Source organism: Methylophilus sp. DMC16, from assembly GCF_056314045.1.
The window spans coordinates 228171-1150916 of sequence record NZ_JBQUZC010000001.1; the positions used below are offsets into that span (position 1 = coordinate 228171).

Sequence of the window (922746 nt, forward strand, 5' to 3'; positions counted from 1 at the left end):
CTGCACATTACTTGACGCAGGTCGGTCTGGCGCATCGTCTGCAACATACCCCTGGTGAGTTGTCAGGCGGTGAGCGTCAGCGCGCGGCCCTGGCCCGTGCATTAGTCACTCAGCCACGCTGCATATTGGCCGATGAACCAACCGGCAACCTGGACCGGCAAACGGCACAACAAGTGTTTGAGTTACTGTTGCAGATCCAGGCGCAACAGGGCACTGCGCTGGTGGTCGTGACTCATGATCTGTCGCTGGCGGCACGCATGCATCAGCAATATCGTTTGCAGGATGGGCGCTTGCAACCCCTGTTGCCGGACGCACAAGGACTGGCTGACGAGTAGCCGTGATGTTGCCGGGCGCCACACTGGGATTATTATTCGGTGTCTGGCTGTTTCAGCAACAAGCGCAATTATGGTCGCTCCCGGTTTGGCTGGGCTGGCTAGCAGCCTTGGGACTGGTCGCGCTACTGGCGAACAGTCGCCATATCGGGGGTGTCAGGCTAACCTCAGCGGTTCGCCTTTTTTGCCGTCGGCTTGGCTGTATTTTGCTGGTGGCTGCCATCGGCTTTGCCTGGGCGCAGGCGCGCGCGGCCTGGCGCTTGCAAACGGCTCTGTCTCAGGCGTGTGAACAACAGCCACTCAAGATTCAAGCTGTGATTGTGAGCGTGCCAGCGCGCGATGCACGAGGCCAGCATGTGGATGTTGCCGTTGAGCGCACCTTCAACGCACATTGCCCGTTGCCCCCCAGGCTGCGCTTGCATCTCTACGAGCAGTCATATCGTCATGCCCCGGCCACGTCGCGCAATGCTTTACCGTTATTACAAGCAGGAGAGCGCTGGCAATTCACCGTCAAGCTCAAACGACCCCATGCCACGCGCAATCCGCATGGTTTTGATTATGCTGCCTGGTGCCTGGCCAACCAAGTCGGCGCGGCAGGCTCTATAGTCTCCAAAGCACCGATGCGCAAGCTGCAAGCCATGGTCTGGCAACCCGCTGCCATGGTTGCGCACTGGCGAGCGCTGGTGGGGGAGCGAATCCAGCAGGTGCTGGGACCCAGCCCGGCCAGTGGCGTCCTGCGCGCTTTGGTTATCGGTGATGATAGCCAGATCTCGCGTGCGGACTGGCAATTGTTTGTCGATACCGGGATTAATCATTTAATCAGTATTTCTGGCCTGCATATTACGATGCTGGCTGGCCTCGGTTATTTATTGACGGGCTGGGTGTGGCGAAAGCAACCGCGCTGGGCGCTATATGTGCCCTCCACACTGGCGGCCCGGGTGGGTGGGGCGTTAGTGGCGGTGGTTTATTCCGCCCTGGCCGGATTTTCCATTCCGACACAGCGTACCTTATGGATGTTGCTGACCATGCTAGGCATGCTCAGTCTGCGCCGCCAACTCCCTTTTTCCTGGATACTCAGTGTGGCACTCTGGGTGGTCGTCGTGCTGGATCCCTGGGCGGTGCTGGCGCCGGGTTTCTGGTTGTCTTTTGGCGCAGTGGCCTTGCTCGCCTTTGGCATGGGCGGACGCTTGCGTCCACCGAGTGCCTGGCGGGCCGCGGTGCATACACAGAGCATGATTACGCTGGCCTTTGTGCCTATCCTGATCCTATTGTTTAACCAGGTGTCTCTGGTGTCCCCGTTTGCCAATGCTCTGGCGATTCCACTGGTTAGCCTGGGCGTGGTGCCACTGGCGATTGCCGGCGCTATGTTGCCGGTGGATGCCTTGTTAATGCTGGCAGCACAGCTGTGGCAGGGACTGGCCTGGCTATTACATTGGTTCAGCCAATTATCCTGGGCAGTCTGGTATCTGCCTACACCGTCACTGTCTGCCTGGCTGCTGGCAATGTTAGGCATGCTGGTGTTACTGTTACCCAAAGGTTGGCCATTACGCTGGTTTGGGCTGCTACTCTGGTTGCCTTTATGCTTGCCTGCCCCGTCAGTGCTCAAGCCAGGGGACATGCGCGTCACTGTGCTGGATATCGGCCAGGGCTTGAGTGTGCTGGTGCAAACGGCTAGCCATGCCATGCTCTACGATGCGGGGCCGGTCTATCATGAAGACAGTGATGCCGGTCAACGGATTGTGCTGCCTTATTTGCGCCACTTGGGCCTGTCCCGGCTGGATTTGGCGGTGGTCTCGCATGACGATAATGATCATGTCGGTGGCATGGCCTCGGTGCTGGCTGGCGTGCCAGCCACACACTTGTTAAGCTCACTCGGCACAGACGCGGCTTTTTTTGAGCAACTGCAGGCGATTCCGCAGGCGGCAAGCATGCCACATCTTGCTTGCCAGGCCGGACAGCATTGGCAATGGGACCAGGTCAGTTTCAAGGTGCTTTATCCTTTGGCACAATCAGAGATTCCCCTTAAAGATAACGATAAAAGCTGTGTGATTCAGGTGATCTCTGCCCATGGCAGTCTGTTATTGACAGGGGATATCGAACAATATGGTGAGCAACGTTTGCTGGAGCAGTCTGGGAAAAATCTGGCTTCTACGGTGATGACCATGCCGCATCATGGCAGCAAAACCTCCTCCAGTCCTGCGTTTGTCCAGGCGGTAAAACCCAGCATCGCGATTGCCACGGTGGGCTATCTTAACCGGTTCGGCCACCCCAAGCAGGCGGTGTTATCACGCTACGAAGCGATAGACAGTCAACGCTATCGCTCAGATCAACATGGCGCGGTGATGCTGGATTTTACACAGGGCAATCACCCAACGGTCTTAACCTGGCGCCAGGTTGAGCCGCATTATTGGGATTGACTGCCTCTGCGATCGCCCACATTGCGCAAAAGCGGCTTTGTAACCGCTTAGATACCGCACAAAACTTGCCCTCAGGGCAGGTTAACGCTAAAGTAGCGGAAGTTTAAAAAAACCATTGGAGTCATCACTGTGTGGGAAATTATTTTAGCGGCCGGTTGGCCAATCTGGCCTTTGGTTATCGCTTCTGTGATCTCGTTTGCCATTATTGTCGAGCGATTCTGGGCCTTGAGAGCTTCAGTTGTCACCCCGGACCAGTTGTTGCCTGAAGTGCAAAACTGGTTAAAGCAGGGCGGCGTGACACGTGAAACCTTAAGCCGTCTCGAAGCACACTCTTTACTTGGTCGCGTGTTTGCCAGTGCGTTGGCGAATATGGGGCACTCACGTGAGGTTACCAAAGAAGCGATTGAAGAAACCGGCCGTGCGGTTGCACACAAGCTGGAACAATACCTGCCCACCCTGGGGACCATTGCCACTGTAGCGCCTTTGCTGGGGCTGCTGGGGACGGTGATCGGCATGGTCGAGCTGTTTGGTTCATTCACGAATAGTGGTCACGATGTGGCACAGTTTGCGCGCGGCATTTCGGTGGCCTTGTACAACACGGCGGCCGGGATTGTGGTGGCGGTGCCTTCGATGATTGCCTATCGTTATTTCAAGAGCAAAGTGGACGGTTTTCTGGTGGATATGGAGCAGCAAGCCGTTAAACTGGTAGAAATTATCCACGGCGACCGCGGATAAGCATTTTGCGACAGGATAAAAAAAGGCAGTCTCATGAACTTTAAACGTGGTAGCCGCGACGAAGAGCTAGAAATCAACTTTATTCCGTTGATTGACGTGTTGCTGGTGATTATTATTTTCCTGATCGTGAGTGCAACCTTTTCACGTACCAGTGAGTTGCAGATTAACTTGCCGACCGCGGATGCCAATGCCCCTCAAGAAAAACCATTGACCATTACCGTGGAGGTCGATGCCAGCGGCCGTTGCCTGGTGAATGGCAAAGAAGCGAATGGCGCCGTGGTGTCTGATTTGTCAGCCGCCTTGATCGAAGCAGGCAAGGCCGGTCCGGCAGACAAAGAGCCGACCATTATCATTAATGCCGATGGCAAGGCCTCGCACCAGTCTGTGGTGAATATTATGGAAGCCTCCCGGATGGCGAATTACACACATATCACCTTTGCCACACAGGTAAACAGCCACTAATGTGTGGTGGCTGTTTGTGAGCTGTCCCGTTTAGTGCCAGGCAAGCCCGTTGTGACCGACGGGCTTGCTTGTTTTTAAGTAATCAGAGAACCCGCATGGCCCGCAAACAAAAAGTCGATTTACCTAAAATCGTCAATCCCAAACTGTTATATAAGCGCCTGTTTTTATATGCCTGGCGTTACAAGTTTTATTTTCTGGTCTCCATGGTGGCAACCACCGTGTTGTCGCTCAGTAACACCGCTTTTCTGGCCCTGATTAAAAAAGTCACCGATGAAGGCTTTGTCCAGCATTCGGTGCAGGAAGCATTTACTTTGCCGCTGATGCTGGTTGGCTTGATGGTCGTTCGTGCTGTGGCTTCATTCTTCTCGATTTACTGCTTGCGCGCTGTGACCAGGCTGGTGGTAGAAGTGATGCGCAAACAGGTGTTTGCCAAGCTGATGTTGTTGCCGGTGAGTTTTTTTGACATGCATTCCAATGGCTCGCTGGTATCCAAGATGACCTATGATGCCGAGCGGCTATCGATTGTCGTCACGCGTTCGGCCCATAACGTAGTACGGGATATCCTGACCGTGATAGGCCTGATTGCTTACATGCTGTATCTGGACTGGAAACTGACCCTGGTATTTGCATTGGTGACGCCGCTGATGGGGCTGTATTTATCCAAGACTACGCCCAAGCTACGCGCAAATGCCAAACGGGTACAGCAAGCCGTTGGCGAGATTACCAAAACGGCGGAAGAGGCGATTGCCGCGCAGCGTATTGTGAAAATTTTTGGCGCGCAAAATTTTGAGAACACGCGCTTTGGCGATGTGGTCGGTAAAAACCGCCAGCTCGAATTGCGCAGTGCGCGTATCTCGGGGCTGAACAGCTTTGTGATTGAGGTGTTGTCGGCGCTGGCTTTAGGGCTGGTGGTCTATTATGCCCTGGGACAATTTACGGTAGGCGAGTTTGCCGCGTTTATCGGCGCATTGATGATGCTGATTGCACCGATCAAACACATCACTTCGGCTAACGAGGACTTGCAAGTGGGCCTGGCGGCGGCGCAGAGTATTTTTGAGGTGCTGGATTTGGCATCCGAAGAGGATCATGGCCACCATCGGATTGGCCGCGCGCAGGGCTATCTGGTGTTTAAAGACGTGACCTTGCGTTATCCGCAGGCCAAACACAACGCACTGGACCACATTAACGCCACGATACGCGCTGGCGAGAAGGTGGCGCTGGTTGGTCGTTCCGGCAGTGGCAAAACCACACTGGTCAATTTGCTACCACGCTTCTATGGGCTGCAAGAAGGCAGTATTTTGCTGGATGGCGTGGATATCCGCGAGTATGGCCTGGAGAACTTGCGCGAACAGTTTTCACTGGTCAGCCAGGATATCGTCTTGTTTAACGACACCATTTACAACAATATTGCCTATGGTGCCTTGCGCGAGGCGACTGAGGAAGAGGTCATTGCCGCTGCCAAAGCGGCTAATGCCTGGGAGTTTATCGAGCACATGCCGCAAGGCCTGCAAAGCGAAATCGGTGACCGGGGTGTCCGTTTGTCCGGCGGGCAGCGCCAGCGCCTGGCGATTGCACGTGCCATTTTAAAGGATGCGCCGGTGTTACTGCTGGATGAGGCGACGTCTGCCTTGGACAGTGAGTCCGAGCTACATGTACAGATGGCGCTGGATCGCTTAATGCAAAACCGCACGACGATCGTGATTGCGCACCGCTTGAGTACCGTAGAGAACGCAGACCGGATTCTGGTCATGGATCAGGGCAGAATCATCGAAACTGGATCGCATACCAGCCTGCTGGCACAAAGCGGGTATTACAGCCGGCTGTATCACAAGCAGTTTCAAGACGACTGATGTTGCGGCATTGGTTTGAAAAACAGTGGCAGGGGATGGGATGGGCGCAAGCCTTGCTGCTGCCGTTGTCCATGCTGTTTGCGGTATTGTCTGGCTTGCGGCGCCTGTGTTACCAGGTGGGGTTGTTGAGCAGCCAGGCCTTGCCTGTGCCGGTGGTGGTGGTCGGCAACCTCTCTGTAGGTGGGGTCGGTAAAACGCCGGTGGTGATTTATTTGGCGCAGCAGCTGCTTGCCGCTGGCTACCATCCCGGGATTTTGAGCCGCGGCTATGGCGGACAACACACCGGCGAGGTGACGCCTGATAGCTTGCCGCAGTCACTGGGCGATGAGCCGGTGTTGATTGCCGGGCGTACTGGCTGTCCGATCTGGGTCGATGCCAACCGTGTGGCAGGCGGTCTAGCCTTGCTGCAGGCGCATCCTGAAGTCAATGTGATTCTGTGTGATGATGGCTTGCAGCACTATGCGCTTCAGCGGGATATCGAAATTGCCGTTGTGCAGCGGCCACTCAGTATCGGCAATGGTCACTTACTCCCTGCCGGGCCATTGCGTGAGCGATTGCGCCGTTTGCAAACCGTGGATATCATCGTAGAAAGTGGTCAGGTCCCTGCCGGCCCCTGGCCTGTGGCGCATTATGTCGTTGGCCTGGAAGTGGGCCGCTGGACCTCAGTCACAGACCTGAATACGCATCTGTCGAATGCCGAGTTGCAGCAGCGGGCATTGGTTGCAATTGCCGGCATCGGTCACCCACAACGGTTTTTTAATACCGTCTCCAATCTGGGCATTACCTGTGAAACCGTCGCCTTTGCCGACCACCATGCTTACCGCAAGGAAGACTTCCTGCCGTTTAAACAAAAAACCATACTGATGACAGAAAAAGATGCCGTAAAATGTCAGCATCTGGGATTAACCAACGCCTGGTATTTGCCAGTCAGTGCGCAAATCACGCCGCTTGGTGATCATCCTTCCCTGACGGAAAACGTTATCAGACGTTTGCAACAATGCAAAGGAAATAGGCATGAATCCTAAACTCTTGGAAATTCTGGTGTGTCCGGTAACCAAAGGACCGCTGGTGTATGACAAACAAAAGCAGGAGCTGGTGTCCAAAGGGGCTCGCCTGGCTTATCCGGTACGCGATGGCATCCCGGTCATGCTCGAAGACGAAGCCCGTCGCCTGGAAGAGCACGAATACGCTGAATAACCATGTTTAAAGTTGTTGTTCCAGCCCGTTTTGCCAGTACCCGGCTACCGGGCAAACCCTTGCTTGATCTTGCCGGTAAACCCATGGTGGTTCGCGTGGCTGAGCAGGCAGCCAAAAGCCTGGCCAATCAGGTGGTCGTGGCCACCGATCATGCGCAGATTCTGCAAGCTGTCGCGCAGCACCAGATCACTGCAGTGATGACGCGGGCCGATCATGTTTCTGGCACAGACCGCATTGCTGAAGTGGTGCAAACCATGCAATGGCCGGAGGACACCATCGTCGTCAATGTGCAGGGCGATGAGCCTTTGATTGATCCGGTGCTGATCAACGAGGTGGCCCAGACCTTGGCCAATGATGAACAGGCGGTGATGTCTACCGCTTGCCATGCCATTCATGACGAGACGGTTTTCACAAATCCGAATGTGGTCAAGGTGGTATTCAATGCCAAGCAGCGCGCGCTGTACTTTAGTCGCGCGGCGATTCCATTTGCACGGGACACGGCAGATCGCCAGCAGCCACTCACCGCATATCGCCACATTGGCATTTATGCTTATCGTGTCAGCTTTTTAAAGCAATATGCCAGCTTGCCAGTCACCACGCTGGAAAGCATTGAAAGTCTGGAACAATTGCGCGTGCTGTATCATGGTTACCAGATCGCCGTTAGCGTGACTGATCACGCGCCTGCCAGCGGCGTGGATACGCCCGAAGACCTGGCGGCAGTCAGGCAGATTTTTGCTAGCAACGGCTAAAAATAAAAAGCCTCACTTAAGTGAGGCTTTTTATTGCGTATCCGCTGTTTCTTAACCATCATTTCTCTGACAGTTTGAATCAAGTACGGAATATAAAGTAGACTGCCCCCATCATACATAAGCCTGCCCACAGGTAATCCCACTTGAGTGGCTGCTGCATGTACATGACGGCAAACGGGACGAATATCACCAGTGTGATGACTTCTTGCAGAATTTTGAGTTGCGCCAGATTGAGTTGGGTAAAGCCAATCCGGTTGGCGGGTACCTGAAAACAATATTCAATCAGGGCGATGCCCCAACTGACCAGAATGGCGATCCAAAGCGGTTTTTGATGCAGGTCTTTCAGGTGACCATACCAGGCAAACAACATGAACAAGTTGGCTGTGGAAAGAAGCAGGATGGTTTTAATCAGTGTGAAAGACATGCAACATCAGGCAAGAAAGGGTGACTTGGGAAAAGTCACCGGATCATTGAAAAAAGCTTAAATGGCGGCTTCGCCAGTTTCACCAGTACGGATACGGATCACTTGTTCGACGGAAGAGACAAAAATCTTGCCATCACCGATTTTACCGGTATGGGCGGCCTTGATAATGGCTTCGATCGCACTTTCTACCATGTCTGATCCTAGAATCACTTCAATTTTGATTTTTGGCAGAAAGTCGACGACATATTCTGCGCCACGATATAACTCGGTGTGACCTTTCTGGCGACCAAATCCCTTGACTTCGGTGACTGTCAGTCCATTGACGCCAATCGCAGATAACGCCTCACGCACTTCGTCCAGTTTAAAAGGCTTAATAACGGCTTCTACTTTTTTCATATGTGCTCCGTGGATAAATCTCTCAATGGCATTTTACGCAAGCAGTGCTTTTTATACAAATGTCCTGTGCATGCCTCACAAGGCCTCGCGTGTCGCGCACTTAAAATGACAGGTTACAGGTGATCGGGTAGCGACGGTCCTTGCCAAAGCCGCGCTCTGTAATCCTGACACCCACTGCCGCTTGCCGCCGTTTGTATTCATTGCGATCAATCAGGCGGGTCACGCGCTGCACATCACTGGCGGTATACCCCATTTCGATGATACGTGCGATGCTCAGGTCTTTTTCGACGTAGGCTTCCATGATGGCATCCAAGACCTCATAGGGCGGTAAGCTGTCCTGGTCGGTCTGGTTTTCTCTGAGCTCGGCGCTAGGGGCACGTGTGATAATCCGTTCAGGGATCACCCGGCTCAGGCCATTGCGGTAGGTTGCCAGCTTGTAAACCAGGGTTTTGGGTACATCCTTGATCAAGGCAAAGCCACCCGCCATATCACCGTATAAGGTGCTGTAGCCGACAGCGGTTTCTGACTTGTTGCCGGTGGTGAGCACCAGGCTGCCAAACTTGTTACTGATGGCCATCAGTAGCATGCCACGGATGCGGGCCTGCAGGTTTTCTTCGGTGGTATCAAAAGACTTGCCGGAAAACTCCTCAGACAAGGTCGCACAAAATCCTTCAAATAGCGGTTTGATGGGTAATACGCTGTACTCAACCTCAACCAGTTGTGCCATTTCAGCGGCATCTGCCACGCTGATGCCGGCGGTAAATTCAGAGGGCATCATCACTGCTTTGACGCGCGTTTTACCCAGTGCATCCACGGCGATGGCGAGTGTGAGGGCGGAATCTATGCCACCGGACAGTCCCAGCACCACCCCGGGGAATTTGTTTTTATTGACATAGTCACGCAGACCCAGTACTAGCGCTTTGTATACGGCGGCTTCGGTGCTCAACGGCGCCGTAATGTCGGTGGCCAAGGGGGTCGTGCCGTCTATAGTCAGGTAAGCCAGCCCGGCTTCAAACATGGGCAGCTCTTGCACCAGTTCTCCCAACCGGTTCATGCTAAAAGACGCGCCATCAAACACTAGTTCGTCCTGGCCGCCGACCATGTTGGCATAGACCATGGGTAGCCCGGTTTCACGGATGCGGTCGCGCAATACCTGGTAACGTGTCTGTTGTTTGTGCAAATGGTAAGGTGAGGCATTGATCGTCAGCAGCACTTGTGCCGAAGCTTGCAGGGCCTGCAGGGCAGGGCCTGACTCCCAGCTATCCGCACAGATCAGCACGCCATAGCGTACGCCATGCCATTCAAACACCACGGGCAATTGACCCGCCTCAAAATAGCGCTCTTCATCAAAGACGCTGTAGTTGGGCAAGTGATGTTTATGATAGGTCGCCTGTATCCTGCCAGAATGGATTACCGAAGCCGCGTTGTAGCGTTTGCCTGCCACTTCATCAGGATGTCCAACAATGACTGCCATGTCGTGAGGCAGACGCTGCACTAGCCAATTGAGTGCCTGCGTGTTGGCGTGATAAAAATCCTGCCTGAACAGCAAATCTTCTGGAGGATAGCCGCATAACGCCAGTTCTGGTGTCAGTAAGAGGCGTGCGCCCGCTCGATAAGCCTCTTCGGCTTGCGCCAGAATGTGTTCCGCATTTTGCTGCATGGCACCGACCATGCAGTTCATTTGAGCAATTGCAAGTTTCATCTGCTTTTCATTCAGGATGGGCTGCAGGGCTTAATACTTGCCACCCGCAGCTTTGATCAGTTCTACCATGGCCGGGTTTTGGCCTTTGAGGGCATAGACATAAGCGGTCAAACCGTATTGATCACGTGTTTTGACATTGGCCTCATGTTCAAGCAGCAAGCGCGCCATTTCCGGCGCATTGTTGCTCACCGCCAGGTGCAGCAAGGGCGTGCCTTCGCTGTCTTTCTGGTTGGCATCTGCTTCATGCTCAAGCAGTGTTTTGGCTGCTTCAAGCTGATTTTTCTTCACCGCCCAGGTCAGTGCTGTCCAGCCATGCTCATCTTCCTCATCCACTTTGGCACCATGTTCTGCCAAATAGGTCACGGCGGCGGCATGGCCCTCTCGGGCAGCAATCATGAGCGCAGTGGTGCCCAGCTTGTCTTTGAGATTGGCATCAGCGCCTTTGGTTAATACCGTGGTAATGGTGGGCACGTCACCGCTTTTGGCGGCATACATGAGCACAGTTTTCCCATCCGAGGACCGCACATTAGCATCAAAACCACGCGCGATAATCAGGCCCACCAGTTCGCTGTAGCCGGAGGTGGCCGCCAAGCCGAGGGCGCTCCAGCCGGCCGGGTCACGTGCTTTAACATCGGCGCCTTTTTCCATCAGCATTTTGGCGGCATCCAGATTATTTTTCTTGGCCGCAAACATGAGTGCTGTCCAGCCACCCTGATCTTTGGCATTAATGTCGGCGCCACCGGCTAACAACTCGCGGATCACTTCCGCCTGGTTTTTACGGGCGGCATACATGATGGGCGTCAGTTTGTCGCCATCGGTGACATTCGGGTTGGCGCCGCTTTTTAACAAGGCTTTGACCGTGGCCAGGTCGCCTTTGGCGGCGGCAATGAGCAGGTAAGACACTTCATCATCACGAAAAGGCGCGCTGTCCTCGGCCATCGGTTTTTTGCTGGCAGCCTCCGCAGACAGGCCAGGCCAGGTGAGGCCAATCAGCAGCATGCTGCCAACAATGATGCCTGTCCAGCGATGGTGAGCCTGTAAGCAACGATACATGCCAGTTCCTTTATGCGTTTGCGCGTTGAATGGCCGCGAGGACGGCCTCACCCAGACCAGCAGGGGAGGCTGCAACAACACAGCCAGCGGATTCCAATGCGGCAATCTTGTCTTCTGCACGGCCAGAACCACCGGAAATAATCGCCCCGGCATGGCCCATACGTTTGCCTTTGGGGGCGGTTAAGCCGGCAATATAAGCAGCTACCGGTTTGGTGACATGGTGTTTGATGTAGTCAGCCGCAGCCTCTTCATCGCTGCCACCGATTTCACCAACCATGATGATCGCCTCTGTTTCCGCGTCTTTCTGAAAGAGTTCCAGGCATTCAATAAAGTTCAAGCCTTTGATCGGGTCGCCACCAATGCCGACACAGGTGGTCTGGCCCAGGCCCAGGGCCGTGGTCTGATGGACAGCCTCGTAAGTCAGGGTGCCAGAGCGGGACACGACGCCGACCTTGCCACGTTTGTGGATGCTGCCCGGCATAATGCCGATTTTGCATTCATCCGGCGTGATCACGCCTGGGCAGTTAGGGCCGATCAGTTTGGTGCCATTGGCGCGCAGCGCCGCTTTGACATTGAGCATGTCCAGAGCCGGAATGCCTTCGGTGATACAGACAATGAGCTCAATGCCTGCATCTGCGGCTTCAAGGATGGAGTCAGCGGCAAACGGTGGCGGCACGTAAATCACGCTGGCATTGGCTTCGGTTTCCTTTACGGCTTCGCGCATGGTATTGAATACGGGCAGCTCCAGATGGCGCTGGCCGCCTTTGCCTGGCGTCACGCCACCCACCATTTTGGTGCCATAAGCCAGCGCTTGCTCGGAATGAAACGTTCCTTGTTTGCCGGTAAAGCCCTGGCACAATACTTTGGTATCTTTATTGACTAAAATCGCCATGACTACACACCCTTGTTCACTGCGTTGACTGCTTGCTGGGCGGCATCGGTCAGCCCTTCTGCAGAAATAATATTCAGGCCACTCTCACGCAGCATCTGCTTACCCAATTCGACATTGGTCCCTTCCAGCCGCACCACAACCGGAATGGTCATGCCCACCTCTCTGACTGCGGTGATAATGCCGGTGGCAATGATGTCGCAACGCATGATGCCGCCAAAAATATTGACCAGAATCGCTTTCACATTAGCGTCAGCCAGGATGATTTTGAAAGCCTTGGTCACGGTCTCAGCCGTGGCGCCGCCGCCGACATCCAGAAAGTTGGCAGGCATGCCGCCATGCAGCTTGATCAAGTCCATGGTCGCCATGGCCAGGCCAGCGCCGTTCACCATGCAACCAATGTTGCCATTTAAGGCAATGTAATTGAGGCCGCTATGGTGAGCCTCCGCTTCTTTGGCATCGTCTTGTGACCAGTCACGGATCTCTGCAAACGGTTTTTGACGGTAAAGTGCGTTGTCATCTACCGTCATTTTGCAATCTAGCGCCACCAGTTTTCCTTCAGCGGTTACAATCAGCGGGTTAATTTCGAGCAGTGACAAGTCATTGTCTTTAAACAATTTGTACAGGCCTTTGGCCAGCTTGGTAAACGCGCCAATCTGGTCACCACTCAGACCCAAGCCAAACGCCAGGTTGCGCGCCTGAAAGTCCACCAGGCCATTGAGCGGGTCACAGACTTCCTGCAGGATTTTTTCTGGCTGGGTAGCCGCAATCTCTTCAATATCCATGCCGCCTGCGCTGGAAGCAACCATGACCACGCGTTCCAGCGTGCGGTCTACCAGCATCGAAAGATAAAGCTCACGTGCAATCGGCAGGGTTTGCTCCACCAGCACCTGATGCACGGGTTGGCCATCCGGCGCATTCTGGTAAGTCACCAAATGCTTGCCAAGCAGGCTACCTGCCACGGTTTGCGCTTCTAATGCAGATTTAACCACTTTGACGCCACCCGCTTTGCCGCGACCGCCGGCATGCACCTGGGCCTTGACCACCCAGGCTTCACCGCCCAGTTCTTTGGTGGCTGCCGCAGCGGCTTCTTCGGATTGAACGACCAGGCCAGCCGGTGTGGCCAAACCATATTTTTGCAGGAGTTGTTTGGCTTGGTATTCGTGCAGATTCATGAAAATTCAGAGGTTTTGATAGTTAAGCATCTATTTTCGCGCAAATACCCTATCAAGGCTAGACTGCAAATAAAAAAACCGCACAACTGTGCGGTTTTTAAACGTATTTAACGCGATAGCGTTAACGAATGCGTCGTCGCTTATAAGTCCTGCGCCCAGGCATTGCCGTAGACTTTGCCATTGCGGGACAGTACCAGCATTTGATACATGCTGATCACCCACATGTAACTGGAGGCCAGGCTGTAGCCAATGCCACCGATAATCGTCAACCAGGCAAAGTGTGGTGACAACTTGGTCAGCCACCACGACATCACGTCCATAATCAGAAAAGCAAACGGGAAGGCGATGGCAATGATTTTGGCAGGTTTGGGCACATTCACGGCAAAACTGAAAATCAGGCCGATAAAAAAGAAAATGAAACTGATGCCAAACAGGTGTATATGCGACACCCGCGTCAGGCCGCTGATCGTTGCGCCCTCATTCACCTCTGCGCGCGCCTTAACTTCATCATAGTTGTTAAAGTTGGGGATGCCGGGGATGTTGCTGTGGCACATGACGCAATGCTGCGCAAACACCTGCTTGAAGTGTGATTCCCACTGGTCTTGTGGCGCGCCTTGTTGCGCCCATTTGATAATGTCCTGGCGGACCTCCAGGGGTGCCTTGTCAGACATGGAGCCATTAAGTTTGCTCGCCAGTTTGGTGCCACTGCGGTCACCGTAATAACTGTAAACAATATCGTTCACGGACAAGCCGAATTTGCCATCGGCCATGCCGTGAGTGAGCATTATTTGCAGGCCAGCCATACACAGGCCGACGCCAATCACGAGCAGATAACCAATAAACAGGGCTTTAAGCGGTAAGGGCAGGTTAGGCAGGTTCAGCCATGGCAGCGTTTGTGCGTCTTGTTTCATTGTAATCCCTAGGGTGTTGAGTTTAACCAGTTTTAATTTTTGCCAAGCATATCATTGCCGGGGGCAATCCAAAAACAGAAATACTCCCAAAAAAGCACGCTTATCAATGCGATGCACGGGCAACTGCTATAATCCAGTCTTTTAATCGACGGTAGTGATCATGCGTTTAGTGGTTCAAGGGCCGGCCATCACCATGGCTCATCTTTCCCATCTTCATGGCCTGGTGGGCGGGCATGCGCAGTTTATGCAAGTGGGCGAACATGCCTACTATTTGCCGGTGCCAGAAGCGGATTATCTGGAAGTGAAGGCTTTTTGCGCCAGTCAGCAGATAGACTGCACGCTGGTGCAAGACACTCATAGGCTGCAACACATGGGCTTGTGCGTCATGGATATGGACTCCACCCTGATCTCCATTGAATGCATTGATGAAATTGCCGACATGATGAACCTCAAACCGCAGGTCGCCGAGATCACCGAAGCCGCCATGCGTGGCGAGCTGGATTTTTCTGCCAGCTTGCGCAAGCGTGTGGCCTTGCTCAAAGGTTTGCCAGCGACGGCATTGCAACGCGTGATTGATGAGCGCCTTCGTTTTAATCCCGGCGCGCAAGCCTGGATCAATACCTGCAAGCAACATGGCATCAAAACCATGGTCGTCTCTGGCGGCTTTACCTTTTTTGCCAACCACGTCCAACAGACCTTGGGGCTGGATTACGCCGTCTCTAACACGCTGGAAATCATAGACGGCAAACTCACCGGCCAGGTCCTGGGTGAGATCGTCGATGCCCAGCGCAAAGCCGATGAGCTCACTAAACTGCGTGATCAGTTGGGCCTGTCGGCCGCACAAACGATTGCGATTGGTGACGGTGCCAACGACCTCAAAATGATGGCGGTTGCCGCGGTGGGCGTGGCTTATCACGCCAAACCAGTGGTGCAACAGCAAGCCATGTATGCGCTCAATGTGGTGGGGCTGGATGGCGTAGCGAGCTTGCTATCGGTCTAATTCATCTGCACGGTTGCTCAATGATTCCAGAATTCTGCTATCGAGTCATCGCCACCTACATAAAGCGTTCAAGGGTGGCTTGGGCGCTTTTTATTTAGCAGAATGAGGCCTGCGCTCGCCCACAGGCGATTCCTTGAGTTTTTTGATGATGCGATTTGTCGCGGATTGAATGCTTTTCGGGGTAAATGCTTAAATAAATATTTGATTTATTTTGGTTTTTTTGAAAATAACATTTGCTATTGTGGTGCATAAAGCGCATAGTGGTTGCACGCGACGTTCAAGCATTGTTGTTTTCTCTGGTGGTATCTTCTGGTTCTCTCGTTAATCCCGCTTACTTGTGCCTCGCCCTCCAAGGGGTTTCCCTTTCATTTTTTACAAAGGATTTAGATATGGCTACAGGTATTGTCAAATGGTTTAACGATGCAAAAGGGTTTGGTTTTATTACTCCAGATCAGGGTGGCGATGATTTGTTCGCTCACTTTTCCGAGATTCAATCAGCAGGTTTTAAAAGCCTGGCGGATAACCAGCGCGTTTCATACAACGAAACGACTGGCCCTAAAGGCAAACAAGCTTCTGCGATTCAGGTGATTGCATAGTCACGCCTGACTAAGTGGCGCAGTAAAAAGCCCGGTTTCGGGCTTTTTTCATTATTGAAAAAGGAATCGCATGGCTAAAGAAGAATTGATTGAAATGCAGGGCGCAGTGACTGAAGTGTTGCCGGATGCGCGTTATCGCGTGACGCTGGACAATGGGCATCAGTTGACTGCCTACACCGGCGGCAAAATGCGCAAGCACAAAATACGTATTTTGGCGGGCGATAAAATCACCATCGAAATGTCGCCGTACGACATGGGCAAGGGACGCATTACGTTCAGACATCTGCCGCCCAGAAGACCTGCTTGAGTCCACCTGCCGCTCTTTTCGGCGTGCAGTTGATCTTGCTCAGCTAGAAAAAAAGCCCCTTGCGGGGCTTTTATCGTTGATGGCATCACGCTGATCGCGCTTAGTAGTCCATCTCAGGCATCGCAGGCGTTTTTTTGTCCTCTTTGGGCAATTCGGCCACGGTCGCATCGGTGGTCAAAATCAGCCCGGCAATCGAGGCGGCATTTTGCAGCGCGGTGCGAGTCACTTTGGTGGGGTCGACCACACCGGTTTCCACCATATCCACATATTCACCTGTCGCGGCGTTGTAGCCGGTGTTACCCGTTGCCTCAAGCACTTTGGTGATGACCACAGAAGGCTCTTCTCCGGCATTTTTCACAATCGCGCGCAAGGGCTCTTCGATTGCGCGCAACACGATGCGGATACCAGCATCCTGATCATCATTATCCCCCTTGAGGGCACCGATACGGCTGCGAGCCCGCAGTAAAGCCACACCGCCGCCAGGGACGATGCCTTCTTCCACCGCAGCGCGGGTGGCATGCAGGGCGTCATCGACACGGTCTTTTTTCTCTTTCATTTCGACTTCGGTGGCCGCACCGATTTTAATCACGGCGACACCACCGGCCAGCTTGGCCACGCGCTCTTGCAGTTTTTCCTTGTCGTAGTCAGAAGTGGTCTCCTGAATTTGGGTTTGAATAGACTGCACACGGGCTTTAATCTTGGCTTGGTCGCCAGCGCCATCAATGATAACGGTGTTTTCTTTGTGTATCTCAACCCGTTTTGCACGGCCCAAATGCTCGATGCTGACTTTCTCCAGTTGCATTCCGGTTTCTTCTGAGACGACGGTGGCCCCGGTCAGGATGGCAATGTCTTCTAGCATGGCTTTGCGACGATCACCAAAGCCTGGCGCTTTGACGGCAGCTACTTTGAGGATGCCACGCATGCTGTTGACGACCAGTGTCGCCAGCGCTTCGCCTTCCACGTCCTCGGCAATGATCAGCAAAGGCTTGTTGGTTTTGGCTACGTTTTCCAGCGTCGGCAACAAGTCGCGGATATTGCTGATTTTCTTGTCATACAACAAAATCATCGGCTCATCCAGCGCCGCCACCTGTTTGTCCGGATTGTTCACAAAATAGGGGCTGATGTAGCCGCGGTCAAATTGCATGCCTTCCACCACATCCAACTCATTTTGCAGTGACTTGCCTTCTTCTACCGTAATCACCCCCTCCTTGCCAACTTTTTCCATAGCATCGGCGATGATCTGTCCAATGGCGGTATCCGAGTTGGCAGAAATAGAGCCTACCTGGGCAATCTCTCTATTGGTGGTGATGGCTTTAGACATGACTTTGAGCTCATCCACCAACGCAGCCACCGCTTTATCTATGCCGCGTTTGAGGTCCATCGGGTTCATGCCTGAGGCGACCGACTTCATGCCTTCTTGCACTATCGCCTGCGCCAGTACGGTGGCGGTAGTCGTACCGTCACCTGCGACATCCGCGGTTTTAGACGCGACTTGTTTCACCATTTGCGCGCCCATATTCTCCAACTTGTCTTGCAACTCGATTTCTTTGGCGACCGAAACACCATCTTTGGTAATCACCGGGGCGCCAAAACTGCGTTCCAGCACCACATTGCGGCCTTTGGGGCCCAGGGTGACCTTGACCGCATCGGCCAGGATATTCACGCCTTTTACAATTTTTTGACGGGCGTGGTCATGAAACTTCACATCTTTTGCTGCCATGGTTCAATTCTCCTTTCTCTCTTAGCAACAAAGTGATTAAGCGACTTTTTTGAGATCGGCAGAGGCGGGTTCAATCACACCGAGAATGTCTTCTTCGCGCATGACTAATACCTCTTCGCCATTGAGTTTGACTGTTTGTCCGGCATATTTGCCAAATAAGACATGGTCACCGACCTTCACTGCCAGGGCTCTCAGGCTGCCGTCTTGAAGGGACTTGCCGCTCCCGACAGCGATGACTTCGCCTTGCTCGGGTTTTTCTGCAGCCGTGTCTGGGATCACAATGCCGGAAGCGGTCGTACGTTGTTGTTCGACTCGCTTGACTATGACGCGGTCATACAGGGGACGAATATTCATGTTCAATTCTCCTTAGCGAATAAGTTCAACAAAAACCACCACTGGAGACGTTTGCAGACGCAACTGGCAATCATGCCTCCAGTGGCGAAAAGGTATCAGCAGAGTTGCTGATACCGTGAAAATAGGGATGCGCAAAAAAATTTCAAGAGGGCTAGAGCGCTCTTTTTTTGACTAGAAACTGATTCACCAATTGGCTGATTTCAAACTTGCGGAAATGTTTTTTGATCGTGACTGCATAGAAATTCTCAAAAATCCCTTCCAGTTGCGTGAAGGATTTGAGCACACCATTTTTTAACTCGTCTTTAACCACCACCTCCGGCATGACGGTGAGTGCCCGGCTGTCACGCGCTAACAGCCGCAACATCGCCATGTCATTCGCTTCGGCCACGATGTGAGGTTCTAGGTGATGCAAGGCGCACAAGCCATCAAAGGCCGCCCGAATCGGGCTGTCCTGATTGGGCAAAATCCAGTTGTACTCCGCATATTTGGCCGAAAATCCGTGTTTGATCTCAATCTCTGCCGGGCCGATCACACTGATGGGTTGCCGGTCTAGCAGAATACACTCCCATAACTGGTCAGTATTGCCTCTCACCTCGATATTGGTGAGCGCAAGGTCTATCTGGTGATTCGAAAGCGCATTGAGCAAGTTGGTTTGCCCGCTGGCAGAAATTTCGAGTTTGATCTCCGAGTGATTCAGTAATGGCTCCACAAAGCTCTCGATGAAGTTTCTGGACATGGTAGAGAGCACACCAATCCGCAACGTTTGACTCTCAGACGCAATGCCTTTTCTCAGCAGGTTTTCGAGTTCTATGCCTTTGGTAAAAATCGAATCTGCATAGGAAAACGCCAAATTACCGAACTCCGTCAACACCAGTTTACGCCCTTGTCGTAAAAACAATGCGCAGTCCAGGCTTTCTTCCAGTTGTCTGATCTGTGAAGACAGCGCGGATTGCGAGATATGCAATTTTTCTGCTGCCTTGGTCAAGCTACCCACTTTCACGATATGCCAAAAATATTGCAAGTGATGATAATTGAGTCTCGCCATATATAAATAAAATAGAACATAAAATTAATATTTATATATTTTACCTAATTAAAATCATCGGTCAAAATCTGCATCACCCGCTATTTAGTTTTTTAATATTGTTAGATAGGTGAAATGGTGATGATGAAGCGGCTTGAAATTGATGGTCGAACAGTGACGGTTTATACCAAGAACGTAGAAATAAATGGTGAGGAGGTGGTCACCCAGGGCGAAATTCTAATTGAATTACTGCCTGAAGTCTGGGCGCCAATAGAGGGTGAGCCGAAGACAAGCGCGTCGGTGCAAGAGATGGTCACCCAACAATCTGTGGCGATTGATGGGCCCACCTCCGGTTAATCTTTATCTTCTATTAAAGTGTATTTTATGTTCTGTTTTGTCAATGTATTTTTTGGTCATGAAAGGCCGTGTTAATGGACGTTGTCATATATTTTGCACTGGTACCCGGGGCCATCATGTGGCTGGCTGGGCTGCTGAGTGGAGTGCTGCCCTGGCAACATGACCGTGGCTGGCAACTGTTTAAGCGTCTGCTCAGCGTAGCGCTTGTGGCGGCGGGCATTTCCGCGGCCATCGTGTGTCTGCATGTCCAGTCGTTGCCTGGCAATTTTTTCAGTGCGTTTGGCATTGCTGTTTCCCCGCTGCAGGCGCTGATGGCTTGTTTGGTGCAATTGCTGGGGTGGGCGATCGGACATTTTTCTGCCAGATACCTCGAAGGTGAGGCCAATCAGAAAAGCTTTGTCACCGCTTTAAGTCTGGTTCTTGCCAGTGTGCATGTGCTGCTGATTGCTGATCACTGGTTGTTGTTTGTCGCGGCATGGTCAGCCATTGGCGTGTGTTTAAAGCACTTGCTGTGTTTTTATGCAGACCGGCCGTTTGCATTGTTGGCTTCGCACAAAAAGACCGTGGCGGATGTGTTGGCGGATAGTCTGTTGCTGCTGACGGCCATGATCGCCTATGTTGAAACCGGAAGCGTACAGATTTCAGTCTTTCTTTCACATGTTAGCGTGCATGGCTTGTCTCAGCTCAGTAGCTGGTGTGCCATGCTGCTGGTGGCGGTGGTCATTTTAAAAACGGCATTACTGCCGGTGCATGGCTGGTTAATCCAGGTGATGGAAGCACCGACGCCTGTTTCTGCCTTGTTACATGCCGGTGTGGTGAACCTGTCTGGTTATGTTTTGATCCGCTTTGCCCCCTTGTTCGAACAGGCAACACTGGCCAGACATGTATTGTTAGCGGTTGGGCTGGTGACATGCCTGTTTGCCTCGCTGGTCATGTTTACCCGGGTCAGTATCAAGGTCAGGCTGGCATGGTCCACCGTGGCACAAATGAGCTTCATGATAGTGGAATGCGCGCTGGGGCTATACACCTTTGCGGCGCTGCACCTGATCGGACACTCGATTTACAAGACTTATGCCTTTTTGTCCGCCGCCGACATTGTCACACACACGCGCTTGCAGCAGATGGCGGGTAAAGCGGCCTTTGCCAAGTTGAGCATGTTGCTTGCCCCGGTGTTGACCATGTTGATTGTGTTCGGGGTACAGGCGGTCTCGGGGACCCAGCTGTGGCCAGCCTGGTGGAGCCTGATACTGGCGCTGGCCTGGGCTCCAGTGTTGTGGCAGCAGGTCGGGCAGGCAGTGACTCTGCGCCTGCAACTGCAAGCCTTGCTATTTGGCAGTGTGCTTGCCATGGGGTTGACCGCCGTTAGTGTGGTATTTCACCTGCTTCCCCTCGGGATACACGATCAGCCTTCCCCTACGGGCGGATGGATAAGTGTGCTGGCCATGCTCATGCTGTACCTTGCCACGACCATGATCCAGCAGATGCCTGCGCGGTTGGCTGTGCTGCATCGCTCAGTCTATGCCGGGTTTTATCTGGATGAGTTTTACACGCGATGGGTCTTGCGTTTATGGCCGGTTAGTTGGGGCAAAAGCACGCATGCCAATGACTAGGCGCGCTTCTGAAATGAATGGATAAGGAACCAAAAGATGTTTTTTATTGAAGACCAAGTATTCCCAGGGCGTCACCATGGGCAAACACAGTCTATCCGTAAGCAGGTGATAGACCAGGCCTGCCAGCGTGCGTGCGACAGTATTGCGCCTACCTGGCCGCTGGATCAGTCGATTGCAGTCAACCCGCATTGGAAAAGAGTCCACTTGCCAGTGAGAACTGTAGCGGCACGCATGGCTGTGCTAGGCGATCTGCAAGTGTTCCCAGCCAGAAGTCATCTGTTACATGCCTGGCAGCAAGGACGCATGTCTGCACAGGACTTAACCCAGGCCATGACACAACTCGGGCTCAGGCAGACCACTATTGCAGAGGCAGTGGCCCTGTTATCGACGCCGCTTGCCATTACCCAATTACCGCTATTGATAGATGTGCTCGATGACGATGCCCAGCGGTTTCAGCGCTTGACCTGGCGCGATGCGATTACGCATCAGGTCAGCCAGACTTGTGCCGCGTATTTTGACCGGGACCAGTCAGACTGGCAGCCTGAGCGTGCAGGTGGCTTGTATCAGTTCTGGCGTGACATGATCGTGCATGACCATGGCATCGGTGTGTTGATGGGCTTGCCCAACATCCACCAGTTTCTGGATTATTTGCCACGCAATCGCCAACAGGCTGAGCGCTGGGTGGTCGAGGCGCTGGGCCTGGATGAAGCCGTACTGGCCGATTATTTTGAGGCGGTATTGCTCACGGTGAATGGCTGGGCATCCTGGTGTGCTTATCTGGATTGGCAAGCCAGATTACAAGGCCAGAGTGATGACAGCTTGCGTGATTTGCTGGCGATTCGGTTGGCATGGGGCGTGATTTTAATGCAATGTAAAGGCCTCAATGCAACCAACAGCGCCATTAGGGTCATCCAGCAAAAATGGCAGCATGTGGCTGAAAAAATTCAAGCTGCAGAACAGGCATTGCAAGTGGATGAGGTCTGGCAGCTGGCACTGGAAATCGGTTATCAGCGCCAGCTGGCGCAACAACTGAGCCAGGTGCCAGAGGCTGCAACACCGACTCCCACGCCACTGATTCAGGCCGCATTTTGTATTGATGTACGCAGTGAACCGATCCGGCGGGCAATAGAATCATTGTCACCCAATATACAAACGCTGGGCGCGGCGGGCTTTTTTGGCTTGCCGATTGCCTATCAGCCTTTTGCTTCCGACTATCAGCGTCCACAGTTGCCAGGTCTGCTGGCCCCTAGCTTAACTGTCCGTGATCAAGTCCTTGTCGGTTCAGAGGCGGTAAGCGAAGTGGCACAGGCCGGTAGCAAAGCGCTACAGCTAAAAGTCGGCCAAAAGCGGCTCAGCAATTTTATGCTGTCTGGCCAGGTCAGCCGACTGAGCAAATATCCTGGAGCGGCCTTTTCGCTGGTAGAGAGCGCGGGCCCCCTGTTTTTGAAACCCTTGTTAGCCATGATCAAGCCGCAATTGCATGCCCGCAGTTCGCTTGATCAACATGGCTTGCCGAAAAAATACCGCGCATTGACCCGGCCTCAGTTACAAGCGGTGAGCGTGGTCGAAAAAGCCGAGCTTGCCGCGCGGGTACTCAACAGTTTAGGCCTGACCAGCGGATTGGCGCCGCTGGTATTACTGGTGGGGCATGCCAGCCAGAGCAAAAACAATGCGCATGCCTCCAGCCTCGATTGCGGCGCATGTTGCGGACAGTCTGGTGAGGTAAACACGCGTGCCTTGGCTGCCGTGCTCAATGATGCCGAGGTGAGGGCACAGCTGGCAAGTATGGGTATGACGATCCCCGCCGAAACCTGGTTTGTTGCCGCCTTGCACAACACTACCACACAAGCGTTGCAAGGCTTTGATCTTGATCTGCTGCCAGCCGCAACGCACACTCGCTGGCAGCAAGCGGCTGAGCTGTTTACCGATGCCGGTGAAGTTGTACGGGGACAGTTAGCCTCTACCTCAATGCAGTCAACACAAGCCATCGATGCCGGTCGTTTGTTCAAAGCTTTTCGCCAGCGTGCCAATGACGCTGCGCAGACCCGGCCGGAATGGGGCTTGGCCAACAATGCGGCATTTATTTTGGCTCCCCGGGCGCGTACCAGACATTTGAATTTGGCCGGGCGGGCATTTTTGCATGAGTATGATGCGGCGGCGGATATTGAAGGGGCGTTATTGGAACAACTGATGACGGCTCCCATGCTGGTGACGCACTGGATCAACTGGCAGTACCATGCCTCGACCTGCGAGCCAGTCAAGCTTGGGAGCGGAAACAAGCTGTTACACAACGTTGTTGGTGGCCGCATCGGCGTGTTTGAGGGCAACGGCGGTGACCTCAGAATCGGTCTCTCCAAACAGTCATTGCATGATGGCCAGCAGTGGATGCATGAACCGCTCCGCTTGACGGTGGTCATTGTGGCAAGCCGCAGACAGATTGACCAGATTATCGGCAGGCATGCGGTCATTAGCCACCTGGTCAACCATGGCTGGTTACATCTCTGGTGTGAAGAGGATGGGCAGCGTTGGCGGTATGTTGCCGGGCAATGGCAGGCACTGGATTTTGCTGAAATGACGCAGCCCGTTTGAGTCTGTCATCATCTTGTCAGTGTGCATGCCTGAGGTCGTTTACTAAAGACCGGTCATGGATGCATGCTGGCAAGTGAGTGGCTTTTTAGCTATCTTGGGTCAGGTGAGCTAGCCAGGCTAAAACAGTCTTCAGCCACGGTTGGCAGTCCTTCAAACAAGGGCTTGGCAAAATAATAGCCTTGAAACAGGTCGATGCCAAAATCGACCAGTACCGTGAGTTCAGCGCGGGTCTCGACGCCCTCTGAAATCACCTCGATATTGAGTCCGCGACACACATCCAGGATGCTTTTCACAATCAGTTGTTTGGTTTTATTCTGGTCTATGTCGCGGATCAGGTTCATGTCCAGCTTGATAATGTCTGGCTGCCATTCAGCCAGTAAGTTCAGGCCAGAATAACCCGCGCCAAAATCATCAATCGCGGTCAGAAATTGATGTTTTTTGTATTCGGTAAAAATGTTTTTTAAATGCGCATGATCGGTGATTTTCTCTGCCTCGGTCACCTCAAACATGATGCGCTTTTTATCAAAACCGAGTTCATCACACACGGCGAGCGTGGATTGAATACAGTTTTCAGGGTTGTAGACTGCGTTTGGTAAAAAATTGATGGACAGAATCTGGTCAAAATGTAACTGATTGGCGAGCCTGATGGCTTTTGAGCGGATGGTTTGATCAAAGCGATGAATACTGGAGGCGTCAATTTGATCCAGAATGAACGCCGCTGGCTGGTTTTCCAGGCCACGTACCAGTGTTTCATATCCCCAAATCTGTTTGTGCTCGAAGGCAATAATGGGTTGAAACGCCATTGAAAAGTCTATCCCCAGGTGTTGAGGATTACATTTTCCACATTGCATTTAGGGTTCTCCTGTACGCAGTCACCAGCTTCTTGCTACCTGATGGGATGCGGTCATGCCAGCTAGGCGATGAAACTCAAAAATAAATTTAATACTTTAGGGATAGTAATACGCACCGTTGCAGCTTGATCAGTTGAAAAGCATTATATTTGATGCTCATATAATTCAACAAAGCATGTTCATGTATGCTGTGTTGATCCACTCACGATAATTCCTACGCACTGCAATCCCCATTCAAATAGGCGAGCTCAATATCGGTGAAGCCGGCAAGCTTGCGTGCTGCAAGATTGAAGGGTGGGCGCAGTTTGGGCGCATGGTATTGTTGGCGTAATTGCTCAAAGGTATCCACCAGGTCGAGCTGGCGTTGATCACACAAATAGCCAAACCAGCGATTGCCTATCGCGACATGGCCGATTTCATCGCGCAGGATAATATCGAGGATGGCGGCGGCGGCCTGGTCGCCAGCTTGTAACAGTTTTTGTTTGAGCGGTGGGGTGGCATCCAGGCCACGGGCTTCCATGGTGCGTGGAACGAGCGCCATGCGGGCCAGGACATCGACCTGGGTTTTTTCGACCATCTCCCACAGGCTGTTGTGACCATCAAAGTCGCCGTAATCAAAGCCCAGCTGCTGCAGATGTTGGCGCAGTAGCGAAAAATGATAAGCCTCTTCTTTGGCCACTTGCAGCCAGTCGCGGTAATACGCTTCAGGCATGTCGGCAAATCGCCAGACCGCATCCAGGGCCAGGTTGATGGCATTAAATTCGATATGCGCCAATGCATGAATCAAGGCGGCGCGGCCTTCGGCCGTGTTCATGGCTCGGCGCTGCACTTTGGCCGGCGCCACCAGCGCCGGGCGTTCAGGCCGGCCGGGAATACTCTGGTCGTCTGCGGATAATGCTTGCTGTGGCCGGATTTTCAGCGCGCCAGTGAGGCAGGCTTGCCACAGGGCAGCGACCTCAAGACATTTTTGTTGCGGGTCCCTTAGGGTCAGGGTTTGCAGGGCGCGGGTTCTCAGGCAGTCGTTCGTCATAGCGTTCGAATTTTACCGTGAATTGGCTGCCAATGTGACCACTGACAGGATGTGCCAGCCCCGGAGTGACTGTGATGCTGGCGTTATGATGTTCGGCAATTTCGGCCACGATAGCGAGCCCCAGGCCGCAGCCATTGCCCTGATTCGGGTCCAGCCGGTGAAAACGCTCAAAAACCAGGGTGGTTTGATCGGCAGGAATGCCGATGCCACTGTCTGCCACTTCCAGCACCAGAGATTTGCCCGCTTGCGATAATCGGATCTGCAACAGGCCTTGTTTGGGGGTGTATTGAATGGCGTTTTCCAGCAGATTGTTTAAGAGTTCAGAGAGCATGAGCGCATCGCCCAGCACTTGATCCTGCTGGGTTTCAATCATGACATCGAGCTCTAACTGTTTGTTGCTGGCTGGCCCAATCCAGCGCGCGCATTCATCTGAAATGATTTTGGTGAGTGACACCGGCTGAAATTGCAGTTGCGAAACAGCGGCATCGGTTCTGGCCATGGTCAGTAGCCGCTGTATCAGGTGTGACAAGCGGGTGGTGCTGCGCAGCATGTAATTAAGCGGCTCTTGAATGGCCTCAGGCGGCTGGCTGCGCAAGGCCAGTTCAGCCTGGGTTTGCAGCCCGGCAATCGGTGTGCGCAACTGGTGAGAGGCATCGGCAATAAATTGCTGCTGCTGTTGCAAGCCTGCCTTGACCCGTGCGAGCAGCGCATTCATCGCTTGCAGCAAGGGTTGCAGTTCGTTTGGCGTCGCTTGCGTATCCAGCGCGCTCAGGTCACGGTAAGAGCGTTGGTGCAAAGATTCCCTGAGGTCTTGCAAGGGTTTGAGGGCAAAATAAATACCCAATTCAATCACAATGGCAGCCAACAACATCATAAGCACTTGCGGCAACAGCATTTCTTCGACCATTTCGGCCACCATGGCGTCCCGTTTGCCCGTGGTCTCGGCCATGCTGATCAGAATGTTGCGCGCATTGGCCGCCTCGCTCTCTGGCAGGCCAAAGGTTACGGCGCGGATCGCTTCGCCCTTGTAGTGGCTGTTATAGTAAACCTGCTGGTTGCCCGCAGGCAGTTGCTTGGGTAAGGGTAAATGCGCTTCGCCAAACACCAGTTTACCCTTGGGGTCGCTGATTTTGATGTAAATGTGATCGCCTTCGTTATAGCTGAGCAAATGGCTGGCGACCTCGGGGATCTCAATTTTGACTTGATTGTGGCTATCAATAATCACCTCATCTGCCAGCGCGAGCACGGTCCGCAACAAGGCCTGGTCGTAGGCCTGTGTGGCATAGAGCAGGGCGCGTGAGTAAGACAAGGCGGCAGAAACGCCCAGCACAACCAGCATGGGCAGCAACAGCCACAAGCGCAGCTGGCTTTTGAGCGAAAGCGGGGGCATCATGGTCTGCTCACCCTTTAGGACTGCGCATGTTGTTCGGCTTCCAGCATATAGCCCAAGCCGCGCACTGTGCGAATATTGGCGCCACTGGGCTCAATTTTTTTGCGCAGGCGATGGATATACACTTCAATGGCATTATCGCCCAGTGTCTCATCCCAGTTGCATAACGATTCCATGATCTGCTCTTTGGCAATGATCTTACCCATGCGCATCATCAACGTTTCTAGCAAATGCAGTTCGCGTGCAGACAGGGTGACTGGTTGGTCATTGATGGTCGCCAGTTTGTTGGCGACATCCAGTTTCAAGTTACCGCATTGCAGTGGCAGGTTATTGCCCAGCTTGCTGCGGCGGATCAGGGCACGCACCCGCGCTTCAAGTTCTTCAAGGTGGAACGGCTTGGTGAGAAAATCATCGGCGCCGATATCGAGCGCTTGTACGCGTGTCGCGACATCTTCTCGCGCGGTTAAAATGAGGACGGCAATCGGGTTGGCTTGCTGGCGCAGGTGCGACAATATCGTCATCCCGTCCATGGTGGGCAAGCCTAAATCCAGAATCACCAAATCATATACATCATCATTAATTGCCCGTAAGGCTTGCTTGCCGTCTGTCACATGGTCCACGGCATATTCCGCTTGCGTCAATGCACGTACCAGACCGTTTGCAATCACCAAATCATCTTCCACTATTAATAGACGCATCGCTTTCACCTGCTGGTTTGAATACGCTCAGTTTACCTCAATGCAAGCCGGATTGACGGGTTGTAAGCTTGGTGCAAGGCGCGCGTAAGTTAGCTGTAAGGCCCGAGGCGTATCGTGTGAATCGTTGACAGCGCAGAAGTAAAGACGCTGACCAAGAAACACTAAGGATCAACGGGTTGGAACCTGATAAGGAGTGATCATGAAAAAACGCATGTTGCTGATCATAGGAATGACAGGATATTTACTTTCGATGCCCGTGTGGGCGGGGACAAATCCCTCACCACATGATCAGGTAGAAATGCAAAGGCATCTGAAAGTCGCCAAACACGCTGGTGCGCAGCCAGCGGTCAGTTCCCAAAAGGAGATTGACAAAAAAACTGCGCAAACCAAGTAACTGTGAAGTTGCCTAAGCGCGCTGAATTCCCTGCAGCGTCGTTTAGGCAATCAGCGGTTTCGTGTGTATCCTCTCACTTTAACCACGCTCTGCGTGGTTTTTTTTGCCTGTTACAAGCCACAAAAATGCCAGGCCACGGCCTGGCATCCGTGCTGATTAGCGCAAAGGCAGAATATCCAGTTCGCCTGCTTTCATATCCGGCACTAGCAGATGATGGTCATCCTGGCTAAGCGCGATATCGGCTGCAGATTGGTAACCTTGTTTGATCAAGGTAACTTTATGTTGTGCATCCACCTTGAAAATCTTGCCGGATTTCCAGTCGCTGACATAAATCGTACCATTGGCCTGCCTGACCAGGCCATCGCCGCCGCCAAATCCGCGTGCCATCTCTTGCAGTGATTTGCCTGCCAGATCGTAGCTGTATAGCACCCCAGAGGTAAAGTCGACCAACAGCAGGTGTTCGCCCTTGGCATCGGCCAGCAAACCATTTGGCGCCAAAATGCGCTCATCGATCTTGCCATCCAGCAGCAGAGTCACCTGGCGTTGCGGGGTCACTTTGTAAACGGCACCACCTTTTCCTGTGCCCAAAATGTCGCCGCTATCGCTGATATACAGATTGCCATTGGCATCTGCCGCCAGATCGTTGAGGAATTGTGGCGGTTTGGTGAACTCGTTGGCAGATAAAAACACTTCTGCAACCGCGCCTGGCTGATTGAGCGCGACGCGCAGTACCCGCGTTTTGTCCGCAATATACAAGTCATTGGCAATGATCACCAGGCCTTTGGGGTCATCCAGCCCTTGCACCAGGACGGAGGACTGACCATGGTCCAGTACACGGATTTGCCCGTCGCCATCCTGGCCAAAGCCATTGATTTCTGACACATAAATTTTGCCATCGGCCGCTTGTACGACGGACTCGGGCGTCAGCAGACCTTTGACCGGCTCCAGGGGGTGCGCATGGCTGGCCAGGCTGGTCAGGGTTAGGCTGCTGGCCAACAGCCATTGTATCCATGACGGTGTGTTCGAGATGAATGATTGCATATTTTCTTTCTAGAACAGCGCCTTAGGTTGTGACAGCGTATCAATGCTGTTGCACAAGGCTTGGTAGGTTTGAACGGGCGCGGCTACGACAGAGGGCTCATAAGCCGGGTTTTGCTGGATTTTCTGGATCACTTGCTCAAATGCCTGCTGGTAGGACTGTCGGGCAAAATTCTCTACATTGTAGGTCAGCCAGCCACGCGACTGGCCTTCGCCTTTCACCGTCATCAGTGGTTTGCCTAGCGCGCTATCCGCAGCCGGGGTGTTATAAACTCTGGCCGTAATCTCGCTATAAAACACCCCAGTTTGCGGGTTGTAAAACATATTCGGTTCGATCACGACCAATGCCTGGCCTTGTGCTTCGGCTTGGCAGCTGGATGTGGTGTAATGTTGTGCCTGAAAGCTGTTCAAGCCAACCGACTCTGCAATTTCAGCGCGATTGTGCCAGTAAACTAAATAGGGGTTGAGCAAACGCACCGGATGCTGGTAAAAAGACTCTGGCACCTGAATGACCAATGAAGGCTGGGCACCTGCCTGGGTAACAGGCGTCAAAGCCAGGCACAGGGCGCCGCTTAAGTACGTTAAAAGACGTTTCATTTCAATCTCCTCAAACAATTCACCCAGACCAGAACGGGTCTGTGGCATAAATCTTTTATTACAGCGTTTTCTCACGGATACGGTAAATCCAGCCGGTCAGGTCATCACTCACATAGAGCCAGCCATCCGTGCCGACGATCACGTCTACCGGTCGGCCCCAGGCCTGATTGTCTTGTAGCCAACCCTCAATGAATGGGACGGTTGCGACAGGTTGTTGGTTCCTGAATTGTACACGCAGCAAGGCGTAGCCGCTGGGCTGTTTGCGGTTCCATGAACCGTGCAGCGCGACAATGGCATCCTCACGCATTTCTGCGGGAAGCTGGCTGTGCTGCAAAAAAGTGATGCCTATCGGTGTGCTGTGGGCGGGGAGTAGCAGGGCGGGCGCCTGCGATTGTTGGCAGGTTCCTGCGGCGCCTGGCATATTTGGGTCTGCAAACAGCTTGCCTGGTTGTGCCGGATCGCCCCAGCAATAGGGCCAGCCATAGGATTTTCCGCCTTCAATCTGGTTCAAGTGCTCAGGTGGCAGGTCATCATCAACGGCGCCATGAGCCTGGCTGCTGCGATTGTCGGCACCATTGTTGGTGGCAAACAGCGCACCTGTTTGTGGATGCCAGGTGAACCCCTGTGTGTTACGCAGTCCCGTCGCCCAGACCGCGCTTTGGGCATGCCAGCCCAGCGTGACCAGCGTGCCGGCAGGGCGGCCATCTGCGGTAAAGCGCAGTAATGTTGCGCGTAGCGGGTTGTCTTCCACACAGACATTACAGCTGGAGCCCACGTTGACAAAGACATAGCCATCTGGCGACACCTTGACCGTTTTGAGGGGGTGGCCGCCACTGGGCAAGTGGCGGATAAACGGCTGTGGCGGCCCCCAATGGCTGTCTTGCCAGGGCAATTTCACCACGCCGGTTTGCTCCGCAACCAGCAGGTCTTTTCCTAGCAGGGTGAGGCCTTGCGGAGCATTGAGTCCTTGTGCAATCACCTCGGCATGACCCGTTTGGTCTAGCCTCAGAATACGGCCAGTGTCCGCCAGACTCACCAGTAACTGACCTTGCGGATCCAGCGCCAGCATGCGAGGCATGCCCCAGGCGCTCACATCACTAAAGCGCTCAATTTGCAGTCCGGCAGGCGCCTTGAGATTGCGCAGGGCGTCTGTCGCCAGAGGTTGCGCGGTGGCAGTATGCAAACCGGTTGCCATGCCCAGGCCGATCAGCATCAGGCCAGCCAATAGTGACTGCTGTTCTCTGACAGCACTGAGCACGGCAGTCATCATGTCAACGTATCTGCCCAGATATTCTGCGCCCAGGCCTGGGCATATTCCCCTTCCTGAACGCTGGCCTTGGCTGAAACGCCGCCGCCCTCTGCAGACACCATGCTTTTCTTAACAGGGTCATAACGATAAACATTGGCGACATGCATGGCCTGCTGGTCATCGACAAAGCTGTAGCAGGTATTGGCAAACACCGGCAGTGGATTGGGCGCGTGACCGGTTTGCATGGCGATGATGGCTGCGGCACACACCTTTGCATGTGAGGTCGCCATATGGGCGGATTTGGGCAAGCCAGCAGAAATACTGTCACCGATAATATGCACGTCCGGTTGCAGCGTAGAGGCATAGGTGACAAAGTCCACCTCACACCAGCGCTGATCCACATTGACCAGCCCAGCCACTTGCGTAACCTTGCCTGCCAGCTGCGGCGGGATGACATTCAGGACATCGGCCTTGACCGATTCAAAGTCAGTTTTGACTGTTTTGCTCACCGGATCCAGCTGCAGAATGGTACTGTTGTTGTGGTATTCAATCAGGTCTTTGTATGCGCCCTGAAAACTCTGCAAAAACAAGCCTTTTTTCGACACGATATCGGCATTGGCATCCAGAATAACGACTTTGCTACGCGGTTTTTGTTGTTTGAAGTAATGCGCCACCTGGCAAGCGCGCTCATAGGGGCCGGGCGGGCAGCGATAAGGGCCGGGCGGGATGGTCATCACAAATACGCCGCCATCCGGCATCTGCTCCAGTTGCTGCCGTAATTGCAAAGTTTGCAGGCCAGCTTTCCAGGCATGAGGGATGTCGGTCACTGGCGTGGTCATGCCGGTGATGCTTGCGTAATTGAAGTCAACGCCGGGGGCCAGAACCAGGCGGTCATAATGCAGATGACCGCGCGTCAGCTGTACTTGTTTGTTGGTTAGATCAACACTGGTGACCGTGTCTTGTACCCAGTCGATGCCATGCTGTTTGCGTGACAACGCATAGCTAAAACTCAAGTCGTCCAGTGTGCGGCTGCCGCCCAAGACCAGATTGCTTTGCGGGCAAGAAATGAACTGTGGATTCGGTTCGATCACAGTGACTTTAAGATTGCCCATGCTCCAGTCGCGTAAATATTTGGCGGCCGTGAGCCCTGCAAAGCCTGCACCAACCACGACGACATGGCCAAGCGGTGGTTTGCTCGCGCGTGCAAACGCAGGCAGACCATAAAAGGCCAGACCGCCATAGACGATGGAACGTACAAATTGTCTGCGGCCATTGGGCGTCAGGGGGGGGTGTTCAAATGCGGCGGTCATCACTGTCTCCCCAAAAAAGATTGCTTGGGCAAGGCGGGAGGCGTCTGTCTGGGTTGTTGTGCAAAATAGGCCGCCAAGTCCGCAATCTCTTCTGTTGTGAGTCCTTTGGCATGATGGTGCATCACCGTCGCGCTGACAGAGCCGTCTTTAAAGCCCTGCATGCGCTGGATAAAATAGGCTTGATTGAGCGCAGCCAGTGTCGCTGTGCCGCCCAGGCTGTTGCCGGCCGGGCCATGGCAGGCGGCACAAGATGCTGCCAGCGTTCGAATCGCCTGCGGGTCTTGCGCATGCGCGCAGAGGCCGGCGCAGGCAAGATAAATGAAAAACACACTGCTGAATAATGACTTCATGCTACCCCCGTCACACATGATGAATTTGAGCTCACATTATTCTGAATGGGCATGGTGATGTGAGTGACTGCGGTTACACAGTGGATGCAACGATCACCCATACTGGCACCTGACCCGCAAACAAAAAAACGGCCATGAAACTCATGACCGTTTTTATCAACACCCCCTCGCCAGTTCGAGGATTAGAAGCATTTTTCTTCCTGGCAGCCATCATCTTTGGTGCCTAACTGGGTCAGTAAATCTACCATTTTCTGGTTATTTTCTTCTCTGAAGTAACGAATCAACGAAACATCGCCTTTGAGTTTCTTGTTTACATCTGCGCCTGCAGAGGCCAGATATTTCATGGTTTCAGTATCGCCAATAAATGCGGCCATATGAAACGCGGTATTGCGGCTGGCCGGATGCACATAGTTCAGATCCGCCCCTTTGGAAACCAGGTATTTCACCACATCCAGCTTGCCTTTGGATGCGGACATTTGCAGGGGTTCCCAGGCAAAGAACTTCTGGTTGACCAATGAAGGGTCAGCTTCGACAAACTTTTTCACGACTTTGATATTGCCACCCGTCAGCGCCTCGGTAAACTCCATATATTCATCATCGGTCAATGCAAACGCTTGCAAGGCAAATGACAGTGAACACAAGGCCAGTAAAAACTTAATTGATTTCATAATCTCTCCAAACACCTGATTTTCATTTTTTAAAAATAACCACTTTTTGGGCCTTGTGAAGTCGCCGGTAAGGGCCGGTCGACTCCGCTTAACCTACAAACTTGCGTGCGTTTCTGAACATGCGCATCCAGGGACCATCTTCCTGCCAGCCATCTGGCCGCCAGGAATGCTGTACCGCTCTAAACACACGTTCAGGATGTGGCATCATGATGCTGAAACGACCATCTTGCGTAGTAAACCCGGTCAAGCCCTGAGGCGAACCATTCGGGTTAAACGGGTAAACTTCGGTCGCTTGCGCAGCATGGTCCACATAACGCACGGTTGCCAGTTGCTGTTGTAGCACACTTGTGACCGCGCCCGCATCAGTAAATTCCGTAAACCCTTCGCCATGTGCCACAGCAATCGGCATGCGGCTGCCTGCCATGCCGTCAAAGAAGATAGACGGCGAGGCCAGAATCTCGACCAGGGCAACGCGTGCTTCAAACTGTTCGGACTTGTTGCGCACAAAGTGCGGCCAGTGCGCGGCGCCTGGAATAATGCTGTGCAGGTTACTCATCATCTGGCAACCATTACAGACGCCCAGTGCAAAGGTGTCTGCACGGTTAAAGAAGGCGCTAAATTCATCGCGTGCACGCGCGTTGAACAGGATGGACTTGGCCCAGCCTTCGCCTGCACCAAGTACGTCCCCATAAGAGAAGCCGCCGCAAGCCACCAAGCCTGCGAAATCCTTGAGTGCCACACGGCCGCTGATGATGTCGCTCATATGCACATCGACGCTGTTAAAACCTGCGCGGTCAAACGCAGCCGCCATTTCGGTTTGGCCGTTGACACCTTGCTCACGCAAAATCGCCATGTTGGGGCGTTTGCCGGTGTTGATATACGGTGCTGCAATATTGTCATTGAGGTCAAAAGTCAGCTGCGCATGCAAGCCGGCATCGTCGGCATTCAGGATGCGGTCATATTCCTGCTGGGCACAGACCGGGTTATCACGCAGGCTCTGCATGCGGTAAGTGGTTTCAGACCACATGCGGTGCAGGTCGATGCGTGATGCCTGGTAGCGTGCCTGTTTAAGCGCGATGACAATGTCCTGGCCGGCAGTGACGTGGCCGATGGCGTGCACACAGTCACCCAACTGCTGTTGCAATTGCTGGACGATGGTTGCCGTATCGCTGGCACGCACTTGCAGTACTGCCCCCAATTCTTCGTTAAACAGCAGGGCAATGTTGTCGCCAGCCAGGGCGCTGAGGTCAAGATTGAGGCCACAATGACCGGCAAACGCCATTTCTGCCAGTGTGACAAACAGGCCACCATCTGAGCGGTCATGATAAGCCAGTAGTTTGCCTTCGTGATTCAGTTGCTGGATCGCGGCAAAAAATGCTTTCAGTTGTGCTGGTTGGTCGACATCGGGCACGCTGTTGCCTAACTGTTGATAGACTTGAGCCAAAGCCGAGCCGCCCATGCGGTTTTTGCCATTGCCCAGGTCGATCAGGATCAGCTGACTGTCGCCGAGATCAGTGCGCAGTTGCGGCGTCAGGGTTTTACGCACATCTGGCGTGTTGGCAAAGGCAGAGATTACCAGTGAGATGGGGGCTGTGACTGCTTTGTTTTCACCTTGATCTTGCCAGACCGTTTTCATACTCATGGAGTCTTTGCCGACCGGGATGCTGATGCCGAGCGCCGGACATAATTCCATGCCCACGGTTTTCACGGTGGCATACAGCGCGGCATCTTCACCGGCATGACCGGCAGGTGCCATCCAGTTAGCGGACAGTTTGAGGTTGCCAATGTCACTGATTGCGGCGGCGGCAATGTTGGTGATGGCTTCACCAATGGCCATGCGGCCGGAAGCCGGTGCGTCGATCAGCGCTAAGGGCGCCTTTTCACCGATGGCAAATGCTTCGCCGATATTGGTTTCAAACCCGGCACAGGTCACCGCCACGTTGCTGACGGGCACTTGCCACGGGCCGACCATTTGGTCGCGGGCGATGAGGCCGGTCACGCTACGGTCACCAATGGTAATCAGGAAGGTTTTATCTGCCACACCTGGTAAGCGCAGTACACGTGACACGGCATCATGCAATACCACGTTGCCGGTATCAAACGCTGGCAGCGTCTTATTCACGGATTTGACATCACGCAGCATTTTTGGGGGTTTGCCCAGCAGAACAGACAGATCCATATCCACCGGCTTGTTGTCAAAATGACGGTCTTCCACCGTCAGATGACGTTCTTCCGTGGTGACGCCGACGACGGCAAACGGACAACGTTCGCGTTCACAAATTGCTTCAAATAAGGGCAACTGGTCTTGCGTAACGGCGAGAACATAGCGCTCTTGCGCTTCGTTGCTCCACAGTTCGCGCGGACTCATGCCAGGCTCTTCATTATGTACATCACGCAACTGGAACACGGCGCCGACTTTGGCATCATTGACCAACTCAGGGAAGGCGTTGGAAATACCACCGGCACCCACGTCGTGTATGCTCAAAATCGGGTTGTTATCGCCCATTTGCCAGCAACGATCAATCACCTCTTGCGCACGGCGTTGCAACTCCGGGTTGCCGCGTTGCACAGAGTCAAAGTCCAGATTTTCCGTGTTGGCGCCAGTATCCATACTAGAGGCCGCGCCGCCGCCAAGGCCAATCAACATGGCCGGGCCGCCCAGCTGAATCAGGGCTGAGCCAGGGGGAATGCTGTTTTTATGGCTGTGGCTGTCAGAGATATTGCCGACCCCACCCGCCAGCATGATCGGTTTGTGATAGCCACGCATTTCGCGCTTGCCATCGGCAGTAGGCGTTTCGAGTTCAAAGGTACGGAAGTAACCGGCAATATTGGGGCGGCCAAATTCGTTGTTATAAGCGGCCCCGCCTAAAGGACCGTCTATCATGATTTGCAACGGGCTAGCGATACGGCCAGGTTTGCCGTAATTGGTTTCCCAAGGCTGTTTAAAGTCAGGCAGGTTCAAGTTAGAGACCGAGAAGCCGGTCAAGCCTGCTTTCGGCTTAGAGCCTATGCCGGTGGCACCTTCATCACGGATTTCACCGCCTGCCCCAGTCGCAGCCCCGGCAAAGGGTGAAATGGCAGTGGGGTGGTTATGCGTTTCCACCTTCATCAGATAATGCATGTCGTCTTCGACAAACTGGTAGCTGTGATCGGCTGCCGGATAAAAACGCTTGGTTTTCTGGCCTTGTACAATTGAGCTGTTGTCAGAGTAGGCAACCACGGTGTTGCCAGGATTGAGTTTGTGCGTGTTGCGGATCATGTTGAACAGCGACAGCTCTTGCTGTACGCCATCAATCACCCAGTCGGCATTGAAAATCTTGTGGCGACAATGCTCGGAGTTGGCTTGGGCAAACATCATGAGTTCGACATCGGTCGGGTTGCGGCCCATTTTGCGGTAGTTTTCCAGCAGGTAGTCCACCTCATCTGGCGACAGGGCTAAGCCCATCTCGCTGTTGGCCGCCTCAAGCGCCGCTTTGCCGCCAGCTAAAATATCCACACTGGATAAAGGTTTAGGATCGGCATGGTGGTAGAGTTTTTCTGCATCCGCCAGCTGGTAGACCACCGTTTCTGTCATGCGGTCCTGGATGGCGGTGCGCAAGGCTTGCTTCTCGGCTTCGGTCAAGGCTTGGCCGTTCGCAGTTGTCACGTAATAGGCAATGCCGCGCTCCAGACGCAGCAGATGACCCAGGCCACAGTTATGTGCAATATCCGTCGCGCGTGAGGCCCAGGGCGAAATCGTGCCTATCCTCGGAATCACCAGCAGCAACTCGCCTGTCGGGGACTCGATATCCGTGTGCGGACCGTAAGTCAGAATCTGGCGCAGGGTGTCTTGCTCGCTCACGCTCAAGGCGGACTCGCTAAACGCAAAGTGCACGAATTCGGTGTAAATATGGGCGATATTCGGTGCGCTGGCTTTGAGGGCGCGATACAGTTTATCGAGACGGAATTGAGAGAGGGCGGCGCTGCCGCGCAGGCTAAGGAATTGCGCTTGACTAGACATGAGGCGGTTGGATTTTTCAATGAAAATTCAAACCGCCATTTTAACAGAAAGCGCGTCTGATATCGAATGCGCCAAAGCGCCTGCCCAAATAAAAACAGCAACCATGCGGTTGCTGTTTGACTGACTGCGGGGACGATAAAAAATTAGTCTTTGCCGATTTCGTAGACTTCTTCTTCGGTTTCCCCAATTTTGCCGGTCACTGCATCGACTTCGACTTCGATTTCCTTGCCGTTGGCTTGCTTGATATCAAATTCGTAGACAGGATTGCCGTTTTCCAGCTCATATTCGATGCTTTCCACGTCACCTGGATATTTGTCCAGCGCAGTTTTTTTGGCTTGTTCCATCGTCACTTTGGCTTTGGATTTGAATTCGTCGCTGTTAGGGTCAACATCCACTTCTTCTTCAAATACCTTGCCAGTTTTGGCTTCACATTCTACTTCCCATTCTTTGCCATCTGTGCCGACAATGTCGAACTCATAAATGGCACCACGGCCTTTTTCAATCTCGGCTTCCAGTGAGACGACTTTGCCCGGATGTTTGGCCAATGCGGCTTTCATGCATTTTTCCATCGGGCCATTATGGCTGTGGTTGTTAGCCTGTGCAGACAAGCTGAATAAAGCGGCAACGGCTGCAATCACTAAAGACTTGTTCATGGGTAGAGTCTCCTTATTTTTAAGTGGAAGATTCACTTTAACATAGATTATATTTTCCTGTTTCTGTTTGAAATCAAGAAATTTCAATAGCCAAGTGCACGAGCCGTTTGGTAAAAGGCAAAGCTGACCAGCCAGGCCAGCATCAGGGACCACGCCAAAGACAGCCACATAAAACCGCTGCTTTTACTTTCGGATTTAAGTGTGGCGATGGTCGACAGGCAGGGCGTATAAATCAGTGTAAACAGCATAAAGCTCATGCCTTGTACCCAGTCGATATTGCTGGCAATTTGTTGGCTGAGCGCATCCCCTTGCAGGCCATAAATCACGGCCAGCGAGCCGACCACGATTTCTTTGGCAACAAAACCAAAAATCAGGGCAATCGCCAGTTGGGTGTCAATGCCAATGGGGTCCAGCACGGGCGCGAAAAAACGGCCTATGCTCCCGGCCCAGGTTTCAGGGCTGGCTGGCGTGGCAGAAAAAGGTAAATGCGTGAGTAGCCAGACCAGCACCACACCAATCACAATAAACTTGGTGGCGCGTGCCAAAAAGTGTTTCACCTCTTGCCAGCCACGCATCCAGATTTGTTGTGGGGTAGGGAAGCGATAAGGCGGCAGCTCAAGCACAAACGGCTCGCGGCTTTGAAAGCTGCGTTTGAATAGGACCGCCGTGATAAAAATGGTGGCAAAACTGACCAGATACAGCGAAAACAAGACCAGTGCAGCTTGTGAGGGCGGGAACAGAATGGCGATGATAAATAAAAATACCTGTAGTCTGGCTGAGCACAGTGACAGCGGTATCGTCAGCATGGTCAGTAAACGCATGGGGCGGCTGCGCATGACGCGAGTGCCCATGAGTGCGGGCACATTGCAGCCAAACCCCATCAGCATCATGACAAAGCCGCGGCCATCCAGTCCCATTTTGGCCATCAGCGTATCCATCAGAAAAGCCGCGCGTGAGAGATAGCCGCTGTCTTCTACCATGCTCATGACCAGGAAAAACAGCACAATGATGGGCACAAAGGCGGCCACCGTACTAAACCCGGTATACAAGCCGTCCAGCAACAGTCCGTTGAGCCAGCCCGGCAAGAAGGCCAAAGCTGGTTCCAGCGCCTCGCTACGCAGCGTGTCAAACAGCCAGCCCATGCCTTCTTGCAAGGGCGCGCCTACGCTGAAAATAAACTGGAACAGCAAAAATACGGACAGCAAAAACAGCGGCAGCCCAAACCAGGGATGGAGCAATATCTTATCCAGGCGGTCGGTGAGTGTGTGGTTCAGTTGAATAGGAAACTGCACGCTCTGATCGATAATCTGGTGCATTTCCTGCTCAATGGCATTTTCGAGTTCGAGCTTGCGGGCAATACTGTCAGGCGAGGTCAGATTAGGGTGCTGCAGCATGGTCTCTGCCGCCAGCTGTAGCGCTTCTGGGCAGCCTTGCCCGTACTTGGCGCTAATGGTACGCACCGGCATGCCTAACTGTTTGCTCATGGCCTGGGTGTTGATGGTGATGCCGGCCCGTTTGGCCTCATCCTCCATATTGAGCAACAGGACTGCAGGCAAGCCCAAGGCGCGGATTTGCAAGGCCAGTGAAAGCTGTCGGTCGATTTGCGCACTGTTGAGGATAATCATCACCAGGTCAATCTGGTGATGGCTCAGGAAATGCCTGACCACGTGTTCATCATCAGAAAAGCCGTGCAAATCATACAGGCCGGGTAAATCGATGAGCTCGGCAATATGCCCACCCAGTAGTAGCTTGGCGCTCATCAGGTCGACCGTGATGCCAGGCCAGTTGCCGACGCGCGCAGACGCACCACTCAGGCGGTTAAACAGGGTGGATTTGCCGGTATTCGGCATCCCAAGTAAGGCGACACGTTTCATACGGCAGGGGAGTCTAACAGGTCAACGGGGTGTAAATGAATGGCACTGGCATCGTGCAGACGAATGATCACATCCGTGGAGCCGATACGGACATGTAACGGCCCATTAAACGAGGCCTGTCTGATCACCTCTATGCGCTTACCGCTACGAAATCCAAGGGCATTCAGGCGTTGGGCCAATGCTTGCTCTGCATGAATGCGGTCTACGATGGCAGTCTGCCCTGGTTTCAGTGCGTCTAGATGCATGGTTGCGTTCAAATGAGAATAATTCTTGATTGTAGCTTAGAATGACAATGAAAGAAATTGTTCATTCAATCTTTTCTCAAGTTGCGCGCTCAATCGCGACATCCATCACACACAACAAAAAAGCCAGCAATGGCTGGCTTTTTGCAGACTCAAAACAAATCCGGCTTATTTTTTCTCAAGGCCGCTCACGTCAATTTTGGCTTTGTCTTTGAGGCTCAACATGTATTTTTCGAGTTTACGTTGTTGAATGGTGCGCTCAAGACCTTCCTGAACTTTATCATAAGCAGGAGCTTGCAGAGCTCGGGTGTCTACCAGCTTGATCACATGCCAGCCAAACTGCGACTGCACTGGCTCAGGCGTTGTTTCCCCTTTCTTGAGGGAAACCAGCGCGTCGGCAAAAGGTTTGACCATGCCAGCTGGTGAGAACCAGCCCAGATCGCCCCCTTTGTCTTTGGAGCCTGGGTCCAGAGATTTTTCCTTGGCCACTTTGGCAAAGTCAGTCCCTTTTTTCAGGTCAGCAATAATGGCTTTGGCTTCGGCTTCTGTTTTCACCAAGATGTGGCGGGCGTTGTACTCTTTGTCACCCAGTTCTTTTTTGTATTGCTCGTAAGCTTCTTTTTTCTCGGCATCGGTCACAGGATTTTTCTTGATGAAATCTCCCAGGAAAGCATTCACCAGTAACTTGCGACGAGCCAATTCTTCACTGACCACAAAGTCAGGTAATTTATCGATGCCGGCTTTTTGCGCTTCCTGATAGGCCAATTCAGAGCCAACCAGTTCATTCACCACGGCTGCTTTCATGCCATCGTTGGCTTTTTGGCCTGTACGCGCTTCAGCATCCTTGAGGATAAACTCCACCCAGGACTTCTTGATCGGTTTGCCATTGACGGTGGCTACCGCGTCGGCATCCGCCGCATACACATGTGGCATTGCGCTTAAGCAAGCAATTGCCAACAATACTTTCAAAAATTTCATGCAATATCCTTAAAATAACGTTTTGAATTAGGTGCGATATTAAAAAACAGGATTGTTTCAAATAAATGACTCATCGGTCGATAAGGCCGTAATACTGAGCGCGTGGATGCGATGAGGCATTAAATCTTGCAAACATTGATATACCATGCGATGGCGCATTATCTGTGATTTTCCTGAAAATAGCGAGCTTTTTACCGTGATGGTAAAGTGTCCGCCGCCAGTATTTCCTGCATGTCCGCGATGCAAATCACTGTCATCCTGAATCTCGATGTGTTCCGGTGTCAGGCTTTGCAACCGCTGCTCTATTTCAGCGCGCAGCATCACGGCAAAGTCTTTCTAAACGGTTTGACGGTCACTTGGCTATAGACGCCTGCATGCATAAACGGATCGTCATTGGCCCAGTCTGTGGCCGCCTGTAATGAGTCAAATTCAGCGACAATCAGGCTACCACTAAAGCCCGCTTCACCAGGGTCTGCGCTGTCTATGGCTGGCAACGGGCCTGCTAAAACCAGGCGGCCCTCGTTTTGCAATTGTTGCAATCTGGCCAGATGCGGCGGGCGATGTTGCAGCCGCAATGGCAAGCTGTTCAGGGTGTCCTGTGCGTAAATCATGTAAAGCATGGTGGCATTCTTTCGCTGCGGCAGTCGATAAAGTCTGACTAAACGTTTAGTCAGGCGGGCGGCTGATTTTGTTCAACCCAATGCGCTCTTAGCGCAAAGACTTGCACGATCATAAAGATAAACATGAGGCTGGTGGCCCCAAACAACTTGAAGTTGACCCAGTCGTCTTCGCTGTAGTGAAAGGCAACGTAGAGGTTCAATATGCCCATGCCGATTAAAAAGGCAATCCAGTAGAGATTTAGCTTGTCCCAGGTGGCAGCAGGCGGCGACATCATTTTGCCCAGCATGCGCTCAATCAGGTTGCGCTTGAAGGCATAGCGACTGAAAAGCAGGGCCAGTGCCCCAATCCAATAGATGGCAGTCGGCTTCCACATGATGTAGGTTTTGTCATGCAGCAGCAAAGTGATACCACCGAGAACGGTAATCACGGCGCCGTTGATGGCCAGCATCTTGTCTATTTTGCCGCGTTTGAGCCAGATCACGCCGATCAGCAAGAGCGTACTGATCATGGCGACCGCGGTGGCTGCAAAGATGCCTGCTTTTTTATAAGCGATAAAGAACAGGATGACGGGGAGTAAATCGGTGATGATTTGCATGCTTGGCTTCAGTACGCTGAATTCTTGCTATCTGTGAGGGCACTATTTTGCTATGATTCTTGTCATAAAGTAAAGTTTATATGTAGACAATCCTGTCCCCGCACAACAGCGGGGTCTCTCTCATTCAATATGTCCGTTCCGATAGATTTGCATTGCCACTCCACACTCTCAGATGGCCTGCTCTCGCCAGAGGAGCTGGTTGCCCACGCCGCGAGCAAAGGCGTGCGTGTGCTGGCGCTGACGGACCATGACGAAGTCGGCGGCCTGGCGCGCGCACGGATTGCCGCTGAGCAGCATGGCATTACACTGGTGAATGGTGTCGAAATCTCGGTGACCTGGAAAAAACGCACCTTGCATATCGTTGGCTTGCGCATTGATGCGAGCGACCCGCAATTAATCACCACCTTTCAGCAAGTACATGCGGCGCGCGATACGCGTGCCCGGCAAATGGCCGAAGGCCTGGCCAAGGCTGGTATTGTTGGCGCCTACGAAGGTGCGAAGCAGATTGCGGGCAATAGTGTAATGACGCGCAGTCATTTTGCCCAGTTTATTGTCAAGCAAGGGCATGCTAAAAACATCAAGTCTGTCTTTAAAAAATATATGGTCAAAGGCAAGCCAGGGTTCGTCAACCATGAGTGGATGAGTCTGGAACAAGCAGTGACCTTGATTCGCCAGGCTGGCGGTGTCGCCGTGCTGGCACACCCTGGCCGTTATGACCTGGGCTTCGTCAATATGCATTTGCTATTGCACGAGTTCAGGGGCTACGGCGGACAGGCCATAGAAGTCGTGACTGGTAGCCATCAGCCGCCGCAGTTCGATCAGTTCGCAAAACTGGCCCATCGCTTTGACTTGAAGGCATCTCAAGGCTCTGACTATCATGGCCCAGGACTTTCGTTCATGGAAATGGGCCGCTTGCCCGCCTTACCGGCCAATTGTGTCCCCCTCTGGCAGGATTGGCCAGAGGCCAGTCTGCTGCAGTAGTGCTTTATGGCCCAGTACTTTATTATTCATGCGCAAAACCCGCAGGCGCGGTTGATTCAACAAGCGGTACAGCTGTTGAAGCAGGGCGGTATTCTGGCTTGTCCGACTGATTCCAGTTATGCCTTGGTGTGCCTGATGGAGTTCAAGGACGCGCAAACACGCATTCGCCGGTTGCGTGGTGTGGATGATGATCACCCCTTTACGCTGATCTGCCGTGATCTAGCCGAGATTGGCACCTATGCCAAAGTGAACAATAGCCAGTTTCGGCTACTTAAAGCCTTGACCCCAGGCGCTTATACCTTTTTGCTTGAGGCTAGCAGAGAGGTGCCGCGCCGCCTGCATCACCCCAAACGTAGCACCATCGGTTTGCGCGTGCCCAAGCATATTGTCACGCAAACCTTGCTGGAAGCGCTGGATTCGCCCATGCTTAGCATGACCTTGCAATTACCCGGTGACGAGGCGCCCCTCTCGGTCGGATGGGAGATTCGGGAAGCGCTGGAACACCAGATTGATGCGGTGATTGACAGTGATATCGTGCACGTGGGGCCCACCACGGTGCTGGATTTGACCGAAGATCCGCCGTCGCTGGTCCGGGCAGGTGTCGCACCCTGGCCTTAATGTTGTCTGAAAGCTATTTGCATGGAAGAACTGACCGTCGTACAAAAAATTGCTGCCTACGCACTGCCTATCCTGTTTGCGATTACCGTGCATGAAGCTGCCCATGGTTACGCTGCCAAATATTTTGGCGACTTGACCGCTGAGCGCATGGGCAGAATTACGCTTAATCCCTTCAAACATATTGACCCTCTCGGCACCATTTTATTGCCCGCCATCAGCATTATATTTGGCGGTATCCTGTTTGGCTGGGCAAAACCGGTGCCCGTGAATTTTGGCCAGTTACGCCGTCCCAAGCAGGATATGCTATGGGTGGCCCTAGCCGGCCCCGCGTCCAATTTTGTCATGGCATTGCTTTGGGGCTTGGTGTTGGCGAGAGTGGGACAATTTCCAGACGCTGCCCAGGCATATGTGTCGCAAATGAGTCTTGCAGGTGTACAGATCAATCTGGTATTGCTGGTGCTTAACCTGTTTCCACTGCCACCGCTGGACGGTGGGCGCATTGCAGTGAGCTTATTGCCCATGTCCGCGGCCATCAAATTTGCCCAGCTCGAGCGTTACGGCATGCTGATACTGATTGCACTCCTGTTTACCGGTATTTTGGGGATAGTGCTGTCGCCGGTACTGCGCTTTTTTCAGCATTTACTCACTGTGCTGGTGTTCTAACAGCGAGCCCAACTTGGTTGATTCGTTGCGGCTTGAGTCGCTGCCTCTGCCTTTCAAGCCTGAGGTAAATCAGGTATTGATCATTAATCTTGGCTATATTTTAAGCCACAGTGGACTCAGAGGACACAATAGCCAAATCGACTCGCTTTGGGAGTAAATTCAACGTTTCAGCCGTCATGACACCGCTCACATTAATGTTTGATCGCCTCTAGCGTTAGCTTGGTTGGTACCAAAGCGCGTTCTGCTTTTGCGGCCACTGGCGGTGCGAGGGCGATGCGATCCTGGCTCAGGCCCGCGGCCAGCAATTGCTGCTGAATTGCGTTTGCCCGTGATTTGGCTAAGGCCTGTAAGTCCGCTTCTGAAACCGGGATACTGGTCGTCAAGGTCTCTTGTGCCTGTTCATAAAATCCGGCCGGTGTTTTTTCCAGCTTTGAAGCAAGCCGCTTTAGCAGGCCTTTGTTGGTTAAGCGGTCATGCAAGGCCTTGAGCGCAGATTGCACCTTGGGATTGTTGAGGTCTATCGGTCCCGGTGTCTGGTCTGCCTTCAGGACGATGCCCATTTCCGCAGCCACTTGCTTACGCAGGCTGCTTTCCTGCAGGGCGCGCGTATCTGCAGCGATATCGTAAGCAGGCACCACACCCAGCTTCAATTGCTGGCGTTTGTTAAGTGCGCTGCTCACTGCCTGCAGTTTTTCCTGCTCAGGCGGGGATAAAGCCGCCGTTCCGGGATCAAACACAATGGCCTCCAGCTTTTCACTGCTGCCAAACAGCTTGCCCAAGGCGCTAAATGGCGCTGTTACGATTTTGGTCAGGATATTGGTAAAGGCTTTCCAGACAATCCCGCCTATGCTGAACTTGGGGTCATCCAGGCTGCCACTGACTGGCAGGTCGAGGTCAATGACGCCATTGCTGTCTTCAAGAATGGCAATCGCCAGATCCAGGGGCAGGTTGGCGGCATCCTTGCTGTCTACGCGCTCGCCCAAGGTCAGTTTGTGAATAACGAATTTGTTTTCTCCGGCCAGCTTGCGCTGCTTGATCTTGTATTCGAGATCGACAGACAGCTTGCCTGAGGTGATCTTGCGCCCGGCAAATTTGCCGGAATAGGGGGTTAGCCGGTTCATTTCTAGATTGGTGAACGCCAGTTTAAGGTCGGTAAATTCGCCGGTGTTAAATGGCTGCAAGCTGCCACGGATGCGGGCAGCGCCATAGTCATCCACCTTGCCATCCATCTCCACCTGAGCTGTAGAGGAAGGATTGCTCGAAATGCCGTTAATCACTCCGCTCAGATTGTTAATATGCGTGCCAAACGGTTGCGGCAATGACAAATCGGCAAAGTCCAGTTCGGCATTGTTGATTCGCACACTGTCTATATTGACCGGAAAATCACTCTGTTTACTTGCGTTTGCCACCGTGGGTGCTGCGCTTGTACTGGTCGATGTTGTTGCATTGCTTGCAGGCGGATGGTCAGAAGCGGGCGCAGTACGCATGAGCTTGCTTACGTTCAGGCTGCGATCGGCAGCAATCATAAACTTGGTCTGCGGTTGGTTCACACTCAAGGTGTCGATTTGCAATTTGTTCGGTGCCACTGATAGCGATACACCGTCTGCCTGTAAGGTTTGCCAGCGCAAGAATGGTTGCTGGCTTTCTTCCTCAATAATCGAGAGCTGGTTGACGGTGAAGCCGCCATCAAAGCGGGTTGAGCCTTGCGTGGATTGTTGTAACCTGCCTTCTAAACCGACTGCGCCATCTTCCAGTTTGAGTAAGGCGACTTGTGCTAGGTAGGGCGCAAAGGGTTTTAAAGATAACTGACCGAGCTGTGTTTGCAGGTCTGCTTTAAACGGGGCCGCCGCGATCTTGCCTTGCAGATTCAATTGGCCGCCTTGTTTGACCTTGAAGCCAGCCTTGACCGGGAGCCAGCGTGTCAGATTCTGGGTCAAGTCAGTCAGCGAGAGTTGACCATCGGTCACATCCAGGATCATGGGGCTTGAGGTCGATTGATCCTCAATATGCACCTCAGCCTGCTGCAAGGCTAGCTGTTTGAGACTATAGGTCCATACAGTTTTCTGCGTTGTCGCGGTATGTGAAGTCGCCGTATTCTTGGGGGCTTCTGCCGAGGGTATTGCAAGCAGGGTTTGCCAGTTCAAGCGCTGGTCGGCCTGGCGAATCACCGAGGTTTTCAGACCGCTTAACTGGATCGCCGCGACCTCAGCTTTTTGTTGCGCCAGCGCCAGATGTACTTTGCCTACCGATAGCTTGCCGAGTTGTGCCAGCGTTTGTTTATCCGATTGCAGCGCGAGTTGGCTGGCATCCAGTTGCATGTTGCTGAGCGTCAGGTCTTCAGCATGATCCAAGGCCAATTGCAGATTCATGTCGCCTACCGTTGCCTGCAGCGGTTTGGCAAACTGGTGGCTGGTATAGGTCAGGTGCCAGTGCGCGAGAGCTATTTCGTCAATGCTCAAATGGAACGGCTTGCTTTCAGTTGTTTGAGCTGTTTGCTCGGCTGTGGGTTGGGTGGTTGACGTATTTTTTGCGACGGCTGGTTCGAAGCTCTGTTGCCAATCCAGCAAGCCAGAGGCCAGCTGCGTGGCGGATAATTGTCCCTGATTGAGATGGACGAGCCCGATCTTCGCACGACGGTCAGCCAGGTTGAAACTGGCGTGTTCCAGTGCCAGTTCGGGCAGGCTGAGCAAGGTTTGCTGGCCATGCTGTACCTGCGCCTGTTGCAGATGAACATCCAGATTTTCAAACTGAAGCTGTGCTTGTTTATCCAGCGTGAAACTGAGACTGGGCAGTGACAGCTGGCTGCTGGCCATTGAGACGACCGCTTGCGGCTTTTGTAGCTTGAGCTGATTCAGGGTCATGTCGATACCATGACCCTGCAGGCTGAGTTGCGCAGCAGGGAGTAGCGTCAGCTGTTTGGTGGTAACCGTGAATGAGGCCCAGGTAAGTTTGTCCGCTGGCGCCATTGTCGCCCCCAAGTCCTCAATGCGTAGCTGGACATCACTGAGCTGCAGTTTTGGTTGTTGCTGATGCATGGAAAATGCATAGTTCAACTGACCAGAAAAAGCGCCGGTCTCAACTTTAACGGGCAGCGCCGCTGTGTTGACCCACTGCATCACCTTGGCAATTTGTAACGCCTCAATCGCCAGTTGCCCTTGCGATGCGAGGGGATTGACGCCGAAATTACCTTTCCACTTCACGGTGCCGCCCTGATAGGGCAGTTTTGCCGCGATCAGGTAGTCGCCGCGGTCTTGGGGCAGGGTAGAAAAGCCTTCCAGTTCAAAATCCAGCGGCTTGAGGGAGGCGCGCAAAGGCTGGTCGTGCTGTGCATCCAGGTATTCAATATTGCCCTGGCTCAGGATGATTTTTTCAATGATGACTCGGGGCAGGTCCTGATCTGGCGGCGAGGGATTTTCATTGAGTTTGGCGATCAGGTCTGCCCAGTTGAGTTTACCTTGTTTGGAGACCATCACATTCACATGCGGGCCTGTCAACTGGATCTGCTTGAGCTTCCATGCCCATTTAAACAGCCCGCTGGCGTCAAGATCGACTACCAGTCGGTCAAACGCAGCCAGGGGCGCGCCTTGCTGATCAGTCAGTGAGAGTTTTTCGATGGTGGTGGTCAGGCTGAAGGGGTCAAACGTGACCTTGTCGACGCTAGCTTTGCTGGCCAGCTGTGTTTCGGCAACCCAGGGCAACAGCCATTTGGCCAGCGGGTTCACAGCCAGCCAGGCAAACAGCAGGTAAAAAACCACCAGTCCGGCGACGATCCTCAACGGTACTGATAATGCGATTTGCGCCAGTCGGCCCGAATGAGACAGGCGAAAACGAGAAGAATAGGAACGCAAGCGATTGAGCATAGACGATAATTTAGCAGAATTTAAATGTTTATAGCGTGATCGCGACTGGCCTGGGCAAATCTTGAGCCAAATCAGAGGGCTGGTGAGGTGAAGGTGACATGGTCATCTGTTTTCATGTATGCTTAAGTCATCTCGTTATACAGGATGCTGTTTTCAGCAGTAAATATGGCTTCGGAGCCGGATAAGTTATCTCATAAACCCTCTCTTTTAGAACGATTAAGTCATTTTCTGCTGCGTGAGCCAGAAGATCGAGAGCAGCTTGTTGAATTGCTGCACGGCGCTTATGAAAACCACCTGATGGATGGCGATTCACTGGCCATGATCGAAGGTGTTTTGCAAGTCAGTGAAATGCAAGTCCGTGACATCATGATTCCGCGCTCGCAAATGGATGTGATTGATATCGCTCAACCACCAGACAGCTTCCTGCCGTTTGTGATTGAAACGGCACACTCCCGCTTCCCCGTGATTGAAGACAACAAAAATGATGTGATCGGTATCCTGCTGGCCAAAGACCTGCTTCGTTACTATGCAAATGAGTCGTTTGAACTGCGCGACATGTTGCGTCCGGCCGTGTTTATCCCCGAATCCAAGCGCCTGAATGTATTGCTCAAGGAGTTTCGCAGCAACCGCAATCATATTGCCATTGTGGTGGATGAATACGGCGGTGTGGCGGGCATGGTGACCATTGAAGACGTGCTGGAGCAGATCGTTGGGGATATTGAAGACGAATATGATGATGACGAAGGCGAGGGCAATATTATCCAGCAAGCGCCGGGTAAATACCGTGTCAAAGCCTTGACTGAAATCCCAGAGTTTAATGAAGCCATTGGCACCACGTTTAGTGACGAAGAGTTTTCAACCGTGGGTGGGCTGGTGGTCAACCATTTTGGTCATTTGCCCAAGCGCGGCGAGCATATCCGCATTCAAAACCTGAGTGTGACCGTGGTGCATGCTGACAGCCGTCGTGTCCATGTGTTATTGGTAGAGCTATTGCCAGAAGAAGCCTATCCTATTGAGTCGGTCTAGGCCACAGCGCCGCCGCCAGCCTATGCGTAGCGGCTGCAAATGGAACCTAATGATCGTTTTGATTGCCTGAGTGTTTGAACATAAGGAGAGTGATGATGAGAGCACAAACTTGGTTGCACGGGGTGTTGGCAGTTGGATTGTTATCAGTGAGCAGTGCATTATGGGCAGGGGCGACGCCAGGGACCGCTACGACGGGAGCGATTCCAGAAGACGAGCAGGCCTTTGTGGATAAAGTCGGCAAGATGAGCCGGGCCGAATTGATTGCATTGCTGGGCGAACCTGCCCGCGCAGAAGATGTGAAACTCAAGGATAGTGGACGGGTGGTTGCCTCTATCTGGCATTATCACAACATCAACAAGGATGCGAAGGGGGCTTACTACCCAACGACCGAGCTGGATATTGTGGAAGACCAGGTCAGTGTGGTGGTGTTTTTGAATAATGATGGGTCTGACGCCAGCAGTGGTCAAACCTACGAAGTGCCCAATCCCAATCCGGCAGGCATTTAATTCTTTATTGCGGTATCAAACACAAAGGGCGCTCAGGCGCCCTTTGTGTTTTAACCCCGATAAACCCTGATTTAATTGATTATTTTTTCAGGCTATCACGGATTTCGCGCAGTAGCACAATATCTTCCGGGGTCGGCGCAGGTGCGGCAGGGGCCGGTTCATCCGCGGTTTTCAGGCGGTTCATGAATTTCACCATCTGGAAAATAATAAATGCCAGGATAATAAAGTTGAGCACGATGGTCAGAAAGTTGCCGTAGGCCAGCACTGCACCCAGTTTTTTGGCTTCTGCCAATGCCAGGTCAGCCGATTGGCCGTTAAGGGGCACATATAAATTGCTGAAATCAAAGCCGCCAAAAATCTTGCCGACCACGGGCATAATGACATCATCTACCAGCGAGGCCACAATTTTGCCAAAGGCCCCACCAATAATGACACCGACTGCCAGGTCCATGACATTGCCTTTAAGGGCGAACTGCTTGAATTCTGAAATGACGCTCATGACTTCTCCCACCATTGTTTTTAAAGATTAAGATTGTAAAGGGCACTTTTATAAATTCAAGTCGCAAAGCAAGACGAGGTGCGATTAAAAAAGGAGATGCAGTCTCTGGTTGCGAGGGCAGGAAGTTTTGATCAACAACACCGTATGACGATGTTAGTGGTTTCAAGAGGCCCTGCGTGAAACGCAGGCTCGCAAACTGAGTTTATAGAAGTGCCCTAAAGCGACTATAGGCAATGAGGGATGTGCTTGTCAATGCTTGGGTTAAACGCCAGGTGATGGGCCGCTGGTGCGAGAGGCCTGTGATATATTGCCGGAATTGTGTTTTTGTTGGATGAATGATTGATGCAAGTGTGTCACAGTGTGCGCGAGTTACGCGCCTTTTTAGCCGGTCATCCGCAAGCAAAGGTGGGCTTTGTCCCGACGATGGGCAATTTGCATGCAGGACATTGCCAATTGGTGACGCAGGCCAAGCAGCTCGCGGAGATTGTGGTGGTGAGTATCTTTGTCAATCCCTTGCAGTTTGGGGTGAACGAAGATTTTGGTAGCTATCCACGCACCTTGGCGGCCGACTGTGAACAGTTGGAAGCGGTAGGGGCGGACGTGGTATTTGCGCCTACCGTCACTGAAATGTACCCGGATTTTGATGGGCAGGATTTGCGGCAAGCCGTTGTGATACAACCGCCCGCACTGGCCAATGAATTATGCGGGGCCAGCCGGCCCGGGCATTTTGTCGGCGTGGCAACGGTGGTCGCCAAGCTGTTTAATATGGTGCAGCCGCAGGTGGCCGTGTTCGGCAAAAAAGATTACCAGCAATTGATGGTGATCCGCGCGCTGGTGCGGCAACTCAATTTTAACGTCGAGATTGTGGCGGGCGAGACTGTGCGCGAGCCTTCTGGCCTGGCCATGAGTTCTCGCAATGGCTATCTTTCTGCCACAGAAAAAACACAGGCAGCGCAACTTTATCAGCAACTGCAGCGCATTAAACAGGCGTTGCTGGCAGGCCAGCGGGATTATGCAAGCTTGTGTAAACAGGCGGTGGCTGGGTTAAACCAGCAAGGCTGGCAGGTCGATTATGTAGACATTCGCAGGCAAACAGACCTGACCTTGCCCGATGCGAATGACCAGGCCTGGGTGGTTCTGGCGGCTGCCAGGCTTGGTGGTACGCGCCTGATTGATAATTGCGAAGTGAGTCTGTAGACCAAATGCGCCACTTCTAACCATAAATTTATTTTGCGCTAAGCCCTTGATAACTTTATAATTACGTCCTTTTCCGCGCGAGCGGGTGTTCGAGTTAAGGAACGCAATGCAAAGAACCATGTTGAAATCAAAGCTGCATCGGGTACGTGTGACGCATAGTGAGTTGCACTATGAAGGCAGCTGTGCGATTGATGAGGCCTTGCTGGAAGCGGCCAATATTCATGAGTATGAGCAAATCCAGATTTACAACATCAACAATGGTGAGCGTTTTACCACCTATGCGATTCGTGCTGAGCGCCATTCCGGCGTGATCTCTGTCAATGGCGCGGCGGCCCACAAAGCCGATCCTGACGACTTGATTATTATTGCCAGCTACTCGCAATATACAGAAGCTGAATTGGCAAATTACCATCCACAACTGGTTTATGTCGATGCGCAGAACCGCATCGTCCAACAGAAAAACCATATTCCAGCGCAAGCTGCCTGAATTTGAAACCCTCTATGCAACCAAATACTTCATTAATGTCTCTTGAAGACATGAAACTGGCCGTTGTTGACGCGCTGGAAGACATCAAAGCCTTTGATATTACGGTGATGGACGTGCGCGACATGACCGCCATGACCAGTTACATGATCGTTGCCAGCGGTAATTCCACCCGCCAATGCAAAGCCATTGCGGACAATGTGCGCGAAAAGCTCAAAGAAAAAGGCATGGATGCGCGTGGCATTGAAGGCGAAAAAGAAGGCGAATGGGTGCTGGTCGACTTGGGCGACATTGTCGTGCATGTGATGGTGCCTGCCACACGTGCCTATTACAATATCGAGCAGCTGTGGAGCGAATCACAGTCGCGCCGCGCTGCCTCGGCCGCCTGATTCTGACACAAGGTCATTCTTTTTTATCCCGCATGAAACTCAATATCATCTCGGTCGGCCACAAGATGCCCGACTGGGTGGAGTCTGCCTGCGCGGAATACCTTAAGCGCATGCCGCGCGAACTTGAGACGCGCATCATTGAAATTAAGCCTGACAAGCGCGCTTCGGGCAAAAACAGTGAAGTGGTCCAAGAAGCTGAAGCCAAGCGCATTCTCGAGGTGGTCGGTAAAGACTATCTGGTGGCACTGGATGAGCGTGGGCAGGCTGTCACCACCTTGCAACTGGCAGATAAACTCAAATCCTGGCAGGAAATGGGACGTGATGTGGCTTTGGTCATAGGGGGCGCTGACGGCTTGCATCCGCAACTGAAAACTCAGGCGCAATGGTTGTTTAGTCTATCCAAGCTCACGATGCCGCATGGCATGGTCAGAGTGATGCTGACCGAGCAACTTTATCGTGCGCATACGGTTCTAAGCAATCATCCTTACCACCGAGAATAAGAATGTCCAATGCCCTGGTCTGGCTGCGTCGCGATTTGCGCGACCATGATCATGCTGCCCTCTACCACGCACTCAAACAACATGCGCAAGTCTATCTCGCATTTGTTTTTGATACTGAAATCCTGGATGCCCTTACCGATAAAGCCGACCGCCGGGTCGAGTTTATCTGGGAAAGCGCACGTGAACTCAAGCAGGCGCTGCAAGCAAGAGGTGCGGATCTGATTGTGTTGCATGGCGCTGCCAGGGAAGAGATCCCTGCCTTGGCAGCACGCCTGAAAGTCTCAGCCGTCTATGCAAATCGTGATTATGAGCCCACCGCGATCGCGCGTGATGAGGCCGTCAGACAATCCCTGGCGGCTTTAGGTCAGTCACTGTTTTTGTTTAAAGATCAGGTCTTGTTTGAACAAGACGAGATCCTGACACAGGCTGGTAAGCCTTATGGCGTCTTTACACCCTACAAGAATGCCCACCTGGCAAAACTCAGCCCTTTTTATTTGCAAGCGTATCCAACTGAAAAGTATCTCGGTCAACTGGCGCCACTGCCGCCGCAAGCAATGCCCGCTTTGACCTCACTGGGGTTTGAGGAGACTAATCTGAAAGCCATGCGTTTGCCGACCGGGATGGCTGGTGCGCAGCAGCTGTTTAATGACTTTCTGCAGCGGATCAGCCAGTATCACGATGCGCGCAATTTTCCTGCCATCAAGGGCGTGTCTTACCTGTCGGTACATTTGCGTTTTGGCACCATTTCAATCCGCCAATTGGCGCATGCGGCCTGGCAATTGACGCAGACCGGCAATGAAGGCGCGGCCATCTGGCTCAATGAGCTCATCTGGCGCGATTTTTATTTCCAGGTTTTGTATCATCGGCCAGACTTGCAGCAGGGCACGGCTTTTAAGGCTGAATATGAGGGGTTGGCTTTCCTCAATCACCAGCCCTGGTTTGAGGCCTGGTGCGCTGGCCAAACCGGTTTCCCGATCGTGGATGCGGCCATGCGGCAGTTGAACCAGACCGGCTATATGCATAACCGGTTACGCATGATTGTCGCCAGTTTTCTGGTCAAGGATTTGCTCATCGACTGGCGATGGGGTGAGCAATATTTCGCACAAAAGCTGATCGATTTTGATTTTGCGGCCAACAACGGTGGCTGGCAGTGGGCGGCCTCCACCGGTTGCGATGCGCAACCGTATTTCAGGATCTTCAATCCACAGTCGCAATCTGAAAAGTTTGATCCGCAAGGCAAATTTATCCGCAAATATGTGCCAGAATTGGCACACCTGAATGATGATCAAATTCATGCGCCATGGGCAGCGAAATATCACAAGCAAAGCTTATTTAATCAAGGCGTTGCATTGAATTATCCTCGGCCTGTTGTAGATCACGCAATACAGCGGGAACAGGCGTTGCGCCTATACAAAAATAATGTGAAGCCCAAATGACATTTGAGGTAGAATGAAGAACATTTTAATCGGGATTGGGGCGGAGTCTGGATCAAGGCAAAACACAGCCAAGTGGTGGCTGTATCTCAGATATCTTTGTCAAACGCGCTTTAGTTTTTAAAAAGTGATTCCGTTAAGAGTAAGCATTGCTTGGTGATTAAATGCTATTGCAAGATAAAAAACATGCAGTGTTGGGGATACAAAAAATTTAATACGCCTGAACAGCTTCTGAAATAATGACGAATATGAAAAAATTAAGAGCGATAGTACTGATTGCAACACTGGCAAGTGTGTCTGGCTGTGCAACAACCAATAAAGATCCGCTTGAAGGCCTCAACCGTGGCATCTACAAATTTAATGATGTTGCGGATCGCTATGCGATGAAGCCGGTAGCAAAAGCCTACAAAGCCGTCGCCCCTTCGCCGGTACGTACTGGCATCAGCAACTTCTTCAGTAACCTGGGCACCTTGACCACGGTGGTCAATGATCTGTTGCAATTGAAGTTTGCCCAGGCATTCAGTGATGCAGGTCGCTTTGTGATCAATACCACCTTTGGGGTGGTTGGCTTGATTGATGTGGCCAGTATGGACAATATTCCCAAACACCAGGAAGATTTTGGTCAAACCCTGGGCTATTGGGGCATGGGGTCGGGTGCCTATCTGGTGCTGCCAATTTTGGGGCCAAGTACGGTGCGGGATGCCAGCGGGTTGGCGATTGATACCGTGACTTCTGACCCGATTCAATATTTGCACAATATTGGCCAGGTTCGTACTTATTATCAGGTGCGTGCGGTGCAGTTGCTGGATAAGCGTACACAATTGCTTGATGCGACTGATCTCGTCGATAATGCGTCGATTGATCCTTATGCCTTCATGCGTGATGCTTATTTGCAGCGCCGTGCCAGCTTGATTCAGGATGGCTTGGTGCCTCAGGAATTGCTGCAAGACGAGTTTGAGCCCGCTGACGAAGATGTGCCGGCCAAACCAGCGGCGTCTTCCTCTAACAATGGTGAAACCGTATTGCTGCAGTCAGTGACCTCTGTGGATCAGGCTGAGCCCGGCAATATGGCTGCGGTCGTCGTGTCTGAGAGTCAAGCCGTAGAATCAATCGCTGCACCGACATTGGATGAGGTCGACGCCTTAGCCTTTGAGGCGACTGCGCAACCTGAAGAGGTTTTGCCGCCATTACTCGAGCAAACGAGCGAAACTGGCGACGAAATGCCTGTGGTTGAAAAAGAGGCGGCAGAGGTCGTGGCTGCCATAGATGAAACGCTGATGGCATTACCGGCTGAGACTGCACCACAGTAATCCTGTCTGGAAATATAAAAAAGGCTTTGCATTTGCAAAGCCTTTTTTATTGGTGACAACTTGTTTACTGATGGTAATTGGGATGAGCGAACAAGTTTATTCGGATGAGGCGACGGTCATGCGCTCTATCAAAATAGAACCCGTCAGTTTTGAACTGTTGGGAATCACGTCATTACCAATGGCGACGATACTTTTCAGCATGTCTTTCATGTTGCTGGCGATGGTGATTTCTTCGACCGGGTGCACAATGACGCCGTTCTCAACCCAATAGCCAGACGCACCGCGTGAGTAGTCGCCAGTCACCATATTCAGGCCATGCCCCAGTAACTCCGTCACCAGCAGCCCCGTGCCCAGTGTTTGCAGCAGCTGTTCAAAGGACTGACCAGTGGATCGGACCAGAATATTGTGTGCGCCACCGGCATTGCCTGTGGTTTTGAGTCCCAGCTTGCGGGCGGAGTAGCTGCCCAATAAATAGCCTTGCAGGACGCCATTCTCGACCAGTGTTCTGGTTTGGCAAGCGACGCCTTCACTATCAAAGGCACTACTGGCCGCCCCTTTGAGCAGAAATGGATGATCTTCAATCTGTAACAGCGGGCTGGCGATGGTTTGGCCCAGGCTATCAAGCAGGAAAGAGGATTTTCGATACAGGTTGCCACCAGAAATGGCACTCATGAGGGTACCAATCAGGCCACTGGCCAGCGGTGCTTCAAACAGTACCGGGTATTGCCCGGTTTTGATCGGGCGCGCACCCAGTCGCCTGGCGGTACGTTCACCAGCGATCTGGCCCACCTGTTCAGGGCTGGCCAGGTCTAGTGCATCGCGGGCACTGCTATACCAGTAGTCGCGTTGCATTAGGCCATCGGCCTCGGCAATCACCGAGCAACTGATACTATGACGTGAACTGGCATAGCCCCCGATAAACCCGTGACTGTTGGCATAGGCGAAGGCGCCGCTTTGCGTATAGACACTGGCTCCCTCGCTGTTACTGATTCTGTGATCTACTGCCAGTGCCGCGCTTTCGCAACGTTTGGCCAGCGCCAGCGCTGCATCGACATCGACTTGCCAGGGATGATGCAGAGACAGGTCAGGAAACGAGGTTGCCATCAAGTCAGCGTCAGCCAGGCCACAGAAGGGGTCCTGCGCCGTATACTTGGCGATATTGCAGGCCGCTTCAACCGTATCACGTAAGGCTTGCGGACTCAGGTCTGAGGTGCTGGCATAGCCTTTTTGCTGACCAAAGTAGACCGTGACCGAGCAGCCCTTATCGCGGTTATACTCAATATTTTCAGTCTCGCCCTGGCGCACAGACACACTCTGACCCATGCCAAAACTGACTTCGGTTTCGGCGCTGCTGGCACCGGCTGTTTGCGTCAAACGAATAATGTCTTGCGCGATTTGTTGTAGTTGGTCTGCTTGCATGCTGGCTTGCTTGTTTTTAGCTTGACGATTAAAGCTGTTATCATACCGTGATTTGGCAGAGATTGCTTTTAACATGACATCTGAAACCTTTGATGATTCCCAACCCAGTAAAACCCGCCTCAAGGCTGAGGCGGATGCCGCGCAGGACATTGGCCGACAACTGGTGGCGCTCCCCAAGGATAAATTGAAAAAACTGGCGCTGGAAGAATCCCTGATGGATGCGATTGCCGAAGCCAAGCGCATTACCTCGAATGGTGCCATCCGTCGTCAAATGCAGTATATCGGGCGCCTGATGCGTGAAACAGATTTGGCCCCGATTGTTGAACAATTGCAAAAATGGGAAGGCAAGCATCAGGAAGAAAATGCCCGCTTTCACCAAATGGAACGGTGGCGGTCACGCTTGCTCGAAGACAGCAAGGCCATCGAATTATTTATTGCTGAATATCCGCAGACCCCTGTGCAGCAAATGCGTACCTTGATCCGTAATGCGAATAAGGAGCATGCTGCCGGCAAGCCGCCTAAAAGCAGCCGCGAATTATTTAAAATAATCCGCGAATTGATGGAAGGTGTAGCGGTAGAGGATGACTTGCAGGCGATAGCGGGTACTGAGGAAGACGAGTTGGATGAAGATTGAACGTGATTGGCGGTCGCCAACACAGCTTGATCATGCTGACATCAGCAGCTTTTGAAAAGGGGGACAAGTATGCACACCACACCAATAGATATCGAACTCGACCTGATGGGCCTGGACAGTCCATTGCCCATGCTGAAAACCATCGAAAAACTGGAGGAGTTGTTGCCCGGTCAGGTGTTGTCCGTGAAAACGACCTCTGCGGGCAGCGAACAGAATATCCGCAACGTGATTAATCATCACCCGGTCAAGTTGTTGTCTGTGCACAAAGAAGGCGGTGTCTTTCACTTTTTGATCCAGAAAGAAACCACTCTGGCGGCTGACTAGTCACTGAGCGGGTGTGGCCTTGGGCTCCGGCCTTCGGCTGACCCGCTCCAACACACTGCGCGCGCCGTGTGTTTAATGATCTGTATTGGTTTTCTTAGGAGGTAACAAGAACTTGCCTGGCTGGCGATACAGTGCACTTAACAATTCTAGCCAAAAAGCCTTCCAGTGGCGATAGCGCACTTTTCGTGACTTCATTGCAACGTAGATTGCCAGGCCGAAACTGGTAATGAGGTTGATGGTGCCGACCAGGGCAATCCCCAGAATGGTGGTGCCCACAATGTATTGGCTGACCTGAAAATCAAGCGCCGGGAACGAGTAACCGGCAAAAGCCGCAACAAAGGTCACGTGACGGATGTCGAGCGGCAATCCCAGCATGACCCCCAGCCCTGAGGCAAATCCCAACAGGCAACCAAAGTAAAAATTCCCCGCCAGTGCGCCCAGGTTATGACGGATATAGTCGGTAATGCGCCCCAGACGTTCTTTGCCCAGCAAGGACTGCAACCAGCCCAAATGTTGCAGGCGTTCTGGAATCCGGTTGTAGGCGGCCAGGTTGTCGTGGTAGCCGGCAATCAGACCTGACAAAAACAAACATACCCCGGCGACTGCCGCATAAAGTGCGGTCAGGCTGATCAGCGGGTTATTGTTGTCCAGCAGGCTATGTGCTTTTTCGCTGCCAATAAAGTGATGGCCAGTGCTTTGCATAAACAGCCAGTCAATCAGTATGGCCACCGGAATCACCACCACCACGTTGCCTAAAATCGCAATCGTCTGGCTGCTCGTGGTTTGTGCCACAATATTGATCAGATTGTGTATGTTTTTACTGTCATGGCCATGGTCATCTATGGTTGAAGCAATGGTCGCAGCGGTCATCGCCGGCTGCTTGGTGGCCACCGTGAAGTGCAACAGGTGAATGATGACAAAGCCCAGGCCATAATTGAGGCTAAACAAAATGGCCTCGGTCAGCGGTGGCAGGTGATAGCTGGCAATCATGATTTTAAACATCGCCATAAAGGCAATGATGAGGCCCGCGCCCATGGCTGAGCCCATGAGCTTGAAATATTCACCGCGATGTTGCGCAATGTAATGCTCGCCGGTATGGCTGGCATTTTCAGTGACGCGCAAGGCCAGCAATTCCGTATTTTGGCGCCAGTAATCCGACAGGTTGTTTTTCTTGCATTCGGCATCCACCAGCTGTTTCAGCAAGCTGGTGATTGCCTGGCTCACATCATGCTTGAGAATGAGCCCATGCAGAATGTCTACCACCAGTTGCATGCGCTGAATCTGTTGCAAAATTCTTTGCATCAGCGCCGTCAGCGAGATGCTGGTCCCGGTTTTGGCATTCGCCTTGCGGATTTCATAGGTCAGTTGCTCGCAACGCTTGAGCACACTGTAGAGATGTTGCACATCTTCAGCTTGGATGCTACCCAGCGCCAAAAACTTTTGAATTTCAATATTTTGCGTGATAAAGGGCGAGCTGTTTGATTCGAGATCTTCATGCTGCAAAATCAGCTCGGGATCCAAGCCAGATGCCGAGAGCCTGAAAGACAGCACTTGCAGGGCATCCTTGAGCTCCTGGATGCAGTTTTGCTGCAATTGCCAGTCGCCTCGGCTGATGTCCAATGTCTGCATAAAGTCTCGCCAGACCTGGTCGGGCATGCCGGTGACCCAGTCAGCATCATCGTTTTGATGAAAAATCTGGCCAAACACATCCTTGAGATATTTAGGGTCGGGTACGTCTGGCAGGATTTTATGCGAAAGCCGACGATAAATTTCGGTAAAAAAGCCGAGGTCTGATTGAATGCCGTGGTCTGAATACAGCGATATCACGCTCTTTTCATTGAGCAGTCTCAGCACGCTGTTGCGCAATAACAAGGCAAACTGTGGATGCTGTTGCAGCAGGAAGCACAAGGCCTGCAAGGCATTGCTCGCACTTTCAATATCCGAGGAGTCCTTGGGCCGGATATTGTCGAACAACGCTCGAATAAACTGAATATCGTCAATATCACCGGCCGCTTCGCGTGCGGCCTGGTGGTCAAAAATCGGTTGAAACATGTAAAGCGCTTTCTTGGATGCTTGATTTGGCAAGGATAACACGCCAAACGTTTAGAGTTGGGCCTCTAGCGAGAGGGGCTCACTTTGACGTTCCATCTCTAACTTAACTGCTTTGCCTCGGTATTTGCGTACGAGAGTGGAGAGCGTGGCTGCATCTTCTACTTTTTCCTGGTTGATGCTGAGTAGCTGGTCGCCGCGTTGCATGCCTGCTTTTTCGGCAGACGAGCCATGAATCACGGCAATCACGCGCACGCCGGGGGTAGGCAGGCGTTCGCCCTCACCACCAGATTGTTTTTGCACCAGTTTGATCACATGGATGCCTAGTAAAGGAGGCGGCAGTTTTGCCCAGAAACTTGCGTAATAGCGATATTTGCCCGGGCTGGCAGCCATGTCTTTTTCAGTCAGCGACTGACCTTTTTTCACGGCTTCCTTGATCATCTCCATCTTGGAGGCTGGCGAAGTGTTGCCCGCTTTTTTTACATAGACCAGAATGCTGTCGGCTTGGAGGCTACGGCCATGGTCTAGTGCCAGTTCTGGCGGGACTTCCCCAGCTTCAAAACTGCTAAAGCCCATCAAGTCATAACCATCTTCGAGCATTCTGATGTTGTCGTCATCCCGGCGCACGCCACTGAGCAACTGCGGCTCAGGATTGGCTTGCAAGGAGTGCAGGTTCCCCTGGTTTTGTGCCTGGTAATGTGTGACGTAGGGGTTTTCTTCGGCAGAGACGCGTTGACTCGTGAGCATACAGGCGAGGGCCAAACACATGGACAACCACATGAGCCCGCCTAGGATGAGCGGACGTTTTAAGGGGGGGGAATGCCTGCTTGCATGCGCTTGGTTCATCTCGTTCTCCATGATCGATTGTCACATTGTAATGTTATGATGTATTGGTACATTAACACAGACCAACTTCTGATAGACCACGTTATGCAACAACAATTCACGCGTGTTGGACTTGTTTCCATCAGTGATCGCGCTTCACAGGGCATTTATGAGGATAAGGGCATTCCATCGCTGACTGCGTGGTTGCAACAGGCGCTCACTTCGCCTTACCACGTCATCCCCCGGCTGATTGCCGATGAGCAGGCCACCATTGCCGAGACGCTCAGGCAATTGGTGGATGAAGAGGCCTGCCATCTGATTTTGACTACCGGTGGCACGGGTCCGGCCTTGCGCGATGTCACACCTGAAGCTACCTTATCGGTCGCTGATCGTGAGATGCCGGGCTTTGGCGAACAAATGCGCCAGATCAGTCTGAGGTTTGTGCCTACGGCGATTTTGTCGCGGCAAGTGGCAGTGATCCGTAAGCAATGCCTGATTATCAATTTGCCCGGGCAGCCAAAGTCTATACAGGAAACGCTGGAAGGCCTCAAAGATGGCGAAGGTAAAACGGTAGTGCCGGGCATCTTTGCGGCGGTGCCATATTGCCTGGACTTGCTGGCAACCCCTGATGCGCCCATGCCTTATCTGGAAACAGATGCACGCGTGGTTCAGGCGTTCCGGCCCAAGTCGGCGCTCAAGCCCCAGGCTTGATCTCTTCATCTTCATTCAGGATACCCATGCGTTTTTCTCTGATTGCCAAAATCATCTTTATTGCCTGCTTGGCACTACTGACTTACCTGTTGCTGATAGAAATGGCGCCTGCCGAGCAGCGCTTTCCTTATCTGGACAAGATACAGCACATCGTCGCGTTTGGCGGTGTCACTTTTTGGGCAGGATTGGCCTATCCGGCCCGGCAACAATGGCTGATGCTCGGCTTGTTGATTTATGGAGGTCTCATGGAGGTGCTACAGGGGCTGCTCACCGTGACCCGTCAGCCCAGCGTCTATGACTGGCTGGCTGATAGCGTGGGTATCTTGCTGGCATGGGGCGTTGTCATCTTGTGTCTACGCTGGTGGCAGCATCGCCGTGGCTGAATTTGATCTAATTGCCCAATATTTCACCAGGCAAGCAGCGGTTGATCTGGGGGTAGGGGATGACGCTGCGCTGGTTAGCGTGCGTCCAGGCTATCAATTGGCGGTTTCGGCCGATATGTCGGTTTCAGGCACACATTTTTTTGCCGAGGCACAGCCCTTTGCCATTGGCTGGAAGTCGATGGCAGTGAATATCAGTGATATGGCGGCGATGGGAGCCGAGCCTAAATGGGCCACGCTGTCCATCGCATTGCCCGGGGTGGATCATCCGTGGTTACGCCAATTCAGTGACGGCCTATTTGCCTGTGCGGATGCCTTTGAGGTTGCCTTGATCGGCGGCGATACCACCCGCGGCCCACTCAATATCGCCATTAACATCCTGGGTGAAGTGCCTCGTGGCCAGGCCTTGCAACGTAATGGCGCCAGGGCGGGGGAGGATATCTGGGTCAGTGGTTGTTTAGGGCAGGCGGCACTATGGCTACAAAACCGTTTAGGGCATCTGCCTCTGCATGCCGATGATATTGCGATGCTCGCCACTGCCATGCATCATCCGCAGCCAAGAGTGCGTCTGGGCTTGGCCTTGCGTGGCATGGCAAGCGCTGCACTCGATATTTCGGATGGTTTGCTGGCCGATTTGGACCATATTTTGCAGGCCTCCAGGGTTGGCGCTGAACTGGATTGGCGCGCGTTGCCGTTGCCACGACTGCAAACGCCAATAGAAGAAGAGACAATGCAGAAAGCCGTGCTGGCAGGCGGGGATGATTATGAATTATGTTTTACTGCCGCTCCCCAGCACCGGGAGGCGCTGCTGGCCCTGTCGCAGCAATTGAATCTGCCGCTGAGTCGCATTGGTAAAACCACTGCGAGCCCTGGTTTAACCGTGATGAACGGCAACGTGGCTCTGGATATTGCAAAGAAAGGATATCAGCATTTTGGCTAAGCATAGTCAGTCATCGTTACCGAGTTGGCGGCTGCTGTGGTCACACCCGCTGCATTGTCTGAGTTTGGGTCTGGGCACGGGTTTGTCACCCAAAGCACCTGGTACCGTGGGCACGCTGCTGGGCTTTCCCTTGTACTGGCTGTTGATGCATTTACCTTTAACCCAGCAATGGCTTGCTTTGGCCGCACTTTTCTTGCTGGGCGTCTGGTGCTGCGCGTTTACCGGACGTGCGCTCGGGGTCAGTGACCACGGTGCGATTGTCTGGGATGAAGTTGTGGCTATGGCTGCGGTTTTGGTCACAGTCCCCTCGGGGTTCGGCTGGGGAGCGGCTGCATTTGCACTGTTTCGACTGTTTGATATCTGGAAGCCGTTTCCGATCAGCTGGGTGGATCAGCGCGTGAAAGGCGGCCTGGGGGTCATGCTGGATGATGTGCTGGCCGCGTTCATGGCAATAGTGGTACTGCAATGGTTAAAAGGGATAATGTAATGCCATCCCTGCTGGAACTCAGCGCAAGCCTGGGGCCTGCCTTGCAGGCCAGAGGGTGGCAATTGGCGCTGGCCGAGTCTTGTACTGGTGGCCTGATTGCACAATCGATAACGGCAATTGCCGGAAGCTCAGCCTGGTTTGACCGCGGTTTTGTTACCTACAGCAACGCTGCCAAAACCGACATGTTGGGCGTCCCGGCTGAATTGATAGACGAACATGGTGCTGTCAGCGAAGCGGTGGCACAGGCCATGGCCGTCGGCGCGTTAGAACACAGTTTGGCCAATATCAGTGGTGCGGTAACTGGCATTGCCGGGCCGGGCGGTGGGTCTGCTTACAAGCCGGTGGGGATGGTATGTTTTGCCTGGGGCACCCGGCAACCGGGACCGCCTCATGTGCTGGTGCACACCCAGTATTTTACCGGCGATCGCCAGCAGATACGTGAACAGGCCGCCAGTTATCTATTGACGGCCCTGTTACGTAGCGTGACGTCAGAACTGTGATCAATTAATCGTCGTGGTGGTGATGGTGGTGGTGACCACGTCCCCATCCGCCACCATAGTAGTTGCGCGGGCCATAGTTGTAACCGCCGTAGCCACCATTGCCATAAGAGAACTGAATAAACCCGGGACCTGGTGGCGGTACTGGTGCGGAATAGGTCACTGCAGGGGGGCTGTAGTAGTAACGGCTTTGTGGATGTGGGTAAATGACCACTGGCGGCGGTGCATAAACTACGGCAGGCGGCGCGTAGTAAGCGGGTGGGTAAGGGTTGCCTACCACCACGCCCACCGACCAGTTATCTTGTGCTTGCGCGCTGACTGCCGCGATACTCGCCAGCGCCAACGTCAGAATCAGTTTAAAGACTTTCATAAATGCTCCTCTAGCGGAAAACAAATGCATGCTCCCTGATCTATTTAACGCAGTTGCCGGGCCGCGGTTGACAGCACCATTCACGCATGCAGCTACGCAATTGCCTCAGGCCAGAATGGCTGGGCATTTATTCATGGCAACGCCATTTCACTGATGGTCGATTTATGAAATAATTAGAGGTTATTGTTTGGATTATATCGCGTTTGTGCAAGCAACGCATTTTATCGCTAAAAGAAGGTAATCAGCATGGATGACAACAAAAGCAAAGCGCTCGCCGCCGCACTCTCTCAAATTGAAAAGCAGTTCGGCAAAGGTTCCATTATGCGCATGGGCGATGCTGATATCGGCGAAGACCTGCAAGTCGTTTCCACCGGTTCATTGGGTCTGGATATCGCACTCGGCGTAGGCGGATTGCCACGCGGCCGCATTGTGGAGATTTATGGCCCGGAGTCTTCCGGTAAAACCACCTTGACCCTGCAAGTGATTGCCGAAATGCAAAAATTAGGCGGCACCGCTGCTTTTATTGATGCGGAGCATGCGCTAGACCCGCAATACGCCTCTAAATTAGGCGTGAATGTCCCTGATTTGCTGATTTCGCAACCCGATACTGGCGAACAAGCCTTGGAAATTGCCGACATGCTGGTACGTTCCGGCTCAGTGGATATTGTAGTGGTCGACTCGGTGGCAGCGTTGACGCCACGCGCTGAGATTGAAGGTGAAATGGGCGACAGCCACATGGGCTTGCAGGCGCGCTTGATGTCACAAGCCTTGCGTAAACTCACCGGCAATATCAAACGTACCAATACGCTGGTTATCTTCATTAACCAGATTCGGATGAAAATTGGTGTCATGTTTGGCAACCCGGAAACGACCACCGGCGGTAACGCGCTTAAATTCTACGCCTCTGTGCGACTGGATATCCGCCGCACAGGCGCGATCAAGAAAGGTGACGAAGTCATTGGCTCCGAAACCAAAGTCAAAGTGATTAAAAACAAAGTCGCGCCACCATTTAAACAAGCCGAGTTTGACATTATGTATGGCGAAGGCATCTCGCGGTTGGGTGAGATTATTGAGTTGGGCGTCAATCTGAAAATGGTGGAAAAAGCCGGTGCATGGTTTAGCTATAACGGCGAAAAAATCGGCCAAGGCAAAGAAAACGCCAAAGAGTTCTTGCGTGAGCATCCAGAAATCGCAGCGGAAATTGAAGCGAAAATTCGCGCCAATGCCAAAGTGCTGGCAGATATTCTGCCTTCAGCGCGCGGCGAGGATGATTAAGGTTTTTGCGAGCCTGAGTGAGGCGCGCTTTTGACGTTTGGTTTTTCTCTTTGAGCGCTGTACGCACTGTGGCCTAAAATTCAATGGCTAATCTGGAAAAAACCTTACGCCAACGCGCTTTAGAATACTTGGCCAAGCGTGAGTATTCATACACGGAGTTGGGGCAAAAGCTAAAGGCCTATGCCGAAGAAGCGGACGACCTCCCGGTTTTGTTGGATGATTTTAAACAGCGCGGCTGGTTGAGTGACGCCAGATTCACCGAGCAATTGGTCCATGCCCGTAAAGCCAAATTTGGCAGTGCGCGTGTCGCCAACGAGCTACGTGAAAAAGGGGTAGACGATACCTTGATAGCAGAAGCCGTTGCAGGCTTGCAGGACAATGAGGTTGAACGCGCCAGCGAAGTCTGGCGCAAAAAATTTAAAGCGGCCCCGACAACACGCGAGGAATGGGCAAAACAGGCCCGCTTCTTACAGAGTCGGGGTTTTACGTTTGATGTAATTAAACACATTTTGAATAGACACGCAGAAGATGACAGTTAAGTACGGGCAAAAACCTTCCAGCAAACAAATCCGCCAGGCGTTCCTGGATTTCTTTGCTTCCAAAGGCCACCAAGTGGTAGCTTCCAGTTCACTGGTGCCGCATGGTGACCCCACCTTGCTGTTTACCAACGCAGGCATGAACCAGTTTAAAGATGTGTTCCTCGGCTTTGACAAGCGTGCCTATACGCGTGCGGCGACCGCACAAAAATGTGTACGCGCCGGTGGTAAGCATAACGATCTTGAGAATGTGGGCTATACCGCGCGTCACCATACCTTTTTCGAGATGCTGGGTAACTTCAGTTTTGGGGATTACTTCAAGCGCGATGCCATTACCTTTGCCTGGGAGCTGTTGACTGAAGTCTACGCTTTACCCAAAGAACGCCTGATGGTCACCGTGTATGCGGAGGATGATGAAGCCTACGATATCTGGAACAAAGAGGTGGGCGTCCCTGCTGACAAGATTGTCCGTATTGGGGACAACAAAGGTGCGCGTTATGCCTCAGATAACTTTTGGATGATGGGCGACACCGGTCCTTGCGGCCCCTGTACAGAAATTTTCTATGACCACGGTGCGCATATTCCAGGCGGCCCTCCAGGCTCGCCCGATGAAGATGGTGATCGCTTTATTGAAATCTGGAATAACGTGTTCATGCAGTTCAACCGCGACGAAGCGGGCGTCATGCATCCGTTGCCTAAGCCATCGGTCGATACCGGAATGGGCTTGGAGCGTATTTCTGCGGTACTGCAAGGCGTGCATGCCAACTACGAAATTGATCTATTCCAGGCGTTGATTAAAGCCGCCGCGAGAGAAACAATTTCTGGCGATATGAATAATCCGAGTCTGAAAGTCTTGGCTGATCATATTCGAGCCTGCTCGTTCTTGATATCTGATGGTGTTATCCCTGGTAACGAAGGGCGTGGCTATGTATTGCGTCGTATCATTCGCAGAGCCATTCGACATGGATATAAGTTGTCTGCGCGGCAACCATTCTTTTATAAAATGGTTCCTGATTTGGTTAATGAGATGGGCGAAGCTTATCCAGAGTTAAAAACAAATCAGAACCGAGTAATGGATATCCTCAAACAAGAGGAAGAAAGATTCTTTGAAACTATCGAGAATGGTATGAATATTCTCGAAAGTAGCTTAGAAGACTCTTTGATTGCTTATCACAAGTCAGGAGAAAAGGTTCCTAGAGTATTGAGTGGTGAGTTAGCCTTCAAACTGCACGATACCTTTGGTTTCCCGCTGGACCTCACCGCCGACATCTGCCGCGAACGTGGCGTGACGGTGGATACCGCTGGCTTTGATGCGGCCATGGCGCGCCAAAAAGAACAAGCACGTGCGGCGGGCAAGTTCAAAATGGCGCTCAATCTTGAATATGACGGCGCTGCGACCACATTCCACGGTTATGACGAGCTGGAAACCGCTGCCAAAGTCCTGGCGTTATATAAAGATGGCAGTGCTGTACAAACACTGAATGAAGGTGACCTCGGCGTGGTTGTGCTTGACCATACACCGTTCTATGCTGAATCCGGTGGCCAGATTGGCGATAGCGGAGAGCTCAAGTCTGCCAACGGTATTTTTGCCGTAGAAGATACACAAAAAATTCAGGCAGCCGTGTTCGGCCATCATGGCGTACTCAAAACCGGGTCTTTGTCTGTGGGAGATGCGTTGGCGGCTAAAGTCAATCTGCAGGCGCGCGCCAGCACCATGCGTAATCACTCGGCAACGCATCTGATGCATAAGGCCTTGCGTGAAGTGCTGGGTGAGCATGTGCAGCAAAAAGGCAGCCTGGTCGATACGGAAAAAACCCGTTTTGACTTTGTGCATAATGCGCCGATGACTGATGCCGAGATTGACAGGGTAGAAGCGTTGGTCAATGCCGAGATTTTGGCCAATGCGGCGACACAAGCGCGCTTGATGGATATTGAGTCTGCGCAAAAAACGGGCGCCATGATGCTGTTTGGCGAGAAATATGGCGATGAAGTACGCGTGCTGGATATCGGATCTTCGCGCGAGTTGTGTGGCGGTACCCATGTCAGCCGCACTGGCGATATTGGACTGTTTAAAATTACCTCCGAGAGTGGCGTGGCGGCAGGCGTACGCCGTGTCGAAGCCACCACGGGCGAGGGCGCGTTGAAGCTGGTGCAATCCCAGCAAGCGCTGATTAATCAGGTGGCAGGTGAGCTCAAAGCCCCTGCGCATGAAGTCCCAGCCAAAATTGCGCAAGTGATGGATCACGTCAAGTCGCTCGAAAAAGAGTTGGCGCGCTTGAAGTCCAAACTCGCCTCTTCACAAGGCGACGATCTGGCGACGCAAGCCCTGGAAGTCAATGGCGTTAAAGTATTGGCTGCTGCCTTGGACGGTGCAGATGCTAATGCCTTGCGCGAGACCATGGATAAACTCAAGGATAAACTCAAATCTGCCGTCATTGTTTTGGCGAGCGTGGCAGAGGGCAAGGTCAGTCTGGCTGCGGGCGTGACTGCTGACTTGACTGGCAAAGTCAAGGCGGGCGAGCTGGTGAATCATGTTGCAGGCCAGGTGGGTGGTAAGGGCGGTGGCAAGCCAGACATGGCGATGGCTGGCGGCACTGAGCCCGCAAATCTGCCGCAGGCACTGGCGAGTGTCAAAGCCTGGGCAGAAGCTAAACTAAATTAACTCAATTGATTAACAGAGCAAAATAATGGCATTAATCGTACAAAAATATGGTGGCACCTCAGTCGCCAATCCCGAGCGTATCCGCAATGTGGCGCGTCGTGTGGCACGTTACAAGGCCATGGGCCATCAAGTGGTGGTCGTGGTGTCAGCCATGTCAGGTGAAACCAATCGCCTGATTTCACTGGCCAAGGAAATCATGCCGGATCCAGATCCGCGTGAGCTGGATGTGATGGTGTCTACCGGTGAGCAGGTCACCATAGGTATGACCGCTCTGGCACTGATGGAGCTTGGCATCAAGGCCAAGAGCTATACCGGCACCCAGGTGAAAATCCTCACGGATGATGCGTTTACCAAAGCGCGTATTCTGGACATTGACCAGCATAACCTGAAACAAGACCTCGATGACGGCTATGTCTGTGTGGTCGCCGGTTTTCAGGGCGTGGATGCCCATGGCAATATCACCACGCTGGGCCGTGGCGGCTCCGATACGACAGGTGTAGCGTTGGCAGCAGCGCTCAAGGCCGATGAATGCCAGATTTATACCGATGTGGATGGTGTGTATACCACTGACCCGCGTGTGGTGCCAGAAGCGCGCCGGCTGGAAAAAATCACCTTTGAAGAAATGCTCGAACTGGCCTCGCAAGGCTCCAAAGTACTGCAAATCCGCTCGGTTGAGTTTGCTGGCAAATACAAGGTTAAGTTACGTGTGCTCTCCAGCTTTGAAGAAGAGGGTGACGGCACGCTGATTACATTCGAAGAAAATGAGGAAAACATGGAAGATCCAATTATCTCCGGCATCGCTTTTAACCGCGATGAGGCGAAAATTACCGTAGCAGGCGTGCCTGACAAGCCAGGGATTGCTTATCAGATTCTTGGTCCTGTCGCCGATGCCAACATTGATGTGGATATGATTATCCAGAACGTGGGCGCAGACGGCACGACAGACTTCACGTTTACCGTACACAAAAACGAAATGAACAAGGCGCTGACAATTCTGCGCGATAAGGTTCAAGGCCATATCCAGGCACGTGAAGTGACTGGCGATGACAAGATTGCAAAAGTGTCTGTAGTCGGTGTGGGCATGCGTTCGCATGTGGGTATCGCCAGCCAGATGTTCCGCACATTGGCCGAAGAGGGCATCAATATTCAAATGATCTCTACCAGTGAAATCAAGATCGCAGTGGTGATCGAAGAGAAGTATATGGAACTGGCTGTGCGCGTGTTACATAAGGCGTTTGGCCTGGAAAACGCATAATCGCAAACGCACGAATAAAGAAATAAAACATTCTTCTTTTTTGCGTTGATTTTTGAAGGGTTTTCACGTAGTATGGCGGCCTTCAATGCAGTAGCAATACTGCAAAGAAAACAGCATCAGCTGTGTTGGTATTATTAAGGCGTCATTGTTTTAATAAGGTGAGCTGGCCGAGTGGTCGAAGGCACTTCCCTGCTAAGGAAGCATACGGGCTTAAACCTGTATCGAGGGTTCGAATCCCTCGCTCACCGCCAAATACCTGGGTTTAACGATTCAAGGGTTTGGTAAATTAGGGTGTCATCGTTACTTGGACCCCTCCACAAAGCTGAAACTTATGTTATAATGCTGTTTTTGTTGCAAAGCAACAAACCTTGGCGCCCGTAGCTCAGTTGGATAGAGTATTTGGCTACGAACCAAAGGGTCGGGCGTTCGAATCGCTCCGGGCGCGCCAAAAATAAAAGCCTTGTTTCTTTCCGAGAAACAGGGCTTTTTTCTTTTAGTGATCCCCGTCCAACATTACATTTCTTAAAGCTCATCAGTGCGTTGATACATCGCTGATACGCGCTGAACATAGCGATGATGTTGGCGGTATGATATGCTTCAGCTTTTCATTTAATTGGTGTTTCAGTGTCTCTTCAGGCTTGTTTGGCGCGGATTACAGGCGATATGCAGCAGGTGGATGCCGTTATTCGCCAGTCTTTGTCATCCCAAGTTCCGCTGATTAATCAAATTTCGGAATACATCATTCATAGTGGTGGCAAACGCTTGCGTCCGACATTGGTGTTGATGGCCGCTGATCTGGCCGGGCGTGTAACACCGGACCACCATGCTCTGGCTGCCATTGTCGAATTTATTCATACAGCCACTTTATTGCATGATGATGTGGTTGATGCTTCCGAACTGCGTCGAGGCAAATCTACCGCCAATCATGTGTATGGCAATCCTGCCAGTGTGCTGGTCGGCGATTTTCTATATTCACGTTCCTTTCAGATGATGGTCAGGCTGCAAAACATGCGTGTGATGGAAATCCTGGCCGATGCCACCAATGTGATTTCCGAAGGCGAAGTGCTACAGCTGCTCAATGTGCGCAATATCGGCGTTAGCGAGCAGGATTACTTGCAGGTCATCCACTTTAAAACTGCCAAGCTGTTTGAAGCGGCGACCCGTCTGGGAGCGGTGCAGTGTCAGGCCAGCGTCGCGCAAGAAGAGGGGCTGGCCAAGTATGGCATGCACTTGGGCACGGCCTTTCAGCTCATAGATGATGTGCTGGATTTAACCGGTGACAGTGAAAAAATAGGCAAAACCCTGGGCAATGATCTGGCCGAGGGAAAAGTGACCTTACCGATGTTGTATGCCATCCAGCAAGCGCCAACCGCGCAAGCGGACTTGGTCAAGCAGGCCTTGTTAGAAGGGCAGGTCACGCAGCTAGATGCCGTGCTGGAGATTTTGCATGCCGTGAAGGCATTTGATTATGTGCGCGCCGTGGCGCAAAAAGAAGCAGAACAGGCCTGTGAAGCACTGGCCATTTTTGAACTGACGCCCGCCAAACAGGCTTTGCTGGATTTGGCCCAGTTTTCGGTCAACCGGCAACATTAAGGTGTCGCCTGCTTGTACGCAGGCGACAACACCTAAAAGATACCGGCTGAACCAAACACCGGGTTAATTCAGGGCGATAGGCTCGCCACTCATGTGGTAGTAGCTGAGTCGCGCGCAGTCGTTGGTTGCATGGGTCAATGCGCCATCAAACAAGGATTTTCCGTTGACATCGACGACGGCATAGCCGTTGTGATACAAGGTCACCTCTGCCTGCAGGTCGCTCTCTGCTGACGCCATCGCTTTTTGCAAACGATCATGATTCGAAGAGCGCATCGCAAAGCTTACGCAGTTTTCCTCTTCTTCTTCACTGTAGACTTCCCAGTGTGATTGTCCGGTCAGTTTGGTGAGCCATCCAGGTAAATCGACTTCTACTCGACAAATCACTGGCTCATCCCAGGCAGGATGCTCAACCTCGTTCAACTCAACTTCGGTTGGCGATGTAAATTTGATTTGATCAGACATAGGCAACTTCCTTCTATAGATAACAGATGCCACTTCACACAGACGCAAACCACTCAAGTTGCTGTGTCATGACCATCTTACACATAAATGGTGACTTGCAAACAGTTTTCAAGCCAGAAGAATGCGCTTTTAAAGCAGTTTTGCACTTTGTCAGCCTTGCCTATGGGCATCAACGATGAGATGATGCAGCAACCTTATCTTTGTTATCGGCATCATGCACGAAATCCTTGAACCTGTTTTAAGTCTGCTGCGCACGCAGCCTCATGCCCTGCAAGCCGCCTGTCTGGTCTTTGGTTTGCTAGTTGGCAGCTTTCTCAATGTAGTGATTCATCGTCTGCCCAAAATGATGGAGCGTGAATGGCAGGCAAGCTGTCTCGATTTGCAGGGGCAAGAGGTGCCTGATCAACCCAAATACAATCTTGTGGTGCCGCGTTCGACCTGCCCGCATTGCGGACACCAGATTACGGCACTTGAGAATATCCCTGTGATCAGCTATCTATTCTTACGCGGACGCTGTAAATCCTGTCATGCGCCGATTTCAATGCGTTATCCATTGGTTGAATTGCTGACCGGCGGTCTGTCGGTTGCGGTGGCTGTGCAATATGGCTATAGCTATTTGACCTTGTTTGCACTTGCATTTGTATTTGCGCTGGTCGCATTGACCTTTATTGATTTTGATACACAACTGTTGCCCGATGACATTACCTTGCCGCTGTTGTGGCTGGGGCTGTTGCTTAACCTTAAAGATGGGTTTACCGATCTCTCGTCAGCCGTGATCGGTGCCATGGCGGGTTATCTGGTGTTATGGGCGGTCTACTGGCTGTTTAAGCTCGTGACAGGCAAGGAGGGCATGGGGTACGGTGATTTCAAGCTGCTGGCTGCGATCGGTGCCTGGTTCGGCTGGCAACTGCTGCCCGCGGTCATTTTATTGAGCTCGGTGGTCGGTAGTGTGATCGGCATCGGCTTGATTCTGCTCAAAGGCAAAACCCGACAAACTGCGATTCCTTTTGGTCCTTTTTTAGCCCTGGGCGGCATCGCCGCCCTGTTTTATGGGCAAACTCTGGCCGCTTATTATTTAGTGCCTTAACGGGAGCAGCACATGGCAAAAGTGGTGGCTGTGACCGGCGGTATCGGCAGTGGTAAAAGCGAGGCGTGTGCAGCATTTTCTGCCTTAGGCGTGCCTGTGGTGGATCTGGACCACATTGCGCACGCAATGAGTGAACCCGGCAGTCCGGCCATGCAAGAGGTGAGGGTGGCTTTTGGCGACCACATGTTTGAGGCAGATGGACGTCTCAGCCGGGCAACACTGCGCGCGCAGGTGTTTGAGCACCCAGAAGCCCTCGAACAACTGAATCAGATCATGCACCCGGCGATCCGTGCTGAGGCCGTACAGCAAATTGCCCAGTATGCCAGTCATCCATATGTGATTCTGGCGATCCCATTACTGGTCGAGAGCCGCGAGGATTGGTCCATGATAGATCATGTGCTGGTGATCGATTGCGATGAGCAGACGCAATTGCAGCGGGTCATGCAACGCAGTCAGCTCTCTGCCGAAATGGCACAAGCCATCATGGCGTCGCAAAGTCCGCGAGAGGCGCGGCTGGCGATTGCGGATACCGTGATTGAAAACCAGCTGACACTCGCCGATTTACAGCAAAAAGTGCTGCAATTTCACAAAAATTTCTCTAAAACTTGCCTCTGAGTTAAAAGGGTTTCATAATCAAACTTTTATTGCATACTTTTCAAGTATCAGCTGACAGAAAAGGCTGCCGTGTCGAGCTACGAATTTCCATTTAACGAGCGCATTAGAACCTATCTTCGTCTTGAAGACCTGTTCAACAAGATGCTGCATCACATTGCCATTGGTCACGAGGTCAGTCATCATGTGGCGCTGATTTCCATGCTGCAAGTGTTGGATGTCATTGATCGTGGTGATCTCAAGGTAGATTTGCTGCAAGAGCTGGACCGTCATAAAGTCCAGCTTTCCCTGCTGCAACATAATCCCAATATCGACCAAGAGGCGCTCGAAAGCACCGTAAACAATCTGGACCGTTGCGCAACTACCTTGAGAGCCGATCATCAAAAGCTCGGCCAAACCTTGCGCGACAATGACTGGCTCATGAGCGTCAAGCAGCGGACCAGTATTCCAGGCGGTGTCTGCGAGTTTGACTTGCCCTCATACCGCCACTGGCTCTACCTGAGTGTAGAGCGCCGCAAGCAAGATTTTACGCAATGGTTATCCCGCTTGATGCCGATGTACGAAGCCATCAGCCTGATTATGCAATTGTTGCGTGGCAGTGGCCAGGTGTTATCCCTGGTTGCCCACCATGGCGCCTATCAGCAACAGCTTTCCGGACACAAACCTGCCCAGTTATTGCGCATTGAAATTGACCATGAAGAATGCTTCCCGGAAGTCAGTGCCAACAAATATGCGATCAACATCCGCTTTCAAAAGCTGGACTTTGTGCAACGCCCCAAAGGCTGTGAACAGGATATCCCGTTCAAGATGATCGTCTGCAACTTTACCGGAGCCAGTCACAATTGACGCAAGCAGTAGTCAAACCGCGCAAGGTGGCCTGTCCCGCCTGCGGAGAAACCACCGAGTATTCCCCTAAAAATCCATTCCGGCCTTTTTGTAGCGAACGCTGCAAACTGATGGATCTGGGCGATTGGGCTTCGGAAAAGTTTCGCATCCCCGATAGCACGCCGCCAGACTTATACGAGCCAGAATAATCTGAGACTGGATTTAAGTATGCAAACAAAACACCTCTGCCTGAAATTGCTCGCGAGCTTGTGCCTGTTAGCGTCCTCGGCCTTTGCACATGCAGAAGTCAAACTCACCGATGCCTGGGTGCGCGCCTCCAATCCCGGCCAGTCCGTCGGCGCCGCCTACCTCACGCTCACCAGCCCGCAAGACGTCACTCTGGTCTACATTGAAACCGAGCGTGCAGAGAGCGTAGAAATGCACAGCATGACCATGCAAAACGGTGTCATGAAAATGCGCAGTATGGAAGCGTTGCCTGTCCCGGCGGGCACGCCAGTCAAACTGGCGCCAGGCGGGCTGCATTTGATGCTGTTTGAGTTGTCCAGCCCGTTTAAAGCCGGTGAGCAGGTCAAGTTCAGGCTGTGCTTTAAAGATAAACAAGGCAAGATCACCGATCAGTTTGTCACCATGCCCGTGAAGGCAGCGCCCTAAACATACTTATCTGTGATATGACAGAGTCACCAGCAAAAAAGCCAGCGTTTGCTGGCTTTTTTATAATGGGAACATCGTCAGTAACAAACTGCCAATTCGGGCAGGTGTAAGAATCGTTTATTTTGAAAACGTCCGCAAAAACAACGCCTCCACCTCAGCCCGTGCCCAAGGCGTTCTGCGCAAAAACTTCAGGCTAGATTTAACTGAAGGGTCATTTTTAAAACAGTTGATACTAACCCTTGTCGCCAGCGCCTCCCAGCCGTAATGCGCCACTAATTGCTCAACCACTTCTGCAAGCGTGATACCGTGCAATGGATTGTTCGGTTGTTCTGTGTTCATTTGATAAAAGCCATATCAAGGTCATTCGATAGTTCGATGGTAGCACTTTATATGTTTAAAGCCTCAAGAACCTTATTTTGAATGCAATGGTTGCATCACAGCTTAACTGCCAGCGTTGATAAGCAGCGGGTTGGACCCGCACCGGGCGTACCTGATTAATTCTAGGGGAGCTGAGTACCCGACTAACGAATGAGGCTCGGACGCGCGTCTTTCATCAGGGTCCGGGCCAATCATGCCCAATATGACCGGTTGTAGTACCGCAGTCCTTCACCTTCTCGCTTAACACTGGCTACAGTAAAGGATACTCATGCACTGAAAAACTTAAACACACAAAAACATTGCAGATAGCTATTACTTAAAATGGGGAAGCCCTTGTAGTTTGAATTAAGGGGCGCCGTTAGGCGTCCCGCTTGAATGATGGGTTAGGCTACGTGCATTTTTATATGCAAGAACGCAAATTACTAATGCCAATAAATTAATGTTAGTGCGGCTTGGTGGCGAAACTGAACCCCAACCAAACTTTAGAGATAATGCCCGATAAATGAGAAGAAAAAGCTTGATGAAAAATACTCTGCAATTTGAATGAGGAATAATACGAACCATAGCCAGAAAGCCCAAGTTTTAGCACCTAAGCTATAGTAGCCCGCAACAACACCAATAACACCAAGTACAACAAAAGAGATTGCAGCAAATAGGGGAAGTGGTTGTTTGAACACAAAATTAAGAAGCAATGGTGTGGCTTTGGTAAGGAGGCCGTTTATTAGCGAGAACCAAGCTAAGAACTTTCCACTGCGAGACAAATTTTGATTTGCTTTGAGCATATTTAAGCCTAAACGCCCAAGGTAAGCGGCGCCGGAAGGAGCGCAGCGAGTGGAGGGCACCAACAAAGTCCATGAAAATGGCGAAGCCATGGGCTTTGTTGGCGTCCGCTTGACCGACCAGTTAGGCCAAATTGGTGAAGGCACGGGTTACCTCTCGCGCTGTGGTAAGTCGGGATGGACGATGGATTCGGAGCCTTGCAAGAGGTCGCTATTCTCCGTCTCCGTTCGAGACGTGAAAGGGCCGACACGAGACTCAAGAAAGTCGAACCATTTTCTGCCAAGAGAGTTTATAAATTCCACCAGTTCATCTGATGCTCTATCGCTATACATCGGTACCCATAGCAACTTTGGCTCGTCCGAGCCGCCGATTTCGACATAGCAATTGACCGTTAAATAGATGCAGCAGTCAATAGAGGAATAGGAATGCGTCAGGATGCTTCCTGCCAAGCCGCGAACTAATGCAGGGCTGATGGAGGTGAAGCCATCGTTAACTAGCAACAGTGTGCCTGATTGTGAACTTATCCTAAAGTGCTCCTTGGTTTCGCGAATTTGCTTGTTTGCCTTCTTAAGGATTCTTTGCAGAGGCGGACGAAAGATACGTACAAATTCGCTGTGAAACCACTCTGGATAACCGCCATCACCTCCAAAGAGCGCGGGTTTCCAATCAGGTTGCTCGGCAACTAGCCGCTGCATCAAAAGACTAAATCCCTTTGCAAATGCAGGGGTTGATGAAAACTCCGTTTCAATCTCCTTAAGCTCGGCCACTACCGATTCACTAAGGAAGACAAAGTCAGCGTTTTCGAAGGTTCGTGGGTGAGAAAGTACATCTTCCACCACTGTTCCTCCGATGGAGCGCACAAAGTCTCGCCATGCGTCCTCAACGTGAATAGGCTCATGTGGGCCGCCTTGCCAAAATCCGGGAATTTCTTGATGCATAGGCCTAACGCCCAGGTTAACCGGCGCCGGAGCGCGAAGCGCGCAGGGCACCAACACTGGCCATAAAAATGGCGAAGCCATGGCCAGTGTTGGCGTCCGCGTTGAACCGCCAGTTAGAAATCACCTTGCTCATCTGTATGAGGCCTTAGATCTGCTAACTTTTAGATTGGCCAATCCATTCTCTGTGAGAAGGAGCGAAAGATCGAAGCTTGATACTTCCGACTTTGGGCCTAAAACAATTTCTGAGAAGATGTCGGTTGCGTCGAGGCCTGTGAAATCGTACTCAAAGTAACTGATGAGCTTTCCGCCTGAGGTTCTGTATTTTGGCTTGGAAATGCTGACATGGATCTTGGACTCATTGCTGCCTTCTTTTCCCATAATTATTGGCTTGTGGACTATTCTCCACTCTTTTTCTTCAGCGAAAGCAGGGTTTTTGAAGATGCTTGAAAGCCCTGCTAATTGATATGCGGCTGTTGACATTGCCCGGTGAGCCTGATCGTCTACCTCGGCTCCTTCAAACGCAGGCGCAAGAATTGAGTCAATTAGCTTATTTTGAGCATTCTCGTTGTATACGACCTGATGCAGGGATACGCTATCTTTCTTGCCGTAAGTGAGCATCGGGAGTCGCTCCGAGCCAGGCAGTGCCGTACGCTTAAATCCAATTGCGACGCCAGATCCATTTTGCCCGTACGCACGCCATTGACTAAGTAGATCTGACTCAGATGACAGCGAGCAGATGTATGGAACCCCGGAGTTCGCATGAAGCAATGCCCATATTTCGTCCGGCCTTTCTCTTCCATGCTTTGAAGATAATTCGTTGAGCCGGCTACCGATTTTTCGGTGTGTCCAACTAATTTCTTGATGATCGTTAAGATTGTATGCGCCTGTCAGCCACAACTTTTTGTTCTGAATAATGCTCAAGAATGCATTTAGATCGGTGTAGTGAAACAATGTTTCCATGTGAGTTCTAACGTTTGAGGTAAGCGGGCTGCCGCTTGCGGCAGGTCCGCTTGACAGAAGGGTTAGCCGTTTGCTGCAGCATGCATAGCATTTACCAACTCCTTGGCAAGTTGGACATATTTAATAACCGCATCAGGTGGCGGGGAAAAATCTGTTGAATGCGCTGCTTCATTCCGTAGTGTACGCAGGTCATGAAACAGAGCTACCCAATTTGAGTCCAATGCTTGGACTTTTTGGACGGCACGGATAGCCGAGATGGTGTTCTTAGGCTGTCGTGAAGTTGGCATTGCTTGTGGCAAATCGCGACTTCTCACAAGGTTGAATAGCGCATCCTCCACCTCTACCCACGCACTGACGATTGCACCGCGCGGGTCTGTACTTGCGCGCGCTGCGGCAGCTGGGCTGATGCTTTCCTCCTCAGGTACTCTCGGGATATCTGCTTCGGCATCAACTTCTCGAACATAGTTCTCAAACTCGAACTCAGCATCACCCCACTTACCTTTCTTAAGGCGAGCTAACAGAGCGGCAAATTCTTTCTTGAAAAAGGAGGCGATCAATACCGCTGCAATTGGCCAAGCAAGGTTACCGATGAGCTTGAATATCTCTTCGATAAATCGCATCCAGAGATTGGGCGGTTGATCGTTGTCCTGCGCCTTCGGTGTTGCTACCGGAATGGATTGATTTGCCGTTTGGTTTCCGCAAGTGATCGAAATTTCTTGAACTAATGGTTCTTTGATGCGGACGGTCGGCGGTTTCTTGGGGACGGCTTCTTTACACGTAACTTCCGGCTCGGCTGCCCTTGCGCCAACGCACACAGCCAGAATTAGGGGCATCACAACAAGCTTAGGGATTTTCATATGCGTGGGAAGAAACGGCTAACGTAATGTAGACACCGAAATCGGTGTATAACTCAATATTAACATTTGTTTACTTTTGTTGATTATTCAAATAAATTATTGTTTATCTTAGTTTTTTCTTGGTCAATTTACATGACTGGTTCAGAACTGCAACAGTAAACACACCCGCCGTTAGTTACTAACGTTAATGCGTGAAAAGATACGTATTAATCATCACAGTATTCGTACGGAAACGCAATATTTACAATGGGCAAAGCGGTACATTTTGTTTCATCACAAGCGGCATCCAAAAGGGATGGGTGGCAAAGAAGTTGAAGCTTTTTTATCTCATCTGGCGGTTGAGGGGAATGTTTCTGCCAGTACACAAAATCAGGCACTATCTGCTTTGTTGTTTTGTATCAGGGTGTTCTAGCACTTTGGATGCCATGCCTTGTTAAATATCTATCTTTTTTGCCAAATCGCACGTTGCATGGCAATGCCGCGCGCACCACAGGATTGCGCATGCGATACATGTTCAAAAAGCATCCCACCCAGGGCATACACTGGAATCTCAAGCCCGTTTAACATTTCACCAAATTGCTCCCAGCCTAGTCCAGTTGCTTCAGGGTGACTTTTTGTCGGTAGCACAGGGGAGAGCATTGCAAAGTCTAGTTGTAATGATTGTGCTTGCGCTAACTCTACGCGGTTATGGCAAGAGGCAGCTACTAACAAGTTATCCGGTTTTTGTGTGAGCGCCATCAGGCGCTGGCTATTTAAATGCACGCCGTGGTAGCCGAGTTGTAATGCTTGTTCTGGGCTGCCATTGAGCAGGCAGCGGCAGTCATAAGGCGCACATAGCTGTAATACTTCCTCGCTCAATTTGGCGAGGGCTGCGTCATCAAGCTGCGATTCGCGGATTTGCAGCAATTGCAGGCCTTGGTCGAGCTGCTGCTTTAACGCTTGCAAGAATGCATGTTCACCCATTTCCTGGAGATTGCTGATGGCATACACAGGCGGCAGGCTGAGGGCTTGCATGATGGGCGCATTGGCAGGTAGCACGGGGCTGACGTTGAGTGTGCGTGGATGCTGCCAGGCAAACTGTTGGCCTTCGCGCGCTTGTAATTCGCCTTGCCAGGCATGCACAAAGAAAAAGTGCAGCAACACGGTTTTGGCTTCGGCGTCATGCGTGGCCGGGTAGTCGTAGCGGCGTTTGATCCAGGGTTGAATCTGGGTGGGCGTAATGCCGAGTTCTTCCTGTGATTCACGGATCAGTGCCTGTTCCGGGCTTTCACCAGATTCGATTTTTCCGCCGGGGAATTCCCACCAGCCAGCCCAGCCTTTGCCGTTGGGACGGCTGGCGAGCAAGTATTCGCCATTGGGGCGGATCAGGATAGCGACGGCGACTTGGACGAGTTTTGTCATGGCTCAGGATTTCAGTTGCAGTTTGCCGGCGTAGTCTTTGGCAAACTGATAGGCGACACGGCCGCTGCGGGCACCGCGCGTATGGTAAAACTGCAGGGCGGCATGACGGGCTGTCTCATCCATCGTGATGCCAAAAGTCTGCAGCCAGTGGGCGGCAATATTGAGATATTCGTCCTGGTCAAAACTGTAAAACGAGAGCCATAAACCAAAGCGCTCTGCCAGCGAGGTTTTTTCGTCTATGGTGTCGTTCTGGCGGATTTCGCCGTTATCTACAATCGGTTGATTGTCAGACATATATTCCGGCATCAGGTTTTTGCGGTTAGACGTGGCGTAGACCAGCAGGTTGGACGAGGCGTTTTCAATCGACCCATCGAGGATGACTTTAAGGGCTTTATAGCCGGTGTCGTTGGCTTCAAAGGTGAGGTCATCACAAAAAATAATAAACTTTTCCGGGCGTTGGCGTATCAATTGAGTGATTTGTGGCAAGTCTGTGAGGTCTTGTTTTTCGACTTCTATCAGACGTAAGCCTTGGCTGGCGTAAGCGTTGAGCACGGCCTTTACAAGCGACGATTTACCGGTGCCGCGTGCGCCTGTCAGCAACACGTGGTTGGCGGGCAGGCCTTGTAAAAACTGGCGCGTATTGCGTACCACCTCATTTTTTTGCCGGTCTATAAATCGGATATCGTCCAGCAGAATCTGGTGTGGATACCCGACGGCCTGTAACTGGCCTTGTCCGTTGTGCTTGACCCAGCGCCAGGCCACGGCTTGCCAGTCTGGCTCAGCAGGTGGGGTGGGCAACAGGTGCTCAAGTCTTGTAATCAGTTGGTCGGCGCGCTGTATCAGCTGTTCGATGGCATTCATAGGCGAGGCTGCAAGTGTGAAACGAGGGGGTATTGTACACAAAGCGGCCGGGGCTAGCGAAACTTGCAAAGTCTCGCTAAACCGGGGTTGGAATAAGCCATAATAGCGTTTTAATGATTGGCAGCCCAAGCTGGTGCTCAGCGCTGGATGTTTTGCATTTGATAAAGACAGAGAATGATGAACAATCGCAAGATTATTTTGGCCTCGCGTAGCCCACGCCGCGTCGAGTTACTGGCGCAATTGGGCGTAAGCTGCGACATCATGCCCGCGGATATTGATGAGTCGTGTTGGTCGGGTGAAGATCCTGCCCGTTATGTGCAGCGGCTGGCGCTAGCCAAGGCGCAAGCGATCCATGCAGAGCATGGTCACCGCGGGTTGCCGATTCTGGCGGCAGATACTACGGTCGCGCTGGGCAACGAAATATTGGGCAAGCCGGCGCATGCGGCGGAAGCGCTGGCTATGCTGACGCGGCTAAGTGGCAGCTTGCATGAGGTACACACGGCGGTAGCGGTGATGCACGAGGGTAAAGCGCAGTGTTTGTTGAGTACCACGCGGGTGCATATGATGCCTGTGCCATTGGCGGTGCTACAAGACTATGTGGCTTCGGGGGAGCCCATGGACAAGGCCGGGGCGTATGGCATTCAGGGCCGTGCCGGGGCCTGGATTGCGCGCATTGAGGGCAGTTATAGCGGGGTGATGGGTTTGCCGCTGCATGAAACGGCGCAGCTGCTGAACGCATGGTAAACTGCTATCAAAAAAATAGATTCGGGATTGGATAAGCACTATGTCGTTGGCACAGGAAGTATTGATTAACGTCACGCCGCAGGAAACGCGCGTGGCGATTCTGGAGCAGGGCATCGTCCAGGAGTTGCACATTGAACGCGCCTCTTCGCTGGGGATTGTCGGTAATATTTATCGTGGCACTGTTGTGCGCGTGTTGCCTGGCATGCAATCTGCCTTTGTCGAGATCGGCCTGCCGCGTGCGGCCTTTTTGCATGCGGCCGATATCATGGAATGTCATACCGAGGAGGGCGCGGTGAAAACCGACCGCCCGATTCAGGAGGTGTTGCATGAAGGCCAGTCGATTATCGTCCAGGTGATTAAAGAGGCGATAGGCACCAAAGGCGCACGCCTGACCACTGAAATCAGCATTGCCGGCCGTTTTTTGGTCTATCTGCCTTACCAGAAGCATATCGGCGTATCGCAGCGCATTGATCACGAAGAAGAACGCGAGTTTTTGCGCAATCGTTTGCTCGGCTTGTTGCCAGAAGCGCGCGAAGGTGGCTATATCATCCGCACCATGTCAGAAAACGCCACCGATCAGGAGTTGTTGGCCGACATCGAGTATTTGCGCAAAGTGTGGCAAAAAATCCAGACCGAGAGCACCAAGGTCGGTGAACGCTCGCTGATTTTTTATGACCTGAGTTTGCCGCGACGCATTTTGCGCGATGTGGTGTGTACCGAAACCACCAGCATTCGTGTCGATTCGCGCGAAATGTTTGAGCGGCTAAAAGAGTTTGCCGAACTCTACGTCTCGCATGCGGTAAAACCGCTGACGCACTACAAAGGCGAACGCTCGCTGTTTGAGTTTTACGACATTGAAAACGAGATTGAGAAAGCGCTGGCGCGCAAGGTGGAGCTCAAATCGGGTGGCTACCTGATCTTTGACCAGACTGAAGCGCTGACCACGGTGGATGTGAACACCGGTAGTTTTGTCAGTGGTAAAAACCTGTCCGATACCATTTTCAAAACCAATCTGGAGGCGGCGCAAGCGATTGCCCGTCAGCTACGCCTGCGCAACCTGGGCGGCATCATTATCATCGACTTTATTGATATGGATGAGGATGCACAACGTGCGGCAGTGCTGGAAGAGTTGCGCAGTGCTGTGACGCTGGACCGTGCGCGGATTAATGTGAACGGGTTTTCTGCCCTTGGGCTGGTGGAGCTCACGCGCAAACGCACGCGCGAGAGCCTGGCGCATTTGCTGTGTGAATCATGTCAGGTTTGCCAGGGGCGTGGTGAGCTCAAAACCGCCCAGACCATTTGCTATGAAATCATGCGTGAGTTATTGCGTGAGTCCAAGCAGTTTAAAAATGCCAAAGAGTTCAAGATTCTGGCCTCGCCTGAGGTGATCAATATGCTGGGCGATGAAGAGTCACAAAGCCTGGCCAATCTGTCAGACTTTATCAAACGGCCGGTGTCGCTGCACTCGGATACGCAATACGGCCGCGAAGAGTTTGATATCGTTTGGGTCTAGAAAATTGTTGTTCTGAAGAGGACGGCCAGAGGTAAGGCCGTCCCCGCGATGCGCAGCACTGCGTATGCGTGTTACAGCATGCCGCCAGCCAACCCTGGCAGCACGATACGGCTGATCATTTGCAACAACAGCAAGGCAACCAGTGCGGAAAAATCGAATCCCTGAATCGAAGGCAAGACATTACGCAACGGATTGAGGATAGGCGCTGATAACTGGGTCAGCACGCCATAAATCGGGCTGTATGGATTGATCCAGCTTAAAATGGCCATGAGCAAAATGGCGTAAAAAAACACATCCAGCATTTGCCCCAGGACGGCGACAAAGGCCTGCCAGAACCAAAACACCGGGGACACAGGAGCGGCTGCAAGCAAGGTCAGCAAGGCGAACAGAATTACTTGTACCAGCCAGGCCAGCAACAGGGTTGATAAATCCAGCTGGCGGGCAGGGGGAATCAGTTTGCGGGCCGGCTTCACCATAAAGTCAGTCAGCGCCATGGCCATTTGCCCCAGCGGATTCTGGAACGAGGTTCGGGTCCACTGCATTAAAAAACGCAATACCAGTAAAAAAGTCAGAATGCCAAATACTGCATTCAGTAAAAAAGTTGTCATGTTTTGCAACATTATTGTGCTCCCAATTGATCGCCGAGTTCCTTGGCGCGGCGTGCTGCTTGTGCCGCGGCATGTTGCATCATGCCATGAATATCGTGCTCGCGCATACTGAGCAGGCCTTGTTCGGTAGTGCCGCCCTTGGAGGTCACTTGCTCACGCAGCGTCGCCACTGGGGTAGGGCTCGAGGCTGCGAGCAAGCTGGCGCCTTTGAATGTGGCCAGGCTGAGTTGTTGTGACTGGGCTTCGCTGAGTCCTAAAGCGACCCCTGCCGCGGTGAGTGCTTCTATCATCAAAAAGACATAAGCCGGGCCACTGCCTGAAATCGCGGTCACCGCATCCAGCTGGTCTTCAGCTTCTAGCCAAACCACTTCACCCGCCGCTTGCAACAACTGGTCGGCAACGTCACGCTGGCCCGCTGAGACGGCTGGCAGGGCATAAGCGCCAGTAATGCCCGCCTGAATTTGCGCAGGCGTATTGGGCATGGTGCGAATCAGCGTCTGGTAGCCGCCTAACCAGCGGCACAAGTCGCCGGTGCGGATGCCGGCGGCAACCGAGATCACCAATTGTGATTGTAAGTAGGGAGCCAGCGAGTGTGCCACTGCCTGCAATTGCTGTGGTTTGACCGCCAGCACCACAACCTCAGCCGCCAGTGAGGCTGCCGACAGCGCCTCGCTGGTTTGCACGCCTAATTTGGCTTGTAGCGAAGCATGTTTGCTGGTGTCCGGGTCAATCACGGTAATGTGCGACATGGCAAAGCCTCGTTGTTGCAGGCCTATCATCAGGGCTTGTGCCATATTGCCGCCGCCAATAAAGGCGATGCGGGTGGCTGACAGTGATTGCATGGTATTCAAGTTCCTTCTTTAAACTGAGTCGTTATCGGGTTTGCGCGGGCGGGCGCCAAAAATGGCTGTGCCGATGCGCGCCAGCGTCGCGCCTTCGGCAATGGCTGCGGCAAAGTCACCACTCATGCCAATGGAGAGGGTATCCAGCTGCAAGCCATGCGCATTCAGGTGATCAAACAGGGCCCGTACCTGCCGAAATTGGTCACGTTGCTGGTCGAAATCTTCCACTGGGGCCGGAATCGCCATCAGGCCACGCAAATGCAAGCGCGGTAACTGCCTGATATTTAAAGCCAGATCCAACACCTCTTGAGCGCTGGCACCACTTTTGCTTGATTCCTGGCTAATATTGACTTGCAGGCAAATATTCAAAGGCGCCATGTCTGCAGGGCGCGCGTCAGACAAGCGTTGTGCAATTTTAAGGCGGTCCACCGAATGCACCCAATCGAAATGACAGGCAATTGGCTGTGTTTTGTTGCTTTGAATCGGGCCAATAAAATGCCATGCTATCGCACAGTCCTGCAGTTGCTGTTGTTTGGCGAGCGCTTCTTGCAGGTAGTTTTCACCAAACACCGATTGACCGGCCTGATAGGCCTCCCTGAGAGCCGAGGCAGGTTGTGCTTTACTTACCGCACATAAAGTGACCGATTGTGTGGCCTGGTAGCTTGCACGTGCCTGGGCCAGTTGTTGGCGGATGAGTGCCAGATTGTCAGCGATATCAGTCATGGGAAGCAACACGGTGCCGGGTAGCGGTAAAAAATAACATTATATAAATAATCACTGGAGTGGATTGTGGATATTTCAGATTTATTGGCGTTTTCAGTTAAAAACAAAGCCTCAGACTTGCATTTGTCAGCCGGTTTGCCACCGATGATACGCGTGCATGGCGATGTGCGTAAAATCAACTTGCCCGCCATGGATCATGCTGAAGTGCATAGCATGTTGTACGACATCATGAATGACAGCCAGCGCAAAGTGTATGAAGAAAAGCTGGAATGCGATTTTTCATTCGAGATCCCTGACCTGGCGCGTTTCCGGGTCAATGCATTTAACCACCAGCGTGGCGCCGGTGCGGTATTCCGTACCATTCCGAGCAAGGTGCTGACGCTGGAAGAGCTTAACGCCCCACGCGTGTTCAAGGACCTGGCCGATACGCCGCGTGGTATTGTGCTGGTGACCGGGCCGACCGGTTCCGGTAAATCGACCACACTGGCGGCGATGATTGATTACATTAATGAATCCCAGATGTCGCATATCCTGACCGTGGAAGACCCGATCGAATTTGTGCATACCTCGAAAAAGTCATTGATTAACCAGCGTGAAGTCGGGCCGCATACCATGTCGTTTGAAAATGCGCTGCGGTCAGCCTTGCGTGAAGACCCGGATGTGATTCTGGTGGGTGAAATGCGTGACCTGGAAACCATCCGCCTGGCGCTGACTGCGGCCGAAACCGGTCACCTGGTATTTGGGACCCTGCATACCAGCTCTGCGGCCAAGACCATAGACCGGGTAGTCGATGTGTTCCCGGCGGCAGAAAAGGAAATGGTGCGCTCCATGCTCTCAGAGTCTTTACGCGCCGTGATCTCGCAAACCCTGTGTAAAACCAAAGACGAGCAGGGCCGGGTGGCTGCCCATGAAATCATGATCGGAACCCCCGCCATCCGTAACCTGATTCGCGAAAACAAGATCGCGCAGATGTATTCGGCAATTCAGACGGGCCAAAGTGTGGGCATGCAAACGCTGGACCAGAATCTGCAAGATCTGGTGCGACGCAACGTCATCAGCGCCGATGAAGCGCGTACCAAAGCGGCTAACCGTGATGGCATTATCGGATAAATATTAAAGATGGATAGCAGCATGCAGACCGGCGCCGATCACGCGCAAACCGAGAAATTTATTAATGACCTGTTGAAGCTCATGGTCACGCGTAAAGCCTCGGATTTGTTTATTACCGCAGGCTTTCCGCCGGCCATGAAGATTGATGGCAAGCTCACACCGATTACCTCACAAACTTTGAGTACCCAGCAAACGGCCGAAATTGCGCGTACTGTCATGAATGACAAGCAAGCGCAAGAGTTTAAAGAAACCATGGAGTGCAATTTTGCGATCAGCATGCCATCGGTGGGCCGTTTCCGCGTCAATGCCTTTGTGCAGCGCAGTGCCGTAGGTCTGGTGATTCGGGTGATCAATACCAATATCCCCAAATTTGATGATTTGAACTTGCCGCACGTACTCAAGGATGTGGTGATGGCAAAGCGCGGCCTGATTATTTTTGTTGGCGGCACGGGCTCAGGTAAGTCGACCTCGATGGCCGCCATGCTGGGTCACCGCAATGAGAGCAGCTATGGCCACATTATCACCATTGAAGACCCGGTAGAGTTTGTGCATAGCCACCGAAACTGCATTGTCACCCAGCGAGAAGTGGGCGTGGATACGGACAACTGGCATGCCGCCCTCAAAAACACGTTACGCCAGGCACCTGATGTGATCATGATCGGTGAAATCCGCGACCGTGAAACCATGGATTACGCGATTGCCTTTTCTGAAACCGGCCACTTGTGTCTGGCCACCTTGCACGCCAACAGCACCAACCAGGCGCTGGACCGCATTATCAACTTTTTTCCCGAAGAACGCCGGCAGCAATTGCTGATGGACTTGTCACTCAACCTGCGCTGTATTGCCTCACAACGGTTGATTCCTAAAGTGGATGGTTCTGGCCGGGTGGCTGCAGTGGAAGTGTTACTGCATTCCCCCCTGCTTTCAGACCTGATTTACAAAGGCGATGTCCATGGCATTAAAGAAGTCATGGCCAAATCCCGTGAGTTAGGGATGCAAACCTTTGACCAGGCTTTGTTTGACCTGTTTGAAACCGGTCAGATCAGTTACGAAGACGCCTTGCGCAACGCCGACTCGGTCAATGACCTGCGCCTCAAATTTAAACTCAACAGCAAAGTTGCCAACCCGGAAAATCAGGAACGCAGCAAGATTTCGGATCTGGATATTTTGTAGGCACTCACGCTTTCTACAAATGCGCCCAAGTGCATTACCGCTGCGTTGCATGGCATGCTAGTGGTTTAAATAATCTATCTTGGCCGCTGGTAGCGTTAATAATAATTTAATGAGCTGCGACTGATTACTCGTGTTGGTTTTTTTATAAATGCCGTGCAGATTTTTTCTAATGGTGTCGTGCTTGATGCCTAACTTGAACGCGATCTCTTTTTGCGACAGGCCTTCAGAGAGATAGCTGGTTATCTGTTGTTCTGTCCGTGTTAGCTCATACTTTTCCGTCAGGATCCCACTATGCTGGATAGAGGAGGAGAGGGGCGGATGTTGAACTTTAAACATAAACCCTTGCAATCCTAACGGTTGCTGATGCTCGTCTCGAATGACGTGTACAACATCCCTGATCCACAGGTAGTGTCCATCAGCAGTGAGTGCTCTGTAGGTCGCTTCATGATCCAATCCCGCCAGGATTTGAGACACACAAAAATCCGTAATTAACTGCCGGTCATCCGGGTGGATTTTTTTTACCCAATCCTCCACCGTTTGCCAATCTTCTCGAGCCCATCCCAATAATGGTTCAATTTGGGGTCCAATGTAAACAAAACGTTGGGATGCCCAGTCAATTTTCCACGGAATGGCCAAGGTGGTTTCTAGTAGTGACTTATATAAGTCATCATCATTTGCCATGTTTGATATCACATTTACTGATCTGTGAATCATCATATAACGGTCAAGTTATGACATCAAAGTGTAAATCGTCAGTCGGCTAAAAAATAAAAAAAATCCACATTTGTGTAGTATTTTAAAAAAAAGCACTCATGTAAGATTTTTTAATTCGCTTTAATCTTTTGAAATCCTGACCCTAATGTTGAATACATCAAGCGCAATCGAAGAGCTGGTTGATCTGATTTATGAAACTTTGGAGCGCCCTGCGCTATGGGACGCTGTATTTGATCGTATATCGAACTGTTTTGGCTTGAATGTCATTGCGAGTTCTTCAATACTTTCCACCATCGGGAATGATATGACCTCGTCTGAACGCTTTTCGCTAAGCAGTCATCAACCTTTGTTCAATATAGAGGGAAGCAGTTCCAGCGATCACGCTCTCCTACAAAATCTAGATGCGCATATCCGTCGCGTTGTTTATTTAAAGCAATTAATCACTAAACGCAAACAGCAAGCAGAAACGAGTGTCCGTATGCTTGATCTAGTCAGGCCTTGTGTGGTGATGTTGCGGGAGGAGGGTGAAATTGTACATATCAATCCTGCTGCACGCGGGCTGCTTAGAGCCAACAATTTACTGTCGATACGCGCGAACCGTATTTGGTCACCCAATCCAAAAAAATACCAGCAACTCAAATCGACAATCAACAGAATGATTGCGTTAAAAGATGCCACTCACTCAGGGAAAACTGATAGCCATCTGGTCATCCGTCATCATAAAGATGCACTTTATATGTATCTCTCTATCATTTCAAATCAGTCCAATACGGTGCCATCAATCCAGAAATTACTGGAAGCCCAAGCCATTGTGATGATGCAGATTACAGACCTCAATCAAGGGCTTTCAAGCCATGCCAAGGAGCAATTGTTGTCTGCTTACCAGTTGAGCAAGGCGGAGCTGAATATTGCAGGATTGGTCGCAGAGGGGCTGCAAGTAAATGAAATCGCGGACCTGTTGCAATTGAGTGCCAATACCATCCGCGCCCAACTCAAAGCTATTTATAAAAAAACCAACACCAGCAGGCAAGCCGAGTTAATGCAATTGCTGTTGCGCTTTGATTAATCCGTTTTGTATATCCTTATGAAAGTAATTTATGCAAACAACCACAGATGCGCATTATCTCGAACTTGTAGGCGAGATTTATGACGCTGCTTTGAATCCTGAAAAATGGCCTGATATTCTGCAAAAAGTTGGTCAGTTCACGCAATCAAGTAAAGTCGTCTTATTTACGAATCTACATCTGCCTTCGCAAGGTGGATTTTATTTTACCTGGGGTATCCCGCAAGCAGTGACGCAGCAATATGTAGATCACTACCAGCCCTATGATGTCTGGACACAAGTGGGTATACAAAAAGGCATTTTTTGTGAAGGCGTTGTCACCCTCGGGACTGAGTTGGTGCCGCATCAACAGTTTCTGGAGTCAAAAATCTGGCGAGAGCTGTTGGTGCAGGCAGATATGGCAAGGCTATGCACAGGCATAGTATTTGGCATGGATAATCAATATGCAATGCCGGTAGGGGTATCATTATTTCGTGGAGTAGATGAACCACCCTTTGATGAACAAGACCGGCAAAAGCTACAGCGCTTGCTCAGGCATTTTTCGCGAGCACTGGGGGTGATGTTCCAATTGCGGGATGCAGATCTTCAAATCGCAGCCTCACGCACCGCGCTGGATGGTCTGCGGAGTGGCGTGTTATTACTCAATGCACAGGCTGAAATTCTTTTAGCTAATCGGACTGCACAGCGTATTTTGCAAAGTCAGGACGGACTGACCGCCAGCGAAAATAATACGCTCATCACCCAATGTGCAGAGACTCAATTTGCGCTTCAACAGATTCTGCAAACCTGTCTTCAACATGACCTGATGGAGGTCCCGCATTTTTCGCAATCTATCGCCATTGACAGGCCTTCTGGCAAAGCTGCCTACAAGTTGTTCTTTTCCAGGCTACCTGAGCACAATGACTTTGTTGCACAGCCTAGTTCTGCACATGCCATGCTGTTTATCACCGATACCGAGCAGCCACTTAAAGTTTCTGCCGAGTTATTGAAAACCACCTATGGTCTGACAGAGGCCGAAGTCAAACTTGCCCAGCAATGCCTCGTCAACGACAGCATGCCCGCCATCACCACTGCACTCAACCTCAGCGAAAACACCATCAAAACCCAGCTCGCCAGCATCTACCAAAAATGCGGCATCCACCATCGGGCAGAGCTGATGAAGGTTCTCATGGCATTAGCCACGGACTAGTTCCAATCATGCCCCATCCCTGCTTTAAGCGATGGGGCATTTCATCAAGCTCACATACTGCAGTTCCCCCCATTACTCAGGCGCAAGATAGTAAGAGCCATCTTTGTCTATTTCGTTACCACGCACATTATTTTTATCCAATAAGTTGGTTTTTAACCCATTTGGGTGATGTGTGATGTTTTAACCCTCACTACCATAGCTCACATAACACGCGACCAGTCACTGCTGCCGTGAAAACTAAATAAAAACGACTGGCGCCCGCTTTACAGGCTTCTTATCCTAAGGGTACACACCATGCAATTGATTACAACAACCAAACCGCTACTTGCGGGCGTGATGTTGCTGGTCGCCACACATGCACACGCCACGCTCACTAACTATACCGCCAGTGGTCAAGAGGTCGTCTACAGCTCGGTGAGTAATGTCACTTGGACCAAAGATGCAAATTTATTAGGCAGTATGTTCGCCAGCCAAGGCTTTAATGCAGTGGTGAACGCCATTATTGCTGCTAATCCGACCATCAATACACCACATTATGCTAACCCCAGCGGCATCTATACTCTTAGCGATAATGACTTTGTTGACAATGGCAGGGTTACTTGGTTTGGTGCTCTGGCATTTGTAAATTACCTCAACAAAATAAGCTATGCAGGTAACAATCAATGGCGTTTACCATCGGTCATCGTTGAGACTGAAGGTGTAATCCGTGGAAATAATATTGCATTCGGCAATGAGTATTTTGAACTTTTTTATGAAGAGTTAAATGGTGCCACTGGCAATAATATTCCAGACTCCGTGTTTTTTGACAATGAGCAAATGCGAGGTTACTGGACAGGAAAAGAGCATAACTTAAATCCAAACACTGCGTGGATGTTTTATTCACAGTTGGGTGAGCAGAATAACCGTGGTAAACAGCTCCAAGGTTTTGTGTGGGCAATAACTCAAGGACAAATCACGTCAGTGCCTGAGCCTGATTCGTTGGCAATGCTGTTGTTGGGTTTAGGTGTGATGGGTAACGTCGTGCGCCGCCGTCGCGGTTGATATCTTGGTTGTTTGAGTCATTAGATATTGATAGGTGGGGACACTCATGTTGTGCGCATATAGCCCTTGCACAAACCAATAATTAAAGCCCATTAACTTATCGATCGTCTGCGTAAGCAAAAGAACAAAAAGAGGCGCAGACAAGTTTTAATCAATCGTTTTTTAAAGACTTTTCTATTTTAAATCCTCTGAAAGGGAAAACATATGAAGCAGACCAAGCAATACCAGCCATTAGCGGCCAGTATGCTGTTTTTAGCATGCTCGCAGGCACACGCGATTGCAGTGACAAATGTGGTGGTGTCAACGCCAATTGCATCCAATTTGACTAATCTTAGCCTGTGGTCTGAGAGCAAAACACCTTTTGCGACGGATGCCTACAGCGATTTGTACACGTATGATACTGGTAAACCTTATTTAAAAATCACTGATGACAAAAAAGGGACGATTAAGTCTGAAATCTTGCAAAATCAGTTAACAAGAACAACTAGTTATAAAACCGACGATGCAAGCGGTATATTTTATATGAATGCCACTGCGCCTGGCTCAAGCGTATTTAGACTAAACACCACGGTCACTTTTGATCCAGCACTTGCCAAGCTAAATGAGTATGGTTATTCAACGGGTAGTTTTTCGATGAGTATTGGGGGCAGCGTGGTTGGGGCTGGATCGTCACTGAGTGAAGTACCTGGTTTAACTTCTTATCAAGCACCCGTTTGGGCGTTTTCTATTAATGGCGGGGCTTATCAACAATTAGCTACCTCGTTAAGTCTCAGTGCTAATTCCTTCAGTTCGGGGGCTAGCATCGATTTATATTCTCTGGTTGGCAATTTATTACCTGACTCAACGGCAAATGTTTCGTTTTTGGTTTATACAAACCAGGACTTTCAAATGAGTCGATTTGACTACTCATACACCTCATACGCTTACGATCGCAAGTCTGAAATAACCCCCGCTGCGCCTAAAGTGTTAGACAGTGTCATCACTACCTATGAGGTTACACCCGTGCCAGAGGCTGATAGCTACGCCATGTTAATCGCTGGCTTGGGCTTGCTAGGCGCTGTGATTCGTCGTCGTCAAACAGCCGTTTAAATGTTTGTTTCACGGGGATGGTCATCATTCCCCTCACTTTTATCAATCGAGGAGAATTTTATGCAAATCACAAAAACGTTACGTGCATTGCTTGCCATTGCCAGCTTGTCAGTATGCAGTGTATTCGCCATGAGTGCACAAGCGGCAACCTATCAAGTTGAGCAAAGCTACAGCGGTACATTAGTGCAAACCGAAACGCTGATACCCAATGGGCAGGGCGGTAACAATATTTTCTATCAAAGCACAGTTGATTTCACGCCTACAAATCTCATCAGTGGTGATGCCAGCTTGTTTTCAAGCTCGCTAAGTACGATCACTGAGATTTTATACAATGTAGCGACAGATAAAGCGAGTTGTGCTGGTGAGTGCACATTTGTTGAGACCCTGAAAAATGGTGATACTTTTTTTGGCACATTAATATCCAACGGGGCCAGTTTTCTTGTCCCGAGCACAGATCCATCATCTAGAGCATTTGACCAAATAGGGTTTACTGGAAGTTTTTTGATTAAAGGCGGTACTGGCTTGTTTGCAGGTGCAACTGGTTTTGGCACTTATAGCGGCGTAGATGATTACACCACCATGACGGAAACCTTGACTTCTAAATTTACGGTCACCACGGTGCCGGAACCAAAGAGTGCCGCTTTGTTGCTGGTTGGCTTGGGCTTGATGGGCGTAATAACGCGTCGTAAACCTGCTGCTTAATATTTGTCTCCCAAGGCAGTGCAGAAAAAGTTTAATTGTGCTGCCTCGGATCTGTGCTCACAAATTGGAGATGATGTTGAAAAGCTTTAAAAGTGTATGCAGTGTTTTTCTGTGGTTGGTGATTTCGATTGCAAATGCGGGCACGAATGGTGTGTATGTTTTACAGGGTAGTAGTTATTCGCTCAAGGTTGAGTTTGGTGAGAATACTTTGACCACCATAGAGCCAAACCGAACCAGTGTTTATCGGCAAGTGAAGCCAGACACTTATGAGTTTATCAATCAAAATAATCGCAATATTCGTTACTGGATGACGGTGATTGATGACCGTACCTTGGAAGCCTCGAAGCCCGATACCGATGCTGCGCCAACGCGCTTGGTTTTGCAACAGGGTAGGGCGCTGGAGCGGGTGGTTGATATCAACAAACAATGGGCAGGATTGGCGGATAAGTATATGCATCTCGCTGAGAGTGATCCTGCCAATACGCAGGCATGGACAATGTGTGCAACCACCGCGTATTCACGCAGCACCATGAGTCAGGCTGACGGCGATGCGTATGCGGCTAAAACTGCGGCTTTACTCAAGCAAATGGGCGTGTCAAACGCCTCGCCTTGTCCGGATGTGCTGCCGTTTTAAAGGGATTTGTTTGAAATGCAGAGGCTTATAACAAGAATGGCACAGGCAATCATCCCTGATGTATTGATCATCGCGCTCTCACTGATGTTATGCAGTTGTGCACAAATGCCGCAAGTCATCCCGAATCACCAGGATCAGGTCGGTGATTCTGTAAAGTCCATGCAGGATGATGATCCGGTCGCTGCCCTGGCGCAACTGGAGCAAAAAGAGGCAACACAGAATTTCAAGCCAGATGTTTTATTTTTGCTGGAAAAAGGTGAATTAAATTTCATCAATAGTAAGTATGAAGCCGCGATACAAAGTATAGAAGCGGCTGATGCCTTGATTCGAAATAATGAAGACAGTCAGCAAACGAAAAATAAAATCAAGAGTATGGCCGCTGCCACTTTAATCAGCGAAAAACTCAAGGATTATCCCGTTAAGGATTACGAAAAGGTGATGACCAATGTCAGGCTGGCACAAGCCAAGATAGCCCTGCAACAGGTCGATGAGGCGCGAGTGGATATCAAGCGCTCTCATGAGCGGGAAGCATTGATTGAAGCAGGCATTTCCAAGAAAGAAGAAGAACTTCAGGCACTCAAAAAAGAAGCAAAAACAGAGGAGTCACCTAAGGTCTTGGATGGTTATCCTGTCGATACGATCAATTCACCAGAGGTGCTTGCCCTAAAAAACGGTTATCAAAACGCCTTTAGTCATTATTTGTCCGGGTATTTGTATGAGGCGATGGGTGAGCCAGGGTTGGCCGCTGCGGGATACAGAAAGTCAATTGAGTTGGGCGGTCTCAAAAATGATCTGGACGATGCCCTGGCTGGGTTGGATCGCCGGATGGCGAATCGCGGGCGGGCGGATACCACCGATGTACTCATTGTTTTTGAGTCAGGAAATGCGCCGCAAATCAATGATAAAACTTTCACTGTGCCTGTACCCACGCCAACCGGCTTGAACACGATCACCATTTCTTACCCTGTTATTTATCCTTCAGAGCCTGGACAAATGCCAAAAGTGAAGTTGGCTGGTACTGAGGCAATGCTGGTTCCTCTCACCAATTTTAATGCCATGGCCAGACGCACACTTAAGGATGAAATGCCTGGCGTCATCACCAGAATCATCACGCGCGGCGCCGTGAAGGGGTTGGTGCAAGATCAGCTAGCCAGTCAGCTTGGCATTGCTGGATCATTGGTAGGCGCAGCCGGTGCCATGCTGAGCGAGGGGGTGGATGACCGCAGTTGGCAAACGTTACCTGAGCAGATTTCCATTGCCAGGCTGCGTCTGCCACCTGGGGGGTATGACCTATTGATTGACGGCAACCTCGCGCAGAAAGGACCTGAAAAAGTGGAGGTGAAGGGTGCTTACATGATTCTTCCTGTTCGATTGCTAAAAAACAGTTTTCGCGTTGGCAACGTCACCTATATTGGCCAGCTTCTCCTTAAGCCGAGTGAGCAGAAGACTAAACCAGGCAAGAAAAACAGCCAGCCTAGAAAGCCCGCTAAGAAAAAGAAACCGTTAAATGACTGATAAGGATTTTGAATGAGCAAAAAGACTTTTTTATTGGGCGCCTTGATCTTGATGGGATGCCAAAAAGAAATGATTAAAGAGGTGACCGTGCCTGTGGAGAATCAACGCTTTATTTACCAAAGCCCACGTCATGGCGTCGTGTTGAATGGCCTCAGAAGCCAAACGAGAAATGGGCTGTTACATGTGCAGGCCGAGGTCCAGAATAAGCTCAATCAAAACGCGAATGTGTTCTGGCGCGTACGTTGGCTCAATGACGGCGGGTTTCAGATTGGTGACGGTGAGGTGTGGAAGCCAGTGAACGTTGGCCCCGGACAATTAAAGTTGCTTGAGTCAGTCGCTACCAGCCCGCAGGCGGTCGATTTCAAGTATGAAATTAAAGTGACCCCAGAATAACAGGATTAAATACATGAACAGGTTATTGATAGGTGTTTTTTTACTGGTGTTGAGTTCGAGCTGGTGTTTTGCAGAGAAGATTAATTATGAGGATAGCAAAGACATTGAAGTGGTGACCATTGATTTTGGTTCAACAGATTTGTTGATGATTACCGAGAAAATGGTTTCTTCTTTACTCACTGAGCAGGAGTTGTTAGCCAATAAACCGGTGATCAAGCTGGGATATATCAAAAACAAAACTAGCGAGTATATAGATACCAACAACATTTTAAGCTCGATTTCCACGCATCTGACTAAGAGTAAAAAAGTCCGGATTGCCGCCTCTAATGAAGATAACCAGCAGATTGTTGAAGAGCTGGCACACCAAAACCAGAATGGTTTGTATAAAAAGAATACTGCGCCCAAGATTGGCGGCATGTTGGGCGCCAAATATCTGTTGGATGGTGAATTAACCTCTATCGTTAAAAAGAACAGCAGTGAAAAAGATGTTTACTACAAATTCACGCTTAAATTGCGCGACCTGGAGCAAAACATCATTGAATGGCAAGAAGAAAAAGACATCCGTAAAACTGCCAAGAGGTAATCATGAAAAAACACATACCCATATTGCTGCTGAGCCTTGCAGTGATGCTGTTTACTTCTGCAGTTTTCAGTATGGACGGTGAACCTAGACTGCCAAAAATAGCAGTTTCAAATCTCGCTTACAAAAGAGAAGTGAAGGATTATTTCTTTGAGAGCCAAAGTGACTTTCAGGCTAAAACACAAGCTAGAAAGAATGCAAATCGTTTGCGGCAGTCAGAGAGCTATAAAAATGAAGTGGAGTTTTCTACAAGATCAAAAAGCAGCATCAAAACCAAAACCGAGTTTAAAGAACTCAAGCAGTTCATGGCTGACATCAAGGGCGAGTTAATCAAGTCAGGCAATTTTACTGTCATCGAATCACCGCCTTATACCGCCAATAACGAGAAAATTTATGATGTGATTCAACGCATCAAAATGAAAAACTTTAAAGGTGCAGATTATGTATTATTTGGTGTGTTGAATAGCGTGCAGGCCGATGAAAATGTGGTTGAAATAAAAAGTACGACGACCAATAGTCTCCAGTATTTTGTCAATTTGCAAGCGGATTTTTCTTTGATTGACACCAGGACATTCAAAGTGATTGCCGCATTTTCATCGGTGGGCAATGCCCAGCAGACCATTTTGTCTGACGAAGAAAAGCATGATGTTGTGCGGGTTAATCATGCAAGATTAATTTCTGATTTATCCAAGGATTTTGCAGCAGATGTCATCCGGCAAATCCATCAGCAACTTGGCCCCGTTGAGCCTGGCAAGCGTTCAGATGAGGACTCAAAAGCCAAACCAAGCAAAAACAGCGAGGTTACTGTTTATTATTAATGATCAGGCTTACCACTTGATACGGGCGAAACTTTAATGCAAGTCGGTAAGCAATTTAATACTCGCGTTATGCTAGTGCCAAGGTTTCCTGCTGAAACACCAGATTGCCCTGCGTAATGGTGGCAGTGACCTTGCCGGTCAGGCTGTGATTCACAAATGGCGTATTCTTGCCCTGGCTGAGCAGGGCGCGACCATCTACGCGCCATTCCATTTCCGGGTCGTAAATCACCACGTCGGCCGTGGCACCCGTTTGCAAAGTGCCTGCATTAACACCTAGAATCCGCGCGGGGATTTGCGTGACTTTGGCCAGGGCTTGCAAGGGGGCCAGTTTGGCCTGCGCAGACCATTTCAAGGTCAGTGGCAGCAAGAGCTCAAGCGCTGAGGCACCAGGGTGCGACTCGGCAAACGGTAATGCTTTGGCGTCATCATCGACTGGCGTATGATCCGAACAAATTGCATCTAGCGTACCGTCCAGCAAGCCAGCACGTAGTGCGTCACGGTCGCGTTGGGTGCGTACAGGCGGTTTCAGATGCACCATGCTGTCAAAAAAGCCGATATCCATATCGGTCAGGTGCAGGTGCTGGATGCTGACATCAGCTGTCACTGCCATGCCAGTCTGTTTGGCTTGCCTGATCAATTCAACCGATTCAGCCGTGGAGACCCGGGCGATATGCAATTTGGCGCCTGTGGCCTGGGCGATCCGCAGCATGGTTTGCAGCGCAATGCTTTCTGCCGCCGCCGGGATGCCTTTGAGCCCCAGTCTGGAGGCGACTTCGCCATCATGGGCGACCCCGTTTTTTGCCAGGTACGGATCTTCGGCACGCATGAACAGTGTATAGCCGAAGGTTGCGGCATATTCAAATGCCCGCCACAAAACCTGGGTATCAACAATCGCTGTATCCGCCTGTGAAAAGCCCACACAACCGGCAGCGGTCAGGGCGAACATTTCTGTGAGTAAATGGCCTTCAAGTTGCCGTGTGACTGCGCCCAGTGGATAGACATGGGCGAGGGCATGCGATTTCGCTCGGTGCTTGAGCATCTCGACCAGGCCAGGCTCGTCCAGTACCGGGTCAGTGTCTGGCGGGCAGGCCAGACTGGTGACGCCACCCGCCATGGCGGCGCGTAACTCACTTAGTAAGGTTGCTTTGTATTCGCTGCCCGGTTCCCGCAGGCGCGCACACAAATCCACCAGGCCAGGTAACACCCATTTGCCTTCGGCATCCAATGTCTGGTCTGGTTGGAAACCTTGGGGCGCTGCACCCATGCCAACAATCTTACCTGCGCTGATATAAAGATCTTGCACCTGATCCAGCTGCTGGCTGGCATCCATCAAGCGGCCCTGTGTAATCAGGATATTCATGCGGCGTTGCCTCCTCCAAGAATTGCCATCACCGCCATGCGTACTGCAATTCCATACGTAACCTGTGGCAGGATCACGGATTGTTTGCCGTCCGCCACTGCCGAATCAATTTCCACACCCCGGTTCATCGGGCCTGGGTGCATGACAATGGCATCCGGCTTGGCCAGTGCCAGGCGCTCAGGGGTCAAACCAAAGGTCTGGAAAAACTCCTGTGAGCTGGGTAACAAGGCGCCGGACATGCGCTCGTTTTGCAGGCGCAGCATCATGACGACGTCTACGTCTTTGAGGCCTTGCTCCATATTGTGGAACACTTGCACGCCCAGCTTTTCCACATCGGCAGGCAACAGGGTGCGCGGTGCGATCACCCGGATTTCTGGGACGCCCAGCGTGGTCAGCGCATGGATTTCACTGCGGGCGACGCGTGAATGCAAGACGTCACCCACAATCGCCACGCGCAGGTTGTGCATCTCTGGCTTGTATTTGCGGATGGTGAATACATCCAGCAAGCCTTGGGTCGGGTGCGCATGGCGGCCATCGCCGGCATTGATCACGCTGATGTGTGGCGGCACGTGTTGCGCAATGAAATGCGCGGCACCGCTTTGCTGGTGACGGACCACAAACATATCCGCATGCATGGCAATCAGGTTGTTCACCGTATCAAGAATGGTCTCGCCTTTGGATTGTGACGAGGTGCTGACATTGAGGTTGAGCACATCGGCCGACAGGCGTTTGGCGGCGATTTCAAACGTGGTGCGCGTACGCGTACTATTTTCAAAAAAGATATTGCAGACGGTTTTGCCACGCAGCAGCGGCACTTTTTTCACTTCGCGTTCAGCAACGCCGACAAAGTTTTCGGCGGTGTCCAGAATATCGGTCAGAATGCGCTTGGGCAGACCTTCGATGCTTAGCAAGTGTTGCAGCTGGCCCTGGGCGTTGAGTTGCGGGTTATACATTGGCATCCACTCCATTCGCTGCCGAGGTGGCAATGCTCAGGTGCAGTTTGCCCTGAGTATTGATTGCCAGTTCAAACGATTGATTGGCCTGCAATGGCAGATCGGCGCCAGTCATATCGGGGCGGATCGGTAGTTGGGCGCCACCACGGTTAATCAGTACCGCCAATTGCACCGAAGCCGGACGGCCATAATCAAATAATTCATTCATGACGGCACGTGTGGTGCGGCCGGTATAAAAAATGTCATCAATCAGGATGATGTGCTTGCCGTTTACATCAAACGGAATTTGCGCGGGCTGCGCAGTGGTTTTGAGGCCACGTTGCGCATAATCATCGCGATACATGGCTGCATCCAGTTTGCCATGCACAATGTCTTGCCCCAGCTCGGCCTGCAAGCGCTGCAACAATTTTTGCATGAGCCAGACGCCGCCCGTATAAATGCCAACCAGAGCCGTTTCCGCCTGAATACGCGGTTTGAGTTGAGCGTACAGATGATCAAGTAATTGTTCGGGATCAGGTAAAGTCATGAGAATCCTGTGCTACTTACGTGCATGATAAGCATCAAAATAAGATTGTAATATAGTTTGGGCGGCAACTTGATCCAGCATCTGCTTTTGCGCACGGCCACGAATGCCTGCTTCGCGCAGGGATTGTGAGGCCTCCGCCGACGACAGGCGTTCATCCACCATCACCACCGGCAAGTTAAAGCGGCCCTCGAGACGCTGGGCAAACTTTTGCGCCAAGGCCGTCATGGCATGCGCCTCGCCATCCAGGGACATGGGTAGCCCAACCACCAGCAGCGCCGGTTGCCATTCTTTTAGCAAGGATTCAATTTGCGCAAACTTGGCGGCGTTTTCTTCAGCCTCTATGGTCAGCAGTGGGTGTGCCAGTTTGAGCAGGGTGTCACCGACGGCCACCCCGATGCGTTTTTCACCAAAATCAAATGCCAGCAGGGTGCCTGTGATATCGGGATAGCGACGCTGGGTGATCGGTAAATGGCTTTGGTTAAGTGGCTGTTTGCCAAGCCTGGTTGCATCAGGCATGCCCGGCAACCTCGGACAAGGTGGCAAAGTCCACCCCTAATTGCTGCATGGCCCAGAGCAGCTTGTCATCGCTGGGTAATTTAAAAATCAACTTGTGCAGCTGGTGGTGATCTGCCAATGGCAAGGTTAGCCAGGCGTTGGCCTGGATTTCCTGTTCCAGCTGACCGGCTGCCCAGCCAGTGTAGCCGAGCGCAATAAACATGTCTTGTGGCGCTTCATCACGGGCGGCGGCTTCGAGGATATCCTTGGATGAGGTCATGGCCAGCCTATCGGACAAGCCCATGGTAGTATTAAATTCAGTGGCTGGCGCATGCAGGACAAAGCCACGCTCTACTTGAACGGGCCCGCCAAAATGCACCGGGCGCGCCTGTTGTTGCGCAACATGGCACTCCATCTCCAGCTGTTCAAACAGGTCGCCCACATTCAGTTGCAAGGGATGGTTGAGGATCATGCCCATGGCGCCATCTTCGTCGTGATTGCAGATCAGAATCACGCTTTTGCTGAAGTAGGGGTCCTGCATGGCTGGCATGGCAATCAGGATTTGGCCGGTCAGGTCCAGACGGCTTGTCTGGTCATTCAAAGTCAGTTGCTCACTCATTGGGGATAGGCTTTATGGCTGCGTTTCATGCATGCGCTTCCTCAGCGCTCAAATATCCGGTAATTTCAAAACCAAAGCCATCCATGCTCGGCATTTTGCGCGGGGCAGCCATCAGGCGCATTTTTTTCACGCCAAGGTCGAGCAAGATTTGTGAGCCGATACCGTAATTACGTAATTCCTGATTGAGGACCAGTTTTTGGTCTGCCCGCAAAATACGGTCAGTCAGGCCGAGGCCATCTTCATCATGGTTGATGAGTACGATGACGCCGCACGCGGCCGTGCTGATGGTACGCATGGCCTGGAGCAGATTCCAGCTATGTGATTGGTGGCTGCTATCTAGCAGGTCTATCATCGACAGCGGCTCATGGACCCGCACCAGCACTTCATCGCTTTGCTCGGGCTGGCCCTTGATCAGCACCAAATGGGTTTCCTGGGCAATGTGGTCGCGATAGGCGATAAGTCGCATCGTGCCAAACACGGTTTCTATTTCGCGTTCTGCGCTACGTTCTATCAGTCTTTCGTGTGCAGCACGATAGTGGATCAAGTCGGCAATGGTGCCGATTTTGATATTGTGCTCGGCGGCGACCTGCATCAGGTCTGGTAACCTTGCCATCTCGCCATCGTCTTTGAGGATTTCGCAGATGACGCTGGCGGGCTCACAGCCTGCCAGTTGCGCCAGGTCGCAGCCTGCCTCGGTATGGCCTGCGCGTACCAGCACGCCGCCATTCATCGCCGATAACGGGAAAATATGCCCGGGGCTAACAATGCTGCTTGCATTGGCCTGCTTGGCAATGGCGGCACGGATGGTGGTGGCGCGGTCTGCGGCCGAAATACCCGTGGTGACGCCCTCAGCAGCCTCAATCGAGACGGTAAAGTTGGTGCCCAGGCGCGTGCCATTTTTTTGCACCATAGGAGGCAGGTTTAATTGACGGCAACGCTGTTCGGTCAACGTCAGGCAGATCAGGCCACGGCCATATTTGGCCATAAAATTGATATGCTCAGCGGTGACAAATTCTGCGGCGATGACAAAATCACCTTCGTTTTCACGGTGTTCATCATCGACCAGAATCACCATTTTGCCAGCACGGATATCGGCAATAATGGCCTCGATAGGACTGATTTGCGCCGACATTACTCCTGCTCCCAAGCTTGCATCCGCTCGACATAGCGCGCAATCACGTCAATTTCAAGGTTCACCGGGTCGCCCGCTTTGGCATGCTGCATCATGGTGTGCTGCATGGTATGCGGGATCAAATTGATACTGACCTCATCCTGCTGAATCTCATTGACGGTGAGGCTGATGCCATTCACGCAGAGTGAGCCTTTTTTGGCAATGTATTTGCTGATGGCATGAGGCGCGCGCACTTTGAGTAGCCAGCATTCGCCGACGGACTCCAGTGCCGTGATGCTGCCTATACCATCCACATGCCCGGTCACCAGATGGCCGCCCAGGCGATCAGCCAGTCGCATGGCTTTTTCCAGGTTGACAGGCCCAGGTTGGCTTAGGCCGGTGGTGACCTCTAGCGTGACTTTGGATACCATGACCTGAAAGCTGCGTGAATTAAAGTCAGTGACGGTGAGGCAGACACCGTTGACGGCGATGCTGTCTCCCAACTGCACATCTTCCATGCCCAAAGACGGCGCTTCTATGCGTAATGCACAATCTTCGCCATGTGGAACGACTTCGGCAATCCTGCCGACGGTTTGAATAATCCCAGTAAACATGGTGTGATTTTATCAGTGCTGCATGCTAAAGTAATCACATTCCCGCAACATTTTTCATTCATACGGATAGAGGGTTTCTGTGCGCCTGGACGATTTGGAAGAAAGTCAGCATGTTGAAGACCGCCGCGGTGGCGGCTTTGGTGGGCGCAGTATCGGCATAGGTTCCATTGCACTGGTGCTGGTCGCCATGTATTTTGGCGTCGATCCCCAGCTGGTGTTAAATCTGGCGCAGCAAGCCCAACCTGTGGCCGAGTCGCCGCAGCGTCCTGAGCAAAGCCAGGACCCCAAGGTGAAGTTTGTTTCTCAGGTGCTGTGGAGTACCGAGAAAATCTGGCAGCAACAGTTCTCCGCCAGTAGACGGCAATATATGGCGCCAAATCTGCAACTGTTTAGTGGCATGACCAGCACTGCGTGTGGTCAGGGGCAGTCGGCCATGGGGCCGTTTTATTGCCCGGCAGACCAAAAAGTCTATATTGATTTGAGTTTTTACCAGGAACTGCAAGACCGATTTAAAGCGCCTGGAGATTTCGCACAGGCGTATGTGATTGCGCATGAGGTGGGGCACCACGTGCAAAATCTGCTGGGGACTTCAGCCAAGGTACAACAAGCCAGGCAACAGGCCGGGTCTGAGGCCGCATCCAACGCCTATTCGGTCAAACTAGAGCTACAGGCGGATTGCTATGCGGGCGTCTGGGCCTATTATGCTGATCAACAGTATCATGTGCTGGAAGCCGGGGATGTGGAAGAAGCGCTGCAGGCGGCAACGGCTATTGGCGATGATGCCTTGCAAAAGCAGGCGCAAGGCTATGTGGTGCCAGATAGTTTCACCCATGGCAGTTCTGCACAGCGGGTATATTGGTTCAAGCAAGGCTTGCAGTCTGGCGACCTTAATCAGTGCAATACCTTCAACAGTTAAGCATTCAATCAACCTTGAATATAAAAATAGTGTTAATTAGTAAAGAGAAATATGACAGAAGCAAGAGTACTCAATGAGGATGCACATTTAATTGAAACAACGGTTTCCAGTGCGGTGATGGCGCAGGGGAAAATGCTCACCGTCCGCTACGATGAAGCACGCTTGCCAAATGGTCGGGTAAGTAGTCGGGAGTATGTTACCCATCCCGGTGCCGTCGCCATTGTGGCGCTGACACAGTCAGGTGAGGTTGTACTAGAGCGCCAATTCCGCTATCCACTCAAGCAGGTGTTTATAGAGTTACCCGCTGGCAAGATCGATGCAGGCGAGCCGGTATTGACCACAGGCCAGCGTGAGTTGCTTGAAGAAACCGGTTATGCGGCCAAAAACTGGATCAAGCTGGGGATACAGCATCCTTGCATCGGCTATTCCAATGAGGTGATCCATATTTATCTGGCGACAGACCTCTCACTGGGCGATCATGCCAGAGATATCGACGAAGCGATGGATGTGATGGTCTGGCCGTTTGAACGCATTATGCAAGCGATTGAAGACGGTGAAATTACCGATAGCAAGACGATGTCCGCCATGCTGATGGCCGAGCGTTACTTGCGCAAGCATCCTTTGCCTGGCCTGGCGCTGTAAAGGGCCACGATGCGTGTTTTGCAGATAGGCTGTGGTGCATTGGGCAAGCTGATTGCACAGGCGACCCTGGCCCAAGGGCATGCATTGACAATCGTCAGGCGCTCTCAGCAGTCTGTGCCTGACGGCGCAGCCGCCCTCTACCTGGATGTCGTCTCTGCAAATGGCCTGTCTGCCCTGGCAGACCAGGCCCCGGAAATCCTGCTGTATTGCCTGGCGCCCGTGGCAGGGCAGAGCTATCGGCAAACTTATGTCGATGGCTTGCGGCATGTGCTGGCCAATGTGGATCAGCGCGCGTTAAAGCATGTGTTTTTTATTTCGAGTACCAGTGTGTATGGCGAGCAGCAAGGGCAGTGGGTTGATGATGATACGCCTGCCATGCCGGCTGAAGAAAATGGCCAGACGATCCTGGCCGCCGAGCAATTGCTGGATGATTTGCCTTGCTCGCATACTGCGTTACGCGTGTCTGGCATTTACGGCCCGCAACGGCTTTACCTGCTCAAGTTGCTGCAAACCCCTGAGCGCTGGCCACAACATATCCAATGGACCAACCGTATTCATGAGTTGGACGTTGCGGGTGCGGTGGTGCATTTTTACTGCCAAATTGAACACGCACTGCCGTTGCCAGCGCATATTATTTTGACGGATGGTGCGCCAGTGCCACAACATGAGGTGTTGCAATGGCTGGCGCAGCAACTGCAGCGGCCAGGGCCTGTGACCCCGACCGGTGACTTGCAGCGCGGTAAACGGATTCGCAACCCGTTTTTGCAGCAATCTGGTTACCCGTTTTTATTTGCTGATTATCAGGCAGGCTATGCAGCCATACTCTCTAAAATGGATCATGTATAAAAAAAATATTCTCACACTGTTTCTTGGCTTGCTGCTGACAGCGCTTGGCCTGTCTGCACAGGCAGGTACGTCGCAAGAGGCGTCGCCGGAAGGCTTTCAGCCCTGGTTAACGGCATTGCGCCAGGAAGCATTAACGATGCAGATTGCGCCGGCCGCGGTTGACGCGACGCTAACAGGCGTCGTCTATTTGCCACGCGTGATTGAGCTTGACCGCAAGCAACCAGAATTCGTCACCAGTTTTTCTGCCTATGTGAACCGCCGCATTAATCCGCGTGTGGTGAGCAAGGGCAAACTCATGATGCAGGACTATGGTGGCGTTCTCTATGTGGTAGAAGAGTTGTATCAGGTGCCCAGGGAGGTGCTGGTGGCCTTCTGGGGGTTGGAAACCAATTTTGGCGGATTTACCGGGGATATCCCGTTAGCGTCTGCCTTGGCGACCCTGTCATTTGAAGGGCGCCGCGCTGCGTTCTTTAAAAAAGAACTGCTGAACCTGATGCGTGTGGTCGAGCGTGATCAACGCTATGATAGTCCGGTGGTGGGATCATGGGCGGGCGCGACCGGGCATATGCAATTTATGCCATCCACTTTGCTCAAATATGGGGTGGATGCCGACGCGGATGGCAAGATTGATATCTGGGACTCTTATCCAGATATCTTCAGTTCTGCCGCCAATTATTTATTGCAGGCGGGCTGGCAGCCTGGCCAGCCGGTGAGCTTTCAGGTCGCCTTGCCTGCGGGCTTTGATTATAGCCAGGCGCAATGGCAACAGACCAAAGCTGTCAGTGAGTGGGTGAAAGCCGGAGTGGCGGGCGTTCCAGCCAGCGCACTGGCCTTGCCAAAAGCGTCGATTGTATTGCCTCAGGGCTTTGATGGTCCGGCATATATGGTATTCCCCAATTTTGACGTCATTATGCAATGGAACCGTTCCATTAATTATGCGCTGGCCGTGAGTTTGCTCAGCCAGCAGTTGCGTCAGGACAGTTATACCTTACAGCTGCCGCCTGAGCCACCTGCGCTAAGCTATCAGCAAATGTGGCTGTTGCAGGAGTCATTAAACGCGCAAGGGTTTGATTGTGGGGCCCCTGATGGCTTTCCAGGTGCCAAAACCCAGGCCGCGATCCGTCGATATCAAGCGAGCAAAGGGTTGCCACAAGATGGCTATGCAGGCGCCGAATTGTTTAGCCGTTTAACGACACCCGTGCAAACGGCACAGTAATTTAGCGTGTTTTAAACCAGCCCGTCACGCTCACTCTTGGCTGGGTGGCGGGCAATACCTGGTGCCAGAATCTGGCGGATAAAAACAGCACGAGTCGGCCGCCTAGCGGCAAGATATCCAGATGTCTGGCATCTTGCTCCGGGGTCTGGTGATGTTCATCCAGATACAGGCGCAAGGCGCCCCCTGCTTGTTCTGGCCAATCCTCACTGAGATAGATAATTGCGGTCAAGCTGCGGACGCCGCTTGGTATTTGGGTGGCGTGCTTGCGGAACTGGTCGATGTGCGTGGCGTAGCCGATGGAGCCGGCAGGGTAGAGGGCAAAATGGGTTTCGTAAGTGGCCAGTCCCATCATCAGGTGACGATTTGCCATCTGTTGCACCTCAGCCATCAGGCTAAAGTAGGCTTGCAAGGCAGGATCCGGGTCGTCGGCTTCCAGCCAGGCAATGCGGTCAGCACGAAGGTTGGGATTGGTAATGGCGGCTTTACTCGTGCCCGCCTGATGCATCTGCCCTTGCTTGTCGCGCGCCAATGCCAGCGTGCGCAATGCGGCGATGGTGTCGGACGGCAAGCATTGATCGATCAGGCAATATTGGTGTTCACTGAGAGACTCTACGAGCATGTCAGTCAATGTGGTGATCGGTGCGCCCATGGGCAACTGAAAAATCTGCATGGCAATATTATAAGCGTGATCCCATTGCCTAACGACTGGCTTTCGGATAGAATGCGCAACCTTAATTGATTGCAGTCCATGTGATCAATCTTAAAATAGTCGCGTAGCTCAGCTGGTTAGAGCACCACCTTGACATGGTGGGGGTCGATGGTTCGAGTCCATTCGCGACTACCAAAATTCAAAAAGCCGTTATAATTAACGGCTTTTGTTGTTTTTATCAAATGCTTTGTATAGGCCTTGTTTCAAGGTTGTTCGCTAAAATTTTGACGGATCTGGCATGCCAAATATTCGATTACCCGATGGTTCTGTAAGACAGTTTGAACACGCTGTAACGGTGGCGGAGGTGGCTGCCAATATCGGCACCGGTTTGGCAAAAGCCGCGCTGGCTGGCAAGGTGACTTATCCCGGCCAGGAAGCAAAGCTGGTAGATACCAGTCATCAGATTGCGCAAGATGTTGAGCTGGCGATTATCACGGACAAGAACGAAGAGGGGCTGGAAATTATCCGCCACTCAACCGCACACTTGTTGGCCTATGCGGTAAAAGAGCTGTTCCCGGATGCTCAGGTGACGATAGGTCCTGTCATTGAAAATGGCTTCTATTACGACTTTAGCTATAAGCGCCCATTTACGCCGGATGATCTGGTGGCCATTGAGAAGAAAATGGCAGAGTTGGCAAAGAAAGACGAAAAGGTCGAGCGCAAAGTGCTGCCGCGTGATGAAGCGGTGGCTTACTTCAAAAGCATTAACGAGCACTACAAAGCCGAGATCATTGCCAGCATTCCCAGCAATGAGGATGTTTCGCTGTATTCAGAAGGCGCGTTTACCGACTTGTGCCGTGGCCCGCACGTGCCGAATACCGGCAAGCTCAAGGCATTTAAATTGATGAAGCTGGCCGGCGCCTACTGGCGCGGTGACAGCAATAACGAAATGCTGCAACGTGTGTATGGCACTGCCTGGCGCAATAAAGAAGAGTTGGAAGCTTATCTGCATATGCTGGAAGAGGCTGAGAAGCGCGATCACCGCAAGCTCGGCAAGCAGCTCGATTTTTACCATATGCAGGAGGATGCGCCGGGGATGGTGTTCTGGCATCCGCGAGGCTGGGTCATCTGGCAAGAAGTCGAGCAGTACATGCGTGCCAAATTCAGGGAGTACGATTACCAGGAAGTACGTACGCCGACAGTACTGGACAAAACCCTGTGGGAAAAATCCGGCCACTGGCAAAACTACCGTGACAATATGTTTGTCACCCAGTCGGAAAACCGTGATTATGCCGTGAAGCCGATGAACTGCCCCGGTCATATCCAGATTTTCAACAGCAGTTTGCATAGCTACCGCGATTTACCTTTGCGGCTGGCAGAGTTTGGTTCTTGCCACCGTAACGAGCCGTCTGGTTCTTTGCATGGCTTGATGCGCGTGCGTGGCTTCACCCAAGATGATGCCCATATTTTCTGTATGGAATCGCAAGTTGAAGCCGAAGTGGCGGACTTTATCAAAATGTTGTACGAAGTCTATAAAGACTTTGGGTTTGACGATGTGATCGTTAAATTGTCTACTCGCCCAGAAAAGCGTGTGGGTACGGAAGAGGCATGGGACATGGCAGAAAATGCCTTGGCTAACGCGATTAAGGCGAATGGCCTTGAGTTCGAGTATCAGCCGGGCGAAGGCGCTTTTTACGGCCCGAAAATTGAATTCACCCTCAAAGACTCGCTCGGTCGTATGTGGCAATGCGGCACCATCCAGCTAGACCCAAACCTGCCAGAGCGCCTGGGCGCCGAGTATGTGGCTGAAGATAATACGCGCCAGCGGCCTATCATGCTGCACCGTGCGATTGTCGGTTCCATGGAGCGTTTTTTAGGCATCTTGATCGAAAACTTTGCGGGTGCCATGCCGGTCTGGCTGTCGCCTGTGCAGGTGATGGTGCTTAATATTTCCGACAATCAGGCCGATTACGTGCGCCAAGTAGTTGAAAAATTGAAGAAAAATGGCATTCGATGCGATTTTGACTTGAGAAACGAGAAGATTACCTATAAAATACGCGAACATAGTTTGCAAAAATTGCCTTATCTGATTGTTGTTGGCGATAAGGAAATGCAAAATGGTCATGTGGCCGTACGTACCAGAAAAGGTGAAGATCTGGGTGCGATGTCGGTAGATGCGTTTGTTGCGCGTGTACAGCAAGACATCCAAAACCGGGTCTAATTTTTTAGGTGCCGTGCGGCTTTGTTTATTGTTAGGGGATTGTTATAGCTCAGGATAAAGATACACGCATTAATGGCGATATTACCGCGCCACAAGTGCGTCTGATTGGTGTAGATGGCGAACCGTTAGGCATTATGAGTCTCAAAGAGGCCTTTGCCAAAGCGGAAGAAGCTGATATTGATATTGTTGAAATTGCACCAAATGCTGCACCGCCCGTGTGCCGTTTGATGGATTATGGCAAATTCAAATACGCCGAGAGCAAGCGTCTACACGAGCAAAAACTCAAACAAAAACAGGTGCAGATCAAAGAGGTCAAATTTAGACCTGGCACCGATGATGGCGATTACAACATCAAGTTGCGTAACATTATTCGCTTTTTGGGCGATGGTGACAAAGCCAAGATTACTTTGCGCTTCCGTGGCCGTGAAATTACGCATCAGGAGTTCGGTTTGGCGCTGTTGAAGCGTCTGGAAGCGGATCTGGCTGAGCATGCAGCGGTCGAGCAGTATCCGAAAATGGAAGGCCGTCAAATGGTGATGGTACTGGCGCCCGCTAAAAAGGTGCCACCGAAAAAAGCGGACAAGTCCGCAGAAGAATAAGTTTTTTGGAGTGATATGGCTAAATTGGCTGCCTACTCACTCTTTACTCAACCTCTAAGGAGACCAAAATGCCAAAGATGAAAACAAAGAGCAGCGCCAAAAAGCGCTTCAAGTTCTTGGGTAACGGCAAAGTGAAGCGTACACACTCTCACTTGCGCCACATCCTGACCAAGAAAACAACCAAGCAAAAACGTAAACTGCGCGGTACCGCAATTATTTCTGCGACCGACGTGAAACGCGTTCGCGCAATGATGCCAACACAATAAGGAGACCGACATGCCTAGAGTAAAACGTGGTGTCATCGCACGCGCAAAACACAAAAAAGTATTAAATGCTGCTAAAGGTTACCGTGGTCGTCGTAAGAACGTCTACCGTGTTGCCAAACAGGCGGTCATGAAAGCCGGTCAATATGCATACCGTGACCGTCGTCAGAAAAAACGTCAATTCCGCGCATTGTGGATTGCCCGTATTAACGCGGCAGCCCGTGAAGCTGGTTTGACCTACAGCCGTTTCATGAATGGCTTGAAAAAAGCTGCGGTTGAAGTTGACCGTAAAGTGCTGGCTGATCTGGCCGTGTTCGATAAAGCTGCTTTTGCCAAGTTTGTAGAATTGGCTAAAACAGGTTTAAGCGCCTAATCAGACCTACCAAAAAAAGAGGCTGCGGCCTCTTTTTTTATTTTAATGTTACTTAAACCCTAAAAGAATACCGACGATGGCTGATCTTAATCACTTAATCGCAGAAGCAGCACAGGACTTTGCCGCTTGTCATGATATCCCTGCACTGGAAAACGCCAAGGCCAAATTTTTGGGCAAGTCAGGCGCTATTACTGATGCACTGAAGGGCTTGGGCAAGTTGAGTGCCGAAGAACGTCCTGCAGCCGGGGCAGCGATTAATGTGGTCAAGCAGGCGGTCGAGCAAGCCTTGAATGACCGCCGTGACAGTATTTTGGCCGCAGCCCAGGCCAAGCAGCTGGCGAGCGAAACCATTGATGTGACTTTGCCTGCGCGTGCGCAGTCCAAAGGGGGCCTGCATCCTGTGACGCTGACTTTGCGTCGTGTGGAAGAGCTGTTTCACTCTATCGGTTTTAGTGTGGCCGATGGCCCTGAAATTGAAACCGATTTTTATAATTTCACCGCTTTGAATATCCCTGACAACCACCCGGCGCGTGCGATGCACGATACGTTTTATGTGGAAACCGGTGGGGATAACATGGAATACGTGCTGCGCACACATACCTCGCCAGTGCAGGTCCATTACATGCAAGACAATACGCCGCCTTTAAAAATTATTGCGCCAGGGCGTGTGTATCGCGTGGACTCGGATGCGACACACTCACCGATGTTTCATCAGGTGGAAGGCTTGTGGGTAGATGAGCAGATCAGTTTTGCTAACCTAAAAGGCGTTGTGCAGGATTTCCTGCAAAAATTCTTTGAGCGTGACGATTTAACCGTCCGTTTCCGTCCGTCTTTCTTTCCGTTTACCGAGCCGTCAGCCGAGATGGACATGAGCTGGAATGGCGGTTGGCTGGAAATCGGTGGTTGCGGTATGGTGCATCCCGAAGTACTCAAGCACGTCAATATCGATAGCAGCAAATACCGTGGTTTTGCTTTTGGTTTGGGTGTCGAGCGCCTGGCCATGTTGCGTTATGGCGTCAATGATTTACGCCATTTCTTTAATAATGATCTGCGTTTTTTGCAGCAGTTCATCAAGTAATTTCAGCGCCCGCGCACTTTAAACAGCAGAATTAAGACAAGGTAAGACAGATATGCAGTTCTCCGAACAATGGTTACGATCCATGGTGAATCCAGCGATGGATACCGAGCAGCTTGGTCATGCGCTGACGATGGCAGGCCTGGAGGTTGAAGCGCTCACGCCTGTTGCGCCAGCGTTTAGCCGCGTCGTTGTGGCCGAGATTTTGGAGGCGGCCAAACATCCAGACGCTGATCGCCTGCAAGTGTGCAAGGTGAAAGTCGGCGAGGAGACTTTGCAAATTGTCTGTGGTGCCCCTAATGCGCGTGCCGGTTTGAAAGCCCCATGTGCGCTGGTTGGCGCACAGTTACCAGAAAACAATGGGCAACCAGGCATTCAAATCAAGCAAGCCAAAGTACGTGGGGTTGAGTCTTTTGGCATGATGTGTTCTGCCAAAGAACTGGGCATTGCCACAGAAGCCAACGGCATTCTGGAGCTGCCAGCAGACGCGCCGGTTGGTCAGGATATTCGTGAGTATCTGGATTTGAACGACCATGCCTACACGTTAAAGCTCACGCCTAACCGTGCGGATTGCCTGAGCATCGTCGGTATTGCACGCGATGTGGTTGCGATGACCGGCGCGCCAATGACTGCACCAATTGTTGCCCCTGCTGCGGTGACAGGGACACTGACCAAAAACGTGACGCTGCAAGCCAGTACGGCTTGCCTGGCCTATTATGGCCGGGTGATCGAAGGCGTGAATGCACAAGCTAAAACGCCAGACTGGATGGTCCGTCGCCTTGAGCGTAGTGGTATTCGTAGCATCAGTGCGCTGGTGGATATCACCAATTATATTTTGCTGGAGCAAGGGCAACCGTTGCATGCCTTTGACCTGAACCTGCTGCAAGGCGATATTCAGGTACGTTTTGCCCAGGCAGGCGAAAAACTGATATTGCTTAATGACACAGAAGTCAACCTCAAAGGCGATGATTTGGTCATTGCCGACAGTAACGGCCCCGTGGCGTTGGCAGGCATCATGGGGGGTAACCCCAGCGCAGTCAGCGATACTACGCAAGCGATCTTTTTAGAAAGCGCATTCTTCACGCCAGATGTGATGGCTGGTAAAGCCCGTCGTTTGGGGTTGAGCACCGACTCCTCTTACCGTTTTGAGCGTGGCGTGGATTTTGGTAACACACTGAATGCGCTTGAACGTGCGACGGCATTGGTGCTCGAAATTTGTGGTGGCCAGGCCGCCGCCGTCACCGCAGTGACTGCCGACTTGCCGGTACGCAAGCAAGTCAGCTTGCGGTATGCCTACCTGCTGTCAGTGTTAGGCATAGAAATCAGCCTGGCGCGTGTAGGGCAGTTGCTCACACAATTAGGTTTCAGTTACACCGAAAGCAATGGTGTGTTCCAGGTCAATGCGCCCAGCTTCCGGTTTGATATCGCACGTGAAGAAGACCTGATTGAAGAAGTTGCCCGTTTGCATGGCTACGAGCATATCCCGGCACTGACCCCTGTGGCACCGCAAGGCATGCTGGCCTCGCCAGAAGCGCAGCGCAGCAAGCATTGGTTGCGCGATGTCATGGTTAATCAAGGCTATCAGGAAGTCGTCACCTACAGCTTTGTTGACGCAAGCTGGGAGCGTGATTTGTATGGGAATGAAGCACCGATTGCACTTAAAAACCCGATTGCCAGCAATCTGAGCGTGATGCGCTCCGGTTTGTGGGGCGGTCTGCTGGATGCTCTGGACTACAACCTCAAGCGTCAGCAAACCCGTGCCATGCTGTTTGAGCTCGGTGCGCGCTATGAACAAGGTAACCAGGGCTTTATCGAAACATTGACATTGTCTGGCCTGATCTATGGCAGCGTCCAGCCAGAACAATGGGCGACAGAAGCCCGCGCTTTTGATTTTTATGATGCCAAGGCCCACGTCGAGTCGCTGTTCGCACAAACCGTGCGTTTTGTGGTTGAGCAGCATCCCGCCTTACATCCAGGCCAGTCAGCACGCATTTATCTGGGCGATCAAGCTGTAGGCTGGCTAGGTAAATTGCATCCGCAATGGCAACAACAGTATGGCCTGACCAGCGCCTGTTATCTGTTTGAGCTTGATGCCGCCGCTGCGCTGGCGACGCAAGTGCCGGCGTATAGCGAGGTAAGCAAGTTCTTACCTGTACGCCGTGACCTTGCCGTGATTGTTGATCAAAATGTGTCAGCACAAACCATGATTGATGCCATTATTGCCGAGCAAATTCCGCAATTACAAACCCTAAAATTGTTTGATGTTTATCAAGGCAAAGGGGTGCCAGAAAACAAAAAAAGCCTTGCATTTCTTGTACTTATGCAAGATACTTGCAAGACAATGGTCGATGAGGAAGTCGATACCATCGTGGCGCGAATCCTCAATAACTGGTCATCCAATTTTGCTGCATCACTAAGATAGTATCACTTAGGGATAACATCATTTAGGTAATTCATCAGGATAATGCCATTTAAATCATCATTGCATTACTCCAAGGATTAACAGTTGATACAACTCAAGCGTCATCTCGCATAATAAGAAGGTTCAGGGGATCGTTAATGACACTCACAAAAGCTGATTTAGCCGATTTGTTGTTCGAACAAGTCGGGCTGAACAAGCGCGAAGCCAAGGATATGGTCGAAGCGTTTTTTGAAGAAGTCCGGAATGCGCTAGAAGAAGGGGACAGCGTCAAACTATCCGGTTTCGGTAATTTTGAACTGCGTACCAAATCCGAGCGCCCAGGTCGTAACCCAAAAACCGGTGAAGAAATCCCGATTTCTGCACGCCGTGTGGTGACCTTTCATGCCAGCCAAAAATTGAAATTACGCGTAGAAGAACACTACGCAGAACATCCATTGCAAGCACAAGCCTGATCTGATTACACCCTATGCTAGAAACGCAAAAAGTGTCGTTGCCCCCCATTCCCGCCAAGCGCTACTTCACTATTGGTGAAGTGAGCGAACTATGCGGGGTGAAGCCGCACGTCTTGCGTTACTGGGAACAAGAGTTCACTCAGCTCAAGCCTGTCAAACGCCGCGGCAATCGTCGCTATTACCAGCATCACGAAGTCCTGCTGATCCGTAAAATTCGCGAACTCCTATACGAGCAAGGCTTTACCATCAGTGGCGCCCGCAATCGCCTAGATGGTGTGGAAGAAAAAGCAGATAAACCGCGCAGCAGCACCGAATCAGCGGTTTCAAGCAGTCCACAACCTCAGGGCTTGATGGCAGAAGAAATATCGCAATCCGCTATTGATGTGGCGGCGCTTAGAGAACAAATTCAACAAGTACTGCAATTGCTCAAAGTGCCTGCATAAGCGCACAACGTAGCCATAAAAACCGCATATTCTGCTTAGCGAATATGCGGTTTTGCTTTATAATGCCACCTTCTTTTTCAAACGGTTTTATCGTTTGATTTTGAATATTCGGGGCGTAGCGCAGCCTGGTAGCGCACTTGCATGGGGTGCAAGGGGTCGCGAGTTCGAATCCCGCCGTCCCGACCAAACACATATCCAAGGTGGTTCAATACCATCCAAAGAATAGCCTTGAAACGACCTTTCAAGGCTATTTTTACGTATCAGCCATCCAAAGTAGTTCATTGATATCCACGAGTAAAGTGGGGTAAGTGACGGGGTAACAACACTTGGCCCCAGTGTGAGTTACCTCAACATTAGCAAGTGGTGGCGGCTCTAGTATCGCTTTGCAGCAAAAGAAAAGCTGCTTTCCCTAGGTACTTATCCAGATATCTCCCTATAGCAAGCCAATCAAGAGCGTGAAGAAGCCATAAAGCTAGTGGCTGAGGGCATGGATCCCAGCTTGGAGCAGCAGCGGAGCTGAGGCTTTTTATTGGGTTCAATCCAAGGGTCAGTTTAATTCGACAGTGTTGGTGGGGGAGTACTTTTTAAATAGTGATTCTGATTGCATCCAATCATCATTTGCAGTTCATCCTGGCTTGTTTCTGCATGCCTCAAGTCTTAAGAGTACTGCAGCACCTAATACTGAAGATTTACGTCATTTCAAGCTGTCAACAAGGTTGATCATGTGAGGAGATCAAACTCTCTGAGGCTGCGAAGATTGCGGCTTTAAGTCTGATCCAGATCGTCTTGGTTGTGCAATTAAACTGCGAGATCGGGGGTAATGGTTACGGGTACTTGAAGTTGTTGGCTGATGGTCCCAATATGGCGGGCCAGGGCTTCGTTGAGTGGCATCGGGCGGTTTAAGTAGAAGCCTTGTGCATAGGCGACGCCCATTTCTTTGAGGCAGTCCAAGGTGGCTTGGTCTTCAACATATTCTGCAATGGTCTTGATTTCCATGGATTGGGCAACGCTTTGAATGGCTTTGGCCATGGCTAAGTCTACCTTGTTGCTGGTGATGTCTTTGACATAGGCACCATCCATTTTGAGGAAGTTGACGGGCAGGTGCTTGAGGTAGCTGAACGAGGACATGCCGCTGCCAAAGTCATCCAGCATAAAACGTGTGCCCATTTTTTGTAGTTCTTTGATCAGTTTGATCGTGTTGTCGATATTGATAATTGCCGAGGTTTCAGTAATTTCAAAGCAGACATGGCCGGGCGAAATCTCGTAGGTTTCAAAGCAGTTTTTGATGTAGGGCAGTAGCTGTGGATCTCCAAGAGACATGCCCGAGAGGTTAATGCTGACAATAAACGGTTTGATGCTGGATTGCAGTTTGAACAGGGGTTGTAATGCCATAAAGGCATGTTGAATGACCCAGCGATCAATTTTGGTCATGAGATTGTAACGCTCTGCCGATGGCAGAAACTCGGCAGGCGGGATAATGCCGCCGTTTTCGTCACGCTTGCGGATCAGGATTTCATAGAAGGGGGGCAGTTCTTTTTGCTGTAGCGGAAAAATACCTTGGCAATACAATACAAATTCGTTGTGTTCGATGGCTTCGTTGATGCGCAGTACCCACTCCATTTCTGCATGGCGCTTGAGCATCACGTCATCTTCATTATGGAACAGGTGAATCTGGTTGCGGCCGTTGTCTTTGGCAACGTAGCAGGCGGCATCCGCATGGCGCGTAATCTGGCCAACATCCTTGAGGTCTGCGGTGATTTCAACGATGCCTATGCTAATGCCTGTTTGAAATAGCCGACCTTCGTGCATGAAACGAAAGGCCTCGACCATTTGCCGCAGTTGTGCGGCGATTTCAATGGCTTTTTCAACCTGGCAATAACTCAGTAACAAGCCAAATTCATCGCCACCCAGGCGGGCAAAGGTGTCTTCGGCACGAATGCGTTGGCTCAGGATCATGCTGATCTGCCGTAGCATTTCGTCGCCCGCCAGGTGACCGCAGGTGTCGTTAATGACGCGGAACTGGTCGAGGTCCATGTAGCAGAAGACATGATTGGCACGATGCTGTTTGACGTCTTGCAAGGCTTGCTGCAACCTTCTTTCGAGTTCCTGTCGATTGACCAGTCCGGTTAGGGCGTCGTGCCGCGCCTGATAACGCAATTGCGCCTGTGCATCTTGAATGCGGTGACGCATGTCTGCCTCGACGTGCTGCATCTCACGCGAGATCTGGTTGATCGTACTTTGTAAGGATTTGATCTCTGGCAGGGTATTTTTAACCTGGCTGACCTGCTGGCTACCGATCACAAAGCGCTTGAGTGCCGCGGTCATATCGCGAATTGGCTGACTGATGGAGCGGCTGACCCAGCTGACAAGGATGGAACACAAGATCAGGGTCAGCGTGATATAGCCGACATTTTTAATAAATGCCTGTCTATGGTCTTCGATCAGGGCGGCTTTGTCTACGGATACAAATACATATCCCAAAAGCTGATGTGCGGGCGTGGTGGAAAACACTTTCACCATGGTGATGTCGTGCGTGGCTTGCTGCATCACCATCGTGTCTTGCTGGAGCAGGCCGTCTTGCATAGTGAAGACTGCACCTACATTGGCGATCGGTTGTTTATTGGCGTCTGCAATGATCAGTGAAAGATAGGGCTCGCGGTTCAGCTGGCTTGCCTTGAGCAAGCGATCAATATAAGGCTTGCCATGTAATTGATCTTGATTATGGATGACCGCAGACAAGAATTTTGCAGTGGTCAAGGCATGCTGACTGAGTTTTTCTTCTTCATGTTGCAGTTGTTCTTTAAAGTCGAACAACAGAAAAATGCAGGAAAGCGCGAAGACGGGGCCGATGACTAGAAGCAGTAGTCTGGACTGTATACTCAGGTTTTGGAAGAATTGCATGGATTCCAGGTCAAATACTAAATAACATCAGCACAAATACAAATGGGTTGCACTGCCGTCGCCGGTGATTCATGACATCCCCCCCAATTTCGTGTATAAGTTTAATGTTTGTCACTGCAAAAATTGCTTACTCACGCGTGTTCAGCCTAGGTTTGACTCGTTCCGGTGACATCCGCAAGCATTCAAGTTTTCGATTCGTTCTAGTGTATTGGTTTTCTCATGATTCAGCAAATTTATATCACAGATTACTTGTCTGGAGCGGCTGCGCAGCCTGTTGCGCAAGTTGAATCACTCTTGAATCAGTGTCCGTCGTTGCAATATGCAAGCTGGCAAACAGTTGCACAGCCACCCTTAAATGCCTTATTTACGCAGTTGGTCGCGCCTGATTCCCGCGCACCACACGCTCCAGTCAGTCGCGTATTGTCGTCAAGAGTGGAGGAGACTGTCCTGCCGGCCTTTTGTCTGCTGCCTGTCCATTTGGCAATGCGACGTGATACGTTTAGTTTGCAGTCAATTGTGCCCTTGTCGTCAGCGATTTATCAAGCGCTCACAACGCGGCTACAAGCCCATTTTGCAGCAGATTTTGAGCTGCATATTGATGCAGGTCAGCGGTACTGGTGGGTACAACCTTTGCGACAGGTTCAGGCACAGTGCCGCTGGCCACAGGATTGTTTGTTTCAGCAAGCCATGCACTGGCAGCCGCAAGGGCCTGATGCCGGCCTGATCCGGCAATGGGCCAACGAGATGCAAATGCTGCTGCATCAACTGGCCACCGAGCCATCCATGGCTGACTGGCCAGGAGCGCTCAACAGCCTTTGGTTTGCCAGCGTGGGCCCTGTGCCAGATTGGCAGCATGGGTTTGATTTGGTTGCCGGGCAAGGCGAGGTCTTTGCTGGGTTGAGTGCCTTGCAATTACCCAGATGCAAAGCGACCACGCTGGCTGAGGTGATGCAACTGCCGCGTACACAACAGGCGCTGTGGATCACCGATGAACTTGAAACGCTGGATTGGCCTGCGCTCAACCAGGCCTTGCAAGCTGGCACGCTTCAAGCACTTCACATCGTGCTCCCGTTTGCTGAACGTAGTGTACAGATTCATTACCAGAAACGTCCGCGCTGGCAGTTCTGGCGCAAGCCCACCACGTTAAACAAGCTATTGCAGCAACTCGAGCAATCGCTATCTTCCGCCACTGAGCAAGCGGGATTCAACCCATGAAGATTCAACAGAGAACTTATGACATCGCTGCGCTGGAAGGCTTGCAAGCGCAGGGCTTGCCGCCATTGATGGCGAGATTGCTCGCAGCGAGAGGCGTGACAAGCGCTGACTGGGGCTTGCAAGACATGCCGCATCTGCTTAAACCGGAGGCCTTGACCGGCGCAGCGGAAATGGCAAGGCAATTGGCTGATGCGATTGCGCAACAACAGCGCATTTTAATCATCGGCGATTATGACGCGGATGGTGCAACAGCGACCAGTGTCGCCATGCGCGGCTTGCGCATGATGGGCGCCGAGGTCGATTTTCTGGTGCCTAACCGGTTTGAATATGGCTATGGACTCACGCCGGAAATTGTCGCGCTGGCAGCCACGCGGCAGCCGCAGGTGCTGCTGACTGTGGATAACGGCATCGCCAGTATAGAGGGCGTGGCCGCGGCCAAGGCACTGGGCCTACGCGTTCTGATTACCGATCATCATTTGCCCGCCGAGCAAACGCCTGCTGCAGATTGCATCGTGAATCCCAACCAGCGTGGCTGCGGTTTCCCGAGCAAGCATCTGGCTGGCGTCGGCGTGATGTTTTATGTACTGATTGCCTTGCGTGCCGAGCTCAAGCAGCGCGGCCAGTTGGCTGAAGACCAAGTCCACTTGGGGCGCTTGCTCGATCTGGTCGCGCTGGGCACCGTCGCAGACCTGGTGCGGCTGGATGCCAATAACCGTATTCTGGTTAGGCAAGGCCTCAAGCGTATCCGTCAGGGCCAAGCCTGCCCTGGCATTCAGGCCATTCTTAAGCTCGCCGGGCGCGATCCGCAACAAGTGAGTGCGCAAGATTTGGGCTTTTATGTCGGCCCACGTCTGAATGCTGCTGGTCGCCTGGATGATATGACCATCGGCATTCGCTGTTTGCTGGCCGAGACGCCGCAAGAAGCCATGCAATATGCGCAGCAGTTGCATCGCCTCAATGCCGAGCGCAAGCAGATTGAAGCTGAGATGCAATTCGACGCCATGGCCGATTTGAATCAGGATTTTCGTCCAGAGCAGTACACGATTAGCGTATTCCAGCCAGACTGGCATCAGGGGGTCATCGGTATTCTGGCATCACGCATCAAAGAGCGTTTTCACCGCCCCGTCATTGTCTTTGCCGATGCCGGAGACGGCTTGATTAAAGGCTCAGGCCGCTCTATCGCCGGCTTGCATTTGCGCGATGCGCTCGATTTGGTCACCAAACAGCAACCCGATCTCATCGTCAAATTTGGCGGCCATGCCATGGCGGCCGGCTTGAGTGTCCGCGCTGAAGATTTTTCACGTTTTCAGCAGGCATTTGAGCAGGTCGTGCAAAGCCTGATCAGCGCAGAAGTCTTGCAAGAGATGCTGGAAACCGATGGCGGCCTTGCGCCAAATGAGATGTCTTTGCAAACGGCAGAATTACTGACCCAGCATGTCTGGGGCCAAGGCTTTCCACAACCGGTGTTTTATGATCAGTTTGACGTCTTGTCACAAAAATTATTGGCCGAAAAGCACTTAAAACTGCGCCTGCAAAAACACAACCAGCAATTTGATGCCATTTATTTTCAGCACGCTGAACCGTTGCCAGAACAAGTCGAACTTGCCTACTCGTTACAAGTGAATGAGTACAACGGTAACCGTAGCTTGCAATTACAAGTGGTGCATGCAGTTGTTTGAAAAGCTTGCTGATTGATGACTTTAAAAATTACAAAGCGTTATGTGATCAACTTGTTGCATCCCCTTGGCTGTTAGTTTTCATACGGCGGGCTGTAAACGAGTCCGCCCTACGCGGGCTCACCCCATCAACCAATGCAGCTTTTGCATGACCCTTATATAATGCGTAACGGATTTATTGTTGAAGGTGTTTTGGCTGGTAAGACTATGCCAAAAGGTTGGGTGTACCCACCCACAAATATCAACTATAAAAAGGCAGGCCCACAGTAAAGGTTAAAAATGAATAAAACAGAACTTGAGATAAGTAAGCTTATAAAGCCAACTTTAGAGGCTGCGGGATTCGCGCTTAAGAAAGACTGGAATAGTTTCGTCAGATACACGGATTATGGATTTGATGATTTTATGATAGTTGATCAAGGACACTTGGGGTCTGGTTATAAAACTATAGGTTGTGCATTTGGTGTGCGTCATGACGTCATCCAAAATTTGTTTAACTCAATGGGTCTTATCTATGGTGAAGAGGCACAAAAACAGAATGTCACACTTGCTCTTTCTTTTCCCTTTATACCTTGGCAAAGCAGAGAGTCAGAGTTGAAAATTTATCCAGAAACCCGCGCTGAAGATATACAGAAAGTCGCGCAGATAATCACAAATGCTTTTAAGCAGCACGCTTTGCCCTTTTATGCAAAATATGCTGATTTGAGGGCAGTTGAAGCAAAAATAAATGACTCACCAATGGCTAACCTTTGGCCCTACACAGCCGGTGGAGTAGACCCTACCATTCAGGTCATCATTAGTTTGCTCTGTGCAAAAGCAGTGAATCCGAATCGTTATGATTTGATAAAAGAAGTGTTCACCGATAAATATATCGAAAATGATACTGTGCCAGATGCATATTCAGAAAGATGGATAGCCATGCTGTACAAAATAGATGCAATAAATCTCTCATTTGGTGAGAAGGTTTGAAAACCTATTGGTGAAGGGGAATAATTGGGGTCAGAGTAAAAATAAAAAAGTCAGGCCCCGTAGGGCGTACCCGCCTGCGGTTCGCCGTATAAATGGCTAGCTACGCCCAGTACGCAATTTCAAATTTGCTTGTCTGAATCAATGGGGTCAGACTCGATTGATTTAGTCGGATTAATTTACTATCGTGCATCTATCTGTGTTTTTTAAGAGCGGTATCTGCCATGGCCCGACTCCCTCGTTTTGTTTTGCTTGGTCACCCACAACACGTTATTATCCGAGGCAATAACCGCGCCGCAGTCTTTGCTGCGGAAGAGGATTATCAATTCTTCTTAGATAAATTGGCAGACGCGGCCAAAAAGCATCAATGCGATATTCACGCCTATGTATTAATGACCAATCACATACATCTGTTAGCCACACCCCACAAAGAAGATGGGCTTTCCAAAATGATGCAAATGTTGGGGCGTTACTATGTGCAGTACTATAACTACACCTACAAGCGCAGTGGCACTTTATGGGAAGGTCGTTACAAAGCCAGCCTGATCGACAGCGAACAATATGCGCTGCTTTGTTATCGCTATATAGAGCTGAATCCAGTAAGAGCCAATATGGTCGGCCATCCTGCTGAATATCCCTGGAGCAGTTATTGTGTAAATGCCTTGGGGCAGCATGACCCAATCGTGACGCCGCATGCGATGTATTGGGCCTTGGGCAATGATGATGGACAAAGGCAATCACACTATCGAAGCCTGTTTGATGGGCAGGTAGACGAGATCAGTCTGGAGCAAATACGTGAAGCGACCAATAAGGCGTGGGTGTTGGGCAGTGACTATTTCAAACAAAGTATCGCTAGCCAATTAAATCGACGGTCGTATAAGATGGCTAAAGGCGGGGACAGGAAATCTAGTGAGTTTCAAAAGTTAAAGAGTGGAATCAATCGAGTCTGACCCCATTGATTTTGATTATTCTTGCTTAATCTGTAGATAGCTTTTTTAAATAAAGCCCATCAGGTGAGTATGCTGACATCAGCATAAAACTACGCTGATTATTTTGACCAAATGGCGGGTTTGGACTGTGACTACAATTAACCAGCTTTAGGCCCTTTACCCTAAATCAGTTAAAATATAGCCTTCATTCAAGAGGTTGAAGTATGGCCCGTCCGTTTAAAGCTCCCAAAAGTCCGATTCGTCCGCCTCGTGCGCCCAAAGTGACGCCGCCCACTGTAGAGGCTGGCGAAGAAGCCCTGCCTGCGCCGCGTGAAGGTCAACGCTTGCATAAACTGCTGGCGATGGCGGGGTTTGGCTCACGTCGCGACATGGAGGCTTTGATCGAAACCGGCCGCATTACCATTAATGGCCAGGTGGCGCAGGTGGGCGCGGTGGTTGATGAGCATGATATGGTGCGCATGGATAGCAGGATTCTGCATCTGCCGTTTGAGGCGGAGTTACCGCAAGTATTGCTGTACCACAAGCCGGAAGGCGAGATTGTGAGTCAGGATGACCCGGAAGGGCGTGCCACGGTATTTGACAAGCTGCCACGCATCAAACAGGGCAAGTGGATTGCCGTGGGGCGTCTGGATATGAATACCAGCGGTTTGCTGATGTTTACTAACTCCGGCGAGTTGGCCAACCGGTTTATGCATCCACGCTATGAGGTGGAGCGCGAATATGCGGTGCGTATTCTGGGGGAACTGACTGAAGAGCAGATGGCGCAACTCAAGCACGGCATTGAGCTCGAAGACGGCCCAGCCAACTTTGAAAGTATTTTCCCTAACGGGGGCGAAGGCGCCAACAAGTGGTATCAGGTGGTGATTAAAGAGGGCCGTAACCGTGAAGTCCGTCGCCTGTTTGAAGCATTTCACCTGCCGGTGAGCCGCTTGATGCGTGTGCGCTTCGGGCCAATTGCGTTGCCGCCCCGCCTCAAGCGCGGCACCATGCTCAAGCTGGAACAAAAACAGGTGGTGGCTTTGCTGGAGTGGGCAGGCTTGCCTGTGCCGCGCAAGCCGCTCAAGCAAATGAGCCCGCATGACCGTGACCGTGCGACGCGCGTGTTTACGCCTAAAGTACGCAAGCAGCGCCGTAGCTTGCTGGATACTGTGAATAATCCCGTTGATACGCAGCAAGAGCGTCCGACACGCGCGCCAACTGGCAACCGTCGTATTCGTCAGGATTCAGACTTGAAGCAGGCCTCCATGCAAAATGCGCGTATCAATAGCGGTGCTAAAAAACGCACTGACCGTAATCGGGGGCGTGGTTAATCTGCGCGTCGTGTGTTGACGGAAAAGCCGATCGCATGACTGACAGTCGTATGCAAGAATCTCTGGTCACGCATCGATATCCGCGTGTGCTGTCTATCGCTGGCTCTGATAGTAGTGGTGGTGCCGGGATTCAGGCCGACCTCAAAACATTCTCTGCCCTTGGTTGCTATGGCATGACGGCCATTACCGCGCTGACGGCGCAAAATACGCAAGGGGTGCGCGCCATTCATAGCGTGCCGGTCAGCATGTTGCGTGACCAGATTGATGCGGTGGTCGAAGATATTGGTGTCGATGCCGTCAAGATCGGCATGCTGCATTCTCCTGAAGTGGTAGAGGCGGTGGCACAGGCGCTGGATGCTCATGGTCTCAAGCAAGTGGTGCTGGACCCGGTGATGGTGGCAGCCAATGGTGCCAAACTGATTTCTGATGAGGCGATTGCCGTGCTGGTATCCGAGTTGTTTCCACGGGCATTGGTGGTGACCCCGAATTTGGATGAGGCGTCGTTGCTGCTGGGCCGTCCGCTCACGCAAAGCGATGCACTTGCCGAGGCCGCGCAAGCCTTACTTGCACAAGGCGCGCACGCCATTTTGCTCAAAGGGGGGCATCTGTCTGGCCATGACGTGCTGGATATTCTGGTGCAAGCCCATGCCAATGGGCAGGACAATGTAATGCAGCGCTTGCATTCAGTGCGCATTTCTACCCATAACTTGCATGGCACCGGATGTACGCTTTCATCCGCGATCGCTGCCTATCTTGCCTTGGGCTGTAACCTGTCAGAGGCTGTGTTGGCGGCCAGAACCTATGTGCGCGGAGCCTTATATGCGGGCTCGCATGTGCGCACAGGCGAGGGCGTCGGGCCACTCAATCATGGCTTTGCACCCGAAGCAATGAAGGTTTACGGCGAATAGCGTTTAATGCTACCAAGCCAAGAAGAGCAGCGTAGGCCTCAGTATTGCTGTGTGCCTGCGCGGATAACACGTTATTCAGTGTGTAGCCCGGCTTCCAGCAAGTCTTCTTTAGTGAGCATGAACACAAACTGGTCGCCGCCACTGGTATCCAGCCAGGTAAAGGGTAAGTCTGGATAGGCTTCATGCAAGGCGTCACGGTTGTGGCCGATTTCTACCACAAGCACGCCGCCATCATTCAAGTATTCAGCTGCCTGCGTCAGCAGGACGTGGGTATGGTCCAGCCCGGCAACGCCGCTGCCCAAAGCCAGTTGCGGCTCTTTGCGGTACTCTTCTGGTAACTCAGCCATGCTAGGGGCATCTACATAAGGCGGATTGCTGATAATCACGTCATATTTACGGCCTTTGAGTGCGGTAAACATATCGGATTGCACCGCTTGCACCTGATGTTCAAGGCCGTAGCGCTGGATGTTGATATTACAGACCTCAATGGCATCCGGGGAGATATCCACCACATCAATATGCGCATTGGGGAAGGCCTCGGCCAGTAACACGCCCAGGCAGCCCGAGCCGGTACAAATATCCGCTGCGGATTCCACCATTTCCGGAAACTCAACCCAAGGCTGCAAGCCATCTTCAAGCAATTCGGCAATAAATGAGCGTGGCACGATGACGCGTTCATCGACGTAAAACTTGAACCCGCGCAGCCAGGCTTCATTCACAAGGTAGGCGGTTGGCGTATGTTCTGTGACCCGCTTGTCGATCAAGGTTGCCAGGTGCTGGCTTTCCTCTGTGGTTAAACGCGCATCCAGAAAGTTATTCAGGGTGTCATGCGGCAAATGCAGTGCGCTCATGATCAGCCAGACAGCTTCGTCATAGCTGTTATCGGTGCCATGACCATAAAAAATGTCAGAGTTTTCAAAACGGCTCACAGCGTAGCGCAGCCAGTCGCGGATGGTATGTAGGTTAGTTGTCATGGTTTTAATTTACCGCCGATAAACGCAGATAAACGCCGATACGAAGAGGTGTCGATTCAGAACTGATTGACGATTCTCTTGATATCCACTTTTGCTCTGCCAAAATTAATAAGTAGGCATACTTTCAAATGGGTCGCTTTAAGGTAATTCATGCATTGTGACTGGTGTTCTGGTGAGAGTGCATTGCATGCTTTCAATTCTAAAATGATGCATTCATTCACCAAGATGTCGACAAAATACTCACCAACCATAGTATTTTTGTAATAAACCGCGACCGGATATTGAGCTTTTGCAGTCAGGCCTGCACTCCTCAATTCCAATAGCAGAGCATTTTCATACACTTTTTCTAAAAAACCACACCCAAGATAGTTACTGACTGCATATACACAACCGATAACTCTACCGGTGAGTGCGTCAAGTGCCAGTCTTTCTTGATCGGCGTTCATTAGCGTTTATCGGCGGTTAAATCAACCCAGCAACAATAATTCCATGGTGCGCTTATAGGTTTCTTTGAGTGGCTCAATATCGGCCACGGCGACGCATTCGTTCAATTTATGGATGGTGGCATTTAACGGCCCGAATTCAATCACTTCTTTGCAGATATCGGCAATAAAGCGCCCATCGGAGGTACCGCCAGTGGTAGACAGCTCGGGCGTGACCCCGTAACTCTGCACAATCGCGTTGCTGATAGCTTCTACCAGCTTGCCGCGTGGCGTGATATAGGACTGGTTATGTTCCCAGTCCAGGCTGTATTCAAAGCCGTGGCTGTCGAGAATCGCGTGGACGCGCGTACGCAAACTTTGCTCTGAGCTGCCTTGCCCATCGACTTCAGGGCAGTAGCGGAAGTTAAACAATATCTCGACATGCCCAGGCACCACATTGGTCGCGCCGGTGCCGCCGTTGATGTTAGAAATCTGCCAGGAAGTCGGCGGAAAATATTCGTTGCCGTTGTCCCATACGGTTTCAACCATGTCTTTAATGGCCGGAGCTGCCAGATGAATCGGGTTTTTCACCAGATGCGGATAGGCAATATGGCCCTGAATGCCTTTGACGATGAGTTTGCCGGACAGGGAGCCGCGTCTGCCATTTTTAATCATGTCACCGACCACTTTGTTGCTGGTAGGCTCACCCACAATGCAGTAATCAAAGCTTTCGCCGCGGGCTTGCAACGCCTCCACCACTTTGACGGTGCCCTCAATCGCAATACCTTCTTCATCTGAGGTGATCAGCAGGCCAATCGAACCAGGATGGTCAGGATGTTCGGCGATAAATTCTTCGATGCTGGTGATAAACGCAGCGAGCGAGGTTTTCATGTCTGCCGCGCCGCGTGCATACAGCATACCGTCTTTAATCGTAGGCTCAAACGGTGGCGTATGCCATTGGTCCAACGGGCCAGTGGGGACGACATCGGTATGGCCGGCAAACACGATCAGTGGACCGGTGGTGCCACGTCTGGCATAAAAGTTATCGACCTCGCCAAAACGCATGCGCTCAATCTTGAACCCCAGTGGCGCCAGGCGGGCAATCATGGCCTCCTGACAGCCGGCATCTTCTGGCGTCAGCGAGCGGCGTTTAAGCAAATCAATGGCAAGATCCAGTGTTTTTGACATAGTGGTTATTCTTGAGTAAACAGTTGGCGGTAATCGGCTTCATTAAAACCGAGGGCGATGATTTTATCGGCGTTGACCAATACCGGGCGTTTAATCACCGAGGTTTTGGACTGCATCAGGGCAAGTGCAGAGGCAGCATCTACTACGCTATTTTTTTCCGGTTCGGCCAAGTTGCGCCAGGTCATCCCGCTGCGGTTCACCAGTTTTTCCCAAGGATATTGTTGCAGCCAGGCTTGGCCGGTGACGCTATCCAGGCCCTGTTTCTTGAAGTCGTGAAATTCGTATGCAATGGCGTGTTGGTCCAGCCAGTCACGCGCTTTTTTGACGGTATTGCAATTGGGGATGCCGTATAGTTTCATGGCTGATCATCAAGCTAAAAAACTTATTTTACCAGCCACGGCAGATGGCGTCGCCATTTATTGCGGTGTTCACATAACCTCAGAACAGGTTTTGGGTTGCTGACTGCGATTGCAGTTTGCTGAATACATCAAACAGGTATTGTTGCTCTACCGGTTTTGAGAACAGGAAACCCTGCATTTGGTCACAGCCGATGTTGACCAGCGCTTTGCGCTGTTCCTCGTCTTCCACGCCTTCGGCGACGACGTTCAGATTGAGTGCATGCGCCAGTTTGACGATAGCCTCAACAATCGAGAGCGAGGTGTGCGAAACTGCCACATTTTTGGTCAGGGAGCGGTCCAGTTTGACTTCGCTGACTTCCAGGTCCTCTAAATGTGTGAGGCTGAACGGATGCAAGCCAAAATCATCCAGCGAGATTTTAAGGCCCTGCTGTTTAAATTGGCGCAAGGTGTCCTTGAACTGGCCCTGATGATGAATGGCGTTAGTTTCAGACACTTCCAGAATGAGGTTGCGGGATTCTACGGCATGCGCTTCAAGAATCGATTGAATCAACGCGCCCAACTGTTTGTTGCGGAACTGCTGGTTGGACATGTTGACTGAAATGCTTAGGTCTATGCCGCGATCGCGCGCCTGGCTAATCGTGCGGCAGGCCTGGGAGATGACCCAGGCGTTGATTTCTTCAATCATGCCAAAGCGCTCCGCTGCCTCAATGAAACTATTGGGGGAGAGCAGTCCGCGGGCCGGATGCTGCCAGCGTAACAGCGCTTCGGCACCATGGACCATGCGCGTGATGGCATCCACTTTGGGCTGAAACAGTAGCCTGAACTCTTGCTCGCTAATGGCTTGCTTGAGCTCAATACGGGTTTGTTGCATCTCGTCAGAGGCTTGCTCGATCTCGGCATCAAAGAATCGATACTGGTTTTTGCCGTTTTCCTTAGCCTTGTACATGGCGGCGTCTGCATTCAGTTTGAGTTTTTGCAGGTTGCCGTCTTGTGGATACATCGATACGCCCACCGAGCACGAAATCTCAATCACGTGATCTTCAATCACAAAGGTTTCGCGTAACGCATCCACCACACGCTGAATCACGGTGACCACGCTCTGGTGATTTTCAATCTCACTCAATACGGCAATAAATTCGTCGCCACCGGCACGTGCCACATAATCACAATTGCGGATGGCATTGCTGATACGCTTGGAGACTTCAATCAGCAGCAAATCGCCAATATGGTGACCAAACTGGTCATTGACCGGTTTGAAGTGATCCAGGTCGATATAAGCCAGGGCCAGCGATTCCCCGTTACGGTCACAGCGCTTGGCACTCAGGATCAGGTGCTGGTTTAAAGCATCCCGGTTGGGCAGGTGTGTGAGCGGATCATAGGCCAGGAATTTTTTATTGACGGTTTGCGTATTGCGGAAGGTCAGTTTGCTTTGCGCTAGATCGATATTGCGCTCATAAAAAATCACCAGAATAAACGAGGTGATAAATAAAAAGACCGGGACCAGAACCAGCAGTAGCATTAAATAATTATCGGCTTGATCGCTGGGCTGCCCAATCAGCATATTGTTATGCACAATACTGAGGTTGATGGCCGTGTGCGAGGCCAAAAAGCCCAGTGCAATTTCTATCGAAAACATCCACTTCAAACGTTTTTCGAGTTTGCCGCTATAGCCTTTGAGCCAGAGGATGGTGACAATTGCCAGGGCGGCGGTCAGGCAGGCCAGGAACAGGGAAAACAGGGCGGTCCAGGTGTCTATGCGGATATTGATGGCCCCGGCACTGATCTGATAAAAATAAGACAGCAGGTAGCCACTGATGCCGGTGGCCGCAGAAGCGGAGAGCAGATCACGTAAGGGCAGTCTTTTTTTATGGACCGTTTTGAGGATAGCGGCCGCCAACAGATAGCTGCACAGCATGCAGCCAATCAGGTCGATAGGATGTTGGCTAACCTTAGGGATATTATCTGCGAGAAACTGGTAGCCAGCATGCAGGCTGAAGATACCAGCTGCCATGACGACGGCATATTTTTTGAGCATGAAGTCATGCTCTTTGGGAGTGGCAACACGCAAACGATCAACCAGTTTGAACGCAAAAAAGCATCCAACGACGCTGGATGTAAAGAGTGCGACCAATAGCATTTGCGTTGTTATCATAAGTAATTGCACGTTTATTTTGATTGTTTAATGTGTGGCACGACTACTTGTTCTTTGTGCTTGCTCTGTATTGCTCATTGCTTTACTGCTGGGATTGCTCGGACTACTGACTCTCCAACGGGTTAACACTCAACTATTCAAGAATGCTCACGCTGTCTTGCTTGCGGGACATCTTTACGGTATTGAGAGTCACTCCTTTATCGGAACCGGCGCGCAATAACTTGAGCAGGCCGGTTGAAGTGACTCTTTATTTTATTTCGACAGGCGTATTAAATGCCGCGCAACAACTCGTTGATGCCAACTTTACCCAAGGTTTTGGCATCCACTTTTTTGACGATGACGGCGCAATACAGGCTGTACTTGCCATCGCTGGAAGGCAGGTTGCCTGAAACGACCACAGAACCTGCAGGCACGCGACCATAATGCACTTCGCCGGTTTCGCGGTCATAGATTTTAGTGGATTGGCCGATGTAAACGCCCATGGAAATCACGCAGTTGTCTTCAACCACCACGCCTTCAACCACTTCTGAGCGCGCGCCGACGAAGCAGTTATCGCCAATGATTGTTGGACCGGCTTGTACAGGTTCCAGTACGCCACCAATGCCAACACCACCGGACAAGTGCACATTTTTACCGATTTGTGCGCAGGAACCTACGGTTGCCCAGGTGTCTACCATGGTGCCTTCACCAACGTAGGCGCCAATGTTGACGTAAGACGGCATCAAGACAGCATTTTTTGCAATGAAAGAGCCTTTGCGCACTATGGCGTTAGGCACCACGCGGAAGCCACCTGCCTTGAAGTCTTCTTCGGTGTAGTTGGCAAATTTTGGATCCACTTTGTCGAAGTAGCGGGTGACGCCATCATCCATCAAATAGTTGTCTTTGAGGCGGAAGGACAGCAAGACCGCTTTTTTGATCCACTGATGCGTTTCCCATTGCTGGCTATCGCCAATCCGGGTAGCCACACGCAGTTTGCCTGCATCCAGATCATCCAGAATAGAAGCCACGGTGGCTTTGACGTCTGCCGGTGCATTGGCAGGGTTGATGTTGGCGCGGTCTTCAAAGGCCGCTTCAATAATGCTTTGACGTGGATCCATAATCTTCTCTTGTTCGATTGAAAAACAGTAAACCCGAAATTTTAACCTAATTTTGAAAGGGCAGGGGCCGTCGATGAAAGACGGCCCTTTACGCCAGCACTTACTTGCCTTTGGCAGCTAAGTAGAGCGGCATGACCTTGGGCACCAGTGCCTGCAGGTCTTTAATACGGTTTTCACTGGAAGGGTGCGTACTTAAGAATTCCGGGGGCGCTTCCTTGTTGGCCGCCATCATTTTCTTCCATAAGCTGACTGCGGCTTCCGGGTTGTAACCGGCGCGCGCCGCCAGCTCCAGCCCTATGCGATCCGCTTCACGCTCCTGTTCACGGCCATTGGGCAAGGAGAAGAACAGCTGGCTGCCCATACTGGCGCCTTGTGCCGCCATATTGCCCGCGGTGCCGCCTATGTAGGCAGCGAGTGCCTGTAAACCGAACTGCTGAACATAGGCTTGTGACATACGCTCACGGCCATGCTCACGCAAGGCATGCGAGATTTCGTGACCAATCACCGCGGCTAACTCATCATCGGTGGCATTGAGTTTTTCGGCCAGACCGGAAAACACCATGATCTTGCCGCCAGGCATGCAATAGGCATTGAGCTGGTCATTTTTTTCGACATTGATTTCCCATTTCCATTTGGTGGCATCTGGCCGGAACACGCCGACCTGGGCGATCAGGCGGTGAGAAATGGTAGTCACGCGATTCAGCAAGGCCTTATCCGCGTTAAGGGTATGGTTCTTTTGCGCATCTTGCAGGGTTTGCGTATACGATTGCGCAGACATTTTATCCACGGTCGCTGAGGGCAACAGCAAGAGTTGACTACGCTGTACGCCCGAGACGCTATTGTTGGTGGTGCTGGCGCAGGCAGACAACAAGGCGCACAGGCAGGCGATTCCCAGGGTTTTAATGGTCGGCATGTGTTTCTCCTCTTGTTTCTAGGTCACGTATTGGCAGTGACCATTCATTTTTATGATCATTCCATTCAGGTGCTGCGATCAGTCTACCCATTCAGTGCGGAATGCATGTCGTTGCTGATCGCTGAATGCTTGACTCTTAAGTATGAGTCATTCTGGTTAAATTTTGACTTGCGAGCCTAGCTCTACCACCCGGTTAGGTGGTAATTTGAACTGGTTGGTAATCGACTCTGCCGTTCTAAATAAGCCAATAAAGATTTTTTTACGCCAGAACGCCATGCCGGGTTTATCCGAGGCCAGCAGGATTTCCTTGCCGATAAAGAACGAGGTATCCATGGTGTCCAGCGTAAGGCCGAATGGTTCGGTCAATGGTAGATCTCGAGGCAAGTCTGGTTCGTCCATATAACCATAACGCAAGGTCACGCGGTAAAAACCGTAAGGTAGCACCTCCATCGAGGCGCGCTCTTCCAGCGTGGTGTAGGGGTAATCAACAAAACGCACCGTCAGGATCACCACTTTGTCATGCAGTACCTTGTTGTGTTTGAGATTATGCAGTAGCGCATGTGGTACGCCATCCGGGTTGGGGGTCATAAACACGCCTGCACCATTGACGCGGGCGGGCGGGTGCGCCCCAATCGCTTGCACAAACGGGATCAGCTCCATGGATTCGGACTTGAGAATTTGGTAAAGCAGTCTGCGCCCGGTTTTCCAGGTACGCATCAGCGTGAAGATGATGATGCCGATCAATAAAGGCACCCAGCCACCATCTGGGATTTTGAGAATGTTGGCCGCAAAAAACGAGAGGTCAATGACAAGAAATAGCGAAATCAGGCAGGCCGTTTTGAGTTTGCTCCAGCCCCACAGGTGGTGGAACACCACGGCTGCCAGCAAGGTCGTGATGACCATATCGCCGGTGACGGCAATACCGTAGGCTGCCGCCAGGTCACCAGAGCTGCCAAAAATCAGCACCAGGCCCATGACTGCGACCATCAGGCCCCAGTTGACGCGCGGCATGTAGACCTGGCCCTCTGTTTGCTCTGAGGTGTGCGAAACATGCATGCGCGGAATAAAGCCAAGTTGCAAGGCCTGGCGCGAGACAGAGAACGCGCCGGTAATCACGGCCTGAGAGGCAATCACGGTCGCCAGGGTGGCCAGGATAATCAGCGGGAACAAGGCCCAGTCTGGGGCCAGGTGGTAAAACGGGTTTTGAATGGACTCTGGCTCGGCCAGAATAAGTGCGCCTTGCCCAAAGTAGTTGCAAATCAGTGCAGGCAACACGAACAAAAACCAAGCCAGGCGAATCGGTTTACGGCCAAAGTGACCCATGTCGGCATATAAGGCTTCGGCACCGGTCACGGCCAGCACCACCGCACCGAGCGCAATAAACGCAATTTTGGGCTGGGTGGCAAAAAACTGATAAGCGTAGAAGGGGCTTAAAGCCTTGAGAATTTCGGGATGATGACTGATATTGAGGATGCCCAAAATGCCTAATACCGAGAACCAGGTCAGCATGATAGGACCAAAAAAAGCACCGACGACAGCGGTGCCTTTGCTTTGTGCCCAGAACAGTACAAACAGGACGCACAAAGTAATGGGGACGATCCAGCTATCCAGTTGCGGTGCTGCCACCTCTAGGCCCTCAACCGCTGAGAGCACGGAAATGGCGGGGGTGATCATGCCGTCGGCATAAAACATGCAGGCCCCGATAATACCTAGTAGCATGATGCGTTTGCGCTGGTCGGGTTCGCCGCCAGCATAACGGCTGGCCAAAGACAGCATCGCCATGATACCGCCTTCGCCACGGTTATCTGCCCGCATGATAAAGGCCACATATTTGAACGACACAATCAGCAGCAGTGCCCAGGTGATCAGCGACAAGATGCCGTAGACATTGGCTTGTGTCAGTAACAGCGGGTGGTGCCCGACTGCAAAGACTTCTTTCATGGTGTAAAGCGGGCTGGTGCCAATGTCACCGAAAACGACGCCTAGCGCGGCGAGAGCCATGGTATGGAGCGCCGTTTGCTGATTTTTTGTATGGTCCATTGTGTGAACAGCTAAAGACAAACGATTATTATCGGGTAATTTTAGAGCTTCACCAAAGATTTTGACGCAAATTATCTTGAAGACCTAAATGCATGTGGACGATTACACGAAAAGTGGAGCGCCTAGTCGGGGCTGATTTGCGTCACCACCACCTCTGCCTGACCTTGATGCAAGGTCAGTTTCAAGGGCGTCTGCAGACTCAGTTCACTGGCAGTGGTCACTGCGCGGCCATCGGCTTGTTGCACAATGGCATAGCCCCTGGCCAACACCTGATGCGGGTTGAGTTGTTGCAGGCTGGCGGACAAGTATTGCAGTTTGCGTTGTTGCGTTTGTAAACCTTGCTGCATAGCCAGTTGCAGTCTGTGTTGCCATTGCTGCAGACCGCGGCGCTGTTGTTGCAGATGCTGGGTGGGGGAGATCAGGCGTCTGGACAAGTAGTCCAGGGTCTGGCTTTGCTGGCGCAAGCAAGATTGCATGGCCCGGCCCAGCCTTAATTGTAATTGCCTGAGTTGATCGCGAAGCTGCGCCTGATCCGGGCAGGCCAATTCGGCTGCCGCTGTCGGTGTGGCCGCGCGCAAGTCAGCGACAAAATCGGCAATGGTGAAATCTGTTTCATGGCCCACCCCGCTAATGGTCGGCAGGCGACAAGCGGCGATTGCGCGTGCAACCACCTCTTCATTAAATGACCATAAGTCTTCTATGCTGCCACCACCGCGGCAAATCAGCAGCGTATCAACCTCTTGCCGCTGATCAGCCAGATGAATGGCTTGCGCAATCAGTTCGGCAGCGCCTTTGCCTTGCACCGGCGTCGGGTAGATGATGACAGACATGGCCGGCGCACGGCGGCGGATGGCGGTTAACACATCGCGCAAGGCGGCGGCATCCGCTGAGGTCACCACGCCTATGCGTTGCGGATTGGCTGGAATGGCTTGTTTACGCTCGGCAGCAAACAGCCCTTCGTTTTGTAAGCGTTGCTTGAGTTGTTCATAAGCTTCATACAATTTGCCCAGGCCAGCGGGCTGCATAAATTCCACTGTCAGTTGCACATCGCCTCTGGCTTCATACAGCGTTACCGTGGCACGCGCCTCAATCAGGTCCCCTTCGCGCGGCACCATGCCTAATACGCTATTGCGCCCTTTAAACATCACACAACGGATTTGTGCACGTTCATCCTTGAGCGAAAAATACCAGTGGCCACTGGCGGCACGGGTGAAGTTTGAGAGCTCGCCCGTGATCCAAAAGAGGGGGAAACTGGTTTCCAGCAATTCTTTTGTGAGTCGGGTGAGGTCGCTGACACTCAAGATTTGTTTGAATGATGTCGATAACAAGCTAGCCATAGCTGCACATTATCCCTCAGCCCCGCTGGATTTGGCTATGTCTTTCATCGAATGGCCGGTGTCTGAGCAGAGGCGCTCTGTGGGGATGCTGAACACTGATTCAAGATAGAGGGGCACTTTTGGGTAAAAGCGGCGTCTTGATATGAGCAGCATGGGAATGGTTGATGACTGTCTGACCTTAAAACAAGGTCATTTCCCTCAGGATTGTATGCGAATGAAAAAATATTTATTTTTTGCGCGATCATTTTTTATGTGTTGTCTGTACACAAGTGCTGTGCATGGCTTGGGACTGGTCGCGCTGGCGCAGGCGGATGAAACGTCTGATAAATCGCCGCCCGAGACGGAAGTAGCCGTGGTCGAGACCGCGAATCCTGTCATGGCCAGCTACAAGCGCGAGCAGGCGGTAATGCAGAATGACGCTTACAAGCAATTCATTAAATTACAGGTGAGTCTGGCGACGGGCACAAAAAATGCGCTTGGGATCAGCAGTTATGCCGAGGCGCACGCCCATTACTGTGCGTTGGCTGCAGAAACCCGTGATCCTGATGCGCAATTTGCCATGGGCTGGTTTTACAGCATGGGCAAAGGTGTGGAGGTCAATCATGATATTGCCGCGCGTTTTTTCAGCCTGGCTGCGATTCAAGGCCATCGCGATGCCCGGATCTGGTTGGACCAGGGCGCTGGTGATGCCTCCGTGGCCAAGCTGCCCGCCTGCATGCAAAATCAGGGGCAGTCAGCGGCTGAAGTGTTGTTCCGTAAACGCGGCCCCATTTACACGCTGGTCAAAAAACATGCGCCTGTTTATGGAGTAGACATTGATTTGGCGATGGCTGTGATTGCGGTGGAGTCCGGCTTTAATCCCAAAGCAACATCACGCAAAAAGGCCCAGGGCCTGATGCAATTGCTACCCGAGACGCAGGCCAGGTTTCACGTCAAGGATGCTTATGATCCCGAGCAAAATATTAAAGGGGGCTTGTCCTACCTGCGCTGGTTGATCAATTACTTTGATGGCGATGTCGAGCGCGTCGTAGCGGCTTACAATGCCGGGGAACATGCGGTGTCCAGGCATCAGGGCATCCCGCCGTACCCGGAGACACGCGACTATGTGAAGCGCGTGGCGCGTTACTACAAGAAAAAACATCACGAAATCAGGCAAACTGCGGCCATGCGTGACTGGCAGAGCCCGGCGGCCAACTCCTGAATCTTTCTGCTGACTGTTTGTGCTGTTTGACCGGGAGATCCCGGCCAACTTAAAAAACCGGGAACCACCCACACCCAGACTGCCTCTTAGCTGCGTTATCCATTACAATTTGCATTTAATCATTAGGTAGGAGCGGGCAATGGCAGCATGGTTTAAAGGACGTGGCGGCTATGTATTGGGATTTTTGGCCGGATTTGGCATTGTGGCACTCGCCTTGTATATTCAAGTACAAAACCAGCTTGAACCCTGCCCCTTGTGTATCTCGCAACGCATCATTTTCATGAGTCTGGGCTTGTTGTTTTTGCTGCACGCCTTTGTCTCACCCAAATCTTGGCTACATGCCGGATTGGCCCTGATTGAGGTGTTGACGGCGCTTGGCGGCGCGGGGGTGGCGATACGCCACTGGTGGCTACAGGCACACAAAGAAGAAATCTTTGCCGATTGTGGTGTCGGCTTTGATTACATGTTTGAAAACTTCCCGCTGAAAAAAGCACTTACCCTGGTATTTCGTGGTACGGGCGATTGTGCCGCCATAGACTGGACGTTTCTGGGCTTAACCTTGCCCCAATTGGGTCTGATCAGTTTTATTCTGTTTGCGGTGTATGCTGGCTGGTTATTTCGTAGCCGTCGCGCTGGATAGCAAAAGTCTCGATCTCAACTTCGGGTGTGCTTTCATCCAGCATGGCCGCTTGTTTTTCAATCGCGTCATGCCAGGCTTTAAAATGCGCTTCGCATGACTGCTCTGCTTGTTGCGAGATGCTCTCTGCTGGCACGCTGGCGGCCTTAAGCTTGGCAGTCTCGCGCTTGAGGCAACCCAGATATTTGGCTTTGGCATACACCTCTTCGGTTTGCAGGCTGGCGATTGCCTGATCAGCCTGATTCAGCGATTGGCACAAGGGGACGGGTTCGCTGGGGATGGTCCAGGGCTTGCCCGAGGTCTTTTGCATATGGATCACACTGGCAATATCGCGGCCACGCTGGTTAATCCAGTATTCCAGAATTTCGTTGCCACAGCGTTCATCCTGACAGCGCATCACGCTTTTCAATAACCAGGCCGCCTGCTTGGTCATGCGTTCGTCAGAAATGCCACAGTTATGGATGACGTCGTGCGAGCGGGATAGATACAATTTGTAATTGGCCCGCCAATTGGGATGGCTGGCACAGGCGACTTTATACAGCGGGTTAGAGACGCTGCACTGGTCTTGCTGCATGCTTTGCAGACGTTCCGGTGCGCGATTGCCCGTCATGCGGCATGCCAGCGAAATGGCCTGGCCGTAGGCTTGCGTCACCCCCCAGAACGACAGTCTGGCAGAGGCATAATCTGGCCGTTGCTTGAGTGTCTGATCGTTTTTCCAGTCCAGCGTCTCTGAGGCAAGCTCGGACTTGTGAAATACCACTTCGCGTTCAACCTCCATTGAAAACTCACTGCAGGAGGCTTGTACCAATTTGGTCGCAATCGTATCGTCATGATCGTCTGTACGCAGCTTGAAAAGGATAATGTCTTCGTGCTGGCCGACTTGCATGGAGTCTAAATCAACCGACACCGTCAGAAACTTTTCCCGTCCTTGCACCGTATGCCATTGTTCGGCATGCAGGGGTGGGCTGGTAAACAGGCAGCTTGTAAACAGCGTCAGACAGGCGGGAAGTGCGTTTTTGAATAGCATAAAATCAATGGTCATAAATAGAAAGCAGCGGCAAGTGGCCGCCATTGTAATGATTATTCTGCGGCGGAGATAGCGACCTGATTGCGTCCGGCCTGCTTGGCCTCATATAGTGCCTGGTCTGCTCGATGCAGCAATTGTGTCAAGCTGTCCCCCATCCGCAACATTGCCACGCCGCAACTGATGCTGATCTGGCCAATGTCGGGCAAAGATCTGGCGTGTACCTGCTGCCGGATTTTTTCGGCCAGCTTTGCCGCCTGAGCAAGGGTGATGCGGGGCGCATAAATCATCATTTCATCGCCTCCCCAGCGCACGGCAATGTCAGACAGGCGCGTATTTTTCTTGATGCATTCGGCGACGGTTTTAATGACCTGGTCACCGATGACATGGCCGTGCGTGTCATTGATGGATTTAAAACGGTCTATATCTATCAGAATCAGCGCATCCGAGATTTTCCTGCCGACCGTGTGGGTATGCTCAGCAAACACTGTTTCAAAGTGCTGACGATTGCTCAAACCAGTTAAAAAGTCGGTGCTGGACAGCGTTTTTAAGTTTTCTTTTTCAACTTGCAGGGCGGTATTGGCCGCAGCCAGTTGTTCGGTCCGCTGTTTGACCAGTGCTTCGAGATCGGTATTCAGGGCTTTTAAATGATTGGTCTGGCTTTCACGCAGGCATTCGTAATTGCGGATGATGAAAAACTGTCCAAGCAGGTAGAGGCACAAGCTCAGAATATCCAGATGACCATATTCTGAGGGGAAGAGATGCGTTAAGTGATTGCCCACCACCAGCAACAGTAAAATCGCCAGCATCTGGTAGCCCATCTGCCTGCCTTTGAGGTAAAACGCTCCAGCAAGAATAAGGAGCAATAATCCGCTCCGGGTACTGTTGCCAGTCGCCAGAAAATAGACCGTCAAAAACTGGAGAAAGCATAACCAGAGTGCAATGCCAGAGATCAGTTCGACGCGTTGTTTGTTGCGGCGCAAGGCCCATAGCAAGGCAAACGCAATCAGACCAAACACAATATCCACGATGCCGATGAGCGGATGCACGCGCCAACGGATGATGCCCATGCTAAAAGACACGATGCCAAAGAAGGTGAACACGTTGTTTAGGAAAACCACCTTGTAACGCATGTGGTCCGCATCGCCGGACGCTGGAAAAAGCTTGATGGGATGCAACATCATGACAAGCGCTTGGCTAAACCACTTTTTCAACATCCGGTATCCTAAAGAATAATTGTTTTTGTGATGCGATCAGATTATGTAAAATTGAGACTTTGTCGTTAGCTGTACATTACCGCTGAATTTTACATATATTAAGCTGCTGCGTGTCATCGTACGCGCGCATTCACAAATTTTTATGTTTCGGAGTGGTCTTACTTCAACCCCGAAAACAGATTATCGGTCCCTATGAAACCTTACCTGACCCTGGACAATTTTGTTGGAAACACGCCGCTGGTGGCTTTGCAGCGTATGAACCCGAATCCGAGCAATACGATCTTGCTCAAGCTGGAAGGCAATAATCCGGCCGGGTCAGTTAAAGACCGGCCTGCCTACAGCATGATAGTGCGGGCAGAGCAACGCGGGCAAATCAAGCCAGGCGATACGCTGATTGAAGCGACCAGTGGCAATACCGGCATTGCACTGGCCATGGTGGCGGCCATGCGCGGTTACAAAATGGTGTTGGTGATGCCGGAAAACCAGTCCGTTGAACGCCGTCAAAGCATGAAGGCCTATGGTGCTGAGCTGATCTTGACACCCAAAGACGGCAGTATGGAGTTGGCACGCGATGTGGCACTGAAGTTGCAAGCAGAGGGCGAGGGCATTGTGCTGGATCAGTTTGGCAATCTGGATAACCCGCAAGCGCATTATGAAGGGACCGGGCCGGAAATCTGGCGTGATACCGCCGGAGCGGTGACACACTTTGTATCCAGCATGGGCACCACTGGCACGATTATGGGCACTTCGCGCTTTCTCAAGGAGCAAAATCCTGCCATTCAGATCATCGGCGTGCAGCCGGAGGAGGGGGCGCAAATCCCGGGGATCCGCAAATGGCCAGAAGCCTATCTGCCTAAAATTTATGACCCCAAACGCATAGACGGGTTGCGGTATGTGAGCCAGAAGCATGCGGAAGAGACCACGCGCAAACTGGCAACCAAAGAAGGCGTTTTTGCCGGGATTTCCAGCGGCGGTGCCTTGTATACGGCGATGCAACTCTCCAAAGAAGTGAACAATGCGGTGATTGTCACCATTGTGTGCGATCGTGGCGACCGCTACTTGTCTACAGGCGTGTTTCCCGATTGATGCGCCTGTGGGCACTGCTGCTGTGCTGTTGGTCTATGCCGCTTTGGGCCATGACCGAGCTTAGCCTCAGTGCCGAGAGCATCCAAGGCGATTTCTTTCAACTCGACCACCCGCATGCGGTGGTCAACTTGCAGCGCAAACAGCATGTACAAATTCATGCCGAGCGCTTGCAGTTGGGCAATGCCAGCATTGATCACCCGGATATGACACTGGAGATCAGTACGCGCCCCAGCCTGCTGATTACCTCCGAGCAGTTAAAAATGCCTGATTACCAGGTACGCCGCCCGCGCATCTATCTGGATTACCGTCTGCAAACTCGGCAACCGTTGATGACGGTTGATGCTGAAGTCAAAGCGATGCAAGATGCGGTCTGGGGCAAATTCCACGTGTATTGCCAATTGCCGACACAAGCCAGTCAGGAGACTTGGCTGTGTAATGATGGCTTGTATCATGATGTCCGTTCACATATCCCGTTTAATCTGACGGTGATGCCGACCTGGCACACTGCATCGAACACAAAGTCCAGCAGAGGGCTTGAGCTGCAACTGGCGGTGAAAGACGCCAAATTCAGTGATGCCGCAGGCTTGCATGCGGCGGAGAGACTGACCGGGGTGATGCATATTGCTGCGCATGAGGTTGCGAATGGCTGGCGCTGGCAAGGCGTATTTGAATGGCAACAAGGCGAGTTGTTCTGGCAACCATTTTATTTTGCCGAGGGCAACAAGCGATTTGAAATCCGTGGCCTGTATGCATCGCCCATCCTGGAGATTGATGCAGCGACCTTGTCCTTGCAAGGCGTAGGCACTTTACACAGTCAGAGCCGGTTTAATCTGGATAGCCAGCGCTTTGAGTTTTTAAAGCTGGATGCCAAAGACGTCGATTTTAACGGCCTTTACCAGTCGTTTATCCAGCCTTTGCTGCCTGATTCCGTGTTCGGACAGCTCAAGGTGAATGGCAAAGCCGACTGGTCTTTTGAGGCCAAAGGCCTGCAGCCGGTGAAGTTTCAGCTGGATGTTGCGGATGCCACGGTTGAAGATCAACGTGGCAAGTTTGGCTTTGCCCATCTGAATGCGCATATTCCCTGGGATTACGATCAGCCGCAGCAGATCAGCATGGGCTATGCCTCAGGCCATGTGCTTAAGATTCCGCTCGGAAAAACGCAATGGCAGGCAAACGTGAATCGGTTCTCGATTACCAGTCCAGCCCTGAGCCTGCCTGTGCTGGATGGCGCCTTGATCTTTGAAGACGTGTCTGCCGCCTGGATACATCAGAGCATGGTCTGGCACCTGAAGATGGACATGCAGCCCATCAGCATGCGCACCTTTAGCCAGGCGCTCGGCTGGCCTGTCATGCGTGGTGAGATCAAAGGCCAGATTCCACTCGTAACTTATGCCAACCATGCCTTGCGCATGGATGGGGAGATGCAGCTGAGCTTGTTTAAAGGGCAAGTCGCGCTCTCTGATCTGGAAGTCGATGATCCGCTGGGGGCTGTCCCCAAGCTGCATGCCAATCTGCGCATGCGAGAGATTGATATGGGTGAGATCACGCGGACGTTTAATTTTGGTTCGATTACCGGCAAACTAGAAGGTGATGTCCAGCATTTGCGTTTACAAAACTGGAAGCCTGTCTCTATGAATGCTGTCATACAGACTGCGGATGGCCCTTTTGAGAAAAAAGTGTCTCAACGCGCGGTTGAAAACATCACTGCCTTGGGTGGTGAGGGCACGGCGGCGGCCCTGCAACGGACGTTTTTGCGTTTTTTCAAACAGTTTGGCTATGAAAAAATGGGCTTAAGCTGCGAGCTGCGTGGGGATGTTTGTAAAATGGGCGGCGTTGAGCAGATTCCGGGCGGATTCGTCATCGTCAAAGGTGAGGGGATTCCCTCAGTCAACGTGAATGGCTATACCGAATATGTCAGCTGGAAAGATATGCTGGCCCGCATGCGGCGGATCACTGATAGCAATAGCAAAATGATCGTCAAATAAGCGCACTCAATGGCGATAGTTTTAAAGAAAGGAATTCGCGTGATGAGTAGGCAACAACAAAACACGGTTCAAAGGCACAGTGTCGTCTTCAAGCGTTTGATACTCAGCCTGACCATGCTGCTCAGTGCATGTGTCACCATTAATATTTACTTTCCCGCCGCTGCCGCTGAAAAAGCGGCCGACAAGGTGATTGATGAGGTCTGGCAACTGCCAGCCAGCTCGACCGCACCGACCCCGCCTGCGACGACTCAAGACCCTGTGTCCCCCTCTGTTCAGGAGATCAAACCATGATCCATGCACTGTTTAACCTGTTGTGCCGCTATCGTCAGTCTGCAATCGCTATGCTAACTGTCATCTTGCTGGTTGCCGCACCGCCTGCCGCATTGGCGGCCGCAGATTTGGATATCAACACGCCTGCACTGGCCGCAGTTAAAGCCAGCATGCAAGCGCGCCATCCGCAATTACTGCCTTACTACCAGTCAGGCGCAATTGGCTTTACGGCGGATGGCTATATTGCCATCAAAGAGGCCAGCGGAGTGCCATTATCACAACGTAACATGGTCACCAGCTTGGTCAATCAGGAGAACAACGATCGCACCCAGCTCTACCAGGGCATTGCTGCCGCCAATGGGCATCCAGAGTGGACAGGCGAGATTCAGCGCACCTTTGCCCAACGCTGGATGGATAAAGCGCAAGCGGGCTGGTTTGTGCAGAAGGATGGACAGTGGCTTAAGAAATAAGCGGTCTGAACATGCAAAAGCCGAAATGGAAAGCTCCATTTCGGCTTGATTGTTTTGCGCAGACGATGTTAGCCGCCTGCCAGCAGAAGCTTAAAAGTGATACTGGAAGCCCAGAGACAACAGGTTCATGTGTGAGTCACTGTCGCCAGCCACTCTGCCATAGTAGGCATAGGTCGCTTTAATATCGACCACTTGATTGATCGGATACTTGTAGCCAAAGCCGGCGACATAGCCCCAGCCTTTATCGTTTACTGAGCTAGTTCCTACATTGTTACCCGCCGATGCGCTAATACGTGCATCCAACTCTGAGTAAATGGCACCCGCTTTAACAAAAAAATTGGGGAATTGGCTAGGGCTGAATAAGCCTGATAACTCAACGCCTTTGGCATCGTATTTGATGCTCGCTGATCTGATGTTATCAGAGGCGTCGATTTTTTCTTTAGTGGTCTTGAAGTACGCAAGTTCCAGGGAAAGATTTTCATTGACGCTATAGCCCGCAAATATCCGTCCTGCGCCTGCATTTCTATCCTGTTTTACCGAGGGGGTTGTGCCAAACTCATCAAACCACGCTTCCTTGAAGTCACGTGTTTGATTTTTTTGTCGAAGGTAAGCGACATCCAAACCAAAATAAAACGGTGTTTGTTGCAAGCCATGCTGACTTTCTGGCTCAGCGGCACTCACAGCGCTGGCGGTTGACATCAGCAATAGTCCCAAGAGAGAAGTTGTACGCAATAGTTTCATAGAAGTGCCTTTACGGTCTGATTGAGGAATGATTTGTTTTTTTGTTACTTTAGCAGAAAAGGTTAAATTACGTAACTTTTGGTATGACTATGTTTGTAGGTGTGGGCTGTCACAAATCGGTCATCTAAGACCAAAGAGAGATAAAGTGTCAGGATGGTGCATAAAGCCGCGCTAAATGACTAAAAAGGCAACTTATCTACTGCCATAGATGGTCACAGTGGTGCTGTGGCTGCACAGGCCGGCTCAAAATGACCACGATGCTTATTTTTGGCTTTCCTCCCGGTAAACGGTAGGTATGTCATCAATCAAATCAATTGCTTAAAGCAAATCACCACTGCCAATAGCGACCCCAAAGTGTGCCGCATTGAACAATTCCGGCCGGTTGCTTCTCTCATCTAGATTGAGAACAAACAGGTAAAAGTCATTGATTTCAGTTTCAGGCATGTTCATTGCATACAATCAAAGTGCGTGTCCCAATGAAAGGAGTTTGTTGTGCCAACTAATCTTTTCGTTCTACCCCGTCTGGGTGAAAGCATTCATCAGCAAGACCTGGGGATTTACTACATTCTGAATCATCACACCGGTCGGGTGCGATCATTGATCCAATTGGCGCGCGAAAACGTGCACTGGTATTTGATGCAGCTGCAACCAATTGCGGATGGACTGGATTATCGCTGGTCGGTGCTGTCGCGTGAGCAAGACTGTGCGCTCAAGGCCGCCACCGACAAGCAAATTGCACATTACTTTTCCAAGCCTGAATACACTGAACCCTCTGGTGCATGGCAAGTCATGCGCAATGCGCACTTTGGCTTTGGTAAATTCACGCCGATGGCCGCGCCCCAGGAAGTCAGTTACGCGATTCTGACGTTTGACGGTGAAGAAATGCAAACGCCTATCCGATTGCATAAAGCGCCTGCGGAATGGCTGGAGGAAGATTCTGAGACGGATATTATGCAACTGGAATTTGCCTGACCGCGCTTTAATCAGGGGGCAAGCTTGATTCCAAATTATCGGAATCAAGCGACAACTACCACCATTACAGAGTCGCTCACAGTGGTAGTTGCGGTGGATCTGGGGCCAGATGCTGTTATCTCTAAGCCTCAGTGCTGACGACGTTCCCTGCTGGACCACGATTTTGCATGTTGGAGGATAAGGCCTGCAAAAAGCCACTCAAGCTGGCATTGCTGCTACTGCCACCGAGTGCGCTAACCAATGACTGAAAACTACTCTCCAGCGCACTGTTCTGGTTTGTTGATCCACTGGTGGTCGTGTTACTGGCCGTTGTGTTGCTCGAATCACTACTTGTATTTAAAGCGCTAATCAAGCTTTGTAGTTTTGCTTCCATATCTTGTTTGCCATGGCCGCCGAAATGACGGTGTACGCCTGCTGTTGTGGTGGCATCAACACTCGTCTTGTCTGTACTGTCACTCGTACTTTCTGTATTGGTGCCAGCCGTCCCCTGTGATTGCAGGGCGCCCATCAGGTTTTGTAAAAAACTGCTCAATGCATCACTGGCATCTGTACTCGTGCTTGTTGTGCTACTTGTATCTGTGCTCTCTGTGCTGGTACTTGCACTGTTAGTCCCCTGACTGCCGAAGAGAGATTCCAGATCGCCTGAAATGCCTGCACTTTTCAGCGCTGCGTCTATCGCCCCCAAAAATCCGCCGCCATCCTTGCCTTGTTTGTCGCCATCTGGGGGCGGAGGCGGCGGTTGCATGCCATTACGCTGCCCCACTTGCGAAAGCGATTGAATGTAATTGTTACTGCCGATTGAACTGATAGATGTCATGATGAGTACTCCGTAAGTTTTTAAAGGTTCAGGGCTGAAGCAATTGCTCCCTGGCAATGCTCTTGTTGACTGAACGGATACAGAGTAATACGGCATCTCTAGGTTTGATAGACTAAAAAAACATAAAAAACCTTTATAAATCATATATTTAAATGTATCAATTGATACAAAAGTGCACTGATTGTATCTTTTGATACAAACGCAGTCTTTTTTCTACAAGCTGACTGCATAGATTGCTGTCAGCACTGGCGCTGTGCTATTTTAAAAGCGACTCTTTAACAGGAAATCCGATGCTTAGTTTGGTGTTTGATATTGAAACGATTCCCGATGTTGCGGGGATCCGCCAGTTACATGATCTGCCAGCCAGTTTGAGCGACGACGAGGCGGCGAATATCGCTTTTCATCAGCGGCGCCAGCAAAATGGCACGGAGTTTCTGCCGCATCATTTGCAGCGCGTGTGTGCGATTTCTTGCGCCTTGCGTGAAGGGAACCAATTTCGCGTCTGGACGCTTGGCGATGAGCAAGCCAGTGAAGCTGAAATTATCCAGCGCTTTTTTGACGGGATTGAAAAATACACCCCTAACCTGGTGAGCTGGAATGGGAGTGGTTTTGATTTGCCGGTGCTGCATTACCGCGCCATGGTGCATGGCATTGCTGCGCCACGCTATTGGGATCTGGGCGAAGACGACAAGGATTTTAAATGGAATAACTATATCAGCCGTTATCACATGCGCCATCTGGATTTAATGGATGTACTAGCCATGTATAGCGGACGTGCCAATGCCCCACTGGATGACATGGCCCAGCTGTGTGGCTTCCCAGGCAAGCTTGGCATGGATGGCAGCAAGGTCTGGCAGGCCTATCTTAACGGTGAAGTCAAGGCGATCCGCGATTATTGCGAAACGGATGTTGCCAATACGCATTTGGTGTACCTGCGCTTTTTAAAAATGCGTGGGCATTTGAATGAGGCCGGTTACCAGTCAGAAATCCAGCTGGTGCGGGATACGCTGGCAGCCTATCCTGGCGAACACTGGCAGCAGTTTATGGCTGCCTGGGACGCAATGGATTCCACTGTTTAAGGCGTCGCTGTCGGTGCAGGTTCCTCAGCGCTTTGATCGTCAGTCACCGGCTCGACAGTATCCTCATCAATCTTGTTTTTCCAATTAAGAATGATGCGTTTAGATTTTTTTGCGTCGTGCACAAAACGGTAGCGCTGCTCGCTACCCAGGTAGCTGGCAACCGCCTGGTATTTGCCACTCGGCAAGTTGAGCAACAGTCTCGGTGCGGCATGGTCTAGCGCAAATACTTCCTGATTTTTACTGTCCAGAATGGCCAGCTGGATATCATCAATGACGCGACCCGCCTTGCCCTCGGAAAACAGGAAATACAAATTGAATTGTTTTTTAAAGGCTTCCATGGCCTCCACTTCTTCTGAGCCTATGCCGCCAGTGACGTATTGAACCCCATGCGCATCCTGCTGGATGGAAATGTCATCGGCATGGCACACCCCGGTCGCGAATAGCGAGAGGCAGATGGCGAGTGAAAGGCAATATTTTTTTAACATGGTGACCTCCTCATTTTGATTAGACCTTGAAACGATTGTATGCCCAAATCAGGTAAAATAACAGGTTATGAGAAATAGCCGTCAACGATCATCCAATTTATCCCCCGCTGCCAAGGCAGCGCAAACTCCGCGCCGTGCCAGCATTGAATCACTCGACCAGGAAGGACGGGGCGTTGCCCATGTCGATGGTAAGGTGATTTTTATCGAAGGGGCCCTGCCATTTGAAGAAGTCCTGTTTGTTTCGCACCATGTCAAATCGACCTATGAGCTGGCGACCGCGACTGAGGTGCTGAAAGCTTCGAGCCAGCGCGTAACCCCTGGCTGTGCTTATTTTGGCATTTGCGGTGGCTGTGCCATGCAACATCTGGAGTTTTCGGCACAGGTCGCAGCCAAGCAACGTATGCTGGAAAATGATTTGTGGCATATTGGCCGCGTCAAACCTGCCAAGATTTTACCGCCTATTCAGGGCACGCCTTGGCACTACCGGCACAAAGCCCGTTTACGCGTGCGCTATGTCGAGAAAAAGGGTGGGGTGCTGGTGGGCTTTAATGAAAAGGGCAGCAGCTATGTCACTTTTATGGACAGCTGTGAAGTCCTGACCCAACCGGTGTCCGATTTGATCTTGCCGTTGAAAGCGTTGATTGGACAGCTCTCAGTTAAACAGTCGCTGCCACAGATTGAACTGGCGGTAGGTGAAGATGCTACGGTACTGGTGCTACGCATTCTGGAAGCGCTGACCGAGGACGATGTGGCCTTGCTGAAAACCTTTGAAGAGGCGCATGGTGTGCAAATGTGGACGCAAACCAAAGGTCCCGACACGGTCAAGCCTTTGTTTGATCATGGCGATAAATTGCACTACAGCCTGCCTGAGTTTGGTTTGGAGTATCCCTTTAATCCGACGGAGTTTACGCAGGTCAACCCTGCCATCAACCGCGTCATGATTCGTCGTGCCATGCAGTTGTTGCAGCCGCAGGCGGGTGAGCGTATCGCCGATTTTTTCTGTGGGCTCGGTAATTTTACCTTGCCGATTGCGCGTAGTGGCGCCACGGTGTATGGGGTGGAAGGTGCGCAGGCGCTGGTGAAGCGGGCGATTGAAAACGCAGGCCTTAATGGCGTGACCAATGTCGAGTTTGCCGAGTCTGATCTGTTTGATATGACGCCTGAGTCATTATTGGCCTTGGGCGCGTTTGACAAATGGCTGATTGATCCCCCGCGTGATGGTGCGATTGAACTGATCAAGGCATTGCCCGAGGCTGAAGATCCGAATGACAGTCACGCGCCCTCACGCATTGTTTATGTCTCTTGTAACCCTTCCACGCTGGCACGCGATGCTGCCATTCTGACTCAGGTCAAGGGTTACCGCTTAGAGGCGGCCGGGGTGATGAATATGTTCCCGCATACGGCGCACGTTGAATCGATTGCTGTGTTTGAGAAGGATTGATGTGCTAGCTGTTCCTCTGCGCTGGCTCAAGCTGGCGCACCTTTTGGCGTTGATCTGTTTAGGGGGAGGGGTGGCCGGCTGTCATTCTTCCAATGCACCGAATACACTGGTGTTTGCAGTGGCGCAGGCGCCACTCAATCTGGATCCGCGCTATGCTACCGATGCGGCTTCAGAGCGGGTCAATCGCCTGGTTTATCAGCGACTGGTCGAGTTTGATGCCGCATCACACGAGGTCGCCGGGTTGGCTTCGTGGCAGCAACTGGATCCCCTGCATTACCGTTTTCACTTGCTGCGGGCCCCAGTATTTCATGATGGCCAGCCTTTGACGGCCACCGATGTGAAAGCGACGTACGATAGCCTGCTCACACTCAAAGACTCGCCCCATACTGCCGAATTCAGGCATATTCGCAACATTAGCACCCCGGATGCAAAGACCATAGACTTTACGTTGGCGCATGCCGATCCCCATTTTGCGGCGCGTATGATTGTCGGCATCCTCCCCGCACGATTAATTGCGGCTGCGCATGACTTTAGCCATGCGCCAGTGGGCAGTGGGCCGTTCAAGTTCGATGGCTGGTCATCTTCGCTGGTGCTGGAGCGATTGGGAGATGGACTCAAGGTGCGCTTTGAAGAAGTCAAAGACCCGAATGTGCGCGTGCTCAAGCTCAAGCGTGGTGAGGCCGATTTGATTCAGGGCGATTTGCCGCCTGAGCTGGTCAAGTATCTGCAAACACAGGCGAATATCACGGTGAATACCGGGGTGGGCGCCAATTATTCTTATCTGGGCATTAATGCCCAGGCAGATTTTTTAAAGGATGCGCGCGTGCGGCAAGCGATTGCGTATGCGATTGATCCTCAGGCCATCATCGATAAAGTCATGGTCAGTCAAAGTCGGCAAGCCAGTGCCATCCTGCCGCCCGAGCATTATGCGGGCAATGCGCAATTGCAGCCATATCATTACGATCCTGCTCGCGCCAGGGAGTTATTAGCAGCTGCCGGGGTCAAGCTGCCATTGACGCTGATCTATAAAACCAGCACAGACCCGCAACGGGTGCGGCTGGCGACGATTTTGCAGGCACAGATGCAAGCCGCAGGCATAGACTTGCAAATCAAGAGCCTGGATTGGGGCACTTTTTTTGCCGATGTGCAAAAAGGCAATTTTCAACTTTACGGCTTAACCTGGGTGGGCATTAAAACCCCGGAAATCTACGGCAAAGTCTTTGGCTCCAAGAGTATCCCGCCCACAGGTTTTAACCGAGGGCGGTATCAGGATGCCCAACTGGATGCCTTGCTGGAGAAAGAAGACTGGCCTGCCGTCACGCAACGTGTCCACCAGCAGTTGCCCGTGATTCCACTCTGGTATGAAGGCCAGTTTGCCGCCTATCGAGGATCAATTAAACGCTATACCCCGGCGCCAGATGGCAATTGGGATGGGTTGACCAAAGTGGCTTTTCACGCTGTGCCACATTAAGCTTGCTTAAACCGGGGCCTGAACACCAAACCAGTGGCCAATCAGCGCCGTGGCGACCATCGCCAGCGCGCCCCAGATCACCACGCGGATGACGCTTTTGCTGACACTGGCCCCGCCAGTGCGTGCGGCCACCATGCCTAGCAAGGCCAAAAATGGCAAGGTGCTGAACATCAGCCACGACTGCACTTGTGCATGCGGGGCGAGTAGCGTGGTCAGCAATGGCAATAGCGCGCCGCTAGAAAAGGCTAATGCCGAGGCAAATGCGGCTTGCAGTGGTTTAGCTTGGTTGATGTCATGCAAACCTAATTCGTCACGCGCATGTGCCCCTAAAGAATCATGTTGTGACAGCTCTTGCGCGACATGTTTTGCCAGCGCAGGCGACAAACCGCGCTGGATATAAATGCCTGTGAGTTCGCGTAACTCGCTTTCAGGGTTTTGTGTGAGCTCTTGCGCCTCACGCGCCAGGTCGGCCTGTTCAATATCGGTTTGCGAGCTCACCGAGACATATTCGCCGGCAGCCATGGATAGCGCCCCCGCGACCAGCCCGGCAATGCCTGTCATTATTAATGCCTGTTGCGCAGTTCCTGCTGCTGCCACACCCATCAGCAAACTGGCGGTAGAGATAATGCCATCATTGGCGCCTAATACGGCTGCACGTAACCAGCCACTGCGCTGTAAAAAATGTTTTTCATGATGTTGCATGGCGCACCTGTAGTATTGAGGGATTGCGATAGAGGGCCGAGTTTAAAAGCATTGGTGCAACGATTGTAATGCAATTTATATTGCCCCAGACGCTCGACTTGCAAATCTGCGGTCAACGGCCATGCAATTGCGATTAAATGGCTTAGAATAATAACTATGCATATTGATATTTCAATTCCGGCGCAAACGCTGACCTTGTTTGATGACCAAGGCCAGCCGCGCAAACAGTACGCAGTGTCAACGGCGGCGAATGGGGTAGGCTGTGTCAAAAACAGCGGTTGTACACCGCTAGGTACCCATATTGTTCGCGCCAAAATTGGCGAGGGCGCGCCGGAAAACACCGTATTCGTTGGCCGCCGGCCCACGGGAGAGATTTTTACACCAGCCTTGAAACAGGCGTTTCCTGAACGTGACTGGATTCTGACCCGCATTTTATGGCTCAGTGGTACCGAGCCAGGTAAAAACCGCCTCGGAGAAGTAGACACCATGCAGCGGTATATTTACATTCATGGCACGCCTGACAGCACCGAGCTCGGCAAGCCCGGTTCGCACGGCTGTGTACGCATGCGTAATACTGACCTGATTGAGTTATTTGATCTGGTGCCTGTGGGTACCCCAGTCCATCTGCACGAGGCGGATGATTAAGCGTTTATTGACATTGCTGCCTGTGGTACTCGGGGTGCTCTGCCTGACATTCCTGCTACTACATCTGGTGCCGGGCGATCCGGTGGATGTCATGCTGGGCGAGTCTGCCAGTGTGGCCGACCGCGAGGCACTCAAAGCAGAACTCGGCCTGAATCAGCCAATGCGGCAGCAGTTTTTGCAATATACCGCCCATCTCTTGCACGGTGACTTTGGTGTCTCCATACACACGCATACCGATATTTCAACCTTGTTGCTGCAAACCTATCCAGCGACCATGCTATTGGCGGTGTCGGCCTTGTGCATAGGCATCAGCATTGGTGTTCCGCTGGGCGTTTGGTCTGCACTCAAGGCAGGACATTGGCAAGACATGATGATCACCTTGTTCAGTATCCGTGTGGCGGCCATGCCGGCATTTTGGCTAGGACCGTTACTCATGCTGGTGTTTGCCGTCTGGCTGGGCTGGTTGCCCGTGAGCGGGATGGAAAGCGCGGCAAGTGTAGTGTTGCCCGCGCTGACTCTGGGCTTGGGCTTAAGTGCCATTCTCACGCGCATGACACGCACCAGCTTGCTCGAGGTCTTGCATGAAGACTATATCCGCACGGCGCGCGCCAAAGGCTTAAGTGAGCAACAAGTGATCCTTAAACATGCCCTGCGGGCGGCCTTGTTGCCGCTGGTGACCATTGTTGGTCTGCAAATGGGCAGTTTGCTGGCCGGGGCGGTGATCACAGAAACCATTTTTGGCTGGAATGGCGTCGGCCGCCTGCTGGTGGATAGCATAGAAAAACGCGACTACCCGGTGACGCAAGCCTGTGTGCTGGTGATTGCCTTGAGCTATGTACTGATTAACCAGGGCACAGATTTGGCCTATCGATGGCTGGATCCACGCACGCGAGGTCAGGCATGAAGACCTTTTCGCTGCTGACCCTGGCGTTTTGGCTGCTGGCGGTACTACTTGGTCGCCTAGTCGAGATGAACCCCAACCAGATTGATCTGGATGCGATTTTACAATGGCCAAGTGCACAACACTGGCTGGGGACTGATGATCTGGGCCGTGACATTCTGGCGCGCGTATTACATGGTGTAGAAGTGTCATTCATGGTGACGGTGATCGTGACGACCATGACCATGGCGATAGGGCTGACGATAGGTTTGCTGGCCGGGTATCATGGCGGCAGACTGGATGATGTACTCATGCAAATCACCAGTATTTTTCTGGCGTTTCCCGGGATCTTGCTGGCGATTGCGTTTGCCGCCGTGCTGGGTGCGGGTCTCAATAACCTGATCCTGGCCTTATGTCTGACCGGCTGGGTGACCTACGCCAGACTATCGCGCGGGCAAGCTCTGGCACTACGCCAGCGCCTGCATGTACTGGCGGCCGAGTCATTGGGCGCTGGCGCATGGCGTATCATGTTGCGCCACATCCTGCCGCTATTGCTGTCGATTTTAATGGTTGAGGCCGCCTACAGCATGGCCAGTGTCATGATTGCCGAAGCTTCGCTGTCCTTTCTTGGCCTGGGGATTCAGGCCCCGGAAGCCTCCTGGGGTGCTATGTTGCGTGATGCGGTGCGCTTTATGCTGGTCGCCCCCCATTATGTGTTGACCGTAGGCCTGTGCATGATGAGCCTGATCCTGGCAATTAACTTGGGGGGGGATGTCTTGCGGGACAAGCTGGATGTGCGTCAGGGAGTGCAAGCATGAAAAAACAATACCGTTATTACGACCTCATTATGGCCGCATTTGCGGTTGTGCTGGTTTGTTCCAACCTGATCGGTCCCGGCAAAATCACCGAAGTCCATGCGCCGTTGCTGGGTGCGCTTACATTCGGCGCGGGCATCATGTTTTTCCCCATCAGTTTTATTTTTGGCGATATCCTCACTGAGGTGTATGGCTATGCCGCCTCGCGCCGCGTCATTTGGACCGGTTTTATCTGCCTGGCTTTTGCCAGCCTCATGGCCTGGGTGATTGTGGCCTTGCCACCCGCCCCGGACTGGCATGATCAGGCGGCCTATCAATCTGTGTTTGGTTCGACTGCCCGCATTGCGCTGGCCTCGCTGGTGTCTTTTGTGGCTGGTGAGTTTGTGAATTCCTTTGTCCTGGCCAAAATGAAAGTGTTGACCAGTGGCCGCTGGTTATGGAGCCGCACCATAGGCTCGACCATTTTTGGCGAGGCGGTTGATACCATGTTATTTTTTCCGCTGGCCTTTTATGGCTCAGGCGAATTCCCAGATGCCATGATGCCGCAAATTGTGCTGGCGCAATTTACGGCCAAAGTGCTGGTAGAAGTCGCTTTTACGCCCGTCACCTATAAAATCGTCGCTTTTCTCAAACGGGCAGAAAAAGAAGACTATTACGATACCCATACCGACTTTAGCCCGTTTAAGCTTTAAACTGGCTACCTTTGACAACTTCTGATTATCGGAACCCCATTGACCCTGATTAACTGGTACGAAAAAAACAAAACACAAGCCGCTGACTGGCAGTCAGAAGCGGGTAACCCTGCGCCCAAAGCCGTGGTGATTGCAGACGACACCACCAAAGCGGATGAAGCCTACCGTCTGGCGTGTGAGGGCACCGCCTTGCTATATCGCGGTGACTTTCAAAATGCCAAGCAATTGCTGCAAGCGATTACGCGGCGTGTAGACCGAAAACCAGTCAAACCGGCGGCTAGCCTGCTGGAAGCGTTTCACCAGCATCGCGCGCGCCAGATCGGTCGTGCCAATATTACGAATAAAGTATTAATCGAGCTTAAATATGGTGCCTGCGATTTACCGCGTGCGCCAGACGTTAAAGCGGCTGTGCAGGCGGCTTTGATTGTGGATGACAACACAGGCAAACTGCCTGCAAGACTTGTGCTCTCATTGCGTGAGTTGCTAGGCATGGTGGGCGCGCATGAATGGCGTAAAAAAGGCGTGCCGATTCATGCGCTGAATGCCAATATACATGCGCATTACGGGGTGTATTCGCCCGTACGTGGTGAGTATCTCGACCTCATTGACCAGGCGCCGCTTAGTAGTCCGCAGGTGGCCTGGGATATTGGTACCGGCACGGGGGTGATTGCCGCCATTTTAGTAGCGCGGGGCGTCAAGCAAGTCGTCGCAACGGACAACCAGCCGCGAGCATTGACGTGTGCCACCGAAAACATCCAGCGGTTGAATATGCAAAGCCATATTCAAGTCATGCAGGCAGACTTGTTTCCAGCGGGTAGTGCGGACCTGATTGTCTGTAATCCTCCCTGGCTACCTGCCAAAGCGAATGCGCCGATTGAGCATGCCGTGTATGACCCCGAAAGCAAGATGCTGAAAGGCTTTTTAAGTGGCTTGAAAGCGCATTTAAATCCTGAGGGCGAGGGGTGGCTGATAATGTCTAATTTGGCTGAGCAGATTGGCTTGCGCCAGCCTGAGGCCTTAAATACATGGATCCATGAAGCAGGGTTGCAGGTGGTCGACAAGCTGGATATTGCGCCAACACATGCCAAGGCCAGCGATCAATCGGATCCGTTATATGCTGCCCGTGCCAAAGAAGTAACCAGTCTTTATCGGTTAAAATGCGTTTGAATTTTGAATAATAGGAATTTGTTATGTCTTTAGGTCCCGTCATGCTGGATGTGGTCGGCAAGGAACTCACCGCCGACGATATCCGCCGCTTGCAACATCCGCTAGTCGGCGGGGTGATTCTGTTTGCGCGTAACTTTGAGAGTTGCGCGCAGCTCAAGGCGCTCACAGCCAGTATACATGCGGTGCGTCAGCCGCCGCTGCTGATTGCCGTGGATCATGAAGGCGGTCGCGTGCAGCGCTTCCGAGAAGGCTTTACCAAAATCCCGCCCATGCGCGAGTTTGGCCATATTTGGGACAAAAACCCACGCAAAGCGAAAGAGCTGGCGGTAGAGGCCGGGTATGTGCTGGGCGCAGAGCTAAGGGCGCATGGCGTGGATTTCAGCTTTACGCCAGTGTTGGATATGGACTATGGCGACAGCCTGGTGATTGGGGATCGCGCGTTTCACCGTGATCCGCAGGCGATTAATGAGTTGGCGTTTAGCCTGATGCAAGGCCTTAAAAAGGCTGGCATGGCTGCGGTAGGCAAACATTTCCCCGGGCATGGTTTTGTGGTGGCAGATTCGCATGTGAGCATTCCGGTGGATGATCGCGAGTTTGACCAGATTGCACAAAACGACATGCAGCCGTTTGTACGCATGATAGACGAGGGCTTGCATGCGGTGATGCCCGCACATGTGATTTATCCCAAGGTCGATGATAAACCGGCCGGCTTCTCGTCCCGCTGGCTGCAAAAAGTGCTGCGTGAGCGCTTGGGCTTTAATGGTGTCATTTTCAGTGATGACTTGAGTATGGAAGGCGCCACCGTGGCAGGTGACGTCACTGCACGAACCATGGCTGCCTTGAACGCCGGGTGCGATATGGTGTTGTTATGCAACCGCCCGGACTTGGCCGATGAATTGTTAAGCAAGCTAGCGTGGAAGATTTCTGCACAAAGTATTGCACGCCTGGCACGTATGCATGGCGGTCATCATCCGCAGGATATGGTGGCATTACGAGAGTCTGCGGCCTATGTAGAAGCGGTCAAGCGTGTGGCCATGGTCGGTCAAAAAGAGGCGGATTTGTTTGCTTGAAGCCGGACGGTTGCGGTAAGCTAGACAATTATTGATGACAATCTAATCACGGCGTAAACATCGGTATCAATTATGAAATGGATCATTCTTGGCATTTTCTTGGCTTCGGTCAGTTATGTGCACTTCAGGGGCAAGGTCAGGCACCGCTTTTATCGCCAGATATTTGACCATTCCGGCATTGTTTCGCCATTCAATGTATTTTTATATCTGTTCTCCAAAGCGCCGACCACGCCGTATTTGCCGGTGCATGACTTCCCGGAACTGAAAGCGATCACCGACCGCTGGCAGGAGATCCGTGAAGAAGCGTTGTATGTACGCGAACAGGAGCGTATTGCTGCGGCCAAAACCAATAACGATGCAGGATTTAACTCATTCTTTAAAACCGGCTGGAAGCGTTTTTACCTCAAGTGGTATGACGCACATCATCCCTCGGCCAGTATTTATTGCCCGAAAACTGTTGCCTTGCTACAAAGCATTCCCAGCGTCAAAGCCGCCATGTTTGCCGAGCTACCACCCGGCGCGCATTTGCGTCCGCACCGTGACCCCTATGCCGGTTCTTTGCGCTTTCACCTTGGCTTGGCAACGCCCAATAATGATCAATGTTTTATCCGTGTTGACGGCGAAGACTACAGCTGGCGCGATGGCCAGGCTGTCATGTTTGATGAAACCTATATTCATGAAGCTTATAACAAGACAGACGAAACACGCGTCATCCTGTTTTGCGACATTGAGCGCCCGATGCGCTACCGCTGGGCGCAAGCCGTGAACCGGTTTCTGGCCAACACCATCGTCACTGCCGCCAGCTCGCCAAACGAAGCCGGGGACCAGACCGGGGTCATTAACCGGCTGTTTCACTATGCCTGGGTGATTGGGCAATACCGCCGCCGTTTTAAAAAGTGGAATAAAACTGTTTATCAAATCACGCGTATCGTGTTGATCGCGTTGGTCATTTACGGGCTATGGAAGCTGTAAAACCGGGCGTTTGTTCACACAAATGTCATGCTAAGCCTTGAAACTTTAGGTGTTTGCCATTATCTTAGCTACAGAAGTTGTTTTTAGTTTTAATTGAAAAGAGGAAATACACTATGTCAGATATGCAAGTTTTAGGTCGTGACGGTCAATTATCCGAAACGCAAAATCGCGTACTGCGCAATACATACGCCTTGCTGGGTTTGAGCATGGTGCCCACTGTGATTGGTGCCTATGTCGGCCTGCAAATGAACTTTGGCTGGATGGCAGCTCACCCATTCATGTTTTTTATCGGTTTTATGGCGGTGATGTTCGGCATGTTCAAGCTGATTGCGGTTAATCAGAACAGTGGCGTAGGCGTATGGTTGTTGTTAGGCTTAACCTTCGTCTTTGGCGTGATGCTTGGCCCAATCCTGCAATTTGCATTGCACCTGCGTAATGGTGCCGAGATTGTAGGCTTGGCTGCTGCCGGGACTGGGATCACTTTCTTAAGCTTGGCTGGCATTGGTTCTTCCCCAGCCCGTGACTTCAGCGGTATTGGCAAGTTCTTGATGATAGGCCTGATTCTGGCGATTGTCGCTGGTTTGGCGAATATGTACTTCCAAATTCCAGCCCTGTCATTGGCGATCTCTGGCGTCTCAGTACTGATTTTCTCCGGTTACATTCTGTATGACGTGAACCAGATTGTACGTGGCGGCCAGACCAACTATGTGATGGCAACATTGAATCTGTATCTGGACATCTACAACCTGTTTGTTAACTTGTTGAATATCTTGCTTGCTGTATTAGGCAACCGCGACTAAAAGCCAAATCGTTCCACCTTAAAAACCCGCCATTCGCATGGCGGGTTTTTTATTTGTATTAATTTGGTTTATACGAAAAATATGTTTGTAGTTGGTTGTTTTTAGCCAGCGTGGTTTATTTCAGCCATGTACGGTGTTTTTTTGAATATTTATATACGTAACACATTGTTTTTGTTGTGGAAAAAATATGCGTTTAAGTGGCCTGTTTTTTGCATAGAAGCATCCCTGGAGAGAGGGGGATGCTTTGAGATATACAATAAAAACAATGCTTTTATTAGCTGTATTTTCGGGTGGTGCATATGCAGCTGATTCTGATAAACCTATGGATGGAAATAACAGCAAACAGGATGATCAGAAGATCAATCTTGATGAAATCGAAGTTACTGCACCTAAAGTAGTCCCTGATCTGGGAGTAACTCAGGAGGAAAGTGTTTCGAATGTGAAGTCCAAAACTGCGAAAGATATACAGCGGGCACAGTCATCTAGTTTGAGTGAGTATTTAGGTGATCGCATGCAATCAGTCAATGTGAATGACTATGGCGGCAATGTTTTTCAGATGGATGTGAATTTTCGTGGTTTTAGTGCCTCCCCATTGCTTGGAACTGCACAAGGGATGTCGGTATACCTTGATGGGGCACGCATGAATGACCCCTTTGGGGATACGGTGACATGGGATACTTTTCCTATGAATGCGATTGAGCGCTTGGATCTTGTCCCCGGCTCAAATCCATTGTTTGGCCTAAACACTATTGGTGGTGCAATCACCATGAGGACTAAAAGTGGTTTCTCGCGCGACGTCAATGAGATTAAAGCTTCAACTGGTTCTTGGGGCCGCAAGCAAGTTCAGATGTCGGTTGGTGGTTCAGCTAATGAGCATCTGGCTGCATTTTTGGCAGTCAATCGTTTTGAAGAAACCGGATGGAGACAGTTAACCCCCACGGAAGTGCGGCAAGCCTTTCTTAAGTTGGAGGGTAGGGTAGGGAATCTCGATACTTCGCTGAGTGTTTTGAATGCTGATAATAGTTTGTTTGGTAACGGATTAACGCCGTTGTCTATGCTACAAAAAGACTGGTCGAGTATTTTTACAGCTCCCGATATTACGAATAATAAAACTAATCACTATAACTTTAGTAGTAGTTGGCAGGTCAGTGATGAGCATCGTTTCGAATTCATGACTTTTTCACGAAAAACCAAACGCGATACAGAAAATGGCGATTGGAATGATGACTTTAATGACAGTGATTATGATGGCAAGAAAGGAGGGTTAGGTGATCTTGGCGGTCAAGTTGATGGTGCGCCAATTGCGTTGCTTAATAAAACCAAATCGGACTTGTCTGCAAACGGGGTGACTTTCAGCTATCGTTTTGAGGGGGAGAAAAACAATTTCCTTCTCGGTGTCTCAAAAGACACTAAGGATGTCCGATATCAAAGCAGCTCACGGTTGGCGACACTTGATAGTGATCGTGTAGTGCAAACAGTTTCTTTACCAGATTATCCGGTGAATTCTGGTGAGGATATTTTAATCAACCGACTCCGTGGTGATGAGGTGATTAAGGCCACCTTTTTTAGTGATACCTATTCCCCACGCCCTAACATACATTTCACATTTTCAGGACGTTGGACGCGTGCAACCGTGTCAAATAACCTCATTAGCAGTCGTAATGGTCTCTCGTCTGCGGATGACAGTATTTTTTACAGGCCGGAGCAATTCGAATCTTTTGATTACAAATCGTTTACTCCCTCAATTGGAGGTTCATGGTCAATCACTCCACGGCTAAATGTATTTGGGAGTGTTAGTCGCGGGAATCGTTTGCCATCTGCCCTGGAGCTGGCTTGTGCAAATCCTAATGCGCCCTGTCGAGTACCCTCTGCTTTAACGGATGACCCTTATTTAAAGCAAGTTATGTCAACGACCACTGAAATCGGTGCACGGGGGATGTGGGGTAAAAAATCTACTTGGAATTTTGCAATATTCAATACTGATCTAAAAAATGACATCTTGTTTGTTGGTTCCCCGGTCAGTAATCAAATGGGCTACTTCACAAACTTTGGCGAGACGCGTCGCCAAGGTATAGAGTTGGGCACAAGTATTATCGAAGAAAAGTTCAAGTTTGACATTAATTACACCTACCTGATGGCGACTTACCAGACCGCAGCCAGGTTGAGAAATAATGCAAATAGCACATCACAATTTGATGTTAGCAATTTTGGCAAGCTGAGTGAGCGTTTTAGTTATCAAGTGGAACCAGGTGATCAACTTCCAGGGGTACCTAATCATCAATTGAAGTTAGGGCTTGAGTATTATTTTTCACCAAAATTTGATCTTGATATCAATGCGAATATTTTTAGTTCAGCTTATGTTCGCGGCAATGAAAATAACGAACATAAAGCTGGCACTGTGGTGAGTGTGATTGATAATGCAGGAACAACAGAGTCGCGTACTTTTCAAAACTCAGGCCAAATTCCGGGCTATGCGGTTTTTCACCTACAGCTGAGGTACAAGCCTCGCAAAGATGTAACGCTCTTCGTTAAGGTAAACAATATTTTTGATCGCCATTATTACACTGCAGGCAGTTTGGTAACGAATCCATTTGTCAGTTCTGGCAGTGCTCCTGGGAATCTTGGGGTTAGTGGATTTAATCACAACTCATCTAATTGGGAGCGTGTTACCTCTTATGCTCCTGGCGCTCCTAGAGCTGCGTGGCTAGGAGTTGGTTGGGATTTCTAATAGGTGGTGGTTGATTTTAGCCTGCCTGCGGTTGTTTGCAGCCATGATTTAAAGCGAGAAATATTTTTCCTTATAAATTTATTTTATTTTCAATGGCTTGCACTATTTTTTTCATTGGCATCAGATTTGCATTATAGCTTTTGGAAGCTGTAATGATTCCAGAGTTAACTAGTCTTTGATGCTCGCATGATGGCTAGTAGCTGTTAATTGTTTATAGACATTTGGAGGAGTATGTATGATTAATAAAAAAGTGATGAAATTGGCTGTGAGTGTTGCGTTTTCTGCTGTTAGCTTATGCTCACAAGCGGCCGTAGTTGATGCCACAACCTTGCGTGTCTTTGGGTCTGCAACACTTGGTAATGATAAGTTGTATACATTAGATCCACGCAGCAATATGACGATGTTGGCTTCCTCTAGCCAGACTTTAAGCTTCCTTGGAGACTCTGTAGGCTCAGTCTTGGATCAAGTATGGAAGAACAATACAACTGGTCAGCTTTCATTCTTTACACGTGTCGTCATGGATACGGCAGGGTATGAAGTTAATGATATTGTTCGTTCCGGCTATACAGGTTTTACTACCGATGTGACTTGGTTTAAGGATGCTGGTAGCAACGTAGCGAGTCAAGGATTCAGATTGAAAAGCGCTGGGCATACCGATTCGATTGGTACTGCTACAGATGTTTATAAATCAGACTTCATCAATTTGCGTTCAGACATTTCTGTAGAAGAGGGTAAACCTACATCAGGTTGGTATGTGATTAATACTAATGCAACTGCTTTTACAACGATTACTGGAACATCTGCCTCAGCATACGGTATGTTCCTCAGATCAACCGGTGAAGATGTAGGTGCCCCAGCTTCACTATACATCTCCGCGTTTGCTCCAACTGTTGCGGTTCCAGTACCTGAGCCAGAAAATATTGCTTTGTTGATGGCTGGTTTGGGCTTGATTGGCATAGCTGCTAGGCGTCAGAACAAGCAAGCTTAATACTAATAATACTTGCTTTTAACTTGAAAAATAATTTATAACCAAGGGTGGCACAGTCCACCCTTATTGAGGGGACTCTAAAATGAATGGTTTAATAAAAGCTTTGATTATCGGAGGAATGTTTACATTTTCTGCGCATGGTTTTGCGCAGTCAGTGTTATTGAATTTTGATTACATTGCTCAAGCGAATGCAGCAGCAAACTTAACTCCCGGTGCATCAGTATCCAGTCTGGGCGGTCAAAGTGCAGGTTGGTTAAAAGTTACAGATTTAGCTGACTTGAACTTGGGAGATGGTAAAACTGGTGTGCGTATTCAAGCGCAGTTACAAAATCTCTCTCAGTTTGGGAACTACGGCTCGAATACTCTTGAGCTGAATTTCCTTGGTACGGGTATTTCCAGTGGTGGCAAGGATTGGGTTGATACTGTTGAGAGTTACAGAAACATTTCTGGGAACTATACCTTGAATGGTGGGGATGAAGGTGGTATCGAATGGGCTGAGCATGGTTCCGTTGGTAATGGAACGGCAGGAACCGCTACAAGTCACAAATGGGCATTCTTCCAGCAACAATTTAATGTTCAATTGGGATCTTGGACGGATGGAGAGACTATTACATTTGATTTTGTCAATGGTAGCACTCTTAGCGATGGCCCGAATAAGGGGCAAGCATACAATGGATTTAGCGTCGCTAGCCTGCTAAGTAGTCCAGTAGCTAACCAAGATGGCGTTCAGCCTAGTGCCTATGCTTGGTTGCGATTACAACCAATTGCCGGTAACTCCGGCATTCCTAGTGATACCAGTGCTTGGTATCGGCCCTTTATGAATGCTACGAATGGACGATTGAACTTCTTGGCAACATCAGTGACCGCAGTGCCTGAAGCTGAAACTTATTCAATGCTCCTGGCGGGTTTAGGTCTGATTGGTGGCATCGTTCGCCGTCGTAAATCTGCTTAATTAGTTGATTTTGCATTAAACAAACCCGCCTTTGGCGGGTTTGTTTTTTGTATGACTAAATGAGCGCTCTTGATCTGGTCGTTATCCATTTGATTTGGCTAAGCGACGCTGCCTGAAGAAATCACTTAATAACGCGCCACACTCATCGGCTAAAATGCCTTGATTGACTTCGCAATGATGATTCAGTTTCTGCTCGGCCATTAAGTTCACGACGCTGCCGCAGCAGCCCGTTTTAGGGTCACTGGCACCGTAAACCAGACGGGCAATCCTGGCGTGTTGTATGGCGCCGCTACACATGGCACAGGGCTCTAGGGTGACGTATAAGGTGCAGCCAACCAGTCTGTAGTTGCCTAAGTGCTGCGCGGCTTCACGCATGGCCTGGATTTCCGCATGGGCGGTGGGGTCATTGAGGCTGATGGGGGCGTTGCGGCCTTGGCCGATAATTTGGCCATCTTTGACTACAATGGCACCGACCGGGACTTCCCCCTGGCTCACTGCTTCATTTGCCAGTGCGATGGCAATGCGCATAAATGCTTCGTCTTGCATGCTTATCTACTACTATTTTTATCGGCGAGGCGGATCAGTATGTACACCAGCCCCATGACAAATGCGCCGGCCAGCCAGATGGCGATTTCTTCATAAGTCGGTGTGGCATCTTGTACAGGGAGCACAATCAGTTTGCGCAAAAACATGACCAGCACCACCTCGACAAAGGTTTCTACCAGTAATTTGTGGCCGCGGAGGTAGCGAATTTCTGCCGAGATGAGGGCAGAGATTGACCACAGCAACATCAAGGTGCCCAAGGCGCGCAAAAAGCCATGAACCAGATTGTGTGCGTAAGCGGCTTCCTTCACGTCGAGGAAAAATAGCCAGGTAAACATCAGCACAGAGGTAGCCAGAGCCAGGCCAATAATAATATGCGCGAACCCATTGAGCCAAAGCATGGCCTTGATGGCGATGCGGTTGAGTGGTGCAAATTCTTCAGGTAGTTGTTCTTGCGACATATTGGATCCAATCAATGCGACAGCAAGGATGATAAATCATTTGCTCAGCAATTGCTCCAGTGGAATCTCGCAACAGGCTTTGAGCAGCCATTGCATGGCCTTGCCCATTTCGCTGGGCCGCTGTTGGCGCCAGGCAATAAAAGTGGGTCCCACCGGTTTCGGTTCTGATACCTGTTTTAGCACAAGTTTGCCCTGCGCAGCGGCCGCTTGTGCCATAAATTTGGGTAGATAGCCGATGGCAATTCCTGCCATTTGCGCCTTTAATTTTGTCTGCATGTCAGGCACGGTGAGTACATCCTGGCCAGAAAGAATGCCTGAGGTCCTTGGGGGCAGGTTGCGTGAACTGTCTGCGGCCGCTACAACGCGATACTGCACAATATCACTGGCGCTGAGCGGCTCTGGTAATGCGGCAAGCGGATGATGCGGGGCCACAGAAAACACAAATTCCAGTTGTCCGAGCAAATGCGTAGAGAAGCCGCCGCCAGGCGGCGCATCTCCTGGAGCGCCGATAGAGATATCAGCCCGCCCCGACTGTAATGCATCCCAACTCCCACCATAGACCTCACGGACTAACTTCACACGGGTGCCAAAACCCTGCTGGTAAAAGGCTTGTAGCAGATTGAGTACCGGGTCGAAATCAAATAAATCGCTAATCGCAATGGCAATATCAGTTTCAATACCGGTCGCAACGCGTTGTACGCGGCGCTCCAGCGCATGGGCGGCATCGAGCAAATAACGGCCTTCTTTGAGCAGTTCGGCACCGGCTTCGGTCAGCATGGCGCGGTGGCCACTGCGGTCAAAAAGCTCCAGCCCCAAATCTTCTTCCAGTCTGCGGATGGTGTAGGTGAGTGCCGAGGGGACGCGGTATAGCGACTCTGCCGCGGCGGCAAAACTGCCTTTGCGGTCAATCGCATCAATGACTTCAAGGGCTTCGAGACTCAGTTTAATGGCCATAGCTGAAGGGATAAGGTTGAAAAAGGGCGGGGTGGTTCATCGCAGTTTAAGTGCTAACAGCTTCATCAAAAAATCTGAACAAGTGATGCAAAATGTTTTGCTATCTAAAGATTAAGTGTTTTTTTATCATACATTTAAACTTTCAAATGGAGTGAATAAATGTTGCATGTTCGCCCTTCAAATAGTCGTGGTTATGCTAATCATGGCTGGTTACAAAGCTTTCACAGTTTTTCTTTCGCCAGTTATTACGACCCTGAGCATATGAGCTACTCGGTGTTGCGGGTGATCAATGACGACAAAATCGCCCCTGACACGGGATTTGGTATGCATGGCCATCAGGACATGGAAATTATTACCTACATGTTGGCGGGGGAGTTGCGCCATACTGACAGCATGGGCCACAGCGCAGTGATTCGCGCGGGGGATGTGCAGCGCATGAGTGCGGGCACGGGTATCCGTCATAGTGAGATGAACGCCTCCTCGCAGACCACGGCCCATTTGCTACAAATCTGGATCACACCTGATACGCAAGGCTTGGCACCGGCGTATGAAGATAAAACCATCCCGCTGGCTGACAAGCAAAACCGCTGGGCCTTGATTGCTTCGTCTGATGCCCGAGCAGGGTCATTAAAAGTACATCAGGATCTGTCATTGTATGCCACGGTACTGACAGCAGAGACTGCTTTGCCGGTTGAGGTCAATACGGGACGTTGTGCTTACCTCCATATTGCATCCGGCGCAGTGATGATCGATGGTCAACAGTTGCAGACAGGGGATGCTCTCAAGGTAGATGCCCCGGTTTCTCTCTCGATACTTGCTGCGCAAGACAGCGAAATATTATGGTTTGATCTGCCTGAAATAGTCGAATAATCGTTTTACATTTTTTAAAGGAGCAATAACATGACTCAAGTTTCAATTGTTTATCACAGTGGGTATGGTCATACCGCTGAGCAAGCTAAAGCCGTGGCCCGTGGCGCGCAAAAGGTTGCGGGTGTGACTGTCAATCTGTTAACTGTGGATGAGGCGCAGCAGCAGTGGGATCTGCTCAAGGCCAGCGACGCCATTATCTTTGGCAGCCCAACCTATATGGGTTCGGCTTCAGGCCAGTTTAAAACCTTTATGGATGCCAGCTCCAAGGCCTGGTATACCCGTGACTGGAAAGACAAGATTGCGGCTGGCTTTACCACTTCTGCCAGCCAGAGTGGTGACAAGCTTAGTACCTTGATCCAGTTGGCTGTGTTTGCCGCGCAGCATGGCATGATTTGGGTAGGCCAGGATTTGCTGCCGGGGAACAATAACAGTAATGGTTCGGTCAACGACTTAAACCGTTTGGGCAGCTTTTTAGGTGCGATGGCGCAGGCGAATGCTGACCAGGGCCCCGACTTGGCGCCGATTCAGAGTGACCTGCTCACGGCAGAGCACCTGGGTGAGCGCGTGGCCAGTGTTGCGTTACGTTTTGCGAAAGCCGCTTAACCACGGTCTCATTAAAAACCTATCCTATTTCACGATCTAACAAGGAGAACTCAGTGAAAAAGTTAATTTTGTCGCTTGGCTTGATGATGGCTACTCAGGCCTGGGCGGTGACCGATACCTACAATATCGATGGCACCCACAGTTTTGCCAATTTCAGTATCCGTCATGTTGTTTCCAAAACTTCAGGGACTTTTAACGATGTCAGTGGCGTTATTACCCTGGATCCCACCAATCTGAATACGGCGACCGTACGCGCTGCGATCAATGTCAGCAGTGTGAATACCGGGTTTGGCAAACGTGATGAACATATCAAGGCGGATAAGTATCTGGATGTGGGTAAATACACCCAGATTTTGTTTGAGAGCACCAAGATCACGGCCAGCAACCAGACGCAGGCAGTGATGCAGGGTAAGCTGACCATGCATGGCGTGACCAAACTGGTGGATATTCCCGTGAAAGTGTTGGGCTATGGCGCCGATCCATGGGGTGGCCAGCGCGCAGGTTTTGAGGGGCATTTGACCATCAAAGCTTCTGATTATGGTTTTGGCTGGGCGACGGGCGCCAATGCGCCGGTCGGTGACGACATTGAAATCACCTTGTTGGTTGAAGGTGTGAAAGCAAAATAATTTTAAATCCATGCGCGGACGTTTTGTCCGCGCAGTGTTTATTGTATGCAGGGAATGAGGAGCGAGTATGGCATTGGATTTATTTTCCCCGGGCAAACTGGGCAGCATTGAGATCAAAAACCGTATGGCGATGGCCCCACTGACACGTAACCGTGCAGGTGAGGGCGGTGTACCGCAAGCAATGAATGTCACCTATTATGAGCAACGGGCGACTGCCGGGCTGATTATTACCGAAGCGACTCCGATCTCGCCGATGGCGCATGGCTATCCTGCCTTGCCAGGCATTTATACTGATGCGCAGGTGGCTGGTTGGAAAAAAGTGACTGATGCTGTGCATGCCAAGGGCGGAAAAATCGTCATTCAGTTGTGGCATGTAGGCCGTATTTCACACCCCAGCTTGTTACCCAATCAGGCCTTGCCAGTGGCGCCATCAGCAATTAAGCCTGCCGGCCAGGCATTTACCTACCAGGGTTTGCAAGATTACGTGACCCCGCGCGCACTGGAGGTGTCCGAATTGGCTGGCATCGTGCAGGATTATATTCATGCCACAAAATGTGCCATTGCAGCGGGTTTTGATGGTGTAGAAGTGCATGCAGCCAATGGTTATCTGCTAGATCAGTTTTTGCGCGACGGTAGCAATCAGCGCCAGGATCAATATGGCGGTCCGGTAGAAAACCGTACGCGATTACTGCTCGAGGTGGTGCAGGCGGTGGTAGATACAATAGGCGCAGACAAAGTGGGGGTGCGCTTGTCACCGGTGAACCCGTTTAATGATATGCATGACAGCCAGGCGCAGCAAACATTCAATCATGTCACGGATGCCTTGAATGGATTCAAGCTGGCCTATCTGCATGTGGTGGAAGGGGGCATTCATGGCGATGGCAAAGCTGAGCCATTTGATTTTGCGGCGATGCGTAAATTGTTTAAGGGCGGTTATATCGCAAACCTGAGTTATGACAAGACGCGCGGGAATGCGGCGATTGCCAGTGGCCATGCAGATGCAGTCGCTTATGGTGTCCCGTTTATTGCCAACCCGGATCTGGTTGAGCGGTTTGCAAAAAATGCCCCACTCAATGAGGCTGACTCCAAAACGTTTTACGGCGGTACCGAGCATGGCTACACCGACTATCCTTTCTTAAGTGCCTGATTGTACTCGTGTCTACCTTGTGTTGACGGGGTAGACACGCTCTACTTGGCGACTAATGCTTGCTGCTCAGGAGGCGCGAGCGTAAAATCCGCACAACCGAATATTTGCGGGCCTCTCTGGCTCGTTATATATGCATCCACATCATGCCTCTGCGAGCTTAATTCTGCATGTCTAGCACCAGCACTGTTTCATCTACTCCAATATCCCTGGCCTCAAGAAAGCTGGTGGTTGCCAACTGGAAAATGCATGGCAATCTCATGCGTAACCAGCAATTGATTCAGGCCTACCTGCCAGCTTTGGCCGCTTGTACGCGCACTGAGGTCGTGGTCTGCGTGCCTTATCCCTATCTTGCGCAAATTCAAACCCTGTTGACGGGAACTTCTGTCGCTTGGGGCGCACAAAATGTTGCGAAATATGAGGAAGGTGCCTACACCGGTGAAGTAGGGGCGCAAATGCTGACTGATTTTGGCGCCAGGTATGTGATTATTGGCCACTCGGAGCGCAGTACGGCTTATTGTGAGTCCGATGAAAATATCGCTGAAAAATTCATGATGGCCAAACGGCATGGCTTAACACCTATTTTATGTGTGGGTGAAACGCTGCTGGAGCGTGAAGCGGGCGTCATGGAACGCGTGGTTGGCAAGCAGCTGGAAACCATCATCCGCTTATTTGGCGGTAAGGCCTTTGCGGGCAGCATTGTTTCTTATGAGCCGATATGGGCGATTGGCACCGGGTTGGCGGCCACTTCGGAGCAGGCAGTCGCCATGCACCAGTTTATTCGAGAGACGGTTGCCGCCTCCGATAAAACGGCGGCTGACACGTTAAAAATCCTCTACGGGGGCAGCGTAAACCCGCAAAATGCGGTACAATTGTTGAATCAGAAGGAAATTGATGGCGCGCTGGTCGGTCGTTGCTCGCTAGATGCAGAGCAATTTATAAAAATATGTCAGGCCGTCCCTGAAAATAGCGTCATCTAGATAGCGAAAGAGCCAAAAGCCAAATCGTTATTACTTAATGGATTAAAGAAATATGGAAAACGTCATTCTCGTCATTCATGTGCTGGCAGCTGCTGCCGTGATTGGCCTGGTCTTATTGCAGCATGGTAAGGGTGCCGATATGGGCGCCGCTTTTGGCAGTGGAGCCTCCGGAAGTCTATTCGGCGTGTCTGGGTCCTCTAACTTGCTGAGCAAGCTGACATCGATTTTTATTTCAGTGTTTTTTGCAACTAGCTTGACGCTGGCCTTTATGTCCAGCCATAAAGCAAGTTCTGGCAGTGTGGTTAAATCCACAGTGACCCAACAGGCTCCGGCCAAAGGTGAGGCTACAGAAGTGGCCAAGCCGGTTGAAAATACACCCAAAGATATTCCTAACTAAACATTGGCCGTCGTGGTGAAATTGGTAGACACGCTATCTTGAGGGGGTAGTGACGAAAGTCGTGCGAGTTCGAGTCTCGCCGACGGCACCAGATAGAGTTGCTTGCAACTTTGCTCTGGCAGGGAATAGATGGTTTGGGAGTGTTTTAATGGGCGGCTAGCTGCATTGAAATAACTTGTTAACATGATCGATGAAGGCAAATCAGTGTTAGAAAACTATTTCCCGATTTTGATGTTTATCCTGGTGGGGCTGGGCGTTGGTCTTGGTCCGTTGCTTGCCGGTAAAATTCTCTCTCCGCACAAACCTGATGCGGAAAAAAATTCTCCATACGAATGTGGCTTTGAAGCCTTTGAAGATGCGCGCATGAAGTTTGACGTGCGCTACTATCTGGTCGCTATTCTATTTATCCTGTTTGATCTCGAAATCGCGTTTCTTTTCCCTTGGGCCGTAGTGATTCAAGAAATTGGGTCTGCCGGTTTTTGGGCAATGATGGTCTTTTTGTTTGTATTGGTGGTCGGCTTCATCTTTGAATGGATGAAGGGCGCCCTTGAATGGGATTGATGCAAAATGAGCATTGAAGGCGTATTAGAAAAAGGCTTTGTTACCACCACGCTGGATACGGTGATTAATTACACTCGTACTGGTTCATTGTGGCCGATGACGTTCGGTCTGGCTTGCTGTGCGGTTGAAATGATGCATGCTGGCGCTTCGCGTTACGATCTGGACCGTTTCGGGATTGTGTTCAGGCCCAGCCCTCGTCAGTCAGACGTGATGATTGTGGCAGGTACGCTGGTGAACAAAATGGCCCCTGCGCTACGCAAGGTCTATGACCAAATGGCAGAGCCGCGCTGGGTAATTTCCATGGGTAGTTGTGCTAACGGTGGCGGCTACTATCACTACTCTTATGCAGTCGTGCGCGGCTGTGACCGGATTGTGCCGGTGGATGTATATGTGCCTGGGTGTCCTCCCACTGCCGAGGCCTTGTTGTACGGCATCATCCAGTTGCAAAAGAAAATCAAGCGTACCAATACGATTGCCAGAACCTGATGGTGACGCGCTCTGACAACATACTAAGCCCTAGAAATTAACTATGTCTGCAAAACTCGAACATTTGTCTGCACAGCTCAAGTTGGCCTTGGGTGAGGGTGTGGTCAGGCTGGAGCAACAGTTGGGTGAACTCACGGTGGAAGTCCATGTGAAACACCTGCTGGCCGTGGCTGAAAAATTGAAAACCCATGCGGAGCTCAAATTTGAGCAACTGATTGACTTGTGTGGGGTGGATTATCTGGAGTATGGCGATGGCCGCTGGGAAGGTCAGCGCTTTGCTGTGGTGCTGCATTTGCTTTCGGTCAGTTTGAATCAGCGTGTGCGTATCCGTGTGTTTGCAGCTGACGATGACTTTCCTGTGTTTCCGACCTTGGTCGATATCTGGCCTGTCGCCAACTGGTTTGAGCGTGAAGCCTTTGACCTCTACGGCATTATGTTTGAAAATCACCCCGATTTGCGTCGTTTGCTGACAGATTACGGTTTTGTCGGTCATCCTTTCCGTAAAGATTTCCCCATGATTGGTAACGTTGAAATGCGTTATGACCCTGTTCAGCAGCGCGTCATCTACCAGCCAGTATCGGTAGAGTTGCGCAATAATGTGCCAAGGATTATTCGTGATGAAGGTGCTCACCATGGCTAATCACTTGCAAGCTTCAATCCAATGCGGCGTTGTCATTGCTTGCCGTATTGACTCATACAGTCTGTGCAATTCCGCCTTGTTTTGGGCTGAATCTTGCAAGCTGAGGAATGGTTAGTATGGCTGAAATTAAGAACTATACGATGAACTTCGGCCCGCAGCACCCTGCGGCACACGGTGTGTTGCGTTTGGTGCTGGAGCTGGATGGTGAAGTGATCCAGCGCGCCGATCCACACATTGGCCTGCTGCACCGTGCCACTGAAAAACTGGCTGAGAACCGTACTTATTTGCAAAGTGTGCCTTACATGGACAGGCTGGATTATGTCTCCATGATGGCCAATGAGCACGCCTATGTCATGGCGATTGAAAAAATGCTCGGCATTGAGGTGCCAGTGCGCGCGCAGTATATCCGCGTCATGTTCGACGAAATTACCCGTATTCTCAACCACTTGCTGTGGCTGGGTGCACATGCGCTGGACGTCGGCGCCATGACGGTTTTCCTGTACGCGTTCCGCGAGCGTGAAGATTTGTTTGATGTGTATGAGGCCGTGTCTGGCGCCCGTATGCATGCGGCATATTACCGCCCGGGTGGCGTATATCGTGACCTGCCGGAAAAAATGCCGCAACACGAAACCACCAAATTCCGTAGTGCAGAAGAAATTAACAAGCTCAATGAAAACCGTCAGGGTTCCATGCTGGACTTCATTGAAGATTTTACCAAGCGTTTCCCGACCTATGTCGATGAATATGAAACACTCTTGACCGATAACCGTATCTGGAAGCAGCGGACAGTGGGTATTGGCGTGGTGACACCGGAGCGCGCATTGGCATTGGGCATGACCGGTGCCATGTTGCGTGGTTCTGGCATTGCCTGGGATTTACGCAAGAAACAGCCTTATGAAGTCTATGACAAGATGGACTTTGATATCCCGATTGGCGTCAATGGCGACTGTTATGACCGGTATCTGGTGCGTGTGGAAGAAATGCGTCAATCCAACCGTATCATCAAACAATGCATAGACTGGTTGCGCAAGAACCCAGGGCCAGTCATTACAGATGATAATAAGATTGCCCCGCCAAACCGCGAAGGGATGAAAACCAATATGGAAGACTTGATCCACCACTTCAAGTTATTTACCGAGGGTTTCCATGTCCCAGCAGGGGAGGCCTATGCCGCGGTTGAGCATCCCAAAGGCGAGTTCGGGATTTATATGGTGTCAGATGGTGCCAATAAACCTTACCGCCTGAAAATCCGTGCGCCGGGTTTTGCCCATTTGGCTGCATTGGATGAGATGACCAAAGGTCACATGATTGCCGACCTGGTAGCCATCATTGGGACACAAGATATTGTGTTCGGTGAGATCGACAGATAATCCGAACAACGTGATAGCGCGGATCGAAAAGATAGTAAGGTAAAAGCATGCTCAGTGCAGAATCGATTGAAAAGATTGAATACGAACTGTCCAAATATCCAGCTGACAGGCGTCAGGCAGCGGTGATGTCTGCATTACGCATCGTCCAGATGGAGCGTGGCTGGTTATCCAAGGAAAGTATTTCCGAAGTAGCCAAGTACTTACGCATTCCGGAAATCGCGGCGTTAGAAGTCGCTACCTTCTACAATATGTATGATCTCGAGCCAGTCGGAAAATACAAAATTACGGTCTGTACTAATATTTCTTGCATGTTGCGTGGCTCAGATGAGATTGTCGAGCACTTGCAGCACAAGTTGGGTGTGGGCTTCAACGAAGTTACAGCGGATGGTAAATTCTGCCTGAAAGAAGGCGAGTGTATGGGCTGTTGCGGTGGCGCACCGTTACTGCATGTGAATAACAGTGAAATGCACGAATTTCTGACCACCGAAAAAGTGGATGCCCTCATTAACGAGCTAAACAAGGGCTAGGATACGGAATATGGCTAAGACTTCAAATGCTTCCTTGAATAGTAAACCAGTGATCAAAACTGATTTGGCCGGCCAGACTTTGGTGACTTTGCGTACACTTAGCGAAGACAATCCTGCCGCCTTGGCAACGTATGAGAAATTAGGCGGCTATGCCCAGCTCAAGCGCTTGGTGACCGAAAAAGTGAAGGCCCCGGATATCATCAGCCAGGTCAAGGTGTCCAATTTGCGTGGTCGAGGTGGTGCAGGCTTTCCGACCGGCCTCAAATGGAGCTTTATGCCGCGTTATTACGACGGCACCAAATATCTGGTTTGCAACACAGACGAAGGCGAGCCAGGCACATTTAAAGACCGTGACATTATCCGTTATAACCCGCACCAGTTAATCGAAGGCATGGCGATTGCCGCTTACACGCTGGGTGCACGCGTGGGGTATAACTATATCCACGGTGAAATCTGGCAGGATTATGAGATTTTTGAGGCTGCGTTAGCTGAGGCGCGTGAAGCTGGCTACCTGGGTGAAAATCTGTTCGGCACCGAATTTAGCTTTGATCTCTATGCCGTCCATGGTTACGGGGCTTATATTTGTGGCGAAGAAACGGCCCTGATTGAGTCGATTGAAGGCAAAAAAGGCCAGCCTCGTTTCAAACCGCCTTTCCCTGCCAGCTATGGTGTATTTGGCAAGCCGACCAACGTCAACAATACCGAGAGCTATGCCTCTATCCCCTGGATCATGCAGCATGGCGGACAGGCATTTGCTGATTTAGGCGTGCCTAATTCTGGTGGCAGTAAGTTATTCTCGGTGTCTGGTCATGTTGAAAAACCAGGAAACTACGAGATCAAAATGGGCACGCCATTTAAGGACTTGCTGGCCATGGCCGGTGGTGTTTGGAAAGGTCGCAAGTTAAAAGCGGTGATTCCTGGCGGCCCTTCCACTGCGGTCATGCCAGCGAGCGCCATTGAAAATGCCACCATGGACTATGATGGCTTGAGCAAAGCCGGCTCCAGCCTGGGTGCGGGTTCCATGATTGTGATGGACGAAACCACCTGCATGGTGAAAACACTCAAGCGCTTGAGCTATTTCTTTTATGAAGAAAGCTGTGGGCAATGCACGCCTTGCCGCGAAGGCACCGGTTGGGTGTACCGCATTATCGAGCGTATTGTCGATGGCAAAGGCAAGATGGAAGATCTCGACTTGCTGACTGATTTAAGTAACAACATTTCTGGCCGAACCATCTGTGCTTTGGGTGATGCTGCAGCAACGCCTGTGTTGAGTTTCATCAAGCACTTCCGTCCCGAATTTGAGTATTACATCCAGCATGGCAAATCCATGGTAGATGGTAAATAAACGGTTTTAAGCTTAACGGTAATCACATGCTAAACATCGAAATTGACGGCAAACCTCTAGAAGTCGAACATGGCAGCACCATTATTGATGCGGCCGATGCGGCAGGGATCGCCATCCCGCGTTTTTGTTACCACAAAAAGCTGTCGGTGGCCGCCAACTGTCGTATGTGTCTGGTGCAGGTAGAAAAATTCAATAAGCCATTGCCTGCCTGTGCAACCCCGGTGGCGGACGGCATGAAGATTTACACCCGCAGTAAGTCTGCCGTGGAAGCCCAGCAAAGCGTGATGGAGTTTTTGCTGATTAACCACCCGCTGGATTGCCCAATTTGCGACCAGGGCGGTGAATGTGACTTGCAGGATATTGCCGTCGCTTATGGCGCGTCTGGCTCACGCTATACCGAAGAAAAACGAGTGGTCTTCAATAAAAACATTGGTCCGCTGGTCAGCACTGATATGACCCGTTGTATCCAGTGTACACGCTGTGTGCGCTTCCTGAAAGAAGTAGGCGGCATGCAGGAGCTAGGCTTGGTCAATCGTGGCGAGCATGCCGAGATTACCGCGTATGTTGACCAGTCTGTGAACTCTGAGCTCAGCGGCAATATTATTGATTTGTGCCCGGTGGGCGCGCTGACCAGCAAACCTTTCCGTTACTCCGCACGTAGCTGGGAGCTGGTGCGCAGACCTTCGATTGCGCCGCACGATGGCTTGGGTTCGCACATTGAAGTCCACGTCAAAGATCATAAAGTGATGCGTGTGTTACCGCGTGAAAAAGAGTCGATTAACGAGTGCTGGCTGTCTGACCGCGACCGTTTCTCCTACGAGGGCTTGAACAGTCCGGACCGCCTCAAGGTGCCCATGATCAAGCACAACGGGCAATGGCAGGAAACTGACTGGAAAACAGCCATTGAGTTTGCAGCGGGTCAGCTCAAAGACATTACCAAACAATATGGCGGTGATGCCTTGGGCGTGCTGGTTTCTCCGAATAGCACCATGGAAGAAGGGTACCTGATCAAGCAGCTGGCAGATGGCCTGGGCTGTGGCAACGTGGATTACCGCCTGCGGCAGACAGACTTCCGCCTGGATGGTAAACGCACCGGCACCCCATGGATGGGCTGCAATATTCAGGAAGTCGAAGAGCTGGATCGCATCCTGCTGATTGGTTCGAATATCCGCAACGAGCATCCTTTGCTGGCTCAACGTATCCGCAAGGCCGTTTCCAGAGGCGCTGAACTATGTATTGTCAGCCCGCTCGATAACGATCCATTGATGGACATCGCGCACAAAGTTATCGTGCGCCCGAATGACATGGTGAATGTGTTGGGGCAGATCCTCAAAGCCATGTCCGGTTTGCAAAAACTGTCCCTTTGCTTGCCACCCACACTGAACAAGTTACTCGAAGAAATCCAGGTACGTCCCAATACGCAAAAAATTGCAGAGTGCCTGGCGGGTATCAGCGACGACTTGATCCTGATTGCACCCAAGGTTGGTATTTTTCTAGGCAATATGGCCTTGAGTGATCCCCGTTTTACCGAGATGTACAGTATGGCTGAAGCCATTGGCGGCATCAGTGGTGCGAAAGGCGGTATTTTGCCACCTGCGGCAAACAGCACCGGCATGCATTTGATGGGTGTCATGCCTACAGCCACTGGCATGCACGCGCGCGCCATGCTGGAAGTCCCACGCAAAGCGTATCTATTGCTCAATATCGAGCCTGAGCTGGATTGTCAGCATGCCGCACTGGCAGCCGATGCCATCGCTAAAGCCGAGTGCGTGATTGCCTTGACGGCTTACAAGTCTGCAGCACTCGACAACGCCGATATCCTGCTACCGATCACGCCATTCACCGAGACCTCAGGCAGCTTTATGAGCATGGAAGGGCGTGTACAGAGCTTCCAGGCCGTGACGCGTCCTCTCGGCGAAGCGCGCCCAGGCTGGAAAGTCCTGCGTGTGCTGGCAAATACGCTGGACTTGCCTGGCTTCGAATACAACAGTTCCGACGAAGTGAAAAATGCCATCTTTAATGGTGAGAAGCCCTCGGCCGTGGTCTGGCGCAGTCTCAACAACAACCTCAAAGAGCTGGTAGAAATTCAGGTGAATATCAAGAAACAAGGCCTGCAGCGAATTGGTGAAGTGCCACAATACGAGTCTGACCCCATCGTGCGCCGTTCTGCGCCCTTGCAAAAAACCAAATACAACATCCGTCCGATGGCACGGATGCATGCTGACCAATTGGCCGAGCTTGGCTTGCAAGATGGCGACATCGTTGTCGCCCGTCAGGATAAAGGCAGTGCTGTGCTTAAAGCGCGTCTGGATAACCACGTTGCCAAAGGCTGTGTGCGTGTGGCTGCAGCGCATCCACTCACTGCGGGTCTGGGCGATTTGATGGGGGACATCACCATTGAAAAAGCGTCTGCCGAGCAAGTGGCAATTTACGAAAAACAACTGACCGAGATGGCATAACATGCATTTCTTTGCTGAATTATTTGGTTCCTACTGGACAGACGTACAACTGGTCGTGTGGACACTGATTAAAATTGTGGCGATTGTGCTGCCATTGATGATAGGCGTTGCCTACCTTACATTGGCCGAGCGTAAAGTGATTGGTTACATGCAGGTGCGTATCGGTCCCAACCGTGTGGGCTACTGGGGCTTGTTACAACCATTGGCAGATGGCCTCAAATTGCTGTTTAAAGAAATTATCCTGCCGACTGCGTCTAATAAAGCATTGTTTTTTATTGGCCCAGTGCTGGCAATTGCTCCGGCGTTTGCAGCTTGGGCCGTGGTGCCTTTTGATGCCACACTGGTGTTGGCCAATGTCGATGCAGGCTTACTCTATATACTGGCCATGACCTCAGTTGCTGTCTATGGCGTGATTATCGCCGGGTGGGCGTCCAACTCAAAATATGCGTTTCTGGGGTCCTTGCGTTCCGCAGCACAAATTGTCTCGTATGAGATTGCCATGGGTTTTACACTGGTCGGAGTCTTGATGTGTGCCAACTCACTGAATTTGGGCAAGATCGTGATGGGACAAGAAGGAGGCTTCTGGCACTGGTACTTCCTGCCGTTGTTCCCGCTGTTCGTCGTCTATTTTATTAGTGCGGTGGCTGAAACCAACCGTGCACCGTTTGACGTCGCCGAAGGTGAATCTGAAATCGTGGCAGGTTTCCATGTAGAGTACTCTGGCATGGCCTTTGCGGTGTTCTTCCTGGCTGAGTATGCCAATATGATGCTGGTGTCCATGCTGGCCGCATTGATGTTCTTGGGCGGTTGGTTATCCCCGGTGCCGTTCTTGCCTGATAGTATTTTATGGTTGCTGGCAAAAGTCGCTTTCCTGTTGTTCCTGTTCTTGTGGTTCCGCGCTACCTTTCCACGTTATCGCTATGACCAGATCATGCGTTTGGGTTGGAAAGTATTTATTCCCATCACGCTGGTCTGGATTATTGTGGTCGGTGGCATGATGCAAACCCAGTGGGCTTATTTATTCCACTAACTGGACAATCGCACGGACAACGTATTTGGAAACCTTACCATGTTGAACGCAATTAAAAATACATTAGGCAGTTTGATGTTATGGGAGATGCTCAAAGGCATGGCCCTGACCGGACGCTATTTCTTCGCCAAGAAAATTACTATTCAATACCCGGAAGAACGTACGCCGCAGTCCAACCGTTTTCGTGGCTTGCACGCGTTGCGCCGCTACCCGAACGGTGAAGAGCGCTGCATTGCCTGCAAGCTGTGTGAAGCAGTCTGTCCGGCGATGGCGATTACGATTGAATCCGAGCAGCGTGATGATGGCACCCGCCGTACCACGCGTTATGACATTGACCTGACCAAGTGCATTTTTTGCGGTTTTTGTGAAGAATCCTGCCCAGTGGATAGCATCGTGGAAACCCGGATTTTTGACTACCACGGCGAGCAGCGCGGCGACCTGCTCTATACAAAAAAAATGTTGCTCGAAGTGGGTGACAAATACGAGGCGCAAATTGCAGCAGACCGCGCCCAGGATAAAGCTTATCGATAAGCGCGGACAGGAATCCTAAATGTTATTTACCGATATTGTTTTTTATGTGCTGGCAGCGATTCTGCTGTTCTCTGGCATCCGCGTGATTACTACGCGTAACCCCGTGCATGCTGCACTGTTTCTGGTGCTGGCATTTTTTACGGCGGCAGGCATCTGGTTGTTGCTTGAAGCCGAGTTTCTCGCCATTGCCCTGATTCTGGTGTACGTGGGGGCGGTGATGGTGCTGTTCCTGTTTGTGGTGATGATGCTGGACATCAATATCGACAAATTGCGTGAAGGCTTCTGGTCTAACCTGCCATTGGCGTTGACCTTTGGCGTGGTCATGATGGCCGAAATGGTGATGGTGCTTTCCGCCAAAAACCTCAATCCCAGTCAGGCGGTGTCTGCACCGGCAGGCTTCAGTAATACGGCTGCGTTGGGCAAGGTATTGTATACCGACTACTTGCTGCCGTTTGAACTAGCGGCGGTCGTGTTGCTGGTGGCGATGATTGCCGCCATTGTGTTGACCTTGCGCGAGCGTAAAGACAACAAATCCATGAATCCGGCCGAGCAGGTCAAAGTGAAGCGTAACGACAGATTGCGTATTATCTCTATGCCTGCTGAAGTTGAAGTGCCAGCACCGTCTGCAGAGGAGAGTAAATAATCATGGTCGGTTTGTCTCACTACCTGATTTTGGGGGCGCTGATGTTTGCCATCAGTGTGATTGGCATATTCCTCAACCGCAAAAACGTCATTATTTTGCTCATGGCAATTGAATTGATGTTGTTGGCCGTTAACCTGAATTTTGTGGCTTTTTCGCATTACCTCAATGATATTGGTGGTCAGGTATTCGTCTTTTTCATCTTGACGGTGGCTGCTGCGGAGTCTGCAATTGGTCTCGCGATTCTGGTCGTATTGTTCCGCAACCTGCGTACCATCAACGTCGATGATCTGGATCAATTAAAAGGTTAAGCGTCATGACAATAAAACAAATCCTGATCTTGATTCCGATGTTGCCTTTGCTGGCTGCGGCCGCTGTTGGCCTCTTCAGGAATTACTTACCGCGCTGGGCCGCACATGTGTTGACCATCGCTGGCGTCGGCGCGGCATTCGCCTTGTCTGCCTACATTTTTAACCAGACCCTGAATGGCTTCACGCTCAACGAAGCGGTGTATACCTGGCTCAACTCGGGTGACGTACATTTTGAAGTGGGCTTCCTGATTGATAACCTGAGTGCCATGATGATGGTCGTGGTGACTTTTGTGTCACTCATGGTGCATATTTATACCATCGGCTACATGGAAGAAGACCCAGGCTATAGCCGCTTCTTCAGCTACATTTCGCTGTTTACCTTCTCCATGCTGATGCTGGTCATGAGCAACAACTTCATGCAGTTGTTCTTTGGCTGGGAGGCGGTCGGTCTGGTGTCATATCTGCTGATTGGTTTCTGGTTTACACGTCCCACCGCCATTTACGCCAATTTGAAAGCCTTTCTGGTTAACCGGGTAGGGGACTTCGGTTTCCTGTTGGGTATAGGCATGGTGCTGTATTACTTTGGTAGCCTGGATTACGCCACCGTGTTTCAGCGCGCCCCTGAGTTTGCCAATACACAAGTTAACTTGATTGGTAGTTGCAACTGGTCCCTGATGACAGTCACTTGCCTGTTATTGTTTGTCGGCGCCATGGGTAAATCTGCACAAGTTCCGCTGCATGTCTGGCTGCCAGACTCCATGGAAGGTCCAACACCAATTTCTGCGCTGATTCACGCGGCGACCATGGTGACCGCCGGTATCTTTATGGTGGCACGCATGTCACCTTTATATGAATTGTCTACCACGGCCTTGTCGACCGTGATGGTGATCGGTGCGATTACTGCCTTGTTTATGGGCTTCCTGGGTATTATCCAGAACGATATCAAGCGCGTGGTGGCCTATTCGACCTTGTCGCAACTCGGGTATATGACTGTTGCATTGGGTGCATCAGCCTATTCCGTGGCCATTTTCCACCTGATGACCCATGCATTCTTTAAGGCGTTGTTATTCCTGGGTGCCGGTTCTGTGATTATGGGTATGCACCACGACCAGGATATCCGCAACATGGGTAACCTCAAGAAATACCTGCCGGTCACCTGGATCACCTCTTTGATCGGTTCTCTGGCCTTGATTGGCACGCCGTTCTTTGCCGGTTTTTATTCCAAAGACAGCATCATCGAAGCGGTTGAGTTGTCACATATCCCTGGGAGTGGTTTTGCCTATTTTGCGGTGATTGTCGGTGTGTTTGTGACCGCATTCTATTCATTCCGTTTGTACTTCCTGGTATTCCACGGTGAGGAAAAGTGGCGCCACGCCAAACATGATGACCATGCACATGTCGCACATGCAGACGCACACCATGACGATGCGCATCATGATGATCATGCACACGACGAAGGGCATCATCATGGCCTGGGACCAAACGATGATCCGCATGAGCCAGGCTGGGTTGTTACCTTGCCATTGGCGTTGCTGGCAATCCCCTCACTGGTGATTGGTTACATTGCACTGGAACCGATGCTGTACGGTGATTTCTTCAAAAATGTGATTTTTGTGAATCCTGAAGCACATCCTGCCATGGAGCACCTCGCCCATCACTACCATGAGTTCATGCATAGTCCGGCAGGCATGGCGATTCATGGCTTTACCAGTCTGCCATTTTTCCTGGCGGCCTCCGGGGTGGCACTGTCATGGTTCTTCTATATGAAGCGTCCGGATATCCCTGCTGCAATCAAAGCCCGCTTTATCGTGATTTACAACATCCTTGAAAACAAATACGGTTTTGACAGCTTTAACGAGAAGTTTTTTGCCGGAGGTTCACGCTGTCTGGGCGGCTTGTTGTGGAAGTTTGGTGACATCACGTTGATTGATGGCGCCATGGTCAACGGCACCGCCAATACCATGGGCAAGATTGCTGCCAAAATACGCACGTTGCAATCCGGTTTAATTTATCACTACGCCTTTGCCATGATTATTGGCGTATTCCTTCTTATGACTTTCTTTATCAAAATTAACTAATGATGCAAGCCGACCTCACAAGTATTTCCTGGTTAAGTCTGGCCGTCTGGCTGCCGGTATTGTCTGGCGTGCTAGTGTTGTTGCTAGGCGGTGACCAAAAGGCCACATTGACTCGATGGCTGGCATTGGTAGGTAGCCTGGTCAGTTTTTTGGTGACTGTGCCGCTGTACACGCAGTTTGATATTCACGACGGCTTCTTCCAGTTTGAAGAATTGCTGCCCTGGGTACCGGCCTTCAATATGCATTACCACCTGGGGGTGGACGGCTTCTCAATGCCGTTGGTGCTGTTAACCAGTTTTACCACGGTGATTGTGGTACTGGCAGGTTGGGAAGTGATTACCAAACATGTGGCACAGTACATGGCGGCCTTCCTGATCATGAGCGGGATCATGATTGGTGTGTTCACCGCGCTTGATGCGATTCTGTATTACGTCTTCTGGGAAGCGATGCTGATTCCGATGTTCCTGGTGATTGGCATCTGGGGCGGGCCTAACCGCGTCTACGCTACCATCAAGTTTTTCCTGTATACCTTGCTGGGCTCCTTGTTGATGCTGGTCGCTTTTATTTACCTGTATCACCAGACTGGCAGTTTCGAGTTAGCTGATTACTATTTGTTACCGCTCAGCCTGCAAGCGCAAATCTACATTTTCATTGCCTTCTTCATGGCGTTTGCGGTGAAAATCCCGATGTGGCCAGTGCATACCTGGTTGCCGGATGCGCACGTTGAGGCACCTACGGGTGGTTCTGTGGTGCTGGCGGCCATTGCACTGAAACTTGGCGGCTACAGCTTTCTGAGATTTGCCATGCCGATTGCTCCGGATGCAGCCCATTACTTCACTTCAGCCATGGTCACGCTGTCGCTGATTGCAGTGGTCTACATCGCACTGGTCGCGCTGGTGCAAAAAGACATGAAGAAGCTGATTGCTTATTCTTCGATCTCGCACATGGGCTTTGTCACTTTGGGCTTCTTCATGTTTAGCCAGTTGGCGCTTGAGGGGGCCTTGGTGCAAATGATTTCACATGGCTTTATTTCTTCTGCGATGTTCCTGAGCGTAGGTGTGTTATATGATCGCGTCCATAGCCGTGAAATTTCCGCGTATGGTGGCGTGGTTAACAAGATGCCTGTGTTTGCCGCCTTTGCCGTGTTGTTTGCCATGGCCAACAGTGGCTTGCCTGGCACCTCCGGCTTTGTGGGCGAGTTTATGGTGATTCTGGCCGCAGTCAAATTCAATTTCTGGGTGGCTTTCTTTGCTGCGACGACCTTGATATTTGGTGCCGCCTATACGCTGTGGATGACCAAGCGTGTGTTCTTTGGCAATGTGACGAATCATCACGTGGCCGAACTGAGCGACCTCAGCAAACGTGAGTTCCTGATCTTGGGTATTCTGGCCATCTTGGTGATTGGTTTCGGCGTCTATCCACAAGCACTGACCGAAGTGATGCAGGCAACCAGCACAGAGTTCCTGAAACATATGGCGATTTCCAAATTGCCCGTCACAGGCTATTAAAAGCAGGATTTTAAAAATGGATAATATGCAATTTGACTTGCTCGCCCTGTTGCCGGAAATGGTTGTATTGGGCATGGCCATGCTTATTTTGTTGCTGGATTTGTTCATCCTGCCACAAAACCGCTTCATGATTTATGGTTTAAGCCAACTGACCTTGCTTGCGGCCGCCTTCCTGACTTTTAAAACACATACACCAGCGGTGGGCTTTGCCTTCTCGCATATGTTTATCGACGATACGCTGTCAGACGTCATCAAAATGATGATGTATCTGGGCACCTCGTTGATCCTGGTATATACGCGCAAATACCTGCAAGACCGTAACCTCTATCGTGGTGAGTTTTATGCCATGGTCCTGTTTGGCTTGCTCGGTATGATGATCATGGTGTCAGGCCACAACCTGCTGACCATTTATATGGGCCTGGAATTGCTGTCACTGTGCCTCTACTCTCTGGTAGCCTTTGATCGAGATAATCCAAGAGCGTCCGAGTCGGCCATGAAATACTTTGTGTTAGGTGCACTCGCTTCAGGGATGCTGCTATATGGCATGAGTATGCTGTATGGCATGACTGGCAGCTTGGATGTCAGTGATATTGCCAACAGTATTAGTCAGCAGCCTAAGAGCCCCGTGCTCATCATGGGCCTGGTGTTTCTGGTCGCCGGTATTGCCTTCAAGTTTGGCGCTGTCCCGTTCCAGATGTGGGTGCCCGATGTCTATCAGGGGTCGCCAACTCCGATGACACTGTTAATTGGCTCCGTGCCAAAATTGGCGGCTTATGCGATGACCGTGCGTCTGTTGGTGCAAGGCCTGCACCCGCTAGCCATGGACTGGCAGGATATGCTGATGTTAATGGCGGTGTTGTCCATCATCATCGGTAATTTTAGCGCGATTGTGCAGACCAACCTCAAGCGTATGTTGGCATATTCCACCATTTCGCATGTCGGTTTCATCCTGTTCGGCATGATGAGTGCCAATGCCAATGGTTTTGCTTCCAGCTTCTTTTACATCAGTGCCTACGTCCTGATGTCAATTGCCGGCTTCGGTATCATTCTGCTATTGAGCCGTCAGGGCTTTGAAGCCGAAGAGATCAATGATCTCAAAGGGCTTAACCAGCGCCATCCATGGTTTGCTTTCCTCATGTTGATCATTATGTTCAGCATGGCCGGTATCCCGCCTACAATTGGTTTTTATGCCAAATTCACCGTATTGCAGGCCGCCTGGCAAGCCGGGTTCACCTGGCAGGTGGTGTTTGCCGTGCTGATGGCGACCATTGGTGCGTTTTACTACCTCAACATCGTGCGTAAAATGTATTTCGATGCACCGGAAGACCATACACCGCTGTCCGCACCGATGGATATGCGCTTTATCCTCAGTGTGCATACCCTGGCGTTGCTGGGCTTGGGCTTGTTCCCTGAAATTCTATTAGGCGTCTGCGGGCATAGCTTGCTGATGAGTCTGCAATAAAATGGCTACCAAACTCATTTTTTTGTTGCTGATGTTGTTTTTGGCAAACCTGGCCTGGATTTCGGATAAGTGGCTGGGTTTGATCGGCAATATTCAGCAGCTATGGCAGCGTTTTGCCGCCATGTTGCCTGCCTACTTCATCACGCTGCTGATTGGCTATCTGGTTGAGCGTTATGTGATGGGACAAGTCTGGCCGCAAGGCTGGGAGTTTTACAGTGTCACGCTATGCCTGTTTCTGGTGTTGTCATTCCCGGGCTTTGTCTATCGGGTACTCTGGAAATAAAGCCTGCGTGAATGTACAAGGGCTACTCCTTGGCATGCGCTCATCGCATAAGCACCCGTCATATTTAATTCATCAATCTTTCACGCTAATTTAAAGCATCCGGTTCAGACTATGCTTACCCAACAAGCATAGTCGGGGGAAGCCCCGGAAAGGACCTGCGATGCTGAAACTACAACAAACACTGGGATGGGTGCAGTCGGTCGATAGTCGACTGTGTGTCAAAGTCAGCCATACCGGACAATATCGCCTGATACGCAACCTGTTTCGCGCCATTTCGCGTATGGGCGATGGCATGTTCTGGTATTTGCTCATGTTGGTGATTGCCATCAGCCAGGGCCAGCACGGTCTTTACGTCTGCCTGCATATGTTGACCGTAGGACTGAGCGGTACACTGGTCTATAAATGGTTGAAACATCGCACCAGCCGTCCACGACCCTTTCAGGTGCGTCAGGATGTCTTGTTGAGCGGCACACCGCTGGATTACTTCAGTTTTCCTTCAGGGCATACCTTGCACGCGGTGGCGTTTGGCATGGTGGCCGTGCATTATTACCCGCAACTGTTTCCTGTCGTTTATCCGTTTGTCGTGTTAGTCGGCATCTCACGTGTGGTACTGGGTTTACATTATCCGAGTGATGTCTTGGCAGGAGGATTGATTGGGTACACGCTGGTCGCTTTGTATGCACCGCTGTTTTAATCGCCATGCACATGCTGCGGCATGCGTGAAAACGGATACCTTGGTATCCGTTTTTGTTTGTGGCATCTCACGCCATCAATGGGTGTCGACCAACTGATTCACCAAATGCATGACAATAGGCCGCACAATCAGCACACAACAGAAAGCGACAGGCATCGCGAGTGTATAAGCGTGGATGACACGCGTCACATAACCGGCTTGTAAGCCACTGTTGGCGGCCACAATGACCATAGACATTAAAAAGGCCATGATGCCTGCCATAAAAAAGGCAAACACATAAGGCGTAAATTGCTTTGGGATCTTGCGGAAAGTCGTTCTGGTTTGATTCATGGTGGTTCTCCTAATGTGTGGTGACACTATAAAAGCTCACACAGTTGCCGGGTAGAGGCTTGAAGATTTAATCACTATAAAGTTAAACTATCGAATCAATCATACTATTCGATAGTTTATGGATACCTTAAGAAGCATAGAAAGCTTTGTAAAAGCGGTACAGGCCAGCAGTATTGCGGCGGGTGCGCGTTTGCAAGGCATTACAGCGGCAGCGGCCAGCCAGAATATCCAGCGGCTGGAAAAGTCATTGGGGACGCGCTTGTTGATGCGAACCACGCGCAAGCTGGCGCTGACAGAAAGTGGTGCGCTTTATTATGCAGAGGTCCAGCATCTGGTAGACGTGCTGGCCAGGGCACAATCGGCCATTACCGAGTTTCACGGGCAACCGCAGGGGCGCTTACGGATTGGTTCCTCGGTGGCTTTTGGCCGTCATGTCTTAATGCCGTTGATCCCGGCATTTAGCCGCCGTTTCCCGCAAGTGTCTCTGGAGCTGATTCTGTCTGATCGTAGCCTGGATCATGTGGCAGAGGATATCGATATCAGCATCCGTTTCAAACAGCAGCTAGAGCCAGGACTGATTGCCAGGAAAATCGCGACCGTCCCCGTACTGTTTTGTGCTGCACCGGACTATCTGCAACGCAAAGGCCTGCCTCAGACCCCAGAAGACTTATCGCAACATGATTGCCTGTTGTTCCGCATCCCGGTGGATGGACGCTTGTTGAACTGGAGTTTTAACCGCAATGGCATGTTATACGAGCCTGAAATCATCCCTAGCATCGTTTGCAATGATATCGACTCCATTTTTCAACTTGCTTTGGCGGGGGCGGGAATTGCGCGCCTGGCCGCATTCGTCGTCAATCACGCGATTAAAAAGGGAACGCTGATCCCGCTGTTTCAGCCTTCCGCCCAACAGCCGGAGGCGATGGCAGCCGAGAGCGTCCCCTTAGAGTTTTATGCCTGTTATCGCGACAAGTACGCCATGACCAACAAGGTACGCGCATTTATGGATTATCTGGTGAGCGCGATCCCGCAGTCTTGGGAATGAGGCCCAATGCGGCACGCCAAGCCTGAGCCTTGATCAAGGCAATATGCTGTTTTTGACGAAGATTGTCGCGGCATCTTTCAATTTGTCAAATACTTGTTGCTAATATTTGATATTACGTGCATAGTACCAACTCACGAAGTTCAAGTAGTGTTGTTGTTCCCCGGTTCTATCTTTTGGTTCTATCGTTACTTCTCGCCATCTTGATCCTCGTTTTAATGGGCAACCGCCCGCATTTTTATTTTTTGTACAAGGATTTATTATGGTGACAGGTTCTGTTAAATGGTTTAACGACTCTAAAGGTTTTGGTTTTATTACTCCGGATAACGGCGGCGAAGATTTGTTCGCGCACTTCTCTGCAATTCAATCTGCTGGCTTCAAAACACTCAAAGAAAACCAACGCGTGAGCTTTGAAGTGGCAACAGGCCCTAAAGGCAAACAAGCGGCAAACATTCAAATCATTGAGTAATTCAATGGTTTTCGGCAAGGCTGTGTATGCAGCCTCCGAGAAAAGCCCGGAGTTTCCGGGCTTTTTTATTTTGAAACGACTTACTTTTTAGGGGGATAGCGATGGCTAAAGAAGAATTAATCGAAATGCAGGGTGCAGTGACGGAAATTTTGCCTGATGCCCGTTATCGGGTGAAGCTGGATAATGGTCACGAGTTGATCGCTTATACCGGCGGCAAGATGCGCAAACACAAAATCCGTATTTTGGCTGGCGATAAAATCACCATTGAAATGTCCCCTTATGACATGGACAAAGGCCGGATTATTTTCCGCCACCTTGAGCCGCGTAAACCTTTTTAAGCGCTGTCACCTAGCATACGCGCTACTTAACTGAGTTGACCTATCTGCTGCAAGACGGTCTGTAGCGCTACTCTGTCCTGATATATTGTGCTTTCCAACTGAAGGAAGGCTTCAATACGCGTGCGCAGAATCCGGTAGGCTTGCTCAAAGCTGGCCGCAATCTCAGCCTCGGTGCCAGTCGCCTTGGCTGGATCATCCACCCCCCAATGTGCACGGAGCACATTGCCTAGATAGGCAGGGCAGGTTTCACCGGCTGCGTTGCTGCAGACGGTGATGACAATGTCAGGTGTTTCCCCTATCTCGTCCCAGGACTTGCTGAAATAGCCTGTTGTGGCAATGCCTTTGGCCTGTAGTAGGGCAATTGAGCGAGGATGCACCTCACCCGTAGGATGGCTGCCGGCACTTTGTGCCCGCATGCCTGCCGGCGCAAGGTGATTAAAGGTGGCTTCGGCAATGATGGAGCGGCAGGAGTTACCGGTACATAAAAACAGGATGCGCATATTACACACTTTCATACCAATGTTTGGAACGGTTCACGATGGCGACGATAGACAGCATGACCGGCACTTCTATCAACACACCGACCACTGTTGCAAGTGCGGCGCCCGAGTCAAACCCGAACAAAGCAATCGCTGTCGCCACTGCCAGCTCAAAAAAGTTAGATGCGCCAATCAGTGCAGAGGGGCCCGCCACACAATGGGCGACCTTGAATTGTTTATTCAGCCAGTAGGCCAGCAGGGCGTTGAAATAGACCTGGATCAAAATCGGCACCGCCAGCAAGGCAATCACCAACGGCTGCGACAGGATTTGCCCACCTTGAAAAGCAAACAGCAACACCAGCGTCAACAATAATGCCGCCATGGAAAAGGGTTGGATGGTTTGCAAGGTGGCTGCGAATCGATGAGGCCCTTTTGCCAGCAGCCAACGCCGTAGCAGTTGGCTCAATATCAGTGGCACAACGATAAACAGGCTCACTGACACCAGCAACGTTTGCCAGGGGATGATAATGCTGGATAGCCCCAGCAAGAGTGCCACCAGTGGGGCAAACGCGACCAGCATGATCGCATCATTGATGGCCACCTGCGACAAGGTGAATTTGGGCTCGCCCTGACATAAATTGCTCCAGACAAATACCATCGCTGTACAGGGTGCGGCGGCCAGTAAAATCAGCCCGGCAATATAACTGTCAATCTGTTCGGCGGGTAACCAGTCGGCAAACAGGTGACGAATGAACAGCCAGGCGAGCAAGGCCATGGAAAACGGCTTCACCAGCCAGTTAATCACCAGGGTGACCGTGATGCCCTTGGCATGCCCCAGTACCTCGCGCATGGCGCCAAAATCCACCTTGAGCAGCATGGGGATAATCATGAGCCAGATCAGGGCGGCCACAGGCAGGTTCACCTCTGCCCATTTCAACGCTCCCAGCGCCTGAAAAAAATCTGGGGCAAGTTTGCCCAGCGCGATGCCGTTGATAATGCACGCCAGTACCCACCAGGTCAGATGGCGCTCAAAATTTCCAATACCTGAAGCTTGATTTGTCATCGGCTTAAACATCCTTCTTGTTGATTTGAATACTGACTGGCTGTGCCATCGGGGTACAGCAGGGGGCTGAAGCCGCTGTTTTCCCTGCATCGTTAAACGTAGGTGCACTTTCCAGCGTCAAATAGCTTTCCCAGGCCAGGCCAGAGGGGTCCTGCACCCAATGTTTATCCGATTTGGCATAACAACAAGTGGTGTCGGTTTGTGATAACACCGCCATGTCTGCCGCTTGCAATCGTGCCTGAATCACTTCCAGTTCGGCGGCGGTTTCTACTTGGATGCCAACGTGATCCAGCCCCGGTGCCTGGCCGCGGGCACTGATGGCAAAATTCACGCGCGGATCTTCAAGCATCCATTTGGCATAGTCTGCCTTTTCAACGCTAGGACCAATCCCAAATAGCGTCGAATAAAAGCGGATGCTCTGTGGCAGATCGGTCACGCGGACATGCAGGTGCATACGTTTCATCGGGTTTCCTTGGAGGTTGGTAAACATTGCAGCTCAGGGCAACAGGTGCTATCGCCACCACAGCAGTTTTCGGTGAGATAAGCCAGCAAGCCATTCATCTGTGCATAGTTGGCCGTGTAATAAATAAAACGGCTTTCCTGGCGGGCGCAAATCAGGTTGGCATGGGTCAGCGCCTTCAAATGAAAAGACAGCGTGCTGTTCGCAATCTGTAATGAGTCTGACAACGCGCCGGCCGCCAGGCCTTCCGGCCCTGCCTGGACCAGGCATCTAAAAATGTCTAGTCGTGCTGATTGGGCAATGGCAGACAGTGCAATGAGCGCTTGTTCTTTATTCATGTTTCTATATTTCCATAAATATGGAAATATATCAAGGGCTGTGTCTGCTGAAAAAAATACAGCAGGGATTGCAGCGAAGAAAAAGCCCTGCAAGGCAGGGCGGGTGTGTTTATTCAGGCGAGGGCAAGAGCCATTGGGTTAAGCTTAGCTGCCAAGCTGTGATCAACAAGATGCTGACAGAGTTGGCAATTTTCTAGTGTCAGTTCGAATGACATTGGCTGTAAAAAGAACGCTAGCCAAGGTTTGCGGTAAGGCGGGCAGCTCGGTAGTCATGTATATATTCTATGTCAACGCTTTTTTCAGTGCGGCCTCCTGAGTGCTCCCCCTTGCTGGCATCTCTGCCAACATGTTTATGAATATGGCCGTAAGAGTACGCTGATGGAAGCGATGTACCAGAAGGCCGTCGAGCGATACGTGCAGGGGCCTGCCGCCTTTCTGGTAGCGGCGCTGAGCCAGCCGACCGCGGGACAGGTGATAGAAGCGCATCCTTACGCAAGCCGCCAATATGCTGGCTGAAACCCACCATCCTGCCGGGTGTCTGGTTACACAAGGTGCACTGGCTTGTGGCACCGAAGCCCAAGCCATAAAAACCTTATTGAATGGCTATCGCATTACCATGGAGCAGAAGTTAGGCGAGCGCTTTGCGATTGCGGTACAAGCGGGAGAAATTGCGGCTAGTGTAGAGGTGGGCTTGCTGGCCAAACTGGTAATGACTGTCCATCAGGGCATGACCATACAAGCCGTACATGGGGCGAGTCAGGAGGCGCTTGCGTCGATAGCCAGTACCATGAGCCGGTTATTGACGCAAGACTTCATGCCGACCTAAACAACGACTGAGCATGGTTAAACGGCATTGCGTACCAAGGTCATTGCCGCCAGTTTGGCGCGGTTGGCGGCACCGGTATTGGGCGTAAGGCGCTCCACCAGGGCGGCACCTTCAAACAGAATGGTCAACTGCTGGCCGAGCGCCTCTGGGTCTTTGGCCCCTGCGTCGCGGGCAATCTTGCATAAAAAGCCTTGCAGCTCCTTGGATAGCACCACTGAGTATTGATTGATAGGATGATCTTGCTCAGGAAATTCGACGGCGGCAATGTGAAAGGGCAGGCCGCGAAACGCGGGCTGGCTGATCCATTGCTCCATCAATTCACACAATAACAGCAATAACTCCAGCGACTCTGCCTTGCGTGAGGTGAGTTGAGCGGTAAGCCAGGCATAAAACTTGTCCGATTTGTCACGCAAATAGGCGGTAATCAGCAGATTTTTGCTCGGAAAGTGTTTGTATAGCGTCGCCTTGGCGACCCCGGCTTCGAGGATAATGGTATCCACGCCAGAAGCCTGGATACCGCGGCTGTCAAACAGTGTGCTTGCAATGTTCAGAATTTTATCTCGCATGTTCATCTGGTATATCCCTTTTTTCCCGATTCAGGGCTAGTATTTTTATTCTCTTGGTAAACGATCCCGTCCCTGCGGACGCATCAACTCTTGCGGATACAAGCAGCTGACATAGCCCAGGGCTTGTCTTAAATGCTCCACTTGGTCCACATCCACCTTGCCTTCAGTCACAAACATCAAAAAGGCCTGACGCTGGGCCTCTGGTAACATCGCTGCCTGCGGTAACTGGCAACTGCCACTTTGCATTTTCTGGTAGGCCAGATTGAGTAAACTCAATGTCACCGGGTCCGCCGTGCCGCCGCCAGCATGGCTGACTGCGGTCTCTAATGGGGAGGCCTCTTCTGTGACAGGCTTGTGTGGGGCCGTACTCAAGCTCATCCAGATCACGCAGAGGCTGACCAGCGCGCCAAATGACCAGCTGCGCTGCCATGTTGTGCTGCCCAATTGGCTATGCACAGACTGCTCAAACAATTGCCATGCACGCGCCGAGCCAGTTTGCGTATGCACCTGTATGGCGCCAACGGCCAGGAAGAACCACTGGTCGAGCAGGGCGGCTGGCAGGGCTGCACTGGATTGCTGTTGCGCCTGCTCCAGTAATTGCCGCAATGCCGCAATATCCTGCGCATTTAACGCAACCGCCTTGCCGCTGCGTTGAATGCGTTGCTGGTTCCAATCCATCAGTGCATCACGCAACTGGTAAAACGGGGCATGTTTTGCCCATTGCCGCAGCCCCAAGCGCCACAGCGCCTGGCTGGCATAGGTCATGCCCCTGCGCGTCATGGACTGCCTGGTCTGATTCACAATCGCTAAAAAATTCACCCGGTGACCCCTAAAATTCGCTTGCTTTTTTTTTGTTGGCTGAAGTAGACTGGAAAAAAGTGAACAGACCTGTCTGCATATTATCGTGTGACTGGCTAAAATGCAAGCAGGGGTTCATTCATCTTTTCAGCGGCCCGATTGGCATCATAGCCCTGGCTGCATTGCTTAACAAGGGATAGACAATGACATCTGCATCTGTAGCAAGCCAACTGGCGGACTGGCGCGATCATGCGCTGACGCTGGAGCATGAAGTGAAAAAAGTTGTGGTGGGTCAGGACCAGGCCATCCGCGCCATTAATATTGCCATTTTTGCCCGCGGTCATGTCTTGCTCGAAGGTGGCGTGGGGGTGGGTAAAACCACCTTGCTGCAATCGATTGCGCGGGGGCTGGGCGGCGCTTATGAGCGGATTGAGGGCACGGTAGACCTGATGCCCAATGACCTCATTTACCATACTTTTCTCGGTGAAGATGGTCGCCCCAAGGTCGAAGAGGGGCCATTGCTGCGCGCCGGTGAGCAACTGTCGGTCTTTTTCTTCAACGAAATCAACCGTGCACGCCCGCAAGTTCATGCCTTGATGTTGCGAGTCATGGCCGAGCGTCATGTCACCGCCTTCAAAAAAGAATACCGCTTGCCGCATATGCTGGTCTTTGCGGACCGTAACCAGGTCGAGAAAAATGAAACCTTCGAGATTCCTTCCGCGGCGCGCGACCGGTTCATGATGGAAATCCCGATTGATATTCCAGACGATCGCGATTTGCGCAAGGCCTTGATGTTTGATGTCAAATTCCAGCATGCAGAGCGCCTCACGCAGCAAGTCCAGTCCGGCGTGCTGGCCTATGATCAGCTGAATGCGTTTTCAGATGTGCTGCAAAGCCATATTCAGGCCAGTGACGTGTTACAGGAGTATGCGCTGGATTTATGGCAGGCGACGCAATCCCCGGCAGCGTTTGGCGTGCGTCTGGAGAGTGTGGATGTTAACCGCCTGATTCATACCGGCGCCAGCCCGCGCGGCATGGGGATGCTGCTCAAGGCCGCGCGCGTGCATGCCTGGCTCATGCAGCGCGAGCATTTGTATCCAGAGGATATCCATGCTGTCTTTCATGAAATCATCGCGCACCGTTTGGTATTGAATCCGATGTTCGAGAGCCGCCGTACGCAACTGTCCCGTGAGCTGACCCAGCAGATTCTTGCCACGGTCAGCGTCCCGGAACGGGCCAAAGCCGCATGATGCCAGACCATGATGCCCGATAAAGTACAGTCCTTTTTTTACCAGGTGCCGTGGCGTTCAGCCAGTGTGCATAGCGGAGCGCATCAGGGGGTTCAGCGCGGCATTGGTGATGAGTTCAGCAAGCATGTCTCGCTGGTGGATTATCCAGATGCCAGACGGCTGGATTTGCGGCAAACCTTGCGTGACCCTTATGAACAGATCCAGATCCGGGTTTTCAAGCAAGAGGCTTCCACGCCGCTGTATGCCTTGTGTGATTTGTCCAGTTCCATGCAGTTCAAGGGGCACGTCAGCAAATATGAAACCTTGCAGGCGATAGCGGCTGCGGTTGCTTGCTCTGCCCATGAAAACAGCGATTTGTTCGGCATGGTCTGCTACCAGCATCGTGTGCTGCCAGAGCTTAGCCTGGCACCCGGGCACCACGCGCAACAATCCTTTGACACCATTGCGCAACTGACAGAAGTTGAGGCGGGGCCTCAGGATGGACAAGGGATTGTAGAGGCGACGGCCTGGCTGGGGCAGCAAAAAGGACTGGTGTTCTGGATCTCGGATTTTCACCTGCCCTTGTCGCTGATTGAGCAAAGTCTGAACAGTCTGTCTAACCATCAGGTGATCCCGCTGGTGTTATGGGATCCGCAGGAATATGAGCGCTTGCCACGGTTGGGCTTTGGCAATTTGCAAGATCCCGAGACCGGGCAGCAAAAAACCATTTTTTTCCGGCCCGCTTTGCGTGCCCGCTTTGTGGCGCAGTTTGAGCAGCGCAAGCAAGCGCTGGATCAATTATTCGCCAGGTTTGAGATTCGCCCGTTGTATGTCACAGGCGCGTTTGAAACGGCGATGCTTTCCGATTATTTTGAACAACTTATTCAATAGCGTGTGGCGATGAATCCATTTTTGATAGTTTGCTTAACCGGCTTGATCTGGATGGCACCAGTCAAGGCCGAATCCCTCGCCAAAGAGGATGCAGCTGCCCCTCAAGCGGTCGCCTCCTCTGCAGCCCAGGCCATCCAGGTGTTGCATCTGCAAAATCCTGCGCACTATGCAGGCATTCAGATTGGCGATGTCCTGCAACGGCGCATCACGCTGTCTGTCCCTGAGTCGCTGCAACTGCAGCCAGACAAGCTCCCAATCAAGGGCGTGCAGCGTAACGGTATCGAGTTAAGGCAGGTGCAAGAGACGCATGCCAGACAAGCGGGCAAAACGGTGTATACGCTGACGTTTGAGTATCAGGTGTTTGCCAGCAGCGGCCAGCCCGTGCAATTAGCCTTACCGCCCGAACCGATTGTGTTTACGAGTGGCGCCAGCGTGACGCTACCCGCCTGGCGCTTTTGGCTGATGGCGCAACTGCCTGACCGGATGCAACCGGCCAAACCTACCTTGCTGGGCCAGCACCGCGCAGCCTTACTGGACACACCCCCCTTAAGCCTAGGCTTGCTGGTCAGTGGGGGGCTGGCTTTGCTGGGCAGTTTCATTTTGCTATACCGCAATGCCAGCTGGGCCTGGTTGCCCATGCTGAATGGCCCGTTCGCTCAGGCGTATCGGCGCCTGCAACGCTTGCCTGCTACACATGAGGGCGCAACCCTGGCGGCACTGGCGATGCAGCAAGCTTTTAACCAGCATTTTGGCCAGCAGATGCTGGCCAGTCAGGTGCCCATGTTTGTCGCCAAACAGCCTGTATTTGCGGCGTATACCGACCAGATTCAGCAGTTTTATGCGCAATCCAATACACTGCTTTATGGTAACCAGCTGCCTGCGGCAGCCGATTATCTGCAGCAATGCAAGATGTTGACACGTCAGTTGCGCAGTTGTGAGCGGGGCGTCTGATGCACAGCCTGAGTCCCTGGTTTTTACTCCTGTTGCCGGTGATTGCCGTCCCGTTTTTGCTGACCAGCCGCCATGCGCAAGCTTACTCGTGGCTTGAGATGGTGCCGGACGATCCGTTCTCCGAGCGCATTCATCTATTGGTTAAGGCCGCAACGAGTCTGATGTTATTGTGTCTGGTGCTAGCCCTGGCCGGATTGCAGGGCGATAGCCATCAGGAAAAGAAAATCGGCAAGGGCGCACAAAGCGTGTTTGTGATTGACCGCAGCGTTAGCATGGACCATCCATTTGCCGGGCAAAGCGTGGGCGGGCGCGCCGCTGAAATCAAGTCTGCGGCGGCCAGACGGCTGATTACCGCCTTTATTGACTCACGGCCTGATGACATGATGGGGGTGGTGGGGTTTACCAATTCAGCGTTGTATGGCATGAAAATCACCACCAACCGTGACGGCATTCACGCTGCGATCCAGGCAGCGACGGGGCCAGCCATTAACCAGACCAATATCGGGGCGGGTATTACGCATGCCGTGACCCTGTTCGAGCAGATTCCCAGTACCGGCTCACGCGCGATTGTGCTGCTGTCCGACGGCGCCGGTAAGTTAAGCCCGCGCGTCAAATACCAGATCCGCAAACAGCTGGTGGGTAAAAAGCTCAATTTGTACTGGATTGTGTTGCGTGAGCCGGACGACATCAGCATTTTTACGCAAAACAGCTATGACGATGACCATCTGCCCGAGGCGATTGCGCTTGACCGTTTTTTTCAGTCGCTAAATATCAAATACAAGGCATTTGAAGCGGATAACGCCACCGCACTCGAGTCCGCCTTGCGTGAGATTGACGCCAAGGAAAAGAACCTGATTCAGTACGACATCATGATTCCGGGCCATGATTACGCCAGGGATTTGATCATCGTAGCGTTATTGCTGGGGCTGGCCCTGTTGTTGATTAAACAGATAAAGGTATACGAATGAGCATCTATCGCAAACATGCCAATACACTCTGGCTGGGCCTGACGCTGGCAGGCCTGGCAGGAACACTGTATTTTGGCTGGCAATTACACGCTACACGCGTACTCAACGCCCAGATCGCCGCTGGCGAGGTGATTAAAACGGGCGGCCAGGCTTATCTGCAGAAATTTACTGCGGCGTATGACCAGGGTCAACATGGCGACTATAAACATGCGGTGCAAACCTATGGTCAGGCCCTTGAGGCATCGCCACCTGCCAATGCACTGCCGCATATCCACTTTAATATCGGCAACAACCTGTTTTTGTCCGGCCTCGTACGCACGGTCAACGAAGATGGCTCGTTTCAGGATGAAGCCCGCTATGCGTTTAGCCAGGCCAAAATTGCTTATGAGCAGGCCTTGCGTTTGCAACCGGATGACCAGACGGCAAAATTCAACTTGTCGCTGCTGCATTCGGTCATGGCACGTGGCATGCAAGCCGGTAGCAAGGAGCAATCGCATATGGAACTCAGTAACTTACCGATAGGATTACCCTGATGCGTGGATGGGCGTGGTTAAGCAAACATTATGAGCCGGTCTGCTACGGTTTGGCCCTCGGCCTGCTCGGCTTGGCGCTGCTCAAGCCTGAGGTCCAGCTCAAGCAGCAGGTGCAGCATTATTTGATGATTGCCGATGTGTCACAAAGCATGAATGCAGAGGATGTGCTGCTGAATCAGCAGACTGTGAGTCGCCTGGCCTATAGCCAGCATTTAATGAAGCAGTTGGTGCAGCGATCTCCTTGTGGCACATACTTTAGCCTGGGCATTTTTGCCTCGGATAATATCGCCATGCTGCAAACCCCGCTGGAGGTATGCAAAAACCTGGATGTGATTACCGACGGCATCGACCACCTGGAATGGCGCATGGCCTGGAAAGGCAACAGTCGCCTGAGCTTTGCCGTGCATGCGGCGACCCATGTCTATGATGCGCTCAATCAACCGGCGCAAATGCTGTTTTTTACGGATGGCGATGAAGCGCCGCGCGTCAATGTGACGATCAAACAGGACTTGAGCGGGGTACAGATTGGTGAGTTTTTCACCTTTGTCGGTGTAGGCGGTGCAGAAAAAGTGGCGATTCCGCGCTACAACTCTGCCAATAAACGCGTCGGGGACTGGCCGGTGAGTGACAACAATAACGCGGGGGCTGTTGGCGTGACCTATGCCGACCCCAGCCAGGATGAGCCAGATCCACCTGTGGCTTACGCCGAGTATGACCGCATGTTGTCGCAGTTGGAGGAAGACTATTTAAAATCACTGGCGGCCGAGTTTAAAGGCAGTTATGTCAAAGGCGTAGACCAGCCAGCTTTTTACCAGGCATTGGCGGCCAAGCCAGCCACCGCCAGCTTTGTCACCGATTACCCTTTACGCAGCTTTTATTTGCTGTCTGCCCTGGTGCTGATACTGGCGACTTATGTGCCCGATTTGCGCATGCGGCGAACGGCAGGGGCGCGCAGTTAATCCTGTGCTGGCATCAAGGTCAGGCAGGTAATTTCAGAAGGGGAACCAAAGCGGTTGGGGGGTCCCCAATAGCCGGTGCCGCGACTGACATAAATCCATAAGTCTTGCAGGCGGTGAAGCCCGGCAACATAGGGTTGTTGCAAGGGCACAAAGTATTTCCAGGGCCAGAACTGACCACCATGTGTATGCCCGGATAGCTGCAAATCAAAGCCGGCCGCCTGGGCGGCTTCGGCAGAGCGTGGCTGATGCGCGAGCAGGATTTTAGGCGCCGCGGCAGGCGCACCGGCAATGGCGGCCTGAGGGTCGCTGTGGTGATCCTCGTAAAAGCTGCCAGCCGTATAGTCTGTCACACCCGCCACCACCAAGGTGGCTTCTCCGTGCAGCAGTTGCACATGCTCATTGAGCAAAACGCGTATACCAAGACGTTCCAGTTCATGAATCCAGGCCAAGGCACCGGAATAGTACTCATGATTGCCGGTGACAAAAAAGCTGCCATGGCGCGCTGATAACTGCGCCAGTGGGCGCGTGTGTTCCGCCAGTTCATGCACACGCCCATCCACCAGGTCGCCGGTAATCGCGATCAAATCCGCTTCCAGCGCATTGACTGCTTGCACGATGCGTGACAAATAGGGCTGCTTGATGGTCGGGCCGACATGAATATCACTGATTTGTGCAATCTTGAAGCCATGCAGGGCGGCCGGCAAGTTGCGTAACGGCACGCTGACATGGATGACGCGAGCCAGTTTACGTGCGTGAAAAAATCCAATCAGGCTGATAATGCAGGCAATCAGCAAGGTAGCGAACGCGGTTTGCCGTTCCAGCCATAAAAAGTCCACCTTAACGACTCCTGTCGCATGTAAGCCGGCGACGGCCAACAGCAATCCATCCCGAAGCACAGTGAATACAAGCAAAGACGAAAATAGCCCCATCACCGTCATGGCGATCCAGCTCACTCGGTCTCGGAGGGTTTCGCTACGTAAGCCCCGTGCCAGGAAAGCGACAGGTTGTAGCAAGGCGGAGAGTGCCAGTGCCAGCCATCCCAGCCATAACACTGTGCTTGACCAGTCCAGGCCAGACAACAAGCGGCTGCCAATGTAGTAATGCAGTAACCCGACCAGGGTTGTGGTGATGATTAAAAAACGCAGGGGAGGCATGGTTAAGCTGGAATCTTTTATGAGGAGGTCTTAGCTTAGATGGCGTTTAAACGTTAAGTTTCAAGCCATGCGGTGTGGATGACCGCTTGAGCGGCCTGATTGCGTGGCGTCAGCAATCAGGCTGGTTAAACCATTGGTGCTGATATTGCTCAAAGGCCTGGATCGCCCTCGTAGGCCTTAAACGGGCATCTTGCAGGCATTTGCGGCGCCAGTCATCCAGCTGCTCCATGCTCAGGTGAATATGTTCAGCATGCAAAGACGGAAAGTGGCCATTGAGCAGCTGCGGCATATCGTGCAGGGCGAGCGAGACCTGGCTGCGGTAATACGCCAGTTTGTGTTCAAACTCGTTATCCAGCCTGCGATAACGTTGTAACAGGTAATTCGGGATGCGAGAAAAACGCAAGGCCTGGTCGGCACTGGCCAGGCGGCTAACGGCGCGCTGGACGATGCTGGCATCACAATGCAGGCCCTGGCTCAGGGTGTCGACAATGGTATTACGATGTATGCGCAACAGTTTGCCTGGGGTCGGAATCTCGGGCTGGTGCAAATAGGCATCCATGGCCCACTCGGCCGCGGCGTGCGTGAGCAGGCTGTGGTGTTGCCACTTGGCCTCAAACGTCGGCACAAAGTGCTGGTGGGCCACTACGTCTGTGAGCAGATGCAGGTTATAGCCCACGCCCAATGCACGCTGGCGCTCATTTTTGCTTTGCAGGAGCTGCTGGCCGATGCCCCAGCCATGGCTATGGCTGAATGAGCGTGAAACCACAGCCAGGTCGGGCAGACAGGCACCAGCCATCACCAGTGAAGGGTAACGCTGGATCACGCCCAGCCAGGACAAAGGAAGCAAGGGCAGTGTTTGTAGCGGCAGGCTTTGTAACCACTGGTGAGTGTAAGCCACATGCGAATACAATCCCCATGCATGCGCTTCACCAGGCAGGGCGAATAACAGGCAACAGGTGATCAGTAAGGCTCGCAGTAACATGGGCGCACTTTGCGCCTGCTAAGTGACAGTTGCATGAAGTCTGTATGACATTGATATGAAAGTGATTTTGGTCATAAAACCATCATGAAGCGTTGTTAGACTCTGTAAAGTTTTTAATATGGAATCTGTGCAATACAGCATTTGTCATGAAAATATTAATGATTTCAGATGTCTACTTTCCACGCGTCAATGGCGTATCCACCAGCATCCGCACATTTGCGCAAAGCTTGCGCCAGCAAGGCCATGTGGTGCATCTGATTGCGCCCAAATATCCGGTGGCGATTGAGCAGTCTCAAACAGAAGACGAGCAGTGGATTACGCGCATCGATGCCCGCAAGATCGTATTTGATCCCGAAGATTATTTGATGAAATGGTCCGCCTTGATGGACTATGCCGGCCATTTGCATACGGGTGACTACGACCTGGTCCATATTCATACGCCGTTTATTGCGCATTATGCGGGGCTTAAAATTGCCAAACAATTGCAGGTGCCTGCGGTAGAGACCTACCACACCTTTTTTGAGGACTACATGCACCACTATTTGCCCTGGGTGCCTCGCAGTCTGGCGGTGCGGATTGCACAATCGGTCTCGCGCAAGCAATGCCAGCAGGTGGATACCGTGGTATCGCCTTCGGCGCAAATGCGTGATGTGTTGCAACAATACGGGGTGACGACACCGATTACCGTGATCCCGACCGGGCTGGATGCCTCACGTTTTATTCCCGGTGATGGTGCCGCTTTCCGTGAGAAGTATGGCATTCCCGCTCAGCGTCCGTTGTTGCTGTTTGTTGGCCGCGTTGCACATGAAAAAAACATCCAGTTCCTGCTCGAAATGCTTTCTCTGGTGATTCAGGATCATCCTGAAGTCTTGCTGGTGATCACGGGTGAAGGCCCGGCAGAAGCCATGCTGAAGAAAATGAGCCGCGACAAGGGCTTGCAACAGCATGTCATGTTCCTGGGCTACCTGGACCGTGCTATTGGGCTCAATGCGGCCTATCAGGCGGCAGATATTTTTGTATTTGCCTCCAAGAGCGAGACACAAGGCCTGGTGCTGCTTGAAGCCATGGCGCAGGCCACGCCCGTGGTCGCGATTGCCGAGCTGGGCACGGCTTCTATCCTGCGTCAGGAGCAGGGCGCCCTGATTGCCAAAGATGACGAACTGCATTTCGCCGAACAAGTCCAAACCTTGCTCATTGATCGTCAGTTGCGCGAACGCATCGGTAAACAAGGCAAGCGCTATGTGGAGCAAGTCTGGTCCAGCGATGCGCAGGCGACCAAGTTGATTGAGTGTTACCAGCGCCTGGTGCTCTCACATTTGAGTCTGGCCGCTTCCGCAACGGCTTAATACGCCGATGCGCGCCTTTGTCTGCGATCGGGAAGATTGACGCTTGACGCTCGGGCATTGCCCAGCCAAGATGTGTGCAAGTTTGTGTTTAACAAACTCAATATAAAACACATCAGGAGAATCAAACATGTTTACAACCGATCAATGCTGCACGCTGGTGCCTTATTTTGAGGTACAAGCCGAACATCTGGCAGCATTCAAAGCACTGGGCGCAACATTCGTGGAAAAAACACGACAGGAAGCAGGTTGCCTGCACTATGCTTTTTCGTTCAATGGTAATATCGCGCATTGCCGTGAAGGCTACCGGGACGCTGAATCATTGCTTGCACATCTTGAAAATGTGGCCGCCCCCTTAGCCGAGGCACTGAAACTGGCCAAAATTATCCGTCTCGAAGTGCACGCGCCTGCCGCCGAGATTGAAAAACTGAAACAGCCGCTGGCAGCGTTGAATCCTGATTTTTTTGTCCTTGAACCAGGGTTGCGTCGTACCGCCTGAACCAAGATCATCATCTGATCCTGGTTAAGCGTCTGATCAAAGCGCCACGAGTTTCGTGGCGCTTTTTATTGGACGGTCTTCACGCAGACCAAGCGTTGTTTTGACAAGAGTGTTGTTAGGAAAAGGGATGTCGCATGACGTTGCAAGCGATGCAAAATATTAATCTGGTGTCGTTGCTCGACTCATTGTTAAGCTTGTCGACGGCTTTTGTTTGCGGCGCTATTATCGGTTTTGAGCGGCAATACCGCCAACGCACCGCCGGTTTGCGCACCAATGTGCTGGTGGCCATTGGCGCCGCCATTTTTGTGGATATGGCCAACCGGCTCATGTCGCATGATGGTGCGGTGCACGTGGTAGCCTATGTGGTCTCCGGTATCGGGTTTCTGGGCGCGGGCGTGATCATGCGTGAAGAGGGCAATGTGCGAGGCTTGAATACGGCGGCTACGCTATGGGGTTCTGCGGCCGTGGGGGCGTGTGCCGGTGCTGACCTGTTGCTGGAGGCCTTGTTGGGTACCTTGTTTGTGCTGGCGACCAATACCTTGTTACGCCCGGTCGTCAATCAGATCAACCGCAAACCCATCAATACCTTGCATGTGGAGGCGACAACGACGGTGTATGTGATTGCTGCGCGCCGTTACCAGAAAGAGGCGATGAGCTTGCTTGAAAGCACGCTGGAGCAAGCCAAATATCCGACCAAGCATTTGCAGATGCATGCGTTTGGTAACGATTGTGTTGAAATTGAGGCCATGTTGCTGGCCAGTGCCATCCGTGAAGCCGAGCTGGAAGCGGTGATTCAGCAATTGTTGACCTCACCTTATGTCTCGCAGGCGTTCTGGAGTCCAAGCATGCTGGATTAGCCGTTGGGCTGAAGGCGGCTCACTGCGCAACACGTGTTATGAAAGCGCATGATTAACGCGCATAAAAAAACGCCGCAATCTGCGGCGTTTTTTATAGCACGGGCAATTAACCAAACTTGCCGGTGATGTAGTCTTCGGTTTCCTTGCGGCTGGGGTTGGTGAAGATCTTGTCAGTATCATCGTACTCGATCAACTCACCCAGATACATGTAAGCGGTGTAGTCGGACACACGAGCTGCCTGCTGCATGTTGTGCGTCACCACCAGAATGGTCAGTTTGCTTCGCAGTTCGACCATCAGCTCTTCAATGTTGGCTGTTGCGATTGGGTCCAGCGCAGAGGTGGGCTCGTCAAACAGCATGATTTCTGGATCAGTGGCCAAGGCACGGGCGATACATAACCGTTGTTGCTGACCACCAGACAGGTTAAAAGCGAGGTCATGCAAGCGGTCTTTGACTTCGTTCCACAACGCCGCGCCTTTTAAAGCTTCTTCAACCTTGTCATCCATAATGCGTTTGTTGTTTTCACCACGCACACGCAGGCCATAAGCCACGTTTTCATAGATGGATTTTGGGAAGGGGTTAGGCTTCTGAAACACCATGCTGATGCGCATACGCACTTCAATGGGGTCTACGCCTGAATCCAGCACATTGGTGTTGTCTGGATGCATCACGATTTGGCCCTGGTATTTGTTGCCAGGATACAAATCATGCATACGGTTGAAGCAGCGCAGGAAAGTGGACTTTCCGCAGCCTGAAGGGCCAATCAGCGCGGTGATTTTATTCTCGTACAAAGGCATGGAGATACCTTTGAGTGCGCGTGCGCCGTTGCTATAAAAAAAGTTTAAATCGCGTGCTTCGGCTTTAATTGCAGTAGTGACAGTGGCCATGAAGTTTCCTAATTCTTGTGTGGCATTACCATTTAATATTTTTACGGATTTTATAGCGCAACCAGATGGCTGTACCATTCATTAACAGTGTGACGATGATGATCAGCGCCCCGGTGGCTGCCGCATTGACATGGAACGCATGGTCAGGGCGGGACAACCAGTTAAACATTTGAATCGGCATCACAGTAAAGCCTGAAGATAACCATTCGAAATTCAGGAAAGGCGGCTCCAGCGTGATCGGGCTGGGTGGCAGGAAGGCAATAAAGGTCAGCGCACCAATGGTAATGATGGGGGCTGTTTCACCCAACGCACGTGCCATGCCAATAATAATACCGGTCAGGATACCGCCATAAGAGTATTTAAACACGTGGTCATAGACGACTTGCCATTTGGTTGCGCCAACGCCGTAGGCCGCCTCACGGATAGACAGTGGGATAGAGCGGATCGCTTCTCGGGTTGAGACAATGACAATCGGTAAAATCAGCAACCCCAGGGTAAGGCCTGCGGTCAGGATGCTTTGACCAAAGTCCAGCATGTAGACAAACAGACCCAGCGCCAGCAGGCCGTAGATAATCGAAGGCACACCGGCCAGGTTGGACACGTTAATTTCAATCAGGTCGGTAAACCAGTTTTTCGGCGCATATTCTTCGAGATAAAGGCCAGCAGCAACCCCGACAGGGACTGCGGTCAGGAAAGTGACGGACATGACGAGCAAAGAACCTACCCAGGCAGACAGCAGGCCGGCTCTGGCCGCACGGCGTGACGGGAATTCAGTCAAAAAGTCCAGATTGAATTTTGGATAGCCATCCGCAATCAGTTGCCAGAACAGCAGCATCAGCGTAATCAGGCCCAGCATGAGGCAGATCAGGCCGATGGCGGCAAACAGGGCGTCATTACGCTTATGACGTTTAATCATGGCGCGGACTTCGGCCAGATTTTCGAGGACTGAGGCTTTATGTTCCATTTGGTATAACTTCCGCAAGTGCCGGTAAGCAAGGGTTACCGGCAGTGTATGGTGGTGATATTTCAGTAATAAGACAACGGGCAGACTTTACGGGTCTTTGTTTAGTAATTCTCGCGGTATTTCTTGCGTACCCAGTGACCCACGATATTGAAAGACAGTGTCATGATCATGAGTACCAGGCCGGCGGCAAAAATACTCTGGTAGCCTATGCTGCCATGCGGCAAGTCACCCATGGCCACTTGTACGATGTAGGCGGTAATCGTGGCAGCGCTGTCTAGCGGATTAAAGGTCAGGTTAGGCTGTTGGCCTGCTGCAATGGCAACCACCATGGTTTCACCCACTGCACGAGAAATCGCCAGAATATAGGCCGCCACAATACCTGAGACTGCGGCGGGTGTGACCACTTTAATCGCGGTCTGGAAACGGGTTGCACCCATGGCATAAGAACCTTCACGCATGCTCATGGGCACGGCGCGCATGGCATCTTCGGACATGGAAGCAATGTAAGGAATAATCATGACGCCCATGACAATCCCGGCGCCCAGCATGTTAAAACTGGGTAGCTGAGGGTAAATGGCTTGCAGCATGGGGGTGACAAAAAACAAGGCAAAGTAACCAAAGACAACGGTAGGCACACCCACCAGCAATTCCAGAATCGGCTTGATGGTTTCACGGGTTTTATGTGAAGCAAATTCAGACAGGAAAATTGCCGAAACGGTGCCAATTGGCACAGCCACGGCCAGCGCAATCGCGGAGGTGGTCAAAGTGCCGGAAACCAGCGGCATGATGCCGTAGTGCGCATCTTCAAACAGTGGCGTCCATTGACTATCGGTTAAAAAATCGACGACAGACACTGTTTTAAAAAAACTCAATGATTCAAACAGCAAAACCCCCACAATTGCAAACGTGGTTGCCACTGCGACCAGCGCGGCGGTCATCAGGATGAATTCAATAATACGTTCTTTGACGTTACGACGAATGTTCTTCGCCAGTCGTGGGCTGATAGTCAGTTGCGCAGGTACTTGCATTGCTTGAGTCGCCATAGTGTGATCTGTCAGGGGTGGATTTTAGCGGATAATCGGTTGTTCAGGCCGGCTTGTCAGTAAAAAAGGGGCATTTAAGCCCCTTTGTCATCATTACTTGATTCGGGACAACAAATCAGTAATTTTGATACCGACTTCTGCTGTGCCGTTAAACCCTGTGCCTGGTTTCATGGCTTTGAAGTGTGTTTTCACTGCTTCGTAATCTTCTTTTGGCAGTGGCACGTATTTCACTTCTTTCACCAGCAGTGGCGCATTTTCCAGGTAGTAATTCACAAAGGCTTTCACTTCTGGTTTAAACGCAGCAGCTGTCGCGTTCACGTAAATGAACAGTGGACGTGACAATGGCTGGTAAGTCCCGTCCATCACAGTCGTTTCAGAAGGCAACACTGGTTTAGCCCCTTCTTTGGCAACCACTGGCACCGCTTTCAACTTGTCAGTGTTTTCCTGATAGTAGGCCATGCCGAAGTAGGCCATGCCACCCACGTTACCGGCAACGCCTTGCACCAGTACGTTGTCGTCTTCTGACGGTGTGTAATCTGTGCGGCTAGCTTTTGCCTTGCCGTTAACTGCTTCGGTAAAGTAGTCAAACGTACCGGAAGCCGTGCCTGGACCGTACAGGTTGATGGCTTTGTCCGGGTAAGTGGCGTTCACTTCTTTCCAATTTTTCACTTTGGAACCTGGTTCCCAGATTTTTTTCAGTTCGGCGACGGTGATTTGTTTCACCCAGTCGTTTTTGCTGTTCACAACCACAGTCAGTGCATCATAAGCGATAGGCAGTTCGATGAATTGAACGCCACCTTCTTTACAGGCGTCGATTTCTTTTTGTGAGATCGGGCGGGAAGCATCGGAAATATCGGTTTCGCCGCGGCAGAATTTTTTGAAGCCGCCACCAGTGCCAGATTCGCCAACAGTGACTTTCACGCCTTTGCTGCGTTGAAACTCTTCGGCAACGGCTTCGGTGATTGGGTAAACCGTGCTGGAACCATCAATTTTGATGATTTTGTCCGCAGCCGCTGCGGTGTGCGCGAAGGTAAAGGCCTGTGCGACCAGTGCGGCTATCATGGTATTGCGGAACAAACGGGTTTTCATCTAAGGACTCCTGTATTTGAGTGTGGTTTGTATGTGATGACGGAATCATAAAAACTTAATATGACAGAAATGTGACAAAAGCCAAAAAAGACCTTGGGCAGGTCCTTTTTAGCTTACGTCAGGCTTACAGCACATTTTCGCCAATATGGTAGGCGATGGCTGCCATGATGGCGGCACAAGGAATCGTCAGCACCCACGCCCAGACAATGCGTGACGCCAGGCCCCAGCGCACCGCGGTCATGCGGCGCGAGAGGCCGACGCCGACAATGGCGCCGGTAATGGTGTGCGTGGTCGACACCGGGATGCCCAGGCTGGTGGCCAGGAACAGCGCAATCGAGCCTGAGGTCTGGGCCGCAAAGCCGCCAGTGGGGCGGATTTTGGTAATGCCCATGCCCATGGTGCGCACTATGCGCCAGCCCCCAAACAGAGTGCCCAGCCCCATAGCCAGCTGACAGGCAATCACCACCCAGAAGGGCACATGAAAGTCACCTTGCAGATAGCCATTGGCAAACAGCAGCACGGTAATGATGCCCATGGTTTTTTGCGCATCGTTGGCGCCATGGCCAAGGCTGAATAAAGAAGAAGAGATAAATTGCAGCTTGTTAAAGCGGCTTTCGATTTTATAGGGCGAGGATTTCTGGAACGCCCACATGATGCCGATAGAGAGCAACAGCGCCAGCAACATGCCAAATAACGGCGACAAGATAATGGCAATGCCGGTGCTGATGAGCTTACTGCCGAAAATGACGCCTTGGGTGCCGGAGTGGGCCATGCCTGCGCCAATCAGGCCGCCGATCAATGCATGCGAGGACGAGGAGGGGATGCCGAACCACCAGGTAATGACATTCCAGGCAATCGCCCCGAACAAGGCACCAAACACCACGGTATTATTGACGATGTTGGGGTCTATGATGCCTTTGCCAACCGTGTCGGCCACATGCAGGCCAAAAAACAGAAAGGCAACAAAGTTAAAAAACGCGGCCCAGATCACGGCCGCCTGTGGCGTCAGTAAACGGGTAGACACCATGAGCGCAATCGAATTGGCGGCATCGTGAAAGCCGTTCATAAAGTCAAAGATCAGCGCCACGATGACCAGCACTGCCATGACCACAATCACATGATCCATGGTCGTGTCCTAGATGCGTTCTAGCACGACACCGTGAATCACGTCAGCGACGTCTTCGCAGCTGTCGACTGCTTCTTCAAACAGGTCGTACAGTTTTTGTGAGCGGATCAAACTGCGTGCGTCACTGTCTTCGGCAAACAGCCTGTGCATGCCTGAGCGCATGATGTGATCGGCTTCGCCTTCGATCTGGCTGATCTCTTCACAGGTGCGCAGAATGCGTTCGGCATTTTTCATGTCTGACAGCATATGCACCGCATCCCTTACCTTTTCTGCTGCCCTTAATAAGATCTGTGCCAGGGCGACCATTTCGGGGGTGAACTTGCTGTGACCATAAATCTCGGCGCTTTGCGGAATCGCTTCCATAAAGTCAATGATGTCATCTAGCGCCATCGCCAGTTCACGGATTTCGCGGCGGTCAAACGGGGTAATAAAGGTTTTATGCAGTGAAAGCAGAATTTCCTTGGTGTATTCATCTGCCTCAGATTCGATTTTGCGGATTTCGGCAAAATGCGTTTCAAAGCCTGCCTGATCAACAACGGCCGCCATCAGCGCAAGGACTTTGGAGCCACGGACTGCACAATCAGCCAAACGGTTAAACAGGACAAAATAGTTATCGTTTCTGGGGCTGATCGCGGCCATGATGCGGCCGAAAGTGGCATTCGCCATTGAGGACTCCCTATACGTTCAAAAGTTTTGTGACAGTAATTTTACTATTTTGTGACAATCATTGTGACAAAAATATGGGGCTGTCTGAGTGTGGGCAGCGTAAGTTACGCCTGAACCAAGGGCATAGCTGCGTTATAATGTTGGTTTTTACATTTTTATACTCACAGAAAATGGAAGCCGAACACCTTAATAGTATTGCCAATGCACTGAGCGACCTGACCCAACGCCACGAAGCGCTTCGGGGGTATCTTTGACTACGAGAACAAGCAGCAACGCTTAGCCGAAGTTAACGGCCTGCTCGAGGATCCTAAAGTCTGGGATAACGCCGAAAAAGCGCAAAATCTGGGCAAGGAAAAACGCATGCTTGAAAGCGTGGTCATGACGCTGGATGATGTGTCTCAGTCATTGTCCGATAGCCGTGAATTGTTTGACATGGCGCGTGAAGAAGGTGATGACGACACATTGCTGAGTGTGGAGGCTGATGCCCAGAAGATAGAAAAAATCGTTGCCGAGATGGAATTCAAGCGCATGTTCTCGCAGCCGATGGATGCCAACAATTGCTTTATTGAGTTTCAGTCCGGCAGCGGTGGCACTGAAGCACAGGACTGGGCCGGCATGTTACTGCGCATGTACTTGCGTTATGTAGAGCGCAAAGGTTTCAAAGTCGAAGTGCTTGAGGAATCAGAAGGCGACATTGCCGGGATTAAAGGCGCCTCGATTAAAGTGACTGGGGATTATGCGTTTGGCACCTTGCGCACCGAAAGCGGCGTGCATCGCCTGGTCCGTAAGTCGCCCTTCGATGCCAACTCCAAGCGTCATACCAGCTTTGCCAGCGTGCAAATCTTTCCGGAAGTGGACGATTCGATTGAAATTGAAATCAATCCTGCAGATTTGCGCATTGATACTTACCGCGCCAGTGGTGCCGGTGGTCAGCATATTAACAAAACCGATTCTGCTGTGCGGATTACCCACTTGCCAACGGGGGTGGTCGTGCAATGCCAGAATGACCGTTCACAGCATAGAAACAAAGAAGAAGCGATGAATATGCTGAAAGGCGCCTTGTATAACCTGGAACTCAGCAAGCGTAATGAAGAAAAGCAGGCGCTGGAAGATGCCAAAACCGATATTGGTTGGGGTCACCAGATTCGTAGCTATGTGCTGGATCAAGGACGGATCAAAGACTTGCGTACCAATGTTGAAATCGGCAATACGCAAGGCGTGCTCGATGGTGATCTCGATCCGTTTATCATGGAAAGCTTGAAGCAGGGCCTGTAATAGATGTCAGAAGTCAGTGATGTAAACGCGTTTGAGGAGTTCCTCAAACCGGGAGTCTATGTTCAGGATATTGATGCATTGTTTCCCCTGTTGCAGTCCTCACACATCATCGATGTGCTGATCGGGCTGTTCCGCGGCGGCCGAGATGAAGTCATGATTCGCCTCGCCGTGATGCGTGAAATTGCAGCGCGGGCAGAGTTGCCCGAGTGGACGCCAGCCCAGTTGCAAAATCACCTTTCTTTTATTGATGCTACCAAGCTGGAAACCGTGTTGCACCGCTTGCGCAGCCACGACTTGCTGCAATGGGACGCAGACCGCCGCGTATACCAGATTTCTGCCGCGGGCCGCATGGTGTTGTCTGCCATCAGTGGCTTGTTGCGGTTTGGCGAGGCCGATGACGAGTTGGGCTACCTGATGTCGCAGGCGGCAGGCGGCAGTGCCGTCGGTGAACTGAGTGCCGAGCATCTGAGTCACGTACTGGCCAAACTCACCGAATACGAACATTTCTTCCAGGAAGCGATTGCCTCAGGTTCCGAGTTCAGGCTGAAGTCGGCGCAGGCCAGATTGAGCAAGGCGCAACCCTGGATTGAAAAAGCCACGGCACTGATCAATACCATTTCAGAAAACGGCATGGATGATGCCGGTTGGCAAATTGTGCATAAAATTGCTAGCCAGCAGTCGCGTTTACTCAATATGGCCTCGGTCTTTCAGCGTGAACTGGCCAAAGTGGCCAGGCAGCGGGTCATGCTGTCGCAAGGCGGCCTGAGTTCCACCGAGTTATCCGCCTGGTTGCAGCAACGCAGCGTTGAGTCGCTGGCGCAAATGGGCGCGCGGATGGCAGTGACACCAGAACCACTGTTTGTGCTGCCCGACGTGATGCTGGATATTGCCGATGACGTGCTAGAACGTGAAGTGGCAGTGCCTAAAGTCTCTGTCATGCCCCCGGATGTGGAAGTCACCCCTGCGCAAACCGAAGCCTTTTCTTACCCGCCACAACTCACCGACCTTACGCGTGTGCTGGCACAACTCGAGGACGATAGCGCATTGCCAGACGTGGTCGTTGGTGGTGGCTTTGCCCAGGCGTCTTACCGCTATTCCCTGCTGACCTTTTTAGGTGAAAAACATGAGGATGCCGACTTGAATGCGCTGGCAGAACAACCGTTCCGCCTAACGCACGCACTGGATGCGCCACTGCAAGCCGTACATCGAAACGAGGTGGCCGCCATGACCGCCGGTCAATTAATTAAACATACGCCAGCCAAGGAGGGTTAACCGCATGCAACAAACAAGCGAACAACTGGCCGCCAGACTGATTGCTCATCGTTATTTACCGCGTTCTGATGAAGTCATCAGGCGCGTGCTGTTCGACCTGGATTTTCGGGTCTCGCTCGAAAACAACCTCAAGGCTTGCGGTTTGCGCTTGCTGGACAACCCTTATGCCAGCCACGTGGCGGTAGGGCTGCACCAGGACGCAGAGCGTGCCGTGATGGATGATGGTCAGCAATGGCTGAGTAACAATATTGGGTTGCCCAAAGATACACTGGCCCTGACCGTGGTGCTGTGGGCCTTGATTATCCTGCCCAAGCGCGAACGTCAGTTGGGGCGGGAAGCCGCACAGGAGTCACAAGGCGAGTTGTTTGGCACGCTGGTTAAAGCCGAGCCGTCAGAGGAGTTGTCACGCGGCATCCCGGAAAACGTGTTGCTTGAGGATTTTGGCAAGTTGCTGGGTGGCAAAGGCCGTATCAGTAATTTTGCCTTGCCACAGTTATCGCGCCTGGGACTCATAGAACGCCGTAACAAGATTATTTATGAAGGTCCTTTACTCGACCTGGTGTTTGACTATGCCGAAATGGCCCCGCGCATCATCCAGGGCGCCCTGGGTGATTTGATCCGCGAACAGTCGCAGAGCGCTGGCGCGGGTCAGGCAACTTCTTAAATCAATGAACACACAGAAAGACGATCAATAAGATGTTCAGGTTAAATCGACTGGAAGTCGTACATTGGGATTACTGGCAACGTTTTGTGGTGCCGCTGGATGCTTCCATTATTACCATTGTCGGGCCCAATGGCTCGGGCAAAACCACGCTGCTGGATGCCATGCGTACCCTGCTGGCGCTGGAATGCTCAGGCTCTGGTTCAGGGAAACGGGATTACAAGCGCTATGTGCGTCGCAACGGCGAAGATTTTTGCTGGTTGCTGGGCGTGGTAGACAACAGTCGCCCTGTCGGGAGCAGCAAGCGCCCATTCGGCATTCCGTTTATGCAGGACAAAATCACACTGGCTTGCCATATCGAGAAAAAAGGCGGTGACTGGGTACGGCATTACTGGGTGGCCGATGGTGAAGTGGCACTCAAGGACATGGCGCAACAGGGCCAGGAATTTGGGGTACGTGACTATCAGCGTCTGCTGCATGAGGCCGGATTGTCGCCCGCCATTGCCCGTGTGCTATCACTCGAGCAAGGCCAGACCGACAAGTTATGCGAATACAAGCCGCGCGAGTTGCTCGATTTGGTGTTTGATGTGTTTGGTGACAAAGAGATTCTGACCCGCTATCAGGAGGCCAGGCAGCATCAGCGGGCCACCGAACAGGAGTTGCAATACACACAAAATAACCTGAAGGCGCTGGAACACAGCCTGCAAACTCAGGAGCAGCGTGTGAACCGCTATCTGGAATGGCAACAGTTGACCCAGGAGCAGGCCTTGCTGGTGGATGAGGTGAAACCCCGGCTGGAGTTTTACCAGTTGCAGGAAGAAGCGGAGCGTGCAGCCCGCAGTCTGGATGCCAACCGTAAAGAGCGTGAAGGTCTGCAGGCAGACCTGACGGCCAAGACCAGTGAACTGGACTATCACAAAACCCAGGCCGAGCATTTGCAGAGCCAGCAGCAAGCCACGCGTCTGCATGAAGCCGACTTGAGCCAGCAGGTTAACCAGCTCAACAAGGAGGAGGGCAAGCTGGAAGCGGTCCTCGAGCAGAAGAAGCAGCTTGAAGCACAAGCGGCATTGAGTGCCGACGTGGTGCAAGCAACGACCGAGCTGGGGCAGCTTGAGCAGCAGCGTAGTGCCTTGCAAAACCGGTTGTGGGCCAAACAGCAACAGCAGCAGCAATGGCAACATACCCTGGAAAACCTGAGCAGCGGGCGCCGGGCAGATCCACACGAAGTGACGGAGTTCAGGCAGGCGCTGAGTAAGGCTAATATTGCGCATGACACACTGGCCGATATTCTGGAAGTGACGGATGCCGGTTGGCAAACAGCCGTTGAGGCGGTATTGGCACCGTTTGCGCATGTCATCATGCTGCACAGTGAAAAACAGGCCGAGACGGCCTTTGCGCTGGGTGAAAGTCTGAAGTATCGTCACCTGATTGTGCCGGAAAGACAGTTGGCCGGTTTGCCGCCCAAAGGCTCCTTGCTGGAAGTGATTAAACTCAAACAACCGGTGGCGCCCTGGATGCTGGCGATGCTGGAACGTACGCAACGGGTGGAAGATACTGCCGCCGGCGTTGCCTTGCCACGCGGTGAGGACTGGGTGACACGTCAGGGCTACTTGCGCGAGCGTCGTGGTGGCCGGCATGCGGCCCCGAATGAACCCAGGTTTGGTAAAGCCAGGCTGGACAGTTTGCGCCAGAACCTGCAACAGATCGAAACCGAGATCAATGTCTTGCAGGATGAACTGCATCCGTTGCGACAGCAGATTCAAACCCTCAAAAATGCGCTGGCCGGGGTCGATGCAGCCGCACAACTGGCGGCACGTGCCGAGCAGTTTGCCAGCGTTGAGCGGCAGTATGCGGACGTCAAGGCACAACGGCAGGCGGTCGGCGAGAAGTTGTATGAAGTGTCGCAACTGAATACACAGCTGGAGGAACGTATCCGCGAGTCTATCCGTGCTCAGGAAAGCATACGCAACAAGATTGCCCAGTTGCAAAAAGACATTGTCGATAAAGAAAACCGCGAAGGCTGGGCTGAGCAAGAGCGTCGGCTGGAGCGTATTCGTCACGACCAGCAGAAATTGCCCGCAGACTGGCAGGAAACTGCGGCCAACAAGCAGCTGCTCGAAAAGTGGGAGAGCCCACGCTTGGTGGATATTCAAATTGAACAGATAGCCAAGCGACTGGAAACGCAAAGTTGGGAGACCGACCCTTATGTAATCGCCATGCGCGACAAAATGCAGGCGGATTACCTGACGCAAAAAGAGGATGTTGAAAGCCGCGAACGTGACAACCGCGCTGCACAAACGCAAACCGAACATGCCCGTGAAGCCTATATTGGCCGCTTGCGTTACTCGGTGAGCAAGTACAGCAAAAACCTTAAAGAGCTGGCCAAAATGGCCGATGTCGACGTCGATTGTGCGCCGGTCGCGCTGGAGGCAGATGATCTGACCTTGTCACAAGCTGGGCTCGAAGTGCGGTTTGGCTTTGACGACAAAGGCTTGTCTGGCATGAATGATGGGGATGCTTCTGGCGGTCAGCAGGTCATGAAGTCACTGATTTTGCTGGTGGCGCTGATGATGGAAGAAACCCGGCCAGGTGGGTTTGTCTTTATTGACGAGCCGTTTGCACACCTGGATATTTTCAACATCAAGCGCGTGGCCAGGTTCCTGCAGGCGACCAAGGCACAATACCTGCTCACGACGCCGGTGACCCATAACGTCGATGTGTATGACCCTTCGATGTTGACGCTGGTCACCGCCAAGAAGCAGGCGAATGCCGGCTGGGCGCCGCGGGTTGGCGTGCTGGTGCGCGAGCATTAGTCTCCGATTGTCCGGTCATGCCCGGGCCGGACAATCGCCATTCGATACAAACCGCTACATTACGATACACCGTAGCCGTTTTGCCGCGCTTACAATGGCCTGGTGATGATGACATCAAGCAGGAGGTGGCGACATGGCGAGTATTCTTTGTACTGTGAGTGCGCAAATCACACAAAACATTTTTTCGCGCATCGATTTGGAACACTGCGGCTTTTTGGATCAGCGTGCCTTGCAGCGCGCGTTGAAAGACCTCAGTCAAGCAGAGGTGCGCAGTCTGCTCCACAGGTTAGACCAGGATGGGGATGACCGCATTTCCCCTTATGAACTCAATCTGGCGATTATCGACTGGTTGAGTCAGACGCAACTGCAGTCCAAGCAGGCACCGGTCAGTCCCCTGTTTGCCCGATTGGTCAGTGATTACGGTCCTGCGCACTAATCTGTTTGCAGCAGGCGCATAGCAGCCGTTTTTAAGCCTCTACCTGGCCGCAATACAGCCAGCGCCCGTCTAGATATTCAAAACGGCTGTGTTCAGTCATGGTCGCCTTCTTTTGCTGACCACTTTGATAAGTCGCCACAAAAGTGACTTCAGCATGGGTGGCATCCTGTTGGTGATGCGCAAGCACCTCGAGTTTTAACCATTTAATTCCCTGCAAATCTGCTTGTGTCAGGCTATTCGGCCGTGTCTCAGTGTGCCAGGTTTGTAAAATATAGTCAGGCAATCTGAGGGCATAAGCGCTGTAGCGAGAGCGCATCAGGCGCTCGGCATCGGGGGCGGGTAAGCCTTGGTGTAAAGGCTGGCAGCAGGCTGCATAAGCATTTCCGCTGTAACAAGGGCAGGCGTGTTTCAAATTTGGGTATCCCGGTAAGTAAAATACATTCAGCCGTGATCAGCACTGAATGCTGTTTTAAAATGTTTAAATCTGTTTACTCGTTTGAGAGAAGATTCTAAACTATCGCCCACTCAGGTGTCCTATGCATATTTTTAATTTTCTCCCCGCAAACCGCCGACCATGTTTATGTCGCTGCAATCCTCTACATGGACACGCTTTCAATCTATCCCCGCTGGTTGCCCCTGTTCTTCAGCATCCTTGAACATCCCTTTAGGTTATTTATGCACAAAAAACGGATTGATTGGATGAAGCACGTGAGGTATACGCGGCGTGGCTCTATCTGGTTATCCTTGAGGGTTGTTGTGTAATGGGGCTGGATGCGCTGATGCACGGCGTGCGTTTGATCCGTCAGTCAGATCGACTGGTGCGACTTCTGGCACGCTGGCAGATGGCCAGGCCGGCTAGAGTTTCAACGCTAGTCTCAGGCATGCGCACAACGACGGTGAGTGTGCTTGTGGCGGTCAGCTTGAGTGCGTGCCTTCATACAGAGATGCCTGCGCTGGATACGCCAGCACCGGCTCAGTGGCGTCAGGCGCACACCACATCGGCCACGCAACTGTCAGCGGCCGAAACAGCGTGGTGGCTTGCATTCAAGGATCCGCTGCTAAACCAGCTCATGCAAACCGCCCTCAAGCAAAATCTTACGCTACAGCAAGCCAGTGAGCGGATCAGCTATGCCCGTTCTTTGCAGGCACATGAGCTGGCGACCGAAAAACCGCAGCTCAGTTTATATGCCGGTCCGAATAGCCTTTCGCGCATGCTTGCAGTGGGGAATAGCTCCTCCGGTCAATCGCGCCATGCCGCTTCCGGGGCATTTCTGGCTGGCTTTGACCTGATTTGGGAGCTGCCTATCTTTGGCCAGGGCGCCGGTCAGCGGCAAATTACGCAGGCTGATTTACAAATTGCAGAGGCAGACGTCTCCAGCAGGCAATTGTCATTAGCGGCTGAATTGGTCCGCGTTTACGCTGAGCTGGATGCAGCTGTCCAGCGTGAAAAACAGCTGGCACTCGCCGAAGCGGGATATGCCAACTTGCGGACACTGTCGAATAAAGGCGTGAGCGGTGGGTTTACTTCTCCAGAAACTGCTGAGTCGTTTATGACGGAAGTTCAGGGTGCCCAGCGCATGCGCAGGCAAAACCGCCTTAACCAGGAAATGGCCTTGCAAAGACTGGCTGTGCTCTGTGGCCAGGCGGAACCAGCTGAGGCTTGGTTGACAGAATTACAGTCACGTCCGGCTGGCAAGCTTGCCGAGGATGTGCAATCCATCTCGTTACCAATGCGCGTCCCTGCAGAAATTATCCGCCAGCGTCCAGATATCAAGATGGCAGAGTCACAGGTGTTGAAAGCAAGCGGGGCGTTGGGTATCGCCAAATCTGACCTGTATCCAAAATTATCTATTGAGGGCGCTCTGATGGTTGCCGGGCGGGTGACGGGTGAAAGCTTGAGGCACACTGGATCATTGACCTATATTGCCCCTTCTATCAATATCCCCCTGCTGGATTGGGGGTTAAGACGGGAAGTGGTAAATCAGCGTGAGTCGCAACTGCGGGAGGCATTGCTGGCTTACAAGGAGGCTGTATTACTGGCGATTGAAGAAACTGAAAATGCGCTGGTGAATTTTAATGAAAGCCGAGCACAGCTACTGGCGGAAGAGCAAGCTTTGAGCCGGTGGCAGATACAGTCTGCCAAGTTACAACGTGCGGTGGATGTTGGCTATCTGAGCAAGATGGATGTATTCAAGCAGGATATGCGAAACCAGCAGACCTTATTACAATATATAGACGCCAAACAGGCCTGGATGAGGGGGTATGCTTTTGCAAATAAAGCGCTCTCCGGGACTGTCAGTCTGAATCCTGATCAACAGGCTACGGAAAATACACAATAAGGTACGAATGAACAATCGGCTCATCGATCAATTGCCCCTGTTTTTGCGCACACGTATGGCTTTAGCCATTGTGGTGCTGACCTCGATCTTGATGGTCTGGCACTTTAGCACGCACTCAGAATCTGCCAGACCCAGCAATGCAGGACTGACGGTGACAGCCATCACCGTGGAAAACAAACCGCTCAATTCGACATTGGAGTTGTTTGGTAAAGTGGTTGCGCAGGAGCAGGTGCCGGTGTACGCGGACATGATGCAAGGCCGGATTACCAAAGTGTTAGTTGACGAGGGCGATCACGTCAAGGCCGGTCAGCAACTGGCGGTGGTGGATACCCAATTGGCCAAAGTGCAACGGGTACAATCGCTTGCCAGCAAGCAGCGGGCGATTGTGGCGTTTAGTGAAGCGGAAGCGGCGCTCGATGATGCCAAGAAAACGCTTGACCAGGCGCGGACTGAACGCGTCCGCGGTGAAAAAGTCGCAGAGGATGGGCTGATTTCAAAAGAGTTACTGGAGCAACGTATCCAGACCGAACAGGCCGCAGAGAGCAAGCTTAACACGGCCCGCAACCGTTTAAGGATGGCCTTATCCGATCTGTTGTCAGCCAATGCGCAGGTGGATGAAGCGGATCTCAAAATCAAACAGGCAGAGTTGGTGGCCCCGGTGTCAGGGCTGGTGATTCAAAGAAATGCGGTCGTTGGCCAATTGCTCAGTCAAACCAATCAATCCCAGTTTTTACTGGCCAAAGATGGCACGCTCGAGGTCGACATCGAAACCAGCGTTGAGGTGGCTGCGTCCTTAACGCATGGCATGCCAGTGCAGGTGAAAATCAAGGATGCAGAACGAAGCTATGCTGGCCATATCCGTAAAAAAGGCATCATGGTGCACGATGAAAACCAGATGTTGCATCTCAAAGTTGCTTTTTCCAAAGCCCCGGCGCTGAGCCCAGGACAAGCCGCCACCGTGCTGGTCACCCTGCCGCAACGCAATGCCATCCGTGTGCCAGATAGCGCCATTGCCGTAGAAGGCGACCAGTATTATGTCTACAGCGTCGAGCAAGGACATGCCAAGCGCATTGCCGTTACTATCGGGCAGCGTTTGGATGGGGAAGTGGAGATACTGTCCGGGGTCAGCCCTGGCATGCGCCTCATTGATAAATTTGCCGGGTTTATCCGCGAAGGTGAACCAGTCAACGTCATTGCGGCAGTACACTAAGTGAAATTAAAGCTTTCTTCCTGGGCGATCGCCAACCCTTTGCTGATTGCCTTGGCGACCTTCATCCTGCTTGTTTGGGGCGCGGATTGTTTCCATCGTTTGCCGGTAAACGGCATGCCCACGGTCAGAATTCCAGTGGTCTCGGTATCGATTGCGTTGCCGGGCGCCTCCTCCTCAACCATTGAGCGGCAGGTGACCATCCCGGTAGAAAATGCCGTGGCCAATATCCCGAATATCAAGCATGTCACGTCCTATATCGAAAACGGCGTCTCGGTCACGCAGATTGAGTTTCGATATGGCACCAATATCCGTACTGTGTTGTCACTGGTGCGCGAGAAAGTTGCCAGCCTACGCCGTCAATGGTCCAGCGATGTTGGAGAACCCCTGATCCAGCAGTCCGAAGATGACAATACGCCATTAATGACCTATGCCTTTCAATCCGGCACGCTTTCACTGCCCTCGCTGACGCAACAGGTAGACAAAGGCCTGGTCAGCGCTTTAATGGCGGTGGAGGGCGTGGAGAAAATTGAACGTCAGGGCGGCTATGACCGTGAAATTCACATTGAGCTGTTACCGGAGAAGCTATATGCACTCGGTGTCAGTGCCGCCACGGTGAATAAGCAAATACAGGCCTATATTGCGCAGGCTCCGGCAGGGCAGTTTAGCCTGGGCAGCAAACAGACATCGCTACGCGTGCAAGGTGATCCGCAGTCCGTGGATGCCCTGGCGCATCTGGAAATTGCTGTGGGAGAGCATCGCTATGTCACCTTGTCCAGCCTCGGCAATCTGCTTGATACCTTCAAACCCGCCCAGCAATTAACGCGGCTTAATCGTCAGCCGGCCATTGGCATTGCCATTTACAGAACGGCAAAAGCAGATGAATTAAAAGTCGCAGAGGCGATTGAGCAGGCCATACAGCGCTGGCAACAGACGCAGCCGCATATCCAGGCCGAGCGGGTGCAGACGCAGATCGACTTTACCAAAAAAACGTACTTTTCTGCCATGATGTCCTTTTTGGAAGGCGTGTTGTTGGCAGGTTTGGTGGTCTACGCCTTTTTGCGCTCCACCCGTGCCACCCTGATTGCCGCCATTGCCATTCCCCTCTCTGTGATCCCGACGTTTATTGTCATGCACTGGCTGGGGTTTTCCTTGAACTTGGTCAGCATGCTGGCCCTGTCACTGGTCTCCGGGGTCTTGGTCGATGATGCGATTGTCGAGATTGAAAACATTATCCGCCATATGGAAAACGGCCAAGCGCCTTATCCCGCCGCCATGCGCGCGGCGGATGAAATTGGCCTGGCCGTGATTGCCACCAGTTTTGCCATTATTGCCGTGTTTGTCCCGGTCAGTTTTATGGGCGGGCTGGTTGGCCAGTATTTCATTCAATTTGGCATCACGGTCGCAACGGCGACTTTTTTCTCCTTATTGGTCGCACGTTTCATCACACCGGTGATGGCCGCCTACTTTCTAAAGTCGACTCCGCCAGTGGCACAGCAAGGCCGCTGGTATCACTTTTATCAAGGATGGTTGGAACAGTCGCTCAAGCATAGACGGATCAGCCTGTTGCTAGTGGGGCTGTTGCTTCTGCTTTCGGCCAGTCTGTTATTGATCTTGCCAGCAGACTTTATGCCGCAAGAAGATAAAGCCTTTTTCATGTTGCAGGTGGAGCTGCCTGCGGAAGCACAGTTAAAACAAACCGATGCTGCGATTGAGCAGGTGACTGAAGCCTTGCTAAGCAAGCCTGAGGTTAGCAGCGTCTATTCCTGGATTGGGGGACGTGACGCCGAGACCATGGTTGCAGGACAAGTCAATCGCGCGACCCTGATAGTCAAGCTGGTGGCGCGGTCACAGCGCAACATCAGTGTCGATCAGTTCAAGCTGCAAGCGTTATATGAGTTGCGCCGCGTACCCAATGTGAGATTGAGTGCCTTAAATGAAAATGGCAGCAAGGCTTTTGGTCTGGTATTAACCGGGCATGACTCGCAACGTTTGTACCGCACTGCGCTGGCACTGGAACATGACATGCGCAAACTGCCGGCGTTTTCTAACGTGTTGTCCACGGTGCCGGCCATGAAAAGCAATCTGGTGGTGACGCCCAAGCCGCATGAAGCGGCGCGTCTGGGCGTCACCACCAGTGCGATTGCCGAGGAGCTGCAGATCGCCTTGAAAGGCGGCAGTGAAGAGCAACTGGCACATGTGTTGCTGGATAATCAGTCCGTCCCGGTCCGCTGTGCTGTCAGAGTGCCTGAACAGTCTGCGCTGGCATTCTTGCGTCAGCTGCCGGTGACGACCAATACCCAGCAGATTGTCGCGCTGGATGCTGTGGCCAATTTGGCATTGATGCATGACTATGCCAGCATCACGCGCTATGACCGTATGCCGCAAATCGTCATTTCTGCCGACCTGAATGGCATTTCCTTGGGCGATGCGATGCAGACGGTGCGGCAATTGCCGACCCTGCAGCAGTTGCCTGCGGGCATCAGCCTCAGTGAAACTGGCGATTCCGAAATGCTGAGTGAAATGTTCAGTACCTTTAGCATGGCCATGCTGAGCGGCTTGTTCCTGGTATGGATGGTGCTGGTACTGCTGTTCAGAAAGCTCTTGCAGCCCTTTACCATCATGATGGCCTTGCCCTTATCCATCTGTGGCGCGCTATTGGCGCTGGCGCTCACTCATCAGGCGCTTTCTCTGCCTGCAGTGATCGGCATCCTCATGTTGATGGGCATCGTCGGCAAAAATGGCATCCTCATTGTCGACGCCATCATTGAATGTCGCTCCGCAGGCTTGTCCAGAGTTGAGGCGATCATTGCCGCCTGCCAGCAGCGCAGCCGACCGATTATCATGACCACGATTGCCATGATTGCGGGCATGCTGCCAGTGATCATCGGCGCCGGGGCGGGGACTGGATTCCGTACGCCCATGGCTTATGCGCTGATAGGGGGGCTGGTGACCTCCACCTTGTTAAGCCTGATTGTCGTACCGCTGATTTATACGCTGATGGATGACCTTGAGCAACGCGTCAAAAGTCGTCTAAACACTGCGCACGAGTAAAAGAAAAACGCCCCGCAAGCGGTGCTTAACGGGGCGACGACAGAGGCTATACGGATAATAAAGCGATTCGCTAGGCGATTTCGCGCGTTTCCATAAACTGAATATCCGGGTAACGTTCCTGCGCCATTTGCAGGTTGACGCGGTTGGGTGCCAGGTAGACATAATCATCCGCGCTATCCAGGCCAACGTTAAAGCCATATTTATCTGCAATGGCTTTCAAATCCGCATCCGAGCCTTTGAGCCAGCGCGCGGTATAGCAGTCATAGGGCTCAAATACCATATCGACGCCGTATTCATGCTCCAGACGGTGTGCTACCACGTCAAACTGCAGCATCCCCACTGCGCCCAAAATCAGGTCATTCGACAGCAGCGGACGGAATAATTGCGCCGCGCCTTCTTCGGATAACTGTTTGAGGCCGATTTGTAACTGCTTCATTTTCATCGGATTTTTAATCCGTGCACGCCGGAAAAATTCAGGCGCAAATGACGGAATGCCAATGAACTTGAGAGCCTCATTTTCGGTAAAGGTATCGCCCAGTTTGATGGTGCCGTGGTTGGGAATACCAATAATGTCACCAGAATAGGCTTCATCCATGATGGTGCGGTCTTGCGCCATAAAGGTGATGGCGTTGTTAACGTTGAGCATCTTGCCAGTGGCGACTTGCTTGATTTTCATACCACGTTCAAAGCGGCCAGAGCACACGCGCAAGAAGGCAATGCGGTCACGGTGTTTGGGATCCATATTGGCCTGAATTTTGAAGACAAAGCCGGCAAACTTGTCTTCGTTGGCGGCGACTGCGCGTGTCGCCGTGTTGCGTGCCTGTGGCGGTGGCGATAAATCTACTACTGCATCCAGCAAGGATTGCACGCCAAAGTTGTTCACCGCGGAGCCAAAAAACACAGGCGTTTGCTTGCCGCTCAGATAGCGCTCTTTGTTGAATTCGTTGGAAGCACCGCGGACCAGCTCAATATCAACGCGCAATTCTTGCGCCTGGTAGCCAATCAGCTCGTCCAGACGTGGATTATCCAGGCCTTGAATTGTTTCAGAAGTCCCTTTTTCAGCACGGGGATCAAAGAACAGGATGCTGTCATTCACCAGGCTGTAGACGCCGCGGAAGGTCTTGCCCATGCCGATCGGCCAGGTCATGGGCGCGCATTCCATCCCCAAGGTGGTCTCGATTTCATCGAGTAACTCTATCGGTGCGCGGCTTTCACGGTCCAGCTTGTTGATAAAAGTGATGATGGGCGTGTCGCGCATGCGGCAGACATTGAGCAGCTTGATGGTTTGCGCTTCGACGCCGTTGACCGAGTCAATGACCATGACGGCCGAGTCCACGGCGGTCAGGGTGCGGTAAGTATCTTCGGAGAAGTCATCGTGGCCGGGGGTATCCAGCAAATTCACCATATGTTCACGATAGGGAAACTGCATCACAGATGAGGTAACGGAAATGCCGCGTTGTTTTTCCAGTTCCATCCAGTCCGAGGTGGCATGACGGGCGGCTTTACGACCACGCACTTCACCTGCAACCTGAATCGCGCCACCAAACCACAGCAGTTTTTCGGTGAGGGTGGTTTTACCCGCATCCGGGTGCGAAATAATGGCAAAGGTACGGCGGCGTTCAACTTCTTGCTGCAAACTGGACATGAAAAAATAGCACTTTGGAAAAAAGTGCTATTTTAACCCAGATTTTATATTGGGACTTGAAAAGGCAACGACGTGCAGTTTGATGGGTTTTTGTGCAATTTTTTTGGCAATAGTCATTCTATTGCCAAAAAAATTAAGCAGAAAAGACGCGAACTGCGCAAGTTGACATTCAAGTAGGTCTGCCGCCCAGATATAAAATCTGGGTTGGCTAATCAAACACTTAGCCGGATTATTTTCGCATGAGGAAGATCGCCACCGCTGCGAAAATAATCAGAATAATTAACCCTTCCATCGTCAGTAGACGGTTAATTCACGGCCTGTTTCAACTGTTCTAGGATGGCCGGGTTATCCAGGGTCGAAATGTCAGAGGTAATCTCTTCCCCCTTGGCCAGGCTACGCAACAAACGGCGCATGATTTTGCCCGAGCGAGTCTTGGGCAGGTTGTCGCCAAAGCGGATTTCATCCGGCTTGGCAATCGGGCCAATTTCTTTTCCTACCCAGTCACGCAATTCGGCCACGATCTTCTTGGCTTCTTCGCCTTCTGGGCGCTTGCCTTTCAGTACGACGTAAGCCACCACAGACTCACCTTTGATCGGATGTGGTTTGCCGACCACGGCAGACTCGGCGACCAAATGGTTGGCGACCAGTGCAGACTCGATTTCCATGGTACCCAGGCGGTGGCCGGACACGTTCAATACGTCATCAATGCGGCCCATGATGGTGAAATTACCAGTGTCAGCGTCACGCACGGCGCCATCCCCCGCCAGGTACAGGTTGCCACCCAGTTCAGCCGGGAAATAGCTGGCTTTATAACGTTCGGGATCGTTGTAAATGGTGCGGATCATGGAGGGCCACGGCTTTTTAATCACCAGTAGACCGCCATTGCCCCAGGCAATGGCTTTGCCGGTTTCATCTACAACGTCGATATCAATGCCAGGGAAGGGCAGGGTGCAGGAGCCTGGCACCAGTGGGGTCGCGCCTGGTAGCGGGGTTATCACATGGCCGCCGGTTTCGGTTTGCCAGAAGGTATCGACAATTGGGCAGCGATTGCCGCCCACTTGTTCGTAATACCACATCCAAGCTTCGGGGTTGATGGGCTCGCCGACGGTGCCCAGCAAACGCAGGCTGGCTAAATCGAAATGGTTGGGGTGCGTGGTAAAGTCGGTTTCACCGGCTTTGATCAGGGAGCGGATCGCGGTGGGCGCGGTGTAGAACACGCTGACTTTGTGGCGCTGAATCATTTCCCAGAAACGCCCTGCATTCGGATAGGTCGGAATACCTTCAAACACAATCTGGGTCGCCCCCATGGCAAGCGGGCCGTAAGCGACATAGCTGTGACCGGTGATCCAGCCCACATCGGCCGTACACCAGTAAATATCGTTGGGCTTAATATCAAAGGTCCAGCGCATGGTGTTCATGGCGTGCAGCAGATAGCCCGCCGAGCTATGTTGTACGCCTTTGGGTTTACCGGTCGAACCTGAGGTGTAGAGCAGGAACAACGGATGTTCTGCGTCCACCATCACCGGCTCACAAGTATCGGCTTGGCCTGCAATCAGGTCATGCCACCAGACACAGGTGCTATCCCAGGCGACGTCCATGCCGGTTTTCTTGAACACCACCATATGGCGGATGCTGTCACAGCCGCCCATGGCAATGCCCTCGTCGACTGCTTGTTTGAGCGGCAGCGTTTTACCGCCACGGTATTGGCCGTCTGAGGTAATCACCGCCACCGCGCCAGCATCGATAATCCGCTCATTCAGGCTTTTGGCAGAAAAGCCGCCAAACACCACTGAGTGAATAATGCCCAGACGGGCACAGGCCTGCATGGCGACCACGGCTTCAATGCCCATGGGCAGATAGATAATGACGCGGTCACCCTTGACCAGCTTGAGTGACTTGAGGCCATTCGCAAACTGGCAGACCTGGTGGTAGAGTTCTTTGTAGCTCACACTGCGCACATCGCCGTTATCCGCCTCAAAAATAATGGCGGTTTTGTTGGGGATGGTTTGCAGGTGCTTGTCCAGGCAGTTGGCGGACACATTTAACTCGCCATCTTCAAACCATTTGTAGAAGGGGGCATGGTCCTGATTAAGTGTCTTGGTAAACGGTTTGTGCCAGATTAATAGCTCGCGAGCCAGTTTGGCCCAGAATCCTTCGTAATCCTGTGCCGCTTCCTGGCACAGGCGTTGGTATTCCTCCATGCTGCCGATCGCGGCCTGGCTTGAAAACTCTTTGCCCGGCGCGAATACGCGGTGTTCATGAAGTACAGATTCGATAGACATAGCGTCCCCCAAAAATCAATGTCAAAAAATGAAAGTGTGAGCGAACCTCAGGTGTTATTATTTTGGTTCTGATTGACAAACTCTCCGAGCACACATCCCGTTACTAGAGCCACAGCCCATGCAACAGCTTGCCCAAATTCTAACAGAAAAGCAGGTCGCGTCTACAGAGGCCGCCTATTTGCTGCATGCGGCTGCTTGTAGCCCCTTTTTTGCCAGATTCGTTACAAAACATCCAGATTTTGTAACTGATCTGTTAGATAACTTATATAAGACATATAAGACTCAAGATGTCAAAGATCTGTTTTTAATTGAAAAAAATAGTGAAGAATCTGTTTTTCTGCAACAAATCCGCTTGATCAGGCAGCGCTTGATGGCACATTTGATCGTGCGTGACCTGAATGGTCTGGCGGATTTTGCCGAGGTGGTGGAAATCACAAGCGCGCTGGCCGAGTCGGCAATTGCTGCGGCTATCACCTTCTACCACGCCCGCCTGGCTGATATCTATGGTCAGCCTTGCTCAGCCAAGGGCGCGCCGCAGCAACTGATCGTGGTCGGCATGGGCAAACTGGGCGGGCGTGAATTGAATGTCTCCTCTGATATAGACCTGATTTTTGCCTATGAAGAAGAGGGTAACACCAACGGAGAAAAGTCCATCAGTAACCAGGACTTTTTTACGCGGCTGGGTAAAAAGGTCATTGTGGCGCTGGATGAAGTCAGGGCGGAAGGCTTTGTCTTTCGCGTGGATATGCGCTTGCGCCCGTTTGGCTCGGAAGGCGCGCTGGTTTGCAACCTCGATGCGCTGGAGGATTACTACCAGAATTATGGGCGGGAGTGGGAGCGTTACGCCTGGATTAAAGGCCGGGTTGTCCATGGGCCAGACGCTGCACTGACCAGGCTGATCAAGCCGTTTGTGTTCCGCAAATATCTGGATTTTAACGCTTATGCCTCCATGCGCGACCTCAAGCTGCAAATTCAGCGCGATGTGCTGCAGCGCAAGCTCTCGGACAATATCAAGCTGGGGCGGGGCGGCATCCGCGAGGTCGAGTTTATCGCGCAGTTGTTCCAGCTGATCCGTGGTGGTCAAGTGCCGGATTTGCAAATCAAGCCGACGCTGGCGGTGCTCGATTGTTTGGCGATGCGCGGCATGTTGCCCGCAGACGAAGTCTCTGCGCTCAAGCAAAGTTACGTCTATCTGCGCAACCTAGAGCATAGACTCATGTACATCGACGATCAGCAAACTCAGGATTTGCCTGAGTCTGAGACCTACCGTGGTTACTTGCTGCAGATGCTCAAGCAGCCGGACTGGTCCAGTTTTATAGTCGAACTCAATTTGCATAGAGACCGCATACAACGTTTTTTTGATGAAACCTTTAAGGACGAACAGCAACAGGATTTACAACAGGAAACGGCTGTTTGGCAAGGGACGCTGAGTGCCGCTGACAGTGAGCAATGGCTGGCTGCGCAAGGCTATACGCGTGGCAGCGATATCGTGCATTTGTTGCAGCAGACGCGGGCGAGCCAACGCATCCAGCAATTGCCCGAACAAAGCCGTCGCCGGCTGGATCAACTGATGCCCTTACTGTTGCGGGAAGCTGCACAGCAACAGAGTACCTCGCCGGATACCGCACTCATTCGTACGCTGGACTTGCTGGAAAGTATTTGCCGCCGTGCCAGCTATCTGGCCTTGTTGGCAGAGTTTCCTGATGCCCTGTCGCTGATCGTCAAACTGTGTGCCGCCAGCCCTTGGATTGCACAGTATGTCTCTGCCCACCCCATTTTGCTGGATGAGTTGCTCAATAAGCAGACCTTGTTCAAGCGATTGGATGCCGCCCAATTGAAAACCGAGCTGCTAAGCCAGATGCAAGCCTTGCACGGCGATGTGGAAGCGCAAATGGATGCGATGCGACATTTCAAGCATGCCAGCGTGCTTAAAATTGCGGCACAGGATGTGATGACAGCGTTGTCGCTGGAGGCGATTTCGGACGACTTAAGCGCACTGGCCGACGTGATCTTGCAGGTCAGTGTACAGACCGTGTGGCAAAACCTGGCGATCAAACACCGCGATACGCCCCAGTTCGCCGTGATCGGCTACGGCAAGCTGGGCGGCAAAGAATTAGGCTATCTCTCGGATCTGGATATTATTTTTCTATATGAAGATGACGCGGAGCAGGCCCCGGAGGTCTATGCGCGCTTTGCTCAGCGCCTGAATACCTGGTTTAACACGCTGACCAATGCCGGCTTGCTGTATGAGACCGACTTGCAGTTACGCCCAGATGGCAATAGTGGTTTGCTGGTCAGTACGGTGGCCGCGTTCAGGGAGTATCAGCATCATAAAGCCTGGGTATGGGAGCATCAGGCACTGACGCGTGCACGTTTTGTGGCGGGCTTGGATCACATCGGCGCGGCCTTTGAACAGATCCGCCGTGAGATCATCGTGCAGCCACGAGATGCAACTGCGCTCAAGCAAGATATTGTGCACATGCGCGAGAAAATGCGCGAAGCCCACAAGTCCAAGCTTGGCCGCTTTGATCTCAAGCAAGGGCCAGGCGGCATTATTGATGTCGAGTTTATGGTGCAATATCTGGTGTTATTGCACGGGGCTAAGCATCCCGGCCTAGCCGAAAATATTGGCAATATCGGCTTGCTGGAGCGCTGTGCCGAATTGGGACTGATTGACTCTGCAACCATGGCAGAAGCGGTTGCCGCAGCCTACCGTGAATACCGGAGACTGATCCATCACACCAAGTTGCAAGGGCAAGATGCCATTGTTGAAGATGCGGAATTACTGCCGCAGAGAACCGTGGTCAAGGCACTTTGGCAGAAGTTACTGGGGCAGCAGTTACTGGGCCAAGTCTGACTGAGAAACGCGTTATTCGCCTGCATTCCAGGCTTGCGCATCTGTGACGGGTGGTTGCCATTGGCTGTTGTAGCAAATTACCCGGTTACGTCCGGTTTGCTTGGCCTGATAAAGGGCCAGGTCGGCATGCTTATAAAGCAATTCATAGGCATAAATCGTTTTATTCGCGCACGAAATGCCTATGCTGATCGTCGTGCTGAATTCATGGCCGCCCTGTGGGGTAAAAAAGCGTAACTCTGCGATCGAGGTACGGATGCGTTCAGCAATCACGCGCGCCTCTTCAGCTGTTGTGGCGGGTAAGACCACGGCAAACTCTTCACCGCCCAGTCTACCCAGCAAGTCCTTGTCGCGGATGGCATTTTCAATCGTCCGTGAACAGGCAATCAGCACCTGGTCGCCTTGCGGATGGCCGTAAGAGTCATTGATCACTTTGAAGAAATCAATATCCAGCATTAGGAAGCACAGTGGTGCACCGATATGGTCTGCTTGTTGCAGTATGGCTTTGGCACGGTTATAAAAAGAGTGGCGGTTGGGGATTTGCGTCAGGCTGTCTATGGTAGCCTCTTTTTCCGCTTTGTCTTTTGCCTGCTGCAACGCCCGGGTTCTGATTTTTACTTGATCTTCCAGCGAATGGTTCAGGCGTTGCATCTCATTGCGGTATTGTTGCAAGCTGCCAGACATGCTTTTGAACATCCTCGCCAGCTTGCCAATCTCGTTTTGCAACTTAAAGGGCAAGGGTAGGGTGTGGTTGGTGATTTTTTCATACTGCTGCGCTTCAATGGCGCTGGAGGCCGCCATAAACGTCTCCAGCGGTTGAATGACTTTTTTCTTCATCACCAGATACAGCATGATCAGCTCTATCACCAATGCCAGTACACTGACAATCAGGATAAATCTGGCGGCACTCATGGACGGTGCAGACAATAAAGATTTTGGGTAGACCGTGACAAACCACCAGCCAGGGCCTTCTATTTGTGTGGCTGCCAGAAATGCGTCATCATCCTCAACAATAAAATAAGCCTGCTGCCTGTTTTTGATGGATTGCGTCAGCACCTGAAACTGCTGGCTCAAATGCCCGTCTTTGAGGTCAGGGATCATCAGCATGCCCCGTGTACGGTTCATTTCTGTCTCTTTGGCCGGGTGCGCAATCAAGCGCCCATCTTCGCGGAAGATAAAATTGTAGGTCCCTGACAGATGGTCATTAAACACGCGGTCAAACAGGGCATTGAGCAAAATGTCATGCCCCACATTAAGCGTGTTTGTCTCAGTAATATCAATAGGGGTCTCCAGTGACACCATCCATTCATTGGCGGTCGGGTCAAAGTAGAGGCCAGTCCAGACACTCTTGCGCTCAGGATTGCGCTGCCGGGTGGTGATGTAAACCCACTCTTCAGTGAGAACATCCAGTTTGCTGCTGGCGTTGTCAGCCCAACGCATGCCTGGCCAGTACACAATATTGACATTTTCTGGCATGGAGACATACAAGTTGGCAAACTGCTTGGTCCACGACGTGCCAAAGTGATCGACCATGACATACGACAACAGTAATTTCTTCCTGAAATCCTCATTGGCAATCGGGGCCTTGGCGCCGATATATGCGGTGACGTCTTTGCTGATCAGGCCGGATTGATTATAAAAGCCATCGTAGGCTTTTTTTTGCAGGTGTATGGTGTGGTCTGGCATGCGCTGGAAGACTTGCCAGAAGAAGCGGTCATTGTAGAAAAAATCTTGTTGCCAGTGCGCGAGAAAGGTGGCCCTGAAAATCTGGTGATTGGACTCGGCCAACTTGAAAATGGCACTTTCACGCTGGCCGCGTTCATGGATGTAATGTTCGAGGCCATCAATGGTGGAGGCCACCAGCGTTTTGTAGATGTGCCAGTAAGTGAGCGCACTGACCGCGACGATGACGATGCTGACCCTGATCGCCATTTGCAACATGACATCCAGCGTCAGCGATTGTTTGTGGTTGAGCAGGCGCTTCATCAGGCGGTCCAGTCTGATTTGCTGAAAAATGAAGCTGAGACTGAATCTGAATTCAGGAAGTCCGCCACAGGTTTGTTGCTGCCATGCATCATCACTCAAATATACTGCTTTTGTTTATTGTTATGTCCACACTGATATGAACAGTGGATTTGCATCCCTTGGATTAACATACACCTGCCGCAAGCAGGAAGCAATCATAATGTGCGAGAAAATGGCGATTTAAAATAAATTAATGCAGTTGCCTTTGCTGCCTGTGAGCGGACTGACTATGGTCAGCGTTTAAGGTAGCTAATCGGGTTAGCAGCCCCAGCGCAAGCCAGCGGTATGCACTGGGCTGTCCCAGTGCTTTAGGATTTCCTGATCCAGCAGGCAGACAGTGATTGAGGCGCCTGCCATGTCAATGGCGGTGGTGTAGTTGCCAACCAGGCTGCGGGTGACTTGATAACCTTTGGCTCTCAGTTGTTCTGCGGCTGCGTGATAAATCAGGTATAACTCCATTAGCGGTGTCGCGCCCAGGCCATTCACCAAAAGCAGGATATCGCCCGCACCAGGCAGTTGCTTGGCTTCAATATCATGCACAATCGCGGCGACCATGTCCGTGACGATGGCGTCTGCTGCACGCATGGCTTCACGGCGGCGACCTGGTTCACCATGGATGCCTACCCCCATTTCAATTTCAGCTTCAGTGATATCGAAAGTGGGTCTCCCTGCCGCAGGAACCGTGCAGCTGGTCAGGGCGACGCCTATGCTGGAAGTGCGTAGATTGATTTTATCGCCAAGCGCCTTGCAGGCGGCGAGGTCAGCGCCGCTTTCCGCCAGGCTGCCGACGCATTTTTCGACAATGACGGTGCCTGCCACGCCGCGGCGACCTGAGGTATAGGTGCTATTGACGACGGCACAGTCATCCGAAGTCAGCACCGTGGCATGCTCAAACGGCAGCATTTCAGCCGCCATTTCAAAATTCATGACATCCCCGGCGTAGTTTTTCACGATAAACAGCACGCCTTTATCCGCATGCACCGCGTCGGCTGCCGCCAGCATCTGATCTGGGGTAGGTGAGGTGAATACCTGGCCTGGACAGGCGGCATCCAGCATGCCTTTGCCCACATAGCCCGCGTGCAAAGGTTCATGGCCTGAACCGCCACCGGAAATCAGCACGACCTTGTTTTGTGCTTTTTGTTTGCGGCTGACAAAGGTCGGCTCAAATTGCACTTGCACCAGCTCGCGATGTGCAGTAGCAAAGCCAGCCAGACTTTCAGTCAGCATCTGGTCAACCTGATTTAAAAATTTTTTCATTTTTCGCTCCGTGATTAAAACCGTGCACAGCTGGCTAAGCTAAGCCTGATACCCAGTGCCGCGTAGAGGGGTGAGTGGGGCAAACTTGATCTGTAATGCCCTTAACCGGCAAGCACGAGATCGCACACTGCATGAATCATGACTTGGCAGCTTTTTGCCCCCGCATCGAGATGACCAATGGCGCGCTCACCCAATCCAGCCGCGCGACCTTTGGTGGCCAGCATATTGCGCGTGGACTCAAGACCTTCACTGGCTGTCTTTTTCAGGGCGGCTGCAATTTCCGGGCGGGTGTGGCCTTGTTCTGCCATGTGTTTAAAGGTCTGGGCGACGGGTACCAGCACATCCAGCATGGTTTTTTCACCGGCCTGGGCTTTGCCCCGTTGCATAATGGCTTGTACACCAGCGTCAAATGCGGCGGCAAGGTGGTTGATGCTGATTGCTTCACTGGTTTTAAGCGATTTGCCCATGGCCATAAAAAAGCTTGCAAATAACGGCCCAGATGCCCCGCCTATGGTGCTCAGTAATTTCATGCCAATTTTATTCAGGGCATCAGATGCGTCTAGGCCATTGAGTTCGTTTGCCAGTCCTGCAATCGCTTCACAGCCACGCTTCATATTAATGTAGTGATCACCATCGCCTATTTCGCGGTCCAGGCATTCGATATCCGCTTCATGCGCAACAATTGCCTCGCGTATCGCCGAGGCATAACGATTGATAGAGTTAGTATCCATATCTCTGTCTGTCAGTTAGAAAGTTTGTAGGTGCATGTTACTCACAGCCATCGGGCTCGGCAAGCTGGCTGAGAGAGGCGTCAGCGATTTTGAATAACAGGGTGGTCGTTTTGCAGACAAGCGTTTAAAATAGCGCCGCTGTCCTCGTGGTGAAACAGGATATCACCAGCCCCTCCTAAGGGCTAGTTTCAGGTTCGAGTCCTGACGGGGACGCCCAGCACTCTATAAGTCTTTGTTTCTCAAAGTATTATCCAATAAATCAATCACTTAAGTCTTAAAACTGTTACGCATAACTGCTACACATTGCATCGCTTTGTGATGGTCTGATGCGTTAAAATTAAGGGTTATGAGTGAAGAAATGAAACCTAAAACAAATGTAGTGCGCCGTGGTAAATCCAGCGTTTTCTATTATCGAGCAAGACTTCCAACAGATTTAAAACTGTTATATGGGAAAGAAGAACGCTGGATATCTTTACGGACAAAGGAAGTGGAAACTGCCAATCAGAGGGCGACTTTAGAAGAGCTAAAGCTTCAGCAAGAGTACGCAAGCGTAAGGGCATCGCGTGGATTATCGCCAGTCTATGATGTCTCTGATGAGGAGTTGGAGCGTATCGCATTGCTGTATCTTGTAGAGCAACTGGAAGAGGAGAAACATGACCGCCTTCTTGAAGGGTTTTACATGGATGACACGTTCTTTGCAGAGCAGGCTGCTGCTTCAGAAGACTTCTTTAAATCAGCAAGTGAATGGCTAGCAAGGGGTAACTTTGCAGTTATCAAACCGCTTGTAATTGCCAAGCTTGAACAACACGGTATCAAATTGGATGAAGACAGCATGACCTTCCGCAAGGCTTGCTATCAGTTTGCTAAAGTCACAAGACAATTGGCTGAGATGTTTAAGCGCCTTGACAGAGGTGAAATCGTAGACACTCCTCATGTTGAAAGGGTCGCGCCTAAGCAGTGTACTGAGGACACGTTGCAATATCTGCTTGAATACTGGAAAGAACAGCGCAAGCCTGCTGATAAAACCTACTCTGAGGCTGGAACCTACATCAGGCTATTAGCTAAGCTAACTAACAACAAGCCTGCCTCAAAGATTACTAAATCAGATATTGTCTTGTACAAAGATACACGCTCGAAAGAAGTTAGCCCAGCTACAGTTGAGAAAGCACTGAGTGTTATTAAGGGCATCTTTAGCAATGCCGTAGAGAATGACAAACTGCCCAGTAATCCTGTTGCTGGTGTAAAAATACCACCAGTCAAAGGACAAGCTAAAGCACGTCTGCCATTCGACACGGGGCATTTAAAGACCATATTCAATTCCGATATATACACAGAAGGTTTAAGGCCTAAGGGTGGCGCTGGTGAGGCCTCCTTCTGGTTGCCACTTATAGCGCTATTTACAGGTGCTAGGCTGACTGAGATAGGGCAGTTACTTGTTGAGGATATACGCGAAGAGCAGGGCATTAACTATTTCTTCATCACCACAGACTCAGAGGATGATGAGACAGACAAGACACTGAAAACTCAATCGTCTCACAGGAGGGTGCCAATACACCCTGAGCTGGTGCGCTGTGGGTTCATGGAATACCTTGGCCTAATGCGTAAAGCTAAAGAGAAAAGACTGTTTCCTGACATCAAATCTAAATCAGGCAGGCTTACAGACCCATTTTCCAAGTGGTTCAATGGTCAGTGGCTTCGCAAAAAGCTAGGCATCACAGATAGTCGTAGAGTGTTTCACTCATTCAGGCACACATTTAAAGATGCATGTCGAGTGTCTGAGATAGCTACAGAGCTACACGACAAGCTTACAGGTCATGCCAGTGGCACTGTAGGGGATAGCTACGGTGGTGAGTTCTACCCACTCAAGCCCCTTGCAAATGCAATCTCTAAGCTTTCCTATGAGGGCTTGGACTTATCCCATTTACATCTTGCAACTGACTAGGAAGAACCCTTCCCTCAACCATTTGTAACCAAAGGAAACACAATGCATCAAGCTAGAAAACAACTAGAACAAACAATCATCAACGAATTCAAGACATACACCAGCGTGTTTAAGCATACCCCTAAGGAACTCATGACGATGGCTGTAGGGTTGTCTGCTGGTTTGGCTCTGGGTGGCCTGAAGTGTCCTATGCTCGATTTGGCTATCACTACAGACAACATAGCGTTGATGATTGAGGGTGGCTTAAAGCGCGATAGCTAAACATACATAGATACAGACATTAATACCTTAGTAATTCAGTCAACTATTAACAAAAACAGGTAGCGAGAGAGTCCCTTTAACGGTCTGCTTTCACTACCTGTTCTTGTTTCTACTGCTGCGCCGTTGAGAGTTTCTCTAGGTCAATCTTACCGCCATATAGCTGCATGAGAAGTGGCTCTGTAAAAGTCTTCCATTCCTTATTTGCCTTGTACATTTCAATTGCTACCGCTAATGCTTTGCAGTAGATGTCGAGTTGTTCAGGGTGGTTTCTTAAAACATCCCGTATGCCCATCCCATATTTAAGTTGAACCTCACTGGCTCGCAGGCCAGTTAAGACCTTACAAACATAACTCTTCATCATCCGTTCATGGTCGGGGGCGCGCTCAGGCTTGCGCTTGTAGGCTGCATGAGTCATCTCATTGTCTAGCTTGATGGGAGCATGTACACGGCTAAAGTTATATTCGGTGAGCCTGAAGACAATGCTTTCCATGTCAATGTAATATTGCCGTATTTCCTTCCCCTCCAAAGTATTTGCTTGCATAGCTAATTCCATAGCTTGGCTTCTACCAAGCAAATACTTTGTGGTTGGAGAGCCTGATTTGCTCTTAACAACAAGCGCACAAATTTCTGCGCTTATGTCCTCTTTTGCCAGTAATGGTTTTATGTAATGGTTAGCCCATGCACGGTATCGCCCATATGGCTTACCAATCTTTTCCCAAAGCTTTGACGCATCAATGCAAGGGGCTCTAGGGTCTTCCATGTAAGGAAACGCTTTACGGATGCGTATAGCCCGCTTAGCTGCTGCTTCAGACAATCCAAAGTCCATGAGCTGCTTCTCCGGCACGTTAGCGTGACTCAGGATTAATGAACGCCCATTGCGGACAGGTTTTCTTTTAGTGTTGCTCATGTTGATATTTCCTTTTGTTGTACCTCTCCTGATTGTCCCTTCCTCCAAAGCTCAATCACCAGCCATCAACAAGGGCTAGCTTTAGAAGCAATCAAGAAAGGTACGACAGAAAGAAGGTGATTAATTAATGATGAATAGCCAAGGGTTGGCTGTAAGGGACTGCTTGAGGTGTTGCTAGGGTTCGAGTCCTCTTCTGGGCACCAAGGTAAATGCGTGAAGGGGACTTGAAAGGGTGCTTCAAGGTGTTTCTTGGTTATGAATTACTAATGAAATGATGGTTATGGGTGATGACACATTGAGTGAATGTCTAACCATTGTTTAAAGCTCACTCCTAACCAGAGCTAGGAGGACACTTAAAGGGACAACTTAGAGTTATTGCAGGGGAGGGGTTGTCTGCATAATCGCAGAGGAACACTTAGAGTATACACTTAGAGATAGACTTTGAGTGTTACCCTACCACTAGTGCGGGGAATTAATTATGAGTCTATCCACGTAAGTGAGTTGCCCTCATAGCCTTCTCCCGCGATACCAAAGACATGCTCTTGGAACTTCTCTAGCTCGGCTAAGAGCTTCTCTTCGTAGTCCTCAGAGTAAGCTTTATCCATATCTCTAGCCATCGACTCTACCCAATATGCGTATGAAGCTCGCTGAACCTAGCACAGCTCCGGCGAGAGCATCCTTGCGTGTAACAGGGTGCGCGTATAACAGGTGGGGTTTGCTACCTTATTCAGCAACTGAACATTAGATACTCAAGTAATCGCATGGAAATGAAGTCGTGATGGTTAACTTGTTGAGTATCTGGAGATTGCTTCAGGGATTGTATAAGGAGACAACGTATGCAGACAAATCTGTTAAAGGATAAAGCTATAAAGGCACTGAGTATCACCAGCAACTTAGTCAGAGTCATAGACTTTGTTATTAAGTATGCTAGGCCAATAAAGGATTTTCTTGGCGGCTTGTTGTAACAAAGAGCAAAACCCAACCCCCGCAAAGGGGGCTAGGGTCTTTCTTTAATTACCGCTCAAGATGTCGCTAAGCTCCTCCATTGGGTCAAGCTGGTCATACCTGCTAAAGCGCTTCTTAGACAGCCCTGCATCCTCAATGACGGACTCAAGCTGACGCCTTACGCCCATTACTTGAATGAAGGGCATTAGCCCAATGACCCGCTTAGCGTCCCTTTCGGTGAGCTGGAAGTCATCTACAAGGGTAGACATCCATAATGCAGGTACGGTCTGTGTGAGCGTGTTTAACAGGTCGTAGGTAGGTGAGCCTGTGATGACGTTAGTTTGTTGGCCTGAAGCCCTCGCATTGGAGAATAAGGGCTTAGCATAGCCATTCGTCAGCAAAGGAACAGTAGAGTCCACTGCTGAAGGAATCAGCGAGGCCCAGCCAGCTCTAGCAAAGCTTGCAGCCCCAATCTTTTCAGTTGTGAGAAGCTCGTCTAGCTTGTCATCATCACCATAGTGAGTCACATTGGTCTGAGCGACATAAGCCACCCCGCCCACAAAGGAACTCACAGCCCACGCCATGAATGTCCTCATGTCATGCAAAGCCACACCCGCTAAGGTCTGCTTAGTCCACGCATTGATGACAAAGCTCTTGAACTGCATGAGTATCTTGCCAGTCTCCGTGTGCATCAACGGGAAGGAGCCGCCATAGGAGTTCTCTTGAATCATCCTACGGGAAGCCCTTTGCAATGCTAAGCCGAAGTTAGCGCGTTCTTGAGCGCCCCATTTCTCCATGTTAAAGGATTGCACACGCTTTCCTTTAAGGGTTGCATGAGTCTTCACCATGCCCAATACGCGGTTCATCATGTCGTCATCAAGGCCTAGCTGTCTAAGCTCTCGCATGTGCGCTGCTGTCAGTTTCGGTTTAATGGCCAACTTTGCGAATCGGTGTGCCATGACGCCTGCCGCCATACGTTGCATAGACGGAGCTAGGTACGCCATGCCGGACAAGTGGGAGGTAATCCTTTTGCCGTTGTGCAAGGTTTTATCCATTGAAGAGAACTGTCCCTCCATGGAATCCCAGCCGAGGTAATGTCTACCCAAGAGGTCAGTAGTGCCGACCCCTGAGAGCGCTTCCAGCTCCTCATACAACCCTTTATCCAGCTTGCGACCAAACTTACCACGGTCACGGACAATCTGCTTAAAGGACGGCATAAGCTCCATCATTGAGTCAACCCCGCCACGGCCTAAGATGTTCCCGAACTCTGCCAACTGAGCAAAGCCGGTATTGTTCATCAAGCGCATGACGTTGAAGCTTCGGATGTGCCTTAGCGCCGCTTTAGTACCACGGTCAAGGGTCGAGTCCATCTGCCTGCGAGTTATCGCGTTGTAGAGGAACTGTGCGCGTTTAATCTGCCTATCGAATGCCCCTTGGTCAGCATTTAGTTTGTTCTCTCGCTGCCATACCTGAGCGCCCTCTAGGAGTTTCTCGAAGTCAGCTTGAGACTTAATGCCTACCTTCGCCAGTCCGATATGGCCCGATACCTGCTCGGAGTATCCCCTAATCAAGCGAGTGAGGTCTGTCTCAAACAAGTCACGGATTCTCAGCTCCCCGTCAGGCGTAGTGCGTGAGGTCATCATGTCCAAGTCAACACGGCGCTTAGTCCGTGCAGGGCCTGAGTTCTCATTGCTACGCTTAAGCAACCCATCAAGGACTTCCTGAATCTCTCCTTTACCGAGTCCTTGAGCTTCCAGCAGGGGACGGAGTGCATCTGCATCATTTAAATCTATGCCATGCAAGGCCCCTGTAGAGCCGAATACGCCACGATTGTTCACATTGGCTACATACCCCTTAGCCAGCTTTGTAGCAAGCTCCTGAGCCTCTGCTGTAGCTGCATCGTCAAGGTTTCTCAGGAAGGCATCACGGATAACCGCAACCACCTCTGAGTCACCGTACTTGGCAATCATTGAGTCCCACTTCTCGGGGTTGATAATGCGGGGCAAGTAGTTGGCATTAGAGGAGAATCCTTCAAAATACTTAGAGCCGGAGCTAAAGCCCTCGTCAGCGTATCGCTTGAAGAACGCTCTAGTCTGTGCCGCTGCTGCATTCACTGCCTTGCTTTCATGGGAGACACCAGTCAGGACTGATTCCATAACAGCATCATTGAACTGGTCTAGCTTAGCCTGCTTGCTGAGCGCCGGAGTGTTGGCTGAGAACTCGTCAAAGGCCTCACCATAGCCACGCAACCAGCCAGCCTGTGATGTGTGCATGAGTTGGTTTGTGTATTCCTCAGCGGAGAACTGAGCTGCTGAGCCGTCACGGTTAAGACCTACGTTGTCTTCCCCCATGATACCGAGTTGCCGGAAGTAAGGGTTCTCGTCAGACTTCAGCTTACCTACAGCGTCGAATCGAGCGCCACCAAAGAGAGCGTAAGGAGCGTCTTCAACTGCTGAAGCGTCCTGCCCTGTGAGAATGTAGGTGTCCTTCGCCTGAGCTGCACCAGCATTAGAACCGCCGAAGTGTTGCTCCTGCTGAGACCAGAACTCCTTGACTGAATCAACTTCTTTACGCGCCGCTTGAGCACGGACATTGACACCGCGCAAGTAACCCTTAGTCTCGTCAGGGAGATACTCTCGCCAGTCCTCGGGGTGTTTCTTCATGAGCTTGGCTAGATTACCTTCACCATGATTGTAAGCAGCTAGAGCCTTGTCGTAGTCGTTGTCGTACTTCTTCAGCAGTGAGCCTAACAACTGGACACCACCCTTGATATTCTGCTCAAGGTCATTGGCATCCACGCCTAGCCCCTTGGCTGTCTTAGGCATCAACTGCATGACACCTACAGCCCCTCTAGGAGAGACTGCGGCTTGGTTAAAGCGGGACTCTTGCGAGGCTATAGCGTACACAAGGTCAGGAGGTACGGCATACTCAGTAGCGTATTTATCCAGCAGGGTAGATACCTCACGCGGCGCTGACACCATCTGGCGTTTAACCTGATTGAATAGACCAGCCTGAGCCTCGCCTATCTTCCTGTCCATCCATGCACCATAGGCACCCTTAGCGGCCCCTCCAAGGGAACCCAATAGACCTCCTCCAGCGACCTCTAAGGCCACCTCTGAGCCAGTCTTGGTCTCCATTAGGCCATATTGAGGAACAGCTACAGCAGCACTTGCAGCGCCCCATGAAGCAAGTCCTCTAGCGGCCCCTTGAGCAATCTTAGCTGCTCCTACAGTCTTCGCTGGGATGGCTATCTCCGGCGCTACCAGACCGACCCCAATTGCTACAGGGTCAGCCAGTAATGCGCCAGTCTCTAGGCCAAAGCGTGTCAGGCCATGCTGAGCGTCCAGCCTTGTGCGAGCCTCAGACTCCTCCTTAATCTTACTCATGATTGCGTCATAGCGTTGCTGGGAGCCAGCTTCAGTCAGTCGCTTGATGTAAGTTAAAGGGAGCTGGGAGTCCTCTAGGTCTTTCTTAATGTCCATGGTGGACTTGAGGAAGTTAGGGTCATCGTTACCTGCCCAGCGTGAGCCGTCTTCATTGGCTAACTGGTAGGTGAAGTTATTGATTGAGAAAGCGTCCTGAACCACTTGAGAGAAAGGCGTTGCTTCTCGGGTTGCTTTACGTTGTTCTTCAGCTATCGCTTCCTGACTCGCCCTCTCCTGTTCTATTTGAGCAGAGTTATTCTCTTGCTCTTGGACGGAGAAGGCTTGTCCTAGTTTTAAAGGGGTGTCATTGGATTGCGGTAAGGTTTGCATAGGGTGTGCTCCATGGGTTGGATAAGAAAAAACTCAAGGGAGCCAGCGCATCTAGCACTGAGAAAGCCGCGACTTGATTGGTCTGTGCGGATAAGCACGCAAACTTGTCGTCGTTCATAAAGTCTCCTTGAGAAATTTTTTGTGGGTTTGCCACTAGTGCGGGGAATAAAAAAGGGACAGCGCCGGTTAGGCAACTGTCCCGCATTGGCAACTATTTAGGCAAAGAAATACTTTATAACAATTACTTATTGTTAATACTTGAAGTTATACATTAAAAAAACAGCCCTAGGAACGCCTCAAAATCCAGCCAATACCGAAGCCTAGGCCGACCCAAAATAACGCGCTGTAGGTCGATTCTGAGGGTCGCTTTTCGGGCATAATTGTTTAGACTGTTTGTCTTTGGAGTGGATGAGCGATGAAGGGTACATGCAAGCTATGTAAGCAAGAGACTATATTAAAAGAGAGTCACATCATTCCTAGATTCATTGGCAAATGGCTGAAGAGTACATCCATCACTGGTTATCTGCGGATGAATACTCAAATGGATAAACGCGCTCAAGATACTGCAAAGGAATACTGGCTTTGCGGCGATTGCGAGCAGTTATTTTCTGGATGGGAAAGGGAGTTCGCCAACAATATCTTCTACCCTCATGTTGAGAAGAATACCCCAAAGCTTAACTATGATAGTTGGCTGTCCAAATTCTGTGCCTCAATGAGCTGGAGATGTCTTAATTATATTCAGAGCCTGAATCCAAATCATCGAGATGAGGCAGAAGTAGCCCTTAAAGACTCTGCTGAAAGGCATTTAAGAGCATATCTCTTGGGAGAGGCTGATAATTTGCTTCAATATGAACAACACCTGATACCGTTGGAAGCTATTGAGTCAACTACTATGACTGATATGCCTCCGAGCATGAACCGTTATTTATTAAGAGCAATCGCTCTAGATATCATAGGCAACAGTACGTCGAAATTCATTTACACAAAGCTGCCTTCATTCATTCTTCTGGGTGTGCTTAATGTCGAAAATATCAAAGATATGCGCTCAAGCAGAGTTGCGCTTAAATCTGGGCAGATTACACCAAGACAGTACATATTGCCTGCGGGGTTTCAGGGATACCTTTACGACAAAGCTAATCAAATGACCGAATTGCATCGGACTATTCCACAAAAACACTTAGATAGCTTCGACAAACATATCAGAGCAAATCCAGAAAAGACCGTAAATTCTAAACAGTTTCAGGCTTTTCTACATGACTATAATAGGTTTGGAGCTGATGTTTTTGACCGTGCTGAGGACATCGACGCAAGCATTGTAAAACCAACAAAAGACGTCTAAATTTTCTAGCAGCTCCTGACACATAGCTGTATCATCCTGATTATTGTAACGATAATCAAATGGTATGCAGATAGACACCTCTAGCCCCGCTCAAGCCTTCCTTAAAGCGCACCCTTTGCCATCCCTCATGCCTCGCCCAATCTACAGCGAGAGCGTGTCTTGTGGTCACTCTGGCTTCGCTTCTCCAGCCCAAGGCTATGAGCAAAAGACCTTAGACCTCAATCAGCATTTAGTGACTAATCCTCCGGCAACCTTTTACTTTAAAGTTAAAGGTAACTCCATGGTGAAGGCTGGAATACATGACGGCGATATGGTGATTGTAGACAGGTCTCAGGCGCCGAAGTCATCAAGTATCATTGTGGCCGCTTTGGATGGTGAGTGGATGGTCAAGAGGCTCTATAAGCGTGGCGGTGTGGTCAAGCTATTGTCCGACTCAGACGACCCCTCACACAAGCCTGTGGTGTTCTCTGAGGGGCAAGAGCTAGAAGTGTTTGGGGTGGTTACCTATGTCATCCATAAGCCAACATGACCGCATATTTGCCCTGATTGATGGCAACACATTCTATGCCTCCTGCGAGAGAATCTATAGACCGGACTTAAAGGGCAAGCCAGTCGTAGTGCTATCCAACAATGACGGCTGTGTGATAGCCCAAAGCAAAGAGGCTAAAGACCTCCTTGAGCTGTATATGTGTCGCCCTTGGTTTGAAGTGAAGGAGGAGGCTGAGCGCCACGGTGTTGTAGCGTTCTCGTCTAATTATGAACTCTATGCCGACATAAGCAACCGCTTCATGGAGACCCTTAAGCAGTTTGCTCCACGGCAGGAGGTCTATTCCATTGATGAATCGTTCCTTGACCTGACAGGGTACAGAGGCGACCTGCTCAAACATGGCCGGACAATCAAAGACACCGTTATGCAGTGGGTGGGGTTGCCTGTATGTGTCGGCTTCGGTAGCTCTAAGACACTCGCCAAGCTGGCTAATCACCTCGCTAAGAAGCGCCCTCAATACAATGGCGTCTGTGACCTCGTTAATATGCCAGCCGCTGAGCTAGACAGCATCATGGAGTCCCTTGAGGTGTCCAAGGTGTGGGGCGTCGGCAATCGCCTTGAGAAACGTTTAAACAAGCGAGGCATACACAATGTACTCAAGCTGAAGAACGCCTGTCCTAAGCGCATCCGTGACGAATTTGGGGTGGTTGTAGAGCGTACAGTCAGAGAGCTAAACGGTGAGGCATGGCATGAGTTAAACGTAGTGGAAGAAGACGCTAAGCAGGTCATGAGTTCGCGTTCATTCGGGGCTAGAGTTAGTGACCTGGCTAATCTAGAGCAAGCCATCAGCTTTCACGCCAGCACTGCCTCAGCGCGTATGAGGGACAAGGGCTTGTATGCCAATGCCGTGATGGTCTTTATTCAGAATAGCCCCTTTGATGAAGCTGAGTACTACGGCGCTAGCCATGTGGTTGCATTCCCTGCACCGACAGATAACACCATGCAGATAAACAGGGTCGCGCTATGGATTCTCAAGAAACTCTTTAAGTCCGGCATCTACTATCAGAAGTGCGGCGTGATGCTTACTGAGCTAGTCCCAGCTGGAGGCAAGCAGGCGGATATGTTCGGGTTTGTTGAAGGTGACGCTAAGGGTGACGCTTTGATGGCCGTCATGGACGCAATTAACAGCAAGTATTCAAGAGGGACAATTAAGCTGGCCTCTGAGGGTGTTCATAAGGCATGGGCCATGAAGCGGGGCATGAAGAGTCCCAACTTTGCTAGCTGGGAGGAGTTACCTGAGGTGAGGGCTTAGGTGCGCTTAGAGACACTTTAAGCTTCCGGCAATGGAGTTCTTTGGTTGACCTGAGATTGTGGCTTGTAGCGCGTTTCTGAGCGTTTCTTCCGGTATGATGCGTTTTATTACATGACGTATTGAGACACCAAGAATGACATCACAGAAGCCTGCCACTGCCTTAGAAAAAGTAGCTGGACACACGTTAACTGAAGCTACGATGACGGCTATTGCTACACTCTCAGGCACTCCTCTTGCAGCCGTACTGCCTGTGTTGTCCAACACGTTAGCAAGTAGCCGCCATAAAGCACGTATTGAAGCGGCTTTGGTAGAGATTGATGCGACACTCAATAAGCACGCTGAGGCTTTGGCAAAGTTATCAGACTCACAGTACAAGCTCATTAATGAGATAGTCCTTGCACTGCTGCACACAACTCACTCTGAGAAGATTGAATATCTGAAAAGAGCAATAGGCAACAGTCTTACTCAAGACGTCTTCCAGCCACAAGAGTCGGTGGTGCTTTCGCGTGTACTGCGCGATATATCTGCTGAAGAGGCTGACTTCTTGGTTAAGAACTTCAACCACTACAGCATATTGTTTGGAGAAGTCACGGGAGACAACCCAACCAACTCCCTTAGGGTTAACGTTGACTCAAGAGAAGGGGTGATTGTATCTGGCTTATTGGCACTTGGTTTGTTAGCCGCTACACAGACTACTCATGGCGCGGGCAATTATTTACGCTTCACGCCTATCGTTGCCAAGTTGCTGGTATTGCTCAAGTGAGTTCAAGACCAGGACACCCAATGCCAGATAGTGCGCTATCGCTTACAGAACTTGCCAGCAAGCATCGCGACAATAAACACCCCGCCGACCATCAAGACACCGATTAAAACGTACTTCATGCCTGTGCCTCCTGATTGTCTCTAATGCTTATGACTGAGGCTCTGCTAATCTTGTAATCCCTTGAAAGTTGACTCACAGAGACACCCTCAGCTAAGCGCTCAAGAATCACCTTACGCTCTTCGCTAGTGGTCTTTGCTGGTCGGCCCTTCGTCTTGCCTGCCTGCCATGCTTTAGCCTGTCCTATAAGGGTTCTCTCACGGATTAGGCCCCGTTCAAAGTCAGCCACGGCAGCGAGTATCTTTAACGTGAACGCTCCAGCCTCCGAGGTAAGGTCAAGGTTGCCAAGCTGCAAGACAATCAAGCGGACATTGTTTGCCTTGAACCATTCCACCTGTTGCTGTACGTCTATTGAGTCACGGCCAAGGCGGTCAAGTTTGGTCACTATCAGGGTGTCTCCCTTGTCCAGCTTGTCCTTAAGCTTGCTGAAGCCTTCCCTTGAGTCTGCTGGGGTTGCCCCTGAAACCTTCTCAAGAATGGCCCTGTGAGGCTCAGGTTTGTACCCAGCTTGCTCAATCTCTAATAGCTGATTCTCTGGGTCTTGCTCTGCTGTAGACACACGGCCATATACAAACAATCGAGACATGTAGGAAACTCCGTAAACTGGTAGAAAGTGCTGTCAGTTTATATGGGTGTGTTATTAAATGCAACAGGGTACTTTATAACGGGTGTGATTTAGACTGTTAGAATATGACCACTTTCTGACAGTGGTACAAAAACTATTGCATTAGCCACGCAAAACGCCTCAGAGTTGCAAGATTTGTAGAATTGTAATTATCCCAATCAACGCAAAGAAGACCTTCCTTGTCATGAAAGTCTTTAACTCCTAAAGTGGCCTCATGAATAATATCTACTTCAGCAGTAGTTTTGTTCAGAGTTGAGGCCACCACTTTGCGGGGAAGGGAGTTGTAATATCCAGAGGAAATTATCTCTCTGAATCCAAGGCGTTGTACGTTTAAAGGGTCGAATCCAAAGCCCAAGAAACAAACGTTATAAGCCCAGCGAAAGGCATCTTTTGCTTTTGCAAAGATTGCATCATCGGAGCGCGCTTCAGGAATAACTTTTATATGTTTTGCAGCGACTGCTATGGAGTCCTTTGAGAACAATGGCGAGTAGGCTCTAATACCATTAGAAAGGTCATCGGAGTTGCTGTATTCACCCAGAGAGCCGTACACATGACTGATATTGAAACTTTTTAAGGCATCCCAAGCTTCCTCTGGGCTTACTCTGAAAGTATTGAGGATTGCATTATGTAGATAACTTTCGAGAGACCTGTCATAGTTGAATGTGAAAATTCTAATCTGGTTATTTTTTAGCTCAGTGATGTTAGATACATTGGAAACCAGTGCATTCCATAGTGCGAAGTACCAATCATCCTCCACAGACAAGTTAAACTGTTCCTCTCGCTCAAGCGGTACTAAAAGCGAAGCTATGATTAACTTTCCAATATCCCAGCAATCATCTCTGCGACTCAGAAAAGCATCAATTGAGGCGATTCTTGAGTCTCTGAAGTCACGAGTGAATGCATATAGCTCATCTAAATTAATGTTTAAATGCTTAACCAAGCCCCGTACCAAGGGCACATTGGGATTATCAGCCAGATTACATATGCTCTGCCTCAATTCCCATCCTGAAGGGAAACCATAAGGGATGCTTGCACCAGCCCCAAGGATGAACAATGTAGGTTTAGTTATCATGTTTTGTCTTCTTATTTGTAACGACAATCACAGGGATTACTAGCAGTCTGGCGCATGTTTGGGGAAAAGGGAAGGGCGATGCTCTCAGGCCCACCTCAAGACCGCCACGGGGGGTACTTCGCGTTCCTTAAACTATCAATATCCCCTCACAAATTTGTGGTGAATTTTAAAGCCTCAATGCGCGGTCGACTTAGACAACAGGTTAATAACTGCGACACCAGCCACAATCAAGCCAATCCCAACGAGTGCCCATAGGTCGAGCTTTTGCCCGTGCATTAGCCACGCTATGGCTGCCACCAGCACAATGCCGACACCTGCCCATATTGCATAAACGATACCGACAGGAATGGTCTTTAATGCCAAAGACATGAAGTAGAAAGAGACACCATAGCCTAGGACAACAACGACTGAAGGAGCTACTCTGGTGAACCCTTCGCTGGACTTGAGTGTGGATGTGGCAATAACCTCGCCAATGATTGCAGCAGCCAAATATAACCAGTTGTTCACGCTAAGCCCCCGTTGAGTTGAGCAGTGATGATAACCATTGATGCTTTGCTTGAGTAGTCTTGAAGTTTGGCTTTAGCTGTGCGCAAAGTGAAGCCCCACAACCGCCGGAAAGAAAACAATTAAACGTAGGGATTCGTAAAGGGATTGCTGCTGCTACAGCTCGAAGGGTGGCACGGGGGAATCGGCCTGAGCCTAAATCTATTAATAACCTCAAACAAATTTGCTGTGAAATTTTTTAGCTCAGCTAAGGGGCGGGGAATTTAAATCAACAATTTTAAATATATTTTATAGGCTGCTACACGCAACTGCTACACATAAGCTATAATACCCCCTCGTTAAGTAATTGATTATATTGGAGTCTGTCTGTAAATCTGTCCCTCCTGACGGGGACGCCAGCTTAGCTGAAAATGCTTAAGTGCTTGATAGTATTCGGATTAAGCGCTATAATTTTGGATTGACTTTTTTGTCAAACACTTGCTTGCAATCACATTGGGTGCCGTTAAATGCGGTGTTTTTGATTGCAAGTTTATGAATAACCCTTTGAATGGAAAGATAAAATCATGTCCGTGACTATGCGTCAAATGTTGGAGGCCGGTGTTCACTTTGGTCACCAAACTCGTTACTGGAACCCGAAAATGGCAGAGTTCATTTTTGGCGATCGTAACAAAATTCATATTGTTAACCTGGAAAAAACCCTGCCACTGTTTGAAGAAGCACAGAAATATGTGCGCACTTTGGCAGCAAACAAGGGCCGTATTCTGTTTGTGGGCACCAAGCGTCAAGCCCGCGATATCGTGAAAGAAGAAGCACAGCGCGCTGGTTGTTCATACGTGAACCATCGCTGGTTGGGCGGTATGCTGACCAACTTCAAAACCGTGAAGCAATCTATCAAGCGTTTGCAAGACTTTGAAGCCATGATGATTGATGGCAGCATCGACAAGTTCGGTAAAAAAGAAGCTTTGGGCATCAAGCGTGAAATCGAAAAGCTGGAGCGTTCCATCGGTGGTATTAAAGAGATGGGTGGCTTGCCAGATGCGATTTTTGTGATCGACGTTGGTCATGAAAGCGGCGCGATTACTGAAGCACGTAAACTGGGGATTCCAGTGATTGGTATCGTGGATACCAATAACTCACCAGATGGCATCACTTATGTCATCCCTGGTAACGATGACTCTTCACGCGCAATCCGCTTGTACGCACGTGGCATGGCTGATGCCGTGTTGGAAGGTCGTGCAAACGCGATTTCTGAAATCGTGAAGGCTGCACAGGAAGAAGCTGCACCTGCTGAGGCAGTGGCTGAGTAATTCCCGGTAGCATGAAAAGGGGCGCATCGCCCCTTTTTCTATTGTGTCTTCTGTTGCATAGGCTGACAGAATGGGCACGTAAATGCGCTGCTGTCTGGCGCAATCTGGCTGTCACACAGCCCCTGTATAGTGAAAAGAATATTGATGGCGACCGCTCAGGTCGTTGAATAAAAGGAGCAAATAAATGGCTGAAATTACCGCAAGCATGGTGAAAGACTTACGTGAGCGCACCGATGCCCCAATGATGGACTGTAAAAAGGCTTTGACAGAAGCTGAAGGCGATATGGCCCGTGCGGAAGAAATTCTGCGTGTACGCTTTGGTAACAAGGCAAGCAAAGCGGCTGGCCGTGTGGCTGCAGAAGGCACCGTAGGCATCAGCATTACCGCTGATGGCAAACTGGGTACACTGATCGAAGTGAACTCTGAAACTGACTTCTGCGCCAAGAACGAAGAATTCCTCAAGTTTGTGAGCGAATTGGCGCAAACTGTGAACGAAAACAATCCTGCTGACATTGACGCGGTAGGCGCTTTACCATTGCGTGGCGAAACAGCGGAGTCTGTGCGTGCGCAACTGGTTGGTAAAATTGGTGAAAACATCACCCCACGTCGTTTTGTGCGTACACAAGCAAAAGGCCAATTGTTCAGCTATGTGCATGGTAGCAAAATTGGTGTGCTGGTTGATCTGGTGGGTGGTGACGAAGCGCTGGGTAAAGACATTGCAATGCATATTGCTGCAGCCAAACCAAAATCGCTGGATGCCAGTGGTGTGGATGCTGCGCTGATTGAAGCCGAGCGTCGTGTGGCTATCGAAAAAGCCAAAGAAGCTGGCAAGCCAGAAGCCATGCTTGAAAAAATTGCAGAAGGTACGGTGCAGAAGTTCTTGAAAGAAGTGACTTTGCTGAGCCAGGCCTTTGTGAAAGATGACAAGCTGAGCATTGAGCAATTGCTGAAATCCAAAGGGGCAAGCGTGGCTTCTTTCAGCATGTACATCGTGGGTGAAGGCATTGAAAAAGCCGTAGTCGATTACGCGGCTGAAGTGGCTGCTGCTGCAAAAGTCTAATTGACTGGCTAGTAGCGTCTCACAAAAAGTGGAATCTTAGGATTCCACTTTTTTTATGGCTGAATTTTGTTTTATGGCTGAATTTTGGTTTTTATGATCAGCCTTGTGGTTTTACCGCGAATCACTAGTTTTATTTCTAATTGCGCCTGCAACATCCAAAAAATGACGTTTTTGTGATTAAATAGGCACATTTTTGAGTTTGGGAAAATAATTATGGCACAACCTGTTTTCAAGCGCATATTACTCAAGTTATCAGGTGAAGCGCTGATGGGCGATGACGCATATGGCATTAATCGCGAAACAGTGACGGCTATTGTTGCGCAAGTCAAAGAAATCGTCAGTATGGGCGTACAGGTAGGCATAGTCATCGGCGGTGGCAATATTTTTCGCGGTGTTGCCCCTGCCGCAGAGGGTATGGACCGGGCAACTGCGGATTACATGGGTATGCTGGCCACGGTGATGAACGCGATGGCCTTGCAGGATGCCATGAAGCACGCAGGCTTGCCAGCACGTGTGCAGAGTGCATTGAATATTGAGGCGGTCGCTGAGCCTTATATTCGCGGTAAAGCCATTCGTTACCTGGAAGAAGGTAAGGTGGTGATTTTTGGCGCGGGTACCGGGAATCCGTTTTTTACCACGGACACGGCAGCTGCTTTGCGCGGCGTCGAGATTGATGCCGAAATTGTATTGAAGGCGACCAAGGTCGATGGCATTTACACGGCAGATCCGAAAAAAGACCCGACAGCGACCCGTTATGATATGGTGACCTACGACGAGGCGATCAATAAAAACCTCAAAGTGATGGATGCAACTGCATTTACGCTGTGCCGAGATCAGAAAATGCCGATTGCGGTGTTCAGTATCTTTAAAGAAGGCGCGTTGAAGCGTGTCATTCTGGGTGAAAATGAAGGTACACGCGTGATGGCTTAAGCCCCGCGTGTCGATTGGAGAATCAAATGGTTGAAGACATTAAAAAATCTGCCGAGCAGAAAATGCATAAATCGCTGGAGTCCCTGAAAGTGGATCTGGCAAAAATCCGTACTGGCCGTGCACACACCGGCTTGCTGGATCATGTGATGGTGGAGTATTACGGCTCTATGGTGGCAGTCAATCAGGTTGCAAATGTCAATTTGGGCGATGCACGTACCTTGAATGTGCAGCCTTACGAAAAAAACATGATTGCCAAAGTTGAAAAAGCGATTAGAGACTGTGATTTAGGCCTGAACCCTGCCACCAATGGTGATTTGATTCGCGTACCTATGCCTATGTTGACCGAAGAGCGTCGCCGCGACCTCGCCAAAATTGTGCGTCAGGAAGGCGAGGGCGCCAAAGTGGCGATCCGTAATGTGCGCCGTGACGCAAACGATGCGCTGAAAAAACTGATTAAAGACAAAGCCATTTCTGAAGATGATGAGCGCCGCGCACAAGATGAAGTGCAAAAAATGACAGACAAAGCCGTGGCGGAAGTCGATAAAATTCTGCAACAAAAAGAAGCGGACCTGATGGCTGTTTAACAGCCAATTGCGCGAACGGAAACTGTTTTGGGTTTTTTCTCCAGCTCTACCAAAGAAGTCCCGCCTGTTCAGGAAGTGCCCCAGCACGTCGCCGTCATTATGGATGGCAATGGGCGCTGGGCCAAAAAACGTTTTTTGCCCCGTGTCGCCGGGCATCAACGTGGCCTGGAATCTGTGCGCGCCATGGTCAAGGCCTGTGTCCGGCTGCAAATCAACTACCTCACCCTGTTTGCCTTTAGCAGTGAAAACTGGCGTCGCCCGCAGGAGGAAGTGACTTTTCTGATGAGCCTGTTTCTGGAGGCTCTGGATCGCGAAGTCAAGAAACTGCATGACGCCAACGTGATCCTGAAACTGATTGGTGATCGTAGTGCCTTTAACGCGGCATTACAGCAAAAAATGATCGAGGCTGAAGCGAAAACGGCTGCCAATACCGGATTGGTGTTGACGATTGCTGTCAATTACGGTGGGCGCTGGGATGTGGTCAATGCCATGAACCAGTTAATGCAGGCACAACCTGACCTCAAGCAGATCGAGGAGTGTGATCTGCTGCCTTACCTTTCCATGCCATATGCGCCAGAGCCGGATTTGTTTATCCGCACCGGCGGTGAAACCCGTATCAGTAACTTTTTACTCTGGCAGTTGGCTTACACTGAATTGTATTTTACGCCCACCTTGTGGCCCGATTTTGATGATGACGCCTTTGAAGCCGCACTCTCTTCATACCGTCAACGTGAACGCCGCTTTGGCCGCACCAGTGAGCAACTGGTTGATGGTAGCGACGCCTAGAGAGACTAAAAGCAAGGATATGCTAAAAACAAGAATTGTGACCGCGGTTGTCTTGCTGGGATTGTTTTTGCCAGCCTTATTTTTGCTGCCATTGCTGGCTTGGGCCCTGATTATGTTGGGATTGTCGCTGGTCTGCCTGCGTGAATGGTCTGGCTTTTTGCAGTTTAATCGTGTGCAAACCACGGTGTATCTGGCAATTTCTAGTCTGGCGGGCGTGGTCCTGTTGTTTGGCCTGCTTAACTTGGGCTTTCACTGGTTTTTTTATCAATCGTTACAGGTATTTGCACTTGCCAGCCTATTCTGGCTATTGATTGTGCCAGTGGCCTTGTACTTCAATACTTTTTTCAACAGTGCCTTTGTGAATGCATGGGTGGGTGCCGGACTGATGCTGTCGTTATGGATGGCGCTGGTTGTCGCAAAAGCGGTGAATCCCTATGTGCTGCTGGTGATTATTTCCACCATTTGGCTGGCTGACAGTGCGGCTTATTTTGCGGGTAAACAATTTGGCCGTCACAAACTGGCGCCAGCGATTAGTCCAGGCAAAACCTGGGAGGGCGTGCTTGGGGCGTTAATCGCCGTCACAGGCTATGCGGGGATTTTGTATGGCAGCGGCTGGGTGGCTACAGGCTGGATTTTCCCAGGCTTGTGGCTGGTGACGGTGGTGGGTATTTATGGCGATTTGTTTGAGTCATTTTTCAAGCGCCGGGCCAACCTCAAGGATAGTGGACAGTTTTTGCCTGGGCATGGCGGCTTGCTGGATCGGGTCGATGGCGTTGTGCCAGCGTTGCCGGTCGGGCTGTGCCTGCTGTTCTGGTTTCACTTCTGCGCGCAAGCTCATTCATTTTAAGAGGTTGATTTGCAATACGTCACCATACTAGGCAGCACTGGCACCATCGGTCAGCAGACGCTGGATGTGATTGCCCAGCATCCTGAGCGCTATGGCGTGTTCGCGCTGGCAGCACACAGTCGGGTCGACCTCATGTTGCAACAGTGTGTCCAATACCAGCCCAGATTTGCTGTGATGCAGGATGCGGAAGCCGCGCGACAACTAAAACAATGCCTGGCTGCCGAGCAACTGCCGGTGGAGGTATTGTCTGGCGTAGATGGCTTGAGTGAAGTCGCTGCGCATGAAGACGTCAGCATCGTGATGGCAGCCGTGGTTGGGGCTGCCGGATTGTTGCCTGCCTTGGCCGCGGCCCGTGCGGGTAAGAAAATCCTGCTGGCAAATAAAGAAACTCTGGTGATGGCTGGCCAATTGTTTATGGATGCTGTCAAGCAAGGTCAGGCCACTTTGTTGCCGATTGACAGCGAGCATAACGCGATCTTTCAGGCCATGCCGCGTCAGAGCTATCAAGCGCTGGCAGATGTCGGTGTGAATCAGATTATTCTCACCGCGTCAGGCGGCCCGTTCCGCGGGTATACACAGACACAATTGCAGGAAGTGACGCCTGCCTTGGCGCTCAAGCACCCGAACTGGGTGATGGGTGCAAAAATTACGATAGACTCCTCCACCTTGATGAACAAGGGGCTGGAAGTGATCGAGGCGCGCTGGTTGTTTGATGCGCGTCCAGATCAGATAGAAGTCGTTGTGCATCCACAAAGTGTGATTCACTCTATGGTCTCTTATGTGGATGGCAGCATTCTGGCGCAACTGGGTAATCCAGACATGCGCACGCCGATTGCCTATGGCTTGGGCTATCCAGAGCGTATTGCCTCTGGCGTCAAACCCTTGAGTTTGATTGACGTCGCCAAGCTGGAGTTCGAGGCGCCTGATACGCAACGTTTCCCCTGTTTGCGTCTGGCTTATGAGGCCTTGGCTGCAGGCGGCACGGCGCCAGCAATCCTGAATGCCGCCAACGAAGTGGCGGTCGCTGCCTTTTTGCAGGAAAAAATCCATTATCTGGATATTCCATGCCTGATAGAACGTACCTTGCAATCGCTGCCGGTCGAAACAGTCAGCTCGATTGAGCAATTGCTGGCGGTTGATCAGCAGGCCAGACAGTTTGTCGAGCATGCGCTGGCTGCGCAGGCGGTCAGCCCCTTGCGCAAGGTGGCGAGTGTATGACTTCAGTCTGGGCTTTTATTGTCGCCATAGGCGTGCTGGTGACTATCCATGAGTTTGGCCACTATTTGGCCGCCCGCAGTTGTGGCGTGCGTGTCCTGAAATTTTCCATCGGCTTCGGTCGGCCGATTTTCAAGTTTCAAGCCCATCCCCAGGCCACAGAATGGGTGCTTTCCTGGATCCCGCTCGGCGGCTACGTCAAAATGCTGGATAGCCGTGAAGCGACTGAAATGCCTTCTCGTCCCGATGTGGATTGGTCACAGGCTTTTGATCGTCAGTCCATTGCGGCCAAAATGTGGATCGTATTTGCCGGCCCGCTGGCCAATCTGCTCCTGGCATTCGTGTGTTATTGGGGATTGATTGCGCAAGGCGAGACTGGCCTGAAACCCTTGATTGGTCCGGTGGAGCCTGGCTCATTGGCAGCGGCCGCCAAACTGCGCCAAGGCGACCTGATTGTATCGCTGGATGGTCAAGCGGTGGCGACCTGGCAAGAGGTGCAGTGGCAAATGCTGGATCAATGGATGGCACACCGTAGCCTGCGTGTCGTGACCAAAACCCCGCAAGGCGAGCTGCATCAGCATCAGTTGCCGTTGCAACGGTTAGCAGGCGAGCCAGATGGCGAGGTGATGCAGAAAGTGGGATTGGCCGTCTTGATGCCGACGGTGCCAGCAGTGATTGGCGAAGTCTTGCCTGGCTCGGTGGCTGAGAAAAGTGGCTTGCAGCCTAGGGATCGTATCCTCAAGGTGAATCAAAAGCCGATTGCAGACTGGCAGCAATTCGTCAAACTGGTCCGTGCGAGTCCCGAGCAAGCGCTCAAGTTGGAATACCAGCGGGCTGAAAGGTCCTATGAAGTCAAACTGTTGCCAGAATTGACCCTGCAAGGCGGTCAGAAAATTGGCCGTCTGGGAGCGGCTGTGGATATGGCAGCAGTGGATTTGACGCCTTATCAAGTAGTCAGGCACTTTAGTTTGATGCAGGCGGCGGGCCGGGCGTTGGAAAAAATGCAGGAGACCATTGCCTTCACCCTCAAAATGCTGGGAAAAATGGTCACGGGTCAGGCATCACTCAAGGCGATCAGTGGCCCGGTCAGTATTGCCGATGCGGCTGGTGAGTCGGCCGATATGGGCATTAAACCCTACATCGGCTTTATTGCTTTGCTCAGTATCAGTATTGCGGTCATGAATCTGCTACCGATTCCAGTATTGGATGGCGGTCATTTGTTGTATCATATGGCGGAGTTGATACGAGGAGAACCGTTACCTGAACGTGTGCTGGCGATTGGTCAGCGACTGGGTTTGGGTATATTGGGCGCGTTAATGTTAATTGCTTTTTTTAACGACATTAATCGCTACCTGATTGGTTGAAAGCATAGTTAATGAGAATAAAATCAAGTTCCAAATTGTGGTTGGGTTTGTTAGCTGGGGTGATGCATTTCAGCGCTTACGCCACAGAACCGTTTGTCATTTCAGATATCCGCGTTGAAGGTTTGCAACGCACTGAGGCGGGGACTGTATTTAACTACCTGCCCATGCAGGTGGGCGATGTCATGAGTGATGAAAAAGCTGCGCAAGCGATTAAATCCCTCTATGCCACCGGATTTTTCAAGGATGTGCGTATTGAAAATGAAGGCGATGTTCTGGTTGTCACCGTTCAGGAACGCCCCTCTATCTCACAAATTGATTTTAGCGGAAACAAATCGTTTCAAACGGACAAAATCAAAGAGGGCCTGAAGCAGATCGGCATTGCCGAAGGGCAGATTTTTGATAAAGCCCAGTTAGATCGCGCCGAACAGGAAATCAAGCGCCAGTATCTGTCACAAGGCAAGTACAGCGCAGAGGTTAAAGCCACGGCAAGTCCGCTGGAGCGTAACCGCGTCGCTATCCGCTTTGAGATTACCGAAGGCCCTGCAGCCAAAATCCGCGATATCAATATCGTGGGTAATCATTTGTTTACCACGCAGGATTTGCGTGCAAACTTTCAACTGACGACCCCAAACTGGATGAGCTGGTGGAACAAGGATGACCAGTATTCCAAGCAAAAGCTGACGGCGGACCTGGAAGCCTTACGTTCGTTTTACATGAATCAGGGCTATCTGGAGTTTGCGATTGATTCCACCCAAGTTTCCATTTCGCCAGACAAGAGGGACGTGTATATCACCATCAATATCACCGAGGGTGATAAATACAATATCAGCAAAACCAAGCTGGCTGGCGAGACATTGCTGCCAGAAGACGATCTGCGCAAACTGATTAATATTCAGGATGGCGAAGTATTCAATCGCCAAAAAGTCACCGACGCCAGCAAAAACATCAATGACAAGCTGGGCGAAGAAGGCTATGCCTTTGCTAATGTCAATGCTGTGCCCGAGATCAACAAGCAAGAGCATACTGTTGCATTTACCTTCTTTGTTGATCCCGGCCGTAAAGTTTATGTCAGACGGATTAACGTACAAGGCAACACACGTACGCGTGACGCGGTGGTCAGACGCGAGATGCGTCAACTAGAGTCTGCCTGGTATGCAGGCGATAAAATCAAGCGTTCAAAAGAGCGTATCCAGCGCTTGAACTTCTTTGACACGGTCGAGCTGGAGACGCCTTCTGTCCCTGGCATCAATGATCAGGTCGATATGAACGTGACGGTTGCAGAAAAGGCCACCGGTAGTGTCCAGTTCGGTGCTGGTTTGTCCAGTAGCAGTGGCGTGATTCTGGGCTTCAACGTCAACCAGCCGAACTTCCTCGGCACCGGTAACCGTGTCGCGTTGGTGGTTAATACCAGTAACTACAATAAAACCTACTCGTTATCCTATACCAACCCATACTTCACCCCAGACGGGATCAGTCGTGGTTTTGATATTTACCGGCGTGATGTCAACACTGGTAATACCAATAGTAGTTTGTTAAATGTGGGTACCTATAGCAGCCGTTCTTATGGCGTGGGTGTTAACTTTGGTATGCCGCTGTCAGAAAGGGACTTTGTCAATGCCGGGCTGACGCTAGACTTTACCAATGTCAGCTTGAGTAGCAGCAGTCCGATCCAATACATTAACTTCTGCGGTAATACCAGTGGCTGTGACAGCAACTCCTTAGTGGCCAATGCCAGCTGGACCTTTGACTCCAGGGACAGCATTCTTTTCCCACATCGCGGTGTGTTACAAAGACTCTCTGGCGAGGTCAGTGTGCCGGGGCTCAATCTGCAGTATTACAAAACCACTTACCAGCATGCCTGGTATAAAGAGTTAAATGATAACTTTACCTTCATGCTAAACGGGCAAGTTGGCTATGCGAACAGTTATGGTGGTAAAAACTATCCTTTCTTTAAAAACTTTTATCTGGGTGGTGTAAACAGTGTCCGCGGTTTTGTGAACTCTTCATTAGGCCCTAGAGGTATAAACCCAACGTCAGGTTCAACGTATGCGCTGGGCGGCACCAAAGAGGTTTTAGGCAATGCGGAATTGTTTATGCCAGTGCCGTTTGTCACCCAGTCTAGTCAGTTCCGACTGAGCGTGTTCTTGGATGCGGGGGGAGTTTACGGGCAAGATGATCCGATTAACTCGGAATATTTGCGGTTCTCAACCGGTGCAGGCGTGACCTGGGTGTCGCCATTTGGACCGTTGAAATTGGTACTGGCCAAGCCTTTGAATAGTAAAAGTTATGACAACACACAAGTGCTGCAATTCCAGTTTGGACAGCAGTTCTAACGCATGCTGTGTCAAATCACTCATCATGCTGGCGCGGAAAGGAGGACTCTCATGAGAAGCATCTGGTTTAGCGTGCTAGCGATTGTATTGTGTTGTGCTCATGCACAAGCCGCCGATTATTACAAAGTCGGGTATGTACAGGTGGACAAGCTTCTGCAAGAGGCACCGCAAACCGCCGAGACGGGTAAAAAGCTTGAAAAAGAGTTTAGTCCGCGCTCACTCGAGCTTGATAAGCTGCAAAAACAGATTCGTGAGTTGGAAACGCAGCTCGATCATGATCGTTCAAATTTGACTGAGTCAGATCGCCGCCTGAAAGAGCGTCAATTGAACAATTCACGCCTTGAATTTCAGAGCAAGCAGCGTGAATTGCGTGAAGATATTAATTTGCGCAAAAATGAAGAGCTGGCCTTGTTGCAAGAACGTATCAATAAAGCGGTGCAGACTGTGGCTGAGAACGAAGGCTATGATCTAGTCGCCTACAGTGGAGTTGCTTATGCCAGCAAGCGTATTGATATCACGGATAAAGTGCTGAAATTGCTAGGTAAAAAATAGAGATTTTGCCTGGCTTTGGGTTGTCCGCTGCTTAGTCATGTTGTTTTCGAGTTATTTTTCTAAAGTTGTTTTCTAGGGTTGTTTTTTTATGGCGCAACACTATACATTACAAGAGATTGTTGCGTCTCTGGGCGGTGAGCTATGGCTAGGCGAGCAGTCACAACATGCGAGCGCCCTGACCGTGTCTCGCATGGCTTCCTTGTCGCAGGCGCAGCCAGGCAGCATTGCTTTTTTTAACGATACCAAATATACACAATCCTTACAGGCCACCCAGGCATCTGCCATCATTTTACGGCCTGAGCATCAGCATTTAACGGCTCTGCCGTGTATTCTGACGGATAATCCTTATGCCTACTTCGCAAGGCTGTCCGCGCTATTGAATCCGCCGCGTACTTACCAGAACCAGATTCATGCAACCGCCGTGCTTGGGCAAGGGGTGCAGCATGGGTCCGAGTTAACCGTTGAGGCGCAGGTCTATATTGGTGACCGCGTTGTGCTGGGCGAAGGGGTCAGAATTGGTGCCGGTTGCGTGATCGAAGACGATGTAAGCATTGGTGCGCATACCGTGCTGGAACCGCGTGTGGTGGTCAAGCATGGCAGTAAGATTGGTAGCCATTGCCATTTGTTTTCTGGCTGTATTATTGGAAATGATGGCTTTGGTTACGCAGAAGCGCAGGGCGAATGGGTTAAAATACCGCAGATAGGCCGGGTAGTGATCGGAAATCACGTGGATGTCGGTGCAAATACCACAGTCGATCGCGGCGCTTTGGATGACACTGTGATTGCAGACGGTGTGAAGTTGGACAATTTAATACAGGTCGCCCATAATGTCCGCATTGGCGCGCATACGGTGATTGCTGGCTGCGTGGGCATCGCAGGAAGTGCAGTGATCGGTGAACATTGCAAAATCGGTGGCGCGGCCATGATTTTGGGCCATCTGCAGATTGCAGATGGTGTCACCATCTCGCCTGGTTCCATGATTATGCGCTCTATCCAGCAGGCAGGCACTTATACGGCGCTCATGCCATTCCAAAAACATGCAGACTGGTTGCGGACCGCGGCCAATATCCGGCATCTGGAACAATATCAGCTCAAGCTCAAGCAGCTTGAGCAAGCAATTAGCAATATACAGAGACATTCAAAAGATTGAGAGAGACTATGGCTGAGAACCCAATGAATAGCATGGATATTCATGAGATACTAGAACATTTACCGCACCGTTATCCGTTTGTGCTGGTTGACCGCGTACTGTCTATGGAGTTGGGTAAAGAGATCACCGCCGTCAAAAATGTTTCGGTCAACGAGCCTTATTTTCCAGGCCATTTTCCATACCACCCTGTGATGCCGGGCGTGTTGATTGTTGAGGCCATGGCACAGGCGGCAGCCATCCTGTCTTTTAAAACGATGGGTACCAAGCCGACCAATGACTCTGTGTATTATTTTGCTGGTATAGACAATGTGCGCTTTAAAAAGCCGGTGTCCCCAGGCGATCAGATCGTGCTCAATGTCAAAATTGACCGTATCCTGAAGGGCATCTGGAAATATGTCGCCGTGGCCAAAGTAGGAGACGAAGTGGTGGCCGAGGCCAACATGATGTGTATCCTGAAAGCCATTGAAAAATAACGATATGATACTGCGCTCATGAGGGCGTAGCAGGCGAAACATGCAAAGTTTGATTCATCCTACCGCAATTATTGATCCCAAAGCCGAGCTGGATAGCTCGGTCGAAGTGGGCGCGTATAGCACCATAGGTGCGGGTGTCCGTATTGATGCGGGTACCAAAGTCGCCTCACATGTGGTGATTGAAGGCCCCACCACCATTGGAAAGCATAACGAGATTTTTCAATTCTCGTCGCTAGGGGCAAAGCCACAAGACAAAAAATTCAAGGATGAGCCTACGCTGCTTGAAATCGGTGATCACAATGTCATCCGTGAGTTTTGTACCTTTAATCGTGGCACGGTTCAGGATAAAGGCACGACCAAAATCGGCAGCCATAACTGGATTATGGCCTATGTGCATATCGCCCATGATTGCATCGTTGGCAACCATACCATCATGGCGAATAACTCCTCGCTGGCAGGGCATGTCACTATTTATGATCATGCCATTCTTGGCGGCTTTACCTTAATCCACCAATATTGCCAGATCGGTGAGCATATTATTACCGCGGTTGGGTCTGTGGTGTTCAAGGATATTCCGCCCTATGTGACGGCAGCGGGGTATGACGCGCAGCCGCATGGGATTAATGCCGAGGGCCTCAAGCGAAGAGGCTTTAGTGCTGAGACCATACAGCAAATCAAGCGCGCCTATAAAGTGCTTTATCGTCAAGGCTTGTCGTTAGAAGAAGCAAAAGCGGCCTTGGCTGACATGGAAACATCCTGCCCGGAAATTGGCTTGATGACCCGTTTTCTCGCGCAGACCACGCGCGGCATTGTCCGTTAATTCACACACATTATGGCTAAGATTGCAATGGTGGCGGGAGAGGCCTCCGGAGACTTGCTGGGCTATCACTTGATTCAGGAGCTGAAAGCAGCGCAACCTGACGTCGAGATTTTTGGCATTGCGGGTCCTAAAATGATGAGCCTGGGTGCCAAATCCTTATTTCCGATCGAACGTTTATCGGTACGTGGCTATCTTGAAGTGCTCAAGCATCTGTGGGGCCTGCTCAAATTACGCCGCCAGTTGTACAAGCAGATTCTCACTGAAAAGCCCGATGTATTCATCGGTATTGATGCCCCAGACTTTAACTTTTGGCTGGAGCGTAAGCTCAAAGCCAAGGGCATCGCGACTGTGCATTATGTCAGCCCCTCTATCTGGGCGTGGCGTAAAAACCGGATTCACAAAATCAAGCGGGCGGTTTCACATATGCTGGCCTTGTTTCCGTTTGAGCCTGCGCTTTACCAGCAGGTTGGCGTGCCTGTCACCTATATCGGCCATCCTCTGGCGGATGCGCTACCGATGGAGCCGCCTGTTGAGCAAGCCCGCGAGAAACTCAAACTCAAAAAAGACACAGTGGTCATTGCGATGCTGCCTGGTAGTCGCCAGTCTGAGGTGACGTTTCATGCAGAACTTGTTCTGGAAACTGCGATTGTATTTGATCGCCTGATGCGTGAAAACGGCCAGCAAGCGCAGTTTCTGGTGCCATTGGTGACGCGAGAAACCCGTGATATTTTTACCAGTGCCTGGCACCAGTTATTAACGCAAAAACCTGAGACCAGCATAGATCTGCAAATCATGTTTGGTCACGCACATGATGCGATGACAGCCGCAGATGCGGTGCTGGTCGCCTCTGGCACGGCAACACTGGAAGCTGCGTTGCTCAAGAAGCCGATGGTCATTACCTACAAGATGTCTAATATGAGCTGGCAATTGCTTAAACGTATGCGTCTGCAGCCTTATGTTGGCTTGCCTAACATCCTGGCTGGTGAGTTTATTGTGCCTGAATTGCTGCAGGATGATGCGACTCCGGAGCGCATTGCGCAAACACTCTACAATCTGCTGGCTGATAAAGTTGGCTTGAGTGCGCTACAAGAAAAGTATCGCCATATTCACGCGCAGCTCAAGCAAAACAGCGCGCAAAAAGCAGCGGCTGTGATTAGACAATTTCTACAGGCTTAACTGCGATGCACATCCTGTGTGGTATTGATGAAGCAGGTAGGGGGCCTTTGGCTGGCGCAGTGTATGCCGCCGCAGTCATTCTGGATCCGTCCAGACCTATCGCAGGTCTGGCAGACTCGAAAAAGTTATCTGAGGCCAAGCGTGACGCACTGGCGATCACCATCAAACAACAGGCTTTGGCCTGGGGCATTGCCAGCGTCAGCGCGCAAGATATTGATCGGATCAATATCTTGCAGGCCAGTCTGCTCGCCATGCAACGCGCTTACCAGGCCATGTGCGACCAGTTTCATATACAGGCCACACTGATCCAGGTGGACGGTAATCGTAAACCTGTATTCCAGATCCCTTGTGAAGCCATTGTCAAAGGCGATAGCAAAGTGGCTGAAATTTCGGCAGCCTCTATTTTGGCCAAGACGGCCAGAGATGCTTCATTGCTGGAATTAGACGCGCAATATCCAGAGTATGGCTTTGCCCAGCATAAAGGCTATCCCACCGCGTTGCATCTTGAGCGCCTGGCCTTACATGGCGTCACGCCTGAGCACAGGCGTAGTTATGCACCGGTTAAAAAACTGCTCATAGCCATGGACATTTAAACACTTGGATGCCAGTCGCAATAAAAAAGCCGCTTTTTAAAAAGCGGCTTTTTTGTGACCTCAAGGCCAGAAAAGCTTATTCGACCAGCAGTTCAGTCTTGCCGGATTTGCCATTCATTTCATCGGCATTCGGCAAGGGTTCTTTGCGTGCGGTAATGGTCGGCCAGACTTTTGCCAGACGGGCATTGAGTTCGATAAAGTGCTGCTGGTTGGCTGGCACATCATCTTCAGAGAAAATCGCTTCTGCCGGGCATTCGGCCACACACAGCGTGCAGTCAATGCACTCATCCGGGTTGATTGCCAGAAAGTTAGGGCCTTCAACAAAACAGTCTACCGGGCACACATCTACGCAGTCGGTATATTTGCACTGAATACAATTTTCGGTTACTACATAAGTCATGTTTTAAATCCTTTGTGGGCTTTTAGGGCCAAAACGATATTTTATTGCAATTTAGCCAAATTGACGATGGATGGCTTTGTGGTACATCTGCTTGCGCTGGTTTAGACAATCATGCCTGCGCCAACCGTGTTGTTGGTGCTCTCGTCAATGACGATAAACGCGCCGGTGGCACGGTTTTTATCATAGCTGTCTACCATCAGCGGCTGCGCCAGCTTAAAGCTTACGCGGGCGATATCATTCATTTTGAGGTCAGTAGTCGCCTGTTGCTCCAGCGTGTTGACGTCCACCTTGTATTGAATGCTGCCGATTTTCGCTTTGGATTCGCGTGTGGTGTGACGCACTATGTAAGTCCGTGCCGGCGACAATGGGGTTTCTGACAGCCAGCAGACATGTGCTTCAATGTGTTTGACGGCTTCAGGCGCTTGACTGGTTTTCACGATCATATCGCCGCGTGAGGTATCAATCTCATCTTCAAGCAGCAGGGTTACGCTTTGCTCCGTTTGCGCACGTTGCAGTTGCTCGGCACCCAGTTGAATTGCCTTGACTTTAGACTGGTAACCGTTCGGCAATACTGTGACCGCATCACCGACGGCGATTTCACCGGACTCAACGCGCCCCATAAAGCCACGAAAATCATGCAGGTCGGGATTGGCTGAGTCATGTGGGCGGCAGACAAACTGTACCGGGAAGCGGAAGGCTTCTGATGCCTCACTATTTGAAGCCGGGGCCGCTTCCAGCAGCTCCAGCAAGGTTTCGCCCTGGTACCAGTTCAGATTCTCCAGACGGTCCACCAGCATGTCACCATTGAGTGCAGACATGGGGATGAATTTGATGTCACGCGCTTGCGCCAGACCGATCTCGGTGGCGAATGCCGTGTAATCCGCCTTGATCTTGTCAAAGATGGCTTGGTCATAATTGACCAGATCCATCTTGTTCACTGCCACGACAATATGGGGAATGCCGACCAGATGCGCCAGATAACTGTGGCGGCGGGTTTGGGTCAGTACGCCTTTACGCGCATCGATCAGGATAATGGCCAGGTTAGCCGTTGATGCGGCGGTTACCATGTTGCGGGTGTATTGTTCGTGACCAGGGGCATCGGCGATGATGTATTTGCGGGTACCGGTGCTGAAATAGCGGTAAGCCACATCAATGGTAATACCTTGTTCGCGCTCGGCTTGCAAACCATCGGTCAGCAAGGAGAGATCCACGGCTTCCATACCGCGTTTTTTCGAAGTACGTTCAATGTTGTTGAGCGTATCTGCCAGGATGGTTTTAGTGTCATACAGCAAGCGGCCAATCAGCGTGCTTTTGCCATCATCCACGCTGCCGCAGGTCATGAAGCGCAGCAAAGAGTCGTTGTGTTGTGTTGTCATATTAGAAATAACCTTCTTTCTTACGCTGCTCCATCGAAGCCTCGGAAGTTTGATCGTCCAGACGCGTTGCGCCACGCTCGGTAATGGTGGTGGTGGCGGTTTCTACCACGATTTTGCTCACATCATCGGCATCAGAAATGACGGGCGCTGTACAGGTGACGTCACCGACGGTACGGAAACGTACCTGCATGTTGATGACTTCTTCACCGGCCTTGGGCTGGTTGATCAATTCGCCAGAAGTCAGCGGCACGTTGACCGGGAAAATCGCACCATGACGCATCACCACATCGCGCTGGTGGGCAAAGTAGATGCTAGGCAGCTCCAGTTTTTCACGCTCGATATATTGCCAGACATCCATTTCCGTCCAGTTCGAGATCGGGAAGGCGCGGATGTTTTCCCCTTTGTGCACACGGGCGTTGTACAGGTTCCATAATTCCGGGCGCTGGTTTTTCGGATCCCATTGGCCAAACTCGTCACGGAAGCTCATGATCCGTTCCTTGGCGCGCGCTTTTTCTTCATCACGGCGGGCGCCGCCAATGCAGCAGTCAAAACCGAACTCTTCAATGGCTTCCAGCAGGGTCACCGACTGATGTTTGTTGCGTGGCTCATCCGGCGTTTTCAGCACCACAGTGCCACGCTTCATGGAGTCTTCCACTGAACGCACAATCAGGCGCTCGCCTAGCTCGGCAGCGCGCTGGTCACGGAAATTGACCACTTCCTGATAGTTGTGACCGGTGTCGATATGCATGAGCGGGAAAGGGAAGCGACCTGGGCGGAAGGCTTTTTCTGCCAGACGCAAAATGCACAACGAATCCTTGCCGCCGGAGAACAGCAACACAGGGTTGGCGCACTGACCAGCCACTTCACGCAGGATATGAATGGCTTCAGCTTCGAGCCAGTCGAGATGTGATAAAGGTTGTTTCGTTGTCATCTTAATTTATTACCAATCAAATTTTTACCGCCGATCAACGTAGATACACGCTCATTACTGCTTTAACGTTTACCGGCAGTTAACTATTTCTTTACGTGCAAACCGCACTCTTTGCTGGTCGGATCTTCCCACCACCAGCGACCGGCACGGATATCTTCACCCATGGCGACGGCACGCGTACAAGGTGCACAGCCAATGCTGGGGTAAAACTGGTCATGCAGGGCGTTGTAAGGCACTTCATGCAACCGGATATAGGCCCAGACTTCTTTTTCTGTCCAGTCACTAAGCGGGTTGAATTTTTCCAGTTTGTTGCCTGCGTCAAATTCACGGACAGGCAAATTGCTGCGGGTGGTGGCTTGTTCAGCACGCATGCCGGTGATCCAGGCTTGTTTGCCAGCCAGTGCACGTTGCAGCGGCTCCACTTTGCGCATATGGCAGCAGGCCTTACGCAGTTCTATGCTGTCATAGAAAGCATTGATGCCCTGGGTACGCACATACTGTTCTACGGCTTCATGCTTGGGGAAAAACACCACCGGTTTGGTGGCATAGGTGTGCTCAACTTCGCCCATCAGGGTGTAGGTTTCTGCGGGCAGTCGACCTGTGTCCAGTGAAAAAATCTCGATGGGCAGGGCCTCTTTGGCGATCAGGTCAGTCAACACCATGTCTTCAGCGCCATAGCTATTGGCAAAAGTGATGGCCGCAAACTCTGCCGCAGCAGACTGAAGCAGGGCTACTACTTGGGCGCGCTTGGCCTGGACAGAAGCAACCAGGGCTTCTGTCAGCTCAGGGCGTGTCGCAGGATTGCTGGCTGCCGGTTTGAGCATGCTGACGCCGAAACTCATGCGCGCTGTATCCTTCTCCACACTGGCACATCACCTACCGCACCCTGATAGGGCTGGCTGAAGTCATTCAGGCTGGCCAGTGCATCTTCGGCCGAGCGGTCAGCACGAATTAAAAAGCTGGTGAAGCCTGCGCGCTTGTGAAAGAACAATTGATCACGCAATACATCGCCAATCGCGCGCAATTCGTTTTTAAACCCATAACGCGTGCGTAGCCAGTTGCCCAAGGTGAAAATGCGGCCATCGGCAAAGCGTTCCACATAAATCGCAATGATTGGCAAGGTATTCAAATCTGCAAATTCGGCTTGCAGTGTCTCGGCGGTTTCGTTGGTGGCCAGCACAATGCCGAGCTCACCAGCTGCCAGGCGCGCTTGCAACTCTGTCTTGCGGGCCTGCCAGACAGCGAGCGGCACCAGAATTTTGCCGGTGGCTGGTATCTGCGTATTGGCAATTTGTTCAGGACTATAGGTTTGCTCGCCAGTCAGTTTGAACAGCACGACTTTACCGGCCTGCTTGCGGACAGACTCTTCAGCCGGGGCCGGTGGGACCACGCGGGTCCAGGTATCTGCCACAATGCTGGCCTGGCCGTTGCTGCCCAGTTGAATTAATTGACTCATTATGCAGACTCCTTCTCAGCGTAGACGTGGGCCTTGAACGGCGCTACGCCCAAACGACGTACCGTGTCGATAAAACGCTCTTCGTCGCTACGCTCACGCACATAGACCTCAATCAGGCGTTTGACTACGCCTGGCATTTCTTCTGCCGAGAATGAAGGGCCGATCACGGTACCGATGCTGGCATCATTACCTTGCTTGCCACCAATGGTGACCTGGTACCACTCCGAACCATCCTTATCCACACCCAGAATGCCGATATGGCCGACATGGTGATGGCCGCAGGCATTCATGCAACCAGAGATATTGAGCTCAAGGTCACCGATTTCATACAGGTAGTCCAGATTGTCGAACTGCATCTGAATGGCTTCGGCAATCGGAATCGATTTGGCATTGGCCAGGCTGCAGAAGTCACCGCCAGGGCAGCAGATAATGTCCGTCAGCAAGCCGATGTTAGGCGTGGCCAGACCGGCTGCGCGGGCTTTTTCCCACACGGCAAACAGGTCGGACAATTGCACGTCGGCCAGGATCAGGTTTTGCTCGTGGGAGGAGCGCAGCTCGCCAAAACTGTAGGCATCGGCCAAGTCAGCCACCACGTGCATTTGCTCGCTGGTAATGTCCCCAGGCGCTTTGCCGTGTGGTTTCAGTGACAAGGTCACGGCGCGATAGCCTGTGACACGGTGCGCATGAACACAACGTTTGACCCAGGCAGCAAATGCCGGATTGCTGGCTACGGCAGCATCAAAAGAGGCATCATGCGCTGGTAATGTTTTGTATGGCATGGGCTCAAAGTAATGCGCCACTCGGTCTAGTTCGGCTTGAGTGATGGTGAGTGGACCGTCTTTGAGGTGGGCCCATTCCTCATCTACCTGGCGTCTGAATTCATCAATGCCCAGCGCCTTCACCAGAATCTTGATGCGGGCTTTGTAGATGTTGTCACGACGGCCGTGAATGTTATACACACGGATCACTGCTTCGCAGTAAGACAACACATGTTGCCATTCCAGATGTTCGCGAATCACGGTGCCCAGGATCGGTGTACGGCCCAAGCCACCACCCACCCAGACTTTGATCGCCATCTGGCCTTGTGCGTCTTTGTAAAATTCGAGGCCAATGTCATGCGCCTGCACAATCGCACGGTCTTGTTCAGTGCCTGAGACGGCAATCTTGAATTTACGTGGCAACAGGGCGAATTCAGGGTGGAAGGTACTCCACTGGCGCATGATTTCAGCAATGGCGCGCGGATCAATGATCTCGTCGGGCGCAATGCCGGCAAACTGGTCGGTCGTGATATTACGGATGCAGTTGCCTGAGGTTTGAATGGCGTGCATTTCTACCGTCGCCAGCTCAGCCAGAATCTCCGGGGTGTCTTCCAGTTTGGGCCAATTGAGCTGCAAGTTCTGACGGGTACTAAAGTGACCATAGCCACGGTCATAGCGCTTGGCAATGTCTGCCAGTTTGCGTAATTGTTTGCTGGACATGAGTCCGTAAGGTACGGCAATCCGCAGCATCGGTGCATGGCGCTGAATATACAGGCCGTTTTGCAGACGCAGCGGGCGGAACTCTTCATCCGTGAGTTCGCCTGCCAAATAGCGGCGGGTCTGGTCGCGGTACTGGGCGACACGTTCATTGACAATTTGTTGGTCTATAGGATCGTATTTGTACATGCTTGAGTCACTTTGTTCGCAAAAAGCGAAGAGGCAGTATTTTAATGGAAAACTAGCTTAAAGCCTACATAAATCAATATCATAGCCAAGGCAATACGTACCCAGTGTTCTGCAACACGTGAGCTCATATGGCTACCCAGGTAAATGCCCGGTATGGAACCGATCAGCAAGGTGCCGAGTAACTGGTAGTCTATGGTGCCCAGGGAGGCATGGCCTAGACCAGCCACCAGCGTTAGCGGGACGGCATGCGCAATATCACTGCCGACAATCGTGGTGATTTTCTCCTTGGGATATAACAGAATCAGCGCTGTTACCCCAAGCGCGCCCGCACCGACCGAGGTCAGCGTGACAAGTGCGCCCAGTACCACCCCGAGTAATACGGTGGCCGGGGGCACGTAATGGGCTGGAATCCATTCGTCTTTGGAGACTAAAGCGATTAATTTGTTGCGTAACAGCACGGCCGCTGAGGTCACCATCAAGGCAATGCCTAACCAGAATTTGATTGTGGATACCACTTCGCCTGACTGTAAATCCATGCTGTGCAAGGCCCAAAGGGTTAATAGAGACGCTGGAACGCTACCCATGGCCAAGCGTTTGACGATACGCCAGTCAATATTCCCCAGTTTGCCATGCGCAAAAATCCCCACAGATTTTGTGATCGAGGCATAGAGCAGGTCTGTCCCTACGGCGACGGCGGGCTTGATGTTATAAATAAGCAACAGAATCGGCGTCATTAATGAGCCGCCGCCAACGCCCGTCAGACCAACCAAAAAGCCCACGACAAAGCCTGCCAATATGTATCCGAATTCCATGAGGAGTATCTTGAAAAGTTAAGCGCGGCATCATAACAAGTTTTTAAGTGTTGATTTAATAATAAATTCTTCTATGATATAGCTTTTGGTTATAAAGGGTGATCTATGAAGTTTCACCAGTTACGGTATGTGCATGAGGTGGTGCGGCAGCATTTGAATATTTCTGCTGCCTCTGAGGCATTGCATACCTCCCAACCTGGGGTCAGCAAGCAAATCCAGCTGTTAGAAGAAGAGTTGGGATTGCAGATTTTTCAGCGTAATGGCAAACGCCTCATCGGCGTGACTGAGCCTGGCCGTAAAATTGTCGAGCTGGCCGCGCGTGTCATGCTGGACATGCAGAATATCAAACGGGTGGGCGACGAATACAGCCGCGAAGACAGTGGTGAACTGACCATTGCCACTACCCATACGCAAGCGCGTTATCGCCTGCCTGCTGCGGTCAAGCAGTTCATGGCGCAGTATCCCAATGTGAAATTGACGATTCATCAGGGCAACCCGTCGCAAGTCACCGAACAGGTTGCTGCCGGAGAAGCCGATATCGGCATTGCGACCGAGAACATCAGCAAGGATGACCGTTTGTCGTGCTTGCCATGCTACAGCTGGAACCGGTGCCTGGTCGTGCCGCCGCAACATCCCTTGCTGGAAAAGAAAACCATCAGCCTGAAAGATCTGGTCAACTATCCGCTGATCACCTATGACTTTGCCTTTACTGGCGGCACACTGGTGTCTAAAGTCTTTCACGATGCCGGTCTGCAGCCCAATGTGGTGTTTACGGCGATTGATGCCGACGTGATCAAAACCTATGTCAATCTGGGGCTGGGTATTGGGTTGATTGCCAATATGGCTTATGAGGAAACCCGCGATGCACCGCTAAAAAGCCTGGACTGCAGCCATCTATTTCCTGACAGTACCACCTATCTGGGCGTGCGCAGGGATGCTTTTTTGCGTGATTACATGCTTAACTTTATTACCATGCTGTCACCGCAATATGACAAGCGCAGTGTGCAACGGGCCTTGCATCAGGACTTGTGATGCGCGTCACATTGGTCTGCGTAGCGGCATGCTGTAATGCTGCATAGTCTTCACAGATAGAGAGGTCTTTCATGCGTTTTAGTCACCTCAAGGGGTGGTGTTGCCTCTGTTTTTTGATCCATTGCTCGGTTTGGGCCGCACCGGCGCATGTCCGTGTCATTGGTCATGGCATGCCAGATGTGGATCTCGATAACGCCATTTATGAAGTGCCGGTGCAGCCTGGCGTGAGTTATCAGGATCTGGTAGATAGCCTTAAATCGCTCTCTGAGGGCATGAATTTTGTAAACCCTGCCAACTTCCCGATTGGTGACCATATGAAACAGCGCGGCCAGGATCCGCAAGGCATCAAAGAAGTCCGCACCTTTTGTAACCTGAGCATGGGCACCGAAATTATCCTCGATCACCCCGAATTTCTGGTGTTTGCGCCTTGCCGCCTGGCCATTTATGAAAAGCCGGATGCGCACGGCAAGCGGCAACTTTATCTGGGGCTGGACAGACCCACGCATGACTTGAAAAATATCAAGCATCCCACTGCCAGGGCGCAAGCCTCGGCACAACAGCTTGAAAATGCCTTGATTGAGTTGATGGAAAAAGCCAGACGTGGGGATTTTTGATAGTTCTTACAAAAACATTTTTAAACACAGAGAACACAGAAGCCACAGAGGGAACAACATCAATCCGCTATGTTCTGATTTACTGTGGTGCACACTCATCGCTTTTCTCGGTGTTTTCTGTGGTTAAAAGTTTTTTAAACGATTTCTCATGTAAGGCAAAACAACAATCTTCCCCTTTTTAGAGCCATCCCCTATACTCAACTTAACTTTAATTGTTAAGAGTGCATTCCATGGTTCAACCTATGCTCATCGCAAAAAATAATGACATCGAAAGTGTGATGCTGCCCAAAATGGCCAACCGTCATGGCCTGATCGCCGGGGCTACCGGGACAGGTAAAACGGTCACTTTACAAAGCCTGGCGGAGCAGTTTTCGCGTATTGGTGTGCCGGTATTTATGGCTGATGTGAAGGGCGATTTGTCTGGCATGAGTCAGGTTGGCGGTGGCAACGCCAAGGTGGAGGCGCGTGTGCAGCAGCTGGCGCTGACTGGCTATGCGAATAAAGCATATCCAGTCATGTTCTGGGATATGTTTGGTGAAAAAGGCCATCCGGTGCGCACCACCTTGAGTGAGATGGGGCCGTTGCTGCTGGCACGCATGCTGAACCTTAATGAGGTGCAGGGCGGTGTCTTGAATGCGATTTTCAAAATCGCCGATGACAATGGCATGCTGCTACTGGATTTAAAGGATTTGCGCGCCATGGCGCAACATTGTGCCGAAAATGCCGCCACCTATCAGACCCAGTACGGCAATATTTCTACCGCCAGTGTTGGTGCCATTCAGCGTGCCTTGTTGCAACTGGAGACCGAAGGCGGCGATGTGCTGTTTGGTGAGCCGGCCTTGAATCTCGAAGACATGATGCAAACCGATGGCAAAGGATTGGGATTTATCAATATCCTCGCCGCTGACAAGCTGCTGAATTCGCCACGCGTGTATGCGACGCTTTTGCTGTGGTTGCTCTCCGAGTTGTTTGAAAAACTGCCTGAAGTCGGTGACCTGGAAAAGCCAAAACTGGTGTTTTTCTTTGATGAGGCGCATTTGCTGTTTAATGATGCGCCGACCATTCTGATGCAAAAAATCGAGCAGGTAGTGCGCCTGGTGCGCTCCAAAGGCGTGGGCGTCTACTTTGTGTCGCAAAACCCGCTGGATATTCCGGATGTGGTGTTGGGTCAATTGGGTAATCGGGTGCAGCATGCCTTGCGCGCGTTTACCCCGCGCGACCAGAAAGCGGTACAAGTGGCGGCTCAAACCTTTCGTGCCAATCCCAAGCTGGATGTTGCCACAGCGATTACCGAGTTAGGCGTGGGCGAGGCGCTGGTATCATTTTTGGATGAAAAAGGCGCGCCGACGCCGGTTGAGCGCGTGTTTGTCTGTCCACCCGAGAGCCGTGTGGGACCGGCGACCGATGTGGAGCGCAAGCAGGTGATGGCGCAGTCTCTGGTGGCGGGCGTATACGACAAGCTGGTGGATCGTGAATCTGCGTATGAGATTCTCAAACAGCGGGCAGAGCAGGCCAGTGCTGCGACGCAGGCACAACAACAGGAAGAAAGTTCAGGCTTTGATTTGGGCGGCATTCTGGGCGGTAAAACCAGCCGCTCAGACTCGGTGCTGGAGTCTGCGGCCAAATCAGCCGCGCGCGCCATCGGCTCACAACTGGGGCGGGCGATTATCCGTGGCGTGCTAGGCTCCATCATGGGGAATGGCAAAAGCAAGCGTTAACCGTGAAGTCAGTCAGGAAGAGACATGCTCAGTGATATCGCGATCGCCCAGGCCGCCACGCTAACGCCCATCGTTAACATAGCCAGCAAACTTGGGCTGGTGGCGGACGATGTGCATGCCTATGGTCAGCATATGGCCAAACTGACGCAGGCCACCGTCAACCGCTTGCAGGCGCAACCTGCCAAAGCCAAACTGATCCTGGTCACGGCGATCAATCCGACCCCGGCAGGCGAAGGCAAAACCACGACCACGATAGGATTGACCGATGCCTTGAATCAGGCCGGGTATCAGGCAATGGCCTGTTTGCGTGAACCCTCTTTGGGCCCGGTGTTTGGGATGAAAGGCGGGGCGACCGGCGGCGGCTACGCGCAGGTGGTGCCAATGGAAAATATTAACCTGCATTTTACCGGTGATTTTCATGCCATCAGTGCCGCCAATAATTTGCTGGCTGCCCTTGTAGATAACCATATATATCAGGGCAATGCGCTGCAGTTTGACACCGTCAGCTGGCGCCGCTGTATAGATATGAATGATCGCGCCTTAAGACGGCTCACGCTGGAAAATAATACCCATACCGGCTTTGATATCACCGTCGCCAGTGAGGTGATGGCCATTTTTTGCCTGGCGACCGATCTGGCCGATTTGACGTCTAGACTGGGAAGGATTCAGGTCGGCTTGAGTGCAGCAGGCAGCCCGATTCTGGCGAGTGACTTGCAGGCTGAGGGCGCCATGGCTGCCTTGCTTAAAGATGCTTTTCAACCCAATCTGGTACAGACCCTGGAAGGGTCGCCGGCGCTGGTACATGGGGGACCGTTTGCCAATATTGCCCATGGATGTAATTCTCTGGTGGCGACAAAGACCGCCTTGCGCCTGGCGGATTATGTGGTGACTGAAGCTGGCTTCGGTGCCGACCTCGGTGCAGAAAAATTCATGGATATCAAATGCCGCCAGTCTGGCCTGCGGCCGGATGTGGCGGTGATCGTTGCCACGGTGCGCGCCTTGAAATATCACGGGGGGGTGGATGTGGCGGACTTGAACCGCGAAAACCTTGCCGCTCTACAGGTAGGCGTGGCCAACCTTCGCAAGCATGTGACGAATTTACGCCAGCATTTCAATTTGCCGGTGGTGGTGGCGCTGAATCATTTTACCGCGGATACCGAGGCCGAAATCGCGTTAGTACAGGCAGCCGTGCAAGCCTTGGGCGCCAGTCTGCATGTCTGCCATCACTGGGCACAGGGCGGCGCCGGGGCGATTGCGCTGGCGCACGCGGTGGCTGACCAGGCCCAACAAGCATCGACGCCTTGGTTACTGTATGCAGACGATTTGTCCCTGACTGAAAAGCTAGACACCATTGCGCAAAAACTCTATGGCGCCAGCGGGGTGACCTTTAGTGCGCTGGCACAACAGCAACTTGCCCGTCTGGCAGAAGTCAGCCAGGGCTTGCAGGTGTGTGTCGCCAAAACGCAGTATTCGTTCTCGTGTGATCCCAAGTTGCGCAATGTGCCCGCGGATCATGCATTGCATGTGCGAGAGCTGCGTTTGTCGCGTGGTGCAGGCTTTGTCGTCGCTATCTGTGGAGACGTGATGACCATGCCCGGCTTGCCCAAACAGCCCGCCAGCAGCCGGATTAGCGTCGATGCAGATGGTAGAATACAGGGGTTATCCTGAAGTCTGTGTCATGCAAACGTTTAGCCAACTCGGTCAAGCCGATCAAACCATCAATAAATCCCGCTTTATCGCACGGGCCAAGCGCTGTGAAAACGAGCGCGAACTGGCCCTGTTTTTACGTCAGTTTGCCAGCGAACATCAAACTGCCGGCCACTTGGCGTATGCATTTCGCATGAAAACTCCTGAGGGCATGGTCGCGCGTTTTTCAGATGCCGGTGAGCCGGCAGGCACGGCGGGTAAACCCATCATGCAAATGCTGGATGGGCAGAATTATGTCAATTGCTGTGTGGCGGTGGTGCGCTATTATGGTGGCATCAATTTAGGCACTGGCGGTTTGGTGCGGGCCTATGGCGGCACGGCCAAACAGGCCATGGACCAAGCCGGAAGCATGCCTTTCGTCGAGATGGTGCAACTGAAGATCTCAACCAGTTATAAACGGGTAGATGAACTGACCCGCGAAGTACAAAAGTGCCAGGGCGAAATTCTGGACAAGCAGTTTGATGAGGCTGTGCATTTCCTGCTCAAGCTGCCCATGGATGCCGCCCAACAAATACGCGCCAAGTTTTAGTCGCGCAATAGACTGAACAACTGAGGAACCGGAGTTCGACGTGAACCAAACCCAACGACTGGATACTGCCACCTGTTTGCTCATGGTAGGGTTAATGTGGCTGGTATTGCAGGTGCAATTATTGCCCGCGTTACTGGTTGGCATGCTGGTGTTTGAGCTGATACATGTCATTTCGCCGCTCATTGCACGCAAATTGCCGGGTAAATATGCCAAATGGCTGGCAGTCATGCTGATTGCCACGCTAGTGATCGGCCTGCTGGTTGCCTTGGGCATGGGGATTGTAACGCTGATCCGCAGTGACAGCGGCGGTTTGGCCATGTTGTTTGATCAACTGGCTAAAATCATTGAAGACTCGCGCAAAGTGTTGCCGCCCTGGCTCAACGAGCGTTTGCCGGATGATGCGATTACCTTGCAGCAAACCGTGATTGAGTGGTTACGTTCACATTCGGCAGATTGGCAATTGCTGGGCAAGGAGGCCGGGCATCATCTGGCGCATATTCTGATCGGCATGGTGATCGGGGCCATGGTCGCCTTGCATGATGTGCAAACACACGGTAACCATAAACCGCTTGCGCAAAGCCTGCTCAATCGCATCACGCTGTTTGCGCTGGCGTTTAAAAATATCGTGTTTGCGCAGGTGAAAATTTCCGCGGTCAACGCCAGCCTCACCGCGATTTACCTGATCGTGATTTTGCCGTTGTGCGGTGTACATCTACCATTCACCAAGACCATGATTGCGATTACCTTTTTGGTTGGCTTGCTGCCAGTGGTGGGCAACCTGATGTCCAATACCGTGATTGTCATAGTCAGTACCAGTCATTCCTTTGTGATCGCCATGGGCTCGCTGGCTTTTCTCATCGTCATTCACAAGCTGGAATACTTTTTAAACGCGCGTATTGTTGGCGGGCAAATCCGCGCGCACGCCTGGGAGTTGCTGGTCGCCATGTTACTGATGGAGGCCACCTTTGGGCTGCCGGGCATCGTCGCTGCGCCGGTTTACTATGCCTACCTTAAAAGCGAGTGTCGGGCACGGGAGTGGGTTTAAGGACTGCAATGTCTGGATATTCGGTAAAAACATTAATCAGCCATGGCGGTCATGCTCACATTTGCCAGTCTGGCCTGGCGTGGTCGGAGGTTGAAACAGATGACCCGAACGGGCCATTGTGGCGGCTTAGTCAGGCAAGTATTCTACACACATCGCAAGGACACAAGAAATGACAGGGTTTAATCTAAAAGTATTATGGTTTGGATTGCTCATCCTGCTCATTGTCAGCATTTTGGATGCTTTTGTGTAATTGTGGCGTGTTTTTCAAGTTTAAAGTCTCTTTGGCCCCGACCCGTCGGGGCTTTTTCTTTTTGGGGATAGCGCGCTGCGATTATGGTGCTCTGGCCAGGCGGCTGCCAGTGCGCGCTTCATCGTTGAGCGTTTTTAAAAAGGCCACAATCGCGTCGATCTCCTTTGCATCCAGCGGGGCAGGGTCACCGGGCTGTTGGCCAAACGGGGCTTTCATCTCGATATTGTCTTGATACTTTTCTGGCAGGTCATTGAATTTGAGGCGCTTGCCGGTACGGTCATGCGGATACCATTTTTCTGGCGCGGTATCGCGTTCGGCATAAAAGCGCACGGCATCTCTGAGGGTGTGTACCACGCCATTATGAAAAAAGCTTTTTTTGCGCGCCACATTGCGCAGCGTCGGCACCTTAAACAAGCCACAGTACTCTGCATTCAAATCCTGTCTGGCCGGGCCGCACAAGCCGAGGTCGTAATAGTGCCGGTCATGATTTTGCGCGATGTGTGGATTGCGTGGCAGACCCAGCGCAGCATAGCCATGATCGGTAAATTGCGGCAGGGCACCATGGACGACTGCTGCCTGGTGGCAACTGGCACAGTTGCCTTTGTTGGGATCCATAAATAAACGCAGGCCTTTTTCTTCCAATGGGGTAAAGCGGGCCTGGCCTTGCATGACGTGATCAAACTTGCTGGAATAGGGCGCAAATTCTGTCGCGTCTTGCTGGTAGGTTTGCAGCGCCAATAAAACCGCATCCGTGATGGCGGCGTCGGATTGCAAGCTGGCCGTGCCAAACAACTGGCTGAACGTCTGGGGATAAGCCTTGCGTATTCTTTTGGCCAGCAGGGTCGGTGTCGAGGCCATTTCATTGCATGAAAACAAAGGGATTTTTGCTTGCTCGGCCAGTGTATTAACGCGGCCATCCCAGGTAAAACCGCCTGCCGGACCATTATCCAGGCCAGGCTGTAAGCCCTCATCTTCCGTGTAGTGTTCTGTGAAAGGCGGGGTGGATTGCAAGTACATTAGGGTAGGCACTGCCCGCGTCCCCATTAACTGCATATGGTCACCGCCCTTTTGAACCGGCTGCGGGTTGCCTGGCGTAAACGCGTGCTGGGCCTGATGGCAGCTGGCGCAGGATAATTTGTCCGAAGCCGATAGTTGCGCATCATGAAACAGACGTTTACCCAGCGCCGTCAATGCCTGTGTGCGTGAGGCGGGTGACAGCGTATTGGCCGTCTGGGGTTCTTGCGTTTGAGAAGGTACTAAGGCTTCATCTTCCTGAGCTGTCAATTGCAAAGAAGAGAAGCAAAGCACGGTCAGCAATAATGTTTTCAAGTTGAGCATGGCTGTGAATGAGGTGAGTAAAAAAGCGGATAAACAGGCTGCTCATCCGCTTTGTTGGGCACAAAAATGTGATTATTTGGACTGGCGTCTGCGCAGCATCAGGCCAGTCAAGCCCAGGCCGGCCAGCATCATCGCAGTGTTGCTGGCTTCTGGGACTGCAGCGGCGGTTACGCGTACAGCCGTGCCGGACAGCGCGCTGATGGTCACACCTGCATCGGTACTTTGGAACATATTGCTGGTACTGGCGGCATCTTGTGTGTCAACCAGTGCACTGTAGCCAGTCGCGCCAAATTGACCGGAACCAAAGATGATGTCATAGCTGCCTGCGGCCAGATGAACGGTGCTGCCCAGTGAAGCGAGTTGATCGCCACCGGTCGCTGCAAAGACGGTATGTGCCAGGCTGTTGGCGGCCAGGGTGCTGCTATTCCAGTCACCGGCTTTGACGATCGCCCCAAAGATATTGCCATCGGAGAATTGGCTGAAGTTACCGCCAATGTAGGAAATATCCATGCTGCTGCTCAAGGTGAGGCGTACACCCAGATAATCCGTGTTATCGATGATGTAATTACCGAAAGCGGCAGATTCGCTCACATAGTCAGCACTTGAAAACACGATGGTAGGGGTGGCCGCAACACTGTTGTTGGATGCGAAGGTGAAGGCCAGCAGGGTGGCAAAGCCCAAAGATTTGATCATGATTCTTCTCCAGAAGTTAAGATTCAGTCAGCGCAATTGGGATACCCAACTGCGCCGTATGTTGTAATGATTAGAATGCCAGGGCGTTGGTCAGGTCGCCCATGATGTTGGCACCATGGCTTTGCAAGCTTTCATCACGCTTTTTCAGGCCGTCCAATGGCGGCAGTGAGTAGCGGTGTGTGATAAAACGCAAGGCAGAACCGGTGTCATACTGGGTATGATCGACGGCGCCTTTTTTGGCAAAAGGTGAAATGATCAAGGCCGGAATACGTGTGCCTGGCCCGATCAAATCGCCTTTTGGGGGCACGGCATGGTCAAACTGGCCGCCAAATTCATCATAGGTAATCAATACCAGGGTGTTATTCCATTGCGGGCTGTTTTGCAACTGGGTGATGATGGTCATCACTTCATCATCCGCATTGCTGACGTTGGTATAGCCTGGGTGCTGGTTCAGGTTGCCAATCGGTTTATAGAACGACACGGCTGGCAAGGTGCCTTGTGTAATGTCATTCAACAAATCTGCACGGTCTTGCAAGTGGCTGTTACGGTAGGTGCCATGGACCACTGGGTCAAAATTTGCATAGTAGTTAAATGGCTGGTGATGAGCCTGGAAGTCGCCATGGGTCGCATCTGCCACGCCAAAGCTGTTTGACTTGTAGACATTGCTGCGATCATTGACCGCATCGCTCCAGCCGCCTGAGTACCATTTCCAGCTGATTTGTTTGCTATCCAGCAGGTCTGCAATGGTGGTGATGGTTTGTGCTGGCAAGGTGGTCGAAGCCGATGGGTTGGCGTACAGCAACTGGTTACCTGAGGCACTGGTCACCGGCGCATTGCCACTGGGTTGGAACGGTGGCTGCATGGTGTTCACGGCGCGATAGCCGTCACCCGCACCAAAGTAGTCCAATGGAGCAATATTGCCGCTCTTGAATGAGGTGTTGGTCGCGTTGGTGCCAATCGCAGAGGCGCTCATGGAGCTGTTGCGGGCCAATTGTGGCACGCCGTTGACTGGGGTAGTCAAGACGTTGAGAGAAGCTTTGTTATTGGCGACGGTATCAGCGGAAATTGCCGGTGCGCAAGCGCAGACCAGATACTGGTGGTTCAAGAATGAACCGCCGTATGCGGCCTGGTAAAAGTTATCTGCCAGGGTGTACTTTTTCGCCAGCCCCCACAGTTGCATTTTGCTACCATCAAAATAACCCATGGATAAACCACCGGCATCACTAAAGGCCGCATAAAGGTTATTCTGGCCGCCATTGATTTGCATGGCGTTCTCAAAAAAGCGGTGATACAGATCGCGGGTGATGTTGTTACCAGTCACCATGCCATAGCCAAACTGGTCACTCGTGGCATCGACCTGAAAGGGCGCATTGGGCCACACCCCAGTGGTTTGTGCCTGGGTGATGGTCTGGCCAGCGGTGTTTTTCTGGCCATTGGCCAGCATGCCACCCCAAGCCGGTGGCAAGGTGGTCAGCGTCGTGGTGTAGTCTCGGTCTACCTGTTTGATCGCTTTAGCTTGCGGTGTATTCAGGCCGTTGGCGCCTGGATATTTGCCAAACAGATTGTCAAAACTGCGGTTTTCGAGGTAGATCACGACAAAATGCTCGATTTTGTCCAGATTTAGACGGTTGCTCAGCGCTTTATTCAGATTGCCTTTGCTGCCAGCCTCACGCACCGCTTCGGCAAGGCGATTTTGCAGCTCATCGTTTTCGGTCATCAGGCTGTCAAGGTCGGCGCCAGTGCTCGTTTGTGTGAAGTCAGCTTCGAGCTGTGATCCGCTGACGTGTAGTCTGGCGGCCAGACGATCGCGTGCGGTCATGTAATCAAGATTGCTGCCTTCCATGAGCGCCAGGATTTCGGTGCTCAACGCACTGACAACGGTCGTGTTTTCGGCAGCTGCGCGGTACACAGACTTCCCTGCTTGCGCCACCAGAGCACCATGGCCTGCCAGGTTAAACTCGCCGTTGGCATTGGTCTGTGTGCTGACTTCACCGCTGTCACAGCGAGCATTCAGGTTGGCGTCAATGCAAACCAGGGTATTGGCAAGCTTGGCGCCATGCAAGCCGATCACAACACCAGAGGTGCTGGCCGCGGCGAAAGCTGGTCCGCTTAAGGCCATCCATACTGCAGCAGAAATTGGTAACAAACGAAAAAAATTCATAAATCATCCCCATATCAAGAGCACAAGAACAATTCTTGAGCCCGGAAATCGTAACCTGGCTGTGTAACAGGCATTCAGTGGTCCTGCGCCCGAAACGTAGCTCATCATGACTAGTGGGCGTGATGGTTTTATGAAGGTTGCGTGAACCCAACACTGGCTTACATTTTTTAATGTTTTAGGGGGTGTTGAACAGCTTAAAACTAGTCAGGCATGTCACATAAATTTCATGTTTCCGTAACCTGTCTGACACAGAGTTTTTCAAGAATGCATGGGCTAACACAAGCAAATGACTTGTGACATGACAAGCACTTAACCGTGTACAAAAACGTAATATAACCATCTGCGAGAGGATGAATGATGACATTGAAACCTTGGCTCATGGCTGGGTTGATGGGAGCGACTTTGCTCTCTCAAGCACACGCCGCTGAATTAATCCAAAATGGTGGCTTCGAGGTGCAGGGCGCAGACGCCTATGACATCGTCGGCTGGCAAGTGGCTGAAGCTGGCATCCTTGGTAGCGTACTGGCACAGCAAGGCACCACGACTGAAGTCACCGGAAACACCACCGTTGGCGCTTATCACGGCACACATTACGGTTTGCTTGATAATAACGGCCTGGCCAGCAACATCTTGTATCAAAACTTTACGACGTCGGCGGTCAGCCAGGCGACCTTGACCTTCCAAATGTTTGTCAACAATCAGTCAGCCAGCAGTGCTGTCGATGCAGGTGGCCTTGATTACACCGTTGACGCAACCGATCATCCAAACCAGCATGTCCGTGTGGATATCTTAAAGGCGGGCAGTGATCCTTTTTCTACCAGCCAGGGCGATGTCCTGCAGAGCCTGTATCTGGGCGGTGCCAATGGCACGCTGGCTGCCAACAACTACCTGAGCTACCAGTTTGACCTGACCTCCATCCTGTCTGGCGGTGGCCAATTCATGTTGCGCTTCGCCAGTGTCGCCAACCAGGGTTCTCTTCAACTGGGCGTAGACAATATTAGCTTGCAAACGGCTTCTGCAGTCCCTGAAGCGGATACCAATGCCTTGATGCTGGTGGGGCTTGGTTTGATTGCCGCCATTATGCGTAGACGCGCACAATAACTTATAACGAATATCTTTGAGGAAACAATCATGCAACTGTTTAACTTAAAACGTACTGCTCTGTTGGCCATGCTGCTGGGGACACAAGTCTCCCTGACACAACCTTTGATGGCTGAGGAAAACGCCCAGTTCTGGCTCAACGATGGCGCAGCAAGCCTGAGCGACAGTAAAAAACTGGTACCGAATGCACGCAAAGCCAAAAACGTGATTTTGTTTGTCGGCGACGGTATGGGGATTTCGACGGTCACTGGCGCGCGTATTTTTGAAGGTCAGCTCAAAGGCAAGGATGGTGAGCGCAACAAACTGTCTTTTGAAGAGTTCCCTTATGTGGCCCTGTCCAAAACTTATTCGACCAACCAGCAGACCTCTGACTCTGCACCGACCATGACCGCCATCATTTCTGGCGTGAAAACCAATGACGGCATCATTTCATTGAACCAGTCTGTTCCGCGCAATGAGGCTAACCCTGCCGTGATCAATGCGAATAAAGTAACCACCCTGCTGGAACAGGCCGAGCAAGCTGGCAAAGCCACCGGTGTGGTGTCGACTGCCCGTATCACGCATGCCACCCCGGCAGCCACCTATGCACATATTTCCAACCGTGACTGGGAAGCCAATGCTAACCTGTCAGCGGCGGCGGCTAGCAATGGCGTCAAGGATATTGCTGCACAACTGATTGATAACTTTGGTAATGGCAAGCTTGGCGATGGCGTTGATGTCGTCTTTGGCGGTGGCCGTAGCTACTTTTTGCCTAACAGTATTAAAGATATCGAAGGCGCCAAAGGCCGCCGTACCGATGGCCGTAACCTGACGCAAGAATATGTGAACAAGTTTGGTGGCGTCTATATCGAAAATCAATCGGCATTCAATGCCTTGAATCCAGCCACGACCAATAAAGTCTTGGGCTTGTTCAACCCCTCCCACATGGAATACGAGCAAGACCGTCCTAACGATATCGCTGGTGAGCCTTCTTTGGCAGAGATGACGGGCAAGGCCATCGACATTTTGAAGAAAAACCAGAATGGCTTTTTCCTGATGGTGGAAGGTGGCCGGATTGACCATGCTTCTCATGCAGGCAATGCTTACCGTACCTTTAAAGATGCGGTGGCGCTGTCAGATGCGGTGCGTGAAGCGGCTTCCAAAGTGAATCTGAACGACACCTTGATTATTGTCACAGCTGACCATAGCCACACCCTGACCATAGGCGGCTATCCAAAACGTGGTAACCCGATTTTGGGTAAAGTGGTTGAGCCAGGTAAAACCACGCCAACGCTGGCGGCTGATGGCAAGCCTTACACCACCGTGAGCTTTGCCAACGGCCCAGGCTATCACACTAACTCACCAGGTGATGCGGTTTACAATGAGGCGATTGCTGCAGGCCGCGTGGTCGACATGTCAGGCGTGGATACTGAGGACCCAGATTTCCACCAGGAGGCACTGGTGCCACTGAGCTCTGAAACGCATGCTGGTGAAGAGGTTGCGATTTATGCCGTCGGCCCTAAAGCCTATCTGGTCCATGGGGTACAAGAGCAAAGCTACATTTATCAAGTCATGAAAGATGCATTCGGTTTTTAATCGACTGTCTTTAGAATAGACCTGAACATCAATTGGTTTAACAGTGGGGCAGCGCAAGCTGCCCTCTGCCTTTAGTAAGAAATGGAATCATCATGAGATTGAAACAAACCGCTGGCTGTTTTGCGCTGGTGATGGCGATGATAAGCGCTGGTGCGCAGGCCGAAGAAATCGTCAATGCACGCTATGACACCGTGCAGTGCGCCTTGCCATGCCAGGCCGATGCCGCCAAGCACTTGCAATGGTGGCTGATGCGTGACCAGGATGAGGTGGAAATTCGTCAGTTGTATCAAAATGGCGAGCCAGCACACCACAGCAGCTTGTGGCAGAAAAAACCGGGTGGGCAATTCAGCTATATTTACCTGATGCATGACGAGCAGCGCACCATCGATTACAGCGATGTGGATTTGAAGCTGCTGGCGATCAAAATGGATGAAGCCACATGGCAACTGAAGACGCAATTGGTCACCGATAGCGAGTTGGCCAGCCTGCAAAAAGTGGCAGACGAAGCCAGCGAACAGTATGGCTATGCTATTGAGAAGTATAGTGGTACCTTGGGCAATGGTATTCGTAGTCAGGTCTGGTGGATTCCGGCCTTAAAATTGCCCTACAAGGTCGAATATACCTATCCACAACACACGGTCAGCATACAGTTGCAGGCGCTGCAACCGGCAGCCAAGCCTGGTCAGCCCGTCGAAGTCGCGCCCAAAACCTCTTTGACGGCGTTGAGCCAGTACCAGCATGTGGATTATGCCGATTTGGGCGATATGGAACACAACCCTTCCGAAATGCAATGGCTGGCCAAAGCGCACGATGCGCCTGGCTTGCAGTCGCATCATCATTAGTCGCGTCGGCCTGATCGCTAGCGATGTCTGGACTGCATGCCCAGGCATCGCAAAGAATACGTGTTGATTACTCTGATCGCATGGCGCATGCGATGGGCTTGCCGCCCGGCGGCCGAATTTGCAGCCGGACAGTGTGGCCCTCCCAGTCATCGGCTATAATGCCTGCATGACGTTTCAAATTATTCAGCTTCTTTTATTAGTGGTGATTATTGCCATGCTGGTGTGGCAATCTCGCAGGCAACAACAGGCTGCGCAGCAGGCGCTGGCACAGTTACTGGCGCAGCAGCTCGAAGAGAAACACCGCATGATGATGCAGGAGATGCACCAGTCACTCAATCATCTGGCTGATCGCTTGCAAAGCCTGAATACCGACCAGCAAGACCGTTTGCGGGCGCAATTGTCGCAAGAGCTGACCGCGACGCGTGAAGCGATGCAGGCGTTACAGGTTGCCCAGCGCGATCACTTGAGCCAGAGCAGTGAACAACTCAGCCTGAGCTTGCGTAATGGCTTGTCCGAGCAGGGCATTGCTCAGCAAAACTTGCTTAAAACCGCCTTGCAAACGACGACTCAAAGCCTGACGCAAAGCATTGAAGCACTGACCAAAGTCGTCGATGGCCGCCTGGAGGAGATGAGTGGCAAGGTGTCTATTCGCCTGGAAGAAGGGTTCAAAAAAACCAATGAGACCTTTGTGAGTGTGATGGAGCGACTGGCCACCATTGATGAGGCCCAAAAGAAAATTGATGGTCTCAGTGTGAATGTGGTCAGTTTGCAGGAACTGTTGGGGGATAAGCGCAGCCGCGGTGCTTATGGGGAAGTGCAACTGGAAGGGCTGATCCGCAATGTGTTGCCCAATAGCAGTTTTGCCATGCAACATACGCTGAGTAACGGTGCACGCGTGGATTGTGCTTTATTTTTGCCCGAGCCAACTGGCACAGTGGCCGTTGACAGTAAATTTCCGCTGGAAAACTACCATCGCATGATAGATAGCAGCCAGGGCGATCTGGTGCAGGCGCAAGCCGCCAAGCTATTCAAGGCTGACATCAGAAAACACATTGATGATATCAGCAGCAAATACATCATCGCCAACGAGACCTCCGATGGCGCGGTCATGTTTATCCCGGCTGAAGCGGTGTTTGCCGAGATTCATGCCTATCATAGGGATGTGGTCGATTACGCGATGCAGAAACGCGTGTGGCTGGTGTCGCCGACCACCCTGATGGCTGTGCTCAATACGGCACGCGCAGTGCTCAAAGATGTGGAGATGCGCAAACAGGTGCATATCATCAAAGACGAGCTGGGCAAATTAAGTAAAGATTTTGACCGCTTTGATACCCGCATGAAAAAACTGGCTGATAATATCCGGCAGGCGCATGAAAATGCGCAAGACGTGCATATCAGCAGCCAGAAGATTTCCAGACGCTTCGCCCAGATTGAAAAAGTCGAGCTGGCAGAGGCTGGTCTGGAAACGCTGGAGTTGCTGGATGAATTAGACGAGGTTGGAAAGAGCACCCCTACATGAAGATCACCATTTTATATTTTGCACGCATCAAAGAGGTGGTGAATTACTCCTCTGAAGACGTAGAGCTGCCGGATGAGATAGAAACCATCGTCGCACTCAAGTCCTGGTTGTCTGGCCGCGGCGAGACCTGGCAAAAACTGTTTAACGGCAGCGGGGTAGTGCGTGCGGCCATCAATCATGAACTGGTCGACGATATGGCAACCTTTGATGAAGGTGATGAGGTGGCGTTTTTTCCACCTGTGACCGGAGGCTGATTTGAGCAAGCCACCATTTCTGGATATTTCTGTTCAGCCTGAGGATTTTGACCTGGCCAGCGAGTTGCAGCGCTTGCGTCTAGCCTCGCCAGAGGCCGGTGCGCTGGTGAATTTTGTCGGCTGGGTAAGAGAGCACGCCAGTGAAGGTCAGTTAATAAGCCAGATGTTAATCGAACATTATCCTGGCATGACCGAAAAGGCCTTGCAGGGTATTGCGCAACAGGCGGCCAGTCGCTGGCCATTGCTTGGGGTGCGTATCATCCACCGTGTCGGCCTATTGGCTGCTCAGGCGCAGATTGTGCTGGTGGCTGCTACCAGCTTGCACCGCCAGGCAGCCTTTGAAGCCTGTGCTTTTATGATGGACTATTTAAAGACCGATGCGCCGTTCTGGAAAAAAGAAATCGGCGCGTTTGGCGAACACTGGGTAGAAGCCCGTGCCTCTGATGAACAAGCAAAACAACAATGGAAACAGCCCTAAATGATGCAAGTCCTCAGTCCTGAAGAAATGACCGTTTCCTACAAACTGTCACCCATGTCATTTGAGTCCACCGCAGACCTGCTGGATGCGAGTGAGCTTAGCCTGACCGACTACGGCTGGAAACTACAGCCAGAAGCACAGAAAACACTGATGATGGGCCTGTCGCTGCAACAGGATGGCTGTAATGTGCTGGTGCTGGGGACGCCTGGTTCTGGTCGAGCTGGACTCACACTGGCGGCGATGAAAGCCTCTGCCATGACCGGGATTGATACCACGCTGACCGACCTGGTGGCGCTGTATGATTTTAGCCAGCAATCCTGCGCCAACTACATCAAGCTGCCGGCCGGGCTGGGCGCCCAGTTGCGGACTGTGATGGAGTCGTTTATCAAGTCGCTGGTGGCAGAGATGCAGCAATGGGTGGATGCCAATGGCCAGGTCAATTTTTCGCAGGCCGAAACCTGGCTTGAGGAGCGCGTCGATGGTTTGCGCTCGCAATTAAGCAGCGCCAAGTTATCGCCATTTTTTAATCTGATCAAACCCGAGGTGCTGGGGTATCTGCAAGCCTGGCAGCAAGTCGGCAGTGAGGGCGACAGCGGCACTGACGGCTTGGTCAATGACGGCTTCTTATCGCGTTTTCGGGTAAATCTGCTGGTCGATCAGCGCGCTAACCTCACCTCCGGCATCAAGCAGCCTGTGGTGGAAGACAAAGATCCCGGCTTTGCCGCCTTGTTTGGCATGCTGGAAACCGCTGCAGGAGAGTCGGCGCAATGGCCGGAGTTCTTACGCTTGCGTGCCGGCAGTGTGCACCAGGCCGATGGAGGCATGTTGCTGCTGCATTTGCGTGATCTGATGCAAGACGAAGGCAACGGCAGTGCCTTGCTCGAAAAGCTTTACCGTCTCATGCGTAACCGCGAGGTGCAGATTGAAGACTGGGCCAACCATGCACAGCAAGGGGCTGGCGGCAATCGCCATGGCGCCTTGCCGGTCCATGTCAAAATTGTCATGATTGCCAGCCGCGAAGATTATTACGACTGCCTTGAAGCGCAGCCCGATTTCTTTGACTTCTTTCCGGTAAAAGTCGAGTTTGAAGACCGCGTTGCCGCCACACTAGACAATTATGCCTGGGTGGCCGGCTATATTGCGCGTAAATGCCAGCAACAGGTGATGCCACATTTTACGAGCGCGGCGGTGAATGTGCTGTTGCAGTTCATGCACAGGCTGGAAGAGGACCAAGGCCGTATCAGTACGCGCTTTGTGCATTTGGATCAGCTCATGCATGAGAGTGCTGCAGTGGCTGCTGAAGCACGTCTGGTGACCGATGCGCATGTCAAGCAGGCCCTGTCTGCGCGCTTGTTGCGTCAGCAGTTTTTTGAAACACAGATTCGTGACTCGATTATTGATAATGAGTTATTGATTCAGGTGCATGGCAGTGTGGTCGGGCAGGTCAATGGCCTCACGCATATCGAGTTGGGCGATGCCAGTTTTGGTTCGCCTATCCGGATTACCGCCCGTTGTTATCCAGGCCGCAGTGGCGTGATCAATATTGACCGCGAAGTGAATATGAGCGGCCCCACGCATGACAAAGGCATTTATATTCTGCAAAACTGGCTAAGTGCCAGTTTTTGGGCGTTGGCACCGTTGAGCCTGAACGCTTCGCTGGTGTTTGAGCAAGAATATAATGGCGTAGAAGGCGACTCTGCCTCCTGTGCCGAATTGTTTGCGCTGTTATCTGCGCTGACCGGCTTGCCGATCAAGCAAGGCATGGCCGTCACCGGCGCCCTCAATCAGTTTGGTGAAGTGATGCCGATTGGTGGCGTCAATGAAAAAATCGAGGGCTATTTCCGCGTCTGTCAGGCCTTGGGCTTGAACGGCGAGCAGGGTGTTATTATCCCCAAACGTAACCAGCGTCACCTGTTGCTGGATGAGACCGTCGTCACTGCCGTGAATAATGGCATGTTCAAAATTATTGCCATTGACCATGTGCTGGAAGGCATTGCCCATCTGACCGACTGCGAAGCCGGCGTGCAAGAGGCGGATGGCACCTATCAGGGTGATACGCTCATGGCACGCGCACAAGCTGCACTCGCCAGCTACCGGCAAACGCTGGAACGTAATCAGGCGCGTATGGCCTATATCCAGCAACAACAAGACCATCAACATTTCTGATTTATGCCACGCACGCATCACCGCAAGCAAGAAGCGCCGCCAGAAAAAGACGACGGTTGCCGTCTGGACAAATGGCTATGGGCCGCCCGTTTTTTTAAAACACGCAGTTTGGCAGCCGACGCCGTCGATGCCGGCAAGGTGCGCATTGATGGCGACCGCGCCAAAAATGCACGCGAAATGAAGCCTGGTATGCGCGTGAGTATTAAAAACAAGGATATGCAGATAGAAGTGGAAGTGCTGGCGCTCAGCAATGTGCGGCGCGGCGCGCCCGAAGCCGCCTTGCTATACCGCGAGACTGAAGAAAGCCAACGAATACGCCAGCAGATGAAAGAGAGCGGGGCGGAGCATTTTGCCGAGCGCGACCGTGGCATGGGGCGTCCGACCAAGCGTCAAATGCGCGAGATTCAGCGCTTTACTGGACGCGGTTAGTCTAGCTTGGCCTGCGGGCGCCATTGCTCAGCCCGGTTTTGGCTACCGCTTGTGCCCGGCAAGAAACATCCAGTTTCTGGAAAATGCGTTTGAGATGGTTTTTGACCGTATTGGCACTGATATTCAGAATCATGCCTATCTCCAGATTGGTTTTGCCACTGCGCACCCAATGCAGAATCTCCTGCTCTCGGTCTGATAACCCGCCTTGCGCCATGCTGTCCAGCAGGTCCTCGTCTTTAATCACCGGTTTCAGGTGTCCAATACGGCGGATCGCCGCATCCAGGTGCGGCATGATCATGCCCAGCATCTGGTCTGGGACATGAAATTCTTTGGTACGGTCAAAAAACACATAAATACAGTCTGACTTGCCACGGGTATCGCGTACGCCGTATACCATGAGCGAATGCATTTTTATCAACTGTTGCGTGAACGGGTTGGGTGACTGTGCATGAATGCCCGTGGCATCAAAACGGTTAATCACAAACCATTTTTCATCGTTTTCTACCCAGCGTTTGTACAGGTTGCACATCAGGTAGTTCACAATGGCAGAGTCTTCCAGCAAGCGTTGGGTGGACATTTCCGGGAGGGCAGAAGAGACATCAAAATGCAGTTCACCGGTGCTGAAGTCGCCCCACGCTGCCAATAGTGCATCATGTCGCATCAGCGGATGAATATCTTGTTTCAGCCATTGAAAGAATTCAATATGCCGTTTAATCGCATATGATTTCTGTATGGCTTGCAAAATGCCTTCCCAGTGGGTTTGTTTTTTTTGTACCAGCATGCAATGACCTCAAACGGTAATGAGCAGGGCAGCATTGCCCGATGTTTCATGGTTTAAGGGTTTTACGGCATAGGCTGGCAATTCTTTAACCATGCATGGGGGAATCCTTGCAAAATGGGCACTTGATATGGCGCAAGGGTTGAACGATTTGGCCACATCGTTTTCCTAATACTTGCGGCCTTAAGGTAAAATAAGGCTGGTGTGATGAGATGGCTTTAAGGTCCAGACATTCATGGGTATTTTGAAAAAACTTCCTGGTGGCGTGCGTTACCCTAGCTATAAAGAATGGCAGCTGCTCAAGAAACTGCCTAAATGGTGGCTATTGGGGAGTGTGGTGTTTGCTGCCCCCATTGTTTATGACTGGTGGCAGTCAGGCGATTTGCTGGCTCATGATCTGGAACGCAACTCGATGTTTTTGGGCTTGCTGTTTACCTTCTGGTTCTTTATCGGTGCCGCCATGATAGGCCTGATCGTGATCATTATCATGAAAGGGCCTGGCTACGTCGCTGACCCTTATTACCTGCCAAAAGAAGACAAATCCCTAGAGAATCCGCCTAAAACATAATCGGTTCTTGATCAATCCTTCAAAAAGGGTTTATAATCGCGTGCTTTGCAACCTTGCCACACTTTGATCAGGCATTCTTAAGTTTGATCCGAAGGTGGCTTTAACCATAAGGAAATCTCATGCGACACTATGAAATCGTGTTTATTGTTCACCCTGACCAGAGTGAACAAGTGCCTGCGATGATTGAGCGTTACCGCGCACAAATCACAGGTAATGGCGGCAACATCCACCGTCTGGAAGACTGGGGCCGTCGTCAACTTGCCTATCCAATCCAAAAAGTACACAAAGCACACTACGTGTTGATGAACATCGAGTGCAGCCAAGAAGTGCTGGAAGAGTTGGAGCATGGCTTCAAATTTAATGATGCTGTATTACGTCACCTGACCATCGCGACGAAAACAGCGGTCACCGCACCAAGCCCAATGATGAAAGAGGAAAAATCCAAAACCATCGTTGGTGACGCACCTGCTGCTAGCACAGAGGCGGCTGCTTAAGTGTTGTGAATACGCTGGTGATTGCAGCGACGGTTCAAGCAGTTGAAACGTTGCGATACACACCGGCAGGCTTGCCCTTGTTGCGATTGCAATTGCAACATGATTCAGAGCAGCTAGAGGCTGGGATGAATCGGAAGGTGCAGTGTCAGTTACCCGCAGTGATTATTGGTGAAAAAGCCAATCTGCCATTGCAAAGCGGCGATCAGATCAAAGTGAAGGGTTTTCTGGCACAGCGCAGTGCAAAAAGCACACAAGTGGTACTGCACATACAAGAGTTACAGCGAATACAGTATTAAAGAATTTAAGGAGTTTCACATGGCAAGAGATATGTACAAACGTCGCCGTTACTGCCGTTTTAGCGCAGAAGGCATCAAAGAAGTTGACTACAAAGACGTAGATCTGTTGAAAGATTTCGTTTCTGAAAACTTCAAAATCATCCCAGCCCGTATGACTGGTACCAAGGCTAAATACCAACGTCAATTGACAACCGCGGTAAAACGCGCACGTTTCCTGGCGCTGATGCCTTACACAGACAAACACCCAGGTTAATCGGCGGCTTAGGAGAACAACATGCAAGTAATCTTATTGGAAAAAGTAGCAAACCTGGGTTCCCTGGGTGACGTGGTTAAAGTGAAAGACGGTTACGGCCGTAACTTCCTGATCCCACAAGGTAAAGCAAAACGTGCCACTGAAGCAAACAAAGCAGTGTTTGCCGCACAACGTGCCGAGTTGGAAAAACAACAAGCTGACCTGTTGGCCGCTTCACAAGCGCGTGGCGAAAAACTGGCTGGTTTCGTACTGACAGTGTCACAAAAAGCAGGTGTAGACGGTCGTCTGTTCGGTTCTGTCACCAACATTGACATCGCTGAAGGCTTGCAAGCACAAGGCCACGAAGTGAAAAAAGCTGAAGTGCGCCTGCCTAACGGCCCACTGAAGACCATTGGTGATTTCGCTGTGAGCGTGGCATTGCACCACGACGTAGTGGTTGATATCACTGTGACTGTGACGCCAGAAGCCTAATCAGGCATCTGCATGCATGACAAGAAAAGGCTACTTCGGTAGCCTTTTTGCTTTTTTGCCACAAAGCGTTATTTGATAACGTACCAATAAAGTACATGAGGTTTTTCTCTGTCTCCTCTGCGATCTCTGTGGCTAAAGTATTTTTAATCTTTCATCTGTTCTGAAACCCAAAAATGCCAGTCAGCTTTTCGGTATAATCGCCAGATGGCTGATGAACAACTCGAATTCTTAAAACTCCCTCCACATTCCATTGAAGCTGAGCAGTCCGTGCTGGGCGGCCTGTTGCTGGATAACGAAGCGCTGGACAAGATTGCCGATATTCTGGCGCCGCAGGATTTCTACCAGCATGACCATAAACTGATTTATGAACATATCGCACGGCTGATTGAGCGCAACCAGCCAGCCGATATTGTGACGGTTGCTGAATCGCTTGAAAACAGTGGTGAGTTGACCACGGTTGGTGGTGTGGCTTATCTGGGTGCGCTGGCGCAAAATACGCCCACTGCTGCCAATATCCGCCGCTATGCCGAAATTGTGCATGAGCGCTTTGTCATGCGCCAACTGGTCGCAGTGGGCACTGATATTGCCGAAAGTGCTTACCAACCGAATGGTCGCGATGCACAGCAGTTACTGGATGAAGCCGAAGCCAAGATTTTCCAGATTGCCGAGGGTGGTAACCGCAAGAGCCAGGGCTTTTTGGGCATGCAAGTGCTTTTACCACAAGTGGCTGACCGCATTGACTACCTGTACTCACGCGAAAATCATTCTGATGTGACAGGGATCCCCACCGGCTTTACCGATCTTGACTCGATGACTTCAGGCCTGCAAGGCGGCGACATGGTGATTATTGCCGGTCGTCCATCCATGGGTAAAACCGCGTTTGCAATTAATATTGCTGAGAATGTCGCGCTTGAGACCAATAAAGCGGTCGCTATTTTCTCGATGGAGATGGGGGCAACACAGCTGACCACGCGTATGATCGGCTCAATTGGCCGCCTCGACCAGCACAAAATGCGTAACGGTAACCTTGAGGATGAGGACTGGGAAAAGCTCACCACTGCGCTGGGTAAATTGAACGAGGCGCCGATTTATATTGATGAAGGGGCCGGTTTAAGCAGCTTTGACGTGCGGGCCCGTGCCCGTCGCTTGCATCGGCAAACAGGCGAACTTGGTCTGATTGTGATCGACTATTTGCAATTGATGAGCTCGCCAGCCGGCCGTCAGGGCGAAAACCGTGCAACCGAGATTTCAGAAATTTCACGTTCGCTGAAGGCGCTGGCCAAAGAACTCAATGTGCCATTGATTGCAATTTCGCAGCTTAACCGTAGCGTGGACCAACGGCCAGACAAGCGCCCGGTGATGAGTGACTTGCGAGAATCCGGCGCGATTGAGCAGGATGCTGACTTGATCATGTTCGTGTATCGCGATGAGTATTACAACCCGGACAGTGCTGAAAAAGGTACGGCGGAGATTATTATTGCCAAACAGCGTAACGGCCCGATTGGCCGGGTGCGCCTGACCTTTATGGGTGCACATACGCGCTTTGCCGACTATGCCAATGCGGCTTACATGCCGGACGAGTATTAATGCGTCCGATTGTTGCTCATCTGTCTTTGGCTGCGCTGAGGCATAACCTGGCGCAGGTCAAACGTTACGCACCAGCTGCGAAGATCATCTCCGTTGTCAAAGCCAATGCTTATGGTCATGGTTTGCTCAATGCAGCACAAGGGCTCAGCGAAACAGATGCTTTCGCTGTGCTCAATCCTAGTGAAGCCATCGCTTTGCGTGAAGCGGGTTATACGCAGCCCATATTGTTACTTGAAGGGGTGTTTGCGCCCGAGCAATTGCTTGAAGTCGACAGATACCGGCTGGATATTGTCGTGCACCAGGTGCAGCAGATTGCCTGGTTGCAGCAGGCCGCGTTGAGTGCCCCCATTCGAGTGTTTCTCAAGCTGGATAGCGGCATGCACAGGCTTGGCTTGTCGCCAGTAGAGTATCCGCAGGCGTTAGCTGCTCTTGCTGCATGCGCCAATGTGCGCGAGATCGTCATGATGACGCATTTTGCCAATGCGGATATTGTAGATGGCGTTGAGCAGGCCATGACCACCGTGGAGGCGGTCATGGCCAATCAGCCTTATGCGCGCTCCCTGGCGAATTCGGCTGCCGTGATTCAGCAGCCGCAAACCCATGCCGAGTGGGTGCGCCCAGGGATCATGTTGTATGGTGCCTCGCCGATTGCCGACCAGCATGCTTCCATGCTGGGCCTGAAACCTGTCATGACCTTGCAGTCCGCTATTATCGCCTTGCAGTCAATTCAGGCCGGCGAGAGTGTCGGCTATGGCAGCTTGTTTACCGCAGATCAGCCGACCAAGGTCGGCATTGTCGCTTGTGGTTACGCCGACGGCTATCCCCGGCATGCGCCAACAGGGACGCCGATTGCCGTTAATGGTCAATTGACTCGTACGCTGGGGCGCGTGTCTATGGATATGCTGGCGGTAGATGTCACCGGTATCCCTGACGCAACCGTTGGCAGCATTGTGGAGTTATGGGGTGAGCAAGTCCCTGTAGATGAGGTTGCGCAAGCAGCGGGGACCATAGGCTACGAATTATTGTGTGCGGTCACCGCCAGGGTCCCGTTCAAGCACTATGGCTAAAGCAAAAACGCAATACAGCTGTACCGAGTGCGGTGCGGTAGAACCTAAATGGCAAGGCCAGTGCCCGAGCTGCCATGCCTGGAACACGCTGGTAGAGACGGTGCCAGAAGCGGCAACCACAAGCCGCTTTGCAAGCCTGGCACCCACTGCGCAGTTGCAAAAATTAGCAGATGTTGAAGCGCAGGATGTGTCCCGTCAGGCGACCGGCAGTACCGAGTTTGATCGGGTGCTGGGTGGCGGGCTGGTGGCGGGCGGTGTAGTGCTCATCGGTGGCGATCCTGGCATTGGTAAATCGACCTTGTTGCTGCAAACCGTGTGCAAGGTTTCGCAATCGCTCAAAGCGTTTTATATCAGCGGTGAGGAGTCTGCGCAGCAGATTGCCATGCGGGCACATCGCCTGGGGCTGGATGCGAGCCAGGTCGATGTGCTGGCGGAAATCAATCTCGAAAAAATCAGCCAGGTATTGCAGCAGCATCAGCCGGATGTGGTGGTGATAGACTCGATTCAGACCGTGTATTCCGAGGCTTTGCAGTCTGCACCAGGCTCGGTGGCGCAAGTGCGTGAATGTTCTGCGCAACTCACTCGGGTGGCCAAGCAACTTGGGATCAGCATGATTCTGGTCGGCCATGTGACCAAAGAAGGCTCGCTGGCGGGCCCACGTGTGCTGGAGCACATTGTCGACAGCGTGCTGTACTTCGAGGGCGACCAGAATTCGAGTTTCAGGCTGATTCGCGCGTTTAAAAACCGGTTTGGTGCGGTCAATGAACTCGGTGTGTTTGCCATGACCGAAAAGGGTCTGCGCGAAGTCAGCAATCCTTCCGCCTTGTTTTTATCGCACCATGAATCGCCGGTGCCTGGCTCCTGTATCACGGTCACGCAAGAAGGCACACGGCCTTTGCTGGTTGAAATCCAGGCGCTGGTGGATACGGCACATGCGCCCAATCCCAAGCGCTTGTGCGTGGGTCTGGAGCAGAACCGGCTGGCTATGTTGCTGGCAGTGTTACATCGGCATGCAGGCGTGGCCTGTTATGACCAGGATGTGTTTATCAATGCCGTCGGTGGTGTCAAAATCAGTGAGCCTGCGGTGGATCTGGCAGTGTTACTGGCGATTGTTTCATCGTTGAAAAACAAACCGTTGCCAAACAAGCTGATTGTCTTTGGTGAAGTGGGGTTGGCTGGCGAAGTGCGACCCGTGCAGCGGGGCCAGGAACGTCTTAAGGAAGCTGCCAAACTGGGCTTTACCCATGCCATTATCCCCAAAGCAAATGCGCCCAAAGGCGGCATTGCCGGTATGCAGGTTGAGGCTGTGGATAGGCTGGAACAGGCCATAGACGTCATGCGCGCATAAAAAAAATGGCAACGATAGATGGGAGTCCTATCGTTGCCTAAGGATGAGGTTGCCCAGAAGAGGGTAGGCAACCACAGGGAAGTCGGTTCACTCAAGCGGCTTGATGGCCGTGTCAAAAAAACTCGTTTTGATTCGGGTTATCTGTCTTTAATTTTTCTATATTTCTGGCTGTTCTTTGTTTTACAGACGGGTCACGCGCGAGTGGATCCTGGGTGAGTTGGTGTTGGCTCAGTTTCTCCTGGCAATCGCGCAAAGCCTGCTCGTTATCAGCCAAACGGATGCACTCTGCATGTTCGCCCAGTTGTTTGAGGATGCGTACTTTTTCCCCTGTCAGGTTTGCGTAATCTTCTGTCGGTAATATATCTGAAGCGAAGATTGACATGTGGACGAATAAGCCGGTGGCCATGACGGTCGCATATTTCATGCTTAACTCCTTTCAATCAATGACATTGAAAACAGTATAAAAAACCCACTGGGTTATGTCAGTTACAAAGGCCGCGTATTTTGTAGGCATTTGTAGCGAGTTCGATACAGAACAAGTATCGCGTGCATCACCAATAATTTTAATTTATATAAAAGTAATTGTCATAAAAATTTAATGCAACTATTCCTACAAAATGTAGGCCGAAATAAAGTCAGATTCACAAAAATATGACAATAAGATGACGATATGTATTAAAGGAGAAAAAATAATGAAAAAAATCATTTTTCTTTTGCCACTGTTAATGACGGCTTGTGCCAGTGTCAGCCCGCAGCAATATACAGGCAACAATGGTAAAACGGGCTATACCTTGACATGCAGTGAATTCAACACGACCTGGGAGCAATGCCAGCGCAAGGCGGGTGAACAGTGTGCCGGGGGGTATGAGCTAGACAAACGTTTGTCTTACACCGAAACCTTCCCTGATAGCGGTGATGGGATTTACAGACCAGCGAATAATCACCTGGCGGTGGTGTGTAAAGGCTAATCGCCTGTCTTGGCGCTGCTAGCCCAGTAATCGCGCAATTGCTTGCGCAGCGGCCTCGCCGCTACGGATCGCACTTTCTATGGTGGCCGGATAAGGGCTCGCGACATAGTCTCCGGCTAAAAAGATGCGGGCATGTGCGGTTTGAGGGCCAGGCCGCTTTAAAGCCGGGCTGCAACTGAAGGTGGCGCGTTTTTCTGTGATGATTTTTGTCCACAGAGGCGTTTGCTGCAATGCCATGTCGTAGTTGCCGAGCGCAGCATTAATCTCATTAAGGCAATGTGTGACCAGGACGGCCTTGTCCATCTCAAAGGGCGCATGCGCACTGATGACTACGGCGAGCAATCCGGCCTGGTCACAACACTGCCCGCGGTCAAACACCCATTGTGCCCAGCCGCCGCATAAGCCCATGATGGGGTGCGGCAAGCGCATCTGCTCGCTGAATTGCAGGTAAATGGTGGTAATGGGTTGATACTCGCGCCAGGGCAACGTAGGTGCGCCTGCGATGGTTTTCAGTTGGTGTGGTCCGACCGCAAGCACCACCGCATCAAACACTTCTTGTTGCTGATGTGTCAGTTTGCAACCATGTTCAAAAGCCTCGATGGCGGTGACAGTGGTCCCTAGCCTGACTGTAACCCCCCGTGTTTGTAGCTGCGTTAACAGCGGCTGAATGAGGGCGGTGGACAAATCAGATCTAGCCACTAGAAAGTCACTGTCCTGACGACGATGCTGAAAACTATCCCTGAGTACATTTAAAAATACCTGTGCACTGGCAAGCGCTAGCGGCGTGTTCAGTGCAGCCAGGCATAAGGGCTCCCACAAGTACTTGATCGCCAGTGGCGTTTGTTGTGCTTGAGCCAGTAAGCCGGATACCGGCATATCCTGCGCAAGCGTAAAAGCGGTTTTTTGTAACTGCCGCATCCAGCAGATGGCGCGCCATTTACTTTGCCAGTCCAGTCCCGTCGCGGTGATTAAGCCCCACAGCAGATGCAGCGGGGCGGGTAGCCATTCTGGGGTGACCAGCGAAATACGATGCTGGCCATCGTGCATGTGCAATGCCAGCGCCAAGCGCTTGAACACATGCCTGTGATCCAGGCCGGCATCGCGTAGCAAGGCCAGCGTGGCATGATAGGCGCCCAGGCAGAGATGTTGGCCGTTATCCAGCGTGGTTGAAGAGTGCAATACCCCACGTGCACGGCCACCTGCCTGCGGGGCGGCCTCAAAGACGCATACTTGATAGCCTTGCTGACCTAAGCGCAACGCCGTAGACAACCCGGCCAGACCGGCGCCAATCACCGCTACTCTGCGAAGCTTCGCGGTGGCGCTAACGGTTTGGGATGTTTTCTGATTAGCCCTGGATAACACTGCACTCATGAACGGCGGGATTTAAACCAGGCGCCCAGCGCCAAGGTGAGCTTTCTAAATGGCGGCAACGCAATTTTATGGTTAAGTACCAGGTTGGGATCTTGTTTGATTTCCTGCAGCAGTGTTCGGTAAATGGCCGCCATCATCAATCCTGGTAATTGGGCTTTCCGATCTTCTGGCGGGAGCTGCTGCAGGGCTTTGTCATAAAACAGTTCCGCGCGGGCAATCTGCTTGAGCAGCAAGGCCTGCGTTTGCGGCGTGGCTTCGCTATTAAGCAGTTGTTGCTCGGTGACACTGTCACGCTCCAGCTCATCCAGTGGAATATAAATGCGTCCGCGCCGCGCATCTTCGCCGACATCGCGGATGATATTGGTCAGTTGAAACGCCATGCCCAAGTCATGCGCGTATTGCAAGGTTGCCGGATTTTTATAGCCAAAAATTTGCGCTGACAGCAAGCCGACCACACTTGCCACACGGTAACAGTACAGGCCCAGCTGTTCAAAATCCGCATAGCGATTGTATTGCGTATCCATTTGCATGCCATCGATGATTTCAATGAAATGGCTTTCTTGCAAACCATAGGTTTTGATGACGGGCTCTAAGGCTTTCGTCACCGGATGTTGCGGCGTGGCATGAAACAGCCGCTCAACTTCCTGTTTCCACCAGCCAAGCTTGGTTTGGGCGATCTGGTAGTCGGTACACTCATCCACCACATCATCCACTTCGCGGCAAAAGGCATACAGCGCCGTCATCGCCTCGCGCTTGGCTTTGGGTAAAAAAGCAAAACTCAGCGTGAAGCTGGAACCGCTTTCACGGGTTTTTTGCAGGCAATATTGTTGCGGCGTCATCGTTTAAACAGGGCTTTCAGCAAAATCAGTGGCCAATCATAGGCTTTCAAGGTCGGGCGGTGATGGTAAATATCGCCACGACAGGATTTTAATTTATGCACGATACGTTCGCCACCGGCAATCATCATGCGCAACTCAAAACCGATCCGTCCAGGTAGGGCGCGACCTAACGGTTTGCCAGCCTTTAACATGGCCTCAGCACGCCCCACTTGTGACAAAAAGAACTGTTGCCAGTGTCTGTCCAGCCGTTGAGCTCGCAAATCCTGCTCACTGATGCCTGCCGCCAGCATGTCCTCCTGACTCAGGTAAATCCGTCCGACGGCCCCATGCTTTTGCAGGTCTAGCGCAATGTCCTGATAAAAGTTAATCAGTTGCAGCGCGCTGCATATTTGATCGGACCACAGCCGATGTTGCGTGCTGTCACTGCCATACAGTTGCAGCATCAGGCGGCCAACCGGATTTGCCGAGCGGCGGCAATAATCCAGTACTTCCTCAAAGTTAGCATAACGGGTTTTCACCACATCCTGTTTGAAAGCATCGATGAGGTCGATTAACAGTTGAACATCGAGAGTGTGAGTCCGGATCACCGCTTGCAACGATTGAAACAATGGCTGTGAGGGCTGTATATAGGCCTGGATCAATAATAACTCATCTTCATAAGCCTGCAGGGCTTGCAGGCGCTCGATTTCGCTCGCGTTGCCTTCGTCTGCAATATCGTCTGCCTCGCGCGCAAACTGGTAAATGACCGTCACTGCATGACGTAAATGGGCCGGTAACAGCAAGGATGCAACCGGAAAGTTTTCGTAATGCGTGTGCGCCAGTGTCAGGCTAGGTTGGGGCTGGGCGGGCTTGGAAAAGGCATGCATGGCTTAAGTATGCCATAAATCCATGATACGCTTACGCCTTGCAGATGAACAATCATAAAGAGAACTTATGTTAGGCATTATTGGGGGCACTGGGCTCACCGCACTGGATAATTTGAACATTTCTAAGCGCTTGATCGTGCGCACGCCATATGGGGAACCTTCGCAGCCCTTAGTCTTTGGCGAAATCAATGGCAAAGAGGTGGTGTTTTTAGCCCGTCATGGTGGTGGGCATACGATTCCGCCACATGCGATCAATTACCGGGCCAATGTCTGGGCCCTGCATTCGGTCGGCGTCTGTGATTTGCTGGCAGTGGCCACGGTGGGCGGCATTACGCGTAATCTGATCCCGGGAGATATCGTCTTGCCTAACCAGATACTCGATTACACTTATGGCCGCAATAACACCTATCACGATGGCATAGAGCTGCCTGTGCGGCATGTAGACTTCACACAACCTTATTCACAAGCCATGCGTGAACGCTGTCTCAAAGCCGCTGCCGATGTGGGCTGCAGCGTGGTGGATGGTGGTGTGTATGCTTGCGTGCAAGGGCCGCGGCTGGAGACCGCCGCAGAGATAGACCGCTATGAGCGGGATGGTGCCACCCTTGTCGGCATGACCGGCATGCCGGAAGCGGTATTGGCGCGTGAATTGGGCGTGTCTTATGCGGCCATCTGCCCGGTAGCCAATTTTGCGGCTGGTCGCGGCGATAGTACACAATCTATCCAGTTTGAGCAGGTCATGCCTTTGCTGCAGCAAACCATGGATAAAGTCCGTGCCGTCATTGCGCAATACCTGTCAGATAATGATTGTTCTGTGGCTTAAACGGCAGTCAGAGGAGCAGAAATGGCAGTCAAACCTGTGCTGAGAATGGGCGAGCCTTTACTTTATCGGGTAGCAGACAAGATCACCGAGTTTGATACGCCCGAGTTGCATGCCTTGATTCAGGATATGCACGACACGATGACGCATATGCAGGGCGCAGGCATTGCCGCGCCACAAATTGGTGTCAGTTTGCAGGTGGTGATGTTCGGCGTCGGTGCCAATCCGCGTTATCCGGATGCCGAAGCCGTGCCTTTTACGATTTTGATCAACCCCGAACTCACACCTGTGGATGAGGCAGAAGAAGAGGGTTGGGAAGGGTGTCTGTCTGTGCCTGGCATGCGCGGCCTGGTGCCACGTTATCAGCACCTGCATTACCGTGGCTTTGACCCGCAAGGCAACGTGATTGACCGCACGGTGAGCGGCTTTCATGCGCGGGTGGTCCAGCATGAATGTGACCACTTATTTGGCGTGCTTTACCCCATGCGTATCCGTGATCTGACAAAATTTGGCTTTAATGATGTACTTTTTCCTGGAATAACGCTTCCAGATGACTGATTGTTTGCTATAATGCGCGCTTTCGGGAAGAGTGGCAGAGCGGTTTAATGCAACAGTCTTGAAAACTGTCGAGGGTTCACGCCCTCCGTGAGTTCGAATCTCACCTCTTCCGCCAGACATGAAATGCCGCAGTTTTGCGGCATTTCTATTTGCAGTTTTTTATATTTACATGAAGGAACCGTCATGGCTCAAATCATTATCGATAGCAACCCATCCCAAGAGAAATTGAACGAGCTGGGCGTGTCCAGCTGGAACATTTGGGATTGCCCTCCATCAAAATTCCCACTCGACTTCACCATGACTGAAAAAGCCTATGTGTTGGAAGGTGAATTCAAAGTGACGCCAGCTGGTGGCGAAACTGTTACCATCAAAGCGGGTGACTACGTAGAGTTTCCAAAAGGCCTGAAATCCCAGTGGGAAGTGGTCAAGCAATTGAAAAAACACTACAAACACTTTTAATTGAAGTGGGCGTATGATGAAAACCCTGTCAATCCGGCAGGGTTTTTTGTTGATGGGCCTCCGTTATCCTAAGCAAGAAAGGAATACACATGAGTCATCATCCTGTGAATCAAATTAAGGTCGAGCGTCCCAGCGCCGAGACACTCGCCGCACTTGGTGTGGATCAGTGGCCAACCTGGTCAAAAGAAGTCTCTATTTTCCCATGGCAATATAGCAATAGCGAGATTGCTTACATCTTGCAAGGGGAGGTGACCGTGACACCTAAAGATGGCGAGCCGGTAAGTTTTGGGGCGGGTGACTTAGTCACCTTTGCCAGTGGGCTGGATTGTGTGTGGGAAGTCAAACAGCCGTTGAAAAAGCATTACCATTTTGAGTGAGCCGGCTATATTTGATGGAGTGCTTGCGTCAAGTTGGTGATGGATGTTGCATCAAGCAGGCCGTTATTACACGCAGAGATCAAGAAACTATCTTCTACCCGGTTGCCCAAGGTGTTGATCTTGGCATTATGTAATGCAATGCCATGTTGCTGAAAAATCAGCGCCATACTGGCCAATAATCCTGGGCGGTCATTGGCGATGATATCCAGCTGTTGAAAAGGCTGGTCTGCGTCCTGTGGATTGGGCACGGCTTTAAAACTCACTTGCGTGCTAATCGGCATATGTTTGACTTGCCTGCTGACCCGGCCGCGAATTGGCGCGGGAATCGCCTCATGGCTGATCAATTGCGTATTCAACCCTTGTTCAATATGCTTCAATAAGCCGTTATAGCTGATCTGCCGTGTTTCAGGTTCCAGCACAATAAAGTTATCCAGGGCATAGCCGTGAGCGGTGGTGTAAATCTTGGCCTGTACAATGTTGTATTGCATGCTGTCAAAAAAATGGCAGATACGGGCAAAAATCTCTTTTTGATCTCGGCTGTAGATCATCACCTGAATGCCGTCGCCTTTAGGGCTGAGCCGGGCACGCACAATGGCTTGTTCGGTATTGAGATGCGGAATCAGTAATCGGCTTTGCCAGGCGATTTCATCACTGTCAAAACGACTGAAATAGCCATTGCCAAAGGCTTGCCACAGGGCTGCCACGGAAGACTCTTTAAGGTTGAAACTGCTAAGTTTCTGCAACACTTCCTGCTTGCGTAAGCTGAGCTGGGCTTCGGTATTCAGTGATTGTTGCAGCACTCGCCGCGTTTGCAAAAACAGGCTCTCGAGCAGTTTGGCCTTCCACGCATTCCACACATTCGGGCTGGTGCCGCGAATGTCGGCCACCGTCAGTAAGTACAACGCTGTCAGGCGATATTCTGTCCCCACCAGATGCGCAAAGGCTTCAATCACATCGGGGTCGGATAAATCACTTTTTTGTGCCGTGCTGGATAGTTTTAGGTGTGCCTCAACCAGCCAAGCGACTAGCTCTGTATCCGTTTTGCTTAAGCCATGTTGTTTGCAGAATCGGCGCGCGTCCAGGGTGCCCAGCAGCGAATGATCGCCGCCACGGCCTTTGGCAATGTCGTGAAAAATGGCCGCCAGATAGAGCAAATGTGGCTGGCTGAATGCATTAAATAGTTGGCTGCACAGCGGAAATTCGTGTCTCAAATCGGGTTTGGCAAAGCGTCTGAGGTTGCGTAAGACATTCAGCGTGTGCTCATCTACCGTATAGACATGAAACAGATCATGCTGCATTTGTGCGATGACGCGGCCAAATACCGGGATATAGCGGCCGAGGATGCCATAACGGTTCATGCGCCGCAGGCTGCGGTGCACACCTTCGCGGCTGTGCAAAATTTGCAGGAACAAGGCTTTGTGATTGGCGCGTTGTCTGAATTGATGGTTGATCAGCGGCTGTGCCGCCTGCAATGCACGTACGAGCGGCGCACTAAAGCCGGTAATTTCCGGGTATTGCTGCAGGAGTTGAAAACATTGCAAGATGGTTTCGGGCTTGCGTTGAAACAGGTCTGGCGCATTTGCACTCAGCAAGCCCTGAGACAGGCTAAAGTCTTCTGTTAATGCTTGCGGCGGCTTGGTTTCTGGCTGAATGCGTGCATGCAGTAATTTCAGCAGGACTTCATTTTCTATGATGACCGCTTTGGCACTCCGGTAAAAGCCTTGCATTAACTGTTCGCTGGCACGTTTTTGCGGATTGGTCTCATAGCCCATCTGCTCCGCCAGCGTGTTTTGAAAGTCGAATACCAGGCGGTCTTCCCGGCGCTTGGCCATCAAGTGCAGGCGGATGCGCAGGTTTTGCAGCAAACGTTCGTGTTTTTTGAGTTGAATGGCTTCATGCCGACTTAATAACCCCGCCTGGGCAAGCGCGTTCCAATCACTGCCCAAGCCCTGGCTTTGCGCGACCCAAAGAACCATATGCAAATCCCTGAGGCCGCCTGGACTCTCTTTGACATTGGGTTCTAGGTTGTAAGCCGTGTCATGAAATTTGGCATGACGGATTTGTTGCTCACGCAGTTTTTCAGCAAAAAAACGGGCTTGGTCCAGCTGTGTATGCAGTAACTGCGTCAGGGACTGGAAAGTTTTTTTGTCTCCGCTCAGCCAGCGGGCTTCCAGCAGGTTGGTCATGATGGTCACATCCAGCTGCGCTTCGTCCAGGCACTCTTTGAGGCTGCGCACGCTATGACCGATATTGAGACCAATATCCCACAAGGTGCCAATCAGCGATTCAACCAGCGTCTGTAGCGCAGCATCGCTGTTTTCCGGCATCAGGATCAGCAAATCAATGTCCGAGTAGGGAAACATATCGCCACGGCCATAGCCGCCGACCGCAACCAGGCAAGCACTCTCTGGCAGGGCATAAGCCTGCCAAATCTGTTTAAGCAGTAGATCGAGTGAGCGCGTATGTTGTTGTAGCAGGCGTTTGGCTTGCGGCTTGGCCAGATAAGCATCGGCCAGTTGTTGACGTGTCAGTTGTACTGACGCTCGCCAATGCTTGAGATGTTCCTTGCCAATGACTGTCATGCGGGACTGACCATCGACATGCGTGCCTTAGAGCGTGGGCCGGGCTGGCGTACCCGCTGAGACGGTCATGATTTCAAAGCCCTCTTCAGTGACGAGTACGGTATGCTCCCATTGTGCCGACAGGCTACGGTCCTTGGTGACCACGGTCCAGCCATCCGGCATGAATTTGATGTCGCGGCGTCCAGCATTGATCATGGGTTCGATGGTAAAAATCATGCCAGGCTTGAGCGTCAAACCTGCCCCGGGTTTGCCATAATGCAACACTTGGGGCTCGCAATGAAATTTTTTGCCGATGCCATGTCCGCAAAATTCACGCACAATGCTGTAACCATTTTTTTCTGCAAATGACTGAATCGCATAGCCAATATCGCCCAAGGTGTTGCCAGGTTTGACCTTTTCTATGCCGCGCCACATGGCCTGGTAGGTGAGGTCGCACAGCCGCTTTGCCTGTGGTGAGACACTGCCGACCATAAACATGCGTGACGTATCGCCATGATAGCCGTCTTTGATGACTGTGATGTCCAGGTTGACGATATCACCATTTTTAAGCTCTTTTTCGCTAGGGACCCCATGACAGATTTGCTGGTTAATCGAGGTGCAAATAGACTTGGGGTAGGGTGCATGGCCATCTGGTGCATAGTTTAATGGGGCCGGGATCGCTTGTTGTTCATTGACGATGTAATCATGGCAAAGCTGGTCCAGTTTGTTGGTGGTCACCCCCGCCACGACAAACGGTGTGATGTAATCCAGCACTTCTGAGGCCAGACGACCTGCGATGCGCATTTTTTCAATTTCTTCGGGGGTATGCAGAACAATTGCCATAAACGAGTGACCGCTCTTACGTTAATCCGTTTCCCAGACAGGCTTTCGGAATCATTAACTAAAACAACATTCTAACATAGACACATAGCAGTCATGATGTTTGGCCTACTTCGCTCAAGGAATGCGCAAGAACGCCGTTAATAGAGTTGAGTCATAAAAGAAACTGACTGGCATTAGTGTAATTGATCCCGACATGGCACTTGATGGCAATGATTTATACTCGGGCATGATTTTAGCTGGAGCACACTTATGGTGACACTCACCGAAGCAAGAGCCAACCGCACCGTTAAAGATTGGGTGGCTTTTTTTAAGGCGGCAGAGATTCCGGTCTTGCGGCAGACGGCCAGAGAGATCGCTCAATTACAGGCGCGTGAAGATGAAACGGGCGCCCGTGACATTACCCGTGTGGTCATTAATGATCCGCTCATGATGTTCAAGGTGTTGGCGTACGCCAATAATCATCGCAGCCGTCATCAGTTACAGGACCTGGTACAGGTCGAGCAGGCAATTATCATGATGGGCACTGGCACGTTTTTCGCGCAGATTCCTACCGTTCCGCATGTGGAGGATGTGTTGCATGAGCATATGTCCGCCTTGATCGATTTGCTCAAGCTCATGATACGGGCTCACCGTGCCGGTTATTTTTCCGCAGAGTTTGCCTCGCATTTGATGGATTTGCACGCAGAAGAGGTGAGGGTGGCAGCCTCGCTGCATGATTTTGCCGAAATGCTCATGTGGTGCTTTAACCCGGATGCGATGGGCGAAATCAGCCAGCGCCAGGACGCAGATAAAACGTTGCGTAGCCGGGTCGTTCAACAAGAGGTGCTGGGTTTCAGATTGCTGGAGTTACAGGCCGAGCTGGTGCAGGTCTTTAACTTGCCGCCATTGCTCAGTGACCTGATGGACGAAGCGCGCGCAGACCTGCCCAGGGTGCGCAATGTGCAGTTAGCCGTGAATCTGGCCAGACATTCTGCCGACGGCTGGGATAATGCTGCCTTGCCCGATGACTACAAAGATATTGCCGAGTTGCTGCATGTTGATGTTGAGCGCGTCAAACATATCGTCGGCGTGCCACAACATTAGTCTTGTGCGGCTTGTTCGCTTGCGATCAGGCGCTCATGACGCTGGGCCAGCACATCGGTGACGGCCTGATGTATCCGGTCAATCACTTGCTCCCAAGCTTCGTCATCCCCCTGTCTGAACAGGCGCATGCCTGGATACCACGGACTGTCTTCGCGCTGTTGTAACCAGCGGAAATGCGCATGTTGCGGCAGTAATAACCAGACCTCTTTGCCTAAGGCCGCAGCCAAATGCGCGACGGCGGTGTCAACTGATATCACCAGATCCATTTGCATGATCAGCCCCGCAGTGGCGGTAAAGTTTATTAATTCCGGGTGATGACATTCCAGCATGGGAAACCGTTTGAGCATGATATGGTCTTCGCGCCTGAACTCTTTTTGCAAGCTGTGCCATTCGACTTCCATATTCAGCAGAGGCGCCATCAGAAAGAGCGGAATACTGCGCCACTGATCATATTTGTTCGTCGCCTCGCCACACCAGTTGAGCCCGATGCGCAACCGACGGCCAGGCCCCAGTAATTGTTGCCAGGGTTCACTGTGGCGTGCCTCTACCCCCAGATAAGGCAAGCCGGCCGGTATCGTATCCAGTTGCGTGTTAAACACCGCTGGCAAGCTCAGCATGGGGCAGAATACGTCAAAATGCGGCAGGCTACGTCCATCCTGGCAAACGACCAGAATCGTTGCATCATGCGCCCAATACTCATTAAACAGGTCAAATAAAGCCTCAGGGACGGCTAATACCAGATGGTTAGGTTTGCAGGCTTGAACCATAGGCAGATAACGGCAATATTGCAGGGTGTCGCTCAACGTCTGCTCGGCCCAGATCAGAATGGTTTTGCCGACCAGAGCGCCTGCTGATGACCATAACAAGTTTAAATCTGGCCGGTGTTTGTCCGCAAGCACTTGAAAACGCGCCGCATACAGCGGCCAGCCGGTTTCGAATTCTCCGCGTGCCAATCGCAGCATACTCATGGTATATCTGGCTTGTGCATGATTCGGCGCCAATTTAAGCGCCGTCTCCAGGCAGGCGTAAGCCTCATCGTGCTGCCTGTTTTCATACAGCGCCAAGCCCAGGTGGCATTGGGCAGCCGCATACCCAGGGTTCAACTGCAAGGCCAGGCGGAAATCGGCAATCGCTTCAGTGTACTTCCCCAGCTGGCATAACACTACGCCACGGTTGTTGTAGGGTAAATGCAAATTCGGTTGATAGCGGATGGCTTCATCAAAATTTAGCACGGCCTCTTGTGGCTTGCCCTGTGATTGCAGAATCAAGGCGCGCTGATGATAGGCATCGGCAAAGTCAGGCTGTATGCGGATCGCCTCATTCATACATAGCAGCGCATCGCCTGTCTGTTGCAGTTGCATGCATAACACCCCCAGACGATAGTGAAAATGGGCATGCTCCGGATGTGCCGCCACTGCCTGTCGTAAAACATTGGCTGCCTGGTCGACTTGCTGCAGTTGCAGCATCAGGTCAGTACATTCGGTAAAAGCGGGTAGTCGTTGCGGGTCAAGTTTGATGGCGGTACGCAAGCGCAAAATGGCTTCTTGTGTTCTGCCCAGGTTTTTCAGTGCACGTGCATCCAGGTAATAAAGCTGTGCCTGTTTGGCATCCAGGGCAATGGCTTGTTTGTAGCACTCATGCGCCGCCTTGAACTGTTGCGTGCGCATATGCAGGTTGCCTAGCTGCACCCGCAGTTCCAGCAGGTCAGGCCGCAGACTGATCGCTTGCAGTAAATATTGCTCAGCCGCATGAAACTCCTGGTTTTGCAGCATTAGGCCTGCCAGCTTCTGATAGGCATCCCACTTTTGCGGATCGGCAGCAATCAGTTTCAGCAGTTTTGCAATGGCTTCATTGTTCATGGGATAACTGGCAACACTTCAAGCGATTGCGGGCGACCTTAAATGGATGGATGGCGGATTAAGGTACAATAAGCAGCTGTCAGCGTCAACGACCTGAATGTCATTTACCCAAAGAAAGGAAACTCAATGCTGATCAAACTGATCATGTACGGCCTGTTGTTCTGGTTAGCCGTCTGGGGCTATCGCCAATATCAGCAGCCTTCTACACGTGTCAGCGTCGGCATGAAAGCACCCGCATTCAGTCTGCCCGATGCCCAAGGAAACCTGAGGCAACTCTCCGAATGGCAGGGTAAATGGCTGGTGCTTTATTTTTATCCCAAAGATGATACGCCTGGTTGTACACGCGAAGCCTGCCAGTTCAGGGATGATATCCAGCAGATCCATGCCCTGGGTGCCGAGGTGGTAGGGATCAGTGTCGATACCGTTGCCAGCCATGCCGCATTTGCGCAAAAACACCGCTTGTCTTTTCCGTTGCTGGCGGACAGCAATGGTCAGGTGGCTGATGCCTATGGCGCCTTGTTTAACCTTGTCGTCTTCCAGGCCGCCAAGCGCATGACCTTTATTGTTGACCCGCAAGGCGTCGTTGCCGAGTCCTACAGCAACGTCAACCCTGACGGGCATAGCGAGGCCATCATTCGTGACCTCAAGCGCCTGTCGGCTTTTTAGTGAGTATCACCATGCAAGCCCTTTCCCTGATCGTCGCCCATGCAGACAACCGTGTCATTGGTCACAATAATCAGTTGCCCTGGCACCTGCCCGAAGACCTCAAGCGCTTCAAACAACTGACCATGGGCCATCACATTATTATGGGCCGCAAAACCTATGAGTCGCTGGGTCGCTTGTTGCCCGGACGCACCACGGTAGTCGTCACTCGCGATACTGAATACGCGGTTGAAGGGGCCAAGGTTGTACATTCACTGCCACAAGCGCTTGCAGCCTGTGCCGGTGATGAAGAACCCTTTCTGATTGGCGGCGCGGAGTTGTATGCACAGGGCCTGCCTTATGTCACGCGGCTATACATTACGCGGGTATATGCTCATGTCGGCGGGGATGCATTTTTCCCGGAAATCGAGATGCATGAGTGGGAATTGGTGAGTGAGGAAGGGCATACCTCGGAGAATGGCTTGCATTATAGTGATATGGTTTATCAGCGGCGATGATAGAAGCCTTTGGCTTGATGCATCGAAAAAAGAATAAGGTTATTCTTTTTTCGATGCTTAATCTCAATCCAAGTTAGTCCAGTTTTTCGTCATTCCGGCTTAGGCCGAATTCATGCAAGGTTAATACTAATCTGATTAAAATTGAAGAGCGCGTATTGAATTTGCTGCAAGTCTTCTTAGATATTTACGGAATTCCACCTTTCTTTTTCGCCTGTAGGCGAGTTACTTTCTGTTGCTTGTCCCACAGAAAGTAACCACAACTAACGGAGTGTTGCGGCGTAGGCTAACCTTTAGGTTAAGCCACAAAGTGGCGGCCGTAGCCAAAGAAGAGGGCACCCAGCCATCACGGCCTACGGCTTCCTTGTGTTGTTGGCTACGGCCGCTACGCTTAACATTGCTGCGCAAGTTAGCCTACGCCGTAACAGACTGCGCTGCAGTCTTAGTTATCAACAAAGTGGGCGTCCATCGAAACTCGCCCTAGCAGCTTGCACACCCCGCAAGCTGCCACGGAGCTCGCACAGTCGCTCCCTTGTTTCTTACTTTGTTTCCGCTACTCAGCGTGATGGGATGGGATTTGTCGCGTCAAACTCACAGCCTAAAAATTTGGACCGTTCAAAAACTCAAATTCTTTTCTTTTTAGCCCACAAACGGTGGCGCTGATGGGTTTTCGGGCCCCTATCTGCCGCGCCGAGTAGCGCAGCCAAAACAAGGAAGAAGGGAGCGACTGTTCGAGTCCCGCAGCAGCTCACGTATTTTGTGAGCTGCCAGGTCGAGTTTCTTGACCGCTTGTTTTGGCGAGCAACGCAGGAAACAAGCGGAAGCTAGGGTGTCTTGTTCTTTGCCTTCTTTCTTATGGACAAGCACAAGAAAGAATGGTCGCCTAAAAGGCGAAATAAATCATTCACCCATCCTGTTAATGCCTAATACAACCTTGTTCAATGTACGCAAAGAAAGGTGACTAGCTCACAGGCGAAACAGAGGTCTCGGTAAAATAGCAAAGGCAACCATTAAGTTGCCTTTGCTGAAGCTCACAAAAAAGAAAGCTCAGTAAAAAACAGCTGAGTGAAGCTAAAGAGCTAATCTTCCTGCTGCACACAATCCACGTAATACACGGCTTTACCATCCACGACTTGCTTCACCAAACCATGGTTATCGGTCTCAAAGCCCGGGAATTTCTCGTTGAATTCGCGTGCAAATTTGAGGTAGTTCACAATGACCTTGTTAAAGCGTTCACCTGGAATCAGCAGTGGAATACCTGGCGGGTAGGGGGTTAAGAGCACAGCAGTCACGCGGCCTTCGAGTTCATCAATGGCCACGCGCTCAATTTTGCGGTGCGCCATTTTTGAGAAGGCGTCCGTCGGTTTCATGGCTGGCACCATGTCAGACAGATACATTTCTGTAGTCAGGCGGGCGACGTCATTGGCTTTGTAGACTTCGTGAATTTGTGTACACAAATCTTTGAGGCCGACGCGTTCATAGCGTGGATGCTTCTGCACAAATTCCGGCAGCACTTTCCATAATGGCTGGTTTTTGTCGTAGTCGTCTTTAAACTGTTGTAATGCGGCGACCATGGTGTTCCAGCGGCCTTTGGTAATGCCGATGGTAAACATGATAAAGAACGAGTAGAGACCGGTTTTTTCGACGATCACGCCGTGTTCAGCCAGGTACTTGGTCACAATCGCCGCCGGGATGCCAAATTCTTCTGAGAATTCACCATCTACATCCAGCCCGGGCGTGATGATGGTGGCTTTGATCGGGTCCAGCATGTTAAAGCCTTCGGCCAGGTTGCCAAAGCCGTGCCAGCGCTCGTTGGCTTTCAGCATCCAGGCGTCTCGTTCTTCCAGGCCGTCTTCTGACAAATCGGTCGGGCCCCAGACTTTAAACCACCAGTCGGTGCCCCATTCTTCGTCAACCTTACGCATGGCGCGGCGGAAGTCCAGGGCTTCTTTGAGGGATTCTTCTACCAGGGCGGTACCGCCTGGGGCTTCCATCATGGCGGCAGCCACGTCACAGCTGGCAATAATCGAGTATTGCGGACTGGTAGAGGTATGCATCAGATAGGCTTCGTTGAACACATCGCGGTCCAGGCGGTTCTGGTCAGCATCCTGTACCAGAATTTGCGAGGCCTGGCTTAGGCCAGCCAGCAGTTTGTGCGTAGACTGTGTGGAGAACACCATGGATTCTTTACAGCGTGGGCGGTCTGCGCCAATCGCGTGGTAGTCACCATAAAAGTCATGAAAGGTCGCGTGTGGCAGCCAGGCTTCATCGAAGTGCAGGGTGTCGATCTTGCCATCCAGCATTTCCTTGATTTCTTCGACGTTGTATAGCACGCCGTCATAGGTAGATTGCGTGATGGTTAGTACGCGTGGCTTGGCGTTCTTGTCGGTGGCAAACGGGTTGCGTTCGATTTTCTTCTGGATATTTTCCCAGGCAAACTCGCTTTTCGGAATCGGGCCGATAATGCCAAAGTGGTTACGCGTTGGCATCAGGAATACCGGCACCGCCCCGGTCATGATGATGGAGTGCAATACGGATTTATGGCAGTTACGGTCAACCACCACGATGTCACCAGGCGCGACGGTGGAGTTCCAGACGATCTTGTTCGAGGTCGAGGTGCCGTTAGTGACAAAATAGAGGTGATCGCAGTTGTAAATGCGCGCAGCGTTACGCTCAGAGGCGGCCACCGGGCCGGTATGATCTAGCAATTGGCCGAGCTCATCTACTGCGTTACAAACGTCTGCACGTAGCATGTTCTCGCCAAAAAACTGGTGGAACATCTGGCCGACCGGTGATTTCAGAAACGCGACGCCACCGGAGTGACCGGGGCAGTGCCAGGAGTAGGAACCATCAGCCGCGTAATGCGTCAGTGCCTTGAAGAAAGGCGGTGGCAGGCTGTCCAGGTAGGCCTTGGCTTCGCGGATAATCAGGCGTGCCACAAACTCTGGCGTATCCTCGTTCATATGGATAAAGCCATGCAACTCACGCAGCACATCGTTTGGAATGTGGCGGCTGGTGCGGGTCTCGCCATGCAAAAAGATCGGAATCTCTTCGTTACGGTAACGGATCTCCTGTACAAAATTACGCAGTTGCTCGATGGCTTCTGGTTTCTCTTCAACGATTTCCTCATCGTCAATTGACAGGATAAACGCCGAGGCACGGCTTTGCTGCTGCGCGAAAGAGGTGAGGTCGCCGTAGCTGGTCACACCAAGCACCTCCAGACCTTCATCTTCGATCGCTTTGGCCAACACCCGGATGCCCAGGCCAGACGAGTTTTCTGAGCGAAAATCTTCGTCAATAATCACAATGGGAAATCTAAATTTCATAAAGGAATCCTTTTACCGCTTAAGACACAGAGGCACAGGAAAAGTCAGCGCTTAACCCTGTGCCTCTGTGGTGAAATGTTCTGATTGTGTTCAAGAGTGTGATTATATCTTTGGTAATGTGACACCAATTTGACCTTGGTATTTGCCACCACGGTCTTTATAACTGGTTTCACAGACTTCATCAGACTCCAGGAACAGCACTTGTGCACAGCCTTCACCTGCATAAATCTTGGCTGGCAACGGCGTCGTGTTACTAAACTCCAGCGTCACATAGCCTTCCCACTCAGGTTCAAACGGTGTCACGTTGACAATAATGCCGCAGCGCGCATACGTGGACTTGCCCAGGCAAATCGTTAACACGGAACGCGGGATGCGGAAATATTCGACCGTACGTGCCAACGCAAATGAGTTGGGAGGAATGACGCAATAGCCTTTGCCTGAGACCTCGACAAAAGACTGTGGGTCAAATGCCTTGGGGTCGACTATGGTGCTATTGATGTTGGTGAACACGCGGAATTCGTCCGCACAACGGATATCGTAGCCGTAAGAGGAGGTGCCGTAAGACACGATTTTTTGACCATTCACCTCGCGGACCAGTGTGGGCTCGAACGGCTCGATCATGCCGTGTTGTTCAGCCATCCTGCGTATCCATTTATCAGACTTAATGCTCATTACGATATCCAGTCATTTGCGTCATCAACGCATGCAATAAAGAGAAAAAAGCGGAGTTTAAACTCCGCTTTTAGTGAGTGCAAATAATAACAACAATTACAGTTAAATTTGCAAATTTTTTTGGCTTTGAGGCGAATTAATCTACCGAGGAGGCATGAGCCCCCAAGGTTTACTTATCGCCACCTAATTCAATGCTGTAGCGCCAGAATTGATCTTCCGCTTCAAAAATCACTTTGGACTCGATTGGATCGCGGCTACCAGCAGGGTACTGATGGACCGGACGCTTGTCTTCTGCCCAGGCTTTCACCACTGGATCCACCAAGCGCCATTGTGCTTCGGCTTCAGAAATATGCAGGTAGTTGGAGTTGTCACCTTGCATCAGGTTCAGCAGCAAGGCCTCGTAAGCATCTACAGAGTCGTCTGCGTCCCAACGGTTGGCTGCATCCAGCTGGATGGTACGGGTTTGTACATCCAGGCCAGGAATCTTGGACTGGATTTCGAGCTTGATGCACTCACGTGGCTGGATGCCGATGATGAGCCAGTTTTGGTCCTGGTCATTGATTTGCAATGGCGCTTTTTTGAAACGGATAGCAATACGGGTATCGGCTTCGTGCAGGCGCTTGGCGGTGCGGATGTAGAAAGGCACCCCTTTCCAGCGTGGGTTGTCAATAAACAGTTTCAAGGCAGCATAGGTTTCTACCACGCTGTCATTGTTGCCCAGCTCTTCGAGGTAGCCAGGCACTTTTTCGCCATTGATTTCACCGGCACTGTATTGCGCGCGGAAAGCATGCTTTTCCAGTTCGTTGACTGGGATAGGACGAATCTGCTCCAGCAACTTGATTTTAGCGTCGCGTACGCCTTCCGGTGACAGGTCTTTTGGCAGCTCCATGGCGGTCAGTGCCAAGGTTTGCAGAATATGACTTTGCAACATGTCGCGCAGGGCACCTGTGCTGTCGTAGAACTGCGTACGGTCGCCTACACCCAGCATTTCGGTGTTGGTGATTTGCACGTGGTCAATGTACTGGTTATTCCAGATCGGTTCTAACACGGTATTGGTAAAGCGTTGCAGCAAGATGTTTTGCAGCGCGGATTTGCCCAGGTAGTGGTCGATACGGTAAATCTGGCTTTCTTTCAGGTGCTTGGTGATGGCAGCCTGCAGTTCTTTGGCAGATGGCAGATCGGTACCGAATGGTTTTTCGATCACTACGCGGCGCCAGTATTTGTCTTCCTGAGTCAGACCGACATTGGCCAGTGATTCAACGACTGGTGCAAAGTCTACCGGACGTACTGAGAGGAAGTAAGCCAGGTTCTGCGGAAATACTTTTTCGTCGCTCAGCGTGGCTTTCAGTTTGTTGAACGCGTCTGGGTCAGTCGGTGGGTTGGCATGGTAGAAGTTACGGGCGATAAAGCGCTCGAAGACTTTCTGGTCATACCCTTTTTTGAATTTGGTATCCAGCATGGATTTGATGTCTGCACGCCAGGCATCCAGATCAACCACTTGACGGCCAACGCCGATAATTTTCATGTCATCAGGCAGGCGGCCCAGCAGGTCTAGCCTGAACAAACCAGGATACAATTTTACGCGGGCAAGGTTGCCACTCGCGCCAAATAATACCAGGGTGCATGGATCAATTTTATTCGTCATTTCTAACCTTAAGATAAAAATGTAAACGGGAAAGGGCAGGCCTTTCCCATATGTTTATGACTAGCGCTAATAAGTTCTTAAACTTAGTCGTGTCAGCATGTGGCTATGAACAAATAAGCAAAAGCCTCTCATGATGAGAGGCTTATATCACTTACTTGGTTTTCACTGAGTGGCCACCGAATGCATTACGCATCAGTGACAGCAGCTTGTAGCTGTAGCCTTCTGAGTCTTGGCTTCTGAAACGTGCTTGCAATGCAGTGGTCAACACTGGCGCTGCCACACCTTGCTCAACCGCTTCAACCACGGTCCAGCGGCCTTCACCGGAGTCAGCAACGTATGGTGCAATCTCTTGCAGGCTTTGGTCTTGTTTGAGTGCTTCAGCCGTCAAGTCGAGCAACCAGCTGCGTACCACGGAACCATGACGCCACAGTTCAGTGATTTGTGCCAAGTCCAGGTTGAACTCCTCTTTACCTTTGATCAGGTCCAAACCTTCAGCAAAGGCTTGCATCATGCCGTATTCGATCCCGTTGTGGATCATTTTGGTGAAGTGACCAGAACCAACAGGACCAACGTGTGCCCAGCCGCGATCCGCGTGGGTCAATGCCTGTGCATATGGAGCCAATACATCAGCATATTGTTTTTCACCGCCGTACATCAGGCAGTAGCCGTTATCCAGGCCCCAAACACCGCCGGAAGTACCACAGTCGATAAAGCCGATACCATGTTCGGCCAACATTGCGCCACGGCGCTGACTATGTTTGTAGTTTGAGTTGCCGCCATCGACGATGATGTCGCCTTTGTTCAGCATTGGGATCAAATCTTTGATTTGATTTTCGGTGATTTCGCCAGCGGGCAACATCAACCAAACAATTTTTTGGCCTTCGAGTTTGCTAACTGCATCCGCAACGGAGGTCGCTGCTTCCAGGCCTTCTTCTTTAACCAGTCTGTTAACGAATTCGGTGTTAAAGTCAAAACCAACCACGTTAATTTTGTGACGCAGCAAGCGAGCAGCCATGTTACCGCCCATTTTGCCCAAGCCAATCATTGCTAATTTCATTCGGATTTTCCTATGGTGTGAGGATAGTTTAAGAGACACCCATCTTTTGGATGGCATGAACCCGATCAGTGCTTCGGATAATTTTGCAGAATTATCATGTCGAGTCAGCTATAATTATAACAAATGCAGTCACGGTCTAAAAGGCTGCGCAAGCTTTTTTGTATTGTTTTTTACAGGTTTTCTATGTCTTTGAATGCTCAAACCCGTTGGCACACGTTTCAATCCCAGGAAGAAATCAACCAGGCAGCACTTAACAGAATTCTGGCGGCTGCCGACGCCGCCATTGCCAAACATGGCAGTTTTCTGATTGTGCTGGCAGGCGGCAGTACGCCCAAAGCGGTGTATCAGTTATTGGCAAAAGCTGATGCCGACTGGTCCAAATGGCATGTCTATCATAATGATGACCGTTGTTTGCCAGTCGATCATGTGGAGCGCAACAGCAAAATGGCCCGCGATGCCTGGTTAAGCCATGTGGCGATTCCTGAAAGTCAGATTCATGATATTCCGGCCGAGCTTGGCAATGTGGCTGGCGCGCTGGCTTATAGCGAGATCCTTAAAGGCGTGCGCACCTTTGATCTGGTGATTTTGGGGCTGGGTGAAGATGGGCATACTGCTAGTTTATTCCCAGGCCAGGCGGTTGATAACAGTGCCGATGCCGTGCCAGTGTTTAACTCGCCCAAACCGCCCGCGGATCGTATTACGATTAGCCAAAAGCGGCTGAACGATACGCATGAGGTCATGTTTCTGGTGACGGGCGCGGGCAAGCAGGAGGCGGTGGATAACTGGCGTAAAGGTGTAGCGATTCCGGCGACATTAATCCAGTCACCGAATGGCGTGGATGTGTATTGCTTTGGTGTGGTTTTGAGCTAAATCGTTTTAAGCCACCGAGAACACAAAGGCCACGGAGAGAACGCTTTGTGGCTTTTTTCTCACCCTGTGCGTGCTGCCGCTAAGATGGTTTTTTATTTTGCTCGGCCAGTAACTGCTCGAGCAAGCCAATCTGCTGTTGCTGCAAGTCTATGAGTTCCTGCCACTGTTGCTCGCGCAAACCATCCATTTTTTCATGCAGCAGCAAAATCTCCAGTTCTGCTTTCAAGTTCACTTCATAGTCATGCTCTGCATGTTTGCGGTCTATTTCTGCTTGCCGGTTCTGTGACATCAGGATGATGGGGGCTTGTATCGAGGCCAGCATAGACAAAAACAGGTTGAGCAGAATATAAGGATAGGGGTCAAACGCACGGTCATATTTGAGCAAAATGACCGAGTTCAGCACGACCCAGGCGATCAGCACCAGGGCAAACACAAAAATAAACGTCCAGGAGCCGCCAAAACGAGCCACTGCATCGGCGGCCCGTTGAGCGGTGGTCATGCTACCGTCACTCTCATCTGCCGTATTGCGAGACACATGCCTGCGCTCGGTCAGGTGCCGGGCGACGCGCTGGGTGTGCGCGTCCATGGCGTCATAATCCTTGCCGATCAGCGTTTCTGCAATCTCATGTTCACTGGCGGTCATTGCAGTCTGTCGGCTTGATTGATTATGTATTTTGAATGACGATGTTGGGGAACTTGGCACTGTGGTCCAGGCTGGCAATGGCGATTTTGCTTGCTGCTTTGCGTGCAATTTCTTTATACGTTTTTGCAATGGCGCCATCCGGCATGGCGACTACGGTAGGCTGGCCACCGTCTGCTTGCATGCGGATATTGATATCCAGCGGCAAACTGCCGAGCAACTCCACGTTGTAGTCTTTAGCCATCAAGGCGCCGCCGCCTGCGCCAAAAATATGCTCTTCATGGCCGCAGTTGGAGCAGATATGCGTACTCATGTTCTCTACAATGCCTAAAATCGGGATGCCGACTTTTTCGAACATTTTCAGGCCCTTGCGCGCGTCGAGCAGGGCGATGTCTTGCGGGGTGGTGACGATAATCGCGCCGGTGACCGGAATTTTTTGTGCCAGAGTCAGCTGGATGTCGCCGGTGCCAGGAGGCAGGTCAATCACCAAATAATCCAGATCCTGCCAACGTGTATCGCGCAGCAATTGCTCCAGAGCGCCGGTCACCATCGGACCGCGCCACACCATGGGTGTGTCGGTATCGACCAGAAAGCCGATGCTCATCGCCTGGATGCCATGCGCACGCATCGGTTCTATGCTCTTGCCATCGGCGCTATCCGGGCGGCCGGAAATACCTAGCATCTGTGGCTGGCTAGGCCCGTAAATATCCGCATCGAGCAAGCCGACGGTGGCGCCTTCAGCAGCCAAGGCCAGCGCCAGGTTGACTGACGTGGTGGATTTGCCCACGCCGCCTTTACCAGACGCCACGGCAATCACGTTTTTCACGTTAGGCAGCAAGTTGACGCCACGTTGCACGCTATGCGCCACAATGCGGCTGCCAACATTGACGGTGATTTTGCCAATGTCGGCAATGCTTTTTAATGCCTCGGTAATTTGTGCGCGAATCAGGTCCAGTTGTGTCGCTGCAGGGTAGCCTAGCACCACATCCAGGCTGACATCGTTGCCATTGACTTGTATATTTTTGATTGATTTGCTGCTGACAAAATCCTTGCCAGTATTAGGGTCTATGCTCAACTTGAGCGTGCTTTGAATCACAATATCGCTGATGGCCATGCCTTGAATTCCCGCAGAAATGCCTGACTAATTAAATCAGGAATTCTACTCCATCCCCCCTGATTCGTCATGCAATCTCTGCGTTGGTCGTGGCGGGCTGTGAGCGCGCACAGGAGCTATGGTCAGGATAGTGTTTTTGAAACGTCTCAAAGCAATGCGCCCAGCTCCACTGGCTGCGGGCCTGCTCGCGTATCGCCGCCTTATCCAGCGATGAACACTGCACAATAGCTTGCGCAATATCTTGCGTAAAATCTTCGGCCAACATGCCTGAAAAACCATGCTTGATCACATCTCTGGGCCCCGTCACATCAAATGCTGCCACGGGCAGGCCGTTGCACATCGCCTCTATCATCACAATGCCAAACGTATCGGTACGGGAGGGGAAGGCAAACACATCATGCTGTGCATACAACGCCGCCAGCGCCTTGCCATATTGATAGCCGACAAAATTGACGCGCGGGTATTTTTGCTTAAGCTGGCTTAAATAAGGACCATCGCCAGCGATAGTAATATCAAACTGATCTTGATGCTCACATAGCGCATCCAGGTTTTTTTCACGGCTCACCCGGCCGACGTTCAACACGCGCAATTTTTGTCCGGCCACTGGCGGCTGCGCAACGCTCAATAACTGTTCTGAGACGCCCCGCGACCAAATCACCAGATGCTTGAATCCATGCGTCTGCAAGGTCTGGCGCATACTTTCGGTGGTGACAAAGGTGGCATGTGCGCCTTGGTGAAACCAGCGTAAATAAGCATAGGTCCAGCGTGCGGGGATCCGCCACATTAATTCGAGGTATTCAGGAAAGCGCGTGTGATAGGAGGTCGTAAACGCAATCCCGCGCGATTTGCACCAGTGGCGTGCCACCAGGCCCATGACGCCCTCGGTGGCAATATGCAATTGTTTAGGCTGGATGCGATTGAGTGTGCGCCACAGGCGCAAGGGTTGGATATTGAGCTGGATTTCAGGATAAAACGGCAACGGTATCCAGCGATACAGGCTAGGGTGCAAAACACGAAAACGCAAGTTGCGTGATTTGGCCACCCGCCGCAGGTTTTTATAGGTCGTAGAGACGCCATTGGTTTGCTGAAAAGTGTCCGTCACAATCAACATCGTCATCATGCAAGCTCCGCAACAAGGTGCCATGATCTTGCCAAGCCAGCATGACGAGTTTATGAACATCTCACTTTAAATCTGCGATAACCATTGCCCAACTGATCATCCCTGCGCACATGCTTCACGGGTGTTCAGCTCGCTGTAAGTTTTGACCATGCCCCGGTAAGTTAAGCGTAAGGCTGGCTTGCTAAGGTAAGCACATCGACGACAGCAGCACGCAAGCCGCTAAAAGTCTCGGTAATACACGCTTTAGTTTCAGTTAAACAATAATTCTGGAGAACACGCATGAACAAACTACTTGCACTCACCTTGTTAGCCATCAGCTATACCCATCACGCCAATGCAGATACATTGCTGCAAACTGCTGATCAGGAAGGCAACTTCAAAACCTTTTTACAAGCCGTCAAAACTGCCGGCCTGGAAAGTACGCTGAACGAAAAAGGCCCGATCACCCTGTTTGCCCCTAACGATGCCGCCTTTGCCAAGTTGCCTAAAGCAAAACTTAAAGCGTTAATGGCTAACCCCACTGAGCTCAAAAAAGTGCTCAGCTACCATATCTATCCAGGCAAAATTACCTCGGCAGACGTGAGCGCTGGCAAGGTTAAATCGCTAGAAGGCGCAGACTTGAAACTCACTGTGACTGATGGTGTAAAAGTGGACAATGTCAAAGTCATTGGTGATGAAATCAATGCTGATAACGGTGTGATCCATACCATGAGCGCGGTTCTGATTCCTAAGGGTTAGAGCATGTAGATTTTAAGCTTCATTTGCAGAATGCTTGTTGGATCAAGGACTCTGCAAATGCAATGCCTTTTTATTTAACCAAACTATCCAGCTTTTTAGGCTGAAACTCATAACTTAAGGTCACGAATGCTGACCTCGGTGCCCCAATACCTAAGAAACTAGTACCTTGCCAATCAGCACTGTTGTAGTTAAAGCCACTTTCACCAATCACCCCTCGAATAGAAGGCGAGAATGCGTTTAAACCCAATCGGCCTGCGCTTGCATACTGTTCGTTAAATAAATTATTGACACGCAAACCTAGCGTCCATTCAGGGCTGATTTTGTAGGTGGTGTTGAGATTAAATACCGCATAACCATCTGTCTTACCTTCACCAAAGTCAGCACGCTGGACCGTACAGACGGTATTACCGTTATTACAAAATGGCCCGGTGATGGGTGATGCAGGTCCGGCGCGGTGTTTATTATTTTCATTACCACGAATAAATGCCTCAGAATGCACAACCGCATTCAGGCCTACGCGCCAGTTACTGGTAATGTCGTAAGCGAAATTTGCGTTAAGGTTATGTAATGCAACACCTGGCATGCGATCGCCAGGACTCACAGTGATTTGTTGATAAGTCCCTACACCTGTCTGGCTATTAATATCGTAAACATTGCCAGCACTACTGTTATGCGCACTTGCAAGCTTAAATCTAGACTGAAAGGTTGCATCTGTCAGCGCATAGTTCACCCCCCAAGTGGCCTTACCCCATTTACCCTTGAGACCCATTTCAAGACCTTGTCGGCGGGTATCGCCAATATTCTGGAAATAACTGGCGGTCGCATTCACCGCAACAAAATAAATATCATCTGTGAGATCGGTACGATAAAGCGCAGCGTTCCATTCAATATTGTCAGTTAATTGACCACGGGCACCAATTTCGAAACTGGTTGATCGAACCTGCTTGAGATAAGGGTCGCCAGAGAGGGCTCCAGGTAGATTACATACCCGCTGTTCGGCCAAAGAACGTGGGCGACCATCTGAGAGAGGTGTGGGGTCATAAGCACAACCCAATTCGATAACGGTAGGTGTGCGGGCACCGCGCCCCATGTTGGCATAAACATTCAAATCATCGCGCGCTTGCCATGTCACACCGATTGAAGGGTTAAAAGAACGATATTTAAACTTCTCTACTTCTGGCGGACGCAATGCAGCTGTATTTTGTCCAAATTGATCTATATTTGCCAATGATTCATTGAATAAAACAATATAGTCATCCAACCCGTTGGGGCATTCATTTGCATCTACAATGCCATCATTGTCAGTATCTGGGCAAAGCGCTGGAAGATTTAGGATATTAAGAATACGGTTGATATCACCGAACGAACTTAATCGATTAACCGCTAAGGCATTATTCACATACGTACGGTTGTAACGTGCAGAGAAAGTAAAGTTAAGTTTTTCTGTGGGAGACCATGTTTCACTTAAATACAAACTTTTAGTAAGCGAGTCGCCCGTAAAATCATTGAGAGGAAAACCACGTTCTGGACTATTCGCAAAATACTCCCAACCCAATAAATTAGGTGCCACATAGCCACGCCGATTTGCGTCTAGCAGCCCCAGATACTGCTTGCTGTAGTAATCACTATCAGATTTATCTAGAGAAGCACCCACCATAAACTTATGCTTGTCTAGATTCCAGTTAAACTGTAATGAAGCCCCTTTACCCAGCTGCTCTACTTCTGTATCAGTAAAAATGGCGGTAGGGGTGCCCTCAATGTACCCGGTTTCGGTTCCGCCTCCAGCGCCGAATTTGCCATCACGAGTAATACCCTGCGCATTGGCACCTACTACAACAGGGGAGTATGTAGGAAATTGCCCCACTCCGATAATACCCGAAATAGGCGTCCCGGCTACATTGGCAGCATTAACTGGGGTTAGCTCCCAATAATCATGATAAAAGCCATCTGCATCCGTGTAGGCACCCAATATTATCCCGCCCACATCCCTGTTTACTCCAGTGTATTGGAATGAAGGGCTCCCGGTACCAGCATGCACACCGCTTGAGACTGTCCCCGTTGAGTTATTTGTAGCAACAATCACACCTCTATTTTCAAATTGCTCTCTAACTAGTGCGGCATACTCTGGTGTCACGGCAGCATTAAAAGCCCCTGGAACATTTGACTTTTCACCAAAGTTATCCGAGTCTTTTCGGGGGTCAACAATCCAGTTCCACACCTGATTGCCAGAACCATCTGATGCATTAACTTGCACTTGATCTGTCACTACTTGTGTATTGCCATTAGCATCCGTATACGTTGCTTGTTGTGCAAAGCTTGTTCCGCGAACAAGGTCATCAGCACATCCTGTAGATAAATCAGTACATTCTGCTGTACCAATAATATTGTTTGAACCATCCCTAACATAAGCCAATGCTATGTTATTAGCACTTGCTGCGATGTTATAGGCATAGTTATTGTAATCAGGCAGACCATCATTATTCACGTCAGGAAGACCCGGAAGTATTTGCCGGTTGTTGTCACGAACAGTTGCTTTTGCCGGCCCCTGAGATGCGCCGCCAAAGTTCTCGTTAATGTCCGACATGTGACTAATACGTTTACTTTTGCGGTTATAAATTTGGGCAGAAATATTGAATGTGTCGGTGACATCCCAAATACCACTTAACTGAAACTGGAACAGATCATTTTTACTTTCATCGGGCGAGGTATACACCTGCTTAGGATTTTGATCGACCATTTGTTGCGGCAAAAGACCATTACCGGTTAATTTATTACCCGCGTATAGCCCAGAAAAACTTATTTTTGCCCGCTCACTTTGCCATTCAGCCTTACCAAACACCTGATTAACCTTACTTGGTGAATTATCTCGCCAACCATCTTCGAGAAAGAAGTTACCAGAAACAAAGCCAGCGACTACGCCATTATTATTACCGGCTGAAATCTGTAATTGTTTGCGACCAAATGACCCTGTCAGCACTTCGGCGTCCAGCGTTTTGCCATCAAACCCGCTCTTTGTACGCATCGTTAATGCGCCACCTAGTGTCCCCAATCCATAAATTGGGTTTGAGCCTGGAATCATTTCCAAAGATGACAAAGCATTCATGGGAATCATGTCCCAGTTCACCACATCTCCAAACGGCTCGTTGACACGGATGCCATCCAAAAATACTGAAATCCCTTGAGCAGTGCCTATTTGCGGTGAGGCCGTAAAACCACGGTACTGCAAGTCCATCTGAAATGGATTGCTTTGATAGTCATTGACTGTGACGGATTGCAGCTTTTGGTTCATCAAGTCAGTGATTGTTAGGGTATGCGCCTCTTTAATATCTTTGGCTGTCAGAGATTGCACATTGCCAGGAATTTCCTCTTTCGTCAGTGCCAAACCAGGCATGGGGCCAATTTCGTAGAACTTCTTGGCGCGCACTTCAACTTTATCTAAATCAAGGCTGGTTTTTTCGTCTTTTAGCTCTTTGGCTGTTTTAGCTGCGGGTTGAATATAAAGGGTTGATTGGTTAAGTTTGGCTTCAAGATTGCTGTTCGCCAGCAATTTTTTAAATAGCTCTTTTGTCAACATGGTACCGCTGATGGCGGGCGCTTTTTTACCATTGACTAAGGCATCATTGAATGTGATGTTAATGCCAAGTTTTGTGCTGATGGCTTTTAAAGAGGTTGCTAGTGGCTGGCTAGGCAGGTCTATGGAGATTGTGCGCGTAAAAAGTATCTCTTCTTCCGGTTGCGGCAACTTGGTATTAAGCTCTGCCGCCCATAAAGGGTTGAGCCAGGTCGGCTGGCTGCTAAAGCAGGCGGCGATGGCTGCGCCCAGAATCAATTTTTTTGGTGTGTGCATCTGACTTCCCCGTTACTTTTTGGCTTGTTATTGCCTTAATGCACGGGGCGTCAAAACCCTGATATGTTGATTGAAAAAAATGTAATGATGTGCGATTGGCTTATTTGGCTGCGGGGTAAGTTTCTAGTTGAATACCTTCTGGGCTGCGGTGCACACTCACATTGGCGATGCGGGGCAGGGTGGCGATAAAGCTGTTGCTGTCTTTAATGGCGACCACGGCGCTGATTTTTTCGCTGGAACGCTCATCGCTGGTGACGGGTTGGGGCTGATAGCGGGAGAGGGTTTCGGCGATTTCTGACAGAGAGGCCTGATTAAATACCAAGGTGCCGCTAATAAAGCGGAAGTAGTCTTGGCCGCTCACTTGTGGGCGAGCTTGCAGGCCGTGCTGGTTGATTTCAGCGACCTGGTTATTTTGCAGGATGAGGCCTTGCTGATCTTGCTTGTTGAGCACTTGTACCTTGCCGTGATCGACGCTGACACGTTCAAGCTGTTTGAGTTTGTTGACGGCAAAGCGTGTGCCCAGTACGGTGACTTTCAGGCGCTGGGTTTCTACTACAAACGGGCGGTCACGGTCTGGTTGCACTTCAAACACGGCTTCACCTTGCAGCAGGTCAATGTGACGCTGGTTGCGGTAGTACTTGATCTCAATACGCGAGTTGGCATTGAGTGTGACACGGCTGCCGTCGTCCAGCGTTTGTGTGCTGAGTTGGGCGGTGGTGGTTTGCGCGGCGAGTTGTAGCGTGGGCGTGCTTTGCCAAACCTGATATTGGTGCAAGCCTGCCCAGCCTATGCACAGCGCCGCGACCACGCTGGCCACCGTGCCAGCCAGTTTTTGCCGCGATTTTTTGCGCTCGCTCTGTTTGAAGAAAGCATCAGCCTGTTTGGCCTGAGCCAGCGATTGCAGTTCGGTAACCGAGTCTATGCCTTGCCAGGCTTCGCTGATGCTACGGTATTCTTGTTGATGCAATGGGCTTTGCATGAGCCAGGCTTCAAACTGGCTGCGTTCCGGCGCGTCTGGTGCCGCTTCTTGCATGCGGATAAACCAGCGGGCAGCTGTCTCAGCGATTTTTTGATGGGCCGACATGCGCTTATTTGAGAAACTGCTCGCGCGCCGCACGCAGGTCTAGCAAGGCGCGGATCAGGTGGCGTTCGACCATGTTGAGGCTAATGTTGAGTTGCGTTGCAATGTCTTTTTGCGCATGGCCTTCAATGCGGTACATGACAAACACCTGGCGGCATTTGGGCGGTAGGTCCTGAATGATTTGGGTGACCAGTTCCAGCCGTTGTTTGATGTCTGCCAGATGTTCGACGGAAATCGTGACGGGTTCTTCCAAGTCTGCCTGTTGCTGATACTCGGCAAAATAACGTTCTTTACGGTAATGCTCAAGCAGCAGATTTTGTACGATGGTGCGCAAATAGGCATGCGGTTCTTGCCCGCGGTTGGGGCTGGTGGTCAGGGCAAAGCGCAGAAAGCCATCATGCAAAATATCCTTGGCATGATGCTGGCATTGCGTTTTACGGCGGATGCCGGGTAGCAACGTGCTATATGCCCAATGAAGATTAATGCCATGCCATAACATGCGAATTTGCCAGTAAGGTGAACTTGTTTGGCATCAGGCAAGGATTGTACCGTGTAGCCAGCATGGGCTAACTTGTTGTTTTTGATGAATTTTATAAATTCAAGCTGTGACTTTGGCTGTGAAGATATGGTTGATATCAACCATGTTGGTTTAAATGAGCCAGGGAGTGATGACCGGTTTGCTCACAAACATTATCTGCCGCTGGCATCGCTGAAATGCTGCATGGTTTGCTAAAATAGTCGTTTTATTTTGATCTGGCTGACATGACACGCAAACTTCTGGTGACCTCCGCCTTGCCTTATGCCAATGGCAGTATCCATCTGGGCCATTTGGTTGAATACATTCAAACCGATATCTGGGTGCGTTTTCACAAGATGCAGGGGCATACCGTGCATTATGTTTGCGCGGATGATACGCATGGCACGCCGATTATGTTGCGTGCTGAAAAAGAGGGCATTACCCCTGAGGCGTTGATTGAGAAAGTCCACGCTGAGCACAGCCAGGATTTTGCCGAATTTTTGGTGCAGTTTGATAACTACTATTCCACCAACTCGCAAGAAAACCGCGAACTGGCCTCTGGCATTTACAAGGCGCTCAAGGCCAACGGCAAAATCGCCAGCAAAACCATAGAGCAATATTTTGACCCGGTGAAAAGTATGTTTTTGCCGGATCGCTTTATCAAAGGCGAGTGCCCCAAGTGCCACGCCAAAGACCAGTATGGCGATAACTGTGAAGTGTGCGGTGCGACCTACAGCCCGACCGATTTGCTGAATCCCTATTCTGCCGTTTCTGGTGCGACGCCAGTACGCAAAGAGACCGAACACTACTTCTTCAAGCTTAGTGAATGTGCAGACTTTTTGCGTGACTGGACACGATCTGGCACTTTGCAGGCCGAAGCGGCTAACAAGATGAGCGAGTGGGTAGGCGAGGCGGGCGAGAATAAGCTCTCCGATTGGGATATTTCGCGCGATGCGCCTTATTTTGGCTTTGAAATCCCGGATGCGCCAGGCAAGTATTTTTATGTCTGGCTGGATGCGCCAATTGGCTACATGGCCAGCTTCAAAAATCTGTGTGCCAAAGCTGGTTTGGACTTTGATGAGTACTGGAAAAAGGATTCTTCGACCGAGCTGTATCACTTTATCGGCAAGGATATCCTGTATTTTCATGCCTTGTTCTGGCCAGCCACGCTGGAATATTCCGGTCACCGCACGCCTACGCAGGTGTTTGCGCATGGCTTTTTGACTGTGAACGGCGAAAAAATGTCCAAGTCGCGCGGCACGTTTATCACGGCTCGCAGCTACCTCGAACATGTCAAAAATCCTGAATACTTGCGCTACTACTATGCCGCTAAACTGAATGGCAGCATGGAAGATATCGATCTCAACCTGGAAGATTTTGTTGCCCGGGTGAATAGTGATCTGGTGGGTAAATATATCAATATCGCCAGCCGCACGGCCGGCTTTATTGCCAAAAAATTCGATCACCAAGTGATTGCAGCGCAGCATGCTGTGATTGATGAAATGCGCGCCGCCGCGCCTGTGATTGCCGAAGCCTATGCCGCGCGTGATTTTGCGCGTGCTTTGCGTGAAATCATGAAGCTGACCGATGCCGCGAATGGCTATGTCGCCGAAGCGGCGCCGTGGGTGGTGGCTAAAGACGAAAACAAGGCGGCTGAGCTGCATACCATTTGCAGTAATGCGCTGGAAATGTTCCGCCTGTTGACCATTTATCTGAAGCCGGTGTTACCAAATATCGCCAGTGCGGTGGAGGCTTTCTTGAACGTGCCAGCCTTGCAATGGTCACATGTGAACCAAGGCCTGGCTGCGCAAACAATCCAGGCATATAGTCATATGGTGACGCGTTTGGAGGCCAAGCAAATTGAAGCCATGGTGGAAGCCAATAAAGAAAGCCTGCAAGCGGCAGCGCCTGCCAAAGCTGAAGTAAAGGTAGAAGCGAAAGCCGAAGCCAAGGCGGCAGAAGAGGGTGCGTATATCTCGATTGATGACTTTGGCAAGGTGGATTTGCGGATTGCAAAAATTGTCAACGCCGAGCACGTAGAGGGTGCAGAGAAGTTACTCAAGCTGCAACTCGATATTGGCGAAGAGAAGCCGCGTCAGGTGTTTGCCGGTATCAAGTCTGCTTATGACCCGGCGACGCTGGTGGGGCGGTTGACTGTGATGGTGGCTAACCTGGCACCACGCAAAATGAAGTTTGGCATGAGTGAGGGCATGGTGCTGGCCGCCAGCGATGAGCGGGGTGGGCCTTATATCCTCTCACCTGACAGTGGTGCGCAAGCGGGGATGCGTGTGAAATAATGGTTGCATGCGCATCAGGCGGTTTTCTTGGGCTGTCATGGACGCGATGTTTGCGCCAAATCAACAAAGAGAAGATCGTTTGCTGCTTTAATGACGGCTTGAAAAGTTCGCTAACACATTGATTTATATTATATTCAATCATATAATATAAAGTTATAGATTGTTTCACGGATGCTCCATCACCCAATGGCAACCCCTTTAGCAGTGAGCAGTGCAAATCCCTGGCAGGGGCTGGATGTCCAGTCCGAGTGGGAGCGGTTTAGTCAGCGTGATGCTTCTGCCAACGAGGTGTGGACCTCGCATGTCTGGGTTGATAGCATGCATTGTGCCGCCTGCAGCGGCCGCATTGAGCAGACATTGAAACAAATGCGTGGTGTGCTGGCTGTGCATGCCAGTGCCGCTTCCAAGCGCGTCCGTGTGGTATGGGATGCGCATCAAACCTCCCCCTCGCAATGGTTTGCCGGTCTTAACGAGATTGGCTACCCAGCGCTTCCGCTTAACGAATACAACGCCATCAGCGACAGAACCGTGCAGCAGCGCAAGATGCTGTGGCGGCTGGTGGTCGCCGTCTTCTGCATGATGCAGGTCATGATGTATGCCTATCCGACTTATTGGACCGGCAGTAATGACATGGCGCCTGACATGGTGCAGTTGATGAAGTGGGCGTCCTGGGTGCTGACACTGCCCGTGATGCTGTTTTCTGCGACGCCGTTTCTCTCCCAAGCCTGGAACAGTCTCAAGCAACGCCAGTTAGGTATGGATGTGCCGGTGTCACTGGGCATATTGGCTGCCTTTATCATGAGTACGCTGGCCACATTTGTGCCGGGTGGCTGGTGGGGCGATGTGGTCTATTACGATTCTCTGACCATGTTTGTCAGCTTTTTGCTGGTTGGCCGCTGGCTGGATGTGAAGCTGCGCAACCGCACGGCAGGCGCGCTGGAAAACATGATGCGTCGCTTGCCACATGCGGTTCTCAAGAAGAATGAAGCAGGCGAGTGGGTGCAAATCGCCGCCAGCAATATCAATGTGGGTGATGTGCTATATGTGCGCCCTGGTGAAGTGTTTGCCGCCGACGGCAAGGTGCTGGTAGGCAATACCAGTGCCGATGAATCCATGCTGACTGGCGAGTCAGATCCAGTATTGAAACCTGCCGGTGCGACTGTGATTGCCGGTTCGGGTAACCTGACTTCGGCGATTGAAATGCAGGTGGAGCAGGTGGGGGAGGGTACGCAGTATCATGCGCTGGTGAACCTGATGGCCTCTGCTTCAACCGAGAAACCTGGCATCGCCTTGCTGGCTGATAAAGTGGCGCAACCCTTCTTGTGGGGCGTGCTGCTGGCCGCGCTGTATGCCTTGGTTTTCTGGTGGACCACCGATCCGGCCAAAGCGATTATGTCAGCAGTGGCGGTGCTGGTAGTGACTTGCCCTTGTGCCTTGTCGCTGGCAACGCCTGCGGCCATGCTGGCCAGTGCGGGTACCTTTGCCAAAGGCGGGGTGCTGATCCGCCGTCTGCAGGCGATTCAGGCCCTCAGCGAAATTGACACCATTGTATTTGATAAAACCGGAACCCTGACCGAGAGCTTGCAAGAGGTCAGCGCGGTCGAAATGGCCGCCGGACAAGACCATCAGTGGTTGCTGGATGTGATTGCCAGCATGAGCCGTGATTCCCTGCATCCGGTGGCGCAGGCCTTGCATGTATTTGCCACCCGGCAAGACGCGAGTGACCAGCTGGAGATGCAGGACTGGCAAGAAATTGTGGGGGGTGGCATGTCTGCGACCTTGATCACACAGTCTGGTGATTCCATGCCATTAAAATTGGGCAATGCTGAATTTTGCGGGATCACGGTCAAGCCGGAACACGAGGCGTTGCGAGTGGTCTATCTGGCTAGCAATGGCCAAATGTTGGCGACATTAGCGTTGTCTGAGCAAGTGAAGCCACACGCCAAGGCGGCTGTTTCACAATTAATTGCATCCGGGCTTGATATTCAACTGTTATCTGGTGATAGAATAGCGGCCGTTAAAAACCTTGCATCACAACTGGGTATCCAGCGAGCCGCAGGGTTACAAAAAGCAGAAGATAAGCTGCAGCATGTCAAGCAGCTGCAACAACAGGGGCGGAAAGTGTTGATGGTAGGTGATGGTTTGAATGACGGCCCTGTCATTGCAGCAGCGCATACTTCTATTGCAATGGGTTCCGGCGTCCCTTTGACGCAGGCACAGGCCGATATGGTAGTGTTGGGCAATGATATCGGCGTGCTGGTTTCGCTCATTTCACACTGCAAAAAAACCATCCTCATCGTAAAACAGAATTTGTTGTGGGCGGCGTTGTATAACGCGGCCGGTGTGCCTTTGGCGATTATGGGGCTGTTGCCTGCCTGGTTAGCCGGGTTGGGGATGGCGGCCAGTTCGTTACTGGTACTGTTAAATGCATTGCGATTGACCGACTGGGATAAGTCGGCCTGGCAGAAAGGTTAGGCATCGCTCAATGGAAATTGCATACTTACTGATTCCACTGGCAGTGTTGCTGGTGTTTGTGATTTTGGGTGGCTTGTGGTGGGCCATTCAAACCGGGCAATTTGAAGACCTTGAGGAAGAGGGGTCCAGAATTCTCGAGCAGGATTAGGAATTCTCAAGCAAGAACGGGGATTCTTAAGCAGTATTGATGTGAGTCAAATCAAATTTGTGACATCTCTGAGAATATCAGGGTGAACAACTAGAAGTTTTTTTAGTGTTGGGTGTTTGTTTTAATCATTGGGAGAAATCCATGCAAAATGCAACCGTGAAGGCTGCGACCTACAACGATAGTGTAGTCCGCCAGTTCGCAATCATGGCAGTGGTTTGGGGTGTTGTGGGTACACTGATGGGCGTGATTATTGCGTCCCAGCTGGTGTGGCCAGAGCTGAACCTGGGCCTGCCGTTTACCTCTTTTGGCCGTTTGAGACCACTGCATACCAATGCAGTGATTTTCGCGTTTGGTGGCTGTGCTTTATTTGCTACCTCGTACTATGTTGTTCAGCGTACCTGTCAGACACGTTTGTTCAGCGACAAGTTGTCCAGCTTCACCTTCTGGGGCTGGCAGGCTGTTATCGTGGCTGCTGCCATTTCTCTGCCTTTGGGTTACACCCAAGGTAAGGAGTACGGCGAGCTGGAGTGGCCAATCGATATCCTGATTGCCTTGGTATGGATTGCTTATGCAGTCAACTTCTTCGGTACTATCGGTATCCGTAAAGTAAAGCATATCTATGTAGCTAACTGGTTCTACGGTGCATTTATTCTGGCAGTGGCTTTGTTGCACATCGTTGAAAGTGCTGCGATTCCTGCTGGTTTCATGAAGTCCTACTCTGCTTACGCCGGGGTACAGGATGCGATGGTGCAGTGGTGGTATGGTCACAACGCGGTAGGTTTCTTCCTGACTGCGGGCTTCCTGGGCATGATGTACTACTTTGTGCCTAAACAAGCCGAGCGTCCTGTCTACTCTTACAGCTTGTCTATCGTTCACTTCTGGGCACTGATCTTCACTTACATGTGGGCGGGTCCTCACCACCTGCATTACACTGCCTTGCCTGACTGGACACAGTCCTTGGGTATGGTGTTGTCTCTGATCCTGTTTGCACCAAGCTGGGGTGGCATGATCAACGGTATCATGACCTTGTCTGGCGCATGGCACAAACTGCGCACAGACCCAATCTTGCGTTTCCTGATCGTTTCCCTGTCTTTCTACGGTATGAGTACCTTTGAAGGTCCGATGATGGCGATCAAGACTGTGAACGCCTTGTCTCACTACACTGACTGGACCGTGGGTCACGTGCACTCTGGTGCGCTGGGCTGGGTTGGTTTCGTGTCTATCGGTTCCCTGTACTTCCTGATTCCACGTTTGTTTGGTCAAAAACAAATGTACAGCGTGAAAGCGATTGAAGTGCACTTCTGGATGGCAACCATCGGCGTGGTGTTGTACATCGCTGCATTGTGGATTTCCGGTGTGATGGAAGGTTTGATGTGGCGTGCCATGAACGCTGACGGTACATTGGCGTACACCTTCGTTGAAAGTGTGAAAGCCAAGTTCCCATACTACTTCACACGTGCATTGGGTGGTTTCCTGTACATGAGCGGTTTGATCATCATGTTGTGGAATACATATAAAACAGCAACTAACGGCAAAGCAGTCACTGTAGAAGTGCCAGCTGTGGTTGCTCACGCTTAAGGAATTCACTATGGCTACGCATCAAAACAATAGTGGCAATTTTCACGAAAAGATTGAAACCAGCAACTTCCTGCTGATCGTGCTGACCTTCATCACGATCTCGTTTGGTGGTCTGGTCGAAATCGTGCCTTTGTTCTTCCAGAAGTCAACCACAGAGCCTATCCGTGGTCTGGAGCCTTACAACGCGTTGCAACTGGCTGGCCGTGACATTTATCTGCGTGAAGGTTGCTACAACTGCCACTCACAGATGATTCGTCCTTTCCACGCTGAAACGCTGCGTTATGGTCATTACTCGGTTGCTGGTGAGTATGTTTATGATCACCCGTTCCAGTGGGGCAGTAAGCGTACGGGTCCTGACTTGCACCGTGTAGGGGGCAAGTATAGTGATGACTGGCACCGTGTGCACCTGCACAACCCACGTGATGTCGTTCCTGAGTCCATCATGCCAGCCTATCCATGGTTGGAAGAAAACCTGGTTGACGACAAAACCATTGGTGACCATATGGCTGCACTGCGTAAAGTTGGCGTGCCATACACCGACGCGCAGATCAAGGCTGCTGGGGATGAAATCAAAGGCAAAACCGAGCAGGACGCACTGGTGGCTTACCTGCAAGTGTTGGGTACACACCTGAAATAAGGAGACGCGCCATGGATATCAACATACTACGCATATTTTTTACAGTACTGAGTTTCGTCCTGTTTGTGGCAATTTTGATTTGGGCATGGCGCAATCGCAACTCCGCGCAATTCAAGGACGCGCAAAATCTGCCGTTCGACCAAGACTAAACACTGCGCGGAAAGGTTAAGGAAAACATCATGAATGATTTTGTAAATGGTTTTTGGCCGATCTGGATTTCGACCATTACCTTGGGCGGGATTGCTTTCTGTGTCGGTTTGCTGATTTTCGCAAGCCGTGTCAAAGTGCCTTTGGATAGCGATAACACCAATGGTCACGAATGGGATGGCATCAAGGAGATGAACAATCCGCTGCCAATGTGGTGGGTAGGGTTATTTATCATTACCGTAATTTTTGGCCTGACCTATCTGTACCTGTTCCCAGGCTTGGGGACTTACAATGGCAAGTTCGGCTGGTCGGAAGTCAAGCAGTACGAAGCTGAAGTGGCAAAGAACAATGCCAAGATCGCCCCGCTGTATGCCAAATATGCAGCCATGCCGGTAGAAGAAGTGGCCAAGATTCCTGAAGCCCGCGACATTGGTAAGCGTATTTTCTTGAACAACTGTGCTGCTTGTCATGGTTCTGACGCCAAAGGGAGCCGTGGCTTTCCTAACCTGACCGACAATGACTGGTTGTATGGTGGTTCACCTGATACGATCAAGTTGACTATCAACAATGGTCGTAATGGCATCATGCCTCCAATGGCTGCTGCTGTTGGTTCTGAAGAAGATGTGAAAAACGTCGCCAACTACGTATTGAGCTTGTCTGGCAGTATTCATGACTCTGGTCGTGCCAATGCCGGTAAAGAAAAATTTGTGGTGTGTGCTGCTTGCCATGGTCCAGAAGGTAAGGGCAACCAGGCGATTGGTGCACCTAACCTGACAGACAACATCTGGTTGCATGGTCAAGGTGAAGCCGCGATCATCAAGCGTATTCATGAAGGTAAAAACAACGTGATGCCAGCCTGGAAAGAAAAATTCAGCCCAGAGCAAATTCATCTGCTGACTGCTTATGTTTGGGGTCTTTCCAACAAATAGGCGAATGCAGATAACCCATGAGCGATATTAAACAAAACGCTGTGAACAAAACCACCATCCCTGAACAGGAGGTGGTTTTGTCACTTTATAAATCCGCAGATAAGATCTATGCCCGTAGCGTCTCCGGTATGTTCAATAACTGGCGCTGGGTCATGGTGTGGGCCACGCAACTGTTTTTTTATGGCGTACCCTGGTTACAATGGGATGGTCGTCAGGCCATGCTGTTTGACCTTGATGCCAAACGCTTTTATATCTTCGGCCTGATTTTTCATCCGCAGGACTTGATCTATCTGTCGTTTTTGCTGATTGTGTCTGCGCTGTCGCTGTTTCTGTTTACGGCCATTGCCGGTCGCTTGTGGTGTGGCTACACCTGTCCGCAAACGGTGTATACCGAGATTTACATGTGGATGGAAAATAAAATCGAAGGCGATCGTATCGCACGTATGCGCCTCGATGATAGCAAATGGAATCTGAACAAGCTCACGCGCAAATCGCTCAAGCAGTTTGCCTGGATCGCCTTTGGCTTGTGGACAGGCGTGACGTTTGTCGGTTATTTCTCCTCCATCCGCGAGCTGGTGCCCAACATTGTGAACTGGCAATTGGGTGGCTGGGAAACGTTCTGGATTTGCTTTTACGGCTTTGCCACCTATGGCAATGCAGGCTATATGCGTGAGCAAGTCTGTAAATATATGTGCCCCTATGCCCGCTTTCAGAGTGCCATGTTTGATGATGACACCATGATTGTGACCTATGACGAGGCACGCGGTGAACCGCGTGGTGCACGCTCTAAAAAAGCTGGCGAGAATGCCAATGGCCTGGGCAGTTGTATTGATTGCAGTATCTGTGTGCAAGTGTGTCCGACCGGAATTGATATCCGTAAAGGCTTGCAGTACGAGTGTATTGGTTGCGGTGCCTGTATTGATGCGTGCGACGATGTAATGGACAAAATGGGCTATGCCAAGGGCTTGATCAAATACTCCACGCAGAACGGCATCACCAACCGTTGGAGCCGTCAGCAAATGCTGCAACGTTTGCTACGCCCACGCGTGATTATTTATACAACGATTTTGTTGGCGCTCACCATCGGTATGGTGGTCAGTCTCTACTTCAAGCCTGATTTCAGGCTGGATGTGTTACGTGATCGTGCAGTCATGTCTCGCTACACTGATGAAGGCATGATTGAGAACGTGTATAACCTCAAGCTTGAAAATGATACCGAAGCCGTGCATGACTACGCATTGAAGGTCACGGGGCTCGAAGGCTTGGTGGTGCATTTTGCTGACGAGAATAGCCAGGACTTCAAAGGCTTGCGGCCGTTTGAGACACGCAATGTGGTGATTGAGCTAGAGTTGCCTGATGGGGTCACCAGAGCTGGTTCGCATAAAATCTTTTTCGAAATGACGGATTTACAAACCAGCGAAGCGGTCAAAGAAAAGTCGGTCTTTATTGTGCCGAGCAACTAATGGAGCAAAGATTGTCACAACACCAAGCACAGCAGAAACCGGCCGCTAAAGCGGTTGACCAGAAAAAATGGTATCACAACCCTTATGTCTGGATGATTATAGGCGGCCCTTCTGCCGTGATTGTGGCTTCATTCATCACCTTGTATCTGGCGATTACGCATCCTGATCCAGCGATTGATGATTACTACCGCAAGGGCATAGAAATCAACAAGACGCTGGATGCACAAGCGCAAGACGGCCAGACAGATGCCATGGCGCCCGCCATCCAGGCGCGTAACCATGCGCAGACCGGCCTGAAGCCTGCTGAACAGTAAACTGTCTGCCTGTCTCTCAGCGCTGACGCGCGTCTAAGACCTGATTCAGGCGCGAGCATTGCGGGTAGGAGATCAGCGTTTAGGCAAATAGGCGCACGTTGAAACCCTGCGTGCGCAAAGCCTCAGCATACTGCTGTAACAGCCGGATGTCTGGTGCTTGAATGCTGGCCAGCGTGTCTTGCTGGCTAGGTCTGGCGATGCCATACAACAAAATGCCTTCAATGTTCTCTTTAAGTGGTAGCAACGCCTGCACATAGCCGGCCAATGCGGGGGTGGTGACCAGTTGGTCCGCGATACGTCGCTGCATCACAGCGGTTTGCACCCAAGTCCGGCAAGCCATGCTGCAAGCCTGCAGCCGTTGCAGATGCAGGCTAAGTGGCAAACGCGCATCATTCACTGCCAGCATTTCTGCATCGTTGCCTGCGTCCAGCTTAAACCAGACTTCTCCCCCCATCTGTTGCAGTACCTTTAAGGCTTGCTGTGTCGTGGCCAGATGCATTTGGCTGCCATTGGTAATGAGCCTGACCCGTGCCGGACGGTCTGTTTGCGCTCTGTGGCTCAACAACCGCTCAACCAGTGCCAAGGCTTCAGGAAATTGCGGCGAGGTGGTCGGTTCGCCGTCTCCGGCAAAGGCAATATCCTGCACATCTTCCGTCAATATACGCTTTGCTGCGTGTAAGTGCTGGCTTAGCCAGTGCAGGCAGGCGCTTAATTCTTGTTGCAGTTGGTCCAAGTCAATGGCAGGGGAGGGGCCGCGATGCAGCCCCGGCACCTGGCAATAAATGCAATGCCAGTTGCAGCATTGATTCGGGTGCAGGTTGATGCCGATGGAAAGGCCCTGCGCACGGCGGGACCAGACAGGATAAATATATTGCCAGGCTTGTTGCGCGGCCATACGCTGTAAGGCCTCAAATAGAGACGAAGGCAGTGGCATCCCTCAGCGCTTACAGACGTCAGCAACCGCCTAGCAGGTGCTGGCGTTGAAGATGGTTTTAAGCTTTTCGTGGTCTAGAATACGGATATTCTTTTGCTTGACCTCGATAATGCCTTCATCACTAAATTTGGAGAAAGTGCGGCTCACTGTTTCCAGTTTCATGCCCAGGTAGCTGCCGATCTCTTCACGCGTCATGCGTAAAATCAATTCACTTTTGGAGTAGCCACGTGCATGCAGGCGCTGCAGCAAATTGAGCAGAAACGCCGCCAGGCGTTCTTCGGCGCGCATATTGGCCAACAACATCATGACGCCGTTTTCGCGCACGATCTCGCGGCTCATGATTTTGTGCACATGGCGTTGCAAGACAGGAATCTCACGCGACAGGTCTTCGACATGATTGAAGGGCATGACACAGACCTCAGCGTCCTCGAGGGCAATGGCGTTACAGTTGTGCTTGTCACTGACAATGCCATCCAAGCCCATGATTTCACCGGCCATCTGAAAGCCGGTGACTTGTTCACGGCCATCTTCCGAAACGACGCAAGTCTTGAAAAACCCAGTGCGGATCGCATAAAGCGTGGTGAAAGCATCGCCACTGCTATACAAGTGACCGCCTTGCTTGATCTTTTTACGGGTGGCAACCATGCCATCCAGTTTAGTCATTTCATCTGTGCTCAAGCCTACCGGCAGGCACAGTTCACGCAAGTTACAATTGGAGCAGGCAACCTTGAAACTGGATTCTGCTTGCATGGAGGGCGTCCTTGACTGACGTTGAACATGCGGCAAATTATACGCCTCTTCGGTTGCGATTTCATTGAACATGGTGTGACCTCTTCCTTTTGTATTTAGGCGCATTATGCAGCAGGCGACGCAAGCTGCATTTGACGTGTGTCAAAAAGCCCTGCATTGGTTTATGGCACAGTAGCGCCAGATGAACCCGTAAAGTCCAGTTTCGGGATACTGATAGGAAAGAATTTGCCAGAAACCATGAACTCCCCGTTGCTGATTACTCAAGAGCATATTGAGCGCTATGACGTCTCCGGGCCTCGTTATACCTCTTATCCGACAGCAGACCGCTTTGTTGAGGCGTTTGACGCCGCTGCTTATCTCAAGGCGGCCGAGCAGCGCAATATCAGCAACTGGACGCAGCCGCTCTCGTTGTATGTGCATATCCCGTTTTGTGCCTCGCTGTGTTTTTATTGTGCATGCAACAAGATAGTCACCAAGCGCTATGAGCAAGGCGCGGTTTACCTCAACTACCTGCAACGCGAGCTTGATTTGCACTTGGACAAGTTTGCCAAAAAGCAAACCGTCAACCAGTTGCATCTGGGCGGGGGCACGCCGACGTTTCTCAATGATGCCGAGTTGACCCAACTCATGCAGATGTTCAAGCAGGCGTTTGCCTTTGCCAAAGACGGTGAATACTCGATTGAAATTGATCCACGTACCGTCAATCAGCAACGCTTGCAACACTTGCGCGAGCTGGGCTTTAACCGCCTGAGTTTTGGCGTGCAAGACTTTGATGCCGAGGTACAGCAGGCCGTGCACCGGGTGCAGTCTTATGCGCAGGTTGAAAGCCTAATGCAACATGCGCGAGATCTGGGGTTTGCGTCTATTAATACCGACTTGATTTACGGCTTGCCCAAACAAACCCCGGCGACCTTCCGCCAGACCATCGCCCAGATCATTCAATTGCGGCCAGACCGTATCGCGTTATATGGCTACGCGCACTTGCCGTCACGTTTCAAGCCGCAACGCCGGATTTTGCAAGCAGACTTGCCGCATGCCGTAGATAAAATCCAAATGCTGTCAGAGGCGATTCAGCAGCTGATGCTGGCAGGCTATGTCTTTATCGGCATGGATCATTTTGCCTTGCCGGACGACCCGCTGGCGATTGCCAAGCAACAGGGCAGGTTGCACCGCAACTTTCAGGGTTACAGCACCATGGCTGATCAGGATATCCTGGCTTTGGGTGTCTCCGCGATTGGCAAGATCGGTGCTACCTACAGCCAGAATGCCAAAACCCTCGAAGAGTATTACGACTTTCTTGACCAAGGCCAGTTACCGATTGTGCGTGGGCTGGCATTAAGCCGCGATGACCTGATCCGCCGTGCCGTGATCATGGCGGTCATGTGCCATGGTGAACTGAGTTACGAATCCATTGAGTTGTCTTACATGGTCAATTTCAAGCAATATTTTCAGGCAGAAATTGCGCAATTGGCCGAGAAAGAGAAACAAGGCCTGGTCGTACTCGAAGACGATGGCCTGAAAGTCACCGAAATGGGCTGGTATTTTGTGCGCGCCATTGCCATGGTGTTTGACCGTTATTTGCAGCACGATGCCAACCGTGCAAGGTTTTCCAAAATCCTTTAAACTGCTGGCATGTTAGCCAGTTTACTCTTGACTGCTTTTGTCATGGGGCTGGCAGGCGGCCCGCACTGTGTGCTGATGTGTGGCGCTGCTTGCGGCGCCATGCAAACGCCGCCGAATCTTTCCAGTCCCCCGCGTTCCATCCCTCTGCGTGTCGTACAGACCATCCCCTGGAGTTTTTACCTGGGCCGTATGCTCGGCTATGGCTTGCTGGGCGCGATTGCTGCCGAAACCTTGCGCGGTTTGGCCTGGTTATCCAATCAGAGCCATCTGTTTCAACCATTGTGGACGTTCTCGCATACGCTGATCTTCGCCTGGGGCGTGTTGCTGCTTATCCTCGGCCGACAGCCACAATGGGCGGTGCAGCGGGCACAATTGGTCTGGGCATGGATCAAGCAACATACCAGGCATGCCAGGTCGGGCTATTTTGTGACCGGCATCGTCTGGGCCTTGCTACCTTGCGGCTTGCTGTACTCGGCGGTGATGCTGGCCTCCCTCCAGTCGCAATGGCTGCAAGGCGCACTGGTCATGATTGCCTTCGCGACCGGTTCCGCCACCATCCTCGCTTTGGCCCCCTTTTTCTGGCGCGCAGGCCAGCAAAGCCTGCCGCGCTGGTTCAGTGAAGCGGCAGGCATGCGCCTGAGTGGCGGCTTGCTGGTCGCCCTCAGCCTGGTGGCGCTGTGGATGGACGTCATGCATCACGACAAACTGTGGTGCCAGTTGTTATAGCCGTGTCTGATTGTTTGCACCAGCAGCCTCCAGAATGCTCGTTTTCGCCATCCGTGTATTGCCTACCTAGTTAAATTCCGCTAACTTACGATTGTTAAATTAAATTAACAATTGGGGCGGTGATGATGATATGGATGCGCATCTGTTTTTTACTGTGGCTGATCAGTCAGCCTAGCATGCCAGCCTATGCGCAGGTACCAGAAATCCTGCTGGCACAGGTTTACCACGAAGGCATCGCTGTCAACGACTACTTGGTCAGCGAAAAGCTGGACGGCATACGCGCCGTGTGGGATGGCAAAGAACTGATCAGTCGACAGGGCCATCCCATCCACGCGCCGGCCTGGTTTGTGCAAAAATTCCCCCAACAGCCCCTGGATGGTGAACTTTGGATCGCCCGTGCGCAATTTGAACGACTCTCTGCCACCGTGCGCCGCGCCCAGCCTGATGACGCGGAGTGGCGTCATGTGGCCTATTATGTGTTTGAACTGCCAATGGCCCCAGGCACTTTCACTCAACGTGCCCAGCACATCGAGCAACTGGTTACACGTCAGCAGAGCCCGTATCTCAAAGCCATCAAACAGTTTCGCGTGGCAGATGCCGCCGCCCTCAAACGCACGCTGGACTGGGTGGTGGCCCGCAAAGGCGAGGGCCTCATGTTGCATCAAGCCGATGCACCTTATCTGACCGGCCGCAGCCATGTGCTACTCAAACTCAAGCCACAGCTGGATGCCGAAGCCAAAGTCATCGCCTACGTGCCCGGCAAAGGTAAATACCAAGGTAAAATGGGCGCGTTACTGGTCGAAACCGCGCAAGGGATACGTTTTAAACTTGGCACCGGCTTTAAAGAGAGCGATCGCGCAAACCCGCCGCCGATCGGCAGCCAGGTGACCTATACCTACCGCGACCTCACCAAAAACGGCAAACCCAAATTTGCGCGCTTTGTGCGGGTACGGCCACCGGAATAATTGACACAGAAAGGATCACACAATGAAATGGATGCTTGGATTGGTCGGCGTTTTTGTTGCAATCAACGCCTATGCGCTGGATTTAAGTGGTGTTTACAGCTGCACTGGCGATGATGCGCATGAAGGCAAATACACTGGCACCGTCACCATGAAGTTACGCCCGGAACACAGCAAGGGTAAAGATGCCAGCTATGATTTTGAACTGGCTGTGCCGGACTATGGCACCTATAAAGGCCACGCTGCCGTGCACGGCATGCATGCGGCGATGCATTTTGCCTTGCCGATGGAAAATGGCGAATATGGCGGCAAGACGCATGATTATGGAACCGGGATTGCCGAGTTTAAGAAAAATGCCAAGGGGCAGTTGAGTTTTAGGAAGTTTTATTTTGAGCCTGGGTTTAAAGGTGGCAATACGGGAGTGGAGGAGTGTGTGAGGAAGTAATTTTTAGAATTTTAATTAGAGGTTTATGAATGTTGGATAGGTCATTTTCCTCTGTCGGCGAGTTAATTTCTTTGCCCTGCATCCCGTTCAATCTTAGGTGAAAAGTAGAAGTTGTAGGGTGGGCATGAATGCCCACGCGGATTGGTGTGTGTTGTATGTGATGTTCTGTTTCGCCTGTAGGCGAGTTACTTTTCTTTGCTTGCACAAAGATAAAGTAACCAAAAGAAAGTGCACCCCAACTTCCGCTTGTTTCCTGCGTTGCTCGGTTTAGGACTATCGTCCGTTGCTTTGCCGGACTTAGGCATAAGCGCTCGCAGAACTCATCCTAGCGGCCTGCACAAAACGCAGGCCACCGCGGGATTCGGACAGCCGCTCGCTCCATCTTATTTTGCCTGCGCTACTCGGCGCGGCAGATAGGGGCCCGAAAACCCATGAGCACCATCGATTGTGCATTGAATAAAAAGAATTTTGTTTTTGTACCCTCCAAATTTCTACTATGTGAGTTTGGCGAGTCAAATCCCATTCATCACGCTGAGTAGCGGAGACAAAGTAAGAAATAAGGGAGCGACTGTCTGAGCTCCGCGGCAGCTTGCGGTGTGTGCAAGCTGCTAGGGCGAGTTTCGTGACCGCTTACTTTGTTGATAACTAAGACTGCTAAGCAGTCTGTTACGGCGTAGGCTAACTCGCGTAGCGATGTTAAGCGTAGCGGCCGTAGCCAACAACGCAAGGCAGCCGAAGGCCGGGATGGCTGGGTGCCCTCTTTTTGGTTACTTTTTTGGGGCAAGCAAAAAAAGTAACTCGCCATTAAGGCGAAAAAACATACATTAAACTAGAGAAACTTAAGTTATATGTAAGCAGCTAGGCTGCATGCCAATTCGCATGCCATGATAAAATCACCTCCCTATGACTGCCGTCTCTCCCATCCAACTCATCAGCCAACTCGAAAAACAACTCCCCCAGTGCATGCTGGCTGATCGCTTTCCGCTCAAGCGTCGTTTGCAGCAGCTACGTGATGCTTTAAAACAAAATAAACCCGTGGATAAAGCGCTGGTGGAACTTGCACACAAGGTGCAGGCTTCCCAGCAGCGTTTGCAGGCACGTCAGGCGGCGTTACCCCGGCCTGATTACCCGCCAGAGTTGCCAGTGAGTGGCAAAAAGGATGAGATTGCGGCGGCGATTGCCAAGCATCAGGTGGTGATCGTTTGTGGTGAAACCGGTTCGGGTAAGACCACACAATTACCCAAAATCTGCCTCGAGCTCGGTCGCGGGGTGAGTGGCTTGATTGGCCATACCCAGCCACGCCGGATTGCTGCGCGCTCGGTGGCGTCGCGCATTGCGCAGGAGCTGCAAAGTCCGCTCGGTGAGGTGGTCGGTTACAAGGTGCGCTTTAACGACAAGTTGTCCGAGCGCAGTTACGTCAAGTTGATGACGGACGGGATTTTGCTGGCGGAGACGCAGAGCGATAAATTCCTTAACGGCTATGACACCATCATTATCGACGAGGCGCACGAGCGCAGCCTGAATATTGATTTTCTGTTGGGCTATCTCAAACAGTTACTCCCCAAGCGGCCAGATTTGAAAATCATCGTCACCTCGGCGACGATTGATGCAGACCGCTTCTCGAACCACTTTGATGGCGCGCCAGTGATTGAAGTGTCTGGCCGGACTTATCCGGTGGAAATCCGTTACCGGCCGCTGGGCAACAAAACCACCATGGTGGCCGTGGAAGTGCCGATTGATGACGGGCTGGATGACATAGACCGTTTTGCGCAGGACCTGATGGGCATCAAGCGCAAGCCGCCGCGTACCGAGACGCGCTGGCTGGAAGAGGATGACGAAGAGGAAGTCATGGAAGATGCCATCCTCGATACCGCCGAGGATTTGTTGCGTCTGGGGGATGGCGATATTCTGGTGTTTTTGCCGGGTGAGCGTGAAATCCGTGATACCGCCGAGCATCTGCGTAAATACCAGGGCCGCTCGCCCAAGCTGAAGTCGATTGAGATTTTGCCGCTATTCGCGCGCTTGAGCATAGAGGACCAGCAAAAGATTTTCCGGCCCAGCGGCCAGCGCCGCATTGTGCTGGCGACCAACGTGGCGGAAACCTCGCTAACCGTGCCTGGTATCAAGTATGTGATTGATACCGGACTGGCCCGAGTCAACCGCTATAGCCCACGCGCCAAGGTCGAGCAATTGCAGATTGAAAAAATTTCGCAAGCGGCGGCCAAGCAGCGGGCAGGGCGCTGCGGGCGTGTGTCTAACGGCATTTGCGTGCGCTTGTACGGCGAGGATGATTTTAACCAGCGTCCGGCGTTTACCGATCCCGAGATTCTGCGTAGCTCGCTGGCCAGTGTAATTTTGCGCATGGCGGATTTACGGCTGGGGGATGTCGGTGAATTCCCGTTTATTGAGGCGCCTTCTTCACGCCTGATCAGCGATGGCTATCAGTTGCTGCAGGAGCTGGGGGCGGTGACCGAGCGTCGGGAGATTACCGAGCTGGGTCGGCAGATGGCGCGCTTGCCGCTGGATCCGCGTGTGGCGCGCATGATTCTGACCGCAAAAAAAGAAGGCTGTGTGCGTGAGATTCTGATTATTGCCAGCGTACTCAGCATCCAGGATCCGCGTGAGCGGCCCATGGATAAACGCGAGGCCGCCGACAATGCGCATGCCAAATTCAAGGCGGATGATTCTGATTTTATGAGTTATCTCAAGCTATGGGACTGGTATGAGCAGGCGCTCAAAAGCAAAAAGTCCAACCGTGATTTGCTCAATCAGTGCCATCAGAACTTTCTCTCCTTTTTGCGCCTGAAGGAATGGCGTGAGCTGCATGCGCAGTTGCTGGAAATGGTGGATGAGCTTGATATCAAGCCCAATCAGCAAGAAGCGAATTATGCGCAAATCCATCGTGCGTTACTGTCCGGCTTGCTTGGCAATATCGGCTTTAAAGATGGCGATAGCGAGACCTATGCCGGCGCGCGCGGGATCCGCTTTACCGTTGCACCGGGCTCGGTGCTCAAGAAAAACCGCCCCAAGTGGGTGATGGCCGCCGAGTTAGTCGACACCACCAAGCTGTATGCCCGTTGCGTTGCAAAAATTGACCCGGACTGGATAGAACCAATTGCGCATGAAGGCGGCGGCCGTGGCATTACACAAAGCCATTACAGCGACCCGCGCTGGGACCGCAAAACCGCGCAAGTGGTGGCTTGGGAGCGCGTGAGCTTGTACGGGCTGACCATTGTGCCCAAACGCCGCGTACATTATGGGCCGATTGCGCCGACCGAAGCGCGTGAAATTTTTATCCGTGAAGCCCTGGCCAATATGGAGTTTGACACGCGGGCCCCGTTTTTTGAAGCTAACCGTCGCCTGATCGCCGAAGTGGAGGCGCTGGAACATAAAGCCAGACGTCAGGACGTGCTGGTCGACGAACACCAGTTGTTTGTATTTTATGACCAGGTGGTGCCGTCGATTGCAGACCCTTACCGTGTCTATAATGGCGCTGCGTTTGAAAAGTGGCGGCAGGACGCTGAAAAAGCCAATCCCAAGGTGTTGTACCTGACGCGCGAATCGCTGATGCGCCATGGCGCCAGTGCCATTACCGAGATACAGTTTCCCGAGACCATGGTGGTAGACGGCGAAGTCGTGCCACTTAAATACCGCTTTGAACCCGGGCATGTGCTGGATGGGGTGACGGCGACGATACCGCTGGCCTTGCTCAATCAGCTTGATGCTACCGTCACTGAATGGCTGGTGCCGGGCATGGTGCGTGACAAGGTGACGGCACTGATAAAAGCCTTGCCCAAAACCCTGCGCCGCGTCTGTGTCCCAGTGCCGGAGTTTGTGACCGGCTTCCTCGAAGCCAAACAGACTGCGCAGCCATTACTGCCCGCTCTGGCTGAGTTTATCCAGCAAAAAACCGGGCTTAAGCTCAAGCCGGAAGAGTTTGACCTGGCGGGCCTGGAACCGCATCACCGCATGAACTTTAGCGTGGTTGACGAAAAAGGCCGTGAGCTAGGCATGGGCCGCGACTGGAACCAGCTCAAAAAACAACTGGGCTCGGCCGCGCAACTGACGTTTAGAACCGGCTCGCCCGGCATTGAAAAATCCGGGCTCAAGCAGTGGGATTTTGGCGACTTGCCAGCCACCCTTACCTTTAGCAAAGATGGTCGCCAACTGACCGGCTATCCGGGCCTGGAAGACAATGGTGACAGCGTGGCCATCAAACTGTTTGATACGCCAGAAGCTGCCTTGGCCGCTCACCGTAAAGGCGTCTGCCGCCTGATGCGTTTTGAGCTCAAGGAGCAGGTCAAACAACTGGAAAAAGGCCTGCCAGGCTTTAACCAGTATGCCTTGCTGTTGCGCGCCATCATGAATCCTGACCAGTTGCGTGAAGACATGCTGCAATGTATTGCTGACCGCGCCTTTATTGCCGAGGACGACTTGCCGCGCAGCAATGCCGAGTTTATGCAACTGAAAACACGGGCGCGTACGCGTTTGCCAGCGGTGACCGAGGCGCTGACCCGGCAGGCGCAACTGATTGCCAATGAGTATCAGGTGCTGGTTGCCCAGTTACAGAAAATGACGCCGGTGACGCAGAAAATCAAACGCGAGTGCGAGCAACAATTACAGGGTTTGTTGTATCCCGGTTTTTTTAGCCAGACCCCGTGGGAGCAATTGCCGCACTTGCCGCGTTATCTCAAGGCGATCAAGCTGCGCATAGACAAATATCCGACCAGCATAGAGCGTGATGGCCGCCATGCGCAGGCGCTGGTACAACTGGAGCAGCGCTGGCAGCAAAAAATTGAGCAATTGCGCAAGGCGCATCTGCCTGTAACCAACCAGTTACAAGACTTTGCGTGGCAATTACAGGAGTTGCGTGTATCATTATTTGCGCAGGAATTAAGGACGCCTTATCCTGTCTCAATCAAACGTCTTGAAAAACTCTGGCAAGAAATGCAATAGTATCGCGTGACCACTGCTAACCTGTGACCAACCCTGTTCATGCAGCCTTCTCCCTTTGAACCATTTAGTACGCCTAACTGGCTAAAGCCCAAGCAACGCGAGCGCGTGTTGCGCATCCCGGCACGCCTGATGTGGGCGATTTTGGTGTCGCTGCTGATACACGCCATCCTGTTCTGGGGCTTTTTACTCGATTTGCTCAAGCCGCTTGAGGAGCCCGCGCAAGCGCCGCTGAATATTGTGCTCGACTTGGGTGTGCCGGCGCCGACCAAACCCAAAGTGGTCTCGCCGCCACCTGAGATTCCGCCCACTCCGCAACCGCGGCCCGAGCCTAAACCAAAGCCACCGCCCAAATCTGAGCTCAAGCTGCCTAAAAAGATTATTCAGTCACAGCGGCCGGATAGCGCCTTTAAATTGCCGGAGCCCAAGCCGCAACCCAGGCCAGAGCCTACGCCAAACTTGCCGCCACCGCCGGTGGAAGACTTTTCAAGTTTTATCAAGCGCAAGCAGACCGACCGTTATGCGGATGAAATCTCAGCCAAACAGGCCAATGATGCTGCTGCAGCGGCCGAGCGTGGTCCTTCCGAGGATGAGCGCCGCACCAAAAACATCATGAACAATCTCAAGTTCGGTACCAACGGCTTGTTCCAGATCCGCCGCATGGATCCCTTGAATGCAACCTTCAGCTTCAAGGGCTGGGTCAATGATTACACCTCGGCCAATACGCAGTACTACGAGGTGGAAGCGCGCAGTGGTGAAGATATCCGCCTGGTGATGGTCAGACGAATGATCAGTATCATCCGTGAGCACTATAACGGTGATTTTGACTGGATATCCAACCGCCTGGGCCGTACTGTCACGCTTTCAGCGCGGCCTGCTGACAGCGCGGGTCTCGAAGACTTTTTGATGAAAGAGTTCTTTGGGCCCAATTATAAAAATCAGGATATTTACGGCCGCTAGCGCCCGGAGCAGCAGATGGCAGACGGCTTTGTTAACCCCACAACGTCGCATCGGCCAGACTGGCAATATCAGCTGGTGTTGTGGTCGGGCATGGCCCTCACCACCTGGGTGGGTGTCTGGCATTTTGCCAGCCTGGGTGTCACGCTGCTCACCTTGCTGTATATGCTATGGGTGTTGTGGGCGGCCTATTTCCTGCACTTTGCCACCGCCATGCTGACGGCGATTGCCGCTGTCCTGCTGATCAATTACTGTTTTATTGAACCGCTGTACACCTTGCGCGTGGCTAGCCTGCAATCGTGGGTGATGCTCATGGTGTTTGCCGTGCTGGCATTGACGGTGAGCCGGGCCATGCAACAGCTCAAGCGGCAAAGGCAACAGGCACAATTGGCCGCACAACAATCCCGTTTTTTTCAATCACTGGCTGAAGTGTTATCCAGCCACTTGAGCGTTGCAGCGTTGTTGCAGGCCGCTTGCCAGCATGTGCAACAGGGATTTGGCTGGCAGGTTTGTGTGGTGCAATTGGCGCCCGACATGCAATTGCAGCGACTGGCCGGTGAGTCCACGCTGCTTGTACAGCCTTCCAGTGTGCAATGGGCACTCGATTACCAGCGTGCCATCGGCGCAGGCACTCAGGATTGGCCAGCGCTGGGTCAATGTTTATTACCGTTTGGTTTCCCGCAGCACGAAGTGCTGGTGGTGGCTGTGCCTGTCGGTCACGCGCCAGACCTGCATTTTTTACAGCGGTTGGTACAACAATGTGCTGACGCCACGCTCAAGCTCAGGCAGCAGATTGCCCTGGCAGACGCCGCCCGCGAGACCACTGAGGCCCAGTTCAAAAAATCGCTGCTGACCGCCTTGTCGCATGACATGCGTACGCCACTGACGGCGATTTTAGGCGCGGCCAATGTGCTGGCCGACCAGCAGATTACGCTGGCACCCGCACAGTCCACACAGTTACTGCAAAGCATCCTGGCAGAAGCCGGTTATTTAAGCCAGGCCACAGAAAATATCCTGACTCTGGTCAAGCTGGAAGCGGGCGAGCGCGCCTTGCATCGCGAATGGCAATCGTTGCAAGAGGTGGTACAACATGTGATGCACCGCTACTTGCAGCGCACGCCCCCCGTATCACTGGCGTTTGCCGCTGTTGCAGAGGGCGAAGAATGGCTGGTGCATATGGATGCGGTGCTGGTGGCGCATGCGCTCTCTAATCTGGTGGATAACGCCTTGCAATGGCGCAGCACTGAGACGCCCGTGGCATTGCAGCTGGCAAGGGAAGCGGATTGGCTGGTACTGTCGGTGATCAACGAAGGTCCCGGCTTTGCACCAGATTTTGAGATTGCCTCGTTTCACTCGCGCCGTCCTGCGGGCAGTGGTAGCCGTGGCTTTGGCCTTGGCCTGAGTATCGTCAATACCATCATGCAGTTGCATCAAGGGCAATTGCAACTGACGCAGCAGTCAGATCAGCCCCCATTAAATGCAGGCCCGTTAGATAAAACGGCAGTCGCCCGGCGCACCTGTGTGCGTATGTTGTTTCCATTTGTGCCCGCTACCAGCTTGAGTGCAGGGGAAGCCGGATGAGCCAACCAGTCGATCATTCTACGCACCCACATCTGTTGCTGGTCGAAGATGATCCGGGTGTTTACCAGTTTCTGCTGCCCGCGCTGTCTGCGCATGGCTATCACGTGCAGCATGCACGTGACCTGGCTCAGGCCAGGCAGGCCAGCGGCTTTGCCATGGTGATACTCGACCTTGGCTTGCCAGACGGGCAGGGCGAACAACTGATTCCGCATCTGCGCAGTTATTCCGATGTGCCGATACTGGTGCTGTCCGCACGGCAGGATGAGGCAGACAAAGTGCAATGTCTTAATCTGGGCGCAGATGACTATCTGATGAAGCCTTTTGGCTTGCAGGAGTTGCTGGCCAGATTACAGGCGGCCCTGAGGCGTTCTGCCATGATGCAAATGCGCGACCATGTGTATCAGCACGCCGGGGTCAGCGTCAACCGTGCCACCGGAATTGTGACCAAGGCTGGTGCGCCCTTGCACCTGACGCCCATCGAGCACGCCTTGCTCATGCAACTGGCCAGCAAACCTGGCAGCATTTTTACCCATGCGCAATTGCTGCAAGCGGTGTGGGGGCCAGAATATCTCAACGATACGCAATACCTGCGTATTCACATCGGCCGTTTACGCGCCAAGCTCGAAGATCAGCCCGCTGAGCCTAAAGTGGTGTTAACCGAGCTGGGGATCGGCTACCGGCTGGCTTAATCATTGTCGCCATGACCATAGGCGTTGTAAACATTGCATCATGTATATGCGATTGATATACGCCTGATTGCACACTTGCGCCATCAATCAACCATAAGGGGATGTGATGGAAACGTTTTCCACCAAAAAAAGCAGTCTGGCCGCCTTGGCCTTAGGGGCGATCGGTGTCGTCTATGGCGATATCGGAACCAGTCCGCTCTATACCGTACAGGTCATTTTTAGCGAGAGCACCGGTGTGCCGCTCAACCAGCCCAATATCCTTGGCGCGATTTCGTCTATTTTCTGGTTACTCATGTTTGTGGTGACGTTTAAATACGTCCTGCTCGTGCTGCGGGCTCATAACAAAGGCGAGGGCGGCGTCATGGCCTTGCTGTCGCTGGCGGTCTCCAGCTTGCGTCCACAAGACAAGCGTAGCACTGTGCTGTTATTACTCGGCGTCCTCGGGGCGGCGCTGTTTTATGGCGACAGTGTCCTGACGCCGGCCATTTCGGTGCTGTCTGCCGTAGAAGGCCTGCAAGTGGCGTCGCCCACCCTGGCTGCGCAGGTGCTGCCGATCTCAATCGGCATCCTGATCGGCTTGTTCTGGGTTCAGCGCCATGGCACGCATGCCGTCGGGCGTTTTTTTGGCCCGGTGGTCATTAGCTGGTTTCTGGCGCTGGCCTGTATCGGTGTCTGGCAAATTAGCCAGGCGCCAGAAGTATTGCAGGCCATTCATCCGCAGTATGCCTGGCAGTTTCTGCAATCACGCGGGGCTGGTGTGTTTATCGCCATTGGCGCCATCTTGCTGGCCGTGACCGGGGCCGAGGCCTTGTATGCAGACATGGGTCACTTTGGCCGTCCGGCCATTCAGTTGGCCTGGCTGGGCTTGGTATTTCCGTGCCTGATTTTAAATTATCTGGGCCAGGGCGCCTTGCTGCTGCATCATCCTGAAGCCGTCAACAATCCGTTTTACCTGTCGTTTCCCGAGCCCTTGCTGATTCCCGCCGTGATTTTGGCCACTCTGGCCACCATTATTGCCTCGCAAGCAGTGATTTCTGGCGCTTTCTCCATGACACGTCAGGCGATTCAATTAGGGTTTTTGCCTCGTATGCGCATTATTCACACTTCAGCCAGCGAGTCCGGCCAAATCTACATGCCCTCCGTCAACTGGGCGCTGCTGATCGCCGTCATCATTGTCTGTCTGGCTTTCCAAAGCTCATCGGCACTGGCCTCGGCCTATGGCATTGCCGTGACGGGCACCATGCTGATTACCACCATCCTGATGTTTATCGTTATGTGCAAGCGCTGGCAGTTTCCGCTGTGGCTGGCAGGCTTGTTGACGGCCGTATTGGCGAGCGTAGATGGTATTTTGCTCAGTTCTGCCTCCATGAAGTTTATGCAAGGTGGCTGGTTTCCGGTTGCGCTCAGTGTGGTGTTGATCCTGTTCATGACCACCTGGAAAAAAGGCCGTTTTAGCCTGCTCAACGGCATTGCGCAGTCTGACCCCAAATTGCTGCCTTTTATCGAGTCCCTGGCACACTGTACGCTGCCCCGCGTCCAGCGCACGGCCGTCTACATGGTCTCCAATCTTGAGACTGTGCCGCAAGCGCTGTTACACAACCTCAAGCATAACCAGGTGCTGCATCAGCATAACCTGTTTGTGAATGTCACGTTTGAGGAGGTGCCGTTTATGAGCGCAGAAGAGCGTGTAAGGGTGACGCGGCTGGCAGAAGGCTTCTGGCAAATCCAGTTACGGTATGGCTTTATGCAACATCCTGATATTCCGCAAGCCTTGCGCTCGGTGGCGCTGGATGGCAAGACGCTGGATCCGTTCACCAATTCTTATTTCTTGAGCCGCGAGATTATCGTGCCGGATGTAGGTGGTGCCATGCCACGCTGGCGTGACCAGTTATTCTCGGTGATGTCGCGCAATGCCAGCAGTGCGGTCGAGTTTTTCAATATCCCGGCCAATAGCGTGATTGAGCTGGGTAGCCGCGTGCAATTGTAGGGTGAGCCCCCTTGATCGCCAGCCAGAACAGGGCATCAAGGGGAAGCCAGCCGTTTATGCCTAAAAAGGATGCCCATACGCTCCGGGCATCCGTTTCATGACGGGTAGTGGCACTGATATGAGCCGCTACGCCCGTCTTTTTTGAGTGTTTTGTAGCGTGAACTGGTTTTGTTGTCCGGCAGTATTGCCACTGTGATTCAATTTGTAGTGACTGACTTTCTCGTTTAATTGCTCGGCCTGGTCTACCAGTGACATGGCCGCCGCGGCCGCTTCTTCGACCAGGGCGGCATTTTGTTGCGTGACTTCGTCCAGTTGCGTCACTGCAGTATTCACCTGTTCGATGCCTATGCTTTGCTCACGCGAAGCAGAAGTGATTTCAGTGATTAAGTCCGAAATTTGACGTATCGCGCCTATCATCTCGTCCATCGTACTGCCTGCCTGATTGACATACTGAGAGCCGCTCGAGACTTTTTCAGAAGAATCTACAATCAGTTGTTTAATCTCTTTGGCCGCACTGGCTGAGCGTTGGGCGAGGTTACGCACCTCACTGGCGACGACGGCAAAGCCACGGCCTTGCTCCCCCGCACGGGCGGCTTCCACGGCTGCATTCAAGGCCAGAATATTGGTCTGAAAAGCAATGCCATCAATCACTGAAATAATTTCCTCAATCCGTGACGAGCTCTCGGTAATTTCGGACATGGTGATGACCACCTTGCCAAATACCTCGCCACCGCGTGCAGCAATTTCGCTGGCTTGCGCGCTCATGCTGTTAGCCTGTTTGGCATTTTCAGCATTCTGTTTTACCGTAGAGGCAATCTGTTCCATACTGGCCGCGGTTTCTTCCAGCGAGCTGGCTTGCTCTTCTGTACGTTGAGACAAATCATTATTACCCACAGAAATCTCGCTGGCGGCGGTCTTGATGGTCTCTCCGGCAATTTTGATGGCAGCGAGGATCTCAGCCATGGTGTCGACAATACTGTTGACCCCCAGGCACAATTCCCTGATCTCTCCTTGTTTGTCATCTGTCTTGATGCGCTTGGTCAAGTCACCTGCTTTAGCTAACGCCACCACCTCTCCGGTTTCATCAACCGCCTGTTTCATGGCTTGTGCTTCTAGCATTTTGTCGGTGATGTCAGTCGCGTATTTCACCACCTTCAAGGGTTTGCCTTCCATATCCAATATCGGGTTATAACTCGCTTGTAGCCAGACCTGCTTGCCCCCTTTGCCTACACGCAGATATTGGCCGTTATCAGGTTCACCACGTGCCAGTTTTTGCCAGAACTGCTTATATTCCTGACTATTTTTATAAGCTGACTCCACAAACATACTGTGGTGGTTGCCGATGATTTCCTGCGGGCGGTAGCCAGTGACGGCTGCAAAGTTGTCATTGACATGGGTGATCGTGCCTTTTAAATCAAATTCAATCACCCCCATCACTTTGCTAATGGCCGCAATTTGTCCGTCAGAGTCTGCATTTTTAACGATTTCTGCCGTGATGTCGGTGGCGTATTTAATCACTTTCACCGGCTTGCCAGCGGCATCCAGAATCGGGTTGTAGTTGGCTTGCAACCAGATCTCTTTGCCGCCTTTGCCCAAGCGCTTGTATTGGCCGCTCAGGGCTTCGCCGCGCGCCAGTTTTTCCCAGAACTGTTTATATTCCTGACTATTTTTATAAGCCGGCTCGACAAACATACTGTGGTGATTGCCGATGATTTCCTGCGCGCTGTAACCGGTGACTGCGGCAAAAATGGGGTTTACATGTGTGATATTCCCTTTGAGGTCAAATTCAATCACGCCCATCACCTTGTTGATGGCCGAAATTTGGCCTTCAAACTGCGCATTTTTTCTTTTTTCAGCGGTGATGTCGGTGGCATATTTGACGACTTTGAACGGTTTGCCTGTCGCATCAAAAATGGGGTTGTAACTGGCTTGCAGCCAAACCTCTCGGCCGCCTTTGCCGATGCGTTTGTATTGCGCGTTATCGGCCTCACCCTTGGCCAGTTTGTCCCAAAACTGTTTATATTCCGCACTGTTTTTATAAGCGGTTTCAACAAACATGCTGTGGTGATTGCCAATGATTTCCTGCTTGCTATAGCCAGTGGCTGCGGCAAAGTTGTCATTCACGGCAATGATTCTCCCGTCCAGGTCAAACTCAATCACGCCCATCACCTTGTCGATTGCAGAAATCTGGCCTGCAAAGTCAGCGTTCTTGCGTTTTTCTGCCGAGATATCAGTGGCGTATTTGACTACCTTGAATGGTTTGCCCTGTTTATCGAGAATCGGGTTGTAGCTGGCTTGCAGCCAGATTTGTTTGCCGTCTTTGCCCTTGCGCAAATATAGGCCTTGATCTGGCTCGCCGCGCACAAGCTTTTGCCAGAGTGCCTGATATTCCGGGCTTGCCTGATCCGCGGCATCCACCAGCAGCCGATGGTGCTGGCCGACCAGCTCCTGCCTGCTATAACCCGTCAGCGCCGCAAAATTGTCGTTGACCGCAAGGATGTTTCCCTCCAGGTCAAACTCAATCACGCCCATGACTTTATCAATCGCGCGCAGTTGTCCTTCTTGATCCAGCTGCCGGAGCAGTGTTTCCTGAGAAGGTTGTTTGCCAAGCTTATTAAAAATATTCCAGTTCACTTTTACACCCTCATTGATATAAATTTATCTTGTAATTATTATCGCGATACCAATAGGATTAGAGACTAATCAGGTGTAAAGGCATGCTGGGATAAGAGACGGGTTAGTGTCTGTATTCAATAGATCAAACAAACACGCTATAGACGCTGATCCGCTGGCAGAAAGAATGCTTGAGATGGACTATCGTCGATGTATGAATCGCGACCAAGCCTGTGCTTAGTCTGATCAGGGGATTAGGCTTAAATGTTACTTTGAAGTATAATTGTTATCGTGGTAACTATATAAACAAATTGGGGATATAAATATGTTTTGGAAACTGACTTGTGCAGGGGTCATGTTTGCAGCTTTAAATGCAAATGCAGCTACGATTACAATCACAAATGGCTACGATGAGCCAGGAGCAGCTTCGGGTAAAACTGAAATCATTGACTTTGCTCCACAGAATACCGCTTTTAATCTGCTGGGCTCACTCGACCTAGACGGTGCCCTGCAGAAAAACGGTAACCAGGACTTTGTGTTTGGGCTTTACAAAAACGATACGCTGATTAAAGGCCTGGCAGATTTTACTGCTGCCAGCGGTGATGTCTATAGATTCAATTTTAGCAACCTGGCCTCAGGTACTTACAGCCTAAGATTCAACATCAATGGCGGTGGTAACTATAGCTTCAATGCGAACTTGACGCCATTTGCCTCAGTTGTCACCCCAGTGCCAGAGCCAGAAAGCATGGCTTTGATGCTCGTGGGTTTGGGCGCGATTGTCGCCCGCCGTTTTAAAAAGGCTTAATCAGCCGCATATAAAAAAGCCCCAGTGATGGGGCTTTTTTATTGGCTCAGGTTTTGTGGCTTCCCGCTGCACGCTTTTCATGCATGAGTTGATACACCTGCTCGATTTCCTTTTGCTCCGCCACATCCAGCACACCATCATGATTGGCATCCATATGCTCAAACATCTTTTTCTGATGCGTCGGGTCGCCTTGCAAATACTCTTGTAACGAAATCACACCATCGGTGTTTTCATCCAGATAGCTCAAACTGTAATTAGGCGGCAGCTTGTTGCAATCCGGTGTTGTCGCATGTTCGTCTGCATGCGTGTTTTGATACAGTGATGGAATCAAAAAAACAATAAAAGTGAAGACAGGAATTTTCATATTTAGCCACCCCAATAAAGTTGCTAATATGATTAACGCGATAGCTAACAGGTTCCTTAAACGCTGTTATTTTTGCAAGATTTAATAGGTTTCTAAGGCAACAAAAAACCCGCCGCAGCGGGTTTTGTAGTTTAGCCTTTTAAAGACAAGCAACGCTGTTCAGTCAAGCCGGGCAGGGCTTAGTGGTCATCCCCATGCCCGGCAATTTTATCCATCCAGGCAAACAACACGCCAGTGATGATAAAAGTCAGGTGGATGCCCACCAGCCAGGCCATTTGCTCGGTGCTAAACGTAGCCGTGCCCGAGCTTTGGTGTACAAAGGCCTTGAGCAGGTCGATGGCAGAAATCGCTACAATCGAGCCAATCAGTTTGAGTTTCAGGCCGGAGTAATCGACTTTACCCATCCATTCAGGGCGGTCTTCACTGTCAGCCGTATCAATGCGTGAGACAAAGTTTTCATAGCCGCTAAAAATCACCATAATCAACAAGTTACCTACCAGCGTGATATCCACCAGCGCCAGCAGCGAGAGCACGGTTTCCTGCTCGGTGAGCGAACCCAGATGCCCGGCAATATGCATAAACTCCTGGCCAAATTTAACCAATAAAATGACCAGCCCGCCGACCAGGCCGAGGTACATCGGCGCCATCAGCCAGCGGCTCTTAAAAATCAAACTCTCTAAAATTTTTTCCAAAAACTTCGCCATGAAAACTCCAAATAGAAACTACTAATTTTTCTCAATGAATGATTTTGCAGGATGAAGCGCAAGGCGCACAGAACACAGAAAATGCAGTGTACATTTCGTACATGAGGATTTCCTGAATTAATAAATGAGCCCGCGCAACACAGCGATTCGCCTGTTAAATCACTTCATTCCTAAAACTGTGTGAGCATGTCGCGCACAGCGTTTTCATCAATCCCCTTGCCAATAATCACCACGCGGCTAATTGGCTCATCTTCATCCCAGCCCTCAAGTAAGGTGGGCGGGTAGGGCGTAAAGTGCACGGCGTGAATCGCCAGCGGGGCAGGCGCATCTTCCACATGCAAAATGCCTTTCATGCGCAACAGCTTTTCACCATGCGTCTGGCACAACTTTAAAATCACACTTTTAAAATCCGCATAAGCCATCGGCTTGGGTAAATACACGGTAAACGTGCTCACCCCATCATGTGCGGGCGCCTTGGGCAAGGTGCCTTTTTTCGCCGCACTAAACCCACTGGCCGGGGCACGCAACCAACGCTGCGGGCTCGCCTGCTTGCTGGCAAAGTCGAATAAGCCTACATCAATAATCTGCATCGGGTCTATCTCACCATGCGACACAAATTGCTGGGTCGCATTCGGATTGATCTCGCTCAGCTTGGCCTGCAAGGCTTCAATCTGTTCCGGCGTGGCAGTATCGCGCTTGGTAATCAGCAACACATCCGCTACCGCCGCTTGTTTAAGCGCTTCTTTCTGCTCTGCAATCTGCTGCAAGCCATAAGCCGCATCAATCGTCACCACTACTGCATCTAACCTATAAACCGATTCAATCACCGGTTCATTCATCAGGTTGGCCAAAATCGGGCCAGGGTCAGCCATGCCAGTGGTTTCAATCACCAAGCGGTTAAACTCCGGCACTGCCTGCAAACTCCGCTTGAAAAACAAATCGCGCATGGTGTCAGCCAGCTCGTTTTTGAGTGAACAGCACAAACAGCCAGAACTCAACAACACCGTGTTATCAGCAATATGCTCGCTCTCAATGGTTTGCGAAATCTGGCTATTGGCAAAAATCTGGTCCAAACCTGCTTCGCCGAGTTCATTAATGATCACGGCTGTGTCTTTCATCGCCGGGTTATGCAGCAGTTTGTTAAGCAGGGTGGTTTTACCGCTACCCAAAAAACCAGTGAGCAGCGTGACGGGGATACGTTTATCCATAACAATTCTAATAAAACGAGTGTGGCGGTATTTTAACGCGGATGATTGTTGGTGATACTAAGTGTTTCGACTTATATGGTGATGTAGCCATAAATCACAAGAGGTTTAAAAACTATTGTCTTCTATTGGATTGGTACTCGACGAATAGTGCGAGCTCTGGCTGTGACAGGTTGCAGCATTTTTAAACGCCATTCAGTATCTGAAATAAGTGAAGATACCTTCTCGTCCGTCAGTAATCTTCTATAGTTGTTTAATGTCGTTATCTTCGTCAGTTCTTTACGTATTGTTTTTAAATGTCCTATCCTAATGCCATGAGGGTCTTTTGCGAATGACTCCAATGCTTTTTCAATAAGATCGCCAGGAATTTCTCGACAAGCAAGAATTTCCAAAGCAACGTCAGCTAGTGGGTCAGGCGGAAATAATTTCTCACCTCCAGAAAACATCTCAAGAAAGTATTCGCCGATATGTTTTTCATGATTAAAGTTCATCATTCTCACATTAGGCCAATCATCAAAAGCGTGGCAAAACGGAAGCTCTGTAACCCAAGCACATTGTTCTGTTGGTCTTGGTAAAGCCTGAGGGCCTAAAGGAAAGTAATTGCTAATCTCTAAGGGGTTTACTCTATAGATGACTCCCATTCCTGAAGTGACTGGTTGCCAGCCACTTTTAGTTTCATAGCAAGTGGCGAAAAAAGCGCTGACATTGAAGTCATCTGTAAGATCAAGGTATCCAGTTGGAATCCCATAATGTTGTGCAAGTGCAATTCGATCAAGTTTTAGTTTTTGATTAGCCGCATGGGATGTAATTGGATGATGATTAAGCTCTCGGGAAAACCACCACGATTGAGCAAGTCTAAGTACAATTCTAGCTTGATCAGAAATAGCGTATTTCCATAATTCTCCAGTGTTTTGAGAGATCATTCCCCGGGCAATAGAAGGTAACATTGGCAAGTAACGTTTATTTTGCCCACGATACAAGCTTTGTACAGCAAATGGGATTGCTCCTCCGTGATCCTCTTCCGAGTACCAGTACCAGCTTTGTTCTCGTCTGGACCTATGATCAACAAAGTCTTTTGAGATTTCAAGGAGTGTTGTAGCAGGCACTATTTGCATGAATTATTCCGATTTTAAAAAATAAAAACATTACCTACTTACAGCCCTTTGAATAATTGTGGGCAGAGTGGCCGAGCACGTATTTAAATCAACTCAGAATACTGCTTAAGCAATGAAACGGTTTGCGGTAATTGTTGTTTTTGCAAGCAGGTTAAAAACTCTTCAACAGCCATCGGTGGCTTTTTCAACGCGTTTCGTTGGTCTCTAAATGCCTTGCAGCAAATGGCGGGTGCCATGTCTATCTGGTAGTAAATAAAATCATCCGGATGAATGATTTCTATCTGAAAAGCTTTTAAGTCTTCTGCAGGAAAGTCTTTTTGGTTAAAGGTTACGATCGCATCGGCTTTGCATTTGATGGCTGCGGCCAGCACGTGGCGGTCATCTGGATCAGGCAGCGTTAAGCCTTCAATCAAGCATTCATAGCCTTCTACTTTTGCATCTGGCACGTGGCCATCCATCAGGTCGCGCACGCGCTCAAGGGTTTCACGTGGGTACTTTCCATCGCGCACAAGCGCATTTATCCACTCTTCGTGGATTGCATCTGTCCAATAGGCTTTAAATAAATCACAGTTTGCCAGACGCATTAAACTATCGCGTAGTGGCGCTGGGTAGAGCACGCAAGCGTCAAACAAGACGGCAAAGCGTGCCATCTGTTTAGTATCCCATCCCTAATTCTTGAGAGAGCTCGGTAAGTCCATCTAATGCTGTATTCCGTTGGGCAAGTAATGCTTCTTTATAAGCCAACACATCACTGGCTAATACTCTTCTGTGTGCGCCGACTTTGCGATGCGGCAGGGCACCTTTTTCTAGCAGGGTGACTAAATGCGGGCGGCTGACATTGAGCAGATTGGCTGCTTCTTGTGTGCTGAGTTCATGATGAATTGGCACTAGGCTGATGGCGTTGCCTTTGGCCATTTCAGAGACGATATCCAGCAACATCTGCATGACCTGGCCAGGTAATACAATGTCCTCTGCCACACCATTGTTAGCGCGCAAAGTCAGTTGCACACGGTCAGCATCAGCGTATTTGCTGAGCATGCGGCTGGAGTGCTTGGCGGCTTCAATTTCTGGCTTAGAGGGTAAATGCACCACATTTTGTAGTGTGTTCATTTTGAATGTCTCTTAATCAAATTTGATATAGTATTAGATTAAACGAAATAAACGAAAAAGACAATCAACCTAATGTGGGCACTATCGATACCATTTAAAAAATAAACCCCATGTAAAAAACATGGGGCGAGTTGGCACGCTGAATACTCCTTTTAAGGGGGGTATTATCAGCACATGAGGGTTAACGCTGCGTCCGTTTGCGTCGACTGATCATTGCACAGACCAATAGGCCCAAGCCAAGCATGGCATAAGTTTCAGGCTCTGGCACAGGTGTTGCTGTGATGTTAGCCAGTTGAAAATTCACACGTTGCGAGCCAAAGCCACTGCCCCCTTCATTGTAAAACACCGAGAAATTGACGGTTGTATTGCCATCAAATGGGTCTATGACTTTTTGCCGTGCAAACACGAATAAATCTTGCCCGCTGGTATTAATAAAAAAGCTGAGGGTTCCATTCAGGCCGAGTGCAGCGGTGCTGTGCAGTTGGCTGCTGATGAGTTGTGTATCAAAGTTGGCGTTAAATCCGTCTTTGGTTGAGGTGACACGGCAGTCAATGTCAAGAGTAAGGCACGGGTTGTTGCTCAAGGCAAGGCTGGTGTTGCCGATGACTGCGGTGGAGGTCACTGCGTTGCGCAGTTCGATTTGATTTACGGCAGGGTTGGTGTCTGCCACTGTGGTATCAACATCGACGGTAAACCCGGCATACTGGTTGGTGAGTGCGTCGCGGATGGTTTGACCTGTCAGCAGGCTGACGTTTGATCCGTTTGCGACAAACTCAATATTGCCAAATACTGAGTATACGACTGCCTTGGCTGGCAAAGCGATAGTGAATAAAGATAACACTAAGCCCTGACAGAATAGTTTGAATATGCCTTTTTGATGCATGCCTGACTCCTCTCAAATGGTATTTAAATGATTTTTTTAATCTTTTGGAGACTATGCTGGTCAGTGAGGCTGGTCAATCCCGAGTTCGGGGGGGGCTTGCAACGGTTAGCATGCGTTAGAAATCTCTCTAAATAGTGGATAAATTGTTGGATTTACGTTGTCACACGATCATGCAAACAAAACCATTGCGGCTTAATCCTAAAAAGCTGTTACATTCTAAGTGGACAGCGGTAAAGCCCGTGAATAAAGAAAAACACTTTATGGTGACCAAGCTCATCGTAAGCGATGAGAAGATGGGTGACGAGGAGACGCAAGTGATTGAAACCGTTGAGTTAGAAGCGGTCATGACTGGGCGCGTGCAGGTGATTGACTGGCATGCGTTGCAAGACCGCGCAGTGTGGAAACAGGGGTGGGTGGCGTGAAAAATATTGCGGTGATTGGTGCGGGGATGGCGGGCTTGTCTTGCAGCCAGGCGTTGCAACAGGCCGGTTATCTGGTGACGGTGTTTGAAAAGAGCCGTGGGCCTTCGGGGCGCGTGTCTACGCGATTGGGCGAGGGCTGGCAGTGTGACCATGGCGCACAGTATTTTACGGTAAGCCAGCAGCCGTTTGTGACACAGGTGCAAAAGTGGTTGCAGGCGGGCGTGGTAGCTGAGTGGCAAGGGCGCTTTCATGAGGCGAATGAGGTGAGTTTACGCGCCAAACAGTCTGAAAAGCAGCGTTATGTTGGTGTGCCACGCAATACGCGACCGGCGCGGCAGATGGCGCAGTCTTTAACCGTGGAGCTGGAGCAGACGGTGCAGCAGATTACCTTTGCCGAGGGTAAATGGCGCGTGCACAGCAAAGAGCACGGCGCGTATCCGCAGGTGTTTGACAAGGTTGTGCTGGCGATTCCGGCACCGCAGGCACAGGCGCTGCTAGGCTTTAATCTGGAGATGCAGGCGCTGGCGGCCAGTGTAAAAATGCGCGGTTGCTGGGCCTTGATGGGGCGCTATGCGCATACGCTGGATTTGCCGTTTGATGGCTTGTTTGTGAATGCGGGACCGCTGAGTTGGGTGGCAAGAGACAGTAGCAAGCCGGGGCGTGTGCCTGAGGGCAGTGCGGTCAAAGAGGTCTGGGTGTTACATGCCAGCGCTGAATGGTCCGAGGCCAATATTGAGCGTGCACCAGAGGAGGTTGCGGTGGCGTTGCTGGCGGCATTCCAAGCCTTGGGTGGTGAAGCGCCCATGGAACACAGTGTGCACCGCTGGCGCTATGCAGATTGTGCCAATTATCTGCACCAGGGCTTTGCCTGGGATGCCGCCCAGCAACTGGGTATGTGTGGCGACTGGCTCAATGGCGGCAAGGTAGAAGGCGCATGGATGAGCGGCTACCAGCTCGCGCAGGCGATGATAAAGACTTGTGAACCTTGTTATTGATTAAGGATTACTTGTATTCGTTGTCTTGGGGAGTTTTGGCATCACCCATTTGCGGAACATGAGCGGCGTGATCAGTGTTGTTACCACGCCCATCAACACCAGCACTGAGAACAAGTCCTGCCCGATAAAGCCGCGTTCGTAGGCGATGCTGGCGATGACCAGTTCCATCACGCCGCGGCCATTGAGGATAAAGCCGATGCCCAGTGCATCGCTTTTGCTCAGGCCGATGAGGCGACCCCCCAGCCAACCGGCCAGAATTTTAGTCACAATCGACACCACTAGCACCACAGCGACAAACCAGACTGAATCTATGACCTGGATTTTGAATTCCAGCCCGAGATAGGCAAAAAATACCGGGGCCAGAAAGCCGCCCGTGATGGAGCTTAAGGTGAGCTCTAGTTCTTTGTAGCGTTCGGGTGAAAAGAAGGTGCGGTCTATGAGCAGGGCACCAAAGAAGGCGCCGATGATAAAGTGAAACCCGAGCGCGGCACTGACTGAACCAAATACGAGTACCAATAGGAGCAGCAAGCCGAACAGGGCCTCGTTGCCGATGATGGTGACCAGCTTTTCTGACAGTTGGTCGATAAGAATGCCTCTTTGAATGACCTGCTTGATCAGCACACTAATGCTGACAATCAGCGTCATGAGCAAAATCAGCTTCCAGCTCGCGTTAAACGTGGCAGCGGCCACGGCCTGATAGGATTTTTGTTCGGGCAAGTTGAGAATCACCCCTAACACCAGCAGCGCGGCGATATCATTAAAAATCGCCGTAGCGACTGAATAGCGTGCGATGGTGGAATCCAGCAGTTTGAAGCTTTGCAGAATGCTTACGGTGACCGGCAGCGCTGTAATCGAGACACACAGGCCCAGAAATACCGTACGGCTGACATCGAGACCAAAGCCGACCCCGACCAGAATGCCGCCCGTGAGTGGCAGCAAAAAGCCCAGCAGCGCAATGACTGCGCCTTTGCCGCGCATGGAGTCTATGACCTCCTTGAAGTTCATCTCTAGCCCGGCCGACAGCACGATTAAGAACACGGCAAACTCAGAGATGCCAGACAGCGCTGGGCTGGGCGTGATCAGATTGAGCAGGCTGGGTCCAAGCAACACCCCGGCCAACATTTCGCCAATAATGGCGGGTTGGCTAAAGCGACTGAACACTTGCCCGAGCAGGCGGGCGGTGACGATCAGAATCAGTAGCGATGTCAGTAATGGCATTAGTTTCTCTTATGGTGGGCAGCGCGCCATAAGGCAAGATCAATGGGGTCGTTGCGCGAGGACTTCTTTTGGTTTGAACCATCAAGATTAAAGTCACGGACGGTGCAGGCTTAGCATAGCGCGCGTGCAGAATAGAGTGTAACGGATTTAGGCGCGGATGGCATGTATCAGGGCGCGCATTGGCGTTCAAGGCTGCATCTGTGTCAATGACGTCGCAAAAAAAACAACGGCGCTTTGTTGCGCAGGCTTAGTGCGTAAAGACCTGGACCATTTCTTTGCGATTTTTGCGTGCGCGCTTATCGGCATACATGCGTTTGTCAGCGATGCGCATCAGCGATTCGGTGTCTGTGGCTTCGTGGGCAAACACGATGCCTACGCTGGTGCCCGCGCCAACGATGCCTTCTTTTTGCAGGTGCAAGTGCGTGTATTCCAACTGGTGCTGGCACCATTCCACATCATCCTCATGGCAGACGATTGCAAATTCATCGCCCCCCAGGCGGTAAAGCTTGCCATGCGTATCCAGCTTGTTCGTCAGGATGCGGCTAAAACTCTTGAGCAGCTGATCCCCGGCCTCGTGGCCATATTGGTCGTTGACATGCTTGAGGTTGTCGATATCGAGGAACATCAGGCAACCATGCTCGGGGAAATGCAGCATTTGATTCTCTAACGCATGTCGGTTGGGCACGCCAGTCAGGCGGTCTGTCATGGCCAGCGAGCGCGTGGATTCGAGCTCGGCCAGCATGTGTTCTTTTTCTTTGTGCAGACGGTTGATCTGGTATGCCACCAGCAGTGACAGCGCGACGGCTTCCACGGTCACTGCGATGAGGCCGAGTTGCTCTACGGTCCAGGCGTTTGAGGTGAGGCGATCTGCGGTAATCGTCAAACCACCTAGCACGCCAAAAATGGAAATGGCCAGCAGGTATAACTGGGCCACGCGCTGACCTTGCAAGCTCAAACGGATGCCACACACCAGTCCAAAGACCAGGAAAATGGCCACGCCCAGCCTGTCCATTTCCAGCATCCAGTTGGGGTAGATCATGGCGAACACCATGAGTGCCAGTAGCGTCAGCCTGGCCGCAATCGAAACCTGATAAAGCCGGCTATGGCGAAACGGGCTGATGCCGAGTAAATGACAGACAAAGCTGATATAAGCGAGATTGGAAAACAGGATAGGCAGGCTGGTCAGGTAGAACCAGTGCCAGTCAAACAATTGCTTGAACAGGCCGAGCACCGCGCTTTGAAAAATCAGGTTGCCCAGAATAAACAAGGCATACATGCGCTCGGTGACGTGGCCGGGCATGATGCCGATGGCCATGTAGTAACTGAAAATCCCCAGCAAAATGCCGAGCAGCAACAGGCTCACGGCAGTGCTGACATTGGTTTGTTGCTGGTGGCTGGCGAGGTCAGTCACAAACACTTCTGGTTGCGCCAGATAATAAGGTGATTGCAGCCAGGTAATGAGCCGGTAGGTCCCCGGCTGCAGTGCTACGAGGCGGCCATGCCTGAGCAGAAGCTGGTCGGTATGCTCGCTACTGAGTCCGCCTGACAGCACATGCATGGTGTGGTGACCATCAGAAATTTCGTGCTGGAACTGGGCCAGGGTAGAGGTGTTTTTAAAGTCAATCACATACTGACCGGCCTGCGTGATTTTGAGCACGCCCTGACACACAAAGCGGCCGCCTTGCAGCGGAATATTACCTACGATTTCGCCTTCGCTGCTCATGCAGGTTGTGCCCGACAATTGTGCGTCTGCCTGGGCTTGCGTGGGCAGCCAGGTCAAGAGCAGCATCAGGGCACAGAGGAGAAAGCGTTGCAAGACTGTTATCCATCAAGAGTAAATCTAACAAGCCAGTTTACCTGAAAAGTTCCTGTCTCTCTTGTGGGGAAATGGATTAAGAAACGCAAAGAATTACTAACGAAGGTGTGGTTGCGGGCGATGCGTTTGAGGCTAACAGCGCGCTTGTCTGGCGCGCTGTTTGAGTGTAAGGGCGTGGGGTACAAATCATGTTTCAGGGTTGGCTTGGCATTGCTTTGATCTGGCTGGCGATCTGGTCAGATAATTTGTCCAAGTCTTGCCCCAGTGCGCGGACCAGCGCAGGGTAACCGTTTTCTGTGAGCGGGGTGGTAAATTGAAACGGCTGGATTTTGAGCGGGCGTTGATCGGCGGACAGCCATTGCCATTGGCCGCTCATGATCGCTTCGCCACGCATATGTCCTTGAAACTGATCTATGCGCAATTGCAGGCGGCTGGCTTGCAGTTTGGTGCCGGGCAAGGCATCGGTGACCAGGGTGTCAGGCAGGCGTTGGGCGAGTCGGCTGCGCAGGCCTTGCCGTAGTTCTTCAGACAGCGAAGCGCTCCATAAATGGTCGCGCGTGGGCTGAATGGTGATGTCATCGAGCTGGATCAGAATACGGTCGCTGTCCAGCGCATCGGCCAGCACCAGATTGCCCAGAATAAGGATGCGCGTAGGGGGTGTGGTGGTATTTGGCAGACTGACTTCTGGCAGGCTGTAGCGCTGGGTATTGACTGGCGGGCGGTTGCCAAGGCAAGCGGTCAGCGACAGGCTGCAGAGCAGGCAAACTGTCGTACGCAAGAAAGAAAAAGGCATATGCATGAAAACTGTCCTTATGGAGTTGCCGGTGCCAGTGGCAGCGGGTCGTTACCGGGTTTGCGGTCAAACAGGATGGCATTGGGCTGCTCATTTAGCGTACGCACCAGCGGCTGGACTTCGCGCAAGACCTTTTCCAGCCGTTGCAGGGTGCTGCTCAGCTCCTGGTAAGCCGGTGAGTCGGGCGACAGGCCTTTGATGGTGGTGCGCAGTTCTTGCATGGTCTGGTTCAGGTTGGCCGGCATTTGCTGGAACTCTGGTTGTGCCACAAACTGGTTCACTTGCTGGCTCAGCGCACGAATCTCCCGCAAGGTTTGCTCGGATTGTTGCAGGTTTTTATCGAGGCCGCTTAATACTGGCTCCACATTGAGCTTATTCAGTTTATCCAGCAGATCAGACAGTTTCTGTTCGATCTGTGCCAGGCTGGTCGCGCTAGTCGGCAACACAGGCAAGCCTTCAAAGGTTTGCGCTTTGTAGTTGACTTTGCGTGCGTGCTTGTCCATGTTTAAGTCGACAAACAATGAGCCTGTCAGCAGGTTGCCAGATTTGAGCGTAGCATGCAGGCCGTTTTTGAGCATGATGCCGAGGCGCGATTTCCACTCGTTGAGGTCCGCCTTGCCACTGTCTGCCAGACGGCCAGGTTCGAGATGAATCAGCACCGGAATCGCATAGTTGAAGTCCTGTTTGCGCGCGGGCGAGTTGAATTTCCACGGTACTTGCATCACCGTGCCTACACGCAAGCCGCGGAACTCGACCGGCGCGCCACTGGAGAGTCCGCGCACCGTATCATCCACCAGCAGCACATATTCCAGATATTGGTCGTAGGTTTGCTGGCGGGCAGCTTCTTCATTGGCATACAGCTCAAAGGTGGTTTCGGACGGCACCGGTTTACCCATGGGCCGGTTGTCGGCATGGCCAAAGCTTACCCCGCCCGCAATCAACGACTCCACGGTGGGGATGCTGGCCTTGAAGCCTTCGGAGTCCAGCTTGAGGTCTATGCCAACTGCAGTCCAGAAGCGCGTGTTTTCAGTGATCAACACATCGTAGGGCTGTTCGATAAACAACTCATGCTGCATTTTGCGTTGCTTGGGGTCAAAGGTGGCGCTTGCCACCCGGCCCACGCGCAGGCCCTGATAGGTGACCGGGTCACCAATGCGCAAGGCGTTGCCGACGGTACCGATCAAATTAATATGCACGCCGCCGGCGCCGTTCAGTGAAATCGGTGGCTGGTCGAGCACGGTAAATTCGTCTGTTTCTTCATGGCCCTTGCCCGGTTGCAACTGGATATAGGCGCCCGAGATCACGGTATTGAGGCCGCTGATGCCTTCGAGGCCGATTCGGGGTTTGACTACCCATAATTGCGTATCTTTGACCAGCAGCGGTTGCGCATCTGGCGCAATACGGGCGATGACCTGAATATGCCCGAGGTCTTCGGACAGTTTGACTTGCTCGACCAGACCGATATCGACGCTATGCACCTTGATTTTGGTTTTGCCGGCTTCTATGCCTTCGGCGTTGGACATTGAGAGCGTGATTTGCTTGCCAGCACGCGTATAGTTGTCATAGATGAGCCAGCAGCCTATCAGCAACGCGACAATGGGCACGATCCAGATCGGTGAAACCCTGGCCTGCTTGCCTACCCGGGCCAATAAATTGTCATCAGACGTATCAGTCATGTTGTTTTCCTTGAGTATCCCATAACAGGCGCGGATCAAACGCCATTGCGGCCAGCATGGTGGTAATCACCACGGCGCAAAAGGCCAGCGCGGCGGGGCCGGGCAATACCGACATCAGGTTGCCGGACTGGATCAGTGCCACCATGATGGCGACCACAAACACATCCACCATGGACCAGCGGCCGACAAACTCGGTTAGATGATAGAGCCGGGTTTTTTGCAGGGCATTGAGTGGCCCTGGGTGTTTGACCAGCCACGATAGCAGGATTAACACCAGCATTTTGAGGATGGGCACCAGTACACTGGCGACAAAAATTACGACCGCAATCGGTTGCGAGCCATGCTGCCAGAGCTCCATCATGCCGCCGATAATGGTGGCTGCATGGCTTTGCCCCAGCGCGGTGGTAATCATCATCGGGTAGGCATTGGCCGGGATATATAAAATGATGGCGGTGAGCAACAGCGCCCAGGTGAACTGCAGGCTGTGCGGCTTGCGCGCATGCAAGAGCGTGCCGCAACGGATGCAGCTGGCATGATGGCCTTCGTTATCAGGATGACTAGCCAGGTGGTTGATCAGCCCACAAGTCCGGCAGCCAGTGACATGCTGCTCGGCGGCGGTGATGCCGCAACGGATATCTTCCGGGGTTTCCGGTTCGCCTGCCAGCCGGTACCACAGCCAGTCTATATCCACCGAGCGTGTCGTCATCAGCAAGAGTAGCGCAAACACGCAATACGCCCAGAACGAGGCGCCCAGATGCACATCGGCCATGCCGGTCAGCTTCACCAGGCTGATCAGCGCGGCGACGATAAAAACATCCGCCATCATCCATGGGTGCAGTTGTGAAAACAGGCGTGCAATCACATCGCTGTAGGCTTTGGGCACCGTGCGCAATACATTGGCCTGCATGGCAATCACCCCGGTCAGGTACAAGCCGGGCAGCACAATTGCCGTGCACGCTACAATAAAAGCCACAATGGGTTGATGCGATTGCAACAAGGTGGAGGCGGTTTGTGACAGGGCGATCTGGTTATCCAGCCCGCCGGCATCGACGCGGATAAACGGGAACGCGACCGCAATCAATAGCGTGATGAGCGCGCTTGCCGCCAGCGCAATGCTGCGTTGCACCGGATGCAGGTAGCGTCGTGCCAGCACGTGTCCACAGCGCGGGCAACTGGCGTGCTGACCCGGCCGCAGTACCGGAATGGCACTGACCATGTCACAGGCTGGGCAGGCACGCAAGCGTCGCCATTTTGTCGGTTGCTGGGTCGTCATACAGGGGGTTGCAGGCAGCGGATTGTCAGTTTTTCAACAGGCTGGATACAAGCATAGTAATGGGATTGGATTTGATCAGGCAAGAAAAATTCCGTGCCCTAGACACTCATAAGAGGGACTGATGACAGGAATTGTCTCTAAGGGCGGTTTGATGCACACAATTTGTCACCGCATACGCGCTTTGAAATCCCTGTTGTCTCATCCTTTTTGCCATGGTGAAAGGAGTAGGGACGGGGCAAGAAGGATTTTCTGAGCGATGCGCGGCCGGGTGTGCGCAAGCCGACGTATTCAGCAGAGGAGGCGCGCCTGTTTTGATGAGATTCTTAAGTATGCAGGCCTGCCAGGCGCATGCAAAAGCGCAGCAATAAACTGACTACGCCCAATGCCGCAATGCTGGCGAGCCAGATCAGGCATAGCCAGCCTACACGCTTGCGCCAGTTGGGGCGTGGGGTGTCTGCCTGAACAGACTTTGTCCCTGTTGTGTGCTTAATGGTAGTGCTCATCTCTATTCACCTTGCCCCTGAAAATATAGTAGCCCCAGGCGGTGTAAATTAAAATAATCGGGATGATCACCAGTGCGCCTATCAATGCAAACATCTGGCTGATATGCGGCGCTGCAGCAGCTTGTATCGGCAAGTCGGGCGGAATGATGTTAGGCCAGATGCTGATGCCCAGCCCGGCATAGCCCAGCAGAACCAGTGCCAGGGTGTAAAGGAATGGGCGGGTTTCAGCGTGCTGGCTCAGGGCTCGCTGCAAGCGGTAAAAACACAATCCCACCAGTAACGGCACGGGAGACAGCCATAACAGATTCGGCATGCTGAACCAGCGCTCAGCAATGCGGCTATCCATCCATGGCGTCCACACGCTGATGATGACAATGATGGCAAACAAGGCGGTGGCGATGTGTTTTGACAGGCGGTAACAGCTGGCCTGTAGCGCGCCATCGGTTTTCATGATCAGCCAGGTGCTGCCGAGCAGGGCATAGGTGACCAGCAGCCCAAGGCCGGTAAACAGCGAAAACGGTGAAATCCAGTCGAGTGAGCCACCCGCATAGGCCTGGTTTGCCATGGGGATTCCTTGCAGGTAAGCCCCTAGCGTCATGCCCTGAAAGAAGGTCGCCGCAACCGATCCGCCGGTAAATGCCTTGTCCCAGAAGTGCCTTTCGCTGTCCTTGGCGCGAAACCTGAATTCAAACGCCACCCCTCTAAAGATCAGTGCCATCAGCATCAGCAGCAAAGGTAGCGCAAACGCACTCAAAATTACCGAATAGGCTAAGGGGAAGGCGGCGAGCAAGCCGGCACCCCCCAACACCAGCCAGGTTTCATTGCCATCCCACACCGGGGCCACCGTGTTCATCATGAGGTCACGGTCGCTTTTGTCTTTAAAAAAGGGATAAAGAATGCCTATGCCAAGATCAAAGCCATCCATGATGATGTACATCATGATGCCAAACAGAATGATCGCAGCCCATATGAGAGACAAGTCCATTTATTGATCCTTTGATTGATCGTCAGCTTGATCGCCAGCCTGGTGCTTTGCTGACGGTGCCGAAGCGAGGTTGGGCGTCTTAGTCTCCGGGTGAAACTCAGGGGCCAGCGTAAACGCAGTGGCGTGGTCAAGCTGCGGTGAAATGGCGTCGCCGTGCAGGGCCTCCCCGGTACTGGGGCCTGCTTTGAGCAGCCGGAGCATGAAGCGCGTGCCCATGCCAAACACTAACAGGTAAATGATGACAAACAGGCCCAAGGTCAGTGCCACCTCGCTGGCAGGGTGCGGCGTCACCGCCTCTGCAGTTCGCAACACGCCATACACTACCCAGGGCTGGCGGCCGATTTCGGTGGTGAACCAGCCTGCCAGGATGGCAATAATGCCTGCAGGCCCCATGGCCACTGCAAACTTGAGGAACAGCGGCTGTTGATACAGTTGTAGTTTCAAGCGTAGCCACACGGAGGAGAATGCCAGCAAGATCATGAGCAAGCCCAGTGCCACCATCACGCGGAAGGTCCAGAAAATAATGGTGGCATTGGGCCGATCCTGAGGGGCGAATTGCTTGAGTGCAGGAATCTGCTCGGTCAATGAGTGACGCAAAATCAGGCTGCCAAGCACCGGGATTTCAAGGACAAAATGATTCTTTTCCTGTTGCATGTCTGGCCAGGCAAACAGAATCAGCGGCGTCGGTTCATTGCCTTTGTTCTCCCAGTGCGCTTCAATCGCGGCGATTTTGGCGGGTTGGTATTTGAGGGTATTCAAGCCATGCATATCGCCAATAAACACTTGCAAGGGCGCAATCAGCAGAATCAGCCATAACCCCATGGACAACATTTTACGGATGCTGGCGTGATCCCGTTGCTTGAGCAAGTGCCAGGCCGCTGTCGCCACCACCAGCAAGGCTGTGGCCAGATAGGCACCGATGACCATGTGCATGAGCCGGTAAGGGAATGAGGGGTTGAATATGATCTGCCACCAGTCCACCGGCACTACTTTACCGGCGATTAACTCAAAGCCCTGTGGCGTTTGCATCCAGCTATTCGAAGCCAGAATCCAGGTGGCAGAGATCAAGGTGCCAACCGCGACCATCAAGGTTGACAGAAAGTGCAGGCCTGGCCCGACCTTGTTCCAGCCAAACAGCATCACGCCGAGAAAACCCGCCTCAAGGAAGAAGGCGGTAAGCACTTCATAAGCCAGTAAAGGACCGGTCACGCCGCCGGCGACATTGGAGAAGCCAGCCCAGTTGGTGCCAAACTGGTAGGCCATCACCAGGCCAGATACCACGCCCATGCCAAAACATAGCGAGAACACTTTAATCCAGAAGTGGTAGAGATCCAGATACACGCTTTGTTTGGTCATGAGCCAGCGTGCTTCGAGGACTGCCAGGTAACTGGCCAAACCTATGGTGATGGCCGGGAAGATGATGTGAAACGAAATCGTAAAACCAAACTGGATACGCGCCAGCGTCAGTGCCAAATCAGACATATTGATCTTTCTACCACCTTACCTTCCCGCCGCCGGAGAGGGATATCGCCTGCTGTTGCGGAAATCAACAATATAGACCTTGTCTACGCCCATTAAGTTTGCCACAGGGCCGTCTGCAAGTAAAAAAATCTATCCTCGGCGTTTGCCTGACAAAGAGACGCCGTTTGATGACTTGTTGGTAAGAGCGCAGGCCCGCATAAGTAAAAAGCCTTGCAACAATGCAAGGCTTTTAGCAGACATCACTCACAAGATTAGTGCTGATCCATGTCTTTTAATAGTTGCTGCTGCAGCGCGATCTCGCTAGGCAATGCGGTGGCAACCATCAACGCGACACTATCGTTAGGCGCTAAACTGGATGGACCATGTTCAGCGGCGGCTTGTTCAGGGATCAAGTCAGCGATATGCAAGGCATCCGCTTGTGGCGGATGATCCGCTGGGGCCGCAAAAGCGGCAAACTCCAGCGGTGATTGTAAGAGGGTAGAAATATCCAGTTCGGTATCGCCCGCCTGTAATGAGGAGAGGACATGTTGCAACAATTGTGCATCAATCGCATCATCACTGGCATGCGGCAGATAATCCGCCGTCAATTGCGCGCTCAGTGTCATGGTTTGCAGACCTTGCACCTGCAAGCGTTCACCAGTCGCAGTCTCCAGCGAAACCTGAGCGCCATCATGCGCCACAATACGCTCACCCTCGCGTAACCAGTCGCCGGCGATCAGTGGCCGGTGCTGGCCCATTGCGTTGACTGCCTCGACCTGACCATCCAGGTGTGAAATTTTTGCCACCATGCTATGCATCTTTATTCTCCTGGAAATATTATATCCTCATAACCTTACATGCCTAAGTCTGTCAAGCTTGGACAAGCTGAATATTACAAAAATTTGCCGAAAATTTGCAGCGTGAGTGGCATTTTGCAGGTGGCTGGCCTGTGGCCAAAAAAATATAAAATATTTCGCAAAAAGTGGTTGACCAAGGGGCGTGGTCTCAGTAATATAGCGCCTTCAAACGACGTACCGATTCCTCAATAGCTCAGTCGGTAGAGCGCCGGACTGTTAATCCGTAGGTCCCTGGTTCGAGCCCAGGTTGAGGAGCCAAATAGAAAAAGGCCTTGCAGAGATGCGAGGCCTTTTTGCTTTTCTGCAGCATTGCCTAGCGCTTCGCAATATCGGATCACCTTATCCTGATGCATTCTTTATCTCTCTCTTTGTTTATTTTGCAAACGCCTGATCATTGCTGTTTGCTTCCAAAGGCTTTCCTGCGCATGTCAAACAAGAATAACCTGTGTGAGGAGGAATCACTTGGAGCGTTGGTCGCTTGCTTGGTATGATGTGGTTTTTATATTTGCATAAATGTAATTGTGAATGTCTGTGCTGTTGTTTGTGCTTATGTGTGGCTGTTAACCAGCGCCTTTGTTTCGGAGGCTTCTGAAGAAGCGCTGTTTCTTGAGTCGGATGCTGCACATAGTGACCGTGTGTTGAGAGTGCCTGAGCCTATGGTCTATGATCTGGTGCGACCGTTGGGGGTGAAGCAGGGCGATCTGGAGGTAAATGCGCTGGTGGATGTGAGTGCGGCGACTGGGGATGTCAGCTGGGCGCCTGAGCTTGAATATGGCCTGGCGGACGACATTGGGGTGGAGTTGGAATTGCCTATCGAGAATACGCGGCACGAACGCTATAAATTGGCCATTCAGCAGACGCTGCAGGTTTCCTCTGCGCGAGGCATGGCCACCGGTTGGCAGGCTTTTGTTGATATGCATAAACATAGTAAAACTGTTTCTGTCGATGCAACCTATATTGTCGCCAAACGATGGACTGAGCCATGGTCGTCGCTGAGTATGCTGGGACTGCGTGTACAGGATGTCAATCGGCGTGCCAGGGCTGGCTATTTGCTTAATCACTCGGTGTTTTATGATGCATCGACGCGCGTGACCTTGGGCATGGAAATAAATCAGGAAATCAGCCGCGGCGGTACTTGGCGTTACCGATTGACGCCACAAGTACATTTCGATGCGAGCGAGCGTTATACCTTGCAGATGGGTATGGCAGTCTCGACCTTGAACCCTGCGCAAAGCGCAGAAAAACTATGGAGTTTTAGGCTGATACGCTTGTTTTGAGCGCTACACTGATTTTGTGACAGGTGTTGCGATGCAAAAGCAAAAAGCGCCCGCAGGCGCTTTTTGGTGAGTCTATTTGGGACGATCTTGTTAAACCTTAAGTGCGTGCTCGATGCGGTCTAATGCTTCGCGTAAGTTTTCCATGCTGGTGGCAAACGAGATGCGGAAGTAGCCTTCTGCGCCAAACGCAGAGCCTGGGACCACGGCGACATTGTGCTCTTCAAGCAGGTATTCTGCCAGCGCCATATCGGTGGTTTCCTTGATTTTGCCAGCCTGGTGCAGGTTGGCAATGGCTTGGCGTGCATCCGGGAAGGCGTAGAACGCACCGCCCGCCATCAGGCAGCTCAAGCCTGGCATTGCATTAAAACGGTTAACCACATATTTATGGCGTTCGCGGAAGGCCGCGACCATGGGCTTGATGCAGTCCTGAGAACCACTTAATGCTGCCTCGGCCGCATATTGCGAAATCGAGGTCGGGTTGCTGGTAGACTGGCTTTGCAGAATTTCCATCGCCTTGATGATGTAGGCCGGGCCTGCGGCATAACCGATACGCCAGCCGGTCATGGAGTAAGCTTTGGACACCCCATTGAGCACAATGCAGCGGTCTTTGAGGCCTGGCGCGGCATTGAGGATGTTGTGGAATTTTTCGCCGGTCAGGTTGACGTGTTCATACATGTCATCAGTTGCGACCAGCACATGTGGATGTTTGAGCAGCACCTCGCCCAGCGCCTTGAGCTCGTCCAGGCTATAGACTGCGCCGGTTGGGTTGGAAGGTGAGTTAAACATCACCAGTTTGGTTTTGCTGTTGATTGCTGCTTCGAGTTGCGCGGGCAGTAGTTTAAAGCCTTGCTCAATCCCGCATTCGATAATCACCGGTTTTGCCTCTGCGACCATGGCAATGTCGGCATAGCTGACCCAGTAGGGGGCAGGCACGATGACTTCGTCGCCTGGGTTTAAGACCGCCAGGCACAGGTTGAAAATGGTTTGCTTGCCACCGACGCCAACAATTACCTCATTGACTGCGTAATCAAAGCCATTTTCGTTTTTGAATTTGTTGACGATGGCTTTTTTGAGGGCGGGAATCCCGCTCACAGGGGTGTATTTGGTGTACCCGGCGTCAATCGCTGCCTTGGCTGCATCTTTAATATGTTGTGGCGTGTCAAAATCAGGTTCGCCTGCCGCCAGGCCTATGATAGGACGGCCCTCAGATTTGTATTTGGCCGCTTTGGCTGTAATGGCCAGGGTGGGCGATTCTTTAATGGATAACACGCGTGCGGACAGCACGTTGGCAGCAGCTTGGTTCAAGATCACTTCCTTGTTGGGTCGTATGCTTAATAAGCAGGCTGCATATGCAGCCTGCAAAAAAATGAAAAACGCAATATTTTACGCAAAAACAAGCTGATAGGGAAGTGAAAGGCGCGCGCGAGGCGCGCCAGTGGTTTTAAGCTGATCGTCCCGGGCGGGGCGGTGATGCGAAAATGATGACAGGAAGATTTAACATTGTTTGCCGCAGCCGAGATAAGCCTGGTAGACCGGCACCAGGGTGGGATCTATTTGTTGCAGCTGGCCCTCAATCTCATGCACGGTGTGCTGGTCGCCCAGTTTCTGGGCCATTTCACCGCGTCTAAACCAGGCCTCAACAAACTGTTTGTCCAGTTTGACGGCTTGGCTAAAGGCGGAGGCGGCGACATCAAAGTGCTTGAGTGACATTTCTGCCAGCCCCAGACTAAACCAGGCATCTGGACTACTTGTTTCTTGCTGGGTCCAAAGCTGGCTGACTTGCGCCAGTGCGGGCCAATCTTGACGGGATTCGGGCACGGCAGCACGCATATAGTAGGGTTTTTTGTCTTCGTCTTCCTCCCACAATGCTTTGCCTGAGACTGGAAAGACGTTACTGGCTGGCATTTTCTCCAGGGTCTCCAGCCACTCGACGGGTAATGCAAAGTGAATGCTGCCACCATTGCCTGCCGTTTTAAAGGTATTGATGCCCACCAGTTTGCCATCCATGTCAAACAAGCCGCTGCCGCTGGCTCCCATGAGGAACTTGGCGCTGCTGCGGATCATATTGCCGGCAGGCGTGGGATACAAGCCCTGAATTTCACCAATAGAGGTGATCGGTGCAGGCACACCATTTGAGTGTCCAATCGCGGTGATTTCCTGGCCGCGACTCAAGGCAAGGCTATTGCCACGCGGGACTGGCTTGAAGGGCATATTGCTAGTGGTCACCAGACACAAATCATGCCAGGCATCTGCGCGTACGCTGGTGATTGGGTAGCTGTCTTCGCCACGCGAGACCCAGGGCTGTTTGGTTGCGCGCAAGACATGGCAATTGGTGACCACTGAATTGTCGCTGACCACCACGCCGGAACCATAGGCCATGCCACCTTCCTGGTTATAGCCGCGGATCATGACCACGCCAAAGTAAGCTTCCATCAGGGCTTGCTGATTGTAGGCTTGCGCCGCTGGTGTACCGAGTGCCAGAATGGCTATTAAAAGGAATTTCACGCGACCCCCAAAAGAATATGATTCATTGTGGTTTAACTGACTGGTGCTTGCGATAAAAGTTCAGGCGCAAAGTAGTTGAGAAAATTGTAAATCATATGCCTGCCTGCGCAAAAGCAGTTAAAATAGAATCTATATTATTTATCCCATGCACAGACTGTTGTTGTGATCGTCACTTTCCCCGGTAGTAAATATGAATTACACCAGCCCTTTCCGCCGGCTGGGGATCAACCACAGGCAATTGAAAAATTGACGCAAGGGATTCATGACGGCCTCAAGTTTCAAACCTTGCTGGGGGTGACAGGCTCTGGCAAGACCTACACCATGGCGAACGTGATTGCGCGCACCGGCAAACCGGCGATTGTCATGGCACCGAATAAAACCTTGGCTGCACAGCTTTATAGCGAGTTCCGCGAGTTTTTCCCCAATAATGCCGTCGAGTATTTCGTCAGCTATTACGATTATTACCAGCCGGAAGCCTACGTGCCTTCGCGCGACTTGTTTATCGAAAAAGACTCCAGCATCAACGAACACATTGAGCAGATGCGTTTGTCAGCGACCAAAGCCTTGCTTGAGCGCGAAGATGCCGTGATTGTGGCCACTGTTTCGGCCATTTACGGTATTGGTGATCCCGGTGAGTACCATGGCATGGTGTTGCATATTCATCAGGGTAAAAAGATTGCACAAAAAGACATTGTTGCGCACCTGATTGCCATGCAGTATGACCGCAACGACTTTGACTTTAGCCGGGGCTGCTTCCGTGTCCGGGGCGACATTATTGACGTGTTCCCTTCAGAGAACAGTGAAACGGCGGTTAGAATCAGTCTGTTTGATGACGAGATTGATACCATTCAGTTGTTTGATCCGCTGACAGGCCAGATTTTTAACAAGATACACAATTTCCGTATTTTCCCGTCCAGCCATTATGTAACCGCGCGTGAGGCGACGGTACGCGCCATGGAAACCATCAAGGAAGAACTGCGTCAGCGCGTCAGTTTTTTCCTGAGTGAAAACAAACTGGTAGAAGCGCAGCGTATTGAGCAACGCACGCGTTTTGACCTCGAAATGCTTAACGAAATCGGCTTTTGCAAAGGCATTGAAAACTACAGCCGTCATTTGACGGGCCGTAACCCCGGCGACCCGCCGCCGACCTTGATTGATTACCTGCCCGCTGAAGCGCTGATGATCATAGATGAGAGTCATGTGACCGTGCCGCAAATTGGCGGTATGTATCTGGGCGATCGCTCACGCAAGGCTAACCTGGTGGATTATGGCTGGCGCCTGCCTTCGGCTATGGATAATCGTCCGCTCAAATTTGAAGAGTTTGAGCGTATTATGCGGCAATGCGTATTTGTCTCGGCCACGCCTGCCAATTACGAAAAAGAGCATCAGCAGCAAGTGGTGGAAATGATTGCTCGGCCAACCGGACTGGTAGACCCTGAAATTACTGTCAAACCTGCCGATACTCAGGTAGATGATCTGCTCGGCGAGATCAAACGCTGTGTCGCCGTGGGCGAACGCGTGCTAGCAACAACCCTGACCAAGCGCATGGCTGAAGACCTGACGGATTACCTGAGCGAACATGGCGTCAAGGTCCGCTATTTGCATAGCGATATTGATACGGTGGAACGCGTGGAGATCATCCGTGACTTGCGCCTGGGTGAGTTTGATGTGCTGGTCGGCATTAACCTGCTACGTGAGGGCTTGGACATCCCCGAGGTGTCGCTGGTGGCCGTGCTGGATGCCGATAAAGAGGGCTTTTTGCGCTCTGAGCGTTCATTGATTCAAACAGCGGGCCGTGCGGCGCGTAATTTGAATGGGCGCGTCATTTTTTATGCCAATAGCATCACACGCAGCATGAAGCTGGCGATGGATGAAGGGGACCGTCGCCGCAAGATTCAATTGGCGTTTAACGCGGAGCATGGCATTACGCCCAAAGGCGTCACCAAGCGCATTAAAGACATCATTGATGGCGTTTATGACAAGGATGAGGCTCAGCGTGAACGCAAGGCTGCGCAGGAACAGGCCAGCTATGAAAGCATGAGCGAAAAAATGCTGACCAAGGAAATCAAGCGCATTGAAAAAGCCATGCATGACGCGGCCAAAAACCTTGAGTTTGAAAAGGCGGCCCAATTCAGGGATCAACTCAAAAAACTCAAGTTACAGGCCTTTGGTGCCGAAGTAGAAGATTTGAAATGAGCATAGTAAACACCTGTATTGGATCAATCGCTGCCGTGTGCACCACGTTAGCCTTTATCCCACAAGTTTTGCAATCATGGCGTACCAGGGATTTAAGCGGCATCTCGTTGCCGATGTACACCATTTTCACTTCTGGCGTGGTGTTATGGCTGATTTATGGTCTCTTGATCGGAGATTGGCCGGTGATTATCGCCAATGCGGTGACGGCATTGCTGGCAGGGACTGTTCTTTGCTTAAAGTTGAAATCTATATTAAAAATTTGAGTCACACCTTTATTCTTTTGTTATAACTATTTTTATTTATTAGGATACGACCATGAAAAAAATTACAAAAGCAGTCTTCCCGGTGGCAGGGCTAGGGACCCGATTTTTGCCAGCGACCAAGGCTAGCCCTAAGGAAATGCTGCCTGTCGTCGATAAGCCGCTGATTCAATATGCAGCCGAAGAGGCGATTGCCGCTGGCGCAACCGAGTTAATTTTTATCACTGGTCGCAATAAACGTTCGATTGCGGATCATTTTGACAAGGCCTATGAACTGGAAGCCGAACTCGAGGCGGCTGGCAAGCAAAAACTGCTGGATATTGTGCACAGCATTCTGCCCAAAGGCGTCAGCTGCGTCTTTATCCGCCAGTCACAAGCATTGGGCCTGGGCCATGCCGTGCTTTGCGCCAAGCCTGTGGTCGGGGATGAGCCATTTTCAGTCTTACTTGCGGACGATTTGCTGGTTGGTGATGTATCCATCACCAAACAAATGGTAGACATGTATGAAGAGCAGCAATGCTCCATTTTGGGCATTGAAACGGTTGCACCGGAAGAAACCAGCAGCTATGGCGTGGTGGATGCCGTGGCAAAAACCGATGACTTGCTCGAAGTGAAAGGCATGGTAGAAAAACCAAAACCGGAAGAAGCGCCTTCCAACCTGGCCGTGGTCGGTCGTTATGTATTGAGCCCACGCATTTTTGAGTGCCTGGAGCACGTCAAGCCAGGCAAAGGCGGCGAAATTCAGCTGACAGACGGTATTTCTGCCTTGATGCAGTACGAGAAAGTCATGGCGTACCGCTACAAGGGCAAACGCTATGATTGCGGCAGCAAACTCGGCTTTATGCAGGCCAACGTTGAGTTGGGTCTCAAACATCCCGAAATCGCCGACAGCTTCAGAGCGTATCTGAAAACCCTGAGCCTCTAACGCGCATGGTTGCACCGCAGGATCAACCGCCGGCGCACTGGCTGGCGCAGTCGCAGGTGGTATTTACCGCAGAAGAGGTCAACGCCGCCATGGAGCGCGTTGCGTTACAGTTGCAGCAGCGCATGCAAGACCTTGCTAGCGAAAGCATCGTGTTGCTTTGCGTGATGCGTGGCGGCCTTTATCTGGCCGGTCAATTAATGGCGCGACTCAATCTGCCTGCACGAATAGACTACTTGCAAGCCAATCGCTATCACGGCACCGCTGGCCATGAAATTGTCTGGAGCAAGCAGCCCGAGTTAGACCTGCGTGACCAAACCGTGGTGATTGTGGACGATATTCTGGATGAGGGGATTACCTTGGCAGAAGTGGTGCGCTTTTGCCATGCGGCAGGTGCGCGCCACGTGCTCACCGCGGTGCTGACTGAAAAAGACAATGGCTTGCAAAAGCCATTGCAAGCCGATGTGGTCGGGTTGGTGGTGCCAAACCGCTACGTATTTGGCTGCGGCATGGACGTGTATGGCTGGTGGCGCAATTTGCCCGAGATTCGCGCTTTAATCTAGTCACTGCATGCCTTGCATGCGGCTTTGATCAATCCTGCTTTTCTCAAGAACGCTTCCATCTTCTTAAATAGATTTGCTAACGGAGAGGCGCGTTGCCTTTCCATTAGCAATTTATCAGGCTGATGCTCTGGCGCATGATCAATTTTTGCGCGGCGGGAAAATGCTTTTTTTCACCAACGCATGCACGCCCCAGTTGCCATCCACCACCTGCGTAATGCCAAAGTCAACCGCAATTGACATCAGTGAGATCGCCTCGTCTTCACTCAATCCTTGGGTAGTCATCAAGAAATCGCGCATTTTGCGGTAGGCATCGCGCAAGGCTAAATCGACCGAGGATTTGGCAAAAATACTATTCTGCGCATCTGGCCCCAAGTCCGCCAGGTAGTTTGGATAACTGAATCCATGAAGCAGCCATTCATCTTGCGTTTCCAGCAGTGGATATTTCAGGCTTTCCAGTGCCGTGCCGGGCAGGCTGGCTTTTTTATGCAAAATCAGCTGAAAAGTGCCGGTCAGAGAACACTCGATGGCCGTGCCACACAGCTCGGAATCGCCTTGTGACGCATGCGGATCGCCGACCGAAAATAAGCCGCCTGACACCGATACCGGGTAGTAGAGCGTGGCGCCTTTACCAATGCGCCAGTTATCTATGTTGCCGCCGGTGTAGTTGGGAGGAATCGAGTTGACCATGTCAGCTTCACTTGGCGCGACCCCCATAGTACCGAAGTGCGGACGGATAGGGATACGGACGTTTTTCAGTACATTATGATTTTCTTTGATGGTTTTATGGTCGACCGGGACGCCTGGGTAGTCAATGATGGGGTGCACAATTCCGAATGGATCGGTTTGTGGCGTCCAGCGGAAGTTATACACTGCGGACGCATAGTTTCTTTCGCCGGTCGCATCGACTTCATAAATGGTGATCACTTCACGTTTTTTCGGCTCCTCTATCGTGTCACCGTAATGAAATCCCCACCAGGCGGCAGCATTACTGCCAAAGGCCTTGCCCTTGTACAAGGGGTTAGCGCTAGGTCTGGGAGTGACATCCACAATGCGGACTTCCAGAATATCACCCGGCTCAGCGCCCTTAACTGCAATCGGCCCGGTACAAATATGGACACCTAAGCCACCCCCTGCGCCCACTTTGGCATTCATGGCGCCTATCCCGCGACGGTCTACTCCTTTGCGTTTGCTATCCCAGTAAAACACACTTTCTGCGCCCGCATCGCCTCTCACCATCCGTTCGGCATCATCATTGGCATGGTGGGTCAGGGTTTCCAGGGTCACATAGTCCCCAGACTCGACCTCAATTAACGGTTTGAGGGATTTACTGAAAAATCCCCAATGGACCGTTTTGTCATTGGCAGGGACATAAAAATGATTGGCGCGGCCCGTACCGACCTTGGGACTCTGGGCAAAGGCGTTTGACGACATGGTAATCCCCATCGCGCCAAGCGCGGCAGTGGTGCTGCCGACGGCAAAGGCATCTTTTAAAAAAGACCTCCTTGCCTCGTGAAACTCTTCTTTGATGTGTGCTTCATTACCTGGGGTAACGCCATGCTGACAACCGGGACTACAAGTATGCTCTGACATATTGAAAGACTCCACTGGGTTAAGAATGTGCAAGTGAGCCCGTTAACATGGCGCTGCTAGGCGTGATAGTCGTTGGCTCAAGGAACAAGGCTTGAGAGCGGCTGAATGACGGATAAGAGGTGTGCATGCCGCCTATTGGGGGCTGGCTGAATATGGGGAAGTGTGCTCTATGACCTGTTACTCTTACCACCGATCTCGCGGGCTTGAAGAAAAGAGAAACAGAAGCGCTGATCACCATTGCACGGTTTACTGCCAAGCTTGTTTGCTACTATGCTCGCACCGAAGTCATCGTTGATTAATACGTTAAACAACGTAGTCGAGCTTGATGCAGTACCAGGCAGTTATTGATGCCATGGGGCTGTAGGATCAGTCAGGACGGGTCTTGCGCGCTTGCTAGAACTGTTGCGACGATCAGACGAGATCAAACATGACGCTTTAAATATATATATTTATCAATTATTTATCGAATATCATTAAGTATCTCAAAACATGAGCACAGCCATGAAATTTGTTCTGTATACAAGCGTATTAAACCAAGAGCACTACGACGTATTGGTGGTGCCTGAGATCGTTAAAACTGCGCGTGCTGCAAACAGCCGTGATGGAATTACCGGTGTATTACTGTTTGATGGCTTAAATTTCACGCAATATTTTGAAGGAGAAGCGTCCAGTGTCGATGCGCTGCTAGCGAATATCCTGCGTGATCGGCGACACAAAAATATCGTGAAGATCCTAAGCGGTGATCTGCCAGGGAGGCTATATGGTGACTGGGGAATGGGCTATATTGATATCAGTGACAATCAATTTGATATGGCTGCATGTCTTGCTGCGGTTGATTTTTCTGTAGACAGCTTCAAGCAAAAAATGAGTCAACTGGATGTCGAGTAGTATGGTTGTTCTAAGCAAGTAGAATGAATGGGTGAACATTAAACAGGCGTGAATAAAATGTCATCGGAATCCAGCTACGGATTTCTCATGCCTGAGATGACTGGCGGAGAAGGGGGGATTCGAACCCCCGATACGCTTTCACGTATGCCTGATTTCGAGTCAGGTACATTCAACCAGCTCTGCCACTTCTCCGGGAGGTCTTGCGTAATCATTGCGACCAGCAAGCCTTGATAAGGGCGCTAGTCTACACTGTGGTGGCCTCGCGCTTCAACAAAAATATGCAAGCAGTGTTACGCAACGGCTGATTTAGTTCAGTGGTAGCACAATCTGCACGACCAGGCCGGTTTCAGGGGCTGTCTTGTTGTTCAATGCCATTTTTCCACCGTGTTTTTCAACAATCATTCGTGCAATGGCCAGGCCGAGGCCGGTGCCACCGGTCTGGCGGGAGCGGGAGTCCTCCAGGCGCCGGAACGGTTCCAGCACGCTGGTTAGGGCAGATTCAGGAATGCCTGGGCCATTGTCCGAGACGGTACAGATGACTTGTTTACCTTTGACTTGAATGGATAAGGCAGGCGTTTTTGCATAGGCAATGGTATTGTTGAGCAGGTTGGTGAGACAGCGTGTGAGCAAATGGGCTGAGCCCATGACGGTGATTGCCTGTTCGGGTAGTTTTTTTTGAATGGCTTGGCCTGCGTCTTCAAAGTCGTCGCAAACAGCCGTTGCCAGGGCGGTGAGATCCACTTTGTTTTTGTGGATGTTTTCACCGCAGAGGCGCGCAAAATCCAGTCCTTCCCGGACCATTTCCTGGGTGGCGGTCAGATCTTTGATCAGTCCCTGCTTGAGTTCTGGGTCTTTGACTTTTTCGAGGCGCAAGCGCAGACGGGTCAACGGTGTTTGCAGGTCATGCGCGATGGCCCCCAGAATAAAGCCACGCTCCTGAATATGCTTGAGGATGCTGCGTTGCATTTCATTAAAGGCTTTGGCGGCATGGCGGACCTCTGTCGAGCCTTTATTTTCTGGCAGCGGCGGGTGCTCGATATTATGGGCGAGCTGCAAGGCCGCATCGGCCAGTTTACGCAGTGGTCTGGTCGCCACGGAGGCTACGGTCCAAATGATCAGCAGTAAGCCGAGGAAGGCCAGTAAAATGGCTAACGGGTTGCGTTCGTGCGGTGGCGGTGGTCTATGGCCGCCATAGTGCAGAGTGATCAGTACCGGTGTCTGGTCTTCAAGGTGGGTATAAATGGCCAGGCATTGTCCATGGGGACGGGGAGGCGGTGAAAAACCCATCGTAGGCGGCGGGAGTGGCATGCGGCGTGGAGCACAATTACTGAGGGGCACCAGATCAATCATGTCTGCCACTTCTGGCACCAGCAAGGTATTCAAGTGCGCCAGTTCTGCGGGTAAGGCGGGCACCTGTGAAGGTTTGTTGGCGCCAATGGTGACGCGGCTGCCCATACGCTTAAACACATCTTGAATTTCGACGCGTTTTTCGGGGACGGTGGCTTCAAGTATGCGCACCATGCTCTCAATACGGTCAAAGGCAAATTGGTCGCGCATGCGAGATTCATTTTCTTTAAAGTCCCGCTGGCCCAGCATCCTGACCGTGGTGGCGGTCAATAGAATACCGATCACCGTGATCAGGAAAATACGAACCGACATGGTGCCTAGCCATTTTTTCATCATCTTGTGTATCCGGTCATTGAATGTCACACATCATTTAATGTAACGCACTTCGGCGGTGAGTAAATAGCCTTCGTTGCGTAGCGTTTTGATCATGGATGGATTCTTAGTATCCACTTCAAGTTTCTGTCTTAATCTACTGATTTGTAAGTCTATTGACCGGTCAAATGGACCCGCCTCTCGGCCATGCATTTCTTCCATGAGCTGATCACGGCTCAAGGTGCGGTTGGCATGCAGGAGCATGAAACGCAAGAACTTGAATTCGGCATTGGAGAGGGGAATCCGCGTATGCTGGCTGTCGACCAAGGTACGGTTTTGAATATCCAGAGTCCATTCGTTAAACTCAATGAAACGCAAAAGAGCGTGATCGGTCTGCCATTCGTGATCGGGTTTGCCTGCGCTCTCCAGCATCATGCGCGACCGTCTGACCACGCTACGGATACGCGACAGCAGTTCCAGCGGCTCAAACGGTTTGGCAACGTAGTCATCAGCCCCGGTTTCCAGGCCCATGATGGTATCCAGAGAGCTGGTTCTGGCTGTGAGCATGATGATGGGCAGGAGATGGTATTTGCCGGACTCGCGCAGTTCACGGCAGAGCTCAATACCACTCCGCTGCGGCATGTTGATGTCGAGGATAATGACATCAGGCATGCGCTGCTGCAACGCTTGCCACATTTGTGCATGATTGCTGGCTTGTTGTGTGCTGAGTTGATTATCCTGCAAAAAGTCGCACAATAAATCACGGATGGCATCGTCGTCATCTACGACAAGCACATGGGTATCAGGATGGCCGTCAGTCATAAAAGTGTCTCGGACTTGCAAGGGGAGTATTTGAGCACAAAAACCGGCCATTGGGGCCGGTGAGTCTGTGAAACGCGCTGAGATTATTCACGCACAGGTTTTTCGTGATGCGCATTGGCATGATGCGGATGTTGCGGTAAGGCATTTTCATCAAATGCTTTCTTCTGTGCATCATTCAGCTGGGCATAAAATGTACGGATGGCTTTGGCACGTTCAGCCTGACGTGCATCACGCGCTTTATCCCAGGCTTCCATTTTGTCCAGGCGTTGCAAGGTATTCAGTTTGCTTAACTCTGCAAAGTCCGGATGTTCCTTGTCTTGCGGTTTGATCTGTGCCTGATAGGTTTTCCAGGCATTTTCCTGTGCGCTTGTCAGTTGCAAAATGGTATGCAATTTTTCCTGATGCTGTTCAAAGTGCTCCAGGCGCTGTGCTTGCCAATTGGCAGGGTCAAATTTGCCTTTACCGCAATCATGGCCATGCTCGGCAAAGGCGGTTCCGCACACCAACACCAAAAGCCCCGCGAATACCAGTTTGTTCAGTTTCATGATGGATCCTTTCAATCACCATTGCGAATTTGCAATGATGATATTAAAACACCCGATTGTATCGGGTGTTTGTCAGGGGTGGTCAGCTGTGTAACGGAATGTATCGTCAGTTTTTAGGCAATCCCCTGGCTGGCTAAATAGTCTTCATAGTTGCCGGTAAAGTCGACAATGCCATCCGCCTTGATTTCGATAATACGGGTGGCAATCGAGCTGACAAACTCACGGTCATGGCTGACAAAAAACAAGGTGCCCTTGTATTTGTCCAGTGCCGTATTCAGCGCTTCAATCGACTCCATGTCCATATGGTTAGTCGGTTCGTCCATCAGCAAAACATTGGTTTTCGCCAGCATCAGTTTGCCGTAAAGCATGCGGCCTTTTTCACCCCCGGACAGCACTTTGACTGATTTTTTAGTGGCTTCGGTCGGGAACAGCAAACGGCCCAGCATGCTGCGCACGGTGTTGTCATCATCGCCTTGCTGGCGTTGCTTGGTCATCCATTCAAACAAGTCTTCACCTTCTGCAAACTCGTATTCATGGTCTTGCGCAAAATAGCCCAGCTTGGCTTTTTCTGCCCATTTGACTTCGCCATGCTTGGGCTGCAAATCCCCGGCCAGGCAACGCAAAAAGGTGGTTTTACCAATGCCGTTTTCACCAATGATGGCGACTTTTTCACCTGCTTCGAAGATCAATTCCACGTTGTTAAACAAGGGTTTGTCAAAGCCATGGCCGAGTTTCTTGAGCTCGACGGCATTGCGGTGCAGCTTCTCTTTGTCGTCAAATTCAAAGCGAATAAACGGATACTGGCGGCTAGAGGGTTTAAACTCTTCGACCTTGATTTTATCAATCTGTTTGGCGCGGCTGGTTGCCTGCTTGGCTTTAGACGCATTAGCAGAGAAGCGACGGACAAAGTCCTGCAAGTCTGCAATCTGCTGTTTGGCCTTGGCATTGTCCTTGGCTTGCTGATTACGTGCGGCAATGCTGGCTTCCATGTAATCATCATAGTTACCTGGATAAGAGGTAATCTTGCCGTAATCCATATCACAGGTATGGGTACAGACCTGGTTTAAAAAGTGGCGGTCGTGCGAAATAATGACCATGGTGCAGTCACGATTATTGACCACATCTTCCAGCCAGCGGATGGTGTTGATGTCCAGGTTGTTGGTCGGTTCGTCCAGCAATAACACATCCGGATTTGCAAACAGAGCTTGTACCAGCAGCACACGCAACTTCCAGCCTGGGGCTACGGCGCTCATCGGGCCATTATGTTGCTCCAGGGGAATGCCTACGCCTAACAGCAATTCGCCAGCACGTGCTTCGGCAGTATAGCCGTCATACTCTGCAAACACGCCTTCCAGTTCGGCGGCACGCATGTAGTCGTCCTCGGTGGCTTCGAGGTTGGCGTAAATCGCGTCACGCTCTTGCATGGCTTTCCACATTTGCTCGTGACCCATCATGACCACGTCCAGCACGCGCTGGTCTTCATAGGCAAATTGGTCCTGCTTCAAAAAGGCCATGCGTTCGTTCGGGTCCAGGCTGACGTTGCCACTGGTAGGCTCCAGCACCCCGGCCAGGATCTTCATAAACGTGGATTTACCACAGCCATTGGCGCCAATCAGACCATAACGGTTGCCATCACCAAATTTGACGGAAACATTTTCAAACAGTGGCTTGGAGCCAAACTGCATGGTGATATTGTTCGCAACTAACATGCAAGAACTCTCAATCAATAATTAAAAAGGTGCGCCTGCTTTCAGGCATCGTAATAGAGCTAAAAACGGTTATAAATGACGACTTCATCCATGGCCAATTGGCCGCCACGTGGCTTGGCTGCTTCGAGGGCTTTCCCTACCACGACAAACATCACGGGGACATGATCTTCAGGCAAGTTGATTAATTTGGACACAGCCTCAAAATCAAAACCATCCATCGGGCAGGTGTCATAGCCCATTTCTTTGGCGGCCAGCATCAAGGTCATGGCTGCCATGCCGCAAGAACGCATGCCTTCATCGCGTTGTGCCAGAGGTTGATCAGTGTAATAGCCGTGAATGGCCTTGACCAGATAGTCACTGACTGGCTGCGGCGCGTTCACCCAGTAGCGGGCAGGGTCTTTTTCCCAGGCCTTTAAATCCGCAGTCAGGATAATCAGCAATGAGGCATCGGTGACTTGTGCCTGGTTCCAGCTCACCGCGCGGATCTGATGACGTAACACCGGGTCAGTCACGACCACAAAACGCCAGTGCTGGATGTTAAAAGCGGTCGGGGAGAGCATGGCCAGCGACAAGAGTTGCTGGATTTCTGCCTCGGTCATGCGGTGTGCAGGGTCGTAGGCTTTAATAGAGCGGCGTTGTTCAATTGCTTGGGAAACGTTCATCGTGTTTTCAGTATTTAATGTCTAAAATATCCAGTGACAAGGGACCCGCAGGCCGTTGCCAGACCGTGGTGTCACCGACTTTACGGCCGAGCAGGGCTTTGGCCACGGGCGAAACATAGCTGACTTTGTGCTGCGCAATGTCTGCCTCGTCTTCTCCAACAATCTGGTAAGCCTGTTGCGCCCCCAGTTCGTCTTCTACGGTCACGGTCGCGCCGAAGAGCACCGTATGTTGCGGCTGTTGGACGGGATCCACCAGTTGTGCGGTTTCCAGCCGTGCGACAAAGTAGCGCAGGTCGCGGTCTATCTCGGCCAGCTTCTGTTGCGCGTTGGGATCTTCCTTGCGCGCACTAAAGTGCAAGCGGTCAGCTTCCAACGCTTTCACTGCCTGCTGCAATTGTTGCAAGCCTGCAGGCGTGACGTAATTGACATGCGCACTGATGGGGCGTTCCGGTAAATCGGTGCCCGCCAGTTCCAGATCGTCTTCTTTGACAAAGCCCCGGCTCATAGGTGAGGTGTGGATGCCTGCGCCATTTAAAAGTAATTCAGGCCTAGCGCCGCGCGCACTTCGCTCATGGTTTGAGCGGCGACTTCACGCGCTTGCTCGGTACCTTCGCGCAGCAACTGCAAAATGTAGCCTTTGTCATTGGCCAGTTCGGCCCGGCGGCTACGAATGGGTTCCAGCATTTCCTGCAATACGGCTTCCAGGCGTTTTTTTACAATGCTGTCTGCCAGTCCACCGCGTGTGTAGTGTGCTTTTAACTCGGCGACCGCCGCTTTATCCGGGTCAAACGCATCCAGATAGGTAAAGGCAATATTGCCCTCTACATGGCCAGGATCTTCAATCTTCAAATGCAAGGGATCGGTGTAGACGCGCTTGACGGCTTTGGTGACTTCGTCTGCGCTTGCACCCAGATTTATCACATTACCCAGGGATTTGCTCATCTTGGCTTTACCGTCAATGCCAGGCAAGCGGCCGAGTTCAGGCACCAGCGCCTTGGTTTCAACCAGAATCTCTTGCTTGGTTTGAATGTTTTTATAGGTGCGGTTAAAGCGGCGCACGATTTCATTGGTTTGCTCAATCATGGGAATCTGGTCTTCGCCCACTGGCACCAGCGTTGCTTTAAAGGCCGTAATATCGGCTGCCTGACTGACTGGGTAGGTGAGGAAACCGGCAGGAATGTCGCGCTCAAAATCACGCAGGCGTATCTCTTCTTTCACCGTCGGATTGCGCTCCAAACGCGCCACAGTGACCAGGTTGAGGTAGTAAAAGGCCAGCTCAGTCAGTTCAGGCACTTGCGACTGGATAAATATGGTCGACAGCTTGGGGTCTATACCGACTGCCAGATAATCCAGCGCGACTTCCACCACGTTGCGATGCACCTTGTCGATATCATCCATATTGTCGGTCAGCGCTTGCGCGTCGGCCAGCATGACATACTGTTTGTATTCATGTTGGTATTTGACACGGTTGCGCAAACTGCCGACAAAATGGCCCAAATGCAGCGGGCCAGTCGGGCGATCACCAGTAAGGATGATGGATTTAGTGCTCATTTTTTGTTCTCAGTGTAGGCCGTCAGAATAATGTTTAAAGCTTATTCCCACTCAATGGTTGCGGGAGGTTTGCCGGAAATATCATAAACCACGCGGTTAATGCCGCGCACTTCATTAATGATGCGGTTAGACACTTTGCCCAGCAGGCTATAGGGTAATTCCGCCCAATGTGCAGTCATGAAGTCGCTGGTGACCACGGCACGCAAGGCCACCACATAATCGTAAGTTCGGCCATCGCCCATCACGCCGACAGACTTGACCGGCAGAAACACGGTAAATGCCTGACTGGTGAGGTCGTACCAAGTCTTACCGCTGGCGGCATCTACGGTATTACGTAACTCTTCAATGAAGATGGCATCTGCACGTTGCAGTAACAAGGCATATTCCTGTTTGACCTCACCCAGAATGCGCACGCCCAAGCCCGGGCCAGGGAAGGGGTGGCGATAAACCATGTCGCGGGGTAAGCCGAGCGCGACGCCCAGTTCACGCACTTCATCCTTAAACAGGTCACGCAATGGCTCCAGCAGCTTGAGGCCTAATTGTTCTGGCAAGCCACCGACATTGTGGTGGCTCTTGATGGTGACCGCTTTTTTGGACTTGGCGCCGCCCGATTCAATCACATCCGGGTAAATGGTGCCCTGTGCCAGGAAGGTGGCGCCTTTGTGACCGGCACCGCTGGCCTTGAGCTTAGCGGCTTCGGCCTTAAACACTTCAACGAATTCTGCGCCTATGATCTTGCGCTTGGCCTCCGGGTCACTGACGCCAGCCAGTTTACCCATGAATTGTGCAGAGGCATCCACGCGGATGACTTTGGCGTGCAGACGACCAGCAAACATGTCCATCACCATATCGCCTTCATTCAGACGCAGCAGGCCGTGATCGACAAAGACGCAGGTGAGTTGGTCACCAATGGCACGGTGTATCAGTGCGGCTGCCACGGAGGAGTCTACGCCTCCAGATAAGCCGAGAATGACTTCTTCATCGCCAACTTGTGCCTTGATTTTTGCAACGGCTTCGGCGATATAGTCACCCATGATCCAGTCTGCCTTGGCCGCGCAGATATCCAGTACAAAGCGCTCAAGCATGGCCTGGCCTTGCTTGGTGTGGGTGACTTCAGGGTGAAATTGCACCGCGTAAAACTTGCGGCTTTCGTCAGCCATGGCGGCGATGGGCGTGGTGTCGTTGCTGGCGATCACTTTGAAACCGTCAGGCAGTTCGGTGACCTTGTCGCCGTGGCTCATCCAGACGTCGATCAGGCCGTGGCCTTCAGCGTTGGTGGCATCCTGAATGTCGCGAAACAGGGCAGAGTGGCCACGTGCACGCACTTGGGCGTAGCCAAATTCGCGTTTTGCACCTGCCTCAACCTTGCCGCCTAACTGCTGCGCCATGGTTTGCATGCCGTAGCAAATGCCCAGCACAGGTACGCCTTGTTCAAACACGGCTTGTGGGGCCTTGTCAGTTTCTTCTTCGTAAACGCTGGCGTGGCTGCCAGACAAAATGATGCCGTCAGCACCGAAATTGCGGACAAATTCATCGGACACATCACAAGGATGAATTTCGCAGTAGACATGCGCTTCGCGTACACGGCGTGCAATCAGTTGGGTGACCTGGGAGCCGAAATCTAGAATCAGGATTTTTGAATGAGACATTTGTTTAGCCACAGAGTGCACAGAGGACACAGAGTCTTAGAGAAGTCATTTCTCTGTGATCTCTGTGTCCTCTGTGGCTTTGATTAAATGGATGAATTCGCGTTTATCAATAAGGGTTAATCAATACGGTAATTCGGTGCTTCTTTGGTAATCTGCACATCATGCACATGCGACTCGCGCATACCGGCACTGGTGATTTGCACAAACTCTGCCTTGTTACGCATTTCTTCAATAGAAGCGCAGCCCACATAACCCATGGAGGCACGCAAGCCGCCCATCAACTGATGGATCACGGCAACGACACTGCCTTTATAAGGGACGCGGCCTTCGATGCCTTCAGGCACCAGCTTGTCGGCGTTGGCCGTGCTGTCCTGGAAGTAGCGGTCAGAAGAGCCTTTTTGCATGGCGCCTATCGAGCCCATGCCGCGGTAGGATTTGTAAGAGCGACCTTGGTACAACTCTACTTCGCCAGGCGCTTCTTCAGTGCCTGCAAACATCCCGCCCAGCATGACGTTGTACGCGCCTGCAGCAATGGCTTTGGAAATATCGCCAGAGAAGCGAATGCCGCCGTCTGCAATAAATGGCACGCCTGATTTTTCGAGGGCTTTAGCCACATTGCTGATGGCTGTGATTTGCGGCACGCCGACGCCAGCTACGATACGAGTGGTGCAGATAGAGCCAGGACCGATGCCCACTTTGACACAGTCAGCGCCATGATCCACCAAGGCCAGCGCGGCTTCTGCCGTGGCAATATTGCCACCAATCACTTGCAGTTTTGGATAGTGGGTTTTAGCCCATTTGACGCGATCCAGTACGCCTTGTGAGTGACCATGCGCGGTATCTACCACAATGGCATCGACACCGGCTTCAACCAGTGCGGCAATGCGTTCTTCAGTGCCGTCACCCACGCCCACTGCCGCGCCGACGCGCAAGCGGCCTTTTTCATCTTTACAGGCCAGGGGGTGATCTGACGATTTTTGAATGTCTTTAACGGTAATCAAGCCTTTGAGCTCGTAGTTTTCACCAATAACCAGCAAGCGCTCAAGACGGTGTTTATGCAGCAAGCCCATGATTTCTTCGCGACTGGCGCCTTCACGCACGGTGACCAGACGGTCTTGCGGGGTCATCACATTGCTGACGGCTTGATCGAGATTGGTTTCAAAGCGCAGGTCACGGTTGGTAACAATGCCGACCACCTTGCCATCTTGCAACACAGGCAAGCCTGAAATTTTTTGCTGTTGGGTGATATTCATCACCTCGCGCACACTCATGGCCGGGTGGATGGTGACCGGGTCAATGACGACGCCGGACTCGAAGCGTTTTACGCGGGAGACGCGAGAAGCTTGCATCTCTACCGACATGTTTTTGTGTATGATGCCCATGCCGCCCAGTTGCGCCAATGCAATGGCCATGCGTGCTTCAGTGACCGTGTCCATCGCAGCAGATAGCAGGGGAATATTTAAGGTGATGCTCTTGGTAAGCTTGGTGCTGAGATTGACCTCGCGCGGCATCACATTCGAATGTGCGGGAACGAGTAAAACGTCATCAAAGGTAAGAGCTTGTTGCAACAAACGCATGTGAATTCCTTATCTCCAAAATATAATTATACCGATTTCACTTTGCCTTGACAAAGCGTTTTGCGTTTTTGCAGTTCTGTTTGCTGATGTCTGGCATGGTTTGTGCATGAGGCCTTTACTTAACCTTTTTCTAAGCAAGTGTGGGTTTATCAAATGAGAATGACGTTGAGATGGATGTTGATGCTGGGCTTGTGCTGGGCCATGCAGGCGGCTGCCGAGATTTATAAATGGCGCGATGAAAAAGGCATTATGAATTATTCGGATACGCCTCCTGTCGCCGGTCCATCCACGCAAAAAATCAAGGCGACGACGGTGCCAGCGGATACGCCACTGACGCGATCCGACGCCTATTCGCGCGAGCAAATGAATCCGGCCAAACAGAAAATGCCCGAGAACTCAGCCGGGCAGAATGCGTCCCCAGAAGCTGAAGCGCTCAAGGCGATGGAAGCGCGTCAAAAAGCCCAAAATTGTGCAGCAGCCAGAAGCAACTATCGCAACTATGCCGTGGGCGGCCGCATGCAGAATGTGAACGAGAATGGTCAGCGCGAATATCTGTCAGATGAGCAAATTCGTCAGGGGCTGGCAGCCGCGCAGCAAGAAATCGACGAAAATTGTCCACCCGAGTAATGCATCTTGATGGTGTTGATCAGAAAGCCTGCAGTTTTGTCAGTGCGCTGAATGGTGCAATACGTAACTAACGGGAATTGGCCCGCTTGGCCGTGGCTGTTTTCAGTTTAGTGGCACGCTGACGGCGCATTTCTTTGGCGTTCGCAATCAGCGGGCGATAAATTTCTACCCTGTCCATCGCTTTTAGTGGCCTGTCGTGGCTGACTTTTTTGCCAAAAATGCCTAAGGGTAATTCTTTGCTTGCGGTCATCTGGTGTTGTTCCAGAATGCCGGACTGTCGCACGGCCGCGATTGCAGTGGTGCCTGGCGGCACCACGAGTGTGATCAGCGTTTGCGACGTTGGCAGCGCATAGACCACTTCTATATTAAGCATCCCAGTGTGTTCTTCAGGCATGGCTGGCGTGACCGGTTTGCTCATTACTTGAGTTGGAGCTTGCCAGCCTGTTTGACGAAGCTGTCGACGAAGGTGTTGGCAATATGGCTGAACACTGGCGCAATCATGCGTTCAATCAGGCCGTTGGCAAAGACATATTCAAGCTTGAATTCAATTTTGCAGGCATCTTCACGCAGTCTTATAAAGTGCCAGTGTCCACTCAGTTGTTTGAACGGGCCATCCACCAGCGTGATTTCCATGCGGTGAGGGAACTGTTTGTGGTTGCGTGTTGTAAAGTGCTGCTGTATGCCGTGGTAACGGATGTGAATGGTGGCCTGGGTCACGGTATCCGTGCGCTCGATGACTTGGCTACCGCCACACCAGGGTAAAAAGTCAGCATAGGTTTCAACGGCATCAACCAATTGAAACATCGCTTCACACGAATGCATGACCAGCACGGTTTTTTCTACTTGAGCCATTGCGTCAGAACGAAAGTCGGTTTTGAGTTAAAATGCTATTTTAAGTGATTTAAGCCCGCACAGCAGCGTTATGACTATCGCGCAAAACAAAAAAGCGTTTTTTGACTATTTTATTGAAGAAAAGTACGAAGCCGGCCTCGTGCTCGAGGGCTGGGAAGTCAAGGCGATACGCGATAACCGTACCAACCTCAAGGAATCCTACGTGGTGGTCATGCGTGGCGAGTTGTACCTGATCGGTTGCCACATTACGCCGCTAGGCTCGGCATCCACCCATGTGCGTCCCGATGCGATCCGTACACGCAAATTGCTGCTGCACCGCGAAGAGATCGACAAATTGATCGGTAAGGTCGAGCGTGCAGGGTACACCTTGGTGCCGCTGGACATGCATTTCACCCGCGGACGGGTAAAAGTGCAAATTGGGTTGGCTAAAGGTAAAAAACAACACGATAAGCGTGATGCTGAAAAAGAGCGCGACTGGAAGCGCGAGCAAAATGCGCTGATGAAAAACAAGATGAAGCGTTAAAAGTGACGCGAAATCAAGTGCGCTTAGCAAAGGCGAATCTTTAGAAAAGGGTTAAGTTTTTAAAAGCGCCTGCAACACGGCCGGAATCATCCCGGGCAAATCTTCTGCAATCAATCCCACTCCAAATAAACGCGCGGCTTGCGCATGCATCCAGGTGGCCGCCGCACATGCTTCGAATGCGGGCATGCCTTGTGCCAACAGACTGGCAATCATGCCCGCCAGCACATCGCCAGCGCCTGCAGTCGCCAAGGTCGGTGGTGCTTGTTCGTTGATCAACACCCGGCCTTCCGGCGTGGCAATAATAGTGTCGGCGCCTTTGAGTAAAACAATCGCCTCGCAGGTTTGTGCCGCCGTCATTACTTGTGTGATACGAGTGGGTCTATCATGCGCCGCACTCATTCCAAAAACGCTTTTGAACTCGCCTTCATGCGGGGTGAGCACGCAGCTTGCACCTATCGCTTGCTTGAGGGTGTCTGCCTGACCGGCAAAGTTCGTCAGGGCGTCGGCATCGATCACCACCGGTTTGCCTGTGGCTAACATGGCAAGGGTGGTGAGTCTGGTGTCTTGTGAGATGCCTGCGCCGGGGCCAATTAAATAGCTACTCACGCGGGTGTCTTCAAGCAGTGTCTGTAATTCTGCGGCATGCGCATAGGGTTTCACCATCACGCTCAATAGCGTGCTGGCATAAATTGGTAGCGAAACTTCTGGGGCTGCAATCGCCGTCATGCCTGCCCCGCATCTGGCCGCCGCCATTGCTGCGAGGCGGGCTGCGCCAGTGACCGGGTAGCCACCCTGGATCAGCACATAGCCACGGCTATATTTATGGCTTTGCGCATGCGGTTGCGGCAATAATGGTTGCCACAGGGCTGGAGCGTTTGTTTGAGCGTCATACATGATGGAATTGTATGCGTAAGCGCAGGCCTTGGCGAGTCGCTGCCAGATTTAATGCCTGACTTTCATTGTGGGAGAGGGGGCTTTACGGTAAAATGTTCTCCCGTCTGTAACAATCTCAAAGTACCTGATCCATGACCAAATATGTATTCGTAACCGGCGGTGTTGTTTCTTCTCTTGGAAAAGGTATCGCGGCCGCCAGCCTCGGCGCCATTCTCGAATCGCGTGGCATTAAAGTGACCATGCTGAAACTTGATCCCTATATCAACGTTGACCCCGGCACCATGTCGCCATTTCAGCACGGCGAAGTGTTTGTGACCGACGACGGCGCGGAAACCGATCTCGATCTTGGTCATTACGAGCGCTTTATCAGCAGCAAGATGTCCAAGCGTAACAACTTCACTACTGGCCAGATTTACGAAACGGTGATCAAGAAAGAACGCCGTGGCGAATATCTGGGTAAAACCGTACAGGTCATTCCACATATTACCGATGAAATCAAGGCACACGTGAAACGTGGTGCTGAAGGCGCGGATGTGGCGATTGTCGAAGTGGGCGGTACGGTCGGCGATATTGAGTCCTTGCCGTTTCTGGAAGCGATTCGTCAGATGGGGATTGAAGAAGGCAGAAACAACGCCTGTTATATCCATCTGACCCTGTTGCCATGGATTCCAACCGCAGGTGAGCTGAAAACCAAACCCACCCAGCACTCGGTGAAAGAATTGCGCGAAATCGGTATTCAGCCGGATATTTTGATGTGCCGCGCCGAGCGTGAAATCCCTGAAGACGAAAAACGCAAGATTGCTTTGTTCACCAATGTGGCTTTTGAGGCGGTGATTAGTGCCATTGATAGCGATTCGATTTATAAAATCCCCGGCCTGTTGCACGCGCAAATGCTGGATGAGATTGTTTGCCACAAACTGAATATTCTTGCCAAAGCAGCGGATTTGTCTGCCTGGCAAAAAATTACTCACGCGCAAGCCAATCCCAAAGAGATTGTCGATATCGCATTTGTCGGTAAGTATGTCGATTTGACCGAGTCATACAAGTCGCTGACCGAAGCGCTAATACACGCCGGTATTCACACCGAGTCCAAGGTCAAGATTCACTACATCGATAGCGAAGACATTGAGAAAAGTGGCACCGATAGTCTCAAAGGCATGGATGCGATCCTGATTCCTGGCGGCTTTGGCGTACGTGGTACCGAAGGCAAGATTGCGGCTATTCGGTATGCGCGTGAAAACAAAGTGCCTTACCTGGGTATCTGCCTGGGCATGCAATTGGCCGTGATTGAGTATGCGCGTAATGTCGCAGGGCTTAAGGATGCGAACAGCACTGAATTTAACCCTGGCACCGAGCATAAATTGATTGGTCTGATTGACGAGTGGCAAGATGCTTCCGGCAAGATCGAGAAGCGTGATGAACACTCCGATCTCGGTGGCACCATGCGTCTGGGTGCGCAAAGCTGTCCGATTGTGCCGAACACGTTGGCCGCCAGCATTTACGGCAGCGAAGTTAATGAGCGTCACCGTCACCGCTATGAAGTCAACAACCACTATGTGGACCAGTTGAAAGACGCCGGTCTGGTCATTTCTGCACGCACGCCGCGTGAAGAATTGTGTGAAATGATTGAGTTGCCACAGTCTGTGCATCCGTGGTTTGTCGCGTGCCAGTTCCACCCCGAGTTTACGTCTAACCCGCGTGCGGGTCATCCATTGTTTAAAGCCTATGTGCAGGCTGCGCTGGCACAAAAAGCATCCAAAAAATAAGGAATGTTGAATGAAATTATGTGGTTTTGACGTTGGTCTCGAACATCCTCTGTTTCTGATCGCGGGCCCCTGCGTCATTGAATCCAAACAAATGGCAATTGATACGGCTGGCCAGTTAAAAGAGATGGCTGCCCGCGTGGGGGTGCCATTTATTTATAAATCTTCTTACGACAAAGCCAACCGTAGTTCGACCAAGACTTTTCGTGGTTTTGGCATGGAAGAGGGCCTGAAAATTCTGGACGAAGTGCGTGCCCAGATCGGTGTACCGATCTTGACCGACGTGCATACCGAAGAACAGGTGCCTCATGTGGCCGCGGTGGTGGATGTGTTGCAAACCCCGGCTTTTCTGTGCCGTCAGACCGACTTTATCGTCGCTTGTGCCCAGTCTGGCAAGCCGGTCAATATCAAAAAAGGCCAGTTTTTAGCCCCTGGTGACATGAAACAAGTGGTCAACAAGGCTAAAGAAGCCAACGGTGGTGCCGACAATATTATGGTTTGCGAACGCGGTGCTTCGTTTGGCTATAACACGCTGGTTTCTGACATGCGTGGTTTGGCGATTATGCGTGAAACACAGTGTCCAGTGGTATTTGATGCCACCCATTCTGTCCAGCAACCAGGCGGGCAGGGCGAGAAGAGTGGCGGTCAGCGTGAGTTTGTGCCGGTGTTGGCACGTGCAGCAGTGGCAAGTGGTATTGCCGGCGTCTTTATGGAAACGCATCCTGACCCGAGCCAAGCTTTGTCTGATGGCCCGAACGCCTGGCCCTTGGGCAAAATGGAGGACTTGCTGCACTTGCTGGTCGATCTCGACAAGCTGGTCAAAAAAGCCGGTTTCGCAGAACAAACCCTATAATTTTTTTCATCTTAGATAAGGATAAATCATGAGCGCTATTGTAGATATTATCGCCCGCGAGATTATGGATTCCCGTGGCAACCCGACGGTTGAAGTCGACGTTTTGCTGGAAAGCGGGGTGATTGGTCGTGCGGCAGTGCCTTCAGGCGCATCTACCGGTACCAAAGAAGCCGTGGAACTGCGGGATGGCGATAAAAGCCGTTACCTGGGCAAAGGCGTATTGAACGCGATTGAGAACGTCAACACGGAAATTACCGAAGCGATCATTGGCCTGGATGCTGAAGAGCAAAGTTTTATCGACAAGACGCTGATTGAGCTGGATGGTACCGAGAACAAAGACCGTCTGGGTGCAAATGCGATTTTGGGCGTGTCCATGGCCTGTGCACGTGCGGCGGCTGAAGAAAGCGGTTTGCCACTGTATCGTTACCTGGGTGGTTCTGCGTTCATGCAATTGCCAACGCCTATGATGAACATCATCAACGGTGGTGCACACGCAGACAACTCTGTGGATATTCAGGAATTCATGATTGTGCCAGCAGGCTTGCCAAGCTTCCGTGAAGCCTTGCGTGCGGGTGCAGAAGTGTTCCATGCACTGAAGAAAACCTTGCATGCCAAAGGCTTGGCGACAACCGTGGGCGATGAAGGTGGTTTTGCACCTAACTTGCCTTCCAACGAGTCTGCCTTGCAGCTGATCATGGAGTCCATCGAAGCAGCTGGCTATGAGCCAGGCAAAGATATTTACCTGGGCCTGGATTGCGCCAGTACCGAATTCTATCGTGATGGTAAATACCACCTCGAGTCAGAAGGCGCTGCACTGACCTCTGCCCAGTTCTGTGACTACCTGGCTACCTTGGCCGACAAGTATCCTATCATCACCATTGAAGATGGTATGAGCGAGTTTGACTGGGAGGGCTGGGACCTGTTGACACAACGCTTGGGTAAATCCACACAGTTGGTCGGCGATGACCTGTTTGTGACCAACCCAAAAATCCTGCGTGAAGGCATCCAGAAAGGCGTGGCCAACTCTGTGCTGATCAAAGTCAACCAGATTGGTACCTTGACTGAAACTTTCCAGACTATCGAGATGGCAAAACGTGCCAACTACACGGCCGTAGTGTCACACCGCTCTGGCGAAACCGAAGATACCACGATTGCCGACATCTCTGTGGCGACCAATGCCTTGCAAATCAAGACGGGTTCCCTGTGCCGTTCAGAGCGCGTTGCCAAGTACAACCAGTTGCTGCGTATTGAAGAAGAGTTGGGCGATGCTACCAGCTACGCTGGCTTGTCTGCTTTCTATCAGTTGTTCAAATAACTGATTTTGGGCCACGGTGCGTAAACTGACAGTTGTATTAGTGGTCCTGATTGCCCTGCTGCAATATCCGTTGTGGCTGGGCAAGGGCAGTTGGTTGCGCGTATGGCAATATTCACAGCAGATTGAGGCGCACCAAAAGCGTAACGATTATTATCGGCAACGCAATGAAACCCTGCGCGCTGAAGTGCGCGATCTCAAGCAGGGTCAATCTGCGATTGAAGAGCGGGCACGCAGTGAGCTGGGCCTGGTGAAGCAGGACGAAGTATTTTTTCAGGTGATTCAGAACAAATCTTCAGCCAGCAAGAGCCATACCGATGCTGCTGCCAAGCCAACAGATGCAGCGCCTGTGATCCCGGCGCAACCGTCCCAATAAAAAAGGCGCTTCACAAGCGCCTTTTTTATTTTTATTGACCCTGTACATTAGGGCAAGGGATACGGTAATTCTTTAAACAGCAAGGGCTGACCTTGCCAGAGAATCTCTCCGGCCTCTTTGGCTTCCAGTCGGCATTCTGCCAATACCCACCAGCCGCCACTCAAGGCATCGGGCGCAACGCGCACCAGTTGACCCGCGTCTTGTGTCTGGGCATCCTGCAAGGTGTCGCCTGCCAGTGGTACTTGGGCGGTTTTAGGCAGCTGTGCCAGCAATGTGCGGCGCTTGACCTTGCCCAGATAGTGCGTGCGGGCAACGATCTCCTGGCCGGTATAGCAGCCTTTCTTAAAGTTGATGCCATTTAATGCATCCAGATTGACCATTTGTGGGACAAACTGTTCTTTAGTGGCTGGGTAAACTTGCGGAATCCCCGCCTGAATTTCAAGCGCTTCCCAGTGAGCCGTGCTGCTTGGGGTGAAGGTCGCGCGCAGCGATTGCCAAACGGTTTCAGCCTTGTCGGCAGCGACAATCAGCTGGGCGCGTTGTTGTGTGCCAGCGTCAGCGAGGCGGATCAGCGTCCCCAGCTCGGTTTGGGCCAGTTGATGCGGATCCGCGGGCAGGCCAGTCAATGTGCTCGCAAGCGCATCACTCGCCAATCCCAGGCTGTACAGGCGCTCACTGGCATCCTCTACCACCACCTTGCTGCGGAGCACATACATGCGCAAGCGTTTCACCAGGTCTGGCACCAAGGCACGCGGACATTGCAAGTAAATGACATCCTCAACAGTAAAGGTGTAGAACAGCGCCAGCAAGCGGCCTTTGGGCGTGCAATAACCATTGAATTGCGCACCTTGGGCGAGCAGTTTAATATCATTGGTGACCTGGCCCTGCAAAAAGGTCTGGCTGTCTGCACCGCTGATGGCGATCAGGCCATTGCCCGACAGGTCAAATAGTTGCGCAGAGGCCTTTTCTATGGGAAAGCTGGCTTCACCTTGTGAATTGAAGTGCGCCCCTTGCGAGATTAAAAACGTTTGCCATGCGGTGGCTGGATTGGACATAACTCGGTTTTCCTTCTGGGCCAGAGTCGCTTGCGCGGCTTTGCCCTGGTTCATGCAATGAAAAAAGCTATTTTATCAACTGAAATTGATCTGCGCTTACGACCATCATATCTTTTATGGGGCTGGTGGTGCTTATTTTCAATGCTGGTGATGGCCTGCCTGTGGTGGAAATTAGCGTTTGTCTGGGCGTTGAGTGCAACGGCTGTCTATGGACTGGCAAGTGGCTGGCACTGGACGCAACTGGCGGCAACTTTTGGGAAACACAGTATCCAGAGACTGCGTGTGGATGTGTATGGGCAGATGACTGTCGTGAACCGCACGGGACAGGTCTATCAGGTCAGCGTGCTCCCTGATAGCGTTGTGCATCCGTGGTGCCTGGTCTTGCATATGCAGCTGCAACCGCTGCATGAGGCAGCAACTGAACCCATCTTGCGCACGCAGCGTATGCTAGTGCTCCCTGACCAGGCCGACAGGGCAAGCTTGACGGCTTTGCGCGTCTGGTTGCGTTGGGGACAGGCTTGAATGGCCCATGCTTAAAAGTGATTGTCGTGTGCGACATCGTGTCTAGCTTTAAACAAGCGCGTCTGCCTCAACTTGGTAAATCGTTTGCGTAGTGTATGCGTGAGCTGTCGTTTGGAGTCCTGGTTGAGATAGGCGCTGACGATGCATACCGCAGACAAGGTGGCGAGTATCCAGTCTATCGGGTATGCCACAATTTCATAACGTGGCGAGCTGTGTTTTTGGATATGTTGCAATACATGGTGGGGGTCATCGCCATCCAGGTATTGCGCGCCAATTTCTTCAGACAGTTTTTTCAAATAGGCCGACGCCCGTCTGGAAATATAGCGGTCATAGTCCGAGACAGCCACGCTGTCATCACGTCCACTGCTTTTACTGGCGGTGACCTGCGCGATATTAGGCTGGACGGCGAAGCTTTCATTCGACCAGTAGCCTATCATCTGATTGTTTTCTGTCAGCTTGGGAATGCCAGCCCCTTGGTCTGTCCCGACGCCGACAAAGTAAAAGTCGTCCGAGCCCTGAAAGTCTTTGAGGTTACGCGTGTTAAAGGCATGCAACAGGGGCGCTTCATCGCCATCAGTAAAAATGACGGCTTTGGTTGCCTCAGGCATTTGCCGCAATAGTTTTGCTGCCATCGGCACGCTTTGGCGTAACTGACTGTTGCCGGTCCAGGCCATGCGCCAATCGAGATGGTCTATGGTCTGCTGTATAGCTGAAAAGTGTTTGCAGACATGCAGGGGCGTATAAAGGGCGGCTACCGCATCGCCTGCAAACAGGCCGATACTGATGCGGGTCTGACAGGGCAGTTGGGCGATGATGTCATGCATCATGCGTTTGGTGTAATCGAGACGGCTGGCAGGGGCATGATCGAGCGACATATCGACCACATTCATACTTTGCGTGATATCTGCTATCAGCAGGTAAGTATGGATATTCCGCTTAATCGGTATTGAAGGCCGCAAGGCCGCCCCGAGTAAAAGCATCAGGGCAATGCCTAGCAGCAGGGTGTCGCGATGTTTCAGGCAAAAGGGTAGCCATTTTTTGTGCATGGTCAGGTCTTCTGTTTGCCTGCATCGCTGGCCTAGGATGTCAGAGGGGCGAGGCGTTAACGGTTATTGAAAATGGTTGTCGTGGGCGACGGCCTCGCTTTTTACAAAAAATCTGGATTGAATCTCACGACGGTAAAGATGCAGATTCTGCTTGATTTGCCGCCAAGGGTGATGGCTCGCATAGGTCGCGAGTATACATAAGCCTGCTAGGCTGGCCAGTAGCCAATCCAATGGTAAGGGAGCAATATCGCGGCGGGCCGGTTTTTGCTCCTTCATGGCTTTGAGGACGGTATAGGTGCTGTCACCTTTGATGAATTTTGCGCCAATTTCTTTGGTCAGGTTTTCCAGATATTCGCTGGCCAGTTTGGAGACATAGCGGTCATGGTCACCAAATGCGACGTTATCGTCGCGCACGCCCAAAGTGCTTTCGGAGATCTGTGCGATACCAGGCTGCATGGCAAAACTTTCATTAGACCAGTAGCCAATGACCTGATTATCCTGGCTCAGCTTGGGAATCGCCACGCCTTCATCGGTACCGATGCCAACAAACAGCCAGTCATCACCGCCTTGAAATTCATCGAGGTTTTTGGTGTTGAAGGCGTGCAGTTTAGGGGCTTCTTCGCCATCGGTAAAATACAGCACTTGCGCCGGCTCAGGCATGGCACGCACCACTTTCGCGGTCACAAACAGGCTTTCACGCACCCGGCTGTTACCTGACCACGCCATACGCCAGTCCAGATGGGCAATGGTGTCCTGGATTGCGGCAAAATTACGGCATACCTCAATCGGTGCATACATGGCGGCGACCGAGTTACCTGCAAACATGCCGATGCTGACTTTGGTGCCACATGGCAATGAAGCCACCACTTCATGCATCATGTTTTGCATATAGGCCATGCGCGTGACTTTTTTGCCATGCAGCATCATGTCCTCTGCATTCATGCTTTGCGAAATATCTGCAACCAGAAAATAGGCATAGATATTATGTTTAAACGGGATGCTGGGTCGTAAAATTGCTCCCAGCAGAAAGAGCAGTGCCAAGGCGAGCAGCGCCGTGTCGCGATGTTTGATAAAGTGTCTTAGCCAGATTTTCATGCCATGCCAGTCAATATGTTCAGATCCAGAGCCAGAGAAAATCGCCGCCTGTTATGGCAATCCGTTGGGAATGTTGCCCATGATCAACCCGGGATTGTCAGATTCGCCTACACCTGGCGTGGGTTTTTCTGGCAGCAAGCCAAGAACGCGGTCATAGTTGCGGCGTGTGCCCCAGTTGCTGTTATCTGCTTTGAGCGCTGATTTATAAGAGGTGGCCGCTTGCGACAACAGGTATTCAATCTCATCACGTGTGCTGTTGTCATTGCCGCCCGTCATTTGGATTGCACGCATGAAAAACATATTACCCACATTGTGCAGAATGGCCGCGCGCTGACTGGCATTGGCTTGTTCGATGAGCTTGGTAAACAAAAGTGTGGACTCCTTGTAACGCTCATTTTTGCCTAACCAGTAGGCGACTGCATACTTGGCTTCGAAACTTTGCTGGTCCGTTTGTGGACTTTTAGCTGTCGCCACGGCTTGATTAAAGGCTTCGACTTGCTTGATGCGTTGCCAGCTATAAGTAATGGTACCTGCGGCCACGGTAGCGACCACGACCAGTCCAATCACAAGTTTATTTACGCTGAGCGCCATGTATGAATCTCCAAATATTTAACCGCCAGCAAGAGTGCAATCATGACGAAAGCCACCCAGTAACACACATTGGTGTAATCATGGCCGGGGATTTTTTCCAGATATTGAATCGGTTTTTTTTCTTTGCTGTTGATATCGGCAATCGCCGCTTCCAGTGACTTGGGATCTGCGGCTTCATAGGCGCTAAACGGGGTACGCAGCGTCTGGAAGAACTGATACAGCAACACTTCGGTTGGCATGGGGCCGTCGTAGCCACTGGCCGTATATTTGGGATCGAAGATGGTAATGCCACCTGGCTGGCGCAATACAATCCAGTACAAGCCGATGTTGTAGCGTTGCAGCCAGTCACGCAGCTTCTGTTGCACCATGTCACTGACGCGTCCTGCACCATCAGAAATCAGGATAATCACGCGAGAGCCGGAGTCCGGCATATCCTTGAACAATTCAACCGCACTGGTCAAACCGCCGCCAATATTGGTTTGAAACAGCGAGTTGCCGGCAGTCGCCTGAATGGCAGACAAAATCGCTTCTTTATTTTCAGTCAGGGGTAACACATACATGGCTGAGTTACTAAAGGTAATCAGACCCATCATGTCGTTCTGGCGGCTTTGCACAAATTTGGTCATGATACGTGCGGCTGCGACCGATTTGGTTTCACCGACATTGCCATCTTTGTCTCCGGCAAACGGGTCGTCCATACTCGCGCTGCGGTCCAGCACCAGGCCGATCTGCGCACCTATGCCGGTCCGCTCCACCTGTTGCTCCAGACTATGTGGGCCGGCCAGGCCCAAAATAATGAAGACGATGCTAATGACGGCCAAGACCTTGAGTAAAAAACCGATGGTTCTGGACAGCGGGTCCGGTGGCAACAGGCTCACCCAGGAGTAATGTTTACTATGGGAACGATCTAGCAATAATGGTAACAGCGCCAAGGGGAGTGCCCACAACAGCCAGGGATGGGTAAAAGCCATTATGCATGTACCTCTGGCTTCAAGCCGCGTTCGCAGTCGCGCATGTGCCTACAGAATTTTTTCAGCCATTCACGTGGTGGGATGCCCAGTTCTAGCGGAGTGCTGGCGTCAAAAAATACTTGGCGAGACAAGGCAAAAAAACGTTCAATTTCTGGCCTGGCAGGGGTAAAACCAGGTTTTTGCTGCAAAAAATGCTCGATACCATTACCAAATACGCTGTGCCCCGCCACCTGATGCAATGCTTCATGTACCGTGGAAATGGCCTGTTGCAGACCTTGCGCGTCGTCCGGCAGTTTGCCAAGCTTGCGGTAGGCTTTGGCAAAAGCACCGCCCATGCGCGGTAACCAGGTATTGGCCGCCAAAATGTAGACTAAGCCCAGCAAACAGACGGCCAGCACACCAGTCGCCACCTTTAGCGCCAGCCATTCTTTGTCTGCATGCAGTTTTAAGGGGGCGACAAACGGGCTCATTTCATTCTTCAGGTTGACTTCGCCATACACAGAGAGGGGCGAGGTCCTGAAGTTAAACGAGGGCATGCGGAATTGCTTGATGTCCTGACTGCCTTGCTGGCGAAGCTTGACGATTTCGCCTCTGAGAATGGCGGGCTTGACCACGCGACCAGATTTGAAGACCTGATATTCGAGATGTATCGTATACACGGTCTGTTGTCGCTCATGGGCTTCCTTCATGTCAATTGCCGTCAATTCAATGCCAGAAACCTGGCCACGATAACGGTGCTCATAACCGACAATCGGTAGCGACTCCTTGATCAATTCGTAAGGTTGCTTGACGGTCAGGATCATGGTCCGTTGCAGCTTGTCACCGACGAAAAAGCCGGCATCGCGGGTCGGGTTGATTTCCTGGACACTGACAAATTTATTGTCAACGGATGGCAAAATTACATCGGCAACACTGTTGAGTGAGGCAGACAACAGGCTGGCCGCTAACACTAAAGATAAAAGATGGTGGCGCGCTTTCATGGGTCGCTTTCCTCAGGCAGGCACGTATTGATGGAAGTATTCGGTCAGTAAATCGGCATCGAATTGGTCTTCCACAAAAAAGGGCTGCATATCAAATCTCATAAAAATATCTTCAATGGCCTGGCGACGGGCCGCGAACGCTTCCAGGATGCGTTGACGGTAGGAGGCACGTAAAAACAGCGTGCGCCGCTCGCCGGTTTCAGGGTCATTGATACTGGTGATGCCAAATTCCGGCAACTGCTTGTATTCAGTGCTATTCCATAACACGACTGGCACAATATGATGACGAAGCATGAGCACCAGCGCGGCTTCCAGTTGTTCCAGCGGCATATGGAAATCGGACACCATGAAAATCAGGGATCGCTCGCGTGGTAACAACCTGACGCTTTCCAGCAGGGCGGCGGCACCGACCTCATTGGGTAAATGGTTTTCAAGGCGGTCAGCCAGGTCAAACATGCTGTGTGGCCGTGAAGACAACGTAGACAGCCACGCGTCATGCAAATCATCATCAAAGCCGATAAAGCCAACAGGATCCGTATTGCGGCAAGCCGATTGGGCGACCGAGCGGGTAATTTCAGCCGCAGTCACCAGTTTGGTATGCGGTGTGCCGTATTGCATTGAGCCCGACATATCACACAGGACAAACACAGGCGTGGCGCTTTTCTGGTTAAAAATACGCACATAAACCTGCTCCATGGGGTCACGTATGGTTTGGCGGATGTCAATCCGGCGCGGGTCAGGATAGGACAGCAGCGTGGTATGACCGCGAAACTCCATCCCCATGCCACGCTGATTGCTCTTGTGGCGGCCAGGGCGACGTGCGCGCGAACGCCAGCCGATGTGGTAGCTGAATTCCTTAATTGTCTGCATCACTTTTCAGTACTCGTTATTTGTGAATTCGTACACCATCCGTTAAGGGGCAGCGATTGCGTGAACGATACCAGACAGCAATTCGCGGGCGATTTCAGTCCGGCGCATTTCGTAGACCGGGCTAAAGACCAGGCGGTGGGCAATGGTTTCATGGAACACGGCATGGATATCTTCCGGTATCACTGCAGCGCGGTTATTGAGCCAGGCATTGACGCGGGCGGCACGCAGCAGCATACCCATCCCGCGCGGGCTTGCGCCACTCAGTACCAGGCGCTTCATGTCTACGTTGGAGACCTTGACGCCATAGGCAACCGGATCTTTGGTGGCCAGCCACAGGTCAAGTGCATATTTGCGCAGGGCAGGGCTGGCCTGAATGTTTTCCTGGATTACCTTGGCAAAACTGTTTAGCTGGTCAAACTGGAGGATGTCGGCTGGCACATTTGAAATCAGTTGGTCTACATCATGAAAGCGCGTATCAAAAATCAGGGATTCCATAATGTCGTGTGCAGGCGGCACCACGATTGGAATTTCCATCATGAAACGGTCGCGCGCTGCTGAAGGAATATCAAAGGTTTCTTCACGCTCTACCTGGTTGCGGTCAGCAAACACCAGCATGTGCGGGAAGTGATGTTCTTTGTTAAACGCGGTCAGTGTCCGTTCCGCCATCACGCGCAACATGAGGGAGTGCACTTGTGGTCGCGCGCGGTTGATCTCGTTAAAGAAGAAGATCGACAAGTCCTGGCCTGACATCAGCAGCGGACCGGGGCTGACATGAGGTTTGCCATCTTCGCCCAAATAAGTGTGATACACCAAATCATTCGGCATCAGGTCGATGGTGCCTTCAATTCGCTGGTAGCCACCGCCAATGCCACGGGTGAATGCGCGCAGCAAGGTGGTTTTGCCAACGCCCACATCACCTTCCAGCAGCACATGGCCACGCGCAAACACGGCCGTGGTAATCAGGCGTACCGGGGTTTCCTGACCGACGACCACTTTGTTGACTTCTGACTCGAGTGTGAGCGCATGGGTACGCCAATCGTTGAGTTGTTGTTCTTGCATGCCTGATTTCCTGATGATTTGAATGTATTAAGTGATTCTGATTGTAACTAAATTGTAACTTTAACGGGGTGAAAAAATCACGAATCCTTTTTTAAACCCCGTCAGACAGCCGGTTTTTAATATGTAAAATTCAGTAACAATTTTGGGAATGTTACCTGTGTTTTGAAGAAAAGTATACAGGTCTGTATAGTCTTTGCGTGACAAAAAGCTTTCACTAAACGCAATTTCCGGCGAAAATATTGTTTTATACTAAAAATCTAAAAATACATGACTAGAAAAAGTAGTTTCAGTAAAGAGGAGTTGCTGTCTTGCGGTCGCGGCGAAATGTTTGGTGAAGGCAACGCGCAATTGCCACTGCCTCCTATGCTGATGTTTGACCGGATCGTAAAGATTTCTGATGAAGGTGGAAAATATGGCCAGGGCGAAATTATTGCTGAGCTGGATATCCGTCCTGACCTGTGGTTTTTTGAATGCCACTTCACCGGAGACCCTGTGATGCCAGGCTGTTTGGGTCTGGATGCGATGTGGCAGCTGGTAGGCTTTTTTCTGGGTTGGAAAGGTGGGCCTGGACGTGGCCGCGCGCTGGGTTCAGGCGAGGTGAAGTTTACCGGTCAAGTCCTGCCCAAGGCCAAGTTGGTGCGTTATCACATTGATTTAAAACGCGTGATCATGCGCAAACTTGTGATGGGGATTGCAGATGCACGGATGGAGGTGGATGGTCGTGAGATTTATTCTGCCAGCGATTTGCGTGTTGGGCTGTTTACCACCACAGACAATTTTTAGTACGGATCATTTTTAGTATTCGTGACCGTTTTTTGAAGTTTAAGGGAGGCGCAATGCGTCGCGTAGTGATTACAGGATTTGGTATCGTATCAAGTCTCGGTAATAACAAACAAGAAGTGCTGGAGAGCCTGAAAGCCGGGCGCTCTGGCATAAGCTATCAGCCGGAGTATGCCGAGCGCGGTTTGCGCTCGCACGTGGCGGGTTCGATTAAAAATTTGGATATCGAAGCCCTGATTGACCGTAAGTTGTTGCGTTTTATGGCCAAAGGCCATGCTTATGCCTGGTTGGCCATGCAGGAAGCGATTGCTGATGCGCAACTGCCAGCGGAACTGGTGTCCAATGTGCGTACCGGCCTTATTGTCGGTGCCGGGGGGACCTCCACCGAGAGTATGCTGGAAGGCACCAATACACTGGCTGAAAAAGGGATTCGTCGTGTGGGACCTTACATGGTCACCAAAACCATGAGCAGTGGCATTGCTGCCTGCTTGGCGACCGGGGCGAAAATCAAGGGCGTCAATTACGGCATCAGTTCTGCCTGTTCAACCAGTGCCCACTGTATCGGCGCCGGTGTAGAGCAAATTCAATTGGGTAAACAGGATATCGTGTTTGCTGGCGGCGGCGAAGAAGAGCACTGGACCATGAGTTATCTGTTTGATGCCATGGGCGCCTTGTCGAGCAAGTATAACGAGACGCCTGAAAAAGCTTCCCGTACTTACGATGTGGATAGGGATGGCTTTGTCATCTCCGGTGGAGGCGGCATTGTCGTGCTTGAAGAGTACGAACATGCCAAAGCCCGCGGTGCGCAGATTTATGCTGAAGTGATCGGTTATGGAGCAACCTCTGACGGCTACGACATGGTCGCCCCTAGTGGCGAAGGGGCGGTGCGCTGTATGCAGCAAGCCCTGCAAGGGATTAGTCCGGACGATATTGATTACATCAATACGCATGGGACTAGCACCCCGGTTGGTGATACCAAAGAGCTTGAAGCCATTCGCGCTGTTTTTGGCACGCAAAGCCGGGCAGCGATTGCCTCCACCAAATCACTGTCTGGTCATGCGCTTGGGGCCGCCGGTGTGAATGAAGCCATTTATACCTTGCTGATGATGCAGCACGGATTTATTGCGGCCTCTGCCAATATTGATCATCTGGACCCGGCGGCTGAGGGCTTGAATATTGTGCGTCAGGCCATTCCATCTGCCAAGGTGCAAACCGCACTTTCTAACAGCTTTGGTTTTGGTGGCACCAACGCCACATTGACCTTGTCAACCAAACATCTTTAAGCTTGGGTTGAGCTGTATATAGCCGTGTGTGATTTCAACACACGGCTTTTTTATTTTTGGCGCTTGTTGGAGGTGTTATTAGCAACCGCTACTGTCTGTCTGGATCGTCAGAGGCTGAGTGCTGTTTGCACCGGAGGCCAGGATATATTCCAGCTTGCAGTGTGCGCTGTTTCTGGCCCCTTGCAAATAATAGGTGGCATGCTCACGATCTGACAGGGATGGCTGGATAGCAAATTTCCCAGTGTCTAGTAACTGGTTGAGGGTGCCTGCACCATCACTATTGCCCAGCCAGCCGACAGGATAGCTTTGGCTGAAGTAAATAACATTGCCCTCTATCGTGGTTGACGGTGCCACTTGCTGGCTGTCACATTGCGGATCGGACATGCATACGCCTTTGGCCATGATGGCAGTCGCTTGTACGTTAGCTTTGAAGGCTGACAAGCTGGCTTGTCTGGCCTGTGAGTCGACCTGAGAAATACGTGCATAGGCAGTCACAGCCAGCGCTGATAGAATCAGCATGACCACAATCATTTCTACCAATGTAAATCCAGGCTGGAGGCGATGTTTAATTCCCATAGCGCACGATCTTATCGTATCCTCTGTGAAGTGTTTTCGATTTTTGTTGAATGTTACAAGTGTTAAATAGGGCTTACAAATGCGTCAATTAATCGGGCTTTGCCTCAGTGTTTTGCTAGTGTTACTCCTCTCGCACTGTGTGAGTCTGGGCGAGCGCACCTTGCATATTAATACGGCACAATTACAGCAAAAGTTGAATCGAAAACTGGAAAAACCGATCACGCTTATGCGTATATTTCATCTTCAGCTTTCTAATGCACTCGTGTCGGTCGAGCCTGGCTCTGGCCGCATACATGCCTTGATGGATGCGAATGTCCGTAGCGATTTGCTGGCTAACTCTGCGACCGGCAAACTCGGTCTCTCCGGTTTGTTGCGGTTTGATCAGGCGCAACAGGCGGTGGTGCTGGATCAGCCTGAGGTGGATTCGTTACAGCTGGATGGTGCCGGCAGTGAGTGGAGCAACCTCGCCCAGCAGTTGGCTAAAGACATAGGTCGGCAATGGTTTAAGCAGGTCGTGCTATATGAAGTGAAGCCGGAAGATTTGAGTTATGCCGGTAGAAAGTATCAACCCGATCAACTCAAAGTCACCCCTGAGGGGCTAAGCGTGACGCTCAAGCCGCAGTAAGCGGCTAACTTGCGTCCGACAGATGTTTTTCAAGAAGTAGGGCAGCCACGACTTTTCTGTTTTCTGCGCTCAAAATGTTGAAGGTACGGCAAGCGGCTGCAGTGGTCATGCATTCCACAGCGATCAGTTCAGATAAAAAGGGCTGCAGATGTTTGGGGTGAATAAAGCGCTGTTTGTCTCCCGTCCCCAATAACACGACTTCTGGTTTGAACTCTAGAATGAGTGATAAAGCTTGAGCGTCCAGCTTTTCCCATGGGCCATGAAACCAGTCAGTGCGCAGTGCTTGATCGCTGACAATGACTGGTTGTGGATAGCGCTGCTGATTGATGGTCACCGCATCGCTATCGACGCCATGAATCTGGTATTGCTGTTCACCGGTATGCAGATGTAGTTTCATAAGTTTGAAGCTCAATTGTGAGGTGGCTGAATGTGCAAGGACTATCCAATCCAGACCCGATGCCGCGTACTAGGTTCATTGATGTAGCAAGGGTTTGCAGGTAGAATGAAAGTTTTACTTTAAGAGCTTAACACACGCCAGATGTGTTTGTTAATCCGCTATGCAGCCAGTCAATAAATCCAGCAAACTCAGTAATGTCTGTTACGACATCCGCGGCCCTGTATTACAGCGCGCACGCCAGATGGAGGAAGACGGGCAGCGCATTATCAAGCTGAATATCGGTAACCCGATGCCGTTCGGTTTCAATGCACCAGAAGAAATTGTTCAGGACGTGATTCATAATATGGATCAGGCCTCTGGCTATACCGATTCCAAAGGGTTGTTTGCCGCGCGTAAAGCCATCATGCATTACACCCAGCAAAAGAATATTACTGGCGTGACCATAGACGACATTATTATTGGCAACGGCGTGTCCGAGCTGATTGTCATGGCTATGCAAGGCTTGCTCAATAATGGTGACCAGATTCTGGTACCCATGCCCGATTATCCACTGTGGACGGCGGCCGTCAATCTGGCTGGCGGCACCGCACGGCATTATGTGTGTGATGAGCAGTCTGGCTGGTTGCCTGACCTTGAGGATATTGAGAACAAAATCAATGCTAATACCAAAGGTATTGTGATTATCAACCCCAATAACCCCACCGGTGCCTTGTACCCTAAAGAGACGCTAGAAGGCATTATTGAGATCGCCCGCCATCACGGTCTGGTGATTTTTGCCGATGAAATTTACGACAAGGTCTTGTACGACGGCAATACACATACTTCTATTGCCTCTCTGGCCGATGATGTATTGTTTGTGACCTTCAATGGCTTGTCCAAGAACTACCGGGCTTGTGGTTACCGGTCTGGCTGGATGGTTATTTCAGGCGACAAAAAAGACGCCAAAGACTACATCGAAGGCCTGAATATGCTGGCCTCTATGCGCTTATGCGCCAATGTGCCCGGCCAACTGGCGATCCAGACTGCACTGGGTGGGTATCAGAGTATCAACGACCTGGTGGCCCCCGGTGGCCGGCTGTGCAAACAGCGTGATCTGGCCTATGACATGTTGACCGCGATGCCGGGGGTGACCTGTGTCAAACCCCAGGCTGCCATGTATTTGTTCCCCAAGCTGGATGCCAATATGTATCCGATTGCGGATGACCAGCAATTTATTCTCGACTTGCTGCTCGAAGAAAAAGTGCTGCTGGTACAGGGGACCGGTTTTAACTGGAAGTCGCCAGACCACTTCCGTGTAGTCTTCCTGCCTAATGTGGACGACCTGACCGAGGCCATGACACGTATCGGGCGTTACCTTGATGGGTATCGAAAGAAACATTCAAAATAAAAGGTGTGCCAGTGGGCATGCCATCAATGGTGAGTATTAAGTATGAAAGAATTAAAAGTTGGATTGTTGGGCATAGGCACAGTAGGCGGTGGTACTTATACCGTGCTCACCCGTAACCAGGCGGAAATCGCGCGCCGGATTGGGGGCAATATCCGTATTGTGCAAGTGGCTGACCGCAACCTGGAGCTCGCCAAACAGGTCACGAATGGGCAGGTTGCCTTGACTGACGACGCCTTTGCCGTGGTCAATAACCCGGAGATTGATGTGGTTGTCGAGTTGATCGGCGGCTACACCATTGCCAAGGAGTTGGTGCTACAAGCCATTGCCAATGGCAAGCACGTGGTCACGGCCAACAAGGCCTTGCTGGCCGTGCATGGTAACGAAATTTTTAAAGCTGCGTCTGATAAAGGCGTGATCGTAGCATTTGAGGCGGCGGTCGCAGGTGGTATCCCCATCATCAAGGCTTTACGTGAAGGCTTGAGTGCCAACAAAATCGAATGGGTGGCTGGCATTATCAACGGCACCACCAACTTTATCCTGAGCGAAATGCGTGACAAAGGCCTCGCCTTCGCAGATGTGCTCAAAGAAGCGCAGCGTCTGGGATATGCCGAGGCTGATCCGACGTTTGACGTCGAAGGCATTGATGCCGCACACAAGCTGACCATCATGGCCAGTATTGCGTTTGGCATGCCCATGCAGTTTGAACAAGCTTACACTGAGGGCATCACTCAACTCAGCATTCACGATATTAGCTATGCGGCAGAGTTGGGCTACCGCGTTAAATTGCTGGGCATCAGCAAGAAAACCAGTGAGGGCGTCGAGTTGCGTGTGCATCCGACTTTGATCCCGGAAAAACGCCTGATTGCCAATGTCGATGGCGCCATGAATGCCGTTGTGGTGAAAGGCGATGCCGTTGGGCCTACCTTGTACTACGGCGCCGGTGCGGGCGCTGAGCCTACCGCGAGTGCTGTGGTGGCTGATTTAGTCGATATCGCTCGCTTGCAGGGCACGCAGGCCGAACAACGCGTGGCCTATTTGGGCTACCAGTTAGATCAGCAGCAAGCTTTGCCCGTGTTGCCGATTGCAGAAGTGTATTCTGATTACTACTTGCGTTTGCGTGCATCGGATAAACCCGGTGTCATGGCCGATTTGACCAAGATTCTGGCTGATCTGCAAATTTCGATTGATGCCATGCTGCAGAAAGAGCCGGCAGATGGGGAGTCAGAAGCGGATATCGTCATTCTGACCCATACCACCCAGGAAAAAACCATGGATACCGCGATCGCCCGTATCGAGGCCTTGCCCGCCTTGACTGGTAAAGTGACAAAAATCCGTGTCGAATCCTTGTCGCGCTAAGTCAGTCTAATGTTGACCCGGCCAAATTCAGTGAGTGTCATACAATGAAATATATCAGTACCCGCGGGCAATCGCCTGCTTTGAGTTTTAGTGAGATTTTGCTGGGTGGCCTGGCGCCAGACGGCGGCTTGTATCTGCCTGAGCAGTATCCGCAATTCAGCGATGCTGACCTCAATGCCATGCGTGGCATGAGTTACCGTGAGCTGGCGTTTGCGGTTTTGTCACGCTTGGTTGATGACAGTGATATTCCACACGCAGATCTCAAAGCCATTATTGATAAAACCTACCGGGCTGAAGTCTATCAATATGCGCGTGCTGGCCAAAATGCCGAGGACATTACACCTACACTCAAGCTCGAGGATAATCTCTACCTGCTGAGTCTCTCAAATGGGCCAACGCTGGCGTTTAAAGACATGGCGATGCAGCTGCTGGGCAACCTGTTTGAATACGTGCTGGAAAAAACTGGTCAGACCACCAATATTTTGGGCGCCACGTCCGGTGATACAGGCTCAGCGGCCGAATACGCCATGCGTGGCAAAAAAGGCGTGCGTGTCTTCATGCTATCGCCTTACCAGAAAATGAGCCGCTTCCAGACGGCGCAGATGTTCAGCCTGCAAGATAAAAACATCTTCAATATTGCGGTTAAAGGGGTATTTGATGATGCACAGGATATGGTCAAAGCCGTCTCAAATGATCATGCATTCAAGGCGCAATACAAAATCGGCGCAGTCAACTCCATTAACTGGGGGCGCATTGCAGCCCAAATTGTGTATTACTTCAAAGGCTATTTGGCTGTGACCACAAACAACAGCCAGAAGGTCAGCTTCACCGTGCCAAGTGGCAACTTTGGTAATGTCTGTGCAGGGCATATTGCGCGCATGATGGGCTTGCCCATTGATCAATTGATCGTTGCTACCAACGAAAATGATGTGCTGGACGAATTTTTCAATACCGGCGTTTATGCGCCGCGTGGTTCAGCCAATACTTATCATACCTCCAGCCCGTCCATGGATATCAGCAAAGCCTCCAACTTTGAGCGCTTTGTCTATGACTTGGTGGGGCAAGACAGCGCAAGGGTTCGCGAGCTGTGGACCGCGGTGGATCATGGGGGCAAGTTTGACCTGAATGCAGATGGTTATTTTGAGAAAGTGGCTGACTTTGGGTTTGTTTCCGGTCATAGTAACCATGCCAACCGGATGCAAATCATACGCACTACCAAAGAAAAATATGGCGTGACTATTGATACGCATACTGCCGATGGCTTGAAAGTCGCTCTGGAACACCGTAAGCCAAATGTGCCCATGCTAGTATTGGAAACGGCATTGCCGGCCAAGTTTGAAGACGCCATCGTGGAAGCTCTAGGAGAAAAACCTGAGCGGCCAGCCAGCCTGCAAGGCCTGGAAGACTTGCCGCAAACCTCGACCGTCATGGAAGTCAGTGTCGATGCGATTAAAGCATTTATCGTCGCCAATACCTAAATTAGCGGGAGCCTGTCTATGCAACAGTATCATGATTTACTGAACCACGTACTTGCGCATGGTCATGTCAAAACTGACCGCACCGGTACAGGAACGATCTCGGTGTTTGGCTATCAGATGCGCTTTAATCTGGCAGAAGGTTTTCCATTATTAACGACCAAAAAGGTACACCTGAAGTCGATTATTCATGAGCTCCTCTGGTTTTTGCAAGGCAGTACCAATATTGCCTATCTCAAGGAACAAGGCGTCACCATTTGGGATGAGTGGGCAGACGAACAAGGCAATCTCGGCCCGGTCTATGGTTATCAATGGCGCAATTGGCCCAAGCCGGATGGCAGTCATATTGACCAGATTTCGCAGGTTATAGAGCAGATCAAAAAGACCCCTGACTCTCGTCGCTTAATTGTGTCTGCCTGGAATGTGGCCGATGTTGAGCGGATGAAGTTGCCGCCATGCCATGCTTTTTTCCAGTTTTATGTGGCAGATGGCAAACTGTCCTGCCAGCTCTATCAGCGAAGTGCGGATATTTTTCTCGGCGTGCCGTTTAACATTGCCTCATATGCTTTGTTGACCATGATGGTCGCGCAGGTGTGTGATTTGCAGCTGGGGGATTTTGTGCATACGCTGGGCGATGCCCACATATACAGCAACCATATGGAGCAAGTCAAAGAGCAGCTTGCACGCACACCACGTGCCTTGCCTAACATGCGAATTAACCCGGCAGTTAACGATATTTTTGCCTTTAAGTTTGAAGATTTCACACTGGAAAACTACGATCCTTATCCTGCTATCAAGGCGCCAGTTGCGGTCTAAAGAGGCTGGTGAAGGGCGTGAAATGGTTGATTTAAACCATTTTGTTAATAAGGTGTAATATTTGCAAAACCCCTGTTTGTTTTTGATATCCTTTGCATCGTTGTGAATGTGTCAAGATGCGTCCCTAGCGCAGTCTTGCACGATGAGTTCATGACTTAATCTTAGGAGATCATTATGCAAATCAAAGCGTCATTCATCATTGCCGCTGTATGCGGTGTATTGTCAGCGCCAGCATTCGCTGACCATGAAACTATCAAACCAAAAGCCTACGACAGCCTGGGTAAGTGCGTAAAAGCGGCCTTGTCTGTGCATGATGGCAAAATTGTAAAAGTCGAAGCCAAATCTGAGCGCAAGCAATTGGTATACGAGTTTGATGTGCAGTCCAAAGACGGCACTGCTTGGGATATCGAGTGTAGCGCCAAAACAGGTAAAGTCACAGAAGTAGAGCAAGAAGTGACCGCGGATGACGAGAAATTCAAAGCCTTGGCTAAAGTTTCAGAAGCCGATGCCAAAGCCACAGCTCTGGCGGCGCATGCCGGTAAAGTGGTTGAAGTGGAATATGAGCTTGAACCAGATGGCAAAGCCTCTTACGAATTTGATATCCTCGAAGCAGACAACGAAGAAGTCAAAGTTGAAGTTGATGCGACAACCGGTAAGATTGTGGAAACCAGCTACGAAGTGTACCAAATCGGTCAAGAGTAATTGGGTTGTGTCTGTCTCTCCGTGAGGCAGATCCAGTCTCAAAGGCAGAATAAAAAAGGCAGCGCAATTGCGTTGCCTTTTTTATTCTGACTAAGATCAATATGCAAGTTTGGGAGTGTCTACCCCGATACCGGCGGATATGCAGTCTGCTGGTATCGGTCCTAGTGATAGCTCACTCCCGGCTTGAACTTAGCATTTCTCATGCCAACTCTATAAATTCAATTTAACTCAATGTTTTAAAAATCTATTTTTAAAGTAAATAGGATTTTTTCCCGAAAATTTGGTGGTTATTAATAGCCGATTTTCGCCTTTGTTTGGTTCCTTTCAACCAATTTGGTGCGTGGCTGATTGCTTAGTGTGCGTTTTTGTTTAAGCCATGGTGCGATGTATTGTGGTCACCAGTTTTTTATACTCACCGCGTTTAATCAGGTCACTTTGCGCCAGCATATTCAAGAGCAGCGGAGATTGTGAATGGGCATCCATTTCATTCAAGAACTTGTCTGTGAATCCTAGATTGCTCGCCACATAGCAAATGTTGAACATCTCGCAAAAGGTACCATACAGGCTGCCGAGTAGCAGGCTGCGTGCGTACTTTGCTGCTAGTGGCGGTTGATGCTCAAGGCCCAGGGGGAGGCGGCTACGCTGGTCATCAATGAGCAGCAGGCCATAATCGGACAATTTTTGTGCAATCAGGGTGTGTTCGGCTTCCAGGTGGTCTGGTGACACAATCTTGCTGCTATCACACCACACTGCGGATACCGGAAAATTGATGCAGTATTTTTCAACCTGATCAATAAACTGCTGAGTCTGGTTACATGCCATTTCAGGCAGTTTCATGACTGGAATACCGTGCTTTTTCAACGCGCGCTCCAACCCGGTCCCGACTTCGGCATCAATTAATACATAACCATGGGCTGCATCCAGATTGCAGAGGATCGCCTGTTGCAGGCCATGCCGCGCGCCACAGGCAATATGTTCCGGCGGCACCAGATAGCGCCGTTCATGTGCTAGCAAATTTGCCAGCAAATGCTTGAGATGATGCAAGCCCGTGACATCGTAATCTGCTTGCCGCAATTTGTGCAGATGCAATGCTGCCCGGCGCAGATGATGAATACTACTTTTTTGGATCAGGCTTTCTATGTTGCTGGTTTCGGTGAGTGGTGCGGGAGATGGCTGGCTCTGGCCCGCCATCACTTTGTCTGCTGAGCTGGCACGCTTGGTGGTCTCGGCCACAAAAGTGCCGCGCTTGGGTTGAGTGTAGATCAGTCCTTGTGCAGAAAGCTCTTCGTACACGCGTGAAACCGTTTTTCGGTTGATCCCAAGGCGTTGCGCAATATCGCGTGAGCTGGGCAAGGGACTACCGCCTAACCAGTCACCTGCTTCTATCATAGACCTGAAGTGATCTATGAGTTGCTGATGTATGGAGGAAGGGGAGTCTTTATCTAATACCAGTGAGTAATACCAGGGTCTCAGCACGTCTGCGTTTGCCTTATGTTCAAGAAAAGGGTGCCTGCACATCACATTGGGCACGCTTACCTGAAGGGCACACTAGGACATGGCCTTCCGTTACCAGATGATACAAAAAAAAAGCAATTCAATAAAGTTTTCGGAAAAATTCCCGCTCTGGCCCATGAATAAAACCTTAAACTGGCTGGCTGTCATGGGCGGTTATTTATATTACAGTTACAAGCGCTTAATAAAGTGACATATATCCGTTACAGGATGTTTCAGCTCTGGAAATCCTAGTGCCAGTGGCAACTTAAGCACCGCGCAATTGATGTTAACAATTGCTACCTTGTGATTATCTCGGAGATATAACTATCATGAAAATCAAAACTGCTTTTGGTATTGCTGCCAGCGTTGCGCTTGCCATGCCAATGCTCGCATTCGCTGCTGCTGATCAAGAAGCTGCGATGAAAGATCCCAACAACTGGGCACATCCACGTGGTCAACATAATAACCAAGGCTACAGCGCTTTGGCACAAATCAACAAGGGCAACGTTAAAAACCTGAAAATGGCGTGGACATTCGCGACTGGTGTAAACCGTGGTCACGAAGGCTCTCCAGTCGTTGTTGGCAACATGATGTATATCGTGACTGCTTTCCCAAACAATGTCTATGCATTGGATCTGAACGACAACCAGAAAATCGTTTGGACCTATTTTCCTAAACAAGACCCAAGCGTACAAGCAGTATTGTGCTGTGACAACGTGACCCGTGGTCTGGGTTTTGGTGACGGTAAAATCTTCTTGCAACAAAACGACGGCATGCTGGTTGCTTTGGATGCAAAAACCGGTGCTAAAGTTTGGGATGTTAAAAACACTGATCCAAAAGTCGGTGCAACTAACACCAACGCACCACACGTAATCAAAGACAAAGTACTGACCGGTTGCTCAGGTGCTGAGTTCGGCGTACGTTGCTTTATCGCTGCATACAACCTGAAAGACGGTTCTCTGGCATGGAAAGCCTACTCTACAGGACCTGATGCTGAAACACTGCACGACGCTAACACTAACAAAGACAATCCGCTTTACAACGCACTGTCTGTTTATCAAGACGTGAATGGTGGTAACAAAGAAGGTGGTTCTTTCAAGCGCTTGTCAGCTGACCAAATCAAAGGTGGCGAAAAAGAGTTGGGTACTCGTACCTGGTTGAAACCACAAGCGATTAAAGACGGCTGGCAACATGGTGGCGGTTCCGTATGGGGCTGGTGGCCATATGACGCACGTACAAACCTGGTTTACTACGGTGCGGGTAACCCATCCGTTTGGAACCCAGATGTACGTCCAGGCGACAACAAATGGTCTATGACTGTGACTGCACGTGATCTGGATACTGGTGTTGCTAAGTGGGCAATGCAAATGACACCACACGATGAGTGGGACTACGACGGTGTGAACGAAGTGATCCTGTTCGACAAAGGTGGCAAAACATACGCATGGCACCATGACCGTAACGGTTTTGCTTACACCTGGAACGCACTGACAGGTACTTTAATTGCCGCTGAAAAAGTACATCCATTCGTTAACTGGGCAAATGATGTAGACCTGAAAACAGGTGTGCCAAGCAAAGATGGCCGTTACTCAACACACCAGGACTACAATGCTAAGGGTATCTGCCCAGCAGCTTTGGGGACTAAAGACCAACAGCCAGCAGCCTACTCACCAAAAACAGGTTTGATGTACTCTCCACTGAACCACGTATGTATGACATACGAGCCAGTTGAGTCCAAATACGTTGCTGGTCAACCATGGGTTGGTGCGACACTGACCATGTTTGCTGGTCCAGACGGCGTAATGGGTGGTTTCGGTGCTTACGACCCAATGACCAACAAAAAAGTTTGGTACAACAAAGAGAAGTTCTCTGCGTGGAGTGGTGCACTGACAACGGCTTCAGACATCGTGTTCTACGGTACATTGGATCGTTGGTTCAAGGCGGTTGACGCGAAAACCGGTAAAGAACTGTGGAAATTCCAAGTGGGTTCCGGCGCGATTGGTAACGCATTCACCTACGGTAACAAAGGCAAGCAATACGTGGGTATCTTGTCTGGTATCGGCGGTTGGGCTGGTGTTGCGATGAACTTGGGCATGACGACTGACACAGACGCACTGGGTGCTGCTGGTGGTTACAAAGAGTTGACCAAGTACAACGCTGCGCCTGGCGGCGGTGCATTGAGCGTGTTCGCACTGTAATCAAGCACAGCTTATAACCGATCAAGTCATTGATCGGTTAAACAGACTAAACACCCTGCTTCGGCAGGGTGTTTTTTTGTCTCTAAATACTGAAAAATGAATAAAAAACGGGGGGAGTTAACCGTAGACTTGTACGCTATTTTCGCTACGGATTTGCTGGAATATTTGTAAGCGTTCGGGGGGGATGCTGCCTGCTTGGACAGCCTTCAGAATTGCGCAGTCTGGTTCGTGCGTATGCGTGCAATTATTGAATTTGCAGTGACCAATAAAAGGCCTGAACTCGACAAATGCATATTCAAGCTCGGTCTCATTAATATGATACAGCCCAAACTCCTGCAGGCCTGGCGAGTCAATAATGGCACTGTCCTGATCAAGATGGTAGAGATGGGTGGCTGTCGTGGTGTGTTTACCACTATCCAGTGTGGTACTGATTTCCTGTGTTTTGCTGCGTGCTTCAGGGAGTAGGCTATTGATAATCGTAGATTTTCCCATGCCGGACTGCCCCACTAAGACACTGGTGTGACCCGCAAGTAGCGGTTTGAGCGCCTCTACCGATTGCCGTGCATTGAGTTGCAAAGTGAGGTAGCCAAGCGCTGCATATTGCTCCAGCTTTTGTAGGGCTTGCGGATTAGGCAAGTCACATTTGTTGAGGAGAATGACAGCCCGAATGCCAGCGGCTTCTGCAGCGACAAGGCAACGGTTAAGCAGGTCTTCATAAAAGCTTGGCTGCGTTGCCAGCACAATCAATATCTGGGTGACATTGGCTGCCAGCACTTTGCTTTTATAAGCATTGCTGCGATAGAGCAGGGTGGTCCGTTCTGCGGTTTTCTCAATGACGCCTTCATTGTTGGCAGTGAGGGTCACTGTGACGCGGTCACCTGCCGCATTATCGACTTTTTTGCCACGCGTGACACAGCTAAGAATACGCCCATCGGGCAATTCTACGTTATAGCGCTTGCCATAGGCAGCGACAATCAGGCCTGGATGCGACATGCTAGAAATGATAGTAGGTGTGATTCAAGTACTGTACCACTTGCTGCTCTTCATCATCGAACCATTTAAGGTTGAGCATGGTATTACAGTTGGTGACTTGAGCTTTTAAACCATTGAAAGAGCGCACTTTGCGGTAGTCACGTGTATAAATGCCGCTACCATCGCCGCCATAGCTGCTGGCATGACAACTGATGCAATGTGTGTCGACCAGTTTTTTTCCTGCTTGCAGCTGGGCTTCAGTTGCGCTTGCATCATGGCTGGCGAGCAATAAAGACCAACTGATCAGCAGGAGCGCTTTCATGCGTACGTTTGTAACTTGGCAATCCGCAGGCTCGCCGGTGGATGCGAGTCATAGAATGCAGAGTGGAGTGGATCCGGCGTCAACGTAGACGCATTGTCACGATACAGCTTGACCAGTGCATCAATCAGAAACTGTGGTCTGGATTGTTGTGCCGCGTAGTGGTCGGCTTCAAACTCATTGGTTCGGGAGTAAGCCGCCATGACTGGACGCAGAATAAACATGAAGACGGGCGAGACCAGCACGAACAGCAGCAAAGCCATGTGGTTACTCGGTGCCGAAATCCCAAGCCCTGTAAAGAACCATTCCTGTTTGATCAGGTAACCCAATAACGCCAGTCCTAACAGGCTTAATCCAAACATCATGATAATGCGTTTAATGACATGCTGGTGTTTGAAGTGACCAAGCTCATGGGCCAACACCGCTTCAATTTCATCGGCACTGAGCTTTTCCAGCAAGGTGTCAAAGAACACGACACGTTTGTTTTTGCCAAAACCGGTGAAGTAGGCATTGCCATGACCAGAGCGGGTGGATCCATCCATCACAAACAAGCCTTGGCTGGCAAAGCCGCATTTTTGCAACAGGGCCTCAATACGTGCCTTAAGGGATTGATCCTGCATGGGCGTAAATTTGTTAAACAGTGGCGCAATCCAGATGGGATACACTGCCAGCATAAACAGGTTAAATGCACTCCAGATCAGCCACAGGTAGAGCCACCATAAGTCGCCAGCACCTTGCATAAGCCAGAGCGCGACAAACAAGATTGGTCCGCCCAGCATTAAGCCAACAACGATGTGTTTAACCAGGTCACTAAAAAACATGCTGCGTGACATCTTGTTAAAGCCAAATTTCTCATCGACTTTAAAAGTCTGAATGTAATCAAACGGCAGGGTGGCTGCACCCGAGATCAACATGGCCGAGCAAATGACCAGTGCACCACGAATGATTTCATGGTCAGGCAGCCATTGTTGCCAGGCCTGATCCAGCAGTTGTAAAACGCCGCCTAGCGTGAGTGCCAGCAAAATCAATGACTCCATGACGGTTTCATTCAGGCGCAGTTTTACCTTGGCGGTCGTATAGTCTGCAGCGCGTTGATGTGCCTCCAGGCTGATTGTTTGACTAAAGGCAGCAGGCACTTGTGCACGATGTTGCTGGATATGGCGAATATGGCGCAAGCCCAGCCAGACACGTACTGCCAAGCTGATTACAATCACAGCGACAAAAATTTGAGTAAATAATCCGGACATAACAGTAATGATGATGAATGATTTCAGTTAGCTATTTTGATGGATTTAACTCCACCTTGTTCACTGAACTGAATATAATGTTTCATTTTAATGGAAATCATGACGAGAGGCACACAATTGGCAACTAATCAGGACAATTTAATCTGGCTGGATATGGAGATGAGCGGTTTACTGCCTGACACGGACCGCATTCTGGAATTAGCTGCCGTCGTCACCGATGCACAATTAAATGTGATTGCAGAGTCCCCTGTGCTGGTCATTCATCAGTCTGATGCGGTACTCGATGGCATGGATGCCTGGAATAAAGGCACGCATGGCCGGAGTGGCTTGATCGATAAGGTCAAGGCATCGATCCTGGATGAAGAAGCGGCAACAGATGCCATGCTGGCATTCTTGAAAGAGCATGTGCCTGCAGGCAAGTCGCCGATGTGTGGCAATTCCATCTGCCAGGACAGACGCTTTATGGCGCGTTACATGCCGCGTCTGGAGTCATTTTTCCATTACCGCAATCTTGATGTAAGCGTGTTTAAAGAGTTATCACGTCGCTGGCGCCCGGATATTTATGCGGGATTTAAAAAAGCCAGCCGTCATGAAGCCCTGGCGGATATTTATGAGTCGATTGATGAGCTTAAGTATTACCGCGAACACTTTTTGAATATGACACCACCTGCGGCCGCTGAATAAGCGACTGAGTCTGAATTCAGGCAAAAAAAAGACGCCTATTCGGCGTCTTGAGGGAGGAGAAGTTAGCTTTGGAGAAGCTTGATTAGTAATAAGCAGCTTCCGTGCCAACTTCTCCTTTTTGTCTCTCTGGCTTTAAAAATCAGGCTTTTGGGCTTGAAAGCACGTTTTGGTACAGTGTTTGATAGTGTTGGGCGCTGGTTTCCCAGCTCACATCCTGTTGCATCGCTTGCCGTTGCAGCTGTTGCCACTGACCAGAATTGGCATAAACCTGCATCGCAGTTTGTAATGTGACCAAAAGTGTCGATGCGTCATTGTCAGCCATGACCCATCCAGTCATCGTGCCGGGAACCCCTTGGGCATTGATTTCGCCGCCATGCACTGAGTCTGCCAGTCCACCAGTATTGGCGACTACGGGAATCGTGCCATATCGCAAGCCATACATCTGGTTCAGCCCGCAGGGCTCAAACCGCGAGGGCATGACGAAAATATCGGTACCGGCCATGATACGGTGCGAGAGTGGCTCGTTATAGCCGATGGTCACGGCCACTTGTCCAGGATAGCGTTGCATTAAACTCAGATACTGCCGTTGCATGCTGGCCTCACCACTGCCAAGCACGGCTAATTGACAGCCGCTGCCAAGCAGTACGTCAGCAATCTCGATCAGCATATCCAGCCCTTTTTGATAGGTGAGGCGACTAACGACCCCCAACAGTGGCGTATCTGCTTGCTGACGCAGTCCTAATTCTGCCTGCAAGGCTTGCTTGATCGCTTGCTTGCCGGATAACGCACTGGCAGTGTAGTGTGCTGGCAAATAAGGGTCTTGTGCGGGATTCCAGATTTCGGTATCGATGCCATTCAAAATCCCGGTTAAATCTGCCGCACGATGCTGCAGCAAGCCTTGAAAACCAAAACCAAACTGATCGGTTTGAATTTCTCGGGCATAGGTTGGGCTGACGGTTGATAAAGCATCGGCGTAAAACAGACCGGATTTCATGAATGAGACCTGGCCATAAAACTCGTAGCCTTCTGCCTGATAGTCCTCAAGGTTGAGGGTTAATCGATAGCGCCAGTCAGCATGAAAGTTGCCTTGGAAGGCCAGGTTGTGGATGCTGAACACGGACTTGGCCTGGCTGCCCATTTGCTTGAGGTAGTAGGGCGTTAATCCAGTTTGCCAGTCATTGCAATGGACGATCTCTGGCTGCCAGGCCTGCAGCATGTTAGGCATCGCCAACATGGCTGCCACTTTTGACAACACCCCAAACCGCAACGGGTTATCTTCCCACTCCCCATGGAGCGGGTGATGGTAAGGGCCGCCATCCCGGTCATAGAGCGCAGGGCAGTCTATGAGCAGCAAGGGGATATTGGTACCTGGTAATAAAGTTTTGTAGAGCTCGCAGCGGATATCATGGAAGGGCTGTAAGCTGCCCAAGTGTTTGGGTGAACTACATTGCGCCAGCATGCCACGATAAGCCGGTAACAGAATTTGAATCTCTGTGTCACTGCTAGCGAGGGCGGTGGGGAGTGCACCACTGACATCTGCCAAACCACCTGTTTTGATTAACGGGAAAACTTCTGAAGTAACGAATAGTAAACGCAAGGCAATCTCTTTAAATCAACGGGCGGTTGAAGCTGAATGTTTTTAAACTTATGATACATTGCCTGTTCACGTTTTAGAAGGATATTCAAATGAAATCATGGCTAGCAGTCGCATTCGGTGCCAGTGTTGGTGCATGGATCAGATGGGGCCTGGCATTGAGCTTGAATCAAGGTGGACTGATCCCGTTCGGCACTTTTCTCGCCAATGCCATTGGGGGCCTGTTAATGGGCATTGCGTTGGGTATCTTGCAGGTGATTCCAACCCTGTCTATGGAGTGGCGCTTGTTGATGACAACCGGTTTTTTGGGCGGGTTAACCACTTTCTCTACCTTTTCGGCAGAAGCTTTCAGCTTGTTACAAAAGCAAAATTACGGTGGAATGTTGCTTTATGTCACCTCGCATGTTGTGGTCTCTATCTTGCTGACAATAGTCGGCTATTGGAGTATCGTGCGTTGGCACTCCAGTTGGTAATGCGGTTGATGCCATAAAAAAAGAGGGCCTGACAGGCCCTCTTTTTTTATCAGACTCAGTTTGATTACTTCTGCGTCTCTACCATGACCAGTCCATCTTCACCGGTGCTGGCTTCGTCTTTTTTCCATTTAGCCGCATTACGTGGCTTTTTGGTTTTCTGGGTGGCTTCAACACCTGTATTCACCACTTCTGCTTTGGTTTCAACCAGTTGAATACCACTGTCCGCCTGGGTTTCTGTAGTTTTTGCCGCGGACGGTTTGCGTTTACGGGCCGGTTTCTTTTTCGCTTCCGCTGGGGCTTCTGTAGCCTCAGTCACGACAGGGGAGGACGTTGCAGCGGTTTCCACCAATTCAATCCCGCTGGTGTCTACTGCCTGATCAGCCTGTTTCGCTTTGGCTTTTCCTGCTGGCTTGCCTGCTCTTGAACGATTGCGCGCAGGTTTTTGTGCCTTGGGCGCTTCAGTCTGATTGTCATCTGCGCTTTGGATGGCGGTGTCTTCAACGGGCGTTTCCACTGTGGCAGCAGGGTTCTCTACGATTGGTGCGGCAGCCACTACTTCTACTGGGCTAACTGCGGCAGTTGTTTCTGTCACCGCAAACGTAGGCACTGTGTCAGCAACAACTGGTGCAGCGGCAAGATTGACGGATGCAGCAGTTTCAGTCACCACACTGTTTTCAGACTCTACAACGTTCTGGTTGGGCGCTTCATCACGGTTACGGCGATCACGGCGGCCATGACGGTTACGGCGGTTGCCGCGCTCACCACGTTCCTGCTTATTGTCGCCTGATTGCGCGGTCAATGCGGGCTGATTGGTCTCTGCTTTGACTTCTTGATTGGCTTGGCGCTCTTGACGTTCTCTCTGCGCAGGTTTTTCCTGTGCCGGACGCTCCTGGCGAGGTTTGCTACCATGCTGCGTTTCCTGTTGCTCTTTGCCTGCACGTTCATTGGCTGGACGCTCATTACGCTCTTGGCCGCGGTCACGCTGACGGTCACGACGGTTACGGTTTTTGTTCCGGTCACGGCCATGCTCTTTGCTTTCGCGCGCTGGTTTTTCAGGTTCTGAGGGCACCACTTCTTTTTCGTCCAGACCAAGCCAGGACTTGATCACGCCAAAGAATGACTTTTTCTGCTCAGTCACTTGTACCGGCGCAGGCGCAGGTTTCTCTTCTACAATCGGGGCCGATGTCGCAGGCGTAATGCCTTTGACTAAAGCTTCTGCTTTGGCAGGGGCTGCAGCCTGTTCCAGGCGATGCTGGTAATCAGACTCGCTTGGCAAGTCCACCATCTTGTAGCTGGCTTGCGTGGTTTCTTCGTTCACATCATCATGGCGGATACGCAAGATGTTGTAATTTGGCGTTTCCATATGGATGTTAGGAATCAGGATCACTTCCACGCCGGTGCGTTGCTCAATCTTGTGGATGTCGGCACGTTTTTCATTGAGCAGGAAAGTGGCGGCTTCAACCGGCAACTGTACCTGAATGATGGCGCTGTTGTCCTTCATGGCCTCTTCCTGCGTGATGCGCAGGATATGCAAGGCCGTGGATTCGATACCGCGGATATGACCGGTACCGTTACAACGAGGACAGGTCATGTGGTTGGTTTCGCCCAGGCTAGGACGCAGGCGCTGGCGGGACATTTCCAACAGGCCAAAGCGTGAAATCTTGCCCATTTGCACGCGTGCGCGGTCGTGATGCAAGGCGTCGCGCAGGGCGTTCTCGACATCACGCTGGTTGCGCTGGTTTTCCATGTCAATAAAGTCAATGACCACCAGGCCACCCAGGTCACGCAGACGCATCTGACGTGCCACTTCTTCGGCCGCTTCAAGGTTGGTATTAAACGCGGTTTGTTCAATATCTGCGCCTTTGATGGAGCGGCCAGAGTTGACGTCGATGGACACCAGTGCTTCGGTGTGGTCGATCACGATGGCGCCACCGGAAGGCAGACGTACTTCACGCGCAAACGCAGATTCGATCTGATGTTCGATCTGGAAGCGGGAGAACAGCGGAATTTCGTCCTGATACAGTTTGACGCGGGTCACATTGCCTGGCATCACGTGGTTCATGAACTGCAAGGCTTGCTCGTGTACGTCAGCGGTATCAATCAGGATCTCGCCGATATCAGCACTGAAGTAGTCACGGATGGCGCGGATCACCAGGCTGCTTTCCTGGTAAATCAGGTAAGCGCCAGGCTGGAAATTGGAGGCATCTTCAATCGCTTGCCACAATTGGGTCAGGTAATTCAAATCCCATTGCAGCTCTTCTGCATTGCGGCCAATGCCAGCGGTGCGGGCAATGATGCTCATGCCGTTAGGCACTTCCAGTTGCGCCATGGTGTCGCGCAACTCATTGCGATCTTCACCCTCCACGCGACGCGAGACACCGCCTCCGCGTGGATTGTTGGGCATCAAGACCAGGTAACGGCCAGCCAGCGAGATAAAGGTAGTCAGCGCAGCGCCTTTGCTGCCGCGCTCGTCTTTGTCTACCTGCACAATGACTTCCTGACCTTCTTTGATCACGTCCTGAATACGGGCGCGTCCTTGATCCGGTTTTTCCTGGAAGTAACTGCGGGCAATTTCCTTGAACGGCAAAAAGCCGTGTCTGTCAGTGCCGTAGTCGACAAATGCGGCTTCGAGAGACGGTTCAATACGGGTGATCACCCCTTTGTAGATATTACTTTTGCGCTGTTCTTTACCAGCGTGTTCAATATCCAGATCGATGAGTTTTTGTCCATCGACGATCGCAACGCGCAATTCTTCTGATTGCGTTGCGTTAAACAACATTCTTTTCATGCAGGGCTCCTAGACGAAGCCACAGAATAGAGATGTGCGCAGGGCGGGCCGTGGTCGTAAACAACCACCAGAACTTAACGAAGTGACCAAGATGTCACCGGGGATGTGCAATGGCTTTTGCGAGGTGCGCTACAAGATTGTCAGCGCAGCAGGCAGGCATCAATATGCACTTGAGTGCAGCCAACACTGAATGTGGCTGAAGACTCGGTTTCTGCAAGGGGCAGTGTGTGCGTGGCAGGAGTGTGTGACCTGTATTGTCCAGCGCGATAGACTGCAAAAATAAAACCCTAAACAGAGGGCAATTTCGTTAAAATTCGGGTTGGCTAACGCCGAGCTCATTTCTTTGGTTATTCTGCGTGAGCTTCGCGTTAAAACATTTCTAATTAATTATCGCTACTTGATGGCGAGCGGTATTCACCAAAATTTTTTTGATTCTGAATGCATTGACGAGACCCAAAATCTGGCGAGTCCGGATATCAGGGCTCTCAGGTCAGAGATGAAAACAGTTTGTCATCTCGAAATCGGCATGGCAATGTTGTCGCTTTTGCCGGTAAACCATTGATTCAGAATCTCGACAGTATATCCATAAGTCCTGATAAAGCAAAGCACGACCTGCAACTATGAGCTCACAATTACGATCATCCACATCCGCGACGGCCGCAATGGCTTCCAGCCTCGATTCCGAGCTCAGGCCCGCCAGTGATCGCGTCACATTCTTGATGGTGGACGAGGCGTCTGAAACACAGCGGGTAGATAACTTTCTGACCAAGGTGCTCAAAGGCGTGCCTAAAAGCCATATTTACCGGATTTTGCGCAGTGGCGAAGTCCGCGTCAATAAGAAGCGCGTTGATGCGGAATACCGATTGCAACTGGGCGATGAAGTGCGCGTGCCGCCCATTCGCCTTGCGGAAGCCGCAGCCAAGCCTGCCGCTCCAACGGTCAAGGCAAAGTTGGCCGAGCAAGTGATTTATGAGGATGATGCCATGCTGGCACTGAATAAACCGGCCGGGATGGCGGTCCATGGTGGCAGTGGTATCAGTCTGGGCGTGATTGAGCAATTGCGCCTGGAGCGGCCGCAAGCCAAATTTCTCGAGCTGGTGCACCGTCTGGACCGTGAAACCTCTGGCGTATTGATGATTGCCAAAAAACGCTCGGCTTTGACTGCCTTGCACGAAGCCATGCGCCATCATCATATGGATAAACGCTATTTAATCCTGGTGCAGGGGCAGTGGACAGAGGCGAAAAAGAAAGTCACCCTGGATTTGCAGAAATACGTGACAGAAAGTGGTGAGCGCAGGGTGCAAGTCGTGGATGAACCTTTGCTCAATCACGAAGCGGGCGGCAGAAAGTCACTCAAGGCAAGCGGCTTGACCGCCAAGCGACACGCGGCCAAAGGCAAGTTTGAGGTGGAAACGCAAATCTCTGAAACCTGGTTTTACCTGCAATCCGTGTTGGGACAGTACAGTTTTTTACAAGCCAAATTAATCACCGGACGTACGCACCAGTTGCGGGTGCAGTTGTCTCATTTGGGCTTCCCGATTCTGGGTGACGATAAATATGGTGACTTTGCCTTGAACAAGCAATTAAGCAAGCAGGGCTTGAAACGCATGTTTTTGCATTCCAGCGAGACGCGGATTGCCCATCCGCTGACGGGAGAGCCCTTGCATTTGGTGGCACCGTTGCCGGCAGAATTAGAAAGCTTTTTGCAACAACAACGTCAACTTCAGGCCGTAAAATAAAGTTGGTCGTGTGTTCTGGCCGCATCAATGTTGAGTTTTAAAGAAAGTTTGCTGAGTGAAGAAGTCTGATTTAGTGAAACAGTTTGATTTAATTGTCTGGGATTGGGATGGCACCATTGCAGATTCTACCGGTTTGATTTCTCAGGCGCTGATTAAGGCCGCAGAACAGGCAGGCCTACCCGGCCTGACCGAAGCACGTGCGCGTAGCATTATCGGCCTGGGACTGCGCGAATCCATAGAAGTACTGTTTGGTGATATTCCAGAGTTTCAGGCACAGGCCCTGGTCTCCAATTACAACCGTAACTATTACAACAATGAAAACAATATTGTATTGTTTGAAGGCATTGCCGAAACGATTATTGCCATCGACCGCAAAGGCTGCAAGCAGGCGGTTGCGACAGGCAAAGGGCGGCGCGGCTTAAATACCGCTTTGCAACAATCGGGCCTGGCCAAGTGCTTTAATGCCACTAAAACCGTGGATGAGTGTTTTTCGAAACCGCATCCGCAAATGCTGGATGCGCTCATGGACGAACTGGTGGTGATGCCAGAGCGTACCTTGATGATAGGCGACTCACAATATGATATGCAAATGGGCAAAAATGCAGGGGTGATCACGGCTGCGGTCAGTTATGGGTCGCAAACAGCCGAGCATTTACTGCAGTATTCCCCGGATTACCTGTTTCATGATGTGGCAACATTAAGCGCCTGGTTATTGGAGCAGACATGAGCCTGAACGCCGTCACTTTTGACAGTGCCGCCTTGCCTGAAAAAGGCGATGGGTTACGTTTTGACATCCCGGCGCTCGGTCCGCATGCCACCGGCTTTGTCGTCCGCTTTGAGGGCAAGCCCTATGCGTATGTTAATCGCTGTGCGCATGTGCCGGTGGAGCTGGACTGGGAGCATGGTAAATTTTTTAACATGACACAAGAGTGGTTGATCTGTGCGACGCATGGAGCCATGTACGCGCCAGAAACCGGCTATTGTGTGGTGGGGCCATGCCAGGGCAAGCGCCTGTCATCCATCCCTGTTACTGAAGCCGATGGCATGATCACGGTCCATCTCGATCAGTTTTAGTGATGAGGATTCGTCCGTGTGACAGCCTCTTAAATAGCCAACGGCGAGCACACAAATATTGCTAGAATAGCTAAAAATTAATAGACGAAAGTTGAATGATGCAAGAAAACCATACGCCATCCTCAGACACACAACCCAGCCCTGCCTCGCAGGATTGGGCTTTGCGCACGGTAGAAAAAATTGCACTGGCCGGATTGCAGGAGCAAAAAACAGCCAGACGCTGGTCTGTGTTGTTCAAGTCGCTGACGTTTATCTATCTGTTCTTCCTGCTCATGATGTTGTTGGGCTGGGTTGGGCAAAGCAAAAGCACCTCTATTGCCCACACTGCGCTGATCGACATTTCCGGCGTGATTGAGGCCGGTGGCCAAGTCAATGCCGATGCGGTGATCAGCAGCCTCAATGATGCTTACGACAACAAGGGCACCAAGGGTATTATCTTGCGTATCAACAGTCCAGGTGGCAGTCCGGTACAAGCAGGCATCATCAATGATGAAATCCACCGTCAGCGCAAATTGCACCCGGAAATTCCTGTCTATGCCGTGGTTGAAGATATCTGCGCTTCGGGAGGCTATTACATTGCTGTCGCAGCGGACAAAATATTTGTCGATAAAGCCAGTATCGTTGGCTCTATCGGCGTGCTGATGGATGGCTACGGTTTTACTGAAGCCATGAAAAAAGTGGGGGTAGAGCGCCGTTTGATGACTGCCGGCGAAAACAAAGGCATGCTGGATCCATTCTCACCGGTCAATCCAAAGCAGCAGGCGTTTGCGCAAAGCATGCTCAATCAAATCCACCAGCAATTTATCACCGTGGTGCGTGAAGGCCGCGGTAGCCGCCTCAAGGAAGATGCAGACACCTTTAGTGGCCTGTTCTGGAACGGCGAAGAAAGTATCAAGCTGGGTCTGGCGGATGCGCAAGGCAGCGCAGAATACGTCGCCCGTGAAGTGATCAAGCAGGCTGAAATCGTTGATTTCACCTACCAGGAGACGGTTGTGGATCGCTTTGCCAAGAAGTTGGGGGCCAGCATGGCACAAGAGCTGGGCGTGAGCGCAAAAAATCTGTTGCCCACCTTGCGATAAACCTTTGAAAGGGATGCAAAGGGACCGCAAGGTCCCTTTTTTTGTTTGCCGTATGACTGAAGAACTCCCATGACACAACCATCCCGTTTCCATATTCGTCCAATCGCTGGTGAAGATCATGCCGAGTGGTCAGCCTTGTATGCTGACTACGCCAGGTTTTATGCTGTGAATCAGTCTGTCGCCAAGCGGGAACAGGTCTGGCAGTGCTTACACCAGCCGTCTCCCGCCATGTTTGCTTTGGTGGCAGTGGATGCGCAGGGGCGCCTGATTGGATTTGCACGTTATCGTGCTTTTGTCAGACCTTTGGTATCAGACCTGTGGCGGCGAGCATGGGCGGTTATCTCGATGATTTGTTTGTAGCATCCGCGGTCAGAGAGCAGGGTGTTGGCACCGCTTTGATCAAGGCACTGGTGCAGATTGGACAACTGCAGGGATGGTCGGTGATCCGTTGGGTGGCTGCTGAGGATAACCAGCTGGCATGTGCCTGCGATGATAAGCTGGCAAGGCATACAAGGCTGGCAAACCTATGAAATCAGCTTGAAATAAGTCTGATTTCAAGTTGAGCACTCAAGAGGCGTGCTGCCTGTGCGTGTAAGCTTGACCGCGCAGGATGGAATAAAGCAAAAGCCCATCCTGAGCGCCCAAGCAATTATTTTTTGGTTTTATTTTGCTCGTTGCGCGCTTTCAGCTTGGCGCGCATTTCATTTTTACGTCTACGCATGGTGACCAGGCCTTCGCCTTTTTTGCGCTCGTCTTCTCTATCAAACGGGTTTTCACCCTGATGGTATTGCACGCGTAGCGGCGTGCCTACCAATTGAAAGGCTTTACGGAACACCCCTTCGAGAAAACGCGTATAGCTCGCTTTGACGCCATCAATGTGGTTGCCGTGTACCACCACAATTGGCGGGTTGCTGCCGCCCTGGTGTGCATAGCGCAGTTTGGGTCGAATACCACGGCTGATGGGTGGTTGATGCTGGGTGGTGGCCTCGCCAAGCACACGCGTCAGTTGTGGTGTGGCTAACTTGGCCATGGCCGCCTTAAAGGCAACATCAACTGAGTCCAGTAACTCATTCAGGCCTTTTTTACGCAGCGCCGAGATATAGTGGAATTTGGCAAAGTCGAGGAATTGCAGTTTACGGTCGATTTCGCGTTTGATCCATTCGCGCTCATCATCTTGCAAGCCATCCCATTTGTTAATGGCGACGACCAGAGCACGTCCGGCATCGACAATATAGGCCGCAACGTGTGCATCCTGCTCGGTAATGCCCTCTTGGGCATCCACCACCAAAATAGCCACGTTGGCGTCTTCAATCGCTTGCATGGTTTTGATCACGGAGAATTTTTCAACCGCTTCAAAGACCTTGCCGCGCTTGCGTACGCCCGCAGTGTCAATAATCGTATAGTGCTTGCCGTTCTTTTCGAGCGCGATTTCAATCGAGTCGCGAGTCGTGCCTGGCTGGTCAAAGGCAATCACGCGGTCTTCTCCCAGCAGCGCATTCACCAGTGTCGATTTGCCAACGTTAGGGCGGCCAACAATTGCAATGCGGGGATTGTCTGGATTCACAGGCTCGGAAGCTTCGATTTCCTTATCGGCGATGGTTTCCAGCGCCAGTTCAATCAAGTCTCTGACCCCTTCGCCATGCGCGGAAGAGATGGACAGAGGTTCACCCATGCCCAGTTCATGAAAGTCAGCGCTGACGATGGCTTTGCGCATGCCTTCGGTTTTGTTCACTGCCAGCAGTACCGGCCGCTGGGCCTTGCGCAAGGTTTGCGCAATGGTAAATTCTTGCGGTGTCAGGCCAGCACGGGCGTCGACCAGGAAAATAATGACATCGGCTTCATCAATGGCAAGCAAGGTTTGCTTGGCCATTTCTTTCAAGATACCCGTATCTGCGGTGGGCTCAAAGCCGCCGGTATCAATGACCAGATAGGGCTGGCTGGCGCCCAGGCCTCGGCCGTAATGCCGGTCACGCGTGAGACCAGGCAAGTCGGCGACCAGCGCATCTCGCGATTTGGTCAAACGATTGAATAATGTAGATTTGCCGACATTGGGTCGGCCAACAAGCACGATGGTAGGTAGCATTATTTATATGTCACTGCGTAAAGGTGACCGTCACGCGATTGTGCAAGAAACTGGTTGGCATTGGTGCCTGCGATCAATGCCATAAGGGGTTTGGAACCTAATTGCAGACGACCAACAAAACTGCCGTCATCCTGGCTCAGTAAATGGACATAGCCTTCCAGGTCACCAACAGCCACAATATTGCTGAGTGGTAGAGGCACAGTCAGGTTGCGGTAGCCCAGGTTGCCCTGGCGCCAAAAAGTTTTGCCATTGCTGGCATCCAGTGAGTAGACTGAGCCGATGGTGTGGCTCAGGTACACTTTGTTATTTTCTGCGGTCAGGCCGACATAGCTTGAAATATCGCGGCTCCACACCACTTGTCCACGCTGACGGTCAACGGCGGCGACTTTGCCCTGATAAGCTACCACATACACCAGCGGGCCATCGACAAACGGCAAGCTGGTGATGTCTGCAATGCGTTCGATTTCGGTCACGCCTTTGGGTTGGGCAACCGTTGCTTCCCAAATTAGTTTGCCATTGTCGGCACGAATCGCCACCAGTTTTCCACCTGGAAAGCCTGCATAAATCGCGCCGCCATCTACGACGATGCCGGCATGCGTTTTGAGCGAGAGGGAAGGGGTGGCACGTTCATAAGACCATTTGCGTCGGCCATCCGCCGCATCAATACCGTAAATGTGGTGATCGGTGGTACGCACAATTACCGTACCATCATAATAGCGCGGGGAGCCTTGTATTTCACTGGAGAGCACGGCGCTCCAGAGCTTTCTGCCATTCAGGTTGAGTGCATAGACGTGGCCTTTGCTGGTCCCGACCAACACCAGGCCACCGCCCAGTCCTGCACCACTGCTGATGGGCTCGCCTAATTCTGTTTGCCACAGCGTTTTGCCATTTTCTGCAGAAAGCTGCATCACGCTGCCTTCAGCATTGACGGCATATACCATGTTGTCAGCCAGGACAGGCACGTAGCTGAAACGGCCTGCCTCGCCCACATCGGTGGACCACTGTACGCGTGTCTCGTAAGAGGATTTGATATCCTCAAGCTCTACAGGCGGGTTGGCAGGCTCGGCACCAAAAATACTTTCACTTAAATTTGTTTTAACGTCGTTGAATGCCGTACACGCAGTCAAACTGCTCCCGATGACACACAGGGCAACCAGTGTCCATTGTTTGAGACGGTGAGACGGGACAGGCATGGCGGCAACATTCAACTTCATTAGCAATTATCCTAAAGCATCCAGCTTCTGCTGGGTCAGGTAAAACAATTTTCCTTCAGGATCAAGCGCTTGCAATGCTTTGGTATAGGCTTGTTTCGCTTCTTTTTCCTGTTTTTTCGCCATCAGGATATCGCCAAGCAAACTGTTTTTAATGCCATCAAAGCCTGGGTCATTGATGCCTTCCAGGGTTTTCTTGGCATCGTCGAGTGCATTGCGCTCAATTTGCAAGCCGGCAATTTCAATGGCGGCCATCTGTTTAATGGCGGGTTCTTTTGCTTCAGCCATCGCCCAGCGCAATTGCTTTTCAGCGGCTTCTGACTGCTTGGCTTCATGCAATGCGCGCGCTGCAAACAGGGCGGCACGGCCTGCATAAGGGGTCATGCTGTAGTCTTGCTCAATGGCTTGCGCTTCTTTGCTAATTTGCTCGGCTTTTTTGCTATCAACATCCAGCAATGAGCTGCTGATCAAGGTCTGATAGGCGGTAGAGGCGGCAGTGGCCTTGCTATTCATGTAAGACTGGTATCCTTGCCAGCCGCCATAGACGACGACCGCTGCAATCACCAGGCGGGTGACCAGTTTACCGTTTTTGTTCCACCAGGCTTTAAACTCGTCTAGTTGTTCCTGTTCTTCCAAATCGTATGCCATTGAATTTCCTGCGTATTCTTGTATTAGGATCTTAATTATGCGGCAGCCCCGCGCAGGCCTTGACCAGGAATTGCGCTGAGCAGCTGTTGGGTATATTTTTGTTGGGGAGCATTATAAATGGTTTCTACGCTTCCTTGCTCAATTACTTTGCCTTTTTGCATGACCAGAACCTCATCGGCAATATGCCTGACCACGCGTAAATCATGCGTGATAAACAGATAACTGAGCCCCATTTCTTGTTGCAGTTGCTTGAGTAATAACAGGATTTGCGCCTGCACTGATACATCTAGCGCCGACACCGGCTCATCGCAGATGACCAGCTTGGGCTGCAGAATCAGGGCACGCGCGATGCCGATACGCTGGCGTTGGCCGCCTGAAAACTGGTGCGGATATTTGCTGGCATCTTCAGCTTTTAGCCCGACTTTTTCCAGCATCTCAAAGACGCTGTTTTGTTGTTGTTTTTTATCGCCGATGCCATGGATCACCAGGCCCTCGGCAATGATTTCACCCACACGCATTCTAGGGTTGAGTGAAGCAAATGGGTCTTGAAACACCATTTGCATATGGCGCCGTGCATGACGCAGGCTGCTTTGGTCTAGCGCGAGAAAGTCCTGACCATCGAACAGCACCTGGCCTTGGTCTAGCGGCAACAGGCGTAAAATGCCGCGAGCCAGTGTGGATTTTCCGCTGCCAGATTCGCCGACCACAGCCAGCGTACTGCCGCGTTTGAGTTGCAGGCTGACATCGTCGAGGGCATGTATGGTCTGGGTATTCAGCCCGAGCGTGCCGGTCCGCTGACGATAACTTTTGCTTAGATGATGGGCTTGTAACAGGAAATCCGTCATATCGACCTCACGCAGGCGTCAGCCAGTCATAGCGCATGGGCTGCAACACTTTTTTGCCCTCAGCATCGGGCACGCAAGCGAGCAAGGCACGGGTATATGGATGCTGTGGCGCATCCAATACCTGGCTGACCGGGCCAGCTTCTACGATTTCACCTCTGAACATGACGATGACATCGTCGGCAATATCCGCAACCACACCGAAGTCATGGGTAATAAACAGCATCGCCATATTCAGCCGTTGCTTGAGTTCATCGAGCAATCGCAGCACCTGTGCTTGCACGGTGACATCAAGCGCAGTTGTCGGCTCATCGGCAATCAGCAGGGCAGGTTCACAGGCAATGCTCATGGCTATCATGACACGCTGACGTTGCCCGCCTGAAAGTTCGTCGGGATAACTGTTGGCGCGCGTGGGATCAATGCCCACTTGCGTTAGTAATTCAGCGACTTTTTGTTTAAGTGCGGCACCTTTAAGCGCTAAATGCGTTTGCAGTGGCTCACCGATCTGAAAGCCGATGGTGAGTACCGGGTTTAACGAGGTCATGGGCTCCTGAAAAATCATGCCGATTTTTCGACCACGGATGGCTTGCATTTCGCGCTCGCTTAATTGGCTGAGATCCTGGCCCTGAAATACCACGCGGCCTTGCATGCGCAATTGCGGGGAAAGTAGCTTCATGATACTGAGCGCAGTGAGGCTTTTGCCACTCCCAGACTCACCCACGATACAGGTTGTCTTGCCACGGGCGAGGCTGAGCGAGGCCTGTTTGACCAAGTAGCGCCCTGGCGCATTGGCCGGGTAAATATTGAGGTCCTGGATATTTAAGATTTCGCTCATGTTGATAGATCAATCACCAGATTCACAAAATTACGGATTTATCGCCATGCCAGCGACCGTTGTTGATATTTACCAGCCTTGCTATTCAGACCAGTCATTATTTAAACAGAACACTGCCGCCAATCAGCCCGCATTAACGATGGAGGCGACTTGATCAAAGCTGACACGTGCTTGTTCGCCTTGACCCAGCATGGGTTTTAAGGTGAGTTCGTCAACGGCTGCTTCATCATCCCCAAAAATGCCGGCAAAGCGCGCACCACTGCGGTCGGCCTTTTTCATTTGTGATTTGAAGCTACCGCCACCGGCGTGCAAGACCACCTTGAGTCCCATGCTACGCAGTCTTTCGGCCAGCGTAAAGGCTTTTTGTGTCGCCAACTCGCCCACATTGACCAGGTAAATATCGGGTTGGTTCTGGGCGGTGACGCCATATTCCTGCATCAACAGGAATACGCGTTCCAGACCAATGCCAAAGCCGCAAGCTGGCGTTTCGCTACCACCAATGCGTTCTACCAGCGTGTCGTAGCGTCCGCCGCCGGCAATGGTGCCTTGCGCGCCAAGTTTGGTGGTCACCCATTCAAAGACCGTGCGGTTGTAATAGTCCAGACCACGCACCAGTCTGTGGTTAATGGTATAAGCAATGCCAGCCTGATCAAGCAGGGTGCACAATTGGGCAAAATGCTGCTTGGATGTTTCACCCAGGCAATCCATCAGCTTGGGGGCCGCCTCACACATGGTCTGCATGCGTGGGTTTTTCGTATCCAGAATGCGCAGGGGATTGCTATGCAGACGACGTTTTGCGTCTTCATCCAGCAAGTCCATGTGTTGCTCAAAATAGGCAATCAAGGTTTGGCGATATTGCGCGCGCTCCTCGGCATCACCAATGCTATTTAACTGTAATTCAACGTCGGCAATGCCCAGCGCTTGCCACAGTCGGGCCAGCAAGACGATTTGCTCGGCATCCACATCGGGCCCTTCAAAGCCAAAGGCTTCCACGCCGATTTGGTGAAACTGGCGCTGACGGCCTTTTTGTACGTTTTCATGACGGAACATGGGGCCCATGTACCACAGGCGTTGCGGGCCATTGTAAGTGAGATTGTGTTCCACCACGGCACGTACGCAACCTGCCGTGCCTTCCGGGCGCAACGTCAGTTTGTCGCCATTGAGCTTGTCTTCCCAGGCGTACATTTCTTTTTCTACGATATCTGTATGCTCGCCTACGCTGCGCACAAACAACTCGGTCGGCTCGACCAGTGGCATGCGGATATTGTTGTAACCATACTGGCTCAAGATCCGGCGTGCCGTATCTTCAAGCTTGAACCACAAGGGCGTGGCTTCTGGCAGGATGTCGTAAAAACCTTTAATGGATTGAAATGTTTGACTCATCTTGTACGAATGGGGGAGGTGGATGGCTTATACGGCCACAATCGGGATCACGGGCGCTTTGTTTGTGCGCAATTTGCCACCTTCGGCATAATGTGTGCGCACATACTCATCCACGATCTGTTGAAACTCTTCAGCAATATGGTCGCCTTTAAGGGTGACGGTTTTTTCACCATCAACAAACACTGGCGCCACCGGCGTTTCGCCTGTGCCCGGCAGGCTAATGCCGATATTGGCTAATTTGGATTCGCCAGGGCCATTAACCACGCAGCCCATGACTGCCACATTGAGGGTTTCCACGCCGGGGTATTGGCTACGCCAGATTGGCATCTGATTGCGTAACCAGCTCTGGATTTGCATCGCCAGCTCCTGAAAATAGGTGCTGGTGGTCCGGCCGCAGCCAGGGCAGGCGGTCACCAAGGGGGTAAACGAGCGGATCCCCATGGTCTGCAGAATTTCTTGGGCGACCACGACTTCTTTGGTGCGGGACTCATTCGGCTCGGGGGTCAGTGAGACGCGGATGGTGTCGCCTATGCCTTGCTGTAACAGAATCGCCAGTGCGGCAGTGGAGGCAACAATGCCTTTGGAGCCCATGCCCGCTTCAGTCAGTCCCAAATGCAGGGGATAATCACAGCGTTGCGCCAGCGCCTGATAGACCAGTACCAGATCCTGCACGTTGCTGACTTTGCAAGAAATGATGATTTGATCGGGGTTTAAGCCTAAATCGACGGCTTGCTGGGCACTTTCGAGCGCGGATTGAATCAGGGCTTCGCGCATCAAGGCATCGGCCGAGAGCGGGTTGGCAGACTTGCCATTCTCATCCATCATTTGTGCCATTTTGGCTTGATCCAGGCTGCCCCAGTTCACGCCGATGCGGACGGGTTTTTTGTACTGGATGGCGGCTTCTATCATCGCCGCAAACTGTTCGTCACGCTTGCTGCCTTTGCCGACATTACCGGGGTTGATCCGATACTTGGCCAGTGCTTCGGCGCAATCGGGGTAAGCTTGCAACAGCTTGTGGCCGTTAAAGTGAAAGTCGCCCACCAGTGGCACAGAGCATCCCATGGCATCCAGGCCTTTGCGGATGGTAGCAACTTGCGCGGCAGCTTCGGCGCTGTTGACCGTGATCCTGACCACTTCAGAGCCGGCCTGCCATAAGGCATAGACCTGCGCGATGGTGGCAGCCGCATCGGCGGTATCGGTATTGGTCATGCTTTGCACGACCACAGGCGACACCTGTGTACCATATAAGCCACCGCCGACCGCAACGTGTCCGACCATGACCTGACGGGTATGTCTACGGGATATCATGATTATTTCAATTGAATACGCGCAACACGACCACGTGTGGCTTGGGTTAAATCGTAAGGCTGGTTATCAATTGTGAGCTGAGTACCGGCGGCATGCCCGACCGTGATATTGACCGGTTTGTCTGTCACTACCTGACGTTCTGAACCGGCCGGCAGTACCTCACTAAATAATTTTTTGCCTTGCATATCTTCAATGCGCACCCAGGAGTCTTCAGTCACTTTAAAGCTCAAGTTTGCCTTCTGCGGATCCACGGCTTTGAGCATGGTCGTTTCAAGCGACTGACCAGCCGCCGGTGTCGGTGTGCTAACGATGGTAGGCGTGCTGGCAACCGTATCAGCCGGGCTCGCTGGCGGCATGCCTGCGGCCGGTTGCATGGCTAGATTGGCTTCGGCGGGCGCCTCTACCGAGGCTGTACTCGCAGTATTGCCGGATTCTACGGGCGCACTGTTGCTTGCTTCGGGGGCGGTCGCAGTTGCCGGAGGCACTGGAATTTCGATTTGCTGACCCGTTGTTTCACTGATTTCTTCCACATCCAGCGCCAGTGAAGCATCTTTGAGTGTGTGCGGCTTGATATGGTTGATATAAAAATAGGCGGCAATCGCGGCTAATATCAAAAAGATCAGCAAGGTGAGCAAGCGTTGCGGACGCAAGACGCGCACCGGTTTATCAATCACCGAACGGCTGGCATTCGAGCGGACACTCAAGGGCAGCGGGGTCTTGTTAGGCACGATGCGTTGATAGGCCTCGATGATGGGTGCCACATCAATATTGAGCAAACGTGCGTAGTTACGGATAAAGCCGCGCACAATGCTTGGTTGTGGCAACTTATCAAAGTCATCCTGCTCAATGGCCTGGATTTGCTTGACGCCCAGGCGCAATTGGCCAGACACTTCGTGGATACTCAAGCCCTGCGCTTCTCGTGCCGCTTTGAGGACATTGCCGCAGCCAGAACCATAAGCGATCGACGGGTTCACTGCTTGCTGCGGGATGCTTTCCAAGCCCATGGCGGCACCGTACTCTTCAGGCGCATCGGTAGGCACTGGATTGAGACTGCTAGTATCGTCAGGTGTGGTATCCATGCGAGAAGCTTCTGCGGCCGCTGCTTGCGCAACCGAGACTGCTGCAGGCGTTTGCTCCAGGCTCACCGCAGTGTCTGTTGTGGGCGCCTGGCTGGCTGCCGTCTGTGTGGTGGCAGCATTCTTGGGCCGACGGCCACGTCTGGGTTTTTCTGCCGGTGCAGGATTGACGTTGGTGGTATCTTCTGACGTCACGTGCATTTACTCCGTTTTCAGCAATTGTTTGGTTTCATTGGCATTCGGGAACAGTTTGTGCAGTTGCACACTGTAATAATTTGCATCATCGGCCAATTGTAAGGACCGGCAAATTCGGACTGCCAAAAAGAGGGACTCTGGTGTCGGGGCAACGTTCACACTATTTTGCACGGTGTTGAGTGCCAGTTGTGCCTCGCCACGTGCAAATTGCAGGTTGGCCAATTGATAAGCACTGGCGTGGGCCAATGGGTCCACTTGCAGTGCCTGATAAAAATACTGCTCAGCCTGTGGTTTTTGCTGGGCACGCAAGGCACAGACGCCGGCGTTATACAGCGCAATTTGCGGTGTTTTATACAACGGATTCTTCACCGCCAGCAAAAATTCTTTTTGTGAGGCATCGTATTGGCCTTGGTCGCACAAAAAACGGCCATAGTTGTTGTGTGACTCCGAGTTAGCTGGTTGCAGTTGAATCGCCCGCTTGAATGCGGCTTCTGCCCGTGCTTTTTCACCGAGGGCCGCATAGACCAGGCCTAAACCGTTGTAGGCAAGGGCATAGGTCGCGCTGCGTTCAAGCGCGGTATTAAACTCCTCAAGCGCAACATCGTAGCGTTTGAGACGGAAATACTCCGCGCCAAGTTCGGTATGCACGCGGGCAGATTCCATATCGCCGCTTTCGCGTCCGATAGGCTGCTGGTCATAAGGTTGAGCTTGAGCGTTGGAAGAAGGGTTTTGCGCACACCCTGACAGCCACAGTAACAAGGTCACTGCAGAGATGACCACGAAAGGCTTGTAAAAGGGGGCTGTCATCACTTACTGTTCCGGATGTATCGCTATGGTTTTCTCAGTGCGGCGGGTTTTATCGAGCACTTTACCCGCCAGTTGCCCGCAGGCCGCATCAATGTCGTCTCCGCGGGTTTTACGCACGGTGACCACAAAGCCTGCCTGCATTAACATATCACGAAACGCACGCACCTGCATGGGCTTGGACGTCCCGTAACCACTGTTAGGGAACGGGTTGAATGGGATCAGGTTAAATTTGCAAGGGACATCGCGCACAATATTCATCAGTTGTTTGGCGTGTTCCAGGGTGTCATTGACGCCGTCCAGCATGACATATTCAAACGTCACAAAATCACGTGGCGCCTTGACCAGATAGCGCTCACATGCCGCCATCAGTTCCTTGATCGGGTATTTTTTATTGATGGGGACAATCTCGTCACGCAACGCATCATTCGGGGCATGCAATGACACCGCCAAGGCGACGGGACAATCTTCCTTGAGTCTGTCCATCGCAGGCACCATGCCGCTGGTTGACAAGGTGACGCGGCGGCGACTCAAGCCATAAGCGCTGTCATCCAGCATGATTTGCATCGCCGTGACGACATTGTCATAGTTGGCCAGTGGCTCACCCATGCCCATCATCACCACGTTGGAGATAATGCGCTCACCGGGTGGCAGCAAGTCATAGCCAGGCGCCTGGCGCAGGGCGTGATTGGCAATCCATAGTTGGCCGATAATTTCGGAGACGTTGAGATTGCGGTTGAAGCCCTGACGACCGGTGCTGCAGAATGTGCATTCGAGTGCACAGCCTACCTGGCTGGAGATACACAGCGTACCGCGGTCATCTTCAGGGATAAAGACGGTTTCCACACTGTTAGACGTGCCGTCTCTTAAGTTATTAGTGCCGATCAGCCATTTGCGGGTGCCATCATCTGACACTTGTTCCAACTGCACGTCTGGCAGCGCAAATTCGGTTTCCTGACGCAGTTTTTCGCGCAGGGTTTTGGCAATATCGGTCATCTGGTCGAGGTCAAGCACCCCGAAATGATGCATCCAGCGCATCAATTGTTTGGCGCGGAAAGGCTTCTCGCCGAGACTGGTGAAGTACTCGGCGAGTTGCGATTGGTTAAAATTCAGTAAGTTAACCAAGTTTATTCCTAGTTCGGTATCAATGTGATCGTCGTTAAGTGACGAAGGGTGAGATTAACCGAAGAAGTATTTGATTTCGATGGCCGCATTTTCCAAAGAGTCGGAACCGTGTACAGCGTTAGCATCAATGCTTTCAGCGAAGTCAGCACGAATGGTGCCAGGGGCTGCGTCTTTAGGGTTAGTTGCACCCATCAGTTCACGGTTTTTCAAAACCGCGTTTTCGCCTTCCAATGCCTGGATCATCACTGGACCAGAGATCATGAACTTAACCAGGTCATTGAAGAAAGGACGCTCTTTGTGCACAGCGTAGAAGCCTTCAGCTTCAGCTTGAGTCAGGTGGGTCATTTTAGCTGCAACAATTTTCAAACCGGCGTTTTCAAAACGGGTGTAGATTTGACCAATCACGTTTTTTGCAACGGCGTCTGGTTTGATGATGCTGAGTGTACGCTCTAAAGCCATGAGAACTCCAAATAAAGTAATGAACAAGAAAAACAAACGACTATTCTACTATTTTTACTGTGATTGATAAACCTTAGATACGGATGACAGGCTTTTATTGCGTTAAATAGCAGGCATTCATTGCTTTATTTTTTTTATCTATTGTCAGCAGATGTTTTATGATGTGATGGTTTCCCACGGTCAGGTGGATATTCAGGATTGAATACATAAAGATCAAAACGAGAGACTATAAAGCCATGACAAATCAACAAAACAGTATGCATGCATGCCCGGCTTGCGGCTTGCTATGTGACGACATTTCGGGGGAGGCCATTGCCAAACAGCAGTTTTCGTGTGGCAAAGCCGCAAAGTTCTATGCGCGAACGAGTAATGGTGCGCAACCTCGGGTGGCGGGGCAACCCGTGTCGCTGACCCAGGCCGTACATACCGCCGTCGAACTGCTCAAGCAAGCCAAAACACCATTGATCGCCGGCAGCAGTACCGATGTTCACGGTGCGCGTGCCCTGGTCAGTCTTTCGCATCATACGCATGCGGCGATGACGCATCTCAATGCCAGCAGCACGCTGCGCAACATGCAGGTATTACAGCATCGCGGCTGGCAGACCACCACCTTGACCGAAGTACGCAACCGCGCAGATGTCATCCTGATGATAGGCACTGATGTGGTGAGCCACAATACCCGTTTTTTTGAGCGCGTGGTGTGGGTGCCTGAGGCCATGTTTACCGCGCCTGCCGCCCGCAAGATCATCTACCTGGGCGGCGATGACCTGAATACCAAGCCTGGCGTCTCTCCCGATGGACGCGCACCTGAAGTGATTCCTTGTGCGAGCGAACAATTGCCGGAAGTGGTTGCCACGCTGCGTGCGTTGGTTATGGACAAGCCTGTGAAGGTGGACAAGGTGGCCGGCGTCGATGTGAGCCGTTTGAGAACCGTGGCTGAGACGCTGAAGGCAGCCAAGTACGCCACTTTGGTGTGGGTGTCCAAAGACCTGCATTATGCGCATGCCGAATTAACCATTGAAAATATCACTGAAACCGTGGTCGCCTTGAACCAGAAGAGCCGTGCCATGGGTTTGTCGCTTGGCGGCAGTGATGGCGATACCAGCGTCAACTACGCACATACCTGGCTCAATGGCGTGATTATTGATACACCAGACTGGGAAAGCCATGACGCGGTGGTATGGGTCAATAGTTACAGCCCGGATGCGATGCCGCCTGCAGGCACTCGCCCCGTGATTGTGCTGGGGGCTGCTGACAGCCAATTTGAAGAGTCGCCCGCGGTGTTTATCCCCGTTGCAACACCTGGGCTGGACTGCAACGGCCAGCAATTCCGTGTCGATGGCTCGGTTACCTTGCCGCTCAGCGCAGCCAAGCCTTCTGACCTGCCCACCTTGTCACAAGTGATCGCCATGATAGATAAAGAACTTAAAGGAGTGGCGGCATGATTACCGTACTCAAGAACGCTAAAGTGATTGACCCTGCGCACGGCAAGAATGGCGTGGTGCAGGATATTTATATCCGTGATGGCCGCATTATTGCCAAACCGGCCGACAGTGAAAAAGTTGCGCAGGTGTACGACCTGAATGGCAAGATCGTCATGGCAGGTGCGATTGATATGCATAGCCATATCGGTGGCGGCAAGGTCAATATTGCGCGCATGCTGTTGCCTGAATACCAAGCCATGCGCAAGCTGGAGGAGCCTGAAGCTCACATCTGCGGCGCCAACTGCAGCCACCATGCGACACCGAATACCACCGATACCGGCATGCGCTATATCGAGATGGGCTATACCGCTGCCTTTGAGCCGGCCGTGCTCGCCGTCAATGCGCGTCAGGCGCATATGGAAATGGGTGACACGCCGATGATTGATAAAGGCGGCTACGCCATGCTGGGTAACGATGATTACCTGCTGCGTTTGCTGAGCCAGAATGCTGACCAGAAAACCATTAATGACTATGTGGCGTGGACTCTGCATGCGACGCAAACCATAGGCATCAAAGTGGTCAATCCGGGCGGCATTTCCGCGTTTAAATTCAATGAGCGCCGCCAGGATCTGGATCAACTGCACAGTTATTACAACATCACGCCGCGCCGCATTTTGCAGGCCTTAAGCCGTGCCGTAAATGAGATAGGTATTGCCAAACCTTTGCATGTGCACTGTAATAACCTGGGCGTGGCTGGTAACTTTCAGACCACGCTGGATACCATGGGCGCCAGCGATGGCATCCCCATGCATTTGACCCATATCCAGTTTCACAGTTATGGCACTGAGGGCGACAAGAAATTTTCTTCTGCCGCCGCCAATATCGCCGAAGCGATCAACAACAACAAACATATCACTGCCGATGTTGGCCAGATCCTGTTTGGCCAGACCGTGACCGCGTCTGGCGACAACATGATGCAGCACTTAAACGCCAAAGTGGCCAACCCGAAAAAATCGGTGATCATGGACATTGAATGCGACGCAGGTTGTGGCGTGGTGCCGTTCAAATACCGCGACCAGAATTATGTCAACGCCTTGCAATGGGCGATTGGCCTCGAGGTATTCCTCAGTGTGGATGACCCCTGGCGCATTTTCCTGACTACAGATCACCCGAACGGTGCGCCGTTTACCAGCTATCCGCATTTGATCCGTTTGCTCATGGATAAAACCTTCCGTAATGATGCGTTTGACAAGCTCAACCTCGATGCGCAAGCCATGAGCAACCTCAAGTCATTGGAACGCGAATACAGCCTTTATGAAATCGCCACCATGACCCGTTCAGCGCCAGCGAAATTGATTGGCTTGCAAGACCGTGGCCATTTGGGTGTGGGCGCTGCGGCTGATATTACCGTCTATACCGATCAGGCTGACAAGGAGGCCATGTTCGCCAAGCCAGACCTGGTGTTTAAAGACGGTGAGCTGGTGGTGAAAGAGGGCAAAGTGGTCAAGGTGGTGTGGGGCGCAACACATACCGCCAAACCAGCCTTTGATCTGGGTGTGGAAAAAGACATCAAGCAGTATTTTGACCGCTACCACACCATGCAAATGCATAACTTTAAAATTTCGGATGACCAGATTGCGGAAGATGGCCGCAACCATGTCATTAACCATAGCCAGGGGTGAATATGCAGTTAAATGGCGTAGACATAGACGATACCTTTGCTGAAGCATTTAATATGCGCGGCACGCGTATCCTGATTACCGCGCAAAACTTGCGCTGGGCATATAACGCCGCCAATGCCATGACTGGTTTTGCCACCAGTGTGATTGGCTGTGGCGTCGAGGCGGGCATAGAGCGGGAGTTGTCCGAGGATGAAACCCCGGACGGTCGTCCGGGCGTTAGTGTGCTCATGTTTGCCATGGGCAGCAAAGTGCTTATGCAACAACTCGAAACGCGCATGGGCCAATGTATTCTCACTTGCCCAACCGCGGCCGCCTTTGCCGGGATTGAGTCAGAAGACATGATCAGCCTCGGTAAACATTTGCGCTTTTTTGGCGATGGTTATCAGGTTTCCAAACAAATCCCAGATGCCACGGGCAAGCTTAAGCGCTACTGGCGTATTCCGGTCATGGATGGCGAGTTTTTAACCGAAGAAACCACCGGTATGGTACGTGCCATTGGCGGCGGTAACTTTCTGGTCTTGGGAGCCAGTCAGGCACAAGTGCTGACGGCCTGTGAAGCCGCCATTGATGCCATGCGCAAACTGCCCAATGTGATTATGCCTTTCCCGGGCGGGGTGGTGCGCTCTGGTTCCAAGGTGGGCAGCAAGTACCCCAAAATGTTTGCCAGTACCAACGACGCATTCTGCCCAACCCTTAAAGGCGTGGTTAAGAGCGAGCTCGATCCACGGGTGGAAAGCGTGATGGAAATTGTGGTCAATGGCCTGACTTTTGAAGATATTGCTGTTTCGATGAAAGCTGGGATTGAAGCGGCCTGTAGCCTGGGTAAAGACAATGGCATCTTGCGTATTTCTGCCGGTAACTACGGCGGCAAGCTGGGCCAGCATCACTTTAAACTGCGTCCAATTTTAAGCGGGGAGGTGACCGCATGAGCCATATCGTATTAACCGCCAAGCCACTCTCGCGCAAGGTCGATTGCCGTGCCTTATTGCCGCTGGCTTTGCAAGGCAAAACCGAGACCGAGATCGGCGCCATCAAACTGGCCGCCAATTTATCTGTTGCCGACGCGTTTGAGGTGAGTGTGGACGCAGCCACAGAGGCAACTAAGCTGACTTTTAAAAACACAACTTTTTCGCACCAATACATCGGCTTCGGCATGACGGCTGGCCAGCTATTGGTTGAGGGGGATGCGGGTGACTTTTTAGGGGCGCAACTGCAAAACGGTATTCTGATTTGCAAAGGCAACGCTGGCGCACGTGCCGGCGACCGTATGCGTCGCGGCATGCTGTTGATTGAAGGTAATGCCGGTGACTATTGCGGCTCGGACATGATGGCGGGGACGCTGGGCGTACTGGGCAGCACAGGTGTCTATCTGGGTTACGGTATGAAACGCGGGACTTTATTATTGGCACAATCGCCAGCGCCGCAAGCCACTTGGATAGACTGCGGTTTTCACAAGCTACCTTTCCTCAATATTCTGTATAAATCATTTAAGTTGCTGGATAGCCGCTTTGCGCAAATCAGCAGTCAGCGCGTACAACGCTGGATGGGGGATATGGGTGGCCTCGGTAAAGCTGAGATACTGGTGATTCAGCCTTAAAGCCAATCAGTGTGCGTATGAAAACGGGCCGCGTGCCCGTTTTTCTTTTTGCATCAGTGGGTTAGAGTGGTAAAATCGCGCTTTTGCAATCAAGCCAGATTTCTCATGAGCCAATATCTCACCGCTGCCCTCTATAAATTTGTCACGCTGGATAATTACAAAGACCTGCAACAACCGATTTTAGAGACTTGCCAGCAACACCAGATTAAAGGCACCTTGCTGTTGGCCCATGAGGGGATTAATGGCACCATTGCTGGCAAGCCGGAAGATATCCGCGCCGTGCTCACCTACTTGCGCCAGGATCCGCGACTGGCCGATCTCGAGCACAAAGAATCCTGGGCAGATAGTCATCCGTTTTACCGCATGAAGGTCAAGCTCAAAAAAGAGATCGTCACCATGGGCGTGCCAGAGGTAGATCCGAATTTAGTGGTAGGCACCTATGTAAAACCGGAAGACTGGAACGCCATTATTTCTGATCCTGACGTGATCGTGCTCGATACCCGCAACGATTACGAAGTACACATTGGGACTTTTAAGGGCGCGGTTGATCCTAAAACCACCACCTTCCGCGAGTTTCCCAAATATGTTGCCGAAAACCTGGATAAAACCAAGCACAAAAAAGTCGCCATGTTCTGTACCGGTGGCATTCGCTGCGAAAAAGCGTCTTCTTTCATGAAGCAGCAAGGCTTTGAAGAGGTCTATCACTTACAAGGCGGCATTCTCAAATATCTCGAAACCGTCCCCAAGGAGCAAAGCCTGTGGGAAGGTGAGTGCTTTGTGTTTGACCAGCGTGTCGCTGTCAAGCATGGCCTGGAGGTCGGCGATCATGACCAATGCTATGCCTGCCGCATGCCACTGACCAAAGAGGAAATGCAAAGCGAACAATACGAAGCGGGGATTTCCTGCCCGTATTGCTTTGACAAATTGTCAGCCGAGAAAAAAGAATCGCTGCGTGAGCGGCAAAAACAGGTCAAATTAGCCAGGATGAGGGGTAAGCAGCATATTGGTGAACGAAATTAAACATGAATCAAAAGTAACTAAGAGCAAAAAGCCAATCCAAGAGATTGGCTTTTTGCTTTACATCACATCCAGCGGGCTCGAAACGCCGCGCCCACCCTTGTTGAGCACATGTGTGTAAATCATGGTCGTAGACACATCACTATGCCCCAACAACTCCTGCACCGTACGAATATCGTAACCCCCCTCAAGCAGGTGCGTGGCAAAACTGTGACGTAATGTGTGAGGCGTGGCTAGTTTAGTAATATTGCCGCCTTTGGCCGCTTTTTTAACCGCGCGCTGAATGGTTTTCTCATCTGCATGATGGCGCCTAATTTTGTTTGTTAGCGGGTCTATAGAGCGCTTAATAGAAGGGAACACATATTGCCAAGCCCACTCACGGCCGCCATTAGGATATTTTTTATCCAACGCCATTGGCATATACACCTCGCCAAATCCCGCCGCCAAATCTTCATCATGCAAGGCCTGCACTTTGATTAAATGTTGCTTTAGTGGCTCTACCAAGGCTCCAGGCAACATTGTCACCCGGTCTTTAAACCCTTTACCCTCACGCACCAAAATCTCGCGTTTCACAAAGTCAATGTCTTTTACCCGCAAGCGCAAACACTCCATCACCCTTAAGCCACTACCGTAAAGCAAGCTGCCTATTAACCACAGCGTCCCATCCAGACGGTTCAGCAAGGCTTGCACCTCATGTTTGTTAAGTACCACCGGCAAGCGTTTGGGAGCTTTAGCCTGTGTCACATTATCCAGCCAAGGCAACTCCATTTCGAGCACCTCTTTATACAAAAAGAGCAGGGCACTTTTGGCTTGATTTTGCGTACTAGCGGAGACATTTCGTTCAACCGCAAGGTGGGTTAAAAAACTCTCCACTTCAGCCACACCCATTTCGCGCGGGTGCCGCTTGCCATGATGCAAAATATAGCGTTTAATCCACTGAATATAAGCTTCTTCAGTGCGTTTGCTGTAATGCTTCACGCGTAACCGCTCGACGATTAAAGGGAACAACTTTGGCGGCGGTTTTACATCAGGTGTGTTTTCCATAACGGGATCCCTATTTAAGGTGTAATATAAAAACACTAAGCATTGATTTTATTATGATAAATCATTTTATTAAATTTATAGCCCCTCGACCAAATAAAAAATTAGGTTCGTTTTTGGGGTCTACTTTACGTTAGGCCTCATTCAACTATGCGCCTTTCCCTCAGCGTGGCAGCAAAGAGCAATAGTTTTTCGAAAGCTATTCGCCGCATTCGACCAAAATTCGAATCTCTGTTTTCGGAGTTCGAAGCAATGAAATTGGTGAACCCAATCCACGAAGCCATATTGCTTGGTATCACTGACTCGATGGGAAGCGACGAGCTTGAGGTTGTTCCCAACAAAGATGGATTCTTTCAAGTCATCTGCGGCTTTGATGTGCAAACCGAGCTCTCCCTTGCAGATGATGGTGAGCTTGAAGCAAGGCTATTCAAGAAGATCCAAAATACCGTTGAGCTGTGTCCATTTAGTCAGCCGGATAAGGTGGTGATACTAGACCTATTACATAGTTGGTCATCCAGAGAGCTGCGAGGCTCCTGTGAGGCCTAACCCGTCGTTGCAGCGGATCGCCTACGGCGCCCGCTGAACTCACACGTTAGGACGAAACGAATGGGATTCAACAAGAAGGTCGGACTGTTGCTTGGCACCCACGAGGCGCACGCTAAGCTGGCTGAAGCATGGTTCACGTTTCTTGGCTTTGTAGCAGTCACGGCTGTTTTTCATGCCGCTGCAATGAAAACTGGCGCTATTCCTTTGGTGGCGCTGAAATGGGTATGCTACTTCCTGCTATTCAATTGGGTTTACTATAAAATCTGCAAACTTATCTGGTTTGTCTACCCACCTGCTGACATCGTGAATGGCAAGCCAACCAATCTCGTTATTGGGTTGTCTGTTTGGCTCTCCTCAACAGTTATGCTTGGAGTCTATAAACTTTGCTTCTTATTGTTTGAGGTGTTCATCAATGCAGCGTCCTAACCCATCATTCAAGCGGGACGCCTAACGGCGCCCCTTAATTCAAACGTTAGAAATCAGGAGAAAGCAGCTTGGACTACGTTACTTTTTACAACCAATCTGGTCAACCTACAGCTTGGCTGGCCGATGACAACCAGTCAATTTACTTATTTGACGGAACGCCAGCCGCATGGATATCTGAGGATTCTGTTTACTCCTACTCAGGTCGCTATCTTGGCTGGTTACAAAATGGCTGGGTTTGGGATCGTGACGGTAAGGCTGCATTTTTTACTAACGATGCATCAGGCGGTCCCTCTCGTCCATCAAGGGCATCTAGACCATCAAGGTCTTCGAGACAATCTAGGCCTTCACGTGCCAGTCGTGAGTCACGTCCCTCTAGGCCATCTCGCTCTAGCTCATGGTCTGAACTTAGTAGTGAAGCATTTTTTAATCAATAAATTGCTTTCTAACCCATCATTCAAGCGGGACGCCTTGCGGCGCCCCTTAACTCAAACGTTAGGCATAATCTAAATTTTCTAAAACAAGGGGCAATTTGAATGCAAGTTACAACAACATTTACTATCGATGGTTATAAGATTTCAGAATATAAGGGCATGGTTCGTGGAATTATCGTAAGGTCACCGACTATCTCTCAAGGTATTTTGGGTGGGTTAAAAGGTTTTATTGGTGGAAAGATCGGCTCATACACGAAAATGTGTGAGCAAACCCGCGCACAAGCATACAACTCTATGCTAGAAAATGCTAAAGAACTGGGAGCTAATGCCATTGTTGGTGTGAGATATGATGCATCATCAGTTGAACCTCGTGGCGCAGCGGTAGAAGTTTTATGCTACGGTACAGCTGTAATAATCGCTAAAGAAAATGCCTAACCCCTCCATCAAGAGGGACTGGCGAAAGCGTTCTTCGATGAACCAATTTTCAATAACGAGGGTTGAGCCACCGATGTCGCCAGCCCCTTATGTCAAACGTTAGGCCCACACAAACAACCGCTTAGCTATTCGAATACAAGCGAGTACCAGCCACACATCATGGCCCGAAACATTGAAATCAAAGCGCATATCGAAAGCGTTGAGTCGTTGTTGCCTAAGGTTGCAGCGATTGCAAACGAAGGCCCAATCGAGATAATTCAAGACGACACGTTCTTCACTTGCGAGAACGGAAGAATGAAGTTGCGCGCCTTCTCAGAAGAGAAAGGTGAGCTCATTTTCTATCGGCGAGCGAACCAACAAGGACCCAAAGAGTCGTTCTATGTTCTTTCGCCAACATCTTCTCCCGGAACACTTCGCGAAGCTCTATCGCATGCCTATGGGCAAGTGGGGCGAGTAGGGAAGGTCCGTACATTATTCATAATCGGTCGCACACGAGTGCACCTCGATCAAGTAAAGCATTTGGGCCACTTTCTTGAGCTGGAAGTTATTCTCCAAGATGATGAGTCGCCAGAAATTGGCATTCAAGAGGCTCACGATCTTATGGCCAAGCTAGGTGTCAAGCCATCCCAGCTCATCGAGGGCGCCTATGTTGATTTGCTATCGCAACGAGGTTTATAGGTTCAAAATACCGGTGAAATACATGCAAAACCCCATTCGCACACACCGCTGGCCTAACTGGTTGTTCAAGCTGACGCCAACCTTGCGGTTGGTTCCCTCCAGTCGCTGCGCTCCTTACGGCGCAGCTTAACGAGGGCGTTAGGCCTCTGGCTGGCGCATCTATCTAGGCCCATTGCGCGTAGCTCCAGGTCGGGTGTAGTGGCTCAAGCCGCAGCACAAGCAGCCCGCAGTCATGGCGTTGCCATCACTGCTTGGCTTCTGGCAAACTCTCTGGCAATGCAATAACAAGGGTGGGGTGCTTCAATGCCAAGCATCTGTCTAGCAAACATGGTTTGTGGCGGCTCCACGCTCTTCCACTGCGCGCCGCAGCCTAACTGTGCGGTCAAGCGGACGCCAACACTGGCCATGGCCAGTGTTGGTGCCCTACGCACCTTCGGTGCTCCGGCGCCGCTTACCTTGAGCGTTAGCCTATTGTCATGCTTAACAACAATCCCCGCAAATTTGAGCGTGTATGGTATTTGTTAAACATGCTGGCTTTTATTGCATATTTTATTTTTGCTTTATCTTTAGAACCTGCGGATAGAGCCACGCCTGTATCCGGTGCAAATGCGGTTTATCTCGCCACATTGGTTTTTTCTTTTTTAGGGTTATTTATTTACTCTGAGCGAATCCCAAGAAGATACAAGTCTGGATATATTACGAGAGAGGAATATCCCTACGGGTATTGGTTTTTATTAATAGTACTATTTTCGGTAGGCTTTAGTTTGCTATTACGCTATTAGTAATAGTGGGCTAACCCAGCAGTCAAGCGGGACTGGCGATAAGATTCTTTTATGAGAAAATTATTAATAACGAGGGTTGAGCCACCATTGTCGCCAGCCCCTTACTTCAAACGTTAGGCTATAAATGACAGTCGCGCATCTCGGCTCGGATTCTGAATACGTGAAAATCAACTTTAAACCACCATTTTCATCAGAGGGTTGGTGTCAAGCTGAAGTAGAGATTGCTGTATCTGGCTTCCACGGTAAAATTCAACCGTGGCTCGATGGCACTGAAGTAGAACGTTTTGTAGAACAACTTGCATTGATGTATAAACTCCTAAAAGGGGGCGCTGAGCTTAAGCCCCTGGAAGAGCAAATTGTTCTTCGTCTAGAAGCTATATCAAACGGTCACATTCGAGCTAAGGGTGTTGCTTGGTCCGACGCGACTTACGGTAACAAGCTAGAATTTGAACTTGATCTTGACCAATCGTACCTACCAAGCTTTATTGACCAGCTTCAAACGGTTCTTAAAACAACTTGATGTCATATACTAGGCCTAACCCATCAGTCAAGTGGGACTGGCAAAAAGGTGCTTCTATGATATGTTTATTAATAACGAGAGGTGAGCAACCATTGTCGCCAGCCCCTTACTTCAAACGTTAGAGCTTATGAGAAAAATAATTACGCTAACCTTGCTATTAAGTTTTTCGCTATCAGCATTTGCAGATGATCCTAATTTTGCATCTGATAAGGGCACAATTACTGCATCCGATATTCCAAAAGATGCTCCAAAATTTGAAGATTATTTAGTTAAAGAAATCTTTCAAGGCAAACCTGCTTTACCAAAAGTGAATACAAGCCCTGAATTTAGAAATATGAGAACCAAAATCAGGGAAGGAGCAAAAGCAGGAGTAAATTTTGCGGGGCACTACAACCTGATCTTTGTTGGCTGCGGTGCTGGTGCCGTTTGTTTGTCTGCGATTGCCGACGTAAAAACAGGTGATTTATATAGCTCTGATCTATTAGGGTCTATTGAGAATTTCAATATCGCACCAGATGTTGAAGAGCATTTAATTGAATATCGAAAAGATAGTCGGTTAATAAGAGTAATTGGTTTAATTAACGAAGACCAAAACTTAAGAGGTGTGTCATATTTTGTTTGGGAAAATAACAAATTTAAGAGGGTTAAGTTTGTTCACCATCCAAGTGAACATGCTAAGCTCTAACCCATCATTCAAGCGGGACACGCTAAAGCGTGCCCCTTAATTCAAACTACAAAGGCTTCCCCATTTTAAGCAATAGCTATCTGCAATGTTTTTGTGTGTTTTAAGTTTTTCAACGCATAAGTACCTTTTGCTGTAGCCAGTGTTAAGCGAGAAGGTGAAGGACTGCGGTACTACAACCGGTCATATTGGGCATGATTGGCCCGGACCCTGGTGAAAGACGCGCGTCGGGGCCTCATTCGTTAGTCGGGTATATCAGCTCCCCTAGAATTAATCAGGCTCCCCGGCGCGGGCTCAACCCGCTACACATCAAGGCCTGGCAGTTCAGCTGCGATTCTGAACAGCTTCCCGTTTGCTCTATTAATTAAAAATTAGTAAAGTCCCTTACAATCACTTGTGAAACCAACACAACAATTATTGAGCACCTAAATATGAATCTGCCCGTAAAAACAAAACAATATATCGCCTTCGTCTCATTTTCTTTTTTAGTCATGGCAATTTCAGGTTGCACTTCCCAGTCTTGGTATGAAGGGGTAAAGCGCGGCGCTGAAAATAATTGCCGCAATCAGCCGCCGAGTGAGGTTGACCGTTGTTTAGAGAATTTGAACAAGAAAACCTATGAAGAGTATGAAAAAGAGCGCTCTAATCAAAAGTAGCTGCCTTGTCGCAGCTCTCCGTTTAGGTCCTGTCTAACTAACGGCACACTGGGTACACGTTAGAGTCCAGATTTTTTTCCAAGACGTTGTGAAGCTGTTCGTTAATTTGATGCGCCGGTTGGTAATGTGGCCGTTTCGTAGGAGAGGTTTATTAGCCATTGCCAATATCGGGCCTCAAGCGTTTGACTGTGTTTTGCCCCAGCTTGAGCAGATGGGGTGGAAAGTTTATGCGCGTTACGGTGGCTTTGATGCGGGGATTGATTACGACTGCATTCGCTTAAAGCGTGCTGGCATAAAGCTTAAATGTGAGTGGGATCCCTGTGATGAGTGGCGCATTGAGGGGCCGGTAGAGGTCATTGAAGCAATCGCAAGTCAGTTTGATCTCGCAATATCTCAGTGAGCCTGGGTAATATGCAATCAGGTTTCGGCAAAAGTCATCAACTAGTGGCTGCTGATCGCGCCAGAGTATGAGGGGGGAGTATGACGGTTTCAACTTTTCAAGCCGTGAAATTGGCGATTGTGAGTGTCACGGGCCTTTCAAAAGATGCATTGCATATTTATGTTGGGTTGATGGTGTTTTTTGCTTCGATGTGCATTTTTCGTAGGCAGGGGCATCGTTTTATGCCCTTGCTCACTGTGTTTATCATGGCCTGCTGCGGTGAAGTGCTAGATATGCGGGATGACCTGCATAGCTTGGGATATTGGCGCTGGAATGCCAGTTTGCATGATGTGATTAATACGCTCTTTTGGCCTTTTGTGATTGCTGTGTTAATGCGCAAAAGTTGGTTATTTAAACCGTAACCTTAGCCTGAAACTTACGTGGGTGTGGTCGTGAGTTCGGGAAATCCATGCTGGACGCGTGCAAGTATAGCCTTTACCATGAGCATCAATGTATTGCGTTAAGGCAGAAAGGATACACGTGGCCATTCAGTTTTTACCCATTCTTAAAGCCGTTGCGCCTTATCTGGCGCAGGTGGCAACGGCGGCCATTCCGGCGTTTACCGCCAAGCCTGAGGCGGAAAAGGTTGATCCTGTATTGACCAAGCAGATTGAGGAGTTACAGACAGCAACGGTTCAGAATGCCGAGTCTATTCACTTGCTGGCAGAAAAAATGCAGCAGGCGATCCTCGCTCTGGAAGACGCCGCTGAGGAGGCCAGAACACAGGTGGCAACATACAAGACCATGTTGTTTTTGTCGTTGGGGTTATCTGCGACAACAACCATCGCGATGATCTATTTACTAGTTAGATAGCGAAAGGAGCTGAGATGTCAACTCTCCAGGTCACTGAAATCAAGGCGTTTGTGCCTAGCAAAGACTTTGCGTTATCCAAGCAGTTTTATCTTGATTTAGGCTTCAAGATGGCTTCTGAGGGCGGCGGGGTAGCTTATTTCCACTTTGAGCATGTGAGTTTTTTGTTGCAGGATTTTTGTGCAGAAAATCTGGCAGAAAACTTTATGATGCATTTGCTGGTCCCGGATGTGGATGCCTGGTGGCAGCAGATTGAGCAAACGGGCATTGTGCAAAAATATGGCATCAAGCTCTGGCCGATACAGTTGCAGTCATGGGGGATGCGCGATTTTTGTCTGACAGATCCTTCTGGCGTGCTGTGGCGCATTGGCCAGAATGTGGATTAGGACATTTCTTTGATAAGCCGGGGAGGGCGTCAATGACGGGGGATTGGTTTTTCTGGGCGGCGCTGTCGGCCTGTTTTGCCGCCTTAACGGCAATTTTTGCCAAGGTCGGTATTCAGGGCATAGACTCAGACTTTGCAACGTTGATTCGTACCGTGCTGATTACGCTGGTGCTGGCGCCCTTTGTCTGGCTAGCAGGTAAGTGGAGTAATCCCTTGAGCTTGCCGGGACGTGCCTGGCTGTTTTTGAGCTTGTCAGCGCTGGCGACGGGCGCTTCCTGGCTGTGTTACTTCCGTGCCCTGCAATTGGGTGATGCGTCGAAAGTGGCCCCGGTGGATAAATTCAGTCTGGTGCTGGTTGCACTATTTGCCTGTCTGTTTTTGGGTGAGCGCTTGTCTTTGCGCGAGTGGTTGGGCTTGGCACTGGTTGCCGCAGGCGTGTTGCTGCTAGCCCTGAAGCGTTAGTTGTACCCAGGGTTGATAGCCCCAAATGGCTATTGCTTACGCTGTGAATTTATTGATAAATGCATGCGGTGATCACGGCGAATGAAGCTTTTTTATGCTTGATGACGTGATGCCTAGCCAACAAACCAGCGTTGAAAGTATTCAGCATGCCATCTTCACTGTCCTTTTACCGTGCTTTTGCCGTCACCCTGGCCTTAGGGTTGGCTGGATGTTGTACGCCCAAGTCGACCAGCATTACCCAGCCGATCCCCCTCAAATCTGCCGCGGAATCCAGCGTGGCTTTACATGTGGTTGGTGTTTACCAAGGCACATTGCCACCAGAGGCAGACCAGCGGCCCTGGTGGGCGCAATGTCAGGCAGCGAGGGCGGCAGCGGGCAAGCTGGGGCCGCTTGTGCCAGGCGAATGCGATGCGTTTTTACTGGCGGGTCGTGATCAGCGCATAGTCACTGTAAATATCACTGACGATAGCAAACCCATGATTCTCGGCCTGATGGCTTATGAGCCTGTCACCTGGCATATTCAGCTGGCGCCGGGCGTGGTGATTCAGAAAGTCATCATGGGGGCTTATCACACGCAACGTATCGTCGGGCTGGATGAGGTGCAGGTGGACGTATACAGCTATGACAATATTGCTTGCCCGCGCTGCATTCAAAAAGGGCACGCACTTTATTCCTACGAACATGTCCCGCTGGAAATGGAGTTAGTGGCAGGCATGCGGGCGACTTCGTTTCAGGGCAATTATACGGGCGGCACTTACCAGATTTTTAAAGGCATCCAGTAGTCTATCCGTGCAGCCCATTTTACAATGCTGGCTTTAAGTATTTGGGATTGGGTGACGCTGTGTTGCGAGGTTTAATTTACGGGTTAACCATTTTGCATTTAGGTCCAGGCTTTGCCTTTGCCGTGGTTGCATTTGGGTGCGATGCGTCTTTTGCCGCCTTGCAAGGGGTTTGCCAGCAGGACGCATTTGCCGCCTTTATTCAGCTCACCTTGATCGCTTGGGGCGTACTGATCGCCGGACTCTTGCTTAAAATTTATATCATAAATTACTTTAATAAAAATAAATAATATATTGTTTAAAAATAACTTTTAATTTTATTTTTAAACTTTTTTAGCAAAGGCTACTCGAAAAAATAAACTAATAGGGAGCCTTCATTGCATTATTCACTCACAAGCGCGAGCCGTGCCTCGCGCGTATCTTTGATTCATGTTGTCTTTGTTTTGTTGTTGTCCGGGTGGTTGGGCCAGGTGCAGGCAGAGGATGCGACAGTGCCCAAGTTATTGCTCTCCGGCAGTGATGCTGCCCAAGCCGACAAAGAGGCAAAGCAGGAGCCGGAGACACCAAAGATTGTGTCCGTGTTTGGGACGCAAGCCCTCAAAGAGTATAAATTACCATTTGAGGATCAATACCCGACTGGCCCGTTTGAGCGCCTGGATAAAAAACTATTCCTGTTTATCAGCAAGTGTGGCGAGGTTTATTTTGTTCGCCAGAATGAAACCATGGAGCTTGTGAAGCCGGGCAAGCCGCTGGCGAAGTTTATTCCGGGTGAAGAAACTTCTGCCGATGAAAGTAGCAGTAAATCGCTGGTGTATTGCCGTGAACTGTCGGGTGTCAAGGATTCATTACTGGTGGGTAAGACACTGTATGTGGCTTATACCGCCTGGGATCAGGCCAATAACGGCGTACGACTGGCTGTCAGCGAATTTGAGGTCGACGTAGAGAACAGCGAAGTCAGTTTTAACCGCGAAATTTATATTAGCCGGCCGGCGATGAAAGAGCCGATACTCGGACATCAGGTGGGTGGCAAACTGGCGCTGGGCGAAAACGAGCGCACCTTGTACCTGAGCATAGGCGATTTTTCCAAACCGGACCGTGTGCAGGACAAGACCACCTCGGTTGGCAAAGTGATTCGTATAGACTTGCAGCGCTTGAATGCAGAGGTGTATGCCAGTGGTTTCCGCTCCCCCTCTGGCGGCTTGTATTTTGACCGCGACAGTAACGAGTTATGGTTGACGGATCATGGCCCCAGGGGCGGCGACGAGATCAACCTGATCAAGCGCGGCAAAAATTATGGCTGGCCGATTGTCAGTTATGGCACTATTTACGAGCGCGACGGTATGAGTGGCTATTATGGCAACAAGTTTAATAGCCACGAAGGCTACGAAAAACCGGCCATGACGTTTGTGCCTTCCATAGGCATCGGCCCGCTAGTGAAGTATCCGGCCACTGGCCGCAATGATTTTTGGGACCATGATTTGTTTGTGGCTGGCATGGGTAATACTACGCTGTATCGCGTGCGCAAAGAGGGCACGACTCTGGTGTATGCCGAACCTGTGTTAAGTGGTTACCGGATTCGTGCCATCCAAATTGACCAGAATGGGACGTTTTATCTTAAAACCGACCACAATCAATTACTGATTTCCGAGCAGGAGCCGCCTGAGTCCAAATAGCACGGACCAGGGAAACCAGGAGGGGCGAAAATGATAGCGGTGACGAGCTATAAACATCGTGGGTGCTATGCAGTGGATGGTGAGGTGAGCGCATGTTCAAATCAGCGCTCATGATTACGGCCATGATAGGTGCCCTGTTGGCAGTTGGCTTTGAGCTATATGCTGCGCGCGGATTTGCTTTTTTGGAAAGCGCGAGCGGTTTGCTGATCACTTTATGGACGATAATCCCTTATCTGACGCTGCATGCAGGCTATTATTTTTTTGAGCATCCGCGCATACAAAAACAATGGTTGAGCTTTAGCGTGATTGAAGTGGCTGTCGTCGCCTGGCTATATTTCCAGACTGTGGTCATGTATCCCGATGCGCAGGGCGGCCTGATTTTCCTGTTTTTGCCCGTCTGGCAGGGGACACTAAATATGCTGGTTGGCATGCTGCTGTACTGGCGTCAATCGCGCTTAAATCGGCTCCCTTAACCCGGTATCTTTTCATTCTTTGCGCAATTTCCTGCCCTATGCCTAAATTTATCGTGGATTGTTTGCGCTATCTGTGGGCCGCACCTAATACCGTACTTGGATTGCTCTTTGCCAGCCTGCTCATGCTGACGGGCGCGCGAATGCAACAAGTGGAGGGCGTGCTGGAAGTCTCTGGCGGTTGGCTGGCCAGCCGCTTGGCCCGGTATAGCGGCTTTGCTGCGATAACATTCGGTCACGTGGTGCTTGGCTATTCCGCGCATGCTTTGCAGCAGTTGCGCGTACATGAGCATACGCATGTGCGGCAAGCTGAATGCTGGGGCCTGTTTTTTATTCCGGCCTATTTGCTGGCTGGACTGTGGCAGCTGTTACGCGGACGCCATGTCTATCACGATCATCCGTTTGAAAAGGCAGCCGTGGCCGCTGAATGCCGTCACTTTAAGCGCTTGCCGCAGGCGGTGATCACGAATGGGCAATAAAAAACGCCAGCAGACTGGCGTTTTTTTAGGGGATGGAAGGCGCTTAATACAAGCTTTCCCAGAATTTCCACCAGACTTTTTCTTCTTCCTGAACCTTACCGGCAATCATAGGATTATCAGGATAGTTGGTTTTTAAAACACGCAGCGCTTCATTTTTCAGATCTGTCATGTCCATGGCATCGTAAGCACTGATCTCCATGACCAGCGCATCTTCGATGGCGCTGGAATTGGGATAGGTCTCAAGCACATAGCGAGCACGGTTGAGTGCGGCCACATAGGCTTTGCGTTGCATGTAATAACGCGCGACATGCATTTCGTGCAGTGCCAGTGTGTTGACCAGGTAAATCATGCGCTGGGTGGCGTCGTTTTTATAGCGGCTGGTAGGGAACCGTTCAACCAGTTCTTTAAAGGCGTTAAACGAAATACGCAGAGTTTTAGGGTCGCGGTCGTTAATTTCTTGCTTGGTATATTTTTCAATGACGCCGCGCTCGTTAAAGGTGGCCAGGCCCTTGAGGTAGTAGGCGTAATCGAGGTTGGGGTGATTAGGGTGCAGCTTGATAAAGCGGTCTATCGCAGACAGGCAAAGAATCGGCTCTGATTTTTTGTAGTAGGCATAAGCAACTTCGAGTTGGGACTGCGTCGCATACGCACCATGCGGATAACGTGCCTCCAGCTTCTGGAAGTACTCAATCGCCTTGTCATAGTTACGGTCAACCATTTTTTCCTGGCCCGTGGCATAAAGGCGTTGTTCGCTCCAGCCTTTGGTTTCGTCAGGAGGATTCGGATTGCCGAAAATGGCACAGGCACTCAAGGCCAGCGCGCCAATCAAAATAAAAGCACGCGTGAACAGGGTGTTAAGCGGTAAAATGCGAAGCATGTTGATTTATGTTGTTTTATCAAGGGAACTCAAAGCATTATAACTGATGCTGTTTGAAAATATGAAAGAAAGCACCTCCTTACAGCTGGTCGTCCCCAGCAACCTTGGCGGGCAGCGCCTGGACCTGGCCTTGCAGCAGATGTTGCCAGACCATTCTCGCAGCCGCCTGCAGGCCTGGATAAAAGAAGGTCTGGTCTTGCTCGATGGTAAGGCGCCCACGGCCAAAACCAAGGTGTGGGGGGGCGAGCGACTGGTGGTGACTCCCCCTAAAAATGCGCAGGACAATGCGTTTGAGCCAGAAGACATTGCACTGGATGTTGTATACGAAGACGATGCACTGATCATTATTAACAAGCCTGCTGGTCTGGTAGTGCATCCGGCGGCCGGCAACTGGAGCGGCACCTTGCTCAATGCCTTGCTGTTTCACTGGCCAGCGCTCAAAGAGGTGCCACGTGCCGGTATTGTGCACCGGCTGGACAAGGATACCAGCGGTTTGCTGGTGGTTGCCAAAACGCTGGAAGCACAGACCAGCCTGGTGCGTCAGTTGCAGGCGCGCACGGTTAAACGTGAGTACCGGGCCATCGTCTGGGGCCAGTTGTGGCGTAATGGTAAGGTGGATCAGCCGATAGGCCGCCATCCGCACCACAGAACCAAAATGGCGGTGGTGCGACGAGGTAAACCCGCCATCACGCATTACGAGATCCTTGAGCGGTTTGGCACCAATACCTATTTGCGCTGCAACCTGGAAACCGGTCGTACCCACCAGATCCGCGTGCATTTGCAGCATCTGAAAGCGCCTATGGTCGGTGATCCGCTGTATGGCATAGGCAATATTATTCCGCACAAGATGATGACGCCGGAATTGCGTGAGGTCATCGGCAATTTCAAGCGTCAGGCCTTGCATGCGATCAAGCTCGGCTTGATTCATCCGGTGACGAATGCGCCCATGGAATGGCAGATTGAGCTTGCTGATGACATGCGTGAACTATTAGACGCTATGCGCACGACCGACTTGCCCGATGAGCCGCTGGCGCCTGTCGATTTCAATGTGGATGAAAACGGCTTGTTCATTGGTGAAGATGACGAAGATTGGGGCGATGAAGATTTTGACGAAGATCTCGATGCTGAGCTGGATGAGGATGCCTGGGATGAAGAAGGCGAAGAGGATGAGGCATAATGGCTGATTTGCCTGTTATTTTGCCTGATTGGCCCGCGCCTGCTTGCGTGAAGGCCTTGCAAACCACACGTCTTGGCGGTGTTAGTCAGGGCAGCTATGCCAGTCTGAACTTGGGGGATCATGTGAAGGATTTGCCTCAGCATGTGGCGGCCAACAGACAATTACTGAGTCCTTATTTGCCGAGTGAGCCGGTGTGGCTTAACCAGGTGCATGGGGTGCGCGTAATTGATGCTGCGTTATCTTCATGTCTGGAAAGCGCAGATGCCAGTTTTAGCACCCGCAAACAGGTGGTCTGCGTCACCATGACCGCCGATTGCCTGCCTGTATTACTCTGTGATCAGGCGGGGAGTGTGGTGGCGGCTGTGCATGCTGGCTGGCGCAGTTTGTGTGACGGGGTGATAGAGGCGACGGTAAAAACCATGCCGGTTGAGCCCGCCAGGCTCATGGCCTGGTTAGGTCCGGCCATTGGCCCGCAAGCGTTTGAAGTGGGGAGTGAAGTGCGCGCGCAATTTATGGCGCAAGATGAACAGGCAGAAGATGCATTTCAGGCGCATGGCGAAAAATGGCTGGGAGACTTGTATGCGATTGCGCGACAACGGCTTTCCAGGCTGGGAGTGACGCAGGTCTATGGCGGTGGACGCTGTACTTATCGTGAACCAGAGACGTTTTTCAGCTTTAGGCGTGATGGCGATACTGGGCGTATGGCCAGCTTGATTTGGCTGGAGTAGTGTATTTCGCCATAGTGGATGCAGCGTCAGGCACGAACGTATTGGATCTTCACGAGGATTCTACGCTTGAGTATGTCAATATTGCGCTATTGCAAGCTGGTTGATAGAGATTGATCTCTGAGTGCTCTGTGGCTCAACCCAATATATTATTTAAATAATGAAAAAACATCTGATTTTTGACCTCGATGGCACGCTCATCGATTCCGCACCCAGTATTCTGAATTGTTTTGAGTTGGCTTTCCGTTCGACCAATACGCCACTCAGGATTGCGTTGGGCAATGAGGTGATTGGCCCGCCGCTCATGGAAACGCTTAAACGGCTGTCTGGCAGCGAAGATGCGGCTGTGTTGAACGCCTTGGCCGCAGCTTTCAAGCAGCATTATGACAGCACGGGTTATCAGCAGTCGGTGGTGTTTGATGGTGTTACTGCCATGCTGCAGCAACTCAAGGCAGAGGGCTATACGCTGTATATTGCGACCAATAAACGCTTTGATCCGACTGAAAAAATTATGGCCTATCTGGGCTGGCAGGACTTTTTTGCGGGCGTCTATGCACTGGATTATTTCAGCCCGGCATTGAAGTCTAAAGCGCAGATGATAGGGCGCGTGGTCGCCGAGCATGATTTAAAAATCCAGGATTGCCTGTATATCGGTGACCGTCTTGAAGATGGCCAGTCGGCCGAGGCCAACCTGATGGACTTCGTGCTGGTGACCTGGGGCTATGCCGGCGATGTGGCCTTGCGTCAACCGCATTGGCAGTGCTGCGACGCTGTGCCTGACTTGCCTGCCTTGGTGGCCGGGCTATGTGCGGACAGTGTCTTATGATGAAAAGATTGCGCGCCAGACGGCACCCGGCAAATACACCAGGGGAGGTGAGCGCTACGCGTAGTACATTGCGCGCCTGGCCACAAATGGTGTTGTTCGCGGTGGCTTTGCTTTGCTTGTTTTTACTGGGGCAGCATTTCCATTGGGATACGCGGGTACTGGCGGCGGTCACGCTGTTGTTCGGCCTGTTGTCAGGGTTGCTGGTGTGGCTGATCGGCGTGATCGGCCTGGTGCCATTGATTGGCCCAATCATTGTCAAGGTGCTCAGCTTTGGCTTTATCTGGCTGCTCAATGCCGTAGGTTACCTGATGTCTTACATTGCCATTCGACGTGGTTACTCACGGGATGTGTTGACCTACCGCGGATTGACCATGGCCTTGCTGATCGGCATTGTGATTGGCTACATTATTGCGCAGTTTATTTGAGCCAGGTGACCTGGCATCTGCACGCGTTAACTAATTGTTTATGCTTTGTTTTTTTGATAACTCACGTATAATGCGCGGCTTCCTTTAATCACTCGGCATGCTTGCTTTGACCCCTTTGTTGACTGATATTTCGCCTTTTACCGGCATGATGCTGGCCTGTTTGCTAGGGGGCGTGCTCAGTGTGTGTGTCGCAGCCCTGTTTGCGCTCAATGCTCAAAAGCATTGGGTGCCTTTGCTGGTGAGTTATGCGATTGGCGCCTTGCTGGCCGCGGTGTTTCTTGAGATTTTGCCGCACGCGATTGAAAGCAGCCCCAATATCGAGGCGATGACCGGTACCATGCTGTTTGGTGTGCTACTGTTTTTTACGCTGGAAAAACTGGTGCTGTGGCGGCATTGTCATGGCGAGCACTGTGAAATACATGCCATGCATGACGAGGCCCATTGCCCCGAGTTGCATCCAGGCCAGCCTGTTACCAAAAAGCCGCAAGGCGCAATCAAGTTCAGATTGCCAGCGGCGCAGCCTAGCCAGATGATAGGGCATCCTCATTTACATGGTCACGCGCACGGCCATGATGGTGGCCGCAGTGGTTTGATGATCATGGTAGGCGATACCTTTCACAATTTTGTTGATGGCATCCTGATCTGCGCGGCATTTATGGTGGATATGCAGGTGGGCGTGGTGACTGCACTGGCGATTATCGCCCATGAGATTCCGCAGGAAGTCGGCGACTTTCTGATTTTGTTACATTCCGGCTACAGTAAACAAAAAGCCTTTTTGTTCAATATTGGCTCCAGCCTGGCCACCGTGCTTGGCGGTATCATTGCGTATTTTGCGCTGCATGCGGTGCAGCACTGGGTGCCCTATATCTTGAGTCTTGCCGCAGCCAGCATGCTCTATGTGGCGGTGGCGGATCTGATTCCAGGCTTGCACAAGCGTACTGCATTGCGCGATACCATGAATCAGTTATTGTTAATTGTGTTGGGGGTGGCTTCAGTTGCCCTGACCAAATGGTTGGTAGAAGGTTAAGAGGGAAGCATCATGCAAAGTTCACCTAAAGTTGGTTTCGTCTCATTGGGTTGCCCCAAAGCAGGCTCCGATTCCGAGCGTATCCTGACCCAATTGCGGGCCGAAGGCTATGAAATCAGCAACAGTTACGAGCAGTCTGACCTGGTGGTGGTGAATACCTGTGGTTTTATTGACTCTGCGGTGCAAGAGTCACTGGATGCGATTGGCGAGGCGCTCAACAAAAATGGCAAGGTGATTGTGACCGGTTGCCTGGGCGCGAAAAAAGACGTGGTCACGGACGCACATCCCAACGTGTTGGCCGTGACTGGCCCGCATGCCCTGGAAGAGGTGATGGGGCATGTACATACACACCTGCCCAAACCGCACGATCCCTACACCGACCTGGTGCCGCCGCAAGGCATCCGTCTCACGCCCAAGCACTATGCTTACCTTAAAATTTCAGAAGGTTGTAACCACCGTTGCAGCTTCTGCATTATCCCCAGCATGCGCGGCGATTTGGTCAGCCGTCCGATTGGTGACGTGCTCAATGAGGCTGAGAGCTTGGTGAATGCTGGTGTCTCCGAAATTTTGGTCATTTCGCAGGATACCTCTGCCTATGGCGTGGACATGAAATTCCGCAAAGGCTTCTGGAACGGCAGGCCAGTTAGAACGCACATGACCGAACTCAGTAAAGCCTTGGGCGAGCTGGGCGTTTGGGTGCGCTTGCACTATGTGTATCCCTATCCACATGTTGATGACGTGATCCCATTGATGGCCGAAGGGGCGATTTTGCCGTACCTGGATGTGCCGTTCCAACATGCCAGCCCGGCGGTGCTCAAAGCCATGAAGCGTCCGGCCAGCAGTGAAAACAACCTGGCCCGGATCAAGGCCTGGCGTGAGATTTGCCCGGAAATCGCTATCCGAAGCACCTTTATTGTCGGCTTCCCCGGCGAGACTGAAGATGACTTTAAAATGCTGCTCGACTTTATGGAAGAAGCGCAGCTGGACCGCGTCGGCTGCTTTGCCTATTCGGCCGTGGATGGGGCTACGGCCAACCATTTGCCTAATCCGGTGGCTGAAGAAATCAAACAAGAGCGCCTTAGCCGCTTTATGGAAGTGCAGGAACGCATTAGTGCCGCCAAGGTGGCGGCTAAAATCGGCAGCCTGCAAACCGTGCTAGTGGATGAACTCACTGAAGATGACGATGGAAACATCATCGGTATTGCCCGTACCAAGGCAGATGCGCCCGAAATTGATGGCATTGTTTATCTACAAGATGCAGATGGCTTGAACCCGGGTGATTTTGTGGATGTACAGATTATCGATGCGCAAGGCCATGATTTGATCGGGGCGCCACCGGAGTTTTAGGGCTGCTAGGCCAAGGCGTTAATTCAGGCCACTTTAAATCAGACAGGTTTTTAAGTGCATCGCTTTAATGGTGGTCAATCAGCGTTGAGAGAAAAAGGTTGACGCGTTTCAGCTTGGGCAGGCAACGGCCTAGCCTATCGTCTTTTTAAATGGCGAGCTGTGGCCGTTCGCTATCCGCGCGTTCAGCAAAAATATCCGTGGTAAACGGACAGCGTGTGAGCTTGGTGGCCGCATTTTTTTTGCGTTTGTTGGCCTGTTGCAAGTTGACGTAAGGTGTTTGACTCAGGCGGATGTAGCCGGATTGCAGCAGCTTGCCGGCTGTGGTCTCAAACTGACTGAGTGGATTGTCCATATTTTGCAAGGTGATGCCCTGTTGGTGAACAGCCAGCACGTGATACAAGACGGCAATGTGGCCATCGGCGTCTGGCTTGCCATAGAGCTCGCCTACATGAATTTCCAAGTTTGTATCTAATGGCGCAGTTTGCATACGCGCATCTTAGCGTGATTTTAAACCAGCTTCAATGCGTCCTCTGCGCCCACGGCTTCAATCTTAACCAGACTAAACACGGTGTTGACAGGCGGCATGTTAAAATGCACGCCTGTTTTAATTTCAAGAGTCATCATGCAAGCTGTTAAAACCCGTTTTGCCCCCAGTCCTACCGGTTATCTGCATATTGGCGGTGCGCGTACCGCCTTGTTCTCATGGGCGTATGCCAAGCGCCATGGCGGCAAGTTTATTTTGCGTATTGAAGATACGGATGTTGCACGCTCCACGCCGGAAGCCGTGCAGGCCATTCTGGATGGCATGGCCTGGTTGCAGCTGGATCATGACGAAGGCCCGTTTTACCAAATGCAGCGCATGGAGACTTACAAAAAAATGATCCAGCAGATGCTGGATGCTGGCCATGCTTATTATTGCTATTGCAGCAAAGAAGAGCTGGATGCCTTGCGTGAAAGCCAGATGCAGCAGGGTTTGAAGCCGCGTTACGATGGCCGCTGGCGGCCTGAGCCCGGTAAAGTGTTGCCTGAGCCGCCTAAGGATGTGCCACCGGTCGTGCGTTTCAAAAACCCGACCGAAGGCGTGGTGGCCTGGGAGGATATGGTCAAGGGTCGCATTGAGATTGCCAATGCCGAGCTGGATGACCTGATTATTGCGCGGGCTGACGGTACGCCAACCTATAACTTCTGTGTGGTGGTGGATGACTGGGAAATGGGCGTTACGCAAGTAATTCGCGGCGATGATCATGTCAACAACACTCCGCGCCAGATCAATATGCTCAAGGCACTGGGTGCACAGGTGCCGCAGTATGCGCACTTGTCCATGATTTTGGGCGATGATGGTCAGAAGCTGTCCAAGCGCCATGGTGCCGTGAGCGTCATGCAATACCATGAAGACGGTTATTTGCGTGAGGCGGTACTCAACTACCTGGCGCGCCTGGGCTGGTCGCATGGCGATGATGAAGTGTTCAGCATGGCGCAGTTCTGTGAGTGGTTTGATCTGGACCATATCACGCCGTCCGCCGCACAGTTCAATACTGAAAAACTCAACTGGCTCAATGCGCATTACATTAAAACCTTGCCCTTGGAGCGGATTGCCGATGAAGTCAAACCCCGTTTGACTGCATTAGGCGTCACAGAAACACAGTCGCCAGATTTGCTGGCAGTATTGAATTTATACCGTGAGCGTGCCAATAACCTCAATCAACTGGCTAGGGAAATTGCCTTCTTCTACCAGATGCCTGAAATCAACGAGGCGGATAAAACCAAACATGTGTTGCCGGAAACCGCCGGCTATATCGAACTTTTTTTAGAAAAAACTCAAGATTCTGACTGGACTGCCGATATGCTTCACGATGCGCTAAATCAGGTGGTCACTGAGCAGCAGATCAAGTTCCCCAAGCTGGCGATGCCTTTGCGGGTAGCTTTGATCGGCATAGCACAGTCGCCTAGTATTGATCAGGTGATGTCAATTCTGGGTAAAGAGGCTTGTCTGCAGCGCATCCGCGCTTTATTTCCAAAAAAGTAAAGCGCGGGGATTGAAAAAGGAACAAATTAGTACAATCATAGTCACTATGAGGGATTGGTGTTCAAGATAATAAAACTCCAATACGATTAAAACAAACAAGGAGCAATTCCATGAATAATAAAGGCCAAATGCTGCAAGATCCGTTTTTGAATGCACTCAGAAAAGAGCACGTTCAAGTGTCCATTTACCTGGTAAACGGCATTAAATTGCAAGGGCAGGTCGATTCTTTTGATCAATATGTCATTTTGTTAAAAAACACCGTGACACAAATGGTGTACAAGCACGCCATTTCCACCATCGTTCCTGCACGTCCAGTCAGCCTCGGATCGCACGACGCCGCTCAAGAATCTTAATGCATGTTTGATAGACCAAGCGGCGGAGATGCCGTCGTTCTGGTCAGCGTCAACTTTGGTGATGCTGACTACGCAGAAAGTTTGCAAGAACTCCGCCACCTGGCCGGGACTGCTGGCCTCAATATCTCAGCGACGCTGGAAGGCAAGCGTCATGCGCCTGACCCCAAATACTTTATCGGCTCTGGCAAGGCGGATGAGTTAAAGGCCTTGATGGCCGCCTATGACAGCAAAGTCGCTGCTTTCAATCACGACTTGAGCCCCTCGCAACAGCGCAACCTTGAAAAGTTGCTTGAAGCACGTGTGGTAGACCGCACCGGCCTGATTCTGGATATCTTTGCCCAACGTGCGCAATCGCACGAAGGTAAGCTGCAAGTCGAGCTTGCCCAACTGGAGCATTTGTCTACGCGGTTGGTGCGTGGCTGGACCCACCTTGAACGACAAAAGGGCGGGATTGGCGTGCGAGGCGGCCCTGGTGAAACCCAGCTCGAGCTGGACCGACGCATGCTGCGCGTGCGCGTCAAGCAGTTGCGTGAAAAACTGGATAAACTCAAGCAGCAACGTGGCATGCAACGCCGTGCGCGCAAACGCTCCAACCTGATGACCGTTTCTCTGGTCGGCTATACCAACGCGGGTAAATCCACCTTGTTTAATCGCCTGACACACTCGGGTGTCTATGCGGCGGATCAGCTGTTTGCCACACTGGATACCACCTCTCGTAAAATGCACCTGCCGGAAGGTTATCCGGTGGTGTTGTCAGATACGGTCGGCTTTATCAAGCATTTGCCTACGACTTTGATTGAAGCCTTTGGTGCGACGCTTGAAGAGGCCGCGCAGGCCGATTTATTACTGCATGTGGTTGATGTGGCCAGTCCGAACCGCGATGCGCAAATCGAACAAGTCAATATCGTATTGAACGAGATTGGTGCTGCCAGGGTCCCACAGATTCTGGTGCTCAACCAGATTGACCGCATGGGCATGCCGCCCGGAATCGACCGCGACGAGTATGGTAATATCCGAACTGTTCGTGTGTCAGCCAGGGATGGCATAGGCATAGAGGATTTACGCCAGGCGCTGTTAGAGCATCAGCAATACCTGAAAAAACTCAGCACCGAAGAAAGTGCTTACGTTTAAAAAGATCAAAACATACGGAGTACACGCATGAAAAAATTTCCAGGCTTTTGGAATAAAAACAATGAAGGCCCGCCCGATCTGGACGAGGTGTTCAAGGATTTGAATCAAAAGCTGAACCGGTTATTTGGCAACAATAAAGGCGGGCAGGGTGGTCCGCGTGGATCAGCACCTGCTCCACAATCCTTGCCAGTGGCCCCGATTTTAGGGTTGGTGGCGCTGATCTGGCTGGGCTCTGGCTTTTATATTGTTGACCAGGGCTCTCGCGGTGTGGTGTTACGTTTTGGCAAACATGTGGAAACCACCATGCCTGGCCCGCGTTGGCATTTGCCATTTCCGATTGAGACCGTGGAAAATGTGAACCTCGAGCAGGTGCGTACCATTGAAATGGGCTACCGTTCTTATGAGGGCGAATCTGGCCGTAGCAAAGAGCTGAAAGAGTCTTTAATGTTGACCGATGATGAAAACATTATTGATTTGCAGGTGGCTGTGCAATACAACCTTAAGTCGGTGGAAGATTATCAGTTTAGCAACCGCTCCACCGAAGAAAGCGTGCGTGGTGTGGCAGAAACAGCCATCCGCGAAGTGGTAGGCAAGAGCAAGATGGACTTCGTGCTGTATGAAGGCCGGGATGATGTGGCTGCCAAAGCGAAAAAACTCATGCAGGACATGCTGGACAGATATCAATCCGGCGTCAATATTGTTAACGTCACCATGCAGAATGCACAGCCCCCAGAACAGGTACAGGCGGCATTTGATGATGCAGTCAAGGCCAAGCAGGATCTGGAACGCCAGAAAAATGAAGGTCAGGCCTATGCCAATGATGTGATTCCTAAAGCACGCGGTACGGCGTCGCGGTTGGCAGAAGAGGCTGCGGGTTACAAGCTGCGGGTGGAGAACGAAGCCAAGGGTAATGCAGACCGTTTCGAGCAGATTCTGGCGCAGTACAACAAGGCGCCTGAAGTGACCCGCCAGCGTTTGTATCTCGATACGCAGGAACATATTTTGGCCAATACCAGCAAAGTGCTGGTTGATCAGAAAAATGGCAACAGCATGCTGTATTTGCCACTGGATAAACTCATGAGCATGAGTGGTGCAGGCAGTAATGCCGCAGCTGGGTCTGCCGTCTCGGCGGATAAGCCAGCCATAGAGCCACCGACTGACGCGAGTGTGCTAGACCGCTCCAGGGATGCCATGCGTAGTCGTGATCGCGAATATCGCTAGTCTGCCCCTCAAGGAAAATACATGATGAGAAATATTGGAAGTTTGTTAATTGGGGTGTTTGTCTTGCTGGTCTTGGTGACATCATCAGCATATACGGTCGATCAGCGTGAATATGCGCTGGTCTTCCGTCTGGGCGAAATTGTCTCGGTGAAAAAAGACCCTGGTCTTTATTTCAAGATGCCTATGGTGGAGAACATCCGCTATTACGACAAGCGTATTCTGACGCTGAACTGGGAAGAGCCAGACCGCTTTATCACCAGTGAAAAGAAAAACGTACTGGTGGATTCGTTTGTGAAATGGCGCATTATCGACCCGGCCAAATACTACGTTTCTGTGCGTGGCGATGAAGTGCAGGCCGAGCGTCGTTTGTCGCAGATGGTCAATGACGGCTTGCGCGCGGAATTTGGTAAACACACCATCCACGATGTCGTCTCTGGCGAGCGTTCGCAGATCATGGAAATCCTGCGTCAGCGTGCAGACAAGGAAAGCCGTCAAATGGGCATCCAGATTATGGACGTGCGCTTGCGCCGCGTAGACTTGCCGAAAGAAGTCAGCGAATCCGTGTATCAACGCATGGAGGCCGAGCGTAAATCGGTGGCCAATGAGTTGCGCTCACAAGGTGCAGCGGCGGCAGAAAAAATTCGTGCCGATGCTGACAAGCAGCGTGAAGTGATTATTGCTGAAGCCTATCGCGATGCGCAGAAAATTAAAGGCGAGGGCGATGCCAAGGCCTCAGAAGTCTATGCCCAGGCGTTTGGTAAAAATCCTGAGTTTTATGCCTTCTACCGCAGCCAGGAAGCTTACAAAAACAGCTTCAAGAGCAAGTCTGACGTGATGGTGATTGACCAAAGTTCAGACTTCTTTAAATACATGCGTAGCAGCGGTAAAAAGTAATACTTGCGCCATGAACTGGTGGTGGAGTGTGCTGGGCGGCGTGTTGCTGATTGAAGGCTTGATGCCGCTGTTATTAACCAAAGCCTGGCGCAATACTTTTGAGCGAATGCTACAACTGCGGGATGGTCAAATCCGTTTCATTGGTTTTATTTCCATGCTGTTTGGTTTGTTCATTCTCTGGTTAAATCGTTAACGGGTGAATGCCACCAAGCTGATATGGTTAAGCGTTTTAAAAAAAGCACACCTTGCGTGTGCTTTTTTGTTTGGATTTTAACGGAGTGCAAGGCTGACGCGACTTGCTGGCAGGTTGCTAAAGCCGTGCTTTCGGCAGGGGTTTGCAGGTATAATGGCGGGATGCATAATTGGTTACTCCCTGAATATATTGAAGATGTGCTGCCTGCTGAAGCAGCACGGCTTGAGTCCTACCGTCGGCAACTGCTGGATTTGTTCCGTGTCCATGGCTACCAGTATGTCATGCCGCCGATGATGGAATATGTTGAATCCCTGCTCACCGGGACCGGTCACGATCTGGATATCGCCACCTTTAAAGTGGTGGATCAGCTGACCGGGCGCTTGATGGGCTTGCGCGCTGATACGACGCCACAGGCTGCGCGCATTGATGCGCATATGCTCAATCATGCCGGTGTCTCGCGCTTGTGTTATGCCGGGACCGTTTTGAGAACCAAGCCGGATGGCCTGGCGCGCACCCGTGAGCCTTTGCAACTCGGTGCAGAATTGTATGGTCATGCCGGCATTGCCAGCGATATTGAAGTGCAGCGGCTGATGGTCAAAGCCTTGCAGTTGTTAGGCATGCAAACCTTGTTTGTGGACCTGAGTCATGCAGCGATTTTCGCCAGCCTGTCGCATACCGCGCAATTAGGCCTGCCGCAAGAACAAGCCCTGCAAGCGGCTTTGCAAGCCAAAGACATTTCATTGGTAGAGCAACTGGTGGTGAATTTGCCCGAAAAATCCAGGCAAGCTTTTATTGCCCTGGCCCAACTCAATGGTGGCATTGAGGTGTTGGATCAGGCGCGTGAAGTATTGCCTGACTCAGAAGAGATTGAACAGGCTTTGCTTGAGTTGGAGGCAGTCGCGAAAGCGCTGGGTGATCGTAATGTGACGGTGACCATTGATTTAAGTGAGTTGCGTGGATATCACTACCATAGCGGCATCGTCTTCGCTGCCTATGCCAAAGGCTATGCTGGCCCCATTGCCCTGGGTGGCCGCTATGATGAGGTGGGGGCTGCCTTTGGCCGGGCACGTCCGGCGACAGGCTTTAGCCTGGATCTGCGTGGTGCTTTACTCGCCTTGGGCCCTGCGACCATGGACAAAGGGATTTTGGCGCCTGCAACGCAGGATGCTGACTTGGTAGCCCTGATAGAGACCTTACGCGCGCAAGGTCAGGTGGTGGTTGAAGCCTTGCCTGATGCGCAGGTGGATTATTCTGAATTGGCCTGTGACCGTCTGCTGCAAAAGGTGGATGGTCGCTGGCAAGTGGTGGCTGTGTAATACGCCGCCTCTTTAATTTGTATAGACAAGATATTGATTGAACATGACACAATTTAAGCAAGCAAAGAACGTCGTTGTGATTGGCACCCAATGGGGCGACGAAGGTAAAGGTAAAATTGTTGACTGGCTGACCGACCATGCGCAAGGCGTGGTGCGTTTTCAGGGTGGTCACAATGCGGGTCACACCCTGGTCGTCGGCCAAGGGGATGCGCAAAAAGTCTACAAGTTAAACCTGGTGCCTTCTGGTATTGTGCGCGATGGCGTCAATTGCTATATCGGTAATGGCGTGGTGCTGGATACCACCCATTTGCTGCATGAGATTTCCACGCTGGAACAAGGCGGGCTGGATGTTAAAAACCGTCTCAAAGTCAGTCCTGGCTGTCCATTGATTTTGTCTCATCACGTTGCGGTTGATTTGGCACGTGAAGCCAAGCGCAGCGCCGAGAAAAAAATTGGTACTACAGGCAAGGGCATTGGCCCTGCCTATGAAGACAAGGTCGCACGCCGCGCCTTGCGTGTCTATGATTTGTTCCACCCTGAGCGCTTCGCCGAAAAGCTGCGCGAAGTCATGGATTATCACAATTTTGTATTGACCAATTATCTGGGTGCTGCTGCGGTAGATTTCCAGCAGCAATACGATGCCAGCATGCAGCACGCCGTGGCGTTGAAGCCGATGGTGGCTGATATTTCTGCGGCGTTATATGAAGCCAATGCCCGTGGCGAACACTTGCTGTTTGAAGGCGCACAAGGCACCTTGCTGGATGTGGACCATGGTACTTACCCCTATGTGACTTCCAGCAACTGTATCGCTGGTCAAGCCTCAGCAGGGACAGGTGTTGGTGCCAACATGCTGCACTATGTGCTTGGTATTACCAAAGCCTACACGACGCGTGTGGGTGGCGGCCCTTTCCCAAGCGAGCTGGATATTGAAACAGAAGGCGCACCAGGTTACCAGATGTCTCACAAGGGACAGGAAATCGGGACTGTGACCAAACGTAAACGCCGCTGTGGCTGGTTTGATGCTGCCGCCTTGCGTCGCTCTGCGCGAATCAATGGCTTGACGGGCTTGTGTATCACCAAGCTGGATGTGCTGGATGGCATTGAGTCACTGGATATTTGCACGGGTTACAAGCTGGATGGCAAAGTGGTTGATATGCTGCCGGTCGGTGCAGATGACGTCGCCCGTTGTGAGCCGATTTATGAAACCGTGCCAGGCTGGAGCGAAACCACCTTCGGTGTCAAAACCTGGGATGCATTACCCAAAAATGCGCAGCATTACCTCAAGCGACTGGAAGCGGTCTGTGGCGTGCCGATTGCCATTGTCTCGACTGGCCCGGAGCGGGATGAAACCATCGTGCTGCAACATCCTTTCGCCTGAGTAAGGTGACTTGATATGCGTGCACAACGATTGGCATGGGCAATTACCGGTTCCGGCCATTATCTGCGAGAGTCATTGGCCATTCTGCAAACCTTGCAGGAGGTCGATATTTACCTGAGCCGTGCGGCGGCAGAAATTATTCAGCAATACGGTTTTCAGGCTGCATTAGAGGCGACAGGGCATAAAGTCTATCAGGACAAGACTGCCAGCAGCGTGCCGGTGGAGCGATTTTACGAGGGCGTGTATCACACCTTGGTGATCTCGCCGGCGACTTCCAATACCATAGCCAAAATGGCGTATGGTTTTTCTGATAGCCTGGTGACCAATCTGTTCGCGCAAGCAGGTAAAACGCGGATCCAAAGCATTGTGTTTGCATGTGATACGGCGCCAGAGTTGGAGTCGGAAGCACCCAGAGACAATGTGGTTAAAGTCTATCCACGCCAGATCGACCTGGATAATGTGGCCCAGTTAAAACGCTTTGCGGACACCACGGTCGTTGAAGACATGGCTGGTTTGCAGCATGCGATCATGGCGCGTCTGGCAGCCGTGCATGATTTGCATTTGCACCAGGGCGTACAGGTAGAGCACACTCACGACTAACACCATGAATCGACTGCTGTTCCTTACCGGAAAACTGGCAGAACACAGTCTGCATCAGGTATTACAAGCGATACAGGCCGACAGTAAACAGTCTCCGTTTGAATATGAAGTGAAACAGATCGGGGTGTCTGTCGCGGCATTGATGACGCCACCCCTGATCGCCCGCCGCTTACCCAAAGTCGAGAATATTGATAAAGTCATTTTACCTGGTCTCTGTCAGGGCGATCTCGGCCTGCTGGAGTCGCAGTGGGGTGTGCCGGTAGAGCGAGGACCTAAAGACTTGAAGGATTTGCCACAATATTTTGGACAGCAAGGAAAAGTGCCCGATTTAAGCCAGCATAGTGTGCGGATTTTTGCTGAAATCGTCGATGCACCAGATCTGACGGTTGAGCAAATCATCGCCAAAGCGCAGCATTTCAAACAGCAGGGGGCCGATGTCATCGACCTCGGCTGCCTGCCGGGAAAAGCATTTGCGCACATGACAGAGAGCGTACGTGCGCTCAAGTCAGCAGGTTTTCAGGTAAGTGTAGATTCCATGCGTGAAGACGATCTGCTGGCAGCGGGTAAAGCCGGTGCCGATTACCTCTTAAGCCTGCATGAAAACAGTCTCTGGATTGCAGAAGAAGTCGCTTCTACCCCCGTGTTGATTCCAGCCAAGCCTGGCAGCATGCCCAGCTTGCAACGGGCCATCGAGTACTGCCTTAAACGGGAGCTTGCGTTTATTGCCGATCCTATTTTGGATCCCATCCATTTTGGTTTCACCGAATCGATTGTACGTTATCACAAGCTACGCAAAAAATATCCGGATATCGCGATCATGATGGGCGTGGGCAATCTGACCGAATTGACAGATGCCGACACCACCGGGATTAACGCTATGCTGTTCGGGATGATCAGTGAACTGAATATCAACGCTGTCTTGGCGACCTCGGTCAGCGCACATGCCTGCGAGGCTGTGGCTGAGGCTGATATCGCCCGCCGTGTCATGTACCGTGCCAAGCAGGACAAACGGTTGCCCCGTGGCTATGATGCGGGCTTGCTTGGCCTGCATGATCGCAAGCCGTTCCCTTACAGTGCGGCGGAAATTGGCGAGATGGCCAGGCAAATCAAGGATCCCAGTTTTCGCATCATGGTGAGCGAAGCGGGTGTACATGTCTATAATCGGGATGGTCTGCAGCAAGCGACGGATCCCTATGTATTTTATCCAGAACTGCAGGTACAAGACGATGCTTCGCATGCGTTTTATTTGGGGGTAGAGCTGGCCCGCGCGCAAATTGCCTGGCAACTTAAAAAGCGCTATGTGCAGGATGAAATGCTGGAGTGGGGCGTTGCCTCGGTCACCCAAAACAAGCAAGCTAAAGTCGCGCATCGTGAGGCGTCTATCAAAGAGCGTCAGGAAACGGCCAAACCTGATCAAGCCAGTGGTGCCAGGGTTCACGCATCAGCAAAAGAGGCCGACGGTAAATTAAACAGCCCGGAAAACAAAGAATGATTTACGAAACCATCATCACCACGTGCTCTCCTCAAGGTGAGGTGCACATTGCGCCGTTTGGGATCCAATGGCAGGCAGGGCGCGTGCTCATCATGCCTTACCAGCCCTCTACTACCTTACAGAATATTTTACAGACCCGGTCGGCCGTCTTAAATCTGACTGATGATGTTCGTGTTTTTGCTGCCGCTATTGCCAGAAAAAAAATGTTTTCCACCTTGCCAGTCGGGCATGGCCACAGCGTGCGGCTCAGTGACTGTCTGGCGCATCATGTATTAAGCCTCGATACAGTCGAACCGGATGAAAATCGACCAAAATTATGGATGCAAGTGGTCGAAAGTCAGACACATGCGCCATTTATGGGCTTTAACCGTGCCCAGGCGGCAGTGGTTGAATTGGCCGTACTTGTCAGCAGGCTGCATCTGTTGCCTGCTGAGAAAATTACACAAGAAATGCAGTATTTACAAATTGCGATTGATAAAACTGCTGGCCCCAACGAGCTTGAAGCCTGGCAATGGCTGGTGGATTGCGTTAACAACCACCAGGCACAGCAAACAGGCATGCAGCAGGCATAAGGATATCTATGCGCATATTAGTCAGTGTAAATTCGGTTGTCGAGGCGCAGTTGGTACTGGCCGCTGGAGTCAGCTTGATTGATTTGAAAGACACCAGTCATGGTGCGCTCTCTGCATTAAGTATGTCGCAGTCAGTTGCCATCATGCAGGCAGTGAATGGTTACAAAAAGCAGCATGCTCATGCGGACATTCTGGTCAGTGCCACCGTGGGCGATACTGCTGAATCCGTGGCTGCATTGCTGGAGTTGATCCAATCCCGTCTTGAGATTGGCGTGGACATTATTAAGCTGCCGGAAGCCATTTGGGATCATCCTTTGTTTACAGCGGCGATTAGCCAAGTGCTTGCGGCAGGCACGCGGATGGTTGCGGTGTTTAGCCCCGATAGTTTATTGCAAACATCTACGATTGAGTTGCGCTTGAACAAGCTCGCCACACAAGGGTATGTTGGGGTTATGGTCGACACGATAGACAAGTCTAGCTCAGTCTTGGACTGCGTTTCTATATTGCATATTCAGAAATTTACCGAGATGGCCAGACGCTTGCAGTTAATGGTCGGGGTGGCCGGCGGACTCAGACCGGCGTATTTGGCGCAATTGTGTTCGTTAGAGGCGGACTTTTTGGGTTTTCGTAGTGGTTTATGTGAAAAAGGGTTAAGGCAATCAAACCTGTTGGCTGAATCGATTGTGAGCGTTGTCAGGCAGCTGTCAGGAAACTGTTGCAAAATGAGCGCCTAAACCAATAAATACTTGGGCTTGTAGCTCTCTAGGCTTGCGCCTCTTGCACTGTTTGCGTATAGTTGGGTTTGTAAGTATTTTCAAAGATGTGGCGAAAATGCCCAATAACAAAGGAGTCAATGAATGAAAAAAAGTTTTTTAGGCTTGGCAATTGCTTCTGCATTTGTTTTTGCATCGCAAGCTGCGCAAGCTGAAGACATGTACCGCGGTGCTTGGTATGTTGTTCCAGGTGCCAGCTACATGCACACTGACAGTGATCTCGAAGCTGACAATGCCCGTGGTGGTTTCTTGTCCATTGGTAAAGAGCTGAGCGAGCACTGGGACATTCAAGGTCGTCTGGGTTATAACCGTGCTGATGAAGATACAGGCATTGCTGGCGCAGGTGGCAAGTACAAACAAACCACTTTGGGTTTGGACGCATTGTACATGTTTAGCCGCGAAAAATTCCGCCCATTCCTGCTGGCTGGGATTGGCGCAGCACGCAACAACGTTGACTACAGCAATGTTGGTCTGACTGACAAATCAAACACTTCTTGGATGGCAAACGTTGGTTTGGGTGCTCAATATTTGTTTAACGACAAATTTGGTGTTCAGGCAGATGTACGTCACCAGTGGAGCCGTGCTGATGCGCGTAACGCTGCTGGCACAGTGGATGCCGATGGTACAATCAACAACACCTTGGTTAATTTGGGTGGTATCTTCCGCTTTGGTGCACCAGCACCAGTGGTTGAAGAGCCAACACCAGAGCCAGCACCAGCACCTGTTGCTGCGGCTGAACCAGCTCCGGCACCAGCACCAGCTCCGGCACCAGCACCTGTTTGCAAGCCAGTGAATGAGACTGTGACTGTATCTGCTGAAGAGTTGTTTGGTTTTGACAAGGCAAACCTGAAAGAAAAAGGCCGCGTTACATTGGATGCGGTTGCCGCGAAGATTAAAGAAAACCCTGAAATCAAAGCTGTGATCGTCACTGGTCACACAGACCGTATCGGTTCAGATGCTTACAACCAGAAGTTGTCTGAGCGCCGTGCAAAACAAGTGGCGGACTACTTGGTTGCTCAAGGTGTAGACAGCAGCTTGATCACTGCTGAAGGTAAAGGTAAATCTGAGCCAGTGGTTCAGTGCGAAGGTAAAAAAGTAAGCAAGAAATTGATCTCTTGCCTGCAACCTAACCGCCGCGTTGAAATCCGTGCAGAAGGTACGAAACAAGAAGGTTGCCAATAAGCACTGACTTGTGAGTTTAAAAAAGCCACGCAATTGCGTGGCTTTTTTGTTGCTGCACGCAGGCGGACTTTCAATTTGCCAGCCTGCCTCAGTTATAATCCAAGCATGAGTGAATCCCAATTTATCATCAAACCACGCTGGCTCGTTACTATGGATGAAGGGCCACAAGTGCGGGAGCAGCATGCAATTCTTGTGGATGCTGGAAAAATCAAGGCGATTGTACCCAAATCCGATATCCCGGATTGGGCGGTTGACTGGCCCGCCGTGGATTGTTCACATCATGTCGTGATGCCCGGGCTGATCAATTTGCATGCTCATAGCAGTATGAACCTGTTAAAGGGATATGCAGATAATTATGCGTTGATGCCGTGGTTGAATGAGCATATCTGGCCTGCAGAAAAGAGATGGGTCTCACCCGCTTTCGTACAAGATGGTAGCCTGCTGGCTTGTGCAGAAATGCTGGCAGGCGGGATCACCACATTTAACGATATGTATTTTTTTCCGCAAGCAACCATAGAGGCTGCCAAACGCACAGGGATGCGTGCACATATTGGCTTAACTATCATGGAGTTTCCCACTAATTATGCGGCAACTGCCAGTGAATATATCCGCTTGGGCACAGAAGTACGCGATCAGTATAAATCCGAGTCCTCTATCAGTTTTTCTTTTGCGCCGCATGCCCCCTATACGGTGAGTGATCAAACCTTTACCGACGTTGTCACACTTGCCGAACAGTTGAATCTGGGGATTCATACGCATTTGCATGAAACCCAGGCGGAAATTGCGCAAAGTCAGGAGCAATTTGGTGTACGGCCGTTGCAGCGTTTGCAAGCGCTTGGGGTAATTGGTCCCAGCACCGTGTTGGCGCATGGAGTACACCTTGAAAAGTATGAACAGGAGACCCTAGCAACGCTAGGCGCGCATATCGCGCATTGTCCAAGTTCTAATCTGAAATTGGCGAGTGGGATTGCGCCGGTGGCATCTGCGCTGCGTTCGGGGATCAATATCGGTTTAGGCACTGATGGTGCCGCCAGCAATAACCGGCTCGATTTGTGGCAGGAAATGCGCACGGCAGCCTTGCTTGCCAAGGTAGCAGCGCAACAGGCAGAGGCTGTGCCAGCTTATCAGGCGCTACAGATGGCAACCATTAATGGAGCCACGGCACTGGGGTTGCAAGCACAGATTGGCAGCATTAGCGTCGGTAAGCAGGCTGATCTGATTGCGGTTCGTCTGGATGAGCTGAATAGCTTGCCTTGTTTTGACCCGATTTCTCATCTGGTGTATGTGGCTAGCCGCGAGCAGGTTACCCATACCTGGGTCAATGGACAATTACGTTATCAGCGCTTACCAGATGGCCAGCCAGAATTTGCAGGCATTGAGACCGAGGCATTACGGTCTATCGCTTTGCAGTGGCAGCTCAAGATGCAACAGCCCGCAGATTAATTTTGTTTAGGAAAACATCATGGCCAATGTCGAAATTGCAGAAGTAAACAAATTTGCTGAACTGGCACACCAGTGGTGGGACCAGCAAGGTGTCTTCAAACCTTTGCATCAGTTGAACCCAATACGTTTAAATTATATTGACAGTCGCGCATTGCTTAAGGGCAAACAGGTCCTCGATGTCGGCTGTGGTGGCGGTATTCTGAGCGAGTCCATGGCACAACGTGGTGCCCACGTGATGGGGATTGATATGGCAGAAAAGTCGCTGCAGGTGGCGCAATTACATGCGCTTGAAGCAGGGGCCCAGATTTCGTATCGCTGTATTGCCGTGGAAGCGCTCGCTGCAGAAATGCCGGAGCAGTTTGATGTGGTGACCTGCATGGAAATGCTGGAGCATGTTCCCGACCCATCCAGCGTGGTGCGTGCTTGCGCTGCACTGGTCAAGCCGGGGGGGCAATTGTTTTTTTCCACGCTTAATCGCAATGCCAAGGCATACCTGATGGCGGTGGTCGGGGCTGAGTATGTCCTTAATCTGCTTCCCAAAGGCACACATGATTACAGCAAGTTTATCAAGCCGTCTGAATTAGCGAGCTGGTTACGTCAATCTGGACTGGAGTTACAGCATCAGACAGGCGTCACTTATGACCCTTTCAGTAAACAATATAAATTGACAACAGATACCAGCGTCAACTACATGCTGCATGCGGTAAAAGAGGGTTGAGCACATGCAAGCCGTATTATTTGATCTGGATGGGACGTTGGTAGATACCGCTCCAGATTTGGCATATGCACTTAATTTGCAGCGTGAACGGCATGGATTGCCCTTTTTACCAGAAGCGACGATTCGCCCCTATGCCTCGCATGGGTCTCGAGGGCTGCTGGAAATTGGATTTGGTCTGTTACCGGATCATGCTGAGTTTGAACAGATGCGCACTGAATATCTGGAGTTATACACGCAAGTCATGACCCGTCAGCCACAATTGTTTGACGGCATGGCAGAGGTGTTACAGGAGATTGAGCAGCGGGGGCTGCGCTGGGGCATCGTCACCAATAAGCCACGCCGGTTTACCTTGCCTATGATTACACACATGGCGCTGGATAGCCGCGCGGGTGCGGTCATCAGCGGGGATGATGCGCCCCAGCCCAAGCCGGCGCCCCAAACACTGTTATTGGCCTGTGAACATATGCAGCTTGATCCTGAACAGGTGGTGTATGTTGGCGATGCCGAGCGAGATGTGCAGGCCGGTAATGCAGCGGGCATGACAACGCTGGTGGCTTTGTTTGGCTACCTGTCAGACATGGATCGGCCTGAGGCATGGGGTGCGGATGGCTGTATACAGCAGCCCCAGGACTTGCTGGCGTATTTATAACTGAGCAGATTCCGCGCCAATTTATCATTGCGCTTGCCGCTCAGCTAATTGCGCTTGCTGCTGAGTACCGCCATCGCCGCAATATTAATATCTGCGACTAAAATACTAGCCAGCTGGCCGTCCTCACCCAAAATTGGCAAAGAGACCGTGAGGCAGAAGTCTTCGGTTGCGGTAGACAGATAAATGCTTGAAATATAAGGCGCCTGAGTTTCTGCCACGCGACGATAATAGGCTTGTTGGCTCCGGTCTATGCCTGCACCGCCAGCCTTGATTTTTCCATACATGTTGGGATTTATCCAGTTGGCATAGCGCTGTACACCGTTTGGCTCTAACTCAAAGATCACCTCAAAGAAGGGGAATTCGGCAAAGCAGCTATCCAAATCATGGGCGCCTGTCGAGCGTTGCGTGTGTAGCAGCGACTGTAAGGCGGACAGTGCTTTTTGCTGCCAGTCTGAATAAAATTCTTTTTTCGGCAGGATGGTTTGTGGCGGCGTATCTTCTACAACCACAATGCTGCCGATATTGGCTTTGCCTATCTTTTTAAGCAGCGCTGCGCGTTCCGCGGCAATGACGCTGTTTTCGAGCTTGCCTTGTTTGCCATTCACCACCGCAATCGAGACACTGGCGACCGGGTGATCCTTACCGTCTTCAGTAGTAAAAAATCCTCGTTCCAGATCTGTCGCGTCATACAGATGCACGGCCAGGGCCTGAAACTGGCTAATGATATGCAATAAGGTGTCATTAAGGGTAGGCGCCTTATGATCATAGATCAGCACAAAGTCATCGCCACCAATATGGCCCACCATCACGCCCGCTTTATCCTGAAACTCCTGTCGGATGATTTCGGAGAGGAGTCGTATCATGGCATCGCCACGGATAAAACCGTAGCGGTCGTTATAGGCCTTGAAATGATCCAGATCTATGTAGATCAGTTGCGTATTGGGATTGTTACGCAAGCTGTTATCCAGGGTTTGCCGGAGTGTCGGGCCCGTGGTCAGATGGCTTAAGGGATGCAGATTGCCGGTAGCAGTTTTGCGGCTGATCAACTGAGCCATGATTTCCATCGGCTGCAAGATACCGACATAGCCGCCTTCGTCATTGACGGTGATCCAGATGTCGATATTGCCACGCTCCAGATAAAAAATGCGCGCCAACACCGAAGAGGGCAGTTTATGGTTGATGACCTTGGGCAAGGGGTCGCAACAAGCGCCCAGGCCTGTGGGTTTCTTGGAGAATACTTTGCCCCGCCGCAATACCCCCAGCGGTTTTTGTCCGTCCAGCACCACCGCCGTTGCAATATCGGCATGCGCGTTAAACAAGCGTCTGGCTTCAGCCAGCGTGCTGCTGACATCAATTGTCAAGCCGTGACTAATATATTCACCAATATGAAAATCATCAGGAATATGCGAACGGTGGGCTTCATCCCGTACGGGCAGTGCCGCCACCTTGTCGCTCGGCGTGCTTTGTGGCTGGGCAAAATAGTGGCCCTGGGCATAATGCAGGCCTAAATCCTGGCAATAGGTAATATCCTCTACGCGCTCCAGCCCTTCAGCGATAATGGTGCATCCCAGTCGTTGCGCCATCGAAATAATCGCCTCAAGTAACACTGTCCGCACACGGCTGCCTTGTGCTTCATGCACAATGGCACGGTCTATCTTGATAAAGTCAGCCCGTACCTCAGCCAGGATGCGCAAACCGTTAAAACCGGAACCCATGTCATCCAGTGCGATGCGCAGACCATGCATACGGATTTCATCGCAGTAACGCGCCAGTACTTCGGGATTGGTTTTTTCACTCTCAACAATTTCGATGACGATATCTCGTCGATCAATCTGCTGCTGGTTCAATAGGTTTAAAATAAAATTGAGCCAGCCTGGACTCATGATTGTTTGTGGCAGCACATTAATAAAGAGGGGCTTGTCCACAGAAATTGATTGTGACTTGCCCATCAGCGCCAACTGTTGGCAGGCCAGGTCTAACTCGTGGCTGCGTTTAACCTCAGCGGCAAGGGCGAAAGCCTCCATGCCGTTGAGCCACTTGCCTTCTGGTGTTTTCAGTCTGCACAAGGCTTCAAAGCCAAACACTTTGCCACTCTGGCCAAAGTCGACAATCGGTTGATAATGCATTTGCACATGTGGCGTCAGCTCAGACAGCAGCCACGGGTATTTATGCCGAGCATAAAAGGTATTGAATGGCATGGTGGCCTGCAAGGCTTCCATTGGATGCATGGCCTGCTTGTCCTGTGACACCAGCACCCAGGTATCTCTGAGCGTATGTGCAGGCTCTTCGGCAATGACACGGTCTAAAATCTGCAGTAGTTCTGCTTCAGTCTCATAACTGAAAGATGCGGTGTTAATGCCTGAAAAATGCGGACTTTCAGAGTTGGTATGACTATTGGCGTCAAAAGTATGCAGAAATAATTCCATGGAATACGACCTTGCTTTTATTTTTATTAGCTCACGATAATGACGTCTAACCTGATTAACAACCGGGAGGGCGTCATTTGTATAACGACAGGACAGAGTGTTTATGAAGAGAAAAAATGAAGATAAAAGACAAGTGTGCTTAAAAACTTGTTAAGGTCTTTGCACAAGGTCATCAAATCGGGCAGTTATCTTGACTGCTTGACGATTGCTTTGCAGTTAAGTGACGGCTTTTCTTTCCAGCAACGCGGTAGACAGCGTGCCACTGTCCACATACTCAATCTCACCACCCATCGGCAACCCACGCGCAATCCGGCTGACGCGAATGCCACGCGATTTGAGCATCTGCCCAATATAGTGTGCAGTGGCTTCACCCTCGGAGGTAAAGTTGGTGGCAATAATCACTTCGTGGATCGCGCTGTCCTGTGCACGTTTGAGCAGTTTATCCAGGTGAATGTCCTTGGGCCCAATGCCATCCATGGGCGAGAGTTTTCCCATTAATACAAAATATTGGCCCTGATAGCTACGCGTATTCTCCAGCATCATGAGGTCGGTCGGCATCTCCACAACACATAGCGTGGATTTGTCTCTGTGGGTATCCTGGCACACGCTGCATACGCGATGCTCGCTGAAGTTGTTGCAATAATCGCAATGCGCCAGCTTATCCAGCGCCTGTTGCAGACTGGCTGCCAGCTTTTGTGCACCTTCACGGTCACGTTGCAGCAAGTGATAGGCCATGCGCGTGGAGGATTTTGGCCCCACGCCCGGCAGACAGCGCAGGGCACTGATCAGCTGATCCAGAACTGCCGGGTGATTCACGCCTGGTCTCCGCGTCGACGATAATATGGGCGGGCGTCAGGCACTAGAACGGCAACTTGAAGCCTGGTGGCATCAGACCACTCATTTTCGCTGAACTGGTCGCTTCGGCTTTCGCTTTCGCATCTTTCAACGCAATCATAAGCAAGTCTTCCAGTGTTTCTTTGTCATCCATGGCCGCGTCATCAATCTGTACGCGTTTCACATCATTGCTACAGGTCATGGTCACTTTGACCATGCCATTGCTGGCAATACCTTCCACCTCAGTGTTTGCCAGTTCTGCCTGGGCTTTTTGCATATTGGCTTGCATCATTTGGGCCTGTTTCATCATATTGCCCATGCCACCTTTCATCATTGTCTGCTCCTGAAGTTACGTGTGGTTAATGTAAGGGTTTAATGGAATTGGGCACTATTGTTGCGCCCATTTCCTGCATCAGGCCTTGCACAAAGCGGTCACTCATAATCGCTTGTGTAGCCTGATCCTGTAATTCTGCTTTTTCGACGGCCAGCTGTCTGGCGGGCGTATTAGCTTCCTGGCTGGTGGTGATGATCAGTTGCAAGCGGCGGCCAAAGTGGCTGTTTAAAGCAGCATTGAGTTTTTCGAGATAATTGGCACTGGCCAGGTGTTTATGGGACTCGCTAATCCGCAATGTCATGGCATCGTCCTCAAACTGGACCAGCTCGCAATTTTGTGCCAGTGCGCGTACCAGGCCCAATTTGCTCAAATGGTTCTCTACCAGCGCGCGCCAGTTGCCATCCCAGTCCAATGCAGCGCTTGTTTCTTGCGTCTCAGGCATTGCAACATGCACTGCCTCACTGGCAACGGCTGTCGGTGCTGGGGCCGAAAGCGCTGGCTGCGACATTTCTGCCAGGGGGGCAGTGGTGAAAGATGCGCCTGGTTCAGTAGCACTTTCGGGAGCCTGTTCCACCGCCCGCTTGGGCATCGCATGATCCGCTGTTGCAGGGTTGGTTGTGCTGCTTGCTTGATAACTTTTCGCCAAGGCGGCGCGCGCGCTGCCAACACTCGGAGCGCTGCCACGGCCATGACCTTCTGTGCTTGACGGGGGCGCGGGTGTGGTGGCCGTTGCATCGGCTTTAAATGCCAGCATACGCAACAGCGTCATGGTAAAGCCTGCATAAGCATCCGGGGCCAGGCCAATATCGCGGTGACCTAAAATAGCAATCTGATAATACAGCTGCAGGGTTTCTGCGGGCAAGGCTGCGGCAAGTTCCAGCAAGTTCTGCCGCTCGGGGTGATCGTCTGCAATTGATTGGGGCGCGTATTGCGCGACAGCTAGCACATGCAACAAAGCTGCAAGATCGTTCAGGGCACTTTCAAAGCCGATGCTGCGCGACTCCATTTGCTGTGCGATATTGAGCAGGCTGGCTGCATCTTGTGCGATCAACGCCCGCAACAAATCATACAGGTAGCTTTGGTCAATCGCCCCCAGCATGCTACGCACATCGCTTTCACGGACGGATTGGTTGCCATAAGCAATTGCCTGGTCGGTCAGTGAGAGCGCGTCACGCATACTGCCATTGGCTGCACGCGCTATCAGCTGTAATGCGGGCGCCTCAAATGGAATTTGCTCCTGGCCCAGAATGTCTTGCAAGTGGGCGGTAATGGTACTGCTGGCCATTTGGCGCAGGTTGAATTGCAGGCAGCGCGACAAAATGGTGACCGGGACTTTTTGTGGATCTGTGGTCGCCAGAATGAATTTGACGTGGGCAGGCGGCTCCTCCAGCGTTTTCAGCATGGCATTAAACGCCTCTTTGGTCAGCATATGCACTTCGTCTATCATGTAGACCTTGAAGCGGCCGGAAGACGGCGCGTAGATCGCCTGCTCAAGCAAGCTCACCATGTCTGCAATACCGCGGTTAGAGGCCGCATCCATTTCCACGTAATCTACATACCGGCCGATATCAATGGCACGGCATGCTTCGCACTCGCCGCAAGGCGTTGCGTTGATCCCGGTCGCACAGTTCAGCGATTTTGCCAGAATACGGGAGAGGGTGGTCTTGCCAACGCCACGGGTGCCGGTAAACAGGTAAGCATGATGCAGGCGCTGTTGGCTCAGAGCATTGCTCAGGGCCTGGACCACATGGTCCTGGCCCACCAGACTGGCAAAAGATTTGGGGCGCCATTTACGCGCCAACACTTGGTAAGACATCGCGCACTCTACTGATTAAAAGCAATAAGGCAAACCTGTACTTTAGCCTATTTTGCCGACTCATGCTTGCCACAAACCATAACATTAAGATCAACGCTGGCATGACAAACAGAAGGGCTGGATAGAAGGGGCGAGCCCAACCCCCGGCACTTGCTTGATAGTTGTGGCTGCTTGCTTCCGCACCTGACCAGGTTGGCTACCTTACAATGCGGGGAGGCCCGCGGACGCTATTGTAACGCAAAAACGTTTTTTTACCGCCTTATTTTCGCCGTGACCCATTTCACCTGCAGAGGTAAAGCTTCTGAAATAAACAATTATTTACCTTCTTATACACCAATAAATTCCAATCATCGCCCTGCATAATAGTTGCATCTTATTCATTTTAGTGTGATTTGGCAGAAAACGATGGCAGCAAACGGATCATCCATGACAGCTTCAGAAGTTGCACGTGAAACCATCAAGCAAATGGCTGTCAGGCGTGTCGAACCAACACCGGACAATTACATGCAGATTTACTATGAGATTGCAGGTAAACCGGTGAAGGAGGATGCTGCCAGTGCGTTGCGCAAGGCACTGAAGCAGTTGCCCCACGACACGCTGGAGCAAACCAACTGGATTAACCGCTGGGAAAAAGTACTTAAACAGGATAACTGGCAAGGGCTGGGAGAATTGCTGACTGAGGCCATGCAACAGCAGCTTAGTCATTCCACCAAATGGCCCAAGGCGATTCGTGTCTTATTGCAAGCCTGGGACGACAAGCGCAGTGGCATAGATACTGCCAGAAAGCGTGAGACGCTGGAACGCGTGCTCATTAATTTTGGTGATGACGAGAGCCTGTCCGACAAGTTGATCGGCATGGCGAATATGTGGTTGCCTTCTGAAGCCCGGGTTGAGGGGATTGCCTTGACTGATGCGGCTGACGCGTCCACAGCTTCGACGTCGCAACCTGTCTTGGATATATCCAGTGAACAAGGTTTGCCCTCTGAAGTACAGCAGTTCCATGGCGCTTTTACCATTTTGCAGACCTTGTTGAAGCAAACACTTTACCTGGGCTTGATTCCCCGTTTGCAAGGGTATCCAGACTTGCAGGCGGAGGCGGTGGCCCTGCAGGAATCTGCCGAGCGCGCTAAAAAGCTTAAAGAGTGGGAGGCTTTGGCCAAGTCACTTAAAGCGTTATTGATGCGGGTCGAGGTGATGGGCGCGCAAGAGGATGACGTGCGTGGCGACATTATCGACTTGTTGCATTTGCTACTGGAAAATATCGGTGAACTGGTGGCTGAAGATAGCTGGCTGAGTGGTCAGGTCTATGCTGTACAGTCGATTATTACCGGTCCGCTGGATAGAACCAAGCTTAAACAAGCCGAAAAAAGCCTCAAAGAGGTTATTTACAAGCAAGGACTGGTCAAGCACAGTCTGATTGAGGCGAGGAACTCATTTAAAACCTTAATCAGTACTTTTATTGATAAGCTCAAATATATGGGTGAAGCCAGCGAACTCTACAGTGGCAAAATCGAGACCTATGCCAAAGAGCTCTCTCAAACTGATGATTTGATTAAAATTAATGAGCTGGTCAACCAGTTGATGCGCGATACTTCTGTCATGCAGACCGACATCCTGCGTTCGCGCGATGACTTGCTTATCCAACAGCGCAAGGCAACGGATACGCAAGACCGTATTGATCAATTGCAACTGGAGTTGCAGCAGTTGAGTGAGGTCGTCAGAATTGACCAACTCACCGGCGTGCTCAATCGCCGCGGTATGGACGATGCCTTCCAGGCCGAGATTGCGCGTTTTCAGCGTAGCGGTGAGTCATTTAGTGTGGCTTTGCTCGACATCGATAATTTTAAATCGCTCAATGACCAGCATGGGCATGCCGCCGGGGATGCTGCGCTCAAACATCTGGCTTCAGTGGTAAAACGTGCGGTGAGGCCGACGGATATTGTGACCAGAATGGGGGGCGAAGAGTTTGTTGTCATTCTGCCCAAGACCGACTTGCAAGAGGCGGTGATCATTATGTCGCGCTTGCAGCGATCACTGACCAAAGAGTACTTCATGGGTAATAACCAAAAGCTGCTGATCACCTTTAGTGCAGGTGTCGCCTTGTTCCAGAAAGAGGACGATGTCAGTGCCATCTTGTTGCGCGCAGATCAGGCCATGTACCTGGCCAAAAAACGCGGCAAAAACCGGGTGATGACTGAAACTGATCTAGTTGGCACCGTCAATCCCTAGCTTGTGCGCTTGGTCAGCACTTTGTTGATCGACAGCGGTTTTATCCGGGATCACTGACTGTCATATCCAGCCGTGGTTTGGCATGATATGCTAACTGGCATCTTGATTGAGGTGCCATGTGTCTACGCCAGCCAGCCATTTTCCTATTGATAGTGTCCAACATGCCTTGCATGAAAGCGAGCGCAGATTCTCCGCCATTGTTTCCAGCATTCCTGGGCTCGTGTTCCAGATGCATATGACCGCAGATGCTCAAGTGGTTTTTACTTATGTGAGTGAGGGCTGCGAAGCCTTGCTGGGTATCCCGGCCGCAGCATTGCTCAAGGATGCCAACACCCTGTTTGATGCCATGGATCAACCTTCCGCCCATCTGTTCAAGCAAAACTTGCAAAAATCCGCCCGGCAACACAAACGCCTGGATTGGGAAGGACAAATCTGGATTGCCGACTGGCAAGACATGAAGTGGGTCAATATCCGGGCTACCGTGCAAGACTTGGGGCAGGGCGCGGTGCAATGGGATGGCATTATGCTCAATATTAGCCAAAGCAAGCATGAAAAACAGGAGATCGAGCAAGCCAGGCAAGATCTGCAGGCACTGACGGCACACTTGAACCAGGTCAAAGAGCAGGAGCGCGTGTCGATTGCGCGTGAAATTCATGATGACCTCGGCGGCAACCTGACTGCGATGAAGCTGGGCTTGTCGACCATCATCCAGCAAATTGAGGCCGGTGAGCCGGTCAACCTCGAGCAAGCGCATTTGTTGCAAGGGATCATCAACCAGACGTTTGATTCCGTACATCGTATTTCTGGCAATTTGCGGCCCAACATTCTCGATCTGGGGCTGGTGGATGCGCTGGAGTGGCAGGTGAGCCAGTTCAAAAAGCAATTAGGCATCTCGGCAAAATTTATCACCAATTGTCATGATTTGGAGTGTGATCCCGATCAATCCATGGCGTTGTTCCGGATTTGTCAGGAGGCGCTCTCGAACATCGCCAAATATGCGCAGGCCAATGCGGTCGAAGTGGAGCTCAGCCTCAAGGATCAGCTGTTATTCATGAACATCACGGATAATGGCATCGGCATTGCCCCTGCCGACAAGATCAAATCGAACGCATTTGGCCTGAGAGGTATGCAGGAAAGAGCGGCGGCACTGGGGGGCGAGTGCCAGATTGAATCTTCCAGCGCCGCATCTGGCACTTGTATCCGGGTGCAAGCGCCGTTCAAGCCCGCAGAGTCGTGACAGAATGGCTGATCCGATTTACAATCAACAGCGCAGTTTCTGGATTAGCCATGGTGCAACCAGCAAAACAGAGGGATCAGGTTGGATATACAAAAAATAAAAGTCATTATCGTAGATGACCATGCCATCTTACGTTCTGGCATCAAGCAAATATTGCTTGCGAGTGGGGATATTGATGTCGTCGGTGAGGCGGAGAATGTTGCGCAGGCGATTAAATGTGTACGTGAAGTGGCTGCCGATGTCATGCTACTGGACATTTCGTTGCCGGATAAAACCGGCATAGAAGCCTTAAAGCTCATCAAGCGAGAAAATGCTGCGCTCAACATCTTGATGCTTTCCATGTACATGGAAGAGCAGTATGCCGTGCGCTCCATTCGTTCTGGCGCTTCTGGCTACCTGTGCAAGCATACGGCGTCAGAAGAGTTGCTCACCGCCATACACACGCTGGCCAAAGGCAAAAAATACATTACCCCCAACGTGGCAGAGATTCTGGCCGAGCAGGTGGGGAATGATTATGCGGTGGCCTTGCACGAAACCCTTTCAGATCGCGAGTTTCAGGTCATGCGCATGATTGCTTCCGGGCAGTCAGTGAGTGAGATTGCAGATAAACTCGCATTGTCGGTGAAAACGGTCAGCATGTACCGGACGCGGCTGCTCGAAAAAATGCATCTTAAACATAATGCCGATATCACCCATTACGCCATTAAAAACCAATTGGTTTAAGGGCGCTTGACGTAGCACCGCAGAATAAAAAAAGGCCTCAATCGAGGCCTTTTTTAATATTAATCAATATGCTATGAAATTTTCTTCGCGTAATTGATTAATCCGTTGGTTGAGCTATCAAAGCTGTTTACCGGCTCGTTGGTATTCAGCTGTGGCAGAATTTGGCTCGCAATCTGCTTACCATATTCCACACCCCACTGGTCATAGCTGTTAATGTCCCAGATCATGCCTTGCACAAAAATCTTGTGCTCATAAAGCGCAATCAGTTTACCCAAGGTAAAGGGTGTGAGCTGTTTAAACAGGATAGACGTGGTTGGGCGGTTGCCTTCAAACACTTTATGCGGCAGCAGATCTTCCAGTGCCTGGCCGCTCATGCCTTGTGCTTCCAGTTCGGCGCGTGCTTCTTCACGGGTTTTGCCCAACATCAAGGCTTGGGTTTGTGCCAGGAAGTTAGCCAGCAGGATTTTATGGTGCTGATCGTCTGGGCTACCCACTTTGTAATGGCTGTTGGCTGGCATCAAAAAGTCTGCCGGAACCATTTGTGTGCCCTGGTGAATCAACTGGTAAAACGCATGCTGGCCGTTGGTGCCAGCTTCGCCCCAGATGACCGGGCCCGTTTTGTAGCTGACGCGGCTACCGTCACGGCAAATAAATTTGCCATTACTTTCCATGTCTGCTTGTTGCAGATAGGCCGCAAAGCGAGACATGCCCTGGTCATAAGGCAAAATCGCGTGCGTATCAACATGGAAGAAATTGTTGTACCAGACACCCAGCAAGGCCATGATGACAGGCATGTTCTGTTCCAGTGGCGCCGACAAGAAGTGCTGATCCATGGCGTGACCGCCTGCCAGCAACTGTTCAAAGTTGTCCATGCCGACATAGAGCGCAATGGACAGACCGATGGCTGACCACAGGGAGTAACGACCACCTACCCAGTCCCAGAAAGCAAACATGTTGTTGGTGTCTATGCCAAATGCCTGCACGGCCTTGGCGTTGGTAGACAGCGCGACAAAATGCTTGGCCACATGTTGGTCTTGTTTAGCTGCTTGCAGGAACCAGCGGCGCGCTGAGTGCGCGTTGGTCATGGTTTCCTGGGTGGTAAAGGTTTTGGAGGCGACGATGAACAGAGTAGTTTCAGGGTCGCAGACTTCCAATACACGCATCAAGTGCGCGCCATCAATGTTGGAAACAAAGTGGGCTTTCAAGTTGGGGCTGGCGTAGGGTTTTAACGCATCACATGCCATGACTGGACCGAGGTCTGAGCCACCAATACCGATATTTACGATATCGGTAATCCGTTTGCCGGTAAATCCTGTCCATTGGCCGTTGCGTACTTGCTCGGTAAAGGCCCGCATTTGCGCCAGCACAGCATTCACTTCTGGCATCACATCCTTGCCATCCACATACACCGGTGTATTACTGCGGTTACGCAGGGCGGTGTGCAGCACTGCACGCTTTTCGGTAATGTTGATTTTTTCGCCGCTGAACATGCGGCTGCGCCATTGCTCAATATTTGAGTCGCGCGCTAACTGGAATAACTGGGACAGGGTTTCTTTAGTGATGCGGTGCTTGGAGTAGTCCAGCAGGATGTCGTCCACCGTTAAACTGAATTCTTCGAAGCGTTTGGGGTTTTGGTTAAACAGATCGCGCATTTGAACATCGCGCATTTCAATTTGATGCTGGTTCAGCGCATGCCAGCTCGGATGTGTGGTTAGTTTTGCCATGTCGTGTTGTTACTATCGTTTTTCAAGTCAATTAAATTTACGGGGCCAGACAAGGCAATCTCTGAATTTTCTTGTCTGGCCAAAAATCTTTACTGCCAGGCTACATCATATAGTCAGTGTAACCAGTTATTGTAACTGAAGTATGACACCCCCAAGTGGCGGCAAGTTTAGGCTGATGGAGGCTGGCTGGTTCATCCATGGCACGGGGTCACTAGGACAGCCGGAACCATTACCAACATTGCTGCCACCATAACAAGCGGCGTCACTGTTAAACAATTCCTGATAGTAACCCGATTGTGGTACGCCCAAACGGTATTGATGGCGCGGTACCGGTGTGAAATTAAGTAGGATTATAACAAAACTATGGTCTTTGCCGCGTCTGACGTAGCTTAATATTGATTGCGCGGCATCTTCGCAGTCTATCCATTGAAAGCCCTGTGCATCAAAGTCATGGGCATGGAGTGCGCTTTGTTGGCGATAGAGCCAGTTGAGGTCCTTGCAAACGCGCTGTATGCCGCGATGCATGTCATGTTCAGCGGCGGTGTCTTCAAGCAAATGCCAGTCCAGGCTTTGGTTGACGCGCCACTCACGGCGCTGGGCAATTTCATTGCCCATAAAGTTGAGTTTTTTGCCTGGCATGGTCATTTGCAAGGTCATCAATAGACGCAAGTTGGCGAATTTTTGCCAATCATCCCCAGGCATTTTTTCGAGCAAGGACTTTTTGCCGTGGACCACTTCGTCGTGCGAGAAAGGCAGGACAAAGTTCTCGGAATAAGCGTACATCTGACCAAAGGTCAGGCGATTATGGTGGTATTGGCGGTATACCGGATCCAGTTGCATGTAGGTCAGGACATCATTCATCCAGCCCATATTCCATTTCATGCTGAACCCCAGGCCCCCGGCATAGACCGGTCGCGAAACGGCGGGCCAGGCTGTTGATTCCTCGGCTATCGTCAATGCGCCGGGGAAGCGTTCGCCCACCATCATGTTCAATTGCTTGAGAAACTCGATCACGTCCAGGTTTTCACGTCCGCCATAGACATTAGGCAACCATTCTCCATCTTTGCGCGAGTAATCCAGGTAGAGCATGGACGCCACGGCATCCACACGCAAGCCGTCAATGTGAAACTCTTGCAACCAGTAATAAGCATTGCTGAGTAAAAAGCTGCGCACTTCATTGCGGCCATAATTGAAAATATAGGTGCCCCAGTCCATATGTTCACCCAGGCGGGGGTCGGCATGTTCATACAGCGCCGTGCCGTCAAAACGCGCCAGCGCCCAGTCATCTTTGGGGAAGTGACCAGGGACCCAGTCCAGAATGACGCCGATATTGGCGGCATGACAGCGGTCAATAAAATACTTAAGATCATCCGGACTGCCATAGCGCTGGGTGGGGGCAAAGTAGCCCGTCACCTGATAACCCCAGGATTCATTCAGCGGATGTTCGGCAATTGGTAACAGCTCGATATGGGTATAGCCCATCTCTAGCAAATGTGGAATCAGCGCCTCTGCCATGGCGCGATAGCCCATAAAGTGGCCGTTTGGGTCTCGTTGCCAACTGCCTAAATGCACTTCATAACAGTTAAAGGGGGCATGCAGCCAGTCATGCTGCTGGCGTTGCTGCAACCAGCCATCATCTTGCCAGGTATACTTGCTGTGGCAGATACGATTGGCCGTGCCGGGCCTAGGCTCAAAGGCTCTGCCATAGGGATCGGCCTTGAGCATGACATAGCCATGCTCGCGGTTGCGGATTTCGAATTTATATAGATCATGTTCGCTCAGGTGGGGAATAAATAACTCCCAAACGCCGGTGCTGCCAATGACACGCATGGCATGGATACGGCCATCCCACTGGTTAAAGTTGCCGACCACACTGACCCTTGACGCATTGGGCGCCCAGACAGCAAACCGGACGCCCGCCACCCCATTCACCTGCATGGGGACCGCGCCCAGGGTATTGTAGGCCTGGTAAAAACGACCTTCAGCAAACAGATACAGGTCATCGGCAGACACGGTGCTGTCAAAACCATAGACATCCAGGGTTTCGTAACGACTAGTTTGCCCCTTGGGCTGAACTTGCAGTGGGGCAGGGGTTGAAATCGGATTATCTGACTCGTAAATAAACAAGCCCTCGGCATGCGCCTGCTGCATGGGCTGCCAATTTTTGCCATTGTTGAGCCATACTTGTTCTGCCGTTGGTATGAACACACGCAACTGCCAGCGTTTGGTTTTCGCATCCTGATGCGACCCCAAATATTCAAAGGGATTATGATGGGTGGCGTCTAAAATCCGTTGCAAATGATGATTGTCGGTGGCAATTTGATGAGAAGCTTTGGCAGTCATGCTGTCGGTATCCGGTTAAGCAGATTCCATGCTATCAAAAAAAGTTAAGATTTACGTCATTCGCCCCCGGAATTTCGTTGTCTTTACCCCAATTATCATGCAGACTGTGGATGTCAGACCTGCAGATGCAAAGCCTTGTGTCGTCTCTGCTGAAACGCGCAACGCTGACAATAATGACTGTAGGCTGGTTCCCAGGATCAGGAAAAACAGGAATAGCATCATGTCTCAAGTAGCAGAGTTTGTTGAACGTCGTAAAGCCAACCGGCGGCAAGAACGTCCCTCCGACCGGTTTATCAGTAACCTGACGAAAAATACCGTTGCCATTATCCTGGCGGGTGGTCGTGGCAGCCGGTTAAAAAACCTCACCGACTGGCGGGCCAAACCTGCTGTACAGTTTGGTGGCAAATTCCGCATTATCGACTTCCCCTTGTCCAATTGCATTAACTCTGGCATCCGCCGCATTAATGTGGCGACCCAATACAAAGCGCAAAGCCTGATTCAGCATGTTCAGCGCGGCTGGGGCTTTTTGCGTGGGGAGTTTAACGAATACGTCAACATTATTCCTGCCCAGCAGCGTCTGGGCGAGGAGTGGTACAAAGGCACGGCTGATGCGGTCTATCAGAATATTGATTTGCTGCGAGAGAATGGCGGCGAATATATATTGGTCCTGGCCGGCGATCATATCTATAAAATGGACTACGGCAAAATGCTGGCGACGCATGCGCGCAGCAATGCCGATATGACCATTGCCTGCATCAATGTGCCGCTCGAAGACGCCAAAGGGTTTGGGGTATTGGAGGTGGACGCCACCGACCGCGTGATCGCCTTTGATGAAAAGCCAGCGCATCCCAAGCCTAGCCCGAACAATCCCGAGGTGGCTTTTGCCAGCATGGGTATTTATATCTTCAATGCCAAGTTTTTGTACGAACAATTGATCCGGGATGCTTATGACCGCAAGTCACACCACGACTTTGGGCAGGACATTATTCCTTACATCATCAAAAAATACCGGGTACAGGCGCACCGATTTACCGATAGTTGCGTCGGTGCACAAGGCAACAACTTTTACTGGCGGGATGTGGGAACCATAGATGCCTACTGGGAAGCCAATATGGAGCTTACCAAGGTGATTCCAGAGCTCAATCTGTATGACAGTGAATGGCCGATCTGGACGTATCAGGAACAACTGCCGCCGGCCAAATTTGTATTCAAGGATGAAGGCCGTACGGGCAAGGCGACAGACTCGCTGGTGTCAGGGGGCTGCCTGATCAGTGGTTCTTGCGTGTCTAACTCAGTGCTTTTTTCCGGCGTGCATGTAGCGGATTATTCCGATCTGGATGGCGCTGTAGTGCTGCCCAAGGTCAAAATTAACGAGGGGGTCATCATGCGCAACGCAGTGATAGACCGCGGCTGCGAGATTCCTGCTGGCATGCAGATCGGTGTCGATCTGGAGCGCGATAGAAAGCGCTTTCATGTCTCTGAAAAAGGCATCGTACTGGTCACACCCGACATGCTGGGCCAAGATTTATACCGTGTGAAGTAGTTTAAAAGTCTTTGAGTGAGTGAAAGAGGTTGAAGGATGTCCGATAAAAAGTTGCTCTTAAATTTATATTGGCACATGCACCAACCGGATTACCGTGATCTGGTGACAGGCGAGTTTGTGCTGCCATGGACGTATTTGCATGCGCTCAAGGATTACAGTGATATGGCCTTTCACCTGGAGCAAAATCCAAACGCCAGGGTAACCTTCAATTTTGTACCTATTCTGGTGGAGCAGCTCGAAGATTATGCTGAGCAGTCACGGTCCGGACAGTGGCGCGACCCATTACTGCGTTTGCTGGCAAATCCCAATCTGGAAAACATCACTGATGAAGAGTGTCGCCTGATTGTGGACAGCTGTTTTAAGGCACACCATGAAAAAATGTTGAGTCCTTTTCCGCATTATCAGCGCTTGCTTAAGCTGTATGAACTGGTGGCGCCTATTATGCAAAACGGCCAGTTTCATTATCTCTCGGCGCAATATAAAGCGGACTTGCTGGTCTGGTACCACCTGGCATGGACGGGGGAGAGCTTGCGCCGCAAAAACAAAACCGTGCAAACCCTGATGCAAAAAGGCGTGCTGTTTACCCTGGAAGACAGGCAAGCGCTGTTAGCCGTGATCAGCGAGACCTTGCAAGGCATTTTGCCGCGCTATCAGGCCTTGCTGAAAAAAGGCCGCATTGAAATGACCACCACGCCTTACTACCATCCCATCTTGCCATTGCTCATTGATTTGGAAAGTGCGCGTGACGCCATGCCCGATGCGCCGTTGCCGCAGTCAGCCACCTATCCAGACGGTTATCCGCGTGCGATCGCTCATGTGCAGGCGGCACAGCGCTATCATGAAAAAATATTTGGTCAGCCCGCCAATGGTATGTGGCCTGCTGAAGGCGCGGTCTCGCATCCTGCACTGTCGTTGCTGGCAGAGCAGGGCGTGGCCTGGGCAGCCACTGGCCAGGGTGTGCTTGCCAACAGCTTGCGTAAACTTGGGCTGCCGCACGACACGCCAGCGCAATACCTGTATCAGCCTTATAAGATCACCAATGGTCAGCAGGATATTGTGTGCTTTTTCCGTGACGACCATCTGTCTGACAAAATTGGTTTTGAGTATTCCAAGCAATACGCAAGCGAAGCGGTGCATGACTTTATTCAGTCGCTGGAGCATATCCTGGCCAACAGTGAAGAGACGCCGGTGGTTAGCGTGATTCTGGATGGCGAGAATGCCTGGGAATACTATCCATACAACGGTTATTATTTCTTGCACGAGCTCTATCAGGCGCTGGCGCAGCATCCGGATATCCAGATGACGACTTTTAGCGATATTCTCGCCTTGCAGCAGAAACAAGCATTGCCAGCGCCACGCTTGCTGGATGATATTTGCGCCGGGAGTTGGGTCTATGGCACCTTTAGTACCTGGATTGGGGAGCCGGCCAAAAACCGTGCCTGGGATCTGTTATGCGAAGCCAAGCGGCATTATGATCAACAGATACACCAACTTTCAGCCGAACAGAAACAAAAATGCCAGCAGCAATTGGCCCTGTGCGAAGGCTCGGACTGGTTCTGGTGGTTTGGCGATTACAACAGCGCCCAAAGCGTACAAAGTTTTGACCAACTCTATCGCCGTAATTTGAGCAACCTGTACAAATTACTTGGCCTGACAGCCCCTGCACATTTGTTACAACCCATCAGTCTGGGCGGTGGCGATGCCGAAAATGCAGGCACCATGCGCCGGGGCAACGCCTGATTCTTTCAACTGATTTGAATGCCAATCCATGACGCAACATAGACAAGCGGGTGTGCTGATGCACATCACTTCATTGCCTGAGGGCAATCTCGGCCCAGAGGCCTATCGTTTTGTAGACACCCTGGTCAAAATGGGCGTATCGGTGTGGCAGACCTTGCCGGTCAACCAGCCACATGGAGACCAGTCGCCCTATCAAAGTGTCTCCGCGCATGCAGGACATAGCGGCATGATCAGCGCGCAGCAATTACAGCTTGATGGCTGGTGTCTGCCCAATGAGCTCACGCTGAGTTTGCCTGCATTGATGGCTAAAGTCATGGCGCGCGTGCAGTCCGGCAGCGCCCCCACACATGGCGAAGGCCATGGCCTGTCCTGGTCCGGGTTTGCGAGATTCTGTCAGACGCAGCAATACTGGCTGGAAGATTTTGCCTTGTTTGGCTGCTTGCGTGAGCAGCACCATAATCAAAGCTGGCAGCAATGGCCACAAGCTTACCGCAAGCATGATCCACAAGCCTTGCAAGCTTATCGGGTCACGCACCAGGAGCCGTTGACGCTGATTAAATTTACGCAGTATGTGTTTTTTCAGCAATGGGCGCAGCTCAAGCGTTACGCCAATCAGCGCGGCATTCGCTTGTTTGGCGATATCCCGATTTTTGTCGCTTACGACAGTGCCGATGTCTGGGCGCATCCCGCATGGTTCAAGCTGGATGACACCCTGAACATGACCGTCGTAGCGGGTGTGCCGCCAGACTATTTCTCTGAAACCGGACAACGCTGGGGGAATCCGCATTACGACTGGCTGGCCATGCAAAAAGATGGGTTTTCATGGTGGCTGGGGCGTATCGATACGCAGGCACAGCTGTTTGATGTGCTACGGATTGATCACTTCAGGGGCTTGCAGGCCGCTTGGGAAATCCCCGCAGAAGAGCCCACTGCCATTAACGGGACTTGGCAAGAGGCGCCAGGTGAAGCGCTGTTAAACGCCATCACCGAGACCTTCCCGGAGCTGAGTCTGGTGGCTGAGGACTTGGGCATTATCACCGCAGAGGTGGATGCCTTGCGCCATGGATTCGACTTGCCTGGCATGAAAATTTTACAGTTTGCGTTTGGTGGCGGTGAAGACAATCCTTACTTGCCAGAAAACATAGAACAAAACAGCGTCGCTTATACCGGCACGCATGATAACGATACCACCCTGGGCTGGTACCTCACCGCGCCAGAGCATGTGCGTAATCATTTACATGATTACCTGAATCAACATCCTCCGCAAATGCCCGCCGCCCTGATTAAACTGACCCTGGAGAGCCAGGCCAAGCTGGCAATTATCCCCATGCAAGACATTCTCGCGCTGGATAGCCAGGCGCGCATGAACACGCCAGGCACCATAGAAGGCAACTGGTGCTGGCGCATGCAATGGTCGCAACTGAGTGAAGAGAAGTTATTGTCTTTTAGACACAGTGTTGAAGAAAGTGGCCGCTTCCATGCGTGATGTGACTCCGGTTTATCGTTTGGGTCTGGATGTGGGCGGGACCAATCTGCGTTTAGGTGTGTTTTCTGATCTGCGCCTGATTGAAGAAACGCGTTTTGAGGCAAACTATTCTGCCATTTGCAAGCAGCACTCGCCAGCACAGGCCTGGCAAAAGATTATTGCGGTTACGGCAGAAGCCATCCAGCCCTTGCTTGAAAAATATCCGACGATTCAGAGTATAGGCATTGGTTTTCCCGGCTTTATTGATCCGCACACGGGCATCCTGGCGCAATCGCCCAATTTACCGGGCTTGTTGAACGTGAATCTTGGCCACGATCTGGGTGCCCGGCTTGGTTTCAATATCCGGGTCGAGAACGATGCCAATGCTGCAGCCTTTGGGGAATTTAGCCTGCTTGGTCAGCCTGCTGGTGGCTTGCTGTATCTGGGCCTGGGCACCGGAGTGGGTGCCGGCTTGGTCGTGAATGGTCATGTTTGGGCCGGGCAGCATGGTTATGCGCTCGAGGCCGGGCATATTATTGTGGAGCATCAAGGCCGCTTGTGTGGCTGTGGTAACCGAGGTTGCGTCGAGCAATATGCTTCTGCCACCGGCATCAGCAAAGGCTATGCCGAGTTGACTGGCCAGACAAGGAGTGCTTTGGAGATTGCGCTGGCTGCGGAGCAGGGTGATGAACATGCGCGCGCAGTCTACGCGGATGCCGGACGCAAACTGGCGCAAATGCTGGCGAGTGTACTCAAGGTGGTTGATGTTGGCACCGTTTTGGTTGGCGGTGGCGTGGTTGCCGCATGGTCGCTGATGTCTGAGGCGTTTTATCAACGGCTAGAAGCTGACTTGATCCCGGTACTCAGAGGCAAGATCGTGGTTCATCTATCTCGTTCTGGCGATATTGCGGGCATGTTGGGTGCCGCCTTGCTGGCCGAGTCCACCACCCGCTCAGCATAACCCTTCATGCGCGTGCGCCTGGTGTTGCGCCAGTGCCCAGGCCACATGCTCCCGCACCAAGGCATTTTCATCCTGTGCCCGTGACTTCAGTGCTGCAATCACCGCCATCGACGTCGGCGCATTACCCAAGCCGACGGCAATATTGCGCAGCCACTGCGTGTAGCCTATGCGGTAGATCGCGCTCCCCGCCATTTTTTGCTGAAATTCAGCTTCGGTCCAGCCAAAACAGGTCACCAGGCTCAAGCTGTCGAGTCCATGCCGTACCGCAAAGTCGGGCTCTGAGGTCTTGACGGCAAATTTGTTCCACGGGCAGGTTAGCTGGCAATCGTCACAGCCATACACCCGGTTGCCCATCAGTGGCCTTAACTCCTCGGGAATGCTGCCTTGATGTTCTATGGTGAGGTAAGAGATACAGCGGCGGGCGTCTAGTTCGTAAGGTGCAACGATGGCAGCGGTCGGGCAGACATCAATACACGCAGTGCAACTGCCACAATGTGCTGAGATGGGCGGGTCCACGGGTAGCGGCAGGTTGGTATAAATTTCCCCCAGAAAAAACCATGATCCCTGCTGGCGATTGAGTAGCAGCGTATGTTTGCCGCGCCAGCCCACACCCGCTTTGGTCGCCAGTGCTACCTCCATCACCGGCGCACTGTCCGCAAATACACGGTATTCAAAACTGCCAAAGGTCTCGGTGATGCGGGTACACAATTGCTGCAATTTTTGCCGCATCACTTTATGGTAATCGCGCCCCATGGCATAGCGGGCGACATAAGCCTGCTCAGGGCTCTCCAGCACCTGCCAGCCGTCGGCTGCATCTGCGGGCAAATAATTGAGGTTGACCGAGATCACGCGCAAGGTGCCAGGCACCAATTCTGCCGGACGGGTTCGCTTGGTCCCATGTTTTGCCATATAATCCATGTCGCCGTGGTATTGTTTGTCCAGCCACTTTAAAAATTCAGGCTCCGCGGCAGACAAGTCGGTATCGGTAATGCCGATATTGCCAAACCCCAGTTCTCGCGCCCAGCCCTTGATGGTCGCTGCCATTTGCGCAGCGACATGAACATCAGGCAGTTGAAGCGGGACGGGATGTGATTGATGTGACATGACAGAAACGTATTCTACACAGATTTTAAAAGACGAAGCAGCGACCGTGCATGCCGCAAGCGTGCTGGCAAAGCAATTGCAGCCTGGGCAGGTCATTTACCTGCACGGTGATCTGGGGGCCGGTAAAACCACGCTGGTGCGCGGCATGCTGCATGCCTTGGGGCATGTCGGCAAAGTGAAAAGCCCCACCTATACGCTGGTTGAACCCTATATGCTGCCATTCGCCACGTGCTATCACTTTGATCTTTACCGCTTTCAGGATGCAGAAGAGTGGGAAGCTGCCGGCTTCCGCGATTATTTCAACCCTGCCAGTGTTTGTCTGGTCGAGTGGCCTGAGCGTGCAGCCGAGCTATTGCCTGTCGCAGACATCGAGATTCGCTTTGATATCCTGCCGCACGGCCGCGTGCTGCACATCACTAGTCAGCAGGCGCTGGCCTTGGAAACACTATGCCAGTAAAGCGTAAGCATTGCCTGGGCTGGCTATTGCCAGTCCTGTTATTCATTCTGAGTCAGGCCGCACATGCCGCTGAAGTCATCCTGGCCAATTTGCAGCAGCAAGGCGGTCAGGCGCATGTCGAGCTTTTGCTCGACCAGCAAGTCAAATACCGTGTCTTTACGCTGGATAATCCATTCCGCGTGGTGATTGATATGGACGGTGTTGCCATCAGTCCAACCCTGAAAGCGCTCGCGCTGCAGTTGGATGCCCAACATCCTTACCTGTCTAAAATCCGCATTGCGCCGTTTACCGAGAAAACGGCGCGTATCGTTTTTGACATCAAATCTGATATCAAACCGCAGGTCACCGATATGAATGCGGGCAGCTCGCAACAACGCTTGGCCATCAGCATAGGCCCTGCGAGTGGTCCTGTCGAGTCAGCCATGGCGAGCCCGGTACTGACACCTTCCCGGCAATTGCAAGAAGTGCCACGTCAAGACGACAAACCCGCTGAAAAAGCAGCCGAGCCCACACCAGACAATGCCAATGCAACGGTGGAAAAGTCTGCCGAAAAACCGGCGGACAAAGTGACTGACAAGCCGGTTGAAAAACCACTCAAACAGGCAAAACCTGGCCAAAAACTCATTACCATTGCCGTCGATGCCGGTCACGGCGGTGAAGATCCTGGTGCACGCGGTTCCAATGGCAGCCACGAAAAGAACATTACTCTGGCCATTGCGCGCAAGCTCAAGCAACAGATCGATGCCGAAGAAAACATGCAAGCGATCCTGATCCGCGATGGCGATTATTTCGTGCCACTGGGAGACCGTGTCAAAAAAGCACGCGCGGCCAAGGCCGACTTGTTTATTTCCATCCATGCCGACTCGTTTGTGAACAGCACCGCCAAAGGGTCTTCTGTGTTTGCCCTGTCTGAGCGTGGCGCCACCAGTGCCGGCGCCCGCTACCTGGCGAAAAAGGAAAACGCGGTAGACTTGATTGGTGGTGTGGCGATTGATACCCGCGATATGGACCTGGCAAGAACCTTACTCGATTTGTCGCAAACCGCCACTATTCACGACAGTATCCGCATGGGTAAAGCCGTGCTGGGCCGCATCGCTAAAATCAATACGCTCCATTCCAAGTATGTTGAACAAGCGGCGTTTGCAGTGCTTAAATCACCGGATATCCCTTCGATTCTGGTCGAGACGGCGTTTATCAGCAATCCTGAAGAAGAAGCCAGGTTGAATGATGATGCTTATCAGGATAAGTTGGTGAATGCGATTTTGTCTGGCGTGAAGTCATATATTGCGACCAATCCTTCCTTCGCTAAAAAATAAGTGTTATTTACTTGGTTCAAAAGTCATTCGATGATCGGACTTATTTTTGCCTACAGGCGAAAAGGACGCCGGAAGTGCGCTTGGTAAAAAATTTGTTAAAAGTATTGCCCTAATTCCGCCTCTCGCTGCGTCTTGCCATAGCCCGCCTGAACTCTCAACGCCCGACCAATAAAACCATTGAGCTTTTTCCTGGCGTCATCAATCAATGCGCTATCCGCAAAGATGCGTGGATATTGATACGATAACCAGCTATACAAGCTCAAATGCTGGCATATGAGTTCGGCCTGCTCCAGATATTGCGCCTGTTGGCCATTCAGCCATTCTGGCATTTGCGGCAATGACCTGGCTTGTTGCGTAGCGACGGCTTGTACGCATTGCAAAAAATAGTCCCGTGCAATCGGCACCTGGATCGCGAGCGGGGCGCACATCAAGCGGTATTTGTCCCGCATGCAGAGTTGCGGTGCGGTTTGGTCTATCAGCATGGCTTGCTGGTGTTGCAGGCTTGTCACTTGCCACTGCAAGACATGCTGGCCGGGTGACCTGGCATATTGCTTGTGCAGGTACTCCATGCATTCGGCCAGTCGCCAGGTAGGGATGCGTAAACTCAGCGCTTCAATATCCCCGCCACCAACCGCAATCGGCAGGGCAAACGGTGGCACCGTGTCATCGGCGTCTAACATGGCCTGTAAATGCCATTGCTCGTCGTCTTCCAGGACGGTGACATAGCCCGTGTCATACAAGCCATGGCGTCCGGCCCGACCGGCGATCTGGCGCATTTCGGTGGCGTTGAGCGGCCGCGAGGCGATGCCGTCAAATTTATGGATATTGGCAAAAATCACGCGGCGAATCGGCAGGTTGAGCCCCATGCCTATGGCATCTGTGGCGACCAGGATGTGCGCCTCGCCGCTGGCAAAACGTGCAGACTCGACGCGGCGGACTTCAGGTGAAAGACCGCCATAGATGGTGGCGACGGACAGCCCCCATTGGCGGATACGCGCAGCCAGTGTCAGCACATCTTTGCGGCTAAAGGCGATGATGGCATCACCGGTTTGCAGGGCTTTGCGTAGTTTGGCGGCGTGGTAGCGTGCACCGCAAATACTATGTTCTTCGATCAGCAACGGTGTCATGCGCTGTAAATGAGTGAGAGTGTAGGGCTCGTTGAGCGCATCTAGCACCCGGGTACAGCTGCTGGTGACGCTGTTGGCCCCGCAGATAAATACTTGTTTTGCCGGGACCCCGACCAGTGCCGCCGTCCATGCACTGCCACGGTCAGGGTCCATCAGCATCTGGATTTCATCAATCACTGCGACGTCTACGGCGCGGTCTGGCCGCAGCATTTCGATGGTGGAGGCGGTGTGTCTGGCACCGGGCACCATGACACGTTCTTCGCCAGTCACCAGATTGCAAGGGACGCCCGCCTGCATCAGCCGGTCGCGGACCTCCATTGCCAGCAGACGTAACGGCGCGAGATAAACGCCAGACTCAGCCTGGCGCAGGGTTTCGAGTGCCTGATAGGTTTTGCCTGAGTTGGTGGGCCCGACATAAAAATGATGTTGGCGACCCAGCTGGCGGGCGAGGGTAAAGCGAGATAAATACGCCTGAAATTCTTGTGAGAACATACAGTCATTCTACCAAACGGTTTAAAATGCCAAGATGCAAATTAAACTTCTCCCCGATCAACTGATTTCTCAAATTGCCGCCGGTGAGGTGGTTGAGCGCCCAGCCTCCGCCCTGAAAGAGCTGCTTGAAAACAGTGTGGATGCAGGCAGCACGCAGATTCAGGTAGCCTTGCAACAAGGCGGTATCAAGCTGTTGAAAGTCACCGACAATGGTCACGGGATTGCCAAGGATGAATTGGCCCTGGCGCTGACACGGCATGCCACTAGCAAGATTGAGAGCCTTGAAGATCTCGAACAAGTTGGCAGCCTGGGTTTCAGGGGCGAGGCATTGGCCAGTATCGCCTCTATCTCGCGTACTGTGCTCACCAGCCGTCAGCAAAGCGCCAGCCATGCCTGGCAAATCGCCACAGAAGGCACGCAAGCGCCGCAGCTGAGCCCGGCTGCGCTGGATGCAGGCACCATTGTTGAGGTGCATGATTTGTACTTTAATACCCCGGCGCGGCGCAAGTTTCTCAAAACCGAAAATACCGAGTTTGGCCATTGTGAAGATGCCTTTACCCGCGTCGCCCTGTCGCGTCCGAATATCGGGTTTTTGTTGCAACACAATGGCAAAGCCATTAGCCGCTTGGCGGCCAATACCCCGCAGCAACGCATCACAGATGTGTTAGGGAGCGAATTTGCTGCACAAAGTCTCTGGATAGAAGAGAATAGCGGTGGCTTGCGCCTGTGGGGGATGACCGCTTCGCCCACTTACCAGCGCCACAGCCGCGATAGCCAATATGTGTTTGTGAATGGCCGGTTTGTGCGCGACAAGCTGATTGCGCACGCCATCAAGCAAGCCTATCAGGATGTGTTGCACGGCGATAAACATCCGGCCTTTGTGCTGTTTCTTGAGCTGGATCCCTCCCTGGTCGATGTCAACGTGCATCCCGCCAAAACCGAAGTCCGCTTCCGCGAATCGCAAGCGGTACACCGCTTTATTTTTCATAGCCTGCACAAGGCCCTGGGTAAAACCTCCGCCGAGATACAAGCCAGCCAGCCCGTGCAAGCGCCTTTTAATCCCTTCCGCCCAGGCACGGATGCCTCTGTGTTTAGCATGCCACGCGAACAGGTGGAAATGCCACTGCACAATCGCCCGGTCTTTGGCGGCAGCTACCCCCCCAATATCAGCAACGGGGGTGACATGGCGCAGCAGTTTTATGGTCAACTTTACGGCGACTTAAAACCGGCCGCGATGGATCAAGCGACCATCCTTGAAAGTAATTCTTTAGAGGTGTTTGCTACGGTGGCGGCCTTGGATCAGCCGATACAACCCACGCCAGATCTGCCGCAACAATACCCGTTGGGGTTTGCGCTGGGGCAGTTGCATGGGATTTATATCCTTGCCCAAAACGCCCAAGGCATGGTGGTGGTCGATATGCACGCCGCGCATGAGCGCATCATGTACGAGCGCCTGAAAAATGCCCTGAGCGAGCAGGCCATCGCAACTCAGCCGTTGCTGATCCCCATCAGTTTTTATGCCGAAAAAGTTGAAGTTGCCACGCTGCAATCCTTGCAAGGCAGCGACACATTACAGCAACTGGGCTTTGAGTTGGCTACCTTGTCACCCACCACGATTGCCATTCGTGCCATCCCCACCATGCTGCAAGATGCCGATGCCGTCGCGTTGGCCCGTGCTGTATTACGCGACTTACACGAATATGGCGCCAGCCGCGTGCTGCTAGAACGCCAAAACGAAGTACTGGGTACCATGGCCTGCCACGCTGCCGTTCGTGCTAACCGGCAACTGACCATTACTGAAATGAACGCCTTGTTGCGTGATATGGAAGCGACTGAAAGAAGCGGGCAGTGCAATCACGGCAGACCCACCTGGTTTCAGGTGAGTTTGGCCGATTTGGACAAGATGTTTATGCGGGGGCAGTAGCCGTCTAGCCCCGAGTTTAAACGCGTGTGCGTCTTACTCGTCAAAGTCTAGGGTAAATTGCGCTGAATCTGTTTGGTCTATACGATCAGCACGCAGCAGACCGCTGACTTTAACGCCTAACAATCTTATCCTCTTGTCTAAATCTATCCTTTTCAGGCATTTTCCAGCAAAAAGCCGTAACGATTTCGCATCGCTGATCGCCGTGGACAATGTCAGGTCGCGCGTGACCGTTTTAAAGTCCTCAAAACGCAGCTTGATCCCGACCTTGCAGCAGGTATAGCCTTTCTTTTGCAGATCGTTGGCGACACGTTCACATAAGCGGGTAAATGCCTCGCTCAGTGCTGGTTTGTCTCTCACCGGATGCAAGTTGCGTTCGAAAGTGGTCTCCCTGCTCATGGAGACCGGGACGCTTTCTGTCACGACCGGTCTGTCGTCCTGCCCGCGAGAAACACGGTATAACCACCGGCCATAGCGATTGCCAAAATGTTGAACAAGCCAGGCTTCGCTCATAGCTGCGATTTGGCCTATGGTCTTAATCTGCAACGATTCGAGTTTTGCACTGGCTTTGGGACCAATGCCATTGATCTTTTTTGCCGCCATCGGCCAGATGCGGCTGGGGACATCTGACATCGTGATGACCGTGATGCCATCTGGCTTTTGCATTTCAGAGCATAACTTTGCCAATAGTTTATTGGGGGCGATCCCGACAGAACAGGTCAGGCCGGTGGCCGCAAATACGGCCGATTTCAGCTGTTGTGCAATCTCGGTGGCGTCTCCTGGCAGCGTTGAAACATCGGCGTAGACTTCATCGATCCCAATATTCTCCACCTGCGGGCTGATGCTACGAATCGCTGCTTTGAACAACTGCGAGTAATGGCGATAGAGTTCGAAGTTGACCGGTAGCAAGACCGCATCGGGCGCGAGTTTGGCTGCCTGCATGGTGGGCATGGCCGAGTTCAAGCCTAGCGCCCGCGCTTCGTAGGTGGCTGTGGTCAACACGCCGCGCCCTGCGTAATCACGCAAGCGCGAGAATTCGCGTGTACCATCTTCTCTGATCCTCGGCACATGTGAGGAGCCACCGGCCACCACCATGGGCAAGCCTTTCAACTCCGGGTAGCGTGACAATTCGCAAGATGCAAAAAAAGCATCCATATCAATATGTGCGATGCGTCTGTGCTCTTGATCTGACATGTCCGGCACTCACTAATTGATCAGCAGATTAACAATCAGAGATTTACGCATAAAATGAAGTATCAAGGATGGCAGCCAAAGAGATAGAGGAGATTGCAAAGCCGGATTATCCCACGAGAGTACTTAAAAACAATTCTTGTCCAAGAGTGCTTTTTTAAACGGCTTCTACAATCACCATCGCTTTATCCGCTATGAAAACCCCCATAAAAAATAGCCCACTTGTGCGGCCTATTCATTCCGTTTCTCGGTAATGATTGTGTTGCATGCGTTTTTTCAACAGCGATGTACTGATTGATTAATACCGCGGTTGGATCATATAGTTTAAATCGCTTTAAGCAGTGCGGTAGCGGATATTGCTGTAGGCGCAAAAAAGGCCTATCTTGGATAGGCCTTTTTAATCGGTGAAAGTTACTGAATAACGCCTAGTTGTTTGAACAAGCCATAAGCATCCAGCACATCCCAGTGCTCGGCCAGTTTACCGTTCTCGATCCTGAAAATATCCACGGCGTAAATACTGTAGTGCTTGCCTGTAGCCGGGATGCCTAACCAGTCGCCTTTTTGTGTCCCTGAATACACGCCATACGCCCAAACGGTATCCCCTTCGGCGACCAGCTTTTCCAGTTGATAGTGCCAGTCTGGTACAGCTTTAAACCAGGCACTAAAAAACTGCTCGAAGCCAGTCAGGCCTTGTGGCACGAGCGGGTTGTGTTGAATATAGCCTGGCTGCATGAAGTTGGGCAGTTGGCTAAGGTCTTTTTTCACAAAGACGGCAGTGGCAAAGTCTGCCAGCAGTTGTTTGTTTTGTTGCGTTTGGTCTTGTGCCATGGTGAGGGTTCCTTTGGTTAACAGGGTGGTGAATAGCAAGGTGGTGAGCAGCGATTTGAATAGATGCATATGGCTTCCTTAAGTGAGTTGAAAATGCTTGCGTGCTATAGGTGTTGCGCATCATAATTTCAATAGTTACTTTTAGTAAGTAGGCACCTTAAAGTAACTTATGCACTTGTCACTCACTTGAACGTCTTAGATACCGAGGGAAAGCCATGCTGGAAGAGATAGAACAACCGTTGCAGATTGTCAGTAGCTGGAATGCGTATCAGGCAGCGTGCCCGACACGTTTGATGTTGAACCGGATAGCAGATAAGTGGACGGTGCTGGTATTGGGGTTGCTGGAGAATGAAACCAAGCGGTTTAGCACCTTGCAGCGCGAGATTGGTGGAATTTCACAAAAGATGCTGACACAAACATTGCGTGGGTTGGAGCGGGACGGGCTGATTGCGCGTACGGTGTATCCTGAGGTGCCGCCAAGAGTGGAGTACAAGATGACCCCGCTGGGGAACACGCTGGTGGGCCTGCTAGCCGCATTGCGGGACTGGTCTGAGACGCATATGAATGAGGTGTTGCAAGCGCAACATGATTATGATCAGGCGCAGCAGGCAGCCTCCAATCCCGAGGGTGCCTCTGGTGTGAGGGTGGTACGTTTTTGATCCCTTAGGCTAGCAGCAAAAAAACGGTCGGTTTTTTATGCAAATCAGGCAGGGGTGCTTTCTTCCAGTCAGCCACTGTTTTTGTCACAATCAATTCTTCTTTGCCTGACACATTGCAGGCTACACATAATTTTGTTTGTGCTTGCAGGTTAGCAATCAGGTCTTCTAATACATGCTGATTGCGGTAGGGTGTTTCAATAAACAGCTGGGTAGCTTGCTGTTTTTTTGAGTCAAACTCAATGCCTTTGATGGTTCTGATACGTTCATTTTTATCGCTGGAAAGATAGCCTAAAAACGTAAATCTCTGGCCGTTCAAGCCGCTGGCCATCAGTGCCAGCAGCAAGCTGCTGGGGCCGATGAGCGGGGAGACGCGTATGCCTTTGTGATGAGCGACGGCGGCGAGCGCGGCCCCTGGATCGGCGATACCCGGACAACCGGCTTCACTCATCAAGCCAACATCCATGCCCTGTTGCACAGGTTGCAGTAACTTTTGCAGGTCTTTATTCGGTGTATCTTTAGTCAGCACCGTGAGCGTGATTTCACGCATAGGCACTGGGTGCCCGCTGGCGCCTAGAAAGTGACGGGCCGTTTTTTCGTTCTCGACGATAAAGTGACGCAAGCTGTGCATACGTTGTATGACTTCAGGCGGTACGACTTGTTGGGGCGTGGTGTCTTCCGTGAGGGGGACGGGAATAAAGTAGAGGGTTCCAGCAGTCATGGCAATCTTAATGAGTTAAACAGCGTGATTATCCCACGGCCAGACAGCAAAAAAGCATTCTTTTGCAAGAATGCTTTTGTTGACGCCCTTGAAGCATGTTGAGCGGGAGTGTGGCAGGCTAATATTTCACCTGCACACGATATTTCAGCGTGGTATCGCCATCGGCAGGCACATTGATTTTCCAGCTGGCCTGGTGGGCACTGGTTTTCTGGTGTGGCTGTGATTCGCTTAGTATTTTCCAGCTACCTGCAATCGGCTCTTGCACGGTGACGGTGACCGCTTCTTTTTTCGCGTTGTGCAAAGTGATGGTATAAGCGCTTTCATACACGGGTGGCTGGTTTTGCTTGCTCAGGTTTTTAAAATCGGTTTGCACACGGTCAGCCGTCACATCAAAGGCATTGCCAAGTTTGAGGCGCACCGTGTCGTTCTTTGGTGTATGGTCGATCTGGTCTTCGCCCACAAACTGTGCCGTGCCGTCGTGATCTTTTTTGTAAACGCGCATGGTGCCTTTAGGCAGAGGAATGCCCAACTGGCTACTTTCTTTGTTATCAAATTCTACAAAGACCTGTACTTTGAGTTTTTTGTCGATATCAGGATACTGACCCTGGAAATAATACTCCGAGCCATTCAGTACCAGTTCTTTATGCGCCGGGATATGTTGCGCAGAAAGCAAGGCCACTTGTTTGGTTTGGTTTTCTGCAATGGTCGTGGGGCGTGGCAGGGTGTATAAATGATATTCGAGTAATGCTTGCTCGGTGGGCATGGCGGCTTCGGCGACCATGGCATCCGCGCGCATCATCATGGTTTTGGGGTGGATCACTTCACGCACACGGTTGACATCCCCTGCCACCAGTTGCACTTTTGCGTTGGGATAGCTGGTGCCGCTGGTATTGGTGAGCGTGACCCAGCCAGACAGATCTATCGCATCCTCTTTGCTGCTGAGCTCAGCGACATAGTCGGTTTTCCACTGCAAGCCGCCTGTGAGGTAACTGAGCTCCAGAGTGGACTGTTCACCGCCTTTATATTGCAACTGCGTCGTCAGGGTTGGACGGTCTTTGAGCATGCCGGGGACGTTAGGATAGGCGATACGGCCCGGGATCACGGTTTCGATACGGTTACCTATTTTGAGCACCGGGCCATCCTGGGCAGAGAGTACGGTGGCTGTTTCTTCAGTTTCGGCACCTGTGGTCGGGTTGGTACGAATCACGGTGACTTGTTGTCCGACATATTTTTCCAGCAGTTTGTGCGGGGTGAGCAAGTCAAAGTCAAAGTTCTGCTCCAGCACCTGCAAGCTGGTGTTAGGGAGCAAGCTACGCAATAAGGCAGTTTCAGGCTTGATCTGCGCACTGACATCGCGGAAAGAAACGGCAGAAAGCCCGTTGCTTAACTTTAACTTGCGACTGTCTTTGACCAACGCAAGGTCTTCATTATAAATCGTCACCGCCACACTGGTCTGGTCAGATTGTGGGCTGGTGAGGGTGGTTTCCGCTTGTGCAGCGGCTGCGTACGTCAATGCAGCCGTCCCCATGGAGAAAAATAGCAGGGTGCTGAGTCGCATGTGTATCCTTTCGTTATAGGTTATTTGCGTTTTAAGCATGAGACTGCCTAAACGCATTGGCCGTTCAAAAGTTAACACACGACTTTGTTTTATGCTATCGAGTTGAAGCCGATAATACGTCTACACCCGCTTGTCGCAGCATCTCGACCAAGGCAATCAAGGGCAGTCCTATCAGCGCATTCGGGTCATCGCCCCGCATATAGTCCAGCAGCGCGATGCCCATGCCTTCAGATTTGGCACTGCCTGCACAATCATAAGGTTGTTCAAGGTGCAGGTAGGTCTCGATCTGGCTGGCACTTAAGGATTTGAATTTAACGAAATAGGGCACGATGGTGGCTTGAAGGTGCTGCCGTTGGCTGTCATACAGGCACAAGGCACTATGAAAAACCACCTCTTTGCCGCTGAGCATGGTGAGTTGCGTGACAGCATTGGCATGATTACCAGGTTTACCTATCTGCATACCATCCACGGTCGCGACCTGGTCGCAGCCAATAATCAGCGCATCAGGCTGGGTTTCTGCCACTTTGCGGGCTTTGGCCTCTGCCAAGCGCAAAGCAGTCTGTTCGGGGCTTTCATTTGGCCACGGGGTTTCATCAATCTCTGGTGACAAGCAGGTAAACGGTAAATGCAGCTTTTGCAGTACTTCACGACGGTAACGTGAAGAGGAGGCAAGAATCAGTGATTGTTTCATGGATCAGGCAGCTTAAAAGCAAAAATCCCTGAATTGCTTCAGGGATTTTTGTTGATTGTCATTATTCAGGTTGAATTTCAATCAGTGTTTCATCTGGCGTGACACTGTCGCCCTTGGTCACATGAATGGCAACCACGGTGCCCGATTTGCTGGCCTGGATCTCGTTTTCCATTTTCATGGCTTCGATCACCAACACGCCATCACCGGCATTGACTTTGTCACCCACATTCACTTTTACCGTCACTATCGTGCCTGGCATTGCCGTGGTGACGCAGCCTGGATGGTGAGGGCGTGGACGCCCACTCGCGGCGACTGCAGCGGCTTTTTTCTTGCTGCCGTTACTGCCGCCACCGCTGACTTCCATTTCGCTCAAGGTCTCAACAAACACTTCTTCAGAAATGCCGTCTACCTTGACATAGTAAGGTCTGCGTTCTTCACCCGCGTGACCGCTGCCGGTCAGCTTGATATGGTAGGTTTCACCATGCAGGGTAATGTTGAATTCATTCGGTGCATAACGGGCGGCTGCTGTTTGCTGGGTGACCGCATCTTTGCTCAACAAGGGCTCTGGATTCAATGAGCCTGCATTGCGTTCTTGCAAGAAGGTTTTACCGATGTCCGGGAACATGGCATAGGTCAATACATCTTGCTCGTTATTGGCAAAGCGCTCGGCCTCGGACTGCAGCTTGACCATTTCCGGTTGCAGCAAGTCTGCTGGACGGCAGGTAATGACTTCAGCATCGCCGACCGCTTGTTTACGCACCTCAGCATTCACTGCCGCAGGGGCTTTGCCATATTGGCCTAACAAGTAATTTTTGACTTCGTTGGTAATGGACTTGTAGCGGCCACCGGTCAATACGTTCAGTACAGCTTGTGTCCCGACGATTTGTGAGGTGGGCGTCACCAACGGAGGATAACCAAGATCTTGACGCACACGTGGAATCTCGGCAAGCACCTCGTCCATACGGTTAAGCGCACCTTGTTCCTTCAGCTGGTTGGACAGGTTGGAAATCATGCCTCCTGGTACCTGGTTGACCAGAACGCGGGTATCCACGCCGGTAAACTCGCTTTCAAATTGCCAGTATTTCTTGCGCACTTCTTTGAAGTAGGCGGTGATTTCCTGCAACTTGCCCAAATCGAGGCCTGTGTCGTATTCCGTGCCTTTCAATGCGGCCACTAGGCTTTCTGTGGTCGGATGGCTGGCACCTTCGGAGAATGAAGAGTTGCAGGTATCAATAATATCCACGCCGCTTTCCACGCTCTTGAGCAAGACCATACTGGCCAGACCGGAGGTGGCATGGCTGTGCATGTGTACGGGCACGCTGACCGCAGCCTTCAGACCTTTGACCAGTTCGGCAGCCATGGTGGGTGTCAGCAGGCCGGCCATGTCCTTGACGCCAATGCTGTCACAGCCCAGCGCCTCAAGCTCTTTGGCCATGCTCACAAAGTAGGCCACATCATGCACCGGGCTGGTCGTAAAGGACAGGGTACCGATGGCATGTTTCTTGACAGATTTAACGGCTTCAATCGCGGTTTTCAGGTTGCGGATGTCGTTCATCGCATCAAAGATACGGAACACATCGACACCGGCATCGGCTGCCTGTTTGACAAAGGCATGCACGACGTCATCAGAGTAATGGCGGTAGCCCAGCAAGTTCTGGCCACGCAACAGCATATTGATAGGCGTATTGGGCAAGGCTTTACGCAAGCTGCGCAGGCGTTCCCACGGATCTTCCTTCAAAAATCGGACGCAAGCGTCAAAGGTTGCACCGCCCCAGGCTTCGAGAGACCAGAACCCAATCTCATCCAGCTTGCTGCAGATCGGCAGCATGTCTTCGGTGCGCATGCGCGTTGCAATCAGGGATTGGTGACCATCTCTTAAAACGAGTTCGGTGACATGTATTTTGCTCATAGTCTTGTCGATCTAAATAAATATCTTGCAATGCGGGTTAATCAAATGCCTTCGTGGGCGGCAATCGCAGCCGCAATGGCGGCTGCCATCAACTCTTTGGGTAATCCTACGTCGTACTCAGTCAGCTCGGGGTGTTGCTCCACAAAGCTGGTGTTGAAATCAGCGGCGCGGAAGTCCGGATGCTGCATGATCTGCTGGTAGTATGGAATGGTCGTTTTGACGCCATAGACAATCATGTCATTCAAGGCACGGCGACCGCGTTCAATCACGCTTTCCCAATCCAGGGCCCAAACTGTCAGTTTGGCACACATGGAGTCGTAGTAAGGCGGGATGACATATCCGCTGTAAATCGCCGCATCCATACGCACACCCGGACCGCCGGGCGCATAGTAGCGGGTGATTTTACCAAAGCTGGGCAAAAAGTCTTTTTTCGGGTCTTCTGCGTTAATCCGGTACTCCATGGCAAAGCCACGGAAAGCAATTTCACTTTGCTTGTATTGCAGCGGTAAGCCGGCCGCAACACGAATCTGCTGTTGAACAATGTCAACGCCAGTAATGGTCTCGGTCACAGTATGCTCTACCTGTAAGCGAGTGTTCATTTCCATGAAGTAAAAGTTATTGTCTGAATCCAGCAAGAACTCAACCGTGCCTGCGTTCTCATAGCCAACAGCTTTAGCGGCTTTCACGCCCAGACCACCAATATATTCACGTTGAGCTTGAGTCAGTTGTGGAGAGGGGGCGATCTCGATCAGCTTCTGGTTACGACGCTGGATGGAACAATCGCGTTCAAACAAATGAATGACATTGCCATGTGAGTCGGCCAGCACTTGCACTTCGATATGGCGCGGATGCACCACGCACTTTTCGAGAAAGACTTCTGGCTTGCCAAAGGCTTTGCTGGCTTCTGAAATGACACGGTCATAGTTACTGAGCAGCTCTTTCTCGTTGTCGCAACGACGAATTCCGCGGCCACCGCCACCATTCGTCGCCTTGAGCATCACGGGATAGCCAATTTTATTGGCCAAAGTCACCGCGGCCTCTACCGATTCCAGATTGCCTTCACTGCCTGGCACGCAAGGAATACCTGCGTTAATCATGGCATTACGTGCCTGGATCTTGTCACCCATTTGACGGATGACGTCGGCATCAGGACCAATGAACTTGATGCCGCGACGTGCGCAGACTTCAGCAAGTTCCGGATTCTCTGACAGGAAGCCATAACCAGGATGCAAGGCGTCACAGCCTGCAGCCACAGCAATGTTGACTATATTGTGTGCGTTCAGATAGCCTGCGACAGGGTCTGAGCCAATGTTATAGGCTTCGTCTGCCTTTTTAACATGCAACGCATGGCGGTCAGCATCGGAGTAAATAGCTACCGATTTAATGCCCATTTCAGAGCAGGCACGCACGATGCGCACCGCAATTTCACCGCGATTCGCGACTAAAATTTTCTTAAACACACATTACCCTTAAAGCAAGAAAAAAGGACTAGAGTCTTTTAGTAACTCAACCGAGTTTTTCAATCTCCAGGAGACTGAATATAAAACGATTTGAGTTGATTTGGTTGTGGTTTGGAGTCGTCTTTGCTACAGCAACAAATGGCCGATCAGGCAAACCGGCACCATGGGTGCGCCCTTGAACAGAGCGCCGCGTGATGCGGTGTCATTATAACAACAAACCTTGCGCTTAAACAGAGGCCTGTCATTTTAGTGCTGGCCTTGTCCGTGTTTTAGTCGTCAATGATCATTGAGTTTGTTATAGTGCCGGCTTAATAGTTGATTGAATTGTTTGGTAAAGATCATGGCGCATTTTCAGGAGCTGGCAAAGCAGCAAAAAACCGTTGAGGGGGCGTTAGCGCTGAGCGCTATGCCCAGGTTACATGAGGCGTTGCAAGCGCTAGGAGTGACGGATGCGGCCGCCCTCGACGGCATACAGGTGCATTATCGGTTGCAAGGCTTGCCATCCCGCTATTTTGGTGAGGTGTCGCTGCCTATGCTGGCGCTGAGTTTGCAGACGACTTTGCCGCTGGTGTGCCAGCGCTGCTTTGAGCCCATGCCAGAGTCGCTAGAGATGACCTTTGAATTTGCGCTTTGTGATGAGCCGCCGGAAGCATTGCTAGAAGATGAAACGGTGGATTGGCTGGAATCTACGGATGAGTCGTCACTGGAAGTGTTGGTCGAGGATGAGTTGTTGATGGCGCTGCCTATCTCTGTCATGCATGAAGAGGCGTGTACACAATTAGAACAGTCTGCGGGTGAAAAGCCGAATCCATTTGCTGTGCTCAAGCAGTTGAAGCTGGACAAATAACCCCGTAAGCTGGGTGTTCATGCCGCGAATCATGGCAAATAAACCAATGAAAAGCGATATTTGCATGATTTATTTGCAGTTGTCCCTGAGTTATTTTATAATGCTGGATTAGGTAGCATTTTTAATTTATTAATAACCGAGTTTGTTTTATAAACTGTCATTGAGCTTCGATACATGAGGTGTGGCGGTTTGATATTGGAGTAACTTAAATGGCCGTTCAGCAAAACAAAAAGACACCTTCCAAGCGTGGTATGCACCGTTCCCACGACTTTTTGACTAACCCACCTTTGGCAATTGAGCCAACCACAGGTGAAGTGCATTTGCGTCATCACGTGAGTCCTAACGGTTTTTACCGTGGCCGCAAAGTGATGCCTGCAAAAGGCGAATAATCGCCACATTAAAGCCAACCGCTTTAAAACGCGCCGCGCAGTAAAATGCGCGGCGTTTGCGTATCTGACGTAAGCCGCTGTGATGGCTGCGCTTAAACGCGCAAAGTTAACAAACTTGGAAAATCACATGACAACTGGTCAACACGTGCATTCACATGAAGTAGTGATTGCCATTGATGCCATGGGAGGAGATCACGGTCCGCATGTGACTGTGCCCGCGGCAGTTCGAATTCTGAACGAAAATCCTGAATTAAACATTATCCTGGTCGGCCTGCAAGAGGCAATCGAATCCGAGCTTAAGGTCTTGAATGTCCAGCCGGGGCCGCGATTGCGTATCCGCCATGCCAGTGAAGTGGTGTTGATGGATGAGTCGCCACAAAGTGCGATGAAGAACAAAAAAGATTCTTCTATGCGGGTGGCCATTAATATGGTTAAAACGGGTGAAGCGCAGGCTTGCGTCAGTGCCGGTAACACTGGTGCGTTGATGGCGACTGCGCGCTTTGTCCTCAAAACCTTGCCCGGGATTGACCGGCCAGCGATTGCCTCGACTTTACCCTCTGAAAAAGGCAGTACGTTTATGCTGGATCTGGGGGCGAATGCCGACTGTACACCTGAGCATTTGTACCAGTTTGCCATTATGGGCGCGATGGTGGTGAGCTGCCTGACCAATAAGCCGAATCCAACCGTCGGTTTGCTCAATATCGGTTCTGAAGATATCAAGGGCAATGAGGTAGTCAAGCAGGCGGCGGAGTTGTTACGCGGCAGTCATTTGAATTTTTACGGCAATGTAGAAGGCGACGATATCTTCAAGGGCACGACAGACGTGGTCGTTTGTGACGGTTTCGTGGGCAACGTATCGTTGAAAACCACCGAAGGCCTTGCGCATATGATGGGTAAATTCCTCACCCAGGAATTTAAACGTAACTGGTTGACCAAGTTAATGGCGCTGGGCGCTTTTCCGGTGCTAAAAGCCTTTAAAAAGCGGGTAGATCCAAGACTTTATAATGGGGCAAGCTTTTTGGGCTTGCGTGGCATTGTGGTCAAGAGTCATGGTGGCGCAGACAGCGTGGGCTTTTACCATGCGATTCATGTCGCGATGGAAGAGGCGCAGAGCGGTGTCCTCAAGCGTATTCAGTCGCAGTTGGAGATTGAGCATCTGACGACCTCCGAGCAACCCTGAACCCCTTTTTGTTAGGTGTTTCAAACCAATTAAGGCATAATCGCACGAATGATTTACGCTCGCATTGCAGGTACTGGAAGCTACCTGCCACCCCATATTTTGACCAATGCCGATCTGGAAAAAATGGTGGATACCACCGATGAGTGGATTTACGCCCGAACTGGCATCAAGCAACGCCACCGCGTCACGGATGAACGTACTAGCGATCTGGCGACCCACGCGGCGCGTCAAGCGATTGACGCGGCCGGCATCGCGGCTGAACAGATCGACCTGATTATTGTGGCAACAACCACGCCTGACAAGATTTTCCCAAGTGTGGCGACCATGGTGCAACGCAAATTGGGCATCAGCGGCTGTCCCGCTTTTGATGTACAGGCGGTATGCAGTGGCTTTGTCTATGCGCTGACCACCGCCAACCAGTTCATCAAGTCTGGCCAGTCCCGCAATGTCCTGGTGATTGGGGCGGATACATTCACCCGTATTACTGATTACAGCGACCGCAGCAACTGCATTTTATGGGGCGACGGTGCCGGTGCGGTGATCCTGCAAGCCAGTGAGCAACCCGGTATTCTTTCTACCCACATCCACGCCGATGGCAACTACGAAACCTATTTACATGTGCCGCGCAATCCTGATGGGCCTGACACGGTGGTGATGGAAGGGAATCCGGTGTTCAAAATGGCGGTCAATACACTGGATCAGATCGTCGATGAGACGCTGGAAGCGAACCAGATGCAAAAGTCAGATATTGACTGGCTGGTGCCGCATCAGGCTAATATCCGTATTTTGCAGGCAACGGCCAAAAAACTGGAAATGCCGATGGATAAAGTCGTCGTGACGGTGGATCGCCATGGCAATACCTCCGCAGCCTCAATTCCGCTCGCACTGGATGTGGCTGTACGTGACGGGCGCATCCAGCGTGGACATACCTTGCTCATGGAGGCCTTTGGTGGTGGATTTACCTGGGGCTCAGTCCTGGTAAAGTACTAACCAGTACTAACAGTACCAAGGTTCAACAATGAAGCATGCCGTGCTTGCATGACCGTTTTAATTGAATAAATAACTGAATCAATATGTCTAAATTTGCTTTTTTCTTTCCTGGTCAAGGTTCACAGTCTGTGGGCATGATGCAAGGACTTGCAGCCCATGCCATCGTTAAACAAACCTTTGACGAAGCCTCGGCTGTGTTGGGGGTAGATTTCTGGAAAATGGCCACCGAGCCAAATGAAGAAATTAATCTGACGGAACACACACAACCCATCATGCTGACCGCGGGTATTGCTACCTGGCGTGTTTATCAGGCGCTGGGTGGCCAGTTGCCAACCGCGATGGCGGGGCATAGTCTCGGTGAGTACACTGCACTGGTTGCAGCCAATGCCATTTCGTTTGCGGATGCCTTGCCACTGGTAAAATTTCGCGCCCAGGTAATGCAGCAAGCCGTGCCGGAAGGCCAGGGGGCCATGGCAGCGATCTTGGGGCTGGATGATGATACCGTGCGTGCTGTTTGTACCGAGGCGGCACAAGGTCAAGTCTTGCAGCCCGTTAACTTCAACTCACCAGGCCAGGTTGTCATTGCCGGTGACAAAGCGGCGGTTGAGCGTGGCATGGAGTTAGCCAAGGCGAAAGGGGCCAAGCGTGCGCTAGCATTGCCTGTCAGCGTGCCTTCGCACTGCGACCTCATGCAGCCGGCGGCTGAAAAGCTGCGCGAATATCTCAATGGCGTGAATGTACAGGCGCCGGTTGTGCCTGTCTTGCATAACGCCGATGTCGCAGCCTACGCGGATGTCGTGCAGATTAAAGACGCGCTGGTTCGCCAGCTCTATAGCCCGGTCCGCTGGGTGGAGACCGTGCAACAGCTGGCTGCACAAGAGGTGCTGAGTGCCGCTGAATGTGGCCCCGGCAAGGTGCTGGCTGGTTTAGCAAAGCGCATTGTGGCCGAGGTGAGCTGTGTTGCGCTCGTCAATGACGAAGCCATGCAAACATTGATTACGCAATAAGGGAGAGACCATGTCTGACCAACAAATCGCATTAGTGACGGGCGCCAGCCGCGGCATAGGCGCAGCGATTGCACAAGCCCTGGGCAAGCAGGGAGCCACCGTGATTGGTACGGCGACCTCTGCCAGTGGCGCAGAAGCAATCACCGCCCATTTGAAAGCAGCTGGGGTCAACGGCGTCGGGATGTCGCTGGATGTGACACAGCCTGAACAAATTGAGGCGGTATTAAAGCAGATTGCCGAGCAGTATGGGGATGTCAGCATCCTGGTGAATAATGCCGGCATCACCAAAGATACCTTGCTCATGCGCATGAAAGACGAAGACTGGGATGCGGTCTTGACGACCAACCTGAAGTCCGTATTCCGCATGAGTCAGGCGGTATTGCGTCCAATGATGAAAGCGCGTCAGGGACGTATTATCAACATTTCCAGCGTGGTGGGTCATATGGGCAATGCCGGGCAGACCAACTACGCAGCGGCCAAGGCTGGGATGACTGGTTTTACCAAGTCTATGGCGCAAGAAGTCGGCAGTCGCGGTATTACCGTGAACTGTGTGGCGCCTGGCTTTATTGCCACGGATATGAGCGCTGAACTGCCTGACGATATCAAGACCAAAATGCTGGAGCGTATTGCGCTTGGGCGTTTGGGGGCTGTGGATGAAATCGCGGCGACAGTGGCTTTCCTGGCTTCGCCAGCGGCCGCTTATATCACGGGTGAAACCATCCATGTCAATGGCGGCATGTACTGCGCTTAATATTTAGTTTCTTTGGTATTCTGGGCAAGTTTTGCTAGAATACTGGTTTACTGTACACGACACTTATCAACAAAGGGGTATTTTAGATGTCCGACATCGAACAACGCGTAAAGAAAATCGTTTGTGAACAATTGGGTGCAAACGAAGCTGACGTAAAAAACACATCATCTTTCGTAGATGATCTGGGTGCAGATTCTCTGGACACCGTAGAATTAGTAATGGCTTTGGAAGAAGAGTTCGATTGCGAAATCCCTGACGAAGAAGCTGAAAAAATCACTACAGTGCAGCAAGCGATTGACTACGTCAACGCAAACCTCAAGTAATTCATTGACTTCATTCTTCAATCAGCCCTCGCAAGAGGGCTGATTTTCTATTATGACGAAACGCAGAGTAGTAGTAACTGGCTTGGGCGTGGTGTCTCCAGTAGGGATTGGTACCCAAACCGCTTGGAACAATCTGGTCGCTGGTCAATCAGGCATTACCCGTATCACTAAATTTGATCCTACCCCATTTGCCTCGCAAATCGCAGGTGAGGTTAAGGGATTCAACGCTGAAGACTTTATTCCAGCCAAGGATGCACGCCGCATGGATACTTTTATCCAGTACGGTCTGGCTGCTGGCTTGGAGGCTTTCCGTGATTCTGGCCTGGAAGTGACCGACGCAAATGCAGAACGCATTGGCGTGACCATTGGTTCCGGGATTGGTGGTTTGGGCTTGATTGAGTCCACTAACGACAGTTATGACGAAGGTGGCCCACGCAAGATCTCGCCATTCTTTATCCCTGGCACCATCATCAACATGATCTCGGGCAATTTGTCCATCATGTTGGGTCTCAAGGGGCCGAATATTGCGGTGGTGACTGCCTGTACCACAGGCACCCATAGCATTGGTGAAGCCGCACGTATGATTGAGTATGGTGACGCCGATGTCATGGTGGCAGGTGGGGCAGAAGCCGCCATTACCGAGCTCAGTGTCGGTGGCTTTGCCTCTGCGCGAGCCTTGTCTACACGCAATGACGATCCCGCGACGGCCAGCCGTCCCTGGGATAAAGACCGTGATGGGTTTGTCATCGGTGAAGGTGCAGGGGTGATGGTACTCGAAGAGTATGAGCATGCTAAAGCACGCGGTGCCAAAATTTATGCAGAGGTGGCAGGTTACGGCTTGAGTGCCGATGCCTATCACATGACCGCACCGAATATGGACGGTCCACGCCGCTCCATGGTGAACGCGCTCAAAAACGCAGGGGTGAACCCGGACCAAGTCCAGTTCATGAATGCGCACGGGACCTCGACGCCCCTGGGCGATACCAACGAAACCAATGCCATCAAGGCAACGTTTGGCGATCATGCCTACAAGCTGGTAGTCAATTCGACCAAATCGATGACTGGTCACTTGCTCGGTGGCGCAGGCGGTCTGGAGTCGGTCTTTACGGTGTTATCGATTTACCATCAGGTTTCACCACCGACCATCAATCTGTTGAATCCTGATCCGGATTGCGATCTGGATTACTGTGCTAACACGGCACGTGACTTGCAGATTGAATATGCCCTCAAAAACAATTTTGGTTTTGGTGGGACTAACGGCAGCTTGTTGTTCAAGCGCGTTTAAAAGTATTTAAGACGGGTCTTTAGCAATATAAAAGCAGTAATAAAAAAGCCAGCTTAATGCTGGCTTTTTTATTACTCAAATCTGCTGACTTATTTGAGGACTGCCAAGGCAGCAGCATAGTTTGGTTCGTCAGCAATTTCGCCAACTAGTTCGCTATGCAATACCTGATTGTTCTCATCTAGTACAACCACTGCACGTGCAGTCAGGCCTGCCAGGCTGCTATCGGTGATCAGGACGCCATAATCATTGCCAAATTTGGCTGTATCGCGGAAGGTAGACAGGGTTACAACATTCTCCAGACCTTCTGCACCGCAGAAACGGCTTTGTGCGAAAGGCAGGTCTGCAGACACGCACAGCACGACGGTGTTGCTGACGCTACTGGCTTCCTTGTTGAAGGTGCGCACTGAGGTGGCGCAGGTGGGCGTATCAATGCTAGGGAAAATGTTCAAGACTTTACGCTTGCCTGAAAACGCATCCAGACCAAGCAGGTTGCGTTTGGCATCTGCCAATTGAAAATCAGGAGCCTTGTCGCCTTTGGTTAAAAATTTACCGCCAACCGCGACCGGATTTCCTTTGAGCGTAACGCTAGACATAGTGTTCTCCAAAATGTGATGAATAAAACTTAAACAAGCACTTTAACGTGTCAGCGCAACGCAATCAACCACATAAAAAGTAAGGGAATCAGGCGGGCAGCACCGCAAGCACGGCTTCGTAGTCTGGTTCCATGACCAGGTCCTTGACCAATTCAACGTGGAGGACGCGGTCATTTTCGTCCGCGACGATGATGGCGCGTGCAGGTAGGCCTGCCAGTTTGCTGGTCATCATGAGCACGCCATAATTCTTGAGCATGTCGCGGCCACGCAAGGTGGATAAAGTCATGCATTGCGGCAGGCTTTCCATGGCGCAGAAGCGGGCCATGGTGAATGGTAAATCCGGTGAAATATGCAGGATGGCTGTGTTAGTCAGATCTAGCGCCATGCGCTCAAGAATACGCACGCTGTTAGCACTGGTGGGCGTATCAATGCCCGGGAAGAAATGCAGTATCTTGCGCTGACCTGCAAAGGCATCCAGCGCAACGTCCTCAAGCTCGCGGTTAACTAGCTGGAAATACGGCAGGGGCTGCCCCACGGCAGGCAGCTCGTCCTCCACCAGTATCGGGTCATCGAGCAGGGCAGTGGCATTGGGCATGTGATCTATCGCTTATGACAAAAACGCCTGCCATCATAGAACATAATCCCGGTTCGTTTCAATTTTTTACAACTATCAACAATCCATTTTTTACGAGGTTTGCATGGCTTTTTTGAGGCTGTCAATGACATTATTTGTCGTCGGCATGGGTACAAAAAAGCAGGTTGGCGGTTAAAATAAAGTGATGGAAGCGCCTGAAACACCCTCTCTCCAACCTGCATTTATTCACCTGCGTTGCCACAGTGAGTATTCCATTGTGGATGGCACGGTGCGCATTGATGATTACGTCAAGGCTGCAAAAAGTGATGCCATGCCAGCGATTGCGCTGACCGATCTGGCTAACCTGTTTGGGGCGATCAAGTTTTACAAGGCTGCCCGTGGCAAGGGGCTCAAACCGATTCTGGGCTGTGATGTCTGGATCGAGAATCCGCTCCAGCGCGACCAGCCTCACCGCTTGCTGTTACTGGTACAAACGCAGCAGGGCTATCGCAATCTGTGTGAATTACTCAGTCGCGCCTATCTGGAGAACCAGTACCGTGAACGGGCAGAAATCAAACCCGAGTGGTTACAGCAAAAAAACGGAGGGCTATTGCTGCTGTCGGGCTTTACTGCCGGTGACATTGGACTGGCACTGCAGGCTGGCAACCAGGCTCAAGCCTTGCAAGCGGCAGCACACTGGGCCGGGGTATTTGAAGGCCGCTACTACCTGGAAGTTCAGCGCGTACATGTGCCCGGCAATACCGAAGCCTATGCCCAAGAGCAATTGATCAGACAAACCATCGCCATTGCACAGCAGCTCGATTTACCTGTGGTGGCAACGCATCCGATCCAGTTCCAGACGCCGGATGACTTTATGGCGCACGAGGCGCGCACCTGTATCGCGGAAGGCTATGTGCTGGCCGATACCCGTAGACCCAAGCGTTTTGTCGCCACCCAGTATGTGAAAACCCAGGCAGAAATGCAGGCTTTGTTCGCCGATATGCCCATCGCCTTGCAAAACTCGGTGGAGATTGCCAAGCGCTGCAACCTGACGCTGACTTTGGGGAAAAATTATCTGCCAGATTTTCCGACGCCTAATGGTGAGAGTCTGGATCAATATCTGGTGGACCAGTCTAAAGCAGGCTTGGAGCACCGCCTGGCCTATTTGTACCCGGATGAACAGCTGCGGGAAGCCAAACGAGCTGAATACGAAGCGCGCTTGCAGTTTGAGTGCGGCATCATCATTCAGATGGGGTTTCCTGGCTACTTTTTGATCGTGGCCGATTTTATTAACTGGGCAAAAAACAACGGCGTGCCAGTCGGACCAGGCCGGGGCTCCGGTGCGGGGTCTTTGGTCGCTTACAGTTTGGGGATTACCGACCTCGACCCGCTCAAATACAACCTGCTGTTCGAGCGTTTCTTAAACCCGGAGCGGGTCTCCATGCCCGACTTTGATATTGACTTCTGTCAGGAAGGGCGAGATCGCGTCATCGATTACGTCAAGCACAAATATGGCTTGGCTTCGGTGTCTCAGATCGCCACCTTCGGGACCATGGCGGCCAAAGCGGTGATCCGCGATGTGGGCCGCGTGCTGGATTTGCCGTTCAACTTTGTCGATGGCATCGCCAAACTCATTCCGATGGAACTCGGCATCACGCTCGAATCCGCGCTGGAAAAAGAGCCGCAACTGCAAGAGCGCCGCGAAAAAGAAGAAGAGGTTGCAGAATTACTGTCTTTGGCACTGCGGCTGGAAGGCCTAGTGCGTAATATCGGTATGCATGCCGGGGGGGTGTTGATTGCGCCTGGCAAGATTTCAGATTTCTCGCCCGTCTATTGCCAGCCCAATGGCGATAGCCTGGTCAGTCAGTACGACAAAGATGATGTGGAGGCGGTCGGCCTAGTTAAGTTCGACTTTTTGGGCCTGCGCACGCTGACTATCCTGAATATGGCGCTTGAAAACGCCAATGCGCAGCGCGCGCAAGAAACGTTGCCACCACTGAGTTTTGAGACGATTCCGCTCGATGACAAGCGTAGCTACCATCTGCTGAAAACAGCCAATACGACAGCGGTGTTCCAGTTGGAATCGCGCGGCATGAAAGACATGCTTAAGCAAGCCAAGCCAGACTTGTTTGAAGACATTATTGCGCTGGTTGCCTTGTACCGTCCTGGCCCAATGGATCTGATTCCAGACTTCTGCCGCCGTAAACATGGCACGCAGCGCGTGGAATACCCGCACCCGTCGACCGAATCTATTCTCAAGGAAACCTACGGCATTGCCGTGTATCAGGAACAGGTGATGCAGATCGCCCAGGTGGTCGCCGGGTATAGTCTCGGCGGCGCCGACTTGCTGCGCCGCGCCATGGGTAAGAAAAAGCCGGAAGAGATGGTCAAACAGCGCGAAATCTTTAATGAAGGTGCGCTCAAAAATGGCCTGACCTTGCAGCAGTCCAACGATTTGTTTGACTTGCTGGAAAAGTTCGCGGGGTACGGCTTTAACAAGTCGCATGCGGCAGCGTATGCCTTGGTGGCTTATCATACCGCTTACCTCAAAGCGCATTACCCGGCGGCTTTTCTGGCGGCGACCATGTCTGCCGATATGAACAATACCGATAACGTGCATACGTTTTTTGATGACTGCGGCGCCAATCATATCGAAGTGTTGCCGCCAGACATCAATGCCAGTGTCTATCAGTTCAAGCCGCTCAATGCGCAGCAGGTGCTTTACGGCCTGGGCGCTATTAAAGGCACCGGCCTGGCGGCGATTGAGTTGATTATGGCGTCCCGTCAGTCTCAAGGCCCTTTCAAAGACTTATTCGATTTTTGTCAGCGCCTGGATTTGCGCAAGGTCAACCGTCGGGTGATTGAATCCCTGATCCGCGCCGGCGCTTTTGACAAGCTGGAACCTAACCGGGCTGCGTTGCTGGCGGGCCTGGATAGGGCGATCAGTGTCGCAGAGCAGGGCGCGGCACACGCCGGGCAAGATTGCCTGTTTGGCGGGGTGATCGAAACGCAGCATGCTTTACCGGATATTGCCGCCTGGAGCCCTGAGCAGGCCTTGCAAGAAGAAAAAACGGCGCTGGGTTTTTACTTGAGTGGTCACCCTTATTTAAGCTACAAAGCGCAGCTTGGCCCCTTTATCAAAGGCAATCTGGGTGAGCTTGCGCCACAAGAGCAGCCGAAACTGCTGGCCGGGGTGGTCATGGGTGTACGTGTCCGCATGACGCAGCGTGGGAAAATGGCGATTGTGACGCTGGATGATGCCGTCGGTCGCGTGGATGTGGTCGTCGGTAGCGAACTGTTGAATCAGCACGCACAGTGGATCAAGGAAGACCAGCTGCTGGTGGTAGAAGGGCGCATCAGTAATGATGAGTTCTCCGGTGGCATCCGCGTCAGCGCCCGTAAACTCTATGATCTGGCCGCCGTGCGTAACCGTTTTGCGCAAATGCTGACCTTGAGCTGCAATGGCACTTCGGATGTGCAGCGTCTCATGACAGTATTGACGCCTTATCGCTACGCCGGTGAGGAACAGAAGCGTTGTCCGATCAAAGTCGACTACCATAACCAGTCTGCTCAGGTGAGTTTGATGCTAGGCGATGACTGGCAAGTCGTGCTGCATGACGACCTGCTACACAATTTACAGGGCTGGTTGTCTAAAGAAAACGTCAAAATCCTTTATAATGCCTGAACTTTTTTCTAAAGAATTCATATTGGAATTCCAATGAGTGTAAAACGTTTAACGCCTAGTAAACTGACTTATCTTGATTTTGAACAACCGATTGCCGAACTGGAAAAGCGGATTGACGCGCTGCAAGTTTCGCATGACGAGCATGACTCTCTGGATATTTCCAAAGAGCTGGATTTGTTACAAAAGAAGAATACCAAGTTATTGCAGGATACCTTCCAGGCCTTGACTGCCTGGCAGATTTCCCAGGTGGCCCGCCATCCGCAGCGCCCCTATACTGCAGACTATATCAATGCCTTGTTTACTGATTTCCAGGAGTTGCATGGCGACCGTGCCTATGCAGATGACCCGGCCATTGTCGGCGGCATTGCGCGCTTTAAAGGCATTCCGGTCATGGTCATGGGCCATCAAAAAGGCCGCGATATCAAAGAACGCCAATACCGCAATTTCGGTATGCCGCGTCCTGAAGGCTACCGCAAGGCGCTGCGCCTGTTCCGTCTGGCCGAAAAGTTCAAGATGCCGATTATCACCTTTATTGATACGCCAGGCGCCTATCCCGGCATTGGGGCTGAAGAGCGCGGCCAGTCAGAAGCGATTGCACGCAATTTGTATGTCATGGCCGAACTGAAAACGCCGATTATTGGCGTGGTGATCGGTGAGGGCGGTTCTGGTGGTGCGCTGGCCTTGGGCGTGGTGGATCATTTGAATATGTTGCAATATTCCACTTACTCGGTGATTTCGCCTGAAGGGTGTGCGTCCATTTTGTGGAAGAGCGCCAGCAAGGCCCCGGAAGCCGCCGAAACCTTGGGCATTACCGCAGACAGGCTCAAGTCTTTGGGCTTGATTGATACCATTATCAACGAGCCGCTGGGTGGCGCACATCGTAATTATGAAGATGTGATGGAGAAGGTCTCGCAAGCGATCGGCCAACAGTTGAAAGCATTGCAAGCCAAAAAAATACCGCAGTTGCTGGAGACACGTTACCAGCGTCTGATGAGTTACGGTAAATTTAAAGCGGCCAGTGAAAAGTAATGCTTCTCTTATGACCAGCCTGGAAAGCCAGTTATCTGGTTTTCTGGCTGGGCTGTCAAATCCGGATGCCAACACACCACATCTGCTACTCGCACTGAGCGGTGGCGTAGATTCTATGGTGTTGTTACATCTGCTCGCAGAGCTCTGCCAGCGATTGCCATTTCGGCTGTCAGCCATGCATGTGCATCATGGCTTGAGTCCTAATGCCGATGCGTGGTTGCAACAATGCGAACACCGTTGCCAGACCTACAATGTCCCTTTTTTTACTGACAAGGTGCGCGTAGATTTGCAAAGCGGACAAGGCCTGGAGGCCACCGCCCGAGAAGCACGCTATCATGCCCTTGAGCAACAGCGTCAGCAGATCGGTGCAGATACGATTGTGACGGCTCATCATCTGCAAGACCAGTCAGAGACGTTGATGCTGCAACTGGTAAGAGGCGCTGGCGTCAAGGGCTTGAGTGCCATGGCCGCATGGGATGGGGCACGCCGCTTGTATCGGCCACTGTTAAGCGTGCCAAAAGCTGCACTTTTACAGTTTGCTACCGCACACCACTTGCAATGGGTAGAAGACGAAAGCAACGCAGATACGGTTTACGACCGCAATTTTATGCGTCATGCAGTGATGCCAGTGTTGCGCGAACGTTATCCGCAAGTGGATCAGTCGTTGTTGAGAACGGCGGGGCACATGGCAGACGCGCAGAGTTTGCTGGATGTACTGGCCAGCCAGGACTTGGCGCAATGTGATTTGCAAGCCGAATGGCTGGGGCAATCGATTGCGATGTCAAAGCTGTATGCATTGGGTGATGTCCGCGCCAAAAACTTGCTCCGCCATTGGTTTCAACAGTTGCAGTTACGGATGCCCAATCAGGATCAATTGCAAGAATATTGGCAGCAGCTTTCATCGGTCAAACCTAACCGTTATCTGCATTTGCCGTTACAAGGCCAAGCCTCGCATCAGTCAGCTTATTTGCACCATTACCAGCAACGCCTGTATTGCGTTACCAAACCAAGCGCATTGCCGCAAACACCGCTGGTGTGGCAAGGGCAAGCCTCGCAGCAATGGGGTGAATGGCAAGTGCAGTTTAAAGTCGTGAAAGCGCGCGGGATTGCTTTGGCCAGACTGGGGGTTTCCCCGGCAGCGATTACCCTTAACCGGCGGTATGGGCAGCCTTTGGTGCTTGCTGAAGGCACTTCGCTCAAGTTGATGCCTAGGGCAGGGGGTGAGAGTTTGCAGCCTGATGCCAAGCGTCCACGACGTGAATTGAAAGTCCTCTTTCAAATGCTGGGCATTCCGCCATGGCAACGTGCTTTTTATCCTTTGGTCCAAGTGGCCACCACCCATCCAGGTGCTTCTGAAACGCTGGTCTCACTGGCAGGGCTGGCGGTGGATGCCGCCTGGCAGCCTGGCCGCAATGCTTACGGTCTGGAAATCAGCCTGACGCCGTCTCCCTCTCTTCTGTAATTGGTTGTATATATCCAATGGTGGTTGTTAAATTGGTTGTAATAAACCAATTTTAAGATAAAATCTGGTTGTAATAAACCAGATTTATTTTTATCTCATTGATTAAAAAAAGATATTTTTTTAGCCTCCCAATGGAATGATTTTTGCTCAATACCTTGAGTGTTTTTTGCAGCCAAAAGACATTCATTTAAGTATTCTCGGGAAAAGGATCATTCGTTATGAATAAACAAGCAGTCAAACCATTGTTGATGGCCATTCTCTCTGCTTATGCGGCGCATGCGGTTGCTGTGCAAGCTGAAGAGGTGCAATTGGATAAAGTCGAGGTCATCAGCACCACGCCGCTGAATGGGGTTGGTGTGCCACTTGAGCACATTCCTGCCGGCGTGCAGCAAGTGAAACAAAAAGAGCTGGTCAAGCAAAAGAGCCTGACATTAGGCGACTACATGAACCAGAATATGCTTGGGGTGAATGTGAATGAAACACAGAACAACCCATTCCAGCCCGATGTGAACTATCACGGTTTTACCGCTTCCCCTTTGCTTGGCACGCCACAAGGATTGTCCGTGTATGTCGATGGCGTACGTGTGAACGAAGCCTTTGGTGACGTGGTGAACTGGGACCTGATTCCGATGAACGCCATTAATCAGATGACTTTGATTCCAGGCTCTAACCCATTGTTTGGTTTGAACACTTTAGGCGGGGCGATTTCAGTGCAGACCAAGAGTGGCCGTACCAACCAGGGCGGCGCTGTTGAGGCCTACACTGGTTCCTGGGGCCGTCATGTGTTGAGTGCAGAATATGGTGGCGTGTCCGAAGACGGTTCTAAAGATTTCTTTATCTCTGGCAATAGTTTTGAAGAGGATGGCTGGCGTAGTTTTTCAGCCTCCCGCGTCAAGCAGCTGTTTACCAAGGCCGGTTGGCAGAATGATAAAACGGCTGTCAATGTCAGCTTGTCGCTCGCAGATAACAAAATGCGTGGCAATGGTTTGCAAGCAGGCAGTTTGCTGGATTCTTTGGGCTACAAAAGCAATTTTACCGTGCCTGACCAAACCAAGAATAACATGGCTTTTGTAAACCTTAATTTGAGCCATTACTTTGCTGACGATATTCAGTTAAGTGGGAATGTTTATTACCGTGATGTGCGTACCAAAACCTTCAATGGTGACTTAAATGATGGTTTTGAGTTATCTGCTGCTGGTTTAGACGACAACAATGCTAATTGTAGTGGTCCAGATGCCGACGAGAACTGCTCAGGTGCGATTAACCGCAGCAGATTAACGCAGAAGAGTTATGGCTTTACCTCACAGTTAACCTTTTCTCAAGATTTGCTTGGCCTGAAAAACCAGTTTATCAGCGGCTTGGGCTACAACCGCGGTAAGACCAAGTTCTCGCAGAATACCGAGTTTGGCTTGTTAAACAGCTATCGTGGCGTGGATGGTAATGGCGAGTTTAATGCCTTGACCGACCAGGTGAATTTGAGCGGTGTGAACCGCACATGGAGCGTCTTTGCGACGGATACCTTGTCTTTGAATCCCTACTGGCATGTGACAGCCTCTGCCCGTTACAACACCACCAAAATTGATAATGATGACAAGATCACGCCCAGTGGTTCTGGCTCGCTGACTGGCACACACACTTTTAACCGTCTGAACCCATCATTAGGGATTAATTTTACGCCCAGCAATCAATTGACGGCATATGCGTCTTATAGTGAAAGCAGCCGCGCACCTACCTCTATCGAGCTGGGATGTGCGGATGAAAACAATCCTTGTAAATTGCCTAACGCAATGGCCGGTGACCCACCACTCAAACAAGTGGTTAGCAAAACCTATGATGCCGGGCTGCGTGGCTTCCTGACACCGACAATCACCTGGAGTCTGGGTGCCTATCATACGATCAACACCAATGACATTCAGTTTCTGACCTCTGCGACCGCCCTCAATAACGGCGCTGGTTTTTTCTCGAATATCAGTAAAACCAAGCGTCAGGGGCTCGATGCGAGTCTTGCAGGGCGTATGGATGCATTTTCATGGAATCTGGGCTATAGCTTTGTGCAGGCTACCTACGAGTCTTCCTTCCAGATTGCGAATCAGGTGAATACCAGCGCTACTGTAGATCCTGCGTCAGGCAACAGCTTTATTCAGGTGAACAAGGGAGATTACCTGGCAGGTATCCCAAAACATCAGTTTAAACTGGGCTTGGGCTATGACGTGACTTCTGCCTGGAATGTGGGCAGCAATATTGTGGCCTTCTCCAGCCAGTATTCACGTGGCAACGAAAACAACAAGGATACAAGTTCTGGCGCAAAAGTCCGTGGTTATACAGTAGTGAATCTGTTCACAAACTACCGGTTTGACAATGGCTGGAACATCTTCGCCCGTGTGAATAATGTGTTTGACCGCGAGTATTACAGCTTGGGCATGTTGGGTCAGAATCCGATTGACCCGACTACCGGCCAGTTTAGTGGCAATGAAACCAACGATACGTTTTATGCGCCTGGTGCGCCAAGAGCAGGCTGGATCGGTGCGCGTTACGATTTTGGCGTCAAAAAGTCCGTCGCTTCTTACGATAAAGACTAAATAAACGAGGAGGATGCGTGCTTTCACAACTTTCATCATCAGTGGATAAATCCAGCTTAATGCCTCTCAAGAAAAAAATCTTGCTGGTAGAGGATGAGGCGCTTTTTGCGCGCGCGGTGGTTAAGCGTTTGCAAAAAGCAGGATTTGAGTGCGAGCACGCAGAATCTTTAAGCGATGCAAGACTGCTAATCAAGCAGTTTGAACCGGATATGGCGCTGTTGGATATGCGCCTGCCCGATGGCAATGGTCTAGACCTGTTATCAGAGTTTATTGCCAGAAATATCAATACGATTGTCATGACTGCGTTTGGTGACGTGAGTGATGCGGTCAATGCCATCAAGCTGGGGGCCATTGATTACTTAAAAAAGCCCATTGATCTTGAAGAGTTATTGCTCATTATTCAGAAAAACGAGAAGACGACAGAATTGCAAACCAGCCTGGATTACTCGCGCCAGCGCAATGCCGTTGCTAATGACTCCGTTCAACTGATAGGCGAAAGTACGCCTATGCAAAGTGTGCGCCAACAGATCACGCGTATTGCCCAGTTAAGTGCGCTCAGTGATGCCGTGCAACCGACGGTGTTGATTACAGGAGAAACCGGCACGGGCAAAGACGTTGTTGCACGTTTTTTGCATGGCAGTTGTGCCAATCATGACAAACCTTTTGTGCATGTGGATTGTGCCTCTTTACCGGCTGAGTTGATTGAGAGCGAGCTGTTTGGGCATGAGAAAGGTGCATTTACCAATGCAGTTTCCTCGCGGCCAGGCCTGATCGAATCTGCAGAAGATGGTACCTTGTTCCTCGATGAAATTGGCGAGTTGCCGTTGGGTTTACAGGCAAAATTACTCAATGTACTTGAGCGCAGAATGGTGCGTCGCTTGGGTTCTACCAAGGAACGTCCCGTGAACGCGCGTATTATTGCCGCCACCAATCGTGATTTATACCAGATGTCGAATGAGGGGCGCTTCCGTTCGGATCTATATTATCGACTGAACGTGATCACCATGAAAATGCCTCCCTTGCGTGATCGTGGGGCAGATGTCTTGTTGCTGGCCAATTATTTCCGGCAACTGACTGAGAAGCGCTACGCCTTGCCGCATCACGAGTTTAGCGCCGCGGCATTGATGGCAATGCAAACCTATCACTGGCCGGGCAATGTCCGTGAGTTGCGTCATCAAATCAGCCGTGCGGTTTTGATGTGCACACAGACCATGATTTCCGAGCTTGACTTGGGCTTGCCTCAGGTTGGCATGAACCAGGTGGCGAGTGTCTTGCAAGGCGACAGCCAGGTGACGCTGGATGATGCAGAAAAAGCCATGCTGCTAAATGCCTTGGAGCAGTCGCGTAACAATGTCTCTAAGGCCGCAAGATTGCTGGGCATCACGAGAATGACCATGCGCTATCGTATGGATAAACATGGCATCTCTGTATAACGCGCTGAATCTCTGTCATCCTGAATAAAACGCCTCGCAACTGCGGGGCGTTTTGTTATGCCCGTGCGTGGTTGTTGCATGATGTAAATCAAGCGTACGGCCACTTGCACATAAATCGCGCATGGTATCATTACGTTTTTACAGTGGAGCTAAAAATGATTGGTACCCCGTTAAGCGCAAATGCGACCAAAGTCATGTTGTTGGGCAGTGGCGAACTTGGTAAAGAGGTGATTATTGCCTTGCAGCGTTTGGGGGTGGAAGTGATTGCGGTAGACCGTTATGAGCATGCGCCTGGTCACCAAGTTGCCCATCATGCTTATGCCATTGATATGACTGACGCAGATGCGCTTAAAGCTTTGGTGAGTCAGGTCAAACCCCATTACATCGTCCCTGAAATCGAGGCGTTGAATACGCAGGCACTGGCCGAGATTGAAGCCACAGGCGTCACGGTGGTCCCCACCGTCAAAGCCGTCCAATTGACCATGAATCGCGAAGGCATACGCCGGTTAGCGGCCGAAGCGCTCGGTTTGCCGACTTCCCCTTATGCGTTTGCGCGTTCAGAGGCAGAGTTACAGGCGGCCATTGATGCGGGCATCGGCTATCCCTGTTTTATCAAGCCCACCATGTCTTCGTCTGGTAAAGGTCAATCCCGCATTACACAAGCCTCAGAAGTGAAGGCCGCCTGGGAGTATGCCGCCAGTGCGGGGCGTGTCAATCAAGGGGTGGTGATTGTCGAAGGTCAGATTGATTTTGATTATGAAATCACCTTGTTAACCGTGCGTGCCAAAAATGCCGCTGGCGAGATTGAAACGCATTTTTGCGCGCCGATTGGCCATGTGCAAAAGCAGGGCGATTACGTTGAGAGCTGGCAGCCACAAGCGATGGATGCACAAGCCTTGAAAAATGCTCAGGACATTGCCAAAAAAGTGACGGATGCCTTGGGGGGGCAGGGCTTGTTTGGCGTCGAGCTGTTTGTCAAAGGTGAGCAGGTCTGGTTCTCTGAAGTCAGCCCTCGTCCGCACGACACTGGGATGGTCACCATGTGCACGCAGCGCCTGAATGAGTTTGAACTGCATGCGCGTGCGATTTTAGGCTTGCCTGTGGATGTGACCCAGCGTGAGACTGGCGCAAGCGCCGTTATTTATGGCGGTGCAGATACCAAAACACTGGCCTATCACGGTCTGGAAGCGGCCATGTCAGTACCTAACAGCGAGATTCGCTTGTTTGGCAAGCCGGAGTCTTTTGTGCGGCGTCGCATGGGCGTCGCCTTGGCGACCGCTGACAATACTGACCTCGCGCGTGCGCGTGCCAAAGAGGCGGCGGGTCTGGTCACGCCTAAAGTCGCAGGATAACTGGTGTGGCAATGACTGAAATTCAAGAGCCAAATGCCGCCAAACAATCGTTGTTTGACTGGCTGGGCGGCACAGAAAAAGGGACTGAGACCATCCGACAGCTGGTGGAAACCTTTTATGACATCATGGATAGCGACCCAAAAGCGGCGGGTTTACGCGCCATTCACCAGCCAGATCTCACCGAGGCACGCGAAAAGCTGTTTATGTTTTTAACTGGCTGGACGGGCGGGCCGCAGTTGTATATCGAACGCTATGGACATCCCAGATTACGGGCACGGCATTTGCCGTTTTCCATTGGTGAGTCCGAGCGCGATCAATGGATGTATTGCATGATTAAAGCCATGCATACCTTACAGTTTGACGAGTCGCTGATGAAGCATATTGCCAATCAATTGTATGGCGTGGCGGATTTTATGCGCAATCGCGAGGGTTAATCCCCTTAATATTCGCAAGCTCAAACTCTCATCCGCAGAAAGAAAAAGCCCCGAATCTCGGGGCTTTGTCATCATCGCGATCCCAGTTCTAGGACTTCAGTGTCGTCTCTGGGATTGCAGGCTTAGGACTCAATATTCGCGGTCTCCGCTGTATTTTCAGCAGGTTGCTGAGCAGGGAGATCTGATTTCTGCTTAGACCTGCCTGTTGTGCGCTTGGCTTGCGTGCGGTTTTGCGGCGTCGCTTTAAAGCCAAATCCGCCCAGCAGCGCGGCAACCACTTTGCGTTTTACGTTTGCTGCAGATTTTGCCGTGACCGCTTTGGGCGCGGCCGTGGCGGCGGCTGGCTGGTAAGGCTGCTCAAACCAGGCATCTTTGCCGCTGGAGGCTTTAGAGGGGCGTGAACGCGCAGGGGTCGTACTGCTGCTGACATTCGCTTTTTCTTTTGGAATCTGTTTTTTGATGAGCTTTTCAATCTCGTCAAAATACTTGGTTTCATCCTCGTCGATCAGCGAAATGGCAATGCCTTTAGCGCCTGCACGGCCTGTACGGCCAATACGGTGCACGTAATCTTCTGGCGCAGTAGAGATTTCGTAGTTAACCACCAATGGCAAGTCCGTGATGTCCAGACCGCGTGCGGCAACATCGGTTGCAACCAAGGCGTGAATAGTGCCCGCCTTAAACGCATCAAGCGCTTCGATCCGTTCTTTTTGTGACTTGTCACCATGAATCGCGCTACAAGGCACCTGATCACGTTCCAGTGCTCTGGCCAGTTTGCTGGCCGAAAGCTTGGTTTTGGTAAAAACAATCACTTGCTGATTGGGGTATTGCTTGAGCAGTTGTACCAAAAAACGTTGTTTCTGGTCAGTGTTCACCAAAAACGCTTTTTGTTCCACATTGTCGTTGGTGGCGTTGCTGCGTGCCACTTCAATCAATGTCGGATTATTTAAAAACGCATCTGCCAGTTTTTTGATTTCATCAGAAAACGTCGCCGAGAACATCAGATTTTGCCGCTGTTTTGGCAACAAGGCCAGAATGCGCTTCAAGTCAGGCATAAAGCCCATATCCAGCATGCGGTCGGCTTCGTCCAATACCAGAAACTGTACCTGGTTTAACGACAAGGTTTTTTGCTCGACATGGTCCAGCAGGCGGCCGGGTGTCGCGACCAGGATTTCAACGCCTGTCTTGAGGATAGGCGTTTGCGTCTTGATATCTACACCGCCATACACCACAGTACTACGCAAAGCCGTGTGTTTGGCATAGGTTTTGATGTTGTCGTATACCTGAATCGCCAGCTCACGTGTCGGCGCCAGCACCAAGGCCCGGATGGGATGCTTGGCTGGCGAGGTGCTGGTGCTGGCCAATGGCAGCAAGGTATGCAAAATTGGCAGCGAAAACGCCGCCGTTTTGCCCGTCCCTGTTTGCGCACCGGCCATCAAATCCATGTGCTGCAAGGCAAGAGGAATCGCCTGCGCCTGAATCGGCGTCGGCGTGGTATACCCGGATTCCTCAATCGCTTTCAACAGCGGCTCGGCCAGGCCGAGCGCACGAAAATCTACAATGGTTTGCTCAGTCATAGGCTAGGCTTAGGCAAATGAACGAGGACGTTTGGCGGCGCCACCACCATTGTCACCAAAGGATTTTCCCGCTGGACGTGGTTTTTGATTGCTACGGCTGGCGTTAGGGTTGCCAAAGCGTTCCTGGCTATTGGTTGGACGTGGGCGGCGCTGGCCAAACTCGTCCGCCAATGCGCGGGCAAACTGGAAGTCGGTATCCTTGTTGTAGCTCTTGCTGTTACCGTTGACTTCTTTGCTTTGTCCAGCTTCTGGGGTACGCGGTGCACGTGGCTTATTGTTTTGCGCATCGCGCTGGCCTTCACGTGCAACACGTTCACCAAATGATTTTGGCTGTGCTGAACGCTCGTCGCGACGGAAGCCACCTTTACCTTGTGGTTTGCCAGGGCGCTTGCCACGACGGCTATCGCCATCATCCATGCGTACCGCACGTTTTGGCTCAAAACCGGCAATCACTTCAGCCTGTAATTTCTGGCCAGTATATTGCTCGATTTTGCGCAGCAAATGACGATCGGCGTTTGAAGCAAACGAAATCGCAACGCCGGTATTGTTGGCGCGGCCAGTACGGCCAATGCGGTGTACATAGTCTTCAGCAAATTTAGGCAGGTCGTAGTTAATGACGTGTGAAATACCTTGTACATCAATGCCGCGCGCTGCAACATCCGTCGCTACCAGCACTTTTACATCGCCGTGGCGCAATTTTGTCAGCGTGCGGTTACGCGCACCTTGAGTCATGTCGCCGTGCAATGCGGCAGTGCTATGGCCGGCAGCATACAAGTCTTCAGCCAACAAATCGGCATGGCGCTTGGTGCTGGTGAAAATAATGGTTTGATTGACATCTGGTGCAATCAGCAAGTGCTCCAGCAGTTTGTTCTTGTGGTTCATGTCATCCACAAAGTGCAAACGTTGTTCAATGTTGGCATGTTTTTCTTTTTGACCAGCCACCTGAATAGTGAGTGGATTATTAAGGAAACGTTTGCCGATATCCATAATCCCGTCAAGAGTGGCAGAGAACAGTAAAGTTTGGCGCTCAGCAGGCAAGGCTTCGCAAATACGCTCTACATCCGGCATAAAGCCCATATCCAGCATGCGGTCAGCTTCATCCAGCACCAGCATCTGCAGGCGGCTCAGGTCAATGCGGCCACGCTCAAGGTGATCAATAAAACGGCCTGGCGTTGCTACCAGAATATCCAGTGGTTGCGACAGCAGCTTGTTTTGCAATGGGTAAGGCATGCCACCCACAATGCTGATGCAGCGTGCACGCAAGAATTTACCGTATTTACGTGCGGCTTCATTCACTTGTGCAGCCAGTTCACGGGTTGGTGTCAGTACCAGGATACGTGGGCCACGGCTGCGCACCGGGTGTGGTGTTGCCAGCAAGTTTAAAGCGGGCAGGGTAAATGCAGCGGTCTTGCCGGTGCCGGTTTGTGCAGAAGCCATAATGTCACGGCCTTGCAATGCTTCAGGAATAGATTGTGCCTGAATCGGTGTTGGGTTTTCATAGCCTGCGTCGGTCAATGCGCGCAAAATGGAGGGGTCGAGATTTAAATCTGCAAAAGACAAGGAATGTCCCTTTCATCAACAATTAAAAAGGGCGCTAGTAAAGCAAATGCAAAGCCAGTCAATTACATTGCACAAAGTGCGCATGTAGTACTTGCTGAGCGAAAGCAACATCAGGAATGGATTGCTTTTACCGGCGCTTGGGCATGGCCACTAACCGATAAAAGAAGATGGTGTCATCAAGACTTCATCTAAAGATGATAACCTCAAAAATTCGCGAGTTATCGACAGGTCAGGGCAATGAATTTAAAACGTATTGGGCTAGTAGAGCACCAGCAACGCTTTAAAGTTGCTCGCAGTATATCCATTTTATTTTAAAAGTCAATTATTTAGTTGATTTGTGATAAAATCGCGCCCTTTCCAAACAGATGGCAGTTCACATGGCACGCAATTTAAGAAATATCGCAATTATCGCCCACGTTGACCACGGTAAAACCACCATGGTCGATAAGCTACTTCAACAGTCAGGTACTTTTGCCTCACACCAAGCGGTGACTGAGCGTGTGATGGATAGCAATGATCTCGAAAAAGAGCGTGGCATTACCATTTTGGCCAAAAACACCGCCTTAACGTATGAAGGCACGCATATCAATATCGTTGATACCCCGGGCCACGCCGACTTTGGTGGTGAGGTAGAGCGTGTATTGGGTATGGTGGATGGCGTATTGCTGTTGGTGGATGCCGTTGACGGCCCCATGCCACAAACCCGTTTCGTGACGAAGAAAGCACTGGCACTAGGTTTGAAGCCTATTGTCGTGATTAACAAGGTAGACCGTCCAAGTGCCCGTCCGGATTGGGTGATCAACCACACTTTTGATTTGTTTGCCAATTTGGGTGCAACGGATGAGCAATTAGACTTCCCTGTGGTCTATGCCTCTGCCTTGAATGGTTTTGCAACGCTGGACCTGAAAAATCCTTCAGACAATATGCGTGCCTTGTTTGAAACGATTTTGAGTCACGTTGAGCCGCCAAAAGGCAACAGCGATGCTCCATTGCAATTGCAAATTTCAGCCTTGGACTATTCGACATATACAGGTCGTTTGGGCGTTGGTCGTATCACTAATGGTCGTATCAAGCCAGGCCAAGTCGTAGCAGTGATGCGCGAAGATGAACAGGTCGCACAAGGCCGTATTAACCAAGTGCTCGGTTTTAGAGGTTTGGAGCGTGTGCCGGTTGAAGAAGCCGAAGCAGGCGACATTGTGATCATTTCAGGGATCGAAGAAATCGGTATTGGTTTCACTATCTGTGATCGCGAAAAACCTGTTGGTTTGCCACATCTGGGCGTAGATGAGCCAACTTTGACCATGGACTTTATGGTCAACACCTCACCATTAGCTGGGACTGAAGGTAAATTCATCACCTCACGTCAAATTCGTGATCGTTTAACCAAAGAATTGTTGGTTAACGTGGCTTTGCGCGTTGAAGATACTGAAGACACCGATGTTTTCCGTGTGTCTGGTCGTGGCGAATTGCACCTGACCATTTTGCTGGAAAACATGCGTCGTGAAGGCTTTGAAATCGCCGTAGGTAAACCACGCGTCGTGTTCAGAGAAATCAATGGCGAAAAATGCGAGCCTTATGAAATCCTGACTGTAGACGTTGAAGATGAAAATCAGGGCGCGGTCATGGAGGAGTTAGGTCGTCGTCGCGGTGAAATGACTAACATGGAATCTGATGGTAACGGTCGCACACGTTTGGAATACCGCATTCCAGCACGTGGCCTGATTGGTTTCCAGGGTGAGTTCTTAACCTTAACCCGTGGTACAGGGTTGATGGCGCATATTTTTGACGAATATGCCCCGGTAAAAGCAGACATGCCAGGCCGTCGTAATGGCGTGCTTATTTCAGCTGAACAAGGTGAGGCCGTTGCCTATGCCTTATGGAAGCTGCAAGATCGCGGCAAAATGTTCTCTAGCCCAGGCGACCGACTGTATGAAGGCATGATCATCGGTATTCATAGCCGCGACAATGACCTAGTCGTTAACCCGATCAAGGGCAAACAACTCACAAACGTACGTGCTTCTGGTACAGACGAAGCGGTGCGTTTGATCCCGCCAGTCTCGCTAAGCCTGGAAAGTGCCGTAGAGTTTATTGACGATGACGAATTGGTCGAAATCACACCAAAAACCATCCGTCTGCGTAAACGCTACCTGTTAGAGCACGAGCGTAAACGTGCTTCTAAAGACTAAGCTCTGCTCAGTATAAAAAACGCCAGTGTTATGCTGGCGTTTTTTATTAGGAAGCACGCACAGCTTAAGCTTTAGAAGTGCTTTCGGATAACTAATCTACCTTTTGTATAAAAAGTTAAATTTTTTGTGAGTGCTAATAGATTTAACTATAAGTGTTTATACAAGCATATATAAATAAAATGTAATATTTGCTTTAAAGTATGCAAAAAATAGAAGCGTTATAGTTTTCATGGAGCACCGATTGTCTAAGACTATTACCACTCAAGAGCTTGCGAAACTAACAGCTGGTGGAGACGATTACATTCGAACTAAGCTGAATGTAGTGAAGGGTTTGGCACTTCGTATGGATTTGAATCCCGATGCTCCTGATGCAGTCGTATTTGGAAAAGGTCCTAGGGTTGAGGGAAGGGCGCGACTCTTTTTAGAGTCAGGAGCCGTTGTGCCCGCTTATGTTAAACGTGGTGTCAATAAGTGGGAGTATCTTGGTCTGTTTCGCGCCACCGAAATCAGATATGACAAAGAAACGATTGAATATCATCTTGGCAATCGAAAGCCTGAGGAGGTCGCAGGCGTTTTGTTCTTAGCGTCCGTTGAGGAGCCCAAAATTGCTATGATCGGCGGAGGTTTTCCTGATGCTGCAACTCGAAAAGAGATCGAGGATGCTGCCATTAAGCATGTAACTAACTCTCTCAAGAAAGATGGTTTTCAAGTAGATGACCGTCAAAACGAGAATCTAGGGTACGATCTTTTGGCAATAAAAGATACAGTTACTAGATTCATTGAAGTAAAGGGAACTGACAACCCAGAGCCCAGGTTTTTTATCACTAGAAATGAGTCAAAATTTGCTGATGAAAACTCCGAATGGTTTATTTACATTGTCTGTATGGCAAGACGCTCTCCCCAGCTTCACGTATTTACGGGACGTGAAATGCGTCAGAAATTTAGCTTTTCTCCGTTGGCATGGGAGTGTAATTTAGCCGAGTAGGGAGCAATGCGTTGTGATCCTAAGTTGTCTCTACCTTTTGCAACCCTCTCAGCTTGAGATACACTGCTTGTGATTTTGTCATCTTGGCAGGCCTCATGGAAAAGCTGGAAAAATACCGCGTCAACCCTAAAAAATTCTCCCTCAAGCAATATTCTCCCGATGACCGCTCAGCGCGGAGTGAAGATAAAGCGCAGGATTTGGCCGAGTTGGCAAAACTGACTGAGGCAATTAATGCGCGGCAGGATATTTTGCATGCTGAGGGCAAGCATAAGGTGATTTTGCTGTTGCAGGGCATGGATACCAGCGGCAAGGATGGCACAGTGAAGCATGTGTTCAGTGCTTGTGACCCGTTAGGCATTCGTCTGGCGAGTTTTAAAGCGCCTAGCGCTGATGAGCTGGCGCATGATTATTTATGGCGGGTGCATGCGCAGGTGCCGGCAAACGGTGAGTTGGTGATTTTTAACCGTAGTCATTATGAAGATGTGCTGATTGTGAAGGTGCATGGCTGGATTGATGAGGTGGAATGCAAGCGCCGTTATCAGCAAATCAACGATTTTGAGCGTATGTTGACCGAGACGGGCACGACACTGATCAAGTGTTTTTTACATATCTCGAAAGAAGAGCAAAAGGAGCGCCTGCAAGAGCGTCTGTATGAACCGACTAAGCATTGGAAATTTAATCCAAAAGACCTGGAGGAGCGCGCGCTTTGGGAGGATTATATGCAAGCGTATGAGTCTGCCTTGCAAGCCACTTCTACCGAACATGCGCCTTGGTACGTGATCCCGGCCAATTCTAAAACCAACCGCAATCTGCTGATTTCACGTTTGTTGCTGGAGACGCTGAATCAACTGCCATTGGCTTACCCGCCTAAACCCAAGGAATGGGATGCTTTGAAGATTAAAGACTAAGCGCCGGATTGGTTGAATTTAATGATTTTACGCTGTGAGAATGCGCGGTAGTTAAAGTCTAATAGGGCAATTGCGATTATCATCACTCTCCATGAGTTTACGTTTCAGGTTAAATCTTTTAGTCACCATGCTGTCGCTGGCTTTTTTGGTCGCGGCAGGCGTGGTGTTGGTGCGCGACACCAAAGACAGTATTCGTGAGCGGGTGGAGGCGGCTACGCGGGTAACGGTGCAATTGCTGGATACGGTGATTGTCAGTTCTGCTATGAATCCCAGCCTGGGGCCGACGCATTATGTGTTGCAGGACTTTTTGCGCTCTTTGGGCTATGTGCGCAGCAGCCGGATTGAGCTGTATGACTATGCCAATAACCCGTTGTATCTTTCTCCTGGCTCCACTTTTAAATCTGAGGTCATCCCGCCACAATGGTTTGTACGTCTGGTGGCCCCCAAGGTCGAAACCGTGACGCGCCGCGTGCGGTATGGGGTGCTGATTGTTCACTCCAGTGCAGAAGGCTCGATTCGGGAGGCTTGGTCCGGGTTTCGCCAATTGATGATTATGGGCATTGGTTTTTTTGTGCTGCTCAACTTGTTGGTGTATGGCTTGCTGAGTCATGCGTTGCGCCCGGTCAGGCATATTTTGCATGCGATTAACCGCATAGAGCAGGGTGATTTGACAACGCGCCTGGAGCGCTTCTCTTTGCCCGAGTTTGACCGTATTGGTCAAAGCTTGAATCAGATGGCTGTCTCGCTGGATGCCGAACGCCAGTTGGAGCAAAACCGCCAGCTTACGCAACTGATACAGCAGCATATTGAAGACGAGCGGCGCAGCCTGGCGCGTGAGCTGCATGATGAGCTCGGCCAGTATGTGACCGCGATCAAAACCTTTGCCGTGGCTATTGTGAACAAAACCAAGGCGACCACGCCTGATATCTCTGCCAATGCGCAGACCATCGTGGCGGCGGCCAACCATATTTACGACGGCATGCACAATATCATCCGCCAGTTACGTCCGGCCGCCATGGATAATATGGGCCTGGTGGAAACCTTGCGCGATATGATATCTGGTTACCAGGCGCAGCATCCAGAATTAAGCATACAGCTGCATGTCTCTGGCGAGTTTCAGCCCATGGGCGAGAATGTGAACATCAATCTTTACCGCATTGTGCAAGAGGCGGTGAATAACGCCATCAAGCACGCGCATGCACAATGTATCAATGTGCATTTGCTGCTGGATAAGGATGGCTTGCGCCTGATGATCTGTGATGATGGCGTGGGGATGCATATCGACAACGTGGACCAGACCAAGCATTTTGGCTTGCTGGGCATGCGTGAACGTGTACAAGCATTGCATGGGCAATTTAAAGTAGTTTCGCAGCCAGATGCTGGCCGTGGAACCACCCTGGAAGTTCGGTTGCCTATACAATCAGCATAAATAAAGGGGAGACAAGTGTGATTAGTGTAATGCTGGTGGATGACCATGCCGTGGTCAGGATGGGTTTTAAAATGTTGCTGGAGTCCGACCAGGATATCAAGGTGATTGCTGAGGCTGAAAGCGGCGAGGCAGCCATCAAGGCCTATCAGGAGCATCATCCGCAAGTGGTGGTGATGGATATCACCATGCCTGGTATCGGCGGCATGGAGGCGATTGAGCGGATTCTCGCCAAAGACAGCCACGCGCGTATCCTTGTACTGTCTGCACATGAAGACTCCGTGCATCCCAAGCGCGTGCTAAATGCCGGTGCGATGGGCTATGTCACCAAACGCAGTGCGGCGGAAGAGTTGATCAAAGCCATCCGCAGTGTGGCACAAGGCAAAAAGTATCTTGAAGCCAGCGTGGCCCAGCAAATGGCGATTCAGCAATTATCAGGTGAGCAAAATCCAGTCGATGTGCTCAGCGAACGTGAGTTTGAAGTGTTTATGTCGCTGGCGCGAGGCAAATCCACCAACGAGATTGCTGAAACCTTGTTTTTGAGTCCGCGTACCGTGGGCACGCACCTGTATAACATCAAACAAAAACTCAACGCACAAAACTCTGCCGAGATTGCGCTGATTGCCATGCGTTGTGGCTTGCTAGAGCCATAGGCGTTCAATTAAAACCAGCTTAGGTCTTTAATAAAAAGTCATTCTTAGCAATAAGAATGACTTTTTTATTGCACTTTGGGGGGGTAAGGCCTTGGGATTGCTTTAAGCGCGGCTGCGGGTACTTAAAACACCAAAGGCGATAATCAGCAGCATGCCAGCTATTTCAAGCAGACTCAGGGCCTCTCCCCAGACTATGATCCCAATCAGGGTGGCAAAGACGATGGTGCTATAAGCCAGGCTTGCCACCGTCAAGGTGTTGCCTGTGCGGTAAGCGCGGGTGAGCGCCAGTTGGCTCAGGGTTGCCGACAGGCCGAGACCGCACAGTAATGGCAGGTCTTGCCAGCGTAGGGGGGTGACATGGTCGATCAACATCCAGCCGCCACTTGCAATCGTGCACACCAGTGTGAAGTAAAAGACGGTACGCCAGTCGGGTTCGCCTTGTATCCCCAGTTGTTTGACGTGGACATAGGCGAGCGCTGCCCCAATGCCTGAGAGCAGACCCACGCCTCCGGCCAGCCATTGCTCGCGATGGAACGTGGGTTGCAAGAGCAGGCAAATGCCAATAAAGCCTCCCACGACGCATAGATTAAGCCTCAACCGCTGTTGGCGTGTCAGTGGCTGGTCGCCTGTGAGTAGCCAGGGAGAGAGCAGGGCGAGGAACATGGGCGAGGTGTAGTTGAGTGTGATGGCAGTGGCCAGCGGTAAATGCGCGATGGCATAGAAAAATAGCAGCAAGGCCGTGAACCCCACGCCAGCCCTGCGTAACTGCATATTGAGTCGTGGTGTTTTTATCTGCTTGCCTTGACCATAAACGATGGCGGCAATCATCACAAAGCCAAAGGCTGAGCGGTAAAACACCAGTTCACTGGTGGTGAAGCGTGCTGCGCCTGCTTTGACAAATGCGCCCATGATGGCAAACCCCAAGCCTGCCAGCAACATCCAGTAGCTACCCAGCTGCCAATGTTTGGGGTGCCAGGAGTATGGGGAAGGTGGTTTTTTCAAGCGGAAACAGTAAGGTGGGTGTTCGGTTAGCGTGGCAAGTGGTCAGGTAGATGCGTTTCCATCTGGCGGCGATACCATTGATGGAAGTGTTCCAGTCCTGTTTCCATCGGGTGCTGATAGGGGCCACGCTCATCTTTACCTAGCAGATACAAGCCTTTGCGGCCATCCTGCATACGCTGGCAGATTTCTTTGTCTTCTACTGCGGTCTCAAAATAAGCCGCTTGCTGCGCTTTGATGTATTCATGCTCAAACAGTGCAATATCTTCTGGATAGTAAAATTCGACCACGTTTTTGCAGGACTCGACGCCGGTCGGGATGATGTGGGAGACCACCAACACATTGGGGTACCACTCGATCATGAGGAAAGGATACATGACGAACCAGATGGCGCCGTATTTAGGCGCGGTGCCTTGCTGGTAATCGGTGACCGTTTGTTGCCAGTGCTTGTAGACTGGCGACAGGCTGTAATCTGGCAGTGGTTTGTAGCCCACGGTTTGTACGCTGTAGTGTTCGCCAAATTCCCAGTGCAGTTCACCACAATCAACAAACTGGTTCAGGCCAGGGTGGAAAGGGCCTACATGGTAGTCTTCCAGGTAGACTTCGATAAAAGTCTTCCAGTTGAAATCATAGTGATCCACAATCGCCGAATCAAAATAATAGCCGGTGAAGTCAAAGTCTTGCTTGCAACCAAGCGTTTTTAACACCTGGCTAATCTCCAGACCTTTTTGTTTGGCGGTGGTCTCGTTCGCTTTAAAAAGCAGGCCTTGCCATTCTGTCAGGGATTGTTTTTCAAGGTGCAGGCAAGGGGTTTGCTCAAAATGCGGGGCGCCGAGCAATTGTCCGCTCAGGTCGTATGTCCAGCGATGAAGCGGACAGACGATATGTTGCGTATTGCCTTGTCCATTGAGCATGACTGCTTGCCGGTGACGGCAAATATTGCTGATCAGTTGAGGCGTGCCTTGCTGGTTGACCAAGGCCACGGCGTCGTGCATCCAATCCAGCGCCCGGTAGTCTCCGGCGTTAGGCACCATTCGCGTATGCCCCATGTATTGTGGCAGCAAGGAAAACAAATGCGCCTGCTCCAGCGCATAGATTTCCGGGTTGAGATACCAGTCTACGGGTAATTGTGCGAAGCGAGTCTGATGGTGTTCTTTATTTAAAGAGGTGACAGAGCCCATATGCCCAACGGATAGATTACTTGCAAAAAAGGTGAATTGTGCCCGAAAAGGGGGTAAATGAAAAGTCAAAGCGCCTTTATTCACTGTAAAAATCCGGCTCAATCATTTGATTTTAATCAAAAAAATACGCGTTGTGTGTGAGGTAGACCTGGCCCCGGGGCTTATCCAAGGCCAAAACGAGGCTTAACCAACTCAAATAAATTCAGTTATAATGTTCGAGGTTTTTGTGTATAACAATACGTAAACGATAATTGCAATTTTTAGGAGCAATCGAATGGCAAATTTATTAGATCAGTTGAAAGCAATGACAACCATCGTGGCTGACACTGGTGATGTTGAGGCAATCAAAAGTGTTAAACCTGTGGATGCAACCACAAACCCATCTCTGGTGTTGAAGGCTAGCCAAATCCCTGAATACGCACCATTGATTGACACTGCCATTGCTTATGCTAAAGCACAAGGCGGCTCTAAAGAGCAACAAATTGAAAACGCAGCGGATAAATTGGCTGTGTTGATTGGCGCTGAAATCACGAAAGTGGTTCCAGGCCGTATTTCTACAGAAGTGGATGCACGTCTGTCTTTCAATATCGACGCGATGGTTGCTAAAGGTCGCAAATTGATCAGCCTGTACCAAGAGTCTGGCATCAGCAAAGATCGCGTATTGATCAAACTGGCTTCTACCTGGGAAGGTATTAAGGCCGGTGAGATTCTGGAAAAAGAAGGCATCCAATGTAACCTGACTTTGCTGTTTGGTTTTGGTCAAGCCCGTGCGTGTGCTGAAGCTGGCGTATTCCTGATCTCCCCATTCGTTGGCCGTATCCTCGACTGGTACAAAGCGAAAAACCCAGGCACTGAGTACACACAAGAAACTGACCCAGGTGTAGTTTCTGTGCGCGCAATCTACCAGTACTATAAAGAGCACGGTTACAAAACCGTGGTAATGGGTGCTTCTTTCCGTAACACTGGCGAGCTGATTGCCTTGGCTGGTTGTGACCGTTTGACCGTGTCTCCAAACCTGCTGCAAGAGTTGGCTGCAACTGAAGGTACATTGACTCAAGTGTTGAAAGATGGCGGAAAAACCAAAGAAGTGCCTGCCAAATTGACAGAAGAGCAGTTCCGCTTTGAATTGAATCAGGATCCAATGGCGACAGAAAAATTGGCTGAAGGTATCCGTGGTTTCGTGGCTGACCAGAACAAACTGGAAGCTGCATTAGCCGCAAAACTGTAATATCGCCATGCGATAATGCACACGGGCAGTGATCTGCCCGTGTGGCTTTTAAGTCAGGCATAAATTGGCCTGCAACATTGACTTATTTTGGCTGCGAGCTTACTATGGGCGACCAGCTTGAATTGGTAGTACGCTAGCAATAGCATTTAAATTTTAACTTTTGGAGAAAAACATGGCATTAACACAAATGGCATTAGACTCATTGGATTTCGACGCAACTATCGCTTTGGCAGAAAAAGTTGCTCCACACGTTGACATTCTGGAAATCGGTACACCATGCATCAAGCACAACGGTATCAAATTGCTGGAAACTCTGCGCGCTAAGTTCCCAAACAACAAGATCCTGGTTGACCTGAAAACTATGGACGCTGGTGAGTACGAGTCTGAGCCATTCTACAAAGCTGGTGCTGACATCTGCGTAGTTTTGGGCGTATCCGACATCGGTACAATCAAAGGCGTAATCAAAGCTGCTAACAAATACGGCAAAAAAGCTCAAGTTGACCTGATCAGCGTTGAAGACAAAGTTGCTAAAACTAAAGAAGTTGCTGCTGCTGGTGCACACATCATCGGTATCCACACTGGTTTGGACCAACAAGCTGCTGGTCAAACTCCATTTGCTGACCTGGCTGCTGTTGCCGGTTTGAACCTGGGTGTTGACATCTCTGTTGCTGGTGGCGTTAAAGCTGCTACAGCTGCTCAAGTACGTGACGCTGGCGCGACTATCATCGTTGCTGGTGCTGCTATCTACGGCGCTGCTGACCCAGCTGCTGCTGCTGCAGAAATCACTGCTATCGCTCACGCTTAATTCATTTAAGCATCAATAAGCAATTATTGATTAGCGATCATAAAAACCCGACCCAGTAATGTGTCGGGTTTTTTATTCAATTTTATGTTTACACAGGATTTAAAAATGGATCATCAACAATTTATTCTGGACAACCTGAAACGCATTCTTGACGTGACCGACAAATCAAAAGCAGCTGAGCTGCTCAAGTTGGTTGATGAGGCAGGTTCTACGTTCATTGGTGGCGCAGGTCGCTCACTGCTGGTCTCACGTTTCTTTGCCATGCGCCTGGTACACTCCGGTTACAGCGTTTACATGATCGGTGAAGTGGTGACTCCAGCCATCAAAAAAGGTGACTTGCTGGTATTGGTTTCTGGTTCCGGTGGTACAGCGACGTTGCTGCCATTTGTGAAAAAAGCCAAAGAAGTGGGCGCAAAACTGGTGGTTATCTCCATGAAGAAAACTTCTGCCATGGCAGATGTGGCTGACCTGGTGATTCAAATTGGTCAGGATGACAGCTTCCCACTGGTCAAAGGCATGCCTATGGGTGGTCAGTTCGAGCTGTCGACCTTGGTATTCCTTGAAGGCGCGATTTCTGAATTGATTCATGCTAAAGGCCTGACAGAAGAAGGCATGCGCGCATTGCATGCAAACCTTGAGTAAGTGTTTAGGCTTGGCCTATAAAAAACCGGTCGTATGACCGGTTTTTTTATGCGCCCCATTTGGATAAATCATGTGCTGTGAGTTGCTTTTGATGCAGCGCACTGGCGATCAATACGCCGCTGGCGCCTGCCTGCGATAAGGTTTCAATATCTTGCGCATCACGTACGCCACCAGCGGCATATAAAGCTTGTTGCGGATGCTGCGCTTTGAGCGTGGCCAGTTGTGTATGGTCTGGGCCGCGATTTGCCCCGACCTTGGGCAAGCTCATGACGATGGTGGGGTGTGTCCATTGCTGTGGCGCTGAGAGCAGTTGGGTGGGCCCATGAAAGCCATCTTGGAAAAAGTCCAGCGAGAGTAGGCTGTTTGGGCACGTTTGCCGCATTTGTGCATAGGTTTGATCATCTTGCATAGACTCACTGGCCAGAATAGGGGTGATGCGGGCAGATTGCCAAGGAATCAGCTGGTCGGCGGTTTGAAAACCTGCGTCTATCCACCAGGCTAATTGCGGGAACTCGACCATCGCCTGCTGGATCAAGGACAGGTGGTTCGGCAACGTGCCTTGGCCAGTGATGGCATTTAAATCTGCAATATACAGGCAGTCAAACGGATAAACTTGTAAAATAGCTGCCACGATATCGATCAGGGCATGGCTATCCGTCAGTTGCGATTGAATAGGACGGTAGTGCTGGCGCTGGCCTTGTATGGCCTGGACCACCTGGCCATGCATCAAATCGATGACGGGAATAATATGCAAAATACAACTCGTTTCAAAATCTGGGTTTGTGAATACATCAGCGCCGGCGGCTTGGTTGCAGAAGCCTTGCCTGCCAGTTTGCTGCAGGAAGGGCTGTTGATGCGAGACGCCCTATTGGCAGACCTGGCTGCGCTGGGCATGGATTGTATCACTAGCCATGACTACCGCGTGATGCCGCCTGCAATGGCGCAGAGTGTTGCCATACAGGCGCATGAAAATGCGCATTCGGTATGGCAACAGCAACTCGCTGAGCAGGACATTGATGCCTGTTGGGTGATCGCACCCGAAACGCAGGGGATTCTGCAAGCGTTGTGTCATCTGGTGCAAGACATGGGTATTCCATGGGTCGGATGCACGGCACAGGCTATTGCCGACACCACCAGCAAGGCATGCATGGCTGAGCTTTGTCACCAGGCCGGTGTGCCAGTGGTGCCACACGTGATGTTGGCTGAACTGACCACATTTGAATCGCTGTCCTGGTATGCTCAGGGGCAGTTGCATGGCTGGGTAGTGAAACCTGATGATGGCGCGGGTTGCACTGCAACATATTACTTTAAAAAAGATTCTGAACTGATTGAATTTAAAAATAATTTAATCAATAATTCCTTGCTGAGTCAGACGCAGTTTTTGCTACAGCCCTATGTGCCAGGCATCGCCTTGAGCATGTCAGTGGTGGCTACCGCTAACGAGGTAAAAGTGATCGCTGCGCATCGTCAGCAGGTGGAAATCGTCAACGGTGAATTTACTTTTAACGGGGCTGGCGTAAATGAAGCGACGGATCAGATCCTCGCCATGCAGCGACTGGCCGAGCAAGTCCATCGCGCGATCCCGGGCCTGATCGGTTATTGGGGGGCGGATATGATTTTGAATGCTGCGGGCGCCTTGGTGCTGGTTGAAATCAATCCACGATTAACCACTCCGTATATTGGATTGTCGAGGATAATGAACAGCAATCCGGCAGGTGTCATACTGCAGGCAGTATTAAACAATCAGTTACAAGCAGACGTGGCTAGCAGCTCGCTAAGACTCACGCTGAACACATTGCAAGAGGGGGGATATGACCAGGTCTAAACCTGTCATTGGATGGGATATTGGCGGTGCGCATGTCAAAGCGGTGATGCTGGATACACAATCGCAGGTACTCAACGTTTCACAGCAGGCATGCGCTTTATGGAAAGGCCTGCCGCGATTGGAGGAGGCCATCAAGCAGCTGTTGCATGACTGGCAATTGTCGGCGGACGAATGCGATCATGTCATTACCATGACCGGCGAGTTGGTGGATTTATTTGAAAATCGGGCACAAGGCGTACAAGCAATTGCGGAAACGGTCCATCGCTATTTGCCAGCCGCCAGATTTTATCAGGCCACAAAGCGTTCAGGCGTGACCTTTACCGACAATGTGACAGGCCAGGCGGAAACGATTGCATCGATGAATTGGCATGCCTCAGCACAATGTCTGGCCATGGCCTTGCCTGATGCCGCGATGGTTGTGGTTGATATCGGCAGTACGACTTGCGATCTGACACGATGTCAGCAGCAACAGGTCTTGCCCTCAGGCTGGACAGATGCCGAACGTATGCGGCAATCTGGGCTCTGTTATACCGGTGTCGTCCGCACGCCGCTGATGGCGCTTGGGCCATTTATTGAATGGCAAGGTGCACAGCGCCATATCGCTGCCGAGTATTTTGCCACCACGGCGGATGTCTACCGTATTTTGGGCGAGCTGCCGGCCAGCGATGACCTGGCAGACACGGCGGATGGTCAAGGCAAATCGCTGTTAGAAAGCATGCGGCGCATCGCTCGTATGGTTGGGCATGATGTCGAATCAGCCGAGGACAACCTCTGGCAGTCTCTGGCACAGGCGTTTAAAGCAGCGCAGCTCACCTTAATCAAGCACAGTATTCAGGCAGTGATCGCGCAGGGACAAGACCGACCGCAGACCTTGGTGGGTCTTGGTGCGGGCAGTTTTCTGGTCAGCCAATTGGCTGACGAATTGGGGATGAAGTACTACGCTGCTTCTACTGTGGTAGAGGCCGCTGAGGCAAGTTTAAAAAAGGATGCAGAGGTATGTTTTCCGGCCTATGCAGTGGCGAGGTTATGGCAGCAACGACATTGAATACGCTGACGCTCCCGTATGCTGAAGGCATGCATTGGTTCAAGCAGGTGAGAGACCTCACTTGGCCCATGTTGCTTGAAAGTGGGCAGATTGAGAAAACAGATGCAGTCGCGACCGTGGATGAAGAGATCAGCCTGGGGGCGCGCTTTGATATTGTGGTGGCTGCCCCTGTGGCGAGAATAATTCATCGGCATCCGCACACAGACGTGCTGGTTGATGAGCAGCGCACCCGCACGGAAGAAGATCCTTTCAAAGCCATTCAGCAATGGTTGCTCTCCCATCCTGTTGAACGTACCCCTGAGGTTCCGTTTGCAGGGGGCGCCCTCGGCTATTTTGCCTATGACTTGGGTCGCAGTATTGAAAACATTCCAGTGATGGCACAACAGGACGTGCCGTTGCCAGAGATGATGGTGGGCATTTATGACTGGGCGATCATCGTGGATCACCATGCACGGCAGTGCAAGCTGGTTTCGCATTTACGCTATCTGGATCAAGCAGGCCTTGAGCAACTGCATGCCAGGTTGCTATCCGTGGCGCCAGAATGCAATAGCGTACCATTTGAAGTCGTCGGCAACGTAGAGGCCAATCTGGATCAAGCCGCTTATGCTCAGGCCTTTACACGCGTCAAAGATTACATCCGTGCCGGGGATTGCTATCAGATTAACCTTGCGCAGCGTTTTGCCGTGGAGGTGCGCGGTGACGCCTGTCAGGCGTATGATCATTTCCGGCAATTGAGCCGTGCGCCTTTTATGGCGTTGATGCAAGTGGAGGACGGAGAGGGCTTGCCTGTTTCGGTTCTTTCCATGTCGCCTGAGCGTTTTTTGCAGGTGGTGGATCAACAGGTGGAAACGCGTCCGATCAAAGGCACTCGTCCGCGTCACCAAGATGCTGAGCAAGATGCGGCGATTGCTCAGGAGTTATCCGGCTGTATCAAGGACCGCGCCGAGAACCTCATGATTGTTGATCTGCTGCGCAACGACATTGGCAAAGTGTGTGCCGTCGGCTCGGTGAAGGTCGAAGCGTTATTCAAATTGCAGCGATTTACCAATGTGCATCATCTGGTCAGCATCGTTCGTGGTCAGCTGGCCAATGGGTTTCATGCGCTGGATTTGCTGCGCGGTTGCTTCCCTGGCGGCTCCATTACCGGTGCGCCCAAGTTGCGTGCGATGGAGATTATTGAGGAGTTGGAGCCGCATCGGCGTGGGATTTATTGCGGCAGTATCGGCTACATTGGCTTTGATGGTTGTATGGATACGAATATTGCGATTAGAACGGCGGTCATTGCCCAAGACCGCATGACGTTTTTTGCCGGCGGTGGCATTGTCGCTGATTCGGATTGCGCCAAAGAGTATCAGGAAACCTTTGACAAGGCGTCGCAGTTCTTCAAGCTGGTTGCGGCATTTAAAACAAAAAACGAATGGTCAGCAAAAAACTAATGTTCAGGAAGATGCGATGTGGGTGATCAAGCTAGGGGGTAGCGTGACCCACTATGATAGCCTGATGCAATGGCTAAAGCTGGTGGTGCGCTGGGGGGATGGTAAGGTGATCATCGTCCCCGGGGGCGGTGTGTATGCTGATGCGGTACGTGAGTTCCAGCGTTTGCGGGCGACGATGCCTGAGGGACATATCGATGACAGTCAGGCGCATGCGCTGGCAATTTACGCCATGGATCAAATGGCACGTAGCCTGGTAGCGATGATGCCCGCGCTAACTCTGGTGCGTAATCCCTTTGAAATTGCAGAGCGTGGCTGGCAACACCGTGGCCTGGTCTGGTTGCCGAGTGAAATGGCATTAAACCAGGCATTTGCCACGGAATATCCGCTGCCGCACAGCTGGGACGTGACCTCGGATAGCCTGGCCGCGTGGTTGGCTTTGCAACTGGATGCTTGCCAGTTGTTGCTGGTGAAGTCTGATGAACGCTTGCTGAGCCTAGACCAGGCGCTGACATTGCCGCAATTGCAGGAGATGGGCATGATAGACACTGGAGTTACTGCGCTCCTCAAGCTGGCGCGGTTTAAAACCCGGGTGGTGCATCAGAGTCAATACATGCTGTGCGAGCACGGCTTTGATGCCAGCCATTTTGATCGTTGTGGCGTGACGAGTATTTCAACTGCGTAATGCAGGTTTAGCCAGGCGCATTATTGAGGGGCTGTCTGCTCAAACTTGCCAAAATGCAGCATGATCGTGGGCAGAATCAGCAAATTAAGAATTGTTGAAGACACCAGCCCGCCGACAATAATGGTCGCCATCGGGCCCTCAATCTCCCGCCCGGGTTCGCCGCTGCCAATGGCGAGCGGGAGTAAGCCTAACGCTGTCACCAATGCGGTCATGAGTACCGAAGGCAGCCGTTCTGAGGCGCCACGAATGCAGGTTTCCAGATTCCATTCACAGCCTTCATGATCCACCAGATGCTGGAAGTGCGATACCATCATGATGGAGTTGCGCAACGTGATGCCAAACAAGGTGACGAACCCCACCAATGTGCCTACCGAGATCCAGCCGCCACTAAAAAAGGTCACCACTACGCCGCCAATCAAGGCAAAAGGCAGATTGGCAAAGGCTAGCAGCAGGTTACGCAGCCGGCCAAACGCCATGTATAGCATGAGAAAAATGGCGATGCCAGCGACCAGCGAATGAACAATTAGGTCCTGACGCGATTGCGCGTTAGCTTCAGCCTCACCCGAAAATTCAAGATAGTTGCCGGGATTGAGTGTCATCTTTTCATGTAAAGCGCTTTGTATCTGTTTAAGCAATAATGTCTGGTCACGCCCGGCCATATTGGCGGTGACAGTTTGGATGCGTTTGGCACCTGAATGCAGGATTTTTGACCGTCCACCTTCCTGCGCAACATAAGCGACATCAGACAGCTTGAGCATCTGGCCTTCGGGGTTGAAAATGGGCAGGTTGCGCATATCGGCAATATCGTCGCGTGCAGCATCATTGAGCAGCACGCTGACACCGACCGCGCGATTGCCAATGTAAACCTGGTTGACCGGCACCCCTTCATAGCAGGCTTTAACCGTCTCCAGGACGTCCATAGGCTGCAACCCCCACAATGCCAGTTTTTCCTGCTTGAGCCGAATCACAATCTCTGGCGTTTCAGGCGGGGATTGCACCATGACATCACGAATGCCGCGTATCCCGGCCAATACACTGGCGACTTTTTGCGCATCTCTGTCCAGGGCATCCAGGTCCTGGCCGTAAATATTAATCACCAGGCCGGCGGCGTAGCCCGAGATGGTTTCTTCAATCCGCTCGGTTAAAAACGTATTCATGGCAAAATTGGCGCCGACAAATCCCACTTCCACTTTACCGTCATCCTCTTCGTCCGTGGATTCGCCAGCCAGCTCCTCTCGGATGGCATGAAAAATACGCTCCTGCTCAGCGCCGGGCAAGGTGCCAGTCTCGACCTCAAACTCGCTGTAGTGTGTGCCAAACGTATCTGCTGCATTCGGGGCCCGGCCTACCCATTGGGCGACCGTTTTCACTCCGGGGATTTCCAGCAGCGTTTTAGTGACCTGATTGCCCAGCTTGAGTGACTGCAGCTCTGAGGTCCCTGGCACGGTAGTCATGTGCAATACGTAGTGCCCTTCGTGCAGGGAGGGAATAAATTGGCTCCTGAATAAAGGCAGCAGCGCCAGACCGAGAGCAATACACACAAAGCTGCTCAGCAGAATGAGCTGATAATGCTGTTCAATGCGGTGGAGCAGGGCGACATAACGGTGCTTGAGCCAGTGTAATAAAGGTGATTCTTCCGCATCTAAAGGCGCTTTCGCCAGCAACAGATAACAGAGTGCGGGGGTAAGGGTGAGCGCGACGAATAATGAGGCTAAGATGGCAGAAATATAAGCGTAGCCCAATGGCGCGAACAATTTGCCTGCCACCCCTGTCAAGGTCAGCAACGGTAAAAATACCAGCGCGACAATCATGGTGGCGTAGACCACCGAACTGCGCACCTCCATCGAAGCTTGAAAAACCACGGTTGTCACCGGTTGTGGCTGTGCAAGCTGGCGGTTTTCGCGCAGGCGGCGGAAAATATTTTCCGTATCAATAATGGCGTCATCCACCACTTCGCCCAGTGCAATCGCCAGCCCCCCCAGCACCATGATATTCAGACCTGCACCACACTGGTAGAGCACCACAATGGCGGTTAGCAGTGACAAGGGAATGGCGGTGGCAGAAATGACGGCCGTACGCACGTTGAACAAAAATACAAACAAGACGGCGATGACCAGTATGGAACCAATCAATATATCGGAGCGCAGGCTGTGAATCGCCGTTTCAATAAAGTTGGCCGGGCGGAACAGGCCGGTGTGCAAGGTTGCTTGCGCGCGTTGCAAGCTGGGCTGTATCTCTGCCAGTTTTTGCTCCAGCTGTTTGGTGAGGGCGTATACGTTGGCCCCTAATTGCCCTTGCACCGACAGATAGACGCCCACCTTGCCATTGATAGCCGCACTGCTAATGGAGGGTGCCGCACCTTCTGCGACTTCGGCCACATCGCTGATGCGAATGGTCCGGCCAAGTTTGCGGAGCAGGGTGATGTGTGCGAGTTGCTGTGGTGTCGTGGTTTGCCCTTGCGTATTCAGAATGAGGCGCTGATTGTCATTTTGGATAAACCCGGCCCCTCTGACTCCAGTTGCGCGGGAGGCAGCATTGACGACATCTTGCACATTCAGCTGGTATAGCATCAATTTGCGCGGATCAATCTTGATTTGAAACTGACGCACTTGTCCGCCATAGACATTGACGTCAGCCACACCAGGTATGCTCATCAAATGCGGAGTCAGTTGCCAATCGACCAGGGTCCGTAGCGCCATCAGCGACAGCGTCTCCGAGGTAATACCCAGCCCGAGAACGGTACTGGCGGACGAGGTCAGTGGGGTCATTTTGGGAATAATGCCTGCAGGTAGCAGATTGCCCAGCATATTCAGGTGTTCCGCAACCATTTGCCGATTGCGGTATATGTCTGACTTGTCCTGGAAAACGACGGTGACGATGGACAAGCCTGGAATCGACTGCGAACGTAAGCTTTTGATGCCTATCGATCCGGAGAGCACGTTTTCAATCGGTTGTGTCACCATTTTTTCTACCAGGCTGGCGGACAAGCCCGGCGATTCGGTTTGAATCACCACTTGTGTTGGCGCAAACTCTGGAAAAACATTCAGGTCGCTCTGTTGCAGGCTATAAACACCATACAGTACTACCAGCAGGGCCAGGCCGATGATGACACCGTAAAAGCGGATGGAAAATCTGACCAAGGCTGCCATCATGGTTTGAAATCTCTATTTTTTTCAAACAGTTGCAGATTAATCTTCATTTTCATTCTTGATCTGAAATTTGAACTCTTCCGACAGCAGCAACTGTGCACCATGGGTGACGACTTCTGTGCCGGGCGTTAAATGGGTATCGAACCAGCCGTGCTCAAGTTCAATGTCAGAAGCCACCGGTTTGCGCAAAAAGGTATCTGGCTGGGTCTTGATGTAAATCCAGGCGATGCCCCCGTGCCAGGCAATCGCCTGGTTAGGCACCAGTACGCCCTTGAGTGATTTTGACGAGGCCTCGGCCGGAACCACATTGACCCGCATGCCTACCCGCAAATAATCGGCGGGCGCACTGTAAAAATAGGTTTTTCCGATATTGCTGATATCAGTTTGGATCGATTGCGAAACAAACTCTGCCCGAATGGGGGTGACTTCATCTTGAATTGGGGTCAGATAAACAACGGAATCGGTGGCTGGTGCCTCATAATTCAACGGAAAACTGACTTGTACCAGTACTTTTTTTTGCTTGATCAAGTCATTGAGCGGGCCTTGCGAAGGTTGCTGGGTGATGAGGGTGGCCAGTGGTTTGCCCCATTGTGCCACGATGGTGTCTGTGAGCGCCCTGAGTTGCTCTTGTGTCGTTTTGATATGCGTCTGGTCGCTAATCATCACTGACTGTGCCTCTTGTAGTGCCTTGTCAGAGATATTTTTGTCATCTTCGTTCAGTTGCTTGTAACGCTGGTATTGCAGTTGATGGTTAGGCAACATGTTTTCAGCCAGTGCCAATTGTGACTTGAGTAGCTGATACTGGCTGTTGTAGTCCACCAGTGTCTGGATTGAGATCACTGAACCCAGCACCTTGATATTGCCATGATATTGATAGGCTTGAAGAGGCTGCACCTGGATGCCACTGTTTTTTTGCGTGGCTGCATTCAATTTGACCACTTGTAACCCATTTTGCTCGCTTACTCTTGAGGGGCCTTCAATGGTTTCATCACCGTCATTCTGGACGGATTCATACTCGTCGCGACCGACAATGGCAACGCACCATATCAGAACCACAATGAGTAAAACCTGAACCACAATAATCCACAGCGCTTTTTTATTCATTTGGCTGTTGCCTCTTGCTGTTGTTTTAGGGTGACCACCGGGCGCTGTGACAGCGCGATGGGTGTTTGCATTACGTTTTCAATCTCTTGCAACGCCCGCATGACATTGGCTTGCTGCAAAATGAGCCGTTGCTGCGCATTGTAAAATTGAATTTCGGCTTGCAAGTATTCCACTTTGTCGATCAGTCCTTGCCGCCACTGCTTTTCAAGCTGGGCCTTTCTCTGCATTTGCTGTTCATAGGTTTGTGTCAATGTGACCAGCAAATGCGCGCTATCGCGGTATTTGACATGCACCTGCTCTGAAGATTGAATCACCTGATGCTGTAAGGCATAAAATCGCGCAGCTTCATTCAGTCTCACTTGCTCGGCTTGTGCCCACAAATCCGAATTGCGGTTGAGCAGGTTCAGCATGGTGCTCAATCCCAATGACCAGATTTTATCGCCATATTCATACATGATGCCGGGGCTGAGCGAGAGGTTGGGGTAGCGCTTGGCCATCTCCAGTTTCAGTTGCGACTCAGCCTTGGCATATTGTGCTAAGCCGCGTTGAATGTCCATGCGGTTGGTCAGCGCATAATGTTGTATGGTGGTCGCATCGGCATATACCGCTGCATGCGCAAAGCGCTCCTTGAGAATTTGGGAAAGCTGGACTGGCGCCAGTTTAAACAGCGGGTTGTTTTGTGTGGTCAGTCCGGCATCATGCAAGATTTTCTGCTCGGTCTGTTTGATTTGAACACTGGTTTGCTGCAACTGCCAGGCTGACTGGTCACGCTGCAAACGAATCGGCAGCACGTCAGATTGCCCTGCGACTCCCACATCCAGCCGTTTCTGGTAAGCATCCAGCAATTGATCCTGTGCTGTTTGCAATTTGCTCAAGTTTGCCAGCATGGCTTGCTGCTCTGCCAGCAAAATCAAGTCTACGCTCAATTGCTGCCTGAGCATCCACGCCGTTTCCGCGATCTGTATTTTGGCGATGTCAGCCTGATATTGCGCGATTTCAATGCTGATTTGTCGCTTGTTAGCAGTAATCAGCGGGATACTCACTTGCAGGCTATAAGCCCAGGGGCTGATGTCACCATTGGCCTGGTTGCTATGCGCTAACTGGCTGTTCAAGCCGACTTGCGGCCGGAGTCCGGCACTGGTGATGCTGGCGAGCGCAACTGCGTAATCGGATTTTGCAACTTTAAGGGCTGGATGAAAATAAAGCGCAGATAAGGTCAGGCTATCCAAATCCCAGGTCTGGATAGGCCAGGCGGTCTGGGGTGCATTGCTTAGAACAAACGTCTTGAAGCCATCTTCATCCGGCACCGCTTCATGGATGGTGGTAATGTTTTCTTGTTGAGGAATCGGGTGTGGCTGAAAAGCAGTGCCGCAAGCAGTCAGTAACCATGGAAAAGCAAAAGCTAGCAGACGCATCACATCTCAAGCCCGCATGTCAGACATGCACTTCACCAGAACTTAGTTGACGATGGTCGCGTGAACAGCGTCCAGCGCGTCTTGTAACAGGTCTTCTGGCAGCTGATTAATGGTCGTGGCCAATAAATCAGCAGCTTCCACCGTGCGAATTGGCAAATCCGGTGTGTTGAGTTCTGCAATGAGTCCGGCAGCCACCCCGGTGATTTTGAGCAAAATTTCACGCTCTCGCATCAAGAGCTCAAGTTCCGCTCTAAGCATGTTTTCTTCGGCTGAATGCATATCCTGTCCTATAACAACGTTTTTATGATGATTAATCTGGCATCTTGCAGTTGAACGGCTGGCTTGTCAATCTGAACTCGGCAAGTTTGTGAAAGCTGATGCAATTAGGGTATACTATCGAATTGTCAGCGAACGATGGCAGTATGCGAAAGTGGCGAAATTGGTAGACGCACTGGATTTAGGTTCCAGCGCCTCGCGGCGTGAGAGTTCGAGTCTCTCCTTTCGCACCACCTCACCCGATGGGGGAGGATACAAATTAAAGGCTTCCTTTGCGGAGGCCTTTGTTGTTTTTGGTGGCCGTTCAATGGTCATGATAGAGCGGCCTAAGCAAATGATCTGGATTGATTTGAGCGAGTCATCTTTGAATGACGCTCTGAAAGGAACGAAAAATGAATATTGTACAAACAGCGAATGCACCAGCCGCGATCGGGCCTTACGCACAAGGTGTTGTCGTCGGGAATATGCTTTATACCTCAGGCCAAATCGCCTTGCGCCCGGATGGCACGCTCAATGATGGCGATATTGAGACCCAGACGCGTCAAGTACTATCCAATTTGCAGGCTATTATCGAGGCTGCAGGGGGCAGTTTGCAGCAAGTTGTGAAAACAACCGTGTTTCTCAAGAATCTGGATGATTTTGTGGCGATGAATCAGGTGTATGCCGAAGTGTTCGGCACGCATACCCCGGCACGCTCCACGGTACAAGTAGCCAAATTGCCGCGCGATGTGCTGGTTGAGATTGAGACGATTGTTGCGCTTGCTTAATATGGCGAGTAAACATTGCTAAGCTAGGTGGCTTGCAATTAAAGTGCTTAGCCCCATCTTCGATTCATGTAGTGAGTATTTCGCATTTTGATGGGGTTGTCGTTTAAAAGTACAGTGTCTTTAGCCATGTGTTGTGCGCAGTTGCGCTAAACTGGCTTTAAGTTTATTTCAATTCAGACTTGTGTTATATTTTTACGCTCTTTTTTCATCATTTGATCGCCGGCCTCTGCCTTTAGAGTGTGGTCAGGTTGTGTGAAAACATTATTAAATGCGCATTCAATGGCGCTCACTTACATAACCCATCGTTAAATAACGATTTTTACAGGAAGTTCAGCATGGCAGCAGTATCTGTTGAAACAGTCAGCAACTTGGAACGTCGCATGACAATCAAAGTCCCTTTGGCACCGCTGGAAGGGCAAATCAGACAACGTTTACAGCAAATTTCACGTACCGCCAAGTTTGCTGGTTTCCGTCCGGGCAAAGCGCCCATGGGTTTGGTCAACCAGCACTACGGCAATCAGGTCCGCGATGAAGTGTACTCCAAAGCGGTAGAAACCAGCTTTGGTGAAGCGGTAGAGCAGAATCAGCTGCGTGTGGCAGGCTTCCCGAATATCGAGCATATTCCGTTTAAGGATGCTGCAGAGGAATTTGAATACATTGCTACTTTCGAAATTTTCCCGGAAGTGAAACTGGGCGATCTGAGCAAAGTCAAAATTGAGCGTCCAGCCTTAGAGTTGACCGATGCCGATGTGGAAAAAACATTGGATGTGTTGGTGAAGCAGCGCGTGAGCTATGAGCCGGTCAAACGCATGTCGAAAAAGGGTGACCGCATTAACATTACTTTGACCGCTTCTATTGATGGTGAGCAGGTTGAAAGTACTGGCGACCGTGGTATTGATCTTGTGATCGGTGAACCAGGCCGTGTGAAAGAATTTGACGATGCGTTGATCGGTGGCAAAGCTGGTACCGAAAAAACATTTGAGATCACTTATCCGGAAGATCACAATCCGGCGCAGTTGGCAGGTAAAGCTGTGTCTTATGCGGTGAAGTTTGTTTCTGTGTCGCAGCCAGTCTACCCTGAAGTGGATGCTGAGTTTGCGAAAAGCCTCGGGGTGGAAGATGGCAACATCGACACCATGAAAGCTGAAATCAAGCAAAGCCTTGAGCAAGAAGTAGATAAACGTATCAAGGCACGGGTTAAAGAGTCTGTCTTCCAGGCCTTGGTCGATGAGAGCAGCTTTGAATTGCCTAAAGCAGTGATTGCGGCCGAGACTAATCGTTTGATGCAGGTTGCTGCACAAAACCTGCGTCAGCGCGGCGTGGATCCGGCACAAGTGCCTATGGAGCCTTCTGTGTTTGAAACGCAGGCACAGCGCAATGCCAAGTTGCGTTTGGTTTTAACTGAGTTGGTCAACACCAACAACTTGCAGGCCAATGCCGATCAGGTACGTGCGATGGTAGATACTTTCGCTCAAAGCTTTGAGAAACCTGAAGAGCTGGTCAACTGGTATTATGCAGATGTGAAACGTCTGGATGAGCCAGCGGCCTTGGCAACCGAAGAAAATGTTGTTGCCTGGGTGTTGGAAAAAGCCAAAGTAACAAACAAAAAAATTAAATTTGATGAATTGATGATGGCAGGTGCTTAAACCATGAATTATATGAACGCGAACGAAGGCATGATGCAACAACGTATGGAGCCACAAGGCCTGGGATATATCCCTATGGTTATTGAGCAGAGTGGCCGAGGAGAGCGTTCATATGACATCTATTCCAGGCTGCTCAAAGAACGCGTCATTTTTCTGGTGGGGCCGGTCAATGACATGACCGCCAATCTGGTGGTGGCGCAGTTGCTGTTCCTTGAGGCCGAGAATCCTGACAAGGACATTTCTCTCTACATTAACTCTCCCGGTGGCTCGGTCACTGCGGGGATGTCTATCTATGACACCATGCAGTTCATCAAGCCCGATGTCAGCACGCTGTGTATCGGTCAAGCGGCCAGCATGGGCGCGTTCCTGCTGACCGCTGGTGCGAAAGGCAAGCGTTTCTGCCTGCCTAACTCACGCGTGATGATTCACCAGCCGCTGGGTGGCTTCCAGGGCCAGGCGTCTGATATCGAGATCCATGCCAAAGAGATTTTGTACCTCAAGGACAAACTCAATGGCATCATGGCCCATCACACTGGCCAAAGTATTGAAACCATTGCCAACGATACCGATCGTGACAATTTTATGAGTGCTGACGCTGCCAAAGCTTATGGTTTGGTAGATCAGGTGATTGCCGCACGTAGCGCTGCTTAATCAGCGCGTAACTAGCAGGGGAATAGCATGGCAAACAAATCTGACAGCGAGAAGCTGTTATATTGCTCGTTTTGTGGCAAAAGTCAGCATGAAGTGAAAAAACTGATTGCAGGCCCCTCTGTGTTTATTTGTGATGAATGCGTTGATTTATGCAATGACATTATTCGTGAAGAAATCCAGAGCCTTAACGAAATCAAGTCCGCAGACAAAAAATTGCCGACGCCACAAGAAATCTGCTCTATTTTGGATCAGTATGTGATTGGCCAAATACAGGCGAAAAAAAATCTGTCTGTTGCGGTGTATAACCACTACAAACGTCTGGGGTATAACCCTTTGTCTGACGGCAACCAGTCTGGCAAAGATGATGTTGAGGTACAAAAAAGCAACATTTTGCTGATTGGACCAACCGGCTCTGGCAAAACATTGCTGGCGCAGACCTTGGCACGTTTGCTGGATGTGCCTTTTGTGATGGCGGATGCGACCACACTGACCGAAGCCGGTTATGTGGGTGAGGATGTTGAAAACATCATGCAGAAACTGCTGCAAAAGTGTGATTACGATGTAGAAAAAGCACAGCGCGGCATTGTTTATATTGATGAAGTCGACAAGATTTCCCGTAAGTCTGATAACCCGTCAATCACCCGTGACGTGTCTGGTGAAGGCGTGCAACAGGCCTTGTTGAAACTGATCGAAGGCACGATTGCCTCGGTGCCACCACAAGGTGGACGCAAGCATCCTAATCAGGAGTTTGTGCAGTTGGATACCACCAACATTCTGTTTATCTGCGGCGGCGCTTTTGACGGGCTGGAAAAAGTCATTCGTCACCGTTCAGAAAAAGGCGGTATTGGTTTTGGTGCCGAAGTGAAGAGCAAAGAAGATGTACGCGCGGTTGGCGAAGTTTTGCGTGAAGTGGAGCCGGAAGATCTGATCAAGTTTGGTTTGATTCCTGAGTTCATTGGACGTCTGCCAGTCGTGGCGACACTTGAGTCTCTTGATGAGGCTGCACTGATGACGATTCTGGTAGAACCCAAAAACGCGCTGACCAAGCAATACATGAAGCTGTTCAAAATGGAAGGCGTTGAGCTGGAGTTTGAAGAGTCTGCCTTGCGTCTAATTGCTAAAAAAGCGCTGGAACGTAAAACCGGTGCACGTGGCCTGCGTTCGATTCTCGAGCACGCTTTGCTAGACCTGATGTATGAGCTGCCATCTCTCAAAAACTTGTCTAAAGTGATTGTAGATGCTGGCGTGATTGAACACACCTCCGAACCAATTCTGATTTATCAGGATGCACAAAAACGCGTTGAAAACGCACATTAAATCCCGCTTGCAATAGCCGTCCGGCTATTGCAAGATAGCATCTAATAGCATGAGATGCTTGCTCTCTTGAATTCTCAAAGAATGTTCCCATCTATATGCAAAGGACTTGTTCCTTTGACACTTATTGAAAGACGCTATGACAGAACACACTTTGCTTGACTCCGAGACACCGGAAAACGCTTTAATCCCTTTATTGCCTTTGCGCGATGTCGTCGTCTATCCCCACCTGGTGATTCCATTGTTTGTTGGCCGGACTAAATCGGTCAAAGCGTTGGAGCGCGCTTCAGAGGGTGACAAAAAGATTTTGCTGGTTGCTCAAAAGTCAGCCAACAAAGACGATCCTGTGGCTGAAGATTTGTATGAAATCGGTACCCTGGCGACCGTGCTGCAAATGCTCAAGCTCCCGGATGGTACAGTGAAAGTCCTGGTAGAAGGCTTGCATCGCGTACGCGTTTCCGATTTTGTGGAGACTGACGAGTGCTTCATGGCCTTGGGTGAAGAAGTTGAGCAAACAGATCAGGATGACAAAGAGGCCGAAGCCTTGATGCGTACGGTCATGACCCAGTTTGATCAATACGTCAAACTGAATAAAAAGATTCCCCCCGAAATTCTGACTTCGCTGGCAACAATTAACGAGCCTGGTCGTTTGGCTGATACCATTTCAGCCCACTTGACGCTCAAGCTGGAAGAAAAGCAGAAAGTGCTTGAGATGCTCAGCGTGATTGAGCGTCTGGAGCATTTGCTCTACCTGATGGAGTCTGAAATCGACATCCTGCAGGTTGAAAAACGCATCCGTGGCCGTGTTAAACGGCAGATGGAAAAAAGTCAGCGCGAGTACTACCTCAATGAGCAGGTGAAAGCCATCCAGAAAGAACTCGGTGAGCAGGATGAAAATGCCGAGATGGAAGAGCTGGACCAGCGCATTAAAAACGCAGCCATGCCTAAAGAAGCATTAGCCAAAGTCACCGCCGAGTTCAAGAAGCTGAAACTGATGTCACCGATGTCAGCTGAAGCTTCTGTGGTACGTAACTACATTGATACTCTGTTAAATCTGCCATGGAAAAAGAAAACCAAAATCAGCAAAGACTTGCAGGCAGCAGAAGCGATTCTGGATGCGGATCACTATGGTCTTGATAAAGTCAAAGAGCGTATTGTGGAATATCTGGCAGTACAGCAGCGTGTTGGCAAGCTCAAAGCCCCAATTTTGTGCTTGGTGGGCCCTCCAGGGGTCGGTAAAACCTCGCTGGGACAGAGTATCGCCAAAGCGGTCAACCGTAAGTTTGTGCGCATGGCTTTAGGCGGTGTGCGTGATGAGGCGGAGATTCGCGGCCATCGCCGTACCTATATTGGCTCCATGCCAGGCAAAGTGCTGCAAAGCATGACTAAAGTTGGGGTGAAAAACCCGTTGTTCCTGCTTGATGAAGTCGACAAAATGGGCCAGGACATGCGCGGTGATCCGTCTTCAGCTTTGCTGGAGGTGTTGGATCCAGAACAAAACCATACCTTTGCTGACCACTATGTCGAGGTTGATTATGACCTGAGCGACGTCATGTTTGTCGCGACGGCTAACAGTATGAATATCCCCGAGCCGTTATTGGACCGGATGGAGATTATTCGTCTGTCAGGGTATACCGAAGATGAGAAGATCAATATTGCGCAACGCTACTTGTTACCCAAGCAGCTTAAAGCCCATGGCTTGAAGTCTACCGATATTTCGGTGGCGGAAAGTGTGCTGCGCGATATCGTGCGTTACTACACCCGTGAAGCGGGGGTGCGTCGCCTGGAGCAGGAAATTGCCAAGGTCTGCCGTAAAGCAGTCAAAGAGCAATTGCTGGCAAAAGGCAAAACCAAAACCGTTAAAAAGATTAACATCACCAGCAAGAATATTGAGCAATACCTGGGCGTCAAGCGCTATGACTTTGGTGTTGCCGCTAAAGATAACCAGGTAGGGCAGGTGACAGGCTTGGCATGGACCTCGGTAGGCGGTGAATTGTTGACCATTGAGGCGGTGACTTTGCCTGGTAAGGGTAAAACGATCACCACAGGTAAGTTAGGCGATGTGATGCAAGAGTCTGTCACTGCGGCCATGAGTGTGGTACGTAGCCGTTCAGAAGGATTGGGTATTCCGACCGACTTTTACGAGAAGAAGGATATTCATATCCACTTGCCAGAAGGTGCGACGCCTAAAGATGGTCCAAGTGCGGGTATTGCCTTAACCACTGCCTTTGTGTCTGTGCTGACGGGCATTCCAGCCCGAGCAGACGTGGCGATGACAGGCGAGATCACCTTGCGTGGGGAAGTGCTGGCGATTGGCGGCTTGAAAGAGAAATTGCTTGCCGCTCACCGTGGAGGGATTAAAACGGTATTGATTCCTTCAGCTAATGAAAAGGACCTGGTTGAAATCCCTGCCAACATCAAAAAGGATCTCGACATTCATTGCGTGAAGTGGATAGATCAGGTCCTGGATCTTGCGCTGGAAAGAGCACCGCAACCGTTGGCTGTGGAAGCGCCTGCAGTCGAGATTGTTGCCGCTGGCGAAGGGAATGCCGAGCAAGCTGTCACGCATTAGTAAAATTGATGCGAATTATTGTCAAAAGGCCGGAATACCGCTTGACAGCTCGTTTTGCGGCTTGATATAAAGACGGTACAGGATGTACCTGTCTTTTTAACTAGTTATTAGGGGAAACACGTGAATAAATCAGAATTGATAGATCATATTGCAAGTGCTGCTGGTATTTCTAAAGCCGCTGCGGCTCGTGCTCTGGATGCAACAACTGAGGCTATTTCCGGTGCATTGAAAAAAGGTGATATGGTGACCTTGATTGGTTTTGGTACATTCTATGTAGGTGAGCGTTCTGCCCGTTCTGGCCGTAATCCTCGTACCGGCGCAACAATTAACATCAAAGCTGCTAAATCTCCTAAATTTAGGGCTGGTAAAGGCCTTAAAGATGCTGTAAACTAGCATTCTTTGGTTGAGCAGCGTTTGTTGCTTAACTGCAGTAGCAACACCAGTGGTTGTTACGGGTGCTTAGCTCAGTTGGTAGAGCGTCGCCCTTACAAGGCGAATGTCAGCGGTTCGACCCCGTTAGCACCCACCAAACAATTTAAATTAAGAGTGCGAAGTTTGCGCTCTTAATTTTTTGAGTGACACGGTACTTAAGAAGTTACTTTAATTAGCAATGCTAAGTACCGAATAAGTAATTAAAAAAATTAGTTGATTTTATAAAAAACAATGTTATAATTTCAGCTTAACGATTACCGGGAGCGGTAGTTCAGTTGGTTAGAATACCGGCCTGTCACGCCGGGGGTCGCGGGTTCGAGCCCCGTCCGCTCCGCCAAATAAAAGCCCTGATTATTCAGGGCTTTTTTCTTTTTATTCGATTAAAACACTTCTCATTTGTTCACTTGATATTCCAAATTTGGAATCAGGTTTATCTTGTATGTTTGTCAGTATCGACTGCTGTTCTTTCCCATTCGTTTTAATCTCTCAGACCTCCAGCGCTTATTTGATCGAGTGCATTGGCTAACGTACGGTTTATTTTTGGATCAAATCTTTGGGTGTAATGCCTGAAGGGTGTTGCACTCAGGCGGTTTTAATCGCTTTATGGTATAGTTTGCTGTTGCAAAAAATCAGGTAATGGAAACGATAAAATGTTGGAAGCACTTAGAAAACATACACAAGGATGGATGGCAAAAATCATTCTGGCACTGATTGTGGTGCCGTTTGCATTGTTTGGCATCGACTCCTATTTGAATCAGGCGGGTGGGCAGGTTGCAGTGGCCAAAGTTGATGGCCAGAAGATATCCCTGCAGGAATATTCTAACGCCGTGGAAAATGCGCGTAACTATATGCAGTCCCAGGGACAAAAAGTCGATACGGCTTTGCTCGAAAGCCCGGCTTTCAAGCAATCTGTGCTGGAAGGCATCATTACACGTCGGCTGATTGAGGGTGCGATTCATGATTACCGCTTTAAAATCAGTGACGAGCAACTCAGCCAGCATATTCTTGGCATGCCCGAGTTTCAAAGCAACGGTAAGTTTTCTGAGGAAACCTACAACCAGTTGCTGACACAAAACAAGCTGACACCAGCCAAATTTGAGCAGAGCATACGCAAAGACCTCGCGGTCCAGCAGGTAAGAGAAGGCCTGAGCAATCTGGTCTTTATGCCAAAAAAAGTCGCTGAGAAATCGCTGATGTCCGAGTTTGAACAGCGTGAAGTCAGCGTGACCGATATTAAAGTAGCTGACTTTATGAATCAGGTGACGGTGACGCCTGAGCAGGTACAAGCGTATTACAACCAGCATAAAACTAAATTCATTGCACCAGCCAAGGTGAAGTTACAGTTTGCTTTGCTCTCTGCTGCAGGCCTGATGGGTCAAGTCAGCGTGACTGACCAAGAAGTTAAGCAATACTATGATGAAAATGCGGCTAAATTTCAGGGCAATGAACAACGTCAGGCCAGCCATATTTTGATCGGCTTTAATAGCACTGCCACGTCTGCTGAAAAAGCCGCTGCCAAAGAAAAGGCAGAGTCCATTCTCAAGCAGGTCAAGGCCAATCCTAAGAGTTTTGAAAAGCTGGCAATTGAGTTTTCACAAGACACAGGCTCAGCAGGCAAGGGCGGCGATTTAGGCAGTTTTGGCCGTGGTGCGATGGTCAAGTCTTTTGAGGATGCAGCTTTCTCGATGAAAGTTGGCGATATCAGCGATTTGGTGGAATCTGAGTTCGGCTACCATATCATCAAGCTGACAGGCATTACAGGCGAATCTTCTGATTTTGATTCGATGAAGCTCAAAATCAAAGCCGAATTGTTGTTCCAGAAAGCACAAGCTAAATATGCAGAATTGGCCGATGATTTTGGCAATACTGTGTATGAGCAATCTGGCAGCCTGGAGCCAGCGGTCAAGAAATTTAACCTGCAATTGCAGTCTTCTCCAGCCATGAGCAAAGATGAAGTCGCCAAGTTCTTCAAAAGCGATCGTTTTGCTTCCTTGGTGTTCTCCGATGACGTGCTTAAAGATAAACGCAATACCGAAGCCGTTGAGGTATCACCGAATAACCTGGTATCTGCACGAGTGGTTGAGTACAGCCCAGAAGCGCCTCGTAGCTTTGATGAAGTAAAAGCCGGTATTGAAGGCTTGCTCAAAGCTGAAGCCGCAGATAAATTGGTGCAGCAAAAAGGCGAGGCCTTGTTGGCTGAGCTGAAAGCCGGTAAAGCAAGCAATGCAGACTGGATTACGCCCGTGACGGTTGATCGCAGAAATGCGCAGGGCTTGAGCGATGGTGTGATGAGAAATGTGTTCAAGGTCAACACACATACACTGCCAGCATACTATGGCTTTAACGAGGCCAACAAAGGCTATACCGTGATTAAAGTGATTGCGGTGAACCAGAAGCTCAAAGACCAGCCAGATGTGGCTGACAGAGCCTTTAAAGTGTATCAGATTGCACTGGGGGCAGAGATGTCACATGCTTATGTGGCTTCACTCAAAGCCAAGAAAGATATTCAGTTCAATGCCAAAGTATTGTTATCCAAAGGTAACGAATAATTAGCTGAGTGAAGTGAAAAAAGGAGGGCATAGCCCTCCTTTTTTATTTCATGTCACTATGTTAATTAATACACCTGGCTAATTTAAAAATGTGCCAATCACGCGCTCTATAAAAGCAAATCCATCCATGGAAAGCAGCCACGCTAATGCCGCGCAGTTCAGAATAATAGTTACCCAAAAAATCACTTGAAAAGAAAGCTTCTTTGATTTGTGGCGAAACAGTTTCTGGCCAATAATGGCCCCAGGCCAGCCACCGATTAATGCCAATAGATGCAAGGTTTTTTCAGGGGTACGTCTATTGTTCTGCCTTGCAGCACTTTTATCCAGCTTGTAAGCAATGAGTGTGCAACTGCTCATCAGCAAATAGATCCCTAACACCCATAATGGCAGTTTTCCGGCGAAAACGGATATTGCCATGCAAACAAGAAAAATGATGGCAAATAGCAATAGAAACTGCCCATCCTTTGATCGCGATGGTGCATCAATGTATTGAACACACTCGGCTTTTAATTTCCCACTCGCATCTTTACTGACTTCATAACTCACAATCTCGTTGCCAATCGGCCGTCGCTGATGGTTTGAAAATGCAGTGATATGTACAAACACTTGCTTTCCGCTACTATTGGGCGTGATAAAGCCAAACCCTTGTTCGTCTTTCCAGGTGGTAACTCTGCCTTGATAACGAGTGCATTTCATAATTCATTTCTGTTAGATATCCGTTTGATCTGACTCGCTAGGTTTCGCCTTCATAGCGCATGAACTCTGCAACTCTTTGATAAGCTACCAAAGATAAGGAGACGAGAATGGCAGCAGCTTTTGCGAGCGTTCTCATAAACCCGCTAACGTTTGACCTAATCGGCGCCAGAGCGCAGCATTTTGGCATCCGGTTGACGGACTTGTTAGCAGTATTTCGCGTCATGAGTGTTCGATACCTCTCGACTGTATGCAGCTTTAAACTCAGTGAGTGTTCTGGCCTTGCCCCAAAGATCTGCGATATACTCGAACTCTTGTTCGAAGGGCTCGCGGAATGCATCGACGTCGGTAGCGTATTCACAGTTTCTGCTGAGCATAACTAGCCAATTTGGATACCCAAGACTGACAAAGAGTATGGTGAACTTGCCATTGAGCGACTCAATGGACTCTGCGCCAGACAAATACAAAGGCCGTAAACTCGCCACGTACTTTCCTGCAGCAAGTTGCTTGTCCAATGCCTCAGGGCCTTTGTAGCGCTCCAAAATCGTATGAGTCAACGGAGAAGCTTCTTCTAGTACTGTTGCTGCTGCAAGCAAGATAACGTCTAGATCATCACCTTCTTGATTGAGCTCCAATCGTTCAATTGCCCAGTCGATGCACGGTTGTATCTCACCTACACCAAGCGTAAGCATCATGTAGTGGCGCTGAAGTTGGTCGATGGCTTCCATGAGACTGCTAACGTTTGACATAAGGAGCTGGCGACATTGGTGGCTCCACCCTCGTTATTGAAAATTCCATCATCGAAGATTGCTTTCGCCAGTTCCTCTTGATGGGTTAGCGCTTGATTTAACGACCATCACACCCTCCTTTAGCTGTAGGTACATTTTGAAAATGTTGGTATTTAATACCATTCCAGCGCCATATAGCAGAACAGAAACTGATGCCACCAATAAGCATATCTGGAAAGCCTTTTGAACTATGTTTCATAACCTCATAGCCTGCAGCAGGAAAGACAAGATTGGGCTGATAGACACCTTTAACATCTTTGATGAATAGCCAAATTGAGCTGCCAGTAGCTCCTGAACTACATGTGTTACCACCCAAGATAACCACTTCAAAGGTTTTGTCTTTATTTAGATCAGTAATATCAATATCGAATTGAGCTTTTTCTTCACAGGTTGAGTCAACCAGTCTCTTTTTATCTGGAGCCACCTTGAAACCGAGACGTTGGAAAATTTGTTGTTTTTCGGAATTTGTTAAATCGCTCCCTTTTCCCTTGAAGAGTAGTGCCGTGTCATCAATTGCCGCCCCAGAAAGAGCGGGAATAAGAATACAGAGAAAAAGAAAAATGGCGGAGATGTATTTCATAAGCGCTAACGTTAATTAGACCCCAAAAACGAACCTAAGCTTTTATATAGGATGGGATATATAAATATTAAAAAATAAATTTATAGCTAAAACACAATTTTTTATAAATTTTTAGTACACCATAATTAAATGGTTGAATAAATTTTTAGTGCACCTTAAATTTTTTTATTTTTTAGATTGTTTTGAAGATACTGTGTAATTTAGTGCATTGTTATTAAGCAGTGCAAGTATTCGGCATTTGGCCATAAAAAAACGCCTGGCTTTTATCAGCGCAGGCGTTTTGTTTGACGAGTGGTCAGCCTTAGTCGATTTGACCAGCAGCAGTGATGTTCATGCCACCATCAACATAAGTGATTTCACCAGTCACTCCTGAGGCGAGGTCGCTGGTCAGAAAGGCGGCGACATTGCCAACTTCGTCGATGGTTACGTTACGGCGCAAGGCGGCGTGTTTTTCGTTAAAGCCGATCATTTTGTCAAAGTCAGCGATGCCTGAGGCAGCCAGCGTTTTGATTGGGCCGGCTGAGACAGCGTTAACACGGATTCCGCGTGGGCCAAGGCTTTGTGCCAGGTAGCGTACGTTGGCTTCCAGACTGGCTTTGGCGACCCCCATGACGTTGTAGTTAGGCATGGTGCGTTCTGCGCCCAGGTAGCTGATGGTCAACAGGCTGCCATTGCGGCCTTGCATCATCGGGTAGGCTGCTTTGGCCATCGCAGAGAAGCTGTAGGAGCTGATATCGTGTGCAATGCGGAAATATTCGCGGTCGATTCTTTCGAGGTAGTCACCATCAAGGGCGACTTTAGGGACGAAAGCAATCGAGTGCACCAGGCTATCCAGGCCATCCCAGACTTTAGCCAGCTCTACAAACAGGTTGTCGATTTGTGCATCTTCAGCAACGTCACAGGGGAGAACGATCTCGGATTCAAAGTCTGCGGCCAGGTCACGTACACGCTTTTCGTGCTTGTCGACTTGATAGGTAAATGCCAGTTCGGCACCTTCACGTTTCATTGCGGCTGCGATGCCATAAGCGATTGAACGGTTGCTCAGCAAACCGGCAATCAGGATTTTTTTTCCAGCAAGAAATGCCATGCTTGTTCCTGTGTGGTTGTTAGTTCGTTTGGTCAGTTGATTGAAGGGTTAGCGTACTGTGTTGGAACGTGGGTCGAACACATCCCGCAGGCCTTCGCCGAGCAGATTATACCCTAACACCGTGATTAAAATGGCAAGTCCGGGAAACACGGATAACCACCAGGCAAACTGGATATACTCTTTACCATCGGTGAGGATGTTGCCCCAGGAGGCTTGCGGCGGTTGCACGCCCAGGCCTAAAAAGCTGAGGCCAGACTCAAGGAGCACGGCGCTGGCGATGCCCAGCACGACACTGACCAGAATAGGGGTGAGGCTGTTAGGCAGGCAATGCTTGAAAATAATGCGACTGTCCAGAGCACCGAGTGCCGTGGAAGCTGTGACAAATTCACGTTGTGTTAGACTCAGGAATTCAGCGCGCACCAGCCGCGTGACGCCCATCCAGGAGGTGAGGCCGATGACCACCATGACGTTGGTGATCGAAGGACTTAAAAAGGCAATCACGGCTAAAATCAAGAAAAAACTGGGAATAGACAACATCAAATCAACCAGCCGCATGATCAGCGTATCTACCCAACCACGATAGTAGCCAGCTAAAGCACCGAGCACGACCCCGATGGCAGTCGAAATCCCCACTGCGACCAGGCCTACCAATAGCGAGACGCGGCCGCCAAACAGCATCCTGCTCCAGACATCCCGCCCCAGACCATCGGTGCCCATCCAGTGCTGGCCCGAAGGCCCCACCAGAATCTGCTTGACCTGGATTGCATCCGGGTCATAAGGGGCAATCCAGGGCGCGAGTAGCGCCAGCAGCAAGATGATGCTGATAATGATCAACCCGGTTAGGGCTAAGGGATTTTGCAGGACTTTTTTCATGTCTGGATAGCCTAGCGTTGTGGCATGACCCCTTTGCGTAAACGCGGATCCGCCCACGCGTAGGCAAGATCAGCCAATAAGTTGCCCACCAGCGTCAAGGCTGAGCCTATGGTGAGTATGCCCATGACGACCGGAAAATCACGCATCATCACCGCTTCATAAAACAGTTTACCCATGCCTGGAATGGCAAAAATGGTTTCAGCAATCACCGAGCCGCCAATCAAGCCGGGCAGTGACAGGCCGACCAAAGTAATCAGTGGTAGCAGGGCATTGCGCAGAGCATGTCTATAAGTCACGACCCGGTCACTCAAGCCCTTGGCGCGAGCGGTGATCACAAAGTCTTGACTCAATACGTCCAGCATGCCGTTTTTCACAAACATGGTGACACCTGCGAGGCCCGTCAATGCTGGAATGATCACAGGCAAACACAAATGCATGAACAGATCCTGTGCTTGCTGCCAGGCGTTGAGTTGGTCGTAGTTGAGGCTATGCAGGCCAGAAATCGGAAACCAGGGGTGAATTACGCCCAGCCAGTACATCAGCAACAGGGATAACCAGAAGCCGGGGATAGAAAAACCAATAAAATTAAATAAGGTAATGCTGCGATCTTGCCAATGACCATGTTTTTTGGCCGCCATGACGCCCAGCGGAATCGCAAGGCTCAGCGTCAACAATAAACCAACTAAATTCATGAGCAAGGTCACTGGCAAGGCTTCTTCAATCATGCCCTTGGTGGTATTGCCGTCTTTGTCGGTTTCTGACCAAAACACCGGTTTTTGATGGCTGGCAAACGAATGGCCGAAATCAAGGTGCACCATGCGCTCCAGCCATAAGCCATACTGCACAATAATGGGTTTATCCAGATGATAAAGCTCACGCAGTTTTTGCCGTGACTCTTCTGAGGATTTGGGGTCGAACGCAGATTCCGTACTGGTGATATCGCCAGGCGCCAGATGCATGATAAAAAACGAAATCAGACTGATGCCGATCAACATCGGGATCATCCATAACACACGTCTGATTAAATAACGTAGCATGTTTTATTCAGCCTGTATTTGCGCGCGGCGCAGCGGCGCCGGAATATACCATTTTTGTGAGTCGTAGCCGACACCTGCCGGAGGTATAGGATTCATAATCCCTTGCACACGTTTGTGGATGGCGGTCAGCCCGTAGCCGGCAGACAGGTAAACCAGAGGACTATCGTCATAGAGGGCCTTGGCGAATGCATGATAAATCTGCATGCGTTTTTCCGGGTCAAACTCAAGTCGCCCTTGCTCCAGCAGATGGTCTACTTGAGGATTGTGGTAGCCGATAAAGTTGAATTGTCCGGGATTCTGCTGACTGGAATGCCAGATATTGTACTGGTCAGGGTCCAGACCCAGTCCCCAGCCCATTACCACGGCATCAAAATTACCCGGTTTGATAAAATTGGTCAGTAAACTGGCCCATTCCAGCGTACGCAAGCGGGTATCAATCCCGACTTCCTTGAGTCTGCGCTGAATAATGACCGAGGTTTTCTCGCGCTGCTTGTTACCGAGGTTGGTCAGGATTTCAAATGACAATTTTTGACCATTTTTGTCTAGATAACCGTCGCCATCGCTGTCTGTGTAACCTGCCTCGGCTAGCAATTGTCTGGCTTTGGCCGGATCGAAGGCATAGGGGTGAAGATCAGGATTGCTCCAGCGCGTGCCCGGCTTGTACGGGGAGGCAATCGCAATGCCGAGGCCAAGATAGACGCCATCAATAATTTCCTGTTTATCAATGGCATAGTTGATCGCTTTACGCACACGCACATCATCAAATGGTTTGCGTTTGAGGTTAAAGCCCAGGTAGGTATAGCTGTTGCCTAGCTCTTTGTATTGGTTGAGCCTGGCTGCGAGTGCCGGACGCGAAGGAATAATGCGTGCATAGGTAATCGGATCCATGTTCATGCTATCAATATGGTCCGCCATGAGCTCGAGAAATTGGGCGGCTGGATCAGGGATCACGCGTTCGACCAGCGTTTCGATATTGGCGGGACCCATCACAGACTTGGGGTTGCGACTTAATTTGATGTATTCGCCGTGTCGCCATTCCTGAAGCTGGTAATAATGACTGCCTAACGGTTTTTGCGCAAAACTGGTGGTATGTATATCCTGTCCTGCCAGTTTGTGTTTAGGCAGCACTTGCAAACTGGCCCAGCTTTCGAGCGCGGGTGCAAAGGGCTGCGAATAGTGCACGATAAACGTTTGTGGATCTGGCGCTTCTGCCTGGGTAACGAGTTGATAATCAGAGGCATAAGGGCTATGCGTTTTTTCGTCTGTGATCAGCTGCCAGGTGAAAAGCACATCCGCACTGGTAAGCGGCTTGCCATCGGCCCATTGCAGATTGGGTTTGAGCTTGAAAGTGATGGTCTTATTGTCGTCTGCGACTTGCCAGGAAGCGGCTAATTCGCCGGCCAAATCCAGATTCTGGTCGTATTTGAGCAGTGAATTAAACAGGTAACTGCCAATTGCCAGCGAGGCGGATTCGCCAGCCACCATACCGATCATGCTGCTCGGATCTGAGGGCATGGCGCTCATCAGCGTGCCCCCGGCCTGTGGTGGGTAGGCCTGATCAAACGCCAGTGTCTCCTGGTTGGCCTGCTCTGGACTACAGGCTGACAGCATGGCCGCCAGAGCCATGGTCATCATGGCATGGCGCACATATCCTCGGCGCTTGCCTTGCGCATTCTGCGGATGAGACACAACGTGCAAATTGAGCGGTGAGTGTGCAGTGCGCATAATGAGCCGATTTAATGTTTGCTGGACTGACTTTTCTTATGATGCGATGTTGTGCTCTTTTTAGCTGAATCTGATGAAGAGGCACTATGTTTACTGTGGCTGCCTGCTTTCTTAGCACCAGATTTTACGCTTGTTTTCGAGTCATGCGATTTTCCAGAGTTCCCTTTACTTGATTTGCTGGCATGGCTTTCTTGTTTTTGCAGTTGCAATACCTGGCCAGCCGCCAGTTTTTTAGACTTGAGATGGTTTTGTTGCATGATTTGCTGGCTGCTGATGCCATAGCGCTTGGCCAGAGTGGACAAGGTCTCGCCAGCTTTCACTTTATGGGAAATAGTCGTTGGTTCGCTGGATGACTCTTTTTCAACCGGCACTTCTACGGAAAGTTTAGCCATCGCTGCAACATCAATCGGTTTGGTCAGACCGGCTGACTCCACGCTGGCGGGCACTAACAATGGTCGACGGACAATCAGATTGCGATTCGGCTTCAGGTTATTGGTTGCGCTCAATTCGTAAATACTGATATCAAACTTGCTGGCAATCACACCCAGGCGCTCACCACGCTTGGGCTGGTAGCTGTGCCAGTTGGAGAGGGGACGGTTGTACGCATTCAGATTTTGTGTAAAGTTGCTGGCCGCCCAGGTTGGTAACAGAAGTTTTTGATAACTGTTTTCCGTAATGAGGACCGGCCGCGTAAAACTTGGGTTGAGTGCGCTAAACTCCTCCAGCGTAATCCCTGCCAACTCTGCAGCCAGTTTTGCATCAATCTTGTTGGGGGCCTGGACGGTGGTAAAGTAAGGCCGGTTTGGAATTTCGTTTAGCGTCAATCCATATTGTTCAGGCCGGAAAATAATGTTTTTGATGGCCTGCAGCTTGGGCACGTAATTGCGAGTTTCATCCGGTAAGGACAAGTGCTGGTAATCGGTCGGCAAGCCCAGGCGCTCATTGCGCTCAATGGCGCGTGCAACCGTGCCTTCGCCCGCGTTGTAAGCGGCCAGTGCCAAGTCCCAGGCGCCAAACATGGTATAAAGCTTTTGCAGATAATTGAGCGCAGCCTGGGTGGCGGCAGTCACGTCTTTGCGTGAGTCTTTCCAGTAGTTCTGCTTGAGGCCAAAGTCTTTGCCGGTAGAGGGGATGAATTGCCAGATGCCTGACGCCTTGCTGGTAGACAGCGCTTTAGGATTAAAGCCGCTTTCTATCATGGGCAGTAGCGCAATCTCGGTGGGCATGCCTCTTTTTTCAACTTCAACAACGATGTGGTAAAGATACTTTTTACTCCGCTCCAGCATGCGTGAAACGTAGTCGGGGCGAGAGGCGTACCATTGTTCGTGTTTGTTGGTGTAGCTTGAGTCGATGTCCGGCATGTTAAAGCCATCGCGCACGCGGTCCCACAAGCTGTTTTGCAAGGTCAGGCTATCTTCAAACTGATAACTGGAGGTGTAGCCTTCTACGCCAGTCTCTCCATAGCTTTCGTCATAACTGCCATTGTCATCGGACAAGGTGGCTGGTTCCACGTATTCAGCCGATCCGCACCATGGCGAGGCTGACAGTGCAATGCAGACGATGAATCTTTTAAAACGCATGACGGTAATACTTTATCCTGAGAGTGTTGTGCATCCGGCAGGGCGGATACACATGGATTGCTAAATCCGGATGGCCGTAGCGGCCGCGCCGATCTGTTTGAGATAGGCCTAACGCACACAAGCGCTTTAAGGAGGACATCATTCTACGTTAAATTCGGGGGGAGACAAGCCCTTGCCAGCGAGCCCAGACTGTGCTTAAAGGTTGCGCGATCAGAAGTCATTGCGGCGGGTGCGGATCTCGGTAAACACTTCCAGCGCCGAGCGCGATTGAAATTCAGGGCGCAGACGCAACTGTTCACAGCGCAAAAACGGATTGGTGGCCAACTCTTGTGCCAAGGACGTTGGCAGACTGGGGCGTTGCTGATGGCGTAACTCGCGGGTGGTTGCGATACGTTGGAGTAATGCGCGGTTATCCGGCTCTATGGTCTGCGCAAAAGCAAGATTGTGCGCGGTATATTCATGCGCCGGGTAAACGAGTGTTTCTGGGGGAAGCGCGGCAATCTGTTGTAGCGAGGCGTACATTTGTGCAGGCGTGCCTTCAAACAGGCGGCCGCAGCCCGCACCAAACAGAACGTCGCCGCTAAACAAATGCTGCTGATTGACATAATAAGCCACATGATCAAGTGTATGGCCCGGCAGCGAAAGCACTTCGCAGCTTATTATGTCTTCTGGCAGCAGACTGATAGTGTCCCCGGCGTGGACGGGGGTAGTCTGCATGGCCTGATAAGACGGCTGTGAACTGTCCGGGCCATAGACAGGACAGCGCCAATGCTTTTGCAAGCTGGCAGCGCCGCCCACATGGTCTGCATGATGATGTGTGAGTAAAATCCCTTTTAAGCTCAGTTTTCTCTTGCTCAAAGCCTCTTCAACCACGTCCGCATCGCCCGGATCAACCAACCAGGCCAGTGAGCCAGACTGAATTAACCACAGATAATTGTCGCTAAAAGCGGGCAGGGGGATGATTTCTATACTTGCAGAACTTTTGTCCATCACGCATCATTGAAAAAATCATGATGCTTGTCAAGGGAGATGCCCTGGACGGTATTCAAGAGGTGTTTTAAGTGCGTGAGGGAATCTATCTTGCAATCAAGCCAGTCAGTGTTCTTTGAACAAATGCCTCTGGGTCAATATATTGTCGCGCGTGAAACGCCTTTGTACGCGCAAGCCGTGGCTGATGTGTTCGGCTTTCATGCTCTGCAGATCGGATGGTCTGCGCATGACCTGCTCGAGCAGTGCCGGATTCCTTACAAACACTCCCTACAGCTAACCGCCTCGGCCAATGCCTCGTTGTTATGCGAAAGCGAGTTTTTGCCATTTGCCGAAAATTCAGTTGACTTGGTCTGCATGCCCCATGTGCTGGAGCAGTGTGCGGATCCACAGCAGACGTTACGCGAAGTGTTTCGGGTACTGGTGCCTGAAGGTACTTTGGTGCTGACCGGGGTTAGCCCTGCCAGTTGTTTGGGCATGCGCGCCAGAGTCGGGCAATTCAGGCAGGCAGGCAGTTTCAGCAGATTGTTTACAGCCTGGCGCATTCGTGACTGGTTGAGTGTATTGGGATTTGAGGTCGTGCGTAGTGGTTATTTGATGCACGCTTTTCCATTCAATGATCCTGACTGGCTGGCGCGCCAGTCTTGCCTGGAACGGTGGGGGCCACGCTTGTGTGGCATGAGTGGTGGCATTTATTTCCTGATCGCCAAAAAAAGAGTGCTCAATATCCGTTTGTTAAAACCAGACTGGAAAATGTTGCCGCTGAATCCGGCGTTGCAGGTAAGAAAAGGCCGTTCCAGCATACAAAAAAACGGCCAAAAGCAGTTAGAATGCGCGGATGTCGAATCAACAATGGATAGAAATGTACGCTGATGGTGCTTGCAAGGGCAACCCTGGCGTCGGTGGCTGGGGGGTCTGGCTTAAAGCGGGCTCGCACGAAAAATCCCTCTACGGTGGCGAAGCGCTGACCACCAATAATCGTATGGAACTGACGGCGGTGATTCAAGGCTTGCAGGCGCTCAAGAAACCCTCGCATGTCAGGGTGTATACCGATTCCAGCTATGTGCAAAAAGGTATGACCGAGTGGTTGGCAGGCTGGAAGCTCAAGCAATGGCGTACGGCGGATAAAAAGCCGGTTAAAAATGCGGACTTATGGCAACAGTTGGACGTCATCGCCAAGCCTCACCAGATTGAATGGATTTGGGTGAAAGGGCATGCTGGCAACGAGGGCAACGAGCGTGCGGATGCCTTGGCAAATCAAGGTGTATTAACCGTGGCGATAGGATAGGAGCGTAGCTTAAATGAGACAGATTTTCCTCGATACCGAGACCACTGGCCTCTATCCCGATCAGGGACATCGAATTATTGAAATTGCGGCGGTCGAGATGTTAAACCGTCGACCAACCCAGCGTCACTTTCACTTGTATATCAATCCCGAGCGTGAGATTGATGCCGGTGCGCAGGAAGTACATGGAATTTCGCTGGAGTTCTTGCAGGATAAGCCGCTTTTTGCGCAAATTGCACAGGATTTCATTGCGTTTATTCGTGGTGCAGAGCTCATTATTCATAACGCTCCGTTTGATGTCGGCTTCCTCAATATGGAGTTGTCCAGGCTTAGCATGGACCCGCTGCCGTCATTCGTCAGTGGTATCGTTGATACCTTGAAAATGGCCAAGGAAATGCGTCCCGGCCAGCGTAACAATCTGGATGCCTTGTGCCGCCACTACGGTATCGATAACTCACAGCGGACCTTGCACGGCGCCTTGCTCGATGCGGAATTGCTCGCCGATGTCTACATTGCCATGACGCGCGGACAAGAGAGCCTGTTGATGGAACTCTCAACCTCCGAGCAACAAACCATGCAAAGCCATATTGAGGTCGACTTTTCTGCAATGAAGCGATTGCCGCCTAGCGAAGAGGAGTTGGCCAGCCATCAGCAATATATAGAAAGTCTTAGCAAGTCTGGCGCTTCACCCTGGTGACGACCGTCTTTTGTTGTGATTTGATGCGGCTCTGCTGCGCTTATTCACTCTTTACATGCCGGGTGCTTGCGGTAGTATCAAAAGATATTTCCAAGTTGTAATCACTATTAAGCAGAGATTTTATGCACACAGACACCATTGTAGTGACCGGGGGTGCCGGTTTTATCGGCAGCAATTTCGTCAATGCCTGGGTAAAGCTGAAGCTGGGTAAACTGGTCAATCTGGACAAGCTCACTTATGCCGGCAACATGGAGAATCTGGCGGAGATTAGCCATGACCCGGACCATGTCTTCATTCATGCGGATATCGGTGACCGTGTTGCGGTGAAGTCACTGCTAGAAACCCATAAACCCAGGGCAGTGCTTAATTTTGCTGCAGAAAGTCATGTAGACCGCTCTATCCACGGGCCGGATGCGTTTATCCAGACCAATGTGGTCGGTACGTTTAACCTGCTTGAAGAGGTCAGGGCCTATTGGCAAGCATTGCCGGTAGAGTCGCAGCAGTCGTTCCGTTTCCTGCATGTGTCTACCGATGAAGTCTATGGCTCACTGGAACCCAATGATCCTGCATTCAAGGAAACCAACCCTTATCAGCCCAACAGTCCATATTCAGCCTCAAAAGCGGCCTCAGATCATCTGGTGCGTGCCTATCATCACACCTATGGCCTGCCGACCCTCACCACCAATTGCTCCAACAATTATGGCCCTTACCACTTCCCGGAAAAACTGATTCCGTTAGTGATTCATAACGCCTTGTCTGGCAAACCCTTACCGATCTATGGTAACGGCAGCAATATCCGTGACTGGCTGTATGTCGAAGACCACTGCAATGCCATCCGTGAAGTGCTGGCCAAGGGCCTGCCTGGCGAGACATACAATATTGGTGGCTGGAATGAGAAAACCAATCTGGACGTTGTACATACGCTGTGCGACATCCTCGATCAGGAGCAGCCCAAAGCGCAAGGCAGCTACCGCGACCAGATTACGTTTGTCAAAGACCGTCCCGGTCATGACCTGCGTTACGCCATTGACGCCAGCAAGATCGAGCAGACCTTAGGCTGGAAACCTCAGGAAACCTTTGAAACCGGGATCCGTAAAACGGTGCGCTGGTATCTGGAGCATACCCAATGGGTGGCACGCGTCACCAGCGGTGAATACCAGCACTGGCTCAGTACAAACTACCATGAACGTGGCGAGGAGTTGGCATAATGGCAAGAAAAGGCATCGTATTGGCCGGTGGCTCCGGCACCCGCTTATATCCAGTGACGCAAGTCGTCTCCAAACAACTGTTGCCGGTGTATGACAAACCCATGATCTACTACCCCCTGTCGGCACTCATGCTGGCAGGCATCCGGGAAGTGTTGATTATTTCTACCCCGATGGACACGCCACGCTTTAAAGAACTGCTGGGCGATGGTAGCCAGTGGGGCATGCGCATTGAGTACCAGGTACAACCTTCACCCGATGGGCTGGCACAGGCCTTTATCCTCGGCGAGTCGTTCATTGGTAACGACAGCAGCGCCTTGGTGCTCGGTGACAATATTTTTTACGGGCATGAGCTCGGTGACATGGCCATGACTGCCGGTAAACGCGAGCAGGGCGCCACCGTGTTTGCCTACCCGGTCAACGACCCCGAGCGCTATGGCGTGGTCGAGTTTGATGCGCACGGCACGGCCATCAGCCTGGAAGAAAAGCCTACACAACCCAAATCGCGCTATGCGGTGACGGGGCTGTATTTTTACGATCAGCGCGTGGTTGAGATTGCCAAGAACCTCAAGCCCTCGGCCCGTGGCGAACTCGAGATCACTGACGTCAACAAGCATTATTTGGCCTCTGGGGACCTCAATGTCGAAGTCATGGGGCGTGGCATGGCCTGGCTGGATACTGGTACCCACGAATCACTGCTGGAAGCCAGTGGCTTTATTCAAACGATTGAAAAGCGCCAGGGCCTGAAGATTGCCTGTCTGGAAGAAATCGCCTATCGCCAGGGCTTTATCAATGCAGAGCAACTGGACAAACTGGCGGATAAATATGCCAAGAATGGGTACGGACAGTATTTGAAGATGATTTTAAAAGAGCGGGTATTTTAATGCTGGTGACTGCGACCAAAATTCCAGAGGTGTTGATTTTAGAACCCAAGGTATTCGGCGATGCACGAGGCTTCTTCATAGAGAGCTTCAATGCGCAAGCCTTTAAACAAGCCACGGGGCTCGATGTGACATTCGTGCAAGATAACCATTCCCGTTCGGCCAAAGGCGTATTACGCGGTCTGCATTATCAAGTCCAGCAAGCGCAGGGCAAGCTGGTGAGAGTGGTTGCCGGAGAAGTGTTTGATGTCGCGGTCGATCTGCGTCAGAGTTCTGCGACCTTTGGATTATGGGAAGGCGTGCATTTAAGCGCTGACAATCACCGTCAGCTATGGATTCCGCCTGGCTTCGCGCATGGCTTTGTCGTGCTCTCTGACACGGCTGACTTTCTGTATAAAACAACGGATTACTATGCGCCACAATATGAGGCCTGCCTTAAATGGGATGACCCGACGATTGGCATAGACTGGCCGTTGGACATGCCCCCCAGCCTGTCTGCCAAAGATCAGCAAGGGCTCCCCTGGGCACAGGCGCCCAAATTTGACTAATTATTAGCATATTCTTTGATTCGGACCTTGCTCACGCATATGAAAAAAATCCTGTTAACAGGCGTCAATGGTCAAGTGGGGCATGCACTTGCCGCACAGCTGCAACAACAGCCCATTGCTCAAGTACAGCTAATCAGCTGTACTCGCCAACAACTGGACCTCAGTCAGCCAGCGCACATCCGGCAAGTCATCCGCCAGGTCAAACCAGACCTGATTATTAACCCTGCCGCCTATACTGCGGTAGACCAGGCCGAAACCGAGCAAGAACTTGCCTTTGCCATCAACGCCACGGCCCCACAAATCATTGCAGAAGAAGCCGCACGACTGAATGCGGCGCTGATCCATTTCTCGACTGACTATGTATATGACGGCAGCAAAGCCACAGCTTACCTTGAAACTGACGCAGTTAATCCAGTCAGTGTTTATGGCGCCAGCAAACTTGCAGGCGAGCAGGTAATTGCTGCGGTTGGCCTCCCGCATCTCATCCTGCGTACCAGCTGGGTCTATGGCAGCTACGGCAAGAACTTCCTCAAAACCATCATTCGGTTAGCACAGAGTAGGGAACAACTACGCATTGTGGCAGACCAGCATGGTGCCCCCACGGCCGATATCGCGATTGCTGAAGCAGTCGCGCAATTAATTGAACGCTGGCATCCGCACAACGCTGAACAAACCGGGATTTATCATTTGGTGAATCGAGGTGAAACCACCTGGTATGGTTTTGCGAGTGAGATTGTGGCGCAGTATCAAGCGCTGGCGCTACAACAAGGCTGGCCCGCCTTGCTACTTAAAGAGCTGCAAGCCATATCATCCGCAGAATACCCAACGCCTGCCAGACGCCCCCAAAACTCAAGGCTGGTTAGTGATAAGCTGGAGCAGGTGTTTGGTGTGCGTTTGCCGGGATGGGACACATCACTTGCGCAAGTCATGCCAGCGTTGAGTGCGCTGGAAAATTAATTCTGATCGCAGACTATTTCTGATCGAATGCGTCCGTCCAGCTATTGGGCGTTTCGTAAAGGCGAACCCTCACCAGCTTGAGCTGATTGCCGAAGGTATCACGATATTGCGCCTTGAGCAGCGTAAAGGCTTCCGCAGCCATGTTTTCTGCCGTCGGGATGGTTGGAAACACCACAGTCTTGTGATTGGGCAGGCTGTTTAGAAAATCCAGCACCGCCGTATCGCCATGGTAGACCAGAAAAGCATGGTCCCAGCGATCGACAATGGTTTCACGGGCAATTCTTTTTACATCGGCAAAATCCATTACCATGCCATTTTCAGAGGCATGCTCTGCCTGAATCACCTCTCCAGACAGTGTAATTTCAATTGCGTAGCGATGACCGTGCAGATTACGGCATTGACTCTTGTGATCAGGAATGCGATGGCCTGCATCGAATTCCAAGCGTGTAGTAATTTCCATCACGCCATTATATCAGCAACCACGGCTCACGCTGATGCGCGATCACGGATTGCAAATGCAAGTGCATGCATCAATACAAATCATCAATATTCATCAATGCATCTTCATCGGCAGAGTAGTGCTTATGACTTTTTTCATAGCTGCCATAGCCACTGTCATAATCATCGACTTCATCGCCGGCAAAGTCTTCGAGCATTTGATCGATTTTCTTGAATTTATCGTTAGGTGCTGCTTTTTGTAACATGATGATCTCCCATGACGTTATTCTGTTAACAAAACCTGTCAGTATCAAATTGCTTTAGAACATCTTTAGCATAGACTGTGCCAAGCATGGCAAAGGTTCCTTACAAGAAGGTTAACGGCACCTATTAAAAAAAGTAAAATATGAAAACTTAATTGAGAACAATCAAGCTAACACATTGTCTACAAAGGCATAACACAATCATAACTATTTGGAGAGATGCAATGCGCAGTTTTATATTGATGTTTTTAACCCTGGGGGGGGTATCCATGGCTGAGGCAGAATGCCTACCGTTATACCAGCACCAGTTTAAGACACTGCAAGGTCAAACTGTCGATTTTTGTCAATTTCAGGACAAGCCAGTGCTCATTGTGAACACTGCCAGCAAATGCGGATTCACGCCACAGTTTGAAGCGCTGGAAGCCATGTATGAGCAATATAAGGATAAAGGGCTGGTGGTGATTGGCTTCCCCTCCAATGATTTCCGTCAGGAGCCTGGCAACAACAAGCAGATTGGCGACTTTTGCAAGCTGACTTATTCGGTCAAATTTCCTATGGTTGAAAAGTCCAGCGTGACCGGAAGTGGCGCCAATCCGCTTTATCAGCAACTGATCAAACAAACAGGGCAGGCACCACAATGGAATTTTTACAAATATCTGATTTTGCCAGGCGGGCAGAAGGTTTATTCTTTTAACAGTATGACACGTCCGGAAAGTGAAGAAATTCTCGGCAAGATCAAACCCCATCTCAAGTAAGTTTCTCAAGGTTTTTACGGCAGGCTCTGTAGCAAAACAAGGCAGGGCCTCATAAAACAAAACGATATAAAGTTTTTTTCATGTTTTCTTATCAAAGTCGTTGACAAGATATCTGGGCATCATTAATATGGCGCCTTCTTTGAATTGCACTGCAAAACAAAGAACTGCAATACCAGAGATTTGGGGGTATAGCTCAGCTGGGAGAGCGCTTGCATGGCATGCAAGAGGTCAGCGGTTCGATCCCGCTTATCTCCACCAAGTGATTGAAAATATTGAATTTTTTTAAAAATAAATATTTTAATTATTTGAAAAACTGGTATAATGCACGAGTTGTTAAATTTCTTAGGTCCCCATCGTCTAGAGGCCTAGGACACCTCCCTTTCACGGAGGCGACCGGGGTTCGAATCCCCGTGGGGACGCCAAAAATCACTCAGTGATTTCTAGCTTTAAATTTCATATTTATTTAAATCACCTGCTTATTAAAGCTTAAGTTTCTTTAAGGCTATGGTGTCAAGCTGCGTACAGGTTACGCAGTAAAAAACCCGGCATTGCCGGGCTTTTGTTTTTTTGCATGGTCAAATGGCTTATCCGCGTATATTACTTTGCGCAGAAAACTGAGAGAGCTCGACAAAAGGTTGTGGCTGCCAGCCTGGGGCACGATGTTCGGCCACCACATTGGTGAAAATGCCACCACGGACATAAAACTTGGCGGTTACGCGCATAAATTTCGGGTCTATGGCAGAGACTAGATCATCCAGAATCTGATTGGTGACCGCTTCATGGAAGCAGCCCTCATCACGGAATGACCACATGTAAAGTTTAAGACTCTTGAGCTCAACACATAATTTGTTGGGAATATAGTCCAGATATATGACCGCAAAGTCAGGTTGACCGGTTTTTGGACACAGGCAGGTAAACTCTGGAATTTCCATATGGATATGGAAGTCTCTCTGCGAATTGGGATTTTCAAAGGTTTCCAGTGTTTTAGTCGGTTGTGCAGTGGGTTTCCCACCAAGTAAATGTTCGTTCATTGTGCGCATGTTTCGTCTTAAAAATGGGTATTATAACGCTTAAGCGACCACTCAAATTCTTATAAGCAGTTTACTTACTTTGCGTCTGACACATTTAAAACTTGCGGGGTTCAAGTCTTTTGTTGATCCAACGACCATCCACCTGCATGGGCAGCGTGTGGGCGTGGTAGGGCCAAATGGCTGTGGCAAGTCTAACGTCATGGAGTCGGTCCGCTGGGTGCTGGGCGAATCCTCCGCCAAGGAAATGCGCGCCGATGCCATGGACGCAGTGATTTTTAACGGATCTTCGCATCGCAAACCTATTTCGCGGGCCAGTGTCGAGCTCATTTTTGATAACAGCCTGGGTGGTGCCAGTGGCGAGTGGAATCAATATGCCGAAATCTCGGTCAAGCGCGTAATCGAGCGCGATAAGGGCTCAAGCTACTATATTAATAACACTGCGGTACGCCGTCGGGATGTGGCAGATTTGTTTTTGGGCACCGGTCTTGGGGGGCGTGCTTACGCCATCATCGGTCAAAACACGATTTCACGTATTGTTGAAGCCCGGCCAGAAGAGCTGCGCGTATTTCTCGAAGAAGCGGCAGGGATCAGCAAATATAAAGAGCGCAGGCGTGAAACAGAGCTACGACTGCGTGATACACGTGAGAATCTTGCGCGCGTGGAAGATATTTCACGCGAGATGAACAAGCAGATTCTCAAGCTGGAGGCGCAAGCCGTGGTGACGCAGAAATATCAGTCACTGCAAGCGGCGTACCAACTGGCTGAGGCGCAATGGTGGTGGTTGCGCAAGCGAGATGCTGTGCTGGCTTACGAGGCCGCTTCACAAGCGGTAGCGCACGCAGTGAATGCGCTGGAGGAGAAAGTTGCGACGTTACGGCGTTGCGAGCTGGCTTTGGAGCAGGCTCGACAGCAGCATCAGGCCGCATCAGGCGAATTGCATACGGCACAGGCGGCCTTTTACGAGGCCAACGCGCAAGTTTCCAATCTGGATTTACAAGTCAAGCAATCGGAAGAGGCCCGCTTAAGACTGCTGCAACAGCAGCAACAGCTGCAGGGGCAGATTGAGCGTGGTAGCCAGCAGCAAGCGCAGTTACAACAGCAACTGGACGAAAAAACCACGGCACTCGCCTCCGCACAACAAGCGCTGACCGCACAAGCGCAGCAGTTGCAAGCCTTGCAACAGGCTTTGCCTGCACAGTCATTACAGTTGCAAGGCATACAGCAAGCCGCCAGTCAAGCACAGCAAGCCGTGCAGCAATGCCGCCAGCAGATGCAACTGGAGCAGAATAACGTACAGTTTTTGCAACGCAATCTTTCTGAATCCAGCCAGCGCTTGCAACAGTTACAAGATGAGCTATCAGCCTGGGCCTTGCCAGATATGCAGGCCTTGGAGGGGTATAAGCAGAAGCAAGCGCAACAGCAAGCCCAGTTGCAGCAAGAAGAACAGCAGCTACAACAATGGCGGGTAGATGAGCAGCAGCAACAGCAATGGTTGCTGCAAGCCAGGCAAGACTGGCAGCAGGCTCAACGCCAGCTGAACCAGCTTGAAGCCGAAATCCAGTCTTTGCAAAAGTTGCAGCAAAGCCTCAAGCAAGACCAGCAACTAGGGCCCTGGTTGCAACAAAGCGGTTTGCAATCAGCGGCGCGTTTGTGGCAGGCGGTACAGGTGGATGCCGCATGGCAGCCCGCGCTCGAAGCGGTCCTGGGCTATAAACTGAATGCCTTGCTCACTGATTCTTTGCCGACCTTGGCTAAATTACCGCATCCGCAAGCCGCTTTAGCCATAGCCATGCCTGGAACGGCACGCGATAGCTTGCCAGACCATTGGCAGGGATTACCCAGCTTATATAGTTTGCTCACGCTCAAGCAGCCGGAAATGGCTGGTGCCTTGCAGCACTGGCTCATGGGTATTTACGTGATTGAGGATGTTGCCGAAGTGGGCCAGTTTCAATCGCAACTCCCGGCAGGCGTGAGTCTGCTTAGCAAGCAAGGGGATCTCTATCAACGCTATAGCGTGGTTTATCATGGCCGCCAGAATGCCATGCAAGGCGTGTTGGAACGGCAGCAGCAACTGGACAAGTTACAGGCCGGTTTGGAAGCCGCGCAAGCTGCGGTTAATCACACCCAGCAGCAGGTGCAACTGATTGAACAGGCGCTGCAACAGTTGCGCTTGCAACAGCAGCAGGCACATCCACGGATCAAACAATATACCGCAGCCATGCATGAGGCGCAGATGCAACAGTCAAGCTTGCAGCAGGCCTATGACAACGCGTCGCGCAGGCAAACCGCCTTGCAACAGGACCTGTCTGCGCTGCAAGTACGGCAGCAGAGTCTCAATGACGAGATTTTGCAAGCGCAAGCCAGGATCGCGCAGTATCAGGCGCAGTTTGCCAGCCTGGAACAGGCGGCGCGCGAAGCGCAGGCCCTCAAGCATCATGTAGAGCAAGCCTATTTTGATGCGCGTGACAGCGTACAGCAGGCTGAAAAAGCGCATCAGTCACAAGTATTCGAGCAAACCCTGTTGCAAAATGCTGTCAATGATTTGCAGCACCGCTTGAGTCAGCTCAGCCAAGAGCGTGAGCATTTGCAATTACGCCTGCAAGAAACCGAGCAAACGCTGGCCGTCAGTGCCATGGAAACCTTGAAGGCACATTTGGCACAGGCCTTGGACAAGCAGCACACTTGTGAGCATGCGCTGGCGCATGTGCGTAACGATCTGGCGCAGAAAGAAGCCGTTTTGCAGTCAGAAGAGCGTCAGCGCATGCAAATCGAGCAGCAATTGCATCCCTTGCGCGACACCGTTGAGCAACAAAGACTTAAACAGCAGGCCTGTCAGCTGCAAGTCGAGCAATGCCAGCAGTCTTTGTCTGAAACGGGGCTGGATGAAGCCTTGCTTCAGCAAGGGCTAAATCATGACAGCAAAGCCGAAACACTGGCACAAACGACCCAAAGGTTACAACAGCAGATCCAGCAACTCGGCGCAGTCAACCTGGCTGCGATTGAAGAATTAGCCAGCGAGCAGGCGCGTAAAGGGTATCTGGACAGTCAACTGCAAGACCTGCTCACCGCCAGCGAAACGCTGGAAGAGGCGATCCAGAAAATAGACCGCGAAACCCGCGGAAAACTGCGCGCAACCTTTGATGAAGCCAACCGTCACTTTGGCGAATTATTTAATACCTTGTTTAATGGCGGCAATGCCAAGCTGGTGCTGTTGGGTGATGAAATTCTGGATACCGGCGTACAAGTCTTTGCGCAACCGCCAGGCAAAAAAAACACGACCATCCAGTTATTATCCGGGGGCGAAAAAGCGCTGACGGCCATGGCGCTGGTGTTTGCGCTGTTCAGGTTAAATCCGGCTCCGTTTTGCCTGATGGATGAGGTGGATGCACCATTAGATGACAGCAACACCGAGCGTTTCTGCCAACTGGTGCGCGTGATGTCAGAAAAAACCCAATTCTTGTTTGTTTCTCACAACAAAATCACCATGGAGATGTCTGAACAGCTAATTGGGGTCACCATGCAAGAGTCGGGCGTGTCACGGATTGTCGATGTGGATATCGAAGAGGCCATCCGCATGCATGCGGCTTAGCGCCAGTTTTGTTGTATCATAATGCAAGCGTTATAAAGGATTGTTAAGTCACATGTCTGATTTGTGGATGATATTGGTGTTGCTCGGGGTCAGCATCGTTCTGGCAGTGGTTGTATTTAACTGGTGGCAGGAAAAAAAATATCGTAGAGACGTTGAATACCGTTTTAGTCATACCCGTAGCGATTTGCTGGATGGCGAGCCTGCCGCCAAGGTCAAAGAGGCTGCCAAGAAAGCTGCCGTGGATACCGCGCCTGTGTCCGAGGAGGTAGAGGGCTGGATGTCTGAGCCCCGTGTCCGCCAAACTGGCGTGCGGCCTTCAGCTCAACCTTCTGTTAAAGTTGAGCCTGAATTTTCCAATCCGCCCCCGGAAAAAGCCGCAGAGCCTGCCAAGCTTAAACCAAAACCAGCGCCTGCCACTTCTCCGGTCAAAACAGCGCCTGTTCAACCTGCTCATGAGCCAATTGTCAATGTGACCAAGCCAGAACCGCTCACCCCACAGGTGTCGGCTTATCAACCGCCAGTCGCAGTGCCAGAGCCGGCTGTGGTAGCAGAACAACCGACTTTTACTTTTGAAGCACCGCCAGTCCAGGCCTTGGAAGAGATGCCATCGGCAGAATCGGCTTCCTTGTCCCCGACACTGCCGGACTTGCCTGCTGAAGTGCACCCCTCTATGGATTGGATCGGCTTGATTGATGCGCCGTTAGGCGTCATGTTGGTTGAGCTGGAAGATATGCAAGCTGAGGTACGTACGTTCCCACAACATGCCACCCTCTGGGCGCAGAGCGCAACAACGGGCGAGTGGCAGGATGTATTGGCTCTGGATGCTGCCGCCATGCAAACACAAACGCCCGCCAGTCAGGTTGCTTGCAGTTTGCAATTGGCAGACCGTGGCGGTCCGGTTGATCAGGAAACGCTCAAGCGCTTTCAGAAGTCCATGGAAACATTGGCCAGGGCCTTGGGCCTGACTGTGGTATGGCAGGGCGGATATGAGCCTGCATTACAAGCACAAGCGATAGATGCTTTCTGTATCGACGTTGATAAAGCCGTTGAATTTCATGTGTTAGCCAACCAGGGCATGTTTCATGCGACCAAGCTGCGTGGCTTGGCTGAAGCTTGCGGCATGCAGCTGAGTGCCGAAGGCCGCTTCGAGTTATTGAATGCTGACGGTCAATTAGTGTTTTCAGTACGTAATTACGAGGGCAAGCCATTTTCTGCAGATATGTTGAAATCCGCAGTGATGACTGGGGTGACTTTCCAGCTGGATATTCCTACTACGCCTGACAGTTTGCAGGTGTTTGACCAGATGGTCGAAATTGCACGTCATCTGGCGACTAGCCTCAATGCCGCCCTGATTGACGTCAACCGCAAAGCGATTGGTGATCCACAGCTGGATAAAATCCGCCAGCAACTCAAAAATATCTCTAATGCAATGGCGACGCAGGGGATTTTCCCCGGTAGTAGCCATGCCAAGCGCCTGTTCTCCTGATGATGTCCATGCAAGAGGCTGCGCTGGCGTTGCAGCAGCTTAAGCAACGTATTGCCGAGTATGACTATCACTATTATGTGCTGGACGCGCCCTTGGTCAGCGATAGTGAATATGATGGCCTCTACCGCCAGCTGGTCGGCATTGAGCAGCAATATCCAGAGCTGATTACTGCGGACTCCCCCAGCCAGCGGGTGGGGGGACAGGCATTGTCTGCTTTTGAAAGTGTGCAACACCGGCAAGCCATGCTTTCCCTGAATAATGCCTTTGCAGACGACGAGCTAGAAGCGTTTGATCGCCGAGTGCGTGAAGGTACCGGGGAGGCCGTTGTGGCCTATGCCGTCGAGCCAAAATTTGATGGCTTGGCGATTACCCTGACCTATGAGCACGGGCTATTTGTGCAGGGCGCGACCCGTGGTGATGGGTATACGGGGGAGAATGTCACCCACAACCTCAAAACCATACGCGCCATTCCCAGCCGCTTGAATATTGCGCAGCCACCAGCCTTACTTGAGGTGCGCGGCGAGGTCTTGATGTTGAAAAGAGACTTCGAGAAGCTCAATCAGCAACAGGCCGCTGCTAATGGCAAACTGTTTGCCAACCCGCGCAATGCCGCAGCAGGTAGCTTGCGCCAGCTGGATCCTCACATTACCGCCAAACGCCCTCTACATTTCTTTGCCTATGGTCTGGGCGCCAGCATAGGCGTGCCGGAATTACATACCCATTCTGAAGCCATGCAATACCTGGCTGACTTGCGTTTTCCTGTCAGTGATTTGCGCGCGGTGAAAATAGGCGCTCAGGGGTTGCGTGAATACTATGCCGAGATTGGCGAAAAACGGCACCAGTTACCGTTTGACATTGATGGCGTGGTCTACAAAGTGAATGACTTTGCCTTGCAGGCCAGCCTAGGCTTTGTTTCGCGTGCGCCGCGCTGGGCGGTGGCACACAAGTTTCCGGCCGAAGAGGCGACAACCATTGTTGAAGATATTTCTGTGCAGGTGGGTCGTACTGGTGCAATCACACCTGTTGCCAGATTGAAACCCGTATTTGTAGGCGGCGTGACGGTCACGAATGCCACCTTGCATAACGAGGATGAATTAAGGCGCAAGGATATCCAGATCGGCGACACCGTGATTGTCAGGCGGGCAGGGGATGTGATCCCAGAGGTTGTTTCGGTAAAAACAGAATTACGCCCGGCAGATGCGCGCCGCTTTGAAATGCCTGCCGTCTGCCCGGAATGTGGCTCGCATGTGGTCCGTCCGCAGGATGAAGCAGTGGCACGTTGCACTGGCGGATTGATCTGCCCGGCACAGCGTAAACAGGCCATTACACACTTTGCTTCTCGCCGTGCCATGGATATTGAGGGCCTGGGTGAGAAGCTGGTTGACCAGCTGGTTGCACGCGAACTCGTTCATCATCTGGATGATATTTACCGTTTGACCCTGCCCATGCTAAGCGACCTTGAACGCATGGCAGAAAAATCTGCACAAAATGTGCTGGTAGCCATTGAAAAAAGCAAGCAAACGACTTTGCCCAGATTTATTTATGCATTAGGGATTCGCAATGTGGGTGAGGCCACTGCAAAAGACCTGGCACAACATTTTGGTAATCTTGATGCCTTGATGCAGGCCGATGTAGCCGCACTCACGCAAGTCAAGGATGTCGGGCCGATTGTGGCGGAAGCTGTATATCAGTTCTTTCAGGAACCGCATAACCGCGAAGTGATCGCCTCCATGCGCAATTTAGGCGTGCATTGGGCCGACATTGAAAAAAAGGCTGCTTTGACCCAGTTTGCTGGCAAAACCTTTGTGCTGACTGGCACATTACCTACGCTCAAGCGTGACCAAGCCCAAGCGATGATTGAAGCCGCGGGCGGTAAGGTCAGCGGCAGTGTCTCGGCCAAAACCAGTTATGTGGTGGCCGGAGAAGAGGCGGGCAGCAAACTTGAAAAAGCGCAGCAACTGAATATCGCCATTCTGGATGAAGCTGCATTGCTCGCCATGTTACAGGCCGCTTCTGAAGATGACACGACAACGGAAACGCCCTCTGATTCAATCGAACCTCTCTCAAAACAATCGAGTTTATTCTGAATATGAACTTAAAATTAACTTTAATTTTGGCTGTTAATCTATTGATTATCAATGAATCAATGGCTAAGGATGCTGCATTGGATGCCTGCGATACTGCCGTCCAAAAACATCAATATGCTGAAGCTGTCAAACTTGCGGAGCAGCATGCAAAACAGGCTGAATTTTGGCTTTGCAAAGGCCGCGCGCAATCGGGTTTAGGGGATAACACCGCCGCCCAGCAGAGCTTTAAACAGGCACTCAGCCTCAAGCCGGAAGGGCTGGATCTGATTGCGGCGCATATGCTGTTGGGCAATGCGCAGCTGGAAGCCAAAGTGCATGCCGCAGCGCTGGAGAGTTATCAGCAAGCATTGAAATTTAGCGAGCAGCAAAACATGCGCCGCTATGCCCGCGTTGCCCACAACCTGATCGGCGAAGCATATTTTGAAATGGAGCAGTATGCTGACGCGCTCAAATCATTTGAAGCCGGCGAAAAGCTCTCCTTGAACGACGACGAGCGCGCGGATAGCTATATCCACGAAGCCATGACTTATCAGCAGTTAAAACAGGCTGAAAAAGCGATTGAATATCAGCTCAAAGGTGTCCTGATGCTGCGCAAATCAGGCACCCCTGACCAATATGCTGAAGCCAGCCTGACTTTGGGGCAATTGTTTACCGATAAAAAAGACTTTGTCGGGGCAGACAAAACCTACCAGCGCTTGATGGACTATGCGCATGATAATGGCGGCGAATTTTATGAAGCCAAGACCGCCATTAAATGGGCCGCTTCAAAAAAGGCACAAGGAGATCACGCGGCTGCGCAACAGTTACTACAGCAAGCCCGTACCATTGCCGCCAAATTAAAAGATGCTGAACTGGATGCCTTGTTGACACAGGCAAAGTAAAGCATCCCAATCAAACTGGATGATTTGCGCTTGAGGCCTATGCATAGCCTCAAGTGACGCATTTAGCCCTGTCAAACGTCCCTGGCAGTTAAAGATTTATTTTTATTTGGAATCCCCTGTAAGGTTTTCCTGTCATACGCGACAAACTTACAATTGTCACCACACAGGAAACAACATGCAATTTGACCCTCACCGCAGCAACCCCAGCGGAATCTTACCCTCAGAAATCACGCCGCAAGCGCTGTTTGAACAACGCCGGACCTTGATCAAGGCTGCTGGTATCGCCGCTGCCAGTTTGTGGTTGCCAACCACGGCACAGGCAGCGCAAACGCTGGAGTTTCAAAAAACCGCCTATGGCAAGGAGGAGACGCTGACCGCTTTGCAGGACGTGACCAATTACAATAATTATTATGAGTTTGGCACCGGCAAAGAAGACCCGGCGCGCGAGGCGGTGCTGTTCAAGCCGACGCCATGGACCATCAAGATAGAAGGTGCGGTCAAGCAAGCGAAAACCATAGGCATTGAGCAACTGATGAAGCTGGCACCGCTGGAAGAGCGGATTTATCGTATGCGCTGTGTCGAGGGGTGGTCTATGGTCATCCCATGGATAGGGTTGCCACTCAAGGCGCTGATTGACTGGGCGCAACCGACCGGCAATGCAAAGTATATTGAATTTGTGTCGTATAACGACCCCCGGCATATGCCTGGCGCGCGCATGCCGATACTGGACTGGCCCTATGTGGAGGGGTTGCGTATGGATGAGGCCATGCAACCACTGACGATTCTGGCGGTGGGACTGTATGGCAAGGTCTTGCCAAATCAGAACGGTGCACCAGTGCGTCTGGTGGTGCCATGGAAGTATGGGTTTAAAGGGGCCAAAGCCATTTCTACCATTCGCTTTGTAGAGCAGATGCCAACGACAACCTGGATGCGGGCGAGTCCGCGTGAATACGGGTTTTACGCCAACGTAAACCCGCAAGTCGATCATCCACGCTGGACGCAGTCCTCAGAGAAGCGTATCGGCGCAGGACTGTTTGCCGGGCGCGTGAAAACCAAGCTGTTTAATGGTTATGAAGAAGTCGCCAGCTTGTATGCAGGCATGGACTTGAAGAAAAATTTCTAATATGAGTCCTTTATTCACATGGCCTTCTCTTTCAGTGAAAGACCGCATCAAGGCGGTGAAGATGCTGGTTTGGCTAGGCGCATTACTGCCGATACTGCGCCTGGTCTATCTGGGGGTTACCAATGACCTGGGGGCGAATCCGGTTGAATTTATTGAGCGTTCGACCGGCACGTGGGCACTGGTATTTTTGTTACTGTCACTGAGTGTGACACCGCTTAAATCTCTCACCCGTCTAGGCTGGTTGATCGCCGTGCGGCGCCTGTTAGGGTTATGGATGTTTGCCTATGCCAGTTTGCATGTGACCAGTTATGTCTGGCTGGATTATCAGTTCGACTGGTCGGACATGGTCAAAGATATCGTCAAGCATCCCTATGTGCTGGTTGGGGCATTGGCTTTATTATTGACTGTGCCGTTGGCGGCTACTTCTAACCAGGCAGCCATGCATGCCCTTAAACAGCGCTGGAAAACATTGCATCAACTGGTGTATGTGATTGCGGTCTTGGCCTTGCTGCATTTCTGGTGGCTGGTCAAAAAAGACCTGACCGAACCGATCATTTACAGCGGGGTGTTTGGCTTGATCATGCTCTTGCGTTTGCCTGTCTTTAGTAGAAAGTAGATTTGGGCGATTTTTCTTTGATTTTTTATGATGCAAAGCCATCTTACGTGGGACGAACTCCAATCGCCGGATTTACCCCAAAGTGAGGCCGGGGAGGGGGATGGTCGCGCACTGTTTCTACCCGCGAACTTGCTTGCAGCCAGACAAGTGTTAAGGTATCTGTGCTTGACATCGCACTGCTTTTTGGACACATTATTGTAAATATAATGCGCAGCCATCCATTGGTAGTGCTATTCTAAAAATATTCTTCGGGGGTGTGCCATCTCATGACCAGCGTATTTACCTGCGTTGGAGGGACAGAGATTGTGCACTGCAGTTGTGAAAGTTTGCGATGTCTTCAGTAATCTCTGAGCCAAGTGCTTCAATATTGGCCAATCCTGCACTGTGTGTGCTTCTTGAACAGTGGTCTGATTTGCTTGATCCGGCCCAGTATTACCTGGCGGTTGAGACCAATGCCGCCGGTGATTGTTTGTCTGTGTTAGCGCAAGGGCCAGCTGCGACTACACCAGCGCATCAAGTCTTGAATAGCAACGGCCTTTGGCAAGCCTTACCCGCCGAAAGTCATGCGTTGATAAAAGCCCTGTTAACGCCCGCCACTGATCAGACCACCCAACAATGCATACAGATTGCCTGCGACCAGCTGGGAGTGCAGTGGCTAGAGTGTCGAGTGCATTATTTTTTGCATGGGCAAAACGAGCCACGTTGTTTGCTGCTGGTGCGGGATGTGAGTCAGACGCATCAAGCTGCCTTGCTTTACCAGCAAGAAAAACAACGAGTGCGAGACTATGATCGCTTCAAGTTTTCTATGCTGGAGCTGATTCTTAAAGAACAGGACACCGAACACATCCTGGCCTGGATTGTTGGCGAGATCGAAGCGCTGCATCCCGAGACCTTTTGTGCCATCGTGCTGACGCAGGATCTGGGGCAACGTGTACAAACCGTGATCGCGCCCAGTTTGCCATCTCCGCTACTGCAAACCTTGCAACAGCTCAAGCTGGAGGCCGGTAACGGCTCTCTAGCCACCGCGATCGCCACGCGCCAGCGCGTGATGGTTGAAAATGTCATGATCCATCCTTACTGGCAGTACCACCGAACGGCAGCACAGGCTTCGGGAGTGCAGGGCGGATGGGCAGAGCCTATTCTCAATGCTGCGGGGGAAGTGCTCGGGGCGTTTGCCTTGTATTCGCGTCAGGTACAACTGCCTACAGCCGCTGAGCAATCCCTGATCGGGCAGGCGGCAAGACTGGTCAGCATCGTCGTGGATCGCCATTTGTCACAGCAGTCGATGCAAACCCTGGCCTATCTTGAGCCGGTGAGCGGCTTGCCTAACCGCAAAAAAATGTATGAAGTATTGCATGCCTTGCGTCATCAATCCGCCGCAGAGCAACATGGCGGTCTCATTTATATAGACCTCGACCATTTCAAATGGGTGAATGAAGCCCATGGCCACAATGCAGGCAATACGCTGTTGCAGCAAGTGGCGCAGCGCCTGCAAAAGGCGGCACAACCGCATTTTATTGCCTGTATGGGCGGCGATGAGTTTCTGATTCTGCTTTCAGGACTGTCGACTCAAAAAGACAAGGCGGTACAACAGGTCTGGGCTTTGCAGCGCAAATTGCACAAGACCCTGCAACGGCCGTTTAACGTGGCAGGACTCAAGCTGCCGGTGACCGCCAGCATGGGTTTGTGCAGTTTTAGCGGGACAGACATGGATGAAACGGACTATGTGAAAGCCGCGGACATCGCTTTGCACAAAGCGAAGCAGTCTGGCCGCAACCATGCCTGTCTGTATGAGCCTGGCATGCAGACCGAGATTGCGACGCAAGCGCGCCTGGAAGCCGAGCTGCGCGAAGCCATCGTCCAGCAACAGTTGCGGGTTTATTATCAGGTGCAAGTGGACCACACCGGCCGGCCGTTTGGCGCAGAGGTCTTGCTGCGTTGGCAACACCCCACGCAAGGCCTCACTTCACCGCTGCAATTTATCGCGGTGGCCGAGAGCAGTGGCCTGATTGTTGAAATCGGCATGTGGGTACTCGACCAGGCATGTGCACAAATTGCCGTTTGGCAACGGGCACAAAAAACACGTGAACTCAGTTTGTCGGTGAATATCAGCGCGCGTCAGTTCCGACAGGCCAATTTCACCGCCATGGTCAAAGCCTGTTTACAGCGGCATCAAATCAACCCCAATGCCTTGCGTCTGGAGTTAACCGAAAGCCTGCTTTTGGAAAATGTGGACGATGCGGTACGCATCATGACAGAGCTCAGCCAGTCAGGCATCCAGTTCTCCCTAGACGACTTTGGCACCGGCTATTCTTCGTTGCAATATCTTAAAAAATTGCCACTGTATCAACTCAAGATAGACCGCTCATTTGTAAATGATATTGTGACCGATAGTCATGACCGCACCATTGTGCGTACCATTATTGCCATGGCGCAGAGCATGTACCTCGGCGTGATTGCCGAAGGGGTTGAAACCCCAGAACAACTGGAACTGTTGCTAAACAATGGTTGCCGCCGCTACCAGGGTTACCTGTTTGGTAAACCCATGCCAATAGACGCATTTAATGATTGGTTGCAACAAGCGTTGGTTTAGAAATGATGCCCTAAAAGGCGATGGTTTAAAAAATAACTTTTACGGCCGCACAGCCAAGGTCAAGGCTGACTGTTGCGCTTGTTTGTCATTGCTGATGGCAAGGTAGCTGGCGTTGCCATCGGTGGAATCTCTGCGGTTGCTTCTGGCTCGGCTGGCGAGACTTCCTGGCGGTTCGCCAGATTGGTGGTGAGTTGCTCACCTGCCTCTGCGGTGAGGATGCGCAGGGTGATACGGCTGTTGAGCGATTGCGCCAGATTGTTGTCACTGCTGGAGACCGGCCTTGTTTCTGCCAGGCCAAGGGCTGAAAGCCGTTTGGCTGCGATGCCATCGGCGGCCAGTGTTGCCGCGACGCGTGCTGCCTGCGTCGCCGTCAATGTCCAACGCTTGCTTTCTGCGTCAACCATGCCACTGAAGGTGTGCTTGTCACTATGCCCTTCAACCTGGAGGGTGCGGTATTCATTTTTTAGTTGTGCGCTGATGATGTGCAGTACCTGGTTGGCCTGTGGTGTATATGCCGCCTGATTGTTCTGGAACAGCAGATGGGTAGAAATATCCATTTCCACCCCCAAGTCTGACTGGTAAACCATGATCTGTTTTTGCTCTATCCATTGCGCCAGCGTGTTGGCCAGTTGTTGAGCCATGGCGCGTATTTTCTCCTGATCACGCTGTTTTTTTTCCTGATATAGATAGCTGAGCGGCAAAGGCTTCATCACCGCACTTGGGACTTGCCCGTTTTGATTCTGCGCGCCAGGAACTGGCAATCCAGGCGTTTGTAAGCCCTGTGGCATATTCTGCTGCTGGCCGACAGCCCCCGGTTGCCCCTGAAACGCATTGACGACCGAGCTGGAGAGGGCGCGGTATTTATTCAGGTTAATGTTGGAGGTGGCATACATGACGACGAAAAAAGCAAACAGCAGGGTAATGAAGTCTGCATAAGAAATGAGCCACCGTTCGTGGCTTTCCTCTTCATCTTCGAGCTTGTGGCGTCTGTACATCACGATTGTCTCAAATGCAGATAAGATTCCAGCCGCTCACTGACCAATTTTGGATTGTCGCCCCGTGCGATGGAGACCCAGGCATTGAGCAGCATTTCACGCCTGGACATTTCATGCTGGACATGGCCTTTGAGTTTGTTGGAGATGGGTAAAAACACCAGGTTGGCGAGCGCCACACCATAAATGGTGGCAACAAAGGCCACTGCGATGCCGCTACCGATCTTGCTTGGATCAGACAGATTCTCCATGACATGAATCAGGCCGAGCACCGCGCCCAGAATGCCTACGGTGGGCGCATAGCCGCCTGCCGCTGACCAGATTTTGACAGCGTCGCGCTGTTGCATTTCGTAGTAATACATATCAATGGCACAGACTTCGCGGATGCGATCAGGCGGGGTGCCGTCCACCAGCAATTGCAAGCCCTTGCGTACGAAAGGATCCTGCTCACGCTTGATGTAACTTTCCAGCGACAATACGCTTTCTTTGCGCGCCTGCTGGCTCCATTGATTGATTTTGACGGCGAGTTTTTTGCGGTCATCTTGTGGGTGGACAAAGGCCAGCTTCAACATGCGCAGGCCTTTGATAAACACTTTGAGTTCGGTTTGCAGCAAGACGGCGCCAGTCGTGCCGAGAATAACCACGGCAAAGGCAGCAGGTTGCATCAGGGAGTTGAGGTGGCCCCCTTCTATGACTTGGCCCAGGACCAGGCCGCCGAGTGCAATCAGCAGTCCGGCCAGGCTACCCCAATCCATCAGGCAACTCCGGTCCAGGCTTTTTCACGCATGGCGGCACGCAAGCGGGCGACCGCCTGGCTATGCAGCTGGCAAACGCGTGATTCGGACACATTCATGATGGCGCCAATCTCCTTGAGGTTAAGCTCCTGCTCGTAATACAAGCCCATCAATATCTTTTCGCGCTCTGGCAAGTTGTCGATAGAGGCAATCAAGGCTTCACGGAAGTCGCTTTCGAGCAGGGCTTTCACCGGGTCGCTGCTATCATCGTCCACATAACGATCCAGAAAGTGCTCGCCACCGTCATCGTCCTGAAAATCTTCGTAATAAATCAGCTGGTGACCCTGGCAGTCGCTCAAGACCTCGTAGTAATCTTCCAGGCTAAAATTCATGTGCTTGGCGATTTCGGATTCAGTTGGCGGGCGACCCAGTTTTTGTTCCAGTTGCTGCACAGCCAACTCGATATCGCGCATGTTTTTGCGGATACCGCGCGGCAGCCAGTCGGCACCGCGCAATTCATCCAGCATGGCGCCGCGTACGCGCTGAGAGGCGTAAGTTTCAAATTGTGCCCCATGCGTATCTTCGTAACGCTGTATCGCGTCCATCAGCCCGATCATGCCCGCTTGCACCAGGTCATCCAGCTCGACGCAGGAGGGCAGCTTGGCCTTCATTTGATACGCCATTTTCTTGACCAGGCCGCTATGCATTTTGAGCATCTGATCGGTATTTTGAGTCGTGCCTTTAGCGGTATACATGTTTTTCCTTTTTGACTTTAGGCAACAGCCATGGATGGCATGGAAATCCGTTGTTGTTCTAGACGATGGGCGACGGTTTTAAACGCCAGTGTGCTGGAAAGCTGTTTGCTCACTTCTGCAGTCGCGCGCCCAGGGTTGGCAGTGACTGCCTTGGCGGTTTCAGCAGGCATGGCCCCAATGAACTCCAGCGTGATGCCCAAAAATTGTTTGCACACCTGGTTCAGGCGCATAAAGTACTGATTGCCTTGATCATGGTTAGCGTCTGTCACGACGACACCCAACGGAATCTGCCCATGCTGCTGGCTGATGTGCTTGATGGTCGCATATGCCGACTTAATGGCGGCTTCGCTTCTATCCATTTGGATCACCAGCTCATGCGCGGCAATTACCGGCAGCAGCAGGCTGTAGTCTTGGCTATCCAGTTGTGCTTCAATCATCACAGTGTCGTAATCGTACGCAAGTTGCTCCACTATACCGTTGAGTTGCGTTTTTAAATCGTGAGATAAAGGCGAGGTTAACAGGTCATTTTCGCCCAAACAGGTCAGGTCATAGCCTTGCGGGTGTTTGAAAATGCCCCGCTGGATGGCCTGACGTTGCACGGCGATGCCTTGCAGGGAATGTGTCATCGCGGGTTGGCGGTGCGCGTGCACCAGCAACAAACGCTGTTCTGGCGTCAGCATGCTGGTCGCCAGTTGACGCATCCACTGGCTGGCTGGCTGGCCATTGGCCCCAATCACACTGATAATGCGGGCAGAGGTTTTGGCCATGATACGGCGCAAGCCGTCCGCCTGGTCACGGTAATTAAACATGTGGCTGCTCCTGGCTGGCGGTTTGCATCATGCTGGAGATCACCAGCGGTAACTCTTCATCCAGATACTGGTAGGGCAGGCTGGCCTGGTGTGGTGTCAACACGCGCTCGACCAGGGCTTGCTTGTCTGCAACCTCGATATCCTCTGGCACACGCTGACCGCTGGTGGTGTAAAACAGGCGCATGCGTTCGCGAATCAACACGTCCAGTACATTGCCAATCGCAGCCGCTTCGTCGAGTTTGGTGACGATACAGCCAGCGATATCATGCTTTTTGTAGCTACGCATCACATCAGTCAAGGTATCGCCGGTTGAGGTCGCATTCAGGCACAACAGTTTCTGTATCGGGCTGTCGGCACGGCTCAGCATGGAAAGTTGCTCAGTCACCGCCTGGTCACGCTGGCTGACGCCGACGGTATCCACCAGGATCATATGTTTGTTCTTGAGTTCGTTTAAGGCTATTTTTAAGTCTTCTTCATCTTTGACCGCATGCACCATCACGCCCAGAATCTTGCCGTAAATGCGTAATTGCTCGTAGCCGCCAATCCGGTAGCTGTCAGTGGTGATCAAGCCCAGGTTCTGGGTGCCATGTTTCATTACATAGCGGGCCGCCAATTTGGCCGTAGTGGTGGTTTTGCCTACCCCGGTCGGGCCGACCAAGGCATAGATGCCGCCACGATCCAGCAAAGCATCTTCGTCGTCCAGCGTGTGCAAATTGCGGCTGATCACTTCTTTGGCCCACATTGGCGCCTTGTTCACATCAATGTGTTGCGGCATTTTTTCGGCAATCTGGCGCGAAAGCGACGCACTGAAGTTGGCAGCGAGCAGGGTGCCCAGCACTTTTGATTTGGCCGGGCTATGTTGTAAATGATGCTGCCAGGTCATGGCACTCATCTGGGTTTCAAAGTGGCTGCGCATCTGGCGCATTTCCACCATCATGCCTTGCATTTTTTCTTCCAGCGTTTGTGTTGCCAGCTGATACGCATGCTCTTGTTGTTCACTGTGCTGCTTGAGCATGTCCATGATGGCCGATTCGTTGACATTGGCCTCTTCAGATACCGTTGCTGCCGGCGGCTGAACGGCGCGCGGTGCCGGTACTGGGGTTGCTTGCCGGGGTTGCTCTTTGGCATTCACAAAATCAAGCAGGCTGCGGGTTTGCTCGCTGCCTTGCTCAGCAGTTGCCTGGCTCGCACTGGCATCGACATCCGACTCCAGCATGGCCATGATCTCGGTCCCACCGTTGACACTGCGATTCGCAACAATAATGGCATCTTCCCCCAGGGCCTGCTTGACCTGGGCCAGGGCTTCACGTGCGTTTTTGCCAAAAAATCTTCTGATGTTCATATTACTGCGCTCCGATTAAACTGGTGACACGAATCGATTTGTTGTCTGGCAACTCATCGTGGGATAACACTCTGAGGTGCGGGACGGTCCTTCTTAAAAATCTGGATAAAGCCTGGCGGAGGGGGCCAGCCACCAGCAGGACTGGTGTCAAGCCCATCTGCTCTTGCTGTCTGGCGGCCATTTCGGTCTCTTGTGACAGTCTTTCGGCAATGCCAGGCTCGATCACGCCCTGGCTGGACTGGTTGTTTTGTAATGCTTGCAACAGCAGTTTTTCCAATTGACCATCTAAGGTCATGGCGGTGATTTCGTTGCTGTAGGGGAACAGGTCCTGAACAATTGCACGCCCCAGCTTGATACGGACCATGGCGGTCAAGTCATTGGCATCTTGCGAATACTGGGCATGGTCTGCCAGCGTTTCCAGAATTGTGCGCATGTCACGGATATGCACGCCCTCATTGAGCAGGTTTTGCAAGACCTTTTGCAAGGTGGACAAGCTGATGATCTTGGGCACAATTTCCTCAATCAGCTTACTGGATTCTTTGCTCATGTGATCCAGCAACTGTTGGACTTCCTGGCGGCCCAACAGCTCACCGGCATTGAGTGAAATGATGTGGTTTAAATGAGTGGCAATCACGGTGCCTGGATCTACCACGGTATAGCCCAGACTTTGTGCGAATTCTTTCTGCTCGGGATCAATCCACACTGCGGGCAAGCCAAAGGCTGGATCTGTAGTGCGGGTGCCTTCAAGATCACCGGTCACCGCACCTGGATCAATCGCCAGCATTTGATGATAGTTAGATTCCCCGGTCGCCATTTCCACGCCTTTCATGGTGATGCGGTAGGCGTTCGGTTTAAGCGTCAGGTTGTCGCGGATATGGACCGTCGGTGCCAGGAAACCAATCTCCTGAGCAAATTTCTTGCGAATGCCCTTGATACGCTTGAGCAATTCACCGCCTTGACCTTTATCCACCAGCGGGATCAAACGGTAGCCAACTTCGAGGCCGATGGTATCTACTGGCAGCACATCGTTCCAGGTAGCTTCTTCCGCCTCGCTGGCCGGGGCCAATTTATCATCTGGTTGTGGTTCAATCACCGTTTGCTGTTTGGCTTTTTCCTGTTTTTGTTTGACTGAATAGGCCATCCCACCCAACAAGCCCCCCAACCCGATAAAGGCCAGGTGAGGCATGCCTGGAATCAGGCCGATACCGCCAATAATGCCGGCGGTGATGGTCAGCACACGTGGATTTTCAAACAGTTGGGTAATCAGCTGGCCGCCGATGTCTTCATTGTTGGCCACACGTGAAACCACCACACCGGCCGCAATGGAAATCACCAGCGAAGGGATTTGTGCCACCAGGCCATCACCAATGGCGAGCAAGGTGTAGTTTTTCACTGCATCGCCAAAGCTCAGGTCATGTTGCACCATGCCGACAATCAACCCGCCGACAATATTGATAATAATGATCAGGATCCCGGCGATCGCATCCCCGCGCACATACTTACTGGCACCGTCCATCGCGCCATAGAATTCGGATTCCTGGCCGACTTCTTTGCGGCGGCGGCGGGCTTCATCTTCGCCAATCAGGCCCGCGTTCAGGTCCGCGTCAATCGCCATCTGCTTGCCTGGCATCGCATCCAGGGTAAACCGTGCACCCACTTCTGCAATCCGGCCCGCACCTTTGGTGATCACGGTAAAGTTGATAATGGTGAGGATGACGAACACCACGATACCGACCGCATAGTTCCCGCCAATGAGAAAGTGACCAAAGGCCTCGATCACTTTACCGGCGGCATCAGGGCCGGCATGGCCCTCGGTCAGCACGATACGGGTCGAAGCCACGTTGAGCGACAAGCGCAACATGGTGGTCATCAGCAGTACGGTCGGGAAGGCGATAAAGTCCAGCGGCTTGGTGGTTTGCAGACCGATCATCAAGACCAGGATGGACAAGGCAATATTAAAAGTGAAAAACACATCGAGCATGATGGCCGGTAACGGCAAGATCATCATGGCCAGCAGCAAAACAATAATGAGCGGGGCGGCGATGCTGCGGCCGTCCAATTTCCCCATTATTTGTTGCCAGTTATTCATCTAAATACTCCTCAGTCTTGCTTATTCAATATCTGTTGCCGTGGCAGGCGCTGCGACCAGTGCATGTGGATCCAGTGCGTCCGGGACCGGTACATCAGTAGGGATGACCGGACGGACGCCGCCATGCTGCTTGAACACGCGCAGTTGAAACACATAAGCCAAAATTTGCGCTACCGCGGCATACAAGGTTTGAGGAATCTCGCGCTCCAGCTCGGCATGGGCATACAAGGCCCGTGCCAGTTTGGGGGATTCCAGCGTCATCACATTATGTTCTGCAGCAATTTCCTTGATTTTTTGCGCAAGTACATCGACGCCCTTGGCAACGACGACAGGCGCTGCATTTTCACCTTCTTTATAGCTGATCGCCACGGCATAGTGGGTCGGGTTAGTAATCACCACGTCTGCCTTGGGCACATTACTCATCATTCTTCTGCGCGCCATTTCACGCTGCTGCTGACGGATACGGCCTTTAATTTCAGGGCTGCCTTCGGACTCCTTGGATTCGTCCTTGAGTTCCTGTTTGGTCATTTTGTGTTTTTGCGCGTATTGATAGAGCTGGTAGGGCACATCAATCACGGCGATCAGGACCAGCGCAGAAGCCAATGTTAAAAAGCCGGTCACCATAAGTTCGCTGACAGTGCTAATTCCGGATTCCAGCGGCATGTTGGACAAGCCCAACATCGGTTGCAAATCCTTTTTCACCAGCGTGTAGCCGACAGAACCAACCAGGATGGTTTTTGCAATCGACTTCACCAACTCCACCAGCGAGTTCTTGGAGAACAGATTGGACAAGCCTTTCATCGGGTTGAGTTTGCCAAAGTTGGGCACCAGCGATTTCTGCGACATCACCCAGCCACCGACCAAGATCGGTGAAGCAATCGCTACGGCAACCACAATGACTGCCAGTGGCAAAAAGGCCCACATCGCCTGTTCCACCACTTTGATCATATGCACAATCAACAGCTGCGGCTCAAACGCCATGGCCCTGTCCAGACTCAGGCCCTGACGCAATACATCCTTCATGGCCTCACCCATCGGCTTGCTCATCATCATGATGGCAATGCCGCTGGTAAACAAAACCGCACAAGAGGCCAATTCGCGCGACCTGGGAACATCGCCGTCTTCGCGTGCCTTCTCCAATCGCTTGGGGGACGCGTCTTCGGTCTTTTCCATATCGCTGTCTTCAGCTGCCATGTCTTTCACTCGTTCCGGGTTTGCACACCACGCCATGTCGTGTGTCTTGTGAGTGATTATTGGCTAGATAAATGTATTTCTAAGTTGGGAATAAAAGGGCGAATTGACCGCTTTCTCACAGTTGCTGCCTGCCTGTTGTTAAGGGGTGTAAAAGCTAAAAATATTTTTTATTAATAAACAGTGACTTATCAAATTTTTGTATTTTTTTTGATTGCGTACCCTAAAGTTTTATCAAGTAGGGACGTTAACCGGAATATCTGAAAAAGTATCTGGCCACCATGAAGGCGGCTTAAAAACGAATAAAAGTCATTGTTTACGGAATACAACAAGAAAACTTGAATTAATTTTTGAATTGGAAATCAAAAAATGCTGACAGACTGCACATAACGAACTTGTAGCTCAACTTTAGGTTTGAGCGATAAGTGATTGATATTATTGTTAGTGAATAATGCCGTGTAGGGGTTTGTAAGACAAACTCCTACACGGCTGTTTTCGTCTGTCTTACAAAATAAACCGACAAACCCTGATTGTTGCAGTTCATGATTGCGCGCAAAGTACGCCTAACGCTCAGGCGGACTTAAATTTACGCAAAAAAACGGAGAAAAGATCATGAACATGCAAAACGATTTACTCGCTGAAATCAAGGATGCCAATCTGAACTACCTGATGTTGGCGCAACAACTGATCCGTGCTGACAAAGCCACCGCCATCTTCCGCCTTGGCATTAACAAGGAAATTGCAGATCTGCTCGAAAACTTGACCAATCTGCAGTTACTCAAACTCTGTAACACCAACATGCTGCTGACCCGCTTCCGCTTTGATGATAGCGAAATCCTGGGAATGCTGACCAGCTATGCCAAAGACCCTGCCCAAGCCCATCTGCATACCGCGGTATTGATGTCAGCCCAGGCCGCAGATTCCACAGTATAAGCAGCGTAGTTGTCACCACACGGCGATTAGAAAGAGAAAAGAGGATATCATGCAAAAGAAGAGTGTAGTAAACGAAGCAGAACAAATTCAACTGGCCATGCAAATGATCGAACTGGGCGCCCGCCTGCAGTTGCTCGAATCACAAACCACATTGTCACGTGAGCGTCTGATCAAGTTGTACAAAGAGATGAAAGGCGTTTCTCCTCCAAAAGGCATGTTGCCATTCTCTACCGACTGGTTCTTGACTTGGCAGCCAAACATTCACTCCTCTATTTTCTACAACATTTATCGCTTTATGGTTGATTACGCAGGGGTAGACGGCATCCAAGCCATCATTAAAGCCTATACCTTGTATATGCAACAAGTACAGCATCCTGATGCCGAGACTAAAGATGAGCCTGTGCTGTCGCTGACACGCGCCTGGACCTTGGTACGCTTTATTGAAAGCAAAATGCTGACAACTAAAGTCTGTCATTGCTGCGGTGGCCAATACATCGTCAATAGCTATGATTTGAACCAGAACTATGTCTGCAACTTGTGCCATGTGCCTTCACGTGCCGGCAAAACCAAAAAGGCAAAAGAGTTGAGCTACAAACTGGTTTCCATGACAGCCTGATCACCCGGATCAGTGTCACGGCACTATGTGAGTGAAAGGAATCAGCATGCCATCGGCCAAACTTTCGGTAGAGACGCTGTTGCCCAAACCCTGGCTACAGCGCCTGCTACCAAAACGGTTGTGGTGCCAGGCATTACTGATCCAGACGCTGAGTATACTGTTGATTGCGGGCCTCGCGCCAGGCGTGATCAACAGTGTATTCGCATTTGAATTAAGCCATCTTGGCATTTCGCTAGCGCATGTCTGGATTTGGCTGCTCCTGCATATTTGTATGGTCAGCCTGCTGGCCAAAGCCGCGCAGATGCCTGTCTGGTGGCGCTGGATTCATGTGATTTTCCCAGTGGCTGTCCTGGGCATGCAGCATATTGACTTGCCTGCCACCGTTTATCTGGCTGGATTTATCATTACCTTGACCCTGTACTGGTCTGTACACAACACCCGGGTCCCATTTTATCCTTCTTTCCCTGCCACCTGGCGCGCCCTGCATCACGTGTTGGAGCATCATGGCGATGACGCGCCGCTCAAAGTACTGGATATCGGCAGCGGGATTGGGGATCTCGCCCTGTTTTTGGCGAGCCAGCGTGTGCATGACGAGGTTTCAGGTATCGAAATTGCGCCGCTACCATGGGCGGTCAGTGCGGTCAGAGCCTTGTTTTCTGGCACCAGTGCCAGATTTACGCTCGGTGACTACCGCGAACTGGACTTTGCAAAATTTGATGTCATCTTTGCTTATTTGTCGCCTGCTGTGATGCCCGATGTTTGGCAAAAGGTGAGGGCAGAGATGCCGGCTGGCACACTGTTTGTGAGCTCCGAGTTTCCGGTGCCCGACATGACGGCGCAACGAATTATCTATCCGCAAAAAAACGCCCCTGCCTTGTACGTCTACAGCCTGTAGACGGACTTTATTCAGCTCTTGTATCCGCCATCGCAGGTGATTAAGCCTGTGATCACTGGCATGAAATCTAACCAGAATTAACCATATTTAATAAGGGGCTAAAGCCCTTTTATTTGGATGATTGAATTCGTTGGCCTGTTGCTATGCTTTTAACATTGGTAAAACCATTGTGGAGTGTAGGCATGTTAGTCATTGTCGGGTATGTCGTTATTTTAGGGGCGATTTTTGGCGGGTACGCAGCGGCCGGGGGGCACTTGGGTGGCCTATGGCAGCCATTGGAAGTCGTGATGATTTTCGGTGGGGCTGTAGGTGCATTTGTTGTCGGCAATGATGCCAAATCATTGAAAGCCACACTTAAAGACTTACCAAATGCCTTCAAAGGCTCCCATGTCAACAAAGCCATGTATATGGATTTGCTGGCTTTGCTGTTCGAGATTCTGACCAAAATTCGTAAAGAAGGGCTGATGTCGATCGAGAAGGATGTTGAAGATCCTGAATCCAGTGCCTTGTTTGGCAAATATCCCAAAATTCAGCATGACCATCATGTGGTCGAGTTTATTTGTGATTACTTGCGTTTGATGGTGTCCGGCAACATGGATGCCTTCCAGGTTGAAAACCTGATGGATAACGAAATTGAAACCCACCATCAGGAGGGCCATGTGGCAGCGCATTGTATTGCAAAACTCGGTGACGCCTTGCCAGCTTTTGGTATTGTAGCTGCGGTGATGGGGGTGGTACACACCATGGAAAGTTTGCATTTGCCGCCCACCGAACTGGGTGTGCTGATTGGCCACGCCCTGGTGGGTACCTTCCTCGGTATTTTGCTGGCGTATGGCTTTGTTGGACCGCTGGCTGGGGTGCTGGAAGCCAAGCTGGAAGAAAGCTCCAAGGTCTTTCAAACCATCAAGGTGACGCTTCTTGCCAGCCTGAATGGGTATGCACCTGCAATTGCTGTTGAGTTCGGCCGCAAAGTCTTGTACTCCACTGAGCGTCCAAGTTTCTCTGAGCTTGAAGATTACGTCAAGCAAGCTAAAAAATAAGCCTGGCAAACAAGATCAATCCAAATAAAGCACAGGACCAACCCTAGAGGACCACGAAAATGGCAGAAGAACATATTGCCCCCATTATCGTTAAAAAAATCAAGAAAGGCGGCGGCGGTCATCACGGGGGTGCCTGGAAAATCGCTTACGCCGACTTTGTGACGGCGATGATGGCGTTCTTTTTGCTGATGTGGCTGCTCGGCTCCACCTCTAAAGCACAACGTGAAGGCATTTCTGAATACTTTAAAACCCCGCTCAAAGTCGTGCTCATGGGCCCGGGCGTGGGTGCCAGTGATTCCGCCTTGAAAAATACCGGCGGCAAGGATGTGACACTTAAGCAAGGTCAGGTGAAGCCGGTCGATGGCGACCCTGGTCGTAACAAAACGATTAAGGAAGAAGAGTTAAAAGAAGTCCTCAAGAAGGCAGAAAAAGCCAAGCTGGAAGAAATCAAGGCCAAGATTGAACAGGCGATTGATGAAAATCCTGAGCTCAAGCAATTCAAATCCCAATTAAAACTGGACATGACAGCGGAAGGCCTGCGCGTACAAATTATCGACGAACAGAATCGCCCGATGTTTGAAAACGCACGCGCAGATTTGCAACCTTACGCCAAGAAAATTTTGCGAGAGATTGGTAAAACACTCAATGGGGTGGATAACAAAATCAGCCTGTCTGGGCATACCGATGCCACGCCTTATGCCAGCGGTGATCAGGGCTACAGTAACTGGGAGCTCTCGGCCGACCGTGCCAATGCTTCAAGGCGAGAGCTGATTGCCGGCGGCATGGATGAGACCAAGTTATTGCGTGTGGTTGGCATGGGCTCGGCCATCATGATGGACAAGGAAAATCCGTTCAATCCGATTAACCGCCGGATCAGTCTGATCGTGATGAACAAGGAAACCGAAGAGGATTTACTCAAGGATAACGAAAAAATTTCTGTCAGTGAGAAAGACCATTCGCAAGTCGATGCATTACAGAAAACCGCCGCTACACCTGCGGAGTAAAAAAACAGGGAACGGTAAAAGCGCAAGAAATAAGTCATTTTTATGATGCTTATTTCTTGATTGAAAATCAGGGGAATCAGGCAAGATAGGACCACTATGAAAACATTGCCCATAGAAGAACTAAGAGAGTTACTGGCTGCAGTTTCGCACCATGGTGATTGGCATTTGCTCGAAATCGAAACCGATTTACAGCAAACCAGCTTTTTGCTCAATGAGGCGATTGAAAAGCTCAGTGCCAGCTTTATGAATGTGTATGCCCAGTTAATGGAGCAACAGTCTGCCCTCCAGTTATTGGTAGAGGCCGGCAAGTTGCAGCCTGAAGAAATGCAGCAGTTGCAGGTGTTTCAGGACAATATTGGTCAGGAAGTGAATAAAGTGGTGACTGGCATGCAGTTTCAGGACATGACCAATCAATTGCTGCAACGGACGATTAATCGGGTGAACGGCTTAAAAGTGCTGTTACATGAGTTATCCAGCCATCAGTTTCCGATGGCAGCGGATGACGAGCATGAGGAAATCAGAAGCTTCATTCAGCAATTGAACCAGAATTTTGATCAGGGTAGCCAGCATTTGACCGGCAATTTACGCAAGTCAGTGAACCAGCAGGACTTGGCAACCGGTGATATCGATTTATTTTAGTCACAGCGGCGTTTTACAAAATTAGTGAAAAAGGCGAATCAAACATGGCGAAAACAATTTTAACAGTAGACGACTCCGGATCATTGCGTCAAATGGTGGCTTTTAGCCTGAAAGCGGCTGGCTATGATGTGGTACAGGCGGTCGATGGTCAGGATGGCTTGAACAAAGCAAAAGAGAAAACCGTTGACCTGGTTTTGACGGATCAGAACATGCCCGTGATGGATGGGCTGACGCTGATCACCAACCTGCGTACATTGGCTTCTTACCAGAAGGTGCCTATTTTGATGCTGACCACTGAGTCATCAGACGAAATGAAGGCAAAAGGCAAAGCGGCTGGTGCAAATGGCTGGTTGGTCAAACCATTTGATCCAAAACGTCTGATTGAAGTTGTACAAAAAGTAATTGGTGCCTAAGGGCACAAGGTTAAGGGACTGGAGTAAACAATGACAGTGGATATGAGCCAGTTTTATGAGGTGTTCTTTGACGAGGCTGAAGAGTTATTGGCCGAAGCAGAGCGCCTGTTGCTTGATATTGACGTAGAGTCACCTGATATCGAGCAGTTAAACGCGATTTTCCGTGCTGCGCACTCAATCAAAGGGGGCGCGGCAACGTTTGGCTTTATGGACATGGCAGAGATTACCCATGTTCTGGAAAACCTGCTTGATAAGATTCGCAAGCAGGAAATGGCATTGACCACAGAGCATGTGGACGCCTTTTTGGCCGCCAAAGACGTAATCAAGATGCAACTGGACGGGCATAGACATGGTTCAGCAGTAGATGCTGAGCAAGTCGGCGATGTCTCCATGATGCTGAAGTCCTTGTCTGAAGGCAAAAGCGCCATTCCCGAAGACCCTGTCATTGCTGCTGCGACACCGGAGCCGGAAGTGTTGGTCGTCGGTGCTGAAAAGCCAGCCTTGTCTGTCAGTGAAGATGAAAAAGCCAAAGGCATCACCTTATATGACGTCGGCTTGCCGGTAGTTACCGAGCGCGACTTGGCAAACTTGAAAGACGAGTTAGCCTTGTTAGGTGAGGTGGCCGTGTATCAGCGTGCGCCAGGCTCACATGCACTGTTGGTTAAAACCGATTCGAGCGCAGACGACATTGTTTCGATTTGCTCCTTTATTGTAGACCCTGACGCACTGGTGATTCAGGTAGCGAGCGAGACCGCCAAAGCGCCAGAAGCCGCCGCCGCACCAGAGCCTGCGCCTGCCGTCGCGGTTGCCGCACCCGTTGAGGAAGATCTGGGCTATGGCTTCTTCGATGATGATCCGATTATCAAGCCTGAAGCAACAGCGGAGGCCGCCCCGGTTCAGCCGGTCGCTGCAGAAGTGACTGGTAATGGCAAAGTTCAGGTGGCTGAAGAAATGGGCTATGGCCTGTTTGGCACTAATAATGAGGAGCGTCAGGAGGATGGTTACGGCTTCTTTGCCCCATTCAAGCCACATCCAGATGCCCCCAAAGCACAATTGATCGGTGACGATACTGCCGTCGCAGCGCAAGCTGCGGCAACATCGGCGCCTGCACAAGTGGCTGAAGCGGCGCCTAAAGAAGTGAAAGAGGACCGCAGGTCGCAACAACGCCGTGAGTCCGATAAACCGGCGGCAGCGCAAAATGCAGAAAGCAGCTCCATCCGTGTCGGGATTGAAAAAGTTGACCAGTTAATTAACCTGGTTGGCGAGCTGGTGATTACCCAGGCCATGATTGAACAGCGTGTCAATGCACTGGATCCTGTAGATAACGAAGCACTGATTAATAGTGTCAGCCAACTGACCCGTAACACGCGTGACCTGCAAGAGTCCGTGATGTCTATCCGCATGATGCCGATGGACTTTGTATTCTCACGCTTCCCTCGTATGGTGCGTGACCTAGCAGGCAAGTTGGGCAAAAAAGTGGACTTTGTCACTAGCGGTGCCACGACAGAGCTCGACAAGAGCCTGATTGAGCGGATTGTGGATCCACTGACCCATTTGGTGCGTAACAGTGTAGACCATGGTATTGAAAAACCGGAAGTGCGTAAACAGCTAGGCAAAGCCGAGAATGGCACGTTGACCCTGTCTGCGGCACACAAAGGCGGCAGCATCGTGATTGAAGTCACCGATGATGGTGGCGGCCTCAACCGCGACAAGATTCTGGCTAAAGCCATGTCTAACGGCTTGCCAGTCAGTGAAAGCATGTCTGACGCCGACGTTTATAGTTTGATTTTTGCCCCGGGCTTTTCTACCGCTGAGGTGGTGACCGATGTGTCTGGCCGCGGGGTTGGCATGGATGTGGTGAAACGGAATATCACCGCCATGGGCGGCAATATTGAAATCCGCTCAGCGCTGGGCTATGGCACGACCATCTCGATTTCCTTGCCACTGACGCTGGCCATCCTCGATGGCATGTCGGTGTCGCTGGACAAGAGTGTGTATGTGGTGCCACTGAACCTGATTGTTGAAACCTTGCAACCGCGTGCAGAAGACCTGAAAACGGTCACAGGCGAGGGACTGATGGTGCATGTCCGTGGAGAGTATCTGCCGATTATCGCCTTGCATGCCTTGTTTAACCATCCTACCCAGATCACCAATCCGACTGATGGTGTCTTGCTGATTCTGGAAGCCGATGGCAAGAAATCTGCCCTGTTTGTAGACCGTCTGGTTGGTCAGCAGCAAGTGGTGATCAAGAGCCTGGAAACCAACTTCAAGCGGATTCCCGGTGTTTCTGGCGCCACCATTATGGGCGATGGCTCGGTGGCATTGATTCTGGATGTGCCAGCCATTATTCAGATGGGTCAGACAACCAATTATGTGACTGGTGGATTGGCATTTTCCAACCAGAACTATTCGACTTCACAAACACATATCAATGCATAAGGAGTATATGCAATGAGTACAACAACAGAATTAGCAAATACATCGGCCAATAACACTGGCGGCAGCCTGAAAACGGCGGCCGGCGAGTACCTGACCTTTGTGCTTGGCAGCGAGCAATATGGGATTGAAATCCTCAAGGTGCAAGAAATTCGTGGCTACGATGCCGTGACGCAAATTGCCAATCTGCCATCGTTTATCAAGGGCGTGATCAATCTGCGCGGCAAAATTGTGCCGATTGTCGATTTACGTATCAAGTTCAATCTGGGCAAAGTGGAGTATGACGAGTTTACTGTCGTCATCATTCTGAATCTGAATGGCCGCATCGTTGGCATCGTGGTGGATGGTGTGTCTGATGTCCGCGAATTGCGCGATGAACATTTGCGCGAGGTCCCCACGCTGGTCACCCGTATCGACACCAAATACATTGTGGGCCTGGCTACTATTGAGCAGGAAATGCTGATCCTGGTGGATATTGAGAAACTCATGACCAGTGACGAAATGCAACTGATGGATGCTGCCGTACATTAAATAGAGAGAATGCAATTAAAGCATTGACACAATAATTATTATAAAAATTGCAACTCGTTTCATAGAGATCTTTTGCAAGGGGTAACAACCATGTTTTCTACAATCATCAACAAATTGGCAGCAAACACAAGGGGCTATCAGAATGTGTTGAATCAGGTGGCTGAATTTAGTGCCCTGAAGTCGGAAATCAACAAGGCGCGTGCTGTTGTTGAACTCACTGACAAGGGTGAAATCAGCCATGTGAACGAGAATCTGTGCCACTCTTTAAAATACGCAGCCAATGAGCTGGTCGGCAAGCATCATCGCGTCCTGTTGGCTGGTGTTGATACAGAAAAACCAGAATATGAACAATTCTGGAGTGCCTTAGGCAGTGGCAAGTCGCAAGTGGGTAGCTTTAAACTGATCAACAAAGAGGGCAAGGATGTCTGGTTTCAAGGCTATTACGCCCCAGTGATGCAAGGCAACCAGCTGCGCAAAGTGGTTGCTTACCTGACAGACATTACAGCAGACAAGCTGCGCAACATCATCCTGCAAGAGGAAGAGCACGCACTCAACCAGTGTTTTGGTGTCATGGAGTGTGACTTGCAAGGGCATATTCTCGAATGTAATGATGTTTTTCTGACCCCGCTTGAGTTTCGCCGTGAAGAGGTGATCGGCAAGCATGTGTCCATGTTGCTCAAGGCTTCTACCGCGCAAAGCGATCAGTACAAGCAAATGTGGGAAAAATTGAACAAGGGGCAGAATGCAAAACTGGAAATCTGCCGTGTGGCAAAGTCTGGCAAAGAGTACTGGTTTAGTTCCAGCTATGTGCCTATCCCAGATGCGAGCGGCCAATTAGCCAAGGTCAAAGTCTATTCGTACTGTATTACTGAAGAAAAGCAGCGAGAAATTGACTTTCAGGGTAAGGTGGCTGCGATTAACAAGGTACAGGGAGTCATTGAATTTGACCTCCAAGGCAATATTTTGCATGCCAATGACAACTTCCTAAAACTTACAGAGTACTCACTGGCTGAGGTGGTAGGTAAGAACCATAGCATTTTTGTTAGTGAGCGTTACAAGAATAGCCCTGAGTATAAAGTTTTCTGGGAAAAGTTAAGTAGCGGTCAGTACGATGAAGGGGTTTATCATCGCTACACTAAAAATGGTAAGGATATATGGGTGCAGGCATCTTATAACCCTATTTTAGGGTTAGATGGTAAGCCGATGAAAGTAGTTAAATATGCTACTGACATCACCAAGGCAGTGCTGGCAGACAAACAGCAAAAAGAAAAGTCCAGAGAAGCTTCAATGATCAAGCAAGCGTTGGAGTCTTCCTCTAACAACCTGATGGTTGCGGATAACGATGGTGTCATTACCTATATGAATCCAACAACCTTGAGCTTAATGCGCGAGGCTGCTGATACGTTCAGAGCCATCTTTCCTTCTTTTGACCCAGACAAGCTGATCGGGCAGAACTTTGATCTGTTCCACAAAAGTCCTGCGCATCAACGCAATTTACTGGCAAGCCTGAAGGGCAAGCATGTTGCTGAGTTACCGATTGGCCAGATGTTTTTCAGACTGACTGCAAATCCTCTCATTGATGAGCAAGGCGAACGTATTGGGAGCGTGGTGGAGTGGGTCAATTTGACCGAGGAAAAACGTCTTGAAAACGAAATGAAATCTGTGGTTGAAAATGCCGTGGATGGTGATTTGTCTACCAGACTGGATGCAAATCGTGCAAAAGGTTCTGCCGTTAAAACGATGGAAGCCATTAACCAGCTTCTGGACACGTTTAGCGATATTTTGTTGCGTGTGCGTGAAGCGGGCGAAACGATTAATACGGCAGCCCATGAAATTTCCAGTGGCAATAATGATTTGTCCAGCCGCACTGAACAGCAAGCTTCTAACCTTGAAGAGACAGCTTCCAGCATGGAAGAACTGGCATCAACCGTTAGACAGAACGCCGAAAATGCCCGCCAGGCCAACCAAATGGCTGAAGCAGCTTCACAAGTGGCGCTTCGTGGTGGCGATGTCGTTGGCAATGTAGTGACTACCATGAGCGCGATCAACGAAAGTGCGCGCAAAATTGAGGACATTATTTCTGTCATTGATGGCATTGCCTTCCAGACCAACATTTTGGCATTGAACGCCGCAGTTGAGGCTGCCCGTGCAGGTGAGCAGGGTAGAGGCTTTGCCGTGGTCGCTGGTGAGGTACGTAACCTGGCTCAACGCTCCGCCAGTGCTGCCAAAGAGATCAAGGAACTGATTACTGACTCTGTCAGCAAAACCACTGAAGGCACCAAACTGGTGGAAAGTGCTGGTGTAACCATGCATGAGGTGGTCACTTCCGTACAACGTGTGACCGACATCATGAGTGAAATCACCGCGGCGTCTGCAGAGCAAAGCTCAGGCATTAACCAGGTGAATGACGCGGTCAATCACATGGATGAAGTCACACAGCAGAATGCTGCCTTGGTTGAAGAAGCCGCTGCGGCAGCAGAATCGCTGGTAGAGCAGGCTGCGACGCTGATGGATACCGTGAATCGATTTAAATTACGTGGCGTGAGCCAGAGCAGTGCTGTCAGCCGCCCGACGATGACAAGCAAAGTGGCGGCCGCACCTGCGGTAAGCAAAGCCAAACCGACGGTAGCTGCGGTCAATCATGCGCCAGTCAAAGCCGCAAAAACCGGCACGGATGACCAGGAGTGGGAAGAGTTTTAATGTGAGCGCTCAATACAAGGAGGTGCAACATGATCAGATGTCCTGCAATGATAGAAAAAATAATTGAAGGCCTGAAATTGTGGGCCTCCTTATTGAGCGGTTATCCTCTGTGGTAAAAAGTTGTGATTTCAAAGTCCTGTTGCAGGGCTTTGCCATTTTGAAGGTGGAAATACAATGAGAACCTGGCTAGGCATACTCAAGCAATGGATGACTGGATCTCATCATTCTCAACTCAGTGAGGTGGATCTAGAACGCTTGAACAGGATGGAGGCCCTCCATCGCGTCGTGGCGATGATCGAGTACGATCTAGATGGGAACGTGCTTGATGCCAATCAAACATTTTTTGACTTAACCGGTTATAAGCGTGACGAAGTGCTCGGTCAGCATCATCGCATGTTCCTGCCATTGGGAAACCTTGATGCGCCAGAGCATAAGCAGTTTTGGCAAAAGCTTTGCAAAGGAGAGGCGCTGACGGGCCAATTTAAACGCTTAAGCAAAGGAAACCGCGAAGATTGGATTGAAGGCAGCTTTATCCCGTTAAAAAACCAAGACGGGCAAGTGGTTAAAATCGTCAACTACTTTAGTCTCATCACCGCGCTTAAGGCACGTGAGCTTGAGAGCCAAGGCCAAATTGATGCCTTAAACCGGGTGCTTGGAGTCATTGAATTTTCGCTGGATGGCACGATTCTGGCATTGAATCAGAACTTTGCGCGGGTGACCGGTTACGATGCTGCTGAAGTGGTTGGTAAACATCATCGCATTTTCATGCCACACTCAGAAGCCAGCTCCTCGGACTACATCAGATTTTGGCAAGATCTTGCCAGAGGTGAGTTTAAATCCGGGATCTACAAACGCATTGCGAAAAATGGACAAGAGGTCTGGTTACAGGCGACCTATAATCCTATTTTAGACAGTGACGGCAAGCCGTTGAAGATCATTAAATTTGCTACTGATATCACACAGCAAAAGGCGCGAGACTTAGACTTGGCCAGCCAGTTGTCCGCCATTCGGCAAATCATGGCTGTGATTGAGTTTGACCTGCAAGGCAATATTCTGGATGCCAATGATAACTTCTTAAATACTGTTGGTTATCAGAAAAGCGCTGTTGTGGGCAAGCATCATAAAATGTTTGTTCCAAGCGACGTTCAACAATCCGCTGAGTATGCGCAATTTTGGCAAAAGCTGGCTCAAGGAAACACACAAGCGGGTGTTTATCAACGTGTCGCGGCGAATGGCAACCCACTATGGTTGCAAGCCAGCTACAATCCGATTTTAGACTTGAATGGCAAGCCCTACAAAATTGTCAAGTATGCGATTGATGTGACTGAGCAGCGCCTGCGTGATATCGATAACCAAGGGCAAATGACCGCTATCCAACGCTCATTAGGAACGATAGAGTTTTCGCTGGATGGTCATATTACTAAAGTGAACGCAAATTTCATGCAAGTCGTGGGTTATCAAGCGGCGGAACTGATTGGCAAACATCACAGTATGTTTATGCCACTGGAAGAGCGTCATTCAATGGAGTATAAAAACTTTTGGCATCGCCTTGGTCGCGGCGAATTCATGCAGGGTGTGTTTAAACGCATAGATAAACACGGCCAGGAAATTTGGCTCCAAGCGAGTTATAACCCTGTGCTGGATGAGCATGGGAAACCCATCAAGGTAGTGAAGTATGCAACAGATATTACTCAGCAGAAACGTGCTGAAACAGGCTTGATGGAGGCCGTGCTATCTACTGAGCAATTACTGGAAGCGGCTCAGCACGGAGACATGACCGCACGCATAGACTTGCATGGTAAAACGGATCAGATACTTAGTTTGTCCAACGGTATCAATCGCTTGATGGACCGTGTGTCTGAAATTCTGTTGCAAGTCAAAGAGGCCACCACCACGATCAATAGCGCAGCCAATGAAATTTCAACGGGCAATATTGATTTATCTACGCGCACAGAAAGACAAGCGCACAGCTTGCAGGAAACCTCCTCCAGTATGAGCCAACTGGCCGCAACGGTGAAGCAAAATGCTGAGAATGCATTGCAGGCCAACCGAATGGCAGAGGCGGCTTCCAAAGTGGCTGAGCGTGGTGGGGAAGTCGTGAATCAGGTCGTGGATACCATGACTGCGATCAGTCAAAGCGCGCGTAAGATTGAAGATATCATTTCAGTGATTGATGGGATTGCCTTCCAAACAAATATTCTGGCATTGAATGCGGCGGTTGAGGCTGCGCGTGCTGGCGAACAAGGTAAAGGGTTTGCTGTTGTGGCTGGAGAGGTGCGTAATCTGGCACAACGCTCTGCAAGTGCTGCCAGAGAAATCAAGGATCTGATTGCTGACTCTGTCAATAAAACCACGGAAGGTACACAACTGGTCGAAGGTGCCGGTCAAACCATGGTGGAGATTGTGCAGTCAGTCAAGCGCGTCAGCGATATTATCAGTGAAATTTCTGAAGCCTCGATTGAACAGACCTCAGGGATTGATAGTGTTAACCAAGCCATCACTAGTATGGACGATGTGACGCAGCAAAATGCAGCGTTAGTTGAAGAGGCGGCTGCCGCAGCCGAGTCTTTAGTTGAACAAGCCAGCCAATTGTCTGATCTGGTGGCTGATTTCAATCTGAATGAAGCAACTCAAAACAAAGCCAAACCGCCTCTATCCCGAACAGGTACTTACAATTGATCCATTGAATGGTGGAAGTGTTGTTAGGAGCTAGCAAACTCTGATTGAAGCCGACTGCAAAGTCGGCTTTTTCTTTTTTCAAATCTGCTATTTAACACGCGATCACATGCTTTTTCGGTATCTATGTTGCAGTTGTAATCTAATAAACTCACAGGCAGAAGTAAAAATTGTAATTTCGTCCTAGTGAAAATACAAAATATCGAAAGAGATCAGATTATGAAAATCAACTTGCCCGTGACACAAAAAGAGATCGAACTCAAAGAGGATGCCTCTATTGTGTCCAAGACGGATTTAAAAGGGGCCATCACCTATATCAATCGTGAGTTTATTGAAATCAGCGGCTTCAGTGAGGCGGAGCTGATAGGTAAAAATCACAATATTATCCGTCACCCGGACATGCCAGCAGCGGCGTTTGAGGACTTGTGGCGGACGGTGAAAGCAGGAAAGCCCTGGAACGGTATGGTGAAAAATCGTTGTAAAAATGGTGACCACTACTGGGTAGAAGCAAATGTGGCCCCCATCCGTGAAGGCGCTAAGGTGATAGGGTATATGTCTGTTCGCAATAAAGTGAGCCGCGCACAGATTGAGCAGGCTGAAAAACTGTATCAACAGATGCGTGACGGCAACCTCCCGCAACCTGGCTGGGGTGAAAAACTGGCCGCAAAAGTACATGACCTGCCGATTTTCTACAAGCTGTCAGCAGCTATGCTGACCCCGGTGGCTGTTGTTTCTTCAGTGGGCTTTTATCGTCATGATCCTGGCGCATGGGTAGGTATGGGGATGGGGATCGCGGCTGCATTGGTGGCTGGCGGCATTTTCTCGCTAAAACTGAAAAAGTCGATGGCTGTGATGGCACATGCGATTGAAGGCTTGGCTGGTGGCGAGTTGAATCTCAAGATTGATACGCGTGGCAACGACGAATTTGGCAGTTTGATGAAGACACTGAAGTCCATGCAAATCAAGGTGGGGTTTGATGTCAACGATTCTAGGAAAATGGCTGAAGAGGCGGGTCGTCTGCAAACCGCGCTGGATCAAAGTGCCACCGCCTTTTCCTACAGCGACAGTCAACATCAATTGCAATATATGAATGCTGCGGCCCGTAGCCTTTGGCAACAGCTGGTAGAAGAGATTGCCAAAGAACAGCCAGGATTTACCTTGGAAAAGATGTTTGGGAATGCGATTTCCAGTTATTTACCTGAGGCTTACCGCGCGGCATTTGCCGAAGTTTCCAAGATACCTCGGGTGATTGAATTTGCTGCTTATGGCAAAAAAATTCAAGCGACCATTGTTTCAGTGTATACCGCCAAGGGCGAATATCTGGGCCGTATGACGCAGTGGGATGATAAAACGGCTGAAGACATTGGTCAGCAAGAAGTCTTCCGCTTGGTGCGTGAAGCTTCTGCGGGCAACCTGAGACAACGTGTAGATCTGGGAAAACTGCCTGAAGGCTTTGTGCTTGAAATCGGTAAAGGCATTAACCAGATTCTGGATGCCTTGATTAATCCGCTCAATGTCGCCGCCAAATATGTTGAAGACATTTCCAAAGGCCATATCCCGGCAAAAATCACGGATACTTATCAGGGTGACTTTAATACCTTAAAAAACAACCTGAACCAGTGTATCGATGCCTTGAATACCCTCATTGCTGAAATGAACCACATGAGTGCCGAGCACGATGCAGGTGACATTGATGTTGAGATCGATGTCACTAAATTTGATGGCGCTTATCGCACCATGGCTGGTGGCATCAACCAAATGGTGGGCGGCCACATTGCCGTCAAGAAAAAAGCCATGGCCTGCATGCAGGGACTGGGCGAAGGCAACTTTGATACTCCACTGGAAAGATTCCCAGGCAAAAAAGCCTTTATCAATGACACCATCGAACAGGTGCGTGCCAATTTGAAAGCCTTAAATGCGGATACCAGCATGTTAGCCGAGGCCGCCAGAGATGGTCGCATCAGTGTCCGAGCGGATGCAGCGCGGCACCCTGGCGATTACCGTAATATTATCGATGGTATCAACAATACGCTGGATCTGATTGTTGGGCCGATTAGTGCGGTGACTGAGGCGGTGGAAACCATCACTACCGCAGCCAATGAAATCTCCAGCGGTAACTCTGATCTGTCTGCCCGTACCGAACAGCAAGCCTCCAGCCTCGAAGAAACGGCGGCCAGTATGGAAGAACTTGCTTCTACGGTTAAACAAAATGCCGAGAATGCCAAACAGGCCAATCAGATGGCGCTGTCAGCCTCTAGTGTTGCAGCCAAAGGGGGCGAAGTGGTAGATGAAGTCGTCGCAACCATGAGCGCGATTAATGAAAGCGCCAAGAAGATTGAGGACATCATCTCAGTCATTGATGGGATTGCTTTCCAGACCAACATCCTGGCGTTAAATGCGGCGGTTGAGGCCGCCCGTGCAGGTGAGCAGGGCAGAGGGTTTGCCGTGGTGGCCGGTGAGGTGCGTAATTTGGCACAACGCTCTTCGACCGCGGCGCGTGAAATCAAGGAGCTGATTACGGACTCTGTTAATAAAACGGCAGAAGGCACTCGTCAAGTGGAGCATGCGGGGACCACCATGCAGGAGGTCGTCAGTTCTGTACAGCGGGTCGCAGATATTATCAGTGAAATTTCCGCAGCTTCTATTGAGCAGACCACGGGGATTGATCAGGTCAACGAAGCGGTGACCAGTATGGATGAAACCACACAGCAAAATGCAGCGCTTGTAGAACAAGCGGCGGCGGCGGCTGAATCCTTGGTGGATCAAGCCAATCATTTGGCTCAAGCGATCAGCCATTTTAAAGTGGACAGTGGCCGTTCTACAGCGGGGCATCAAGTCATGCGCAGAACCGGCACGCATGGCTAAAAATAAAGTTGTAATTGTTTTGTAACAACACTAAAGAAATCATAAGGTCTGTCGTTATTAACAATAAGTGGTAGTGAAAAGCCACCTAAACCATGGTTAATAATTTGATGGAGACTTTATGAAAAAACATTTGAAAACAACGTTAAGTATTATTGCATTATCAACATTGGCAACACCGCTGTTTGCGGCTGAAGTGTGCAAAGTGTCTATGATGGGCCGTGTCTGTTTTGAAGAGGGCAGCCCAGAATTGACTGCAGCGCACATGAAAGGTGACGCAGTGGCTGAATCTTCAGCAGCGAAGAAAAAGGTAGATGTTGCTGAAGCTGAAAAAACCAAGAAGTAATGCATTTCTTGCTTTGAAAATCCCCCTCTGCAAAGGGGGATTTTTTATGCGTATCGCCAAGCTGTAGCCCCGGCAAAATATATGAAAACTTGAGTAGGAAAAGACCTGTAAAAAGCTTGTTTATTAGCGCATGAAATATGTTTGGAGTATTACAAAATAAACGAGAGTCTGATAAAGGCGAATAAAAATCTGGATTTGGAGTTTTAATTATGACCATTGCGAAGAGAATGTATATTCTGATTGCAGTTGCAGCGCTGGGGCTATTTACGCTAGCGACGCTCAGCTACTTTCAGACTGATCGTGTATTTAAATACACCAACGTTGCCAATGAAAATGCGGCACCCAGCATTGAGGCATTGGATGACACGCTCGCTGAGTTTGAGCTATTAAATAGCTTGATCTGGCAGCATATGCTGAATACAGACAACGTCAAAATGCAGCAGATTGAAAAGCAGGTTGCTGAGGTGCATGGTGATCTGATGGCTGCACTTAAAAAATACGACAGTCTGATCAGCGATGATAGAGACAAGCAGTTACTGCAAAAAGACTATGAGGCGATCAAGTCTTATGATGAGCTAGGTAGCAGCGCGCTGACGCTTTCGCTCTCTAACAAGAAAACAGAGGCCAGGGATGTGTTGCTGGCTAATCAGGCGGTGATTGAGCATGTTCAGAAAGCGATTCGTGAACATCGGGCCTACAACAATGAGATTGCTAAACAAGGGGCTGCTGCAGCGGTGAAGGTTAAGCAAAATGCATTGTTGATGCTGATTGCGATTGCCGGCCTCTCCTTGGCTGTCGTGGTTTCGATTGGTTTCTATATCAAACGCAGCCTGTTTAAGCAATTGGGTATGGAGCCTGCCGATTTAACTGTCATTGCACGCAACTTTGTAGAGGGCAATCTGACCCAGAAGATTGTGTTGCCTGAAGATGACAAAACCAGTGTTGCTTATTCTATCCGTGTACTGCAACGTACCTTGGATGGCCTGGTACAATCATTGAACTATGTCAGCCAGCAGCATGATGAAGGCGATATTGATTGCACTGTTGATCAAAACCGCTTTAAAGGCGGCTACGCAGAAATGGCCGCCGGGATCAATAAAATGGTGGCTGGGCATATTGCCATGAACCGCAGTGCGATTGAAGTGGTGAAAGCGTTTGGCGATGGCAATCTGGATATGCCGCTGGAGCAATTCCCAGGCAAGAAAGCCTTTGTGAACGAAGCCATTGAGCAAGTGCGTACCAATATCAAGCGTCTGGTCAATGATACTGACGAGCTGGTGCACGCAGCGGTAGAAGGGCGTTTATCCACCCGTGCGGATGCCAGCCAGCACCAAGGTGACTTCCGCAAGATTGTCCAGGGCGTGAACGAGACGCTGGATGCGGTGATCGATCCTCTCAACGTGGCGGCCCAATATGTGTCCGATATCTCCAAGGGCAATATCCCGGCCAAGATTACCGACCACTACAATGGTGACTTCAACACCATTAAAGACAACCTCAACCAGTGTATAGACGCCGTCAATGCGCTGATTAGCGATGCCGACATGCTGTCACAAGCCGCGGTCGATGGCAGACTCACCACCCGTGCCGATGCCAGCAAACACAATGGCGACTTCCGCACGATCGTCGAAGGCGTCAACAACACCCTGGATTCCGTGATTGGACCATTGAATGTGGCTGCGAACTACGTAGACCGCATTTCCAAAGGCGATATTCCTGAGCGCATTACCGACCATTACAATGGCGACTTTAACGAGCTCAAGAACAACCTCAATACTTGTATTGAAGCGGTCAACCTGCTCGTCAACGACGCCAATCAACTGGCCGAAGCCGCAAAAGAAGGACGCATCACCGTGCGTGCTGATGTCGACAAACACAATGGCGACTTCCGCAAGATCATTGCAGGCGTGAACAACACGCTGGACATGATCGTAGAGCCGATCATTGCGGTGACCGAAGCCGTCGAAACCATCACCACGGCTGCCAATGAAATCTCCAGCGGTAACTCAGACCTGTCTGCGCGTACCGAGCAGCAAGCCTCCAGCCTGGAAGAAACTGCCGCCAGCATGGAACAACTGGCTTCGACCGTGAAACAGAACGCTGATAACGCCAAACAGGCCAACCAGCTGGCGCTGACCGCCTCAGGCGTTGCCGTCAAAGGTGGCCAGGTGGTGAACGAAGTGGTTGCCACCATGAGTGCGATCAACGAAAGTGCCAAGAAGATCGAAGACATTATTTCGGTGATCGACGGCATTGCCTTCCAGACCAACATCCTGGCCTTGAACGCAGCGGTAGAAGCGGCGCGTGCAGGGGAACAGGGCAGAGGCTTTGCGGTGGTCGCGGGTGAAGTACGTAACCTGGCGCAACGCTCAGCCAGTGCAGCAAAAGAGATCAAGGAATTGATCACTGACTCTGTGAACAAGACCACCGAAGGCACCAAACTGGTTGAGAATGCTGGTAACACCATGGAAGAAGTGGTTTCCTCAGTCCAGCGTGTGGCCGATATCATCAGTGAGATTTCAGCCGCGTCTACCGAGCAGACCACCGGCATTGACCAGGTCAACCAGGCAGTGACCAGCATGGATGAAACCACCCAGCAGAACGCAGCCTTGGTTGAAGAGGCTGCTGCTGCGGCTGAGTCCCTGGTCGATCAGGCCAACCAGCTGGCTGATGTGATTAGCCAGTTCAAGCTGGAAGGTAAAGTCAACACAGGGTTCACTGCAACGCTCAAATCCTCTTCTGGTAGTGGCGGATATTCAGCGCCAAGACCAAGTGCAGATTCGCGTTCGGGCAGAGCTGTGCCAGCCCCTTCAGGCTATGTCGATAAACCGCAGTTTTCAAAATCTCCACCGAGCGCGCCAAGGCCGCCCGCAAAGACAGGCACTGACGATTCGGATTGGGAAGAATTCTAGTCATTCGTCTAAATAAAAAACCGGCTGCTAAACAGCCGGTTTTTTTATGTGATCTGCTGGATCACATTTGTCTTTTATGGAGATGCATTCAAAGACATTAAAAGGATAGGTTTTAAGCCTTTCTTTAATCGATGCTTGATGGATGACTAATTGCAAGATAGCAAAGTATTAAGGAAAAAAGTGTTTGTGTTGGCAAGACACGTCAGAAGACAGCCATGTCTTTGACTTTTGTAATCTTAAACAAGCATTTTGCATAGGCGTAAGCAAATACTGAGGATGGATAAATGTTCGGAAACATGAGAGTAAAGAAAAGCCTGATGGTCGGGTTTGGTAGCATGATTCTGCTGATGGCAGGATTAACTGTTATTGGGATTGACCGTGTGCGTGAAATCGACGATACGCTGACCGAAATCAATGATGTGAATAGCGTTAAGCAGCGCTATGCCATCAATTTTCGCGGCAGCGTGCATGACCGGGCGATTAGTTTGCGTGATGTGACCCTAGAGGCATCCAGTGCTGAAGTGGACAAGTCCATCAGTGATATCCGCCGATTGGCGGTTGCTTATGAAGAGAGTTCGGCCAAGCTGGATGCTATTTTTAAAGAGGATGCGGCTGTTACGGCAGATGAAAAGGAAATTCTCACGCACATCAAGTCTATCGAAGCCAAAACATTACCGGTGATTGAACGTGTGATTGCATTACGCCATGCAGGTGATGAGGAGCAAGCGAAAAGTCTGTTAATGAGTGAAGCTAAGCCCTTGTTTGTAGAATGGCTCAAAACCATTAATCAGTTTATTGATTATCAGGAGGCATTAAACAAAACGGCTTCAGCGCAAGCCAAGTCTGTCGCTTCCGGGTTTTCCATACTCATGCAAATTGCATTAGGGATTGCCATTCTTATCGCTGGCTGGATGGCTATTTCAATCTCTAAATCCCTGCTTAACCGTTTAGGTGCAGATCCGTTGGAACTCACTGAGTTTGCCAAAAAAATTGGTGAAGGGGATTCTGACTTTGCCGTACCGCTGGCTGAACATGACCAAGGCAGTGTTGCCTACCAGCTACAACGCATGCGGCAACATGTGCTAAAAGTCATTAGCGAAATGAAGGATGTCGCGCATGCGCAAGCCAATGGTGAGATTGATCGCCGTATCCACAGTGCACAACACCAAGGAATGTTTAAAGACATGGCCGAAGGGGTCAATCAAATGCTGGATGACCAACATACGTCGACCCGCAAGGTGATGGCTGTAATCAACGGCTTTGGCAATGGCGACTTTGGCATTCCGCTTGAGACATTCAAAGGGAAAAAAGCCGAGATCAACCGCGATATTGAGCAAGTCAGAGCCAATTTGACCAATATCATTTCCGATTTAAACCAGATGTCTGCTGCCCATCGTCAGGGCAATATCAGCTATTTTATTGACCCTGCCAAATATAATGGCCACTTCAGCGCCTTGGCTGAAGGGGTGAACGGCATGGTGCAGGAATATATCGAAGAAAATAAAACGGTGACTGATTGTATTTTGCAGTTTGGTGAAGGTAATTTCTCCGCCACCATCAAGGAGTTCCCTGGAGAAAAAGCGTTTATCAACAAGAGCGTCAAGAAGATTGGCGGCAACCTCAAAGGCTTGATTGATTCGGTTAACTGGGTCAGTAATGCGCATGAGCAAGGTGAAATTGATGCCATGCTACGTGATGACATGTTTAAAGGCGATTTCAGTACGCTGGCCAAGTCTGTCAACAATATGGTGACGGGCTTGTTGGAAATGAACCAGCAATCCATGCAGGTCGTGAAGGGCTTTGGTGAAGGTAACTTCGACATTCCGCTTCAGCGCTGGCCAGGTAAAAAGGGCGAGATCAACGACACGGTTGAGCAAGTTCGCGCAAACCTGAAAGGGTTGATTGGTGACATCAACGGCTTAACAGAAGCTGCAGGCGAAGGCCGCATTTCAGTGCGGGCTGACGCTTCCCAGCATAAAGGCGATTTCCGCAAAATTGTTGAAGGCGTTAACCACACCCTGGACATGATTGTAGAGCCGATCATTGCGGTGACTGAAGCCGTCGAAACCATCACCACTGCGGCCAATGAAATTTCCAGCGGTAATGCTGATCTTTCAGCCCGTACCGAACAACAGGCTTCCAGCCTGGAGCAAACGGCGGCAAGTATGGAGGAGTTGGCATCCACGGTTAAACAGAATGCCGACAACGCCAAACAAGCTAACCAGCTGGCACTGACAGCCTCTGGTGTCGCGGTTAAAGGTGGCCAGGTGGTGAATGAAGTGGTTGCCACCATGAGTGCGATTAACGAAAGTGCCAAGAAGATCGAAGACATTATTTCGGTCATTGACGGCATTGCCTTCCAGACCAACATCCTGGCCTTGAACGCAGCGGTAGAAGCCGCGCGAGCAGGGGAACAGGGTAGAGGCTTCGCCGTGGTCGCAGGTGAGGTGCGTAACCTGGCCCAGCGTTCAGCCAGTGCTGCGAAAGAGATTAAAGAGCTGATTGCAGACTCTGTGAATAAAACCACTGAAGGCACCAAGCTGGTCGAAAATGCCGGTAGCACCATGGACGAGGTGGTCTCCTCTGTGCAACGCGTGGCTGACATTATCAGTGAAATCTCTGCTGCCTCTATTGAGCAAACCACCGGCATTGATCAGGTGAACCAGGCAGTGACCAGCATGGATGAAACCACGCAACAGAATGCAGCCTTGGTTGAAGAAGCGGCCGCTGCGGCTGAATCCCTGGTTGATCAGGCCAATCAGCTGGCGGATGTGGTCAGCCAGTTCAAGCTGGAGAGGGGCGCGGGATCAGGCTTTACCGCCTCACCTAAGTCTCAAGCCAAGGGAAGTGTTTCTTCAACACCGCGAACCATGCCTCAGCATGGCTCGGGACGACCGGTTCCAGCCCCCTCCGGCTATGTGGATAAACCCCAGCGTGCTCAAGCGACGGCCAGTCCACCTAGGGTCAGTGCCAAAACCGGCACGGATAATTCGGATTGGGAAGAGTTTTGACCTAAGTCATCTTCAGAAACGGCTGCTTCGGCAGCCGTTTTTTTGTGTCTGCACATCATTGGACAGGGTTTGTAAACCCTCATGCCTGAATGACTTTAAACAGAACCATAAAAATACGTTTTACATTCAATTTGTATCTTTATCTTTAGCGGGATAATGATTACATAAACAGTGAATAAAAAATCTTATAAACGGATTTTATTATTCATATAAAAATTGGCTTTACGGTCATTGATTGACTTCAAGCTAGAAATAACTCGGAAGAGCAGTGCGTCAGCAATGCACGCCCCCTATTTATTTTTATGCAAAGGAAGTCAATATGCAGTTGTCTCAGCGCTTTCAATCTATTCAGGGCAAAATCGTCCTGATGGCAGGGCTGTCCATTCTGGTCAGCGGCAGCATTCTCGTCGGATCCTCTTATCTCTCAGCTAAAAATAATCAGCAACTGGTGTCTGAAAACGTATCGTTGTTAGTCAACGAAGGCACCAAAAACAGCTTGAAGAATCTGGCTGGCTCTGAAGCAGGAAAAATCCAGGCCAAGTTTGATGTCGCACTGGATGCGGCACGCACGATGGCAAATACTTTTGTGTTGAGTAAAGAGGGTTCCGTGGCACTGGGGCGTGACCAGATTAATGCCATCTTGCTCAATGTGCTGAAACAAAACCCAGAGTTCAATGGCACTTATAGTTGTTGGGAGCCGGATGCGCTTGATGGTAAAGATGACGCCTTTAAAACCGGCAGGGATGGCAACAATAGCCTTACCGGCCGTTTTACGCCTTATTGGAACCGTGATGAAAGCGGACGGATTGCGGTGCAACCACTGGTGGAGTATGACACGCTGGACAAGCACCCCAATGGGGTCATGAAAGGCGGCTGGTATCTTGGCCCCAAAACAAACCATACCGAAAGTGTATTGGACCCATTTCCTTATATTGTGCAAGGCAAATCTGTATGGCTGACTACGCTGTCGGTGCCCATTATCAAGAACGGCAAGTTTTATGGGGTCGCCGGGACTGACTACAATCTGGACTTTGTGCAAAAAACCGCTGAAGGTGCCAGCAAGAATCTGTTTGACGGTAAAGGCGAAGTGGTTATCGTCAGTAATATGGGGCTTATCGTGGCCGATAGCCGTAATCCAGGCTTGATTGGCCAGCCCTTTGGCAAAATTGTGGGCGACAGTAGCGCAAAGTATCTCCAAGAGATCCAGTCTGGTCATGATTTAGCGGCGATTGATCAGCAAGCCGGTCAAATGATGGCGCTCGCCCCCATTATGTTGGGCCGCACCGGCAAACCTTGGTCTGTCCTGATTAAAGTACCAACCGCCGTCGTGCTGGCAGAAGCGCAAGCGCTTGATCAACGATTGTCTAGCGGTGCGAATCAAGCCGCTTTATGGCAGTTATTGTTAGGCTTGATGGTGACGGCAACCGGGATTGCGGTCATCTGGTTTTCAGCCGCAAAAATTGCAAAACCCATACGTGAAGCCGCCCAGGTTGCACAGGACTTATCACTGGGTAGAACAGATGTCGTGATTGAGGTGCATAGCCAGGATGAAACCGGCCAGTTAATGACGGCCATGCAAAGCATGGTCAAGTCGATTAAGTTACTCATTCATGATACCCATGGCTTGGCACAATCTGCGGTACAAGGCAATCTCTCTACACGGGCAGACATTCAGCCGCATCAAGGCGATTTCCGAAAAGTGGTTGAGGGGATTAACGAGACACTGGATGCGGTTGTAACGCCCTTGGGTGTGGCTGCTAGCTATGTGGAACAGATCGCCAAAGGTGAAATTCCAGAAAAGATTACGGCTGACTATAAAGGCGATTTTAACGCCATTAAAAACAACCTGAACCAGTGTATAGAGACCATTAATAGTATGGTGTATGACACTGAAGAATTGGTGCACGCAGCGGTAGAAGGGCGTTTATCCACCCGTGCGGATGCCAGCAAGCATCAAGGTGACTTCCGCAAGATTGTCCAGGGCGTGAACGAGACGCTGGATGCGGTGATCGATCCTCTCAACGTGGCGGCCCAATATGTGTCCGATATCTCCAAGGGCAATATCCCGGCCAAGATTACCGACCACTACAATGGTGACTTCAACACCATTAAAGACAACCTCAACCAGTGTATAGACGCCGTCAATGCGCTGATTAGCGATGCCGACATGCTGTCACAAGCCGCGGTCGATGGCAGACTCACCACCCGTGCCGATGCCAGCAAACATAATGGCGACTTCCGCAAGATTGTTGAAGGCGTCAACAACACCCTGGATTCCGTGATTGGACCATTGAATGTGGCTGCGAACTACGTAGACCGCATTTCCAAAGGCGACATCCCTGAGCGCATTACCGACCATTACAATGGCGACTTCAACGAGCTCAAGAACAACCTCAATACTTGTATTGAAGCGGTCAACCTGCTCGTCAACGACGCCAATCAACTGGCCGAAGCCGCAAAAGAAGGACGCATCACCGTGCGTGCTGATGTCGACAAACACAATGGCGACTTCCGCAAGATCATTGCAGGCGTGAACAACACGCTGGACATGATCGTAGAGCCGATCATTGCAGTGACCGAAGCAGTGGAAACCATCACGACTGCCGCCAATGAAATCTCCAGCGGTAACTCAGACCTGTCTGCGCGTACCGAGCAGCAAGCCTCCAGCCTGGAAGAAACTGCCGCCAGCATGGAACAACTGGCTTCGACCGTGAAACAGAACGCTGATAACGCCAAACAGGCCAACCAGCTGGCGCTGACCGCCTCAGGCGTTGCCGTCAAAGGTGGCCAGGTTGTTAACGAAGTGGTTGCCACCATGAGTGCGATCAACGAAAGTGCCAAGAAGATCGAAGACATTATTTCGGTGATCGACGGCATTGCCTTCCAGACCAACATTCTGGCCTTGAACGCAGCGGTAGAAGCGGCGCGTGCCGGTGAGCAGGGCAGAGGCTTTGCGGTGGTCGCGGGTGAAGTACGTAATCTGGCGCAACGCTCAGCCAGTGCGGCAAAAGAGATCAAGGAATTGATCACCGACTCTGTGAACAAGACCACCGAAGGCACCAAGCTGGTTGAGAATGCCGGTAACACCATGGAAGAAGTGGTTTCCTCAGTCCAGCGTGTGGCCGATATCATCAGTGAAATCTCAGCCGCATCTACCGAGCAGTCAACGGGCATTGACCAGGTGAACCAGGCAGTGACCAGTATGGATGAAACCACCCAGCAAAATGCAGCCTTGGTTGAAGAGGCCGCTGCTGCGGCTGAATCCCTGGTCGATCAGGCCAATCAATTAGCCGATGCCATTAGTCAGTTTAAACTTGAGGGCGTGGCCGCTGGCGGGTTTTCCAGTGCGCACGCAAACACGCACCGCGCGTCTGAGAAAAAACATGCAGTCAACCTGACTGCCATGCATAGACATAAAGTCAGCCCAAGCCGTGGCGCTGGTGATCCGGGCAAGTTGCTCAAAACGGGCACGCACGATCATAGCTGGGAAAGTTTTTAAGCGCCAAATTGCCTTCTGTAGCAGCTCATAGGGCTTAAATCCCCCTGTTTGCTGCTGTAAAGGCTAAATGGCTCGAATAATCCCCATGATCAAAACCACCCCTCCAGGTAAGTAATTGCGACGATAAGAATTTCTTTAGGGGGGCAATTACCGCAAAAGAACCAAATTTCCCCTTTTTACATGCAATTCAAAAGTGGCTTGCATGCTGAATAATCGCTGACATAGGTCGATAAATAGACCAAATAATAAATTATCTGGATCTGGAAAAAAGGAGTGAAACGCATGTTCGCTGATCAATGGGGTGCGCTTGCGGGAAGACTTTCTCGTACTAAGCTTTCATTACAACTGACGATGATACTGGGCGTGCTGGTATGCAGTCTGTTGGCACCACTGGTTTTAAATACCGGTTCAGGTATGGGTTTCATGCTTCATGCAGGATTAACGCTGTTGGCCATATTCATGGCATGCAGTCTGACCGCTTCAGTGAAGCACGTGGTAGGTGGCGAGCCCTTGCAAACACTGCAAGCCGCACAATCTCTAGCGCAGGGTGACTTTGCTGTGCAGACAAGCGCAGCCACAGCCTCGGTGGCAGATGCAATCAATCAGTCAAAAGCCGGTTTTGCAAACTTCAAACAGCAATTGGCGCTGATAGAAGCCGAACATGCCAAAGGCAACCTTAACGCGCAGCTGGATGTGACTGCGTTTGCAGGGGAGCTGAGCCAGTCTGCCGCAAGCGTGAACCATCTGTTAAACATGCATGTGGCCAGTATGGAAAAAGCCGGCCGCGCCGTTGAGGCGCTGGGTCGTGGTGAGCTGAATACGCAGCTTGAGCGCTTGCCAGAACATTTGCATGCCTTCAATCAAGGCTTCGATGGCCTCAAATCTAACGTACAGGCATTGATTCAGGATCTGACAGCAATGGCTAAAAACCATGCCGAAGGTGAAACGGATGCGCGTTTGAATAGCGGTCAATTGCAGGGTGATTTTAAAGTGGTGGCTGACGTTGTGAATCGCATGATTCATGGCTATGTGACCGAAACCGAGCGCTTTATTGCAGTCATGGACAGTATTGGCCGTGGTGACCTGACGGCGCAACTGGAAGCCATGCCAGGCAAGAAAGCCGCCATGAACAAGAGCGTAGATCGTATCCGCGGCAACCTGAAAGGGATTGTAGACTCTGTAAACTGGGTCAATGCCGAGCACGAAAAAGGCAATATTGATATGACCCTGCGTGCAGACATGTTCAAAGGCCAGTTCTCATTATTGGCTGAAAGTATCAACAATATCGTGGCTGGACATATCGAGTTGAATCAAAAAGCCATGGCCTGCGTACAAGCGTTTGGTGATGGTAATTTTGATGCACCGCTGGAGCAGTTCCCAGGCCTCAAGGCAAAAATCAATCAAACCATAGAGCAAGTGCGCAGCAACCTGAAAGCCTTGAATGCAGACGCCCAAATGCTTGCCGAAGCCGCCAAAGAGGGCCGTGTCACCGTCCGCGCCAATGCAGACAGACACCCAGGCGATTATCGCAAGATTGTGCAAGGCATGAACAATACGCTGGACATGATTGTAGAGCCAGTGTTGACGGTGAAAACCGCAGCGGAATCTATCAATATTGCTGCCAAGGAAATTGCCCAGGGCAATGCCGACTTGAGTCGCCGTACTGAGGATCAAGCAGCCAACCTGGAAAAAACAGCCTCCAGTATGGACGAGCTCGCATCGACCGTGAAACAGAATGCCGAAAACGCCAAGCAGGCGAATAATTTAGCTGCACAGGCCTCACAAGTTGCCGTCAAGGGTGGCGAGGTCGTCGGTGCGGTGGTGGCCACCATGAGTGATATCAATGAGAGTGCGCGCAAGATTGAAGACATTATTTCCGTGATCGACGGCATTGCCTTCCAGACCAATATTCTGGCGCTAAATGCAGCGGTAGAAGCAGCCCGGGCCGGTGAGCAGGGTCGTGGTTTTGCAGTGGTGGCGGCCGAGGTGGGTAGCCTGGCGCAACGCTCATCCGTAGCCGCACGTGAAATTAAAGAATTGATTACTGACTCCGTGAACAAAACAGCAGAGGGTAGCCGTCAGGTACAGGAAGCTGGAAACACGATGCATGAAATCGTGGATTCCGTGAAACGGGTCAGCGTGATTATTGGTGAAATTGCATCGGCATCGAATGAGCAAAGTGCCGGCATCGCCATGGTCAACGATGCGGTGATCCGCATGGATGATGTGACGCAGCAAAACACAGCTTTGGTTGAAGAGGCCGCTGCGGCTGCAGAATCCCTGATGGATCACGCCAATGAGTTGGCTAGCGCAGTAGGGGTATTTATTGTGGATGGACAGGCAAAAGCGTCCAGCCATCGCGCAGGAAATGCAGACTGGGACGATGATTATCGTCAGGTCAGCAACGGTTAGGGCAGGGTAGCGAACGCCCTTTAATAAAGTAGTACTTTTTATATCAGGAGTTAAAAATGGCAGTGATTGATCGAGTATTGATTGGCGAAGGTTTAGTCATCGAAGAGCGTCCAGAAGGTGGTTTGGATTTGAAAAATGTGGCCCACATTGACTTGATTATGGGTCCACGCGGTAGCGCTGCAGAAGACGCATTTTGTCGTACGCTCACCGACCAAAAACAAGGCGTAAACGGTTTGTTGGCGATTGCAGCGCCAAACATGATGGTAAAACCAAACACCGTAATGTTTAACAAGGTGACCATCAAAGATGGACGTCAGGCAACACAAATGTTTGGCCCGGCACAACGTGGTGTAGCGATGGCTGTAATGGATTGCGTCGCTGACGGTACGATCCCGCTGGAAGAAGCAGATGATGTATTTATCTGTGTTGGTGTATTCATCGACAGCAAAGCTGACATGGATGACCGTATCCAGGACTGGAACTACCGTGCAACAAAAATGGCGATTAAAGCCGCCGTTGCGCGTGAGCCTAAAGCTGCTGACGTTGTGAAGCAGTACAAGGAAGCGCTGCATCCATTTGCTGCACAAACTCCGGAAGCACAAAACCGTCGTGCTGAAGACAAAGCTGCTGCCTTAGCAATTTCTCAAATGCAAGAGCGCAGCAAGCATGCAAAAAACAGCTATGAAACCCAAGTTAAAGATGATCAGCAAGTTGATTTGGCCATTTCACAAATGAGAGAGCGTATCAACACGACACGCGCTTAATTCTGGCAGTGTATGCCCGCGGATTTGCATAGGATAACGAAGTGAGTGCATTAAAAAAACAAGAGCAAGAAGATCGCGAGTTTTTGTTTACGCGCGATGATTTCGTCAGAATTAAAAGTCTGATTTATCGCCATGCAGGCATTTCATTATCCGATGCAAAGACCGATATGGTCTACAGCCGAATCGGTAGGCGTTTGCGCGCGCTGGACATGAATAGTTTCAAACACTATCTGGACACGCTCGAGCAGCAGAACAATGCGGATGAGTGGCAGGCATTTACCAATGCGCTAACCACTAATTTGACCTCGTTTTTTCGGGAAGAACATCATTTTCCGATTTTGGCCGAACATCTGGTGAAGCTGTCAGCCAACCGGCGAGGAAAACCGCTACGCATCTGGTGTTCTGCGGCATCGACGGGCGAAGAGCCTTATTCGATTGCGATCACCGCTTGCGAAGCGTTTAATAGCTTGAAACCGCCTGTAGAAATTGTTGCCACAGACATTGATACCAATGTGCTGGCGACGGCGAGTGCAGGCGTGTACCCGCTAGACCGGGTCAAGAAAATGGATGACGGTCGTGTACGCAAATTTTTTGAACGTGGCACAGGCAAGCATGACGGCCTGGTCCGTGTCAAAAAAGCCGCCCGTGATCTGATTCATTTTCACCAATTGAATTTACTGGATGCACAATGGCCATTTCATGATGGCTTTGATGTGATTTTCTGCCGCAATGTCATGATCTATTTTGACAAGCCGACACAAGGCAAAATCATTGAAAAATTTGTCAACCTCATGCATGAAGACAGTTTGTTATTGGCAGGCCATTCAGAAAACTTTTTGTATGTGTCCGACCACTTGCAACTGTTGGGAAAAACCGTCTATAAATTAAAAACCAGTGGCGCGGCACGTTCCAGCCTCTTTACGCATCGGAAATCGCTATGAGTGTCATGCAAGAAGAAATTTCTAACACCCTGTATTTTGACAGAACATTTAATTGCAATGCTGCCAAAATTTCACCAGGGGAGTATTACTACACAGACAAGGACATGTTGATTGTCACCGTGCTTGGGTCCTGTGTTTCTGCCTGTATCCGTGACAGCCGTACCGGCATTGGTGGCATGAACCATTTCATGTTGCCCGAGGGGGGCAGTGCAGACAAGGACAGCCCGATCTCTGAGTCGATGCGCTATGGCACTTATGCCATGGAAGTCTTGATCAACCAGCTGTTGCGTAACGGCGCCAAGCGCGAAAACCTCGAAGCTAAAATTTTTGGGGGCGGCAACGTCTTGCGCAGCTTTACCACCAATAACGTGGGTGATCGTAATGCTGCGTTTGTCAAAAAGTATCTGAAAGAAGAAGGGATTAAAGTCACCGGCGAAGATTTGCTGGATATTTATCCCCGCAAGGTTTATTTCTTTCCCAAAACCGGTAAAGTACTGGTTAAAAAGCTGAAACAATTGAACAACTACACCTTGGTCAAGCGCGAGCAAGCTTACTCCAGCAAGCTGCAAACCAACGATGTGGGTGGAGATATCGATTTGTTCTAATAATAATTAAAACAAGGGGTTATGCCATGAAAACAAAAGTGCTGGTGATTGACGACTCGGCATTGATACGCAGTTTGTTGAGCGAAATCATTAACGACACCAAGGATCTGGAAGTGGTGGGAACCGCACCGGATCCGCTGGTCGCGCGCGAGATGATCAAGCAGTTGAATCCGGATGTACTCACGCTGGATGTAGAAATGCCACGCATGGACGGTCTGGATTTTTTAGAAAAACTCATGCGTTTGCGTCCGATGCCCGTGCTTATGGTATCCACGCTGACAGAAAAAGGCTCTGAAATCACTTTGCGTGCACTGGAGCTGGGTGCCACCGACTTTGTCACCAAACCCAAAATGGGCATTACCCAGGGCATGCAGCAGTATGCCGCCGAGATTACTGACAAGATCCGTGTTGCTGCCAGGGCGAAAATCAGCACCTTGCAAAGTATTGCCAAAGCGTCTAATACGCAGATACAACAAAGTCCCATCCGCAATCCGCTCATCAGTAGTGAAAAACTGCTGATTATTGGCGCCTCTACTGGCGGCACCGAAGCGATCAAGTCCTTTTTAATGCAGATGCCTTCTGATTGCCCCGGCATTTTAATTACCCAACACATGCCTGCAGGCTTCACCAAGTCCTTTGCTAGTCGTCTGGACAGTCTGTGCAAAATTGCCGTCAAGGAAGCCGAAGATGGTGAGCGCGTATTGCCTGGCCATGCCTATATCGCGCCAGGGGATCAGCATTTACTGCTCGCCAGAAGTGGCGCCAACTATGTCACACGTTTATCTGACGCCGAGCCGGTGAATAGACATAAGCCATCAGTCGATGTATTGTTTGATTCAGCGGCTACAAACGCCGGTAAAAACGCCGTCGGGATCATTTTAACGGGCATGGGCAAAGATGGCGCCGCGGGCATGTTGCGCATGAAGAATGCCGGCTCTTTCAATTTTGCCCAAAACGAAGAAAGCTGTGTGGTGTATGGTATGCCACGCGAAGCCGTTGCGCATGGTGGTGTTCACGAAGTCGGGCATTTAAAAGACTTGCCGCGTCTGGTGCTACAACATCTTGCAACTAACAGTGAACGCGCCATTCGCGTATAGTACTGTGAGGAATAAACCGGTAAATCCCAGCTTTATCCTGATTAGCATTGACCATGGTTCGTTCCATAATACAGGCTACGGGATTAGTAATTAAATGATAGCGGAGTAACAAATGGGCAACCCAAATACTAAATTTCTGGTAGTGGATGATTTTTCTACGATGCGTAGAATTGTGCGCAACCTGCTCAAAGAACTTGGTTATAACAATGTTGAAGAAGCAGAAGATGGTGCAGATGCCCTCAACAAGTTGCGCAATGGTGACTTTGAATTCGTGGTTTCCGACTGGAATATGCCCAACATGGACGGTTTGACCATGTTGCAGAATATCCGTGCAGACAGCAAATTATCCAAATTGCCTGTATTGATGGTCACTGCCGAGGCAAAAAAAGAAAACATTATTGCTGCGGCCCAGGCCAAAGCGAGTGGCTATGTGGTGAAGCCTTTCACTGCAGCCACACTTGAAGAGAAGTTATCCAAAATCTTTGAAAAATTGGAAAAAGGCGAGGTGTAACCATGACCGAAGCGATCAATCCGAATCAGGATCATGCGGCGATGGATCTTGCCTCTAACCTGATTTCCACGATGAGTCCCAATCAGCAAGAGGAAATGATCAGCCGGATTGGACACATGACCCGCTCCTTGCACGATAATCTGAGTGCGCTGGGCTATGACAAGGTGCTGGAACAAGTTGCGCAGGAAATTCCTGATGCCAGAGACCGTTTAAGTTATGTGGCAAAAATGACTGAACAGGCGGCTGAGCGTGTGCTGAACGCCACTGATCTGGCCACGCCTTTACAGTCAGAGTTATCTGATCGAGCTGCGGTGTTGAAGCAACGCTGGGAAGAGGTCATGCAGCGTGCTTCGCTCAAATCGGAATACGATGCTGTTGTCCATGAAACACTGGAATATATGTCACTGGTCAGTCAACACACATCGACGACCAAATCGTTACTGATGGATATCATGATGGCGCAGGACTTTCAGGATCTGACCGGCCAGGTGATCAAAAAAGTGACCTCACTGGCACAAGACCTGGAGAGACAATTGGTGCAAGTGTTGGTAGATTTTTCTCCTGCGGCCAAAAAAGACGAGGACTCCTTGATGAATGGTCCACAAATTGATCCACATAACACCGTGGATGTGGTCGCCAATCAGGAACAGGTGGATGATCTGCTCGAAAGCCTGGGCTTTTAATTCACAGCGTTTATCCAGTGTCATCCTGGCAAAGGCATCTTCGGATGCCTTTTTTATTGATCAGGCAGACTTCTACTTATTAAAGCCCGACGCGCTCTTCGGGTTTTAGCGCAGCGAGTTCCTCATCCGAATATAAACGGCCTCGCGTGATAAAGGCCATGCCACTGCCACAATCGAGTGAAAATGAGCCACTGGAGCCCGGCATCGCATCGAGGATGGTGTGCGTACTGTGCATAAAACTGAAATGACTGTCACTCATGTAAAAAATAGCACCACCGGGCAAGGTTCCCAGTTTGACATCCATCGGACTGGCGATGTATTCGGCGGCTGGTAGGCACATCGGGCCACTGCCTTCACAACATCCGCCTGATTGAAAAAATACAATCGGGCCATGCTGGGCGGTTAATTGCTCAATGAGCGCGATGGCCGCTGGCGTTGCAGAAACACGTTCAGTCATGCTCTTCCCCTGTTTATAGTGTGATAGATAGATAAAAAAAGGAGCGAAAAATTCGCTCCTTTAGATCAAACAAATGTCTGTTTTAGCATTCCCGCCAAGATTTAGAAGAATCCCAGTTTTTTCGGGCTGTAGCTGACCAGCAGGTTTTTGGTTTGCTGGTAGTGGTCCAGCATCATTTTATGCGTTTCACGGCCAATGCCGGACTCTTTATAGCCACCGAATGCGGCATGCGCAGGATAAGCGTGGTAGCAGTTAGTCCAAACGCGGCCAGCCTTGATGCCACGGCCCATACGGTAAGCGCGGCTGCCGTCACGCGACCAGACGCCTGAACCCAGGCCGAAAATGGTGTCGTTGGCAATGCTTAGTGCTTCAGCTTCATCTTTAAAGGTGGTCACTGCCAGCACAGGTCCAAAAATTTCTTCCTGGAAGATGCGCATTTTATTATGACCTTTGAACAAGGTCGGCTTGATGTAATAGCCTTCAGCCAGATCACCGCTCAGTACATTACGCTCACCTCCGCACAATAACTGCGCACCTTCCTGACGACCAATATCCATGTAGGAGAGGATCTTGTTCACTTGGTCTTGGGATGCCTGGGCACCAATCATGGTGTTGGGGTCAAGTGGGTTACCTTGCTTGATGGCGGCAACACGTGGCAATACACGCTCCATAAACTTGTCGTAAATGGATTCCTGGATTAACGCACGGGAAGGGCAGGTACAGACTTCACCCTGGTTAAATGCAAACAGCACCAAGCCTTCTACGGCTTTATCCAGGAAATCATCATCGGCAGACATGATATCTTCAAAGAAGATGTTAGGCGATTTGCCACCCAGTTCGAGGGTTGCTGGAATCAGGTTGCTGGCTGCAGCCTGGGCAATATAACGGCCGGTGGCTGTCGAACCAGTAAAGGCGATTTTCGCGATACGCTTGCTGGTAGAGAGTGGAGCACCTACCTCACGGCCAAAGCCGTTGACGATGTTGATGACGCCAGGCGGAATCAAATCAGCAATCACTTCCATCAGGATCAGCAGGCTAATCGGCGTGAACTCTGCAGGCTTCATTACCACCACGTTACCCGCGGCCACAGCTGGCGCCAGTTTCCAGGCGGCCATCAGAATAGGGAAGTTCCACGGAATAATCTGGCCGACCACGCCTAGTGGCTCGTGAAAGTGGTAGGCAACGGTATGTTCGTCCAGTTCACTAATGCTGCCTTCTTGCGCACGCAACGCCCCGGCAAAATAGCGGAAATGGTCTGCTGCCAATGGAATATCGGCATTCATGGTTTCGCGGATAGGCTTACCGTTATCGACGGTTTCCGCAGTCGCGATCAACTCAAGGTTTTGCTCGATGCGATCAGCAATTTTCAGCAACAAGTTGGAGCGATCAACGACAGAAGTCTTGCCCCATTTATCGGCTGCTGCATGCGCTGCATCCAATGCCAATTCAACATCCTCGGCGCTAGAACGTGCAGCTTGAGTGTAGGGCTTGCCAGTAATAGGCGAGATGACATCAAAATATTCACCTTTGACCGGTGCAACCCATTTTCCACCGATAAAGTTATCATACTTGGCTTTATAGGGCACTTTAACGCCCATCGCCTTGAGAAGATCCAAACTCATAGTAACTCCTGTGTTTTTTCTATTAATATCGTAGCAGAACTGCTCTCCAAACCGCCTACATCAAATCGCAACTAGATATCGCGATAAACATACGTTAACACCTTATTTTATAAGGCTTAGCCGTGTGTTTGTGTTCTAAACATTAAACCTTAAAAATAACAAAAGCAAGCTTTTTAGCCAACTTTATACTGTTTTATAAGATAGCAGACCTGACATCTTGCTAGCCCTAAAACAGGCCATATGCAGTGTGAAAGTCGCCAGTGGTTGCACCATAAAATGATTTGGCGTCTTTAACTTTTATGGGTATAATCCCGCCTTCTTTCGGAGAGATGGATGAGCGGTTTAAGTCACCACCCTGGAAAGGTGGCATAGGGGCAACTCTATCGAGGGTTCGAATCCCTCTCTCTCCGCCAAATAAAAAAAGCACCCAATAGGGTGCTTTTTGTTTAATGTAGACCGTTATTTCTTTTTCTCTGCTACTTTTTCGGATTTAATCTCAGCCGCAGTTGCTTTCTTGGCGCCGACGCTTACATCTTTCTTCAGGTTTGCCAAGGTTGCCTGGCCTATGCCTGGCACTTGATCCAGCTCTTCCACTGACTTAAAGCCACCACTCTTTTTTCGATATTCAATGATAGCTTGCGCCTTGGCCGGACCGATACCATTCAGGCTTTCAAGTTCAGCCTGGCTGGCCGTATTGATATCAACCACCGCATAAGCGGCTGGCAATAAAAGGAAATACATCAGGTAACCCATAAGCGTTTTCATCATATGACCTCCAGAATCGTTAAGTATAAAAAAACAGGCATTGCGCCTGTTTTTAATTCTACTGAGCCAGTCCAGGTTCGGACGGTTAACGCCCTTAAATTAATTTAAAAATGTTAAATATTTTTAATAATTGTATTTAATGCAACAATCGGGTCATCTGCTTGTGTAATTGGCCTGCCTATCACCAAGTAGCTGGCGCCTAATGCGATGGCATCTGCAGGCGTCACAATTCTGGTTTGATCGTCCTTTGCCGAGTCCTTTGGGCGAATACCCGGGGTGACCAGACAAAAGTCAGGCCCCAATGCTTTTCTTAGCATGCTGGCCTCTTGTGCTGAACAAACTACACCATCTAAGCCAGATTGTTGTGTCAGTGTGGCCAATGCGAGTACCTGTTCAGGCAGGGTGCGCTGAATCCCCAAGCTATGCAACGTTGGCGTGTCCATACTGGTTAATACCGTGACAGCGATTAGCAGCGGCGCTTGATCACCAAATGCTTTATCCAGGCCTTCACGTGCGGCCTGCATCATGGGTTGCCCACCACTGGCGTGAACATTGATCATCCATACGCCTAAATTTGCGGCGGCCTGACAGGCTTTTGCCACAGTATTCGGGATATCGTGAAATTTGAGATCGAGGAACACATCGTATTGCCGCGCAACCAGTTGTTCGACAAGCTGAGGCCCGGCGGCGGTAAACAGTTCCTTACCCACCTTGAGTTTACACAGGCTTGGGTCAAGCCGATCTACTAGCGCGATTGCCGATTTGGCATCTGCATAATCCAGGGCAACAACAATTTTACTGTCGGTCATAAAGGAATTGTCTTAGGAATGAAACGGGTTGGGGAAGGGCACCAAACGGGTTTATTTTCGTTTAAGTAACTTGATATCTCGAATGGTCGCTTCAGTGGGTTCGGGCGGCAGCGACTCCCAGGCATTACAGGCTGGGCATTGCCAATGATATTGTTTGGCCCGGAAACCACATTGGTCGCAATAGTAGGCGGCACGGTCACCTATGGCATTGCGAACAGTTTGCTGCATCAACTGCAAATCATGCTGTTCATCCTGGAGCATGGCACGCGCTTGGAGCAATTGATCCAGCGATTTGAGGCTGGGTTTGCGGATCAACTCATTGCGGGCGAGTTTTGCCGCTTTATCCGCACCTTCAGCCTGCAGGGTGGCCTCATACAACACCGACATAATGCTACTGAGTTGATACAGCTCCAGATAGTAATGGAGTTGGCTCAGGCCTTCTTTTAAGCCTCTGGACAGTTTGAGGTCGCCTTCGCTTTCCTCTTCACCATACAGCGCGGCATAGCTTTTAAGCATTTTTTGCGCGACCAGGCCCAGATGTTCTGGATGCTGCATTTCTATGCGTTTCCAGAGCGCAATTGCATCGGAATGGTGACCTTGATGTGCCGCAATATCGCCCAGTAAGACATTAGCGCGCACACAGTTCTTATTAGCGTCCAGCGCTTGTTCGAGTTGGAATTTTGCAGAGGACCAATCCTGTTTGATCATTGCATTGGCGGCCAATTCACAATAATACTGAGCGACCTCTTTGCGGTAAGACACGCCTGACGAACGCTCTAATTCGGTGGCAATGCCAATGGCAAGTGACCATTCGCGTTCCTTGACATAAATCTCAAGCAGGTGACGCAGAGCGGCTTGTTCATAGCGAGTATGGCGCAGTGTTTGAAAAATTTCTTCGGCACGATCATACAGGCCTGCCTTGAAGTAATCCTGCGCCAATTCCACTTTGATTGATGTCGATTGCTGCTCGGTGAGTTCGTAGTTTTCGAGCAAATTTAAGTGCAAGTGAATCGCGCGGTCTGTCTCACCTGTGCGGCGAAACAGGCTCCCCAGCACAAAGTGCAGTTCCAGGGAGTCTTTATTCATATAAAGCGCTTCACTGAATGCATCTACCGCTTTGTGGTACTGGTCAGCAATGAGCAGATTCAGACCTTTAAAATAGGTGGCTGGCAATGAGGTGGATTCAGCAATCAGTTGCTTGATGTCCACGCGGGCTGCAATCCAGCCCAATGTAAAAAACAGAGGCAGAATCAATAACCACCAATACTCGAATTCAACCAGCATAAAAGCTCTCTTGTTTGATCACATGACATTTTACCCAAGCGCTCCTCAATGCGCCATCAATAGCGGTCTGAGCGGCCAAAAAAAACGGTATCCGAAGATACCGTTTTTTACTGCTGAATCACAAAAATTAAGATTCGATCGCGTCTACGCGGTCACGCAACTCTTTACCAGCCTTAAAGTGCGGCACGTATTTCGCTGGCACCTGTACTTTGGTACCAGTTTTCGGGTTACGTCCCAAACGAGGCGGGCGGTAGTTCAAGCTAAAGCTGCCAAAACCGCGTATTTCGATACGCTCTCCTGTTGCCAGGTTTTCCGTCATTGCATCAAGGATGGTCTTGACGGATAACTCTGCGTCTTTCAGCACAAGTTGCGGAAAGCGCTGGGCAAGCAGGTCTATTAGTTCAGATCTTGTCATGATCTAAAGCCTTCTTATTTTTTGCTATCCAGTTTGGCTTTCAGCAAAGCACCCAGGTTAGTTGTCCCGGCAGAAGCTTCATCAATCATGACATCATCCGCTTTTGCTTTTTTGGCTTTTGGTTTACCACCTTTGTCTTCGCCAATTGGTGCGCTGTTGCCGCTTGGATCTTCAGTCAACTGTTTAACGCCCAGAGAGATACGCTCTTTCTCAACATCAATGCCCAAGATAACAGCTTGCAGCTCATCACCTTTCTTGAAGTTGCGGATCGCTTCTTCGCCAGACTGAGTCCAGGACAGGTCAGACAAGTGTACCAAGCCATCAATACCGCCTGGCAAGCCAATGAACACACCAAAGTCAGTGATAGACTTGATCTGGCCTGAAACTTTGTCGCCTTTAGCGTGGGTTGCAGCGAAATCATCCCATGGGTTTGGTTTGCACTGTTTCATGCCCAGTGACAGACGACGACGGTCTTCGTCGATTTCCAGAATCATCACTTCAACTTCGTCGCCCAGTTGAGCGATTTTGCCCGGGTGGATGTTCTTGTTGGTCCAGTCCATTTCAGACACGTGTACCAAACCTTCAATGCCTGGTTCTACTTCAACGAACGCACCGTAGTCAGTCAGGTTAGACACTTTACCGAACAGGCGTGTACCGACTGGGTAACGGCGGCTCAATGCCACCCATGGGTCGTCGCCCAATTGTTTGATCCCCAGAGAAACACGGTTTTTCTCTTGATCGAATTTCAGGATCTTGGCTTCAACTTCTTCACCAACGGTCAGCACTTCAGATGGGTGCTTCACACGGCGCCATGCCAAATCAGTGATGTGCAACAGGCCATCGATACCACCCAGATCCACGAACGCGCCGTAGTCAGTGATGTTTTTAACGATACCCTTGATCACAGCACCTTCAGTCAAGCTGCCCAACAATGCTTCACGGTCAGCACCCAAGGTGTCTTCCATCACAGCACGGCGGGAAACCACGATATTGTTACGCTTGCGATCCAGCTTAATGACTTTGAAGTCCCACTCTTTGTTTTCGTAAGGAGTGGTGTCTTTAACTGGACGAATGTCTACCAGTGAGCCTGGCAAGAAAGCCATGATGCCGCTGACAGAAACGCGCAGACCGCCTTTAACACGGCTGCTGACAAAACCTTTAACTACACGGCCTTCGTTCATGGCTTCTTCCAGATCCAGCCATGCTTGCATTTTCTTCGCTTTTTCGCGAGAAAGTTGTGTAGAACCAAAACCATCTTCCAGTTTTTCGATCGCTACTTTAACGAAGTCGCCAACGGCAACTTCCAGTTCGCCTTGTGCGTTTTTGAATTCACTGGCGTTAATTACGCTCTCGGATTTCAAGCCGGCGTTCACGATAACGAAATCATTGTCTACAGAAACTACTTCGGCGGTGATTACTTCACCAGCGCGCATTTCCTGGCGGGCCAGGCTTTCTTCGAAGAGGGCTGCAAATGATTCCATGGAAGAGGATGTATTAGAAATAGAAGCCATTAAAAAATTGTCCAATTTTTACTCGCATGAAGACAGGCATCTTGCAGCGAGCCATTGCAAGGCAAAAGCGCCAACAATGGAAAAGGTTTAAAAAATATTGCCCAAGCGTGACTTGAGCAACCCGAATCCAAGACTATACACAAAAAAATTATTGGGTTCAATGACTTATGTGTGTTTTTATTTAGTTTGCGCCGCTTTTTTAAATGCTTCGATAATGATATTCACCGCTTGCTCAATATTGATGTCGGTGGTGTCCAGCAAAACCGCATCTGGCAATTGCTTGAGTGGCGCGACTGCGCGCTGGCTATCGCGTAAATCGCGCTGCTGCAAATCAGCTAGAATCAAAGCGTAATCTGCGTGATCGCCGCGTTGAATTAACTGATCGTAGCGTCTTTTTGCGCGCGTTTCGACCGCGGCTGTCAAAAATATTTTCAATCCGGCATCCGGGAAAATGACAGAGCCAATATCGCGGCCATCACCAACCAGCCCAGGGGCTTGCCTGAAATTGCGTTGCGTTTGCAACAGCGCGGTACGTACGGCAGGGTGGACAGCGACTTCAGAGGCCCCTTTGCCCATCTGTTCTGTACGAATATGGTGGCTGACTTGTTCGCCGTTTAAATAAGCTTGGCCATGCTCAAACTTGATCTGCATCTGTGTCGCGATATCAGCCAGTGCATCAGCATTTGACCAGGCCACGGCTTGTTGAGCAGCTGCATAAGCCAATAGACGATAAATCGCACCCGAGTCCAGGTAATGAAATCCAAAATGGGTAGCCACGCGTTCAGCGACGCTGCCCTTGCCAGAAGCAGAAGGGCCGTCAATGGCAATGACTGGAGGGAGAGGGTTATTCATAATAAATTTTACTTATCAATCGGTTAAAAACAATGAATTGGATTTTGACTTTTGGCTTTTATATTATGGCTGCATCGTTAATAAGGAGCACACCATGATTAAAACCATGTCTTTTGCCATGCTGCATTTTAGCGTCGCGTTCACCATTGCCTATCTTTTCACAGGCAGCCTGCTGGTGGGTGGGCTGATGGCGCTGGTTGAACCGGCCTGCAACACCGTGGTGTTTTATTTTCACGAGCGTGCCTGGCAACAGCATCAGCATTCTCACGACGTGGCGCCTGCCGCAGAGCCTGACGAGCATGAGTGGGCGTATGCGGCGTGAGAATGGCTAGCGAACAATGCTGGCGAATACCTTAAAGTACTCTGGAAAGGTTTTACCCACACATTTTGGGTCATTAATGGTAATGGGCACGCCGGCCAGGCTGAGCAATGAAAAGCACATGGCCATGCGGTGGTCATCATAGGTATCAATTACTGCGTTAGGGGTCAGTTGCAAGGGGGCGGTGACCTGAATATAGTCCGGGCCTTCGACCACTGTGGCCCCGACTTTGCGCAGTTCTGTTGCCATGGCTGCAATGCGGTCGGTCTCTTTTACGCGCCAGCTGGCGATATTGCGTAGGGTCGTTGTACGGTCTTGATCCGAATTGCCACGCACAAACATGGCCATCACGGCTAAAGTCATGGCCGCATCGGGGATGTGATTACAATCAAGGTCGATCGCCTTCAATGTGCCTGTGTTTTCAGCACGCACGTGGTTGTCGCCATAGCTGATCCGTCCGCCCATGAGATTGGCCGCCTCAGCAAAGCGGATGTCGCCTTGGATGCTTTGCGCGCCGACGCCGTTGACGGTGACGTCACCCGCAACAACACCCGCACCAATAAAATAAGAGGCGCTTGACGCGTCACCTTCTACATATATTTCTCCTGGCGCGTGATAACGCGCATCTGCAGCAATGTAAAAATGCTGCCAGCCATCCCGTTGCACGGTCACGCCAAAGCGTTGCATCAGGTTGAGCGTGATTTCGATATAAGGCTTGGAGATCAGTTCGCCTACCACTTCAATACTGGCCGCCTGGCCTGTTAGCGGCAAGGCCATCAACAAGGCTGTCAAAAACTGGCTTGACACATCACCTCGTATTTTGATCGCTTGACTGACATCCAGCTGCGCTGGCGAAATTTGCAGGGGAGGGTAGCCCGCATTCCCCAGGTAGCTGACTTGCGCGCCCACCTGTTGCAAGGCATCCACCAAATCGCCAATCGGGCGCTCATGCATGCGCGCAATCCCATGCAGATGGTAGTCACCGCCTGAGAATGCCAGTGCGGCAGTCAAGGGCCTAAAGGCCGTCCCCGCATTGCCCAGAAACAAATCCGCTTGCTTATTGGGAAAGTTGCCGCCACAGCCCGTGACTTGCCAGGCATTTTCAGAGATATTTTCCAGCTTGACGCCTAACGCTGATAAGGCCTCCAGCATTCTGGCGGTATCGTCTGAGGCGAGCAAGTCGCGAATGACAGTGACGCCGTCAGCAAGTGCTGCGAGCAATAGCGTACGGTTTGAGATACTTTTTGAGCCAGGCAGGGTGATTGCGCCTTGGGCTTTGTGGGCAGCGGGTAAATGCAGTTGTTCCATAGCGATTGGTAATTATTGAATTTTTGACTTGGCCCAGTCATTACGTGCACGGCTGGCATGTTCAAACAAATCGTGCAAAGCACGACTGTCATCAGCCTCCAAGAGTGCCGTCATGTCGCTGAGCGCTTGTTGATAGAGCCTAAGTTCACTTAATAAGGCGGTTTTGTTAGCCAGTGCAATATCACGCCACATCTCAGGATGACTGCCTGCAATGCGCGTAAAGTCGCGGAAACCGCTGGCGGCAAATTTGAACAACAATTCCGCATTGCTACGCTTGGCCAGATCCTCCACCAGTGCGAAGGCAAGCAGGTGCGGCAAATGGCTGACGGCTGCAAATACGCTGTCATGTTCTTGCGCACTCATGTGCGAAACCACTGCACCACATTGCTGCCAAAGCCTGCTGACTTGATCGAGCGCTGAGTTAGAGGTCTGCGCATCAGGCGTCAGAATGACATTCTTACCGAGATACAAATCAGCCATGGCAGCAGCAGGGCCACTTTTTTCCGCCCCAGCAATCGGATGACCGCCCACAAATTGATTAACCTGGTCCCCAAGTTCGGCCCTCGCGTACGCCATCACGTCCGACTTGGTGCTGCCGGCATCTGTGATAATGGTCGACTCGCCCAAATAGGGGCGGATGGCCTTTAAAATCGCCGGCGTCTGTGCCACTGGAGTGGCAATGATAACCAGATCCGCCGCGTGCAGTGCAGAAGCAATATCCGTTTCCGCACTGTCAATCAAACCCAAATCCAGTGCTTCCTGCAAGCTTTGTTGAGCGCGGCCCACACCAACAATGTGAGGAGCCTCCGGGTGTTTTTTAAGGGCCAGCGCAATGGAGCCCCCTATTAAACCAACCCCAAAAATCACAATTTTCTTGAACATTTGTAAATTGTACCATGTCGAAGCAATGCGCCTTTAAGTTTGGCTCACCACCGTTTAAGGCGTATAATCCAAAGTCTGTATTGGGGCTGACCCGGTTTCGACGTGGGTTGCAAAGCAGTGCAGGGCATACCGAGGATTCAGGTTCCCTCGTAAATCCATCTGAAAAAGTATAGTCGCAAACGACGAAACTTACGCTTTAGCCGCTTAATCCCGGCTGAACGCTGCACCGAAGAGCCTCTCGGTCGGGCCGGGTAACCGGCAGCAGCGTCATTTAGAGAGGATCGTGCTTTACCGGGTTGCTTGGTAAGGCATTAAATCCAAGGCAACTCGCTTGTCATCTGCTTGCTCGTTGGTGGGTGCCTGGTTAAATATAAACAACACAGCTAAGTATGTAGAACTGTCTGTGGAGGGCTTGCGGACGGGGGTTCAATTCCCCCCAGCTCCACCATTTGAAATGTTCAATGCATTGATTTGATTGAACAATGAGCGTAAAACAAAAAGCCACCTTCGGGTGGCTTTTTGTTTTACGTATGGGTTACGATAACTCCATAAAACGGTCTTCAATGAATTGTTTCTCGATTTCATTGCGCTGTTTCTCTGTGGTTAATGCCGCAAGCTGTTCCTCAAGTCTGCGTTTTTGTTGTTCCATTTCATTCAGTTGGAATTGTAGCTCTTTTGTGAATGCATCATTGGCTGATTGTATCGGGCGATTGTTCATGACCTGTAGTTGCTGTATTTCATGACGCAATTCCGCAATGGTGTTTTCAGCCTCTTTGGCTTCTGATCTTGCTTTCATCATCATGGATTGATAGCTTTCAATCCGCTTTCTCATGGCCGCCATTTCGACATTTTCGTCAGCAGACAAATTGTTATTGCGCCGGAGTTGACCAGCCATTTGCTCTAGATGTGTTTGCAATTTATTCAGCTCTTGCAGCACGGGCTCACTCAATCGCTCAGCAATAATGTTATCCGAGGCTTCCGATAGCAACAAATCATCCAGGCGATCCCTGATCTCCTGTGCTACTTTATCAAAGCGCTGTATGCTATTGATTAACAATGGATCTGATTGTTTATGGTTTTCCTCATAGTTGGAAAATCTTCTATCCAGAATAGTACAGAGTGTGTCTAGTCGATCGCTGGATGACTCGAGCTCTGTATAGCACTTACCCAGTGCGTTAAAAAACTTTTCCTGCTGTAATGTATTGCTGATGAGCAACTTGACTAATAAAAAGGCGGCACCCAAGCTAACGATAATCCCGGCACCGCTCAGTAATTCACCCCAAGAAAATGGCATCCTATTCTCCTTACAGGAGTTTGATATAAGTAATAAATCCTGTTCCGATTTCTGGTACATGGATTCGATAATCCATACGGCCAGCATTGCTCTTCAACGACATCTCAAGGCGGGGAAATTGTCGACTGACTATACTTGATCTAGCCAGCTTCAATGGACCATTTTTATGTCCAATTGACATACCCGCACCAAACTCATCCATGAACCTTCTCGCTTCATCTAGTTGGTCGTTACTGGCGCCACCACTGGCGAGTATGGTTTTAAGCATTTCGGGTTTTTCATTATTCAACGCCCACAACAGGCCTACAGCGTTCATTTCCATGATAGCAAGCGCATTGACGGGGGGTGTTTTCCCGTTTTCGCCAAACAATCCAATGAAATTGTTTTCAGTCAAATCCGTTAAGCCCAGTGGAGGGCAGGGCTCTAGCGTAAAAGCCTGACCCTTCAGCATGCTTGAGAGCATTTGATGGCTAGTCGCGAGATTCTCTGGGATAGCCGCAGGCTGCTCAGTGATTCCGCCCACTGGAATGATTTCCAATATTTTTGATCTTAAATCAATATCCTGGAAGGGTTTGTTAATTACAAATCTTGCACCACTTTGATAAGCCTGATCGATTTTTTCGGCGGCAGATTCCGTGGTCACAAAGCCAATTGGGATTTTTTTCCCGTATGTTTGGCAGACATGCTGACAAAATTCAAGGCCACTGATTTTATGCATGTGCCAGTCAGTAATAATCAAGTCAGGGCGATAGCCCTCAAGAATATTCATCGCAGCTTCAGCATCTGTCGCAGTTTGAATTTCTAGCTTTGGATAATTACACCCTTCAATCGCACGTTTGATAATGCTTTGTATTGCGCGACTGTCATCCACAATCAAGAATTTGGCTGCTTCACCCGTCATTGTGCTCATAATGAAAATACCCCTGAAAACTTATGATTATTTACATCGAAGATCACCAGATTCACCAGGTCTTCGTTTGGTTTATCGCTTACAAATAAACGGCTGAATGTCGCCGTTTTTTGGAGTTCAAAAAACTCTTCTAAAGGAATCTCTTTGGGGAGGCCCAATTCACTGTGCTCATCTACAATCAAGCCTCCTCCCATGATATTGCATGTCTCCTTTTTGGCATCTTTGACATCCTCATCGGATAATTCGTCAGAAGATAAGCCAAACATATGAGATGCGATTTTGTGTGCCTCAGCATCATCTAATATCAAGCCAATCGCAATCGACTCATGTTGCGGTAATTGGTCGATATAAAGTGGGAGAACAACCGCCATGAGGTTGTCATGATTGTGAAATGTATAGCGCTGACTTTCCTTGAAGTTGAAAGCGGAACCGCTTACAAACGACCAGGAGTCAGATATTTTTTTCACCATTTCCTGTGTAGGCAAAAGCTGCATGTAGCATCTCCAACAATAGGATATTGATGCTAACGCAGCTTAAAAAGGATTGAAGGCTGAATAAATGGTGTAAAAAGCAGGTAAATTTTTCAATTGCCATTCATTGGATTTACGCGGTGAATTAAATGATCCGCTTTAATTTCTTACAAAACTTGTACTTTGCTCGCTTATTCATCTCATCAAAAAAACGAATCTTCCATTCACACCTTACCTTTAACGAAGCTAAATTTTGTTCACCGCACGCAGTCATGCGTAATTTTCTACACTTGCGTGTACGTGGTGGTGCATAGGCCAGTTGTTTTACTTGATACATGATAGTGCTAGGGACCACCATCTTACCCAATAACCATCTTCTGAGGACAATAGGCTTCAAGTTTAACTGATGGATAAGTTTCTGCTGATCTATGGTCCCTAGAAATTCCCCAATTTTTAAGCACCAGAGCAGGGTGAGTTGCGTTTGTACTTTTGCAATTTGTTTTTCTTCCCTCATTTTCTTCCCTTTTTCTTGTTTGAAAGCTAATACTAGCACTTTGTAAGGTAATGTAAATATTGATTTATTTGCAATCATTTAAAATGTCTTAAGTTTTCATTTAGTAAAGCACCAGTAAACACTCTCTTTAAGTAATATTCTGGCGGAGAATGATAACTTATTGAATTTTTTTAATTTAACATAATATACAATGTTTTAACATTTGTATGGCTTGTGTAAAGGAAAGGGAGGATAGGGCGGTCACAATCAAAAGTGACACGTTGATAAAACCGCCTTCAATAAGTTTAATAGCCTCTGTTGCTGACAGTCCGGCCATTTCTGCGAGTCTTAAGGTATTAAGGCCGTTAGGTTGGCTTTTATTGTTTTTCCAGCGATTTAAAAGCGGTGTGCTAATACCTAATCTTTTAGCAACCTCATAATAGCTAATATCGCCTTGCGCTTTTCTTGCTGCTTCTAGTAATTCACACATAACTTTTTATTTCCTTTCTGCTCGAGTGCTTCTTTAAGCATTCTGATTTGTTCATCTCTTCTTTGTCTGTAAATTCTTTGCTTCAGTTCGTCTGTGACTGGGTTCTGTTGTTCATTCTTTTCAGGCTTATTCATTTTGTTGCCCTTTTGACAAATAATTTATAGCTAACATTATTTAGCTAAAAAAAGTTGTTTACAAGCTAAAAAAAATTAGCTAGTATCTGCTTTAAATTAGTTAACAAAAATTAGCTAATTTTCAGCAACCAAACCCCTGCGGTGTGCTGACCTTCTTTAGATGACCAGTATCATTTTTAGAACCGAAAGGGCAGGGGACCACAATGCGGCACCATTGGAGGTTTTTATGAATGCAATGGCATGGAATGCTCTTCACGTTTCTGAGAGAAAATCTTTACTTTCTCTTTCTGGTCATTCAGTAAACCTTGCTCATCGTTCATTTGACCTTATCCCTAAAAACGTAATCCACGATATTACGTTTGCTCAAAATTTCAATAAGCGTCAATTATCTAATTCTCAAATTTACGAAAAGCCTAGCTTGTTTGAAGTAAAGGCTTTCGACACATCAAACAATTTAATTAAGCAAATGCCAGGGTTAACCGCTCCTGATTTGCTTGATTGTTCTATTAGATACAACGTCGGTCTTTTTGCTACTCCATTCGATTACGCAACAGCTTTAATCAATGAGTTAAATACAATTTTTGGAACCGACTTCGCATTGTCCAGCCGCGTTACAGCCTCGCGCGTGCTGTCATCACAGTAGGGGCTTTTTTTAAAATTTTTAGGAGTATTTATCATGCGCATTCAAGTTTTATCTGCAGGTGAAATTGAAGAGGGTACACGCCAAGATCAGCAAAAATGGTATCGCCGTATTTATCAAGTATTTGATCCCGTTGGGCAAGTTGCTGGAAATATTCCGGTATACGGAAAAAAAGAAGAGTTGGAGGCTATTAACCAGGCTGGCATTTATGAGGCTCATACCCGTGTTCGTGCTGGTAACAATGGTCGTTTGGAAGTTGCAATCGTTGGTTTGTCGGCTCCTACTCCAGCGGGTAAGGCTGCTACAGTTTGATGACAAACAAAAACCCCGAGAGCTGGTAACTGTCGGGGTTTTTTGCTTTTTAACCTTGTTCAAGAAGGCTAAAACATGGAATTAACTTTAGATGATTTAGATATAGATGTCAATTATTCAGGCGTTGATTTGCCTTATGAATGGCGTTTAAAAATAGTTACTTTCGCAAATAACACAGCGGATTTTATTATGCAGAAAATTAAACATAGCATACCAAAATCAACGCCTGAATTTTTCGGCGGCGGTGTTGTTTATCCCAAAACATTAAGCATTGAAGAGCAAGAAGAAAAACGCTTAGAAAATCTGCAACGTGCTGTAAGACGCGCAAAAAAAGCAGTGCATTACGCTGTCAGGCAAATTTCTGCGGACCATATGTTAACTCTTACCACTCGCGAAAATATTACCGATAGGGCTGAATTTTTCGAGTTGTTTACTAGATTTATCCGGCTTGTCCGCAATAAGCAATTGATCGGCTCAAGACTCGTAACTGTTCCTCGTAAAAATTATCCGTATGTGGCCGTTCCTGAAATTCAAGACCGTGGCGCATATCACATGCATGTTGCTGTCACTGGTCGTCAAGATATTAAGTTTTTAAGGGCCTGCTGGTATGTCGCCCTCGGCGGCTCTATTACCGACTCTGGTCAAGAATCACTTGGACAAATTGACGTTCAATATCGCAAGAAAAAATGGGGCAATGTTTCTGAAACCTTTCAAACCTTAAGCCTTGTTCGGTATATGACTAAATATATAGATAAAGATTTTGATAAGACTGCCGACCTTGGTCAGCATCGCTATTTAAAGGCCCGTGACATTCCCCAGCCTGTAGTTCAAAAGCAATTTGTTTTTGCATGTTGCATGAACGGTAAGGACTTTACTGACGCCATCATTGAGGTTTCAGACCTCGCTCATTTTGTTACTGGCTTACACCCAACGCAGATGATTCCTTGGAATCGCGGCCAAGATATTTTCATTCTTAGGGCTGCTTTCTAAAGCTAATTTTATGAAAAAACACTTACTTTTAATTGTTTTACTTTTCAGTTTATCAATAGACACTTTAGCTGGTGTTTGTGCTGATAAGCCATCATGGCAATATGGTGCTGCTTCCTCTGGTGGAACCACTACAAGGCAAATAAATGTTTTTACCAGTAATTTCAATTTTAGTTACTCCTCATCTTCTTCTGCTGGTTATGACTGCTTAGGTTTCATTGCTTTTAATAATTCAGAATGGAGTACATACCTTTCTAATTTGAATTTAATTTCAAGCCATACAGCGTCTATTAATAACGCTGTTTCTGATATTTCTGTTTTAAAAACAGATAACACCACAAATAAGAACGATATTTCAATTTTAAAAGCCGACATTCAAAGCCTTAAGAGCTCCTCATCTTCCGGCAATTCTTCTGCTTATGACTATGTTCTTGCTGCTCAATTTTGGGGTGCTGCATTTGGCTCCGTGCTATCTCTTTATGTTGTTGCATCAATGGCTGGAACGCTCATTGATGCTGTAAGACGTTTTTAGAATTGGGTAATCTTGCCTAGTCCGGCCAGTCGGTAACTGGTTTTTTTTAAGGAGTTTTTATTATGAAAATGTTTCATGTTTTGTTTGCTCTTGTATTTTCTTTTATTTCTGCCATTGCTCATGCTGCTGGTGTCGATGTTAGTGCCTTAACGACTTCTGTTGATATGAGTACGGTTATTACTGCCATTTTGGCGGTTGCTGGCACTATGGTCGGTGTTTATGTGGCATGGAAAGCCGCAAAAATGGTTATTGCTGCTGTTCGTGGTCTGTAATTATTAACAGGGTAGGGTGCAGCACACCCCTAACGACCTATGCCAACTTATCTAACACCGCAAGAATTTTTAAACTTCATGTGTTTTTTTTGGGGTTTGCTTTCTGCTTGGGCTGTCATTAAGGGCTTATCAAATGAATAAGTACAAAATTGTTTTATTGTTTTTATTCTCTTTCTTTGGCTCTGCTTCCTTTGGTGCTTTGCAATGGGATATCGCGGCTTATCTTTCTGCTGGCACTGCTATTGCTGTTTCTGCTGCTTCCATGCTTGGGGCCGCTCCAATTGTTGTCGGTGGTGTATTGGCTGTTGGCGTTCATGCTGCTGTTATCGGGCTATACTGGAACGATGTGAATCCCCCTAAAACTTCCTCTGGTTCTAACGCTTCCAAGGGTTTGTCTGTTGTCCTTGATCCCAACACTCCTTTGGTTACTCCGCAAAATTGGTCTGCTCCGGTTGCAAGTGCTGATAATCCTAATTTGGAGCCTTCACCTCCTCAGGATGAAAATAAATTAACTCCTGTAACTGGTTCTTCTCGTTTCCCAACTACTGATACTTCTGGCCGTAATCATGATGATATTTGCAATGGAGGAACAATTCAGAATTACAACTGTGTTTTAACTGGTGACACTGTCCCGGCTCTTATTGCTAAATTTGAACAAAATGCAAAACTATCAAGCAAGTATTGTTATCCCTACAATACATGTTCTAATTTTCATCAAAGTGAGGATGAGCCGTACAAGGTTTGTTTTGATGAAACCGGCGATTTTGGTACTGAAGAAATGTGCGTTCCTTTTATCACTGGTTTTGGTACTTGCAAACCTGGCTATCAATTGGACGAATCTTATAACTGTAAGTTAAGCAATCCAGCGATTGTTCAAAAACCATCTGACGACATTTGCGAGGTTAGGATAAAGAACGGCGTATTTACGCCTATGAAGAATGACCCTGATTGTTCTAATAGTGCGATTCAAGGCTTAAATACAGCTCAAGTCTCCGCTGGCTCTTCCTCTAAATCAACTTATCTTGTCACTACGGCAAATAATGATTTAACAATTTATGACAAGCAATTCAGTTCAGATTCTAATAAGACAACTGCCAGCATTGCTCATATAAATGCTGACACTACTGTAAATTCTCTTCAGACCCTTTATGCATCTGGTAATCAAGTTGGCACGTTGCCAGGTACTGTTAATGCTACAAATGGTAATACAACCGACGGCTTAATAACTGGAGGCAGCTCTGGTAGTAATTCATCTGGTAGCGGTTCTGGTTTGTCCGCTTCTGAGGTTTCTAATATCTTGGATGACAAGCTGGGAAAGGTTTTTTCTACTAATGGTGATCTTGCCAATAAGGAAGAAGTTGCGCCTTCTAACCTATCTTCGCCACTTGTTGACTATTTCAACCCTATCCGGTCTTTGCAGTTGCCGGCCTCTTATGGTGCATGCCCTGTCGCATCGTTAAACCTGTTCAATAAAACATTTGTCATGAATCAACATTGCGATATGTTTGAAAGCCACAAACAGACTATAAAAAACGCTTTCACACTTATCTTTTTAATCCTTGGTTTTCGTATTATTTTGAGTGCTTAATATGTGGGCGATACTTCAAAAAGCTTTAATCTGGTTATTAGATGCAGCGCAAATTAAATTTGTAATCAGTGTTGTGATTACTGCTATTGCTGCGTTTTTATATAATCTTGTAATCAATTTAATTCAACCTTTTTTAAATACTTCCGCGATTTCTTCTGCTTTCGCGTCTATTAATCCGTCTGTCTGGTACTTTTTTGATTTAGCAAATTTAAGCTCCGGCGTCTCCATCATCATTGGCGCTTATTCAATCCGCTTTATTGTCCGGCGTATTCCCTTTATCGGTTAAGCCATGCCTGTAAATGCATACATTGGCGACCCTAGAAGCGGCAAAACTTACGAAGTCGCCACCGTTGTCATTTTTAATGCGATTAAGCAGGGTAGGCGTGTACTGTCGAATATTGCTGGTCTCAATCAGGATGAGTTTTACCGACTTATTAAGTTGCAAAATCCTGACGCTGAAAATTTAGGCCAAATTATCAGCCTATCGCATGATGAAGTTTTAAAACCTGACTTTTGGTTAACTGACGGTGATGCAAATACAGTTCGCCATGATCGCCAGATTCAACGCGGTGATGTTCTCGTATTAGATGAAATTTGGCGTTTCTGGTCTGGATTCTCGTTATCGGATACATCAAAAGAAAAATCAGACCCGCTTTATAAACGGCCTGCGTCTGTAATGAACTTCTTTCGCATGCATGGTCACATGCCGCACCCTGTAAGCGGATATATTTGCGAGATTAGCCTAATAACTCAGGATTTAGGCGATATCCACCGCTCTGTTAAATCCATCGTGAATCAGACTTTTAAAACTTCTAAGCTGACATCGTTGGGATTATCTAAGCGTTACCGTCTGGACGTATACAACAAAACCAAAACCAATAAACCTATCTCGTCTTATCAGCGTACTTATGATGACAAATATTTTTCATTGTATAAAAGCCATTCAATGCAAGAAGAGGGCGGGGCGCAACCAGTCGAAAAAACTATAGATCGCCGTGGAAATGTTCTTAAATCTAAAATCTTTCCGATTCTTTTGTTTTTGCTTGTTCTGGCTTTTTTCTCTGTTCGTTATTTATTGTCATTTTTTCACCCTGCGGCCGCAAAGCCTTCCAGTGGTACAAGCCCTACCGGTACTCTTTCGCCGCCTTCTCAGTCAGTTCCTTTGCAGTCTGTACAGCCTCCCGCTCAGTCATCCGATTTTCGTATTGTTGGCAAGGTTAAAAAGAAGGGCGTTGAATACTTTGTTATTCAGTCTGTCGCTGGTCAATTTCGATATGTTGCAGCTCCATCTGTTAAGGATTACGGCATAGACAAACAAATCATTTTTGATGGCGTTATAGCCAATTCATGGGAGCGATTCAATGCAAACAATAATTCGTCTTTTCCTGTGCCTTCTCATTAATCCAGCTTTTGCGGCCTCTGATAACTCGATTGAGTTGGACGGCGTTTCACTATATGAATTGTCAAAGCTGGCTTTTAACGAGGTTTGCAATCTTGATTTTTCAGCTGATTCAGATTTTGTAAATGACCCAAGGAAAATCAGTTTTTTTGCTCGTGATCGTAGCCCTGACAATATTAAAAACCTTATATTTAATGTGATCGAGAAAAACGGTTATTTCATCAGTCAGGATAAAAAGTTTTTATATATCAGTCATACTAAAAAGGAAGAGAAGGCGGACGTGTATGTCCATTACCCTAAAAACCGCTCGGCGGAATCTCTTGTTGAGCTAGTCCGCCCAATTTTTCAAAACAACTTAATAAGCTCCGTTCGTTCAGTGCCAGACCCATCCGGCCAGTCTCATGCTGAAGGTGCCCCCGATACTTCAGCACTCGGCCAGATCGATAAAAAATCCCAAGCTATTGTTTTTAACGGCCTGCCTGCCGATATTGAGCGTTTTAAAGGTCTTATGGCTTCCCTTGATATTCCTGATTCTCAGGTAGAAATAAAGGCCTTCTTATATGAGGTAAAAGTGTCTAAGGTTGATCAAACCGGCCTCAATCTTGTTTTTAGCCTTTTATCTGGCAAGTTAGGTCTAGACCTCGGCTCTAAATTAACCACAAATTTAATAAAGCTGAATTTTGACAATTTGACTGCTGCCTTAAATCTTTTCAGTTCTGACAATCGATTTAATCTAGTGAGTAGTCCGCATTTGCTTGTAAGTAACAATGAAAAAGCCACTTTCAATGTCGGTCAGGATGTGCCAATTCTCGGCCAGTTCTCTCAGTCTGTGAATGGCCAGATCGTACAAAGTGTTCAATACAAGCAATCTGGCGTTATTTTTGATGTTAGTCCACGTATTCTGGAAAACACCATAGATCTATCTGTCCATCATCAAATTAGTTCTTTTATTAACACCACGACAGGCTTAAACAATACGCCTACCCTTAACAAGCGCGAGCTATCGACTGTAATCAAGTCTAAACATGAAGATGTTTTGATTCTTGGCGGCCTTAATGAAAAAATTTCTAATCATTCAAAGTCTGGTTTTAAGCTTCTTCCATCTATTTTTAAAAATAGCGCTATTGATGACTCTGAGAGTGAAATTTTGCTTATTTTGTCTGTAAAAAAAATCTAGCTACATAAGCTGTAAAAATTGTCTGTTTGGGGTAATATTGGACCAAAAAATATATCAATTACGCTTTGTTCGGATTGATATAAAAAAAACATCTGAGGAAATGGCATTTTGGCAAAACAAACATCTTTGAAACTCGTTGAAAATCCACTTCTATCGAGTGCGCATATTAAATGCATGGACAATCTTCGTTTTATGAGGCCTCTCAGAGACGAGTCAATGCAGTTAATTGTTACATCTCCGCCTTATAACATTGGTAAAGAGTACGAGAAGAAAAGGGATTTAGATGACTATGTAAGTTTGCAAAGCCAAGTTATTTCTGAATGCGTAAGATTGCTGAGCCCTAATGGTTCTCTTTGCTGGCAAGTTGGAAACCATGTGAATAACGGGGAAGTATTTCCTCTAGATATGGTTTTATATCCTATTTTCAAAAGTCACGGTTTAAAGCTACGTAACAGAATCATTTGGCATTTTGGACATGGATTGCATTGTTCCAATAGATTCAGTGGCAGACACGAGACGATTTTATGGTTCACAAAATCAGATGATTACGTATTTAATCTAGATCCAGTTCGAATTCCTTCTAAATACCCTGGCAAAAAGCACTTTAAAGGCCCTAAAAAGGGTGAGCTATCTGGTAACCCATTAGGGAAAAACCCTTCCGATGTTTGGGATATTCCAAATGTAAAATCAAACCATGTGGAAAAAACCATACATCCATGTCAATTCCCCATTGAATTGGTCGAGCGGTTGGTGCTTTCTCTTAGCAATCAAGGTGATTCAGTTTTTGACCCATATTTAGGTGTCGGGTCCACTGCTATAGCAGCACTAAAACAGGATAGAGTCGCTTACGGATGTGATACCTCAAAGGAATATATAGATGTCGCATTTCAACGAATTCATGAATTGAGTCAAGGCACTTTAAAGGTTAGAGAGTTGGGCAAGCCAATTTATGACCCATCATTACCAAACGGTGGTCACTAATGAAAATTGCCGCCTTTTATTCACATCTCAATGGGCTTGAATATTTACAAGTCCATCAACCCGGCCTTTGGGAGGAAATACAAGATGTTATTTCATCGGTCGATGCTGAAAAATGCAAAAACAAGGTATCTAAAGAAAAAACCAAAATAGGTAAAATTCTTTATTCTCCAACTTCAATGAATAAATCTTTGAAAAATGAATTCTCAAAGAAGAAATGGTCAGAATCACGAGTATCGTATTGGGTAACTGAGGACGCAAAGCTGATTAGAAAAACGATGCATATGTCGCCTGCACAGCAAAAGCAAGAGATTATCGCGGCTGGCTTTAACCCTATTTCATCTTACAATCAAACAGATTTTGTCAAAGATAGAGTTGCCGTTGAGGTCCAGTTTGGCAAATATTCCTTTGTGGCCTTCGACCTTTTCGTTAAGCATCTCGCATTTTATGTTCGCGATGTCATTGATGTTGGAATCGAAATATTGCCTATGAAAGAATTACAAAAACAAATGAGTTCCGGGGTAGGTTACTATGAAGGTGAACTGTATAACCTTATCCGTGAAGGACGTGGAGTTCCTGCCGTGCCTCTGGTTTTGATTGGCGTCGCTGCTTAAGCATTTAAGGCATTATTGAACTTTGTAAACTCTTCAAATAAAAAAACCAGGCTTGCTTCTTCAAAAATTGATAGCATAATCAAAGCCTGGCAAAGATATCGATTCTTTAAATTGATTGTATTATTACTTTCTGCAGCTGCCGGCGCCTTTTAATTCTGCTATCAATCCTCTAGCAACTTGTTTAAATATATATCAGCTTGAATTTTGCGTTTATATGCTCTTTTGAGTTCTGTTATCTCGTTTTCTAGCTTGCTTCTTTCGTCACATACTTTTTCGAGATAATCAGACATCCTTTTGTATTTTGTTGCTGCTGAAATAATCGCCTTACTTGCTGTGGCTTCATGTAAGAAGCTTTTTAACTCCGTTATGCATTTTTCATCTTCATCGGTTAACCTAAGAGTTAGCGTTCCCATGATTAAACCTCCTCAATTCTGAAAATTCTAAAGCCATTTCTGTAACCGTCATTAATTGCCTTTTTAATGGCCATCTTTGCTAACGGCTCAGAATCAAAAATCCAACGTCTATCAAAACTGGTTAAAACTGTTTTTTCTTTAGCGTTGAATCCGATCCAGTTGTCCCCTATATCACCTTTAACTGAGTACATTTTTTGATCCTTTCGCGTTTATGTCATTTGGAGGGGTGACACCATGTTTTTATGGTGACGCCACTCCGTATGGCATACGGACAAGCTGTAAACAAAACAGACAGTCAACCCCTGAAACCCGAAGGGCGCGTTTTATGCCGCGAAAGCTGACAAATCGACTTTATTTGTCAGACCGTGGAATAAATAGCGGGGGTTTACTGTTTGCTTTGTTTGTAGTTACAGCGACGAAAAGTAGGGCGCTTGCGCACGTTCGCTTTAACTTCTAGCGGGTTTGGGCCGGATATGAGGCCCAAGGTGTTGATTTTCTGCGCCCTATCGTATTAATCTTACGATTACATAAGTTAACAGTTTTAACGCTGGCGTACCGCGCCACTGCACGGAACGCACAGCGGTAAAACTGTCGACGGCGAAGCCACGGCTAGATTTATATTACGGACGTTATACAACAATAAGGAGGCGTGTCACTTTTATGCGTTGCGCTTTTGATCAGGATAGCTCGTTTAATGAGTTGCGAAATTTCTACTGTGCGTTGCGTATTTATAAGCGCAATCAATCTCGACGGCGTTTTTATTATCGTCGGATTAAAAAAGAATGTTTGAGGCTGGTTGAGGCTGGCGCTTGTCCTGAATGTGTGCGGTTGTATTGCAGATACCTTGCGGCCGGAAAGATTTGGAAGGACGTAAAACCGTGCTATTTATGTTCAGCTTTGCATGTTCAGCTTGTGTTCAATTTCACCACCAATTGAACATAATATACATTATGCGAACAAAAAAGGACGAAGCTTCGCCATTTATCAGAAGGCGAAAAACAAAGTTTATTCGCCTTAGATATGTCTTAATAATTATGTTGGGATTGTTAATCTATAAAATAGATTAAATAGATACTTAGCATTACTGCAAAAGCTTAAATACCAAGATTGCATCGCCTTGATTAAAACCGAACAATGAATTACCGCCACTCACCACTGCAATATATTGAGTCTGTTTAGCCATATATGTAATTGGTGGCGCATTCACACCATATTGCGAGTGATATTGCCATAACACATCACCATTTTTACTGTTGTATGCAGCAAATGCACCAGCACCCTCACCGCAAAAAAGCAGACCGCCTTCAGTGCTCAGAACACCGCCAACCAATGGTTGATTCGTTTTTCGCTGCCATAAAATTTTGCCATCAGTCAGGTTAATTGCACTGAGTACGCCCCATCTAGGGTCGTCTGTGGGTTCACTGGCCGCATAGCGAATAGGTTTTTCGCCCGGATTCACTGTGGTTTCGTGAACGGTATATTTGATCGGGCTATGCATTGCAGCCACATAAACTTTCTGATGTTTTTCATCAAGGCTGACAGGTGACCAGTTGGCACCGCCTAAAATGCCTGGATAGATGACAGTACCTTCTTGACTTGGCTTGGCAAATAAATTGTGTTGTGGCACAAATGGGGCTGACTTGGTCAAGAACTGACCCGTGTTGCGGTCGTGAATGTAAAACCAGCCCGTTTTACTGGCCTGCCCCACGGCAGGAATAGTCTTGCCATGAAATTGATAGTCAAACAGGACTGGTGGGCTTGCCAGATCATAGCCCCAAAGATCGTGAGGGACTTGTTGATAATGCCATTTGTATTGACCGGTTTCGGTATCGAGCGCCACTAAAGAAACTGTATATAAGTTATCGCCTGGGCGCGAAATATCGTTCATTTGCGGTGAGGGATTGCCTGTGCCAAAGTACAGCGTATTGGTTGTGGTATCAATGGCTGGTGTACTCCAGGCTGAACCCCCGCCAAATTTTGCGGCGTCAGGATAATCCTTAAGCGCTGCCCGTTCGGAGGCGGTGTCTCTGTGAAACTGATTGCCATCGGCCGTTTTAGTCACAAACTGCCCTTCCCAACCCTGCTTGGGGATCGTATCAAACTGCCAGACCTGATGACCATCATTCACGTCATAAGCTGCCAAAAAGCCTGGACGGCCATAACGGCCAGTGACGCCGATCACCGCGCCCAAAGGCGCATCACTGCGAGGATTATCAATATGCAAGCCATAGCCGACACCGGTAATGCCTATCATGACCTTATGATTGTAAACAACCGGGGCCATCGCAATGCCTACCCCGGTGCCCCCTGTCACTTTGCGGGTTTTATTGGGGTCATCACCACTTAAGGCGTCCTGGTGCTCGGTGCTCACCTGATTAGCGGCGACATCAATATCCCACTGCTTTGCGCCCGTTTTGGCATCCAATGCAATCAGCCTGGCATCCACTGTACCAATAAACACTTTGCCTTCTGCCACGGCTACGCCACGGTTGGCTGGACCGCAGCACATCGGCCAGTCTGTTTTGCGGTCGTGCGTGTATTTCCATAGCTGTTGACCCGTCGCCGCATCCAGCGCCAACACATGGTTGTATGGCAAACTGACATACATGACGCCACTGACCACAATCGGAGTGGCTTGAAACGTGGCTTTTACACCGGTTTCCACTTTCCAGGCGAGCCCAAGCTGGTGAACGTTTTTCTGGTTGATTTGAGATAAAGCAGAGTAACGCTGCGCCTTCAGATTCAAGCCATAACTTGGCCAATCGACATTGGCGGAAGCCGTTTTTTCTGGCTTGCTGGCATGCGAACAAGCCAAAAGCATGACAGAAAGTGTCACTACAGCACATACCGTCGAAGTGTTGTTTTGCATGATGATAACCCCGGCTATATTTTTAACTATACAGGTTAGTATACACCTAAAACTTATCCGGCAACGAGTTCAGCATATCCCTCTGTAAACTCTAGCAACATTCACCTAAATTTTGGATGTGATAAAAAGTTTTCTATCCATGAAACTAATCTGGAGAACGAATGGACTTATACTAGGATCATTTAGTTAATACAATAATTATCATCATGACTTCACCTGTAACATTTGCCTTAAAATTGGCTGAAAAAGGCTACCTCTCTGATGCTTTGATCCGAAAAGGCATTCAGCGCCTGTGCAAATCAAGGCTGGAAGAAATTTCTGAACAGGATTGTGAGCAAGCGCAGTCAAGTCTGGTCCAATTTGTGCAGGCAATGGCTCAGGCAGAGATCGCGCCACTGCCTGAAAAAGCCAATGCACAGCATTACGAAGTACCTGCCAATTTTTATCAATATTGCTTAGGCCGCAATCGCAAATACAGTAGCTGTTTCTGGTTGCCGGACACACGTACGCTTGATGAAGCCGAGCAACTTGCGCTTACGCAAACCTGTGCACATGCCCAGTTGCAGGATGGTCAACATATCTTAGAGCTGGGGTGCGGCTGGGGTTCGCTGACGCTATGGATGGCCAGCCATTATCCGCAGGCGCAGATTACGGGGGTCTCAAACTCCGCTTCGCAGCGTGAATATATTATGAGTCAGGCAAAAGCGCGTGGTCTGTCAAACATTCATATCCTCACTGCAGATATGAATGTGTTTGATACCGAGCAAACTTACGACCGCATTGTTTCGGTTGAAATGTTTGAACACATGCGCAACTACCAAGTGCTCTATGGCAAAGTGGCGCGCTGGCTTAAGCCGGGTGGTTTGTTTTTCAAGCATATTTTTGTCCACCGCTACACCCCTTATGCTTTTGATGTCAAAGCGGAAGATGATTGGATGAGCCAGTATTTCTTTAGTGGTGGCATGATGCCTAGTGATGATTTGCCGCTGTATTTTCAGGATGATTTGAAACTGTTAGACAAATGGCGCTGGGATGGTACACATTATGAAAAAACGGCGAATGCCTGGCTGCAACTGATGGACCAAAACCATCAAGTACTGACCCCTGTCCTGGCGCATATCTATGGCCCGGCCGATGCAGAAATGTGGCGTCAACGTTGGCGGATTTTTTTCATGGCCTGCGCAGAACTGTTCGGTTACAACCATGGCCAGACCTGGTGGGTCAGCCACTATTTATTTGCCAAACGATAATCTGAAAGATTAAATATGACCAATAAGAAATTGATTATATTTAATTTTATTTCTTTTCAAGTGATCTGGTGGCTGTGCGTATTGTCCGCTAAACCCGGCTTGAGTACAGCCGTTTTCGCTGCAGTGTTGCTCTATACCCTGCTGCATTTATCGCTGGTCGAGGGTTGGGCGCAAACGTTGCCGCTCTTATTGACGGCAGTGATTGGCGCAGTGGCAGACCAATTTGCATATAAGTTGCAATGGATCCTATTTGAAAACCATACGCAGTGGTTGGCCTACATCCCACTCTGGATGTTGGCCTTATGGCTTGCCTTTGCCACCACGCTGAACGTTAGCATGCGCTGGTTACAACACAAATATGCCTTGGCGTTCATGCTGGGCGCAGTGTTCGGCCCCCTTGCTTATTTAGGGGCTGAAAGTGTGGGGGCCATTCAATTACCAAGCCTTTACAGCCTGGCCTGGTTTGCCTTTGAATGGGCCACTCTGTTACCACTCATGCTGTGGTTACGTCATCGCTTTAACCAGTCTCTCGCTTTGGAGCAAACATGATTTATTACTACGCGCTGATCGCGATTGTGTTGTTTGCACTTTGCGGCTGGTTCTTAAGTTTTATCACCAAACACTACAGCCATGTGGATAGCATGTGGAGCCTGTTCTTTGCCATCACGGCCTATGTCACCGCCATATTCCTGCAAGACCTTTCGTTACGCGCCTGCCTGGTGCTGTTCGCAGTGACCTTGTGGTCGCTAAGGTTGAGCATTTTTTTAACCTGGCGCAACTGGGGCAAAGAAGATCATCGATATGACACGATACGCAAAAACAATGAGCCTTATTTCTGGTTGAAAAGCCTTTACATTGTGTTCGCTTTTCAGGCGCTGCTGGCCTGGATCATTTCTTATCCACTGTTCGCGGCCATCTCAAGCACTGCTGCCTTGAATTGGCTGGACCTGGCCGGTGTATTGTTATTTGTGCTCGGTCTATATTGGGAGGTGGTGGCGGACTTGCAGCTCACACGATTCAGGGCTTCCACCGGACATCAAACCCAGGTACTGAATACTGGTTTATGGCGCTACAGCCGCCACCCAAACTACTTTGGCGAGTGTCTGATCTGGTGGGGATTTGCACTGTTGGCGGCGTATTCAGGGAGCTATTGGGTTTGGGTGTCTCCGCTTTTGATGACGTTCTTGCTGTTAAAAGTCAGTGGTGTGAGTTTGATGGAGCAGACTATCCACAGCCGTCGTCCCGGGTATGCCGAATACGTCAAAAATACTAATGCATTTATTCCCGGGATCCCCAAGCGAGCTGAAAAATGAAAACTAAGGTTATCACGCGACACACTTTAACTGGCCTGGCGCTGTTATTCGCTATTCCCCTACGGGCGCAGGACTGGTCATTTGAGGTCTATCTGGACCAGCAAAAAATTGGGACGCACACCTTTAGCCTGGATCAGAACCAATTGCAAAGTCGCGCCAATTTCAAGGTCAAAGTGCTGTTTATTAATGCCTATCGCTACCAGCACCAGGCCGATGAACAGTGGCAAGGCAACTGCCTGTCTCAACTGACGGCACACACCGAGGAAAATAAAGAAATCACCGACGTCAAAGGGGCGATACAAAATAATCAGTTTGTACTTGAGAAAAATGGCAGTGCGCAAACCCTGCCAGGCTGTATCATGACCTTTGCTTACTGGAATCCCGAAATACTCAAGCAATCCCGTTTACTTAACCCACAAAATGCAGAATATCTGGATGTGACTGTCACGGATGAAGGCAGCAAAACTATAGAGGTGAAAGGTCAGACCACCCTCACCCATCAATACCGGCTCAATGGCCGCTTAAAGGGTAAAGACAAACTGAAAATTACGCTTTGGTACGATCAGCAACAGCAGTGGGTGGCGTTGGAGTCGATTACGCCAGAAGGCTATAAAATTAAATATAAACTTATTTAATCAATATGTTGAATAAATTATTTAAAGTGATTTGTATAATGGGTATTTTTTCTCTGACCGCTTGCCAAAACTTGCCTCCGATTAAAACCGTTGAGCAAGTGGATTTGGACCGTTTTATGGGCGACTGGTATGTGATAGCAGCGATCCCGACCTTCATTGAAAAGGATGCTTACAATCCGGTTGAGCGCTATGAAAAGACTTCGGATGGCAGTATTGCCACTACTTTCACCTTTAATCAGGGCAGTTTTACAGGCCCACTTAAAGTCTATCACCCGACGGGTTTTATTGTGCCGGGCACTGGCAATGCCGAGTGGCGCATGCAGTTTGTGTGGCCGTTCAAATCAGAATACCTGATTGCTTACCTGGATCAGGATTACCAGCATACGATCATTGCGCGTAACAAACGTGATTATGTCTGGCTGATGTCGAGGAAACCAACGCTGGATCAGGCCAGCTATGAACAACTGGTCGCTAGAATCCGGGCCATGGGCTACGACACCAGCAAGCTAGAGGTTTTCAAGCATCAACCACAATAAAAGGGTGAGTTGTTGATCAAACAAACATCACCATACGCGCAACAGGCGACGCGTATTTGAGAGAGGACGAATCATGCAACACAGAATCACCGGGCTGCTGTGGCGGCTCATTGGCTGGCTGGATAACCAGCGCTACCAGCCGCCAGCCAGTGCGCATGCGGAGAGCATAGACTGGTGGCGGGTGCTGCCGTTTGTTGGCCTGCATCTTGCCCTGATCGCTTTATATTGGGTGGGCTGGAGTCCTTTTGCGGTGGCCTTTGCCATCGGGCTTTATTTGATCCGCATGTTTGCGATTACCGGCTTTTATCACCGCTATTTTGCCCACAAGACCTTTCAAACCTCGCGCGCTGGACAGTTCTTATTTGCCTTGATTGGAGCCACTGCAGTACAACGCGGCCCTTTGTGGTGGGCTGCCCACCACCGCAGTCATCATGTGCATGCAGATCAGCCGCAAGATATTCATTCACCACACCAGCATGGCTTGCTGTGGAGTCATTTAGGCTGGTTTCTGAGCCATGCCAATTTCAAGACGCAATTAGAGCGTGTGCGTGAATTGACGCGTTTTCGTGAACTCTGCTGGTTGGACCGTTTTGACAGCCTGGTGCCGCTCGCACTGGCTTTAGGCATCTTTTTACTGGGGACTGCCCTGGCACATTATGCGCCACAATTACAAACCAACGGCTGGCAGTTACTGGTGTGGGGCTTTGTGGTGTCCACCGTGGCGCTTTATCACGCCACCTTTTGTGTCAACTCCTTGGCGCATGTCTGGGGTAGCCGCCGTTATGCCACGCGCGACCACAGTCGCAATAACTGGCTGATTGCCCTGCTGACGCTGGGTGAAGGCTGGCACAACAATCATCATCATTTTCCGGGTTCGGTCAAACAAGGTTTTTACTGGTGGGAGATTGATTTGACCTATTACGGACTGAGAATACTGGCTGCATTAGGGTTGATCTGGAATTTAAAGCAAGTGCCAGTTGAGGTGCGTGATCAGCATCATCAGGAAAGGCCGCTGTAATGGGATTGAAAATTGCCATTATTGGCGGCGGTATCGCTGGCAATACCCTTGCCTATTATTTGCATCAGCAGCATGACATCACCCTGTTTGAAGCTAACGACTACATCGGTGGCCATACGCATACACATGAGGTGACGGTTGGTGGTCAGACGCATGCGGTAGATACTGGCTTTATTGTATTTAATGATAAAACGTATCCTGAGTTTGAGCGCATTTTGCGTGAAACGGGTGTCGCTTGGCGTGACAGCAACATGAGCTTTAGCGTGCGCAACGAAGCCAGCGGGCTGGAATATAACGGTACGACGTTAAACAGTCTGTTTGCCCAGCGCCGCAACTTACTGTCTCCAGCGTTTTACCGCATGATTCTGGATATCTTGCGCTTTAACAAAACCTCATTGGCTCTGCTCGCTACAGGCGATGAAATTCCGCTGGGTGACTATTTAAAACGGCAGGGATATTCAAGCCAATTCATCCGCGACTACATCGTGCCTATGGGGGCCGCGATCTGGTCAACTGATTCAGAACAGATGCTGCAGTTCCCTGCCCGCTTCTTTGTGCGCTTTTTTCACCATCATGGCATGCTCACGGTAGACCAGCGGCCGCAGTGGCGCACCATCGTCGGCGGTTCTGCGCGCTATCTGGAAAAAATCACTGCCGGCTATCGTGACCGTATCCAGCTCAATGCAGCAGTGCAGGCTGTGCAACGCGATGCACAGGGCGTCAGCGTGACCACGCAAAACGGGCAATCACAGCGGTTTGATTTTGTCTTTTTTGCCTGCCACAGTGATGAAGCCTTGCAGATATTGGGCGCTGAGGCCACAACGGCCGAGCGCGACATCCTAGGCGCCATTCCCTATCAGGATAACACGGTATATCTGCATACGGATGCCCGTCTGATGCCGCAACGCAAGCTAGCCTGGGCGGCGTGGAACTACCACGTTACGGCGCAAGCGACAGACAAGGTGCAGGTCACCTATAACATGAACATCCTGCAAGGCATCCAGTCCAGCGAGCCTTTACTGGTCACCTTGAACTACACCGATGCCATCGCGCCAGACAAGGTGATTAAAAAGCTGCACTACCGCCATCCTTTGTACACGCTGGCAGGCGCCCAGGCACAAGTCCGCCATGCCGAGATCAGTGGCAAACACCGGACTGGCTATGCCGGCGCCTACTGGCGCAACGGTTTTCACGAGGACGGCGTGGTCAGTGCACTGGCGGCCATACAACATTTTCAGGCGATGCATTTATGAGTCCCCCCGCCGCATTGCAAACAGACTGCTTGCAAAGTGCCATTTATACAGGTTGGGTGAGCCATCAACGGCTACAACCAACCCTGCATGGTTTTCGCTACCGGCTGTTTATGTTGTATCTGGATCTGGATGAATTGCCAAAGCTTTTTAAAAACAATCGCTTATGGTCTTATCTTAAACCAAATCTGGCTTATTTTCGGCGCCAGGACTATCTGGGGCCCAGCCACGAGCCGCTGGATGTCAGCGTGCGTAACCTGGTTGAACAGGAAACCGGGCAGCGTCCATTAGGTCGCATCGGCTTGCTGACGCATTGCCGTTACTGGGGCATTTGCTTTAATCCGGTGAGTTTTTATTACTGCCACGATGAGCAAGGCCAATTACAAGCGATTGTGAGCCACATTACCAATACTCCATGGAAAGAACGGTTTGCTTATGTGCATGCCATGAATACGGCCGAGAATGGTGTATTCAGCCTCAAAAAAGACTTTCATGTTTCGCCATTTATGCCTATGGATATCCAGTATCAATGGCAATTTTCGTTGCCGGCGGAGGTCATCAACGTGCATATGCAAAACTGGCGAGATCAACAGTCCATGTTTTTTGCCACCTTGAAATTACACAGACAGCCCTGGCAGGCGGCTACCTTGAATCGCCTGTTATGGCAGTACCCGTGGATGACACTGAAAGTGATTGCCGCCATTTATTGGCAAGCCTTGCGGCTTTGGCTCAAAAAAGTGCCGTTCTACCCCCATCCTGATCAAAATACCTGACGCTGAATTGATACTATGAATACCCTTCCAAGCCCTTCATCCTTGCCAACGGACACCCTGACCAAACCGCTCAAGGCCAAAAGCCGCGCCAAGTGGGTAGCGCAACTGGCCAAATCGCAGGTGCTCAAACGCCTGGCAGGACTGCAGATTGGCCAGCTTACGCTTGTGGATGGCACAGAAACGCATGTGTTTGGCCAGGCACAACCAGGCCAGATTCAAGCCAGCATTACCGTGCTTGATGCGCGTTTTTATGGCGAGATTGCCTTTGGCGGCAGTATCGGTGCGGGAGAAGCCTATATGCTGGGTTACTGGCAAGCCGATACATTAACCAACGTCATCCGCCTGATGGTGCTTAACCAATCGGTCATGGACACGCTGGAAGGCGGGTATCAATGGCTGAGCAAACCAATCCTCAAACTGTTTCATTGGCTCAATAGCAATAGCGAGGCGGGCAGCAGAAAAAATATTGCCGCGCACTATGACCTAGGCAATGACTTGTTCCAGTTATTTCTGGACCCAACCATGATGTACTCTTCTGCCATGTTTGATGCGGAGACGCCAAATTTACAAGCGGCTTCAGAACGTAAGCTCCAGGTCATTTGCGAGAAATTGCAGCTCAATGCCAACGACCGCGTGATTGAGATTGGCACAGGATGGGGTGGATTCGCCCTCTATGCGGCAAAAAACTATGGTTGCCATGTCACCACTACAACCATTTCGCAGCAACAATATGCGTTGGCTCAAAGCAGAATCGCCGAAGCTGGGCTGCAAGACCGCATCACGCTGCTCAAGCAGGATTATCGTCACCTAAATGGCCAATACGACAAACTGGTTTCAATCGAAATGATAGAAGCGGTCGGTCATCAATACTACGACACGTATTTCAACAAAGTCAGCCAGTTATTGAAGCCCAACGGTGTTGCATTGATTCAGGCTATTACAATTGCGGATCAGCGTTATGACAGTGCCATCCGCTCCGTGGATTTTATCCAGCGCTATATTTTTCCAGGCTCGAATATTCCATCGAACACTGCCATGCTGGCAAGCATGACCCGCGCCAGCGACTTGCGGCTGGTGGACTTGCAGGATATTGGCCTGGACTATGCCACCACCTTGCGTCTATGGCGGGAAAACTTTTTTGCTAATATCGATGCCATACAGCGGCTGGGCTATAGCGAGACCTTTATTCGCATGTGGGATTTTTACCTGAGTTACTGCGAGGGTGGCTTTGCAGAATGCGCGCTGGGCGACGTGCATTTGCTGTTGGCCAAACCTGGTTATCGTCAGCTTAAGCGCGTGGCCTAAAGCAGCGCATGCTCCGGCCATGATAAACTTGGCGGCATGAGTACACATGCAGTCTTGGAGTGGCGCAATGGCCTGCCCTACTCCCCCCAATTCGATGATGTTTATTTTTCTGTCAGTCCCGAGCATCCGCAGCATGGGCTGGCAGAAACCCGTTATGTGTTTTTGCAGCATAACCATTTGGCTGAACGCTGGCAGCAGCTCCCGGCCGATACAGCGAGTCATTTTGTCATTGTAGAGACGGGCTTTGGCAGCGGCCTCAATTTTCTGGCGACTCTCAAGCTCTGGCGTGACACCGCCCCTGCTCACGCCCACCTGCATTTTGTCAGCGTCGAAATTGCGCCCTTCACCTTGCAGGATTTGCGAACCGCGCATGCGCATTTTCCAGAACTGGCCGAAGCAAGCGCGGCACTCTGCGCACAATATCACTTGTTACAACCAGGCATTAACCAGCTTGAGCTGCCTTGTTTCTCGGCCAGCCTGACCTTGTTTATCGGGGACAGTGCGCATTATTTGCCACAGCTCTCCTTGAAGGCAGATGCCTGGTTTCTCGATGGCTTTGCGCCGGCCAAAAACCCGCAAATGTGGCAACCTTATTTATTTGCAAGCATGGCCACCTGTGCGCACGCAGGCACCACGTTTGCCACCTTTACCAGTGCGGGCGTGGTCAAGCGCGGCTTGCAAGCCGCCGGATTTGCAGTCCAAAAAACTAAAGGCTTTGGCAACAAGCGTGAAATGTTATGTGGAAATTGGCCCACGACGACTGCATCAGCGATCAACCCGCTGCCTAAAGTGGCCATCATAGGTGCAGGCATTGCGGGCTGCAGCACGGCCAATCAATTGGCGTCGCTCGGCTGTGAAGTGCATGTGTTTGAGCGTGCGGCGCAAGTCGCTACGGGGGCCTCTGGCAATCCCAGAGGCATGCTCTATCCCAGGCTCAATGCCGAAAAACCGATGAATGACCAGCTCGCCTGGCGTAGCTATAGTTATAGCCTCCGGCATTATGCGCAGCTCAATCTGGGCGAGGACGGCTTCCAGAGCGTCGGGTTATTACAACTCGGTGGCAGCCCACGTGAACATAAACGCGTGCAAAAAGTTGCCGCCCGCTATGAACAGCTAGGCGTCGATACGCCACTGCTCCACAAAATGACGGCAGCAGCAGCCAGTGAATGCGCGGGCGTTCAGATTGGCCATGAGTGCTTATATTTCCCGCACGGGGCCTGGGTCAATCCGGTGCTGGCTTGCCAGCAGATGGTGAAGCAGCCAAAAATTAGGTTGCATTTAGCGCAGGCGGTCGACGAGCTTTCACGTATTTCTTCCGGCTGGCAGCTATTCAGTGATAGCAGCCCCTTGGGCACGTTTGATGCCGTGGTGGTGTGTAATGCGGCTGAAGCGGCAGCTTTAATTCCTGAGAGTGGGATGTGGCTCAATCCGGTGCGTGGACAAATGGGGGTGATTGCCGCGCAACCGGCGATGCAACCCTTGCGTACCATCTTGTGTGGGGATGGCTATCTAACCCCAGCGCATCAAGGAACGCATGCCATGGGAGCCACCTTTGCGCCAGGCGAGACGGATACCAGCGTGCGTGCTGAAGATAGCGAGCAAAATCTGCATATGGTGAGCACGCTCAGCCCACAATTTGGTCCAGTGAAGCACACGGCCGTGATCTCGGCACGGGCTTCGCTACGCTGTGGCTCGCCGGATTATTTACCCTATGTTGGTCCGCTTTTGCCGTTACAACACTTGATGGACAGTCATGCCTCCGTCAGCAGCTTCGCTGACTTGCCCGCTGCACAAGGGTTGTATGTCCATGCAGCGCACGGTAGCAAAGGCCTGATGACAGCCCCTTATTGTGCAGCCATACTAGCCAGACGCATGCTGCAAGACTTTGGCCATACCTTGCCACAACTCTCTGAGGATACTTTTTGGCTAGGTCTGCATCCGCAGCGGTTATTGTTTAAACAGGCCGGCTGGAAGCCATTGCTACAGCCGTTTAGTGAGCAAGAGAAAACATGACTGATCAGCTAGCCAAACTTCAGCAGCAGCTCAGCCGCACGCCAGATGACCCGGAACTGCATTACGAGCTGGGACGGTATTATTTGCAAACCAAGCAAGCCAATGCGGCGGAAAGCGCTTTTCAGCACGCCCTGCAACTGGTGCCAGAACATCCGCAGATATTGATGCAACTCGGTAATGTGGCCAGCCTGCGCGGAGATGAAACTTTGGCAGCCACCTTTTTCAGGCGTTCACTGGCACAAGACAAGCAGCAGGCCGATGTGCATTTTAATCTGGCCAATAGCCTGCGCAAACTTGGGCAAACAGCGCTCGCCATCCAGCACTACCAGCAATCATTGCAACTGGATCCGCAAGATGCAGAATGCCATAACAATCTGGGCAATGCCTACCGTGAGCAAGGCCAGCTGGACTTGGCAGTGGCTTCCTATGCGCGTGCCCTGCAATTAAATCCCAAACTGCTGCACGCCAAGGTGCATTGGATCCATCAAAAACAGCATATGGCTGACTGGCAAGGGCTTGAGCAAGCCATTGCAGAGGTGCGTCACGCGTTACAGGCGCTGCCTCAGGCACAAATCCCGCCATTTGCCTTTCTGGCCATGCCAGGCACCACGGATCAGGAGCAGTTAGCCTGTGCCAGCCGTTGGGCGCAACAACATTACGCGCACATCCAACCACTGGCTGCGCCAGCGGCCAAATTAGCAGGTGCGCGCATCAAAGTGGCTTATCTATCCTCGGATTTTCGTAAACACCCCCTGGCTTATTTGGTCACTGAGGTCATCGCTGCACACCATCGCGAGCAGTTTGAAATACTGATATACAGCAATAGCCACAATGATCAGTCTGCCGAATGGCACGCTTTTCATGCGGCCGCAGATCAGTGGCTGGAAATCAGCAACATGACAGACGAAGCGGTGGCGCAGCATATGCGCGCAGCGGAGATTGACCTGCTGGTAGACTTAACCGGCTTTACTCAACGCAGTCGCAGTGGCGTCGCCGCTTATAAACCGGCGCGCAAGCAAGTCAACTGGTTGGGGTATCCCGGCAGCATGGGCATGCTTAATGGGGTACCGCTATACGATGCGATTATCGTGGATGAAACCTTGGCAGGAGTGGCCTTGGCGGAGCAGGCGATCATACTGCCCTGCTATCAACCGAATAATGCACGTCGCCCCACTACAGACGCAGGTAGCCGCCAGTCACATGGTTTGCCAGCGCAAGGCTTTGTGTTCTGCTGCTTTAACCAGAGTTTCAAGATTACGCCTGAGGTGTTTGCCTGCTGGATGCGGATTTTAAAACAGGTCCCTGGCAGTGTATTGTGGCTGCTCGAAGGCAATGTCTGGGCAGCCAAGCATTTGAAAAACGCTGCCATGGCACTGGGCGTCGCTGCTGATCGTTTGATTTTCGCGCCGCGCACCAGTATCGAACAACACATCGCCAGGCAGCAGCATGCAGATTTAATGCTGGACACCGCACCCTACAATGCCCATACCACTGCTAGTGACGCGCTGTGGCAAGGCATTCCTCTGCTTACCGTGCAAGGCAGCACCTTCCCGGCACGGGTCAGCGCAAGTTTGCTCAAACAACTCGGCTTGGAGGAGTGTATTTGCCAGGATTGGCAGGCTTTGGAGCAACGTGCGGTCATGCTGGCACAAACGCCAGCAGCATTAGCCGCCATCAAAGCGCGCTTGCAAAACCATGCCAATCGCCTGTTTAGCCCGGACAACTTCTGCCGCCAGCTTGAGCAGGCGTATCAGCAATTGCTTTTATCCAGCGGCTGAATCTTCCGTCTCCGCGGTGCTGACTGATAATACGCCAGCGGCAATAATACACAGGCCGCCCATCATTTCTGTCACAGACATCGTTTCATGTGCCAAAAAGTAGGCGGCGATGGCGGCGACAATCAACTCGGTCATAAATAACACTGAGGCTTGAATGGCCGGGATTTTGGTGACGCCATACTGGACAAGCAAGGTGGCAGAAACCAGTAGCAATGCGATCAACACCAACCAAAGCCCCATCATGGGTGTCACATCCGTGATAAATGCAAAGCCATTCACCCCATTGAGCCAGAGTAATACCAACATAGATAAGCCAAATACGCCCAGCCACACCAGCATGCCTTTTGCCGCAACTGAGAGGTGGGTGGAGTAACGGGTAATCACATTGGTCAGCGAAAAACCAATGCCGGCGGATAACGCTAACCAATCTGAGGTGGATTGTGGCCACGGCCAAATCCATAGACCATCTGTCAGCATCAAGGTCGCACCAAGCAAAGACAAGCCTATCGCCGCCAGTTGCGGCAGATGCCAGGGCTCATGCAACCAGATTCTGGCCAACAGCAGCGTCCACAATGGCGAAAGATAAAACAGCAACATGACCCGCATGACTTCGCCATCAATCACCGCCAACACATAAGCGAGATTGGTCCAGCCCGCCACCAGGCTTAAGCCATAAGCTGAAAAAGGAATCTGCGAGATATACGCTGACCGCCGCCAGAATAGCACCATACCAATTACCAAGGCCACGAAATAACTCAGTACGCTGGATTGCACGCCAGACAGACCGACCTCATTCAGCAGCCGGTAAGGGTACCAAATCACGCCCCAGCACAAGGCGCCATACACCAGGGCCAACGATGCCCACTTTTTTTGCTGCGAAGCTTTTTGTTTATGCGAAAGCGTCACTTATAATACACACCTATGAATCCACATTTAAATCTTCTCCAGCCCTACCCTTTTCAACGTCTACGCGACTTGTTTCAAGGACTGACGCCGAATCCTGAGTATAGCCACGTTAACCTGTCTATCGGTGAGCCCAAGCACGCCACGCCAGCCATCATTTCTGAAGCACTGGCGAACAACCTGAGTGGGCTGGCCAGCTATCCTACCACAATCGGCGTAGCGGCCTTGCGTGAAGCCATCAATCAATGGCTACAGCGCCGCTACCAGATCCCGGCACTCAATATCGATAAAGCCATCTTGCCGGTTAATGGCAGCCGCGAAGCATTATTCGCCTTTGCGCAAGCGGTGATAGACAACACGGGCTCACAAGCGCCAGTGGTCATCTCGCCAAATCCGTTTTACCAGATTTACGAAGGTGCTGCATTTCTGGCAGGCGCCCAGCCCTACTTTATCAATACCACCGTCGAGAATGATTTTGTGATGGATCTCACACAAGTGCCTGCTGACGTGCTGAAGCGCACGCAATTGGTATTTGTCTGCAGTCCCGGTAATCCTTCCGGCAAAGTCATGGACATTGCGGCCTGGAAAACGCTGTTTGAACTCTCTGATCAATACGGATTTGTGATTGCCTCAGACGAATGCTATTCGGAAATCTATTTTGATGAAGCGCAGCCGCCCGTGGGTGCCTTGCAAGCCGCGCATCAACTTGGTCGCGACTTTAAACGCATCGTCATGTTCAGCTCACTGTCCAAACGGTCAAATGTGCCTGGCATGCGCTCTGGCTTTGTCGCAGGGGATGAAGAGATTGTAGAAAAGTTTGCGCTATACCGCACTTACCATGGCTGCGCCATGAATCCAGCCGTACAAGCTGCAAGTATCGTGGCCTGGAATGACGAAGCGCACGTTCAACACAATCGCGCACTTTACCGTGAAAAATTTGCGGCCGTCACCCCACGCTTGCAAACTGTCTGGCCACAAACGCAACTACCTGATGCCGCATTTTACCTGTGGATCAATACCGAGCAAGATGATACTGCTGTAGCCAAACAGCTCTATCAAGACCTGAATGTCACCGTGTTGCCAGGCTCATTTCTTGCCCGTGAAGCGCATGGCGTCAATCCTGGACAAGGTTTTATTCGAATGGCTCTAGTAGCCTCCAACGAAGAAACAATTGCCGCAGCGCAACGGATTGCTCACTTTTACAATCAACGCTAGGTGTAAACAAAAAAGCCAGTTGCAATCATGCAACTGGCTTTTTCATACGCGCAAAAATCAAGCAAGTTTTCTGCGGACGATCAGACCAAGCACACCCAAACCCATCAACATTAATGCATTAGATTCTGGTTCTGGCACTGGAGATGCGCCGATTGCAGTTTGACCGCTAATAGACCCCAAGGCTGAACTAAAAGAGCCTTTTGCATCCAATACCGCCGAGTTAAAAGACAAAGTGTAACTGCCTGCAATAAAGGAGGTATAACCCAATGCAAACTGGTTGGTTGCAGTGTTTTTGTTTAAACTCAAGACCACATCGCCAGCAGCATTTTTAATATCCAGAACTGTTGCCGAGCTTGACATAGCATAGCCACTTAACACAAAGCTTCCAGTTTCATTAATCGCTGGAATGGCAATCCCTTTGGTTTGATTAAATGAATAGGTGGCTGCAAAAGCGCCTGTAGACATTCCAAGAAACGCCAGGCCGATAATACTGTTTTTAAATAATTGACGCATGATGATCACTCCAAAAAGGAAATAGAATTAGGCTGATTTTGTTTTGCCAAAAGCAACAGCAACTGCTAGCAAGCCAAACAACATCATCATATTGGTCTCAGGCTCTGGCACTGGCGCTGCTGGAATGAAGGTGCCCAGTGTGGTCGTATATTGGCCAGTCCATGCGCCCAACGCAGTCACATTCAAGTTATACAAACCTGGCGCAAAGTTAGTGGTATTAAATTCCCACGTATCAGTAATAAAGTTCTGTGTGAAAGAGTAATTGGCAGGACCTGACAAGGTGACTGCAGAAATCCCCAAACCATCAAAAGAGGCATTGAATAATGTGTCAACCACATTGATAGAAAATGTTTGCGAGCCAGTATTTGAAATATTCGTAGTAGTTGAGGTCGCAGACGCCGCGCCTGTAAACATTAAAGCACTCGCGGCAACGAAGCTGTAGATAATTTTTTTCACAATCCATCTCCCAAATAAAAATAAACTTGACAGGTGAATAATGCGGTAAAACCAGACCGTGCGATATGACCCACATGGGCTAATCCAATAAAAAAAGGCCATGTAAAACATGGCCTTTTCTAATTTAAAACAAATTACTGTTTCTTACGACGTGAGATCAATCCCATTAAACCCAAGCCGAGACCAATCATTGCTGTGGTTTCTGCCTCAGGCACTGGGGAAGTGACTACCTCGAATCCACCAGAAAAACTTGCATTTGAGCTGTAGGAGTTACCAAAAACAGTCAAAGTATAGTTACCTGCTGCAAGTGCATTGTTAGAAAACGAGAAGGAATCTGTCGTCTTAGTACGTGGTGAACCCAATGACGTTATCACTTCATTGTCAGCTTTAATCAAGCTACCTGTGGATAACAAGATGTCTGTAATATCAAAACCAGCGGCCTTAGTCGATCCAATGCTTCTAAATACTGAGTCAACTTGACCTGTCAAAGAACCAACATTGCCTGACAAAATACTAAAATTAACAGTATATGAAAAAGAACCTGGGGCAATGTTGCTTTGATTTAAACCATACACTGCAGCATTTGCACTCACACTCAAAGTGGAAGCGACTGCTGCGAGTAAAACCGTTTTCAGATGACGGGTTAACATACTAAATCTCCTTAGTTGATCCTTGATTATGCGGATTTACGACGGTAACCAACTAGACCAAACAAACCCAAGCCCAGCATCATCATGCCGTATGCTTCTGGTTCAGGAACAGGTAAGGCTGTGGTTGAAACTGCAAAGCTACCAGCATAAGTATCACTCGAGAATGCTTTACCTTTTACAGTCAGAATATAATTACCTGCAGTCAAATTCAGTGCAGAGAAGTTAAACGTTTTGGTGTAGGCCAACCAGCTTGAGTCACCCGCTACATCATCATCAGTTAACGTGTAGCTGGATGTGAAAGCACCGCTACTCAGAGTGATTGATGACACATTTGTTCCGATAAGAGAGCCTGTGTCGGTGAAAAGGTCATACGAACTGGTCAAATTACCAAACAAGCTTGCAGTGTAACCATTGTCGACACTGAAAGAATAGGTGTTGGTGAAATTGCCTGCAGCCACACTGGTATTCAGGCTGTAAGCAGCTGCACCAGCATTAGAGATCAAACCAGCGCTCAAAAACAACGCAGCGATCACTTTTTTAGTGGAAAAGACTGTAGTCATGAACTACTCCTCAAGATATAAAATAAATTGTAAAACGTAAAAATCACTCAAATTAGCAAAATAAATCCAGCAAGGACTTATTCAAATCTTTTTCTACGTGCAATGAAACCCATCAGGCCCAAACCCAATGCTGCCAGGGCTGCCGTCTGTGGTTCAGGAACAGCAGTCACACCTAGGCTGTAGCCACCACCACTTTTCAGTGTCGTACCAGAAACTGACAGTGTGTAGTTTCCTGTCGACAGCAAACTAATCCAGTCAGTAGATACTGTGTTTTGGGTGGAAGTCGTTGCACTCCAAACCAGAATAGGAATCACAAATACGCTGCTGTTAGTGGAGCCAGTTGTCGTCGTTCCACTTGTTGTGCTACCAGAAGGGGCTGTCAGTGTCACATTCAAGTTACTAAAGCCGGTATTTGATACACCACAAAAAATCAATAGTGCACAACCAACAGATTTAGAGTTGGTGTAGTTCAAAGATGCGGACAGCGAATTGAATTCTTGCAGACGCTGAGAATTCAAATTAAAGGTGTAATTATCAGTGAAAGTCTTGTTGCCTTCATAAGACTTGCTAACGTTAAAGTCTCCATCTGCAAACAAATCAGATGAAATGTTGGTAGACGTTGTTGAGGGTATGCTGGAAGAAGGTGTTCCAGCATACGCAAAGCCGTTTACAGTTAATAATCCAGCCAGGACTAAAGATGTTGTTAATTTCATTTGAGCTCTCCCATATACGCAATATAAAAAATCAGCTAATCAACAAATTAAGCTGAAGTTTTTTTGCGATATGCGATGCGGCCAATAGCCGCCAAGCCTAACAACATCATCAGATTGGTTTCTGGCTCAGGCACTGGAAGCGCCGTAATGTTCATTTTAAGGGAGTATTGACCGCCGAGCAGACCTGTGGTCAAACCAGACACCTTGAAGGAGTAAGCACCGCTGGTCAGGCTGTTTAAATTGGTGACTAGTTGATTGGCTGAGTTGTATAAGCCATATGTTAGAGAACTGTCATCAATATCATACAGTTGATAAGTTAAAAATCCGCTAGGGGTTGGAACACCAAACTGGAACTCTTTCTCAGTCACTTGATAGCTCACTTTACCTGGGCCAGTCAAAGTAAAGTTAAAGAGATCATTAAAAGTAACACTCGCACCATTTGTACCGGATGGCGCAGTAATAATCAAATTGGTACTCCCTGCACCCAACGTTGCAGTTGCGGCGCTTGCATTGGTAGCAAAACCAGATACAAGCAATGTTGCTAATGCAAAACCTGTCAATTTAGTCACTTTAATTCTCCTCAATGTTATTAATACAATATATAAATTCTTTTATTCGTAAAACTACCCATTTGGGCTAATACTTACTCTAATCAAACTCAAAGCACTTACTGCCATTTATTATTTATTATCGCAGCAAGAAATATACCAATATTACAAAAATATTAAAATGTTGATTTTAAACATTTTATTTTTAAAACATTGGCTAAAAAGTGCTTTTAGCCACCAGTTATGCTCCAAATAAACCGGCTTTTCAATTCTGATGCACTATTAGAGTGCACTTATACATACACCATTTTACACACAAGTGGAATGGTTTTGTGAATTTTTTTTGACAATCCATAGTCTTGCGATCAGAGTAATGAAACCAATGAGTTGCAGTCCCCAGAACATCGTATCTTGCCAGAGATTGTAAAGCGTACTTCCATGGTAGGGCTGCACCCTGTGCCTGAGGATATAACGTTCGTCCTTGGGCGCTCGTTTTATAACTTCACCTGTTTTATCAATAAAGGCCGTTACACCATTATTGCTCGCTCTCACAATGATTTTTTGATTCTCAATGGCACGAGCCTGGCTAAATTGCAGGTACTGTTCGAGACCAGCACTCTTACCAAACCAAGCCCCGTTACTGACACTCAGCAAGTAGTCTGCATTTCTGGCATATTCAGCCAAATCACCACCAAATAGGTCGTCATAACAAATTGAAATTGCGACCTCAGCTTGACCAAGTGAGAACAGCGGTTGCCTTTTGCCTACTGAAAAATCATTATGCGGCATATGAAACCAATACGCGTACATGGGTGCAAACAAAAGCGGCAGAGGGATGAACTCTCCAAACGGTACCAGATGTACTTTATGTTGTATCTGTAATCCAGAGATTCCGTAATTTACAACAGCATTAAATTTTTTTCGGCCCTCTGCACCGTTTTGCCAATCAAGCATCCCGATAAGGATATCAGCCTGTTTTTCTGAGGCCAATCCCAGTAGCTTGCCACGTGTTTTGCCCATCGCTTGCGAGCGATAAATCGGGAATGCCGTTTCTGGCAAAACAACAACGCGCGCATCCGCTTGGTCAAGCAAATCAAGGTAGCTCAATATAATTTGCTTGCTCTGCTCAACAGACCATTTAGTCTGCTGGCTGATATTCCCCTGTAGTAAAGCAACACTGACAGGAGTGCCTATTTGGGTTGTCCAGGTGATGTGCTGAAGAGTCATTGCGATACCAGCAATGACTAACGCTGACAGAGCATTGATCCAGCGTCTATGGCCTCGAAACCTAAGCATGTAAAAAATCAGTGCTGCCATCGCCACCACGATGATGCTTAATCCATACACGCCCATCACTGGCAAGTAACTACTCAAGACACTCGAAGGCACCTGACTGTAGCCCATTGTCAACCATGGGAATCCCGAACATATCCAGCTGCGCAGCCAGTCTGCCATCCCCCAGGCCAAAGGTAAAAACCATAAGGACCGGGTATAAACTACCAACCACGTAGCCGCAGCAGTAAAACTGGCCAAATACAGGCATAACATGATCGTAGAAATATAAGCTAGCCATGACGGCATTTCGCCAAAGTCGTGCAACGTACCCACCATCCACGAGAGACCTGCCGCGTACATTCCCAAGCCAAAGGACAAACCAACCCATCCAGCTTGACCAGGCGTGCTACTCTGGTCAAGCAACCAATACAAAACTAAAAGCGTCGCAAATGGAACAAGATAAAAATAAAAAGGCGCAAACCCCAAAACGGTGAGTGCGCCTGACACTGCAGCAGTGACTAGTAAATAAGCAGGTTCATGCAAATGAGATTTGAATGCATGCGAAATGCTCAAACGTATTCGTGCTATCTGATTAAAGTTGATCATTTAAAGGAGTATACAAATATCAATCAAGCTTGTTTTTCCTCTAAAGAAATTTGATTAATGGGTTCCATTGGCAATGACAACCTTGCTGAATATTCCTGACAAAATAAATTAAACAAGCTTATAGCGAGCTCTTCCAGGCATAATCGTTTATCAAATACCACGTTGGAACAAGATTTACTATTTCCTCTAATTTGCATTTGAGTCAGCATCTAGACACTTCAACTCCCACTGCCAGGCATGTTTAACAATCGTTTCAAGGTCGGTAAACACCGGCTTCCAGTTCAAAATACTCCTTGCGCGCTTTGCATCTGCCACCAGCCTCGCTGGATCCCCCTCTCTACGCGGGCCATCAATCACCTTAACCGATCTGCCAGAGACTTTTTGCACTGCATCGAGCACTTCCTGTACAGAGAAGCCAGAGCCATTGCCCAGATTAAAGCGGTCACTCTCGCCACCACTTTCCAAATAATCTAACGCAGCAAGATGTGCAGCGCATAAATCTACAATGTGAATATAGTCTCGGATACATGTACCATCCGGCGTATCATAGTCACGGCCAAACACCTGAATGTTTTCACGACGCCCAGAGGCGGCCTGTAAAATCAACGGGATCAAATGTGTCTCAGGGTCGTGGCGCTCACCCAGCTGCCCCTCAGGGTCTGCGCCCGCAGCATTAAAATAGCGTAAGCAAACAGACCTGAAATCAAAAGCCTTGGCATAATCTGCCAAAACATGCTCTATCATAAGTTTTGATCGGCCATAAGGGTTTAAGGGGCGATTAGGATGCGCCTCATCAATCGGCACATAGTCTGGCTCACCAAATACCGCTGCCGTGGATGAGAAAATAAATTTTTTCACATCAAACTTGAGCATGGTATCCAGCAAATTTAAAGTGTTTGTGACATTGTTACGGTAGTAGATGTCTGGCTTGCGCACAGACTCGCCCACCTGGATATAGGAAGCAAAATGCATAACAGCATCAGGCTGGTGCTCGGAAAACACTTTGTGCAAGCAATCGATATCAGCCAAGTCACCCTCAACAAACACACCGCCTAACACCGCATCTCGATGACCACTGGACAAGTTATCCAGGGTAATCACCTCATGCCCTGCACCAAACAGCATCTTGACCATATGTGAGCCAATATATCCGGCTCCACCAACAACTAATACACGCATTTTAGTATCCCTTTTGATGTTTTATATTAAACAAATTGAACATAGTTTTAACTCTCTCCCGACATGCCTGAATCTTAGGTAGCCACTGAATAAGGTAGTTTGTAGCGCTAGATTTGTAATCTTATAAAGATGGCTTAGTCATTGCCAAATAGGTCTCGTGTGTAAACCTTGTCGACCACATCTTCGAGCTCTTTGGCATGGCGATTGGCAATAATGACATCAGAGATTTGCTTAAACTGGTTTAAATCATTCACTACTTTCGAGTTAAAAAACTCCGATTCTTCTAGCACGGGTTCATAAACAACCACCTCAATCCCCTTACCTTTAATGCGCTTCATGATGCCCTGAATCGAAGACGCTCTAAAGTTGTCAGACCCTGCCTTCATGATCAAGCGGTAAATGCCAACCACTTTTGGTTTTTTCTTGATAATGCTATCGGCAATAAAGTCTTTACGCGTCGTGTTCGCTTCCACAATCGCATTAATCAGATTTTGTGGTACTTGTGAATAGTTAGCCAGCAGCTGTTTGGTATCTTTAGGCAAGCAGTAGCCACCATAACCAAACGAAGGGTTGTTGTAATGATTGCCAATGCGCGGGTCCATACACACGCCATTAATAATCTGGCGTGAATCCAGGCCATGGGACTCGGCATAAGTGTCCAACTCATTGAAATAAGCCACACGCATTGCAAGGAAGGTATTCGCAAAGAGCTTGATCGCCTCAGCCTCTGAACTATTGGTCAATAACACCGGCACATCCGGCTTCAAGCAGTTATCTTTAAGCAAATTGGCAAAGGTTTGCGCACGCTCAGAAACCTCACCCACCACAATCCGCGAAGGATACAGGTTGTCATACAAGGCTTTACCTTCACGCAAAAACTCTGGTGAGAAAATCAAGTTTTTACAATTGAGCTCAGCGCGAATTTTTTCCGTATACCCCACCGGAATGGTAGATTTGATCACCATCACCGCATTGGGGTTAATCGCCATTACATCTTTAATCACCGCCTCAACAGAGCGGGTATTAAAGTAGTTGGTTTCAGGGTCATAATCTGTTGGCGTGGCAATGATAACAAACTCAGCCCCTGTGTAAGCCTCCTGCTTGTCTGTAGTCGCTTTAAAATTAAGCTGTTTATGCGCTAAAAAGTCTTCAATCTCACGGTCTACAATCGGCGATTTTTTCTGATTCAACAGAGCCACTTTTTCCGGGACGATATCCAGTGCAACGACCTCGTTAGTCTGCGCTAATAACACTGCTAACGACAAACCAACATACCCAGTACCTGCAATTGCAATTTTCATGTTCTACCCTATTTACACAAGATTAAATTAAACCGTCATAGACTTGCTTGGTTTTTTTTGATATTTGCAGCCAGTTATATCGCGCTTTGACCCAATCTCTCAACTTAACCTTAGTCTCTTGGCTAACTGTTTGCTGAGCCTGTTTAATCAATTTGTCCCTTAAGTTTTCGATATTTCCAAGCGCAAAATAACAGTCGCTCTCCAACCCCACTTCAAGATTAGCCGGAATATCACTCGCAATCACAGGCAAGCCATAACTTAAAGCCTCCAACATTGCAATCGGCAAGCCTTCATGAGACGAAGGCAACACAAAAAAGCCCGCATGCCCATACAACTCACACAGGGCTAGCCCCTTCTGAAAGCCAGTCATTACAATACGTTCATCTTGCGCCGCAATGTCGATCAATTGCTGCACATAAGCATCAGGATGATCAGAAGCCCCAGCTAAAACTAATTTCCAGCCTATCAAGTTGCTTCTTCTAAAAGCCTCAATCAAATCAAAATGTCTTTTTTCTGGAACCAAACGGCTTACTAACAAAATATATTGATTAGAAATTAAACCAAACTGAGCCAAAACGCTTTTACTTTCAGGAATCGGAGGAAGACTCACACCATTAGGGATCACCGCAGAATTCACCTGATATTTATTTAACACCAAATGCTCAATGGTTTTTGAAATCACAATCACAGCATTAGAAAACCGCACGCCCAAACGTTCGCCAGACTCCAAGGCAAACTTGGCAAAACGCCCCCATTTTTGCCTATCATAATCAGGGCCATGATGCGTCACCACCACTTTAAGGCCAAACAAACGCGCCAGAGGCGTCACCAACGCTGGCCCTATCGCTTGGATATGCAAAATATCAGGACGCTTGATGGCAGCATAAAAGACACCTATCAAACTATGTACAATCGCCTCCAAGGAACGTGATTTCGGGGCCCATAACCGGACAAGGTGTACACCTCGCCAAATATCACTAACGCCTGAAGGTTGATAAGGGGACCTTACCAAGGCAGTCACCTTGCAGCCCAGCTTTACCAACTCGGGGCAAAGATTCTCGCAATGTGTTTCTACTCCACCTTGCACATCAGGAAAACCCCGTAACCCAACCATCATGACATGCAAAGGCCGCTCACGCATGCTTAAAGACCTCTAAGACGTCCTTGGCCAGCTTCGCCCAACTATATTCTTTTTTGAGCAAAACTCTACCTGACTCGCCCATTCGAGCAGCAAGATCAGGTTCATTCAGCAAGGAAATAATTTTTTCGGCCATCAGGTCGTGATTGTTTGGCTCGACTAAATAACCTGTTTTATTTTCGACGACCAACCCTTGATAAAACATAAAGTCCCATACAACGGCTGGTAACTGCATTGCCAATGCCTCAAGGCAAGTGCCAGGCAATCCCTCATAATAAGAGGCTGAGGCATATACTTTGCTGCGATTATAAAAACTGATCATCTCCGAAAACGGTACTTTGCCGGCCAAAAAAATATTTTCACTGTAAGCACTTAAAGACTCATTTACGTAAATGTCGTCATCGCCATAACCAACAATCGCAATACGAATATCAGGTTTCCTCTGAATCAACTTTTGGCAAACCTCAACCATAGGACGGCTGCCTTTGCGGAGCTCAATGCGGCCACAAAATATGACATCGATATCTTTTTTAATACTAAAGTCAGGGGTAAACTTTGTGGTATCAGCCCCATTAGGTATCACAACAATTTCACGCTTATACCCATAAGCTAAAACCTCTTGTCTTCCTTGCTCAGTCAACGTAATGACCTTGGTGGTGTTTTTAAATATGCAACGCTCCATCCACGATTTGATAGCAATCGACAGCCTACTCCACTGTCCCTCAAACAACCGTGGATTATAAAAGTTGCCTGACATACCTAGATAAGTTGTATGTGCCGTCAAAATCATAGGCACATTAGCAGGTAAAAATAATCCGGGAATTAGCGGTGGAAAGTGAAAATTTACGTACTGTATTTTATTTTCTTGATAAAGCTTTTTGAGTAATTTTCTGACCGACAATCCCCAATAAAAAAGGTTTAGACGGTTGCTTTTAAAAGGCACATGGATAATTTCTACGTTCTTATAGACTCTATGTTCACTATGCTCATCACCAGTTATGAGATAAACCTTTACCCCACTATCTGTTAAGTTACTCAAAAAGGAATCAAGATAGCGCGCGATACCACCAACGCCGTAAAACTGAGGGTAAACAATTGCAATCATAATATGGATTCAAACACCTTTACCAAGTCATTAGTCAACCGTTGCCATGTGTAGCCACGCTTTATTTTTTCTCTTGCAGCATGTGCAATTTTGATCATCTTGCTCTCGTCCGATAAAAGACCAACCATGGCGATCGCGAGCTCATCTTCATCATCAGGCGACACAAGAATACCGTTAATATCATTTTCAACAACCTCTGGAATACCTCCCACCTTTGTCGCAATTAAGCAAGTCCCAGAACTCATTGCCTCTAGTACCACAAGAGGACAAGGATCTTGCCAAACAGAAGGCAGAACAATGGCATCAACTTGAGAATACAAATACTTTAATTTCTCATGAGGTAAAAAACCCGTGAAAATAATCTTGTCTTGGACAGGTGTCGCAATATTAATAAGATACTCCTCGTACGGAGTTCTTGCGGCACCTCCAAAAAACGAAGAGCCGGTAATGATTAACCTTAAATTGGGGGTCACCTCTAACGCTTTGACAAAAGCTTTTATCAAGACATGAACACCTTTTAATGGAGTCAATCTACCAACATAAAGCAGATACTTATAATCAGCTTTAAACTCAACGACCCCCTGAAGCTCACCTAAAGCAGTTTCGCCATAAGGTTTAAAAACTTCGGAATCCGTAGAGTTAAAAACTACGCAAAATTTATCTGCATACTCTGGAAATGCCTCTACCGCTTTACGACGAATATAATCACTAACACAAATGACTTTATCCACCTTAAGTAGCGCACGCTTATAAAGCAACCTAAAAGCTTTAATCCCCAAATGCTCATTGTGCATATGAAGAATAAGTTGTTGATTAGGCTGTTTTTGAATAAATAAAAGAATATTGGGTTCGTTATGAACAACGATCAGATCATAATCTTTAACAATTTCAGCCACTCGTTTGCTATACGAGTAAACATTTTGAATTTTAGCAAGTTGCCTTAATGGATTTTTTCTCGAAGCTTTTTCTTTAAACTGATAGCACCATTTTTCTAGAGGCGTCCATGGCACACCAACAAACTCAATACCATTATTAATGATATGTGAAACACCCGAGGGTCTAGAGACTACAGTTAACGCCTTATACACATCAACTAAATACTTCGATGCCTCTTCAACCCAGTGTTCAATAGCGCCACCCTTAACAGCTGGAACTGGGAGCATCTCAGGAACAACAATACACAACCTTTTATTATCCATATTGTTATACTTTTTATTTGTTTTAAAAGTTTGAAAATTTTGCATAATCGATCATAGAAATGATCTACGTAGATAACGTCTACATGGCTCATCAAAAAAACGTAAAGCAAGATATGAGGTAATAACAATCACGCATAAAGTTATGCAATAAGTATTCAAACTTTGGGAGTTCAGCCCCCACTCCCTAATTAGTACGTTTCTAATAGGTCCTTGTATTGCATATACAGGATATGATAACAAACCTGCCCAATACATAACTTGCCTTTCCACGATTGAACTACAAACTGCAGTTGCTGATAAAAACACAATTATGGGCAAAACTAGCCCAACGAGTATAAGATCCACTTTCCAAGTATTCTTTACTAATACTGAAAAAGCTAAACTAACTAAAATGTATGTAGCGACGATCATCCAACCAGAAAAAGAAGTATTTAAATTGAATTTATGACTTGTAACTAATCTATAAATAGCTATTCCGGTAAAGAAACCAAAAAATACCCTTGAAAATCCCCCCCAAAAATTTATAGAGCCCCAGCCGACGCCAATTGAGCTAAAGTGATGGCCTGTATAAACTAAAGTAAGAAATGAAACAATAACCAGAATGAACAAATTTCGATTACTGAGTTTCCATAAGCCAAGCGCATAGACAAAATTTATTAAAAGTTCGAAAAATAAAGTCCACTGAATACCATTCAAAGGATATATATTGGTAGTATTAAACGAGGGTGCAAAGGTCAACTGCTTAATTAGAGATAATAGAACAGTGGAATCCCAATATAAGCCAAACTGTGCAACTGTACCTAACAAGGCACCTAAAAGAGTCATTGGATACAAGCGTATTAATCTGATTTTAGCGAACGTCCAGAAAGGCAACCCATCCTTAAATTTTTTGTTATAAGAATGAGCAATAACAAAACCACTAAGCATAAAAAAAAGATCAACAGCAAGGAAGCCATTATAAAAAACTCTTAATTCAGGGCGATAGCCGCCCTCAATATGATGTAACAAAACCATCAGAGCAGCAAAACCACGAATTCCATCAAGTACGTCAAATCGACTCATATCTTTTCAGCTACCAATTCAAAGTAAGGAGTAACGTTGGGGGCTAAAAAGTTAAGATTAACTTTTGCTTGTAACTTTCCTCCGTTAAGCATCGTTAACGGCAATTCTTTTAAACGTTTACCGTTAAAGTTTAATGAAAATAATCTCCATTTATTTCCTGTTGAAGTTAATGCTGGTCCGAGCTCAACTGTAATTGTTGCATTTTTAATTAGGGCAGGAAATGTACCAATTTTTCCTAAAACCTTTTCCTCACTATCTATAAATGTCATTCCCGTATTACGGCTATCAGTTGACATAATTAATAGCGCCCGCTTGCTTTTACTCAGGTCGCCAACACCTAAATCTGCAAGCATAAACGCCCCTTCACCGCTATCGACAGTAATTGATGCGAAAGGACCTTTAACTTTACTGCCACTGCCACCCAACACGGCAATCGATCCTTTGGTATTTACCGTCATAGACTGAGTACTTGCGTCAAAAAGCAGCTCTCCAGTAGTGCTCTGGTAGCGTTGCAATTTCGCAGAGGTTACATCGTTTAAAGAGATGACTTTCGCCTCAAGTAAACGCTGGTATATTTGTTGAAACGATAATTGGTCCTCACTGAGAGACAATTGACCTGTCTGCGCCGTCTCTGTAGCGGAACTATCTACATTGATCCCCACACCAAGAATATATTGAGATTGCGCTAATGACCAAGGGACAAATCTATCAGCAGCTAGACCATCCACTTCTGCTGATTTTATGTTTAGCATGAGCCTAGATTTTGATGCAGTGACATCGCCGCGACCAAACAAAAACGCAGCCATAGTTTCGCCAGCTAGTAATGTGGGGTCTGTGCCAATTTCATATGGCACCATCATTTGCCTCCAATTGCCACTCGCTGGTCGCGAAAGACTAAAAACATTGCCAAAATGAGCAATCAAAGACCAGTCTTGCAAACCTGCATAAGCCGCGGTAAGTGGAGCAACCTCCCAACGATATTTGTTCCAAAAAGGCTGCCCATACTCAGTAACCGTAAAGGGTTGACCGAATTGACGTGACCAAGCCAACTTGTCAAAATATCTACTTTTACCATCAAGCAAACGACCAGGCCATTTCCCAGAGTTGAGCTTTGCCCCTGGCTCTATCATGCCACCATCTATACTATCAGCATATTGGTGCATATCTACAAACGATAGCTTGGCTCTACTTGCTGCATTATGGTAACTAGGGTATGTATCTAACGCAGTTACCGGCCCTTTATAACCGAGTTGCGCGAGTTGTGACTTCATCCATTCAATTTGATCAATCTGTAACTCAGAAGCGAACTGTTGAAAGTCAGCGGCTATAGAGCTCTTTTCATTGATAGAGGGGAGTTTTAAATTAGAAATGTCTACATTGGTTGAGCGCATTAAGCCCTGTTGCGACTTATACTTTTTCAGCAACCACTCTTTAAATGGTGACAATAATTCATAATTAGGCCCACCTCTTAACAAATGATCCAAATCACCTTCATTGACTAATACCACCCCGGCTACAGCTGGATCAAGTAATGTTGGTAATTTCGTATAGGGATTCTCTTTTAACCATAAAGCTTTCACCAACTTTAACCAATGATCTCGGTCGCTCCCTGGTAATAAGGACCCCAAAACTACATCATGCTGGCCACGAGTCCAGCGATGCCCTTTAACATCACCATAAGCGCCATTCCAAGAACCAAGCATATCCACAAAAAAGTACATGCCTTGAGCTCTTAAGGCTGAAATCAAATAATAAAATCGGTCTAGCTGCTCAGAATTAAATCCAAAATCTATTGTTTGCTTATCCATGAGCATTGCTTCAACAAAATGGACTCGAACCGCGTTATAGCCGCGACGCTTGATCATTACAGCTAAACGATCTGATTCAGCATGTGTAGGAAAGCCATTGTTATTTGGGGCAAAGCCCAAGGTTGCAGTAAAAAAGCGGACTTTATTTTTATTATTAAGCAAGCTAACAAAATGCTCTCCATTAACGATAATCTCTTGGGTGTTCTTATTGTCTGGGTTTCGATAATTTGAGAGTTGACTTAAATCGAGCGCAGACCCAACATCGGGTTCAAGTGAAGAGTTTGTTAAAGAAAGCCAAGTGTTTGTTTCAGATTTGCAAGTATTTATAAGTACTGATAACAGTAAAAAGCAGATTAGTTTTTGACTAAACATTATATTAACCAGTCAATCTCAATATTATTAGTAGCTATAATTTAATCGGTAATAAAAGTATCACCATCAAGTTCAAAGCTGTTTGTTTCAGAAGCACCATCATGAACGCCTTTTATTTATTGATGTTTCTAGCGGGAATACCAACCGCTATACAATCAGCGGGTACATCTTTAATTACAACAGCATTTGCCCCTACTTTCACATTATTACCAATATTAATTCGGCCAATAATCTTTGCTCCCGCACCTATCTCAACATTATTTCCAATACATGGTGCGCCAGCAGGGTCTTTAATACCCTGATTACCGATGGTGACCCCTTGCCTAATCAAACAGTCATTCCCAATGACAACATTGCCGTGCAGAATTATTGAGCCAAAATGTTCAATAGAAAGTCTGCGACCTAATGTTGCAGACTCCGGCAACGAAATACCAGTAATAATTTCAACAAGTTTCTGTAGTATCAGATTAACCACTCGCCAAGGCACTCTTATAACTTTATAAGGGCATTTCATTCTTAAGTGAGAAAACCTATAAATCATCAATGCCCAAAAACCTTGAGCAAATATGCCCTCTCTTTGAGACTTGCAATCCTCAACAATCAACTTAATTATGTTCATTTAATTTACTATCATTGAAAAGATTCTCATACTTTTTAGCTAGTATGTTAGCTAAAATGTCATAAGAGCGATTTTTCATAACCCAATCTCTCCCTCTATCAATCATGTTTTTTTGATTATTGGCATCACTAAGCAAGCTCACAATAGCGCTTGCATATTGATCCTTATCAAAATCAACACATAACCCAGCTTGACTTTGGTTGATAACAAAACTTTGATCAGGGTGGTTATTTGCAATCACCGGCCTACCCATTGCTAAATATTCAACAAGCTTGGTAGGAGTGGTAGAGTCAAGTAAGGGATCAGGCGCCATAATTGCAAGTGCCACCTCAACACGTGCAAAAGCCTTTAAAGCCTCATCAGAAGGTAACCACCCAGTGATTACTACATTATCCTCTAAATTTAACCGGGCAATTGTTTCAGCCAAAAAGGCTTTATCTGCAGGCTCATATGCATCCCCGACAATCAATAACTCAATATCAGGAATTTGTAATTTTGCTATGGCCACCGCCTCCATTAAAAAGTCAACTCTCCTTACACGGCTACATTCCCCCAAATAACCAACAACTTTATGGGCAGATGGTATAAATGGTAATGGACTTTTAAATCGATCAGGATCAATGCACATGGGTACGGCGGTCATTTTTTCACGCTTAATACCTTTCGCCACCAAGTCTTCCAACATGCGGTCACTTTGAACAAATATATGATGAGCCGTAGGCAAAATAAAACGGTATAGCAAAAAGCCACCAATACGCCCACGAACAGTTAGAAAAATCCATCTCAATAATTGCCTTTTCCAATCAATCCGCGAAGAAAGCCTAACTAATGAGTCTGTCATTGGAAAAGACATCCAGTAAAAAAAAGGGATGCCTAGTGCACGCGCAAATAGCATCGCCGGCAAGCATATAAACGTTTTATCTCTAACCTGGATTGCATCGTATTGAGTTTTTCTCACATGCCACAATACCTTACAGTCGTGCCAAAAGGAGCCAAACTGCTCTATCACTTTATTCTGATGAGGCTCATACAAATAAGTGCTTCCTGAGTGCCACTCTGTAGACGATGTTTCTTTTGTTTGAGTTGTACTTACCTCACAAAACACCTGTTTTTTAGGCAAATACTTACCCCAAAGCGAGGCAACATCAGGCCTAAAGGTAGGAAAACCATCCAAAATAAGATACAAAATTTTAATGCCAAGCTTCATAGTCTAGACCCGATTTAATATGATCTTGAGTTTATCTTTAACCCCGGCTTTAACTACGCCCCAATAGCGTTTATCTTTAAAGAGCTTAGGCAAGTCTAAAAGAGCAAGCTTAAAAAAAACATAACAGGCATGGCAAGCTTGTGAGCGCTGACCACGATTTAACCACCCTCCAATCACCCGTAGCCGCCTGTAATTCTCAAAAAGTCGTTGCATTTTAGGATCAAATGATTCAATCAGTTGACCAATGGTCAAATCAATCTCTTGATTGAAAGGATCTGCTTTGCCTGCATGAACATACATAGCAGCCAATAGTGCTTTAAACGCACTATCGAGTTGTTTTTGCAAGTTTTGTGCAGAGAGTGACCCTGAATGCACTCTATAATCCAGCAGGTGTAGCGGTATGATATCCAGCGTTCCTTTGCGAGAGAGTCTTAAGAATAAATCATAATCCTCTGCATGATGAAAAAAAGTTCTATACCCTTTTTCAGCAACTAGGTCAGCCCTCCTAAGCATAATGGAGGGGTGAGGCAATGTAGCGACATGCGGCGGAAATTGGTCAAGATTAGTTTGCTTGAATGGTCCACCTTTATTCTGGAATCCTATTAATTTATTGTTTTGATCTATGACTCGGTAAAGGCTTCCGACACAAATACATTCAAGATGCGTCTTCAAATATTCAACTTGAATACTCAATCGTTCAGGATGGGCAATATCATCTCCATCCAGCCTGGCAATATACTGACCTTGTGCATGGGCCAAACCATTATTGAGCGCCGCTACAATACCTTGATTGTGCTGATTAATGATCTTAAATCGACTATCTTGCGTGGCATATTTCTCCAGTATCTCGAGGCTATTGTCAGTTGACCCATCATTGACGAGCAACACTTCGAATGAAGAAAAGGTTTGCCTTAAAAGAGAGTCTAGAGTCTCTTTCAGGTATTGCTCGCAGTTATAAATCGGCATTAATACCGACACAACAGGCTTTAAATTTTCAGATTGAAGACTAGTTTCAGAGAGCATGGTAGATTTTTTTGATAAATTGCGGTATGAGTTGTTTTAAAACTCTTTTGCAAAACTTGGGGTAGCTTTCTTGCCCTCGGCTTGCGGCACTCAACCCACGTTGAAGAGCACCTAAGGGTTCATCTTTGAAATGCATATCGAATACCTGATACAGATAAAATGCGTCAATCTCCTCTGTGGTCAGATATTCACGAGCAACCTCTAACCATGCAAGTGATGGTCTTGCATTGACGCGTTTGGAAACCCTATTTTGTTTTGGGTCTGCCGAATATCTAACTAAATACTCGTCAAGGTAAATAAATGCAACACCAGCTTGCTCGCATCTTAAAACAAAATCTATGTCTTGATGCCGGCGTAGATGATCGTTGAATCTGACATTTTTTGCCGCTTTGGCAGACATGACTATGGTTGAAGTTTGTATGACCTGATGTTTCTTTAGAATAAAATTTTTAGCTGAGTCCTGAGCAGAAAATGGTAAAGAATTCCATGGACTAGGTTGACTTCCATCATGAACGTCAACTAGCAGGTTTGTAAAACAGAGCACAGAGTCATGGTCAACTCGATTTAAAACATCTAACTGGCGGCTAATTTTTGTTGGTAACCACTCATCATCTGAATCCAAAAAAGCAACCCATTTTGAACTGGCCAGATCAATACCCACATTTCTGGCAAAGCCACCACCTTTATTCTGCTCAAGTATTTTATAAACAATATTCGGATGCTGAGATGCAAGTTCTTTAATTACATTTGCGGATTGATCCGTAGAAGCGTCATCAACAAGGATAATCTCAACGGCAATATTTTGCTGCAGCACGCTATTTACCGATGCTTTTAACTGCTTCTCTCTGTTATAAACGGGAATGACAACGGATAGCTGATAAGACATTAAACTCTTCTTTTTAAGTATCTAAATTAAAGCAACTACTATTAAGATATTTTAAATATATACTGCTTGTATAATCATAACTCAAATAGATGAGGTTTTGCTTGATGAGCATTTTTAATAACGATAATCGCTTTACTCCAATTGGTTCGTATATTTCAACCTCGATAGAGGATATACATCATGGGATGGTATTGAATAATGTCTTTATAGACAGACGAAACAATACAGCCATGGAAATGGATGCTTATAGCGCCTATTTGTTTCTAAAGGCGCAAGGCGAGCATACTTTAAATAGCCGAAAACAAATTGTTGAAAGGTTAGAGATCCAGCGTGAAAAATGTGGCGGATTTTGGACTCATGGTGCCTGGACTGGTGAAAACTCTGAAATTCATCTTCGTTTTACATCCGCTGCCATTCGCCTATTGGTTGAAGCGCACTGCGATGGACTTTATCCGAATAAAGAAAACCTGCTCTCAATTATAGAAAAGCATCTCTCTTTTAGCGAAGAGTTAAATATTGGCCTCTGGCTTTTGCACGACACAATTGAAATCCCGGGCATTGGATTAACTTTAAAAGATAGCCCTTATGTAAATCATGTTTGGGGCTCGTCTTCAGAAAACTGTCTTGTATTAAATACCCATATAGATACATTAATTACCTTACTTGACGCCATTGAGAGAGTTAAATTTGACCCTTTAACCAAGGAAAAATTATTGAGTATTGCGCAAAACGCCATAACCACGCTCATGACAGTTCTTAATGAGAATAACAGTATCGGTTGGCGTATGTTTTCAATGGTAGACAGCGCAATACGAAGTTTTATGTTTAACGTACAAAATACAAAGAACCGCATCCTCAACTATATTAAATGGAGGGTAATAGATTATTACTATACATTTCGGCGTGTTTTAAAAGCGCGTTATCAATGTTTTATTTTTAAAGATGGTTATTTAGAGCGCGATATTAGCTTGCAAGGCTATTTCTTCTTCTACCATGTGTTTAATCTTCATGATTTGAGCAGGTTTCAATTGATCGCAACCCGCTTAGGGGTACTTAACCCCCAACAATCACAAAAGCTGATCAATATTATCGACAATGCAATCGAATATTGCTGTAACTCTGCTTATATTAAAATCATACGCGATAGTTATACGCAAGATGGCCGCGCCGGTGTTTTGGCAGAAGCAATGTTGGCAAGAGCATCCATGACAAAAAACTTCACACTTCCTGAAAAGTGGTCAGTAATGCTAGCGGAAATACTGCATAAGGTGGCACCGACCCCAGCGTTGGCTGGGTACGACCCATTTATTATCAAAGGTTTAACTCACTCCAACTCTAGACTAAGCTATCGCCTTTTAAATGGTGATATCTTGGATTTATCGACAATTATTGAACAAAAAAAGTAACAGTATGAGTACAGTTAAACATGTTTTCTGGACATTTCTATCCAGAGTGGGGTCTCAATTACTAAATCTCGCCTTTAGCGTATTTTTAGCACGCTTATTAACTCCAGGTGAATATGGCTTGATGGGGATGTTAGTAGTCATCACGGGATTTGCGTTGATATTAGGGGAAGCTGGCCTAAATTCAGCTTTAATTTACTTCAATCGCATGACCAGCCAATACCTTGCCACCGCTTTTTGGATGCAACTGTGCATTAACCTGGTATTTACACTTTTGCTCTACTTTGGCGCAGCTTACGTTGCCGACTTCTACAACAACCCGATTTTAGAACCGTTGACCAAGTTGATGTCATTTAACTTTATCCTTATGTCGGTGGGACAAATCCAAAACGCGATTCTTGCTCAACGTATGCAGTTTAAAGAAATCGGGATCGTAAATTTTTTTGCTACATTAATTTCGAGTATTGTCGCACTTGTTTTGGCTTATCAAGGTTGGGGGGTATGGGCGCTAGCTTGGCAGGCCCTTTCAAACTCACTGGCAATGATGTTTTTATACATGTGCTTTACTCGCTGGTTACCAACATTTGAGTTTTCAAAATCTATTGCTAAAGAGCTACTCGATTATGGTCTCTATTTAGTTTCGCATAATGCCTTGAATTATTGGATGCGTAATGGAGATAATCTGGTGATTGGAAAATTCTTAGGCGCATATCCATTAGGGATTTACAATCGCGCTTACAGCTTGATGCTCTTACCATTACAAAATATCGGCGCCATTTTGGGTCAGGTGATGTTTCCAACACTGGCAAAAATTAAAACAGACCAAGTGGCATTTAGAGAGCTTTATAAAAAATGCATCCGCCTCATCGCATTTATCTCTTTCCCGATTATGGCGGGCTTAAGTGTTTTATCAACCCCAATCATGCTATTGCTATACGGTGATCAGTGGTTAGAGGCCGCGCCCATATTGCAAATATTAAGTATTGTCGGCTTGTTCCAGTGTATTGTGTTTCCCGTTGGGTGGGTGTTTACTGCACTGGGTAAAACCAAAGAGCAGTTTCACATCACAGTATGGCTCACCCCTATCTTTTTTGTTCTCATCGGCCTAGGCATGCGCTGGGGAATTTTGGGTGTCACTTATGGATATGCAGCATGGGCAGCAATTTCAGGCATATGGAACATACTCGCTGCCGGTAAGCTCATCGGATTAGCATTTAGCGAATATTTAATGCTTTTTAGTAAAAAACTATTATCAACAGCAATTATGGTAGGTGCTGTGATGGTGTCGCTAAAGAGCGAATGGATTCAACTCTCAAACTTTGTGGTTGTAGTTGTAAATATCGCTATTGGGTTTGTTGCTTATGTTAGTTCAGCATGGCTGCTGAATGATCAAGAGCTGCATTACCTTTTTAATAAGTTAAATCGCAAGTTTATCTCTCGCAATTAATAAAAACTTATGCTGGCTGATGTTGGGGCAATTTATCTTGGTTGTGGGCATCGCCCCTTACTCCATAGGATAGATAAATCAATAATATAAAAGAGAACCAACCTCTCTCTGGATAGAAAAATTTTTCTGAGGCAGTAAACCCACCAACAATACAAACAAACAAAAGTAACGCAGATAGTTTTTTCATATCATTAACATCATCACTATTCAGCAGCTTTTTGATTATCTGGATTGTATAGTGTACGGCAACTAATAAAAATAAAACCCCACCAATCCACCCAAACGACAGGAATGCCTCAAGATAACTGTTGTGGGCCGATGAAAACAATGTCCCTAAACCAAAGGTGTGTAATAGATTGGGTGGTGTAAATGGGGAATTGGTAGCAACTGATCCGACACCATAGCCGTACCATGGCATTCTCATAATTAAATACTCACTCAAGTCCCAAATACGATCTCTCCCAGTAAAACTGCTATCGCGTCCAAACAACGCCAAGAACTCATCGAGTGAGAATGTGTAAATCACTACGGCTATCGCCACAAATGTGATGAACGTATAAATGAAATAAGGGTGAAACACTATTTTTCGGTGTACAAATGCGTAAAAAATCACAAATCCGCCCATGGTGAGCAAAATCCCCTGTACTGATCCAGCAAAACCTATCATCACTAAGGCTGATAGTATCAGAGGCCATCGGAGAAAGGCACGCAACTCACTTGATGAGCAAAGTAGTATAAAACTACATATAACCATGAGCTGTGACAAATCATTTCTATGAGCTGTCAAGCCTCTGAAAAAGCCAGAAAAGTTTGCCAACATCATGGAGCGACTAGGCACAGCAATTGATGCGGCATTAATCAAAATCGTTACAATAGCGAAATAAATTAATACTTTTTTAAACTCCAGTTGACTGTAGTAATTTAGAAAAACTGGCAATATGAGCACGGGGCCCCAAAAATTAAGCGTTAAAGCAAGTGTAGTGATATTCTTTGAGGCAAAAATATAAATCAGTAATATATAAAACAAGTATGAATATAGTAATAAATGCCGCTTAATTTCAGCTTTAAATACATCAGGATGAAAGAAAAGCGCCAATATCGCGCAAAGAGATATTGCGGTTTCAGTATAGTACGTCGCTCGAAAAGGCGCGTAAGGCTCTCCTAGGTAGGCATGTGGCCAGACTCTAATACCAGAGATTTTCCATAGCAATAAAATGAACAGTATTTTGACTGCAACAGCAAAAATATTGAGCCCAGGTTTTGTTCTAACATCAAACTTTAAACCATGATTTGTAGACATTTTTGCTTCTTTAAGTAAGGACACTGTCATAAATCGCTTCCAAAGCAGCTACATTCTGTTGAAGGTCAAAAGTATTTTTAACAAGACGCTGACCGTGATCAGCAAGCAAAGCCGCATATTGTTCATCTACTAATACGCGCGCTATCTTCTCTGACATATCTTTAGCATCTCTAGCTTTTGCCAGCAGGCCTGCATCGTATGCTTGAATGAGGGCAGTCATTGGCTGATCGTCAAAAATACAGATTGGCACCCCAATTGCCAGTGCCTCCATAATTGCAATAGGCATGCCCTCTGCATCCCCTGAAACCGCGCGTATACTAGGTAACACAAACAATCTAGACTTTGTAATAGTTTGGATAACAACCTCACGAGGTTGTGCGCCCATAAAATTAACTGCTATCCCCAGCTTTTCAGCTAATGCTTTTAACTCTTGATTCAGAGGCCCGTCACCTATCATATTTAACGGATGAATGTTACGTATTGCTTCAGGCAGCAGTGCATAGGCATTAAGTAAATATTGAGCGCCCTTTTTCTCCACTAGTCGCCCGACGTATACAATCCCTGTCCCATTATTGGCTTGAGGCTCGCGTTGATTAATTTTGGTTAAATCAACTCCGAGATGAGACACTACCAATTTTTCGGCTGGGTAACCTCTCTTTAAAAGCTCTTGCTTGATAAACTCTGAAACACATAGAACTTTATCGACTCGTTTAATTAAACGAGACTTTCTCTGCAACAACAACTTACCCTCAGGGAATCTGGCAAGATATTCGTCGTATGTAGTTGCATCATACCCATGTGCAGTCACTATAAACGGGATATTGTTTTTTTCCATTACTGGTAAAATTTCAACAGCATCCGTCAAAAAATGAGCATGAACCAGATCTGGCTTTTCCCTATTGAGCAACTGATAAAGCAAGGGTAGTTGTTTAAAATATCGATATATTTTTTGATATAAAAAGCTTTGCTGGAGGTTGTAAACGTCTACATCTAGTGGTTTGTGTAACGACTCTTTCTCACGCAAACATGCCACAATTGCATTGTAGCGGTTGAGTGAGCGTAAATGATCTGAAATAAAAGTTTCAGACACATTGAGGTATTCAGAACGAAAAACCAATATTTTTCTTAATTTTTGACTCATGAAAATAATGTTTATGTGCCAGGCAGTCGCTTGCCGTTAAATACCAGCGAGCCTGAGTTGATAGTTTGCGGGCATAGATAAAAGTAAGCTTTGGATAAATGCGTCTTGGTCTTTAAACGCTTGCTCACTATCCGTATTGATTGATGACACTCTAAATAATAGACCATCAGGAATAAGTCCATGAATGCCATATCGTATTTGCTCAAGCTTTGCCTGTCGACCTCCTCTGACAACCTTTGTCCCCATCGTTGTCCAATAGGTGATGGGTTCATAACGTTGACCTTGATAAGCCAGCAGCCTTTTAACGGGGATTAACTTATTATCAATCCTTAAATCGTCATTAAACATCTTACTAATTTGAAAACCTTGTGCAGGATAACAGACCTCTGGATAATGCAGTGCCATTCCGTCACTTTGGTCTTCACCATAAGCAATGGTTAACATAATTTGAGTTCCATTTGCATTCACATAAGTTCTTGTTAACACTTGTGCATAGATTTTTTTGACTAGCTCATTCTGTTGAGGATTAACAAGTTGACTAGTTGGTAGTTCTAATAGTTGCCATTCAGCAAATTTAGATGGAATAATGACCTCTAAATTTAGCTTCTCTCCTTGGTCGGCCACTCTTACAGTCGGATGAACCAAATATGCAAATAATGAGGCCGCTACCATAAAGCACAGCATAATGATTTGACGCAGCATGATTAATCCGCCTCAACTTTATAGCGATGGGTTACAAACTTTTGTAGCATAGTATCCAATGCGATAATTAAAATGAGTGCAATCAAGAATAGCAACATTCCAGCAAAGCCATGGATGAACCCTTGACCTACCTCATCCCCAAAGTAATACGTAATTAATGTCAAACTGATGACTCTCACAACATTAGCAGTGAAAGAAATTGGAATGATCAAAATCGCTAACACTGTGTTTCTTAGAAGCGAATCATGTTTTACGAGGTTGAGGTACAACAATCCTAAAGCTTCGAGAGAAATTAGTGTGTGCATTCCAGCGCACGCATCTGCAACCATTAATTGATATTGGCCAATCTGCAAAATAACGCCGTTTCTCGCAATTGGATAATCAAACCAATACAACACATGCTCTGTGACGTTGGATACGGCAATTTTCATTGGCATGGTAACGCTATCAATAACGAACCCTGGCAAAGGGATCATAAAGAAAATGAAAAATATAGGGAACCAAAGTGCTTGCAAGGCCGGTGTTCCACGCATAACAAGCAAGATAGCGGACAAAACAAATAATTGAGACCCGATATCGAGCATTAAAATGTCTTGAGACCTACCTACAATGTACAGCACTAGACCAATCACAAATAAAGCCCAACCTGCAAACTCAGCGCCTTTTTCAGGAGCTGAAATATGCAGTCTTTGGTCGTCTAGCTTATTCCAAACTAAAAAAAGCACCACCATCAAGACCAATGGCCCATGGCCCTGATCATTAGTGGTCCACAATGTTTGCGCAAGATTAATATAAGTAGGAATGTAAAGAGCTAAAAAACCTAATATTACTAACAGCCATGGCTGAAGTTGCCTAGATACAAGTTGGCTCATGTTTGATGACTCTAAAATTCATTCATTAGTGCTGCTACCACTTCAACACCTGCCGCCTTAAGCTGCTCGGATACATTCTCAATATCATGAATACGAGTAAAGTCGACTTTTGACAGAAGCAAAGCACCCTGTGTTCTAGCAGAAACTAATTGTGCATCGGAATTTTCTGCAGCAGGAGCTGTATCTACAATGATCACATCGAATTTGTTTGAGAACTCGATCATTAACTGTGTAAATCTGTTACCACCTAGAAGCTCTTGTGGGTTAGGGGCCACAGTGCCAGCACCAAGCACACTCAAATCCAGGAAGGAATCAATTTTAGTAACGACCTCCAAGCCACACCGCATGGCAAGAATATCTGAAAGCCCTAGCTTCTCTTTTAGGTTAAAAATTTGATGCTGCTTAGGCGTCCTAAGATTTGCATCAATCAACAGAGTACGTTGTCCTAATTGAGAAAAAACGACAGCCAGATTTGCAGAAAGATAGCTTTTACCTTCGCCTGAGTTAGCAGAAACAATTGAAAGTGACTTATTTCCCTCCGAGAACCACCGTAAAATCAATTGACTACGCAGTGCTCGTAATGCCTCAACTTGCACTGAAAAAGGTTGATAAGCAGCTATCAATTCTGCACTAAATTTTGAATGATCACTTAAGTATGGGTAATCAAACTGCAATGACAACGCACGTTTCACATCATCATCGTTAATCAAACCCAACCGCTTTCCAGCATCACCAAACTTCAAACCGACTTCCTGTTGTAGATTGACAATTTTTTGAATGTCATTTGGGCCCAACTTTCCCATATCTACCAATAGTTTTCCAATAATGCCAATACGCTGATGCACGTTGTTTGGCAAGGCTTCAATCTTAGTGTTATCCATATTCATGTGTCCTTTAAAAACGAGGTAGGAGCTTAGGTAAATCTTTCTTAGCAAATAATGCTCTTTTTTGCTTTCTAGATTTGGATAACATCACAAAAATCGGCGCATCAATAATCTTTTCTAAATCTTGGCGACTTCTTACTTTCCTATCCCTGAACTCAAGCAAAAGCGCAATACCAATGCCCATCCAAATTCCTAACACTGCAGCGAGAAAAACATTCCGAATAGTTTTCGGGCTGGATGGACTTGAGGGCGGAATCGCGGTATTAAGAATAGATATATCACTTTCATTAGCCTTGCCTTCCAAACTGGTTTGATTCAGTCTTTGGTATACAGCATTGAATGCAGCCTGAGCGCTCTCAACATCATGCTGCAAAACTGACATTTGATCGCGAGAGCGATTTAAATCAAGTACTTTTTGCTTTTGCGCAGCGAGCGCCGTCTTTAGTTGTGCTTCATTTTGTTGATAAATCTTGGCGTTTCCACCAACACTAGTACTGATCCTCACAACCTCTAACTCAAGTTGTGATTTCAGTTTTTCAACTTCAGCTTGTGCTGCTTGATATTGAGGATGGTTACTTCCTAAGCGATTTCCCGTTTCGGCCAGCTTAGAGTTTGCTTGAGCAAGCGCGACCTTGAGATTTTGAATCACTGGACTTGACGCGATGTCAGGAGAAGCATCTCCGGATGAGCTTGCATTTTTCTGCCTGGAGGATGAATCGAGCGCTTGAGCTTGCACAACAATCAACTGTTGCGCCAATTGATTCAATTTGGCATTTTCAACATCTAAATTTTCTGCAACACTAGTTAACCCATTTTCTTGTTGATATTTTGATAGTTTGACTTGTGCCTCTTGCAGCTTATCCCGATAAAGCTTTGTTTGTGCCAGCAAGTAATCTGCTGCTTTTCGCGAAGGTTCTACCTTTAAATAAAGGCTAGCCTCTTGATACGCCTCTGCAAAAGCATTTGCAATCGCCGCGGAAAATTGTGGATCCGCTCCTTGGTAATTAATTTCTATCATGCTACTTTCACGAGAGGGTTTTACCTCAAGCTTAGTAAGTAAGATATCAGCTAACCAATCGTCAATCTTTACTAATCCATTTGTTGATTGTTCAAACTGCTGCTTGATTACAGGACTATTGGTCAACCCCAAATTCTGGACAACCTTCAATGCAACTGCATGACTGCTAATAATGTCTACCTGAGTAGCCATATATCCTGGCATCAATTGAGCAGGGGTAGCCAAACCGGTAACTGGGTCTACCCCTTTGTAATTGACAACCAAGGTTGTCGTAGCTGTGTAAGATTTAGGGAGCACCAAGCACAACAATACGACTAAGCCGACCACAAGTACAAATGACCAAATGATCACTTTGAGTCGAGCTTTTAGAATCAAAAAGAACTGCGTAAAATTCATAACTATGACCTTAAGAAACTAAAAATAATCAGTCGACTACAGAAGACTTTCATCAATGTAAAGCACATCCTCATCCATTAAAATGCTTGTAAGCTCGGAACCTTGCTTTGTAATAGCTCCATCAGCATTTTTACGATATAACTTCACACCCCTTTGCGTGCCACGAATTGTTAATCCGCCAGCTTTAGCAATTGCTTGCATCACGGTCATGTTTTTATCAATTTTATACATGCCTGGCCGCTGCACCTCACCATACACATACACTTGCGGGGCTTTTGGCACATAGAGTACATCACCTGGGTACACCTGTTTATTGTGTGCAGAGTTCGGTGCTTTAAACAGCTCGTCGATATTAATTTGCTCAGTCACTGGTGTACCAGAGATAGATGTAGTATAAAAAATGGTTTCCCCTGCAAATTCTGTTGGACCACCTGCGACTGAGATAAAGTCACTAATCTTACGCATCCCACCTTGAATACCATATTTGGCTGGGCGTAACAGTTGACCCACCACAGCCACATCACGAGACCCTACATAAATCGTTTCCCCCCCTGCTACAGTGGTTTCTTCTTTACTGGCATGTTGGTTGATCACATCATGTAAGTCGAGCTCGGTTCGCTTGTCGCCACGGACTACTGTCACAATTTCAGAACCATCAGGCGTGATTCCACCAGCTTCTGCAATGATATCTTTGACATCTGAAGGCCGAGTGACAGGATAGCGACCCGGTTTAAGAACCCCACCCAAGACAGATACTGTTTTACTCAAAAATTGGATTACTACGACTGAAACCTGGGGATTGGCAATAAAGCCTCCTTTTTTCAACTGCTCGGCAATAACCTTTTCAGCTTCAACGGTCGATAGCCCCCCTACACGCACCTCTCCAATTAAAGGAAAGGTTAAAATGCCATTCTCAGCGATCCTAATTTCACGCATTAACTCTGCGTCCCCATAAACGGTCACTTTTACAAAGTCCCCTGTACCTAATGTGTAATCTGCAAAGGCAAACGAAGGAATGAGCAAAGCGAAAAAAAACAAGCAACGCGTAAAAAATTTCATGTGTAGTTCTCAATTAGTAATTAATAAGCTTACATACTTAGACTTTAAAGATCATTAACAACGAGGTCTATAGCCCTTTTAAGCCATGATTGACGTCTGCCGATTCAAGCTCAGCTTTTGGATTAGGCTCTGACTTTAAATTGGGATCTAAAATCTCAATTTGAGCTAACTTTTTTAGTCGCTGCAACTCATCAAGAATTAACTGCTGACGTTTGCGCTCATTCACAGCCTTAGTAGCCATGTCAATGGCTTGTTGCTCTGTCAACGGAACCTCAGCAATATTAGCAACACTGCGCGCGACGACTTTAATATCATCATGCATAAAGAGTAAATCACCAACTTTGATTTGGTCTGCCAAACTGACCGCTTCTTTGGGTAGTGCCTCAGTAGGAATCGTTTCTTCAGCGATTTCAAAATGAACTTGATGACTGGTTAACCAAGACTTTAACTCTTCAGCATTACTAACTAGGCCTTGCAATCGACCCGGGTCAATTTTTGCGGGATTGTTTGCAAAAATAATATCTGATGTTGTGAAGACTTTACGCCTACTAAAAACCTCAGGGTGCTCAAGCATGAACTGTTGCACCTCTTTGTCATTGGCTTGACCGATTGCTGAGACTTTACGTGCTAAGTAGGCTTGAGCGTAAATTTGCGCGCGCGCTGTATCAACAAGCTGCATGACTTCGGGCGTACGATCAATATTAAGTTTGACGGCTTCCTGCACTAATAGCTGGCGGTCAATCAAGCTGTCGAGCATTTTTTTTGCTACTAGAGTTGGATTAGCTACAGGTACTTGCAATCGCTGCATCTCACCATTGACTTGATGCACGGTAATTTCATCACCATTCACTTTCGCAACCACCTGAGTTTGCTTACCTATAGGGTCACTGTTATTACAGGCTGATAAAGATGCAAGCAGCAGTGGTATAAGTGCAAAATTTTTCATGGCTTTTATCGTTTCTTTTTTAAGTGCGCTAATTTAAAACTGACTGTTTAAATTTTCAAATCCAAAGTTACACTTGAGGTAACATCATTATAATCAAAAGAGTTGTATCCACTAGATGCATCACGTGAGGACTTCGTTGAGTTAAAAATAAGGCTCACATTTTTAATTGGTTGCCATGTGACAGATGCTCCGATACTACTTTCCTCGTCTTTGCGACTGGGCAAACCAGATACAACAGGCTGCTTAAAGTCTCGTTCAGCATAACGACCATTAACACCAAAAATTAATTTTTCAGTAAAAAAGTAACTAAGATTTAAGGTGAGAGCATCTGTTGCAGCATAAGTGCTGTAGTTAGTCTCGAACGCACCAAGTATACGTGAAGCTTCAGTGCTCACTCTGAGTTTTCCAGTTAGCAAAATATCATAACGAATATATCCCAACCAGGCGCCATAGTCCCGCACACTAAAATGATTATACTCACGAGATAAATACGCAATTTTAGAGCTTAAATTACTTTTACCTAGACTTTTAAAAGTCACATCTAACTCAAACTCGTCCTCTGAATATCCATTATCAAGAAATGCCAAAGGAATAAGATCGCGCTGAATATCACTTGAACGCTTGTGTCCCAAGAAAGATAGATTAGTACCTGAGGGAAAATTATAACGCGCGCCATAATCGAATGCTTTGTAATCGTACCCAGCCACAGCATTGAATGTTTGACTATTTGTTGACTTGGATTGTGAAATTCCAGCGATTACAGCCCAAATCTTGTGTGGCGAATACTCTGCTCTGAATTGATTATTTTCAGTTGTTCGGATGTTTTGCACCTGAGATCTAAAATCTGCAAAACCAGCTAAAGTCTTGGTGCGATCACTGGATATGACACCAGTTAATGAAGGTGTTAATGTCCATTGCAACGCAGCATCATAGTTAACTGTTCCAAAGTCCAGAAAGTCATTTACTTGATACTTTGTATCAATATAATTAATGTTGACCAAAAGCCTTTGTTGAGAGTAACGTTTATCCAACCTGACCCCGGCGGTATAAGAGGAAACTTGATCAGAGATTTCATTGTTGCTCAGGCGAAAGAGGTTGTTGTCCCAGATACGATTGTAAGCTGTACTAAACTGCAATGTATCAAATTCGTCGGCGACTCCAATAGTCGAATAAAGTGATGATAAAAACCACATTAAGCGGCTCATCAATAAAGACTGTTTTATCTTTTTAGAATTTAATAACATGCATTAGCCGTGTTGAAGTTTAAGAATTTAGAAGTGAGTCTACTTGTTTTAATAATTATTCACGGAGGCCAAAGACAACTCTTACGTCAAGACCACACTTTTTTAAAATCCACTCATGCAAACTTCATTTCCCTCAAAGTTAGACATGATGATTCGATATGATTAAACTTTTTTGACAGATTACCATGTTCATTGAAGAGTTGCACCTGTACATCTGGGCGATTGCCTTAAATAAGACATTGATGCAACTATAACGGATGCGTTAAACTATGTTTGAGTCTTAATCAAAATAATTTTAATATCCATGACTACCAAACCCCCGATCAGAACACTTTCAGGCTTTTCTGCTGGTGCCAACAATCCACTCTACATGCTGGAGTCTCTTGTTGAGCCTCTGGTCATGGTATTTGTCTTGTGGGGATTGTTTATTTATACCGAAAACCGCATTCCGATGTCGATTTTTATTACATCTATTGTGCTGTTTTCTATCTCTTTTCCAAGTGGCGCCAAAATTCGCAAAGGCTTTGTAAAAATGTGCCGCGATGTCATTGGTCAATGGTTGGTGATTGCAACGTTTGTACTAACGTTTGCTTACATCACGCGTTACATTACACTTTATAGCGAAAAGCTCATTCTTGCATGGCTCATTGCAACACCTATTGTCCAAATTCTTGCACTGCAGCTTTTAAAGTTGGCCAGTCCGAAGCTGATTGAGTGGCAAGGTCCTCCGCAAAACACGCTGATTATTGGTTTGAATGAACAAGGCCTGTTGCTGGCGGATAACCTCCAACGCGACTACTACCAGCGTATTAATATCTTAGGTTTTTTTGAAGATCGTGCGCCGAATCGACTACCGCAAACAGACGCCTATCCGGTGTTAGGTAGCTTAAATGAGTTAAGTCGTTACTTAAAGTCGCACACTGTACATAAACTTTATATTGCATTGCCGATGTCCAGCCACCCTCGGATTTTAAAAATGCTGGATGATTTAAAAGATACGACGGCTTCAATCTATTTTGTGCCAGATATTTTTGTGACCGACCTTATCCAGGGCCGAGTCTCTGAAGTAAACGGTATTCCAGTCGTATCTGTCTGCGAGACGCCTTTTACTGGTGTAGATGGTGTGATCAAACGGACGGCAGATATTTTATTCTCGTTATTTGTTTTGATTTTAATCTCACCCATTTTGCTGGTCATTGCGTTAGGGGTAAAGTTAACTTCACCTGGGCCAATTATTTTCAAGCAACGCCGCTACGGTTTGGATGGACAAGAGATCCTAGTGTATAAATTTCGCTCGATGACGGTAACCGAAGATGGCAGCAAGGTGACACAGGCTACTAAAAATGACCAGCGGATTACGCCTCTGGGGGCTTTTTTACGTAAAACTTCACTGGATGAATTGCCTCAGTTTATCAATGTGTTGCAAGGCCGCATGAGTGTGGTTGGCCCGCGCCCGCATGCCGTTGCGCATAACGAGGAATACCGCAAGCTGATTAAAGGCTATATGGTGCGCCATAAAGTCAAACCTGGGATTACCGGTTGGGCACAGGTGAATGGCTTTAGAGGTGAAACAGACACCCTTGATAAGATGGAACAGCGCGTGCACTATGATCTGGAATATCTGCGGAACTGGAGCCCTCGCCTGGATATGTTGATTGTGGCAAAAACAATCTGGCTGACCATTGTCGGCCAAGACGGTGCTTACTGATAGCATCCGTTTTAAAGCGGATCATAAAAAAAGCCTGACAACGCCGTCAGGCTTTTTTTATGATGGTAAGCTTTGTTTACCAAGCTAAGGATACACGGAATAAGTGAGCGAGCGGGATAAAGTGCAAGGCGCACGGAACGCAGAAACCGAGATAGTACGCGGTGTACAGCGAGGTTTCGAGTACCCCGCAACGCAGTAATTGGCCCGCGTAGCCACTTATTCCGCGTATCCCTAACTTCACACCTCAATCTCACACACATGCGATTAATCGCTGTGCGTGGTCATTCTGGTCAACATCTGCCCGATCCAGCTCGGGCTCAAGCAATCTAACACTTCCACATCTTCCATACCACGTAACCAGGTGAGTTGGCGCTTCGCCAATTGCCGCGTCGCGTAGACGCCATGATCAGCCAGGGTGGGCAGGTCAATCTCGCCATTGAGGTGCTGCAACACCTGACGGTAACCGACGCAACGCATACTTGGTGTCTCAGTGGTGAGTTGCGGATAGGCACTGAGCAAGCCTTGAACTTCCTCGATAAAGCCTTGTTTCAGCATGGTTTCAAAACGATCGGCAATGCGATGATGCAAGACACTGCGATCGCTAGGCATGAGGGCGATTTTGAGGATATCAAACGGTAGCGTGACTTTTTCGGACTGCGCGCGCAGGACACTCATGGGCTGACCACTGATGCGATACACTTCCAAGGCGCGTTCGATGCGTTGTGAGTCCGTGGTATGGATTTTGGCAGCGACGCTGGGGTCTATGCTGGCTAATTGGGCATGCATGGCAGGCCAGCCAACCGCACTGGCTTCAGCTTCGATTTGCACGCGGATGACAGGGTCCGCCGGCGGCAAGTCGCTCAAGCCATGTTGCAAGGCGTTGAAATAAAGCATGGTGCCGCCCACGAGCACCGGGATGCGTCCGTTGGCGGTGGCCGTGTGCATGAGCGCTAACGCATCCTTGGCAAACTGGGCGGCGGAATACTGCTCTAGTGGTGTGATTAAATCAATTAAATGGTGTGGCGCCTGGCGCAAGGTCTCGGCATCGGGTTTGGCGGTGCCAATGTCCATGCCGCGATAGACGAGCGCAGAATCGACGCTGATGATTTCCACCGGAAAGCGCTGGGCTAGCGCAATGGTGGCGGCTGTTTTGCCACTAGCCGTCGGCCCCATAAAAAAGATCGCTGGCGGTAGATGGCTTTTATCTGGGGCTGGCATACAACAAATCAACAATGAAGATTAAACGTAAAAACAGTTATTGGTCGTATTTGACGTAACTAAAGCGGAGGTCATCTTGTGGTGTGCCCTCTAAGGCTGAGCCTGCTTGCTGAGCAGGTTGCCATTGAATCACCTCTTCAATTTTTCTGGCGAGTTCTATGTCTTTCATCGTGATACCTTTTGCGCTGTGCGTGCATAACTTGACGATGACAAAGGCATAAGAAACCGTCAGGTCAGGATGGTGCCAAGCGGCTTCTGCTAGATGACCGATGGTGTTAACCACCATCAGCGTCCCTTTCCAGCTATTGGTTTTATATTTGCGGCGTATCCAGCCCTCTTCATAGTACCAATGCGGCAAAGAGCTACTCAAAAGTTGTTGAATTTCCTGCTCGGTGAATACTTGCTCGGACATACGCGGCTCCAGACTGACTAAACATGTCAATCCTGCAGTATACCGCAGGTCGGGCGTTGACTTATAGGGGGCGGGCGCCCGTTGTTTGCATGGTTGCCAACATGGCTGTGATGACCGTTAAATCCGCACTGGTGCCGGGATTTAAGCGCTCCGCTTTGAGTGACTGATCCCAGGCCAGCAATACAGGCAGGTAGGTTTTAGGATTATCTAGCGCCAGCAGTGCCTGATAATGCTGCCCGGCGGTAGTTTGCACCTCATGCGCTGTCTGCAAGCCATATTTGCGCACAATATGACTATCCGGCACGCTGGAAAGCCAGTACAAATAAGCCGCCGTCAACGCCCAAGCGGGACGTTCCCAGCGTTGGCATTGTTCAAGATAAAGGGGCAGCGCTTCCTCAAAAAGACGGGCATAGCCCTCATTATATTGACGGCCGATTTCATCCTGCGCGCTGGCCAGTTGCATGGCTTGCAACAAGGTGATCTGTGGCGCTTCTGAAACATCATGCTCACTGCGCTGCCCCATGCCGGCCGGATTCACCAGACGAATCCCGGCATAGACCGCTGCCGCATCCTCCACCGTGGTCTGCTGCAAGACTTGCTGCAAGCCGGTCTTTAACGGCAAAGCCGCATAATCCACCGTAGCCTGCACCAGCGGCGCGGCCAACAAGACAATCCCCAAATTGGTATTGCAACCGACTTGGGTGTAGGTGGCCTGCAAGGCCTGCAAAATACGTTGCCCAAGGCTGCGCTTGCCAAATTGTGCATCATCACACAGCGCAGGTGCCGAGACGTGTGCGCTCTCAACGAAATGCTGGACCTGCATGCCATGACCATCAGCAAAAATATGCACATTGCCGGGCTTGAGCGCTTCGAGCTCGGCCAGGCAAGCCTGCAAATAAGCGGTTTGAATCTGTGCATTCATCTGCATCATTTAAGTATCAGCCAGCTGTAACACATCATTGACCAGCACATCCGCAATGTCAAACGAGGTAATACTTTGCAGCCCACGCCAGGCCGGGATACTGTTGACCTCGATCACCCACAATTTGCCATGCTTGTCCCGCATCACGTCGACCCCGGCATAGGCGATATTCACGGCCTGTGCAGCGCGCACGCCAATGTCAGCCACATCCTGTTCGTCACAGGCACTGCAACGTGCACCACGCGCCACATTATGCAACCAGCTGTCACCTTGCCGCTGCATCACGGCAATCGGCTCTCCGCGCACCACAAACACACGGTAATCATGCTGGTAAGGCCCGCACTCAATTTTTTCCTGCAAGTAATACACGCCATCAACGAAAGGGTCTTGCGGCAAGGCAAACTGCTGACGGCTTTCGATGAGACGCACGCCTTTGCCTTGCGAGCCAAACAACGGCTTGATCACCAGCGTTTTTCCAGTATCCAGTGCCTGCTGCATCAACATATGCGCAATGTGCCGATGCTCACAGACCCAGGTAGCTGGCGTCGCCACGTCCTGCTCTGCCAGCAATTGACTGGTAAGCCCTTTATCCACCGTGGTTTCGATGGCACGTGCCGAGTTATAAATGACAATGCCCTGCCGCTGCAAAGTATGCAGCAGGTTCATGCGCGTAATAATTTGTTGTGTCGTGCCTGCGGCCACCCCACGCACAAAGGCCATGGGGGCTGGTTGCGTCAAGCCGGGGATATGAATCAGCACCTGCTGATTGGCGATACTCAGATGACAGCTATCCAGTGACACCATCAGCGCTTGCCAGCCACGACGGGCAAACGCCTGAGCCAAGCTCTGCCCATGCCAGCCACCGGCCTGGGCCACTTCGTCAGTAAAAATAGGAACAACTTGCATAAGGCTTGTACGATGACGCAGGTGCAGGTTTTGAGACCTGACGCCTGCCCTCGGAACATATTAAATCACTTGAGATTTAGCTACCAAAAGATTGATTTAAAAGATCTTCATTAAACTTTCCAGCAAAGAATGTGCGGCCTGTTTTCACATTGCTGACACTGACTTTGGCCGGTGAGAATAACATCGGGTCAATCTGGTAAAAGTCCATATTGACCGCTTTAAATACCTCAGCAAAAGGACGACCATAGTCTTTGGAGGCGGAAGAAGGTAATTGTGTTGCCAGGGCTTCTGCCGCAGCATCGTCCGTATTCACAAACAACTGCACAAAGCCACCAAACAAAATCGCATCATTGGTGCGGCCCATGCCGACGATAAAGTCTGGCGATGGTGCAGGCACCGGCGCAATCCCGTAGCCATCCACAATGGCAGATAAATCAAAATGCAAGGCGTGACATTTATGCAAGGCAACTTCGAGCACGCGTGCGGTCACTTGTAATGAACCGGCCACACTGCGTGTGGGCGTCAGGATAAAGGTGAGTTTATTCGCCGGAAGCCCGGTGTCTTTGGATACTTTTTCAATCACGGCGGCAGGCGGCACCTTGTCAGTTTCAAGCACCAATACCGATTGCTCGCCCTGGTCGCGATAATTGATGTCTTTAAACACCTCTTCACGCTGCGCAATCGCCCGTGCAGGGCCGCTACCCAGCGAAAAGAATTTCTCATGGGACAGCGCCCAACCAGCATACTGGCTGCCCAGGCAGGCAATCACCGGTTGTTTGGCCGTAACCACCACACTTAATGGCCAGTTGGCAAATTGCGGCACATGGCGCAAGGCCACATTACCGAGTCCGCCCATACAGATTTCAGCAATCAGGCGACCTGCTTCCAATCCTCCCGGCACTTGAATGCCCGCATCGACGATGGTTGCCCCTGTCTCGTGCGTGGATACCGCACAGCCCAAGGCGGCTGCATTGGCAACCAGCTCAGCAACGAGCGGTGCGCTGTAGCGTTGAACGCTAATGCTTGACGGTTGCTCATTAGTGGATATTGAATTCGATGTGCTTGCAGACATACGTCCCCCATAATTTTTCAAGTTGTGTTTTTTGGTCTTGCAAGGCCGCGTGCACCTCGCGCGCGGTCTCTGCTTCAGCATAAAGACTGCACACCGGTTGTCCGGCTGCAATCTCATGGGTTGTTGGCCGATCTTCTACCCATTCTGGCCAGTCGAGTGAACCGACCGTGATAGCCTGTTGGGCATAAACCATGCAATGGCTGGCGTAGCCTGTCGGTCGATTCAGTGCAGGCCCTTGCGCTTGCTGGCAACTGGCCAGATGTGCTTGTATCAGAGGCATCTGGCTATACAATCGCATGCTGGCACTGAGTCGTGGATTGATCTCGAGCACATGTAAAGTGCCCTCTACCCAGATCGCATCCAGGCTATTCAAGCCTATCAAATTTAAGTTTGGCAGGAGCGCGTTCAACACTTGCTGCGCTGCCGCCCATATTTTTTCATCGTGCAGGCGGCTCGCGCCGGCGTAGGTAAAGCCGCCGGGGCGCTGTTTGAGCGCATGAACGCCAATCAGCTCGCATGCGTTCGACTGGGCGATAAACAACAGACCAACGGCCTGGCCCGCTTGAAAAGCTTGCCAATAGGCTTGGTCAGAAGCTACAAACGGCGCTGTCGCTGCGCAATCGTCGATCTGCACATGTCCGCCACCGCATGCTCCAATCTGTTTATACAGCCAAGTACCAGAAACCGGCTTTTTCCTTGCCACCACCGGGGATGCAATACCGCTGCGCTCACAAGTCTGCTGCAATACGAAAGGGTCCTTCACCTGCATCACGACCTCAGCAGCATTGGCGTACACCGGATAGCGCTCGCACAATGCTTGATACGCTTTTGTATTGGCTTCAAATCCTGAACCGAACACAACGGCCTCTGGCGCAAACGTATCGAGTTGCGCAAGCAGGTCGGCCATCACGTGTGCAGCCCCGGGGTTGTCAAACCCTGGCCAGATAAAACAGGCTTGTGCGGCTTGTCGCGTCTCGGCATCTGCAAACGCGTCCACTGCCAACACGTCAAAGCCCTCACGTCGTGCCATCTGGCTATAAATGCGTGCACTGTGCGACAAAATGGCCAACCGCAAGCGCAGCCTATTCTACGTGCGCACAGGCATATTCATATGCCTCGTGATAGTCAATGTGCATCGGGCTCTCGCTCTGCAACATTTGCTCCAGCAATTTATTCTGGGTGACATATTTGAGCTGACCAATCGCCAGCGCACCAAAACCGGCGACTTGGGTGCCTTCAATCATGCCACCATTCGAGAAGGTGTCGACGCCTTCAATGCCAGACGGCGGTACGGCATTGACATCTGCAACCACCTTCAGTGTTTTGGAGTTGGCGAAATGACGCACTTCGAGCACACGCACGCCGGCCGGGGTTGCACACAATGCCACGCTGGCTTCGTTCAACACCGCCATTTTCGCAGCTTCATTGCTACCATCCACCACTTGTAATTTGACGTCGTAACTGGTCGACAACTTGTCCACATAAGCCTGCATGCTGGCGATTTCGGCATGGGCCACCATTAGCACCGTTGCGCCCTGGCGTGCCGCGATCAATGCCGCGGTAGAACCCACCGTACCACTGGCACCAAAAATGGCGACTTTTTCCTTGCCCAGGCCGCTGCCGGACTTTTGCAAGTAAAAATCAACCTTGGCCAACATGGCTGCAGCGGTTGTAAACGCGCCAGAGGGATCGGAAAAGGTATGACACTCAAAAGGTTTGAACATGGCACTACGTGCCTGCTTCTGCATTTCAAGCGCGACTTGAATATCACGGCCGCCAAAAAACAAGGCCTGTTGTTTGAGGCCACTCGGACTGCGGGAGAAAATGGCATCCTGAGTCAATGGAATGATTTCATTCAGGGTGACGTCGGTATAAGAAATAATTTTTTCATAGCCTGCATCAAATGCCATATTGACATCAAATGGACTCGCATTTTTTGCGGCTGTAAACAAATGCATAATGCTGGTTTTCTTCATTGTTCCCCCTGAAACCGTTTGTTAAATAGATTCATGCTCAAATATACACACTAAGAGCCCCGTTCAAAATCAAGAGCAGACCGTGAAAATTGTAACTTTTCAAAATTATCTTAATAAAAGTTAATCGACAGATGCCTTGACCTCAATCAAGGCTGGCGAATTTATGGCTGCCGTGACGATAAACCCCAGTGCAGGCCGATCTTCATACCGGGCAAGCAATTGCATCTGCAAGGCTACCGCTGCTGCACGCGTTGGTAATAACACAAATCCGGTCGGCCCCCAGGAGGTTTGCCCCAAGCCACGATGCCCCTGCGCTTTGAGCTGCTCCAGAATCTGGCTGACGCCTTGGCTGGCGTAGAGGCCACCCTGGGCCGGGGCAAAATACTCGGCATTGTAGGCTTGCAAATCGCCTACAAACTGGCTGAATGCAGCGAAATCCTGCTCGATTAAAGCAGGCAGCCCGTGACTGAGCAGTTGCTGCTGTATCGCCTGGGTGGCTGCGGCCGATTGCGGGGCCAATTGTTGGAATGCTGTTTTTTCACCTTGCCCATGCAGGCCATCGCGGCTATTGTCGGTGATTAGCAAAAAATGCCAGTCTTGCGGAAACGCATGCCTAACCAGAATGGGAGGCACCACGGTATTCGGGCCACGGCCGCCATCGACAATCAAGCCGCCCTGAACAAAGGTACCAATGCCTATGCCCGAACGACCACCACGCTGATGCAAGGCTGCAATGTGCGATTCAGTGAGTGTGTGAGCAAACAGGTGATTGAGGGCGACGCCAATGGCGAGGGCCATCTGCGTGCCTGAGCCCAGCCCACCATGGCGAGGGATTGCCTGCTGTATATTCAGATTGACGGCTTGTTGCACGCCAAGCGCAGCCAGATGACGGTGTACAATGGCAGCGGCCCAGCTATCCAGTGGCGCAGACTGTGGGCCAATACTGGCAGTCAGCGAGGTTTGAAAGGCATCGATCGCCACCCCCATGCTACCAAACCGGCGCGTATCGTCCGCACCGAGGTTAAAAAAACCCAGGTGCAAACGCCCATAAGTGGCCACACTGACCGAACGATCGACAGGGATCTGAGCATTCATGGCATTAATATTATTTAGTGTGAAAAAAATTATTTCACGTCTTTGACGTTGACGTGACATTAAAACATGATTTTGGCATAATGCACGGAATAAAAGTCATTCTATAATCAGACGATGTCTGGCAAACGGCCTCTATTTATCGAATTCAATCCATTGCATTTCGCGATAGATTATCACCAGTTTTAAATCATTAAGGGTTTTATATGGTAAGTCATGTTATTCCATTTGAGAATCTACGAAACACCGATGTGCCATCCGTGGGCGGCAAGAACGCTTCACTGGGTGAAATGATTTCTCAGCTCTCTGCCAAAGGTGTGCGCGTTCCGACTGGTTTTGCAACGACCGCAGATGCCTACCGTGAATTTTTAGCGCAAGGCGGACTGAACAACAAGATTAACGATTTGCTAGACAAGCTAAATGCTGATGACACGCAAGAACTGGCTCGCGTAGGCGCGCAAATTCGCCAATGGATCATGGAAGCCGAGTTCCCCCCTGTCCTGCAGGCGGCGATTGCTGACAATTATGCCAAATTGATTGAAAAATCAGCGCCAGGGACCACGTTTGCGGTGCGCTCTTCTGCAACCGCTGAAGATTTGCCTGATGCTTCTTTTGCCGGTCAGCAAGAATCCTTCCTCAACATTCATGGCCTGGACAACATCAACCACGCCATCAAGGAAGTGTTTGCTTCTTTATATAACGACCGCGCTATCTCCTACCGTGTACACAAAGGCTTTGTGCACGCCGATGTTGCCTTGTCTGCGGGTGTGCAGCAAATGGTACGTTCAGACATTGGCTGTGCCGGTGTGATGTTTACCATTGATACTGAATCCGGCCACCGTGATGTCGCGTTCATCACCTCGTCTTATGGCTTGGGTGAAACGGTGGTGCAAGGCGCGGTCAACCCGGATGAGTTTTATGTACATAAGCCATTGCTGGCGCAAGGCAAGCCAGCCATTGTGCGTCGCACCATGGGCTCAAAACTGATCAAGATGATATTCTCGGATGCGACACAAGCCGGAAAATCCACCCACACCGTGGAAGTTGATCCAGCTGAAAGCAACCGTTACTCCCTGACTGATGCGGACATTCTGGAATTGGCCGGCTATGCCATGACGATTGAACAGCATTATGGCTGTCCAATGGATATTGAATGGGGTAAAAACGGTCTGGATAACAAACTGTACATCCTGCAAGCCCGTCCTGAAACAGTGAAATCCCAGGAAGCGGCCAACAATGTCACAGAAACCTTCAAGCTGCAAAAACACGCCTCCGTGCCAGTGGTCGCCGGCCGTGCTGTGACACAAAAAGTAGGCGTGGGTCCTGTGCGTATCGTGCTGGATCCCTCTGAAATGCATGAAGTACAGCCAGGGGATGTTCTGGTTGCCGACATGACTGACCCGAACTGGGAACCCGTCATGAAGCGCGCCAGCGCTTTGGTGACTAACCGTGGCGGCCGCACTTGTCACGCAGCGATTATTGCACGTGAACTGGGCATTCCAGCGATCGTAGGCTCGGTCAACGCGACTGACCTGTTGCGCGATGGCGAGATTGTGACGGTGTCTTGTGCAGAAGGTGAAACCGGCTTTGTCTATCACGGTGCGCTGGACTATGAAGTGTCTACGCAATCCAATAGCGAGCTGTCCAAACCACCCTGCAAGATCATGATGAACGTTGGCAACCCGGATATGGCGTTTACCTTTGCGCAAACCCCAAATGACGGTGTAGGTCTGGCTCGCCTGGAATTTGTGATTAACAACATGGTTGGCATTCATCCGAAAGCTATCCTGAACGTTGACGCCATGCCGGCAGCCATACAGGCGACGATCAAGAACCGTGCCCGCGGCTATGCCAGCCCCAAACAGTTCTACATCGACAAAGTGGCCGAAGGCGTGGCAACCATTGCCGCTGCTTTCTATCCAAAACCAGTGATTGTGCGTACTTCAGACTTCAAGTCTAACGAATACAAAAAACTGGTCGGTGGAGACATTTATGAGCCCGATGAAGAAAACCCAATGATTGGTTTCCGTGGTGCAGCACGCTACATGGCTGAAGACTTTAAAGAGTGTTTTGCCATGGAATGTCAGGCCATGAAAAAAGTACGTGATGAAATGGGCTTGTCCAATGTTGAGTTGATGATTCCGTTTGTTCGCACGCTGGAAGAAGCGCGTGCCGTGACCGAAATCATGGCAGCCAATGGCCTGAAGCGCGGCGAAAATGGTCTGCGCCTGATTATGATGTGTGAAATCCCAGCCAACGCCTTGCTGGCAGAGCAGTTCCTGGAGTACTTTGATGGCTTCTCCATCGGTTCCAATGACCTGACACAGCTGACATTGGGCATGGACCGTGACTCAGGCATCCTGGCCGATGGGTTTGACGAGCGTAATGATGCAGTGAAAGTGCTGTTGAAGATGGCCATCAATACGTGCAACCGTCTGGGCAAATACGTCGGGATTTGCGGTCAGGGTCCTTCTGACCACGAAGACTTTGCTGAGTGGCTGGTTGCCGAAGGCATCCAATCCGTGTCGCTGAATCCGGATACCGTGGTTGCGACCTGGCAACGTCTGACAAAAAAATAAGCAGTCAGTATTAAAACAGCATTTGACTTGAGGTACCCACCTGTATGAATCACCGTTCTGTATTTATTATTTCTGATGGTACGGGGATTACGGCGGGTGCCTTGAGCAAGCTGCTCGAGCATTTTCCAAACACACAATTCACCACGACCCGCCTGCCTTTCACCGATAACGATGAAAGAGTACAAGCCGCGTTTGAACATATCCAACGAGTGGCTGAGCAGGATGGGATTCGTCCTATCGTCATTATGTCCATCGGTAACGGTGAGCATCGTAATCATTTAAAGCAGGCCAACGCTTACTTTATTGACCTGTTCCATCGCTTTATCTACCCGCTGGGATCCGAGCTTAACCAAGAGCCGCTGACTGGCGCCAGCATTGCGTATAGCGTCAAAGGGCAAAGTTATCTTGAGCGCATGGAGGCGATTAACTTCACGCTCAACCACGACGATGGCATGACTAACTCGGGGCTGGATGAAGCGGATGTGATTCTGATCGGGGTTTCTCGTTGCGGGAAAACACCGACGAGTATTTACCTGGCCATGCAGTTTGGTATCAAGGCGGCCAATTATCCATTGATTCCAGAAGACTTTGAACGCGGTGCCCTGCCCGCGGCTTTACAAAAAAACCTGGACAAAATCTTTGGTCTGACCATCAAACCTGAGCGTCTGCACTCGGTGCGTAACGAGCGCCGTCCAGACAGCTTTTATGCCTCCATGGATAACTGCCGTAAGGAAATCGAAATTGCCGAAGGCATGATGCGTAAGGCTGGCATTCCATGGGCGGACTCGACGAGCCGCTCGATTGAAGAGCTGGCGGCATTGATCCTGCAAAAAATTCGCCAGCGTTAAGCTGGCGTTTTTTTGTTACTTTTCCCCAATATCAGGGATGATGCAGCCAAGTCGCGACTCAGGCAATTAAGCCGCCATGGCCATATCACGTGATTGGCTCACAGCAGGCTTGGCTGGTGCAGATTGCGGTTTCAGCATATCAGCACGCCAGAAATAATAAAACTCGCGCGAAACACTCAAGAAGGTATGCTGGGAACCCAGTGCATTGAACAGAGGCAGATTGCGATCGACCATTTGGCGATAGCTGTGTGATTGCTTGTACGACACATGACGCAACGAAAGTAACAGACATTTCGCCATGCGCATGCGCTCCTTGAATACCGATGGCTCGTAACCACGCATCAGTATCACCTGCTCAAATGCATCTATTGTTTGTTTTTCCTGGCTATTCAATACGGTTTTATCCAACTCATACCAATGCTTGAACAGCTCATCCTGCGTGACGGTGGTCACCGGTGTTGTGCCACTAAAGACTTTCGCCTGGCTCATGGCGGCAATCGCCTTGATGTCGCGTACCCAAAACGAGAAAAACTCACGAATCACCGGTAAGACCGTTGGAATCTCTGCCGGATCAATACCGGCAATAAAGCGGTCTACGGCCTGACGATAATGGCTACCATCTGCAGGAATATCTTTCAAAAATGCACTTAACCGAACAATGACAAATTCACGCTGTACCAGAACACGTTGGCTGACGCCCTGACCGGTCAGCAGCCTGACATACGCTTTTTGCGCTTCTTGTTCGCGGTTCATTTCCATATTTGACTCCCACTATTTCTTTTTAGGATCACTCACTTAAGGCAAGTGTTTACAGCTTTATCTTAAAACAGCTGTGGGTGTATCAAACATGCGATCAAATCGGGAAATGCCCTATATTTCAGCGTATCGCACCCTCCCTGATAAAGTAAACAGAGAAAAGTGACGATGAAGCTCACATTAAGCGCTGACCTTTAATCTACGCACGAAAAACAGCAACAACGCGCTCACGCCTGTCATTGCGAGCATGGCGGAGGCAAGTGTCAAGGGCGAGTGCCATACCAATGGCACCACCAATGCCGAACTCAAGGTAGAACAGAGCATTTGCATAAATGCCTGTGCCGAGGCAGCCGTCCCCCGTAATTTTGGATAACAATCCAGCGCGGCAATGGATAGCACCGGCATGGCCGTCGCCATGCCGATATTGAATAAGGCAATAGGCAAAATTGCTAACCACCAGGCCTCATGCAGCTGATCACTTGCCGCCACTTGCACGCAGACATTCAATATTGCAATGGCGACCATCCAGGCAAATGCCCAGCGTAACAGCCTGGCCGCAGCGACCTTACCCGCTGTATAGCGAGAAATCCATGAGCCCAGCATCATTCCGGTGACCGTAGGAATAAACAGGTAGCCAAATTGCTGGCTATTTAAATGCAGATGTTTGACCAGAAACACCGGGCTGGCCAGCACATAAATAAAAAACGCCGAAAAATTCAGACCGAGGCAGGTGATCAGGCATAGAAACAGCCGGTTCTTAAGCATTTGCCCATAGGTGTGGGCGATACCAGCCACTGAAAAAGCAATGCGTTTTTCAGGGGTGACGGTCTCGGGAAGATGACGCACCGCCATCCAGAGGGCAACCGCCGCATATAATGCCAGAAAGAGAAAAATGGCTTGCCAATGGATGCCCAGCAATACGCCGCCCAGAATGGGAGCCACCGCAGGCGCAATGCCAAAGAGCAATTGTACCGTGGCCATCACCCGTTGCGCTTGCGGCCCGTCAAACAGGTCGCGTACCATCGCGCGTGCCACCGTGTTACCTGCCCCGCCACTGACGCCCTGTAGCGCGCGGAACAGCCATAAGGTCTGGACGTTTGGTGCAAATGCACAACCGAGGCTGGCCAGCATAAAAATCGCCAGGCCCCATTTGATCGTGGTAATGCGTCCAATCGCATCTGAAATCGCGCCATGACAAAGCGTCATCACAGCATAAGGGAGCAGATATAAGGTCAAACTCTGCTGGATCGCCAGCTCATCTGTGCCGAATTCAGCGGCCATCACATGAAAGGCTGGCAGATAAGTGTCAATTGCAAACGGGGCTAAAGCAGCGAGCATGGCCAGCACCAGGACCAAAAGAGAAGCACGGGAAAGCAAAATAAATACCCTTTTAAAAAGCAAAGGTGCCAACAGGCACCTTTGACATTATGCAGGCGAGCAAGGAATCAAGGCAATGCGTGAAACTGCTCAATACGCTCTTTGTCACCTTCTACATATTTCTTGGAATTTTTATCGTTACGGAAAATGATCGGTTGCTCACGTAACAAAGGGTTTTCCGAATCCTTGATTGCTTCATCAATTAAATGTCGATGCGGTGACTTGGTGCAGACCGGATCAGCAGCCTCAGCATCGCCACTGAGCAAATAAGACTGGCAGCGGCAGCCACCGAGGTCTTTTTCTTTTTCATCGCAACTGCGGCAAGGTTCCTTGAGCCAATCCATGCCACGATATTTATTGAAGGCTGGCGATTCATTCCAGGCCCACTCCAGCCCATGTTCCCGCACATTCGGGAAGGTCAGTCCGGGTAGCGCACGTGCAGAATGGCAAGGCAATACGTCGCCATTGGCGGTGACGATCATAAACACCTCGCCCCAGCCGTTCATGCATTTTTTAGGTCTATCGGCAAAATAATCCGGCACGACAAAAAATACTTTCATCTTGTTGCCTACCCGCTCACGAAAAGCGTTGGTCATGCGCTCGGCCTCTGCCAGCTGTTCGCGCGTCGGCATCAGCTGGCTACGGTTGACCAGGCTCCAGCCATAATATTGCGTATTGGCCAGTTCGACATAATCGGCCCCCAGCGCTTCGGCCATCTCAAGAATCTTGTCGACATGCCCAATGTTATAGCGGTGAATCACCACATTTAACACCATGGGATAGCCATGGTCTTTGATCATGGCCGCGACTTTTTTCTTGAGTTCGAAGGTTTTGGTATTGGTGATGAAGTTGTTGATTTCTTCAGTGATATCGTGCATAGATAACTGAATATGATCCAGGCCGCCTTCTTTAAAGGCCTGAATACGTTTTTCGGTCAGCCCAACGCCAGAAGTAATCAGGTTGCTGTAGTAGCCCAGCTTGTGCGCTTCTGCCACAATTTCTTCAATATCATCGCGTAACAAAGGCTCCCCGCCGGAAATGCCCAGCTGTATCGCCCCCATTTTTCTGGCTTCACGCAAGGCTCTGATCCACTCCTCGGTGCTTAATTCGTTTTTGGTATGTTTGTCATAATCGGTCGGGTTATAACAGAAGGCGCAATGCAATGGACAGCGATAGGTGATTTCCGCCAGCAACCATAAAGGCTGTTTGCGCGTCACGCTGGATGCTACACCGTTATTCATTTGTGCCATGTTGTTACCTTTGCTTAATTGATTTTGCGTAGCCAGGCTTTACCCAACGCCAGGTCAAACATGCCGACGATATCGGATTCAATATCTTCCGCGTCGGGAAACGTGGCCTTCAGATCAGCCACGATCTCACCGACACTGGTCTTGCCATCCACACGTTTCAGAATTTCGCCTGCGCCGCCATGCAATTTGACCATGCCTTCAGGAAACAGAATGACATAACTCTGCTGTGCCTCTTCCCATTGAAAGCGATGATGCAAGGCAATGGCGTAAATATCTGAATGTTGAATGTTGTTTTCCATCACAATGCTTTCGCTTATCTGAATTTAATCACGGGCTGACGCGTATAGTCGCGGTCTTCAACCTTGACCTGCGTAGAGGCCAGCATGATGGCATCAGCAATCACCCACAAGACATCCAGCTTGAATTGCAGAATGTCCAGCGCACGCAACTGCATGTCACGGCTGACACTGAAATAATCCAGCGTAATATCCAAGCCCTGCTCAACGTCACGACGGGCTTCGGTCAAACGCTTTTTAAAGTAAATAAAACCTTCTTCTTTTACCCACGGATACATGGTGGGCCAGGAACTGATGCGTTGCTGGTGGATGTGTGGTGCAAACAATTCGGTGAGGCTGGAGCAGACACTTTCTTGCCAAGGGCGCTGACGGGCAAAGTTCACATAAGCATCTACCGCAAAACGGACGCCAGGTGACACCAGCTCGAGTGAGGTCACCTGTTCACGTGTCAGGCCCACGGCCTCCCCCAGTTTGACCCAAGCCTCGATGCCACCCTCAGACCCTTCATAGCCATCATGGTCCGTAATCCGGTGAATCCAGCCTTTACGCACTTCTTTATCCGGGCAGTTAGACATGATAGCCGCATCTTTTTGCGGGATCATGATCTGGTAGTAATAGCGGTTGGCAACCCAGCATTGCAGTTGCTCTTTGCTCAACTTGCCCTCATACATCAACATATGTAGCGGGTGATAGATGTGATAGCCCTGCCCTTTTTCACGGAGTTTGGCTTCAAACTCCTCGCGGGACCATGGCAAGTTATCGTGGCTGACTGCGTTCATAATGCTCTCCTATAGAATGATGTCCATGCCGTCGTACGCCACCTCGATCTTGTGATCGGACAGAATGGCGCGTTCGGCGGAATCTTCCCTTAAAATCGGGTTGGTATTGTTGATATGAATCAGTACCTTACGCACTGCTTTATCCGTACCAAACTTGTCCAACTCTTCTATCATGCCGCCTGGGCCAGACTGGGGATTATGACCGATGCTACGTGCAGTCTTGGTCATCAAGCCCATGTCCAGCATTTCAGTATTGGTCCAAAAAGTGCCATCGACCATAATGCAATCCGCCTGGTGCATCAGTGGTGGTAAATGCGGCTCAATTTCTGCCAGCCCTGGGGAATACCAGCACTTTTTGCCTGTGGTGATTTCTTCAATCAATACGCCTATGGTATCGCCCGGATGCGGGTCATTGCGGTGTGGCGAATATGGTGGCGCTGCGCTCTTTAAGGCCACGGCAGTAAACCGCAGATTGGGCACGTTGGGAATCTCAAAACTGTGCGCATGGCTGATATCACTGGCATCAATCGGGATTTCATGATGATTCACGCCACAATAATGGCCCAGAATATTCAGAATCTGGTTGCCAGAGGTCAAGTCGCCATAGACGGCCTGTGTACAATAAATCTCACGCTTGACCTGGCCTTCACGCAACATGAACAAGCCTGTCGTGTGGTCAATTTGCGCATCAATCAAAATGATCGCCTGGATGCCTGAGTCACGGATGGCGCGCCCAGGTTGCAACGGTGGAAACTCCTGGATCTGCTGCAATACATCTGGGGAGGCATTGAACAACACCCAGTCGATGCCATTACTGGAGACACAGATGGATGATTGCGTACGGCGTTTGGCCTTGATCGTGCCTTTACGCAGACCATCACAGTTCTGACAATTACAATTCCACTGCGGAAAGCCCCCGCCTGCCCCGGCACCTAAAACATGTATATGCATAATCGCTCGTTATTCCATTGGATCTTTTAATCGTGTTGTACCGCTGCATCATACAACAATTCTGTGTTTGCACTTGCAGCAACAGCTTGCCACTTGTTCATCAGTAAGACTGGCATCATACGCATGCGTTGCAGTCAGAGCCTGCTACTCACAATGATTCCCCCCTCATGATTATCATGAGCACTCAGGTTTTGCTCGCAAATGGGCGTAAAAAAGCCGTGCCCTCGAGCACGGCGGATGTTCAGAACGGCTTATTCCTCAGCAGCGCGCTTAGCGCGCCGAACTTTCACGGCTGCGGCCAGTGTCTCCAGCACGGAGACCGAGTCGTCCCAACCCAGACAGGCATCCGTGATCGATTGACCATAATTCAGGCTGCAGCCAGGCGTATGATCCTGACGGCCTTCATTGAGATGCGACTCCAGCATAACGCCTATGATCCGGGCATCGCCGCCAGCAATTTGCGTCGCGACATCATCGACCACGACCATTTGGTTTTTATACAGTTTTTGGCTATTGCCATGACTGCAATCCACCATCAAAACAGGCGCCAGCCCCGCTTCAGCCAATTGATCACACACAGCCGCAATGCTGTTTGCATCGTAGTTAGGGGTTTTGCCACCGCGCAGAATCACGTGGCAGTCTTCATTGCCCTTGGTTGCAAAAATCGCCGACTCGCCTTCTTTTGTGACTGACAGGAAATGATGCGGGCTGGCAGCGGCCTTGATCGCATCAATCGCGACTTTGGCGCCCCCATCGGTACCATTTTTAAAGCCCACCGGGCAGGACAAGCCAGAGGCCAGCTCACGGTGGATTTGCGACTCGGTCGTACGGGCGCCAATGGCGCCCCAGCTGACCAGGTCTGCCGTGTATTGCGGGGAAACCACATCCAGAAACTCGGTGGCGGCTGGCATGCCGATTTCATTTACATCGAGCAAAAATCGGCGAGCTTTTTCCAAGCCCAAATTAATGTCGTAAGTACCATCGAGATGCGGATCGTTGATAAGTCCCTTCCAGCCAACTGTCGTACGCGGCTTTTCAAAATAGACCCGCATCACAATGAGCAACTCGTTGCCCAGGCGCTGACGAACGTCAAGCAGACGCCTTGCGTACTCCATGCCCGCCTCGGTATCATGAATAGAGCATGGCCCAACGATGACCAGCAAGCGGTCATCGCCCTGATGTAGAATCTGGTGAATGGCCGTGCGCGTCTGCAGGATATTTTGTGTGCTCACCGTGCTTTCCTGCAGGCGTGACAACAGCTCTGCAGGTTTGATGAGCGGTTTAACTTCCAGCACCCTGACGTCGTCGGTGGCTAATTTTTCGTATGCAGTCATGACTTTAAAATCTTTTCCAGCACGTCCAGAAAACGTGCATTCTCGCTAAACAGGCCGATGCTGACGCGCAGATAATCCGGCATTTCATAGTTGGCCACCGGCCGCACAATCACGCCATGCTTGAGCAAGGCCTGATTAACGGCACCCGCATTGGTCACCTTAAAGCTGACAAAGTTGCCGAATGACGGGATGTAACTCAAGCCTAATTGCGTCAGGCCTTGGGTAATTTGCGCCATCCCGGCCTGATTGGCGGCATAGCTGCGCGCCACAAAGTCGTCATCTTGCAAAGACACTGTCGCTGCAATTTGTGCCAGATTATTCACATTGAATGGCTGCCGTACCCGATTCATCAAATCAGCCAGGCTGGCATGCATCAGACCAAAGCCAACGCGTAATCCGGCCAAGCCATAGGCTTTGGAAAAAGTACGCGAAATGATCAGGTTTTCAAACTCGCTTAGCCAGCCAATCGCTTCAGATTTGTCCGTGGCTGACAGATACTCGTCATAGGCTTCATCCAATACCACCAGAATATTTTTAGGCACCTGGCGTAGAAAATCATTTAATATTGCTTTAGGAATCAATGTACCCGTTGGATTATTTGGGTTTGCCACGAAAATCAGTTTGGTTTTAGGCGTCATAGCACCTAAAAAACCAGGCAAATCATGACCAAAGTCGATGGCGGGCACCACCACACCAATGGCACCAACGGCCTGTGTCACCAAGGGATACACGGCAAACGCATGTTGTGAATAAATCACCTCATCGCCTGCAGACAAAAATGCGCGCGCCGCTAATTCCAGAATATCATTCGAACCATTGCCAAACACGATTTGCGAGGGGGCGACGCCATACTTATGGCTTACGGCATCGCGCAAAGCAAAGCTATTACCATCAGGATAACGCGCGATGTCATCAATGGCCTCTTCTACCGCCATTTGCGCCTTCGGGCTCATGCCCAGCGGGTTTTCATTCGATGCCAATTTGACAATATCGGCTTCGTTAAGGCCCATCTCGCGAGCGAGTTCACTGATCGGTTTACCGCCTTGGTAAGGCGCAATCGCACGAATATTGGCAGGCGCCAAAGCAGACAAAATAGTATCGCTGGATAAGTCAGACATAATCGAAGACGTAGTTAAATAATGGCGGTTGGGTAAGAACCCAACACTTTAAGGAAAGTGGCACGTGCAGCCAGCTCTTGCAAGGCCGCCTGCACTGCCGGCTGTTGCTGGTGACCTTCAATATCCACAAAGAATACATAGTTCCAGAGATTCTGGCGTGAAGGTCGTGACTCGAGCTTGGTCATGCTCACGCCATGACGCGATAAAGGCTCCAGCAATTGCAGGACAGCACCTGGCTGGTTGTGTGCGCTCATTACGAGCGAGGTCTTATCCTGGCCGGATGGCGCGACAGCATGATTGCCCAACACCAGAAAACGCGTGGTGTTTTTGGGATCATCCTCAATATTCTCGGCCAGGATATTCAAGTCAAACAGTTCTGCCGCGCGCTTGCTGGCAATTGCCGCTGCAAACGTGCCTTGTGTGGCAACCAATTCATGGATCATTTGCGCAGCGCGTGCATTACTGGTCACTGCTTCGCGCTGGACATTTGGCAGTACCTTGTTCAACCATTCATGACATTGCGACAGCGACTGCGCGTGCGAAAAGACATGCGTGATGTGGTTGAGATCCTGCTGAGCCGACAGCAAACAGTGGTGCACAGGTAAAGTGATTTCACCAACCACCTGCAACGCACTGCCTAATAGTAAATCCAGCGTAATGCCCACCGCGCCCTCGGTTGAGTTTTCGACCGGCACAACGCCATAATCTGCCTGCCCTGCTTCTACTGTGCGAAAGACCTCATCAATACTGCCGCACACCACGGCCTGCCTACCCTCACCAAATTGCTTGAGTGCAGCCTCTTCACTATAAGTCCCCAGCGGGCCAAGAAAAGCAATGGCCAGCTCTTTCTCCAGTGCGCGACAATTTGACATGACGGCGCGGAAAATATGGCTCACGGCTTCAGGCGCTAACGGGCCCTGATTTTCAGCCTGCAGGCGGCGGATAATCTGCGCTTCGCGCTCGGGTCGGTAGATCACACCATCATCTTTTAAATGACCGATTTCGCGTGCCAACTTGGCACGTTCGTTGACGAGCGCAAGCACCTGCGCATCAATTGCGTCAATTTTATCTCTAAATTGTTTCAATAAATCAGACATTTAAAGCTTAATTTTAATGTGTTTTAAGAATTATTTTTTTCAAATTCCTGCATGAAGGCGACCAGTGCCTGCACGCCTTCAATCGGCATCGCGTTGTAGATGCTGGCACGCATGCCGCCGACTGAGCGATGTCCTTTGAGTTGCAATAAGCCTCGCGCATCCGCTGCTTTGAGGAAGGCTTCGTTCAAGCCCTCGTCACGCAAACGGAAGGGAATATTCATGCGCGAACGATAGGCGTGCGCAATCGGATTACTGTAAAACTCGGTTTGATCCAGATAGTCATACAGCAGGTTGGCTTTGGCGATGTTGATTTTCTCAATCGCTTCCACGCCGCCCTGCGCCAGTAACCACTCAAACACCAGACCAGCAATATAAATGCTGTAGGTCGGTGGCGTATTGATCATACTTTGGTTATCTGCCTGCGTTTTCCAATGAAACACTGCCGGCGTGAGCGGGGAGGCTTGTTCCAGCAAGTCTTCACGCACAATGACCAGACACAATCCGGCAGGGCCTATATTCTTCTGTGCGCCGCCATAAATCACACCGTATTTTGAAACGTCAATCGGGCGTGACAGGATATGCGAAGACATGTCAGCAACAATCGGCACACCATGCGTCTCAGGCACTTCAAGAAACTCCACCCCATTGATGGTTTCATTGGTGCAATAATGAACGTAGGCCGCCTCTTTATTGAGCTTCCAGTCAGAAAATGCGGGCACATGAGTGAAGCCATCTGCTTCTGCCGTTGCGGCAATGTTGATCTGGCCATAAGCTTTTGCGTCTTGAACACTACGCTTGCTCCAGGAACCAGTCACCACATAATCAGCAGACTTGCCGTTTAACAGGTTCATGGGAATGATGGCATTCTCTGCAATCGCCCCGCCCTGTAAAAACAATACTTTGTAATTGCTTGGAATCGCTAATAACTGGCGTAAGTCGGCTTCGGCTTTCTCAAGAATGCTGGTAAATTCCTTACCGCGATGAGACATTTCCATCACGCTCATGCCTGAACCATGCCAATCCAGCATTTCAGCCTGGGCACGTTCCAGCACAGGTTTTGGTAACACTGCCGGCCCGGCAGAAAAATTAAAAATCTGTTTCATGTGCCTAAATATTCTTGAGTAAGGTCATTCTTCGATGTCGGTGTCAGTGTCGTCGTCAGTTTCGACAATTTTTTCCAAGCCAGACAGTTTTTCACCTTCGCCCAGGTTAATCAGCGTCACGCCTTGTGCGGCACGGCCCATGTCACGGATTTCCTTGACGCGGGTGCGGATCAGCACGCCACCGGTCGTGATCAACATGATTTCATCCTCAGCTGTCACCAGCTTGGCAGCAATGGCCAGACCGTTACGCTCGCTGATGGCAATGGCTTTCACGCCCTGGGTACCGCGGCCAGAATGACGGAACTCGGACAACACTGTACGTTTACCGTAACCATTTTCAGTGGCAACCAACACAGACTGCTGATCGTTCTCGGCAATCAGCAAGGATAGAACCTGTTGTTTCGCAGCCAGCTTCATGCCGCGTACACCGCGCGTCGCGCGTCCCATCGGACGCACATCATCTTCGGTAAACCAGACCGCTTTACCACCATTGGAGACCAACACAATATCGTTCTGGCCGTTGGTTACTTCAGCACCAATCAGGTAGTCACCATCATCCAGGTTAATGGCAATAATGCCGGACTTACGTGGATTTGCAAACTCGGTCAGCGCTGTTTTCTTCACGGTCCCCATTGCGGTCGCCATAAAGACGAAGTGATTTTCGTCAAACTCTTTCACCGGCAGGATCGCATTGATCTTCTCGCCTTCCTCCAGTGGGAACAGGTTCACAATCGGCTTGCCACGGCTGACACGGCTACCTTGCGGCACTTCATACACTTTTAACCAGTACACACGACCACGGCTACTGAAGCACAGGATGTAGTCGTGCGTGTTGGCGACAAACATCTTGTCGATAAAGTCATCTTCTTTGGTGGCGGCCGCCTGCTTGCCACGACCACCGCGTTTTTGGGCACGGTATTCGTCTAGCGGCTGCGATTTGACATAGCCAGTATGTGATAAGGTCACCACAACATCTTGCGGTGTAATCAGATCTTCCAACGATAAATCTTGCGTATTCTGCTCGATCTCTGAACGGCGCTTGTCACCAAACTGCTTCTGGATTTCATTCAACTCGTCCACAATAATGGCCGTGACACGTTCAGGTTTGGCCAAAATATCCAGCAAGTCAGCAATGATATCCATCACTTCTTTGTATTCGCTGACAATCTTGTCTTGTTCCAGACCAGTCAAACGTTGCAAACGCATTTGCAGAATTTCTTGCGCCTGTACATCTGACAGTTTGTAACCTTGCGGTGTCAGACCAAAATCGACCGACAGTCCTTCTGGACGCGAGGCCTCCATGGCGGCGCGCTTGAGCATTTCCTCGACCACGGGTGAATGCCAGCTGCGGGCCATCAACTCTTTTTTCGCTTCAGGTGGGGTTGGCGCGGCCTTGATGATGGCAATCATCTCGTCCACGTTGGCCAACGCCACTGCCAAGCCTTCCAGCACATGCCCACGGTCACGCGCTTTACGTAACTCAAACACAGTCCGGCGTGTCACCACTTCACGGCGATGACGCAGAAACGCTTCCAACATCTGTTTGAGATTAAGCAACCGTGGCTGGCCATCCATCAGGGCCACCATGTTCATGCCGAACGTGTCTTGCAGTTGTGTCTGCTTGTAGAGGTTATTTAAAATCACCTCTGGCACTTCGCCACGCTTGAGCTCAATCACCACGCGCATGCCGGACTTGTCGGACTCGTCGCGCAGGTCAGAAATACCTTCTATTTTCTTCTCGTTGACCAGCTCGGCAATTTTTTCAATCAGGGTCTTTTTATTTACCTGATATGGCAACTCATCAATGATGATGGACTGACGACCGCCTTTGTCCAGGTCTTCAAAATGGGTGCGACCACGCATTACCACACGGCCACGGCCAGTGCGGTAGCCCTCTTTCACGCCTGCCGTGCCATAAATAATCCCGGCTGTCGGGAAATCAGGGGCTGGGATCAATTCAATCAACTCATCCACACTGATTTCTGGCTGCTTGAGCAGGGCAAAACACGCATTCAATACTTCGTTGAGGTTGTGAGGCGGGATATTGGTTGCCATGCCCACGGCAATGCCTGAGCTACCGTTAATCAGCAGATTAGGAATACGGGTCGGCATAATGAGCGGCTCTTGCTCACTGCCGTCGTAGTTAGGGCCAAAATCTACGGTTTCTTTCTCGATATCCGCCAATAGCTCATGTGCGATCTTGGACATACGGATTTCGGTATACCGCATCGCGGCAGCATTGTCGCCATCGACCGAACCGAAGTTACCCTGGCCGTCTACCAGCATGTAGCGCAATGAAAAGTCCTGCGCCATACGGACGATGGTGTCGTACACAGCCGTATCACCATGCGGGTGATACTTACCGATCACATCGCCGACGATACGCGCAGATTTTTTGTAGGGCTTGTTGTAATCATTTGACAGCTCGTGCATCGCGTACAATACACGTCTGTGCACAGGCTTGAGACCATCACGAACATCCGGGAGCGCCCGTCCTACAATCACGCTCATGGCGTAATCGAGATAGCTGCGGCGCATCTCGTCTTCTAAACTGATAGGCAGGGTTTCTTTAGCAAATTGATCTGGAGACTGACTCATTCTTGACCCAATTTATAGTTAAAAGTTATCACGCGATTTTAGCATAAATAGCGCACTTCCGCTTGCTAAATCACCACCGATAGACCCCGGGCCTTACGTGCCTCAACGTAAGCAGGGACAACCTATGTAAAATGCAAAAGGGAGCCTAAATGCTCCCTTTGCAGACCATGCTCCTCGCAGTCAAATCGACTCACGGACCATGTACACAAATTAATAGGTTGTCAGCAATTGCAAATCGGCTTTCAAGTCCTCAACATGCTCAAGCCCAACAGCGATTCTGACCAGGTTATCCTTGAGACCCGCCTCAGCCCGCGCCTCAGCACTCACCCGGCTATGCGTGGTCGTGGCTGGATGGGTGATGGTGGATTTGGCATCACCCAGGTTCGCGGTAATCGAAATCAAGCGTGTGGCATCAATCAATGCCCAGGCGGCTTCCTGACCGGTTTGACTGGCGCGTGGTTTCACTTCAAAGCTGACGATGCCGCCGCCCAGTCGCTGTTGCTGCTGCGCCAGAGCATATTGCGGGTGCGAGCTTAACCCAGGATAAAATACACGTTCAACGCCAGGCTGTTGCTCCAGCCATTGCGCCAAAGCCGATGCACGCGCCGCATGGGCTTCCATGCGCACTTGCAATGTTTCCAGCCCCTTCACAAACACCCAGGCATTGAATGCACTCATGGTCACCCCGGCTGTACGCAAGAAGCCATACACAGGCTCCATCAAGGCTTTACTACCCAACACTGCCCCGCCCAGCACCCTACCCTGTCCATCGATATATTTGGTGGCGGAATGAATCACAATATCCGCACCCAATTTAAGCGGTTGCTGCAAAGCTGGTGTACAAAAACAATTGTCTACCGCCAGATAAGCACCTGCGGCATGGGCAATCGCTGCCAGTTTGGCAATATCCCCAATCTCGGTTAGCGGGTTAGATGGCGTTTCAGCAAAAAACAGTTTGGTATTCGGCTGGATGGCCGCTTGCCAGGCATCAAGATCCGTTAAGGAAACCAGCGTCACCTCCAAGCCCCAGCGCTTGAGGATATTTGAGAACAACTGCACGCTAGTGCCAAAAATACTGCGTGAAGCCACCACATGATCGCCTGCACTGCACATCCCCATGATGCATGCCAGAATGGCAGACATGCCACTGGCAGTCGCCACGCATTGTTCGGCGCCTTCCAGCGCGGCCAGTTTATCCTGGAACATGGTGACGGTCGGGTTGGTAAAGCGTGAATAAATATTACCTGGCTCGGTGCCGCCAAAACGTGCTGCCGCTTGCGCTGCATTTTTAAAGCGAAAACTCGAGTTTAAAAACAGCGCCTCTGAGTTTTCGCCAAACTCGGTGGTTAAGGTGCCAGCGCGCACCGCCAGCGTTTCCAAATGGTATTGATCGTTCATACTTCCTCAAACTTCTGTCCGCAAACGGACGGCAATAAAAAACCCGTTTCAGCATTGCGCTAAAACGGGTCTTTGGGCTCTCGCTTTAGCAGTATTTATAATGCGCCCGCAAGCTGAGTTTGGCTTCGTTTAAAGTTCGCCACTCAAATCAGCGCAATTTCATTAAACGCCTTTTAAAGTAGGCTGTCAAGTCTTACTCGACGCCCACCAAATCCGTTGATAACAAGTTCAGATCCAGTTGGGTGGTGGAGTTTGGCGGCAACTGTTTTTTACTCATGTCACTGCGGGCAGACTCAATACGATTCAAATAAGCGGCGTCAATGTCGCCGGTCACGTATTTGCCATCAAAGCAACTGCAATCAAATTCAGTCATATGTGGATTGGACTTGGTAATGCTTTCGCGCAAGGCGTCCAGATCCTGGTAAATCAAGGCATCTGCACCGATTTCAGCGCAAATCTCTTCATCGGTACGGTTGGTTGCCAGCAATTCATGGCGGCTGGGCATATCAATGCCATACACGTTAGGATAACGCACCGGTGGCGCAGCTGAGGCAAAGTAAACCTTGTTCGCGCCCGCATCGCGCGCCATTTGCACGATTTGCTGTGAGGTGGTGCCACGTACAATTGAGTCGTCTACCAGCAAGACGTTTTTGCCTTTGAATTCAATCCCGATTGGATTCAACTTTTGGCGCACGGATTTCTTGCGCAAGGCCTGACCTGGCATGATGAAGGTGCGGCCAATATAGCGGTTTTTAATAAAGCCCTCGCGATAATCCAGACCCAAGGCAATACCTAGTTGCAACGCACTTGGACGGCTGGTATCAGGAATCGGAATCACGACATCAATCTGTTTATCGGCCCATTCGCGTTTAATTTTTTCTGCCAGCAAGGTCCCCATGTCCAGACGGGTCTGGTAGACAGACACGCCATCAATCACAGAGTCCGGGCGAGCCAGATAGACATATTCAAAAATGCAGGAAGTCAGCTTGGCATTTTCGGCACATTGGCGGCTGCACATATTGCCATCCATATCAATAAACACGGCCTCACCAGGCTCTACATCACGCAGTAGCGTAAAGCCCAGCACATCCAGTGCCACGCTCTCGGAAGCCACAATATACTCGGTGCCTTTTTCTGTTTCCTGCTTGCCGATGACCAGCGGACGGATGCCATGCGGATCGCGGAACGCCAGCAGCCCGAAATTAGCAATCATGGCGACCACAGCATAGGCACCTTTACAACGTCTGTGCACGCCTGCCACCGCATCAAACACCATATCACTGTTTAACAGGGCATTTTTTGAGGTGCTTTCAATTTCGTGTGCCAAGACATTCAACAACACTTCAGAGTCTGAATTGGTATTGATATGACGCAGGTCTTGACGGAACATTTCTGACTTCAACTGCTCGGAGTTAGTCAAATTACCGTTGTGGCCCAACACGATGCCAAATGGTGAGTTGACATAAAAAGGCTGGGCTTCTGCCGCACTGGAGGAACCCGCGGTTGGATAACGGACATGCGCGATACCCACATTACCAACCAGATTGCGCATGTGGCGCGTATGAAAGACGTCTTTCACCAGGCCATTATTTTTATGCATATGGAAGGTATTGCCATCACAGGTCACGATGCCAGCGGCATCTTGACCACGGTGCTGTAAGACCAGCAATCCGTCATACAACAACTGATTCACCGGGTTCTTGCCTACAATACCGATAATTCCACACATAGTGACATCCTATCAAACACTTGAGATTACAAATTAAATCACTGACTCGTCGAGCTGTTGCTGGTCCAAATGCACATGCTTGGCAATACTAGATGGCATCCAGGGTAGCAATTTCAAGACCAGCACTTCAATTGGCGCGCTGAACATGGCATTTGACCAGCGCGGATCCTTTGGAAGTTCCGTCATGGCAGCCAACATCACCAGAATACAGACAATCAGCAGCCCCTTCAGCGCCCCAGCCGCACCGCCCAAAATACGGTTCAGCCCACCCAGACCTACCGCTTTAATCAACGTGGTCAACAACAGCGCCAGCAAGGTACAAACAAACAATACCAGTAAAAATACCAGTAAAAATGCGGCCATGGCTTTGATCGCCTCACCAGGAATCTGTTCTGGCATGTAAGCGATCACCTGACTATTGAAGCGGTTGGCTAAATAGAAAGCCAATACCCATCCGAGCACAGAAAACAGCTCATGAATGGCACCACGCATGAGACCGACCAAAATCGAAAAGCCAAGAATGCCTAATACCAGGTAATCAAATACTGTCATAAGTACTTATGACTTACTGGCGACGATACCGCTAAAACCTGCCGCTTCCAATTTTTTGAGGGTGGCTGCCGCTTCGTTACGTGTCGCATAAGTCCGCGTCCGCAGACGCAGCTTCTGTCCAGTCGCATCGACTTTCTCAGTGGCCGTTTCAAACCCTGCGTGCTTCAGCTTGACCTGGAGATTTTCAAGATTTTTTGGATCAGAAAAAACCCCAAACTGGACAAAAAACTTGCCTGCTTTTTTATCGGATTCCACAGCGGCTTCTTTAACCGCAGGTTTCACTGGCGCAACTTTGGGTTCAACTTTGGGTTCAACTTTGGGTTCAACTTTGGGTTCAACTTTGGGTTCAACTTTGGGTTCAACTTTGGCAACGACAGGCTCGGCAGTCACAACAGGCGCCGCTTCGACTTTCGCAGGCTTTGGTGCTTCTACTGCAACTGGGGCAGACGCTGCGGACTCGGTCGCAACGGGTTTTACAACTTGAGTGGGAGGGGGTTCATTGCCTGCAGGCGCGGCTTCATTATCAAGCACAACTTCATCTTCTGGCAGCTCTAAAATCGGTTCTCGGGTCGCCTGGCGGTTTACCACAGTGATTTCGACATTTTCCTGGCTGGTATCCACGACTCTGTCCTTGAGCACGAACGGCAGGATAATCAGCATCAGAATTACCAGGGTGACCGCACCCACTAACCGCCTGCGGGCAGTTTTCTTGAGCAACAGCTCATTTTCAGTCAAAGCATCTCTCGCCATAATGTGTTGAAGTTCTCACTCAGCAGATTTCAAGTGCAGGACGCTCTCTAGCAGCCCCACTGATCAGGCGTTAATTCAAGGATTGCGGCCACGGTAAAAAAGGAACCGAATACAATAATTTTATCATTTTTCACTGCTTTCTTATAGGCGCTTCGCAAGGCATCAGGCAACGCGGCATATGTATGCAGCCGATCAGGCGCAACCTGATGGGCGAGATATGTGTTTAACTCTTGAATGTCTGCCGCGCGCGGATGCGCAATCTGGGCAATATGCCATTCGTCAAAGACATCATGCAGGATATCGACAACACTGGCGATGTCTTTATCAGACAACATGGAAAACACAGCGATGACGCGTCCACCACCGGTACTAAGCTGCTGGAGATTATCACGCAAGGCACGCGCAGCATGTGGATTATGGGCGACATCCAGAATAATGTCGGGGGAGCGTTGCCAATACTGAAAACGTCCGGTCACTTCGGTGTCTATTAGCGCCTGTAACATGACCGAAGAAGTTACTGGCAACTTTGATTGCAATGCACGTACGGCAAAAATTACATTGGCGGCATTATTCCATTGGTAGCGGCCATACAAACGCAAACTGGCAATATCCAACACGCCGAACGCATCTTCATAATGCGCGACTTGTGACTCGCGGATGTCTATCTGGTAGTCACTACCATAGCGGTATAGCTTAACGCCCAATTGCTCTGCATAGGCAAGCAAGGACAGCGGCGGTTCGGCGTCGCCGCAGATGGCGATCTGCTGAGCCCGGTAGATGCCAGCCTTCTCGCGGCCAATCAATTCACGCGTATCCCCTAGATACTCCATGTGGTCCAGGTCTACATTGGTGACAATGGCACAGGCAGCATCGACGATATTCACGGCATCCAGGCGTCCGCCCAAGCCGACTTCTAGCACTACGACATCCAGCGCCTGTTGCTCAAACGCCCATAAGGCCGCCAGCGTCCCCATTTCAAAATAGGTGAGTGTGATATCGCCCCGCGCCTGCTCGACGGCGGAAAAGGCCTGGCATAAGCGATCATCGGCAATGACCTGCCCGTTGAAGCGCACGCGCTCCTGATAATGCACCAAGTGTGGAGAAGTATAGCAGCCGACCTGATAACCGGCCGCAGTATAAATGTGCTCCAGCATGGCACAGGTCGAGCCTTTGCCGTTGGTGCCACCCACCGTAATGACGGTGAATGGAAAAGTGAGCTGTAATCGCTGCGCAACGGCTTGCACCCTGCCCAAGCCCATCTCAATGGACTTGGGATGCAATGACTCAATATAACCGAGCCAATCCTCAACCGTTTGCGGATGCTCGGGTATCACAGTGGACATCAGGCAGCTTTGGCAATGTTCAACAAGCTGGATAACACCTGGCTTAATTTGCCACGCATTTCACGACGGTCGACGATCATGTCAATCGCACCATGCGTCAGCAAAAATTCTGCACGCTGAAAGCCCTCTGGCAAGGTTTCACGTACTGTTTGTTCGATCACACGCGGGCCTGCAAAGCCGATCAAGGCATTCGGTTCGGCGATAATCACATCCCCGAGCATGGCAAAACTGGCAGAAACCCCACCCATGGTCGGATCAGTCAACACCGACACGTAAGGCAAGCCTGCTTCGGACAACTTGGTCAATGCCGCACTGGTTTTGGCCATTTGCATTAATGAAAGCAAGCCCTCTTGCATGCGCGCACCGCCACTGGCAGAGATACAGATAAAGGCACACTTCTGCTCGATGGCTGCTTGTACCCCACGCACAAAACGCTCACCAACGACTGAGCCCATAGAGCCGCCCATGAATTTAAATTCAAACACGGCAGCAACGACAGGCACGCCTTCAATCGTTCCGCGCATCACAATCAGTGCATCTTTTTCTTTGACATCACGCTGGGCAGCCTTCATACGCTCGGCGTAGGTTTTACTATCCTTGAACTTGAGTGCGTCCACGGGGGTGACATCGGCACCAATTTCAACGCGTCCCGCTTCATCCAGCAAGACGTTCAAACGATCACGCGCACCCAGACGATGATGATGCCCACATTGCGGACAAACCTCCAAGTTCGCGTCCAGATCGGTCCGGTATAACACGGTCTGGCAGGCATCACATTTATGCCACAAGCCCTCGGGCACGTTACGCTTTTGTACCGAGCCTACTGCACGTTTAATCTTTTGGGGAATCTTGTCTAACCAACTCATAACTTCTCCTACGGATAGATGACGATCTCTGAATACCTGTTCATCACAGCTTAAACAGAGTCAATCGCAGTACGTAATTCTTTTACCAAGGCTTGTACATTTGCCTGCAAGTTTGCCGCATCGGATTGTTCAATCGCCAACACCATCCGGCTACCGACAACCACCGCATCGGCAATCGCGGCCACTTCACGCGCGGTGGCCGCATCTTTCACACCAAAGCCTACACCTATGGGCAAACTTGTCTGTTGACGAATTTCAGCCACGCGTTTTTTCACTTCCGTGATATCCAGGTTGGCCGCCCCTGTCACGCCCTTCAGCGAAACGTAGTAAAGAAATCCAGTCGCCTGTTTCACAATCAGCTCGGTACGTGAAGGCTCTGTCGTCGGAGACAACAGGAAAATGCTGTCTATCTCTGCAGCTGCGAGCGTTTGATTGAACGTATCACACTCTTCAGGCGGATAATCCACAGTCAACACGCCATCGACACCTGAGGCTTGCGCCAATGCAACAAATTCTGCAGCGCCCATGGCTTCAATGGGGTTAGCGTAACCCATCAGGATAATCGGCGTCTGCTGATTGGTTTCCCTGAAGGTCTTCACCATGCCCAGCACTTTACGCAAGCCCATTTTGTGCACCAACGCGCGCTCACTGGCACGCTGAATGACGGGGCCATCCGCCATCGGATCAGAAAAAGGGACGCCAAGCTCGATCATGTCTGCGCCAGCAGCAACCATCGCATGCATTAAAGGCACGGTCTGATCGGGGTGCGGGTCACCTGCTGTGATATAGGGGATCAATGCTTTTTTGTTTTGCGCCTTGAGCGAGGCAAAAACCGATTGAATACGGGACATAAGAATCTGTGTTTTTAAGGGTTCAGAAAATGAAAGATGCACATGCGCCAGAGAGGCCTTTCTCCCTGGCGGCTGCGCATCACAATGTAATATTGGCCAAGCTTGCGACGGTGTTGATATCTTTGTCGCCGCGTCCAGACAAGTTCACTAACACAACCTGATCTGGTGACATGGTTTTGGCTAACTTTTCAGCATAAGCCAAGGCATGACTGGACTCCAGCGCGGGGATAATGCCTTCGGTACGGCACAAGTTATGGAAGGCAGCCATGGCTTCATCATCCGTAATGGCCACATACTCGGCGCGCTTGATGTCTTTCAACCAGGCATGCTCAGGACCCACACCGGGATAATCCAGGCCGGCAGAAATCGAATGCGTTTCTATGATGTTGCCGTCTTCATCCTGCATCAGATACGTACGGTTGCCATGTAAGACACCGATTGGGCTGTTTGCAGTCAAAGGTGCGGCATGCTGGCCAGTGGTCAAGCCATGACCACCCGCCTCTACGCCAATCAGGCGTACGCCTTCTACATCAATATAGGGATAGAAGATCCCCATCGCGTTGGAACCACCACCAACACAGGCCACCACAGCATCGGGCTGGCGACCCAGCATTTCCTGCATCTGCTGTTTGGCTTCCATGCCGATCACAGCCTGAAAGTCCCTGACCATCATCGGGTAAGGATGCGGGCCGGCAACGGTACCAATGATGTAAAACGTATCCGAGATATTGGTCACCCAGTCACGCATGGCTTCGTTTAAGGCATCTTTGAGCGTTTTTGAGCCACTTTCAACCGGCACAACGGTCGCTCCCAGCAGCTTCATGCGGAACACGTTAGGCGCCTGGCGCTTCACATCTTCCGAGCCCATGTAGACCACACATTCCAGACCCAAACGGGCCGCAATCGTAGCTGTAGCCACGCCGTGTTGACCGGCCCCGGTTTCGGCAATCACGCGTGGCTTACCCATGCGTTTAGCCAACAAGGCTTGACCTATTGTGTTATTGATTTTGTGCGCACCCGTGTGATTCAGGTCTTCGCGCTTGAGGTAAATTTGAGCGCCACCGACTTTGTCGGACAAACGCTTGGCATGGTAAATCGGGCTGGGGCGACCGACGAAATGCTTGAGATCATAAGCAAACTCAGCCAGAAATTCAGGGTCGTGACGGTATTTTTCATACATCAGGCGCAGTTCTTCCAACGCCTCGACCAAGGTTTCAGCTACAAAAACCCCACCAAAAGGACCAAAATGGCCACGCGCATCTGGCATATCATAGACTTGCATGTATTACTCCGAATCTATCTCGTTACTCAAACCGCCCATTATGTACAGCATCTGCCTGCACGACCTGCCGCATGAATGCAGCTATTTTTTGTGGGGACTTTATCCCTTTTTGTACTTCCACCCCGCCGCTAATATCCACGGCATAGGGTTGAATCTGCTCAACGGCTTGCGCCACATTCTCCACTTGCAATCCGCCAGCGAGAATCAAGGGCTTTTGCATCTGCAACGGGATCAGTGACCAGTCGAAGGCTTCGCCGGTTCCGCCCACGGCCTTTTCAGAATAGGTATCCAGTAGCAAAGCGGTCGCAGAAGCAAAATCAGACTCGCATTGTATCAAATTTACCCCTGGTTTGACGCGGATTGCCTTGTAATATGGCAGATTAAATTGTGCGCAATCCTGCGCAGACTCATCGCCATGAAACTGCAAACAATCCAGACCGGTCGTGGCAATCACCTGGCGCACCTCGTCGGCTGGCGCATTGACAAACAATCCCACTTTGCTGACAAATGGAGGCAACGCACCCACAATCGCCCTTGCCTGCTCAGCGCTCACCGCACGCGGACTGGGCGCGTAAAATACAAACCCCAACGCATCTGCGCCAGCAGCGATCGCCGCCAGCGCATCTTCTAACCGGGTAATCCCGCAAATCTTAACTCTGGTTCTTCTCATGTTGTTCAGTCAGGTTTCAATCCGTGTTGAATGCATCCCAATCGGCACTGCATGGCGGCAATTGCCAGGCGGCCTCATATTGAACGCCGGTAAAATACAGACCATCGGGCATGAAGGTGGGCGGAGCAAGCCGTCTATCCCGATGTTGCAGCAGCTCGGCAAACGCTGAGACATCCAGCTTCCCCTGTCCAACATAGACCAAGGCGCCGACCATATTGCGGATTTGATGCTGCAAAAAAGCATTGGCCTGAAAGTGAAAAATCAGGTAACGCCCCTGCGCCTTAAGCGCTGCCTGAGAGAGGGTGCGCACCGGGCTACTGGCCTGACACTCACTGGCCCTAAACGCACTGAAATCATGCTCGCCAAGCAGGGTTTGCATGGCCTGCTGCATGGCAGCAACCGCCAGTGGCCGATGATACCAGCCTACTCGCCCATGCTGACTCGCAGGCGCAACCGGGTGGTTGTACAGCACATACTGATAACTGCGTGCCCGTGCACTAAACCTGGCATGAAAATCATTAGCGACTTCACTTGCCCACAATACACGTACCCAAGGCGGCAAATGTGCATTACTGCCACGCACCCAGGCATTCAAGGGCCTGGCCACAGTAGTCTCAAAGTGGGCCACTTGCATCAATGCATGCACCCCGCTATCCGTCCGTCCCGCCGCATGCAACCTCACCTGTTCACCTGCAACCAGCGCAATTGCGCGCTCTAATGCATCCTGTACCCCGGCACCATTGGGCTGACTTTGCCAGCCCTGAAAGTGAGCGCCATGATATTCTATGCCAATCGCAATTTTCATGGCGCCTAGTATAAGGGCTGAGTGCGATAACGCCTAATCAAGGCACACAAAAAACAAGGCCGGAAACCCGGCCTTTGATTATGCAATTTTCTCGAGTAACTCACTGGCGCGTTGCCGCTGGCGTTCACCACCTTCTGCCATCACCTCTTCGATCAGTTCTCTGGCACCAATGACATCTTCCATATCAATATAGGCCTGAATCAAATCCAGCTTGGTATTGACCTCTTCAGGCTCGTCGACCGGATCTTCGGCTGGCGCAGGCACTGCTTCGCTCACATCCAGGGAAATCTCAGGAAACTCAGCTTCAGGAGCAGCAGCCTCTGGCGCAACGGGCTCATTCAATGAGGCCACCGGAGCTTCCATATCCAGATCGTCCAATGACAAGTCCTCAGGATCATTTCCGGCTGCATCGTTAGGCCCACCCAATTCCAGAGAGAGCTCCGGCAGCGACTCGAATACAGCGTCTTCATTGGACAATGCAGGCTCGCCACTGACTGAATTAGCAGGCGCGGCAAATGGCGCCGCAGTCTGTTCAGCATCATCCAGATTGAGTGATGGCAAATCCAGTGATTTTGGGGTCAACTCAGCCTCGGCACTGGCGACCTGCAGCGCAGGGTCGGTAGCGGCTGCCTCATTTACAGAATCTGCCACATCTTCAAGCCCAGTGCTGTTGAGAGTTGACACTTCCGGTTCAGCTGCAACACGCTCGGGCGCGGTGAATGACAACGGCTCATCCTCGAGCGTTAATGCTGTTGCGCCAGGCTGTGCAAGGGTTTCTTTTGCAACATCAGTTTCAGCCAACGCAGCTGGCTCAAAAACCAATGGCTCGTCCTCCGCTTGTTGGCTCATACCAATGGCAGCCTCAGCCTCATTTTTCTCAGTTTCGGCGACCTCATTATTCTGAGACGTTTCAACAGGCTCGCCTGAAGCCGAGACCGCTGCATTTGCAGACTCAAACTCTAAAGCGGGAGCCTCAAAATTGAAATGGTAGCCTTCTTCATTTTGGGCGGGAGCAGAGGGTTCAATTGCACTGGCAGCATTGGCATTGCTATCCTCCGGTGCACTGACGGGCTCTGCACTGACCTGATATAGGCTGTTTTCAGGGTCCAGCTTCTGTCCCATGGCCGTCACTTTTGCCCAGGTACTGTCAGCCGGCCCCAGCTTGGCATAAAGATCACTGGCCAACGACTCAAATGCGCCTTTATTCGCGCTTGCCTGATAAATTTCCAGCAGTTTAAGTTTGAGCTCATGGCGGTCAGGATCTTTTTGAATGGCATCTTTGAGGATTTCTTCGGCCTGCGCATCGCGGCCATAGGCCATATACACCTCAGCCTCGGCAATCGGATCAACATCATGAGAGTCAATCATGCCGCCAACCCCACTCTGCGAGAAGTCGGTCAGAAATGAAGTGTCGCCCGAAGCAGCCGCTTGTGTATCCCCGAACACTGTATTGTTTTGCATTTCAGTGGCCGGCGAGGTCACAATCACGTCTTCAAAGTTATCAATCTGCTTTTTACGACGAATACGGATCACAGCCCAAATGCAAAGCAGGATAGGCAATCCAATCAAGGCAAATGGCAAGACCGGGTTGATTGACTTCAGACGCTCAAGCAACACGTGCATAAATGAGGGTTGGGTGGCCGCAACTTCAGGCGCAGGCTCAACCGGTGGTGCCGCTGGCTTGTTTTCTGCAGCAGTGCTGGGTGACTCGGTTTTAGCCGGCTCTGTTTTCTCACCAGCGGCCTTATCTGCTTCTGCTTTCGCCGGAGCAGAGGTTGTAGATTCTGACTTGGCTGGTTCAGGCTTAACTGGCTCGGTAGCCGTTTTATTCTGTTCAGCGTTGGATGCAGACGCTGCCTGCGCAGCATTTTTTTCAGCCTGTGCCATGGCATTGCTTTTCATTTCCACGAGCTTTTTCATGTCGGCCACTTGCTTCTCGAGCGCTGCAGCACGTGCCTGCTCTTCTTTGATCGCATTCGCTTTGGCGGTCGCGTCCTCTTGTGCAGCAGTCGCGGAGGCCTTACTGTTGGCCTTGTCAGTCAACGAAGTCGATTTTTCGTCACCTGCCGAAAGCTTTAACACATCCTTGGCTGGCTTGGACTGTGGCAATGGTTTGTCACCCGCACTGCCAATCTTGCCTGCGGATTGTTGAGTGTTGCCGCCGGTCTGGGCAGGCGCACTTTCCTTAACCACTTTGCCCAGCGTATTTTTATAAGCTAGCCAGTTGGCCGTATGCTCAGCCACCACTTGCTGCGCTTGCTTGCGACTCAGTCGCTCCAGGCTTGCCTGGTCAGGCAGGCGAATGATTTTACCTACCTTGAGACGGTTCATGTTTTTACCGTCAAAAGCGTCCTGATTGGATTGATAAAGCGCAGCCAGCATTTGATCCATGCTGACATTGTCTGGCTTCATCTGGCGCGCGATAGCATATAGCGTATCACCACGCTCTGTCGTCAACGCTTGCGCCTCAGAGGCAATGTCTTGAGCCGGTGGTTTAGGCTCGACTTTTTTGACCGCTAGCTTGGCTGCAGTCGGCGCCTTCGCACTCTTAGTTTCTGCAGGACGGCTCTCAGCGGCCACGGCTGGCGCAGGTTGGGCTTCTGACTGTTTCACCGTGGGCGTCGCCGCAGCTTCGGCAGCATAATTAGAGTTAAAACCGGGCGGGTCTAACAGTAAGGTGTACTCTTTTACCAGGCGACCGGTCGGCCAGTCTACCTGGATCAGCATGTCCAGGAAGGCTTCTGTAATCGGTTGTGTACTGCTCAACTTGAGGATAGGCAGGCCTTTTGTATTATTGCCAACCTCAATTTTGATGAATGGATAAGCCGCAGGCTTTTCCAGCATTTGATCCTGATATACCTGCTCACTGGCAAGCGCAGCTTGAATGCTGCTCAACTCTGCAGGCGTGACGGCCAACAGCTCGATTTCAGCATTGAGTGGTTCCCCCAGTTTTGAGCTGGACGTGATGGTACCCAATCCGGCAGCATGCGCTGACATGGCAGCACCCAGACTCAAGGCAAAGGCTATTTTTTTTAATTGAATTTTACGCACCGATTCACCCTTTTTTCATTCATGGCTTTTGTCAAAATAGCATCATTCAGACAGCCACGCAAGCGCGTGCAGACGGCTTGCAGGCAATAAATACACTGTTTTTAGTGTCTCGCATCCATTAAACACTAGCCCCAAAAAAGCAAAAGCCCGAAAAGACTATGATTTTATTGATAAATCATAGCTTTACGGGCTGCTACTTCACAAACTACTTAAGCTTCTACCAAAATTCTTAACATGCGTCGCAATGGCTCGGCTGCCCCCCACAATAACTGGTCGCCGACTGTAAACGCGGACAGATATTCGCCACCCATTGCCAGTTTGCGCAAACGCCCCACCGGCGTGGTCAACGTGCCGGTAATCGCCGCTGGCGTTAACTCACGCATACTCACTTCGCGTTCGTTGGGAATTACCTTTGCCCAGGGGTTGGCTTCCGCCAGCATCTGGTTGATCTCATCGAGCGGCACGTCTTTGCGCAGTTTGAGCGTCAAAGCCTGTGAATGGCAACGCATGGCGCCAATGCGCACACACAAACCATCAATCACAATCGGATTTGCCGAGCGCCCCAGAATCTTGTTGGTCTCAACGCCCCCCTTCCACTCTTCTTTGCTTTGACCATTGCCCAAATCCTTGTCTATCCAGGGAATCAGGCTACCTGCAAGCGGCACGCCAAAGTTGGATTGCGGTAGCGCTTCACTGCGGATGGTATCGGCCACCTGTTTGTCGATATCCAGAATCGCAGAAGCAGGATCGGCCAGCAAGTCAGCCACAGAGGCATTGACCACGCCCATTTGCGTAATCAATTCACGCATATTTTGTGCACCGGCACCAGACGCAGCCTGGTAGGTCATGGACGTTGCCCACTCAACCAGATCGGCCTTGAACAAGCCATTGAGCGCCATCAGCATCAACGAAACCGTACAATTGCCACCTATCCAGTTGTTTCCGCCATTCGCGAGCGCATCTTTAATGACATGCATATTGACCGGATCAAGAATAATCACGGCATCATCTTCCATACGCAAGGTCGAGGCAGCATCAATCCAGTGACCGTTCCAGCCCGCAGCGCGCAATTGCGGGAACACTTCACTGGTGTAATCGCCGCCCTGGCAGGTGACAATCACCTCCATCTGCTTCAATACGTCTATATTTTTCGCATCTTTAAGCGCGGGAGATGCTTTACCCACATTGGGTGCTGCACCGCCTGCTTGCGAGGTGGTGAAAAACTGCGGTTCGATATCCGCAAAATCATTTTCCTGACGCATGCGTTGCATCAGCACAGAACCCACCATGCCACGCCAGCCTACAAACCCTACCTTCAACATATTCAACCTTTATTGTTAACCGCACAGCCGTGCGGATAAACGCAGATAATTTTGATTCAACCCTTATTTGGTTGACTTTTGCACGGCTTCGCCAGCCTTTTCCAGATCCTTGCCCATGCCGTCAATGGTATTGCAGGCGGCCAAGGTCAATGCAGTGATCACACCCAAAATTAACGTTTTAAACATCATCCTCTCCTCAAATGACCAATGCTGACCGTCATCAGTCTCTAAAGTTACCAAATTTCAACGGAAAATCAGTAATACTCTTTTTCACAAATGCAATCGCCTCTTGCAAGACGTCTCGCTTCGCCCCATTCACGCGCACGGTGTCGCCCTGAATGGTGGCCTGGACTTTCATGCCACTGTCTTTAATCAGCTTGGTGATTTTTTTGGCCAGGTCGCTATCAATGCCATCACGCACAATCAACTCCTGCTTGACCTTGTTACCAGACACCTTTTGCACATCCTTGTGCTCCAGTCGCTTGGAAGACTCTGGCTCTTTTTTTTCCATGGCTGGCAGCAAAATATCCTTCACTTGATCCAGCTGAAAATCATTATCTCCAAACAAAGTGATCACTTTGTCTTTCTCGTTAAACTCGATGTTGGCCGAAGTGCCTTTAAAGTCATAGCGATTGGTAATCTGCTTGCTGGCAGCATCAATCGAATTCTTCAAATTAACCATATCGACTTCGGATGTAATATCAAAGCTAGGCATTTTTTAAAACCTCACAAGCGATGGCAGGACAAGGCGGAAGCGCGCAGGCAGTACATTGAGTACGACCAGCGCGACCAACGCAGTCATGCCGAGCAATCGCAATTATTCGAAGTGGCAGACGTAGTCTACGGTCTCTACCGTTTCAATCTCAAAACTGGAATTACCCGGTACTGTGAATTTCTCACCGCCCTTGTAGGTGGTCCAGTTTTCCTCGCCTTTCAGGCGTACCTTGCAAACTCCATCGTTGATTTCCATCAACTCCGGGGAACCCGTATTAAAGGTCAATGTACTCGGGAAAATCACGCCTACGGTACACCGCGTGCCATTCGGGAACAGCACGGTGTGACTCACACATTTGCCATCAAAATAGACGTTGGCTTTCTTTTTTACACTGACATTATCAAATTGCGCCATTTTTAAATTCCTGTTTAATTTCAATACGCTGCAAAACAAGCAAAGGACTATATCACACCTAAATCTGCGCGAGCGCGATGAAGTTGCATCCGCCCGCGCAACCAGTGTTACATGGCCGCTACGATTTGGTCGCCCATCTCCGAGCATGACACGCGTTTGGTGCCTTCTTCGTAGATGTCACCGGTGCGGTAGCCCGCTGCCAGAACCTTTTTCACAGCATTTTCAATGCGGGTGGCGGCAGCTTCATTATCAAAGCTGTAGCGCAACATCATGGCCGCAGACAAAATGGTCGCAATCGGGTTAGCCAGGTTCTTGCCGGCGATATCCGGTGCAGAACCGTGTGATGGTTCATACAGGCCTTTTTTGCTCTCGTTTAAGGATGCAGAAGCCAGCATACCGATAGAACCGGTTAGCATGGAGGCTTCATCAGACAGGATGTCACCAAAAATGTTACCAGTCACCATCACGTCAAACTGTTTAGGGTTGCGAATCAGCTGCATGGCGGCATTGTCCACATACATATGGCTCAACTCGACTTCCGGATATTCTTTCGCTACATCGATCACGATTTCTTTCCAGAACTCGGTGGTTTCCAGCACATTGGCTTTGTCTACTGAACACAGTTTTTTCTGGCGTTTCATCGCGATCTGGAAAGCGACGTGCGCAATACGGCGGACTTCTGGCTCACTGTAAATCATGGTATTAAAACCTTCGCGCACGCCCTGCTCGTTGGTGCGCATGCCGCGTGGCTGACCAAAATAGACGTCACCGGTCAGTTCACGCACAATCATGATATCCAGACCAGCCACCACTTCAGGTTTTAGCGTAGAAGCGTTGGCCAACTCTGGGAACAGCACCGCTGGGCGCAAGTTGGCAAACAGACCCAAGTCTTTACGAATCGCCAGCAAACCGCGCTCTGGACGCAATGGACGGTCCAGGGTGTCATACTGTGGGCCGCCTACCGCGCCCAACAAAACAGCATCCGCTTCACGGCAAACTTTTTGCGTAAACTCTGGATAGGGATGACCGAACTGGTCATACGCCTGACCACCCAACGGTGCCTCGGTGAAGGTCATTTCCAGACCTTCTTTGTGCAACACATCCAGTACGCGCAAGGCTTGTTTAATAATTTCCGGGCCGATGCCATCGCCTGGCAACACTGCAATATTCAATGCCATTATTTTTTCCTAACTATATATACAATCTCAATAAAAACGATGAAAAACCGTCGCGAGCGATGGCGTGGCTAGGCGCTCGGAGCGCAGAAACCGGAATGTACACTGAATACATAAGGATTTCGAGCACCGCGCAACAACGCCAATTCATTTTGTCGCAGATGAATTACGTTTTTATGCGAACAACCAGGGTTGTGCAGCCTTATGTTTTTCTTCAAACGTTTTGATTTCATCTGCATGCTGCAAGGTCAGGCCGATCTCATCCAGGCCATTGAGCAAATTGTGCTTGCGTGTCGGTGTAATCTCAAAGCTGAATGACTGGCCAGAAGGCGTGGTCACTGTTTGCGCTACCAGATCGACATTCAGCGTATACCCTTCATTGGCAAAGCATTCTTTGAACAACTGATCTACCTGCTCGGCAGCAGCCACGATGGGCAAAATACCGTTTTTGTAGCAGTTATTAAAGAAAATATCGGCAAAGCTGGGCGCAATAATGACGCGGAAGCCTTGGTCTTCAATCGCCCATGGCGCATGCTCACGTGAAGAACCGCAGCCAAAGTTGTCACGCGCGAGCAGGACTTGTGCACCTTGGTAACGCGGCTGGTTCAAGACAAAATCCGGGTTTAATGGACGGGTACTGCAATCCATACCAGGCTCGCCATAGTTGGTATAGCGCCACTCGTCAAACAAATACGGGCCAAAGCCAGACCGTTTGATTGATTTTAAGAACTGCTTGGGAATAATCGCGTCAGTGTCCACATTGGCACGATCCAGCGGACAAACCAGCCCATTCAAGGTAGTAAATGCTTTCATAATGTTCTCCTCTTAGGCGCTACGCACGTCAACAAAATGACCGGCAATCGCAGCAGCAGCAGCCATTTCAGGGCTGACCAAATGCGTACGTCCGCCCGGACCCTGACGGCCTTCAAAGTTACGGTTAGAGGTTGAAGCGCAACGCTCACCAGGGCTCAAGCGGTCTGAGTTCATGGCCAGACACATGGAGCAGCCAGGCTCACGCCACTCAAAACCAGCCTCAATAAAAATCTTGTCCAAGCCTTCAGCTTCGGCCTGACGTTTCACCTGGCCAGAGCCTGGCACCACCATCGCCAGTTTGATATTGCTGGCCACTTTTTTACCTTTGGCGACGCTGGCAGCGGCACGCAAGTCCTCAATACGCGAGTTGGTGCAGGAACCAATAAAGATTTTATCGAGCTGAATTTGCTCAATCGGGGTATTGGCAGTCAAGCCCATGTATTTAAGCGCATTTTCAATACTGGTGCGTTTGGTTGCATCGGCTTCCTGGGCAGGATCCGGCACAGTGGAGCCGATGGGCAGCACTTGCTCAGGCGAGGTCCCCCAAGTCACTTGCGGAGCAATCTCTGCACCGTTCAATGTGACGATGGTATCAAACTCGGCATCGGCGTCGGATTTGAGGGTGCTCCAGTAAGCCACAGCTTGCGCCCAATGCTCGCCCTTAGGCGCATGCAGGCGACCTTCAAGGTAAGCCGATGTTTTCTCATCCGGGGCCACCAGGCCCGCACGTGCACCGGCTTCAATCGCCATGTTACACAGTGTCATGCGGCCTTCCATGGACAAGCCACGGATCACTTCGCCGCCAAACTCAATCGCGTAACCCGTACCGCCAGCGGTACCGATTTTGCCGATAATCGCCAGCGCCACGTCTTTGGCCGTCACGCCTTTGCCCAATTGGCCATCAACCTTCACCAGCATGCGCTTGGATTTTTTCGCGACCAAGGTTTGTGTTGCCAAGACATGCTCAACCTCTGAGGTACCGATGCCGTGCGCCAACGCGCCAAAGGCACCATGAGTTGAGGTATGGCTATCGCCACAGACCACGGTCATGCCAGGCAAGGTCGTACCATTTTCAGGCCCAATCACATGAATAATGCCTTGGTCTTTGTTTTTAAAAGGAAAATACACCAAGGCACCAAACTCTTTGATGTTGTTATCCAGCGTTTCCACCTGCAAACGGGACACTGGATCTTCAATGCCTTTGTCCCAGTCTTTGGTCGGTGTATTGTGGTCAGGGTTAGCCACAATGCTGGAATTACGCCATGGTTTACGCCCGGCCAAACGCAAGCCTTCAAAAGCCTGTGGGCTGGTCACTTCATGCACCAGATGGCGGTCAATGTAAATCAGACAGGTGCCGTCTGCTTCTTCACGCACCACATGCGAATCCCATAATTTGTCGTACAGCGTTTTACCTGCCATGACAGTTCCTTTCAAACCACACAAAATAAATAACCTGCGCAGAATACCTAAGTTTCAATACCCTTACAAGAATATGATTTATACTAGTATTGAAACTACCACTTTAAACAGCCGCTGCACACGCAAGCAATTGATGCTCAACAGGAAAAGATGGATTCAAGACGCCAGGAACTCGCAGAATTTTTACAAGCCATGCGCCAGCGTGGCAGCCCGGAAGCCTTTGGTTTTCCGTCAGGCGTTCGCCGTCGCACCCAAGGGCTACGACGCGAAGAAGTGGCTCAATTGGCAGGGATCAGCGCTACCTGGTACACCTGGATCGAGCAAGCGCGCGAAGTCAATGTGTCGGCCGAAGCCCTGGACCGCCTGGCCAATGCACTCAAACTGAGCAAGTCTGAACGTAGCTATCTGTTTGACATGGCTGACCGCCGTGACCCGCATGCACACCAGAACCAAGTTGATACGGCGCCGGAAACCCTGGTGACCATGCTGAAACACATCCAGATTCCGGCGTACATCATGGGCCGCACCTGGGACATGTTGGCCTGGAATACCGCAGCAAGTGATTTGTTTAGCGGACTGCTGGATATTGAGTGGCCTGCTGGTGAACACCCCAACCTGCTACGCTTTGTGTTTGCACATCCGGCGGCAAAACAGTTTGTAGTGAACTGGGACATGCGCGCGCGTAGACTGGTGGCAGAATTCAGAGCGGACAGCCGCACACGGCTGGAAGAGCCTGAAATCAAGAAACTCATCGACGAACTGAGTAATGCCAGTGCAGAGTTTGCAGCGTTCTGGAAACAGCATGATGTGCTGGAAAGACAAGGCGGACAGCGCGCCTTTCAACATCCGACGCAAGGCTTGATTCAATATCAGCAGGTGACGCTACGTCCGGTAGAACAGGAACACCTTAAACTGGTGTTGCTGCAACCTGCTGACTAATCAGCGTTCGGGTTTGCTGCGCTTATGGGCTTGTCCGCGATTGCGACAACTTATATTCAATCGCATCCTTCAAGGCCAGCCAGGATGCCTGAATGATGTCAGAAGAAACACCGATGGTCGTCCAGTTGCTTTGCTGATCGGTAGACTCTATCAACACACGCACCTTCGCTGCCGTGGCCAGATTGGAGTCCAGCACCCGCACTTTGTAATCCACCAGCTTGATTTCATCGATGGCCGGATAAAACGGATGCAGCGCCTTGCGCATGGCCTTGTCCAGGGCATTCACGGGACCATCACCCTGAGCGGTTGCGCTGGTTTCCTGGCCATTCACGCTGACGTGTATCGTCACCGAGGAATTCAGCCCATCCGCGGACGGTTCATAAATATTGACATGGTATTGCTTGAGGCTGAAAAACGGCTTGAACTTGCCCAGTAATTTCTGCATCAGCAAGTCAAACGAGCTCTCGGCATTTTCAAACTGATACCCTTCATGCTCCAGAGCTTTCAGCTGCTCCAGGATATTCACTGCCGCTTGAGACTCTTTGGTCAGGCTAGGATCAATTTGTTGCAACTTGCGCAAAATCGCCCCGCGACCCGCGACTTCAGAGACCAGAATATGTCTCTCATTGCCAACCATGCCAGGGTTGATGTGCTCATAAGATTTCGGATTCTTATTCACTGCATCAATATGCATGCCGCCCTTGTGCGCAAAGGCATCCTGCCCGACATAAGGCGCCTTGTCGTTAAACGCAACATTGGCGACTTCACTGACAAAGCGTGCGGCGGACGTCAACTCGGATAATTGCGACTCTGAAATACAGGCCAAACCCAGTTTCAACTGCACATTAGGGATAATCGACACCAGGTTGGCGTTACCACAGCGCTCACCGATACCGTTGATGGTGCCTTGCACCTGCATGGCGCCAGCCTGCACGGCGGCCACCGAGTTGGCCACCGCCATTTCACAATCATTATGGCAATGAATGCCAATCTGCACTGCAGGGAAACGGCTCACCACTGTTTGCGTGATGCTGAATACCTCGTTCGGGAAAGTGCCGCCATTGGTATCACACAAGGCCAACACATCCGCCCCAGCATCTACCGCGGCTTGCAATGTCTGCATGGCATAGTCGGCATTGGCTTGATAGCCATCGTAAAAATGCTCGGCGTCAAACACCACCTCTTTGCCTTGCGCCTTGAGGTAGGCAATGGTATCGGCAATCATGGCCAGGTTTTCGTCTAGCGTCGTACGCAGAATGTCAGTGACCTGGTAATCCCAACTCTTGCCAAAAATGGCCACCGCCGTTGTGTTGGCTGATAACAGCGACTGCAAATTCTTGTCTTCTGCTGCGGTAATGCCAATCCGGCGTGTACTGCCAAACGCAATAATTTTGGCATGCTGCAGATGGAGCTCGCCGACGCGTGCAAAAAACTCGAGGTCTTTCGGGTTAGAGCCAGGATTACCGGCCTCAATATAGCCGATGCCCAATTGGTCCAGACGCTGAACCACCTTGAGTTTATCCTCAACCGAAAAAGACACTCCCTGCGCTTGCGCGCCATCGCGCAAGGTAGAGTCGTAGGCAATGACGCGTCGATGAGCCATAAGAATTATTTTTTACGGCTGTGCAAGTTGGCTGCAATACGCATGCGCAAAGCATTCAACTTGATAAACCCGCCGGCATCTTTCTGGTCATAAGCGCCTTTGTCATCCTCAAACGTCGCAATGGTCGAGTCAAACAACGAATCAGTTTTGCTGTCACGGCCAACCACAATCACGTTGCCTTTGTACAACTTCACGCGCACCCAGCCATTCACCGTCGCCTGGGTATGGTCGATCAAAGTTTGTAAGGCAACACGCTCTGGGCTCCACCAGTAGCCGTTATAGATCAGGCTGGCGTAACGTGGCATCAAATCATCCTTCAAGTGCGCCACTTCGCGGTCCAGCGTAATGCTTTCAATCGCACGGTGCGCTTTCAGAATAATGGTGCCGCCCGGAGTTTCGTAGCAACCACGGGACTTCATGCCTACATAGCGGTTTTCCACCAGGTCCAGACGACCCACACCATGTTTGCCACCCAAGCGGTTCAGCTCAGCCAGAATCTCGTGTGCTTTCATGGATTTGCCATTAAGCGCAACGATGTCACCCTGTTTGAACTCAAGGTCCAGATACTCGGCCGCGTCAGGCGCTTTTTCAGGGGATACGGTCCAGCGCCACATGTCTTCCTCGGCTTCCGCTGCCGGGTCTTCCAGGTGGCGGCCTTCGTAGGAAATATGCAACAGGTTAGCATCCATTGAATAAGGGCTGCCACCTTGCTTGTGCTTCATCTCGACCGGAATGCCATGTTTTTCGGCATAGGCCAGCAGTTTTTCACGGGACAGCAGATCCCATTCACGCCAAGGGGCGATTATTTTGATGTTGGGATTCAAGGCATAGGCACCCAGCTCAAAACGCACCTGGTCGTTACCCTTGCCGGTGGCACCATGCGAAATAGCATCCGCTTTGGTTTCGTTGGCAATTTCAATCAGGCGCTTGGCAATCAGCGGACGCGCAATCGAGGTGCCAAGCAAATATTCACCTTCGTAAACAGTGTTGGCACGGAACATCGGGAACACAAAGTCACGCACAAACTCTTCACGCAGGTCATCAATATAGATTTCGTTTACGCCAAATTTTTTGGCTTTTTCGCGCGCGGGCTCCAGCTCTTCACCCTGACCAAGGTCGGCAGTAAACGTGACCACCTCACATTGATAAGTGTCCTGCAACCATTTCAGAATCACGGAAGTGTCCAGGCCGCCAGAATAGGCCAATACGGCTTTTTTAATATCGCTCATTGAAGTTGTATTTCCATAAAAAATATTTTTACCTCACAGCTAACGAGATAAAGAGAAAATCTGTAAAAGCGCTTTTTCTCTGCGACCTCTGTGTTCTCTGTGGCTAACACATGCTTTTGGCGTCACGTTTACTGTCACGCCAGTCTGACACGCTTAATTTCAACTTCGTGTCAGAGTGAACCTATAAAAAAACAATTTTTGGCCACAGAGATCACAGAGGGCAAGGAGAAAACCACCTTGAAACACTCTGGGTCTCAGTGGTGAAAAATCAAACCTTGCCTAATAACAAATATTCCATCAGCGCTTTTTGCGTGTGCAGTCTGTTCTCGGCTTCGTCCCAGACCACGCTTTGCGCGCCATCAATGACCTCGGCCGAAACTTCTTCACCACGGTGCGCAGGCAAGCAGTGCATAAACACGGCATCGGCTTTTGCGACCTTCATCATGTCAGCGTCGACTTGCCAATCGGCGAAGTCTTTGCGGCGCTCTTCGTTTTCGGCCTCAAAGCCCATGCTGGTCCAGACATCGGTCGTGACCAGATCGGCGCCGAGAGCTGCCTCCATCGGGTCAGCAAATGACTCGAAATGATCCGTGCCGTACAAGTTAGCGCGCTCTGGTTCGACTTCATAGCCAGGCGGGGTCGACACATGTACATTAAAGTCTAGCACTTCTGCCGCCTGCAACCAGGTGTTACAGACGTTATTGCTGTCGCCAATCCAGGCCACGGTTTTACCCTGGATCGAACCTCTGTGCTCGATAAAGGTAAAAATATCCGCCAGGATCTGGCATGGGTGATATTCGTTGGTCAGACCATTGATCACCGGCACGCGCGAGTTTTGCGCAAAACGCTCAATGATGCTTTGCTCAAACGTGCGGATCATGACGATGTCACTCATGCGCGAAATCACCTGTGCCGCATCTTCTACCGGCTCGCCACGCCCCAGTTGCGAGTCACGGGTGTTGAGATAGATGGCTGAGCCGCCCAGTTGCTGCATGCCGGCCTCAAAAGACAAGCGGGTACGCGTACTGGCTTTTTCAAAAATCATGACCAGCGTGCGATCGACCAGCGGCCAGTATTGTTTGTAATCTTTAAATTGCGATTTAATCCATTTGGCACGGGTAAAGATGTGCTCTATCTCGTCGCGTGTCAGGTCATTAAATTGCAAAAAATGTTTAATACTCATGATGTGTAGACGCTTGCGTAATCAAGCATTTGCCTTTAAGAAATTTAAAATCAGGGGCGTTAACCTGCTTACCAACTCATCTGCTTCCTGCTTATTCATGATCAGCGGTGGTAACAAACGAATCACTTTTTCTGAGGTGACATTAATCAGCAATTTGGCCGCCAGCGCCTGCTTGACCAGCTCGGCACACGGCCTGTCGAGCTCAATGCCTATCATCATGCCGGCATTGCGTACATTGACGACTCCGGCTTCGCCTTTGAGCGCAAGCGTAAACTGTTCGCGAATATAGTCGCCAACCGTCTGTGCGTTTTCACGTAATTGTTCTTCGGCGATGATATTCAGCGTGGCCAGACCAGCAGCCGTGGCCAACGGGTTCCCGCCAAAGGTCGACCCATGCTTGCCAGGCGTAAAGGTTTCTGCGGCCACGCCACGCGCGACACAAGCACCAATCGGCACGCCTGAGCCCAAGCCTTTGGCCAATGTCATCACGTCCGGCAGAATGCCACTGTGCTGAAAAGCAAACCAGGTGCCGGTTCTGGCAATGCCTGACTGGACTTCATCCAGCATCAGCAACCAGCCATTGGCATCGCACAGCGCACGCAAGCCTTGCAAATAGGCTTTCAAACTGGCTGGAATATGAATCCCGCCCTCGCCTTGCACAGGCTCAACCAGAATAGCCACCACATTGTTTTTATGGGCTGCAATTGCTTTGACGGCTTCAATGTCATCAAAAGGCACGCGGACAAACCCACTCACCAACGGCTCAAAACCGGCTTGCACCTTACGGTTACCCGTCGCTGACAAAGTAGCCATGGTCCTGCCGTGAAAGCTTTGATCCATGACGATGATTTCAGGATGGTCTATGCCTTTGTTGTGTCCGTACAAACGCGCCAATTTAATCGCGGCCTCATTGGCTTCACAGCCTGAGTTACAGAAAAATACGCGATCCATGCCAGACAACTCGGCCACTTTGTCGGCCAATGCTGCTTGTTCTGCAATCTGGTAGATATTGGAGACATGGATCAGTTTGGCGATTTGTGCATTGAGCGCCGCTACAAATTTGGGATGGGTATGCCCCAAACCATTCACCGCCACGCCAGACAGCGCATCCAGATAGCGATCACCGGCAGTGTCTGTGAGCCAGACGCCCTCACCTTTAACAAAGGTCACTGGCTGTCTGCCATAGGTGTTCATTAAATGTTCCGAATGCATTTCAAACCCTTTTTCAAAAAACAAAAACGGCGGCTTAAGCCGCCGTAAACGTCTTAAACCCGCTAAAACCCTAATACGGCTCGATGACTCAACCCATTGGCCATAAAAAACAGCATGGGCAAGGAAAGCATCAAGTTCGTGCGTGAAGCCAGCATGGCAACACGTCTTGCATTGTTTTTAGCCTGTTCATCGGCTGCCACCATGCCTAGTATTTTTTTCTGATTGGGCCAAATCAGCACCCAAACATTAAACAGCATAATGGTCCCCAGCCAGGCGCCCACACCAATCAATTCAAACCCGCCTCGCAAGGCGAACGCATCGGTAAAATGTGGGCCCAACAATGCCGCACCCGCCAGCCAGGTCACCACAGCAGACCAACGAAACCACAGCAAGGCACGTGGCGCGATATGTTTGTTAATGCCCGCAGCCGTACCGTCTGCTGCGGCCGCCTTCAGGCCTGCCATTTGCACCAGATTAAAATAATAAAGCAGGCCCACCCAGGTAATGCCTGCCAATACATGAAACCATCTTGCGAGTGCCGGAACCAGTTCCATCGTATTAGCCTCCTGCAACCACAAAATTTTTGAGGAAAAAAACCAGCGCCAGCGTGAGCAACACACCAGAGAGAACGGATCCTGCAACAGATTCCAACGGATTTTTCATATACACCCCAACCCTTTTGTGTTTTTAAGCCTGATCGGACTAGATCCGCATGGTGGCTATGCCGGCTAGCCACTCGCAAACATTTTCATGCGCCTAAATTTAGGTGTCTCAAGAGCATAACGACTGCCATGAGACAACACCAAATCGGAAATTCAGATCAACGACCCAGTAAATCTTGTTCCAGTCAAATCCGGTTGAAGATAAACCCAAGCCAGGCTTGATTTTTTTGTGGTTTTGAACCTTTTTAATTTCATCCTTAAGCTTACCGTAAAAGCAATTTATTGACAAGTTAGCCCCAGGCTTATTGGCATGCGTCACGAAAGCATCAAGTTTAGATGATACGCGTGGTTTTTCGATTTATAATGCGCGGCGTCAATATAATTTGCGCCCAATCTGCAGGCGCGACAATGAGGGGACACTCGCACCATGGCAACAACAGACATCGATGTCGTGCTGGTTGGCGGCGGCATTATGAGCGCAACGCTGGCGTCTCTATTGCATAGACTCGACCCGACCTTAAGCATATGCATGGTGGAGCAACTCGAAGACGTTGCGCTTGAAAGTTCTGATGCACTGAATAATGCAGGCACTGGCCATGCGGGGTATTGTGAGCTCAACTACACCCCCAAAAACCGGCAGGGAGACATTCAGATTCGGCGCGCGCTGGAGATCAACGCCGCCTTTGAGGTGTCTCTGCAATATTGGTCTACCCTGACAAAAGAAGGGGCACTGCAAGCGGCAGCATTTATCCAGCGCGTCCCGCACCTGAGTGCAGTTTGGGGTGCTGAAGACGGTGCTTTTTTGCGTCAGCGATTTGAGTTATTACAAGCGCATCCTTTATTCGCCGAGATGCAGTGGAGCAACCAGCCGGAAACCCTGAACGAGTGGATGCCCCTGATGATGCGTGGCCGTGAAAGCGGCGCGCACATGTCTGCCACACGCGTCGCCCATGGCTCGGATGTCAATTTTGGCGCACTGACAAGGCAGTTGGTGTCTCACCTCAAGACGCAAGCCAACTTTACCTTGCTCACCCAATCCCGCGTCACCAAGCTCAAGCAAGTGAACAAGCGCGAAAAACATCCCTGGCAAGTTCAAGTGCAGGATCTGGTCACCGGTAAAAAGCAAACTCTGGAAGCCCAGTTTGTGTTTTTAGGTGCCGGCGGCGGCGCCTTGCCCTTGTTGCAGCAGTCGGGGATCCCTGAAGCGAATGGCTATGGCGGTTTTCCGGTCAGTGGCCAATGGTTGATTTGTAATGAACCCTCGCTGATCAACACCCATCATGCCAAGGTTTACAGCCAGGCTGCGGTCGGCGCACCACCCATGTCGGTGCCGCATCTGGATACGCGCATGATACAAGGCAAGCCTGCGCTGCTATTTGGGCCCTATGCCGGATTCACCACGCGCTTTCTCAAGCAAGGCTCGCGTTTCGACTTGGCCAAATCTGTCAAAGTCAGAAACATCAAGAGCCTGCTCGGTGCGGGCCGACACAATCTGGACCTGACCAAATACCTGATCAAGGAAGTGTTTCAAACGCATGAGCAGCGCATGTCTGCCTTGCGCGTATTTCTGCCTGCGGCCGATAGCCAGCACTGGCAATTGGCGCACGCCGGGCAGCGGGTACAAATCATCAAGCGCTGCCATCAGCATTGGGGCAAACTCGAATTTGGCACTGAGATTGTGGCCAGCGCCGATGGTAGCCTGGCGGCCTTGCTCGGCGCTTCGCCTGGCGCATCGGTGAGCGTCCAGGCCATGCTGGATGTATTACAGCGCTGTTTTGCCAAACGCATGCAAAGCGAGGGCTGGCAAGACACGCTCAAGTCCATGATTCCCTCCTATGGCGAATCATTGATTGACGATGCGCAACTGCTGGCACGTGTGCGTAGCGAAACCTTGAGTACCTTGCAACTGGGTTAGTTTGGTGAACTAGCTCAGCAGGTCTGGCAACCCGGGATCGCACCACCCATTGCTGACGGCCATGCAAGCCAACAAAATTTGAATTTTCTGGACAATAGCGTGGTCCTGACTAGAGGACTTGTAAGAGAAAGCGAACTGTTTATGTATTCCGGGATTGCCGACAAAACACTGTTTACCCTATTTGGCGCGGGCCTCACCGCTTTGTTTTTAGCCGGATGCCAGGCGGATGCCCATAAAGTGCAAGCCAGTGCCCCCGACTTTGGCGAGAACGTGTTTGTGCTCGACCCACAAATGCCGACGGAAGAAGTGCAGGCTAGGCTGGATGCCCTGTTCAAACAACAAGAAAGTAACCAGTTTGGGCCTGAACGCTACGCGGTATTGTTCAAACCGGGCGTCTACCATAACAAGATCAAGTTGGGCTTTTATACCCAACTCATGGGTCTGGGCCGCTACCCTGATGAGGTCATGTTGCAGGGCGGGATTGAGGTCAAGGCCACCTGGCACGAAGAAGATGCCACACAAAATTTCTGGCGTAGCGTAGAGAACCTGTCGGTGACACCGGATAATGGCACCATGCAATGGGCGGTGTCGCAAGCTTCACCGCTACGCCGTCTGCATGTGCGTGGCAATATGTTGCTGGATGATAATGGCGGCTGGTCCAGTGGCGGTTTTATCGCCGACAGCCTGATTGACCAGCAAGTCAATTCGGGTACCCAGCAGCAGTGGTTAACCCGAAACAGCAACATTGGCAGCTGGACCAATGCCAACTGGAATATGGTCTTTGTTGGCGTCAAGCATGCCCCGGATGCGTCGCATTGGCCTAACCCACCCTATACCGACGTCCCGCAAACGCCTATCGTACGCGAGAAGCCGTTTTTGACAGTGACCGCGGCTGGTGAATACCAGGTTTACGTCCCTCCCTTGCGTCAGCAGACGCAAGGCATCAGTTGGCAAGACGCCCACCTGAACGGCACGACGATTCCCTTGAGCCGTTTTTATATCGCCAAAGCGGCAACAGATAACGCTGACAGCCTCAATGCAGCGCTCGCCAAAGGCCAGCATCTATTGCTGACGCCTGGCATTTACCAACTAGACAAAGCCCTCAACATTTCACATGCCAATACCGTCGTGCTTGGCCTGGGTATTGCCACCCTGCTGCCGACGCAGGGAAATCCTGCCATGACGGTGCAAGATGTCGATGGCGTGATTCTGGGCGGTGTGCTGTTTGATGCAGGCGAAAAAAACAGCGAGGTGTTATTGCAAGTGGGACAAAGCAAAACGACCATCTCGCATGTTCAAAACCCAATCAGCTTGCATGACGTGTTTTTCCGGGTAGGCGGCGCCAGTGTGGGCAATGCGACGCAGAGTGTCATGATCAATAGCAATCACGTCATTGGCGACAACTTGTGGGTTTGGCGTGGCGACCATGGCAATGGCATAGGCTGGGCCACCAATAAAACCAAGCATGGCATTGTCGTGAATGGCGATGATGTCACCATGTATGGCTTGTTTGTCGAGCACTTCCACGACTACCAAACCGTGTGGAATGGCGAAAATGGCGCCGTGTACTTTTACCAGAGTGAAGCGCCCTATGATGTCCCCAACCAGGCCAGCTGGATGAATGGCAGCAGCAACGGCTTTGCCTCTTACAAGGTGGCTGATCACGTCACACAGCACAGGGCCATCGGCATGGGCGTGTACTGCTTTTTTAATGACAACCCGGAAGTCAAACTAAGCAGCGCGATTGAGGCACCGCTGGGCGAACATATCCAGTTTGAGCGCATGACCAGCGTTTCGCTGGGCGGGACGGGCGAAATCACCCATGTGATCAACACCAGCGGCGACGCTGCCAAACCAGGCAGTGAAGTGTCTCGTCTGTTGAAGCCTTAACGTACTACCTTGTGAGCGCCTGCATTTAGCTGCAGGCGGCTCAAATCTTAGCTGGCCTGCTGGCCATACAAGCGTTGATAGACACTGCCGGCCTGCTGCACCAGCGTGTCATGCTGTCCTTCCTCAATGATGCGGCCACCATCAAACACCAGCACGCGGTCAGCCTCTTTCACGGCAGATAATCTGTGAGCAATGATGATAGTCGTGCGCCCACGCAAAAAAGTGCGCATTGCCTGATGCAGCAAAGCTTCCGTATGCGTATCCAGCATGGAGGTCGCCTCATCCAAGATGACGATTTGCGGCTGTTTCAGCATCATGCGAGCAATCGCCAGCCGTTGACGTTGGCCACCGGACAAGCGCACCCCACTGCGTCCAAGCTGCGACGCCAGTCCTTGTGGCAAATCGCGCACAAATTGCGCCAGCTGCGCAATTTCAAGCGCCTGCCATAAGGCATCATCCGAATAAGCGGTTTCCAGACTCAGGTTTTGGCGCACGCTGTCATTAAACAACATGGGTTGTTGCAGCACCACGCCCAAGTGTTCGCGCACCTGTGCATAGCCCAACTGCTCAATCGGCTGGCCGTTGAACAAGATCTGGCCCTGAGTGGGGGCATATAAGCCCAGCAACAGTTGCACCAGGGTGGACTTGCCCGCGCCTGAGACGCCGACCAGCGCCACTTGCTCACCCGGTGCAATATCCAGCGTCACGTCGGCCAGAATAGGATCGCCTTCGCCGTAAGCAAAGGTCACGTTTTGCAGGCGGATTGCTGCAGGCGAATGTGCATCCAGGGCTTGTACGGTGGCAGGATAATGGGGTTCTTCATCCGCCGCCAATACCTGGTTGATCCGACCCAGCGCCGCCTTGGCCGCGTAATAAGACACTTGTACCGACAACAGCTCTTGCACCGGGCCCATCATGAACCACAAGTAGCCAAACACGGCGATCATCTGGCCGACAGACAAGTTGGAAAACACCACCATCAACATGGCGACGGCACGAAAAATCTCAAAGCCAAATAAAAACACGCCGAATGACAAACGCGCCAAAGCATCAGACTTCCAGCCGGAAGCCGTGGCGGCGGCTCTAACTGCCTCTGCCGCCTGCTTGGCTTTATCCAGAAAGCGGCGGTCGCTATTGCTGGCCCGCAGTTGCTGCATCACTTCCAGCGTCTCGTTCACCGATTGCGACAAAACCTCAAAGGCGCCATTCTCACGCTGCTTCCAGGCTTTGACTTTTTTGCCCAAGACCATGGTCAGCGCGATCACAAACGGATTCAAGAACAGGATAATCAACGCCAGTTGCCAATGCATCCAGAGCAAGACACCAGCCACGCCAACCACGCTTAAGACCGCGACCAGCACTTTGGCGATGGTTTCACCTAAAAACTTGTCCAGCGTCTCAATATCGGTGAGCAGCCTGGCAGTGACTTGCCCTGCACCCAGGCTTTCATAGACTTGCATGCGTATCCTGCCCAGTTTATCCAGCAGCATTTGCCTTACTCCCAGCGTCACCTGTTTGGATAAGCCGACAAAAATACGGGTGGTCGCCACGCCGAGCAAAACACTACTTAAGCGCAAGCTGATCGTGAACACCGTCACCACCACGATAATGGCAATCGGCCCCAGCCATTCGGCGGGGAGCAGCGCCGTCATTAATTTCGTGAGTTTGCCCGGTTGGTGCAGTAATACCTCATCCACCAGCAAGGGCATCAATAGCGGAATCGGCACCGCCACCATCGCCCCGCAAAAAGCCAGGCATTGCCCCAACCACAAACGGCGGGTCTGCTGGCGGAGTTGCTGCCACAAATCCTGCAAGCTTAGGGTCATGAGGATTGAGGTCTTTAGTTAGACGGCCAAGACGCGCTGACGGCGAATCTCGTATAACGCAATGCCACTGGCCACACTCACATTCAGGCTTTGTACCGTGCCAAACATGGGGATGGTAATCAAGGCATCACACGTTTCCTCGGTCAATCGACGCATGCCATCGCCCTCAGCCCCCATCACCAGGGCGATAGGGCCTTGCAGCTTGGTATTGTGCAGCGAGCTCGGCGCATCCATGGTGGTGCCAACAATAAACACCCCCGCTTCTTTCAGCTCGCGTAAGGTGCGCGCCAGATTGGTCACGGCAATAAATGGCACCGTTTCGGCCGCGCCACTAGCAACCTTACGCACCGTGCCATTCAGGCCAACAGAGCGGTCTTTGGGTGCAATAATCGCATGCACGCCCATGGCATCGGCCACACGCAAACATGCCCCGAGGTTATGCGGGTCTTGCACACCATCCAGCACCAGGAAGAACGGCGGTTCGTCCAGATCAGACTCCAGCACATCGTGGATATCCTTGTAAGGCATGGGCGTTTCTATCACGCGCGCAATCACGCCCTGATGGCGGCCATGCGCACCGATAAAGCCATCCAGGCGCTGGCGATCCGCCTGAATCACGCGGATATTCTGCCCTTTAGCCATCTCAAGCAAATCACGCATCCGCGCGTCTACCCGGTCCTGGTCAATAATAATTTCCTGAATGCTGCTACCATGCTGACGCATGCGACTCAACACCGCATGAAAACCAAACAAAATGCGGGCTTCCGACATAATCACTCCTAAATTTTTGATCTCTTTTGCCTATGCTTTGGCAAAAGTGAAAATACGAATCGCGCAGAGGCAGCTACATTCACTGCCCCGTGCGCGACGAGATGCCCCAAGCAGGGCAATATTGCATTAACCGCTATTATCCCAGATTTTTCATAAAGCGATTTTTCAATCTGATTGCACGGCTGGGATTATCGGGCTTTCGCCTTGGGTTTGCCTTTATTTTTTTGCGCAGAATGGCGGCCCTTGTCTTTGGCTGAGCGGCTTCTGGCCGGAGCAGGTTTGCTCGCAGCGGGCTTGTCTGCGGCGCTGCGAGGCGTGCTGGTGCCGGATCTGGTTGATTTTTTGGCTGGTTGTTTAGCCGTTTTGGGTGCTTCCCACACTGCGGGCACCACCTTTTCAACCGGCTTGGCAGACCGTGTCTTTTTCACGCTGGACACGGCCAACGATTCAGCGACAGTACCATCTGCCGGATCAACCACGCCCTCTGACTTGCCGACCAGTGTAAAGTCAATACGCGTGGTTTCAAGATCCACACGCACCACCTTCACGGTTAAGCGGTCGCCTAAACGATAGCGCACGCCGGTGCGCTCGCCCACCATCTCATGACGGGCTTTGTCATGGATGAAGTAGTCATTGCCAAGGTCGGTGACATGCAGCAAGCCTTCCACATAAACCTCATCCAGCGCCACAAACAAACCAAAGCTGGTGACACCTGCCACCGTACCACTGAACACCTCACCCACTTTATCCTGCATGTAAAAGCATTTGAGCCAGTTCGTCACATCGCGGGTTGCGTCGTCGGCACGGCGCTCGGTCATGGAACAGTGCACGCCAAGGTGATGCCAGTCTTTGGCCTGATATCGCTTACCTTCCACCACAGCCTTGATCGCTCTATGCACCAGCAAGTCAGGATAGCGGCGGATCGGCGAAGTGAAATGCGTATACGCCTCATACGCCAGACCAAAGTGGCCGACGTTATCCGGGCTGTACACCGCCTGCTGCATCGAGCGTAACAAGACTGTCTGTAATAACTGCGCATCCGGACGTTCTTTGATACGCTGCATGAGTTTGGCGTAGTCTTTGGCGTGCGGGCTCTCGCCCCCACCCACACCAAAACCAAATTCGCCCATAAACAGGCGTAAGGCCTCCAGTTTTTCTGGCGTCGGCCCTTCATGGATACGGAACAGGCAGGTCTGCTCGTTTTTGAGCAAAAAGTCAGCGGCACAGACGTTGGCCGCCAGCATGCACTCTTCAATCAGTTTATGCGCATCATTGCGCACCACCGGCACAATCTTGTCGATTTTGCCATTATCGTTAAACACCATCATGGTTTCAGTGGATTCAAACTCCACCGCACCGCGTTTTTCGCGTTGCGTGAGCATGAGTCTGAATACGCTATTCAAGTTCTGCAAATGCGGTAACAGCCAGGTATATTCCTCACTCAACGCAGCATCTTCGCCCTGCAATAAGGCAGCGACTTTGGTGTACGTCATGCGCGCTTTAGACTGCATCACCGAAGGGTAAAACTGGTATTGCTTGACCACGCCCTGCCCGTCCACTTGCATATCGCACACCATGCACAATCGCTCAACATCCGGGTTCAACGAACACAGCCCGTTAGACAAAGCCTCCGGCAACATCGGGATCACACGACGCGGAAAATACACCGAGTTACCGCGGTCAAACGCCTCTTTATCCAGCGCGTCCCCAGGCTGCACATAAAAGCTCACGTCCGCAATCGCCACCACCAGGCGCCAACCTTTGCCTTGCGGCTCAGCAAACACAGCATCGTCAAAGTCACGTGCGGTTTCACCATCAATCGTGATCAAAGCCAAATCACGCAAATCCTTGCGGCCTTTATAATCTTTGGCTTGTACGGTTTTAGGAAAGTCTTCTGCCTGCTTGAGCGCCGCAGGATTGAATTGATGCGGCAAATGATGCTTGCGCAAGGCAATCTCAATCTCCATGCCGCTATCCGCATAATTGCCCAAAATCTCGACAATTTTGCCCATGGGGTTAGAGTGCGAAGAAGGATATTCGGTTAACTCAACCGTCACCACCTGTCCCACTTGCGCATCCATATCCAGATGGTATGGAATCAGGATATCCTGGCTGATACGCTTGTCTTCAGCCGCAACGATGGTCACGCCCTGGGCGCGAATCACACGCCCCACCAGGGTCTTATTCGCCCGCTCAAGCACCTCAACCAGCTTGCCCTCAGGTCGACCTCTGCGATCCACCCCGGCCAACCGCACCATGGCGCGGTCGCCATGCATGACCAAGGTCATTTCCTTGGGGCCTAAAAAGATATCTTCAGGATTTTTGGTTTTATCATCGGGGACCAAGAACCCATAACCATCGGTATGTCCGAACACGGTCCCCGCAATCAAATGGATTTTATCCGGCAAACAAAACGCACCCTTGCGGTTACGCATCAACTGGCCATCGCGCTCCATCGCGCCCAACCGGCGGTTAAAAATGTCACGCTCATCATGGCTGATATCGAGCATCACATAAATCTGCTCAGCACTCAGGGGAATGCCCTGGTCTGACAACAACTGCAACACCAACTCGCGACTAGGCAGCGGTGTTTGGTATAACTCAGCTTCACGCTGGGCCTGCGGGTCATTTGCACGCAGGGATTTTTTAGTTTTTCTGGTTGACAATATTTATTCTTCCTTTAAAATGCACAGCTTCTTTAGCCCAGATGGCGAAATTGGTAGACGCGCTAGTTTCAGGTACTAGTGTTTAACGACGTGGAGGTTCGAGTCCTCTTCTGGGCACCATCAAGCAGCTTTCCAGCTGTGCCAAATTAGACTCCCAAGCAAACAATGTTTTTTGTGTATTACAAAGAATTTTCTTGGCTGTTTTTTGAATCAACATGTGGTCAGTTTAACACTCTTTGGTAATTGACTCTGTTTAAACTTCAAAACCTATATTCCTTTTTTTCTTCTATCAAAAATAACAATTAGAAAAACCGAAATTATCATAGCACCCCATGGGTAGGCCCATTTCATCACCCAAGGTGTCTCCTTAAAGCTGGGTAAAATTAGTCCTATGAGTAGGAAAAATGAAGACACGAACATTATTCCGCCCATCGCACTTGCCCTACCAGAGGTCATGGTGACTACCAAAAAAAAGCTTAAAACCAGCCAAGGAAATAAAATATAAATACTCTTTGTAAACCACTCAGGGAACGAATACCTTGTAGTTAAACTTGCCCCATCCACACCTACATAGCTTTTATAATTTACCTGAGAGTTAAACCCAGCTACTAGGCTTTTAAAGGATTCATTTAGCACCTTGTCATTTTCCTCCAAGTTTAGCTTTTCAGATAATGTTACTAATTGATCGAAAATTTTAACTTGCTTATCAAGCCTCTCCAGAGCAAAGTGCTGTGTATACGCTTCATATGCAAAGATTGCACTAATCAGAAGAAACAGCAAAACGAATGTAAATGTGAGTCGAGACCATGTGAAGTTAGTTAGTAGCCGTTCAAAGAAATCAATTAGACTGTTCATAATAATCATCCATCATTGATTATTTAATTGTCAAAAGTATAAGCAAAATTTAAGCGGCATGGCATTGCAACATAAACCTCGCATAATCATTACTTGTTAATGGAAAAATAAAAAAGCCCCGGTCTGCCGAGGCTTTTTTTTAATCCAGCAACTAAATTGCCTAGCGGTTATTAAAGAAGCCAATATTCATCACTCTGTCATTCACAAAAGTGACTTCGGTTTCTTTGTACGTGTTCTTTTTGTCGTATTTGACCAGGTTTTTGTAGTACCACATCTCAACCTGTACAGGTTTTGAGCTGTCTTGTTGTTTGCCGATGCCTGCGATCATGCTGTTGGCGTTGGTGGGTTTGACGGATTGCTGTTTTTTAAAGGGTTGGCCGAGTTTTTCGAGCACCACTTTTTTGGATTTGCCGCTAAAGCCGTTGATAAAGTCGTTTTCATCGTAGGTTTTGCCTGCCAGTGCGCTGGTTGCAGCCAGGGCAAGTGTGGCGGTGACCAAGGCGGTCATAAGATGGGTGTATACCTTCATGTTTACTTCCTGTTATCCAAAATCAAATTACTGAATTATTGTTTTGTGCAAGTATAACTGTTTATGTCTGGCTTTGGTTGACCTGGAGAATGTGCCAGTTGGCTTCAGTGCAAGATTTAAAGCCCTTGGTTCACCGTTTAAAAATCAAGTTGCATGCCGTCATAACCGACCTGGACATTGGCAGGCACCCTGGCTTGCAGGGCCTGATATTCAAGCTCATGGGTCATATGAATGAGCACATTGCGCTTGGCGCCTATGCGTTCAATCAAGGCCAGTGATTGCTCAACGTTGACATGCGTGGGGTGCGGTTTTTCGCGCAGGCAATCTATGAGCAACAGGTCTACCCCTTGCAGCAAGGCATACGCGCTTTCCGGGATATCGGAGACATCGGTCATGTAGACAAAGTTAGCGATACGGTAGGCGTAGATGCGGATTTTGCCGTGCATGATGGGGATGGGGATAATCTGCTGACCAGCCGCTTCAAACGGGCCCTCGACGGTATGTGCAGCCAAAACGGGCAAGTCCCAGTAGGTGGGGATGGGGTCACGCAGGGTGTAACCGAACTTTTCCTGAATATGGGTAACCGCCTCGGGATAACTGTAGAGCGGGATCTGGCAGCGGTTGATCTGGCAAAACGCGCGTAAATCATCAATGCCGTGCAGATGATCTGCATGGGTGTGGGTGTACAGCACGGCATCCACCCTGCGCATCTGCTGGCGCAAAGCTTGCAGGCGCAGGTCTGGCGAGGTGTCTATGAGGATCACGCGGCCGTCATCCAGTGTGACCATACTGGAGCAACGTGTGCGCTTATTGCGCGTATCGGTCGAGCTGCATGTGGCGCATTGGCAGCCGATCGCGGGCGTGCCAGCGCTGGAGCCTACGCCTAGTATGGTCAGTTGCATGGCTGGGCGTGCTTGAACAGTTTAAAAAAGTTAGCGGTGGTTGCGTCCATGATCTGCTGTAATGGCTGCTCGCGCAGGCGCGCAATTTCTTCTGCCACATGCCGCACATAAGCGGGCTGATTGGTTTTGCCCCTGAACGGGATAGGCGCTAGATAGGGGGAATCGGTTTCGACCAACATGGATGCCAGCGGCACTTTTTGCGCGACATCTTTGAGCGCCTGGGCATTTTTAAACGTCACGATGCCAGAAAACGAGATATAGAAACCCATGGCAATCGCGGCCTGGGCCACCTCCCAGCTTTCTGTAAAGCAGTGCATAACGCCCCCAACCTCGGCCGCGCCCTCCTCCTGCATAATCTTGATAGTATCCTCGGCCGCATTACGGGTATGGATGATCAAGGGTTTACCCGTCTGCCTTGCCGCCCGGATATGCGTTCTGAAGCGCTCGCGCTGCCAGGACAAATCACCAGTTAAACGGAAGTAATCCAGTCCGGTTTCGCCAATCGCCACCACGCGTGGATGATTGGCCAGTTCAACCAGGCCTTGTACGGTAGGCTCGGTAATGTTTTCGTAATCAGGATGCACGCCGACTGAGGCATAAATGTTGGGATACTGCTCGGCAATGGCAAGTACTTCGGGGAATTTATCCAGCGTGACCGAGACGCACAAGGCATGCCCCACCTGGTTGCTGCGCATGCTCTCCAATACTTGATCCATGTTCTGGACCAGCTCGGGAAAATTCAGGTGGCAATGGGAATCTACTAACATATTCTTTCTGTCTGCGTGCTAATCACTAAATGGTATTCGACGGTCGGCTAGATTTGAGTGCGGCACCCAAGATAGATTCAATCCGTTTTTTGGCTTCGGCACCGCCATCTTTGTCACTAAACTGAATGCCTATGCCTTGCGGCTTGTTGTTGACCGCCTGCGGCGTGATCCAGATCACCTTACCTACCACTTTGAGCTTGTTTGGATCATTGAGCAAAGTGAGCAACATAAACACTTCTTCGCCCATTTTAAAAGACTTGCTGGTGGGGATAAACAAGCCCCCGCCTTTGACAAAAGGCATATACGCCGCAAACAGGGCGGCTTTTTCTCGAATCGCCAGCGACAACACACCAGGTTTTGCCGCTGCAGAAGGTTGCATCTCGGTCATGACATCAGCTCCAGAGTACGTGAGCGGTTAATGAAGGATACAGGGATAGTGACTACTTGAGCACAATACTGAGTTGCACGTTGTTGTTTCTAACACCGCGCGCCTTGCATCTGATCTCGCGCACTCACTTATTCGGTTTATCCTCAAATATTTTTTTGTATTGCAACAACAGCTGCTCCAACTGCAACTCCTGATTGAGCGGATGTTGTGCGGTCATTTTAAAACGATTTAGCTGTTGCTGAAACGCCAGCAGCCGCGATAATTGCACACGCCCGGCCAGCCCCTGCAAAGCAGCTGCTTCTGAGGGATGGTAGCGCAAAGGTTGCTGATGGCAGGACAACCAAACGTCCAGCAACCACTTTTGCAGCACTTGTATCGCCGCTTCCATACCTTGCTTGATCAGCACCGGCACCGCAGCCACCACGTCAATCTCGGCACCGCGGCGTAAGTGCGGTTGAAACTGCTGATACCAGGCATACCAGTCCAGGTCGTCTTGCAGCACGGTAATCGGCGCCCCGCCACTGTAGTGCCAGAGCCATTCAGGTTGAGCAATGCCTTGTGACTGCATCCATTGCAAGCCTTGTGATTCACTGGGCACCGGCATCTCCACCTGCATGCAGCGGCTCAGGATGGTCGGCAGCAACGCTTGTCTTTGATGTGAGACCAGCAAAAACTGCGTGCGCTGCGGCGGTTCTTCCAGCAACTTGAGCAAGGCATTGGACGCCGCGACATTCATGGCTTCCAGCGGGTGAATCAACACCACGCGCATGCCTTCAACACGGTGACTGCTCAGCGATAAATAATCATGCAAGGCGCGAATCTGGTCGATGAGGATTTGCTGCCGCTTGCGGGTTTTCTTTTTGCTGCCCTCAGCGCTGTCTTCATCTTCTGGCGTGATCTCCCTAAAATCAGGGTGCGCGCCTTCGGATAGCCAGTGACAGGACTGACACTGACCGCAAGCATGGCCGTGTTCAGGCTGCAAGCACAGCAAGGCAGCGGCCATCGCGCGCGCAAAAGCCAGTTTGCCGATGCCAGTTTTGCCATGCAACAACAGCGCATGGTGGCGTGACTGGCCTGCTTGCATCCATTGTGCAAATAACGTGGCCTGCCATGGGTACTCTTGGGTCATCAACATTGGCGGATGATTTCTGCAACACTCTGCTGCACGTCAAGCAGGGGGCGATTGGCATCTATGACTCTGAAGCGTTGCGGATATTGGGCAGCCCGCGCAAGATATTGCGCGCGCAACAGCTCAAAAAACGCCGCGCCATGCGCTTCAAATTTATCCGGGGTGCGTGCGCCCGCCAACCGTTGCAGGCTCACCTCTACCGGCACATCAAACAGCAAGGTCAGGTCTGGTTGCAAATCGCCCTGCACCCACTGCTCAAGCTGCTGCATTTTTTCCATGGCCAGGCCACGAGCGCCACATTGATACGCATAAGAAGCATCGGTAAAACGGTCTGATAGCACAATCGCGCCGCGCTGCAAAGCGGGCAGAATGACTTGCTGCAAATGCTCGGCGCGCGCAGCAAACATCAGCAGCGACTCTGTCTCCACATGCATCTCACGGTGCAAGAGCAAAGCTCGCAATTCCTCGCCCAAAGGCGTGCCGCCAGGTTCGCGCGTAGACACCACTTCTCTGCCGGTCGCTTGCAGCAACTCAAGAATAGTGGGGATATGCGTACTTTTACCCGCGCCATCCATGCCTTCCAGCGTAATAAACAACCCTGCCATGTCCCGATTTCCCTTTAACTTTACGACAACTATTTTTTTAACTGGTACGCCCGCACCGCCTGGTTATGCGCTTCGAGTGTCGCGGTAAACACATGCCTGCCTTGGCCGTTGGCAACAAAATATAAGGCGTTGGTATTGGCCGGATGCAATGCCGCCTGAATCGAGGCCAGGCCAGGCAAAGCAATCGGCGTCGGCGGCAAGCCGCTGCGCGTATAGGTGTTATACGGCGTATCCGCCAGCAAGTCTTTTTTGCTGATATTGCCACGGTAACGCGTGCCCATGCCATAAATCACGGTGGGGTCAGTTTGCAGGCGCATGCCTTTGCGCAGGCGGTTCACAAACACACCGGCAATCTGCGGCCGTTCTTCTTCCACACCGGTTTCTTTCTCTACAATTGAGGCCATGATTAAGGCCTCATACATGGTACGGTAAGGCAGGCCCGATGCGCGTTGCTCCCACGCCTGATTCAAGTGCTGCACCATTTTTTGATAAGCGCGCTTATACAAATCTAGGTCACTGCTTTGCGCATCCAGAAAATACGTATCCGGGAAAAACCAGCCTTCGGGGGCATCGTTCTGGCCGCTCACCTGCTGCATCAGTTCCTGGTCGGACAACATGAGCGTGTCGTGGCGGATACCTGGCATTTGCGCCAGCTTTTGCCTGAAGTCGGCAAAGGTTTTACCCTCGGTCAATTGCAGTTTGAACTGGTCAAACGTGCCATGCTTGAGCACATCAATGAGGCCCATCACTTGCAAGGGCGTATTAAAGGCATAATCGCCCGCCTGCAACTTGTTGGCACTACCCGTGAGTTTCACCACCAGCAAAAAACTGTACGGCTCGGTGAGCACGCCTGAAGCCACCAACTGGTCGGCAATCGCACGCACACTGGCCCCGGCAGGAATTTGCATGCCTATGGTTTCTGAGGCCATGGGCAGCGGGCGGATCAAAAAGATCACGATCCAGATGGCTAATGCCAGTGTCGTCAGGCCCAACAAGGCCAGACTGTATTGAAAAAAACGTTTAATGAACAACATAATGCAACTGGGTTCTGAGGGTGTGTGCCCAATCATTGTGTGCCAATGGCTGCGCATCAAGCTGCGTCACCTGTAACACGCCATAGACACTGTTGGTGATAATCACGGCATCGGCAGTGAGCACATCTTGTACGGTCAACCGGGTCAAGCTGACCGGCTGGCCTTGCGTTTTATACCAGTCCAGAATTTTTTGCCGCATGACCCCGGCCACGCCACACTGGTCCAATATCGGGGTCATGACCTGCCCGGCCTTGTGAATAAAAAGATTGCCGCTCACCGCTTCGATCACCTGACCCTGGTAATCCAGCATCAAGCCGTCAAAAAAGCGGGGGTCTTTCAGTTCAGCTCGGGCCAAGACATTTTCTAGCCGGTTTAAGTGCTTGATGCCCGCTAACAAAGGCTGGCTGGCCAGTCGGGTCTGGCACTGATAGAGCGCGACCCCCTGGGTGTATATGGCCTCAGGATAGACTGGCAAAGGGCTCCAGACAAACACGCGGGTTGGTTCGGAAATGGCGGGGGGCGCATAGCCGCGGGCACCATCGCCACGCGTAATGATGATTTTGACTACGCCGGATAATTTGGTCTCATCCTCACCGGCAGACATCAGGCTTTTGAATTCTTGCATCAGCAATTCAGCCGACGGACAGACCATCAGGATTTTGCTGCAATCCGCAACTAGGGTTTGATAATGCAGGGGCCAGTCTTGCAGTTCACCATCGAGCAGGCGCATGGTGCGAAATATGCCATCGCCATAAGCAAAACCGCGGTTGGTCGGGCTCACGCCGCTCACCAGTCTCCCATTCACGCAGTAACGCACCAAACTCATGTTTCGCCATTAAATATCTGTGTTTCTAACAAGGCTGAACCTTACCATAAATCTGCTGGCACTGACGGGTGGCTGGCCAAAAATGCAGGCCAGCACACTGGAAAAATGCGGCAAATTAAAAGAATTAAAGGGTGTTCTAAAGTTTTTTTCTGGCATGCCGTTAACAAGATACGCGGTAATGTGAGCGAAATAATGATTAAGGGCTTCGATCATGTCTATTTCAAGTATACAAAACAGCAATGTGTCGTCGTTATTGAACAAGGCTTACAACACGGATAACAGTGCTGGCACCAGCAAGGTGCAAACCACGGACAGCAAACAGGCTGATGAGACGCCACAAACTGCGGCAGAAGCCGCTGTTGAAAGCGCCAAAGTGATTCTTGGGGGCCAACAGGCGCCACAAACCTACACAGCGCAAGGCTTGATGCAACAATTACGCCAGTACCAGCTCAACAACGCTACAGTAATGTTTGGGGACAACAGCGACGACGCCAATCAGGATGCACTGCCCGGTATGCTTGGCAATAACGCTGAGGAGTCAGACAGCAGCAGTCAGGACTGGGCTAGCACCATCAGCAAGAACCCAGGTCAGGCAGCCGTGATGGTCGAGCGCAGTAAAAGTAACTCCCTGAATACGATCTTCAACAACAAATAAGTCGGCGATCCGCTCAGCCTGAACGACGTCTGGACGCACCGCGCAGCAGGCGAATCTTAACGTCCCTGCGCCGCCAGGCACTTACATGCTGCGCGCTTCTAACCTGAAGTTAAACCTTCACAAACTGCCCAACCGGGTATGCGCTCAACAAGGCTTGCAAATCACTGCCACTCAGCGCCAGTGCATAGCCCAGCACACCACTACCAATCACCACCCGATCGTAACTCAACACGCTTTGGTCAACCAGCACGCGCAAGCCAGCGGGCAAAGCAATCGGCGGCACTGCACCAACCACATAGCCGGTGGCCTCAGGCACTTCGTCATATTCTGCCATACGGCACTTACGCTCACTCAAGTGCGCGCGCAACAAGGCCCAATCAGCACGGCCAGCCCCCGCCACCGCGAGCAGACTAAAGCCAGTATGCTCCCCTTTAAACACGACACTACGCACGACCGATTGTGGATCTAGGCCTTGTGCTGTTAGCAGCTCTTCTAGGCTGCGAATCGGTTTTTTGTCTTCGCTGAGCGGGATTTCGATGACCTCGAACGCGATGTGTTGCTGCTCGAGCAAACGGGTTACCGGGGAATCTAAAGTTACACGCATGGCTATTCCTTCAATATAACAAACTACATTAAATTCAACATTTAAATGCGCGGGTGCTTCTATCAATTCAAGTTGCTAAGTCAGACAAGACGCGACTAAAAAGTTTTGACGTCGCATATAGCGGATATGTAAGGAGACATTTTTTATACGCAACGCAGTATAGCGACGAAAAATGAGTTTATAGAAGTGCCCTATTGATATTCTGTATATTTAGCATTACTCCCCTTGCATTTCTCAACCGGATATTTTTGCGCATTCAACTCGATCTTGGCATGGGTGGCTGCAATCAAGTCTATGCCACACACCTCGGCAATCCGCAGCAGGTAAACAAAGGTGTCGGCCAGCTCTTGCCCAACTTTTTCGCGCGTGGCGGCATCCAACTGGCGGCTATTATCCTCAGTCATCCATTGAAAATGCTCAACCACTTCTGCCGCCTCAACTATCATGGCCATGGCCAGATTTTTAGGGGAATGAAACTGCGCCCAGTCACGTGCCTGCACAAATGCATTAATGCGCTCACGCAAATTCAGTAAAGAGTCAGTCGTTTGGTGTTGGTGTTCAGTCATAAATAAACTCAATAAAACAATAAGATGAGAAGCTTTATTGCTGCGCAAGCAGCGCTGCAAATTCATCGGCAGGCAAGGGTCGGCTAAATAGATAACCTTGCATCTCGTCACAGTCATGCGATTGCAGAAATTCGAGCTGTGCCTGGGTTTCTACCCCTTCTGCGATTACTGTTAACCCCAGACTTTGTGACATTTTGATAATCGCAGTGACAATTGCCGCATCGTTAGCATCGACTTGTATATCACGAATAAAGCTTTTATCGATTTTAATGGTATTTACCGGCAATAGCTTGAGATATGACAGACTGGAATATCCTGTCCCAAAATCATCTACTGATAACCGGACACCCATCTCTTTGAGCTTGTTCAAATCGTTAATCACGGTCACCTCACTCTGAATCGCAACGCTTTCAGTCACCTCCAGTTCGAGATGATAGGGTTGCAGGCCCGTTTGTAATAACACTTTAGTCACTTCTTGTGTAAAGTGCGCATGGTGCAACTCAACCACCGAAACATTAATCGCAATGGGAATCTCGGGCAAACCGGAGTCTTGCCATTTTTTATTTTGCGTACACGCCTCGCGCAATACCCAGTGACCAATGCCTCTGATCAAGCCAGAGTCTTCGGCAATCTTGATAAAACGATCTGGCATCATCATGCCCCATTGCGGATGCACCCATCGGATCAGAGCCTCAGCGCCGATGATCTTGCCGGTTTTGATGCTGACTTTTGGCTGATAAAAAAGCATTAACTCATTGTTTGCTATTGCTTTTTGCAAACTGTTTTCCATCGTAAGCTGAGCCGCGACACGTGCACTCATTTCCTTGGTAAAAAACTGGTAATTATTTCTACCTGAATTTTTGGCATGATACATTGCCGCATCCGCATGTCGTGTCAGCACATCGACATTGTCGCCATCATCAGGATATACGGCAATCCCAATACTGGCCGTGATAAACAACTCGTGATTTGCGATGCTGATCGGGTCCTTGATGGAAAACAGTATTTTTTGTGCGATTTCGGCTGGGACGGCATCATCTGTTAACTCTGGCAACAACACTACAAACTCATCCCCGCCCTGGCGACTGAGCGTGTCAGAGGCACGAATGCACATTTGCAGCTTTTTGCTCAATACTTTGAGCAATTGATCGCCCACTTCATGGCCCAGGGTATCATTCACCCGCTTGAAGTGATCTATGTCAAAAAACAGAATGGCCAGCTTGGAACCCCTTCTTTTCGCTGCACTGATCGCTTGCGTAATACGGTCTGTCAGTAACAGTCGATTCGGTAAGTCGGTCAGATAATCATGCTCGGCAAGGTAGGTCATTTTTTGTGCCATCTGACGTGCATCACTCACATCATGAAACACCAGCACGACCCCTAGAATGTTGCCATCCTGATCACGAATCGGCGCCGCAGAATCTTCAATCGCGTATTCAGCGCCAGATTTGGCGATCAGCAAGGTATGATTGGCCAATCCGCAGACCTTGTTGTGCGCCAGCACCACATCCACCGGGTTGGCTGCCAGCTTGCGGGTGCTTTCATTCAGAATCCTGAATACTTCCAGAATCGGCCGCCCCATTGCCTCGGCTTTGCTCCAGCCTGTCATTTTTTCGGCCACTGGATTCAGATAAGTCACTTCGGACTGCATATTGGTGGTGATCACCGCATCGCCGATGGACTCCAGCGTGACAATTGCCAATTGTTTCTGGTTAAACAGCTCAAGTTCTGTGCGTTTTCTTTGTTCGATCTCCTGTCTTAAACTCGCATTGATATTGCTCAGATCTTCTGTACGCGCCTTGACCAGATGCTCAAGATTCAAATTCAATTTTGCCAAGGCCTGTTCTGCGAGCAATCGTTTCTGCACTTCGGACTCTAGCCTGGCAATGGTTGTTTTTAGCTGCTTGGTACTGGTAATCGTCAACGCAACTGGCATCAAGCGCCACAGCATCACTGCCGTGATCCCTGAAGCCACTGCTGTTAAGCATTTCATTGTGGCATCAAGCCAATAGGCTGGCTCCCAAATGGTTGCAATTGCAATCAAATGCGTTGTTCCACAGGCAAAGATAAACAGGGAAAACATGAAAAATACCCAGTTAAACTCCAAGTCCGCGCGTTTTTTAACCAGGTAAAGCAATGCCATCGGAATCGTATAGTAAGAAATCGCAATGACAGTGTCAGAAACAACATACATCCACAACAGGACGGGCGTCCATAAATAACAATGGCCATGGGGCATGAAGTTATCAGGGACCAACAAACTCAACAAAGCATCCATAGCAGCCTCTTAGTTGATTCTTCATTGTTGAAATGTGACGACTTAAATCTGCTTAATCACGTTCAGCATAAGAAATGCTAACGATAATATTTGCCACTATAATTTATACTAAACAATGGAAATGCGGTTCAGATAAAACAATCATTAACATTTGATCCAAACGTGCACTTTGAAACTGCAATGCAATCTGCCAGCGCCTGTCGTCCTTCACAGACACTAGAGATTGCAGCGGATGAATACATGCGACCTACATTGATGCATAAGGCATCGACGGATAAGAATACAACTGCCCTATTTACGGTTACTTCCTGCCACCATCTTAATTTCAAACAACCGGCATTCCAATGGGCCGTTATACAGTGGGGTTTTCTTGCTGGGGCTCAGACGCATGAGCTTGGGCAGGCGCAAGTCGTTGGTCAGGAAATAGGTATTCCAGCCAGAGAACTTCTGTTTGAGCGCAGCGGCCATTTCGGGGTACAAGGCGGCCAAGGTCTCATCTTCACCAATACGCACGCCATAAGGCGGGTTGGCGACCAGGACACCGCTGTCAGCGGGCGGCACCACTTGCGTGAATTCCCAGTGTGTCAGTTGTACGGCGTCCAGCCAGCCCGCCATTTCCAGGTTCTGCTTGGTGACGCGTACGGCGCGTAAATCCATATCCGAGCCGTAAATGCTCTGGAAACTGACCGGCTTGGCAGCTTTGGCTGCGGCATTGCGGATTTTACGGAAAGTATCAGATTCAAAGTTTTTGAGTTTTTCAAAGCCGAAATTGCGATTTAAACCAGGCGCAATATTGAGAGCTATCATCACCGCCTCAAGCAAAAAGGTGCCACTGCCACACATGGGATCCAGCAAGGCCTGGCCCGGCTGCCAGCCGGTGAGCTTGAGGATGCCCGCGGCCAGGTTTTCACGCAACGGCGCCTCTATGCTGTTTTTGCGGTTGCCACGTTGGTACAGCGGGTTGCCGGAAGTATCGACATACAGTTGGTAACTGTCGCTGGTCAGGTAGACGTGGACACGCACCGCGGGTTCGCGTGTATCAATGTTCGGGCGGCTGCCGACGGCCTGGCGGAATTTGTCGCAAATCGCGTCTTTGACGCGCAGGGTAATAAATTCCAGGCTTTTGAGCGGGCTGCGCACGGCCGTGACCTTAACCATCATGCTGTGTTTGACATCAAACCAGTTAGGCCAGTTAATTTTGAGCGCGCCCTGGTAAATATCGTCTTCTTTCAGATATTGGCCCCGACCCACTTGCATGAGAATGCGCGTGGCGACACGCGAATGCAGGTTGGCGTGATAGCACACCGACAACTCGCCGCTAAAACTGGCACCGCCATCGGTGGCTTTAATGTCGCGCGCCCCGCTCTGCTTGAGTTCGTCGACGAGAATGGCTTCCAGGCCACGTGGGCAGGTTGCGAAAAAATGATTCAGAAAATTAGCCACCGAGTTGAAACTCCTTGCCGTTATTGGGGTTTGCGCCTTGCAGGCGGTCTATGAGGTCGGGAAAGTTGATACGATGCGTCTGCATAGCGTCTTGCGAACGTTTGCGCAACGTCGCCAGATCCGGGATGGGCAGTTCGGCTTTAAAGCCGAACACGATGATGTTACCGGGCTTGCCGGTAGGCATCATGAGCACGCGCTGGTCAAACGTCTGCTCCATGCGCTGCATGTAGATATCAAACTTTTTGTCCGAGCCCCACAGGTTAATCGTAAACAAGCCATCCGGCGTCAGTGCATCGGCACAGTCGTCAAAAAAAGCCTGGGTGCAAAAGTCTGGCGGCAAGCCGTTGCTACCAAAGGCATCCATCATCAGCCAGTCGACACTGCCAGGATGCTGCTGCAGATAGGCAATACCATCGCCTTCGATGATCTGTAATCGCGCATCGTCATCCGGCACAAAAAAATGGCTGCGTGCCACCTGGATCACTTGCGGATTCAGTTCCACCACCGTTTGCTTGATCTGCGGACAATATTTCCATACATATTTGGCAATCGACCCGCCGCCCAGCCCAACCAGCAACAGTTTGCGCGCATCCGGCTTGAACAACAAGCTACTCATGGCGCCCCAGGAATAGGCCAGGACCAGCGCAAACGGGTCTTTCACGCTCATACTGCTCTGTATGGTCGGCGAGCCCAAGTGCATGGAGCGCACGCCATCCATTTCGGTGACTTCCACCATTTCAAAGTCGGAGACGGCTTTGTGCACTTTACGGTTAAATTTAAACATTAGGCGCCTCCATGCTTGCTTCCACCACAGCCTCGGCTTCCGTTGAGGGTTCTGTGGTCTCTTCGATCAGGTGCAGGAATTTACAGTCCAGCTCCATCAGTAAAGTATCGACTTTTTGTACCGCCAGCCGGACTTTGCTGCCGGGCTTGGTCGCAGGCAAACTGTGTACCTTGGTCATATAGGGCAAGTTTTGCAGGCGTACCAGATTCTCACGCCAGACCGTTGCGTCGATTTCAGTGATGTTTTCCTGGATCAGGTACTGCAAGCACCAGTAGCGCTCCATCCGTGTCTGGAACTCGTTGTAGGCATTATAAGTTTGATCAAAATTGCGCATATGGCCGACAATTTCATCACTGTTGGCCGGGTAGACTGGCGGCGTCAGGGTCAACACGCTGATCAGTTGCCGCTGGTTGATCAAATCCACCGCGCGGCGCAACGGCGAGGTACACCAGGCATATTGCGCCACGCCCAGGCCCTGATGGCCTTCGGCTTTGGTGGTCATGTACACTTTGCCACCATTTTGTGCGCGATAAATACCGGGCACTTCGTTTTGCGCCAATAACAGGCCCCATTGGCTATTGGCGGCAATCATGAGCTCGGCCACCAGTTTATCCATGGGAGAGCCGCGCTGGCGGTTGATAATGCTGACCTTACCCTCGCTCACATAAAAATTGTAATCCACCGGTTGTGGCCGGGTCGGGTCATATTTACCGCGCGCTTTTTCCAGGCTCTCGGCAAAGCGGAACAAAAACACCAACGGTTGCCATAGCGGATGGCCACTGTCCTCGGCCAGCGTCTGCTCGTTAAAATAAGGCTCCAGCGTGTCGTGCCGCAGGTTTTCGATGATGGTTACCTGCTCCAGGCGGCTTTGATGGCTGACAATGCTGAAATCAGGTGCCACTTCCAGATACAGGGACAAAGCCGGTTTCACTTGGCCGGCATCCAGGCTAAACGGACGGATGGCCGCTTCTGGCAACATGGTGATTTTATGCCCGGGCATGTACACCGTAGACAGCCGCTTCATGACCTCATTATCCAGCGACGCATGCGGCGACACACCCAAGGCTGGTGCTGCAATATGGATGCCGACCTGCGTATTGCCATTAGGCAGCGCGGTCACCGATAAGGCATCATCAATTTCGGTGGTAGTGCTGTCATCAATACTAAAGGCCTGTACCGCTGACAAAGGCAGCGCCTCGGGGAGATCGGCCAGTGTAAACGGCGGGAACTCCGTGCCATTGGCAAAATATTCGCGTAAAAACGCCCCCAGGTGATAATCATGAATCGAGGCAATGGCGCCACTGGCATGCAGCACTTGCACCGGCAGTTGCTTGAGTTCGCTGGCCGCCTGATCCAGCGCTTTCCACTCCAGGCTGTTTTTATCCGGCGCGTAGAGCAATTGGTCCAGTTTGCTGGCAAAGCCGTCTGGCAAACTGTGCACTTTGAGTTGTGCAACCATCTGTGCCAACAGTTCAGCTTGCTGGCGCTTTTTCTCCATCCCCGCCAATGCCGCTTTCAGCGTGTCCTCAGGCGCAGCCTTGTAGCGTCCTTTGCCTTTGCGGTAAAAATACATGGGCGCGCCATGCAATTTAATGGCAATGGCAGCAGCTTGCTGATGACTGGGTTTGCCGCCATAGTATTCCTCGGCCAGGCTTTCAAAACCAAACTCATCCTCGCCACAGCATTCCCATAAAAAATCGGTATCCAGGGTTTCGGCTTCGGCCTGGGCGGCCTCCAGAAAACCGGACAAACTCCCTTCGAACCGCATCAAGACATTGGCGGTTTTGATTTTGCTGCGCTTGCCCGAGCTCGCTTCGACCTGCATGCTGCTATCGGCCTCGGACATGATGGAGGCGACTTTAAAGCCGCCATCCTCTTCATAAAATACGTTCATTCAACTGATTCTTTAAAATACAGCCGTAATGATACCTTAGCGCGTTTGATTCAGCGTGCAAGAAATGCCGAGATGAAAAAAGAAAAGGGAGCGCTAAACTCTCTGGAGGTTTCTGCGGTTCAAAAAAATCAACATACAAGCCAGGAGAATGAGCCCCCACTCAGGCAGCGTCGGCACATCAGTCACTGTGGAGGCCTGAGTGGCTGGTAACGAAAATGTTGTCGAGTTATTGCCAGTGTCAGCATCCGCCAAGTCAGAATTCACAGAGATGACCAACGGTGGGACATCCTGCGTATTGGTCCACGACAGTTGTACATTAAAACTGCTTGAACTCCCTGCATTCAACTGTGCAACGCGGCAAGTCAGTGTTCTGCCCTGCAATTGGCATCTCTGGTCTGCACTGACCAGATCCGCCCCCGTTGGCAAACTCAGTTGTACGGCAACATTGGTGGCATTCGAGGGCCCGCCATTGGCAACAGTTAAGGTGTAAAGATAAGGCGTGGCCAGCGCGAGTTGTTGGTTAGGGCCACTAAAAGTAACGGATAAATTGGCATTTGCCTGCGTGTTCAATTGCCATGACAGTTGATAACTACCGGCATCCGTTTGATTGGTGTTGAGGGCGATATGGTATTGGGTATTTGCGCTAGCTTGAAAATACAGGGGGGAATTCGCATTATCAATGCCTGCTTTAGGCGTTAATGCGCTGATTGCTGTCCCGGTATACACCGCAAGTCTGGGGTTCGCAACGCTGCCATTGACGGTAAGCGTTACTTGGCCAGAAGCTGGTGCCGTCCACTGCAACCAGACCGTATTTTGCGCTGCCAGGTCGGCATGGGCTGGCTCGCTCACTTCTGCCGTCGCGAGCAGATTGGTGCCACTGACACTGCCAGAGTCGCCACTCATCAAGGCGGGGTTAGAAAATGAATCATTTTGCGGACGGGCTGCAGCGCTTAAATCCAGCCTGGGTTTGACAAAACTGTTACGACTGTCTGTGACCGGTTTGCCAAAGTTGGTCAATCGCGCTTGAATTTGATCTGCTGTTTCATTAACAAACGCTGACCTTAACACGGCGACCGCACCAGCCACATGCGGAGACGCTTGAGAAGTGCCTGCCATCGTGATCCCTGCTGCAGTGATTAAAGCACCCGGCGCCAGCAGGGTTAAATAATTGGCACTGTTTGAAAAACAAGTGACTTTATCCGCGGCCGAAGTCGTATCGGTACAGTTACTATAGGCCAAGCCTCCGACATTACTGTCGTACACTGCCCCGACTGAAATGGCCGCTGGCGCGCAAGCAGGTGTGCTGATGCCATCCAGGTATCCATCATTGCCTGCGGCAACTACCACATTAATGCCGGCATCCTTTGCCCGTTGTATCGGACTGGTAAAAGGATTGGACTGGCAGGGACTGGTATTTTTATCCGACGCCCCCAAGCTCATGTTAATGGCCACAATATTGTATGTGGCTCGATTGGCAACCGCCCAGTTGATCGCACTCAAAATATCGCTTGTATAAGCGCCGCCACTATTATTGAAGACATTGATTGCTGCAATTTTGGCCTCTGGCGCCACGCCCAATACCGTCGCCGCCACATTGCTACCATGATTTGGGCTGGCATTGGCTGTGCCAGAATTGACGATGGTGTTAGCCACCACCACGCGACACGTCGCCGAGGGCGTCGCCACAGCAGTACAAGGACCAAACGCCGATTTTGTAAAGTCTATGCCATCATCAATCACGACCACGGTGGCCCCGGCCCCTTTGTAATTAACCTGGCTGACCACAGGCTGATTGATCAAAGGCAAGCTCTGCGTGAGTACCTTGTGCATGATCCGGTCAACATACACGGCCTTGATGTTGCCATTGGCCATGAAGGTTTTGAGCGACCTGAGCGATTTAAAGCGCTTTAAACTCAGTGGCAAGTATGGATAGTCTTTGACCCCCTGGATGCCCTGCTGCAGCTCTAGCATTTTCATTTGGCTTTTAAGCGAAGCATAAGCCTTGCGCTTGATTGCCAACACATCGTCATTATCGGTCTTTAGCCGCTTATTCAAGCGCGTTGCGATCAGGCTTTTATTCACAGACGCATCATCATATTCAACAATTAAATCCTGTGTCTCGCCCTGATTAAAACGGGTCAGGATTTCTTGCTCAATGTCTGCTGCATGAGAAAAGGTAGAAAAAGTGATGAGGAAATACAGCAGTAAAAAAGGCATCGTGCGCTATCAGGCATAGATTGTAATTAGCTTGCAGATGCTAAATTTGATTTATGAAGGCTTGATGAAGGCAGAACCATGCCCGGCAGGATGCGGGCATTGAGTGACCATGGCAAGCCCCCGCTGTACTCTCAAGCAGCTAAGCCAAGAAAATGGCCAAACAGCCTATCATCAATCCCAATATTAACCGGCCACCGTTTTCAAGTACCTGCTGCCAATCAGTCAAGATTGAAAAGTCTGCAATGCCATAGTGCGCATCAATCATTTGCCACAAGGCAGCCAGCAAAACGAATGGCACATCGATGCACCACACCAGCAGCGTACCTAACAGCCCGTAAGCAAGAGCCAGCAAGCGTTTACGCATAAGGATCTCTGGCCAGGACAAGATCAGCGCGAGGCATACCGCCAGGCTTTGCCAAAGATGCACCAGCGTCGTACTGGCATGCGCAACGCCGGTGGGGTCCACTTCAATAAAATGCTTTCCCACCCAGAAAGACTTTGCCAATCTCACCTCAAAATCGATGACTTGCGCATCGCCCACTGTCATCACCTGGGCGGAGATCACCTCGAAATGACCATCAATCAAAGTCAATAGCCCTTTGAAAAGTGGCAAAAGTACCTGGATACAGGGACTGAAAAATGCATTGAGCGCCAGCCCAATGCCCAAGACGTAACAGAAAAACATTATTGCAAAGCGCATGTGGACTCATCATCCGCCAGAGGCTGGGTAGAGGCGGCCAGCCACCATGCATAAAATATTCCGGTGGCGCCCAACATTAAAAAAGGCGCAAGAATACCGTGGGTAAAGGTAAAGTGCTGGCGATCGTGCTGCAATACCTCAAACAACAGCAGCAACCGTAGTTGATTGATTAAAAATAAAAACAGTAACCCATACAAGGCACCCAGCAGCTTTTGCCGCAGGCTTAATGTTGAGCTTAACAGTGCAGCGATCAACATTAGCATCATGTCCACCCCATCACAGCCATTGGCAATATTCATGCTGGCATGTGCGCCTGTTAGCAGGCTGCCTGCCACCGTCACTTTTTCGTCAGCCAGCCAGCCTATGGTGGATGCCAATGTCCGAATAATGACCTCGTTGATCCACCACGCCCCTACGCCGGTATCGGCAACACTCAACCAAATTTGCTGCATGACGATAAACAGACAAAAAAATATCAGCACACCTTTCAACTTTTTGATGTCTTGAAAACTTAAACCTTGCAGATGGCTCATAAGGGGGTAAGGACTTTCAAAAACAGATTGGTGCTAACACTGGATAAGCTTGTCATTGATAAAGCGTCAAAGTGTAGCATGGATAAAATGTTATGATTAAAAGCACGATTGAACTCACGGGAACGCCCATTTTAAATGCGCCCTTTAACTTTTGATAACCGTTTTGTCCGCGAACTGCCGGGCGACCCGATCCGCCACAACTACACCAGACAAGTCAGTGACTGCTTGTGGTCAGCCGTACAACCCACACCGGTCAAAGATCCGCAACTGATCGCCTATAGCGCAGAAGTGGCCGAGATGCTGGGACTCACAGCCACCGACATGCAAGACCGCGAACTGATACAAACGCTGGGTGGCAATGGCATGCTGGACGGCATGTTTACCTATGCCACCCGCTATGGCGGCCACCAGTTTGGGCATTGGGCGGGTCAGTTGGGCGATGGACGTGCCATTTTGCTGGGTGAGTTAGTGCATGGCGGCAAGCGTTTTGAATTGCAACTTAAAGGCGCAGGGGAGACCCCCTACTCGCGCTCGGCAGATGGCCGTGCCGTATTACGCTCCAGCTTGCGCGAATTTTTATGCTCGGAAGCCATGTACCATCTGGGCGTGCCGACCACGCGCGCCTTAAGCCTGATCAAGACTGGTGACCAGGTGGTGCGTGACATGTTTTACGATGGGCATCCGCAGCTGGAACCTGGCGCCATTGTCTGCCGCGTGGCCCCTTCATTTACGCGTTTTGGGCATTTTGAGCTGCTGGCCAGCCGTGAAGAATTCGCGCTGTTAAAACGCCTGATTGGCTTTACCCTGGACCGGGACTTTGCCGACTGGTGGCCGTCAACCGGACTGACGCTGGATGTGAATGACCCAGCCCCAGAGCTGATTGAAGCCTGGTTTGAAGAAGTGTGTGCCCGTACGGCAGTCATGATCGCGCACTGGATGCGTGTGGGCTTTGTGCATGGCGTGATGAATACCGACAATATGTCTATCCTCGGCCTGACCATAGACTATGGCCCTTATGGCTGGATAGATAATTTTGACCCTGGCTGGACACCCAACACCACCGACGCACAAGGGCGCCGTTATTGCTTTGGCCGCCAACCCGATATTGCCCGCTGGAACCTGGAACGGCTGGCAGAAGCCTTGGGTACGCTGTTACCATCCACACAAGGCCTGGCGGACGGAATCGCCACCTATGACCAAACTTACTTCCGCGCCCTCACCAGCAGCCTCGCTGACAAGTTTGGGTTTGAGCGCTGGCAAGAGGGGGATGGCGAGCTCATCAACCAGATTTTTGAGTTCATGACCCGTGCCGAAATTGACCAGACACTGTTTTTCACCCAGCTTGCGCAAATTGACCTGCAACAACCGCAAGTCAGCACCCTGCAAAACGCTTTTTACACGCAAAAAGGCTGGCAGGATTTTAATCAGGATATTCAGGCCTGGCTGATGAATTATTGCCAGCGCCTGGCGCAATCCCAGCAAACAATAGAGCAACGCCAGCAACGCATGGCTGCCGCCAATCCGGTCTATGTACTGCGCAATTACCTGGCCCAAGAAGCGATTGATTTGGCCACAGCAGGCGACAATAGCCGCTTGCTGGAATTACTGGAAGTCTTACGGCAGCCGTATACCCTGCAGCCTGGCAAAGAACACTTTGCGCAAAAGCGCCCAGACTGGGCAAGACAAAAGGCGGGTTGCTCCATGCTTTCGTGTAGTTCATAATTTTAGCCATGGTTACCGCTGAACAATTGATAATAGAAGCCGGGTTACGCCCGACACAAGCACGAACGGCCGTGCTCACGACGCTGATCAACTCGCATACCGCCTTGAGTCAGCCTGAAATTCTAACCGCCTTGCAAGGCGTGAAAGAAATTGACCGGGTCACGGTGTATCGCGTCCTCGACTGGTTGCAGGAAAACGCCCTCATACACAAAATATCCACCGAAGACCGCGCCTGGAAATACCAGCTAAACAGCCCAAGACGCAGCTTTAAAACGTCCAGCAGCACGTCCCCTGGCATGCTCAACAACCACGGCCACGCCCACCTGCTCTGCCAGTCCTGCGGCACCGTGTTATGCATACACGAACTCGCTGCGCATATTCCACAGGCGATTTTTGATACTTATCAGGTGTCAAATATTGAGATTAGCTTGAAGGGATTGTGTCCGGATTGCCAGAAAACGGCCGCAGTCGCACACGCTTAACCTGCTGGTGTTGTAGACGCCATTAGCACGCGAACTTGCGTGATTTTTGATGCTCATAAGTGAGTGGATTCAAGGGCTAAGACCAGCGCTTTAATCTAGCAAAGTCCCATTGAGAACTAAATTATGTGCTCACAAATTACCTTTCCGCTGACCATTTATTACGATGCCTCCTGCCCCTTGTGTCGAACTGAAATGGAGACGCTGAAGCAAGCTGATGATACAAACCAGTTAATACTGGTCGACTGTTCGCAAACTGCAATGCAGTTACCCGACAGTTGCCCGGTCACGCGTGACGCCCTGATGAACAGGATTCATGCGCAAGATGCGATGGGACGCTGGATCAATGGTGTCGATGTCTTTGCCGCGGCATACACCGTGACAGGCTTCACAAAGATGGGCAAATTCTGGTCCAGTCGAATACTAAGGCCCTTGCTTAGCCGGGCATATCCGTGGGTGGCCGACCATCGTCAGTGGCTCAGCAAAACACCCTTGCCGTGGTTGTTGCATAAGCTCATCTCAAAAAACGCCAAGCCGCGCTAGTTGGCTCATCACAATGACCTTAGTGATTGGTCTGGCAAAGACCCTTACACTCTAAATCTTTGCCATGCTGGATGCACTTACTCAGTGTATGCATCACAATTCAGCGCGGAGAAACGCCCCCCAGCAACACAAAGGCATTAAGACCATGTACGACACAGGATCTATATGTCTCATCAGCCTCATGCGAGTAGTTTCTCGCGCTTAGGGTCATAAAAAGGCAACTTCACGACCTCTCCCGCCAAACGTTTCTGTTGCCCATCCAGCTTACCTATTTCCAGGCGCGTGCCTATGCTGGAAAAATCGGGTGCCACGCGCACGATGGCAATCTGTTTTCCCATCAATGGCGAATAAGTAGCGCTGGTGACGATGCCAACCGGGAAACGCCCATGATAAACATGATCGCCATGACTGGCAGGGTCGCCCCCTTGCAGAATCATGCCGACTAAACGATGTCGGCTCTCGGGCGCTTGCCGCGACAAGGCTTCACGGCCGATAAAGTTTTCCTGTTTGCTATTTAAAGGCACACTGAAGCCAGTGCCTGCTTCAAATGGAGTGGTGCTGTGGTCAAACTCGTGCTCAGCCATGCTCAAGCCGGCTTCAATGCGCAAGATGTCAAGCGCATTCAAACCCATCGGGGCAATCTGAAAGCGCTGACCCGCTTGCCACACAGCATCCCATAATGCTTCGCTATCATCGGGGTGACACCAGACTTCATAGCCCAGTTCGCCTGTGTATCCGGTTCTGGAAACCATCAAGGGTACCCCTGCAGCCCCTCCTAGGCGGCCAATCGCAAAGTGAAACCATTTGAGCTTTTCAACCGAGGGCTGACTCTCCGGGGTCCAAATCAGCTTGCTTAACAACTCGCGGCTGTTCGGGCCCTGCACAGCGAGATTGTCTAGCTGTGCACTGGCGTTGCGGATGCTGACTTTAAAGCCTTTTTCTTGGGCCTTTTCCCTCATCCAGATACCCGTGTATTCCGCACCACAACACCAGCGAAAAGCCTGTTCCCCCATACGGAATATGGTGCCATCATCGATCATGCCGCCGGTTTCAAGACAAATCGCCGAGTGCGCAATTTCACCGATGGCCATGCGGCTGATGTTCTGCGTTAATACATACTGCAAAAAAGCCACCACATCAGGGCCGACGATTTCAAATTTGCGTATCACCGACAAATCTAGCAGTGCCACGCGTTCACGACAGGCGAGATATTCGGCATTCGTCCCCCAGCCATCGTATTCAGTAGCCACCCAATAGCCTGCATAGTCGATAAACTTTTTGGTCATTGCGGAAGTTCGGGGGTGAAACCCAGAAGATTTGGTCATGCGTGGCAGCTCCTCAGAAGTGTTGCGATAGGCAATGGCGCGTGGAAAGTCTTGTGCAGCATCGTAAATACGCACATGAATATCGGTCGGATGCCAGCCATTGGCTGGGTCTATATCGTCAGGACAAGCGGAAGAGGCGCAGACAAGGTCTCGCTCAGCTCGCATTAAAATATAGTCCCCCGCCCGTGACCACGGTTCATCCATCAGCACGGCGCCCGAGGCGTCAATAAAGGTGTTAAAAAACAAATTAATCGCTGGCCAGCCAGCCCGTGGTGTAATGCCATATTTAGCCAATCGTTGGTTAAAGTTGTCGGTGCAACTGGCATGGCCGAAATAGCCACTGTCCTCGTAATATTTGGGGGTACAAGCCAGTAGAAAACTATCGTGCCGACCCACGGTATCCTGCACCACTTCTATCATGGGTTTCAGATCCGAACCAAGGTATCGTGAGTGCAATCCGGGTACAGGATTGCTCAAGCCCATCACCGTTCTGGTCGCTGTCGCATCCAGGCCCAACACGCTACCTTGTTCCAAAGCCTGTTTATCAAACGCAATAAAATCCGAGCATTGCTTGCCAGACACATCAATAATCTGAATCCATTCGCCTTTTTTGACTTCATAGGTCTGTGCCGTGGCGCGGTCAACCCTCAACTCGTGCTTGATTGGCGCCAATGGTGCTGGCAAGGGTGGTTCTGCCAGATTGGCGTAAGTCACGGTAATGTCCACTTCGGTGACTGGCGTGTGCGCTTCAACAGACATGTTTGGACCAGCCGCGACAATCACGACAGTCAAATCATTTGCCGCTGTGAATTTGGCATGCTCTGCACCTGACACTGTGATTGCTTGCTGCAAAGAAGACGCATCCAGCTGCCAAGTGTTTAATTGATTACGCAGCCTTTGGGAGGCCGCACCACGCTGCTGAAGTTGCTGTTGAATACCTACCGCGACGACTGGCGGACGCTTGTCGAGTAACGCAGGTGCCAATGTGCCATGTGCGTCCAATATAATCAGCTCGGTGCTTTGCGCTTGGTCTGGGCTTAGAATTTCAAGCCGGTCGCCCGCGCTCAGGGATAATTGAATGGCCTGTTGTCCATCCAGACGGTACTTGCTAATAGGCTTGGTGAAGGAAGCGCCAAAATAATAGTCCTCCCCCCACTGCTGTTCTTTGATTGCTTGCATCGATTCACCATGTCTTACGAAGTGTCCAAGTTAAAAGCTTGCCTATCCTATGGATATCTATTAAGAGGTTGATATTCATTCATAGGCCGTTATCCAATGCACTAATATTGACTTTGACGGCATGAGATTCAATTACCCTCATGGCGTACCTCTTTGGTATTAGGCTTCGCCTTCACTCAGCCATGTCAACAATGCATAAGCGCCAGCGATTCCGGTGTATTAACAAGGTTTAGCCTATGCGCGGTTATTAAAACAGACCAAACACATCTCCAGCTACGGCCTCATCAACGGGATGACCTCACCCTCACTTACCCAATTTGGAGTACTTCTTGATGAGGATTTTTCATCTTGGTGAAGCAGGTTACTTTAGCGACATCGCGCTTCTAAACGCGGCGCAAACTAATCAATCAGATTTATGGAGAATCCTAATGTCAACGCGAATAGCCATACTCGGCGCGGGTCCAAGCGGCCTCGCACAGCTTAGAGCCTTTCAATCAGCCCAGGCAAAAGGCGCTCAAATTCCAGAAATTGTGTGCTTTGAAAAGCAAAGCGACTGGGGTGGATTGTGGAATTACACCTGGCGTACAGGAACAGATGAACATGGTGAGCCTGTCCATGGCAGTATGTATCGTTATCTTTGGTCTAACGGTCCCAAAGAGTGTCTGGAGTTTGCCGACTACACGTTTGAAGAACATTTTGGCAGGCCGATCGCCTCATACCCACCACGCGAAGTGTTGTTTGATTACATCAAAGGTCGCGTTGAGAAAGCAGGTGTGCGCGATTATATTCGCTTTAATACGGCTGTACGTAATGTCGTCTTTAGTGAGGCGACCCAGAAGTTCACCGTGACTGTGCAAGATCACACCACGGATACCATTTACGCAGAGGAATTTGATTACGTGGTCTGCGCAACAGGGCATTTCTCTACCCCAAAAATCCCGAGTTTTGAAGGCTTTGACAAGTTTGGCGGACGCATCTTGCATGCCCATGATTTCCGGGATGCCCTAGAGTTTAAAGACAAAGACATTCTATTGGTCGGCAGCAGTTATTCCGCAGAAGATATAGGCTCACAATGTTACAAATATGGGGCACGCAGCATCATCAGCTGTTACCGCACCGCACCGATGAATTATAAATGGCCAAAAAACTGGGAAGAAAAACCCAATCTGGTCAGAGTCGATACGGATACTGCTTATTTTCTTGATGGCAGCTCGCGAAAAGTGGATGCGATTATTTTGTGCACCGGCTATTTGCATCACTTTCCATTCCTCGCAGATGATTTACGCCTAAAAACCAACAATCGACTATGGCCACTCAACCTGTATAAAGGGGTTGCATGGGAAGACAATCCAAAATTCTTCTATGTCGGCATGCAGGATCAGTGGTATTCCTTCAATATGTTTGATGCGCAGGCTTGGTACGTGCGAGACATTATTTTGGGACGTATTGAATTACCGGCAAAAGCCGAGATGAAAGCGCATAGCATGCTATGGCGTGAAAAAGAACTGACGCTACAAACAGCGGAAGAAATGTACACCTACCAAGGCGACTATATTCAGGAGCTGATCGATGCCACCGACTATCCGTCATTTGATATTCCTGCGGTCAACAAGACCTTCCTTGAATGGAAGTATCATAAAAAGCAAAACATCATGACTTTCCGTGATCACTCTTATCGCTCTTTGATGACGGGCACCATGTCCCCACCCCATCACACACCTTGGTTAGAAGCGTTGGACGACTCCTTGGAGGCCTATCTCTCCGATAAAAGCGAATTGCCTGCGGTGAAAGAGGCTTGAATTAAAGGATATGTTCTCTAGGTGCTCACTTCATCCTATAGCAAGAAGCACCCTTATTAAGCATATGATTTAACGGAAAAATACGACGGAAAAATACCATGGAACGCGGATATTGGATTCGAAGTAAGCCGGTCTATTCAACCTTGGTCTGGCAACAACAAGCAAACGCACATATTGTGCTGGTTGAAGGCAGTGCCGGGGGCCTGGCGGCAATGAAGTTATTCCAGCAAATGCATCCAGAGCACCCTACCAAAGTACTCTATGCGAGAAACCCAGTGGTGCAACAGGATTTCAGCATCCCCTTAAGCAAGGTCGTGCCGGATGCGCTGTTGATGTTTGAAACGACAGATGAATCACTCGTTGCCTTTGAGGCCCATTTATCCAGTGCATGCATGGGCTTACGCATCTACGTGGCAGGCTCAGAGCGCTTTATCTGGCAGGTGGCTCAAATGGCTGACAAATATGGCATTGATGACAGTGACATCATCAAAGAGCTCGTTGGCACCTTAGCTCGGCCTATCTATTGTGTTCATTGCAAGACTATCTCTTATGAAGCGCATACCAATATCAAAAAATGTGATGGCTGCGGCAAACAATTGTTTGTCAGAGACCACTTTTCTAGACGCCTTGGTGCTTATATGGGGCTGATGGTGGACGCTGAAGACCCAGGGCAGATTCCAAGCATTGAGGAGATTTACCCTTGAGTACATTTAAAGTTGTTGTTTCAAATATTCAGCAAATCACTCCGCTGATTAAGCAGTTCTCCTTTATCAGGGAGGATGGCGCAAGTTTGCCTCCATTTTCAGGGGGGAGTCATGTGGTGGTTGCGATGAACATCAATGGTCGACTCCATCGCAACCCTTACTCACTGATGGGCTCTCCGCAGGCGCCTGATACTTATCACATTGCCGTGCGTCTACAAGAACACTCACGCGGTGGCTCGGCTTACCTCCATCATGAGGTCAACGTTGGCTCTCAATTAGAAATCACGTATCCAAACAACTTATTCGCGTTGGATAAAAGAGCGCGTAAACATCTACTCGTCGCTGGTGGCATTGGCATCACCCCATTCATGTCGCAGATTGAAGATTTAATCAGGACCAAAGCCAATTACGAATTGCATTACGCCTATCGCTCTCAGGATCACGCGGCATTCACCTCTGCCCTTAAAGAAAAATGCGCTGAAAGTGTCCATGTGTATGTCGAGAGCGAAGGGCTCAGCATTGATCTCAAAGCGCTATTAAGCAAACAACCCTTGGGCACGCACGTCTATGTGTGTGGACCAAATGCAATGGTGGTTGCTTTAATTGAAACGGCGCGGTCACTGGGTTGGCCAGAAAATCATATCCATAGCGAACAGTTTTTAGCGCCCCCTTCAGGTGAACCATTCAAAGTGAAATTGGCAAAATCAAACATTGAAGTTCATGTCCCCGCAGAAATGAGCATGTTGGAAGCCATTGAAGCGGCAGGGGTGGATGCGCCCTACTCTTGCCGTGGCGGCGCATGTGGCCGCTGTGAGCTGGAAGTCATCCGAACTGATGGCGTGCTGGTGCATCAAGATCACTATTTATCAGAAGCAGACAAGGCGGCTGGCAAAAAGATTATGCCTTGCGTCTCGCGAGCAAAATGCCACTCCTTAGAAATCAATCTTTAACAGGAAATGCTATGAGCTTAGCTTTTAAAAAAGAAACCTTTCGTGATGACTATACTTACCAAAACTCACCCGAGGCCATCAAACGGTTTCCATTTCCGTTCGCAGAAGACACCTATATGTATTCAGTGAATATTGAGCCCCACACCAAGGGGCCGGTGGGCGCTGTGACTGAATTTGCTTTTGATATTGATGAGCACTACGTCGCTGAATGCGAGGATAAAGCCAAAACATTAGCGCTAGATGCGGGACGGTACCAGGCCTTGCCACACATGGCGGAGGCGCAATGGGACTTTCTAGAGCTGACGATGGAAAGTTTATCGAACGACTATCCTGACCTATTTTCGCTCAAAAAAGACGGCCTATTGTGGACCTGGGAAAATAAACCGCTTGGGATTAAAAACACGTTTACCTTTGGCGATAGCACCTCGTTTGACATGGATCCAATGGAGTATATGGGGAGACAGGTGCAAGGTGACTTTGTGCTGTTGGATCAACGCAACGGTACTTTGTACGCCGATGCTGGCTTTATTACCAGCCAAGCAGATTGGTCGCTGGCCTTTGATGTGGGCATGGCGTGGCATGAGTGGCACGGCCCTGTCCCGCAAGTGACGAAACTAGGTGTCATGGATCGTGCTTTAAAGTTCCTCATGGCCTTGCAATTGGGTGCACCCGTACGGCGTTTAAATTGGACCATGACAATTAACCCAAGGCTAGACACTTCGCCCGAAAACTATCCCTTGTGGGGCGGTGACCGTAATAAAGTCAGCATCGACAATGTGGGCGAGCTTGTACATTTACGTGTTGAGTTACAAAGCTTATTCAGATTGCCACGCAGCAATGCCATACTGTTCAGTATTCGCTGCTATTTAATCAATATGAATGAGTTGAGCACTTCTGCACGCTGGGCAAAGCGCTTTCATCGCGTGCTAAAGTCATTACATCCGGACTTAGTGGAGTACAAAGGCTTAACCAAGTTTAAAGATTTAACGGTGGAATGGCTGTCTAAAAAAGATGATGGCGCAGAAGTGGCGTTAGGGACGCACCCATAACGCTGGATACCCTCTATCTTGAAAATCACATGAAATACTTTTGTAAGCGCTGTATGGCCTGCGACCCATCCTCTTGAGCCACGTCGGTAATGAAGCCTTCAAGTGCTAACAACTCTCCAGCACTTGAAAATACCCCTTTACCCTGCTCTAGTACCCATTTAATCGCGCCAGAACGCGTATAAATACGATAAAGTAATTGGAATTTTTGTTGATGCCTGATTTTCTCTTGCACATGATCCCAAGCGATATTGCGGTCCTCAGGATGAATAATCTGGGCATAGGAAAAGTTGGGGTTGCCTATCATTTCATACGGCTCGTAACCCGTGATGTCAACCGCGCCTTCACTGACAAATTCAAAACTCCAGTTTTTATCATTTTTACAACGATAAATCATGCCAGGCGTATTGTTGATGAGCGCATTAAGCAGATGACGATGGCTTCTTTTGGTAGACTCCGTGAGCTTCATTTGGCTGATATCGGTCAGGGTACCGATGATGCTGGATCGTTCGCCCTTGTATGCGGTGGTGTTTTTAGCACGCAACTCCACCCAATGAGAATCGCCATTTCTGGCAATCAGACGAAACTCGACAACGGTCTTATTGCGCTTTCCTTGAATCAGAGAAGTGATTCTCGCCTCAGCCAACGGTTTATCTTCTGGATGCACAAAAGTAAGTAAGGTTTTATTGAGACATTCTTGTACTTTGTAACCTAACATCGATTCCCAAGAATGATTTAAGAATATGATTTCTTGATTCACTTTAAGATAAAACACAATTTGTTCTATGTGATTGATGAGTTGCTCATGTATTGAGTTTTCAAACTCACTGGATTCCACCATCTTTTGTGAAAGGCTTGAAGAGAATTGGAGTAAATTGACCACAGATCGACTGTCTTCTTGTATGGGTGAAACGGAGACGTGTGCCGGTAAAATGCTGCCATCCAGGCAGAGCATACGAATGCGTAAGTGATTCTTTTTATCTTGTGTCGCCGTTGTCTTTGCAAATAGAGAAGCCAGCAGCTGATGGTCGCCAGGATGAATAATATTGGTCAGTGGCATCCCGACCACTTGCTCCTGCATGCTTAACATGCCAATTTCCATCAGAAATGCTTTGTTCGCAAACTTAACAATGTAGCCATCAATGACTGCGGCAGGCGTAGAAAGATTGCTGGACACATCGTTGGCCCAAGTCACGCTATGATCCATCGATGGCTTGGGATGACGCGTATAATGTTTACGAAAGATGGGGTAGATTGCAATCAACAACAAGGAAGTCAATGCGGTGGTTGCAGCGATCATCAATGCAGATAAATGCGTGTTAAATGAGGCGCCAGATACCCACCATGCGTTAAAGACGATAAAAAAAATGACACTCAATATTAGTGTGCTAAAAACAAACAAACTCATCTAAGCGCCTTTCGCGGGAAATTTCAATTCCGGAGTCATCCTTGAGCATTCAATTTGCAAACCTGATCAAAAGCATCAAAGATCTGACAATACACACATTGTATGCAAAGCTTATCATATTAATTTTTTGTATTACTTCCAGCTTGATACTCATGCAGGCTGGCTCTCTCTTTTTGCTCGACTACACTGCTAATAATCAAAAAGTCATTCAAGACATCACCAAAGAGCAGATTTTCTGGCAACATTTTTCTGACACCGCCATCGGAGAAGCGCCCGAGCAATTGACCGAAGCAATCCTTAAGGCCGATCCCCATTTACGCTTTGACCTAGGCAAAATGGTGGCACAGATTAACAGTCATGATGCCACGCAAGTCAACCAACTGTTGCAGAAACTCAGAGAAGCAAGAGAAAAAATCAGTGACAGCCACTTTCAACAAGCGTCCATCATCTCGCAACGACTCACGGTTCAGACCTTAATCTCAAGCTATGAGCAATTGGTCGCGCTATTGTTGCAAGAGGTCGAGGCAAAGCAATCAGTGATTTCACTGCTGCAGCTGCTGAGCATTTATTTAGCCATCAGTTGCTTGATCACCATCGCGTTTAGAGCGAGAAAGCTCCTGGTTCATCGTCTGGATACGCTAGTCAGTTTTGCTGGCCAAGACGCGCAAAATGAACAGCGCGAGCAGGATGAAGATGAGTTTGTCAAAATTGAACGTCTGGTCTACGAAACCTCGGCAAGACTAGAAGGGTTTAAAGCAGAAAACGAATGGTTCAATCAAAATAGCAGTGAACGCCTGCGTCGATTAATTAGATCACAAGACTTTCTGCATGAATTTGTAGAATCTATCAACAACACTTTATTAAGCGAAACGGTCTTACGCAAAAGTTTATTCTCGCTGGAAAAGGCCTTAAACATTTTAAATGTCTCTCTCATTTTTACCGAAAATGACTTCGGCATTTCGACAGAACGCGTTTTATTTTCCAATCACAAACCAGAAAAATTCAGTGACGCCATTTTAGAAGATCTCACCACAACCAATCTGGTGAGATTCTATACCAATGACAATTCGCCACATGGCAATGGCTTTCAATGCATTGCAGTTGGCTTCGTCACCCCCACGGGGGCATTGGGCGTGTTACAGGTCGAGGCGGATATTGAGCATGTGTTTGATGAAACAGAAACGCAATTGATAGAACTGACGGCGCATCTACTTTCTATGGTGATGGGTTTCCAAGGACGGGAGCAAGAGGGGCGGCGTCTGGCATTGTTAGAAGAGCGTGCGGCCATTGCCCGTGAATTGCACGACTCTCTGGCGCAATCACTGTCGTTCATGAAAATTCAAATTTCGCGGCTGCAAAGTGCAAGCAACAACCAATTAGAGACGAATGAATTTCGCGGCATTGTCAACGAATTGCGCGATGGCTTGAATACGGCTTATCGTGAGCTACGCGAGTTATTGGCAACCTTCCGCGTACATATGGATGTGCGGGGATTAAACTCGGCAATTCAAACTGCCATTGATGAGTTTAGCCAACGCTCCAACCTATCCATTTCCCTGGATAATCGTCTGATAAACTGTCGCTTGACTGTCAATGAAGAGTTTCATATTTTACATGTATTGCGTGAGGCACTCTCCAACGTAGTGCGCCATGCAAACGCAAGTAGAGTGGAAATCTCACTTAATTTTCAAAGCAGTGGAACCATCATTGTCATCGTTGATGATGATGGTATTGGCTACACCGCCACTGAAGCGTCTGGCCATTATGGACAGAGCATCATGCAAGAGCGGGCAGAAAGCCTGGGGGGAAATGTTGCGGTTCTCAGACGCAAACAAGGGGGCACGCGAGTGCGCTTGATTTTTACGCCACAGTTGCCTCAATCATAGAAAGACATTTAAAAATGATGCAGACCCAATACAAAGTGTTCTTGATCGATGATCACGCCCTCTTCCGCAAAGGGGTAGGACAAATCATAGATGCAGACCCTGCATTCAAAGTGATCGGTGAAGCCGCCTCAGGGCAAGAGGGTTTGGATACTGCCATTGGCTTTAAACCAGACATTGTATTGATAGACCTCAACATGAAAGGAATGAATGGCATAGAGACCTTACGCCAATTTAAAGCGTTAGATCTCACTGCCAAATATGTGGTGCTGACGGTGTCAGATGCTGAAGACGATTTATTAGAGGCCTTGCGCGCAGGTGCTGATGGCTACTTATTAAAAGACATGGAGCCGGAAGACCTCTGTGCCAACTTAAAAAAAGTCGCTAATGGCATGACGATTATTCAAGACACACTCACTGAAGTGCTAAGAACAGCCCTTTTAGAGCCCAAACCTCAACGTAAAGATGAGCAGGCTTCGCTCACTGAGCGTGAAAGAGAAATATTGCAATGTCTCAGTGACGGACTCAATAACAAAACCATTGCCCGCAAACTTGGCATTAGCGACACCACCGTGAAAGTGCATATCAAACATTTATTGAGCAAACTTAAATTAAGCAGCCGCTTAGAAGCCGCAGTCTGGGCACACAATCAAAAATAAGGTGTACTAGCGCAGACCTCGTGCCTTTTTAGCGCTCAGCAAAAAGGTCTTTCACATCGTGCGTAGGCGCAAAGTTACGCATACGCACCTATCAACACGTTCTAACGCTCCCCCTCCAACGCTCCTTTGAAATCTTCTCCAGCTACCCCTTAAGGAGTAATCCGTAGTGAGAATTTAGTAAACAGCTGCAAATCATCAAAATAGATTCCATTGTGGATGTATTGACTTAATCCCATGTGCAGTTGATATCTGATTGTCATTGAACGTTGACCTTCTTATTAGCCTTTCTTGAAGTCAGTAGATAGGTGAAAAAAAAGAAGGCTTTTAGGGAAGGGAACATAAAGTGAGTATAAATTCTTCGATTGATATATCTCAAGCCAGCTTTGCAGGTGGTGCTGACAGCAAGCACACGTTGCATCGCAAGATTGGTTGGCAAGGTGCCTTTTGGGTCGTCAGTGGCGTGCCAGCGCTTGTATTGTTTTCTATGGGAGCCATTTCGGCAACGGTAGGCAAACCGGCTTGGTTGGTATGGGCTATTTCTATCACATTTGGTTTTATTCAAGCATTTACGTATGCAGAAATTGCAGGCTTGTTTCCACATAAATCTGGCGGTGCATCGGTATATGGTGCGGTTGCATGGGTAAGATATAGCAAGTTTATCGCGCCAGTCTCAGTGTGGTGTAACTGGTTCGCATGGTCTCCAGTATTGGCTATCGGTTCTGGATTGGCTGCAGGCTACATTTTAAGTGCCTTATTTTCCCCAGATGCCGCCATCAACACCTGGCAAATTACTCTCATGGATTTGAGTAGCATTAAAGCTGGCTTAAGCTTAAGAATTAACGCAACGTTTATTCTCGGGGCTGCCGTTTTACTCACAGTGTTTTCGATACAGCACGGTGGTATTTTACGTTCTGCCAAAGCAACTATGATCCTGGGGGTCACAGCTTTAATTCCACTCATGCTGATAGGCTTGGTGCCTATCCTCACCGGCGACATGCCTATGGCGAATTTCTTTCCCTTGGCGCCTTTAAGTTATGACACAGCCGGGAATGTGATTGATGGTATTTGGAATATTGAAGGCTGGAAATTAATGGCGGCGGGCTTGTTTATTGCTGCCTGGTCAACGTATGCCTTTGAAACCGCCGTCTGTTACACACGAGAATTCAAGAACCCTAAAACAGATACTTTTAAGGCCATTTTCTACTCAGGTTTGCTGTGTATTGCGGTGTACACACTGGTGCCCATCGCTTTTCAGGCGCATTTAGGCTTAGGCCATTTGGTGACGCCAGCGGTGACAGATGCCGCGGGTAACGTAACGACTGGCGCGGTATACGATGGGATGTTGGCACCAGACATTTATAGTGGCATGGGCGTTGCCGGGGTGTTGTCGAGTATGTTGGGCGGCTCCAAGCTGATTGTGACAGTATTGGTGATTATGCTGGTTTTGGCGCTTTTGCTCTCGATCATGACCTCCATGGCCGGTTCTTCTCGTACGCTTTATCAAGCCTCTGTCGATGGCTGGCTGCCCAAATACTTGTCTCAAGTCAATGAGCATGGCGCGCCTACCAAAGCGATGTGGACAGATTTGTGTTTCAACCTGCTGTTATTGCTGATGTCAGACTATGTGTTTGTATTGGCTGCATCCAATGTTGGTTACATCATTTTTAACTTCCTCAATCTGAATTCCGGCTGGATACACCGCATGGACAGACCGAACTGGGACCGCCCTTACAAAGCACCTACTATCCTACTGCTTCTAGGCGGCTTACTCGGTTTTGTTAACCTGGGATTGATGGGATTAGGCGCTGACGTCTGGGGGGCAGGCACCCTCAATGCCGGACTGTTTTTTGCAACCTTGATTGTGCCGGTTTTTATTTACAGACACTTCATCCAGGATAAAGGTGTATTTCCATCAGCCATGCTAGAAGATATGCAACTAGACAATGCGAAGGATGGCGTCATGAACCGCGCTGGCGTGCTCCCTTACATAGCGTTGCTGGTGGGCGTCTTCATTGTCTTCTGGCTGCATAGTATTTAGTTCAAATTGGAACGCGTGGCCTAACCAAGGGTGAGCAAGTTTGATTGCTCACCCTTTTTTAATACCTGCTCTGGGTGAGCTCAACTTTCTGAAGGTGTCACTTGAAGACAACTTTACTTCTTAAGTAGTACATCCTAAAGAGAGTGTTGAACAAATCTTTATTTTTATAGTATTCCGAATCATCAATTTAATGGGAGAAAAGTCATCATGTCTAGAAACTCAGTACTCAATATTCGACACCGGGAATTAGGGTCAAATTTAGATGGCGACATCTGGAATAATATGCCTATTCCTTGGAGCTATCACACGGATGTCCATGATGAAGTTGTCGCGGTGAGGAGTCGTGCTGGCTTATACGACGTGTCTGGCTTAAACATCATCAATGTGGATGGCTTAGATGCAGAAAAGGTCCTTGATAGGCTGGTGGCTAAGGACATCACCAAACTCGAACCCGGCCACAGTGTCTTGGCTGCAGAAACGGATGAATCGGGTGCAATTTGTGATGACATCATGATTATCAGAGACAGCGCCAATAGCTTTCGGCTCTCCCACGGCTCAGGCAAAACACCGGAAAACTTAAAAATGCTCTCGGCTGGCAAAGACGTGACCATCGCGCCCGATCTTGATGCGCATATTTTATCTTTACAAGGCCCTCGGTCCTTAGCGATATTAGCGCCGCATGTCATCGACTTTGACCTGGCAAGCTTGGATTATTTTAAGCACAAGCCCACCAGCCTATTTGGTAAAAATGTTGTCATTGCCCGCGGTGGTTATTCAGGAGAGCGTGGATACGAAGTCTATTGTAAGGGGCAAGATGCCATTGAAATATGGGATAAGATTTTAGAGGTTGGCAAGCCTTTTGGCGCGATTCCAGCCTCCTGGAACTCACTAGAGTTAACGCGCATTGAAGCAGCGCTCTTGTTTTTTCCATTCGAAATGCCTGAAGGTGATACCACGCCATGGGAGATCAACATGGGCTGGGGTGTGGACCTGGATAAAAAGGGAGACTACATCGGCAAAGCGGCTGTATTGGCGTCCAAAGGCAAAGAGCGGGTGAAACAAGCTGGTTTAATCTGCAAATCACCAACGAGTGTTGAGGCTGGCGCAAAAATAGTCAAAGATGGGGTAGAGATCGGTGTCGTCACCAGCGCCTCCTTTAGCAATTATTTAATGCAGTCTTTAGCCATGGTGCATTTAAAGCCAGAATACACAGCGATTGGAACGGCAGTAGAAGTGGTGTGCAGCCATCAAAGAGTGTCAGCCTATGTGGCCCCTACCCCCTTTTATGATCCTATGAGACTAAGGACGCACGCTTGATGACGATAGCGCGTGCGATATCAGGCTGTCGATGTTGCATGCGCATCTAACGATGATGAGATCGTAAAAATACGTATTGCGTAAGTAGCAGGCGCCTATGAATGGGATGCCTGCTTTTTTTACACACAAAATTGCAACATTGTTGCAATTAAATCCCCCACCCTTTAAAATGCAACAAAATTGCATTTTAAAGTTCAAGCATGTTATTCCCCAGTTTAATGCTGGCCTGTACCGTAGGTGGTGTGGTTTCGGTACTGATCGCCGGCTGGTTATCAAATACCCTGTTCGCCAATCATGCGCGGCGCATGGTGGCATTTGCCGTGGGTGTATTGCTCGGGTTTGCTTTCACGGATTTATTACCGGAAGCCTTGAATCAGGGCATCAACCTGACCAACGCGGGCTGGATGCTAGTTGCAGGCATGTTGCTATTTTTCATTCTGGAGAAGCTGGCATTGTGGCGGCATTTCCATCATGCGGACGCTGCACCTGTTGCTACTCATCCTGTAGAAAAGCAGTCTGGCGGCCAGGTGGCCATTATTTTGCTGGGCGACGGTATCCATAATTTTGTCGATGGCATCTTGCTGGCAGCCAGTTTTCTGACAGATATCAAGTTGGGCTGGGTGACGGCGTTTGCGATTGTCGCGCATGAAATCCCGCAAGAGATTTCAGACTTTATGGTGTTGATTAATGCTGGCTTGAGTAAACCCCGTGCGCTCCTGCTAAATATGCTCTCGGGCTCGGCCATGATTGTGGGCGGCTTGGTCGGCTGGTTGAGTTTTACGCATATTGCGCCGCTGATTCCGTACGCCTTGTTACTGGCCGCCGCCAGTTTTATCTACATCGCCCTGGCAGACTTAGTGCCAACGCTGCAAACGCAATATCGCCCGCAGGATTTACTAGTGCAATGCCTGTTGATTGCTTGTGGCCTTGGCGTGGCTTGGCTTTCACCCTTTATCCAGCAACATATTGTCGATGTTTGGAGCAGCACATGACAGCAGGCAACGCAAAAATCCCGGTGACGATTTTAACTGGCTTTCTCGGCGCGGGTAAAACCACCCTGCTCAACCGCATACTGCAGGAGCAACACGGCCAGCGCATAGCCGTGATTGAAAATGAATTTGGCGAGGCCGGTATCGATGGTGAGCTGCTGCTTCATGGGGACGAGCAAATCGTGGAAATGAACAACGGCTGCATTTGCTGCACCGTGCGTGGCGACCTGGTGCGTATTCTCGGTGATCTGGCGCAAAAACGTGCAGCGCAGAAAATTAGCTTTGATCGCGTCATTATCGAAACCACGGGCCTGGCCGACCCGGCGCCTGTTGCACAAACTTTTTTTGTCGAAGATGACGTCTATGCCAGCTATCACCTGGATGCGATTATCACGGTGGTGGATGCGGTGCATGCCATGCAGCAACTGGATGCGCACCATGAAGCGCAAGAGCAGGTCGGGTTTGCTGACCGTATTCTGCTGTCAAAAACGGATATGGTCACGCCAGAAGCAGTGAGCGCGCTCTCGGCAAGGCTGCATAACATCAACTCCCGGGCCACCATTCACAGCGTGCACTTTGGCCAAACCGACCTCAGGCAGATTCTGGATATTGATGGTTTTTCACTGGATGCCATCCTGGAAATCGAACCAGACTTTTTGCGTGATGTGAGTCATGCGCATGACGACGACGTCACCTCGTTTGTGTTTAGTAGCGAGCGGCAGTTTGACCTGCAAAAACTGGAAATCTTTCTCGAAACCATCATCCATGATTACGGCCCGCAGCTACTGCGTTACAAAGGCATTGTGCATGCCTACAACGATCCACAACGCATTGTTTTTCAAGGCGTACACATGCTCATGAGTGGTGACCATACCACGCAATGGCAGCCTGATGAGCGCAAAGTGTCTACGCTGGTATTCATCGGTACCGACCTCCCTAAAGAATTTTTCATGCAAGGACTCAATTTATGTCTGGTTTAAGCGCGTCTCACCTCAAAAAACTCCCTGTCACCGTACTCTCCGGCTTTTTGGGCGCGGGGAAAACCACGCTGTTGAATCATGTACTCAATAACCGCGAAGGCAAGCGGGTTGCCGTCATCGTCAACGACATGTCTGAAGTCAATATCGATGCCCAGCTGGTACGTGACGGCGGGGCCGAGCTATCACGTCAGGAAGAAAAACTGGTGGAAATGAGCAATGGCTGCATCTGCTGCACTTTGCGAGAAGACTTGCTGGTCGAGATCACCCGCCTGGCCAAAGAAAACCGCTTTGATTACCTGCTGATTGAAACCACCGGTATCTCGGAGCCTTTACCGATTGCCGAAACCTTCACGTTTGCCGATGAGGAAGGTGTGTCACTAGCTGACGTGGCACAACTCGATACCATGGTCACGGTGGTGGATGGCTACAATTTCCTCAAGGACTACAGCTCACAGGAAAGCCTGACCGACAGAGGAGAATCCCTGGGCGAGGACGATGAACGTACCGTGGTTGACCTGCTGGTCGACCAGATTGAATTTTGCGATGTGCTGGTGTTGAATAAAACTGACCTGATGACGCTGGAGGAAATCGCCCGGCTGGAAGGCATCCTCAAAACGCTGAACCCGCGTGCACAGATCCTGCACAGCAGCTTTGGCAAGGTGCCGTTAGACCGCATCATGCATACTGGCCTGTTCGACTTTGACCAGGCTGCAGAAGCGCCTGGCTGGCTGCAGGAGCTGCGTGGCGAACATGTGCCAGAAACCGAGGAATACGGTATTTCTAGCTTTGTTTACCGTTCACGCACGCCGTTTCATCCACAACGCTTATGGCAATGGCTCAATAGCGAATGGGCAGGCGTGATCCGCTCCAAAGGCCGCTACTGGATCGCCTCGCGTCCCGAGTTTTGTGCCATGTGGTCGCAAGCGGGTGCGGTCACGCGCACCGAGCTTGCGGGCATCTGGTGGGCGGCAACGCCGGCCAACTATTGGCCGCAGGATACAGACAGCCTGCAACATATCCGTTCACGCATGCAAGCGCCTTATGGTGATCGTCAACAAGAGTTGGTCATTATTGGCATGGAGATGGATAAAGCGGCGCTAACGGCAAAATTTGATGCCTGCCTGCTGACAGAAAGCGAGCTGGCATTGGGCATGGACGCCTGGCGCAAGTTTGAGGACCCATTCCCCCGCTGGGCGGTAGAAGAAACCGTTGAAACCAACGACGATATGCAGATATTGGAAAGTGTCTAGCATGTTGTCGGTTGCCAGCCCCCCTCAAACTGCTCCACTTGCGCCTACGCTGACACCAGCAAGCGAGTCCTTGACCTTTAACCCACTGCAAATGCTGCCGATCTTTGAGCCCGAGCAGCAAGTCTGTCTTGTACGCCGGGAGGCGCAAACTGCAATCAGCGACTACCTGCAGCTGGCAGCGCGCAGCTTGGCGCCTGGACTGCGCAACGTGATTTCATTGCAGCCCGCACTTGCGCCACAGTTGTGTACTTTGCCGTTGCCTGCACAGCCGGGCCGCGAAGTGTTTATTCAAGAGCTGGCACAATTGGTAACGGTGTTTGCCGAGCTGCTGGATTGCCAGACCGTGGGCCTGCGACTGGAAGTATTGCAAAAAGCCATGTGCCCGCAATTTCATGTTGACCATACCGGAATTCGGCTGCTGTGTACCTACATGGGGCCAGGCACCGAATGGCTGGAGGAAGCATTTGCCGACCGCAGTTATTTAAAGCACCGCAGTCACTTAAACCCGCCAGGACTCAACAACCAACAGCGTGCAGGCGTGGTACTCGATGCGCGTGGCATCAGACAGGCAGACGCCTTTGATATCGTATTGCTCAAAGGTAGTCAGTGGCAAGGGAACACCGTAGGCGGCGCCATTCATCGTTCGCCTGTGGTGCCAGAGGGGCAGACACGCGTCGTACTCGCGCTGGATGCCATCAGGGGTTAACGCGCTGTGATGAAAATAACTTGCCCGATTCATGAGTGTGTCATCAGAACATGGCTAGATAGCGGACGCGCTCATCGCAGGTTTTTTAATCGCCAGACTGCATGCTAAATCACTACATACGGACCCGACTCAATCAATGGCTGCTAGGCGCCCTGCTGGCAGTCTTGCTGTTTTTTGTATTTGCGCAGCAGCATGCGATTGCGCACGCCATCTCTCACCTGTCTGAAGAGATTAATCACACCCTCAAGCATGACAAAACCAGCCAGGACAATCTGTGTGAAGAATGCCTGTGCCTGGACAATCTCCCTGACACGCTGCTGCCAGGACGTCCGCTACTGCTACATGCACCAGACCTCGTCACATCAGCCCAAACCAGCCATACCGTTTTACATACCAAACCGTCCTATCGCCGCTACGCTGCGCGCGCACCACCTCTTTTCGTTTGAGCCCTGATAACCCCAACACAACCAGACGAAAAAGGCCTCAGCGTGAGGCCAAGAGGACAACTTTATGAAGATCAAACGCATCATTTCTGTAGCGGTGGGCGGCCTGTTTGCCAGCTACCCTGCAATCTCAGTACTGGCAGAACCGGTGGATGAAAGCGCACTCGAGCTCGATAGCGTGCAAGTGACTGCAGAACGGTTCAGCAAAATCCGTAATAGCCTGTCACCCGCCACGGGCGGCAGCATATATCGCTTTGACCAGAAAGATATCAGCAATATTCCAGGCGGTGAAAACAACAGCTTTAACCAGATTTTGTTACGCGCCCCTGGCGTCGCTAATGACTCTTATGGGCAACTGCATATCCGTGGCGATCACGGCAATATCCAATACCGGATTAACGGCGTCATCCTGCCGGAGGGCATCAATGGTTTTGGTCAGATTCTGGATACGCGCTTTGCCGATAAAATCAATCTGCTCACCGGCGCTTTGCCTGCGCAGTATGGCTACAGAACGGCCGGGGTGATTGAGATTGAGACCAAGAAAAACTTCAAACCGGGCGGCAATGTTGGCTTTTATGGTGGCACCAGCGACACCGTCAACCCCAGTATTCAAATGCACAATTCCACGGGTGACTTCAGTTACTATGTCACGGGTTCTTATCTCTCCAATAATCGCGGCATCGAAAATACCACCGATAGCTACAACCCGATTCATGATAATACCCAGCAAACCAAAGGCTTCGCCTACATGTCGTACTTGCTGAATCCGGAAACGCAAATTGTGGCGATGCTGGGCTCTTACTATGGCAATTTTCAAATCCCTAATAACCCGGCGCAGGCGGCCAACAGCGACTATCTCTCGGCCTTAGGTTTGTCTGGCTATAATTCCTCCAGCCTGAGAGATCACCAGAACGAACGTAACCAGTACGGCATACTGGCCGTGCAGAGCTCCATTGGCCCTGATTTCGATTACCAGGTTTCGCTGTTCACACGCTATACCAGCACCACTTATACGCCGGATATCACGGGGGGCTTGGCCTTTAATGGCGTGGCCTCGCGCGTGTTTAGAGACAGCATGAGTAATGGCTTGCAAGCCGATGGCAGCTATCACTGGGGCGATAGCCACACCATCCGCATGGGGATGTTTACCAGCACCGAAGATATCACCAGCGACAATACCGCCAATGTGTTCCTGACCTCGGGCGGCACGACGACCAACACCCAGGCCACCATTGTTGATAACAATCACAAAAACGGTAACACCTTGCTGGCGCTTTACTTGCAGGACGAATGGAAAATCAACAACAGCCTGGTGATGAACTATGGCGTGCGAGCCGACAAAATGAATGCCTATGTCAGCGGCGGCCAACTCAGCCCACGCCTGGGCCTGGTATGGAATGCCACGCCTGAAACCACCTTCCATGCTGCCTACTCAAGATACTTTACACCGCCTCCGACGGAGTTGGTCGGCACTAAAACACTGGCCTTATTCAGCAATACCACCAATGCTGCGTCCAGTGACCTCAATGGCGCAGTCAAACCCGAGCGCTCACATTATTTTGACGTCGGCGTCAGTCACCAGTTAACGCCCAAACTCACCGTGAGCTTTGACAGCTACTACAAAATTGTCCAGGACCTGATTGATGAGGGTCGCTTTGGTGAAGCCTTGGTCTACACGCCTTTTAACTATGACAAAGGCAGAATTTATGGCTTTGAATTGACCGCGAGCTATAAAGACGAAGCCTTTTCAGCCTATGCCAACCTCTCACGCTCCATGAGCCTGGCCAAGAAAGTCGTCTCTGCACAATATAACTTTGAGCAAGATGAGCTGGACTATACCGCCAATCATTGGGTGCATACCGACCATGACCAGCGCTACACCGCGTCCGCCGGCGTCGGTTACTTATGGCAAGGCTATCAACTCAGCGCCGATGCGTTCTTTGGCAGCGGCCTGCGCCGTGGCTTCGCCAATACCGAACACATGCCCGCCTACACGCAGGTCAATCTGGGGGCCAGCACCATGATCAACGCAGGCACCCTCGGCAAGCTGGAAACCAGGCTGGCCATCATCAACCTGTTTGATAAAAAGTATGAATTACGGGATGGCTCGGGCATTGGCATTGATGCGCCACAATTTGGGCCACGCAGAGGGGTGTTTATTGGTCTGAATAAATACTTTTAATCTGCTGCAACGCTAATCATGTGATGGACCAAGGATCTCTGATCATCGTTTGATCGGCGGTCCATTCCCCGATTGAAGGATCAAAAAAGTGACAGTCCATCACAACAAGCGCACACAACGAGGCTGCTGTGTGTTTTTTCTACACCAGACATTGTTTTTTTAAGGAGAAGTCGCATAGATCACTTTACAATCATTCTTATTTAACAGCTTTAGCCCAATAAAAATAAAACATATTGCCTCAGCCACCGTGTGAGATGAGGCACAAAGAGAACACACTGAACCAGATTGATGAATACGCAGACTTACAGGGAAGATAAATCATGATGTACCCAAAAACGATTGCCAGCCTGCTGGCAGTCATGCTGTTCCCGGCGGTAACGGTTTATGCTGAAGACTCGGTAGAACTGGACCCCTCCAAACAAAGCAGTAAAGCCAAGAAAAATGAAGCACCGGTCACCAGTGTCGAGCTGGATAGCGTCGTGGTGCTTGGCAAAAAAGAGCAAGTCTCAGCCACTGATAAAGGCCTGGCAGGCTCGGTAGATGTCATTACGCGTCAAGAACTCGAGTACGAACACGTCACCGATACCCTGGAATTGTTTAGCAAAACACCAGGCGTGGTGCTGTCTCGCTTTAGTCAGGGCATTGTCAATACCGAAGTGTCTATCCGCGGTTTTAGTGGCGATGGCGAAACGCCCAATGCCAAAGTGCTGGTAGACGGCATTCCGTCTAACTTGTTCTCAGGTCTCAGTGAGCTGGATTACCTGTTCCCCACCAACATTCAGAGTGCCCAAGTATTTAAAGGCACCAGCGACGCTTCGACCGGCCTGTTTGCCACCGCAGGCAACTACAAGGTAGAAACCCGTAAAGATATCGGCAAGCAATTGCAATTTGGTTATGGCAGCTTTCAAACCCGCGAAATGCAAGGCTACTATGGTGAAAAACAAGGCGATTTCACCCAAAACTATGCGATTGGTTATCGCAAAGGCAATGGCTTCCGCGCCCATACCGAAAATGAAAAAATTGCCTTATCTGGCCGTTGGCAGCTGGATTTCGAGCAGTCCAGCCTGGCATTGAGCGCCAAGTATGGCAAATACAATTCGCCTGAAGCACCGGGTTTTATGTCTAAAGAACAAGCGCGTGATGACCGCAGAGGCGTGGCTCCCAATGCACTCAACGATAGCGGTGAAAAAGAATTCAAGCATTTAAGCCTGCATTACGATTACTTTTTTAATAACGACCTTGATTTAAGCCTGAAAGCTTATTGGCAGAACTTTGGTCGTGAACGCAATGTACGTTTTTTTGGATCACCAGGCCTGGAACATCGCTTGGAAGACGAGACCTCGATTGGCTTTGTGAGCAAGTTAAACTGGAAAATCAATCCCAGCTGGGCTTTTGAAACCGGCTACGATATTGAACGCCAGCATGTTGATGAATTCCGTCAACGCTTGACCACTATCCGGCGCAATGCCCAATACAACTTCACAGCACAAGGCATTTACGCCAAATTTGAAAACACGCCGCTGGACTGGTTACGCTGGAACCTGGCCTATCGGGTGGATTATTTGAACAGCGACCCTAGAAACCAGTTTGTGATTAATGGGAATACGCTCAGGACACGCATGCTGGATAACCAGACCATCGTACAACCCAAATTCAACTTATTTGCCAACCTGAATGCGCAGCAAACTTTATTTGTAAATGCCGGACGCAGCTTTCAAACACCCACTGGCGTTAACCTTAATCTCTATAGTACCAATGGCCCGACCAACGTAAAGGTTGCGATCAACGATGGCTGGGAATTAGGAATCAAGAGCCAGTGGCATCCTGATTTGAATACGCGTCTTTCTTATTGGCAACAAAAAGCTGAAAACGAATTTATTAATATTGACAACATTAACCAACTCATCGGTACCACCCGCAGGCAAGGGATAGATGCCAGTTTTGACTATGCGTTAGACGAGCAATGGCACTTTTGGGGCAATGTGTCACGGGTAGAGGCCATTATCGTGAAACCGGATGCATTACATCCGCAATTCAAGGATAACTCGGTCCGCAGTATCCCCTCTTACACCGCCTCGCTGGGTCTGCAATATACGCCCAATGCAAACTGGATTGCACGTGTTCACGTGGATAGCCAAGGCGACTACTACGTCAATGAGAGTAACCAGGGCGGAAAATACGGCGGCTATACGCTGACCAATGCCAATATTGACTATAAAACCAGCTGGGGACGCGTCAGCTTGTTAGCCAATAATATTTTTGATCGCTACTATGAGTATGTGTATGACTTTTCATCCACAGGTGCGACCAACCAGCTTAACTTCGCCCCAGGTACTGGCCGTAACTTTATGCTCACAGCAACGGTGGATTTTTTATGACTGCATTGCTATCGATTCAACAGCTAAGCCTGGGGTTTTCCAAGCGGAAAATTCTAAATCAGCTTGAGCTCAACTTACAGGCAGGTGAAGTCGTCTCTGTGCTTGGCAGCAATGGCGCCGGTAAATCAACGCTGCTGAAAAGTATTTTAGGCTTACATGACACGGCCGAACAAACAGGCAATATCCTGATTGCCAGTATTGATATCGCGCAGGACCGCCAGCGGGCGCTATCGCACCTTGCCTATGTGCCGGAGCACCCTGCCGTATACGGACATCTCTCTGCGATAGAGAATATCCGTTATTTCTTAAGCCTGGCCGATATAGATCATGAAAAGGATATTGCCAGCTGCCTGACCATGGCTGGCTTACCGGAAACAGCCTGGCATCGGTCTTGCGGTGAATATTCCAAAGGTATGAAACAAAAGGTAATGCTGGCATTTGCGCTGGCCAAACAGGCAACATTGCTGTTACTAGATGAGCCTAATTCAGGGCTGGATCCACAGGCTACCGAAGACTTAAACCAGCTGATTGTGCAATGCAAAGAAAGTGGCATGGGCGTGCTGGTGGTCACGCACGATGTGTTGTCCGCCATTGTTTTTTCTGACCGCTTGCTGATGCTGACCAATGGGCAGTTGCAACCGGTAATGCTGGACCAGTCAGCACTGACACTGGATAGCCTGAAAAAACTGTATCAGGGGCAGGCATGAGCGCATTGATCTGGAAAATCGCCTGCAATGAATGGCGCAGGTTATGGCATGCGCGGGTTCCGGCATTGTTATTGATGGTACTGGTGACATTATGGGGCATTGCCGCCATTGCCGCCCATCACCATTGGCAAGATCATGCACAGACTGTGGCTAAGGTGACAGCGCGCAGCCAGCATGACTGGCAATCGCAACCCGACCGTCATCCGCACAGGGTCTCGCATTTTGGCGATTTCGTCGCCAAGCCGGTTCATCCGCTCAGTGTGATCGAGCCCGGCATCCTCGACCAGTCTGGCCATCTGGTGTATCTGGAAGCACATCGCCTGAACAGCGCCAACTTCAACCCGGCGACTGAAGCCACTACGCTGGGCCGCTTTTCATTAATTACACCAGCCATGATCGTGCAATGGTGGATGCCACTGTTTTTGATCATGATTGCCTATGCCACCGTCACTGCCGATAAAATCACCGGCATCCTGGCTTTCATGCGCGGCAATGGCACCCCAGGCTGGGCGATTGCCGCCGGAAAGTGGCTGGCACTGTTTTTACCGTTGCTGCTTCTTTTGTGCCTGCAAGCACTGTTGACGCTGGCATGGAGCTGGCACAGTGATCAGTTATTGGCCAGGCTAGCTATCATGTTGCTGGCGCAAGCGCTTTACATTGCCGGCTGGTGCCTGCTGGTCGTCACCGTGTCCTGGTACAGCCGGCAACTGCATAGTGCCTTGCTGACCTTATTGCTGTGCTGGGTCTGTGTCTGCATCATTTTTCCGCGCGGGCTGGCGAATCTGGCCCAGATCGCCTATCCAACACAGCCTCGCGCAGAGGCTGAATACCATGCAGAAAGCAAGCTGCAAAGCATAGGTGACAGCCATAACCCTGACGATCCGCATTTTCAGGCCTTTAAACAGAGCATACTCAACAAATACCAGGTAAGCCGGATCGAAGACCTGCCAGTAAACTACCAGGGACTGCTGATGCAGGAAGGCGAGCGCCTGACCACGGCCGTCTACCGCGAACAACAGGCATTGCATGACGCACAGCTGGCAAAACAGAATGAAAGTATCCGGCACTGGTTATGGCTCACACCGGCATTGGCGCTGCAATATATACAGATGGCGGCTAGCGGCAATGACCTGCCGCACCACCAGGCGTTTATCCGGCAGTCTGAAGCCCGGCGGTATCAATTAATCCAATATCTGAACCAGATCCACACTTACAAAGTGGACCAGCATGACGATAAGAACACGCGTGTTTCTGCCGACTTTTGGAAGAACGCGCCCCGTCCCCCAGTGAATCTGCCACCGATGGCAGTCAGCCACGCCAGTCTGACAGCTGCCTTTCTGGTGTTGATTGGCTGGCTGTTATTGCCTGGCTCCTTGCTTGTTAGGGTTTCGCACCGACTATGAAACATGAATTCACTCTGCTGCTCAAGCAACGCAGCCTGACCCTATTGCTTTTGCTCAGCCTGGTACTGGTTAGTTTTAGCTTGTTAAACGGCTGGCAAAATATCCGTCATATCCAGTCCCAGATTTATCATGCGCAACAGGAAGAGACCATGCGCAAGCAGGACTTTATCCAGCACAACAGTCATGACGGGACACTTGAGGCAGGAGAAGTGGGCTATTACCTGTTCCACAACGTCTATTACCGCCCTGGCGAATGGAGCTTTATTGCCCTGGGCAACCGGCTGGTGGTGCCGTACGTGCAACGGATACGTTTACTCGGCTTGCAAAGCCAGCTTTACGATGGTGAGTCGCATCACCCTGAATATGTGATGCTGGGTACCTTTGACTATGCTTTTTTGCTGGTATTTTTTGCACCTTTGCTCTGTATCGCCCTGATGCATGACCTGAAAGCCAACGAGCAACAGGCGCAACGTTTACTGTTTTTGCATAGCCTGGTAAAAGAACCTGGTCATTTCTGGTTTAAACGGGTGTTATCCCGCTGGGTGCTTGTCACGCTTGTCTTCGTACTCCCGTTATTACTGTTTGCCGGGATGCACTCGCTTTCCTTGTCACCCCTGTTACAGATTTTGACAATTACAGCCTTATACACGTTTTTATGGTCTGTATTGTGTAGTGCAGTCAGCCTGCGCAAACGAGCGCTCAACGCCAACTTCAATGCCATGTTGCTGAGCAGCATTTGGGTCATGTTATGCGTGGTCTTACCGAATCTTTGCCAGCTATGGCTGCACGCCCGTTATCCCTTGCAAGACGGTAGCCAGCTTGCCATGCAGCATCGGCAATTGGTACATGGCGCCTGGGATTTGCCAAAAGAGGATACGCTGAAACCCTTCTATGCCTTGTATCCGCAATGGAAAGACACGCCGCCCGTCACAGGCCGCTTTCACTGGAAATGGTACTTTGCCTTTCAGCATATGGGCGACGTCCACTTGCAAGCACAAGTGGCTGCCCGGACACGAACCTTACAAATGAGGGCGGATGCCGCAACAAAAATCGGGCGGTGGTTACCCACGGTCTGGGCGCAAACACAACTGGAAGCGGTCGCATGCAGCGATATTAGCCATTTGCTAGTACACAGACAGCAGATAGAGAAGTTTCACACCCGCCTGCGTGAAGCCATCTACCCTTTTTTGTTTGAGGAGCGGGCACTACATCGCAAAGAGATTGAATCCATGCCAGTCTTTGACGCAAACGAGCCGTGCGCGCAAGGTGCGCATCCTGATGGCAACAGCTAAGGGGCCTTCACCACACCGATAGATATTGTGACTTCGCCCGCGCGTATCGGTGGCGTGGCATTTTGAATCAGGATGCGCCCGGCCACAGGCGCACGCAAAGTTTCAATCTTCTCGCCAAAATAATCCGTCACTTCACCTACGACCTGCCCTGCTGTCACCCAATCGCCAATGCTGGATTTGGCCGTAAACAAGCCGGTTTGCTGGCTGCGTAGCTCAACCATTTTGCTGTAATAATGAATTGGCGAGGCTACCTTTGTCCTGTGTTGCGTGCTGACATCTATCGTTTCAGGCGCATCTATCATGCCCAAGCCACTCATGGCCTGTGCACAAGCTTGCGTGATCATGGCCACAAAAGCGGCATCGCGCTGAGCAAACTGGCCGACTTCCAGCGTCAATGCAGGCTTGCCCCTGGTCTGTGCCGTATTCGGATATGAGATGGAATGATCAGGATCATTGGGCCTGCCGTCATAGAGCACAATGTCTGGCAATCCTAAAAGATCAGCAAAATGCTGTGTTCTGGCATCAAGCGCTGGCACGTGCAACACCGGGGAATACACATGTGGCCATAAATGCTGGTTGGCACTGCCAGAATGGATGTCAATCAGGTAATCCGTTTTGCTGATGACTTGCGCCGTTAAAAAATCGGCGATCTGCTCAGTCAGGGTGCCCTGTGCGCTACCAGGAAACACCCGGTTCAGGTTTTTCTCATCGACCGGACTCAGCGCAATGCGACGTGCATGAAAACCTTCAAGATTCGCCAGATGAATCAGAATCAGGGTCCCTTTCAAGTGTTCAGGCTGTATCTGCTTGCGCAACTGCTGCAAGGCCAGTATCGAAGGAAATTCATCGCCATGGATACCTGCTGTCAGGGTCAATACCGGTCCTGAAGTTTGCCCATGAATCACCGTCACCGGAATTGCCGTTGACGACACGGCCATCATCCACGAAGAGAGCGTGCCTGACGCAATCTGCTTGCCCGCCAAATCAAAGGCCTCCCTTGCATGCAAACTTCCCCAAGACAACAACAGCATGCAAAGCCAGCAGAAACGCATTTTTTCCTCCTCAATGATATGCAACATTGTTGCGGAATAAGGTGTATATGTAAAGCGTTAAACCAGCAGTGCGCTCGCCAACGGCGATGATTGAGCGAGCCATCGAATGGCTAAACGGATGAACTAAAGAAACTAATCGCTTACATGCCTTACTAAAAGATTGATGCACATGATTTAAACGCCTATGATCTGCTTTTTAATTCATGGCTTGTTGTTATACCGCTTTTTTAATGGAGTCCCTCATGCGTATACTGACCCTCACCGCTCTTTTGATCTTGACCTTCAGCGAACCAGTTTTTGCGCGCAATATCAGCGTCGAACAATCTGAAGCCGCCAGTGCCCGCGATGCCGTAGGCGACGCCATGAGCAAACTCAGCGATATCGAGCAAAAAATTCAACGCCAGCAAGCCGTGCTGACGCAAGCACAAGAAACGCTTAAACAATATCAGGCGGAAAAAGCCCAGATTGAAAAAGACCTCGATGCCAAAAAAGCCATCTTTGAACAAAAGTCCAAAGCACTGGATGAAGCATGGAAGCAACGCAACGACTACTGATCCAACGATCCAGCCACCCAAAAACCAGTCTGAGGACTGGTTTTTTATCACTCCATGCGTGCGCTTTGCTGTTTGCACGGCGTTTTAGGCAAATTCAATCCAGTTGACCTGCATCAATATACGGCCTGACTTGCCGACCTACAATGCATTCAAGTTCAATGCACTAATGGAGTGATCACAATGAAAAAAACCGCAATCAGTTTAATGTTGGCTGCTTTATTGCCAGCCCTCAATGTTCAGGCAGAACAAGGCGACTGGGTTATCCGCCTGCGCGCCACCAATATCAGCCCGAACGAAAGTAGCGATCTGGGCAAATATGTAAACAAAAATATTGCGGCAGGCGCGATGTCTAGCGGTGCAGAATTAAAAGCGGACAGCAATACTATTCCTGAGCTGGACATTAGCTACTACTGGACCAAAAACATTGCGACAGAACTGATTCTGGCGCTGGGCTCCAAGCACGATGTCAGCATCACCAAAGACTCAGGCACTACCGTCACCAATCAATTACTGGGTAGCATTGATGCTTTACCACCAACCTTAACCGCACAATGGCACTTTAACCCCGACCAAACCTTTGACCCCTATGTCGGCGCCGGGATTAACGCAACCTTTATGCTGGACCGCCGCCTCGACCTGCGTCAAGGCCCATTAGCAGGTCAAAAAATCAAAATTGACCGTGACAGCTTTGGTCCTGCCTTGCAGGCTGGTCTGGATGTTAACCTTAAGGATGGCTGGCTGCTGAACGCGGATGTGAAATACATCTGGATGAATACCACCGTAAAAATGCAAAACCCGCTCAATGGCAACGCCTGGACAAAAATTGATGACCTGGATATCGATCCATGGGTGATCAGCCTGGGTTTCGGCAAGCGCTTCTAGTTAGGCGCATAACGTCTCTTCCCTGGGGCAAAGCATTAGCTCCATTCACCTCTGATACTCTCCCAGTGTCAGAGGTTTTTTTATCTGCGCCTGACTGAGCGTAGCCTAAAAACAAATGCTAAAAGTGAAACCTTGGCGCAAGGCCAGATAAATGTAACTGCTCTAGCAATTGCAAGCCGCGCTCACGCGCGCTGCGTTTACGCTGGCCGGTATACTTGGCAATGATCAGTTCATTTTTCATAGAATGCTCCCAGCCTACCAGCTCGGTCACGGTCACCTGATAGCCATGCGCTTCCAGCGCAAGGCAGCGCAGCACATTGGTCACCTGGCTGCCAAACTCACGCGTATGGATAGGATGACGCCACAACTCACTTAAAAAGGTTTTTGATAAGGCCTCGGCTTTATGTTGCCGTAGCGCTTCAGCCACCTCCGCCTGACAACAAGGCACCAACACCATAAACTGTGCCTGCTTTTGCAAGCCAAATGCAATCGCATCATCGGTGGCGGTGTTGCAGGCATGCAAGGCCGTCACAATATCAACCTGTTCTGGCAGTTGCGCGGACTGCATGGCTTCTGCTACTGTCAAATGCTCAAACTGCATGCGGTTAAAGTCGCATGCTTGCGCCAGTTGGCGCGACTTTTCAATCAATTCACCGCGGCTCTCAATGCCAATCACCTGGCCTGCCTGATGCTGTTTCAGCAACAAGTCATACAAAATAAAGCCCAGGTAAGATTTGCCGGCGCCGTGATCAACCAAGACGGGCGAAGGTTGTTTTTCCATCACCGTCTGCATCAGCGGTTCGATAAAATTGACCAGATGATAGACCTGCTTGAGTTTGCGGCGGCTATCCTGATTGAGCTTACCGTCGCGGGTGAGGATATGTAAGGCCTGCAATAAGGGCAAGGATTGGCCAGGCCTGACCTCGGGGGGCAATAATGTTTGGACCATGTTGCGGACTACTTTAAAATGCTAATACGCCAGTTTAACAGCACAATTGTTTGACGGCACGTGAGTTTAATCGCATGAGATGAACGGCATGTGCCTAAGTGCGTCTGCTACAGTCTTTGAGTCCCATTTTAGCGGGAACTCTCAGGCTGGTTTTGCAATCATGTAAGAGACAGGGTGGTCAGTTTTATAAAAAACACCCGCCTTTGCAGCGCAACCGCTGCATTCAATCCGCTGCCACGCAGCGCTGTTGTTCAATCGAATCAGGGAGTAGTACCTATGCCGCAACAATCCATGCTTCAGGCACGCCGATATCTATCCTACACCGCGCCATCACAACCGTGGCGATGGTTGCAATGGGCCTTGTTACTGCTCCTGCTAACGACGCATCTGGCGCAAGCAGATACGGTATGGCTCAAAAACGGGGACAAAATCACCGGGACGCTAGGGGTTAAAATCTCAAACAAGCTCACCTTTAAAACCAGCTATGCAGACGAGATTAAAATCAACTGGGATGACATCCACAGTATTGATGCGGAAAAATCTATCCTGATGCAGCTATCAGATGGCAGTATCGTTACCGGACGTTTGATACACAGTACTGAGGGGCAGGTCATTCTGGATGAGGAAACGAATACACGGCTGGTGGACACTGAACTCGGCGAAATTCACTACATCAATCCGACCCTGGATCTGATTGGCGAAGGCTATGTCTGGACCGGGAACATGAGCCTGGGTGGTGCCTTTAACAACGGTAACAGTAAAAACCGCAACATGCAGTTTAATGGCGAGTCGATTTTGCGCGGCTTTGATACGCGCTATACCGTACAGGGCTACTACTATTGGGCTGCAGATAAAGATCGCCAGACTCAGAATAATGGGCGAGTCCGTGGTCAGTACGATCACTTTTTCACAAAAAAATGGTACGGCTACTTGAACACGATTCAGGAAAAAGACCGCTTCCGCGACATTCGCTTGCGTAGCACCTACAGTGTGGGGACGGGTTACCAGTTTTTTGAAAGCGAAAAACGCAATCTTTCACTGGAAGGTGGTCTGTCATACATCACCCAGGATTATTACGAGGAAAGTAACGAGAATCATGCGGCCTTGCGTTGGGCGGTCAACTATAACCAATACCTGTTTGATTCATTTGTGCAAGCATTCCACCGGCATGAAGTCACTTATACGCCGAACTCGCCGTCACAAATCCTGCTTTACAGCTCCACCGGCTTGCGTTTTCCGTTTATTTTCGGCTTGAGTGCCTCTACACAAGTCGACTATAACTATGACAGCCGCCCTGTCGATGAACGGCGTAAAGGCGATACGCGCGCGCTGTTTACGCTGGGTTACAGCTGGAAGTAATCGCTAAAAAGACAATCGTATTTAGTGGCTGGCCGCTTAAATGTTAAAATACGCGCTTGATGGTGAGGTGCGCAGCTGATAACGGCATAGAGCTCCCTCACACAACCGGGTACGGCAAAGACATTGAACCCGTATTTTTTGAGTTAAGCATGGAGCAAAAATATGGCAATACAATGGTTTCCGGGGCACATGACTTCTGCCCGCAAAAAAGCAGAAGAAACACTGGAACACATTGATGTCGTCATTGAAGTACTGGACGCCCGCGTACCCGCCGCCAGCCACAACCCCATGATTGAGGAAATGCGTAATTTCCGCCAGCGCCCTAACCTCAAAATCCTCAACAAAGCCGATCTGGCTGACCCGAATGTGACGCAAGCCTGGTTGAATTACTTTAACAGCCAGCCCAATACGAAAGCGGTTGCCCTCTCCTGCAAAAAGCCCGGTGATGCAAAAAAAATCCCAGGTCTATGCCGCCAACTGGCCCCGCATCGCGGCACGCCGCTGAAACCCTTGCGCATGATGATCATGGGGATTCCCAACGTCGGCAAATCCACCTTGATGAATGCCCTGCTCAACCGGCGTGCAGCCAAGGTCGGCGATGAACCGGCCGTGACCAAAAGCCAGCAACGTTTCGAACTGAGCGACAGCCTCAACATCACGGATACGCCGGGCATGATGTGGCCCAAAATCGAACACGCCTCAGACGGTTATATGCTGGCCGCCAGCCATGCGATTGGCCGCAATGCAGTAATTGATGAGGATGTGGCTGAGTTTTTGGGCAATGTGTTGTTGAAGCAATATCCAGCGCTCATGAATACACGCTACAAGCTGGACGTGATGAAGCTGAATGTGGCTGAAATAGATGGCATCGACTTATTGCAAGCCATTGCCAAACGCAGAAGCTACAAACGCAATGATGGAGAGTGGGATATGGAGCGCACAGCGATGGCCTTGCTCACAGACTATCGAAGTGGCGCCATTGGCCGCGTCAGCCTGGAGTCCCCGCAAAGCCGAGCCGAAATGCTGGCACAAGCGGCTGAGCAACAAAGTAGTCCGGTTCAGGAAGAAATACCCGCCTCTGAATCAGACCAAGCGTAAAGTCTACGTCAACGGCAGGAGCGCTCTGAAGTTAGGCAATCACGCTGGCATGCCGTTTCGCAGGTTTACCTTTCACTGGGGACTTATCAAGCAATTGCTCTATATTGCTCACAATACGGTTGCGGCCGTTTTGCTTGGCACGGTAGAGATTCTGGTCTGCCGCTGCAAACAAGGCATCAATCACATAGCCCATGGTTTCTGAACTCACTGCCCCCACACTGACCGTACATTTAATCGCCTGGGTCTCACGACTCATGCTCTCCACGCCGGCAATGCTCACGGGCGTCACCTCAATAATCCGGCGGATGCGCTCTGCCAGCACCATGGCCTCCTGCTCACCGGTGTTGGGCATCAGGATGCAGAACTCCTCACCACCATAGCGCCCGATGACATCGCCGCCACGCAAGGCGGCACGTATGGTCTCGGCGCAAGACTTAAGCACCACATCGCCCACCAGGTGACCATACACATCATTCACCTTTTTAAAATAATCCAGGTCGACAATCAGCATGCCCATGGGGAGCTGAATGCGTTGCGAAACCGCCTGCATGCGACTGGCGGCTTCTTGCAGGCCACGCCGATTCAGCACCCCAGTCAGGCCATCCAGCGTCGCAATCGCCTGCAAACCGGCTTGTGCCTTGACATGCATAACCAACAACAGCAAGCTCACCACCGCCGTGATGACCAGCATGAAAAAGGACACCAGATAAGCATGGATACTCCAGTCGCCAAAACCATCGAGACTCGCCTGATCCGCCAGGCCAACCTTGACTGCGACAATGGCCAGGATCAAGCCAACCATGGCAAACAGACTACAACACAGCCAAAAGATATTGGCGACAAAATCTTTTCCATGCCCCACTAAACTGCGGCTGCCGTAGGCAAATATCCAGAGCAAAACGGCTAAATTACTCAGTAGCAGCCAGCGATTGGAAATATGCATGTTCAACATCACGGCATTGCAGGCCAGCAAGGTTGTAATCACGAGCAAGGTCCAATAGCGGTAAACGCGATACCCCCTGAACATGCGTATCCCATTGACGAGCTGACTCAAGCCTTGTGCCACCAGAGTCACCGCCGCCGCAATATAGATACTTTGTGGTCCGATGATGAGGCTAGTTTGAGAAAAGAAATACACGGCCAGTCCACAGGCAAAAATGAGCAAGCCCCGCACCCAACCCATGATCAGGCGGCGCTGCTGATAGGCCCCAGAAATCATCAAGACCAGAACCAGCGTTAGGGTGAGTCCAATTGATGATAGAATGGCGCTATTGAGATCAAACACAGGGACGGACAAAGTTAGTTAACCTGAAGAAACATCATACTATGGTTACAGGACTATACCCATATAAATGAAAGGGTTGAATAGTCCATCTAGGCTAATAATTGTCTGCTTTCCCATTATTCTCCACTTTGTACTGAAACACGTTTTATCAATCCGCTCATGCAGCATCTGTTAAATCCTCCCCAGCGTGAAGCGATTCACTATCTTGACGGCCCATTGCTGGTATTGGCAGGCGCTGGCAGTGGTAAAACCCGCGTCATTACCCAGAAAATTGCCTACCTGATCAACCAGGCGGGTTACCAGGGTCATCAAATCGCGGCGATCACCTTTACCAACAAGGCCGCACGTGAGATGCAGGAGCGCGTGACCCCTTTACTGGAAGGCAAAAGTGGCAAGGGACTCACCGTCACCACCTTTCACTCCCTAGGCTTGCAGATTTTGCGCCAGGAAGCGGCGCTGCTCGGCTATAAACCCCAATTCTCCATTCTGGACGCCTCGGACAGCTTTAAAATCCTCAGTGATATTTTAGCCACCACCGACAAGCAACTGTTGCGCAAAACACAATGGCAAATCTCCAGTTGGAAGAATGACTTTATCAGTCCGGATCAGGCCAAATCACAAGCCGATGAAGAGCTCACCCATGCCGCAGCCCGGGTGTATCAGCTTTATCAGCAAACCCTGCGCGCATATCAGGCGGTAGACTTTGATGACCTGATCAAGGTGCCGGTGGAGCTGTTTGATCAGCACAGTGAAATGCTGGAAAAATGGCAACGCAAGTTGCACTACCTGCTCGTGGATGAATATCAGGATACCAATGCTTGCCAGTACAAACTGATTAAACAGCTAACCGGCCTGAGAGCACAATTCACCGCCGTAGGCGACGATGACCAGGCAATTTATGGCTGGCGTGGTGCCGACGTGGAAAACTTGCGTCAGTTGACCACAGACTTTTCCAAACTCAAGGTGATCAAGCTCGAACAAAACTACCGCTCTACCGTGCGGATTTTGCGCGCGGCCAACCACGTCATTGCCAACAACCCCAAACTGTTTGAGAAAAAACTGTGGAGCGAACTCGGCACCGGCGACCTGATCCACGTTACGGCGACGCAAAGTGAAGAGCACGAAGCAGAAACCGTGGTGATGAAGCTGCAAGCACACAAATTCGAGCATCGGACGACTTACAAAGACTACGCCATTCTCTACCGCAGCAACCATCAGGCACGCATCATCGAGCAGTTTCTGCGTAACCACAAAATCCCCTACACAATTTCGGGGGGCCAATCCTTTTTTGACAAGGCCGAGATCAAAGACATCATCAGCTACCTGCGCCTGATCATGAACGAAGATGATGATCCTGCGTTTATCCGCGCCGCCACCACGCCGAAAAAAGGCATAGGCAACACCACGTTGGAAAGGCTGGGCGAATATGCCAGCGCGCACAAAATGTCATTGTTTGCCGCCGCCTTTGAAGGTGGCTTTCAGCATGAGGTCGGCAACAAACAATTGGATGACCTGCTGACCTTCTGCCGTTTTATCCAAACACTGCAAGGCCGTGCTGTCAAAGACCCTGCTAACGAAGTGCTCAGCGACTTACTCACCGCCATCCAGTATGAAAGCTATCTGTACGACGGTGAAGAAGCCAGATCTGCCGAGACGCGCTGGGGCAATGTACAAGAATTCGTCGCCTGGCTCAGCAAAAAAGGCGAAGCCTCTACCGAGTTCGGCCATGAATCCGACGGTAAAAACCTCATCGAACTGACACAACTGGTTTCGCTCATCACCATGCTAGAAGGCCGCGAAGATGGCGAGCCGGATGCCGTCAAACTCTCTACCCTGCACGCCTCAAAAGGACTGGAATACGGCCACGTCTTTTTAATCGGCTGCGAAGAAGGCATCCTGCCCCATACCAACTCCATCGACGCCGACCAGATCGAAGAAGAACGCCGACTCATGTATGTAGGCATCACCCGTGCCCAAAAGTCACTCAACATCACCTGGTGCAAAAAACGTAAACGCGCCGGAGAAATGCAAGCCTGCGAGCCTAGCCGCTTTATTGCCGAATTGCCTAAAGATGATGTTAAACACTTTGGCAACCCGTTTAATGGGCCAGATCAGGTCTTAAGTAAGGATTATGGCAAGAGTAAAATGGCGAATATTAAGGCGATGCTGGCGAGTAATAGATAACATTACTTAGTAAAAAGTGCTTTTATTTTGGCTTCATTTGGACCAGGAATTACACCTTTTTCAGTAATCAGTCCCGTAATTAATTCTGCGGGAGTAACATCAAAAGCCGGATTACGAATTTTCACCCCCTCGGCCGCCCAATGATAATCTCTAAAGCCTTTAACTTCGTTTTCATGGCGTTCTTCGATTGGAATGTCTTTCCCGTGCGGAATCGTTATATCAATGGTTGATAAAGGACAAGCAACATAAAAAGGGATGTTGTGTCTATGCGCCAACACCGCGACCATATATGTGCCAATCTTATTGGCGACATCGCCATTTGCCGCAACGCGGTCAGTGCCGACTACTACTGCGTCAATTTCGCCATGGCTCATCATAAAACCGGCCATATTATCGGCAATTAAAGTCACTGGAATATTCTCCTGAACCATTTCCCAAGCAGTCAAGCGCGCCCCCTGCAAGAATGGCCGCGTTTCATCAGCAATAACAGATATTTTCTTGCCTGCTTCGACCGCTGAGCGAAAAACACCCAACGCAGTACCATGCCCGGCCGTTGCTAAAGCGCCAGCGTTGCAATGAGTAAGCACGCGCGCACCATCACTTAATAATGCCGCGCCATGTGATCCCATCGCTCGGTTAATTCGAATATCCTCAGCCAAAATCTCATGTGCTTCTGCGAGCAACTTATCAGCAATCAGCCCATTATGGTCATTCTCTACAGTTTGCCAAATTCTGCGCATACGATCCAACCCCCAAAAAAGATTCACCGCCGTAGGTCGACTTTCCGCTAACACTTTGAAGCCAACTTCTAATCCAGAGTTAAACTCATTTTTTGACAAATGTTGTAGACGTAAAGCCTCTAACGCCACTCCATAAGCAGCTGCCACTCCAATTGCAGGTGCTCCTCGCACGACCATGCTCTGAATACCCTCCGCAACAGTGGCTGCGGAATCATAAGCAATATACTCAAAACTAGCAGGTAATACCCGCTGATCTATCATCTCCAGCTTTGCGTTAATCCAACGTAAAGTTTCCACTTTTTGCGTTTGTGTCATGAATTAATCCCCTTCAAACTCACACAATGCAAAAACCTTGTGACCAGCGCTTTCTAATCTGGCACGCCCCCCAATATCTGGAAGATCAATGACGAAAGCGCACTCTACTACGTTGCCGCCTATGCTTTCAATCAAATTCGCTGCTGCCATTGCAGTACCGCCAGTGGCTATCAGATCATCCACTAACAATACGTTTTCACCTGGGTGAATTGCATCTTTGTGAATTTCGATACGATCCACTCCATATTCCAGTTCATAATCCAAGCCAACTGTTTCTGCGGGTAGCTTGCCTTTTTTACGAATAGGAACAAATCCAATCCCCAACATGTGAGACAACGGTGCACCAACAATAAACCCTCTGGATTCGATACCAGCAATCTTATCTATTTTAACGCCAGTATAACGATTCACTAATTCATGCACCATGACGCGTAAACCAACAGGGTCTTGTAATAAAGTAGTGATGTCACGGAACATGATGCCTTCTTTGGGATAATGAGGCACCGTGCGGATACGGGATTTAATAGGCATTTTTTTCCTTAGGCCAAAAATTTAAGTCTGATTCCAACGACCATACCCTTTAAATTTATCCTGAACCTCTGTCATTTCAGATGAGCTCAAAATAAAGGGTTGGTCAATTTGTAAAGTGCGCCAATATTGCTCGCATAGCGTTTCAACCTCGACTGTGATTGATAGTGCTTTTTTTAATGTTTCCCCAACTGCAATCATGCCATGATTAGCAAGCAAACAGGCTTTACGATCAATGAGTGCACTGAGTGCTGCATCAGAAAGCGCTTGAGAGCCGAATAAAGCATATGGTGCACAACGAATAGAGTCACCACCAGCAACTGAAATCATGTAATGAAATGCAGGCACTTCCATTCGCAAACAGGCTAATGAAGTGGCAAACATCGAATGCACATGGACTACAGCATTTACTTCTGGCTTACCCTTTAAAATATCCAAGTGAAACCGCCACTCGCTAGAAGGTTTTCCTGGACCAATCACGTTGCCGGAAAAATCCATTTTCACCATCTCATCTGCTGACATCTCATCAGCAGGCACTCCAGATGGCGTCACCAGAAAATATTCTCCGCAGCGCGCACCGACATTTCCAGAAGTGCCGCGATTCAGGCCAAGACGAACTAAATTAAGCGAAACATCCAACATCTGTTGGCGTAACTGGCTTTCAGTCATGGTTTGATAATAAGACGACCAGCTACCGCGTCCAGTTTTTTCAATAGCTCAGGATCGCGCGCTTCCGGCGCAGTGATTAATGCATACTCTAACGCAGAACGACAACCGCACTGACATGCATTATTGTCATCCGATCCTACCATAGGGGCTACAGCTTTAACGAGAGAACGTGCCTTGTCAGCATTCTCAACCAATACTTTAACAATCTGATCTACTGTCACGGCATCATGATTTGGATGCCAGCAATCATAATCCGTCACCATAGCCACTGTCGCGTAGCACATCTCAGCCTCTCGCGCCAATTTTGCCTCTGGCATATTGGTCATACCAATTACATCACAATTCCAAGTACGGTAAAGCTCAGATTCAGCTAAACTGGAAAACTGTGGCCCTTCCATAACAAGATAGGTACCACCACGAACGACCTTGATTCCAGAATCTTTTGCGGCAGTTTCTATAAAGTCCCCTAGCCGCTGGCAGACTGGATGCGCCATAGAAACATGAGCAACACACCCTGTACCAAAAAAAGACTTATTCCGCGCAAACGTGCGATCAATAAACTGATCAACAATTACAAAAGTCCCCGGTGGTAAATCTTCTCGCAAAGAGCCAACAGCGCTCACTGAAATGATGTCAGTAACCCCGGCACGCTTTAACGCATCAATATTTGCACGGTAATTTATTTCAGATGGTGGAATTTTGTGTCCGCGTCCGTGACGTGGTAAAAACACCAATGACTGGCCGTTTAACTCTCCAAATAAAAGCTCATCTGAAGGCTGACCAAAAGAGGATTCAACTTTTTCCCAGCGGACGTTAGTCAATCCCTCAATATTGTAAACCCCACTACCACCTAGCACACCCAATGTACTTTTAATCATAAATACCTTTTGGTTTTCAAATACTTTTAACAAAAATCATTAAGTTAATTACAAACAGCAATCCTAATAAATAGTTCGAGCTCATGACAGTTTAAATCCGCCTTATTGCATTCCAAATATAGCTTTTTACTTTGAACTTCAATCTATTATTTCCAGCATTTAGAAGGATACTTAACAATTAATTTTTGTATCGTCACAATAAACAACATTCTGACAACATAAATTTTTTCTTAGCTTACGGCTGACATTTTATCAAGTACTTACCGCCTACCTCTCTATACTCTAATGGATACAAAACATTAGCTATATTGTAATTCTCACGTTTTTGTAACGCATGTGGTGCAAACCATTCTAAATATGCACTCTCAACTCCATTACATGTTACCTTATCTACGGAAAACGTAAATTCACCATCTTTAATGTGTAAATTCTTTACCGTTTCGATATTAGTTAATAATCTATTAACACGCGAAGAATAACTTTCATACATATTTTTGTGAGTCGAAAATGTCTTCCATCCGCCAGCAATTGCAATAACTAAAAATAGAAAGGCAATAATATATAAATGAGTTGAATTAGTAGGTGTATATGTGTGGAAGAGCGGCACTATAACCAAACGAACTATAAATATAATTAAGAATAAGGAAAATATGTAAGAATAATATCCATTATTCAATAAGATGCTAATAATTCCCTTCTCCATACCTCGTCCCAAAACAATAACAAGACTGTAAGAAACCATCATTAAAAAAAATACCAATATCGGAAAATAACATTTACTATTAGTAAATATCCATTTAAAGTTATTTTTAATCGCCGCAGAGCTCACCACGATTAATGATAGTGCGGGAATTATTCCAAGTAGATAGAACACGTTAATATGTTGATATAGATTATGCTCAATACGACCCCCAATTCGCATATCTAAAGTGGTGGGGCATAACGCATAAAACAACCAATAGACTGATGAAAAAATCACCCCCTTCACTATATCTATGATATTTGCCAAACCACCACTTATGTTGGCGGGACTGCCTATGTGCTCTACGTAATCTGCATAGCTAATTAATGCATACATAACTGGGATCATTAATAAGGCAATAGGCAATATCACCAAATTTAGGTTCATAGGCCTATTTTCAAGGCTGACACATTTGTATCGATGAAATACTAAAGCTAATGCATATAGGATGGCCAGAATATTACCAAGCTCATAAGTAAAGCTAGCAATTGCAACTAATATCCATAACAAAAAAGAATTTCTAGCGCCAAAAGAATCTAGTGCCATTTGAAAAGCTAGTGCAGACTGAACAACCAAAAGTGAAAAGAACAGATATCCAACAATATGATGCCAAGCAACCAACTCTGTCCCAGAATACAGTAACGCAAAAAATATTGAGATACTAAAGGAAACTAAGTTTAAGATTTTGTTGTGATTTGTATTGTTTGAGGACTTAAGAAGAGAATACCTGCAATAGAAGAAAATACTAACTACAACGGAACAATGTAAACCAATACTAACTAACTGCCAAGCAAAGAAATTGTAACCCCAAATCCAACGCTCAAAACCTAAAAGAAAATACAACACTGGTCGAAAAAGCCCAAAATCGCCAATGGAATTCGTACGATTGAAATTGTAAGCTCCGAGTGTACTATCGAATAAGGATTTTACGTTTTGCGTTCTATGAAGATAAATTAATTGATCTGCCCTTGCTACATCATAAAATGCATAGCTGTAACATAATAAAATTGAAATAATCAATAAGATGTTTAAAAGAAAAACATCCGAAGAAATGTATTTACCACGACAATTCATTTTTACAATATCCGAGCCACAATTAAAAGCATGTAGTTATTAAACCGAACTTTCAGAAAGTATCAAGTTATGGCTTGATTACTTCCAAAACCACAACTCTCTAACAAATTGAAAATAATATGCTGCCCCCCATTGTAGAATTTGCAACTTTCTCTCACCTCCAATACGTGGAGGCTCATCCCCAGGTATTTCTGTTATTTTAAGTTTTGCTTTTGCTGCTCTTACAGACAATAGTGGCTCCCAGCTTATTTTCGTTCTAAACAACTTCTCAGGTAATACGTGGGCATCCTCTCTATCAAGTCCCAATTCTTGAGCCATTGCTGTACGATAAGCGCGATAAATCACCATCACATCTGTGTAATTTCCACCGTGTAGTAAATTAACAGTGCGCGTAAACAACCAGTTGCCAAAACCAGTCACAATATCATCATCCTCACTCTTAGCATCACCGAGATAGCGCGAAGCAATGACCATGTCGTATCCTTCTTTCATCTTACGAATTAAGTCCGGGATTAACTCTGGAACAGAATTGCCATCTGGGCTAAAAGTGATGACAACATCCCCTTTTACCAAAGGCCAAACTTCTGTATATGCATGCCTAAATCCGCGTTGCTTTTGCACATAAACTTCATAACCATTTTCTGTCGCCCATTCGATAGTGCCATCAGTCGAGCCACCATCCACGACAATAATTTGATCAACCCATGATCGATCAACTTTCGGCATAATTGCCTTCATGCCGTTAATTTCATTAAGCGTCATGACCAACAAGGTTGTTTTCATTATTTTTCCATTCTTTTTTTGTAAATATTTGATGCGAACTTGATTACGACTAATGCACTAAAAATTGCAGATACAACTAAAATGGCACGTATTCCAGCTTTCACTTCTGCTTCATGTGCCGCAAAAGTTTGCATGGTGTCACCAATATATGCGACCAAAACTGATGGCGGAAGCAAGAAAACCAATGAAACCCAAACAAAACTAAAAGTTGGTAACGATGTTAACCCGAGTAAATAATTGAGCGGACCCGTTGGAATGATTGGATTAACCCGAGCAAATGCTACAAATTTCCAGCCGTTACGTTCAAACTCAGACTGAACAACTTCAACCCATTTACTATCGAACTTTTCTGCCAGAGGTTGCCCTACTGTCCAGCGGGCAACAAGAAAAGAAATCAAGCCGCCAACAGTCACTCCTATTGCTGAGTATATTCCACCTAAAATTCCACCCCAAAAAAAACCGGCAGCAAGGTTTAATGGTAGCGAGGGTAAGGCGGTAATCACAGAAATTGCGTAAATTGCTAAAAAAAGCAAAACGGCAATGATTGGATGCTTTGTTTTATATTGCCCAATCAAAACAGGATCAAATGCACCACTCCTGTAGTAATGCCAAGTTATCGCAAGTAATATCACAACTGATAAAATAAAGATTAATCGCTTACGCCCCATGAAACGATTAATACCTTTTTTATTATTCATATACGGATTCATTTTATTATTCACGACTACTTTAAAATCACACTTGCCATGTACCTAGCACCGAACCACCACCATAAAAAGAATCTCCACTTAAATGGCAGTTGACTGTCGAACAAAAATATTTGCGTAAAATGCTGAACTGCAATAAAGATATTGTTAGGTCGTGGACTTTCCGTAAACTTAGGTAACTGAGTTTCAGCAGCATGATTTTTTGTGATGGTCTGAAGAAGTTTGATCGCGCATACTTCTCTAATACTTTTAAGGCCAACAAACAACATATCATCATCAAAGCGACCTCGCGCTTGATAAGTCGCATCAATTTTGGCTTTGCCTGTGCGGTAATGCAAATGCTCAAAAACAACATCGTTGAGATAAAAAATCCTGTTAAAACCAGCTTTTTCCAAGCGTTTAAAAATATCCATCAAGTGATAATCAATAAATGCGCCTCGATAAGCAGTGTGATAGGGCTGCTGCAATAATTCACAACATTGCCTGGATAAAATAGGAAAAGTACACAAATCCCCTTTTTTAAATAAGTCATTACCGTACGCAAGGTAAATTTTATCTTCAATTTTCCGATGCAAATCTCTTAGCTTTTCATCCCAGCCCGGTGTTTGAATGACCATATCGTCGTTCACTAACACGATGATTTCACCACTTGACTGGTTGAAACACTCAGTGTTGTATCCCCCCATTGTGGTTTTCGGGCCAATCAAGAGTTTAGTATTTAGCCTTGGAAAGTTTATCTGGTGGCTTTCAACATCATCGTCATCTACACGGATAATAATTTCAACGTTGTTAAGCTGAACTGTTTTTTCTGCAACGCTTTGCAAAAAGCGCTTTGCTAATACTGTTCTGCCCCGCGTGGGCAGTAATAGAGAAATTTTTTCTTGCATTATTGTGTAACCTTTGGACTGTCAGATTGGATAATAGATTTGTATTGTTCAATCACCGATGGCATATCGCCATAATGAACTACCTTACCCAAATTCATACAAACACCGAAGTCGCACATTTCAAGTAAAGTTTCCATTTCGTGAGAAACAATCACCAAAGTGCCGTTGTTATTTTTGAAATCTTTTAAAAATCTTTTACATTTATCCTGAAATTTGCTATCACCTACGGCAAGTACTTCATCAATAAGCAAAATATCAACCGGCAAATGAATAATGGTGGAAAAACCTAACCTTGCTATCATGCCACTGGAGTATGTACGTATTGGGTTATCAATCGCACTTTCTAGCTCAGAAAAATCAATAATGCTTTGTAAGTTCTTATTGATATCAGCCAAATGCATACCAGAAATCGAAGCATATAGAAAAATATTCTCCCGGCCAGTTAAGTCAGGATGAAAACCCGCACCCAACTCCAAAAGCGATGAAACTCTGCCATGGATACTGACATTCCCTTTTTCAGGACGAATGGTACCAAGCAATAATGACAAAAGCGTACTCTTACCGGTACCGTTATGCCCAACGATGCCAAACGAGGTGCCACGTTCTACTTGAAAATTGACATTTTGTAGTGCCCATTCTCTGGCGTATTTACTAAAACCGGATTTTTTACCAATAAGAAGCTCTTTAATACCTGAAGCAGGCTTGCCGAACTTTTTCCAGACATTATTGCACTCAATGATCACGCTCATAATAACTCTGCCAATTTATATCGTGTACGTTCATGAGCTATGCTTGCGATGAATAACAAAACTGCTGACAAAACTACACAATAAATCGTTGGGAGCCACTCAATTTGACCATTCATCAACACATTTCGCCAATTCAAAATAAGTGCTGTAAATGGACTCCACTCAAAGTAACTCCGATATATTCCTGGCACCATAGTCAGAGGATAAACAATTGGCGTTAAAAAAAATAACATCGACATAAAAATCCCAACAAGATACTCCACATCTCTGACAAACACATTTGCAAGTGCTAACAACAGCCCTAATGGGTAAATTACCAAAAATTGTAAAAAAACCATCAACGGGATTTGCCATATCCACTGAAGATAAAATTTCCCACCAGCAACAAGGATAAAAAACATCAATACTGGCAATGCAAAACAAAAATGTACGAACTCATGCGCAACATTTGCAAAGGGAAGAATCAGTGTATTGATGCGGATTTTTTTTACCAGAGATGCATTGTTTCGATACCCAGAAGTTGCTTGGATGATTGAATTTGACATCCACACCCAAGGAAACATCGCCGTTAACAGAAAGATTGAGTAATTTTGCATTTGCACACGCATAATCAGTTTAAATGCAATGTAATAAACAAGCGCAAATGCAAACGGATTTGCTAATGCCCAAACATAACCTAAAAAACTGTTTTTATAACGGACTTTTAAATCTTTCTGAACAAGCACATAGATGAGTTCAAATGGCTGTAATAATTTTTTCATTTATACTTTTTAACATTTAAAGACACTAATTTAACGAGGTTATTTTTTGTACTAGTTTATTATTTTTTAACATTGCCTCTTGTAAGTACTTATCAAGCCTGGGAGTTAAATAGTCTATAGCCAATTGTTTATTATGGTAGAAGTCATACAATTGAAAAATACTTTCATCGCCAGTGTATACGTAACAAACATCTTCAATTGGGTGTTGTCCAAAATACTTTGTAAGCACAGGCAAGCTATAGTCATGCCGAAGTGCTCTATAAATTCTGGTTGGGCTTGAATATTTCCAGTTTTTACTTTGTGGTGGATGTAACGAGTAAGCAGAGCCAAGTTCCGATTCATTTTCTTTATCTGAAAATGCCTTTTTTTTACAAAGACCAATGTGATACTTTAAGCCGCTAAGTAATATCGAAGTATTTATCAACGACATCCATTTTTGGCGATATTTAGTTACAGAGCCTGTCACCTCAAAACCAAGTACCTTATTTTTAAACAGCCTATCTAAAATAACTTCTTTTTCTATCTCAGGATAAATCGTATCGCCGATCTCAGTTGTATTGTTGTCAATGATGGAATCTATGCCACTTTTAGCACTCTCGTGCGCAACTATAACTAAATTCGCATACTTAATCATGATTCTAAACCCCAAATACCGCATATGTAGATACACTTTTGTGCTAAGAGATTTAGCAACTGATTGATTCCTTAGTAGACACTCAACGAGTAGCTGTGCAAACGCTACAGAACTGAATGGCAAAAGCAATATTCCCATGAAAATATCGACAATTCCTACTGCTGGAAAATCTTTCCGCTTACTTCGCAAAAAGAGATTAATGACTGAAACTAAGGCCGCATCGAATATGTTTCCATACAGATTGAACGTTCTCACACCAAACCTTGACTCGACAAACTCAGTCAGCACATAAATCAACTTGGTATTTGGATGATTTATTTTTAATTCAGCAATTTTTCTATTTGCGATAACATTTGTAAACTCATCAATAATAATATTTGGGCAATCTATTTTGAGCTCATTGGAAACATCCACTTCATGACCACGTTTCGATAGAATATTAGAAATAATCTCGATAAAGTCTTCAATACCATCACGCTTACCGTGATTGCCAATATATAAATTAAACTGCATTTTTTGCCTTGTTATTCAAAATATCACTGATGGCTTCAAATAAATTACTATAAGATTTGACTGAATTTGCACATTCCGCTGAAGCTTCTTTTCCGTAACCAGTCTTGACGATAATAGGTGTAATACCTACCTTCTCAGCTGCTTCGGCATCAATCAGTTTGTCACCGATCATGTAAGAATTTTCAAAATCAATGTCCCAATCTGCCTGCGCTTGAATAAACATACCAGGATTGGGTTTTCTGCAATTACAATCTCGCATGATCCCAACATCTGTATGGTGCGGGCAAAAGTAATAAGCATCAATACGAGCGCCGAACTTCGCTAACAGAACATCAACCTGTTGATGAAGATGCTGAACATCTTGTTGCGAATAGTATCCTCTGGCAATTCCAGCTTGATTACTTACTACAACAGCCAAATAACCAGCGTCATTAATTAATTTAATCGCTTCGGGGGCATGCGGGGTCCACTCCCATTCTTCGATTTTATGTAAATAGTTTTTTTCGACATTGATCGTACCATCACGATCTAAAAATATGGCTCGCGATTGCATAGGCCTACTTGCTCTCTTGCAAAATTTTGTACTTGCACCAAGCCGCAATTGTGAAAGTGTCTTGCACTTTAGAGTCTTTGATCATAGATTCAAAGGTTTTATGATCAAAAAAATGAAAGTCTATCAAACCTATTTCTTTTTCAATGTGTGAAGTTGCTGCACAATTGATGGCGGCAAATAATTGGACCCTTGCTGAGAGCACCCCTGAATCAGGTGTTACATAACCAAGGGAAATCATGTGTGAAGCCAGAAGGCCGGTTTCCTCTTTTAGCTCCCGCATTGCAGACGTCTCTACTTTCTCCATATCCTCAATGAACCCATGAGGAATTTCCCACGAATAATCATTGATGGCAGGACGAAATATCTTGATTAGTCCGATTTTGTTACTCGCAATGGGCAAAATGGCTACGCCCGTGACAAGATCGCCAGACTGTTGTTTTGGTTGTACTACTAAATAATCCTTGACCTCAAATCCCTCGGAATCAACCACATGTTGAAAGTAGACTGAAAACTTACTATTTTCGCATGCTAACCGCTTATCCAGTAACTTTACTTCAAATGCGCTCATAGCCCAGACTGCTCGACTATCCATTCCGAGAATGCCAGTGAACTGGTAAATGCAGGAGAAATTGCATTTAATACATGCAACGAGTTTTCACCTTTTTCCAGAATATAGTCCATCTCTAGGGATTTAGTTTTCACATTGATCAGTTGCGGCCTTATCCCCACCTTGTCAGATGAAATCAAATCATCAGGTTTAATATCATGCATCAGTTTTTGAGCCGCTTGTACAAACCATGGCTTAAGATACTTCTTGATTTCAGTATGCACGAGTAAGCGAAAATTTTGCTTATTTTCTAAATACATACTAATTAAGTCTTTACCTATTTTAAAGCTTTCCTTAAACTCCATGCCCTTCAAAATTCCATAGTTTTCACGACCAAAAGCTGGAATCGCTGTCGGGCCCACATAAACGTCTCCACTGACTACTCGTGTGAGATGTACACCAAGGAATGGCAAGTCGATATCGGGAACGGGATAAATATTACTTTTTACAATGTAGTCGCGTTCAGCGCGGATTTTGTAATAAATGCCTTTGAAGGGGACTAGTGTGTAGTCTTGAGCAAGACCAAATTGCTTTGCAACCAAATCAGCTCCGGCTCCAGCACAATTAAACAGAAAGCCATAAGAAAGCTGCTTGCCGTTTATTTTCAATGATCCTTTTTCAGAGTCAAACGCAATATCCTTTGCATTGAAAAAAAAGACTGCCCCAAGTTGGGTGAGCATTTCAAATAGCTTCTTTATGACAGCCTTACTGTCTATCACTGCTGTATCAGGGCTGTAGATACCCACTTTGTATGGGCTGGCATAGGGTTCGATTTTCTTTATCTCGGACTCAGTTAACAGTTCTGCACGCACATGATTATCTTGCGCATTTTTCAACAATCTTTCAATTGTTGGTAAGTCACGCTCCGAGGTTGCAATAATCACTTTGCCAGATTTATGGCAGGCGATTTGATGCTCTGCAGCAAACTCACGCATCCTTTTCGCGCCAACAGAGCATACTTTGGCTTTGAGAGTACTATTACCGTAATAAACTCCCGAATGCATAACACCGCTGTTGCGACCGCTCGCATGAAGGCCGATCTCGGCTTCTTTCTCGATGATTGCAATAGTTGAAGTTGGAAACCGTTTTTTCAGCTCAAGTGCTGTTGTGAGACCGACGATGCCGGCCCCAATCACGAGATAATCAAATGCGTGTACAGTCATACCCGTTAAAATTAGACATTACCATAACGAGTATTCTTGATCATTGTATATCCCTTGATCAAATCAGCGATACCGGCACTCAGTGAATGTGCGGTTTTGAAGCCTGTGGCTTCAATTTTTGCATTGGAAACAATGTAATTACGCTGATCAGGGTCTTTACCTACGGCCGCTTCAGGGAAGATAAACTCAGGAATATGTTTTTGAATTTCCAAGCATAATTCCATTTTGGATACATTAGCCTCAGACAATCCTACGTTGAAAATTTGGCCTTTCATGGTGTCGAAATTGTCGATGCCATGCAAAAATGCGCGAGTAACATCACGTACATGCACATAATTACGTTTGAAATGTGGTTCAAAGAGAACTACGAACTTGTCATACACTGCACGATAGGTAAAGTCATTTACCAACAGATCGATGCGCATACGTGGCGACATACCAAACACAGTTGCCAAACGGTAGCTGATAGTATTTGAGTGACTCATCAATGCCTGCTCGATTTTGACTTTCTCGATGGCATATTGTGAAATTGGACGAAGTGGTGAATCTTCAGTACAAAAGTTGTTTTCATCCCCAGTACCGTAAGCGCTATTCGTCGTTGGCATGAGTACCCATTGATCTTTGCTCAAGTTCTTGATCATCATCTCAATAGCATCATGATTCACGGTTGTTGCGCCAACCGGATCTTTGGAACACAAAGGGGCACCTACATAGGCAGCTAATGGGATAATCACGTCTGCCTTTTTCATTAATGGCAGCATAGTAGATTCGAGACGAATATCACCTCTGACAATCGTGAAGTTCGGGTGATAACAAACATGGTTCAGGCTACTTTGACCATACATGAAGTTATCTACAACAGTGACTTTGTGACCAGCCTCCAGTAGTGCTGGCACCATGGTAGAACCTAGATAACCTGCACCACCCGTGACTAAAATATTGTAAGACATATGACTTGCGTTCCTAAAAATTAATAATTATTTAAATAACTCGGCTTCTACACAACCGCAGAGTGTATGGCCTAACACAATATGGATCTCTTGAATCGTAGCAGTTTCGCCACCACTGGCAATCACACAATAGTCAGCCAGGGCTTTTACCTTGCCTCCATCATGCCCAGTAAAAACAATACTTTTGAGTTGCTGTTTGCGACACTCCTCCAATGCCCTGACAATGTTTTTTGAGTTTCCAGAAGTGGTGATTCCCAAGAACACATCATGCTCGCGCATTTTGCCGGCGACTTGTCTGGCAAAGACCTCATCGTAACCATAGTCATTACCAATAGCAGTCAGAATCGAGCTGTCGACAGTGAGCGCTTCTGCAGCCAATGGAGCCCGGTCTTTTGCAAGCTTACTCACAAACTCCGCCGCAATATGCTGTGCATCTGCGGCAGAACCGCCGTTACCAGCAATGTAAATACGCCCACCCTTACGATAAGCGTCCACAAGCATTGCAACAGCTGCCTGGAACACCTCCTGCTGATGGTGGTTATCCAAAAAAGCCTGTTTAGCAGCAATACTTGCTTGCAGATTATCTTTTAATACCTGTCTGTAATTCATATGACGTCCACTAAATCAACATGATGGCTGCACGCTGATAATCTTCAGGTACACCAATATCGATAAAACGACCCTCCGACACCAAACCACTGATTTGATGATTGGACTGCCGAATATATTGAAATAAATCATCTTCCAGCGAAAGCTTTGCCCCTGGTTGCCATGGCAAATCCTTGAGTGCATCCCTACGCATGATGTAAACGCCGCCGTTTGCCAACTGGCTCAAGTCTGGCGTAACTTTGAACTGTTGAATATCACCATCATCGCTCAGTGCAATCCCCATATAGCGATCATTGCGACTGACATTAAACAGTGCAAGAGTGATACTTGCAGCCTTGAATTGATGAAAGGACTGCAATGCATCTAAACTCACTTCGAAGAAAGTATCGCCATTCATCACAATGAAGTCTTGCTCCCCAATCAGCTTCTGATACGCAAGCAACAACCCACCACCCGTCCCAAGTGGCTCGAGCTCTTCCGCGTACACGACAGGTACCCCACGATACGCATCAGCAAAATGCGAGATGATTTTTTCTCGCATATAGCCCACAGAAATAATGAACCTCGATACTCCTTGTTGAATCCAGTAATCCATCTGATGCTCGAGAAAGGGCTTGCCATTAATCGGAGCCATCGGCTTTGGCAAATCAGGAACAGTGGCGCGCAACCTTGTCCCTAATCCACCTGCAAGAATAATTGCTTCCAGCATATTTAGGCTGCGTTAATAATGGAGCAAATTTGGTCAATTTCGTGATCTTGCAAATCCGGGAAATTACCGATGTAAAATCCAAAGAAATGGATATGGTCTGTGACCGGGAAGTCCCGGTAGGCATTCTCAGCAACAATACCTCTCAAATAAGGCTGTCTGACCTGATTGCCACCACCGGCACTGCCGCGTCTAAACTCAACGCCTTCTTCACGCAGCTTGCTCATCAAACGCTCAACCAGAGCATGATCCGGCTCTTTCAGGATCAAATTAAACGCATAATTACTGCTGCCGTCCAATTCAAAATCGGTTTGATACTTTGTACCATCCAGTTTATTGAGGAAGCGCTTCAAATTATGCGTACGACGCGCTACCACTGCATCGAGTCTCTTTAATTGTTTTAAACCCAGGATGCCACCAATCTCAGTGTTGCGGACATTGTAAGCTGGATAGGCGAAAATGAAGTCTGGGTTTAATTCCGGGAACTTTTCCAGATATTCAGCCTTTACCGCTGGGTCATTTGCCTCGCGAACCATGCCATGAGAGCGTAACATGCGTACCTGTTGATAGACTTCAGGGTCATTGGTACATACCATGCCACCTTCAATCGTACTCATATGGTGCGCATAGTAAAAAGAGAAATTGGACATCCAGCCTATACTACCGGCTTTTTTACCCTTGTGCGCAGCACCATGTGACTCGCAGACATCCTCAATAATCGGAATATTGCGTTGCGCAAGCACCTCAATCAGTTCGTCAGTCAAGGCATTAAAGCCTTGTATATGGCTCAAAAATACCGCGCGAGTCTTATCCGTGATTTTTTCCAAAATTTGCTTGGTATCCATCCCCAGGGTACGCGAATCAATATCCACAAATACAGGCGTGAAGCCGTTTTGCAGCACCGAAGCTACATCAGAAATCCAGGTCAAGGGTGGAACAATGACCTCACCACCTTCAGGGTGGCGTATTTTTAAGACTGCCATCGATAACAGATTTGCAGAAGCTCCTGAATTCAGAAAGACACTGTATTTGACACCTAACCACTTGGACCACTCAGCCTCAAACTCTCTGACTTTTGGTCCATTGGTCAAAATAGGATCGTCTTGTTTGAGATGCTCAATCACAGCATCCAAATCTTCACGCAAAATATTGTTTCGCATTAGCGGGAATTTCATTATTTGGTTCTTTCTTATTAAATACTTTTCAAAAAATCACTGACCTTGCTTGTCACAGCCTGTACACCGATACCCACTTGTTCGTGCAACGTTTGGCGCTCACCAATTTCAAACCGATAGGTGCCAGTCACGCCAATATTGCACATCCGGGTCTTGAGATGATGTCTGGCAATAAAATCAAACATCATAGCATCCAGCCCGCCACGTGCAGAAAATCCCTCCTCCATCGTGACGGTCGCCTGATAGGATGATAGCAATCGAGCAAGTTTCTCTTCACTGAATCGACTCAAGTCGAGCAAATCTACAACACCCACTGAAACACCTTGCGCTTGAAGCTTATGCGCCACTTTTAAAGCTGTATGTACCATGTAGCCAGTCGCCAGCAAACAAACGTCATGACCAGACTGATGCTCAAAGAAGCCTTGTGACAAATCAAAAATGGCGTCCGAATACAGAACCGGTAGCACTTGGGCATCCAGCCGAATATACTTGGGGCCGTTATTTTGCAAACACTTTTCTGGCAATCTGGACGCTGCAATCTGATCAGCCGGGGACATGACATGCATATTGGGGATAGCGCGCATTAAGGTAATATCTTCATAACATTGATGCGTGGGCCCGGAAACCACATAGCTATACCCAGCCCCTACACCGACCAGGCTGACATTCATAGGCCTCACCTCAGACAGCAACCCCAAATTAACCCGTATCTGCTCGAAACATCGCATTGTAATAAATGGCGCAATTGCATAGGCAAATACCTTAAAGCCCTCCAGAGCTAATCCGGCAGAGACATTAATCAGGTTTTGCTCGGCAATCCCGACGTTTACAAAGCGTTCCGCACAGTCGGCCCGAATCTTGTCCAGCACCGGGGAACCAAAATCAGCAGAAACAAAAAACACATCTGGATCTTTGAGCATAACCTCATAGACCGAAAGTAAAAATGTATCCCGCATCGCCTTTGGAGCAATCATGGCAGTTGAACTCATAGCCCAGCCTCCAGCAACTGATCAATCAACTCCGGCTTAATGGCAGTAATATGGGATAAGGAGGTATTAGCAAGACCAGGGACACGGTTACCCTTGCAGGTATTACAAATAATCACTTTGGGTTTTCTCTCTTTGGCAACTTTTGCACTGGTCATTACATTAAAAATTTCACTAACGTCATGTCCATCAGCAACCTGGAACACCACCCAGCCAAAAGCTTCCAACTTTCTTGCCAAATCCAAATGCGAGACGATTTCATCGGTGTGCCCCAGCATACTGATATGATTGTTATCAATCAAAACCGTGAGATTATCCAGACCATGCTGTGCAGCAAACATAAAGGCCTCCCAATTGGAGCCTTCATGCAGTTCGCCGTCGCCGGTCAATACATAAACCTGCTGGTCCGCACCTCGCTTTTTAAGCGCGAGTGCCATGCCAGAACCAACACCCACACCATGGCCCAAAGAGCCATTGACGGTCTCATACCCAGGAATGACAGGATCAGGGATACCTCCAAGAAAGCTACCCTCCTGACACACGCGGTTCAATTCATCAGATGAAAAATAGCCTAAATCTGCCAGCATTGGATACATGCAAAGAGACCCATGACCTTTGCTAATAATGCAGCGATCTCGTTCAGGCTGACGGGGATTAGCCGGTGTTTGGCGTAAAAAACCGCCGTAATAAAGCGTGACAAGCATTTCAATGGGGGACAATGAAGATGCAACACGCGTTTCAGGAGAACGCCGATGAATTTTTAGCGTTTCCTCCCAAACCCAGCGCGACTTTATGCGCAAATCCTCAACGGACAATATTGGCAAGGTACCATTCATAGGTGGTCTTCAATCCTTCGTTCAATTTAACATTGGCTTGCCATCCATAATCGTTTATTCGACGACTATCTAACAACTTCCTTGGTGCGCCATCCGGTTTTGAGGTATCCCAGTTAATCTCGCCATGATAGCCAGTAATCGCTGCAATGTGATGGGCGAGCTCTTTGATGGAATAATCCTCACCCACGCCAATATTCACTGGCGTATCAATAGGCAAGCTTTCATTCTCAAAAATAAAAATGCAAGCATCCGCAATGTCGTCAGAAAAAACAAACTCCCGCCTTGGCGAACCTGTTCCCCACAAGGTCACTTTATCAACACCACTGACTTTTGCCTCATGGAAACGATTAATCAATGCAGATAAAACATGACCTGATTTCGGGTCAAAATTATCATTCTGGCCATACGCACTATTGGGAATCAAAGAAACAAAACGCTGACCACCATATTGGCGATTGTAAGCCGCACACAACTCAAGACCGGCAAGCTTGGAAAGGGCGTAAGCAGAACTGGTCGGCTCAGGCTTACCCGTAAGCAGGACATCTTCAGCCATAGGCTGGTCACAAACTCTTGGATACATGCAAGAAGAGCCAAACAAAATCAGCCGTTTGACCCCGACTGAATGTGCAGACCGCAACACATTCAGCTGTATATAAAGATTCTCGTTAATAAAGTCTGCAGGGAAAGTTTTATTCTCAACGATGCCACCTACCCGCCCTGCAGCAAGCACCACGTACTCCGGCCGATGCTCATTAAAAAATTGCTGCGTGGCTTTGGCATCGGTCAGATCAAGATCTTGATGCGTCACGCACAACAAATTATGGTAGCCCTGGCTTTTAAGCCGTCTACACAAGGCTGAGCCAATCAGCCCCGTATGTCCAGCAACAAATATTTTTTCGTGTTTTTCCAATGTTATAATCCATTTGGTTGGTAAAGTACAACTCTACTTCCTGAGTTATCAAACTTGAATGGAACGTAGACCAAATGACCAAGTGCAGACTTGACAGCTGCTTGCAATTCAGGCTTAACGAAGAGAAGAAGAAATCCACCACCACCAGCACCTAATAGCTTGCCACCAATTGCGCCAGCTCGCATGGCCTTTGCGTATAGCTCGTCGATCTCGTTATTGGATACTTTATCCGACAAAGAACGTTTTAATTGCCAACTTTGATCAAGCAAACAACCGAAGTCTTCAATAGGATGATGCTGATTTTGCAGAATCCCAATAGCTTCATCCACCATCTCATGCATGCGATTCAGCTCTGACTCACGCTGACTTAAGTTAGCGATTTTGGACCCAGCGACCTCAGAGGCAATACGTGACAATCCAGTAAAAAAAAGCATCAAATGCGACTCAAGTGCCACTTTCCTGTCATGCCCCAAAATAATTGGCTCAACATCAAAACTATCATCTGCATTAAATACAATCTTATTGAAACCACCATAAGCTGCTGAAATTTGGTCTTGAGAACCAACATTTTCCTGAATTATATCCTGCTCTATATGAATGGCATCCGCAGCCAATTGGGACTTACTGACAATCCGGCCATCTAGCGCAGCCAAAGCATTGATCAAACCCACTGTAAAGGCTGAGCTTGACCCCAAACCGGATCGAGCAGGCAAATCTCCATCGTGATGAATCTCCAAGCCATATTCCATATTGGCCCAACGCAGTACTTCGCGCACTGCAGGATGCTTTATTTCATTTAACTCTCGAACACTTTCAATCACTGAATAAACAATCCGATGCTTGTGCTCAAAGAATTGGGGTAAGTGGCGGCAACTGATATAGCAATATTTATCTATTGTCGTTGCGAGAACCGCGCCACCATTTTTTCTGAACCATGGCGGATAATCTGTCCCACCCCCAAAAAATGAGACCCGAAATGGCGTTCTTGTTACAATCATTATTTAATCGCCCAATAATTTTCGTTTCAAACGTATTTTTGTCATATCCTCAATATTCTGCCGTTCTTGCGTACCAAAACGACGCTCCACCAAATTTAAATAAGTAGGATTTGTGAAATAAGTCTTCCAAGCCTCATCTCTAAACCTCAAGACATCTGCAGAACTAACATATTTAGTCGGTAATGGCTGACTTTCATAGGATAGAAATGCATAACCTTCAAATGAATCAGGCAAAGCCCAACCATTTTTTTTGGCAAGGTGATACATAGGACTTCCTGGCAATGCCTGACAAGGATACATATTTGCCATCTCAGAATTCAACTCTACAGCCAAATCTAAAGTTTGCTGCATAGTCTCTAATGTATCCTCCGGAAAACCAAAAATAAAATTACTTATGATATTAATATCGGCATCATTAATGGTTTTGCAAACATCTCTAATATTCACTTCTTTAAAAGAGCCTTTAGAAACTTCTTGCCTTACAATCTGATTCCCAGCTTCAACCCCTAGCGCAAGCCAATTCACACCAGCACGCTTAAACAAATCGAGATAATCACGACGCACTGTATCTACGCGTGAATAGGTCCACATATTGAATCCGAAATCCTCATCAATTGCATTTTGCAACACAGGCTCATAGTACTTTCTATTGAGAAAGAACATTTCATCACTAATCCTAAGAGTCTTTACCCCCAGTTTTGCAAGCTTCCTCATCTCTCTTGCAACCCACTCCGGACTCCAAAAGCGCATGCCTCTAGAGTGTGAGGCATCAATACCATCAGAGCTATCCACGCGATTAACAATATTAATCATGCAGAAATTACAACCAAAATTACATCCTAATGAGGTATAGATTGCGGCAAAAGGCGTGCGATTATCATGGTTAAATCCTGCATGCCAAAAGTGAGCACGATATAAGTCCAGCGGAGTTTCATTATATGGAAGCAAGTCCCACGCATAACCAGGGAGGTCTTCATCCATTCTTTCTTGAGGAACAATCCCTTGAGGCGCATTTAACGTTGGGATAGGAAAATTGGCAGGACCTCGTTTTTTGTAACCAATACCTTTTACATACTCCAGATCAGAATCAAGGTTACTCTTAAGAAGGTTATGTAGAGCATACACTCCCTCGTTAAGCAAAACGATATCGACGCAATGATAAGAAAGCACATCCATAGGAAGTGCGCTGGTATGAGAACCAACGAAACAAATCTTATACTCCGGATGCTGGGCCTTTAATTCATTCGCCAATGCGAGCGCACCGATCATGCTGGTTGTTCCAGAATTCGGATTTTGCCCATAAACAACAAATACAACCAACCGGGGATTTGCTTCTTCAATCCTACTCACAGACTGCTGAAGTGTTAACCTCTCAGCATCCGTATCCAATATCGCAACACCGAATCCTTTTGAGCGACAGGATTCTGCAAGTAGCAGTGCCCAAGTAGGAGGTTCAATAGCGGAGTATACTTTTGCTAAATCTTGATAGGCTTTAGACGATGAATCAGGGTTGACGAATAAGACATCCATTATTTGCTTCAAACTCAACAAAACTTTTAAAGGTGAGATATTAACAAAAATTTGATGAATTAAACCAATTTATTAGTTGATGAGGTGACAAAATTCATCTTCTAGAGATTTAGCATAGAATGCTCATAAAAAATGACACCTATTCATCAATGCCAGTTATTCAATCAAACTAGAATAAAACACACTTTTAAACACCAAAGTACATTAAGAAGCTTTTAATCAATGAATATCTTACTCACTGGCGGCACTGGATTTTTAGGTCAGCATGTTCAACATGTTCTCCGCTCAAAAAAACATAATATAACCCTAGTTGATCGCAATACATCGCTCTGCAACTTGGACGGGAAATATGACTGTTTAATACATCTCGCCGCGAAGGCCCATGTTATGCCTCACCCAACAAAAGAAATGAGTGATGAATATATAGAAGCCAATGTTGTATACACAAAAAAAGTTGCCTCTCTTGCAAAAAAATTAAATATCAAAAGATTTGTATTTATCAGCTCTATTAAGGTACATGGAAATGGGTTAAACAGACCATTCATTGAAAATGATTTACCATCCCCTCAAGATTTATATAGCCTAACCAAAATATTGGCAGAGCAAGAGTTGAAGAATGTCCTGACTGATAGTGCTACAGATTTCACAATCATCAGGCCTCCATTAATTTACGGGCCGAATGCCAAAGCAAACTTCAACAAAATGATTCAGCTTTGCAGCATTCCAGTTCCATTGCCCTTCGGTAATATCGAGAATAAGCGCAGCCTCATCAGCGTATATAATTTAATTGATTTTATTGAGCTTTGTTGCACTCATCCTAAGGCATCCAACGAAACATTTCTCATCTCTGATGGTCATGATGTTTCGACAACGGAGTTACTCGCAGTAATTAAAAAACATCTTCATCGAAAAAACTTACTAATTCCGATCCCATCGTCAATTCTAAAGTTAACGTTTAAGCTTCTAGGAAAAGAAAATTTAAATGAAAGACTTCTGTATAGTTATCAAGCAGACATTTCAAAAGCCAAGAATCTCCTAAATTGGAAACCAGTAATAAGCTTTGAAGATGGTATTGCTCGGAGTGTAAACAAAAGTGTGTATTAAACGATTGATTGACTTCACATTTGCTTTAATAGGACTCTTAATTGCGTCCCCTCTCTTACTGATAACATATATTTTAATAATAGTAACATCGCCAGGACCCGCGTTGTACTGGAGCAAGCGCGTTGGTCAGCATAACCAGCTTTTTAGCATGCCAAAGTTCCGGTCCATGCGTGTGGGAACGCCACAAATGGCCACCCATTTAATGAATCAGCAAACGGATCCAAACGCATTTTTAACGCCAGTAGGAAGCTTTATCCGCAAAACCAGCCTGGATGAGTTACCGCAATTATGGAGTGTGCTGAAAGGCGACATGTCTATTGTCGGTCCACGCCCTGCACTGTTCAATCAGGACGATTTGATTGCATTGCGCACTGAAAAAAACGTTCATACACTGAAACCAGGCATCACAGGCTGGGCGCAAGTGAATGGCCGGGACGAAATTCCAATCCCACAAAAAGTGGCGTTAGATGCGTATTACTTGCAACATCAATCCCTCTGTCTTGATATCAAGATTATTGTGCTAACAGTGATCAAGGTATTAAGGCGTGATAATATCACGCATTGATTGTTTGTTTGATTGCTATGCTCAGGCTACCAACACGCGTTTTGTCTTTTTTTGCGTTTGCTCATGATGCGGTCGTCCTGGTCGCGGCATGGATCTTTGCTTTCTCTTTACGCTTTAACTTTCAGATACCCTCCACTTTTGTGCAGTATATCTGGCAAACATTGCCAGTGATTTTTGCTATTCATGCCATTTGTTTTTATACCTTTGGTCTTTATAAAGGACTTTGGCGGTTTGCCAGTCTGCCCGATTTAAAACGGATTATGCGCGCAGTAGGATTTGCTGCCTTGCTTAGCGCAGCGTATGCCCTGCTGGTCCACCCAACGATCATCATCCCGCGTTCGGTGCTGATCCTGAATCCTATGTTGCTCATTTTGGCCATGGGCGGGAGCCGTTTTTTATACCGTGCCTGGAAAGAGCGGCGTTTATTTAATACGGTTGCGCTGCAAGGTAAACCTGTGATTGTGATCGGGGTTGAAGATGCTTCTTTTAACCTGATTAAAGAGCTCAGTAAAAATCCGGAATGGCGTGTCGTGGCCATGATAGATCCAGCGAACAGGCTGGTGGGCCGCGAAATCATGCACACCAAGGTAGAAGGTGGTCTGGAAGATATTCCATCGATTGCTGCACGTTATGGCTGTCAGCATTGCATGATCGCGATGCCAAGTAGCCGGCACCAGAAACGCAGATTGGCGGTGGAAGCCGCCAGAAAATCTCCCGAGATGGAAGTTTTGACCCTGCCAGCCATGTCTGACCTGATCAGTGGCCGGGTCAGTCTCTCGCAAATTCGCAAGATTGATGTCGAGGACTTGCTGGGGCGTGATGTGGTGCAGCTGGATACCCATGGCTTGAGTACGATGTTGGCTAACAAGGTAGTGCTGGTCTCGGGGGCTGCGGGCTCCATTGGCTCGGAACTGTGCAGACAAATACTGAGTTTTCACCCGGCACAATTAATCTGTCTGGATATCTCGGAATATGCGTTGTATACCTTGCAGCAGGAATTTAGTTCGTCCGTCACCAATACCGAGCTGGTGTATCTGGTGGCCGATGTGAAAAATCAGGCCAGGATACAACGCATCTTGCAAAATCATCAGCCGGAGGTTGTGTTACATGCCGGGGCTTATAAGCATGTGCCTATGATGGAGCATTTTAACGTGGTAGAGGCCTTGCAGAACAATGCCTACGGCACCTACCAGATTGCAGCGGCGTGCCAGGCGGCTAATGTGCCCACTTTTGTGCTGGTCTCCACTGATAAAGCAGTGAATCCGACCAATGTCATGGGCGCCAGCAAGCGTCTGGCCGAACTCATTTGTCAGGGCTTGCAAAACAAGCAAAATCACACCCGTTTTATCACGGTGCGTTTTGGCAACGTGCTGGGAAGCAGTGGCAGCGTGATTCCAAAATTCCGCGAGCAAATTGCGCACGGCGGCCCAATCACAATTACCCACCCGGAGATCACACGCTACTTTATGTCCATCCCTGAGGCCGCGCAACTGGTATTACAGGCAGCGACCATGGGCAACGGCGGTGAAGTCTTTGTAATGGATATGGGCACACCGGTCAAAATCATTGATCTGGCACGCGACATGATTAAACTATCCGGTCTGCAAGAGCAAGAAATACGCATTGAGTTTACCGGCCTGCGTCCGGGTGAAAAGCTTTATGAAGAGTTGCTGGCAGATGATGAAAACACCTTGCCGACGAGCCATGAAAAACTACGGATTGCCCAAGCGCGCAGTGCAGATAGCCTTTGGCTGACGCAGTTACTCGAGTGGTTGGCGACCATACCGCATTTGCCAGAGTCACAAATCAAGCAAGACTTGCAGCGCTGGGTCGAGGAGTATCAGCCAGATACCCGGCCCGCACCCTCTGTCTCTTTACGTGCCACTCTGGCGCCCTTAGAGACCCTCCCCTCGCCTTCACAACAGATACACTGATATGCCTTTAATCACACTCAAACAGGCCAGCCTGGCCTTTGGTCATGTGCCATTGCTGGACCAAGTCAACTTTCAGCTGGATAACAAGGAGTGTGTCGGCATCATTGGCCGTAACGGTACCGGTAAATCCAGCATGCTTAAAGTGGTCGCCGGACTGATCAAACTGGATGATGGCGAATATTGGCGCGACCCTGGCAGCAAGATTGCCTACGTACCGCAAGAACCCGAGCTGGATGCAGCGCATGATGTGTTTACTGCCGTCGCCCAAGGCTTGGGGAATGTCGTGACACAACTTAAAGAATATCACGACCTTTCACTGCAGTTGTCACAGGCGCAAGAGACTGAAGCTTTGCTCGATCGCATGCAAGTATTACAGCACAGCCTGGAAGCTGAAAACGGCTGGGCGCTACAATCCCGCATTGAGTCAGTGTTGTCCAAACTCGGGCTACAGGCAGACACCCCAATCGCAACGTTGTCAGGTGGCTGGCGCAAACGCGTGGCCCTGGCACAGGCATTAGTGCAAGCCCCCGATGTCTTGTTGCTCGATGAACCGACGAACCACCTGGACCTGGAAGCAATCGTCTGGCTGGAGGAGCTGCTCTTGGGCTATCAAGGCAGCGTGATGCTGATTACGCATGACCGTCGCTTTCTGGACCGCCTGTCTACCCGTATTGTCGAACTTGACCGCGGTCATTTAACCGAATTTACAGGCAACTATAGCCAGTACCAACTGAAAAAGGCTGAATTGCTGACCGTAGAAGCACAACACCAGGCCAAATTTGACAAGTTTCTAGCGCAGGAAGAAGTCTGGATCCGCAAAGGGGTTGAAGCCAGGCGTACGCGCAATGAAGGCCGCGTCAGAAGACTGGAGCAACTGCGGCTTGACCGCGCTGCACGCCGTGATCGTCAAGGTCAGGTGCACTTGCAACTGGATGCGGGCGAGCGCTCAGGCAAGCTGATTGCAGAACTGCAAGAAGTGCGCATGGCGTTTGGTGACAAAGTGCTGATTAATCGCTTTAGTACGCGCATCATGCGGGGGGACCGCATCGGACTGCTCGGCCCGAACGGAGTCGGTAAATCCACGCTGCTCAAGCTGCTCTTGGGCGAGTTAGCGCCTAGCGCGGGCAAGGTACAACTGGGGACGAATATCCAGGTGGCCTACTTTGACCAGATGCGCGAACAGCTCAACCCGGAAGCAACGCTGATGGACACGATCAGTCCGGGCTCGGAGTATGTGCAAATCGGTGAAACACGCACCCATGTCATTGGTTATCTTGAAGACTTTCTGTTTGCACCGCAACGTGCACGCTCCCCGGTCAAATCTCTGTCTGGCGGTGAACGCAATCGTCTGTTACTGGCCCGATTATTTGCGCGTCCGGCCAATGTATTGGTGCTAGACGAACCCACCAACGATCTGGATATCGACACGCTGGAGCTGCTGGAAAACCTGCTGCAGGATTATGCGGGCACCCTGTTTCTGGTGAGTCATGACCGGGCATTCCTGGAAAATACGGTGACACAAGTCATTGCTTTTGAAGGCCAGGGCAAACTCACCGAATTTAGCGGTGGTTATGATGACTGGCTACGCTTTAGCCAGCAGCGCGAAGTTGCAAATAAATCAGTCGAAAAACCGGTGCCTGCAGCCTCGTCCCCCGCCAGCACGAGCGCCCCATCCAACACCTCAACCCGAAAAAAGTTGAGCTTTAAGGAGCAGCGTGAGCTTGAAGCGCTGCCTGCAGAAATTGAACAATTAGAGCAAGAGCAAGCTGATATCCAGGCACAGTTTGCACAAGGGGACATTTACAAGCAAGCGCCTGAGCAGGTCAAGCAACGACAAGAGAGACTGGATGAAATTGAAGCGTTAATCTTGCAGAAACTGGAGCGCTGGGAATGGCTGGAAAGCCAGTAAGCAACGCTCAAGCTTGAAAGTGGCAATGATGAATTGCCATTTACGGTTGTGATCGTTTGATTTTAATGCGAGTTATACCGCAAAACTGGTGCGAGAGCTGTGGGCACCGTGAGTTTGGCCATTTTTGCCATAGAACTGCGTGGCATTGGTTGCTTTGCCTTGAATCGCATCCAGCTTTTCCTGGTTGCGTTGAAAATGCTTGTTGATCAGGATGCCGTTGATGCGGTTAAGCTCTTTTGCCTGCGCCAGTTTTTTCTGGAACTCCATCCATGCCGTATCCATCACTTTGCCATGTCCTAACTCCAGCCATTTAGCCATGCCTTTTTCATTGGCTTCGAAGCCGGCCGCCGACAAGGCAGCGTAACGCTGTTTTGCGGCTTCACCCAGCGCCTGTAGTAACTCTACACGCTGATCAATAATCCGTTCTATGGTATCCAGGTCAGCTTTGACCAAGGCTTTTTGTTCATTCTGCAAATCTTCAATGAGCGCTTCAACCAGATTGGCATCCGCTTCAAAACTGATCTCAGGGATAGCGTTGCGATTTGCAGTTGTCATAAACATCATCCTTTTTTCGAATGTATCAAGTCCTTAACGGTTTGCAATAAGCCGTCAGCCACTTTACCCGTGTCGACAGTAAAGTCTCCACGCGCAATAGCACTTTTAATTTCGTCCACTTTGTGCGTATCAAACACCTCTGACGAGGCGATCCCCGCTTCTATGGACTGCATCTGCACCGATGCCGCGGACAATGTCACGTTGTCTTTGCTGGCTGGCGTTGCCGATGTGCTTGTTTTTTCGGTACTTTTGCTGCTGGTACCTTTATCTAATACTGGTTTATCTACACCAATCCCAAGTTTCTTGATCGAATCTGAAATATTCATGCTATCCCTCTGCCTTGATGTCTGAGTTTGTCGGGTGACTAAACCCTCATTGATTAACAGTTCTATCGGCATAGTTTAAGCGAACTTTAGTTGTTAATATAGTTTTTATCTCAAGATTCTGATCGAGAAGTATTTTTTCATGTTTGTCGTGGTGAGTCTGCCTAATATCTTACATCGACTTTTCCACTCGACAGTGCAACCCCTTTAATCACCTGGCCGCTACTGACTTTGACATCCACCACCTGCCCGGCATTGGCTGTTTGCAGTGCAGTCCCATCGGCACTGACCACAAATCCTTCGCCACGGCTATTTAACTGTACAGTCTGACCCTGCATGATCACAGGTCTGGACTTGAGCAGCTCTGGGCGCAACACCGTGCCCAGCGGCATATTCAAGGCGGCTTGTTTGCCTTCGAGCATGGACAAGTCCGTGATAATGCCAGCCGGTAGCTTGCTTAAATCCCCTGATTGCAACACCACATCGTTCGGGCTGAGTAGTGCACCCTGACTGACTGGCACTGCCGTCACTGCATATTCAGCCCACACTTGCACGTCTGCCTGCACATACAGCGTCCACAACTTGGTCTCGGCTTGCAGGCAACGGACACCTATATGTGTTTTACCCCACAACCGTGAGCCTGGTACGGTAAATCCTTCCATCATGTCGCAGGCAGCAATACGAACACGGCTGTCTAGTGGCTGAATGTCGACATTGACTTTGCCTGGATAACCTTGCGTCTGGCTCTGCACATATTGCACAGCGGTTTGATACACGCGGCTGTGCATGTCTGCGACCGCCGGCTCAGCGACACGCTGATTGACCAGCGTAGCGCTTGTCGCTGTACGGTCAGCTGCGTGCAGTAAATGACTGAAGAACCCGGTCAGGGCAATCAGCATTGCACAAAAAATTGTAAGCAGACGAGGTTTCATGAGCATTCATTCTACGCACAACCGCTGGCGCTAAATGCTCAAATAAAGGGGATTTACCGCATTTAATTCAGAAATTGTTCATAAATGTGCGGCGTACACTAGGCATAGCTAGTAAAAGTGACTCGAGCAATAAGAGGTAACGAGTTATCAGGATTAACGGCAGTGTCTGGCAAACCTTTAGGATATTTTTGAATAAAGGTGTTTTGGCGACGAGGCTACAACAATCGCTAACCAAAGATTAAAGCCAGAGATTCAGGCAAGTGAAAGGAATCAATGATGATCAACAAATTAGACGCCGCACTGAATTTTCATCAGACGGCATTGCGTGTACGCAATGAACGTCAAGAGCTGTTGGCATCCAATATCGCCAATGCGGATACACCGCAATACAAGGCACGCGATATCGACTTTAAAACCGCCATGCAGGCCGCCATGCATCCAGCCAGTAGCACGGGTACAGCAACAGGTGGTTTGCAAAAAACCGACTCGGGCCACATGCAAGGTCAGCCGAATCAAGGCTACGCAAGCCCGGGTGATCCATTGTTCCGTACCGTGACGCAAGCCTCTGTAGACGGCAATACGGTAGACATGGATGCAGAACGTAATGCCTATGTCGATAACGGCATCCGTTATGAAGCAAGCTTAACCATGATCACCGGCCAGATCAAAAAAATGCTGACCGCAATCAATGGCCAGTAATTGAGTAAGGAGTACTGACATGTCTTTGTTTAATGTATTCAAGATTTCCGGCTCTGCGATGAGCGCACAATCCATGCGTCTGAATACCGTAGCCAGTAACCTGGCCAACGCGGACAGCGTGGTCAGCTCTGACGGCAAACCCTATCAGGCCAAACAGGTCGTGTTCAAGGCCGTACAAGATGCGGCGAATCAAAACGCTAGCACGGTTGCGGTTGACGGGGTGATTGAAGATAACCGCCCCGGCAAAGTGGTCTACGACCCCAAACATCCGATGGCCAACAGTGAAGGCTATATCACCATGCCTAACGTCAACGTTACTGAAGAGATGGTGAACATGATCTCTGCCTCCCGAGCTTATCAAAACAACGTGGAAACCATGAATGCGGCCAAGACCATGTTGCTTAAAACACTCAATATTGGTCAATAACCTGCAGAAAGGAATCTCATATGACCACGGTGAATACTAACAATCAGGTCCCTCAAGACTTGCTCAATACAGTGAACAATCGCTCATCAAATACAACCAGTACCGATGATGCCCAAGATAGGTTCATGAAGCTTCTGGTGACGCAAATGAAAAACCAGGACCCGCTCAACCCGATGGACAATGCCCAGGTGACTAGCCAGATGGCGCAACTGAACACGGTAACCGGGATCAACAAACTGAATGACTCCATGACCAGCCTCATCAACAACGTGCAGATGGGCCAGTCCTACCAGGCGACCAGCATGATAGGCCGAAATATATTGTCTGCCGGCAATACCATGGAGCTGGGTGAAAAAGGCGCACTGTTCGGTGTCAACATCCCGAACGGAGCCGACAACCTGACCGTCACCATTAAAAATGGCGCAGGCACCGTCATTCAAACACTGACGCTAGGCAAGCAGGCCACCGGCATCAACGCCCTGTCCTGGGATGGAAAAGACGCGAGCGGGCAACCGGCACCGACTGGCACTTATACCTTTGAAACGACCGCAACACTGGGGGATGCAAAAACAACCAGCACCGCATTAAGCCTGGCCCAGGTGCAAAGTGTTTCACAAATGAACGGCTCGTCCAGACTGAATTTGAGTACAGGCAAGGACGTGGCACTGGCCGATGTTCTGGAAGTATTCTAAAGCCCCACAGAATGTAATCTTACGCAAGGAGAAATAGCATGAGTTTTCAACAAGGTCTTAGCGGTTTAAATGCCACCTCTCAACAATTGTCTGTGATTGGCAACAACGTCGCCAACGCCAACACTGTGGGTTTTAAGCAATCAACCTCCAAATTTTCTGATGTGTATGCCGCCTCATTGAACGGCGGGGGCGCCACACAAATCGGGATTGGTACCAAGCTGGCCAAGGTCTCGCAGGAGTTCACGCAAGGCAACATCACCAATACCAACAATACACTGGATGTAGCCATCAATGGCAATGGCTTTTTCATTATGAGCCAGAACGGTGTCGTCACCTACACGCGTAACGGCCAGTTTGAGATGGATAAAGATGGTTATATTGTGAATAGTGAAGGCAAACGCCTCAGAGGCAACAGTGCTGACAACCTGGAAGGCTCCTCACCAGTAGATATTCAAATTAACACCAGCGACCTGCCCCCAAAAACATCCACCCAGGTCACCGGCAAGCTCAATCTGAACTCGGATAGCCCAGTCATCGATCAATCGGTTAAACCATTTAATCCTTCTGATGCCACTACCTACACCAACTCGACTTCGATTACCGTGTATGATGCCTTGGGCAATAGCCATACGGTGCAGAATTACTTTGTCAAAACCGCTGCAAACACCTGGCAAACATATACCACTGCTGACGGCAGTGTGGTCCCACCGAAAGCGAATGCTTCAGATCCATATACAGCAACAGGCACGATTAAATTCACGACCTCTGGCGCGTATGACACCACCAACTCTACAGCCCTGAATGTCAGCTTTACACCTTCAAGCGGTGCAGCTGCCGTCAACCTCAAACTGGATTACACCGCCAGTACGCAATATGGCTCTGGCTTCAGTGTGAACAAGTTAGCCCAGGACGGCTACACCTCTGGCCGGATTGCCAACTTCAGCATCGGTAGCGACGGCATTATTGTGGGACGTTACAGTAATGGTCAATCACAGGCGCTGGGCCGTGTGGTTTTGGCCAACTTTGTCAACCCTAACGGCTTGCGCTCGCTGGGCGGCAATCAGTGGCAATCCTCGTTCGATTCAGGCGAAGCCTTGATTGGCGCACCAGGCAGCAGCACGCTGGGGGTATTGCAATCTTCGGCAGTGGAAGACTCCAACGTCGACCTGACTGCAGAACTGGTGAACATGATTATGGCGCAGCGCGTTTACCAGGCCAACTCACAAACCATTAAAACGCAAGACCAGGTGCTGCAAACACTGGTGAACATGCGTTAATTGAGTCGTTAAACGCTGAATGTTGACTGATTGAAGGAGTCGCAATGGACCGTCTGATTTATACCGCCATGACCGGCGCCAAACATATCCTGGAGCAACAGGCTACCACTGCACACAACCTGGCCAACGCAACGACAACAGGCTTCAAAGCGCAGATAGACAGCTTCCGGGCGGTGCCCATTTTAGGAGATGGCCTGCCAACCCGCGCCTTTGTGGTTGACGCCACCATGGGTACCAATTATGCCGCAGGCAGCATTCAGCAAACCGGACGTGATCTGGACATTGCCGTGCAAGGCGAAGGCTGGATTGCCGTCCAGCGCGCCGATGGCTCTGAGGGCTATACGCGTAACGGTTCACTCAAGATTAACCAGAATGGGCAGTTGCAAACCGAATCCGGCTTGAATGTGATGGGCGATGGTGGTCCGATCAGCATTCCACCGGATGTCTCGGTGACGATTGCCAAGGACGGCACGGTCTCCAGCGTGAACAATCTGACGGCGCCCGGTGCAACCAATATTATCGGCCGTATCAAACTGGCAAACCCGCCAGAATCCAGTCTGAAACGGGCTGCAGATGGCTTGTTTGTGACTTCGAATGGACAACCGGCACCGGCAGATGCCAATGTCACGGTGGTCGGTGGTGCATTGGAAAGTAGTAACGTGAATGTCGTCGATACCATGGTCAACATGATCAGCTTGGCGCGCCAGTTTGAGATGCAAATGAAAATGCTTGATAACGCCCAAAACAACGCCGGAAAAGCTGATCAACTCTTTGGTTTGAATGGCTAAGGCCAGGACTAAGATGACACTATGAACATGGCTCAATGCCCAAGGAGTGAACGATGATACGCTCATTATGGATTTCCAAAACCGGTCTGGATGCACAGCAAATGCAGATGGACGTGATTTCAAACAACCTGGCCAACGTCAGTACCAGTGGCTTTAAAAAATCGCGTGCCGTATTTGAAGACCTGTTATACCAAAACCTGCGCCAGGTCGGCGCCCAGACTTCTCAGCAAAGTCAGTCACCCAGCGGCTTGCAGTTGGGTACCGGGGTCAAACCGGTCGCGACTGAGCGTATTTTCACCCAAGGCAACCTGCAGCAAACAGGTAACGACAAGGATGTCGCGATCCAGGGTCAAGGCTTCTTCCAGATTTTGCTGCCAGATGGCACCACCGCTTATACCCGTGACGGCTCTTTCCAGGTTGACAGCCAGGGCCAGCTGGTCACCGCTAGCGGCTATCCTGTACAACCGGCAATCAGTATTCCGGCCAATGCGCAAAGCCTGACCATAGGCCGTGATGGCGTGGTCTCGATCACCACTCCAGGTTCTACCGCCACTACACAGATTGGACAGATCCAGCTGGCAACATTTATTAACCCGGCCGGCTTGCAGGGCAAAGGCGAAAACCTGTATGTCGAAACCACGGCCTCTGGTAACCCTGGTGTGAACACACCGGGCACTAATGGCGCGGGGCTGTTGAATTCTGGCTATGTTGAAACGTCCAACGTCAATGTGGTGGAAGAACTGGTGAGCATGATTCAGACGCAGCGCGCTTATGAAATTAATAGCAAAGCAATCACGACCTCGGATCAGATGCTGCAAAAACTAGCGCAGCTTTAATCCCTGGTTGAGGGGCATTCAAATGATGAATAGAACGATCATGAGCTTATTACTTTGTCTGGCATTCTCCCAATTACTGAATGGCTGTTCCATCACGCCGTCTACGATTGTTCAAAAGCCTGAAACACCTCGCGTTGCGGCGGCCCGCCCGGATACGCGCAGCGAAGGGGCTATTTTTAACAGCGGCGCCTACCGTCCACTGTTTGAGGATCGTCGTCCACGCTATGTCGGCGACATGGTCACCGTGCTGATTACAGAGAACACCACCGCCAACAAAGCCACTGACAATGAACAAACCAAAGACGGTGCAACTACGGCTGGTGTCACCGGTTTATTTGGTCACAACGTGCCTAAAGCTTCATTCAATGCCAGCTCTGCCCTCTCCTTCAAAGACAAGGCGACTGCGGATGCCAGCAACACCTTTAGCGGCTCTGTCACGGCAACCGTGGTCGATGTGCTGCCCAATGGCTATCTCGTGATCAGCGGCGAAAAACAGATCGGCTTTGACAAAGGCACAGAGTATGTGCGCTTCTCTGGCGTGGTCAACCCGGACATGATTACCATTGGTAACCAGGTGGTCTCTACCAAGGTGGCTGATGCGCGTATCGAATACCGCACCAATAGCAAAATGGATGCGGCAGAAGTGCTATCGATGTTTTCCCGCTTCTTTCTTAGCATGATTCCGTTGTAAGGGGCACACATGATGAAACAAACACGCCCCCGCAACGCACGCACCCTGTTACGGTCTTTTTATGACTACAGAAAAGAACTGTTGTGCATGCTGTTATTGCTCAGCGTGACCATCGTCAACACCGATAATGCCCACGCAGAACGGATCAAGGACATCAGCAACATCCAGGGCGTGCGTAGCAACCAGCTGATTGGCTATGGCCTGGTCGTCGGCTTGGATGGCACAGGCGACATGACAGTACAAACCCCGTTTACCGTCCAAAGTATCATCAGCATGATGAACCAGCTCGGTGTGACGATTCCACCCGGGACCAACCTGATGCTGAAAAATATTGCCGCCGTCATGGTCACCAGTGCCCTGCCCCCTTTTGCACAACCCGGTCAAACGCTGGATGTGACCGTTTCCTCCATGGGCAACGCCAAAAGCTTGCGGGGGGGTACCTTGCTGATGACGCCACTCAAAGGTGCAGACGGCCAGATTTATGCCATGGCACAGGGAAACCTGGTGGTCGGCGGGGTCGGCGCTTCAGCCAATGGCAGCCAGACCCAGATTAACCATCTGAGCGTGGGCCGGATTTCTGAAGGGGCGACCGTAGAGCGCGCGCTGCCAAACACCCTGCTCAGCCAGGATATTGTCAGGCTTGAGCTTAAAGAAAGTGATTTTTCAACCGCCAATAACGTCGTGGAAGCCATCAATAAAAAGTTTGGCCCGATGACTGCGCAAGCCGAGAGCGGCCGCGTGATCCAGGTTCGCCCACCTGAGAGCATGAGCCGTGTCTCATTTTTAGCCAATCTCGAAACCATTAATGTAGCGCTGGCGGCAACGCCTGCCAAAATTATTCTCAATGCACGCACCGGCTCCGTGGTCATGAACAAGGCCGTGACGCTGGATAGTTGCGCCGTCTCGCATGGCAACCTGTCAGTGGTCATTAATACCTCACCGGTCATCAGCCAGCCTGGCCCATTCTCTAACGGCCAAACGGTGTCTACTGCAGTGTCTGAGATCAATATCAACAAAGAGCCTGGCAAAGTGCTCAAGCTCAACAATGGGGCCAACCTGGCAGATGTGGTCAAAGCACTCAACGCCATTGGCACGACGCCGCAGGACTTGCTGGCAATTCTGCAGGCCATGAAAGCGGCCGGTGCATTGAATGCCGAGCTTGAGGTGATTTAAACGGGAGGCGCTCATGCAACCACGTGTCGATCCAAATAGCCTGGCCATAGACGGCAGTGCGCTGAATAGTCTCAAGCGAGCCAAAAATGACTCGCCTGAAACCATTCGTGCAGTGGCACGTCAGTTTGAAGGTATTTTGATGAACATGATGCTCAAAAGCATGCGCGATACCGTCCCGCAAGAAGGCTTTGCCGATAACGAACAAAGCAAAATGTTTACCGGCATGCTTGATCAACAATTGAGTACCCATTTGAGCCAGAAAGGCCTGGGTCTCACTGATGTGTTGGTCAGGCAATTGAGTAAACTCAACGGACATCCCGTGGATACCAACACACCCGCAAGCGGTAACGAATCGGGCAAGGCGAATAAAGCCACTGACAAACTCAGCAGTGCAACGGTGCAGAGCGCAGTCCCCACCCATGCCCAAGCCGTGCTGGCACAAGCAACACAAAAAATCCGTGAAGCGTATCAACAATGGGAAGCTGCTGATACTCAGTCCACAGCGCCAGCCAGCGATACCGCCTGGGCACGTGGCATCCCGGAATTGCCGCCTTTGATTGAAGAAACACAAGCCAATGTGCAAGGCTTTACCCTGCCCCAGGCGCCGTTGGCGACCGCGATGCGTGAAGTCGCTGGCAAAACCCAGCAATTCATTCAAAGCATGCTGCCACATGCGCAGGCAGCCAGTAACGCATCTGGCATTCCGGCCAAATTCATGATCGGCCAGGCTGCACTGGAAAGCGGCTGGGGTAAACATGAAATTAAAACAGAGAATGGCGTCAACAGCCATAACCTGTTCGGCATCAAGGCTGATGCCAGCTGGAAAGGCAAAGTCGTCAGTAGTACCACCACCGAGTACATGAATGGCGTCAAGCAAACCAAAGTGGAAAAATTCCGTGCCTACGACAGCTACAGTGATGCATTCAAGGATTACGCCAAAATGATTTCGCAAAATCCGCGCTATCAACAAGCCATGAATAACACGCATGATGCCAGCGCTTATGCCCATGCGCTGCAGCGTGCAGGCTATGCGACTGATCCGCAATATGGCAAAAAACTGACGCAAGTGATTAATCATTTGCGAAGTTGAAATTAAAGTATTTGAAAACATTGCCGTTAGGCAACTTAATCGTGATGTTGATGACCGTTTTTAAGCGGTCATCCATCCGCTTGCCCGAAAGGTCTATAGCATATGAATGTATTAAACGTTGGGAAAAGTGCGCTGACCGTCGCTCAGCTAGGCATTGCAACCACGGGACATAACATTGCCAATGCATCCACGCCTGGATACAACAGGCAGTCTATTGTTCAAAAGGCAGCAGCCGCACAAAGTTTTGGTAACGGTTACCTTGGTCAAGGCGCCGAGGTTGGGACCATCGTGCGCTCCTACGATGACGTGCTGGCCAAACAAGTGATTAATACAACCAGTAACCAAAGTTCAAGCTCGGTATATTTACAAGGCATTAATGAAGTTAATAGCCTGCTGTCTGATGACAAAGCCGGCGTGAGCGCGGTGATGACCAACTTTTTCAGATCTGTCAGCGCAGCGGCTGCGAACCCTTCGGATATTGCCACCCGGCAAACGGTCATTTCCAATGCGCAATCCTTGGTGAGCCGCTTTACCGCAGTCAATTCGCGTCTGGATGAAATGCGTTCCAATATCAATACGCAAGTTTCAACCAGTGTGGCAACCATTAACAGCTATGCCAGCTCTATTGCGGATCTGAATGAAAAAATCAAGCAAGCGTTTAGTTCAACTGGTAATCCGCCCAATGACCTGATGGACCAGCGTGACTTGCTCGTCGCAAAAATCAGTGAACAGATCAAAACGACAGTCCTGCCACAGCAAGATAACACTTACAACGTTTCCATCGGCAATGGCATCCCGATTGTACTGGGCAATCAATCCCAAGACCTGTATGCGGTACCCAATGACACGGATAGCACCCGACTTGAAGTCGGTTATGGTGCTTCTGGCTCGCCTAAACCCATAAGCGGCTCTCTGACGGGCGGCGCATTGGGCGGCGCATTGCAATTCAGGGATGAAACGCTAGACACGGTACAAAACCAGCTGGGACAACTGGCGATTACCTTTGCCACGGCGTTTAACAACCAGCACAAACAGGGCACAGACCTGACCGGTACCGTTGGCCAGAATATGTTTAATATTGCTGGCCCGGTCGCGATCAGCAACCGCAATAATACTGACCAGAGCAAACAGGCCTCTGTCGCGATCACGGATCCTTCACAACTGACCAGCAGTAACTACACCCTGGAGTATGTGAATGGTCAGTACAATATCACGCGCCAAAATGATAAGTACGTCTGGACAAATGTAACCTTGCCATTCAATCAGGATGGCATCACCATCAACACAAATACCAGTTCACCGACCAATGGCGACTCTTACCTGATTAAGCCTACCCAGTATGCTGCCAGCGGATTGACCCTGGCGGTAACGGATGTGGAAAAGCTGGCATTGGCCGACAACCCTTCTAAAGGGGAAAGCGACAACACCAATGCGCTAAAACTGGCTGATTTACAGAATCAGAACTTCGTCAGGGTGAATGCCAGCTCTACCAACAGAACCTTTGCACAGGCTTATGCCCTCACCACCAGTGCGGTGGGGATTAAAGCCAACCAGATGAGCATCATTAACCAGGCCGACAAAACTGCGCTGGATAATGCCACCTCGGCCATGCAGTCACAATCAGGGGTCAACCTGGATGAAGAGGCTGCCAACCTGCTACGCTATCAGCAAGCGTATCAAGCGGCAGGCAAAATGATGCAAATCGCCAGTAATATGTTCGATACCCTGCTAAGTCTGGGCAGATAAATTCAGAACTGGGTAAATCACATCGAGTAAGGATGTCACTATGAGATTAAGTACAAATACGATCTATGCCAATGGCACCAACCGCCTCATGGGCCTACAAAGTGACGTGAATGATCTGAATGAAAAAATTTCTTCAGGCAAGAAAGTCCGCTCGCCAGCGGATGACCCGGTTGCCTCTGCCAGGATTATCGAGATCAACAATAACAAGAGCATGAAGGACACTTTTGCTGAGACGCGAAAAACGGCCAGCAGCATGCTCGAAAACTATGAAACCAATTTATCGTCCGTGACTGACCTGGTGTTGAATATCAAGAGTTCACTGACGGCCGCGGGTAACGCCACCTATAACGATTCACAGCGCCAAAGTATTGCGACTGAGTTGCAAGGCCGCCTGGATAGCCTGATCAGTCTGGCCAACGCCAAAGACTCCATGGGTAATTTTATCTACTCAGGATTTACTACAGATAAGGCGGCATTTACCAGTGCGGGTGTTTTCCAGGGGGAGACCTCGCGCATGAATTTGCAGATTGACGATAACCGGACCATGCCGACCACGTTTACAGGTGATAGCGTGTTCAATGCCAATGGCAATAATTTATTTGCCAACATGCAACAGGCAATTACGTTGCTCAATACACCGATTACTGATGCAACATCGCGCACCAACTTCACCAATGGCCTGGCAACTGCTCTGCAGAATACAGACAAATCCCTGGACAGCATTCTTGATACCAGAGCGCAAATTGGTAGCCAACTCAATGAAATCCAGATTCTGGATGACACAGGCGATGATATATCCCTGCAATACTCTAAGGTACTTTCCGACTTGCAAGACCTGGACTACACGCAAGCACTGTCTGACCTGGCTAAAAAGAATACCATTATGGAAGCCGCTCAGAAGTCGTTTGTTTCGACCTCTAAATTGTCACTGTTCCAGTTTATTTAATTCAGACCGGTATCGCACTGATTTTTAGCCGATCGCTTACCAGCGATCGGCTTTTTCATGGATCAATCCAAACAATTCGTCTAAAGCGCGATTGGTAAATCAGTGAGACTAATGCAGCACTTGCAGCATGTATTGCTGCGCATCGATCATCCAGTCCTCGACCGGATGAATCAGGGAAGGTAATCCGAGCAAAATCATGATAAACCCGACCGCGATGGTGATTGGAAAGCCCATGGCAAACAGGTTGAGTTGAGGGGCAGCTTTGGTTAATACGCCCAGCGCCATGTTGGTAATCAGCAGACTGGCAATCACGGGCAAAGACATCAGCAAGCCTTGCGAGAAAATATGACCTCCAATGCTTGCAATCGCCTGGCTATTCAGTTGCCAGTGCGTCATGCCTATCGGCATGGTTTCAAAACTCTGCATCATCACCGCAATGACAATCAAGTGCCCGTCCAGGCTCATAAATACCATCAAGGTCAGCATGGTCAGCATCTGGGCGACGGCGATGGTTTGCCCTTCGGTATGCGGGTCATAAAAGCTGGCAAAGCCCAGCCCCATGCTCATCCCCATCATAAAGCCAGCCAGCTCAACGGCAGTGAACATGAGCCGCATGACAAAGCCCATGCTGATGCCGATCAAAAACTGCGCCAGTAATGAGAACAAGCCTTGCCATGACAGCACGGCAATATTAGGCACCTGGATGCCAGGCACCAGTGCCAGCGTAATGATAAAGCCGATTGTGAGTTTAATGCGGTTGGGAATGGAGGGATGACTAAACAACGGCACCACGGCAATGCAGCCGAGGATACGTGTCAGCGGCCAGAGAAACTGTACCACCCATTGCTGCAGGTCTGAGTCATGAATCGTCAGCATGTGGTGAGGCAGTCCTCGTTAATTGACCAGCTGTGGAATCATGGTAAAGATATGGTGCATGTAGTCCACCAGCGTCATCAGCATCCAGTGCCCGGCCAATAGCAAGATCGCCATCACCCCTACCAGCTTGGGGATAAAAGACAAGGTCTGCTCGTTGATTTGTGTGGCCGCCTGAAAAATACTGACCACCAGACCAATGATCAGCGCAGTGCCCAATACCGGCGCTGCCACCAGCAAGGTGGTCTGCATGGCTTCACTGCCCAAGGTCAGGACTTGTTCTGGACTCATACAATACTCCAAAAAGAAACGAGTTAGAGGACAAAGCTTTGCGCCAAAGACCCCAGGATCAATTGCCAGCCGTCTACCAGCACAAACAGCATCAGCTTGAAAGGCAAAGAGACCACGGCCGGTGACATCATCATCATGCCCATGGCCATCAAGATACTGGCCACCACCATGTCGATAATCAGAAACGGGATATAAATGGCAAAACCAATCTGAAACGCCGTTTTCAGCTCACTGGTCATAAATGCAGGCACCAGAATTCTGAGCGGGACTTCTTCTGGCGTATTGATGGACTCACTATGGGCCATATTGGCAAACATGGCCAGGTCGGTCTCGCGCGTTTGCTTGAGCATAAAGGTTTTAAGCGGCAAGACACCGCGTTGCAGCGCTTCCTGCATGGTGATTTTACTTTCGGAAAGCGGCTGGTAGGCATCGGTATAAATCTTGTCAAATACCGGCCCCATGACAAAAAAGGTAATAAACAAGGCCAGGCCTATCAATACCTGGTTAGACGGTGCAGATTGTGTCCCCAACGCCTGACGTAACAGCGACAGCACAATCACAATGCGCGTAAAGCCGGTCATCATGAGCAAGGCGGCTGGAATAAACGTGAGTGCAGTCAGCAGAATCAGCGTTTGCAGGCTCAGTGTATAGTCCTGGCCACCCCCTGGCGCCGGCGTCACCGTGCCGATGGGCAAGCCCTCTGCCGCCAGACTGCCTGATGACCACAATAGCAGCAGTGCGATTGGCAGCATGACTTGCAAAGACTTGAGGATGGAATGTAAACGCATGCAACAATACCCGTCACTGACTTGCGCCATCTTTGGACAGCACAAGCTCTAAAATAAGTTAAGGATAGTCTACGCTGGGGACAGCCCAATCAAAGGCTGGAAATAAGCCACTCAAGGCTTGTTTTTGAAAGATTTGACTTTGTCTTGCAAGGTGGCCTGCATCGCCTGTTGCAAACGCACGGCAAAAGAAGCTTGCGGATCAACAATCGCTTGAGCAGAGATCGCCTGGGCAGAAGGCGCTGCCGCCTGCGTGCTGTCGGATGCAGCCGATTCAGTGGCAGTCGGACTCACCTCACCCAACGCGGTCATTTGCCCACCATGCAGCCCTACCACCAGCCAACGGCCACCCACTTCAAGCACCACCACCCGCTCGCGTGGGCTCAATTGCAAGCCGCCAACCTGCCTGATCACACCAGCTTTTGAATAGCCTTGCCCAGGCAGGACGCGACGCAAGAACCAGGCAACCGCCGCAATCGCCAGCAAGACGATCACCGTGCCCCACACCATACGGCCCAAGGTATCGCCGGTGCTAGGGGCTACCGTGGCAGCCGTTGTTGTCGCGGCAGCCAGGGCGAGTGGCGAAATACTCCAGCTAGCCACGGCGGCCAGCAGCCATTTGCATGCATGCATCATACGCATCAGTATCCCGGACAGTTAGCGGTTCAGTTTACGGATACGTTCTGCGGGGGTAATGATGTCGGTCAGGCGGATACCAAACTTGTCGTTCACCACCACCACCTCACCTTGTGCAATCAGGCAGCCATTCACTAATACGTCCATGGGTTCACCCGCCATGCCATCCAGCTCAACCACAGAACCTTGCGCCAATTGCAGCAGGTTCTTGATCGAAATCTTGGTACGGCCCAGCTCTACAGTCAGCTGTACCGGAATATCCAGAATAAAATCAATATCGTTCTGGGTGCCTTCGAGTTTGTTGCTGCTGCTAAACTCGTTGAAGACGGCTGCCTTGCCTATCGGCTCTTGCAATGCAGAGGACTCGGCTTTGGTCTGCTCGGCCAGGGCCGCGCCCCAGTCATCCTCGGCAATGGTTTGCACCCCTTCCGACTCAGGCATCCCCATGCTGGCCAGTGCGGCATCCAATTCCTCTTCATTACTACTTGTCGCGGGATCCATTGCCATTATGACTCTCCTTGCAATTGTTCCTGACTACTACCGTCAGCACGTATCATTTTTTCCACCTTGAGCGCATATTGCCCGTTAAACACGCCATAACGACACTCCATAATGGGCACGTTATCGATTTGTCCTTCTACCGTATCCTGAATATTCACAGGAATGACATCCCCCACTTTTAACGCAAGCAGGTCTGCCACCATCATCTTGCGTGTGGTCAGATTGGCCACAATTTCGACTTCTGCCGCCTGGATTTGCTGGGTCATCATTTTTACCCAGCGTTTGTCACCGCCAAGGTTCTCGCCTTGCAGGGACGAGGTCAACAAGTCCTTGATCGGCTCCACCATGGCATAAGGCACACAGAAATGGATTTCACCACTGTTAGGTCCAAGCTCCACATTAAACGTAATCGCCACCACCACTTCATTCGGCGTGGCAATGCTGGCAAACTGGGTATTCATCTCCGAGCGCAGATACTCAAACTGCACCGGATAAATAGGCGCCCAGGCTTTCTGGTAGGCATCAAACAAGATATTCAGCACGCGTTGAATAATCCGCTGCTCGGTTTCTGTGAAATCACGCCCCTCCACCCGGGTATGAAAGCGGCCATCGCCGCCAAACATATTATCCACCAGCAAAAAGACCAAGGTAGGATCCAGCACCAGCACACCCGTGCCGCGCAAGGGATTCATATGGATCAAATTGAGGTTGGTGGGGACCACCAGATTACGGATAAAGTCCGTGTACTTGATGATCCTGACCGGCCCTACCGAGATTTCGACTGTACGCCGCAGAAAATTGAACAACTCAATACGCAGCAGACGGGCAAAACGCTCATTAATGATCTCAAGCGTGGCCATGCGCCCACGCACGATGCGCTCTTGCGTGGCCAGGTTGTAGTTGCGGACACCAGACTCATCCTTGCTGGAGGCATCACTGTCATCGTCGCCCTCGACCCCTTTAAGTAAGGCGTCGATTTCGTCTTGTGATAAGAATTTATCTGCAGACATGGTTATTCTCAGGCATTACTGGATGACAAATGAAGTAAACAACACCTGTTTGATCTTGAGTTGTTTACCCCCCTTTTTCAAAGGTTTTTTCAGTTCTGCCAGCAGTTCTTCGCTGAGCTGAGCTTTGCCCTCAGGCGTCGCAATATCCGATGCTTTTTTACTGGTGAGCAACATCAATACACGGTTACGCATGAGCGGCATTTGTGCCTTCATTTTGTCGGCCAGTGCAGTGTCTTTGGCTTCAATGGTCAGGTCCAGTTGCAAAAACTTTTCATCGGGATCAGGCAGCAAGTTCACGGTAAACGTTTCAAACTGCAAGTAGGCCGGGCCCGCACCTGCTTCACCATGGCCACCGCCACCACCGCTTTCATGCTCTTCCTCTTCTTCATCGGCTGCGGCCTCTTCCTCTTCGCCCTCAGCAGCACTTTCTTCATGGCCATCCTCTTTCTCGGCCTTGCTACCATGCTTGCCTTTGGCCTGATGCGCTTCAGGTTTTTTCATCAGGAAGAAGGCTGCTGCGCCGCCGCCAGCGGCTAACGCCAGCACCACGGCCAGGATCACAATCAGTTTTTTCTTGGATTTGGGGGCGGCCTCTGCTGCACCGTCTGCTTTTGCTGGTTCTTGAGCCATGACACTACCTTTCTTACTGTAAAACTTTGACGATATATGGTGTCATTATGCGGAGGGCGCCCAGCAAAACATTGCCGGATAAAAGGGGAAAATCAGCGTTAAATCAACCTTTATGCTGGGTGAGGCATGCTAGCCAATCTGGAGCAGTGCTTATACAAACGTATCCACCAGGCCACGTACCACACGTGACTGGACTGCCGTTTGCGGTACGATCGCCGTGTCTGACTCAGCCGCAGGGGCTGCAGTCCTTGCAGAATCACGGCTGGATTGCTGTTCAAAATGCTGTTGTGCCTGCTGCCCGTTGCCAACAAAGGTCTGTCCCAGTTGCAAGCCCTGGGACTGCATGCGATCACGCAGATCCTGCATGCCATCCTCCAGCGCCTGGCGCACTAGGGGATTATCCGTGATAAAACTGGGATTCACTGATTGGTTATCGACCTTTAACACCACCTGGATGGGCCCCAAATCCGGGGGCGACAGGGTCAGGCTGGCCACTTCGTCGCTCTGGCTGGCCATCTGCATCACATGCTGGTTAATTGCCGCTTGCCAACGGTCATCGGTAAACGGCGTCGTAATCTGGGTGGTGACCACCTGGCTCAAATCGGTCACACCAGCCGATTGCAACCAGGGCGTCTGCGGCATAGCCTCTATCATGGGCGGCGTGGTCAATGTACTGGCGCCCTGCGTCGTTTCATGCGCACGCACGGCCTGCTCCATGCCTTTAGGCAAGACAATCTCCGCGCTGGTCGATTTGGCGTTATTCAACAGCGCTGTAAAACCTTCCGCCGTCTTTTCTGATTTGGTGGATAGGCTTGAGAGCTGCTTACCGTCTGGCACAACCGCGGTCGCTGCTGTCAGCGTGTCTTTGTCGGTGGCTGGCGTGATCTGCAACTCATTCGTTATTCCGTGTTGGCTAGAGGCTTTATCGAAGCCAGCGGCTGCAAAGCGACCGTTACTAAGGGTCAATGCGACCCCTTCGGCGCCACCTTTTGCAGCCTCTGCGGGCTGATTAGCCCGCATCGCAAGCATGGTCTGCATCCATGGCATGATGCCGGCAGCCGCAGCACTGGGATCCTCAGTCGTGCCAACACCGGTTTTTTTCTGGTCTGGTTTGGCATCGGTCAAACGGGCAGGGTCAATCCCTCCAACGGCAGGTGAGACCACGCTAGAAGCCTCTTTGGCAACACTGTTTGCCTGACTGTCGCTCTCGTCTGCTTTGGATTTGGCCGTGGTTTTGCCTGTGCGATGGGGAATATTTTTTTCTGTAGGGGCCACTTCTGTCCCCGTGGCAGCAGTGCCTTTGCCATCCTGTTCAGTCGGTTCGCTTGCTGCACTCGACACAGCGCCTTGCTCAGTGTTGTTCTCCGCTTTGGGCGCAGCAGGCTTGTCTTTAGGCGCAGAAGGCTGGGCTTGGGCCATTTGCTGGCGCAAGGTTTGTGAAAACGCATCGGGTGACACCGGCTCCTGGCCACCTGACGACGTCATGGGCGCTTTAAGCGCCTCTGACGCCTGGGTAGGCAGTACTGGTGAATTAATCAAGGCCATCACATTACTCCCGGCTATTTACCAACGTGCTCGTCTGGCGCGGCTGGCAAATTCGTCCATCATTTTCTGATCACGCTTGTTTTCAGCCTTGGCCTGTGAGGTTTGGGCCCGCGTAATCAAAACTTCATAAGACTTTTGCTTGCGCTGTTTTTCCTGCAACCGCAACCGCTGCTGCTGTACAATCGCCTGACATTGTTCGATTTGAGCATTTTGCGTGCGTACCGCCAATTCCAATTGCGAGAAAAAGCCCTGAAAATTACGGTATAAATCGGCTTTAAGGCCGTTTTGCACTACCTGCTGCCATTGCTGCTCATATTCCTGCTGATATTGCGCCAGCATGACTTGCTGCTGTTGCGCCTGTTCCAGCTGTTGCATGGCCTGGGCCAGCGCCTGCATCGCCGCTTCCACTTCATCGGCAGCCAACTGATTAAGCAAGGTCAGGGTTTGGGTGGATTGTTTGGCCATAGGCTCGCTTTAAAGGGGGTCTATAAGGTCAGCGTGTTGGCTAATTGCTGCAGGCTATGCTGCATATCCGCACACTCATCAATGTCTTGTTGTAAAAAGGCATTGATGTCGTCACGTTTTCTAATCGCGATATCCAGCATGGGGTCTGATCCTGGCTGATAAGCCCCTACCGCGATCAAGTCCTGATTCCGCAGGTAGCGTGAGTACCACTGCTTGAGCATGCGGGCGGCCTGTTGATGTTCTTTGCTGGTAATGTTGTGCATGGCGCGACTGATCGACTGCTCGATATCAATGGCGGGGTAATGTCCGCTCTCGGCCAGGCTGCGGTTCAACACGATGTGTCCGTCCAAAATCGCGCGCGCAGAGTCCGCAATCGGATCCTGCTGGTCATCGCCTTCGGTCAACACGGTATAAAACGCTGTAATCGAGCCCTCGCCTCTGGCGCCGTTGCCGGTACGCTCGACCAGTGCCGGCAATTTGGCAAACACAGAAGGCGGATAGCCCTTGGTTGCCGGTGGCTCACCAATGGCCAGGGCAATTTCGCGTTGCGCCATGGCATAACGCGTGAGTGAATCCATAATCAGCAACACATTTTTGCCTTGCTGGCGGAAACGCTCGGCAATGGCCGTGGCATAACTCGCGCCTTGCAAGCGCATCAACGCCGAGACGTCGGCAGGTGCAGCGACCACCACAGAGCGTGCCAGCCCCTCCGGCCCCAGAATCTGCTCGATAAATTCCTGTACCTCGCGGCCCCGTTCACCAATCAGGCCGACCACGATCACATCCGCAGTGGTGTAACGGGCCATCATGCCCAGCAGCACACTCTTACCCACACCAGAACCGGCGAACAGGCCCATGCGCTGTCCCCTGCCCACGGTGAGCATGGCGTTGATCGCACGCACCCCTACATCCAGGGTGTCTTCAATCGGTGCCCGTTGCAATGGGTTGATCACGCGGCCATTGAGTGGCGCGGTCACATCCCCCGGAATTGGGCCCAGACCATCCAGCGGATTACCGGCTGCATCGACCACGCGTCCGAGCAAGCCATCCCCTACCGGAAAATGGCGCGCTCTATCCTGTGCACGTCGACGTGGCGGGCGGCCAATTTGTGGTTTTGGCACGGTTTCAGCAATTTCCATGCTGAACACCTTGGCGCCCGGGGTGACCCCCTCCAACGCGGTTTGCGGCATGAGCAGCAAATTCTCGCCATCGAATCCCACCACCTCGGCTTCTACCCGGCCTCCATCCTGTAACGGGATAAAACAGGCACCGCCTATTGGCATTTTGATACCGGTAGCGACCATCACCAGGCCAGTCACCTTGACGATACGACCTGCGACTTCAAGCGGGTCGACCATATTGATCAGTTCACTGCAATCGCGCAAATAACTTTGCCAGCGCTGCTCATGCACATTGGGCTGCTTGGGAGGCTCATTGGTGACTTGGGGGCTATTGTCAGCAACCGCGTCTAACGTCGGCAGCCCTGAATCTGAAATTGTCATGACGTAGGCTTAAACTAGAAAGTGAAAAACTTATTCGTGGGTGGAGGCAGGTTTATGCCAGTCATCATAGCGTGACAGCCCTTGTACCAGACGTTTCCAGCGGACCTCATTGCTGGCATCAATCTGGTTATCTGCCGTTTCAACCAGGCAACCGCCACGTTCGACTTGCAACTCTTCCACAATTTGCCAGCCTTGCTCTTTGAGTGTGTCGCCGATATGACTGCGTAGCACCTGCGCATCATCCGGATGCACAATCAGGCGCGCGGGCTGTCTGACTTGGGGCAAATAGTGCATGGCATCCAGCACGACCGGGAGCACCGCCTGCGGATCAGCCTGCAGCTTGGTTTTCATCATGGCTTTGGCCAGATCCAGCGCCAGGCTCAAAACAGACTCGGCAACATGGCTATCCTGAAACGCCAGCGCCTGCTGGAAACTCTGCGCCATTTGCAACAACTGACCACGTTCGTTTTCCAGTTGTGCCTGCGCGTGCTGCATGCCATCGCCATAACCAATCTTGAACCCTTCTTCATAGGCTTCCTGGCGGACTTGCTTGAGAATTTCAGTGACCGTGCGCGCGGCTTCATCGGCCTGTGCCTGTTTGCGACGCACGCTCTCACTGCTATTAGCATCATCAAAACTGGCCATCTCCCAGCGCTGATAGGCACTCATTTGTTCTTTTGGGATTGCTGCAGCCACCATTATGCTTCCTTACACTGACTGGATTTAAACATATTGCTCACCGTCGCCTTTGGCAGCCAGCATGATCTGGCCCTCATCGGCCAGCCTGCGCACAATTTGCAGAATTTGTTTTTGCTGTGCTTCAACCTCAGACAACTTGACCGGACCACGGCTTTCCATGTCTTCACGCATCATATCGGCTGCACGCGAAGACATATTGCGCAGGAACTTCTCTTTCATCTCATCAGAGGTTCCCTTCAAAGCCACAATCAACATATCAGATTGCACCTCACGCAGCAGCGTTTGAATGCCTTTGTCGTCAATTTCCAGAATATTGTCGAACACAAACATCTGGTCCATGATCTCCTGTGCCATATTGTCATCATAGCTTTTGAGGCCTTCCATCAATTTGGCCTCGTTGTCGCCACTCAGGTAGTTCATGATTTCAGCCGCGGTTTTTACGCCACCTATCGGCTGACGCTTCAAGTTTTCATTGCCTGACAGCATTTTCATCATGCCTTCATTGAGCTCTTTGAGCGCGGCCGGTTTAATGCTGTCGAGCGTGGCAATCCGCAAAATCACATCCTGACGTAAACGGTCAGTAAAATGCCCCAGAATTTCTGCGGCCTGGTCTGCCTCCAGATGTGACAAGATGGTCGCGATAATCTGCGGATGCTCATTCTTGATAAACTCGGACACGCTGAAGGCATCCATCCACTTCAGGCTTTCAATACCCGCGGCATCTTGGGATTGCGGAATCCGGCTTAACAGGTTAGAGGCTTTGTCATCGCCAAAAGCTTTGATCAGAACCGAGCGGATATAGGCGTCCGAATCCAGACCGAAGTCACTGCTGCCGGCAAAGTCGACCATAAAGGACTCCAGCACTTCAGTCACTTCTTCACGTGGCACCGGCTTCATTGAGGCCATGACAATGCCCAGCCGCTGTACCTCTTTGGGTGACAAATACTTCATCACCTCCGCCGCTTCGTCTTCACCGAGGGCAAGCATCAAAATCGCGCTTTTAGTCAAGCCTTCAGTCATGGTTTATTTCTCCGCAGTCGCCCAGCTGGAAACCACATTCGCGACCATGCGTGGGTTTTCTTTGGCCACCTGCTTCACGGCCAGCAAGGTTTGATCCATCCGGCCATCATCGCCCGTTAACGCAGGAGGATCGCCACTCAAGGTGACCAGTGCATCTTCACCTTCAGCTGCACTGCCTGCCGCGCCGGCAACCGCTTCACCGCCTGCTGCCGCGTTTTGTGCCGCAGTCACAGCCAGTTGTTTTTTATCCGCGCCAGTCAGTTTGGTGGCCATCGGCTTGAGCAATTTTTTATAAATCATCATCAACACCACCACGCCAGCCAGGAAGCGCAAGGCATCTTTACCATACTCAATCATGACAGGGTCCTTCCACAGCGGTGGCTCAACCAGTTTTTCCTGTGCTTCGGCCACAAACGGGGTATTCACCACAGAGATAGTATCGCCACGCTCTTTGTTGTAGCCCATGGCCTGCATTGCCAGGTCGCTTACCTGCTGCTTCTCGGCTGCTGTCAGTGCACGGTAAGTCGTTTTACCGGTGCTATCCACGACTGGGATGTGATTGACCACCACCGCCACATGCAGGCGCTTGATGCCGCCCTTGGCCTGCTGGATATAGCTCACAGTCTTGTCCAGCTCGTAGTTAGTGGTGGTATCTTTTTGCGTATTTTGTGGCGGGGTTGGGGCAGCAGCAGGCGCAGCATTTTCCCCTTGACCCTGCGCACCAGGGGCATTGATCGGAGCAGTCGCATCTGCAGGCGGCTGGTTAGACAAAGCACCAGGCACCGCGCCGTTGTTGGCGCCGGTATTTTGCGTCTCATGGCTTTGCGCACTGCGAATCGCCATGTCATCCGGCTTGGTGTTGGGTTTATAGGACTCGTTGGCCTGTTCTGTCATCGAGAAGTCAATCTCGGCGCTGGTTTCGGCATGCACATTTTTCGCACCGACGATAGGCGTAATAATGGATTCCACGCGGCGAGCAATGCTGTTTTGCATATTCTCCACGTAGGCCATCTGCTCTGGGTCTAGGCCACTTTGCTTGAGCTTATTGGCGTTATCAGACAGCAAATTGCCGTTTTGATCGACCACGGTGACGTGATCGGCAGACAGGTTAGGCACACTGCTTGCCACCAGATGCACGACGGCACCCACTTGTTGTGCGTCTAACCGGCGGCCATTGTGCAGATTGAGCAGCACAGAAGCGGTTGGGTATTGTTGCTCGCGCACAAACACGCTGGGCTTGGGAATCGCCAGATGGATACGAGCAGCCTGCACAGCAGAGATAGACTGGATACTGCGTTCCAGCTCGCCCTCAAGGCCGCGTTGAAAGTTTACCTGCTCAACAAACTGAGACACGCCAAATTTCTGGTTTTCCAGCAGTTCAAAGCCGATGTTGCCGCCTTTGGGCAGACCTTGTGCCGCCAGTTTCAAACGTGCCTGATGCACCATGTCAGCAGGCACCAGAATGGCACCACCACCATCGGCAAATTGATAAGGGATATTCAATTTATCCAACTCGGCGACGATGGCACCGCCATCCTTGTCAGCAAAGTTGGAGAACAACACCCGGTAATCCGGCTTCTGGCTCCACAGCCAGAACACCACCATCACCGCAACCACGGCAGCAATCCCGGCGACCAGCATTAACTTTTGTCCGAGCTGCCCAAACATGTTGGACGCTCCGCCAGACTCATTGCTTGTTGTTAATAAGGCAGCATCAGCAGCCATCTGAACCTCCAATATTACCTACTTGCAGTGACCTGCCTCCCGGCCTGTTGATTGCCGGTCATGCTGCCACCTCTTTTGAACTTCAATATCCTGTCAGGACACTTTCACATGGATCACATTATGCGCTGACCCTGCCTATTCAAATCAGCAAATAAGACGGATTAATGTTGCCTATTTTGCAAAGCAGTCCAGCTGGCGCAATGTTACAGTGCTCACCATGAGATAAGAGGCGATGGCCTCCCCCACCAAACGAGTACAGGATGAAAGGAGACACCTATGAACGCAGGCGGTATTGATGCACAACGCATCTCCTCCATGCTGGCGCAATTACGTGCGGCGGCTCAAAAACCAGAAGGTCTGGGCAGCAGTGCCATTGCCAATCCGGTCGCCAAGCCGCCCCAGGCAAGCCCGACGACACAAGTGAGCTTTAGTGATGCGCTGAAATCCTCTCTGGACCAGGTCAACAATATGCAATTGCAGGCCGAACAAATGGGCAAGGATTTTGCCATGGGAAATGACAACGTCAGCCTGTCTGATGTCATGATCTCCGGGCAAAAAGCGAATATCGCCTTTCAGGCCACAGTACAAGTCCGCAACAAACTGGTCACCGCCTATCAGGACATGATGAATATGCAAGTCTAGGCTTAACTAGCCAGCTGGCGACTGGGCCAGACCATCAGTCCGTTTTAACAGTGAGAAAAGAACAATGCAGGCTCAACCCGTGGCTGGCTTGATACAAGACACCCCCTCTGCCCCGCTGATGCGACTGAATGGCACGCCAGTATTGCGGCCATCAGGTAGCACCGCCAGCCAGGAGTCACCTGACGGCGTGTTAGCCAGCAACCCCGCGGGTGTTCAAGCCTGGTTTCAAAAGGGGATGCTGTTCAAGCAGCAAAAAAATGCCCCGCAGGCCCTGCACTGTTTTAACCAGGCCCTGCATCTTGCACCTGAGCATGAACCCACACTTATCGAATGCGGCAACTTGCTGTTTGAATTAGAGCAATTTGAGTTTTCGCTCGCCCATCATGAATTTGCTTTACAGTTAAACCCGGCTTGCGTTGCCGCCTTACACAGCAAAAGCCTGATCCTGAGTCGGCTCGGCCGCTATGAAGAAGCCTTGCTCAGTGCAAACCAACTGGTCGGCTATGCACCCACGCTGGCACCGGCCTTATTGTGCCGAGGCAGCATCTTACACACGCTTGGCCGCCATCATGAGGCCTTGGCCAGCTATCAGCAAGTCCCGCTAGCCGATCAGCAGAACGCGTTGTTTTATCTTAATCTGGCCAACCTGTATCTGGATATGCTGGAAATCGACATGGCCAGCGACTGTTATCGTCATGCACTGACACTGGAACCACACAACCCGACCTTGCACTGGAATCTGGCGTTATTCCAGTTGCTCACAGGTGATTATGCGCAAGGCTGGGCCATGTACGAAAGTGGCAAACATGCGCCACATTTGCCCAGGGGACGCCGTGCGGTCTGTGTGCAACCGATGTGGACCGGCGAACAATCCCTGCAAGGCAAGCGTATCTTGCTTTACGCCGAACAGGGGCTGGGCGATACCATCCAGTTTATACGCTACGCCAAACTGGTCGCCACCTTGGGCGCACAGTTGATTATTGAAGTGCAAGCGAGCCTGATTCCCTTGTTGCGCTCACTGGGGCCAGACTATTTACTGATTGCTGCGGGCACCGCGTATCAGGACTATGATTACCATTGTTCGCTCATGAGCTTGCCATATGTCTTCAAGACAGAGCTCGGCAATCTGCCTCAGCACACCCCTTACCTGTTTGCCGCGCCTGACAAGGTAAGCCGTCTGCAGATGACTGGTCAGAACAGATTACGGATAGGCCTGGTCTGGTCAGGGTCCACCACGCATCAGAAAGATCGTTACCGCAGTATTCCGCTAGCGCAGCTGGCGCCGTTGCTGGTACTGGATGCGAGTTTTCATAGCCTGCAAAAAGAAGTCCGCGACACTGACCAGGCTGCGTTAAGCGGGCTGCCACAACTCACGCAGCACCAGGCCGAACTAGAGGATTTTAGCGATACAGCTGCGCTCATCGCGCGCATGGATCTGATTATTTCAGTGGATACGTCCGTCGCACATCTGGCTGGCGCCATGCACAAACCGGTATGGATATTGTTAGCTGACCCACCTGATTTCCGCTGGCTGCTCGCACGCGAAGACAGTCCGTGGTATCCCTCGGCCAGACTGTTCAGAGCCCAACACCATCATTGGACAAGTGTCATTACAGACGTCAAACAGGCGCTGGCAGAAGTGATTGCAGAAAAATCGTAGACGCAGTAACTCTCTGGCAAAACAAGATGCGGCAATGTTACTGCGACAAAGTCTCTATCTGAGACTGGCCAGTTTAATGGTCGGCCTGCCCTTGTTCCAGCTTGTATAACCAGGCCAGAATTTCAGCAATCGCCTGGTACAGCTGTGGGGGAATATGGGCATCGAGTTCGACCTGCATGAGCAGGTTGAGCATGGCTTGTGACTCATGCACATAGACTTCGTGTTCTTGCGCCAGGGCAATGATGCGTTGTGCGAGCAGACCATTGCCTTTGGCCACCACGCGTGGCGCCAAATCCCCGGCTTCGTAAGCCAGGGCCACGGCAGATTGGGTATAAGGCTTATCCTGCTGCATATTGCGGTCTGTGCTGCGCGATTTCTTCACGCACGATTTGCAAGGAATCCAGCTTCACGCCGGAAGCTTGCAAATTCATGGCCAGCGTACTGCGGCCAGATTGCATTTCCTTGAGGCTCGCTGCATCCGTGGGCTGCACACGGACACTAAAGCGCCCGTTAGCCAGCGTGATCCTTACAGCCACCTCGCCCAGCCTTGGCAGCTGCAACTTCAAATTGCTAAACAAACTGTTTAAGGTCGGGTCTTCGCTAGACTGCTGGGAATTTTTGCGCTCACTGACCTGCCACTCCATCATCTGGCCAGGCCAGACTTCACCATGCCAAATCACACGCTGTTGTTCCAGCACCTGTAACTGTTGCGACACCATCTCGGGCGGCACAAAGTGAGGTTTGTTTTGCGGCTCTTGCAGTAGCTGATGCCAGGGCCGCGTGCCCAGCGTCGCCTCTTTCAGGTGAGACTCATAGAACAAGCCCGAGCTATCCAGCGCATGCTTGAGATCTTGCGCCAGCACTTGCGGCTTTTGCGGGCTGTTGCTGACCACGGTTTGTGCCTGCAAGACAGCAGATTGCGACTGAAACGGGCTGGCATCCAGCCAGCGCTGTAGGTTTCTGGCGGGAGAGCTTAACTCGACCAGACTCGATTGCCCGGCCGCATGCTGTACCAGACTTTGCATAGTAGCGGGGTTGTCTGCATGTGGCGTCTCTGCCAGCAACCCAGCTGTCGACAGCCGTGACGTGCCCGCCGCGGAAGACTGCACACCCCAGCGCACTTGCGGATAGCCCTCGGCGTCTTTGCCCTGGCCTTGTGCCAGCCCCATAAACTGCATGTTCAGTGTTTGCTGTTGCGACAAGTAAGCGGGTAATTGCATCTGCACCACCATGGGTGGCTGGTTGGGTAACTGGATTTGCACTTTAAAAGCAGCCAGGTCGGCATTGCCTGCGCCTTTTTGAGCGGTGTCTTTTTGCAAAATCAGTCCGGTAAACTGCATGCCTGGACGCATGCGTTCCCATAAAGGGGCTTCGGCCTGGGTACCTTCCACCGGCATGATGGAAGTGACCGCACGCAAGTTCTCAGTTTCACTGGTAATGAAACGTTGTGAGAGGACTTGCGGGATAGGAATCATCTAAATCACATCCGGTGGGGTGCGTGCATGTAGCTGCGCATCAAAAATCATATCGGTAATACGATGCATGACGGGATAGAGCAAATTACGGATCTCGCCATCATCGGCCAAAATTTTCTGCACCAACTCCTGTTTGCGCAAATGCTGCGCCTGTGTCAGTTGCTCGGATTGTAAACGCAAGGTTTGTTCCAGCGCTTTGATCACTTCGATCTTGAGCATGTAAGACTGCTCCAGCTCTGTCACTTTTTCCCAGGCATTTTGCTGAGCGGCCAGCAGCATCTGCGCCATGATTTTGGCAGCAGACTCATAAGTATTAATCAGCGCCTTGGACATATCAGGCCCCGGCCATGGCCAAATGTTGATAAGCCTGTGCTTTTTCTGCGATCGCCGAGTTTTCCAAGGCATTCTGTTGTGCAAGGCGGCTCATCCCCGATTTTTCCAGCGTTTCCCAGGCGCCTTTCAACTCCATGAGCAACTGCTGAACTTCATAAACTTTAGTACTATCCTGACGCAGGCTCGCTTGCATGAGTGTACGGATCATGTATTCATACAGCTGGTCCAGATTGAGGGCAACCTCGCCCCCTGCACGTTTGTTCAAACTGGTACGCAAACCGCTTTCAATGATGGAAATGGCTTTGGAGATATATTCACCTTTTTGCGGAATATCCTGCTTTTGAATCGCTTGCTGCGCGCGGATGCAGGCAGTTACAGCACCTTCGTAAAGCATGATCGTCAGCTTGAGCGGACTGGCATCCACGACGCCGGTTTCCAAACCTACTTTGGCGTAGGCATTAATGCCAGATTGTTTCGATCCAAACATCATGATTCTCCTGATAATATTCCGCGATTAGCTATTTTTGCTTATTGCACTCAATTGTTGTGTCAACGCACTGCTCTGGGTTTGCATGCTGCTGAGTAATGCGTCCAGTTTTGCGTACTGGGCACGATAACTTGCTTCAAGGCTTGGCAGCTTGGCGCTCAAGTCATCGGCTTTTTTATTCAATGATTTAATAGACGACTGCAAACCGTCTGTCCTGGTGGCCAACGCAGCATCGGAGTCCAGCCAGCTATCAAGCATGCTACTAAACTCCCCGATTAGGCCGCGGTTGAAAGTCACCGTGCCACGGTCTCCAGTCGCAGCGCCTAAAATACTGAGTTTCAAACCTGCACTATCCTGACCAAACGCGCCGGTCAGGGTATTACCACTGCCAATCGCATTCACACCATTCAGGGTACCAGCCACATCTTGTGAGCTGCTCCCCGCTTGTGAAATATTGACGGCATAGGTGCCAGAAACTGTTTTATCCCCACTGCTGACGAAGCTGACCAATGGATCGGTACTGCTTGCCGAAGGCGAAAAGATTTTCGCCACATCGGAAGGGCTATTCGCCATCGCTTTCTGAAACTTGGTATCGTCCAGCGTCATGACTCCGCCATCGCCCACGGTGACGCCAATGTCACTCAAGGTACGGTAGGTACTGGCCGTAGGAGAGATGCGGGACATCATTAATCCGAGTTTCACTGACACGTCACGGGCCACCGAGTCACCCAGCAAAGGGCCATTGGCAGAAGATCCGCCATCAACGAACTTTGTCAGGCTACGCAGACTGGTATTCAGTTTGTTGTAGGCATCGACAAAGCTCTGTACAGAACTTTTAATCGCGCTATTGTCCGTCGCAATCGTCATTGCGTTAGGCGTGCTGGTGACCGCCTTCAGATTTAAGGTCACGCCCTCAATCACATCAGTAATGGTGTTACTCGCCTTACTGATGCTCAACCCATCAACAGTCAATAACGCATTTTGTGCAGCCTGAAGCTCACTTAAGTTTTTACCACTGCCGCTGGAGGCAGTCGGGTCATAAGCAAAGGTGGACAAGCCGCTACCGTCGGTATTGTTGCCATCGTTATCCGTGACATCAATCTTCAGACTATTGGCTGCACCAGTGTCCATGGAAGTGATCACCAGGCGGTTACCAGTACCGTCATTGACAATAGACGCAGTGACAGAAGCATTTTGTGCGTTAATGGCATCACGGATACCGGACAGGGTATTGTTGCTACTGTCGATATTGACCGTAATCGCATTTTTGCTGCTATTCGCAGTAAAAGAAGCTGCCGTACTACCGTTGGCTGGGGTATAAGTACCAAAGGAAATCTTCAGGCTCCCGGTACCAAAAGTGGTACTGGCATCGCTATAGGCAGACGTGGTAATACGTTGTGAAGTCGCCAGCTGGCTCACCGAAATGCTGTGGTTGCCATTGGTAGCGCTACCATTTGCAGTCGCGCTGATACTGTTTGAATCGGTGAGCGTCACGGATTGCGCATTAAACTTGCCGGCACTAGACAGACCATCCAAAGCTGTTTGGAAGGTACTCAATCCACTTTTCAACGTACCGTACGCAGAGAGTTTGGCATTGTAAGTAGAGACTTGCGTCTTGATCTGGGTAATCGGCTGCTGGGCAGACGTCATCATGGCACTGACAAGAGAGTCAATAGGTAACCCTGATGAGCCCGTTGAGCTTACAATTGATGCCATAATCTAGTCTCCAAATACAATCACAATTCATCACACCGTTTGACGAATGACTAGGCCTCTTAATTTGTCCAGCGTCTTGCTAATGGCCAGCACCTCCTCATTTGGGATTTGCCTGAGCACCTTCTGTGTCTCGGTGTCGACCACTTTCACGACGATACGGTCTGTGTCATCATCAATCGAAAACTGTATGGTTTGCAGCGCAGGCGCCACATAGTCATTCAGTTTTTTTACCGCCCCGGTCAAAGTGGCTTTATCCATCGCTTCGACAGGTTTTTGCTCGCCGCTGGCTTCTGCATACTTCACCAGCTTCAAGCTATTTACTGCAGGCACACCTGTTAATGTGCGGTTACCGCCAACACCATCCATAGATTGAGTCATGATGCTGCTCCTCTGCTTAGCCTAAAATCCACAGAGGGATGCCTCTGTGGATATGATTCAAGTGTCTGAACAATTAACCTCTCAGCAAGCTCATGACACTGTTAGGCAACTGGTTGGCTTGGGCCAGCATTGCTGTGCCTGCCTGTTGCAGAATCTGGTTACGGGTCATCTTCGCAGTTTCTGACGCGAAGTCTGCATCCGTAATCCGGGATTTCGCTGCAGAAATGTTTTCCACGTTCACTTGCAGGCTGCTCACAACGGCTTCAAAACGGTTTTGGTATGCACCCAGGCTGGCACGTGAAGTGTTCACCGCATCCAGTTGTGCATCAATCGCGGTAATCGCTGCAGTCGCGTCAGACACGGTGGAAACGTTGCCACTCACTGAGGCTGCTGTCACTGCACTCACCTGCAAGGTGTCAGCTGAACCAGAACCAATCTGGAAGGTGTAGCCTGAACCGCCAAATACATTCAAACCGTTAAACTGGGTAGATGTACTCAAGCGGGATAATTCTGAAGTCAGCTGTGTAAACTCTGTGTTCAGGTTGGCACGGTCACCAGAACCATAGCTGCCGTTGGCTGCCTGTACGGCCAGTTCACGCATACGTTGCAGGGCGTCTGTCGCTTTGGACAAACCACCTTCTGTCACTTGCAGGTAAGAAATCGCGTCGTTTGAGTTACGAATCGCAACATCACTACCACGAATTTGGGAGTCCATGCGAGTGGCAATTGCCATCCCCGCTGCATCATCTTTGGCGCTATTGATACGCAAGCCAGAAGACAAACGCTGAATCGATTGATTCAAGCCTGTTTGTGAAGCATTCAGGTTACGCTGTGCATTCAGAGATGCAATATTGGTATTAATTACAGAAGCCATGTTAAATCTCCTTTAGAGTCGTATATCCAATGAGTGTCAAATGGGCATGTCATATCAACGTTGATTCACTTGCGACTACGTGTTTGCTATTCAGCGTTGTTATTACTTTTATCGACCTCGCCAGAAATTTCTTTAATGCTGCACTTTAAATTTCTGTTGGGTAGATCATGCACTTGAAACTATTTACGACTCCTCTCGGAAAAACTTTAATATCAAATCATTCATGGCAAATTCAAGCCGTGCAACATGGCTACCATGCCGGTGTCAGCATGGTCATCGCGTCAGCACGACTTGGTCTATTCTTGCAAAAAATCCCGTGTAATTTCCTTCAGTCCTGCAGTCTCCATGAACTCATTTTGTGCCCGCTGCACTCAAGTGAGTTAGCGGTACACCAACATGCCTACTTTACCGTAACCAAGCCAGCATAATTTGGCTAAACAACGACGTTTTTACCTGCTTATCTTCAAAGTCGCACAGGCGCTCTCTGAGAGATGGAGTACGTTGAAATCAGAGGTGAAAATAAAGGTATTCTTTTTATTTTCAGAAACTTATCGAATTGGTTGACGTATTGTGGATCATGAAACGAAGAAGGAAAATGAAAGCCACTCGGCTGTAGATCAGGCGCAATGTTGCATCCGCAGGACAAACCTGCAATGCGCATGTTGTGACACGCCAGTGCAAGGGTTTATGCTGTTGTGTTAGACCGGCAGATCAGGATGCGTAGCCAGGTGCTGACTGACAATGCTGGCGACTAAAAAAAGAAAAGCGAGCACTTGTCTACACAAATGCTCGCCATGGTTTGAAAGCCTCGAGAAAACTTAGCCTCTGAGCAAGCTCATGACACTGTTAGGCAACTGGTTGGCTTGGGCCAGCATTGCTGTGCCTGCCTGTTGCAGAATCTGGTTACGGGTCATCTTCGCAGTTTCTGACGCGAAGTCTGCATCCGTAATCCGGGATTTCGCTGCAGAAATGTTTTCCACGTTCACTTGCAGGCTGCTCACAACGGCATCAAAACGGTTTTGGTAGGCACCCAGGCTGGCACGTGAAGTGTTCACCGCATCCAGTTGCGCATCAATCGCGGTAATCGCTGCAGTCGCATCTGAAACGGTGGCAACACTGCCAGTCACAGAAGCCGCAGTCACTGCACTCACCTGCAAGGTATCTGCAGAACCAGAACCAATCTGGAAGGTGTAACCTGAACCGCCAAATACATTCAAACCGTTAAACTGGGTAGATGTACTCAAGCGGGTTAATTCTGAAGTCAGTTGTGTAAACTCTGTGTTCAGGTTAGTACGGTCGCCAGAACCATAGCTGCCGTTGGCTGCCTGCACGGCCAGTTCACGCATACGTTGCAGGGCGTCTGTCGCTTTGGACAAACCACCTTCTGTCACTTGCAGGTAAGAAATCGCGTCGTTTGAGTTACGAATCGCAACTTCATTGCCACGAATTTGGGAGTCCATACGGGTGGCAATCGCCATGCCCGCTGCATCATCTTTGGCGCTATTGATACGCAAGCCAGAAGATAAACGCTGAATCGATTGATTCAAGCCTGTTTGTGAAGCATTCAGGTTACGCTGTGCATTCAGGGATGCAATGTTGGTATTAATTACAGAAGCCATGTTTTAGTCTCCTTCAGAGTCCTATGTGTAGTTAGTGTCAAATCGGCATGTCATATCAACGTTGATCCACTTTTTGACTTCGTGTTTGCTATTCAGCGTTGTTATTACTTTTATCGACTTCGCCAGAAATTTCTTTAATCATGCACTTTAAATTTCTGTTGGGAAGATCATGCACTTGACACTCTTTACGACCCTACTCGGAAAAACTTTAAACGTGGCGATGCGTGAGACAGTCTCACTGCGCTCTGAAAAACTGCTGTACCAGCTCAATCACCTGGTCGACAGCCGTGACTGAGAGTTGCGGGCCCATGGGCAAACTCAGTACTTGATTGGCATAACGCTCGGCACACGGAAAATGGCCTGCTTGCCAACCGAGCGACTGATAAGCCTGTTGCAAATGTGGCGGGACGGGATAATGAATCAGGGTTTGCACCCCATGCGCCTGCAACCAGGTTTGCAAGGCATCGCGTTGTGGCGTTGCGATCACAAACAAATGCCAGATAGTATTGGCCCAGGCTGGAGAAACCGGCAATTGCAAAGGCAGGCCTTGCAACCCCTCAAGATAGCGCTGCGCCAATCCCTGCCTGCGTGTATTCCACTCATCCAGCGCAGCCAGCTTGACTGACAGCACGGCAGCTTGCAAGGGATCCAGGCGACTATTCACGCCAGGCTCCAGATTGTAATATTTGACGGCTGAGCCATAATTGCCAAGCGCGCGTATACGTTGGGCGAGATGCTCATGCCTTGTGGTGACTGCCCCACCATCGCCCAAAGCCCCCAAATTCTTGCCCGGGTAAAAGCTCCATGCGACCGCATCCCCATGCGTACCTACCCGTTTACCCCTGACGGCAGCGCCATGCGCTTGCGCAGCATCCTCCAACACCAGCAAGCCATGCTGTTTGGCTAATGCACAAATGGCTTCCATGTCTGCCGGGATACCATATAAATGCACCGGCAAAATAACTTTGGTTTTAGCTGTGATTTTTGCCTGAATGGCGGCAACATCAATATTGAACTGCCCCTCAGTAGGCTCGACAGGGACCACAGTCGCGCCGACCGCGCTCACCGCCAACCAGGTCGCAATATAAGTATGGGAGGGGACAATCACCTCATCCCCCACCCCCACATCCATAGCGCGCAAGGCTAAGGTCAGTGCATCGAGGCCATTGCCCACGCCGACACAATATGGTGCACCAGTATATGCGGCAAACTGGGCTTCAAAGGCCTCCACTTCTTCGCCACCGATATACCAGCCAGAACGGGTAGCCCTTAACAGGGCAGTCTCAAGGTCAGGCGACAATTCGTCATAAGCGGCTTTGAGATCAAGGAAAGGAATCATGTTTGGCATCCAATTATCAACATCCCAGCAACAGGGATCGCGCGTGTTACCGCAAAGATTGCGTTAACTATATCGCATCTGGAAACTTTAAATTGAAAAAAACAAAACCGGTTTTACCGGCCTATCCTGAACGATAGAGAACTGGTGTGTTGATGAGATGATCAAGAAATGAAGAGGTCGTGAGCTTTTGCCTAGACAAAAGCCCACGACCTGTAAACATATACACCAAGAAAGCTGCTGAAAGACTACCCTTTAATCAGTGACATGACGCTGTTAGGCAACTGGTTGGCCTGGGCCAGCATCGCCGTGCCAGCTTGTTGCAGAATCTGGTTACGGGTCATCTTCGCAGTTTCTGACGCAAAGTCTGCATCCATAATCCGGGATTTCGCCGCGGAAACATTTTCGATATTCACTTGCAAGCTGCTGATTACCGCTTCAAAGCGGTTCTGGTACGCACCCAGACTCGCACGTGACGTATTCACTGAATCCAGTTGCGCATCAATGGCTGTAATCGCAGCCGTTGCTGCTGAGGCGGTTTGCACATTTCCAGAGATGGAAGCTGCGGTCACGGAACTGACTTGCAAAGTATCCGCAGAGCCAGAACCAATCTGGAAGGTATAGCCTGGACCGCCAAATACGTTCAAACCATTAAACTGGGTGGAGGTGCTCAAGCGGGTTAGCTCCGCAGTCAGTTGCGTAAATTCCGTGTCCAGATTGGCACGATCACCGCTACCGTAGCTGCCGTTGGCTGCCTGCACCGCCAACTCACGCATACGCTGCAGCACATCAGTCGCTTTCGACAAACCACCTTCGGTCACTTGCAGGTAGGAAATTGCATCATTGGAGTTGCGAATTGCCACATCATTGCCACGGACTTGAGAGTCCATGCGTGTTGCAATCGCCAACCCGGCCGCATCATCTTTGGCACTGTTAACGCGCAGCCCTGAAGACAAACGTTGTATGGATTGATTCAAACCAGCTTGAGATGCATTTAAATTGCGCTGGGCATTTAATGATGAAATATTGGTATTAATGACTGCAGCCATGTTAAGCCTCCTTAATGTACAAAAATATCGAGCTTCATGTTAAGTATTCATGCCACACTCAAGCTCTTCAAATCTGTTTTAAATTAATCTGATTTCGCACGTTATTACTCAAGTTAAGCAAATGCTGACCGTTATAGTAAGAACGTTGCGTCAAGTTAAGAATCACTTTATCGCAGCCCCGCATATTTGATTTCATTGAATAGAACGTGGTTTTGCCACTATTTCTATAGATATCCCTGCGCGCTGATTCATGCGCTAAAACGCTTGGACCTTGTCGCACTGCGCCACCACCCAAGGTCGTTACAGCATCTACAAAAATTAGCGCATAAATACATGCGTATTCGCCTTAATAAATTGCTTGCGTGTCCGATATAAATACATAACACGCTCAATGAATGCGAAGGGGGATTTTCATGCAATCGTTTCTGGATTTGAATCAACTGACTAAAGGAATGCAACATTTTGAGGATGCAAAGCCCTTTCGTCATGCCGTGATCGATAACTTCCTGAATCCTGACCTGGTGAAAAAGGTTGCACGTGAGTTTCCCGAGTATGATTCTTCGCGCTGGTTTTGTTACCAAAACCAGATTGAAGATAAAAAGGCCTTAAATGACTGGAATGCCTTCCCTGCTCTGACCTATGCCCTGTTTCAAACCCTGAACTCAGCACCCGTGATAGACAAACTGTCCGAAATTGTCGGCACCCAGTTATATGCTGATAACGGGTTGCATGGTGGCGGCTGGCATATTCACGGCACCGGAGGCAACCTGAATCCGCACCTGGATTACTCCATTCACCCCAAACTGGGCTTGCAACGCAAAATCAACATCATTATCTACGTCTCCGAGCAACTGAAGGCTTACCATGGCGGCCATTTGGGTTTGTGGAGTCACGACGCTGAACAAAACCAGCCGGGTGAACTGATCAAAGAAGTCTGCCCCAAATTTAACCGGGCCGTGATTTTTGATACCACCCAGAACTCCTGGCATGGCATGAGCCGCCCCCTGACGCAGCCTTATGGTGTCTATCGCAAGAGCCTGGCCGTCTATTACCTGTGCGAACCCCCTGTCGATGCTGACCCTAGAGGCAGAGCTTTATTTGCCCCTAGAGAAGAGCAGAAGGAAAATGCAGAGATTGCTGAGCTGATTAGAATGCGTGCCAATGTATCGACCTCTGGCCAGGTCTACCGCCAAAACAAAAAGCCGGTCAAACAACCAGCACAACCTGTCACGACTGCAACCACTGTGAGCCACTCGGGCACATAGTGATTCACGTATCAAAAACAAAGGCGCATCAGATCAATGATGCGCCTTTTTATATGCCCACTTCAAAAACGGGATAAAACGGTGATCTCAAGCAGCCCAACGCGCGCGCATAAACTCATCATAACGCCGGAAATAATCAGTTTCGTCATATTTTTCTGAGGCCAAGCACATTAAAACTGAACCTGAAGAAAAATTATCAATTTCACGCCAAATCATAGGACAGATATACAAGCCATAATAAGAACGGGCTAAATGAAATTTTTTCTTATCCTTGCCATCATCCAGGGTGATATCAAAACTACCAGACATGGCGACAATAAACTGATGCAGATTCTTGTGCGCATGCCCCCCGCGCTCTGCCCCGCCCGGCACATCATACACATGGTAGACGCGCTGAATCGCGAATGGGATTTGATTATCACTTTCAATAAATGTGAGGTTGCCATGCGGGTCATGGATTTTAGGCAACTCAATAATTCTGCAATGTTCTAGTGGCATACACACACCTGCTCTATCTCGTAACTCAAGCCACTATACGATAGGCATGCACGAATTAATTCAACTAATAAAGCCTGGAAAAGGCAGCATTTATCATCAGTAAGGCGACAGACTCGCCTCACAGCCAAATAACGCGCACCAAATTGCTCGCCACCAGAATCTGTGGCGAGTCAGTGACTTGAGATTCAGGCAGGCAGTGTTTCCTTGACTGTTTCAGCTTCTGCGTCCTGGCGGGTTTCTGCATAGTACAACCCTTGAATCACCTGATCGTTAAGTGAGGTGGCAAAAAAGCCGCTCGACATTGCGAGTAAAGCAATCTCAGGATGCAGTGCTGCCACGGTTTGCTGATCTTGCTCCCAAGCATCCCGTGCCGCCTGATCTGGTACCAAAAATCCACCCGGGATACGTTTGATGGCAGCAATCAGAGGTTGGGCATCTGCCGCAATCATGTTCATGGCCGCCAGTTCGGCCAGTAATTTCTCAACGATGAATGCGTCCGAATCATTCTCACCGTACAACTGTTTGAAATAATTCTGGTTAAACTCAACCACAATATTCATATCTTCGTCTTGTTGATCAGCACATGCCGTCTGATTTGTAATCCGATAAGCGCATTTATCCATATCCAGAACATGCAAAATCGTATACACATCACGGATATCCGCTTTTTTAATGCGCAGAAATAGTACAGCAATCGGCGATTTAATCTCTTGCACCATGGTAGGCTGTTTCCCCAGTGCCTTGAGCAACGCTGCTGGCGCACCGGTCCAGACCAAATGGCCACCTTCAATAGGACCACTCACGGCCCCCTCACCCAACTGTAACCGCCATCCACTGTCATTTTTTTCTACCGTTTGGATCGCTTGTTGCACATAGGTGATATTGGGATGACTGAGTACTTGTTGTTTGACTTGACGGCAGATGCCACCGACCGCCCCTTGCTTGGGATAGTGAAATACGGTGGGTTGCAGGGGCACCGCTTTTCCCTGAAAACTGGCCAGCAATGTCTCGGGGTAGAAGAGTGGTAACCAGGCGACACGATGATAACGTGCCAGCATTTTGTCGGCTGTCACGCCTTGTGCCTTCATCAGGTAAGGAGCAATGATATGGTCATGCATGGCTTTACCATGATTGGCAAGGGAAGCGGTCAGGTAATCCAGCGTATGGTAACGGGCACCATTGGATTTTTCGCGCGCATGAATCTCTGCAGCAGGTAATTGCTGCAACTCTTGAATACTTTGCTGGGCAAAAGGCAATTGACTAAAGGTATGGTAGCTATTACTCAATACCACATCATCGTAAGCCTTGTTCTGCAACCACATTTTTGGCATGTCAAACTGATGTAATGGCGCATACTGCAGGGCCCAGGCATGCACGATATTCATAAAGCGGCCCACATCATTACGTAGCTTGGGGTTATAGCTGGCTAAGGTACTTTTTTGCGAAAGATAGCCATCCAGCTCAAACTTGACTAGACCCGCATCAAACATCACGCCATCAATCTCCAGTCCGGCAAAGTAACCGCCCAATGGTCCACCAGGATTGACCAAGGTCACCTTTTTGCCTTGGCGCGCCAACTCTAATGCCGCGACCATTCCAGCTAAAGCATTCCCTACAATCACCGTTGTTTTAGTATCCATTTTCAGTCCTCAAGTTTGAGATTGACATAAATTTCAGAGCCGTTTTCAGGAAAATGCCGGGCCAATTGCCACAAGCCATCCAGCATTTCCTGCGTCAGCAAGCCTTGTTGCATCAGCGTCATCATTTGGTGATGGGTAAATGGTTTCACCAAAAAAGAACCTGCCTCAAGCACTTGTAATCCTAGTTCTTTCGCCAATACTTTTAATTGTTTTAAATCAAAAATACGTGGCTGATTAAATGATTTTTGCAGTGCAGACTGGGCATAGACGCTATCCATCAACCCCATCTCCACAGCAAGCAGGCGGTGCATAGACAACGCATTCGGCACATTGATATGAATCAATGTATTTTGACCTGCCAATGCTTTGGCACTAGCCAATAATGCCTTCGCATCTGGCACCTCATGCAACAGGCTGCTCAGCAGGATCAAATCATATGCCGGGTCAGGTTTACCCAGATGGCTGCTTTCAAGAAACGCCTCGATCACTTGTGCACCTGCTAATTGGGCAGTATCTTTTCTGGCTTTTTCTGCAAACTGCGGGCCAGGCTCAACGACGGTCAGGCTTTCAAAGCCTTGCCAGTGATTCGCAATCGTATCCCAACCGCAGCCGACCTCCAGCACATGTTTGGGTTGATATTTTTCAAACAACTCTAGCAAGAGTTTTTTACGATAGCGCGCCTGAATCACTTCAAAGTCGCTGGCACTATAAGCTTGCTCATAAGCCGAGATCGCCTGTTTACGTTGGTCATCATGCATCATACACAATCCATTTCCAGCCATTGCAAGGTTGTCGTGCGGCCACCAAACATTTCCTTTTGCGCACATAAGCCTTCATTAAAACTTAAGCCATTGTGGCAGGTAGAAATGCCAAAATTAAAATAGGGCTTATCTGCGTAGACTTCGCCGATGAGCGTTTCCAGTAGTAAATCTACCGCCCCCACTTCTCTTGCCACCGGACTAGGCGCAATGTATTGCGTGTGCGCAACCCGGCCAAAATCAAACATGACAACTCCGGCAATCGGCTGTTCATGTAGATAGGCCATATACAAGCTGATTTCAGGACAGCGGCTGGCTAGCAGCGAGATCTCTTGCAGGCTGTGCGTGGGACTGGTGCCATGTCGCGCTTGCAAATTATCAGTGAGTATCTGCCAACAACTGGCATAGTCATCACTTTTTCTAATCGTGACTCCTGCTTTTGTGGCTTTGGACAATGCATGCTTACGACCTTTTGATAGGCGCAAGCGTGACTCCTGCATAATGGTGGTTGATACATCCACTCGCATGGTCCTGGCACCTAATCTAAACAAGGCATACAAATCCTCTTCACTGGGCATGCTGTGATAAATATGAGGAATAGGCTTATAAATAAGCTTTTTAATCCCCATGGCCGCCCAGTAATCACGTAACTGCTCAAACAGGGCTTTTACATCTGCCGCCCCCAGACGTGCACTCATCACCAAACCACCAAAACTCAAACCGCCATGGCTGACGATGGTGTCACCGTCGCGACTCGCCGGCAACATGGCAAGTACTTGCCCTTCCTTTTCTATCCACAAAGAAGCATCCTGAAAACGGTCAGCGTGATAATCCATGTAGCCTCTTTTGAAAAAGAAGGCCCCATTCCGGCTCTGTGCCAAAAACTGGTCCCATGCCACATGCTGTTGCTGATAAGTCCGAATATCCATACTAGTGACTCATTTTCCCCAATACCTCTTGATAAGCGCTCATGGAACAAGCCTGTTCATAGTAGGTACGTGCCGCTTTTGCATACTTCGAATGATCAGCATTCAGTGCTTTTAAACCGGCGATAAACGTCTCCATGTCATGCCAGTAAATCGTCTCAGGGGCATGGCTGCCAACGTTAAGATGACGCGGGCAATCCAGGGCTTTAAACGCCAGTAAAGGATAGCCGGCTCCCTGCGCCTCAATATCCGACTTAGCGCCCATAATAGGGGCAGAGCCAATAAACACATGTGCATCAATCTCGAGCAAGGCTTGCCATAAGGAGGGCACGTTGCCCATATAGACAAAACGCGCTACATCCAAGCCTTTTTGCGTTAGGTAGTCCCGCACTTGTTGCAGTACAGAGGCCTGAATCTCACCAAAATGATAATGCTGACCTTCGCCTAGATACAATGCCTGGCAGACCAACTCCTGAAAAGCAATCGCGCCCTCGGTTTTAAACTTGGCAAAGGTGCCAGCAGTGACTGTATTCAACTTGCCGGAGGTATAGTCAAAAGTTTTAACCCCTTGGTCAACAGCCGTCGTTGGTAAAAACAATGTTTCGCGATCTAAATCTTCATGGCAGTTGATGGCTCGCTGCCCATACAAATCGACATGTTTCAAATGGGGGACGCCGCTCCCTACTGACAAATTGTGATCCGCATGGTGAATAAAGTAGTAATCCGTCTCAAAATTAGGCTGACAAGCCACGACCGCAGCGACATCATCCTGATGCGTCAACAAAAACACATTGCGGGCATAGGTATTAATCAGGCTGGCCAAACGTTGGCCTTTGGCCAGCAAACTTTCTTGTGGCAGGACTAAAACAGGGCACTGTGGCAGCGCGCTTTGAATATTCTTGTAAAACGATTGTGTTGCAAATCTTGCATAAACATCGGTGATCACCAGCATGGGATTCTCAAGCTGATGCAGCATGGTAATAATATCCTTGGTATGTCCGCCAAAGTCATAGACTTCTGTTGCAACAACAATGTTTGCCAGTTTGGCATTGCGTGGTACAACGGCTGGAATACCCAAGTCTATGTTGGCAAGTAACTGATCAAAATATGGTGCAAATATTTTATGACCAGTAAATTCTGGCAGCCACATCAGCTTCAAGACCACTGCACGCACAAAATTAATCAGTTTATCGGTCTCCATCAAAGCTGGAAAGCGTTGCATAAAGGCCTCACAAGCGCTTAAATCCATATTGCCAGAAATCAACGCTCCGCTAGACTGGCCTCTTTGAATATCGGCTACATTGGCTGTCACAATCTCCTGCAGCAGGCCGGTAGCGTCTATCAACCCCTCCATGACCGGACTTTGTTGAACTTGAGGATTGCCAATGAGACCAATCGCGTAATTGACAACTTCCTCATATAGCATGTCATGCATTGCCTCAGACAAGGCATACTTCTTAGCCTCGCTGATTGCCATAAACACGGTTTTAAAGGCATGTAACTGGGTATAGGCATCAATAATGGTGACCCAGTACTGCTCAATTTGAGGGGCATTCGCAATCGCTGCTTCCAAATATGGTAACGCGGCATCTAATGCCTCTGTTTCTGCGAGCAATCGTCCATAGTCATGATTAGCCCTGGCATGTTTGGGATCAGCTTGTAACACTTGTTGTAACTGCGCCTTGGCAGACTGATAATTACCTTCTGCCTGTAAAGCTTGTGCTTGCGTCAACAAAGCCTCTATTGCCGCATGCGTTATCAAGTTTGACTCTACAAGCGATGCGGTCTCTGTTTCTTTTTGCAATCGCCAGGCGCTATCCGTTTTCTCTAGACACTCCTGATTTAATAGCTGAGCCATTTGTGCAGTCAATGCATGTTTCTGGCCTTGCTTAATCGCCTCATAAGCTGCAGGAAAGTCTTGCGCTAAGATATAAGCATCAATCAGGCTCACCCAATATTGTTCAACCTCAGGCCTGGCCATGACTGCTGCTTCAAACTTGGGTAAGGCGGCTTCAACACCCCGCGTATGCGTTTCAATAAAGCCCAGATTGTGATTGGCCCCGGCATGTTGTGGCTGATTCTTGAGAATATCTTCATATAAAGCCATCGCCTTTTGAAGCTCACCTGCGGCTTGTAATTGCTCGGCCTGCGCATACACTTCCTCAATCGCTTGCTCGAGCTGATTTAACCGATGGCGCTTAATCCGATCAACGATCTTATCTTTCAAAGCAGTGTAGCCCAAACTATCCACGTCACAGTGCTGCTTACAGGCCTGTTTTTTCATTTCATCCAATGCCTTGAATTCATCCATGGTCACAAATTCAGCCAATGTCGAATTGACCAGTGGCATTAAACTTGAATCATAAGCTTTGACCCGCCATTGCGGTTGTGTCACCAACATCAAGGAAACAATACGTTCAAACACAAATGACTTACACGGCAAAAGTTTATGTTCATGGGTAGTATCGGCATTCAAACATTTTGCGAGCAGCGTTTTACCCTCTTCAGCTTCATGAAACAAATCTTCACAAGCTGCCAGCCATGTTCGCCAGAAGCTAGGTTTTGCCACAAAGAAATTAGAATACACAGAGTTTTCGCTGTGCATGATGAGTGTGTCCATCTCGGCTTGAGGCGCAATTTTATTGATCACCAATTCAAAGCAAGGTGCAATGCCTTGATGGGCCAGGATACCTTGATGGAATTGATTCAGGAAAAACGCGGTCTGGTCAAAAAAAGGTGAAAAAAGAATCACGTCTGACTGATCAGCATTGGCCTCGATAAAACGGTAAACCTCTGCAGAACTTAACCCGGTTTTTTCAGAAAACTTTGGCGAGAAGAAGCCATAGAAGGTCTCTTCATCTAGCGCCTCATTTAAAAAGTATTGACGCATAAACCAATACTCACGCCAATCTGGTCGGGGATTGGCCAGGTTATCAAACGGAATAAATCCTTTATCCAACTCGAGGCGACTTTGTTCGGAATAATAGGCCTGGTAAATTTTAACCTTAGCAGCGTTGCCTGATTTGACAAATGAAGCAGGCACTTCACTTGCACTGGTCATGACTGAAGATCCGGTCGCTTCCATCATGTCTACACATGTCTGGGCCAGTACGTGTGCTTTTGACAGTCCTAAACCATACTGCAACCCTAATTGAATTGCCGCAGCAGCTTTTTGCAATTGCGCGCAGAACATCAAGGCCTCAATGTAGCTGACCCAATATTGTTCATTCCCGGCATCCAGCTGAACAGCCTGTTCAAGTTTGCCGATTGCACCAGCATCCCCTTGTGAGCGCAAAACCAATCCAAACTGGTGATAAGCAGGCGCATAGCGAGGATATTGCTGCAACATAGCCTGATAGTGTCTAAGCACTTGTTCCGGTTGATCTGCCAGCGCATTGGCCTCAGCCATCAGTTGCTCCGGCGTGGCATTCATCTGATTGATAGTGTCCTGGCTCATGCATTGGCCTTTCTTGAAAGTTCATGGATTGCTGTCTGCAGGGTTTGTGGGCTGACATCCGGTGCATTCGTGCAATGCTTGCAGGAGCTTGGCATATCACCTCGCAGCAATGCATGACGGAAGGCACGTATCCCTTCACCGTTCAACCCCTCCTCTTCTTTGCCACTATCAATATTGCCCACCGGATCCATTTCAGTCATACAGCAAGGGAAGATCGCAGCATCGGCAGCCAGCGTAAAGCGTGTCCATGGCTGCAAACAAAGCTTGGTGGAAAGTTGCGGATCGGCCTGCACAGCGCCTGTATCAGTGGCTGCAGCATTGATACTTTTCGCCATCGCTTCGATTCTCTCCATCAAATGTGGCTGTATGGTGACGCGAAAGCCCTGCTGCTTATCTGCAATTTCCATGGCATGCTTTAAATGCTCGACAGCTTGCTTGAATGACACCGGATCATCATTATGTAAAGGACGAATCGCATGTTTGTCAGTGGCTTCACGCTCAAACAAATCTGAAATCGTCACCGACGTGATCGGCAAATTAGACAGCATCGCCATCAATTCAGGCAGGCCGGCAGCCGCCTCATGATATAAAGTAACGTTCACCGTCAGTTTGGGCAATTTGAGGCCGTGAAACTGGCAGTAGGTCTGCAAACGGGTAATATTGTAAATAATCAAACCGAGGTCGGACTTGGCGCGTACCTCACGTGTCAATTGCCGATCAGCGGTGTCAATTGAAATCACGATCCCATCTAGCTGCGCAAACACAGCCCAATCCTCATCCTCATATTTGGCCGCAAAGTTGCTGTTGACATGGATATAACATGACGGATTACGAGACTTGCCAGCTTGTATCATGCGTGGAAAGTCTTCACGCCAATGCGGATGAAAAGTGGACTCCCCGGTTCCTGCCAGCAACAACTCGCTATAAGAAGATTGCTCGATTAAATGAATGACCGCATCCACGGTTGTGGTTGTCATATCCATATTACGCCCAGGAATTTGGTCGTCGCCGGGATTACTCTTGGAGCAATACTTGCAGCGCAAATTACAACGGGAAGTGTACTCAATCATCAATGCCTGAGGATAAGCCTTTAACCAGCTTTCAGGGAAAACTGTCTGATCCTCAAGTGGTTTTGTCTTGTTAAACCACTGAACAGGTTGCGCTAACAGAGTCTGCTGAGGGACAACGGATACTGGCACGTCATCGGTAACAGTCGTCTGCATCTTGCTTTCAGCAAATAGCTGTTGTTGTAATTGCTCGACAGAAACCAGGGCTGAATCAGGCGTATTTTTCTCAGCAAACTGTTGGCTCGCCGCTTGCATGCAATCATTCATCAGCATGGCTGCTGACGCAGCGGTTAACCCATGTTGCTGCCCTTGCTGAATAGCCAAGAGCGCTGCCTGAATGTTGTCTTGCATCATCAATGCATCAATATAGGTGACCCAATATTGCTCTACTTCTGGCTGCAGCATGACTGCTTGCTCCAGTCTTGGCAAAGCGAATGTGACACCGCGGGTATGTGTTTCAATCCATCCCAACTGGAAATTGGCTTCCGCATGTTGGGGTTCTGCCTTGAGCAAGGCAAGATAAAGTTCAGCAGCCTGCGTAATCTCTCCTTCTGCCTGTAATTTCTGGGCGGCAGCCATTAAATCACTACTAGGCGTGACAGGAGAAAGTGTATTTACGGCTTCTACAGTATCAATTTCTTCCACAAGCATCTCTGGCTCCATATGTAGAATGGGTTGAGATAGGTCGGCATCCACCCATCTGCTTTGAATTGAAGCTGGGGCCTGTTGCGCACACCAGCGTTGCCACATCTGGAATAACATCTGGCGTAACGCCTCTGCTTGCAAGCCAGGTTTGGCGAGCAAACTGTTAGAAAAGTGTTCACGCATGTGGGCGCGACACGCTGCCAACTTTGTAAAGTCAGCACACAGGTCCAGGGTCTGCTTGATCAGGCTGTCATGGTCTGAGGCAATAAACTGCATCAACCCCAGATGCTGCATCAATGCCATGGCGCCACGACTTGCTAAGCGGTCACCGGCAACACATAACGTGGGCACGCCCATCCACAGCGCATGTGCAGTGGTGGTGACGCCGTTGGAGGGGAAGGTATCCAGGCAAATATCGACCTCGTGGTAATAGCCTAAATAGCTTGCCATGTCAGTGCGTGCGTAATAGCGGATGCGGTTAGCGGCAATGCCAGCTTCGGCAAACCAGGTTTGCAAATGCTGCGTGCTTTCGCCCTCTCCCACCCCACCAATCACCAGGCGGCTGTCAGGCAAGGCTTGCATCAACGCGGCCCATTGTTGCACGGTAGCCTGGGTGATTTTAAGAATCCGGTTAAAGCAAGCAAACGTGACATAGCCGTTGCTCAGTGCAGGCAAGGCATTCACCTCTGGCGCTTGCTCATATGGGATAAAGGTAGCATTCACCGGCAGCTGCACCAGCTTTTCAGTAAACTGCTCATCAAACTGGCCGGGGGGCAAGAGATAAGGGTCTGCCAGGTAATAATCCATGCTGCTCAAGCCGGTGGTGTTGAGGTAGCCCAGCCAGCTCACCTGAACAGGTGCAGGCTTGCGCGCAAATGTCAGCAAGCGGTTGCCTGAGGTATGACCGGATAAATCAATCAGGATGTCAATGCCGTCAGCCCGGATTTGCTCGGCCAGTGCCTGGTCTGACCAGGATGAGACTTCGTACCATGTTGAAAAATAGCCCTGCATCTGGGTGGTGACATTATCCACCAGCGGTTGATTGGCATAGGCAACCAAGCGCAGAGAGGTTTCTTTTGCCAGCTCACTAAGTAAAGGCAGCATAAAGTGCGCGACCGAATGGGCCCTGAAATCTGCAGAGACCCAGCCGATATTGAGTGGTCTGTGCACGTCACGTGTATTCTGATGTGGCAGCCAGGCTGCTTTGAGAGGCGCTTCATACAAGTCGGCATAGGCTTGATGTGCTTGCATGAGTGCGGCATTGTCTATGTGTTCTGCGTGGGTCATGCAAAACAGCAAGTTACTGAAGCAATCGGCATAGTTGGGTTGCAAGGCCAATGCGCATTTAAAGTGCTCGATGGCCGTTTCTACCTGCCCCAGATCTTTGAGGACTGTCCCCAGATTGTTGTAAGCCGCAGCGTAGTCCGACTTGAGGGCAATCGCTTGTTGAAAGGCAGTTGCCGCTCCAGGCAGATCTCCCTTGGCCTTGAGGACGATGCCGTAATAGCAATGTTCTTGTGGATCTTGCGCATTCAATGTCAGGGCCTGTTTGGCCGCAGCGCTGGCATCCTTTTTTTGCAGCATCAAGACATCCGCTAGCATTTTCCAGCCCGCCAGCCACTGCGGATATTGCCCCAAATAGGTGTGCAGGGCCTGTTCCATTTGTCCATATTGTTGCTGCTCAAACGCTGTAAGCAAGGCTTGTTGCTGGGCGGCATCCGGTTGCATGGCTGCGTCTTGCGACGAAGCTTGTGCATGTTGCACGGATTGGCGAGTGAACCCAGGCATCTTTAACGCTTCGGCAAGCTGGTGCACCGCCTCCGCATGCTGCGGCAATGCCAAGGCCTGCTCAAAGGTGGCAGCCAAGGTATCGGCACTCGCCGTGGCATGCATCGCCACCAAATAATGTTGCAGATACTCCCATTCAGCCGGTTGCGCAGCATGGGCTTGCGCAAAACAGGCCACGGCCTCTTGCTGATGCCCTTGCGCCCAGGCGATGAGTCCCAGATTAAACCAGGCAGGGGCGGATTGTGGAGCAACCGCCAGAATCTCTTGATATAACTGTGTCGCGGTTTGCAGATCACCCGCTTGCTGATGCTGCAGAGCTAGTGTAAACACTTCTTCAAGCGCAGCGCCAAGTTCTGCTGTCATCGGCGTGCCAACTGCGGCCTCACCCTCGCCCCATTTACGCAGATACATCTGATATTTGTCACGCCAGCGCTGCTTGCCAAAATTGCCCATGCTCTGGTGCGTCAGGCTGATCGGCCAAATGCCAAGCTTAAGCCCGGCCTGGGTCGCTGTACGGCAAAAATCCAGGTCATAAAATTCAAAATCAAATTGCGGGTCATGGCGCACATTGGCTTGCGTCAGTGTGCGTTTGTAGGCGGCCATGAAGACACCATCCATCAAGACACAATCGCCTTGTTCAGCACCAAAATAGGTGTTGTGCCCAAACGGGTGTTCGCTGTGCGCAACCTTGCCACGCAAGAACGCAGACTGCTCCCAGGTAAAGGCAAGGTCGGTAAATAACCATGCCGGTTGCTTCGGCAACATGCGCGCAGTGCCGGCGACGCCAATCACATCATAGGCCGCCAGGCCATCCATCACAGTTTGCACAAAAGGGTTCTGGTCCAGCCAGATATCGTCATGGGCAAAAATGACCAGCGCATTGTCAGGCGCGATGGCAACAGCCTCGTTAAAGACTTCGGATAGACCGCGTGTATTTTCGTAATACACATACGGAACGATTCTGGCATCTTGCTGCATATGACGCTTGAGCGATACACCGAGTGCAGATGAAGCCCAGAAGGCCTCTTCACTGGCCCGGGTGGCACTAATGATCCAGACTGGATCCTCATCGGCATAAGCGTCCTGAATGCGTGTTTTAGCCAACAGCGCGTCGGCAATACCCGTCACCCGCTCGCTCCAGAAATTCCACAGCAACTGTTCCATATCGCGTGCAAAACGCTCGCCATCCATCAATGGGGAGCGCATCACTTGCGCACGTAAGCCTGCCCGCAGGCTGGCAAGGGCAGGTAAATCCGCAGCGAATTGAATTGCTTTTTGTACAAAAGCTGTCTTATCTTCGGCAACCCACTCTGGCAAGCCAGCGCTGGTCATCATGCTGGCGCCTTGGCGGGAGATCATGGTCTCGCCCGGCATGGTTAGCGTAGGTACGCCCATCCACAAGGCTTCGCAGGTCGTTGTGCCCCCGTTAAAGGGGAAACTGTCCAGAATCATGTCTACAGCATGATAGTTTTTGAAATAGGCATCTCGCGCTGTGGGACGCATCAAGACACATTGTTCAGGCTTGATACCGGCTTGTTGCAGTCTGGCCAGGGCTTCAGCTTGTATCTGATCATCTTGAAAGGCCTTGCACTGCCAGTAAAGTTTGGCCGCAGGCAGCGCAAGAAACACTTGTGCCCAAACTGCCAATACCTCGTCGCTGACCTTGCTGTATTTTTGAAAGCAGCCAAAGGTCACATAGCCATTTTGCAAGGCAGGCAGCGCATTCACCTGCTCTTCGGACTCGGGGGCTGAGAAACACAAACGGGTATGCGGCAGTTTGACAACGCTTTCGGTAAATTGCCCTTCACTACCCGCAGGCACGCTGACCGGGTCAGCAATCACCGCATCCATGGTAGGCAAGCCTGTGGTATCCCAGTAGCCCAGCCAGGAGGCCTGCACGGGTGCCGGACGCCAGGCAAATAATGACACGCGGCTGTCTGCCGTATAGCCAGAGAGGTCAAGCAAAATATGAATACCATCTTCACGGATCAGGCTGGCAGCACGGGCATCATTCATGCCTGCTAATGAACGCCATTGCGTGCAGTGTTTTTTCAAGACCTGGCTGTAATTGTCCTCACGCCCATCGGCTGAGTAAGCATAGATTTCTGTTTTACCGGCATTGATATGTTTTAACCAATGCTCAAGAAAATAGCCTACCGGATGACTGCGCAAATCTGCAGAGACCAGACCAATGCGCAAACGCTGGTCTTGCGCGTTGACCAACCAGTTTTTGAAAGGTGCAGCCTTGGCCATAAACTGCTCACCACAGGCACGTGCATACTTTAAATGCTCTTTAGGGCTCAGCTCATTGGCAAAACTGTTGGTATATAACAGGTTACGGTAAGCTTTATCCAAATGGGGTGCGCGTGAGATGAGCTTGACATAAGTCTCCACCGCCAGCTTGACATCGCCCTGCTCCAGATAGGCACTGCCCAGATTGATATAAGAGTCCAGATACTCAGGATCCAGCGCAATCGCCTTTTCCAGAGCCAGCCGCGCACGCTCCACCTCGCCAACCAAACGCAGCGAAACACTGTAGTTACTCCAAAAAGCGGCGCAGTCCGGCTTGAGCTGCAACGCTTTTTCATAATATTCCAGAGATTGTGCATACTCTTGTTTGTAATACAGCAGCAAAGCCATATTGCAATAGGTAAACGGATCTTCGATCCCCAGGCTCATCGCTTGCTTGCAATAACGTTCTGCTTCAGTGAGCAACTGCTGGTTAATCAGGGTAGAGGTAAAGTTATTGAGTTCTTCGATCTCTGGCGCTTTGACCTGCATGATGGCCTTGGCGCAGGCTTCATATTCCAACGGTTGTTGTAACTGTTTATACAGTTGAGCCAGGTCATTGAGCAACTGCCAGCTCTCAGGATTGAGCACCCTGGCTTGCAACCACACTTGCTCGGCTTCTTTAAAGCGGTTTTTTTGCCGCAGACAATGCCCGTACTGGTGCAATGCATCAAAATAGGTCGGGTTCAGATCAATGGCACGCTGAAAATGTACCAGCGCCTCATCCAGGTTACCCAGGACAAACAAGACTTGCGCCATGTTGTAGGCCAGCACGGCATTGTCAGGCTCAATTTCTAGCGCCTGACGATAATATTGCACAGCCTCAAGTGACTTGCCGGATTCATGCAGCAACGCCGCCAGGTCAAACAATACCAGTGCATCGCGCTTGTTGAGCTGCAAAGCGGTACGCAACAGTTTCTCGGCTTCTTTCTGCTGCCCGGCTTCTTTGAGCAAGCTGGCCAGATTGGCATAAGCGCGGGTCATGGATGGATTTAAACGGATCGCCTGACGATAATGCTTGGTGGCCAGGGTCACATCCCCCAGTTGCGCGGCCACGTTCGCGGCATTCAAGAATACCTCTGCATCTTTTTTAAGCAGCTTGACGGCTTGTGCAAGGGCCTCGCCGGCGCCTTGCAGGTCACCGCGCTGTTGCAGTAAACCGCCCAAAATTTTCCAGGCAACCCCCTCTCTTGGAAACTCACTGGTTAACTGCCGGGCAATGCTAAAGCAGGCTTCAGTGGCCCCTTGCTGCCAAAGCTGTGCCAGCTGCTGCAACAGTTGCTGGCGGCCAGGTGCGCTGCCATGTGTTTGGCTATCCTGGGCAAACGGGGTGACAGCAAGCTTGTTCATAACAGAGAGTTCCAAAAATTTTCTCTTATTATTGAAAACTCCTGTGCAAAGGCATCGCTTAAAAAAAGCGGAAAACACCAGCCAGCTTATGTGTTCAGCATGGTGACAGCCCAGACGAAATGCTTGCCAAGCCGCACCAGCTCTGGATTGAGGAGAAAATACCGTTTTATGTCAGAAGCATACCAACACGCGCAACCATTAAAGAAAAGATCAGGGCTGCCGTAAACATGCCCCGCTCATGAGACATGACCGGCAAGAAAACCAGGTGGGATAACAAATATAGCGGAAAGGACAGTCTGGCCAGGGAAGAAGCCTGGCGATGACGACATGTGATCAAGTACAAGGCGATGTTCAGGCAACATGTACCTGCGCGACTGGCAGATCAGGCTCCCAACGGATCAGGGTAAATAAATCGCACTGCAGGTAAGCACACAGCTTGTTCAAGTGCTCGGTACTGGCATTATAGGTCCGGTCTTTGAGCATTCTGTGCAAAGTCATGCGGCTAATCCCGCTTGCATCTGCAATTTCGGTGATGGTGATGGTTCTGCCCCACTCTAATTGTTTTTTTAAAATAACAGTCTTTAACTCTACGTAAATCACACAACTTCCTGACAACTTTTGATTGTTCGCGTGTTTCAAGCGCGATGCCACACTTGGATAAAGTGTAGTCTGCACATGAATGCCTGGGCTTGATCGATATCAATCCTCCTCAACTACGCGACTGCCTGAGGACACAAAACATTATACAATTTTATAAAGTGTTTGCGATACGTGAAAAGACGCATGCTAGGCTGACTTGGTTCAATCAACGTCAATACGTTTTGCCGTGCCCATCACATGCGAATAGGCACGCGTCAATTCGGCGCCCATCAGAAATATCTGCGCGGAGTAATAGACCCAGATCAATAACACCAAAATGGACCCAGCTGCCCCATAGGCACTGGAAAATGCACTGTTGCCGATATAAATGCCAATCAGCCACTTGCCGATGGTGAATAAGACTGCCGTGATAATGGCGCCTATCCAGACCTCATCCCATTGAATTTGTGCACGTGGCATGGTCTTGTAAATCATGGCGAACATACCAGTCGTCAATGCAAAACTGAACACGGTATTCAGCATCCCCGCAATCAGTATCCAGCCAGAAAACACCGGCGACCACCATTTGCTGATCGCCGCCAGCCCGGCGCTAAACACCAGTGAGACCATGAGCAAAAAGCCGATGCCCAAGATCATGCCAAACGATAACAAGCGCACCCGCAGCAAGTGCCACAAGCCGCTGCCTTCCCGCACCGGTGCTTTCCAGATACGATCCAGCGAGTCCTGCAACTCGCCAAACACAGAAGTCGCCCCTACCAGCAATAGCACCACCCCAATGGCAGTGGCAGCAATGCCTTCGGACGGTCGGCTCACGCTTTCTAGCAGTGTTTGTATTGCCACCGCGCCACGTTGCCCCATCAAGCTATTCAACTGGCCAATAATTTCGCCGCGCGCAGCCTCCTGCCCAAATATCAGCCCCGCAATTGAAATCACTATCAATAAAAGCGGTGCAATCGAGAACAACGTGTAGTAAGCCAGGGCGGCACCCATGCTTTGTGCGTAATCATCCCGCCAACCGACAAAGGCCGTTTTCACCAGTAGCCAGACTTGTTTCATCCAGATTATCCATGCATAGACTATAAAGACTTGCCGTTTAGCAGCAAGGGGTAGCTTTGCCAACGTTAAACGCAGCAGAAACCTGACTCCAGCATACCCAAGGGCACGGCCACGCCCTATCGGTCAAAGGGGTATCTCGCTGTCAGAAATGGCCGACGGACTGCGCGGCGGCTGACCGCACAGAGTTACGGCGAAGCATGCGGGATTGGTATTCAGCATTACGCTTGCAGATTAGGTAGTGGCTAGACCTGCTGAAGGTCTACCAGTCTCCTGAAAGGTATCATACACAGAAAAATCAAACTCACGCGCACTGACAATCGACTCTTGCCGGATCACCAGCGGCAAATTGTCGCCGACTTTTTTGTAATCGGTAGTAAACATCACCTGCAACGTGTCTTTGTCGCGATAACCGCTCACAAAAGGCAGAAAACTGATTTCCTGATCCGCACCCTCATTCTCGTTGGGCTCGCCCATGGTGGCCACCCGCCCCACATACACCTTGCGGTCATCCAGCACCAGCATCAGGTTGCGGTCGTTAATCATCGCCGAAAACAGCAACTGGTCCAAAGGACTGTCAGAAAACAACTCTGACATAATGACAATATCCACTTCTTCATCGCTATCGAGCTGCAAATAATGTTTAAGCCGCCAATACACCCACTTTGAAATCAATAACGGCATCAACAATGTCGTCAGGGCGATCACACCTAACAGCACATAGCGTTTTTTATCCCCCTCGGTAAGCCCCAGGCTATCCGGCAGATAACGGGCCAGCAAATCGACATAATCGATACCAAGAGTACGCACGCCCTCAAACACCGGGATCGCTGACAGATTGATCAACAAAACATGAAAAATGGCCGCCGAGATCAGGCAGAGAATACCGAGATAGGCCGCTTGCAGGTAAAGATACTGGCCTTCGTATCGATGCAGCTTAAAGAAGTACTGGGGATGGTAATGACAAACAAGAAACCCTGAAACTAATATCAGCAGAACAAATAACACCCCCATGGCTATTTTTGCAGGGGAAGATTCGCAATCTTTGAAGCATCTGCCTGGAAACTGGCTGAATTGACAATGCTGGCGGGGTTAATCGTCACCGTGCCACGACCGACCACTTTCAATGTCGGGTATTTTTTCTTGGCATTTTTGACCTGCTCTGCCAGCAACTTACTATTGGCGCTCATCTTTAGGAATAGCATTTCGACCTCCGTTTGGCTAAGAATGTCGCAATCTCGCAGCCTTGTCAACTATGAGGATGGCTAAGGCTATTTTTGCGACAGTCTGAAATATTAAACCTTGAATGGAATAATATTAACTTTCAAAAGCCAACAGCTCTCCTCTACTGGCACATTGGATAGAGTAAAGGCCAAAGGATAACCGTACGATCATCTACCAAACGTCAAGGGACAAGACCTCTTAGCCTTGCCCCTTCTTGCAGTATTGATTAGTCGCTTTATGTCAGAACGAAGACGCGCCTGGAATCCAGTTAGTGCCGGCGAGCGGAACCTTGGCCATCGCAGCGGATTCAATCGTGAGTGCCACCAAATCCTCAGGCTCCAAATTATGCAAATGAGATTTACCGCATGCTCTAGCAATCACCTGAGCCTCCATCGTCAGCACAGAGAGATAGTTTGCAAGGCGACGGCCAGCTTTCACCGGATCTAAACGCTTCATCAACTCTGGATCTTGAGTAGTAATTCCTGCAGGGTCCTTACCTTCATGCCAATCATCATAAGCGCCGGCAGTGGTCCCAAGTTTTTGGTATTCCTCTTCCAGATGTGGATCGTTATCGCCCAACGCAATTAATGCAGCGGTGCCGATAGCAACAGCATCTGCGCCCAACGCCAAAGCTTTAGCGACATCAGCACCATTTCTGATACCACCTGAAACAATCAGCTGAACTTTACGGTGCATACCCATATCTTGCAGTGCCTGTACAGCTGGTCGAATTGCCGCAAGAATCGGAATACCCACATGTTCAATAAACACCTCTTGTGTGGCAGCGGTCCCACCTTGCATACCATCGAGTACCACAACATCGGCACCCGCTTTAACAGCGAGTGTGACATCAAAATATGGGCGCGTCGCCCCCACCTTCACATAAATTGGTTTTTCCCAATCTGTGATCTCACGCAGTTCAGCAATCTTAATTTCCAAGTCATCTGGACCAGTCCAGTCTGGATGGCGACAGGCAGAACGTTGATCAACACCTTTAGGCAAGCAACGCATTTTCGCGACACGGTCACTAATTTTCTGGCCCAGCAACATCCCCCCGCCACCAGGCTTCGCGCCTTGGCCAATCACCACTTCAATGGCATCCGCTTTCCGCAGATCATCTGGATTCATGCCATACCGAGAAGGTAAGTATTGATAGACCAGAATCGAAGACTGACCACGCTCCTCAGGCGTCATACCGCCATCCCCAGTGGTTGTACTGGTACCGACTGCGCTTGCCCCACGGCCCAGCGCCTCTTTTGCTGGCCCAGACAGCGCACCAAAGCTCATGCCCGCGATAGTCACAGGTGTTTTGAGATGAATAGGTTTCTTGGCATAACGTGTTCCGAGCACCACATCTGTGCCACATTTCTCACGATAACCTTCCAGTGGATATCTACTGACAGAAGCCCCCAAGAATAATAGGTCATCGAAATGTGGCAATTTTCGTTTAGCACCCGCGCCACGAATATCATAAATGCCGGTGGCTGCTGCACGGCGAATTTCTGACATCGTTCCCGGATCGAACGTCGCAGAAAAACGCGGTTCTGTTTGCGGAGTTTTTTTAGAGGTATCGCTCATGATTAATATGCTCCTGCGTTATCAACATGGAAGTTATAGAGAGTGCGTGCAGAGCCAAATAATTTGAAGCTATCCGGATCCACCTCTGCGTGCCCGGATTTGGCCAGAAGATCCACTAAAATATTGCGTGACTCCTGATCCATCTCCTTCTCTTCACAATCGGCACCCAGGCTCTTGACGTTACCGCGCACAAAGAGCCGAGCCTCGTATAATGAGTCGCCTAATGCCTCACCTGCGTCTCCAAGCACCACCAGATTGCCAGCTTGTGCCATGAATGCGGAAAAGCTGCCCACAGAACCGCCAACCACAATATCAGCCCCTTTGAGCGAAATGCCGCAGCGGAGCCCGGCGTCACCGTCAATGATTAACAAACCACCTTGCGCCGTTGCGCCAGCAGCATTAGAAGCGAAACCTTTCACATGCACCACGCCGGACATCATATTCTCCGCCACGCCAGTGGAGGCACTTCCAGTCACAGTGACTGTCGCCAGTTGGTTCATGCCTGCGGCGTAATATCCGGCGTGACCGTCGATTGTGACATTCACCTCAGCATTCAGGCCGACTGCGATGTTGTGAGCCCCATTGGGATTGCTAATGACCACGTTTTTACCACTCAACTCTGCTGCAGGACGATGCAGATATTGATTCACGGTTCTCAACTCGGTATTTTCCAAGTCAAATTTTAGACTTTCCATACGTACATCTCCTTTGGTGAAGGTTCAAAAACGTGAGCATTCTTCACATCAGGAAGGTGGGCTAAAGAGCGAAACTCTGAAGCGATCGCGACATAATCATCATGCTCCGCGACCACTGCAGGCTTACATGCAAATGGATCCCTCACTAAGGCCAATTGATCTTTGGTACCCATCAGCAATGTATAGAAACCATCCAGCTCGTCGAAACCATGTTCTAGGGCGGTTTTCAAATCGTCACCTTCACGCATACGCCATTCAAGGAAGCGACAGGCTGCTTCAGTATCATTGTCGGTTTCAAAATTGATCCCTTCATGTTGCAGCTTGCGACGGAGGCTGTTGGGGTTAGAAAGGGATCCATTGTGCACCAGGCACCAGTCTGTGCCTGCTGTGAATGGATGCGCATGCGCTGGCGTAATGGCAGACTCAGTCGCCATCCGTGTATGCCCAACCAAATGCGTGCCACTCAACGCTGGCAAATCGTAACGCGCAGCCACATCGGCAGGCAGGCCGGTATCTTTGTACACGTCGATCGATTGACCCACAGAAAGGATATGAATCTGCGGATAGGCTTGCTTGATCCAGTTTTTTACTTTCGCGGTGTCCACTGCGGAGGTGAGAATCGCATGATTCCCCTTCACCGCGAGAGTGACCTGGTCGGAGTGCTCTGAATTAAAAGCTTGCTCCAATGCCTTCCAGCTAAAATCTGCCGTCGGTGCATACAGGCTATATTTCAACGCATTTGCATCCACTGGCGACGTAAACACAGCCATGCCAGCAGAGTCTGGTCCCCGCTCTGTCATCCCAATCAGCATCGGCATCATCAATTGACCGATATTTGCGCGCATACTCTGGTTTTTAACCAGTAATCCTACAATCCCACACATCATTTTCTCCTATCAATACTTCATGTTCGATGACCAATGCGTCACTCACATCAAACAATTAAAAGAACTCAACATACCTATCAATTTCCCACTGGGAAACATGCCGTTGATAATCTATCCACTCCATGCGTTTGATCTTTAAAAACTCTTGGGCAAGATTTGCCCCCAGCGCATCCATGATGACCGCATCACTCTCAAGCGCATCCAATGCCTCACCCAGATTCTGTGGAAGGATGCCAATTTTCAACGCTTGAAGTTGCTCGGGGCTGTAATCGTAGAGATTCTCATCATGCCCCTTGCCTGGGTTTAACTGACGGGCAACGCCATCCAAGCCCGCTGCGATCACGGCTGCAGTTGCAAGATATGGATTACAGCTGCCGTCAGGGAGCCGCAGTTCTAAGCGGCCATAAGGAATACGCACCAATGTCGAACGGTTATTGTTACCGTAACTGATATACGCTGGCGCCCACGTTGACCCAGTTAATGAGCGCCCAACGACCAGTCTTTTGTACGAATTTACGGTCGGATTACATAAGGCGGTCAGTGCCGGGGCATGCGCGAGGATCCCGCCCAGGAAATGATAGGCCAGGCTAGACAACCCTAGGCCAGAGGGATCATTGTCGTCTTGGAACAGGCTTTTTTCTCCATCCCCTATGGACATATGCATGTGCATACCATTGCCTGGCCGATTGCTAAATGGCTTAGGCATGAACGAGCAGATCATGCCCATCTCATTGGCGATTTCACTCGCAGCCATCTTGAATAAAATGTAATCGTCTGCACTTTTGAGGCATTCGGAGTAGGTGTAGTTAATTTCAAACTGACCATTCGCATCCTCATGATCAATTTGATAAACATCCATCCCTGCCGCAATCAGCGACTCAGTTAACTTACCAAGATACTCAGAGTGTCTGGTGATCCCTTTATAGTCGTAACATGGTTTTTGCAACGTATCAGTTTCATCAAACGGCAGAATCTGACCCTGTTCGTCACGACGCAGTAATGAAAACTCTGGCTCTAATCCTGTGTAGAAGGTCCATCCACGTTCGGATAACCGGGCAATCTGCTTCTTAAGAACGACGCGTGCATCATATTCATGCGGTTTATTATTAACATGCCCATCGCACACCAGTCGCGCATAACCAGGTTGCCAAGGCACCAAGCCGATAGTGCTCAGCTCACCAACCGCCATGTAATCAGGGCCATTGGGTGCAATGCCTGTCCCCCAAATTGCACCACCAGCAAAACCTGCGCCCTTCGTCAGGATATCGTTGAGATGCTCAGCCGGCACGGACTTGACCTTGGCTACCCCATGAATATCGACGAATTGAGCAAGGACGTACTTGACCTTGTTTTCCTGCAAAAACTTTTGTGCTTCCTGCAAAGACTTCATTGAGTGCCTCACCTAAAATTTATTAATTAAAATTCGAAACGATCAAGAACTAGTTATCATCTGTTTGAAGTGAACATCCAGGCCAACAGCGCCTCCGCCAAACTCCCCGGCGATTTCGGTGAGCGTGCTCCATATATAGTTACCATAGCTACCATCGCACCATAAGCGGTAGACCAGCTCCCCATTCAGCAATTGGCGGATTAAAGTCACAGACACGCCAGCCACACTGGTCAGCAACACAGCATCCGCAGCAAATGCACTTTCACTCAGGTCTAGTGCACAAATTTCACTGAATGCACTGTGGAAATGCACGCCGCTCAGAATGAACGAAGCGTCATAACGCGCCACTTCATAAAGATGCTCTGGGGCATCATTTGCATTGATTGCAATCTGCTCCTGTTTGAAACCTTCCAATAAAAATTCACTCCGCCCAAGTCTTAACACCAATCCTCCAGCGTGATCTTTACGCCATGTATTGGGTGCTTTTGGTACGGTAAATCCCCGGGATTCAAGCCACTCAACGGCCTTTGCTCCTTTAATGCCTACTCTGGAAAATGCGCTCACATCACAAATACCGAGCTTCTTCATCCGTTGCATCTCGATATCCGTATTTTCATAACTTAGAACAATCTCCATCCCGTTCAAGATTGCTTTCTTCATCGTTAACCCTGACTGCGCAAAACTGACGGGGGAGAGTCGATCAAATACCATTTCCATATTTAATCCCCTTCAATAAATGGTGACTGGACAACATAGGCCTCCACCATCTGGCCGCTGTCAGTTCTGATACTCAAGACGTCACCCAATCTTGTATTCGCTGGGGATACATATGCAAACCCGATGAATCTTTGCAGCGTAGGACTCAACGATAGACTGGTGACCCTGCCCTCAATCTGGCCACTCTTGCTGATCACTAAATTACATTCACATGGCACAGGGCCCTGGAAATCTGGCTTAAACGAAAAAGCCACCAGTTTTTTTAGCAGAGGTCGTTTGCGGATAATTTGCAAACTGCGTTTACCGATAAAGAAAGCTTTATTGAGGTTGATGGCCCAGTCAGCACCAAGCTCAAAGGGGTTGGTAAGACCATCGGTATCATGCCCCACTAATGGGTGGCCCATTTCCAATCGAAGCAATCTTTGTGCCTCTGTACCAAATGGTTTAACACGTTCATCAACGCTTCCACTGTCTAGCAGCAAATTCCACAACTTAAGCACAGATGAGGCAGGCACATGAATCTCATAGGCCTGGTTAGAGACAAATCCAACGCGAATCACACGTGCCTTGATTTCTGCTATGGACGTATCGGCTACTGAACCTAATAAGAACTGGTCTTCAGAGAGATCCAACAGGGTGATCTTCTGCAGCACCTTTCTGGCCAATGGCCCGGCAATGTTCACCGCGCCATATGCGCCCGTGACATTGATAAAGGTCACATTCAGGCCCCAAATCTGATTCCACCGCTGCATCTCACGGTAAACCGCGGCGGCATTGCTGGTACTTGCGGTCACATAGAAGAAATTTTCTGCGATCCGGCACGCGACACCGTCATCTACCATCACCCCGGATTCGTCCAGCATTAAGGCATATCGGGAGCGCCCAACCCTTTGATCTTTAAAATTACCCGTGTAGAAACGTTCTAAAAATTCAGCGGCATTGGCGCCATGGATCTCTATCTTGCCCAAGGTACTGACATCAATGATGCCGGCTGCACTTCTGACGGCTTTTGCTTCGTTCTGGATAGACTGCTCTTTGGTTTGCCCATCCACTTTGTAGTAGGCTGGACGTTTCCATGCACCAACGTCCGTGAACACTGCACCGTGTTCTGCGTGCCACTGATGCAGCGGGGTATCTCGATGAGGATGCAACCCCCTGCCTGCCAAATGACCTATTGGTGTTGGATGAAAGAAGGGCCGTGCAGTCGTCGTGCCAATTTTATTGACTGGAAGACTTCTGATGCGCGCCAGAATACGAATCGCATTCATATTTGAATGTTTGCCCTGGCTGGGCCCCATGCCAACTGTTGTAAAACGCTTCATTAATTCAATGTTATCGAAGCCTTCCTGAGCCGCATGAATGAAATCTTTTACGCTGATATCCTCGTCGAAATCCACAAAGTTTTTACCTTTGGGATGCATCACAATCGGATAAGGATGGCTAGGCGATGAGCCGGCAAAACTGTCTACGGTGGCGTCGTTTCCAACATAGCCCAAATACTTGAGGGCATCAGAGGCAGCACGGGCGCCATCCTGGAGGCGTTGATTCAAGCCAAAAACACCGTTTACCTTACCTGCAGCGAAAATGCCATTGGGCAGTCTTGACGGTACGAATTGGTGTATTTGATCGTCATAACGCATGCCGGTGCCAGCCTGATAAAGCAATGCAGCAGCAGGCGCCCAGCCTGCACACATGACGATACCGTCACAGTCAATCTGTATGGATTTCCGAATATCGGCCTGCGCAGAGGCTTCATCGTAATCCGCAACAATCGCGCCTTTGACGCCTAACTTGCCGGATACCGGCACAGCCTCATAGATGCAAGCACCGTTATGGATTGGTATGCCTTTATTTGCGACCACACTGGCAATGGCATCCGTCTCTCCACCCGCCCGCATATCAACAATCGCCGCGACCTCTACGCCAGATGCAATCAGATCAAGCGCTACCCGGTAACCATGGCTATTAGCAGTGACGACTACGCCCTTCAAGAATGGCTTAACGGCGTATCGTGCCATGAGACGTTGCGCGGCGGAACCAAGCATGACTCCCGGTAGATCGTTGTTTCTGAACACAGGAGGTTGCTCAAAGGCGCCACTGGCAACAATCACTGCTTTAGCACGTACTTTTGTGATTCCAGATTCGTCTACGACCGGGATGAGATGATCAGCATAATATCCGGCTGCATAAGCGTTAGTTTTCACTTTTAAATTAGGCAGGCTTTGTGCTTCACTCAACATGTTTGCTAACTGTTCGTGATGCGCTGAATTGCCTGCATTGTCGTAAGCAAAACTTCCGCCGGGGTTGGCATTTTCATCCACCAAAAGAACCTCTAAGCCTTCACGAGCCGCAGTCAAAGCTGCAGACAACCCTGAAGGGCCTGCGCCAACCACCAGGAGATCGTAATGCGAATGGTGTTTCTTTTTTAAGAGACGCGGATAGTTAAAGTTCACCACGCCCAAACCAGCTGCGTTGCGAATGATGCGCTCCCAAAATGGAAACAAACCACGTGGGGTATGAAATGCTTTGTAATAAAAGCCAACGGGTAAGAGCGCCGATATCGAATCAAGAAAGCGCTTCTTATCCGCCATCACCCCGCCATCAACATTCACTACTTGGAGTTTCATCCCCGCTTTGACCTGAACAACATCGGCTCGGATATTGGTATCGACACCATCTGTCACCATGATGTTGACGTCATGATTTGCCAGGGTAAAAATGCCTCTGGGGCGATGGTATTTAAAACTACGGCCTAATACTTTCTCGCCAGCAGCCCACAAAGCGCTGCTAATCGTATCGCCTTCAAAACCCTCATATTCTTTACCTTCAAATGAGAATTTAATTTTGTTGTTCCGATTGATCCACTCACCGGAAGTATTTTGTAACCTCATGCTCATTTAGCAGCTTCCTGTTCGTATAAATAGGTACGTGCTACGTTGTCGGTTAAGGTGTCTCTTTCTGCAACAAACCAGGTTCCGCTTGGGGAGTGATACCACCATTCTTTTTTTAGCCCTGGCGCGCCATTGCGGTTATAAACATAGTCAGCCCACTCTTTGTCGCTGCATTCAGGCTCGGGCATATCACGTAGTTCACCACCAAAGACAAATTCGCTTAGCGGTCTCACGCCATTAATCGGACAAGTAAGTAATTTCATTTCTAATCTTCCTGATGCTTAGTGACCGACCGAAGCCGCACCTTTTTCGCCAGTCAATTCGTACTCTTCAAATCTTGAAAGCCTGAAAGGCTTGATGAGATCTGGCGCCATATCGTTAGCAATCGTGGCAGCCATCGTTTTCCCACTGATCGGTGTGGCCTTGAATCCCCATGTTCCCCACCCTGCATCGAGGTAAAAGCCTTCCACCGGTGTCTTGCCCATAATGGGAGAGAAGTCAGGGGTCATGTCTGC

At 50.5% G+C, this 922746-nt stretch carries 869 protein-coding genes, 15 tRNA genes, 2 other RNA genes and 1 pseudogene (2 of these 887 running past the window's edge); 465 read left to right on the forward strand and 422 right to left on the reverse strand.

Going from position 1 to position 922746, the window contains the following annotated elements:
* The 8 genes from lolD to kdsB all read left to right on the forward strand — a co-directional run.
* Positions 1–335, forward strand: partial view of a lipoprotein-releasing ABC transporter ATP-binding protein LolD gene (lolD, locus tag ACT53D_RS01105; RefSeq protein WP_379075226.1) — the final stretch only. 370 nt of this gene lie to the left of the window's left edge; only the last 335 of its 705 coding nucleotides appear in the window; the start codon falls outside the window, past its left edge; it ends in the stop codon at positions 333–335.
* Positions 336–340: 5 nt separating this feature from the next.
* Complete coding sequence (locus ACT53D_RS01110; RefSeq protein ID WP_476155560.1) at positions 341–2749, forward strand: DNA internalization-related competence protein ComEC/Rec2; 2409 nt, start codon at positions 341–343, stop codon at positions 2747–2749.
* Between the two features lie 129 nt (positions 2750–2878).
* Positions 2879–3484 (forward strand): MotA/TolQ/ExbB proton channel family protein, encoded by a 606-nt coding sequence (locus ACT53D_RS01115; protein WP_194748326.1) that lies wholly within the window; start codon positions 2879–2881, stop codon positions 3482–3484.
* Positions 3485–3517: 33 nt separating this feature from the next.
* Positions 3518–3946 carry an ExbD/TolR family protein gene (locus ACT53D_RS01120; RefSeq protein WP_194748325.1) on the forward strand — a complete coding sequence of 143 codons (429 nt, stop codon included), beginning with the start codon at positions 3518–3520 and terminating at the stop codon, positions 3944–3946.
* A 95-nt stretch (positions 3947–4041) separates the two neighbouring features.
* Positions 4042–5796, forward strand: a complete 1755-nt coding sequence (gene msbA / locus ACT53D_RS01125; protein ID WP_379075233.1) for a lipid A export permease/ATP-binding protein MsbA — start codon at positions 4042–4044, stop codon at positions 5794–5796.
* Positions 5796–6821, forward strand: coding sequence for a tetraacyldisaccharide 4'-kinase (gene lpxK / locus ACT53D_RS01130; protein ID WP_379075236.1), 1026 nt, complete (start codon positions 5796–5798; stop codon positions 6819–6821). The genes msbA and lpxK overlap by 1 nt, the downstream gene beginning before the upstream one ends.
* Positions 6811–6993 (forward strand): Trm112 family protein, encoded by a 183-nt coding sequence (locus ACT53D_RS01135; RefSeq protein ID WP_194748322.1) that lies wholly within the window; start codon positions 6811–6813, stop codon positions 6991–6993. The genes lpxK and ACT53D_RS01135 overlap by 11 nt, the downstream gene beginning before the upstream one ends.
* A gap of 2 nt (positions 6994–6995) precedes the next feature.
* Positions 6996–7742 (forward strand): 3-deoxy-manno-octulosonate cytidylyltransferase, encoded by a 747-nt coding sequence (kdsB, locus tag ACT53D_RS01140; RefSeq protein WP_476154083.1) that lies wholly within the window; start codon positions 6996–6998, stop codon positions 7740–7742.
* A 79-nt stretch (positions 7743–7821) separates the two neighbouring features.
* Here the strand turns inward: kdsB and ACT53D_RS01145 are convergent, their stop codons facing one another.
* The 7 genes from ACT53D_RS01145 to ACT53D_RS01175 form a co-directional block, all read right to left on the reverse strand.
* Positions 7822–8166 (reverse strand): DMT family protein, encoded by a 345-nt coding sequence (locus tag ACT53D_RS01145; RefSeq protein WP_313986548.1) that lies wholly within the window; start codon positions 8164–8166, stop codon positions 7822–7824.
* Positions 8167–8223: 57 nt separating this feature from the next.
* Positions 8224–8562: a P-II family nitrogen regulator gene (locus tag ACT53D_RS01150; protein WP_194748319.1), complete on the reverse strand. Its 339-nt coding sequence runs from the start codon at positions 8560–8562 to the stop codon at positions 8224–8226.
* Between the two features lie 100 nt (positions 8563–8662).
* Positions 8663–10264 (reverse strand): NAD+ synthase, encoded by a 1602-nt coding sequence (locus ACT53D_RS01155; RefSeq protein WP_476154085.1) that lies wholly within the window; start codon positions 10262–10264, stop codon positions 8663–8665.
* 30 nt (positions 10265–10294) lie between these two features.
* Positions 10295–11317, reverse strand: coding sequence for an ankyrin repeat domain-containing protein (locus ACT53D_RS01160; RefSeq protein WP_476145462.1), 1023 nt, complete (start codon positions 11315–11317; stop codon positions 10295–10297).
* Between the two features lie 10 nt (positions 11318–11327).
* Positions 11328–12209, reverse strand: a complete 882-nt coding sequence (gene sucD, locus ACT53D_RS01165; RefSeq protein ID WP_194748316.1) for a succinate--CoA ligase subunit alpha — start codon at positions 12207–12209, stop codon at positions 11328–11330.
* Between the two features lie 2 nt (positions 12210–12211).
* A complete protein-coding gene (gene sucC, locus ACT53D_RS01170) occupies positions 12212–13381 on the reverse strand; it encodes an ADP-forming succinate--CoA ligase subunit beta (protein ID WP_194748315.1) in 1170 nt (389 codons plus the stop codon).
* A gap of 140 nt (positions 13382–13521) precedes the next feature.
* Positions 13522–14292, reverse strand: coding sequence for an elongation factor-1 alpha (locus tag ACT53D_RS01175; RefSeq protein ID WP_194748314.1), 771 nt, complete (start codon positions 14290–14292; stop codon positions 13522–13524).
* Positions 14293–14452: 160 nt separating this feature from the next.
* Here ACT53D_RS01175 and serB point away from each other — a divergent pair, with 160 nt between their 5' ends.
* The 3 genes from serB (at position 14453) to infA (ACT53D_RS01190) (ending at position 16195) form a co-directional block, all read left to right on the forward strand.
* Complete coding sequence (gene serB, locus ACT53D_RS01180) at positions 14453–15292, forward strand: phosphoserine phosphatase SerB (protein ID WP_275356003.1); 840 nt, start codon at positions 14453–14455, stop codon at positions 15290–15292.
* A gap of 389 nt (positions 15293–15681) precedes the next feature.
* Positions 15682–15888 (forward strand): cold-shock protein, encoded by a 207-nt coding sequence (locus ACT53D_RS01185; protein ID WP_194748312.1) that lies wholly within the window; start codon positions 15682–15684, stop codon positions 15886–15888.
* A gap of 70 nt (positions 15889–15958) precedes the next feature.
* A complete protein-coding gene (gene infA, locus ACT53D_RS01190) occupies positions 15959–16195 on the forward strand; it encodes a translation initiation factor IF-1 (protein WP_018985872.1) in 237 nt (78 codons plus the stop codon).
* 100 nt (positions 16196–16295) lie between these two features.
* On the opposite strand, the gene groL is transcribed toward infA (ACT53D_RS01190), so the two are convergent.
* The 3 genes from groL to ACT53D_RS01205 form a co-directional block, all read right to left on the reverse strand.
* The gene (gene groL / locus ACT53D_RS01195; protein ID WP_275355999.1) at positions 16296–17915 is read right to left on the reverse strand and encodes a chaperonin GroEL; all 1620 of its coding nucleotides are present in this window, start codon (positions 17913–17915) and stop codon (positions 16296–16298) included.
* A gap of 36 nt (positions 17916–17951) precedes the next feature.
* On the reverse strand, positions 17952–18269 hold the full coding sequence (locus ACT53D_RS01200) for a co-chaperone GroES (RefSeq protein WP_313986538.1): 318 nt from the start codon (positions 18267–18269) through the stop codon (positions 17952–17954).
* Positions 18270–18420: 151 nt separating this feature from the next.
* Entirely contained in the window at positions 18421–19314 is an 894-nt protein-coding gene (locus tag ACT53D_RS01205) for a LysR family transcriptional regulator (protein WP_194748309.1), read from the reverse strand.
* A gap of 120 nt (positions 19315–19434) precedes the next feature.
* On the opposite strand from ACT53D_RS01205, the gene ACT53D_RS01210 reads away from it, so the two are divergent.
* The 3 genes from ACT53D_RS01210 to ACT53D_RS01220 all read left to right on the forward strand — a co-directional run bounded on the left by ACT53D_RS01210 (position 19435) and on the right by ACT53D_RS01220 (position 23849).
* Positions 19435–19650 (forward strand): hypothetical protein, encoded by a 216-nt coding sequence (locus tag ACT53D_RS01210; RefSeq protein WP_476154088.1) that lies wholly within the window; start codon positions 19435–19437, stop codon positions 19648–19650.
* A 74-nt stretch (positions 19651–19724) separates the two neighbouring features.
* Positions 19725–21260: an NADH-quinone oxidoreductase subunit L gene (locus ACT53D_RS01215; protein ID WP_476154090.1), complete on the forward strand. Its 1536-nt coding sequence runs from the start codon at positions 19725–19727 to the stop codon at positions 21258–21260.
* Positions 21261–21296: 36 nt separating this feature from the next.
* Entirely contained in the window at positions 21297–23849 is a 2553-nt protein-coding gene (locus tag ACT53D_RS01220) for a YbcC family protein (RefSeq protein ID WP_476154091.1), read from the forward strand.
* Positions 23850–23938: 89 nt separating this feature from the next.
* Here ACT53D_RS01220 and ACT53D_RS01225 read toward each other — a convergent pair whose 3' ends face one another.
* The 4 genes from ACT53D_RS01225 to ACT53D_RS01240 form a co-directional block, all read right to left on the reverse strand.
* Positions 23939–24652 carry an EAL domain-containing protein gene (locus ACT53D_RS01225; RefSeq protein WP_379075268.1) on the reverse strand — a complete coding sequence of 238 codons (714 nt, stop codon included), beginning with the start codon at positions 24650–24652 and terminating at the stop codon, positions 23939–23941.
* Between the two features lie 262 nt (positions 24653–24914).
* Positions 24915–25730 carry a ferritin-like domain-containing protein gene (locus ACT53D_RS01230; protein WP_476154093.1) on the reverse strand — a complete coding sequence of 272 codons (816 nt, stop codon included), beginning with the start codon at positions 25728–25730 and terminating at the stop codon, positions 24915–24917.
* Positions 25657–27123 carry a sensor histidine kinase gene (locus ACT53D_RS01235; protein WP_476154095.1) on the reverse strand — a complete coding sequence of 489 codons (1467 nt, stop codon included), beginning with the start codon at positions 27121–27123 and terminating at the stop codon, positions 25657–25659. Before ACT53D_RS01235 ends, ACT53D_RS01230 begins: the two co-directional genes overlap by 74 nt.
* 14 nt (positions 27124–27137) lie before the next feature.
* Positions 27138–27818, reverse strand: a complete 681-nt coding sequence (locus ACT53D_RS01240) for a response regulator (protein ID WP_194748303.1) — start codon at positions 27816–27818, stop codon at positions 27138–27140.
* 199 nt (positions 27819–28017) lie between these two features.
* Between ACT53D_RS01240 and ACT53D_RS01245 the strand changes: the two genes are divergently transcribed.
* Complete coding sequence (locus ACT53D_RS01245; RefSeq protein WP_194748302.1) at positions 28018–28212, forward strand: hypothetical protein; 195 nt, start codon at positions 28018–28020, stop codon at positions 28210–28212.
* 156 nt (positions 28213–28368) lie between these two features.
* Here the strand turns inward: ACT53D_RS01245 and ACT53D_RS01250 are convergent, their stop codons facing one another.
* The 14 genes from ACT53D_RS01250 to ACT53D_RS01315 form a co-directional block, all read right to left on the reverse strand.
* A complete protein-coding gene (locus ACT53D_RS01250) occupies positions 28369–29253 on the reverse strand; it encodes an SMP-30/gluconolactonase/LRE family protein (protein ID WP_313986521.1) in 885 nt (294 codons plus the stop codon).
* Between the two features lie 9 nt (positions 29254–29262).
* Complete coding sequence (locus ACT53D_RS01255) at positions 29263–29847, reverse strand: hypothetical protein (RefSeq protein WP_194748300.1); 585 nt, start codon at positions 29845–29847, stop codon at positions 29263–29265.
* Positions 29848–29905: 58 nt separating this feature from the next.
* The gene (locus ACT53D_RS01260) at positions 29906–31117 is read right to left on the reverse strand and encodes a PQQ-dependent sugar dehydrogenase (RefSeq protein WP_379075279.1); all 1212 of its coding nucleotides are present in this window, start codon (positions 31115–31117) and stop codon (positions 29906–29908) included.
* Positions 31114–32406 carry an FCSD flavin-binding domain-containing protein gene (locus ACT53D_RS01265; RefSeq protein ID WP_379075282.1) on the reverse strand — a complete coding sequence of 431 codons (1293 nt, stop codon included), beginning with the start codon at positions 32404–32406 and terminating at the stop codon, positions 31114–31116. The genes ACT53D_RS01260 and ACT53D_RS01265 overlap by 4 nt, the downstream gene beginning before the upstream one ends.
* The gene (locus tag ACT53D_RS01270) at positions 32406–32756 is read right to left on the reverse strand and encodes a c-type cytochrome (RefSeq protein ID WP_194748298.1); all 351 of its coding nucleotides are present in this window, start codon (positions 32754–32756) and stop codon (positions 32406–32408) included. The genes ACT53D_RS01265 and ACT53D_RS01270 overlap by 1 nt, the downstream gene beginning before the upstream one ends.
* Positions 32757–32938: 182 nt before the next feature.
* Positions 32939–33424, reverse strand: coding sequence for an ankyrin repeat domain-containing protein (locus ACT53D_RS01275; RefSeq protein WP_194748297.1), 486 nt, complete (start codon positions 33422–33424; stop codon positions 32939–32941).
* A gap of 88 nt (positions 33425–33512) precedes the next feature.
* Positions 33513–37424 (reverse strand): phosphoribosylformylglycinamidine synthase, encoded by a 3912-nt coding sequence (gene purL, locus ACT53D_RS01280; protein WP_379075286.1) that lies wholly within the window; start codon positions 37422–37424, stop codon positions 33513–33515.
* Positions 37425–37567: 143 nt separating this feature from the next.
* Positions 37568–38077 (reverse strand): PepSY domain-containing protein, encoded by a 510-nt coding sequence (locus tag ACT53D_RS01285; protein WP_275355973.1) that lies wholly within the window; start codon positions 38075–38077, stop codon positions 37568–37570.
* 83 nt (positions 38078–38160) lie between these two features.
* Positions 38161–39951, reverse strand: coding sequence for a ferrous iron transport protein B (gene feoB, locus ACT53D_RS01290; protein WP_476154099.1), 1791 nt, complete (start codon positions 39949–39951; stop codon positions 38161–38163).
* On the reverse strand, positions 39948–40196 hold the full coding sequence (locus ACT53D_RS01295; RefSeq protein ID WP_194748293.1) for a FeoA family protein: 249 nt from the start codon (positions 40194–40196) through the stop codon (positions 39948–39950). Before ACT53D_RS01295 ends, feoB begins: the two co-directional genes overlap by 4 nt.
* Before the next feature lie 165 nt (positions 40197–40361).
* Positions 40362–41171 (reverse strand): peptidylprolyl isomerase, encoded by an 810-nt coding sequence (locus tag ACT53D_RS01300; protein ID WP_275355970.1) that lies wholly within the window; start codon positions 41169–41171, stop codon positions 40362–40364.
* Positions 41172–41228: 57 nt separating this feature from the next.
* Complete coding sequence (locus ACT53D_RS01305; RefSeq protein WP_194748291.1) at positions 41229–41492, reverse strand: BolA family protein; 264 nt, start codon at positions 41490–41492, stop codon at positions 41229–41231.
* Positions 41492–41791, reverse strand: coding sequence for a YciI family protein (locus ACT53D_RS01310; RefSeq protein ID WP_476154102.1), 300 nt, complete (start codon positions 41789–41791; stop codon positions 41492–41494). Before ACT53D_RS01310 ends, ACT53D_RS01305 begins: the two co-directional genes overlap by 1 nt.
* A gap of 50 nt (positions 41792–41841) precedes the next feature.
* Entirely contained in the window at positions 41842–42387 is a 546-nt protein-coding gene (locus ACT53D_RS01315; protein ID WP_275355966.1) for a septation protein A, read from the reverse strand.
* 129 nt (positions 42388–42516) lie between these two features.
* Here ACT53D_RS01315 and ACT53D_RS01320 point away from each other — a divergent pair, with 129 nt between their 5' ends.
* The 3 genes from ACT53D_RS01320 to ACT53D_RS01330 are packed head-to-tail and all read left to right on the forward strand — an operon-like array spanning position 42517 to position 44649.
* On the forward strand, positions 42517–43368 hold the full coding sequence (locus tag ACT53D_RS01320; RefSeq protein WP_476154104.1) for a 3',5'-nucleoside bisphosphate phosphatase: 852 nt from the start codon (positions 42517–42519) through the stop codon (positions 43366–43368).
* Between the two features lie 6 nt (positions 43369–43374).
* Positions 43375–43986 carry an L-threonylcarbamoyladenylate synthase gene (locus ACT53D_RS01325; RefSeq protein ID WP_194748287.1) on the forward strand — a complete coding sequence of 204 codons (612 nt, stop codon included), beginning with the start codon at positions 43375–43377 and terminating at the stop codon, positions 43984–43986.
* Positions 43987–44007: 21 nt separating this feature from the next.
* Positions 44008–44649: a site-2 protease family protein gene (locus ACT53D_RS01330; protein WP_476154106.1), complete on the forward strand. Its 642-nt coding sequence runs from the start codon at positions 44008–44010 to the stop codon at positions 44647–44649.
* Between the two features lie 191 nt (positions 44650–44840).
* Here ACT53D_RS01330 and ACT53D_RS01335 read toward each other — a convergent pair whose 3' ends face one another.
* Entirely contained in the window at positions 44841–48509 is a 3669-nt protein-coding gene (locus tag ACT53D_RS01335; protein WP_476154108.1) for a DUF748 domain-containing protein, read from the reverse strand.
* A gap of 165 nt (positions 48510–48674) precedes the next feature.
* On the opposite strand from ACT53D_RS01335, the gene ACT53D_RS01340 reads away from it, so the two are divergent.
* Both ACT53D_RS01340 and ACT53D_RS01345 read left to right on the forward strand, forming a co-directional pair.
* Positions 48675–49535: an HlyC/CorC family transporter gene (locus ACT53D_RS01340; protein WP_379075305.1), complete on the forward strand. Its 861-nt coding sequence runs from the start codon at positions 48675–48677 to the stop codon at positions 49533–49535.
* Between the two features lie 92 nt (positions 49536–49627).
* Complete coding sequence (locus ACT53D_RS01345) at positions 49628–50041, forward strand: hypothetical protein (RefSeq protein ID WP_275355956.1); 414 nt, start codon at positions 49628–49630, stop codon at positions 50039–50041.
* Positions 50042–50120: 79 nt separating this feature from the next.
* On the opposite strand, the gene mscL is transcribed toward ACT53D_RS01345, so the two are convergent.
* On the reverse strand, positions 50121–50540 hold the full coding sequence (gene mscL, locus ACT53D_RS01350; RefSeq protein ID WP_194748283.1) for a large conductance mechanosensitive channel protein MscL: 420 nt from the start codon (positions 50538–50540) through the stop codon (positions 50121–50123).
* A gap of 342 nt (positions 50541–50882) precedes the next feature.
* Here mscL and panC point away from each other — a divergent pair, with 342 nt between their 5' ends.
* The 6 genes from panC to ACT53D_RS01380 all read left to right on the forward strand — a co-directional run bounded on the left by panC (position 50883) and on the right by ACT53D_RS01380 (position 55853).
* Entirely contained in the window at positions 50883–51737 is an 855-nt protein-coding gene (gene panC / locus ACT53D_RS01355; RefSeq protein WP_476154110.1) for a pantoate--beta-alanine ligase, read from the forward strand.
* A 106-nt stretch (positions 51738–51843) separates the two neighbouring features.
* Entirely contained in the window at positions 51844–52224 is a 381-nt protein-coding gene (panD, locus tag ACT53D_RS01360) for an aspartate 1-decarboxylase (protein ID WP_194748281.1), read from the forward strand.
* Positions 52225–52238: 14 nt separating this feature from the next.
* Positions 52239–52610: a ribosome silencing factor gene (gene rsfS, locus ACT53D_RS01365; protein ID WP_275355952.1), complete on the forward strand. Its 372-nt coding sequence runs from the start codon at positions 52239–52241 to the stop codon at positions 52608–52610.
* 32 nt (positions 52611–52642) lie between these two features.
* Positions 52643–53110, forward strand: a complete 468-nt coding sequence (gene rlmH, locus ACT53D_RS01370) for a 23S rRNA (pseudouridine(1915)-N(3))-methyltransferase RlmH (protein WP_476154112.1) — start codon at positions 52643–52645, stop codon at positions 53108–53110.
* A gap of 2 nt (positions 53111–53112) precedes the next feature.
* Positions 53113–54546 (forward strand): cryptochrome/photolyase family protein, encoded by a 1434-nt coding sequence (locus ACT53D_RS01375; RefSeq protein WP_194748278.1) that lies wholly within the window; start codon positions 53113–53115, stop codon positions 54544–54546.
* 245 nt (positions 54547–54791) lie between these two features.
* The gene (locus ACT53D_RS01380; RefSeq protein ID WP_409934483.1) at positions 54792–55853 is read left to right on the forward strand and encodes an MlaA family lipoprotein; all 1062 of its coding nucleotides are present in this window, start codon (positions 54792–54794) and stop codon (positions 55851–55853) included.
* Between the two features lie 96 nt (positions 55854–55949).
* Here ACT53D_RS01380 and pmbA read toward each other — a convergent pair whose 3' ends face one another.
* Positions 55950–57272, reverse strand: a complete 1323-nt coding sequence (gene pmbA, locus ACT53D_RS01385) for a metalloprotease PmbA (RefSeq protein ID WP_379076884.1) — start codon at positions 57270–57272, stop codon at positions 55950–55952.
* 73 nt (positions 57273–57345) lie between these two features.
* Between pmbA and yjgA the strand changes: the two genes are divergently transcribed.
* Both yjgA and ACT53D_RS01395 read left to right on the forward strand, forming a co-directional pair.
* Positions 57346–57906 carry a ribosome biogenesis factor YjgA gene (gene yjgA / locus ACT53D_RS01390; RefSeq protein WP_275355949.1) on the forward strand — a complete coding sequence of 187 codons (561 nt, stop codon included), beginning with the start codon at positions 57346–57348 and terminating at the stop codon, positions 57904–57906.
* A gap of 69 nt (positions 57907–57975) precedes the next feature.
* On the forward strand, positions 57976–58230 hold the full coding sequence (locus ACT53D_RS01395) for a sulfurtransferase TusA family protein (protein ID WP_194748274.1): 255 nt from the start codon (positions 57976–57978) through the stop codon (positions 58228–58230).
* Positions 58231–58302: 72 nt separating this feature from the next.
* On the opposite strand, the gene ACT53D_RS01400 is transcribed toward ACT53D_RS01395, so the two are convergent.
* Together ACT53D_RS01400 and ACT53D_RS01405 are read right to left on the reverse strand one after the other, a co-directional pair.
* Positions 58303–60282 carry a site-specific recombinase gene (locus ACT53D_RS01400; RefSeq protein WP_476154115.1) on the reverse strand — a complete coding sequence of 660 codons (1980 nt, stop codon included), beginning with the start codon at positions 60280–60282 and terminating at the stop codon, positions 58303–58305.
* A gap of 51 nt (positions 60283–60333) precedes the next feature.
* Complete coding sequence (locus tag ACT53D_RS01405) at positions 60334–61059, reverse strand: PDZ domain-containing protein (protein ID WP_476154116.1); 726 nt, start codon at positions 61057–61059, stop codon at positions 60334–60336.
* 150 nt (positions 61060–61209) lie between these two features.
* On the opposite strand from ACT53D_RS01405, the gene mog reads away from it, so the two are divergent.
* The 5 genes from mog to ACT53D_RS01430 are packed head-to-tail and all read left to right on the forward strand — an operon-like array spanning position 61210 to position 64122.
* A complete protein-coding gene (mog, locus tag ACT53D_RS01410) occupies positions 61210–61815 on the forward strand; it encodes a molybdopterin adenylyltransferase (protein ID WP_275355943.1) in 606 nt (201 codons plus the stop codon).
* A gap of 26 nt (positions 61816–61841) precedes the next feature.
* The gene (locus ACT53D_RS01415; RefSeq protein ID WP_194748270.1) at positions 61842–62198 is read left to right on the forward strand and encodes a VanZ family protein; all 357 of its coding nucleotides are present in this window, start codon (positions 61842–61844) and stop codon (positions 62196–62198) included.
* Positions 62191–63135, forward strand: coding sequence for a thiamine-phosphate kinase (gene thiL / locus ACT53D_RS01420; protein WP_379075340.1), 945 nt, complete (start codon positions 62191–62193; stop codon positions 63133–63135). The genes ACT53D_RS01415 and thiL overlap by 8 nt, the downstream gene beginning before the upstream one ends.
* Entirely contained in the window at positions 63119–63622 is a 504-nt protein-coding gene (locus ACT53D_RS01425; protein ID WP_379076887.1) for a phosphatidylglycerophosphatase A family protein, read from the forward strand. The genes thiL and ACT53D_RS01425 overlap by 17 nt, the downstream gene beginning before the upstream one ends.
* Positions 63622–64122 carry a CinA family protein gene (locus ACT53D_RS01430; RefSeq protein WP_476154119.1) on the forward strand — a complete coding sequence of 167 codons (501 nt, stop codon included), beginning with the start codon at positions 63622–63624 and terminating at the stop codon, positions 64120–64122. Before ACT53D_RS01425 ends, ACT53D_RS01430 begins: the two co-directional genes overlap by 1 nt.
* A 4-nt stretch (positions 64123–64126) precedes the next feature.
* Here ACT53D_RS01430 and ACT53D_RS01435 read toward each other — a convergent pair whose 3' ends face one another.
* Positions 64127–64489: a hypothetical protein gene (locus ACT53D_RS01435; RefSeq protein WP_194748267.1), complete on the reverse strand. Its 363-nt coding sequence runs from the start codon at positions 64487–64489 to the stop codon at positions 64127–64129.
* Between the two features lie 246 nt (positions 64490–64735).
* On the opposite strand from ACT53D_RS01435, the gene recA reads away from it, so the two are divergent.
* The 7 genes from recA to ACT53D_RS01470 all read left to right on the forward strand — a co-directional run bounded on the left by recA (position 64736) and on the right by ACT53D_RS01470 (position 71810).
* Complete coding sequence (recA, locus tag ACT53D_RS01440; RefSeq protein WP_275355935.1) at positions 64736–65764, forward strand: recombinase RecA; 1029 nt, start codon at positions 64736–64738, stop codon at positions 65762–65764.
* An 83-nt stretch (positions 65765–65847) separates the two neighbouring features.
* Positions 65848–66303, forward strand: a complete 456-nt coding sequence (recX, locus tag ACT53D_RS01445; protein WP_476154121.1) for a recombination regulator RecX — start codon at positions 65848–65850, stop codon at positions 66301–66303.
* Positions 66293–68962: an alanine--tRNA ligase gene (alaS, locus tag ACT53D_RS01450; protein WP_476154123.1), complete on the forward strand. Its 2670-nt coding sequence runs from the start codon at positions 66293–66295 to the stop codon at positions 68960–68962. Before recX ends, alaS begins: the two co-directional genes overlap by 11 nt.
* 25 nt (positions 68963–68987) lie before the next feature.
* Complete coding sequence (locus tag ACT53D_RS01455) at positions 68988–70217, forward strand: aspartate kinase (protein WP_194748263.1); 1230 nt, start codon at positions 68988–68990, stop codon at positions 70215–70217.
* A 157-nt stretch (positions 70218–70374) separates the two neighbouring features.
* A tRNA-Ser gene (locus ACT53D_RS01460) sits at positions 70375–70468 on the forward strand.
* A gap of 120 nt (positions 70469–70588) precedes the next feature.
* Positions 70589–70665: transfer RNA gene (locus ACT53D_RS01465), tRNA-Arg, on the forward strand.
* Between the two features lie 215 nt (positions 70666–70880).
* Entirely contained in the window at positions 70881–71810 is a 930-nt protein-coding gene (locus ACT53D_RS01470; RefSeq protein WP_313986956.1) for a polyprenyl synthetase family protein, read from the forward strand.
* 63 nt (positions 71811–71873) lie between these two features.
* On the opposite strand, the gene ACT53D_RS01475 is transcribed toward ACT53D_RS01470, so the two are convergent.
* Positions 71874–72272: a hypothetical protein gene (locus ACT53D_RS01475; protein WP_476154125.1), complete on the reverse strand. Its 399-nt coding sequence runs from the start codon at positions 72270–72272 to the stop codon at positions 71874–71876.
* A 214-nt stretch (positions 72273–72486) separates the two neighbouring features.
* On the opposite strand from ACT53D_RS01475, the gene ACT53D_RS01480 reads away from it, so the two are divergent.
* The 5 genes from ACT53D_RS01480 (at position 72487) to ACT53D_RS01500 (ending at position 75468) form a co-directional block, all read left to right on the forward strand.
* Positions 72487–73359 (forward strand): prepilin peptidase, encoded by an 873-nt coding sequence (locus ACT53D_RS01480; protein WP_476154127.1) that lies wholly within the window; start codon positions 72487–72489, stop codon positions 73357–73359.
* A 12-nt stretch (positions 73360–73371) separates the two neighbouring features.
* Complete coding sequence (gene coaE / locus ACT53D_RS01485) at positions 73372–73974, forward strand: dephospho-CoA kinase (RefSeq protein WP_476154129.1); 603 nt, start codon at positions 73372–73374, stop codon at positions 73972–73974.
* A gap of 69 nt (positions 73975–74043) precedes the next feature.
* Positions 74044–74817: a cell division protein ZapD gene (gene zapD / locus ACT53D_RS01490; protein ID WP_275355925.1), complete on the forward strand. Its 774-nt coding sequence runs from the start codon at positions 74044–74046 to the stop codon at positions 74815–74817.
* A complete protein-coding gene (locus ACT53D_RS01495; RefSeq protein WP_194748258.1) occupies positions 74814–75005 on the forward strand; it encodes a DNA gyrase inhibitor YacG in 192 nt (63 codons plus the stop codon). Before zapD ends, ACT53D_RS01495 begins: the two co-directional genes overlap by 4 nt.
* Before the next feature lie 19 nt (positions 75006–75024).
* Complete coding sequence (locus ACT53D_RS01500) at positions 75025–75468, forward strand: copper chaperone PCu(A)C (protein WP_476154131.1); 444 nt, start codon at positions 75025–75027, stop codon at positions 75466–75468.
* Between the two features lie 117 nt (positions 75469–75585).
* On the opposite strand, the gene ACT53D_RS01505 is transcribed toward ACT53D_RS01500, so the two are convergent.
* The 5 genes from ACT53D_RS01505 to ACT53D_RS01525 form a co-directional block, all read right to left on the reverse strand.
* Positions 75586–75807: a VF530 family protein gene (locus ACT53D_RS01505; RefSeq protein WP_476154133.1), complete on the reverse strand. Its 222-nt coding sequence runs from the start codon at positions 75805–75807 to the stop codon at positions 75586–75588.
* Positions 75808–76328: 521 nt separating this feature from the next.
* On the reverse strand, positions 76329–76718 hold the full coding sequence (locus ACT53D_RS01510) for a hypothetical protein (protein ID WP_476154135.1): 390 nt from the start codon (positions 76716–76718) through the stop codon (positions 76329–76331).
* Positions 76719–76775: 57 nt separating this feature from the next.
* Positions 76776–77564 (reverse strand): hypothetical protein, encoded by a 789-nt coding sequence (locus tag ACT53D_RS01515; RefSeq protein WP_476154137.1) that lies wholly within the window; start codon positions 77562–77564, stop codon positions 76776–76778.
* 129 nt (positions 77565–77693) lie between these two features.
* A complete protein-coding gene (locus ACT53D_RS01520; RefSeq protein WP_476154139.1) occupies positions 77694–78524 on the reverse strand; it encodes a DUF2971 domain-containing protein in 831 nt (276 codons plus the stop codon).
* Between the two features lie 62 nt (positions 78525–78586).
* Positions 78587–79357, reverse strand: a complete 771-nt coding sequence (locus tag ACT53D_RS01525) for a hypothetical protein (RefSeq protein WP_476154141.1) — start codon at positions 79355–79357, stop codon at positions 78587–78589.
* Positions 79358–79568: 211 nt separating this feature from the next.
* Between ACT53D_RS01525 and ACT53D_RS01530 the strand changes: the two are divergent.
* Positions 79569–79784: pseudogene (locus ACT53D_RS01530) on the forward strand (site-specific integrase); the annotation flags it as partial.
* Between the two features lie 38 nt (positions 79785–79822).
* Here the strand turns inward: ACT53D_RS01530 and ACT53D_RS01535 are convergent.
* Both ACT53D_RS01535 and ACT53D_RS01540 read right to left on the reverse strand, forming a co-directional pair.
* Entirely contained in the window at positions 79823–80782 is a 960-nt protein-coding gene (locus ACT53D_RS01535) for a Nudix family hydrolase (RefSeq protein ID WP_476154142.1), read from the reverse strand.
* 3 nt (positions 80783–80785) lie between these two features.
* Positions 80786–81643: an ATP-binding protein gene (locus ACT53D_RS01540; protein WP_476154144.1), complete on the reverse strand. Its 858-nt coding sequence runs from the start codon at positions 81641–81643 to the stop codon at positions 80786–80788.
* 177 nt (positions 81644–81820) lie between these two features.
* Here ACT53D_RS01540 and ACT53D_RS01545 point away from each other — a divergent pair, with 177 nt between their 5' ends.
* Together ACT53D_RS01545 and rng are read left to right on the forward strand one after the other, a co-directional pair.
* Positions 81821–82387 carry a Maf family protein gene (locus ACT53D_RS01545; RefSeq protein WP_476155563.1) on the forward strand — a complete coding sequence of 189 codons (567 nt, stop codon included), beginning with the start codon at positions 81821–81823 and terminating at the stop codon, positions 82385–82387.
* 46 nt (positions 82388–82433) lie between these two features.
* Positions 82434–83900: a ribonuclease G gene (rng, locus tag ACT53D_RS01550; protein WP_476155565.1), complete on the forward strand. Its 1467-nt coding sequence runs from the start codon at positions 82434–82436 to the stop codon at positions 83898–83900.
* A gap of 71 nt (positions 83901–83971) precedes the next feature.
* Here the strand turns inward: rng and ACT53D_RS01555 are convergent, their stop codons facing one another.
* Genes ACT53D_RS01555 through ACT53D_RS01565 form a run of 3 tightly spaced genes read right to left on the reverse strand, consistent with a single transcriptional unit; the run spans position 83972 to position 86073 of the window.
* Positions 83972–84508 (reverse strand): YggT family protein, encoded by a 537-nt coding sequence (locus ACT53D_RS01555; RefSeq protein ID WP_476154146.1) that lies wholly within the window; start codon positions 84506–84508, stop codon positions 83972–83974.
* Positions 84509–84519: 11 nt separating this feature from the next.
* On the reverse strand, positions 84520–85350 hold the full coding sequence (proC, locus tag ACT53D_RS01560; protein WP_476154148.1) for a pyrroline-5-carboxylate reductase: 831 nt from the start codon (positions 85348–85350) through the stop codon (positions 84520–84522).
* A gap of 18 nt (positions 85351–85368) precedes the next feature.
* A complete protein-coding gene (locus ACT53D_RS01565) occupies positions 85369–86073 on the reverse strand; it encodes a YggS family pyridoxal phosphate-dependent enzyme (RefSeq protein WP_476154150.1) in 705 nt (234 codons plus the stop codon).
* A gap of 66 nt (positions 86074–86139) precedes the next feature.
* On the opposite strand from ACT53D_RS01565, the gene ACT53D_RS01570 reads away from it, so the two are divergent.
* Both ACT53D_RS01570 and ACT53D_RS01575 read left to right on the forward strand, forming a co-directional pair.
* Positions 86140–87183 carry a type IV pilus twitching motility protein PilT gene (locus ACT53D_RS01570; protein ID WP_194748247.1) on the forward strand — a complete coding sequence of 348 codons (1044 nt, stop codon included), beginning with the start codon at positions 86140–86142 and terminating at the stop codon, positions 87181–87183.
* Between the two features lie 9 nt (positions 87184–87192).
* Positions 87193–88356, forward strand: coding sequence for a PilT/PilU family type 4a pilus ATPase (locus ACT53D_RS01575; RefSeq protein WP_476154152.1), 1164 nt, complete (start codon positions 87193–87195; stop codon positions 88354–88356).
* A gap of 57 nt (positions 88357–88413) precedes the next feature.
* Here ACT53D_RS01575 and ACT53D_RS01580 read toward each other — a convergent pair whose 3' ends face one another.
* Positions 88414–89037 (reverse strand): helix-turn-helix transcriptional regulator, encoded by a 624-nt coding sequence (locus ACT53D_RS01580; protein ID WP_379075390.1) that lies wholly within the window; start codon positions 89035–89037, stop codon positions 88414–88416.
* A gap of 178 nt (positions 89038–89215) precedes the next feature.
* On the opposite strand from ACT53D_RS01580, the gene ACT53D_RS01585 reads away from it, so the two are divergent.
* The 10 genes from ACT53D_RS01585 to ACT53D_RS01630 all read left to right on the forward strand — a co-directional run bounded on the left by ACT53D_RS01585 (position 89216) and on the right by ACT53D_RS01630 (position 98094).
* Entirely contained in the window at positions 89216–90136 is a 921-nt protein-coding gene (locus ACT53D_RS01585) for a helix-turn-helix transcriptional regulator (RefSeq protein ID WP_379075393.1), read from the forward strand.
* Positions 90137–90167: 31 nt separating this feature from the next.
* The gene (locus ACT53D_RS01590) at positions 90168–91322 is read left to right on the forward strand and encodes a helix-turn-helix transcriptional regulator (protein ID WP_379075396.1); all 1155 of its coding nucleotides are present in this window, start codon (positions 90168–90170) and stop codon (positions 91320–91322) included.
* 294 nt (positions 91323–91616) lie between these two features.
* The gene (locus ACT53D_RS01595; protein ID WP_379075399.1) at positions 91617–92363 is read left to right on the forward strand and encodes an Lcl domain-containing protein; all 747 of its coding nucleotides are present in this window, start codon (positions 91617–91619) and stop codon (positions 92361–92363) included.
* Between the two features lie 204 nt (positions 92364–92567).
* Positions 92568–93452: a PEP-CTERM sorting domain-containing protein gene (locus tag ACT53D_RS01600; protein ID WP_379075402.1), complete on the forward strand. Its 885-nt coding sequence runs from the start codon at positions 92568–92570 to the stop codon at positions 93450–93452.
* A 60-nt stretch (positions 93453–93512) separates the two neighbouring features.
* On the forward strand, positions 93513–94154 hold the full coding sequence (locus ACT53D_RS01605) for a PEP-CTERM sorting domain-containing protein (protein ID WP_379075405.1): 642 nt from the start codon (positions 93513–93515) through the stop codon (positions 94152–94154).
* 76 nt (positions 94155–94230) lie between these two features.
* Positions 94231–94788 (forward strand): hypothetical protein, encoded by a 558-nt coding sequence (locus ACT53D_RS01610; RefSeq protein WP_379075408.1) that lies wholly within the window; start codon positions 94231–94233, stop codon positions 94786–94788.
* Between the two features lie 6 nt (positions 94789–94794).
* Positions 94795–96303, forward strand: coding sequence for a COG3014 family protein (locus tag ACT53D_RS01615; RefSeq protein ID WP_476154156.1), 1509 nt, complete (start codon positions 94795–94797; stop codon positions 96301–96303).
* Between the two features lie 12 nt (positions 96304–96315).
* On the forward strand, positions 96316–96696 hold the full coding sequence (locus tag ACT53D_RS01620; RefSeq protein ID WP_379075414.1) for a YcfL family putative periplasmic lipoprotein: 381 nt from the start codon (positions 96316–96318) through the stop codon (positions 96694–96696).
* A 13-nt stretch (positions 96697–96709) separates the two neighbouring features.
* Positions 96710–97279, forward strand: coding sequence for a penicillin-binding protein activator LpoB (gene lpoB / locus ACT53D_RS01625; protein ID WP_379075417.1), 570 nt, complete (start codon positions 96710–96712; stop codon positions 97277–97279).
* A 2-nt stretch (positions 97280–97281) separates the two neighbouring features.
* Positions 97282–98094, forward strand: coding sequence for a hypothetical protein (locus ACT53D_RS01630; protein WP_379075420.1), 813 nt, complete (start codon positions 97282–97284; stop codon positions 98092–98094).
* A gap of 67 nt (positions 98095–98161) precedes the next feature.
* Here the strand turns inward: ACT53D_RS01630 and ACT53D_RS01635 are convergent, their stop codons facing one another.
* The 7 genes from ACT53D_RS01635 to ACT53D_RS01665 are packed head-to-tail and all read right to left on the reverse strand — an operon-like array spanning position 98162 to position 103772.
* The gene (locus tag ACT53D_RS01635; protein ID WP_379075423.1) at positions 98162–99454 is read right to left on the reverse strand and encodes a dihydroorotase; all 1293 of its coding nucleotides are present in this window, start codon (positions 99452–99454) and stop codon (positions 98162–98164) included.
* Entirely contained in the window at positions 99451–100407 is a 957-nt protein-coding gene (locus ACT53D_RS01640) for an aspartate carbamoyltransferase catalytic subunit (RefSeq protein WP_194748244.1), read from the reverse strand. The genes ACT53D_RS01635 and ACT53D_RS01640 overlap by 4 nt, the downstream gene beginning before the upstream one ends.
* Positions 100400–100933, reverse strand: coding sequence for a bifunctional pyr operon transcriptional regulator/uracil phosphoribosyltransferase PyrR (gene pyrR / locus ACT53D_RS01645; RefSeq protein ID WP_476154159.1), 534 nt, complete (start codon positions 100931–100933; stop codon positions 100400–100402). The genes ACT53D_RS01640 and pyrR overlap by 8 nt, the downstream gene beginning before the upstream one ends.
* Positions 100934–100945: 12 nt before the next feature.
* Positions 100946–101449 (reverse strand): Holliday junction resolvase RuvX, encoded by a 504-nt coding sequence (gene ruvX / locus ACT53D_RS01650; protein WP_194748242.1) that lies wholly within the window; start codon positions 101447–101449, stop codon positions 100946–100948.
* Positions 101442–102047, reverse strand: a complete 606-nt coding sequence (locus ACT53D_RS01655) for a YqgE/AlgH family protein (RefSeq protein ID WP_476154161.1) — start codon at positions 102045–102047, stop codon at positions 101442–101444. Before ACT53D_RS01655 ends, ruvX begins: the two co-directional genes overlap by 8 nt.
* 25 nt (positions 102048–102072) lie before the next feature.
* Positions 102073–103179, reverse strand: coding sequence for a bifunctional 3,4-dihydroxy-2-butanone-4-phosphate synthase/GTP cyclohydrolase II (gene ribBA, locus ACT53D_RS01660; RefSeq protein WP_194748240.1), 1107 nt, complete (start codon positions 103177–103179; stop codon positions 102073–102075).
* A complete protein-coding gene (locus tag ACT53D_RS01665; protein ID WP_275355895.1) occupies positions 103179–103772 on the reverse strand; it encodes a riboflavin synthase in 594 nt (197 codons plus the stop codon). Before ACT53D_RS01665 ends, ribBA begins: the two co-directional genes overlap by 1 nt.
* A gap of 79 nt (positions 103773–103851) precedes the next feature.
* Here ACT53D_RS01665 and ypfJ point away from each other — a divergent pair, with 79 nt between their 5' ends.
* The 4 genes from ypfJ to ACT53D_RS01685 are packed head-to-tail and all read left to right on the forward strand — an operon-like array spanning position 103852 to position 107392.
* Entirely contained in the window at positions 103852–104688 is an 837-nt protein-coding gene (gene ypfJ, locus ACT53D_RS01670; RefSeq protein WP_476154164.1) for a KPN_02809 family neutral zinc metallopeptidase, read from the forward strand.
* 51 nt (positions 104689–104739) lie between these two features.
* Positions 104740–105330, forward strand: a complete 591-nt coding sequence (locus ACT53D_RS01675) for an NUDIX domain-containing protein (RefSeq protein ID WP_476154166.1) — start codon at positions 104740–104742, stop codon at positions 105328–105330.
* Between the two features lie 9 nt (positions 105331–105339).
* Positions 105340–106176 (forward strand): NAD-dependent epimerase/dehydratase family protein, encoded by an 837-nt coding sequence (locus ACT53D_RS01680; protein WP_476154168.1) that lies wholly within the window; start codon positions 105340–105342, stop codon positions 106174–106176.
* On the forward strand, positions 106169–107392 hold the full coding sequence (locus tag ACT53D_RS01685; protein ID WP_476154170.1) for a lytic murein transglycosylase: 1224 nt from the start codon (positions 106169–106171) through the stop codon (positions 107390–107392). Before ACT53D_RS01680 ends, ACT53D_RS01685 begins: the two co-directional genes overlap by 8 nt.
* 1 nt (position 107393) lies before the next feature.
* Here ACT53D_RS01685 and ACT53D_RS01690 read toward each other — a convergent pair whose 3' ends face one another.
* On the reverse strand, positions 107394–108062 hold the full coding sequence (locus tag ACT53D_RS01690) for a 2OG-Fe(II) oxygenase (RefSeq protein WP_476154172.1): 669 nt from the start codon (positions 108060–108062) through the stop codon (positions 107394–107396).
* A gap of 97 nt (positions 108063–108159) precedes the next feature.
* Here ACT53D_RS01690 and ACT53D_RS01695 point away from each other — a divergent pair.
* From ACT53D_RS01695 to ACT53D_RS01740, 10 genes are all read left to right on the forward strand, one after another.
* Positions 108160–108236, forward strand: a tRNA-Val gene (locus tag ACT53D_RS01695).
* Between the two features lie 103 nt (positions 108237–108339).
* Positions 108340–110262, forward strand: a complete 1923-nt coding sequence (gene thrS / locus ACT53D_RS01700) for a threonine--tRNA ligase (protein ID WP_194748233.1) — start codon at positions 108340–108342, stop codon at positions 110260–110262.
* A gap of 44 nt (positions 110263–110306) precedes the next feature.
* The gene (gene infC, locus ACT53D_RS01705; RefSeq protein ID WP_275356385.1) at positions 110307–110861 is read left to right on the forward strand and encodes a translation initiation factor IF-3; all 555 of its coding nucleotides are present in this window, start codon (positions 110307–110309) and stop codon (positions 110859–110861) included.
* 68 nt (positions 110862–110929) lie between these two features.
* A complete protein-coding gene (gene rpmI, locus ACT53D_RS01710; protein WP_018985786.1) occupies positions 110930–111127 on the forward strand; it encodes a 50S ribosomal protein L35 in 198 nt (65 codons plus the stop codon).
* A gap of 10 nt (positions 111128–111137) precedes the next feature.
* Positions 111138–111497: a 50S ribosomal protein L20 gene (gene rplT, locus ACT53D_RS01715; RefSeq protein ID WP_194748232.1), complete on the forward strand. Its 360-nt coding sequence runs from the start codon at positions 111138–111140 to the stop codon at positions 111495–111497.
* Between the two features lie 76 nt (positions 111498–111573).
* Positions 111574–112575 carry a phenylalanine--tRNA ligase subunit alpha gene (gene pheS / locus ACT53D_RS01720; RefSeq protein ID WP_275355881.1) on the forward strand — a complete coding sequence of 334 codons (1002 nt, stop codon included), beginning with the start codon at positions 111574–111576 and terminating at the stop codon, positions 112573–112575.
* A 52-nt stretch (positions 112576–112627) separates the two neighbouring features.
* A complete protein-coding gene (gene pheT, locus ACT53D_RS01725) occupies positions 112628–114994 on the forward strand; it encodes a phenylalanine--tRNA ligase subunit beta (protein WP_476154174.1) in 2367 nt (788 codons plus the stop codon).
* 137 nt (positions 114995–115131) lie between these two features.
* Positions 115132–115446: an integration host factor subunit alpha gene (locus tag ACT53D_RS01730; protein ID WP_194748229.1), complete on the forward strand. Its 315-nt coding sequence runs from the start codon at positions 115132–115134 to the stop codon at positions 115444–115446.
* Positions 115447–115460: 14 nt separating this feature from the next.
* The gene (locus tag ACT53D_RS01735) at positions 115461–115889 is read left to right on the forward strand and encodes a MerR family transcriptional regulator (RefSeq protein ID WP_476154176.1); all 429 of its coding nucleotides are present in this window, start codon (positions 115461–115463) and stop codon (positions 115887–115889) included.
* Positions 115890–115998: 109 nt separating this feature from the next.
* A tRNA-Pro gene (locus ACT53D_RS01740) sits at positions 115999–116075 on the forward strand.
* A gap of 612 nt (positions 116076–116687) precedes the next feature.
* Here ACT53D_RS01740 and ACT53D_RS01745 read toward each other — a convergent pair.
* Complete coding sequence (locus ACT53D_RS01745) at positions 116688–118790, reverse strand: bifunctional diguanylate cyclase/phosphodiesterase (RefSeq protein WP_379075455.1); 2103 nt, start codon at positions 118788–118790, stop codon at positions 116688–116690.
* Positions 118791–119009: 219 nt separating this feature from the next.
* Between ACT53D_RS01745 and ACT53D_RS01750 the strand changes: the two genes are divergently transcribed.
* From ACT53D_RS01750 to thiD, 6 genes are all read left to right on the forward strand, one after another.
* Complete coding sequence (locus ACT53D_RS01750) at positions 119010–120005, forward strand: hypothetical protein (protein ID WP_379075458.1); 996 nt, start codon at positions 119010–119012, stop codon at positions 120003–120005.
* On the forward strand, positions 120002–121684 hold the full coding sequence (recJ, locus tag ACT53D_RS01755; RefSeq protein WP_476154178.1) for a single-stranded-DNA-specific exonuclease RecJ: 1683 nt from the start codon (positions 120002–120004) through the stop codon (positions 121682–121684). Before ACT53D_RS01750 ends, recJ begins: the two co-directional genes overlap by 4 nt.
* Before the next feature lie 276 nt (positions 121685–121960).
* On the forward strand, positions 121961–122647 hold the full coding sequence (locus ACT53D_RS01760; RefSeq protein ID WP_476154180.1) for a hypothetical protein: 687 nt from the start codon (positions 121961–121963) through the stop codon (positions 122645–122647).
* Positions 122648–122868: 221 nt separating this feature from the next.
* On the forward strand, positions 122869–123594 hold the full coding sequence (locus tag ACT53D_RS01765) for a transposase (protein ID WP_194748219.1): 726 nt from the start codon (positions 122869–122871) through the stop codon (positions 123592–123594).
* A 203-nt stretch (positions 123595–123797) separates the two neighbouring features.
* Positions 123798–124904 (forward strand): 23S rRNA pseudouridine(2605) synthase RluB, encoded by a 1107-nt coding sequence (gene rluB, locus ACT53D_RS01770; protein ID WP_476154182.1) that lies wholly within the window; start codon positions 123798–123800, stop codon positions 124902–124904.
* Between the two features lie 35 nt (positions 124905–124939).
* Complete coding sequence (gene thiD, locus ACT53D_RS01775) at positions 124940–125812, forward strand: bifunctional hydroxymethylpyrimidine kinase/phosphomethylpyrimidine kinase (protein ID WP_476154184.1); 873 nt, start codon at positions 124940–124942, stop codon at positions 125810–125812.
* A 71-nt stretch (positions 125813–125883) separates the two neighbouring features.
* Here thiD and prmB read toward each other — a convergent pair whose 3' ends face one another.
* From prmB to xseA, 9 genes are all read right to left on the reverse strand, one after another.
* Positions 125884–126786, reverse strand: a complete 903-nt coding sequence (prmB, locus tag ACT53D_RS01780; RefSeq protein WP_476154186.1) for a 50S ribosomal protein L3 N(5)-glutamine methyltransferase — start codon at positions 126784–126786, stop codon at positions 125884–125886.
* 56 nt (positions 126787–126842) lie between these two features.
* Positions 126843–127232, reverse strand: a complete 390-nt coding sequence (locus tag ACT53D_RS01785; protein ID WP_275355863.1) for a GxxExxY protein — start codon at positions 127230–127232, stop codon at positions 126843–126845.
* A gap of 21 nt (positions 127233–127253) precedes the next feature.
* Positions 127254–128396 (reverse strand): succinyl-diaminopimelate desuccinylase, encoded by a 1143-nt coding sequence (dapE, locus tag ACT53D_RS01790; RefSeq protein ID WP_379075471.1) that lies wholly within the window; start codon positions 128394–128396, stop codon positions 127254–127256.
* 5 nt (positions 128397–128401) lie between these two features.
* Positions 128402–128755: an ArsC family reductase gene (locus ACT53D_RS01795; RefSeq protein ID WP_476154188.1), complete on the reverse strand. Its 354-nt coding sequence runs from the start codon at positions 128753–128755 to the stop codon at positions 128402–128404.
* Positions 128756–128834: 79 nt separating this feature from the next.
* A complete protein-coding gene (locus ACT53D_RS01800) occupies positions 128835–130907 on the reverse strand; it encodes a bifunctional diguanylate cyclase/phosphodiesterase (RefSeq protein WP_275355858.1) in 2073 nt (690 codons plus the stop codon).
* Between the two features lie 269 nt (positions 130908–131176).
* The gene (gene dapD / locus ACT53D_RS01805) at positions 131177–132004 is read right to left on the reverse strand and encodes a 2,3,4,5-tetrahydropyridine-2,6-dicarboxylate N-succinyltransferase (RefSeq protein WP_194748213.1); all 828 of its coding nucleotides are present in this window, start codon (positions 132002–132004) and stop codon (positions 131177–131179) included.
* A 100-nt stretch (positions 132005–132104) separates the two neighbouring features.
* Positions 132105–132917, reverse strand: a complete 813-nt coding sequence (locus ACT53D_RS01810) for a M48 family metallopeptidase (protein WP_313988443.1) — start codon at positions 132915–132917, stop codon at positions 132105–132107.
* A 156-nt stretch (positions 132918–133073) separates the two neighbouring features.
* Entirely contained in the window at positions 133074–134957 is a 1884-nt protein-coding gene (locus tag ACT53D_RS01815; RefSeq protein WP_194748211.1) for a potassium transporter Kup, read from the reverse strand.
* Between the two features lie 122 nt (positions 134958–135079).
* On the reverse strand, positions 135080–136294 hold the full coding sequence (gene xseA / locus ACT53D_RS01820; RefSeq protein ID WP_476154190.1) for an exodeoxyribonuclease VII large subunit: 1215 nt from the start codon (positions 136292–136294) through the stop codon (positions 135080–135082).
* Positions 136295–136544: 250 nt separating this feature from the next.
* Here xseA and ACT53D_RS01825 point away from each other — a divergent pair, with 250 nt between their 5' ends.
* Together ACT53D_RS01825 and ACT53D_RS01830 are read left to right on the forward strand one after the other, a co-directional pair.
* Complete coding sequence (locus tag ACT53D_RS01825; protein ID WP_476154192.1) at positions 136545–137495, forward strand: lytic transglycosylase domain-containing protein; 951 nt, start codon at positions 136545–136547, stop codon at positions 137493–137495.
* A gap of 139 nt (positions 137496–137634) precedes the next feature.
* Complete coding sequence (locus ACT53D_RS01830; protein WP_476154194.1) at positions 137635–138135, forward strand: disulfide bond formation protein B; 501 nt, start codon at positions 137635–137637, stop codon at positions 138133–138135.
* Here the strand turns inward: ACT53D_RS01830 and ACT53D_RS01835 are convergent.
* Positions 138080–139174: a hypothetical protein gene (locus ACT53D_RS01835; protein WP_476145519.1), complete on the reverse strand. Its 1095-nt coding sequence runs from the start codon at positions 139172–139174 to the stop codon at positions 138080–138082. The two genes, ACT53D_RS01830 and ACT53D_RS01835, sit on opposite strands and share 56 nt — an antisense overlap.
* Before the next feature lie 38 nt (positions 139175–139212).
* The gene (locus tag ACT53D_RS01840) at positions 139213–140340 is read right to left on the reverse strand and encodes a GGDEF domain-containing protein (RefSeq protein ID WP_275355848.1); all 1128 of its coding nucleotides are present in this window, start codon (positions 140338–140340) and stop codon (positions 139213–139215) included.
* A gap of 225 nt (positions 140341–140565) precedes the next feature.
* Here ACT53D_RS01840 and cysM point away from each other — a divergent pair, with 225 nt between their 5' ends.
* Genes cysM through ACT53D_RS01860 form a run of 4 tightly spaced genes read left to right on the forward strand, consistent with a single transcriptional unit; the run spans position 140566 to position 144184 of the window.
* Positions 140566–141459, forward strand: coding sequence for a cysteine synthase CysM (gene cysM / locus ACT53D_RS01845; protein WP_275355846.1), 894 nt, complete (start codon positions 140566–140568; stop codon positions 141457–141459).
* A gap of 50 nt (positions 141460–141509) precedes the next feature.
* Entirely contained in the window at positions 141510–143444 is a 1935-nt protein-coding gene (locus ACT53D_RS01850; RefSeq protein ID WP_476154197.1) for a hypothetical protein, read from the forward strand.
* Positions 143445–143486: 42 nt separating this feature from the next.
* Positions 143487–143735, forward strand: coding sequence for a hypothetical protein (locus ACT53D_RS01855; RefSeq protein WP_476155612.1), 249 nt, complete (start codon positions 143487–143489; stop codon positions 143733–143735).
* Positions 143736–143785: 50 nt separating this feature from the next.
* Entirely contained in the window at positions 143786–144184 is a 399-nt protein-coding gene (locus ACT53D_RS01860) for a YdbL family probable chaperone protein (protein WP_476145625.1), read from the forward strand.
* 90 nt (positions 144185–144274) lie between these two features.
* On the opposite strand, the gene ACT53D_RS01865 is transcribed toward ACT53D_RS01860, so the two are convergent.
* A complete protein-coding gene (locus ACT53D_RS01865; RefSeq protein ID WP_476154199.1) occupies positions 144275–144925 on the reverse strand; it encodes an outer membrane beta-barrel protein in 651 nt (216 codons plus the stop codon).
* A gap of 318 nt (positions 144926–145243) precedes the next feature.
* Positions 145244–145369: a hypothetical protein gene (locus ACT53D_RS01870; RefSeq protein WP_379075498.1), complete on the reverse strand. Its 126-nt coding sequence runs from the start codon at positions 145367–145369 to the stop codon at positions 145244–145246.
* Between the two features lie 48 nt (positions 145370–145417).
* Here ACT53D_RS01870 and ACT53D_RS01875 point away from each other — a divergent pair, with 48 nt between their 5' ends.
* Complete coding sequence (locus ACT53D_RS01875; protein WP_379075501.1) at positions 145418–145897, forward strand: hypothetical protein; 480 nt, start codon at positions 145418–145420, stop codon at positions 145895–145897.
* Positions 145898–146018: 121 nt separating this feature from the next.
* On the opposite strand, the gene ACT53D_RS01880 is transcribed toward ACT53D_RS01875, so the two are convergent.
* The gene (locus ACT53D_RS01880) at positions 146019–146714 is read right to left on the reverse strand and encodes a hypothetical protein (RefSeq protein WP_476154201.1); all 696 of its coding nucleotides are present in this window, start codon (positions 146712–146714) and stop codon (positions 146019–146021) included.
* A gap of 290 nt (positions 146715–147004) precedes the next feature.
* On the opposite strand from ACT53D_RS01880, the gene ACT53D_RS01885 reads away from it, so the two are divergent.
* Entirely contained in the window at positions 147005–147793 is a 789-nt protein-coding gene (locus tag ACT53D_RS01885; RefSeq protein WP_476154203.1) for a 3'-5' exonuclease, read from the forward strand.
* Here ACT53D_RS01885 and ACT53D_RS01890 read toward each other — a convergent pair.
* Positions 147790–148278, reverse strand: coding sequence for a hypothetical protein (locus ACT53D_RS01890; RefSeq protein WP_476154205.1), 489 nt, complete (start codon positions 148276–148278; stop codon positions 147790–147792). The genes ACT53D_RS01885 and ACT53D_RS01890 overlap by 4 nt on opposite strands.
* Positions 148279–148345: 67 nt before the next feature.
* Between ACT53D_RS01890 and rlmD the strand changes: the two genes are divergently transcribed.
* Together rlmD and ACT53D_RS01900 are read left to right on the forward strand one after the other, a co-directional pair.
* Complete coding sequence (gene rlmD, locus ACT53D_RS01895; RefSeq protein ID WP_338654778.1) at positions 148346–149719, forward strand: 23S rRNA (uracil(1939)-C(5))-methyltransferase RlmD; 1374 nt, start codon at positions 148346–148348, stop codon at positions 149717–149719.
* Positions 149720–149735: 16 nt separating this feature from the next.
* A complete protein-coding gene (locus tag ACT53D_RS01900; RefSeq protein ID WP_476155567.1) occupies positions 149736–151190 on the forward strand; it encodes an ABC transporter substrate-binding protein in 1455 nt (484 codons plus the stop codon).
* 6 nt (positions 151191–151196) lie between these two features.
* Here the strand turns inward: ACT53D_RS01900 and ACT53D_RS01905 are convergent, their stop codons facing one another.
* Positions 151197–151892: a VIT1/CCC1 transporter family protein gene (locus ACT53D_RS01905; protein ID WP_476154207.1), complete on the reverse strand. Its 696-nt coding sequence runs from the start codon at positions 151890–151892 to the stop codon at positions 151197–151199.
* A 156-nt stretch (positions 151893–152048) separates the two neighbouring features.
* Here ACT53D_RS01905 and ACT53D_RS01910 point away from each other — a divergent pair, with 156 nt between their 5' ends.
* From ACT53D_RS01910 to ACT53D_RS01960, 11 genes are all read left to right on the forward strand, one after another.
* The gene (locus ACT53D_RS01910; protein WP_194748195.1) at positions 152049–152537 is read left to right on the forward strand and encodes a L,D-transpeptidase; all 489 of its coding nucleotides are present in this window, start codon (positions 152049–152051) and stop codon (positions 152535–152537) included.
* Positions 152530–153441 (forward strand): nickel ABC transporter permease, encoded by a 912-nt coding sequence (gene nikB, locus ACT53D_RS01915; protein ID WP_194748194.1) that lies wholly within the window; start codon positions 152530–152532, stop codon positions 153439–153441. The genes ACT53D_RS01910 and nikB overlap by 8 nt, the downstream gene beginning before the upstream one ends.
* The gene (locus tag ACT53D_RS01920; RefSeq protein ID WP_338654770.1) at positions 153438–154235 is read left to right on the forward strand and encodes an ABC transporter permease; all 798 of its coding nucleotides are present in this window, start codon (positions 153438–153440) and stop codon (positions 154233–154235) included. The genes nikB and ACT53D_RS01920 overlap by 4 nt, the downstream gene beginning before the upstream one ends.
* Positions 154232–154924, forward strand: coding sequence for a queuosine precursor transporter (locus tag ACT53D_RS01925; protein ID WP_275355826.1), 693 nt, complete (start codon positions 154232–154234; stop codon positions 154922–154924). The genes ACT53D_RS01920 and ACT53D_RS01925 overlap by 4 nt, the downstream gene beginning before the upstream one ends.
* Positions 154925–154963: 39 nt before the next feature.
* Positions 154964–156091, forward strand: coding sequence for a methyltransferase (locus ACT53D_RS01930; RefSeq protein WP_476145531.1), 1128 nt, complete (start codon positions 154964–154966; stop codon positions 156089–156091).
* A gap of 23 nt (positions 156092–156114) precedes the next feature.
* The gene (gene nagZ / locus ACT53D_RS01935) at positions 156115–157161 is read left to right on the forward strand and encodes a beta-N-acetylhexosaminidase (protein ID WP_313988383.1); all 1047 of its coding nucleotides are present in this window, start codon (positions 156115–156117) and stop codon (positions 157159–157161) included.
* 72 nt (positions 157162–157233) lie between these two features.
* A complete protein-coding gene (gene lpxO, locus ACT53D_RS01940) occupies positions 157234–158133 on the forward strand; it encodes a lipid A hydroxylase LpxO (protein WP_476154211.1) in 900 nt (299 codons plus the stop codon).
* Positions 158134–158246: 113 nt separating this feature from the next.
* Positions 158247–158933, forward strand: coding sequence for a Bax inhibitor-1/YccA family protein (locus ACT53D_RS01945; protein ID WP_476154213.1), 687 nt, complete (start codon positions 158247–158249; stop codon positions 158931–158933).
* A 265-nt stretch (positions 158934–159198) separates the two neighbouring features.
* Positions 159199–161661, forward strand: coding sequence for a TonB-dependent receptor (locus ACT53D_RS01950; protein ID WP_476154215.1), 2463 nt, complete (start codon positions 159199–159201; stop codon positions 161659–161661).
* A gap of 235 nt (positions 161662–161896) precedes the next feature.
* Positions 161897–162649 carry a PEP-CTERM sorting domain-containing protein gene (locus tag ACT53D_RS01955; protein ID WP_194748186.1) on the forward strand — a complete coding sequence of 251 codons (753 nt, stop codon included), beginning with the start codon at positions 161897–161899 and terminating at the stop codon, positions 162647–162649.
* 82 nt (positions 162650–162731) lie between these two features.
* A complete protein-coding gene (locus tag ACT53D_RS01960; RefSeq protein ID WP_228518758.1) occupies positions 162732–163601 on the forward strand; it encodes a PEP-CTERM sorting domain-containing protein in 870 nt (289 codons plus the stop codon).
* Between the two features lie 81 nt (positions 163602–163682).
* Here ACT53D_RS01960 and tadA read toward each other — a convergent pair whose 3' ends face one another.
* Genes tadA through ACT53D_RS01975 form a run of 3 tightly spaced genes read right to left on the reverse strand, consistent with a single transcriptional unit; the run spans position 163683 to position 165559 of the window.
* Entirely contained in the window at positions 163683–164147 is a 465-nt protein-coding gene (gene tadA / locus ACT53D_RS01965; RefSeq protein ID WP_476154218.1) for a tRNA adenosine(34) deaminase TadA, read from the reverse strand.
* A 2-nt stretch (positions 164148–164149) separates the two neighbouring features.
* Complete coding sequence (locus ACT53D_RS01970; protein ID WP_194748184.1) at positions 164150–164605, reverse strand: phosphate-starvation-inducible PsiE family protein; 456 nt, start codon at positions 164603–164605, stop codon at positions 164150–164152.
* 36 nt (positions 164606–164641) lie between these two features.
* Entirely contained in the window at positions 164642–165559 is a 918-nt protein-coding gene (locus ACT53D_RS01975) for a LysR family transcriptional regulator (protein ID WP_476154220.1), read from the reverse strand.
* A gap of 159 nt (positions 165560–165718) precedes the next feature.
* Here ACT53D_RS01975 and ACT53D_RS01980 point away from each other — a divergent pair, with 159 nt between their 5' ends.
* The 23 genes from ACT53D_RS01980 to ACT53D_RS02090 all read left to right on the forward strand — a co-directional run bounded on the left by ACT53D_RS01980 (position 165719) and on the right by ACT53D_RS02090 (position 186104).
* Complete coding sequence (locus ACT53D_RS01980) at positions 165719–166429, forward strand: pirin family protein (RefSeq protein WP_476154222.1); 711 nt, start codon at positions 165719–165721, stop codon at positions 166427–166429.
* A gap of 30 nt (positions 166430–166459) precedes the next feature.
* Positions 166460–167032, forward strand: a complete 573-nt coding sequence (locus tag ACT53D_RS01985; protein ID WP_194748181.1) for a flavodoxin family protein — start codon at positions 166460–166462, stop codon at positions 167030–167032.
* A 53-nt stretch (positions 167033–167085) separates the two neighbouring features.
* Positions 167086–167658 carry a YceI family protein gene (locus ACT53D_RS01990; RefSeq protein ID WP_476154224.1) on the forward strand — a complete coding sequence of 191 codons (573 nt, stop codon included), beginning with the start codon at positions 167086–167088 and terminating at the stop codon, positions 167656–167658.
* A 67-nt stretch (positions 167659–167725) separates the two neighbouring features.
* On the forward strand, positions 167726–168805 hold the full coding sequence (locus ACT53D_RS01995) for an alkene reductase (protein WP_476154226.1): 1080 nt from the start codon (positions 167726–167728) through the stop codon (positions 168803–168805).
* A gap of 167 nt (positions 168806–168972) precedes the next feature.
* The gene (tpiA, locus tag ACT53D_RS02000; protein WP_476154228.1) at positions 168973–169782 is read left to right on the forward strand and encodes a triose-phosphate isomerase; all 810 of its coding nucleotides are present in this window, start codon (positions 168973–168975) and stop codon (positions 169780–169782) included.
* A gap of 52 nt (positions 169783–169834) precedes the next feature.
* Positions 169835–170179, forward strand: a complete 345-nt coding sequence (gene secG, locus ACT53D_RS02005) for a preprotein translocase subunit SecG (protein ID WP_476154230.1) — start codon at positions 169835–169837, stop codon at positions 170177–170179.
* A 6-nt stretch (positions 170180–170185) separates the two neighbouring features.
* Positions 170186–170270 (forward strand) — tRNA-Leu (locus tag ACT53D_RS02010).
* 113 nt (positions 170271–170383) lie between these two features.
* Complete coding sequence (gene ndhC, locus ACT53D_RS02015; RefSeq protein ID WP_029148540.1) at positions 170384–170740, forward strand: NADH-quinone oxidoreductase subunit A; 357 nt, start codon at positions 170384–170386, stop codon at positions 170738–170740.
* A 6-nt stretch (positions 170741–170746) separates the two neighbouring features.
* Positions 170747–171226, forward strand: coding sequence for a NuoB/complex I 20 kDa subunit family protein (locus ACT53D_RS02020; protein WP_018985714.1), 480 nt, complete (start codon positions 170747–170749; stop codon positions 171224–171226).
* Positions 171227–171269: 43 nt separating this feature from the next.
* Complete coding sequence (locus ACT53D_RS02025) at positions 171270–171866, forward strand: NADH-quinone oxidoreductase subunit C (protein WP_476154232.1); 597 nt, start codon at positions 171270–171272, stop codon at positions 171864–171866.
* A gap of 116 nt (positions 171867–171982) precedes the next feature.
* Positions 171983–173236 carry an NADH-quinone oxidoreductase subunit D gene (locus ACT53D_RS02030; protein ID WP_476154234.1) on the forward strand — a complete coding sequence of 418 codons (1254 nt, stop codon included), beginning with the start codon at positions 171983–171985 and terminating at the stop codon, positions 173234–173236.
* A 47-nt stretch (positions 173237–173283) separates the two neighbouring features.
* A complete protein-coding gene (nuoE, locus tag ACT53D_RS02035; RefSeq protein WP_194748174.1) occupies positions 173284–173763 on the forward strand; it encodes an NADH-quinone oxidoreductase subunit NuoE in 480 nt (159 codons plus the stop codon).
* A 10-nt stretch (positions 173764–173773) separates the two neighbouring features.
* Positions 173774–175108, forward strand: coding sequence for an NADH-quinone oxidoreductase subunit NuoF (gene nuoF, locus ACT53D_RS02040; protein ID WP_194748173.1), 1335 nt, complete (start codon positions 173774–173776; stop codon positions 175106–175108).
* 26 nt (positions 175109–175134) lie between these two features.
* On the forward strand, positions 175135–177567 hold the full coding sequence (nuoG, locus tag ACT53D_RS02045; RefSeq protein ID WP_476154236.1) for an NADH-quinone oxidoreductase subunit NuoG: 2433 nt from the start codon (positions 175135–175137) through the stop codon (positions 177565–177567).
* A 1-nt stretch (position 177568) separates the two neighbouring features.
* Positions 177569–178597 carry an NADH-quinone oxidoreductase subunit NuoH gene (gene nuoH / locus ACT53D_RS02050; RefSeq protein ID WP_313988343.1) on the forward strand — a complete coding sequence of 343 codons (1029 nt, stop codon included), beginning with the start codon at positions 177569–177571 and terminating at the stop codon, positions 178595–178597.
* 39 nt (positions 178598–178636) lie between these two features.
* Positions 178637–179128: an NADH-quinone oxidoreductase subunit NuoI gene (gene nuoI, locus ACT53D_RS02055; RefSeq protein WP_228518756.1), complete on the forward strand. Its 492-nt coding sequence runs from the start codon at positions 178637–178639 to the stop codon at positions 179126–179128.
* Between the two features lie 19 nt (positions 179129–179147).
* Complete coding sequence (locus ACT53D_RS02060; protein ID WP_194748170.1) at positions 179148–179771, forward strand: NADH-quinone oxidoreductase subunit J; 624 nt, start codon at positions 179148–179150, stop codon at positions 179769–179771.
* Positions 179772–179773: 2 nt separating this feature from the next.
* Positions 179774–180079, forward strand: coding sequence for an NADH-quinone oxidoreductase subunit NuoK (nuoK, locus tag ACT53D_RS02065; RefSeq protein ID WP_194748169.1), 306 nt, complete (start codon positions 179774–179776; stop codon positions 180077–180079).
* 5 nt (positions 180080–180084) lie between these two features.
* On the forward strand, positions 180085–182157 hold the full coding sequence (gene nuoL / locus ACT53D_RS02070) for an NADH-quinone oxidoreductase subunit L (protein WP_476154239.1): 2073 nt from the start codon (positions 180085–180087) through the stop codon (positions 182155–182157).
* Positions 182157–183665 (forward strand): NADH-quinone oxidoreductase subunit M, encoded by a 1509-nt coding sequence (locus ACT53D_RS02075; protein WP_476154241.1) that lies wholly within the window; start codon positions 182157–182159, stop codon positions 183663–183665. Before nuoL ends, ACT53D_RS02075 begins: the two co-directional genes overlap by 1 nt.
* 16 nt (positions 183666–183681) lie before the next feature.
* Positions 183682–185127 (forward strand): NADH-quinone oxidoreductase subunit NuoN, encoded by a 1446-nt coding sequence (gene nuoN, locus ACT53D_RS02080; protein WP_476154243.1) that lies wholly within the window; start codon positions 183682–183684, stop codon positions 185125–185127.
* 1 nt (position 185128) lies between these two features.
* On the forward strand, positions 185129–185410 hold the full coding sequence (locus ACT53D_RS02085; RefSeq protein ID WP_338654736.1) for a DUF2818 family protein: 282 nt from the start codon (positions 185129–185131) through the stop codon (positions 185408–185410).
* A 160-nt stretch (positions 185411–185570) separates the two neighbouring features.
* On the forward strand, positions 185571–186104 hold the full coding sequence (locus ACT53D_RS02090) for a phosphatase PAP2 family protein (RefSeq protein ID WP_313988330.1): 534 nt from the start codon (positions 185571–185573) through the stop codon (positions 186102–186104).
* A 75-nt stretch (positions 186105–186179) separates the two neighbouring features.
* Here ACT53D_RS02090 and ACT53D_RS02095 read toward each other — a convergent pair whose 3' ends face one another.
* The gene (locus tag ACT53D_RS02095; RefSeq protein ID WP_275355790.1) at positions 186180–186434 is read right to left on the reverse strand and encodes a DUF2798 domain-containing protein; all 255 of its coding nucleotides are present in this window, start codon (positions 186432–186434) and stop codon (positions 186180–186182) included.
* A gap of 118 nt (positions 186435–186552) precedes the next feature.
* Here ACT53D_RS02095 and ACT53D_RS02100 point away from each other — a divergent pair, with 118 nt between their 5' ends.
* From ACT53D_RS02100 to infA (ACT53D_RS02110), 3 genes are all read left to right on the forward strand, one after another.
* Positions 186553–187479, forward strand: a complete 927-nt coding sequence (locus tag ACT53D_RS02100; RefSeq protein ID WP_476154245.1) for a LysR family transcriptional regulator — start codon at positions 186553–186555, stop codon at positions 187477–187479.
* A 259-nt stretch (positions 187480–187738) separates the two neighbouring features.
* Positions 187739–187945, forward strand: a complete 207-nt coding sequence (locus ACT53D_RS02105; RefSeq protein WP_018985697.1) for a cold-shock protein — start codon at positions 187739–187741, stop codon at positions 187943–187945.
* 101 nt (positions 187946–188046) lie between these two features.
* A complete protein-coding gene (gene infA / locus ACT53D_RS02110; RefSeq protein ID WP_018985695.1) occupies positions 188047–188283 on the forward strand; it encodes a translation initiation factor IF-1 in 237 nt (78 codons plus the stop codon).
* Between the two features lie 26 nt (positions 188284–188309).
* On the opposite strand, the gene ACT53D_RS02115 is transcribed toward infA (ACT53D_RS02110), so the two are convergent.
* Genes ACT53D_RS02115 through ACT53D_RS02130 form a run of 4 tightly spaced genes read right to left on the reverse strand, consistent with a single transcriptional unit; the run spans position 188310 to position 190623 of the window.
* On the reverse strand, positions 188310–188783 hold the full coding sequence (locus ACT53D_RS02115) for an arsenate reductase ArsC (protein WP_476154247.1): 474 nt from the start codon (positions 188781–188783) through the stop codon (positions 188310–188312).
* A gap of 1 nt (position 188784) precedes the next feature.
* Entirely contained in the window at positions 188785–189825 is a 1041-nt protein-coding gene (gene arsB / locus ACT53D_RS02120) for an ACR3 family arsenite efflux transporter (RefSeq protein ID WP_476154249.1), read from the reverse strand.
* Positions 189826–189829: 4 nt separating this feature from the next.
* On the reverse strand, positions 189830–190288 hold the full coding sequence (locus tag ACT53D_RS02125; protein ID WP_476154251.1) for an ArsI/CadI family heavy metal resistance metalloenzyme: 459 nt from the start codon (positions 190286–190288) through the stop codon (positions 189830–189832).
* Positions 190285–190623 carry an ArsR/SmtB family transcription factor gene (locus ACT53D_RS02130; RefSeq protein ID WP_476154253.1) on the reverse strand — a complete coding sequence of 113 codons (339 nt, stop codon included), beginning with the start codon at positions 190621–190623 and terminating at the stop codon, positions 190285–190287. The genes ACT53D_RS02125 and ACT53D_RS02130 overlap by 4 nt, the downstream gene beginning before the upstream one ends.
* Before the next feature lie 484 nt (positions 190624–191107).
* Here ACT53D_RS02130 and ACT53D_RS02135 point away from each other — a divergent pair, with 484 nt between their 5' ends.
* Positions 191108–191449: a TetR family transcriptional regulator C-terminal domain-containing protein gene (locus ACT53D_RS02135; RefSeq protein ID WP_476155569.1), complete on the forward strand. Its 342-nt coding sequence runs from the start codon at positions 191108–191110 to the stop codon at positions 191447–191449.
* Between the two features lie 17 nt (positions 191450–191466).
* On the opposite strand, the gene ACT53D_RS02140 is transcribed toward ACT53D_RS02135, so the two are convergent.
* Together ACT53D_RS02140 and ACT53D_RS02145 are read right to left on the reverse strand one after the other, a co-directional pair.
* Positions 191467–192021 (reverse strand): TetR/AcrR family transcriptional regulator, encoded by a 555-nt coding sequence (locus ACT53D_RS02140; RefSeq protein WP_194748156.1) that lies wholly within the window; start codon positions 192019–192021, stop codon positions 191467–191469.
* 39 nt (positions 192022–192060) lie between these two features.
* Positions 192061–192834, reverse strand: a complete 774-nt coding sequence (locus tag ACT53D_RS02145; RefSeq protein WP_476154255.1) for a hypothetical protein — start codon at positions 192832–192834, stop codon at positions 192061–192063.
* Positions 192835–193016: 182 nt separating this feature from the next.
* On the opposite strand from ACT53D_RS02145, the gene ACT53D_RS02150 reads away from it, so the two are divergent.
* The 6 genes from ACT53D_RS02150 to ACT53D_RS02175 are packed head-to-tail and all read left to right on the forward strand — an operon-like array spanning position 193017 to position 198344.
* Positions 193017–194063, forward strand: coding sequence for an AAA family ATPase (locus ACT53D_RS02150; RefSeq protein ID WP_379075591.1), 1047 nt, complete (start codon positions 193017–193019; stop codon positions 194061–194063).
* A gap of 9 nt (positions 194064–194072) precedes the next feature.
* The gene (locus ACT53D_RS02155; RefSeq protein WP_476154257.1) at positions 194073–194933 is read left to right on the forward strand and encodes a DUF58 domain-containing protein; all 861 of its coding nucleotides are present in this window, start codon (positions 194073–194075) and stop codon (positions 194931–194933) included.
* A 51-nt stretch (positions 194934–194984) separates the two neighbouring features.
* Complete coding sequence (locus ACT53D_RS02160; protein WP_476154259.1) at positions 194985–195884, forward strand: hypothetical protein; 900 nt, start codon at positions 194985–194987, stop codon at positions 195882–195884.
* Positions 195884–196852 carry a vWA domain-containing protein gene (locus ACT53D_RS02165; protein WP_275355763.1) on the forward strand — a complete coding sequence of 323 codons (969 nt, stop codon included), beginning with the start codon at positions 195884–195886 and terminating at the stop codon, positions 196850–196852. The genes ACT53D_RS02160 and ACT53D_RS02165 overlap by 1 nt, the downstream gene beginning before the upstream one ends.
* Positions 196849–197385: a tetratricopeptide repeat protein gene (locus tag ACT53D_RS02170; RefSeq protein WP_194748151.1), complete on the forward strand. Its 537-nt coding sequence runs from the start codon at positions 196849–196851 to the stop codon at positions 197383–197385. The genes ACT53D_RS02165 and ACT53D_RS02170 overlap by 4 nt, the downstream gene beginning before the upstream one ends.
* Positions 197385–198344, forward strand: coding sequence for a VWA domain-containing protein (locus ACT53D_RS02175; RefSeq protein WP_476154262.1), 960 nt, complete (start codon positions 197385–197387; stop codon positions 198342–198344). The genes ACT53D_RS02170 and ACT53D_RS02175 overlap by 1 nt, the downstream gene beginning before the upstream one ends.
* Here the strand turns inward: ACT53D_RS02175 and ACT53D_RS02180 are convergent.
* Positions 198341–199498, reverse strand: a complete 1158-nt coding sequence (locus ACT53D_RS02180; protein ID WP_476154264.1) for a metallophosphoesterase — start codon at positions 199496–199498, stop codon at positions 198341–198343. The genes ACT53D_RS02175 and ACT53D_RS02180 overlap by 4 nt on opposite strands.
* Before the next feature lie 109 nt (positions 199499–199607).
* The gene (locus ACT53D_RS02185) at positions 199608–200480 is read right to left on the reverse strand and encodes a zinc dependent phospholipase C family protein (protein WP_313988285.1); all 873 of its coding nucleotides are present in this window, start codon (positions 200478–200480) and stop codon (positions 199608–199610) included.
* Between the two features lie 146 nt (positions 200481–200626).
* On the opposite strand from ACT53D_RS02185, the gene ACT53D_RS02190 reads away from it, so the two are divergent.
* From ACT53D_RS02190 to ACT53D_RS02200, 3 genes are all read left to right on the forward strand, one after another.
* Positions 200627–201826, forward strand: coding sequence for a glycosyltransferase (locus tag ACT53D_RS02190; protein ID WP_194748147.1), 1200 nt, complete (start codon positions 200627–200629; stop codon positions 201824–201826).
* A gap of 127 nt (positions 201827–201953) precedes the next feature.
* On the forward strand, positions 201954–202322 hold the full coding sequence (locus ACT53D_RS02195) for a putative quinol monooxygenase (protein ID WP_313988280.1): 369 nt from the start codon (positions 201954–201956) through the stop codon (positions 202320–202322).
* A 134-nt stretch (positions 202323–202456) separates the two neighbouring features.
* Positions 202457–203179, forward strand: a complete 723-nt coding sequence (locus tag ACT53D_RS02200; protein WP_275355755.1) for an MgtC/SapB family protein — start codon at positions 202457–202459, stop codon at positions 203177–203179.
* A 106-nt stretch (positions 203180–203285) separates the two neighbouring features.
* Here ACT53D_RS02200 and pstB read toward each other — a convergent pair whose 3' ends face one another.
* The 6 genes from pstB to ACT53D_RS02230 form a co-directional block, all read right to left on the reverse strand.
* Positions 203286–204065, reverse strand: coding sequence for a phosphate ABC transporter ATP-binding protein PstB (gene pstB, locus ACT53D_RS02205; RefSeq protein ID WP_194748145.1), 780 nt, complete (start codon positions 204063–204065; stop codon positions 203286–203288).
* A 25-nt stretch (positions 204066–204090) separates the two neighbouring features.
* Positions 204091–205029 (reverse strand): phosphate ABC transporter permease PstA, encoded by a 939-nt coding sequence (gene pstA / locus ACT53D_RS02210; protein WP_194748144.1) that lies wholly within the window; start codon positions 205027–205029, stop codon positions 204091–204093.
* 101 nt (positions 205030–205130) lie between these two features.
* Positions 205131–206057, reverse strand: coding sequence for a phosphate ABC transporter permease subunit PstC (gene pstC, locus ACT53D_RS02215; protein WP_194748465.1), 927 nt, complete (start codon positions 206055–206057; stop codon positions 205131–205133).
* Between the two features lie 108 nt (positions 206058–206165).
* A complete protein-coding gene (locus tag ACT53D_RS02220) occupies positions 206166–207161 on the reverse strand; it encodes a PstS family phosphate ABC transporter substrate-binding protein (protein WP_194748142.1) in 996 nt (331 codons plus the stop codon).
* A 124-nt stretch (positions 207162–207285) separates the two neighbouring features.
* Positions 207286–208287 carry an inorganic phosphate transporter gene (locus tag ACT53D_RS02225; protein ID WP_379075609.1) on the reverse strand — a complete coding sequence of 334 codons (1002 nt, stop codon included), beginning with the start codon at positions 208285–208287 and terminating at the stop codon, positions 207286–207288.
* Between the two features lie 9 nt (positions 208288–208296).
* The gene (locus ACT53D_RS02230) at positions 208297–208953 is read right to left on the reverse strand and encodes a DUF47 domain-containing protein (protein ID WP_194748138.1); all 657 of its coding nucleotides are present in this window, start codon (positions 208951–208953) and stop codon (positions 208297–208299) included.
* A 170-nt stretch (positions 208954–209123) separates the two neighbouring features.
* Between ACT53D_RS02230 and prfB the strand changes: the two genes are divergently transcribed.
* The 5 genes from prfB to ACT53D_RS02255 all read left to right on the forward strand — a co-directional run bounded on the left by prfB (position 209124) and on the right by ACT53D_RS02255 (position 215410).
* A protein-coding gene (prfB, locus tag ACT53D_RS02235) for a peptide chain release factor 2 (protein ID WP_194748464.1) occupies positions 209124–210228 on the forward strand; the annotation gives its coding sequence in 2 pieces (ribosomal slippage) (positions 209124–209204 and positions 209206–210228; 1104 coding nt in all).
* A gap of 3 nt (positions 210229–210231) precedes the next feature.
* Complete coding sequence (locus tag ACT53D_RS02240; protein WP_194748136.1) at positions 210232–211500, forward strand: hypothetical protein; 1269 nt, start codon at positions 210232–210234, stop codon at positions 211498–211500.
* A 4-nt stretch (positions 211501–211504) separates the two neighbouring features.
* A complete protein-coding gene (locus tag ACT53D_RS02245) occupies positions 211505–212164 on the forward strand; it encodes a hypothetical protein (RefSeq protein ID WP_476154268.1) in 660 nt (219 codons plus the stop codon).
* A gap of 32 nt (positions 212165–212196) precedes the next feature.
* Positions 212197–214974, forward strand: a complete 2778-nt coding sequence (locus ACT53D_RS02250; protein ID WP_476154270.1) for an ATP-binding protein — start codon at positions 212197–212199, stop codon at positions 214972–214974.
* Between the two features lie 133 nt (positions 214975–215107).
* Positions 215108–215410 carry an EF-hand domain-containing protein gene (locus tag ACT53D_RS02255; RefSeq protein WP_476154272.1) on the forward strand — a complete coding sequence of 101 codons (303 nt, stop codon included), beginning with the start codon at positions 215108–215110 and terminating at the stop codon, positions 215408–215410.
* Positions 215411–215441: 31 nt separating this feature from the next.
* Here the strand turns inward: ACT53D_RS02255 and ACT53D_RS02260 are convergent, their stop codons facing one another.
* Positions 215442–215822 carry a YchJ family protein gene (locus ACT53D_RS02260; protein ID WP_476154274.1) on the reverse strand — a complete coding sequence of 127 codons (381 nt, stop codon included), beginning with the start codon at positions 215820–215822 and terminating at the stop codon, positions 215442–215444.
* A gap of 283 nt (positions 215823–216105) precedes the next feature.
* On the opposite strand from ACT53D_RS02260, the gene ACT53D_RS02265 reads away from it, so the two are divergent.
* Genes ACT53D_RS02265 through ACT53D_RS02275 form a run of 3 tightly spaced genes read left to right on the forward strand, consistent with a single transcriptional unit; the run spans position 216106 to position 222010 of the window.
* Positions 216106–217749, forward strand: a complete 1644-nt coding sequence (locus tag ACT53D_RS02265) for a TolC family protein (protein WP_476154276.1) — start codon at positions 216106–216108, stop codon at positions 217747–217749.
* A 7-nt stretch (positions 217750–217756) separates the two neighbouring features.
* Positions 217757–218959: an efflux RND transporter periplasmic adaptor subunit gene (locus tag ACT53D_RS02270; protein ID WP_313988260.1), complete on the forward strand. Its 1203-nt coding sequence runs from the start codon at positions 217757–217759 to the stop codon at positions 218957–218959.
* Complete coding sequence (locus ACT53D_RS02275) at positions 218960–222010, forward strand: efflux RND transporter permease subunit (protein ID WP_476154278.1); 3051 nt, start codon at positions 218960–218962, stop codon at positions 222008–222010.
* Positions 222011–222080: 70 nt separating this feature from the next.
* On the opposite strand, the gene ACT53D_RS02280 is transcribed toward ACT53D_RS02275, so the two are convergent.
* Together ACT53D_RS02280 and acs are read right to left on the reverse strand one after the other, a co-directional pair.
* Positions 222081–223655: a peptide chain release factor 3 gene (locus ACT53D_RS02280; RefSeq protein ID WP_275355729.1), complete on the reverse strand. Its 1575-nt coding sequence runs from the start codon at positions 223653–223655 to the stop codon at positions 222081–222083.
* A gap of 305 nt (positions 223656–223960) precedes the next feature.
* Positions 223961–225937: an acetate--CoA ligase gene (gene acs, locus ACT53D_RS02285; RefSeq protein ID WP_313988254.1), complete on the reverse strand. Its 1977-nt coding sequence runs from the start codon at positions 225935–225937 to the stop codon at positions 223961–223963.
* A 118-nt stretch (positions 225938–226055) separates the two neighbouring features.
* On the opposite strand from acs, the gene glnE reads away from it, so the two are divergent.
* A complete protein-coding gene (gene glnE / locus ACT53D_RS02290; RefSeq protein ID WP_476154281.1) occupies positions 226056–228794 on the forward strand; it encodes a bifunctional [glutamate--ammonia ligase]-adenylyl-L-tyrosine phosphorylase/[glutamate--ammonia-ligase] adenylyltransferase in 2739 nt (912 codons plus the stop codon).
* A gap of 12 nt (positions 228795–228806) precedes the next feature.
* Here the strand turns inward: glnE and ACT53D_RS02295 are convergent, their stop codons facing one another.
* The 3 genes from ACT53D_RS02295 to dhaL all read right to left on the reverse strand — a co-directional run bounded on the left by ACT53D_RS02295 (position 228807) and on the right by dhaL (position 232804).
* Complete coding sequence (locus ACT53D_RS02295; protein WP_476154283.1) at positions 228807–230876, reverse strand: GGDEF domain-containing protein; 2070 nt, start codon at positions 230874–230876, stop codon at positions 228807–228809.
* A 198-nt stretch (positions 230877–231074) separates the two neighbouring features.
* The gene (gene dhaK / locus ACT53D_RS02300) at positions 231075–232073 is read right to left on the reverse strand and encodes a dihydroxyacetone kinase subunit DhaK (RefSeq protein ID WP_476154285.1); all 999 of its coding nucleotides are present in this window, start codon (positions 232071–232073) and stop codon (positions 231075–231077) included.
* A 101-nt stretch (positions 232074–232174) separates the two neighbouring features.
* Positions 232175–232804 carry a dihydroxyacetone kinase subunit DhaL gene (dhaL, locus tag ACT53D_RS02305; RefSeq protein WP_476154287.1) on the reverse strand — a complete coding sequence of 210 codons (630 nt, stop codon included), beginning with the start codon at positions 232802–232804 and terminating at the stop codon, positions 232175–232177.
* Between the two features lie 346 nt (positions 232805–233150).
* Between dhaL and ACT53D_RS02310 the strand changes: the two genes are divergently transcribed.
* Together ACT53D_RS02310 and ACT53D_RS02315 are read left to right on the forward strand one after the other, a co-directional pair.
* Positions 233151–234746: a DUF6538 domain-containing protein gene (locus ACT53D_RS02310; RefSeq protein WP_476154288.1), complete on the forward strand. Its 1596-nt coding sequence runs from the start codon at positions 233151–233153 to the stop codon at positions 234744–234746.
* A gap of 42 nt (positions 234747–234788) precedes the next feature.
* Entirely contained in the window at positions 234789–235007 is a 219-nt protein-coding gene (locus tag ACT53D_RS02315) for a hypothetical protein (RefSeq protein WP_476154290.1), read from the forward strand.
* A 109-nt stretch (positions 235008–235116) separates the two neighbouring features.
* Here the strand turns inward: ACT53D_RS02315 and ACT53D_RS02320 are convergent, their stop codons facing one another.
* Positions 235117–235914: a hypothetical protein gene (locus ACT53D_RS02320; protein WP_476154292.1), complete on the reverse strand. Its 798-nt coding sequence runs from the start codon at positions 235912–235914 to the stop codon at positions 235117–235119.
* Positions 235915–236924: 1010 nt separating this feature from the next.
* Positions 236925–240614 (reverse strand): transglycosylase SLT domain-containing protein, encoded by a 3690-nt coding sequence (locus ACT53D_RS02325; RefSeq protein ID WP_476154294.1) that lies wholly within the window; start codon positions 240612–240614, stop codon positions 236925–236927.
* 541 nt (positions 240615–241155) lie between these two features.
* Between ACT53D_RS02325 and ACT53D_RS02330 the strand changes: the two genes are divergently transcribed.
* The 4 genes from ACT53D_RS02330 (at position 241156) to ACT53D_RS02345 (ending at position 244515) form a co-directional block, all read left to right on the forward strand.
* Positions 241156–241953 carry a hypothetical protein gene (locus tag ACT53D_RS02330; RefSeq protein WP_476154295.1) on the forward strand — a complete coding sequence of 266 codons (798 nt, stop codon included), beginning with the start codon at positions 241156–241158 and terminating at the stop codon, positions 241951–241953.
* A 127-nt stretch (positions 241954–242080) separates the two neighbouring features.
* Positions 242081–242482, forward strand: coding sequence for a LexA family protein (locus ACT53D_RS02335; protein ID WP_476154297.1), 402 nt, complete (start codon positions 242081–242083; stop codon positions 242480–242482).
* On the forward strand, positions 242460–243752 hold the full coding sequence (locus tag ACT53D_RS02340; RefSeq protein ID WP_476154299.1) for a Y-family DNA polymerase: 1293 nt from the start codon (positions 242460–242462) through the stop codon (positions 243750–243752). Before ACT53D_RS02335 ends, ACT53D_RS02340 begins: the two co-directional genes overlap by 23 nt.
* Positions 243753–243885: 133 nt before the next feature.
* Positions 243886–244515, forward strand: a complete 630-nt coding sequence (locus tag ACT53D_RS02345; protein WP_476154301.1) for a hypothetical protein — start codon at positions 243886–243888, stop codon at positions 244513–244515.
* A gap of 115 nt (positions 244516–244630) precedes the next feature.
* Here the strand turns inward: ACT53D_RS02345 and ACT53D_RS02350 are convergent, their stop codons facing one another.
* The 3 genes from ACT53D_RS02350 to ACT53D_RS02360 all read right to left on the reverse strand — a co-directional run bounded on the left by ACT53D_RS02350 (position 244631) and on the right by ACT53D_RS02360 (position 246836).
* Positions 244631–245218: a recombinase family protein gene (locus ACT53D_RS02350; protein WP_476154303.1), complete on the reverse strand. Its 588-nt coding sequence runs from the start codon at positions 245216–245218 to the stop codon at positions 244631–244633.
* Between the two features lie 133 nt (positions 245219–245351).
* Positions 245352–246329 (reverse strand): hypothetical protein, encoded by a 978-nt coding sequence (locus tag ACT53D_RS02355; RefSeq protein WP_476154305.1) that lies wholly within the window; start codon positions 246327–246329, stop codon positions 245352–245354.
* A gap of 174 nt (positions 246330–246503) precedes the next feature.
* Positions 246504–246836 (reverse strand): DMT family transporter, encoded by a 333-nt coding sequence (locus ACT53D_RS02360; RefSeq protein ID WP_476154307.1) that lies wholly within the window; start codon positions 246834–246836, stop codon positions 246504–246506.
* A gap of 560 nt (positions 246837–247396) precedes the next feature.
* On the opposite strand from ACT53D_RS02360, the gene rpsB reads away from it, so the two are divergent.
* The 15 genes from rpsB to rnhB all read left to right on the forward strand — a co-directional run bounded on the left by rpsB (position 247397) and on the right by rnhB (position 262023).
* Positions 247397–248140 (forward strand): 30S ribosomal protein S2, encoded by a 744-nt coding sequence (gene rpsB / locus ACT53D_RS02365; protein WP_194748110.1) that lies wholly within the window; start codon positions 247397–247399, stop codon positions 248138–248140.
* 184 nt (positions 248141–248324) lie between these two features.
* On the forward strand, positions 248325–249200 hold the full coding sequence (tsf, locus tag ACT53D_RS02370; protein WP_476154309.1) for a translation elongation factor Ts: 876 nt from the start codon (positions 248325–248327) through the stop codon (positions 249198–249200).
* Positions 249201–249413: 213 nt separating this feature from the next.
* Entirely contained in the window at positions 249414–250130 is a 717-nt protein-coding gene (gene pyrH / locus ACT53D_RS02375) for a UMP kinase (RefSeq protein ID WP_194748107.1), read from the forward strand.
* Between the two features lie 14 nt (positions 250131–250144).
* Positions 250145–250714 carry a ribosome recycling factor gene (frr, locus tag ACT53D_RS02380; RefSeq protein ID WP_445241971.1) on the forward strand — a complete coding sequence of 190 codons (570 nt, stop codon included), beginning with the start codon at positions 250145–250147 and terminating at the stop codon, positions 250712–250714.
* 27 nt (positions 250715–250741) lie between these two features.
* Positions 250742–251500: a polyprenyl diphosphate synthase gene (uppS, locus tag ACT53D_RS02385; RefSeq protein WP_476154311.1), complete on the forward strand. Its 759-nt coding sequence runs from the start codon at positions 250742–250744 to the stop codon at positions 251498–251500.
* 19 nt (positions 251501–251519) lie between these two features.
* A complete protein-coding gene (locus ACT53D_RS02390) occupies positions 251520–252347 on the forward strand; it encodes a phosphatidate cytidylyltransferase (RefSeq protein ID WP_275355710.1) in 828 nt (275 codons plus the stop codon).
* 9 nt (positions 252348–252356) lie between these two features.
* A complete protein-coding gene (gene ispC / locus ACT53D_RS02395; protein WP_476154313.1) occupies positions 252357–253565 on the forward strand; it encodes a 1-deoxy-D-xylulose-5-phosphate reductoisomerase in 1209 nt (402 codons plus the stop codon).
* Positions 253562–254926, forward strand: coding sequence for an RIP metalloprotease RseP (gene rseP, locus ACT53D_RS02400; protein ID WP_476154315.1), 1365 nt, complete (start codon positions 253562–253564; stop codon positions 254924–254926). The genes ispC and rseP overlap by 4 nt, the downstream gene beginning before the upstream one ends.
* An 11-nt stretch (positions 254927–254937) precedes the next feature.
* Complete coding sequence (gene bamA / locus ACT53D_RS02405) at positions 254938–257259, forward strand: outer membrane protein assembly factor BamA (protein ID WP_476154317.1); 2322 nt, start codon at positions 254938–254940, stop codon at positions 257257–257259.
* A 51-nt stretch (positions 257260–257310) separates the two neighbouring features.
* Positions 257311–257811 carry an OmpH/Skp family outer membrane protein gene (locus ACT53D_RS02410; protein WP_275355704.1) on the forward strand — a complete coding sequence of 167 codons (501 nt, stop codon included), beginning with the start codon at positions 257311–257313 and terminating at the stop codon, positions 257809–257811.
* A gap of 88 nt (positions 257812–257899) precedes the next feature.
* On the forward strand, positions 257900–258961 hold the full coding sequence (gene lpxD, locus ACT53D_RS02415) for a UDP-3-O-(3-hydroxymyristoyl)glucosamine N-acyltransferase (RefSeq protein ID WP_313988224.1): 1062 nt from the start codon (positions 257900–257902) through the stop codon (positions 258959–258961).
* An 8-nt stretch (positions 258962–258969) separates the two neighbouring features.
* Positions 258970–259434, forward strand: a complete 465-nt coding sequence (gene fabZ / locus ACT53D_RS02420; protein ID WP_194748091.1) for a 3-hydroxyacyl-ACP dehydratase FabZ — start codon at positions 258970–258972, stop codon at positions 259432–259434.
* 40 nt (positions 259435–259474) lie between these two features.
* The gene (gene lpxA / locus ACT53D_RS02425; protein WP_313988222.1) at positions 259475–260254 is read left to right on the forward strand and encodes an acyl-ACP--UDP-N-acetylglucosamine O-acyltransferase; all 780 of its coding nucleotides are present in this window, start codon (positions 259475–259477) and stop codon (positions 260252–260254) included.
* Positions 260255–260266: 12 nt separating this feature from the next.
* Positions 260267–261430: a lipid-A-disaccharide synthase gene (gene lpxB, locus ACT53D_RS02430; protein WP_194748087.1), complete on the forward strand. Its 1164-nt coding sequence runs from the start codon at positions 260267–260269 to the stop codon at positions 261428–261430.
* A 5-nt stretch (positions 261431–261435) separates the two neighbouring features.
* Complete coding sequence (rnhB, locus tag ACT53D_RS02435) at positions 261436–262023, forward strand: ribonuclease HII (protein ID WP_313988218.1); 588 nt, start codon at positions 261436–261438, stop codon at positions 262021–262023.
* Positions 262024–262099: 76 nt separating this feature from the next.
* Here the strand turns inward: rnhB and fdxA are convergent, their stop codons facing one another.
* From fdxA to ACT53D_RS02470, 7 genes are all read right to left on the reverse strand, one after another.
* Positions 262100–262423: a ferredoxin FdxA gene (fdxA, locus tag ACT53D_RS02440; RefSeq protein WP_194748085.1), complete on the reverse strand. Its 324-nt coding sequence runs from the start codon at positions 262421–262423 to the stop codon at positions 262100–262102.
* A 101-nt stretch (positions 262424–262524) separates the two neighbouring features.
* Positions 262525–263799: a sulfate adenylyltransferase subunit CysN gene (cysN, locus tag ACT53D_RS02445; RefSeq protein WP_476154320.1), complete on the reverse strand. Its 1275-nt coding sequence runs from the start codon at positions 263797–263799 to the stop codon at positions 262525–262527.
* Position 263800: 1 nt separating this feature from the next.
* Complete coding sequence (gene cysD / locus ACT53D_RS02450) at positions 263801–264730, reverse strand: sulfate adenylyltransferase subunit CysD (RefSeq protein ID WP_194748082.1); 930 nt, start codon at positions 264728–264730, stop codon at positions 263801–263803.
* A gap of 83 nt (positions 264731–264813) precedes the next feature.
* Positions 264814–265572: a phosphoadenylyl-sulfate reductase gene (locus ACT53D_RS02455; protein WP_275355696.1), complete on the reverse strand. Its 759-nt coding sequence runs from the start codon at positions 265570–265572 to the stop codon at positions 264814–264816.
* A complete protein-coding gene (locus ACT53D_RS02460; RefSeq protein ID WP_476145582.1) occupies positions 265569–266186 on the reverse strand; it encodes a DUF934 domain-containing protein in 618 nt (205 codons plus the stop codon). Before ACT53D_RS02460 ends, ACT53D_RS02455 begins: the two co-directional genes overlap by 4 nt.
* On the reverse strand, positions 266186–267850 hold the full coding sequence (locus ACT53D_RS02465) for a nitrite/sulfite reductase (protein ID WP_476154323.1): 1665 nt from the start codon (positions 267848–267850) through the stop codon (positions 266186–266188). Before ACT53D_RS02465 ends, ACT53D_RS02460 begins: the two co-directional genes overlap by 1 nt.
* A gap of 41 nt (positions 267851–267891) precedes the next feature.
* Positions 267892–268662, reverse strand: a complete 771-nt coding sequence (locus ACT53D_RS02470) for a sulfite exporter TauE/SafE family protein (protein ID WP_194748074.1) — start codon at positions 268660–268662, stop codon at positions 267892–267894.
* Positions 268663–268767: 105 nt separating this feature from the next.
* On the opposite strand from ACT53D_RS02470, the gene ACT53D_RS02475 reads away from it, so the two are divergent.
* The 6 genes from ACT53D_RS02475 to ACT53D_RS02500 all read left to right on the forward strand — a co-directional run bounded on the left by ACT53D_RS02475 (position 268768) and on the right by ACT53D_RS02500 (position 275307).
* Positions 268768–269694, forward strand: coding sequence for a CysB family HTH-type transcriptional regulator (locus tag ACT53D_RS02475; RefSeq protein ID WP_476154325.1), 927 nt, complete (start codon positions 268768–268770; stop codon positions 269692–269694).
* A 71-nt stretch (positions 269695–269765) separates the two neighbouring features.
* Complete coding sequence (locus ACT53D_RS02480) at positions 269766–270308, forward strand: DUF302 domain-containing protein (protein ID WP_476154327.1); 543 nt, start codon at positions 269766–269768, stop codon at positions 270306–270308.
* Positions 270309–270538: 230 nt separating this feature from the next.
* Positions 270539–272026 (forward strand): helicase HerA-like domain-containing protein, encoded by a 1488-nt coding sequence (locus ACT53D_RS02485; protein ID WP_476154329.1) that lies wholly within the window; start codon positions 270539–270541, stop codon positions 272024–272026.
* A gap of 24 nt (positions 272027–272050) precedes the next feature.
* Positions 272051–273694, forward strand: a complete 1644-nt coding sequence (locus tag ACT53D_RS02490) for a formate--tetrahydrofolate ligase (protein ID WP_476154331.1) — start codon at positions 272051–272053, stop codon at positions 273692–273694.
* Between the two features lie 10 nt (positions 273695–273704).
* Entirely contained in the window at positions 273705–274262 is a 558-nt protein-coding gene (locus ACT53D_RS02495; RefSeq protein ID WP_338654617.1) for an IMPACT family protein, read from the forward strand.
* A gap of 40 nt (positions 274263–274302) precedes the next feature.
* Positions 274303–275307 (forward strand): AI-2E family transporter, encoded by a 1005-nt coding sequence (locus ACT53D_RS02500; protein WP_275355687.1) that lies wholly within the window; start codon positions 274303–274305, stop codon positions 275305–275307.
* Between the two features lie 331 nt (positions 275308–275638).
* Here the strand turns inward: ACT53D_RS02500 and ACT53D_RS02505 are convergent, their stop codons facing one another.
* The 3 genes from ACT53D_RS02505 to acpA form a co-directional block, all read right to left on the reverse strand.
* Entirely contained in the window at positions 275639–276886 is a 1248-nt protein-coding gene (locus ACT53D_RS02505) for a cytochrome-c peroxidase (protein ID WP_476154333.1), read from the reverse strand.
* Between the two features lie 81 nt (positions 276887–276967).
* A complete protein-coding gene (locus ACT53D_RS02510; RefSeq protein ID WP_476154335.1) occupies positions 276968–277588 on the reverse strand; it encodes a hypothetical protein in 621 nt (206 codons plus the stop codon).
* Between the two features lie 70 nt (positions 277589–277658).
* A complete protein-coding gene (gene acpA, locus ACT53D_RS02515; protein ID WP_476154337.1) occupies positions 277659–279749 on the reverse strand; it encodes an acid phosphatase in 2091 nt (696 codons plus the stop codon).
* 354 nt (positions 279750–280103) lie between these two features.
* Here acpA and ACT53D_RS02520 point away from each other — a divergent pair, with 354 nt between their 5' ends.
* From ACT53D_RS02520 to ACT53D_RS02555, 8 genes are all read left to right on the forward strand, one after another.
* Positions 280104–280850: a PEP-CTERM sorting domain-containing protein gene (locus tag ACT53D_RS02520; RefSeq protein WP_313988175.1), complete on the forward strand. Its 747-nt coding sequence runs from the start codon at positions 280104–280106 to the stop codon at positions 280848–280850.
* A gap of 30 nt (positions 280851–280880) precedes the next feature.
* Positions 280881–282425 (forward strand): alkaline phosphatase, encoded by a 1545-nt coding sequence (locus tag ACT53D_RS02525; RefSeq protein ID WP_194748058.1) that lies wholly within the window; start codon positions 280881–280883, stop codon positions 282423–282425.
* Between the two features lie 92 nt (positions 282426–282517).
* Positions 282518–283267, forward strand: coding sequence for a hypothetical protein (locus ACT53D_RS02530; RefSeq protein WP_313988172.1), 750 nt, complete (start codon positions 282518–282520; stop codon positions 283265–283267).
* A 166-nt stretch (positions 283268–283433) separates the two neighbouring features.
* The gene (locus ACT53D_RS02535) at positions 283434–284786 is read left to right on the forward strand and encodes a DNA recombination protein RmuC (protein WP_476154340.1); all 1353 of its coding nucleotides are present in this window, start codon (positions 283434–283436) and stop codon (positions 284784–284786) included.
* Positions 284783–285040 (forward strand): molybdopterin converting factor subunit 1, encoded by a 258-nt coding sequence (gene moaD, locus ACT53D_RS02540; RefSeq protein WP_275355676.1) that lies wholly within the window; start codon positions 284783–284785, stop codon positions 285038–285040. The genes ACT53D_RS02535 and moaD overlap by 4 nt, the downstream gene beginning before the upstream one ends.
* A gap of 1 nt (position 285041) precedes the next feature.
* A complete protein-coding gene (locus tag ACT53D_RS02545) occupies positions 285042–285518 on the forward strand; it encodes a molybdenum cofactor biosynthesis protein MoaE (RefSeq protein WP_379075687.1) in 477 nt (158 codons plus the stop codon).
* Positions 285519–287684 (forward strand): Lon protease family protein, encoded by a 2166-nt coding sequence (locus ACT53D_RS02550; protein WP_275355674.1) that lies wholly within the window; start codon positions 285519–285521, stop codon positions 287682–287684.
* A gap of 3 nt (positions 287685–287687) precedes the next feature.
* Positions 287688–288113, forward strand: a complete 426-nt coding sequence (locus ACT53D_RS02555; RefSeq protein WP_338654596.1) for an RNA-binding S4 domain-containing protein — start codon at positions 287688–287690, stop codon at positions 288111–288113.
* 1 nt (position 288114) lies between these two features.
* Here the strand turns inward: ACT53D_RS02555 and epsA are convergent, their stop codons facing one another.
* Positions 288115–288894 carry an XrtB/PEP-CTERM-associated transcriptional regulator EpsA gene (epsA, locus tag ACT53D_RS02560; protein WP_338654593.1) on the reverse strand — a complete coding sequence of 260 codons (780 nt, stop codon included), beginning with the start codon at positions 288892–288894 and terminating at the stop codon, positions 288115–288117.
* 232 nt (positions 288895–289126) lie between these two features.
* On the opposite strand from epsA, the gene ACT53D_RS02565 reads away from it, so the two are divergent.
* The 8 genes from ACT53D_RS02565 (at position 289127) to radA (ending at position 294975) form a co-directional block, all read left to right on the forward strand.
* The gene (locus ACT53D_RS02565; RefSeq protein ID WP_476154343.1) at positions 289127–289459 is read left to right on the forward strand and encodes a hypothetical protein; all 333 of its coding nucleotides are present in this window, start codon (positions 289127–289129) and stop codon (positions 289457–289459) included.
* A 119-nt stretch (positions 289460–289578) separates the two neighbouring features.
* Complete coding sequence (gene rpsF / locus ACT53D_RS02570) at positions 289579–289953, forward strand: 30S ribosomal protein S6 (protein ID WP_194748042.1); 375 nt, start codon at positions 289579–289581, stop codon at positions 289951–289953.
* A gap of 5 nt (positions 289954–289958) precedes the next feature.
* Positions 289959–290249 carry a primosomal replication protein N gene (priB, locus tag ACT53D_RS02575; protein WP_338654587.1) on the forward strand — a complete coding sequence of 97 codons (291 nt, stop codon included), beginning with the start codon at positions 289959–289961 and terminating at the stop codon, positions 290247–290249.
* A 19-nt stretch (positions 290250–290268) separates the two neighbouring features.
* The gene (gene rpsR / locus ACT53D_RS02580; RefSeq protein ID WP_024929836.1) at positions 290269–290502 is read left to right on the forward strand and encodes a 30S ribosomal protein S18; all 234 of its coding nucleotides are present in this window, start codon (positions 290269–290271) and stop codon (positions 290500–290502) included.
* Between the two features lie 21 nt (positions 290503–290523).
* Positions 290524–290973, forward strand: a complete 450-nt coding sequence (gene rplI / locus ACT53D_RS02585; protein ID WP_476154345.1) for a 50S ribosomal protein L9 — start codon at positions 290524–290526, stop codon at positions 290971–290973.
* Positions 290974–291177: 204 nt separating this feature from the next.
* The gene (gene dnaB / locus ACT53D_RS02590) at positions 291178–292560 is read left to right on the forward strand and encodes a replicative DNA helicase (RefSeq protein WP_194748036.1); all 1383 of its coding nucleotides are present in this window, start codon (positions 291178–291180) and stop codon (positions 292558–292560) included.
* Positions 292560–293627 carry an alanine racemase gene (gene alr, locus ACT53D_RS02595; protein ID WP_476154347.1) on the forward strand — a complete coding sequence of 356 codons (1068 nt, stop codon included), beginning with the start codon at positions 292560–292562 and terminating at the stop codon, positions 293625–293627. The genes dnaB and alr overlap by 1 nt, the downstream gene beginning before the upstream one ends.
* Positions 293620–294975 carry a DNA repair protein RadA gene (gene radA, locus ACT53D_RS02600; protein WP_476154349.1) on the forward strand — a complete coding sequence of 452 codons (1356 nt, stop codon included), beginning with the start codon at positions 293620–293622 and terminating at the stop codon, positions 294973–294975. Before alr ends, radA begins: the two co-directional genes overlap by 8 nt.
* A gap of 112 nt (positions 294976–295087) precedes the next feature.
* Here the strand turns inward: radA and ACT53D_RS02605 are convergent, their stop codons facing one another.
* Positions 295088–295399 (reverse strand): hypothetical protein, encoded by a 312-nt coding sequence (locus ACT53D_RS02605; protein WP_194748031.1) that lies wholly within the window; start codon positions 295397–295399, stop codon positions 295088–295090.
* 268 nt (positions 295400–295667) lie between these two features.
* Between ACT53D_RS02605 and ACT53D_RS02610 the strand changes: the two genes are divergently transcribed.
* A complete protein-coding gene (locus ACT53D_RS02610; RefSeq protein ID WP_275355654.1) occupies positions 295668–295943 on the forward strand; it encodes a hypothetical protein in 276 nt (91 codons plus the stop codon).
* Between the two features lie 18 nt (positions 295944–295961).
* Here ACT53D_RS02610 and hpnE read toward each other — a convergent pair whose 3' ends face one another.
* From hpnE to hpnC, 3 genes are read right to left on the reverse strand one after another with little or no spacing between them, the layout of a single operon-like run.
* Entirely contained in the window at positions 295962–297314 is a 1353-nt protein-coding gene (hpnE, locus tag ACT53D_RS02615) for a hydroxysqualene dehydroxylase HpnE (protein ID WP_379075701.1), read from the reverse strand.
* The gene (gene hpnD, locus ACT53D_RS02620) at positions 297311–298153 is read right to left on the reverse strand and encodes a presqualene diphosphate synthase HpnD (protein ID WP_275355651.1); all 843 of its coding nucleotides are present in this window, start codon (positions 298151–298153) and stop codon (positions 297311–297313) included. The genes hpnE and hpnD overlap by 4 nt, the downstream gene beginning before the upstream one ends.
* Positions 298150–299019, reverse strand: coding sequence for a squalene synthase HpnC (hpnC, locus tag ACT53D_RS02625; RefSeq protein WP_379075705.1), 870 nt, complete (start codon positions 299017–299019; stop codon positions 298150–298152). Before hpnC ends, hpnD begins: the two co-directional genes overlap by 4 nt.
* Positions 299020–299086: 67 nt before the next feature.
* Here hpnC and ACT53D_RS02630 point away from each other — a divergent pair, with 67 nt between their 5' ends.
* The 5 genes from ACT53D_RS02630 (at position 299087) to ACT53D_RS02650 (ending at position 301233) form a co-directional block, all read left to right on the forward strand.
* Complete coding sequence (locus ACT53D_RS02630; protein WP_194748021.1) at positions 299087–299842, forward strand: S-methyl-5'-thioinosine phosphorylase; 756 nt, start codon at positions 299087–299089, stop codon at positions 299840–299842.
* A gap of 21 nt (positions 299843–299863) precedes the next feature.
* Positions 299864–300397 carry a peptide deformylase gene (gene def / locus ACT53D_RS02635; RefSeq protein ID WP_379075708.1) on the forward strand — a complete coding sequence of 178 codons (534 nt, stop codon included), beginning with the start codon at positions 299864–299866 and terminating at the stop codon, positions 300395–300397.
* Positions 300398–300422: 25 nt separating this feature from the next.
* A tRNA-Ser gene (locus tag ACT53D_RS02640) sits at positions 300423–300512 on the forward strand.
* Between the two features lie 68 nt (positions 300513–300580).
* Positions 300581–300856, forward strand: a complete 276-nt coding sequence (locus ACT53D_RS02645; RefSeq protein ID WP_194748017.1) for a cupin domain-containing protein — start codon at positions 300581–300583, stop codon at positions 300854–300856.
* 89 nt (positions 300857–300945) lie between these two features.
* Positions 300946–301233, forward strand: coding sequence for a cupin domain-containing protein (locus ACT53D_RS02650; protein WP_379075711.1), 288 nt, complete (start codon positions 300946–300948; stop codon positions 301231–301233).
* A gap of 5 nt (positions 301234–301238) precedes the next feature.
* Here the strand turns inward: ACT53D_RS02650 and ACT53D_RS02655 are convergent, their stop codons facing one another.
* Both ACT53D_RS02655 and map read right to left on the reverse strand, forming a co-directional pair.
* The gene (locus ACT53D_RS02655) at positions 301239–303815 is read right to left on the reverse strand and encodes a [protein-PII] uridylyltransferase (protein ID WP_476154353.1); all 2577 of its coding nucleotides are present in this window, start codon (positions 303813–303815) and stop codon (positions 301239–301241) included.
* Positions 303816–303842: 27 nt separating this feature from the next.
* Entirely contained in the window at positions 303843–304637 is a 795-nt protein-coding gene (gene map, locus ACT53D_RS02660) for a type I methionyl aminopeptidase (protein ID WP_275355642.1), read from the reverse strand.
* 249 nt (positions 304638–304886) lie between these two features.
* On the opposite strand from map, the gene ACT53D_RS02665 reads away from it, so the two are divergent.
* The gene (locus tag ACT53D_RS02665; protein ID WP_275355641.1) at positions 304887–305720 is read left to right on the forward strand and encodes an HDOD domain-containing protein; all 834 of its coding nucleotides are present in this window, start codon (positions 304887–304889) and stop codon (positions 305718–305720) included.
* On the opposite strand, the gene ACT53D_RS02670 is transcribed toward ACT53D_RS02665, so the two are convergent.
* The gene (locus ACT53D_RS02670) at positions 305717–307579 is read right to left on the reverse strand and encodes a tetratricopeptide repeat protein (RefSeq protein ID WP_476154356.1); all 1863 of its coding nucleotides are present in this window, start codon (positions 307577–307579) and stop codon (positions 305717–305719) included. The two genes, ACT53D_RS02665 and ACT53D_RS02670, sit on opposite strands and share 4 nt — an antisense overlap.
* A 126-nt stretch (positions 307580–307705) precedes the next feature.
* On the opposite strand from ACT53D_RS02670, the gene ACT53D_RS02675 reads away from it, so the two are divergent.
* Both ACT53D_RS02675 and ACT53D_RS02680 read left to right on the forward strand, forming a co-directional pair.
* Positions 307706–308245, forward strand: a complete 540-nt coding sequence (locus ACT53D_RS02675) for a peroxiredoxin (protein WP_275355638.1) — start codon at positions 307706–307708, stop codon at positions 308243–308245.
* Between the two features lie 11 nt (positions 308246–308256).
* Complete coding sequence (locus ACT53D_RS02680) at positions 308257–308739, forward strand: dihydrofolate reductase (protein ID WP_476154358.1); 483 nt, start codon at positions 308257–308259, stop codon at positions 308737–308739.
* A 1076-nt stretch (positions 308740–309815) separates the two neighbouring features.
* Here ACT53D_RS02680 and ACT53D_RS02685 read toward each other — a convergent pair.
* From ACT53D_RS02685 to gnd, 4 genes are all read right to left on the reverse strand, one after another.
* Positions 309816–312062, reverse strand: a complete 2247-nt coding sequence (locus tag ACT53D_RS02685) for an arginine/lysine/ornithine decarboxylase (RefSeq protein ID WP_194748003.1) — start codon at positions 312060–312062, stop codon at positions 309816–309818.
* A gap of 102 nt (positions 312063–312164) precedes the next feature.
* Positions 312165–312734 carry a dCTP deaminase gene (dcd, locus tag ACT53D_RS02690; RefSeq protein ID WP_275355635.1) on the reverse strand — a complete coding sequence of 190 codons (570 nt, stop codon included), beginning with the start codon at positions 312732–312734 and terminating at the stop codon, positions 312165–312167.
* Positions 312735–312903: 169 nt separating this feature from the next.
* On the reverse strand, positions 312904–314379 hold the full coding sequence (gene zwf / locus ACT53D_RS02695) for a glucose-6-phosphate dehydrogenase (protein WP_194747999.1): 1476 nt from the start codon (positions 314377–314379) through the stop codon (positions 312904–312906).
* A gap of 151 nt (positions 314380–314530) precedes the next feature.
* Positions 314531–315436 carry a phosphogluconate dehydrogenase (NAD(+)-dependent, decarboxylating) gene (gene gnd / locus ACT53D_RS02700; RefSeq protein WP_194747997.1) on the reverse strand — a complete coding sequence of 302 codons (906 nt, stop codon included), beginning with the start codon at positions 315434–315436 and terminating at the stop codon, positions 314531–314533.
* Positions 315437–315619: 183 nt separating this feature from the next.
* Here gnd and pgl point away from each other — a divergent pair, with 183 nt between their 5' ends.
* A complete protein-coding gene (pgl, locus tag ACT53D_RS02705) occupies positions 315620–316306 on the forward strand; it encodes a 6-phosphogluconolactonase (protein WP_379075729.1) in 687 nt (228 codons plus the stop codon).
* 79 nt (positions 316307–316385) lie between these two features.
* Here the strand turns inward: pgl and ACT53D_RS02710 are convergent, their stop codons facing one another.
* The 3 genes from ACT53D_RS02710 to ACT53D_RS02720 all read right to left on the reverse strand — a co-directional run bounded on the left by ACT53D_RS02710 (position 316386) and on the right by ACT53D_RS02720 (position 319180).
* Positions 316386–316949 carry a DUF1003 domain-containing protein gene (locus tag ACT53D_RS02710; protein WP_313988113.1) on the reverse strand — a complete coding sequence of 188 codons (564 nt, stop codon included), beginning with the start codon at positions 316947–316949 and terminating at the stop codon, positions 316386–316388.
* Between the two features lie 22 nt (positions 316950–316971).
* Positions 316972–318060 carry an iron-sulfur cluster carrier protein ApbC gene (apbC, locus tag ACT53D_RS02715; RefSeq protein ID WP_275355630.1) on the reverse strand — a complete coding sequence of 363 codons (1089 nt, stop codon included), beginning with the start codon at positions 318058–318060 and terminating at the stop codon, positions 316972–316974.
* Between the two features lie 67 nt (positions 318061–318127).
* The gene (locus ACT53D_RS02720; protein WP_476154362.1) at positions 318128–319180 is read right to left on the reverse strand and encodes a glycosyltransferase family 4 protein; all 1053 of its coding nucleotides are present in this window, start codon (positions 319178–319180) and stop codon (positions 318128–318130) included.
* A gap of 279 nt (positions 319181–319459) precedes the next feature.
* Between ACT53D_RS02720 and ACT53D_RS02725 the strand changes: the two genes are divergently transcribed.
* Positions 319460–319918 (forward strand): fasciclin domain-containing protein, encoded by a 459-nt coding sequence (locus tag ACT53D_RS02725; protein ID WP_476154364.1) that lies wholly within the window; start codon positions 319460–319462, stop codon positions 319916–319918.
* Positions 319919–319988: 70 nt separating this feature from the next.
* Here ACT53D_RS02725 and ACT53D_RS02730 read toward each other — a convergent pair whose 3' ends face one another.
* From ACT53D_RS02730 to ACT53D_RS02740, 3 genes are all read right to left on the reverse strand, one after another.
* On the reverse strand, positions 319989–323765 hold the full coding sequence (locus ACT53D_RS02730; RefSeq protein WP_476154366.1) for a TonB-dependent receptor domain-containing protein: 3777 nt from the start codon (positions 323763–323765) through the stop codon (positions 319989–319991).
* Positions 323766–323865: 100 nt separating this feature from the next.
* Positions 323866–324849, reverse strand: coding sequence for a FecR family protein (locus ACT53D_RS02735; protein WP_476154368.1), 984 nt, complete (start codon positions 324847–324849; stop codon positions 323866–323868).
* A gap of 4 nt (positions 324850–324853) precedes the next feature.
* Positions 324854–325345, reverse strand: a complete 492-nt coding sequence (locus ACT53D_RS02740; RefSeq protein WP_194747977.1) for an RNA polymerase sigma factor — start codon at positions 325343–325345, stop codon at positions 324854–324856.
* Positions 325346–325608: 263 nt separating this feature from the next.
* On the opposite strand from ACT53D_RS02740, the gene metG reads away from it, so the two are divergent.
* The 9 genes from metG (at position 325609) to ACT53D_RS02785 (ending at position 335351) form a co-directional block, all read left to right on the forward strand.
* Complete coding sequence (metG, locus tag ACT53D_RS02745) at positions 325609–327660, forward strand: methionine--tRNA ligase (RefSeq protein WP_476154370.1); 2052 nt, start codon at positions 325609–325611, stop codon at positions 327658–327660.
* A 186-nt stretch (positions 327661–327846) separates the two neighbouring features.
* On the forward strand, positions 327847–330135 hold the full coding sequence (locus ACT53D_RS02750) for a heavy metal translocating P-type ATPase (protein ID WP_476154372.1): 2289 nt from the start codon (positions 327847–327849) through the stop codon (positions 330133–330135).
* 10 nt (positions 330136–330145) lie between these two features.
* Complete coding sequence (gene ccoS / locus ACT53D_RS02755) at positions 330146–330283, forward strand: cbb3-type cytochrome oxidase assembly protein CcoS (RefSeq protein WP_194747968.1); 138 nt, start codon at positions 330146–330148, stop codon at positions 330281–330283.
* Positions 330284–330424: 141 nt separating this feature from the next.
* Positions 330425–331861, forward strand: coding sequence for a cytochrome-c oxidase, cbb3-type subunit I (gene ccoN, locus ACT53D_RS02760; RefSeq protein ID WP_194747965.1), 1437 nt, complete (start codon positions 330425–330427; stop codon positions 331859–331861).
* 10 nt (positions 331862–331871) lie between these two features.
* The gene (ccoO, locus tag ACT53D_RS02765; protein WP_194747962.1) at positions 331872–332498 is read left to right on the forward strand and encodes a cytochrome-c oxidase, cbb3-type subunit II; all 627 of its coding nucleotides are present in this window, start codon (positions 331872–331874) and stop codon (positions 332496–332498) included.
* An 11-nt stretch (positions 332499–332509) separates the two neighbouring features.
* Positions 332510–332647, forward strand: coding sequence for a cbb3-type cytochrome oxidase subunit 3 (locus ACT53D_RS02770; RefSeq protein WP_194747960.1), 138 nt, complete (start codon positions 332510–332512; stop codon positions 332645–332647).
* A gap of 30 nt (positions 332648–332677) precedes the next feature.
* On the forward strand, positions 332678–333574 hold the full coding sequence (gene ccoP / locus ACT53D_RS02775; RefSeq protein WP_194747958.1) for a cytochrome-c oxidase, cbb3-type subunit III: 897 nt from the start codon (positions 332678–332680) through the stop codon (positions 333572–333574).
* 17 nt (positions 333575–333591) lie between these two features.
* Complete coding sequence (ccoG, locus tag ACT53D_RS02780) at positions 333592–335037, forward strand: cytochrome c oxidase accessory protein CcoG (RefSeq protein WP_476154375.1); 1446 nt, start codon at positions 333592–333594, stop codon at positions 335035–335037.
* A 92-nt stretch (positions 335038–335129) separates the two neighbouring features.
* The gene (locus ACT53D_RS02785) at positions 335130–335351 is read left to right on the forward strand and encodes a FixH family protein (RefSeq protein WP_228518788.1); all 222 of its coding nucleotides are present in this window, start codon (positions 335130–335132) and stop codon (positions 335349–335351) included.
* A 79-nt stretch (positions 335352–335430) separates the two neighbouring features.
* On the opposite strand, the gene ACT53D_RS02790 is transcribed toward ACT53D_RS02785, so the two are convergent.
* Together ACT53D_RS02790 and fnr are read right to left on the reverse strand one after the other, a co-directional pair.
* A complete protein-coding gene (locus ACT53D_RS02790; RefSeq protein ID WP_476154377.1) occupies positions 335431–336285 on the reverse strand; it encodes a radical SAM protein in 855 nt (284 codons plus the stop codon).
* A gap of 30 nt (positions 336286–336315) precedes the next feature.
* The gene (fnr, locus tag ACT53D_RS02795; protein WP_194747950.1) at positions 336316–337035 is read right to left on the reverse strand and encodes a fumarate/nitrate reduction transcriptional regulator Fnr; all 720 of its coding nucleotides are present in this window, start codon (positions 337033–337035) and stop codon (positions 336316–336318) included.
* A gap of 237 nt (positions 337036–337272) precedes the next feature.
* On the opposite strand from fnr, the gene hemN reads away from it, so the two are divergent.
* The 9 genes from hemN to ACT53D_RS02840 all read left to right on the forward strand — a co-directional run bounded on the left by hemN (position 337273) and on the right by ACT53D_RS02840 (position 350958).
* Complete coding sequence (gene hemN / locus ACT53D_RS02800) at positions 337273–338658, forward strand: oxygen-independent coproporphyrinogen III oxidase (protein ID WP_194748455.1); 1386 nt, start codon at positions 337273–337275, stop codon at positions 338656–338658.
* 9 nt (positions 338659–338667) lie between these two features.
* Positions 338668–339384, forward strand: a complete 717-nt coding sequence (locus ACT53D_RS02805; RefSeq protein WP_476154379.1) for a sulfite exporter TauE/SafE family protein — start codon at positions 338668–338670, stop codon at positions 339382–339384.
* Between the two features lie 122 nt (positions 339385–339506).
* Entirely contained in the window at positions 339507–340349 is an 843-nt protein-coding gene (locus ACT53D_RS02810; protein WP_476154381.1) for a DNA ligase, read from the forward strand.
* Positions 340350–340371: 22 nt separating this feature from the next.
* Positions 340372–340791: a hypothetical protein gene (locus ACT53D_RS02815; protein WP_476154383.1), complete on the forward strand. Its 420-nt coding sequence runs from the start codon at positions 340372–340374 to the stop codon at positions 340789–340791.
* A gap of 963 nt (positions 340792–341754) precedes the next feature.
* Positions 341755–345747, forward strand: coding sequence for an ATP-dependent RNA helicase HrpA (gene hrpA / locus ACT53D_RS02820; protein ID WP_476155572.1), 3993 nt, complete (start codon positions 341755–341757; stop codon positions 345745–345747).
* A 39-nt stretch (positions 345748–345786) separates the two neighbouring features.
* On the forward strand, positions 345787–346704 hold the full coding sequence (locus tag ACT53D_RS02825; protein ID WP_194747944.1) for a hypothetical protein: 918 nt from the start codon (positions 345787–345789) through the stop codon (positions 346702–346704).
* A 15-nt stretch (positions 346705–346719) separates the two neighbouring features.
* A complete protein-coding gene (locus tag ACT53D_RS02830; protein ID WP_476154385.1) occupies positions 346720–348282 on the forward strand; it encodes a DUF4118 domain-containing protein in 1563 nt (520 codons plus the stop codon).
* The gene (locus ACT53D_RS02835; RefSeq protein WP_338654494.1) at positions 348279–348971 is read left to right on the forward strand and encodes a response regulator transcription factor; all 693 of its coding nucleotides are present in this window, start codon (positions 348279–348281) and stop codon (positions 348969–348971) included. The genes ACT53D_RS02830 and ACT53D_RS02835 overlap by 4 nt, the downstream gene beginning before the upstream one ends.
* Positions 348972–349077: 106 nt before the next feature.
* Positions 349078–350958: a potassium transporter Kup gene (locus ACT53D_RS02840; protein WP_194747939.1), complete on the forward strand. Its 1881-nt coding sequence runs from the start codon at positions 349078–349080 to the stop codon at positions 350956–350958.
* A gap of 126 nt (positions 350959–351084) precedes the next feature.
* Here the strand turns inward: ACT53D_RS02840 and ACT53D_RS02845 are convergent, their stop codons facing one another.
* Positions 351085–353592, reverse strand: a complete 2508-nt coding sequence (locus tag ACT53D_RS02845) for a methyl-accepting chemotaxis protein (RefSeq protein WP_476154387.1) — start codon at positions 353590–353592, stop codon at positions 351085–351087.
* A gap of 334 nt (positions 353593–353926) precedes the next feature.
* Between ACT53D_RS02845 and ACT53D_RS02850 the strand changes: the two genes are divergently transcribed.
* The gene (locus ACT53D_RS02850) at positions 353927–354376 is read left to right on the forward strand and encodes a PEP-CTERM sorting domain-containing protein (protein ID WP_476154389.1); all 450 of its coding nucleotides are present in this window, start codon (positions 353927–353929) and stop codon (positions 354374–354376) included.
* A gap of 46 nt (positions 354377–354422) precedes the next feature.
* On the opposite strand, the gene ACT53D_RS02855 is transcribed toward ACT53D_RS02850, so the two are convergent.
* From ACT53D_RS02855 to ACT53D_RS02885, 7 genes are all read right to left on the reverse strand, one after another.
* The gene (locus ACT53D_RS02855; protein ID WP_194747935.1) at positions 354423–354740 is read right to left on the reverse strand and encodes an EF-hand domain-containing protein; all 318 of its coding nucleotides are present in this window, start codon (positions 354738–354740) and stop codon (positions 354423–354425) included.
* A 179-nt stretch (positions 354741–354919) separates the two neighbouring features.
* Positions 354920–355444, reverse strand: coding sequence for a TIGR00645 family protein (locus ACT53D_RS02860; protein ID WP_194747933.1), 525 nt, complete (start codon positions 355442–355444; stop codon positions 354920–354922).
* A 170-nt stretch (positions 355445–355614) separates the two neighbouring features.
* Positions 355615–356652, reverse strand: coding sequence for a CobW family GTP-binding protein (locus ACT53D_RS02865; RefSeq protein WP_476154391.1), 1038 nt, complete (start codon positions 356650–356652; stop codon positions 355615–355617).
* Between the two features lie 122 nt (positions 356653–356774).
* Positions 356775–357764: an FRG domain-containing protein gene (locus tag ACT53D_RS02870; RefSeq protein ID WP_379075794.1), complete on the reverse strand. Its 990-nt coding sequence runs from the start codon at positions 357762–357764 to the stop codon at positions 356775–356777.
* Positions 357765–357847: 83 nt separating this feature from the next.
* Positions 357848–358414, reverse strand: a complete 567-nt coding sequence (locus tag ACT53D_RS02875) for a PIN domain-containing protein (protein ID WP_379075797.1) — start codon at positions 358412–358414, stop codon at positions 357848–357850.
* 4 nt (positions 358415–358418) lie between these two features.
* On the reverse strand, positions 358419–358874 hold the full coding sequence (locus ACT53D_RS02880; protein WP_379075800.1) for a helix-turn-helix domain-containing protein: 456 nt from the start codon (positions 358872–358874) through the stop codon (positions 358419–358421).
* A 181-nt stretch (positions 358875–359055) separates the two neighbouring features.
* Positions 359056–359757, reverse strand: a complete 702-nt coding sequence (locus ACT53D_RS02885) for a PEP-CTERM sorting domain-containing protein (protein ID WP_476154394.1) — start codon at positions 359755–359757, stop codon at positions 359056–359058.
* 239 nt (positions 359758–359996) lie between these two features.
* On the opposite strand from ACT53D_RS02885, the gene ACT53D_RS02890 reads away from it, so the two are divergent.
* Both ACT53D_RS02890 and ACT53D_RS02895 read left to right on the forward strand, forming a co-directional pair.
* Complete coding sequence (locus ACT53D_RS02890; RefSeq protein ID WP_313988036.1) at positions 359997–360179, forward strand: TIGR02450 family Trp-rich protein; 183 nt, start codon at positions 359997–359999, stop codon at positions 360177–360179.
* Positions 360176–361174, forward strand: a complete 999-nt coding sequence (locus ACT53D_RS02895; protein ID WP_476154396.1) for an NAD(P)/FAD-dependent oxidoreductase — start codon at positions 360176–360178, stop codon at positions 361172–361174. Before ACT53D_RS02890 ends, ACT53D_RS02895 begins: the two co-directional genes overlap by 4 nt.
* Here the strand turns inward: ACT53D_RS02895 and ACT53D_RS02900 are convergent, their stop codons facing one another.
* From ACT53D_RS02900 to ACT53D_RS02940, 9 genes are all read right to left on the reverse strand, one after another.
* Positions 361175–362392, reverse strand: a complete 1218-nt coding sequence (locus ACT53D_RS02900) for a cation:proton antiporter (protein WP_194747922.1) — start codon at positions 362390–362392, stop codon at positions 361175–361177.
* A 247-nt stretch (positions 362393–362639) separates the two neighbouring features.
* Complete coding sequence (locus tag ACT53D_RS02905) at positions 362640–364208, reverse strand: GGDEF domain-containing protein (RefSeq protein ID WP_228518744.1); 1569 nt, start codon at positions 364206–364208, stop codon at positions 362640–362642.
* A gap of 193 nt (positions 364209–364401) precedes the next feature.
* The gene (locus ACT53D_RS02910; protein ID WP_275355572.1) at positions 364402–365007 is read right to left on the reverse strand and encodes a PqiC family protein; all 606 of its coding nucleotides are present in this window, start codon (positions 365005–365007) and stop codon (positions 364402–364404) included.
* Positions 365008–365018: 11 nt separating this feature from the next.
* On the reverse strand, positions 365019–366677 hold the full coding sequence (pqiB, locus tag ACT53D_RS02915) for an intermembrane transport protein PqiB (protein ID WP_476154399.1): 1659 nt from the start codon (positions 366675–366677) through the stop codon (positions 365019–365021).
* Positions 366670–367950 (reverse strand): PqiA/YebS family transporter subunit, encoded by a 1281-nt coding sequence (locus ACT53D_RS02920; protein WP_476154401.1) that lies wholly within the window; start codon positions 367948–367950, stop codon positions 366670–366672. The genes pqiB and ACT53D_RS02920 overlap by 8 nt, the downstream gene beginning before the upstream one ends.
* Positions 367951–368273: 323 nt before the next feature.
* Positions 368274–368453 (reverse strand): DUF2474 domain-containing protein, encoded by a 180-nt coding sequence (locus ACT53D_RS02925; RefSeq protein ID WP_194747917.1) that lies wholly within the window; start codon positions 368451–368453, stop codon positions 368274–368276.
* Positions 368437–369438: a cytochrome d ubiquinol oxidase subunit II gene (cydB, locus tag ACT53D_RS02930; RefSeq protein ID WP_476154403.1), complete on the reverse strand. Its 1002-nt coding sequence runs from the start codon at positions 369436–369438 to the stop codon at positions 368437–368439. Before cydB ends, ACT53D_RS02925 begins: the two co-directional genes overlap by 17 nt.
* Positions 369439–370920: a cytochrome ubiquinol oxidase subunit I gene (locus ACT53D_RS02935; RefSeq protein WP_476154405.1), complete on the reverse strand. Its 1482-nt coding sequence runs from the start codon at positions 370918–370920 to the stop codon at positions 369439–369441.
* Positions 370921–371171: 251 nt separating this feature from the next.
* A complete protein-coding gene (locus tag ACT53D_RS02940; protein WP_476154407.1) occupies positions 371172–371717 on the reverse strand; it encodes a hypothetical protein in 546 nt (181 codons plus the stop codon).
* A 221-nt stretch (positions 371718–371938) separates the two neighbouring features.
* On the opposite strand from ACT53D_RS02940, the gene ACT53D_RS02945 reads away from it, so the two are divergent.
* Positions 371939–372014 (forward strand) — tRNA-Asn (locus ACT53D_RS02945).
* Positions 372015–372307: 293 nt separating this feature from the next.
* Positions 372308–373033 carry a hypothetical protein gene (locus ACT53D_RS02950; RefSeq protein ID WP_476154409.1) on the forward strand — a complete coding sequence of 242 codons (726 nt, stop codon included), beginning with the start codon at positions 372308–372310 and terminating at the stop codon, positions 373031–373033.
* 90 nt (positions 373034–373123) lie between these two features.
* Here ACT53D_RS02950 and ACT53D_RS02955 read toward each other — a convergent pair whose 3' ends face one another.
* Entirely contained in the window at positions 373124–374338 is a 1215-nt protein-coding gene (locus ACT53D_RS02955) for a pyridoxal phosphate-dependent aminotransferase (protein WP_476154411.1), read from the reverse strand.
* Positions 374339–374527: 189 nt separating this feature from the next.
* Positions 374528–375538, reverse strand: a complete 1011-nt coding sequence (locus ACT53D_RS02960) for a trypsin-like peptidase domain-containing protein (RefSeq protein ID WP_194747900.1) — start codon at positions 375536–375538, stop codon at positions 374528–374530.
* Positions 375539–375700: 162 nt separating this feature from the next.
* Between ACT53D_RS02960 and uvrB the strand changes: the two genes are divergently transcribed.
* The 4 genes from uvrB to ACT53D_RS02980 are packed head-to-tail and all read left to right on the forward strand — an operon-like array spanning position 375701 to position 379479.
* Positions 375701–377734: an excinuclease ABC subunit UvrB gene (uvrB, locus tag ACT53D_RS02965; RefSeq protein WP_476154413.1), complete on the forward strand. Its 2034-nt coding sequence runs from the start codon at positions 375701–375703 to the stop codon at positions 377732–377734.
* Positions 377731–377997, forward strand: coding sequence for a SemiSWEET transporter (locus ACT53D_RS02970; RefSeq protein ID WP_313987966.1), 267 nt, complete (start codon positions 377731–377733; stop codon positions 377995–377997). Before uvrB ends, ACT53D_RS02970 begins: the two co-directional genes overlap by 4 nt.
* Before the next feature lie 52 nt (positions 377998–378049).
* Positions 378050–378919 (forward strand): UTP--glucose-1-phosphate uridylyltransferase GalU, encoded by an 870-nt coding sequence (gene galU, locus ACT53D_RS02975; protein ID WP_194747895.1) that lies wholly within the window; start codon positions 378050–378052, stop codon positions 378917–378919.
* Positions 378920–378924: 5 nt separating this feature from the next.
* A complete protein-coding gene (locus tag ACT53D_RS02980; protein WP_194747893.1) occupies positions 378925–379479 on the forward strand; it encodes a hypoxanthine-guanine phosphoribosyltransferase in 555 nt (184 codons plus the stop codon).
* A gap of 138 nt (positions 379480–379617) precedes the next feature.
* Here the strand turns inward: ACT53D_RS02980 and ACT53D_RS02985 are convergent, their stop codons facing one another.
* The gene (locus ACT53D_RS02985) at positions 379618–381069 is read right to left on the reverse strand and encodes an acetamidase/formamidase family protein (protein WP_338654453.1); all 1452 of its coding nucleotides are present in this window, start codon (positions 381067–381069) and stop codon (positions 379618–379620) included.
* 501 nt (positions 381070–381570) lie between these two features.
* On the opposite strand from ACT53D_RS02985, the gene ACT53D_RS02990 reads away from it, so the two are divergent.
* Positions 381571–381957, forward strand: coding sequence for a BLUF domain-containing protein (locus ACT53D_RS02990; protein WP_476154416.1), 387 nt, complete (start codon positions 381571–381573; stop codon positions 381955–381957).
* A 101-nt stretch (positions 381958–382058) separates the two neighbouring features.
* On the opposite strand, the gene ACT53D_RS02995 is transcribed toward ACT53D_RS02990, so the two are convergent.
* From ACT53D_RS02995 to guaB, 10 genes are all read right to left on the reverse strand, one after another.
* Positions 382059–382149 (reverse strand) — tRNA-Ser (locus ACT53D_RS02995).
* Between the two features lie 114 nt (positions 382150–382263).
* Complete coding sequence (locus ACT53D_RS03000) at positions 382264–383640, reverse strand: ATP-binding protein (protein WP_476146698.1); 1377 nt, start codon at positions 383638–383640, stop codon at positions 382264–382266.
* A 30-nt stretch (positions 383641–383670) separates the two neighbouring features.
* Complete coding sequence (locus ACT53D_RS03005) at positions 383671–384438, reverse strand: response regulator (protein ID WP_194747880.1); 768 nt, start codon at positions 384436–384438, stop codon at positions 383671–383673.
* 83 nt (positions 384439–384521) lie between these two features.
* Positions 384522–384983 carry a Spy/CpxP family protein refolding chaperone gene (locus tag ACT53D_RS03010; protein WP_275355547.1) on the reverse strand — a complete coding sequence of 154 codons (462 nt, stop codon included), beginning with the start codon at positions 384981–384983 and terminating at the stop codon, positions 384522–384524.
* 113 nt (positions 384984–385096) lie between these two features.
* Positions 385097–386692: an ABC-F family ATPase gene (locus tag ACT53D_RS03015; protein WP_275355546.1), complete on the reverse strand. Its 1596-nt coding sequence runs from the start codon at positions 386690–386692 to the stop codon at positions 385097–385099.
* 59 nt (positions 386693–386751) lie between these two features.
* Positions 386752–387354, reverse strand: a complete 603-nt coding sequence (locus tag ACT53D_RS03020) for a nitroreductase family protein (protein WP_194747875.1) — start codon at positions 387352–387354, stop codon at positions 386752–386754.
* Positions 387355–387361: 7 nt separating this feature from the next.
* The gene (locus tag ACT53D_RS03025) at positions 387362–387859 is read right to left on the reverse strand and encodes a GreA/GreB family elongation factor (RefSeq protein ID WP_379075854.1); all 498 of its coding nucleotides are present in this window, start codon (positions 387857–387859) and stop codon (positions 387362–387364) included.
* A gap of 26 nt (positions 387860–387885) precedes the next feature.
* Positions 387886–388905, reverse strand: coding sequence for a tryptophan--tRNA ligase (gene trpS / locus ACT53D_RS03030; RefSeq protein WP_338654440.1), 1020 nt, complete (start codon positions 388903–388905; stop codon positions 387886–387888).
* A 41-nt stretch (positions 388906–388946) separates the two neighbouring features.
* Positions 388947–390554 (reverse strand): glutamine-hydrolyzing GMP synthase, encoded by a 1608-nt coding sequence (gene guaA, locus ACT53D_RS03035; RefSeq protein WP_476146689.1) that lies wholly within the window; start codon positions 390552–390554, stop codon positions 388947–388949.
* A gap of 116 nt (positions 390555–390670) precedes the next feature.
* The gene (gene guaB / locus ACT53D_RS03040; RefSeq protein ID WP_194747867.1) at positions 390671–392131 is read right to left on the reverse strand and encodes an IMP dehydrogenase; all 1461 of its coding nucleotides are present in this window, start codon (positions 392129–392131) and stop codon (positions 390671–390673) included.
* 159 nt (positions 392132–392290) lie between these two features.
* Here guaB and ACT53D_RS03045 point away from each other — a divergent pair, with 159 nt between their 5' ends.
* Positions 392291–392758: a DUF4124 domain-containing protein gene (locus tag ACT53D_RS03045; RefSeq protein WP_275355541.1), complete on the forward strand. Its 468-nt coding sequence runs from the start codon at positions 392291–392293 to the stop codon at positions 392756–392758.
* Between the two features lie 67 nt (positions 392759–392825).
* On the opposite strand, the gene ACT53D_RS03050 is transcribed toward ACT53D_RS03045, so the two are convergent.
* Together ACT53D_RS03050 and ACT53D_RS03055 are read right to left on the reverse strand one after the other, a co-directional pair.
* A complete protein-coding gene (locus tag ACT53D_RS03050; RefSeq protein ID WP_476154419.1) occupies positions 392826–393176 on the reverse strand; it encodes an RnfH family protein in 351 nt (116 codons plus the stop codon).
* Positions 393176–393610: a type II toxin-antitoxin system RatA family toxin gene (locus tag ACT53D_RS03055; protein WP_194747861.1), complete on the reverse strand. Its 435-nt coding sequence runs from the start codon at positions 393608–393610 to the stop codon at positions 393176–393178. The genes ACT53D_RS03050 and ACT53D_RS03055 overlap by 1 nt, the downstream gene beginning before the upstream one ends.
* A gap of 70 nt (positions 393611–393680) precedes the next feature.
* On the opposite strand from ACT53D_RS03055, the gene smpB reads away from it, so the two are divergent.
* Positions 393681–394133 carry an SsrA-binding protein SmpB gene (smpB, locus tag ACT53D_RS03060; RefSeq protein WP_194747859.1) on the forward strand — a complete coding sequence of 151 codons (453 nt, stop codon included), beginning with the start codon at positions 393681–393683 and terminating at the stop codon, positions 394131–394133.
* 51 nt (positions 394134–394184) lie between these two features.
* Here smpB and ACT53D_RS03065 read toward each other — a convergent pair whose 3' ends face one another.
* Entirely contained in the window at positions 394185–395027 is an 843-nt protein-coding gene (locus ACT53D_RS03065; RefSeq protein ID WP_476154421.1) for an NAD(P)H-hydrate dehydratase, read from the reverse strand.
* 131 nt (positions 395028–395158) lie between these two features.
* On the opposite strand from ACT53D_RS03065, the gene ACT53D_RS03070 reads away from it, so the two are divergent.
* From ACT53D_RS03070 to ftsB, 4 genes are read left to right on the forward strand one after another with little or no spacing between them, the layout of a single operon-like run.
* Positions 395159–396793, forward strand: coding sequence for a CTP synthase (locus tag ACT53D_RS03070; RefSeq protein ID WP_194747857.1), 1635 nt, complete (start codon positions 395159–395161; stop codon positions 396791–396793).
* A 10-nt stretch (positions 396794–396803) separates the two neighbouring features.
* Positions 396804–397643 carry a 3-deoxy-8-phosphooctulonate synthase gene (gene kdsA, locus ACT53D_RS03075; RefSeq protein ID WP_194747855.1) on the forward strand — a complete coding sequence of 280 codons (840 nt, stop codon included), beginning with the start codon at positions 396804–396806 and terminating at the stop codon, positions 397641–397643.
* 28 nt (positions 397644–397671) lie between these two features.
* Entirely contained in the window at positions 397672–398958 is a 1287-nt protein-coding gene (gene eno, locus ACT53D_RS03080; protein ID WP_194747853.1) for a phosphopyruvate hydratase, read from the forward strand.
* A gap of 16 nt (positions 398959–398974) precedes the next feature.
* Positions 398975–399331: a cell division protein FtsB gene (gene ftsB / locus ACT53D_RS03085; protein WP_338654430.1), complete on the forward strand. Its 357-nt coding sequence runs from the start codon at positions 398975–398977 to the stop codon at positions 399329–399331.
* A 47-nt stretch (positions 399332–399378) separates the two neighbouring features.
* Here ftsB and ygfZ read toward each other — a convergent pair whose 3' ends face one another.
* A complete protein-coding gene (ygfZ, locus tag ACT53D_RS03090) occupies positions 399379–400386 on the reverse strand; it encodes a CAF17-like 4Fe-4S cluster assembly/insertion protein YgfZ (protein WP_338654428.1) in 1008 nt (335 codons plus the stop codon).
* 57 nt (positions 400387–400443) lie between these two features.
* On the opposite strand from ygfZ, the gene ACT53D_RS03095 reads away from it, so the two are divergent.
* Complete coding sequence (locus tag ACT53D_RS03095; protein WP_338654425.1) at positions 400444–400908, forward strand: hypothetical protein; 465 nt, start codon at positions 400444–400446, stop codon at positions 400906–400908.
* 11 nt (positions 400909–400919) lie between these two features.
* Here the strand turns inward: ACT53D_RS03095 and ACT53D_RS03100 are convergent, their stop codons facing one another.
* The 7 genes from ACT53D_RS03100 to ACT53D_RS03130 form a co-directional block, all read right to left on the reverse strand.
* Positions 400920–401954, reverse strand: coding sequence for a vWA domain-containing protein (locus ACT53D_RS03100; protein WP_275355525.1), 1035 nt, complete (start codon positions 401952–401954; stop codon positions 400920–400922).
* A gap of 63 nt (positions 401955–402017) precedes the next feature.
* Positions 402018–403049, reverse strand: coding sequence for a vWA domain-containing protein (locus tag ACT53D_RS03105; RefSeq protein ID WP_194747845.1), 1032 nt, complete (start codon positions 403047–403049; stop codon positions 402018–402020).
* Between the two features lie 51 nt (positions 403050–403100).
* On the reverse strand, positions 403101–403640 hold the full coding sequence (locus ACT53D_RS03110; protein WP_476154425.1) for a hypothetical protein: 540 nt from the start codon (positions 403638–403640) through the stop codon (positions 403101–403103).
* Positions 403625–404611 (reverse strand): vWA domain-containing protein, encoded by a 987-nt coding sequence (locus tag ACT53D_RS03115; protein WP_476154427.1) that lies wholly within the window; start codon positions 404609–404611, stop codon positions 403625–403627. The genes ACT53D_RS03110 and ACT53D_RS03115 overlap by 16 nt, the downstream gene beginning before the upstream one ends.
* The gene (locus ACT53D_RS03120) at positions 404611–405591 is read right to left on the reverse strand and encodes a hypothetical protein (protein ID WP_476154429.1); all 981 of its coding nucleotides are present in this window, start codon (positions 405589–405591) and stop codon (positions 404611–404613) included. Before ACT53D_RS03120 ends, ACT53D_RS03115 begins: the two co-directional genes overlap by 1 nt.
* Before the next feature lie 12 nt (positions 405592–405603).
* Positions 405604–406461, reverse strand: coding sequence for a DUF58 domain-containing protein (locus ACT53D_RS03125; RefSeq protein WP_194747837.1), 858 nt, complete (start codon positions 406459–406461; stop codon positions 405604–405606).
* 42 nt (positions 406462–406503) lie between these two features.
* Entirely contained in the window at positions 406504–407520 is a 1017-nt protein-coding gene (locus ACT53D_RS03130; protein WP_476154431.1) for an AAA family ATPase, read from the reverse strand.
* A gap of 267 nt (positions 407521–407787) precedes the next feature.
* On the opposite strand from ACT53D_RS03130, the gene fabA reads away from it, so the two are divergent.
* Both fabA and fabB read left to right on the forward strand, forming a co-directional pair.
* Positions 407788–408303 carry a 3-hydroxyacyl-[acyl-carrier-protein] dehydratase FabA gene (gene fabA, locus ACT53D_RS03135; protein ID WP_194747833.1) on the forward strand — a complete coding sequence of 172 codons (516 nt, stop codon included), beginning with the start codon at positions 407788–407790 and terminating at the stop codon, positions 408301–408303.
* 53 nt (positions 408304–408356) lie between these two features.
* Positions 408357–409583 (forward strand): beta-ketoacyl-ACP synthase I, encoded by a 1227-nt coding sequence (fabB, locus tag ACT53D_RS03140; protein ID WP_338654416.1) that lies wholly within the window; start codon positions 408357–408359, stop codon positions 409581–409583.
* A 78-nt stretch (positions 409584–409661) separates the two neighbouring features.
* On the opposite strand, the gene ACT53D_RS03145 is transcribed toward fabB, so the two are convergent.
* Entirely contained in the window at positions 409662–410159 is a 498-nt protein-coding gene (locus ACT53D_RS03145) for a type II secretion system protein (RefSeq protein WP_275355513.1), read from the reverse strand.
* Between the two features lie 79 nt (positions 410160–410238).
* Here ACT53D_RS03145 and ACT53D_RS03150 point away from each other — a divergent pair, with 79 nt between their 5' ends.
* A complete protein-coding gene (locus ACT53D_RS03150) occupies positions 410239–410784 on the forward strand; it encodes a DUF1439 domain-containing protein (protein WP_476154434.1) in 546 nt (181 codons plus the stop codon).
* 4 nt (positions 410785–410788) lie between these two features.
* Here the strand turns inward: ACT53D_RS03150 and ACT53D_RS03155 are convergent, their stop codons facing one another.
* Positions 410789–411181 (reverse strand): Mth938-like domain-containing protein, encoded by a 393-nt coding sequence (locus tag ACT53D_RS03155; RefSeq protein WP_476146656.1) that lies wholly within the window; start codon positions 411179–411181, stop codon positions 410789–410791.
* A 160-nt stretch (positions 411182–411341) separates the two neighbouring features.
* On the opposite strand from ACT53D_RS03155, the gene ACT53D_RS03160 reads away from it, so the two are divergent.
* The 5 genes from ACT53D_RS03160 to ACT53D_RS03180 all read left to right on the forward strand — a co-directional run bounded on the left by ACT53D_RS03160 (position 411342) and on the right by ACT53D_RS03180 (position 416917).
* Entirely contained in the window at positions 411342–412568 is a 1227-nt protein-coding gene (locus ACT53D_RS03160) for a pyridoxal phosphate-dependent aminotransferase (RefSeq protein WP_476154436.1), read from the forward strand.
* 42 nt (positions 412569–412610) lie between these two features.
* Positions 412611–413924: a homoserine dehydrogenase gene (locus ACT53D_RS03165; RefSeq protein ID WP_476154438.1), complete on the forward strand. Its 1314-nt coding sequence runs from the start codon at positions 412611–412613 to the stop codon at positions 413922–413924.
* A 44-nt stretch (positions 413925–413968) separates the two neighbouring features.
* Positions 413969–415402, forward strand: a complete 1434-nt coding sequence (gene thrC / locus ACT53D_RS03170) for a threonine synthase (RefSeq protein ID WP_476154440.1) — start codon at positions 413969–413971, stop codon at positions 415400–415402.
* A gap of 18 nt (positions 415403–415420) precedes the next feature.
* Complete coding sequence (locus ACT53D_RS03175; protein WP_275355504.1) at positions 415421–416215, forward strand: thymidylate synthase; 795 nt, start codon at positions 415421–415423, stop codon at positions 416213–416215.
* Between the two features lie 174 nt (positions 416216–416389).
* A complete protein-coding gene (locus ACT53D_RS03180) occupies positions 416390–416917 on the forward strand; it encodes a PepSY domain-containing protein (protein WP_194747819.1) in 528 nt (175 codons plus the stop codon).
* Positions 416918–417286: 369 nt separating this feature from the next.
* Here the strand turns inward: ACT53D_RS03180 and ACT53D_RS03185 are convergent, their stop codons facing one another.
* The gene (locus tag ACT53D_RS03185) at positions 417287–418393 is read right to left on the reverse strand and encodes a GntR family transcriptional regulator (RefSeq protein ID WP_338654398.1); all 1107 of its coding nucleotides are present in this window, start codon (positions 418391–418393) and stop codon (positions 417287–417289) included.
* Between the two features lie 347 nt (positions 418394–418740).
* On the opposite strand from ACT53D_RS03185, the gene ACT53D_RS03190 reads away from it, so the two are divergent.
* Positions 418741–420609: a PQQ-dependent dehydrogenase, methanol/ethanol family gene (locus tag ACT53D_RS03190; RefSeq protein ID WP_305076186.1), complete on the forward strand. Its 1869-nt coding sequence runs from the start codon at positions 418741–418743 to the stop codon at positions 420607–420609.
* A 117-nt stretch (positions 420610–420726) separates the two neighbouring features.
* On the opposite strand, the gene rsgA is transcribed toward ACT53D_RS03190, so the two are convergent.
* Genes rsgA through ACT53D_RS03205 form a run of 3 tightly spaced genes read right to left on the reverse strand, consistent with a single transcriptional unit; the run spans position 420727 to position 423147 of the window.
* Complete coding sequence (rsgA, locus tag ACT53D_RS03195; RefSeq protein ID WP_476154443.1) at positions 420727–421602, reverse strand: ribosome small subunit-dependent GTPase A; 876 nt, start codon at positions 421600–421602, stop codon at positions 420727–420729.
* A 1-nt stretch (position 421603) separates the two neighbouring features.
* The gene (locus ACT53D_RS03200) at positions 421604–421903 is read right to left on the reverse strand and encodes a c-type cytochrome (protein WP_194747813.1); all 300 of its coding nucleotides are present in this window, start codon (positions 421901–421903) and stop codon (positions 421604–421606) included.
* Positions 421900–423147 (reverse strand): M48 family metallopeptidase, encoded by a 1248-nt coding sequence (locus tag ACT53D_RS03205; protein WP_476154445.1) that lies wholly within the window; start codon positions 423145–423147, stop codon positions 421900–421902. The genes ACT53D_RS03200 and ACT53D_RS03205 overlap by 4 nt, the downstream gene beginning before the upstream one ends.
* A gap of 99 nt (positions 423148–423246) precedes the next feature.
* On the opposite strand from ACT53D_RS03205, the gene orn reads away from it, so the two are divergent.
* Positions 423247–423831, forward strand: coding sequence for an oligoribonuclease (gene orn, locus ACT53D_RS03210; RefSeq protein ID WP_194747809.1), 585 nt, complete (start codon positions 423247–423249; stop codon positions 423829–423831).
* 139 nt (positions 423832–423970) lie between these two features.
* Here orn and glgA read toward each other — a convergent pair whose 3' ends face one another.
* On the reverse strand, positions 423971–425428 hold the full coding sequence (glgA, locus tag ACT53D_RS03215; RefSeq protein WP_379075931.1) for a glycogen synthase GlgA: 1458 nt from the start codon (positions 425426–425428) through the stop codon (positions 423971–423973).
* An 89-nt stretch (positions 425429–425517) separates the two neighbouring features.
* Here glgA and crcB point away from each other — a divergent pair, with 89 nt between their 5' ends.
* Positions 425518–425898: a fluoride efflux transporter CrcB gene (gene crcB / locus ACT53D_RS03220; RefSeq protein WP_379075934.1), complete on the forward strand. Its 381-nt coding sequence runs from the start codon at positions 425518–425520 to the stop codon at positions 425896–425898.
* 64 nt (positions 425899–425962) lie between these two features.
* Here crcB and ACT53D_RS03225 read toward each other — a convergent pair whose 3' ends face one another.
* A complete protein-coding gene (locus ACT53D_RS03225; RefSeq protein WP_379075937.1) occupies positions 425963–428686 on the reverse strand; it encodes an Rne/Rng family ribonuclease in 2724 nt (907 codons plus the stop codon).
* Positions 428687–429348: 662 nt separating this feature from the next.
* Here ACT53D_RS03225 and ACT53D_RS03230 point away from each other — a divergent pair.
* The 6 genes from ACT53D_RS03230 to ACT53D_RS03255 all read left to right on the forward strand — a co-directional run bounded on the left by ACT53D_RS03230 (position 429349) and on the right by ACT53D_RS03255 (position 433108).
* Positions 429349–430425 (forward strand): pseudouridine synthase, encoded by a 1077-nt coding sequence (locus ACT53D_RS03230; RefSeq protein WP_476155574.1) that lies wholly within the window; start codon positions 429349–429351, stop codon positions 430423–430425.
* Positions 430426–430498: 73 nt separating this feature from the next.
* A complete protein-coding gene (locus ACT53D_RS03235) occupies positions 430499–431152 on the forward strand; it encodes an HAD family hydrolase (protein WP_476155576.1) in 654 nt (217 codons plus the stop codon).
* Entirely contained in the window at positions 431149–431499 is a 351-nt protein-coding gene (locus ACT53D_RS03240) for a Rieske (2Fe-2S) protein (protein ID WP_313987870.1), read from the forward strand. Before ACT53D_RS03235 ends, ACT53D_RS03240 begins: the two co-directional genes overlap by 4 nt.
* A gap of 98 nt (positions 431500–431597) precedes the next feature.
* Positions 431598–432578, forward strand: coding sequence for a S49 family peptidase (locus ACT53D_RS03245; RefSeq protein WP_194748439.1), 981 nt, complete (start codon positions 431598–431600; stop codon positions 432576–432578).
* A gap of 69 nt (positions 432579–432647) precedes the next feature.
* Entirely contained in the window at positions 432648–432938 is a 291-nt protein-coding gene (locus ACT53D_RS03250; protein ID WP_476154448.1) for a GNAT family N-acetyltransferase, read from the forward strand.
* Positions 432908–433108: a GNAT family N-acetyltransferase gene (locus tag ACT53D_RS03255; protein ID WP_476146623.1), complete on the forward strand. Its 201-nt coding sequence runs from the start codon at positions 432908–432910 to the stop codon at positions 433106–433108. Before ACT53D_RS03250 ends, ACT53D_RS03255 begins: the two co-directional genes overlap by 31 nt.
* Before the next feature lie 119 nt (positions 433109–433227).
* On the opposite strand, the gene der is transcribed toward ACT53D_RS03255, so the two are convergent.
* From der to ndk, 11 genes are all read right to left on the reverse strand, one after another.
* Positions 433228–434661, reverse strand: a complete 1434-nt coding sequence (gene der, locus ACT53D_RS03260; protein WP_379075944.1) for a ribosome biogenesis GTPase Der — start codon at positions 434659–434661, stop codon at positions 433228–433230.
* Positions 434661–435875, reverse strand: coding sequence for an outer membrane protein assembly factor BamB (bamB, locus tag ACT53D_RS03265; RefSeq protein ID WP_228518736.1), 1215 nt, complete (start codon positions 435873–435875; stop codon positions 434661–434663). Before bamB ends, der begins: the two co-directional genes overlap by 1 nt.
* 6 nt (positions 435876–435881) lie before the next feature.
* Positions 435882–436520 carry a YfgM family protein gene (locus tag ACT53D_RS03270; protein ID WP_194747799.1) on the reverse strand — a complete coding sequence of 213 codons (639 nt, stop codon included), beginning with the start codon at positions 436518–436520 and terminating at the stop codon, positions 435882–435884.
* Between the two features lie 35 nt (positions 436521–436555).
* Positions 436556–437365: an ATP-binding cassette domain-containing protein gene (locus ACT53D_RS03275; protein ID WP_194747797.1), complete on the reverse strand. Its 810-nt coding sequence runs from the start codon at positions 437363–437365 to the stop codon at positions 436556–436558.
* A 7-nt stretch (positions 437366–437372) separates the two neighbouring features.
* Complete coding sequence (locus ACT53D_RS03280) at positions 437373–438197, reverse strand: ATP-binding cassette domain-containing protein (protein WP_476154451.1); 825 nt, start codon at positions 438195–438197, stop codon at positions 437373–437375.
* A 123-nt stretch (positions 438198–438320) separates the two neighbouring features.
* Positions 438321–439580 carry a histidine--tRNA ligase gene (gene hisS / locus ACT53D_RS03285; protein WP_476154453.1) on the reverse strand — a complete coding sequence of 420 codons (1260 nt, stop codon included), beginning with the start codon at positions 439578–439580 and terminating at the stop codon, positions 438321–438323.
* Positions 439581–439607: 27 nt separating this feature from the next.
* Positions 439608–440888 carry a flavodoxin-dependent (E)-4-hydroxy-3-methylbut-2-enyl-diphosphate synthase gene (gene ispG / locus ACT53D_RS03290; RefSeq protein ID WP_476146613.1) on the reverse strand — a complete coding sequence of 427 codons (1281 nt, stop codon included), beginning with the start codon at positions 440886–440888 and terminating at the stop codon, positions 439608–439610.
* Between the two features lie 2 nt (positions 440889–440890).
* Complete coding sequence (locus ACT53D_RS03295; protein WP_476154455.1) at positions 440891–442165, reverse strand: helix-turn-helix domain-containing protein; 1275 nt, start codon at positions 442163–442165, stop codon at positions 440891–440893.
* Positions 442166–442966 (reverse strand): type IV pilus biogenesis/stability protein PilW, encoded by an 801-nt coding sequence (pilW, locus tag ACT53D_RS03300; protein ID WP_194747787.1) that lies wholly within the window; start codon positions 442964–442966, stop codon positions 442166–442168.
* Positions 442967–442969: 3 nt separating this feature from the next.
* A complete protein-coding gene (rlmN, locus tag ACT53D_RS03305; RefSeq protein ID WP_476154457.1) occupies positions 442970–444088 on the reverse strand; it encodes a dual-specificity RNA methyltransferase RlmN in 1119 nt (372 codons plus the stop codon).
* A gap of 54 nt (positions 444089–444142) precedes the next feature.
* A complete protein-coding gene (gene ndk / locus ACT53D_RS03310) occupies positions 444143–444547 on the reverse strand; it encodes a nucleoside-diphosphate kinase (RefSeq protein ID WP_194748437.1) in 405 nt (134 codons plus the stop codon).
* A 236-nt stretch (positions 444548–444783) separates the two neighbouring features.
* Here ndk and ACT53D_RS03315 point away from each other — a divergent pair, with 236 nt between their 5' ends.
* The 5 genes from ACT53D_RS03315 (at position 444784) to trhO (ending at position 450270) form a co-directional block, all read left to right on the forward strand.
* On the forward strand, positions 444784–445992 hold the full coding sequence (locus ACT53D_RS03315; protein WP_476154459.1) for a formylmethanofuran dehydrogenase: 1209 nt from the start codon (positions 444784–444786) through the stop codon (positions 445990–445992).
* Positions 445989–447653 carry a formylmethanofuran dehydrogenase subunit A gene (locus tag ACT53D_RS03320; RefSeq protein ID WP_476154461.1) on the forward strand — a complete coding sequence of 555 codons (1665 nt, stop codon included), beginning with the start codon at positions 445989–445991 and terminating at the stop codon, positions 447651–447653. Before ACT53D_RS03315 ends, ACT53D_RS03320 begins: the two co-directional genes overlap by 4 nt.
* A gap of 2 nt (positions 447654–447655) precedes the next feature.
* Positions 447656–448582 (forward strand): formylmethanofuran--tetrahydromethanopterin N-formyltransferase, encoded by a 927-nt coding sequence (gene fhcD, locus ACT53D_RS03325; protein WP_194747781.1) that lies wholly within the window; start codon positions 447656–447658, stop codon positions 448580–448582.
* Positions 448579–449250, forward strand: a complete 672-nt coding sequence (locus ACT53D_RS03330; protein WP_476154463.1) for a formylmethanofuran dehydrogenase subunit C — start codon at positions 448579–448581, stop codon at positions 449248–449250. Before fhcD ends, ACT53D_RS03330 begins: the two co-directional genes overlap by 4 nt.
* Before the next feature lie 105 nt (positions 449251–449355).
* Entirely contained in the window at positions 449356–450270 is a 915-nt protein-coding gene (gene trhO / locus ACT53D_RS03335) for an oxygen-dependent tRNA uridine(34) hydroxylase TrhO (RefSeq protein WP_476146604.1), read from the forward strand.
* Positions 450271–450327: 57 nt separating this feature from the next.
* On the opposite strand, the gene ACT53D_RS03340 is transcribed toward trhO, so the two are convergent.
* Positions 450328–451311, reverse strand: a complete 984-nt coding sequence (locus tag ACT53D_RS03340) for an integron integrase (RefSeq protein WP_476154465.1) — start codon at positions 451309–451311, stop codon at positions 450328–450330.
* A gap of 147 nt (positions 451312–451458) precedes the next feature.
* Between ACT53D_RS03340 and ACT53D_RS03345 the strand changes: the two genes are divergently transcribed.
* From ACT53D_RS03345 to ACT53D_RS03365, 5 genes are all read left to right on the forward strand, one after another.
* Positions 451459–451854 carry a hypothetical protein gene (locus ACT53D_RS03345; RefSeq protein ID WP_194748418.1) on the forward strand — a complete coding sequence of 132 codons (396 nt, stop codon included), beginning with the start codon at positions 451459–451461 and terminating at the stop codon, positions 451852–451854.
* Positions 451855–451914: 60 nt separating this feature from the next.
* Positions 451915–452280 carry a hypothetical protein gene (locus ACT53D_RS03350; RefSeq protein WP_476154467.1) on the forward strand — a complete coding sequence of 122 codons (366 nt, stop codon included), beginning with the start codon at positions 451915–451917 and terminating at the stop codon, positions 452278–452280.
* A gap of 68 nt (positions 452281–452348) precedes the next feature.
* The gene (locus tag ACT53D_RS03355) at positions 452349–452714 is read left to right on the forward strand and encodes a 4-fold beta flower protein (RefSeq protein ID WP_476154469.1); all 366 of its coding nucleotides are present in this window, start codon (positions 452349–452351) and stop codon (positions 452712–452714) included.
* A 99-nt stretch (positions 452715–452813) separates the two neighbouring features.
* On the forward strand, positions 452814–453146 hold the full coding sequence (locus tag ACT53D_RS03360; protein ID WP_194748417.1) for a YbjQ family protein: 333 nt from the start codon (positions 452814–452816) through the stop codon (positions 453144–453146).
* Positions 453147–453305: 159 nt separating this feature from the next.
* Entirely contained in the window at positions 453306–453824 is a 519-nt protein-coding gene (locus tag ACT53D_RS03365) for a class IV adenylate cyclase (RefSeq protein ID WP_476146373.1), read from the forward strand.
* Between the two features lie 230 nt (positions 453825–454054).
* Here ACT53D_RS03365 and ACT53D_RS03370 read toward each other — a convergent pair whose 3' ends face one another.
* Complete coding sequence (locus ACT53D_RS03370) at positions 454055–454255, reverse strand: hypothetical protein (RefSeq protein WP_476146375.1); 201 nt, start codon at positions 454253–454255, stop codon at positions 454055–454057.
* A gap of 45 nt (positions 454256–454300) precedes the next feature.
* On the opposite strand from ACT53D_RS03370, the gene ACT53D_RS03375 reads away from it, so the two are divergent.
* The 13 genes from ACT53D_RS03375 (at position 454301) to ACT53D_RS03435 (ending at position 461961) form a co-directional block, all read left to right on the forward strand.
* Positions 454301–454606 (forward strand): hypothetical protein, encoded by a 306-nt coding sequence (locus ACT53D_RS03375; protein ID WP_476154471.1) that lies wholly within the window; start codon positions 454301–454303, stop codon positions 454604–454606.
* A gap of 124 nt (positions 454607–454730) precedes the next feature.
* The gene (locus ACT53D_RS03380) at positions 454731–455126 is read left to right on the forward strand and encodes a WapI family immunity protein (protein WP_476154473.1); all 396 of its coding nucleotides are present in this window, start codon (positions 454731–454733) and stop codon (positions 455124–455126) included.
* Between the two features lie 127 nt (positions 455127–455253).
* On the forward strand, positions 455254–455811 hold the full coding sequence (locus ACT53D_RS03385) for a hypothetical protein (RefSeq protein ID WP_476146377.1): 558 nt from the start codon (positions 455254–455256) through the stop codon (positions 455809–455811).
* A gap of 428 nt (positions 455812–456239) precedes the next feature.
* Positions 456240–456464, forward strand: a complete 225-nt coding sequence (locus ACT53D_RS03390; protein ID WP_476154475.1) for a hypothetical protein — start codon at positions 456240–456242, stop codon at positions 456462–456464.
* 88 nt (positions 456465–456552) lie between these two features.
* Positions 456553–456864 carry a hypothetical protein gene (locus tag ACT53D_RS03395; protein ID WP_476154477.1) on the forward strand — a complete coding sequence of 104 codons (312 nt, stop codon included), beginning with the start codon at positions 456553–456555 and terminating at the stop codon, positions 456862–456864.
* An 80-nt stretch (positions 456865–456944) separates the two neighbouring features.
* On the forward strand, positions 456945–457265 hold the full coding sequence (locus ACT53D_RS03400; protein WP_476154479.1) for a hypothetical protein: 321 nt from the start codon (positions 456945–456947) through the stop codon (positions 457263–457265).
* 118 nt (positions 457266–457383) lie between these two features.
* Positions 457384–457716: a hypothetical protein gene (locus ACT53D_RS03405; protein WP_313987814.1), complete on the forward strand. Its 333-nt coding sequence runs from the start codon at positions 457384–457386 to the stop codon at positions 457714–457716.
* A gap of 14 nt (positions 457717–457730) precedes the next feature.
* The gene (locus ACT53D_RS03410) at positions 457731–458099 is read left to right on the forward strand and encodes a VOC family protein (protein ID WP_476154481.1); all 369 of its coding nucleotides are present in this window, start codon (positions 457731–457733) and stop codon (positions 458097–458099) included.
* Positions 458100–458131: 32 nt separating this feature from the next.
* A complete protein-coding gene (locus ACT53D_RS03415; protein WP_194747765.1) occupies positions 458132–458560 on the forward strand; it encodes an EamA family transporter in 429 nt (142 codons plus the stop codon).
* 146 nt (positions 458561–458706) lie between these two features.
* Positions 458707–459342: a hypothetical protein gene (locus ACT53D_RS03420; protein WP_476154483.1), complete on the forward strand. Its 636-nt coding sequence runs from the start codon at positions 458707–458709 to the stop codon at positions 459340–459342.
* 446 nt (positions 459343–459788) lie between these two features.
* A complete protein-coding gene (locus tag ACT53D_RS03425; protein ID WP_228518735.1) occupies positions 459789–461012 on the forward strand; it encodes a PQQ-dependent sugar dehydrogenase in 1224 nt (407 codons plus the stop codon).
* A gap of 92 nt (positions 461013–461104) precedes the next feature.
* Positions 461105–461485: a hypothetical protein gene (locus ACT53D_RS03430; protein WP_379076006.1), complete on the forward strand. Its 381-nt coding sequence runs from the start codon at positions 461105–461107 to the stop codon at positions 461483–461485.
* Between the two features lie 38 nt (positions 461486–461523).
* Positions 461524–461961 (forward strand): hypothetical protein, encoded by a 438-nt coding sequence (locus ACT53D_RS03435; protein ID WP_379076009.1) that lies wholly within the window; start codon positions 461524–461526, stop codon positions 461959–461961.
* Between the two features lie 43 nt (positions 461962–462004).
* Here ACT53D_RS03435 and ACT53D_RS03440 read toward each other — a convergent pair whose 3' ends face one another.
* A complete protein-coding gene (locus ACT53D_RS03440; protein ID WP_338654338.1) occupies positions 462005–462838 on the reverse strand; it encodes an outer membrane protein assembly factor BamD in 834 nt (277 codons plus the stop codon).
* 46 nt (positions 462839–462884) lie between these two features.
* Here ACT53D_RS03440 and rluD point away from each other — a divergent pair, with 46 nt between their 5' ends.
* The 6 genes from rluD (at position 462885) to rimO (ending at position 468365) form a co-directional block, all read left to right on the forward strand.
* Positions 462885–464015 (forward strand): 23S rRNA pseudouridine(1911/1915/1917) synthase RluD, encoded by a 1131-nt coding sequence (gene rluD / locus ACT53D_RS03445; RefSeq protein ID WP_275355438.1) that lies wholly within the window; start codon positions 462885–462887, stop codon positions 464013–464015.
* On the forward strand, positions 464015–464743 hold the full coding sequence (gene pgeF, locus ACT53D_RS03450) for a peptidoglycan editing factor PgeF (RefSeq protein ID WP_476154486.1): 729 nt from the start codon (positions 464015–464017) through the stop codon (positions 464741–464743). Before rluD ends, pgeF begins: the two co-directional genes overlap by 1 nt.
* A 157-nt stretch (positions 464744–464900) precedes the next feature.
* Positions 464901–465566, forward strand: coding sequence for an HAD family hydrolase (locus ACT53D_RS03455; protein ID WP_476154488.1), 666 nt, complete (start codon positions 464901–464903; stop codon positions 465564–465566).
* Positions 465563–465991: a hypothetical protein gene (locus ACT53D_RS03460; RefSeq protein ID WP_194747757.1), complete on the forward strand. Its 429-nt coding sequence runs from the start codon at positions 465563–465565 to the stop codon at positions 465989–465991. The genes ACT53D_RS03455 and ACT53D_RS03460 overlap by 4 nt, the downstream gene beginning before the upstream one ends.
* Positions 465992–466088: 97 nt before the next feature.
* Positions 466089–467018 carry a ZIP family metal transporter gene (locus ACT53D_RS03465; RefSeq protein WP_275355432.1) on the forward strand — a complete coding sequence of 310 codons (930 nt, stop codon included), beginning with the start codon at positions 466089–466091 and terminating at the stop codon, positions 467016–467018.
* A 12-nt stretch (positions 467019–467030) separates the two neighbouring features.
* Entirely contained in the window at positions 467031–468365 is a 1335-nt protein-coding gene (gene rimO / locus ACT53D_RS03470; protein ID WP_275355431.1) for a 30S ribosomal protein S12 methylthiotransferase RimO, read from the forward strand.
* Between the two features lie 145 nt (positions 468366–468510).
* Here the strand turns inward: rimO and ACT53D_RS03475 are convergent, their stop codons facing one another.
* Positions 468511–468852: a hypothetical protein gene (locus tag ACT53D_RS03475; protein WP_476154491.1), complete on the reverse strand. Its 342-nt coding sequence runs from the start codon at positions 468850–468852 to the stop codon at positions 468511–468513.
* 135 nt (positions 468853–468987) lie between these two features.
* Here ACT53D_RS03475 and gltX point away from each other — a divergent pair, with 135 nt between their 5' ends.
* The 16 genes from gltX (at position 468988) to ACT53D_RS03555 (ending at position 484306) form a co-directional block, all read left to right on the forward strand.
* Positions 468988–470391 (forward strand): glutamate--tRNA ligase, encoded by a 1404-nt coding sequence (gene gltX, locus ACT53D_RS03480; protein ID WP_194747749.1) that lies wholly within the window; start codon positions 468988–468990, stop codon positions 470389–470391.
* Between the two features lie 110 nt (positions 470392–470501).
* Positions 470502–470744: an RNA chaperone Hfq gene (hfq, locus tag ACT53D_RS03485; protein ID WP_194747747.1), complete on the forward strand. Its 243-nt coding sequence runs from the start codon at positions 470502–470504 to the stop codon at positions 470742–470744.
* Between the two features lie 3 nt (positions 470745–470747).
* The gene (gene hflX, locus ACT53D_RS03490; RefSeq protein WP_476154493.1) at positions 470748–471875 is read left to right on the forward strand and encodes a GTPase HflX; all 1128 of its coding nucleotides are present in this window, start codon (positions 470748–470750) and stop codon (positions 471873–471875) included.
* Positions 471876–471902: 27 nt separating this feature from the next.
* Positions 471903–473096: an FtsH protease activity modulator HflK gene (gene hflK / locus ACT53D_RS03495; protein ID WP_476154495.1), complete on the forward strand. Its 1194-nt coding sequence runs from the start codon at positions 471903–471905 to the stop codon at positions 473094–473096.
* Positions 473097–473120: 24 nt separating this feature from the next.
* Positions 473121–473990 (forward strand): protease modulator HflC, encoded by an 870-nt coding sequence (gene hflC / locus ACT53D_RS03500; protein WP_194748434.1) that lies wholly within the window; start codon positions 473121–473123, stop codon positions 473988–473990.
* Between the two features lie 10 nt (positions 473991–474000).
* Positions 474001–474183, forward strand: coding sequence for a DUF2065 domain-containing protein (locus ACT53D_RS03505; protein ID WP_194747741.1), 183 nt, complete (start codon positions 474001–474003; stop codon positions 474181–474183).
* Between the two features lie 161 nt (positions 474184–474344).
* Positions 474345–475499 carry an ATP phosphoribosyltransferase regulatory subunit gene (locus ACT53D_RS03510; protein ID WP_194747740.1) on the forward strand — a complete coding sequence of 385 codons (1155 nt, stop codon included), beginning with the start codon at positions 474345–474347 and terminating at the stop codon, positions 475497–475499.
* Positions 475500–475542: 43 nt separating this feature from the next.
* Entirely contained in the window at positions 475543–476877 is a 1335-nt protein-coding gene (locus ACT53D_RS03515; protein WP_194747738.1) for an adenylosuccinate synthase, read from the forward strand.
* A gap of 15 nt (positions 476878–476892) precedes the next feature.
* Entirely contained in the window at positions 476893–477477 is a 585-nt protein-coding gene (locus ACT53D_RS03520) for a flavoprotein (RefSeq protein WP_338654317.1), read from the forward strand.
* A gap of 4 nt (positions 477478–477481) precedes the next feature.
* Positions 477482–478969 carry a DUF6513 domain-containing protein gene (locus ACT53D_RS03525; protein ID WP_476154498.1) on the forward strand — a complete coding sequence of 496 codons (1488 nt, stop codon included), beginning with the start codon at positions 477482–477484 and terminating at the stop codon, positions 478967–478969.
* The gene (locus tag ACT53D_RS03530; RefSeq protein ID WP_476154500.1) at positions 478966–479541 is read left to right on the forward strand and encodes a DUF447 domain-containing protein; all 576 of its coding nucleotides are present in this window, start codon (positions 478966–478968) and stop codon (positions 479539–479541) included. The genes ACT53D_RS03525 and ACT53D_RS03530 overlap by 4 nt, the downstream gene beginning before the upstream one ends.
* 8 nt (positions 479542–479549) lie before the next feature.
* Positions 479550–480275, forward strand: coding sequence for a (5-formylfuran-3-yl)methyl phosphate synthase (locus tag ACT53D_RS03535; protein WP_476154502.1), 726 nt, complete (start codon positions 479550–479552; stop codon positions 480273–480275).
* A 123-nt stretch (positions 480276–480398) separates the two neighbouring features.
* The gene (locus ACT53D_RS03540) at positions 480399–481496 is read left to right on the forward strand and encodes an OmpA family protein (RefSeq protein WP_476154504.1); all 1098 of its coding nucleotides are present in this window, start codon (positions 480399–480401) and stop codon (positions 481494–481496) included.
* Positions 481497–481601: 105 nt separating this feature from the next.
* Positions 481602–482939: a TRZ/ATZ family hydrolase gene (locus ACT53D_RS03545; RefSeq protein WP_476154506.1), complete on the forward strand. Its 1338-nt coding sequence runs from the start codon at positions 481602–481604 to the stop codon at positions 482937–482939.
* A 19-nt stretch (positions 482940–482958) separates the two neighbouring features.
* Positions 482959–483657 carry a bifunctional 2-polyprenyl-6-hydroxyphenol methylase/3-demethylubiquinol 3-O-methyltransferase UbiG gene (ubiG, locus tag ACT53D_RS03550; protein ID WP_476154508.1) on the forward strand — a complete coding sequence of 233 codons (699 nt, stop codon included), beginning with the start codon at positions 482959–482961 and terminating at the stop codon, positions 483655–483657.
* A gap of 4 nt (positions 483658–483661) precedes the next feature.
* Positions 483662–484306 (forward strand): HAD family hydrolase, encoded by a 645-nt coding sequence (locus ACT53D_RS03555; protein ID WP_476154510.1) that lies wholly within the window; start codon positions 483662–483664, stop codon positions 484304–484306.
* Positions 484307–484350: 44 nt separating this feature from the next.
* On the opposite strand, the gene ACT53D_RS03560 is transcribed toward ACT53D_RS03555, so the two are convergent.
* The 5 genes from ACT53D_RS03560 to ffs form a co-directional block, all read right to left on the reverse strand.
* Positions 484351–486732, reverse strand: coding sequence for an EAL domain-containing protein (locus tag ACT53D_RS03560; RefSeq protein ID WP_194747729.1), 2382 nt, complete (start codon positions 486730–486732; stop codon positions 484351–484353).
* Between the two features lie 216 nt (positions 486733–486948).
* The gene (gene recR / locus ACT53D_RS03565) at positions 486949–487548 is read right to left on the reverse strand and encodes a recombination mediator RecR (protein ID WP_313987738.1); all 600 of its coding nucleotides are present in this window, start codon (positions 487546–487548) and stop codon (positions 486949–486951) included.
* 43 nt (positions 487549–487591) lie between these two features.
* A complete protein-coding gene (locus tag ACT53D_RS03570; protein WP_194747725.1) occupies positions 487592–487900 on the reverse strand; it encodes a YbaB/EbfC family nucleoid-associated protein in 309 nt (102 codons plus the stop codon).
* Positions 487901–487925: 25 nt separating this feature from the next.
* Positions 487926–489716, reverse strand: a complete 1791-nt coding sequence (gene dnaX / locus ACT53D_RS03575; protein WP_476154512.1) for a DNA polymerase III subunit gamma/tau — start codon at positions 489714–489716, stop codon at positions 487926–487928.
* Between the two features lie 126 nt (positions 489717–489842).
* An RNA gene (ffs, locus tag ACT53D_RS03580) (signal recognition particle sRNA small type) lies at positions 489843–489939 on the reverse strand.
* 203 nt (positions 489940–490142) lie between these two features.
* Between ffs and ACT53D_RS03585 the strand changes: the two genes are divergently transcribed.
* The 3 genes from ACT53D_RS03585 to ACT53D_RS03595 all read left to right on the forward strand — a co-directional run bounded on the left by ACT53D_RS03585 (position 490143) and on the right by ACT53D_RS03595 (position 493905).
* Complete coding sequence (locus ACT53D_RS03585) at positions 490143–491945, forward strand: GGDEF domain-containing protein (RefSeq protein WP_313987730.1); 1803 nt, start codon at positions 490143–490145, stop codon at positions 491943–491945.
* 118 nt (positions 491946–492063) lie between these two features.
* Positions 492064–493182: a PAS domain-containing sensor histidine kinase gene (locus ACT53D_RS03590; RefSeq protein ID WP_275355396.1), complete on the forward strand. Its 1119-nt coding sequence runs from the start codon at positions 492064–492066 to the stop codon at positions 493180–493182.
* Positions 493183–493263: 81 nt separating this feature from the next.
* Positions 493264–493905 carry a response regulator gene (locus ACT53D_RS03595; RefSeq protein WP_275355394.1) on the forward strand — a complete coding sequence of 214 codons (642 nt, stop codon included), beginning with the start codon at positions 493264–493266 and terminating at the stop codon, positions 493903–493905.
* Between the two features lie 71 nt (positions 493906–493976).
* On the opposite strand, the gene pgi is transcribed toward ACT53D_RS03595, so the two are convergent.
* Positions 493977–495629 carry a glucose-6-phosphate isomerase gene (pgi, locus tag ACT53D_RS03600; RefSeq protein ID WP_275355392.1) on the reverse strand — a complete coding sequence of 551 codons (1653 nt, stop codon included), beginning with the start codon at positions 495627–495629 and terminating at the stop codon, positions 493977–493979.
* 126 nt (positions 495630–495755) lie between these two features.
* Positions 495756–497972 (reverse strand): 1,4-alpha-glucan branching protein GlgB, encoded by a 2217-nt coding sequence (glgB, locus tag ACT53D_RS03605; protein WP_476154515.1) that lies wholly within the window; start codon positions 497970–497972, stop codon positions 495756–495758.
* A 220-nt stretch (positions 497973–498192) separates the two neighbouring features.
* Here glgB and glgC point away from each other — a divergent pair, with 220 nt between their 5' ends.
* From glgC to ACT53D_RS03625, 4 genes are read left to right on the forward strand one after another with little or no spacing between them, the layout of a single operon-like run.
* Positions 498193–499515 (forward strand): glucose-1-phosphate adenylyltransferase, encoded by a 1323-nt coding sequence (glgC, locus tag ACT53D_RS03610; protein WP_194747711.1) that lies wholly within the window; start codon positions 498193–498195, stop codon positions 499513–499515.
* A 36-nt stretch (positions 499516–499551) separates the two neighbouring features.
* Positions 499552–501255, forward strand: a complete 1704-nt coding sequence (locus tag ACT53D_RS03615; RefSeq protein ID WP_476154517.1) for a glycoside hydrolase family 57 protein — start codon at positions 499552–499554, stop codon at positions 501253–501255.
* 28 nt (positions 501256–501283) lie between these two features.
* Positions 501284–502741, forward strand: a complete 1458-nt coding sequence (gene malQ / locus ACT53D_RS03620) for a 4-alpha-glucanotransferase (RefSeq protein ID WP_194747708.1) — start codon at positions 501284–501286, stop codon at positions 502739–502741.
* A complete protein-coding gene (locus ACT53D_RS03625; protein ID WP_476154519.1) occupies positions 502734–503681 on the forward strand; it encodes an ROK family protein in 948 nt (315 codons plus the stop codon). Before malQ ends, ACT53D_RS03625 begins: the two co-directional genes overlap by 8 nt.
* On the opposite strand, the gene queG is transcribed toward ACT53D_RS03625, so the two are convergent.
* Entirely contained in the window at positions 503673–504785 is a 1113-nt protein-coding gene (queG, locus tag ACT53D_RS03630) for a tRNA epoxyqueuosine(34) reductase QueG (RefSeq protein WP_476154521.1), read from the reverse strand. The genes ACT53D_RS03625 and queG overlap by 9 nt on opposite strands.
* Here queG and tsaE point away from each other — a divergent pair.
* Positions 504784–505242, forward strand: a complete 459-nt coding sequence (tsaE, locus tag ACT53D_RS03635) for a tRNA (adenosine(37)-N6)-threonylcarbamoyltransferase complex ATPase subunit type 1 TsaE (protein WP_194747702.1) — start codon at positions 504784–504786, stop codon at positions 505240–505242. The genes queG and tsaE overlap by 2 nt on opposite strands.
* Positions 505233–506558, forward strand: coding sequence for an N-acetylmuramoyl-L-alanine amidase (locus ACT53D_RS03640; RefSeq protein ID WP_476154523.1), 1326 nt, complete (start codon positions 505233–505235; stop codon positions 506556–506558). Before tsaE ends, ACT53D_RS03640 begins: the two co-directional genes overlap by 10 nt.
* A 95-nt stretch (positions 506559–506653) precedes the next feature.
* On the opposite strand, the gene ACT53D_RS03645 is transcribed toward ACT53D_RS03640, so the two are convergent.
* Entirely contained in the window at positions 506654–508177 is a 1524-nt protein-coding gene (locus ACT53D_RS03645; RefSeq protein ID WP_476154525.1) for a helicase-related protein, read from the reverse strand.
* 34 nt (positions 508178–508211) lie between these two features.
* Here ACT53D_RS03645 and mutL point away from each other — a divergent pair, with 34 nt between their 5' ends.
* Positions 508212–510101 carry a DNA mismatch repair endonuclease MutL gene (gene mutL, locus ACT53D_RS03650; protein ID WP_476154527.1) on the forward strand — a complete coding sequence of 630 codons (1890 nt, stop codon included), beginning with the start codon at positions 508212–508214 and terminating at the stop codon, positions 510099–510101.
* A gap of 33 nt (positions 510102–510134) precedes the next feature.
* Here the strand turns inward: mutL and dinB are convergent, their stop codons facing one another.
* Together dinB and ACT53D_RS03660 are read right to left on the reverse strand one after the other, a co-directional pair.
* A complete protein-coding gene (gene dinB, locus ACT53D_RS03655; protein WP_476154529.1) occupies positions 510135–511292 on the reverse strand; it encodes a DNA polymerase IV in 1158 nt (385 codons plus the stop codon).
* A 408-nt stretch (positions 511293–511700) separates the two neighbouring features.
* A complete protein-coding gene (locus tag ACT53D_RS03660; RefSeq protein ID WP_194747692.1) occupies positions 511701–512186 on the reverse strand; it encodes an ester cyclase in 486 nt (161 codons plus the stop codon).
* A 146-nt stretch (positions 512187–512332) separates the two neighbouring features.
* Here ACT53D_RS03660 and ACT53D_RS03665 point away from each other — a divergent pair, with 146 nt between their 5' ends.
* The gene (locus ACT53D_RS03665) at positions 512333–512776 is read left to right on the forward strand and encodes a winged helix-turn-helix transcriptional regulator (RefSeq protein ID WP_476154531.1); all 444 of its coding nucleotides are present in this window, start codon (positions 512333–512335) and stop codon (positions 512774–512776) included.
* 4 nt (positions 512777–512780) lie between these two features.
* Here ACT53D_RS03665 and ACT53D_RS03670 read toward each other — a convergent pair whose 3' ends face one another.
* The 5 genes from ACT53D_RS03670 to ACT53D_RS03690 all read right to left on the reverse strand — a co-directional run bounded on the left by ACT53D_RS03670 (position 512781) and on the right by ACT53D_RS03690 (position 519112).
* Positions 512781–513494 carry an SAM-dependent methyltransferase gene (locus tag ACT53D_RS03670; protein ID WP_476154533.1) on the reverse strand — a complete coding sequence of 238 codons (714 nt, stop codon included), beginning with the start codon at positions 513492–513494 and terminating at the stop codon, positions 512781–512783.
* 118 nt (positions 513495–513612) lie between these two features.
* On the reverse strand, positions 513613–515052 hold the full coding sequence (locus ACT53D_RS03675) for a DUF4139 domain-containing protein (protein ID WP_338654280.1): 1440 nt from the start codon (positions 515050–515052) through the stop codon (positions 513613–513615).
* A 94-nt stretch (positions 515053–515146) separates the two neighbouring features.
* Positions 515147–515743 carry a Maf family nucleotide pyrophosphatase gene (locus ACT53D_RS03680; protein WP_313987685.1) on the reverse strand — a complete coding sequence of 199 codons (597 nt, stop codon included), beginning with the start codon at positions 515741–515743 and terminating at the stop codon, positions 515147–515149.
* A gap of 61 nt (positions 515744–515804) precedes the next feature.
* Entirely contained in the window at positions 515805–517652 is a 1848-nt protein-coding gene (oadA, locus tag ACT53D_RS03685) for a sodium-extruding oxaloacetate decarboxylase subunit alpha (protein WP_275355360.1), read from the reverse strand.
* A gap of 41 nt (positions 517653–517693) precedes the next feature.
* Positions 517694–519112 carry an acetyl-CoA carboxylase biotin carboxylase subunit gene (locus tag ACT53D_RS03690; RefSeq protein WP_275355359.1) on the reverse strand — a complete coding sequence of 473 codons (1419 nt, stop codon included), beginning with the start codon at positions 519110–519112 and terminating at the stop codon, positions 517694–517696.
* Positions 519113–519452: 340 nt separating this feature from the next.
* On the opposite strand from ACT53D_RS03690, the gene ACT53D_RS03695 reads away from it, so the two are divergent.
* The 8 genes from ACT53D_RS03695 to fabF all read left to right on the forward strand — a co-directional run bounded on the left by ACT53D_RS03695 (position 519453) and on the right by fabF (position 525884).
* The gene (locus tag ACT53D_RS03695; RefSeq protein ID WP_476154536.1) at positions 519453–519959 is read left to right on the forward strand and encodes a YceD family protein; all 507 of its coding nucleotides are present in this window, start codon (positions 519453–519455) and stop codon (positions 519957–519959) included.
* A 209-nt stretch (positions 519960–520168) separates the two neighbouring features.
* Positions 520169–520348 carry a 50S ribosomal protein L32 gene (gene rpmF, locus ACT53D_RS03700; protein ID WP_018985326.1) on the forward strand — a complete coding sequence of 60 codons (180 nt, stop codon included), beginning with the start codon at positions 520169–520171 and terminating at the stop codon, positions 520346–520348.
* A gap of 127 nt (positions 520349–520475) precedes the next feature.
* Complete coding sequence (gene plsX, locus ACT53D_RS03705) at positions 520476–521528, forward strand: phosphate acyltransferase PlsX (RefSeq protein ID WP_194747684.1); 1053 nt, start codon at positions 520476–520478, stop codon at positions 521526–521528.
* 48 nt (positions 521529–521576) lie between these two features.
* Positions 521577–522518 (forward strand): beta-ketoacyl-ACP synthase III, encoded by a 942-nt coding sequence (locus tag ACT53D_RS03710; RefSeq protein ID WP_228518732.1) that lies wholly within the window; start codon positions 521577–521579, stop codon positions 522516–522518.
* 83 nt (positions 522519–522601) lie between these two features.
* Entirely contained in the window at positions 522602–523525 is a 924-nt protein-coding gene (gene fabD, locus ACT53D_RS03715) for an ACP S-malonyltransferase (protein ID WP_476154538.1), read from the forward strand.
* 10 nt (positions 523526–523535) lie between these two features.
* The gene (gene fabG, locus ACT53D_RS03720; RefSeq protein WP_476154540.1) at positions 523536–524276 is read left to right on the forward strand and encodes a 3-oxoacyl-ACP reductase FabG; all 741 of its coding nucleotides are present in this window, start codon (positions 523536–523538) and stop codon (positions 524274–524276) included.
* Positions 524277–524362: 86 nt separating this feature from the next.
* Positions 524363–524599 (forward strand): acyl carrier protein, encoded by a 237-nt coding sequence (gene acpP / locus ACT53D_RS03725; RefSeq protein ID WP_018985321.1) that lies wholly within the window; start codon positions 524363–524365, stop codon positions 524597–524599.
* 52 nt (positions 524600–524651) lie between these two features.
* A complete protein-coding gene (fabF, locus tag ACT53D_RS03730) occupies positions 524652–525884 on the forward strand; it encodes a beta-ketoacyl-ACP synthase II (protein WP_194747679.1) in 1233 nt (410 codons plus the stop codon).
* A gap of 89 nt (positions 525885–525973) precedes the next feature.
* Here fabF and tpx (ACT53D_RS03735) read toward each other — a convergent pair whose 3' ends face one another.
* Both tpx (ACT53D_RS03735) and tpx (ACT53D_RS03740) read right to left on the reverse strand, forming a co-directional pair.
* Positions 525974–526477, reverse strand: coding sequence for a thiol peroxidase (gene tpx, locus ACT53D_RS03735; protein WP_194747678.1), 504 nt, complete (start codon positions 526475–526477; stop codon positions 525974–525976).
* Between the two features lie 88 nt (positions 526478–526565).
* Entirely contained in the window at positions 526566–527072 is a 507-nt protein-coding gene (tpx, locus tag ACT53D_RS03740) for a thiol peroxidase (RefSeq protein ID WP_194747677.1), read from the reverse strand.
* A 184-nt stretch (positions 527073–527256) separates the two neighbouring features.
* Between tpx (ACT53D_RS03740) and dnaE the strand changes: the two genes are divergently transcribed.
* The 7 genes from dnaE (at position 527257) to ACT53D_RS03775 (ending at position 539025) form a co-directional block, all read left to right on the forward strand.
* On the forward strand, positions 527257–530736 hold the full coding sequence (dnaE, locus tag ACT53D_RS03745) for a DNA polymerase III subunit alpha (protein WP_476154543.1): 3480 nt from the start codon (positions 527257–527259) through the stop codon (positions 530734–530736).
* A 33-nt stretch (positions 530737–530769) separates the two neighbouring features.
* Positions 530770–531765: an acetyl-CoA carboxylase carboxyltransferase subunit alpha gene (locus tag ACT53D_RS03750; RefSeq protein WP_194747675.1), complete on the forward strand. Its 996-nt coding sequence runs from the start codon at positions 530770–530772 to the stop codon at positions 531763–531765.
* 10 nt (positions 531766–531775) lie between these two features.
* Positions 531776–533227 (forward strand): tRNA lysidine(34) synthetase TilS, encoded by a 1452-nt coding sequence (gene tilS / locus ACT53D_RS03755; RefSeq protein ID WP_476154545.1) that lies wholly within the window; start codon positions 531776–531778, stop codon positions 533225–533227.
* 218 nt (positions 533228–533445) lie between these two features.
* Complete coding sequence (locus ACT53D_RS03760; protein WP_476154547.1) at positions 533446–535806, forward strand: TonB-dependent receptor; 2361 nt, start codon at positions 533446–533448, stop codon at positions 535804–535806.
* 17 nt (positions 535807–535823) lie between these two features.
* Positions 535824–537239 carry a sigma-54-dependent transcriptional regulator gene (locus ACT53D_RS03765; RefSeq protein ID WP_476154549.1) on the forward strand — a complete coding sequence of 472 codons (1416 nt, stop codon included), beginning with the start codon at positions 535824–535826 and terminating at the stop codon, positions 537237–537239.
* 155 nt (positions 537240–537394) lie between these two features.
* Positions 537395–538591 (forward strand): formate-dependent phosphoribosylglycinamide formyltransferase, encoded by a 1197-nt coding sequence (purT, locus tag ACT53D_RS03770; RefSeq protein ID WP_476146478.1) that lies wholly within the window; start codon positions 537395–537397, stop codon positions 538589–538591.
* Between the two features lie 11 nt (positions 538592–538602).
* Positions 538603–539025 (forward strand): group II truncated hemoglobin, encoded by a 423-nt coding sequence (locus ACT53D_RS03775; protein WP_476154551.1) that lies wholly within the window; start codon positions 538603–538605, stop codon positions 539023–539025.
* A gap of 122 nt (positions 539026–539147) precedes the next feature.
* Here ACT53D_RS03775 and ACT53D_RS03780 read toward each other — a convergent pair whose 3' ends face one another.
* Together ACT53D_RS03780 and ACT53D_RS03785 are read right to left on the reverse strand one after the other, a co-directional pair.
* On the reverse strand, positions 539148–540599 hold the full coding sequence (locus tag ACT53D_RS03780; RefSeq protein ID WP_194747668.1) for a DEAD/DEAH box helicase: 1452 nt from the start codon (positions 540597–540599) through the stop codon (positions 539148–539150).
* Positions 540600–540608: 9 nt separating this feature from the next.
* Positions 540609–542159, reverse strand: coding sequence for a DEAD/DEAH box helicase (locus tag ACT53D_RS03785; protein ID WP_194747667.1), 1551 nt, complete (start codon positions 542157–542159; stop codon positions 540609–540611).
* A gap of 377 nt (positions 542160–542536) precedes the next feature.
* Between ACT53D_RS03785 and typA the strand changes: the two genes are divergently transcribed.
* The 5 genes from typA to ACT53D_RS03810 all read left to right on the forward strand — a co-directional run bounded on the left by typA (position 542537) and on the right by ACT53D_RS03810 (position 548317).
* Entirely contained in the window at positions 542537–544345 is a 1809-nt protein-coding gene (gene typA / locus ACT53D_RS03790) for a translational GTPase TypA (protein WP_476154553.1), read from the forward strand.
* Between the two features lie 241 nt (positions 544346–544586).
* Entirely contained in the window at positions 544587–545330 is a 744-nt protein-coding gene (locus tag ACT53D_RS03795) for a protein NO VEIN domain-containing protein (protein WP_476154555.1), read from the forward strand.
* Between the two features lie 95 nt (positions 545331–545425).
* Positions 545426–546238, forward strand: a complete 813-nt coding sequence (locus ACT53D_RS03800) for a polyphosphate kinase 2 family protein (protein ID WP_476154557.1) — start codon at positions 545426–545428, stop codon at positions 546236–546238.
* A gap of 127 nt (positions 546239–546365) precedes the next feature.
* Positions 546366–547667 (forward strand): ATP-binding protein, encoded by a 1302-nt coding sequence (locus tag ACT53D_RS03805; protein WP_194748432.1) that lies wholly within the window; start codon positions 546366–546368, stop codon positions 547665–547667.
* A 29-nt stretch (positions 547668–547696) separates the two neighbouring features.
* Complete coding sequence (locus ACT53D_RS03810; protein WP_194748431.1) at positions 547697–548317, forward strand: response regulator; 621 nt, start codon at positions 547697–547699, stop codon at positions 548315–548317.
* A 102-nt stretch (positions 548318–548419) separates the two neighbouring features.
* Here the strand turns inward: ACT53D_RS03810 and ACT53D_RS03815 are convergent, their stop codons facing one another.
* Both ACT53D_RS03815 and ACT53D_RS03820 read right to left on the reverse strand, forming a co-directional pair.
* On the reverse strand, positions 548420–549319 hold the full coding sequence (locus ACT53D_RS03815) for a DMT family transporter (protein WP_379076153.1): 900 nt from the start codon (positions 549317–549319) through the stop codon (positions 548420–548422).
* Positions 549320–549345: 26 nt separating this feature from the next.
* On the reverse strand, positions 549346–550497 hold the full coding sequence (locus tag ACT53D_RS03820) for an aromatic ring-hydroxylating oxygenase subunit alpha (protein ID WP_379076156.1): 1152 nt from the start codon (positions 550495–550497) through the stop codon (positions 549346–549348).
* Positions 550498–550771: 274 nt separating this feature from the next.
* Here ACT53D_RS03820 and tal point away from each other — a divergent pair, with 274 nt between their 5' ends.
* The 3 genes from tal to hxlB all read left to right on the forward strand — a co-directional run bounded on the left by tal (position 550772) and on the right by hxlB (position 553172).
* On the forward strand, positions 550772–551725 hold the full coding sequence (tal, locus tag ACT53D_RS03825; RefSeq protein WP_194747660.1) for a transaldolase: 954 nt from the start codon (positions 550772–550774) through the stop codon (positions 551723–551725).
* A gap of 172 nt (positions 551726–551897) precedes the next feature.
* A complete protein-coding gene (hxlA, locus tag ACT53D_RS03830; protein ID WP_194747659.1) occupies positions 551898–552530 on the forward strand; it encodes a 3-hexulose-6-phosphate synthase in 633 nt (210 codons plus the stop codon).
* 105 nt (positions 552531–552635) lie between these two features.
* Positions 552636–553172: a 6-phospho-3-hexuloisomerase gene (hxlB, locus tag ACT53D_RS03835; protein WP_091470596.1), complete on the forward strand. Its 537-nt coding sequence runs from the start codon at positions 552636–552638 to the stop codon at positions 553170–553172.
* Positions 553173–553218: 46 nt separating this feature from the next.
* On the opposite strand, the gene ACT53D_RS03840 is transcribed toward hxlB, so the two are convergent.
* Positions 553219–553926, reverse strand: a complete 708-nt coding sequence (locus ACT53D_RS03840) for a HisA/HisF-related TIM barrel protein (RefSeq protein ID WP_379076160.1) — start codon at positions 553924–553926, stop codon at positions 553219–553221.
* On the opposite strand from ACT53D_RS03840, the gene ACT53D_RS03845 reads away from it, so the two are divergent.
* Genes ACT53D_RS03845 through ACT53D_RS03860 form a run of 4 tightly spaced genes read left to right on the forward strand, consistent with a single transcriptional unit; the run spans position 553921 to position 558160 of the window.
* Positions 553921–554997 carry an ATP-grasp domain-containing protein gene (locus tag ACT53D_RS03845; protein WP_379076163.1) on the forward strand — a complete coding sequence of 359 codons (1077 nt, stop codon included), beginning with the start codon at positions 553921–553923 and terminating at the stop codon, positions 554995–554997. The two genes, ACT53D_RS03840 and ACT53D_RS03845, sit on opposite strands and share 6 nt — an antisense overlap.
* Entirely contained in the window at positions 554984–556042 is a 1059-nt protein-coding gene (locus tag ACT53D_RS03850) for a hydantoinase/oxoprolinase family protein (protein ID WP_338654199.1), read from the forward strand. The genes ACT53D_RS03845 and ACT53D_RS03850 overlap by 14 nt, the downstream gene beginning before the upstream one ends.
* Entirely contained in the window at positions 556024–557478 is a 1455-nt protein-coding gene (gene pabB, locus ACT53D_RS03855) for an aminodeoxychorismate synthase component I (protein WP_476154561.1), read from the forward strand. The genes ACT53D_RS03850 and pabB overlap by 19 nt, the downstream gene beginning before the upstream one ends.
* Positions 557479–557494: 16 nt before the next feature.
* Positions 557495–558160, forward strand: a complete 666-nt coding sequence (locus ACT53D_RS03860; RefSeq protein ID WP_194747655.1) for an amino acid kinase family protein — start codon at positions 557495–557497, stop codon at positions 558158–558160.
* A gap of 20 nt (positions 558161–558180) precedes the next feature.
* Here the strand turns inward: ACT53D_RS03860 and ACT53D_RS03865 are convergent, their stop codons facing one another.
* From ACT53D_RS03865 to ACT53D_RS03880, 4 genes are read right to left on the reverse strand one after another with little or no spacing between them, the layout of a single operon-like run.
* The gene (locus ACT53D_RS03865) at positions 558181–561312 is read right to left on the reverse strand and encodes an efflux RND transporter permease subunit (RefSeq protein ID WP_476154563.1); all 3132 of its coding nucleotides are present in this window, start codon (positions 561310–561312) and stop codon (positions 558181–558183) included.
* Between the two features lie 36 nt (positions 561313–561348).
* Entirely contained in the window at positions 561349–562413 is a 1065-nt protein-coding gene (locus ACT53D_RS03870; RefSeq protein WP_379076170.1) for an efflux RND transporter periplasmic adaptor subunit, read from the reverse strand.
* Complete coding sequence (locus ACT53D_RS03875; RefSeq protein WP_476154565.1) at positions 562410–563828, reverse strand: TolC family protein; 1419 nt, start codon at positions 563826–563828, stop codon at positions 562410–562412. Before ACT53D_RS03875 ends, ACT53D_RS03870 begins: the two co-directional genes overlap by 4 nt.
* Before the next feature lie 42 nt (positions 563829–563870).
* Positions 563871–564107 carry a hypothetical protein gene (locus tag ACT53D_RS03880; protein ID WP_194747649.1) on the reverse strand — a complete coding sequence of 79 codons (237 nt, stop codon included), beginning with the start codon at positions 564105–564107 and terminating at the stop codon, positions 563871–563873.
* A gap of 145 nt (positions 564108–564252) precedes the next feature.
* On the opposite strand from ACT53D_RS03880, the gene ACT53D_RS03885 reads away from it, so the two are divergent.
* The 10 genes from ACT53D_RS03885 (at position 564253) to ACT53D_RS03930 (ending at position 574035) form a co-directional block, all read left to right on the forward strand.
* Positions 564253–564337: transfer RNA gene (locus ACT53D_RS03885), tRNA-Leu, on the forward strand.
* Between the two features lie 159 nt (positions 564338–564496).
* Positions 564497–564871 (forward strand): RidA family protein, encoded by a 375-nt coding sequence (locus ACT53D_RS03890; protein WP_338654183.1) that lies wholly within the window; start codon positions 564497–564499, stop codon positions 564869–564871.
* Positions 564872–565206: 335 nt separating this feature from the next.
* Positions 565207–566517 (forward strand): trigger factor, encoded by a 1311-nt coding sequence (gene tig / locus ACT53D_RS03895; protein ID WP_275355307.1) that lies wholly within the window; start codon positions 565207–565209, stop codon positions 566515–566517.
* A gap of 3 nt (positions 566518–566520) precedes the next feature.
* The gene (gene clpP, locus ACT53D_RS03900) at positions 566521–567168 is read left to right on the forward strand and encodes an ATP-dependent Clp endopeptidase proteolytic subunit ClpP (RefSeq protein ID WP_275355305.1); all 648 of its coding nucleotides are present in this window, start codon (positions 566521–566523) and stop codon (positions 567166–567168) included.
* 27 nt (positions 567169–567195) lie between these two features.
* Complete coding sequence (gene clpX / locus ACT53D_RS03905; protein WP_194747643.1) at positions 567196–568485, forward strand: ATP-dependent Clp protease ATP-binding subunit ClpX; 1290 nt, start codon at positions 567196–567198, stop codon at positions 568483–568485.
* Positions 568486–568621: 136 nt separating this feature from the next.
* Positions 568622–571054 carry an endopeptidase La gene (gene lon, locus ACT53D_RS03910; protein ID WP_194747641.1) on the forward strand — a complete coding sequence of 811 codons (2433 nt, stop codon included), beginning with the start codon at positions 568622–568624 and terminating at the stop codon, positions 571052–571054.
* Between the two features lie 120 nt (positions 571055–571174).
* Positions 571175–571447, forward strand: a complete 273-nt coding sequence (locus ACT53D_RS03915; RefSeq protein WP_018985281.1) for an HU family DNA-binding protein — start codon at positions 571175–571177, stop codon at positions 571445–571447.
* A 60-nt stretch (positions 571448–571507) separates the two neighbouring features.
* A tRNA-Val gene (locus tag ACT53D_RS03920) sits at positions 571508–571583 on the forward strand.
* Between the two features lie 163 nt (positions 571584–571746).
* Positions 571747–571823: transfer RNA gene (locus ACT53D_RS03925), tRNA-Asp, on the forward strand.
* A 313-nt stretch (positions 571824–572136) separates the two neighbouring features.
* Positions 572137–574035, forward strand: coding sequence for a SurA N-terminal domain-containing protein (locus tag ACT53D_RS03930; RefSeq protein WP_476154568.1), 1899 nt, complete (start codon positions 572137–572139; stop codon positions 574033–574035).
* Positions 574036–574113: 78 nt separating this feature from the next.
* Here the strand turns inward: ACT53D_RS03930 and ACT53D_RS03935 are convergent, their stop codons facing one another.
* The 9 genes from ACT53D_RS03935 to gloB all read right to left on the reverse strand — a co-directional run bounded on the left by ACT53D_RS03935 (position 574114) and on the right by gloB (position 583388).
* Positions 574114–574731: a DUF1294 domain-containing protein gene (locus ACT53D_RS03935; protein WP_476154570.1), complete on the reverse strand. Its 618-nt coding sequence runs from the start codon at positions 574729–574731 to the stop codon at positions 574114–574116.
* Positions 574732–574934: 203 nt separating this feature from the next.
* Positions 574935–575456, reverse strand: coding sequence for a hypothetical protein (locus ACT53D_RS03940; protein WP_476154572.1), 522 nt, complete (start codon positions 575454–575456; stop codon positions 574935–574937).
* A gap of 118 nt (positions 575457–575574) precedes the next feature.
* Positions 575575–576096, reverse strand: coding sequence for a hypothetical protein (locus tag ACT53D_RS03945; protein ID WP_476154574.1), 522 nt, complete (start codon positions 576094–576096; stop codon positions 575575–575577).
* 301 nt (positions 576097–576397) lie between these two features.
* Complete coding sequence (locus tag ACT53D_RS03950; RefSeq protein WP_194747633.1) at positions 576398–577183, reverse strand: enoyl-ACP reductase FabI; 786 nt, start codon at positions 577181–577183, stop codon at positions 576398–576400.
* 48 nt (positions 577184–577231) lie between these two features.
* Positions 577232–578056, reverse strand: a complete 825-nt coding sequence (locus ACT53D_RS03955) for an ABC transporter permease (RefSeq protein WP_194747631.1) — start codon at positions 578054–578056, stop codon at positions 577232–577234.
* 11 nt (positions 578057–578067) lie between these two features.
* Positions 578068–579093, reverse strand: coding sequence for an ABC transporter permease (locus tag ACT53D_RS03960; protein ID WP_338654154.1), 1026 nt, complete (start codon positions 579091–579093; stop codon positions 578068–578070).
* A 3-nt stretch (positions 579094–579096) separates the two neighbouring features.
* Entirely contained in the window at positions 579097–580704 is a 1608-nt protein-coding gene (locus ACT53D_RS03965; protein ID WP_338657590.1) for a peptide-binding protein, read from the reverse strand.
* 125 nt (positions 580705–580829) lie between these two features.
* The gene (locus ACT53D_RS03970) at positions 580830–582398 is read right to left on the reverse strand and encodes a transglycosylase SLT domain-containing protein (RefSeq protein ID WP_476154576.1); all 1569 of its coding nucleotides are present in this window, start codon (positions 582396–582398) and stop codon (positions 580830–580832) included.
* A 210-nt stretch (positions 582399–582608) separates the two neighbouring features.
* Positions 582609–583388: a hydroxyacylglutathione hydrolase gene (gloB, locus tag ACT53D_RS03975; RefSeq protein WP_476154578.1), complete on the reverse strand. Its 780-nt coding sequence runs from the start codon at positions 583386–583388 to the stop codon at positions 582609–582611.
* Positions 583389–583478: 90 nt separating this feature from the next.
* On the opposite strand from gloB, the gene ACT53D_RS03980 reads away from it, so the two are divergent.
* The 7 genes from ACT53D_RS03980 (at position 583479) to rfbD (ending at position 588958) form a co-directional block, all read left to right on the forward strand.
* Positions 583479–584258 (forward strand): methyltransferase domain-containing protein, encoded by a 780-nt coding sequence (locus ACT53D_RS03980; RefSeq protein WP_476154580.1) that lies wholly within the window; start codon positions 583479–583481, stop codon positions 584256–584258.
* A complete protein-coding gene (gene rnhA, locus ACT53D_RS03985; protein WP_476155579.1) occupies positions 584248–584673 on the forward strand; it encodes a ribonuclease HI in 426 nt (141 codons plus the stop codon). Before ACT53D_RS03980 ends, rnhA begins: the two co-directional genes overlap by 11 nt.
* Before the next feature lie 13 nt (positions 584674–584686).
* Positions 584687–585367: a DNA polymerase III subunit epsilon gene (dnaQ, locus tag ACT53D_RS03990; protein WP_275355277.1), complete on the forward strand. Its 681-nt coding sequence runs from the start codon at positions 584687–584689 to the stop codon at positions 585365–585367.
* 122 nt (positions 585368–585489) lie between these two features.
* Positions 585490–586575, forward strand: a complete 1086-nt coding sequence (gene rfbB / locus ACT53D_RS03995; RefSeq protein WP_313987573.1) for a dTDP-glucose 4,6-dehydratase — start codon at positions 585490–585492, stop codon at positions 586573–586575.
* Positions 586575–587456, forward strand: a complete 882-nt coding sequence (rfbA, locus tag ACT53D_RS04000; RefSeq protein ID WP_275355273.1) for a glucose-1-phosphate thymidylyltransferase RfbA — start codon at positions 586575–586577, stop codon at positions 587454–587456. The genes rfbB and rfbA overlap by 1 nt, the downstream gene beginning before the upstream one ends.
* On the forward strand, positions 587456–588001 hold the full coding sequence (gene rfbC / locus ACT53D_RS04005; protein ID WP_338654139.1) for a dTDP-4-dehydrorhamnose 3,5-epimerase: 546 nt from the start codon (positions 587456–587458) through the stop codon (positions 587999–588001). The genes rfbA and rfbC overlap by 1 nt, the downstream gene beginning before the upstream one ends.
* A gap of 39 nt (positions 588002–588040) precedes the next feature.
* The gene (gene rfbD / locus ACT53D_RS04010; RefSeq protein WP_476154583.1) at positions 588041–588958 is read left to right on the forward strand and encodes a dTDP-4-dehydrorhamnose reductase; all 918 of its coding nucleotides are present in this window, start codon (positions 588041–588043) and stop codon (positions 588956–588958) included.
* Positions 588959–588971: 13 nt separating this feature from the next.
* Here rfbD and queD read toward each other — a convergent pair whose 3' ends face one another.
* A complete protein-coding gene (gene queD, locus ACT53D_RS04015; RefSeq protein ID WP_476154585.1) occupies positions 588972–589418 on the reverse strand; it encodes a 6-carboxytetrahydropterin synthase QueD in 447 nt (148 codons plus the stop codon).
* Between the two features lie 70 nt (positions 589419–589488).
* The gene (locus tag ACT53D_RS04020) at positions 589489–589662 is read right to left on the reverse strand and encodes a hypothetical protein (RefSeq protein ID WP_194747616.1); all 174 of its coding nucleotides are present in this window, start codon (positions 589660–589662) and stop codon (positions 589489–589491) included.
* A gap of 221 nt (positions 589663–589883) precedes the next feature.
* On the opposite strand from ACT53D_RS04020, the gene ACT53D_RS04025 reads away from it, so the two are divergent.
* The 3 genes from ACT53D_RS04025 (at position 589884) to ACT53D_RS04035 (ending at position 590836) form a co-directional block, all read left to right on the forward strand.
* Complete coding sequence (locus ACT53D_RS04025) at positions 589884–590414, forward strand: glutathione peroxidase (RefSeq protein ID WP_228518728.1); 531 nt, start codon at positions 589884–589886, stop codon at positions 590412–590414.
* A gap of 182 nt (positions 590415–590596) precedes the next feature.
* Positions 590597–590672: transfer RNA gene (locus tag ACT53D_RS04030), tRNA-Ala, on the forward strand.
* An 88-nt stretch (positions 590673–590760) separates the two neighbouring features.
* Positions 590761–590836: transfer RNA gene (locus ACT53D_RS04035), tRNA-Glu, on the forward strand.
* A 162-nt stretch (positions 590837–590998) separates the two neighbouring features.
* Here the strand turns inward: ACT53D_RS04035 and queF are convergent.
* The gene (gene queF, locus ACT53D_RS04040) at positions 590999–591445 is read right to left on the reverse strand and encodes a preQ(1) synthase (RefSeq protein ID WP_194747615.1); all 447 of its coding nucleotides are present in this window, start codon (positions 591443–591445) and stop codon (positions 590999–591001) included.
* A gap of 79 nt (positions 591446–591524) precedes the next feature.
* Here queF and smc point away from each other — a divergent pair, with 79 nt between their 5' ends.
* From smc to ACT53D_RS04075, 7 genes are all read left to right on the forward strand, one after another.
* Entirely contained in the window at positions 591525–595034 is a 3510-nt protein-coding gene (gene smc / locus ACT53D_RS04045) for a chromosome segregation protein SMC (protein ID WP_476154587.1), read from the forward strand.
* 52 nt (positions 595035–595086) lie between these two features.
* A complete protein-coding gene (locus tag ACT53D_RS04050; RefSeq protein WP_476154589.1) occupies positions 595087–596520 on the forward strand; it encodes a cell division protein ZipA C-terminal FtsZ-binding domain-containing protein in 1434 nt (477 codons plus the stop codon).
* A 2-nt stretch (positions 596521–596522) separates the two neighbouring features.
* Entirely contained in the window at positions 596523–598607 is a 2085-nt protein-coding gene (gene ligA, locus ACT53D_RS04055) for an NAD-dependent DNA ligase LigA (RefSeq protein WP_476155581.1), read from the forward strand.
* 59 nt (positions 598608–598666) lie between these two features.
* Positions 598667–599488 (forward strand): hypothetical protein, encoded by an 822-nt coding sequence (locus ACT53D_RS04060; protein WP_476154591.1) that lies wholly within the window; start codon positions 598667–598669, stop codon positions 599486–599488.
* Between the two features lie 175 nt (positions 599489–599663).
* A complete protein-coding gene (gene msrP / locus ACT53D_RS04065) occupies positions 599664–600611 on the forward strand; it encodes a protein-methionine-sulfoxide reductase catalytic subunit MsrP (RefSeq protein WP_194747608.1) in 948 nt (315 codons plus the stop codon).
* 1 nt (position 600612) lies between these two features.
* A complete protein-coding gene (locus ACT53D_RS04070; protein ID WP_194747607.1) occupies positions 600613–601227 on the forward strand; it encodes a protein-methionine-sulfoxide reductase heme-binding subunit MsrQ in 615 nt (204 codons plus the stop codon).
* 331 nt (positions 601228–601558) lie between these two features.
* Positions 601559–603820, forward strand: coding sequence for a putative bifunctional diguanylate cyclase/phosphodiesterase (locus ACT53D_RS04075; RefSeq protein WP_476146547.1), 2262 nt, complete (start codon positions 601559–601561; stop codon positions 603818–603820).
* Between the two features lie 59 nt (positions 603821–603879).
* Here the strand turns inward: ACT53D_RS04075 and ACT53D_RS04080 are convergent, their stop codons facing one another.
* Genes ACT53D_RS04080 through flhB form a run of 7 tightly spaced genes read right to left on the reverse strand, consistent with a single transcriptional unit; the run spans position 603880 to position 611735 of the window.
* The gene (locus ACT53D_RS04080) at positions 603880–604815 is read right to left on the reverse strand and encodes a flagellar motor protein MotB (RefSeq protein WP_476155583.1); all 936 of its coding nucleotides are present in this window, start codon (positions 604813–604815) and stop codon (positions 603880–603882) included.
* A complete protein-coding gene (locus tag ACT53D_RS04085; protein WP_194747605.1) occupies positions 604815–605567 on the reverse strand; it encodes a flagellar motor protein in 753 nt (250 codons plus the stop codon). The genes ACT53D_RS04080 and ACT53D_RS04085 overlap by 1 nt, the downstream gene beginning before the upstream one ends.
* A complete protein-coding gene (locus tag ACT53D_RS04090; RefSeq protein ID WP_275355227.1) occupies positions 605567–606301 on the reverse strand; it encodes an RNA polymerase sigma factor FliA in 735 nt (244 codons plus the stop codon). The genes ACT53D_RS04085 and ACT53D_RS04090 overlap by 1 nt, the downstream gene beginning before the upstream one ends.
* 17 nt (positions 606302–606318) lie before the next feature.
* A complete protein-coding gene (locus tag ACT53D_RS04095) occupies positions 606319–607110 on the reverse strand; it encodes a MinD/ParA family ATP-binding protein (RefSeq protein WP_194747603.1) in 792 nt (263 codons plus the stop codon).
* A complete protein-coding gene (gene flhF / locus ACT53D_RS04100) occupies positions 607103–608452 on the reverse strand; it encodes a flagellar biosynthesis protein FlhF (protein WP_476154595.1) in 1350 nt (449 codons plus the stop codon). Before flhF ends, ACT53D_RS04095 begins: the two co-directional genes overlap by 8 nt.
* Before the next feature lies 1 nt (position 608453).
* On the reverse strand, positions 608454–610541 hold the full coding sequence (gene flhA, locus ACT53D_RS04105; RefSeq protein ID WP_476154597.1) for a flagellar biosynthesis protein FlhA: 2088 nt from the start codon (positions 610539–610541) through the stop codon (positions 608454–608456).
* A 21-nt stretch (positions 610542–610562) separates the two neighbouring features.
* A complete protein-coding gene (gene flhB / locus ACT53D_RS04110; RefSeq protein ID WP_194748421.1) occupies positions 610563–611735 on the reverse strand; it encodes a flagellar biosynthesis protein FlhB in 1173 nt (390 codons plus the stop codon).
* Between the two features lie 609 nt (positions 611736–612344).
* On the opposite strand from flhB, the gene flhD reads away from it, so the two are divergent.
* From flhD to cheZ, 23 genes are all read left to right on the forward strand, one after another.
* A complete protein-coding gene (gene flhD / locus ACT53D_RS04115) occupies positions 612345–612665 on the forward strand; it encodes a flagellar transcriptional regulator FlhD (protein ID WP_194747599.1) in 321 nt (106 codons plus the stop codon).
* A gap of 49 nt (positions 612666–612714) precedes the next feature.
* Positions 612715–613281 (forward strand): flagellar transcriptional regulator FlhC, encoded by a 567-nt coding sequence (gene flhC / locus ACT53D_RS04120; protein ID WP_476146560.1) that lies wholly within the window; start codon positions 612715–612717, stop codon positions 613279–613281.
* Positions 613282–613327: 46 nt separating this feature from the next.
* A complete protein-coding gene (locus ACT53D_RS04125) occupies positions 613328–614176 on the forward strand; it encodes a class I SAM-dependent methyltransferase (RefSeq protein WP_476146562.1) in 849 nt (282 codons plus the stop codon).
* Positions 614177–614358: 182 nt separating this feature from the next.
* Positions 614359–615216 (forward strand): flagellar motor stator protein MotA, encoded by an 858-nt coding sequence (gene motA / locus ACT53D_RS04130; RefSeq protein WP_194747595.1) that lies wholly within the window; start codon positions 614359–614361, stop codon positions 615214–615216.
* 59 nt (positions 615217–615275) lie between these two features.
* A complete protein-coding gene (gene motB, locus ACT53D_RS04135; protein ID WP_275355216.1) occupies positions 615276–616220 on the forward strand; it encodes a flagellar motor protein MotB in 945 nt (314 codons plus the stop codon).
* A 96-nt stretch (positions 616221–616316) separates the two neighbouring features.
* On the forward strand, positions 616317–616859 hold the full coding sequence (locus ACT53D_RS04140; RefSeq protein WP_194747591.1) for a chemotaxis protein: 543 nt from the start codon (positions 616317–616319) through the stop codon (positions 616857–616859).
* A gap of 44 nt (positions 616860–616903) precedes the next feature.
* Positions 616904–617272 carry a response regulator gene (locus ACT53D_RS04145; protein WP_018985223.1) on the forward strand — a complete coding sequence of 123 codons (369 nt, stop codon included), beginning with the start codon at positions 616904–616906 and terminating at the stop codon, positions 617270–617272.
* A gap of 30 nt (positions 617273–617302) precedes the next feature.
* The gene (gene cheA, locus ACT53D_RS04150; RefSeq protein ID WP_476154600.1) at positions 617303–619711 is read left to right on the forward strand and encodes a chemotaxis protein CheA; all 2409 of its coding nucleotides are present in this window, start codon (positions 617303–617305) and stop codon (positions 619709–619711) included.
* A gap of 12 nt (positions 619712–619723) precedes the next feature.
* The gene (locus ACT53D_RS04155; RefSeq protein WP_194747587.1) at positions 619724–620239 is read left to right on the forward strand and encodes a chemotaxis protein CheW; all 516 of its coding nucleotides are present in this window, start codon (positions 619724–619726) and stop codon (positions 620237–620239) included.
* A 90-nt stretch (positions 620240–620329) separates the two neighbouring features.
* Positions 620330–622939: a methyl-accepting chemotaxis protein gene (locus tag ACT53D_RS04160; protein WP_476154602.1), complete on the forward strand. Its 2610-nt coding sequence runs from the start codon at positions 620330–620332 to the stop codon at positions 622937–622939.
* Positions 622940–623113: 174 nt separating this feature from the next.
* A complete protein-coding gene (locus ACT53D_RS04165; RefSeq protein ID WP_476154604.1) occupies positions 623114–625618 on the forward strand; it encodes a methyl-accepting chemotaxis protein in 2505 nt (834 codons plus the stop codon).
* 216 nt (positions 625619–625834) lie between these two features.
* Positions 625835–628480, forward strand: coding sequence for a methyl-accepting chemotaxis protein (locus ACT53D_RS04170; RefSeq protein ID WP_476154606.1), 2646 nt, complete (start codon positions 625835–625837; stop codon positions 628478–628480).
* A gap of 118 nt (positions 628481–628598) precedes the next feature.
* Complete coding sequence (locus tag ACT53D_RS04175; protein WP_194747579.1) at positions 628599–628823, forward strand: hypothetical protein; 225 nt, start codon at positions 628599–628601, stop codon at positions 628821–628823.
* A 209-nt stretch (positions 628824–629032) separates the two neighbouring features.
* The gene (locus ACT53D_RS04180; protein WP_476154608.1) at positions 629033–631735 is read left to right on the forward strand and encodes a methyl-accepting chemotaxis protein; all 2703 of its coding nucleotides are present in this window, start codon (positions 629033–629035) and stop codon (positions 631733–631735) included.
* Positions 631736–632031: 296 nt separating this feature from the next.
* A complete protein-coding gene (locus tag ACT53D_RS04185; protein ID WP_476154610.1) occupies positions 632032–634746 on the forward strand; it encodes a methyl-accepting chemotaxis protein in 2715 nt (904 codons plus the stop codon).
* Between the two features lie 319 nt (positions 634747–635065).
* Positions 635066–638245, forward strand: a complete 3180-nt coding sequence (locus ACT53D_RS04190; protein ID WP_476154612.1) for a methyl-accepting chemotaxis protein — start codon at positions 635066–635068, stop codon at positions 638243–638245.
* Between the two features lie 282 nt (positions 638246–638527).
* Positions 638528–640657: a methyl-accepting chemotaxis protein gene (locus ACT53D_RS04195; protein WP_476154614.1), complete on the forward strand. Its 2130-nt coding sequence runs from the start codon at positions 638528–638530 to the stop codon at positions 640655–640657.
* Between the two features lie 56 nt (positions 640658–640713).
* Positions 640714–641421 carry a formaldehyde-activating enzyme gene (gene fae / locus ACT53D_RS04200; RefSeq protein WP_194746681.1) on the forward strand — a complete coding sequence of 236 codons (708 nt, stop codon included), beginning with the start codon at positions 640714–640716 and terminating at the stop codon, positions 641419–641421.
* A 41-nt stretch (positions 641422–641462) separates the two neighbouring features.
* Entirely contained in the window at positions 641463–642362 is a 900-nt protein-coding gene (locus tag ACT53D_RS04205; protein WP_194746682.1) for a CheR family methyltransferase, read from the forward strand.
* Positions 642359–642967, forward strand: a complete 609-nt coding sequence (cheD, locus tag ACT53D_RS04210; RefSeq protein WP_124551641.1) for a chemoreceptor glutamine deamidase CheD — start codon at positions 642359–642361, stop codon at positions 642965–642967. Before ACT53D_RS04205 ends, cheD begins: the two co-directional genes overlap by 4 nt.
* Positions 642968–642993: 26 nt before the next feature.
* The gene (locus ACT53D_RS04215; RefSeq protein ID WP_194746683.1) at positions 642994–644064 is read left to right on the forward strand and encodes a protein-glutamate methylesterase/protein-glutamine glutaminase; all 1071 of its coding nucleotides are present in this window, start codon (positions 642994–642996) and stop codon (positions 644062–644064) included.
* Positions 644065–644176: 112 nt separating this feature from the next.
* Positions 644177–644575, forward strand: a complete 399-nt coding sequence (gene cheY, locus ACT53D_RS04220) for a chemotaxis response regulator CheY (protein WP_194746684.1) — start codon at positions 644177–644179, stop codon at positions 644573–644575.
* Positions 644576–644577: 2 nt separating this feature from the next.
* On the forward strand, positions 644578–645258 hold the full coding sequence (cheZ, locus tag ACT53D_RS04225; protein WP_194746685.1) for a protein phosphatase CheZ: 681 nt from the start codon (positions 644578–644580) through the stop codon (positions 645256–645258).
* 79 nt (positions 645259–645337) lie between these two features.
* Here the strand turns inward: cheZ and ACT53D_RS04230 are convergent, their stop codons facing one another.
* Positions 645338–645715 (reverse strand): DUF779 domain-containing protein, encoded by a 378-nt coding sequence (locus tag ACT53D_RS04230; RefSeq protein WP_194746686.1) that lies wholly within the window; start codon positions 645713–645715, stop codon positions 645338–645340.
* A 101-nt stretch (positions 645716–645816) separates the two neighbouring features.
* Positions 645817–647337 carry an acetaldehyde dehydrogenase ExaC gene (gene exaC / locus ACT53D_RS04235; RefSeq protein WP_194746687.1) on the reverse strand — a complete coding sequence of 507 codons (1521 nt, stop codon included), beginning with the start codon at positions 647335–647337 and terminating at the stop codon, positions 645817–645819.
* Positions 647338–647660: 323 nt separating this feature from the next.
* On the opposite strand from exaC, the gene ACT53D_RS04240 reads away from it, so the two are divergent.
* A tRNA-Ser gene (locus ACT53D_RS04240) sits at positions 647661–647750 on the forward strand.
* Between the two features lie 46 nt (positions 647751–647796).
* Here ACT53D_RS04240 and ACT53D_RS04245 read toward each other — a convergent pair.
* The 6 genes from ACT53D_RS04245 to cmk all read right to left on the reverse strand — a co-directional run bounded on the left by ACT53D_RS04245 (position 647797) and on the right by cmk (position 652973).
* Positions 647797–648105, reverse strand: a complete 309-nt coding sequence (locus ACT53D_RS04245; RefSeq protein WP_338654062.1) for a ComEA family DNA-binding protein — start codon at positions 648103–648105, stop codon at positions 647797–647799.
* 110 nt (positions 648106–648215) lie between these two features.
* Entirely contained in the window at positions 648216–648911 is a 696-nt protein-coding gene (gene pyrF, locus ACT53D_RS04250) for an orotidine-5'-phosphate decarboxylase (protein ID WP_476154617.1), read from the reverse strand.
* A 51-nt stretch (positions 648912–648962) separates the two neighbouring features.
* The gene (lapB, locus tag ACT53D_RS04255) at positions 648963–650195 is read right to left on the reverse strand and encodes a lipopolysaccharide assembly protein LapB (protein ID WP_476154619.1); all 1233 of its coding nucleotides are present in this window, start codon (positions 650193–650195) and stop codon (positions 648963–648965) included.
* Positions 650196–650322: 127 nt separating this feature from the next.
* Positions 650323–650610 carry an integration host factor subunit beta gene (locus ACT53D_RS04260; protein ID WP_018985241.1) on the reverse strand — a complete coding sequence of 96 codons (288 nt, stop codon included), beginning with the start codon at positions 650608–650610 and terminating at the stop codon, positions 650323–650325.
* A gap of 14 nt (positions 650611–650624) precedes the next feature.
* Positions 650625–652091, reverse strand: coding sequence for a 30S ribosomal protein S1 (gene rpsA / locus ACT53D_RS04265; protein WP_018985242.1), 1467 nt, complete (start codon positions 652089–652091; stop codon positions 650625–650627).
* A gap of 207 nt (positions 652092–652298) precedes the next feature.
* On the reverse strand, positions 652299–652973 hold the full coding sequence (gene cmk, locus ACT53D_RS04270) for a (d)CMP kinase (protein ID WP_476145634.1): 675 nt from the start codon (positions 652971–652973) through the stop codon (positions 652299–652301).
* Positions 652974–653067: 94 nt separating this feature from the next.
* Between cmk and ACT53D_RS04275 the strand changes: the two genes are divergently transcribed.
* Positions 653068–653295 (forward strand): DUF2061 domain-containing protein, encoded by a 228-nt coding sequence (locus ACT53D_RS04275; protein ID WP_275355173.1) that lies wholly within the window; start codon positions 653068–653070, stop codon positions 653293–653295.
* Between the two features lie 6 nt (positions 653296–653301).
* Here the strand turns inward: ACT53D_RS04275 and aroA are convergent, their stop codons facing one another.
* A complete protein-coding gene (aroA, locus tag ACT53D_RS04280) occupies positions 653302–654600 on the reverse strand; it encodes a 3-phosphoshikimate 1-carboxyvinyltransferase (protein ID WP_476154621.1) in 1299 nt (432 codons plus the stop codon).
* 12 nt (positions 654601–654612) lie between these two features.
* Positions 654613–655482, reverse strand: a complete 870-nt coding sequence (locus ACT53D_RS04285; RefSeq protein ID WP_476154623.1) for a prephenate dehydrogenase — start codon at positions 655480–655482, stop codon at positions 654613–654615.
* A gap of 82 nt (positions 655483–655564) precedes the next feature.
* On the opposite strand from ACT53D_RS04285, the gene ssrA reads away from it, so the two are divergent.
* Positions 655565–655930: a transfer-messenger RNA gene (ssrA, locus tag ACT53D_RS04290) on the forward strand.
* Between the two features lie 87 nt (positions 655931–656017).
* Here ssrA and ACT53D_RS04295 read toward each other — a convergent pair.
* The 5 genes from ACT53D_RS04295 to ACT53D_RS04315 form a co-directional block, all read right to left on the reverse strand.
* The gene (locus tag ACT53D_RS04295; protein WP_476154625.1) at positions 656018–656836 is read right to left on the reverse strand and encodes a hypothetical protein; all 819 of its coding nucleotides are present in this window, start codon (positions 656834–656836) and stop codon (positions 656018–656020) included.
* Positions 656787–657686, reverse strand: a complete 900-nt coding sequence (locus ACT53D_RS04300) for a response regulator (protein WP_194746763.1) — start codon at positions 657684–657686, stop codon at positions 656787–656789. Before ACT53D_RS04300 ends, ACT53D_RS04295 begins: the two co-directional genes overlap by 50 nt.
* The gene (locus ACT53D_RS04305) at positions 657683–658180 is read right to left on the reverse strand and encodes a chemotaxis protein CheX (protein ID WP_194746764.1); all 498 of its coding nucleotides are present in this window, start codon (positions 658178–658180) and stop codon (positions 657683–657685) included. The genes ACT53D_RS04300 and ACT53D_RS04305 overlap by 4 nt, the downstream gene beginning before the upstream one ends.
* A 121-nt stretch (positions 658181–658301) precedes the next feature.
* Positions 658302–658748: a hypothetical protein gene (locus tag ACT53D_RS04310; RefSeq protein WP_379076302.1), complete on the reverse strand. Its 447-nt coding sequence runs from the start codon at positions 658746–658748 to the stop codon at positions 658302–658304.
* 97 nt (positions 658749–658845) lie between these two features.
* On the reverse strand, positions 658846–659139 hold the full coding sequence (locus tag ACT53D_RS04315; RefSeq protein ID WP_476154628.1) for a helix-turn-helix domain-containing protein: 294 nt from the start codon (positions 659137–659139) through the stop codon (positions 658846–658848).
* Positions 659140–659499: 360 nt separating this feature from the next.
* Between ACT53D_RS04315 and ACT53D_RS04320 the strand changes: the two genes are divergently transcribed.
* The 11 genes from ACT53D_RS04320 (at position 659500) to ACT53D_RS04370 (ending at position 667772) form a co-directional block, all read left to right on the forward strand.
* Positions 659500–659916 (forward strand): hypothetical protein, encoded by a 417-nt coding sequence (locus ACT53D_RS04320; RefSeq protein WP_476154630.1) that lies wholly within the window; start codon positions 659500–659502, stop codon positions 659914–659916.
* 33 nt (positions 659917–659949) lie between these two features.
* Positions 659950–660225 (forward strand): hypothetical protein, encoded by a 276-nt coding sequence (locus ACT53D_RS04325; RefSeq protein ID WP_476154632.1) that lies wholly within the window; start codon positions 659950–659952, stop codon positions 660223–660225.
* 75 nt (positions 660226–660300) lie between these two features.
* Entirely contained in the window at positions 660301–661215 is a 915-nt protein-coding gene (locus ACT53D_RS04330; protein ID WP_476154634.1) for a rolling circle replication-associated protein, read from the forward strand.
* A gap of 10 nt (positions 661216–661225) precedes the next feature.
* Positions 661226–661744, forward strand: a complete 519-nt coding sequence (locus ACT53D_RS04335; protein ID WP_476154636.1) for a hypothetical protein — start codon at positions 661226–661228, stop codon at positions 661742–661744.
* A gap of 62 nt (positions 661745–661806) precedes the next feature.
* Positions 661807–662016 carry a hypothetical protein gene (locus ACT53D_RS04340; protein ID WP_476154638.1) on the forward strand — a complete coding sequence of 70 codons (210 nt, stop codon included), beginning with the start codon at positions 661807–661809 and terminating at the stop codon, positions 662014–662016.
* Between the two features lie 133 nt (positions 662017–662149).
* The gene (locus ACT53D_RS04345) at positions 662150–663604 is read left to right on the forward strand and encodes a hypothetical protein (protein ID WP_476154640.1); all 1455 of its coding nucleotides are present in this window, start codon (positions 662150–662152) and stop codon (positions 663602–663604) included.
* A gap of 1 nt (position 663605) precedes the next feature.
* Positions 663606–663890: a DUF2523 family protein gene (locus ACT53D_RS04350; protein ID WP_476154642.1), complete on the forward strand. Its 285-nt coding sequence runs from the start codon at positions 663606–663608 to the stop codon at positions 663888–663890.
* Positions 663891–663893: 3 nt separating this feature from the next.
* Entirely contained in the window at positions 663894–665006 is a 1113-nt protein-coding gene (locus ACT53D_RS04355; protein ID WP_476154644.1) for a zonular occludens toxin domain-containing protein, read from the forward strand.
* Positions 664966–666180: a type II secretion system protein GspD gene (locus tag ACT53D_RS04360; protein ID WP_476154646.1), complete on the forward strand. Its 1215-nt coding sequence runs from the start codon at positions 664966–664968 to the stop codon at positions 666178–666180. The genes ACT53D_RS04355 and ACT53D_RS04360 overlap by 41 nt, the downstream gene beginning before the upstream one ends.
* 108 nt (positions 666181–666288) lie before the next feature.
* Positions 666289–667161 (forward strand): DNA-methyltransferase, encoded by an 873-nt coding sequence (locus ACT53D_RS04365; protein ID WP_476154648.1) that lies wholly within the window; start codon positions 666289–666291, stop codon positions 667159–667161.
* Complete coding sequence (locus tag ACT53D_RS04370; protein WP_476154650.1) at positions 667161–667772, forward strand: BglII/BstYI family type II restriction endonuclease; 612 nt, start codon at positions 667161–667163, stop codon at positions 667770–667772. Before ACT53D_RS04365 ends, ACT53D_RS04370 begins: the two co-directional genes overlap by 1 nt.
* A 161-nt stretch (positions 667773–667933) precedes the next feature.
* On the opposite strand, the gene ACT53D_RS04375 is transcribed toward ACT53D_RS04370, so the two are convergent.
* From ACT53D_RS04375 to ACT53D_RS04385, 3 genes are all read right to left on the reverse strand, one after another.
* Entirely contained in the window at positions 667934–668185 is a 252-nt protein-coding gene (locus tag ACT53D_RS04375; protein ID WP_476154652.1) for a hypothetical protein, read from the reverse strand.
* Between the two features lie 2 nt (positions 668186–668187).
* A complete protein-coding gene (locus ACT53D_RS04380; RefSeq protein ID WP_476154654.1) occupies positions 668188–668376 on the reverse strand; it encodes a hypothetical protein in 189 nt (62 codons plus the stop codon).
* Between the two features lie 890 nt (positions 668377–669266).
* Positions 669267–671054, reverse strand: coding sequence for an outer membrane protein assembly factor BamB family protein (locus ACT53D_RS04385; RefSeq protein ID WP_476154656.1), 1788 nt, complete (start codon positions 671052–671054; stop codon positions 669267–669269).
* 206 nt (positions 671055–671260) lie between these two features.
* Between ACT53D_RS04385 and ACT53D_RS04390 the strand changes: the two genes are divergently transcribed.
* The 11 genes from ACT53D_RS04390 (at position 671261) to ACT53D_RS04440 (ending at position 682925) form a co-directional block, all read left to right on the forward strand.
* Positions 671261–672304, forward strand: coding sequence for an SAM-dependent methyltransferase (locus ACT53D_RS04390; protein WP_476154658.1), 1044 nt, complete (start codon positions 671261–671263; stop codon positions 672302–672304).
* Positions 672305–672319: 15 nt separating this feature from the next.
* On the forward strand, positions 672320–672853 hold the full coding sequence (locus tag ACT53D_RS04395; protein WP_313989164.1) for a DUF2878 domain-containing protein: 534 nt from the start codon (positions 672320–672322) through the stop codon (positions 672851–672853).
* The gene (locus ACT53D_RS04400) at positions 672850–673617 is read left to right on the forward strand and encodes a DUF1295 domain-containing protein (RefSeq protein ID WP_476154660.1); all 768 of its coding nucleotides are present in this window, start codon (positions 672850–672852) and stop codon (positions 673615–673617) included. Before ACT53D_RS04395 ends, ACT53D_RS04400 begins: the two co-directional genes overlap by 4 nt.
* Complete coding sequence (locus tag ACT53D_RS04405; protein ID WP_476154662.1) at positions 673614–674252, forward strand: DUF6134 family protein; 639 nt, start codon at positions 673614–673616, stop codon at positions 674250–674252. Before ACT53D_RS04400 ends, ACT53D_RS04405 begins: the two co-directional genes overlap by 4 nt.
* 38 nt (positions 674253–674290) lie before the next feature.
* Positions 674291–674788 carry a lipocalin family protein gene (locus ACT53D_RS04410; protein WP_476154664.1) on the forward strand — a complete coding sequence of 166 codons (498 nt, stop codon included), beginning with the start codon at positions 674291–674293 and terminating at the stop codon, positions 674786–674788.
* A gap of 73 nt (positions 674789–674861) precedes the next feature.
* Positions 674862–675806, forward strand: coding sequence for an acyl-CoA desaturase (locus tag ACT53D_RS04415; RefSeq protein WP_476145646.1), 945 nt, complete (start codon positions 674862–674864; stop codon positions 675804–675806).
* Between the two features lie 5 nt (positions 675807–675811).
* On the forward strand, positions 675812–677059 hold the full coding sequence (locus ACT53D_RS04420) for an NAD(P)/FAD-dependent oxidoreductase (protein WP_476155586.1): 1248 nt from the start codon (positions 675812–675814) through the stop codon (positions 677057–677059).
* A complete protein-coding gene (locus ACT53D_RS04425; RefSeq protein ID WP_476154666.1) occupies positions 677056–677829 on the forward strand; it encodes a DUF1365 domain-containing protein in 774 nt (257 codons plus the stop codon). The genes ACT53D_RS04420 and ACT53D_RS04425 overlap by 4 nt, the downstream gene beginning before the upstream one ends.
* Before the next feature lie 15 nt (positions 677830–677844).
* Entirely contained in the window at positions 677845–679134 is a 1290-nt protein-coding gene (locus ACT53D_RS04430) for a class I SAM-dependent methyltransferase (protein ID WP_476154668.1), read from the forward strand.
* A 36-nt stretch (positions 679135–679170) separates the two neighbouring features.
* Positions 679171–681147 (forward strand): bifunctional tRNA (5-methylaminomethyl-2-thiouridine)(34)-methyltransferase MnmC2/FAD-dependent 5-carboxymethylaminomethyl-2-thiouridine(34) oxidoreductase MnmC1, encoded by a 1977-nt coding sequence (gene mnmC, locus ACT53D_RS04435; RefSeq protein ID WP_476154670.1) that lies wholly within the window; start codon positions 679171–679173, stop codon positions 681145–681147.
* Complete coding sequence (locus ACT53D_RS04440) at positions 681144–682925, forward strand: O-linked N-acetylglucosamine transferase, SPINDLY family protein (protein ID WP_476154671.1); 1782 nt, start codon at positions 681144–681146, stop codon at positions 682923–682925. The genes mnmC and ACT53D_RS04440 overlap by 4 nt, the downstream gene beginning before the upstream one ends.
* Here the strand turns inward: ACT53D_RS04440 and ACT53D_RS04445 are convergent.
* Positions 682911–683831, reverse strand: coding sequence for a DMT family transporter (locus ACT53D_RS04445; RefSeq protein WP_476154673.1), 921 nt, complete (start codon positions 683829–683831; stop codon positions 682911–682913). The genes ACT53D_RS04440 and ACT53D_RS04445 overlap by 15 nt on opposite strands.
* Positions 683832–683846: 15 nt before the next feature.
* Here ACT53D_RS04445 and dapC point away from each other — a divergent pair, with 15 nt between their 5' ends.
* Positions 683847–685043 carry a succinyldiaminopimelate transaminase gene (gene dapC, locus ACT53D_RS04450; protein WP_476154675.1) on the forward strand — a complete coding sequence of 399 codons (1197 nt, stop codon included), beginning with the start codon at positions 683847–683849 and terminating at the stop codon, positions 685041–685043.
* A gap of 57 nt (positions 685044–685100) precedes the next feature.
* On the opposite strand, the gene ACT53D_RS04455 is transcribed toward dapC, so the two are convergent.
* From ACT53D_RS04455 to ACT53D_RS04540, 18 genes are all read right to left on the reverse strand, one after another.
* Positions 685101–685556 (reverse strand): FxDxF family PEP-CTERM protein, encoded by a 456-nt coding sequence (locus tag ACT53D_RS04455; protein ID WP_379076376.1) that lies wholly within the window; start codon positions 685554–685556, stop codon positions 685101–685103.
* Positions 685557–685583: 27 nt separating this feature from the next.
* On the reverse strand, positions 685584–686012 hold the full coding sequence (locus ACT53D_RS04460) for a PEP-CTERM sorting domain-containing protein (protein ID WP_194746781.1): 429 nt from the start codon (positions 686010–686012) through the stop codon (positions 685584–685586).
* Positions 686013–686146: 134 nt separating this feature from the next.
* On the reverse strand, positions 686147–686662 hold the full coding sequence (locus ACT53D_RS04465; RefSeq protein ID WP_194746782.1) for an FxDxF family PEP-CTERM protein: 516 nt from the start codon (positions 686660–686662) through the stop codon (positions 686147–686149).
* 26 nt (positions 686663–686688) lie between these two features.
* The gene (locus ACT53D_RS04470) at positions 686689–687222 is read right to left on the reverse strand and encodes an FxDxF family PEP-CTERM protein (RefSeq protein WP_476154677.1); all 534 of its coding nucleotides are present in this window, start codon (positions 687220–687222) and stop codon (positions 686689–686691) included.
* A gap of 77 nt (positions 687223–687299) precedes the next feature.
* Positions 687300–687935, reverse strand: a complete 636-nt coding sequence (locus tag ACT53D_RS04475; protein WP_476154679.1) for an FxDxF family PEP-CTERM protein — start codon at positions 687933–687935, stop codon at positions 687300–687302.
* Between the two features lie 47 nt (positions 687936–687982).
* Positions 687983–688504, reverse strand: a complete 522-nt coding sequence (locus ACT53D_RS04480; protein WP_476154681.1) for an FxDxF family PEP-CTERM protein — start codon at positions 688502–688504, stop codon at positions 687983–687985.
* A gap of 288 nt (positions 688505–688792) precedes the next feature.
* The gene (gene lnt / locus ACT53D_RS04485) at positions 688793–690331 is read right to left on the reverse strand and encodes an apolipoprotein N-acyltransferase (protein ID WP_476154683.1); all 1539 of its coding nucleotides are present in this window, start codon (positions 690329–690331) and stop codon (positions 688793–688795) included.
* A gap of 219 nt (positions 690332–690550) precedes the next feature.
* The gene (gene galE, locus ACT53D_RS04490) at positions 690551–691543 is read right to left on the reverse strand and encodes a UDP-glucose 4-epimerase GalE (RefSeq protein WP_476154685.1); all 993 of its coding nucleotides are present in this window, start codon (positions 691541–691543) and stop codon (positions 690551–690553) included.
* A 134-nt stretch (positions 691544–691677) separates the two neighbouring features.
* Positions 691678–692844, reverse strand: coding sequence for a nucleotide sugar dehydrogenase (locus ACT53D_RS04495; RefSeq protein WP_476154687.1), 1167 nt, complete (start codon positions 692842–692844; stop codon positions 691678–691680).
* 22 nt (positions 692845–692866) lie between these two features.
* Complete coding sequence (locus ACT53D_RS04500; protein WP_476154689.1) at positions 692867–693961, reverse strand: glycosyltransferase family 4 protein; 1095 nt, start codon at positions 693959–693961, stop codon at positions 692867–692869.
* Positions 693962–693977: 16 nt separating this feature from the next.
* Positions 693978–695087 carry a glycosyltransferase family 4 protein gene (locus tag ACT53D_RS04505; protein WP_476154691.1) on the reverse strand — a complete coding sequence of 370 codons (1110 nt, stop codon included), beginning with the start codon at positions 695085–695087 and terminating at the stop codon, positions 693978–693980.
* Positions 695084–696331, reverse strand: a complete 1248-nt coding sequence (locus ACT53D_RS04510) for a glycosyltransferase family 4 protein (RefSeq protein WP_476154693.1) — start codon at positions 696329–696331, stop codon at positions 695084–695086. The genes ACT53D_RS04505 and ACT53D_RS04510 overlap by 4 nt, the downstream gene beginning before the upstream one ends.
* A gap of 6 nt (positions 696332–696337) precedes the next feature.
* Positions 696338–697348, reverse strand: coding sequence for an acyltransferase family protein (locus ACT53D_RS04515; protein ID WP_476154695.1), 1011 nt, complete (start codon positions 697346–697348; stop codon positions 696338–696340).
* A complete protein-coding gene (locus ACT53D_RS04520) occupies positions 697345–699528 on the reverse strand; it encodes a hypothetical protein (RefSeq protein ID WP_476154697.1) in 2184 nt (727 codons plus the stop codon). Before ACT53D_RS04520 ends, ACT53D_RS04515 begins: the two co-directional genes overlap by 4 nt.
* 112 nt (positions 699529–699640) lie before the next feature.
* Complete coding sequence (locus ACT53D_RS04525) at positions 699641–700147, reverse strand: serine O-acetyltransferase (RefSeq protein WP_476154699.1); 507 nt, start codon at positions 700145–700147, stop codon at positions 699641–699643.
* On the reverse strand, positions 700134–701354 hold the full coding sequence (locus ACT53D_RS04530) for a glycosyltransferase family 4 protein (protein WP_476154701.1): 1221 nt from the start codon (positions 701352–701354) through the stop codon (positions 700134–700136). The genes ACT53D_RS04525 and ACT53D_RS04530 overlap by 14 nt, the downstream gene beginning before the upstream one ends.
* Before the next feature lie 3 nt (positions 701355–701357).
* Positions 701358–702377: a glycosyltransferase family 2 protein gene (locus ACT53D_RS04535; RefSeq protein ID WP_476154703.1), complete on the reverse strand. Its 1020-nt coding sequence runs from the start codon at positions 702375–702377 to the stop codon at positions 701358–701360.
* Positions 702367–703263 carry a glycosyltransferase family 2 protein gene (locus ACT53D_RS04540; RefSeq protein ID WP_476154705.1) on the reverse strand — a complete coding sequence of 299 codons (897 nt, stop codon included), beginning with the start codon at positions 703261–703263 and terminating at the stop codon, positions 702367–702369. The genes ACT53D_RS04535 and ACT53D_RS04540 overlap by 11 nt, the downstream gene beginning before the upstream one ends.
* 104 nt (positions 703264–703367) lie before the next feature.
* Between ACT53D_RS04540 and ACT53D_RS04545 the strand changes: the two genes are divergently transcribed.
* Both ACT53D_RS04545 and ACT53D_RS04550 read left to right on the forward strand, forming a co-directional pair.
* Positions 703368–704669 carry a hypothetical protein gene (locus ACT53D_RS04545; RefSeq protein WP_476154707.1) on the forward strand — a complete coding sequence of 434 codons (1302 nt, stop codon included), beginning with the start codon at positions 703368–703370 and terminating at the stop codon, positions 704667–704669.
* 4 nt (positions 704670–704673) lie between these two features.
* A complete protein-coding gene (locus ACT53D_RS04550) occupies positions 704674–706113 on the forward strand; it encodes an MOP flippase family protein (RefSeq protein ID WP_476154709.1) in 1440 nt (479 codons plus the stop codon).
* Positions 706114–706120: 7 nt separating this feature from the next.
* Here ACT53D_RS04550 and ACT53D_RS04555 read toward each other — a convergent pair whose 3' ends face one another.
* The 9 genes from ACT53D_RS04555 to epsL form a co-directional block, all read right to left on the reverse strand.
* On the reverse strand, positions 706121–707443 hold the full coding sequence (locus ACT53D_RS04555; RefSeq protein ID WP_476154711.1) for an O-antigen ligase family protein: 1323 nt from the start codon (positions 707441–707443) through the stop codon (positions 706121–706123).
* Entirely contained in the window at positions 707424–708554 is a 1131-nt protein-coding gene (locus ACT53D_RS04560; RefSeq protein ID WP_476154713.1) for a glycosyltransferase, read from the reverse strand. The genes ACT53D_RS04555 and ACT53D_RS04560 overlap by 20 nt, the downstream gene beginning before the upstream one ends.
* A gap of 36 nt (positions 708555–708590) precedes the next feature.
* The gene (gene epsI, locus ACT53D_RS04565; RefSeq protein ID WP_476154715.1) at positions 708591–709256 is read right to left on the reverse strand and encodes an exosortase-associated protein EpsI, B-type; all 666 of its coding nucleotides are present in this window, start codon (positions 709254–709256) and stop codon (positions 708591–708593) included.
* A gap of 2 nt (positions 709257–709258) precedes the next feature.
* Positions 709259–710128, reverse strand: coding sequence for an exosortase B (gene xrtB, locus ACT53D_RS04570; RefSeq protein WP_476154717.1), 870 nt, complete (start codon positions 710126–710128; stop codon positions 709259–709261).
* A gap of 11 nt (positions 710129–710139) precedes the next feature.
* On the reverse strand, positions 710140–711009 hold the full coding sequence (gene epsG, locus ACT53D_RS04575) for a chain length determinant protein tyrosine kinase EpsG (RefSeq protein ID WP_476154719.1): 870 nt from the start codon (positions 711007–711009) through the stop codon (positions 710140–710142).
* 13 nt (positions 711010–711022) lie between these two features.
* Complete coding sequence (epsF, locus tag ACT53D_RS04580) at positions 711023–712426, reverse strand: chain length determinant protein EpsF (RefSeq protein WP_476154721.1); 1404 nt, start codon at positions 712424–712426, stop codon at positions 711023–711025.
* Positions 712427–712462: 36 nt separating this feature from the next.
* Complete coding sequence (locus ACT53D_RS04585; RefSeq protein WP_476154723.1) at positions 712463–713485, reverse strand: SLBB domain-containing protein; 1023 nt, start codon at positions 713483–713485, stop codon at positions 712463–712465.
* 67 nt (positions 713486–713552) lie between these two features.
* On the reverse strand, positions 713553–714431 hold the full coding sequence (locus ACT53D_RS04590) for an EpsD family peptidyl-prolyl cis-trans isomerase (protein ID WP_476154725.1): 879 nt from the start codon (positions 714429–714431) through the stop codon (positions 713553–713555).
* 47 nt (positions 714432–714478) lie between these two features.
* A complete protein-coding gene (epsL, locus tag ACT53D_RS04595) occupies positions 714479–715675 on the reverse strand; it encodes an XrtB/PEP-CTERM-associated polysaccharide biosynthesis outer membrane protein EpsL (protein ID WP_476154727.1) in 1197 nt (398 codons plus the stop codon).
* A gap of 370 nt (positions 715676–716045) precedes the next feature.
* On the opposite strand from epsL, the gene ACT53D_RS04600 reads away from it, so the two are divergent.
* Positions 716046–717383 carry an undecaprenyl-phosphate glucose phosphotransferase gene (locus tag ACT53D_RS04600; RefSeq protein ID WP_194747474.1) on the forward strand — a complete coding sequence of 446 codons (1338 nt, stop codon included), beginning with the start codon at positions 716046–716048 and terminating at the stop codon, positions 717381–717383.
* Positions 717384–717647: 264 nt separating this feature from the next.
* Here ACT53D_RS04600 and miaA read toward each other — a convergent pair whose 3' ends face one another.
* From miaA to ACT53D_RS04640, 8 genes are all read right to left on the reverse strand, one after another.
* Entirely contained in the window at positions 717648–718601 is a 954-nt protein-coding gene (gene miaA / locus ACT53D_RS04605; RefSeq protein ID WP_476154729.1) for a tRNA (adenosine(37)-N6)-dimethylallyltransferase MiaA, read from the reverse strand.
* A 37-nt stretch (positions 718602–718638) separates the two neighbouring features.
* The gene (locus ACT53D_RS04610; protein ID WP_194746812.1) at positions 718639–719013 is read right to left on the reverse strand and encodes a 4a-hydroxytetrahydrobiopterin dehydratase; all 375 of its coding nucleotides are present in this window, start codon (positions 719011–719013) and stop codon (positions 718639–718641) included.
* Positions 719014–719074: 61 nt separating this feature from the next.
* Positions 719075–719935 (reverse strand): triphosphoribosyl-dephospho-CoA synthase, encoded by an 861-nt coding sequence (locus tag ACT53D_RS04615; protein ID WP_476154731.1) that lies wholly within the window; start codon positions 719933–719935, stop codon positions 719075–719077.
* Between the two features lie 9 nt (positions 719936–719944).
* Complete coding sequence (locus ACT53D_RS04620) at positions 719945–720841, reverse strand: ATP-grasp domain-containing protein (protein ID WP_476154733.1); 897 nt, start codon at positions 720839–720841, stop codon at positions 719945–719947.
* Positions 720842–720917: 76 nt separating this feature from the next.
* Positions 720918–721913: a methenyltetrahydromethanopterin cyclohydrolase gene (mch, locus tag ACT53D_RS04625; protein WP_275355092.1), complete on the reverse strand. Its 996-nt coding sequence runs from the start codon at positions 721911–721913 to the stop codon at positions 720918–720920.
* Complete coding sequence (locus ACT53D_RS04630; protein WP_476154735.1) at positions 721879–722988, reverse strand: ATP-grasp domain-containing protein; 1110 nt, start codon at positions 722986–722988, stop codon at positions 721879–721881. Before ACT53D_RS04630 ends, mch begins: the two co-directional genes overlap by 35 nt.
* Before the next feature lie 7 nt (positions 722989–722995).
* Complete coding sequence (locus ACT53D_RS04635) at positions 722996–723889, reverse strand: NAD(P)-dependent methylenetetrahydromethanopterin dehydrogenase (protein WP_194746816.1); 894 nt, start codon at positions 723887–723889, stop codon at positions 722996–722998.
* 120 nt (positions 723890–724009) lie between these two features.
* Positions 724010–724984 carry a GHMP family kinase ATP-binding protein gene (locus tag ACT53D_RS04640; protein WP_476154737.1) on the reverse strand — a complete coding sequence of 325 codons (975 nt, stop codon included), beginning with the start codon at positions 724982–724984 and terminating at the stop codon, positions 724010–724012.
* A 203-nt stretch (positions 724985–725187) separates the two neighbouring features.
* Here ACT53D_RS04640 and ppsA point away from each other — a divergent pair, with 203 nt between their 5' ends.
* On the forward strand, positions 725188–727560 hold the full coding sequence (ppsA, locus tag ACT53D_RS04645; protein WP_194746818.1) for a phosphoenolpyruvate synthase: 2373 nt from the start codon (positions 725188–725190) through the stop codon (positions 727558–727560).
* Between the two features lie 44 nt (positions 727561–727604).
* Positions 727605–728408 carry a pyruvate, water dikinase regulatory protein gene (locus ACT53D_RS04650; protein ID WP_275355085.1) on the forward strand — a complete coding sequence of 268 codons (804 nt, stop codon included), beginning with the start codon at positions 727605–727607 and terminating at the stop codon, positions 728406–728408.
* Between the two features lie 66 nt (positions 728409–728474).
* Here the strand turns inward: ACT53D_RS04650 and ACT53D_RS04655 are convergent, their stop codons facing one another.
* The 29 genes from ACT53D_RS04655 to leuC all read right to left on the reverse strand — a co-directional run bounded on the left by ACT53D_RS04655 (position 728475) and on the right by leuC (position 760222).
* Positions 728475–729167, reverse strand: coding sequence for a hypothetical protein (locus ACT53D_RS04655; RefSeq protein ID WP_476154740.1), 693 nt, complete (start codon positions 729165–729167; stop codon positions 728475–728477).
* Positions 729168–729344: 177 nt separating this feature from the next.
* Entirely contained in the window at positions 729345–730544 is a 1200-nt protein-coding gene (locus ACT53D_RS04660) for a multidrug effflux MFS transporter (RefSeq protein WP_275356370.1), read from the reverse strand.
* A gap of 65 nt (positions 730545–730609) precedes the next feature.
* Positions 730610–731791: a pyrroloquinoline quinone biosynthesis protein PqqE gene (pqqE, locus tag ACT53D_RS04665; protein ID WP_194746821.1), complete on the reverse strand. Its 1182-nt coding sequence runs from the start codon at positions 731789–731791 to the stop codon at positions 730610–730612.
* 14 nt (positions 731792–731805) lie between these two features.
* Positions 731806–732090 (reverse strand): pyrroloquinoline quinone biosynthesis peptide chaperone PqqD, encoded by a 285-nt coding sequence (gene pqqD / locus ACT53D_RS04670; protein WP_194746822.1) that lies wholly within the window; start codon positions 732088–732090, stop codon positions 731806–731808.
* 14 nt (positions 732091–732104) lie between these two features.
* Positions 732105–732866 (reverse strand): pyrroloquinoline-quinone synthase PqqC, encoded by a 762-nt coding sequence (gene pqqC, locus ACT53D_RS04675; protein WP_275355082.1) that lies wholly within the window; start codon positions 732864–732866, stop codon positions 732105–732107.
* Between the two features lie 9 nt (positions 732867–732875).
* Positions 732876–733817, reverse strand: a complete 942-nt coding sequence (gene pqqB, locus ACT53D_RS04680) for a pyrroloquinoline quinone biosynthesis protein PqqB (protein ID WP_194746824.1) — start codon at positions 733815–733817, stop codon at positions 732876–732878.
* Positions 733818–734068: 251 nt separating this feature from the next.
* Positions 734069–735151, reverse strand: a complete 1083-nt coding sequence (locus ACT53D_RS04685) for a 3-deoxy-7-phosphoheptulonate synthase (RefSeq protein ID WP_275355079.1) — start codon at positions 735149–735151, stop codon at positions 734069–734071.
* Positions 735148–736269, reverse strand: a complete 1122-nt coding sequence (gene hisC / locus ACT53D_RS04690) for a histidinol-phosphate transaminase (protein ID WP_476154742.1) — start codon at positions 736267–736269, stop codon at positions 735148–735150. The genes ACT53D_RS04685 and hisC overlap by 4 nt, the downstream gene beginning before the upstream one ends.
* 14 nt (positions 736270–736283) lie before the next feature.
* Positions 736284–737366, reverse strand: coding sequence for a prephenate dehydratase (gene pheA / locus ACT53D_RS04695; protein WP_476145717.1), 1083 nt, complete (start codon positions 737364–737366; stop codon positions 736284–736286).
* Positions 737367–737389: 23 nt separating this feature from the next.
* Complete coding sequence (gene serC / locus ACT53D_RS04700) at positions 737390–738469, reverse strand: 3-phosphoserine/phosphohydroxythreonine transaminase (RefSeq protein WP_476145719.1); 1080 nt, start codon at positions 738467–738469, stop codon at positions 737390–737392.
* 24 nt (positions 738470–738493) lie between these two features.
* Positions 738494–741067, reverse strand: coding sequence for a DNA gyrase subunit A (gene gyrA, locus ACT53D_RS04705; protein ID WP_194746829.1), 2574 nt, complete (start codon positions 741065–741067; stop codon positions 738494–738496).
* A 210-nt stretch (positions 741068–741277) separates the two neighbouring features.
* Positions 741278–742465, reverse strand: a complete 1188-nt coding sequence (locus tag ACT53D_RS04710; protein ID WP_476154744.1) for an O-succinylhomoserine sulfhydrylase — start codon at positions 742463–742465, stop codon at positions 741278–741280.
* 193 nt (positions 742466–742658) lie between these two features.
* Positions 742659–744194, reverse strand: a complete 1536-nt coding sequence (purF, locus tag ACT53D_RS04715; protein WP_313989045.1) for an amidophosphoribosyltransferase — start codon at positions 744192–744194, stop codon at positions 742659–742661.
* Between the two features lie 33 nt (positions 744195–744227).
* Entirely contained in the window at positions 744228–744746 is a 519-nt protein-coding gene (locus tag ACT53D_RS04720) for a CvpA family protein (RefSeq protein WP_194746832.1), read from the reverse strand.
* Positions 744747–744752: 6 nt separating this feature from the next.
* Positions 744753–745496 carry an SPOR domain-containing protein gene (locus tag ACT53D_RS04725; RefSeq protein ID WP_476154747.1) on the reverse strand — a complete coding sequence of 248 codons (744 nt, stop codon included), beginning with the start codon at positions 745494–745496 and terminating at the stop codon, positions 744753–744755.
* Positions 745497–745543: 47 nt separating this feature from the next.
* A complete protein-coding gene (folC, locus tag ACT53D_RS04730) occupies positions 745544–746839 on the reverse strand; it encodes a bifunctional tetrahydrofolate synthase/dihydrofolate synthase (protein ID WP_476154749.1) in 1296 nt (431 codons plus the stop codon).
* Complete coding sequence (gene accD / locus ACT53D_RS04735; RefSeq protein WP_194746835.1) at positions 746839–747705, reverse strand: acetyl-CoA carboxylase, carboxyltransferase subunit beta; 867 nt, start codon at positions 747703–747705, stop codon at positions 746839–746841. The genes folC and accD overlap by 1 nt, the downstream gene beginning before the upstream one ends.
* A gap of 50 nt (positions 747706–747755) precedes the next feature.
* Positions 747756–748556, reverse strand: coding sequence for a tryptophan synthase subunit alpha (gene trpA / locus ACT53D_RS04740; RefSeq protein WP_313989032.1), 801 nt, complete (start codon positions 748554–748556; stop codon positions 747756–747758).
* Positions 748557–748635: 79 nt separating this feature from the next.
* Positions 748636–749838 (reverse strand): tryptophan synthase subunit beta, encoded by a 1203-nt coding sequence (trpB, locus tag ACT53D_RS04745; protein ID WP_338657548.1) that lies wholly within the window; start codon positions 749836–749838, stop codon positions 748636–748638.
* Positions 749839–749860: 22 nt separating this feature from the next.
* Complete coding sequence (locus tag ACT53D_RS04750; RefSeq protein WP_476154751.1) at positions 749861–750508, reverse strand: phosphoribosylanthranilate isomerase; 648 nt, start codon at positions 750506–750508, stop codon at positions 749861–749863.
* A gap of 16 nt (positions 750509–750524) precedes the next feature.
* Entirely contained in the window at positions 750525–751313 is a 789-nt protein-coding gene (truA, locus tag ACT53D_RS04755; protein ID WP_476154753.1) for a tRNA pseudouridine(38-40) synthase TruA, read from the reverse strand.
* A 78-nt stretch (positions 751314–751391) separates the two neighbouring features.
* Positions 751392–754364 (reverse strand): motility hub landmark protein FimV, encoded by a 2973-nt coding sequence (locus tag ACT53D_RS04760; RefSeq protein WP_476154755.1) that lies wholly within the window; start codon positions 754362–754364, stop codon positions 751392–751394.
* A gap of 209 nt (positions 754365–754573) precedes the next feature.
* On the reverse strand, positions 754574–755686 hold the full coding sequence (asd, locus tag ACT53D_RS04765) for an aspartate-semialdehyde dehydrogenase (RefSeq protein WP_313989022.1): 1113 nt from the start codon (positions 755684–755686) through the stop codon (positions 754574–754576).
* A 63-nt stretch (positions 755687–755749) separates the two neighbouring features.
* Positions 755750–755872 carry an entericidin A/B family lipoprotein gene (locus ACT53D_RS04770; RefSeq protein ID WP_313989020.1) on the reverse strand — a complete coding sequence of 41 codons (123 nt, stop codon included), beginning with the start codon at positions 755870–755872 and terminating at the stop codon, positions 755750–755752.
* 34 nt (positions 755873–755906) lie between these two features.
* Entirely contained in the window at positions 755907–756401 is a 495-nt protein-coding gene (locus tag ACT53D_RS04775) for a YajQ family cyclic di-GMP-binding protein (RefSeq protein WP_194746843.1), read from the reverse strand.
* Positions 756402–756503: 102 nt separating this feature from the next.
* The gene (ppnP, locus tag ACT53D_RS04780) at positions 756504–756815 is read right to left on the reverse strand and encodes a pyrimidine/purine nucleoside phosphorylase (protein ID WP_194746844.1); all 312 of its coding nucleotides are present in this window, start codon (positions 756813–756815) and stop codon (positions 756504–756506) included.
* Between the two features lie 107 nt (positions 756816–756922).
* On the reverse strand, positions 756923–757987 hold the full coding sequence (gene leuB / locus ACT53D_RS04785; protein ID WP_275356369.1) for a 3-isopropylmalate dehydrogenase: 1065 nt from the start codon (positions 757985–757987) through the stop codon (positions 756923–756925).
* Between the two features lie 177 nt (positions 757988–758164).
* Positions 758165–758803, reverse strand: a complete 639-nt coding sequence (gene leuD / locus ACT53D_RS04790; RefSeq protein WP_194746846.1) for a 3-isopropylmalate dehydratase small subunit — start codon at positions 758801–758803, stop codon at positions 758165–758167.
* A 12-nt stretch (positions 758804–758815) separates the two neighbouring features.
* The gene (gene leuC / locus ACT53D_RS04795) at positions 758816–760222 is read right to left on the reverse strand and encodes a 3-isopropylmalate dehydratase large subunit (RefSeq protein WP_275355054.1); all 1407 of its coding nucleotides are present in this window, start codon (positions 760220–760222) and stop codon (positions 758816–758818) included.
* A gap of 150 nt (positions 760223–760372) precedes the next feature.
* Between leuC and ACT53D_RS04800 the strand changes: the two genes are divergently transcribed.
* Positions 760373–761161 (forward strand): helix-turn-helix transcriptional regulator, encoded by a 789-nt coding sequence (locus ACT53D_RS04800; RefSeq protein WP_194746848.1) that lies wholly within the window; start codon positions 760373–760375, stop codon positions 761159–761161.
* A 22-nt stretch (positions 761162–761183) separates the two neighbouring features.
* Here the strand turns inward: ACT53D_RS04800 and cimA are convergent, their stop codons facing one another.
* The 5 genes from cimA to ACT53D_RS04825 form a co-directional block, all read right to left on the reverse strand.
* Positions 761184–762764, reverse strand: coding sequence for a citramalate synthase (gene cimA / locus ACT53D_RS04805; protein WP_476154758.1), 1581 nt, complete (start codon positions 762762–762764; stop codon positions 761184–761186).
* Positions 762765–762769: 5 nt separating this feature from the next.
* Positions 762770–763993, reverse strand: coding sequence for an argininosuccinate synthase (locus ACT53D_RS04810; RefSeq protein WP_275355048.1), 1224 nt, complete (start codon positions 763991–763993; stop codon positions 762770–762772).
* Positions 763994–764261: 268 nt separating this feature from the next.
* A complete protein-coding gene (gene argF, locus ACT53D_RS04815; protein ID WP_313989006.1) occupies positions 764262–765176 on the reverse strand; it encodes an ornithine carbamoyltransferase in 915 nt (304 codons plus the stop codon).
* A gap of 21 nt (positions 765177–765197) precedes the next feature.
* Complete coding sequence (locus tag ACT53D_RS04820; RefSeq protein ID WP_476154760.1) at positions 765198–766388, reverse strand: acetylornithine/succinylornithine family transaminase; 1191 nt, start codon at positions 766386–766388, stop codon at positions 765198–765200.
* Between the two features lie 62 nt (positions 766389–766450).
* Positions 766451–766942, reverse strand: a complete 492-nt coding sequence (locus ACT53D_RS04825) for a urate hydroxylase PuuD (RefSeq protein ID WP_275355042.1) — start codon at positions 766940–766942, stop codon at positions 766451–766453.
* A gap of 535 nt (positions 766943–767477) precedes the next feature.
* Here ACT53D_RS04825 and mqo point away from each other — a divergent pair.
* On the forward strand, positions 767478–768965 hold the full coding sequence (gene mqo, locus ACT53D_RS04830; RefSeq protein ID WP_476154762.1) for a malate dehydrogenase (quinone): 1488 nt from the start codon (positions 767478–767480) through the stop codon (positions 768963–768965).
* A gap of 141 nt (positions 768966–769106) precedes the next feature.
* Entirely contained in the window at positions 769107–770855 is a 1749-nt protein-coding gene (locus tag ACT53D_RS04835; protein WP_476154764.1) for an adenylyl cyclase, read from the forward strand.
* 47 nt (positions 770856–770902) lie between these two features.
* Here the strand turns inward: ACT53D_RS04835 and ACT53D_RS04840 are convergent, their stop codons facing one another.
* The 3 genes from ACT53D_RS04840 to rnr all read right to left on the reverse strand — a co-directional run bounded on the left by ACT53D_RS04840 (position 770903) and on the right by rnr (position 776118).
* On the reverse strand, positions 770903–772681 hold the full coding sequence (locus tag ACT53D_RS04840) for an ABC transporter ATP-binding protein (RefSeq protein ID WP_476154766.1): 1779 nt from the start codon (positions 772679–772681) through the stop codon (positions 770903–770905).
* 18 nt (positions 772682–772699) lie between these two features.
* The gene (gene rlmB, locus ACT53D_RS04845) at positions 772700–773452 is read right to left on the reverse strand and encodes a 23S rRNA (guanosine(2251)-2'-O)-methyltransferase RlmB (protein WP_476154768.1); all 753 of its coding nucleotides are present in this window, start codon (positions 773450–773452) and stop codon (positions 772700–772702) included.
* Positions 773453–773640: 188 nt separating this feature from the next.
* Positions 773641–776118 (reverse strand): ribonuclease R, encoded by a 2478-nt coding sequence (gene rnr, locus ACT53D_RS04850; protein ID WP_476154770.1) that lies wholly within the window; start codon positions 776116–776118, stop codon positions 773641–773643.
* A gap of 35 nt (positions 776119–776153) precedes the next feature.
* On the opposite strand from rnr, the gene ACT53D_RS04855 reads away from it, so the two are divergent.
* A tRNA-Leu gene (locus tag ACT53D_RS04855) sits at positions 776154–776238 on the forward strand.
* 147 nt (positions 776239–776385) lie between these two features.
* Here ACT53D_RS04855 and ACT53D_RS04860 read toward each other — a convergent pair.
* From ACT53D_RS04860 to ACT53D_RS04905, 10 genes are all read right to left on the reverse strand, one after another.
* Positions 776386–776973, reverse strand: a complete 588-nt coding sequence (locus tag ACT53D_RS04860; RefSeq protein WP_313988986.1) for a hypothetical protein — start codon at positions 776971–776973, stop codon at positions 776386–776388.
* A gap of 160 nt (positions 776974–777133) precedes the next feature.
* Positions 777134–777502, reverse strand: coding sequence for a hypothetical protein (locus ACT53D_RS04865; RefSeq protein ID WP_194746858.1), 369 nt, complete (start codon positions 777500–777502; stop codon positions 777134–777136).
* 137 nt (positions 777503–777639) lie between these two features.
* Positions 777640–778404 (reverse strand): MBL fold metallo-hydrolase, encoded by a 765-nt coding sequence (locus ACT53D_RS04870; RefSeq protein ID WP_476145749.1) that lies wholly within the window; start codon positions 778402–778404, stop codon positions 777640–777642.
* Positions 778395–779171, reverse strand: a complete 777-nt coding sequence (locus ACT53D_RS04875; protein WP_194746860.1) for a TatD family hydrolase — start codon at positions 779169–779171, stop codon at positions 778395–778397. The genes ACT53D_RS04870 and ACT53D_RS04875 overlap by 10 nt, the downstream gene beginning before the upstream one ends.
* A 25-nt stretch (positions 779172–779196) precedes the next feature.
* Positions 779197–779559, reverse strand: coding sequence for a PilZ domain-containing protein (locus ACT53D_RS04880; RefSeq protein WP_275355029.1), 363 nt, complete (start codon positions 779557–779559; stop codon positions 779197–779199).
* A gap of 124 nt (positions 779560–779683) precedes the next feature.
* A complete protein-coding gene (holB, locus tag ACT53D_RS04885; protein WP_476145751.1) occupies positions 779684–780694 on the reverse strand; it encodes a DNA polymerase III subunit delta' in 1011 nt (336 codons plus the stop codon).
* Positions 780688–781293, reverse strand: coding sequence for a dTMP kinase (tmk, locus tag ACT53D_RS04890; RefSeq protein ID WP_476154772.1), 606 nt, complete (start codon positions 781291–781293; stop codon positions 780688–780690). The genes holB and tmk overlap by 7 nt, the downstream gene beginning before the upstream one ends.
* Before the next feature lie 29 nt (positions 781294–781322).
* Positions 781323–782327 carry an endolytic transglycosylase MltG gene (gene mltG / locus ACT53D_RS04895; protein ID WP_379076562.1) on the reverse strand — a complete coding sequence of 335 codons (1005 nt, stop codon included), beginning with the start codon at positions 782325–782327 and terminating at the stop codon, positions 781323–781325.
* Positions 782314–783153, reverse strand: coding sequence for an aminodeoxychorismate lyase (gene pabC, locus ACT53D_RS04900; RefSeq protein WP_476154775.1), 840 nt, complete (start codon positions 783151–783153; stop codon positions 782314–782316). Before pabC ends, mltG begins: the two co-directional genes overlap by 14 nt.
* Before the next feature lie 9 nt (positions 783154–783162).
* Positions 783163–783366 (reverse strand): hypothetical protein, encoded by a 204-nt coding sequence (locus ACT53D_RS04905; RefSeq protein ID WP_194746865.1) that lies wholly within the window; start codon positions 783364–783366, stop codon positions 783163–783165.
* On the opposite strand from ACT53D_RS04905, the gene ACT53D_RS04910 reads away from it, so the two are divergent.
* Positions 783365–783808, forward strand: a complete 444-nt coding sequence (locus ACT53D_RS04910; protein WP_476154777.1) for a hypothetical protein — start codon at positions 783365–783367, stop codon at positions 783806–783808. The genes ACT53D_RS04905 and ACT53D_RS04910 overlap by 2 nt on opposite strands.
* 109 nt (positions 783809–783917) lie before the next feature.
* On the opposite strand, the gene ACT53D_RS04915 is transcribed toward ACT53D_RS04910, so the two are convergent.
* The 9 genes from ACT53D_RS04915 to ACT53D_RS04955 form a co-directional block, all read right to left on the reverse strand.
* The gene (locus ACT53D_RS04915) at positions 783918–784412 is read right to left on the reverse strand and encodes an aminoacyl-tRNA deacylase (RefSeq protein WP_313988961.1); all 495 of its coding nucleotides are present in this window, start codon (positions 784410–784412) and stop codon (positions 783918–783920) included.
* Positions 784413–784603: 191 nt separating this feature from the next.
* Positions 784604–784978, reverse strand: coding sequence for a nucleotide pyrophosphohydrolase (locus tag ACT53D_RS04920; RefSeq protein WP_194746868.1), 375 nt, complete (start codon positions 784976–784978; stop codon positions 784604–784606).
* A gap of 34 nt (positions 784979–785012) precedes the next feature.
* Complete coding sequence (locus ACT53D_RS04925) at positions 785013–787256, reverse strand: putative bifunctional diguanylate cyclase/phosphodiesterase (protein ID WP_476154780.1); 2244 nt, start codon at positions 787254–787256, stop codon at positions 785013–785015.
* A gap of 291 nt (positions 787257–787547) precedes the next feature.
* On the reverse strand, positions 787548–788687 hold the full coding sequence (locus ACT53D_RS04930; RefSeq protein ID WP_476155588.1) for a THUMP domain-containing class I SAM-dependent RNA methyltransferase: 1140 nt from the start codon (positions 788685–788687) through the stop codon (positions 787548–787550).
* A 4-nt stretch (positions 788688–788691) separates the two neighbouring features.
* Positions 788692–789483, reverse strand: a complete 792-nt coding sequence (locus ACT53D_RS04935; RefSeq protein WP_476154782.1) for a polyamine aminopropyltransferase — start codon at positions 789481–789483, stop codon at positions 788692–788694.
* The gene (locus ACT53D_RS04940; protein ID WP_476154784.1) at positions 789476–791377 is read right to left on the reverse strand and encodes a ribonuclease catalytic domain-containing protein; all 1902 of its coding nucleotides are present in this window, start codon (positions 791375–791377) and stop codon (positions 789476–789478) included. The genes ACT53D_RS04935 and ACT53D_RS04940 overlap by 8 nt, the downstream gene beginning before the upstream one ends.
* Before the next feature lie 93 nt (positions 791378–791470).
* Entirely contained in the window at positions 791471–793594 is a 2124-nt protein-coding gene (locus ACT53D_RS04945; RefSeq protein WP_476154786.1) for an IPTL-CTERM sorting domain-containing protein, read from the reverse strand.
* Positions 793595–793733: 139 nt separating this feature from the next.
* The gene (locus ACT53D_RS04950; protein ID WP_476154788.1) at positions 793734–794294 is read right to left on the reverse strand and encodes a hypothetical protein; all 561 of its coding nucleotides are present in this window, start codon (positions 794292–794294) and stop codon (positions 793734–793736) included.
* Positions 794279–794746 carry an archaeosortase/exosortase family protein gene (locus tag ACT53D_RS04955; protein WP_476154790.1) on the reverse strand — a complete coding sequence of 156 codons (468 nt, stop codon included), beginning with the start codon at positions 794744–794746 and terminating at the stop codon, positions 794279–794281. Before ACT53D_RS04955 ends, ACT53D_RS04950 begins: the two co-directional genes overlap by 16 nt.
* Before the next feature lie 216 nt (positions 794747–794962).
* Here ACT53D_RS04955 and ACT53D_RS04960 point away from each other — a divergent pair, with 216 nt between their 5' ends.
* The 3 genes from ACT53D_RS04960 to ACT53D_RS04970 all read left to right on the forward strand — a co-directional run bounded on the left by ACT53D_RS04960 (position 794963) and on the right by ACT53D_RS04970 (position 797571).
* Positions 794963–796549, forward strand: a complete 1587-nt coding sequence (locus tag ACT53D_RS04960) for a protein adenylyltransferase SelO (protein WP_476154792.1) — start codon at positions 794963–794965, stop codon at positions 796547–796549.
* An 8-nt stretch (positions 796550–796557) separates the two neighbouring features.
* A complete protein-coding gene (locus tag ACT53D_RS04965) occupies positions 796558–797031 on the forward strand; it encodes a Fur family transcriptional regulator (RefSeq protein ID WP_476154794.1) in 474 nt (157 codons plus the stop codon).
* Positions 797032–797154: 123 nt separating this feature from the next.
* The gene (locus ACT53D_RS04970; protein ID WP_476154796.1) at positions 797155–797571 is read left to right on the forward strand and encodes a thiol-disulfide oxidoreductase DCC family protein; all 417 of its coding nucleotides are present in this window, start codon (positions 797155–797157) and stop codon (positions 797569–797571) included.
* Between the two features lie 179 nt (positions 797572–797750).
* Here ACT53D_RS04970 and ACT53D_RS04975 read toward each other — a convergent pair whose 3' ends face one another.
* Positions 797751–800075, reverse strand: a complete 2325-nt coding sequence (locus ACT53D_RS04975) for a DUF1989 domain-containing protein (protein WP_476154798.1) — start codon at positions 800073–800075, stop codon at positions 797751–797753.
* A 332-nt stretch (positions 800076–800407) separates the two neighbouring features.
* Between ACT53D_RS04975 and ACT53D_RS04980 the strand changes: the two genes are divergently transcribed.
* The 4 genes from ACT53D_RS04980 (at position 800408) to ACT53D_RS04995 (ending at position 804577) form a co-directional block, all read left to right on the forward strand.
* Positions 800408–801874, forward strand: coding sequence for an NAD(P)-binding domain-containing protein (locus tag ACT53D_RS04980; protein WP_476155590.1), 1467 nt, complete (start codon positions 800408–800410; stop codon positions 801872–801874).
* Between the two features lie 98 nt (positions 801875–801972).
* A complete protein-coding gene (locus ACT53D_RS04985; RefSeq protein ID WP_476154800.1) occupies positions 801973–802578 on the forward strand; it encodes a dimethylamine monooxygenase subunit DmmA family protein in 606 nt (201 codons plus the stop codon).
* Positions 802575–803528: a PDR/VanB family oxidoreductase gene (locus tag ACT53D_RS04990; protein WP_476154802.1), complete on the forward strand. Its 954-nt coding sequence runs from the start codon at positions 802575–802577 to the stop codon at positions 803526–803528. The genes ACT53D_RS04985 and ACT53D_RS04990 overlap by 4 nt, the downstream gene beginning before the upstream one ends.
* Before the next feature lie 11 nt (positions 803529–803539).
* Complete coding sequence (locus ACT53D_RS04995; RefSeq protein ID WP_476154804.1) at positions 803540–804577, forward strand: heme-dependent oxidative N-demethylase family protein; 1038 nt, start codon at positions 803540–803542, stop codon at positions 804575–804577.
* A 25-nt stretch (positions 804578–804602) separates the two neighbouring features.
* Here the strand turns inward: ACT53D_RS04995 and ACT53D_RS05000 are convergent, their stop codons facing one another.
* On the reverse strand, positions 804603–805982 hold the full coding sequence (locus ACT53D_RS05000) for a PAS domain-containing protein (protein ID WP_476154806.1): 1380 nt from the start codon (positions 805980–805982) through the stop codon (positions 804603–804605).
* A gap of 41 nt (positions 805983–806023) precedes the next feature.
* Between ACT53D_RS05000 and ACT53D_RS05005 the strand changes: the two genes are divergently transcribed.
* The 14 genes from ACT53D_RS05005 to ACT53D_RS05070 all read left to right on the forward strand — a co-directional run bounded on the left by ACT53D_RS05005 (position 806024) and on the right by ACT53D_RS05070 (position 824209).
* The gene (locus tag ACT53D_RS05005; RefSeq protein ID WP_476154808.1) at positions 806024–807868 is read left to right on the forward strand and encodes a histidine kinase; all 1845 of its coding nucleotides are present in this window, start codon (positions 806024–806026) and stop codon (positions 807866–807868) included.
* 17 nt (positions 807869–807885) lie between these two features.
* The gene (gene narL, locus ACT53D_RS05010) at positions 807886–808524 is read left to right on the forward strand and encodes a two-component system response regulator NarL (protein ID WP_049639842.1); all 639 of its coding nucleotides are present in this window, start codon (positions 807886–807888) and stop codon (positions 808522–808524) included.
* Between the two features lie 349 nt (positions 808525–808873).
* Positions 808874–810562 (forward strand): APC family permease, encoded by a 1689-nt coding sequence (locus tag ACT53D_RS05015; RefSeq protein ID WP_476155592.1) that lies wholly within the window; start codon positions 808874–808876, stop codon positions 810560–810562.
* 207 nt (positions 810563–810769) lie between these two features.
* Positions 810770–811879, forward strand: coding sequence for an aminomethyl transferase family protein (locus tag ACT53D_RS05020; protein ID WP_476154810.1), 1110 nt, complete (start codon positions 810770–810772; stop codon positions 811877–811879).
* Positions 811880–812079: 200 nt separating this feature from the next.
* The gene (locus tag ACT53D_RS05025; RefSeq protein ID WP_338657483.1) at positions 812080–812871 is read left to right on the forward strand and encodes a ZIP family metal transporter; all 792 of its coding nucleotides are present in this window, start codon (positions 812080–812082) and stop codon (positions 812869–812871) included.
* The gene (locus ACT53D_RS05030) at positions 812868–813848 is read left to right on the forward strand and encodes a CobW family GTP-binding protein (RefSeq protein ID WP_476154812.1); all 981 of its coding nucleotides are present in this window, start codon (positions 812868–812870) and stop codon (positions 813846–813848) included. Before ACT53D_RS05025 ends, ACT53D_RS05030 begins: the two co-directional genes overlap by 4 nt.
* Positions 813836–815098 carry a zinc metallochaperone GTPase ZigA gene (zigA, locus tag ACT53D_RS05035; protein ID WP_476154814.1) on the forward strand — a complete coding sequence of 421 codons (1263 nt, stop codon included), beginning with the start codon at positions 813836–813838 and terminating at the stop codon, positions 815096–815098. Before ACT53D_RS05030 ends, zigA begins: the two co-directional genes overlap by 13 nt.
* A gap of 1 nt (position 815099) precedes the next feature.
* On the forward strand, positions 815100–815804 hold the full coding sequence (locus ACT53D_RS05040) for a DUF1826 domain-containing protein (RefSeq protein WP_476154816.1): 705 nt from the start codon (positions 815100–815102) through the stop codon (positions 815802–815804).
* 101 nt (positions 815805–815905) lie between these two features.
* On the forward strand, positions 815906–816250 hold the full coding sequence (locus tag ACT53D_RS05045) for a hypothetical protein (protein WP_275354983.1): 345 nt from the start codon (positions 815906–815908) through the stop codon (positions 816248–816250).
* A gap of 64 nt (positions 816251–816314) precedes the next feature.
* The gene (locus ACT53D_RS05050) at positions 816315–818429 is read left to right on the forward strand and encodes a TonB-dependent receptor (RefSeq protein ID WP_476154819.1); all 2115 of its coding nucleotides are present in this window, start codon (positions 816315–816317) and stop codon (positions 818427–818429) included.
* 320 nt (positions 818430–818749) lie between these two features.
* Positions 818750–820807 (forward strand): TonB-dependent receptor, encoded by a 2058-nt coding sequence (locus tag ACT53D_RS05055; RefSeq protein WP_476154821.1) that lies wholly within the window; start codon positions 818750–818752, stop codon positions 820805–820807.
* Positions 820804–821514: an ABC transporter ATP-binding protein gene (locus ACT53D_RS05060; RefSeq protein ID WP_476154823.1), complete on the forward strand. Its 711-nt coding sequence runs from the start codon at positions 820804–820806 to the stop codon at positions 821512–821514. The genes ACT53D_RS05055 and ACT53D_RS05060 overlap by 4 nt, the downstream gene beginning before the upstream one ends.
* The gene (locus ACT53D_RS05065; RefSeq protein WP_476154825.1) at positions 821511–822917 is read left to right on the forward strand and encodes a DUF3526 domain-containing protein; all 1407 of its coding nucleotides are present in this window, start codon (positions 821511–821513) and stop codon (positions 822915–822917) included. Before ACT53D_RS05060 ends, ACT53D_RS05065 begins: the two co-directional genes overlap by 4 nt.
* A complete protein-coding gene (locus tag ACT53D_RS05070) occupies positions 822914–824209 on the forward strand; it encodes a DUF3526 domain-containing protein (protein ID WP_476154827.1) in 1296 nt (431 codons plus the stop codon). Before ACT53D_RS05065 ends, ACT53D_RS05070 begins: the two co-directional genes overlap by 4 nt.
* On the opposite strand, the gene ACT53D_RS05075 is transcribed toward ACT53D_RS05070, so the two are convergent.
* Positions 824206–825261 carry a M14 family metallopeptidase gene (locus tag ACT53D_RS05075; RefSeq protein ID WP_313988888.1) on the reverse strand — a complete coding sequence of 352 codons (1056 nt, stop codon included), beginning with the start codon at positions 825259–825261 and terminating at the stop codon, positions 824206–824208. The two genes, ACT53D_RS05070 and ACT53D_RS05075, sit on opposite strands and share 4 nt — an antisense overlap.
* Before the next feature lie 242 nt (positions 825262–825503).
* Here ACT53D_RS05075 and ACT53D_RS05080 point away from each other — a divergent pair, with 242 nt between their 5' ends.
* Both ACT53D_RS05080 and ACT53D_RS05085 read left to right on the forward strand, forming a co-directional pair.
* Entirely contained in the window at positions 825504–825815 is a 312-nt protein-coding gene (locus tag ACT53D_RS05080; protein WP_194746890.1) for a hypothetical protein, read from the forward strand.
* Between the two features lie 180 nt (positions 825816–825995).
* Positions 825996–826697 (forward strand): OmpW/AlkL family protein, encoded by a 702-nt coding sequence (locus tag ACT53D_RS05085; RefSeq protein WP_194746891.1) that lies wholly within the window; start codon positions 825996–825998, stop codon positions 826695–826697.
* A gap of 118 nt (positions 826698–826815) precedes the next feature.
* Here the strand turns inward: ACT53D_RS05085 and ACT53D_RS05090 are convergent, their stop codons facing one another.
* The gene (locus ACT53D_RS05090; RefSeq protein WP_476154830.1) at positions 826816–827646 is read right to left on the reverse strand and encodes a class I SAM-dependent methyltransferase; all 831 of its coding nucleotides are present in this window, start codon (positions 827644–827646) and stop codon (positions 826816–826818) included.
* 360 nt (positions 827647–828006) lie between these two features.
* On the opposite strand from ACT53D_RS05090, the gene ACT53D_RS05095 reads away from it, so the two are divergent.
* Both ACT53D_RS05095 and ylqF read left to right on the forward strand, forming a co-directional pair.
* Entirely contained in the window at positions 828007–829005 is a 999-nt protein-coding gene (locus ACT53D_RS05095) for a DUF481 domain-containing protein (RefSeq protein ID WP_275354967.1), read from the forward strand.
* 162 nt (positions 829006–829167) lie between these two features.
* Complete coding sequence (gene ylqF / locus ACT53D_RS05100; protein WP_313988877.1) at positions 829168–830103, forward strand: ribosome biogenesis GTPase YlqF; 936 nt, start codon at positions 829168–829170, stop codon at positions 830101–830103.
* Between the two features lie 31 nt (positions 830104–830134).
* Here ylqF and ACT53D_RS05105 read toward each other — a convergent pair whose 3' ends face one another.
* Entirely contained in the window at positions 830135–831322 is a 1188-nt protein-coding gene (locus ACT53D_RS05105; RefSeq protein WP_228518704.1) for a GGDEF domain-containing protein, read from the reverse strand.
* Positions 831323–831547: 225 nt separating this feature from the next.
* On the opposite strand from ACT53D_RS05105, the gene ACT53D_RS05110 reads away from it, so the two are divergent.
* Positions 831548–833572 (forward strand): UvrD-helicase domain-containing protein, encoded by a 2025-nt coding sequence (locus ACT53D_RS05110; protein WP_476154833.1) that lies wholly within the window; start codon positions 831548–831550, stop codon positions 833570–833572.
* A 2-nt stretch (positions 833573–833574) separates the two neighbouring features.
* Here ACT53D_RS05110 and mtnA read toward each other — a convergent pair whose 3' ends face one another.
* The 23 genes from mtnA to ACT53D_RS05225 all read right to left on the reverse strand — a co-directional run bounded on the left by mtnA (position 833575) and on the right by ACT53D_RS05225 (position 854575).
* Positions 833575–834627 carry an S-methyl-5-thioribose-1-phosphate isomerase gene (mtnA, locus tag ACT53D_RS05115; RefSeq protein ID WP_476154835.1) on the reverse strand — a complete coding sequence of 351 codons (1053 nt, stop codon included), beginning with the start codon at positions 834625–834627 and terminating at the stop codon, positions 833575–833577.
* Between the two features lie 3 nt (positions 834628–834630).
* A complete protein-coding gene (locus ACT53D_RS05120; RefSeq protein WP_476154837.1) occupies positions 834631–835158 on the reverse strand; it encodes an adenine phosphoribosyltransferase in 528 nt (175 codons plus the stop codon).
* Positions 835159–835179: 21 nt separating this feature from the next.
* On the reverse strand, positions 835180–835824 hold the full coding sequence (locus tag ACT53D_RS05125; protein ID WP_476154839.1) for a class II aldolase/adducin family protein: 645 nt from the start codon (positions 835822–835824) through the stop codon (positions 835180–835182).
* Positions 835821–836735: an S-methyl-5'-thioadenosine phosphorylase gene (locus ACT53D_RS05130; RefSeq protein ID WP_476154841.1), complete on the reverse strand. Its 915-nt coding sequence runs from the start codon at positions 836733–836735 to the stop codon at positions 835821–835823. The genes ACT53D_RS05125 and ACT53D_RS05130 overlap by 4 nt, the downstream gene beginning before the upstream one ends.
* A 202-nt stretch (positions 836736–836937) precedes the next feature.
* A complete protein-coding gene (locus ACT53D_RS05135) occupies positions 836938–838518 on the reverse strand; it encodes a hypothetical protein (protein WP_476154843.1) in 1581 nt (526 codons plus the stop codon).
* Between the two features lie 78 nt (positions 838519–838596).
* Positions 838597–839301: a glycosyltransferase family 2 protein gene (locus ACT53D_RS05140; protein ID WP_476154845.1), complete on the reverse strand. Its 705-nt coding sequence runs from the start codon at positions 839299–839301 to the stop codon at positions 838597–838599.
* The gene (locus ACT53D_RS05145; RefSeq protein ID WP_476154847.1) at positions 839301–839999 is read right to left on the reverse strand and encodes a TVP38/TMEM64 family protein; all 699 of its coding nucleotides are present in this window, start codon (positions 839997–839999) and stop codon (positions 839301–839303) included. The genes ACT53D_RS05140 and ACT53D_RS05145 overlap by 1 nt, the downstream gene beginning before the upstream one ends.
* A 26-nt stretch (positions 840000–840025) precedes the next feature.
* Positions 840026–840895 carry a glycosyltransferase family 2 protein gene (locus ACT53D_RS05150; protein WP_476154849.1) on the reverse strand — a complete coding sequence of 290 codons (870 nt, stop codon included), beginning with the start codon at positions 840893–840895 and terminating at the stop codon, positions 840026–840028.
* Entirely contained in the window at positions 840895–841644 is a 750-nt protein-coding gene (locus ACT53D_RS05155; protein WP_476154851.1) for an ABC transporter ATP-binding protein, read from the reverse strand. Before ACT53D_RS05155 ends, ACT53D_RS05150 begins: the two co-directional genes overlap by 1 nt.
* Positions 841641–842405, reverse strand: a complete 765-nt coding sequence (locus ACT53D_RS05160) for an ABC transporter permease (RefSeq protein WP_476154853.1) — start codon at positions 842403–842405, stop codon at positions 841641–841643. The genes ACT53D_RS05155 and ACT53D_RS05160 overlap by 4 nt, the downstream gene beginning before the upstream one ends.
* A 25-nt stretch (positions 842406–842430) precedes the next feature.
* On the reverse strand, positions 842431–843552 hold the full coding sequence (locus ACT53D_RS05165) for a hypothetical protein (RefSeq protein WP_476154855.1): 1122 nt from the start codon (positions 843550–843552) through the stop codon (positions 842431–842433).
* Entirely contained in the window at positions 843542–844105 is a 564-nt protein-coding gene (gene gmhB, locus ACT53D_RS05170; RefSeq protein WP_476154857.1) for a D-glycero-beta-D-manno-heptose 1,7-bisphosphate 7-phosphatase, read from the reverse strand. Before gmhB ends, ACT53D_RS05165 begins: the two co-directional genes overlap by 11 nt.
* A 4-nt stretch (positions 844106–844109) precedes the next feature.
* A complete protein-coding gene (locus ACT53D_RS05175; RefSeq protein ID WP_476154859.1) occupies positions 844110–844673 on the reverse strand; it encodes an NUDIX hydrolase in 564 nt (187 codons plus the stop codon).
* Positions 844670–845875, reverse strand: coding sequence for an L-2-hydroxyglutarate oxidase (lhgO, locus tag ACT53D_RS05180; protein ID WP_476154861.1), 1206 nt, complete (start codon positions 845873–845875; stop codon positions 844670–844672). The genes ACT53D_RS05175 and lhgO overlap by 4 nt, the downstream gene beginning before the upstream one ends.
* An 11-nt stretch (positions 845876–845886) precedes the next feature.
* On the reverse strand, positions 845887–846825 hold the full coding sequence (locus ACT53D_RS05185; RefSeq protein ID WP_476154863.1) for an NAD-dependent epimerase/dehydratase family protein: 939 nt from the start codon (positions 846823–846825) through the stop codon (positions 845887–845889).
* Positions 846826–846852: 27 nt separating this feature from the next.
* Positions 846853–847434 carry a D-sedoheptulose-7-phosphate isomerase gene (locus ACT53D_RS05190; protein ID WP_476154865.1) on the reverse strand — a complete coding sequence of 194 codons (582 nt, stop codon included), beginning with the start codon at positions 847432–847434 and terminating at the stop codon, positions 846853–846855.
* Positions 847435–847444: 10 nt separating this feature from the next.
* Complete coding sequence (locus ACT53D_RS05195; RefSeq protein WP_476154867.1) at positions 847445–848143, reverse strand: sugar phosphate nucleotidyltransferase; 699 nt, start codon at positions 848141–848143, stop codon at positions 847445–847447.
* 2 nt (positions 848144–848145) lie between these two features.
* The gene (locus ACT53D_RS05200; RefSeq protein WP_476154869.1) at positions 848146–849300 is read right to left on the reverse strand and encodes a DegT/DnrJ/EryC1/StrS family aminotransferase; all 1155 of its coding nucleotides are present in this window, start codon (positions 849298–849300) and stop codon (positions 848146–848148) included.
* A gap of 32 nt (positions 849301–849332) precedes the next feature.
* Positions 849333–850304, reverse strand: a complete 972-nt coding sequence (locus ACT53D_RS05205; RefSeq protein ID WP_476154871.1) for a transketolase family protein — start codon at positions 850302–850304, stop codon at positions 849333–849335.
* On the reverse strand, positions 850301–851137 hold the full coding sequence (locus ACT53D_RS05210) for a transketolase (RefSeq protein WP_476154873.1): 837 nt from the start codon (positions 851135–851137) through the stop codon (positions 850301–850303). The genes ACT53D_RS05205 and ACT53D_RS05210 overlap by 4 nt, the downstream gene beginning before the upstream one ends.
* The gene (locus ACT53D_RS05215; RefSeq protein WP_476154875.1) at positions 851106–852047 is read right to left on the reverse strand and encodes a GDP-L-fucose synthase family protein; all 942 of its coding nucleotides are present in this window, start codon (positions 852045–852047) and stop codon (positions 851106–851108) included. Before ACT53D_RS05215 ends, ACT53D_RS05210 begins: the two co-directional genes overlap by 32 nt.
* Positions 852048–852049: 2 nt before the next feature.
* Entirely contained in the window at positions 852050–853045 is a 996-nt protein-coding gene (locus tag ACT53D_RS05220; protein ID WP_476154877.1) for a GHMP family kinase ATP-binding protein, read from the reverse strand.
* A 3-nt stretch (positions 853046–853048) separates the two neighbouring features.
* The gene (locus tag ACT53D_RS05225; protein ID WP_476154879.1) at positions 853049–854575 is read right to left on the reverse strand and encodes a B12-binding domain-containing radical SAM protein; all 1527 of its coding nucleotides are present in this window, start codon (positions 854573–854575) and stop codon (positions 853049–853051) included.
* A gap of 222 nt (positions 854576–854797) precedes the next feature.
* Here ACT53D_RS05225 and ACT53D_RS05230 point away from each other — a divergent pair, with 222 nt between their 5' ends.
* The 4 genes from ACT53D_RS05230 to ACT53D_RS05245 are packed head-to-tail and all read left to right on the forward strand — an operon-like array spanning position 854798 to position 860087.
* Positions 854798–855679 (forward strand): NAD-dependent epimerase/dehydratase family protein, encoded by an 882-nt coding sequence (locus tag ACT53D_RS05230; protein WP_476154881.1) that lies wholly within the window; start codon positions 854798–854800, stop codon positions 855677–855679.
* Entirely contained in the window at positions 855669–856244 is a 576-nt protein-coding gene (locus ACT53D_RS05235) for a sugar transferase (protein ID WP_476154883.1), read from the forward strand. The genes ACT53D_RS05230 and ACT53D_RS05235 overlap by 11 nt, the downstream gene beginning before the upstream one ends.
* A 17-nt stretch (positions 856245–856261) precedes the next feature.
* Positions 856262–858178, forward strand: coding sequence for a polysaccharide biosynthesis protein (locus tag ACT53D_RS05240; protein ID WP_476155595.1), 1917 nt, complete (start codon positions 856262–856264; stop codon positions 858176–858178).
* A gap of 1 nt (position 858179) precedes the next feature.
* On the forward strand, positions 858180–860087 hold the full coding sequence (locus tag ACT53D_RS05245; protein WP_476154885.1) for an ATP-binding cassette domain-containing protein: 1908 nt from the start codon (positions 858180–858182) through the stop codon (positions 860085–860087).
* Between the two features lie 72 nt (positions 860088–860159).
* Here the strand turns inward: ACT53D_RS05245 and ACT53D_RS05250 are convergent, their stop codons facing one another.
* The 3 genes from ACT53D_RS05250 to flgA all read right to left on the reverse strand — a co-directional run bounded on the left by ACT53D_RS05250 (position 860160) and on the right by flgA (position 861897).
* The gene (locus ACT53D_RS05250) at positions 860160–860642 is read right to left on the reverse strand and encodes a flagella synthesis protein FlgN (protein WP_194746909.1); all 483 of its coding nucleotides are present in this window, start codon (positions 860640–860642) and stop codon (positions 860160–860162) included.
* 5 nt (positions 860643–860647) lie between these two features.
* A complete protein-coding gene (flgM, locus tag ACT53D_RS05255) occupies positions 860648–860968 on the reverse strand; it encodes a flagellar biosynthesis anti-sigma factor FlgM (RefSeq protein ID WP_275354946.1) in 321 nt (106 codons plus the stop codon).
* A gap of 161 nt (positions 860969–861129) precedes the next feature.
* Positions 861130–861897, reverse strand: coding sequence for a flagellar basal body P-ring formation chaperone FlgA (gene flgA / locus ACT53D_RS05260; protein WP_476154888.1), 768 nt, complete (start codon positions 861895–861897; stop codon positions 861130–861132).
* 276 nt (positions 861898–862173) lie between these two features.
* Here flgA and flgB point away from each other — a divergent pair, with 276 nt between their 5' ends.
* From flgB to flgL, 11 genes are all read left to right on the forward strand, one after another.
* Complete coding sequence (flgB, locus tag ACT53D_RS05265) at positions 862174–862596, forward strand: flagellar basal body rod protein FlgB (RefSeq protein ID WP_476154890.1); 423 nt, start codon at positions 862174–862176, stop codon at positions 862594–862596.
* Between the two features lie 19 nt (positions 862597–862615).
* A complete protein-coding gene (gene flgC / locus ACT53D_RS05270) occupies positions 862616–863023 on the forward strand; it encodes a flagellar basal body rod protein FlgC (RefSeq protein WP_194746913.1) in 408 nt (135 codons plus the stop codon).
* Positions 863024–863043: 20 nt separating this feature from the next.
* Complete coding sequence (locus tag ACT53D_RS05275) at positions 863044–863715, forward strand: flagellar hook assembly protein FlgD (protein WP_275354943.1); 672 nt, start codon at positions 863044–863046, stop codon at positions 863713–863715.
* Between the two features lie 38 nt (positions 863716–863753).
* Positions 863754–864992, forward strand: a complete 1239-nt coding sequence (flgE, locus tag ACT53D_RS05280; protein WP_275354942.1) for a flagellar hook protein FlgE — start codon at positions 863754–863756, stop codon at positions 864990–864992.
* Positions 864993–865036: 44 nt separating this feature from the next.
* Positions 865037–865780 carry a flagellar basal-body rod protein FlgF gene (gene flgF, locus ACT53D_RS05285; protein WP_194746916.1) on the forward strand — a complete coding sequence of 248 codons (744 nt, stop codon included), beginning with the start codon at positions 865037–865039 and terminating at the stop codon, positions 865778–865780.
* Positions 865781–865833: 53 nt separating this feature from the next.
* Complete coding sequence (flgG, locus tag ACT53D_RS05290; RefSeq protein WP_194746917.1) at positions 865834–866616, forward strand: flagellar basal-body rod protein FlgG; 783 nt, start codon at positions 865834–865836, stop codon at positions 866614–866616.
* 40 nt (positions 866617–866656) lie between these two features.
* Positions 866657–867307 (forward strand): flagellar basal body L-ring protein FlgH, encoded by a 651-nt coding sequence (locus ACT53D_RS05295; RefSeq protein ID WP_194746918.1) that lies wholly within the window; start codon positions 866657–866659, stop codon positions 867305–867307.
* Between the two features lie 87 nt (positions 867308–867394).
* Positions 867395–868480 carry a flagellar basal body P-ring protein FlgI gene (locus ACT53D_RS05300; protein ID WP_476155597.1) on the forward strand — a complete coding sequence of 362 codons (1086 nt, stop codon included), beginning with the start codon at positions 867395–867397 and terminating at the stop codon, positions 868478–868480.
* Positions 868481–868493: 13 nt separating this feature from the next.
* Entirely contained in the window at positions 868494–869570 is a 1077-nt protein-coding gene (gene flgJ / locus ACT53D_RS05305; protein WP_476154893.1) for a flagellar assembly peptidoglycan hydrolase FlgJ, read from the forward strand.
* A 102-nt stretch (positions 869571–869672) separates the two neighbouring features.
* The gene (gene flgK, locus ACT53D_RS05310) at positions 869673–871316 is read left to right on the forward strand and encodes a flagellar hook-associated protein FlgK (RefSeq protein WP_194746920.1); all 1644 of its coding nucleotides are present in this window, start codon (positions 869673–869675) and stop codon (positions 871314–871316) included.
* A 40-nt stretch (positions 871317–871356) separates the two neighbouring features.
* Complete coding sequence (gene flgL / locus ACT53D_RS05315) at positions 871357–872262, forward strand: flagellar hook-associated protein FlgL (protein ID WP_194746921.1); 906 nt, start codon at positions 871357–871359, stop codon at positions 872260–872262.
* Between the two features lie 108 nt (positions 872263–872370).
* Here the strand turns inward: flgL and fliR are convergent, their stop codons facing one another.
* From fliR to fliF, 13 genes are all read right to left on the reverse strand, one after another.
* On the reverse strand, positions 872371–873138 hold the full coding sequence (gene fliR, locus ACT53D_RS05320; RefSeq protein WP_194746922.1) for a flagellar biosynthetic protein FliR: 768 nt from the start codon (positions 873136–873138) through the stop codon (positions 872371–872373).
* Between the two features lie 18 nt (positions 873139–873156).
* Positions 873157–873426, reverse strand: coding sequence for a flagellar biosynthesis protein FliQ (gene fliQ / locus ACT53D_RS05325; protein ID WP_194746923.1), 270 nt, complete (start codon positions 873424–873426; stop codon positions 873157–873159).
* A 23-nt stretch (positions 873427–873449) separates the two neighbouring features.
* Complete coding sequence (gene fliP, locus ACT53D_RS05330; RefSeq protein ID WP_255521171.1) at positions 873450–874214, reverse strand: flagellar type III secretion system pore protein FliP; 765 nt, start codon at positions 874212–874214, stop codon at positions 873450–873452.
* 111 nt (positions 874215–874325) lie between these two features.
* Complete coding sequence (gene fliO / locus ACT53D_RS05335; RefSeq protein WP_476154897.1) at positions 874326–874847, reverse strand: flagellar biosynthetic protein FliO; 522 nt, start codon at positions 874845–874847, stop codon at positions 874326–874328.
* A 21-nt stretch (positions 874848–874868) separates the two neighbouring features.
* The gene (gene fliN, locus ACT53D_RS05340; protein ID WP_194747501.1) at positions 874869–875294 is read right to left on the reverse strand and encodes a flagellar motor switch protein FliN; all 426 of its coding nucleotides are present in this window, start codon (positions 875292–875294) and stop codon (positions 874869–874871) included.
* Between the two features lie 59 nt (positions 875295–875353).
* Positions 875354–876358 carry a flagellar motor switch protein FliM gene (gene fliM, locus ACT53D_RS05345; RefSeq protein WP_194746924.1) on the reverse strand — a complete coding sequence of 335 codons (1005 nt, stop codon included), beginning with the start codon at positions 876356–876358 and terminating at the stop codon, positions 875354–875356.
* Positions 876359–876373: 15 nt separating this feature from the next.
* Positions 876374–876988: a flagellar basal body-associated FliL family protein gene (locus ACT53D_RS05350; protein WP_194746925.1), complete on the reverse strand. Its 615-nt coding sequence runs from the start codon at positions 876986–876988 to the stop codon at positions 876374–876376.
* Between the two features lie 150 nt (positions 876989–877138).
* Complete coding sequence (locus tag ACT53D_RS05355; RefSeq protein WP_476154899.1) at positions 877139–878533, reverse strand: flagellar hook-length control protein FliK; 1395 nt, start codon at positions 878531–878533, stop codon at positions 877139–877141.
* 18 nt (positions 878534–878551) lie between these two features.
* Positions 878552–878998, reverse strand: a complete 447-nt coding sequence (gene fliJ, locus ACT53D_RS05360; protein WP_194746927.1) for a flagellar export protein FliJ — start codon at positions 878996–878998, stop codon at positions 878552–878554.
* A 20-nt stretch (positions 878999–879018) separates the two neighbouring features.
* A complete protein-coding gene (gene fliI, locus ACT53D_RS05365) occupies positions 879019–880500 on the reverse strand; it encodes a flagellar protein export ATPase FliI (RefSeq protein WP_313988821.1) in 1482 nt (493 codons plus the stop codon).
* Between the two features lie 30 nt (positions 880501–880530).
* Complete coding sequence (locus ACT53D_RS05370; RefSeq protein WP_194746928.1) at positions 880531–881199, reverse strand: flagellar assembly protein FliH; 669 nt, start codon at positions 881197–881199, stop codon at positions 880531–880533.
* A gap of 24 nt (positions 881200–881223) precedes the next feature.
* Positions 881224–882219, reverse strand: coding sequence for a flagellar motor switch protein FliG (fliG, locus tag ACT53D_RS05375; protein ID WP_275354926.1), 996 nt, complete (start codon positions 882217–882219; stop codon positions 881224–881226).
* Positions 882220–882222: 3 nt separating this feature from the next.
* A complete protein-coding gene (fliF, locus tag ACT53D_RS05380; protein WP_194746930.1) occupies positions 882223–883944 on the reverse strand; it encodes a flagellar basal-body MS-ring/collar protein FliF in 1722 nt (573 codons plus the stop codon).
* Positions 883945–884220: 276 nt separating this feature from the next.
* On the opposite strand from fliF, the gene fliE reads away from it, so the two are divergent.
* Positions 884221–884586, forward strand: coding sequence for a flagellar hook-basal body complex protein FliE (gene fliE / locus ACT53D_RS05385; protein WP_476154903.1), 366 nt, complete (start codon positions 884221–884223; stop codon positions 884584–884586).
* Between the two features lie 64 nt (positions 884587–884650).
* Positions 884651–886246 carry a tetratricopeptide repeat protein gene (locus ACT53D_RS05390; protein WP_476154905.1) on the forward strand — a complete coding sequence of 532 codons (1596 nt, stop codon included), beginning with the start codon at positions 884651–884653 and terminating at the stop codon, positions 886244–886246.
* A gap of 73 nt (positions 886247–886319) precedes the next feature.
* Here the strand turns inward: ACT53D_RS05390 and ACT53D_RS05395 are convergent, their stop codons facing one another.
* From ACT53D_RS05395 to ACT53D_RS05440, 10 genes are all read right to left on the reverse strand, one after another.
* On the reverse strand, positions 886320–886598 hold the full coding sequence (locus ACT53D_RS05395; RefSeq protein WP_194746933.1) for an EscU/YscU/HrcU family type III secretion system export apparatus switch protein: 279 nt from the start codon (positions 886596–886598) through the stop codon (positions 886320–886322).
* Entirely contained in the window at positions 886585–887721 is a 1137-nt protein-coding gene (fliK, locus tag ACT53D_RS05400; protein WP_476154907.1) for a flagellar hook-length control protein FliK, read from the reverse strand. Before fliK ends, ACT53D_RS05395 begins: the two co-directional genes overlap by 14 nt.
* Entirely contained in the window at positions 887722–888054 is a 333-nt protein-coding gene (locus tag ACT53D_RS05405; protein ID WP_194746935.1) for a flagellar protein FliT, read from the reverse strand.
* A 1-nt stretch (position 888055) separates the two neighbouring features.
* On the reverse strand, positions 888056–888544 hold the full coding sequence (fliS, locus tag ACT53D_RS05410; RefSeq protein ID WP_228518641.1) for a flagellar export chaperone FliS: 489 nt from the start codon (positions 888542–888544) through the stop codon (positions 888056–888058).
* Between the two features lie 24 nt (positions 888545–888568).
* Positions 888569–890257 carry a flagellar filament capping protein FliD gene (gene fliD / locus ACT53D_RS05415; protein WP_476154910.1) on the reverse strand — a complete coding sequence of 563 codons (1689 nt, stop codon included), beginning with the start codon at positions 890255–890257 and terminating at the stop codon, positions 888569–888571.
* Positions 890258–890287: 30 nt separating this feature from the next.
* Entirely contained in the window at positions 890288–890635 is a 348-nt protein-coding gene (locus ACT53D_RS05420) for a flagellar protein FlaG (RefSeq protein WP_194746937.1), read from the reverse strand.
* A 73-nt stretch (positions 890636–890708) separates the two neighbouring features.
* Positions 890709–891509 carry a flagellin N-terminal helical domain-containing protein gene (locus ACT53D_RS05425; protein ID WP_194746938.1) on the reverse strand — a complete coding sequence of 267 codons (801 nt, stop codon included), beginning with the start codon at positions 891507–891509 and terminating at the stop codon, positions 890709–890711.
* Positions 891510–892327: 818 nt separating this feature from the next.
* Positions 892328–893128, reverse strand: coding sequence for a flagellin N-terminal helical domain-containing protein (locus ACT53D_RS05430; protein ID WP_313988804.1), 801 nt, complete (start codon positions 893126–893128; stop codon positions 892328–892330).
* A 235-nt stretch (positions 893129–893363) separates the two neighbouring features.
* A complete protein-coding gene (locus tag ACT53D_RS05435) occupies positions 893364–894467 on the reverse strand; it encodes a DegT/DnrJ/EryC1/StrS family aminotransferase (RefSeq protein WP_476154913.1) in 1104 nt (367 codons plus the stop codon).
* Between the two features lie 245 nt (positions 894468–894712).
* Positions 894713–895513, reverse strand: coding sequence for a flagellin N-terminal helical domain-containing protein (locus tag ACT53D_RS05440; protein WP_275354912.1), 801 nt, complete (start codon positions 895511–895513; stop codon positions 894713–894715).
* A gap of 413 nt (positions 895514–895926) precedes the next feature.
* Between ACT53D_RS05440 and ACT53D_RS05445 the strand changes: the two genes are divergently transcribed.
* Entirely contained in the window at positions 895927–896778 is an 852-nt protein-coding gene (locus ACT53D_RS05445) for a 2OG-Fe(II) oxygenase (RefSeq protein WP_476154915.1), read from the forward strand.
* A gap of 87 nt (positions 896779–896865) precedes the next feature.
* Here the strand turns inward: ACT53D_RS05445 and ACT53D_RS05450 are convergent, their stop codons facing one another.
* The 18 genes from ACT53D_RS05450 to ACT53D_RS05535 all read right to left on the reverse strand — a co-directional run.
* Positions 896866–897276: a sugar 3,4-ketoisomerase gene (locus ACT53D_RS05450; protein ID WP_275354910.1), complete on the reverse strand. Its 411-nt coding sequence runs from the start codon at positions 897274–897276 to the stop codon at positions 896866–896868.
* Between the two features lie 185 nt (positions 897277–897461).
* A complete protein-coding gene (locus ACT53D_RS05455; RefSeq protein ID WP_476154918.1) occupies positions 897462–898916 on the reverse strand; it encodes an NAD(P)-binding protein in 1455 nt (484 codons plus the stop codon).
* Positions 898917–898918: 2 nt separating this feature from the next.
* On the reverse strand, positions 898919–899677 hold the full coding sequence (locus tag ACT53D_RS05460; RefSeq protein WP_476154920.1) for a class I SAM-dependent methyltransferase: 759 nt from the start codon (positions 899675–899677) through the stop codon (positions 898919–898921).
* The gene (locus ACT53D_RS05465; RefSeq protein ID WP_476154922.1) at positions 899674–900603 is read right to left on the reverse strand and encodes a GNAT family N-acetyltransferase; all 930 of its coding nucleotides are present in this window, start codon (positions 900601–900603) and stop codon (positions 899674–899676) included. Before ACT53D_RS05465 ends, ACT53D_RS05460 begins: the two co-directional genes overlap by 4 nt.
* 1 nt (position 900604) lies before the next feature.
* Positions 900605–904057, reverse strand: coding sequence for a tetratricopeptide repeat protein (locus ACT53D_RS05470; protein ID WP_476154924.1), 3453 nt, complete (start codon positions 904055–904057; stop codon positions 900605–900607).
* Complete coding sequence (locus ACT53D_RS05475; protein ID WP_476154926.1) at positions 904054–911196, reverse strand: O-linked N-acetylglucosamine transferase family protein; 7143 nt, start codon at positions 911194–911196, stop codon at positions 904054–904056. Before ACT53D_RS05475 ends, ACT53D_RS05470 begins: the two co-directional genes overlap by 4 nt.
* 351 nt (positions 911197–911547) lie before the next feature.
* Positions 911548–911871, reverse strand: coding sequence for a helix-turn-helix domain-containing protein (locus ACT53D_RS05480; protein WP_379076785.1), 324 nt, complete (start codon positions 911869–911871; stop codon positions 911548–911550).
* Between the two features lie 126 nt (positions 911872–911997).
* Positions 911998–912852 (reverse strand): YihY/virulence factor BrkB family protein, encoded by an 855-nt coding sequence (locus ACT53D_RS05485; protein WP_476154928.1) that lies wholly within the window; start codon positions 912850–912852, stop codon positions 911998–912000.
* A 231-nt stretch (positions 912853–913083) separates the two neighbouring features.
* Positions 913084–913863, reverse strand: a complete 780-nt coding sequence (locus ACT53D_RS05490; RefSeq protein WP_476154930.1) for a hypothetical protein — start codon at positions 913861–913863, stop codon at positions 913084–913086.
* 2 nt (positions 913864–913865) lie between these two features.
* Positions 913866–914054 (reverse strand): hypothetical protein, encoded by a 189-nt coding sequence (locus ACT53D_RS05495; protein ID WP_194746949.1) that lies wholly within the window; start codon positions 914052–914054, stop codon positions 913866–913868.
* Between the two features lie 259 nt (positions 914055–914313).
* Positions 914314–915651, reverse strand: coding sequence for an FMN-binding glutamate synthase family protein (locus ACT53D_RS05500; protein WP_476154932.1), 1338 nt, complete (start codon positions 915649–915651; stop codon positions 914314–914316).
* A 2-nt stretch (positions 915652–915653) separates the two neighbouring features.
* A complete protein-coding gene (locus ACT53D_RS05505) occupies positions 915654–916346 on the reverse strand; it encodes a GltB/FmdC/FwdC-like GXGXG domain-containing protein (protein WP_018987291.1) in 693 nt (230 codons plus the stop codon).
* Positions 916334–917230: a class II glutamine amidotransferase gene (locus ACT53D_RS05510; RefSeq protein ID WP_476154934.1), complete on the reverse strand. Its 897-nt coding sequence runs from the start codon at positions 917228–917230 to the stop codon at positions 916334–916336. The genes ACT53D_RS05505 and ACT53D_RS05510 overlap by 13 nt, the downstream gene beginning before the upstream one ends.
* A 58-nt stretch (positions 917231–917288) precedes the next feature.
* Positions 917289–918623, reverse strand: coding sequence for a type III glutamate--ammonia ligase (gene glnT / locus ACT53D_RS05515; protein ID WP_275354894.1), 1335 nt, complete (start codon positions 918621–918623; stop codon positions 917289–917291).
* Positions 918624–918665: 42 nt separating this feature from the next.
* Positions 918666–919340, reverse strand: coding sequence for a sarcosine oxidase subunit gamma (locus ACT53D_RS05520; protein WP_476154936.1), 675 nt, complete (start codon positions 919338–919340; stop codon positions 918666–918668).
* A gap of 2 nt (positions 919341–919342) precedes the next feature.
* Positions 919343–922237, reverse strand: a complete 2895-nt coding sequence (locus ACT53D_RS05525; protein ID WP_476154938.1) for a 2Fe-2S iron-sulfur cluster-binding protein — start codon at positions 922235–922237, stop codon at positions 919343–919345.
* Entirely contained in the window at positions 922234–922494 is a 261-nt protein-coding gene (locus tag ACT53D_RS05530; RefSeq protein WP_476154940.1) for a sarcosine oxidase subunit delta, read from the reverse strand. The genes ACT53D_RS05525 and ACT53D_RS05530 overlap by 4 nt, the downstream gene beginning before the upstream one ends.
* A gap of 18 nt (positions 922495–922512) precedes the next feature.
* Positions 922513–922746: the 3' portion of an FAD-dependent oxidoreductase gene (locus tag ACT53D_RS05535; protein WP_194746956.1), read on the reverse strand. Its footprint extends 1008 nt past the window's final position; 234 of the gene's 1242 nt are visible here — the last part of the coding sequence; the start codon falls outside the window, past its right edge — the gene reads right to left on this strand; its stop codon occupies positions 922513–922515.

Bases quoted from the DNA above. Each gene is read 5' to 3' on its own strand.
- ACT53D_RS02730 (WP_476154366.1), bottom strand. From the start codon at position 323,765: ATGCACACACCAAAAAAATTGATTCTGGGCGCAGCCATCGCCGCCTGC.
- ACT53D_RS02175 (WP_476154262.1), top strand. From the start codon at position 197,385: ATGCGTGGATGGGCGTGGTTAAGCAAACATTATGAGCCGGTCTGCTAC.
- ACT53D_RS03890 (WP_338654183.1), top strand. From the start codon at position 564,497: ATGAATATTGTACAAACAGCGAATGCACCAGCCGCGATCGGGCCTTAC.
- ACT53D_RS03675 (WP_338654280.1), bottom strand. From the start codon at position 515,052: ATGCGACTCAGCACCCTGCTATTTTTCTCCATGGGGACGGCTGCATTG.
- ACT53D_RS04350 (WP_476154642.1), top strand. From the start codon at position 663,606: ATGTGGGCGATACTTCAAAAAGCTTTAATCTGGTTATTAGATGCAGCG.
- ACT53D_RS04325 (WP_476154632.1), top strand. From the start codon at position 659,950: ATGCGCATTCAAGTTTTATCTGCAGGTGAAATTGAAGAGGGTACACGC.
- ACT53D_RS02510 (WP_476154335.1), bottom strand. From the start codon at position 277,588: ATGATCAAATCTTTGGGCTTTGCCACCCTGCTGGCCTTCACCTTCGCA.
- lhgO (WP_476154861.1), bottom strand. From the start codon at position 845,875: ATGACTGTACACGCATTTGATTATCTCGTGATTGGGGCCGGCATCGTC.
- msrP (WP_194747608.1), top strand. From the start codon at position 599,664: ATGCAATTTGACCCTCACCGCAGCAACCCCAGCGGAATCTTACCCTCA.
- pilW (WP_194747787.1), bottom strand. From the start codon at position 442,966: ATGACAGCCCCCTTTTACAAGCCTTTCGTGGTCATCTCTGCAGTGACC.
- ACT53D_RS04750 (WP_476154751.1), bottom strand. From the start codon at position 750,508: ATGAGAAGAACCAGAGTTAAGATTTGCGGGATTACCCGGTTAGAAGAT.
- pyrH (WP_194748107.1), top strand. From the start codon at position 249,414: ATGGCACAACCTGTTTTCAAGCGCATATTACTCAAGTTATCAGGTGAA.
- pqqC (WP_275355082.1), bottom strand. From the start codon at position 732,866: ATGAACGCAGTCAGCCACGATAACTTGCCATGGTCCCGCGAGGAGTTT.
- ACT53D_RS03400 (WP_476154479.1), top strand. From the start codon at position 456,945: ATGACGGTTTCAACTTTTCAAGCCGTGAAATTGGCGATTGTGAGTGTC.
- gyrA (WP_194746829.1), bottom strand. From the start codon at position 741,067: ATGAGTCAGTCTCCAGATCAATTTGCTAAAGAAACCCTGCCTATCAGT.
- ACT53D_RS01455 (WP_194748263.1), top strand. From the start codon at position 68,988: ATGGCATTAATCGTACAAAAATATGGTGGCACCTCAGTCGCCAATCCC.
- ACT53D_RS04925 (WP_476154780.1), bottom strand. From the start codon at position 787,256: ATGGATGCTTTGTTGAGTTTGTTGGTCCCTGATAACTTCATGCCCCAT.
- ACT53D_RS03760 (WP_476154547.1), top strand. From the start codon at position 533,446: ATGAATAAACAAGCAGTCAAACCATTGTTGATGGCCATTCTCTCTGCT.
- secG (WP_476154230.1), top strand. From the start codon at position 169,835: ATGGAAAACGTCATTCTCGTCATTCATGTGCTGGCAGCTGCTGCCGTG.
- fliK (WP_476154907.1), bottom strand. From the start codon at position 887,721: ATGATTCCTATCCCGCAAGTCCTCTCACAACGTTTCATTACCAGTGAA.
- ACT53D_RS01345 (WP_275355956.1), top strand. From the start codon at position 49,628: ATGATGAGAGCACAAACTTGGTTGCACGGGGTGTTGGCAGTTGGATTG.
- ACT53D_RS05440 (WP_275354912.1), bottom strand. From the start codon at position 895,513: ATGGCTGCAGTCATTAATACCAATATTTCATCATTAAATGCCCAGCGC.
- ACT53D_RS02170 (WP_194748151.1), top strand. From the start codon at position 196,849: ATGAGCATCTATCGCAAACATGCCAATACACTCTGGCTGGGCCTGACG.
- ACT53D_RS04585 (WP_476154723.1), bottom strand. From the start codon at position 713,485: ATGAAATTTTTTACGCGTTGCTTGTTTTTTTTCGCTTTGCTCATTCCT.
- ACT53D_RS01300 (WP_275355970.1), bottom strand. From the start codon at position 41,171: ATGAAATTTTTGAAAGTATTGTTGGCAATTGCTTGCTTAAGCGCAATG.
- ACT53D_RS05080 (WP_194746890.1), top strand. From the start codon at position 825,504: ATGCGTATACTGACCCTCACCGCTCTTTTGATCTTGACCTTCAGCGAA.
- nuoF (WP_194748173.1), top strand. From the start codon at position 173,774: ATGGCTAAGACTTCAAATGCTTCCTTGAATAGTAAACCAGTGATCAAA.
- fliJ (WP_194746927.1), bottom strand. From the start codon at position 878,998: ATGGCCAAACAATCCACCCAAACCCTGACCTTGCTTAATCAGTTGGCT.
- ACT53D_RS05070 (WP_476154827.1), top strand. From the start codon at position 822,914: ATGAAACATGAATTCACTCTGCTGCTCAAGCAACGCAGCCTGACCCTA.
- ACT53D_RS01745 (WP_379075455.1), bottom strand. From the start codon at position 118,790: ATGCAATTCTTCCAAAACCTGAGTATACAGTCCAGACTACTGCTTCTA.
- rpsB (WP_194748110.1), top strand. From the start codon at position 247,397: ATGTCCGTGACTATGCGTCAAATGTTGGAGGCCGGTGTTCACTTTGGT.
- truA (WP_476154753.1), bottom strand. From the start codon at position 751,313: ATGAAAATTGCGATTGGCATAGAATATCATGGCGCTCACTTTCAGGGC.
- acpA (WP_476154337.1), bottom strand. From the start codon at position 279,749: ATGAATTTTTTTCGTTTGTTACCAATTTCTGCTGCAGTATGGATGGCC.
- ACT53D_RS03240 (WP_313987870.1), top strand. From the start codon at position 431,149: ATGAGCCTGAACGCCGTCACTTTTGACAGTGCCGCCTTGCCTGAAAAA.
- ACT53D_RS03100 (WP_275355525.1), bottom strand. From the start codon at position 401,954: ATGCACAAAAAATGGCTACCCTTTTGCCTGAAACATCGCGACACCCTG.
- ACT53D_RS01795 (WP_476154188.1), bottom strand. From the start codon at position 128,755: ATGAAACTATACGGCATCCCCAATTGCAATACCGTCAAAAAAGCGCGT.
- hflK (WP_476154495.1), top strand. From the start codon at position 471,903: ATGAAAAAATTTCCAGGCTTTTGGAATAAAAACAATGAAGGCCCGCCC.
- galE (WP_476154685.1), bottom strand. From the start codon at position 691,543: ATGCGTGTATTAGTTGTTGGTGGAGCCGGATATATTGGCTCACATATG.
- ACT53D_RS01685 (WP_476154170.1), top strand. From the start codon at position 106,169: ATGTATAAAAAAAATATTCTCACACTGTTTCTTGGCTTGCTGCTGACA.
- glgB (WP_476154515.1), bottom strand. From the start codon at position 497,972: ATGACTGCCAAAGCTTCTCATCAAATTGCCACCGACAATCATCATTTG.
- ACT53D_RS02195 (WP_313988280.1), top strand. From the start codon at position 201,954: ATGTTTACAACCGATCAATGCTGCACGCTGGTGCCTTATTTTGAGGTA.
- ACT53D_RS03175 (WP_275355504.1), top strand. From the start codon at position 415,421: ATGCAACAGTATCATGATTTACTGAACCACGTACTTGCGCATGGTCAT.
- serC (WP_476145719.1), bottom strand. From the start codon at position 738,469: ATGAAACAGATTTTTAATTTTTCTGCCGGGCCGGCAGTGTTACCAAAA.
- ACT53D_RS05120 (WP_476154837.1), bottom strand. From the start codon at position 835,158: ATGCCTATTAAATCCCGTATCCGCACGGTGCCTCATTATCCCAAAGAA.
- ACT53D_RS03750 (WP_194747675.1), top strand. From the start codon at position 530,770: ATGAGTGTAAAACGTTTAACGCCTAGTAAACTGACTTATCTTGATTTT.
- ACT53D_RS05525 (WP_476154938.1), bottom strand. From the start codon at position 922,237: ATGAGCATGAGGTTACAAAATACTTCCGGTGAGTGGATCAATCGGAAC.
- ppsA (WP_194746818.1), top strand. From the start codon at position 725,188: ATGGTAAGTCATGTTATTCCATTTGAGAATCTACGAAACACCGATGTG.
- pabC (WP_476154775.1), bottom strand. From the start codon at position 783,153: ATGAGTTTGGTGCGTTACTGCGTGAATGGGAGACTGGTGAGCGGCGTG.
- ACT53D_RS02670 (WP_476154356.1), bottom strand. From the start codon at position 307,579: ATGAACAATGAAGCCATTGCAAAACTGCTGAAACTGATTGCTGCCGAT.
- ACT53D_RS01470 (WP_313986956.1), top strand. From the start codon at position 70,881: ATGCAGCAGGTGGATGCCGTTATTCGCCAGTCTTTGTCATCCCAAGTT.
- ACT53D_RS05230 (WP_476154881.1), top strand. From the start codon at position 854,798: ATGAATATCTTACTCACTGGCGGCACTGGATTTTTAGGTCAGCATGTT.
- cysN (WP_476154320.1), bottom strand. From the start codon at position 263,799: ATGACAACACAACACAACGACTCTTTGCTGCGCTTCATGACCTGCGGC.
- ACT53D_RS03465 (WP_275355432.1), top strand. From the start codon at position 466,089: ATGCTTGCTTTGACCCCTTTGTTGACTGATATTTCGCCTTTTACCGGC.
- flhB (WP_194748421.1), bottom strand. From the start codon at position 611,735: ATGGCAGCTGAAGACAGCGATATGGAAAAGACCGAAGACGCGTCCCCC.
- ACT53D_RS01135 (WP_194748322.1), top strand. From the start codon at position 6,811: ATGAATCCTAAACTCTTGGAAATTCTGGTGTGTCCGGTAACCAAAGGA.
- rpsA (WP_018985242.1), bottom strand. From the start codon at position 652,091: ATGGAATCATTTGCAGCCCTCTTCGAAGAAAGCCTGGCCCGCCAGGAA.
- ACT53D_RS04230 (WP_194746686.1), bottom strand. From the start codon at position 645,715: ATGACTGAACGTGTTTCTGCAACGCCAGCGGCCATCGCGCTCATTGAG.
- infA (WP_018985695.1), top strand. From the start codon at position 188,047: ATGGCTAAAGAAGAATTAATCGAAATGCAGGGTGCAGTGACGGAAATT.
- ACT53D_RS03930 (WP_476154568.1), top strand. From the start codon at position 572,137: ATGTTGGAAGCACTTAGAAAACATACACAAGGATGGATGGCAAAAATC.
- ACT53D_RS01975 (WP_476154220.1), bottom strand. From the start codon at position 165,559: ATGGCCATTAAACTGAGTCTCGAAGCCCTTGAAGTCATTGATGCGATT.
- aroA (WP_476154621.1), bottom strand. From the start codon at position 654,600: ATGGAACAACTGCATTTACCCGCTGCCCACAAAGCCCAAGGCGCAATC.
- rplT (WP_194748232.1), top strand. From the start codon at position 111,138: ATGCCTAGAGTAAAACGTGGTGTCATCGCACGCGCAAAACACAAAAAA.
- ACT53D_RS02875 (WP_379075797.1), bottom strand. From the start codon at position 358,414: ATGGCACGCTTTGCCGTCTTGTTTGACGCTTGCGTGCTCTACCCAGCG.
- ACT53D_RS03025 (WP_379075854.1), bottom strand. From the start codon at position 387,859: ATGAGCCGGGGCTTTGTCAAAGAAGACGATCTGGAACTGGCGGGCACC.
- rfbD (WP_476154583.1), top strand. From the start codon at position 588,041: ATGAAAAAAATCCTGTTAACAGGCGTCAATGGTCAAGTGGGGCATGCA.
- pabB (WP_476154561.1), top strand. From the start codon at position 556,024: ATGGCAGCAACGACATTGAATACGCTGACGCTCCCGTATGCTGAAGGC.
- mscL (WP_194748283.1), bottom strand. From the start codon at position 50,540: ATGAGCGTCATTTCAGAATTCAAGCAGTTCGCCCTTAAAGGCAATGTC.
- ACT53D_RS04775 (WP_194746843.1), bottom strand. From the start codon at position 756,401: ATGCCTAGCTTTGATATTACATCCGAAGTCGATATGGTTAATTTGAAG.
- ACT53D_RS04860 (WP_313988986.1), bottom strand. From the start codon at position 776,973: ATGAACAGTCTAATTGATTTCTTTGAACGGCTACTAACTAACTTCACA.
- holB (WP_476145751.1), bottom strand. From the start codon at position 780,694: ATGTTGATGACCCAAGAGTACCCATGGCAGGCCACGTTATTTGCACAA.
- dnaB (WP_194748036.1), top strand. From the start codon at position 291,178: ATGGCTGATGAACAACTCGAATTCTTAAAACTCCCTCCACATTCCATT.
- ACT53D_RS02320 (WP_476154292.1), bottom strand. From the start codon at position 235,914: ATGAGCAACACTAAAAGAAAACCTGTCCGCAATGGGCGTTCATTAATC.
- ACT53D_RS01320 (WP_476154104.1), top strand. From the start codon at position 42,517: ATGTCCGTTCCGATAGATTTGCATTGCCACTCCACACTCTCAGATGGC.
- ACT53D_RS03385 (WP_476146377.1), top strand. From the start codon at position 455,254: ATGAGAAAAATAATTACGCTAACCTTGCTATTAAGTTTTTCGCTATCA.
- ACT53D_RS05155 (WP_476154851.1), bottom strand. From the start codon at position 841,644: ATGAGCGTGATCATTGAGTGCAATAATGTCTGGAAAAAGTTCGGCAAG.
- ACT53D_RS01575 (WP_476154152.1), top strand. From the start codon at position 87,193: ATGGATAGCAGCATGCAGACCGGCGCCGATCACGCGCAAACCGAGAAA.
- ACT53D_RS01230 (WP_476154093.1), bottom strand. From the start codon at position 25,730: ATGACGAACGACTGCCTGAGAACCCGCGCCCTGCAAACCCTGACCCTA.
- ACT53D_RS02725 (WP_476154364.1), top strand. From the start codon at position 319,460: ATGAACAAACTACTTGCACTCACCTTGTTAGCCATCAGCTATACCCAT.
- ACT53D_RS03680 (WP_313987685.1), bottom strand. From the start codon at position 515,743: ATGAAACAATCACTGATTCTTGCCTCCTCTTCACGTTACCGTCGTGAA.
- ACT53D_RS04355 (WP_476154644.1), top strand. From the start codon at position 663,894: ATGCCTGTAAATGCATACATTGGCGACCCTAGAAGCGGCAAAACTTAC.
- ACT53D_RS01785 (WP_275355863.1), bottom strand. From the start codon at position 127,232: ATGAACGCCGATCAAGAAAGACTGGCACTTGACGCACTCACCGGTAGA.
- clpP (WP_275355305.1), top strand. From the start codon at position 566,521: ATGAATTATATGAACGCGAACGAAGGCATGATGCAACAACGTATGGAG.
- ACT53D_RS01110 (WP_476155560.1), top strand. From the start codon at position 341: ATGTTGCCGGGCGCCACACTGGGATTATTATTCGGTGTCTGGCTGTTT.
- ACT53D_RS02865 (WP_476154391.1), bottom strand. From the start codon at position 356,652: ATGGATAAACGTATCCCCGTCACGCTGCTCACTGGTTTTTTGGGTAGC.
- ACT53D_RS01250 (WP_313986521.1), bottom strand. From the start codon at position 29,253: ATGCAATCATTCATCTCGAACACACCGTCATGGATACAATGGCTGTTG.
- queD (WP_476154585.1), bottom strand. From the start codon at position 589,418: ATGGAAATTACTACACGCTTGGAATTCGATGCAGGCCATCGCATTCCT.
- dinB (WP_476154529.1), bottom strand. From the start codon at position 511,292: ATGTCAGATCAAGAGCACAGACGCATCGCACATATTGATATGGATGCT.
- ACT53D_RS02020 (WP_018985714.1), top strand. From the start codon at position 170,747: ATGAGCATTGAAGGCGTATTAGAAAAAGGCTTTGTTACCACCACGCTG.
- nuoI (WP_228518756.1), top strand. From the start codon at position 178,637: ATGTTGAACGCAATTAAAAATACATTAGGCAGTTTGATGTTATGGGAG.
- xseA (WP_476154190.1), bottom strand. From the start codon at position 136,294: ATGGCTAGCTTGTTATCGACATCATTCAAACAAATCTTGAGTGTCAGC.
- tpx (WP_194747677.1), bottom strand. From the start codon at position 527,072: ATGCCCAATGCCACTGCCCTGCTCGATGACCCGATACTGGTGGAGGAC.
- ACT53D_RS03250 (WP_476154448.1), top strand. From the start codon at position 432,648: ATGACACAACCATCCCGTTTCCATATTCGTCCAATCGCTGGTGAAGAT.
- ACT53D_RS01415 (WP_194748270.1), top strand. From the start codon at position 61,842: ATGCGTTTTTCTCTGATTGCCAAAATCATCTTTATTGCCTGCTTGGCA.
- ACT53D_RS05470 (WP_476154924.1), bottom strand. From the start codon at position 904,057: ATGAGCCAGGACACTATCAATCAGATGAATGCCACGCCGGAGCAACTG.
- ACT53D_RS04345 (WP_476154640.1), top strand. From the start codon at position 662,150: ATGAATAAGTACAAAATTGTTTTATTGTTTTTATTCTCTTTCTTTGGC.
- rpsR (WP_024929836.1), top strand. From the start codon at position 290,269: ATGGCAAGAGATATGTACAAACGTCGCCGTTACTGCCGTTTTAGCGCA.
- ACT53D_RS01595 (WP_379075399.1), top strand. From the start codon at position 91,617: ATGCAATTGATTACAACAACCAAACCGCTACTTGCGGGCGTGATGTTG.
- ACT53D_RS03115 (WP_476154427.1), bottom strand. From the start codon at position 404,611: ATGGCTTTTACCCATCCCTGGCTGTTGTGGGCACTCCCCTTGGCGCTG.
- fliS (WP_228518641.1), bottom strand. From the start codon at position 888,544: ATGATGTTTGGATCGAAACAATCTGGCATTAATGCCTACGCCAAAGTA.
- cydB (WP_476154403.1), bottom strand. From the start codon at position 369,438: ATGGACTTGTCTCTCATATGGGCTGCGATCATTCTGTTTGGCATCATG.
- pmbA (WP_379076884.1), bottom strand. From the start codon at position 57,272: ATGCAAGCAGACCAACTACAACAAATCGCGCAAGACATTATTCGTTTG.
- ACT53D_RS01525 (WP_476154141.1), bottom strand. From the start codon at position 79,357: ATGCCCCTAATTCTGGCTGTGTGCGTTGGCGCAAGGGCAGCCGAGCCG.
- ACT53D_RS01395 (WP_194748274.1), top strand. From the start codon at position 57,976: ATGCACACCACACCAATAGATATCGAACTCGACCTGATGGGCCTGGAC.
- pheT (WP_476154174.1), top strand. From the start codon at position 112,628: ATGCAGTTCTCCGAACAATGGTTACGATCCATGGTGAATCCAGCGATG.
- coaE (WP_476154129.1), top strand. From the start codon at position 73,372: ATGGCAAAAGTGGTGGCTGTGACCGGCGGTATCGGCAGTGGTAAAAGC.
- ACT53D_RS02680 (WP_476154358.1), top strand. From the start codon at position 308,257: ATGCAAGCCCTTTCCCTGATCGTCGCCCATGCAGACAACCGTGTCATT.
- ACT53D_RS01690 (WP_476154172.1), bottom strand. From the start codon at position 108,062: ATGCAGATTTTTCAGTTGCCCATGGGCGCACCGATCACCACATTGACT.
- ACT53D_RS03530 (WP_476154500.1), top strand. From the start codon at position 478,966: ATGATTTACGAAACCATCATCACCACGTGCTCTCCTCAAGGTGAGGTG.
- ACT53D_RS05165 (WP_476154855.1), bottom strand. From the start codon at position 843,552: ATGCAGTTTAATTTATATATTGGCAATCACGGTAAGCGTGATGGTATT.
- ACT53D_RS03230 (WP_476155574.1), top strand. From the start codon at position 429,349: ATGGCTTCCAGCCTCGATTCCGAGCTCAGGCCCGCCAGTGATCGCGTC.
- tsaE (WP_194747702.1), top strand. From the start codon at position 504,784: ATGACAGAAACGTATTCTACACAGATTTTAAAAGACGAAGCAGCGACC.
- ACT53D_RS02130 (WP_476154253.1), bottom strand. From the start codon at position 190,623: ATGAATAAAGAACAAGCGCTCATTGCACTGTCTGCCATTGCCCAATCA.
- ispG (WP_476146613.1), bottom strand. From the start codon at position 440,888: ATGATATCCCGTAGACATACCCGTCAGGTCATGGTCGGACACGTTGCG.
- ACT53D_RS05505 (WP_018987291.1), bottom strand. From the start codon at position 916,346: ATGGAAAGTCTAAAATTTGACTTGGAAAATACCGAGTTGAGAACCGTG.
- ACT53D_RS01220 (WP_476154091.1), top strand. From the start codon at position 21,297: ATGTTTTTTATTGAAGACCAAGTATTCCCAGGGCGTCACCATGGGCAA.
- ACT53D_RS04415 (WP_476145646.1), top strand. From the start codon at position 674,862: ATGCAACACAGAATCACCGGGCTGCTGTGGCGGCTCATTGGCTGGCTG.
- ACT53D_RS01270 (WP_194748298.1), bottom strand. From the start codon at position 32,756: ATGAAGTCATTATTCAGCAGTGTGTTTTTCATTTATCTTGCCTGCGCC.
- folC (WP_476154749.1), bottom strand. From the start codon at position 746,839: ATGTCCACTGTGATACCCGAGCATCCGCAAACGGTTGAGGATTGGCTC.
- fliD (WP_476154910.1), bottom strand. From the start codon at position 890,257: ATGGCATCAATTGTAAGCTCAACGGGCTCATCAGGGTTACCTATTGAC.
- ACT53D_RS03130 (WP_476154431.1), bottom strand. From the start codon at position 407,520: ATGCAAGAACAACAACTCAACGATTGGCGTACCCATGCGCTCACACTC.
- ACT53D_RS02095 (WP_275355790.1), bottom strand. From the start codon at position 186,434: ATGAATCAAACCAGAACGACTTTCCGCAAGATCCCAAAGCAATTTACG.
- ACT53D_RS04310 (WP_379076302.1), bottom strand. From the start codon at position 658,748: ATGATTGCAAATAAATCAATATTTACATTACCTTACAAAGTGCTAGTA.
- ACT53D_RS04725 (WP_476154747.1), bottom strand. From the start codon at position 745,496: ATGGCGAGAGATGCTTTGACTGAAAATGAGCTGTTGCTCAAGAAAACT.
- ACT53D_RS01630 (WP_379075420.1), top strand. From the start codon at position 97,282: ATGAAAAAACACATACCCATATTGCTGCTGAGCCTTGCAGTGATGCTG.
- ACT53D_RS04370 (WP_476154650.1), top strand. From the start codon at position 667,161: ATGAAAATTGCCGCCTTTTATTCACATCTCAATGGGCTTGAATATTTA.
- ACT53D_RS04825 (WP_275355042.1), bottom strand. From the start codon at position 766,942: ATGGAACTGGTTCCGGCACTCGCAAGATGGTTTCATGTATTGGCAGGC.
- mog (WP_275355943.1), top strand. From the start codon at position 61,210: ATGCAACAACAATTCACGCGTGTTGGACTTGTTTCCATCAGTGATCGC.
- ACT53D_RS04550 (WP_476154709.1), top strand. From the start codon at position 704,674: ATGAGTACAGTTAAACATGTTTTCTGGACATTTCTATCCAGAGTGGGG.
- ACT53D_RS04320 (WP_476154630.1), top strand. From the start codon at position 659,500: ATGAATGCAATGGCATGGAATGCTCTTCACGTTTCTGAGAGAAAATCT.
- nuoH (WP_313988343.1), top strand. From the start codon at position 177,569: ATGCATTTCTTTGCTGAATTATTTGGTTCCTACTGGACAGACGTACAA.
- gmhB (WP_476154857.1), bottom strand. From the start codon at position 844,105: ATGCAATCGCGAGCCATATTTTTAGATCGTGATGGTACGATCAATGTC.
- ACT53D_RS02315 (WP_476154290.1), top strand. From the start codon at position 234,789: ATGCATCAAGCTAGAAAACAACTAGAACAAACAATCATCAACGAATTC.
- ACT53D_RS02030 (WP_476154234.1), top strand. From the start codon at position 171,983: ATGGCTGAAATTAAGAACTATACGATGAACTTCGGCCCGCAGCACCCT.
- ACT53D_RS04340 (WP_476154638.1), top strand. From the start codon at position 661,807: ATGAAAATGTTTCATGTTTTGTTTGCTCTTGTATTTTCTTTTATTTCT.
- ACT53D_RS03320 (WP_476154461.1), top strand. From the start codon at position 445,989: ATGATTACCGTACTCAAGAACGCTAAAGTGATTGACCCTGCGCACGGC.
- ACT53D_RS03460 (WP_194747757.1), top strand. From the start codon at position 465,563: ATGATGAAAAGATTGCGCGCCAGACGGCACCCGGCAAATACACCAGGG.
- ACT53D_RS02925 (WP_194747917.1), bottom strand. From the start codon at position 368,453: ATGAGCACTACCATTAAGCACACAACAGGGACAAAGTCTGTTCAGGCA.
- ACT53D_RS04800 (WP_194746848.1), top strand. From the start codon at position 760,373: ATGGATTCAAGACGCCAGGAACTCGCAGAATTTTTACAAGCCATGCGC.
- ACT53D_RS04425 (WP_476154666.1), top strand. From the start codon at position 677,056: ATGAGTCCCCCCGCCGCATTGCAAACAGACTGCTTGCAAAGTGCCATT.
- ACT53D_RS04335 (WP_476154636.1), top strand. From the start codon at position 661,226: ATGAAAAAACACTTACTTTTAATTGTTTTACTTTTCAGTTTATCAATA.
- ACT53D_RS02280 (WP_275355729.1), bottom strand. From the start codon at position 223,655: ATGTCCAGTTTGCAGCAAGAAGTTGAACGCCGCCGTACCTTTGCCATT.
- ACT53D_RS02125 (WP_476154251.1), bottom strand. From the start codon at position 190,288: ATGAAACGTATGCACCTGCATGTCCGCGTGACCGATCTGCCACAGAGC.
- trpS (WP_338654440.1), bottom strand. From the start codon at position 388,905: ATGAGCACTAAATCCATCATCCTTACTGGTGATCGCCCGACTGGCCCG.
- ACT53D_RS05395 (WP_194746933.1), bottom strand. From the start codon at position 886,598: ATGCAGCAGGATAAGCCTTATACCCAATCTGCCGTGGCCCTGGCTTAC.
- ACT53D_RS04080 (WP_476155583.1), bottom strand. From the start codon at position 604,815: ATGTACAGACGCCACAAGCTCGAAGATGAAGAGGAAAGCCACGAACGG.
- ACT53D_RS02720 (WP_476154362.1), bottom strand. From the start codon at position 319,180: ATGATGACGATGTTGATTGTGACGGACACTTTTCAGCAAACCAATGGC.
- pgl (WP_379075729.1), top strand. From the start codon at position 315,620: ATGTCTTTGAATGCTCAAACCCGTTGGCACACGTTTCAATCCCAGGAA.
- ACT53D_RS01120 (WP_194748325.1), top strand. From the start codon at position 3,518: ATGAACTTTAAACGTGGTAGCCGCGACGAAGAGCTAGAAATCAACTTT.
- ACT53D_RS04360 (WP_476154646.1), top strand. From the start codon at position 664,966: ATGCAAACAATAATTCGTCTTTTCCTGTGCCTTCTCATTAATCCAGCT.
- ACT53D_RS03245 (WP_194748439.1), top strand. From the start codon at position 431,598: ATGCAAGAAAACCATACGCCATCCTCAGACACACAACCCAGCCCTGCC.
- ACT53D_RS02840 (WP_194747939.1), top strand. From the start codon at position 349,078: ATGGAAACGTTTTCCACCAAAAAAAGCAGTCTGGCCGCCTTGGCCTTA.
- infA (WP_018985872.1), top strand. From the start codon at position 15,959: ATGGCTAAAGAAGAATTGATTGAAATGCAGGGCGCAGTGACTGAAGTG.
- ACT53D_RS04905 (WP_194746865.1), bottom strand. From the start codon at position 783,366: ATGATCGAAGCCCTTAATCATTATTTCGCTCACATTACCGCGTATCTT.
- ACT53D_RS01675 (WP_476154166.1), top strand. From the start codon at position 104,740: ATGACAGAAGCAAGAGTACTCAATGAGGATGCACATTTAATTGAAACA.
- ACT53D_RS04180 (WP_476154608.1), top strand. From the start codon at position 629,033: ATGACCATTGCGAAGAGAATGTATATTCTGATTGCAGTTGCAGCGCTG.
- ACT53D_RS01825 (WP_476154192.1), top strand. From the start codon at position 136,545: ATGTGTTGTCTGTACACAAGTGCTGTGCATGGCTTGGGACTGGTCGCG.
- ACT53D_RS01855 (WP_476155612.1), top strand. From the start codon at position 143,487: ATGAGTAGGCAACAACAAAACACGGTTCAAAGGCACAGTGTCGTCTTC.
- ACT53D_RS01275 (WP_194748297.1), bottom strand. From the start codon at position 33,424: ATGAAATCAATTAAGTTTTTACTGGCCTTGTGTTCACTGTCATTTGCC.
- ACT53D_RS02225 (WP_379075609.1), bottom strand. From the start codon at position 208,287: ATGGATCATGTGATTGTGGTCATGGCAGTGCTGGTCATCGTGGCGCTG.
- ACT53D_RS02900 (WP_194747922.1), bottom strand. From the start codon at position 362,392: ATGCCATTACTGACATCGCTACTGATTCTGATCGTCACCGCCCGCCTG.
- ACT53D_RS04185 (WP_476154610.1), top strand. From the start codon at position 632,032: ATGAGAGTAAAGAAAAGCCTGATGGTCGGGTTTGGTAGCATGATTCTG.
- ACT53D_RS02100 (WP_476154245.1), top strand. From the start codon at position 186,553: ATGGATACCTTAAGAAGCATAGAAAGCTTTGTAAAAGCGGTACAGGCC.
- gltX (WP_194747749.1), top strand. From the start codon at position 468,988: ATGCAAGCTGTTAAAACCCGTTTTGCCCCCAGTCCTACCGGTTATCTG.
- flgG (WP_194746917.1), top strand. From the start codon at position 865,834: ATGATACGCTCATTATGGATTTCCAAAACCGGTCTGGATGCACAGCAA.
- ACT53D_RS04920 (WP_194746868.1), bottom strand. From the start codon at position 784,978: ATGACTGAACACCAACACCAAACGACTGACTCTTTACTGAATTTGCGT.
- ACT53D_RS04545 (WP_476154707.1), top strand. From the start codon at position 703,368: ATGAGCATTTTTAATAACGATAATCGCTTTACTCCAATTGGTTCGTAT.
- ACT53D_RS02940 (WP_476154407.1), bottom strand. From the start codon at position 371,717: ATGCATAGCATGGTGGCAAAAATTTCACACCTGGATGGTCAGGTCGAG.
- ACT53D_RS04380 (WP_476154654.1), bottom strand. From the start codon at position 668,376: ATGTACTCAGTTAAAGGTGATATAGGGGACAACTGGATCGGATTCAAC.
- ACT53D_RS05085 (WP_194746891.1), top strand. From the start codon at position 825,996: ATGAAAAAAACCGCAATCAGTTTAATGTTGGCTGCTTTATTGCCAGCC.
- leuD (WP_194746846.1), bottom strand. From the start codon at position 758,803: ATGAAAGCATTTACTACCTTGAATGGGCTGGTTTGTCCGCTGGATCGT.
- ACT53D_RS01245 (WP_194748302.1), top strand. From the start codon at position 28,018: ATGAAAAAACGCATGTTGCTGATCATAGGAATGACAGGATATTTACTT.
- ACT53D_RS04720 (WP_194746832.1), bottom strand. From the start codon at position 744,746: ATGACAGTATTTGATTACCTGGTATTAGGCATTCTTGGCTTTTCGATT.
- ACT53D_RS05295 (WP_194746918.1), top strand. From the start codon at position 866,657: ATGAGCTTATTACTTTGTCTGGCATTCTCCCAATTACTGAATGGCTGT.
- def (WP_379075708.1), top strand. From the start codon at position 299,864: ATGGCAGTCAAACCTGTGCTGAGAATGGGCGAGCCTTTACTTTATCGG.
- ACT53D_RS02990 (WP_476154416.1), top strand. From the start codon at position 381,571: ATGAAATTTGTTCTGTATACAAGCGTATTAAACCAAGAGCACTACGAC.
- ACT53D_RS03585 (WP_313987730.1), top strand. From the start codon at position 490,143: ATGACAGCTTCAGAAGTTGCACGTGAAACCATCAAGCAAATGGCTGTC.
- ACT53D_RS04070 (WP_194747607.1), top strand. From the start codon at position 600,613: ATGAGTCCTTTATTCACATGGCCTTCTCTTTCAGTGAAAGACCGCATC.
- ACT53D_RS05105 (WP_228518704.1), bottom strand. From the start codon at position 831,322: ATGATTTCTGGGGCCTATCAGCAGCGCCGCCTGATCATGGGTTGGGTG.
- ACT53D_RS04515 (WP_476154695.1), bottom strand. From the start codon at position 697,348: ATGAGTCGATTTGACGTACTTGATGGAATTCGTGGTTTTGCTGCTCTG.
- ACT53D_RS01545 (WP_476155563.1), top strand. From the start codon at position 81,821: ATGAACAATCGCAAGATTATTTTGGCCTCGCGTAGCCCACGCCGCGTC.
- fliR (WP_194746922.1), bottom strand. From the start codon at position 873,138: ATGCTGACGATTCATGACTCAGACCTGCAGCAATGGGTGGTACAGTTT.
- purT (WP_476146478.1), top strand. From the start codon at position 537,395: ATGATTGGTACCCCGTTAAGCGCAAATGCGACCAAAGTCATGTTGTTG.
- ACT53D_RS01870 (WP_379075498.1), bottom strand. From the start codon at position 145,369: ATGCCTGAAACTGAAATCAATGACTTTTACCTGTTTGTTCTCAATCTA.
- ACT53D_RS01830 (WP_476154194.1), top strand. From the start codon at position 137,635: ATGGCAGCATGGTTTAAAGGACGTGGCGGCTATGTATTGGGATTTTTG.
- guaA (WP_476146689.1), bottom strand. From the start codon at position 390,554: ATGTCTCATTCAAAAATCCTGATTCTAGATTTCGGCTCCCAGGTCACC.
- ACT53D_RS04305 (WP_194746764.1), bottom strand. From the start codon at position 658,180: ATGCAGCTTTTGCCTACACAGGAAATGGTGAAAAAAATATCTGACTCC.
- ccoP (WP_194747958.1), top strand. From the start codon at position 332,678: ATGAATGATTTTGTAAATGGTTTTTGGCCGATCTGGATTTCGACCATT.
- yjgA (WP_275355949.1), top strand. From the start codon at position 57,346: ATGACATCTGAAACCTTTGATGATTCCCAACCCAGTAAAACCCGCCTC.
- ACT53D_RS03945 (WP_476154574.1), bottom strand. From the start codon at position 576,096: ATGAAATACATCTCCGCCATTTTTCTTTTTCTCTGTATTCTTATTCCC.
- ACT53D_RS05000 (WP_476154806.1), bottom strand. From the start codon at position 805,982: ATGAGTTTGTTTGTTTTTAGCACACTAATATTGAGTGTCATTTTTTTT.
- rfbA (WP_275355273.1), top strand. From the start codon at position 586,575: ATGGCAAGAAAAGGCATCGTATTGGCCGGTGGCTCCGGCACCCGCTTA.
- ACT53D_RS03225 (WP_379075937.1), bottom strand. From the start codon at position 428,686: ATGAAAAGAATGTTGTTTAACGCAACGCAATCAGAAGAATTGCGCGTT.
- ACT53D_RS01815 (WP_194748211.1), bottom strand. From the start codon at position 134,957: ATGGACCATACAAAAAATCAGCAAACGGCGCTCCATACCATGGCTCTC.
- ACT53D_RS01955 (WP_194748186.1), top strand. From the start codon at position 161,897: ATGATTAATAAAAAAGTGATGAAATTGGCTGTGAGTGTTGCGTTTTCT.
- ACT53D_RS04510 (WP_476154693.1), bottom strand. From the start codon at position 696,331: ATGCAAAATTTTCAAACTTTTAAAACAAATAAAAAGTATAACAATATG.
- ACT53D_RS01985 (WP_194748181.1), top strand. From the start codon at position 166,460: ATGACTCAAGTTTCAATTGTTTATCACAGTGGGTATGGTCATACCGCT.
- ACT53D_RS05300 (WP_476155597.1), top strand. From the start codon at position 867,395: ATGCTGTTATTGCTCAGCGTGACCATCGTCAACACCGATAATGCCCAC.
- ACT53D_RS04465 (WP_194746782.1), bottom strand. From the start codon at position 686,662: ATGTTAACCCGTCATCTGAAAACGGTTTTACTCGCAGCAGTCGCTTCC.
- galU (WP_194747895.1), top strand. From the start codon at position 378,050: ATGAAAAAAATTACAAAAGCAGTCTTCCCGGTGGCAGGGCTAGGGACC.
- ACT53D_RS02250 (WP_476154270.1), top strand. From the start codon at position 212,197: ATGTTCAGGTTAAATCGACTGGAAGTCGTACATTGGGATTACTGGCAA.
- ACT53D_RS03340 (WP_476154465.1), bottom strand. From the start codon at position 451,311: ATGGAAAACACACCTGATGTAAAACCGCCGCCAAAGTTGTTCCCTTTA.
- ACT53D_RS03110 (WP_476154425.1), bottom strand. From the start codon at position 403,640: ATGGCGCTCAGCGTAAATAAACTTGTGATTGGACTGGTCGTGGTCGCT.
- ACT53D_RS04955 (WP_476154790.1), bottom strand. From the start codon at position 794,746: ATGCAGCAAATTTGGTTGAGTGTTGCCGATACCGGCGTAGGGGCGTGG.
- tsf (WP_476154309.1), top strand. From the start codon at position 248,325: ATGGCTGAAATTACCGCAAGCATGGTGAAAGACTTACGTGAGCGCACC.
- lpxD (WP_313988224.1), top strand. From the start codon at position 257,900: ATGGCGCAACACTATACATTACAAGAGATTGTTGCGTCTCTGGGCGGT.
- ACT53D_RS03365 (WP_476146373.1), top strand. From the start codon at position 453,306: ATGGCCCGAAACATTGAAATCAAAGCGCATATCGAAAGCGTTGAGTCG.
- ACT53D_RS05225 (WP_476154879.1), bottom strand. From the start codon at position 854,575: ATGGATGTCTTATTCGTCAACCCTGATTCATCGTCTAAAGCCTATCAA.
- ACT53D_RS01330 (WP_476154106.1), top strand. From the start codon at position 44,008: ATGGAAGAACTGACCGTCGTACAAAAAATTGCTGCCTACGCACTGCCT.
- ACT53D_RS03545 (WP_476154506.1), top strand. From the start codon at position 481,602: ATGAGTGAATCCCAATTTATCATCAAACCACGCTGGCTCGTTACTATG.
- ACT53D_RS05450 (WP_275354910.1), bottom strand. From the start codon at position 897,276: ATGCCACTAGAACATTGCAGAATTATTGAGTTGCCTAAAATCCATGAC.
- ACT53D_RS04935 (WP_476154782.1), bottom strand. From the start codon at position 789,483: ATGTTTAAATTTAACCGTAAAGTGCACAAAGCCGTCTCCGACTTTGAA.
- pqqB (WP_194746824.1), bottom strand. From the start codon at position 733,817: ATGCATATACATGTTTTAGGTGCCGGGGCAGGCGGGGGCTTTCCGCAG.
- trpB (WP_338657548.1), bottom strand. From the start codon at position 749,838: ATGCAAGTCTATGATATGCCAGATGCGCGTGGCCATTTTGGTCCTTTT.
- pgi (WP_275355392.1), bottom strand. From the start codon at position 495,629: ATGGCAAAACTAACCACACATCCGAGCTGGCATGCGCTGAACCAGCAT.
- ACT53D_RS04525 (WP_476154699.1), bottom strand. From the start codon at position 700,147: ATGAACATAATTAAGTTGATTGTTGAGGATTGCAAGTCTCAAAGAGAG.
- ACT53D_RS03525 (WP_476154498.1), top strand. From the start codon at position 477,482: ATGAATCGACTGCTGTTCCTTACCGGAAAACTGGCAGAACACAGTCTG.
- orn (WP_194747809.1), top strand. From the start codon at position 423,247: ATGACGAGAGGCACACAATTGGCAACTAATCAGGACAATTTAATCTGG.
- ACT53D_RS02220 (WP_194748142.1), bottom strand. From the start codon at position 207,161: ATGAAAACCCGTTTGTTCCGCAATACCATGATAGCCGCACTGGTCGCA.
- fabG (WP_476154540.1), top strand. From the start codon at position 523,536: ATGTCTGACCAACAAATCGCATTAGTGACGGGCGCCAGCCGCGGCATA.
- cheZ (WP_194746685.1), top strand. From the start codon at position 644,578: ATGACCGAAGCGATCAATCCGAATCAGGATCATGCGGCGATGGATCTT.
- ACT53D_RS02340 (WP_476154299.1), top strand. From the start codon at position 242,460: ATGTCATCCATAAGCCAACATGACCGCATATTTGCCCTGATTGATGGC.
- ACT53D_RS01585 (WP_379075393.1), top strand. From the start codon at position 89,216: ATGTTGAATACATCAAGCGCAATCGAAGAGCTGGTTGATCTGATTTAT.
- ACT53D_RS01840 (WP_275355848.1), bottom strand. From the start codon at position 140,340: ATGATGTTGCATCCCATCAAGCTTTTTCCAGCGTCCGGCGATGCGGAC.
- ACT53D_RS01260 (WP_379075279.1), bottom strand. From the start codon at position 31,117: ATGATGACTGCCGTGCTCAGTGCTGTCAGAGAACAGCAGTCACTATTG.
- ACT53D_RS04085 (WP_194747605.1), bottom strand. From the start codon at position 605,567: ATGGATTGGGGTAGCCTGGCCGGACTGCTGATTGCACTCGGCGGCCTG.
- ACT53D_RS03010 (WP_275355547.1), bottom strand. From the start codon at position 384,983: ATGAAACTGAACAAACTGGTATTCGCGGGGCTTTTGGTGTTGGTGTGC.
- ACT53D_RS01980 (WP_476154222.1), top strand. From the start codon at position 165,719: ATGTTGCATGTTCGCCCTTCAAATAGTCGTGGTTATGCTAATCATGGC.
- ACT53D_RS03810 (WP_194748431.1), top strand. From the start codon at position 547,697: ATGCTGGTGGATGACCATGCCGTGGTCAGGATGGGTTTTAAAATGTTG.
- ccoG (WP_476154375.1), top strand. From the start codon at position 333,592: ATGAGCGATATTAAACAAAACGCTGTGAACAAAACCACCATCCCTGAA.
- groL (WP_275355999.1), bottom strand. From the start codon at position 17,915: ATGGCAGCAAAAGATGTGAAGTTTCATGACCACGCCCGTCAAAAAATT.
- ACT53D_RS03120 (WP_476154429.1), bottom strand. From the start codon at position 405,591: ATGAAAGCGCGCCACCATCTTTTATCTTTAGTGTTAGCGGCCAGCCTG.
- ACT53D_RS03955 (WP_194747631.1), bottom strand. From the start codon at position 578,056: ATGAAAAAAGTCCTGCAAAATCCCTTAGCCCTAACCGGGTTGATCATT.
- ACT53D_RS01400 (WP_476154115.1), bottom strand. From the start codon at position 60,282: ATGTTTCAACCGATTTTTGACCACCAGGCCGCACGCGAAGCGGCCGGT.
- ccoS (WP_194747968.1), top strand. From the start codon at position 330,146: ATGGAAATTGCATACTTACTGATTCCACTGGCAGTGTTGCTGGTGTTT.
- rnhB (WP_313988218.1), top strand. From the start codon at position 261,436: ATGCACATCCTGTGTGGTATTGATGAAGCAGGTAGGGGGCCTTTGGCT.
- ACT53D_RS02910 (WP_275355572.1), bottom strand. From the start codon at position 365,007: ATGCATATGCCTTTTTCTTTCTTGCGTACGACAGTTTGCCTGCTCTGC.
- msbA (WP_379075233.1), top strand. From the start codon at position 4,042: ATGGCCCGCAAACAAAAAGTCGATTTACCTAAAATCGTCAATCCCAAA.
- ACT53D_RS03020 (WP_194747875.1), bottom strand. From the start codon at position 387,354: ATGAACGTTTCCCAAGCAATTGAACAACGCCGCTCTATTAAAGCCTAC.
- ACT53D_RS04600 (WP_194747474.1), top strand. From the start codon at position 716,046: ATGCTGGAGTCTCTTGTTGAGCCTCTGGTCATGGTATTTGTCTTGTGG.
- ACT53D_RS04770 (WP_313989020.1), bottom strand. From the start codon at position 755,872: ATGTTTAAAACGTTAATTTTGGGTGTGATCACTGCATTGACCTTGGCC.
- rseP (WP_476154315.1), top strand. From the start codon at position 253,562: ATGACTTCAGTCTGGGCTTTTATTGTCGCCATAGGCGTGCTGGTGACT.
- rlmD (WP_338654778.1), top strand. From the start codon at position 148,346: ATGAGAAATAGCCGTCAACGATCATCCAATTTATCCCCCGCTGCCAAG.
- ACT53D_RS02115 (WP_476154247.1), bottom strand. From the start codon at position 188,783: ATGCGCATCCTGTTTTTATGTACCGGTAACTCCTGCCGCTCCATCATT.
- dnaE (WP_476154543.1), top strand. From the start codon at position 527,257: ATGGAAGCGCCTGAAACACCCTCTCTCCAACCTGCATTTATTCACCTG.
- ygfZ (WP_338654428.1), bottom strand. From the start codon at position 400,386: ATGTCCAATCCAGCCACCGCATGGCAAACGTTTTTAATCTCGCAAGGG.
- ccoN (WP_194747965.1), top strand. From the start codon at position 330,425: ATGCAAAATGCAACCGTGAAGGCTGCGACCTACAACGATAGTGTAGTC.
- ACT53D_RS03520 (WP_338654317.1), top strand. From the start codon at position 476,893: ATGCGTGCACAACGATTGGCATGGGCAATTACCGGTTCCGGCCATTAT.
- ACT53D_RS02075 (WP_476154241.1), top strand. From the start codon at position 182,157: ATGATGCAAGCCGACCTCACAAGTATTTCCTGGTTAAGTCTGGCCGTC.
- rplI (WP_476154345.1), top strand. From the start codon at position 290,524: ATGCAAGTAATCTTATTGGAAAAAGTAGCAAACCTGGGTTCCCTGGGT.
- ACT53D_RS05075 (WP_313988888.1), bottom strand. From the start codon at position 825,261: ATGCGTTTCTGCTGGCTTTGCATGCTGTTGTTGTCTTGGGGAAGTTTG.
- flgB (WP_476154890.1), top strand. From the start codon at position 862,174: ATGATCAACAAATTAGACGCCGCACTGAATTTTCATCAGACGGCATTG.
- ACT53D_RS03535 (WP_476154502.1), top strand. From the start codon at position 479,550: ATGCGCATATTAGTCAGTGTAAATTCGGTTGTCGAGGCGCAGTTGGTA.
- ACT53D_RS05145 (WP_476154847.1), bottom strand. From the start codon at position 839,999: ATGAATAATAAAAAAGGTATTAATCGTTTCATGGGGCGTAAGCGATTA.
- ACT53D_RS05490 (WP_476154930.1), bottom strand. From the start codon at position 913,863: ATGGGGGTGTTATTTGTTCTGCTGATATTAGTTTCAGGGTTTCTTGTT.
- ACT53D_RS04155 (WP_194747587.1), top strand. From the start codon at position 619,724: ATGAGTACAACAACAGAATTAGCAAATACATCGGCCAATAACACTGGC.
- ACT53D_RS01475 (WP_476154125.1), bottom strand. From the start codon at position 72,272: ATGTCTGATCAAATCAAATTTACATCGCCAACCGAAGTTGAGTTGAAC.
- fliM (WP_194746924.1), bottom strand. From the start codon at position 876,358: ATGTCTGCAGATAAATTCTTATCACAAGACGAAATCGACGCCTTACTT.
- fliI (WP_313988821.1), bottom strand. From the start codon at position 880,500: ATGACAATTTCAGATTCAGGGCTGCCGACGTTAGACGCGGTTGCTGAC.
- ACT53D_RS02355 (WP_476154305.1), bottom strand. From the start codon at position 246,329: ATGATAACTAAACCTACATTGTTCATCCTTGGGGCTGGTGCAAGCATC.
- ACT53D_RS01150 (WP_194748319.1), bottom strand. From the start codon at position 8,562: ATGAAAAAAGTAGAAGCCGTTATTAAGCCTTTTAAACTGGACGAAGTG.
- ACT53D_RS03255 (WP_476146623.1), top strand. From the start codon at position 432,908: ATGGGCGGTTATCTCGATGATTTGTTTGTAGCATCCGCGGTCAGAGAG.
- fliP (WP_255521171.1), bottom strand. From the start codon at position 874,214: ATGCGTTTACATTCCATCCTCAAGTCTTTGCAAGTCATGCTGCCAATC.
- nikB (WP_194748194.1), top strand. From the start codon at position 152,530: ATGATTAAGCGTTTATTGACATTGCTGCCTGTGGTACTCGGGGTGCTC.
- ACT53D_RS05355 (WP_476154899.1), bottom strand. From the start codon at position 878,533: ATGGCCTTGATTAATTCACCAGTACTGCCTACCCAGGCGTCAGAGGCG.
- fliE (WP_476154903.1), top strand. From the start codon at position 884,221: ATGAACGCAGGCGGTATTGATGCACAACGCATCTCCTCCATGCTGGCG.
- ACT53D_RS04985 (WP_476154800.1), top strand. From the start codon at position 801,973: ATGGAACGCGGATATTGGATTCGAAGTAAGCCGGTCTATTCAACCTTG.
- ACT53D_RS01565 (WP_476154150.1), bottom strand. From the start codon at position 86,073: ATGACTGATATCGCTGACAATCTGGCACTCATCCGCCAACAACTGGCC.
- ACT53D_RS04650 (WP_275355085.1), top strand. From the start codon at position 727,605: ATGAATCACCGTTCTGTATTTATTATTTCTGATGGTACGGGGATTACG.
- trhO (WP_476146604.1), top strand. From the start codon at position 449,356: ATGAGCCAATATCTCACCGCTGCCCTCTATAAATTTGTCACGCTGGAT.
- ACT53D_RS04640 (WP_476154737.1), bottom strand. From the start codon at position 724,984: ATGAATGCTCAGATCCCTGTCGATCGTTCGGTCAGTGTGGCCACTTAT.
- ACT53D_RS02935 (WP_476154405.1), bottom strand. From the start codon at position 370,920: ATGTCTGATTTGGCACTGACGCTGGCGCGTATCCAGTTTGGTTTTACG.
- thiD (WP_476154184.1), top strand. From the start codon at position 124,940: ATGACTGACAGTCGTATGCAAGAATCTCTGGTCACGCATCGATATCCG.
- ACT53D_RS03105 (WP_194747845.1), bottom strand. From the start codon at position 403,049: ATGAAAATCTGGCTAAGACACTTTATCAAACATCGCGACACGGCGCTG.
- recJ (WP_476154178.1), top strand. From the start codon at position 120,002: ATGAAGATTCAACAGAGAACTTATGACATCGCTGCGCTGGAAGGCTTG.
- ACT53D_RS02155 (WP_476154257.1), top strand. From the start codon at position 194,073: ATGATGCCCGATAAAGTACAGTCCTTTTTTTACCAGGTGCCGTGGCGT.
- ACT53D_RS05455 (WP_476154918.1), bottom strand. From the start codon at position 898,916: ATGGATACTAAAACAACGGTGATTGTAGGGAATGCTTTAGCTGGAATG.
- ACT53D_RS01200 (WP_313986538.1), bottom strand. From the start codon at position 18,269: ATGAATATTCGTCCCCTGTATGACCGCGTCATAGTCAAGCGAGTCGAA.
- dapE (WP_379075471.1), bottom strand. From the start codon at position 128,396: ATGTCAAAAACACTGGATCTTGCCATTGATTTGCTTAAACGCCGCTCG.
- ACT53D_RS05160 (WP_476154853.1), bottom strand. From the start codon at position 842,405: ATGAAAAAATTATTACAGCCATTTGAACTCATCTATGTGCTTGTTCAG.
- ACT53D_RS01950 (WP_476154215.1), top strand. From the start codon at position 159,199: ATGCTTTTATTAGCTGTATTTTCGGGTGGTGCATATGCAGCTGATTCT.
- ACT53D_RS03965 (WP_338657590.1), bottom strand. From the start codon at position 580,704: ATGCTGTCAGCCTGTAGTCCAGAGCAGGCCAACCAGGAGACACTGGCG.
- ACT53D_RS02325 (WP_476154294.1), bottom strand. From the start codon at position 240,614: ATGCAAACCTTACCGCAATCCAATGACACCCCTTTAAAACTAGGACAA.
- ACT53D_RS05060 (WP_476154823.1), top strand. From the start codon at position 820,804: ATGACTGCATTGCTATCGATTCAACAGCTAAGCCTGGGGTTTTCCAAG.
- ACT53D_RS01960 (WP_228518758.1), top strand. From the start codon at position 162,732: ATGAATGGTTTAATAAAAGCTTTGATTATCGGAGGAATGTTTACATTT.
- fabA (WP_194747833.1), top strand. From the start codon at position 407,788: ATGACTAGAAAAAGTAGTTTCAGTAAAGAGGAGTTGCTGTCTTGCGGT.
- ACT53D_RS01665 (WP_275355895.1), bottom strand. From the start codon at position 103,772: ATGTTTACTGGGATTATTCAAACCGTCGGCAGGATTGCCGAAGTCGTT.
- ACT53D_RS02770 (WP_194747960.1), top strand. From the start codon at position 332,510: ATGGATATCAACATACTACGCATATTTTTTACAGTACTGAGTTTCGTC.
- dhaK (WP_476154285.1), bottom strand. From the start codon at position 232,073: ATGAAAAAATTTTTAAATCAGGTTGACCAGATGCTGACTGAAAGTCTG.
- ACT53D_RS03205 (WP_476154445.1), bottom strand. From the start codon at position 423,147: ATGTCCGGATTATTTACTCAAATTTTTGTCGCTGTGATTGTAATCAGC.
- ACT53D_RS03435 (WP_379076009.1), top strand. From the start codon at position 461,524: ATGCCTAAATTTATCGTGGATTGTTTGCGCTATCTGTGGGCCGCACCT.
- flgF (WP_194746916.1), top strand. From the start codon at position 865,037: ATGGACCGTCTGATTTATACCGCCATGACCGGCGCCAAACATATCCTG.
- ACT53D_RS04160 (WP_476154602.1), top strand. From the start codon at position 620,330: ATGTTTTCTACAATCATCAACAAATTGGCAGCAAACACAAGGGGCTAT.
- rlmB (WP_476154768.1), bottom strand. From the start codon at position 773,452: ATGTCGGAAGCCCGCATTTTGTTTGGTTTTCATGCGGTGTTGAGTCGC.
- fabD (WP_476154538.1), top strand. From the start codon at position 522,602: ATGTCTAAATTTGCTTTTTTCTTTCCTGGTCAAGGTTCACAGTCTGTG.
- ACT53D_RS04285 (WP_476154623.1), bottom strand. From the start codon at position 655,482: ATGTTCAAGAAAATTGTGATTTTTGGGGTTGGTTTAATAGGGGGCTCC.
- ACT53D_RS02630 (WP_194748021.1), top strand. From the start codon at position 299,087: ATGTTAGGCATTATTGGGGGCACTGGGCTCACCGCACTGGATAATTTG.
- ACT53D_RS02490 (WP_476154331.1), top strand. From the start codon at position 272,051: ATGCTCAGTGATATCGCGATCGCCCAGGCCGCCACGCTAACGCCCATC.
- dhaL (WP_476154287.1), bottom strand. From the start codon at position 232,804: ATGGATACTAACTCTATCAATCGTTATGCCTCGGCGATACGCGAGGCA.
- fabB (WP_338654416.1), top strand. From the start codon at position 408,357: ATGCGTCGCGTAGTGATTACAGGATTTGGTATCGTATCAAGTCTCGGT.
- ACT53D_RS02970 (WP_313987966.1), top strand. From the start codon at position 377,731: ATGAGCATAGTAAACACCTGTATTGGATCAATCGCTGCCGTGTGCACC.
- pheA (WP_476145717.1), bottom strand. From the start codon at position 737,366: ATGTCTGATTTATTGAAACAATTTAGAGATAAAATTGACGCAATTGAT.
- fabF (WP_194747679.1), top strand. From the start codon at position 524,652: ATGACGAAACGCAGAGTAGTAGTAACTGGCTTGGGCGTGGTGTCTCCA.
- ACT53D_RS05485 (WP_476154928.1), bottom strand. From the start codon at position 912,852: ATGAAACAAGTCTGGCTACTGGTGAAAACGGCCTTTGTCGGTTGGCGG.
- ACT53D_RS01405 (WP_476154116.1), bottom strand. From the start codon at position 61,059: ATGTGGTTGTCCATGTGTTTGGCCCTCGCCTGTATGCTCACGAGTCAA.
- cmk (WP_476145634.1), bottom strand. From the start codon at position 652,973: ATGAATAACCCTCTCCCTCCAGTCATTGCCATTGACGGCCCTTCTGCT.
- ACT53D_RS01145 (WP_313986548.1), bottom strand. From the start codon at position 8,166: ATGTCTTTCACACTGATTAAAACCATCCTGCTTCTTTCCACAGCCAAC.
- ACT53D_RS03375 (WP_476154471.1), top strand. From the start codon at position 454,301: ATGCTTAACAACAATCCCCGCAAATTTGAGCGTGTATGGTATTTGTTA.
- prmB (WP_476154186.1), bottom strand. From the start codon at position 126,786: ATGACAACTAACCTACATACCATCCGCGACTGGCTGCGCTACGCTGTG.
- tmk (WP_476154772.1), bottom strand. From the start codon at position 781,293: ATGGCAGGGTTGTTTATTACGCTGGAAGGCATGGATGGCGCGGGTAAA.
- dnaQ (WP_275355277.1), top strand. From the start codon at position 584,687: ATGAGACAGATTTTCCTCGATACCGAGACCACTGGCCTCTATCCCGAT.
- ACT53D_RS05530 (WP_476154940.1), bottom strand. From the start codon at position 922,494: ATGAAATTACTTACTTGTCCGATTAATGGCGTGAGACCGCTAAGCGAA.
- lpoB (WP_379075417.1), top strand. From the start codon at position 96,710: ATGAACAGGTTATTGATAGGTGTTTTTTTACTGGTGTTGAGTTCGAGC.
- ACT53D_RS03270 (WP_194747799.1), bottom strand. From the start codon at position 436,520: ATGGCATACGATTTGGAAGAACAGGAACAACTAGACGAGTTTAAAGCC.
- ACT53D_RS03150 (WP_476154434.1), top strand. From the start codon at position 410,239: ATGCGTCAATTAATCGGGCTTTGCCTCAGTGTTTTGCTAGTGTTACTC.
- metG (WP_476154370.1), top strand. From the start codon at position 325,609: ATGACACGCAAACTTCTGGTGACCTCCGCCTTGCCTTATGCCAATGGC.
- ACT53D_RS05025 (WP_338657483.1), top strand. From the start codon at position 812,080: ATGTTATTCCCCAGTTTAATGCTGGCCTGTACCGTAGGTGGTGTGGTT.
- pstA (WP_194748144.1), bottom strand. From the start codon at position 205,029: ATGGAACATAAAGCCTCAGTCCTCGAAAATCTGGCCGAAGTCCGCGCC.
- ACT53D_RS02520 (WP_313988175.1), top strand. From the start codon at position 280,104: ATGATGACATTGAAACCTTGGCTCATGGCTGGGTTGATGGGAGCGACT.
- ACT53D_RS02150 (WP_379075591.1), top strand. From the start codon at position 193,017: ATGACATCTGCATCTGTAGCAAGCCAACTGGCGGACTGGCGCGATCAT.
- nuoE (WP_194748174.1), top strand. From the start codon at position 173,284: ATGCTCAGTGCAGAATCGATTGAAAAGATTGAATACGAACTGTCCAAA.
- cheD (WP_124551641.1), top strand. From the start codon at position 642,359: ATGAGTGTCATGCAAGAAGAAATTTCTAACACCCTGTATTTTGACAGA.
- ACT53D_RS04880 (WP_275355029.1), bottom strand. From the start codon at position 779,559: ATGACCGAGATGCAACCTTCTGCAGCGGCAAAACCTGGTGTGTTGTCG.
- rpsF (WP_194748042.1), top strand. From the start codon at position 289,579: ATGCGACACTATGAAATCGTGTTTATTGTTCACCCTGACCAGAGTGAA.
- ACT53D_RS02835 (WP_338654494.1), top strand. From the start codon at position 348,279: ATGAGCCAACCAGTCGATCATTCTACGCACCCACATCTGTTGCTGGTC.
- ccoO (WP_194747962.1), top strand. From the start codon at position 331,872: ATGGCTACGCATCAAAACAATAGTGGCAATTTTCACGAAAAGATTGAA.
- ACT53D_RS03850 (WP_338654199.1), top strand. From the start codon at position 554,984: ATGACCAGGTCTAAACCTGTCATTGGATGGGATATTGGCGGTGCGCAT.
- ACT53D_RS03145 (WP_275355513.1), bottom strand. From the start codon at position 410,159: ATGGGAATTAAACATCGCCTCCAGCCTGGATTTACATTGGTAGAAATG.
- ACT53D_RS04535 (WP_476154703.1), bottom strand. From the start codon at position 702,377: ATGCTCTCTGAAACTAGTCTTCAATCTGAAAATTTAAAGCCTGTTGTG.
- ACT53D_RS04540 (WP_476154705.1), bottom strand. From the start codon at position 703,263: ATGTCTTATCAGCTATCCGTTGTCATTCCCGTTTATAACAGAGAGAAG.
- feoB (WP_476154099.1), bottom strand. From the start codon at position 39,951: ATGAAACGTGTCGCCTTACTTGGGATGCCGAATACCGGCAAATCCACC.
- plsX (WP_194747684.1), top strand. From the start codon at position 520,476: ATGACAACTGGTCAACACGTGCATTCACATGAAGTAGTGATTGCCATT.
- ACT53D_RS02880 (WP_379075800.1), bottom strand. From the start codon at position 358,874: ATGAACACACTACAAAATGTGGTGCATTTACCCTCTAAGCCAGAAATT.
- ACT53D_RS02310 (WP_476154288.1), top strand. From the start codon at position 233,151: ATGAGTGAAGAAATGAAACCTAAAACAAATGTAGTGCGCCGTGGTAAA.
- ACT53D_RS04075 (WP_476146547.1), top strand. From the start codon at position 601,559: ATGTCTTCAGTAATCTCTGAGCCAAGTGCTTCAATATTGGCCAATCCT.
- ACT53D_RS01635 (WP_379075423.1), bottom strand. From the start codon at position 99,454: ATGAATATCCTGATTACACAGGGCCGCTTGATGGATGCCAGCCAGCAG.
- ACT53D_RS04405 (WP_476154662.1), top strand. From the start codon at position 673,614: ATGAAAACTAAGGTTATCACGCGACACACTTTAACTGGCCTGGCGCTG.
- ACT53D_RS02850 (WP_476154389.1), top strand. From the start codon at position 353,927: ATGTTTGCAGCTTTAAATGCAAATGCAGCTACGATTACAATCACAAAT.
- hemN (WP_194748455.1), top strand. From the start codon at position 337,273: ATGAACTCCCCGTTGCTGATTACTCAAGAGCATATTGAGCGCTATGAC.
- ACT53D_RS03350 (WP_476154467.1), top strand. From the start codon at position 451,915: ATGGGATTCAACAAGAAGGTCGGACTGTTGCTTGGCACCCACGAGGCG.
- lpxK (WP_379075236.1), top strand. From the start codon at position 5,796: ATGTTGCGGCATTGGTTTGAAAAACAGTGGCAGGGGATGGGATGGGCG.
- ACT53D_RS02810 (WP_476154381.1), top strand. From the start codon at position 339,507: ATGATGATATGGATGCGCATCTGTTTTTTACTGTGGCTGATCAGTCAG.
- ylqF (WP_313988877.1), top strand. From the start codon at position 829,168: ATGGCAATACAATGGTTTCCGGGGCACATGACTTCTGCCCGCAAAAAA.
- alaS (WP_476154123.1), top strand. From the start codon at position 66,293: ATGACAGTTAAGTACGGGCAAAAACCTTCCAGCAAACAAATCCGCCAG.
- ACT53D_RS02485 (WP_476154329.1), top strand. From the start codon at position 270,539: ATGGTTCAACCTATGCTCATCGCAAAAAATAATGACATCGAAAGTGTG.
- ACT53D_RS03415 (WP_194747765.1), top strand. From the start codon at position 458,132: ATGACGGGGGATTGGTTTTTCTGGGCGGCGCTGTCGGCCTGTTTTGCC.
- ACT53D_RS04475 (WP_476154679.1), bottom strand. From the start codon at position 687,935: ATGAAATTAACAACATCTTTAGTCCTGGCTGGATTATTAACTGTAAAC.
- ACT53D_RS03155 (WP_476146656.1), bottom strand. From the start codon at position 411,181: ATGAAACTACATCTGCATACCGGTGAACAGCAATACCAGATTCATGGC.
- narL (WP_049639842.1), top strand. From the start codon at position 807,886: ATGCAGACCCAATACAAAGTGTTCTTGATCGATGATCACGCCCTCTTC.
- smpB (WP_194747859.1), top strand. From the start codon at position 393,681: ATGACTATCGCGCAAAACAAAAAAGCGTTTTTTGACTATTTTATTGAA.
- epsF (WP_476154721.1), bottom strand. From the start codon at position 712,426: ATGAATTTTACGCAGTTCTTTTTGATTCTAAAAGCTCGACTCAAAGTG.
- pqiB (WP_476154399.1), bottom strand. From the start codon at position 366,677: ATGACTGATACGTCTGATGACAATTTATTGGCCCGGGTAGGCAAGCAG.
- crcB (WP_379075934.1), top strand. From the start codon at position 425,518: ATGAAATCATGGCTAGCAGTCGCATTCGGTGCCAGTGTTGGTGCATGG.
- epsL (WP_476154727.1), bottom strand. From the start codon at position 715,675: ATGTTATTAAATTCTAAAAAGATAAAACAGTCTTTATTGATGAGCCGC.
- ACT53D_RS01340 (WP_379075305.1), top strand. From the start codon at position 48,675: ATGGCTTCGGAGCCGGATAAGTTATCTCATAAACCCTCTCTTTTAGAA.
- bamB (WP_228518736.1), bottom strand. From the start codon at position 435,875: ATGAAGTTGAATGTTGCCGCCATGCCTGTCCCGTCTCACCGTCTCAAA.
- asd (WP_313989022.1), bottom strand. From the start codon at position 755,686: ATGTTGAAGGTAGGGTTTGTAGGCTGGCGTGGCATGGTGGGTTCTGTG.
- clpX (WP_194747643.1), top strand. From the start codon at position 567,196: ATGGCAAACAAATCTGACAGCGAGAAGCTGTTATATTGCTCGTTTTGT.
- ACT53D_RS03315 (WP_476154459.1), top strand. From the start codon at position 444,784: ATGACAAATCAACAAAACAGTATGCATGCATGCCCGGCTTGCGGCTTG.
- motB (WP_275355216.1), top strand. From the start codon at position 615,276: ATGGCAGAAGAACATATTGCCCCCATTATCGTTAAAAAAATCAAGAAA.
- ACT53D_RS02480 (WP_476154327.1), top strand. From the start codon at position 269,766: ATGCGTTTTAGTCACCTCAAGGGGTGGTGTTGCCTCTGTTTTTTGATC.
- ACT53D_RS04260 (WP_018985241.1), bottom strand. From the start codon at position 650,610: ATGACAAGATCTGAACTAATAGACCTGCTTGCCCAGCGCTTTCCGCAA.
- rfbB (WP_313987573.1), top strand. From the start codon at position 585,490: ATGCACACAGACACCATTGTAGTGACCGGGGGTGCCGGTTTTATCGGC.
- ACT53D_RS03560 (WP_194747729.1), bottom strand. From the start codon at position 486,732: ATGGAATTATTTCTGCATACTTTTGACGCCAATAGTCATACCAACTCT.
- ACT53D_RS03860 (WP_194747655.1), top strand. From the start codon at position 557,495: ATGTGGGTGATCAAGCTAGGGGGTAGCGTGACCCACTATGATAGCCTG.
- mnmC (WP_476154670.1), top strand. From the start codon at position 679,171: ATGAGTACACATGCAGTCTTGGAGTGGCGCAATGGCCTGCCCTACTCC.
- queG (WP_476154521.1), bottom strand. From the start codon at position 504,785: ATGTCACATCAATCACATCCCGTCCCGCTTCAACTGCCTGATGTTCAT.
- glgC (WP_194747711.1), top strand. From the start codon at position 498,193: ATGTCTCAAGTAGCAGAGTTTGTTGAACGTCGTAAAGCCAACCGGCGG.
- hpnC (WP_379075705.1), bottom strand. From the start codon at position 299,019: ATGCATGCCTTTTCCAAGCCCGCCCAGCCCCAACCTAGCCTGACACTG.
- ACT53D_RS04875 (WP_194746860.1), bottom strand. From the start codon at position 779,171: ATGTTAGTAGATTCCCATTGCCACCTGAATTTTCCCGAGCTGGTCCAG.
- gloB (WP_476154578.1), bottom strand. From the start codon at position 583,388: ATGGACAAAAGTTCTGCAAGTATAGAAATCATCCCCCTGCCCGCTTTT.
- ACT53D_RS04170 (WP_476154606.1), top strand. From the start codon at position 625,835: ATGAAAATCAACTTGCCCGTGACACAAAAAGAGATCGAACTCAAAGAG.
- rpmF (WP_018985326.1), top strand. From the start codon at position 520,169: ATGGCCGTTCAGCAAAACAAAAAGACACCTTCCAAGCGTGGTATGCAC.
- ACT53D_RS01800 (WP_275355858.1), bottom strand. From the start codon at position 130,907: ATGATAACAACGCAAATGCTATTGGTCGCACTCTTTACATCCAGCGTC.
- xrtB (WP_476154717.1), bottom strand. From the start codon at position 710,128: ATGAGCCAACTTGTATCTAGGCAACTTCAGCCATGGCTGTTAGTAATA.
- ACT53D_RS03390 (WP_476154475.1), top strand. From the start codon at position 456,240: ATGAATCTGCCCGTAAAAACAAAACAATATATCGCCTTCGTCTCATTT.
- ACT53D_RS05140 (WP_476154845.1), bottom strand. From the start codon at position 839,301: ATGAAAACAACCTTGTTGGTCATGACGCTTAATGAAATTAACGGCATG.
- flhD (WP_194747599.1), top strand. From the start codon at position 612,345: ATGAACATGCAAAACGATTTACTCGCTGAAATCAAGGATGCCAATCTG.
- ACT53D_RS03280 (WP_476154451.1), bottom strand. From the start codon at position 438,197: ATGAGCGAAATCTTAAATATCCAGGACCTCAATATTTACCCGGCCAAT.
- cysM (WP_275355846.1), top strand. From the start codon at position 140,566: ATGAAACCTTACCTGACCCTGGACAATTTTGTTGGAAACACGCCGCTG.
- ACT53D_RS04620 (WP_476154733.1), bottom strand. From the start codon at position 720,841: ATGCAAGTTGTTCCTATTTTTACTGACGAAGTGGCCCAGGCCGGTGGC.
- proC (WP_476154148.1), bottom strand. From the start codon at position 85,350: ATGCAATCACTGTCAGCCACCCGCATCGCCTTTATTGGCGGCGGCAAT.
- ACT53D_RS02675 (WP_275355638.1), top strand. From the start codon at position 307,706: ATGCTGATCAAACTGATCATGTACGGCCTGTTGTTCTGGTTAGCCGTC.
- fliO (WP_476154897.1), bottom strand. From the start codon at position 874,847: ATGATGCATGCATGCAAATGGCTGCTGGCCGCCGTGGCTAGCTGGAGT.
- ACT53D_RS01210 (WP_476154088.1), top strand. From the start codon at position 19,435: ATGATGAAGCGGCTTGAAATTGATGGTCGAACAGTGACGGTTTATACC.
- ACT53D_RS04685 (WP_275355079.1), bottom strand. From the start codon at position 735,151: ATGACTGCATACGAAAAATTAGCCACCGACGACGTCAGGGTGCTGGAA.
- ACT53D_RS03345 (WP_194748418.1), top strand. From the start codon at position 451,459: ATGCGCCTTTCCCTCAGCGTGGCAGCAAAGAGCAATAGTTTTTCGAAA.
- ACT53D_RS01480 (WP_476154127.1), top strand. From the start codon at position 72,487: ATGCACGAAATCCTTGAACCTGTTTTAAGTCTGCTGCGCACGCAGCCT.
- mqo (WP_476154762.1), top strand. From the start codon at position 767,478: ATGGCAACAACAGACATCGATGTCGTGCTGGTTGGCGGCGGCATTATG.
- ACT53D_RS05460 (WP_476154920.1), bottom strand. From the start codon at position 899,677: ATGATGCATGATGACCAACGTAAACAGGCGATCTCGGCTTATGAGCAA.
- dapC (WP_476154675.1), top strand. From the start codon at position 683,847: ATGAATCCACATTTAAATCTTCTCCAGCCCTACCCTTTTCAACGTCTA.
- ACT53D_RS02645 (WP_194748017.1), top strand. From the start codon at position 300,581: ATGGCTCAAATCATTATCGATAGCAACCCATCCCAAGAGAAATTGAAC.
- thrS (WP_194748233.1), top strand. From the start codon at position 108,340: ATGCCAAATATTCGATTACCCGATGGTTCTGTAAGACAGTTTGAACAC.
- ACT53D_RS03845 (WP_379076163.1), top strand. From the start codon at position 553,921: ATGCAAAATACAACTCGTTTCAAAATCTGGGTTTGTGAATACATCAGC.
- ACT53D_RS03275 (WP_194747797.1), bottom strand. From the start codon at position 437,365: ATGACGGATTTCCTGTTACAAGCCCATCATCTAAGCAAAAGTTATCGT.
- ACT53D_RS02665 (WP_275355641.1), top strand. From the start codon at position 304,887: ATGGTGACACTCACCGAAGCAAGAGCCAACCGCACCGTTAAAGATTGG.
- ACT53D_RS01995 (WP_476154226.1), top strand. From the start codon at position 167,726: ATGGCATTGGATTTATTTTCCCCGGGCAAACTGGGCAGCATTGAGATC.
- ACT53D_RS03200 (WP_194747813.1), bottom strand. From the start codon at position 421,903: ATGAAAGCGCTCCTGCTGATCAGTTGGTCTTTATTGCTCGCCAGCCAT.
- fliQ (WP_194746923.1), bottom strand. From the start codon at position 873,426: ATGAGTCCAGAACAAGTCCTGACCTTGGGCAGTGAAGCCATGCAGACC.
- ACT53D_RS04190 (WP_476154612.1), top strand. From the start codon at position 635,066: ATGCAGTTGTCTCAGCGCTTTCAATCTATTCAGGGCAAAATCGTCCTG.
- apbC (WP_275355630.1), bottom strand. From the start codon at position 318,060: ATGGCCATCAGCGATATTGTGATTCAAAGCACGCTCAAGTTGAGCATA.
- ACT53D_RS01765 (WP_194748219.1), top strand. From the start codon at position 122,869: ATGGCCCGACTCCCTCGTTTTGTTTTGCTTGGTCACCCACAACACGTT.
- ACT53D_RS01295 (WP_194748293.1), bottom strand. From the start codon at position 40,196: ATGCATCTAGACGCACTGAAACCAGGGCAGACTGCCATCGTAGACCGC.
- hisC (WP_476154742.1), bottom strand. From the start codon at position 736,269: ATGTCTGACTTATCCAGCGATACTATTTTGTCTGCTTTGGCGCCTGCC.
- ACT53D_RS05370 (WP_194746928.1), bottom strand. From the start codon at position 881,199: ATGGTGGCTGCAGCAATCCCAAAAGAACAAATGAGTGCCTATCAGCGC.
- ACT53D_RS02345 (WP_476154301.1), top strand. From the start codon at position 243,886: ATGACATCACAGAAGCCTGCCACTGCCTTAGAAAAAGTAGCTGGACAC.
- ACT53D_RS03070 (WP_194747857.1), top strand. From the start codon at position 395,159: ATGACCAAATATGTATTCGTAACCGGCGGTGTTGTTTCTTCTCTTGGA.
- fliN (WP_194747501.1), bottom strand. From the start codon at position 875,294: ATGGGGATGCCTGAGTCGGAAGGGGTGCAAACCATTGCCGAGGATGAC.
- lpxO (WP_476154211.1), top strand. From the start codon at position 157,234: ATGAAATGGATCATTCTTGGCATTTTCTTGGCTTCGGTCAGTTATGTG.
- pyrR (WP_476154159.1), bottom strand. From the start codon at position 100,933: ATGACTTTACCTGATCCCGAACAATTACTTGATCATCTGTACGCTCAA.
- ACT53D_RS03055 (WP_194747861.1), bottom strand. From the start codon at position 393,610: ATGGCTCAAGTAGAAAAAACCGTGCTGGTCATGCATTCGTGTGAAGCG.
- rlmH (WP_476154112.1), top strand. From the start codon at position 52,643: ATGAAACTCAATATCATCTCGGTCGGCCACAAGATGCCCGACTGGGTG.
- fabZ (WP_194748091.1), top strand. From the start codon at position 258,970: ATGGCTGAGAACCCAATGAATAGCATGGATATTCATGAGATACTAGAA.
- ACT53D_RS03000 (WP_476146698.1), bottom strand. From the start codon at position 383,640: ATGATGAAAAAATGGCTAGGCACCATGTCGGTTCGTATTTTCCTGATC.
- ACT53D_RS04125 (WP_476146562.1), top strand. From the start codon at position 613,328: ATGCCATCGGCCAAACTTTCGGTAGAGACGCTGTTGCCCAAACCCTGG.
- nuoL (WP_476154239.1), top strand. From the start codon at position 180,085: ATGACAATAAAACAAATCCTGATCTTGATTCCGATGTTGCCTTTGCTG.
- ACT53D_RS01505 (WP_476154133.1), bottom strand. From the start codon at position 75,807: ATGAACACAGAACAACCGAACAATCCATTGCACGGTATCACGCTTGCA.
- nuoK (WP_194748169.1), top strand. From the start codon at position 179,774: ATGGTCGGTTTGTCTCACTACCTGATTTTGGGGGCGCTGATGTTTGCC.
- ACT53D_RS02350 (WP_476154303.1), bottom strand. From the start codon at position 245,218: ATGTCTCGATTGTTTGTATATGGCCGTGTGTCTACAGCAGAGCAAGAC.
- hisS (WP_476154453.1), bottom strand. From the start codon at position 439,580: ATGAGTCAAACATTTCAATCCATTAAAGGTTTTTACGACATCCTGCCA.
- ACT53D_RS04500 (WP_476154689.1), bottom strand. From the start codon at position 693,961: ATGATGGTTGGGTTACGGGGTTTTCCTGATGTGCAAGGTGGAGTAGAA.
- ACT53D_RS02455 (WP_275355696.1), bottom strand. From the start codon at position 265,572: ATGAGTTTCGGCGTCAGCATGCTCAAACCGGCAGCCAGCAATCCTGCG.
- ACT53D_RS04915 (WP_313988961.1), bottom strand. From the start codon at position 784,412: ATGCGTGTAACTTTAGATTCCCCGGTAACCCGTTTGCTCGAGCAGCAA.
- guaB (WP_194747867.1), bottom strand. From the start codon at position 392,131: ATGCGTTTGTTGCAACAAGCTCTTACCTTTGATGACGTTTTACTCGTT.
- ACT53D_RS03670 (WP_476154533.1), bottom strand. From the start codon at position 513,494: ATGACTGCTGGAACCCTCTACTTTATTCCCGTCCCCCTCACGGAAGAC.
- ACT53D_RS04505 (WP_476154691.1), bottom strand. From the start codon at position 695,087: ATGATTGCAATTGTTTACCCTCAGTTTTACGGCGTTGGTGGTATCGCG.
- ACT53D_RS03475 (WP_476154491.1), bottom strand. From the start codon at position 468,852: ATGCAAACTGCGCCATTAGATACAAACTTGGAAATTCATGTAGGCGAG.
- ACT53D_RS03045 (WP_275355541.1), top strand. From the start codon at position 392,291: ATGACGTTGAGATGGATGTTGATGCTGGGCTTGTGCTGGGCCATGCAG.
- ACT53D_RS03410 (WP_476154481.1), top strand. From the start codon at position 457,731: ATGTCAACTCTCCAGGTCACTGAAATCAAGGCGTTTGTGCCTAGCAAA.
- rluB (WP_476154182.1), top strand. From the start codon at position 123,798: ATGGCCCGTCCGTTTAAAGCTCCCAAAAGTCCGATTCGTCCGCCTCGT.
- ACT53D_RS01555 (WP_476154146.1), bottom strand. From the start codon at position 84,508: ATGACAACTTTTTTACTGAATGCAGTATTTGGCATTCTGACTTTTTTA.
- ACT53D_RS02735 (WP_476154368.1), bottom strand. From the start codon at position 324,849: ATGTCGGCCCATCAAAAAATCGCTGAGACAGCTGCCCGCTGGTTTATC.
- ACT53D_RS05090 (WP_476154830.1), bottom strand. From the start codon at position 827,646: ATGGTCCAAACATTATTGCCCCCCGAGGTCAGGCCTGGCCAATCCTTG.
- ACT53D_RS02685 (WP_194748003.1), bottom strand. From the start codon at position 312,062: ATGAAATTTAGATTTCCCATTGTGATTATTGACGAAGATTTTCGCTCA.
- ACT53D_RS05350 (WP_194746925.1), bottom strand. From the start codon at position 876,988: ATGGCTCAAGAACCAGCAAAAGCAGACGGTGCAGCAGAGGCCGCCCCC.
- ACT53D_RS02140 (WP_194748156.1), bottom strand. From the start codon at position 192,021: ATGAACATGCGAGATAAAATTCTGAACATTGCAAGCACACTGTTTGAC.
- ACT53D_RS02390 (WP_275355710.1), top strand. From the start codon at position 251,520: ATGCTAAAAACAAGAATTGTGACCGCGGTTGTCTTGCTGGGATTGTTT.
- ACT53D_RS03165 (WP_476154438.1), top strand. From the start codon at position 412,611: ATGAAAGAATTAAAAGTTGGATTGTTGGGCATAGGCACAGTAGGCGGT.
- rsgA (WP_476154443.1), bottom strand. From the start codon at position 421,602: ATGTCGCATCCAGGCCTGATTGTCGCTGCCTATGGCAAGCGCTATAAC.
- ACT53D_RS02185 (WP_313988285.1), bottom strand. From the start codon at position 200,480: ATGTTACTGCGAGCCTTACTGATCACCTGTTGCCTGTTATTCGCCCTG.
- ACT53D_RS01885 (WP_476154203.1), top strand. From the start codon at position 147,005: ATGCTTAGTTTGGTGTTTGATATTGAAACGATTCCCGATGTTGCGGGG.
- flgL (WP_194746921.1), top strand. From the start codon at position 871,357: ATGAGATTAAGTACAAATACGATCTATGCCAATGGCACCAACCGCCTC.
- ACT53D_RS01375 (WP_194748278.1), top strand. From the start codon at position 53,113: ATGTCCAATGCCCTGGTCTGGCTGCGTCGCGATTTGCGCGACCATGAT.
- ACT53D_RS03420 (WP_476154483.1), top strand. From the start codon at position 458,707: ATGCCATCTTCACTGTCCTTTTACCGTGCTTTTGCCGTCACCCTGGCC.
- mch (WP_275355092.1), bottom strand. From the start codon at position 721,913: ATGTCTGCAAGCACATCGAATTCAATATCCACTAATGAGCAACCGTCA.
- ACT53D_RS01620 (WP_379075414.1), top strand. From the start codon at position 96,316: ATGAGCAAAAAGACTTTTTTATTGGGCGCCTTGATCTTGATGGGATGC.
- ACT53D_RS04840 (WP_476154766.1), bottom strand. From the start codon at position 772,681: ATGACCCTAAGCTTGCAGGATTTGTGGCAGCAACTCCGCCAGCAGACC.
- recA (WP_275355935.1), top strand. From the start codon at position 64,736: ATGGATGACAACAAAAGCAAAGCGCTCGCCGCCGCACTCTCTCAAATT.
- ACT53D_RS05475 (WP_476154926.1), bottom strand. From the start codon at position 911,196: ATGAACAAGCTTGCTGTCACCCCGTTTGCCCAGGATAGCCAAACACAT.
- miaA (WP_476154729.1), bottom strand. From the start codon at position 718,601: ATGCCAGCCCCAGATAAAAGCCATCTACCGCCAGCGATCTTTTTTATG.
- ACT53D_RS04950 (WP_476154788.1), bottom strand. From the start codon at position 794,294: ATGCGCTTTGCAATAATGTTTTTCTGTTACGTCTTGGGCATTGGGCTG.
- arsB (WP_476154249.1), bottom strand. From the start codon at position 189,825: ATGACAAATCAAGCTTCAGGTATTGGAAATTTTGAGCGCCATCTGACC.
- moaD (WP_275355676.1), top strand. From the start codon at position 284,783: ATGAAGATCACCATTTTATATTTTGCACGCATCAAAGAGGTGGTGAAT.
- ACT53D_RS02815 (WP_476154383.1), top strand. From the start codon at position 340,372: ATGAAATGGATGCTTGGATTGGTCGGCGTTTTTGTTGCAATCAACGCC.
- ACT53D_RS01225 (WP_379075268.1), bottom strand. From the start codon at position 24,652: ATGGCGTTTCAACCCATTATTGCCTTCGAGCACAAACAGATTTGGGGA.
- ACT53D_RS05205 (WP_476154871.1), bottom strand. From the start codon at position 850,304: ATGAGTTCAACTGCCATGATTGCTCCAAAGGCGATGCGGGATACATTT.
- ACT53D_RS01235 (WP_476154095.1), bottom strand. From the start codon at position 27,123: ATGATGCCCCCGCTTTCGCTCAAAAGCCAGCTGCGCTTGTGGCTGTTG.
- tilS (WP_476154545.1), top strand. From the start codon at position 531,776: ATGACCAGCCTGGAAAGCCAGTTATCTGGTTTTCTGGCTGGGCTGTCA.
- ACT53D_RS04975 (WP_476154798.1), bottom strand. From the start codon at position 800,075: ATGCAAGCAATCAAAGAACAGCAGTGGGGGGAGGACTATTATTTTGGC.
- acpP (WP_018985321.1), top strand. From the start codon at position 524,363: ATGTCCGACATCGAACAACGCGTAAAGAAAATCGTTTGTGAACAATTG.
- ACT53D_RS04095 (WP_194747603.1), bottom strand. From the start codon at position 607,110: ATGTTTAATTACCGTGACCAGGCGGACGGCTTGCGCCGTATCATGGCC.
- ACT53D_RS04330 (WP_476154634.1), top strand. From the start codon at position 660,301: ATGGAATTAACTTTAGATGATTTAGATATAGATGTCAATTATTCAGGC.
- ACT53D_RS02750 (WP_476154372.1), top strand. From the start codon at position 327,847: ATGGCAACCCCTTTAGCAGTGAGCAGTGCAAATCCCTGGCAGGGGCTG.
- ACT53D_RS01500 (WP_476154131.1), top strand. From the start codon at position 75,025: ATGCAAACAAAACACCTCTGCCTGAAATTGCTCGCGAGCTTGTGCCTG.
- ACT53D_RS03960 (WP_338654154.1), bottom strand. From the start codon at position 579,093: ATGCTACGTTATTTAATCAGACGTGTGTTATGGATGATCCCGATGTTG.
- ACT53D_RS02230 (WP_194748138.1), bottom strand. From the start codon at position 208,953: ATGGCGAATGCCACTTTCGGCCGCATCATGGCCGCGATCAGCCCCAGA.
- ACT53D_RS03640 (WP_476154523.1), top strand. From the start codon at position 505,233: ATGCCAGTAAAGCGTAAGCATTGCCTGGGCTGGCTATTGCCAGTCCTG.
- ACT53D_RS04165 (WP_476154604.1), top strand. From the start codon at position 623,114: ATGAGAACCTGGCTAGGCATACTCAAGCAATGGATGACTGGATCTCAT.
- ACT53D_RS04655 (WP_476154740.1), bottom strand. From the start codon at position 729,167: ATGGAAATGAACCGCGAACAAGAAGCGCAAAAAGCGTATGTCAGGCTG.
- epsI (WP_476154715.1), bottom strand. From the start codon at position 709,256: ATGCTGCGTCAAATCATTATGCTGTGCTTTATGGTAGCGGCCTCATTA.
- oadA (WP_275355360.1), bottom strand. From the start codon at position 517,652: ATGAGCAAAATACATGTCACCGAACTCGTTTTAAGAGATGGTCACCAA.
- cimA (WP_476154758.1), bottom strand. From the start codon at position 762,764: ATGGCTCATCGACGCGTCATTGCCTACGACTCTACCTTGCGCGATGGC.
- ACT53D_RS02860 (WP_194747933.1), bottom strand. From the start codon at position 355,444: ATGGCGAAGTTTTTGGAAAAAATTTTAGAGAGTTTGATTTTTAAGAGC.
- ACT53D_RS01655 (WP_476154161.1), bottom strand. From the start codon at position 102,047: ATGAGTGAGCAACTGACTTTGAATGACCAGACAAGCCGTCTGGACCTG.
- ACT53D_RS04590 (WP_476154725.1), bottom strand. From the start codon at position 714,431: ATGAAAAATTTTGCACTTATACCACTGCTGCTTGCATCTTTATCAGCC.
- rnhA (WP_476155579.1), top strand. From the start codon at position 584,248: ATGTACGCTGATGGTGCTTGCAAGGGCAACCCTGGCGTCGGTGGCTGG.
- flgA (WP_476154888.1), bottom strand. From the start codon at position 861,897: ATGAAACCTCGTCTGCTTACAATTTTTTGTGCAATGCTGATTGCCCTG.
- ACT53D_RS03430 (WP_379076006.1), top strand. From the start codon at position 461,105: ATGTTCAAATCAGCGCTCATGATTACGGCCATGATAGGTGCCCTGTTG.
- ACT53D_RS01730 (WP_194748229.1), top strand. From the start codon at position 115,132: ATGACACTCACAAAAGCTGATTTAGCCGATTTGTTGTTCGAACAAGTC.
- ACT53D_RS03710 (WP_228518732.1), top strand. From the start codon at position 521,577: ATGATTTACGCTCGCATTGCAGGTACTGGAAGCTACCTGCCACCCCAT.
- ACT53D_RS01680 (WP_476154168.1), top strand. From the start codon at position 105,340: ATGCGTGTTTTGCAGATAGGCTGTGGTGCATTGGGCAAGCTGATTGCA.
- ACT53D_RS04215 (WP_194746683.1), top strand. From the start codon at position 642,994: ATGAAAACAAAAGTGCTGGTGATTGACGACTCGGCATTGATACGCAGT.
- ACT53D_RS04060 (WP_476154591.1), top strand. From the start codon at position 598,667: ATGGCTAAGGATGCTGCATTGGATGCCTGCGATACTGCCGTCCAAAAA.
- ACT53D_RS01255 (WP_194748300.1), bottom strand. From the start codon at position 29,847: ATGAAACGTCTTTTAACGTACTTAAGCGGCGCCCTGTGCCTGGCTTTG.
- sucD (WP_194748316.1), bottom strand. From the start codon at position 12,209: ATGGCGATTTTAGTCAATAAAGATACCAAAGTATTGTGCCAGGGCTTT.
- hflC (WP_194748434.1), top strand. From the start codon at position 473,121: ATGAGAAATATTGGAAGTTTGTTAATTGGGGTGTTTGTCTTGCTGGTC.
- ACT53D_RS02605 (WP_194748031.1), bottom strand. From the start codon at position 295,399: ATGAAATATGCGACCGTCATGGCCACCGGCTTATTCGTCCACATGTCA.
- mutL (WP_476154527.1), top strand. From the start codon at position 508,212: ATGCAAATTAAACTTCTCCCCGATCAACTGATTTCTCAAATTGCCGCC.
- ACT53D_RS04295 (WP_476154625.1), bottom strand. From the start codon at position 656,836: ATGTACCAGAAATCGGAACAGGATTTATTACTTATATCAAACTCCTGT.
- ACT53D_RS04835 (WP_476154764.1), top strand. From the start codon at position 769,107: ATGTATTCCGGGATTGCCGACAAAACACTGTTTACCCTATTTGGCGCG.
- ACT53D_RS04960 (WP_476154792.1), top strand. From the start codon at position 794,963: ATGCGCCCTTTAACTTTTGATAACCGTTTTGTCCGCGAACTGCCGGGC.
- ACT53D_RS04025 (WP_228518728.1), top strand. From the start codon at position 589,884: ATGCGCAGTTTTATATTGATGTTTTTAACCCTGGGGGGGGTATCCATG.
- ACT53D_RS05175 (WP_476154859.1), bottom strand. From the start codon at position 844,673: ATGAGCGCATTTGAAGTAAAGTTACTGGATAAGCGGTTAGCATGCGAA.
- ACT53D_RS05220 (WP_476154877.1), bottom strand. From the start codon at position 853,045: ATGATTGTAACAAGAACGCCATTTCGGGTCTCATTTTTTGGGGGTGGG.
- flgE (WP_275354942.1), top strand. From the start codon at position 863,754: ATGAGTTTTCAACAAGGTCTTAGCGGTTTAAATGCCACCTCTCAACAA.
- typA (WP_476154553.1), top strand. From the start codon at position 542,537: ATGGCACGCAATTTAAGAAATATCGCAATTATCGCCCACGTTGACCAC.
- flhA (WP_476154597.1), bottom strand. From the start codon at position 610,541: ATGAATAACTGGCAACAAATAATGGGGAAATTGGACGGCCGCAGCATC.
- ACT53D_RS04145 (WP_018985223.1), top strand. From the start codon at position 616,904: ATGGCGAAAACAATTTTAACAGTAGACGACTCCGGATCATTGCGTCAA.
- ACT53D_RS03455 (WP_476154488.1), top strand. From the start codon at position 464,901: ATGAAAAAACATCTGATTTTTGACCTCGATGGCACGCTCATCGATTCC.
- ACT53D_RS03050 (WP_476154419.1), bottom strand. From the start codon at position 393,176: ATGAGCAAACCGGTCACGCCAGCCATGCCTGAAGAACACACTGGGATG.
- ACT53D_RS01600 (WP_379075402.1), top strand. From the start codon at position 92,568: ATGAAGCAGACCAAGCAATACCAGCCATTAGCGGCCAGTATGCTGTTT.
- ACT53D_RS04940 (WP_476154784.1), bottom strand. From the start codon at position 791,377: ATGAACGTATTTTATGAAGAGGATGGCGGCTTTAAAGTCGCCTCCATC.
- ACT53D_RS03865 (WP_476154563.1), bottom strand. From the start codon at position 561,312: ATGATGGCAGCCTTGGTCAGATTTTCCATCCGCTTTTACGGTGTCATC.
- ACT53D_RS01510 (WP_476154135.1), bottom strand. From the start codon at position 76,718: ATGGCTTCGCCATTTTCATGGACTTTGTTGGTGCCCTCCACTCGCTGC.
- ACT53D_RS05430 (WP_313988804.1), bottom strand. From the start codon at position 893,128: ATGGCTTCTGTAATTAATACCAACATTGCATCCCTGAATGCACAGCGT.
- tadA (WP_476154218.1), bottom strand. From the start codon at position 164,147: ATGCAAGACGAAGCATTTATGCGCATTGCCATCGCACTGGCAAATGAA.
- ACT53D_RS01175 (WP_194748314.1), bottom strand. From the start codon at position 14,292: ATGAAACAAGACGCACAAACGCTGCCATGGCTGAACCTGCCTAACCTG.
- tpiA (WP_476154228.1), top strand. From the start codon at position 168,973: ATGTCTAGCACCAGCACTGTTTCATCTACTCCAATATCCCTGGCCTCA.
- ACT53D_RS03095 (WP_338654425.1), top strand. From the start codon at position 400,444: ATGAAAAAAGCTATTTTATCAACTGAAATTGATCTGCGCTTACGACCA.
- ACT53D_RS05190 (WP_476154865.1), bottom strand. From the start codon at position 847,434: ATGAATTACAGACAGGTATTAAAAGATAATCTGCAAGCAAGTATTGCT.
- ACT53D_RS01580 (WP_379075390.1), bottom strand. From the start codon at position 89,037: ATGGCAAATGATGATGACTTATATAAGTCACTACTAGAAACCACCTTG.
- ACT53D_RS05125 (WP_476154839.1), bottom strand. From the start codon at position 835,824: ATGACTGAAAGCCAGTTACGCCAACAGATGTTGGATGTTTCGCTTAAT.
- ACT53D_RS02330 (WP_476154295.1), top strand. From the start codon at position 241,156: ATGGATAAACGCGCTCAAGATACTGCAAAGGAATACTGGCTTTGCGGC.
- ACT53D_RS01185 (WP_194748312.1), top strand. From the start codon at position 15,682: ATGGCTACAGGTATTGTCAAATGGTTTAACGATGCAAAAGGGTTTGGT.
- ACT53D_RS05045 (WP_275354983.1), top strand. From the start codon at position 815,906: ATGCTAAATCACTACATACGGACCCGACTCAATCAATGGCTGCTAGGC.
- ACT53D_RS03780 (WP_194747668.1), bottom strand. From the start codon at position 540,599: ATGACTGAGCAAACCATTGTAGATTTTCGTGCGCTCGGCCTGGCCGAG.
- ACT53D_RS03295 (WP_476154455.1), bottom strand. From the start codon at position 442,165: ATGCACGTGACGTCAGAAGATACCACCAACGTCAATCCTGCACCGGCA.
- pheS (WP_275355881.1), top strand. From the start codon at position 111,574: ATGGCTGATCTTAATCACTTAATCGCAGAAGCAGCACAGGACTTTGCC.
- ACT53D_RS01430 (WP_476154119.1), top strand. From the start codon at position 63,622: ATGCCATCCCTGCTGGAACTCAGCGCAAGCCTGGGGCCTGCCTTGCAG.
- ACT53D_RS03125 (WP_194747837.1), bottom strand. From the start codon at position 406,461: ATGCAGACAATTAAGGAATTCAGCTACCACATCGGCTGGCGTTCGCGC.
- ACT53D_RS03180 (WP_194747819.1), top strand. From the start codon at position 416,390: ATGCAAATCAAAGCGTCATTCATCATTGCCGCTGTATGCGGTGTATTG.
- ACT53D_RS01315 (WP_275355966.1), bottom strand. From the start codon at position 42,387: ATGCAAATCATCACCGATTTACTCCCCGTCATCCTGTTCTTTATCGCT.
- flgM (WP_275354946.1), bottom strand. From the start codon at position 860,968: ATGAATATTTCAGATTCGATCAAGAAACTTGGGATTGGTGTAGATAAA.
- ACT53D_RS05135 (WP_476154843.1), bottom strand. From the start codon at position 838,518: ATGAATTGTCGTGGTAAATACATTTCTTCGGATGTTTTTCTTTTAAAC.
- ACT53D_RS05240 (WP_476155595.1), top strand. From the start codon at position 856,262: ATGCTCAGGCTACCAACACGCGTTTTGTCTTTTTTTGCGTTTGCTCAT.
- ACT53D_RS01590 (WP_379075396.1), top strand. From the start codon at position 90,168: ATGCAAACAACCACAGATGCGCATTATCTCGAACTTGTAGGCGAGATT.
- ACT53D_RS04440 (WP_476154671.1), top strand. From the start codon at position 681,144: ATGACTGATCAGCTAGCCAAACTTCAGCAGCAGCTCAGCCGCACGCCA.
- ACT53D_RS02610 (WP_275355654.1), top strand. From the start codon at position 295,668: ATGAAAAAAATCATTTTTCTTTTGCCACTGTTAATGACGGCTTGTGCC.
- ACT53D_RS05050 (WP_476154819.1), top strand. From the start codon at position 816,315: ATGAAGATCAAACGCATCATTTCTGTAGCGGTGGGCGGCCTGTTTGCC.
- ligA (WP_476155581.1), top strand. From the start codon at position 596,523: ATGTCCATGCAAGAGGCTGCGCTGGCGTTGCAGCAGCTTAAGCAACGT.
- ACT53D_RS01910 (WP_194748195.1), top strand. From the start codon at position 152,049: ATGCATATTGATATTTCAATTCCGGCGCAAACGCTGACCTTGTTTGAT.
- dcd (WP_275355635.1), bottom strand. From the start codon at position 312,734: ATGAGCATTAAGTCTGATAAATGGATACGCAGGATGGCTGAACAACAC.
- ACT53D_RS04615 (WP_476154731.1), bottom strand. From the start codon at position 719,935: ATGAATGCACAGATTCAAACCGCTTATTTGCAGGCTTGCCTGGCCGAG.
- ACT53D_RS05435 (WP_476154913.1), bottom strand. From the start codon at position 894,467: ATGATTCCTTTCCTTGATCTCAAAGCCGCTTATGACGAATTGTCGCCT.
- pqqD (WP_194746822.1), bottom strand. From the start codon at position 732,090: ATGGAAAACAACATTCAACATTCAGATATTTACGCCATTGCCTTGCAT.
- ACT53D_RS02980 (WP_194747893.1), top strand. From the start codon at position 378,925: ATGGTTGCACCGCAGGATCAACCGCCGGCGCACTGGCTGGCGCAGTCG.
- leuC (WP_275355054.1), bottom strand. From the start codon at position 760,222: ATGGCAGGTAAAACGCTGTACGACAAATTATGGGATTCGCATGTGGTG.
- ACT53D_RS04995 (WP_476154804.1), top strand. From the start codon at position 803,540: ATGAGCTTAGCTTTTAAAAAAGAAACCTTTCGTGATGACTATACTTAC.
- ACT53D_RS05030 (WP_476154812.1), top strand. From the start codon at position 812,868: ATGACAGCAGGCAACGCAAAAATCCCGGTGACGATTTTAACTGGCTTT.
- malQ (WP_194747708.1), top strand. From the start codon at position 501,284: ATGACGCAACATAGACAAGCGGGTGTGCTGATGCACATCACTTCATTG.
- ACT53D_RS02090 (WP_313988330.1), top strand. From the start codon at position 185,571: ATGCTGAAACTACAACAAACACTGGGATGGGTGCAGTCGGTCGATAGT.
- argF (WP_313989006.1), bottom strand. From the start codon at position 765,176: ATGAGTATTAAACATTTTTTGCAATTTAATGACCTGACACGCGACGAG.
- ACT53D_RS04530 (WP_476154701.1), bottom strand. From the start codon at position 701,354: ATGAAGCTTGGCATTAAAATTTTGTATCTTATTTTGGATGGTTTTCCT.
- ACT53D_RS03875 (WP_476154565.1), bottom strand. From the start codon at position 563,828: ATGCGTCTGCTAGCTTTTGCTTTTCCATGGTTACTGACTGCTTGCGGC.
- ACT53D_RS03970 (WP_476154576.1), bottom strand. From the start codon at position 582,398: ATGCGTTTTAAAAGATTCATCGTCTGCATTGCACTGTCAGCCTCGCCA.
- ACT53D_RS02105 (WP_018985697.1), top strand. From the start codon at position 187,739: ATGGTGACAGGTTCTGTTAAATGGTTTAACGACTCTAAAGGTTTTGGT.
- ACT53D_RS02985 (WP_338654453.1), bottom strand. From the start codon at position 381,069: ATGTCAGAGCATACTTGTAGTCCCGGTTGTCAGCATGGCGTTACCCCA.
- ACT53D_RS02470 (WP_194748074.1), bottom strand. From the start codon at position 268,662: ATGGAATTCGGATACATATTGGCAGGCTTTGTCGTGGGCTTTTTGGTT.
- ACT53D_RS04635 (WP_194746816.1), bottom strand. From the start codon at position 723,889: ATGAAGAAAACCAGCATTATGCATTTGTTTACAGCCGCAAAAAATGCG.
- ACT53D_RS03950 (WP_194747633.1), bottom strand. From the start codon at position 577,183: ATGGCATTTCTTGCTGGAAAAAAAATCCTGATTGCCGGTTTGCTGAGC.
- ACT53D_RS02200 (WP_275355755.1), top strand. From the start codon at position 202,457: ATGACGTTGCAAGCGATGCAAAATATTAATCTGGTGTCGTTGCTCGAC.
- nuoN (WP_476154243.1), top strand. From the start codon at position 183,682: ATGGATAATATGCAATTTGACTTGCTCGCCCTGTTGCCGGAAATGGTT.
- ACT53D_RS04455 (WP_379076376.1), bottom strand. From the start codon at position 685,556: ATGCGTCAATTATTTAAAAACAGTATTATCGGCCTGGCGTTTCTTGGA.
- ACT53D_RS01305 (WP_194748291.1), bottom strand. From the start codon at position 41,492: ATGCTGCGCGCTGAAATAGAGCAGCGGTTGCAAAGCCTGACACCGGAA.
- lapB (WP_476154619.1), bottom strand. From the start codon at position 650,195: ATGCTGGTTGAATTCGAGTATTGGTGGTTATTGATTCTGCCTCTGTTT.
- ACT53D_RS05500 (WP_476154932.1), bottom strand. From the start codon at position 915,651: ATGAGCGATACCTCTAAAAAAACTCCGCAAACAGAACCGCGTTTTTCT.
- ACT53D_RS05020 (WP_476154810.1), top strand. From the start codon at position 810,770: ATGTCTAGAAACTCAGTACTCAATATTCGACACCGGGAATTAGGGTCA.
- ACT53D_RS05250 (WP_194746909.1), bottom strand. From the start codon at position 860,642: ATGACAACTGCAAATCGCAACGCTATCCCTGAGATCAGTTTTGAAGCG.
- ACT53D_RS04395 (WP_313989164.1), top strand. From the start codon at position 672,320: ATGACCAATAAGAAATTGATTATATTTAATTTTATTTCTTTTCAAGTG.
- mltG (WP_379076562.1), bottom strand. From the start codon at position 782,327: ATGTTGTTCATTAAACGTTTTTTTCAATACAGTCTGGCCTTGTTGGGC.
- ruvX (WP_194748242.1), bottom strand. From the start codon at position 101,449: ATGCCTGATGCAACCAGGCTTGGCAAACAGCCACTTAACCAAAGCCAT.
- ACT53D_RS05465 (WP_476154922.1), bottom strand. From the start codon at position 900,603: ATGGATATTCGGACTTATCAGCAACAGCATGTGGCATGGGACCAGTTT.
- rfbC (WP_338654139.1), top strand. From the start codon at position 587,456: ATGCTGGTGACTGCGACCAAAATTCCAGAGGTGTTGATTTTAGAACCC.
- ACT53D_RS02165 (WP_275355763.1), top strand. From the start codon at position 195,884: ATGCACAGCCTGAGTCCCTGGTTTTTACTCCTGTTGCCGGTGATTGCC.
- ACT53D_RS03645 (WP_476154525.1), bottom strand. From the start codon at position 508,177: ATGTTCTCACAAGAATTTCAGGCGTATTTATCTCGCTTTACCCTCGCC.
- ACT53D_RS02550 (WP_275355674.1), top strand. From the start codon at position 285,519: ATGATGCAAGTCCTCAGTCCTGAAGAAATGACCGTTTCCTACAAACTG.
- ACT53D_RS01865 (WP_476154199.1), bottom strand. From the start codon at position 144,925: ATGAAACTATTGCGTACAACTTCTCTCTTGGGACTATTGCTGATGTCA.
- ACT53D_RS04810 (WP_275355048.1), bottom strand. From the start codon at position 763,993: ATGAGCGATATTAAAAAAGCCGTATTGGCCTATTCTGGCGGCCTGGAC.
- flhF (WP_476154595.1), bottom strand. From the start codon at position 608,452: ATGAACATCAGAAGATTTTTTGGCAAAAACGCACGTGAAGCCCTGGCC.
- fae (WP_194746681.1), top strand. From the start codon at position 640,714: ATGGCAGTGATTGATCGAGTATTGATTGGCGAAGGTTTAGTCATCGAA.
- alr (WP_476154347.1), top strand. From the start codon at position 292,560: ATGCGTCCGATTGTTGCTCATCTGTCTTTGGCTGCGCTGAGGCATAAC.
- fnr (WP_194747950.1), bottom strand. From the start codon at position 337,035: ATGCAAGCAGAATCCAGTTTCAAGGTTGCCTGCTCCAATTGTAACTTG.
- ACT53D_RS04410 (WP_476154664.1), top strand. From the start codon at position 674,291: ATGGGTATTTTTTCTCTGACCGCTTGCCAAAACTTGCCTCCGATTAAA.
- nagZ (WP_313988383.1), top strand. From the start codon at position 156,115: ATGTCTTTAGGTCCCGTCATGCTGGATGTGGTCGGCAAGGAACTCACC.
- ACT53D_RS04390 (WP_476154658.1), top strand. From the start codon at position 671,261: ATGACTTCACCTGTAACATTTGCCTTAAAATTGGCTGAAAAAGGCTAC.
- ACT53D_RS04300 (WP_194746763.1), bottom strand. From the start codon at position 657,686: ATGAGCACAATGACGGGTGAAGCAGCCAAATTCTTGATTGTGGATGAC.
- ACT53D_RS02190 (WP_194748147.1), top strand. From the start codon at position 200,627: ATGAAAATATTAATGATTTCAGATGTCTACTTTCCACGCGTCAATGGC.
- acs (WP_313988254.1), bottom strand. From the start codon at position 225,937: ATGTCTATCGAATCTGTACTTCATGAACACCGCGTATTCGCGCCGGGC.
- cheY (WP_194746684.1), top strand. From the start codon at position 644,177: ATGGGCAACCCAAATACTAAATTTCTGGTAGTGGATGATTTTTCTACG.
- ACT53D_RS01760 (WP_476154180.1), top strand. From the start codon at position 121,961: ATGAATAAAACAGAACTTGAGATAAGTAAGCTTATAAAGCCAACTTTA.
- bamA (WP_476154317.1), top strand. From the start codon at position 254,938: ATGAGAATAAAATCAAGTTCCAAATTGTGGTTGGGTTTGTTAGCTGGG.
- ACT53D_RS02710 (WP_313988113.1), bottom strand. From the start codon at position 316,949: ATGACCGCCAGTGAACATGAGATTGCAGAAACGCTGATCGGCAAGGAT.
- ACT53D_RS05520 (WP_476154936.1), bottom strand. From the start codon at position 919,340: ATGGAAATGGTATTTGATCGACTCTCCCCCGTCAGTTTTGCGCAGTCA.
- hpnE (WP_379075701.1), bottom strand. From the start codon at position 297,314: ATGAGTGCAGTGTTATCCAGGGCTAATCAGAAAACATCCCAAACCGTT.
- ACT53D_RS02465 (WP_476154323.1), bottom strand. From the start codon at position 267,850: ATGTACAAATACGATCCTATAGACCAACAAATTGTCAATGAACGTGTC.
- ACT53D_RS04375 (WP_476154652.1), bottom strand. From the start codon at position 668,185: ATGGGAACGCTAACTCTTAGGTTAACCGATGAAGATGAAAAATGCATA.
- ACT53D_RS02555 (WP_338654596.1), top strand. From the start codon at position 287,688: ATGCCACGCACGCATCACCGCAAGCAAGAAGCGCCGCCAGAAAAAGAC.
- ACT53D_RS04050 (WP_476154589.1), top strand. From the start codon at position 595,087: ATGTCTGATTTGTGGATGATATTGGTGTTGCTCGGGGTCAGCATCGTT.
- ACT53D_RS03805 (WP_194748432.1), top strand. From the start codon at position 546,366: ATGCTGTCGCTGGCTTTTTTGGTCGCGGCAGGCGTGGTGTTGGTGCGC.
- ACT53D_RS02160 (WP_476154259.1), top strand. From the start codon at position 194,985: ATGGCACCAGTCAAGGCCGAATCCCTCGCCAAAGAGGATGCAGCTGCC.
- ACT53D_RS02060 (WP_194748170.1), top strand. From the start codon at position 179,148: ATGTTATTTACCGATATTGTTTTTTATGTGCTGGCAGCGATTCTGCTG.
- accD (WP_194746835.1), bottom strand. From the start codon at position 747,705: ATGAGTTGGTTAGACAAGATTCCCCAAAAGATTAAACGTGCAGTAGGC.
- ACT53D_RS03800 (WP_476154557.1), top strand. From the start codon at position 545,426: ATGGAAAAGCTGGAAAAATACCGCGTCAACCCTAAAAAATTCTCCCTC.
- hpnD (WP_275355651.1), bottom strand. From the start codon at position 298,153: ATGACGCCGCAACAATATTGCCTGCAAAAAACCCGTGAAAGCGGTTCC.
- lpxB (WP_194748087.1), top strand. From the start codon at position 260,267: ATGGCTAAGATTGCAATGGTGGCGGGAGAGGCCTCCGGAGACTTGCTG.
- queF (WP_194747615.1), bottom strand. From the start codon at position 591,445: ATGAACGAACATTTACTTGGTGGGAAACCCACTGCACAACCGACTAAA.
- pstB (WP_194748145.1), bottom strand. From the start codon at position 204,065: ATGGCCACTGTCACTACTGCAATTAAAGCCGAAGCACGCGATTTAAAC.
- ACT53D_RS02495 (WP_338654617.1), top strand. From the start codon at position 273,705: ATGCAAACGTTTAGCCAACTCGGTCAAGCCGATCAAACCATCAATAAA.
- flgC (WP_194746913.1), top strand. From the start codon at position 862,616: ATGTCTTTGTTTAATGTATTCAAGATTTCCGGCTCTGCGATGAGCGCA.
- ACT53D_RS04315 (WP_476154628.1), bottom strand. From the start codon at position 659,139: ATGTGTGAATTACTAGAAGCAGCAAGAAAAGCGCAAGGCGATATTAGC.
- ACT53D_RS02805 (WP_476154379.1), top strand. From the start codon at position 338,668: ATGTTAGCCAGTTTACTCTTGACTGCTTTTGTCATGGGGCTGGCAGGC.
- ACT53D_RS01835 (WP_476145519.1), bottom strand. From the start codon at position 139,174: ATGACCATTGATTTTATGCTATTCAAAAACGCACTTCCCGCCTGTCTG.
- ACT53D_RS04980 (WP_476155590.1), top strand. From the start codon at position 800,408: ATGAGGATTTTTCATCTTGGTGAAGCAGGTTACTTTAGCGACATCGCG.
- ACT53D_RS02855 (WP_194747935.1), bottom strand. From the start codon at position 354,740: ATGAAAATTCCTGTCTTCACTTTTATTGTTTTTTTGATTCCATCACTG.
- purL (WP_379075286.1), bottom strand. From the start codon at position 37,424: ATGTCTAGTCAAGCGCAATTCCTTAGCCTGCGCGGCAGCGCCGCCCTC.
- ACT53D_RS03360 (WP_194748417.1), top strand. From the start codon at position 452,814: ATGCAAGTTACAACAACATTTACTATCGATGGTTATAAGATTTCAGAA.
- lpxA (WP_313988222.1), top strand. From the start codon at position 259,475: ATGCAAAGTTTGATTCATCCTACCGCAATTATTGATCCCAAAGCCGAG.
- ACT53D_RS05390 (WP_476154905.1), top strand. From the start codon at position 884,651: ATGCAGGCTCAACCCGTGGCTGGCTTGATACAAGACACCCCCTCTGCC.
- flhC (WP_476146560.1), top strand. From the start codon at position 612,715: ATGCAAAAGAAGAGTGTAGTAAACGAAGCAGAACAAATTCAACTGGCC.
- hxlA (WP_194747659.1), top strand. From the start codon at position 551,898: ATGGCATTAACACAAATGGCATTAGACTCATTGGATTTCGACGCAACT.
- ACT53D_RS02025 (WP_476154232.1), top strand. From the start codon at position 171,270: ATGTCTGCAAAACTCGAACATTTGTCTGCACAGCTCAAGTTGGCCTTG.
- ACT53D_RS01520 (WP_476154139.1), bottom strand. From the start codon at position 78,524: ATGGAAACATTGTTTCACTACACCGATCTAAATGCATTCTTGAGCATT.
- ACT53D_RS01920 (WP_338654770.1), top strand. From the start codon at position 153,438: ATGAAGACCTTTTCGCTGCTGACCCTGGCGTTTTGGCTGCTGGCGGTA.
- ACT53D_RS04470 (WP_476154677.1), bottom strand. From the start codon at position 687,222: ATGACTACAGTCTTTTCCACTAAAAAAGTGATCGCTGCGTTGTTTTTG.
- ACT53D_RS02240 (WP_194748136.1), top strand. From the start codon at position 210,232: ATGTCAGAAGTCAGTGATGTAAACGCGTTTGAGGAGTTCCTCAAACCG.
- thrC (WP_476154440.1), top strand. From the start codon at position 413,969: ATGAAATATATCAGTACCCGCGGGCAATCGCCTGCTTTGAGTTTTAGT.
- panD (WP_194748281.1), top strand. From the start codon at position 51,844: ATGCAAAGAACCATGTTGAAATCAAAGCTGCATCGGGTACGTGTGACG.
- map (WP_275355642.1), bottom strand. From the start codon at position 304,637: ATGGCAATTGTTCTGCATACCCCCGAAGAAATTGAAAAAATGCGCATC.
- dapD (WP_194748213.1), bottom strand. From the start codon at position 132,004: ATGGATCCACGTCAAAGCATTATTGAAGCGGCCTTTGAAGACCGCGCC.
- fliG (WP_275354926.1), bottom strand. From the start codon at position 882,219: ATGACTGAAGGCTTGACTAAAAGCGCGATTTTGATGCTTGCCCTCGGT.
- ACT53D_RS05200 (WP_476154869.1), bottom strand. From the start codon at position 849,300: ATGCGAAACAATATTTTGCGTGAAGATTTGGATGCTGTGATTGAGCAT.
- ACT53D_RS04385 (WP_476154656.1), bottom strand. From the start codon at position 671,054: ATGCAAAACAACACTTCGACGGTATGTGCTGTAGTGACACTTTCTGTC.
- ACT53D_RS01880 (WP_476154201.1), bottom strand. From the start codon at position 146,714: ATGACATCTATCAGTTCAATCGGCAGTAACAATTACATTCAATCGCTT.
- ACT53D_RS02085 (WP_338654736.1), top strand. From the start codon at position 185,129: ATGGCTACCAAACTCATTTTTTTGTTGCTGATGTTGTTTTTGGCAAAC.
- ACT53D_RS01310 (WP_476154102.1), bottom strand. From the start codon at position 41,791: ATGCTTTACATGATTTACGCACAGGACACCCTGAACAGCTTGCCATTG.
- glnT (WP_275354894.1), bottom strand. From the start codon at position 918,623: ATGAAGTCTTTGCAGGAAGCACAAAAGTTTTTGCAGGAAAACAAGGTC.
- kdsA (WP_194747855.1), top strand. From the start codon at position 396,804: ATGAAATTATGTGGTTTTGACGTTGGTCTCGAACATCCTCTGTTTCTG.
- ACT53D_RS02270 (WP_313988260.1), top strand. From the start codon at position 217,757: ATGAACAATCGGCTCATCGATCAATTGCCCCTGTTTTTGCGCACACGT.
- ACT53D_RS03660 (WP_194747692.1), bottom strand. From the start codon at position 512,186: ATGCATCTATTCAAATCGCTGCTCACCACCTTGCTATTCACCACCCTG.
- ACT53D_RS02740 (WP_194747977.1), bottom strand. From the start codon at position 325,345: ATGTTATGGCATGGCATTAATCTTCATTGGGCATATAGCACGTTGCTA.
- gnd (WP_194747997.1), bottom strand. From the start codon at position 315,436: ATGAAATTAGCAATGATTGGCTTGGGCAAAATGGGCGGTAACATGGCT.
- rimO (WP_275355431.1), top strand. From the start codon at position 467,031: ATGCAAAGTTCACCTAAAGTTGGTTTCGTCTCATTGGGTTGCCCCAAA.
- ACT53D_RS01735 (WP_476154176.1), top strand. From the start codon at position 115,461: ATGCTAGAAACGCAAAAAGTGTCGTTGCCCCCCATTCCCGCCAAGCGC.
- trpA (WP_313989032.1), bottom strand. From the start codon at position 748,556: ATGTCCCGTATTCAATCGGTTTTTGCCTCGCTCAAGGCGCAAAACAAA.
- ACT53D_RS02525 (WP_194748058.1), top strand. From the start codon at position 280,881: ATGCAACTGTTTAACTTAAAACGTACTGCTCTGTTGGCCATGCTGCTG.
- ubiG (WP_476154508.1), top strand. From the start codon at position 482,959: ATGGCCAATGTCGAAATTGCAGAAGTAAACAAATTTGCTGAACTGGCA.
- rluD (WP_275355438.1), top strand. From the start codon at position 462,885: ATGCTGTTTGAAAATATGAAAGAAAGCACCTCCTTACAGCTGGTCGTC.
- ACT53D_RS02565 (WP_476154343.1), top strand. From the start codon at position 289,127: ATGGGTATTTTGAAAAAACTTCCTGGTGGCGTGCGTTACCCTAGCTAT.
- ACT53D_RS05425 (WP_194746938.1), bottom strand. From the start codon at position 891,509: ATGGCTTCTGTAATTAATACCAATATTGCATCTCTGAATGCACAGCGT.
- ACT53D_RS01890 (WP_476154205.1), bottom strand. From the start codon at position 148,278: ATGTTAAAAAAATATTGCCTTTCACTCGCCATCTGCCTCTCGCTATTC.
- ACT53D_RS04945 (WP_476154786.1), bottom strand. From the start codon at position 793,594: ATGCCTTTTTTACTGCTGTATTTCCTCATCACTTTTTCTACCTTTTCT.
- ACT53D_RS03820 (WP_379076156.1), bottom strand. From the start codon at position 550,497: ATGGGCTCTGTCACCTCTTTAAATAAAGAACACCATCAGACTCGCTTC.
- ACT53D_RS01435 (WP_194748267.1), bottom strand. From the start codon at position 64,489: ATGAAAGTCTTTAAACTGATTCTGACGTTGGCGCTGGCGAGTATCGCG.
- ACT53D_RS05210 (WP_476154873.1), bottom strand. From the start codon at position 851,137: ATGAATGGTACCTTGCCAATATTGTCCGTTGAGGATTTGCGCATAAAG.
- zigA (WP_476154814.1), top strand. From the start codon at position 813,836: ATGTCTGGTTTAAGCGCGTCTCACCTCAAAAAACTCCCTGTCACCGTA.
- sucC (WP_194748315.1), bottom strand. From the start codon at position 13,381: ATGAATCTGCACGAATACCAAGCCAAACAACTCCTGCAAAAATATGGT.
- ACT53D_RS05195 (WP_476154867.1), bottom strand. From the start codon at position 848,143: ATGCTGGAAGCAATTATTCTTGCAGGTGGATTAGGGACAAGGTTGCGC.
- ACT53D_RS04400 (WP_476154660.1), top strand. From the start codon at position 672,850: ATGATTTATTACTACGCGCTGATCGCGATTGTGTTGTTTGCACTTTGC.
- ACT53D_RS04965 (WP_476154794.1), top strand. From the start codon at position 796,558: ATGGTTACCGCTGAACAATTGATAATAGAAGCCGGGTTACGCCCGACA.
- ACT53D_RS04275 (WP_275355173.1), top strand. From the start codon at position 653,068: ATGATTAAAACCATGTCTTTTGCCATGCTGCATTTTAGCGTCGCGTTC.
- fhcD (WP_194747781.1), top strand. From the start codon at position 447,656: ATGCAGTTAAATGGCGTAGACATAGACGATACCTTTGCTGAAGCATTT.
- ACT53D_RS03540 (WP_476154504.1), top strand. From the start codon at position 480,399: ATGAAAAAAAGTTTTTTAGGCTTGGCAATTGCTTCTGCATTTGTTTTT.
- ACT53D_RS01925 (WP_275355826.1), top strand. From the start codon at position 154,232: ATGAAAAAACAATACCGTTATTACGACCTCATTATGGCCGCATTTGCG.
- ACT53D_RS02830 (WP_476154385.1), top strand. From the start codon at position 346,720: ATGGCAGACGGCTTTGTTAACCCCACAACGTCGCATCGGCCAGACTGG.
- ACT53D_RS02790 (WP_476154377.1), bottom strand. From the start codon at position 336,285: ATGCCACTGCCTTCGTCTCTATTTGAGGCCTTACAGCGTATGGCCGCG.
- ACT53D_RS05405 (WP_194746935.1), bottom strand. From the start codon at position 888,054: ATGTCCAAGGCGCTGATTAATACTTATGAGTCTGCTGCCAAAATCATG.
- ACT53D_RS03870 (WP_379076170.1), bottom strand. From the start codon at position 562,413: ATGAATAAAAAAGCGCTGTGGATTATTGTGGTTCAGGTTTTACTCATT.
- glnE (WP_476154281.1), top strand. From the start codon at position 226,056: ATGCAACAGCTTGCCCAAATTCTAACAGAAAAGCAGGTCGCGTCTACA.
- dnaX (WP_476154512.1), bottom strand. From the start codon at position 489,716: ATGTCTTACCAAGTGTTGGCGCGTAAATGGCGCCCCAAATCTTTTGCC.
- ACT53D_RS02245 (WP_476154268.1), top strand. From the start codon at position 211,505: ATGCAACAAACAAGCGAACAACTGGCCGCCAGACTGATTGCTCATCGT.
- ACT53D_RS04560 (WP_476154713.1), bottom strand. From the start codon at position 708,554: ATGAGTCAAAAATTAAGAAAAATATTGGTTTTTCGTTCTGAATACCTC.
- ACT53D_RS05275 (WP_275354943.1), top strand. From the start codon at position 863,044: ATGACCACGGTGAATACTAACAATCAGGTCCCTCAAGACTTGCTCAAT.
- ACT53D_RS05495 (WP_194746949.1), bottom strand. From the start codon at position 914,054: ATGCTATTCCTAAAGATGAGCGCCAATAGTAAGTTGCTGGCAGAGCAG.
- ACT53D_RS05110 (WP_476154833.1), top strand. From the start codon at position 831,548: ATGCAGCATCTGTTAAATCCTCCCCAGCGTGAAGCGATTCACTATCTT.
- ACT53D_RS01850 (WP_476154197.1), top strand. From the start codon at position 141,510: ATGACCGAGCTTAGCCTCAGTGCCGAGAGCATCCAAGGCGATTTCTTT.
- hxlB (WP_091470596.1), top strand. From the start codon at position 552,636: ATGGATCATCAACAATTTATTCTGGACAACCTGAAACGCATTCTTGAC.
- ACT53D_RS01970 (WP_194748184.1), bottom strand. From the start codon at position 164,605: ATGTCGCAAGAACAACTACCTGAAGAATTTGCACCACTCAACCGCATC.
- ACT53D_RS01380 (WP_409934483.1), top strand. From the start codon at position 54,792: ATGAAAAAATTAAGAGCGATAGTACTGATTGCAACACTGGCAAGTGTG.
- ACT53D_RS03505 (WP_194747741.1), top strand. From the start codon at position 474,001: ATGAACTGGTGGTGGAGTGTGCTGGGCGGCGTGTTGCTGATTGAAGGC.
- pyrF (WP_476154617.1), bottom strand. From the start codon at position 648,911: ATGACCGACAGTAAAATTGTTGTTGCCCTGGATTATGCAGATGCCAAA.
- ACT53D_RS05040 (WP_476154816.1), top strand. From the start codon at position 815,100: ATGTTGTCGGTTGCCAGCCCCCCTCAAACTGCTCCACTTGCGCCTACG.
- ACT53D_RS04520 (WP_476154697.1), bottom strand. From the start codon at position 699,528: ATGTTTAGTCAAAAACTAATCTGCTTTTTACTGTTATCAGTACTTATA.
- ACT53D_RS03940 (WP_476154572.1), bottom strand. From the start codon at position 575,456: ATGGAAGCCATCGACCAACTTCAGCGCCACTACATGATGCTTACGCTT.
- cheA (WP_476154600.1), top strand. From the start codon at position 617,303: ATGACAGTGGATATGAGCCAGTTTTATGAGGTGTTCTTTGACGAGGCT.
- ACT53D_RS05420 (WP_194746937.1), bottom strand. From the start codon at position 890,635: ATGACTCAATCTATGGATGGTGTTGGCGGTAACCGCACATTAACAGGT.
- ACT53D_RS02650 (WP_379075711.1), top strand. From the start codon at position 300,946: ATGAGTCATCATCCTGTGAATCAAATTAAGGTCGAGCGTCCCAGCGCC.
- ACT53D_RS02785 (WP_228518788.1), top strand. From the start codon at position 335,130: ATGATTATAGGCGGCCCTTCTGCCGTGATTGTGGCTTCATTCATCACC.
- ACT53D_RS03570 (WP_194747725.1), bottom strand. From the start codon at position 487,900: ATGATGAAAGGTGGCATGGGCAATATGATGAAACAGGCCCAAATGATG.
- ACT53D_RS03065 (WP_476154421.1), bottom strand. From the start codon at position 395,027: ATGTATGACGCTCAAACAAACGCTCCAGCCCTGTGGCAACCATTATTG.
- ACT53D_RS03515 (WP_194747738.1), top strand. From the start codon at position 475,543: ATGACACAATTTAAGCAAGCAAAGAACGTCGTTGTGATTGGCACCCAA.
- hflX (WP_476154493.1), top strand. From the start codon at position 470,748: ATGTTTGATAGACCAAGCGGCGGAGATGCCGTCGTTCTGGTCAGCGTC.
- ACT53D_RS02825 (WP_194747944.1), top strand. From the start codon at position 345,787: ATGCAGCCTTCTCCCTTTGAACCATTTAGTACGCCTAACTGGCTAAAG.
- ACT53D_RS01240 (WP_194748303.1), bottom strand. From the start codon at position 27,818: ATGCGTCTATTAATAGTGGAAGATGATTTGGTGATTGCAAACGGTCTG.
- ACT53D_RS04140 (WP_194747591.1), top strand. From the start codon at position 616,317: ATGAAAACATTGCCCATAGAAGAACTAAGAGAGTTACTGGCTGCAGTT.
- ACT53D_RS02180 (WP_476154264.1), bottom strand. From the start codon at position 199,498: ATGCCTCCCCTGCGTTTTTTAATCATCACCACAACCCTGGTCGGGTTA.
- ACT53D_RS02870 (WP_379075794.1), bottom strand. From the start codon at position 357,764: ATGCAAATAGTGCCTGCTACAACACTCCTTGAAATCTCAAAAGACTTT.
- ACT53D_RS02335 (WP_476154297.1), top strand. From the start codon at position 242,081: ATGCCTCGCCCAATCTACAGCGAGAGCGTGTCTTGTGGTCACTCTGGC.
- ACT53D_RS01750 (WP_379075458.1), top strand. From the start codon at position 119,010: ATGATTCAGCAAATTTATATCACAGATTACTTGTCTGGAGCGGCTGCG.
- mtnA (WP_476154835.1), bottom strand. From the start codon at position 834,627: ATGACACAAACGCAAAAAGTGGAAACTTTACGTTGGATTAACGCAAAG.
- ACT53D_RS01540 (WP_476154144.1), bottom strand. From the start codon at position 81,643: ATGAATGCCATCGAACAGCTGATACAGCGCGCCGACCAACTGATTACA.
- ACT53D_RS01515 (WP_476154137.1), bottom strand. From the start codon at position 77,564: ATGCATCAAGAAATTCCCGGATTTTGGCAAGGCGGCCCACATGAGCCT.
- ACT53D_RS01265 (WP_379075282.1), bottom strand. From the start codon at position 32,406: ATGACCGCCGCATTTGAACACCCCCCCCTGACGCCCAATGGCCGCAGA.
- kdsB (WP_476154083.1), top strand. From the start codon at position 6,996: ATGTTTAAAGTTGTTGTTCCAGCCCGTTTTGCCAGTACCCGGCTACCG.
- ACT53D_RS05245 (WP_476154885.1), top strand. From the start codon at position 858,180: ATGCCTTTAATCACACTCAAACAGGCCAGCCTGGCCTTTGGTCATGTG.
- ACT53D_RS01860 (WP_476145625.1), top strand. From the start codon at position 143,786: ATGCTAACTGTCATCTTGCTGGTTGCCGCACCGCCTGCCGCATTGGCG.
- fdxA (WP_194748085.1), bottom strand. From the start codon at position 262,423: ATGACTTATGTAGTAACCGAAAATTGTATTCAGTGCAAATATACCGAC.
- zwf (WP_194747999.1), bottom strand. From the start codon at position 314,379: ATGACGAATAAAATTGATCCATGCACCCTGGTATTATTTGGCGCGAGT.
- fliF (WP_194746930.1), bottom strand. From the start codon at position 883,944: ATGGCTGCTGATGCTGCCTTATTAACAACAAGCAATGAGTCTGGCGGA.
- ACT53D_RS05150 (WP_476154849.1), bottom strand. From the start codon at position 840,895: ATGCAAGAAAAAATTTCTCTATTACTGCCCACGCGGGGCAGAACAGTA.
- eno (WP_194747853.1), top strand. From the start codon at position 397,672: ATGAGCGCTATTGTAGATATTATCGCCCGCGAGATTATGGATTCCCGT.
- ACT53D_RS03160 (WP_476154436.1), top strand. From the start codon at position 411,342: ATGCAGCCAGTCAATAAATCCAGCAAACTCAGTAATGTCTGTTACGAC.
- ACT53D_RS04865 (WP_194746858.1), bottom strand. From the start codon at position 777,502: ATGAAGGTATACACCCATCTTATGACCGCCTTGGTCACCGCCACACTT.
- ACT53D_RS01215 (WP_476154090.1), top strand. From the start codon at position 19,725: ATGGACGTTGTCATATATTTTGCACTGGTACCCGGGGCCATCATGTGG.
- ribBA (WP_194748240.1), bottom strand. From the start codon at position 103,179: ATGTCGGCGCAAATCAGTCCTATCGAGGCCATTATTGCCGATATCCGT.
- ACT53D_RS04430 (WP_476154668.1), top strand. From the start codon at position 677,845: ATGAATACCCTTCCAAGCCCTTCATCCTTGCCAACGGACACCCTGACC.
- recX (WP_476154121.1), top strand. From the start codon at position 65,848: ATGGCTAATCTGGAAAAAACCTTACGCCAACGCGCTTTAGAATACTTG.
- ACT53D_RS01155 (WP_476154085.1), bottom strand. From the start codon at position 10,264: ATGAAACTTGCAATTGCTCAAATGAACTGCATGGTCGGTGCCATGCAG.
- tal (WP_194747660.1), top strand. From the start codon at position 550,772: ATGGCAAATTTATTAGATCAGTTGAAAGCAATGACAACCATCGTGGCT.
- ACT53D_RS03555 (WP_476154510.1), top strand. From the start codon at position 483,662: ATGCAAGCCGTATTATTTGATCTGGATGGGACGTTGGTAGATACCGCT.
- ACT53D_RS04710 (WP_476154744.1), bottom strand. From the start codon at position 742,465: ATGAACGATCAATACCATTTGGAAACGCTGGCGGTGCGCGCTGGCACC.
- pstC (WP_194748465.1), bottom strand. From the start codon at position 206,057: ATGCAAGTACCTGCGCAACTGACTATCAGCCCACGACTGGCGAAGAAC.
- cysD (WP_194748082.1), bottom strand. From the start codon at position 264,730: ATGACAACGAAACAACCTTTATCACATCTCGACTGGCTCGAAGCTGAA.
- ACT53D_RS01285 (WP_275355973.1), bottom strand. From the start codon at position 38,077: ATGAACAAGTCTTTAGTGATTGCAGCCGTTGCCGCTTTATTCAGCTTG.
- ACT53D_RS04910 (WP_476154777.1), top strand. From the start codon at position 783,365: ATGTCTATTTCAAGTATACAAAACAGCAATGTGTCGTCGTTATTGAAC.
- ACT53D_RS05055 (WP_476154821.1), top strand. From the start codon at position 818,750: ATGATGTACCCAAAAACGATTGCCAGCCTGCTGGCAGTCATGCTGTTC.
- tpx (WP_194747678.1), bottom strand. From the start codon at position 526,477: ATGTCTAGCGTTACGCTCAAAGGAAATCCGGTCGCGGTTGGCGGTAAA.
- ACT53D_RS02410 (WP_275355704.1), top strand. From the start codon at position 257,311: ATGAGAAGCATCTGGTTTAGCGTGCTAGCGATTGTATTGTGTTGTGCT.
- lon (WP_194747641.1), top strand. From the start codon at position 568,622: ATGACAGAACACACTTTGCTTGACTCCGAGACACCGGAAAACGCTTTA.
- ACT53D_RS04495 (WP_476154687.1), bottom strand. From the start codon at position 692,844: ATGAAAATTGCAATTGCAGGTACTGGGTATGTTGGTTTGTCGTTAGCA.
- ACT53D_RS04175 (WP_194747579.1), top strand. From the start codon at position 628,599: ATGAAAAAACATTTGAAAACAACGTTAAGTATTATTGCATTATCAACA.
- ACT53D_RS03005 (WP_194747880.1), bottom strand. From the start codon at position 384,438: ATGACTGACGGCCATCCTGATACCCATGTGCTTGTCGTAGATGACGAC.
- pqqE (WP_194746821.1), bottom strand. From the start codon at position 731,791: ATGGCACAAATGAATAACGGTGTAGCATCCAGCGTGACGCGCAAACAG.
- nuoG (WP_476154236.1), top strand. From the start codon at position 175,135: ATGCTAAACATCGAAATTGACGGCAAACCTCTAGAAGTCGAACATGGC.
- ndk (WP_194748437.1), bottom strand. From the start codon at position 444,547: ATGGCTTTAGAGCGTACACTCAGCATCATCAAACCAGACGCCGTTGCA.
- flgK (WP_194746920.1), top strand. From the start codon at position 869,673: ATGAATGTATTAAACGTTGGGAAAAGTGCGCTGACCGTCGCTCAGCTA.
- ACT53D_RS01325 (WP_194748287.1), top strand. From the start codon at position 43,375: ATGGCCCAGTACTTTATTATTCATGCGCAAAACCCGCAGGCGCGGTTG.
- ACT53D_RS02530 (WP_313988172.1), top strand. From the start codon at position 282,518: ATGAGATTGAAACAAACCGCTGGCTGTTTTGCGCTGGTGATGGCGATG.
- hfq (WP_194747747.1), top strand. From the start codon at position 470,502: ATGAATAATAAAGGCCAAATGCTGCAAGATCCGTTTTTGAATGCACTC.
- ACT53D_RS02655 (WP_476154353.1), bottom strand. From the start codon at position 303,815: ATGACAGTCATTGGCAAGGAACATCTCAAGCATTGGCGAGCGTCAGTA.
- ACT53D_RS03775 (WP_476154551.1), top strand. From the start codon at position 538,603: ATGACTGAAATTCAAGAGCCAAATGCCGCCAAACAATCGTTGTTTGAC.
- ACT53D_RS05185 (WP_476154863.1), bottom strand. From the start codon at position 846,825: ATGTCTTACAATATTTTAGTCACGGGTGGTGCAGGTTATCTAGGTTCT.
- ACT53D_RS02255 (WP_476154272.1), top strand. From the start codon at position 215,108: ATGGCGAGTATTCTTTGTACTGTGAGTGCGCAAATCACACAAAACATT.
- rpmI (WP_018985786.1), top strand. From the start codon at position 110,930: ATGCCAAAGATGAAAACAAAGAGCAGCGCCAAAAAGCGCTTCAAGTTC.
- ACT53D_RS01205 (WP_194748309.1), bottom strand. From the start codon at position 19,314: ATGGCGAGACTCAATTATCATCACTTGCAATATTTTTGGCATATCGTG.
- ACT53D_RS01810 (WP_313988443.1), bottom strand. From the start codon at position 132,917: ATGCCGACCATTAAAACCCTGGGAATCGCCTGCCTGTGCGCCTTGTTG.
- der (WP_379075944.1), bottom strand. From the start codon at position 434,661: ATGCTACCTACCATCGTGCTTGTTGGCCGACCCAATGTCGGCAAATCT.
- ACT53D_RS03615 (WP_476154517.1), top strand. From the start codon at position 499,552: ATGTCCGATAAAAAGTTGCTCTTAAATTTATATTGGCACATGCACCAA.
- ACT53D_RS03935 (WP_476154570.1), bottom strand. From the start codon at position 574,731: ATGAAATGCACTCGTTATCAAGGCAGAGTTACCACCTGGAAAGACGAA.
- motA (WP_194747595.1), top strand. From the start codon at position 614,359: ATGTTAGTCATTGTCGGGTATGTCGTTATTTTAGGGGCGATTTTTGGC.
- purF (WP_313989045.1), bottom strand. From the start codon at position 744,194: ATGTGTGGAATTATCGGTATTGTAGGCAAGAACCCGGTGAATCAGTTG.
- flgJ (WP_476154893.1), top strand. From the start codon at position 868,494: ATGCAACCACGTGTCGATCCAAATAGCCTGGCCATAGACGGCAGTGCG.
- epsA (WP_338654593.1), bottom strand. From the start codon at position 288,894: ATGCTGGTACAAAAAAAACAAACCCACTGGGAAGGCATTTTGCAAGCC.
- ACT53D_RS04020 (WP_194747616.1), bottom strand. From the start codon at position 589,662: ATGTTACAAAAAGCAGCACCTAACGATAAATTCAAGAAAATCGATCAA.
- ACT53D_RS02460 (WP_476145582.1), bottom strand. From the start codon at position 266,186: ATGAGTCAATTAATTCAACTGGGCAGCAACGGCCAGGCCAGCATTGTG.
- ACT53D_RS01945 (WP_476154213.1), top strand. From the start codon at position 158,247: ATGTCAGATATGCAAGTTTTAGGTCGTGACGGTCAATTATCCGAAACG.
- ACT53D_RS05065 (WP_476154825.1), top strand. From the start codon at position 821,511: ATGAGCGCATTGATCTGGAAAATCGCCTGCAATGAATGGCGCAGGTTA.
- ACT53D_RS03510 (WP_194747740.1), top strand. From the start codon at position 474,345: ATGCATAATTGGTTACTCCCTGAATATATTGAAGATGTGCTGCCTGCT.
- ACT53D_RS04555 (WP_476154711.1), bottom strand. From the start codon at position 707,443: ATGACAGTGTCCTTACTTAAAGAAGCAAAAATGTCTACAAATCATGGT.
- ACT53D_RS03625 (WP_476154519.1), top strand. From the start codon at position 502,734: ATGCGTGATGTGACTCCGGTTTATCGTTTGGGTCTGGATGTGGGCGGG.
- hrpA (WP_476155572.1), top strand. From the start codon at position 341,755: ATGCTGGCTGATCGCTTTCCGCTCAAGCGTCGTTTGCAGCAGCTACGT.
- serB (WP_275356003.1), top strand. From the start codon at position 14,453: ATGCGTTTAGTGGTTCAAGGGCCGGCCATCACCATGGCTCATCTTTCC.
- epsG (WP_476154719.1), bottom strand. From the start codon at position 711,009: ATGGATAACACTAAGATTGAAGCCTTGCCAAACAACGTGCATCAGCGT.
- rsfS (WP_275355952.1), top strand. From the start codon at position 52,239: ATGCAACCAAATACTTCATTAATGTCTCTTGAAGACATGAAACTGGCC.
- ACT53D_RS03440 (WP_338654338.1), bottom strand. From the start codon at position 462,838: ATGCTTCGCATTTTACCGCTTAACACCCTGTTCACGCGTGCTTTTATT.
- ACT53D_RS01160 (WP_476145462.1), bottom strand. From the start codon at position 11,317: ATGTATCGTTGCTTACAGGCTCACCATCGCTGGACAGGCATCATTGTT.
- ACT53D_RS03695 (WP_476154536.1), top strand. From the start codon at position 519,453: ATGGCGCATTTTCAGGAGCTGGCAAAGCAGCAAAAAACCGTTGAGGGG.
- ACT53D_RS01905 (WP_476154207.1), bottom strand. From the start codon at position 151,892: ATGCAACATCATGAAAAACATTTTTTACAGCGCAGTGGCTGGTTACGT.
- radA (WP_476154349.1), top strand. From the start codon at position 293,620: ATGGCTAAAGCAAAAACGCAATACAGCTGTACCGAGTGCGGTGCGGTA.
- ACT53D_RS05445 (WP_476154915.1), top strand. From the start codon at position 895,927: ATGCAATCGTTTCTGGATTTGAATCAACTGACTAAAGGAATGCAACAT.
- ACT53D_RS04090 (WP_275355227.1), bottom strand. From the start codon at position 606,301: ATGTATACCGCTAAAGGCACGACTCAAAATACCGATCAGATGCTCAAA.
- ACT53D_RS03190 (WP_305076186.1), top strand. From the start codon at position 418,741: ATGAAAATCAAAACTGCTTTTGGTATTGCTGCCAGCGTTGCGCTTGCC.
- ACT53D_RS01335 (WP_476154108.1), bottom strand. From the start codon at position 48,509: ATGCTCAATCGCTTGCGTTCCTATTCTTCTCGTTTTCGCCTGTCTCAT.
- ACT53D_RS04195 (WP_476154614.1), top strand. From the start codon at position 638,528: ATGTTCGCTGATCAATGGGGTGCGCTTGCGGGAAGACTTTCTCGTACT.
- ACT53D_RS01535 (WP_476154142.1), bottom strand. From the start codon at position 80,782: ATGACAAAACTCGTCCAAGTCGCCGTCGCTATCCTGATCCGCCCCAAT.
- ACT53D_RS04610 (WP_194746812.1), bottom strand. From the start codon at position 719,013: ATGTCCGAGCAAGTATTCACCGAGCAGGAAATTCAACAACTTTTGAGT.
- ACT53D_RS01605 (WP_379075405.1), top strand. From the start codon at position 93,513: ATGCAAATCACAAAAACGTTACGTGCATTGCTTGCCATTGCCAGCTTG.
- ACT53D_RS04820 (WP_476154760.1), bottom strand. From the start codon at position 766,388: ATGCATTCGGAACATTTAATGAACACCTATGGCAGACAGCCAGTGACC.
- ACT53D_RS04970 (WP_476154796.1), top strand. From the start codon at position 797,155: ATGTGCTCACAAATTACCTTTCCGCTGACCATTTATTACGATGCCTCC.
- ACT53D_RS04245 (WP_338654062.1), bottom strand. From the start codon at position 648,105: ATGATGAAAACGCTTATGGGTTACCTGATGTATTTCCTTTTATTGCCA.
- exaC (WP_194746687.1), bottom strand. From the start codon at position 647,337: ATGAGTTTGGATCTTCTCAAGGCGATGGGCGTTAAAGTGCCCTATAAA.
- panC (WP_476154110.1), top strand. From the start codon at position 50,883: ATGCAAGTGTGTCACAGTGTGCGCGAGTTACGCGCCTTTTTAGCCGGT.
- ACT53D_RS03015 (WP_275355546.1), bottom strand. From the start codon at position 386,692: ATGTTAGTTGCGAACAATATCACCATGCAGTTTGGCTCCAAGCCACTG.
- ACT53D_RS02475 (WP_476154325.1), top strand. From the start codon at position 268,768: ATGAAGTTTCACCAGTTACGGTATGTGCATGAGGTGGTGCGGCAGCAT.
- ppnP (WP_194746844.1), bottom strand. From the start codon at position 756,815: ATGGCGCAATTTGATAATGTCAGTGTAAAAAAGAAAGCCAACGTCTAT.
- ACT53D_RS04870 (WP_476145749.1), bottom strand. From the start codon at position 778,404: ATGCAACTGACCATACTAGGCGTAGGCTCCAGCGCTGGCACGCCCGCG.
- tig (WP_275355307.1), top strand. From the start codon at position 565,207: ATGGCAGCAGTATCTGTTGAAACAGTCAGCAACTTGGAACGTCGCATG.
- ACT53D_RS01640 (WP_194748244.1), bottom strand. From the start codon at position 100,407: ATGTATAACCCGCAACTCAACGCCCAGGGCCAGCTGCAACACTTGCTA.
- pgeF (WP_476154486.1), top strand. From the start codon at position 464,015: ATGGCTGATTTGCCTGTTATTTTGCCTGATTGGCCCGCGCCTGCTTGC.
- ACT53D_RS02885 (WP_476154394.1), bottom strand. From the start codon at position 359,757: ATGCATCAAAAAGGCATATTCAAACTATTCTGTCAGGGCTTAGTGTTA.
- ACT53D_RS03380 (WP_476154473.1), top strand. From the start codon at position 454,731: ATGACAGTCGCGCATCTCGGCTCGGATTCTGAATACGTGAAAATCAAC.
- ACT53D_RS02535 (WP_476154340.1), top strand. From the start codon at position 283,434: ATGACGTTTCAAATTATTCAGCTTCTTTTATTAGTGGTGATTATTGCC.
- ACT53D_RS03665 (WP_476154531.1), top strand. From the start codon at position 512,333: ATGCTGGAAGAGATAGAACAACCGTTGCAGATTGTCAGTAGCTGGAAT.
- ACT53D_RS03330 (WP_476154463.1), top strand. From the start codon at position 448,579: ATGAGCCATATCGTATTAACCGCCAAGCCACTCTCGCGCAAGGTCGAT.
- ACT53D_RS05510 (WP_476154934.1), bottom strand. From the start codon at position 917,230: ATGTGTGGGATTGTAGGATTACTGGTTAAAAACCAGAGTATGCGCGCA.
- ACT53D_RS03880 (WP_194747649.1), bottom strand. From the start codon at position 564,107: ATGCATTCAGCCGAAGAAAACATGCTTAGAGCGGAACTTGAGCTCTTG.
- ACT53D_RS02920 (WP_476154401.1), bottom strand. From the start codon at position 367,950: ATGACGACCCAGCAACCGACAAAATGGCGACGCTTGCGTGCCTGCCCA.